This is a genomic window from Sphingobacterium daejeonense (assembly GCF_901472535.1).
Taxonomy (GTDB): domain Bacteria; phylum Bacteroidota; class Bacteroidia; order Sphingobacteriales; family Sphingobacteriaceae; genus Sphingobacterium; species Sphingobacterium daejeonense.
Genome location: NZ_LR590470.1, coordinates 2,705,012 through 3,627,757 on the forward strand (window position 1 = coordinate 2,705,012; position 922,746 = coordinate 3,627,757).

The 922,746-nt window shown below is 36.7% G+C and carries 949 protein-coding genes, 11 tRNA genes, 3 rRNA genes, 46 pseudogenes and 2 riboswitches (2 of these 1011 only partly in view); of the genes and pseudogenes, 462 read left to right on the top strand and 547 right to left on the bottom strand.

All coding sequences use genetic code 11. The annotated features are described in order from the left end of the window. The 3 genes from FGL31_RS13120 to FGL31_RS13130 all read left to right on the top strand — a co-directional run. On the top strand, window positions 1-285 hold the 3' end of the coding sequence (locus FGL31_RS13120; RefSeq protein WP_099371528.1) for a hypothetical protein. Its footprint begins 348 nt before the window's first position; only the last 285 of its 633 coding nucleotides appear in the window; its start codon lies off the left edge, out of view; it ends in the stop codon at window positions 283-285. Between the two features lie 90 nt (window positions 286-375). Then, window positions 376-447: transfer RNA gene (locus tag FGL31_RS13125), tRNA-Arg, on the top strand. Window positions 448-1,269: 822 nt separating this feature from the next. Continuing rightward, window positions 1,270-1,695: a hypothetical protein gene (locus FGL31_RS13130; protein WP_138092029.1), complete on the top strand. Its 426-nt coding sequence runs from the start codon at window positions 1,270-1,272 to the stop codon at window positions 1,693-1,695. A 297-nt stretch (window positions 1,696-1,992) separates the two neighbouring features. Here the strand turns inward: FGL31_RS13130 and rpsU are convergent, their stop codons facing one another. Then, a complete protein-coding gene (rpsU, locus tag FGL31_RS13135; RefSeq protein ID WP_093097788.1) occupies window positions 1,993-2,184 on the bottom strand; it encodes a 30S ribosomal protein S21 in 192 nt (63 codons plus the stop codon). A gap of 81 nt (window positions 2,185-2,265) precedes the next feature. Continuing rightward, complete coding sequence (locus tag FGL31_RS13140; RefSeq protein ID WP_232046735.1) at window positions 2,266-2,898, bottom strand: HAD family hydrolase; 633 nt, start codon at window positions 2,896-2,898, stop codon at window positions 2,266-2,268. An 87-nt stretch (window positions 2,899-2,985) separates the two neighbouring features. On the opposite strand from FGL31_RS13140, the gene FGL31_RS13145 reads away from it, so the two are divergent. After that, a tRNA-Ile gene (locus FGL31_RS13145) sits at window positions 2,986-3,059 on the top strand. A gap of 233 nt (window positions 3,060-3,292) precedes the next feature. Here the strand turns inward: FGL31_RS13145 and FGL31_RS13150 are convergent. Further along, window positions 3,293-4,741, bottom strand: coding sequence for an IS1182 family transposase (locus FGL31_RS13150; RefSeq protein WP_138090679.1), 1,449 nt, complete (start codon window positions 4,739-4,741; stop codon window positions 3,293-3,295). 292 nt (window positions 4,742-5,033) lie between these two features. Between FGL31_RS13150 and FGL31_RS29930 the strand changes: the two genes are divergently transcribed. From FGL31_RS29930 to FGL31_RS13175, 5 genes are all read left to right on the top strand, one after another. Next, window positions 5,034-5,222, top strand: coding sequence for a transposase (locus tag FGL31_RS29930; protein WP_099371549.1), 189 nt, complete (start codon window positions 5,034-5,036; stop codon window positions 5,220-5,222). Window positions 5,223-5,456: 234 nt separating this feature from the next. Then, window positions 5,457-5,735 (top strand): IS3 family transposase, encoded by a 279-nt coding sequence (locus tag FGL31_RS13160; RefSeq protein ID WP_171017669.1) that lies wholly within the window; start codon window positions 5,457-5,459, stop codon window positions 5,733-5,735. 459 nt (window positions 5,736-6,194) lie between these two features. Continuing rightward, window positions 6,195-7,607 (top strand): hypothetical protein, encoded by a 1,413-nt coding sequence (locus tag FGL31_RS13165; protein ID WP_138092036.1) that lies wholly within the window; start codon window positions 6,195-6,197, stop codon window positions 7,605-7,607. Window positions 7,608-7,650: 43 nt separating this feature from the next. Next, complete coding sequence (locus FGL31_RS13170) at window positions 7,651-10,170, top strand: tetratricopeptide repeat protein (protein ID WP_171017670.1); 2,520 nt, start codon at window positions 7,651-7,653, stop codon at window positions 10,168-10,170. 131 nt (window positions 10,171-10,301) lie between these two features. Then, the gene (locus tag FGL31_RS13175) at window positions 10,302-11,504 is read left to right on the top strand and encodes a PIN domain-containing protein (RefSeq protein WP_138092042.1); all 1,203 of its coding nucleotides are present in this window, start codon (window positions 10,302-10,304) and stop codon (window positions 11,502-11,504) included. 218 nt (window positions 11,505-11,722) lie between these two features. Here FGL31_RS13175 and FGL31_RS13185 read toward each other — a convergent pair whose 3' ends face one another. Beyond that, entirely contained in the window at window positions 11,723-12,052 is a 330-nt protein-coding gene (locus FGL31_RS13185; protein WP_138092045.1) for a hypothetical protein, read from the bottom strand. A 399-nt stretch (window positions 12,053-12,451) separates the two neighbouring features. Here FGL31_RS13185 and FGL31_RS13190 point away from each other — a divergent pair, with 399 nt between their 5' ends. Both FGL31_RS13190 and FGL31_RS23615 read left to right on the top strand, forming a co-directional pair. Further along, window positions 12,452-14,311 carry a hypothetical protein gene (locus FGL31_RS13190; RefSeq protein WP_197734238.1) on the top strand — a complete coding sequence of 620 codons (1,860 nt, stop codon included), beginning with the start codon at window positions 12,452-12,454 and terminating at the stop codon, window positions 14,309-14,311. Between the two features lie 52 nt (window positions 14,312-14,363). Continuing rightward, window positions 14,364-14,687, top strand: a complete 324-nt coding sequence (locus tag FGL31_RS23615) for a S41 family peptidase (RefSeq protein WP_197734239.1) — start codon at window positions 14,364-14,366, stop codon at window positions 14,685-14,687. Window positions 14,688-14,747: 60 nt separating this feature from the next. Here FGL31_RS23615 and FGL31_RS25780 read toward each other — a convergent pair whose 3' ends face one another. From FGL31_RS25780 to FGL31_RS13225, 8 genes are all read right to left on the bottom strand, one after another. Further along, window positions 14,748-15,536, bottom strand: coding sequence for a tetratricopeptide repeat protein (locus FGL31_RS25780; RefSeq protein WP_232046736.1), 789 nt, complete (start codon window positions 15,534-15,536; stop codon window positions 14,748-14,750). Continuing rightward, window positions 15,526-17,280: a tetratricopeptide repeat protein gene (locus tag FGL31_RS13195; RefSeq protein WP_232046737.1), complete on the bottom strand. Its 1,755-nt coding sequence runs from the start codon at window positions 17,278-17,280 to the stop codon at window positions 15,526-15,528. Before FGL31_RS13195 ends, FGL31_RS25780 begins: the two co-directional genes overlap by 11 nt. A gap of 197 nt (window positions 17,281-17,477) precedes the next feature. Continuing rightward, window positions 17,478-17,846, bottom strand: a complete 369-nt coding sequence (locus FGL31_RS13200) for an NUDIX hydrolase (RefSeq protein ID WP_138092048.1) — start codon at window positions 17,844-17,846, stop codon at window positions 17,478-17,480. 17 nt (window positions 17,847-17,863) lie between these two features. Continuing rightward, complete coding sequence (locus tag FGL31_RS13205) at window positions 17,864-18,343, bottom strand: DUF1572 family protein (RefSeq protein ID WP_099371556.1); 480 nt, start codon at window positions 18,341-18,343, stop codon at window positions 17,864-17,866. Window positions 18,344-18,445: 102 nt separating this feature from the next. Beyond that, window positions 18,446-18,964 (bottom strand): TolB family protein, encoded by a 519-nt coding sequence (locus FGL31_RS13210; RefSeq protein WP_138092051.1) that lies wholly within the window; start codon window positions 18,962-18,964, stop codon window positions 18,446-18,448. Further along, on the bottom strand, window positions 18,946-19,386 hold the full coding sequence (locus FGL31_RS13215) for a DUF3748 domain-containing protein (RefSeq protein ID WP_171017671.1): 441 nt from the start codon (window positions 19,384-19,386) through the stop codon (window positions 18,946-18,948). The genes FGL31_RS13210 and FGL31_RS13215 overlap by 19 nt, the downstream gene beginning before the upstream one ends. Further along, the gene (locus FGL31_RS13220) at window positions 19,376-19,687 is read right to left on the bottom strand and encodes a hypothetical protein (RefSeq protein WP_138092057.1); all 312 of its coding nucleotides are present in this window, start codon (window positions 19,685-19,687) and stop codon (window positions 19,376-19,378) included. Before FGL31_RS13220 ends, FGL31_RS13215 begins: the two co-directional genes overlap by 11 nt. 87 nt (window positions 19,688-19,774) lie before the next feature. Further along, window positions 19,775-20,209 (bottom strand): DUF3995 domain-containing protein, encoded by a 435-nt coding sequence (locus tag FGL31_RS13225; protein ID WP_099371558.1) that lies wholly within the window; start codon window positions 20,207-20,209, stop codon window positions 19,775-19,777. A gap of 843 nt (window positions 20,210-21,052) precedes the next feature. Between FGL31_RS13225 and FGL31_RS13230 the strand changes: the two genes are divergently transcribed. Next, window positions 21,053-22,396 (top strand): IS4 family transposase, encoded by a 1,344-nt coding sequence (locus FGL31_RS13230; protein ID WP_138092060.1) that lies wholly within the window; start codon window positions 21,053-21,055, stop codon window positions 22,394-22,396. Between the two features lie 438 nt (window positions 22,397-22,834). On the opposite strand, the gene FGL31_RS13235 is transcribed toward FGL31_RS13230, so the two are convergent. The 51 genes and pseudogenes from FGL31_RS13235 to FGL31_RS13430 all read right to left on the bottom strand — a co-directional run bounded on the left by FGL31_RS13235 (window position 22,835) and on the right by FGL31_RS13430 (window position 57,644). Next, window positions 22,835-23,914, bottom strand: a complete 1,080-nt coding sequence (locus FGL31_RS13235) for a dipeptidase (protein ID WP_099371901.1) — start codon at window positions 23,912-23,914, stop codon at window positions 22,835-22,837. Window positions 23,915-23,917: 3 nt separating this feature from the next. After that, window positions 23,918-24,871 carry a D-TA family PLP-dependent enzyme gene (locus tag FGL31_RS13240; RefSeq protein ID WP_232046738.1) on the bottom strand — a complete coding sequence of 318 codons (954 nt, stop codon included), beginning with the start codon at window positions 24,869-24,871 and terminating at the stop codon, window positions 23,918-23,920. Window positions 24,872-24,899: 28 nt separating this feature from the next. Next, window positions 24,900-25,025, bottom strand: a complete 126-nt coding sequence (locus FGL31_RS28060) for a hypothetical protein (protein ID WP_262709126.1) — start codon at window positions 25,023-25,025, stop codon at window positions 24,900-24,902. A 2-nt stretch (window positions 25,026-25,027) separates the two neighbouring features. Next, window positions 25,028-25,246 carry a RidA family protein gene (locus FGL31_RS25785; protein ID WP_232046739.1) on the bottom strand — a complete coding sequence of 73 codons (219 nt, stop codon included), beginning with the start codon at window positions 25,244-25,246 and terminating at the stop codon, window positions 25,028-25,030. Further along, window positions 25,239-25,499, bottom strand: coding sequence for a RidA family protein (locus FGL31_RS25790; protein WP_232046740.1), 261 nt, complete (start codon window positions 25,497-25,499; stop codon window positions 25,239-25,241). Before FGL31_RS25790 ends, FGL31_RS25785 begins: the two co-directional genes overlap by 8 nt. Window positions 25,500-25,528: 29 nt before the next feature. Next, window positions 25,529-25,900, bottom strand: a complete 372-nt coding sequence (locus tag FGL31_RS25795) for a GntP family permease (protein WP_232046741.1) — start codon at window positions 25,898-25,900, stop codon at window positions 25,529-25,531. Between the two features lie 67 nt (window positions 25,901-25,967). Then, window positions 25,968-26,858: pseudogene (locus FGL31_RS13250) on the bottom strand (GntT/GntP/DsdX family permease); the annotation flags it as partial. Window positions 26,859-27,144: 286 nt separating this feature from the next. Beyond that, window positions 27,145-28,011: a RagB/SusD family nutrient uptake outer membrane protein gene (locus FGL31_RS23620; RefSeq protein WP_197734241.1), complete on the bottom strand. Its 867-nt coding sequence runs from the start codon at window positions 28,009-28,011 to the stop codon at window positions 27,145-27,147. Further along, window positions 27,998-28,657, bottom strand: a complete 660-nt coding sequence (locus FGL31_RS23625; RefSeq protein ID WP_197734242.1) for a RagB/SusD family nutrient uptake outer membrane protein — start codon at window positions 28,655-28,657, stop codon at window positions 27,998-28,000. The genes FGL31_RS23620 and FGL31_RS23625 overlap by 14 nt, the downstream gene beginning before the upstream one ends. A gap of 15 nt (window positions 28,658-28,672) precedes the next feature. Beyond that, window positions 28,673-31,624, bottom strand: a complete 2,952-nt coding sequence (locus FGL31_RS13260; protein ID WP_197734243.1) for a SusC/RagA family TonB-linked outer membrane protein — start codon at window positions 31,622-31,624, stop codon at window positions 28,673-28,675. 982 nt (window positions 31,625-32,606) lie between these two features. Then, window positions 32,607-33,450 (bottom strand): annotated as a pseudogene (locus FGL31_RS29935) (ATP-binding protein). A 105-nt stretch (window positions 33,451-33,555) separates the two neighbouring features. Continuing rightward, window positions 33,556-33,975 (bottom strand): hypothetical protein, encoded by a 420-nt coding sequence (locus tag FGL31_RS13275; protein ID WP_138092072.1) that lies wholly within the window; start codon window positions 33,973-33,975, stop codon window positions 33,556-33,558. A 20-nt stretch (window positions 33,976-33,995) separates the two neighbouring features. Then, window positions 33,996-34,265, bottom strand: coding sequence for a hypothetical protein (locus tag FGL31_RS13280; RefSeq protein ID WP_512745626.1), 270 nt, complete (start codon window positions 34,263-34,265; stop codon window positions 33,996-33,998). Then, window positions 34,255-34,356 (bottom strand): hypothetical protein, encoded by a 102-nt coding sequence (locus tag FGL31_RS30530; RefSeq protein WP_512745612.1) that lies wholly within the window; start codon window positions 34,354-34,356, stop codon window positions 34,255-34,257. Before FGL31_RS30530 ends, FGL31_RS13280 begins: the two co-directional genes overlap by 11 nt. Before the next feature lie 13 nt (window positions 34,357-34,369). Next, window positions 34,370-34,765, bottom strand: coding sequence for a phosphatase PAP2 family protein (locus tag FGL31_RS13285; RefSeq protein WP_512745627.1), 396 nt, complete (start codon window positions 34,763-34,765; stop codon window positions 34,370-34,372). Between the two features lie 34 nt (window positions 34,766-34,799). Further along, a complete protein-coding gene (locus tag FGL31_RS13290) occupies window positions 34,800-35,180 on the bottom strand; it encodes a DUF6851 domain-containing protein (protein WP_138092081.1) in 381 nt (126 codons plus the stop codon). A gap of 170 nt (window positions 35,181-35,350) precedes the next feature. Beyond that, the gene (locus FGL31_RS13295) at window positions 35,351-36,037 is read right to left on the bottom strand and encodes a contractile injection system tape measure protein (protein ID WP_138092084.1); all 687 of its coding nucleotides are present in this window, start codon (window positions 36,035-36,037) and stop codon (window positions 35,351-35,353) included. Then, complete coding sequence (locus FGL31_RS13300) at window positions 36,034-36,666, bottom strand: contractile injection system tape measure protein (RefSeq protein WP_138092087.1); 633 nt, start codon at window positions 36,664-36,666, stop codon at window positions 36,034-36,036. The genes FGL31_RS13295 and FGL31_RS13300 overlap by 4 nt, the downstream gene beginning before the upstream one ends. Before the next feature lie 373 nt (window positions 36,667-37,039). Next, window positions 37,040-37,687 carry a hypothetical protein gene (locus FGL31_RS13305; protein WP_232046742.1) on the bottom strand — a complete coding sequence of 216 codons (648 nt, stop codon included), beginning with the start codon at window positions 37,685-37,687 and terminating at the stop codon, window positions 37,040-37,042. Further along, window positions 37,651-38,280, bottom strand: a complete 630-nt coding sequence (locus FGL31_RS22710; RefSeq protein ID WP_171017674.1) for a hypothetical protein — start codon at window positions 38,278-38,280, stop codon at window positions 37,651-37,653. Before FGL31_RS22710 ends, FGL31_RS13305 begins: the two co-directional genes overlap by 37 nt. An 86-nt stretch (window positions 38,281-38,366) precedes the next feature. Continuing rightward, window positions 38,367-38,852 carry a hypothetical protein gene (locus FGL31_RS13310; protein ID WP_138092093.1) on the bottom strand — a complete coding sequence of 162 codons (486 nt, stop codon included), beginning with the start codon at window positions 38,850-38,852 and terminating at the stop codon, window positions 38,367-38,369. Between the two features lie 176 nt (window positions 38,853-39,028). Continuing rightward, a complete protein-coding gene (locus FGL31_RS13315; protein WP_138092096.1) occupies window positions 39,029-39,862 on the bottom strand; it encodes a hypothetical protein in 834 nt (277 codons plus the stop codon). An 87-nt stretch (window positions 39,863-39,949) separates the two neighbouring features. Beyond that, window positions 39,950-40,240 (bottom strand): hypothetical protein, encoded by a 291-nt coding sequence (locus FGL31_RS13320; protein ID WP_138092099.1) that lies wholly within the window; start codon window positions 40,238-40,240, stop codon window positions 39,950-39,952. Between the two features lie 8 nt (window positions 40,241-40,248). Next, entirely contained in the window at window positions 40,249-42,498 is a 2,250-nt protein-coding gene (locus FGL31_RS13325; protein ID WP_138092102.1) for a baseplate wedge protein, read from the bottom strand. 14 nt (window positions 42,499-42,512) lie between these two features. Then, window positions 42,513-42,809, bottom strand: a complete 297-nt coding sequence (locus FGL31_RS13330) for a hypothetical protein (RefSeq protein ID WP_138092105.1) — start codon at window positions 42,807-42,809, stop codon at window positions 42,513-42,515. Next, a complete protein-coding gene (locus FGL31_RS13335) occupies window positions 42,806-43,171 on the bottom strand; it encodes a hypothetical protein (protein WP_138092108.1) in 366 nt (121 codons plus the stop codon). Before FGL31_RS13335 ends, FGL31_RS13330 begins: the two co-directional genes overlap by 4 nt. Further along, window positions 43,132-43,539, bottom strand: coding sequence for a baseplate J/gp47 family protein (locus FGL31_RS30535; RefSeq protein WP_512745628.1), 408 nt, complete (start codon window positions 43,537-43,539; stop codon window positions 43,132-43,134). The genes FGL31_RS13335 and FGL31_RS30535 overlap by 40 nt, the downstream gene beginning before the upstream one ends. Beyond that, window positions 43,424-43,843 carry a baseplate J/gp47 family protein gene (locus FGL31_RS13340; protein ID WP_512745629.1) on the bottom strand — a complete coding sequence of 140 codons (420 nt, stop codon included), beginning with the start codon at window positions 43,841-43,843 and terminating at the stop codon, window positions 43,424-43,426. Before FGL31_RS13340 ends, FGL31_RS30535 begins: the two co-directional genes overlap by 116 nt. Beyond that, window positions 43,819-45,051: a hypothetical protein gene (locus tag FGL31_RS13345; protein WP_138092114.1), complete on the bottom strand. Its 1,233-nt coding sequence runs from the start codon at window positions 45,049-45,051 to the stop codon at window positions 43,819-43,821. The genes FGL31_RS13340 and FGL31_RS13345 overlap by 25 nt, the downstream gene beginning before the upstream one ends. Beyond that, on the bottom strand, window positions 45,041-45,268 hold the full coding sequence (locus FGL31_RS13350) for a hypothetical protein (RefSeq protein WP_138092117.1): 228 nt from the start codon (window positions 45,266-45,268) through the stop codon (window positions 45,041-45,043). Before FGL31_RS13350 ends, FGL31_RS13345 begins: the two co-directional genes overlap by 11 nt. Window positions 45,269-45,275: 7 nt before the next feature. Continuing rightward, on the bottom strand, window positions 45,276-45,809 hold the full coding sequence (locus FGL31_RS13355) for a hypothetical protein (RefSeq protein WP_138092120.1): 534 nt from the start codon (window positions 45,807-45,809) through the stop codon (window positions 45,276-45,278). A gap of 101 nt (window positions 45,810-45,910) precedes the next feature. Further along, entirely contained in the window at window positions 45,911-46,990 is a 1,080-nt protein-coding gene (locus FGL31_RS13360; protein ID WP_138092122.1) for a baseplate J/gp47 family protein, read from the bottom strand. A 48-nt stretch (window positions 46,991-47,038) separates the two neighbouring features. Further along, window positions 47,039-47,200 carry a GPW/gp25 family protein gene (locus tag FGL31_RS25800; protein WP_232046743.1) on the bottom strand — a complete coding sequence of 54 codons (162 nt, stop codon included), beginning with the start codon at window positions 47,198-47,200 and terminating at the stop codon, window positions 47,039-47,041. Continuing rightward, on the bottom strand, window positions 47,181-47,291 hold the full coding sequence (locus tag FGL31_RS25805) for a GPW/gp25 family protein (RefSeq protein ID WP_232046744.1): 111 nt from the start codon (window positions 47,289-47,291) through the stop codon (window positions 47,181-47,183). The genes FGL31_RS25800 and FGL31_RS25805 overlap by 20 nt, the downstream gene beginning before the upstream one ends. Next, window positions 47,269-47,685: a PAAR domain-containing contractile injection system baseplate protein gene (locus FGL31_RS25810; protein WP_232046745.1), complete on the bottom strand. Its 417-nt coding sequence runs from the start codon at window positions 47,683-47,685 to the stop codon at window positions 47,269-47,271. Before FGL31_RS25810 ends, FGL31_RS25805 begins: the two co-directional genes overlap by 23 nt. A 78-nt stretch (window positions 47,686-47,763) precedes the next feature. Then, a complete protein-coding gene (locus tag FGL31_RS23630) occupies window positions 47,764-48,102 on the bottom strand; it encodes a hypothetical protein (protein ID WP_232046746.1) in 339 nt (112 codons plus the stop codon). Window positions 48,103-48,226: 124 nt separating this feature from the next. Beyond that, a complete protein-coding gene (locus FGL31_RS23635; RefSeq protein ID WP_232046747.1) occupies window positions 48,227-48,937 on the bottom strand; it encodes a phage baseplate assembly protein V in 711 nt (236 codons plus the stop codon). Window positions 48,938-48,983: 46 nt separating this feature from the next. Continuing rightward, window positions 48,984-49,436, bottom strand: a complete 453-nt coding sequence (locus tag FGL31_RS23640; protein ID WP_197734246.1) for a phage late control D family protein — start codon at window positions 49,434-49,436, stop codon at window positions 48,984-48,986. Beyond that, window positions 49,420-49,545: a hypothetical protein gene (locus FGL31_RS28065; RefSeq protein ID WP_262709127.1), complete on the bottom strand. Its 126-nt coding sequence runs from the start codon at window positions 49,543-49,545 to the stop codon at window positions 49,420-49,422. The genes FGL31_RS23640 and FGL31_RS28065 overlap by 17 nt, the downstream gene beginning before the upstream one ends. A 36-nt stretch (window positions 49,546-49,581) precedes the next feature. Continuing rightward, the gene (locus FGL31_RS13380) at window positions 49,582-50,268 is read right to left on the bottom strand and encodes a CIS tube protein (RefSeq protein ID WP_138092125.1); all 687 of its coding nucleotides are present in this window, start codon (window positions 50,266-50,268) and stop codon (window positions 49,582-49,584) included. After that, on the bottom strand, window positions 50,258-50,428 hold the full coding sequence (locus FGL31_RS13385) for a DUF5908 family protein (RefSeq protein WP_197734247.1): 171 nt from the start codon (window positions 50,426-50,428) through the stop codon (window positions 50,258-50,260). The genes FGL31_RS13380 and FGL31_RS13385 overlap by 11 nt, the downstream gene beginning before the upstream one ends. Before the next feature lie 2 nt (window positions 50,429-50,430). Further along, the gene (locus tag FGL31_RS13390) at window positions 50,431-50,880 is read right to left on the bottom strand and encodes a phage tail protein (RefSeq protein WP_138092131.1); all 450 of its coding nucleotides are present in this window, start codon (window positions 50,878-50,880) and stop codon (window positions 50,431-50,433) included. Between the two features lie 18 nt (window positions 50,881-50,898). Then, complete coding sequence (locus FGL31_RS13395; RefSeq protein WP_099370084.1) at window positions 50,899-51,363, bottom strand: phage tail protein; 465 nt, start codon at window positions 51,361-51,363, stop codon at window positions 50,899-50,901. A gap of 23 nt (window positions 51,364-51,386) precedes the next feature. Next, on the bottom strand, window positions 51,387-52,310 hold the full coding sequence (locus tag FGL31_RS13400) for a hypothetical protein (protein ID WP_099370085.1): 924 nt from the start codon (window positions 52,308-52,310) through the stop codon (window positions 51,387-51,389). Between the two features lie 39 nt (window positions 52,311-52,349). Next, window positions 52,350-53,375 carry a hypothetical protein gene (locus FGL31_RS13405; RefSeq protein WP_138092134.1) on the bottom strand — a complete coding sequence of 342 codons (1,026 nt, stop codon included), beginning with the start codon at window positions 53,373-53,375 and terminating at the stop codon, window positions 52,350-52,352. Window positions 53,376-53,405: 30 nt separating this feature from the next. Continuing rightward, the gene (locus FGL31_RS23645; protein ID WP_232046748.1) at window positions 53,406-54,131 is read right to left on the bottom strand and encodes a phage tail sheath family protein; all 726 of its coding nucleotides are present in this window, start codon (window positions 54,129-54,131) and stop codon (window positions 53,406-53,408) included. A 98-nt stretch (window positions 54,132-54,229) separates the two neighbouring features. Beyond that, window positions 54,230-54,580 carry a hypothetical protein gene (locus FGL31_RS23650; RefSeq protein ID WP_232046749.1) on the bottom strand — a complete coding sequence of 117 codons (351 nt, stop codon included), beginning with the start codon at window positions 54,578-54,580 and terminating at the stop codon, window positions 54,230-54,232. Window positions 54,581-54,863: 283 nt separating this feature from the next. Then, window positions 54,864-55,238: a hypothetical protein gene (locus FGL31_RS13415; protein WP_138092137.1), complete on the bottom strand. Its 375-nt coding sequence runs from the start codon at window positions 55,236-55,238 to the stop codon at window positions 54,864-54,866. Between the two features lie 280 nt (window positions 55,239-55,518). Continuing rightward, complete coding sequence (locus FGL31_RS13420) at window positions 55,519-56,187, bottom strand: hypothetical protein (protein WP_138092140.1); 669 nt, start codon at window positions 56,185-56,187, stop codon at window positions 55,519-55,521. A 96-nt stretch (window positions 56,188-56,283) separates the two neighbouring features. Next, window positions 56,284-56,790: a contractile injection system cap protein gene (locus tag FGL31_RS13425; protein WP_138092143.1), complete on the bottom strand. Its 507-nt coding sequence runs from the start codon at window positions 56,788-56,790 to the stop codon at window positions 56,284-56,286. Between the two features lie 146 nt (window positions 56,791-56,936). Continuing rightward, the gene (locus FGL31_RS13430; RefSeq protein WP_138092146.1) at window positions 56,937-57,644 is read right to left on the bottom strand and encodes a response regulator transcription factor; all 708 of its coding nucleotides are present in this window, start codon (window positions 57,642-57,644) and stop codon (window positions 56,937-56,939) included. An 819-nt stretch (window positions 57,645-58,463) separates the two neighbouring features. Here FGL31_RS13430 and FGL31_RS13435 point away from each other — a divergent pair. Then, the gene (locus tag FGL31_RS13435) at window positions 58,464-60,635 is read left to right on the top strand and encodes a S9 family peptidase (protein ID WP_138092149.1); all 2,172 of its coding nucleotides are present in this window, start codon (window positions 58,464-58,466) and stop codon (window positions 60,633-60,635) included. A gap of 168 nt (window positions 60,636-60,803) precedes the next feature. Further along, window positions 60,804-63,248 (top strand): TonB-dependent receptor, encoded by a 2,445-nt coding sequence (locus FGL31_RS13440; protein ID WP_138092151.1) that lies wholly within the window; start codon window positions 60,804-60,806, stop codon window positions 63,246-63,248. Here FGL31_RS13440 and FGL31_RS13445 read toward each other — a convergent pair. Beyond that, on the bottom strand, window positions 63,245-64,063 hold the full coding sequence (locus FGL31_RS13445; RefSeq protein WP_138092153.1) for an AraC family transcriptional regulator: 819 nt from the start codon (window positions 64,061-64,063) through the stop codon (window positions 63,245-63,247). The two genes, FGL31_RS13440 and FGL31_RS13445, sit on opposite strands and share 4 nt — an antisense overlap. Window positions 64,064-64,171: 108 nt before the next feature. On the opposite strand from FGL31_RS13445, the gene FGL31_RS13450 reads away from it, so the two are divergent. Further along, window positions 64,172-65,173, top strand: coding sequence for a hypothetical protein (locus FGL31_RS13450; RefSeq protein WP_138092155.1), 1,002 nt, complete (start codon window positions 64,172-64,174; stop codon window positions 65,171-65,173). Window positions 65,174-65,196: 23 nt separating this feature from the next. Here the strand turns inward: FGL31_RS13450 and FGL31_RS13455 are convergent, their stop codons facing one another. The 4 genes from FGL31_RS13455 to FGL31_RS25820 all read right to left on the bottom strand — a co-directional run bounded on the left by FGL31_RS13455 (window position 65,197) and on the right by FGL31_RS25820 (window position 68,171). After that, window positions 65,197-65,868, bottom strand: a complete 672-nt coding sequence (locus tag FGL31_RS13455) for an ankyrin repeat domain-containing protein (protein ID WP_138092157.1) — start codon at window positions 65,866-65,868, stop codon at window positions 65,197-65,199. 2 nt (window positions 65,869-65,870) lie between these two features. Continuing rightward, window positions 65,871-67,202 carry an amidohydrolase gene (locus FGL31_RS13460; protein ID WP_138092159.1) on the bottom strand — a complete coding sequence of 444 codons (1,332 nt, stop codon included), beginning with the start codon at window positions 67,200-67,202 and terminating at the stop codon, window positions 65,871-65,873. 104 nt (window positions 67,203-67,306) lie between these two features. Next, window positions 67,307-67,672, bottom strand: a complete 366-nt coding sequence (locus tag FGL31_RS25815; protein ID WP_232046750.1) for a helix-turn-helix domain-containing protein — start codon at window positions 67,670-67,672, stop codon at window positions 67,307-67,309. After that, window positions 67,665-68,171 (bottom strand): AraC family ligand binding domain-containing protein, encoded by a 507-nt coding sequence (locus FGL31_RS25820; RefSeq protein ID WP_232046751.1) that lies wholly within the window; start codon window positions 68,169-68,171, stop codon window positions 67,665-67,667. Before FGL31_RS25820 ends, FGL31_RS25815 begins: the two co-directional genes overlap by 8 nt. A gap of 339 nt (window positions 68,172-68,510) precedes the next feature. On the opposite strand from FGL31_RS25820, the gene FGL31_RS29940 reads away from it, so the two are divergent. Next, window positions 68,511-69,017, top strand: a complete 507-nt coding sequence (locus FGL31_RS29940; protein WP_394366191.1) for a CPBP family intramembrane glutamic endopeptidase — start codon at window positions 68,511-68,513, stop codon at window positions 69,015-69,017. A gap of 10 nt (window positions 69,018-69,027) precedes the next feature. On the opposite strand, the gene FGL31_RS13475 is transcribed toward FGL31_RS29940, so the two are convergent. Further along, entirely contained in the window at window positions 69,028-70,143 is a 1,116-nt protein-coding gene (locus tag FGL31_RS13475; RefSeq protein ID WP_138092161.1) for an acyltransferase family protein, read from the bottom strand. Window positions 70,144-70,364: 221 nt separating this feature from the next. On the opposite strand from FGL31_RS13475, the gene FGL31_RS13480 reads away from it, so the two are divergent. From FGL31_RS13480 to FGL31_RS13505, 6 genes are all read left to right on the top strand, one after another. Continuing rightward, on the top strand, window positions 70,365-71,066 hold the full coding sequence (locus FGL31_RS13480; RefSeq protein WP_138092163.1) for an ABC transporter ATP-binding protein: 702 nt from the start codon (window positions 70,365-70,367) through the stop codon (window positions 71,064-71,066). Between the two features lie 94 nt (window positions 71,067-71,160). Continuing rightward, on the top strand, window positions 71,161-72,000 hold the full coding sequence (locus tag FGL31_RS13485) for an HlyD family secretion protein (RefSeq protein WP_171017677.1): 840 nt from the start codon (window positions 71,161-71,163) through the stop codon (window positions 71,998-72,000). A gap of 1 nt (window position 72,001) precedes the next feature. After that, window positions 72,002-73,135, top strand: a complete 1,134-nt coding sequence (locus FGL31_RS13490) for an ABC transporter permease (protein ID WP_099370103.1) — start codon at window positions 72,002-72,004, stop codon at window positions 73,133-73,135. Window positions 73,136-73,137: 2 nt separating this feature from the next. Beyond that, window positions 73,138-74,412 (top strand): TolC family protein, encoded by a 1,275-nt coding sequence (locus tag FGL31_RS13495; RefSeq protein WP_138092167.1) that lies wholly within the window; start codon window positions 73,138-73,140, stop codon window positions 74,410-74,412. Window positions 74,413-74,535: 123 nt separating this feature from the next. Continuing rightward, a complete protein-coding gene (locus FGL31_RS13500; RefSeq protein WP_138092169.1) occupies window positions 74,536-74,820 on the top strand; it encodes a hypothetical protein in 285 nt (94 codons plus the stop codon). Between the two features lie 20 nt (window positions 74,821-74,840). Then, the gene (locus tag FGL31_RS13505) at window positions 74,841-75,158 is read left to right on the top strand and encodes a hypothetical protein (protein ID WP_138092171.1); all 318 of its coding nucleotides are present in this window, start codon (window positions 74,841-74,843) and stop codon (window positions 75,156-75,158) included. Between the two features lie 258 nt (window positions 75,159-75,416). On the opposite strand, the gene FGL31_RS13510 is transcribed toward FGL31_RS13505, so the two are convergent. Both FGL31_RS13510 and FGL31_RS13515 read right to left on the bottom strand, forming a co-directional pair. Beyond that, on the bottom strand, window positions 75,417-75,965 hold the full coding sequence (locus FGL31_RS13510) for a hypothetical protein (protein WP_232046752.1): 549 nt from the start codon (window positions 75,963-75,965) through the stop codon (window positions 75,417-75,419). A 399-nt stretch (window positions 75,966-76,364) separates the two neighbouring features. Beyond that, a complete protein-coding gene (locus FGL31_RS13515; protein ID WP_138092175.1) occupies window positions 76,365-77,246 on the bottom strand; it encodes a ChbG/HpnK family deacetylase in 882 nt (293 codons plus the stop codon). A 134-nt stretch (window positions 77,247-77,380) separates the two neighbouring features. On the opposite strand from FGL31_RS13515, the gene FGL31_RS13520 reads away from it, so the two are divergent. The 14 genes from FGL31_RS13520 (at window position 77,381) to FGL31_RS13560 (ending at window position 89,039) form a co-directional block, all read left to right on the top strand. Next, window positions 77,381-78,586 carry a FecR family protein gene (locus tag FGL31_RS13520; RefSeq protein WP_138092177.1) on the top strand — a complete coding sequence of 402 codons (1,206 nt, stop codon included), beginning with the start codon at window positions 77,381-77,383 and terminating at the stop codon, window positions 78,584-78,586. 56 nt (window positions 78,587-78,642) lie between these two features. After that, complete coding sequence (locus tag FGL31_RS23655; RefSeq protein ID WP_197734250.1) at window positions 78,643-79,854, top strand: TonB-dependent receptor plug domain-containing protein; 1,212 nt, start codon at window positions 78,643-78,645, stop codon at window positions 79,852-79,854. 395 nt (window positions 79,855-80,249) lie between these two features. Next, window positions 80,250-80,504, top strand: coding sequence for a hypothetical protein (locus tag FGL31_RS23660; RefSeq protein ID WP_197734251.1), 255 nt, complete (start codon window positions 80,250-80,252; stop codon window positions 80,502-80,504). Beyond that, on the top strand, window positions 80,452-81,072 hold the full coding sequence (locus tag FGL31_RS23665) for a TonB-dependent receptor (protein WP_197734252.1): 621 nt from the start codon (window positions 80,452-80,454) through the stop codon (window positions 81,070-81,072). The genes FGL31_RS23660 and FGL31_RS23665 overlap by 53 nt, the downstream gene beginning before the upstream one ends. After that, window positions 81,059-82,108 carry a TonB-dependent receptor domain-containing protein gene (locus tag FGL31_RS23670; RefSeq protein WP_197734253.1) on the top strand — a complete coding sequence of 350 codons (1,050 nt, stop codon included), beginning with the start codon at window positions 81,059-81,061 and terminating at the stop codon, window positions 82,106-82,108. The genes FGL31_RS23665 and FGL31_RS23670 overlap by 14 nt, the downstream gene beginning before the upstream one ends. A 3-nt stretch (window positions 82,109-82,111) precedes the next feature. Then, a complete protein-coding gene (locus FGL31_RS13530) occupies window positions 82,112-83,779 on the top strand; it encodes a RagB/SusD family nutrient uptake outer membrane protein (protein ID WP_138092179.1) in 1,668 nt (555 codons plus the stop codon). Between the two features lie 2 nt (window positions 83,780-83,781). Beyond that, the gene (locus FGL31_RS23675) at window positions 83,782-84,225 is read left to right on the top strand and encodes a Gfo/Idh/MocA family protein (RefSeq protein ID WP_197734254.1); all 444 of its coding nucleotides are present in this window, start codon (window positions 83,782-83,784) and stop codon (window positions 84,223-84,225) included. Beyond that, a complete protein-coding gene (locus FGL31_RS13535; RefSeq protein ID WP_197734255.1) occupies window positions 84,209-85,279 on the top strand; it encodes a Gfo/Idh/MocA family oxidoreductase in 1,071 nt (356 codons plus the stop codon). Before FGL31_RS23675 ends, FGL31_RS13535 begins: the two co-directional genes overlap by 17 nt. Window positions 85,280-85,283: 4 nt before the next feature. Further along, window positions 85,284-86,264, top strand: coding sequence for a Gfo/Idh/MocA family protein (locus tag FGL31_RS13540; protein ID WP_138092181.1), 981 nt, complete (start codon window positions 85,284-85,286; stop codon window positions 86,262-86,264). Between the two features lie 164 nt (window positions 86,265-86,428). Beyond that, entirely contained in the window at window positions 86,429-87,010 is a 582-nt protein-coding gene (locus tag FGL31_RS13545) for an RNA polymerase sigma factor (protein ID WP_138092183.1), read from the top strand. A 233-nt stretch (window positions 87,011-87,243) separates the two neighbouring features. After that, window positions 87,244-87,579 (top strand): alpha/beta fold hydrolase, encoded by a 336-nt coding sequence (locus tag FGL31_RS23680; RefSeq protein ID WP_197734256.1) that lies wholly within the window; start codon window positions 87,244-87,246, stop codon window positions 87,577-87,579. Between the two features lie 410 nt (window positions 87,580-87,989). Beyond that, window positions 87,990-88,268 (top strand): RNA polymerase sigma factor, encoded by a 279-nt coding sequence (locus FGL31_RS25825; protein WP_232046753.1) that lies wholly within the window; start codon window positions 87,990-87,992, stop codon window positions 88,266-88,268. Window positions 88,269-88,279: 11 nt separating this feature from the next. Then, entirely contained in the window at window positions 88,280-88,480 is a 201-nt protein-coding gene (locus tag FGL31_RS25830; RefSeq protein WP_232046754.1) for an RNA polymerase sigma factor, read from the top strand. Continuing rightward, complete coding sequence (locus FGL31_RS13560) at window positions 88,452-89,039, top strand: hypothetical protein (RefSeq protein WP_138092185.1); 588 nt, start codon at window positions 88,452-88,454, stop codon at window positions 89,037-89,039. Before FGL31_RS25830 ends, FGL31_RS13560 begins: the two co-directional genes overlap by 29 nt. Before the next feature lie 70 nt (window positions 89,040-89,109). On the opposite strand, the gene FGL31_RS13565 is transcribed toward FGL31_RS13560, so the two are convergent. From FGL31_RS13565 to FGL31_RS13715, 36 genes and pseudogenes are all read right to left on the bottom strand, one after another. After that, window positions 89,110-91,482: a GumC family protein gene (locus FGL31_RS13565; RefSeq protein ID WP_232046755.1), complete on the bottom strand. Its 2,373-nt coding sequence runs from the start codon at window positions 91,480-91,482 to the stop codon at window positions 89,110-89,112. 21 nt (window positions 91,483-91,503) lie between these two features. Beyond that, entirely contained in the window at window positions 91,504-92,307 is an 804-nt protein-coding gene (locus FGL31_RS13570) for a polysaccharide biosynthesis/export family protein (protein WP_138092189.1), read from the bottom strand. Beyond that, window positions 92,300-93,214: a hypothetical protein gene (locus FGL31_RS13575; protein WP_138092191.1), complete on the bottom strand. Its 915-nt coding sequence runs from the start codon at window positions 93,212-93,214 to the stop codon at window positions 92,300-92,302. The genes FGL31_RS13570 and FGL31_RS13575 overlap by 8 nt, the downstream gene beginning before the upstream one ends. Before the next feature lie 165 nt (window positions 93,215-93,379). Next, on the bottom strand, window positions 93,380-94,867 hold the full coding sequence (locus tag FGL31_RS13580) for an ABC transporter ATP-binding protein (RefSeq protein ID WP_197734257.1): 1,488 nt from the start codon (window positions 94,865-94,867) through the stop codon (window positions 93,380-93,382). Between the two features lie 4 nt (window positions 94,868-94,871). Next, a complete protein-coding gene (locus FGL31_RS13585) occupies window positions 94,872-95,936 on the bottom strand; it encodes a nucleotidyltransferase domain-containing protein (RefSeq protein ID WP_171017678.1) in 1,065 nt (354 codons plus the stop codon). A 38-nt stretch (window positions 95,937-95,974) separates the two neighbouring features. Continuing rightward, window positions 95,975-96,244 carry a PqqD family protein gene (locus FGL31_RS13590; protein WP_099370122.1) on the bottom strand — a complete coding sequence of 90 codons (270 nt, stop codon included), beginning with the start codon at window positions 96,242-96,244 and terminating at the stop codon, window positions 95,975-95,977. 12 nt (window positions 96,245-96,256) lie between these two features. After that, window positions 96,257-96,700 (bottom strand): S24/S26 family peptidase, encoded by a 444-nt coding sequence (locus FGL31_RS13595; RefSeq protein ID WP_138092195.1) that lies wholly within the window; start codon window positions 96,698-96,700, stop codon window positions 96,257-96,259. A gap of 133 nt (window positions 96,701-96,833) precedes the next feature. Beyond that, the gene (locus FGL31_RS13600; protein WP_197734258.1) at window positions 96,834-97,727 is read right to left on the bottom strand and encodes a glycosyltransferase; all 894 of its coding nucleotides are present in this window, start codon (window positions 97,725-97,727) and stop codon (window positions 96,834-96,836) included. 63 nt (window positions 97,728-97,790) lie between these two features. Further along, window positions 97,791-97,949, bottom strand: a complete 159-nt coding sequence (locus FGL31_RS23685; protein ID WP_197734259.1) for a hypothetical protein — start codon at window positions 97,947-97,949, stop codon at window positions 97,791-97,793. A 304-nt stretch (window positions 97,950-98,253) separates the two neighbouring features. Beyond that, window positions 98,254-98,730 (bottom strand): annotated as a pseudogene (locus FGL31_RS29945) (acyltransferase family protein); the annotation flags it as partial. 246 nt (window positions 98,731-98,976) lie between these two features. Continuing rightward, window positions 98,977-100,059: a glycosyltransferase family 4 protein gene (locus FGL31_RS13610; protein WP_197734260.1), complete on the bottom strand. Its 1,083-nt coding sequence runs from the start codon at window positions 100,057-100,059 to the stop codon at window positions 98,977-98,979. Further along, window positions 100,056-101,192: a glycosyltransferase family 4 protein gene (locus FGL31_RS13615; RefSeq protein ID WP_138092197.1), complete on the bottom strand. Its 1,137-nt coding sequence runs from the start codon at window positions 101,190-101,192 to the stop codon at window positions 100,056-100,058. The genes FGL31_RS13610 and FGL31_RS13615 overlap by 4 nt, the downstream gene beginning before the upstream one ends. Then, window positions 101,158-102,450 (bottom strand): hypothetical protein, encoded by a 1,293-nt coding sequence (locus tag FGL31_RS13620; protein ID WP_138092199.1) that lies wholly within the window; start codon window positions 102,448-102,450, stop codon window positions 101,158-101,160. The genes FGL31_RS13615 and FGL31_RS13620 overlap by 35 nt, the downstream gene beginning before the upstream one ends. Window positions 102,451-102,456: 6 nt before the next feature. Then, window positions 102,457-103,443 (bottom strand): glycosyltransferase family 2 protein, encoded by a 987-nt coding sequence (locus FGL31_RS13625; RefSeq protein ID WP_138092201.1) that lies wholly within the window; start codon window positions 103,441-103,443, stop codon window positions 102,457-102,459. 50 nt (window positions 103,444-103,493) lie between these two features. After that, window positions 103,494-103,667 (bottom strand): hypothetical protein, encoded by a 174-nt coding sequence (locus FGL31_RS23690; RefSeq protein WP_197734261.1) that lies wholly within the window; start codon window positions 103,665-103,667, stop codon window positions 103,494-103,496. A gap of 77 nt (window positions 103,668-103,744) precedes the next feature. Then, a complete protein-coding gene (locus tag FGL31_RS13630) occupies window positions 103,745-104,356 on the bottom strand; it encodes a beta-1,6-N-acetylglucosaminyltransferase (RefSeq protein WP_197734262.1) in 612 nt (203 codons plus the stop codon). Next, entirely contained in the window at window positions 104,356-104,778 is a 423-nt protein-coding gene (locus tag FGL31_RS13635; RefSeq protein ID WP_138092203.1) for a hypothetical protein, read from the bottom strand. The genes FGL31_RS13630 and FGL31_RS13635 overlap by 1 nt, the downstream gene beginning before the upstream one ends. An 11-nt stretch (window positions 104,779-104,789) precedes the next feature. Next, a complete protein-coding gene (locus tag FGL31_RS13640; RefSeq protein ID WP_138092205.1) occupies window positions 104,790-105,212 on the bottom strand; it encodes a beta-1,6-N-acetylglucosaminyltransferase in 423 nt (140 codons plus the stop codon). Window positions 105,213-105,280: 68 nt separating this feature from the next. Further along, entirely contained in the window at window positions 105,281-106,315 is a 1,035-nt protein-coding gene (locus FGL31_RS13645; RefSeq protein ID WP_138092207.1) for an acyltransferase family protein, read from the bottom strand. A gap of 6 nt (window positions 106,316-106,321) precedes the next feature. Beyond that, a complete protein-coding gene (locus tag FGL31_RS13650; protein ID WP_138092209.1) occupies window positions 106,322-107,251 on the bottom strand; it encodes a glycosyltransferase family 8 protein in 930 nt (309 codons plus the stop codon). A gap of 25 nt (window positions 107,252-107,276) precedes the next feature. After that, window positions 107,277-108,197, bottom strand: a complete 921-nt coding sequence (locus FGL31_RS13655; protein WP_138092211.1) for a glycosyltransferase family 2 protein — start codon at window positions 108,195-108,197, stop codon at window positions 107,277-107,279. A gap of 26 nt (window positions 108,198-108,223) precedes the next feature. Beyond that, a complete protein-coding gene (locus tag FGL31_RS13660; RefSeq protein WP_138092213.1) occupies window positions 108,224-108,784 on the bottom strand; it encodes a serine O-acetyltransferase in 561 nt (186 codons plus the stop codon). Next, the gene (locus FGL31_RS13665; RefSeq protein WP_138092215.1) at window positions 108,771-109,739 is read right to left on the bottom strand and encodes a glycosyltransferase family 32 protein; all 969 of its coding nucleotides are present in this window, start codon (window positions 109,737-109,739) and stop codon (window positions 108,771-108,773) included. Before FGL31_RS13665 ends, FGL31_RS13660 begins: the two co-directional genes overlap by 14 nt. A 1-nt stretch (window position 109,740) precedes the next feature. Beyond that, entirely contained in the window at window positions 109,741-110,121 is a 381-nt protein-coding gene (locus FGL31_RS13670) for a hypothetical protein (RefSeq protein WP_138092217.1), read from the bottom strand. A 13-nt stretch (window positions 110,122-110,134) separates the two neighbouring features. Next, window positions 110,135-110,704, bottom strand: a complete 570-nt coding sequence (locus FGL31_RS13675) for a glycosyltransferase family 2 protein (RefSeq protein WP_138092219.1) — start codon at window positions 110,702-110,704, stop codon at window positions 110,135-110,137. A gap of 64 nt (window positions 110,705-110,768) precedes the next feature. After that, window positions 110,769-111,491, bottom strand: a complete 723-nt coding sequence (locus FGL31_RS13680; RefSeq protein ID WP_197734263.1) for a WbqC family protein — start codon at window positions 111,489-111,491, stop codon at window positions 110,769-110,771. A gap of 126 nt (window positions 111,492-111,617) precedes the next feature. Next, window positions 111,618-112,250 (bottom strand): NeuD/PglB/VioB family sugar acetyltransferase, encoded by a 633-nt coding sequence (locus FGL31_RS13685; protein ID WP_138092221.1) that lies wholly within the window; start codon window positions 112,248-112,250, stop codon window positions 111,618-111,620. A gap of 103 nt (window positions 112,251-112,353) precedes the next feature. Next, window positions 112,354-113,337 (bottom strand): DegT/DnrJ/EryC1/StrS family aminotransferase, encoded by a 984-nt coding sequence (locus FGL31_RS13690; RefSeq protein ID WP_232046756.1) that lies wholly within the window; start codon window positions 113,335-113,337, stop codon window positions 112,354-112,356. Window positions 113,338-113,396: 59 nt separating this feature from the next. Continuing rightward, window positions 113,397-114,497, bottom strand: a complete 1,101-nt coding sequence (locus FGL31_RS13695) for a glycosyltransferase WbsX family protein (RefSeq protein WP_138092223.1) — start codon at window positions 114,495-114,497, stop codon at window positions 113,397-113,399. A 301-nt stretch (window positions 114,498-114,798) separates the two neighbouring features. After that, a complete protein-coding gene (locus FGL31_RS23695; protein WP_197734264.1) occupies window positions 114,799-115,683 on the bottom strand; it encodes an oligosaccharide flippase family protein in 885 nt (294 codons plus the stop codon). Beyond that, entirely contained in the window at window positions 115,655-115,975 is a 321-nt protein-coding gene (locus FGL31_RS29950; protein ID WP_394366147.1) for an oligosaccharide flippase family protein, read from the bottom strand. Before FGL31_RS29950 ends, FGL31_RS23695 begins: the two co-directional genes overlap by 29 nt. Next, complete coding sequence (locus FGL31_RS23705) at window positions 115,935-116,255, bottom strand: oligosaccharide flippase family protein (RefSeq protein WP_197734266.1); 321 nt, start codon at window positions 116,253-116,255, stop codon at window positions 115,935-115,937. The genes FGL31_RS29950 and FGL31_RS23705 overlap by 41 nt, the downstream gene beginning before the upstream one ends. A gap of 132 nt (window positions 116,256-116,387) precedes the next feature. Further along, window positions 116,388-116,768 carry a Rossmann-fold NAD(P)-binding domain-containing protein gene (locus FGL31_RS29035; protein ID WP_317131017.1) on the bottom strand — a complete coding sequence of 127 codons (381 nt, stop codon included), beginning with the start codon at window positions 116,766-116,768 and terminating at the stop codon, window positions 116,388-116,390. Then, window positions 116,746-117,258, bottom strand: coding sequence for an NAD-dependent epimerase/dehydratase family protein (locus FGL31_RS29040; protein WP_317131018.1), 513 nt, complete (start codon window positions 117,256-117,258; stop codon window positions 116,746-116,748). The genes FGL31_RS29035 and FGL31_RS29040 overlap by 23 nt, the downstream gene beginning before the upstream one ends. Continuing rightward, window positions 117,259-118,455: an MraY family glycosyltransferase gene (locus tag FGL31_RS13710; RefSeq protein WP_138092225.1), complete on the bottom strand. Its 1,197-nt coding sequence runs from the start codon at window positions 118,453-118,455 to the stop codon at window positions 117,259-117,261. Window positions 118,456-118,771: 316 nt separating this feature from the next. Then, window positions 118,772-119,197 (bottom strand): BT0820 family HAD-type phosphatase, encoded by a 426-nt coding sequence (locus FGL31_RS13715; RefSeq protein ID WP_138092227.1) that lies wholly within the window; start codon window positions 119,195-119,197, stop codon window positions 118,772-118,774. 391 nt (window positions 119,198-119,588) lie between these two features. Between FGL31_RS13715 and FGL31_RS13720 the strand changes: the two genes are divergently transcribed. Beyond that, complete coding sequence (locus tag FGL31_RS13720; protein ID WP_138092229.1) at window positions 119,589-120,488, top strand: DUF3078 domain-containing protein; 900 nt, start codon at window positions 119,589-119,591, stop codon at window positions 120,486-120,488. 113 nt (window positions 120,489-120,601) lie between these two features. Next, on the top strand, window positions 120,602-122,338 hold the full coding sequence (locus FGL31_RS13725; protein ID WP_138092231.1) for a thiamine pyrophosphate-dependent enzyme: 1,737 nt from the start codon (window positions 120,602-120,604) through the stop codon (window positions 122,336-122,338). A gap of 385 nt (window positions 122,339-122,723) precedes the next feature. Here the strand turns inward: FGL31_RS13725 and FGL31_RS13730 are convergent, their stop codons facing one another. The 4 genes from FGL31_RS13730 to FGL31_RS13745 all read right to left on the bottom strand — a co-directional run bounded on the left by FGL31_RS13730 (window position 122,724) and on the right by FGL31_RS13745 (window position 127,611). Further along, entirely contained in the window at window positions 122,724-124,352 is a 1,629-nt protein-coding gene (locus FGL31_RS13730) for an ABC1 kinase family protein (protein ID WP_232046757.1), read from the bottom strand. Between the two features lie 93 nt (window positions 124,353-124,445). Continuing rightward, entirely contained in the window at window positions 124,446-125,102 is a 657-nt protein-coding gene (locus FGL31_RS13735; protein ID WP_138092235.1) for a suppressor of fused domain protein, read from the bottom strand. 9 nt (window positions 125,103-125,111) lie between these two features. Further along, on the bottom strand, window positions 125,112-126,257 hold the full coding sequence (locus tag FGL31_RS13740; protein ID WP_171017679.1) for a DUF1963 domain-containing protein: 1,146 nt from the start codon (window positions 126,255-126,257) through the stop codon (window positions 125,112-125,114). Then, window positions 126,217-127,611: a leucine-rich repeat domain-containing protein gene (locus FGL31_RS13745; RefSeq protein WP_138092239.1), complete on the bottom strand. Its 1,395-nt coding sequence runs from the start codon at window positions 127,609-127,611 to the stop codon at window positions 126,217-126,219. Before FGL31_RS13745 ends, FGL31_RS13740 begins: the two co-directional genes overlap by 41 nt. Before the next feature lie 208 nt (window positions 127,612-127,819). Between FGL31_RS13745 and FGL31_RS13750 the strand changes: the two genes are divergently transcribed. Then, entirely contained in the window at window positions 127,820-128,440 is a 621-nt protein-coding gene (locus FGL31_RS13750; protein ID WP_138092241.1) for a hypothetical protein, read from the top strand. A 28-nt stretch (window positions 128,441-128,468) separates the two neighbouring features. On the opposite strand, the gene FGL31_RS13755 is transcribed toward FGL31_RS13750, so the two are convergent. Then, complete coding sequence (locus FGL31_RS13755; protein WP_138092243.1) at window positions 128,469-129,044, bottom strand: ankyrin repeat domain-containing protein; 576 nt, start codon at window positions 129,042-129,044, stop codon at window positions 128,469-128,471. Between the two features lie 359 nt (window positions 129,045-129,403). Here FGL31_RS13755 and FGL31_RS13760 point away from each other — a divergent pair, with 359 nt between their 5' ends. Further along, complete coding sequence (locus FGL31_RS13760; protein WP_099370153.1) at window positions 129,404-129,994, top strand: YceI family protein; 591 nt, start codon at window positions 129,404-129,406, stop codon at window positions 129,992-129,994. A gap of 135 nt (window positions 129,995-130,129) precedes the next feature. Then, window positions 130,130-130,588 carry a DUF1572 domain-containing protein gene (locus FGL31_RS13765; protein WP_138092244.1) on the top strand — a complete coding sequence of 153 codons (459 nt, stop codon included), beginning with the start codon at window positions 130,130-130,132 and terminating at the stop codon, window positions 130,586-130,588. Window positions 130,589-130,598: 10 nt separating this feature from the next. Here FGL31_RS13765 and FGL31_RS13770 read toward each other — a convergent pair whose 3' ends face one another. Then, window positions 130,599-131,456, bottom strand: coding sequence for an aminotransferase class IV (locus FGL31_RS13770; protein WP_138092246.1), 858 nt, complete (start codon window positions 131,454-131,456; stop codon window positions 130,599-130,601). Between the two features lie 15 nt (window positions 131,457-131,471). Further along, window positions 131,472-132,504 (bottom strand): annotated as a pseudogene (locus FGL31_RS13775) (RluA family pseudouridine synthase). 64 nt (window positions 132,505-132,568) lie between these two features. Here FGL31_RS13775 and FGL31_RS13780 point away from each other — a divergent pair. The 14 genes from FGL31_RS13780 to FGL31_RS13820 all read left to right on the top strand — a co-directional run bounded on the left by FGL31_RS13780 (window position 132,569) and on the right by FGL31_RS13820 (window position 140,013). Further along, a complete protein-coding gene (locus tag FGL31_RS13780; RefSeq protein ID WP_138092248.1) occupies window positions 132,569-133,459 on the top strand; it encodes a 1-aminocyclopropane-1-carboxylate deaminase/D-cysteine desulfhydrase in 891 nt (296 codons plus the stop codon). A 103-nt stretch (window positions 133,460-133,562) separates the two neighbouring features. Continuing rightward, a complete protein-coding gene (locus FGL31_RS13785; protein ID WP_138092250.1) occupies window positions 133,563-134,246 on the top strand; it encodes a polysaccharide deacetylase family protein in 684 nt (227 codons plus the stop codon). Window positions 134,247-134,371: 125 nt separating this feature from the next. Next, the gene (locus FGL31_RS13790) at window positions 134,372-134,854 is read left to right on the top strand and encodes a hypothetical protein (protein ID WP_232046758.1); all 483 of its coding nucleotides are present in this window, start codon (window positions 134,372-134,374) and stop codon (window positions 134,852-134,854) included. A 32-nt stretch (window positions 134,855-134,886) separates the two neighbouring features. Continuing rightward, window positions 134,887-135,738 (top strand): TonB-dependent receptor plug domain-containing protein, encoded by an 852-nt coding sequence (locus FGL31_RS13795; RefSeq protein WP_138092254.1) that lies wholly within the window; start codon window positions 134,887-134,889, stop codon window positions 135,736-135,738. Next, on the top strand, window positions 135,662-136,972 hold the full coding sequence (locus FGL31_RS13800) for a TonB-dependent receptor (protein ID WP_138092256.1): 1,311 nt from the start codon (window positions 135,662-135,664) through the stop codon (window positions 136,970-136,972). Before FGL31_RS13795 ends, FGL31_RS13800 begins: the two co-directional genes overlap by 77 nt. A 58-nt stretch (window positions 136,973-137,030) precedes the next feature. Beyond that, window positions 137,031-137,243, top strand: coding sequence for a response regulator (locus FGL31_RS29045; RefSeq protein WP_317131019.1), 213 nt, complete (start codon window positions 137,031-137,033; stop codon window positions 137,241-137,243). Beyond that, the gene (locus FGL31_RS29050) at window positions 137,203-137,403 is read left to right on the top strand and encodes a response regulator (RefSeq protein ID WP_317131020.1); all 201 of its coding nucleotides are present in this window, start codon (window positions 137,203-137,205) and stop codon (window positions 137,401-137,403) included. The genes FGL31_RS29045 and FGL31_RS29050 overlap by 41 nt, the downstream gene beginning before the upstream one ends. Continuing rightward, a complete protein-coding gene (locus FGL31_RS29055; RefSeq protein ID WP_317131021.1) occupies window positions 137,387-137,704 on the top strand; it encodes a winged helix-turn-helix domain-containing protein in 318 nt (105 codons plus the stop codon). The genes FGL31_RS29050 and FGL31_RS29055 overlap by 17 nt, the downstream gene beginning before the upstream one ends. Before the next feature lie 59 nt (window positions 137,705-137,763). After that, entirely contained in the window at window positions 137,764-137,874 is a 111-nt protein-coding gene (locus FGL31_RS30540; RefSeq protein WP_512745630.1) for a DUF8486 domain-containing protein, read from the top strand. Beyond that, window positions 137,825-138,337 carry a DUF8486 domain-containing protein gene (locus FGL31_RS23710; protein ID WP_197734267.1) on the top strand — a complete coding sequence of 171 codons (513 nt, stop codon included), beginning with the start codon at window positions 137,825-137,827 and terminating at the stop codon, window positions 138,335-138,337. The genes FGL31_RS30540 and FGL31_RS23710 overlap by 50 nt, the downstream gene beginning before the upstream one ends. Continuing rightward, window positions 138,321-138,764: a sensor histidine kinase gene (locus tag FGL31_RS23715; protein ID WP_197734268.1), complete on the top strand. Its 444-nt coding sequence runs from the start codon at window positions 138,321-138,323 to the stop codon at window positions 138,762-138,764. Before FGL31_RS23710 ends, FGL31_RS23715 begins: the two co-directional genes overlap by 17 nt. Continuing rightward, window positions 138,727-138,990 (top strand): ATP-binding protein, encoded by a 264-nt coding sequence (locus FGL31_RS23720; RefSeq protein WP_197734269.1) that lies wholly within the window; start codon window positions 138,727-138,729, stop codon window positions 138,988-138,990. Before FGL31_RS23715 ends, FGL31_RS23720 begins: the two co-directional genes overlap by 38 nt. A gap of 77 nt (window positions 138,991-139,067) precedes the next feature. Continuing rightward, window positions 139,068-139,511, top strand: coding sequence for a PepSY-like domain-containing protein (locus FGL31_RS13815; protein ID WP_099370161.1), 444 nt, complete (start codon window positions 139,068-139,070; stop codon window positions 139,509-139,511). 52 nt (window positions 139,512-139,563) lie between these two features. Beyond that, window positions 139,564-140,013, top strand: coding sequence for a PepSY-like domain-containing protein (locus FGL31_RS13820; protein WP_099370162.1), 450 nt, complete (start codon window positions 139,564-139,566; stop codon window positions 140,011-140,013). 432 nt (window positions 140,014-140,445) lie between these two features. Here the strand turns inward: FGL31_RS13820 and FGL31_RS13825 are convergent, their stop codons facing one another. Beyond that, a complete protein-coding gene (locus tag FGL31_RS13825; RefSeq protein WP_138092258.1) occupies window positions 140,446-141,180 on the bottom strand; it encodes an SIMPL domain-containing protein in 735 nt (244 codons plus the stop codon). A gap of 98 nt (window positions 141,181-141,278) precedes the next feature. On the opposite strand from FGL31_RS13825, the gene FGL31_RS13830 reads away from it, so the two are divergent. Together FGL31_RS13830 and FGL31_RS13835 are read left to right on the top strand one after the other, a co-directional pair. After that, the gene (locus FGL31_RS13830; RefSeq protein WP_138092260.1) at window positions 141,279-144,074 is read left to right on the top strand and encodes a S9 family peptidase; all 2,796 of its coding nucleotides are present in this window, start codon (window positions 141,279-141,281) and stop codon (window positions 144,072-144,074) included. A gap of 201 nt (window positions 144,075-144,275) precedes the next feature. Further along, window positions 144,276-146,465, top strand: a complete 2,190-nt coding sequence (locus FGL31_RS13835; RefSeq protein ID WP_138092262.1) for a glutamine synthetase III family protein — start codon at window positions 144,276-144,278, stop codon at window positions 146,463-146,465. Window positions 146,466-148,092: 1,627 nt separating this feature from the next. Here FGL31_RS13835 and FGL31_RS13840 read toward each other — a convergent pair. Both FGL31_RS13840 and FGL31_RS13845 read right to left on the bottom strand, forming a co-directional pair. Continuing rightward, entirely contained in the window at window positions 148,093-148,536 is a 444-nt protein-coding gene (locus FGL31_RS13840; RefSeq protein WP_138092264.1) for a putative quinol monooxygenase, read from the bottom strand. A gap of 147 nt (window positions 148,537-148,683) precedes the next feature. Then, window positions 148,684-149,817: an aldo/keto reductase gene (locus FGL31_RS13845; protein ID WP_232046759.1), complete on the bottom strand. Its 1,134-nt coding sequence runs from the start codon at window positions 149,815-149,817 to the stop codon at window positions 148,684-148,686. Window positions 149,818-149,985: 168 nt separating this feature from the next. Between FGL31_RS13845 and FGL31_RS13850 the strand changes: the two genes are divergently transcribed. Both FGL31_RS13850 and FGL31_RS13855 read left to right on the top strand, forming a co-directional pair. Further along, window positions 149,986-150,822 carry an MBL fold metallo-hydrolase gene (locus FGL31_RS13850; RefSeq protein WP_138092266.1) on the top strand — a complete coding sequence of 279 codons (837 nt, stop codon included), beginning with the start codon at window positions 149,986-149,988 and terminating at the stop codon, window positions 150,820-150,822. Between the two features lie 11 nt (window positions 150,823-150,833). Then, the gene (locus tag FGL31_RS13855) at window positions 150,834-151,811 is read left to right on the top strand and encodes a helix-turn-helix transcriptional regulator (RefSeq protein WP_138092268.1); all 978 of its coding nucleotides are present in this window, start codon (window positions 150,834-150,836) and stop codon (window positions 151,809-151,811) included. Here FGL31_RS13855 and FGL31_RS13860 read toward each other — a convergent pair. Next, window positions 151,808-153,172, bottom strand: a complete 1,365-nt coding sequence (locus tag FGL31_RS13860) for a Gfo/Idh/MocA family protein (RefSeq protein ID WP_138092270.1) — start codon at window positions 153,170-153,172, stop codon at window positions 151,808-151,810. The genes FGL31_RS13855 and FGL31_RS13860 overlap by 4 nt on opposite strands. A gap of 146 nt (window positions 153,173-153,318) precedes the next feature. Here FGL31_RS13860 and FGL31_RS28070 point away from each other — a divergent pair, with 146 nt between their 5' ends. From FGL31_RS28070 to FGL31_RS28080, 3 genes are read left to right on the top strand one after another with little or no spacing between them, the layout of a single operon-like run. Next, entirely contained in the window at window positions 153,319-155,088 is a 1,770-nt protein-coding gene (locus FGL31_RS28070) for a DUF5916 domain-containing protein (RefSeq protein ID WP_197734271.1), read from the top strand. Next, window positions 155,061-155,732 carry a DUF5916 domain-containing protein gene (locus FGL31_RS28075; RefSeq protein WP_197734272.1) on the top strand — a complete coding sequence of 224 codons (672 nt, stop codon included), beginning with the start codon at window positions 155,061-155,063 and terminating at the stop codon, window positions 155,730-155,732. Before FGL31_RS28070 ends, FGL31_RS28075 begins: the two co-directional genes overlap by 28 nt. Further along, window positions 155,719-155,979, top strand: a complete 261-nt coding sequence (locus FGL31_RS28080) for a DUF5916 domain-containing protein (protein WP_197734273.1) — start codon at window positions 155,719-155,721, stop codon at window positions 155,977-155,979. Before FGL31_RS28075 ends, FGL31_RS28080 begins: the two co-directional genes overlap by 14 nt. A gap of 171 nt (window positions 155,980-156,150) precedes the next feature. Here the strand turns inward: FGL31_RS28080 and FGL31_RS13870 are convergent, their stop codons facing one another. Continuing rightward, a complete protein-coding gene (locus FGL31_RS13870) occupies window positions 156,151-158,355 on the bottom strand; it encodes a S9 family peptidase (RefSeq protein WP_138092272.1) in 2,205 nt (734 codons plus the stop codon). Window positions 158,356-158,371: 16 nt separating this feature from the next. Next, window positions 158,372-159,613: an MFS transporter gene (locus tag FGL31_RS13875; protein ID WP_138092274.1), complete on the bottom strand. Its 1,242-nt coding sequence runs from the start codon at window positions 159,611-159,613 to the stop codon at window positions 158,372-158,374. 119 nt (window positions 159,614-159,732) lie between these two features. Here FGL31_RS13875 and FGL31_RS13880 point away from each other — a divergent pair, with 119 nt between their 5' ends. Further along, window positions 159,733-160,263 (top strand): GNAT family N-acetyltransferase, encoded by a 531-nt coding sequence (locus FGL31_RS13880; RefSeq protein WP_138092276.1) that lies wholly within the window; start codon window positions 159,733-159,735, stop codon window positions 160,261-160,263. Between the two features lie 1,077 nt (window positions 160,264-161,340). Here the strand turns inward: FGL31_RS13880 and FGL31_RS13885 are convergent. From FGL31_RS13885 to FGL31_RS13895, 3 genes are read right to left on the bottom strand one after another with little or no spacing between them, the layout of a single operon-like run. After that, window positions 161,341-161,895 carry a D-sedoheptulose-7-phosphate isomerase gene (locus FGL31_RS13885; RefSeq protein ID WP_138092278.1) on the bottom strand — a complete coding sequence of 185 codons (555 nt, stop codon included), beginning with the start codon at window positions 161,893-161,895 and terminating at the stop codon, window positions 161,341-161,343. A 47-nt stretch (window positions 161,896-161,942) separates the two neighbouring features. Further along, window positions 161,943-162,869: an ROK family protein gene (locus tag FGL31_RS13890; RefSeq protein WP_138092280.1), complete on the bottom strand. Its 927-nt coding sequence runs from the start codon at window positions 162,867-162,869 to the stop codon at window positions 161,943-161,945. 35 nt (window positions 162,870-162,904) lie between these two features. Further along, the gene (locus FGL31_RS13895; RefSeq protein WP_232046760.1) at window positions 162,905-163,678 is read right to left on the bottom strand and encodes a sugar phosphate isomerase/epimerase family protein; all 774 of its coding nucleotides are present in this window, start codon (window positions 163,676-163,678) and stop codon (window positions 162,905-162,907) included. A gap of 354 nt (window positions 163,679-164,032) precedes the next feature. Here FGL31_RS13895 and FGL31_RS13900 point away from each other — a divergent pair, with 354 nt between their 5' ends. From FGL31_RS13900 to FGL31_RS13960, 13 genes and pseudogenes are all read left to right on the top strand, one after another. Further along, a complete protein-coding gene (locus tag FGL31_RS13900) occupies window positions 164,033-164,284 on the top strand; it encodes a hypothetical protein (RefSeq protein WP_138092284.1) in 252 nt (83 codons plus the stop codon). 240 nt (window positions 164,285-164,524) lie between these two features. Further along, window positions 164,525-165,902 (top strand): annotated as a pseudogene (gene mnmE / locus FGL31_RS13905) (tRNA uridine-5-carboxymethylaminomethyl(34) synthesis GTPase MnmE). Window positions 165,903-166,202: 300 nt separating this feature from the next. Further along, window positions 166,203-166,697 (top strand): helix-turn-helix domain-containing protein, encoded by a 495-nt coding sequence (locus FGL31_RS13910; RefSeq protein ID WP_197734274.1) that lies wholly within the window; start codon window positions 166,203-166,205, stop codon window positions 166,695-166,697. A 4-nt stretch (window positions 166,698-166,701) separates the two neighbouring features. Then, window positions 166,702-167,406, top strand: a complete 705-nt coding sequence (locus FGL31_RS13915) for a phage integrase SAM-like domain-containing protein (RefSeq protein ID WP_138092288.1) — start codon at window positions 166,702-166,704, stop codon at window positions 167,404-167,406. Continuing rightward, window positions 167,391-167,849: a site-specific integrase gene (locus FGL31_RS13920; protein ID WP_197734275.1), complete on the top strand. Its 459-nt coding sequence runs from the start codon at window positions 167,391-167,393 to the stop codon at window positions 167,847-167,849. Before FGL31_RS13915 ends, FGL31_RS13920 begins: the two co-directional genes overlap by 16 nt. A 3-nt stretch (window positions 167,850-167,852) precedes the next feature. Next, on the top strand, window positions 167,853-168,692 hold the full coding sequence (locus tag FGL31_RS13925) for a hypothetical protein (protein WP_138092292.1): 840 nt from the start codon (window positions 167,853-167,855) through the stop codon (window positions 168,690-168,692). Between the two features lie 85 nt (window positions 168,693-168,777). Continuing rightward, window positions 168,778-169,122 carry a helix-turn-helix domain-containing protein gene (locus tag FGL31_RS13930; RefSeq protein WP_138092294.1) on the top strand — a complete coding sequence of 115 codons (345 nt, stop codon included), beginning with the start codon at window positions 168,778-168,780 and terminating at the stop codon, window positions 169,120-169,122. Window positions 169,123-169,352: 230 nt separating this feature from the next. Beyond that, entirely contained in the window at window positions 169,353-170,474 is a 1,122-nt protein-coding gene (locus FGL31_RS13935) for an AAA family ATPase (RefSeq protein ID WP_138092296.1), read from the top strand. Window positions 170,475-170,573: 99 nt separating this feature from the next. Then, window positions 170,574-171,659 (top strand): DUF6371 domain-containing protein, encoded by a 1,086-nt coding sequence (locus FGL31_RS13940; protein ID WP_138092298.1) that lies wholly within the window; start codon window positions 170,574-170,576, stop codon window positions 171,657-171,659. 143 nt (window positions 171,660-171,802) lie between these two features. Next, on the top strand, window positions 171,803-172,222 hold the full coding sequence (locus tag FGL31_RS13945) for a hypothetical protein (RefSeq protein ID WP_138092300.1): 420 nt from the start codon (window positions 171,803-171,805) through the stop codon (window positions 172,220-172,222). Between the two features lie 260 nt (window positions 172,223-172,482). Next, window positions 172,483-173,010 carry a terminase small subunit gene (locus FGL31_RS13950; protein ID WP_138092302.1) on the top strand — a complete coding sequence of 176 codons (528 nt, stop codon included), beginning with the start codon at window positions 172,483-172,485 and terminating at the stop codon, window positions 173,008-173,010. A gap of 189 nt (window positions 173,011-173,199) precedes the next feature. Beyond that, on the top strand, window positions 173,200-173,625 hold the full coding sequence (locus tag FGL31_RS23735) for a hypothetical protein (protein ID WP_197734276.1): 426 nt from the start codon (window positions 173,200-173,202) through the stop codon (window positions 173,623-173,625). A gap of 347 nt (window positions 173,626-173,972) precedes the next feature. Next, entirely contained in the window at window positions 173,973-174,380 is a 408-nt protein-coding gene (locus tag FGL31_RS13960; protein ID WP_232046761.1) for a PIN domain-containing protein, read from the top strand. A 2,207-nt stretch (window positions 174,381-176,587) separates the two neighbouring features. Here the strand turns inward: FGL31_RS13960 and FGL31_RS13965 are convergent. Beyond that, on the bottom strand, window positions 176,588-176,980 hold the full coding sequence (locus FGL31_RS13965) for a hypothetical protein (protein WP_138092304.1): 393 nt from the start codon (window positions 176,978-176,980) through the stop codon (window positions 176,588-176,590). 484 nt (window positions 176,981-177,464) lie between these two features. Here FGL31_RS13965 and FGL31_RS22720 point away from each other — a divergent pair, with 484 nt between their 5' ends. From FGL31_RS22720 to FGL31_RS13985, 5 genes are all read left to right on the top strand, one after another. Then, window positions 177,465-177,620 carry a hypothetical protein gene (locus tag FGL31_RS22720; RefSeq protein ID WP_171017681.1) on the top strand — a complete coding sequence of 52 codons (156 nt, stop codon included), beginning with the start codon at window positions 177,465-177,467 and terminating at the stop codon, window positions 177,618-177,620. Window positions 177,621-177,894: 274 nt separating this feature from the next. Beyond that, entirely contained in the window at window positions 177,895-178,770 is an 876-nt protein-coding gene (locus FGL31_RS13970; protein WP_138092306.1) for a hypothetical protein, read from the top strand. Continuing rightward, the gene (locus tag FGL31_RS13975) at window positions 178,712-179,887 is read left to right on the top strand and encodes a hypothetical protein (protein WP_138092308.1); all 1,176 of its coding nucleotides are present in this window, start codon (window positions 178,712-178,714) and stop codon (window positions 179,885-179,887) included. Before FGL31_RS13970 ends, FGL31_RS13975 begins: the two co-directional genes overlap by 59 nt. Next, window positions 179,881-181,842, top strand: coding sequence for a hypothetical protein (locus FGL31_RS13980; protein ID WP_138092310.1), 1,962 nt, complete (start codon window positions 179,881-179,883; stop codon window positions 181,840-181,842). Before FGL31_RS13975 ends, FGL31_RS13980 begins: the two co-directional genes overlap by 7 nt. Window positions 181,843-182,148: 306 nt before the next feature. After that, on the top strand, window positions 182,149-182,418 hold the full coding sequence (locus FGL31_RS13985) for a hypothetical protein (protein ID WP_138092312.1): 270 nt from the start codon (window positions 182,149-182,151) through the stop codon (window positions 182,416-182,418). 77 nt (window positions 182,419-182,495) lie between these two features. Here FGL31_RS13985 and FGL31_RS13990 read toward each other — a convergent pair. Further along, a pseudogene (locus FGL31_RS13990) lies at window positions 182,496-183,569 on the bottom strand (YbjQ family protein). A 254-nt stretch (window positions 183,570-183,823) separates the two neighbouring features. Here FGL31_RS13990 and FGL31_RS14000 point away from each other — a divergent pair. After that, window positions 183,824-184,099, top strand: a complete 276-nt coding sequence (locus tag FGL31_RS14000) for a hypothetical protein (RefSeq protein ID WP_138092318.1) — start codon at window positions 183,824-183,826, stop codon at window positions 184,097-184,099. 74 nt (window positions 184,100-184,173) lie between these two features. Then, the gene (locus tag FGL31_RS14005) at window positions 184,174-185,103 is read left to right on the top strand and encodes a hypothetical protein (protein WP_138092320.1); all 930 of its coding nucleotides are present in this window, start codon (window positions 184,174-184,176) and stop codon (window positions 185,101-185,103) included. Window positions 185,104-185,651: 548 nt separating this feature from the next. Here FGL31_RS14005 and FGL31_RS14010 read toward each other — a convergent pair. Next, window positions 185,652-185,975 carry a hypothetical protein gene (locus FGL31_RS14010; protein WP_138092322.1) on the bottom strand — a complete coding sequence of 108 codons (324 nt, stop codon included), beginning with the start codon at window positions 185,973-185,975 and terminating at the stop codon, window positions 185,652-185,654. A 34-nt stretch (window positions 185,976-186,009) separates the two neighbouring features. Between FGL31_RS14010 and FGL31_RS22725 the strand changes: the two genes are divergently transcribed. After that, the gene (locus FGL31_RS22725) at window positions 186,010-186,186 is read left to right on the top strand and encodes a hypothetical protein (protein ID WP_171017682.1); all 177 of its coding nucleotides are present in this window, start codon (window positions 186,010-186,012) and stop codon (window positions 186,184-186,186) included. Between the two features lie 3 nt (window positions 186,187-186,189). On the opposite strand, the gene FGL31_RS14015 is transcribed toward FGL31_RS22725, so the two are convergent. From FGL31_RS14015 to FGL31_RS14070, 12 genes are all read right to left on the bottom strand, one after another. Beyond that, on the bottom strand, window positions 186,190-186,435 hold the full coding sequence (locus tag FGL31_RS14015) for a hypothetical protein (RefSeq protein WP_138092324.1): 246 nt from the start codon (window positions 186,433-186,435) through the stop codon (window positions 186,190-186,192). Window positions 186,436-186,473: 38 nt separating this feature from the next. Continuing rightward, window positions 186,474-186,740 (bottom strand): hypothetical protein, encoded by a 267-nt coding sequence (locus FGL31_RS14020; RefSeq protein ID WP_138092326.1) that lies wholly within the window; start codon window positions 186,738-186,740, stop codon window positions 186,474-186,476. 32 nt (window positions 186,741-186,772) lie between these two features. Then, complete coding sequence (locus FGL31_RS14025; RefSeq protein WP_138092328.1) at window positions 186,773-187,057, bottom strand: hypothetical protein; 285 nt, start codon at window positions 187,055-187,057, stop codon at window positions 186,773-186,775. A gap of 53 nt (window positions 187,058-187,110) precedes the next feature. After that, entirely contained in the window at window positions 187,111-187,413 is a 303-nt protein-coding gene (locus FGL31_RS14030; protein ID WP_138092329.1) for a GIY-YIG nuclease family protein, read from the bottom strand. Continuing rightward, the gene (locus tag FGL31_RS14035; RefSeq protein ID WP_138092331.1) at window positions 187,391-187,852 is read right to left on the bottom strand and encodes a hypothetical protein; all 462 of its coding nucleotides are present in this window, start codon (window positions 187,850-187,852) and stop codon (window positions 187,391-187,393) included. Before FGL31_RS14035 ends, FGL31_RS14030 begins: the two co-directional genes overlap by 23 nt. Window positions 187,853-187,901: 49 nt before the next feature. Further along, a complete protein-coding gene (locus FGL31_RS14040; RefSeq protein ID WP_138092333.1) occupies window positions 187,902-188,261 on the bottom strand; it encodes an HNH endonuclease in 360 nt (119 codons plus the stop codon). Next, window positions 188,258-188,452 (bottom strand): hypothetical protein, encoded by a 195-nt coding sequence (locus FGL31_RS14045; protein WP_138092335.1) that lies wholly within the window; start codon window positions 188,450-188,452, stop codon window positions 188,258-188,260. Before FGL31_RS14045 ends, FGL31_RS14040 begins: the two co-directional genes overlap by 4 nt. 619 nt (window positions 188,453-189,071) lie before the next feature. Continuing rightward, window positions 189,072-189,326, bottom strand: coding sequence for a hypothetical protein (locus FGL31_RS14050; RefSeq protein ID WP_138092337.1), 255 nt, complete (start codon window positions 189,324-189,326; stop codon window positions 189,072-189,074). A 2-nt stretch (window positions 189,327-189,328) separates the two neighbouring features. Continuing rightward, window positions 189,329-189,694 (bottom strand): hypothetical protein, encoded by a 366-nt coding sequence (locus tag FGL31_RS14055; RefSeq protein WP_138092339.1) that lies wholly within the window; start codon window positions 189,692-189,694, stop codon window positions 189,329-189,331. A gap of 59 nt (window positions 189,695-189,753) precedes the next feature. Then, window positions 189,754-189,978, bottom strand: a complete 225-nt coding sequence (locus FGL31_RS14060; protein ID WP_138092341.1) for a hypothetical protein — start codon at window positions 189,976-189,978, stop codon at window positions 189,754-189,756. Between the two features lie 68 nt (window positions 189,979-190,046). Further along, window positions 190,047-190,322: a hypothetical protein gene (locus FGL31_RS14065; RefSeq protein ID WP_138092343.1), complete on the bottom strand. Its 276-nt coding sequence runs from the start codon at window positions 190,320-190,322 to the stop codon at window positions 190,047-190,049. A gap of 5 nt (window positions 190,323-190,327) precedes the next feature. Next, a complete protein-coding gene (locus FGL31_RS14070; protein WP_138092345.1) occupies window positions 190,328-190,561 on the bottom strand; it encodes a hypothetical protein in 234 nt (77 codons plus the stop codon). A 267-nt stretch (window positions 190,562-190,828) separates the two neighbouring features. Here FGL31_RS14070 and FGL31_RS14075 point away from each other — a divergent pair, with 267 nt between their 5' ends. From FGL31_RS14075 to FGL31_RS14100, 6 genes are all read left to right on the top strand, one after another. Continuing rightward, window positions 190,829-191,467 carry a hypothetical protein gene (locus FGL31_RS14075; protein WP_138092347.1) on the top strand — a complete coding sequence of 213 codons (639 nt, stop codon included), beginning with the start codon at window positions 190,829-190,831 and terminating at the stop codon, window positions 191,465-191,467. 1,052 nt (window positions 191,468-192,519) lie between these two features. Continuing rightward, complete coding sequence (locus FGL31_RS14080) at window positions 192,520-192,735, top strand: hypothetical protein (protein ID WP_138092349.1); 216 nt, start codon at window positions 192,520-192,522, stop codon at window positions 192,733-192,735. A gap of 74 nt (window positions 192,736-192,809) precedes the next feature. Beyond that, entirely contained in the window at window positions 192,810-194,108 is a 1,299-nt protein-coding gene (locus FGL31_RS14085) for a glycoside hydrolase family 30 protein (protein WP_232046762.1), read from the top strand. A gap of 1,339 nt (window positions 194,109-195,447) precedes the next feature. Next, window positions 195,448-196,194 carry a hypothetical protein gene (locus tag FGL31_RS14090; RefSeq protein ID WP_138092353.1) on the top strand — a complete coding sequence of 249 codons (747 nt, stop codon included), beginning with the start codon at window positions 195,448-195,450 and terminating at the stop codon, window positions 196,192-196,194. A 159-nt stretch (window positions 196,195-196,353) separates the two neighbouring features. Next, a complete protein-coding gene (locus FGL31_RS25840; protein ID WP_232046763.1) occupies window positions 196,354-196,443 on the top strand; it encodes an NUDIX domain-containing protein in 90 nt (29 codons plus the stop codon). A gap of 222 nt (window positions 196,444-196,665) precedes the next feature. After that, the gene (locus tag FGL31_RS14100; protein ID WP_138092355.1) at window positions 196,666-199,815 is read left to right on the top strand and encodes a DEAD/DEAH box helicase; all 3,150 of its coding nucleotides are present in this window, start codon (window positions 196,666-196,668) and stop codon (window positions 199,813-199,815) included. 364 nt (window positions 199,816-200,179) lie between these two features. Here the strand turns inward: FGL31_RS14100 and arr are convergent, their stop codons facing one another. Together arr and lspA are read right to left on the bottom strand one after the other, a co-directional pair. After that, window positions 200,180-200,620, bottom strand: a complete 441-nt coding sequence (gene arr, locus FGL31_RS14105) for an NAD(+)--rifampin ADP-ribosyltransferase (protein WP_138092357.1) — start codon at window positions 200,618-200,620, stop codon at window positions 200,180-200,182. A 286-nt stretch (window positions 200,621-200,906) separates the two neighbouring features. Further along, a complete protein-coding gene (gene lspA, locus FGL31_RS14110) occupies window positions 200,907-201,416 on the bottom strand; it encodes a signal peptidase II (RefSeq protein WP_232046764.1) in 510 nt (169 codons plus the stop codon). 115 nt (window positions 201,417-201,531) lie between these two features. Here lspA and FGL31_RS14115 point away from each other — a divergent pair, with 115 nt between their 5' ends. After that, window positions 201,532-201,978 carry a hypothetical protein gene (locus tag FGL31_RS14115; protein ID WP_138092359.1) on the top strand — a complete coding sequence of 149 codons (447 nt, stop codon included), beginning with the start codon at window positions 201,532-201,534 and terminating at the stop codon, window positions 201,976-201,978. Window positions 201,979-202,010: 32 nt separating this feature from the next. Here FGL31_RS14115 and FGL31_RS14120 read toward each other — a convergent pair whose 3' ends face one another. Next, complete coding sequence (locus FGL31_RS14120; RefSeq protein ID WP_138092361.1) at window positions 202,011-203,156, bottom strand: TlpA family protein disulfide reductase; 1,146 nt, start codon at window positions 203,154-203,156, stop codon at window positions 202,011-202,013. A gap of 162 nt (window positions 203,157-203,318) precedes the next feature. Here FGL31_RS14120 and FGL31_RS14125 point away from each other — a divergent pair, with 162 nt between their 5' ends. Then, entirely contained in the window at window positions 203,319-203,849 is a 531-nt protein-coding gene (locus FGL31_RS14125; RefSeq protein ID WP_138092363.1) for a YciE/YciF ferroxidase family protein, read from the top strand. Between the two features lie 62 nt (window positions 203,850-203,911). Here FGL31_RS14125 and FGL31_RS14130 read toward each other — a convergent pair whose 3' ends face one another. Further along, window positions 203,912-204,091, bottom strand: a complete 180-nt coding sequence (locus tag FGL31_RS14130) for a hypothetical protein (protein WP_171017683.1) — start codon at window positions 204,089-204,091, stop codon at window positions 203,912-203,914. Continuing rightward, window positions 204,081-204,875 (bottom strand): hypothetical protein, encoded by a 795-nt coding sequence (locus FGL31_RS14135; protein WP_138092366.1) that lies wholly within the window; start codon window positions 204,873-204,875, stop codon window positions 204,081-204,083. The genes FGL31_RS14130 and FGL31_RS14135 overlap by 11 nt, the downstream gene beginning before the upstream one ends. 667 nt (window positions 204,876-205,542) lie before the next feature. On the opposite strand from FGL31_RS14135, the gene FGL31_RS22730 reads away from it, so the two are divergent. The 5 genes from FGL31_RS22730 to FGL31_RS14155 all read left to right on the top strand — a co-directional run bounded on the left by FGL31_RS22730 (window position 205,543) and on the right by FGL31_RS14155 (window position 208,014). Beyond that, window positions 205,543-205,710, top strand: coding sequence for a hypothetical protein (locus FGL31_RS22730; RefSeq protein ID WP_171017684.1), 168 nt, complete (start codon window positions 205,543-205,545; stop codon window positions 205,708-205,710). Window positions 205,711-205,729: 19 nt separating this feature from the next. Beyond that, entirely contained in the window at window positions 205,730-206,248 is a 519-nt protein-coding gene (locus FGL31_RS14140) for a hypothetical protein (protein ID WP_138092368.1), read from the top strand. Further along, window positions 206,205-206,510 (top strand): hypothetical protein, encoded by a 306-nt coding sequence (locus FGL31_RS14145; protein ID WP_138092370.1) that lies wholly within the window; start codon window positions 206,205-206,207, stop codon window positions 206,508-206,510. Before FGL31_RS14140 ends, FGL31_RS14145 begins: the two co-directional genes overlap by 44 nt. 143 nt (window positions 206,511-206,653) lie before the next feature. Further along, window positions 206,654-207,358 carry a hypothetical protein gene (locus FGL31_RS14150; RefSeq protein WP_138092372.1) on the top strand — a complete coding sequence of 235 codons (705 nt, stop codon included), beginning with the start codon at window positions 206,654-206,656 and terminating at the stop codon, window positions 207,356-207,358. A gap of 275 nt (window positions 207,359-207,633) precedes the next feature. Continuing rightward, window positions 207,634-208,014, top strand: a complete 381-nt coding sequence (locus FGL31_RS14155) for a GxxExxY protein (protein ID WP_138092374.1) — start codon at window positions 207,634-207,636, stop codon at window positions 208,012-208,014. 98 nt (window positions 208,015-208,112) lie between these two features. Here the strand turns inward: FGL31_RS14155 and FGL31_RS14160 are convergent, their stop codons facing one another. From FGL31_RS14160 to FGL31_RS14170, 3 genes are all read right to left on the bottom strand, one after another. Beyond that, entirely contained in the window at window positions 208,113-209,387 is a 1,275-nt protein-coding gene (locus FGL31_RS14160; protein ID WP_138092376.1) for a DEAD/DEAH box helicase, read from the bottom strand. A gap of 144 nt (window positions 209,388-209,531) precedes the next feature. Beyond that, window positions 209,532-210,197, bottom strand: coding sequence for a hypothetical protein (locus tag FGL31_RS14165; protein WP_138092378.1), 666 nt, complete (start codon window positions 210,195-210,197; stop codon window positions 209,532-209,534). 64 nt (window positions 210,198-210,261) lie between these two features. Beyond that, the gene (locus FGL31_RS14170; protein WP_138092380.1) at window positions 210,262-214,422 is read right to left on the bottom strand and encodes an eCIS core domain-containing protein; all 4,161 of its coding nucleotides are present in this window, start codon (window positions 214,420-214,422) and stop codon (window positions 210,262-210,264) included. 416 nt (window positions 214,423-214,838) lie between these two features. On the opposite strand from FGL31_RS14170, the gene FGL31_RS14175 reads away from it, so the two are divergent. The 9 genes and pseudogenes from FGL31_RS14175 to FGL31_RS14215 all read left to right on the top strand — a co-directional run bounded on the left by FGL31_RS14175 (window position 214,839) and on the right by FGL31_RS14215 (window position 222,969). After that, window positions 214,839-215,357: an RNA polymerase sigma factor gene (locus FGL31_RS14175; RefSeq protein ID WP_099370921.1), complete on the top strand. Its 519-nt coding sequence runs from the start codon at window positions 214,839-214,841 to the stop codon at window positions 215,355-215,357. A gap of 191 nt (window positions 215,358-215,548) precedes the next feature. After that, complete coding sequence (locus FGL31_RS14180) at window positions 215,549-216,436, top strand: helix-turn-helix transcriptional regulator (RefSeq protein ID WP_138092382.1); 888 nt, start codon at window positions 215,549-215,551, stop codon at window positions 216,434-216,436. 142 nt (window positions 216,437-216,578) lie between these two features. Then, the gene (locus tag FGL31_RS23740; protein WP_197734278.1) at window positions 216,579-217,391 is read left to right on the top strand and encodes an AMP-binding protein; all 813 of its coding nucleotides are present in this window, start codon (window positions 216,579-216,581) and stop codon (window positions 217,389-217,391) included. Next, on the top strand, window positions 217,322-218,125 hold the full coding sequence (locus FGL31_RS28085) for an AMP-binding protein (RefSeq protein ID WP_197734279.1): 804 nt from the start codon (window positions 217,322-217,324) through the stop codon (window positions 218,123-218,125). Before FGL31_RS23740 ends, FGL31_RS28085 begins: the two co-directional genes overlap by 70 nt. A 133-nt stretch (window positions 218,126-218,258) precedes the next feature. Further along, window positions 218,259-218,961, top strand: a pseudogene (locus FGL31_RS29060) (alpha/beta hydrolase fold domain-containing protein); the annotation flags it as partial. Between the two features lie 33 nt (window positions 218,962-218,994). After that, window positions 218,995-220,038, top strand: coding sequence for an alpha/beta hydrolase (locus tag FGL31_RS14200; protein WP_138092388.1), 1,044 nt, complete (start codon window positions 218,995-218,997; stop codon window positions 220,036-220,038). Between the two features lie 57 nt (window positions 220,039-220,095). After that, window positions 220,096-220,839: a carboxypeptidase-like regulatory domain-containing protein gene (locus FGL31_RS14205; RefSeq protein WP_138092390.1), complete on the top strand. Its 744-nt coding sequence runs from the start codon at window positions 220,096-220,098 to the stop codon at window positions 220,837-220,839. Next, complete coding sequence (locus FGL31_RS14210) at window positions 220,793-222,355, top strand: TonB-dependent receptor domain-containing protein (protein ID WP_138092392.1); 1,563 nt, start codon at window positions 220,793-220,795, stop codon at window positions 222,353-222,355. The genes FGL31_RS14205 and FGL31_RS14210 overlap by 47 nt, the downstream gene beginning before the upstream one ends. Window positions 222,356-222,408: 53 nt before the next feature. After that, on the top strand, window positions 222,409-222,969 hold the full coding sequence (locus FGL31_RS14215; RefSeq protein ID WP_171017685.1) for a TonB-dependent receptor domain-containing protein: 561 nt from the start codon (window positions 222,409-222,411) through the stop codon (window positions 222,967-222,969). A 73-nt stretch (window positions 222,970-223,042) separates the two neighbouring features. On the opposite strand, the gene FGL31_RS14220 is transcribed toward FGL31_RS14215, so the two are convergent. Continuing rightward, a complete protein-coding gene (locus tag FGL31_RS14220; RefSeq protein WP_138092396.1) occupies window positions 223,043-223,309 on the bottom strand; it encodes a hypothetical protein in 267 nt (88 codons plus the stop codon). 431 nt (window positions 223,310-223,740) lie between these two features. On the opposite strand from FGL31_RS14220, the gene FGL31_RS14225 reads away from it, so the two are divergent. Next, window positions 223,741-223,932 carry a cold-shock protein gene (locus FGL31_RS14225; RefSeq protein WP_099370928.1) on the top strand — a complete coding sequence of 64 codons (192 nt, stop codon included), beginning with the start codon at window positions 223,741-223,743 and terminating at the stop codon, window positions 223,930-223,932. Between the two features lie 182 nt (window positions 223,933-224,114). After that, window positions 224,115-224,987, top strand: coding sequence for a DUF8832 domain-containing protein (locus FGL31_RS14230; protein ID WP_138092398.1), 873 nt, complete (start codon window positions 224,115-224,117; stop codon window positions 224,985-224,987). A gap of 31 nt (window positions 224,988-225,018) precedes the next feature. Here FGL31_RS14230 and FGL31_RS14235 read toward each other — a convergent pair whose 3' ends face one another. Continuing rightward, complete coding sequence (locus tag FGL31_RS14235) at window positions 225,019-226,221, bottom strand: MFS transporter (protein WP_138092400.1); 1,203 nt, start codon at window positions 226,219-226,221, stop codon at window positions 225,019-225,021. Between the two features lie 147 nt (window positions 226,222-226,368). Here FGL31_RS14235 and arsC point away from each other — a divergent pair, with 147 nt between their 5' ends. Next, window positions 226,369-226,713 carry an arsenate reductase (glutaredoxin) gene (arsC, locus tag FGL31_RS14240; RefSeq protein WP_138092402.1) on the top strand — a complete coding sequence of 115 codons (345 nt, stop codon included), beginning with the start codon at window positions 226,369-226,371 and terminating at the stop codon, window positions 226,711-226,713. Between the two features lie 271 nt (window positions 226,714-226,984). Here arsC and FGL31_RS14245 read toward each other — a convergent pair whose 3' ends face one another. Continuing rightward, window positions 226,985-227,176 (bottom strand): CsbD family protein, encoded by a 192-nt coding sequence (locus FGL31_RS14245; protein WP_099370933.1) that lies wholly within the window; start codon window positions 227,174-227,176, stop codon window positions 226,985-226,987. A 175-nt stretch (window positions 227,177-227,351) separates the two neighbouring features. Here FGL31_RS14245 and FGL31_RS14250 point away from each other — a divergent pair, with 175 nt between their 5' ends. Then, a complete protein-coding gene (locus FGL31_RS14250) occupies window positions 227,352-227,552 on the top strand; it encodes a hypothetical protein (RefSeq protein WP_138092404.1) in 201 nt (66 codons plus the stop codon). Between the two features lie 192 nt (window positions 227,553-227,744). Here FGL31_RS14250 and FGL31_RS14255 read toward each other — a convergent pair whose 3' ends face one another. Both FGL31_RS14255 and FGL31_RS14260 read right to left on the bottom strand, forming a co-directional pair. Next, a complete protein-coding gene (locus tag FGL31_RS14255; RefSeq protein ID WP_099370935.1) occupies window positions 227,745-228,503 on the bottom strand; it encodes a TIGR03915 family putative DNA repair protein in 759 nt (252 codons plus the stop codon). Beyond that, window positions 228,503-229,756 carry a putative DNA modification/repair radical SAM protein gene (locus FGL31_RS14260; RefSeq protein WP_138092406.1) on the bottom strand — a complete coding sequence of 418 codons (1,254 nt, stop codon included), beginning with the start codon at window positions 229,754-229,756 and terminating at the stop codon, window positions 228,503-228,505. The genes FGL31_RS14255 and FGL31_RS14260 overlap by 1 nt, the downstream gene beginning before the upstream one ends. Before the next feature lie 125 nt (window positions 229,757-229,881). Between FGL31_RS14260 and FGL31_RS14265 the strand changes: the two genes are divergently transcribed. Together FGL31_RS14265 and FGL31_RS14270 are read left to right on the top strand one after the other, a co-directional pair. Then, on the top strand, window positions 229,882-230,886 hold the full coding sequence (locus FGL31_RS14265; RefSeq protein ID WP_138092408.1) for a ligase-associated DNA damage response exonuclease: 1,005 nt from the start codon (window positions 229,882-229,884) through the stop codon (window positions 230,884-230,886). Between the two features lie 2 nt (window positions 230,887-230,888). Further along, a complete protein-coding gene (locus FGL31_RS14270) occupies window positions 230,889-232,472 on the top strand; it encodes an ATP-dependent DNA ligase (RefSeq protein WP_138092410.1) in 1,584 nt (527 codons plus the stop codon). Between the two features lie 50 nt (window positions 232,473-232,522). On the opposite strand, the gene FGL31_RS14275 is transcribed toward FGL31_RS14270, so the two are convergent. Beyond that, on the bottom strand, window positions 232,523-234,637 hold the full coding sequence (locus tag FGL31_RS14275) for a catalase (protein WP_138092412.1): 2,115 nt from the start codon (window positions 234,635-234,637) through the stop codon (window positions 232,523-232,525). Window positions 234,638-234,788: 151 nt separating this feature from the next. On the opposite strand from FGL31_RS14275, the gene FGL31_RS14280 reads away from it, so the two are divergent. Beyond that, complete coding sequence (locus FGL31_RS14280) at window positions 234,789-235,295, top strand: pyridoxamine 5'-phosphate oxidase family protein (protein WP_138092414.1); 507 nt, start codon at window positions 234,789-234,791, stop codon at window positions 235,293-235,295. A 67-nt stretch (window positions 235,296-235,362) separates the two neighbouring features. Here the strand turns inward: FGL31_RS14280 and FGL31_RS14285 are convergent, their stop codons facing one another. Further along, window positions 235,363-235,905, bottom strand: coding sequence for a lipocalin family protein (locus FGL31_RS14285; protein WP_099370940.1), 543 nt, complete (start codon window positions 235,903-235,905; stop codon window positions 235,363-235,365). A 247-nt stretch (window positions 235,906-236,152) separates the two neighbouring features. Between FGL31_RS14285 and FGL31_RS14290 the strand changes: the two genes are divergently transcribed. The 14 genes from FGL31_RS14290 to FGL31_RS14355 all read left to right on the top strand — a co-directional run bounded on the left by FGL31_RS14290 (window position 236,153) and on the right by FGL31_RS14355 (window position 247,232). Next, window positions 236,153-238,342, top strand: coding sequence for an ATP-binding protein (locus FGL31_RS14290; protein ID WP_138092416.1), 2,190 nt, complete (start codon window positions 236,153-236,155; stop codon window positions 238,340-238,342). Between the two features lie 438 nt (window positions 238,343-238,780). Further along, the gene (locus FGL31_RS14295; protein WP_138092418.1) at window positions 238,781-240,166 is read left to right on the top strand and encodes a hypothetical protein; all 1,386 of its coding nucleotides are present in this window, start codon (window positions 238,781-238,783) and stop codon (window positions 240,164-240,166) included. Window positions 240,167-240,188: 22 nt separating this feature from the next. Beyond that, the gene (locus FGL31_RS14300) at window positions 240,189-241,811 is read left to right on the top strand and encodes a hypothetical protein (protein ID WP_138092420.1); all 1,623 of its coding nucleotides are present in this window, start codon (window positions 240,189-240,191) and stop codon (window positions 241,809-241,811) included. 97 nt (window positions 241,812-241,908) lie between these two features. Continuing rightward, window positions 241,909-242,214, top strand: coding sequence for a hypothetical protein (locus FGL31_RS14305; protein WP_138092422.1), 306 nt, complete (start codon window positions 241,909-241,911; stop codon window positions 242,212-242,214). Further along, entirely contained in the window at window positions 242,202-242,777 is a 576-nt protein-coding gene (locus FGL31_RS14310) for a hypothetical protein (protein WP_138092424.1), read from the top strand. Before FGL31_RS14305 ends, FGL31_RS14310 begins: the two co-directional genes overlap by 13 nt. After that, window positions 242,731-243,096: a hypothetical protein gene (locus tag FGL31_RS14315; protein ID WP_138092426.1), complete on the top strand. Its 366-nt coding sequence runs from the start codon at window positions 242,731-242,733 to the stop codon at window positions 243,094-243,096. Before FGL31_RS14310 ends, FGL31_RS14315 begins: the two co-directional genes overlap by 47 nt. Then, window positions 243,065-243,556, top strand: coding sequence for a hypothetical protein (locus tag FGL31_RS14320; RefSeq protein WP_138092428.1), 492 nt, complete (start codon window positions 243,065-243,067; stop codon window positions 243,554-243,556). The genes FGL31_RS14315 and FGL31_RS14320 overlap by 32 nt, the downstream gene beginning before the upstream one ends. Window positions 243,557-243,643: 87 nt before the next feature. Then, on the top strand, window positions 243,644-243,847 hold the full coding sequence (locus FGL31_RS14325) for a hypothetical protein (RefSeq protein WP_138092430.1): 204 nt from the start codon (window positions 243,644-243,646) through the stop codon (window positions 243,845-243,847). Window positions 243,848-244,170: 323 nt separating this feature from the next. Continuing rightward, window positions 244,171-245,349, top strand: coding sequence for an IPT/TIG domain-containing protein (locus FGL31_RS14330; RefSeq protein ID WP_232046765.1), 1,179 nt, complete (start codon window positions 244,171-244,173; stop codon window positions 245,347-245,349). A gap of 103 nt (window positions 245,350-245,452) precedes the next feature. Next, window positions 245,453-246,028: an RNA polymerase sigma factor gene (locus FGL31_RS14335; protein ID WP_232046766.1), complete on the top strand. Its 576-nt coding sequence runs from the start codon at window positions 245,453-245,455 to the stop codon at window positions 246,026-246,028. A 22-nt stretch (window positions 246,029-246,050) separates the two neighbouring features. Then, a complete protein-coding gene (locus FGL31_RS14340) occupies window positions 246,051-246,374 on the top strand; it encodes a hypothetical protein (RefSeq protein WP_232046767.1) in 324 nt (107 codons plus the stop codon). A 104-nt stretch (window positions 246,375-246,478) separates the two neighbouring features. After that, entirely contained in the window at window positions 246,479-246,769 is a 291-nt protein-coding gene (locus tag FGL31_RS14345; protein ID WP_138092436.1) for a hypothetical protein, read from the top strand. Between the two features lie 17 nt (window positions 246,770-246,786). Then, the gene (locus FGL31_RS14350) at window positions 246,787-247,089 is read left to right on the top strand and encodes an Hsp20/alpha crystallin family protein (RefSeq protein WP_138092438.1); all 303 of its coding nucleotides are present in this window, start codon (window positions 246,787-246,789) and stop codon (window positions 247,087-247,089) included. Next, window positions 247,068-247,232 carry an Hsp20 family protein gene (locus FGL31_RS14355; RefSeq protein WP_232047162.1) on the top strand — a complete coding sequence of 55 codons (165 nt, stop codon included), beginning with the start codon at window positions 247,068-247,070 and terminating at the stop codon, window positions 247,230-247,232. The genes FGL31_RS14350 and FGL31_RS14355 overlap by 22 nt, the downstream gene beginning before the upstream one ends. A 61-nt stretch (window positions 247,233-247,293) precedes the next feature. On the opposite strand, the gene FGL31_RS28090 is transcribed toward FGL31_RS14355, so the two are convergent. From FGL31_RS28090 to FGL31_RS28100, 3 genes are read right to left on the bottom strand one after another with little or no spacing between them, the layout of a single operon-like run. Next, on the bottom strand, window positions 247,294-247,440 hold the full coding sequence (locus FGL31_RS28090; RefSeq protein WP_262709128.1) for a hypothetical protein: 147 nt from the start codon (window positions 247,438-247,440) through the stop codon (window positions 247,294-247,296). A gap of 4 nt (window positions 247,441-247,444) precedes the next feature. Then, on the bottom strand, window positions 247,445-247,594 hold the full coding sequence (locus tag FGL31_RS28095) for a 5' nucleotidase, NT5C type (protein ID WP_317131022.1): 150 nt from the start codon (window positions 247,592-247,594) through the stop codon (window positions 247,445-247,447). Next, window positions 247,581-247,805: a 5' nucleotidase, NT5C type gene (locus tag FGL31_RS28100; protein WP_262709129.1), complete on the bottom strand. Its 225-nt coding sequence runs from the start codon at window positions 247,803-247,805 to the stop codon at window positions 247,581-247,583. The genes FGL31_RS28095 and FGL31_RS28100 overlap by 14 nt, the downstream gene beginning before the upstream one ends. Before the next feature lie 421 nt (window positions 247,806-248,226). On the opposite strand from FGL31_RS28100, the gene FGL31_RS14365 reads away from it, so the two are divergent. Genes FGL31_RS14365 through FGL31_RS14375 form a run of 3 tightly spaced genes read left to right on the top strand, consistent with a single transcriptional unit; the run spans window position 248,227 to window position 250,626 of the window. After that, window positions 248,227-248,661: a phosphatase PAP2 family protein gene (locus tag FGL31_RS14365; RefSeq protein ID WP_138092440.1), complete on the top strand. Its 435-nt coding sequence runs from the start codon at window positions 248,227-248,229 to the stop codon at window positions 248,659-248,661. Window positions 248,662-248,693: 32 nt separating this feature from the next. Beyond that, the gene (locus tag FGL31_RS14370; protein WP_262709249.1) at window positions 248,694-249,050 is read left to right on the top strand and encodes a GtrA family protein; all 357 of its coding nucleotides are present in this window, start codon (window positions 248,694-248,696) and stop codon (window positions 249,048-249,050) included. Then, entirely contained in the window at window positions 249,043-250,626 is a 1,584-nt protein-coding gene (locus tag FGL31_RS14375; protein ID WP_138092444.1) for an ArnT family glycosyltransferase, read from the top strand. Before FGL31_RS14370 ends, FGL31_RS14375 begins: the two co-directional genes overlap by 8 nt. Before the next feature lie 328 nt (window positions 250,627-250,954). On the opposite strand, the gene FGL31_RS14380 is transcribed toward FGL31_RS14375, so the two are convergent. The 3 genes from FGL31_RS14380 to FGL31_RS14390 form a co-directional block, all read right to left on the bottom strand. Beyond that, window positions 250,955-251,326, bottom strand: coding sequence for a nuclear transport factor 2 family protein (locus tag FGL31_RS14380; RefSeq protein ID WP_138092446.1), 372 nt, complete (start codon window positions 251,324-251,326; stop codon window positions 250,955-250,957). A 66-nt stretch (window positions 251,327-251,392) separates the two neighbouring features. Beyond that, window positions 251,393-252,385 (bottom strand): SMP-30/gluconolactonase/LRE family protein, encoded by a 993-nt coding sequence (locus FGL31_RS14385; protein ID WP_138092448.1) that lies wholly within the window; start codon window positions 252,383-252,385, stop codon window positions 251,393-251,395. Between the two features lie 293 nt (window positions 252,386-252,678). After that, window positions 252,679-252,894: a hypothetical protein gene (locus FGL31_RS14390; RefSeq protein ID WP_099370955.1), complete on the bottom strand. Its 216-nt coding sequence runs from the start codon at window positions 252,892-252,894 to the stop codon at window positions 252,679-252,681. A gap of 641 nt (window positions 252,895-253,535) precedes the next feature. Between FGL31_RS14390 and FGL31_RS22740 the strand changes: the two genes are divergently transcribed. Both FGL31_RS22740 and FGL31_RS14395 read left to right on the top strand, forming a co-directional pair. Beyond that, window positions 253,536-253,967, top strand: coding sequence for a hypothetical protein (locus tag FGL31_RS22740; protein WP_171017686.1), 432 nt, complete (start codon window positions 253,536-253,538; stop codon window positions 253,965-253,967). A gap of 171 nt (window positions 253,968-254,138) precedes the next feature. Then, the gene (locus FGL31_RS14395) at window positions 254,139-254,660 is read left to right on the top strand and encodes a hypothetical protein (RefSeq protein ID WP_138092450.1); all 522 of its coding nucleotides are present in this window, start codon (window positions 254,139-254,141) and stop codon (window positions 254,658-254,660) included. A 275-nt stretch (window positions 254,661-254,935) separates the two neighbouring features. Here FGL31_RS14395 and FGL31_RS25850 read toward each other — a convergent pair whose 3' ends face one another. From FGL31_RS25850 to FGL31_RS28120, 7 genes are all read right to left on the bottom strand, one after another. Further along, window positions 254,936-255,856, bottom strand: coding sequence for a glycoside hydrolase family 32 protein (locus FGL31_RS25850; protein ID WP_232047163.1), 921 nt, complete (start codon window positions 255,854-255,856; stop codon window positions 254,936-254,938). A 223-nt stretch (window positions 255,857-256,079) separates the two neighbouring features. Then, window positions 256,080-256,445: a hypothetical protein gene (locus FGL31_RS25855; RefSeq protein WP_232046768.1), complete on the bottom strand. Its 366-nt coding sequence runs from the start codon at window positions 256,443-256,445 to the stop codon at window positions 256,080-256,082. A gap of 194 nt (window positions 256,446-256,639) precedes the next feature. Beyond that, on the bottom strand, window positions 256,640-257,014 hold the full coding sequence (locus tag FGL31_RS14405; protein ID WP_138092452.1) for a hypothetical protein: 375 nt from the start codon (window positions 257,012-257,014) through the stop codon (window positions 256,640-256,642). A 93-nt stretch (window positions 257,015-257,107) separates the two neighbouring features. Continuing rightward, a complete protein-coding gene (locus FGL31_RS28105; protein ID WP_262709131.1) occupies window positions 257,108-257,545 on the bottom strand; it encodes a DUF1343 domain-containing protein in 438 nt (145 codons plus the stop codon). Continuing rightward, window positions 257,508-257,708, bottom strand: a complete 201-nt coding sequence (locus tag FGL31_RS28110) for an exo-beta-N-acetylmuramidase NamZ domain-containing protein (protein WP_317131145.1) — start codon at window positions 257,706-257,708, stop codon at window positions 257,508-257,510. The genes FGL31_RS28105 and FGL31_RS28110 overlap by 38 nt, the downstream gene beginning before the upstream one ends. Before the next feature lie 10 nt (window positions 257,709-257,718). Further along, window positions 257,719-257,991, bottom strand: a complete 273-nt coding sequence (locus FGL31_RS28115; RefSeq protein WP_262709132.1) for an exo-beta-N-acetylmuramidase NamZ domain-containing protein — start codon at window positions 257,989-257,991, stop codon at window positions 257,719-257,721. Next, window positions 257,945-258,319 (bottom strand): exo-beta-N-acetylmuramidase NamZ domain-containing protein, encoded by a 375-nt coding sequence (locus FGL31_RS28120; RefSeq protein WP_262709133.1) that lies wholly within the window; start codon window positions 258,317-258,319, stop codon window positions 257,945-257,947. Before FGL31_RS28120 ends, FGL31_RS28115 begins: the two co-directional genes overlap by 47 nt. Window positions 258,320-258,459: 140 nt before the next feature. On the opposite strand from FGL31_RS28120, the pseudogene FGL31_RS14415 reads away from it, so the two are divergent. Together FGL31_RS14415 and FGL31_RS14420 are read left to right on the top strand one after the other, a co-directional pair. Continuing rightward, window positions 258,460-260,092, top strand: a pseudogene (locus FGL31_RS14415) (ABC-F family ATP-binding cassette domain-containing protein). A gap of 418 nt (window positions 260,093-260,510) precedes the next feature. Continuing rightward, window positions 260,511-261,836 carry an IS4 family transposase gene (locus FGL31_RS14420; RefSeq protein ID WP_138090166.1) on the top strand — a complete coding sequence of 442 codons (1,326 nt, stop codon included), beginning with the start codon at window positions 260,511-260,513 and terminating at the stop codon, window positions 261,834-261,836. 506 nt (window positions 261,837-262,342) lie between these two features. Here FGL31_RS14420 and rrf read toward each other — a convergent pair. The 16 genes and pseudogenes from rrf to FGL31_RS14485 form a co-directional block, all read right to left on the bottom strand. Beyond that, window positions 262,343-262,454, bottom strand: a 5S ribosomal RNA gene (rrf, locus tag FGL31_RS14425). Window positions 262,455-262,540: 86 nt separating this feature from the next. Then, window positions 262,541-265,431, bottom strand: a 23S ribosomal RNA gene (locus FGL31_RS14430). A gap of 209 nt (window positions 265,432-265,640) precedes the next feature. Beyond that, a tRNA-Ala gene (locus FGL31_RS14435) sits at window positions 265,641-265,714 on the bottom strand. 4 nt (window positions 265,715-265,718) lie between these two features. Further along, window positions 265,719-265,795 (bottom strand) — tRNA-Ile (locus FGL31_RS14440). 126 nt (window positions 265,796-265,921) lie between these two features. Further along, window positions 265,922-267,449: ribosomal RNA gene (locus FGL31_RS14445) — 16S ribosomal RNA — on the bottom strand. Together the 16S, 23S and 5S rRNA genes with 2 tRNA genes alongside form the textbook arrangement of a ribosomal RNA operon. 988 nt (window positions 267,450-268,437) lie before the next feature. Continuing rightward, window positions 268,438-272,934: an efflux RND transporter permease subunit gene (locus FGL31_RS14450; protein ID WP_232046769.1), complete on the bottom strand. Its 4,497-nt coding sequence runs from the start codon at window positions 272,932-272,934 to the stop codon at window positions 268,438-268,440. 84 nt (window positions 272,935-273,018) lie between these two features. Beyond that, on the bottom strand, window positions 273,019-273,702 hold the full coding sequence (locus FGL31_RS25860) for an efflux RND transporter periplasmic adaptor subunit (protein ID WP_232046770.1): 684 nt from the start codon (window positions 273,700-273,702) through the stop codon (window positions 273,019-273,021). A 4-nt stretch (window positions 273,703-273,706) separates the two neighbouring features. Further along, window positions 273,707-274,192 carry an efflux RND transporter periplasmic adaptor subunit gene (locus FGL31_RS25865; RefSeq protein WP_232046771.1) on the bottom strand — a complete coding sequence of 162 codons (486 nt, stop codon included), beginning with the start codon at window positions 274,190-274,192 and terminating at the stop codon, window positions 273,707-273,709. Between the two features lie 45 nt (window positions 274,193-274,237). Continuing rightward, window positions 274,238-274,603: a hypothetical protein gene (locus tag FGL31_RS14460; RefSeq protein ID WP_138092454.1), complete on the bottom strand. Its 366-nt coding sequence runs from the start codon at window positions 274,601-274,603 to the stop codon at window positions 274,238-274,240. 63 nt (window positions 274,604-274,666) lie between these two features. Next, window positions 274,667-274,852, bottom strand: coding sequence for a cbb3-type cytochrome oxidase assembly protein CcoS (gene ccoS, locus FGL31_RS14465; RefSeq protein ID WP_099370238.1), 186 nt, complete (start codon window positions 274,850-274,852; stop codon window positions 274,667-274,669). Window positions 274,853-274,861: 9 nt separating this feature from the next. Continuing rightward, on the bottom strand, window positions 274,862-275,254 hold the full coding sequence (locus FGL31_RS29065; protein ID WP_317131023.1) for a hypothetical protein: 393 nt from the start codon (window positions 275,252-275,254) through the stop codon (window positions 274,862-274,864). Window positions 275,255-275,273: 19 nt separating this feature from the next. After that, entirely contained in the window at window positions 275,274-276,557 is a 1,284-nt protein-coding gene (locus FGL31_RS29070) for a heavy metal translocating P-type ATPase (protein WP_317131024.1), read from the bottom strand. Then, entirely contained in the window at window positions 276,524-277,258 is a 735-nt protein-coding gene (locus FGL31_RS29075; RefSeq protein WP_317131025.1) for a heavy metal translocating P-type ATPase metal-binding domain-containing protein, read from the bottom strand. The genes FGL31_RS29070 and FGL31_RS29075 overlap by 34 nt, the downstream gene beginning before the upstream one ends. Before the next feature lie 11 nt (window positions 277,259-277,269). Further along, entirely contained in the window at window positions 277,270-278,634 is a 1,365-nt protein-coding gene (gene hemN / locus FGL31_RS14475; protein ID WP_099370236.1) for an oxygen-independent coproporphyrinogen III oxidase, read from the bottom strand. Between the two features lie 6 nt (window positions 278,635-278,640). Then, on the bottom strand, window positions 278,641-279,123 hold the full coding sequence (locus FGL31_RS14480; protein ID WP_232046772.1) for a Rossmann-fold NAD(P)-binding domain-containing protein: 483 nt from the start codon (window positions 279,121-279,123) through the stop codon (window positions 278,641-278,643). Between the two features lie 785 nt (window positions 279,124-279,908). Beyond that, window positions 279,909-282,427 (bottom strand): annotated as a pseudogene (locus FGL31_RS14485) (ATP-dependent Clp protease ATP-binding subunit). Window positions 282,428-282,608: 181 nt separating this feature from the next. On the opposite strand from FGL31_RS14485, the gene ettA reads away from it, so the two are divergent. The 5 genes from ettA to FGL31_RS14505 all read left to right on the top strand — a co-directional run bounded on the left by ettA (window position 282,609) and on the right by FGL31_RS14505 (window position 287,099). Next, complete coding sequence (gene ettA, locus FGL31_RS14490; protein ID WP_138092456.1) at window positions 282,609-284,291, top strand: energy-dependent translational throttle protein EttA; 1,683 nt, start codon at window positions 282,609-282,611, stop codon at window positions 284,289-284,291. Between the two features lie 5 nt (window positions 284,292-284,296). After that, complete coding sequence (locus FGL31_RS14495; RefSeq protein WP_138092460.1) at window positions 284,297-285,487, top strand: PAS domain-containing sensor histidine kinase; 1,191 nt, start codon at window positions 284,297-284,299, stop codon at window positions 285,485-285,487. Next, window positions 285,487-286,347, top strand: a complete 861-nt coding sequence (locus FGL31_RS14500; protein WP_232046773.1) for a response regulator — start codon at window positions 285,487-285,489, stop codon at window positions 286,345-286,347. Before FGL31_RS14495 ends, FGL31_RS14500 begins: the two co-directional genes overlap by 1 nt. Then, on the top strand, window positions 286,335-286,523 hold the full coding sequence (locus tag FGL31_RS25870; RefSeq protein WP_232046774.1) for a helix-turn-helix domain-containing protein: 189 nt from the start codon (window positions 286,335-286,337) through the stop codon (window positions 286,521-286,523). Before FGL31_RS14500 ends, FGL31_RS25870 begins: the two co-directional genes overlap by 13 nt. 165 nt (window positions 286,524-286,688) lie before the next feature. Continuing rightward, the gene (locus FGL31_RS14505) at window positions 286,689-287,099 is read left to right on the top strand and encodes a hypothetical protein (protein WP_138092463.1); all 411 of its coding nucleotides are present in this window, start codon (window positions 286,689-286,691) and stop codon (window positions 287,097-287,099) included. Between the two features lie 246 nt (window positions 287,100-287,345). Here the strand turns inward: FGL31_RS14505 and FGL31_RS25875 are convergent, their stop codons facing one another. The 5 genes from FGL31_RS25875 to FGL31_RS25895 all read right to left on the bottom strand — a co-directional run bounded on the left by FGL31_RS25875 (window position 287,346) and on the right by FGL31_RS25895 (window position 288,930). Beyond that, on the bottom strand, window positions 287,346-287,663 hold the full coding sequence (locus FGL31_RS25875; RefSeq protein ID WP_232046775.1) for a hypothetical protein: 318 nt from the start codon (window positions 287,661-287,663) through the stop codon (window positions 287,346-287,348). A 139-nt stretch (window positions 287,664-287,802) separates the two neighbouring features. Next, window positions 287,803-288,012 carry a hypothetical protein gene (locus tag FGL31_RS25880; RefSeq protein WP_232046776.1) on the bottom strand — a complete coding sequence of 70 codons (210 nt, stop codon included), beginning with the start codon at window positions 288,010-288,012 and terminating at the stop codon, window positions 287,803-287,805. A 2-nt stretch (window positions 288,013-288,014) separates the two neighbouring features. Then, a complete protein-coding gene (locus tag FGL31_RS25885; RefSeq protein ID WP_232046777.1) occupies window positions 288,015-288,326 on the bottom strand; it encodes a hypothetical protein in 312 nt (103 codons plus the stop codon). Between the two features lie 111 nt (window positions 288,327-288,437). After that, window positions 288,438-288,740, bottom strand: a complete 303-nt coding sequence (locus tag FGL31_RS25890) for a hypothetical protein (RefSeq protein ID WP_232046778.1) — start codon at window positions 288,738-288,740, stop codon at window positions 288,438-288,440. Then, complete coding sequence (locus FGL31_RS25895) at window positions 288,688-288,930, bottom strand: AAA family ATPase (protein ID WP_232046779.1); 243 nt, start codon at window positions 288,928-288,930, stop codon at window positions 288,688-288,690. Before FGL31_RS25895 ends, FGL31_RS25890 begins: the two co-directional genes overlap by 53 nt. Before the next feature lie 129 nt (window positions 288,931-289,059). Between FGL31_RS25895 and FGL31_RS14515 the strand changes: the two genes are divergently transcribed. The 6 genes and pseudogenes from FGL31_RS14515 to FGL31_RS14530 all read left to right on the top strand — a co-directional run. Beyond that, window positions 289,060-289,686: a sprT domain-containing protein gene (locus FGL31_RS14515; protein WP_138092465.1), complete on the top strand. Its 627-nt coding sequence runs from the start codon at window positions 289,060-289,062 to the stop codon at window positions 289,684-289,686. A gap of 43 nt (window positions 289,687-289,729) precedes the next feature. After that, window positions 289,730-290,482 carry a protease-associated domain-containing protein gene (locus tag FGL31_RS25900; protein WP_232046780.1) on the top strand — a complete coding sequence of 251 codons (753 nt, stop codon included), beginning with the start codon at window positions 289,730-289,732 and terminating at the stop codon, window positions 290,480-290,482. 71 nt (window positions 290,483-290,553) lie between these two features. Further along, window positions 290,554-290,805 carry a M28 family peptidase gene (locus FGL31_RS28125; protein WP_262709134.1) on the top strand — a complete coding sequence of 84 codons (252 nt, stop codon included), beginning with the start codon at window positions 290,554-290,556 and terminating at the stop codon, window positions 290,803-290,805. Then, entirely contained in the window at window positions 290,762-291,400 is a 639-nt protein-coding gene (locus tag FGL31_RS25905; RefSeq protein WP_262709135.1) for a M28 family peptidase, read from the top strand. Before FGL31_RS28125 ends, FGL31_RS25905 begins: the two co-directional genes overlap by 44 nt. Before the next feature lie 253 nt (window positions 291,401-291,653). After that, window positions 291,654-291,866 (top strand): hypothetical protein, encoded by a 213-nt coding sequence (locus FGL31_RS25910; protein ID WP_232046781.1) that lies wholly within the window; start codon window positions 291,654-291,656, stop codon window positions 291,864-291,866. A 142-nt stretch (window positions 291,867-292,008) separates the two neighbouring features. Beyond that, window positions 292,009-293,528: pseudogene (locus FGL31_RS14530) on the top strand (IS1182 family transposase); the annotation flags it as partial. 475 nt (window positions 293,529-294,003) lie between these two features. Here the strand turns inward: FGL31_RS14530 and FGL31_RS14535 are convergent. The 4 genes from FGL31_RS14535 to proS form a co-directional block, all read right to left on the bottom strand. Continuing rightward, window positions 294,004-294,258: a hypothetical protein gene (locus tag FGL31_RS14535; protein ID WP_099370226.1), complete on the bottom strand. Its 255-nt coding sequence runs from the start codon at window positions 294,256-294,258 to the stop codon at window positions 294,004-294,006. Between the two features lie 74 nt (window positions 294,259-294,332). Continuing rightward, on the bottom strand, window positions 294,333-295,490 hold the full coding sequence (locus tag FGL31_RS14540) for a cystathionine gamma-synthase (RefSeq protein WP_262709251.1): 1,158 nt from the start codon (window positions 295,488-295,490) through the stop codon (window positions 294,333-294,335). A gap of 21 nt (window positions 295,491-295,511) precedes the next feature. After that, on the bottom strand, window positions 295,512-296,300 hold the full coding sequence (locus tag FGL31_RS14545) for an NAD-dependent epimerase/dehydratase family protein (RefSeq protein ID WP_138092469.1): 789 nt from the start codon (window positions 296,298-296,300) through the stop codon (window positions 295,512-295,514). 9 nt (window positions 296,301-296,309) lie between these two features. Continuing rightward, window positions 296,310-297,782 carry a proline--tRNA ligase gene (gene proS, locus FGL31_RS14550; protein WP_099370223.1) on the bottom strand — a complete coding sequence of 491 codons (1,473 nt, stop codon included), beginning with the start codon at window positions 297,780-297,782 and terminating at the stop codon, window positions 296,310-296,312. A 176-nt stretch (window positions 297,783-297,958) separates the two neighbouring features. Here proS and FGL31_RS14555 point away from each other — a divergent pair, with 176 nt between their 5' ends. Further along, complete coding sequence (locus FGL31_RS14555; RefSeq protein WP_138092471.1) at window positions 297,959-299,131, top strand: DUF3300 domain-containing protein; 1,173 nt, start codon at window positions 297,959-297,961, stop codon at window positions 299,129-299,131. Window positions 299,132-299,340: 209 nt separating this feature from the next. Further along, the gene (locus tag FGL31_RS14560) at window positions 299,341-300,639 is read left to right on the top strand and encodes an OmpP1/FadL family transporter (RefSeq protein WP_138092473.1); all 1,299 of its coding nucleotides are present in this window, start codon (window positions 299,341-299,343) and stop codon (window positions 300,637-300,639) included. 198 nt (window positions 300,640-300,837) lie between these two features. On the opposite strand, the gene FGL31_RS25915 is transcribed toward FGL31_RS14560, so the two are convergent. Together FGL31_RS25915 and FGL31_RS25920 are read right to left on the bottom strand one after the other, a co-directional pair. Then, window positions 300,838-301,437, bottom strand: coding sequence for an NfeD family protein (locus tag FGL31_RS25915; RefSeq protein WP_446677083.1), 600 nt, complete (start codon window positions 301,435-301,437; stop codon window positions 300,838-300,840). A gap of 240 nt (window positions 301,438-301,677) precedes the next feature. Continuing rightward, window positions 301,678-302,187 carry a Clp protease/crotonase-like domain-containing protein gene (locus tag FGL31_RS25920; RefSeq protein WP_232046783.1) on the bottom strand — a complete coding sequence of 170 codons (510 nt, stop codon included), beginning with the start codon at window positions 302,185-302,187 and terminating at the stop codon, window positions 301,678-301,680. A gap of 119 nt (window positions 302,188-302,306) precedes the next feature. Here FGL31_RS25920 and FGL31_RS14570 point away from each other — a divergent pair, with 119 nt between their 5' ends. The 3 genes and pseudogenes from FGL31_RS14570 to FGL31_RS14580 all read left to right on the top strand — a co-directional run bounded on the left by FGL31_RS14570 (window position 302,307) and on the right by FGL31_RS14580 (window position 304,560). Continuing rightward, the gene (locus tag FGL31_RS14570; RefSeq protein WP_138092475.1) at window positions 302,307-302,972 is read left to right on the top strand and encodes a hypothetical protein; all 666 of its coding nucleotides are present in this window, start codon (window positions 302,307-302,309) and stop codon (window positions 302,970-302,972) included. Window positions 302,973-303,203: 231 nt separating this feature from the next. Then, a complete protein-coding gene (locus tag FGL31_RS14575; RefSeq protein ID WP_138092477.1) occupies window positions 303,204-303,812 on the top strand; it encodes a LysM peptidoglycan-binding domain-containing protein in 609 nt (202 codons plus the stop codon). Window positions 303,813-303,926: 114 nt separating this feature from the next. Continuing rightward, window positions 303,927-304,560: pseudogene (locus FGL31_RS14580) on the top strand (uridine kinase family protein). 236 nt (window positions 304,561-304,796) lie between these two features. Here the strand turns inward: FGL31_RS14580 and FGL31_RS14585 are convergent. Further along, window positions 304,797-306,019 (bottom strand): annotated as a pseudogene (locus tag FGL31_RS14585) (MFS transporter). A 94-nt stretch (window positions 306,020-306,113) separates the two neighbouring features. On the opposite strand from FGL31_RS14585, the gene FGL31_RS14590 reads away from it, so the two are divergent. The 9 genes from FGL31_RS14590 to FGL31_RS14630 all read left to right on the top strand — a co-directional run bounded on the left by FGL31_RS14590 (window position 306,114) and on the right by FGL31_RS14630 (window position 314,960). Next, window positions 306,114-306,635, top strand: coding sequence for a hotdog fold domain-containing protein (locus FGL31_RS14590; RefSeq protein WP_138092479.1), 522 nt, complete (start codon window positions 306,114-306,116; stop codon window positions 306,633-306,635). An 11-nt stretch (window positions 306,636-306,646) separates the two neighbouring features. Next, window positions 306,647-307,072 (top strand): transposase, encoded by a 426-nt coding sequence (locus tag FGL31_RS14595; RefSeq protein WP_099370215.1) that lies wholly within the window; start codon window positions 306,647-306,649, stop codon window positions 307,070-307,072. 10 nt (window positions 307,073-307,082) lie between these two features. Beyond that, on the top strand, window positions 307,083-307,727 hold the full coding sequence (locus FGL31_RS14600) for an SCO family protein (RefSeq protein WP_138092481.1): 645 nt from the start codon (window positions 307,083-307,085) through the stop codon (window positions 307,725-307,727). Further along, window positions 307,727-308,014 carry a c-type cytochrome gene (locus FGL31_RS14605; protein ID WP_138092483.1) on the top strand — a complete coding sequence of 96 codons (288 nt, stop codon included), beginning with the start codon at window positions 307,727-307,729 and terminating at the stop codon, window positions 308,012-308,014. The genes FGL31_RS14600 and FGL31_RS14605 overlap by 1 nt, the downstream gene beginning before the upstream one ends. A 631-nt stretch (window positions 308,015-308,645) precedes the next feature. Further along, window positions 308,646-308,900, top strand: coding sequence for a TetR/AcrR family transcriptional regulator (locus tag FGL31_RS14610; protein WP_138092485.1), 255 nt, complete (start codon window positions 308,646-308,648; stop codon window positions 308,898-308,900). 40 nt (window positions 308,901-308,940) lie between these two features. Then, entirely contained in the window at window positions 308,941-309,225 is a 285-nt protein-coding gene (locus FGL31_RS14615; protein ID WP_138092487.1) for a hypothetical protein, read from the top strand. Window positions 309,226-309,230: 5 nt separating this feature from the next. After that, entirely contained in the window at window positions 309,231-310,562 is a 1,332-nt protein-coding gene (locus FGL31_RS14620; RefSeq protein WP_138092489.1) for a TolC family protein, read from the top strand. A gap of 43 nt (window positions 310,563-310,605) precedes the next feature. Beyond that, window positions 310,606-311,763, top strand: a complete 1,158-nt coding sequence (locus tag FGL31_RS14625) for an efflux RND transporter periplasmic adaptor subunit (protein ID WP_138092491.1) — start codon at window positions 310,606-310,608, stop codon at window positions 311,761-311,763. Between the two features lie 26 nt (window positions 311,764-311,789). Continuing rightward, complete coding sequence (locus FGL31_RS14630; protein ID WP_138092493.1) at window positions 311,790-314,960, top strand: efflux RND transporter permease subunit; 3,171 nt, start codon at window positions 311,790-311,792, stop codon at window positions 314,958-314,960. A 357-nt stretch (window positions 314,961-315,317) separates the two neighbouring features. On the opposite strand, the gene FGL31_RS14635 is transcribed toward FGL31_RS14630, so the two are convergent. The 16 genes from FGL31_RS14635 to holA form a co-directional block, all read right to left on the bottom strand. Continuing rightward, window positions 315,318-316,562: a thioredoxin family protein gene (locus FGL31_RS14635; protein WP_138092495.1), complete on the bottom strand. Its 1,245-nt coding sequence runs from the start codon at window positions 316,560-316,562 to the stop codon at window positions 315,318-315,320. Window positions 316,563-316,581: 19 nt separating this feature from the next. Continuing rightward, window positions 316,582-317,520 carry a S1 family peptidase gene (locus FGL31_RS14640; protein ID WP_138092497.1) on the bottom strand — a complete coding sequence of 313 codons (939 nt, stop codon included), beginning with the start codon at window positions 317,518-317,520 and terminating at the stop codon, window positions 316,582-316,584. Between the two features lie 4 nt (window positions 317,521-317,524). Beyond that, on the bottom strand, window positions 317,525-318,625 hold the full coding sequence (locus FGL31_RS14645; RefSeq protein ID WP_138092499.1) for a TlpA disulfide reductase family protein: 1,101 nt from the start codon (window positions 318,623-318,625) through the stop codon (window positions 317,525-317,527). Between the two features lie 13 nt (window positions 318,626-318,638). Beyond that, complete coding sequence (locus tag FGL31_RS14650; protein ID WP_138092501.1) at window positions 318,639-319,352, bottom strand: DUF4369 domain-containing protein; 714 nt, start codon at window positions 319,350-319,352, stop codon at window positions 318,639-318,641. Window positions 319,353-319,376: 24 nt separating this feature from the next. Next, a complete protein-coding gene (locus tag FGL31_RS14655) occupies window positions 319,377-319,661 on the bottom strand; it encodes a peroxiredoxin family protein (RefSeq protein ID WP_138092503.1) in 285 nt (94 codons plus the stop codon). Beyond that, the gene (locus tag FGL31_RS22745; RefSeq protein ID WP_171017687.1) at window positions 319,633-319,929 is read right to left on the bottom strand and encodes a TlpA family protein disulfide reductase; all 297 of its coding nucleotides are present in this window, start codon (window positions 319,927-319,929) and stop codon (window positions 319,633-319,635) included. The genes FGL31_RS14655 and FGL31_RS22745 overlap by 29 nt, the downstream gene beginning before the upstream one ends. A gap of 16 nt (window positions 319,930-319,945) precedes the next feature. Beyond that, complete coding sequence (locus FGL31_RS14665; RefSeq protein ID WP_138092507.1) at window positions 319,946-320,488, bottom strand: DUF4369 domain-containing protein; 543 nt, start codon at window positions 320,486-320,488, stop codon at window positions 319,946-319,948. A gap of 21 nt (window positions 320,489-320,509) precedes the next feature. Continuing rightward, window positions 320,510-321,997, bottom strand: a complete 1,488-nt coding sequence (locus FGL31_RS14670; RefSeq protein WP_138092509.1) for a discoidin domain-containing protein — start codon at window positions 321,995-321,997, stop codon at window positions 320,510-320,512. A 10-nt stretch (window positions 321,998-322,007) separates the two neighbouring features. Next, the gene (locus FGL31_RS14675; RefSeq protein ID WP_171017688.1) at window positions 322,008-323,384 is read right to left on the bottom strand and encodes a RagB/SusD family nutrient uptake outer membrane protein; all 1,377 of its coding nucleotides are present in this window, start codon (window positions 323,382-323,384) and stop codon (window positions 322,008-322,010) included. Between the two features lie 10 nt (window positions 323,385-323,394). After that, window positions 323,395-324,270, bottom strand: coding sequence for a SusC/RagA family TonB-linked outer membrane protein (locus tag FGL31_RS14680; RefSeq protein ID WP_138092513.1), 876 nt, complete (start codon window positions 324,268-324,270; stop codon window positions 323,395-323,397). Between the two features lie 40 nt (window positions 324,271-324,310). Beyond that, window positions 324,311-326,218 (bottom strand): hypothetical protein, encoded by a 1,908-nt coding sequence (locus FGL31_RS14685; protein ID WP_138092515.1) that lies wholly within the window; start codon window positions 326,216-326,218, stop codon window positions 324,311-324,313. 29 nt (window positions 326,219-326,247) lie between these two features. Next, a complete protein-coding gene (locus FGL31_RS14690; protein ID WP_138092517.1) occupies window positions 326,248-327,462 on the bottom strand; it encodes a SusC/RagA family TonB-linked outer membrane protein in 1,215 nt (404 codons plus the stop codon). 128 nt (window positions 327,463-327,590) lie between these two features. Next, complete coding sequence (locus tag FGL31_RS14695) at window positions 327,591-328,745, bottom strand: FecR family protein (protein ID WP_138092519.1); 1,155 nt, start codon at window positions 328,743-328,745, stop codon at window positions 327,591-327,593. 285 nt (window positions 328,746-329,030) lie between these two features. Further along, window positions 329,031-329,594, bottom strand: coding sequence for an RNA polymerase sigma-70 factor (locus FGL31_RS14700; RefSeq protein WP_138092521.1), 564 nt, complete (start codon window positions 329,592-329,594; stop codon window positions 329,031-329,033). 139 nt (window positions 329,595-329,733) lie between these two features. Continuing rightward, window positions 329,734-330,297 (bottom strand): hypothetical protein, encoded by a 564-nt coding sequence (locus FGL31_RS14705; protein ID WP_138092523.1) that lies wholly within the window; start codon window positions 330,295-330,297, stop codon window positions 329,734-329,736. Window positions 330,298-330,366: 69 nt separating this feature from the next. After that, the gene (gene holA / locus FGL31_RS14710; RefSeq protein ID WP_317131026.1) at window positions 330,367-331,308 is read right to left on the bottom strand and encodes a DNA polymerase III subunit delta; all 942 of its coding nucleotides are present in this window, start codon (window positions 331,306-331,308) and stop codon (window positions 330,367-330,369) included. Window positions 331,309-331,380: 72 nt separating this feature from the next. On the opposite strand from holA, the gene FGL31_RS14715 reads away from it, so the two are divergent. From FGL31_RS14715 to FGL31_RS14740, 6 genes and pseudogenes are all read left to right on the top strand, one after another. After that, window positions 331,381-331,851, top strand: a complete 471-nt coding sequence (locus FGL31_RS14715) for a type I restriction enzyme HsdR N-terminal domain-containing protein (protein WP_099370195.1) — start codon at window positions 331,381-331,383, stop codon at window positions 331,849-331,851. 41 nt (window positions 331,852-331,892) lie between these two features. Next, complete coding sequence (gene clpP, locus FGL31_RS14720) at window positions 331,893-332,591, top strand: ATP-dependent Clp endopeptidase proteolytic subunit ClpP (RefSeq protein WP_099370194.1); 699 nt, start codon at window positions 331,893-331,895, stop codon at window positions 332,589-332,591. A 5-nt stretch (window positions 332,592-332,596) separates the two neighbouring features. Then, window positions 332,597-333,849 (top strand): annotated as a pseudogene (clpX, locus tag FGL31_RS14725) (ATP-dependent Clp protease ATP-binding subunit ClpX). A gap of 280 nt (window positions 333,850-334,129) precedes the next feature. Next, a pseudogene (locus FGL31_RS25925) lies at window positions 334,130-334,760 on the top strand (AMP nucleosidase). A 53-nt stretch (window positions 334,761-334,813) separates the two neighbouring features. Further along, window positions 334,814-336,178 (top strand): pyridoxal-phosphate dependent enzyme, encoded by a 1,365-nt coding sequence (locus FGL31_RS14735; protein ID WP_138092525.1) that lies wholly within the window; start codon window positions 334,814-334,816, stop codon window positions 336,176-336,178. A gap of 46 nt (window positions 336,179-336,224) precedes the next feature. Continuing rightward, window positions 336,225-336,929, top strand: a complete 705-nt coding sequence (locus tag FGL31_RS14740; protein ID WP_138092527.1) for an FkbM family methyltransferase — start codon at window positions 336,225-336,227, stop codon at window positions 336,927-336,929. Window positions 336,930-336,990: 61 nt separating this feature from the next. Here the strand turns inward: FGL31_RS14740 and FGL31_RS14745 are convergent, their stop codons facing one another. From FGL31_RS14745 to carA, 3 genes are all read right to left on the bottom strand, one after another. Then, complete coding sequence (locus FGL31_RS14745; RefSeq protein WP_099370189.1) at window positions 336,991-337,293, bottom strand: FtsB family cell division protein; 303 nt, start codon at window positions 337,291-337,293, stop codon at window positions 336,991-336,993. 154 nt (window positions 337,294-337,447) lie between these two features. Then, the gene (gene eno / locus FGL31_RS14750; protein WP_138092529.1) at window positions 337,448-338,746 is read right to left on the bottom strand and encodes a phosphopyruvate hydratase; all 1,299 of its coding nucleotides are present in this window, start codon (window positions 338,744-338,746) and stop codon (window positions 337,448-337,450) included. 202 nt (window positions 338,747-338,948) lie between these two features. Further along, window positions 338,949-340,049 (bottom strand): glutamine-hydrolyzing carbamoyl-phosphate synthase small subunit, encoded by a 1,101-nt coding sequence (carA, locus tag FGL31_RS14755; protein ID WP_099370187.1) that lies wholly within the window; start codon window positions 340,047-340,049, stop codon window positions 338,949-338,951. A gap of 352 nt (window positions 340,050-340,401) precedes the next feature. Here carA and FGL31_RS14760 point away from each other — a divergent pair. Then, a pseudogene (locus FGL31_RS14760) lies at window positions 340,402-341,922 on the top strand (IS1182 family transposase); the annotation flags it as partial. A 202-nt stretch (window positions 341,923-342,124) separates the two neighbouring features. On the opposite strand, the gene rseP reads toward FGL31_RS14760, so the two are convergent. From rseP to FGL31_RS14795, 7 genes are all read right to left on the bottom strand, one after another. Continuing rightward, window positions 342,125-343,435, bottom strand: coding sequence for an RIP metalloprotease RseP (gene rseP, locus FGL31_RS14765; protein ID WP_099370186.1), 1,311 nt, complete (start codon window positions 343,433-343,435; stop codon window positions 342,125-342,127). 71 nt (window positions 343,436-343,506) lie between these two features. Beyond that, the gene (locus tag FGL31_RS14770; protein WP_394366148.1) at window positions 343,507-344,628 is read right to left on the bottom strand and encodes a 1-deoxy-D-xylulose-5-phosphate reductoisomerase; all 1,122 of its coding nucleotides are present in this window, start codon (window positions 344,626-344,628) and stop codon (window positions 343,507-343,509) included. A 12-nt stretch (window positions 344,629-344,640) separates the two neighbouring features. After that, a complete protein-coding gene (locus FGL31_RS14775; RefSeq protein WP_138092531.1) occupies window positions 344,641-345,075 on the bottom strand; it encodes a hypothetical protein in 435 nt (144 codons plus the stop codon). Between the two features lie 32 nt (window positions 345,076-345,107). Next, window positions 345,108-345,428 (bottom strand): hypothetical protein, encoded by a 321-nt coding sequence (locus FGL31_RS14780; RefSeq protein ID WP_138092533.1) that lies wholly within the window; start codon window positions 345,426-345,428, stop codon window positions 345,108-345,110. Window positions 345,429-345,723: 295 nt separating this feature from the next. Then, window positions 345,724-347,172 (bottom strand): IS1182 family transposase, encoded by a 1,449-nt coding sequence (locus tag FGL31_RS14785; RefSeq protein WP_138091549.1) that lies wholly within the window; start codon window positions 347,170-347,172, stop codon window positions 345,724-345,726. Window positions 347,173-347,311: 139 nt separating this feature from the next. Continuing rightward, the gene (locus tag FGL31_RS14790; RefSeq protein ID WP_232046784.1) at window positions 347,312-349,378 is read right to left on the bottom strand and encodes a S9 family peptidase; all 2,067 of its coding nucleotides are present in this window, start codon (window positions 349,376-349,378) and stop codon (window positions 347,312-347,314) included. Between the two features lie 198 nt (window positions 349,379-349,576). Further along, window positions 349,577-349,915 carry a DUF3276 family protein gene (locus FGL31_RS14795; RefSeq protein ID WP_093098970.1) on the bottom strand — a complete coding sequence of 113 codons (339 nt, stop codon included), beginning with the start codon at window positions 349,913-349,915 and terminating at the stop codon, window positions 349,577-349,579. Window positions 349,916-350,184: 269 nt separating this feature from the next. Here FGL31_RS14795 and FGL31_RS14800 point away from each other — a divergent pair, with 269 nt between their 5' ends. From FGL31_RS14800 to FGL31_RS14815, 4 genes are read left to right on the top strand one after another with little or no spacing between them, the layout of a single operon-like run. Beyond that, window positions 350,185-351,054 (top strand): LiaF transmembrane domain-containing protein, encoded by an 870-nt coding sequence (locus tag FGL31_RS14800; RefSeq protein ID WP_138092536.1) that lies wholly within the window; start codon window positions 350,185-350,187, stop codon window positions 351,052-351,054. 8 nt (window positions 351,055-351,062) lie between these two features. Then, window positions 351,063-352,103, top strand: coding sequence for a sensor histidine kinase (locus FGL31_RS14805; protein ID WP_138092538.1), 1,041 nt, complete (start codon window positions 351,063-351,065; stop codon window positions 352,101-352,103). Further along, entirely contained in the window at window positions 352,100-352,843 is a 744-nt protein-coding gene (locus tag FGL31_RS14810; RefSeq protein ID WP_099370180.1) for a LytR/AlgR family response regulator transcription factor, read from the top strand. The genes FGL31_RS14805 and FGL31_RS14810 overlap by 4 nt, the downstream gene beginning before the upstream one ends. A gap of 21 nt (window positions 352,844-352,864) precedes the next feature. Next, window positions 352,865-354,301 carry a serine hydrolase gene (locus FGL31_RS14815; protein ID WP_138092540.1) on the top strand — a complete coding sequence of 479 codons (1,437 nt, stop codon included), beginning with the start codon at window positions 352,865-352,867 and terminating at the stop codon, window positions 354,299-354,301. A 210-nt stretch (window positions 354,302-354,511) separates the two neighbouring features. On the opposite strand, the gene FGL31_RS14820 is transcribed toward FGL31_RS14815, so the two are convergent. The 3 genes from FGL31_RS14820 to FGL31_RS14830 all read right to left on the bottom strand — a co-directional run bounded on the left by FGL31_RS14820 (window position 354,512) and on the right by FGL31_RS14830 (window position 356,385). Next, window positions 354,512-354,886, bottom strand: a complete 375-nt coding sequence (locus FGL31_RS14820; RefSeq protein WP_138092542.1) for a RidA family protein — start codon at window positions 354,884-354,886, stop codon at window positions 354,512-354,514. A 77-nt stretch (window positions 354,887-354,963) separates the two neighbouring features. Then, window positions 354,964-355,392: a helix-turn-helix transcriptional regulator gene (locus tag FGL31_RS14825; protein WP_099370177.1), complete on the bottom strand. Its 429-nt coding sequence runs from the start codon at window positions 355,390-355,392 to the stop codon at window positions 354,964-354,966. Window positions 355,393-355,887: 495 nt separating this feature from the next. Continuing rightward, entirely contained in the window at window positions 355,888-356,385 is a 498-nt protein-coding gene (locus tag FGL31_RS14830) for a hypothetical protein (protein WP_099370176.1), read from the bottom strand. Between the two features lie 137 nt (window positions 356,386-356,522). On the opposite strand from FGL31_RS14830, the gene purN reads away from it, so the two are divergent. Beyond that, window positions 356,523-357,098 carry a phosphoribosylglycinamide formyltransferase gene (purN, locus tag FGL31_RS14835; protein WP_138092544.1) on the top strand — a complete coding sequence of 192 codons (576 nt, stop codon included), beginning with the start codon at window positions 356,523-356,525 and terminating at the stop codon, window positions 357,096-357,098. A gap of 344 nt (window positions 357,099-357,442) precedes the next feature. Here purN and FGL31_RS14840 read toward each other — a convergent pair whose 3' ends face one another. Both FGL31_RS14840 and FGL31_RS23755 read right to left on the bottom strand, forming a co-directional pair. Further along, window positions 357,443-358,288 (bottom strand): alpha/beta hydrolase, encoded by an 846-nt coding sequence (locus FGL31_RS14840; protein ID WP_197734282.1) that lies wholly within the window; start codon window positions 358,286-358,288, stop codon window positions 357,443-357,445. Further along, a complete protein-coding gene (locus FGL31_RS23755; protein ID WP_197734283.1) occupies window positions 358,251-358,559 on the bottom strand; it encodes an early set domain-containing protein in 309 nt (102 codons plus the stop codon). Before FGL31_RS23755 ends, FGL31_RS14840 begins: the two co-directional genes overlap by 38 nt. Window positions 358,560-358,759: 200 nt before the next feature. Between FGL31_RS23755 and purH the strand changes: the two are divergent. The 5 genes and pseudogenes from purH to rimK all read left to right on the top strand — a co-directional run bounded on the left by purH (window position 358,760) and on the right by rimK (window position 363,674). Continuing rightward, window positions 358,760-360,287 (top strand): annotated as a pseudogene (purH, locus tag FGL31_RS14845) (bifunctional phosphoribosylaminoimidazolecarboxamide formyltransferase/IMP cyclohydrolase). A gap of 110 nt (window positions 360,288-360,397) precedes the next feature. Then, a complete protein-coding gene (locus FGL31_RS14850) occupies window positions 360,398-361,021 on the top strand; it encodes a hypothetical protein (RefSeq protein WP_138092546.1) in 624 nt (207 codons plus the stop codon). A 55-nt stretch (window positions 361,022-361,076) separates the two neighbouring features. Further along, window positions 361,077-362,257, top strand: a pseudogene (locus FGL31_RS14855) (AIR synthase related protein). An 8-nt stretch (window positions 362,258-362,265) separates the two neighbouring features. After that, window positions 362,266-362,724: an ATP-dependent zinc protease family protein gene (locus tag FGL31_RS14860; protein ID WP_138092548.1), complete on the top strand. Its 459-nt coding sequence runs from the start codon at window positions 362,266-362,268 to the stop codon at window positions 362,722-362,724. 14 nt (window positions 362,725-362,738) lie between these two features. Beyond that, a complete protein-coding gene (gene rimK, locus FGL31_RS14865; RefSeq protein ID WP_099370169.1) occupies window positions 362,739-363,674 on the top strand; it encodes a 30S ribosomal protein S6--L-glutamate ligase in 936 nt (311 codons plus the stop codon). 237 nt (window positions 363,675-363,911) lie between these two features. On the opposite strand, the gene FGL31_RS14870 is transcribed toward rimK, so the two are convergent. From FGL31_RS14870 to FGL31_RS14925, 14 genes and pseudogenes are all read right to left on the bottom strand, one after another. Further along, complete coding sequence (locus tag FGL31_RS14870; RefSeq protein WP_138092550.1) at window positions 363,912-364,676, bottom strand: DUF2569 domain-containing protein; 765 nt, start codon at window positions 364,674-364,676, stop codon at window positions 363,912-363,914. A gap of 106 nt (window positions 364,677-364,782) precedes the next feature. Further along, window positions 364,783-366,537: pseudogene (locus FGL31_RS14875) on the bottom strand (DUF3857 domain-containing protein). 120 nt (window positions 366,538-366,657) lie between these two features. Then, complete coding sequence (locus FGL31_RS14885; RefSeq protein WP_138092556.1) at window positions 366,658-367,533, bottom strand: glycerophosphodiester phosphodiesterase family protein; 876 nt, start codon at window positions 367,531-367,533, stop codon at window positions 366,658-366,660. A 24-nt stretch (window positions 367,534-367,557) separates the two neighbouring features. After that, complete coding sequence (locus tag FGL31_RS14890; RefSeq protein WP_138092558.1) at window positions 367,558-368,154, bottom strand: histidine phosphatase family protein; 597 nt, start codon at window positions 368,152-368,154, stop codon at window positions 367,558-367,560. After that, window positions 368,155-368,883 (bottom strand): FGGY-family carbohydrate kinase, encoded by a 729-nt coding sequence (locus tag FGL31_RS25930; RefSeq protein WP_232046785.1) that lies wholly within the window; start codon window positions 368,881-368,883, stop codon window positions 368,155-368,157. Window positions 368,884-368,896: 13 nt separating this feature from the next. Further along, complete coding sequence (locus tag FGL31_RS25935) at window positions 368,897-369,589, bottom strand: FGGY family carbohydrate kinase (RefSeq protein WP_232046786.1); 693 nt, start codon at window positions 369,587-369,589, stop codon at window positions 368,897-368,899. Next, window positions 369,590-370,027, bottom strand: a complete 438-nt coding sequence (locus FGL31_RS25940; protein ID WP_232046787.1) for an FGGY-family carbohydrate kinase — start codon at window positions 370,025-370,027, stop codon at window positions 369,590-369,592. Further along, window positions 370,017-371,039, bottom strand: a complete 1,023-nt coding sequence (locus FGL31_RS14900; RefSeq protein WP_232046788.1) for an FGGY family carbohydrate kinase — start codon at window positions 371,037-371,039, stop codon at window positions 370,017-370,019. The genes FGL31_RS25940 and FGL31_RS14900 overlap by 11 nt, the downstream gene beginning before the upstream one ends. Window positions 371,040-371,100: 61 nt before the next feature. Continuing rightward, window positions 371,101-372,054 carry an NAD(P)-dependent oxidoreductase gene (locus FGL31_RS14905; RefSeq protein ID WP_171017690.1) on the bottom strand — a complete coding sequence of 318 codons (954 nt, stop codon included), beginning with the start codon at window positions 372,052-372,054 and terminating at the stop codon, window positions 371,101-371,103. A 28-nt stretch (window positions 372,055-372,082) separates the two neighbouring features. Next, complete coding sequence (locus FGL31_RS25945; RefSeq protein WP_232046789.1) at window positions 372,083-372,589, bottom strand: MFS transporter; 507 nt, start codon at window positions 372,587-372,589, stop codon at window positions 372,083-372,085. Continuing rightward, a complete protein-coding gene (locus FGL31_RS25950; protein WP_232046790.1) occupies window positions 372,570-373,334 on the bottom strand; it encodes an MFS transporter in 765 nt (254 codons plus the stop codon). Before FGL31_RS25950 ends, FGL31_RS25945 begins: the two co-directional genes overlap by 20 nt. 137 nt (window positions 373,335-373,471) lie before the next feature. Then, window positions 373,472-374,398 (bottom strand): endonuclease/exonuclease/phosphatase family protein, encoded by a 927-nt coding sequence (locus FGL31_RS14915; RefSeq protein WP_138092560.1) that lies wholly within the window; start codon window positions 374,396-374,398, stop codon window positions 373,472-373,474. A 12-nt stretch (window positions 374,399-374,410) separates the two neighbouring features. After that, the gene (locus tag FGL31_RS14920; protein WP_138092562.1) at window positions 374,411-375,805 is read right to left on the bottom strand and encodes an FAD-dependent oxidoreductase; all 1,395 of its coding nucleotides are present in this window, start codon (window positions 375,803-375,805) and stop codon (window positions 374,411-374,413) included. 29 nt (window positions 375,806-375,834) lie between these two features. Beyond that, window positions 375,835-377,058: an MFS transporter gene (locus tag FGL31_RS14925; protein ID WP_232046791.1), complete on the bottom strand. Its 1,224-nt coding sequence runs from the start codon at window positions 377,056-377,058 to the stop codon at window positions 375,835-375,837. A gap of 187 nt (window positions 377,059-377,245) precedes the next feature. Here FGL31_RS14925 and FGL31_RS14930 point away from each other — a divergent pair, with 187 nt between their 5' ends. The 3 genes from FGL31_RS14930 (at window position 377,246) to FGL31_RS14940 (ending at window position 383,115) form a co-directional block, all read left to right on the top strand. After that, window positions 377,246-377,905 (top strand): DeoR/GlpR family DNA-binding transcription regulator, encoded by a 660-nt coding sequence (locus FGL31_RS14930; RefSeq protein ID WP_317131027.1) that lies wholly within the window; start codon window positions 377,246-377,248, stop codon window positions 377,903-377,905. A gap of 443 nt (window positions 377,906-378,348) precedes the next feature. Next, a complete protein-coding gene (locus tag FGL31_RS14935) occupies window positions 378,349-381,348 on the top strand; it encodes a SusC/RagA family TonB-linked outer membrane protein (RefSeq protein WP_232046792.1) in 3,000 nt (999 codons plus the stop codon). A 6-nt stretch (window positions 381,349-381,354) separates the two neighbouring features. Then, a complete protein-coding gene (locus tag FGL31_RS14940) occupies window positions 381,355-383,115 on the top strand; it encodes a RagB/SusD family nutrient uptake outer membrane protein (protein ID WP_138092567.1) in 1,761 nt (586 codons plus the stop codon). A 1,088-nt stretch (window positions 383,116-384,203) separates the two neighbouring features. Here FGL31_RS14940 and rplT read toward each other — a convergent pair. The 4 genes and pseudogenes from rplT to thrS form a co-directional block, all read right to left on the bottom strand. Then, the gene (rplT, locus tag FGL31_RS14945; RefSeq protein ID WP_099371908.1) at window positions 384,204-384,548 is read right to left on the bottom strand and encodes a 50S ribosomal protein L20; all 345 of its coding nucleotides are present in this window, start codon (window positions 384,546-384,548) and stop codon (window positions 384,204-384,206) included. 103 nt (window positions 384,549-384,651) lie between these two features. Beyond that, window positions 384,652-384,852 carry a 50S ribosomal protein L35 gene (rpmI, locus tag FGL31_RS14950; RefSeq protein ID WP_099371909.1) on the bottom strand — a complete coding sequence of 67 codons (201 nt, stop codon included), beginning with the start codon at window positions 384,850-384,852 and terminating at the stop codon, window positions 384,652-384,654. A 38-nt stretch (window positions 384,853-384,890) separates the two neighbouring features. Next, a pseudogene (infC, locus tag FGL31_RS14955) lies at window positions 384,891-385,419 on the bottom strand (translation initiation factor IF-3). Between the two features lie 53 nt (window positions 385,420-385,472). Further along, a pseudogene (gene thrS / locus FGL31_RS14960) lies at window positions 385,473-387,399 on the bottom strand (threonine--tRNA ligase). Between the two features lie 1,141 nt (window positions 387,400-388,540). Here thrS and FGL31_RS14965 point away from each other — a divergent pair. Next, the gene (locus tag FGL31_RS14965) at window positions 388,541-389,164 is read left to right on the top strand and encodes a 7-carboxy-7-deazaguanine synthase QueE (RefSeq protein ID WP_099372477.1); all 624 of its coding nucleotides are present in this window, start codon (window positions 388,541-388,543) and stop codon (window positions 389,162-389,164) included. A gap of 334 nt (window positions 389,165-389,498) precedes the next feature. On the opposite strand, the gene FGL31_RS14970 is transcribed toward FGL31_RS14965, so the two are convergent. Genes FGL31_RS14970 through FGL31_RS25955 form a run of 4 tightly spaced genes read right to left on the bottom strand, consistent with a single transcriptional unit; the run spans window position 389,499 to window position 393,261 of the window. After that, window positions 389,499-390,911, bottom strand: coding sequence for an arylsulfatase (locus FGL31_RS14970; RefSeq protein WP_138092569.1), 1,413 nt, complete (start codon window positions 390,909-390,911; stop codon window positions 389,499-389,501). A 1-nt stretch (window position 390,912) separates the two neighbouring features. Continuing rightward, window positions 390,913-391,986: a Gfo/Idh/MocA family protein gene (locus FGL31_RS14975; RefSeq protein ID WP_099372475.1), complete on the bottom strand. Its 1,074-nt coding sequence runs from the start codon at window positions 391,984-391,986 to the stop codon at window positions 390,913-390,915. Window positions 391,987-392,000: 14 nt separating this feature from the next. Continuing rightward, a complete protein-coding gene (locus tag FGL31_RS14980) occupies window positions 392,001-392,846 on the bottom strand; it encodes a Gfo/Idh/MocA family protein (RefSeq protein ID WP_232046793.1) in 846 nt (281 codons plus the stop codon). Then, a complete protein-coding gene (locus FGL31_RS25955) occupies window positions 392,818-393,261 on the bottom strand; it encodes a Gfo/Idh/MocA family protein (RefSeq protein ID WP_232046794.1) in 444 nt (147 codons plus the stop codon). The genes FGL31_RS14980 and FGL31_RS25955 overlap by 29 nt, the downstream gene beginning before the upstream one ends. Before the next feature lie 67 nt (window positions 393,262-393,328). Between FGL31_RS25955 and FGL31_RS28130 the strand changes: the two genes are divergently transcribed. The 6 genes from FGL31_RS28130 (at window position 393,329) to FGL31_RS15005 (ending at window position 396,667) form a co-directional block, all read left to right on the top strand. Continuing rightward, the gene (locus FGL31_RS28130) at window positions 393,329-394,144 is read left to right on the top strand and encodes a DUF819 family protein (protein ID WP_197734284.1); all 816 of its coding nucleotides are present in this window, start codon (window positions 393,329-393,331) and stop codon (window positions 394,142-394,144) included. Next, the gene (locus tag FGL31_RS28135; protein ID WP_197734285.1) at window positions 394,098-394,643 is read left to right on the top strand and encodes a DUF819 family protein; all 546 of its coding nucleotides are present in this window, start codon (window positions 394,098-394,100) and stop codon (window positions 394,641-394,643) included. The genes FGL31_RS28130 and FGL31_RS28135 overlap by 47 nt, the downstream gene beginning before the upstream one ends. A gap of 243 nt (window positions 394,644-394,886) precedes the next feature. Next, on the top strand, window positions 394,887-395,123 hold the full coding sequence (locus tag FGL31_RS14990; RefSeq protein ID WP_138092571.1) for a hypothetical protein: 237 nt from the start codon (window positions 394,887-394,889) through the stop codon (window positions 395,121-395,123). Window positions 395,124-395,504: 381 nt separating this feature from the next. After that, window positions 395,505-395,762 carry a hypothetical protein gene (locus FGL31_RS14995; protein ID WP_138092573.1) on the top strand — a complete coding sequence of 86 codons (258 nt, stop codon included), beginning with the start codon at window positions 395,505-395,507 and terminating at the stop codon, window positions 395,760-395,762. A gap of 42 nt (window positions 395,763-395,804) precedes the next feature. Continuing rightward, a complete protein-coding gene (locus FGL31_RS15000) occupies window positions 395,805-396,212 on the top strand; it encodes a hypothetical protein (protein ID WP_138092575.1) in 408 nt (135 codons plus the stop codon). A gap of 2 nt (window positions 396,213-396,214) precedes the next feature. After that, on the top strand, window positions 396,215-396,667 hold the full coding sequence (locus tag FGL31_RS15005) for a hypothetical protein (RefSeq protein WP_138092577.1): 453 nt from the start codon (window positions 396,215-396,217) through the stop codon (window positions 396,665-396,667). A 346-nt stretch (window positions 396,668-397,013) separates the two neighbouring features. On the opposite strand, the pseudogene FGL31_RS15010 reads toward FGL31_RS15005, so the two are convergent. Further along, a pseudogene (locus FGL31_RS15010) lies at window positions 397,014-398,533 on the bottom strand (IS1182 family transposase); the annotation flags it as partial. Between the two features lie 1,527 nt (window positions 398,534-400,060). Here FGL31_RS15010 and FGL31_RS25965 point away from each other — a divergent pair. Together FGL31_RS25965 and FGL31_RS15020 are read left to right on the top strand one after the other, a co-directional pair. Beyond that, a complete protein-coding gene (locus FGL31_RS25965) occupies window positions 400,061-400,192 on the top strand; it encodes a GIY-YIG nuclease family protein (RefSeq protein WP_232047164.1) in 132 nt (43 codons plus the stop codon). Between the two features lie 432 nt (window positions 400,193-400,624). Next, a complete protein-coding gene (locus tag FGL31_RS15020) occupies window positions 400,625-400,885 on the top strand; it encodes a hypothetical protein (protein ID WP_138092581.1) in 261 nt (86 codons plus the stop codon). A gap of 90 nt (window positions 400,886-400,975) precedes the next feature. Here the strand turns inward: FGL31_RS15020 and FGL31_RS15025 are convergent, their stop codons facing one another. From FGL31_RS15025 to FGL31_RS15050, 6 genes and pseudogenes are all read right to left on the bottom strand, one after another. Then, window positions 400,976-401,902, bottom strand: a complete 927-nt coding sequence (locus tag FGL31_RS15025; RefSeq protein ID WP_138092583.1) for a DUF4407 domain-containing protein — start codon at window positions 401,900-401,902, stop codon at window positions 400,976-400,978. 1 nt (window position 401,903) lies between these two features. After that, window positions 401,904-402,458 carry a hypothetical protein gene (locus tag FGL31_RS15030; RefSeq protein ID WP_138092585.1) on the bottom strand — a complete coding sequence of 185 codons (555 nt, stop codon included), beginning with the start codon at window positions 402,456-402,458 and terminating at the stop codon, window positions 401,904-401,906. A 4-nt stretch (window positions 402,459-402,462) separates the two neighbouring features. Then, complete coding sequence (locus FGL31_RS15035; RefSeq protein ID WP_138092587.1) at window positions 402,463-402,741, bottom strand: HNH endonuclease; 279 nt, start codon at window positions 402,739-402,741, stop codon at window positions 402,463-402,465. A 158-nt stretch (window positions 402,742-402,899) separates the two neighbouring features. Further along, window positions 402,900-403,310 (bottom strand): low molecular weight phosphatase family protein, encoded by a 411-nt coding sequence (locus tag FGL31_RS15040; RefSeq protein ID WP_232046795.1) that lies wholly within the window; start codon window positions 403,308-403,310, stop codon window positions 402,900-402,902. A 225-nt stretch (window positions 403,311-403,535) separates the two neighbouring features. Further along, on the bottom strand, window positions 403,536-404,000 hold the full coding sequence (locus FGL31_RS15045; protein ID WP_138092591.1) for a DUF6428 family protein: 465 nt from the start codon (window positions 403,998-404,000) through the stop codon (window positions 403,536-403,538). A 59-nt stretch (window positions 404,001-404,059) separates the two neighbouring features. Then, window positions 404,060-404,390: pseudogene (locus FGL31_RS15050) on the bottom strand (ArsR/SmtB family transcription factor). 167 nt (window positions 404,391-404,557) lie between these two features. On the opposite strand from FGL31_RS15050, the gene FGL31_RS15055 reads away from it, so the two are divergent. The 5 genes from FGL31_RS15055 (at window position 404,558) to FGL31_RS15075 (ending at window position 408,622) form a co-directional block, all read left to right on the top strand. After that, window positions 404,558-405,001, top strand: coding sequence for a DinB family protein (locus FGL31_RS15055; RefSeq protein ID WP_138092593.1), 444 nt, complete (start codon window positions 404,558-404,560; stop codon window positions 404,999-405,001). A 131-nt stretch (window positions 405,002-405,132) separates the two neighbouring features. Next, window positions 405,133-406,056, top strand: coding sequence for an NAD-dependent epimerase/dehydratase family protein (locus tag FGL31_RS15060; RefSeq protein ID WP_138092595.1), 924 nt, complete (start codon window positions 405,133-405,135; stop codon window positions 406,054-406,056). Next, complete coding sequence (locus tag FGL31_RS15065) at window positions 406,031-406,744, top strand: type 1 glutamine amidotransferase domain-containing protein (protein ID WP_232046796.1); 714 nt, start codon at window positions 406,031-406,033, stop codon at window positions 406,742-406,744. The genes FGL31_RS15060 and FGL31_RS15065 overlap by 26 nt, the downstream gene beginning before the upstream one ends. Window positions 406,745-407,034: 290 nt before the next feature. After that, a complete protein-coding gene (locus FGL31_RS15070; protein WP_138092597.1) occupies window positions 407,035-407,850 on the top strand; it encodes a sterol desaturase family protein in 816 nt (271 codons plus the stop codon). Between the two features lie 130 nt (window positions 407,851-407,980). After that, window positions 407,981-408,622, top strand: coding sequence for a DUF4272 domain-containing protein (locus tag FGL31_RS15075; RefSeq protein WP_138092599.1), 642 nt, complete (start codon window positions 407,981-407,983; stop codon window positions 408,620-408,622). A gap of 70 nt (window positions 408,623-408,692) precedes the next feature. Here FGL31_RS15075 and FGL31_RS15080 read toward each other — a convergent pair whose 3' ends face one another. From FGL31_RS15080 to FGL31_RS15095, 4 genes are all read right to left on the bottom strand, one after another. Further along, the gene (locus tag FGL31_RS15080) at window positions 408,693-408,905 is read right to left on the bottom strand and encodes a hypothetical protein (RefSeq protein WP_099370832.1); all 213 of its coding nucleotides are present in this window, start codon (window positions 408,903-408,905) and stop codon (window positions 408,693-408,695) included. A 29-nt stretch (window positions 408,906-408,934) separates the two neighbouring features. Next, window positions 408,935-409,519, bottom strand: coding sequence for a sugar O-acetyltransferase (locus FGL31_RS15085; RefSeq protein ID WP_138092601.1), 585 nt, complete (start codon window positions 409,517-409,519; stop codon window positions 408,935-408,937). Window positions 409,520-409,573: 54 nt separating this feature from the next. Further along, a complete protein-coding gene (locus FGL31_RS15090; protein WP_138092603.1) occupies window positions 409,574-410,083 on the bottom strand; it encodes a cupin domain-containing protein in 510 nt (169 codons plus the stop codon). Window positions 410,084-410,150: 67 nt separating this feature from the next. Beyond that, a complete protein-coding gene (locus FGL31_RS15095; protein WP_138092605.1) occupies window positions 410,151-410,720 on the bottom strand; it encodes a Crp/Fnr family transcriptional regulator in 570 nt (189 codons plus the stop codon). A gap of 274 nt (window positions 410,721-410,994) precedes the next feature. Between FGL31_RS15095 and FGL31_RS15100 the strand changes: the two genes are divergently transcribed. The 6 genes from FGL31_RS15100 to FGL31_RS15125 all read left to right on the top strand — a co-directional run bounded on the left by FGL31_RS15100 (window position 410,995) and on the right by FGL31_RS15125 (window position 413,387). Beyond that, complete coding sequence (locus FGL31_RS15100; RefSeq protein ID WP_138092607.1) at window positions 410,995-411,336, top strand: hypothetical protein; 342 nt, start codon at window positions 410,995-410,997, stop codon at window positions 411,334-411,336. After that, window positions 411,329-411,889, top strand: a complete 561-nt coding sequence (locus FGL31_RS15105) for an RNA polymerase sigma factor (RefSeq protein WP_138092609.1) — start codon at window positions 411,329-411,331, stop codon at window positions 411,887-411,889. Before FGL31_RS15100 ends, FGL31_RS15105 begins: the two co-directional genes overlap by 8 nt. After that, window positions 411,870-412,217: a hypothetical protein gene (locus tag FGL31_RS15110; RefSeq protein ID WP_138092611.1), complete on the top strand. Its 348-nt coding sequence runs from the start codon at window positions 411,870-411,872 to the stop codon at window positions 412,215-412,217. Before FGL31_RS15105 ends, FGL31_RS15110 begins: the two co-directional genes overlap by 20 nt. A gap of 97 nt (window positions 412,218-412,314) precedes the next feature. Further along, window positions 412,315-412,818, top strand: coding sequence for a GNAT family N-acetyltransferase (locus FGL31_RS15115; RefSeq protein WP_197734287.1), 504 nt, complete (start codon window positions 412,315-412,317; stop codon window positions 412,816-412,818). Window positions 412,819-412,906: 88 nt separating this feature from the next. Continuing rightward, window positions 412,907-413,107 carry an AAA family ATPase gene (locus tag FGL31_RS15120; RefSeq protein ID WP_232046797.1) on the top strand — a complete coding sequence of 67 codons (201 nt, stop codon included), beginning with the start codon at window positions 412,907-412,909 and terminating at the stop codon, window positions 413,105-413,107. Continuing rightward, complete coding sequence (locus FGL31_RS15125; RefSeq protein ID WP_138092615.1) at window positions 413,070-413,387, top strand: AAA family ATPase; 318 nt, start codon at window positions 413,070-413,072, stop codon at window positions 413,385-413,387. Before FGL31_RS15120 ends, FGL31_RS15125 begins: the two co-directional genes overlap by 38 nt. A 54-nt stretch (window positions 413,388-413,441) precedes the next feature. Here the strand turns inward: FGL31_RS15125 and FGL31_RS15130 are convergent, their stop codons facing one another. The 3 genes from FGL31_RS15130 to FGL31_RS15140 all read right to left on the bottom strand — a co-directional run bounded on the left by FGL31_RS15130 (window position 413,442) and on the right by FGL31_RS15140 (window position 419,259). After that, window positions 413,442-415,022 (bottom strand): RagB/SusD family nutrient uptake outer membrane protein, encoded by a 1,581-nt coding sequence (locus FGL31_RS15130; RefSeq protein ID WP_138092617.1) that lies wholly within the window; start codon window positions 415,020-415,022, stop codon window positions 413,442-413,444. Window positions 415,023-415,042: 20 nt separating this feature from the next. Then, window positions 415,043-418,168, bottom strand: a complete 3,126-nt coding sequence (locus tag FGL31_RS15135; protein WP_138092619.1) for a SusC/RagA family TonB-linked outer membrane protein — start codon at window positions 418,166-418,168, stop codon at window positions 415,043-415,045. Between the two features lie 419 nt (window positions 418,169-418,587). Next, complete coding sequence (locus FGL31_RS15140) at window positions 418,588-419,259, bottom strand: NAD-dependent epimerase/dehydratase family protein (RefSeq protein WP_138092621.1); 672 nt, start codon at window positions 419,257-419,259, stop codon at window positions 418,588-418,590. 356 nt (window positions 419,260-419,615) lie between these two features. Between FGL31_RS15140 and FGL31_RS15145 the strand changes: the two genes are divergently transcribed. The 4 genes from FGL31_RS15145 to FGL31_RS15155 all read left to right on the top strand — a co-directional run bounded on the left by FGL31_RS15145 (window position 419,616) and on the right by FGL31_RS15155 (window position 421,731). Then, complete coding sequence (locus FGL31_RS15145; RefSeq protein ID WP_138092623.1) at window positions 419,616-420,047, top strand: hypothetical protein; 432 nt, start codon at window positions 419,616-419,618, stop codon at window positions 420,045-420,047. Next, window positions 420,044-420,550 carry a hypothetical protein gene (locus FGL31_RS15150; protein WP_138092625.1) on the top strand — a complete coding sequence of 169 codons (507 nt, stop codon included), beginning with the start codon at window positions 420,044-420,046 and terminating at the stop codon, window positions 420,548-420,550. The genes FGL31_RS15145 and FGL31_RS15150 overlap by 4 nt, the downstream gene beginning before the upstream one ends. 151 nt (window positions 420,551-420,701) lie before the next feature. Then, window positions 420,702-420,821, top strand: a complete 120-nt coding sequence (locus FGL31_RS29955; protein WP_197734288.1) for a LacI family DNA-binding transcriptional regulator — start codon at window positions 420,702-420,704, stop codon at window positions 420,819-420,821. Beyond that, the gene (locus FGL31_RS15155; RefSeq protein WP_197734289.1) at window positions 420,796-421,731 is read left to right on the top strand and encodes a LacI family DNA-binding transcriptional regulator; all 936 of its coding nucleotides are present in this window, start codon (window positions 420,796-420,798) and stop codon (window positions 421,729-421,731) included. The genes FGL31_RS29955 and FGL31_RS15155 overlap by 26 nt, the downstream gene beginning before the upstream one ends. Before the next feature lie 63 nt (window positions 421,732-421,794). On the opposite strand, the gene FGL31_RS25970 is transcribed toward FGL31_RS15155, so the two are convergent. The 6 genes and pseudogenes from FGL31_RS25970 to FGL31_RS15175 form a co-directional block, all read right to left on the bottom strand. Continuing rightward, the gene (locus FGL31_RS25970; protein WP_232046798.1) at window positions 421,795-422,499 is read right to left on the bottom strand and encodes a TolC family protein; all 705 of its coding nucleotides are present in this window, start codon (window positions 422,497-422,499) and stop codon (window positions 421,795-421,797) included. A gap of 63 nt (window positions 422,500-422,562) precedes the next feature. Then, complete coding sequence (locus FGL31_RS25975; protein WP_232046799.1) at window positions 422,563-423,243, bottom strand: TolC family protein; 681 nt, start codon at window positions 423,241-423,243, stop codon at window positions 422,563-422,565. Beyond that, window positions 423,233-426,397, bottom strand: a pseudogene (locus FGL31_RS28140) (efflux RND transporter permease subunit). Before FGL31_RS28140 ends, FGL31_RS25975 begins: the two are co-directional and overlap by 11 nt. A 24-nt stretch (window positions 426,398-426,421) precedes the next feature. Beyond that, on the bottom strand, window positions 426,422-427,363 hold the full coding sequence (locus FGL31_RS15170; RefSeq protein WP_232046802.1) for an efflux RND transporter periplasmic adaptor subunit: 942 nt from the start codon (window positions 427,361-427,363) through the stop codon (window positions 426,422-426,424). After that, window positions 427,338-427,505, bottom strand: a complete 168-nt coding sequence (locus FGL31_RS25995; RefSeq protein WP_232046803.1) for a hypothetical protein — start codon at window positions 427,503-427,505, stop codon at window positions 427,338-427,340. The genes FGL31_RS15170 and FGL31_RS25995 overlap by 26 nt, the downstream gene beginning before the upstream one ends. A gap of 216 nt (window positions 427,506-427,721) precedes the next feature. Next, entirely contained in the window at window positions 427,722-428,045 is a 324-nt protein-coding gene (locus FGL31_RS15175) for a hypothetical protein (RefSeq protein WP_232046804.1), read from the bottom strand. A gap of 267 nt (window positions 428,046-428,312) precedes the next feature. Between FGL31_RS15175 and FGL31_RS15180 the strand changes: the two genes are divergently transcribed. From FGL31_RS15180 to FGL31_RS15230, 12 genes and pseudogenes are all read left to right on the top strand, one after another. Beyond that, window positions 428,313-428,840: a YceI family protein gene (locus FGL31_RS15180; RefSeq protein WP_138092629.1), complete on the top strand. Its 528-nt coding sequence runs from the start codon at window positions 428,313-428,315 to the stop codon at window positions 428,838-428,840. Window positions 428,841-430,110: 1,270 nt separating this feature from the next. Beyond that, complete coding sequence (locus FGL31_RS15185; protein ID WP_138092631.1) at window positions 430,111-431,001, top strand: toll/interleukin-1 receptor domain-containing protein; 891 nt, start codon at window positions 430,111-430,113, stop codon at window positions 430,999-431,001. A 146-nt stretch (window positions 431,002-431,147) separates the two neighbouring features. After that, window positions 431,148-433,265, top strand: a complete 2,118-nt coding sequence (locus tag FGL31_RS15190) for a WD40 repeat domain-containing protein (RefSeq protein WP_138092633.1) — start codon at window positions 431,148-431,150, stop codon at window positions 433,263-433,265. Window positions 433,266-433,277: 12 nt separating this feature from the next. Then, window positions 433,278-433,448, top strand: coding sequence for a hypothetical protein (locus tag FGL31_RS22750; protein WP_171017692.1), 171 nt, complete (start codon window positions 433,278-433,280; stop codon window positions 433,446-433,448). 114 nt (window positions 433,449-433,562) lie between these two features. Further along, window positions 433,563-433,829 (top strand): hypothetical protein, encoded by a 267-nt coding sequence (locus FGL31_RS15195; protein ID WP_138092635.1) that lies wholly within the window; start codon window positions 433,563-433,565, stop codon window positions 433,827-433,829. A 29-nt stretch (window positions 433,830-433,858) separates the two neighbouring features. Beyond that, on the top strand, window positions 433,859-434,701 hold the full coding sequence (locus tag FGL31_RS15200; protein ID WP_232047165.1) for an NAD-binding protein: 843 nt from the start codon (window positions 433,859-433,861) through the stop codon (window positions 434,699-434,701). Continuing rightward, window positions 434,685-435,140 (top strand): RyR domain-containing protein, encoded by a 456-nt coding sequence (locus tag FGL31_RS15205; RefSeq protein WP_171017693.1) that lies wholly within the window; start codon window positions 434,685-434,687, stop codon window positions 435,138-435,140. Before FGL31_RS15200 ends, FGL31_RS15205 begins: the two co-directional genes overlap by 17 nt. A gap of 54 nt (window positions 435,141-435,194) precedes the next feature. Continuing rightward, window positions 435,195-435,287, top strand: a riboswitch (TPP riboswitch). 61 nt (window positions 435,288-435,348) lie between these two features. Next, window positions 435,349-436,155, top strand: coding sequence for a hydroxyethylthiazole kinase (gene thiM, locus FGL31_RS15210; protein ID WP_138092641.1), 807 nt, complete (start codon window positions 435,349-435,351; stop codon window positions 436,153-436,155). After that, window positions 436,139-436,771, top strand: a pseudogene (locus FGL31_RS15215) (thiamine phosphate synthase). Before thiM ends, FGL31_RS15215 begins: the two are co-directional and overlap by 17 nt. Beyond that, window positions 436,768-437,574 carry a bifunctional hydroxymethylpyrimidine kinase/phosphomethylpyrimidine kinase gene (gene thiD, locus FGL31_RS15220; protein ID WP_138092643.1) on the top strand — a complete coding sequence of 269 codons (807 nt, stop codon included), beginning with the start codon at window positions 436,768-436,770 and terminating at the stop codon, window positions 437,572-437,574. Before FGL31_RS15215 ends, thiD begins: the two are co-directional and overlap by 4 nt. 20 nt (window positions 437,575-437,594) lie before the next feature. Continuing rightward, on the top strand, window positions 437,595-438,248 hold the full coding sequence (gene tenA, locus FGL31_RS15225) for a thiaminase II (protein ID WP_138092645.1): 654 nt from the start codon (window positions 437,595-437,597) through the stop codon (window positions 438,246-438,248). Window positions 438,249-438,458: 210 nt separating this feature from the next. Further along, window positions 438,459-438,875, top strand: coding sequence for a copper resistance protein NlpE (locus FGL31_RS15230; protein WP_197734290.1), 417 nt, complete (start codon window positions 438,459-438,461; stop codon window positions 438,873-438,875). An 83-nt stretch (window positions 438,876-438,958) separates the two neighbouring features. Here the strand turns inward: FGL31_RS15230 and FGL31_RS15235 are convergent, their stop codons facing one another. Next, window positions 438,959-439,996 carry a quinone-dependent dihydroorotate dehydrogenase gene (locus FGL31_RS15235; protein WP_138092647.1) on the bottom strand — a complete coding sequence of 346 codons (1,038 nt, stop codon included), beginning with the start codon at window positions 439,994-439,996 and terminating at the stop codon, window positions 438,959-438,961. Window positions 439,997-440,048: 52 nt separating this feature from the next. Between FGL31_RS15235 and FGL31_RS15240 the strand changes: the two genes are divergently transcribed. After that, window positions 440,049-441,959, top strand: a complete 1,911-nt coding sequence (locus FGL31_RS15240) for an ABC-F family ATP-binding cassette domain-containing protein (protein WP_138094770.1) — start codon at window positions 440,049-440,051, stop codon at window positions 441,957-441,959. Window positions 441,960-442,002: 43 nt separating this feature from the next. After that, window positions 442,003-442,614, top strand: a complete 612-nt coding sequence (locus FGL31_RS15245; RefSeq protein WP_138092649.1) for a DUF4126 domain-containing protein — start codon at window positions 442,003-442,005, stop codon at window positions 442,612-442,614. Here the strand turns inward: FGL31_RS15245 and FGL31_RS15250 are convergent. From FGL31_RS15250 to FGL31_RS15265, 6 genes are all read right to left on the bottom strand, one after another. After that, complete coding sequence (locus FGL31_RS15250) at window positions 442,595-443,569, bottom strand: lysophospholipid acyltransferase family protein (RefSeq protein ID WP_138092651.1); 975 nt, start codon at window positions 443,567-443,569, stop codon at window positions 442,595-442,597. The two genes, FGL31_RS15245 and FGL31_RS15250, sit on opposite strands and share 20 nt — an antisense overlap. A 70-nt stretch (window positions 443,570-443,639) precedes the next feature. Further along, complete coding sequence (locus FGL31_RS15255; protein ID WP_317131028.1) at window positions 443,640-445,208, bottom strand: ABC transporter ATP-binding protein; 1,569 nt, start codon at window positions 445,206-445,208, stop codon at window positions 443,640-443,642. Next, a complete protein-coding gene (locus FGL31_RS26000; protein ID WP_232047204.1) occupies window positions 445,142-445,423 on the bottom strand; it encodes a hypothetical protein in 282 nt (93 codons plus the stop codon). The genes FGL31_RS15255 and FGL31_RS26000 overlap by 67 nt, the downstream gene beginning before the upstream one ends. A gap of 50 nt (window positions 445,424-445,473) precedes the next feature. Beyond that, window positions 445,474-445,749 carry a polysaccharide deacetylase family protein gene (locus FGL31_RS26005; protein WP_232046806.1) on the bottom strand — a complete coding sequence of 92 codons (276 nt, stop codon included), beginning with the start codon at window positions 445,747-445,749 and terminating at the stop codon, window positions 445,474-445,476. A gap of 95 nt (window positions 445,750-445,844) precedes the next feature. Next, window positions 445,845-446,432, bottom strand: coding sequence for a polysaccharide deacetylase family protein (locus FGL31_RS26010; RefSeq protein ID WP_232046807.1), 588 nt, complete (start codon window positions 446,430-446,432; stop codon window positions 445,845-445,847). A gap of 107 nt (window positions 446,433-446,539) precedes the next feature. Beyond that, window positions 446,540-447,028 (bottom strand): hypothetical protein, encoded by a 489-nt coding sequence (locus FGL31_RS15265; protein WP_099371616.1) that lies wholly within the window; start codon window positions 447,026-447,028, stop codon window positions 446,540-446,542. 265 nt (window positions 447,029-447,293) lie between these two features. Here FGL31_RS15265 and ychF point away from each other — a divergent pair, with 265 nt between their 5' ends. Continuing rightward, the gene (gene ychF, locus FGL31_RS15270; protein WP_138092653.1) at window positions 447,294-448,394 is read left to right on the top strand and encodes a redox-regulated ATPase YchF; all 1,101 of its coding nucleotides are present in this window, start codon (window positions 447,294-447,296) and stop codon (window positions 448,392-448,394) included. Between the two features lie 155 nt (window positions 448,395-448,549). On the opposite strand, the gene FGL31_RS26015 is transcribed toward ychF, so the two are convergent. Then, window positions 448,550-448,804 carry an NlpC/P60 family protein gene (locus FGL31_RS26015; RefSeq protein WP_138092655.1) on the bottom strand — a complete coding sequence of 85 codons (255 nt, stop codon included), beginning with the start codon at window positions 448,802-448,804 and terminating at the stop codon, window positions 448,550-448,552. Beyond that, complete coding sequence (locus FGL31_RS15280; protein ID WP_138092657.1) at window positions 448,759-449,313, bottom strand: NlpC/P60 family protein; 555 nt, start codon at window positions 449,311-449,313, stop codon at window positions 448,759-448,761. The genes FGL31_RS26015 and FGL31_RS15280 overlap by 46 nt, the downstream gene beginning before the upstream one ends. A 78-nt stretch (window positions 449,314-449,391) precedes the next feature. Between FGL31_RS15280 and FGL31_RS15285 the strand changes: the two genes are divergently transcribed. Beyond that, the gene (locus tag FGL31_RS15285) at window positions 449,392-449,859 is read left to right on the top strand and encodes a universal stress protein (RefSeq protein ID WP_099371619.1); all 468 of its coding nucleotides are present in this window, start codon (window positions 449,392-449,394) and stop codon (window positions 449,857-449,859) included. Here the strand turns inward: FGL31_RS15285 and FGL31_RS15290 are convergent. The 6 genes from FGL31_RS15290 to FGL31_RS15315 all read right to left on the bottom strand — a co-directional run bounded on the left by FGL31_RS15290 (window position 449,856) and on the right by FGL31_RS15315 (window position 455,150). After that, on the bottom strand, window positions 449,856-451,031 hold the full coding sequence (locus tag FGL31_RS15290) for an RsmB/NOP family class I SAM-dependent RNA methyltransferase (protein WP_138092659.1): 1,176 nt from the start codon (window positions 451,029-451,031) through the stop codon (window positions 449,856-449,858). The two genes, FGL31_RS15285 and FGL31_RS15290, sit on opposite strands and share 4 nt — an antisense overlap. A gap of 6 nt (window positions 451,032-451,037) precedes the next feature. Further along, window positions 451,038-452,303: an ABC transporter substrate-binding protein gene (locus FGL31_RS15295; protein ID WP_232046809.1), complete on the bottom strand. Its 1,266-nt coding sequence runs from the start codon at window positions 452,301-452,303 to the stop codon at window positions 451,038-451,040. After that, window positions 452,290-453,840: a glutamine-hydrolyzing GMP synthase gene (gene guaA / locus FGL31_RS15300; protein ID WP_138092663.1), complete on the bottom strand. Its 1,551-nt coding sequence runs from the start codon at window positions 453,838-453,840 to the stop codon at window positions 452,290-452,292. Before guaA ends, FGL31_RS15295 begins: the two co-directional genes overlap by 14 nt. A gap of 111 nt (window positions 453,841-453,951) precedes the next feature. Then, complete coding sequence (locus FGL31_RS15305; RefSeq protein ID WP_138092665.1) at window positions 453,952-454,167, bottom strand: GIN domain-containing protein; 216 nt, start codon at window positions 454,165-454,167, stop codon at window positions 453,952-453,954. Further along, complete coding sequence (locus FGL31_RS15310) at window positions 454,130-454,606, bottom strand: GIN domain-containing protein (RefSeq protein WP_138092667.1); 477 nt, start codon at window positions 454,604-454,606, stop codon at window positions 454,130-454,132. The genes FGL31_RS15305 and FGL31_RS15310 overlap by 38 nt, the downstream gene beginning before the upstream one ends. 145 nt (window positions 454,607-454,751) lie before the next feature. Then, a complete protein-coding gene (locus FGL31_RS15315) occupies window positions 454,752-455,150 on the bottom strand; it encodes a hypothetical protein (protein WP_232046810.1) in 399 nt (132 codons plus the stop codon). Window positions 455,151-455,365: 215 nt separating this feature from the next. On the opposite strand from FGL31_RS15315, the gene FGL31_RS15320 reads away from it, so the two are divergent. The 4 genes from FGL31_RS15320 to FGL31_RS15335 all read left to right on the top strand — a co-directional run bounded on the left by FGL31_RS15320 (window position 455,366) and on the right by FGL31_RS15335 (window position 457,501). Then, on the top strand, window positions 455,366-455,878 hold the full coding sequence (locus FGL31_RS15320; RefSeq protein ID WP_138092669.1) for a DUF5362 family protein: 513 nt from the start codon (window positions 455,366-455,368) through the stop codon (window positions 455,876-455,878). A 135-nt stretch (window positions 455,879-456,013) separates the two neighbouring features. Beyond that, a tRNA-Leu gene (locus FGL31_RS15325) sits at window positions 456,014-456,095 on the top strand. Between the two features lie 174 nt (window positions 456,096-456,269). Further along, window positions 456,270-456,791: a phage integrase SAM-like domain-containing protein gene (locus tag FGL31_RS15330; protein ID WP_171017694.1), complete on the top strand. Its 522-nt coding sequence runs from the start codon at window positions 456,270-456,272 to the stop codon at window positions 456,789-456,791. 113 nt (window positions 456,792-456,904) lie between these two features. Continuing rightward, complete coding sequence (locus tag FGL31_RS15335; RefSeq protein ID WP_262709253.1) at window positions 456,905-457,501, top strand: site-specific integrase; 597 nt, start codon at window positions 456,905-456,907, stop codon at window positions 457,499-457,501. Here the strand turns inward: FGL31_RS15335 and FGL31_RS15340 are convergent. The 34 genes from FGL31_RS15340 to FGL31_RS15495 form a co-directional block, all read right to left on the bottom strand. Continuing rightward, a complete protein-coding gene (locus FGL31_RS15340) occupies window positions 457,496-458,581 on the bottom strand; it encodes a restriction endonuclease (RefSeq protein WP_171017695.1) in 1,086 nt (361 codons plus the stop codon). The genes FGL31_RS15335 and FGL31_RS15340 overlap by 6 nt on opposite strands. Continuing rightward, window positions 458,538-458,852: a hypothetical protein gene (locus FGL31_RS15345; protein ID WP_138092677.1), complete on the bottom strand. Its 315-nt coding sequence runs from the start codon at window positions 458,850-458,852 to the stop codon at window positions 458,538-458,540. The genes FGL31_RS15340 and FGL31_RS15345 overlap by 44 nt, the downstream gene beginning before the upstream one ends. After that, window positions 458,853-462,146, bottom strand: coding sequence for a hypothetical protein (locus tag FGL31_RS15350; RefSeq protein ID WP_138092679.1), 3,294 nt, complete (start codon window positions 462,144-462,146; stop codon window positions 458,853-458,855). Window positions 462,147-462,159: 13 nt separating this feature from the next. After that, the gene (locus tag FGL31_RS15355; protein ID WP_138092681.1) at window positions 462,160-463,221 is read right to left on the bottom strand and encodes a hypothetical protein; all 1,062 of its coding nucleotides are present in this window, start codon (window positions 463,219-463,221) and stop codon (window positions 462,160-462,162) included. Between the two features lies 1 nt (window position 463,222). Then, complete coding sequence (locus FGL31_RS15360) at window positions 463,223-463,924, bottom strand: DUF6808 domain-containing protein (RefSeq protein ID WP_138092683.1); 702 nt, start codon at window positions 463,922-463,924, stop codon at window positions 463,223-463,225. Continuing rightward, entirely contained in the window at window positions 463,921-464,241 is a 321-nt protein-coding gene (locus FGL31_RS15365) for a hypothetical protein (RefSeq protein ID WP_138092685.1), read from the bottom strand. The genes FGL31_RS15360 and FGL31_RS15365 overlap by 4 nt, the downstream gene beginning before the upstream one ends. Before the next feature lie 44 nt (window positions 464,242-464,285). Continuing rightward, window positions 464,286-466,235, bottom strand: coding sequence for a hypothetical protein (locus FGL31_RS15370; protein ID WP_138092687.1), 1,950 nt, complete (start codon window positions 466,233-466,235; stop codon window positions 464,286-464,288). Window positions 466,236-466,237: 2 nt separating this feature from the next. Then, window positions 466,238-469,729 (bottom strand): phage tail tape measure protein, encoded by a 3,492-nt coding sequence (locus FGL31_RS15375; RefSeq protein ID WP_138092689.1) that lies wholly within the window; start codon window positions 469,727-469,729, stop codon window positions 466,238-466,240. Continuing rightward, window positions 469,662-470,429: a coiled-coil domain-containing protein gene (locus FGL31_RS15380; RefSeq protein ID WP_138092691.1), complete on the bottom strand. Its 768-nt coding sequence runs from the start codon at window positions 470,427-470,429 to the stop codon at window positions 469,662-469,664. The genes FGL31_RS15375 and FGL31_RS15380 overlap by 68 nt, the downstream gene beginning before the upstream one ends. After that, window positions 470,422-470,811, bottom strand: coding sequence for a hypothetical protein (locus tag FGL31_RS15385; RefSeq protein WP_138092693.1), 390 nt, complete (start codon window positions 470,809-470,811; stop codon window positions 470,422-470,424). The genes FGL31_RS15380 and FGL31_RS15385 overlap by 8 nt, the downstream gene beginning before the upstream one ends. Window positions 470,812-471,399: 588 nt before the next feature. Beyond that, complete coding sequence (locus FGL31_RS15390; RefSeq protein ID WP_138092695.1) at window positions 471,400-472,128, bottom strand: hypothetical protein; 729 nt, start codon at window positions 472,126-472,128, stop codon at window positions 471,400-471,402. Between the two features lie 182 nt (window positions 472,129-472,310). Beyond that, window positions 472,311-473,045 (bottom strand): hypothetical protein, encoded by a 735-nt coding sequence (locus FGL31_RS15395; protein WP_138092697.1) that lies wholly within the window; start codon window positions 473,043-473,045, stop codon window positions 472,311-472,313. Window positions 473,046-473,070: 25 nt separating this feature from the next. Continuing rightward, a complete protein-coding gene (locus tag FGL31_RS15400) occupies window positions 473,071-473,256 on the bottom strand; it encodes a hypothetical protein (RefSeq protein ID WP_138092699.1) in 186 nt (61 codons plus the stop codon). Between the two features lie 57 nt (window positions 473,257-473,313). Continuing rightward, window positions 473,314-473,748, bottom strand: coding sequence for a hypothetical protein (locus tag FGL31_RS15405; RefSeq protein ID WP_138092701.1), 435 nt, complete (start codon window positions 473,746-473,748; stop codon window positions 473,314-473,316). A gap of 185 nt (window positions 473,749-473,933) precedes the next feature. After that, entirely contained in the window at window positions 473,934-474,875 is a 942-nt protein-coding gene (locus FGL31_RS15410; RefSeq protein ID WP_138092703.1) for a DUF6712 family protein, read from the bottom strand. Between the two features lie 3 nt (window positions 474,876-474,878). Beyond that, on the bottom strand, window positions 474,879-475,166 hold the full coding sequence (locus tag FGL31_RS15415) for a hypothetical protein (RefSeq protein ID WP_138092705.1): 288 nt from the start codon (window positions 475,164-475,166) through the stop codon (window positions 474,879-474,881). Between the two features lie 121 nt (window positions 475,167-475,287). Next, complete coding sequence (locus FGL31_RS15420; RefSeq protein ID WP_138092706.1) at window positions 475,288-475,896, bottom strand: hypothetical protein; 609 nt, start codon at window positions 475,894-475,896, stop codon at window positions 475,288-475,290. A 20-nt stretch (window positions 475,897-475,916) separates the two neighbouring features. Continuing rightward, complete coding sequence (locus FGL31_RS15425) at window positions 475,917-476,249, bottom strand: hypothetical protein (protein WP_138092708.1); 333 nt, start codon at window positions 476,247-476,249, stop codon at window positions 475,917-475,919. After that, complete coding sequence (locus FGL31_RS15430) at window positions 476,246-476,524, bottom strand: hypothetical protein (protein ID WP_138092710.1); 279 nt, start codon at window positions 476,522-476,524, stop codon at window positions 476,246-476,248. The genes FGL31_RS15425 and FGL31_RS15430 overlap by 4 nt, the downstream gene beginning before the upstream one ends. A gap of 100 nt (window positions 476,525-476,624) precedes the next feature. After that, window positions 476,625-477,494 carry a DUF6602 domain-containing protein gene (locus FGL31_RS15435; RefSeq protein ID WP_138092712.1) on the bottom strand — a complete coding sequence of 290 codons (870 nt, stop codon included), beginning with the start codon at window positions 477,492-477,494 and terminating at the stop codon, window positions 476,625-476,627. A gap of 45 nt (window positions 477,495-477,539) precedes the next feature. After that, the gene (locus tag FGL31_RS23775; RefSeq protein WP_197734291.1) at window positions 477,540-477,803 is read right to left on the bottom strand and encodes a hypothetical protein; all 264 of its coding nucleotides are present in this window, start codon (window positions 477,801-477,803) and stop codon (window positions 477,540-477,542) included. A 1-nt stretch (window position 477,804) separates the two neighbouring features. Then, complete coding sequence (locus FGL31_RS23780) at window positions 477,805-478,146, bottom strand: hypothetical protein (RefSeq protein ID WP_197734292.1); 342 nt, start codon at window positions 478,144-478,146, stop codon at window positions 477,805-477,807. Window positions 478,147-478,151: 5 nt separating this feature from the next. Then, window positions 478,152-479,294 carry a hypothetical protein gene (locus FGL31_RS15440; RefSeq protein ID WP_197734293.1) on the bottom strand — a complete coding sequence of 381 codons (1,143 nt, stop codon included), beginning with the start codon at window positions 479,292-479,294 and terminating at the stop codon, window positions 478,152-478,154. A 37-nt stretch (window positions 479,295-479,331) separates the two neighbouring features. Beyond that, a complete protein-coding gene (locus tag FGL31_RS15445; RefSeq protein WP_138092714.1) occupies window positions 479,332-479,973 on the bottom strand; it encodes a hypothetical protein in 642 nt (213 codons plus the stop codon). Then, window positions 479,951-480,286 carry a hypothetical protein gene (locus tag FGL31_RS15450; protein WP_138092716.1) on the bottom strand — a complete coding sequence of 112 codons (336 nt, stop codon included), beginning with the start codon at window positions 480,284-480,286 and terminating at the stop codon, window positions 479,951-479,953. Before FGL31_RS15450 ends, FGL31_RS15445 begins: the two co-directional genes overlap by 23 nt. A gap of 43 nt (window positions 480,287-480,329) precedes the next feature. Continuing rightward, window positions 480,330-481,652 carry an ApeA N-terminal domain 1-containing protein gene (locus tag FGL31_RS15455; protein ID WP_138092718.1) on the bottom strand — a complete coding sequence of 441 codons (1,323 nt, stop codon included), beginning with the start codon at window positions 481,650-481,652 and terminating at the stop codon, window positions 480,330-480,332. A 29-nt stretch (window positions 481,653-481,681) separates the two neighbouring features. After that, window positions 481,682-482,386, bottom strand: a complete 705-nt coding sequence (locus FGL31_RS15460; RefSeq protein WP_138092720.1) for a hypothetical protein — start codon at window positions 482,384-482,386, stop codon at window positions 481,682-481,684. Between the two features lie 13 nt (window positions 482,387-482,399). Further along, window positions 482,400-482,855 carry a YcbK family protein gene (locus FGL31_RS15465; RefSeq protein WP_138092722.1) on the bottom strand — a complete coding sequence of 152 codons (456 nt, stop codon included), beginning with the start codon at window positions 482,853-482,855 and terminating at the stop codon, window positions 482,400-482,402. Then, window positions 482,845-483,915 (bottom strand): hypothetical protein, encoded by a 1,071-nt coding sequence (locus FGL31_RS15470; RefSeq protein ID WP_138092724.1) that lies wholly within the window; start codon window positions 483,913-483,915, stop codon window positions 482,845-482,847. Before FGL31_RS15470 ends, FGL31_RS15465 begins: the two co-directional genes overlap by 11 nt. Before the next feature lie 74 nt (window positions 483,916-483,989). Continuing rightward, a complete protein-coding gene (locus FGL31_RS15475) occupies window positions 483,990-484,535 on the bottom strand; it encodes a hypothetical protein (protein ID WP_138092726.1) in 546 nt (181 codons plus the stop codon). Between the two features lie 82 nt (window positions 484,536-484,617). Beyond that, window positions 484,618-486,135 carry a hypothetical protein gene (locus FGL31_RS15480; protein WP_138092728.1) on the bottom strand — a complete coding sequence of 506 codons (1,518 nt, stop codon included), beginning with the start codon at window positions 486,133-486,135 and terminating at the stop codon, window positions 484,618-484,620. A gap of 33 nt (window positions 486,136-486,168) precedes the next feature. Continuing rightward, window positions 486,169-487,065, bottom strand: a complete 897-nt coding sequence (locus FGL31_RS15485) for a S49 family peptidase (protein ID WP_138092730.1) — start codon at window positions 487,063-487,065, stop codon at window positions 486,169-486,171. Between the two features lie 130 nt (window positions 487,066-487,195). After that, on the bottom strand, window positions 487,196-487,579 hold the full coding sequence (locus tag FGL31_RS15490; RefSeq protein WP_138092732.1) for a hypothetical protein: 384 nt from the start codon (window positions 487,577-487,579) through the stop codon (window positions 487,196-487,198). Between the two features lie 111 nt (window positions 487,580-487,690). Then, window positions 487,691-488,119, bottom strand: coding sequence for a hypothetical protein (locus FGL31_RS15495; RefSeq protein ID WP_138092734.1), 429 nt, complete (start codon window positions 488,117-488,119; stop codon window positions 487,691-487,693). A 677-nt stretch (window positions 488,120-488,796) separates the two neighbouring features. Here FGL31_RS15495 and FGL31_RS15500 point away from each other — a divergent pair. After that, the gene (locus FGL31_RS15500; RefSeq protein WP_138092736.1) at window positions 488,797-489,084 is read left to right on the top strand and encodes a hypothetical protein; all 288 of its coding nucleotides are present in this window, start codon (window positions 488,797-488,799) and stop codon (window positions 489,082-489,084) included. Between the two features lie 23 nt (window positions 489,085-489,107). Here the strand turns inward: FGL31_RS15500 and FGL31_RS15505 are convergent, their stop codons facing one another. The 18 genes from FGL31_RS15505 to FGL31_RS15590 form a co-directional block, all read right to left on the bottom strand. Continuing rightward, window positions 489,108-489,320, bottom strand: coding sequence for a hypothetical protein (locus FGL31_RS15505; protein WP_138092738.1), 213 nt, complete (start codon window positions 489,318-489,320; stop codon window positions 489,108-489,110). Window positions 489,321-489,324: 4 nt separating this feature from the next. Further along, the gene (locus FGL31_RS15510; protein WP_138092740.1) at window positions 489,325-489,645 is read right to left on the bottom strand and encodes a GIY-YIG nuclease family protein; all 321 of its coding nucleotides are present in this window, start codon (window positions 489,643-489,645) and stop codon (window positions 489,325-489,327) included. Window positions 489,646-489,760: 115 nt separating this feature from the next. After that, the gene (locus FGL31_RS28145; protein WP_262709136.1) at window positions 489,761-489,895 is read right to left on the bottom strand and encodes a hypothetical protein; all 135 of its coding nucleotides are present in this window, start codon (window positions 489,893-489,895) and stop codon (window positions 489,761-489,763) included. Window positions 489,896-489,982: 87 nt separating this feature from the next. Then, window positions 489,983-490,177: a hypothetical protein gene (locus tag FGL31_RS15515; RefSeq protein ID WP_138092742.1), complete on the bottom strand. Its 195-nt coding sequence runs from the start codon at window positions 490,175-490,177 to the stop codon at window positions 489,983-489,985. A 733-nt stretch (window positions 490,178-490,910) separates the two neighbouring features. Next, window positions 490,911-491,423: a hypothetical protein gene (locus FGL31_RS15520; RefSeq protein WP_138092744.1), complete on the bottom strand. Its 513-nt coding sequence runs from the start codon at window positions 491,421-491,423 to the stop codon at window positions 490,911-490,913. Further along, window positions 491,413-491,730, bottom strand: coding sequence for a hypothetical protein (locus FGL31_RS15525; protein ID WP_138092746.1), 318 nt, complete (start codon window positions 491,728-491,730; stop codon window positions 491,413-491,415). Before FGL31_RS15525 ends, FGL31_RS15520 begins: the two co-directional genes overlap by 11 nt. Before the next feature lie 34 nt (window positions 491,731-491,764). Beyond that, window positions 491,765-492,235 carry an AAA family ATPase gene (locus FGL31_RS15530; protein ID WP_171017697.1) on the bottom strand — a complete coding sequence of 157 codons (471 nt, stop codon included), beginning with the start codon at window positions 492,233-492,235 and terminating at the stop codon, window positions 491,765-491,767. After that, a complete protein-coding gene (locus FGL31_RS15535; RefSeq protein ID WP_138092750.1) occupies window positions 492,213-492,818 on the bottom strand; it encodes an AAA family ATPase in 606 nt (201 codons plus the stop codon). The genes FGL31_RS15530 and FGL31_RS15535 overlap by 23 nt, the downstream gene beginning before the upstream one ends. A 267-nt stretch (window positions 492,819-493,085) precedes the next feature. Continuing rightward, complete coding sequence (locus tag FGL31_RS15540) at window positions 493,086-493,400, bottom strand: hypothetical protein (protein ID WP_138092752.1); 315 nt, start codon at window positions 493,398-493,400, stop codon at window positions 493,086-493,088. Window positions 493,401-493,679: 279 nt separating this feature from the next. Continuing rightward, window positions 493,680-494,189, bottom strand: coding sequence for a hypothetical protein (locus FGL31_RS15550; RefSeq protein ID WP_138092756.1), 510 nt, complete (start codon window positions 494,187-494,189; stop codon window positions 493,680-493,682). Next, the gene (locus tag FGL31_RS15555) at window positions 494,179-494,463 is read right to left on the bottom strand and encodes a hypothetical protein (RefSeq protein WP_138092758.1); all 285 of its coding nucleotides are present in this window, start codon (window positions 494,461-494,463) and stop codon (window positions 494,179-494,181) included. Before FGL31_RS15555 ends, FGL31_RS15550 begins: the two co-directional genes overlap by 11 nt. Before the next feature lie 4 nt (window positions 494,464-494,467). Beyond that, a complete protein-coding gene (locus FGL31_RS15560; protein ID WP_138092760.1) occupies window positions 494,468-494,665 on the bottom strand; it encodes a hypothetical protein in 198 nt (65 codons plus the stop codon). Between the two features lie 113 nt (window positions 494,666-494,778). Continuing rightward, window positions 494,779-495,759: a primase-helicase family protein gene (locus FGL31_RS15565; protein WP_138092762.1), complete on the bottom strand. Its 981-nt coding sequence runs from the start codon at window positions 495,757-495,759 to the stop codon at window positions 494,779-494,781. 44 nt (window positions 495,760-495,803) lie between these two features. Further along, window positions 495,804-496,499, bottom strand: coding sequence for a hypothetical protein (locus FGL31_RS15570; protein ID WP_138092764.1), 696 nt, complete (start codon window positions 496,497-496,499; stop codon window positions 495,804-495,806). After that, a complete protein-coding gene (locus tag FGL31_RS15575) occupies window positions 496,465-497,637 on the bottom strand; it encodes a hypothetical protein (protein WP_138092766.1) in 1,173 nt (390 codons plus the stop codon). The genes FGL31_RS15570 and FGL31_RS15575 overlap by 35 nt, the downstream gene beginning before the upstream one ends. Before the next feature lie 44 nt (window positions 497,638-497,681). Next, window positions 497,682-497,936: a hypothetical protein gene (locus FGL31_RS15580; RefSeq protein WP_138092768.1), complete on the bottom strand. Its 255-nt coding sequence runs from the start codon at window positions 497,934-497,936 to the stop codon at window positions 497,682-497,684. Between the two features lie 14 nt (window positions 497,937-497,950). Further along, window positions 497,951-498,379 (bottom strand): hypothetical protein, encoded by a 429-nt coding sequence (locus FGL31_RS15585; RefSeq protein ID WP_138092770.1) that lies wholly within the window; start codon window positions 498,377-498,379, stop codon window positions 497,951-497,953. 10 nt (window positions 498,380-498,389) lie between these two features. Further along, window positions 498,390-498,971, bottom strand: coding sequence for a response regulator transcription factor (locus FGL31_RS15590; RefSeq protein WP_138092772.1), 582 nt, complete (start codon window positions 498,969-498,971; stop codon window positions 498,390-498,392). A 426-nt stretch (window positions 498,972-499,397) separates the two neighbouring features. On the opposite strand from FGL31_RS15590, the gene FGL31_RS15595 reads away from it, so the two are divergent. The 4 genes from FGL31_RS15595 (at window position 499,398) to FGL31_RS15610 (ending at window position 501,650) form a co-directional block, all read left to right on the top strand. Then, window positions 499,398-499,766, top strand: coding sequence for a helix-turn-helix domain-containing protein (locus FGL31_RS15595; protein WP_138092774.1), 369 nt, complete (start codon window positions 499,398-499,400; stop codon window positions 499,764-499,766). A 240-nt stretch (window positions 499,767-500,006) separates the two neighbouring features. Beyond that, window positions 500,007-500,378: a DUF4468 domain-containing protein gene (locus tag FGL31_RS15600; RefSeq protein WP_262709254.1), complete on the top strand. Its 372-nt coding sequence runs from the start codon at window positions 500,007-500,009 to the stop codon at window positions 500,376-500,378. A 10-nt stretch (window positions 500,379-500,388) separates the two neighbouring features. Continuing rightward, on the top strand, window positions 500,389-500,580 hold the full coding sequence (locus FGL31_RS15605; protein WP_138092778.1) for a hypothetical protein: 192 nt from the start codon (window positions 500,389-500,391) through the stop codon (window positions 500,578-500,580). 716 nt (window positions 500,581-501,296) lie between these two features. Beyond that, window positions 501,297-501,650 carry a hypothetical protein gene (locus FGL31_RS15610; RefSeq protein ID WP_138092780.1) on the top strand — a complete coding sequence of 118 codons (354 nt, stop codon included), beginning with the start codon at window positions 501,297-501,299 and terminating at the stop codon, window positions 501,648-501,650. A gap of 99 nt (window positions 501,651-501,749) precedes the next feature. Here the strand turns inward: FGL31_RS15610 and FGL31_RS15615 are convergent, their stop codons facing one another. The 3 genes from FGL31_RS15615 to FGL31_RS28155 are packed head-to-tail and all read right to left on the bottom strand — an operon-like array spanning window position 501,750 to window position 506,634. Next, window positions 501,750-503,540 (bottom strand): RagB/SusD family nutrient uptake outer membrane protein, encoded by a 1,791-nt coding sequence (locus FGL31_RS15615; RefSeq protein ID WP_138092782.1) that lies wholly within the window; start codon window positions 503,538-503,540, stop codon window positions 501,750-501,752. Between the two features lie 2 nt (window positions 503,541-503,542). Then, window positions 503,543-505,264: a SusC/RagA family TonB-linked outer membrane protein gene (locus tag FGL31_RS28150; RefSeq protein ID WP_262709137.1), complete on the bottom strand. Its 1,722-nt coding sequence runs from the start codon at window positions 505,262-505,264 to the stop codon at window positions 503,543-503,545. Further along, complete coding sequence (locus FGL31_RS28155; RefSeq protein WP_262709138.1) at window positions 505,231-506,634, bottom strand: SusC/RagA family TonB-linked outer membrane protein; 1,404 nt, start codon at window positions 506,632-506,634, stop codon at window positions 505,231-505,233. The genes FGL31_RS28150 and FGL31_RS28155 overlap by 34 nt, the downstream gene beginning before the upstream one ends. 362 nt (window positions 506,635-506,996) lie before the next feature. Between FGL31_RS28155 and FGL31_RS15625 the strand changes: the two genes are divergently transcribed. Then, window positions 506,997-507,527 carry a DUF4148 domain-containing protein gene (locus FGL31_RS15625; RefSeq protein WP_099372965.1) on the top strand — a complete coding sequence of 177 codons (531 nt, stop codon included), beginning with the start codon at window positions 506,997-506,999 and terminating at the stop codon, window positions 507,525-507,527. Between the two features lie 104 nt (window positions 507,528-507,631). Here the strand turns inward: FGL31_RS15625 and FGL31_RS15630 are convergent, their stop codons facing one another. The 7 genes from FGL31_RS15630 to FGL31_RS28160 all read right to left on the bottom strand — a co-directional run bounded on the left by FGL31_RS15630 (window position 507,632) and on the right by FGL31_RS28160 (window position 512,697). After that, window positions 507,632-510,679: an AAA family ATPase gene (locus tag FGL31_RS15630; RefSeq protein WP_138092784.1), complete on the bottom strand. Its 3,048-nt coding sequence runs from the start codon at window positions 510,677-510,679 to the stop codon at window positions 507,632-507,634. Between the two features lie 81 nt (window positions 510,680-510,760). Continuing rightward, entirely contained in the window at window positions 510,761-511,315 is a 555-nt protein-coding gene (locus FGL31_RS26020; protein ID WP_232046811.1) for a metallophosphoesterase family protein, read from the bottom strand. A 22-nt stretch (window positions 511,316-511,337) separates the two neighbouring features. Then, window positions 511,338-511,658 (bottom strand): hypothetical protein, encoded by a 321-nt coding sequence (locus FGL31_RS26025; RefSeq protein WP_232046812.1) that lies wholly within the window; start codon window positions 511,656-511,658, stop codon window positions 511,338-511,340. Further along, the gene (locus tag FGL31_RS26030) at window positions 511,636-511,887 is read right to left on the bottom strand and encodes a metallophosphoesterase family protein (RefSeq protein WP_232046813.1); all 252 of its coding nucleotides are present in this window, start codon (window positions 511,885-511,887) and stop codon (window positions 511,636-511,638) included. Before FGL31_RS26030 ends, FGL31_RS26025 begins: the two co-directional genes overlap by 23 nt. Before the next feature lie 126 nt (window positions 511,888-512,013). Next, a complete protein-coding gene (locus FGL31_RS15640; protein WP_099372962.1) occupies window positions 512,014-512,289 on the bottom strand; it encodes an Rdx family protein in 276 nt (91 codons plus the stop codon). Between the two features lie 8 nt (window positions 512,290-512,297). After that, window positions 512,298-512,552 carry a c-type cytochrome gene (locus tag FGL31_RS26035; RefSeq protein ID WP_232046814.1) on the bottom strand — a complete coding sequence of 85 codons (255 nt, stop codon included), beginning with the start codon at window positions 512,550-512,552 and terminating at the stop codon, window positions 512,298-512,300. 16 nt (window positions 512,553-512,568) lie between these two features. Beyond that, window positions 512,569-512,697, bottom strand: a complete 129-nt coding sequence (locus tag FGL31_RS28160; RefSeq protein WP_262709139.1) for a hypothetical protein — start codon at window positions 512,695-512,697, stop codon at window positions 512,569-512,571. A gap of 226 nt (window positions 512,698-512,923) precedes the next feature. On the opposite strand from FGL31_RS28160, the gene FGL31_RS15650 reads away from it, so the two are divergent. Further along, window positions 512,924-513,499: a carboxylesterase family protein gene (locus FGL31_RS15650; RefSeq protein ID WP_232046815.1), complete on the top strand. Its 576-nt coding sequence runs from the start codon at window positions 512,924-512,926 to the stop codon at window positions 513,497-513,499. A gap of 142 nt (window positions 513,500-513,641) precedes the next feature. Next, the gene (locus FGL31_RS15655) at window positions 513,642-513,992 is read left to right on the top strand and encodes a hypothetical protein (protein WP_197734294.1); all 351 of its coding nucleotides are present in this window, start codon (window positions 513,642-513,644) and stop codon (window positions 513,990-513,992) included. Window positions 513,993-514,191: 199 nt separating this feature from the next. Here the strand turns inward: FGL31_RS15655 and FGL31_RS15660 are convergent, their stop codons facing one another. After that, window positions 514,192-514,638, bottom strand: coding sequence for a phosphatase PAP2 family protein (locus FGL31_RS15660; protein ID WP_138092786.1), 447 nt, complete (start codon window positions 514,636-514,638; stop codon window positions 514,192-514,194). 883 nt (window positions 514,639-515,521) lie between these two features. On the opposite strand from FGL31_RS15660, the gene FGL31_RS15665 reads away from it, so the two are divergent. From FGL31_RS15665 to FGL31_RS15695, 7 genes are all read left to right on the top strand, one after another. Continuing rightward, on the top strand, window positions 515,522-515,779 hold the full coding sequence (locus FGL31_RS15665) for a hypothetical protein (RefSeq protein WP_138092788.1): 258 nt from the start codon (window positions 515,522-515,524) through the stop codon (window positions 515,777-515,779). Beyond that, window positions 515,776-516,045 carry a hypothetical protein gene (locus FGL31_RS15670; RefSeq protein WP_138092790.1) on the top strand — a complete coding sequence of 90 codons (270 nt, stop codon included), beginning with the start codon at window positions 515,776-515,778 and terminating at the stop codon, window positions 516,043-516,045. The genes FGL31_RS15665 and FGL31_RS15670 overlap by 4 nt, the downstream gene beginning before the upstream one ends. Window positions 516,046-516,062: 17 nt before the next feature. After that, a complete protein-coding gene (locus FGL31_RS15675; protein ID WP_138092792.1) occupies window positions 516,063-517,256 on the top strand; it encodes an ankyrin repeat domain-containing protein in 1,194 nt (397 codons plus the stop codon). Window positions 517,257-517,261: 5 nt separating this feature from the next. Next, the gene (locus FGL31_RS15680; protein WP_138092794.1) at window positions 517,262-518,605 is read left to right on the top strand and encodes an ankyrin repeat domain-containing protein; all 1,344 of its coding nucleotides are present in this window, start codon (window positions 517,262-517,264) and stop codon (window positions 518,603-518,605) included. Window positions 518,606-518,672: 67 nt separating this feature from the next. Continuing rightward, entirely contained in the window at window positions 518,673-519,059 is a 387-nt protein-coding gene (locus FGL31_RS15685) for a DoxX family protein (RefSeq protein WP_138092796.1), read from the top strand. Window positions 519,060-519,165: 106 nt separating this feature from the next. Next, window positions 519,166-519,675 (top strand): STM3941 family protein, encoded by a 510-nt coding sequence (locus FGL31_RS15690; protein WP_138092798.1) that lies wholly within the window; start codon window positions 519,166-519,168, stop codon window positions 519,673-519,675. Between the two features lie 93 nt (window positions 519,676-519,768). Beyond that, window positions 519,769-520,425, top strand: a complete 657-nt coding sequence (locus FGL31_RS15695; RefSeq protein WP_138092800.1) for a hypothetical protein — start codon at window positions 519,769-519,771, stop codon at window positions 520,423-520,425. A gap of 73 nt (window positions 520,426-520,498) precedes the next feature. Here FGL31_RS15695 and FGL31_RS15700 read toward each other — a convergent pair whose 3' ends face one another. Continuing rightward, window positions 520,499-522,805: a GH92 family glycosyl hydrolase gene (locus FGL31_RS15700; protein WP_138092801.1), complete on the bottom strand. Its 2,307-nt coding sequence runs from the start codon at window positions 522,803-522,805 to the stop codon at window positions 520,499-520,501. A 4-nt stretch (window positions 522,806-522,809) separates the two neighbouring features. After that, on the bottom strand, window positions 522,810-523,526 hold the full coding sequence (locus FGL31_RS15705; RefSeq protein ID WP_138092803.1) for a basic secretory protein-like protein: 717 nt from the start codon (window positions 523,524-523,526) through the stop codon (window positions 522,810-522,812). Between the two features lie 206 nt (window positions 523,527-523,732). Here FGL31_RS15705 and FGL31_RS15710 point away from each other — a divergent pair, with 206 nt between their 5' ends. Beyond that, window positions 523,733-524,146 (top strand): hypothetical protein, encoded by a 414-nt coding sequence (locus FGL31_RS15710; protein WP_138092805.1) that lies wholly within the window; start codon window positions 523,733-523,735, stop codon window positions 524,144-524,146. 110 nt (window positions 524,147-524,256) lie between these two features. On the opposite strand, the gene FGL31_RS15715 is transcribed toward FGL31_RS15710, so the two are convergent. Next, window positions 524,257-526,038 (bottom strand): DUF4091 domain-containing protein, encoded by a 1,782-nt coding sequence (locus FGL31_RS15715; RefSeq protein ID WP_138092807.1) that lies wholly within the window; start codon window positions 526,036-526,038, stop codon window positions 524,257-524,259. Between the two features lie 480 nt (window positions 526,039-526,518). Between FGL31_RS15715 and FGL31_RS15720 the strand changes: the two genes are divergently transcribed. The 3 genes from FGL31_RS15720 to FGL31_RS15735 all read left to right on the top strand — a co-directional run bounded on the left by FGL31_RS15720 (window position 526,519) and on the right by FGL31_RS15735 (window position 531,989). Next, window positions 526,519-528,948, top strand: coding sequence for a TonB-dependent receptor (locus FGL31_RS15720; protein WP_138092809.1), 2,430 nt, complete (start codon window positions 526,519-526,521; stop codon window positions 528,946-528,948). 206 nt (window positions 528,949-529,154) lie between these two features. Continuing rightward, the gene (locus tag FGL31_RS15725; RefSeq protein WP_138092811.1) at window positions 529,155-529,652 is read left to right on the top strand and encodes a hypothetical protein; all 498 of its coding nucleotides are present in this window, start codon (window positions 529,155-529,157) and stop codon (window positions 529,650-529,652) included. Between the two features lie 690 nt (window positions 529,653-530,342). Then, on the top strand, window positions 530,343-531,989 hold the full coding sequence (locus tag FGL31_RS15735) for a PepSY-associated TM helix domain-containing protein (protein WP_138092815.1): 1,647 nt from the start codon (window positions 530,343-530,345) through the stop codon (window positions 531,987-531,989). Here FGL31_RS15735 and FGL31_RS15740 read toward each other — a convergent pair. The 8 genes from FGL31_RS15740 to FGL31_RS15770 all read right to left on the bottom strand — a co-directional run bounded on the left by FGL31_RS15740 (window position 531,986) and on the right by FGL31_RS15770 (window position 540,405). Then, window positions 531,986-532,783 carry a sulfite exporter TauE/SafE family protein gene (locus FGL31_RS15740; protein WP_138092817.1) on the bottom strand — a complete coding sequence of 266 codons (798 nt, stop codon included), beginning with the start codon at window positions 532,781-532,783 and terminating at the stop codon, window positions 531,986-531,988. The genes FGL31_RS15735 and FGL31_RS15740 overlap by 4 nt on opposite strands. Window positions 532,784-532,872: 89 nt before the next feature. Then, window positions 532,873-534,084 (bottom strand): carboxypeptidase-like regulatory domain-containing protein, encoded by a 1,212-nt coding sequence (locus FGL31_RS15745; protein WP_138092819.1) that lies wholly within the window; start codon window positions 534,082-534,084, stop codon window positions 532,873-532,875. Window positions 534,085-534,186: 102 nt separating this feature from the next. Next, complete coding sequence (locus FGL31_RS15750; protein ID WP_138092821.1) at window positions 534,187-534,417, bottom strand: hypothetical protein; 231 nt, start codon at window positions 534,415-534,417, stop codon at window positions 534,187-534,189. 128 nt (window positions 534,418-534,545) lie between these two features. Continuing rightward, a complete protein-coding gene (locus tag FGL31_RS15755) occupies window positions 534,546-535,865 on the bottom strand; it encodes an ammonium transporter (protein ID WP_138092823.1) in 1,320 nt (439 codons plus the stop codon). A gap of 339 nt (window positions 535,866-536,204) precedes the next feature. Continuing rightward, window positions 536,205-536,684, bottom strand: a complete 480-nt coding sequence (locus FGL31_RS23785; RefSeq protein WP_197734295.1) for a RagB/SusD family nutrient uptake outer membrane protein — start codon at window positions 536,682-536,684, stop codon at window positions 536,205-536,207. Beyond that, complete coding sequence (locus FGL31_RS15760; protein ID WP_197734296.1) at window positions 536,647-537,741, bottom strand: RagB/SusD family nutrient uptake outer membrane protein; 1,095 nt, start codon at window positions 537,739-537,741, stop codon at window positions 536,647-536,649. The genes FGL31_RS23785 and FGL31_RS15760 overlap by 38 nt, the downstream gene beginning before the upstream one ends. 11 nt (window positions 537,742-537,752) lie before the next feature. Then, window positions 537,753-539,549 (bottom strand): SusC/RagA family TonB-linked outer membrane protein, encoded by a 1,797-nt coding sequence (locus tag FGL31_RS15765; RefSeq protein ID WP_171017698.1) that lies wholly within the window; start codon window positions 539,547-539,549, stop codon window positions 537,753-537,755. Further along, on the bottom strand, window positions 539,503-540,405 hold the full coding sequence (locus FGL31_RS15770; protein ID WP_138092827.1) for a TonB-dependent receptor plug domain-containing protein: 903 nt from the start codon (window positions 540,403-540,405) through the stop codon (window positions 539,503-539,505). The genes FGL31_RS15765 and FGL31_RS15770 overlap by 47 nt, the downstream gene beginning before the upstream one ends. 964 nt (window positions 540,406-541,369) lie before the next feature. Between FGL31_RS15770 and FGL31_RS15775 the strand changes: the two genes are divergently transcribed. The 6 genes from FGL31_RS15775 to FGL31_RS15795 all read left to right on the top strand — a co-directional run bounded on the left by FGL31_RS15775 (window position 541,370) and on the right by FGL31_RS15795 (window position 546,017). Continuing rightward, window positions 541,370-542,200 carry a helix-turn-helix transcriptional regulator gene (locus tag FGL31_RS15775; RefSeq protein ID WP_138092829.1) on the top strand — a complete coding sequence of 277 codons (831 nt, stop codon included), beginning with the start codon at window positions 541,370-541,372 and terminating at the stop codon, window positions 542,198-542,200. 132 nt (window positions 542,201-542,332) lie between these two features. Continuing rightward, on the top strand, window positions 542,333-543,181 hold the full coding sequence (gene ygiD / locus FGL31_RS15780) for a 4,5-DOPA-extradiol-dioxygenase (protein WP_232046817.1): 849 nt from the start codon (window positions 542,333-542,335) through the stop codon (window positions 543,179-543,181). A gap of 312 nt (window positions 543,182-543,493) precedes the next feature. Continuing rightward, window positions 543,494-543,907, top strand: coding sequence for a hypothetical protein (locus tag FGL31_RS15785; protein WP_138092831.1), 414 nt, complete (start codon window positions 543,494-543,496; stop codon window positions 543,905-543,907). Window positions 543,908-544,087: 180 nt separating this feature from the next. Further along, window positions 544,088-544,648 carry a family 43 glycosylhydrolase gene (locus FGL31_RS15790; protein ID WP_262709140.1) on the top strand — a complete coding sequence of 187 codons (561 nt, stop codon included), beginning with the start codon at window positions 544,088-544,090 and terminating at the stop codon, window positions 544,646-544,648. 55 nt (window positions 544,649-544,703) lie between these two features. After that, window positions 544,704-544,934, top strand: a complete 231-nt coding sequence (locus FGL31_RS28165) for a family 43 glycosylhydrolase (protein WP_262709141.1) — start codon at window positions 544,704-544,706, stop codon at window positions 544,932-544,934. Window positions 544,935-545,141: 207 nt separating this feature from the next. Further along, window positions 545,142-546,017 (top strand): DUF72 domain-containing protein, encoded by an 876-nt coding sequence (locus tag FGL31_RS15795; protein ID WP_138092833.1) that lies wholly within the window; start codon window positions 545,142-545,144, stop codon window positions 546,015-546,017. A gap of 25 nt (window positions 546,018-546,042) precedes the next feature. Here the strand turns inward: FGL31_RS15795 and FGL31_RS15800 are convergent, their stop codons facing one another. From FGL31_RS15800 to FGL31_RS15825, 6 genes are all read right to left on the bottom strand, one after another. Further along, the gene (locus tag FGL31_RS15800) at window positions 546,043-547,704 is read right to left on the bottom strand and encodes a PNGase F N-terminal domain-containing protein (RefSeq protein WP_138092835.1); all 1,662 of its coding nucleotides are present in this window, start codon (window positions 547,702-547,704) and stop codon (window positions 546,043-546,045) included. 3 nt (window positions 547,705-547,707) lie between these two features. Then, window positions 547,708-548,787 carry a ferredoxin--NADP reductase gene (locus FGL31_RS15805; protein ID WP_232046818.1) on the bottom strand — a complete coding sequence of 360 codons (1,080 nt, stop codon included), beginning with the start codon at window positions 548,785-548,787 and terminating at the stop codon, window positions 547,708-547,710. 92 nt (window positions 548,788-548,879) lie between these two features. Then, the gene (gene infB / locus FGL31_RS15810; RefSeq protein ID WP_138092837.1) at window positions 548,880-551,999 is read right to left on the bottom strand and encodes a translation initiation factor IF-2; all 3,120 of its coding nucleotides are present in this window, start codon (window positions 551,997-551,999) and stop codon (window positions 548,880-548,882) included. 102 nt (window positions 552,000-552,101) lie between these two features. Continuing rightward, window positions 552,102-553,340, bottom strand: coding sequence for a transcription termination factor NusA (gene nusA, locus FGL31_RS15815; protein ID WP_099372930.1), 1,239 nt, complete (start codon window positions 553,338-553,340; stop codon window positions 552,102-552,104). A gap of 2 nt (window positions 553,341-553,342) precedes the next feature. Continuing rightward, window positions 553,343-553,807 (bottom strand): ribosome assembly cofactor RimP, encoded by a 465-nt coding sequence (gene rimP / locus FGL31_RS15820; protein ID WP_138092839.1) that lies wholly within the window; start codon window positions 553,805-553,807, stop codon window positions 553,343-553,345. Window positions 553,808-553,913: 106 nt separating this feature from the next. After that, window positions 553,914-554,687: an XRE family transcriptional regulator gene (locus FGL31_RS15825; RefSeq protein WP_099372928.1), complete on the bottom strand. Its 774-nt coding sequence runs from the start codon at window positions 554,685-554,687 to the stop codon at window positions 553,914-553,916. A 111-nt stretch (window positions 554,688-554,798) separates the two neighbouring features. On the opposite strand from FGL31_RS15825, the gene FGL31_RS15830 reads away from it, so the two are divergent. Next, complete coding sequence (locus tag FGL31_RS15830; RefSeq protein WP_138092841.1) at window positions 554,799-555,122, top strand: GIY-YIG nuclease family protein; 324 nt, start codon at window positions 554,799-554,801, stop codon at window positions 555,120-555,122. Window positions 555,123-555,183: 61 nt separating this feature from the next. Here the strand turns inward: FGL31_RS15830 and FGL31_RS15835 are convergent, their stop codons facing one another. Both FGL31_RS15835 and FGL31_RS15840 read right to left on the bottom strand, forming a co-directional pair. Further along, entirely contained in the window at window positions 555,184-558,114 is a 2,931-nt protein-coding gene (locus FGL31_RS15835) for a DPP IV N-terminal domain-containing protein (protein WP_232046819.1), read from the bottom strand. 239 nt (window positions 558,115-558,353) lie between these two features. Then, a complete protein-coding gene (locus FGL31_RS15840; protein WP_138092843.1) occupies window positions 558,354-560,693 on the bottom strand; it encodes a transglycosylase domain-containing protein in 2,340 nt (779 codons plus the stop codon). 226 nt (window positions 560,694-560,919) lie between these two features. On the opposite strand from FGL31_RS15840, the gene rpoN reads away from it, so the two are divergent. Both rpoN and FGL31_RS15850 read left to right on the top strand, forming a co-directional pair. Further along, complete coding sequence (gene rpoN, locus FGL31_RS15845; protein WP_138092845.1) at window positions 560,920-562,383, top strand: RNA polymerase factor sigma-54; 1,464 nt, start codon at window positions 560,920-560,922, stop codon at window positions 562,381-562,383. Window positions 562,384-562,427: 44 nt separating this feature from the next. Further along, window positions 562,428-562,522: riboswitch (SAM-I-IV-variant riboswitch) on the top strand. A gap of 63 nt (window positions 562,523-562,585) precedes the next feature. Beyond that, a complete protein-coding gene (locus FGL31_RS15850) occupies window positions 562,586-562,843 on the top strand; it encodes a 5-oxoprolinase (RefSeq protein WP_138092847.1) in 258 nt (85 codons plus the stop codon). Window positions 562,844-563,068: 225 nt separating this feature from the next. Here the strand turns inward: FGL31_RS15850 and FGL31_RS15855 are convergent. Then, window positions 563,069-564,033: pseudogene (locus FGL31_RS15855) on the bottom strand (DUF2891 domain-containing protein). A 203-nt stretch (window positions 564,034-564,236) separates the two neighbouring features. Between FGL31_RS15855 and FGL31_RS15860 the strand changes: the two are divergent. The 6 genes and pseudogenes from FGL31_RS15860 to idi form a co-directional block, all read left to right on the top strand. After that, window positions 564,237-564,580 (top strand): annotated as a pseudogene (locus tag FGL31_RS15860) (DUF937 domain-containing protein); the annotation flags it as partial. A gap of 24 nt (window positions 564,581-564,604) precedes the next feature. After that, window positions 564,605-564,931, top strand: a complete 327-nt coding sequence (locus FGL31_RS15865; protein WP_138092851.1) for a YidB family protein — start codon at window positions 564,605-564,607, stop codon at window positions 564,929-564,931. 242 nt (window positions 564,932-565,173) lie between these two features. Continuing rightward, entirely contained in the window at window positions 565,174-565,530 is a 357-nt protein-coding gene (locus FGL31_RS28170) for a beta-eliminating lyase-related protein (protein WP_262709256.1), read from the top strand. Further along, window positions 565,442-565,792, top strand: coding sequence for a beta-eliminating lyase-related protein (locus FGL31_RS28175; protein ID WP_262709257.1), 351 nt, complete (start codon window positions 565,442-565,444; stop codon window positions 565,790-565,792). Before FGL31_RS28170 ends, FGL31_RS28175 begins: the two co-directional genes overlap by 89 nt. 34 nt (window positions 565,793-565,826) lie before the next feature. Continuing rightward, window positions 565,827-566,060, top strand: coding sequence for a hypothetical protein (locus FGL31_RS26050; protein WP_232046821.1), 234 nt, complete (start codon window positions 565,827-565,829; stop codon window positions 566,058-566,060). A 56-nt stretch (window positions 566,061-566,116) separates the two neighbouring features. Continuing rightward, window positions 566,117-566,641: an isopentenyl-diphosphate Delta-isomerase gene (idi, locus tag FGL31_RS15875; protein ID WP_138092853.1), complete on the top strand. Its 525-nt coding sequence runs from the start codon at window positions 566,117-566,119 to the stop codon at window positions 566,639-566,641. A 69-nt stretch (window positions 566,642-566,710) separates the two neighbouring features. On the opposite strand, the gene FGL31_RS15880 is transcribed toward idi, so the two are convergent. From FGL31_RS15880 to FGL31_RS15905, 6 genes are all read right to left on the bottom strand, one after another. Further along, window positions 566,711-567,286, bottom strand: coding sequence for a hypothetical protein (locus FGL31_RS15880; protein ID WP_138092855.1), 576 nt, complete (start codon window positions 567,284-567,286; stop codon window positions 566,711-566,713). After that, on the bottom strand, window positions 567,276-567,974 hold the full coding sequence (locus tag FGL31_RS15885) for a hypothetical protein (RefSeq protein WP_138092857.1): 699 nt from the start codon (window positions 567,972-567,974) through the stop codon (window positions 567,276-567,278). The genes FGL31_RS15880 and FGL31_RS15885 overlap by 11 nt, the downstream gene beginning before the upstream one ends. Window positions 567,975-568,004: 30 nt before the next feature. Then, the gene (locus FGL31_RS15890) at window positions 568,005-568,793 is read right to left on the bottom strand and encodes a DUF695 domain-containing protein (protein ID WP_138092859.1); all 789 of its coding nucleotides are present in this window, start codon (window positions 568,791-568,793) and stop codon (window positions 568,005-568,007) included. 116 nt (window positions 568,794-568,909) lie between these two features. Next, a complete protein-coding gene (locus FGL31_RS15895; RefSeq protein WP_138092861.1) occupies window positions 568,910-570,325 on the bottom strand; it encodes a helix-turn-helix domain-containing protein in 1,416 nt (471 codons plus the stop codon). Then, window positions 570,285-570,656, bottom strand: coding sequence for a hypothetical protein (locus FGL31_RS15900; protein ID WP_138092863.1), 372 nt, complete (start codon window positions 570,654-570,656; stop codon window positions 570,285-570,287). Before FGL31_RS15900 ends, FGL31_RS15895 begins: the two co-directional genes overlap by 41 nt. 194 nt (window positions 570,657-570,850) lie before the next feature. Then, window positions 570,851-573,448 (bottom strand): phosphatidylglycerol lysyltransferase domain-containing protein, encoded by a 2,598-nt coding sequence (locus FGL31_RS15905; RefSeq protein WP_138092865.1) that lies wholly within the window; start codon window positions 573,446-573,448, stop codon window positions 570,851-570,853. Between the two features lie 212 nt (window positions 573,449-573,660). On the opposite strand from FGL31_RS15905, the gene FGL31_RS15910 reads away from it, so the two are divergent. Together FGL31_RS15910 and FGL31_RS15915 are read left to right on the top strand one after the other, a co-directional pair. Beyond that, window positions 573,661-574,986, top strand: a complete 1,326-nt coding sequence (locus FGL31_RS15910; protein WP_138092867.1) for a DUF3472 domain-containing protein — start codon at window positions 573,661-573,663, stop codon at window positions 574,984-574,986. Between the two features lie 38 nt (window positions 574,987-575,024). After that, the gene (locus tag FGL31_RS15915) at window positions 575,025-575,420 is read left to right on the top strand and encodes a (deoxy)nucleoside triphosphate pyrophosphohydrolase (RefSeq protein WP_138094778.1); all 396 of its coding nucleotides are present in this window, start codon (window positions 575,025-575,027) and stop codon (window positions 575,418-575,420) included. 59 nt (window positions 575,421-575,479) lie between these two features. Here the strand turns inward: FGL31_RS15915 and FGL31_RS26055 are convergent, their stop codons facing one another. The 8 genes from FGL31_RS26055 to FGL31_RS15930 all read right to left on the bottom strand — a co-directional run bounded on the left by FGL31_RS26055 (window position 575,480) and on the right by FGL31_RS15930 (window position 579,037). Further along, complete coding sequence (locus FGL31_RS26055) at window positions 575,480-576,061, bottom strand: hypothetical protein (RefSeq protein ID WP_232046822.1); 582 nt, start codon at window positions 576,059-576,061, stop codon at window positions 575,480-575,482. Between the two features lie 55 nt (window positions 576,062-576,116). Then, a complete protein-coding gene (locus tag FGL31_RS26060) occupies window positions 576,117-576,296 on the bottom strand; it encodes a hypothetical protein (protein ID WP_232046823.1) in 180 nt (59 codons plus the stop codon). Beyond that, window positions 576,280-576,435, bottom strand: a complete 156-nt coding sequence (locus FGL31_RS26065; RefSeq protein WP_232046824.1) for a hypothetical protein — start codon at window positions 576,433-576,435, stop codon at window positions 576,280-576,282. The genes FGL31_RS26060 and FGL31_RS26065 overlap by 17 nt, the downstream gene beginning before the upstream one ends. Before the next feature lie 108 nt (window positions 576,436-576,543). Continuing rightward, window positions 576,544-576,723 carry a hypothetical protein gene (locus FGL31_RS26070; protein WP_232046825.1) on the bottom strand — a complete coding sequence of 60 codons (180 nt, stop codon included), beginning with the start codon at window positions 576,721-576,723 and terminating at the stop codon, window positions 576,544-576,546. Beyond that, window positions 576,720-577,424, bottom strand: coding sequence for a 4-hydroxyphenylpyruvate dioxygenase (gene hppD, locus FGL31_RS26075; RefSeq protein WP_232046826.1), 705 nt, complete (start codon window positions 577,422-577,424; stop codon window positions 576,720-576,722). The genes FGL31_RS26070 and hppD overlap by 4 nt, the downstream gene beginning before the upstream one ends. A gap of 52 nt (window positions 577,425-577,476) precedes the next feature. Further along, window positions 577,477-577,671, bottom strand: a complete 195-nt coding sequence (locus FGL31_RS26080) for a VOC family protein (RefSeq protein WP_232046827.1) — start codon at window positions 577,669-577,671, stop codon at window positions 577,477-577,479. A 285-nt stretch (window positions 577,672-577,956) separates the two neighbouring features. Further along, window positions 577,957-578,181, bottom strand: a complete 225-nt coding sequence (locus FGL31_RS26085; protein ID WP_232046828.1) for a hypothetical protein — start codon at window positions 578,179-578,181, stop codon at window positions 577,957-577,959. Continuing rightward, entirely contained in the window at window positions 578,174-579,037 is an 864-nt protein-coding gene (locus FGL31_RS15930; protein ID WP_232046829.1) for a homogentisate 1,2-dioxygenase, read from the bottom strand. Before FGL31_RS15930 ends, FGL31_RS26085 begins: the two co-directional genes overlap by 8 nt. Window positions 579,038-579,373: 336 nt before the next feature. Here FGL31_RS15930 and FGL31_RS15935 point away from each other — a divergent pair, with 336 nt between their 5' ends. After that, the gene (locus tag FGL31_RS15935) at window positions 579,374-580,360 is read left to right on the top strand and encodes a fumarylacetoacetate hydrolase family protein (protein ID WP_138092869.1); all 987 of its coding nucleotides are present in this window, start codon (window positions 579,374-579,376) and stop codon (window positions 580,358-580,360) included. A 20-nt stretch (window positions 580,361-580,380) separates the two neighbouring features. Further along, window positions 580,381-581,235 (top strand): flavin reductase family protein, encoded by an 855-nt coding sequence (locus FGL31_RS15940; protein WP_232046830.1) that lies wholly within the window; start codon window positions 580,381-580,383, stop codon window positions 581,233-581,235. A 28-nt stretch (window positions 581,236-581,263) separates the two neighbouring features. On the opposite strand, the gene FGL31_RS15945 is transcribed toward FGL31_RS15940, so the two are convergent. Further along, entirely contained in the window at window positions 581,264-583,039 is a 1,776-nt protein-coding gene (locus FGL31_RS15945; protein ID WP_317131030.1) for an aromatic amino acid hydroxylase, read from the bottom strand. A 245-nt stretch (window positions 583,040-583,284) separates the two neighbouring features. Here FGL31_RS15945 and FGL31_RS15950 point away from each other — a divergent pair, with 245 nt between their 5' ends. From FGL31_RS15950 to FGL31_RS22755, 5 genes are all read left to right on the top strand, one after another. After that, on the top strand, window positions 583,285-585,057 hold the full coding sequence (locus tag FGL31_RS15950) for an AMP-dependent synthetase/ligase (protein ID WP_138092871.1): 1,773 nt from the start codon (window positions 583,285-583,287) through the stop codon (window positions 585,055-585,057). Window positions 585,058-585,458: 401 nt separating this feature from the next. Beyond that, the gene (locus tag FGL31_RS15955) at window positions 585,459-586,070 is read left to right on the top strand and encodes a hypothetical protein (RefSeq protein ID WP_138092873.1); all 612 of its coding nucleotides are present in this window, start codon (window positions 585,459-585,461) and stop codon (window positions 586,068-586,070) included. Between the two features lie 2 nt (window positions 586,071-586,072). Then, window positions 586,073-586,930 (top strand): hypothetical protein, encoded by an 858-nt coding sequence (locus FGL31_RS15960; protein WP_138092875.1) that lies wholly within the window; start codon window positions 586,073-586,075, stop codon window positions 586,928-586,930. A gap of 221 nt (window positions 586,931-587,151) precedes the next feature. Next, window positions 587,152-587,469 (top strand): GNAT family N-acetyltransferase, encoded by a 318-nt coding sequence (locus tag FGL31_RS15965; protein ID WP_138092877.1) that lies wholly within the window; start codon window positions 587,152-587,154, stop codon window positions 587,467-587,469. A 297-nt stretch (window positions 587,470-587,766) separates the two neighbouring features. After that, a complete protein-coding gene (locus FGL31_RS22755; RefSeq protein WP_171017699.1) occupies window positions 587,767-587,940 on the top strand; it encodes a hypothetical protein in 174 nt (57 codons plus the stop codon). Between the two features lie 158 nt (window positions 587,941-588,098). On the opposite strand, the gene FGL31_RS15970 is transcribed toward FGL31_RS22755, so the two are convergent. Genes FGL31_RS15970 through pdxH form a run of 3 tightly spaced genes read right to left on the bottom strand, consistent with a single transcriptional unit; the run spans window position 588,099 to window position 590,442 of the window. Next, the gene (locus FGL31_RS15970; protein WP_138092879.1) at window positions 588,099-589,292 is read right to left on the bottom strand and encodes an NADH-quinone oxidoreductase subunit D; all 1,194 of its coding nucleotides are present in this window, start codon (window positions 589,290-589,292) and stop codon (window positions 588,099-588,101) included. Between the two features lie 5 nt (window positions 589,293-589,297). Further along, window positions 589,298-589,819 (bottom strand): NADH-quinone oxidoreductase subunit C, encoded by a 522-nt coding sequence (locus FGL31_RS15975; RefSeq protein ID WP_232046831.1) that lies wholly within the window; start codon window positions 589,817-589,819, stop codon window positions 589,298-589,300. Then, window positions 589,792-590,442 carry a pyridoxamine 5'-phosphate oxidase gene (gene pdxH / locus FGL31_RS15980; protein ID WP_138092881.1) on the bottom strand — a complete coding sequence of 217 codons (651 nt, stop codon included), beginning with the start codon at window positions 590,440-590,442 and terminating at the stop codon, window positions 589,792-589,794. Before pdxH ends, FGL31_RS15975 begins: the two co-directional genes overlap by 28 nt. A 134-nt stretch (window positions 590,443-590,576) precedes the next feature. Between pdxH and FGL31_RS15985 the strand changes: the two genes are divergently transcribed. From FGL31_RS15985 to FGL31_RS16010, 7 genes are all read left to right on the top strand, one after another. Beyond that, complete coding sequence (locus FGL31_RS15985; RefSeq protein WP_138094784.1) at window positions 590,577-591,143, top strand: YqgE/AlgH family protein; 567 nt, start codon at window positions 590,577-590,579, stop codon at window positions 591,141-591,143. Between the two features lie 29 nt (window positions 591,144-591,172). Further along, window positions 591,173-592,432, top strand: a complete 1,260-nt coding sequence (locus FGL31_RS15990; RefSeq protein ID WP_138092883.1) for a PQQ-dependent sugar dehydrogenase — start codon at window positions 591,173-591,175, stop codon at window positions 592,430-592,432. Window positions 592,433-592,729: 297 nt separating this feature from the next. Next, on the top strand, window positions 592,730-593,965 hold the full coding sequence (locus FGL31_RS15995; protein WP_138092885.1) for an ROK family protein: 1,236 nt from the start codon (window positions 592,730-592,732) through the stop codon (window positions 593,963-593,965). A 104-nt stretch (window positions 593,966-594,069) separates the two neighbouring features. Continuing rightward, on the top strand, window positions 594,070-594,834 hold the full coding sequence (locus FGL31_RS16000) for a 5'-nucleotidase C-terminal domain-containing protein (RefSeq protein ID WP_232046833.1): 765 nt from the start codon (window positions 594,070-594,072) through the stop codon (window positions 594,832-594,834). Next, window positions 594,809-595,078, top strand: coding sequence for a twin-arginine translocation signal domain-containing protein (locus FGL31_RS26090; RefSeq protein ID WP_232046834.1), 270 nt, complete (start codon window positions 594,809-594,811; stop codon window positions 595,076-595,078). The genes FGL31_RS16000 and FGL31_RS26090 overlap by 26 nt, the downstream gene beginning before the upstream one ends. Further along, window positions 595,068-595,775 carry a bifunctional metallophosphatase/5'-nucleotidase gene (locus tag FGL31_RS16005; protein WP_232046835.1) on the top strand — a complete coding sequence of 236 codons (708 nt, stop codon included), beginning with the start codon at window positions 595,068-595,070 and terminating at the stop codon, window positions 595,773-595,775. Before FGL31_RS26090 ends, FGL31_RS16005 begins: the two co-directional genes overlap by 11 nt. A gap of 21 nt (window positions 595,776-595,796) precedes the next feature. After that, complete coding sequence (locus FGL31_RS16010; RefSeq protein WP_138092887.1) at window positions 595,797-597,017, top strand: MDR family MFS transporter; 1,221 nt, start codon at window positions 595,797-595,799, stop codon at window positions 597,015-597,017. Here the strand turns inward: FGL31_RS16010 and recR are convergent. Together recR and FGL31_RS16020 are read right to left on the bottom strand one after the other, a co-directional pair. Next, a complete protein-coding gene (gene recR / locus FGL31_RS16015; protein ID WP_099372897.1) occupies window positions 597,014-597,628 on the bottom strand; it encodes a recombination mediator RecR in 615 nt (204 codons plus the stop codon). The genes FGL31_RS16010 and recR overlap by 4 nt on opposite strands. A gap of 97 nt (window positions 597,629-597,725) precedes the next feature. Then, entirely contained in the window at window positions 597,726-599,003 is a 1,278-nt protein-coding gene (locus FGL31_RS16020) for a Gfo/Idh/MocA family protein (protein ID WP_138092889.1), read from the bottom strand. 211 nt (window positions 599,004-599,214) lie between these two features. Here FGL31_RS16020 and FGL31_RS16025 point away from each other — a divergent pair. The 5 genes and pseudogenes from FGL31_RS16025 (at window position 599,215) to FGL31_RS16045 (ending at window position 604,583) form a co-directional block, all read left to right on the top strand. Beyond that, window positions 599,215-599,918, top strand: a pseudogene (locus FGL31_RS16025) (LOG family protein). A gap of 1,175 nt (window positions 599,919-601,093) precedes the next feature. Further along, a complete protein-coding gene (locus tag FGL31_RS16030) occupies window positions 601,094-601,309 on the top strand; it encodes a hypothetical protein (protein ID WP_138092891.1) in 216 nt (71 codons plus the stop codon). Continuing rightward, window positions 601,285-601,569: a PIN domain-containing protein gene (locus FGL31_RS16035; protein ID WP_138092893.1), complete on the top strand. Its 285-nt coding sequence runs from the start codon at window positions 601,285-601,287 to the stop codon at window positions 601,567-601,569. The genes FGL31_RS16030 and FGL31_RS16035 overlap by 25 nt, the downstream gene beginning before the upstream one ends. A gap of 370 nt (window positions 601,570-601,939) precedes the next feature. After that, window positions 601,940-603,265 (top strand): IS4 family transposase, encoded by a 1,326-nt coding sequence (locus FGL31_RS16040; RefSeq protein ID WP_138092895.1) that lies wholly within the window; start codon window positions 601,940-601,942, stop codon window positions 603,263-603,265. A gap of 754 nt (window positions 603,266-604,019) precedes the next feature. Then, window positions 604,020-604,583 (top strand): hypothetical protein, encoded by a 564-nt coding sequence (locus FGL31_RS16045; protein ID WP_138092897.1) that lies wholly within the window; start codon window positions 604,020-604,022, stop codon window positions 604,581-604,583. A gap of 204 nt (window positions 604,584-604,787) precedes the next feature. Here FGL31_RS16045 and FGL31_RS16050 read toward each other — a convergent pair whose 3' ends face one another. The 5 genes and pseudogenes from FGL31_RS16050 to FGL31_RS16065 form a co-directional block, all read right to left on the bottom strand. Beyond that, complete coding sequence (locus FGL31_RS16050; protein ID WP_171017700.1) at window positions 604,788-607,955, bottom strand: TonB-dependent receptor; 3,168 nt, start codon at window positions 607,953-607,955, stop codon at window positions 604,788-604,790. Between the two features lie 500 nt (window positions 607,956-608,455). After that, window positions 608,456-610,836 (bottom strand): annotated as a pseudogene (locus tag FGL31_RS29960) (endonuclease MutS2). A 3-nt stretch (window positions 610,837-610,839) separates the two neighbouring features. Then, window positions 610,840-611,052: a hypothetical protein gene (locus FGL31_RS16060; RefSeq protein WP_138092901.1), complete on the bottom strand. Its 213-nt coding sequence runs from the start codon at window positions 611,050-611,052 to the stop codon at window positions 610,840-610,842. Next, the gene (locus FGL31_RS26095) at window positions 611,033-611,233 is read right to left on the bottom strand and encodes a hypothetical protein (RefSeq protein ID WP_232046836.1); all 201 of its coding nucleotides are present in this window, start codon (window positions 611,231-611,233) and stop codon (window positions 611,033-611,035) included. Before FGL31_RS26095 ends, FGL31_RS16060 begins: the two co-directional genes overlap by 20 nt. A 43-nt stretch (window positions 611,234-611,276) precedes the next feature. Beyond that, entirely contained in the window at window positions 611,277-611,573 is a 297-nt protein-coding gene (locus FGL31_RS16065; RefSeq protein WP_171017701.1) for a DUF4296 domain-containing protein, read from the bottom strand. Window positions 611,574-611,649: 76 nt separating this feature from the next. Between FGL31_RS16065 and FGL31_RS16070 the strand changes: the two are divergent. The 6 genes and pseudogenes from FGL31_RS16070 (at window position 611,650) to FGL31_RS26105 (ending at window position 616,075) form a co-directional block, all read left to right on the top strand. Further along, a pseudogene (locus tag FGL31_RS16070) lies at window positions 611,650-612,341 on the top strand (YggS family pyridoxal phosphate-dependent enzyme). Then, window positions 612,341-612,790, top strand: coding sequence for a GNAT family N-acetyltransferase (locus FGL31_RS16075; protein WP_171017702.1), 450 nt, complete (start codon window positions 612,341-612,343; stop codon window positions 612,788-612,790). Before FGL31_RS16070 ends, FGL31_RS16075 begins: the two are co-directional and overlap by 1 nt. Further along, on the top strand, window positions 612,771-613,622 hold the full coding sequence (locus tag FGL31_RS16080; RefSeq protein ID WP_138092907.1) for a PdaC/RsiV family protein: 852 nt from the start codon (window positions 612,771-612,773) through the stop codon (window positions 613,620-613,622). Before FGL31_RS16075 ends, FGL31_RS16080 begins: the two co-directional genes overlap by 20 nt. 5 nt (window positions 613,623-613,627) lie before the next feature. Continuing rightward, on the top strand, window positions 613,628-614,896 hold the full coding sequence (locus tag FGL31_RS16085) for an aspartate kinase (protein ID WP_138092909.1): 1,269 nt from the start codon (window positions 613,628-613,630) through the stop codon (window positions 614,894-614,896). A gap of 95 nt (window positions 614,897-614,991) precedes the next feature. Further along, a complete protein-coding gene (locus FGL31_RS26100; protein ID WP_232046837.1) occupies window positions 614,992-615,492 on the top strand; it encodes a class I SAM-dependent methyltransferase in 501 nt (166 codons plus the stop codon). Next, window positions 615,443-616,075, top strand: a complete 633-nt coding sequence (locus tag FGL31_RS26105; RefSeq protein ID WP_232046838.1) for a THUMP-like domain-containing protein — start codon at window positions 615,443-615,445, stop codon at window positions 616,073-616,075. Before FGL31_RS26100 ends, FGL31_RS26105 begins: the two co-directional genes overlap by 50 nt. Window positions 616,076-616,085: 10 nt before the next feature. Here FGL31_RS26105 and FGL31_RS16095 read toward each other — a convergent pair whose 3' ends face one another. From FGL31_RS16095 to FGL31_RS16105, 3 genes are read right to left on the bottom strand one after another with little or no spacing between them, the layout of a single operon-like run. Then, a complete protein-coding gene (locus FGL31_RS16095) occupies window positions 616,086-617,561 on the bottom strand; it encodes a hypothetical protein (protein ID WP_138092911.1) in 1,476 nt (491 codons plus the stop codon). Between the two features lie 21 nt (window positions 617,562-617,582). Continuing rightward, a complete protein-coding gene (locus FGL31_RS16100) occupies window positions 617,583-617,870 on the bottom strand; it encodes an antibiotic biosynthesis monooxygenase (RefSeq protein ID WP_138092913.1) in 288 nt (95 codons plus the stop codon). 20 nt (window positions 617,871-617,890) lie between these two features. Then, complete coding sequence (locus tag FGL31_RS16105; protein WP_138092915.1) at window positions 617,891-618,418, bottom strand: DinB family protein; 528 nt, start codon at window positions 618,416-618,418, stop codon at window positions 617,891-617,893. Between the two features lie 700 nt (window positions 618,419-619,118). Between FGL31_RS16105 and FGL31_RS16110 the strand changes: the two genes are divergently transcribed. Beyond that, window positions 619,119-620,198, top strand: a complete 1,080-nt coding sequence (locus FGL31_RS16110; protein ID WP_197734297.1) for a calcium:cation antiporter — start codon at window positions 619,119-619,121, stop codon at window positions 620,196-620,198. Between the two features lie 103 nt (window positions 620,199-620,301). Here FGL31_RS16110 and FGL31_RS16115 read toward each other — a convergent pair whose 3' ends face one another. After that, the gene (locus FGL31_RS16115; protein ID WP_232046839.1) at window positions 620,302-620,616 is read right to left on the bottom strand and encodes a hypothetical protein; all 315 of its coding nucleotides are present in this window, start codon (window positions 620,614-620,616) and stop codon (window positions 620,302-620,304) included. 74 nt (window positions 620,617-620,690) lie between these two features. Here FGL31_RS16115 and FGL31_RS16120 point away from each other — a divergent pair, with 74 nt between their 5' ends. Then, the gene (locus FGL31_RS16120) at window positions 620,691-621,398 is read left to right on the top strand and encodes an acyl-[acyl-carrier-protein] thioesterase (protein WP_138092919.1); all 708 of its coding nucleotides are present in this window, start codon (window positions 620,691-620,693) and stop codon (window positions 621,396-621,398) included. 42 nt (window positions 621,399-621,440) lie between these two features. Here FGL31_RS16120 and FGL31_RS26110 read toward each other — a convergent pair whose 3' ends face one another. From FGL31_RS26110 to FGL31_RS16165, 10 genes are all read right to left on the bottom strand, one after another. Next, complete coding sequence (locus FGL31_RS26110) at window positions 621,441-621,743, bottom strand: gluconate 2-dehydrogenase subunit 3 family protein (protein ID WP_232046840.1); 303 nt, start codon at window positions 621,741-621,743, stop codon at window positions 621,441-621,443. Further along, a complete protein-coding gene (locus FGL31_RS26115) occupies window positions 621,718-622,011 on the bottom strand; it encodes a gluconate 2-dehydrogenase subunit 3 family protein (protein ID WP_232046841.1) in 294 nt (97 codons plus the stop codon). The genes FGL31_RS26110 and FGL31_RS26115 overlap by 26 nt, the downstream gene beginning before the upstream one ends. Before the next feature lie 10 nt (window positions 622,012-622,021). Beyond that, the gene (locus FGL31_RS16130; RefSeq protein ID WP_138092921.1) at window positions 622,022-623,446 is read right to left on the bottom strand and encodes a Gfo/Idh/MocA family protein; all 1,425 of its coding nucleotides are present in this window, start codon (window positions 623,444-623,446) and stop codon (window positions 622,022-622,024) included. Between the two features lie 18 nt (window positions 623,447-623,464). Continuing rightward, window positions 623,465-625,150, bottom strand: coding sequence for a GMC oxidoreductase (locus FGL31_RS16135; protein WP_138092923.1), 1,686 nt, complete (start codon window positions 625,148-625,150; stop codon window positions 623,465-623,467). Window positions 625,151-625,163: 13 nt separating this feature from the next. Then, entirely contained in the window at window positions 625,164-626,417 is a 1,254-nt protein-coding gene (locus FGL31_RS16140) for a nucleoside permease (RefSeq protein WP_138092925.1), read from the bottom strand. 105 nt (window positions 626,418-626,522) lie between these two features. Further along, complete coding sequence (locus FGL31_RS16145; protein WP_138092927.1) at window positions 626,523-627,449, bottom strand: hydroxypyruvate isomerase family protein; 927 nt, start codon at window positions 627,447-627,449, stop codon at window positions 626,523-626,525. A gap of 28 nt (window positions 627,450-627,477) precedes the next feature. Further along, a complete protein-coding gene (locus tag FGL31_RS16150; protein WP_138092929.1) occupies window positions 627,478-628,455 on the bottom strand; it encodes an FAD:protein FMN transferase in 978 nt (325 codons plus the stop codon). A 32-nt stretch (window positions 628,456-628,487) separates the two neighbouring features. Continuing rightward, complete coding sequence (locus tag FGL31_RS16155) at window positions 628,488-629,801, bottom strand: Gfo/Idh/MocA family protein (protein ID WP_138092931.1); 1,314 nt, start codon at window positions 629,799-629,801, stop codon at window positions 628,488-628,490. A 41-nt stretch (window positions 629,802-629,842) separates the two neighbouring features. Next, window positions 629,843-630,808, bottom strand: coding sequence for a formylglycine-generating enzyme family protein (locus tag FGL31_RS16160; protein WP_138092933.1), 966 nt, complete (start codon window positions 630,806-630,808; stop codon window positions 629,843-629,845). A gap of 278 nt (window positions 630,809-631,086) precedes the next feature. Then, the gene (locus tag FGL31_RS16165) at window positions 631,087-631,824 is read right to left on the bottom strand and encodes an AEC family transporter (RefSeq protein ID WP_232046842.1); all 738 of its coding nucleotides are present in this window, start codon (window positions 631,822-631,824) and stop codon (window positions 631,087-631,089) included. A 203-nt stretch (window positions 631,825-632,027) separates the two neighbouring features. On the opposite strand from FGL31_RS16165, the gene FGL31_RS16170 reads away from it, so the two are divergent. The 6 genes from FGL31_RS16170 to FGL31_RS16195 all read left to right on the top strand — a co-directional run bounded on the left by FGL31_RS16170 (window position 632,028) and on the right by FGL31_RS16195 (window position 637,253). Continuing rightward, window positions 632,028-633,086: an acyloxyacyl hydrolase gene (locus FGL31_RS16170; RefSeq protein ID WP_232046843.1), complete on the top strand. Its 1,059-nt coding sequence runs from the start codon at window positions 632,028-632,030 to the stop codon at window positions 633,084-633,086. Window positions 633,087-633,132: 46 nt separating this feature from the next. After that, entirely contained in the window at window positions 633,133-633,840 is a 708-nt protein-coding gene (locus tag FGL31_RS16175; protein WP_138092935.1) for an SMUG2 DNA glycosylase family protein, read from the top strand. Then, window positions 633,821-634,357 (top strand): DUF488 domain-containing protein, encoded by a 537-nt coding sequence (locus tag FGL31_RS16180; RefSeq protein WP_232046844.1) that lies wholly within the window; start codon window positions 633,821-633,823, stop codon window positions 634,355-634,357. The genes FGL31_RS16175 and FGL31_RS16180 overlap by 20 nt, the downstream gene beginning before the upstream one ends. A gap of 3 nt (window positions 634,358-634,360) precedes the next feature. Continuing rightward, window positions 634,361-634,573 carry a hypervirulence associated TUDOR domain-containing protein gene (locus FGL31_RS16185; RefSeq protein ID WP_138092939.1) on the top strand — a complete coding sequence of 71 codons (213 nt, stop codon included), beginning with the start codon at window positions 634,361-634,363 and terminating at the stop codon, window positions 634,571-634,573. Window positions 634,574-634,708: 135 nt separating this feature from the next. Beyond that, on the top strand, window positions 634,709-635,980 hold the full coding sequence (locus FGL31_RS16190; RefSeq protein WP_138092941.1) for a chloride channel protein: 1,272 nt from the start codon (window positions 634,709-634,711) through the stop codon (window positions 635,978-635,980). Window positions 635,981-636,077: 97 nt separating this feature from the next. Then, a complete protein-coding gene (locus FGL31_RS16195; RefSeq protein WP_138092943.1) occupies window positions 636,078-637,253 on the top strand; it encodes a purple acid phosphatase family protein in 1,176 nt (391 codons plus the stop codon). 155 nt (window positions 637,254-637,408) lie between these two features. On the opposite strand, the gene FGL31_RS16200 is transcribed toward FGL31_RS16195, so the two are convergent. From FGL31_RS16200 to FGL31_RS16220, 5 genes are all read right to left on the bottom strand, one after another. Continuing rightward, complete coding sequence (locus FGL31_RS16200; RefSeq protein WP_099372867.1) at window positions 637,409-638,008, bottom strand: hypothetical protein; 600 nt, start codon at window positions 638,006-638,008, stop codon at window positions 637,409-637,411. Window positions 638,009-638,014: 6 nt separating this feature from the next. Beyond that, window positions 638,015-638,761, bottom strand: coding sequence for a hypothetical protein (locus FGL31_RS16205; RefSeq protein WP_232046845.1), 747 nt, complete (start codon window positions 638,759-638,761; stop codon window positions 638,015-638,017). 84 nt (window positions 638,762-638,845) lie between these two features. Continuing rightward, the gene (gene pyrF / locus FGL31_RS16210) at window positions 638,846-639,679 is read right to left on the bottom strand and encodes an orotidine-5'-phosphate decarboxylase (RefSeq protein ID WP_099372866.1); all 834 of its coding nucleotides are present in this window, start codon (window positions 639,677-639,679) and stop codon (window positions 638,846-638,848) included. A gap of 5 nt (window positions 639,680-639,684) precedes the next feature. Beyond that, on the bottom strand, window positions 639,685-640,191 hold the full coding sequence (locus FGL31_RS16215) for a TlpA family protein disulfide reductase (protein WP_232046846.1): 507 nt from the start codon (window positions 640,189-640,191) through the stop codon (window positions 639,685-639,687). A gap of 113 nt (window positions 640,192-640,304) precedes the next feature. Next, entirely contained in the window at window positions 640,305-641,000 is a 696-nt protein-coding gene (locus FGL31_RS16220) for an RluA family pseudouridine synthase (RefSeq protein ID WP_394366149.1), read from the bottom strand. 166 nt (window positions 641,001-641,166) lie between these two features. Between FGL31_RS16220 and panB the strand changes: the two genes are divergently transcribed. Both panB and FGL31_RS16230 read left to right on the top strand, forming a co-directional pair. Continuing rightward, window positions 641,167-641,982 (top strand): 3-methyl-2-oxobutanoate hydroxymethyltransferase, encoded by an 816-nt coding sequence (gene panB, locus FGL31_RS16225; RefSeq protein WP_138092949.1) that lies wholly within the window; start codon window positions 641,167-641,169, stop codon window positions 641,980-641,982. 2 nt (window positions 641,983-641,984) lie between these two features. Then, a complete protein-coding gene (locus FGL31_RS16230) occupies window positions 641,985-642,587 on the top strand; it encodes a hypothetical protein (protein WP_138092951.1) in 603 nt (200 codons plus the stop codon). Here FGL31_RS16230 and FGL31_RS16235 read toward each other — a convergent pair. Next, a complete protein-coding gene (locus FGL31_RS16235) occupies window positions 642,584-643,873 on the bottom strand; it encodes a Gfo/Idh/MocA family protein (RefSeq protein ID WP_138092953.1) in 1,290 nt (429 codons plus the stop codon). The genes FGL31_RS16230 and FGL31_RS16235 overlap by 4 nt on opposite strands. A gap of 134 nt (window positions 643,874-644,007) precedes the next feature. Between FGL31_RS16235 and FGL31_RS26120 the strand changes: the two genes are divergently transcribed. From FGL31_RS26120 to FGL31_RS26125, 3 genes are all read left to right on the top strand, one after another. Beyond that, entirely contained in the window at window positions 644,008-645,453 is a 1,446-nt protein-coding gene (locus tag FGL31_RS26120; RefSeq protein WP_512745613.1) for an HAD-IC family P-type ATPase, read from the top strand. Between the two features lie 177 nt (window positions 645,454-645,630). Beyond that, window positions 645,631-645,873 carry an HAD family hydrolase gene (locus FGL31_RS28180; protein ID WP_262709143.1) on the top strand — a complete coding sequence of 81 codons (243 nt, stop codon included), beginning with the start codon at window positions 645,631-645,633 and terminating at the stop codon, window positions 645,871-645,873. Continuing rightward, entirely contained in the window at window positions 645,863-646,672 is an 810-nt protein-coding gene (locus FGL31_RS26125; protein ID WP_262709144.1) for an HAD-IC family P-type ATPase, read from the top strand. The genes FGL31_RS28180 and FGL31_RS26125 overlap by 11 nt, the downstream gene beginning before the upstream one ends. 206 nt (window positions 646,673-646,878) lie before the next feature. Here FGL31_RS26125 and FGL31_RS16245 read toward each other — a convergent pair whose 3' ends face one another. After that, complete coding sequence (locus FGL31_RS16245) at window positions 646,879-647,976, bottom strand: MFS transporter (RefSeq protein WP_232046847.1); 1,098 nt, start codon at window positions 647,974-647,976, stop codon at window positions 646,879-646,881. Window positions 647,977-648,132: 156 nt separating this feature from the next. Here FGL31_RS16245 and FGL31_RS16250 point away from each other — a divergent pair, with 156 nt between their 5' ends. After that, entirely contained in the window at window positions 648,133-648,708 is a 576-nt protein-coding gene (locus FGL31_RS16250) for a Crp/Fnr family transcriptional regulator (RefSeq protein WP_138092955.1), read from the top strand. 311 nt (window positions 648,709-649,019) lie between these two features. Continuing rightward, on the top strand, window positions 649,020-649,613 hold the full coding sequence (locus FGL31_RS16255) for an outer membrane beta-barrel protein (RefSeq protein ID WP_138092957.1): 594 nt from the start codon (window positions 649,020-649,022) through the stop codon (window positions 649,611-649,613). A 66-nt stretch (window positions 649,614-649,679) separates the two neighbouring features. Here the strand turns inward: FGL31_RS16255 and FGL31_RS16260 are convergent, their stop codons facing one another. Continuing rightward, entirely contained in the window at window positions 649,680-650,111 is a 432-nt protein-coding gene (locus FGL31_RS16260; RefSeq protein WP_138092959.1) for a hypothetical protein, read from the bottom strand. A 122-nt stretch (window positions 650,112-650,233) separates the two neighbouring features. Continuing rightward, complete coding sequence (locus tag FGL31_RS16265) at window positions 650,234-650,647, bottom strand: NUDIX hydrolase (RefSeq protein WP_138092961.1); 414 nt, start codon at window positions 650,645-650,647, stop codon at window positions 650,234-650,236. 95 nt (window positions 650,648-650,742) lie between these two features. On the opposite strand from FGL31_RS16265, the gene FGL31_RS16270 reads away from it, so the two are divergent. Together FGL31_RS16270 and FGL31_RS16275 are read left to right on the top strand one after the other, a co-directional pair. Beyond that, window positions 650,743-651,636 (top strand): murein L,D-transpeptidase, encoded by an 894-nt coding sequence (locus FGL31_RS16270; RefSeq protein ID WP_232046848.1) that lies wholly within the window; start codon window positions 650,743-650,745, stop codon window positions 651,634-651,636. 221 nt (window positions 651,637-651,857) lie between these two features. Next, a complete protein-coding gene (locus tag FGL31_RS16275; RefSeq protein WP_232046850.1) occupies window positions 651,858-652,643 on the top strand; it encodes a murein L,D-transpeptidase catalytic domain family protein in 786 nt (261 codons plus the stop codon). Window positions 652,644-652,918: 275 nt separating this feature from the next. On the opposite strand, the gene FGL31_RS16280 is transcribed toward FGL31_RS16275, so the two are convergent. Next, entirely contained in the window at window positions 652,919-654,829 is a 1,911-nt protein-coding gene (locus FGL31_RS16280) for an amidophosphoribosyltransferase (RefSeq protein ID WP_138092963.1), read from the bottom strand. Window positions 654,830-654,917: 88 nt separating this feature from the next. Continuing rightward, on the bottom strand, window positions 654,918-655,445 hold the full coding sequence (locus tag FGL31_RS16285; RefSeq protein WP_138092965.1) for a lipocalin-like domain-containing protein: 528 nt from the start codon (window positions 655,443-655,445) through the stop codon (window positions 654,918-654,920). Window positions 655,446-655,606: 161 nt separating this feature from the next. Between FGL31_RS16285 and FGL31_RS16290 the strand changes: the two genes are divergently transcribed. Further along, window positions 655,607-655,987: a YchJ family protein gene (locus FGL31_RS16290; RefSeq protein WP_138094796.1), complete on the top strand. Its 381-nt coding sequence runs from the start codon at window positions 655,607-655,609 to the stop codon at window positions 655,985-655,987. 75 nt (window positions 655,988-656,062) lie between these two features. Continuing rightward, window positions 656,063-656,395, top strand: coding sequence for a YegP family protein (locus tag FGL31_RS16295; protein ID WP_099372852.1), 333 nt, complete (start codon window positions 656,063-656,065; stop codon window positions 656,393-656,395). A gap of 51 nt (window positions 656,396-656,446) precedes the next feature. Here the strand turns inward: FGL31_RS16295 and FGL31_RS28185 are convergent, their stop codons facing one another. Further along, window positions 656,447-658,192 carry a M13 family metallopeptidase gene (locus FGL31_RS28185; RefSeq protein ID WP_262709145.1) on the bottom strand — a complete coding sequence of 582 codons (1,746 nt, stop codon included), beginning with the start codon at window positions 658,190-658,192 and terminating at the stop codon, window positions 656,447-656,449. Next, entirely contained in the window at window positions 658,176-658,451 is a 276-nt protein-coding gene (locus FGL31_RS28190; protein WP_262709146.1) for a hypothetical protein, read from the bottom strand. The genes FGL31_RS28185 and FGL31_RS28190 overlap by 17 nt, the downstream gene beginning before the upstream one ends. A 134-nt stretch (window positions 658,452-658,585) precedes the next feature. Between FGL31_RS28190 and FGL31_RS16305 the strand changes: the two genes are divergently transcribed. Further along, on the top strand, window positions 658,586-659,227 hold the full coding sequence (locus tag FGL31_RS16305) for a hypothetical protein (RefSeq protein WP_138092967.1): 642 nt from the start codon (window positions 658,586-658,588) through the stop codon (window positions 659,225-659,227). Next, entirely contained in the window at window positions 659,217-659,585 is a 369-nt protein-coding gene (locus tag FGL31_RS16310) for a hypothetical protein (protein WP_138092969.1), read from the top strand. The genes FGL31_RS16305 and FGL31_RS16310 overlap by 11 nt, the downstream gene beginning before the upstream one ends. Before the next feature lie 343 nt (window positions 659,586-659,928). Here FGL31_RS16310 and FGL31_RS28195 read toward each other — a convergent pair whose 3' ends face one another. The 4 genes from FGL31_RS28195 to FGL31_RS16320 form a co-directional block, all read right to left on the bottom strand. Then, complete coding sequence (locus tag FGL31_RS28195; protein WP_262709147.1) at window positions 659,929-660,072, bottom strand: S1/P1 nuclease; 144 nt, start codon at window positions 660,070-660,072, stop codon at window positions 659,929-659,931. Between the two features lie 25 nt (window positions 660,073-660,097). Next, complete coding sequence (locus FGL31_RS26145; protein WP_197734403.1) at window positions 660,098-660,481, bottom strand: S1/P1 nuclease; 384 nt, start codon at window positions 660,479-660,481, stop codon at window positions 660,098-660,100. Next, entirely contained in the window at window positions 660,414-660,722 is a 309-nt protein-coding gene (locus tag FGL31_RS23805) for a S1/P1 nuclease (RefSeq protein WP_197734299.1), read from the bottom strand. Before FGL31_RS23805 ends, FGL31_RS26145 begins: the two co-directional genes overlap by 68 nt. Window positions 660,723-660,800: 78 nt before the next feature. After that, window positions 660,801-661,196 carry a DUF4268 domain-containing protein gene (locus FGL31_RS16320; RefSeq protein ID WP_232046851.1) on the bottom strand — a complete coding sequence of 132 codons (396 nt, stop codon included), beginning with the start codon at window positions 661,194-661,196 and terminating at the stop codon, window positions 660,801-660,803. Window positions 661,197-661,274: 78 nt separating this feature from the next. Here FGL31_RS16320 and FGL31_RS16325 point away from each other — a divergent pair, with 78 nt between their 5' ends. After that, window positions 661,275-661,811, top strand: a complete 537-nt coding sequence (locus FGL31_RS16325; RefSeq protein ID WP_138092971.1) for a lipocalin family protein — start codon at window positions 661,275-661,277, stop codon at window positions 661,809-661,811. On the opposite strand, the gene FGL31_RS16330 is transcribed toward FGL31_RS16325, so the two are convergent. Next, window positions 661,812-662,123, bottom strand: coding sequence for a hypothetical protein (locus tag FGL31_RS16330; protein WP_138092973.1), 312 nt, complete (start codon window positions 662,121-662,123; stop codon window positions 661,812-661,814). 82 nt (window positions 662,124-662,205) lie between these two features. Further along, window positions 662,206-663,534 carry an OmpA family protein gene (locus FGL31_RS16335; protein ID WP_138092976.1) on the bottom strand — a complete coding sequence of 443 codons (1,329 nt, stop codon included), beginning with the start codon at window positions 663,532-663,534 and terminating at the stop codon, window positions 662,206-662,208. A 129-nt stretch (window positions 663,535-663,663) separates the two neighbouring features. On the opposite strand from FGL31_RS16335, the gene FGL31_RS16340 reads away from it, so the two are divergent. Continuing rightward, window positions 663,664-665,073: an alkaline phosphatase gene (locus tag FGL31_RS16340; protein WP_138092979.1), complete on the top strand. Its 1,410-nt coding sequence runs from the start codon at window positions 663,664-663,666 to the stop codon at window positions 665,071-665,073. Window positions 665,074-665,138: 65 nt separating this feature from the next. Here the strand turns inward: FGL31_RS16340 and FGL31_RS26150 are convergent. Then, window positions 665,139-665,513 (bottom strand): annotated as a pseudogene (locus FGL31_RS26150) (single-stranded DNA-binding protein). 155 nt (window positions 665,514-665,668) lie between these two features. On the opposite strand from FGL31_RS26150, the gene FGL31_RS16355 reads away from it, so the two are divergent. Beyond that, window positions 665,669-666,046 carry a hypothetical protein gene (locus FGL31_RS16355; RefSeq protein ID WP_138092988.1) on the top strand — a complete coding sequence of 126 codons (378 nt, stop codon included), beginning with the start codon at window positions 665,669-665,671 and terminating at the stop codon, window positions 666,044-666,046. A gap of 55 nt (window positions 666,047-666,101) precedes the next feature. Here the strand turns inward: FGL31_RS16355 and FGL31_RS16360 are convergent, their stop codons facing one another. The 4 genes and pseudogenes from FGL31_RS16360 to FGL31_RS26165 form a co-directional block, all read right to left on the bottom strand. Further along, complete coding sequence (locus tag FGL31_RS16360; RefSeq protein ID WP_138092991.1) at window positions 666,102-666,815, bottom strand: pirin family protein; 714 nt, start codon at window positions 666,813-666,815, stop codon at window positions 666,102-666,104. A gap of 75 nt (window positions 666,816-666,890) precedes the next feature. Next, a pseudogene (locus FGL31_RS26155) lies at window positions 666,891-667,223 on the bottom strand (JAB domain-containing protein). A gap of 31 nt (window positions 667,224-667,254) precedes the next feature. Further along, window positions 667,255-667,455: a hypothetical protein gene (locus FGL31_RS26160; RefSeq protein WP_232046852.1), complete on the bottom strand. Its 201-nt coding sequence runs from the start codon at window positions 667,453-667,455 to the stop codon at window positions 667,255-667,257. Further along, the gene (locus FGL31_RS26165; protein ID WP_232046853.1) at window positions 667,452-667,589 is read right to left on the bottom strand and encodes a UPF0758 domain-containing protein; all 138 of its coding nucleotides are present in this window, start codon (window positions 667,587-667,589) and stop codon (window positions 667,452-667,454) included. The genes FGL31_RS26160 and FGL31_RS26165 overlap by 4 nt, the downstream gene beginning before the upstream one ends. 147 nt (window positions 667,590-667,736) lie before the next feature. On the opposite strand from FGL31_RS26165, the pseudogene FGL31_RS16370 reads away from it, so the two are divergent. From FGL31_RS16370 to FGL31_RS28205, 12 genes and pseudogenes are all read left to right on the top strand, one after another. After that, window positions 667,737-668,198 (top strand): annotated as a pseudogene (locus tag FGL31_RS16370) (peptidylprolyl isomerase). Window positions 668,199-668,218: 20 nt separating this feature from the next. Then, window positions 668,219-668,623, top strand: coding sequence for a DUF5606 family protein (locus tag FGL31_RS16375; protein WP_099372836.1), 405 nt, complete (start codon window positions 668,219-668,221; stop codon window positions 668,621-668,623). A gap of 106 nt (window positions 668,624-668,729) precedes the next feature. Beyond that, a complete protein-coding gene (locus FGL31_RS16380) occupies window positions 668,730-669,068 on the top strand; it encodes a hypothetical protein (protein ID WP_138092994.1) in 339 nt (112 codons plus the stop codon). Between the two features lie 71 nt (window positions 669,069-669,139). Then, window positions 669,140-669,316: a hypothetical protein gene (locus FGL31_RS22765; RefSeq protein ID WP_171017704.1), complete on the top strand. Its 177-nt coding sequence runs from the start codon at window positions 669,140-669,142 to the stop codon at window positions 669,314-669,316. Next, window positions 669,294-669,611: a DUF695 domain-containing protein gene (locus FGL31_RS16385; protein WP_171017705.1), complete on the top strand. Its 318-nt coding sequence runs from the start codon at window positions 669,294-669,296 to the stop codon at window positions 669,609-669,611. The genes FGL31_RS22765 and FGL31_RS16385 overlap by 23 nt, the downstream gene beginning before the upstream one ends. A gap of 60 nt (window positions 669,612-669,671) precedes the next feature. Continuing rightward, entirely contained in the window at window positions 669,672-669,830 is a 159-nt protein-coding gene (locus tag FGL31_RS22770; protein WP_171017706.1) for a hypothetical protein, read from the top strand. Window positions 669,831-670,395: 565 nt separating this feature from the next. Then, window positions 670,396-670,989, top strand: a complete 594-nt coding sequence (locus FGL31_RS16390) for a methyltransferase domain-containing protein (RefSeq protein ID WP_138093000.1) — start codon at window positions 670,396-670,398, stop codon at window positions 670,987-670,989. A gap of 1 nt (window position 670,990) precedes the next feature. Then, window positions 670,991-671,194 carry a hypothetical protein gene (locus FGL31_RS16395; RefSeq protein ID WP_099372832.1) on the top strand — a complete coding sequence of 68 codons (204 nt, stop codon included), beginning with the start codon at window positions 670,991-670,993 and terminating at the stop codon, window positions 671,192-671,194. Window positions 671,195-671,403: 209 nt separating this feature from the next. Further along, entirely contained in the window at window positions 671,404-671,688 is a 285-nt protein-coding gene (locus FGL31_RS16400; protein WP_138093003.1) for a hypothetical protein, read from the top strand. Between the two features lie 345 nt (window positions 671,689-672,033). Beyond that, window positions 672,034-672,672 (top strand): DUF3347 domain-containing protein, encoded by a 639-nt coding sequence (locus FGL31_RS16405; RefSeq protein WP_232046854.1) that lies wholly within the window; start codon window positions 672,034-672,036, stop codon window positions 672,670-672,672. Window positions 672,673-672,713: 41 nt separating this feature from the next. Then, window positions 672,714-674,327: a multicopper oxidase family protein gene (locus FGL31_RS28200; RefSeq protein WP_262709148.1), complete on the top strand. Its 1,614-nt coding sequence runs from the start codon at window positions 672,714-672,716 to the stop codon at window positions 674,325-674,327. Continuing rightward, the gene (locus tag FGL31_RS28205) at window positions 674,311-675,006 is read left to right on the top strand and encodes a multicopper oxidase domain-containing protein (RefSeq protein ID WP_262709149.1); all 696 of its coding nucleotides are present in this window, start codon (window positions 674,311-674,313) and stop codon (window positions 675,004-675,006) included. The genes FGL31_RS28200 and FGL31_RS28205 overlap by 17 nt, the downstream gene beginning before the upstream one ends. 73 nt (window positions 675,007-675,079) lie before the next feature. Here the strand turns inward: FGL31_RS28205 and FGL31_RS16415 are convergent, their stop codons facing one another. Next, entirely contained in the window at window positions 675,080-675,949 is an 870-nt protein-coding gene (locus FGL31_RS16415) for a pirin family protein (RefSeq protein WP_138093006.1), read from the bottom strand. A 160-nt stretch (window positions 675,950-676,109) separates the two neighbouring features. After that, window positions 676,110-676,557, bottom strand: a pseudogene (locus tag FGL31_RS29965) (DoxX family protein). Window positions 676,558-676,710: 153 nt separating this feature from the next. Here FGL31_RS29965 and FGL31_RS16425 point away from each other — a divergent pair. The 7 genes from FGL31_RS16425 (at window position 676,711) to FGL31_RS28215 (ending at window position 680,385) form a co-directional block, all read left to right on the top strand. Further along, complete coding sequence (locus FGL31_RS16425; RefSeq protein ID WP_138093009.1) at window positions 676,711-676,980, top strand: N-formylglutamate amidohydrolase; 270 nt, start codon at window positions 676,711-676,713, stop codon at window positions 676,978-676,980. 11 nt (window positions 676,981-676,991) lie between these two features. Continuing rightward, window positions 676,992-677,369, top strand: coding sequence for an N-formylglutamate amidohydrolase (locus tag FGL31_RS16430; RefSeq protein ID WP_171017707.1), 378 nt, complete (start codon window positions 676,992-676,994; stop codon window positions 677,367-677,369). Window positions 677,370-677,645: 276 nt separating this feature from the next. Further along, a complete protein-coding gene (locus FGL31_RS22775) occupies window positions 677,646-677,798 on the top strand; it encodes a hypothetical protein (protein WP_171017708.1) in 153 nt (50 codons plus the stop codon). Between the two features lie 16 nt (window positions 677,799-677,814). Continuing rightward, window positions 677,815-678,657, top strand: coding sequence for a tyrosine/phenylalanine carboxypeptidase domain-containing protein (locus FGL31_RS28210; protein WP_138093015.1), 843 nt, complete (start codon window positions 677,815-677,817; stop codon window positions 678,655-678,657). Further along, a complete protein-coding gene (locus tag FGL31_RS16440) occupies window positions 678,581-679,321 on the top strand; it encodes a tyrosine/phenylalanine carboxypeptidase domain-containing protein (RefSeq protein WP_138093018.1) in 741 nt (246 codons plus the stop codon). The genes FGL31_RS28210 and FGL31_RS16440 overlap by 77 nt, the downstream gene beginning before the upstream one ends. 19 nt (window positions 679,322-679,340) lie before the next feature. Next, window positions 679,341-679,982, top strand: a complete 642-nt coding sequence (locus FGL31_RS16445; protein WP_262709150.1) for an ATP-grasp domain-containing protein — start codon at window positions 679,341-679,343, stop codon at window positions 679,980-679,982. Beyond that, window positions 679,930-680,385, top strand: coding sequence for an ATP-grasp domain-containing protein (locus FGL31_RS28215; protein ID WP_317131035.1), 456 nt, complete (start codon window positions 679,930-679,932; stop codon window positions 680,383-680,385). The genes FGL31_RS16445 and FGL31_RS28215 overlap by 53 nt, the downstream gene beginning before the upstream one ends. Window positions 680,386-680,405: 20 nt before the next feature. Here FGL31_RS28215 and FGL31_RS26175 read toward each other — a convergent pair whose 3' ends face one another. The 3 genes from FGL31_RS26175 to FGL31_RS26185 all read right to left on the bottom strand — a co-directional run bounded on the left by FGL31_RS26175 (window position 680,406) and on the right by FGL31_RS26185 (window position 681,420). Further along, entirely contained in the window at window positions 680,406-680,642 is a 237-nt protein-coding gene (locus FGL31_RS26175) for a hypothetical protein (RefSeq protein ID WP_232047205.1), read from the bottom strand. Beyond that, a complete protein-coding gene (locus FGL31_RS26180; RefSeq protein ID WP_317131036.1) occupies window positions 680,581-680,865 on the bottom strand; it encodes a YhjD/YihY/BrkB family envelope integrity protein in 285 nt (94 codons plus the stop codon). Before FGL31_RS26180 ends, FGL31_RS26175 begins: the two co-directional genes overlap by 62 nt. Before the next feature lie 180 nt (window positions 680,866-681,045). Next, window positions 681,046-681,420 carry a YihY/virulence factor BrkB family protein gene (locus FGL31_RS26185; protein WP_232046856.1) on the bottom strand — a complete coding sequence of 125 codons (375 nt, stop codon included), beginning with the start codon at window positions 681,418-681,420 and terminating at the stop codon, window positions 681,046-681,048. 143 nt (window positions 681,421-681,563) lie between these two features. Here FGL31_RS26185 and FGL31_RS22780 point away from each other — a divergent pair, with 143 nt between their 5' ends. Further along, the gene (locus tag FGL31_RS22780) at window positions 681,564-681,731 is read left to right on the top strand and encodes a hypothetical protein (protein WP_171017710.1); all 168 of its coding nucleotides are present in this window, start codon (window positions 681,564-681,566) and stop codon (window positions 681,729-681,731) included. Between the two features lie 479 nt (window positions 681,732-682,210). Here the strand turns inward: FGL31_RS22780 and FGL31_RS29100 are convergent, their stop codons facing one another. The 8 genes from FGL31_RS29100 to FGL31_RS16475 all read right to left on the bottom strand — a co-directional run bounded on the left by FGL31_RS29100 (window position 682,211) and on the right by FGL31_RS16475 (window position 689,218). Further along, entirely contained in the window at window positions 682,211-682,408 is a 198-nt protein-coding gene (locus FGL31_RS29100; RefSeq protein ID WP_317131037.1) for a hypothetical protein, read from the bottom strand. Then, window positions 682,396-685,380, bottom strand: coding sequence for an efflux RND transporter permease subunit (locus tag FGL31_RS16455; protein WP_317131038.1), 2,985 nt, complete (start codon window positions 685,378-685,380; stop codon window positions 682,396-682,398). The genes FGL31_RS29100 and FGL31_RS16455 overlap by 13 nt, the downstream gene beginning before the upstream one ends. 25 nt (window positions 685,381-685,405) lie before the next feature. Continuing rightward, complete coding sequence (locus FGL31_RS26190) at window positions 685,406-685,663, bottom strand: permuted SH3 domain-containing protein (protein WP_232046857.1); 258 nt, start codon at window positions 685,661-685,663, stop codon at window positions 685,406-685,408. Next, window positions 685,612-686,463, bottom strand: coding sequence for an efflux RND transporter periplasmic adaptor subunit (locus FGL31_RS16460; RefSeq protein WP_232046858.1), 852 nt, complete (start codon window positions 686,461-686,463; stop codon window positions 685,612-685,614). The genes FGL31_RS26190 and FGL31_RS16460 overlap by 52 nt, the downstream gene beginning before the upstream one ends. A gap of 14 nt (window positions 686,464-686,477) precedes the next feature. Next, window positions 686,478-687,233 carry a TolC family protein gene (locus FGL31_RS23810; RefSeq protein WP_197734300.1) on the bottom strand — a complete coding sequence of 252 codons (756 nt, stop codon included), beginning with the start codon at window positions 687,231-687,233 and terminating at the stop codon, window positions 686,478-686,480. 131 nt (window positions 687,234-687,364) lie between these two features. Beyond that, entirely contained in the window at window positions 687,365-687,799 is a 435-nt protein-coding gene (locus FGL31_RS23815; RefSeq protein ID WP_197734301.1) for a TolC family protein, read from the bottom strand. Further along, window positions 687,800-688,405, bottom strand: a complete 606-nt coding sequence (locus FGL31_RS16470; RefSeq protein WP_138093022.1) for a TetR/AcrR family transcriptional regulator — start codon at window positions 688,403-688,405, stop codon at window positions 687,800-687,802. A gap of 150 nt (window positions 688,406-688,555) precedes the next feature. Continuing rightward, window positions 688,556-689,218 (bottom strand): NUDIX hydrolase, encoded by a 663-nt coding sequence (locus FGL31_RS16475; RefSeq protein ID WP_138093025.1) that lies wholly within the window; start codon window positions 689,216-689,218, stop codon window positions 688,556-688,558. A gap of 139 nt (window positions 689,219-689,357) precedes the next feature. Here FGL31_RS16475 and pfkA point away from each other — a divergent pair, with 139 nt between their 5' ends. The 3 genes from pfkA to gap are packed head-to-tail and all read left to right on the top strand — an operon-like array spanning window position 689,358 to window position 692,198. Next, the gene (pfkA, locus tag FGL31_RS16480; RefSeq protein WP_099372818.1) at window positions 689,358-690,341 is read left to right on the top strand and encodes a 6-phosphofructokinase; all 984 of its coding nucleotides are present in this window, start codon (window positions 689,358-689,360) and stop codon (window positions 690,339-690,341) included. 4 nt (window positions 690,342-690,345) lie between these two features. Then, window positions 690,346-691,194, top strand: a complete 849-nt coding sequence (locus FGL31_RS16485) for a BadF/BadG/BcrA/BcrD ATPase family protein (RefSeq protein ID WP_099372817.1) — start codon at window positions 690,346-690,348, stop codon at window positions 691,192-691,194. A gap of 5 nt (window positions 691,195-691,199) precedes the next feature. After that, window positions 691,200-692,198: a type I glyceraldehyde-3-phosphate dehydrogenase gene (gap, locus tag FGL31_RS16490; protein WP_099372816.1), complete on the top strand. Its 999-nt coding sequence runs from the start codon at window positions 691,200-691,202 to the stop codon at window positions 692,196-692,198. 64 nt (window positions 692,199-692,262) lie between these two features. Here the strand turns inward: gap and mnmA are convergent, their stop codons facing one another. Beyond that, window positions 692,263-693,363 carry a tRNA 2-thiouridine(34) synthase MnmA gene (gene mnmA, locus FGL31_RS16495; RefSeq protein ID WP_138093028.1) on the bottom strand — a complete coding sequence of 367 codons (1,101 nt, stop codon included), beginning with the start codon at window positions 693,361-693,363 and terminating at the stop codon, window positions 692,263-692,265. A 185-nt stretch (window positions 693,364-693,548) separates the two neighbouring features. Between mnmA and FGL31_RS16500 the strand changes: the two genes are divergently transcribed. Next, window positions 693,549-693,621 (top strand) — tRNA-Phe (locus tag FGL31_RS16500). A gap of 42 nt (window positions 693,622-693,663) precedes the next feature. On the opposite strand, the gene FGL31_RS16505 is transcribed toward FGL31_RS16500, so the two are convergent. The 3 genes from FGL31_RS16505 to FGL31_RS16515 form a co-directional block, all read right to left on the bottom strand. After that, window positions 693,664-695,691, bottom strand: a complete 2,028-nt coding sequence (locus FGL31_RS16505; protein ID WP_138093031.1) for a TonB-dependent receptor — start codon at window positions 695,689-695,691, stop codon at window positions 693,664-693,666. A 103-nt stretch (window positions 695,692-695,794) separates the two neighbouring features. Beyond that, the gene (locus tag FGL31_RS16510) at window positions 695,795-696,205 is read right to left on the bottom strand and encodes a hypothetical protein (RefSeq protein WP_138093034.1); all 411 of its coding nucleotides are present in this window, start codon (window positions 696,203-696,205) and stop codon (window positions 695,795-695,797) included. Between the two features lie 118 nt (window positions 696,206-696,323). Next, window positions 696,324-697,061: a GLPGLI family protein gene (locus FGL31_RS16515; protein ID WP_138093037.1), complete on the bottom strand. Its 738-nt coding sequence runs from the start codon at window positions 697,059-697,061 to the stop codon at window positions 696,324-696,326. Window positions 697,062-697,521: 460 nt separating this feature from the next. Between FGL31_RS16515 and FGL31_RS16520 the strand changes: the two genes are divergently transcribed. Continuing rightward, window positions 697,522-697,594 (top strand) — tRNA-Phe (locus FGL31_RS16520). 552 nt (window positions 697,595-698,146) lie between these two features. Here the strand turns inward: FGL31_RS16520 and FGL31_RS16525 are convergent. From FGL31_RS16525 to FGL31_RS16535, 3 genes are read right to left on the bottom strand one after another with little or no spacing between them, the layout of a single operon-like run. Beyond that, window positions 698,147-699,100: an MBL fold metallo-hydrolase gene (locus FGL31_RS16525; RefSeq protein ID WP_138093039.1), complete on the bottom strand. Its 954-nt coding sequence runs from the start codon at window positions 699,098-699,100 to the stop codon at window positions 698,147-698,149. Window positions 699,101-699,104: 4 nt separating this feature from the next. Beyond that, window positions 699,105-699,692 carry a dephospho-CoA kinase gene (gene coaE, locus FGL31_RS16530; RefSeq protein ID WP_138093043.1) on the bottom strand — a complete coding sequence of 196 codons (588 nt, stop codon included), beginning with the start codon at window positions 699,690-699,692 and terminating at the stop codon, window positions 699,105-699,107. Then, entirely contained in the window at window positions 699,692-700,507 is an 816-nt protein-coding gene (locus FGL31_RS16535; RefSeq protein WP_232046859.1) for a YbbR-like domain-containing protein, read from the bottom strand. Before FGL31_RS16535 ends, coaE begins: the two co-directional genes overlap by 1 nt. A 209-nt stretch (window positions 700,508-700,716) precedes the next feature. Here FGL31_RS16535 and purL point away from each other — a divergent pair, with 209 nt between their 5' ends. The 5 genes from purL to FGL31_RS16545 all read left to right on the top strand — a co-directional run bounded on the left by purL (window position 700,717) and on the right by FGL31_RS16545 (window position 705,330). Next, window positions 700,717-702,660 (top strand): phosphoribosylformylglycinamidine synthase, encoded by a 1,944-nt coding sequence (gene purL, locus FGL31_RS30545; RefSeq protein ID WP_317131039.1) that lies wholly within the window; start codon window positions 700,717-700,719, stop codon window positions 702,658-702,660. Between the two features lie 85 nt (window positions 702,661-702,745). Next, window positions 702,746-703,330 carry an AIR synthase-related protein gene (locus tag FGL31_RS30550; RefSeq protein ID WP_317131040.1) on the top strand — a complete coding sequence of 195 codons (585 nt, stop codon included), beginning with the start codon at window positions 702,746-702,748 and terminating at the stop codon, window positions 703,328-703,330. Further along, window positions 703,306-703,584 (top strand): hypothetical protein, encoded by a 279-nt coding sequence (locus FGL31_RS30555; protein ID WP_317131041.1) that lies wholly within the window; start codon window positions 703,306-703,308, stop codon window positions 703,582-703,584. Before FGL31_RS30550 ends, FGL31_RS30555 begins: the two co-directional genes overlap by 25 nt. Then, window positions 703,574-704,389: a phosphoribosylformylglycinamidine synthase subunit PurQ gene (locus tag FGL31_RS30560; protein WP_317131042.1), complete on the top strand. Its 816-nt coding sequence runs from the start codon at window positions 703,574-703,576 to the stop codon at window positions 704,387-704,389. Before FGL31_RS30555 ends, FGL31_RS30560 begins: the two co-directional genes overlap by 11 nt. An 80-nt stretch (window positions 704,390-704,469) precedes the next feature. Beyond that, complete coding sequence (locus FGL31_RS16545) at window positions 704,470-705,330, top strand: aminoglycoside 6-adenylyltransferase (RefSeq protein WP_138093046.1); 861 nt, start codon at window positions 704,470-704,472, stop codon at window positions 705,328-705,330. Window positions 705,331-705,332: 2 nt separating this feature from the next. On the opposite strand, the gene FGL31_RS16550 is transcribed toward FGL31_RS16545, so the two are convergent. From FGL31_RS16550 to FGL31_RS26205, 4 genes are all read right to left on the bottom strand, one after another. Beyond that, window positions 705,333-705,893: a hypothetical protein gene (locus FGL31_RS16550; protein ID WP_138093049.1), complete on the bottom strand. Its 561-nt coding sequence runs from the start codon at window positions 705,891-705,893 to the stop codon at window positions 705,333-705,335. Window positions 705,894-706,023: 130 nt separating this feature from the next. Continuing rightward, on the bottom strand, window positions 706,024-706,587 hold the full coding sequence (locus FGL31_RS26195; protein WP_232046860.1) for a cation:proton antiporter: 564 nt from the start codon (window positions 706,585-706,587) through the stop codon (window positions 706,024-706,026). Further along, window positions 706,578-706,961 carry a cation:proton antiporter domain-containing protein gene (locus FGL31_RS26200; protein WP_394366150.1) on the bottom strand — a complete coding sequence of 128 codons (384 nt, stop codon included), beginning with the start codon at window positions 706,959-706,961 and terminating at the stop codon, window positions 706,578-706,580. The genes FGL31_RS26195 and FGL31_RS26200 overlap by 10 nt, the downstream gene beginning before the upstream one ends. A gap of 28 nt (window positions 706,962-706,989) precedes the next feature. Beyond that, the gene (locus FGL31_RS26205) at window positions 706,990-707,526 is read right to left on the bottom strand and encodes a cation:proton antiporter domain-containing protein (RefSeq protein ID WP_232046862.1); all 537 of its coding nucleotides are present in this window, start codon (window positions 707,524-707,526) and stop codon (window positions 706,990-706,992) included. Between the two features lie 243 nt (window positions 707,527-707,769). Here FGL31_RS26205 and FGL31_RS28220 point away from each other — a divergent pair. The 27 genes and pseudogenes from FGL31_RS28220 (at window position 707,770) to FGL31_RS16640 (ending at window position 726,968) form a co-directional block, all read left to right on the top strand. Further along, window positions 707,770-708,056 (top strand): annotated as a pseudogene (locus FGL31_RS28220) (RlmF-related methyltransferase). Continuing rightward, window positions 708,043-708,234 carry an RlmF-related methyltransferase gene (locus tag FGL31_RS28225; RefSeq protein WP_262709152.1) on the top strand — a complete coding sequence of 64 codons (192 nt, stop codon included), beginning with the start codon at window positions 708,043-708,045 and terminating at the stop codon, window positions 708,232-708,234. Before FGL31_RS28220 ends, FGL31_RS28225 begins: the two are co-directional and overlap by 14 nt. Further along, window positions 708,182-708,550: an RlmF-related methyltransferase gene (locus FGL31_RS28230; RefSeq protein ID WP_262709153.1), complete on the top strand. Its 369-nt coding sequence runs from the start codon at window positions 708,182-708,184 to the stop codon at window positions 708,548-708,550. Before FGL31_RS28225 ends, FGL31_RS28230 begins: the two co-directional genes overlap by 53 nt. Before the next feature lie 460 nt (window positions 708,551-709,010). Continuing rightward, the gene (locus tag FGL31_RS16565; RefSeq protein ID WP_099371124.1) at window positions 709,011-711,977 is read left to right on the top strand and encodes a SusC/RagA family TonB-linked outer membrane protein; all 2,967 of its coding nucleotides are present in this window, start codon (window positions 709,011-709,013) and stop codon (window positions 711,975-711,977) included. 6 nt (window positions 711,978-711,983) lie between these two features. Continuing rightward, window positions 711,984-712,367: a RagB/SusD family nutrient uptake outer membrane protein gene (locus tag FGL31_RS26210; protein WP_232046863.1), complete on the top strand. Its 384-nt coding sequence runs from the start codon at window positions 711,984-711,986 to the stop codon at window positions 712,365-712,367. Window positions 712,368-712,386: 19 nt separating this feature from the next. Continuing rightward, entirely contained in the window at window positions 712,387-712,905 is a 519-nt protein-coding gene (locus tag FGL31_RS26215) for a RagB/SusD family nutrient uptake outer membrane protein (RefSeq protein WP_232046864.1), read from the top strand. Window positions 712,906-712,949: 44 nt separating this feature from the next. Further along, window positions 712,950-713,231 (top strand): hypothetical protein, encoded by a 282-nt coding sequence (locus FGL31_RS26220; protein WP_232046865.1) that lies wholly within the window; start codon window positions 712,950-712,952, stop codon window positions 713,229-713,231. A gap of 389 nt (window positions 713,232-713,620) precedes the next feature. Further along, entirely contained in the window at window positions 713,621-714,607 is a 987-nt protein-coding gene (locus FGL31_RS16575) for a fasciclin domain-containing protein (RefSeq protein WP_171017711.1), read from the top strand. Window positions 714,608-714,632: 25 nt separating this feature from the next. Then, a complete protein-coding gene (locus tag FGL31_RS16580; RefSeq protein ID WP_138093055.1) occupies window positions 714,633-715,724 on the top strand; it encodes a DUF5007 domain-containing protein in 1,092 nt (363 codons plus the stop codon). A gap of 16 nt (window positions 715,725-715,740) precedes the next feature. Then, window positions 715,741-716,139 (top strand): carboxypeptidase-like regulatory domain-containing protein, encoded by a 399-nt coding sequence (locus FGL31_RS26230; RefSeq protein ID WP_232046867.1) that lies wholly within the window; start codon window positions 715,741-715,743, stop codon window positions 716,137-716,139. Then, entirely contained in the window at window positions 716,027-716,515 is a 489-nt protein-coding gene (locus tag FGL31_RS26235) for a TonB-dependent receptor plug domain-containing protein (RefSeq protein WP_232046868.1), read from the top strand. The genes FGL31_RS26230 and FGL31_RS26235 overlap by 113 nt, the downstream gene beginning before the upstream one ends. A 153-nt stretch (window positions 716,516-716,668) precedes the next feature. Then, entirely contained in the window at window positions 716,669-717,082 is a 414-nt protein-coding gene (locus tag FGL31_RS26240) for a hypothetical protein (RefSeq protein ID WP_232046869.1), read from the top strand. Between the two features lie 49 nt (window positions 717,083-717,131). Then, window positions 717,132-717,464, top strand: coding sequence for a hypothetical protein (locus FGL31_RS26245; RefSeq protein WP_232046870.1), 333 nt, complete (start codon window positions 717,132-717,134; stop codon window positions 717,462-717,464). Then, the gene (locus FGL31_RS26250) at window positions 717,421-718,182 is read left to right on the top strand and encodes a TonB-dependent receptor domain-containing protein (RefSeq protein ID WP_232046871.1); all 762 of its coding nucleotides are present in this window, start codon (window positions 717,421-717,423) and stop codon (window positions 718,180-718,182) included. Before FGL31_RS26245 ends, FGL31_RS26250 begins: the two co-directional genes overlap by 44 nt. A 7-nt stretch (window positions 718,183-718,189) precedes the next feature. Then, window positions 718,190-718,564: a hypothetical protein gene (locus FGL31_RS26255; RefSeq protein ID WP_232046872.1), complete on the top strand. Its 375-nt coding sequence runs from the start codon at window positions 718,190-718,192 to the stop codon at window positions 718,562-718,564. Next, entirely contained in the window at window positions 718,482-718,880 is a 399-nt protein-coding gene (locus FGL31_RS26260) for a hypothetical protein (RefSeq protein ID WP_232046873.1), read from the top strand. Before FGL31_RS26255 ends, FGL31_RS26260 begins: the two co-directional genes overlap by 83 nt. A gap of 5 nt (window positions 718,881-718,885) precedes the next feature. Then, window positions 718,886-719,662, top strand: coding sequence for a RagB/SusD family nutrient uptake outer membrane protein (locus FGL31_RS16590; RefSeq protein ID WP_138093058.1), 777 nt, complete (start codon window positions 718,886-718,888; stop codon window positions 719,660-719,662). Continuing rightward, window positions 719,608-720,240: a RagB/SusD family nutrient uptake outer membrane protein gene (locus FGL31_RS28235; protein WP_138093061.1), complete on the top strand. Its 633-nt coding sequence runs from the start codon at window positions 719,608-719,610 to the stop codon at window positions 720,238-720,240. Before FGL31_RS16590 ends, FGL31_RS28235 begins: the two co-directional genes overlap by 55 nt. Beyond that, window positions 720,219-720,428, top strand: coding sequence for a RagB/SusD family nutrient uptake outer membrane protein (locus tag FGL31_RS28240; protein ID WP_171017712.1), 210 nt, complete (start codon window positions 720,219-720,221; stop codon window positions 720,426-720,428). Before FGL31_RS28235 ends, FGL31_RS28240 begins: the two co-directional genes overlap by 22 nt. A 2-nt stretch (window positions 720,429-720,430) precedes the next feature. Further along, window positions 720,431-721,174, top strand: coding sequence for a fasciclin domain-containing protein (locus tag FGL31_RS16605; protein WP_099371129.1), 744 nt, complete (start codon window positions 720,431-720,433; stop codon window positions 721,172-721,174). 4 nt (window positions 721,175-721,178) lie between these two features. Beyond that, on the top strand, window positions 721,179-721,679 hold the full coding sequence (locus tag FGL31_RS16610) for a DUF5008 domain-containing protein (protein WP_171017713.1): 501 nt from the start codon (window positions 721,179-721,181) through the stop codon (window positions 721,677-721,679). Further along, window positions 721,663-722,790, top strand: a complete 1,128-nt coding sequence (locus FGL31_RS16615) for a delta-60 repeat domain-containing protein (protein ID WP_138093070.1) — start codon at window positions 721,663-721,665, stop codon at window positions 722,788-722,790. Before FGL31_RS16610 ends, FGL31_RS16615 begins: the two co-directional genes overlap by 17 nt. Before the next feature lie 9 nt (window positions 722,791-722,799). Then, window positions 722,800-724,518 (top strand): LamG-like jellyroll fold domain-containing protein, encoded by a 1,719-nt coding sequence (locus tag FGL31_RS16620; protein WP_171017714.1) that lies wholly within the window; start codon window positions 722,800-722,802, stop codon window positions 724,516-724,518. An 11-nt stretch (window positions 724,519-724,529) separates the two neighbouring features. Then, a complete protein-coding gene (locus tag FGL31_RS16625; RefSeq protein ID WP_138093076.1) occupies window positions 724,530-725,126 on the top strand; it encodes a DUF1735 domain-containing protein in 597 nt (198 codons plus the stop codon). After that, window positions 725,098-725,859 carry a hypothetical protein gene (locus FGL31_RS16630; RefSeq protein WP_138093079.1) on the top strand — a complete coding sequence of 254 codons (762 nt, stop codon included), beginning with the start codon at window positions 725,098-725,100 and terminating at the stop codon, window positions 725,857-725,859. Before FGL31_RS16625 ends, FGL31_RS16630 begins: the two co-directional genes overlap by 29 nt. A gap of 73 nt (window positions 725,860-725,932) precedes the next feature. After that, window positions 725,933-726,622: a PKD domain-containing protein gene (locus FGL31_RS16635; RefSeq protein ID WP_138093082.1), complete on the top strand. Its 690-nt coding sequence runs from the start codon at window positions 725,933-725,935 to the stop codon at window positions 726,620-726,622. Beyond that, window positions 726,615-726,968: a discoidin/SUN/FTP domain-containing protein gene (locus FGL31_RS16640; protein WP_171017716.1), complete on the top strand. Its 354-nt coding sequence runs from the start codon at window positions 726,615-726,617 to the stop codon at window positions 726,966-726,968. Before FGL31_RS16635 ends, FGL31_RS16640 begins: the two co-directional genes overlap by 8 nt. 85 nt (window positions 726,969-727,053) lie before the next feature. On the opposite strand, the gene yajC is transcribed toward FGL31_RS16640, so the two are convergent. From yajC to FGL31_RS16660, 7 genes are read right to left on the bottom strand one after another with little or no spacing between them, the layout of a single operon-like run. Further along, entirely contained in the window at window positions 727,054-727,368 is a 315-nt protein-coding gene (gene yajC / locus FGL31_RS16645) for a preprotein translocase subunit YajC (protein WP_099371134.1), read from the bottom strand. A gap of 27 nt (window positions 727,369-727,395) precedes the next feature. After that, window positions 727,396-727,587, bottom strand: coding sequence for a DUF1573 domain-containing protein (locus tag FGL31_RS29125; RefSeq protein WP_317131146.1), 192 nt, complete (start codon window positions 727,585-727,587; stop codon window positions 727,396-727,398). Next, window positions 727,520-727,840: a DUF1573 domain-containing protein gene (locus FGL31_RS16650; protein ID WP_232046874.1), complete on the bottom strand. Its 321-nt coding sequence runs from the start codon at window positions 727,838-727,840 to the stop codon at window positions 727,520-727,522. The genes FGL31_RS29125 and FGL31_RS16650 overlap by 68 nt, the downstream gene beginning before the upstream one ends. Window positions 727,841-727,850: 10 nt before the next feature. Next, window positions 727,851-728,204, bottom strand: coding sequence for a transcription antitermination factor NusB (gene nusB, locus FGL31_RS29130; RefSeq protein ID WP_317131043.1), 354 nt, complete (start codon window positions 728,202-728,204; stop codon window positions 727,851-727,853). Window positions 728,205-728,223: 19 nt separating this feature from the next. Next, on the bottom strand, window positions 728,224-728,802 hold the full coding sequence (locus tag FGL31_RS29135; protein WP_317131044.1) for a hypothetical protein: 579 nt from the start codon (window positions 728,800-728,802) through the stop codon (window positions 728,224-728,226). A gap of 47 nt (window positions 728,803-728,849) precedes the next feature. After that, window positions 728,850-729,011, bottom strand: a complete 162-nt coding sequence (locus FGL31_RS29140; protein WP_317131045.1) for a Rossmann-fold NAD(P)-binding domain-containing protein — start codon at window positions 729,009-729,011, stop codon at window positions 728,850-728,852. Then, a complete protein-coding gene (locus FGL31_RS16660; protein ID WP_317131046.1) occupies window positions 728,992-729,921 on the bottom strand; it encodes a Glu/Leu/Phe/Val family dehydrogenase in 930 nt (309 codons plus the stop codon). The genes FGL31_RS29140 and FGL31_RS16660 overlap by 20 nt, the downstream gene beginning before the upstream one ends. A 147-nt stretch (window positions 729,922-730,068) precedes the next feature. Here FGL31_RS16660 and FGL31_RS16665 point away from each other — a divergent pair, with 147 nt between their 5' ends. The 7 genes from FGL31_RS16665 to FGL31_RS16695 all read left to right on the top strand — a co-directional run bounded on the left by FGL31_RS16665 (window position 730,069) and on the right by FGL31_RS16695 (window position 735,922). Next, a complete protein-coding gene (locus tag FGL31_RS16665; RefSeq protein WP_138093088.1) occupies window positions 730,069-731,841 on the top strand; it encodes an ABC transporter ATP-binding protein in 1,773 nt (590 codons plus the stop codon). 98 nt (window positions 731,842-731,939) lie between these two features. Beyond that, the gene (locus FGL31_RS16670; RefSeq protein ID WP_138093091.1) at window positions 731,940-732,221 is read left to right on the top strand and encodes a hypothetical protein; all 282 of its coding nucleotides are present in this window, start codon (window positions 731,940-731,942) and stop codon (window positions 732,219-732,221) included. An 83-nt stretch (window positions 732,222-732,304) separates the two neighbouring features. Continuing rightward, entirely contained in the window at window positions 732,305-732,616 is a 312-nt protein-coding gene (locus tag FGL31_RS16675; RefSeq protein ID WP_171017717.1) for a DUF3857 domain-containing protein, read from the top strand. A 13-nt stretch (window positions 732,617-732,629) separates the two neighbouring features. Beyond that, on the top strand, window positions 732,630-732,833 hold the full coding sequence (locus FGL31_RS16680; protein ID WP_138093097.1) for a hypothetical protein: 204 nt from the start codon (window positions 732,630-732,632) through the stop codon (window positions 732,831-732,833). Window positions 732,834-733,014: 181 nt separating this feature from the next. Beyond that, window positions 733,015-733,914 (top strand): DUF3858 domain-containing protein, encoded by a 900-nt coding sequence (locus FGL31_RS16685; RefSeq protein WP_138093100.1) that lies wholly within the window; start codon window positions 733,015-733,017, stop codon window positions 733,912-733,914. Beyond that, window positions 733,911-735,812, top strand: a complete 1,902-nt coding sequence (locus FGL31_RS16690; RefSeq protein WP_099371140.1) for a DUF3857 domain-containing protein — start codon at window positions 733,911-733,913, stop codon at window positions 735,810-735,812. The genes FGL31_RS16685 and FGL31_RS16690 overlap by 4 nt, the downstream gene beginning before the upstream one ends. A 36-nt stretch (window positions 735,813-735,848) precedes the next feature. Beyond that, window positions 735,849-735,922: transfer RNA gene (locus FGL31_RS16695), tRNA-Ala, on the top strand. A 464-nt stretch (window positions 735,923-736,386) separates the two neighbouring features. Here the strand turns inward: FGL31_RS16695 and FGL31_RS16700 are convergent. From FGL31_RS16700 to glmM, 7 genes are all read right to left on the bottom strand, one after another. Next, entirely contained in the window at window positions 736,387-737,835 is a 1,449-nt protein-coding gene (locus FGL31_RS16700) for an IS1182 family transposase (RefSeq protein ID WP_138091549.1), read from the bottom strand. A gap of 143 nt (window positions 737,836-737,978) precedes the next feature. Next, entirely contained in the window at window positions 737,979-738,245 is a 267-nt protein-coding gene (rpmA, locus tag FGL31_RS16705) for a 50S ribosomal protein L27 (RefSeq protein ID WP_094256038.1), read from the bottom strand. A 44-nt stretch (window positions 738,246-738,289) separates the two neighbouring features. Next, window positions 738,290-738,601, bottom strand: a complete 312-nt coding sequence (rplU, locus tag FGL31_RS16710; protein ID WP_099367640.1) for a 50S ribosomal protein L21 — start codon at window positions 738,599-738,601, stop codon at window positions 738,290-738,292. A gap of 113 nt (window positions 738,602-738,714) precedes the next feature. Beyond that, window positions 738,715-739,365 (bottom strand): hypothetical protein, encoded by a 651-nt coding sequence (locus tag FGL31_RS16715; protein WP_099371627.1) that lies wholly within the window; start codon window positions 739,363-739,365, stop codon window positions 738,715-738,717. 41 nt (window positions 739,366-739,406) lie between these two features. Continuing rightward, window positions 739,407-739,859, bottom strand: coding sequence for an RNA polymerase sigma factor (locus tag FGL31_RS16720; RefSeq protein WP_232046875.1), 453 nt, complete (start codon window positions 739,857-739,859; stop codon window positions 739,407-739,409). Between the two features lie 94 nt (window positions 739,860-739,953). Continuing rightward, window positions 739,954-740,886 (bottom strand): hypothetical protein, encoded by a 933-nt coding sequence (locus FGL31_RS16725; protein WP_099371629.1) that lies wholly within the window; start codon window positions 740,884-740,886, stop codon window positions 739,954-739,956. A 227-nt stretch (window positions 740,887-741,113) separates the two neighbouring features. Further along, entirely contained in the window at window positions 741,114-742,469 is a 1,356-nt protein-coding gene (gene glmM, locus FGL31_RS16730) for a phosphoglucosamine mutase (protein WP_138093103.1), read from the bottom strand. Between the two features lie 190 nt (window positions 742,470-742,659). Between glmM and FGL31_RS16735 the strand changes: the two genes are divergently transcribed. Together FGL31_RS16735 and FGL31_RS16740 are read left to right on the top strand one after the other, a co-directional pair. Next, window positions 742,660-743,259 (top strand): phosphatase PAP2 family protein, encoded by a 600-nt coding sequence (locus FGL31_RS16735; protein WP_099371631.1) that lies wholly within the window; start codon window positions 742,660-742,662, stop codon window positions 743,257-743,259. Continuing rightward, a complete protein-coding gene (locus tag FGL31_RS16740; protein WP_138093106.1) occupies window positions 743,256-744,038 on the top strand; it encodes a ZIP family metal transporter in 783 nt (260 codons plus the stop codon). The genes FGL31_RS16735 and FGL31_RS16740 overlap by 4 nt, the downstream gene beginning before the upstream one ends. Before the next feature lie 51 nt (window positions 744,039-744,089). Here FGL31_RS16740 and FGL31_RS16745 read toward each other — a convergent pair whose 3' ends face one another. After that, complete coding sequence (locus FGL31_RS16745; protein ID WP_099371633.1) at window positions 744,090-744,563, bottom strand: MarR family winged helix-turn-helix transcriptional regulator; 474 nt, start codon at window positions 744,561-744,563, stop codon at window positions 744,090-744,092. Between the two features lie 106 nt (window positions 744,564-744,669). Here FGL31_RS16745 and FGL31_RS16750 point away from each other — a divergent pair, with 106 nt between their 5' ends. The 6 genes from FGL31_RS16750 to FGL31_RS16765 all read left to right on the top strand — a co-directional run bounded on the left by FGL31_RS16750 (window position 744,670) and on the right by FGL31_RS16765 (window position 749,908). Further along, on the top strand, window positions 744,670-744,909 hold the full coding sequence (locus FGL31_RS16750; RefSeq protein ID WP_138093109.1) for a FeoA family protein: 240 nt from the start codon (window positions 744,670-744,672) through the stop codon (window positions 744,907-744,909). Continuing rightward, window positions 744,909-745,640 carry a FeoB small GTPase domain-containing protein gene (locus tag FGL31_RS26275; protein ID WP_232046876.1) on the top strand — a complete coding sequence of 244 codons (732 nt, stop codon included), beginning with the start codon at window positions 744,909-744,911 and terminating at the stop codon, window positions 745,638-745,640. Before FGL31_RS16750 ends, FGL31_RS26275 begins: the two co-directional genes overlap by 1 nt. Before the next feature lie 79 nt (window positions 745,641-745,719). Then, window positions 745,720-746,049, top strand: a complete 330-nt coding sequence (locus tag FGL31_RS26280) for a hypothetical protein (RefSeq protein ID WP_232046877.1) — start codon at window positions 745,720-745,722, stop codon at window positions 746,047-746,049. Next, window positions 746,024-747,013 carry a nucleoside recognition domain-containing protein gene (locus tag FGL31_RS26285; RefSeq protein ID WP_232046878.1) on the top strand — a complete coding sequence of 330 codons (990 nt, stop codon included), beginning with the start codon at window positions 746,024-746,026 and terminating at the stop codon, window positions 747,011-747,013. Before FGL31_RS26280 ends, FGL31_RS26285 begins: the two co-directional genes overlap by 26 nt. Before the next feature lie 774 nt (window positions 747,014-747,787). Next, a complete protein-coding gene (locus FGL31_RS16760) occupies window positions 747,788-749,227 on the top strand; it encodes an amino acid permease (RefSeq protein WP_138093112.1) in 1,440 nt (479 codons plus the stop codon). Between the two features lie 9 nt (window positions 749,228-749,236). After that, window positions 749,237-749,908, top strand: a complete 672-nt coding sequence (locus FGL31_RS16765) for a lysoplasmalogenase (RefSeq protein ID WP_138093115.1) — start codon at window positions 749,237-749,239, stop codon at window positions 749,906-749,908. 54 nt (window positions 749,909-749,962) lie between these two features. On the opposite strand, the gene asnB is transcribed toward FGL31_RS16765, so the two are convergent. The 4 genes from asnB to FGL31_RS16785 all read right to left on the bottom strand — a co-directional run bounded on the left by asnB (window position 749,963) and on the right by FGL31_RS16785 (window position 754,682). Next, window positions 749,963-751,654: an asparagine synthase B gene (asnB, locus tag FGL31_RS16770; protein WP_138093118.1), complete on the bottom strand. Its 1,692-nt coding sequence runs from the start codon at window positions 751,652-751,654 to the stop codon at window positions 749,963-749,965. Window positions 751,655-751,908: 254 nt separating this feature from the next. Beyond that, complete coding sequence (locus FGL31_RS16775) at window positions 751,909-753,747, bottom strand: UbiD family decarboxylase (protein ID WP_138093121.1); 1,839 nt, start codon at window positions 753,745-753,747, stop codon at window positions 751,909-751,911. 61 nt (window positions 753,748-753,808) lie between these two features. After that, window positions 753,809-754,333, bottom strand: coding sequence for a Rossmann-fold NAD(P)-binding domain-containing protein (locus tag FGL31_RS16780; protein ID WP_138093125.1), 525 nt, complete (start codon window positions 754,331-754,333; stop codon window positions 753,809-753,811). After that, a complete protein-coding gene (locus tag FGL31_RS16785; protein WP_138093128.1) occupies window positions 754,326-754,682 on the bottom strand; it encodes a hypothetical protein in 357 nt (118 codons plus the stop codon). Before FGL31_RS16785 ends, FGL31_RS16780 begins: the two co-directional genes overlap by 8 nt. Window positions 754,683-754,891: 209 nt before the next feature. Between FGL31_RS16785 and FGL31_RS16790 the strand changes: the two genes are divergently transcribed. The 4 genes from FGL31_RS16790 to FGL31_RS16805 all read left to right on the top strand — a co-directional run bounded on the left by FGL31_RS16790 (window position 754,892) and on the right by FGL31_RS16805 (window position 761,498). Continuing rightward, window positions 754,892-756,127, top strand: coding sequence for a deoxyribodipyrimidine photo-lyase (locus tag FGL31_RS16790; RefSeq protein ID WP_138093131.1), 1,236 nt, complete (start codon window positions 754,892-754,894; stop codon window positions 756,125-756,127). Window positions 756,128-756,328: 201 nt separating this feature from the next. Further along, window positions 756,329-759,070, top strand: a complete 2,742-nt coding sequence (locus FGL31_RS16795; RefSeq protein WP_138093134.1) for a 2-oxoglutarate dehydrogenase E1 component — start codon at window positions 756,329-756,331, stop codon at window positions 759,068-759,070. A 64-nt stretch (window positions 759,071-759,134) separates the two neighbouring features. Then, complete coding sequence (odhB, locus tag FGL31_RS16800) at window positions 759,135-760,382, top strand: 2-oxoglutarate dehydrogenase complex dihydrolipoyllysine-residue succinyltransferase (protein WP_138093137.1); 1,248 nt, start codon at window positions 759,135-759,137, stop codon at window positions 760,380-760,382. A gap of 168 nt (window positions 760,383-760,550) precedes the next feature. Further along, window positions 760,551-761,498, top strand: a complete 948-nt coding sequence (locus tag FGL31_RS16805; RefSeq protein ID WP_232046879.1) for a lipid A deacylase — start codon at window positions 760,551-760,553, stop codon at window positions 761,496-761,498. Here FGL31_RS16805 and FGL31_RS16810 read toward each other — a convergent pair. Then, window positions 761,495-763,420, bottom strand: a complete 1,926-nt coding sequence (locus tag FGL31_RS16810; protein WP_138093143.1) for an LTA synthase family protein — start codon at window positions 763,418-763,420, stop codon at window positions 761,495-761,497. The genes FGL31_RS16805 and FGL31_RS16810 overlap by 4 nt on opposite strands. Before the next feature lie 4 nt (window positions 763,421-763,424). Continuing rightward, on the bottom strand, window positions 763,425-765,302 hold the full coding sequence (locus FGL31_RS16815; RefSeq protein ID WP_138093146.1) for an LTA synthase family protein: 1,878 nt from the start codon (window positions 765,300-765,302) through the stop codon (window positions 763,425-763,427). Window positions 765,303-765,470: 168 nt separating this feature from the next. On the opposite strand from FGL31_RS16815, the gene FGL31_RS16820 reads away from it, so the two are divergent. After that, the gene (locus FGL31_RS16820; protein WP_138093149.1) at window positions 765,471-768,086 is read left to right on the top strand and encodes a valine--tRNA ligase; all 2,616 of its coding nucleotides are present in this window, start codon (window positions 765,471-765,473) and stop codon (window positions 768,084-768,086) included. 59 nt (window positions 768,087-768,145) lie between these two features. On the opposite strand, the gene FGL31_RS16825 is transcribed toward FGL31_RS16820, so the two are convergent. Beyond that, entirely contained in the window at window positions 768,146-768,619 is a 474-nt protein-coding gene (locus tag FGL31_RS16825) for a PepSY-like domain-containing protein (RefSeq protein ID WP_138093152.1), read from the bottom strand. Window positions 768,620-768,870: 251 nt separating this feature from the next. On the opposite strand from FGL31_RS16825, the gene FGL31_RS16830 reads away from it, so the two are divergent. Further along, window positions 768,871-769,509, top strand: a complete 639-nt coding sequence (locus tag FGL31_RS16830; protein ID WP_138093155.1) for an HdeD family acid-resistance protein — start codon at window positions 768,871-768,873, stop codon at window positions 769,507-769,509. Between the two features lie 59 nt (window positions 769,510-769,568). On the opposite strand, the gene FGL31_RS16835 is transcribed toward FGL31_RS16830, so the two are convergent. The 8 genes from FGL31_RS16835 to folB all read right to left on the bottom strand — a co-directional run bounded on the left by FGL31_RS16835 (window position 769,569) and on the right by folB (window position 778,645). Further along, window positions 769,569-772,637, bottom strand: coding sequence for an efflux RND transporter permease subunit (locus FGL31_RS16835; protein ID WP_138093158.1), 3,069 nt, complete (start codon window positions 772,635-772,637; stop codon window positions 769,569-769,571). An 11-nt stretch (window positions 772,638-772,648) separates the two neighbouring features. Continuing rightward, window positions 772,649-773,704 (bottom strand): efflux RND transporter periplasmic adaptor subunit, encoded by a 1,056-nt coding sequence (locus FGL31_RS16840; RefSeq protein WP_138093161.1) that lies wholly within the window; start codon window positions 773,702-773,704, stop codon window positions 772,649-772,651. A 5-nt stretch (window positions 773,705-773,709) separates the two neighbouring features. Next, window positions 773,710-773,901, bottom strand: a complete 192-nt coding sequence (locus FGL31_RS16845; protein ID WP_138093164.1) for a hypothetical protein — start codon at window positions 773,899-773,901, stop codon at window positions 773,710-773,712. Window positions 773,902-773,917: 16 nt separating this feature from the next. After that, window positions 773,918-775,072 (bottom strand): TolC family protein, encoded by a 1,155-nt coding sequence (locus FGL31_RS16850; protein WP_138093167.1) that lies wholly within the window; start codon window positions 775,070-775,072, stop codon window positions 773,918-773,920. A 33-nt stretch (window positions 775,073-775,105) separates the two neighbouring features. After that, window positions 775,106-775,501: a TetR-like C-terminal domain-containing protein gene (locus FGL31_RS16855; protein WP_232046880.1), complete on the bottom strand. Its 396-nt coding sequence runs from the start codon at window positions 775,499-775,501 to the stop codon at window positions 775,106-775,108. Then, window positions 775,485-775,736 (bottom strand): TetR/AcrR family transcriptional regulator, encoded by a 252-nt coding sequence (locus FGL31_RS16860; RefSeq protein ID WP_171017719.1) that lies wholly within the window; start codon window positions 775,734-775,736, stop codon window positions 775,485-775,487. Before FGL31_RS16860 ends, FGL31_RS16855 begins: the two co-directional genes overlap by 17 nt. A 1,802-nt stretch (window positions 775,737-777,538) precedes the next feature. Beyond that, window positions 777,539-777,982, bottom strand: coding sequence for an Hsp20/alpha crystallin family protein (locus FGL31_RS16865; protein WP_138093176.1), 444 nt, complete (start codon window positions 777,980-777,982; stop codon window positions 777,539-777,541). Window positions 777,983-778,276: 294 nt separating this feature from the next. Then, window positions 778,277-778,645, bottom strand: coding sequence for a dihydroneopterin aldolase (gene folB / locus FGL31_RS16870; RefSeq protein ID WP_138093179.1), 369 nt, complete (start codon window positions 778,643-778,645; stop codon window positions 778,277-778,279). A gap of 77 nt (window positions 778,646-778,722) precedes the next feature. Here folB and FGL31_RS16875 point away from each other — a divergent pair, with 77 nt between their 5' ends. Then, entirely contained in the window at window positions 778,723-779,454 is a 732-nt protein-coding gene (locus FGL31_RS16875; RefSeq protein ID WP_138093182.1) for a 3-keto-disaccharide hydrolase, read from the top strand. A 102-nt stretch (window positions 779,455-779,556) separates the two neighbouring features. Here the strand turns inward: FGL31_RS16875 and FGL31_RS16880 are convergent, their stop codons facing one another. From FGL31_RS16880 to FGL31_RS16890, 3 genes are all read right to left on the bottom strand, one after another. Continuing rightward, window positions 779,557-781,068, bottom strand: a complete 1,512-nt coding sequence (locus tag FGL31_RS16880; protein ID WP_099371657.1) for a carbon-nitrogen hydrolase family protein — start codon at window positions 781,066-781,068, stop codon at window positions 779,557-779,559. A gap of 311 nt (window positions 781,069-781,379) precedes the next feature. Further along, a complete protein-coding gene (locus FGL31_RS16885; RefSeq protein WP_138093185.1) occupies window positions 781,380-781,697 on the bottom strand; it encodes a DUF3467 domain-containing protein in 318 nt (105 codons plus the stop codon). 24 nt (window positions 781,698-781,721) lie between these two features. Further along, entirely contained in the window at window positions 781,722-782,852 is a 1,131-nt protein-coding gene (locus tag FGL31_RS16890) for a M42 family metallopeptidase (protein WP_138093188.1), read from the bottom strand. 93 nt (window positions 782,853-782,945) lie between these two features. On the opposite strand from FGL31_RS16890, the gene lgt reads away from it, so the two are divergent. Then, on the top strand, window positions 782,946-783,773 hold the full coding sequence (lgt, locus tag FGL31_RS16895) for a prolipoprotein diacylglyceryl transferase (RefSeq protein WP_138093191.1): 828 nt from the start codon (window positions 782,946-782,948) through the stop codon (window positions 783,771-783,773). A 45-nt stretch (window positions 783,774-783,818) separates the two neighbouring features. Then, window positions 783,819-785,024, top strand: coding sequence for a multidrug effflux MFS transporter (locus tag FGL31_RS16900; protein ID WP_138093194.1), 1,206 nt, complete (start codon window positions 783,819-783,821; stop codon window positions 785,022-785,024). Window positions 785,025-785,215: 191 nt separating this feature from the next. Here the strand turns inward: FGL31_RS16900 and aroQ are convergent, their stop codons facing one another. Together aroQ and FGL31_RS16910 are read right to left on the bottom strand one after the other, a co-directional pair. Then, window positions 785,216-785,635 carry a type II 3-dehydroquinate dehydratase gene (aroQ, locus tag FGL31_RS16905; protein ID WP_099371662.1) on the bottom strand — a complete coding sequence of 140 codons (420 nt, stop codon included), beginning with the start codon at window positions 785,633-785,635 and terminating at the stop codon, window positions 785,216-785,218. A gap of 33 nt (window positions 785,636-785,668) precedes the next feature. Next, window positions 785,669-787,309 (bottom strand): gliding motility protein RemB, encoded by a 1,641-nt coding sequence (locus tag FGL31_RS16910; RefSeq protein WP_138093197.1) that lies wholly within the window; start codon window positions 787,307-787,309, stop codon window positions 785,669-785,671. Between the two features lie 195 nt (window positions 787,310-787,504). On the opposite strand from FGL31_RS16910, the gene FGL31_RS30395 reads away from it, so the two are divergent. Together FGL31_RS30395 and FGL31_RS30400 are read left to right on the top strand one after the other, a co-directional pair. Then, complete coding sequence (locus tag FGL31_RS30395; protein ID WP_446677075.1) at window positions 787,505-788,086, top strand: glycoside hydrolase family 125 protein; 582 nt, start codon at window positions 787,505-787,507, stop codon at window positions 788,084-788,086. 46 nt (window positions 788,087-788,132) lie between these two features. Further along, window positions 788,133-788,927 (top strand): glycoside hydrolase family 125 protein, encoded by a 795-nt coding sequence (locus tag FGL31_RS30400; protein WP_446677076.1) that lies wholly within the window; start codon window positions 788,133-788,135, stop codon window positions 788,925-788,927. A 70-nt stretch (window positions 788,928-788,997) separates the two neighbouring features. Here the strand turns inward: FGL31_RS30400 and FGL31_RS16920 are convergent, their stop codons facing one another. Then, entirely contained in the window at window positions 788,998-790,374 is a 1,377-nt protein-coding gene (locus tag FGL31_RS16920; RefSeq protein ID WP_138093200.1) for a glycoside hydrolase family 140 protein, read from the bottom strand. Between the two features lie 11 nt (window positions 790,375-790,385). Next, the gene (locus FGL31_RS16925) at window positions 790,386-791,258 is read right to left on the bottom strand and encodes a hypothetical protein (RefSeq protein ID WP_138093203.1); all 873 of its coding nucleotides are present in this window, start codon (window positions 791,256-791,258) and stop codon (window positions 790,386-790,388) included. Between the two features lie 895 nt (window positions 791,259-792,153). Here FGL31_RS16925 and murI point away from each other — a divergent pair. Both murI and FGL31_RS16935 read left to right on the top strand, forming a co-directional pair. Then, a complete protein-coding gene (murI, locus tag FGL31_RS16930) occupies window positions 792,154-792,984 on the top strand; it encodes a glutamate racemase (RefSeq protein ID WP_138093206.1) in 831 nt (276 codons plus the stop codon). A gap of 109 nt (window positions 792,985-793,093) precedes the next feature. Then, complete coding sequence (locus tag FGL31_RS16935) at window positions 793,094-793,816, top strand: hypothetical protein (protein ID WP_138093209.1); 723 nt, start codon at window positions 793,094-793,096, stop codon at window positions 793,814-793,816. 30 nt (window positions 793,817-793,846) lie between these two features. On the opposite strand, the gene FGL31_RS16940 is transcribed toward FGL31_RS16935, so the two are convergent. Both FGL31_RS16940 and FGL31_RS16945 read right to left on the bottom strand, forming a co-directional pair. After that, on the bottom strand, window positions 793,847-794,269 hold the full coding sequence (locus FGL31_RS16940; protein ID WP_099371668.1) for a SufE family protein: 423 nt from the start codon (window positions 794,267-794,269) through the stop codon (window positions 793,847-793,849). A gap of 7 nt (window positions 794,270-794,276) precedes the next feature. After that, window positions 794,277-795,500, bottom strand: a complete 1,224-nt coding sequence (locus tag FGL31_RS16945) for an aminotransferase class V-fold PLP-dependent enzyme (protein WP_373604705.1) — start codon at window positions 795,498-795,500, stop codon at window positions 794,277-794,279. A 143-nt stretch (window positions 795,501-795,643) separates the two neighbouring features. On the opposite strand from FGL31_RS16945, the pseudogene FGL31_RS16950 reads away from it, so the two are divergent. The 6 genes and pseudogenes from FGL31_RS16950 (at window position 795,644) to FGL31_RS16970 (ending at window position 800,079) form a co-directional block, all read left to right on the top strand. Then, window positions 795,644-796,637, top strand: a pseudogene (locus tag FGL31_RS16950) (acyl-ACP desaturase). Window positions 796,638-796,796: 159 nt separating this feature from the next. Beyond that, on the top strand, window positions 796,797-797,234 hold the full coding sequence (locus FGL31_RS16955; protein ID WP_138093212.1) for a MarR family winged helix-turn-helix transcriptional regulator: 438 nt from the start codon (window positions 796,797-796,799) through the stop codon (window positions 797,232-797,234). A 2-nt stretch (window positions 797,235-797,236) separates the two neighbouring features. Further along, window positions 797,237-798,016 carry an NAD(P)/FAD-dependent oxidoreductase gene (locus tag FGL31_RS16960; RefSeq protein ID WP_232046881.1) on the top strand — a complete coding sequence of 260 codons (780 nt, stop codon included), beginning with the start codon at window positions 797,237-797,239 and terminating at the stop codon, window positions 798,014-798,016. After that, window positions 798,007-798,240, top strand: a complete 234-nt coding sequence (locus tag FGL31_RS26290) for a hypothetical protein (protein ID WP_232046882.1) — start codon at window positions 798,007-798,009, stop codon at window positions 798,238-798,240. The genes FGL31_RS16960 and FGL31_RS26290 overlap by 10 nt, the downstream gene beginning before the upstream one ends. A 2-nt stretch (window positions 798,241-798,242) precedes the next feature. Then, window positions 798,243-798,572, top strand: a complete 330-nt coding sequence (locus FGL31_RS16965; RefSeq protein WP_138093215.1) for a 2Fe-2S iron-sulfur cluster-binding protein — start codon at window positions 798,243-798,245, stop codon at window positions 798,570-798,572. Between the two features lie 187 nt (window positions 798,573-798,759). Next, a complete protein-coding gene (locus FGL31_RS16970; RefSeq protein ID WP_138093218.1) occupies window positions 798,760-800,079 on the top strand; it encodes an NAD(P)/FAD-dependent oxidoreductase in 1,320 nt (439 codons plus the stop codon). A 77-nt stretch (window positions 800,080-800,156) separates the two neighbouring features. On the opposite strand, the gene FGL31_RS16975 is transcribed toward FGL31_RS16970, so the two are convergent. Next, window positions 800,157-800,711, bottom strand: coding sequence for a hypothetical protein (locus FGL31_RS16975; protein ID WP_138093221.1), 555 nt, complete (start codon window positions 800,709-800,711; stop codon window positions 800,157-800,159). A gap of 395 nt (window positions 800,712-801,106) precedes the next feature. Here FGL31_RS16975 and FGL31_RS16980 point away from each other — a divergent pair, with 395 nt between their 5' ends. From FGL31_RS16980 to rodA, 8 genes and pseudogenes are all read left to right on the top strand, one after another. Beyond that, a complete protein-coding gene (locus FGL31_RS16980) occupies window positions 801,107-802,486 on the top strand; it encodes a sulfatase-like hydrolase/transferase (protein ID WP_138093224.1) in 1,380 nt (459 codons plus the stop codon). A 250-nt stretch (window positions 802,487-802,736) separates the two neighbouring features. Further along, window positions 802,737-804,404 carry a DNA polymerase/3'-5' exonuclease PolX gene (locus tag FGL31_RS16985; protein ID WP_138093227.1) on the top strand — a complete coding sequence of 556 codons (1,668 nt, stop codon included), beginning with the start codon at window positions 802,737-802,739 and terminating at the stop codon, window positions 804,402-804,404. Between the two features lie 15 nt (window positions 804,405-804,419). Further along, entirely contained in the window at window positions 804,420-806,081 is a 1,662-nt protein-coding gene (locus tag FGL31_RS16990) for a M1 family metallopeptidase (protein WP_138093230.1), read from the top strand. A 152-nt stretch (window positions 806,082-806,233) separates the two neighbouring features. Then, window positions 806,234-807,257, top strand: a pseudogene (locus FGL31_RS16995) (rod shape-determining protein). A 155-nt stretch (window positions 807,258-807,412) separates the two neighbouring features. Continuing rightward, complete coding sequence (gene mreC, locus FGL31_RS17000) at window positions 807,413-808,171, top strand: rod shape-determining protein MreC (RefSeq protein WP_232047171.1); 759 nt, start codon at window positions 807,413-807,415, stop codon at window positions 808,169-808,171. Then, window positions 808,161-808,691: a rod shape-determining protein MreD gene (locus FGL31_RS17005; protein ID WP_232046883.1), complete on the top strand. Its 531-nt coding sequence runs from the start codon at window positions 808,161-808,163 to the stop codon at window positions 808,689-808,691. Before mreC ends, FGL31_RS17005 begins: the two co-directional genes overlap by 11 nt. A 19-nt stretch (window positions 808,692-808,710) precedes the next feature. Further along, window positions 808,711-810,690, top strand: a complete 1,980-nt coding sequence (gene mrdA, locus FGL31_RS17010; protein WP_138093233.1) for a penicillin-binding protein 2 — start codon at window positions 808,711-808,713, stop codon at window positions 810,688-810,690. Continuing rightward, window positions 810,683-811,966, top strand: coding sequence for a rod shape-determining protein RodA (gene rodA / locus FGL31_RS17015; RefSeq protein ID WP_138093236.1), 1,284 nt, complete (start codon window positions 810,683-810,685; stop codon window positions 811,964-811,966). Before mrdA ends, rodA begins: the two co-directional genes overlap by 8 nt. A 13-nt stretch (window positions 811,967-811,979) precedes the next feature. Here the strand turns inward: rodA and FGL31_RS17020 are convergent, their stop codons facing one another. The 3 genes from FGL31_RS17020 to FGL31_RS17030 all read right to left on the bottom strand — a co-directional run bounded on the left by FGL31_RS17020 (window position 811,980) and on the right by FGL31_RS17030 (window position 814,300). Continuing rightward, window positions 811,980-812,762 (bottom strand): nucleoside phosphorylase, encoded by a 783-nt coding sequence (locus FGL31_RS17020; RefSeq protein ID WP_317131047.1) that lies wholly within the window; start codon window positions 812,760-812,762, stop codon window positions 811,980-811,982. 69 nt (window positions 812,763-812,831) lie between these two features. Next, window positions 812,832-813,449 carry an IMPACT family protein gene (locus tag FGL31_RS17025; RefSeq protein ID WP_138093240.1) on the bottom strand — a complete coding sequence of 206 codons (618 nt, stop codon included), beginning with the start codon at window positions 813,447-813,449 and terminating at the stop codon, window positions 812,832-812,834. After that, window positions 813,446-814,300, bottom strand: a complete 855-nt coding sequence (locus FGL31_RS17030; protein WP_138093243.1) for an EamA family transporter — start codon at window positions 814,298-814,300, stop codon at window positions 813,446-813,448. Before FGL31_RS17030 ends, FGL31_RS17025 begins: the two co-directional genes overlap by 4 nt. A 602-nt stretch (window positions 814,301-814,902) precedes the next feature. On the opposite strand from FGL31_RS17030, the pseudogene FGL31_RS17035 reads away from it, so the two are divergent. The 6 genes and pseudogenes from FGL31_RS17035 to FGL31_RS23825 all read left to right on the top strand — a co-directional run bounded on the left by FGL31_RS17035 (window position 814,903) and on the right by FGL31_RS23825 (window position 820,216). After that, window positions 814,903-815,734 (top strand): annotated as a pseudogene (locus tag FGL31_RS17035) (prephenate dehydratase). A gap of 40 nt (window positions 815,735-815,774) precedes the next feature. Then, entirely contained in the window at window positions 815,775-816,881 is a 1,107-nt protein-coding gene (locus tag FGL31_RS17040) for a chorismate mutase (RefSeq protein ID WP_099371685.1), read from the top strand. 2 nt (window positions 816,882-816,883) lie between these two features. Beyond that, the gene (gene aroA / locus FGL31_RS17045) at window positions 816,884-818,137 is read left to right on the top strand and encodes a 3-phosphoshikimate 1-carboxyvinyltransferase (RefSeq protein ID WP_138093246.1); all 1,254 of its coding nucleotides are present in this window, start codon (window positions 816,884-816,886) and stop codon (window positions 818,135-818,137) included. A 67-nt stretch (window positions 818,138-818,204) separates the two neighbouring features. Beyond that, window positions 818,205-819,302 (top strand): chorismate synthase, encoded by a 1,098-nt coding sequence (gene aroC / locus FGL31_RS17050; protein WP_138093249.1) that lies wholly within the window; start codon window positions 818,205-818,207, stop codon window positions 819,300-819,302. After that, window positions 819,292-819,678 (top strand): ROK family protein, encoded by a 387-nt coding sequence (locus FGL31_RS23820; RefSeq protein ID WP_197734302.1) that lies wholly within the window; start codon window positions 819,292-819,294, stop codon window positions 819,676-819,678. The genes aroC and FGL31_RS23820 overlap by 11 nt, the downstream gene beginning before the upstream one ends. Further along, on the top strand, window positions 819,653-820,216 hold the full coding sequence (locus FGL31_RS23825; RefSeq protein ID WP_197734303.1) for an acetate and sugar kinases/Hsc70/actin family protein: 564 nt from the start codon (window positions 819,653-819,655) through the stop codon (window positions 820,214-820,216). Before FGL31_RS23820 ends, FGL31_RS23825 begins: the two co-directional genes overlap by 26 nt. Here FGL31_RS23825 and FGL31_RS17060 read toward each other — a convergent pair. Beyond that, window positions 820,178-822,597 (bottom strand): annotated as a pseudogene (locus FGL31_RS17060) (alpha-ketoacid dehydrogenase subunit alpha/beta). The gene FGL31_RS23825 and the pseudogene FGL31_RS17060 sit on opposite strands and share 39 nt — an antisense overlap. Window positions 822,598-822,795: 198 nt before the next feature. Between FGL31_RS17060 and FGL31_RS17065 the strand changes: the two are divergent. Beyond that, window positions 822,796-823,479 carry a hypothetical protein gene (locus tag FGL31_RS17065; RefSeq protein ID WP_232046884.1) on the top strand — a complete coding sequence of 228 codons (684 nt, stop codon included), beginning with the start codon at window positions 822,796-822,798 and terminating at the stop codon, window positions 823,477-823,479. A gap of 122 nt (window positions 823,480-823,601) precedes the next feature. Then, complete coding sequence (locus tag FGL31_RS17070) at window positions 823,602-824,063, top strand: NUDIX domain-containing protein (protein ID WP_138093252.1); 462 nt, start codon at window positions 823,602-823,604, stop codon at window positions 824,061-824,063. Window positions 824,064-824,516: 453 nt separating this feature from the next. Here the strand turns inward: FGL31_RS17070 and FGL31_RS28245 are convergent, their stop codons facing one another. The 7 genes and pseudogenes from FGL31_RS28245 to FGL31_RS17100 form a co-directional block, all read right to left on the bottom strand. After that, window positions 824,517-824,648, bottom strand: coding sequence for a hypothetical protein (locus FGL31_RS28245; RefSeq protein WP_257214044.1), 132 nt, complete (start codon window positions 824,646-824,648; stop codon window positions 824,517-824,519). Window positions 824,649-824,700: 52 nt separating this feature from the next. After that, a pseudogene (gene rlmH / locus FGL31_RS17075) lies at window positions 824,701-825,175 on the bottom strand (23S rRNA (pseudouridine(1915)-N(3))-methyltransferase RlmH). Window positions 825,176-825,379: 204 nt separating this feature from the next. After that, complete coding sequence (locus FGL31_RS17080; RefSeq protein ID WP_138093255.1) at window positions 825,380-826,012, bottom strand: YceI family protein; 633 nt, start codon at window positions 826,010-826,012, stop codon at window positions 825,380-825,382. Window positions 826,013-826,112: 100 nt separating this feature from the next. After that, window positions 826,113-827,438, bottom strand: a complete 1,326-nt coding sequence (gene murA, locus FGL31_RS17085) for a UDP-N-acetylglucosamine 1-carboxyvinyltransferase (RefSeq protein ID WP_099371694.1) — start codon at window positions 827,436-827,438, stop codon at window positions 826,113-826,115. 120 nt (window positions 827,439-827,558) lie between these two features. Then, window positions 827,559-828,281: a DUF4290 domain-containing protein gene (locus FGL31_RS17090; RefSeq protein ID WP_099371695.1), complete on the bottom strand. Its 723-nt coding sequence runs from the start codon at window positions 828,279-828,281 to the stop codon at window positions 827,559-827,561. A 55-nt stretch (window positions 828,282-828,336) separates the two neighbouring features. Next, complete coding sequence (locus FGL31_RS17095) at window positions 828,337-830,625, bottom strand: ATP-dependent helicase (RefSeq protein WP_138093258.1); 2,289 nt, start codon at window positions 830,623-830,625, stop codon at window positions 828,337-828,339. A 115-nt stretch (window positions 830,626-830,740) separates the two neighbouring features. Then, complete coding sequence (locus FGL31_RS17100; protein WP_138093261.1) at window positions 830,741-831,370, bottom strand: chloramphenicol acetyltransferase; 630 nt, start codon at window positions 831,368-831,370, stop codon at window positions 830,741-830,743. A 65-nt stretch (window positions 831,371-831,435) separates the two neighbouring features. Here FGL31_RS17100 and FGL31_RS17105 point away from each other — a divergent pair, with 65 nt between their 5' ends. Further along, the gene (locus FGL31_RS17105; RefSeq protein ID WP_138093264.1) at window positions 831,436-832,119 is read left to right on the top strand and encodes a M15 family metallopeptidase; all 684 of its coding nucleotides are present in this window, start codon (window positions 831,436-831,438) and stop codon (window positions 832,117-832,119) included. 132 nt (window positions 832,120-832,251) lie between these two features. On the opposite strand, the gene dnaB is transcribed toward FGL31_RS17105, so the two are convergent. After that, on the bottom strand, window positions 832,252-833,850 hold the full coding sequence (gene dnaB / locus FGL31_RS17110; protein WP_138093267.1) for a replicative DNA helicase: 1,599 nt from the start codon (window positions 833,848-833,850) through the stop codon (window positions 832,252-832,254). Between the two features lie 486 nt (window positions 833,851-834,336). On the opposite strand from dnaB, the gene FGL31_RS17115 reads away from it, so the two are divergent. From FGL31_RS17115 to FGL31_RS17125, 3 genes are read left to right on the top strand one after another with little or no spacing between them, the layout of a single operon-like run. After that, the gene (locus tag FGL31_RS17115; RefSeq protein WP_138093270.1) at window positions 834,337-835,098 is read left to right on the top strand and encodes an SDR family NAD(P)-dependent oxidoreductase; all 762 of its coding nucleotides are present in this window, start codon (window positions 834,337-834,339) and stop codon (window positions 835,096-835,098) included. 10 nt (window positions 835,099-835,108) lie between these two features. Beyond that, window positions 835,109-835,558, top strand: a complete 450-nt coding sequence (locus FGL31_RS17120) for a GatB/YqeY domain-containing protein (RefSeq protein WP_099371701.1) — start codon at window positions 835,109-835,111, stop codon at window positions 835,556-835,558. Between the two features lie 3 nt (window positions 835,559-835,561). Continuing rightward, window positions 835,562-836,005 (top strand): GNAT family N-acetyltransferase, encoded by a 444-nt coding sequence (locus FGL31_RS17125; protein WP_138093273.1) that lies wholly within the window; start codon window positions 835,562-835,564, stop codon window positions 836,003-836,005. Window positions 836,006-836,055: 50 nt separating this feature from the next. On the opposite strand, the gene FGL31_RS17130 is transcribed toward FGL31_RS17125, so the two are convergent. The 5 genes from FGL31_RS17130 to glsA all read right to left on the bottom strand — a co-directional run bounded on the left by FGL31_RS17130 (window position 836,056) and on the right by glsA (window position 844,341). After that, window positions 836,056-837,384, bottom strand: a complete 1,329-nt coding sequence (locus tag FGL31_RS17130; RefSeq protein ID WP_171017720.1) for a DUF5689 domain-containing protein — start codon at window positions 837,382-837,384, stop codon at window positions 836,056-836,058. Between the two features lie 206 nt (window positions 837,385-837,590). Next, window positions 837,591-839,108, bottom strand: a complete 1,518-nt coding sequence (locus FGL31_RS17135) for a SusD/RagB family nutrient-binding outer membrane lipoprotein (protein WP_138093279.1) — start codon at window positions 839,106-839,108, stop codon at window positions 837,591-837,593. A gap of 10 nt (window positions 839,109-839,118) precedes the next feature. Further along, window positions 839,119-842,352, bottom strand: coding sequence for a SusC/RagA family TonB-linked outer membrane protein (locus tag FGL31_RS17140; protein WP_138093282.1), 3,234 nt, complete (start codon window positions 842,350-842,352; stop codon window positions 839,119-839,121). Between the two features lie 186 nt (window positions 842,353-842,538). Further along, window positions 842,539-843,504 carry a glycine N(alpha)-acyltransferase GlsB gene (glsB, locus tag FGL31_RS17145; protein ID WP_099371706.1) on the bottom strand — a complete coding sequence of 322 codons (966 nt, stop codon included), beginning with the start codon at window positions 843,502-843,504 and terminating at the stop codon, window positions 842,539-842,541. Between the two features lie 3 nt (window positions 843,505-843,507). Continuing rightward, on the bottom strand, window positions 843,508-844,341 hold the full coding sequence (glsA, locus tag FGL31_RS17150; RefSeq protein WP_138093285.1) for a lyso-glycine lipid O-acyltransferase GlsA: 834 nt from the start codon (window positions 844,339-844,341) through the stop codon (window positions 843,508-843,510). Window positions 844,342-844,517: 176 nt separating this feature from the next. On the opposite strand from glsA, the gene FGL31_RS17155 reads away from it, so the two are divergent. The 6 genes from FGL31_RS17155 (at window position 844,518) to FGL31_RS17180 (ending at window position 851,002) form a co-directional block, all read left to right on the top strand. Continuing rightward, window positions 844,518-845,180 (top strand): CBS domain-containing protein, encoded by a 663-nt coding sequence (locus FGL31_RS17155; protein WP_138093288.1) that lies wholly within the window; start codon window positions 844,518-844,520, stop codon window positions 845,178-845,180. A gap of 42 nt (window positions 845,181-845,222) precedes the next feature. After that, window positions 845,223-846,116: an NAD kinase gene (locus FGL31_RS17160; RefSeq protein ID WP_306473165.1), complete on the top strand. Its 894-nt coding sequence runs from the start codon at window positions 845,223-845,225 to the stop codon at window positions 846,114-846,116. Between the two features lie 198 nt (window positions 846,117-846,314). Then, window positions 846,315-847,052, top strand: coding sequence for an undecaprenyl pyrophosphate synthase (gene uppS, locus FGL31_RS17165; RefSeq protein ID WP_099371709.1), 738 nt, complete (start codon window positions 846,315-846,317; stop codon window positions 847,050-847,052). 120 nt (window positions 847,053-847,172) lie between these two features. Further along, the gene (bamA, locus tag FGL31_RS17170; protein ID WP_099371710.1) at window positions 847,173-849,746 is read left to right on the top strand and encodes an outer membrane protein assembly factor BamA; all 2,574 of its coding nucleotides are present in this window, start codon (window positions 847,173-847,175) and stop codon (window positions 849,744-849,746) included. A 58-nt stretch (window positions 849,747-849,804) separates the two neighbouring features. Then, window positions 849,805-850,338 carry an OmpH/Skp family outer membrane protein gene (locus tag FGL31_RS17175; protein ID WP_099371711.1) on the top strand — a complete coding sequence of 178 codons (534 nt, stop codon included), beginning with the start codon at window positions 849,805-849,807 and terminating at the stop codon, window positions 850,336-850,338. Between the two features lie 97 nt (window positions 850,339-850,435). Continuing rightward, on the top strand, window positions 850,436-851,002 hold the full coding sequence (locus FGL31_RS17180) for an OmpH/Skp family outer membrane protein (RefSeq protein WP_099371712.1): 567 nt from the start codon (window positions 850,436-850,438) through the stop codon (window positions 851,000-851,002). Between the two features lie 74 nt (window positions 851,003-851,076). Here the strand turns inward: FGL31_RS17180 and FGL31_RS17185 are convergent. Beyond that, window positions 851,077-852,764: pseudogene (locus FGL31_RS17185) on the bottom strand (GMC oxidoreductase). 265 nt (window positions 852,765-853,029) lie between these two features. On the opposite strand from FGL31_RS17185, the gene FGL31_RS17190 reads away from it, so the two are divergent. The 3 genes from FGL31_RS17190 to FGL31_RS17195 are packed head-to-tail and all read left to right on the top strand — an operon-like array spanning window position 853,030 to window position 855,130. Continuing rightward, on the top strand, window positions 853,030-854,004 hold the full coding sequence (locus FGL31_RS17190) for a (Fe-S)-binding protein (protein ID WP_317131048.1): 975 nt from the start codon (window positions 853,030-853,032) through the stop codon (window positions 854,002-854,004). Beyond that, entirely contained in the window at window positions 854,004-854,324 is a 321-nt protein-coding gene (locus tag FGL31_RS29145; RefSeq protein WP_317131049.1) for a 4Fe-4S dicluster domain-containing protein, read from the top strand. Before FGL31_RS17190 ends, FGL31_RS29145 begins: the two co-directional genes overlap by 1 nt. A gap of 11 nt (window positions 854,325-854,335) precedes the next feature. Further along, the gene (locus FGL31_RS17195; protein ID WP_138093291.1) at window positions 854,336-855,130 is read left to right on the top strand and encodes a (Fe-S)-binding protein; all 795 of its coding nucleotides are present in this window, start codon (window positions 854,336-854,338) and stop codon (window positions 855,128-855,130) included. A 115-nt stretch (window positions 855,131-855,245) separates the two neighbouring features. Here FGL31_RS17195 and FGL31_RS17200 read toward each other — a convergent pair. The 5 genes from FGL31_RS17200 to FGL31_RS17220 all read right to left on the bottom strand — a co-directional run bounded on the left by FGL31_RS17200 (window position 855,246) and on the right by FGL31_RS17220 (window position 860,650). Then, window positions 855,246-855,329 (bottom strand) — tRNA-Leu (locus FGL31_RS17200). Between the two features lie 45 nt (window positions 855,330-855,374). Beyond that, a complete protein-coding gene (locus FGL31_RS17205; RefSeq protein WP_138093294.1) occupies window positions 855,375-856,262 on the bottom strand; it encodes a Ppx/GppA phosphatase family protein in 888 nt (295 codons plus the stop codon). Window positions 856,263-856,341: 79 nt separating this feature from the next. Next, window positions 856,342-857,364, bottom strand: coding sequence for a Gfo/Idh/MocA family oxidoreductase (locus FGL31_RS17210; protein WP_138093297.1), 1,023 nt, complete (start codon window positions 857,362-857,364; stop codon window positions 856,342-856,344). A 10-nt stretch (window positions 857,365-857,374) separates the two neighbouring features. Then, window positions 857,375-857,995, bottom strand: a complete 621-nt coding sequence (locus FGL31_RS17215; RefSeq protein WP_138093300.1) for a hypothetical protein — start codon at window positions 857,993-857,995, stop codon at window positions 857,375-857,377. A 78-nt stretch (window positions 857,996-858,073) separates the two neighbouring features. After that, window positions 858,074-860,650, bottom strand: coding sequence for a phosphoenolpyruvate carboxylase (locus FGL31_RS17220; protein WP_099371719.1), 2,577 nt, complete (start codon window positions 860,648-860,650; stop codon window positions 858,074-858,076). Window positions 860,651-860,884: 234 nt separating this feature from the next. Between FGL31_RS17220 and FGL31_RS26295 the strand changes: the two genes are divergently transcribed. The 6 genes and pseudogenes from FGL31_RS26295 to FGL31_RS17230 all read left to right on the top strand — a co-directional run bounded on the left by FGL31_RS26295 (window position 860,885) and on the right by FGL31_RS17230 (window position 864,046). After that, on the top strand, window positions 860,885-861,697 hold the full coding sequence (locus FGL31_RS26295) for an FUSC family membrane protein (protein ID WP_232046885.1): 813 nt from the start codon (window positions 860,885-860,887) through the stop codon (window positions 861,695-861,697). A 20-nt stretch (window positions 861,698-861,717) separates the two neighbouring features. Further along, window positions 861,718-862,326 carry an FUSC family protein gene (locus tag FGL31_RS29975; protein ID WP_394366152.1) on the top strand — a complete coding sequence of 203 codons (609 nt, stop codon included), beginning with the start codon at window positions 861,718-861,720 and terminating at the stop codon, window positions 862,324-862,326. A 22-nt stretch (window positions 862,327-862,348) separates the two neighbouring features. Then, complete coding sequence (locus tag FGL31_RS29980; protein ID WP_394366153.1) at window positions 862,349-862,612, top strand: FUSC family protein; 264 nt, start codon at window positions 862,349-862,351, stop codon at window positions 862,610-862,612. Beyond that, entirely contained in the window at window positions 862,533-863,075 is a 543-nt protein-coding gene (locus FGL31_RS26305) for an FUSC family protein (protein WP_232047207.1), read from the top strand. Before FGL31_RS29980 ends, FGL31_RS26305 begins: the two co-directional genes overlap by 80 nt. Further along, window positions 863,068-863,133: pseudogene (locus tag FGL31_RS29150) on the top strand (hypothetical protein); the annotation flags it as partial. The gene FGL31_RS26305 and the pseudogene FGL31_RS29150, both read left to right, overlap by 8 nt. 46 nt (window positions 863,134-863,179) lie before the next feature. Then, window positions 863,180-864,046, top strand: coding sequence for a YpdA family putative bacillithiol disulfide reductase (locus FGL31_RS17230; RefSeq protein ID WP_317131050.1), 867 nt, complete (start codon window positions 863,180-863,182; stop codon window positions 864,044-864,046). Here FGL31_RS17230 and FGL31_RS26310 read toward each other — a convergent pair. Together FGL31_RS26310 and FGL31_RS26315 are read right to left on the bottom strand one after the other, a co-directional pair. Then, window positions 864,035-864,244, bottom strand: coding sequence for a hypothetical protein (locus FGL31_RS26310; RefSeq protein WP_232046886.1), 210 nt, complete (start codon window positions 864,242-864,244; stop codon window positions 864,035-864,037). The two genes, FGL31_RS17230 and FGL31_RS26310, sit on opposite strands and share 12 nt — an antisense overlap. A gap of 28 nt (window positions 864,245-864,272) precedes the next feature. Next, window positions 864,273-864,647, bottom strand: a complete 375-nt coding sequence (locus FGL31_RS26315) for a TetR/AcrR family transcriptional regulator (RefSeq protein WP_232046887.1) — start codon at window positions 864,645-864,647, stop codon at window positions 864,273-864,275. A 103-nt stretch (window positions 864,648-864,750) separates the two neighbouring features. Here FGL31_RS26315 and FGL31_RS29155 point away from each other — a divergent pair, with 103 nt between their 5' ends. The 3 genes from FGL31_RS29155 (at window position 864,751) to FGL31_RS17245 (ending at window position 866,566) form a co-directional block, all read left to right on the top strand. Continuing rightward, on the top strand, window positions 864,751-864,969 hold the full coding sequence (locus tag FGL31_RS29155; protein WP_317131051.1) for a hypothetical protein: 219 nt from the start codon (window positions 864,751-864,753) through the stop codon (window positions 864,967-864,969). A 185-nt stretch (window positions 864,970-865,154) separates the two neighbouring features. Further along, window positions 865,155-865,769 carry a UDP-N-acetylmuramate dehydrogenase gene (locus tag FGL31_RS29160; RefSeq protein ID WP_317131052.1) on the top strand — a complete coding sequence of 205 codons (615 nt, stop codon included), beginning with the start codon at window positions 865,155-865,157 and terminating at the stop codon, window positions 865,767-865,769. 281 nt (window positions 865,770-866,050) lie between these two features. Further along, the gene (locus FGL31_RS17245; protein ID WP_099371724.1) at window positions 866,051-866,566 is read left to right on the top strand and encodes an RNA polymerase sigma factor; all 516 of its coding nucleotides are present in this window, start codon (window positions 866,051-866,053) and stop codon (window positions 866,564-866,566) included. A gap of 99 nt (window positions 866,567-866,665) precedes the next feature. Here FGL31_RS17245 and FGL31_RS17250 read toward each other — a convergent pair whose 3' ends face one another. The 5 genes and pseudogenes from FGL31_RS17250 to FGL31_RS29165 all read right to left on the bottom strand — a co-directional run. Next, window positions 866,666-867,586 carry a PfkB family carbohydrate kinase gene (locus tag FGL31_RS17250; RefSeq protein WP_138093303.1) on the bottom strand — a complete coding sequence of 307 codons (921 nt, stop codon included), beginning with the start codon at window positions 867,584-867,586 and terminating at the stop codon, window positions 866,666-866,668. 56 nt (window positions 867,587-867,642) lie between these two features. Then, a tRNA-Asn gene (locus tag FGL31_RS17255) sits at window positions 867,643-867,717 on the bottom strand. 158 nt (window positions 867,718-867,875) lie between these two features. Continuing rightward, window positions 867,876-869,205, bottom strand: a pseudogene (xylA, locus tag FGL31_RS17260) (xylose isomerase). Between the two features lie 11 nt (window positions 869,206-869,216). Continuing rightward, window positions 869,217-870,035: an FGGY-family carbohydrate kinase gene (locus FGL31_RS17265; protein WP_394366192.1), complete on the bottom strand. Its 819-nt coding sequence runs from the start codon at window positions 870,033-870,035 to the stop codon at window positions 869,217-869,219. Beyond that, window positions 870,018-870,693, bottom strand: a pseudogene (locus FGL31_RS29165) (FGGY family carbohydrate kinase); the annotation flags it as partial. The gene FGL31_RS17265 and the pseudogene FGL31_RS29165, both read right to left, overlap by 18 nt. A 352-nt stretch (window positions 870,694-871,045) precedes the next feature. On the opposite strand from FGL31_RS29165, the gene FGL31_RS17270 reads away from it, so the two are divergent. From FGL31_RS17270 to FGL31_RS26325, 5 genes are all read left to right on the top strand, one after another. Then, window positions 871,046-874,204: a SusC/RagA family TonB-linked outer membrane protein gene (locus FGL31_RS17270; protein WP_197734304.1), complete on the top strand. Its 3,159-nt coding sequence runs from the start codon at window positions 871,046-871,048 to the stop codon at window positions 874,202-874,204. Window positions 874,205-874,215: 11 nt separating this feature from the next. After that, window positions 874,216-876,123 carry a RagB/SusD family nutrient uptake outer membrane protein gene (locus FGL31_RS17275; protein WP_138093309.1) on the top strand — a complete coding sequence of 636 codons (1,908 nt, stop codon included), beginning with the start codon at window positions 874,216-874,218 and terminating at the stop codon, window positions 876,121-876,123. Between the two features lie 29 nt (window positions 876,124-876,152). Further along, window positions 876,153-877,541 (top strand): 3-keto-disaccharide hydrolase, encoded by a 1,389-nt coding sequence (locus tag FGL31_RS17280; RefSeq protein WP_138093312.1) that lies wholly within the window; start codon window positions 876,153-876,155, stop codon window positions 877,539-877,541. A 184-nt stretch (window positions 877,542-877,725) separates the two neighbouring features. Then, complete coding sequence (locus FGL31_RS26320) at window positions 877,726-878,136, top strand: Gfo/Idh/MocA family protein (RefSeq protein WP_232047172.1); 411 nt, start codon at window positions 877,726-877,728, stop codon at window positions 878,134-878,136. 7 nt (window positions 878,137-878,143) lie between these two features. Then, complete coding sequence (locus FGL31_RS26325) at window positions 878,144-878,980, top strand: hypothetical protein (RefSeq protein ID WP_232046888.1); 837 nt, start codon at window positions 878,144-878,146, stop codon at window positions 878,978-878,980. Between the two features lie 441 nt (window positions 878,981-879,421). Here FGL31_RS26325 and FGL31_RS17290 read toward each other — a convergent pair whose 3' ends face one another. The 5 genes from FGL31_RS17290 to FGL31_RS26340 form a co-directional block, all read right to left on the bottom strand. Then, entirely contained in the window at window positions 879,422-880,057 is a 636-nt protein-coding gene (locus FGL31_RS17290; protein ID WP_138093315.1) for a hypothetical protein, read from the bottom strand. Window positions 880,058-880,266: 209 nt separating this feature from the next. Further along, window positions 880,267-880,340 (bottom strand) — tRNA-Asn (locus tag FGL31_RS17295). Between the two features lie 107 nt (window positions 880,341-880,447). Beyond that, entirely contained in the window at window positions 880,448-880,879 is a 432-nt protein-coding gene (locus FGL31_RS26330) for a magnesium transporter (RefSeq protein ID WP_232046889.1), read from the bottom strand. Beyond that, entirely contained in the window at window positions 880,851-881,645 is a 795-nt protein-coding gene (locus tag FGL31_RS26335) for a magnesium transporter (protein WP_232046890.1), read from the bottom strand. Before FGL31_RS26335 ends, FGL31_RS26330 begins: the two co-directional genes overlap by 29 nt. Next, the gene (locus tag FGL31_RS26340; protein ID WP_232046891.1) at window positions 881,563-881,826 is read right to left on the bottom strand and encodes a hypothetical protein; all 264 of its coding nucleotides are present in this window, start codon (window positions 881,824-881,826) and stop codon (window positions 881,563-881,565) included. The genes FGL31_RS26335 and FGL31_RS26340 overlap by 83 nt, the downstream gene beginning before the upstream one ends. A gap of 831 nt (window positions 881,827-882,657) precedes the next feature. On the opposite strand from FGL31_RS26340, the gene FGL31_RS17305 reads away from it, so the two are divergent. Continuing rightward, the gene (locus FGL31_RS17305; RefSeq protein ID WP_138093318.1) at window positions 882,658-885,273 is read left to right on the top strand and encodes a hypothetical protein; all 2,616 of its coding nucleotides are present in this window, start codon (window positions 882,658-882,660) and stop codon (window positions 885,271-885,273) included. Window positions 885,274-885,547: 274 nt separating this feature from the next. Beyond that, window positions 885,548-886,873 carry an IS4 family transposase gene (locus FGL31_RS17310; RefSeq protein ID WP_138093321.1) on the top strand — a complete coding sequence of 442 codons (1,326 nt, stop codon included), beginning with the start codon at window positions 885,548-885,550 and terminating at the stop codon, window positions 886,871-886,873. A gap of 662 nt (window positions 886,874-887,535) precedes the next feature. On the opposite strand, the gene FGL31_RS17315 is transcribed toward FGL31_RS17310, so the two are convergent. Together FGL31_RS17315 and sppA are read right to left on the bottom strand one after the other, a co-directional pair. Then, entirely contained in the window at window positions 887,536-888,726 is a 1,191-nt protein-coding gene (locus FGL31_RS17315) for a phosphoglycerate kinase (RefSeq protein WP_138093324.1), read from the bottom strand. Between the two features lie 86 nt (window positions 888,727-888,812). After that, window positions 888,813-890,582 (bottom strand): signal peptide peptidase SppA, encoded by a 1,770-nt coding sequence (sppA, locus tag FGL31_RS17320; protein ID WP_138093327.1) that lies wholly within the window; start codon window positions 890,580-890,582, stop codon window positions 888,813-888,815. 75 nt (window positions 890,583-890,657) lie between these two features. On the opposite strand from sppA, the gene folK reads away from it, so the two are divergent. Together folK and FGL31_RS17330 are read left to right on the top strand one after the other, a co-directional pair. Next, a complete protein-coding gene (gene folK / locus FGL31_RS17325) occupies window positions 890,658-891,161 on the top strand; it encodes a 2-amino-4-hydroxy-6-hydroxymethyldihydropteridine diphosphokinase (protein WP_138093330.1) in 504 nt (167 codons plus the stop codon). Beyond that, window positions 891,139-891,492 carry an Hpt domain-containing protein gene (locus FGL31_RS17330; protein ID WP_138093333.1) on the top strand — a complete coding sequence of 118 codons (354 nt, stop codon included), beginning with the start codon at window positions 891,139-891,141 and terminating at the stop codon, window positions 891,490-891,492. The genes folK and FGL31_RS17330 overlap by 23 nt, the downstream gene beginning before the upstream one ends. Before the next feature lie 156 nt (window positions 891,493-891,648). Here the strand turns inward: FGL31_RS17330 and FGL31_RS17335 are convergent, their stop codons facing one another. Further along, window positions 891,649-892,320, bottom strand: a complete 672-nt coding sequence (locus FGL31_RS17335; RefSeq protein WP_138093336.1) for a CDP-alcohol phosphatidyltransferase family protein — start codon at window positions 892,318-892,320, stop codon at window positions 891,649-891,651. Window positions 892,321-892,378: 58 nt separating this feature from the next. Continuing rightward, window positions 892,379-893,869 (bottom strand): transcription termination factor Rho, encoded by a 1,491-nt coding sequence (gene rho, locus FGL31_RS17340; protein WP_099371746.1) that lies wholly within the window; start codon window positions 893,867-893,869, stop codon window positions 892,379-892,381. A 326-nt stretch (window positions 893,870-894,195) separates the two neighbouring features. Here rho and FGL31_RS17345 point away from each other — a divergent pair, with 326 nt between their 5' ends. After that, on the top strand, window positions 894,196-895,911 hold the full coding sequence (locus FGL31_RS17345) for an MFS transporter (protein ID WP_138093339.1): 1,716 nt from the start codon (window positions 894,196-894,198) through the stop codon (window positions 895,909-895,911). A 244-nt stretch (window positions 895,912-896,155) separates the two neighbouring features. Continuing rightward, window positions 896,156-897,020: pseudogene (locus FGL31_RS17350) on the top strand (N-acetylglucosamine kinase). Window positions 897,021-897,090: 70 nt separating this feature from the next. Here the strand turns inward: FGL31_RS17350 and FGL31_RS17355 are convergent. Next, complete coding sequence (locus FGL31_RS17355; protein ID WP_099371749.1) at window positions 897,091-897,774, bottom strand: metal-dependent hydrolase; 684 nt, start codon at window positions 897,772-897,774, stop codon at window positions 897,091-897,093. A gap of 15 nt (window positions 897,775-897,789) precedes the next feature. After that, window positions 897,790-898,125, bottom strand: coding sequence for a YbaB/EbfC family nucleoid-associated protein (locus tag FGL31_RS17360; RefSeq protein WP_257214053.1), 336 nt, complete (start codon window positions 898,123-898,125; stop codon window positions 897,790-897,792). Between the two features lie 89 nt (window positions 898,126-898,214). Between FGL31_RS17360 and FGL31_RS17365 the strand changes: the two genes are divergently transcribed. Next, complete coding sequence (locus tag FGL31_RS17365; protein WP_138093341.1) at window positions 898,215-898,706, top strand: hypothetical protein; 492 nt, start codon at window positions 898,215-898,217, stop codon at window positions 898,704-898,706. Window positions 898,707-898,766: 60 nt separating this feature from the next. Here the strand turns inward: FGL31_RS17365 and FGL31_RS17370 are convergent, their stop codons facing one another. Beyond that, window positions 898,767-899,921 carry a DUF8457 domain-containing protein gene (locus tag FGL31_RS17370; protein WP_138093344.1) on the bottom strand — a complete coding sequence of 385 codons (1,155 nt, stop codon included), beginning with the start codon at window positions 899,919-899,921 and terminating at the stop codon, window positions 898,767-898,769. Between the two features lie 207 nt (window positions 899,922-900,128). On the opposite strand from FGL31_RS17370, the gene FGL31_RS29985 reads away from it, so the two are divergent. Beyond that, window positions 900,129-900,461: a thymidine kinase gene (locus tag FGL31_RS29985; protein WP_394366154.1), complete on the top strand. Its 333-nt coding sequence runs from the start codon at window positions 900,129-900,131 to the stop codon at window positions 900,459-900,461. 44 nt (window positions 900,462-900,505) lie between these two features. Further along, a complete protein-coding gene (locus FGL31_RS29990) occupies window positions 900,506-900,715 on the top strand; it encodes a hypothetical protein (protein WP_394366193.1) in 210 nt (69 codons plus the stop codon). Window positions 900,716-901,266: 551 nt separating this feature from the next. Here FGL31_RS29990 and FGL31_RS17380 read toward each other — a convergent pair. From FGL31_RS17380 to FGL31_RS26350, 3 genes are read right to left on the bottom strand one after another with little or no spacing between them, the layout of a single operon-like run. Next, window positions 901,267-901,686, bottom strand: a complete 420-nt coding sequence (locus tag FGL31_RS17380) for a glutathione peroxidase (RefSeq protein WP_394366155.1) — start codon at window positions 901,684-901,686, stop codon at window positions 901,267-901,269. A 12-nt stretch (window positions 901,687-901,698) separates the two neighbouring features. After that, window positions 901,699-902,193, bottom strand: coding sequence for a hypothetical protein (locus FGL31_RS26345; RefSeq protein ID WP_232046892.1), 495 nt, complete (start codon window positions 902,191-902,193; stop codon window positions 901,699-901,701). Continuing rightward, window positions 902,135-902,560 (bottom strand): hypothetical protein, encoded by a 426-nt coding sequence (locus FGL31_RS26350; RefSeq protein WP_232046893.1) that lies wholly within the window; start codon window positions 902,558-902,560, stop codon window positions 902,135-902,137. The genes FGL31_RS26345 and FGL31_RS26350 overlap by 59 nt, the downstream gene beginning before the upstream one ends. A gap of 151 nt (window positions 902,561-902,711) precedes the next feature. Between FGL31_RS26350 and FGL31_RS17390 the strand changes: the two genes are divergently transcribed. Next, window positions 902,712-905,375, top strand: coding sequence for a M14 family metallopeptidase (locus tag FGL31_RS17390; protein ID WP_138093347.1), 2,664 nt, complete (start codon window positions 902,712-902,714; stop codon window positions 905,373-905,375). A 146-nt stretch (window positions 905,376-905,521) separates the two neighbouring features. Here the strand turns inward: FGL31_RS17390 and FGL31_RS17395 are convergent, their stop codons facing one another. Next, window positions 905,522-906,526 carry a D-alanine--D-alanine ligase gene (locus tag FGL31_RS17395; protein WP_138093350.1) on the bottom strand — a complete coding sequence of 335 codons (1,005 nt, stop codon included), beginning with the start codon at window positions 906,524-906,526 and terminating at the stop codon, window positions 905,522-905,524. Window positions 906,527-906,663: 137 nt separating this feature from the next. Between FGL31_RS17395 and FGL31_RS17400 the strand changes: the two genes are divergently transcribed. The 9 genes and pseudogenes from FGL31_RS17400 to FGL31_RS17435 all read left to right on the top strand — a co-directional run bounded on the left by FGL31_RS17400 (window position 906,664) and on the right by FGL31_RS17435 (window position 915,380). After that, window positions 906,664-907,458, top strand: a complete 795-nt coding sequence (locus tag FGL31_RS17400; protein WP_099371758.1) for a PASTA domain-containing protein — start codon at window positions 906,664-906,666, stop codon at window positions 907,456-907,458. A gap of 1 nt (window position 907,459) precedes the next feature. Further along, on the top strand, window positions 907,460-908,503 hold the full coding sequence (mltG, locus tag FGL31_RS17405) for an endolytic transglycosylase MltG (RefSeq protein ID WP_138093353.1): 1,044 nt from the start codon (window positions 907,460-907,462) through the stop codon (window positions 908,501-908,503). A 1-nt stretch (window position 908,504) separates the two neighbouring features. Further along, a complete protein-coding gene (locus FGL31_RS17410; protein ID WP_099371760.1) occupies window positions 908,505-908,915 on the top strand; it encodes an acyl-CoA thioesterase in 411 nt (136 codons plus the stop codon). 233 nt (window positions 908,916-909,148) lie between these two features. After that, window positions 909,149-909,343, top strand: a complete 195-nt coding sequence (locus FGL31_RS29170; protein ID WP_317131147.1) for a hypothetical protein — start codon at window positions 909,149-909,151, stop codon at window positions 909,341-909,343. 46 nt (window positions 909,344-909,389) lie between these two features. Further along, window positions 909,390-909,887 carry a YihY/virulence factor BrkB family protein gene (locus FGL31_RS29175; RefSeq protein WP_317131148.1) on the top strand — a complete coding sequence of 166 codons (498 nt, stop codon included), beginning with the start codon at window positions 909,390-909,392 and terminating at the stop codon, window positions 909,885-909,887. 77 nt (window positions 909,888-909,964) lie between these two features. Then, window positions 909,965-911,692: a sensor histidine kinase gene (locus tag FGL31_RS17420; RefSeq protein ID WP_138093356.1), complete on the top strand. Its 1,728-nt coding sequence runs from the start codon at window positions 909,965-909,967 to the stop codon at window positions 911,690-911,692. A gap of 126 nt (window positions 911,693-911,818) precedes the next feature. Next, window positions 911,819-912,007 (top strand): annotated as a pseudogene (locus FGL31_RS17425) (response regulator); the annotation flags it as partial. A 222-nt stretch (window positions 912,008-912,229) separates the two neighbouring features. After that, window positions 912,230-914,168 (top strand): annotated as a pseudogene (gene rpsA / locus FGL31_RS17430) (30S ribosomal protein S1). 378 nt (window positions 914,169-914,546) lie between these two features. Next, window positions 914,547-915,380, top strand: coding sequence for a sulfurtransferase (locus FGL31_RS17435; RefSeq protein ID WP_138093362.1), 834 nt, complete (start codon window positions 914,547-914,549; stop codon window positions 915,378-915,380). A gap of 60 nt (window positions 915,381-915,440) precedes the next feature. Here FGL31_RS17435 and FGL31_RS17440 read toward each other — a convergent pair whose 3' ends face one another. Genes FGL31_RS17440 through FGL31_RS28255 form a run of 9 tightly spaced genes read right to left on the bottom strand, consistent with a single transcriptional unit; the run spans window position 915,441 to window position 922,115 of the window. Next, window positions 915,441-916,331: a pirin family protein gene (locus tag FGL31_RS17440; RefSeq protein WP_317131055.1), complete on the bottom strand. Its 891-nt coding sequence runs from the start codon at window positions 916,329-916,331 to the stop codon at window positions 915,441-915,443. A gap of 40 nt (window positions 916,332-916,371) precedes the next feature. After that, complete coding sequence (hutG, locus tag FGL31_RS17445; protein ID WP_138093365.1) at window positions 916,372-917,397, bottom strand: formimidoylglutamase; 1,026 nt, start codon at window positions 917,395-917,397, stop codon at window positions 916,372-916,374. Beyond that, window positions 917,366-917,590 carry a urocanase-related protein gene (locus tag FGL31_RS26355; RefSeq protein WP_232046894.1) on the bottom strand — a complete coding sequence of 75 codons (225 nt, stop codon included), beginning with the start codon at window positions 917,588-917,590 and terminating at the stop codon, window positions 917,366-917,368. The genes hutG and FGL31_RS26355 overlap by 32 nt, the downstream gene beginning before the upstream one ends. Before the next feature lies 1 nt (window position 917,591). Continuing rightward, window positions 917,592-917,798: a urocanase-related protein gene (locus tag FGL31_RS26360; RefSeq protein WP_232046895.1), complete on the bottom strand. Its 207-nt coding sequence runs from the start codon at window positions 917,796-917,798 to the stop codon at window positions 917,592-917,594. Continuing rightward, window positions 917,749-919,377 (bottom strand): urocanase-related protein, encoded by a 1,629-nt coding sequence (locus tag FGL31_RS17450; RefSeq protein WP_232046896.1) that lies wholly within the window; start codon window positions 919,375-919,377, stop codon window positions 917,749-917,751. The genes FGL31_RS26360 and FGL31_RS17450 overlap by 50 nt, the downstream gene beginning before the upstream one ends. Before the next feature lie 2 nt (window positions 919,378-919,379). Further along, complete coding sequence (locus tag FGL31_RS26365) at window positions 919,380-920,024, bottom strand: amidohydrolase family protein (RefSeq protein WP_232046897.1); 645 nt, start codon at window positions 920,022-920,024, stop codon at window positions 919,380-919,382. Next, on the bottom strand, window positions 919,997-920,632 hold the full coding sequence (locus FGL31_RS26370; RefSeq protein WP_232046898.1) for an amidohydrolase family protein: 636 nt from the start codon (window positions 920,630-920,632) through the stop codon (window positions 919,997-919,999). Before FGL31_RS26370 ends, FGL31_RS26365 begins: the two co-directional genes overlap by 28 nt. 2 nt (window positions 920,633-920,634) lie before the next feature. Next, window positions 920,635-921,405, bottom strand: coding sequence for an aromatic amino acid lyase (locus FGL31_RS28250; RefSeq protein WP_262709155.1), 771 nt, complete (start codon window positions 921,403-921,405; stop codon window positions 920,635-920,637). A gap of 38 nt (window positions 921,406-921,443) precedes the next feature. Continuing rightward, window positions 921,444-922,115, bottom strand: a complete 672-nt coding sequence (locus tag FGL31_RS28255; protein ID WP_262709156.1) for an aromatic amino acid ammonia-lyase — start codon at window positions 922,113-922,115, stop codon at window positions 921,444-921,446. 167 nt (window positions 922,116-922,282) lie between these two features. Between FGL31_RS28255 and FGL31_RS17465 the strand changes: the two genes are divergently transcribed. After that, window positions 922,283-922,746: the 5' portion of a LysR family transcriptional regulator gene (locus FGL31_RS17465; RefSeq protein ID WP_138093368.1), read on the top strand. The gene runs 436 nt beyond the window's last position; 464 of the gene's 900 nt are visible here — the first part of the coding sequence; its start codon is at window positions 922,283-922,285; its stop codon lies off the right edge, out of view.

Here is a 922,746-nt window from a genome sequence, read left to right on the forward strand (position 1 = left end):
TTCATCCTTGGCGCACCTGAAGGTTCATTGGCAGCAGAATATGCCGACAAAACTGCAGACGACAAAGCAGCTAATGTAGGCGTAACAGGATATATCACCGTATTGAAAGCATCAAACAGCTTTACATTCCGCTATTTGATGAGACACCTTAACCCAGGAGTAAAAGACAAAATCAACCCTAAGACTGATATCTTCAACAAAGATTTCAATCAGTTTGCAGGAGCTAACGACTTGGATCTAAAAGTTCAATTCCACCTTGTCGAAGAAGGTCACGAAGGTCACTAATATTATTGAAACCCTATAAATCAATAGCTTGCTAAAATCAGCAAGCTATAGTTGCATAAAACGCATAAAAAATACTATTTTTGGCGTGCCGCCTCCGTAGTTCAATGGATAGAATGTTAGATTCCGGTTCTGATGATGTAGGTTCGATTCCTACCGGAGGTACAAAAAAGCGAAAAAAGCCAGTCCCAAGACTGGCTTTTATTATTTACTAAGATCAAGGTTGCTTAAGAAACAAATATTGCCTCTAGCCCGGCGGGACTCCCATTATATCCCAAACTATAAAATGCCAGATGAATGCAACTATTAAAGAAAGGATCGTTTCAAACTATAAAAACCCCAGAGGGGTGCTACTATTATAGAAATGATTATAAAGCAACATTCAACCCTGTAGGGGTGCAACTATTATAGACAGGTGGAGACACGAGCCACGGCGCAAAAACCCCATCGGAGTAAAATGCCATAGGCATGAAATATCTCTTAAATGCCGTAGGCATGTAATATCTATAGAAATGAAAATCGCATCAAACACAAACGCCATAGGTGTGGCATGTTTGTTAAATCCCTGCTATAAATTGTCAGCCAAGAAGGGTTGTTCTAACGCTTGCACAGCGCCTAAATAGTTTCTCTCGCTAAAGCGAGAGAATGACACACACCTTTTTTTTATAAGGGGCGATTTTGGGGGAATGGAGTTGCGGCAAGCCGCAACTCCATTCCCCCCAAAATCGCCCATGTGTTCTCCCAACATGCGTGTTCATCCTTCATCACAAGCTCAGAAAACCGTTTTTATAATATTGACCTCAGACATTGTATTAAGTCTTCCGCCGCTATGGTTGGTGTCACCACCAACCAACTTTGTCACCAAAACAAAAGATATTCATGAGCTAAATAAAATATTTTATATTATAAATGCATACATTTTAATCATAAAGATTTTTTTATAATTTTAATGTATCATAAAATTAAATAATGAAAAACCTTTTTTTAATGAAAAACGCTATTCTTAACCAATTCATCTCAACACGAATCTGCGAATTAGAGATGCTATTAAGATTCACATTTTATTTTTTAATTATCGGTTTTTCATTACTCGTATCCGCCTGTAATAATCAAAATAAGGACTTTAGATATGTTCAAACCATTCCCGATTCATTGAGAACATCAGAAGAAAAGATGGTTGCAAACCAATTAATCAAGGTTTTAATTGAAGATATAAAAGTGGAGAATAATAAGATTGTATTAAAATCTTCAAAGTCAGATTTCAAATCGAAAGGAATTCCAATTCAATATTTTAATAAATTGACAGACGATATTGATAACACAAACAAATACATGAATTCGAATAATGTGAATAATATTCAAGAATTAGTGGATTCATTAAAATCGAATTTAAGCAGAGAATTAAAAAATTAGAGCTCAAATACTAGTCTACTTTTCTAATAAAACCATAAACCTTGCCCTCAACAATCAAGGTAACCTCAATACTAAAATATAAAACCCCAGAGGGGTGTAACTTTTCTAGAATGATTATTCAACGTCAATAAACCCTGTAGGGGTGCAACAATAAATCACAACAATCACTTGTTTCAAAACAAAAAATGACCTTTCCAGGCCACCTAATTTAAAACTATAAAATCTCTTATGTCTTTTGTCTAATGTCTAATCCCATTACACAAAAAAAAGCCGCCCTTGGGCAGCTTTCAAATATCATTACGCGTTATCTTGATTTAAAGATTGCTTATAAATAGCCTTCTTAACTTGGATACGACGAGCAACGGATTTCTTCTCATAAGCTTGACGTGAACGTAATTCTCTTAATACGCCAGTTTTCTCGAATTTCTTCTTGAAACGTTTTAACGCTCTATCTAAAGATTCTCCTTCTTTTACATTAACAATAATCATAGCTTTTTGTATACCTCCTTTCGTCGTAAAAATTCTTGGTCTGCAAAGATACGTAAAGCAATAGGATTACACAAGCTATTATTAATATAATTTAAGGTCCGCAACTATCTGCTCCAACGGACGCTCATTAGAACACAGAACAGTCTGAATACCAAGCCTCCCCGCTCCTTCCAAATGCTGAGGACTGTCATCAACAAATAGAGTTTCCTCTGCAACAAGGTTGTTTTGATCCAATACTCGTTCAAAAATCGCTGCATCAGGCTTCCTCAAACCCTCCAAATGCGAGTAATAGGTACGTTCAAAAAACTGATCGTTGTTAGGAACACCATACTGTTCTTTGATCGAATTCATACAATATGCATAATGAAGTTCGTTATTGTTACTACAGAGAAAAGAACGGTAATTGGCATTCAAGTTTTCCAGGATCTCATGCTTTCCTTCCGGTACCCCGATCAAAAGAGCATTCCAAGCTGTATCGATCTGATCATCGCTAAGGTCATATCGGTTGGCTTTCTTACGAACACCATCACGAAATTCAGGAACGCTGATCTCCCCTTTGTCAAAGGCATCGAACAAACTGTCCTGACCTTTATGTCCAAAAAAATCATCTGGGTTTTCAATCCCCAAATCTATAAATGCCTGACGCACTTTAGGAAAGTCAATCATAAAGATCACATTGCCATAATCCAGAATAACATTTTTAATTTTTTGCATATAAAAATTTTGTTTTCTCGTCTCAAATATCGATAATTGCATCGTCAAAACGGGAATAATTTCCTTTTTTAACAACAAAAAATAACCGCGCCTATAGCTCAGTCGGTTAGAGTAGAAGACTCATAATCTTTTGGTCCCTGGTTCGAGCCCAGGTGGGCGCACAAAACTAAAAGCCGTTCCGAAAATATCGAGGGCACTGAAAAAGTCTCAACTTTTTAATGAGATTTAAAGAAATGACTGAGTACAGGATTTATCTTACTCGGTCATTTTTGTTCTAAGGATTTCTGAAAATTTGTTTTTTTAATGGTTTTATTGAAGGTTTAATCGACCATGAGTGGCTATTTAGGCTTTCAGAATCTCAAATCCATTGATTTTGAGGTAATATTCCTTCTTTTTAGATCAATTTCAGGATTCTTTTCAAGTTTACCGTGAAGATGGCCATTGCACCCTGCATTTCCATATTTTGGATGCCATAGGAATCTGCTCTTCCATAACCATGGACATTCTTGAGCTCACTGTTCTTTGCCTCGATCTTATACCTTTCCTTAGACTTGCTCCGGTAATGATAGGTTTGCTGGAAAGCCATCTGCTCTTTATGGAGTTCGGATTTAATGGTTATCGAATAGGTCTTTGTTTTTGACCCATCCTTATAACATCCTTCCCTGAGAGGGCAAACCTTACATCTATCCACATCGAAGTAATACGTGTCTGCTTGATTTTTACCTATGTTCTTTTTGCCCTGACGGGCCTTCCGGATTGCTAGATGGCCAGCTGGACAGACAAACATCCCCGCATCTTTATTGTAGTGAAAGTGATCGCTTTCTTTCCTGGATCCCTGGCTGACTGCCGGTTTCAATTTAGCGATGATATCAATGTTCTGTTCTTTTGCCAGCCGTAGATTGTCCTTTCCAGAATATGCGGCATCGCCTATAATCGTGTCCACTTCCATTCCATTCTGCTGGCTGATCTCCAATAATCGGGGCAGTTCCGGACCATCACCTTTCTCGCCTGTAGTAACGACCGCTGCTGTGATGATGCGTTCCTCGGTCATTGCCAGATGTGTTTTATAGCCAAAGAAACTACTGTCCATTGATTTATGTCCAAGCCTGGCTTCACCATCTTTTGAGAGCAGATAGTATTCCTTTGTGTCCTCGATGGTTTCCTTCAACAGGTTCAACTTCTCTTTTACAGCCGGTATTTCACTGATAGATTGATCCTGATCCAGCACTCTCTGTAATTCCCTGCAATAGGCAAGCTCTTGGTCCAGGTCGTTGGACTCGTTCTTTTGTGGTAGGCGCCCTTTGTAGTCCTCATCGATCTGATATATTGCTTTCCTCAACAGCTTGGATCGTTCCTTGAGCACTTCCAGTGCTGTGTATGGGTTCGATCTGCAATGGGTATGTGTGGCATCTACGATGATGGACCTTGATTTTATAATACCCTTTTCAAGAGCGATCGTTACGGTCTTATTGATCAACAGGTTCAATAGGTCCATGTCCTTTAACCGTAGCTTACGGAATTTGGTGAGCGAACTTGGATTGATCACATCCTCCTCAGGGGCCATTTCCAGAAAGTATTTAAAGGACATGTCATATCTGGAACGATCAACGACATCAACATCCGAAACGGTGTAGATCGTCTTTAACAGAAGGTACTTGAACATCTTGATGGGGCTCTCTGCTGTACGCCCATTGGTCTGGCAATACTTCTCCAAAAGTTCCTCATGTATAAAACTGAAATCGATAAGATCGTTGATTTTGCGAAGTAGATTGTCTTTTGGAACAATGATATCGTACAATCCCGAATAGGAACTGAACTGAATTTTTTGTTGGGTAGAAAGCATCCTGATGTCCGTTAAAGCCTACTTTAAGATACGAAAAAAGGAGCAGAAAACTGTTGTTTTCCACTCCTTTTTTTAGCCCATTCTAAAAGAGGACTTTTTCAGTGCCCACAAAATATCGGAATGGCTTTTTTAGTTTCTTAGGGCATTTTAGGGACATCTGTCCTACACCGAATCGGATATCCCGAAACGATGTGATTTAGGATCAAGCAGAATTCTTTGGGGGAAGATTAAAAATTTGGAGTTGCTACCTTAAGAGCGAGACAGATTTAAGGAGTAATTTAAATTTGTAGAGATGCATAGAAAATTCGATGATTCGTTTAAGATAATGGCGATAGATCTGAGCGTTGTTAAGGGATCCGTAGCAGAGGTACCCAAGGAATTAGACATAGACCCCAGTTTATTGAGTAAGTGGCGTAGAAATCCACTTTATAATGAGAATAAGGTTTTACCTGACAATCCTAGGATTAGTCCAGAACAATAGGTGCAGAGGCTTTTACGTAAAAAGTTAAGAGATACAGAATTAGAACGTGATATATTAAAAAAGGCCAAAACCATCTTCTCCAGGGGAGACAGTCCATATACCGGTACATAAAGGAGAACCGAGAAGTATATTCCGTAGAGAAGATGTGCGAAGTATTGAACGTTAGTAGCAGTTGTTTTTACCGTTGGCTGGTTTGCCCGGAATCCCCCAAGGAACAACGAAATAAAAGCACTTGTGGATAAAATACAGCAGATATACAGCGACAGTAAGTATATCTATGGCAGTCCACGGATAACCGCAGAGCTGCACAAAAAGGGTGAAATGGTATCAAGAAGCTACGTTGCAAGATTGATGAAGAAACATGGGATACGAAATAAGGTTATGAAAAAATATATGTTGACCACAGATTCCGTCCATGGCTATGAGATAGTTGAAAATCTCCTCCAAAGAGATTTTTCAGCACCCAAACAGATTGAAGAGACGCTACTAGAAAAAGATAGATTGGCAGCTTAAAAAAATCTCCTACTTTAAGTTGCAATTCCAGCTGTTCGATGGTCATCAAGCAAAAATAACATTATAATGTATTCTATAGTCCGTCAAATCTCTGGAGGAACAAGAAAAGCCGAGTTTTTCTTTGTTTATTTGATCATTTTAAACTATTTTGAATAGTTTAAAATGATCTCAAATGGCCAAAAAATACTTACAGATCAAATCGATAATGACCTATTCTTGCCTATTCCCGGATAAACAACCCAGGAAATTGAAGAGTATCTAAAAACTATTCCTACTATTAGGGCTATAGAATTTGTTTCCCATCTTGCCTTAACAAGAAATCAGCTTCTAAAAACCAATGATGAACTAAGTTTGTTAATGCCCATCCTATTTAGGCTTAACATAGATATACAACATATAGTAGTCGATTATTTACAAAGTATAAAAATTTCTGAATACTCATTTATAGATAGTCATGCTATGTTATTGCTAATGGAAAAATTGTTGATTTGTAACAACTCTTCTCAAGACGAATTAAGTAGGGATGATTACAGCAATATTATGTTGGCATATTGGATTTGTTGTGATGAAAGAGCCAGCAAGGTGGATAATGTAGATCGGATTGACTCTCCTGAATCTTTCCTAAGCGTATATGTTCCTGAACAGCTGATCTACAACGATATTATATACCCGAAAGATTACCGCACAGAATTTATTAAGTGTTTTAGTTTTATGTCTTTTTGTGCAGAAGACAGCATTTTTTTTGAATACTTGCAGATTTTTTCGTCAGAATATGGAATGACATGGCAAGAATATTTATTCATCAACTTTACCTTATATCTAAAAATGTCGACGAATGATTCCGGTGCGACACCGGTTGTGTACATAGATAATACCTACGTGTCGGCATTGAACTTTATGGCACCAATTTGTTGCGAATTGGGATCTTTTGTTTCGAGAACAGATTTTAGAGCTTTAAGGCAAACGCCTGTTTTAAAGGTTTCTAACAATCATTTTATAATATTGTCAGATAAGTTCTTTGTTGATAAGATCTTCAGTAGCTTATTATTTGATTTTGCTAAAATCTTATCCAAATATAAACAGAGAACTAATATTAGTGGCTTTCCAGACTTAAAACAATTGGTTGGCCAACGATTTACCGAACGGATATTATTCTGTGAAATCATGAATAGATGTTTCAGTAAGTATGCAGACGTGATGCTGTCTGGTGAGACATTGAAGTCCAAAATCTCAAATGGTGAACCGGATTATTATATCCGCAAGGGTTCCAGGGTGTTCATTTTTGAATTCAAGGACGTATTACTTAACACCGAGGTCAAGTATTCGAGGGACCTGTCTAAGATTCAAAATGAGGTATTGGAATTATTTGAGGAATCGACATTTGAAAAGAGAACTACCAAAAGTAAAAAGTCAAAACCTAAAGCGATTAAACAGCTTTTGAACGTGATTCGGGAAAAGCTACCCGTTATCCATAAGGAAATTGACAAAACTACTCTGAACAAGGTATATGTTTTTCCGGTAATCATCTACACAGATTCTAATTTCGATGTCGATGGTGTGAATTATATGTTAAACGAACGGTTTTTATCTTTACTCGGTCTTGCTGAGTTAAATTCTTGCTATGTAGTTAAGGATTTGGTCATGATAAACCTGAATAACCTTATTCAGTTAGAGGATTTGTTTTTCCATAATAAGTTAAATCTTAGTTCCTGTATCAATGATTATAGGTCTTTTAGATTGACCAATAAGAGTGATTCTGTAATTTCTTTTACAAAATTTCTAATGAGAAAATCAGAAAAGCAAAATTTTAAATATAAAAACACTAAGTGGTTCAATGATGCTTTGCAAGTGTTGAAAAACACTTCTTTTTAATCGTTTTTGAGTATTTTTATCATTCTATAAAAAAGATATGATAATGACTGTTTTTGGCTTATTAGGAATCCCATTCGTTACTGACCTATTAAAGGATGCTGGCACTTTGGGATATCAAAAGCTAAAGGATATAAACGAATTTCATAAATTTTTGGCAAGTTATGACATCGAAAAACCTAAGGATGAGGATAAATCTCTCTATATACACACTTTATTGCTCTTTGAAAGCAGAATCAATCAGAGTGATTTTTCCCATATTCTAATAAAAGACGCTTCTTTTTCTATTTTTAAAAATAGTTACATTCACAGTAAAGATAAAAATCCCTTCCTTTGGCACGTTAATAACGAATTGATGAAAAGCCAAGATGGTAGAACTGACACATCTTGGAATGAACTAATAGTACAAAAAATACTGGAAGACTTTTTTGCTACTTATGATATTCTGGTTAGGCAGGTGGCGACTCCCGTTCAGAGTGAAATGCTTAACTCTATAGCTGATTTGAAAGAACAGTCCCATCAGCAAACTACAGTGATTTTAGAAAGGATTCAGGCTCTTAATGATGACAGCCCAATAGTAAAGGAACAAATTAAATATGCTAATGCATTTATTGAAAATAAGCAGTTTACTTTAGCTCTTGATTCGCTCCTTATATTAGAAAATAATTTTCACTCTATCAGATCTACGGATCACAAATCAACAGTCTTGACCAATATTGGGCATTCTTATTTTGAACTTGGTAAACAAGACGAGGCTCATAGTTATTTCAAGAAAGCATATGAGATTAACACAGAAAATTATGCTGCTTTATGTAATTACTCCCAAGTTCTCCTACATCAAAATGATTATATCAAAGCAAATCAACTAATTGAGAAAGCAATTCAGTTGTTTGGTGAGAAAAATCCAGAGATTTGGGAGGTATACATCATTATTAAGAAACAATCGCTTGCCATAGACGAAATCTTAAAAATGGTGCCAAAAGAATTTACGGATGAACCCAAAGTTAAAAGAGCTATCTCTCTTGCTTATAGAGATCAAAATCATTTCAAAGATTATTATCGCACCGTTAAAGAGGTTTTTGAAGTTGCTTCTGACACAGAGATTATTAAAATCACCTATATCGAGTGTGTGATTCATAGGTATCAATCGGATTACAGAATATTCAATATTCGAAGTATTAACAAAGAGCTAACAGAGGAAATAGAATGTCATTTAAAATTGATCCTCGATTTGTTGGCGTCTGAAAAAGAAGCTACTAAAAGTAAGCTTTTTTTACAACAAGCAAGAATTATTCTGCTCTACCTTCTTCGTAAAGAACAGGATGCTATAAATATTCTTAAAGAATTAGAGTCTGAGTACTCTCTTGAATACCAAAAACTGTATCGGCTTAAGGCGATGATACATTTTATCTTGAAGGATTTTAATGGTGCGCTTGCCACTCTTGACCAGTATTTCTTAATGTTCAATGAGGTTGAAGACAATCTCATGCTTATTGAAATCAGCTCACAAGCTAATAGAGTTGGTAAATTAGAAGATTATTACGAAAAGCTAATATCAAGGGAGGGAAACGTCTTTTTAAACCAAGCTACTAACTTTATTGTAGATCGATATATTAAAAACGAAGATACTGAGAAATTGACCTATTGGCAATCTAAAATCAAGGAATATATAGGGTTAGACTTTAGACTTATTGAGGCAAGAATTTTACTTCATTTGCAGTCCCCAGATCTTCCGGATTTACTATCAGAATGCTATGAACAAATCAATGATGAAACCAGATTTAGTTTGATTTATCAATTGTCGGAATTATACGAGGAAACTAACTATTTTGAAAAGGGGGTAGAGCTACTGGAAAAACGCATCATCACCTTTGATTATGATACCATAACCGATAATTTGATAAGGTTAATTGAAAAGAGCGGTGATTCATTTAAATTGATAGAATTATTGGGTAGACTAAGAGACAGTCGAGGGATACACCCCAAGTATACTATAATGGAATGTAACGTGTATTCTTCAAATTATCAATATGAGAAGGCTATTTCTATAGCTGAACAATATTTAGCTGTTTATCCTGAACGGATTGATATTAATGTTTTTATAATTTCATTGTATTTCAAAACACAAAACTTTGAGCAGCTTGATCGATATCTAAATTCTAAATTAGATTATGAATTATTAAATTTTGACGACTTCAAAAATTACTTAGCAATTTTAGCCTATCGAGGCCGGATGACAGACTGCATTGATATCTTATACGAATATCATAGGAAGTATAATAATCCCAAATCAAACGATTTATATTTAACATTCTGCCTAAAATTTGATGTATTTTCTCATCTTCCCACACCTACTTTAATTTCAGAAGGTACGTATGTAGTACTCTATGATGGCATTCGGGAAAGAATGGATCTATTATTTGAAAACCGTAGTGTTTCGGATTTAATTCGGTCTAAAAGCGAGGTTTCAATTGATGAGGAATTATACAAACTTTTAGCAGGTAAACAAGTAGGATTTGAACTGGTATTGCCAAATGGTTTTTATGGAAAAAAAAGTGGGCTGTAGAGTCTATAAGTAATAAGTATCTCCAGCAGTTCAAACAATGTCAAGCTGATGCAAGTGGCATTTTCAAAAGAGAAGGAGCCGTAAAGGCATTTCACATAGACGATCTTGTCAATTTTATCAAAGCCGCAGGTTTGGAACAAAAAAGTCAAGATAGCCCATTTGATATTGCACTCTCTTACTATACCAGGGCGGAAGTAGGGTTAGGACTTCTTTCTGAGGCATTAAATGAAAATCCTATCAAAATACGGGACATTATAAGACAAAAGGGACATAAACTGATAGCCCCTCATGGATTTTTTAAAGAGTCTATTTTGTCAGAAGAAATTGATTTTAAGAATGATATAGTTCTTGATATATGTGGGGTACTTACATTATTCGATTTGAATTTGTTAGAAATTGTAAGTTCAGAATTCGATAAGTTAACAATAACACATACCACTTATGACTTGATTTATGAACATTTACAACAAAACATATACAACATAACGGATGGTGAAACTCTAAATAATTCACCACTGTTAGAAGCTGTAAATAAATACCTTACGATAGAAAGTCCTAATACTTTAAAACTTAATAAGAATGAAAAAGAAAGATTGTATAAGGAATTTGGAAGATCATTTTATGATTCTGCGTTGTTAGCTCAAGAAAAAGAAGCTGTGTTGTTGTCTGATGATCTTGTTTTTAGAAAACAAACAACAAGATTGATGAATAGTGTGGAATTAGTTTGGATAATACCTCTGCTAAAACACTTAAAAGAAGATAAAGCTATTGAAGATGAAATCTATCATGACTGTTTAATTAAACTCATCGAACAGAAATATAGTTTTATATCCATCAATGAACATACTTTGTTACATTGTTTAAAATGTGACGGATATATAGTTACGGACAGGTTCATAGCCTTAACTAAAATGTTGTCTGGTATAGTCTCTACTACTGAAAGCGCTACACATACGATGTTCAAGTTTTTTCATTTATTAATAATATTACGCAATTTGATACCTGAGGAACTTGTAAGTATCTCTATGGTTGTATTGTGTTCATTATCAACAGAAAGAAATTTAGATGAAGTTATAGATAGTTATGAGACAATTATGGAAAAATATAATGGAATCCCACACTTATATAAATTTTTAAAATTAATGTTGTTTAAATTTCGTCGATTGTATAATTTTTTGATCAGTTCCAATAAGACCTTAATATTTACTGGCACAAACAGTATCGGATGTTTAGAAAAAGGCATATTAAATTTAAATCGTCATACCTCAAATTATTTTCTAAAAAAAAACGTTACAAATGTGTTACGAAGCAAAATTTTATGGTTCCAAAAATAGTTCAAATATTGCTTCTGCAAGTCATAAACGACGATTTTGCACCATGTAAAAAGGTACAGGCCGAAAGACTCATAATCTTTTGGTCCCTGGTTCGAGCCCAGGTGGGCGCACTGAAAATACCCTGAAAGTTTTCACTTTCAGGGTATTTTTTTAGCAATGTATTTATATAATCCGCGGTGGAATTGACCAATTTTCAATAATCTTGATCTAAAATTTATTCAATCTATAATTCCGTGCTCCAAATAACAGATTGCTTTACCAATTACAATCTTTTTTGCCTGATCAATGAGCCATGAATCACCACAAAATATGGTATGATCGTCAATGGTTAAAATAGGTTTATAATAAGTTCTATTATTCTGTTGATCAAATTCACTTTTAGAATCCTCTTTAAATATTGGAGAAAAGTTAATTCTAATTCTACAATTCGAATCTAGAAAATTATAAATTCTATCCAATGGCTTATAAGTTGACATTTTACTGTAACTACTATTACAATAATCCAAAAAAGTATTTGGGTAAAGTGATTTAAATTCTTTTAAAGTCATTTTAATTTATTTTTTCTTGTCAATGTTTATCAATCAACGATTATTTACCATCACATCGTTTTTAAATTTCGTTAAAATAACACAAAAATCAAATACAGAAAGTAGATATGATTTTGTATTAAGAATTATAACTAAACAAACAACTTTCTCCTCAAACAAGCCCTTCCAAGCTATCGGAACGACTTTTATTTCCAAGCAATTGTACTCTCGCAACCCCCTACCCAATCTTCAAAACCTCTTGCTAGAATACATTATTAAAAGTTTCCATTTGCATAATGAATTAACTTAAATTTTAAATAAATCCAGCAATTCTATTCAACCAATACAAATTATTTCCTTATTTTTAATAGTACAGCATTTTTACTGATCAGATAACCAATTCTTATAAAAACCTTTATTATGAAAGTACTTGTCTTAAATTTCTTAATTATCCTGTTAATTCCCATTTATGGATGTGCGCAAAATGTGACCAAAGCAAATGATAAGAATTTAAACTTAGATTTTGAAAATATTCAAAATGGTTATCCAACAGGTTGGACGGAATTTGGAGAGGGCGATTATAAAGTCTATATAGATTCCAGTCAGGTTAAAATGGGCAAAAATTCTGTTGTTATGGAGAGTACGGAGGGAAATAATGTTTTTAAAGCACTAGAGTTCAAGGTACCCAATAATTACCAGGGCAAAAGCATTCTTCTGAAAGGGAGCATCAAGACTGAAGATGTCAAAGATGGATATGCAGGGCTATGGATGCGTATTGACCCCCAGATTGCATTTGACAACATGGGTAATCGAGGTGTAAAAGGCACTACGGATTGGCAGGATTTTGAAATTAAATTGCCATTAAAACCTGAGAAAACACAAAACATAGTATTTGGAGGTATTTTAGTTGGAAAAGGTAAAATGTGGTTGGATAATTTACAGATTTCAATCGATGGAAAAATTTTAGGAAAAGATGAAATCGATATCTATGAAAGAGAATTATTTCCAGCAGATAAAGATAAAGAGTTTGACAATGGATCAAACATTACCTTCCCAAAAATGACAGGTGAATCGGTTAGTAATCTTGAACTTTTGGGAAAAATTTGGGGATTTATGAAATATCATCACCCTGAAATAGCGAAAGGTAATTACAATTGGGATTATGAGTTATTCAGAGTCTTACCTCAGTTTTTGAATGCAAATAATAATCAAGGCCGAGATCAGGTTATAAAAACATGGATTGAAAAATATGGAAAAATACCAACTTGTACCAACTGCAAACCAAGTCCAGAATCTGCTGTATTAAAACCTGATCTGTCATGGATTCAAAATTCAAACCTATCTTCAGAAGTGAAAGTTTTGCTAAATGATATTTATAACAATAGAAATCAAAATGAAAATTACTACATCAAACTTCATCCAAATATAAGCAACCCTGACTTCATGAATGAAAAGGCGTACAGCAATATGCCCTACCCTGACGCAGGATTTAGGTTATTGGCTCTGTACAAATATTGGAATATGATGAACTACTTTAACCCAAACAAACATTTGACAGAAAAAGATTGGGATAAGGTGCTAAAGGAATATATTCCAGGGTTTCTGAATGCCAAAAATGAGTTGGAATACGAATTGGTGGCGTTACAGATAATTGCAGATGTTAAGGATTCGCATGCTAAATTAGCTTCTGGCGGTGATAAGATCCAAGAATTACGAGGTAAGAATTTTGCTCCTTTCAAAGCAGAGTTTATCGAAGATAAATTAGTCGTTGTGGATTATTATAATCCAGAATATGCAGATCAGACAAAATTAAAGGTTGGCGATTATATTACCCATATCAATGGAAAGAAGGTAGAATCTATCGTTGACAGCTTAGAAATATACTATCCATCCTCTAATTCTTCTGCCATGCTAAGGGATATCTCAGCAGACATTTTAAGGTCGACTGACAGTTCCATGAAATTAAGGTATGTTTCCGACAGAAAAAATCAAGAACATGAAATTCCATTATTTGAAAGAGGAAAACTTAAAATGTACTATATGTACAAGGTTAATAATGATGAAAAATCTTATAAGATAATGGACGGTAATATTGGATATATTACATTGGCAAACATCAAAAATGAAGATTTCTATATGATCAAAAATACTTTGAAGGATACAAAGGGTATCATCATAGATATCAGAAATTACCCTTCGAGTTTTGCTCCTTTTGCTTTGGGATCATTTTTCATGTCAAAACCTACAACATTCGTAAAAATTTACCTTCCCAAATCCTAAAAACCCTGGTGAATTTACATTTTCAAATCCTGTTACCATCCAACATAACCCTTTGTATTACAAAGGTAAATTGGTGGTTTTGGTCAATGAGAAATCTCAGAGTCAAGCAGAATATACCGCAATGGCATTTAAGGCTGTGAACAATTCCAAGATCGTGGGAAGTACCACTGCCGGAGCTGATGGCAATGTTTCTGAAATCCTTTTACCCGGAGGATTGAGAACATTTATTTCCGGACTTGGGGTTTATTACCCTGACGGAACTGAAACCCAAAGAATAGGCATTGTTCCTGATGTAGTCGTTAAACCAACAATTGAAGGAATTAAAGCAAATAGAGATGAGGTACTGGAAAAAGCAATCGAGTTGATAAATAACTAAGTAAAAAGCCAACTTTTAACTCTAAAAGTTGGCTTTTTCATAATATCAAAATCCCTTGATCTATTTCTTCAATTTCTGTAGTTTAACTTTTGCTTCAAAGATAATATCATCATCTGCCTCATAATTTTCGATTACACTTTCCAAGGTACTTTTCGCCTGAACAGCATTCCCTTTGCGAGCATAAGTATCAGCAAGCAAGATAAAACTCTTGGCTACCCAGTAATCATTTGAATCCATATTTTCGATAACGTCAAAAGCAGACTTCTCAGCTTTGTCGTACTCTTTGTTTTTATACTGCTGTAGTGCGACAAGGTATCTTGCCTCAGCACTTGCTGCAGATTTGCTTTTCAATGCAGCTAGGTTCAACTCTTTCAAAGTAGATTCCTTATCTCCTTGCTGTTGCTTTGCCTTAGCAGTATACAAATGAGCAGTCGCAATCTCAGCCTCAGTTGCTCCTTGATATTCCTTGACCAATTGCGCATATTGCTCCATCATCTCATAATCACCGAGTTCGTAATAACAGATCATTAGATTCGTAACCGCGAAACCATAATTATCTTTGTAATCCGAATTTAGCTCAAGCTTTTTCAAGTGAACGATTGCTTCGTTATATTGCTTTAAGTTCAGATACAATGTAGCTACCGTCATTAAGGTATTTTCAGTATACTCACTGGTCCAGTCGTTCAGGATGATATTCAAGTCATGTAAAGCTTCCTCGGGATGGCCAGTATGATATAAACTGACTCCACGGATATAACGAGCATGTTTTTCCTGCCTTGGTTTCGGAAATTTATCAAAATATGCATTGATAGCCTCTACTGCGGGACCATATTGCTTTCTAGCAAACAAGGTACGCCCAGCTTGAAATGCCAGGTTGTCCCTGCTCTCCAACGCTCAAGTCGGTAATATTGGTTCCGGTTGCATATTGGATGTAGCCTGTTGCATCTCCTTGATCCAAATAGATGTTTTCAATAGAAAGCAATGCTTGCGAAGCTTCACTAGTTTTAGAATAATCTTTTACCACTTTCTGGAAGGTTGCCAATGCAGCCTCATTGTCATCCTTGTTGTACTGTACCAGTCCGATAGTCACCAATGCCCGAGGCACATAACTACTACGAGGGTACTGTTCAACCATTCTTTGCAAACCTTCTATTGCAGTATCGTAATCACCTTCAGTGAAGTAGATATACGGTATTTCAAATGCTACATCATCAGCATAGTTCGAACTAGGGTATTTTTCAACTACCGACTTCAGCGTATTGAGTTTCGCTTGATTATCCCCTTGCAAACCTTGAATTATACCATGCTGGAACAAAGCATAATCCTGATTAGGAGCATTGTTGGCAATCAGCTGATCATAGTATTCATTTGCACGGCTATAATTTCGCGTAGAAAGGTAGGAATCCCCTAACCTAGCGATCACATCATAACGTACACTTTCGTCTAAAGTACCTTTCTCCGCTGCTAAGAAACGCTCAAAATATTGTGCTGCTACAGCATATCTATTAATACGGAATGCAGCATACGCCAAAGCGTAGTTTGCATAATTGTAAACACTTGTAGTTTTAGCTTCCGGTAACTGAAGAAACTTGGAAAAATTATCAACCGCTTCCGAGTACTTGCGGACTTCATACATTGCTTCTGCTTTCCAATAGGTTGCTAAAGCTGCCATGGTCTTATCGTAAGGGAATTTTTCAGAACGCATGAACATTGAGATACTGTTCTCAAAAGCACGTTCATTATAAAATTCCATTCCGCGGTAATAAGTTAATTTTTGATATACCTCATCAGCTTTCTGTTCTCTATTTTGGAAAGATTCCAAGAGATAAACTGCTGCTTGGAAATTACTGGAACCCGACAGGACCTGAGCCATACGAGTTTCAGTGCTCTCTGCATTTTTTGAATTTGGATCTAGATCAGCATATTTCATTGAAATAAATTGCTGCAGAGGATTCAAAGAAACTTCAATCGAATCCAGTTCATATAATGATTTGGCGTAATTATAAAGTGCATCTGCCTTTAAGTCCTGATCATAATTCATTTCTGATGCTTTATTAAAAGCATCACGTGCACCTTGTTTATCGCCATTTTCCTGAGCAATATATCCTAATGCTATCATTGAGCTTTGATAGAAAGCATCACCGGGAGCAACCTTTTTCAAAATAGAAGCCGCCCGCTCAAATTCGCGTCCGCGATATGCTATAATACCAATCCTGTTATTGTCTATATTGTCGCGTGAAGAATTTGGATATTTCTCGGGTAGTGGACTATGATAAGGTTCTTTGTATTTATTTCTGGAAAAATACATGCCGGCAGCAATCTTACGAAGCTCAATCTCCAATGATTTCCGATCGATGTTCATATCTGGACTACGGCGAATCTTAACCGCATCGGCAAGCATCGGACGGTAATCCCTGACAATCTCAATGGAATCCATTTCCTGAGGATTGAATCTGTTCGTTAATTCATTCGCTGGCTTCTCACCTTGCTGTTTTTCCCCTTCCTGCGCATATCCCGCCAACAGCACAACTGAAAACACTCCAGTAAGAATAGGTTTTAAATAATTATTGCTGATCCTTTGTTTCAGTATCATTTTTCGTCTGTATTTCTGAGATTTTCTAATAGTTTAACATGGATAAGAAAACCTGTCAAATAACAACTCTTATCCAATAAGTGAAACCCAAATCTAAAAAAATTCCACTCATCATTAAGGGAATTCTTAGCAAAAAGTCAGCCAAGGAATAAATATTTAGAATTTAATAAGATACAATCAGCAAAGCCGCAGTTTTACTAGTCGATTAATTCAAGTTCCTTTAATCTTTCCAAAATCAGAATATCAACGGCAGAGGTTCTAAAGCGGTCAGCATAAGTTATATATTCAAATGAATGGATCTCACTTGAAGCTATCGGAATACCTTCGAATTCAGAAAAATAACATAACATTTGAACAGTAATACTATCATGATGTCCGTCTGCTTGGGCTTCAAATTTTCCAAAAAACTTAACGGTATTTTCTAAAATTTGAATATTCAATTCTTCCAAAAGCTCTCTTTTCAAACATTCCAAATCTGATTCCCCTAATTCTCTTTTCCCGCCAGGAAAAATATAATTTGTTCTTATTCTTTGAAAGAGTACTGAGGACCTTCTTTTCAGATAAATGAATTAAAGCTACTTTATCAATAATTTTGGGAGCCATAAGTATGATTGGTTAATCTTCTGTGATAGTTAATCTGTCCTAGGTGATAATTAAGGTGAGTTGCCAAATGAACCAAGAAAAAGGAAACAGTAGTTCTTCGCTCAAATACTTCGATCGGATATTCTTTTTCCAGATCTTCAACAGAAATTTTATCTAAAGTATTTAAAACAACCTGTTTTGTACTTTCGATTTTATTTAAGAGTTCTGACTTAGGAACGTTTTTCAAACTGAATTCTGCATCTCTATCTCTAATATAGCCAGATTTACCCAATTCACCGCCAATGTAAGTATTCAAATTCCCTATCAGATGAAGACATAAATTCCCTGCTGAGTTGGCAATAGTACCTTCTATAATCCATAATTTTTCTTCATCAGTATAAGATTCAATTTCAGTTCTGAGCTTATTTAAATCTCGTTCAAAAATAGTTAAAAGGGTACTGATCAATGTTGGATTCGACATAGATTAAAGAAAATGGTTGATATGAAATTAGATAAATTTTCGGGAAATTCCTCGTAGATTATAAATTTGTTGGCAACCTGATACTCACAATCACTGCAAGAATTAATAGATCATTTTTATCTGCACATTCTTTCTTCCATCCTTTTCAACAAACTGGTTGAAAGCTAGCTTCGACCCATCTCTTGAAAAAACAGGTACACCCAGCAAAGGCAAATCATCAGACCCAAAATCAGTTATTTTATCTGCTTTCAAAGACTTCAAATCAAATAAATAGACATTATTGTTGGAGATAAATGTAATCTTCCCACCTTTAGGATCGATGTTAATGGGTGATGAAATCGAAAAGTCAAGGTTCGATATATTCTTGAGTTCACCGGTTTTCACTTCACATCGGGCAATCTGATTGAATCCATTCTTATCCTTTGCCAGAGCATAAACAAATTTGCCATCAGGACTTGACCGCAACCAATGTCTTAAGTCTGAAAGCCCATTCTCAGAATGACTCAATCTTTTGGAAACAATTCCTTTCGGTACCCTGATTTTCTCACCTTCATTACCAATAGCTTCCTTATCTTGAAGCATCTTCTGAGGGACAATATCAACTAAAAAGATCTCAACCACATCTTCCCATCTTTATTTTTTGTTGTACCCTGAAATACGATACTAGGATTAGGATCATCACCTATATTTCCTAACCAACATTCATCAAATGCTTTAGAAAATTGGTCAGAACCAGGTTCAGGCTCCGTTATAACATCTGCAATAATGGCAGAATAATACTTGCCTTGGATATTACCTGCTGCGCTATCGACAAAGATTTCTTTATCAGGTTGAACCATTACACCCACAGTCCTTAATTCAGGACTCACAAATTCATCATTATAGGTAAAGCTGATCATTTTTCCATTTGGGCTCCAGCAATGTGAATGTGACCCGCCACGAAGAGTACCCGCTTGATAAGGCGAGGTAACATCCCTAGAATCGGCCGGAATTCCTTTTAGTGGACTTGATAGATCAACCATCATTCCGAATCTACGGGTCATTACCATAAGGCATACCTTTATGTGCATCCAAAAGACCATGAATAAAAATTACACGATTTTCCGAAGGATGAAATGAAACCGCCCCAACCCCTGGACCATAAACAGTTTGGTCTGTAGTTAGATAGATTATCTTTTCTTCTTTAGTCTTAACATTTACAATTCCAATTTCTCCCGTTTCACCAATTTTTGTTTCATCATTTCTAGTATCAAATACGATCCACTCATCAGTAGCATTAAATGAGCCATTATGATGGAGCATATGGCCTTTATCGGAGGAGGTTAGAGTTTTTATTCTTTGCATAGTAGTATTCTTCGGATTGCATCCAAATATGGCAGTAAGGACTAGTAAATATAAAGGTTTACGGAAGTACACGAGATTCATTAATTTCTAAATAACAATTATTATTATACCCAAAATTCCTATCAGCATACACAAGGGCGAGTAATATTTTGTATCATTTTTACCAAATTTTGTATTTCTGTATTTCTTAAAAAATCCTACATACCTGAAATCGCCAATTGCACGTACCAGGAAAATTACTATTATCGCCCATATTCCATATTTTCTCAGAATATCTAACCATGGTGGTAGATCAAGGTCTATTAAATTCAAAAATACAATCAAGCCAAAAACAAACAATCCCAATGCTACAGTGAATGTAGGAATAGGTCCAGGCATGACTGGTTTTATAGAATCGTCCTTTGTAGGGAAGACAGCACTGCTGCCCCATCTCCCTCCGAATCCCCAGTACACATGTATTGCTGTAAGAAATAAGAATATCAGGATAAGAAGAATTGAAGAAAATATAAACAGAAAGTACATGATATCATTTTTAGAAACTAAACAACAAAAGCAGATTATGGTTAAGGATTATATCTAATTTATCAATTAATTTTTAATTCCCTTCTTTTTTTAGGGATTGACCTATCTGCTTTTTATCGGATCTTGTTCCACTCTCCTTCCACTCTCGTTCCACTCTCAGTATTCTTTCGTTCGGACCTCGTTCGGACCTTGTTCGGGTGTATTCCGAAGAAGCTCCGAACGAGGTCCGAACAAGGTGCGAACAAGAGACGAAGGAGAGTGGAAGAAGGTAGGAAGGAGAAAGGTTTTAGATATGAGATGTGAGATGTGAAATATTGAATTAGATATGAGATATGAGATGTGAGATTTGAGATATTAAATTTGATAAAATATTTCGCTATAATAGTTACACCCCTCTGGGGTTACATGAGCGGATAACAATATCAGCTAGAATAATGACACCCTTACAGGGTTATTTGGTTTGAAAGATAGCTCCATTATATGGCAGGTGGAGACACCTGCTTCGGTAACCCACCCCATCGGGGTTAAATGTCGAAGACATGAAAATATATCTTAAATGCCGTAGGTATGTCATACCTATAGCGTTGATTATCGCATCAAAAACCAGCGCCATCGGTGTGGCATGTTTGTTTAGCGGATGCAACATAACCAGCACAGCTACCTTAAGTAATGGTTGGTGGGGACACCAACCATGGCGCGAAGTATGGTGCCAGCTGGAGACATCTGCCACAACGCGCCCACCCCATCGGGCAATGTCATTAAGTTAAGAAAAAAAGAAGGCCATAAATCACGTAAATGTTTAATTTTGAATTCACTACTAAACAAATCTAAACAACCGCGTTTATGGCCGATGTAAAAATAGCACTTAAAATCGTTTCAGACCTAAAAAATTTTATTTCTATCTGTTTAACAGATCCTCTGCTGCTCAATCTTTTCAGGAATTCCAAAACCCATTTCACCCGGGACCGGAAGCTCAATTTCGAGAGATTGGTCTTGCTGATCGCCAAGATGTGCAAGCGGACCCTCTCTGTCGAACTGGAAGGTTTCTTTGGTGAGCTGGGCAAGAAGATCAGTTGCTCGGTGAGTGCCTTTTCCCAGCAGAGGAGCAAGCTGAGCCCCCTTTTCTTCCTGGTCTGGAACCGGGTGCTCTGCGAGAGCTTCCTGCGCCATGCACCGGGGGATACCAGGAGATGGATGGGCTATCGCCTGATCGCAGTTGACGGCTCCAACCTTGCCCTGGTGAACACGCCTTCCCTGCAGGCCAACTTTGGCGGCCAGAGCAACCAGAACTCGAGCTTCGTGCAGGCAAAGACCTTCTATCACTACGATGTGCTGAACGACCTGGTGACCCATGCCTGCATAGCCCCATACCGGACCAGCGAGCTGACCCTGGCCTCCCATTGGATCGAGGAACTGCCCGTGGACTCCATTGCCATCTATGACAGGTACTATTCAACGTTCAAGATGTTCGCGCTCCATAGCTGGCAGGAGAGCGAGCGCAAGTTCGTGATCAGGGCGAAGGATTCGCTAGAGTTTGTCAAGAGGTTCCTGAAGACGGGAAAGGTTTCCCAGGTCATCGAGCTTGCCCCAACCCAGGCCTCCATCAGCGGCCTGCGCCAGAGCGGGTTCGCCACGGACAGCTCAACAAGGATCCGCATACGCTTGGTCAGGGTAGAACTGCAGTCGACCACGGAGGTGATCGCGACCAACCTATGGCAGGAAGAGGGGTTTGAGAACGATATGTTCGGGGACCTGTACTTCAGGCGCTGGGGAGTGGAGACGAACATCTCCAAACTGAAGAATACCATGCAGATGGAATCCTTCAGCGGGCTGACGGTGGAATCCGTCGAGCAGGATTTCTATGCAACGGTGATGATGTCAAACCTGCATTCGATACTGATCAGGGATGCCCAGGTCCAGCTCGACCGCGATACGTCCACGAAAAAGTACCCCCAAAAGGTCAACGGGAACAAATCCTTCGGAAAATTAAAGGAAAACCTGATAGCCATCTTTTTCAAAAACAGGGAAAGGGAAATCCTCAGGGAGCTCACGGCCTATTTCCTCAAGGACACATTGCCCATTCGAAAGGGAAGATCATTCCCAAGGCAGCTTAAGACCTCGAATAAAAAGTGCAAGCACAGGACCTACACAAAACTACAAACCGGCATGATAAAATCCTTAACTTAATGACATTGCCCATCGGGGTTAAATGTCGAAGACATGAAATATATCTTAAATGCCGTAGGCATGTCATACCTATAGCGTTGATTAACGCATCAAAAACTAGCGCCATCGGTGTGGCATGTTTGTTTAGCGGATGCAACACAACCAAAACAAGCCACCTTTAGTGATGGTTGGTGGGGACACCAACCATGGCGGCAAAGATAGCTCTATTATGTGGCGCCTGAAGACACCTGCCACGGCGACCGCATCCCATCGGGGTTAAATGCCGTAGGCATAAAATATATCTTAAATGCCGTAGGCATGTCATACCTATAGCGTTGATTATCGCATCAAAAACCAGCGCCATCGGTGTGGCTTGTTTGTTTAACGGATGCAACACAACCAAAACAAGCCACCTTTAGTGATGGTTGGTGGGGACACCAACCATGGCGGGAAGTAATTTTACAATGCCTTTCGCATAAATCTAAGCCAATTACCATTGGCTATTTTTTGGATGTCTTCGGGTTTGTAGCCGCGGGAATTTAGGATTGGGAAGATTTTTTGGATATCGGCTATTGTTTCTAGGTCATAGGGGCATTGTTCTCTTCCGAATGCGCCATCGAGGTCACTACCTACGGCGACATGGTTGGTGTTGCCGGCTAGCTGACAGATATGGTCGATGTTGTTGGCCATGATTTCCATATTGCAATTGGTAGATTGTGGTGTTGAGGTTCCGCGGATCCAGTTTGGCACCATCATCCAGGCATCGAGAGCAACACCTATTACAGCTTCGCGTTCAATCAAAGCCTTGATCATATCGTCACTGAACTGACGATTGTGATCAACGAAGGTGCGGCAGTTATTATGACTTGCCCAGATATTACCTTTATATCTGTTCAGGGCATCCCAAAAAGCATCATCATTCAGATGGGTTGCATCCAGAATCATATTCAATCGATCCATTTCTTGGAGAAGGGCAATACCTTCTTTGTTGAGTTCACCTCTTGAATCTGTTCCGTTGGCATATCTTCCCGGACCGTAATGTGCCGGTCCTATTGCCCGAAGTCCATAGGCATAAGCCTTTTCAACATAGGAAAGATCCACCATGGAATCGGCACCTTCAAGGCTTAAAATATAACCGATAGGTTTATTGTCATTTTCAGAACTGTTCCAATTTGCTAGGTGTGCTTCCAGATCTTCTTTGTTTTGGATCATAGTGAGCTGTCCATCATCTTCCATGGCCTTATACCAAGCCAGTTGACCTTGAGTCTGTGCCCAAGCCTGTTCTGGGGAAAACCATCCGGGCAAAGGGCTATCAGGTTTTACATATCGGGCAATTTGGGTCGCAACGACTAGTCCAATATTCCCTTTACGCAACTCTTCAAAAGTAACTGTAGCTTTTCCTCGGTCAGGTTTATCATCTAAACCAGACTCGCGATTATTTAGTTCTGAAATTGGGAGACGTAGATCACGGTTCCATTCCATAGCATTCATGCTCAGGTCAAGGTGACCGTCAATTAAAAATGGTAGGCTATTGCTCATAGTTTAGATATTTAGCATTCTACTTCTTCCTATAACTTGCCAAGTGGCAATCTTCTGATGGTCTTTGATGACTGAAACACGATCATATAAGGCAACTGTTGGACATACATGGGTCGGGACTGCATACAGAATTTTCCCTAGAGGATAATCTTTGCTGTCCTTTACATCCAATACCAAATGTTCTTCACTCTGAAATGCTGGAATAGCATCATCAGCATTCAAGAATTTTACTCTAGGTAATGGGGGATCTGAAGCGACTGCTTTATAGCCGAGGTCTATACAAATGCGGGTTTCATTAATTATAGAAATCACTCGCGTCAACAATACTGCCGCATATTCAAATTTCTGTTCAGGAATTTTCTGACGGTAACCCCAATCCCAAAACACAAAGGTTCCGGGGCTGCATACAACATCTTTCCTATTTGAGTGTGTCGTAAAAGATGGCGAACCACCGATAACCATCTTAAGGGTATCCTTTGATCTCACTTGTAGTTTATCAAAAACTTCCTTGAGAATTTTATAGCATGCATCAGACTCCTTTTCTCGAATCTTAAGATCAGGATCATGGATATGGCCATCATAACCATGCACACCTTCCAGATGGAGATTAGGATAATTCTGTAAACTTTCCCACAGCCCATCAATTTGATCTTGAGAAGCTCCCGTCCTACCCATCCCTACATTGATGTCAAAATAAATATAAAGTTCTATGGAGAGCTCCTTAGCAAGCTCTGCAAGATTTTTAATGGATGAAGAGTGATCAACTATACAAGCAAAATGTGTATTTGGATATTCCTGAATTAACTTCACCCAACGTTGGAGTTTTGGTCCTACGGGTTGATATGCCAACAGAACGTCTTTTGCATTGCTCATAGCTAGCATTTCTGCTTCAGCTATTGTTGAACATTTAAACTGATCAATACCTTCCTCGATAAGCATTTTGCTTACTTCAACCATTTTATGCGTTTTAGCATGTGGTCTCAGTCTACTGGTATTTCCCGCGACCATTTTTTTTGAGCTGCCGGATATTGTTGGCAACACGATCAGGATATATCAAAAGAGCTGGTGAATCTATACAGTCAGCATTCTCAACCTCAAACCAATTTTCCATAATTAACCTACATGAAGTTCAAATAAAGCCTCGATTTCCACGGGGATATTATCCGGCAGGGATCCAAATCCAACAGCACTTCTCACTCCTACTCCATTTTCCTCACCCCATACTTGTGCAAACAACTCACTTGCTCCGTTGATAATAAATGGATGTTTTTCAAATTCTGGAGTACAATTTACCATTCCCAAAACCTTGATCACTCTTTTGACTTTATTCAAAGATCCCAGGTTTGTTTTTATTGTTGACAGCATGGTGAGACCAACTTGACGGGCTGCCAATTTTTCCCGCATCAGCATCCATATCGCTTCCAATTCTTCCAATGATCAAGCTTTTATCATCTTGTACTGGTCCATGACCTGAAAGGTATAGGTATTTCCCATCAATTAAATACGGTTTATAAACTCCAAGCGGAGCTGGCGCTGGCGGAAGTGTTAAACCTAATTTTTCAAACTGCTCATCTGCATTGTACATATATTAAAATTTATTGTTGTTAAAATTTATTATAAAAATAAGGATAAAAGCATTACTCCAATAAGACCTACTACTGAAACAATTGCTTCCATTACGGACCATGACTTAAAGGTATCCTTCACGGAGATTCCTAGGTATTCTTTGAACATCCAGAAACCGGAGTCATTAACATGTGAAAACATCAGACTGCCAGCTCCGATTGATAAAACCATTAAGTTTGGATTAACATGGGTAGACTGAATCAATGGCAACAAAACACTTGCAGCAGTTAGGGCAGCTACTGTTGCTGAACCGATACATCCACGAATAATAGCAGTTATGATCCAAGCCAGTATCAATGGATGTATTGGCAGTCCCTGAAGATTTTCTGCAAGTAATAGGCTGACTCCACTTTCTTCCATAACCTGGTTTGAAAACTCCTGATCCTGCAATAATCAATAGAATCATCGCGATATCCTTGACAGCATCAGAATAAGTAGCCATCACACTTTTGATTGGCCTCCCTAAGCTTACACCCAAGGAAAATGTAGCATAAATAATAGCGACCAACATTACAATATTTGCAGACCCCAAGAAGGCAATAATTTCATGGGCTGTTTCATACGACTTCGGAACAATATAAGGAAGCACAGTAAACAATATGATCATAATCACAGGCAGGAGCGCCGTGATAAAAGAATTCCATTTCCCAGGTTTTTCATATCCTTCGTCTACCACCTTGGTATCTTCGAAATTGAATATTTCCGATTTACCTGCCTTGATATGTTTTAAAGTTTTACTGAACAAGGGACCACCGAGGATAATTGCAGGAATGGCGATTATAATTCCATAGATCAGGGTTAATCCCATATTAGCGTTGAACAGGACTACCAATGCAACGGGTGAAGGATGCGGAGGGATAAAGCCATGTGTGACAGACAAGGCTGCTAACATCGGCAAACCTATGTAAACCAGCGGTAACTTATATTTATAGACAATGGAGAATATCAAGGGCACCAATAACACAAAACCAACTCCATAGAACAAAGGAATACCGACTATAAATCCGGTGAATGCCATCCCCCATTGCAAATATTTTACGCCAAATAGTTTGACCATCACGGTGGAGATATTTTCTGCAGCTCCACTTTCTGCAACAATCTTTCCCAACATTGCTCCCAATACGATTATAAGTGTCAATCCTCCCATTATGGAGCCTATACCCTTCTCGACCGTAGCGGGTATCTTTGACATGGGAATACCCAATACAATAGCTGCCAGAATGGAAACGATAAGGAATGAAATAAAGGTGTTGACTTTAAAATAGGTGATTAATAGTACCAGAAAGAGTAGGCTCAATAAGACAATTATAAATACCATATAGTTTATAATTATTGTTTAAGTTCAGGGATGATTCCCATTTCATTGGGATATTGGTTAATGTTATTCTCTAAAATAAGAAATTGTTTTGGGATTCAGTTTTGAAAACATCAAATCTAAAAGGATATAGATTCTTAAAAATGTAAAACCTTAACAAAAATTCAGTTAATGATAACTCAAGGAAAATTTCAGAAATTATTTATTCTCTATTTATTTATTCTATCATTAAAATAAAAAAACTGCCTGAATGTTATATTCAGGCAGTTTTATATCACGTATACTATTGTTAGTAACCTTTGTTTTGAATTAGTTTAGAATTATTTCTGATTTCAGCAGTAGGTTTAGGAAACAACAACTCTCTTTCAGTAACTACCGGGCCATAAGAAAATTTATGTCCAACATAGTTTTCAAATTTCTTGGTAGAGACATTGAAAGCTTTTCTGAGGCGCACCATATCAAACCAAGTTATATTTTCATAACATAGTTCATGCCACCTCTCCTTCCAGATTGCTTCACGGAGTTGATCTTTTGACAGTCCAGCCAAAGGAGCTAATTCAGCTCTCTTCCTGATTGCATTCACAGCTTCATATACATTCGCACTTGGGCCGGCAACCTCGTTCATTGCTTCAGCATATAATAGCAATACATCCGCATAACGTATAATAGACCAATTCAAATCACTGTTTGTTGTACTGGTTTGTGCATCATAGTCAAAGTGCTTGTAAATAAAGTAAGCACCTAATTCCACTTCTCTACTACGATCCGCTTCATGGGTAAATTTAGTAAAGAAGAATTGTTTTTCCTTTCTTCTTAAATCATTTGAGTCGTAAGATTCCACAAAATCTTTAGTAGCATATATGCCACCAGTTTCATCTGAATAAGCAGAGATATTTTTGTTATATGGAATAATTGCTACTTGCCAATTTGAAGGAATAACCTGAGTTTTATATTGAATGCTAAAAATGTTCTCAGAACCATTTTTCTTTTTTGGATCATGCAAATCATTGTATGAAGGAAACAATTGGTATTGACCAGAATTAATTACTTCTTGAGAGGCCTTGGCTGAAAGGTCATAGTAAGCAGCACCTTTATTGAGGGGAAAACCAGCCATAGTAAGATAAACCTTAGCCATTAGTGACTTAACGATTCCCATATTTATTTTTGCCGCTTTGATCATTCCAAGGCAATCCAGATGCTTCCGCTATTTTCAAGTCACTTACGATCAAATCATAAACTTGTTCCACCTTAGCTTGTTCAGGATACAACTGTTCTGATTTTAAATCCACGGCTTCAGTAACCAAAGGTATCTCTCCAAACATTTGAACCAGATTAAAATAAAAGAATGCTCTCAGGCAATGTGCCTCGCCTAAAATCATTTTTTTCTCATTCTCATCCATATTGATATTCGGAATATTCGCTATAGAAAGGTTAGCATTACCAATGCCACGGTAATATGTTGACCAATAATCGAGGCCATAACCATTGTCAGAGGTATTTCGCAGATCTTTCACATAATAACTATTTACCGCTTGGCCGAGATCGGTCGCCGCCAGCCCTGTAGCGAATTCCAACATCATCCATGTACCACCGCCAAAGCCACTACCCATTGGGTTTCTCAGATTTGCATATATAGCACTAACTGAACTTCTAGCGTGTTCAGGTTTTGTAAAATAATTCTCTACAGTAAAATTACTTGGGTCAGATTCATCTAAAAATCCTGAACATCCGACAATAGCTCCAAAAGCAAGCATGCTAGAAGTAATCTTAAAAGTTGTTTTTATATATCTTAAATATTTCATGATGTTCTAATTAAATTATAAACCAATATTAAGTCCGAAAGTAAAAACTCTAGGCCTAGGGTAATCATACATACCAAATCCTTGGTCAAAAGGAGAACCTGAATTGGATACCTCAGGATCATACCCAGCGTATTTGGTAACGACAAAGAAGTTTTGAACGGATGCAAAGAATCTTAATTTATCTAAATGCATTCTAGTTAAGAGATCCGAGTTAACATTATAGGAAAGCATTAGATTTCTACCTCTAATAAAAGAAGCATCAGTTACTTTATGACTGTCATTGTTTGTAGTGTAATACGCATTAATTGGTCTTACCTGAGCAATTGAGGTATTTTGATTTTCCGGCGTCCAAGCATTCAATACCGTTTTGTAGCTGTTTGCAATACCTTGTCTGTCTTCAGCTGAGTGAATACTGCGATCCAAAACATCATTTCCAAACATATATTGGAGATCAATCAACAAGGAGAAGTTTTTGTATTTAAAGGTATTTGAAAATGTTCCGTAACCATCTGGAATACCACGTCCAATAATTGTTTTATCGTTATCATTTATCACACCATCTGCATTGATATCTTGGTATTTCACATCACCTGGAAGCATATTATATTTTTCAGCTTCAGCTGCTTCTTCAGATGACCAGGTTCCTAGATGTTGAAAGCCCCAAAAAGATCCAACTGCTTCGCCGGTACGGATTATTGTATTGCCATTAAAAATATCTGAGCCTCCTACCAATCTTAACACTCGATTTCTATTGTAAGAAAAATTGAATAACCCTGACCAACTGAAAACATCATTACCGATGTTTGCAACATTTACCCCAACCTCAATACCATCATTTTTCATACTTCCAATGTTTCTAAAAATAGTTCCATAACCACTTGACAATGGAATTGGAGCATCCAGAAGCATATCATTTACTTGTCTGTGGTAAACATCGAGTTCGAAATTCAATTTGTTTTGAAACAATCCCAATTCTAATCCCAGGTCAACCTGTTGAGTTCTTTCCCACTTTAAAGTAGGATTTGCAATTCTGCTGGTACCGACCCCTACCAAACGGTCACCCCCTTGGATGATTTCGTAATTTCCCATTCCAGCCAAAGCGCGATAAGCAGGGATTTCAGAATTACCTGTTGCACCGTAACTCATTCTTAATTTCAAATTCGAAATAGTTTCATGATCCTTTAGGAAGTTTTCTTCATTGATCTTCCAAGCGACAGCTGCAGATGGGAAAAATGCATATTGATTATCCTGACCAAATTTTGAAGATCCGTCTATACGACCCGTAAAAGTAAACAGGTATTTATTCAATAGCGTATAATTGATCCGAGTAAAATATGAATTAAGACCATTCGCGTTAGCACCGGAAGAAGGGGCGTTCATCGTTGCACCAGCACCTAGGTTATTAAATTGGTAATAGAAATCAGCATACTTGCTTGAACTGGCATATGAACCAAAGTAATCAGTATGCTGCCAAGAGAAGCCCAACATAGCATTAATGGAATGGATGTCACCAAAATCTTTTAGATAGGTGAAGTAATTTTCAAACTGCCAGGAGTTGAATCTTTTGTTGTCCACGTTTGCAGTACCATCACTTGAAATGTATTGAAGACCAGCTGCAGCAGCATAATCTCTTCGTTGATTTATAATATTTGTTCCGATAGATGTGCGGAATTCCAAACCATCCAATAATTTAATATTGGCATACATATTACCAATAAAAGGTTGGGTTGAAAGATAATAAAGACGTTCATCGGCCACACGTATAGGGTTATCTCCACCTTCCATGCCTGGATAATCGCGATTACTTGCCCAACTTCCATCAGCATAGCGAACAGGAATTAACGGTAAAGCTTCTAGGACCTGGCGCATCATGGTAATGCCTCCTCCACCTAATTCATCAACTTGTTTATCTTTTTGGTCTGTGTAACTCAACACACCCCCTACCTTAAACCAGTCTCTAATCTGTGTATCGAATACAAAGCGAGCAGAATATCGTTTCTGCCACGATCCATAAGCAACCCCCTGTTCATTGCGGTAATTTACAAAACCGCCATAGGAGCCTTTTTCATTACCATTGGTAAAGCTTAATTGATGGTTTTGTGTGATAGCATTTCTAAACGCTTCTTTTTGCCAATCTGTATTGTACAATGGCTTTCCATTGTCGTCAAATAATAGCGGGTTATTTCTTTTGGTGGTCGGATCGGTATACTTAGTACCCGTTGCCCATCCAACAGGGTCAAATTTTTGCGCATTTTTGTATGCAAGCTCTTCCACTGCCAAAAACTCTTCAGAAGTTAATACTGGCAATAATTTTGGAGCGTATCCAACACCAATATCTGCATCGTAAGTCGCTTTGCCACCACCAGATGTCCCTTTTTTAGTGGTTACAATAACAACACCATTAGCACCTCTGGCACCATAGATTGCAGTAGAAGATGCGTCTTTCAGAACTTCAACAGATGCAATATCATTAGGATTGATATAATCTATTGGTGAGCTACCATTTTGAAGCCCATCTCTACTCATAATTACCCCATCAATAACATAAAGGGGATTATTGGTAGTAGAAATTGAACTAGAACCACGGATTCGAATATTTGTTCTTCCACCTGGCCGTCCGGAACTTGTAGAGACATTAACACCTGTTATTTTCCCACCTAATGCTTGATTTAAATTTGAATTAGGTCTTTCACTTAAGGCTTCACCTTGAACAGTTCCCACAGCACCTGTTAAGTCACTTTTTTTGACAACGCCATAACCAACTGCAACAACCACCTCTTCAATAGATTCCGATGAAGAAACTAGTTGAACATTTACAACCGTTCGGTTATTAATGGAAACTGTTTGGGAATTGTATCCCATGTAGGTAAAAACTAGGCTTTGATCTCCATTAGTTTTTATTTCATAATTTCCATCAGCATTCGTACTCGTGCTTTCATTTCCTGAACTAACTTTAATTTGAAACACCTGCCAGGGGTTCATTAGTTGAGGACGTTACTTTTCCTGTAATTGTAAGTTCTTGGGCTAGTGTTATTTTCGAAAGCAATAAAAATAACAACAAAAGAACACATTGATTGAAGGTTCTCATCATAGTTTTAAGTTTATTATAAGGGTTATATTTAAAAAAAAATCATAATCCAGTAGGATATGAAAAACCTTTATTAATCCCTTATAATCTTCTCAAAGAATTATTTTGAAAAGGACCAAAACTATGTAGTACAATAATTCTCATCGGATGAAAATTAATTGTATTAAATAAATTCAAAAGTCGTTAAGACTAAAAATGATACTTATGTTAGGTTTATAAGGTTGAACAAAAGGTTATTTTATCCAATTGATCATAATTTAACCTACTTTATTGGCATTAGTATCCTGTACTATCCTGACATTTAGTGATTTCTCTTTTCATGTGGTTGGTGGGGATAGCGACCCATTTAATTAACTAGCAATTTATAGTGACACCCCTACAGGGTTGGATGGCGCTGTGTAATCTTTTCTAGAATAGTTGCACCCCTAGCGGGGTTAACAAACATGCCACACCTACGGCGTTGGTGTTTGAGGCGATATACATTTCTATAGATATTACATGCCGATGGCATTTAAGAGATATTTCATGCCTCCGGCATTTAACCCCGATGGGGTTTTTTCGCCGTGGCAGGTGTCCCCACCTGCCTAGAATAGTTGCACCCCTCTGGGGTTTTATGTTTTGGAACAATGGTTTCTAGAATAGTTGCACCCCTAGCGGAGTTAACAAACATGCCACACCTATGGTGTTGGTGATGTGGTGATTTTTCAGCCATGGAATGGTAAATAATTTGTGTTATTAGCCCAAGTCAGGCCATTTCCCTGGCCAACGCTCAAGACTTGAGCTAGCTCAGCTACGGATGGTTGGTGGGGACACCAACCATGGCGGGTTGGACACAAACCATGGCAATTGGGGACACCAACATTATCCAAAGGGTTTTCCTTCTTTCAGCAATTCTTTTTTTATGCCTGCAAGGACGTCGGTATAGTAGATTCGTTTTGCTGTATCCTTATTTTGTTGTCTTTCGAATGCTTTGATGCAGGCGTAATGGACTACATTGATGATTGATCCTCCGGAAATGACATAATTCTTCACCATTTCTGGGATATCTGCAGGTTGGTCGTTGTTGTAGAATTGGACATCTTGCGGAAAAGCGAGTCTCCAAATCTTGACTCTTTCATCAGGCTCGGGGATGCTGAATTTTAAGATTGCATTGAATCGACGCATAAAAGCATCATCAATATTATTTTTCATATTGGTAGCAAGAATGACCATACCGTTATAGTCTTCAATGCGTTGCAAGAGGTAGGATACTTCTTGGTTAGCATATTTATCATGCGCATCCCGGACATTGGTTCTTTTGCCGAACAAGGAGTCTGCTTCATCAAAGAAAAGGATCCAACCCTTGTCTTCTGCTTTTAGCAAAAATCTGTTCGAGATTTTTTTCGGTTTCACCGATATATTTTGACAATACCATCGAAAGGTCAATCTTATAGACTTCCTTGCCTACTTCTTTCCCCAAAAGACCAACGGTTAGGGTTTTACCTGTTCCAGACGGACCATACAACAATGCTTTGTAGCCATTGTTAATTCTTCCAGACATATTCCATTCATTAACCAATAATGAATTATATCTCAACCAACTCTTTAATTCATTTACCTGCGTTATCAGTTCGTCATTTATTACAAGGTCTTTCCATTCAAGTTCTGTTTTAATGAGTTTTTGCTGGGAAGTGAATACTAAATTTTGGTTGTGTAGATTCACCATAAATAAATTGGTCCAGAAATTCTTTGGAGAACATAATTTTACTGCTCATCTCGGGTTCTCCAGATGCATGGTCATCGAGCCATAATATTTTCTTTTTCTCGAAGATTATGGTCTGCCCAAAATAGTTTTTGGATTTCCAATTCTTTTGTTAAAATCATCTTCGGCCAATAAAAATATTGCTGTTTCCGCAGTCGGTAAAAAACCTCTAAAGTCCTTTCCGCGCACACCACCAATTTTTTGGAAATCACCGGATTGATTGAGTTTAAAGTTGATGAGGTTATCAAAAAGGTCGGGTTGGATATGTGGGACCATTCCTAAAACCAACAGGCTTGCTTCATTTATGTTCAGCTTGTGATTGACAATAAATTCAAAAAGTTTAGGGGACCATTTTTTATAGATCGGCAATGGTTTGGGGATATCGTTGCCATCAGGAAAATAGACATTTAATCTGTATAAGATCAATTGTTCTAAGTATCTAAATTCTTCAGGTGAATTGAAATCGAGGAATGAGATTACTAGTTTCATGAGATTCTTTTATGTCTTTTTTATTTTTCATTAAAATAGACTTTAGCTTTTTCCCACGCACCAACAGCAACTTTTAATCCTAGTTTATGTCCTTCATCTGTTCCTTTAGAAAAATGAGTGCCACCATAGATACAGGATAACCCTGCCTGTTCAGCGGCAGCGGAATACGTTGGCCATTCCAATACCATATCCATACACGGTGTTACGCCGGCCTCGATATTTGATGATCCCATCTTAATGGTGGTTCTTCCTCCAAAGGCATCATTTCCTGTGAAATTCTTAAGGATTATTGCTGCTGCCCCTACTCAGGCAGCTGTGTGCGGATATATATTCTGGTGTGTTTGGAGTTTTTATATAAGGCATCCATTGTTCACCTTTCATTGTTTCAGTTCCTTTACATGGTCCAGCCCAGGCATGAACCCCAAAACCGGGAGAACAATTCTCTTATTGCAGTTATTGGTCTAACAGAGTTATAAAAATGTTTACACTCCCAAGCGGCGATACTAGCATCCAATAATGCATTAGACAGCACAAAGAACAATTTTATACACATTGAATTTCTATAATATTCTCTCTGCGCCACAAACTGAGCGATTTCACACCAATGGCCAGCCGTAGTATAAGTCCCACGAGGATCATCCCAATAACTCGCGATTATTTTTTGTTCATCTGTCAATGCAGCACTTATGTCCAATATCTCTTTAGCCTGAGCCTTGAACTCTGGTTGTTCTATAACAAATGGAGATGAAGGTCTATACTGCCAATTGAAGGGCAATGAAAATGAGTTCACCAAACCCCAATGAGGTAATATAAACTTATGTTTATTATTTTTTATCAGTTTTATTTTGAGGTTGATATCCTGTATAATCTGAATATCTTGGCATTTTTAGGTTAGCATATTGGTTAGCACCGTCGCCAATCCGTTGTTCAAGAATAATCTTCCCAAATAGATTTCCAATTCCTTCAGGCTTATTAATATCCATACATTTATTTTCAGGATCGTAACCCGACTGACACATCAATTCCTTAAATATCCCCTTATGCTCGGCAGGCAATTTATGACAGAACAATTCAGATAAAACCCTATATGCAGCATAGCTAAAAGAAATTCTAAAATTTTCTTTTCCGCAGCTTTGGTTTGGAACTTTTATATATTTCGCAGTACTGGTACTGGATGGCGCAAGGATGATATACTGACCAAGCATCGTACATTGCTGTATGAACCATCGCTAATGCTCGAGCTGCAATTGGAGTTGATGTTTTGGATAATTTAATGGCATCAAGGGTAACCTGATTCCATTTTAATACGAGTGGTTTTTCTGACATAATACTATAACTAAATGGTCAACAAAAACGTAAATGAATGGAAGTGATTTTATCTCCATTCAACTTGGATGATATGCTTTAACCAAGGCAATTTAATATGGCTTAAATTCCATGGTAGATAATCCAGAAGCATATCAATTGAGCCCTTTTCTACTAGGATTTTTATTTTATCGGCATGAATATTAATTTTTCCTTTTCTTTTCAAAAACCCATCACGTAGCCCTTCAATAGATGTATTATTTAAAATTTCCCAATTTGCAATCATTCCCTTTAACATATCATCTATCTCCGATAATTCATTTGGTGATAAAAAAACTTGATTTGAAATGACTGAATGGATTGGAAAACCGCACAAGATCTTAGGTACTACTAATTCATATTCTTTTGGATTTTGTAACCCCGAAACTGCATAGTACAGAAGATATACTGCTTTTTCTCTAGCTTTTTTGTTTACAAATTCATGATTTTGAACTAATTCAAGATTCTTGAAAAGTGTACTTATAAAAGGATGAACTAACACGAGACCAACATTATTAGCATATATTGGATTATTATCTTCAGCAATTTGGGAGTCACTTAATATATTTTCATTGGTATCACTATTATAATCTTTCACCTCAAAACTCATAGCCTCTAAATTCTCAAGTGTGAAAACAATTGATTCATCAAAACCATTTGAACTTAGTTTAACAACATTGTAAATAAATTCTCTATAAAATGATTGGATAGCATTCAATTTTTCACTTTCTGATAGCAATTGGTTTTCTGCAAATTCTTTGAAAGAGTCGATTTGATTATTATTTGTGATTTTATATCTGGGGCAATCATAATGAGTAGATTCTTTAAAAAATCTTCCGAGTGTTGGAATATTAATCGACTCAGGAATTCAGATTTTTTCAATACTTCATGGGCAAATATTTCAACTTTTGAGCCATCCATTGCTAATACTTCAAGTACATGCTGAAAAACTATATCTTCCATAGAAGCAACATTCCAATTTAAATAGCCATTTTTCATATAGAACATCCATTGATGGAAGTGATTTTCAGGCAATGAACTTACTATAGTATTTGTTCCTGAAATCTCTTTAGTAATTTGTTCAATAATTTGCTGTTTTGTTTTTCTAAGGAGTTCTGGTTTTTCATTAATTTTCAGGATTTCTTCAAGTAATATTTCACCTAGGTCAATTTCAATTTTATTGATTGAAAGCACTTCATTTTCATGTGTTAATTCATCGAATATTTCATCAAATAATGGTATAAAATAACTCCAATATTGATCACTTAGTTTCTGTTGAATACCGAAACTGTCTAACCCATTTTTCATTTGGATATCCATATGTTGTTTCATGATGATGTGGTTCATTTCGGTTTCTTTTTGATAGTTTTTGCTTTTCGGGACACTTTATTTACAGGTTTTCTGTCCCGGTTATATTGTTGATCACAACTAAAGAACTGATATTCCCCTTCAAGGGAAATCATCCAACCGAATGCAGTATTTACTTGGTCTTGGAATGATTTTTATTTCCTCTATTTTGGTTATCATATCTATACATGCAAGAGATATTTGTTTGAATTTTCGAGTTACAAGGCAGGCAGTCTTGACATTCATGAAGTTTTTTATAATTTCTTCTAAACAAAAGTCCATAAAATCTCTTACGGAGAATTCATTATTACAGGTATTCATTTTTGCGATCCATTTTCTCCAATCTTTATATTTACTTTCAAAGCAGCAATATTCATGAGGTGAAAGCCATAATATTCTGAGCAACACATGCGCTGGCGCCATCCGGTACAAAAATGTCCTCCATAATCATTTTTCCAGATTCTGTTCGGAATCTTTCAGGCCAGGCAGGTAATACCACGGTTGAAATAAAAGAATAAGGATCAATACCCGGTCTAAAAATTATATCTGAGTCATCTGAGCAAGGATCAGAATGGTCAACCTCCCAGATGTAACTTGTCGAAAATTCTCTTTGCCCAAGAAAAAGGTCTGACCTATAGTCGCAATCTTCGGGGCAGCGTGGTCGAAGAAGGATATGTTCAATAGCATGAAGACCTTCCGAATTACACAAAGTTATTGTCCTATCTACTGCTTCGCATAGTTTTTGGGAAGATTCATAGCATTGTGGATTATAAGCAATGTGTTGGGGATCATAATTCAATGCAATTCCAAAGGTATTGGAAGAGCAGTCCAGAATCGCCTTATAATTTTCATAATTGGTCAGTAAAGATAGAGCCAAACGCCACATACGTAATGCCTCCGAACAGCTATCATAAGGACATGAAGATTTCCAAGCAATAAAACAAATACTCTCTTCTTCACTCTCTTCAACACACCCGCAGTGGTTTAATTTTTCTTCCTGACAAGCATTGAACCCTGGCAATTTGATTTCAATGCTATATTGGAAAATATTATAATTATCCAATTTTCTAGAAATTGGGAAATAGCAAATAAATTGTCTGAGTTTCTCTTTGAAATCTTCAATATCCCAATTCTTTTCATAGCTCTCCAATAATACATTTCCAACTTTATCTTGCAGATAAATAACTTCTCCTTCCAATACATATTTATTTCTGGATTTTGGAATTCTTCCAGGATTTCGAATAAAAGAGTGCATGAATCTTGGTTTTCTGATTTTTCAAATCTTTTACGTGCAAAATAATTTCCTTCTACATCCCTTAACAATAATATATTATCTTCGCTATCAAAGCTATATGATTTCTTTTCCAAGAAAATTTTGAATCTGTCATACAATTCAATTAGGACCTGATTTCTTTTTTTTGCGGTATCATAACTACATAGATGTTCAAGAAAATCAGGTCCGCAATTGAGATAAAATGAGTAACAACAGTTATTTTTATTTTGGACTTTATGAAGTCCTAATTGAGATTGAACAGCACAAATAAATTTTTCGACACCTTCTTCACCCCAAGCAGCTTCTTCAGTGAAAAATTTTTCTGTACTTTCAGCTAGCACCTCACGGATGTATATTTTATAAGTAGCATTTTCATTTTCCGAAGAATTGCAGTCAACAAAAATATTTCCGGGATATTTCAATAGCATCAAGAAAAAATTAAATCTATCCAAGCATCTTCAGCAGAACTATAAAATTTAATGCTTTTCCATTGTTGAGGATTTTTCTCCGAAAAGAAAGTGGAGAAATAATATTGGTCTTGGAATTTCTTGATTGGGTAGGTTTTTACCAATCGTTGCATAAATTGCTGAATGGTTCCGTCAGAATATGTTCCAATTTCTTCTTGTGTAATTTTAGGGATTACAACCAAAGCTTGATTATTAATCGATTCTTCAAAACTAATTATTGTTCCATAGCTGCTTTCAACTGCTGCCAATTCAAGGATTTGAAAATATGTGTCTTCAAATGCTTTTAATGCTAATTCTTTTGTTGGGAATGTCCGATAGCTCTCAAACAATATCAATTCTTCATTAATTGGACCCTTATTTTTGTATTGAAGATTATGTGCTTTTACTAAATACTTATAAGATTTAGTTTTATTATTTTTTCCCGATAATTTCCCTAATAATATCACCTCCCAGACACAATTGCAAGTATTGTTTATAAGTTCGCAGTAATTTATAGATTTTCTTTTTGGCTAATAAGGGCGTCTTTTTTTTCGGAAAAACCTTCTTGGATAAACTGCTATCACATTATCTTTGTCCACCAATCTATAAATAAATTGAGGAGCATTTTCACTTGCCTCTTTTCTTACAGCTGCTTTGAAATTCTGTTTTTTACTGCTACTAAATATTGTGCGATATTTTTTTGTTCATTCAAAGCATTTTCCAACAGCTTCAGGTCTGTATTTTCAGATTGCTGAATCACTACAGTTGGTAATTTGCTGCCTTTATTTTGCTGTGTTAGGATCGGTCCATTTTTACTTTTTCCCAACCTTAATGATGGAATTGCTTGATGGAATAATTTTAGCGCTTTGATTGCGAATTCCTCATCTTTAAATTCCTTGGTACTACTAAACTTATAATTAGATTGAGGATCATATCCTAATTCATAATTGAACTTCCAACCTTTTGGCTCAGCTTCAGTAGTGATTTGATATTGGTAATTATGAATAGTTTTGATTATTTGATCCCGCATTAGGGCAGCATCATTTTCAGTATCAAAATCCAAATTAATATATGCCTCTATCCTATCATCAACCCGGATATTTAATTTAAATTTTGAATCTACAGAAGAACGATCTATAGAATAACTCGAAAACTGAGAAGCTAATGATAAAATTAGATAAGCGTGGTTTTTAGCCGTTCTGTTATTTTCAAAGTCCACATTCGCGAAGAATTTGAAAGTATTTGAATTATCCAATAATTCGTAAGTAAATAGCTTTGGTTTACCTACTATTGAATTGCTGATATTTACCTTAAATTCCTTGACATCAATATATTTTGAATGTTCTGAATCAGTTTGGTTTGGGATCAATTGAGTTATTTTAAAATTATCAATACCTTCACTTGACCAAATCTTGCTGTCATTAATTTTATTGATAGATTTTCCTGCAGCATCAAAAAGCTTGGATTGCGGTATCAAGGAATTAATTAACTGACGGACTACTTTTTTGGTCTGAATTTAATAATTGAGAATTATAAGAATAGCTGTTGAATGTAAACCTCTTCTTTAGGTTGTATTGGCAAACATTCTGTTTAAGGATGTTCGAACTGTATCTGCCTCTTGAGAGGTGGAATACTGTTTGAAGAAAGGGATATATTGACTTTCTTGATAATTTAGAACAATTGAATATACTTTATCATGTGCGATGTATTTTGTTTTTAGATTTTCAGGGTTTGATATTGCATTAAATGCTAATTGGGCGGCCTCTTCAGCTTCAATTTCGGAGTCGAATTTTTCATTTAAGGTGAAAAATTTTTCATTTCCAATTATTAATTCAGCAATGTAATAATCATCCAATTGTTCCACTATGAAATTACATAAACTATGGACTTTCTTATTTTTATTCCAGCACGATATTTAGCTTCTAATTCAAAACCAGAGCCATTTAAATTATTCCAATTGTTTTGTAAATAATTATATGCTTTAGCCCTGTTAGCACTTAAATCATCGTATTGAGTTAAGAAATCCTCTTTAGCAACGAGTGATTCATCAGCAGAATTAATTGCCTCATTTGCATATTCTCCTAGGACATTGTCAGTAAATTTTTCAGAAAACCTAGCGAGTAAATGGTTTAAAAATGTATTTCTTCGTGAATGGTATAAATCCCGATCTTCAATTATCAAAGCCAAATAAGATTTGAAGGTTGAGAGATTGAGTTCTAGATCAAAAGATACATTATTCTCATCAATTATAAAACTTCTATAATTTTCTTCGAAGGAGCCTACATAAGTTACCGAACTAAGGTGTAGGTTCGCAGCTGAAATAGATTCGAAACCAAATTTACTTATAAGGGCAAATTCATCATTTGATCCCAAAATATAATAGTGGATGTTATCGGAATATTGGTTTAAAAAACCAAATTGATATTGGTTATTTATGAGATCTTCTTTAAACTGATTAAGTGCAATTTGAAGATTTATTAATGAATTGAAAGTATACAATTCCAATTCCTCAGGTTTTATAAGATCCGTTTCATTCGTATGGATTAAATCAATTAATTTTGATTTATGGATTGGTCTAATTAGGCTATTACCTTCATTTCCCAAATCATTATTGCTGTCTGGTCCTACGGCAAACCGCAGCAATTTTGACAAATTTTCATTGTCAGCTAATTTGTTCAAGAAATAAGTTCTTTTCAAATTTGGATCATCGGAAGAATTCATGGAGAACAGGGTTCTAATATTCTTCAATTGAGCCAAATGACCTGCTAAAATCTGGTCAAAAAACAACAGGTACCCCTGTAGCTGTAATGCTTGCGCTTTTCTGTGATCGGAAACATCATCAGGTAAACCACCTTCAGAAATGCCATAAACTCTTGGGAAATCCTCTTGTAATAAATAATAGTCATCTAAATCTTCATGATAAATACCATTTGGAATTTCTCTGTCCAAAAATTTTGATGGATTCTGATAAAGCACTTTACCAGAATTCGAAAAGTTAATATTTAGAACTCCTTCAAATTTCTTGAAGTATATATCAACAGGAATTCCGTTCTTCTTGAATTTTAGTTCTGTGCATTTTAATGAAAACTCAGTTACATAATTTACAGGGATTTGAAATTTCCATGATGATGATGAATTAAAATTTATATGCTCACAACCTCTTACTGACAGATTATCAACAGATTTTACTCCTTCTACCGAAAGTATAATATTGAAAAGATCAGAAATATGGATTTCTTTTTTAAGTTTTATTTGTTGAAGTTCCGAATTATCTATAAATCCATGACTTTCATTTAAGTTGTGTGCTCTTCCTGCGAAAATTTCATCAATTGGGATATTCTTATCTAATAATTGTTCTAGTGTATAGAATTTTGGTGTTGGGGTTATAAAATTCCTGAGTTTTAGAATAATATTCTGATATACCACTTCAGGTTCTGCGTTATTTTGCAATTCAACCGTTGCACATACGCCCAGCAATAATTTGCAAAGGAAAGTTATATCGACAAAATCCTCGCAGAAGTTTCGGTGGGACATTAATTTATCTTTGATTGATTTTGAAAGAAGGTCTAAATATTCATCTGCTTCGATTTCATTTTCAAAGTCTGTTTTAGGATTTTTCTCTGTATCAATAAATACATGATATAATCCATTTAATGTAGTATTGCCCGAATTATAATCTTGAGCATTAAAATCGTACTGATTATTTGGAGAGTAGCAGAAATCATAGTGATCAGTTGCTATTTCCAACCAGGCATTCCTGACCCCTTTGATATCGATAAGGAATTTTCGATAGTCTAAAATGGTTAATGGATTATTCGTTAATATTTGTGCTGCACTGAAGAAATTGTCGTCCTTAGCTTGTTGTTGAGAATTTTTAGACAGAATATCGATTGTTGGTAGATTGGTTCTATATCCTAAGTCGAGCATAGCATAACATAGGATTTCCAAGATTGTAATTCCTGGATCATGGAGGTTGTGGTCAGTCCAGATTTTTCCAGATAGCTTACCTAGATAGGCAATACCTTCAGACCTCAATTTTTGAAAATCAAGATAATCAGGAAATTCAGCATTTTCCTTACTTATCAACTTTATATTTTCATTCTCGGCTGCCATGATTAAGTTATTAGCTATGATTCATATTTCTTGCAATAATTTTCAATTGGTATGCTTGGATTTGAGCATGGTTCATATCTTTTTGGGGATTCCCATTGTTCGCAATCTTCTTGCTCAATTAATACATCAATACTAGCTGCGATTAAAATGGACCTTGGACTAATTGGACATATCACTTTGTCAGTGTTATATAGAATTTGTTTATGATCATCTTCATGCAGCATAAATAGTTCAAGGATATAATCGATATACTCCATACTCTCTAAAAATCCGATGATATCAGATTGATAGATACATTGTCCAAATGTCAATTTATCATATTTTCCGACTGCCCAAGGGCTAGAAATTCTCTTAAATCCTGTTTAAGCTTTTCTTTAAAAAAGACGACATCCCTACCCTTTTGGAGTTTTACTTTTATACAAAAGTTCACTCCTTCATATCGTGGGTTCATTACCCTGAACCTGACAAATGGGGAGCATCTTTCTTTAATAAAATCTTGGATATTACTTAATAAACTCACAGGAACTCGAGGTTGAAATGCTTGCGTTGCTTTAAGTTTGTTTAAATCTGGTATAACAGCCATTACGACATATCCTGGAGCAATTGGAATATCATTGATATATTGGCGAGCATCTAAAGCAAAGCTGTGATTGATACATTTGGCTTTAAACAATTGGGGAATTCCTCTAATACTATTCTTTCATAGTCAAATTTTTGAATTGCTCTTCCTTTGTGTTTTAAAGTTTCACTCACTCTCACATAAAAATGACCTTCGGCTTCTGGTATTCTACCTTCAAAAGAATCATAGGGTTGATTTACTAATTTAATTGAAGAGTCAGCGACCAATAATTTAGAGACTGAACCAGCAGTTAACGATTTATCAAGTCTATTTTTATCATTTATGGAAGTATTTGAAAAGGTTGCTTTAACTGCTTGAGTATGTATTCCAATGGTCTCGCTTACAGATTTTACTATTGATGCTAATGCTAGCTTTGATCCAATACAGACCTTTAGGCATAATTGTATTTTCCTTTGTAATATTTTGGGGAATAGAGAAATTAATTATTCCTGAAGTTGTTAGACCATCTGTATCGTCTAGCAGGATTTCAAAACCATTTCTGAGAGATTTCCAATTATTATTGTCTAAGTATTTCCATTGTATTTGCTGTCTTTTGGATTCTGAATCTGCTGTGGCTTCAGCGAGTTGAAAAAGAATGTTCAAATTCGTTCCAGGAATCAAATCTTTCAATCCTAAGAATAAAGACCCTTCCTCACAAAATGTAGGTAAAAGGGTTGGTTCTTGTAAGATCTGTTCTTTTTTTATAAGGTTTCTTGGAAAGGATATAAATGAATAATTTCAATATCATTTACGGTCGCAGTTGCTTCATAGTCCAATTCAATATTTTTGATTGTAGGAGTCCATGGTTCATTAGGAATAACAGCTTGGAACAGTTCCGAATTACTGATTGAGCTAAGTATATCGCCAATTTTAGTTCTTAATTCTACTACCCTTCCGGATAAGTTCTTATTATTTATGTGTAGAAAATCAGGAGGTAGAACAGTTGCTCTGATATGGTCAGCTTCAGGGTCATTTATGGGTCCATCGCCAAAATATCCGATTTTATGTTTTATTCCATCGGGATTTCCGTTGACTGCAACCTCCACAATTTCTGAGGTTTCCTTAGCTTTTTCTATATCTGTTTTAAATTCACTCGTATCAAATACGATTAATTCATTCGCTCCATTATAATAAATTGCACCTTCAAGGGTACTATCAGGCAATTTTCCCAATGCCATCATTTGCCTAGCGAGGACATAAGAATACACTTTATGGCAAAAATCTTGGAATTGAAGGTTGAGTTTCAAAAAACCATTTTTAGAATCCACTTCATACTGCTCTAAGCTCTCATCGGATAATTCAAATTTTTGATTCAGGTCAAAATTATTGTTTGATATATGAATGACTTGAACAAAATCACCATCTGGGTCCAAAACGGAATTTCCGTTAGACTGGAATAATTTTCTGTCCGAATATTCCTTCCCTTGGATTTTAACTTTTGTACTTAATGTACTATCAATATATTCCTCTGGCACCCATTTTCCATCCTCTAATACAGCAAGATTTATAAAGAATCTATCTGCATCTAAACCAAATTTCCCATTGCTTTTTAGATATGCCTTATAGTAAGCTTCAAAATCCGTTGGTTTATCCTTCCAATTAAGTTTGATAAATATCTTATTCCATTTTTTACCAAACACCTCCTGACTTCCAATATAGAAGTCTGGTCCTATGAGGTTCATTTGGTTATTTGATCCTAATACAGGAAGATTCTTAATGTCAAAATCTATGATTTCAGGTCTTGTCCCAAAAGGATAAATTGGAGCATTAACATTCTGAAGGCTTTCGCTATTTTGTACAATAATATTTTTTAAGCCAGATACTTCGACCTTAATCTGAGTATCATCGACATCAGCTGCATTCTCAATGGGATTTGATAATTTAAGAGATCTAAAGAAATGATATAAAGAAATTTGTTGGATCCTATCTTTCAATGGTTTTTTCGCATTCGCTTAAATTTGCCCATGTAAAATCCTTTTCAAGTTTTATTCTATCATCTATCTCAATTTTGACGAGAGGTAAATTTGTTATAAATCCTCCCTTCAATACCTCTTCCTTATAGAAAGTAATGCTTTCTTGTTCTGCGGAGATTAACGCCGAAATCTTTAGAATATAATACTTCTGTCCTGTTGACGCTGTTTTACTGATCATTGAAATTTCAGGGACTCATATTAGGTTTAATCCATTCTTTTTCGCCACTAAAAGCTATATTGAATGCTTTAATAGGTTTGATGATGTCTGAAAGAATTTCGATATCATTTTTGGATTGAATTAATTCTTTGTACTCGTGATCAGAAAGTATTTTTTCATAAATAAATTCTTCATTAGAGCTATAACATAACGAGTTTTTGGTATCAGCATTTTCCTGGATCAGAATTGATTTCAGTTTTTGTTCTAAGTGTTTGCTAATTCCATTTTTGATTGCTAATTGAATTAAATCTCTATTGATCGGGTAAAAAACTTGGTTTAGAACATTCACTACATTTTCGGTGAACTCTACACTATTATCAACGTTATCGCAGATTTCATTGTTGAAAGTGCATTTAATTGCTATTGATATTTTCCTAATGCCTTCATTCAACAGTAATACAGGAGATGCCAATACGAACCCAAGACGAGCATGCGGATAAGGTTTAACAAATTGATTTTCGGGATCGATGTATTTACTGTTATAAGCCCTAACGTTGGCCAACTTGGCAAGAAATCATCTGAGAAAGGTTTATCTCTACCATCCGCCATTATTGCGTTTGGAGCTATATATAGCCCTTTAAATAGATGCTGTCATTAAAAATTTTATTGTTTAAGTAGAAGGTTCTTTTTTCTTACCACTTGGGCTTTATTCACTACGATCTGATTATCGAGAGAAAATTGGATTTCAGTTTTATTCAGATCTTTAGGTCCTTTGACCAATAAGCCTTTTTCCAGCAAATACTTGTCAACTTGATTTTGCAGCTGAAATACTAGATGAATTTTATCGGGTTCAGCTTCTTTGGCTTTCAGGTTCAAAACTTCTTTATAGAAAAAATCCAGATGTTTTTTGGTAAATGTGTTTAAATCATCCTGTAGATGTTTAAATAATTTTAAGAACGAAAAAAGGAGTGCGATATGAGGGCTTAACTTTTCTTTAAACTCTTCATTTATAGCATCAAAACTTGGTTCCAAACTGCTTTCGGCACTTGGAGCAAGAGATACAATAGCATCTAAAAAAGTTTCAGCCAATAAAATGAGCTCGCCTTTTAAAGCTATTATTCTATTTCTTTTATTTGATCCGGAAGATAAATATGAACTATTGGTTTTAATTGCATATAGATCAGTAATATCTAGGTTCCATAACGGTTCGTCCAAATATACTTTTAGGTTATAAGGCATTGAATTAAACCATTTCGTTGCGGTATTCTGTAGGACAATAAATTCTTTTATGAGATCTGAAAGTTTATCTTTTATCAACTTTTCGATAGCAAATAATATAGGTAATTCTGATCCTTTAAGTTTTAAGTTCCATTGATAAATAGGTTTTAAAATAGTGAGGAAAATATAACTGATCATTAATTGAAGACTTTCCTCAGAAGGATTTTTATCAAATAATTTTGAATAAAAATTGAGTTTGTCATTAACAGTCGACTTATTATATTTTAAAATCGCTGTAACTAAGAAAGGATGGTTATTCTGAAAGAATTGTTGCCAGTCGGAAATGTTTAATTTGGAGTCATAGAATTTGATGTGCTGTGCTAATTTTTGGAAATAATCCAACATATCGGCAAGGTTTCTAGCATCAATTTTTGCTGAACTTGATAATAAGTCATCCATTACCCTTTGGCGTTGGCTAACACCAGGGTCATTTTGAAGAGGATGTATAAGTTCTTTGCAGTTCATGATAAAATGATAATTAAGACAATATTTAGATAGGTTTTAAAGCTTCGTTTAAATAATAGTCATATACATAATATTGAATCTTGAATTCGTTCCTGGAACTGAGTATTCAATATTTATGGTAAATCTCCCTTCAATTAAATCAAAGGATTCTGCTGGAGTTACATCTATCTGTTCTACTTTAATCCTTGGTTCATAGAATAAGGATTGCATTGATAACTCTATCTTTTAAGTATCCTATAACAGAACTATTTAAAGTTTCGAACACATAGTTTGTTAGATCACAACCGTATTGTGGTTGCATGACTCTTTCTCCTAAAGAAGTTGACAAGAAGGATATTAAGGCTTTGATCTATATCCTCCACAGCAGAAACCATTTCCACGGTATTTGATGTTTTATTGAACTCGGGAGGAAATGCCCATCCGGTTCCTAGAAAGTTTATATTTGATTTTTCCATAATTTCTTTAATTAACCGCCTATCAATACAGTTGGCATTCCCATTTACTATTGTTCCCCCGTGAGCAGTAATATCGCCTTGTCTAGCTGCTGGTTTTCCACCTATCATCACTGTCATTGACCCTTGAGCTATAGAGTCTGGAGGTCCTGTGCACATGAGTAAATCTCCAACCACTGCAGCGGGGTTACCACCTATAAGTACAGTTGGCACTCCAGGTCCCAAGACTGGTCCCACCAACATGTGGGACAGGTCCGGGATTACTCATTGGACAGATATGCAAATCGTTTATTCTGGCTGCTGGAGGCATAATTTTATATATTAATTTATTTTTACCATAGAACCGCTAATCTCAGTTACACCTGAAGATTCAACTTTTGTCAGAGCTGCTGACAGTTTCATGTTTGTATCTGAGGACATCGTAAGTTTCTTAGCTGCAATTTCCAGTTTCAGCCCTGCGGAAATCTTTATATCTCCATCAGCTTTAATTTCTAAGTCTTTGGGGCTATAAACCATAATTCCATTGCTATCCATTGATATTTTATTTGAATTTTGATCTTGGATTTCAATTTTTGTTCCTTGCTCATCCAGTACGACACTATTTCCGGCAGGAGTATCAATGGTTATAGTTTTAGAGTTATCATTAAAATGGACTCTCATATTACTTCTTGGTAAAAAAACCTTTTTCGTCGTTTGCATCCGCTCCCTTTAATGGAGCAGGTTTTGCACTGCTGTTGAGCATCCCCAACATAATAGCATGGTCGAGGATCGTTATTTATAAATCCTACAATAATTTCATCATCAATTTCCGGGTCTGAAAAATGATACCTCTATCTTTACCGGCATCCAAGCAGGCGATTCTTACCCATGTTCCGTTTGAACTGTTGTCAATAATTGGAATTTTGACAAGGATTCTATCTTCCCCGTCAGGGTCACCTTCTAATTGTAATACTTTGCCAATTTGCAGACCTTTTATTGATCCTATTAAGCCTGCAGCTGGCGCATCGAAGATGTTTGGATGTAAGTCAGCATATTTTTCTGAACTTAGTCCGAATTGTATGTTGGTATACCAGGTTCCATCGCCGATATCTTGTCTTACTGCAGTGACATAAGCATTTCCATTATATCGATCACCAATTCCGGAAATCTTTACCATATCCCCACTTTTGATGTCTGTGAATCCAGTAAATCTTGCTCTACCCCGAATTTTCGACAATCTACTTCTCATCATAGTAGCATCAACCCACGATTGGAGTTCTTGTTCCGTTAAACTTCCGCTATGATTCAGTTCCATTTTATCCAAGCTATTTGAACTTGCTAGGTCGGATCCATTGACATTTCCATTTTCGTTAAAAGATGCTGCTTCATCAGTCTCGGCCTTAAAAAGATCTTGATTTTTATAATCCCAAGATGTAGCCTCGACCTTAGACCATTGATTGCGAGCGTCCATTTCTGCTTCAAACTCAATAATTGAAGAACCGTAAGTAATCTGCAAGACCGGATCCGTTGTGTATCCGGTGGTGAAATTTTTTATTGAGGCATCATTCACCATTCACTAACATTCCGTTTGCTTCGGCTCGCAACAGCATGAAATCCCAGTCACTCATATGATGTTGAATTAACTCCTTATGTTTTAAATCAGTATTTTCGATTTCAGCAGTTAGATCAGCATATTCTCCGACCAATGTTTCTATAGCTTCATTATCCTTAACATCTAAAAAATACCTGCTATGCCTTCCTAAAGTCATCTTCATTGCTAAGTCACGGCATTCCACTATTAATTGTGAGTTTCCATTTTCTTTAACCTTAACTTGTTGTTTTGTAATAATTCCGCTGAATGCTTGCTTGTTATCTCCGTCAAATCCTATTTTAATATTGATTTTATTTCCCGGAAGAAAATCATCCTTATCACTGATTTCAAATTTCTCTAAAGAAGCATCACCATCCTTAAGTATTAATTTGGCAAATGGAATTCTATTAACCTCTTTTTTCAATTGATAAGCTTAATAATTCATAAGATGCATCCATGTCATTTCCTTCTAATTTAATTTCGAAAGTGATGACATCATGCTGCGATGGATTCGGAATAATAAGTTCTTCCATGAGTTCTAATTTTTATCAAATGGTGGAAAATAGATTTCATGTCCTGGGATTACCTTTTCTTATAGAGGTTAAACCATTAGCTTTTCCTACTTGAAGGAAATATTTAGTATCATTATATATTGAGTAAGTCATTAAATCTAGTCTATCTCCTTGTTTTACGACTCTATGATGAGTAAGATCAGGAGATGCTGGATTATCTTCGGCCATCCTCTGCTCGCGTGATTGGTAATCTAAAAATGTAGCTGAGAGTCTTGCTCTCAGGGGAGTTCCATCGGGTTTGAAAAGTGTGAAATTAACGTCTAAGTTTGTAAGTACACATCTGAATCTAATTTCAGAACCCCATATAATCAATAAGAAATTAGGTCTGTGTATTTCACCTTGGTAATTATAAGCACAGTCCATAAAAATCTGCAATTGTTCATTAACGGGTTTGTTTTTATATTCCTCCCAATACCCTTCCATTGTCCCGGTTCCGTCGAGAACAAAATCGAGTTTAAGTTCTTCTGGAGCTGTAGATTTAAATTTGACTTCAGCAGATCCTGTTCCGTGAGGTCTTTGTACATCATGTTCTATTTTATAGTTTTTAGCAAATGATTCAGGATTAATCGGGGCAATGAATGCTGGTTTATTTTTATTTTCAGCATCACTAACCTGAAATTGCCTATCCGTAAATGAGTAAATCAGCAATTTCTCCAATTTTCCAGAACTATAATTAGCGCTCATTTTTCTCTTTTAATATTTCCAACACTCTTTCTACACAGACTTTGATTATTTCTTCTGAAGGAGACACATCATTACCGTTATTACCATTATTGGCATTGCCTTGGTTAAGGTCTTGAACAATGGTAGCTTTTATCAGCATTTCTCTTACTTCAACTGGCATGATTAAGATTTTTGAAAGATTAATCTATTAAAATTCAATTCCAGGGTTTCAATCAGGACTTCCGCCCTACCGGCATTTAATTCAGAAAGTTTCCAACTACGTGGCCATACATTATTAATTTTCCAATGCATAATTGATTGGTGCTGTTCATCCAATAAATTGATTACCACAGTCTCTAAGGTTTCATACACTTGATCATCGAATGCTTTTTTTAACCAATCCGTCACTGCTGAAGCACCAGGAGCAATCAATCCTCTTTTCAAGACTAGAGGTCCATATTTATGCCTTATTGGAACGACATGTTCAAATCTATTTTCACCACCTTCCTTAATGGACTCAACATCTATTGTTGAATCTAAACCGGTTACAGACTGAAATTTAACATCAACAGTTTTATTCCCTTTCAGTGTAAAGTTCACTGAAAAATGAAAATTGACCGTCTGATATAAAATTGTCTGCCATGGTGTTTTCTATTTTTTAGCTTCGACGATTGATAAACCTTCATGCACCAGTTCCATCGTTTCAATAGCGACTTCATTAGCATCCGCTTTTAAATTTGTTGATTGTACCTTTGAAGGCCATGCTCTTGATAAAGTCCAAGAAATAATTGGTTGATGCTCTTCATCTAATAACCGAATGGTTACATCTCTTCTAAATTTCTCTTTACCTTCTTGGAACATCATTGTTTTTTTCCATTGCTCGAAATATTCAAAATCACCAAAGAAGGTTCCGCGTTTCAGCACCACATTTGGATATTTCGTTAATCCTGGCTGTTTGGTTTTATTATAAGTAGGGCTACTTCCTTCCCTATATTCTATGACTTCAGTTTCAAAATCAAGTCCACTAACTTCTGTAAAACCTATTCGAGTTCCCCCCCAATCCAATTGAAAATGGAACTTAGGTAGTGGGTAGTTTTTTTTAGGATCGTTTGACATAACAAAAGATTTAATTGTGTGGTTTATTTACATTTATTTGCTGGGTTCACTTCATTGATAGCATTTTCAAGGCTTTGCTTACAGGCAAATAAGGCATCTCTTTTTTCCTTAGCAGCATCCAGTTCTTTTTTCAGCAAATCAACTTCTTGCTTGCGATTCATATAATCTGTTTCCAATTGTCTATAATATTCGTTTGAATCAATTGGCAAGCTTATACTAGGTTCTAAGCAGCAGCTTTCAGATGAACTTGTGCTTTTCATAATTTTAGATTCAGATAGGCTGGTTACTTCCTCAGTTGATGCACAATTATTACAGTTGAATTTTCTTTTCCAATAAAGGATAGTTTCTTTCAAACCATATTCTTCGCAAATATTGATATGTAATCCATAGGCATATTCTACTACAGATACGATTTGAGGGATCAATATGTCTCTGGAGAGAATGACAGCATCCAACTTTGCACCGTAATCTTCAAGCAACTTCATGATACCTATTCCAGATGCTAATTCTGGTCTTTTCAAACAATTAATACAGGCAATTAATTTATCGTACTGGGATTTTAACTTATCAACCCTTATATATAAATCCTCTATCATACAAAAGAGTATTTCAATGGCTTTATTTGTTTTATCGGTGACAACACAAACTTTTTGTAAGAGTAAAACAAATAGTTCAAGTTGCCGACAAAGCGCATCCGCATTTTCATCCGTCATTTCCCATTCTGTATACCAGGATTTCAGTCTATCCCTTTCTTCTACCGTCAAGAGGTATTCAATTTCTTTATTTATAGCAAATGCATTTGCTGCTTTCCAATCCGCAGTGACTTGAACCAAATCCCCTACCCAAGCATCATAACAGCAGTCGCCAGCTTGATCATTGGTTGGTTTTTGGTCACAACAGTCGAAAATATCTCGGTCGCAATTGCTTATTTCATTATAGCTTAACATAATTTTCGATTTAATAATTAAATATTCTATCAATAGGATCTAATCACAGTTTATCCCGCCTTCATTATCTCCGATACAATAGATTTCTGTTACTTCTTTACAGATATCACAGATATCGCATTTACATTTTTTATATCTGTTATTTTCATCCGTACTACCTTCATTACACCCACAATCACCAATACAGCTGCATTTATGACAGCACAAATAATCTTTTACTTCCAACAAAGTTTCAAGTTCATTGCGTTTGTTATACAGTGCATAGCTTGACTGCGTTTGGCTTTTAATTGCTACTACGAAGTCTTCTTGAGCCTTTTTAAGGTTACTGGCAGAATTGGTGATTTGTGCTATTATTTGGTCGTCGAAATTTTTAGCATTCAAGGAGAAATCCTGTTGGAATTTATCAAGAGCTTTGATATTTGAGAAGGATTGAATTCCTATAGTTTCAGAAGTTGAATTACATATTATATCAATCTCTTGGGTAAACTGTACTGGTTTTTCTACGAGTTTATTTAAAATCCTGCATGCATCTTGGCATTCTGGAGGAACTTGGGTTTTATCTGTATTGTTTTCAGCATCATTGCAGTTGTCATTAGAGCAACCAAGAATTTTCAATTGACCAGCATTACAGCTATCATTCATTCCAGCATCTAGTTTAGCTGAGGATTCTCTTAGGTTTGCAAAGGCAATTTTTGCGTCTTTTGCAGACTTTAAAACTGCTTTAAGTGCATTTACCAGAGCTTCATTTTGTGCTATATTTGAGGTTACATTTTTTTTGATTTCTTCAGATGCCTGGATGAGTTCAACACCGATTTTAAGTTCGAGGTTCCTCAACATATGGAAGTTTTTTTCTGTTTTTACAAACACACATTTTTTCTTCTCATACAACATCAAAGTTCCATTATTTGTAACTTCACTTTCACTCAATTCTCCCAATTTGGATTTTAAGCGATTGCAATAATCCTCTTTAATGAGATTAAGATTTTTTTGAGTTACAGTTTTGGGATCACTATCCTTACAATTCCCGTTCCTTGGGTTTCGTATATTTGAGCTTTCTATGGTCATAACAAAGGTTTTTAATTGATGAATCGATTATTATGATTCAGCCAGCATTTTATGCATAAAACGAAGGATGATAAATTCAGCCGGTCTCACTACAGCCATTCCAATTTCGACTATCATCCTGCCTTCCCATATATCTAGTTCGGTCATAGTTTCACCCAATCCAATATGCACGAAGAACGCTTCTTTAGTTGAAGCTCCCATCAATGCGCCTGCTTTCCATTGTTGTGTGAGGTAGTTTTCAATCATTGATTTGACCCTAACCCATGTATTTCGGTCATTAGGTTCAAATACAAACTGTTCGGTTGCATTTTTCACGGATTCTTCTACCATACTGAAAAATCTTCTTACAGGAATATACCTCCATTCATTATCATTACCTGCCAAAGTACGTGCACCCCATACTATTGCTGGTCCACGTCCAGGGAATGATCGGATAACATTTATTGATTTCCCTGCTGTTGAATCAACATTCAAGTTCATTTGCTGATTATGGCTAATCAGTATTTCTGGGCGAATGGCATTACTTATATTGACATTTGCTGGAGCTTTCCATACCCCCCTAGCATTATCAACTTGCGCATATATACCAGCCATTGTTCCGGATACTGGCATCAACATTTGAATATTTGCAATTGCTGATTTTGCTTGGAAATATTGAGCATTATTTAGGGCCAATAATTCCGTTAGGTTCGTTGCTCCAGCTATACCTGAAACTTTGACCAAATCGTCATTATCTTTAGCTGGATTACCTGCCACCCTTATAGTTAAAGTCTATTCCTGTATATATCTTGGGAAAATATACTGCTGCATATTTAAGGTCATCAGTTGTTCCAGACAAGGTACTTCTCAATAGATCAAACATCGAGGTTCCACTGATTTAAATTTGCTGGATCATGATATACATCCAAAATTGTAAAACGGTCCTGCAAATCGACACATTGTTTTATTGCTTCGGTATGGACATCGTAATAATCTGAAGCTGTGGTTAAATTGACGGAATCTGGGAATACTAAAAGCGTGACCTCATTAATTTTCGCGATTTCATCTAATCCAGCTTTGAGATCTGTTGCCACGATTACACCAGCAGTATCAGTGTAATTACCTACAGATGTAATCCAACAAGGTCCACCGCCATTTGCGAAAAACAATTGTAAAGTATAATGCATCAAAAAATTTAGATCTTTTAGTTTCATCGACTTTGCCATTGATGGTATTTCCAGCAAATATTACGGAGAGACTTTCTTTTTCTGGGTCAGGAAAACCAAAATATTGTTCATATTGGAGCATTGATTCAATACGCCAGGGTTTATTTTTTGAGATCGTTGTCTTCTTTCCATTTTGCTATTTCAGTATATCCAATAAATGCTGGGAAATAGCAGTTTCTACCGAGGCAATCGAAGGTGGAAGATGAGGTATTTCTTCTATATAGACTCCGGGGGTTTTATATTCTTGCATAACTTATGATTTTTGATAAATATTATTGTTTAATTAAGGTTCTATTGGGAAAAGTGATGATTCCTGAACCCTTATATCATTATATATTTTGTTGTTCTGATAGATGGGAGCTTGTGAAGAATTGGGATTTGGAAGGTATAATAGCGTATCGTCAGCTTTTTTAAATAAGATCGTGTTGGAAGTTAGGGACCTTGGTATTTTTGTAATTAGAACACCTTCATTTGATATCAAAAATTCAGCATGTATACCATCTTTCAAAGCATTGTTCTTACTGTTAATATATCGCCAAAAAGATGCTTTACTCCTAAAATTAATTTCAAAGATTGGGGCTGGTGGATCCATAATATTATTTTCATTCTTTTTAGTTATTAGTTTACCAGTTGCATCCAATATTTTGTATCCATTCAATGAACTTTTCAATTTTATAATGACCATCCCAATACTCTCTCTGAGTTCATTTTGCTGATCAAAAAACAGCACTTTATGAGTTCTATTAAATCCTGCATTTCCAGTTACCTCTAAAGTATATACTGCTTTGTTATCTACTTTTCTTGTAGGTATTGTATGAATAAGCTTAGGATCAAAAGCTAAATGAACTTTTTTTAAGGTATTAGATTTCTTAAAATGAAATTCTTGAATTATGTTTCCATTTGTATCCTTCAGTAGAAAATCTGCTTTTGTTATATTTTTATTCTTCGGGAAAAGAATAAAAAGTATTTAAAGGAATGAGGACTTTATCTTGGGGATTTGCAAAAGTTTTACCATTAATAATTTTCCATTGCGCTGTATTGGAGCTGTCCCAATAGAAATATTTTAGTTCATTTGATGCAAACCTTGCTAGCTCACCTTGTTCATAAGTTTGAGAAGCTATATAATTAGGAATTTCAGAGGTCAGATAAGGAGCGGTTCTATCACCAGCATATAGGTTATCATTTGAAAAAAGGTAATAAGAATCCAAGGAATTCTCCAATTTTTCGGAGGTAATCGAATTAAAATTGGAGTTTTTTTTCAATAATAATACAGGCAGCAATAAATCATCAGGCAATTTTTGAATGGGCTCATAGGACGTAATTCCAGAAGGATTTAATTTAGCTTTTACAGAACATAAAACTTTAAAACCAGAGTAAGAAGGGATAAGTTTTAGAAGATAATCTTTGAAAAGACTTTTTGCTGATTCAGGTACAATAAATTGTAGATCAGAGTTAATATTCTTGGACATCGAATAGAACCTTTGCTTCAGAAAAGACATTCTATTTTCCTGCAAGTCTAAATCAAAGATGGTATTACCAGCTTTTTCAGTTTGGTAGAATTCATGCAGGATTTTCACCTCAAACAATGTTTTATAGATCAATTTCATGGCTATTTAAATATTGTTGAAAGATTTGTTTCTATTTCTTCTATTAATGGTGCTTCCCTTACGATAACATGTTCAGTTAAAGTCACCAATCTGAGTTTATACATTACAAATGGGGCTTGTCTTCCTCCGAGCGAGCCCCCATAGGTAGTTTATTTGTTCAAATGAAAGAGTGAAGAGTTCTAAATTAAAATTCAGCTCTTCACTCATTTCGGTTTCTGTAGGGTCACCATTAATTGTATTATCTGAAGAAAAATTACTTTTACTTTGCAAGAATCGAATCACCATTGACAATCTTTTCAAAGCAAGCATATAATTATCAGAGAAATAGTTACATGTTATTAAGATATATAGGTTTAGATAAATAGGTTGATTTTCATATTGAGCTAGGCCACTTGGAGAACGTTTAACAGCGGCTTGATTTTTCAGGGTACTTTCTTCTTCAATATTGACCAATGTTATGATAATATTGTCGGGCAAGGAGCTTCCCGATACGGTTTCTGATAAGCCAATATTATCGACAATAACATTTGCTGCATTGTCTCCTTTTGATGCTAAATAGGCAACCAATTCTGTTTTTAACAGTAGCAGGGCTTGATCAATCATGATCTCAAAATTTAGGGTGTAATACCTATAAATTAATAAGTGTATTTTTGATATATAAATTTCTATATGTTTAGTATTAACCACAATAGCTATCAATAGTCATTTATAATAGTATAGGTAGATGGGGACTTGGGGAAAGTGTAATTTTATACTATATCAAAAAATATAGCAAATTTTGTCAGTTGACATAGATTATTGATTTCCAGTTTATTGGTAATGTTTTTCCGGTGATTATTTACAGTGTGGATTGAAATAAACAGGATATTGGAAATTTCTATGCTTGATTTTCCTTCTACAATTAATTTGATGATTTCTTTTTCTCTTTTACTCAACAACATAAACCTATTGCAATATAATTGGAAGTAATTTTCTTCATCCAAATTTTTGCTTTTAGCTTGTTGTTTATTGAGTTCGAATGCGTACCTGAACAAAATTGGTACGGACGCGGGTTGATCTTTAAGTAAGAGTTTGGAGGTGGCGAAATACCACCTATAATTATTTGAATTAGGGTTTCTAGATTTTTGGAAGAAAAAATAAACTTTATTCAGATCAAAATTTATCAATGCATTATATAATTTCTTTTCAATTTGGAAATTATCTTCAGGTGGAAAAAAGAAGTCAAAATATGCTAACCAAATATTCTCTGCATCTTGGTTTACTTGGTTAATGCTATCGCTTCTACATTGATAATAAAAGGCGTTAGTAGGTTGATTTTCGACGAAAAGATTTCCTACATCAAATTCTCCAATTTCAGTTTTTAGGAATTTTTGCTGCAAAATCTGACTAACCATATTAATCAGGCTGTTTTGATAGTTACAGTAGTTTTCAGTTTCTATATCATGATAAAGGTTCATGGTACTGCTATTTATAGTTAGTGAAAGGACAAACAAATATTGATAGACCCTATTGATGACGTAACTAATTAAAACTAAAATATTTTAGGGATATCAATTCTTAAAATGCGTAAGTAACCAATATAAATGAGTGAGAGAGGAAAAATAATTAGTGTGCTTCTAATAAATTCTGAAGTCTAACATGCAAAGTGATTTTTCACAATGACTTAAAATCATTCAAATATATAAAATTTTCAATTATTAAAAATATCTGAATAATAAAATCATTTGCAATAAATTTTTATTTAATTAACATAAATACTATCGAATAATAATATAGTAAAACGGAGAAAAATATTTGTTTATTTTTATCTTAGAAAGAAATATATTATCGTTAAAATGTTTTATTATATTATTACTTCGGGCAATTTGTCTATTATCCAACTTGTCAAAGAGAGATCAGAATTAATCATTATAAATTTCTATAAACCCCTTCATCAAAATGGATAAACTTTTCGATGTATGCGTTCAATTATTAGTTGATTTAGCAGCAATCACAAATACCACTTACGAAGAAATTAATGTTATTTTATTTGTTTTTATTATGCCGGGAATGCTATTAATTCTAACGATTGCTAATTTTATCCTTGCTGTAATGTTGTTCAAAAAGAGACGCAGATTTATATAACCTTTTTATAAATCCAGGAATTCTTCAAAATATTTTTATCATGTTATGAATCTCTAAAAATCTGCTGCAAAGCATCTTACAGTAGTTATATTTTCAATAAGTCATTTTCCTTTTAAAAATCATTAATTTCGTCGTTATCAAATTTCAAATTAATGAAAAAATTACTGTTACTATTATTATTAGGCTCTACCTATGCTTATGGCCAAAGGGGCTTTACAATTGAAGAGACAGTTTATGGGCCCGGAAAATTTGCGCCTAAAACTTTAACAGCTCCCAAATGGGTAAAAAATTCCAATGCTTTTTCCAGTCTTGATAGTACATTTCAAAACCTTATAGTCCGTGATGTTAAAGATAGCTGGAAAGCAAAAGAGATTTCGAATGTAACTGAGCTCAAGGGTGCTCTAAATTCAATCCTTCCGGAAGAAAAGTTTTCATTAAAATCCTTTCCCACAGGATATACCTGGCTTAATAATAACTCTATACAGTTTAATTTGGATGGGGAAAGAAATTCTTATGGAATTGTGTATGACCTTTCTACTAAAAAGGCAAAGGTAACTTCTACACTTCCGAAAGATCGGGATGGACAAGAATATACTGCAAATAACAACCATACTGCAATCTTAAAAGGCAATAATATTGAAATTATTAAGTCTGATGGTACCAAGATCGTAGTAACAAAAGATACTGTTGATGGCATTGTTAATGGTGGTCCCGCTGTACACCGAAACGAATTTGGCATCAATAAAGGGATGTGGTGGTCGCCTGATGACAAAAAACTTCTTTACTATCGCAAAGATGAGAGTATGGTGAGTAAATACCCCCTTCCGCAATGGGATACGCGAGTTGCTACTATCAAAGACATCCGCTACCCTATGGCAGGAATGAAAAGTGAAGAAGTAACCCTTCATATTTTTGACACCGAAACACAAAAATCTATTCAAATTCAAAGTGGTGAACCTAAAGAACAATATTTAACAATAGTGACCTGGGATCCAACCGGAAAATTTGTGTATGTTGGAGTTTTAAATCGTGGTCAAAACCACTTGAAATTAAATAAATATGATGCTCAGACTGGTGAATTTGTAAGTACACTTTTTGAAGAAACTTCAGATTCATGGGTAGAACCTCAAGAAGCTTTAGTCTTTCTTCCCAATAATCCTAATCAATTTATCTATCAAACTGATAAAGATGGCTTTAACCAACTTTATTTGTATGATACTCAAGGTAAATTGATTAAAAACTTAGGTTTCAATGGTGTCATCGTCACAAATTTTCAAGGATTTGATGACAAAGGTTCTAAAGCATACTACATTGGAGCTACAAATAATGGGATGGAGAGACATTTGTTTGAAGTTGATCTGAAGTCTGGAAAAACTATTCAATTAACAAAAGCCAACGGCACCCATAATGCTTCAGTAAACGGATCTGGTGAATATATTCTTGATATCTATAGTAACTTGAATACTGCAAATATCGTTCAGGTGATTAACAAGAAAAACAATAAAACAGAAAACCTAATAACTGCAGCAAACCCATTTACAGGTAAAGTTGATCTTCCTAAAATCGAGTTTAAAGAATTCACATCTGCTGATGGCAAAACTCCTCTAAATGCAAGAATAACCTACCCTACTAACTTTGATCCTAACAAGAAATACCCAGTTATGGTTTATCTCTATGGGGGCTCGCATGCGCAACTTGTTACTGATAGATGGTTAGGTGGTGTCGGCTATTTTGATATGTACATGGCTCAGAATGGTTACATCGTATTTACAATGGACAATAGAGGCTCCGATGCCAGAGGACGTGATTTCACACGGGTTACCCATAGAAACCTCGGTGAAGCCGAAATGGCAGACCAAATGGTAGGGATTGATTATTTGAAATCACTGCCTTATGTAGATGTCGAAAACATGGGGATATTCGGATGGAGCTTTGGTGGTTTTATGACCAGTTCCTTAATGACGAAACATAATGATATTTTTAAAGCTGCAGTTGCCGGTGGTCCTGTAATGGATTGGAAATATTATGAGGTAATGTATGGCGAACGCTATATGGATACCCCTGAAGAAAATCCTGAAGGATATGAAAAAACTTCAATGCTGGATAAGGCTGATAAATTAAAAGGTAATCTCCTAATTATTCATGGTGCACAAGACCCTGTTGTTGTTCAACAACATAGCATGGACTTTGTCCAAAAGGCTATCGAAGCTGGGAAACAAGTTGACTATTTCTTGTATCCTACTCATGAGCATAATGTCATCGGAAAAGACCGTATTCATATGTATGAGAAAATAGCGAAATACTTTGATTTGTATTTGAAGTAGGAGAATTGGAAATCAATGATAAAATATCCCTTAGATAAATTATCTAGGGGATTTTTTATTTGACAATATTCATCGATTAAAAAGTACATTTGAAAAAAGAATGGTATAATTATCAACAAAATCAAGGAAAGAATTAATCTTTTATATTTTTGGAGAAAACTTAGACCATTGAAAAAGTATTATTTATTACTCTGTTTATTATTAACGATTCAATCAGTTATTGCTCAGAAGGCTAATTTAACAGGTACTGTTAAGGATTCTCTTACAAATTCCTTGATTTCTTATGCCAGTATAGGAATTCTGGATAATTCGAATAATGTTGTTGACGGCATGATTACGGATGATTCTGGAAAATTTTCATTTCATAATCTGGGATCAGGTAAATACTTTTTGAGCATCAAATTTATAGGTTACAACCAGAAGTTGGTGCCTATAGAGATCCAAAATCAGAAATCTTTGGACTTAGGTACAATTTTGATAAGTCCATCCAAAAATGTGCTTGAGCAAGTAACAGTGACAGGTAATATTGCTTCTCAGCAACATAGCAGTGATAGGCAAACATATCAGGCGAGTCAATATAAAAATGCTGTTGGGGGTACTGCGTTAGACGTTGTCAAGAATCTTCCTTCAGCATCGGTTGATGCAAGCGGTAATATCAGTATGCGAGGGAATACGGGGATTATTGTTTTGATTAATGGGAAACCATCTTTTTTGGATCCTTCGACTATTTTAAGTCAGATTGCTGCCAATGATGTTACGGAGGTTGAATATATTACAAGTCCTACAGCACAATTTGATCCTGATGGCAAAGGTGGAATAATTAATTTGAAGACCAGGAAGTCATCGACCAATGGTTTTGCCTGGACCTTAAATTTACAAGGTGGTCTACCAAGTATTGATGATTACGATAATTTGGAAAGTCAAAAAAGGTTTGGTGGTGATATAGCTTTCCAATATAAAAAGGATAAGCTAGAACTTAACGGCTCTGCAAATTATCTTAGAAACGACAATGCCGGTTTTCGAGATGGTGATGTTAATACAATAATTGGTGATAGACAAACATTTTTCCCATCTAAGGGCGAACGGAGTTTTGATAAATATAATTTTGGCGCACGTCTGAATGCAGGTTATGAATTCACAGATAAGCATTCTGTAAATTTAGGGTTATTGGCTTCAAGGAAATTTCAGGATCGGATAGCTGATATTTATTACAACAACAGAACTATTAAACGATCAACTGGAGAAGAAATATCTAGAACGAATTATTTTAACCCTAATCTTCAAAACAAGCAAGGAGAATTCTATTTATTGGACTTTTCTTATTTATATAAAATAAATAAATCCCACTCTCTTCAATTAGGTGCTATCTATGAATTTGCTAATATTTATGGATCAACAAGAAATGCCAATATTGAGAATCAAAATGATACTATTCAATTTACTCATAATACTTATACGAATCCCTTACATGGATTAAGATTATCGATTCAACATCAATGGAAATTAGCTAACGCGGATATTCTTACTGGCTATCAATTGAGAAATGACAGACAGAAGGGTAATTTTGAGTATTATTCGACGGAAAATGGAAATGGGAAATTGGAGTTAGTTCCTGAATTTACGGGCAAACTAAATGCTACGAACCGTGTTCATGCATTATTCACGCAATATGACAGAAAATTTGAAAGGACTCAATTATCCTTAGGACTGAGGTATGAGTATTATGAGCGAGATGTTTTGTTATTGAATACCAACCAAGAGTTTCCTTATTCCATTCATCAACTATATCCGACTTTTAATTTGATGCATGATTTAGGTTCTGGTTATTCATGGAAGGTTGCCGCCTCAAGAAGGGTTCAAAGGAACAACAATTTTGAACTTAATCCAATTCCAGAACGGGAGCACTCAGAAACACTGGAGCAAGGAGATCCTGAATTATTACCTGAGTTTATCACTAATGTGGAAACGGGTTTTGTAAAGAAATTAAAAGCAGGCAGTGTATTCATGAATGCTTATTATCAACACAGCAAAAATCCAATTCAAAGGGTTAACTCCGTATATGCTGATACCATACTACATCGGGTTTTTACGAATGCAGATTATTCATCTAGAATAGGTGTTGAATTAGGTGGAGAAGGCAAGCCATTATCATGGCTTAAAGTAAATGGAGGTGTTAATTTGTATAATTTTAAGATTTCTGGCCAGGTGTTGGACTATTTGGAAACAAGAAATAATCAGGATCTAGTTTATTCACTTAATGCAGGCATTCAAGCAGACTTATCAAAAAATTGGAGCACTGGATTACAAGTAAATTATCTTTCGGAAAGACCTACGGTCCAAGGTTATGATTCTAGATTTTTAACTCCTCACTTTAACTTGAGCAAAGGTTTTATGAATGGTGCCATAACGGCGCAACTACAATGGCAGTTTATTGAGCTTGGAAATTGGGGCGTGAATGAGCAAAGGATTACTACCTCTGCAGAAGATTTCTACACTACAACGAACTATATTTATGAGAAGAACGTCTTCTTAATAAATTTGAATTTTAATCTCCATAAACTGAATCAAATTTTAAAATTACCTAAGAGTGAGTTTGGTGAGAAAGAATTTTAATGCTGATTTTTTTTAAATTCTGATGGTGTCACTCCTGAATATCTTTTAAAATATTTAGAAAAATTCGATTTATCAGAAAAGCCAAGTTGGAATGCTATTTCAGAGATTGAATTTGAAGTATAAAATAGCAATCTCTTTGCTTCTTTTATGATATATCCAGCCAAAACTTCCGAAGCGGTTAAGTTTGTATTCTTCCTACAAGAAGCATTTAAATTCTGGGGGCTTGTATTCAATAGTGATGCATAATAAGCCACGTGATTCAACACCCGCGGGTTTTCATTCAATAATTCACAGAAATTTGCATAAAGATTATTCTGTGAGGTTTTCGATTTTTTTAAAAGATCTGTTGATTCTAATGCTTTTGCGAGGAGAGCCTTCAATAATCCTTCTTGGGATGTTTTGTTTTTTTCGAATTCAAGAATGCTGAGTATGCTTTCAAAGAAAATGGAATCTTTTAAATAAATAGTATCGAATTCTATCAATTCATCAAGAAGTTTTGCTAGTTCAAAGTCTAAACTTTGGTCAACAAACAACTTCTTCAGTAAAACAACATAGCCTTTTACTGGATTTTCTAATTCCCAATGGTGTACATTATCCTTTCTAATTATTAATAAGCATGGAGTTTTGACAACACTTTCCCTCCCATCAACATAATGTTTTCCGTTTGTGGAAGATAAAAATACAACCTCCAAATATCCATTATGTTTATGTGGTTTTGTGACTATCTTATTTTGATCAAATGCAGCAACTTTTAGGAGACGCTGAGTTTCTAATTTATTTTTTACTTCAATTATTTTTGAGTTTTTTGAATTCATCAGCCATTTTATTTTACAATTTTCCTATGCAAATTTATTTATTTTGATGTAGATAAAATCTTCAATAACATACTAACTTAGAGCAACAAACCAATTAATAAATTATCCATGAAAATCGTTAAGACTCTCATTTTCCTCACCCTATTTATAGTAGGTAATTCATACTTCAATCAAGTTTTTTCGCAGGAAATAAATTCAACAGAGGAGAATGAAGAAATAATATTCTACCCTTATTGGGAGAAAGATGATCATTTTGTCTATGAGGTAACCAGGGTCAAAAGTAAAAGCTCTAAAAATAATCCCCCCAAGATTGATTCTAGTGTTTATACAGTTGATTTAACTGTTCTTGATACCTTAAACGAAGAATATTTATTAAAATGGAATATTGATTATCAATATTTAAGTAATGAAATTCCTTCTGAAATAAGGGCAGAGATCAAGGAATTATTAGATTTAGAAATAATATATAAGGCTGATATATTGGGAAATTTTATTGGTATTGAGAATTGGGAAGTTCTTTCAGGTCAGATGAAAAATTACATGATAAAACTAACGAAGCTTATAGCGGAAAAATCTGGACAGTCTGATGATATTTTAGAGAGTATGGAAAAGTTCTTTTCGACAATTACATCAAAGGAATCATTGGAGTATTTTATATTCAAAGAAATTCCAACTTTTCATTCTTTATATGATATCAGTTTACCCATTTCTGAACCTTTAGTATATGAAAATGAGGGTCCCACTCCTTTTTCTAAGAATTTACAGAAGTTTAACACGAAAATCTCTTTGCTAAATATTGACGAAGAAAATGGGTTATGCATTCTTAAGGAAGAAACAGAGATGGAACAAGAAAGCATGAAAACAATAATGAATGATTTCGTTAAAGAAAATTTCAACAGTTTTTCAGATGAAAAAGAATTTGATGAAGCTTTAAAATTGATCAAATTAAATATCAGTAAAAGTAAAACTCAATCTATAAATTATAACGATGGGATAATTCATAATTTAATTTATGAAACGAGTACTTCCATAGATTTACCTGAAAATAATCAAGTAGAGAATGAAACTATTAAAATAAGACTGATACCTACTTCACAAGATAAACATTGATAATTCATTGAAATAGAGATTCATTATTCTTGAATGATCTTTACTATTTCATCGAAGCCTCTATTTTTGGCATGTTGAAGTGGTGTTACGCCATCTTTATCGGGTATATCCATTTTAGAGCCTGCATCTTTCAAAATCTGTACAATTTCTTGATATTTTTTACTGCCGTCTCCAAGAACTATGGCTTCCATTAATGCTGTCCAACCTAATCTATTGACGTGATCAATTGGGTAACCTTTGGTATTTGCTAATAATCTAACAGTTTCAACATGGCCACGCTCACAAGCCGGTATTAATGCTGATCCATTGTAACGATTGAACACATCAAATCTAGCACCGTTTTCTAAGAACAGCTTTAACATTTCTGTCTGACCAGTTGCCCCCGCGTAAAGGAATGGGCTATCAAGGTTATCAGCTTGTTGGTTAACATTTGCTTTGAACTGAACCAACAACTTGGCCATTTCCAAATCCTTGTTAATAGTCGCTATAAGAAGTAAATTTCTGCCATTTGCATCCGTGGTATTTACATTTTCTCCTGATGTCAGCTTAGCTTTTACATCATTTAATTTCTTATTTTCAACTAATGATATCATACTTTCTTGATTAGGGTTTTCCATTTCATTTTGTTCAACGGTGGTTGAATGACATGCTGTGGTACTAGCGAATAATGCAAATACTAAGATTAATTCTTTCATAATTAATAAACTAGATTTCCTTTAAAAATTAATGATTCAACTGGGGATATTCTCGAAACAGCTTCAGCAGAACAAGAAGCATCCACTAAAACTAAATTAGCCTCATCTCCCACTTTTGGCCATTGTTGATTTCCGTTTTCGTCGAGTGGCGTTATTCCAGCAGTTGCTAATTTAAGCATACTTGCTAATCCTTTTTCGGAAGAAAAGCCATATAATTGGGCGGCTAAATTGGCTTTTTGAAGCACACTCCCAGAACCAAAGGTATTCCAATGATCAATTATACTATCATTACCAACTAACACTTCCACCCCTTTTTTCATTAAGATTGGGATCGGCATTACCAAATTTCCAAATGGAACCGTTGATACAATTCCCACTTTAGAATTTGATAGTTTTTCAGCTAATTCTTCTTGTTTATTCTTATCAATATTACCTAATGCAAAACAATGGCTGATATATGTCTTCCCTTTCAATGTGGAATTTTCATTTACTTTGTCAATTATATATTCTATCGTTTTTATTCCAGACTCACCCGATTCATGTAAATGAATATCAATTCCCTTATTATTATCCAAAGCCAACTGTACTGTAAAGTCTATTGTTTTTTCAATTGCACCATCAATACTGGATGGATCAAGTCCACCAATAAAGTCGATGTCCATTTTAGCTGCTTCTTTTAAATAAGGTACTGTATCTGTGTAGAAAACACCATGTTGAGGAAATGCTACCAATTCTGCTCCAAAACCTGATTTCTTATTTTCAAGGGCAACTTGGAGGTTTTTTAAGGAATCTAGTTTAGAGGTGGGTTCAATATTGACATGACTTCTAGCAAAGTTGGTTCCTTTAGACTGCAGTAATTCAATCAGTTCTTCAGCTTTATGCGTTGAGGTTTTCAACAATTCGGGCATGATTTCCTGTTCCAATTTAATCATGCCTTTTACCCCACCTGTTCTTCTTCTTACTGCTTGCCACTTATCGCCATAATAAGTTTTATCTAAATGAATGTGCATGTCTTTAAAAGAAGGCAACATCAGTAATCCTTTGCCATCAATTGCATTGGGAACATTAGAGTTGGGACCAATGCTTTTTATTTTACCCTCTTCTATTTCAATAGTAAACAAATCAGTCTTTGTTCCGATAATTTTATCATTGCTGTAGTCAAAACCAGTTTCTAATCTTACATTATTGATTACCATTTTATTGAAGTTTAATTTATCAGTATTATCCATTTGTTCTTTCAAGTTTGTATCAGCCATCAAAGCTTGAGGTGATAGTGCTATCCCCGCAAATCCTAATACTGAATTCTTGAGAAAATCCTTTCTAGATATATTCATTTAATTCTTTTATTAATAGTTCGACAGTATTATTAATCTATAACACAAAATTATACAGACTAGTTGTGTTAATCTTGGTTATTTTCTGCCAAAACTTGTATATTTTATAACTTTTTTCTGAATTGGGTTGGAGTGAAACCAGTTTGGGATTTAAAGAAATTAGAGAAATGGGCATGATCATAAAATCCGAGTTCAAAAGCAATTTCTTTAATAGTATTTTGTGAAGTATATAATAACCGCTTGGCTTCAACGGTAATTCTTTGTTGGATAAGCTTATTTGCAGAAATTTTCAAATTCCTTTGAGATAATATATTGAGATAATTAGCAGTTATATTTAGTTGATCTGCATAAAATGCAATTGACTTTTCTTTCTTGTAATATTTATCAATAAGCCAATTGAATTTCACCAGTTTTGGATTAGCTTGATAGACTTTAAATTCTTCACTTTGGTTTTCAACAACTTTACTCACGATGGCAGCAAATAACACCTGATCTAGCAGAAATTAACTGATCGACTGGATTTTCATCTAGCAGCTCAGACCGTATTGCATTAAATTCATACAATAATTGCGTGTAATTATTATGATCTAAAGAAATCACAGGATGGTTTTGGTAGTTTGTAAAAGAGAATCGAAAAGCAGGTGCAAATTGTTCTAAGAAAGTGCTTTCAATCATCAATTGATATGCTTTAGTTTCCTTATTAATGTGCCATTTATGGATTTGCCCAGGAAATAGAACATGAACTTCATTATCACCTATTGTATAGTCCACAGAATCAATATTATGTACCCCCGATCCCTTATCAAATAGGATAATGATAAAAAAATCATGTTTATGGGGTTTATGAATAATGTTCTCTCCAATGATTTCATTGAATATCAATTCTTCTTTTCCGGCGATTTGTTTTGTACGGAATTCATGGATATCTAGCGTAGGAACAGCTATATTTTCGCTTGAACGGTTAAGCATCTTATATTATTATAAGCTAAATTTAATCATTAAGATTTATAATGTTGAATACAAAAATTTTAGCTTTCTAATGTTATGAATAAGTTACCATTTAAATTTTATATGCTATTATTAATGGAATAACTATAATTTTAACAACCTATTATTAACAAGAATTTCATATAATTAATAATGTATCCAAATTTTAAAATTGTAGTTGACAGAAACAGTACTATTAATAAGAGACTAATAATTTATTCACCATTTATTATTATTGTAGTCAACATTTTGGTTGCAATTTTATTTGGGAGTATAATTGGCAAGTGGGCATTTATTCCAATAATATTAGTTGAATGGTTGATGTTTTTGCTGTTTATTCATTTTCAGAAAAAAGATCATGAGCACAAGAAATGGTTAAAAAGCAGCATTGGAAAGAGTAAAGCGTTTTGGGCCACACTTTGTATTATCATTGGGCTTATACCCTTACCTATATTTTTGAAGCATTATCATTTGCTTGCAGACCTCACGGTTTTTATCCCATGGTTTATCCTATTCATGATAAATCCGTTTTTAGAAGAATATTATTGGCGCGGGGTATTACTTGATCAAACCAAATTTTGGAATCCTACAATCTCGGTATTATATAGCAGTATACTTTTTTCGGTAAATCATGCTGTTTTTGGGATAAATTCCGAATTATTTAGAGGTTACGAAGTAATGGCTTCAACATTTATTATGGGTCTAGTTTGGTCCATTACGTATAAACGAACAGATACTTTAAGATGGGTTATTCTATCCCACATGTTGGTAGACTTTCTAAACTTATCTTCTGCATCCTTCTTAGATCTATATAAGCCAAATTTTTAGCAGAAGGAATTTAAATCTTTATAAAGATTCTTCTATAATATAGAATAATAAGGATAAGGAGAACAATTGAATAATTACCTATTGTAAGAATCAAATCTGAATAATTTGGATAGTATGCTTCAATTCCATAGGTAAGTGAATGGACAAGACTTCGAAAATCGATTATAGAAGCCAATACATATGCAACTATAGAATTCATTCCATAAATTTTCAGCCATCTAAAAGGTTTGGCGAAATTTCTGACATCAATTATATAGTAAAAAATTGCCATCAGTAAGATACAGATTCCACCAGAAAACAGAGTCATACTACCTGTCCAAATCTTCTTGATTATAGGTTGTTGATATTGCCAAATCAAACTCACAATAATGCAAACTACCCCTGCTACAACAAGTTTAATAGTAGTTCCATTAGGATCTTTGTCTTTTCCATCTTTTATTAACTTACCAGTCAGGCAGCCCATCAAGACCGTAACTATAAATGTAAGTGATGACCAAATCCAAGTATATTGGTAACTTTCAGAAAAAATCCATTCATCACCTTGCCATTTCACTCCATCCATAAAATTTTGCAAGAACATCTTGTCTATATAAAGTGCAAAATTATAATTAGGGTCGTAGCCACCCCAAGTTGACATGGGGATAGAATATATAATCAATAAAGTCAGGCCTAATCCTATAAGCTTTTTAAAATTGAGATATAAATATGCTATTGAAGTAATTAAATAGCCTGTAGCTATAGCTTGAAGCGTATTTGAATAGAGTCTTAGAATCTGCCAATCAAATGCTAACAAATTCCCTTGTACCACCATTCCTAATATCCATAAAATCAAAAACCTTCTGACGATATGTCTATAAACTTCCGGAGAATCGTTTCCAATTTTCTTGTCTAATGAAAAAGGTATTGTAATCCCTGTCATAAACAGGAACAAAGGCATAATTAGATCCCACAAACGAAAACCTTCCCATGATTCGTGTTCAAATTGATATAGAAGAGCGTGATATGAAGAATTATCCCAGATATTTCCAATTGCCATTAATATTGGTTGAAGAAAGACTAATAAAAACAAATCTAAACCTCTCAAAATATCTAATGATTCAAGTCTTTGCGTAGGATAGGTTTTCATAATTTATTGTTTTAACTCATCATCTTGATAATGAAGAATATTTATAAATATTTATTCACTAGGTTGATTGATGAATTTGTAAAAAGGTCAGTTGATACTATATTCTTGTTCAATATAGTTCTTTTTCGATGTTTTGCTGGCATAATATGTTAAAAAAATAGTTTTCATGGCTTGCCTTTGGTAATTTTCTTGGTTAACTTTAGAGACTAAGCTAGAAAAACATGTCTGAAGAAATTGTCCGATTAGAGAGTGTAGATAAAATATATAAGACCGGAGATACTAGCATCACTGCCTTAGCAGAAACCACAATAGGTTTTGAATCAAATAAGCTAACATTAATCATGGGTCCTTCTGGATCTGGAAAAACTACTCTCCTTTCCATTATTGGATGTGTTATCTATCCTAGCCATGGTAAAGTATTTTACAAGGACAAAGAGGTAACAAAACTTTCGGAAAACAAATTAGCAGATTTAAGACTTCATGATATTGGATTTGTCTTTCAACAATTCAATTTATTAGAGCCATTAACAGCATTAGAAAACGTGATGCAACCTTTACTTCTTCAATCTGTTTCAAAAAAGGAGGCCAAGGAGAAGGCTTTGAAGGCATTAGAAGCAGTAAATCTTTCTGATCGCATTCACAACCTTCCAAAAAAACTAAGCGGAGGTCAAAAACAACGTGTTTCTATTGCACGAGCATTGGTTACAAATCCGACTATGATTTTATGTGACGAGCCTACTGCATCTTTAGATGCAAAAAGTGCTGCAATCATCATGGAGGAACTCAAAGATCTTGCAAGAGAAGGAAAGGCAGTAATCATAGTGACACACGATCTAAGATTAAGGAAGTTTGCAGATAAAATTATATATGTTGAAGAAGGCAAAGTATCAAATAGCATTCAGAATGAGGAAGATTATAAATAGTTTTAAGTTAGCCAGTTGGATTATTATTTCAATTTGTGTTTCCAGTTGCAATAATGGGAGCAAAAATGATTCGGCTGACAAAAAAGTTGACTCTTTGCCTGCTATAAATAATATCATTGCCATTGGAAAGGTAGTACCTGCTGATGGTTGGATCAAAATAAGCAGTCCTATCAATGGAATAATTGACGAATTACTGGTAAAAGAAGGCGATGAAGTTAAAAATGGACAAGTTCTTTTTAGATTAAAAGAAAATACTGCAGGTATTGATGTATCTCAAGCGCAGGCTCAACTGGAAAATCTACAAGCTTCTCGCCAGGCAAATCAAAAAGAATTAGAAAAAGAGGAAATTCTATTGGCTGAATTAAAGTCTAAATATGAGACCTCTCAAAAACTATTTGACAGAAATGCTGAAACCAAAGAAACCGTTGAAACAGATTTGTCAAATTATAAACAACAAATTCAAAAAATTGCAAGTCTTAGGGACCAATTGAAAGCTAATAGATTATCAGAGAAGGAACAATCCTTATTGGTAGAAAAAAGCAAAAAAGAATTGAATGACTACACTGTTATCGCTCCTGAGAATGGCATAATTACTGACTTGAACGTGGAGGTTGGACAATTTGTTAATGGCACTGATGATTTAGGGAATATGATTGATAACACTAAAAGTGTTGTTGATGCTGAAGTTGATGAATTATTTGCCGACAGTGTGAGAATTGGTCAGTTAGTTGAAATCACGTCTGTTGGAAAAACGAATATAATTGGCAAAGGAAAGATAATATATGTCAGTCCAACTTTAGTAAATAAATCTATTTTATTTGAATCTGCGAATGAGGCGGAAGACAGAAGGGTTCGTAGAATAAAAATAGAACCGGATAGTAGCACTAACCTTTTGATCAATTCTAAAGTGGAATGTAGAATATTAATAAACTAAAATGCTTGGATTAGCCTGGAAATTCATAAAATTTGATCGTGCGAAAAGCTTTGGTATTATCACAGCTATCGTAATTAGTGTTTTTCTAATTGGACAGCAGCTGAGTTTATTATTTTTTCTGATGGGCTTAATGGGGAACTTGGTTAACAATGCTCCCATTGAAAAAGATGAAATTTGGATCATTGAGTCTCAAAGCAAGAATGTTAATTCTATTAATATGATTGATCAGCGTTCTGTTCAGGAAATTGCGAGCCTTCCTGGTATTTCAAGGACCATACCTGTGATATTAGCACCTGCCCAGGCTACATTCTTGGACGGAAAAACTGCAGCCATAACTCTAGTAGGCACTCCTGCTCCAGAATTTTTAATGGGCCCTATTCAATCTAGAATTGATAGTGGCAGTATAAAAGACTTAATGCAGCCGTATTCTGTCAGTGCTGAGTATTTTAACGCCCGAAGTTGGGAAACAGATTTATATTTAAATAAACCTATTGAAATCAACGGGAAAAGTGCTAAAGTGAGTGTTATAACGAAAAATGCGCAAGCTTTCGGTGCAAGTTTTATGTATAGTAATCTTGAAAACGCTAGGTTTTTCGGAAATTTTCCAACAAACAAAGTCAGCCTAATTATTGGGAAATTAAATGCTCAGGGAGATAAGGAAACAGTTATCAATATGATAAACAATAATTTTCCAAACCTTCGGGCATGGGATGCTAATAAACTAAAATCATCCACAGTTAAGGAGATTTTAATCTCTTCAAACATGGGTATGAGTTTTGGCACATTGGTCGTCTTTGCGATGATCTCTGGATTCTTTATTATAGGTTTAACACTTTACTCTTCAGCTCTTGATCGAATTAAAGATTATGGAACTTTGAAAGCAATTGGTGCCAAGAACAAATTTGTAAATCGGTTAATTATCGCACAAGCATTTTTGTATGCTACTATCGGTTATGTTCTTGCTATGTTATTGATTTATGGTTTTAAGTTTGGAGTTGAAAAAAGCGGGCTTAATATAAATGTTTCTTTGCCGTTCGCTTTATTTTTATTGTTTGTTACCATGCTTATTTCAATCGGCGGATCATTATTTGCAGTTAGAAAAATATCAAAATTAGAACCCGCATCAGTTTTTTAAAAATGAAACATATATTCCGAATTATATCTGTTCTTATCATTAGCATTAATTATGCTAACGGGCAATCGTTAAGTATAAAGGAATTGTGGACTCAGATTGATAAAGCAGCAAATATACAAGGGAAGAAATTAAATGTTGATTTACAAAAGGAGCAATTAAAGGTTCGAAATTCTGAAAGATTACCGGTTATTTATGGTGACATCAATCTGCAAAGGAACCTGATTATACCCACAACGCCCGTACCTGCGATTGCTTTTGATCCTAATGCTCCCGAGGGAGCAATATTACCTTTAAAATTCTCTACGAAATGGAATTCTAAGGCTGGAGTCCAATTAGAATGGGATTTATTCAATCCTACTAGGAAAAACAATATTGAAGAAGACAGGATCGCATTAGAAAAATCGATAGTCGAAGAGTCAATTGAAAGAGAGAATTGGAAAACTAACGCCACCCTAGCATATTCTTCAATTGTTCTAGCGACAGAACAATACAAGGCATCTTTATTGGACAGTACACTATATGCAGAAATAAATGCTGTCAATAAAGAACGATTTGAAGCAGGAAGAGGTAAATCCGAGGACTATATTCTTTCCCAGCAAGAATTAGAGAGAAAAAGAATTAGGATACATGAAGCTTGGGAAGTGTTGGAAAATGCTAATTTAGAATTAAACAGATATTATTCATTAGATACTATTGCAGTAATCACGAGCAATATTGAAGATATCGTAGCAGAATTAGAGGACATAGATAATAATGATTATGAACAACAATTAATCAAATTGGATCAAACTTTATCTCAAGTACAATTATCTGGTTTAAAAAGACAGTTATTACCTACCATTTCATTCAATGCATATTTTGGCAGCCAATTTTTCAGTAATGAGTTCAACATCATTGATAAAAGCAATTGGTATGGTTACAGTTATGCAAGCCTTGGTTTGAAAATCCCCATTTCAGCTTATTTTAGCAGTATACCCTCCTTGAAAAAAGCCAAGCTTAATGAGGAAATATTCAATACACAACTTGATGATCAAACGTTACAGGACAAAATTGATGGTCAACAAAAATCTAATAAAATAAAATCAGCCAAGGAGAAGATTGAAAGGCTAAAGAGGATTTTAGTTTTATCAGAACAAAATAAAGATGAAAAATTAGCCATGTACCAAAATGGCAGGATATTGCTAAATGAGTTCAATTTGGCCAATAGTGATTATATAAAAGCCCAGCAAGATATCTGGCAAGCAAAATATGATTTAATCAATATTATTTTAGAATAATACTCAAGACAATCAAGTATAAAAGATTAGTTAATATTTTGTAATCAACATTTTATTTCTAATTTAGACTAAGGCTATTAATTAAGGGGAGCCGCATCTAACCATTTATTAATTTTACTTCCTATGAGTACGATCGTAAGCATTATTATTATCGCAGCAGTTATTATTGTGCTTATTTTTGCATGGTACAAGGAAAAACCTTCTCCATCAAGACCTGAGTTTTCAGAAACTGATTTTCCATTGATATTTAACGATAAGAGCATTTTAGTTGAAGGTCCAAATTACAATGAAATCAGAGAAGTATGCATTGAATTTTGCGAAAAATACAATGTTAAACAGTACAATGTGATAGTAAAATTAATCCGTTTAAATCCTACTTCAACATTATTGATTTTCCCTATGAAATAGATTTTCAACATTATTGCTATTTGGTCAACTACTTGAAATTCCCTATAGGGCAAAATTATTCTGCGGATGTGAAAGGTTGGCTTACCTCAAAAAAATTAGACGAGTGGATAGATAGCAGGTCAGTAAATAAAAAGATAATGGTTTACAATCACTCTGACATCAAATATGCTGACGGTGTTAATTATACCACTATGGACCAATTGGGATTCCGTATTAATTTTAATGAACCAGGCAAAGCTTCCGAATTAGAACAACCGGTCCAAAAATATGCTCCTTTTTCTTTAAAAATACAAGAATTGAATTTATCAAGGGGGGAAATAATAACGTCTAGAGATTAATAGTAATTCTGTCAGTTTATTTATAACATGGTATATTTTGTAGTCATTTTAGCCTGACATATAAATTTTAGAAATAATAAATTTAGGTGGGATTTTTTATTTTTTGTTGTTACTCAACAATAAAATGTTAAAATTTTGTTAAACACGAGGTTCAAATTTAATTCGGCATAGACATTGAATATACTTTATCAAATTTCATAATTTAGGTTAATAATTGGTTAGTTAAAACTCCTTAGGCTCCCCGCCTTAGGAGTTTTTTTATTTAGTAACTAAATTAAATTTTTTTGACAATCTCCTAAATTCAACCTTTTTAATTATCGGGAAGCCAAAATATCCTGCTGATAAATGTATATCTAAAGAGTCTGGGTGTATTTTATTAATTTTAAATTCTTTTGATAGACCAATTCTTTTATTAAATCCGTTTTCAAATTCCGCTTTAACTACAGTTGGGGCATCTAAATTATTTTCCGGATGCCAAATTTTGTTCACTTTACATTTTACTTTATAGGATGAAACCGTAGTATTGGAAGATCCTAAAAAGTAATTCAGACTCAAAAAGACAAAAGTTAAATATGATCCGGAAATAATAATGTTATAGAAAAGCGATTCAAGCTTGCCTACTCCTTTGAAGAATGTACTGTCCTTAAAAAGGATATATCCAAAAATTCCGATTGCAAATAAAAATGCAATAATTTGTAAGGGAACAAGAGTTTTTTCAAAAAGGAAATAGTTGAAAATATTAAGCAAGATTGCAGACAGAACAACTATGTCAATCATTGAGATTTTGACAGTTTTTAGAAATTTCATACCCCATTAATAAATGATTCTACAGGTGCAAATATATAATAATTTATTAATATAAAATTTACATGTAAATTTAATATTTTTTATATTAATGAAAATAAAAACCATCAATTTAAAAAATATTATTTATTTGACGCAATTTATTTTCTTAAAAAGAATTTTATAAATATCTTTGTAAAAGTAAGAGAGAAAATGAAAAAAAATAAATTAGGATGGAAGGAACATTTATAAAATTTAACAAACTATAAAATTCATGTTACTGGTATTTTTCTTTACTTTCATATTATTCTTTTCAACCATGGTTATATTAACCAATTTTTATTTAAGTAGAGAATTAGTTTTGATTCGCTATGTCTGTTGGATATGGCTGTCCGCAATTGCTTTATTTGCAATTTTAATTTTTTATGATTTTTCTTTAATTGATTTATAATCAATTGATTTAAAATCAATAAGTTCAATTCCGAGATTTAGAATTCTTTCTTTGATTTTTGGGTGGGTTAGCAATTTAGTTACCTCGCTTCTATCCTGCCTTACATTTCTGTAACCCTCATGTCCAACATGTTCCATTTCACTAACATCCTGTGCAGGATGTTCAACAAAAATATATACTTCTCCTGATTTTAGACTATCAAGACCATCTAAAAATGCTGATACTTTCGCATCAAAGTCTTTTTGCTTATTTAATTGTATGTTAGGAAACATTTTCAGTCCATAATCATAATCTTGAGGTAAATCGTATTCGATTGATAATTTGGCGAGCATATTTTTGACATCTTGGTGCATGTTTCCACATCCCATATGGGTTGAAATATGTGAAATCCTAGGAACTAGTTTTTTTGCCATCTCAATTTGTGCCCTAAATTCTTTTTCAATATCTTCTAATTTCCAATTATGCTCCAGTATTGCAGCATTCGGTACGTTTTGATTGGGATAAATAAATGAGTAGAAATAACCATTGTCATCGACCAAACTGGGTACTTCTGTTAAAGGGCGCCATTTAACATTTTCCCATTCGCTAGTAATCATCAAATGAACTCCAACATCAAGGTCCGGGAACTCTTCTAATAACTTAATTGCTTCTGGTGCCCATGGACAATTGATCATCAACTCCACTGAAGTTGTAATTCCATTTTTATAGGTTTCTATTATTGCATGATTTGCTGCACTAAATGATCCAATATCATCCGAACGAATTATAAGTTTTGGCGTCTCTTGCGCAAAAGACCGTTTCATTGCCAAGATTGATAGAATGAATATCATGTATAGAGTTAAATCTTTTATCATAAAATATTTTTTAGGAAAAAAAAGAGACCGAGACACCTACTAATCAATTGATTAACAAAATATAAAAATTATTTTAAAAAAACTAGCTAAGATATTTGTGAGTTTTCCGTATTCACTTATAGAAACTTAAATTCATGATAGTACAACCTGAAAACATTGCGCAACTTATAAAAAAGTTGTTTGACGGATCTATTTCTGAGAGTGAAAAACTCGAACTTCAAAATTGGATTGATGAAAATCCAAAAAGGAAAGCGTTTATCGAAGAATTGAATCAAAATGACCATTTGTTTGAGGAAGCACTAATATGGATAAAGCTAGAACACGAAGATAAAGATGGGTGGATTGAAAGATTATCAAATACAACATTTGATAAAATAGATAAATTAAAACAACCAAGATCAATTAACTATAAGAGAATTTTTAAGATTATTGGCACTGCAGCGGCTGTTATTTCAATTGGTTTCTTTCTCACCTATTTCATAATTAGAAATAATGAATTAAAATTCATTGAACAAAATCAAATTGCATTACAAAATATTCTTCCCGGGAAACATCAAGCCACATTAACATTACCATCGGGAGAAGAAATTGCGTTGAGTGAGCAAAATGATTTAATAGAAATTGATAATCAACAACTCATAAAGTACAGTAATGGAGAGATAATTTCTGATCTCAGAAACAAATTCCCTGAAAATTCTACCATTTCTGTAAAAGTACCAAGGGCAGGGCATTATAAAATAAAACTTTCGGAAGGATCTTTAATTTGGGTTAATTCAGAAAGCGAATTGATTATTCCTATCAAATTCAGTCATGACCGAGAATTGGCATTAAACGGTGAAGCTTTTTTTGATGTTCACACCCTATACAATAATGATCTCAAAACTCCATTTAAGGTTAAATCCAAGGGCCAACTGATTGAGGTTACTGGGACACAATTCAATGTCTACGCTTTTCCTGGTGAGCATATTAAAACGACTTTAGTTGAAGGGAAAGTGAATGTTCATACTCCAAAAACTACTATTTCGCTAAATCCTAATGAACAAAGTTATCTTTCAAACTCAGGGCTCCGTAAGTCTCAGGTTGATATAGGTCCGGAAGTAGCATGGAAAGACAATATGTTTTATTTTAATGAAACACCACTCAAAACTGCGATGACCCAACTTAGCAGGTGGTATGATTTAGAGATCCAATACCGAGGCGATGTTCCCGACACCTATTTCTATGGTGAGTTCAGCAGAGATCAACCTCTGAAAGATCTATTAAAGATTTTGGAGGAGGCTGATGTAAAATTTGAATTTGAAGCAAGAAATAATAAAAATTATCTAATTGTATTACCCTAAAAATCTTATCAAAAACAATAAAAAATAACCCAATTCTAATCGCTAAAAAAATCATTATGAACTACCTAAATGAAGGATTTGGCTTTCTAAAGCCATACAGAAAAACAAAGTGGATTAAGAAGAGAAGTTTGTTTGTTATCGCCATCATGCTTGTATTTAGTTTTCGACTATTTGCAACGACATTTGGTCAAACTATTTCCATCCACGTAAAGGATGTCCCATTAATTGATGTTATGAGGACCATCCAAAACCAAACAGGACATTCCTATTTTTTAAATGGACGAGAGCTTGCAAATCTTAAGGTCAGTGCAGCATTAAATAATGCAGACTTAAAAACAACCATGAGTTCCTTATTAAAAGGAAAACCTGCAAGCTGGTCAATGAAAGGCAAAACAATAGTTATAAAGAAAAAGAATTCTAGTAATTCTTCGCTTGAAAATAGTGGAAATAGTTCCTCAAATGAATTAAGCCAACAACAAATATCAGGTAAGGTTACTGACGACCAAGGTAATCCTTTACGAGGGGTAACCGTAAAAGTCGTTGGAAGTAGCGCTGCGACCTCAACAAATGAAAATGGTGAATTCCAACTTAATGTTCCTACTGAAGCAACAACACTGAGTTTTTCATTATTAGGATTTCAAGTATTGGAAGTTCCTTTAAATGGTCAAAACACGGTTAATGTAAGCTTAATGGAAGGCGAGAATGATTTGGAAGAGGTTGTGGTAGTTGGATATGGTACACAGTTAAAAAGAGATTTAACTGGTGCAGTATCAAAGGTTGATGGGGAGGCATTAAAAAATATGCCTATTAGAAATGCTACGGAAGGTTTACAAGGGCAGACTTCTGGGGTTCAAGTTACCTCGACTGGTGGAAGTCCTGGTACACCACCTGCTGTGAGGATCCGTGGAATCGGAACTGTCAATGATAATAATCCATTATATGTCGTTGATGGATTACCTCAAAGCGACATTGGCTGGTTAAATCCAAATGATATTGTGAGCATGGAGGTCTTGAAAGACGCGTCAGCTACTGCTATATATGGTTCAAGGGCAGCAAACGGCGTCATTATGGTTACAACAGCTAAAGGAGCCCAAAGAAGTAACGAGCTTAGTAATCTAATATCATTTGACAGTTATTTAGGTTTTCAGAATCCAATAAAAACCTATGATATGATGAATGCCAAAGAATTTATGGAATACAAGAATCTTGCAAATATAAACGCTGGATTAAATCCATATTCTCTGATCAAGATAAAGCTGATGTTTTAAAATTCCTGAAATCAAATACTGGATCAGAAGAGGGTACCAATTGGTGGAAAGAAATAAATAATAAAGATGCTTTAGTCCAAAATTATGATATAGCAATTTCTGGTGGTATCAAAGACCTGGCCTATAGAACAAGTTTCAACTATATGGACCAAGAAGGTATTATTAGCGGCTCTGATTATGACCGGATGTCATGGAGGACAAATTTCAACCATAATCTACGTGAATGGATTTCCTTATCAGGGAATTTTGGATTAATAAATGAAGCTCGAGGTAATGTTTTGGAGGGAAGTCCTGGTTTTAAACACTGCTTTTATATCATTTGTAGCTGATCCTATTTCACAAGTTTATAGAAATGACTTAAAAGATATCCCGGAATTTTTAAAAGATGGTTTTTTTTGGATAGAATAGACCCGAACAATCCATGGTCAATGTATGGTCCAATACTAATGACTAACAAAGAAAATCCTGTTGCCCAAACAGATATTTACAAAAATAACCGCTGGAAAGGCATTGCAATTAAGGCTGGCGGAGCTGTAGATATCAAAATCATGCCATGGTTAAAGTACAGAAGTAGTTTAGGGATTGACATGGGACGAGGTGTTTCAAATTATTTCTATCCTAAAATACTATTTAAATGGAAATCAATTTAACAATGATGCCACTGTTGGTGCTTCTAATTCTTTAAACAACTATTATGTATTTGAAAACACATTAACTTTTGAAAAAGAAATAGAGGATCACAAAATGTCGTTGATGGTTGGTACTTCAGCTGAACAATGGAAAGGAGAATCATCAGGTGCTTCTAAACAGGGCCTTGTTTCCAACGATCCTAGTCAATGGATAATCAATGCAGGATCAATAAATCCACAAGCATCTGGCTCAAAGTGGGAAAATGCTTTGAATTCTTATTTTGGAAGAGCATTCTATTCTTATAAAAACCGATACATGGTAACTGCCAATCTTCGTTACGATGGATCATCAAACTTTGGGGATGGCAAAAAGTGGGGTACCTTTCCTTCCGTATCTGCGGGTTGGAATTTTTCAGAAGAAGACTTCATGGAGACAGCACATTGGTTAGATGCTGGTAAATTAAGATTAAGCTGGGGTATGATCGGGAATCAAAATATTGGTTCTGGGGCATATTTAACCACCTATTCCGGAAATATGGGATATTATCTCTTTGGACCAAGGAATCCACAACTAATTGGGGGGAAGTAACTACATTGGAAATCCGCTGATTCAATGGGAACAGACAGAGCAATTGGATATTGGTCTTGAATTAGCTTTTCTTCAAAATAAATTACATTTCAATTTTGATTATTACAAAAAGACTACGGATGGCATGTTGTTGAATGTTCCTTTGCCAGCCTATCTCGGATTTCCAAACAGTCCTTGGTCAAATGCTGGAGGGGTTCAAAACTCAGGTCTTGAATTTGACTTATCCTATAAGGATAAAGTTGGAGAATTTGGCTATACGATCGCAGCAAATGCCTCAACTGTCAAGAATAAAGTATTGAGCTTAGGCGGCGGTGAGCCGATTACAGGTGGTGGTTGGATTTCTTATACTACGACCATGACGGAAGAAGGAAAACCAATTGGATATTATTATGGGTTCAAGACTGATGGAATATTTCAAAGTCAAGCAGAGGTTGACAGTTATGTTCAAGAAGGTGCGAGACCAGGTGACTTGAGGTTTGTAGATTTTAACAATGATGGTATCATCAACAATTTGGACCGTACAGATATTGGTGATCCATTTCCTGATTTAACTTATGGTTTCAGATTAGGTGCTGATTACAAAGGATTTGATCTACAGGTATTGGGTCAGGGTACGATTGGAAATGATATCATGAACATAGCGAAGATTGACATGAAATCTGGCGTGGGCTGGTATAATGCACCAAAGGAATTGATGAATGAGGCTTGGTCTCCAACAAATCCAAGTAACACTCAATTTAAGATCAGTGCTGCAAATCAAAACAACTTACAGATTTCAGATTGGTTAGTCGAGGATGGTTCTTATCTAAGAATAAAGAGCATCCAATTAGGTTATACCCTACCTTCTACCCTTTTTAACAAAGCTCGAATTGATAGGTTAAGAATATGGGCAGGCGCTTATAACCTATTTACTTTCACAAATTACAGTGGATTAGATCCAGAAATTGGAAGTGGTTCACCGCTGAATATGGGAGTTGATCAAGGATATTATCCAATTGCTAAATCATATATGTTTGGTGTTAATTTTAGCTTTTAAGTCATGAAAAGAAAATATATTAAAATTTTAGTTCTGTCGGCTTTATTAATTCCGATAGGCTGTAAAAAAGATTATTTAACCAGGGATCCATATGGTATCCTAAATCAAAGTGAATATTTTAAGACAGATGGTGCCGGCATGAAACTGTTAACAAGTTGTTACCAACCGATGACAGATTCATGGGGCTATACGGTAAATAAAGTAGCCATTGGAGATGAGGTGGTTGATAATGCCGGAGCGGGCGGTTCTGATCCTGGTGATAGACCTCAGACAACAGAAGTCGGAAGAGGAAGACCATTAGCATCCAATGCTTTATTGTTTGAAACATGGGCCAACCGATTCAAAGGTATAGGGAATTGTAATATTGCTTTGGATGGATTTGAAAAACAGGGAGCAAATCTTATCCAGGATGGTAAACCGGTATCTGCAGAAACAGTAAAACGCTTTATTGCAGAGGTAAAATTCTTGAGAGCATGGTATTATTTTGACTTGATAACTGTATTTAAGGAAGTTCCGTTAGTTATTCAGATTGAAGATCCTTCCACAAGGAAAGAAAAAGCACCATTATCAGAACTAAGAACACAAGTTTACAAAGACCTAGATGAAGCAATTGCAGAAAGCAATTTGCCTAGGAGTTCAGCATTAACGAGTGCAGAAGCAGGAAGAGTAAGCAAAGACGCTGCATTGGCACTTAAAGCTAGAGCTGCATTATTCTTTGCTGGTTTAATGGAACAAAATATACTCACTGGCGATGCTAAAGCGGAATATACTTTAGCAAAAAACGCGGCTGGAGAAGTAGTTAAAAGCGGTGGTTTAAGTTTATTGCCTGATTTTCAAGATCTCTTCAGAGGAGATTATCAGATAGGTCCATTTTCTAAGGAAAATATCCTAGGTGTTATGCGAAAATATGACCCTGCATTTGGATTAGGTGGTGATGCCTTTGCCATTATGAATGTTGGTCGTAATAACGTTGGCGGCTGGGGCGGTAATACACCTACCAAAGATCTTGCGGCTTCGTTTGATCCTGCAGATCCACGTAAAATGTTCACTATAATTAGTCACAATGATATCTTCAAGACCAGTACAGGAGGTCAAGAGGTGCATAATTACCGAGGTTATTTTAATGATTTTGATCTACAACAGAGTCGCAAGGCATTTGTCCCTCAACAATATCGTCAGAACAATGATTTGCAGCGAAGTAATTGGCAACCCTATTGGATAAGATATGCTGAGGTGTTGTTAGTTTATGCGGAATCAATTATTAAATCAGGAGGTAGTGCTGCTGAAGCATTGCCTTATATCAACCAGGTTAGAAAACGAGCTTTTGTCACTACATCAAAAGTTGATGAACCAGCTGTATATCGTTTATTTGGACAGGGATTGAAGCCAATTTCAGAAGCAGAATTCAACACCACATATGCAGTCAAAGCTACAGATAACGTATTAGAAGCTATTAAGAAAGAGCGCAGAAATGAATTGGCTCTGGAAGGATTCAGGTTGTATGATTTAATCCGTTGGGGATCATATCCTACCACGATGAAAGCATTTTTTACCAAATATGGATTTGCAGATAAAGGCAGGGATGCAAGTGATAAAAGTTGGCCATTCCCAATTCCTCAAATAGAAATCGACCGTTCAAATGGTGCATTAGTTCAAAACTCAAATTATTAATTATGGACAGAAGAAAATTTTTAAAAAATAGTGCTACGGTAGCAGGATTTACAATAGTTTCAAGCAATGTACTTGGAAAAACTTTAGGATATGTTGCACCAAGTGATAAACTCAACATTGCAGGAATTGGTGTTGGTGGTATGGGAAGACGCAATCTTTCTAATATGAACACTGAAAACATTGTCGCCTTATGTGATGTTGACTGGAAGTATGCTCAAAAAACATTTGATGATTATCCGAAAGCGAAGAAATTCAAAGACTGGAGAGAAATGTTTGATAAGATGGGCAAATCTATTGATGCTGTTATGGTTGCTACGCCAGATCACACCCATGCAGTAGTATCGGCACATGCAATGACTTTGGGCAAGCATTGCTATACTCAAAAGCCTTTAACACATTCCGTTTATGAATCTCGTTTATTAACAAACCTTGCAAAAAAAACATAAAGTTGCTACTCAAATGGGGAATCAGGGCAACTCGTTTGATTGGTGTCGACAGATTGCAGAATGGATTCAATCTGATGCAATTGGCGAGGTCTATGAAGTCCATTGCTGGACTGATAGGCCTATTTGGCCACAAGGGTTAATGAAACCAAAAGAAGGCATGCCAATTCCTGAAACTCTGGATTGGGATTTGTTTATTGGTCCTGCGGAAAACAGGCCGTATAATAGTGTTTACACGCCATGGAATTGGCGTGGTTGGTGGGATTTTGGAACAGGTGCTTTAGGAGATATGGCTTGCCACATCATGGATCCTATATATTGGGCCTTAGACTTAAAATATCCTACAAAGGTAAATGGTTCCTCCACGCTAAGCAATCTTTATTCACCTCCACATGCTCAGATGGTTCAATATACATTTCCTGCTCGTGAGAAAAAAGGCCAGGTAAATATGCCAGAAGTAAAAGTTTATTGGTACGATGGAGGACTATTACCTGAAAGACCTGCCGAACTAGCTCCTGGTCAGATGATGGGTGATTCCAATGGAGGAATAATTTTCGTAGGCAAGAAAGGTAAAATCATGACTGGATGTTATGGTATGAATCCTACCCTACTACCTGTCACAGAGATGGATCATTTTACCCAACCGACGCCTTGGATTCCGAGAGTACCGGGAGGAAATGGTGATATCTGGAACACAAATGCCCATGAACAAGATTGGATCAGAGCAGCAAAAGAATCATCAAGAAACAGAAAAGAAGCGAGTTCGAATTTTGGGTTTTCTGGACCTTTTAATGAAATGGTCGTGATGGGAGTTCTTGCGGTAAGACTACAGGGTCTTTACAGAGATTTATTGTGGGATGGAGAAAACATGCAATTCACCAATATCAATGATTCAGATATTCTAAAAATAGTTTCGGTAGACGAGTTCAGTGTGATTGATGGAGATCCAAGATTTAACAGACAATTTGTGGAATTAAATGCTAAAGAGGCTGCAAATGAATGGATAAAACATACATATCACAATGGATTCAGCCTGCCTGAAATGCCAAAAGTTTAATATTATGAAAAAAACAAATAGAAGAGAATTCATTCAGAATTTGGGCATAGTTGGGGTTACTACGGCAGCCCTATCTGTAAATTCATTGCCTTTATTTGCAGAACAGTCTTTCAAAAAAATTGGCATCATTGGTTTGGATACATCTCATAGTGAAATGTTTACCAAAGATATTAATGAAGGAAGTTTGAAAGATAGAGGCTATCGTGTAATTGCTGCCTATCCACATGGAAGTAAAGATATCCCTTCAGCTTTAGGCATGAAACAAGGAATAATCGACGCTGTGCAAAAAATGGGGGTTGAAATAGTTGATTCAATAGATCAATTATTAAAGAAGGTTGATTTTATTTTGTTAGAATCAAATGATGGCAGAGTCCATTTAGAACAGGCTACCAAGGTAATAAACGCTAAAAAACCTTTATTTATAGATAAGCCAATGGCTGAGAATTTAGATAAAGTAAAAGAAATATTTGAATTGGCAGCTAAAAAGAATGTACCCTTATTTTCCTCTTCTTCATTACGGTATGACCAACTTGTTAGAGAAGTAAAAGGTGGTAAGATCGGAAAGGTTCTTGGCGCTGATGTATATACCCCAGCCGAAATTGAACCAAACCATATTGACCAGGCTTGGTATATGATTCATGGTATCGAAATGTTGTTTACAGTAATGGGGACAGGTTGTAAAGAAGTATTTAGAGCTTATCATCCCGATTTCGAACAGGTTGTTGGAATATGGAAAGATGGGCGAATAGGATCTGTACGGGGGATTAGAAAAGGTGCATCTAATATTGCTGGTATTGCTTTTGGAGAAACTGAAATCTCCCAATTAGGACCTTTTGCTAGTTATGGACCTTTAGTTGCTGAAATCCTAACATTTTTTGATACTGGTAAACCACCGGTACCTCCTGAAGAAACAATTGAAATTTTCCAATTTATGGAAGCTGCCCAAAGAAGTAAGGCTTCAAAACAAGTTGAGAATTTAATTTAAGGATTCTTATTACAAAACTAAGCTATATCTCTATAATCAGACCGATATAGCTCTAGTTTTTTAAATACTAGGTAATATGGATTATAACTTTTAAATTTATATTTCAATAACACAGTTAAACTTAAACCATAAACCAAATAGTGAATTCGCTCAATCCACATTTAATGGCCTTAATTTCTGGACACGAGGATGGACTAAATCATTATATCAAAATCCATGGCTCTGCTCTTCGATACTTTGCTTTCCGCATAGTAAAGGATAAGTTATTGGCTGAAGAAATTGTTTCAGATTCATTTGTAAAGTTATGGTTGGGTAGAGATAAAATTTCTACAGAAGCCAATATTAAAGCTTTTCTATATATTTCAACAAAAAATGCCTGTCTGGATCAAGCTAATCTAATTCGTAATAAATATGTTCATGATGACGAATTTTTAGATGAATTAATTTGCCCTAATGAAGATATACTTACTAAAATGATCCAAATCGAACTTATAAAGCTAATTGTAGAAGAAGTTAATAAACTTCCAAAGCAGCAAGCGGAAATTGTTCGTATGACATATTTTGAGCAGAAAGAAACTGATGAGATTTCTAAAGAATTAGGGATCACAGCCAACAGCATTTACTTTGCTAGATCAAAAGCCTTAGCTACTTTAAAGAAGACTTTTGGATTTAAAAGAAATCCAAATATTCAAGAATTGACCTTTATCATGTTCTTATTATCAAATTTTATTGCTGAAAAGCATTAATCTCAAAATAATATTTACCCACTGTAAATCAACACATTATATCCCCAACAGATTACTTAACAGATTTATTCAAAAAAATCTGTAACATTTTATTCGAGTTTGTATCTAAAGGAAACACAAAACATAATTTCTTATGAACTTGAAAAACATTATACTAACAATTGTGGCTATAATAGCGATGGTTTCTTCATCAAAATCACAAACATCAGAATTTCCTTTTAAAGTCGATAAAATTGGTCAGGGCAAAAAGAATATTTATATTCATTCCTGGATTTGCATCATCTGGAGAGGTATGGAATGAAACTCAAAAAGAATTAGGCAATGATTACACGAGTTATATTTTAACGATGCCCGGATTTGCCGGTGTCCCTGCTCAAGCCAATCCAACCTTTAAAGGGTGGAGAGATCTAATCATTGAATTTATCAAAAATGAAAACATAAGTAATCCTATAATAATTGGTCATAGTTTAGGTGGAGTAATGGCAATGGATATTGCAGCTACTTCACCAGATATAATTAGTAAAATAATTGTGGTTGATGCAGTTCCGTGTTTGGTAGCCCCTAAATAATCCAGCATTTAAATCAAATCCAAATATTGACTGCTCTCAAATGGTAGAGCAATTTAAAAATATAACTGATGCACAATTTTTAGCAATGCAAAAACAAGGTGTAGCGTCAATGGTTTCAGATTCAGCAAAACAAAATTTAGTTCTTGACTAGACATTAAAATCAGATAGATCCACTTTTGCTAAAATATATTGCGACTTCAGCAATATTGACGTCCGAGAAGATATAAAGAAAATTACTTGTCCTGCATTAATTCTTTTAAATAGCGGTTTCTCCCATATTAAACCGATGATAGAACAACAATACTCGAGTTTAAAACCGCAGATATTCAATATGCTTATCAAGCTTACATTTTTATTATGTTCGATTCGAAAGATTGGTATATGCAACAATTACTTAACTTCATTAAATAATGGAGTTTAATGAGCTATATGAAATCTATTGGGACAAAATCTTCCGCTTGTGTATGGGGTATGTGAATGACTCCGACCAAGCGAAAGATTTAGCTCAAGAAACATTCATAACCGTTTGGGAAAAGCTTTCTACTTTCAGAAATGAAGCAAATATTGGGACTTGGATTTTTAGGATAGCTACCAATACATGTCTTAGCCAAATCAAATACAACAAAAAAATATATACTGAAGAACTGGAGCGACAATCTAGTAGAAATAAAGGAGGAAACTCTCGATGAGGAAATAAAAAATGCTATACCACTTCATATCAGAATTTCCGGAGTTAGATAGAATTATTATATCATTGGAACTAGAAGGAATAAAACAAAGTGAGATTTCCAAAATTGTTGGTTTATCTGATAGTAATGTTAGAGTGAAAATTCACAGGATTAAAGAAAAATTAACCGAAAAATTTAAGAATCATGGAAAGAAACGAATTGGATCTATCTAGAATCTGGAAAAAGCAACCTACAAAATCTTCTGATTACGATGATTTAATCAATCGTATTCATTCTTATAAAAAGGCCTCAAATAAGAAAAAAGTTATTTCTAATATTAGTTTAACAATAACGGCATTGGTAATAATTTCAATTTGGGTTCTCTACAAAGCAGATACCGTATTTCCGAAAATCGGAATGTCCTTAATAATTGCAGCTATATCAATTTCACTCTTTAAGTTCAACCAATTTTATAAATCGTTTAATGAATTAGATAAGAGTATTGATAGTAAAGGATACTTGGATGCTTTAATTGCTATTCAGAAAAAGCAGAAAGATATACAAAGAAATTTCATCAACATTTATTTTATCCTTCTGAGCTTAGGGCTTCTATTTTACATGTACGAATTTAGTTTGAAAATGAATACCAAAACAGCAGTAATTGCCTATGTGCTGACTTTTGGATGGGTTGCTTTCGTTTGGTTGTATCTAAAGCCTAAGGTCGCTAAGAAGCAAAATGAAAAATTAGAGAAATTTATAGATTCCATTGAAAAGATCCACAAAAACACATAAAAAAGCGCCTTGCAAAATATTTTGCAAGGCGCTTTTATTTATTAGTGAGGGTTAATTTCTTCCAAATAATTTAGAGAAGAAACCTTTTTTTCTTTTGTGCTCCATATCCGTAGCCATATCCGTATCCATAACCTCCATATCCGTATCCATAACTACCATATGCACTATTTCCAAATTTGACACCATTTAAGACGATAGCCATATTTGTAAGTGAACCAGAATCGTAAATTTTCTGAATTTCTGGTAACTGACGTCTATCCATTTTTCCTGCACGAACAACAAAAATAGTGACATCTGTAATTCTGTTTACAATATCAGCATCAGCAACAATTCCCAAAGGAACATTATCAACGATAATATAGTCATATCTTTCCTTAAGTTCAGCAATCAGATTATCCAATCTTTCACTCAACAATAATTCAACAGGGTTAGGTGCAATTACACCAATAGGAATAATATCAATATCAGCGTCTACCCTATCCTTGTAAATAATCTCATCTATAGTTACTGCACTATCAGATAAATAATGAGTCACACCAATAGGCATTGGGAATTTAGTAATATTACTCAGCGTACCTTTTCTTAAATCTAAATCCACCAATACAACTTTCTTCTTAAGGAAAGTCATACTCACTCCTAAATTAATAACCGAGAATGTCTTTCCAGCTCCAACATTAAATGAGGTAAAAGTGATAACCTTTTGAGATTTATCTCCAGAAGACATGAAGCTTAGGTTGGTTCTGAAAATTCTAAAAGCTTCAGTAACTTCATCCACGCCCTGTTCTTTTATAACAATTTCACTTTTTGCGCTTTTCATCTCTGTCGAGAATGGAATCTCTCCAACGAAAGGAACACTAATTGCATCTTCAACATCTTTACGATTTCTAACTTTCGTATTTAGTAACAACATCAAAAGCAAGATAGCGGCAGGAACTGCAATACCAATTGCAACACCTAAAGCGATTTTTTTGAATTTACTAGGATAGAAAGGCAAATCAGAACCTGATGCAGAATCGATAACACGGATATTATCATCTGTCATTTCCCTGTTGATGGCGTTTTCTTCACGTTTGTTCAACAAGAAAATATAAAGTTCTTCGATTACTTTTTGTTGACGCTCAGCGGACAACATAATCCTTTGTTTTGAAGGCAAACTACGAGCTTTACCGATTGCCGCATTTTCTTCATCTCTCAAATTGCTCATTCTGATTCTTAAACCAGAAATTACATTGTCGATAGCACGAGCGATATTCTGTCTAACCTGAGTCAACGCATTATTCAGGTCCTGAACAATAGGGTTTTCAGAACTATTACCGCTCATTAACCTATTTCTTCTTAATAATAACGTGTTGTATTCAGCAATGATTTCTTCAATACTACCATCGACCAAACCAGTATTACTAGGAATTAAATCATCTACCCTACTTGGATCACTCAGTCTTTGACGCATGATCTCCACCAATTTCATTTGAGTACCTAATTCTTTGCTTGAACTTTGATATCCTCTAGACTCTGTCCAGTATTGTTCTCCAGCAGATTTAACATCAAGACCTTGGTTTTGAGTCTTCATACCTTCAAGATCTGATTCAACACTACTCAATTCCTTTTCAATAATTACTAACCTGTCATTGATGAAATTTGCAGTATTGTTGGCAATTTTCTTCTTGTCCTGAACTGTCATTTCATTGTAGACCTCAATTAATTTTGAGATCATCTCCTCTGCCCTCATCGGAGAACTATCTTCCATGGTCATTTGAAGAACTTCCACATCCTCCATTTGGGTTATCTTTAAATTCCCAAGGAAATAACCAACCATGGCATTGATTGGAGTTTTGGTGATTGTAATATCTTCTGTTAAATTAACCCTGTACTTTTTATCTGGATTTGCAGAAATTATAACATTCCCAACAGGAGTTTTGGTTTCAGCATTTAATTTAACGATTATAGGTTTAGCCAGCTCATCATTCGAAAACATTGATAATTCGACCTGATTATTACCTTTATATTTTAAATTAAATGAAAAGCCTGCACTAGAAGGAACATTTATAAATCTAACGATGAATGGTGAAGTTTTATAAAGTTCGACACTTCTTAATCCATCTTTTCGACCATAACTAACATCAGCATTTAATAAACTTATGGTATTGCGCATAAGTTCTTGAGATCTCAATTGTAAAATCTCACTATTAACATTAACAAAATTATAAAAGTTATTTGGTCTTGTAATTCTTGAAGCACTAATGGAATTATTAGCGGTTTTGATCATTACAGTTTGATCTTTCTTATATAGAAAAGGAGTTTTGCTGTATTGATAGTAATAATATCCACCAAAAAGTAGAATAGATAATAAGAACCATTTCCAGTTAGACAAAAAATATCTTAAGATATCCAATACATGTAGGGATTGGTCTTGTTTTCCTTTTCCTTGAAAAGGTTTACTCATTGAATGATTTACCATTTATTCTTAGTTTCTGTTAAATAAAGCTACTAGGCTTACTCCCAACGTTAATAAACCAGTTGCAAAACCAACGTATCTCCATGTCAAATCTTCTCTTGGTGTAGGCACAGCAGACCTTGGTTTTACATACACGATATCATTTTGTTTTAAGTAAAAAGTTGGAGAGTTAAAGAAATTAACATCTTCAATATTACTTACATACATTTTTCTATATCCGTTTTCCTCTCTAATAACTGTAATTTCTTCTGTTAGTGCATTATTAGTTAAACCACCACTTCTGGTTATGGCTTCAAGTAAAGACATTTGACCATCTTGAACATTAATAATACCTTTTGATCCAACCTCACCCATCATCATCACTTTTAGATTTAGTAATTCTATTCTCACTAAAGGTGAGTTGATAAGGTTTTCATTTATTAATCTATCGTAAATAAATTTCTTTAGCTCATCAACAGTTTTCCCTTCTGCAGGAATATTGCCCAATACTGGAAAGTCAATATTTCCATTTCGGTCTACCATATATCCTTTTTCAGTTGTACCTCCACCAGCACCCGATGTGGTAATTTCTCCATTATCCCCAACATTGTAAATTCCTCCATCAGGGTTAAAAGGCGCTGCCAATTCAGGAGTTTTTGAACTGATCGTTATACTTAATCGATCATATTTCTGAATCTTTAATTCTGGAATATCTTGCATCTTGTACAAGGAATCAACGACCATATTTTCTAGGTAGGTAACCTTTTTTGAGATTACGCAAGAGCTAAGGGTCAACATTGCCATAGCAATTAGGCTGATAATTAATCTATTCATCTTCAAGTTTATTTACTTTTATAATTTCTTTATAACAAAGTTCTGCTGCTTCCGGATTAGGAAGGCAATATAATTGACCAACAGAAACACGTTGGATAATGTTTTCCAAAACACTTAGCATGGATGAAAATATGGTTTGATTCCATCTAATGGCTGTGAAACTTGGCAATAATGCCAACAATGATTCAACACCTTTATTTTTCCAATCCATTTTATTTTCTTTCGCCTGTGTCAATCGAATTATTGACATCAGTTTTCTTTTTTTATTAATATAACAAGCTGTTTTCCCACTCCATGGGGTTCCATAAATAAATACATCATCACCTTCAAACCGTACAGCAGGATTATCATCATTCAAAAGATTAAATCCCTCATTTGTACTTATCCACAATCTACTGTGTGTACTTTTCCCGGTTCCACTTTTTCCTAAAAAGGAAACAGCATATTCACCATTTTCAACCACTGAAGAATGAATAAGAGCAGTATTATTTGACAATACCCTTTGCCCGAAAGCAACCATAATCATCCAACTTAATATATTCGAATCATAAAGTTCTGCCCGCTTGACATGAATTTTTGACTCCTTAAACTCTTTATCGCTTATCATTCTCCAAACATCAGATTCCCTTGAGTTTAAATTCTCAACTGATGTTACATAAAAGTTTGCAATCTCCTCAAACTTAAATCTATCACCCCAAACAATCGAAACATCACTCAACAATTTGGCTTCAGATAAATTGATGTTAGCAGGCTTTAATGTTAATTCTATATTTACGACAGCCTCATTGTTTAAGTTAGTTTCTACTCTAAAATCTTTGAATGAAGGCAAACTATTTAATAAATCAATAGATTCATCAAAAGATATTCTGATCAAATTATCTGCTACTAAATAGTCTACAATTGTCATTTATTAGTGTAAGTATTATTAGTGCTAATTATTGCATATAAACAGATTGGCTACATTTATCAGCTAATCTCAAATCATGCGTAACAAAAATTACAATTTTATTCTTAGCTGCAGACATTAGTCGCTCGATCAATGTTTCAGCTGTTTTTTGATCCAGTGCTGATGTCACTTCATCAAATAACCAGATACTATTTCTTTCATCAATGCTCTGGCAAGGGCTATTCTTTGCGCCTGTCCTTCTGACAGTCCATAACCAGATTCTCCTACAATCGTATTCAAACCTTCTGGCAATTCATACACAAACTCTGAACAACTCAAATACAATACTTCATATATTTTCTCTGGGCTAACATTTTCAGTGTCTGTCATGATATTTTCCTTGATGCTGCCAGAAAACAACTTGTCACCTTGAGGAACATACGCAATGTTTACCCTATGATTGTGCGTTATGGGGACAGTCTTCCCTTCTGCTTTCACATAAATTTCACCTTTATTAGGTTCTATTAATGACAATAACAATCTGATTAATGTAGTCTTACCCTTCCCACTTGAGCCAATTATTGCAGTAGGTTCACCTACTTTAACACGAAGATTAAAATCATTGATAACCAAATTATCTTCATATTTGAAACTCAAGTTTTTAATGACCAATTCATTCGGATCATTTATAAATTCAGGGACATATTCATCTTCAACCTCAGTTTTGAAAACCTCCTCAATCCTTTCAACAGCAGTTCTGAATTTTATAAAAACAGGCACAAAACTCATTAATAACAATAATGGTCCTTGTATCCTACCTACCAATTGTAGGAAAGCTGTCATGGTACCAAATGTTATCTCGTCTGACCTCAACTTGTAAACTCCCCATATAAAGGTCAATAAAAAACCCACATTAATTAAGAACTTCAAAGAACTCTGAGAAACGGTTGAAAAATTCAACAATTTCATCTTTAAATTATAGATATCCGATTGGCTATCTTCTACTTTTCTCCATCTGAAATTTTGTAGACCCAAAGCACGTAAAGCCATTCTGAATCTCAAATTCTCTTGAACAACTTTTCCCAAGTTTGATTCTGCAGCTTTTAACGATCTGTTTATTGCTCTAAGTTTTTTGAAATATATCTTAGTAAAAATAAACAAGGGTGAAATTGCTAAGATCAATAGAGCCAACATAGGATCCATAGACCACAATAGAGCAAAAGAAGCAACAAGTTTAATAACGGTAATTAAAAAAGTAATAAATGAATTACCTATCATTTGTACTATTTCATTAGCATCATTATTTATCCTTATTTGCATGTCCCCAGTATGCCAATTCTTGATGACTTTCCATCTGGATAGCATCTGAATCTTGATAAGCTTATTCTGCAATGAAATCAGCATTTTAGGTCTAGTACGTTCATTGATCCAGGCTCCCCAGGCTTTAAATACCAGTCCAGCAACAATAAACAGAACAGTCAGGACCAATGCTTTATCAACAGAATTTTTATCGCCACTTATGGCATAGTCGATGGCATGCTTAGACCATATCACGAAATATAAAGAACACGCTATTGCAATTATTTCAAGGATAAAAAACAAAATTAATTCGCTTTTATATTCTTTAGCCTGTTCCCAAGCCCATTTAACCTGATATGTTATCCCTGAAAACAATATTTTACTTTTTTATCCTAGAATAATACTGCATTAATGGAAACCAAATAGCCTCTGATGGAGTTACTCTGACATATTTTACAAAGCTTTGCCAGATCCTACGTTTCTTGTACGCTCTTTCTCCCTTTAATTCACTTTCTTTCTGTTTAAAATTCTCATTATGGAAGCCAAAATTGCCTGCAACCAAAATATCTTGCATCATCCAATCTGAGTTTATTTTAGATTCAAGAGGATAAGGTAAAAAAGACTCATCAAGTCCTAAATACTTCACCAATAATTGATGCAACATATCAATCCATTTTTTAATTCCCAATTTCGAATAAATTGACTTTAAATCAGTGTTTTTCAATTCTTCATGATAGAAAGAATAAATTCTCGCTGAATCACAAAGCTGCCTAATACCTATTCCAAATGATAATAAATGTTTTAATATATGTGCATTAGCTTGAATAATTGTTTCCACTGCTGATGGTAATCTTATAGAACTACCTGAGATATTTAAAAATGTGGATTTGTTTTCCTCATCCTTTCTTATCTTATTCAATGTTTTAAATACAAATGGATTATGAATGTCAATCATTTTTTCATGATGTTCAACTTCAAACCCATCAAACTTATATTCAGCACTAAATCCAGCCATCGGATTGATCTCCAAACCCCTCTTGTTAATAATTGAAAATGCTTGGTTATAGTCAGATTTATTTTTAAAGAATAAATCAATATCACCACAAATTCGCCTTAAAGGATTGTCATAACATTTTGCGATACCTTGACCTTTCAAAAGTGTCATCGGTATATTATGCTCGACCTCAAATAATGAATGTAAGTTTAAAATCGTTGCATTCATAACTTCATTCCTTTGAGCATGCTTTTCTACTCTCACTGCCCAATTCAACAACAAAGCTTTTGGTGGTTGGTTTTCAACCTTTAATTTTTGAATACCATCAAAAATTAAACATTCTACAGTTTGAGCAATACTTGTTTTAAAGATTTCATTCCATTCACGGTTAGTTAATGGAAATAAGTTTGATTCACCATTTGAATCCTTCCATAATCCGGTTTTTAGCAAGAAGAAAAATATACTAGTTATCCTATCTTGTAGCATTTCTAAACCGATATAAGACCGCCTTTTTTAAATTCCGAGATTAATTTCAATGCATCTGCTTGAGCAGTGTTTTCGTCAACCTCGTAATTCTCGATCAGCAATTCAACTATATTTGATTCATTGAATTCCTTATGAAGTAATTCTTCCCAAAGAAAAGCTGCAGTTTCGTTTAGTGTGAAAACCTTAGACATATCTACCATTTCTTGACCTGGATCGATAATTATAAAATCCTCTCCTAATTTTCTAAGTTGCAAATCTTCTCTTAATCTCATTATAAATCCTCTTTAAAACTTATTAATCAGATACCTTAATGGCCTGATGTAATACCAAACAAGACCCAATCTTTTATTTAATTTATTATTAACCTTCAATTCTCTTTTACCCCTGAAACCTTTAACCACCAGTGCCAAGACATCTGCTTCTGAAACTCGCTCGATCTGGTCAAGATTTCCGTCTCCAGCTAAATAATATTCACCATTAGATATCTTTACCAAACGATGCAAGATAAACTTGCCCTCGTATTTAACTAGTAATATATCTCCTATTTTAACATCTGAAAGATTAGGTTGTTTGATTACAACTTGGTCAGAATCTTTTAAAAAAGGCAACATACTGCTCCCGGCAACATTAAATTTAACAGACTTTCCAGTTTTGAGCTCAGACTCGATGATTTCAAAAAACATCTGATTTGGAACTCTATAACTTTTATTTGTGATGGGTCGATCCATAACTTAAGGTCTATTATTATAATGATAATTTAGCAAGAATGTGTAAGAACTCAGAATCAAATATTATTTTTTTTGTTGAACAGCAATAAATACCGCTTTTACAATGTTAAGGCAAAATTATGGATTGGTTATATCACGCTAAAATCTTATTATATATTTGTAAACATTTATCTACCATTTTTTGTCGCGTAAAATGCTCTAAATAGCGATTTTTGCTTCCATTTGAGAGATTTTTGTAGACATCTTCTTTACCGAATATCTGCTTAAAAGCATCAGCTAAAGCGTGCTCATCACAGATATCAACAGTCAACCCAGATACTCCATCCTTATTGACCCAACTTACACCCGATTCAGGAATCTTCGTGGAAACAATGGGTTTACCATATGCCATAGCTTCAATTTGGACAATAGCGAATGCCTCTGTCTTTAAAATAGAACTTAAACAAAACAAATCACAAGCCTGATAATACCCTGTAACTTCTTCGTCAGTCATAAAACCCAACAACTTAACCCTTTCAGATAAATTATTGCTGTCTATTAATTGCTGCAATTCATCCTTCAAAGGACCTTTCCCTCCTATTAATATCTGGTATGAATCATCAAGATATTTTGCTGATTTAATTAAATATTCATAGCCTTTATATTCAACTAATCGACCTAATGAAAATATTATTTTTTTATTTAGATATTCAGCCTTAACAGACTCTTTTATAGGGGATAATTTTTGGTCAACATCGACACCAATTGGAATATAATCGACTTTATTCTGTACAGAACGCAAGAATTTAGATTGTTGGACATATACTGGTGTTGTTCCCACAATGATATCAGCTCGCTTAATGAGCCAATCCTGCAATGGTTTGTACAGTCTTAACAAAGTCTTTTGTTTTAAAATATCACTATGCCAATGAAGGACAACTTTTCCTTTGAAATTGGTCAGAAATAAAGCCAAGCAAGCCATTGGATCAGGGTGATGAATATGGATGATATCATAATCCTTAGCAATCTTTCTCAATTTCATGATCATCTTGGAGCCAATTTGGTTGCTGCAGCATTGATCTGTGTTGGCATTACAAACATCGTTGCAAACTCATTTTATATGAATTGTAGCCTCAGGATGATCTTCCGTGGAAGCACATAACATATCGCAACGAACCCCCTGATTAGAAAGCCCTAACATCAGATCATACTCAACTTTCTCAACACCTCCGCGGATCGGATAAAATTTGCCTACTTGTAGAACTTTCATGTTTTATATTTATAAACATTTGTAAAAAACAGATTAAATATATATGCCAATATTAATGTTAATAAAATCGTAACTATCAAGTATAAATAGTTATTTTGGATATATATATGGTTGCCTCTTAATAAATAATAAACTCCCCCATGAATTAAATAAGTTTCGTAAGATACCTTTCCTAAAAAATTAAATAGTCTACCCTGTGGCAATCCTGAATAACTCAACAATACGATTACTGCCAAAACAATGAAAATATAGGAAAAGACATATAAAATTTCAATTTTTAAAAAGGCAAATGCACCAGCAATAATTAACGCAACTGGAACGAAGCAAAATTACCTATCTTAGTTCTACTAATTGAGATAATTTTATTTTCATTCAATTTGTAAATCATTCCAAATGGGAATGCTAAATTTGATACCCACCATGCCCTGTCAAACCCATTTTTATAAAGTATTAAACTTACAATGAATGCTAACAACATTAAGATTATACTTTTTGTATGTATTGAAAAATTGGTTTTGAAAACAAAGTAAAAAAGTGTATAAAATATTATTATTATATAAGCAAACCAAGAATATGGTAATGGAGTAATACCTTTTAATAAATCCTTAATCAAATTGCCATTAAACCCACCTGTATCAAGGTAATATAAGAATATAAATATCGAAGATATGAATACTAAAGGGAATATTATTTTCCAAACCCTTTTACTGAAAAAGCTCTTTAAATAAGATTTTCCTTTTTTTGAAAATGAAGAAATTAACCCGTAACCAGAAATAAAAAAAAATAGAGCAACCTTTTGTACCGGCCCATTTTGTTATAGTTAAGAAAAATGGCAAATCGGCATGAAAATTAACATGTGAGAGAATTATCAAAATACTTAAGATTCCTTTAAAACTAGAAGATTCATTAATAGTAAATGGAACATATCTTTTTCGCCAAAAACTTATTGATAACAAATATAATATACCAATTATTAAAATGAAGGATACAGAATTCATATAGCTAATTCAATAATATTTTAAAAAGTTCATCCCAATTTTCTGCTTTTGGTGCAGGAATATTTTTGATTTCTTGAGGTTTTAAAAAATGAAGAATTTCCATCAATTAAATTTGCCATATAAGAAGCAAGTTCTTTAGGATTATCAGGATTAAAAAAAGATGTTTTCATGCTTCCTTCAGATGTCTCATGTGCATATGGCAGGTCCGCTAATAGCATTGGTTTATTGAGGTTTTTAAACTCAGAAATAGGTAAACCCCAAGATTCAACTTTTGAAGAATAAATCAAGCAATCAACACTTAAATACAAATCTTTTAAAGTTGATTTAGATACAAAGCCAATAAAATTTATGTTTTTTATTTTTCCCCAATTATCAAATAACCACTTAGCATATTTGTTCTCATCCCCTTTTACAGTTATTGTAACCCTAAAATTTTTGATTTTTTTTTCTTCTACAAGTATTTTAGCAGCTTTACATATAACCTCAAAGTTTTTATGACTATTAGGAGAGCCAGCAAAAAGGAATTCATAATCTTCTTTTGACTTTTTTATTTCAGAAAGAATAATAGCTGAATCATCAATTTTCGGTCTAGCAACAATAATTTTCTTGGGATCAATACCGAACATTTTCGATAAACCCTTTCTGAACCATTCTTGTTGTACAACTATATAATTGTTTTGGTGAATATTGGTTTGATAGATGAACTTTGTAAATATCGCAAACATTGCAATTTTTGGAGCAAATATTAGATCATGCATTTTCCACTTATAAAATGAAAAAGAATTATGGCAATATACTGCACGCTTTTCTGCAAATACAGAAGGACTTGTATCATGTAAGGAAAACCATAAATTAATTGGACCTATTTCTTTAGATATTTTTTTTAATGAAATATATTCATACCATAGTCTATTTATCCATCTTTTTTTAGGCCATTGAGTCTCAATATATTCAATGTTGGGAAAGTCTGCCAATTCTCTTTTATAAACTATTGCAATTACTCTATAACCGTTCTTATCAGAATAATTAGATAAAAATCTAAGACAATCCTTAAGAATTTCTAAAGTTCCGGCCTCAACGAGATTAACAGCAGATATAACAATAGTTTTCATATTTTTTTCGAAAGAGTTTCATTAAATAAGTCTATCCATTTTTGCATAATAACTTCTTCAGAAAAATTTTTAGAATGGTTAAAAGAATTTTTCCCCATTTCTTTCCTAAGATGATCATCTTCGATAAGTTCTAATAATTTTTCAGCAAACTTCTCTTTATCTCCCTCATCAATTAAAAATCCATTGAAACCTTCATCAATAATATCTTTAGGACCACATTTACAGGCATAAGATATTAAAGGCAAACCAGCTGATTGACCTTCTAATAAAGCCATAGGTAATCCTTCATATCTCGATGTCATAGCAATGATAGAACTGTTTAAATATTGATTTTCAATATCTTGAACAGGATCTTTTAAACTGACAGTCTCCGATAATCCGAGATCCTGGATTAAAAATTGAAGTTTGTTTTTATCTGGCCCTTTACCAAAAATATTTAGCTTCCAATTCGGAGCAAATTTTTGGATATCTTTCCAAATCTCAATTAAATCTTCAAATCTTTTTTGATAGTCATATCTACCGACTGCAATAACGATCTTATTTTCTAATAAACTCGGTTCAAAAATTGGAAAACTATTAGAGTTTGGGATGACAACAATATTATCTAATTCCCCCCAATAATCCTTATCTTCATGAGTTAACACAACAAACTTACTGTACCGTTTAACTGTTGCTAAATCTCTACCACTTCGGAATTTGTCTATCAGTCTCCACAATCCTTTCCTCCCATACTGAAGCCTTTTAAACCGAGAAAAATGAATTTCAACAATCTTTTTACTTCCGTCATTTATATTTGGTAATAAGTCAACATCATGATCAAAAAGAGATACTGTTATATCTGGTTTAATTTTATTAAGTTGATCCGTTAACAATTTTTTATGTCTTTTTTGTTTTTTTGGATAATCGAATAGCTTTTTAATTAGACCAGTATTATTATTCTCTGTATAATTTATACCGAGGTCAATTTGACGAATAGTATGATTAAGTGGAAAATAAGGTTTTCGGTTATTTTGATCAGTAGTAATAATAGTAATTTCATGACCAAGTTGTGCAAGATAATTAGATTTATTAGCTAACACTCGCTCCATACCTCCTGAGTTAAATGTACCTAGGATGCAGTATACTATCTTCATAAATTTCTTTTTTTTCCTCCATGACCAATCCAAAATTCAAAGCCTCAATACAATAAAACAAAGCATATATCAAGAATATATCGGTAGAAACCTTTAACCACACTATAAATGTAAGAGCGAGTAAAAAAAGAAATAAGTCGAAATATTTCTTGTTTTTTCTACCAAAAACTAGAGCATTATAAACAAAAAACAGACCGAAAGAACTTAATCCAATGATTCCACAATAAAGGATAAAGCGGCAGTACCCAATATCCGTAGAGTAAACAAAATTATCAAACAGTCCGGAACCGATAATCCATGTCTTAGTATCTGTAGGCCAAATCCACATTTCACGGTTTAATTTATCCGTAGATCCTGTTTTCCATTCTCCTAATTCAACCCAATTGAAAAACCCTTCAAATGCAAACCTAATATCATCATGAAAATTTTTGTTAGTATTATATAAGTATACCGAAATAGCAACAGCAATGATCAATATGCTAAAGAATACAGCATGAAATTTGAAGTATTTTTTCTTGACTATAAATGTAAATATTCCAGTATTTAGAACTAAATACCCTAATGCCAAACCTCCACCAACAGAAGTTGTCCTTGATATCATATTACCAATAAGCAAAATGACAAAAAATGAAATTATATATATGGTTAGACTCAATCTGTTGTTTCGGATGTCCGAATTCTTAGAAACAATAGCAGATAAAATTAACAACACAACAGAAAACCTTACTCCCGCATTGTCTAAGGCAGCTCCAATACCATACAACCTTTCTACCTCATCATAGAATTCTTGCCCTTGGATAACAAATCTATCTACAACAGCTTTAAATGGCTCTATATTGTCAATCATTAAAGCTAAGACACACTGAGCAACACAAACTGCAATCAGATAATTCCCAACCAAATATAAATCCACTTTTCCATGAACTCCTTTAATTAATACACAGACTGCATAAGCAGCAAATAACCAAACTGCAAAACTTACTATATAGGTTGCATAAGCATAATCATCAGTATGGTTTATATCAGCAGAGATAGCACATATAATAGAAAAAATAGCCGCAAAAAAGATTGCCCCTAATAACCCTCTTGACATCTGAATACTTCCAGAAACAATTGAATTATATCCTAATAAAAGAACTCCAAACAATGCAAGAATTACCTTGGTATTTAATGCTATAGGTAAAAAAGAAAAGTTGATAGTAAAGAAATAGAAACTTACTATAATACCCACAAAAACATATTGTAGAACTTTTATCATAAATTATTATTTATACAAAATGCCATAAACTAAACGTAATACGACTTTATTATAAAGTTTTATATACCAAAATTGTTTTTTAACAGCAGCTAACTGAAGTAATCTTGTTCTTAATGGCAAAGTTTTATTTTCCATTACAAAATCATTTGCTTCTGGAAACCAAGTTAACCACTTCTGGTACTGGGATTTGTTTTCAGATATTAATAATGGTAGTTTTATATTTAGTTTTAAATAGTTAATTAAGTTACCCAACTTATTGGATAAATCACTGATTTTTAAAAATTTTTCTACTTCTTCGACGTTCGAAGTTACTTGATCAATGTGACTTTCAGAGTAGGTTTTAGTTAAGGAGTCAGTATTGCTCTGCCCGTAATGATAGAAGTGTTTATTCAAATAACCAACTCGTGAGGCAGTGCAAAAAAGTTTAGTCGCAACCATTAAATCTTCACCCATGTTCATTCCTTCTATAAATCTTATTTTTGGGTCTTGAAAAAGGGATGTTTTAAATAAAAACAACCAAAGGTTCCATCTCATGATTCCAGAAAACATTTTTTCTATTGCTTCAAAACTATTATTAAAATTTGGTTGGTTCATTTCTCTCTCATTTTTTTCAAAAGTTAAATACCAACTAAACCCCACAATTTCCAAATTATCTTCTTCAGCTTTATTAAGACTCAGTTCTATAGTTTGTGGATCGATCTTATCATCCGCATCAACGAAGTAAATGTAATCTCCGACAGCGGCATCTAAACCTGTATTCCTTGCAGCAGCAACACCTCTGTTAACTTCATGACTAATAACATTTACTTTATAGTCCGATTCATCACTGAAATTATTAAGTATATCTAAACTGTTGTCTTTACTTGAATCATTGACGAAAATTAACTGTAAATTCTTGTAAGTTTGATTATTCAATGAATCTAAACATTTATACAAGGTTTTCTCAGCGTTAAATACTGGAATAATAATTGAAACTAGCTTTTTTCTATCCATGGTCAAGTTATCACAAAACTAAGTTTTATTTAAAAAAACAATCGTAGGAATTAAACTACATACTCCAGAATTTTATTTACTATTTTCATATTCTTAGAGTTGAATTTCCTTGCAAAAAGTTTATCAGACTTTATGAGCTCTTCATAGTCATCATCAGTCCAATCTCTAATAATATTATTTTCCCATCTAATCTCTCTCATACAACCTCTTGCTTCATCATTCAAATCATAAATTTGATCCTTAAACTTAGAATTATAACAGATTGTTTGAACTACAATTTCATCACAACAAAAATGTATTTTTATAGGTGTTTTTTTATATTTGGCCTCTGAGTCAATATGAACTTAACGAGCTCATCAGTAATGCTTAGCCATTGTGTACCTTTTTTAAAATTAATTCTACTATTTCTTTGAAATCCAATGATATCTTGAAATTTTAAAAATATAGATCTTCCTACTTTTTTTATTAAATTCAGCCCAGCGTTTTCTCTAAAATTGCCAGGGAATAAGTGATACCTCCTCACCTTCCTCGATAATTCATCTTTAATATCACCTTTAAAATAACCTATAAATTCTTTACCTCTATTGTTTTCGAAGAATTGATGAATAAAATCTTGAGATTTCAAAGGCATATCTACTCCAGAAAGAAGATGATAATATTCATAGGAGTTCTTTAAAGAGGCTGATTCGAATAAATGTAATTCCGCTTCCAAAACTGAATAATCTCCCCACCTAACATCCACTCGATTAACTAATATTTGTAATCCAGCTTTTTCCACTTGTAAATGTGGTAAAACCTCAACTTTCGAATCAAAATGAATAAAAATATCATTCCGATTATCATCTAAAGAATCTAAAAGTTTCTGTAGAATTCCAAATTCATTGTGAGCAAGTATTAAATATGCATGCTTCATTAAAAATTCTTTATTTTGTTTTCAATCAATTTGATAATTTCTGAATTATTCGAACTAAATTTCCTGGCAAATAAACATTCAGATTTTATTAATTCCTCAAAATCCTCATTTTTATATGTTTTGGCATTTGCATTTATTATTTCATGTTTCAATATCTTATTATTATGTTCTAATTTCCAATTCATATTAGAATTAATTAGTTCAGATATCACGAAAAATTCATCCCCACACATGGTGTATTTGTACCTGTTTAAAATAATTGACTTCCTGTCAACTAAATACTTTGCAGCAGAAGAACTAATACTGACCCAATTTGAGGCTTTTTCAAAACTCAAGCCTTTATTTCTTCGAATTCCAAATTTATGTTGAAGTTCAAGTAATAACCTCCATAACCTTTTGAGCCGTGAGATTATCCTTACCATTTGCACGAAATTCATCCATAAAAAAAATTATATCGATGCATCTTGTTTTCTGCCTCAACAGGATCAGATTCCATTGGTGAAAAAATTTCTGTTCCAATTTTGGTAGAGTAAAAATCATGAATATGATTTTGATCGAATAATGGAAGATGCACACCAGATATTAAGTGAAGGAAATCATATTTCCTCTTTTCATGTGCTGATTGGAATAAATTTATTTCTGCCTCAATCTGTGATACATGGCCCCATCTTACATCGACTCGATCCTTCAAAAAATAAACCTCAGATTTTAATGTATTTATATAACTTTCGTCTGGCAATTCTGATTTCTTGTCAATATGTATAAAAATATCATTTCTTGGATCATCGATTAACTCAATTAATTTCGATAAAACCTCATATTCATTATGTGCTAAGATTAGGTAGGCATGCTTCATTTTTAGTCTGTATTAAATAATAAACCTAATTTTTTATCTACAGTTATGACAGAACAATAAACTCTCATTTATATCTTTTTTCTTGAAAATAAATGAATTATTGGTTTTTCAATCATAACATAAAAAATACATCCTAAAATAATAGAACTTATTAAGGAAAATATTCCATAAGAATTAACTACAACAGATTCATTTAAAGAATAGTTAGCTCCAATCTCATATATTTTAGGTTTGAAAAATGCAAAATAAAAATGAGTTAGATAAATACTATATGATGCATTCCCTATAAAAATCAATTTCTTTGAAAAAGATGAAGATAATTGAGAATTTGGTATAAATAAAAATATTAGAATTATTAGAAAAGAAGGTATTCCATTTGATACTAACCTCGGAAATTGTAGATAAATAAGAAATATACTTATCAAGGATAATAAGAATAAACACAAATATCCTTGGTACAAATTAATCACGAATTTATCTTTAAATCTTTCAAAAATAAAATATGAGACAATACCCATCCCAAAATTTAATAATAATGGATCTCCTATGATGTAACTAAAGTTAACCCAATGCAATTTTTCACCTTGATAATCAAACAGCTGCACTAATACTACTAATAAAAAAAGTACCAATAAGATGCTTGAAATTAATTTCTTCTTGTTTTTCATGAACAATAAGAATATTGCGAAAATATAATAGAAAAACATTTCATAAACCAAGGTCCAACCTACAGGTAAAGCAAGATTATAATTTGGATCAGAGGTGAAGGTTGGAAGTAGTAATAGATTGCCTAAATAATAATAAAATCCTTTAAAACCATCTACTCGAGTTATAAAAAGTATTAATGGGATTGCACATATTAAGTAAATAGGAAAAATCCTAATTATACGTCGATATAAAAAATAGCTTGAGTTTGCTATTTCGTTTTCCCTATTTACATTTACCGTAAGACACATTATAAATCCACTTAAAACAAAAAATATGTCCACTCCAAACTCTCCAAATTCAATAATTAATTTTGGTAAAAATCCATCGTTCCATACGTGTACAATTGCAACAATTATAGCGGCAAACCCTCTTAATATTTGTAAAGACTGGAGCATAATATATTATTTGTTTTTTATGACTCTTATATAGTTTACAACAGGATCAACAAAATAAGAAAATGGCCAACTAGTGAAGATTTTCCCATATTTTTGGATTTTCTTAATTGGGGTCCACTTAGATTTAATTCTTGAGGGTAGATCAAAGTAATATTTCCACCACACCTCAAATTTAACAGTAAGTTCATTCCACGGTTTTCCTCCAGTATAATGAATAGTACCATGGCTTTGAACAGAGTGCCAGTCTGCAACAGAATATCGATTAATAAAATCATCTTTATACTGAGGTAAAAAATAGGTTCTTATTCCATTATAAATTGGAGGCAGACCAAGGACTCTATTTTTGCAATAAATATTTAGAACATCTTGATCAGGAAATTGTAAATATGGCACTTTCAAGCCATTAATTAATTTTTCAGATAAATTTTCATTTCGCATCAATTCTAGATTCATTACTAAGAATCCTGAATTAAAATAATAACCTGGCTCACATCCCAATTCTTTTATATATGGAATTTGATGATCAATTGCAACTTCATATACTGCTGCTAAATAATTATTCCCCAGGTTTATATTTTCAAATAAGTCGCCTAAATCATTTCGTATGATGACATCACAATCAGTATATATTATTTTGTCATATTCCATTAGAATTTCAGGTAATAACAATCTGAATGAGGCTGCAATGGTATACCGTTCATCAACATATACTCCGTCTAATTTACCTTCTAGATTTAAAAATCGAAATTTCAATCTCTCAGGGCAATACTCCATTAAAAGACTTTGATATTCTTGAGGTAAAGTTTTAGTCAAAAGACAAATAATTTCAAATTTATATTTAGAGTCTGAATTTTTTAAAATAGATGATAAACAAGTAACAGCAGGTACAAAATAATTTTCAGTAAAAGCTATAACAATTGGAATATGTAAACTCATAGAAATTTGGATTATAGGTATCTTATTATTTCAAAATTTTATCTAATATGAATCTAAAATACATAAATAATTTATCCTTGCGACTTAATAATCTACAACTTTCTATCATCCCTATTTTATTCAATGGAAGATGTTTTACGGCAACATTGTAATAATCGTATACACATTTTTGATAAAGTGAATCCCATTGAATTCTACTCAAACAAAAATCATCCACCTCATCCTCTGGTTTTTTATAATTAATTGAATTAATCATTTTATATAATGATGTTATCGCTTCAATTTTATACTCATATTTTGTCTTATCACTAGATAAATGTATTTCTGAAATTCGAAAATCAAATAACATTTCACTTGTATTTGCAACCCCATTTCTCGCTAACTTAATGGTAGAAATAGTATCTGTTCCGAATGCAAATGGAAGTTTATCAAATTTTTCCTTTTGTAATGTGGATGTCCTGAATACATAATTTCCTATACAAACTAATGGAATTCCTTTTGCCCAACTATAAACGTATTCTATTTGACTACATTTTTCCGGCAAAATACCATCAATCTCAATAAGGTCACCACGATCATTAACTAATGAAACTCTAGATCTTATCAGATCTACTTCAGGATATTTCTTTATTAGAGCAATGCAATTACTTGTGAAATTTTCATGGTATATATCATCGTCTGCAGCCAAAACTAAATAATCACCCTTAGCGTAAAATATACTATAATTCCACTGTGCAACTAAATCTGTTCCTCCTATATTTACCTCATTCTTAAAATACTTTATCCTAGGATCATCGTACTTTGATACTATATCATAAATATTTTCTGGAGAATCATCATCTACAATTACTAATTCTATATTATTATAACTTTGGTTCAAAATACTATCTATTGCTAGATTTAAATACCTTGATTTAAAAGCAGGTAAAATGTAAGAAATTAACATGTTTTATTAATAAAAAGTGTGTGTGATTATTTTTTGTGGACAACCCTCCCCGGTATGCCAACTACTGTTGAGTTTTCTTCTAAAACAGAATGAATTACTATTGAACCAGCTCCAATTTTAGTCCCCTTAGCAATGTAAACATCACCTAAAATTTGAGCGTTTTGTCCAATATCCACATTATCCCCTATTTGTGGTAAACCATTTGTGTCATCTCCCGAGTTACCTATACAGCAATTTCCATGAATTGTGCAGTTCTTGCCTATGTGTGATAAGGGGTTTATTATTATTGAACCATAATGAGCTATATGTAATCCCAAATCAAAGCAACCTGCAGGTATAAAAAAACCAAGCTTTAATCCCAACTTGTTTTTTTTACGTTGATAATAATATTTTAGAAACCTATTTGGATTTATATAGGTATAATATTCTTCAGATCGAAGGTTAATTAAATAAGTTCTTATAAGGTATTGCTCAGTTTGTAAAAGCCAGTCTAAGAATAACGCCTTACTGAATCTTTTGGGATAAAAAAAATTATCCCCTAAAATAAATTTTTGCTTAGAATATCCTTTATATTCAGACAAGTTCATATTCAATATTCTTAGTTCTTTTTTTGTTAATTATAGAACCGATAACGCTCGTTTCATTAACTAAATTATAATTAATAAATTCATTGATAAGGATTCTGTCACCTGATGTTAATTTTATTATAGGAATCAATGGTTCCGTAACTGACAATCTACATAAGGCATAATTTATTTCATAGTTAGACCAACCCATACTTTCTTGAATCAAAAATGCGCTATCCTCACTTCTTTTGAGATAAAAATTAAAACCTTTATTTTCTCTCATTACTATCTGTTGCGCTAAATAAACTAATAAATATTCTGGTCTCCCTATTTTTTGTTTTATTTCATTATAATCTAATCTGCTTTTAATTTTTTCAAAATATAATTCGCTTCCTAAATCCCCCAATGGAGATAATTCATCTAACCACTTTTTTATCATTTGATTATTAGGTTTAGCAGCTAGAAACCATGATTCAATTATAGGGTATTTAATATCAATTGTAGATTTATCTTTATAATATCCGATAATATCGTAATTCTTTTTTTCAGCTATTTTTATTACCCAGTTTAAATCCTCATTAAATATCGTAGTAGCATCAATCCAAATGCCACCATATTCATATAATAATTTTAATCTAAGTAGATCAGTCATGTTTGCAATCGGCATTTCTCCTTTTATAGAAAAATCATGCAAATAATCCTTTATGTTATCACGATGAAGTAATATTACCTCAAAATTTTTATTGAGAAATTGGGTATGTCGCACAATATCTTGAACGTACTGCGGAGGCTGCCGATCTTCCCAATACATCCAAATAATTTTAGGAAAATCAACTTGATCAGTAAAATTAATTTTTAAATTTTCTGCATTATTAATGTCAAGAACATCTTCACCAATAAATTTTGGCAAACTTTTAGAACTTTTTATGTTCACGTAAAAACATTTAATTAACATCAAAAATTCTTTTATTCTCATATTATTTATTATTTGTTGACAAACTATTAGAGACTTTTTCTTTATTTAATTTTTCTTTTACTATATTGAATATCAAAAGTTTATCATACTTTAAAGCCTTCAATAAAAATTTTGTCTTTTGTAAATAATTAGATTTTTTGTTAAAAAATAACCTTAAATAAAATCCAATTATTCCTTTATTTAAAACTTTTTGGTATTCTTCATTATTGAAAGCCTTTTTAATGTTTTCCAAATGAGTGATAAATTTTAAATAAAATTCATTATTCTGAATTTGATTTGTCAAACCACCCGCATGCCTTCTATATGTAGAAGTATAATCTGTTAATCCAAACCCCTTTCCAAACTTTAAAGCATATAAAAATAATGGAGTGTCACCATACATAAAATTATGAGTCCTAAAAAAAACCAACAAAATCTTTTATATGTTTTCCATTTCTAATTACAAAAGTTGACGTATGTGCAACCCAAGATTCAATGATTTCTTCTCCATTATATTCTTTGTTGGAATCAATGGGAGTCAATTCATTTTTTTGATTATACTCTCCATTTTCAATCTGAACATTTACATTAGAAAATACAATTGAAAAATCCCTATTTTTATTTAGGAAAGAAACTTGCTTACTTAATTTTTGTGTGTCTGTCCAGTAATCATCTCCTTCACATATAGCTAAAAATTTACCTTGAGATTCATTAATGCACCATAAAAAATTTTCGATAGCGCCTAAATTAGATTCTTGTAAATAATACTTTACACTTAAATTGTCAGGAATAATAGCATTTTCTAAAAATTCTAATACAACTTTATTTGTATTATCTGGAGAATTATCATTTGAAATTATTAGTTCTACATGACCAACAAAATCTTGGTTAATCACTCCTTTAATTGCATCAATTATAAATAATTCATGTCCATACGTAGTCATAATGACTGAAACATCTATCGGTTCTTTTTGCAAATAATCCATATCATCAATAATAGATTAAATAATTTGGTTAATAATTTGGTTAGTGTGTTGTTAATTCATTAGCCTAAGATAATTCAAACTGATCTAACATCGTATGGACCTCTTCTTTTGAATTGAACATCATTGCATCCAAAATAGAAAGACCAGGTTCAAATTCCCTATATCCTTGCTTATAGCCCCTTAGTTTGATCTGATGGAAATACATATCGATATCTGCGACATCATATTTACTCCTATTGAAAAAACTTTTACCTCCGCTGGGGTTTATATAAGTTAAGTTAGGACCTATGCTTTTGCATATGTTTAATGCCCACTCATCCGAATCTTGAGGTTTCTCAATTTTTAATTCCATCTCCGAAAAAATTGAAATATCCCTTTGAATATCTAAATAAGCACATATCTGCTGCAAAACATGTTTGTTCAACATTGTAATGTTATCGAAATCTCCAGATAATGTATCCTCTAAAAATTCCATCGTTGAACTGTAGTTTGGAGCAATTTTTTTATAAATTGAAAGTTGAGCTAAGATTTTATTTTTCCAAGGTTTTGAGTTGTCTAAAACACAATCCTTTATTAAAGTCGACCTACCATTATTTTTGATAAGAGGAACCTGAATATACAACCATCCTTCCTTCTGCTTTAAGATTCGATTTCTTTCAATCCAGCCTTTACGTTTAAACTGAACTGTATCTAATAAGATAAAACGATCCGTATGTTTTATCAAACTAATATATCCTAAATAAGGAAAGAAATATGGCTGCATTATACCTATTTTTTCTCTAAGCATAATGAGTTGTTCTTAAGATTTTATTACTAGTGTGTGTTGTTAGTTTGTGTGATTTATGTTACTTAATTACCTTTATTACATATCTTTCATTTTATATATTACAATTAAACTGTTATTCATTACCAATTAATTCGTTTTTATAATTTTACCTGGAACACCTACAACTGTGCAACCATTTGGTATATCTCTGTTAATCACTGAGCCGGCACCTACAATAACATTCGAACCAATAATTACATTGGGTAAGACTGTACAATTTGACCCCAAAAACGTAAATTCTCCAATTTTCGTTCTTCCCGAGATTACAACCCCAGGACAGACCTCCACAAAATCTTCAATGTCAACATCATGACCTATAGAACTGATCTGATTGATCAAAACACCTTTTCCAATTCTTACGTCATTCGTTATAACTGAATTCAGCATCACATTTACTCCTTCACCGAGCTCAACGCCAAATGATCCAACCCTACTGCTTGATGAAATCATAGATGAAGGTTGTCCTCCGATAGAAGTGAATTTCTTCCACGCCATTTCCCTTAATACAGGTCCGCCAAGTCCTAAGACAAACCGATTGTCAACCTCCTTAAAATATTCTTCTACCTCTTTCAAGGTTCTCATTATCTTGAACTCATTGTAAAGTTTGTCAGGCAAATCCGTAGACACATCATCATAAAAGACAATATTATCTCTATCTTCTTTCTCTAAACAAACTTCCAAAACTTCTTTTGCGAATCCCTTCGCACCAAATATGATCATGTACTAATTATTTTGACTTCTTAAAATAATCCTGGAAATCCAATCAATTTCCTCATCTGTCAATTCATAATACAGGGGCAAGCATAAAACTCTTTTTGCAATATCATCGGTAAACCTCCATTTCCACTGGATCTAAGTAGGGTAAACTGGATGACAAACTAGGATAAAAATATCGGCGAGTGAATATTTCAAATGTATCTAAGCTAGACTTGATCTTCAACAATAAATCCTCTGACTCCAAAATGTAAACCAAATATGCTCCGTTTTGGTTTGAATTTTTATGCCATAAAGGAACTTTCGCCTTGAAATTCCGAAGGTTTTGATGATATCTTTCAATAATTTCCAACCTCCTTTTGATGATCTTATCAATCCATTTAAAATTAATAAGACCCATTGCCGCATGAAACTCAGAATTCTTTCCGTTAATACCCAACTCTGAAAAACTACTGTATCCCGAAATTCCAAAATTGCGCATGTGAGCAATCTTTTTCAATAATTCTGGATCCTTAGTAATTATCAGTCCACCCTCAACACTATGGTATAACTTGGTAGCATGTAAACTGCAAGTACTGATATCACCGTATTCAAATATCGACCGACCATTCACCTGAACACCAAATGCATGGGCGCCATCATAAATTACCTTCAGATTATGCTTTTTCGCGATGGCATCTATAGCCTCAACATCACAAGGATTACCATATACATGAGTTGCTAAAATAGCTGAAGTATTTGGCCCAATAGCTGCTTCGATCTTTTTAGGATCTATATTTAAACTAAATGGATCGATATCAACAAACTTTGGTGAGCAATTTTCCCAAACAATAGAAGAGGTTGTAGCTACAAAAGAAAATGGAGTCGTAATGATTTCTCCTTTCAACTCTAAAGCCTTAATAGCTAATTGAAGTGCAACAGTACCATTAGTAACATATAAAAGATGATTTAAATTTAAATACTCTTTTAAATCCATCTCAAGTTTACTGGCTAATGGCCCCATATTGGTAAGCCAATTCCTAGTCCAAATACTCTGAATATAATCCCTGTACTCTTCTATAGGGGGTAAAAATGGTCGTGTTACTGGTATCATGTGATTAATTTCTTATGAAAATTAGTTAAACTAAACCGTTAAACTTCTTTCTATAAGAACTAATCTTTTGTTTGTAGGACATCCTTTACAACTTCAAGGTATTTATGTCCAAATTTTAAATCTGGTTCCAAATGATTGCCTTCCGCCCATTCATTCCACGATTTTAAGAATACGATCTGATTCTTAGGCTCATATTTCTTAACCCTACTAACAGCATTAATGAATGCTTTCTTGAATAATTCAGGTGTAGAATTGTGCAATACAAAACCATTCACTCCACTCCTCGGACTATTGTCCCAATTTGGAATTACCGTTGGATAATATATATTTCCTTTTGAATCCTCATTAAAATCCTGGATAGCATCTTTATATTGGTAAATTCGAGTAGGTCGCTTAAAGATCTTTTTATAAATTTTATTTAACCTACTTGTTTTAGCCCTTCTGTAAAGGTCTACGAATTTATTAGCTGATTTTAAATATGAATCTTTTGTGTGTACAGCTGGCGTCAATGCATCAAACCCATACTTTTGTGTATCCCAATCCGGATCGACATTCGTAGCTACCAAATGCAAACCCTCCAAACCATGATCCACAGCTAACCTCCTAAATGTTGACACAAATAAATCCAAGTCAGGTATTTCCATAGGTTTATAGACCATAAATAAAGGCTTGTTATCTACCTTAAAATATCGTGGATCCTTAAAAGCAGGCAAAACTGCATTAAAATGATCTATGTAATCTTGTTCTCCAGGATATACCTGTTCTATCAATACTGATTTGGGATTACCATGCCAAATACCACTCCAGGTCTCATTTGCCCAAGCCAAACAAAATGGAAAATCCGGCTCATTACTTTCCAAAACCTCCTGAAATGGCCTCTCTAATATCCTACGTCCATTGCCAAACCAGTAATGCCAGTAGCAAAATGCCGAAATACCATATGCTCGAGCTAAATCAGCCTGCGCTTTTCTAGTCTCAGGAACTCGTAAATCATAAAATCCTAAATCTGCAGGAACATGGGGTTGATAATGACCCGGAAACATAGGCTTAGCTTTGGCAACATTGGTCCATTCAGTAAACCCTGTTCCCCACCACGTATCATTTTCTGGAATAGGGTGAAATTGTGGCAGATAAAAGGCAATCGCCTTAATGTTATTCATAAATACTTTAATCAGAAAAAAATTATAATTTATTATTACAATACTAATAAACTAAATATTAATATCAAATATATTTATTCTCAGACAGTTGTGATGATTTAGTTGATATTTAAAATTTATTGTTTTTATTACAATATTACAAAAATCGAATCTTAATGCGAGAATTCAATATAAAAAACCAGGATTAAAAAAATTGTTAGATATATATCTACAAGATATCAGGAATATTCTTATTCATTAAAGAAAGGATTCTTTAATTCAGGAAATGAAATCAAAATATAAAATATAAATTCTTTTGGAATTATTCTGAAGCTTTATTCCGCCTCCCCTTAATTAAATCCAAAAGAATAAAAATCTCTTTGGATTTCAACAAAAATGCTAAACCAAAATAAATTGTTAAGTATATTATTGATGAAAAAATTAAACGATATATATCCAACATTTGAATAAATATGTATTGATCCAACATATAAACAATAACCCCAATAATAATCGCTTTCAAAATGCTTGGCATTATATCGAGCAACTGATTAATTATTGAATAATCAATAAATTTTGACGTATAATAAGTATTAATAAACACTGTAATTATTGAAATTAATACACTTCCCCAAACTAACCCCAACATTCCAAATTGGATACAAGAAATAATCACTAAAACTATAACTACTTTCTTAAAAACTTCTATTCTTAGGTATAAGTCGGACCGTCCTTTAGCTTGGAGAATATTTAAATTATAAGCATGGATAGGAAAAAAAATTCCCCCTATTGATAAGATTTGGAAATATTGAACAGACGGCAACCACTTTTCAGTTAATAAAAACCTGATTAATGGCTCTGCAACAACGACCATGAGAACTGAAACTGGAGCAATTAAAAACATTACTACTAATAAAATGGTTTTATAGTATTTCTTTAATGCAATATCATCATGAGCTAATTTAGAAAACAATGGAAAGGTAACTCTATTTAGGGCTCCAGCAATATTGTTAATAGGTAATTGTTTTAATGAATCTGCCCGGTTGTAATACCCTAATTGTTCAGTTGAAAAGCGTTTACCAATAATAATATTGTACAGATTGTTAAAAATAGTATCAAGTAGTGCTGAAGCTGTAATTTTTACACCAAATGAAAAATGATATTTGAATCTTTCCAAATCAAAAAATAAAACTAGGCCTCCAATCACTGTACAGCCAATATTGTAGGGTATAAAAAAAATTTTGAAGTAAGGAGGAATAAACTAATGACCAAACACCATGGCCATTTAAAGCAAAATAAATCCCAACTGCACCTCCAACTAACATTGACGGTAATTGAATCTTAAAGGCAGTCTTGAAGTTCATTGACTTGAGTACCTTGCTCACTTGAACAGCTGCAAATGAGTCTATAATCAGAATTAATCCATAAACTCTGATCAGATTCGTCAATATGGAGACGTTATAAAAAATTAGCAAAAACTGGTGCAATAAGATATACAAAAAGATATAGAATTAAACTAACCCCAAGGTTAAACCAGAAAACTGTTGACAAATCACGCTCATCAACTTCCTTTGCCCTAATTAAACTACTTGTTAAACCTCCATTGATTAGGACTGCAGAAACACTCATTAAAATTCCATATAATGCAATAGTTCCAAAGTCGGATGGCAATAATACGCGTGCTAAAACAAGGTTTATGACAAAACCTATCAATTGTGATCCAAATTGCTCAGCAAAAACCCAGAAAACTCCTTTAGCAGCTTGTTCTTTAAGCCCCATGGTTTAAAATTTCATGTTAAATAATATAAACAACGTCTATATTACTTTCCAAATTCAGCCGTAAGCATTCTCCGAAGACCCTCTTCCATTGAATATGGTGGAACAAATCCTGAAGACATAGCCTTGGTAGAATCATATTTTGTAACAGCACAAAAACTTCTTTACACGAACTGAACTTATCGTTAATTTCTTCCTACTGATCATTGCCAATACATCAAATCCATAGCCTCCCAACATCCCTAACCAATATGGAATATGTGTGGTTGGTATTTTCTTGCCCAAAATCTCACCTGTATGATAAACCAAATCATTCGTTGTAAAATCAGGCTTGTCAACATAATTATAAACATTATAGCCTTCACGCTTATGCTGAATCAAAAATTCAATAAATGCAACAACGTTCCCTATATAGGACATAGATTTTTGGTTCTTCCCATCGCCAATCATCATAAACTTACCCGAAGCTATTTGATTTAACAGATTGAATACGTTACCTCTGTTCCCTTCCCCCAAATATAACCGTTGGTCTGATAACATTGATGTTCCAATCAGAATGTGTTTTATTCCACTCTTGCAAAACTTGTTCCGCCTCCCATTTACTTTTGCCATAATGATTGAATGCATCAGCAGGAAAAGATTCATCAGGATTGTCTTTATCTAAACCATAAACCGCAACTGAGCTTGTGAAAACCAAACGAGAAACCCCATTTGCCTCCATCGCCTCAAGAGTATTTCGCATACCTTGAACATTCACATCATAGTAGAGTGAAGTTGGAGAAACATCATCCCGGTGCTCGGCAGCTAATAATACAACTACATCTTGACCTTTCAATAATTCGGTCAATTTAGATTTATCTAAAACATTTGCAATTTTGGTGAGTTGAGGATAAGTAGAACTTTGTTGTCTGTCAATATTGACAAGGTTTAGTGAAGGTGTATCCAAAAGGTTGCTGATGAGTTTTGTTCCAACAAAACCTGAACCTCCTACAATGGCTATATTCATTTATGATTTGATAGTTATATTTTTTACCCCAAATTTTACTTCAGTCTCTTTTACATTTTCAACCTTGACTGGTTCTGTTAACATCTCCTGAACCTCTAAAGCAGATTTCTTCTTGTTAACGAAATAATTAAAGGTCAATGTAAATGCAAACCAAAGTATGAAATCCAATAATACAACAACATTATTGCTGATAAATTGAACCATGATAATATTAAAAGCACAGAAAAATAAAGATAAACCGATGATACTCATCATAGCACTTTTATGTGATAATCCTGCTCTCAATAATTTATGATGTAAATGGCTTCGGTCAGCTTTAAACAATGGTAATTTCTTGTACCATCTAATGAAAATCACACGAGCCACATCAAAAACCGGAACAATTAAAGTAGAGAAAGCAACTACAATAGCACCTTCCGAAAATGGCTTAATACTCTTGTTATTCATCGCAAAACTAATAGCCAAAAACGCCATGGTATAGCCTAGAGTCATGCTACCAGTATCTCCCATAAAAATTCTTCGGCGTCTTTTGGATGCACCAAATACATTATAATAGAAAAATGATATCAGAATGCCCGTGGTGACAAATGCTAACAAGGCATGGATCCAGGCTTGATAGTAGGCAAATAAAGTTCCTAAAACCAAACACCCAACACCAACAAGACCCGAACATAAACCATCCAGACCATCGATAAGATTGATAGCATTTATAATTAATACAACCGCGAAAATGGTTAAAGGAATACCTATCCAAATCGGCAAATAAGTGATAAACAGCAAGCCATAAAGATCATTAATCCATAGTCCTGCCAACGGAAATAAACATGCCACCAATATCTGGGCAACAAATTTCCACTTATAACTTACACCAATCAAATCATCAGCAATCCCAATGATATACAATATCACTAACCCACATATCAACATAATAAACATCGGGAAAACTTCCCATGTCACGATACCTAAATTGATGAAATTGATTTTATATACTAGGACGACAGTAATTGCCAAGAGACAACATTGAATAGGAACAAAAGCAACACCACCTAATCGGGGAATAATACTCTGATGAACTTTACGGGCATCTACCGGGTCAAATAACCTCTTCCTATAAGTAATAAGCATAATATATGGGATAATTATTTTCCCAAGTAAAATAGCTATTAAGAAAGGAACAAGTAGAATTAAAAACTCCATCGAATATTTATTTTTTAAGATTTGTGTGGAATGAAACGATTGCCACGACTAATAACAATTTAACTATACTGTTGTTTCATATACTTTCGAATAGAACAAATTTATAACATTATTAAAGGTCTGACGATAGTTTATATCTCTAAACACCTTATATTTATTAATTTGTAGCCCAAACCTTACACCTCTTTTTAAGAGCTTAAACATGTATTTTATTCGCTATTTTAATCTATCGCAAATGCCAAGAGATGGCTCTATAATAAATTGGTTCAATTAATATTTTACACTATAAATATAGTAATTTCTAATAAATAAAACACTATTTGAAAAGTTTGCCCCAAAAGCCCTCATTCTTTTCTTTTAATTCTAGGTCCATCTCTGATGAAGATTTAAAAGATAAATTATGCGATCGGTTGTTATGAATAGCTTGGTAGATTTCCCCCCAATCAGGCAATCCCCCAAAATTTCGATCATCAATAAATAAATCTGCACTGATTTTCCTTGACGAATTTTGCCTTTCTTCTTCCGGAAAATTTGAATTATGAGCGTAGAAATGGACCCCAGCTTTTTCACAATAATCAATAGCTTCTTGTAACAATTCGCCCTCCCTAACAGTCCACAAAATCAAACGGTGACCTTCGTTAATAAGCTGCTTCAGAGCATCAATAGCGAAAGGAACGGGCCTTCCTATTTTGGGATATTTATGCTCAACGATTGTGCCATCAAAATCTACAGCTATTACCATATTTTCTTTTTCACCTCTTCTTACAAAATCTAGTCCATTATTCTTGCCGAATACTAATTTTTAATTAAAAGAACAGCAAATAACCAAAATGTTAATTAACCATTTATAATAGTACCTTATTTTAAAAATCTATTAAGAAAAACTGAGTTAATTATCATAACAATTATCAAAAAGTTACAATCCAAAACCGTAATCAATGAAAAATTAATCAACAATTTAATTGAAATAAAAATGCTTATGAATACCGTAAACAAAGGTTTTTTATCGTTTTTCAATAATATTGACAATTGTTTTCTGGCAGATTAGTTCGGCAAACCCTTGATTTGATATTCAGATTTAATATTTTAGCCCCGCTAATTTCACAACTATTCAAATATTAAACATTAAAAAAATGAAAGTATTAAAAATTGCTATTCTATCTGCCGTATCTCTTTTCTCTATGAATCTTTCGGCTCAGGAAACTGTCGACCAAGAAGCCTTAGCTGCCGACACCACCAAAATCTGGACCATCAAAGGTGAAAACACATTTCTTATTAATCAAAGCTCATTTTCAAATTGGGCTGCAGGTGGGGTAAACTCCATGGCCGGCAACCTGATGTTTAACTATGATTTCAATTATAAAAAAGATAAATGGAGTTGGGACAACAAAGTTTTAGCAGCGTATGGTCAAACATTTCAAAAGGAAACTGATTGGAGAAAGAACGATGATAGATTTGCTATCAATAGTCTATTGGGATATCAAGCTGCTGAAAAATGGCTCTATACTTTCTTCATGAATTTCAATACACAGTTCGCAAATGGTTATGACTATGATGGAACAGAAAGAGGAGATAAAATATCAGCACCTTTTGCACCTGCTTATTTAAGCTTTGGACCAGGTATCGCTTACAAAGAGTCTGACAACTTCAAAATCAACTTCTCCCCTGCTTCTGCAAGGTTTATTATGGTCGGAGCAGAAAGCTTAAGAGAAAATTTCGACGTAGATCCAGATAAATTTTCAAGAAATGAATTTGGTGCTGCTTTAGATGTATATTACAAAGTCGGATTGATGGAGAACATCAATTTTGAAAACATCTTAAAACTGTATTCAAATTACCTTCAGGACCCACAAAACGTTGATGTGGATTATCTTGCTAACCTGAATTTGCAGGTAAACAAATTTATCACCGTAAATGCCGCTGTTCAATTATTATATGATGATAATGTTACTTTAATAAAAAGTGACGGCCGTGAAGGACCCGGTTTACAAGTAAGACAAATCCTGGGTGCTGGCGTAACTTATAAATTCTAAAATAATATTCAACATATTGTTAAAGCGGCTTCTGGCCGCTTTTTTTATTTCCGGAAACCAAAGTGCTGTCAATCTGTTAATTAATTAGTACTTAAATATTAATCCCTTAACATATGGCTAAAATAGTAGCGGAGCAATTAGTAGAGATGTTGGTAGAAGCTGGCGTAAAAAGAATTTATGCAGTTACCGGTGATAGTTTAAATTATTTCAATGAAGCAATACGTAAAGACGGCAGAATACAATGGGTTCATGTAAGGCATGAAGAGGCCGGTGCTTATGCAGCTGCCGCGGAAGCAGAACTCGATGGAATTGCATGCTGTGCTGGTAGCTGTGGACCTGGGCACGTACATTTAATCAATGGCGTCTATGAAGCGCATAGAGCGCATGTACCTATGATCGTAATTGCCTCAACTATTCCAACCTATCAAATGGGAATGGGTTATTTTCAGGAAACAAATACATATAAACTCTTTGATGACTGTAGTGGATATAACCAACTGGTTACCACCCCTGAACAAGCACCAAGGATATTCCAATCTGCCATTCAGCATGCTATATCGCAAAAAGGTGTCGCAGTAATTGGACTTCCTGGCGATGTTTCAGAAATGAAAGCAAAAGAAACGCATACTTCAACTCAGATATTTCGATGCAATCCCCTGATCAGACCGTCGGATCATGAACTTCAAAATATAGCAGACCTCATAAATAAAGCCAAGAAAATCACAATTTATGCAGGTATCGGAGCAGCAGGAGCCCGTGAAGAATTGAAATTACTAGCTCATAAACTTAAGGCACCTGTTGGTTACAGCTTCAGAGGAAAGATGAATGCCCAATTGGAAGCTCCTTATGATGTTGGAATGACTGGCCTTCTAGGACTACCATCCTGCTACCAAGCGATGAAGGAAGCTGAGGTACTAATTTTATTAGGTACAGATATGCCTTATGACGAGTTTATGCCTATGGATAATAAAATCATCCAAATCGACACTGCCGAAGAAAGGTTGGGACGCAGGTGTAAACTGGATATTGGAGCAGTTGGTGACATCAAGGAAACAATAAAAGCATTGCTTCCCCTCTTAAATGGCTGTGTAGACAATGCTTTTGTAGATTCATTCGGTAAATTCTATAAAAAAGTAGAAGAAAGCCTGAATGAATACGTAGATGATACGGGTGAAAAGGATGCCATTCAACCAGAATTTGTAGCTGATGTTTTAAATCAGCACGCTAGCCCTAATGCAATATTTACAGTTGACACTGGCATGTGCTGCGTTTGGGGAGCTAGATATATTCAACAAACCGGCGACCGCAAATTATTGGGATCCTTCAATCACGGTAGTATGGCAAATGCAATGCCTATGGCCATTGGTGCCGCTCTTGCTCATCCTGAAAGACAAGTAATTGCAATGTGTGGAGATGGAGGCTTATCCATGATGACGGGAGACCTGGCAACAATCAGACAATATAATTTACCGGTTAAACTTATCGTCTTTAATAATAGAACCCTGGGAATGGTAAAACTGGAAATGCAAGTAGCTGGTTTAGTCGACAATCAAACAGATATGTTAAACCCTGACTTCTCTCGATTATCCGAAGCATATGGTATTCCTGCACTTAATATTCACAACCCTAATGAGGTTGCTGGCGCAATATCCGAAGCACTGCGAGTGGATGGACCTTTCCTATTGAATATCTTCACTAATCCAAGCGCCCTGGCCATGCCTGCGCACATTACCCCTAGTCAAGTGATGGGAATGACCGAAAGTATGGGTAAACTCCTGCTCGGTGGAAGAATGGACGAAGTATTTGACACCATAAAATCAAATTATAAACACCTTAAAGGAATGTTTTAGTATTTGCCGTGCTGGTAGGTGGAGACACCTACCAGGGCAATTACGCGTGACTGGTGTCCTCATCTGCTATTCACCACAATGCCTGTTGGCCCACCTGCCATACACCGCCGTGGCTGGTGTCCTCACCTGCCACAAAACATCATTTAGCGTTTGCTGAAGTATCACCGCCGTGGCTGGTGTCCTCACCTGCCACCAACCATCATTGAGCGTTTGCTAAAGTATCACAGCCGTGGCTGGTGTCTCCACCTGCCACCAACCATAATTTAGCCTTTTGCTAAAGTATTATCGCCGTGGCTGGTGTCTCCACTTGCCACCAACCATCGTTTAGCGTTTGCTGAAGTCTAATGTCTTGTGTCTTATGTCTACTGTCTACTGTCTCCCCTCCCTACTTCGACTTATACAAATGACTCAACAGCGCAAAACAAAGTATAAAACTCATAATAAATCCAAACCAAGACAACAACGGAATTCCCCATAACAAGTACCCTACTCGGCCATGAGCCAAAATACTTGCTCCAACACCAAAAGTCATGGCTAAAATGGACAACAAAAACTTATTACCCATCCGATGCAAAATCAACTGTAGATTATCAAAATCCTGCATCTTATGGTTTACTGTAATCTTATCTTCCTTAACTTTTTCTAAAATGGTCAACAAATCCAATGGAACTTCTGTAAGAACGTCCTTAGCGAATTTGGCTTTTTCTTTTAGCTGTCCAAGGATATATTCAGAGGAGAACTTTTGAGCAGCAATCTTTTTAGCAAAAGGCTCAATGCTTTCAGGAACATTCAGTTCTGCATCTAACTGCCGACCGGTGCCTTCTAAGATAGATACACCTCGCAATAATAAGTAGACAAAATCGGGCAAAAGAATATGGTTACTCTGAAGAACGATATTCAATTTTTGAAGCATTACAGAAATATCAATATCATCAAGCGCATTCTGTTTGATCATTTCAAATATTTCATAAGCATCTCTTTCCAAACGCCTTTCATCCTCTATATGATGAACCACTGCAAGTCTTTTTATATTCTTAATAAGGCTTTTGGCATCATTAGAAAGAAAATCCAATACCATAGCTTCAATGATTTTACGATCCTCTGGAATCATAAATCCCATCGATCCAAAATCTATAAAAACTATCTGTCCTCGTCTATTTACAAATACATTACCGGGATGCGGATCAGCATGAAAGAAACCGTGCATCAATACCTGCTCTAAATAAAGATCCAAAACATTTTGAAGCACAGATTTTGGATATAGACCGAGTTCCTTAAATCCTAATGTATCATTTACCTTGACACCATCTATAAACTCCATACAGATTAATGTATCCGTGCTATATTTACGATAGACTTTAGGAATATAGATATCTTTGTTTTCAAGGAAATGACGTCTAAATCGTTCTATATTGTTGAGTTCATTGGTAAAGGATAGTTCATTCAGAAGGGAACTTTCGAAAGAAAGCACAATTTGGTAGAGGTTCATTTTGTAGACGACCTCATATTTCCGCTGCAGGAGTTTAACTAAATCTTTAATAAAATCCAGATCAGCATGAATAATTTCATCTATTTCCTCGCGTTTTACCTTAAAAACGATTTCTTTGCCGTTAATTAAAGTCGCTCTGTAAACCTGCGCTATTGAAGCAGAAGCAATAGGTTTAGGATCAATGGATAAAAAATGCTCGTCTAAATTGATTTCCAGTTCTTTCTCAAGTCTTTTCCTGATATCAATATCTTCTAAAGCTACTTCATCCTGTAACTTAACCAATTCTTCTTGAAGGTCCTTTGGAATGATATCAGGTCTATTGCTCAGCAACTGACCCAATTTAATAAATGTAGGACCTAGTTCTTCAATGGCAGAACGAACTCGAATATTAAAATCTTCTTCAAAAACCTTGCGGGCGTGATTATTCCAAAAAAGAAAACTGTCTGGTAGTATCCGATCTAAATTTGATCTTGAAACTACTTCATCAAACCCATGCTTGGACAAAATCTTTAAGATCTGCCCCACTCGCTTTATTTTTTGGAAACCGTTTATATGCTTCATTCAATAATTTATCTGTTTTTCTAAACAATTCAATATAAGAATTGATTTGTTAGAATATTACTTTCTATTCAAATCTGTAACCAAAAAAGGATTATCTTTCTTCATGTCTTCCAAAAAAGCAGCCACTTTTTCAACGGACTTGAACTCATTCAAATAATCCAATTCGTTTTGCGTTATTCCAACAAATTGAATAAAAGAAACTTCTCCGTGCGGAGTGGCAATACGTCCTAATTCAGGATCAAGAGTCGTTGCAAAACCAACAATGGCAGTGTCCGTATCTAACCTTATTGGCCCATTGGCAGGAATATATTGATTCTCCTCAAACCATCGACCGCTTTTGATCACGTACCTAGCTAAATTATTGAACACTTGCATCATCCAACCTGGATCTCCCTGATCACCTGAATAAGGAACTAATCTAAATGTAAATTCAAACCCCCATTTACTGAATTCCTGTCCTGTAGCCTCCGGGTTATAATAAATTTCACTCATCCCATAACTAATCAGATGCAAATGCTCAGGATTTGATTTATGATCATATACGCTTATTCCATCTATGGGATCAGTCCCACCAGCCATATAATGAATACCACATAAAGGGCCATAATGCCTGGGTTCGACACCAGGATAAACCGAATCAATCTTCTTATCAATCTCTATCCATCCTACAGCATCTTCTTCATTAAATCTTTTAATATAATCTTCCTTTTCCATAGTAAATATTTAACTACTTTCAATTGTTAACATGATATTAGAAAAATCTCCCTTTTGGAGGTCACTTTTATGAATGCTGAAAAAAATCTCCCCAGCATCCCACCACTGAAAGGACCCAGTGGATTTAACTTTCAAAAGATTAATCCAATCCTCTGGTTCTCCTTTTTTACGAATGGCAGCCTGTAGCTCAGGTGATTCATGTTGAGTAAAACCGTAGGAATTGACCTCCAAATCTGTAATGAACTCTTGTTCCATTATTGGAAAAATATTCATCTCATAATAGTCTATTGCTTCATCATCATTTATTAAACCTTTCGGATCATCTTTAAAAAGGTATTTATTGGTTTGAATTGCGTATAAATAAGGTAAAGAAACCATACTAAAAGCTTCTAATTTGTAACTATCATATTCAGCACCTGGCAACTCAAAGAAATCTGATTCCTTTTGATTCAAAAATCTTTTTCCAGATTCCAATTTATTTGAATGCTCAACAAATAACACTATCCCAGAATTATCCTCTCCAAAATGATGAATACTCTTGATAAAGAAGAAAAAATAGCCCTTTCTTGGAAGATAATCTTGGTAACTTGAAATACTCTCCAAATCTATTTGAGCAATAAATTCATATAAGCATTCTTTTTCTTGATATTCCGAATAAAAAGATGGAAAAGGTATGTCAAAAGGCAAATCAGGCTTTCCTCCCATCCTACTATTCCCAATTTTTGAATAATCTTCTGCTTCAGAATGAAGTAATCCAACTGATTGTTTTACCGTAGATAATATATCTTCTTTATAAATTTCAATTTTATCATTGTTTAGCAATCCTGATATCTCGTTATAATAGGATGTCTCTGGTCTCGCATAATACATTTTGTTATCCCATGCCACCATTCCTTTTCCGTCAGCTCCAGCATAATTATTATCCAAAATCCTAGACTTAACGTCCAAATCAAGGGTTAATCCTGCAAAATCATTGTATCCTTCAGGTAGACTCTCTAAGGGATTTCCAGAAACCGTGATATTGTTTATTTCTTTTTGTTGTATCAATGATATCGGGAGGGTCTTCAGGTTATTATAGTACAAATCTATTGACTTTAGATGCGGCATATGGATTTCATTCGGTATGGATGTTAGTTCGTTTCCTGAAAAATACATCCGTTCCATTTTCTGGAAGTTGAAATACTTTAGCAGGAATCTCCTTTATAAAAGAGCCGATAAACCCTAAATTGGACAATTTGACCAATTGAGCTATTTCTTGAGGAAAAATTTCAACCGGAAAATTACTGATCCGTAGAGAATTGAGCTCACCTAACTTTTCAAAACCGGAAGGAAATTCAAAGATGGGTTGTTCATTTTGTCTGGTTGATAAATTCAACGACAAATGCTCTAGACTTTTAAAGTCAAATATTTCGTCGGAAAATTCTCCAACATCCATTAAATTTAATTCTAATCTTTTAATATCAATTTTATTAAAAGATTGGGTTTCTTCAAGGGTTGAAAAATTATAATTTTCTATCTTTAAATCTGATATATCCATTGGTAAATAGACCTCTATTGGATATTCTGGTTGGTTCTCATATAAAGGTTTTATTATCCCAACCATCCCTACCAAATTATTCTGAAAACCAAATTTACCTGTAAATCGGAAAGGATAATCCATGCCTTCTATATCTAATCGGCTGCTATGATTTTCACCACTTCCTTCTAAGAAATAAAATTCTGTATATAGGCCATTTTTACTAAATACCTTATTAGAAGAGAATTGGAAAACAATTTCACCAGGGTTTTGTGAATATTCATAAAGAATCCCACTCTTCAATCCTTCCTCGACAGCTTCTGTCTTTATCACCAAATCAACATACATGAGATGGGTAAGTGGACTGATCATAGCTTTTGCATCCCCTTTAATTGAAAAATTTAGTCCGCCAATCTCAAACACATCATTCGATTTATTTTGGAAATTTAATTCAGCTTCTATTTTGAATTCATTTAAATCTTCCTCTTGAACTGGATTAACACTTTCTAAATAGCTATATTTTTCAAAAATCTTATCTAGAAGTTCTACTTTTCCAATCAAATTAACTGATTCTAAAATCTCAGAAAAAGCAGAAACATATTCATTTTTCAATGAATCAGGACAATCAGCAAAAAATTGGACAGCATATTTTTCATAAACAGGAATTAATGCGATATGATAATATTTCTTGTCTTTTGAACTTGCGAATAATTGAAAACAGGTTCTACCATCCTTTAATTCGCCCAATCTCTCTTCATCTGGTTCAGCTCCTTTGGTATATAAGATAACAGTATTGAAAAATCTGGAAGCCAAACTTTCCCCTTCTCCTTCGTTAAAATCTTCCAACTCTACAATCGACACAAAAACCTTAGCAGTATCTAATACTTGATCGGCTCTTTCGTCAAGAACTTCTATTGCATCTTCACTATTGAAAGAAATTTCAAAACTTTCAGGAACTGCAAAAGAAAAAACCTTGCTTTCAATATTTTTCATAAATAATTGAGTTTACAATTCAATTCACTCTTTAATACTTCTATAATTTACTAAACGAAATTCAATTAACCTCATTATATATTTGTTAAACAAAGGAATACTACAGCATTTACAAAAAAATTGATTTACTGGATCTTCAAACAAATTCAGATAAAATTTTCCTTGAAGCTAAAATTTCTCGTAAATTACATCACTAACCTTTAAAAACATGATTAAAGAAAGATTGGCATCTAACATCGGAAGACGAGATGAAGAACCTAATATTGATTTAGCGAAAGAGATTATTCAAAATCAAGATGTCCAATCCATTAAAGAATTAGTTGCATTATTGAAAAGCAAACAAAATGAAGTACAAAATGATTGTATAAAGGTGCTTTATGAAGTTGGTGAAATGTCACCTAATTTAATCGTTGAACATTACCCAGAATTCCTGGAAGTTCTAAAAAGCAAAAACAATCGTCTTCAATGGGGTGCCATGACGGCTTTGAAAACGATTTCCCTTCTTATTCCTGCAGACATATATAACAACATATCTACTTTAAAACTTGTGGTAGATCAAGGTTCTGTAATTACTAGAGACAATTTTGTCGCTATATTGGTTAATTTAATCGACCAACCAGCTTATGAAGCGCAGGTATTCGATCTTTTATTAAATCAAATACAAGATTGTCCAACAAATCAGTTGCCGATGTATGTTGAAATGGCAGCAAACAAGATCACAAAAGACAAAATCCTACCTTTCCGCCAAGTTGTTATTTCCAGAATGAATGAAGTCGAAAAAATCAGTAAAATAAAAAGACTGGAGAAGGTCCTTAAAAAATTAAGTTAATTCTAGGACCAACTCCGAAAAACTTATTTCAATACAATAGATCTACAATGTCTGAGAAACCTTTATTTTTAGCATGGTCAATGGCTATCACCCCTTCTTTATCAGGAATGTTCTTATCAGCGCCAGCTTTGATCAGGATATTGACTATTTCAACATGATTTTTACTGCCATCACCCATTGATATCGCCTTCATTAATGCTGTTTGACCAAAATTATTGACATGGTTGATAGGGAAATTCTTGGTATGAGCCAATAATCTCACTACATCTACAAAGCCTTTTTCCGCGGCTGGGATAAGGGCAGTCCCACCATATTGGTTATAAACATCAAATCGAGCACCATAAGCCAAATACAACTTAACTAAATCCAAATAGCCGGATGCACCAGCATATAAAAATGGACTGTTAAATATTTCATCTTGTTGGTTTGGATCAGCTCCATTTTTTACTAAAAATGAAGCCATGGTGTAATCATTCTGATAAGTCGCTATCATCAATAGATTTTCAGACTTCTCATTCACCTCATTTACATTCTCCGAGTTGAGGTGTTTTTCCAAATAGACTGTTTCTCCTCTCTTTACAGCACTCACTATTTCTGAATCCATTTTCATTTTGACTACTTTTCGGTAATTATTTTGATTTTAGAAAACTTACAAAACATGAAAGAAACCTATTCACCGGAATCAACATATTTTATCCATTAATACTATTAGTGTGATTATAATTATAAACTTTCGTAAAAATGCCTTTGATGCATTTTAAACACAATAAATATATCCATTTTTTCGCAATCATCACAGAGAACCAAAATCAATATTTTCTTGTAGCTAAATAGCCTCAAAACATTCCTCTCAAAACTTTTTTCTATAAATTATTATTTATTAACATAGATCAATGTCTAGCAATTTTTTATTCCCAAACTTTGCATCGACAACAAAACGAACAAACTTTAAAAATTTACAATATGAAAAATTTCTTTAGCCTATTGGCAACTTTGCTTTTAGTAAGCAACATCGCTTTCGGACAAACTAAGTGGTCTGTAGATCCAGCACATACAAATGCTCGTTTCGAAATTAAACACCTAGGGATAGCTTTTGTTGATGGAGAATTCACAAAGTTAGAAGGTCAGGTAGAATCTAAGGACTCAACATCATTCGAAAATGCAACAGTTTCATTCGATATTGATGTAAATTCCATCGATACAAGAGTGGATGCTAGAAACAAACACTTATTGAGTGATGACTTCTTCTCAGCAGAAAAATTCCCTAAAATGACCTTGAAAAATGCAACTTTGAAAAGTGATGGAAAAGGTAAATTCAAATTAACAGGAGATTTAACCATCAAAGATGTAACTAAACCGGTAACATTTGACGTGGTTCAAAACAATGGAATCATCCAAGATCCATGGGGTAAAACCCGGGCAGGATTTACAGCTAAAACTAAAATTAACCGCTTCGATTACAATATCAAATACGCAGATAAAACTCCAGCAGGAATTGATGCTGTGGCTCCAGAAGTAGCAATTACTGTAAACGTAGAAGTAGTGAAAAACTAAAATTGGGGAGTAAAGCAGTAAATTCTAGCTTAAAATCACAATTACTATAATGAAAAAAGGGATAACATTCAGATATCCCTTTTTTTTATTTTATTGATATTCATAACTTTACATCAGAATTCAACCAACTCAATTATGGCACATCAACTAGCAAATAGATTTAGGGAAGTAATTCTTAATGGAACTTGGATCGCAAATACCAATTGGGAAAAAGAATTATCAAATACTAATTTCCTTACAGCCACATCCAAAATCAGTGATTTAAACCGAATAGCAGATCTTACCTATCATATACTGTATTACATCAAAGGCATCAATTCCTTTTTCAAAACCGGTAATCTAGATATTAAGGATAGCGAAAGTTTTCAAACCCCTCCTTTATCTACCGAGTCTGATTGGGAAAACCTTAAAAATGAACTTTTCAATCAAGCAGAGTTATTTGCAGAAAATATCGAAAACCTATCCAATGAGCAACTAGAATCTACATTCTTTGATCCTAAATATGGCACATACAAAAGAAACATAGAAGGCCAAATCGAACATGCCTATTATCATCTAGGCCAAGTAGTGTTACTAAGAAAGCTGATTGTCTGATGTCGCTTCTCTATTCCTCAGTCTCATAACTCCATGACATCAATCTTTCTTGGAAAATCCTTGAAATTTTATTGAAATACCTTTTATGCTTATAGCCCATCACCCATTGAATACCTTCGACAGCATTCGTACAGAAAATTTCATCGGCGACTTTCATAATTTCAGGTTTGATTTCAGCTTCAACGACTTCGATACCTTGTTCCTCTGCCATATCCATTACGACCCTTCTCATAACACCTGCAATACATCCTTCCGAAATAGCCGGAGTATACAATACCTTATCGTAATAAACGAAGATGTTCGAGACCAAAGCCTCACATAGATTGCCAGATTGGTTTAAAATCAAGACTTCATCAAAAGCATTTTTTTTCTTGTATAAGCCAGCCATCACATAGATCAAGGCATTATTTGATTTAATCTTAGACAGCTCATTATAAGGCTTTTTATATTCTGTATATACATCAATGATTAAACCAGTTTTCTTGTCTCTTAAAGTTTCAGGCTTACGGTCTACCTGCAAGATAAATGCTGGTTTATTGGTTTCGGGACTATACAGCCCTCCGCCTTGACGGAATACTATTAATCGAACTCTGGCTTGTTGACCGACCATATTGTTTTTGCGCAATAATTCCTCTACATTGCTACGAATGAAAAAAGCATCAAACTGATCAACATCATCAAAATGGAGCATGGACAAACTCTCTTGTAATCGCTCTAAGTGTAGGTCTAAAAATCGAATATCTCCATCTCGCCATAACATGGTTTCGAAAATTCCATCGCCATAACGAAATGCGCGGCTATCAACATCTAGAATAGCCATATCTTGAGGTACAACAGTACCATTGTAGTTAATGTAATGTACGGGCATAAATTTTTTAAGAATCTAATTTTGATTATTTGAGCTGTAACTTCTCCATTTCTCTAATGCTAAACGGAAATCTTCCGGCATTGGTACTTCAAAATGCAAAAATTCTTTCGATTTAGGATGGATAAATCCTAAACTCCTGGCATGCAAGGCTTGACGTGGCAACAATGCAAAAGCATTATCTACAAATTGCTTATACTTGGTAAAAGAAGTTCCTTTGAGAATCTTATTGCCACCATAAGATTCATCATTAAACAACGGATGGCCGATCGATTTCATGTGGGCACGAATCTGATGAGTCCTACCAGTCTCTAGTTGGCATTCAATTAAAGTAACATAGCCCAATCGCTCCAAAACTCGATAGTGCGTAACAGACCATTTCCCCTTCTCTTCATCATCATACATATCCATGATCCTGCGATCTTTTAGGTTTCTACCTATATATCCAGTGACGGTACCATCCTCTGCGATATCTCCCCACACCAAAGCGACATATTTACGAGCAATACTATGTTCATAAAACTGTTTTGCCAAGTAAGTCATTGCCCATTCATTCTTTGCAATTACCAACAAGCCTGAAGTATCCTTGTCAATACGGTGAACCAATCCTGGCCTGCCCGTATTGCCCGGTAGAGTCGGTAATTGGTTTAAATGAAAAGTCAAGGCATTTACTAAAGTTCCAGTATAGTTGTTGAAATCCAGGATGAACGACCATACCAGGCTCTTTATTAACCAATAAGACATCGTCATCTTCATAAATAATATCCAATGGTATATCCTCTGGGTACACCTCAGTATCTCTTGGAGGATCAGGTAAAACAACCGTGATTACATCAAAAGGCTTAACTTTATAACTAGCTTTCACCTCTTTGTCATTCACTTTTACAGTTCCGGCATCAATAGCATTTTGAATCCTATTTCTAGAAGTATTCTCAACCCTATTCATCAAAAACTTGTCAATGCGCAATAATGCCTGACCTTTGTCAGCCACTATTCGTAAATGCTCATAAAGCTCCTGCTCTTCCTGTTCGTTATCAAGATTATCAACCATTTTGCAAAAGTAGCATTTTTATAATCATTCTATTTCCTGTTTGAAAAAAGGCTAATTTTAACCCATGAATTTTTCATTCCAAATTTATAGCCCAGAGGAACAAATCCACGATTCAAAATTTGAAGACAAAAATATTTCAGTCTATATTAAAAGAGATGACAAGATCCATCCCTTTATTTCTGGCAACAAATGGCGTAAATTAAAATATCAGCTTGAAGAAGCTAAAGAACAACAAATGAATCATTTAGTCACTTTTGGCGGCGCTTGGTCAAATCATTTATTAGCTACAGCTGCTGCAGCAGCACAATTTGGATTCAGGGCAACAGCCTATGTACGTGGTGAAGAAATTCAAAACCCAGTGTTGGATATGTGTCGACTATTTGGAATGAACTTACATTTTGTAGATAGAGAATCATACCGAAATAAAGAAGAATTGTTCCAACGAGGCCATAATCCTCAAACGTCTTATTTCATCGACGAAGGAGGCAAGTCAGATCTTGGCGTGAAAGGATGTGCAGAAATAATATCAGAATTAGAACAGCAATACGACCATATATTCGTAGCATCAGGAACAGGAACAACCGTTGCGGGCATTCAATTGGGAATAGCAAAGAACAATCTCCAAACAAAGGTTCATTCCATCCCTGTATTGAAGGGTGCAGAATTTTTAAAAAATGAATTCCAATCCTGGAATATCGACCCTGAATTGATCACTCTTCACTTGGACTATCACTTTTCAGGTTATGCAAAAGTAAAACCAGAATTAATAGCCTTTATTAAATCCTTTATAAGTTCTACTGGAATTATGATAGAACCTACCTATACTGGAAAACTGCTTTTTGGCGTATATGATCTTATAGAAAAAGAATATTTCAAACCTAACAGCAAAATATTGGTTATTCATACAGGTGGTATAACTGGACTATTAGGTCATCTCCAACATTTTAATAGATAATATGACACTAATCTTAACCTGAAATCATATTATTTGTAATATTTTTACAGCGGATTATTTCAGTACATCCATCTAAATCAACCACTAATAATACAACATTAAAATGCGCATTAAGCTATTCATTTTAACCATATTTATCTTAGCTCAGCTACCTTCTTATGCGCTTCAAATACAAATTCAAGACACGGTAAGCACCAAGGAACAAAGAGACAGCACCTTATCAACTGATCATCTCTATGATATCGTAGATGCGTTTAGAGATATTAACCCTTTCAAAAAAGGCGATAAAAAGCCTTCTGGAAAGAGATCCGCAATATCTTATCTTCCAAATTTAAATTATAACCCTTCCATAGGGGCACAAATTGGAATAAAGGCTGTCGGTGGAAAAGTATTGGGCAATGAACCGAATACAACCATGTCTATTGCTGCCACCGCATTAAGTGCCACAACACGCGGAATTATTGTTGGGTACCTTCTTCATGATATCTATACCCCTGGAAATAGATGGAATATTAAAGGTGGAGCTATGGTGGCAAAAGCTGTCGGATTAGACTATGGCCTAGGAATTGGAGGAACATTGGAAAACCCTACTGAGGAAGAACTAATATTAAATAACCCCGATCGCCAAAGATTCGTAAATCGATATATGGCATATACCATCAATGAAAGAGTATATAAGCAACTTTTTCCAGGAGCATTTGTCGGTGTCGGTGTTTTCTTCGAGCTAAAAAGAAAGCTCAGTACGGTAGGAAGTGAAGAAAATATGTCACCAGTGGAAAATATATAGCAGGTGGAATGATTTCGACCCTTCCCGGGTTAACAACAACGGCCTAATGTTGAATATGCAATATATGACCCGTGACAACCCCAACTCAGCCTACAAAGGGTATTATTTCGATATGGTTATTAAGAATGAACCAAACTTGGCTTGGCAGTACCCATAATGCATATCAATTGCAAACGGATTTCCGAAAATATTGGCAACTTTCAACATCTAGACCTAATCATGTAATTGCTTTCTGGAACTTTGGATCGTATAATTTAGGTGGTAAACTCCCTTATATTGATCTACCAGGAACTGCAAAGGACACATATGCAAGAAGTGGCAGAGGATATACGATGGGATACTTTAAAGGAACTTCATTCTTCTATTCTGAAATAGAATACCGATATCCTATTCTCAGAAACCAATTCCTGAGCGGAGTTGTATTCGCCAATATTCAGACTGCCAATGATCAAATGGGCACGAAATTATTCCAAGTTTGGCAACCAGCTGCTGGTGCTGGCCTTAGGCTCTTGTTTAATAAAGCAACCAGAACCAATCTTTGTATTGATTATGCTTTTGGTAGATTCGGCCAACGGGGCTTATTTTTAGGTTTAAATGAAGCATTCTAATTTATTGATATAAAATACTTTAAAATATTTACATGACTCTTAAGAAATTCGGTTTAGTATCTCTTTCAAGCACATTATTTTTCTTTTCTGCCAAGGCACAGATTTCTTCGCCTGATACAAGCATCAACGACATTGCACCTATTGAAATAAAGGCGTATTTCAATGCTCAATCAATGTTGGATTTAACGACTTCTGCTCGGGTAGTGACTAAAAAATTGCTCGAATCTCAAGCTCCAAGCAACTTCTTGAGTACCTTGAATACAACAACCGGACTTAGAATGGAAGAAAGATCACCTGGATCATATAGACTTGCCCTAAGGGGAAGTATGCTGAGATCTCCGTTTGGAGTGAGGAATACAAAAATATACATTGATGAAATACCATTTACTGATGCCAGTGGAAATACGTATCTCAACCTTTTAGATCCTGTTGGAATAAATAGTATTCAAGTGATCAAAGGTCCAGATGGATCATTATATGGACCCAATTCAGCTGGGGTACTTCGATTTATTCCCGAAGGTTTTGGAAAGCCTAACAATGAAAAATCAATTATGGTTTCTGGAGGATCATTTGGTCTTTTCCATCAACAATTGCAGGTCAATCATCAAGTGAATGAAAATTACAGCTTTTCTTTCGACCAGGCTTATCTAAGGTCAGATGGATATAGACAACATACGGGCATGGACAAACTGTTCTTCCAAACTGCTCATCAATGGAAATACAATTCAAAAGGAACACTAAAAGTATTTGGATTATATTCTGATTTAGGTTATCAAACTCCAGGTGGACTTACTCAGCAACAATACGATGAAGACCCAACCCAATTTAGACCTGCTGGTGGCCCGTTCCAAAGCGCCAAAGACCAAAAAAGCAGCTATCTATAACAAAACATTTATAGGAGGTATAACCAATGAATACCAAATAAATGACAATTTTAAACATGTTATATCCATATTCGGAACAAATACTGATCTAGAAAATCCATTTATAACCAATTACGAAACCCGCGACGAAAAGAACATCGGTTTAAGGACTTACCTATCCTATGAGAATTTGGATAAAGAAAATTTGCTTTGGGAGATGCAATTGGGTGCTGAAGCACAAAAAGGATGGTATCATGTCAAAAACCATGAGAACAACCTAGGGGAAATGGGCGAACTTACTGATGATGATAACCTAAAAAATGGTCAACATTTCTATTTCTTCAGAGCGAAAACTAGAATTTATCAAAAGCTTTCAGCAGAAGCATCTATTGGATTAAATTTCAATAATATAAAATTCAACAGAAACCTACCTGGAGAAGAACAGGCTGAAGGGAAAATTGATTTTAACAATACTTGGATGCCTAGATTTGGACTATCTTATTCTGCAACAGATAATTTCGCAATTAGAGCTTCGGTTTCCAAAGGATACTCTACCCCAACTATTGCTGAGGTAAGATCTTCTGACAACAGAATAAATCAAGACCTGAAACCTGAAACTGGAATCAATTATGAAGCTGGAATCAGATATGAAAGCAAAAACAGAAGGTTTATTGCTGACCTTGCAGCATACAATTATCAAATGGACAATGGAATAATTCGTCAATTGAACGAGGATGGTGCTGAATTTTTTGTGAATGCTGGTAAAATAGATCAAAAAGGAGTTGAAGCAAATATACTAACTCAACTGATCGCAAATGAGAATAGTGAATTTTTAAAAGGGCTGATATTTTCTTCGAACCTGACTTATCAAGATTATAAATTCAAAGAATATAAAATTGGTGAAAATGATTTTTCAGGAAATAAAGTAACATCAGTGCCAAATTGGATTTGGGTAAATACATTATCTTTTAGATTCAATAAAGAATTTGATTTTAATATTTTACATAATTTCACATCAAGCATTCCATTAAATGATGCGAATACTGTAACTACAGATAAATACCATGTTCTTCAAGCTAAAGTGTCATGGTTGACATCTATTTCACCTCGGTATAAACTCCAGCTATTTGTAGGTGCTGATAACCTGTTGAATGAGAAATATAGCTTAGGAAATGACATTAATGCGATGGGAAATAGATATTTCAATGCTGCTCCAACTAGAAACTTTTATGGCGGAGTAAAGGTTATATTATAAACAGGAGGTAATTCCAGATTCTTTCCAGAATCTTTATGCTCTATTGTAATTTATTTCGATGAAGATATTAATAATAGAAGACGAAACAGCCTTATTGCAGACAATTGAAGAGTTCTTGAAATCTGAGAATTTCCTCATTGAGTCAGCGCAAGATTATAATGCTGCATTGGAGAAAGCAATGACTTATGATTATGACTGTATTCTATTGGATATTATGCTTCCCGGAGGAAATGGGTTGGATATCCTCAAAAACATTAAAAGAAGCACATAAAAAACAACCCGTTCTCATACTTTCAGCCAAAGATTCTGTCGAAGACAAAGTATTGGGATTAGAAATTGGAGCTGATGATTACCTAGCAAAACCCTTCCATCTCGCTGAACTTCTTGCACGTATTAAATCAATCATACGTCGAAATGCTCAAGGATGGTGAACAACTTGTTAAGTATAAAAATGTATCCTTAGACCCAGACAGCAGGCAAGTAACAGTAAATGAAAAGATTATCCCATTAAACAGAAAAGAATTCGACCTTTTTTATTATTTTATCCTTCGTCCCAATAAATTACTTGAAAAGACAAGTCTCGTAGAATCTGTTTGGGGAGATCACACCGATCAAGCCGACAATCTTGACTTTATATATTCGCAAATAAAAAATATTCGCAAAAAATTAAAAGAAGCTGAAGCAGATATGGATATTCAAGCCGTATATGGAGTAGGCTATAAATTGGTGTAATGGCGGTTTCAATCAAATATTATACAAACAGAACTTTGGCAATTACCATATTGGTCATTATGGCCATCTGGGCACTGCTATTCTATGCGTTCTTAATGGACGAAGTGTATGATAATGTAGATGACGGACTCAAAAAACCAAAAGTTAGAAATTATTCGCGAAGCCTATAACAATCCTGAAATAATTGAAACTAGCAAGGAATATGGGATTAATCAATTTAAGATCTATCCTACCCAACCTTCTGAAGATATCGATAAAAATCACTTCTCCCGAGAATTGATGTATATGCCTTATGATGATGAAGATGAACCTTATAGAATCTTAAAAACTGGATTCTATTCCAAAGATAGAAAGGCTTACGCCCTAGAGATCAGAACTTCAACTGTAGAAGAAGATGATTACCTGATCAATTTAGCCATTTCATTGGCTGTACTTTACGCAATAATTGTAATCAGCATCCTGGTCATCAATTATTTTGTCATGCACAAAGGATGGAAACCTTTCCATAAAATATTGGAAAACTTGAGCAACTATAGATTTGGCCATACCAAAAGCTTTGAACCTGTTCCTACTGAAGTTAAGGAGTTTTCAAGAACTGAACAACCAAATCAATCAGATGATCAGCACCAATGAAGCTGTATTTCAAGATCAAAAACTATTCTTGGAAAATGCATCCCATGAACTTCAGACTCCATTAGCTATTACAATCGGAAAACTAGACCTGTTATTGCAAGATGGCAATCTTCCAGAAGAGCAAACAATAAAAATAGCGGAGGCAAAGCAATCTTTGCACAGGATGGTAGGTTTGAATAAATCGCTGTTAATGCTATCTCGAATAGAAAACAATCAATACACATCAAGTTCTGATGTAAAGTTCAACACCGTAATTTTACAAAAACTGGAAGAATTTGAAGAAATCATAGAATTTAAGGACATCAAAATAAATATGCTTCAAAAAGGGCATTTTATTGCCAATATGAACATTGACCTTGCACGTGTCCTGATTTCAAATCTTCTCAGAAATGCAATTAAATATAATGTACAGGGCTGGACATATTGATATAACCATTGATGATAACGAGATTGACATCGCCAATTCAAGCAATGACGGTGCATTAAATCCGGACTTTATATTTAAAAGATTTCATAAAGGAACACAGGATAGCCAATCCAATGGTCTCGGACTTTCTATTGTTAAAACCATATTAGAGAAATACTCAAATTTGAGCATTTCTTATGATTTCATAGAAAACCTCCAACATTTCACCATAAAAAAAATCAAATAAATTCTATTTGTCCAGATTTTTCCCAATTCTTTCCAGAATTGACCCCGAACTTAGTGTCAACATTTAAATAAAACACTATGAAAAATCTAATAAAAGCAGCAATGGTAGTATTGATAGCAGGATCATCATTCCAAGCTATCGGACAAGAAAAAGTTATTGAAGTAAACAACCTTCCGAAGGCAGCACAAAGCTTTATCAGCTCTAATTATGGAAGTGATAAAGTAGCATTGGTAAAATCTGAAAAAGAATTGATGCAGTCAATTGAATATAAAGTGGTGTTAGCAAGTGGAATTGAACTAGAATTTGACAGTAAAGGTAACTGGACTGAAGTTGATGCAAAATCAAAATCAGTACCTCAAGGAATCGTTCCTGCTAAAATTAAATCCTACGTTCAAAAAAGCTTCCCTAACAACAATATCGTTCAGATCAATAAAGATTCAAAAGGATACGAAGTTGAGCTGACAAACGGTATCGAAGTAAAGTTCAACAAAAACGCAGAGTTTATTAAGATCGATGACTAATATCATCGATTGCCTTAAAATCACATTAAAAATTAACCCTTAAAATATAAAAATGAAAAAGTTATTATTATCAATCACACTATTATTTTCGATCGCAGCTTTGATGATCTCATGTGACAAAGAAACCGTAGTTAGCGAAGGCAACCTTCCTAATACAGCTGCACAATTTCTTTCTAAAAACTTCAATGGAGTAAAAATTCTTTCTGTAGTTGAGGAAAAAGAAGGTTTATCAGGATTAGAATACGATGTACTTTTAGAAAATGGAATCGAAATCAAATTCAACAAAAATGGCGAATGGCTTGATATCGACGCGCAAAATGATTCAGCTGCCCTACCAGATTCTTTGATCCCTACATCTATCCTATCCTACGTAAAACAGAATTATCCTAACACTGGGATTAATAGTATCGAAACCGAAAGACATGGCTACGATGTTGAATTGACCAACGGACTAGACCTAGAATTCGACAAAGACGGAAAATTCATTAGAATAAACCCGTAAGGAATTATAGATTACGCCCTGGCCGGTGTCTCCATCAGCCAGCAAATTGACGCCTTAAATAGTGGACGGTGGGGACACCGACCACGGCTTCAGAAAAAAAAACCAAAAGGCTGAAAGTGTTTTTAACATCTTCAGCCTTTTGGTTTTATTAATTTTGCTAATGCCAGCCTAAGCGGGTTGGCCTGCCCTCCTCCCTTCGACTACGCTCAGGGACCACCCTTCGACTAATAAGGGACCGACCCAGGGACCGATGCCATGATCAGAAGTCCATTGACCGACATCGGCTCGGTGGCTGCGTTGGCTGAGCGGAGCCGAAGCCAGGAGCCGAAGCCCAAGAGTCGCCCTTCGACTACTCAGGGACAGGCATCGACTCGGTGGCTGCGTTGGCTGAGCGGAGCCGAAGCCAGGAGTCGAAGCCCCAAGAGCCTTATTTTAATTACTTAAATAGCTCGTCTTCACTGTAATATTAGCTGTCTTTTTCCTTGATGTCACATTAAAAGCTCCACCATAAGAATATTCCTCATTTTCATTCTGCCCTGTAATCTGAAAAATACCCAAATCAGCCTTCACCAATTCTCCCAATGAAGAACCTGCTTCTTTCGCAATATTCTCAGCCCTTACCTTCGCATTCAGCGAAGCCTCCGAAATCAACTTCAGCTTCAAATCTTCCAAGCCCGAAAAATAATAGTTCGGCAAATTTGAACTCAACTCCACTCCTTGCGAAATCAAAGTCGAGATCTCACGAGAAGCATTCGCTACCTTATCCAAATCCTTGGATTCCACTGAAACATTCTGGGAAAGGCTATAACCAGTAAAAGTATTATAACTGTTTCCATTAGGATCCGTATGATATGAAAAATCACGGTTAATATTCACCGCATTGAATAGTATTTCCTTGTCACTGATACCTTGGCGAACCAAAAAATCCTTGACCATATCCCGATCTCTCTTCAATTGTTCCGATGCTTCGCTCAGATCCATGGATTTACGGCTAAAGGAGGCTGACCATTTCACAATATCTGACTCGAAATTTGTCATGGCATTTCCTGTAACATTGATCGTGTTGGAATTCTTATATTTATATTTATAAGCGTTCCCAAAAACCATCGCAAAGATGATTATCGATATACCAGCAATGATGCTGATGATGATGCCTGAATTTCTCATAGCGCCTTTTATTCGGATTTATAATAAAATTGTTATCCTCTAAACTAACCTAAGTTAGTAAATTTTAGGTATTATTGGAATTCCAAACAACAAATTATATGAAACGTAAATTTGCCTTAATACTCCTAGGGTTAAGCGCTTTTTCACTAGCTAATGCACAGAAAAAACCAATCGACCATTCTGTTTATGACGCCTGGAAATCGATCAGCAGACCCCAAATCAGTAAATCTGGTAATCTAATCATTTATTCCGTAACTCCTCAAGAAGGTGATGCTCTAGGAATGCTGAAAAATGATAAGAACCAAACTTTGATACAAATCCCAAGAGGATCAGAATTGACACTTACAGATGATGAAAAAAATCTGATCAGTCTTATCAAAGCACCATTTCAGGATGTTAGAGAAGCAAAAATAAAAAAGAAAAAACCTGATGAAATGCCTAAGGACTCCTTATTGGTGTTTAATCTTAGCAATTCATCCAGCAAAAAGTTTGCACAGGTAAAATCATTCAAAACTGCACGTAAAGGAAATGAATATGTTGCATTTTTGAATGAAACAATCGTCCCTAAGGCACAGGATACTACAAAATCAAAAAACTCAGCTAAAAAAGAGAAACCAACGTCTACTTTAACCGTGATGAATCTCCGCTCCGGTGATACCAGCAATATCCTGAAAGCAGACACGTATGATTGGAGTGATGACGGTAAATTTTTGGTATATTCCATCAAAGGACCAGAGAAGGACTCCTTAAATGAGTCTGGCCTTTTTATAATGGACATGGCTAATAAAACCAAAAAGAAAATTAGCAATGGCAAAGGGAACTATAAAAACATCCAATTTGACGATGCAACTAAGCAATTAAGTTTTCTGGCGGACAAAACTCCTGAAAAATCTTTGCTAAAGGAATTCAAACTCTATTATTATACTCCTTCTCAAGACACTGCTGTTATTCTGGCGGACAGAAACAGCACCGGCATTCCTGAAAATTGGTTTGTTTCGGGAGATGGACGCCTGACATTCAGCAAGTCTGGTAAAAGGCTATTCTTTGGCTTGGCTCCTATTCCTAGGGTAAAGGACACAACCTTAGTTGAATTTGAGCACGCTAAAGTAGATATTTGGCATTGGCAAGATGATTATTTGCAACCAATGCAATTGGTGAATCTAAAAAGAGACCAATCTAGAAATTATACCGCATTGATCAATCTGCAAGGCAATAGAAATATTATGCCTCTATCAGACGAAACCTACAACAGAATCTCCTTGACAGGAGACGCTGACAACGAGTGGGCTATGGCTACTTCGGATAAAGGCTATCGTATAGAATCCCAATGGGAAGGCGGAATGAGATCGGATATCTATGCAATCTCAACTGTAAGTGGTAAGAACAAGTTAGTTACTAAATCAAACTCTGGTTATGCTTCTTTAGCTCCAAATGGCGATTATATCATTTACTTCAACAGATCAAATGGTAACTGGTACAGCTATAATATCGCTTCAGAAAAAACAGTGCAGTTAAACGATGGCCTTCAAGTTAGTTTTGTAGACGAAGAAAACGATGTTCCTGCAGCACCAGGACCTTATGGAATAGCTGGATGGTCAAAAGATGGAAAAGCAATCTATATCAATGACCGATATGATGTCTGGAAAATCTCCTTGGATGGAAAATCCAAATCCAATATTACAAATGGATTAGGCAGAAAAAATCAATTGGTCTATAGAATTCAAGAATTGGTGAAAAATGATGACCCAAGAATTCAATACACCATGGTTGACGAAGGAAAGCCTGTTTTCCTTTCCGGATTCAATAAGATCGATAAAAACCAAGGTTTATATAAATTAGGCAAGAAAGACATTAGCAAACTTTGGTCGGGACCTTATACTTATAGAATGTTGAGTGCTGATGATAAGATCAACAAAGTAATCTACACAAAAGAAGATTACCAAAACTCACCGAATCTTTATCTATTGGCTGATTTTAAAAACGAAACCAAGCTTACGGATATAAACCCACAACAAGCAGATTATAATTGGGGAACAGCAGAATTGGTTCACTGGACTACACCTAAAGGTTATAAATCAGAAGGTATATTATATAAACCTGAAGATTTTGATCCAAATAAGAAGTATCCAATCATAGCATATTTCTATGAAACCCTTTCTGATGGATTGTATACTTACCAACCACCAGCTCCTACCCCTTCTAGGTTGAATATTCCATATTTTGTAAGTAACGGCTACTTGGTTTTCGCACCTGATATTCGATACGAAACTGGTTACCCTGGAAAATCTGCGGAGGAATTCATCAACTCTGGAATGCATTACCTAGCAAGAAACAACAATTGGGTTGATTCTACAAAAATGGGAATCCAAGGGCAAAGCTGGGGTGGTTACCAAGTTGCGCACTTGATCACTCGCACGAATATGTATGCAGCGGCATGGTCAGGAGCACCTGTAGTGAACATGACATCAGCTTACGGCGGAATCCGTTGGGGTTCTGGTATGTCGCGTCAATTCCAATATGAAAATACACAAAGCCGTATCGGGAAACCACTTTGGGAAGCTAGAGACCTTTATATCGAGAACTCGCCTTTGTTCTTTATGGACAAAGTGAATACTCCTGTTGCGATTATGCATAATGACAATGATGGCGCAGTGCCTTGGTATCAAGGCATCGAGTTCTTCACCGCTTTGCGCAGATTGAACAAACCTGTATGGTTATTGAACTATAATGGTGATGATCACAACTTAATTCAAAGACAAAACCGTAAAGACATTCAAATTCGGGAAGCACAATTCTTCGATCACTTCTTAAAAGGCAAACCTGCTGCCAACTGGATCAAGAAAGGTGTCAAAGCAACCGAAAAAGGAATAGATTGGGGACTTGAAGTCGACTAATTTTACAAAACAAGGTTAAAATAGGTGGTGATTTTAAAAAATTACCACCTATTTTTATTTAAAAACAGGAAATATTCCGATTTTTTATATTTTTTTTCAAAAAAATTATTTGAATAACCTATTTTTACCATACTTTTGATATTAATTAGAAGAAATAATCAAGCAATCAACAAAAACTTAAAAATAAATAACAAGAATAGCATGTTAAACTCCAGACTAGCCGCAGTTGAGACTGCCTCTAAACACATGTTCAACGAAACAACAGAGGTAAATGCAGAACGCGCTATCCACATTTTCAACAAAAATGTGTTCAGCATCTCTAAAATGAGAGATTATCTTCCAAAGCCTACTTTCGTAGAATTGAAATCGGCAATCGACGAAGGAAGACAAATCAGCAGAGAACTAGCAGATTTCATCGCACAAGCAATGAAAACTTGGGCTCTCGAAAATGGCGCAACCCACTACACTCACTGGTTTCAACCATTGACGGGTTCAACAGCTGAAAAACACGATGCTTTCTTCGAACCTGATAGCGACGGAAGTGCAATCGAGAAATTCAACGCAGATGCCCTAGTTCAACAAGAACCAGATGCTTCTTCATTCCCGAATGGTGGTATCCGCAATACTTTCGAAGCTAGAGGCTATACCGCTTGGGATCCCTCATCCCCTGCCTTTATTTTCGAAACTGGCGCCGGAAAAACCCTTTGTATCCCTACAGTATTCGTTTCTTATACTGGAGAATCTTTAGATTATAAAGCTCCTCTATTGAAAGCTATTGCTTCAATAGATAAAGCAGCAACGGATGTTGCACAATATTTCGACAAGGCAGTTACCAAAGTAAATGCATCTTTAGGTATCGAACAAGAATATTTCTTGGTTGACCTTGCCCTTTACAATGCTCGTCCTGACTTACAATTGACCGGAAGAACATTGTTTGGTCACATGTCAGCAAAAGGACAACAATTGGAAGACCACTATTTCGGAGCAATTCCTGAACGTGTTCTTGCCTATATGGTTGACTTGGAAAATGAAGCCCTTAAATTGGGTATTCCTTTGAAAACTCGCCACAATGAAGTAGCACCTTCTCAATTCGAGTGTGCGCCAATGTTTGAAGAGATCAATTTGGCAATTGACCATAACCAATTGTTGATGAACTTGATGGAGCAAGTTGCTATCCGTCACAGCTTCAAAGTGTTATTGCACGAAAAACCATATAGCGGTGTAAACGGTTCTGGAAAACACAACAACTGGTCATTGATCACTAATACAGGTGTTAATTTATTGTCTCCAGGAAAAACTCCTAAGAACAACTTGATGTTCTTGACATTCTTCGTAAACACCATCAAAGCTGTATTCGAACATGCTGATCTATTGAGAGCTTCTATTGCAAGTCATTCAAATGATCACCGCTTAGGTGCTAACGAGGCTCCTCCGGCAATTATTTCTATCTTCTTGGGTTCTCAATTGGATGAAATCTTAGAAGAAGTAGAATCTGCTCGTGTTGCTAAAAAAGTAAAAGCTGACGCTAACTTATGGCATGGTATCCCTAAAATCCCTGATTTGAAATTGGATAACACGGACCGTAACCGTACATCTCCTTTCGCTTTCACAGGCAATAAATTCGAATTCCGTGCGGTTGGTTCTTCAGCAAACTCAGCTCTTCCAATGACCATTTTGAATGCTATCGTTGCAACGCAATTGATCGAATTCAAAAACGAAGTAGACAAGCAAATCAAAAAAGGAACGAAAAAAGATCTTGCTATCTTGAACGTAGTTCGTAAATACATCAAAGATTCTAAAGCTATCCGTTTCGAAGGAAATGGTTACAGCGAAGAATGGGAAATTGAAGCAGGAACTAGAGGTTTATCAAACATCAAATCTACACCTAAGGCGCTTGATGTTTATGTAAAACCTGAGTCTTTGGAATTGTTCGAGACATTGGGAATCTTCTCAAGACGCGAATCTGAAGCGAGACACGAAATCCTTTTGGAGAACTTCTTCAAGAAACTTCAAATCGAAGCACGTGTGATCGGTGATGTGGTAACGAGTCAAATTGCTCCGGCATGTATCGTTTACCAAAACCAATTGATCGAAAACGTAAAAGGACTGAAAGACCTTGGACTGAACAAAGAAGCTTACAGTTCACAGTTGAATTACATCGAAAGAATCTCAAAACACGTGAACCTAATCTTGGAATTGGCTGAAGAAATGCGTCAAGCACGTAAGAAAGCAAATACAATCGATGATATCCGCGAAAAAGCAATCGCTTATGATGAGGTTGTGAAGCCATTCTTCGATGAAATCCGCTACAACGTCAACAAACTTGAAAAAATCGTTGACGACGCAAAATGGCCATTGCCGAAATTGCGCGAGTTGCTTTTCATTCACTAAGAATACACCAAACAACAAACAATAATAAAGGGCTGTCTAAAAAAGACAGCCCTTTTTATATTACCTCAAAAATTGTGTCCGCTGAAGACTTTGAGCATCCGCCATGGTAGGTGTCTCCGACCATCCGCCATGGCAGGTGTCTCCGAAATTCCGCCATGCCTAGTGTTCACGTCCTTCCGCCCTGGTTGGTGTACCCACCCTTCCGCCCTGGCTGGTGTACCCACCTGCCAGAAACTTGTCTCCTCAATAATCGTAGTCTGTGATGCACCGACCAAATGCCCTGGCTGGTGTCCCCACCTGCCAGAAACTTGTCTCCTCAATAATCGTAGTCTGTGATGCACCGATCAAATGCCCTGGCTGGTGTCCCCACCTGCCAGAAACTTGTCCCTTTAAAATAATGGTCGGTGGGAACACCAACCCACGGCTTTGCTAGCCTTCCTATCTCAAATCCCATATCTCATCCTACCTTATTATACTCTCCTTCGTCTCTCCTTCGGACTTCGTTCGGACCTCGTTCGGAGCTTCTTCGGAAAACACCCGAACAAGGTCCAAACAAGGTCCGAACGAAAGAAGACTGAGAGTGGAACAAGAGTGGAACGAGAGTGGAAGGAGACTATATAAAAAGCATATATTCCAAATCATAAAAAAAGGGGACTTTTCCCTAGTCCCCTCATCAGATGTTACTAATAAAAAATAACTCTAACTAACTCCTCAAAGATGCCCAAAAGCATCATCTAAAAAGGATATATTTTACTGTTTGTGCTACCAATATTACTGTTTTAGGGTGTTTTTGGCTGGATACCGGAAATGATGGTTGGTGGGGACACCAACCATGGCGAATTAACCCTCTCAGGGTTAAATGCCGGAGGCATGAAATCTTCCTTAAATGCCGTAGGCATGTAATATCTATAGATTTGAAGATCACCTCAAACACCAACGCCATCGGCGTGGCATGTTTGTTAGACGGATGCAACGCAACCAAAACAATCCAACATTAATGATGGTTGGTGGGGACACCAACCATGGCCATTTCGTCACCTAACCCCAAAGGGGTGTCACTATTATAGCGGCAAAATAGTTTCCATCTCTTACGAGATGGAATGACAAAATCGTGAGTTTAGTGAAGGGGGGAATTGGGCGGGGAAATGGTCGCCGCAGCGACCACTTCCCCGCCCAATTCCCCCCTAGCCTCCCAGGAAATCGTGTCAATCCCAAGCTTTAGCTTGGGAAACTATTTAATCGCATTGCAGGGTTTTAGTTTGTTCGGCAGGGTGTATAGTCATTTAATTAACCAGCAATTTATAGTGACACCCCTACAGGGTTGCATGGCGCCGTTTAACCATTTTGCTATAATAGTTGCACCCCTTTGGGGTTGGATAACGGGATAACATATCTATAATAGTTGCACCCCTCTGGGGTTTACAAACATACCACACCTACGGCGTTGGGGTCTGAGGGGCTTACATTGCTATAGATATTACATGCCGATGGCATTTAAGAGATATTTAATGCCTCCGGCATTTAACACCCATGGGGTTTTTGGGTGTATAACCTATTTTTTCTTAACTTAATGACATTGCCCCAAAGGGGTGACACTATTATAGCGACAAAATTGTCCGTAAAAGGTCTATTGTCTACTGTCTATTCTAATTTTATTCTTCAAAAATATCTTTCCCATCGTTTCTTTATCCAACGCCTTCATATCAATCAACTTCAAATCTTTCACCATTTTCAAGGTATTTGTCTTGTAATATTGAAAATGTGGTGTTTTTAGATGATCCTCATATGCTTTTTGGTTCGCATATATTTCCAAAATCCTGATTTTATATTCATCATCTTTGATTTCCATCGGAAAAATAGAAACTACCCCTTCTTCTTTAAGAATAGACTCCCTTGCCTCATAAATTAATATCTTCTTATATTCCTCCCAATATTCGGGGTGAATTTCAAGTTCAGCCATCCTGACTAATTGGTGGTCGCCATGCCCTTTTCTATCAATTTCTTCAATTCCTTGAGAATAAGCCGTCAGGCTCAATAAAAAAAGTATAACCGCAGCTATAGGTTTTATCATAGACATAAGACAAAAGACATAAGACATTAGACCTTAAACAATTCTCCTAACAAAATTTACATTAGACCTTTTACATTAGACAATTTACAAATATATCCAGACATCATACCAATTCTTTTGTCTTATGTCTATTGTCTAATGTCTATTCTAGTTATTAATCTGTTGCGCTTGTTGCCCTACCGCACGTTCGCCAACAATCTTGATTTTATCCAATTCCGTAGTCAACTGTTTTAATTCGTCTGATTTGAATTGATAAGCCGCTGAATCAAAATTTTCTTGGAGATGAGCCCATTTTGTGGTACCTGGAATGGGAACAATAAATTGTTTTTGAGCGAGCAGCCATGCCAAGGCAACTTGTGCTACGGTCAATCCTCTATGGTCGCCAAATTCCTTCAAGATATCAATCAATGGCCAATTGGCTATAATAGCATCTTTTTGATACCTAGGCAGAGCTGCCCTATTATCATTCGATGGAATGTATTTGGTTCTTTCGTTAATATATCCGGTGATCAGCCCACGGCTTAATGGACTGTATGGCACAAAACCTATCCCTAATTCCTCGCAAACAGGGATCACTGTTTTTTCTGGCTGTCGTGTAAATAATGAATATTCACTTTGCAAAGCAGTTACTTGCTGAACAGCATGTGCTTTCCTGATATTGTCAACACTTGCCTCACTCAGACCGAAATTCCGGACTTTTCCAGCTTGAATAAGATCTTTTACAGTACCTGCTACATCTTCCATGGGAACATTCGGATCCACCCTGTGTTGATATAAAAGATCGATATAGTCTGTTCTCAACCTCTTTAAAGATTGATCTACTACCCTTTTGATGGTTTCTGGTCTGCTATCTAATCCTTTTGAAGGCATTCCGTCAACAAATCCAAACTTCGTTGCGATCAATATCTCTTTTCTGATCGGTTGCAAGGCCTCACCTACCAATTCTTCATTGATCATTGGACCATAGGCTTCTGCTGTATCAAAAAGATTCAAACCCAATTCTGCGGCTTTTATAATTAGATTGATACTCACCTGTCGATCTGGGACAAAGCTTCGATGGTAACTCATACCCATGCAGCCAAGGCCTATTGGAGAAACTTCCAATTGATGCTTCCCTGACCCTAAAACTCTCTTTGAGCCCTGTATATAAAGATCCTGCCTAAAGGAATTTATACTTTTACTTTCGTCAGCCTTCACAATATTGCTGCTAATAAAACCTAATCCCGCCAATGCACCCATTTTCAGAAATTCTCTACGGTTATTGATATTAGTGTTTTTCATGTCTTTGATTTAGTTTATTCAAAGGTCTATACATAAGTTAACAATTTAGTTATACAGATTACGGATTTATCTACCATCATTACTGTTAAAGTACTGATTTCCTTTGAATTCATCTTTTCCCTTGATTTAGACGTCAGAAAACATCATTTTTATAGAAAAGGAAGGATTATGAAACTACATTCTATAGATACGGGATTCTTTAAATTGGATGGTGGCGCTATGTTTAGTGTTGTTCCAAAGAGTATTTGGCAAAGGACCAATCCTCCTGATGAGCGTAACTTATGTACTTGGGCAACTCGCTTGATGCTGATTGAAGACGGCAAAAGACTTACATTGGTGGATACCGGAATTGGAGACAAACAAGATGAAAAGTTCTTTAGCCATTATTATATGCACGGCGATGACACCTTAGACAAATCCTTGAATAAATTAGGTTTTCATCGTGATGATATAACCGATGTCATCCTGACTCATCTACATTTTGACCATTGCGGTGGTGCGATCGTCCGTGAAGGTGAGAAGTTATTGCCTGCATTCAAAAATGCGAGATATTGGTCCAATAAAGATCATTGGGAATGGGCGGTTAACCCAAATCCACGAGAGAAAGCTTCGTTTCTAAAAGAAAATATCCTTCCGATTCAAGAAAGTGGGCAATTGAATTTTATTGATATCAACAGTCCTCAATACGATTCTGAGATTGATATGCGTTTTGCATATGGACATACTGAAGCAATGATGTTGCCTCAAATACAATATAAAGGAAAAACAATACTTTATATGGCGGATCTGCTGCCTTCGGTTGGTCATATCCCAATAGCTTATGTAATGGGTTATGATGTTAGACCCTTGGTAACTATGCAAGAAAGACAAGATTATTGGAAAGAGATTGTAGACAACGAATACATTATGTTTTTGGAGCATGATTCTGTTCATGAATGTGCCACACTTCAATATACTGAAAAAGGAATCCGATTAAAGGATACCTTTAAATTAAGCGATATATAACTCTGTAAACTATGTCTATAGATATTAAGAAAAGATTTGACCGAATTGTGGAGATCCTGATTCAACTTCAATCTAAGCGTATAGTTAAAGCTCAGGAATTAGCAGATCGATTTGATGTCAGTCTCAGGACAATCTATAGAGATATCAAAAGTTTGGAGCAAGCTGGAGTTCCCCTTATTGGTGAGGCGGGAATGGGCTACAGCATTATGGATGGCTATAGGTTGCCGCCAGTAACCTTTAGTAAAGAGGAAGCGCTGTGTTTTGTAGCGACCGAGAAGCTGGCGGAGAAATACTTGGATCAAACGAGTGCTGCGCAATATGCTTCAGCACTGATGAAAATAAAGGCAATCCTCAAAAGCCATGACCAAGATTTGGTGACCAATATGCAGGATCAGATCATCATGCGAAAACAGCATGTTCCTATCTTTCCAGAAAAAGTTCCTCATGTTTTGAGTACTGCCATCGAGGCAATAGCCAATAAAAAGCAAATTACGATTCTGTATCAAGGAATAAAAGACGACGAAGCGCAGCATAGGGTTATAGAACCGATAGGTATAGTCCATGAAATTGGATATTGGTATATAGTCGCCTATTGTTTGCAAAGACATGATTTCAGACAGTTTAGAAGTGACAGGATCGATGATATTACTTCTTCTGAGATACCTTTTAGTAAAATCCATATTCCGATGGATGAATATTTAAGTAGTCAAAAGCATCCAGAATTACCAAAGATAACCTCTAAAATAACAGTTACCCGTGAGTTTGCGCCTTATATACGCTGGCAAAGAAACAATTATGGGTATAAATCAGAGCGTAAATCTGGAGACAAAATAGAGATGACGTTCGAGTGCAGGGATATTGAGGAAGAATTCCCACGTTGGCTGATGATGTTTGGTGACAACATAAAAATAGAAGAGCCTGAAGAGCTTAAGCATAGCTTTAAAAAACTCTTTCAGGCCATTCAAAACAACATAAATAGTATTGTTTAAGCTCCTTGATAAGGATACGGGTGTTTCCACGGAGCTCTATAGTTTCTTTTTAACCTAGCTGTAGCTTCTTCATCGCCTACACAAATTTTCTTTTCAGGATCATATACCAATGGCCTTCCCAACTCCATGGATATATTTGCCAAGATACAGGAAGCAGATGAGATATGCCCTTCCAACACATCAGCAACAGGCAAGTGATTATTGTCAATCGCTGAAAGTAGATTTTTCATCTGACCTCTCGTTGCTGGTGCAGCATTCAGTTCTATTCTAGGTTCTTTTAAATCTTCTGGAAATTGTTCCTTCTCGTAGACTACGTCCCTTACGATCTTATCTCCTTTTGTAGGGATAAATTCCCATTTCATGGTACTCCCCTTTAATGTTCCCTTATCTCCATAGATCACAAATGCCCATGGAAATTCTGGATCGGCAGCGGTTCCCCATGTTCTGTGGTTCCATACACATTCCAGTTCATCATATTCAAAGATCGCAGTTTGGGTATCAGCAATATTGGATTTTGCTTCTTTCTGCACATACGTCCCTCCTGTGGCAGATATTTTCTTTGGCCAGCCCAAATTCAGCATCCAGCGCACCGTATCGAACATATGGACGCACATATCCCCAGTAATTCCATTTCCATACTCCATAAATGCTCGCCACCAACCTCCATGTGGCAAACCATCGTATGGCCTAAGTGGCGCTGGTCCAGTCCACATTTCATAATCCAAAAATGCTGGAACTGGCTCCTCAGGTGGATTTGCATTACTTTTCATATGATAATAGCAGCACATCTCTACATGGGAAATCTTGCCCAACAACCCTTTGCCAATGATGTTATCCTTGGCATCTATCATATGTGGCGTACTTCTCCTTTGGGTTCCGATCTGAACTTTCCTGTCGTGTTTACGCGCAGCAGCCACTATTGCCTCTCCTTCCAATACATCCACGCTTATTGGTTTCTGCAGGTATACATGAGCTCCGTTTTCAATCGCTGCAATTGCAATTAAAGCATGCCAGTGGTCGGGAGTTCCCACTAACACCACATCAGGCTTGTTTTCCTTCAGCAATTGTCTATAATCTGCATATTTCTTGGGCTCCTTTTTGGATTTCTGTTTTTGAGAAATCAAGGTCGCCGCTTCATCCAGATGTTTCTTGTCTACATCGCAAACGGCAACAACCTCCACATCTGCAACCTGTAGCAGCCTGAACAAATCACTCTTTCCATACCAACCAGCACCTATCAGCGCAACTTTGCGAGACTTTAATATTTCTTTAGCAAAGCCGGCATTTTGAAGAGCTGATAATGACAACAAGGCTCCGGCTCCTATAATAAATTGCCTACGGTTAAGGTTTACGTCTTTCATGTAAGTAATTGGGTTTATTGAGGTTTAATATATTAAGATAGGGATTTTGGTGGAAACTGCAAAATAACATCTCTTATTCAAGGGTTCTCCATCTAAAACTATTTTCCTACATTTGGCACAATCAATCAAAACCCTTAAAACCAACAATGAAATACTTTTTGTCGTTTATTTTCATTATTTCTTTTATTTCTTCCTATTCCCAAGACGAGCGAAAACCTGTAGTTTCATTCGAAGATGCTTATAAACGCGATTATAAAGCTACCAAAATATCATCCGACCAACCTAGGATCGATGGTAAATTGGATGAAGACATCTGGAAAAATCAGGGCGAATGGTCCGAAAAATTCTCGCAGGTTATTCCCTTTGAAAGAGCATATACGGGGTCATGGACAAAAATGAAAATCTTTTTCGATGACAAGAACATCTATGTCGGAGTCTATTGTAAGGATATTCACCCCGAAACCATGAATGCCTTTATTGGTAATCGGGATGATAACAGCAATGGTGATTTAATTTCCATTGCATTTGACCCCTACCATGATTATCGGGCTGCTGTTGAGTTTAACATCAATCTAGGCGGCAACAAGACTGATCTTACAGTAACGGATAAATTGTCTGTTAACCTCAGCTGGAATGCCGTTTGGGAAGGTAGAACTCATCAGGATTTGGCAGATTCGAGCTGGACTGCAGAATTGAGGATTCCATTCAATCAAATCCGATATAATCAAAAGAATGATGACGGAATCTGGGGCTTGCACGTGCGAAGAATTATTCGCAAAAATAATGAAGTACAGAATTGGAGTATGATTCCGATCAAAAATAACGGTCACGTTTTTTCATTCGGCACCATGCAGGGTATGCAAGATTTACCGAAACCTAAAGGCATCGAATTTCTGCCCTATGTCATGACCAAATTGATCCGAGAGCCAAAGATTGCCAATAGCCCATATCAAGACGGAAACCGTTGGAAACCAAATGCTGGTCTGGATGCAAAATTTGCCATCTCAGATTATACCATGGATCTTTCCATCAATCCCGATTATGGGCAAGTTGAATTGGACCCTTCTGTAATGAACCTAACTGCCTATGAGGTATTCTATGAAGAAAAGCGACCTTTCTTCCTCGAAGGTAAACATATCTTGGAATTTGACAATAACGAAGGCGGAATGATGTTCTATTCCCGAAGAATAGGTTCAAGACCTCGCTATCAGGTCCCAAATGTTGACAATGAGTATGTTTTTGCCAGTACAACCGATTTTGTCCCTATCCTTGGCGCCATGAAACTTACCGGAACGAACAGAAAAGGACTCACCATAGGAATTCTTGAAAGTATTACTGCCAGAACATCCCAAAAGGTAACTAATCTAGGAACAGGAGAAGAAAAAATTCAGACTGAACCGCTGACGAATTATACGGTTGCCCGAGTTCAGAAAAATTGGGACGGAAATACTCTCCTTGGCGGGATGATCACCTCTGTTAACCGAAACCTGAGCGAACCACATTTAGAGAATTTCCTTGTCAAAGATGCCTTTTCCGCTGGAGTAGACTTTACCAAATACTTTTCCAATAGGTTATATTATGTGGAAACCAAGGCTATGGCCAGCACCCTATCCGGCTCTTCGGAGGCCATTATGGCGATCAAAAACAATGCTACTCATTTTTATCAAAGGAAATCAGGTGCTGAATACTTACAAATGAATCCGGATGCCAGATCCTTAAGCGGAACTGGCGGTTATATCAAAGCTGGTAAAAAAGGTAATGCGCAGTGGACCTATGCTGAAACCTTTAGTTGGTCATCGCCAGGATTTGATCTCAATGAGGTCGGGTACCTTAAACAAACTGACTATAAACTCAATGAAACAGAACTAGCATTTCGAAAGACCGATCCTTGGGACCATTTAGAGCTGCTGGCATAACGCTGACCCAAAGAAATGTATGGAACTATGGCGGAAAATCCATGGACAACAATCTGGCGGTGAGATTTCGCAGCCTAACGATCAAAAGACGTATAGAAATGGATCTTAAAGAGGCATTCAGTTGGAATACTGTGGATAGCCGTATGCTAAGGGGTGGTTATGACCTAAGGTATAATCCCAACTTCACCCATACTTTTTCCATGAATTCTGACCGTGCAAAGCGTGTATTTCTAAAAGTAGATTACGATGGAAAGCATTTCTTGGATGGTGAAACCAGATATAATCAAATCAGACCTTCCTTGACTTTTAGAATTGGCAACCATATCCATTTAGTAACTCAATTCAATTATGCTTGGAACAAGGATAACCTTCAATATGTTGCCACCGTTTCGGATGCTCAGCAAGCCGACGTACCTGAATCTTATATAATGGGCAGAATGCGCCAGGAAACTTATGGATTTACCTTTAGGCTTCAAGGGAATATTACCCCTGACCTTTCCATTCAATATTACGGATCCCCATTCACTTCTGTTGCACAGTATGATCGATTTAAATACGCTACAAACACATTAGCGAGCAACTATTCGGATCGTTTCCAAGAATTTACACCTGATGAAATCAATTCGACAGATGGCAATTTATAACATCAGCAATCCGAATGCATCAGGAACGTTTAAAGATCCCAATTTCAGTTTCAATGAATTCAGGTCTAATTTAGTTGCCCGTTGGGAATATATGCCAGGTTCTACGGTTTATCTTGTTTGGGAGCACAATCGTTCGGGAAGAATGCCGATCTATCAACCGGGTTGGGGCTCTAACATCGACCAGATCTGGGGAATTGCTCCAACGAATACGTTTATGCTGAAAGTGAATTATTGGCTGGGTTGGTAAGTTGTAGTGGCTTGCCCTTCGACCCCTGGTTTCAACTCGGTTCCTGAGCAGAGTCGAAGAACAAACAACGCAGCGACCGGCTGAGGCTCCCCTCACGGACGGAGTCGAAGTTCAGGGACCGCCCTTCGGTCCGGTGGCTGAGCGGAGTCGAAGCCCAAGGACCGGACCAGGCTACGGATAAAGATGTCTCACAAAGAAATCTCTTCTTTTCTTTTCGCCGTATTCGCCGCCTGATGAATGTCCCATTCCGGGGATTACAACCAACTCATGGTCCTTATTGGCTCTGATCAATGCATTCGAAAATTGATAGGTCGAGGCAGGATCTACATTATCGTCTAGCTCTCCTACTATCAGCATCAGCTTTCCTTTTAACCTATTGGCATTTACAACATTAGAACATTCTTCGTAATGTTTTCCTATAGGCCATCCCATCCATTGTTCGTTCCACCATATCTTATCCATTCTATTGTCATGGCATCCACAAGATGCTACACCAACCTTATAAAATTCAGGATGAAACAATAGCGCCCCTGCTGCACTTTGTCCCCCCGCTGAGGTGCCGTAAATGCCTACGCGTTCCAAGTCCATGTATGGGTATTTTGCAGCTGCTGCCTTCATCCACAGAATGCGGTCAGGGAAACCAGCATCTTTTAGGTTTTTCCATGCCACATCATGAAAAGCCTTTGAACGATTAGAAGTGCCCATTCCATCAATCTGCACTACAATAAAACCAAGTTCGGCCAAATCCTGCATCCCCGAAGGATTCGCATAAAAAGATTTTGGAACAAATGAACTATGGGGTCCCGCATAAATATATTCAATTACCGGATATTTCTTGTTAGCATCAAAGTTAGTAGGTCTAATAATAATCCCCCAGATATCCGTCTTTCCGTCTCTTGCTTTGGAAGTAAATACTTCAGCAGGCTTCCAGCCTATATCACTGAAATTATTTAAATTAGATCTTTCTATATCCATTACTACTTCGCCTGCAGAGTTTCTTAAAACAGTGACAGGAGCCTGATCGATTTTGGAATATCTGTCAACAAAATAACTATAATCTCTACTGAAAGTCCCTTCATGATTTGCCAACTCAGGACTCAGGTCTTTTAGATTAGTTCCATCCAAATTCATGGAATAATAATGGATGAAATAAGGGTCTTCGTCTTTATTCATTCCAGATGCAGTAAAGAAAATCTTCTTTTGTTTCTCATCCACCTTCAAAACACGATGTACTACCCAGTCTCCTTTGGTAAGTTGTTTTTTAACTTCACCATTATTTCCATCAATCAGATATAAATGGTTCCAGCCGTCCCTTTCCGATGCCCAAATTATTTCTTTGCCATCATTTAGGTCATAGCGGAATTTCTTGCCAGAATAATCTATGAAGGTTTTACTGGTTTCATTTAATACAGTTGTAGTTATTCCCGTATTTGCATCCAACTCCATAATTGAATACTGTTGATGTCCGCGCTTGTTGTATTCAAAGGAAACAGCATGGCTATCCTGTCTCCAATCTAATGCATACAATGCAAATTGATTATCAACCATCGCTTTATCTACCGTCCATAACTTTTTAGTTTCCAAATTATAAACAATTGGAAAATATTGACTCAGGGTGTCTCCTGGCTTTATATAATCTTTTGTATGAACCTTCGGCTGCAACTGATCTATCGGCGATGATTCTATCAAAGTGAGTTTTCGAACTTTAGCTTTCTGTACCTTTGAACTAGAGATTTTCTTTCCATCAGGCGACCATAAAATCATCGAAGAATAAAAGAAATCTTCAGTACCATCTTTGGTGATTTGTTGTTCTGAATTTTCCTTACCCTTATCTGCAATATAGATATTAAAATCCTTTAGATAAGCGATTTTGGACTTGTCAGGAGATTCAACAGGATTGCCTTTTCTTTCATCAATTCGATGTCCCCAATAACCCATAGGTTTTTGGTCTACTGAATCAAGTTTAGCCAATACTTTTTTGCTACGGTCCCATTTCCAATGGAAACCATCATACTGAAATTTCACTGTATCCCGGTCTACTAACTTAGGAACACCTTTCTGGAAAAAATAAGGGTCAATGTTGGATTTTAGTTCTACAAACAAGGCATTCTGCAGGTCATTTAATGGGAATAAATCACCCTTTGTCTTGGCGACAGGATCAACGATGATTAACTCTCGACGGCCTTGACCATTTTTCTCGTACCAAAAAACATCCCCTTTCTCGCTCCAATTTATTTGAATTACATCATTATCCAGACCTTGAGCCAAACGTCTTTTTACAAATTCTGAACGCTTATAATCCTCTGGAGTACCTTGTGAAAAGGCAGAAAATGAAATAACAGATATGATGAGATATAGGAAAAGATGTTTTAGCATGGTATAAGATAAGTATTTATGTGATTTTATTCACATATTTCCTTTTCACAATTTTACTTACGCTATACATCATTACAATGGTCAGGATACTGATTACAACGACAATATATCCCATGGTTGTATAATGTTCCAATGGGCTTTCTGGTGTTTGTTGAACGATAATCATCCCCGCGATAATTGCTCCAATCCCTCCTGACATCTGCTGTAAGGAAGCACTTACGCTCATAAATGCTCCGCGATCCTCTTTGTCCGGAACTGCAGACACCAATGCTGAGGAAGGTGTTACCCGACTTAATATACCCATCATCATCAATATATTAAGAACTACTACCAGAACAAAAGGTGTAGGACCTAAAGCGGTATAGATTAAGACCATAATCATCATCCATGTGGTTGCTATCGCAAAGATCTTAAACTTGTCAAACCTATCACTGAGCCATCCTACCAAGGGCATGATGACCAGCGAAGCAATACCCGAAATCATAAATAACTGTGGTAGTTGTTCATGAGTAATATGGAGGTTGTTTACGGCAAAGACACTTCCAAAAGGCATCATCATAAATCCACCGATGGACAGCAATGCAGTTGCCAAAAAACCTATTCTATAATCTCTACGGGTAAATGTGCTCCATAAATGCTGAAGAGCTGATTTATTTTTTTGGAGTCCTATATGTTCGGTGATGGATCTAAGTTTCAACGCAATCAAGATGGCGATAAACACAGCTAATATGGCGATCATCAAAAAGGCACTCTGCCAACCCCAAGCATTGCCGATGTATAAGCCAATTGGAATTCCCAAAACTTGACTGGCTCCAAATCCCATCTGCACAAAGCCCATTACCCTTCCTCTTTGATCCAGGGTAAATACGTCCGTAATAATGGCCATGGAAATAGACCCGATCACTCCTCCAAACAAGCCGGTTACCACCCTTGCAGCCACCAACATGGTATAGTTAGTAGAAAATCCGCAGAGAAATGTACCGATGATAAATCCGGTGTAGAAGAAAAGAAGTAATTTCTTACGGTCAAAGCGATCTGCAAATCCCGCTGTTAGCAATCCTGAAACTCCGGCACTGAAAGCATAGGCAGAGACCGCAACACCAAACTGTGCAGGCTTTAGATCAATGGCTTTCATCAACATGTCCCCCATGGGCGACATAATCATAAAGTCCAGTACGACTGTAAACTGTGTAAATGCAAGGATAAAGATAACAAGCTTCTGATAGCCGGTAAGTGGAGATTTAGCGATTGATTCCATAGACGGAGATAAAGGTAAGCATTGTGATTAGTAATTAGTAGTAAGTATTTAGCAGTTAGATTAAGTGTATTATCTTTATTGTTGTTATTGGTAATTATGTATGTAATTTTTATTTGAATATGCTCAAATCTGTAATAATCCGACAGGAAAACCCTGCTGACTATCCAATTGTTTTTGAATTGATCAAAGAATCTTTCAAGAATGAAGGACATACTGACCATCAGGAGCAATTTTTGGTGGAGAGATTGAGGAGTTCAGATGATTTTGTTCCAGAACTATCTTTAGTAGCAGAGATTGAAGGTAAGGTTGTTGGATATATCTTGTTGACTAAGATCAAGATTATAGGAAAGGAAGTTGTTGGGAGTTTGGCGATGGCACCTGTAGCGGTATTGCCAGAATATCAAAATCAAGGTATCGGTGGGAAATTGATTGTTGCGGCTCATAACAAGGCGAAGGAGTTCGGTTTTGAATCGGTTATTGTGTTGGGACATGAGGGGTATTACCCAAAATTTGGATATAAACTGGCTGAAAGTTTTGGGATAAGGCCGCCATTTGATGTTCCAAGCGAGAATTTTATGGCGATAGAGTTGGTTGATGGGAAGTTGGAAGGTGTTGAAGGTGTGGTGAAATATGCTGAAGAATTTGGATAGGCGAATTTTTTTATAATAGTTACACCCTTACAGGGTTGAATGGCGAATTAGCCATGGTTGGTGTCCCCACCAACCATCAATTCCGGTAGCAATTTAAAAATATTCATTTGTGATTTAAAGAAACATGCCACACCGATGGCGTTGGTGTTTCAGGTGAATTCCATTTCTATAGATATTACATGCCGATGGCATTTAAGAGATATTTCATGCCTCCGGCATTTAACCCCGATGGGGTATCTCGCAGTGGCAGGTGTCCCCACCTGTCTATAATAGTTACACCCTTACAGGGTTGAATTGAACCGGATAATCATTGCTATAATAGTTACACCCCTCTGGGGCGGAATGGCGAAAAGAGCCGTGGTTGATGCCCTCACCTGCCACTGAAAATATGCCAATGGCCTTATATTTTTCCTATAATAGTTACACCCTTACAGGGTTGAATTGAACCGGATGATCATTGCTATAATAGTTACACCCCTCAGGGTGGCATGGTGAATAGAGCCGTGTTTGGTGACCTCACCTGCCACTATTATAACTGATGGGTGATGGTCCCACCTGCCATGGCGAAATGACTCGCCTTCCTTTGTCGAATGTCTTTTGGCTATTAAAAAAATAGTTTCCACATCTTTCGATGTGGAATGACACGAATGTCGAGAGGAAGAGGGGGCGATTTTTTGGAGGATGTAGTTGCGGCGAGCCGCAACTACATCCCCCAAAAAATCGCCCCTTTTTAAAAAAAGCGTCTGTCATTCTTGAGCTTTAGCTCAAGAAACTATTTTTCGCTATAATAGTGACACCCCTTTGGGATTAGGTGGCGAAATGGCCGTGGTTGGTGTCCCAACCAACCATCAATTCCGGTAGCCATCAAAAAATATTCATTTGTGATTTAAACAAACATGCCACACCGATGGCGTTGGTGTTTCAGGTGAATTCCATTTCTATAGATATTACATGCCGATGGTATTTAAGAGATATTTCATGCCTCCGGCATTTTACCCCGATGGGGTTTCTCGCCGTGGCAGGTGTCCCCACCTGTCTATAATAGTTACACCCTTCCAGGGTTTAATGGTATCTACCTCAGTTCTCCATAAATGCATAGGCTATCATGTGGCAGATATGCATATGGCAATCCTCTACGCGGCCGTAATGATCTGAATGGACTTTGAGAACAAGGTCTGCCAAGTCGGCTATCTTGCCTCCTGCTTTGCCGGTTAGGGCGATAGTGAATATATTTTTGTTTTTGCAGTATTCAATGGCTTTGATCAAGTTTGGCGAATTTCCGCTGACGCTCATCATCATGACCAGATCGCCTTCTTTTGCAAAATTTTCCAATTGCCGGTAAAATATATCATCGTAGGAATAATCATTGCCTATCGCTGTGATCCAAGCTGTATTATCATTCAAAGACATACATCGGAACCTACGAAAGGTTTTATCTGAAGCTCCTTTGCCCAAATCCGTTATAAAATGTGAGGCATTGGCGGCACTACCTCCGTTGCCAAATACAAAAATCTGACGGACAGCCTTCAATGCTTCGGTAAATTTCAAAATTATTTCTTCAACTACATCTAAAGGAATGGAGTCAATTGCTGTTTTATGTTCGGTTAGATAATGATCTAAATAGTTTTTCATAATTAAAATGTGTTTAGGTATTCCTCAGCTATTAGGTTAGCTTATGATTATTTTAAAGTTGATTTTGCCAATTCAAGTGCTCCAATGGGCACCACATCCTCCGCCAATTGTGCGATTTTAATTTCAGGTGCCGGTAAAAATGCTTTCAACAGATAATTGTCCAGCTGTTTAGCAATCGGTATGGCGAGAGCATCACCCAGCAATGACAGCCCTCCTCCAATTACCAGGACGTCGGGATGGAAAAGATGAACGATATGCGAAAGTGCAAATGCCAAGTCATCGGCCACTTCCTCGACGATTTGTTTTGCATCCAGATCTCCGGCTTCCAAAGCTGGTTTTAAAAGTGTTGCTTCTGGTCCATAATCTGCCTTTGACAGACTAGATAATATGCTTTCAGGATTTTGATCTATGTACTGCCTTACCCGTTTGTTGACTGCCCAACCTGAACATTTTGACTCCAACGTTGCACCAGATTTATCCATTCTGATATGACCGATTTCTACCTCTCCAGGTACTTTCCCATGATAGATCGAATTTTGAATGACTAGGCCACCACCTATTCCACTTCCTATGGTCATATAAAAAACTATATCTCTCCCCTTTCCATGACCGTAAATCGCTTCACCCAAAGCTGCTACATTTGCATCATTGTCTATGCCGACTGGTTTTCCTGTCAGATTCTCCAACCAAGACCTTAAATTGAAATTCTCCCAACCATCGATCTGATGGGATACCTGAATCGTACCATCCTTCCAATTCACCGGCCCCCCAAATCCAATTCCAATTGCTGATATAGTCTCCATCAGTGGTTCCCAAGACTCCAAACATTCTTTGATATGATCTTGTATGCCCTGAGCGGCTTTAGCAGGATCAATGGTATACCGTTTTCTTTCTGCTATATTCCCTTCTGAGTCACCTACGACCAACTGAAGCTTGGTTCCTCCAATTTCAATTCCAATAAATCTTTCTTCCATGATGTATTAATTCTCTAAGGTTGTCAGTTCCTATGTTATTGTAGATTTATCTGTTCCAATTGGTTTTTATAGATTTCCATTATCTGTTTCAAGGCTGCAGGATTTTCTTTGAGATCTCCTTCATATTCGATTGACAATACTCCCGAGAAGTTGTTTTCTTTCAACAGCTGCATCAAGTCCAAGGTTGGGATATTTCCGCTTCCCCAAACTACGTCCAAGCCATCTGCAGATTCCATCGAAACATCCTTGAAATGCAGTGCCATTAATCTGCTCTCGACTTTTTTCAAACTTTCCAAGGGATCCAAGCCAGAACGAAGCCAATGACCAACATCCGCACATACTCCAATCAAAGGACTTTTATCGGCCAGCTGGCTCATCAATGAATCGGGATTCCAATACATCGAAGGTTTCGCATGGTTATGGATGGCAAGCTTAATTTGATATTTCTCACAGAGGTCTTCTATCTGGTCCATAAATTTAGGCTCAGGCTCTGAAACGATAAGCGGGATTTCCATTGACTTGGCAAATTGAAACAGCTTTTCCCAATCGGCATTACTTGTTGGACTGATTACTCCAATATCTGCCAACTTAACCTGTTTTTCTTTCAACAGTTCATTTACCTTTAGTTGGGTGGCTTGGTCCATGTTGAAATCCATCTTACCATCTAACCCAGCCCCTATCTGTTGTCCAGGAAAAATTCCTATTTCATCAATTCCTAATTCTTTTGCCTTATCGACAGCTTCAGAAAATGTTCCCTCTCTAAAGGTATAAGCCAAAATTGCGAGATGCCAATTGGTGGGTTTAGACAAATCCACATTTTCCGTAGAGTCAGACTTTTAGATATTGGATTGATTTGTTGAAGATGTTGGATTACAGCCAGCAGTAAAGCCAAAGCAGCTATTTGTAGAAAACAACAAAACTTGATTCACATAGGGTCTAGAATTGAATCCTAATAACAGCATAAGATTGATAATAAACCGGTAGAGGTACGATGATCACTTAGCATGTTATTGAGGATGGTTAGGTTTATTATTACATAAATAACAATAATATTCAAATAATCAAAACAAGATGGTTTATAACGATATATAGAATAGTTACCTATAAACAGGTAATTTTTAAATTACCTTAAAATTAATGCCTCCTATCTCCTATTTTTAATTATGAGAAAAATAAAATTCACACTACCTACAATTGGCTTAATTGCCATTTTTTTTCTTACAACATCATTATTTACTGCATGCAGCAAAGATGAAAATGGTAATCCCAAAGACCATAATGTAAGATATGAGATTACAGGAAACATAACTGTTCCTGTTACTATTCAGTATACACCCACTGTCGACGAGAACGGAGATTTTGACGATGACTATGAAGTTACCACCAACCTGCCATGGAAAAAGATGTGGTTATAGCATATAATGCTTCAGGTGCGGGCTGCAATGTTTCCGCAGACGACGCAAGCCCAGGACAACAAGTAACTGTCAAGATTTTCGAAGACGCAAAGAAGTAATCAACCATAAAGGAGTTGTTGATGGAGACGGAAATCTGCAGATCAGCTTGAACCATGTTTTTAAGAGGTAAAAATAATTTTTAGCATCAAGGGCAAAGGGTCGAATTAGTTACTACTAAATACTATTGTTATCTTTGCCCTTATGTCTACAGGGTTAATTTCACAAGATACTATTATTGCATTGGCGACCTCTCCAGGTGCTAATGGTGCTATTGCTGTTATTCGTCTTTCAGGATCTAAAGCAATTGCTTTGGTCAATGAAGTCTTTAAAGGTAAAGACTTGACAAAGCAGGCCTCTCATACTGTTCATTTCGGAACGATTAGGGATGGTGAAAGCATTATCGATGAGGTTCTGGCTACAATTTTTGTCGGCCCCAATTCGTATACGAAAGAAGATACTGTTGAAATATCGACTCATAATTCAGCTTATATTATTGAGCGAATTATTACCCTATTGATCAAAAAAGGTGCTCGAGCGGCACGTGCTGGGGAGTTTACATTACGCGCGTTCCTAAACGGCGGAATGGATCTTTCTCAAGCTGAAGCCGTAGCCGACCTGATTGCCTCCAATTCGGCAGCATCTCATCAAATCGCAATGCAGCAGATGCGTGGCGGTTTCTCTAACCAACTAAAGAAACTCCGCGAAGACTTGGTCCACTTTGCTTCATTGATTGAACTGGAACTGGATTTCTCTGAAGAAGATGTGGAGTTTTGCCAACCGTGATCAATTAAAAGCTTTGATTCAGCAGATTCATGCTGTTATCGCTAAACTAATCCGTTCGTTTGAACAAGGGAATGTGTTGAAGAATGGGGTTCCAGTTGTTATTGCCGGCAAGCCAAATGTTGGTAAGTCTACCCTACTCAATGCCTTATTGAACGAGGAACGTGCTATTGTTTCTGATATCGCGGGTACGACACGTGACACGATTGAAGATGAAATCAATATCAATGGTGTAACTTTCCGTTTTATCGACACTGCAGGAATCCGTCATACCGAGGATGTTGTTGAGGCCATCGGCGTGGAAAGAACTCGTGAAAAAATGAAACAGGCAAGATTGATTATCTACCTCTTCGACCCTACTCAAGACCAGATCTCAGGAGTGCAAGAACAAATTGAATACGTGGAAGGACTGAATATTCCGTTTGTCACTATTATTAATAAGTCTGACCTGATCACAGATGCTCAAAAAGAAGAATATGCCGTGCTGAATCCAATCTATATTTCTGCTAAACACCAAATCGGTATCGAAGAACTGAAAGAAGAACTCCTAAATCAAGTTAACCTTTCGAATATCAATACCGATGATGTCATGGTAACCAATATCCGCCATGTGGAAGCTCTGCAAAATACTCAAGAGGCTTTGGAAAAGGTATTGTATGGAATTGATAACCCGATTACATCGGATTTCCTGGCAATGGATATTAGACAAGCGCTGCATCACTTAGGGGAAATTACTGGGACAGTTACTACAGATGATCTGTTGGATAATATATTTAGTAAGTTTTGTATCGGGAAGTAACCATGATAATTTAGGATTATTTAAAAACACTTATAAACACTAAAATAGCTGATTACTAATTAAAAATGATTATCTAAATTATTACAAATAATCAATATTACCAAATAATTAATCAAATATTTGTACCTTTGATGTACCTAATTTATTTACAATTTATTTTTTGTACCTAATTAGGTTTACAAAGTTTACATATTTTACTTATTTAAACAAGTATAAACTAATTTAAATTTAATGAGCTCCAATATTCAAGTCACTAGGATTTGCCAACATTGTTCCAAAGAATTTATTGCCAAAACAACTGTGACTAGATTTTGCTCTGATTTATGCGCAAAAAGAAATTACAAATTAAGGCAGAAGCTCGAAAAGATCAACAGCTCCGACATTGAGACTGCTAATCAAAGAATAAAGGTCACCCCAAATAATGTAAAAGATATCACAAGCAAAGAGTACCTATCAGTTACTGAGGTTGGCCAATTGATAGGTTGCTCCAGGCAGAACGTTTATAAATTGATTAACACCGGAAAACTGACCGCATCCAATCCATTAGAGAGAAAGACTATTATAAAAAGATCCGATGTCGACAAGATGCTTAAAGATAATGAAGTCAAAAATAAACAGAACCATGTAATTATTGATGAGACTCCTGAATATTACTCTATGCATGAGATAGAGGTTAAATTCAATATGTCAGAAAAGGCAATTTATGAATTGATTAAAAGGAATGGATTAGAGAAAATTAAAAGGGGCAGATACTCATTGGTTCTGAAGAAAGAAATAGATAACCTATTAAGCTAAAATCATGATAAAGGTAAAAGTAAGAAACAAACCCTTAACAGACAAAAGGAAGCTATCTCTTTATCTTGATTTCTATCCAGCTATTCTAAAAGATGGCAAGGAAACTAGAAGAGAATTTATCAAGACTTATATTTATGCTAAGCCGAAATCCGATCAAGAGAAACAACACAATAGAGAGAAACTTTCATTTGCTGAAGCATTAAGGCTTCGTAGAGAAAACGAAGTAAATAAACCTGAGATTTATGCAAGCCATGAAAAAGAGCTTCTTAGACGTCAGGAAATCGGATCAAGATCTTTTAACAAATATTTTCTTAAGCTGGCCAAAAAGAGAAAAACTTCCAATTATAAAACTTGGTTGACCTCTATTGACTACCTAAATGCATTCCATCCTAATGAGTTAACTTTTAAAGACCTGACAGTTAACTTTATTGAAAATTTCAGAGATTACCTTTTATCAGCTCCTTCAATTAGATCCAAGACATCCAAAATATCCAGGAATACCGCATCGAGTTATTATCTTAAGTTCAAAGCTGCACTGAAGCAAGCCTATAAAGATGGACTTATTGAATCAGACCTGGGGTCACGTGTAGAAGCGATCAAAGTAGAGGATTCAAATCGTGAGTTTTTAACCATTGAGGAGTTAAACTCTTTAGTCCACACACCGTGTGTGGATCCATTGATGAAAAAAGCGCATTGTTCAGCGCATTGACGGGATTGAGATTTTCAGATATTAAAGGGTTACGGATCGCACAAGTTGTTAAAACAGACTTAGGTTATCACCTTGAATTCACCCAACAAAAAACCGGCAAATTTGAAAGACAGCCAATTAGTGATCAAGCATACAAAATGCTTAATCTTAAGGAAGGATCCAGAGGGAATGATCTTGTCTTTAAAGGACTTAAATATAGTGCATACAACAATAAGTTTCTTGCTCAGTGGATCGGGGCTGCAGGAATAACGAAAAATATAACTTTTCATAATTTTAGACATACATTTGCCACTCTTCAATTGCATTATGGAACAGATATTTACACCGTTTCCAAGCTTCTTGGTCATAAATCATTGAAAACAACTCAGATATATACCAAAGTTTTGGACCAAGCAAAACAAGATGCTGTGAATAAGATTAAGTTAAATTTTGATAATGAATAGGTTATGAAAGTAAGAGATTATATTCCTTTTTGGGGATTTGTATTTAGTTCTGAAACAATGCTTAGAATTGGAGATGGAGATCTCTATGGTCTACTTGATAGTGAGAGTAATGAAGTTTTAATGACTTCAATCAAAGGTAATTATATATATACTCAACATCTTTTTGAAGATGAAAAATATGAAGATTTTGAACTTGATGACAGTTTAATTTATGCTTTATATTGTGATGATCACCTTCATTTTACTACCTATATAAATAAAGTTGAGCCCGAAAATGTTACAATAGAATTAAGGTATTTATATGACAACTATGTAGAGAATGGTGGAAAGGCATTAGATTGGTTAAATCTAATGATCCTAGATGTTGGAACAATGATAACTAATTATAATATAGAAATTAGGCACACCATTCAAAAGAATATTATGGAGTGGTACGAAACTGCTGTGAAGTACGATAAATATTTTAAAGATAATTCGGTCGATCCTGGCTTTTTCGATTCCCCCAAAGAGATAAACTCACTTGAGGATATATTTGATCCTAAATACCATAATTATATCTTTAAGTTCCTGGATGCTATTAGAGTAAGTAACCCTCCTGTGTTAAATAGCGAATATAAATTTATTGAAGGTCAGGGGAATAAAGGTTTTTTAGGTATGTTCCTAAGAAAGTTAAAAGAGGAAGGTGTCATAAAAATAAAACTCATTCCGGAACATTCATCACAAATCTCAAAATTATTTGGATTCAATAATAGACTATTATTTAGCCAAAACAGAAATTATCTATTTTTAGACAATCAAGTTTCAATCGAACGAAAAATTCAAAGTATAATAAAGAGTATTTAAAATAAATTTTCTCGACTGTCGAAATAGTCGAATTGGTCGAAATATTTCTAGCTTAACTTTGTCATGGATATTAAATTAAATTGATATGCTTGACATAAACTTAACATTTGATCAACTTCCTTCTGAAGTTGCTAGGCAAGGGAAAATGCTAGATAAAATAATCGATATTTTATCGAATAATGAACATTCAATTGTTTCAGCAGAATTTGAAGATAGACTTCTAGTTTTTAACGAAGCCTGCCAATACTTAAATCTTTCAAAACCTACCGTATATCGCAAAGTTTCAAACAGAGAGATCCCCCATATTAAAAGAGGAAGGAAACTATACTTTTATGTTAGTGAGCTAAATGCCTACCTCAAAAAAGGTAAAAGAAAAACCCTAGAAGAAATCCAAGAAGAAGCTAACCAATTCGATAAAAAAAGGAGATAAATCCTATCTCCTTTAAGTACACTAAACAAACAAAATCCACACATCAGAAAACCAACTACAGGTTTCAGCACGGAGCTGAAGCCAAGGAATTTATTGTTTAATTAATTCAATAGTTAAAGGTATGAAAAATACTGTAAATAAACAAGTTAAACCTTGTTTAAGTCGAGATTTAAGATTGTGTGAGGAATGGATGATTATACCAGTATTATCCTCAAAGATTGGAGGTATAAATGGGCGCTCCTAAACTAAAGGCACTTGAAATTCAAAAGGCAGTTGAACAATCATTCAACAGTTTCCAACAACCGGATATAAATGACAAACTATTAGATCTTTTAAAGAAATCGGAACTCAATCCTGATTCAAATTTTGATAAACCTGAATCTGTTTTGTCAATAATGCAACCTAATGGAGAAGTACCAATGTTCGTAAGGGGTTCGATATCACAAATTAACGGTAAAGCTAAAAGTGGGAAAAGTACATTTCTAACCATCGCAGTTGCAAATGCAATAAATGGCAGTGATTATGACGAAGAGGTTTCCTTCATAGCAAAGGGAAATATTAGAGTACTATGGTTTGATACAGAGCAAGGTGGATATTATGCGCACCGAACATACAAAATGACATTAGCCAAGCTCAAAAGCGATAAATTATTGCTACTAAAATATTTCGATCTACGGGAACATGATGCAGAAACTCGCTTAAAAATGATTCAATTAGCATTAGAGATAAATCAAGAAATAGGGCTGGTGATTATCGATGGCACTAGAGACTTATTATATGATTACAACGATCCCAAGGAATCATCCAAGCTGGTAACTGAACTCATGAGGCTTTCAACCACCTACAACTGTCATATCGTGAATGTCCTTCACTTGAATAAAAGCAATGGAGAATCAAGGGGACATCTCGGAACAGAGCTTGACAATAAATGCACATTGACCATGGTTGTTAACAAACTCGAAGATACAAATGGAGCATCGATTGAAACAAAACTCAATAGAGATGCCCCTATCCTACCTATTGAATTAATCAGAGAAGATGATGGCGAAATATATTTAAGAGAAGGATTTATTAATAGATCAGGAAATAAAGCTGAACCCATTACATTGCTAGATGAGGACCATATGAATATTTTAAAAGAAGTATTTACTAAAAAAAGTGAGTATAACTCTGGGGAATTTAGCTCAGAATTAAAGAAAACGGTTTCTAGTTACATTAATCGAAGCGCTCCTGATTCATTTATTAGACCGCTGATTAAGCAATACCAAGCGAAGGGATTTGTTTCTTTTCAAGGTGGAGGGAATAAGCGGTCTATTAAGTTGGTTGAGTCTGTTAACAAACTACCTAACTAACTCAAACACCAAGGTTAATTCAGTCAGTTGGTTGCCCCTTATATATATAAGGGCAACTAACCAACTAACTGGGATTACAGTTTCATAAAATTACTGAGTATGTCAAACTATAGATATCAACTGGAACCATATCGCGGAATGAGATCGAGATACGAATGTCCTAGCTGTGGAAAGAAAGGAAAGTTTGCCAAGTACATTGATATAAAAACAAGGGAATACGTGGACACTTTGGTAGGTAGATGTGAGAGGTCCGGAAGCTGCGGTCACCATTATACCCCTAGTCAATACTTTGAGGACAACAACATCAAACCTGCAAAAAGAGAATTTCATAGACCGGTCCGCATAGCAAAGAAGGAAACAAACCATATTGAAAATGATATCCTAAAGAATTCATTGAATGCATATGATCAGAATAACTTTGTTGAGTACTTATTGAGCAGGTACGGTACTGAAATAACTATGAAAGCTGTTGTTGATTATAGGATAGGTACTTCTAAACATTGGCAAGGCTCAACAGTCTTTTGGCAAGTAGATAAGGACTCAAAAATTAGAAGCGGCAAGATCATGCTTTACAACCCTGAAACATGCAAAAGGATCAGAGAACCCTTCAGTCATATTCAATGGGTTCATTCTGCCCTTAAGATTAAAGATTTCAATCTTTCTCAATGCTTATTTGGCGAACACCTTTTAAATGGCAACAACAAGCCTGTGGCAATAGTAGAAAGCGAAAAGAGTGCTATAATAGCTAGTCTATATTTTCCGAAATACATTTGGCTTGCATGCTGTAGCCTACAAGGCTTAAATAAGACGAAATGCGAGGTGTTAAGAGGACGTGAGGTTATATTATTCCCCGATTTAAAAGGCTTGCACACGTGGCAGGAAAAGGCATCAGAATTGAAAGAGCTTACCAAGATAACCGTTTCTACATTTTTGGAGGAAAATGCAACTCAGGAGGAAATTGATCAAGGATTAGATATTGCAGATTACCTTTTAAAATATGATTTGAGTGAATTTTCGGAAACCATAAAAAAGGAAAATAGCGAATCACAATTAATAGAGTTTCTATCAGAGCTGTCTACATTTATCCCTGAGAAGGAACAAGTATCAGATGGAATTGAAACCATTGAAGATTTCAAACAGTACATCATTGATGCGACAGCCAATCCAAATGGCAAAAGAATTTGAATTAAGAACTATATACCGCATCATGCACATGAATGGGTATAAAGAATTTGAAAACAAGTATTAAACAATAAAACAGGAGGAAAAGATGAGAAGGAAGATTGTTAATCCAAACGATTCAAACAAGAACAGAAAGAACCGGTTAAATGCTAATCATTTCATTGCGTTTGACAGGAAGTATAAAACCCGGTGATTTAGTTTACCATTATACCTTATTCCACGAACCAGGAAATATATCGGTTTATACTTTGAGAGGAAAGAAGTTCTGTACCGTATGGTATGAAAACGGTAATGAATTCATTGATAACGTTCATGAGCTTTCCGAGGCATTGGGATATGAAACAACTCTTCAGATGTTGGGAGACTACCATTTTTGGGAAACTGCCATTGGACTCAAAGAGAGGTTTGGAGTATGGCCGATCTATCGCTTCAATTGGCTTGAGGTGAATTATGGGACAAAGATATTTCGAATTGACAAAACCACGGGAATTGAAGCTCAGGAGCTATCAGAGTATATAAGGGATAAATGGTTGGATAGTGTAGAGATGATGAAACGATGCGGTTAAATACAAAGGAAAAGCTAAAGAAATTGTTGGGGTTGTCAAATGACTGCCAACTAGTTGGATTTGATGGTGATATTAACTACCGGTACTACATCTATGAATGCAACGGCAAAAGATTCAAGATTATATGTGACCGCATCACCAAGGAACATTACATAAAAACTTGACGATGATTTTGCTATTGCTATGGGATATAACAACCATCTTCAAATGATGTCAAAGGATCATGTAATAGGACTTTTTGAATCAATAAGAAAAGATATATGGTAGATGGGTGTTTAAGAGGGTTTGATACGGAGGTTAAAATGAATAATAAAAAGAAATCAATGTTAGAGGCATTGAAAGCAAAAATGGGGAATGTGACTGCAGCTTGCCATGCGGTGGGGGTTAGTAGAAAAACTTTTTATCAATGGAAGAAAGAAGATGAGGAGTTTAGAACGAAATCTGAGGAAATGAGTGAAGTTGTATTGGATATTGTCGAGGACGCTTTGTTATCTCAGATTCAAAATGGTAATTCAACTTCTACGATATTCTATTTGAAAACTAAGGGTAAAAGCAGAGGATATATAGAGAAACAAGAAATTGAGAGTACGTCTAAAGTTGACGTCACATCAAACTCCTTAGACATTTCCTGTTTAACATTGGAAGAGAAAAAGACACTTAGGGATTTACAACGTAAGCTCGTTAGTCATAATGAGCAAATAAACGAATCTAAGCGCACAATGATTGTGTTTACTAATGGTTCTAGATCAGAGAATGAAGAAGAGAAAGATATTGAATATGACGACTGAAACAAAAGGTAACAAATATGTGTAAAAAAGAAGATTACTAAAATTTTTAGTTATATTTGTTCATTCATAATTTAGGTTAATAATTGGTTTGTAAAGTCCTTACACCTCCCCGGTGTAGGGATTTTTAAAATAATTTGATTATTTTGAATAAAAATATTATCAATCATTCTGATTTTGTTAATTTGCATTGTGGAAGAACAAGGATACATAGAATTAAGGATTGAGAATTTTCAAAAGAATCTAGATCCAAAAGATATCGATATTGCTGACATAAAATCTGTTATTAGTGATATTGAGACCTTTTTATATCCTACTAAAGAAGAAAAGAGGACCAGACCTCATGTGTCCTATGACATTGAAAAAGGTTCGGCCAAACATAAATTTTTCCTCCCAATATCTGCTGTTATTTTATTCAATGGTTTAACGTCTGAAATCAGGAAAAGAGATTCAATTGACTTTCTTGATTATAAACGACAGGAGGTCATAGATAAATTTCAAAAGATAGCCATTAAAAATGGTTTAACCATAGAATTTAATTCATCAATTAGTCAGGAACCGACATTAATCATTGACAACAAATCAGATTTTCAATTAATTTATTCCAAAATTCTATGAGAGTGAATTCTATTTATATGGAGAAATATATCAAGAGGGCGGGAAAAAACCTAATATCCATATAACTACTAGTGAATATGGAAATCTAACCATTGCCACTACAAAGCAACAGATAATTGATGGAGAAAAGAAATCTTATAAACCTTATGGGATAAAAGCGAGCGGAAAGAAGAGTTTAGAAGATGGTAGGATTTATGACCTTTCCCTAATCGAGTTTATAGCTTATCAACCAGTGTTTGATAAAACCTTACTGCAAAGAGCAATAAAAAGTGCCTCTGCTAACCTTGAAAAAATCAAGAACTTGGACAAATGGATTGAGAATTTAAAAGCTGACGGGATCTAAAATAATGATAAATAGTATTAAAAGTGTGTTATTGGATAACTCATTTGTCACCAGGCTTTTGAAAGGCGATGATCCTTTACATCAGAATGTGGTTAATTATTATGAACATTTTCTGAATAATGGAGTAGTTATGTATCTATCAACAATCGTTGTTAGTGAATATTCGGTTGCGGATGATCCTATTAACTTATTATCGTTGAAAACTTTTCGATTATTGGAATTCGATTATCAAGACGCAAAATTATCTGGTGAACTATATAAAGCCTTAAAAGACAATAATGAAGCCCGGAATAGTATAGAGAGAAAAGTTATTATTAATGATTTAAAGCTGTTTGCTCAAATTCAAGCTCGGGGAATTGAATCATTTATTCAAAAGATGTTAAGGCGTTTTCTAAAATGTTTACCCCTTTGAAAGAAAATGGTTTAATTAATTTCCATTACTTTGACCTTTCAATCCCCCTTAATGAATTAAAAGGAACCTTATTTTAGGAGTTTCAATCAAATAAGTTAAAAGCCCTTGCTAATTTAAAAGTAAGGGCTTTTTATATGATCATCTCTTCCGCACCAAATTATTGCAAGGTATACGTTTTGTCATACAAAATCGATCTTGCTCAAAAAACAATATTTTTTCGATAACAAATTGCGGTTTCCTTATTTGAGGGTAATTGGGGGATATAAAATTGCATTAATGTGCAGTAATGTGCAGTAATATTCGGCGATAAAGCGAGTAATTGCGAGTAAATGCGAGTTGCATGGCAGTAATTTCGGCAGTGAATTTATCGCGACTAATTGCGACTAATTGCGACCAATTAAAAGATTTTGCGCTAATCTGCGCTAATCTGCGCTTAGGAAAAACTGTTAAAGTGGTTATTTATACTGTATTTATACAATTGATCATTTCATCATAATTTTTTTATACTGTATTTATACAACTCTAATTTCTTGATAGAGATAATCACCTATTATTCTCAGCTACTTCTACATTTGTTTTGAAAGGTGGCAGGATGTCCCTTTGTATACACAAATGGGAGAATGATTTTAGAAACCGCAACTAATAACAACCTCAGAAAACCTCAGATTAATAAGCTGTCAAAACCTGTTATTTAAATGTTGACAAATGTTGACATTCGAACTTGTCAAAACTTGACATTGAAAACCTAACAAAACCTAACATTCAAGTGGCCCTCAGCTTTACAATATTTTACAATTAATCATTAAAAAAGAAGATATCAGCTAGGCTAATCTGCCTAGTATCAAGTAGATCATTCATAAAATATTAGTCCATACCTCAACACATTTCTATTTTTCGGAAACCATAAAAAAGAGACTTCTGTGCTATCTGTTCACGCATATTAATAATTTCTGCCCCTTTATAAAAAAGACAGATACGCATACTTCGTTGCTATCTGTTCGTATATGATGTCGTTTCCAGAAATATAAAAAAGGATCTTCAGATAATTTTCGTTGGTCATTACACGTGCGCGCGAGCTGACCGAGAATTTTGTCGCCTTTAAAAAAAGAAATGGACGAACTTTGTGGTTATCTGTTTATGCGTAAAGACTTCATTGGTATCTGTTGGCGTGTATACCCGACTTCTTGGTTATCTATTTATGTGCGTGGTAACACTTCACTGAATCCAAATCTGGATTGGAGTGATTTTTGTACACGCATCCGTATTCTTACTCGTAAAAAAAGAAAGGTTTTTCTAAGATCATAACAGGTGTGAAGGTTTTAACACAGTCATTACGCGCATAGAGGATCCTAATTAATTGGTCTTAGTAAATGGGAAAACCGCATCATTGGCTAAATGAAGATTTTTCAACAAGTGTTATGTGCGCACGGTATAAGCGCGAATCCAGGCAACAGAAGATTATTGGGGCATTGTTACGCGTATACGTGCAAAGTTTCCCGAGCTATAAAAAAGATCACATTGAATTTTTACAGTCCATACGCGCGGGTATAAGATGTATTCTTGGAGTTTTCGTCGGTCTCTATGCGCGCGTAAGGACGCTTATTAAAAAAACTTCTGGGTCATCTGTTTCGCGTGGGTGATTTGAATTTTCGGAGTCCATACGCGCAGGTGACATCCATTCAGAATAATAACTTAGTTAAACAATGTAATACGCAGTTTTAAATTTAAGCCTATTTTAGAGGCGTGTGTTGAATTTATTATTAAAAGCGGTACGTTTACATGCTCTAAAATTTTCGCGCTCTTAAATCGCTTTAAAATGCGCTAAAGTATACAATTAGAATATTGTTATTTTGATAATCTGATATAAAGTTAGATTGATATCATGTTATAAAATTGGTTGAGCTACTCATCGTTAAAAGTGACAAGAGTAGCTCCAATTTACCCAGTGATATTTTTGTAGTGCAAGGTGTGTATTTGTTCGTACAAATTACATCTATTGCCTGTTCCAGGGTAAGCCGGTAAAGCTATAGGAAAATATACCCCTCCCCAACTTTGGGGAGGCTTATTGCAAGGTGTATTTCTGTATATACAAAAACCATCACACTCAACTGATTTTCCTTACTGAATGGTGTATATGTGTGGCCACATAAATCTAAAATACCTATTGATTTTCATCAAATGCAAGAAGTACTTTCGTATATAGGAAATTAGTTATTTAGCTCAGATGCGGTAACAGTATATTGTAATCTTAGAACATTACTTTCCCCACTCTTTACTACTTTCTTGATCTCCTTACCGTTCAACAATAATGTAATTGAATAATCGGAATTAGGAACTTCAGAGGTATTGATACTTAACATTACAACATCACCACCTTTTACCTTGTCCTTGATCTCTATTTTTTTGTCAAGCCCCTTCCCTCCTTGAAGTTTGCCCTCATAAAAACTATGATAAGCATACTCTGCTTTCGTCCCTCCAGGATTAAAGATGTAGGTAACATTAGAATCTGCCGTAGGATCTATTTCAATGCTCTTGTCTTTACCGCAGCCAATAAGTAAAATCACTGATAATATAATTAGGAAGTAAGTTTTGGCATTCATGATATAAATTGTGTGGTTTGTTTGGCAAATCTATAAAATATTTATAATTATTCCTTTGATAAGTATGGTTATTGATTGATATTCAGTATATTTGTGTATATAGAAAACACGGAAAAGTGGGAATGATGAGTGGGGTTTTCTATAGCTTCTTTCAAACAGGTACTTCTAGAATACCTGTTTTCCCTTTAATCCGTGGTTAACACTTATTACGAAAGGAGCTTAATTACAATGAAAAATCAAATTAACCAAACACCGCATCCAAACTTCGAGGATGACGAAGCCTACTTCCAAAGAACTAGAGAATATAGAAGAGATCTTCCAAGCCATGGAAGATCATGATTTTTATTCAATTGAAGATTAATAGTATGATAAAATCAATAGTGAGTGAGTTTGGACAGCTAGGCTGTTACGAAGGTGAATATGAGGATAAAGATTTTACATATTACTCCTTATCGAATAATGGTGCCACCATACACCTTAATTGTTGAAAAGTCTACGGGTAGACGATTTTTTTAAATCTGATGAAAACCTAGCTAATATTCTTGGTTATAACAGTATGCAGGAAGCATTACAAGTTGATGAAATTATGGATTTCTATATACAAAAGGAAAAAGAGGAAGGTTATTGGATTTTAAAATAGATTGATTTAAAAGGATTAGAGGGGATAGATTATGGCAAGATTACAGGTAGAAATAGATGGTAATGCAAAATGGGCTAAGTAAAATCCTTTGGAATAGCTTCTAAAAGTGTTGATCAACTAGAGAAGGAAATTAAGGATTTACAGAAAAACCCTCAAGAATGAGCTTGATGAAAATCTATTGCAAAAATCAATGGAAAAATAAAAGATGCTCAATCTGAATTGAAGCGTATCAATGGATTAAGCCTTAATCCAATCACTAATCAATTCAATAATCTTGGTGCGTCTGCAGGGGTTGCCAAATGGAGCGGCTATTGAGGTAGGACGTGTGATTCAAGATTTACCTTATGCAGCCAATAATTTTGGTTCTATTGGTAACAACATCACAAGAATTACTGAGCAATTCGGAATGTTAAGACAACAGACTGGCTCTGTTTCAGCTTCATTTAAAGCTCTTGGAACATCTTTGATATCGTCAGGAAACTTAATTTCACTAGCTTTTTCAGCTGCAATAACAGGATGGACACTTTGGCAACAACATTCAGCCAAGGCACAAAAAGCCACAAAAGATCTTGAAGATGGTACCAAATCTTACATTGAGACCCTAGAAGGACTTAAGCGTGCATCAGGCGAAGGACAGGTGAATGCTCAAAAGGATTTAACTAACCTTAAACTGATGTATGAGGCTACTCAGAACCTTACAATTCCAATGAAGGACCGTAAGAGAGTAGCAGATGAACTCATCAAGCAATATCCTAAACAGTTCGAGGGATTGACCACTGAGGCTGTATTGGCAGGTAAAGCATCTCAGGCTTATGATAAGCTTACTGCTTCAATCACTGCTACGGCAATGGCGGCTGCTTATGCTAATAAGATGACTGAGAATGCTCAGAAGCAACTCAACAACTATTTGCAGATAATTGATAAGCAGAACCAGGCTAATAAGTTGAGTTTGGCAATCGAGAGAGAGAAAGCATCTATCAGTACAAGTGCCGCAGGTTCTGCAGGTGTAGGAGCGAGTAGTGCGGCCCAGTATCGTACTATTGCCGCTATCGAAGAAAAGCGAACCGTCATTTTGAACGATATCAATAAGCTTGGTAAGGAAAATTCTGATAATAACCAACGAAAACAACCTGCTTCAAAAGAACTATAATGACCAGATAGTTAAAGGTGCTGATGCAGGCGGTAAGCTGTCTACACAGTTAGACAAAGTAGGTAAAACCACTAAAGAGGCTAAAGACATTATGCAGGACTTAGTAGGTTCTGTAATGAGCGAATATGACCGTAAGATATTTGAGATCAACAATAAGTATGACGAGATATTCAAGAAGATCAAACTGATTGGTAATTCGAGCAAGCAGGCTGATGCATTCGGCTTGGCTACTCAAGCTAAGCAGTTTGAAACTCTGCAAGCTCAGGTTAACAGGTACATTGAAACTGTCAAGGGTATTTCTCCTACAGGATTGAGAACACTTACTAATAACAATATCAGTTCTAGTACATTACCTGGATTGTCTGATGCAACAGATAGGATCAATAAGCCTACTAAATCAGTACTTTCAAAGGATGACAAAGACCTTGAAAAACGTCTTGGACGTGTAGTAGAACGTGGATTCCGATCGGGCTTGGATAACATCCTGAGCAGTATGGATGACCTTGGTAATAATTTTAAAGAGGTATTTTCGAATGCTTTTTCCACTATTTCAGGAAGCTTCTCAAAGGTTTTTCAAGACATGATGGTAACTCAATTGGGGGATAGTTTTGCAAAAAAGATTAACTCAGATGACTTCGAATTATGGAAGGGATTAGGCAGTAAATTATCAAAAGCTTTTGTTGCAGGCGCCTCAATGGCGGGAGGGTTAATATCAAACCTCACTAATAAAACAAGTTATGTTGGACAAGGTATAGGAGCTGGTTTATCAGGGGCTGCATCGGGAGCGGCTGCAGGAGCGGCTATCGGAGGTAAGACTGGTAGTATTTGGGGAGCGGTTGCAGGTGGATTGATTGGAGCGATATCAGGCATATTCGGAGCATCATCAGCACGTAAGCAAGAGAAGATCCAACAAGAACAGCTCTTAGAACAGAAGAAACAAACAGCCCTTATGGAGCGTCAGAATGCTCTAGCATGGGCAAGTAATATAAGCGGAATGATGACCGTAAATGGGATCGTCAATGGTGTTGACCGTAATGCAAAAGGTCAACTAGTTGCTAAAGTAAGCGGACAAGACTTGATGTTCATACTGAACAGAACTGGAGGTGAAAGATGGTAAAGTACCGTTTACCATACAAGTCATTTGACAACAACGATTGGCTTGTAACTTTTGATATTAAAAATTTTGAAGGTGATGCGGTTGATATCCGTGGGATTGCTACTCAAGCATGCTCCATAAATTATAATGGTAGTGCCCCTGATGATGTGTGGAAAGGAATTATAACCACCGCATCCGCTGATATCAACGTATATAATCAAGGTCAGATTGACCTCATTGAGTTGCTAGGCTTTGCCGACATGGACTGCTTGGTCACAGTATATCGAAACAATGAGATTAAGTTCAAAGGATATTTAATAGTTGATGGTATGTATATAGACTATCAAACAGTTCCCCATCCTGTTCAGTTAAGGTCCATTTGTGGACTGAATATGTTGGATGGAATGCGGTATGCTCCTTTCGGTGCGGAATTAGGTGATAGATGCCCTTTAAATTATTTTAGAAGAATTTTAGTTCAACAATTGGGTATTGACCTGCCCATAAGGTGGAGCACATCTTTACAGGCTTTAAATGAGGAAATATCAGGAGATCCATTTATAAATGCAAAATGGGCTCAGTACGGAGACGGGGTAATAATCAATCCGACTACAAACAGAATTCAATATAAAAGTTGTTTATATATTATTGAGGGATTGACGAAAGCCTTCCAATGCCGAATAGTTCAGGCTGATGGTGCATGGTGGATATTAGGGATACATGAACATCATAAAGATATAATCACATATTCACAATGTGCCAATTCAACGGGTCTTCCAGTAGTCACACAGCACGCAAGAGATAGTGTTAGACATATAGGTTCAGATTATTCTTTTGTCAAAGAAGATTCGAAGATAAGTTCCACTCCGGGATTAGGATCATTTGAAATTACATATGAAAACAGTCAATTGGAAAACATACTTCCTAATGGAGGTTTAGATCAAAGGGTTACCGGACAGCTCACATGGTGGAACGTCGACGAACCTAGTGGAATTATTATGCAAGAGTTCCAAGACATCACAGGGCGTGGAGGTAGTGCAGTCCAGTTGCGAGCATATGGTTCGGAAAACAGGTCATTTAGGTTAGTTGAGCCTTTGCCAATAGATGGCCATGTATTATTCAATACATTTAAATTGGGTTTTTCTTTCTTCCCAATTAGTGGTTTTCAACTTGATGAAAACGGTAACATTGATTGGTCAAAAAGGCAGCTTAAAGCATCTGTTAAATATACGGTTCAAGAAAACGGAACAATTGTAGATTATTACCTAAACGAGTTCGGTTACTGGCAGAGCTCAAATGGACCGGCAAACCAGCAGGTTACCGGTACGTCCTGGCATCCTTCTGGAGACTCATTTTCAATAGCGTTTGACCAAAACAAGAATTTCGATATTGGAGATCAGGTTAACATAGTAATTATTAGAGGAGGTGTAATCATAAGACATACAATCACTTTTAGTGAACCTATGGACGTTGAAAATGGAACTAACTTCATAGCGGATCAGATAAATGATGGCTTTACCTCTACTCCTAATGCCTGGACAGTTTCTATAAACAATACCGATAATGACTCGCGTAATACCGCATCCACAAGGAAAGAATTGGATTACTTTAAATATATCCATTTTAAGACTACAGATCCTTTAAAGCTAAATGTACAGGCAGTAGCTTTCAATTATCAAGGGGCAGGTAGTCTGGAAAATAAAATTGTTGACCCAGGGAACATATACCAACAGCCTACACTGGGAGCTGGACTATTATCAATTGAGTTCATAGTTCAACCAGGACAGGATTTTGTACTTGATGATATTTGGATGAAACTTAACTCCAACAAGGATGTCTATAAAGCCTCATATAATGACCTAGGAAACACTAAGAGCGACGAAGACACCCTAAATATTTCGACCTCATTTAGCGGCTTCATGGGCTCTAATTTGATGCAACGATATAGTACGTCAAATATTGACTGGAAAATATACTGACGGTATAGCGGTCGGCACTCTTACGGACCTTTATGCTCAAGCTTTTATGCGGTTTAGATATAAAAGCAGTATAATATTTGAAAGTAGTATAAGCACGGAGGGGAAAAGATTGGAGCTATATAGACAATTACACTATCGAGGGGTTAGATGGTAAATTTATCCCCTGTTCAAATGTTTCGTACAATACAGAGGATAATGAGGTTTAGGTTATATGCAATGCAGGCAAGGAACGATAACATTCAATTGACAGTAGAGCATTTCGGAACTGAAGATAAGGAAAAGGATAACACAAAATAACGATTGGAAATGGAAAGAGAAGTCGTATTAATTTTGGAACACGCACATAGCGAGCATAATGACAAGCATTATAGAGGATTTTATAACGGTCATGAAATAAAGATACTGTCTCGGTACCGGGACGATGGAAGAAAAAATTACTTACGTTTGAACATGGGCTTGGCCAAGGCTTTAGAATGCAATGATATAAATGACCTCAATCATTTATTACTTAATTATAAATGTAGATTGGTCGGGTTGCATAAGGATAAAATGGAGGTAACCATATTCCTCAATTAATTTAGGATCTTTTCTATCATCATATATTAAGATTAGCTTATTTAATGGTTAATCCGGATTTTCTCCAACCCTATCAATTATTTGGTAGGTTTACTTAATAATTCTTCCAATACTTCAATCTTTTCAATTAAATATTTTTTAATTACCGGAGGATGCGGTGTGTTTGATGTATAACCAAATGCATCTTTATCGCAATGACCGCATCTGAATCCATTAACTTTCTTGCCACAGCTACAATCCCAAACCTTTACTATATCTTTCGAAAACAGGCCCTTGCTTACCTCTTCTCTTTCGGTAGCTTTCAGGGGAAAGAATTCATCATATTTGTCTATTACAGATTTTAGGATTTCCAAATCATCCTGATCATAAAAATTCTTTTTTGCCCCAAGTAAATGTAGAGCAGCAGCCTTCCCTCCTACCTCAGCCAATTTGTTAATAACCATGGAAAGATCAATAGCCTCTCTATGTCCAACCAAACCACATAATGTTTTGATGTTGTTAGCATCAGTGGTGAATAGATAATTGTAGATAAATGGTTTAAAATCCTCGACTGGCAAGTTCTCTAAATATTTATAAACTGCATCCGCTCCTTCTCTTTCATCATTAAGTGTTGAATTGAAAACAGCCTCATCTAGCCATTTAGGAGTTAAAATCAGAAAATCAGGTATACTGGAGGACTTTATTTTCTCAAGATCGCTAGTAGATATCTTGACTAAAGGAGTGTCTGTAATCTTAATGATTAATCGTTTAGCCTGTATTTTAAGTGCAACCAACTCACCATTTATAGAGGTTATATTATTTCTGGTAATTTCTTGGTTTGAAAATACTGCCTTTACTGGCATCCCCGTAACGCTTACCATCAGCATCTGCATTCCTTTACCCGAAATTTCATTGTAATCTATTTTAAGACCTATTATTGCATTGGCCCCTAGTTTAATGGCTTGCTTCTCTATATTTGATAATGCTTGTTGGTAAATAGCTTATAAACGCTTTTCATAACTCTCCGAGCGACCGCCGAATAAATCTGTAAAAGAAGCGGATATATCGCCAAAGATATTTGTTCCAACAACCACGTTGGCTGTTATTGGCGTGAAGTATCTAGATATTGTTGAATTCTCAATACTATTGGTTGTGGTGATGTGAATTGGCATAGAATATATTTTCTTCGAAAGTTAAGTATAAATTTAGTATTGTGTTATGGGAATCCGTATAATAGAATATTATTTTAAATGGACAAAAAAGTATTACTAATATTTTAATGTTTTATATCGTGTCTTGTTAAATACTATGCAGTTGCCAATTTCACAATTCCAAAACTGACGTAAAATCAAGCACTCAGAGCGAAGAAAACACAAAGGTCTATCCAACTAAAGGAACTGAAGTAAAGATTAATCCTGATGGCTCTATGACGTTTCAAGCTGACAGCATAATTCAGAAGGCTAGAAGGATTAGCAATGAAGCTAAGAATATTGTCAATGACATAAAGAATTCTTTGGATCAGAAAGCAGACAGTGTCGCTGAAGAAAAGGGAAAGAAAGAAGAAAAGAAGCAGTCAGAGGAAAGGACCAGTACACCGGATAAAGGGGCGATATTCGTCAATAAGATTGGTTGGTCAATAGCAATACTTTTTGTGTTGATTATCGGGGCTTGGTGGTTCTTTGGGATTGGGAGGAGGAGGTGAGGATTACGGGAACCCGTAATTTTATATTTATTGAAAAATAATATATTTGCACATTACCAAAATCAATTATTAAAATGAAAAAATCATTAATTATCCTGGCATTATTGCCATTGCTGTTTTTTGGCTGTAAAAAAGGTGGATCTACAGATGAACCGAAACCTGAAGAGGAATTGTATTCGATACAATTTTCATCGTCAATTTTTCTACAACAAGTTAACCCAATGTCAAAAAAGGCTGCATCAGTCTCGGTTTCAAATAGTTCTATATCCGAAGATGATAAATTTGGTAAGCTGTATTATTTAATTTACGATTCTAATGATAAATTGGTATATAAGAACGAAAAAAATGTTGAAAATTACTCACCTGGTAGTGCTGATTTCATTAATAAGGTTGAACTTCCAAAGGGTAATTATATAGTGTTAGCAATAGGAAGTCCAAAAGATGTCAATGCTGGAAACGGATATAAAAATATAAGGCTGGAAGCATACGATTATGAAAAACATCTTTTTGTAAGCGATATTAAATCAATTGTAGTGAAACAAGACTCTATCTATTCACCACTTTCTTTAAAAAGAATGTCTTCTAGTCTGGAAATTCAAACCACGGATGAAAAGCCTTTAGAAGTATCCAAAATTGTGTTGAAGTGCAAAAATTTACCAGAGTCATTTTACCCATTTAATAATAAACAAGACCCTTATTCCTTTATGCAGCTGGAACCTAAATTTATCGCAACAAAAACGGCTAAAGGATATAATATAAAGACAATTCTATTAGCTGACAGAACCAAAGAAAGTACCGTTTTTGATATTGAAGTGAAAATGTATAATAAAGACAATGTCTTCTTGGGCACAAAAGATATTAAAAATGTAACCATTAAAGAAAATCATCAGACTAAATTGGAAGGAGCCCTTTTCGAAGCGTTTCAAGAAAAAGATAAGTCAACAAGTTTGTCAGTAAAAATTAATAATACGTTTGCTGGAACTGTCATAACAGGAAAATTCTGATAGAACTATTCTTAGGAATAAATATGTATATATTAGTCCTAAAGCCACTCTAATCAGTGGCTTTTTCAATAAAAAATCCCCAATCTAAACTTAAGACCGGGGATCTTGAGATGAAATTTTATGGAAAAACTAATCAGCAGCTGGGAAAAATATCCCCTGACTCATGGAATCAGGGGATAAAAGAAATAATAAACTTTTAATTAGTGGTAGTAGAAAGTATATTCAAATTTAATATGGCAGGGATTTCTTGTCAAGCATTTTAAGAATTTTTAACAAATTCATAAAACTTCAATTGGATTATGTGTTAAAATAGACCAGTTAATAAAAAATCCCTGATCCATCTGCTATGTCGCGAACAGATTGGACCAAGGACTTACAATAGAAACTAATAATAATAACAATGAACAAGTTCTTTAAAAAACCCTGCGTTGATCAGCAGGGTTCAATTCACCATACTACCCTTTTTCCTTAAGGGTTAACTGATTGAGAATTTAATAGGTTGTCAATGTGAATGAGACACTGTCAACTTTGGTAAGGTAGTCATTAAATCAATCCCCTGTATAAACATTCGGATATATTCCCAAATTAAATACTTCTTCCTCGATTTTTATCAACCACTGTTTGCAATCCACTGTATACATGGTCCACATTTCACCTTCAATTTCTCTTATTTCAGCTTCTTTAGAATAAAATAATTCTCCACTTAATGTAACAGGGAAAGTGATTCTTTTCTGATTAGTCTCAATTCCTCCTCGCAATAAACTTCTTGCAGTTGATATAATCGTTTCCTTTGGAATATTTGTCATATTAGTTAAACAAAAAATTAAAAATTTTGTTTCAAAATAAAAATAATTAAAAATAATTTGAAACATTTTACATATAGTTTGTTATGTTTACAAAAACATTATGGACAATCATTCAAAATTTGATATCAGGGACTTCGTGACCAGATATGCCCTATGGTTATCTCGGGCTAAAAGTGAAAAGGAAGCAATAGAATATGCTGAAAAAATTCTAAAGGATAATCCAGATATATTGAAACTGGTATTGGAGGATATTAAAGCTGGTATAAATAACAAATAAGGATCAATCCATCATCTTGCTTGCACTGCTCTTAGCCTTGTTGCTGATGAACCTAGTATAGAACCAATGCAATGATTTGGCCTCGTCCTCATTACGTGCGTAGCCTTCTACTTGCTCACGTGTCTTGTCGATCAGTTCTGCGCTCAATTCTGAAAGGATGGCATCTCGTTTTTCCCTTGATTGGGTATTCTTGATGGGGTCTTTGCACTCGTTTATCGCCTGAAGTATTTTATCTATTGTGGTTTGCATGAAACAAAGGTAAGTAAAAGCCTAACGGTGGGTTAGGCTTAATTGTTAATAAGGTCTTCACTAGAATATTTCCTAGCTTTTTCATTATTCTTTCTGAAATCAAATAATTCTACGTAATATAAATTACCGCCAAATTCACCTTTTAACCTAAATATTTTATTTGTTTTAGTATCAAATAATTTAATGCCATCTTCATCAAAGTGAGGTATAAACCTTTCCTGATTAACTTTCTTGTTAAAAATAAATAAAAAACAACAGCTTAGTAAAATAATGACTATTGATAAAATTACTTTAAAATACTTCATATTAGTAACGATTAATTTTTTGAATGTAATACTTAGCATGATATTAATCCTAAAGCGTGCTTTATTCCAAAGTAAAAAGCAGTGTTTATATTTAACCAATTATCATTGCCTTTAATTTCAACCCAATTATTATCGTTGCTACTATGTTTAATATAATAAAAAAACGCCATATTTCTGTTATGTTCGATGTCTCGTATATTAACAAGGATGTTTTTGTCTAACCATAGCCAATCTCTAATGGCATAAATATTCTCGAATTCTGAATCATACCCCTTTGAATAAGCTTCTTCGAGCAACTCTTTAAAATCTAATTCCATAATTTTTGTGTTTTAATTGTTAATAATAACAAATATACCAACTTTAAATCATGTTATTTGATAAGGGTATTTGGAAAGAATTTTGGCCAAAGATTGTAGCCAATTTCAGGATTATTTGATTGATATTTTCTAATTAGTTCTACCTCAACCTTATTGACCTCTTTAATGTCATCCGTGTAGGACTCCCACAATATTTGCTTTCTTATGGTAAAATCCATCATTTGTTCCTCTGTGAAATCAGCAGCAATCAATCTGCTGTTAGCACTTCCGAAATAATTTAAAGTGTTGGTTAGGTCTTTTCCGATGTAAATTTTCCCATTGGGATAAGTGATTTTATATATAACTTTCTTCTGCATTCAATTCTAATCTTTCATAAACTTCTTTATCAAATTCTTTCGCCTTACTGGTCATATAGTATATTTCAGGAATAAGAGTAAATGAATTTCGTTCTGAATGAAGCACAATCAATTTCATGCCGACATTTTCAGGATCATCTTTATACGCAAATGCTAAATTACCAAACTCAGTAGTTGACATAGTAATCGTTCCTTCCCAAGTTCTTGCATCATGTTTTACAATAATTTTCAAAAGGTTATGTTTAATATAAAATATTTCAGCTTCTGATTTTATATTACCATTTCCATATTTAGACTGATATTTGTCAACTAAGAAAGAAAATTTATCTCTTTCAATGTTGTTATTTTTCCAAGTTTTGTATTGATCCCAAAGCACTGATGCCAAAAAACCAAGTACAGTTCCTAATAAAGCTCCAGCAAAAAGTTCCGGCCAATTCAATGAAATTAAAAAATTACACATTTATTTTTAATTAAGGTTATTGCCTAATTTATGAAATTGATTCGAAATAAAACCTTACTTCCACATCCTTTTCTTCAAGTAAACCATATCGCTTTGCAAATTTGTATTGTGTGCTATCCCTATTCAGTGAGGTAATGAACCCTCCTATGATTTTACGGAAGTTATCCAATGACATGCTTGACTTGACGATGTTGCAAGATGGACAAGAGGGATTGAAGTTTTCTAATGTATGCCTTTCGGGATGTTGGCACGTTCCATTCCACCAATTTCTAACGATCGGTTCTATATGGTCGGCGTGCCAACGTTCGCCCAATAGGTCGCCACAATAAGCGCAGCGACCATTGTATTTTTCTTTGAGGGCTTGACGTTGTTGCTTTGTTAGTTTCATTTAACCTCCTTTACGTATTTAACTTCATACGCAATTGGACTGGAACTTCTTACTTGATTTGGCGTGACATATAGAACACCACGTTCATCAATAAAATATGCGTAAGTTAATAGTTGTAATGTATCTACTTCGCCATTCTTAAAATGTACTTCAAGATTCTTTTGAACACCATCTTTACATGACGATAGCAAGATGATTGATAATAGTATTGTTAATGCTTTCATTTATTCTTATCTCTAATTTGGGTTAGTAAATTCTAAAGTTTCTAAATAGCCAGTACACAATGGCACAAACTAATATTACTCCAACAATAAAACCTGCTATAAAATTTATCATCTTTCTTCTTTCTTAATTCCCCAAGATTGGGAAAGAGTGTAACATTTTCTTAACTTGCGACTAATATTTATAAACTTTTTGTTATGCGATTATTCATAGGTATTTTAAGTATAGTTATAGGATTGTGTTTGATAATTTTCAACAAATCCAATAAACGCCATTTTGGGTGGGGAATAATGGGATTTGGCTGTTACTTTCTGTTTTCCGAAATGGGGATTAGCCCTTTATAAAACAAATAGAGCAGGCCTTTATTTGGCCTGCTCAGCAGTTAATCCCTACATCCCCAATAGCAACCTTACGCTTTCCTTTATAGACTACTTCAAAAATCCAGGTGTATAATCAATAGAAACATTTCCTAAATTATGAACCTATTTCTATTACCACTTTCATATTCAATTGGAATATATTTAACACCTAATATTTTAAAGTATCTCTCCAGATGAACCATCGTCATTTGGAATAAAATAAACTCTTTTAAAATTGTTCCTCATAATCCATTAAATCTTTAATATTATAAAATATTGGTCCGGTTTCACTGTAGAATACTCTTCCATTTTCTAATTGTCTTAATAGGCCATGCCTATTTACTTCTTCAATCATGACATCATCACAATTGAAAAAATTGCTTAAGAACTTTAAGACCCTATTGTAGTTTTCCCTAAGATCTTTAGAAATCTTTTCGTCTTGAGACATTAGCAAAAGAGCTTGATAAGTTATAATCCTTTCCATAATTATTTCTGATTAATAAAGAACCCACGTTTTGGTAGTAAATCTATAACCGTTGGATTACTTAACAGGATGCCAGCGAGTTGATTTGTGGTATCAAATAAAGGGAACAACTTGGCTTTTAATGACGGATCTTTCTCCATCATATCTGCAGCGTAATTTCGGAAGGTCCTTAAGACATCTAAATGTTTGATAAATTCATTGTTATCTTCAAACATGTTCACAAAGCCTTTCAATACATCTTCAGTTAGATATGAATCAATTGGCCCCTTAGTTATTAGATGATACTGTTGTTTTTTAGAATTCTGGATCATTTTAGTAATTTTGCCCTTAAGCTCTGAGCTGTTAGGCATAGAATTTGTTTTATTCATTGTCTAAGATTTTAAGTGCCACCGTGTAGTCCTCCAAGATGAACAGTGGCACTTTGTTATTAATTGTGAAAGTCTATTGTTATTCTGCTTTTTCCATTTATATAAAACATGAGCCCTCCGGACCATATATTCAGGATGTATTTTAAAAAGTATATATCCCTGTCCCTACCGCCATCTTCGAACCTCAGGGATGTATATTTTAAAGGACCTATTTCAATGTATCTTTCTGATACCGCTCCATCCTCATTTGGATGGAAGTAAACTGTTTTAAATTTGATTGCCATGATTCTGTGTTTTATGTTTATAAATTAATATTAATCTTTATTGATCCTATTCCTCCCTACCGTTTCCTTTAAAAAAACCTGTGCCTATTCTCTGTAATAAGAGCATTATTAAGTTGCTTTAAGTCATAAAAATAGTACCCCCTATGCTCACGCTGTTTTCGCTCTATAAGGCCAGCTTTTTCCAATTTGTTGATAGTGTGCTTAGTGTGTTTCTTTACAGCATCTGACATACTAATTATTGGGCTTACGATTCCTGCGTCAATTAGTGCTGCGGTGGCACCTGCTTGGGAGGCCTCACTCAATAATTTGTAGAATTCGATTCTAGAGAATGTGTAAAATTCCATGTTAATTAGTTTTGATGTTTATAATTGAATATTATTTCATCTTTACCAACGACAAATAAGCATTCTGTATTATCTATTATCCTGATTCTCTCATTTCTATCGGGAATAGCTTTGTTGATTTTTAACAATAGTTTATAGAACCTATTATAAAGATGTTCTGATAACTCCGGATCGAATACAAGCTTTTCAAACGCCTCATATTTCAAAATTGATCTACCTAAATAAAGTGTCAGTTTCATATTGGTGATTTTAGTGGTGACTTGATTATATATTTGATTTAAAAATCCAAAAACAAACTATTTTTGCTCCTTATTTGTACCCTAAAATCATAACAGATTGAAAATCAATATTAGTTATAATTTGTATCGGGAAGTAAACATGTAAGCAGTGATAAATCTATCTATTCATTGTAATAAAAAATAAAAGCATTTTACCTGAAAACAGGTATTTCAAAAATAGTTTTAGATTTAGTTATTTAAATAAGTTTATTTATCAATTCAATGTTTATGAATAATCTTAAAATATATATCCTGTCAACACTGTTTTTAATGCAGATTTCCTATGAATCTTATTCGCAAAAAAAAGAGGTAATGCCTTCAAAAAATGAATTTAATATTGAGGTTGCCCGTCAAATGTTAGATGAAGGAGGAATAAATATTGAAGGGACTGCTTCTGCCAAAGAATTTACAGACAACAATAGATTTAATCAAGCGCTTGGTGTGAAAATTTTTTCGAAAAAGCACCATGCCAAACCGGGTACGAAAGTATTGCTTTTCCCTATGACACCCTATTTTGAAGAATATTTAGAATTAAGAAAGAAATATTCAAAAAGCAATGAACATGTAGCTGTATTGTCTGAAGATGCCTTTAAGCATCGAATTGAGACAAGTGTAGGAGAAAACGGAAAATTTAAGTTTGAGAAGATAAAACCGGGAGTTTATTATATAGAAACCGTTGTGAATTACACAGGAAGTGATGTTTATGATGTTGCAGTAGGACAAACCGATTACTATAATGGTTTGGGTCATTATAAAGGATCAAAGACCAATTATAAAGGTGAAATTCAATATTATCAAAACTCAGACCTAGAGAGTAAGATTATCAATTTAAAAGAAGGAATAAAAACTTTTAAAGTAAAATTGTAATTAATCAAATTATAGAAATTTTTCCACATAATTTTATTTCATTAATATCTTAAAATTATAATTTATAACTACAATTTTTAATAGAACCTCTTTATTTAAGAGATTTGCTTAATGACCTCATACCTGATTAGTGAAGTGCACTCCTTACCGATGCTGTATTTAAAACGATATTATTTTCTATTATTTCAACAACCTAAAATTAACTGAGGTTATGTTTTCTAAAAAAAGCAAATATGCGGAAAAACCCTACCAATGAGTTAGGTATAAAACAATTTAAATTTTATATATTCTTTAACGATTTGTAAATTGTAACCACTAACACTAAAAAACTTATGAACAGAGCAATCCAATTACTTGTCGAAAATAAAAAAATAGTTATAGCGGTTTTGTTGATTTTATCTGCCATAGCTATTTATCAATTTTGGTAAAAGAGTAGGTGAATTTACATACTTAATTACTCATTAAGGCGAACTATGTAAGAATTATTTATTCTTAAGAATAATATTTTAAACAATTTGACATGGGATTATTATTCGTATTTAAGTATTGATATAGGTTTGTCCTTAATAATTTTCATTAATTCTAATAAAAGGCCATTTTAGCTGAAAATATTGGGATTTGGATGTTATTTCTTTTTCTCAGCATTAGAAATTAGTCTTTTATAAAATAGAAAAAAACCAGGCCTTTACTTGTCCTGCTCAGCAATTAGTTCCCTACACTCCAATAGCTACCTTCATTTCCCTTATTGACTATTAGGTATTTATTTAAAACTTCCATTTTATCTTTTTTGCGTGAGTGAATCCTCAGAGTACATACCTACGAGGTGATATTAGCAAATAGATATAACTTGATTGTACATTGTTATACCACGATTAAAATTTAAAGCTAGATTAAGGGCATTTTTTGTGATTATTATTCAGAATGGTGTGTTTTTATAATTATCTTTTAAATAAATAGTTGTGTTTAGTGAAGAATTTATTTTTTCACATTAAGGAAATTATTATTTTTATATTTAATATCACACTATTTTATACCAAATTAAACAATAAACTATGAGAAACTTAAAAGTAATTTTGCCCTTGCTATTTATATTGGCAGGGTGTAGCAGAAATGATTTAGACCAGCCGAATGAAAATCTAAATGACAAAGAACTCAGTAAAAAATCACGTGTAAATGTCCAAGCTTTCGAACAATACGGTATTTGGACAACAAATGTACCTGCAGGTCAAAGATTAACAAAAACTTTTCAATGGCGAACTTTCATTTAATTCTACACCAAATGGAAATCCAATAATAGAGGTAGACTCTAGAGCAGGGAATAGAAGTCAATATATTGATGGATTTGGGTATACGCTTACCGGGGGGTAGCGCTGAACTCATAGATAATATGTCCGAAGGCCCCAAAAGTGCATTGTTAAATAATCTATTTGGATTTACACAAGCAGGTCAAAATAAAATTAATGTTATACGCATAGCTATTGGATCTGAAGACCTATCTAGAAATGCCTATACCTTAAATGATAATCCTCCTGGAGGTATAGATCTTGCTCAAAATAATTTCAGTTTATCGAAAGATGATAGAAAAATTCGAGTATTGAAAAGAATATTACAAATTAATCCTAATATCAAAATAATTGCAACTCCATGGTCTGCACCTGCATGGATGAAGGACAATAATAACCTACAAGGTGGCCGTCTAAAGACTGACTCAAATAATGGTAACCAAATTTATTATGAATCCTATGCAATCTATTTCAGGAAGTACGTTGAAGCTATGAAAAATCAACATGGGATCCAAATTTGGGCTGTCACACCCCAAAATGAACCGCAGAGCGGCAATCATTTACCTAGTATGATCATGTATGATTTTGAGCACATCAACTTTATTCAATACCATTTATACAACAAGTTAAGTTCGCTATCTAATAGACCCCTTATCATAGCATATGATCACAACCCTGGATTCGAGTCTGCTACGGGAATGACAGGTGTAAATTATGTTCGTAACTTATTAAATAATAACGATTTATTCAATAAAATTGAAGGGGTTGCATGGCATTTGTATTCCGGCAGTATAAATGATTTATCCACGATTCATAATGAATTCAAAGATAAAAGAAACCCTCCTATCGGTACTTTCTTTACGGAACAATGGTTACAGAGAAAAAGTTATTTTGATAATGGAGATTTCATGTGGCATATAAATAATATAACGATTGATGCACTCAATAATTTTAGTAGAACTGTTCTGGAGTGGAATCTCGCAAGTAATCCTAATACAGATATCCGTACATCGAATACTCCAGGTGTTGCTTGTCAAGACTGTATGGGTGCTGTTACCATAGACGGTTCATCAAATTATTCATTTAATGTTTCTTATTACAGTATTGCGCACGTATCACGATTTCTTGGCGATGGTGCCCAAAGATTATTTCCCAAACCGCATTCAGTTGGAAATATTAAATATGCAGCCTTTGTCAATGATAAATCTCCATATGCACGAATTATGTTGATAGCTAATGATAATGATCAAGCAAAGAATTTAAATTTAAAATATATTGATTACGACGGTAATGTAAAGTATGCAGCTATAACAGTCCCAGCAAAATCAGCACAAACTTACGTTTGGAAACAAAATTAAAAGAAAGAATAAGATAATATCCCAGTGTATATTGGGATATTATTTTATGATGATTTTCAAGGAATATCAACCGTTATCTTATCGCTCTTATTAAATTCTTTTAAGGATAGGTATCAAGTTGCTCGACTGCCTCACAATATCTTTAATAGGAGAAATTAATGAAAATGCATTTTTTGTTTTTAAAGCTCTGGCAAGATAGCTCATCAATATTGAAGGAAATGAGATACTGCGTTCTAATAATTTATCCAGATTCATTGATGTACCGAAGGATAAGTGGAGCGCTTGTCTGGGTTTTCAATTTTCTTGATGGGGTCCTTTGCATTCATTAATGACTTGTCGCATTAATCTATTATTGGTTGCATGGAGTAAAGTTAGAAAGAAGAATGATAGTGGTTAGGCTTTTCTATTTTATTTCATTAAGGAGGTTATTAACCTTATTTAATAATAAGGTGAAAATAATTAAAGAAACCATAAGAATATACCCATATCTTTCATTTGCTTCATTCCTATCAAATAACATAAAGTAAAATGATCCAATAAAACATATTAAGGCAATTGTTATAAGTATTTTCCGAACAAAAATTAAATTCATACTCAAAAATACTTATTATAATTAAAAAATTAAATCTCCCCTTTCAATAACTATCCCCGAATCTTTTGTCCAATACTGTTTACAAATAATCAGGCTTTTAAAATTAAGTTTTAAACATAATTATGGTTTTCCGTATTGTTAATATTCTTTTTTAGGTATATTCATAACATTATTATTAATTCTAAAACATAGAATTAAAATTATTTTAATTATTATATGATAAACCAATACCATGCTAAGTAATACGCTTACGAATTATCACGAAAAGCAAGTTAGAATAGTTCCTAAAAATTCGGTGCAACGTTATTTTAGATACTAAAGTAGAATTGAATCCGCATCAAGTGGAAGCCGGTTTATTTGCTTTTAAATCACCTTATTCTAAGGGAGCAATTTTGCTGATGAGGTATGTTTAGTAAAAATTATTGCAGCTAGATTTTTATCCATTAAAGATAATTTTCTCTATAAAAATGATGATATTGCCGGTGATCCTCTATTCGAACTGTATAAATCTGAAAGTATTTTAAGTGTTGAAGAAAATCGTAGATTAAAAAATATTGAGCAGACTATTACTTATTGACGATGACTTTGATTTAGACCATGGATTGAAGATTAGCAATTGTATAGACTTCTTTGATAAAACCAATAACCTTAGTCGCCATTTTTCCGACAAATGTCGTATGCGCAAGTAGATCGTGAATTTTAATGAGGCTGTTGCAATTCCGCAGTTTGAGAAATAAATAAAAGATTATGAATTTTGACCAAATTATAGATCAATTAAAGAAAACAAGACCTATATTTCATTCTGAGGATGATTTGAAATTAGCGATGTCTTGGTTGATAAAGGAGCTTTACCCATCCTATGAGATTAGGCTCGAAAGACCTATTGGTATAGGTATGAAAACTAAAGGTTCAGATGATATCATTGCTAGAGCCCCTATAGATATTCTTGTCATAGATAGAGGTTCTAGCGTCATTTATCCTATTGAAATTAAGTATAAAACAAAAACTGCCAAAATAAAATTGAATGGCGAAAACTATTCATTAGCTAATCATGGAGCTAATGATGTAGGGCGCTATAGTTTTAGAAAGGATATCTATCGTATAGAAATTGTCGATCTTGAACAGATGGGGTTTAAAGATTTTACTAAAATAGGCTTTGTATTTATCTTGACAAATGATCGAAAATATTATCTGAATGATGTAAGTGCCAAGAATTCTTTGGATGCACACTTTTCATTCCATCATGGAGCGGTTTTGTCAAAAGATTATATAGGTTGGAATTTAGACAAAATATCAAAGGATAAATACGATTTCGGTTTACAGGTGCCTGTAGGTGCTAGTAAGAAGAAACATTGGACAGAGGGTAAAGAGTATGTTTATCAGTTAGGATTGAAAAGAGATTACTTAATACAATGGAGAGATTTTTCAACTTTTGCCATGGACAAAGGAAAAGTGGAAGAATTTAAATTTTGCTTGATAGCGATTGAAGGATAATTTTAATTATGTAAATTTTAATCAAACTAAAAAATAGAATATTTACTAAAAGATTTAAAATTAGCAGAATATCAATATTAGATGATTATATAATTCATGTGACTTGTGCGGTGATTCGCGAGGGAGAACGTTTATTTGATTTGTCAACGATCGGAGAAAATGAAGCTTCCATTGAAGTGGGAGTTTCCAGGAGGAAAGTTTGAAGAGGGAGAAAGGCTGGAAGATTGTCTGATTCGTGAAATTCAGTAGGAATTAATTATTTTAATTCGAATTGATGGAGCACTAGAGAAGGTAGTACATCATTACTACAACTTCTGCATTACTTTATATCCTTTTTTATGTACGATAAAGGAGGGAACTATAAACCTAGAAGAGCACGAACAGTATAAATGGATTCTACAAGAAAAATTCTCCCAGTATGATTTAAAAGCTGCTGATTTAACGATATTAAACCAATTATAGAATTTCAGAATGGAACTAGGGATATATGAGTCTTTGATTACGACTTCTTTGAAACAGAAGTTGAGAGGTTTGGAAACTAATAAATATTTTATTGCTGACGATAAAAAATTGGATGCGGAGGAAGCTAGTCAGTACCTTGGTCGGCATTTAAGTGAGGTTATTCTATCAGCCCTGAATCTTATTAAAGGAGATAAGAATGGGCTTTCTTTAGTGGAAAAACAGATCGAAATCACGAATAAAATCATGTTGTTTCTTGCAAAAGAAATTGAAGCCTATGATTTTAATGAAGATTTGTTAGATGCTCAAGGACATATTTTGGAAGGCATTTTTGATAAGTTAAATAGTGATTATGTTGACTTGAAATTACATTTGTCGGAGATTATGCCTAGTACGCGCTTGACACAAAGTGAGTTATTCACTGGTGGGAATGTAGGTATTTCACTTGAATCCGAGCTAAAAAAGGAAATTCGTTCAGCAGATCGTGTTGATTTGCTGGTTTCATTCATTAAATGGAAGGCTATTGTCATCCTTAAAGAAGCTTTAGAAGAATTCACAAATCGAGGAGGTAAACTTCGCGTAATTACCACAACCTATATGGGTGCAACTGATGCAAAGGCCATAGAAGATTTGAGTAAATTGCCTAATACTGAAATTAAAATTTCCTACAATACTTCTAATGAGCGTTTACATGCTAAAGCTTATCTGTTTTACAGGAATACAGGGTATCATACGGGCTATATTGGCTCTTCTAATTTCTCTAGATCAGCTTTAACTGATGGCCTGGAATGGAATGTAAAAGTAACCACCAAGGAAATTCCTCATATTATTGATAAGTTCAAGAAGACTTTTGAATCTTATTGGGCTACTTCAGAGTTTGAGTGTTATCATACCGGAGATTATCCTAAGTTATCTAAAGCTTTAAAAGATAATAATCTTGGTAAAAAGTCTACGGAAATAACAACTTTTTTTAACTTAAAACCCTATCACTATCAGTTAGAGATTTTAGAAAAATTAAAAGTTGAGCGTCAAGTGCATGGGTCAAATCGCAATTTGGTAGTAGCGGCTACTGGTACCGGTAAAACTATGTTAGCAGCATTTGATTTTAAGGATTTTAAATCAACACAACCTAATGCAAAGATTCTATTTTTAGCACATAGAATTGAGATTTTGCAACAGGCAATGAAGACTTTTAGTCAAGTTTTGTTGAATCATAACTTTGGCGAATTAATGGGGAATGGTCATGTGCCAGGACAAAAAAATGCTGTTTTCGCTACGATACAGACCTTTAATAATTTGGATTTAGCATCATTTTGTAGTCGTACCTATTACGATTATATTGTGATAGATGAGGTGCACCATGTACAAGCAGATTCTTATCAAAAAGTCATTAAATATTTTCAGCCTCAGTTATTATTAGGTTTAACCGCTACTCCAGAGCGTATGGATGGAGAGGATATTTTAATAGACTTCAATGATAGAATTGCTGCTGAAATCAGGTTGCCAGATGCTTTGAATAATAAATTACTATGTCCTTTTCAATATTTTGGAGTAACAGATTCTATAGATTATTCAAGAATTAAATGGGACAAGGGGCGTTATAACAATGAAGAATTAACGAATATTCTAACCGCTAGCGATATACGTGTACGAGATATCATTGAAAACTTAAATAAGTATACAAAAGATCCTCTCTCGGTATCCTGTATAGGTTTCTGTGCAAGTAAGGGTCATGCCGTATATATGGCTGAAAAATTCAATCTAGCAGGTTATAAGTCTGCTTGGTTAAATGCTGATAATTCAAGTAGTAGACATGATGTTTTGGATGCTTTTAAAAAGAAAGAACTTCAGTATTTATTCGTAGTCGATATGTTTAATGAGGGAGTTGATATTCCTCTAATTGATACGGTGTTATTCTTGAGACCCACTGAGAGTTTGACTATTTTTCTTCAGCAACTGGGACGTGGACTGCGATTACACGAGGGAAAAGATGTATTAACAGTATTAGATTTTGTAGGTCAGGCTAGAGAAGAGTATGACTTTGAAAATAAGTTCAGGGCATTAATTGGCAAGACGAATACAACAGTAGCGCATGAGATAGAACGCGATTTTCCTAATCTTCCATTAGGTTCATCCATCGTTTTAGAAAGAAAAGCTAAAGAATATATTTTAGAGAATATACGTAGAGCTACTAAGCTCGATAAACGACAGTTGATTAAAAGGCTAATCAATTATAAAAATCATACAGAATCTCCTCTGACATTAAAGAATTTTTTAAAGATATATAATCTAACTCTAGCGGATATCTATAAAAATAATAGCTTCTATGAGTTGAAAGCGGGGGCTTTTAAAAGTTCGATTAATTCTTATAATGCTGAAAAATACAAAAGCATGTTATCAAAGAAGTGGATAGTAACGGAATCTTTGACATACTTTAAGTTTATTTTAAAATTAGCTGAGAACCAATTCAATATCACTAGATTGAGGCTGACAGGGCAAGAGCAGATTTTTGTCTTAATGTTTTATTACGATTTTTATCAAACGCAAAATTTAGGTGGATCTTTGGAAGAGGCAATTCGTGAGATTGGAAAGAATAAAGTTTTGGTAGCGGAAATACTTGAATTTATTGAGGTTAAAATAGATCAATTGTTCTTTGAAGAAATACCTTGTTTAATGCCTGCCAATTTTCCGTTGGCTATTCATGCAAGATACACGCGTGAGCAAATATTAGTTGCCTTAGACTTATCAACTTACGAAAAGCAAAGTTCCAATCGTGAAGGAGTCGCCTTAAATAAGGATACGAATACCGAAGCGCTTTTTATAAACTTAAAGAAAAGCGAAGAAGATTTTTCACCTACAACGATGTATGACGATTATGCTATAAATGAAACCTTATTTCATTGGCAATCACAGAATCAAACCTCAGCAAACTCTGAAAAAGGAAGGTCTTATATTGAACAAGTAGAAAGAGGTAAGAACATTTTACTTTTTGTTCGTGAATCAAAGCAAGATGCCAATAAATTTACACAAGGTTATGTATTTCTAGGACCAGCAAATTTTGTTGAGCATGAAGGTTCAAAACCTATGTCTATCAAGTGGGCGCTAAGAGAACCCATCCCTAACTATATTTGGAAAGAAAGTGCAAAGATGTTGGTGGGGTAAGAGTTATTAGAAACAATTAAAGACATTATATTTAGAATGACAGAGTACAATACATCATTAAATGGTTATGTATATTTTATACGACGACTTATTAGAAAATAAAATGCTGCAAAATTGAATTTTATTTGTCTTTAAGTTAAATAAAGACCTGAAGATATATATTGAATACTTTTTTTTATCGAAAGTATCAATAGAAAAACTCACTGTTTAAATATAAAAAATATCAACATTATTAATTTTAAACCTCTTATTTACATCTTCGCCAAATTACTAAACATAAAATACCCAATAATAGCGGCCATAATAAACACTATTACCAATCCAATTACAACTATTTTATCATCTTTATCCATATTCTATTCTATCAATCCAAAATCAAATTATGTCCTTGATCTTTTAACTTATTTAAACCATCTCTCATAATTTTTATTTCCTCTTCGGAATGTGGCTGCCACTGCCCTACTTCGCCAATAATTCTGAATGGTTCTGTTGAGCGGTATGACATGGTTGGGTTTCCGGGGAATTTCTTATCGGTGACATTTGGGTCGTCTTCGATATCAGCGGTTGCTTCAACGAGGTAGATTCGTTGTTTCCCCTCTCCTAACGCCAATTCTGCTGCCCATATTGCTGCTGTTAATGTGGATGACACATAAACATGTTTTAATTTTCTGTTTTCCATATAATTGCAGTCATGGCCTGGGAAAATATAATCTCCAATTTTGAGGTCTGCTTTCGTTCCATGGAAGAAGGTTTGAGCGAATGGATTATGCTTAGGTTTTTCTGAAGATGGTTGATTTGTTTCCATATTTTATTTGACAGTTGACTGAGTGCGATTACGTCACTAAAATTTAAACTCTTGATTTAATATACTTTATGTATATTAGTATAACAATTTTAAAAGCTGATTATTATGAATAAAGTTATCCAGTTTTTTATCGAGAAGAAATCTATAATCATAATTATAGTTGTTTTTTGGATTCTGAAAAGTTTGCAGCCGGGAACGAAATTAATGGAGCTATTCAAATAGCATAGATATTCAACCAATAAATCAAACAAACTTATCTATTGCGAATAAGCATAAATATGATTGTTTAGGTATAATAATTTTCAGAATTATCCCTTCTTCTTAACAAAGAGGTATAGATCAAAAAGGCCATTCCGATCATAATGGACACATCTGCCATATTGAAAATTCCGGTTTGAAAACTGCCAATCTTTAAATGCAGAAAATCGGTTACCGAACCATGTAATATTCGATCGATCATATTCCCTATTCCACCTCCGATAACAAAACTTGCTCCTATCAAAATCCATTTATTTATTTTTCTGGATTTAAAGATGAATATCAGTCCAGACAATAGAATAATTGATGGCAAAATAATCAGAAAAAAATTCCTAGCAATATCATTCCATTCCTGTCCAATACTTAAAAAAGCTCCTGAATTTTCTACTTTAGTTAGCGTCAGATGCTTTCCTATCAAGCTTATTCTTTCATTTTCTGACACTGATTTTCTTACCAAATCCTTTGTTATCTGATCACAGCTGATATTCAGCATCAGAAGCAGCAAACATATCACAATACTCAACCAGCGTTTCATCATAATTTCGTTTATAATAATATTAAACCATTAAGAATGAATATACTCAAATAAATAACTAACATACATATTTAATCAAAACTTTACTCAGAAATTGAGTTTGTTATAATCTAAGACTATGATAAAATATATTATTTCATTATTCCTTCTTCTATATTTAACAAGCGCGACCTCAGCTCAAGAAAATTCCAAAACAACTATTCTTGAAGTTGCCTCCTCGCATCAGGATTCGATATTTGATCGCACATTGTCCCATCTTATTTTAAGTGATTTTTTTGTTGTTTCGGCAAATAAGGAGTCTGGGTTTATTCAATGCAAACTAGTTATCGAAGACAAAAGATGGTTAAGACTGAAAAAGGGTGATATTATTCATTATAATCTTTTGTTTTCAAATGAAAGTACAAAAGACACAAAAATATTTATTCAAACTAATCTAACGACGAAAAGCATTCAAGGTACTTACGATAATAGCAGTTATTTTAATAATGACCTTGGACTCACACCTGAACCAAAATATATCAATCCTTTGGTTGATAAATTAAAAATTTGGTTAGACGGGAATTAATCTATGAATTATTCATCATCTTTATTTTTTCCTTACTCCATTGTCGCCAATACTTCTTCCATTTTGTCGATATTAAATCCGGTGCGAATTACTTTTCCGGACTTACTTTCAATAATCATATACGTTGGGAAACTATTTAATCCCAAGGAATCCCTAAGTGTATTGGAAGTATCATCTCCAAACCAAAAGTTATCATACTTTAAAGGATGATTATTTAAGTGCGCAGACCAAGTGTCCACCTGTTTATCTACAGATATTCCAATAAACTTAATGTTCTTTTTACTTTCAAGGGCTATTCTTTCATATTCAGGATGTTGAGCCAAACAAGGCTTACACCAAGTTGCCCAAAAGTCTACTACTATATAATCTGCTTGATTCAATACATCTTTTATATTGATTTCTTCATTCTTTAAAGTGCTCATCCTAATATCTGGAAACGGAATTCCATCCTTAAGTTGATACCTGTTGTTTACCAATTCTTGATTTTTGAGCAATTCTTCTAGACTTCCATCAGGCAGTTGATGAGTTTTTATTTCTGCAATCAGGTTATTGATGGTATCTAAGCTTCCATGCGTTAGTTGTTGTAGACCGGCTCCCATAAAGGGATCTTTTAAAAGATTGTTCACGTAGTTTATAGTAAGCAAGGAACTAGGGTATTTCTGCGCAATTTTCAGGTTTTCTGCCAATCCCCATTTGGCAACTTCTTCCTGAGGGAGGATTTTTTGTTCATAGATTTTGCGTTTCTCTCGAGATAACTTTTGCATTTCGGAGTTTTGTTTATTGATTTGGCTTCCTTTAATCAGGGCTAACTTTTCTTTAGCATCTATTTCTAATTCCATTTGATTGGAGTCGATTAATATTGCTATTGGATCCTTTTCCCATGAAACCTCACTCCTATCAAATAGTGCATCTTGCAAATTCAGTAAGGTTGGGAATTCAGATTTAGTGAGAACAAAATAGGCATGATACAATTTATCTTTCCCAGATCCAGCATGGACCTTAAACTCAAATTTCCCATTGTTGATCTTCATATAATGATAGCCTTCCTTGGTAGAAAAATTTATAAAACCAACACTGTCCGGTAAATTTTTAATGATTCCTTTTACAGTTACTTCTTGTGCACTGACCTGTTTTGTAATTAAAATAATTAGAAAAAAGAGAATAACATTTAACTTCATAATTAGTTCATTTATTGCTATTTAATAAACGGTAAAAATGAAGAAATGTTTTGTAAACATGTTAAACTGAATAAGAATATGGTCAAACAAATATTTTTAATTTTTCAAGAACTATTTGCTGAAATCTTTGTCCTTAGGGTATAAATTAAATCATTAATTACTATGGCTACAACAACAAAAGAGACAAAAGTAAAAGCAAAATCGGATGCAGCAAAAGATCTGCAGGATTTATTTGAAGATGGTTTAAAGGACATCTACTGGGCAGAGAAAGAACTTGTAAAGGCATTGCCTAAAATGGAGAAAAATGCTACTTCTCCAAAATTGAAGGCTGCCATACAGGGACATCTTGAGGAAACCAAGGAACATGTCAGCAGATTGGAAGATGTTTTTAAATCCATTGGCGTAAAAGCAAAGGCTGAAAAATGCGATGCTATGGCAGGATTGTTAGAGGAAGGAAAGGGCATAATGGAAGAAACAGAGCCAGGAGCAGTACGTGATGCTGGTATTATCGCAGCAGCTCAAAAAGTAGAACATTACGAAATAGCTACTTATGGTACACTTGCTGCATTTGCAAAAGTATTGGAGCATAAAGATGCACTAAAAACTCTATTAAAAACCTTGGATGAGGAGAAAGCATGTGATGAAAAATTAACATCCATTGCTGATACAAACTTAAATTCCAAAGCGGAATAATTTATATTATCTCTGAGAAAAGAAGGTTAGCAGTTGCTAACCTTCTCTTTTTTCAGGAATATTTATTTGTTGTATTTATAAGTAATATAGGTTGAATAGAAAGAACCGTCACGTAACAAGGTTCTTTTTCGGGTTTCTTTAATTGGAAATCCATTTTCATTAAGTTCATATTGAGATGAAATTTTATAACTGTAGTCCATAACTCCTGTATTCAAGGGTTTTACATGAATTTCATCGATCAAAGATTTTGATTTTGTCATAAAGTCCGTAAAAAACGAAATCTTCCAAATCCACGGTAGATTCCACATAATCTACCACTTCATCAGATAACCACGCCAGTGACCATCCTTTTACATTATGAAATGGTGCTTTAGCTTTGGGATCAGTATTATATTTGATACTCACAGTTTGTGCTTCATAAGATCCTGAGCCTTTTTTTGCAGCAATATAAACTTCAACTTTACTTGGGTTTTCCGAACCTGTAAATGTAATTTCTCTGGTCTTTTTATTTTCACTATCATAATAACTAACCACTAATTGATTTCCTTTATAGACATATTCTCTTCTAAATTTAGTGGCTATTGGTTCGACTCCGCCGCTCAGATTTTCAGTTATTTCTTTACTTACGATCCCTTTTGAAACTTCATAATTATAGGCTGTATTCACAGTATACATCCCTAATTTAAGTTCTGAAGACTTGATTACATCTCCAAAGTTCTGATGGTCCTTCTCGAATACATAAGATTTAGAACTCATTTTGTATGAAGCTCCTTCAGTTCCTTTGACTTCAGAAACTAAATAGTCTCCTTTAAATCTATAATTTCTATAAAAAGAAGTGTTAGTACTACTAGAAAGATAATTGATTTCTACAGGCAATATCAATGATGACTCTTCCTCCTCTTCCTCTTTTTCTTCTTCTTCCTCTTCTACCTCCGTCGGCTCAGGAAAGTAAACTTGATCATCATTATCTTTAAAGCCAATAAAAATTGTTAGTGTGAAAAACAAAATAATTTTAGCTATTTTCATGTCAGTAAAAAATTGGTTTCTCAAAATTATTTACTTAATTTTTATTTATAAATACCCAACCTAAGGTATTTAACACTTCCTTTAACTAGATAAAACCACCTGTTTTATGAATTATGAAATATTAAATGCCAAATCAGATTGATTTACAAAATTTAAAATTCATTCTAACCTAAATTATTCTTCCGCCAAATCAATTATTTTAGAATTTTATTAATCAGCCAAACGCTGATTGAAGGAGATTTTAAGAAGAAAATTAAAAATCATCATAAATTACCTTTCCTTCATCTCAGGAATTCATTTAGCATTTTAGTTTAAGAGCTTTAAATCAACCTTTATTTTTCAATTTTTTTTCTAAAAAATATTCTATTCTTAAATATTGACCTTCTAGCCCAAATAGTCAAGTTACTATATTGTTGCATATCAAACAATTATAAACATAAAATGTCTTTTAGGTTAATTTTAAATTCCTTAAAATCAATAATTGCAGTGATATTGATATCCAGTAACGGTGTAGAAGCTAATCTACAAATCCAATCAAACAACTTTGGTTACCTAAAACAACTAATAGGAAAATCAATTAACTAAATAATTTTGTGAAGTCAATTCTAAGAGCTAAAAATTTCTATGCTCCAATGAATTATCATTTACATAATATCAATATCATACAATGAAAAAACATTACCATAAACCCATAATTACCATTGAGAATATCATTCTTGAGGAAGGTATTGCCAGTGGGTCAGCTTTTATCAGACCAGGCAATGAAAATGATGAAGTATTTGAGGAATGGCATCAGGACGATAATCAAACTAAAGAGTTTGATTGGAATTTTTAACCAAAAATTAGCGAATAAAATGTTTAAAGATAACACGAAAATTAAGGGAATTAAATTATTGGCATTTATAGCATTGGTCGTATTGATCATCCTTGCCTCTTGTCAAAAATCCAAGGATGAATCCATAGGAAATTCTGAGGCAAAACTGAAGGTTAACCTTTCCGTTGGTGAACCAGAGGAAGAAAAAATAGTTGTTGCTGGCAGGCAGACAACAAGGAGATCGACTGGCACTGTTCAGCGATCAAATATTAACTTAGGCGGTGGGATGTCTCTCGAAGTGACAGTTTCTGAATCTGAACAACCTAGAATGATGGAAGGTAGTACCAAAAATTCTAGCTCAGCAACTGCATTGAAAGCTTCTGGTAGCAGCGTGCTCAAGGTTCTTGAAAAAGACACTAAATATAGAGTCGTAGTATACAACGAATCGGGCAGATATTTAGAAACCCATGACTACGTGTACGGAAATGAGACATCTGCTCCTGCCTTTCCTTTATTTGCTGGCGAAAACCTATACTTTTATTGTTTACTCTGTAAATAGCAAGACCGAAATTCCGGACATCGAAAGTCAAGAAAATCTTGAAACTGCTAAACTTAAAGATATTACAAGTGATTTGATGTTCTTCAAGAAGACTTTAGAAGTTAACCCGGGTGACAATAATCTAAATGCAATCCTACAACATCAATTTAGCCAAATTACTACAACTCTAGAGATGGACGAAAATATGACAGGTTCTATTGAATCTTTGAATGGAACAGCTTTTGGACCAACCAAAAAATTCGGCAACTTTAAGGTTTATTGATGGAAGCTTAGAATTTCCGAACGGTGAAGCGAATGCTAGTGTTGCCTTTTCCTAATGTTCAGCCCGGAATAAGGACCATAACCAGCGATCCCTCATTTCTTATCAGTCCATCGACTACTACTGCAAATTTTAAAATTGCTTCCATGGTCATTGATTCGGAAACAAAAACAGAAATCTCAATCCCCGACATCAAAATTACTCCAGGACATCGATACAATTTAATAATCAAGATTAAATCCTGTCTTCAAGATGTGACCTCGGCGGATCTAAACTGGGATTATGATGGTACCAGCTGGAGAGTAGGTCGAACAACTTATTATGGAATATATAAGGATGATGAGAGACGCTATTACCAAAATGGTGAACTAATTTACAACGAATTTACAGCACCTGAAGCAAACTATGGGTTCCAGTTTGATATTATTCAATTTGACAATGCCTTTAATATGAAGGTCAATGGAAAACACATTTTCAGTAATTCAGATAGAGATCAAATTCAATTTGAAACAGTTGGCGGACCAGGGGGAACTACAAATATCGAATTTGAAGACAGCACTCAATACGGTGAAAATATGGATATGATCTACGACCTGAGAGGAACTTTAGAAAGACCTATCCTGCGAATTATGATAAGCAGAAATGGAGAGGTAAAAATGTTTGGCAGCAAAGTAAATAATGGATCACTATTTCCTCTCAAATTAAAAGATGGAAAGACATTCAACAATGTCATTTGGAATAAAACAGGAAGTAATTCAGTAGTTGTTTCACAGCAGGTGTCAGGACCTACAGTAATTATTGGAAAAGGTAGAGGTAGAAAGACAATTAAGTGCAGAAAAACAGGATTATAGAATTAGAGAATTAACAGAATTTTTGCATGGTCTATATAAATTGAATACAAATATCAAAATAAGGAAAGAAAAATTTATAAAAACTACTTAACATTCTGAAAATATATACAGCCTATTGCAAAGGGGTTATATAAAAACGATTTTAATTAATCATTTAACAGATAATTAAAATGGGATTTATATAATCCTTTTATTTTTATGAAAGAGGACGATCGGAAAAGTAGTTCTAGACTCTGGATTTAAGAATCAATTGTAATAAACTTTTAAAATAAGGCATGTTCAAAAATGAATTAACTTACACCTGCATTGGATGTGCGATGAAGGTTCATAATACTTTGGGTAATGGATTTCAGGAAAAAATCTATCAGCGATGTTTTGCGATCGAATTGCATAGGTCTGGTTTGCAGTTTCAGCCTGAAAAGAATCAATCGATATATTATGAAAACATTAAAGTAGGTGTAAGAAGAGCTGATTTCGTTGTAGAAAATCAATTAATTATTGAATTGAAGGCTGTAATAAAATTAGATGATGCAAACCTTGCCCAAGCAAAAAATTATGTAAAAATGTATGATTTCCCTTTAGGATTATTAATAAATTTTGGCGGAGTCAGCCTGGAATATAAACTAATCTTCAACCCAAAATATAACAAAACCTAATACCCCAACATTAATCCATTTAATCCTTAAATTCTGTCAATTCTTAAATTCTGTTAATCCTGTTAATCCTGTTAATCCTGTTAATCCTGATAATTCTGTTATTTTTTCTTATTTTTTCTTGTCATCCTTGCCTTTTCTCCGCTTCCGTAATTATAAGTTTTGCTGTTGCTTTCTTTCTTTTTATGGAATGCACCGCCACGACTTTCATCGATTACCTCTTTTTCTTTAGGTGCGTCTGACGGCTTATAGATTACCAATTCTTCTGGCAATGGCATTACAGGAATCTTTTTGCCTAGCGACTGTTCAATTTTCTTCACTTCTGGCAGTTCTATGTCCGTTGCAAATGTTATCGCAATTGCTTCTTCCTCTGGAGTTTTGAGAACATGCTGAATAAATTCATCTCTATTTTCTGGGATTTCAAAATGGAAGATAAATGGAATTCCATTGAGGTCGATATTTTCCAGGCCTTCATTGGCAACTATTAGAACTCTTGCCTTCGGGTTAGATTTAAATAGATTGATATCGTCAAACCCAGGGTCATCGAAGAATAGCGGATTAAGTATTGCGGCTTCACCTTTTTTGACGTGCAATCTATGGAGTAAGTTTTGTGCAGTTTGTTTTGTATTGACAAACACAACGACCTTATCAAAGACATCGTCATCTTGCATCAGGTTGTTGAGTAAATTGATTTTAGTGGTAAAGTTTGGAACTTGATAGAGCATTAAATCATGTGTTTCAGTTTCCACATCACCTAAGTCATCTACTTCGATCAATGTTGCGAAAGGCATAAAAGGATCAATCATCAAATGTAGTTTTTCATGCTCTACGGTACTGAAAGCCAAATACTGTACATTTCCGCAAGACTGTGCTAATTCGCGAACATTGGTCTGCATACCTTGTTTTACGATTTCTTCGGCATCATCGATGATAAAAGTCTGGATACGATTTAAGTTTAGGCCAAGTTTAAGGTATACAGCTCTGGCACGAGGAGGTGTAGCAACGACGATGTCTACCCCGCGCACCAGGTCTTCGATCTCCTCTTCCATCCCACCGCTGGTTTTCAGTCCCATGATATGCAGGTTCTTATTTTTGCTGATAGTATAGAAACGTTCAACGATTTCATTGATTCGTTCTTCATTTGGGGCTAATATCAATACCTTTGGCGCTTCATCATCCGTATATTTCAGGCGCATTAAAACTCCAAGAACATAGGTTGTGGTCTTTCCGGCACCATCGGGAGCAATTCCGATAACGCTATGTCCACCCACAATACGGGAAAGGGTCCGCAATTGAAATTCCTTTGCCGTAAAATAACCCAACTCACTCATATTTGAATGAAGACGCTTGCTTAGTTTTAATTTATCTAATGACACCTTTGAAAAATATTTGATGAAAGGACAAAGGTATAGAAAACTATCCTAAAAACTTTAGAATCCTTTATCTTGACAATCTATTCACATATTTTATTTCAAATAGAGACTTAATGACTTATTGATTTAGAAGATAAGGCAGGGAAATCAAAGTTTACCATTTTTCCTAAAGCGTTCAAATTCTTTTTTATCCTTGATGAGTAATGGTAAAAAATCGGCCATCCTAGCTTGGAAGATTTCATTTTCATTGATAGGAACTTTGACCAAAAGATATTGGGATTGGTCTAGACCTTTGGTTTGAGTGAGTAAATCGCAATATTCTTCGATATTCAATTTTATAGGGTGATAGCCTTCACTGGTACTATAGATTATTAAATCTTTTTCAGCTTTATTATCATCGATATTAAAACATACACATCCATTTTCTTCCATATCATAGAAGTCAAAAGGTCTTAAGTTTTTCATTTTTTCTTGATCTTCTAAATCCTTAAACCATAGCACATCCTGCCAACCAAGATTATCAAATCCATAGAATGAATCATGGAGAGTAAGAATATAGATCTTACCATTGACTTGATACCTTTTTCCCTTGATTTCAAGTTCATGCTTGAAGCTCCAGCTAATATTTACAAATCCGATTTCAGTATAGAAAGCTTTAATATCCTCTGATAACTGAATCTGAAAATCAGATTCAATTTGCTTGAATTCATCGATTGGAGAAGGATAGCCTATTTCTGCTTCCTTTATACTAATTTCTGAATAGCCTTCTAAATCAGAAATAATCCTTTCAAACAGTTCTCTATATTTTTTCATTTTGAACTAAATATTTCTAACCTTATTTTGAGCAATGGCATCTTGGAACCATACTTAAATACTTTTACAAATCTCCTATTTCCCTAATTATGAACCATTTTTTATATAAATCCATCGGTTTGCTAACTTGCATTTTCCCTTCTTTATCTTTGTAAACTACAGGTTGATTATAAACCATAGTTCCCCATTTCTGGTTTAGATCGCGATATAATGGCCATAAATTTGAAACTTTATCTTTTCCTTCGAAACCTAAATCCTTTACATGGTCGACATCGTATTTATTCAGATCCAAATAATAATTATCGACTAATAAAGACCTAAAACGATCTTTTTCACTGGTACCGTCTTTTTTATTACGGATTAATTTTGTTCCTATATCTGGAAAATTCTCAGCATCAACACCGATCATAATAAACTTGCTTCCCTCCCCTGTTTCTTTATTCTTGTCTTTATAAGAAGTTTTTTTGGTTGGAGGAATTTCTAACCTGGTTTTTTGATAAATGGAAGCTGATTCAATTGGATCAGGTGGATTCATTCCCTTCATTTTCCACAAAGAATCCTTTGGGATAAGATCATTTACAGTTTGCATGTGCCCACGTTTAGTCCAACGGATAGGAATTGGATTTTCATAGGATCCGTCTGGCAGATCTTTTTCGGAAATCAGGTCAGCGACATACGCAGAAAGCTGCCCCATCAATTCTTTTAGTCTATCTTTTCTATCTTGATAAATTTTCTTTTTTTCTTCGGAAGACAATGATTTCTGCGGTGGAAATGCATTTGTGATCTTTTTGATCTCTTCCATTAATATGAGCGATTCTTTCTTTGCATTCTCTTTATTTTTATCATCTGTTACCTGAACATTTTTAATGAAAGAGACAAATGGTTTTGGGTTATTACTTGCTACCATCAACTCTGCATTCTGTTCCTCGCCTTTAAAATAAAGCTCATGATTTTCCCCACCTTTATCTTGAAAATCAACTTTAGTTTTCCACCAACCTAAAAATGCATCTACTGCTTTCTTCCCTGTCTCAACCAACCAATCCCCTGCAGCCAACAACCTATCCACCAACCAATCGATTTTCTCATCTATCCATTTCTCTGCCTCCTTCGCCATTTCCCGGATCTTTTTACCAATTTTTCCCATGCTCACCTGATTTGCTAGAAATTCCAGGAACAAAGGAATTGCTCGCTGCAGTCCAATTTCAAACATCTGTGCAGACTTCGTAAATGCTCCTGCCATCACATCAGCAACATTGTCCAAAACGCTCTCTACCAACTGTAAAATTTCTCTAGCTTTCTCAATGGCAATTTCTACGGCATTGTAGAATGCAACAATGGAATTAACGACCGCCATCACACCTGTTGGATCAAGCATAGAAATCAGTTTAGCTGAAACTTTGGCGATGATATTGCTAACGATCCAATCGATTACCGAGTCCGTCAATACATGTAACAATTCAGCTCCTTTAGCCTTTATCATATCAATGGTTTCGTCCAAGCTATTTTCATGTAAAGCTTTGACCCATGACCAGGCCATGGCTGCCCCTCTAGAAATATAACCAAGCCAGCGACGTACTTTTGCAGCAAGTTCAGCACCTCTTTTCTTTTCAATGCTTTTATAGACTTTTTCCATGCCCACACTGAAGAGACTGCCCAACATTTTGAAAATTTCGGAGAATGAAAATGCTCTTGGAATATAAATTGGAGAACCTTTTACAGCATCGAATAGCCAGGCTGTAAATCCTTCCTTTAAATGGAACCATTTGCGTTCAAAGAATCCTATCAATCCAAGTTTAGCCGTAGTAAGCATATTCACGAAGAAAACCTTAGGCTGTTCAATTATGGTATCAAATACATCGAAGGTCTTATTAAACACCTTAACAGCAAGCTCTTTAGGAAATTTGAGAGCTTCTAATAATAGATTGAAAACTTCCCACAATGCTCCCATCAGGTCGCCATGGACAAAAACCATCTCAATTAGCTTGATTGCTTTTTTCTGCATTTTTGCCCATGCGCCTTCCACATCTTTGACTTCTCGCAAGATTGGAATATGCTTGAAAACATATTTTACCATAAAGGCAATGATTCGATCCCTAATACATTTAGGAATTTTATGAAACAAGGTATCCAAAACCAAAAACGGTAATTTATAGTAATCAGCGAGAGCCAAGCCAACTTTGCGAAGGATAACAGTTATTGGATGAAGGATTTGCTTGATTCGATTGAATGCAGCATCCATCATTGTCACCAATAAAGACAATTGAACTTCTGCCCAAACGGTCATGATGGTAAACTTATCCGTTAGCCAATTGACAATGGAATTTAAGGCTGACAAAGCAATTTCACCCATATCTTGAGAAATGCTATGAATAGCGATTAAACAACCTCGGAGGGATGCAAGTATCATATTAGCCTTAGCTTTCAGAATATTGGCTAAGGATTTCATCTGATTATTTAGAGCAGGAATCAGCACCCCATTCACATAACCCCTTTCTCTGATGATGGCTTGTCGGTCATTTAGATAATGTCTAACCTTACTCGCCAAAAATAAAATACCTGTTAAAGCTGCTCCCGCGATTATAAATGGTCCTGCAGGTGATAATAGCAAGATTATACCTGCCAATACCATTAATTGAGTTTTATAAGGTTCAAGTTTTTGCTTTATGAAATTCCATAGGTCCAAAACCTTCCGCTTCACTTGTTCCCAAAGACTATCTTGATCATCACCCTCAAAGCCAATGGCACGCGCAAACCAATGCCAGATATCTGCATATACAGAGATAATTGATTTGATATGGTTCCAGATTTTATCCGCCACCGATTTGATACTATCCCAAATATTTCCAAATACACGACTGATAAAATCCCAAAGTGGCTTTCCGAAATCATTCCAGACCATATCAATAAACGCCTTGATAGGACGCAAGAATTCCTTGATTTTCTCCAATACTGGGCCAGCAATGCCTTCTAGTATATTGGTTATAAATTGGGTAGCTTCAGAAAACGGGGTACAATCTCCCTGTTTTAATCTTTCAACTGCAGAGGCAAGCCAAACCTTAAATTGGTCAAAGTTAGCACGCAGTATATTTAAAACTGATGCACCGAGTCTTATAGGTGCGGACAAGGAATTAACGGTACTGGATATAAAGCTTGAGATTTTATCTTTGGCCCAGTTTATAAAACCTTTATATCTAAAAATATCATGAATTTCAGGAGATGCTTCCCTAAGGATTGCCCATAATCCATCTTTGGCAGCTTCCAGCAAGAAACCATCTTCTTCTTCCTCTACTTTCCCAGAAATTACAGGTTCAGCAATTGCTACGGGTGTAGCTAAGGTATTAACATGGCTACCCTTGAGCTGAACCTGTTTTTCCTTTATACCTCGTTGCTGTATGACATGAGTTAATTCATGTGCCAATAAATGAATGCCAGTAGAACTATTAGGATCATATTTACCAGTATTAAAATAAATATCATTTCCGTGAGCAAATGCTTGAGCATTTAACTTTGAGCACATTTGAATTGCGAGATTGTTGTCATGTATCCTAACACTAGAAAAATCCGCTCCAAATGAACTTTCCATTTGTTTGAGGATAGGTCCTGACATCGGTCTTCCTGTACCTTTCGATGCAGAAAGCCCTCTTTCAATATCATCAGTGTTTTTTGTTAGTTCCTTTTCACAATCCGTACATTTCCGCTGAAGTGGTTCTTCAGATAATTTCTTATTTGAAGATTCTTCAGCTCTTAGTCTTAATTTTTCTTTTTCAAATTTTGCCTCAGTATATCGCACTTCTGCCTTCAATTGAACTTTAGAGTCTTCATTGATTACTTCAGCTTTTTTTTGAACATTTAGTTCATTATTAGAGGTCGTAATCTTTTCTTCTTTCTTCTGAACTTTTTTCTCAGATTCACAGGATTCACATTTACGCTGAACGTAGGCTGAAATTTTATGATCTATAGGTATCTTTTGATTTCCGAAAGTAGATTTTTGATTAGATAATCTCTGCAAAACCTGATCAGCAGTGTTATCTGCCTCCTTTTCAAATCTATCATTGACTTGTCCTACTCTGAGCTTCGTTTGAATAGTGGATTCTATATTTTCTTTTTTGAAAAAAGGCTGTCTTTGTACTGATCCATTGAAAAAAGAAGGTTCGGCTCCCTTGTTAAAAAAAGAAGTTTGTGCCTTTGCAGGTGTTGCTATGGGTTTCGTTTCAGCAACTTTCATTTCATGGTTAGTAAAAAAGACGTATTAAATTTCAACTTGATTGGTTGAAAATGCAATAGCTAGGATTAGCCATTTTTTGGTCTGAAAAAGGATTTAATATTCAAAATGGATTAATTTTTTGGATTGATTATTAATTGGAACAGAAAGGAAATATTCGAAATAAACACCTGTTCCAAATGTTAAGGAAATGTTAAAACTTGCTCATAATACGGTTTATACTTGTCTTGATTTCAGGACAATTTTATTAAAATTCAATAATTAATATTAAGTGTTACAACATATAAAATTTCGCAACACACTTATTTACAATAGATTGTAATTTATTCAAAATAATAAAATGCAATTTATGATAAGTGAATCGGTTTTTGAATAACAATAAATACAATTCACACATTTAACTTAAAAAACACTAACAAATGGGAAAATATAATTTTAATAAGGACGTGATGGGGCAGTCTCATTTATTATTGGACTATGCCAAGAAATTCACCAACAATCACAATGATGCTGAAGACCTTTTACAGGATACTTTGATCAAAGTTTTTCGGTATTTCGAGAATTTTAAGGAAGGTACGAATTTAACTGGTTGGATGTATACGATCATGCGAAACACATTTATCAATGATTACCGCAGAAAATCTATTAGTACCAAGTTAATTAGCCAGAAAGAGGAACTTTCACCAGCAGATTTAAGTCGCTCTTCTGTAAAAAACCAAGCTGAATCATCATTTATGAATGCTGATATTCAAAGAGCTTTAAAGACTTTACCTGAGGCTTATTATACACCTTTTGTGATGCATTTCGAAGGATATAAGTATTACGAAATTGCAGAACACCTTCAGATTCCAGACGGAACTGTCAAAACAAGGATTCACGTAGCACGTAAAATGTTGCAAAAATCCTTACACGAATACAAAGTGTCAAGAAGCGCTTAAGAATTAAAAATCAATATATTTTTTGAAGAAGCTTATTATAAGCTTCTTTTTTCTTTTCCTGTCCTAAACTCAACTAACAATTCCTCCATTGACAATAAATAAATCTTTACGAAACTTGTTTAATTAACCACCAAGCTTTATATTAGATGTTAATGATTCCTTGAATCAGCTATTGACCAATTTATGCAACAATGGAATTAAATATCCCATATATAAACCCGCATGCATATCTAAATTCTTTGACCAAGAATTACCATTTCTATGATCATTCAGCTTGGAATTCTGTTCAAATTGTTACTCCTCAAGAAATAGCCTCCGGAGGATTGCTCCTATTTATCCGAAATGATTTTCACTTTATACGAGGTAAATGGAATTTCAACGAGAACACTCACTTTATTTCCAATGATCCTGTTGGTGAAAAAGGATTGGTTGATTTTAGAATTGATAAAGCCGGGCAATTAAGTTCCGCAAGAATTCAAGGCGAGAAAAAATTTGAATGGGACATAACTGAAGTCGATGGCTTTCGGTTCTTTATTCCTGAAAAGTATCTTACTATTAGCAATAAGAAAATATCAGATTGCTTTAAACTTTTCTGTGACCATCCAAATATTCGATACATTCAAAAGCAAATCATAGAAATATCTCCAATGGACATCGAAAAAGCTATGTTACTGGAAAGCAAAATGCTGGAATTTCTGCACTATTGGTTAGAGTTCCAAAAGACATTCAGTATAGATCATAATTTTGAAGGCGTATCCGATAAAACAAAAACCATAATTCAGAATGCCAAGCAGATTATTCATGAAAATATTCAAGAATCAATTTCTGTAAAAGAGATCAGCAGGAAAGTAGGACTCAATGAATTCGACCTCAAAAGAAATTTTAAAAAAATCTACGGGCTGCCGATCCACCAATATTTGATCAAGTTGAAACTTGAACAAGCACGCCAAATGGTACTAAATGGAGATCTTCCAATTGGAGATATTTGCAATATGTATGGATATAGCAATAGAGGACATTTTGCTAATTTATATCAGCGATATTTTGGAGTTACCCCGTTACAAGATCGACTGAGGTAGTTTCTTTTACCGATTCAAAATAAAAATTCCTGTTTGGTATCAAAAAACTCCTTTTTCGATATACTCTTGATTACTATGCTAACATAACTTTACTGAAATCAAATGCCATTTGCACCACGCTTGGCCCAACCAGTATAAAATTATGTTCAATCTCGCCGTAATATTAGAAGATTCTGCTAGACGATTTCCAAATGAAATTGCCATCAGCTTTATGCAAAATGACCTGACCTTTCAAGATTTAAATCGGAAAGTCAATAGATTAGCCAACGCATTTAAGGTTTTTGGACTTCAAAAGGGAGATAAAATAGCGATGTCTATTCCTAATACTCCTCACTTTCCTCTTGTATATTTTGCAGCATTAAAGGCTGGAATGGTCGTCGTTCCGCTAAATATCTTGCTTAAGTCAGAAGAAATAGCGTATCACTTAGAAAACAGTGATGCAAAAGTATATTTCTGCAGCAAAGGTTCTGAAGCTTTACCCATTGGAACTTATGGATGGGATGCCTTTAGAAATACGCCAAGCTGCAAATATTTTGTACAGTTGGAAAAGGAAGACTATTTGAATGGAAATGTTAAAATATTTTTTGAGGAACTTATCACCAATCAATCCGATTTTTTTGAAACCATAATCACAGAGCCTAATGATACTGCCATAATTATTTACACCTCAGGTACCACTGGTCACCCAAAAGGTGCAGAACTCAGCCATATGAATCTTTTCTGTAATGCCAATTTAGTAGCAGATCTATTTCAGACCAAAAGAGGTGACAAGCAATTAGTAGTCCTCCCTCTCTTCCATATTTTTGGGATGACCACGATGATGAATGCAGGATTTTTCAGAGAGTGCATCAAGTATTTGTTCCAAAATTTGATCCAGCCGTTATTATGGAAAATTTTCATAAATATAAGATCAACATCTTTGCCGGTGTACCAACCATGTATTGGTCACTTTTGAATTATAAACATGAGAACATTCCGGACAATCAAATCAAAACACATTTGAGAACATGTGTTTCTGGGGGAGCTTCGTTGCCAGTACAGGTCTTGGAAGATTTTGAGAAACGATTTGAAGTTTCTGTTTTAGAAGGATATGGCATGAGCGAAGGTTCTCCCGTTGTGACCTTTAATGATTATAATATTGGCACAAAACCTGGATCCATAGGTGTGCCTGTTTGGGGAGTTGAAGTTAAAATCGTCGATACTGATGGAAGGGAATTATCCAATGATCAACCAGGAGAATTAGCCTATAAAGGCCATAATGTGATGAAAGGATATTATAAAAATCCAGAAGCAACGGCAGAAGTTCTTAAAGATGGCTGGATGCATTCTGGCGATGTTGCATATAGGGACAAGGATGGCTTTTATTTCATTGTGGACCGAACTAAAGATATGATTATTCGGGGCGGTATGAATGTCTATTCGAGAGAAATCGAGGAAGTACTGATGAAGAATCCTGCGATCTCATTAGCAGCGGTGATTGGGATACCCGACGAAAAATTAGGTGAAGAAATCAAAGCATTCGTCGTACTGAAAGAGGCAGTAAATGTTGAACCCGATATCTTGATTTCTTGGGCTAAAGAAAATTTGGCCATCTATAAATATCCAAGGATCATTGAAATTGTAAAAGAACTGCCCCTCTCCGCTACCGGAAAAGTTTTGAAAAAAGAATTAAGAAAAAATAAACTATAAACTTATGAAATATCAAATTTTATTCATCAGCTTATTACTTCTTTTATGCGGATGTTCTGCAACTAAATCTATCAGTAAATCTGAGGCTCTGATATTAAAAAACGTAGCCTATGGTCCTGACAGCAGAAATATTATGGATATAAAACTGCCAGCAAATCGGACTACTGAAACTCCATTTGTCTTATTGATTCATGGTGGAGCATGGACGATGGCCAACAAGGAGAATATAGAGGATTTTATGGATACGCTCTATACAAATGGAATTTCTGTTGCTAGCATCAATCATCGGTATGCAAATAATGATAATGTCCATTACCCTGCAATGTTAGCTGATGTTGATGCTGCCCTTAACTATTGCATTTCTAAAGCAAACGAATGGAAAATCAGAAGCAATAATTTTGTTATGGCAGGTGTAAGCTCAGGTGCCCATTTAGCCCTACTCTATAGCTATACTACAGATAAAAAAAATTAATGCAATAACAGAATTCTGTGGGCCTGTGGATTTTACAACCAAGGAAGTATTGGGCTACATCCAAAGCGCAGGATTAAAAGAGGTATTGGTGAAAATGACTGGAAAGGATTATGACTTAAGCAAAGAGATAGATCCTGTATTTGCAAAAAGTAGCCCTATCACGCAGGTTAAAGATATCCCAATTCTGATTGTTCATGGAACAGCAGATCCTGTTGTGCCATTTATTCAATCCCAATCTTTAGCAAAAACATTAGAGGACAAAAACATCAAACATAAATTGATTCCTATAGAAGGAGCTGATCATGATTTGAATCTAAAAGACAGTAGCATTAGAAAAATGGTTTATTCAGAAGTAGTTAATTGGATAAATCAATACGGACATTAAATAATATAAATTATGAAAAGAACCATTATATATTCCCTTCTTTTACTGATCACTCATAGCTTGCAAGCTCAGGAAAAAAAAGATGTAAAAGTCCTTAGCAGGCAGGAAGTCAGCGAACGATTATTACCGAAGTTTGCGCCATTAGCTTTTTTGCCAGCGACTTTAGTGAATGATCAACATATTAAAGAGTCTCGAGAAAAGGAAAAACAATTGAAAATTCCAGAATTAAGCAATGCTGACAGCGTAGATATAGTTTATGAAAATATACCCGGCTTGAATCCTGGAGATCCTGCAATACCCGTTCGAATATACAAACCAAAAGGCTTAACAAAATCTCCTATTTTTCTATGGTTTCATGGAGGTGGATTTATTTACGGCAATTTGAATTGGGACCATAAAATGTGTGCTAATATGGCTATTAGGGCAAAGGTAGTTGTAATTTCTGTTGATTATCGATTAGCTCCTGAAAACCCATATCCTGCGGGAGTGAATGATGCTTATGCTGTCTTCCAATGGAGTATAAAAAATGCAACTCAGATCGATGGGGATCCTGAGCGCTTAGGTGTTGGCGGAGGTAGTGCTGGCGCTGGTATTGCAGGAAGCATGGCTCTAATGAACCGTGAGAAAAAGGGACCGGAAATTAAACTACAGGCTTTAATTTTCCCTCCAGGAGATATTGATACAACAAGAGTTTCTATTCAAGAATTATGGGATATTCCCGGAGTAAAAGGAGCTGATGTCCCTATCCTACTCCGCTATTATCTTGGAGAAAATTTTAATAATCCGCCTAAAAATGTATTGCCCGGAATGACTGACAACTTCAAGGACTTGCCAGCAACCTATCTTGTAACTTGTGGTGTGGATCCCTTAAGAGATGGAGGATTGCAGTTAGGAATTAATTTAATTGAAGCAGGTGTACCTGTTGAGTTGCACAATTTTCCTGGATACCCACATGGAATGTTGCCTGATAGAGTATATCCAGAACTTTATGAATTTTTGAACACCTATTATGACATTGATCATAAAACATCCAAAGTAACTCAAGCAAAGGAATAACGTTAAAAAGGGATTTGTATCAGCAATCCTCTTTTAACCCAATAAAACCAATAAATTATGAAAATTAAGATACCATATTTTGGCTGTCTAGCACTTGTCATGCTTATCATGCTCAGCCCAATCGTCACATTGGCACAAGGAAATAGTATTCGTGGAAAGGTTCAAGATGAACAGGGAAATGTCATTTCTGGTGCCACCATTAAAATCAAAGGAACCAAAACCACTGTGCCCTCTGCTGCTGATGGCACATTTGAAATCACAAATCTTACGATTTCTGAAATCATTTTACAAGTTAGTTTTCTGGGATATCAACCTAAAGAACAAAGAGCTAGTTTAGGGCAGTTTGTTACTATTACATTATTACCTGCCAACAACACTATGGATGAAGTATTTGTGACTGGTACTTTTGACAAAAGAAAACGTATGGATGCTTCTGTTGCCATATCGACTTTAGATGCTGCTCAAATTGAAAAGCTAGTTCCTTCTTCAGCTGCCGATTTACTTAAGAATGTCCCTGGGGTATTTGTGAATTCTTCACTTGGAGAAATCCGGAACTCAGTTGCCAGCAGAGGTATTACAGTAGGTACTCAAGATGGAAGTTTTGGCTACGAATATGTTTCAATGCAAGAAGATGGGCTTCCGATTACAAATTCTACATACTTCAATTATGGCCCAGATTTCTTTTTAAGACCAGATGCTACCCTGTATCGTCTTGAGGCTGTCCGTGGTGGCACTGCATCTATTACAGCAGCAAATGCACCAGGAGGGAATTTTCAACTATGTCTCCAAAACAGGTGGTGATGTATTAGCAGGTGAAATCAGATTGAAATATGGCCTCCTAAGTCCAGATGGTCATAGTTTTAGTAGAGCTGATTTCAATATCGGTGGCCCTATTCAAAACAATTGGTTTTACAACATTGGAGGATTTTATAGATATGATCAAAGTGGAAGATATCCAGGTTATGCTATGAACAATGGTGGTCAAGTCAAAGGTAATATCATGAAAAAATATTCAAAGGGAACATTAAAGATCTTCTTGAAATACTTAAATGACAAAAATGGGTATGTTCAATTTATTCCAACCAATAGTTATGATAAGCCAGAACCAGCTCCTGGATTCAACATTTATTCTAGTGTATTGATGCCTGCTCTAAATTATGAATCTCAAGATTTTATGTACGGAGGCACTATGAACTTTAATCCAAAAAATTTAGTCCATAGTACATACCGGTCTGCGGGGTTTAATTGGGAACATCAGTTGGGCAATAATTGGACTTTCAATAATGCTGCTAGATATGCTAAAAATAATATTCTATATAATACTCCTGGAAATGTTACAACCATGAGTGCGACAGATCTTACCTCCTATTTCTTATTGTCTGGTATGGAAGGTCTAGGAATTGGGATGTATTCATACAAGAATGCCAAGACGGGTGAAGAGTTGATGCAAGTGGCATCAGCCTTAGGTCAAGGCGGCCTGCCAACCTACACTGCAGTCTCAAATAAGTTGCCTGGTCAAGATCTCTTCCAAAATGGAGTATTTATGACCACTTTTGGAGCATACCACAATGATGTTAAGGAATTTATTGACCAATTTACATTTCAAAAAACTACCGATAACATGAGTTTTGCCATGGGAGGATATTTTGGGCATACCGATGTTGAGAGGTATTCTGGTGTCGATGGTGTTGCAATTAGCACAATTGAAAATAGACCACAATACCTAACCTTAGATTTTACAGGTGGAACTTTGGCGGGAACTACAGGTGTGCATAAAGTAACCAATTCAGATGGTATTGCACAAGCTATAGGTGATAATGGCGCTTCTCTTACTTTTAATGCAACTCAAAGATTAATGGCACTTTTCTTCGGTCATACTTGGAATATCAATCCGAATTTGACCTTTGATTGGGGCATACGATATGAAAACATGAAAGTAAAGGGACATAATGAGCGTGTATATATGAAAACAGGAGTTCAAGGTGGATTAGATGGCGACCCAAAAACCTTTTATGATAATAATACAGTTGATAGAATTACATCCGTAAACTTCGACAAAACATTAAACAGCTTCTCTTTTTCAGGAGCATTAAATTATAAATTCAACGAAAATATGGCTTTATACGGACGTTATTCTCAAGGGAAAAAGGCACCAGATTTAGACGTTTATTTCGCTGCAAACAGAGAAGAAACTATTGGATTATTGAATCCACAAGAGCGAACAACAAGACAAGTTGAATTAGGATTGAAGGCTAGGACGAAGGATTTGAATTTATTCGTCACCCCATTTTTACAGCGTATTAAGCGGTGTGCCTAGTGGACAATTTTTTCAGGCTGAAGGTGGTGGGTTTTATGTTCCAGAAACGCTTTATGGAAAATATAGCACTGTTGGAGTCGAAATCGAGGCTGATTGGCAATTGCACAGAAACTTTAGTGTTCGGGGGTATAGCAACTGTCCAACGCTCTAAAATCATCAATCTTGGACAATGGGTAGCAAATAATCCTGGACTAGCGGATGATACAAAGGTTTCGTATTCAGGAAATGAAACCGACAATAACGCAAGAATTATAATGAACATTACCCCTACTTATACAACAGGAAAATTTTATAGCTTCATAACGTGGTCTCATTTAGGAAAAAGGCAAGCGAATGTAGTAAATACTTTCACCTTACCCTCCTTTTCACAATTTGATTTAGGAGCTGGTTATGATGTTAGCAAAAAGATAAAATTGAGTTTGAACATCAATAATTTATTCAATAAATACGCGGTTATGAGTTGGGTAAGACCAGGAGGAATATTAGAGACTTTGGCAGGAAACAACAGCTTCACCAAAGAAGAATACGATCAAGCTGTGCAGAATAATACACCTTATTCAACGGTTTCCAATCCCCCAAGGTCCTACTATCTAACAGCAACATACAAATTTTAAAATCAAACCAATTACCTAAAAAAAAGCGAGCCTAAGTATTTTGGCTCGCTTTCATATTTATGAATAAAGACTATTAAAACTTTTTATAAACTTTGGGATAATCACCTAGAAAATAAACCTCATCATTAATGTTGATTTGCCATTTCTTGCCGTCCTTTGTATACATCGTATGCATTTCACCGGTTGTTTCCGTCATCAAAACTGAATTAGAAAAGAAGGCACATCCAACATTTGTTACTGGGAAAGTAATGATTTTACTGTTTGAGATAATGCCTTCTTCCAATAACTTTCGAGCAGTATCTAAAACCACAATAAATGGGATTTGATGAGTAGTATTCATAGTAGGTGTAATTTTTAAAAATTAGCCTTAGCTTAAAAAAGATAAGGCTAAAAACAAGTTTTTTATAGTTATATTATGTAGCAAATAATATCTCTTTTAATAGTGAACCATCTAGAACTTAAATAGTTCTAATTGCAACAAATTTATTTTTTGTTAAATAATCTCAAATAATTGATTATTATTCAAGGAATTATACTATATTTGAGAAATAAATCAGGCTCTGCCGACGCTAATCTAAAACCGATCAGTTCACTCATCTCTTTTAGTCTTCGCTTTTTCAGTCGCTAATTTTGTAAATAAGGTTAAGTCCTATTTGAATTTGTACTGCACATTCTCATTAACTTCTTTCTTAATTATAATACATGATTTATAAAAACATAAAAATAATGGCTTTATGCCGAAAAATAATTCAATAATTAATATTTAATACAATGGAACAAGGAAAAGTAAAATTCTTCAACAACACAAAAGGTTTTGGTTTTATTACACCAGAAAATGGTGGTGAAGATATTTTCGTACACACAACTGGATTAAGAGACAATGTTCGTGAAAACGACACAGTTGTTTACGAAGTAGAAAAAGGTAAAAAAGGATTAAACGCTGTAAATGTACGTCTTGCATAGTACAAATCAATATAAAAATTGAATTTACAAAATGGCTATGGGTTCTTCCCGTAGCCATTCTTTTTTGCTATTAATTTGAACTTTTGACAGTGACATTTGTTTTGAAATAAGAAGGACAATAACCATGTAATCTGGACAAGATTATAAGGTTATCTTCATTTGATCACACAAAACATGTCATCATGGAAAATCATCACAATCACAAAGTTCAGAATAATGGTGGAAACAATAATTACACCTGCCCCATGCATCCTGAGGTTAGAGGCAACAAAGGCGACAAATGCCCGAAATGTGGAATGAACCTCGTGCCACGTGAAGGAACCGAGGAAAATTCGGTAGACGTAAGTCTGGAAGCAGAGCCTGAACCCATAGAGGAACACCAACAAGTAAAATTGAATTTCACTTTCTCTGAAGGAAACAAACCAGTTCGGATGGAAATCTCACATGAGATGAAAGTGCATCTCATGGTAGTTAATGAAGACCTCACTTGGTTCAAACATATTCATCCAGAAGAGAAAAAAACAGGACTTTTTACAGTTACAACTATCTTTCCCTTTGCTGGAAAATTTATCCTTTTCAGTGACTTTAAACCTCAAAATGGCTCTCAAAACATTGACAAAAAAGAACTTACAGTCCAAGGTAAAACTAAGAGCGAATCTGTAGAGTTTATCCCAAAAACCGTTTCAGATGTAGATGGTTATAAGTTAATCTTGGAAAGTGCAGACCACCTTGAGTCAGGACATTCCCAAAGATTAAAGTTCTCTTTGGAGAAGGATGGGAAAAAACTATCTGAATCGGATTTAGAACAGTATCTTGGTGCTTCAGCACATATAGCCATGATCGGAGTTAAAGATAAAAATTTGATCCATGTCCACCCAACTTCCAATAATGAGTATCCGATTTATGCTGAAGCTCATATCAAAAATAGTGGTAAGTATAGAATTTGGGTTGAGTTTCAAACACATGGCAAGGTCCATCTTGCCGACTTTAGCATAGAAGTTAAAGAAGGAAAAACGACAAAAGGAAATGATGAACATAATGTTCATAATCATTAAACAAAGCCGTCTAAAAGAACGGCTTTATTTATTAAGCGCAATCAGCAAGTTTTTCAGAGTTTACCTTCTTTAGAACAATTTTAGATTTCTTTTCTTGCTTAAAATATAGCAAAGTAATCCCGATTCCAATAAGGGATAATAATGCGCCAACCAATACTGGTGAAGTATAACCATATCCTGAATCAATTGGCAATCCTCCAAAATAGGCGCCCAAAGCATTAGCAATATTAAAACATGCTGGACCTAATGAAGCAACCAACATTTCAGCATCGGACTTGACAGAATTCAACAACAATAATGTTAATGATGGAACCAGGGCAAATGTTGCAACGCCAGTAATAAAGGTCATCAAAAGATTAGCATAAGCATTGGATGCTACAAAATAAATTAATACCATGCATAGTATCTGCAGTACCATAACTCCAACCACAACTTTGGATGGTGAAAATCTATCAGTCAGCTTTCCGCCTATCATATTTCCGACAAACATCCCCAACCCTGCCAAGATCATAATGTAAGGTAGAAACCGAGAATTTATTCCAGAGACTTCGCTCATTAAGGGTGCTATATAAGAAATCCAAGCAAAAAGTGCCGCAGGACCAAATGAAAAGATAAGTACCATAAACCAAATATTGGCATTCTTAAAAATGGCAAAATCTTTCCAAGGACTTTTGTTTGATTCTCTAACTTCAGTTTTTGGCATCCAAAATTTTAATGCTAAAATGGTCAAAACACCTATAAAAGCAATTAATAAAAAGGTATATCTCCAAGAATAATGATGACCTATATAGGTACCAATGGGAACCCCTAGTAAGTTGGCTACTGTCAATCCCGAAAACATGGTAGCAACTGCTTGAGCCTCCTTCCCCCTATCCGCTATTCTACTTGCCACCACAGACCCCACTCCAAAAAATGCACCATGTGGCAACCCTGCAATAAATCGAGAAGCCAGTAAGAAATTATAGTCAGGAGCAATGATTGATAATCCGTTGAATAAAGTAAATAGGGCCATTAATATTATCAAGGTTTTAGTTGGTGAAAACCTATTCATACCTACTACGAGCAATGGAGCTCCAACGACTACCCCAAGAGCATATGCCGAAATTAAATATCCAGCTTCTGGAATACTCACTCCTAAGTCACTCGCTACATCAGGAAGCATTCCCATAATGGTGAATTCTGTAACACCAATTCCTAATCCCCCCAGAGCTAGAGCTAATAAACTTTTCTTCATAAAAACTAATTTTGATATACAAATATCCCAAGATTATAATTATTAGAGAAATAAGAATACTTATAAGTTTCTATAATAAATGTGATAGACAAATAGGTTGAAACTATGATACAATTATAATATCTTACAGATCTATATATAAAATATATGATAAAAATTTACCATAATAACAGCTGTAGCAAAAGCAGAGCAGCTTTTGAATTACTAAAAGATAAAAATCTTGAATTTGAAATCCATGAATATTTAAAGAATGTGCCTTCTAAAGAAGAATTAAAAGAAATTATAGTGCTATTAAATATTAAGCCATTTGATTTAATGAGGAAAAATCAATCCTCATTCAAGGAGAAATACAATCAGATGATATTGACAGATGAAGAATGGATTGATGTAATGTTAGAAAATCCAATATTAATAGAAAGACCAATTGTGATTAAAGATGGTCAAGCTGCCATAGGCCGGCCAATAGAAAATATAATTAACCTCTTAAAATAGTTAATAATATTTTTTAGAGTTCGGAACCAATAGGATTATTTTAATTACTTGTATACAGGTATTTTAGCAGAAATGCTTAAGCTCTAGATTTGTGTATAATCCAAAAAAACATGAAAAGAAAACCAAATTCTATGAGCAAAATATTGATTCTTCCAATATTTGCATTGCTATTTTTAGGAATTACATCGTGTAGCAAAGATGATAACGGTGTGGATAAATTGAAAAAGCCCAACTGTAAAGTTGGGCTTTCTCTTTATAAAGGACTAAGATATTATCTATCTAAGTCTCTTAACCACGTTTTAACTTCATCACGAGTTTTACCCGTTTTTTCTTGAAGTCTTCCGTATAATTCGTCTTCTTTTCCTTCAACATACAATAGATCATCATCAGTTAGATCTGCATATTGTTGTTTAACTTTTCCTTTTAATACGTTCCACTTTCCTTTTAAATCTAATGAATCCATAATGCTTTAATTTTTTTAATGTTATTAAATAATTAATGTGTTGTATATAAAGAACACTTCGAGCAATAAAAGGTTTTGATTTTTTTAGAATTGTTTTTTAAAGGTGATTCAAACCATTATTCATGATCTTTGTTTTTTAGACATGGATTTAAATAGAACATTTACCCACAACCATATGGATCGCGAGATAAAATTCAGCGTCACATATGACCCTCAAACGCATTCATTTAGTGTTGTTGAGGATGATAGCATTAATTACATGCTGTTTTATAACCCTGCTAATAAGGAATGGACAACTTCGGAAGATCCAATGCCAACAATTCCAGTAAACGAACTAGCATTATTGGTTCAACAAAATTTTGGAGTATTTGTATAAATATCCCTCTTAAAAAATAACAGCCCCAAATAAATTTGGGGCTGTCATATTATTTAATAACCTTATCCATTTCTGCCTTAGGACAAGGGATTAAAAATTCTATTACATTATGCCTTTGCGAGCTAATTTAATAGTCATGTGTACTGAATGAACAATCCATAATGGAGAAAGTTCTATCTAAATAAAAAATAATTATATTTTTTCTACTAAATACTTCCAATACCGTTTTGGAACATGTCGCAGATGCAATTTCAAATTCTTTCTTTCTTCAATATTCGTACTTTTAAAGTAGGTTTTCCATAAATGTTGAAATTCCAATTCCCTTGGATCAAGATCTAATTCTATAGCATATGGATTTTCAATTTCGTGATTGTCAGAATTACTGACTTCGTGAATCTCCTTTCCATCATAATGATACCCGTAATTTCTGCGGATATCATAAATCAACCACTGTTGATCAGAAAACCGATTTTTAAAAAAAGTAGTAACCAAAGGTAAAACATTAAAATCTGGCTCTATCAAAGCAGTATACAGATTGTCTGAGGATTTGACGAATCTCACAAATGCTTTCATTCTGTGTCTTTCCCGACTTACTTTCTTAATCGTCTGATGTATCTGCAAAATTTCGGGATTCCCGTAGTCCCGAATATCAATTTTACCATCCTTAAATAACCGAATGATAGTCCTAAAACCTAATTCCCATGCTTCTTTTTGATCGGCAAGAAAGTTATGGTAAAATATATTGAGGTCCTTCTTTCCTATTATTTTTTCGATTCCTTTCAAAATTCGGGAAGATTTATTCAGGTCGGTTGAAATTTCTCTCTGATCATTAAATATACTGGGTTCTAACATGGTTAAAACCTTCGGTGTAGCATAAAACTCTTTTCTCTCAAATGCCTCAAATACACAACATAAGTAACCATTGAAACTTCCATCAAACAAATAATTCATTAGAATAGGCTTAATTGTGGTGCTGAAGTTAAAATCTTTGGTTGAGGATTGTGCTCCAGAATGGCCTTCTTTACAGAATCTGGATATATAAATCCTGTATTGACAACCGTATCTTGACAAACCATAAAATATTTAGCTCGGTTAAATGCTATTCCCATCTTCTTCAACTGATGTTCCCGAAGTTTTCCATATTTCCTAGCTTGAACAATTTTATTAGCAGATTGCCTTCCAATACCAGGAATTCTAATGATCCATTTATAATCAGCAGTATTGATATCAATTGGAAAGAATTGGGGATTTCTCAATGCCCAAGAAAGTTTTGGATCAATTTCTAGTTCTAAATGTTGATGGCTGTTGTTTAAAATTTCATTCAAAGAAAATCCATAAAATCGCAATAACCAATCAGCTTGATAAAGTCTATTTTCTCGCACTAAAGGTGGAGCAGTTCCAATTTTGGGCAATAAACTGTCATTTGCATTTATCGGAATATATCCTGAGTAATACACCCGTTTGAGGTTAAATTCTTTATAGAACTTAATAGCGGTCTCCATTACTTGAAGGTCATTTTCTGGTGTTGCGCCAATAACCATTTGCGTACTTTGTCCTGCCGGAACGAAATGAGGAACTTTTTTGAAAATCTTTTTATCCCGCTGCACGGTTTTGATTTCATTTTGAACGATTGCCAATGGCTCTTTTACTGTCTGATGGTCTTTCTCAGGAGCAACCAATTTCAAACCTTCTTCCGTCGGGATTTCAAGATTTACACTCATGCGATCCACATATAATCCAGCTTCTTTTAATAAAGCTTCACTAGCGCCAGGAATAGCTTTCAAGTGGATATAGCCGTTGAACCTTTCTTCCGTTCGAAGTTTCTTTACCACCAACATCAATCGTTCCATCGTATAATCCGCAGATTTAAAAATCCCTGAACTCAAAAACAAACCCTCAATATAATTTCTTCTATAAAAGTTCATTGTAAGATCTACTACTTCTTTCACAGAAAATGCTGCCCTCTGAACATCATTGCTCCTTCGACTCACACAAAACGAACAATCATAAATACAATAATTGGTCATTAAGATCTTTAATAGTGAAACACATCTCCCATCTTCAGTATAGGTATGGCAAATGCCACTTGCAGAGGCATCTCCTATCCCACCATTATTAGTTCGCTTTCCCCCACTTGAACTGCAACTAACATCATATTTTGCCGCATCAGCTAATATTTCCAATTTATCATCAAATCCAAACATATGCTCAATATATTAGTGAACCAATACAAATTTACTAAATTTATTAGTAAAACAATGCCGTCATTTAAAAGTTCTGAACAATTTGAAAAAATTCCTGTTCTATTGATATCAAATGACTTAGCTACATGTTAGAATTTAGAAGAGAAGGTATTTATTGTCCACAAGGTAAGTTTTACATTGACCCTTGGTTACCTGTAGATAATGCAATTATTACTCATGCTCATTCTGATCATGCAAGAATTGGGATGAAAAAATACCTATGCCATCCATTAACAGAACCAATTCTAAGACTAAGACTAGGATCTGATATTAAGGTCCAAACATTGAATTACAATCAGGAGATTTTAATGAATGGCATAAAAGTGTCTTTGCATCCCGCAGGACATATTATTGGGTCTGCGCAAGTTAGAATGGAATATAAAGGCAAAATTACTGTAGCTTCTGGTGATTACAAGGTACAAGCAGATGGAATAAGTACACCATTTGAGCCCGTTCGTTGTCATGAATTTATAACCGAAAGTACATTTGGTTTACCAATTTACAATTGGCTTTCGGTAGAACAAATGAATCAGAACCTTTCTGACTGGGTATTAAACAATCAGAGCAATGGAATTACTTCAATATTAGTTGGTTATGCATTGGGAAAAGCGCAGAGAATTATGAAAGCTGTAGAGGGTGTTGGGAAAATATATGTCCATTATGCTATTGAAAGGATCAATAAAGCATTTATTGATTCTGGCATTTATTTACCTGATTACGAAACCATAGATTTTTCGAATAAGCCTAAAGATCTATCAAACTCTATAATTATTGTGCCCCCCTCCCTATTTGGGTCAAATATGTTGAAAGGAATTCCCAAATCATATACAGCTATTTGTTCTGGATGGATGCAGGTACGCGGAGCAAGACGATGGAGATCGGCCGATGCTGGTTTTGCAATAAGTGACCATGCAGACTGGCAAGGACTTCTTACCGCAATAAAAGAAACGAATGCAGAAAAAGTATTTGTGACACATGGATTTAAGTCAGAATTCACAAGGTATTTGAATGAAATGGGTACCGAAGCGTTTGAGATTACAACAGAGTTTGGCTCCAATGAGGAAATTGATGAAACAATAATTAAAGAATAGGTATGAAGGTATTGGCAAAACTTATCAATGCATTGGATAGCACTAACAAAACTGGAAGTAAGATCATTGCTATTGAAGATTTTTTGGAAGAATCTACCGAACTTGATAAATATTGGTTTTTACGTCTATTTACAGGAAAAAGACCCCGAAGATCCGTTAAGACTTCATTTATGCGCCAATGGGCAACACAGATTTCGGAAGTTCCAGATTGGCTATTTCAAGAAAGTTATCTTGCCGTTGGAGATTTAGCCGAAACAATATCTTTAATTATCCCTCCAGCAACCAAAACCATAGATAAATCGTTGGATGAATGGATGAACGAGATTATTTCTTTGCCAACTAAATCTGAGAATGAAGTCAAATCATATATTATTGACGCTTGGGATCACTTAGATCAGACTGAACGATTTGTATTCAATAAACTTTTGGGAAGTAGTTTTAGGATAGGTGTTTCTTCAAAATCCTTAATCAATGCATTTGCAAAATATTATAAGGTAGATGCTAACCTAGTTGCCCATAGCCTCATGTCTGACTGGTATCCTGAAAAAATGAAATTCGAGGATTTTATTAAAGGTGACCATATCAACATCAATTTATCTGCTCCTTTTCCATTTTGTTTGGCAAATCCATTAACTGATGATCTTGAAAATCTTGGAAAACCCGACGATTGGCAAATTGAATATAAATGGGATGGAATCCGTGGTCAGATCATTCACAGAGAAAACGAAACCTTTATTTGGTCTCGTGGCGAGGAAATGGTCAATGAGCAATTCCCAGAATTAATGAATCAATTTGACACATTAAATGCAGATTTTGTGATCGATGGGGAAATTGTCCCTTATGATGAATTAGGAGTAATGAACTTCAACCAATTGCAGAGAAGATTAAACCGTAAAAACATCGGCAAAAAGTTGATGGAAGAAGTTCCCATTAAATTTATAGCATTTGATTTATTGGAAATCGACCGTGAAGATATCCGTCATCTCCCCTTATCTCAACGCAGGGAAAGATTGTCACAGCTTCTTCAAGCTATTGATTCTCCCAATTTTATTATATCTAAAGAAATAAAGGTCAAAGATTGGGAAGAATTAAAGGATATTCGTGAAAATTCAGGAACCATCAACGCCGAAGGTCTTATGCTTAAGGCTAAAGATTCAGAGTATCAGGTCGGTCGCAAAAAAGGTTACTGGTGGAAATGGAAAGTCGACCCCATGACCATAGATGCTGTATTGATTTATGCCCAACGTGGAAGCGGCAGACGCAGTGGCCATTATACAGACTATACCTTTGCTGTAAAAGATGGTGATAAATTGGTAACTATTGCCAAAGCTTACTCCGGACTCAGCAATGTTGAGATTGCTGAGGTAAGTAAGTTCGTTAGAGCTAATTCCTTGGAAAAATTTGGACCCGTTAGAACTGTAAAACCAGAATTGGTTTTCGAAATTGCTTTTGAAGGAATTGCATTGAGTAACAGACACAAATCTGGTGTAGCTTTGAGATTTCCTCGGATTTTAAGATGGCGGAAAGATAAATTACCCCATGAAATTGATGATATTGAAGAAATCAAGAAAATGATAAAATCATAAATCATTCTATAAAAAAGAAGACCTAATTGCTTAGGTCTTCTTTTGCTATATTATGAAGGGACTTTTCTAGGATTTTCTCTTTCCCATACCCTATGTTTTTTAAGTGCATTAACAAATGCATCTGTCCAATTTGGATCTGACTCAAATATTACACCTTGATCTTTTTCTATAAAAGATTTTGCTGCTAATTGCTCTGCTCCTTTGGCAAATGCAATTGCTTTACAGTGACGATAACCTTCATTAATAAATTGAAGATAATCTGGATTTTGAGCCAACTTGGCTACAGAATCGCCATCAGGAGTATAAAAACCATCAAAACAAACCGAAACATCGGTCAGATAACTATGCTGTATTGGTTCTTCCCCACCTTCCTTATATTTCAAATTACCTACATGCGAAGAAATCAGCACTGCCATAGCACCATCTTTCTCAAGTCTTTTTTTCATTCTATCTACTGATGCTTTACTCACACCATCATCCACCAAAAATGCAATTTTCCGGCTACGAATATTACCCTCATCACCCTTAACCTTCATACTCAAGAATTCAGACTTTTCGACCTCAGGTTTATTAGGCTTTATTGGATAATTTGGGTGATTTTGCCTTGCAAATTGTAAAGTAAGCGGATCTAGAGATTTCATTGGTGTCAATCCTAAGTTTTTCCCAATAGCTTTTGCCAATTTTGGGTCCACTTGATTTAATATTGCCAATTCACGCTTTCTAATGTCTTCATTATTAACTTTCGAAAGCTCAAAACTAAAAGCATTGATTACATGGTTTTGCTCCTCAGGACTTAAAGAATTAAAAAATAATCTAGCTTGAGTAAAGTGATCTGCAAATGAACTTGACCTTGCTCTCACTTTTTTACCATCAACCTGTTGTTTCCCTGTTTGATAACCTGTCTCCCCTTTCAACATGGCTTGGAATGGACAACCATTTCCTTGGCTATTCGGAAAATAACTAGTATTGCCCTTTAAGATATCCATTCTTGCAAACCCATCTTTTTGATTGTTGTGTTTGCCATTTATCGGCCTATTGATCGGTAATTCATGGAAATTTGGACCACCTAATCTATAATTTTGTGTATCCATGTATGAGAATATTCTCCCTTGAAGTAGTGGGTCATCAGAAAAATCAATACCCGGTACTACTCTACCTGGATCGAATGCAGCTTGTTCTGTTTCTGCGAAGAAATTCTCTGGATTACGGTTCAACGTCATCGTACCTATAATCTTAACCGGAACAAGTTCTTCAGGGATAATTTTGGTAGGGTCTAGAATATCAAAAGAGAATTTCATTTCATCTTCTTCAGGAATTAATTGAACCCCCAAATCCCATTGTGGGAATTCACCGTTTTCAATCGCTTCCCATAAGTCCCTTCTATGAAAGTCAGCATCAAATCCTGAGATTTTCTGAGCTTCATTCCATGCTACAGAGTGTACCCCCAATCTAGGTTTCCAATGAAATTTAACAAATGTAGATTTTCCCTCAGCATTTAAAAATTTAAAGGTATGTACGCCAAAACCCTCCATCATTCTTAAGCTTCTAGGAATTGCGCGGTCTGACATCACCCAAAGCGACATATGTGCAGCTTCTGGCATTAAAGAAATAAAGTCCCAAAAAGTATCGTGAGCAGAAGCAGCTTGAGGAATTTCATTGTTAGGCTCAGGCTTAACAGCATGGATAACATCGGGGAAATTCATGGCATCCTGGATAAAGAAAACAGGAATATTATTACCTACAAAATCATAGTTACCTTCTTCTGTGTAAAATTTCACTGAAAATCCACGAACGTCTCTAGCTAAATCTGTTGAACCTTTAAAACCGGCAACTGTTGAAAAGCGGGCGAATACAGGAGTCGTTGTACCTTTTTTAAGGAATGCAGCTGAGGTATATTCAGAAATATCAGCTGTTGCCTCAAAAACTCCATGAGCCCCTGAACCTCTTGCATGAACCACACGTTCTGGAATTCTCTCCCTATCAAAATGCATTAACTTGTCAAAGAATATTTGATCCTGCTGTAATGATGGACCTCGGTCACCTACTTTGAGCGTGTTGTTGTTATCATAAACAGGAACTCCATCATTGGTGGTCATTACCTTGTTCATATTATCGACAACATGCTTGTCAATATGGGGTGCATAAGGTTTTTTTCCTTTTTTCATAGCGTGAATTTTATGGTTTTTAGTTATCCTTTTATTTTAATAAGCATGGAGTATGCTTTCATTTCTTGAACAAAAAAATTGAATAAATGTTCTGACAATTTTTAACTAAACAATTGTGATCTTTTAAGTGTTGAATTAAAAAGAACATATTATGGCAGAGAAAATAATTAGAGATCAAGAAGCTCATGACAAATTAAAATCCATAGTTGATCAAATTGACATCGGTACAATTTGCACTTTCAATCCACATTCTTCTTACCCTCATGGTGTCCCTATGAGCAGACAAGAAGTAAATGAAGAAGGAAATATATGGTATATCTGTTCTGCAGAAAGTGAAACACACAAAAACCTAGAAAAGAATGATAAAATTTCAGTCTTTTATGCCGATCCTAAAAACTATACTTTTTTAAGCATTAATGGTACTGCAACACTAAGTAGAGATCAAGCAAGAATTGATAGATATTGGAGTAAGATGATGGAAGGTTGGTTTGAAAAAGGAAAAGAAGATCCAAATATTAAATTATTAAAGGTAATTCCGGATGAAGCTCATTATTGGGACTCCGGTTCAAATAAAATTGCCACTTTATTTGGTATGTTGAAAAATGCTATTACAGGAAGTAACGAAGATATTGGTGAAGAAGGAGAATTAAAACTCTAAATCATCAAAAATTAAAGCCAGAAAGAAAATCCTTTCTGGCTTTTAAATTTTCGATATAATTACAGAACTATTGTTTCGTCCACACTAACCTATTTAAATCATACCCAGCATCTTTAGCAATTTTCATGAATTTCTCTTTCACAGATTCTGGCATTGTCTTATTTCTGGAAAGCATCCAAATATAATCTGTGTTTTCACCAAAAACAAGAACATTCTCATAGGCTGGATCCATCGCAACAACATTATATCCCGAATAAAATGGTCCGAAAAAGGATACTTTTAAAGCTCCCTTATTTTCGTCACCAATAAATTTTGCCTTTCCTTCAGATTCTTTCCATTCCGATTTAACTGTATCAAAACCACGGTTCAATACATTGACTGAACCATCCTCATTTAAAGTATATTCTGCTGTCACTTGATCCATGTCTTTCTCATGTTTGAAATCAAACCTTGCGATTTCATACCATTTACCAGCATAAGATTTGATATCGAAATTGTCAACAACCTTTACTCCTGAAGGAACTTTAACAGACTTACAAGCCTGGAAAATAAATGGAGACAATAGAATCATCGATCCTAATGCTATTTTAATGTATTTTGAATATTTCATACTATTGTTTATTCTAGAACAATTGTTATATTTTTTTGTTCAGCGTATGTCATTGAATTCCTATAAATCAATGATTAAATCAATTTAAACCGTTAAAAAATTATTAAGAAAAATTTGTCATTGAAATAATACTAATTGTAAATATGTTTTAACAGCTTTATTAAAAATATTCTTCTTACTTTGCATGAATTTGAAAATTTTTAAGCCGTTTTAAAAATATTTTCAATGCACTAACAGAACAACAAAAATGGAAAAGATAAAATGTGAGGACGAAAAGATCCAATTTCTTGGTAAGATTCAAGATTTGGGATTTATCATCTTCTTAAATCAAACAGGCATAATAGAAGCTGTTAGTGACAACATCTCAAATTATTTATCAAACCATTCTCCACAAACACTAATTGGTAAGCCCATTTTAGAAACATATTTTGGCAATTTTGAAGAAAAGGATTTTATAAAAAATGCTATCGAAGAGTTCAAAAGCAGCAATGATTTCAAAAGGATTACAAAGTTATTAGAAATTGAGGAGCAGCCTTTTTACTTAAGTATATCTTATTCTACAGATACCATGTATCTTGAATTTGAAAAATGCATAAATAATGACAGTAGCAAAACCAATATAATCAACAACAAATTGATTGAACTGCAAAATGCAGAACAAGATGTTTGGAAAGTATTATCAGAAATACTGTCTCAGAATTTAGAAGTAGATAGAGTTATGATCTATCAATTCAATGAAGACAGCAGTGGAATTGTTATTGCAGAAACATTGAACAGACCAAACTTAGATTCTTATTTAGGTTTAAATTATCCTGAATTTGACATACCAAAACAAGCTAGGGAACTTTATAAAACAAAACATTGCAGATTTATTGCAGATACCGACTCAGAAGGCTCTACAGTTGTAACTCTTGACAACCAAGAAGCTAATCTCCAGGAAATATCCATTAGAAGATTGTCACCCATTCACTTGCAATATCTTAAAAATGCAGGCTTTCGATCCAGCATAAGTTTTTCGATTATTATAAAAGGTGAACTTTGGGGTTTGGTATGCTGTCAGCATGAAGAACCAAAACATATCGATTTAAGTATCAGAAACTTTTCTTTGATGGCTACAAATTTTGCAGCCAATAAATTCCAGCAATTGGAAGATATCGAAAGAATGGCTTATCTCGAAGAAGTTCAAGAATTAGAACTCCTTTTAAAAGAAAAAGTATTGCTGAAATCCAATATTTTCCATGAACTAAAGGATTTTTCAAAAACTCTACTTCATATGTTAGAAGCAGATGGTATAGCCATCGGGTTTGAAGATTCTATTTTTTTAGAAGGTATACATCCTGAAAAAGAATCTTTGAGGTCGCAATTACCAAAATTGACTGAATTAGCCAAAGACCATATATATAGCACTAATGCTCTTTCAAATCACCTTCAACTCTATGAAGATTTTGGGAGATCAATTGCCGGACTATCATTTGCAGAAATAGATAGTAAAAAGGATTTTTTTATAATCTGGTTTAGAAAAGAAATTCTTCTTGACAGAGAATGGGCTGGAAAACCTGAAAAATATTATGAAGAAGACAAATTAACAGGAGTTGTAAAACCTTCCCCCCGCACTTCATTTAATGTTTGGCGTGAGCAAGTAAAGGGAACTTCAAAAAAATGGAGCTCTAAACAAATGCACTTTATCACTAGAATCAGGGAACTTTTAAGAGATTCTATGTTGAACAAGGCAGCAGAAATCGATTCTTTGAATACTCAACTCATTGAAATGAACAATGCTTTGGATACCTATGCATATACCATAAGTCATGACCTCAAAAATCCACTTTCTGCCATAAAAGTCTCGACTGAATTTCTTCAGTATCGACAAGATGTGAAGCCGGAGCTGTTGAAGAAAATGAGTTCTAATATTTTGGATTCTGTTCATATTATTTTAAATATGTTAGATAAGATCCACCAATTCTCAAAAGCAAGTTCTTTCAATTTTGAAAAAGAAATAGTTGAGACAGAAAATTTTGTCGATGAAATTATAGAAATGAGCAAACATCGGTTTGGCTCAAATAATGTAGAAGTAATTGTAAACAACCTGCTCCCTGTTCAAGGTGAAAAAACCTTGTTATACCAACTTTTCCTGAATATTATCGGAAATGCGATTAAGTATTCTTCAAAAGCAACATCCGCCAAGGTGATAATAGATTCATTCCGCACTGATAATGGAATTATTTATACCATCAGTGACAATGGAATTGGCATGGAAGAAGATGAGCTTGCATCCATCTATGAGATGTTTAAAAGGATGTCCAATTCTTCAGGATATGAAGGTTCTGGTATTGGTATGTCGATTGTAAAAAGAATAGCTGATAAATTGGGTATAGATATATCTATTAAAAGCAAACTTAATGAAGGTACAACGGTTAAACTGATGTTCCCAGCATAAAAAATGAGGGTAAAATTGAACTGATAAACCTGAAATTTTCCATAATCAAAATTTAAGCTTAATTATTTTATAATATCGAAAAATCTTTATTTGAAATTTTAATATAATATCCAAACTATTATATACTTTTACTTCTATTAACCGAAGTATGAAAAAAATTTATTATCTGATCCTATTGATTGGGCTCATTATGAGCTGCAATAAGGATTCGGACCCTGCCCTGAAAAAGAGGCTGTTTCCAAACCAATTAAATTAGAAGTATTAATCCCTGAGAACCACGGTTCTGCTGGTGTAAAATTTATTGGCAGAATTCTTCATTTAAATGATGAATCAATCAAAGAGCATGGGTTTCTAATCCAAGAAGCTTCTGGTTTTGGAAATAGTTCTACCATAGATCTAAAAATACCAGCAAAATCCCAAACAGGAAATAATTTCTTGATGGTCAATAAGCTTGACAAAGCAGGGATTAACTATGAAGTTAAATACTATGTCATCACCGACAAAAACAAATATCTTTCAGAGGCTGTCAAGTTTCCGTATGTACCAATCACGCTAACTCCTATCGAAGAACGGAATGTTCAACAAGGTGAAATTATAACGATTAAAGGAGATTTTTCAAAAATTGATAGTACTTATTATATTACTGGGCACGGTGAAAATTCTTCTATTACGGATAATTTCTACCTACAAATAAGTGCTGACAAAAAATCTCTAAACTTTAGAATTATTGATCGATATGGACATGGAGATGAACCATATTTTACATTATCGAATAATTTATCAATGCCTATTTATTTAGGTCGAGTTAATATTGTTTCCAAAATAGATCCATTAAGCAACTATGATTTTTATTTGAGAGATCGGATTACTTTCTCTGCTACAGGATTCAAATTCGATTCAAAAAAACCTTTATCAATTCTTGTAGGAAATAAAGCATTTAGTTATAAAACAAATTTTCAATCTGATGTCGAAGACCTAATTCGCGGACAAAAGGGAAACTCCTTTAAATTCGGATATTATAACGGAGCAGACACTGTTTATTTTCCAAAACCATTGACCTTAATCCCTCCTATTTCGAGTGACTACTATTTTAGGGAAACTTATGCCCATCCAAATGTAACCCTTTCAGTGAATGCATATGAACTTGGAAGAAAAATGGACTTTTTAGCATCTAACATAACATTGGGTGGGAAAGAAGCCTCTATTTACACGACCTGGAATGGAAGTGACAGACTAACTATAGGTGATGTTGAAGAAGGTTCTTATCCTGTAAAATTTGTTAACAATCATTTTAATTATACTAGCGCCGATAAGATCACAGTAAAAAAATTGCAGATTACCTCTTTTTCTCCGAGTGTAATTCATGATGGTGAGATGCTGACCATAACAGGGAATTTTATGAATGGAAGATCTTACCGGGTTTATAGTAATATTGGTAGATCTGACAGTCAACCAGCAGCTTCTGGTAAGATACAAGTCCTGCTCGACCATTCAATAGCATCAAAAATAAAAATCCAAAAAATAGGCTATTATGATGAAACCCTCGATAAAGAAACTTTGGTCGATGTAAACTACGAAACTGAATTCAGCCAACTAACATATACTCACTTTAGTCCATCAAAAGGTACCCTACGAACACCAATTAGGTTATACGGTGAAGGAATAGGTAGAGCTCAAATATTTTTCGATGGAAAATGGATGCCTTCTTACAATGGAGGAAAAGGCTGGACAGAAATCTCGCTTTATGGTACAATCCTACCCGGTAAATATAAAATCGCAGTTCTTTATCTCAACAAATGGTATACGGTTGATCAATTTTTTTGAAATCACTTATTAATTAAAGAAAATGGCTACCACAACAAATATCATAAAGAAGACATTATTATTTTGCTCAAGCATTATCGTGATTTTATTTAATTCGAATTGCTCGAAATCCGATTCAGCAAAACCTGATGTTGAGCAAGTTCAAGAGTATCAAATTAATACCTTGGGTTTCTCAGATATTACCAGTAATCAAGTAAAGTTAACGGGACAAATAAAGATCGCAGGTAATGAAACAGTATTAGATCATGGATTTATAATTCAAGAGGCTGGCACAGAAGCAAATAGTTCTTCTGAAATAAATATTAGCTTAGGGAAAACTAATCAAGTTGGAGAAATTTCAACAACTTTTAAATCTCCAAAATCTTTTGATCCAAATGTTTATTATACCTTTTATTTTTACGTAAGAACTGAAAAGAATTTTATTAAAGGCAATTTACATGAGTTTGCTTTAAATAGTTTAAGCATAATTCCTAATGAAAAGAGATTCTCTTACGGCAGAGATACGATTCATGTAAATGGAAATTTTGAAAACCTTGGAGATAAATTTCGAATTAGAGTAAGAGGAGCTTTCGAATTGTTCAGTCTACCATTCACCTTAAGTGCAGATAAAAAAGTGTTTTCCTTTGTGATTGGTGCAGGTCCTGAAGTCAGCAATTTCGATGAAATACAGATTAGCTTAGTTAGAAAAAATGAAAACCCAAAAAGTTATGTTCAGGATTTAGTTCAAATCACATATTTGGCAAAAGTTGTTTTTGAAAGAGCGTACCACGATTTTTTAACCCCATTGAAATTTAAAGTCGAAAATATAGCAGACTCATATTATGGGATTAAGAATTTATTTATCCTGATCAATGGTAAGAAAATCCCTTATAACAATAATTTATACTTAAGAGACCATCCAGAATTTGGTGGGAAAACCTTAAATATCGGTTATATGAATGGTAAAGATTCCGTGTACTTTTCAGAATCTTATAATTTGATTCAGCCATCAAGCGATGATCCAATTATTCCACATATCGATAGGGTGCACCCCAATACATTACTCAATTTCAATGCAAAGCAATTACATCATTTCTTTTGGGCATATGTGAGTGCAAAACTTGGAAATGAAGAAGTTGAAGCTAGGTTCGATTATCGAGAAAATCTTCTAGGAATTCATGTAGGGGATCTTCCCGAAGGTGAATATGATTTAACCGTTTACAATCAATTTCACTTTTATAACCATAAAAATAAAATCAAAGTTGAAAAGCTCAAAATAAGTACCAAAGGACCATATTCCACTTATATTGGGGATACTATCCAATTAAAAGGGAATTTTATTAAGGGATTAGAATATTTTGTAATAAATCAAGACAACGGCCTTATTAATTCAGCTGTTGGGGGAGAAAATGAGATAAAACTGGAAGTCATTTCAGGCTTTGAAGGCGTTACAGCATTTAAATTCATTTCAAGTGACGAATATTATAAAGAGTTAAAATCCAATGCAATCGCAATCCCATATAAATCTCTTGGTTATACTATAGACAAGTTCTACCCTACATCGGGAACAACTGGAGATGTATTAACAATTGAAGGCAAAGGAATAGGATGCGTTCCAGCAATATTGCTAGGTGGACACCAAAATAACACCAATAAAAATAAATAACCATAAGATTTCTTTTTCAATTCCAAGGTTACCTGGTAAGGAAAAATGAAAATCAGTATTTCATCTGTCCATAACTTTTACCAAAGCGATAATTATTTTGAATACCTATAATCCCCCTCAGAAAACTAATATTTTTCTCGCCTGCTTGCTATTTTTAATATTCCTAGGCTGCCAGAAAACAACTATTATCGACCCCAATTTAGAACCGGCCATTGCTCTTGAAACTGGAACTATAACTATTATTTCGCCTAACCAAATAAAAATGACAGGTGAAATTAAAAATATCAATAATGAACAAATTCTAGATATTGGGTTTGTATTATATGATATCAGCCAAAGTCCTGAAAATCCTAAAGAAATCTCCTTGAAAAATAAGGAAATTAAAGTGGTTTGTTTGAATTAACATATACTTCGCCAAACATATTTGAAGTAAATAGAGAGTATGCCTACGCTCCTTATATTAAGACTGCAAAAGGATACTATAAAGGAGAATTAAAACATTTCTCTGTTGATTTAATTAAAATCAACAATGATCAAATTTCTGTTGTTCCGGCAGGAAAGTCCTTTACTCTTCAAGGAGATTTTAGCCAAATGTCAAAAGACTTCTACCTTACGTTAACCTCACAAGATTATTACAACGTCCCACATACAGTTACACTACCATTTGAAGTGGCAAAAGATGCAAAAAGCATCAAAATCAAAGCTCCCAAACTAAATGTTTACCATGGTAAAGAATATGAAATTCTCCTAAATACCCAATCCAAGAATGGAGAAAATCATAAATCAAGGTTTTTTTCAACCTTGAAAATTTTAGCAAATATCGATACACCAAAGGTCAATGAAATTTATATTACTGATGATATTCCAATTACTGGTTATGCTTTACCTATAGAAAACAACCATGACCTAAAAATCACTATTGAAGGAAAAAACACTCCCCTATACAAGTGGAATGAAAATGACTGACTTTGATCTAGTTAAACAGGCAGAATACACTTGGTCTTATAATAATGGTTTAGAAACAATTGAATTGCCGAAAAAACTTCAATTAAAAAAGCCAACACCAGACCAACTAAAAATTGATAAATATATCGTACACCCTTATCAATACTTTTGGATTCAGGAATTCGACTATTATAAATTCTTTGGTGAAAAAATTGCAAAAATTAAAATTGGAAACAATGAATATAATGACGTCAAAGTTTCTAACACTGGATTTTTCTTAGAAATTGGAAATTTACCTTTGGGCGAATATGAATATTATTTTTTCATCAGCACTTTTTGATGTGAAACTCCCAAATAAAGTAAAAGTCATTCCTTTTAATGTGAGCTCAATATCTAAAACAGAGGTCTATCCTTATGAACCAATATTGTTTACTGGATCATTTATAAAAGGCGACAGATATTTTTTAGGAACTTTAGATTACTTAAATTCTTTCGGAAATGAAGCAATCTCTGATAAGGAAGTTATTATAAATTTTGAGAATTTACCTTCTGGAACATATACCGTCAACTTTGGCGCTAGTACATTATATGGTAGCGAAGAACTTATTATCCCAATGAAATTCAAACTTCTTCAACCAGTTATTACAACCTTAAGCAAAGACATTATTAAAATTGGTGAAATTCTAACCTTAAAAGGTAAAGGTCTTAACGGGGTAAACTATATTAATCTAGGGATTATTCTATTTTCAATTCTAAAAGATCCTTTGATGAAATACAAATTCAAATACCATATTGGATGAATCCAGGGAAATATCCAATTAAATTAATATTTGATAGAACTGCCGAAAGTGAAATTAGCACATCTAAAACTATTGAAATTTTGTAACATGAAAACTTCTAACCATTTAAATAATTTTAATAGGGCATTTTTAATTCTACTTATATTTCTTTTAGGGTCATGTTCTAAAAAAGAAGAAATTAAACCCGATGTAAAACCCATAACCATAAATACACTCCCTGCAGGAAACGTTATTGCCACTGTTGCTACTCTAAATGCCGAAATCGGGTATCTCAATGATGAAAAATTATAGACTATGGTTTCATTGTATTCGAGCAATCTTCTACCAATGGTAAGAAAATCTCTTTAGGTTCAAATCCTAAGGCAGGGTTAATTCAATATGATTATAAACCAGACAAAAATTTTGGGTTAAATCAAATCCTTAACTACAGGTTCTATCTTATCACTGAAAGGTTTGAATATATGGGAAATATAGTCTCATTTAGAGTTAAAGATTTTTGGGTAGACCAAAAAGATATTATTCCTATTTCCTTAGGAGATACACTGACACTAACAGGAAACTTCAAACAGATCAGCCAAGATGACATAGTAATTGCTAATAAGATTTATAATCCAATGCAGATTGAAATTATTAATGTTGAACCTAGTAAATTACAACTCAAAATACCCTATAATCTAGGAAAACACGGCGATAGAGTTAACCTAATTATTGGCAAATTTCAAAACCAAAATGACATAAATACTTCATCTTTAGTAAGTATCAATTTATTGGGAAAGATTGAATTTGATTTAGATAGACCTATATATTATGGAGAAGGTTTAAAGATTAGATCTTATGGAATTGATTATTTCAGCAATTTCTTTGTGGTAGTTGGCAATAATAGATTGGAATTGGGCTACGACAATCCCAACATAATAACATTAAAAGGCATTAAAAACAACGGACAAAAATTGAGGTTAGGTTATTTTAATGGAAAGGATACTATTTTCTCAAATAAAAAATTGGAGTTAATTCCACCTGTGAGTTCAGAAATCACATTTAAACAAACTCTACCACACCCAGGATATTTCTTTACAATAAATAAGTCTGTACTAACTAAATATTATGGCGAAGACCCTTATATCATTAAAATTGGTGACAGTACAGCTGCTTATTCTTATTACAGTTATGAACCTGACGCTGGATATTATCTTCCAAGCTTAAAATTAGGAAATTATGATGTGCAAATTGTATCAGATTTATACCCACCAATAAAACTAAACAACCAAATTGAAATAAAACCTATTGCTGAAAAAATCATAAATCAAAAACCATATTATTATGGAGACATCATAGAGATGTCGGGAAATTTTATTGACGGACATGAATACATAGCCAAAGTATCTGATTATGAATTAATGCATGTAAAAGCAACAAATGGAAAGTTAAAATTCACTTTACCGCATGGAAAATTTGGAAAAAACCTCCTAACAATAGGCCTATACCAAGAACCAGCAGGATATAAATTTCCCAATCCAGGAATACCTATTGAAATAAACAAGTCTGTAGTAGAAAGCGTCTCTCCTTCCATTGTTTATCAAGGTGATGTAGTAACGCTCAAAGGAAAAGGATTTAAAAATCTATTTTCCGTTAGAATTTATTATGCAGGAAATGATTGTAAACTACTCTCTATCTCTGAAACTGAAATTAAATTCATGGCACCTAGCGTTTCAAGGAAAGGGAAATTCCCAATAGAATTGGAATTTTTAGATAATGAAACCATAACCACAACTCAACTTTTGGAAATCAAATAATTCTGAAACTTAGCAAAAAGAAAAATTAACTTTATCATGTGATTATTAAAAAATAATCACATTTTTTTTAAAGTAAAATCTATTTTCAAACGTCTACGTCATTATGGACGAGGCACAGCTAGAAAATATGTCGGAAAAAAATGCCAAATCATTCGCAGAGGTTGTAAAGACCTATGGTGGACAGTTGCTGCGCTTTGTGAAAGCGAGAGTACAAAAAACTGCCGATGCAGAGGATATTCTCCAGGAGGTTTGGTATCAATTTTCGCGAGTTACCAATATTGATGACTTAGGCAATGCAGGTGCATGGTTATACTCCGTCACTCGAAATAAAATCACTGATAGTTATAGAAAAAAGAAAAATGAATCTCTCGATGAGCTTACAGAAGCTGGAAATGAGGACTCCTTCCCTATCGCGCACCTATTGGTAGCCGATGAAGCTGACCATCCTGAACTCAAAATGTTTAAGGATATTTTTTGGGACGAATTGATGAAGGCTCTAAATGAACTTCCTGAAAAACAAAGGAAGGTCTTCATACTCAATGAAATTGAGGAAATGACTTTGCAAGAAATTGCAAATATGGAAAATGAAAACATTAAAACTATCATTAGCAGAAAAAGCTACGCCGTAAAGCACTTACGGCTCAAGCTTAGAGGCTTATATGATGAATTAAAATATTAAAAACATAAAAATGAACAAAGAAATGAGTAGTAAAAGAAAAGGTAAAAAGATCTTTATTGGATTGGCAATGGTCATTATCTTCTTTTTGGTAATTGCCTTACTCCAATTTTTATGGAATGAACTGATGACAGATATTTTTGGATTGAAATCAATTAGTTATTGGCAGGCATTTGGCCTATTCATACTGTCTAAGATATTATTCGGTAGAGGTTTTGGAAAACCAGGCGCTGGATTCCGTCAAAGGTTTAAAAGAACTGATATAACCGGAGAGGATATTACAGAAGAACAAAAAGATCGACTCCGTGAAGAATGGAAACGTAGGTTTGATAATAAGTGCGGATTTTAAAAGCTGAAATGATATTTTATTTTTTTTAAAATATTTTAAAGTAAAAGGATGAGTTGACTCGTCTACTACATCAAAGGCCTTAAAACATTAAAAAATAAAATATAATGAAAAACAAAATTCAATTTATAATCCCTAGACTACTTGTAGTAACTGCAGTGGTCGGAATAATTAGCTTGATCATTGGTGCAATTTTTAAAATTCTCCTTTTAGCAACCATTCTATTCTCAGTCGGATCTTTGATCTATGCAAAAATCAAAAGAAATAGAATGAAAGAAAGATTCTCGTATCATTTCGATAAATCTCAAAGGTATTACTTGCCTCAAACGAATCAAGCAATCGTACCTGTTCAATATTCTAATAGATCAACTAAAGCAACAATTATCCCTATTTATTAATTCAAAAATTTAAGAAAATGTTTAAAAGAGAAAACTATAACCAAAGTTCAAGAGAATATGCACACTCATGCAGAGGAAATTTTAAAAGAAAATTTGAACGCTTTTTCAGCGAAGGAAGCCCATTTGGAAATGGAAACTCAGCCAATATTCCTGTTAACATAGCTGAAAATGATGAATTTTATCAAGTACAAGTATATGCTGCAGGTAGAGAAAAAGATCAATTTCAGGTAAATATTACGGATAATATATTAACAATAAAGGGGAAAGAAACGGAACCAGAACCCGGCATCAAATATATATATATCAAGAACAGCAATTAGGTGCTTTTGAAAGAGCTTTCCATTTGCAAGATGAAATAATAATTGAAAATGTTCATGCCAGTTTTGAAGATGGTGTATTGACCGTTATTCTTCAAAAAGATCCATCAAAAATAAAATACCCACAGGAAGTACCTGTGTCTTAATAGATTTATTTTTTAAAATGATTGATTAAAAGCAACCTTCACGGTTGCTTTTTTTATTTCATTAACCTTCTTTCCCAAAGAAATATTCCTCTACAGCTTTCCAACCCATTAATCTTTCAAAACCTGTTTCATTTATATTATGATAACAATCGAAAATTAATCCAGTCCCTGAAAATGACCTCAAATTATAAATATGATCATCAATCATATAATCAGCTTTTTATAATTCCTTTATTACCGCAAAAAACGATTTGATGCCAAGTAATAAAAGGGAAATGTTCGCCAAGCCATTCATATTTCTCAACTAAGCTCCATGGAAATTCCATCGCAGCAGAAACTATAAATACGTTAAAATGATTCATTCAACTTTTTAACCACTTCTTGAGCATCTGGGTTCATCGGTAGTGTTCGAAAGAAATCTGGCATTTTAAGATATCGATAAACTGCGTCTGGATCCTCAAAACATCTTTCCTCCGGCTTCCCTTGAATTTCTTCCTCCAAGATTCGAATACCTGTTTCTTTAAAATGATAATCCAAGTAATGAGCCATGTTATTAGCTAAGACGCCATCCATATCTATGGCTATTGTTTTTCCGTGTTGACATAATGAAATATAACGATTTTATCAATTACAAGGAGAAACTTTATTCAATTTTTGAGCAGTTAAACATTTAATAACAAACACTTAACAGCCTTTAACCAATATCCTAACATTAGCATAATAAGGGAAGACTAATTTTAACCCAGTACGTTTTTTTTAATTATTAACTTAATGAAATACATTCGAAAACTCTATTATGAAAACAGACTGTTTTTTGTCTGTTTTCTAGCTTGGTATATTGTGCTGAGCGGATTTATTTTTTACGTGCCGAAGCAAGAAGCATTCCAATTAACAAATTCCAATCATTCCTTATTTTTTCGATTACTTTTTTACTGTAATCACACAGTTTGGGGATGGTCTATTTGTATTGGCATTAGCTTTTATCTGTTTTTTCATGTGGTACAGAAAGTTGGCCCTTGCCATTGCAACTACATATATTGGATCAGGAATTATTTGTTCTTTGTTAAAAAGAACATTCCAAGCCTACAGACCAGGCTTTCATTTGCAAGATGACCCTTCCTTTCACGCGCTATCTTGGATGCCAATGGCACACCATAATGCATTTCCTTCTGGACATACTACCTCAGCATTCGCATTGGCAGCTACAATCGCAGTCTTTTCTAAAAACAAAACCTTAGGAATCATAGCACTTTTCTTTGCCTGTTTGACTGCATATTCTAGAGTGTATTTAGGGCAACATTATTGGGATGATGTATGGTTCGGCTGTATGCTCGGATTCGGATTTGCAAGCTTTTATGCGTTGATCGTACATTATTATTCCATTAATAAATTCGTAATTATTCAATTTCCTACAAATTTTAAAATATAAAATATGATTACTTTATTAACCCTTGCAGTAAGATTTGCTGCCGTGGGCTTGCTGGAATGGTAATTGACTTTATTATAACATGGTTTTTAAAAGAAAAAATTGATATCGAGAAATTCGTAGCAAACACGATCGGGTTTATTATAGCGGTATGCAATAATTACATATTAAACCGGATTTGGACATTCAATAGTAAGAACCCAAATGTTATTGAACAGTTTTACCATTTTGCGACAGTTAGTATTATTGGTTTGCTCCTGAATACAGTATTCCTTTATATCCTGCACGAAAAATTTAATATGAAATTTTATTCCAGTAAATTTCTGGCTATACTTATGACTTTTGGTTGGAATTTCTTAGCAAACCTTTTGTATACTTTCGGTAATGTCTAGTGAGTATAAGATTAAACTGCGATGGTTAATCATTATAGCTACATTGATCCGTTGCATTTTTGCATTTAATATCGAGTTGGGAAATGATGAAGTCTATTATTTTACCTACGCAGTGCAGTTGGATTGGAACCACTTTGACCATCCTCCTCTCATAGGATTATTGATTAGGTTCTTCACATTAAACTTGAATTGGGTTAATGAATTTTCAATGCGGCTAGGTGCTATTTTTCTTGCAGCCATCAATACATGGCTCATAGCAAAAATAGCTGGCTACCTATTAAACGAAAGAACAGGATTAATAGCAGCGATTTTATACACTGCCTCATTATATTCCAGCATAATCTCAGGCTTGTTTATACTCCCAGATTCTATTGCCAATACATTTTGGCTAGCAGCACTCGGAAGTATGATCGTAGTCGTGAAATCAGAGGATAGAATATTAAAAGACAATCATCTGATTTTATTGGGATTATGGGTTGGATTAGGATGTTTGAGTAAAGTACACTCTATTTTTCTATGGTTTGGATTTCTTAGTTATATATTAATATTTCAGAGAGAAATACTCAAGAATAAAGAACTTTATCTAGGATTAATCCTGACTGCAGTTTGTTTCTTACCAATTTTATTTTGGAATGAGGAGTATGATTATATAACCTGGAAATTCCACAGCCAGAGAGTTGGCATTCTGGAATCAGGAATTCGCTGGGATTTTTTTGCTCAAACAGCCTTTGGGCAAATCTTTTATAATAATCCATTCTTAATATATCTATATATAATTGTCTTTATCAGTTTGGTTAAAAATAGATTTAAAATTTTCGATGTTCCAACTAAAATAATATGGTTATTATTATTCTGCTCACTCCCCATTATTTTGGTTACTTCATCTTTGTCTTTTTTCCGACAAACTTTACCTCATTGGAGTGGTGCAGGTTTCTTTGCAATGATGTTAATCGCTGCATGCTGGATTGATAGGAAACTGGACCATGACAATATTATCCGAATCAGAAGGCTCTTAAATTTTCAACTGAGTTTTGTGTTGATAATCATGGTATTAGCATTTGCAACCATAAAATGGTATCCTGGAAATCTTTTTGTCAAAGCTAATATAAATGAGATCGGAAAAGGAGATGTCACATTGGATATGACAGGTTGGAAGGATCTTGAAAAGCAATTTTCACAGTTGCGAATGATTGATATAAAAAATGGAAAAATGAAAGAATCTGATGCACTGATTATTAATAATTGGTATCCGGCAGGGCATTTTTATTTTTATCTATCTAGACCTCTGCAAATGCGAATGATTGCTGTAGGTCGGTTAAATGACATTCATAAATTTGCATGGATGAATTTGGCAATTCCTGAAATAAAACCTAAGGAGAATGTATATTTTATAGTAGCTTCAAATATGTTTCAAGATCCATCTTTATTATTTTCAGACCTATTCGAAGAAGTTAAACTACATAAAACCTTAGAACAAAAAAGATCGAATAAATTGGTGAGAAAATGGTATATCTATCATTTGTATAATGCTAAATCTGCCATAGGTAACAAACATCCTTTATTGTATATGGAATAAAGCTTCTGCTTCTCATTGAAGAAATTTAAAAAGAAAAAAGCCACTTGCGTGGCTTGTTTCTTTTTAAAATATTCCTTTGGTGCACTTTCTGAAAAAAAGTGATAATAGTTTTGGTTTTTTTGGACAATCTCTTTCTCCTAATTGCTTTTTACTCAAAGCCCTATATCCACAATAAAAACACTTGTTGAGCATATATTAAATTATATGTTAATAATTAATTTGTTTGGTTAAGCTGCAAATATATCTCAATTAATTTATTAATTGATACGGTTAACCGTAAAAATTTTAATGTTTTATATCGATTTTAAGGAAAAAATGAGGTTCTGAACTATTTCAAATCAGATTCTGAATGCAATTGACATTTCCAAACTCCATTCTCTTGAATCCAAGCTGAACTACAAGCACATTTACTCGAAGTTTTCTCCCCATTATTATCTGTTTCTATCTCGACGATATATCCTATTGTAGCAAAACTTTTGCTAAACATCTCTATAACCGCCTCAGTTATTCCCTTAATTGACATTTTCATACCCTCACCCTGTTCAAACATTTGCTTGAAAGTAGGCTCATCGATACTCTTAACACCCTGCTTACTAACTGTAGTACAAGGAAAATATGTAAGGCTTTTTACTGTTTCATAATCGTGATTGGCCATGCCGTGCCAATATTTAGTCTCTAAATCTAGTATTTGATCTTCCATTATCTTTAGTTTTAATGTGATAAATAAACAACAAATACTGAGACACAAGGTTTTAAATAATTATTATTACCTCAGCTTAATTCTAAGCAATTGATCTGAGGCAGTCATATATAAGTAACCATCTTCACCAAAGGCACAATTCGCTGTATGGACTCCTGATCTAATTCTTCCAATGGTACTCCCATCAGAATTCATAACAATAACTCCATCTCCTGCAGCAGCATATAAATTACCATCATCATCCACCTTAATTCCGTCTGCAGCTAAGGATTCTTCTGGAAACTGCTTTTTAAAGTCATAAAAAATACTGCCTTCACCAACCGAACCATCTTCTTTAACATCATAAACCATAATATATGGATTGTTACCATCACTTAGGGCAACATACAATTTCTTTGCATCGACAGAAAGCGCAATACCGTTTGGTCTTGCTAAATTAGATATTACTTGACTGGCCACACCTTGACTATTTACTCGATAAACACCGTTTTCAACAATTTCCTTCGTAGTAGTATCCTTTTCTCTTCCAGGTAAACCATAAGGCGGATCGGTGAAATAATAATCACCATTAGGATGTTGACAGATGTCATTAGGAGAATTGAACTTTTTGCCCTCCCAAGTATCTACTAATGTTTCCTTTTGTTTAGATTTTAAAACAATTTTCGCAATCCTTCTATTGCCATGGTCACAAGCAATGAGAAAACCATCCTTATTGATCAACAACCCATTCGTACCCTCCTCTTCACTATACACGCCTGGCCCTTCAAATCCTGCAGGTTTTATAAAATGCTGAAGACCGTCTTTCTCTGACCATTTATAAATAATATTTTGTCTAGTATCAGAATACAATAAATAATCACCATCACTCACCCATACTGGACCTTCAGCCCATACCATGCCATCTGCCAATTTTTCAACCTTAGCATCAGCATCAACAATCTTTTCCATAGCGGGACCTAATATTTCTACTTGTCCCATAGTAGGGTAATCTTTCTGTGCTTGGGCACAGGAAGAAAAAGCAAAAGCTAGGATAATAGTTTTTAGTGAAGTCTTAAGCATAGTTTTTAGGTTTTATGATTTCCTAAAATATAAAAAAAATAGATTATTATCTAGCCTTTGCTATGACTCCTTTCGGTTTATGAAAATTTAATCAATAGGATTTACAGGTTGATTTTCCATAACACTATCTAACCTTGTGCTATCGGTGTTAACCGTATCAATTGGATCATCCATTCTATTATCCATTGGCGTATCATTATTATCCATTCGTGTATCGTTGTTTCTACACCCTAGAATTAGGAGGTAAGATATCATCAATATTATTATTAAGAACTTTTTCATGAGATTAAGTTTTATTTTCGCTTATGCTTTACTTTTTGAGGCTCCTTAGGATGGTCATTCGGATCAGGTGCTGTATTTAATTGATCCATTTGAGGATCAACACCCGCTTCACCTGACGCATCTTGATTTTTAACCTTTTTGTCCATCACAGACATAAGATCTTTTTTCTTATTTGGCCTCCCTTTATTATTTAGTCCTTCTTTCGAACTTTCGTTTTTTGTTGCCATATCAATGTTCCTTTTTTTAGAAGAACAATTTGAAAATGAACTAGTTGATTATATTTTCATTAATTAAGAATTATTCAACTTTTCAAACTTTGACGTGTTCAAACAATACACTAGTAATTTTAGATATGTTTACTCCATTAGTATTTGCCATAATATTTGTCATAATTGCCGTAATAGTGCTATATCTAATACTCAGAGGTGGCAAAAATCGACAAGGAAGTAGAAAAGGTTAGATTAATTGCCATTCATTAAGAAGCCAGGTTACTTTGAAAATTCATTGTAACCTGGCTCTTTGCAAAATGGATAATTAAACAATATTCTTTTAATGGTGTCAGTGAATTTTAACAAGTTTATTATATACACCCATTATTAGGATGGGCGCCACCAATTGACCTAGAAAAAGTGCTATATGCTTATGTCTTTTTTTTCGTCTAATCTCCTTCTTTTAATTCTGGATTGTTCATTGGATTTTCCATAGTCTATATTATTTTAATGTTCTGTATCTAATTGACTTAATTAAAGAAACCATTGAAATTCAATTCGTTGAAACTATATTGACATCAAGTATAAATACTATGAAATCAAGTATTTTTTCCTCAACTAATTTCGAAGGCACTTGTTCTTCATTTAAATTCAAGCTTATGAAGACAATTGAAAATTTTGCAGGAAATAAGCTAGGTCTTATTCTTGCATTTGCTATAATTCAGGACGATCTTAACGGACATGACCCTGAAGACAATAAAAATAAAGATGATAATGCTCCAAATTATCAAAACCCATTCTATGATCCTGATTCAGATCAAGGTTCAAGGCAATATAATGCCAAAGAAGATCCACACAAAGACGATAATGAACCAATTGGTGAAGATTATCCGCTGAATGAAAATATCGATGAAGAGGAAGAAGAAGAAAATGATGAAGAAGATTTAGAATTTGAAGATGAAGAAAAATATGAAGATGAATATGAAGATGATATAGATCGATCAGACGAAGATGAAAGAAGGTCTAAGAATGATTTGTTCGATGACGATGAACTCAACAATACAAATTATGGTAACCCTAACTCCTTTTAAAATATAACCAAGAGAAAATTTAGCCCTGATTTTTATCAGGGTTTTATTTTGCTCATAACCTGCATTCTAGCATCATTAATACAATTTAGTTGCATCTTTGGCAATATATTTGTTGCAACACGAGAAACTTTCATAAAGGAAGTTTTAAGATGAAACAAATTATTTATTATCATGAAGAAAGTATTTTTACCTATTCTAACTTTATTTATTTTAATGTTTGCAACTGAGCAAACAAATGCACAAACCCCTTATCGTACCGCTATTGGCCTAGGAATTGACCTAGGTGATGGCCAAACATTATTCGGACCTCAAATTAAGCATAGTTTTGGTGGCAATAATGCCGGTAACGCACAAGTATTATTCGGTGACCACATTACTGTCCTTGGTGCGGATTACTCCTATAATGAACGTATCTCAGGAACTAATGGACTTTCTTGGTACGTAGGTGTTGGTCCTCAATTATCATTTATTGACCATGGAAAATGGCATGGCGACTGGGATGATGATGACCACTGGAAAGAAGGTGATACACATACTGACTTTGCAATCCGTCCTGCTGTAGGTTTGGAATACAGAATCCCTTCTACTCCATTAGCAATGCATTTCGATTGGAAACCGTGGTGGAACCTATCACATGGTTCGCGCTTCGATGCTTCTAGATTCTCTTTAGGATTTAAATTCGTATTGAAATAAGAATATACTAAGATCTAAAATAAAAGCCTGCAAAATATTTTGCAGGCTTTTTTAATTGATTAAAAATGAATTTTAAGATTATTAATGAACAATACTTAGTATGATTGTTCTATAAACATGAAACGACCAAAAATCTTCTCAAAAATGTCCAAATATCAATATTGGGCTTTTATCTGGTTTTTTGTGGTACCCATGACGATTTACTTAATAGGTGCATTGATCATTTTAATAGTAAGAATAATAGATAGATATTAATATCAAATCACCTTTTCACCTTACTCCCAAATAGATTTCACTTCATAAACTTCTAAGTCCAGAATTTCGATATTATTACCCCAAAAATGCAAACCCTCTTTATTATTAGGATCTGGAGTTCTGCCTAAATAACTCGTATAAACTCCATGATTAAAAAAGACTTCAATAGAAGTTCTGTCAATATAAATATCTGCAGTAAGTTCCATACTTGTTGGATCTTCGGGAGAAAAAAACATCCCATTCAACATATTGGAATTCATATCATAACTTATCATTCTCTGACCATACAGATTGAAACCGGCATCAGTTGCATGAGATAATTTTATTCTGGTTTTAATCCTAAGTTTATCATGGGAATTATATTTTTTCAATAAGTCATTCGCTTTTCCAGAACTCAGATTTTTCCATGAATCAACTTTTGTGAATAGCTTTTCAGTTTCTTTAATTGGCTCACTAAATAAACGAGGGCCATCCTTTGTAGTCTTAAGACTGAGAACTGTAGGTAGCATCATCATCCCATTGAACGGCATATCACCTTGAGGAATTCTTCCCCAACCTATTTGAATTCTTCTGCCATCGGAATCAGGAATATTACTATAGGTCTGAGCAGCATACAAATGACCTGAATTATAGAAATATTTGCCATTTTCTGGAGTAAACACCTTTCCATCAAATGAACCAATCATATAAGTGCCCGTTGCACCATACATCACCCATTTCTTATTGGTAGGATCACCATCCACCGACAGTTCAAAAAGTTCAGGGCATTCCCAAAAACCAGAAACATGACTTTCATAATTCCAATCCTTTAGATTTGTGGAGGTATAGATCGAGTGTCCATCTCGCTCATTTAATACCATGACCCAATGCTTCGAAGGCTCATACCATATCACCTTGGGATCACGAGTATCTTGGCTATTCCATTTTTCCTTAGAATCGATAAGAGGATTTTTGTCATATTTTGTCCAAGTCCTACCTTGTCAAGACTATAAGCCATACACTGAACCTGCCGATCAGAACTTGCAGCAGTATAAAAATGCAATCATAGCAGGTTCTTTACCCTTATTATAGCCGGCAGAATTGTTGTAATCCATGATAGCGGAGCCAGAAAACATAGTCCCTAACTTATCCGGATACAATGCCGTTGCAACTCTTCCCAATGAATCAGATCTTTGCTGACAGCATGGCCCCCAATGCCATGTTTTCCCATTCTCGTTCCATTGGATTATGCTGATAAAATAAGTGATATTCTCCATCATAATAAATGAGCCCATTGGGATCATTGATCCAACCTCGTTTAGTAGAAAAATGAAACTGTGGACGATTTTCTTCCTTATAAAGACTCTCATGCCCTTGGATTTCATTAGATTGATATATTCTGTTTAGAGCTGTTGCATCACCCTCAAAATTTATTTTCAGATTTTTCCCTTTTAAATGACTCACATCATAGAAAACCCAATAATCTTCTTCTGAATCTGCTAATCGAACCACAACAGACCATGGTTCAACACTGTCAGCAATAAATTGCATTTTTTTCCGGTCCTCTTGGTTGAGAAATGGGAAAATTCAAAAACTTCTTATTAATCGTTAAAGTGATTTCTGCTGAAAACAAACTTAAATAGGTCAATAAAATCGGAAATATCAAAATATATCTTTTCATAACTCAAGGAGGTTAGGTTTCTTTAAGTTAGCGAAAAGTATTGAAAGTTTTGATGAGTTATATTTTAACCCTCGTTTTTTAATTGATTTACATCCTTATCAATTTCTTCTAAGATATTAGATGGCAAATTATTAAATGACCTGATTTTATTAGTTTTAATAGAAGTAAGTTTGGAATTTAAAAAACTTACTTTAGTAAGAACAAACATCCCACGGATATTTTCCATGTAATAAAGATCCTCTTTAAGAACTCCCTCAATTTCTTCCAAGTCCTTGCTCTCGGGATCTCCATATTCTGATAAAAAATCATATTTATTAATCCCCAAAACATCAATTTTAGCAAATTTACTCAGTCGTTCGGACACAGATGTTTCCAAAGTTCGAACACCGCAAGACTGAAATAACGAAACAATAAGAATCAGAAATAGTAATCTCTTCATAATAAAAGGTTAAATAGACTGAAAGAATTCTCAATCTACTTAATTGACTAGGAAGTTGGATTTTGGTTTAACTCGATATTTTAAATTGCTTTCTTAATCTGGATAAATCAAGTATTTCTCGCGCATTCTTTTATATTTTTCAAGACCCGGCTTCCATGATGCACGAATTTTATCTTCAGACCACCCCTCTTGGATTTGCTGTTTGAACTCTGGAGTACCAGCAAGAAAATCTATGTTACCAATTTGCTCATGAAGACTTCTGTCAAAGAATTTCTTTTTATCATGATAAGCTGCATAAAGTTCTTTCATCCATGATAAATTGATTTGCTTGGATTGTACTAACTTTTCCAAATCATAATTGATCAAATCAATTCCATAACAAGCTTGACCCTTGTATAAAGGATTTTCACTCATACCCGGTATAGATCTCGGCGTGTAAGAGAATTTGTATTTTCCCTTCAACATTGGACCTCCTATTCTGGTAAAAGGAAAATCAGTACCTCTTCCATGATTCAAGGGATACTCCTTCAAAAAAACATGTAGAAGGATACAATAATATACTCTCTGGAGTATTCAAGTTGGGTGACGGATTTACAGGCAATTTATACAATAGATCATGCGAATAATTGGCATTTTTAACGATTGAAATTTTACATTTCAAATTATCCTCCATCCAGCCTTCACCGTTGACCATTTGCGCAAATTCAGCCACTGTTTAATCCGTGCACAGCAGGTATCGGAAATTGACCAATACCCGACTTATAGTTCATGTCTAAAATAGGGCCATCAATAAAATATGCGTTTGGATTAGGCCTATCTAAAATCAAAAGCTCCTTCCCATATCTCGCACATGACTCCATCACATCTCTGAGTGTATTAATATTGGTGTAAAATCTACATCCAACATCTTGAATATCAAAGATCATTATATCAATGTCTTTTAGATCTTCTTGAGTAGGTTTCTTTTTCTTTACCATACAATGAAACTATTTCAACACCTGTTTTAGCGTCTTTTTCATCGCCAACCTCCGTACCGTTACTAGCATTTCCTCGAAATCCGTGCTCTGGGCCAAATACCTTAACCACATTGATCCCTCTATTCAGTAAACTATCAAGCAAATGAGTATCTCTAATAATACTAGTTTGATTTGCAACTAAACCTACTTTCTTCCCTTTCAGTCTGTCAATATATTTCTCTGTTTGCTCGGCTCCAGTCTTGATAATATCATTAGAATATTTGATTTGTGCATGAGGGCTTGGAATGAAGAAAAAAAATAAAAGGGTAAAGAGAAGTAACGTTTTCATATCGAAGATTTAATGATTTTATTAAAGTTAAAATTTATAAACGACATTTTATTATTAGATAATATTGGTCACTGATTTATCTCCTTGAAAATCCATAAAGTAAATACTATTTTTGCAGCTCATTTTAATTCGAGCAAATCGTGATCAACGTTAATAACATTTCAGTTTCTTTTGGGGGAACAACGCTATTCTCAGATGTAACATTTTCAATCAATGAAAATGATAAAATAGCCTTGATGGGCAAGAATGGTGCTGGTAAGTCTACTTTATTAAAAATCATCGCAGGAGTTGGAAAACCAACAACAGGTAATGTATCTGGACCAAAAGATGCTGTTATTGCATATCTACCGCAACATCTATTAACAAAGGACAATATGACTGTCTTCGAGGAAACTTCTAAAGCATTTGAAGAAGTTTATAAGATGCGCGACGAATTAGAAGAATTAAATGAACAATTAAACGTTCGTACTGACTACGAAACCGACGATTATATGAAGTTAATCGAGCGAGTTTCGGAGCTGAGCGAAAAATTCTACTCTATAGAAGAAACCAATTACGATGCTGAAGTTGAGAAAGTATTAAAAGGACTGGGTTTTGAACGTTCTGATTTCAATCGTCAGACTTCAGAATTCTCAGGAGGTTGGAGAATGCGTATTGAATTAGCCAAAATCCTTCTTAAAAAACCTGACCTAATCCTCCTAGATGAGCCTACAAACCATATGGACATCGAAAGTATTGAATGGTTAGAAGATTTCTTGATCAACCAAGCAAAAGCTGTGATCGTTATTTCCCACGACCGTGCATTCGTTGACAATATTACAAATCGCACAATTGAAGTCACCATGGGTAAGATTTATGACTATAAAGCGAAATACAGTCATTATCTAGAACTTAGAAAAGAACGCCGCCAACATCAATTAAAAGCATACGAAGAGCAACAAAGATTTATAGCAGATAATCAAGAATTTATCGATCGTTTCAAAGGAACTTACTCTAAAACACTACAGGTTCAGTCCAGAGTAAAGATGCTTGAAAAGCTAGAAATTATCGAAATCGATGAGGTTGATAATTCAGCTTTGAAGTTGAAATTCCCTCCTTCCCCAAGATCAGGAACTTACCCTGTAATTGTAGAAGACCTTACAAAATCATATGGCGACCATTTGGTATTTTCAAAGGCAAATATGGTTATTGAAAGAGGCCAAAAAGTCGCATTTGTAGGTAAAAATGGTGAAGGTAAATCCACCATGATCAAAGCCATAATGGGAGAAATTGACTTCGAAGGAACACTAAAAGTAGGTCACAACGCTAAAATCGGGTATTTTGCACAAAACCAAGCAGCACTTTTGGATGAGGAGTTGACAGTTTTTGAAACCATAGACCAAATTGCTGTAGGTGATGTTAGGGTAAAAATCAAAGATCTTTTGGGAGCATTTATGTTCAGTGGCGATGACACGACCAAAAAAAGTAAAAGTTCTATCCGGTGGTGAGAAAACTCGCTTGGCAATGATCAAATTATTGCTCGAACCAGTTAATGTCCTGATCCTGGATGAGCCAACCAATCACCTTGACATGAAAACTAAGGATATTATCAAGGATGCCCTTCAAGATTTTGATGGTACTTTAATCCTAGTTTCTCACGACAGGGATTTCCTAGATGGGCTGGCAACGAAAGTTTTCGAATTCGGAAACAAACGTGTAAGAGAACACTTCGAAGATATCAAAGGATTCTTGGAATACAAAAAAATGAACAGCCTGAAAGAAATTGAAAAGTAGAGTGCCGCCATGGTTGGTGTCTTCACCAACCATCAATAGATAACTCATCTTCAAATAATCAAGTCAGTGCATAGACTTTTGCCGCCATGGTTGGTGTCCCCACCAACCATCAATAGATGTCTCACCCCTAAAGATCTCAACATGCTTTTAATTCTTCAGCCCACATCATCAGTAGCGGAAGAATGGATAAAATGCCGTGGCTATTGCGCGCTGGACTTGTCAATTGCCATGGTTGGTGTCCCCACCAACCATTAAAAACGTGGGTATGGTATTTACATCAAAGGAATGGTGCTGATATTGAATATGTCAATCCAACCCCAGAGGGCAATGTCATTAAGTTAAGAAAAAAAGAAGGCCATAAATCACGTAAATGTTTAATTTTGAATTCACTACTAAACAAATCTAAACAACCGCGTTTATGGCCGATGTAAAAATAGCACTTAAAATCGTTTCAGACCTAAAAAATTTTATTTCTATCTGTTTAACAGATCCTCTGCTGCTCAATCTTTTCAGGAATTCCAAAACCCATTTCACCCGGGACCGGAAGCTCAATTTCGAGAGATTGGTCCTGCTGATCGCCAAGATGTGCAAGCGGACCCTCTCTGTCGAACTGGAAGGTTTCTTTGGTGAGCTGGGCAAGAAGATCAGTTGCTCGGTGAGTGCCTTTTCCCAGCAGAGGAGCAAGCTGAGCCCCCTTTTCTTCCTGGTCTGGAACCGGGTGCTCTGCGAGAGCTTCCTGCGCCATGCACCGGGGGATACCAGGAGATGGATGGGCTACCGCCTGATCGCAGTTGACGGCTCCAACCTTGCCCTGGTGAACACACCTTCCCTGCAGGCCCACTTTGGCGGCCAGAGCAACCAGAACTCGAGCTTCGTGCAGGCAAAGACCTTCTATCACTACGATGTGCTGAACGACCTGGTGACCCATTCCTGCATAGCCCCATACCGGACCAGCGAGCTGACCCTGGCCTCCCATTGGATCGAGGAACTGCCCGTGGACTCCATTGCCATCTATGACAGGTACTATTCAACGTTCAAGATGTTCGCGCTCCATAGCTGGCAGGAGAGCGAGCGCAAGTTCGTGATCAGGGCGAAGGATTCGCTGAAGTTCGTCAAGAAGTTCCTGAAGACGGGAAAGGTTTCCCAGGTCATCGAGCTTGCCCCAACCCAGGCCTCCATCAGTGGCCTGCGCCAGAGCGGGTTCGCCACGGACAGCTCAACAAGGATTCGCATACGCTTGGTCAGGGTAGAACTGCAGTCGACCACGGAGGTGATCGCGACCAACCTATGGCAGGAAGAGGGGTTTGAAAACGATATGTTCGGGGACCTGTACTTCAGGCGCTGGGGAGTGGAGACGAACATCTCCAAACTGAAGAATACCATGCAGATGGAATCCTTCAGCGGGCTGACGGTGGAATCCGTCGAGCAGGATTTCTATGCAACGGTGATGATGTCAAACCTGCATTCGATACTGATCAGGGATGCCCAGGTCCGGCTCGACCGCGATACATCCACGAAAAAGTACCCACAAAAGGTCAACGGGAACAAATCCTTCGGAAAATTAAAGGAAAACCTGATAGCCATCTTTTTCAAAAACAGGGAAAGGGAAATCCTCAGGGAGCTCACGGCCTACTTCCTCAAGGACACATTGCCCATCCGAAAGGGAAGATCGTTCCCAAGGCAGCTTAAGACCTCGAATAAAAAGTGCAAGCACAGGACCTACACAAACTACAAACCGGCATGATAAAATCCTTAACTTAATGACATTGCCCGATGGGGTTGTGCTATTATAACCACAAAATAGTTTCCAGAGCTAAAGCTCTGGAATGACAGATCCTTTTTTTTAAACGGGCGATTTTTGGGAGATGGCTTGCGGCGAGCCGCAAGCCATCTCTCCAAAAATCGCCCCTCTTCCTCTCGGCAATCTTGTCATTCCATCTCGAAAGAGATGGAAACTATTTCTGTGAAATAGACATTGGACATGTCAAGGTGATGATCCGTGCAGACGGTAACTACGTGGTTGAGCATTGATGAACATGCCACACTGATGAGGTTTCACCGCAGTGGCAGGTATCTCCGACGCCATGGTCGGTGTCCCCACCGGCCATCACGTGGATTGTGTACGGCGCCTGCCCTTCGGCTCCGCTCGGGGACCGAGGGCGGCCGCCGGTCCGGGACATGGGCACCCTTTGGGAACGCCATAAAACAGGAAAGCCCGATGTCCTCCTGGACAACGGGCTTCCGTATAAAATTAGGCACCGACCTACTCTCCCACCTGTTACGGCAATACCATCGGCTCTGGCGGGCTTAACTTCTCTGTTCGGAATGGGAAGAGGTGGACACCGCCGATATAGGCACCTGAATACCTTTTTGACAGACATTGCTCTGTCATTGACATGTTATTGGAAGAAAGGACGTTAAAAAGAGAGAGGACAACAGACTATCCGCATTGGAAAGCTTCGGGCTATTAGTACCACTCGGCTTTGGTCTCTCAACCTTTACACCTGTGGCCTATCGACGTCGTAATCTCCGACGACCCTTGTGAGGAAGTCTCATCTCGTGGCTAGTTTCGCACTTAGATGCTTTCAGCGCTTATCTATCCCGGACGTAGCTACCCTGCCGTACACCTGGCGGCATAACAGGTTCACCAGCGGTCCGTCCAACCCGGTCCTCTCGTACTAAGGTCAGATCCACTCAAACTTCCAGCGCCCACAACAGATAGGGACCGAACTGTCTCGCGACGTTCTGAACCCAGCTCGCGTGCCACTTTAATGGGCGAACAGCCCAACCCTTGGGACCTTCTCCAGCCCCAGGATGTGACGAGCCGACATCGAGGTGCCAAACCTCCCCGTCGATATGAGCTCTTGGGGGAGATCAGCCTGTTATCCCCAGAGTACCTTTTATCCTTTGAGCGATGGCCCTTCCATACAGAACCACCGGATCACTATGTCCGTCTTTCGACCCTGGTCGACTTGTAGGTCTCACAGTCAAGCAAGCTTATGCCATTGCACTCCTCGTACGGTTACCAAGCGTACTGAGCTTACCTTTGAAAGCCTCCGTTACCTTTTTGGAGGCGACCACCCCAGTCAAACTACCCACCAAACAATGTCTCCCGCTGGGCGGGATTAGAAACCGAATACAGAAAGGGCGGTATTTCAAGGGCGTATCCGCGATTCCTGGCGAAACCGCTTCGACTACTCCCGCCTATCCTACACATCCTGTACCCAATTTCAATGTTAAGCTATAGTGAAGGTTCATGGGGTCTTTCCGTCCCGTTGCGGGTAACCGGCGTCTTCACCGATACCACAATTTCACCGAGCTCATGGCTGAGACAGCGCCCAGATCGTTACACCATTCGTGCAGGTCGGAACTTACCCGACAAGGAATTTCGCTACCTTAGGACCGTTATAGTTACGGCCGCCGTTTACTGGGGCTTCGATTCAATGCTTCTCCCGGAGGATGACATCCCCTCTTAACCTTCCAGCACCGGGCAGGTGTCAGGCCTTATACCTCATCTTTCGATTTCGCAAAGCCATATGTTTTTGCTAAACAGTCGCCTGGGCCTTTTCACTGCGGCTTCTCCACCCGGAGGTGGAGGAAGCGCCCCTTCTCCCGAAGTTACAGGGCCATTTTGCCGAGTTCCTTAGCCATGATTCACTCGAGCACCTTAGGATCCTCTCCTCGACCACCTGTGTCGGTTTGCGGTACGGGTCTTGATGACCTGGAGCTTAGCGGGTTTTCTTGGAAGTCTGCTTACCTGCGCTATCAGCGCCCCCGAGGGTTTGCTGTACTATCGGGCTTCGGCTGTACCGGCGGATTTGCCTACCGGTCCAATACCTTTGCCCTTCAACGAACTATTCCGTCAGTTCGCGGCAGTGTCACTACTCCGTCACCACATCGCAGTCATCAACAGTACGGGAATATTAACCCGTTGGCCATCGGCTGCCTCCCTTCGGATGCGCCTTAGGTCCCGACTGACCCTGATCCGATTAGCGTTGATCAGGAAACCTTGGTCTTTCGGTGGGCGGGTTTCTCACCCGCCTTATCGTTACTTATGCCTACATTTGCTTTTCCATCAGGTCCACCGCCAGTCACCTGCCGGATTCGCCCCCGATGGAATGCTCCCCTACCAGTGCAACACGAAGTTGCAATCCATAGCTTCGGTACCGTTCTTGATGCCCGTTTATTATCCACGCCCGGCCGCTCGACTAGTGAGCTGTTACGCACTCTTTAAATGAATGGCTGCTTCCAAGCCAACATCCTAGCTGTCTGGGCAACCGGACCTCGTTAGTTCAACTTAGAACGGATTTGGGGACCTTAGCTGATGGTCTGGGTTCTTTCCCTCTCGGCCTTGGACCTTAGCACCCAAAGCCTCACTGCCGGCCATATCTAGCAGCATTCGGAGTTCGTCTGGATTTGGTAGGATTTGACTCCCCCGCACCCAATCGGTAGCTCTACCTCTGCTAGACTCCATGCCGACGCTGTTCCTAAAAACATTTCGGGGAGTACGAGCTATTTCCCAGTTTGATTGGCCTTTCACCCCTACCCTCAGGTCATCCGGAAACTTTTCAACGTTTATCGGTTCGGTCCTCCAGTACGTGTTACCGCACCTTCAACCTGCCCAAGGGTAGATCACAAGGTTTCGCGTCTACCTCGTCCGACTCTGCGCCCTGTTCAGACTCGCTTTCGCTTCGGCTCCTGGCCTTAAGCCATTAACCTTGCCGGACAAGAGTAACTCGTAGGCTCATTATGCAAAAGGCACGCCGTCACGGAATCGCTCCGCTCCGACCGCTTGTAAGCACACGGTTTCAGGTTCTTTTCACTCCCCTGTTCGGGGTTCTTTTCACCTTTCCCTCACGGTACTGGTCCACTATCGGTCTCTCAGGAGTATTTAGCCTTGCCAGATGGTGCTGGCGGATTCCCACAGGATTTCTCCGGTCCCGCGGTACTCAGGATACCACTATGCCTGTATTCTTTGCCTGTACGGGGCTCTCACCCTTATCGCGCAGTTTCCCACCTGCTTCCAGTTCATAGCACAGTGCAACATCGTGGTCCTACAACCCCATGCATGCCGTGACATGCATGGTTTGGGCTCTTTCCCGTTCGCTCGCCACTACTTGGGAAATCATTGTTATTTTCTCCTCCTACGCCTACTTAGATGTTTCAGTTCAGCGCGTTCGCCTCATTTGATGGCATGCCTTCAGCATGCCGGGTTGCCCCATTCGGAAATCCACGGATCAAGTCGCATTTGCCGATCCCCGTGGCTTATCGCAGCTTATCACGTCCTTCATCGCCTCTGAGAGCCTAGGCATCCCCCGTGTGCCCTTGTTTACTTTCTTCGCGCCACCACCCCTTTTGCCAAGTGGTGGGCTGCTCTTGGCCGTGCCTGCCAAATGAATGGTATGGCCGTGCCTCTGTTGTCTTCTCTTGTTAATCTCTTTTCTTCCAATATGTCAAAGAACTCTTCGTTTCCCGTCTATCCGGTGTCCTGCGGCCGTGTGGACATGCCTCCGTGACCTGCATTCACCCTGTGATAACGGGCAACCTGTGGAGAATAACGGATTCGAACCGTTGACCCCCTGCGTGCAAGGCAGGTGCTCTAGCCAGCTGAGCTAATTCCCCGCGGTGGTAGTCCCGAGCAGACTTGAACTGCTGACCCCTACATTATCAGTGTAGTGCTCTAACCAACTGAGCTACGGGACTAGCTTATCTCTCTCATCTTCTCTCGGTGACGATCACCCCGACATCGGGATGGGCACTTTCTTCTGAATCTGTCTTCTTTTTCCTTAGATCATGTATGTGGCGCAGCGGCCCCGGCGCGGGCTCTAGAAAGGAGGTATTCCAGCCGCACCTTCCGGTACGGCTACCTTGTTACGACTTAGCCCCAATTACCGGTTTTACCCTAACACGCTCCTTGCGGTTACATGCTTTAGGTACCCCCAGCTTTCATGGCTTGACGGGCGGTGTGTACAAGGCCCGGGAACGTATTCACCGCGTCATTGCTGATACGCGATTACTAGCGAATCCAACTTCACGGGGTCGAGTTGCAGACCCCGATCCGAACTGTGAATGGCTTTTCGAGATTGGCATCACATTGCTGTGTAGCTGCCCGCTGTACCATCCATTGTAGCACGTGTGTAGCCCCGGACGTAAGGGCCATGATGACTTGACGTCGTCCCCGCCTTCCTCTCTGCTTGCGCAGGCAGTCTGTCCAGAGTCCCCACCTTTAAGTGCTGGCAACTGGACATAGGGGTTGCGCTCGTTGCGGGACTTAACCCAACACCTCACGGCACGAGCTGACGACAGCCATGCAGCACCTAGTTTCCTGTCCCGAAGGACGCATCCGTCTCTGGATGCTTCAGTAACTTTCAAGCCCGGGTAAGGTTCCTCGCGTATCATCGAATTAAACCACATGCTCCTCCGCTTGTGCGGGCCCCCGTCAATTCCTTTGAGTTTCACCCTTGCGGGCGTACTCCCCAGGTGGATAACTTAACGCTTTCGCTTGGACGCTTACGGTATATCGCAAACATCGAGTTATCATCGTTTAGGGCGTGGACTACCAGGGTATCTAATCCTGTTCGATCCCCACGCTTTCGTGCATCAGCGTCAATAACGGCTTAGACAGCTGCCTTCGCAATCGGTGTTCTGAGACATATCTATGCATTTCACCGCTACTTGTCTCATTCCGCCGTCTTCAACCGCATTCAAGCACTTCAGTATCAAGGGCACTGCGACAGTTGAGCTGCCGTCTTTCACCCCTGACTTAAAGTGCCGCCTACGCACCCTTTAAACCCAATAAATCCGGATAACGCTCGGATCCTCCGTATTACCGCGGCTGCTGGCACGGAGTTAGCCGATCCTTATTCTCCGGGTACGTTCAGCCCACTACACGTAGTGGGGTTTATTCCCCGGCAAAAGCAGTTTACAACCCATAGGGCAGTCGTCCTGCACGCGGCATGGCTGGTTCAGGGTTGCCCCCATTGACCAATATTCCTTACTGCTGCCTCCCGTAGGAGTCTGGTCCGTGTCTCAGTACCAGTGTGGGGGATTCTCCTCTCAGAGCCCCTAGACATCGTCGCCTTGGTGGGCCGTTACCCCACCAACTAGCTAATGTCACGCGAGCCCATCCATATCCTATGAATATTTGACGCCGGAACGATGCCGTCCCGGCGTGTCATGCGGTGTTAATCCGGATTTCTCCGGGCTATCCCCCTGATATGGGCAGGTTGCTCACGCGTTACGCACCCGTGCGCCACTCTCACCGGAAGTAGCGAGCTACTCCCGGATCCCGTCCGACTTGCATGTATTAGGCCTGCCGCTAGCGTTCATCCTGAGCCAGGATCAAACTCTCCATTGTAAAATGAAGTGTAAGACCGTGACTATTCATAATAAATAGAAACGTCTTGTTTTTGTGTTTTCCTCCCGCTCCGGGATACCTGAATTGATTTATCTTGTATATCTTTTCAGCGTATGCTTCCTTGCGGAAACTCCGCTGCGCTACATGATCATTTAAAGAACTTTTCTCGCCTCCGCTTCGCGCTTCGGCTGTATTTCGTAGAGTGTTCTGAGCACTCCTGAACTGTCATTTCTGTTGGCTCCGGGCGTCGCGCCCATCGCCGTTTCCCCTGGTTGGGACTGCAAAGGTAGGAGCTTTTTTCGAATCCGCAAAATTTATTTTGAAATAATTTTCGCGGCCCCTTTTCGGCTTCCCGTGCCGGCATCGTGCCGCCTGCGGTGTCGCCCGTCCTTCCCCTCATTTCAGTGGCGTTTCCGCCGTCCCTCCCTTGCGGAGTGGTGCAAAGATAGGGACATTTGCACATTACTTCCAAGACCCCGGCACAACATTTTTTTCAGAATGACCGTAACTCGCTATGCCATTGAAAGATAATTTTTCGGAAGGACGGCAGATTCCCGCCCGCAGGGTGCGCCAGCGGGGGAAAGCGCGCCCCCGGCAGACTCCGCCGGGCACGGAAACGGAAAGGCGGACCGGGGAAGGAAGGGTGGCCGGTGCGGACACCGGCCACGGCGGCCGTTTTGATCTCCTTCCACCCTCCGTCCACTCTCCTTCCACTCTCCTTCCACTCTCCTTCCACTCTCAGTCCTCTTTCGTTCGCACCTCGTTCGCACCTCGTTCGGGTGTTTTCCGAAGAAGCTCCGAACAAGGTCCGGACAAGGTCCGAACGAGAGACGAACCAGAGTATACCCAGTCAGGAACAAGAGTAAAAGGAAAGTCAAGAGGAAAACATGGAGGTTACCGAGTCATTAGAGTGCTGAGTTTTGAGAATGCCCGGTCAAAAAAAATGGGAGAGCTAAGCTCTCCCATTCCATCTATTTTATTTACCCATTTATTGCCATCCACCACCAAGGGCTTTATAGAGAACAACTTGATTAAGCATTTTCTCTTTATTGATTTCCACATCAGTGACCTGTGCTTCGATCAACCCTTTTTGCGCTGTGATGATGTCCAGGTAGGTGACCCGTCCTGCTATAAACAATTCTTCTGCAGCACCAATAGAAGATTCAAGTGCTACAACTTGGTCTTTCACATGTACCGAACGGTTTTCAATGGCATCCTGTGTTGTCAATGCCAAGGAAACTTCATTGACCGCATTTAAGACCGTTTTTTCATATTCCAAGAAACTGATGCCGTAGGACGCTTTCATGCGTTCATATTCCGACTTCAATTCTCTTTGCCTAAAGATTGGCATCGTAATCCCTCCGAACAGACCATAAGTCACTGACTTGTCCAGACTGAATAGCTTGTCGAGACTAAAGGACTGCAGACCTAAATGGGGGCTAATGGCAACCGTAGGCAAGAATGCCAAACGTGAAGATTCCAATTCATGATAATCGGCTTTCATGTCCATACCAGCTTTGCGGATATCCAAACGATTATTCAAAAGGTCATCAAGATTACCAACAGACAAGTCCTGGAACAGCATTTCCGAACCAATGACATTGCTGCTTCTGGCAATTGGCTGATACACTCGGCCCAACAGCGTATTGATCTGGTGTTCATAGGCCAATATTTCTTGTTCGGCATGAGCACGGTTAGCTTTGGACTCCGACAGGAGCGACTTAAACTGCTGCACTGCCAATTCATCAGCACGACCGGCTTCCTTTTGAGCTTCAATAATTTCAAGAGCACGTTCATGGAGTTTGATATTCTCTCCATAGACTTTAACTTTCTCATCCAGGCTGATCAATTCGTAGTAAGCAGAGGCCATACTAGAAATCAGCTCGGTCTCAATCAGTCGCTTCAGCTCACTTTCAGACATCAACTGCAAGAATGCTGCTTCTCTACGGTTCCTCAGCTTGCCCCATAAATCAAGCTCCCAAGAAGAACGAACGCCCACAAAGTAATCAGGGACAAAAGGTTCAGGGAGTTTCTCGTCGTCGGTTAAGTTTTCGGAAAAATTAGAGTCATAATTACCTATTCCGGATTCCGTATAATGGCCGTATTTCCTCAAGCCACCTTCTACCGCAGCATCCAAGGATGGATACAATGCCGATTTACGGAACCTAAAATTAGCTTGTGCCATTTCGATCCGGTGGATTGCTTGGCGAACATCCATATTGTACAGCATCGCAGAATCGATCAATGAGATCAGCTGTGAATCTGTAAACACTTCTTTCCAAGGTAAGGTCGCGATAGAGTTTGTATCGTTCAAAACCTGCTCAGTTTGGCTACCGAGTTCAGGCGAGATTTCTTTCTGCGCTGCTGTTTTTGGAACCGAACAAGAAGCCACAAGGAACAAAAGAATTACAGAAACAACTGCTACTTTACTGGCTTGCTTGATTTTCTTTTTCTTTTCACGTTTTGAGAAAAGTACTACTAAACCCGGAATAACGATTACACCGATGATAGTACCGATAACCATACCTCCTACAGCCGCAGAACCAATGGTTCTATTACCGATTGCCCCTGCTCCACTTGCCAGCATCAACGGGATCAAACCTGCAGCAAATGCAAATGAAGTCATCAGAATCGGACGTAAACGCGCAACAGCACCTTCAATAGAAGCAGTTAACACATCCATGCCCTGTTTTCGTTTTAGGTTAGCATATTCAACAATAAGGATTGCGTTCTTACCCAATAAACCGATCAGCATGACCAGGGATACCTGCGCGTAGATATTGTTCTCCAGCCCGAAGACTTTTAGGAACAAGAATGCACCGAACAGTCCTGCTGGCAAACATAAAAGAACCGGCATTGGCAATAAGAAACTTTCGTATTGCGCAGCCAAAAGCAAATACACAAAGACCAAACAAAGCAGGAAAATATAGGCAGCTTGATTACCGGAAATCTTTTGCTCGCGTGTCATACCAGACCACTCTATAGCATAGCCTTGAGGTAATTCAGCGGATATTCTTTCAACTGCTTCAATAGCTTGCCCCGAACTGAATCCAGGCGCAGCCTGACCAGTGATCATCGCCGAAGTAAACATATTATAACGTGTGATCTGCTCCGGACCATAAACTCGTTCCATCGTCATAAAAGATGAGTAAGGAACCATCTCCCCTTCTTCAGTCTTAACATATAGGTTCAATACATCTTCAGGACGCTGCCTTGCAAATGCATCAGACTGCACCATCACCTTGTACATTTGACCATAGCGAATAAAGTTGGTAGCATACAAACTACCCAATAAGGTCTGTAAGGTATTCATGGAATTCTCTACAGAGATACCTTTCTTTGCTGCAAGGTCATAGTCGATCTTCAGCATATATTGAGGGAAGTTTACATCGAAAGTCGTACTTGCACTTTCAATAACTTCGTCTTCGGTAAGTTTTGAAATAAATTCATTTACGACTTCGTTTGTTTGAGCTAAATCTTCATTTCCGGATCTATCCAAAAGCCTCAACTCAAATCCTGATGAGTTACCGAATCCTGGCACCGTTGGTGGCGGGAAAAATTCAATTTCAGCATCAGCAATATGAGCAGTTCGCTCACGAAGGATTTTCATGACATCATCTACAGATTCTTTACGTTCATCCCATTGTTTCAGGTTGATCATACCCATACCGTAGGATGCACCAGATACTTCCGTCACGATACTATAACCTGCTAAGATAGATACAGTCTCTACCATATCCAGCTCTCTAGAAATGGCATCCACTTCATTTAGAACTGCTTCAGTACGGTCTACTGTAGCACCCGGCGGCGTAGTTACAGCAACATAGATCATACCCTGATCTTCAGTTGGAATAAATCCGGAAGGTAGGATTGCTGCGGAACCCCAAGTTGCAATGAACATAATAACTAACCCTAATAAAGTAATTATGCGACGACCTGCAATCTTTGAGAGCAATCCTTTGTACCCTCCAGAAATTCTATCATATACTTTGTTAAAACCTCTAAAGAAGCGGTCCAACAGTCCGTTTCCGGGTTTTTTATCATGTGGTGAACGAAGGATAATGGCACAAAGTGCTGGTGTCAATGTCAATGCGTTGATACCTGAAATCACAATTGCAGCAGCAAGTGTCAACGAGAACTGTCTATAGAAAATACCCACAGGTCCCGAAAGGAAAGCAACAGGTACAAATACCGCTGACATTACCAACGTAATAGCAATTACTGCCGACCCTACTTCATCCATTGCGGCCAATGTAGCTTCCATAGGAGAAAGATGTTCTTCCTCCATCTTGGCATACACGGCCTCGACGACGACAATACCGTTGTCGACGACAATACCTATGGCTAAGACGAGTGCGAATAAAGTCAATAGATTGATGGAGAAACCCATCATCTGCATAAAGAATAGCGAACCGATCAAACACACCGGTACGGCAAGGATTGGAATAATGGTTGCTCTAAAATCCTGAAGGAAAATAAAAACGACCAAAAATACCAAGATAAAGGCTTCCACTAAAGTCACCAATACACTGGAAATAGACGCATTCAAGAAACGAGAAACATCATAGCCCATCGTATAGGTCATTCCAGGAGGGAAGGTAGCATCTTTTAATTCTGCCATTCGGTCCTTCACACGTTGGATTACTTCCTGAGCATTTGAACCTGGCAGCTGCTTGATCATAATTGAAGCAGAAGGTCTACCATCTGTTTTTGAAACCATCTCATAATCCAAGGATCCAAATTCTACATCTGCAATATCTTTTACACGAATAATGGACCCATCAACATTGGCACGGATTGGAATATTTTCATATTCGCTGATCTCTGTAAATTTACCAGGATAACGGAGTACATATTGCTGCATGTTGACTGTTTTATCCGAGCTGATCCCTGTCTGACCAGGTGCCGCTTCGATATTCTGTCTACGTAATGCAGTAACTAATTCCTCTGTGGATATGGAATATGCAGATAATCGATCTGGCTTAACCCAGATACGCATTGCATAATCCTTCATTCCCATGATCTGTGCAAATCCAACTCCTTCGATACGTTTTAATTCCTTAAGGATGTTGATATCGGTAAAGTTGTATATAAATCTTTCGTCAGCAGTCTCGTCATCTGTATACAAATTCAGATACATCAACATACTGTTCACTTCTTTTTCTGTGGTTACACCAGCTTTGATAACTTCTTCAGGTAATTCGTCCAATACGGTTGTTACCCTGTTCTGCACGTTTACCGCAGCAATATCTGGGTCTGTACCCACTTCAAAGAAGACCTGAATCAACGTGTTACCATTATTGGTAGACACTGAACTCATGTAGGTCATCCCTGCTACCCCATTAATAGCTTTTTCCAATGGGATAGCTACAGCATTTGTACTTACTTCGGCATTCGCACCAGTATAGTTTGCTGTTACCACGACAGATGGAGGTACGATATCAGGGAACTGGGTGATGGGCAAGGGTGAACAATGCCAAGACACCCAAAAGGGTAATAAAGATCGAGATGACCAATGATAGCACTGGCCTCTTAATAAATTTTTCAAACATGTATGGCTTCTCCCTCCTTAGTTTTTAACCATTTTTGGTTGAATAACCATCCCATCACGAAGTGTTTTAGCACCTTCGTAAACCACCTTAGAATCTGCTGGCAATCCGTTTTCAACTACATAATAATGTCCAACACGTTGGCCAGATTGAAAAGGAGTCATTTTAACAGTGTCACCTTTTAAGGTATATACATATGCTTTATCCTGGATTTCAAAAACTGATTTTTGGTGCACTAACAATAAGTCTCCGGTCTGAACAGGCACACCGATCCTTCCTGTTGCACCGTGTTTTAATAATCCTTGTGGGTTTTGGAATCTAGCTCTCAAGGATATTGAACCTGTACTTGCTTCAAATCCACTTTCCACGATTTCAGCAATGCCCTTTGTTGGATAAAGAAATCCATTGGCCAAGATCAATTGCACTTCTTTTTTGAAATTATTCCTGTTGAATGACGAATCAGAAGCAATTCCCAAGTATTCTTGTTCTGAGATATCAAAGTAAACATTCATATTGTTTATGTCGGCGATGGTAGTCAATAAAGAACCTTCTTCCAACAAAGACCCTTCTTTCAGTTGAATCCTATCAATTCTTCCATCAAAAGGTGCGCGGATTTGAGTGTTTGCCATACGCGTTCTCGCTTGGTTCAAAACAGCCTCAGCTTCACCGACCTTTGCCCTTGCTGCACGATGCTGTACCTTCAACAAATCATATTCTGTAGAACTTACGATATTTTTTTTGAACCAATTTTTGGGTTCTTTCCATTTCCAATTCTACTTTTTTAACTTCTGCTTCAGCACTGCTTACTGCAGCCTGTGCTTGGGCAAGGTCAGCGCGATATTCATCGGCTACCAAAGAGAACAGGACCTGGCCTTTTTTTACAAAAGCACCCTCATCGACAAAGATCCTGTCCAAAAAGCCAACTAAACGAGAGCGCAATTCTACGTTTCGTTGGGACTGAATATCTGCGATATATTCTTTGTAGACTACTGTGTCCAATTGGACCAGATTAGTTACAGGTACGACTTTTGGCGCCTCGGCCGTTGTTTTTTCGTTGCTTGTTGCAGTACAAGACGCAACAAATAGTGCACAACCTACTACCGGAAGTAGTATGTTTTGTTTTTCATAGCAAAAATAAATGTGGTATATAAATAAAATAGAATACAATAGTGTATTTAGCTCAGCTATATGCATAGCAAAGCCATCACTTCTTGCCTAAGAAGCGTAAAAGCATTTTTTTTAGAATGGGCGGTATCTATACAAGAATTGGTAATAGCCAGGGAGGCATATAGTCTTGGATAGATAAAAAGGATGTTTGATGGTGGTAATTAGCCTTGAGATTCTAGAGATCAACCATGTGAAAACTAAAACTAAGGGCAATAAACCTAGGATTAGGGAAAAAATTCGATATTCATCGAAGATAATTTTTGGAAGAGTTTCTGAATTGTCAGTGTGAGTTAGGTCTAGGACATCTTCCAATACTATTTCAACTAGTGTTTCATTGGCTACAACAGCCGAGCTTCCGAACAAGTCAAAAGACTTTACCTCCAAGCAAAGAACATTGAGGTAACCGAAGAGTGCCAAGAAATGCAATAGTCGAAACATACGGCACAAAGATAAGGAAGCCCTTGTGCAAAAAGGTATTATAAATGTAAAAAAACTGTGATTTTAGTTTTTTGAAGCCACTTTTTCAGAGTTCGGTTCTGGTTCTGATGGTTCGTCGTCAAACAAAATTCTTACAGAAGGTGTATAGGTATCTTCATGTTGTCCATTCTTGCTTGCCCAAAAAAAGGCCCCCAAAAAGAACAACGCAATGAGTACGCTACAACCGATTAAGAAAAATATGATGTTCATGATATAAAGTTAAATTAATTTTCTCCGTTTTGCATACCATCGAGTCATTAAACTTGTAAATGATATAATCGTAACGGTACTGATAGGCATTAAAATAGCTGCAAACAAGGGTGACATTGTACCTTGAACTGCAAAGCTTAATCCTACTATATTATAGAGCAATGAAATAACAAAGGACATTTTAATTACTTTCACTGCATCTTTACTGAATTCAAAGAATTTCGGCAATTTATAAAATGCCTCACCATCTAAGATAGCATCACAACCCGGTGAAAAATTATTGATATCGTCGGATACCGCTATTCCCAAATCTGCTTTTCTCAAGGCACCGGCATCATTAAGGCCATCACCTAACATACATACTTTTTTACCATGGTTCTGCCAATCAGAAATCCTGTTCAATTTCTCTGATGGCGTTTGGTTAAACAGTAAATATGCTTTTGGAAGGGAAAATCATTCTCAGCGCATCTGCACGGCGCTCATTGTCACCCGAAATAAGGTGCAAATCATAATCTTCAGATTTTAACTCATTGATTACTTCATTCAGTCCAGATCGCCAAGATTGTTCTAAAGTAAAATATCCCTTAAGATTATCATTTATCTTTACATAAACGACAGAACCTTCCAGATCTACTTTATCTGTATGGACATAAGAAGCACTACCAACACGAATGCTATAATCCAAATAACGTCCTGACTGTCCTCTACCTACCACTTCTTGATATCCCGAGATAGCTATCATATCAACATTTCCCAACCATTTCAGAATTTCTCTGCTCAGCGGGTGGTTTGAATTTCTACATAGGGAGGCCAATAAATTGCGTTCCATAGTATTCAGGTTACCCTCAAAATACATACTAGAAGCATTTGGCGATGATATGGTTCCAGTTTTATCGAAAACAACTGTATCGATTGCCGCCATCTGTTCAATTGCTGCAGTATTTTTTATATAGAGTTTATTCTTGTCGAAAATACTCAGTGCTGCAGAAAGTGTAAATGGAGAGCTCAATGCCAAGGCACATGGACAAGCAATAATCAATACTGCGGTAAATGCCCCCCAGGCCTTGTCTGGATTTCCGCCCATCCACCAAAATGCACAAGCAGAAAATGCTATCAAAAGCAAACCTATGGTGAAATATTTACTGATATAACCTACGAAGGTGTCGAATTTCTTCTCATATTGTTTGAAGCTATCATTGTTCCAAAGTTTTGTCAAATAACTTTGGGAGACAGCTTTCACTACTTCGAGTTCGATGGCCTCCCCCATTTGTCTACCACCAGCATACACAACTTCACCAAGAACTTTTTCTACAGGTTTACTTTCACCTGTTACAAAGCTGAAGTCTACCGATGCATTTCCTTTTAATAGAATTGCATCCGCAGGGATGATCTCATTGTTTCTGACCAATATTCTATCGCCAACCTGCAGATCTGCAATCTGGGTAGGCTTAGCTGATTCATCTTCCAATACGGTGACTGCAACAGGAAAATAGGAGCGATAATCTCTCTCAAATGAAATATGATAATAAGTTCTCTGTTGTACATATTTTCCGATCAGGATAAAGAAGACCAAACTACATAAGGTATCCATAAACCCTGCTCCTGTCTGTGAAAGAATTTCATATGCAGATCTAAAAAACAGCACGAAAATCCCCAGTGCCAACGGCACATCTAGGTTGAGCCTTTTCTGTTTAGACTTAACCAAGCGGATTTAAAATAATCTGATGCACTGTACAGCAATACCGGCAATCCAAACGCGAGGTTCATATATCCAAAGAAATTGGAATATTGGCGTTCAAATTCTGCCATTCCAAAATACTCAGGAAATGAAATCATCATGGAGTTGCCAAAACAGAATCCCGCAACTGTGATTTTAGCGATCAATTTGCTCTGATTGATTTTCTTTCCTTCCTTGACTACATCTTGAAGGGTTATCTTAGGATCATAGCCAATCTTGTGCAGCAATTCCACCAACTCACGCAAGCTGATTTCATTTTTCTTGAAGGTAATGCTCGCCTGCTTCTTCATAAAATCTACCTGAGAGGTTTTAACCCCTGGATGTAATTTATAAAGATGCTCCAATAACCAAATACATGAACTGCAATGAATGGCAGGAACATAAAAAGTTATAATTGCCAATTCATCATCTTGATAATCTACCAATTTGGCAATAATATTAGGTTCATCAAGGTATGACAGATCTTCTTTTTGAGCTTTTTGAGATTTTCCTGGATGACTGTTGTACTTATAATAACTAGCCATATTGTTGTCATTCAGTATCTGATATACTGTCTGGCAACCAAGGCAACAAAAACGGTGGTCTTCCAATATATATGCAGAATCTTCTACAGGATCACCACAGTGATAACAAGAAGTTTTTAATTGTAATTCCCCTTTTGTTGACATGTTATATGGAATTAAATTGCTTGACTAAATAAGTTTTCTCTTTCTTTTGTTTGTTGCAGTCTCTCATCAAAAGCCATACAAACATTTCTTAAGAATGACTTCCCTATTTCAGTGATTTGAATTATATTTTCATTAGCTTCTACCAATTGGTCATTTATTAAAGGTACTAAACGATCCATAATCTTTTCATTCAATTCGAACCCTTCTTTTAAAACAACCTTTCCTCTACACATCATATCCAGGATATATTGCCTTAACACAATATCTTCGTCATTCAATATATGCCCTTTCACTACTGGGAGTATACCCTTACCGATCAGCTCATGATATTCCTCTACTGTTTTTACATTCTGTGCAAAGGCAGTCCATGCATCTGAAATGGAAGATACTCCCAAGCCTATCAATAATGGAGTATAACGATCTGCATAGCCCATGAAATTCCGGTGCAGCGTACCATCCATCGAAGCTAAGTAAAGAGCATCGTCTGTTTTGGCAAAGTGATCCATACCTACATCTTTGTAACCGCAGTCCTGAATCATTTGTTTTCCTAATTTATATAGGTTTAACTTTTCTTCGCCTACTGGAAGGTCGTGTTCGGTAAATCTTCTTTGACCAGGTTTAATCCAAGGCACATGTGCATAGCTGTAAAATGAAATCCGATCTGGATTTAATTCCATTGATTTTTCGATGGTCATCCTTACAGATTCAGCTGTTTGTAATGGCAATCCATATATAAGGTCAAAGTTAATGGATTCATAGCCCAATCCCCTAGCATCCTCCATCACACGGGCGACATCATCAACAGTCTGGTGCCTGTTGATAATGAATTGCACTCTTTCATCAAAATCTTGAATCCCTAAGCTTAATCTTTTGAATCCTAAATCAAATAAAGTTTTTAAATGTTCGTATGTAGTATTAGCTGGGTGGGCTTCAAAAGAAAATGACGCGCCTTCAGTTTTTTCATTTCCATCCAATAAACCGGAGATCAAGCGATGTAAATTCTCTGCTGTAAAAAAAGTTGGTGTACCTCCACCTAAGTGGATTTCGGCGATCTTCAATTTTTCTTCCTTCAGGATCTCCTTATACATCTGCCATTCTTTCAATAGCGATGTAATATAAGGATCCTCTACCTGATGGTTTTTAGTAATTCGGGTATTACATCCACAATAGGTACATAAACTTTCGCAATATGGGAGGTGCACGTAAATGCTGATTCCTTGATCTTTAGATTTAGAAAAGTTCAAGGCAACCCTCTCTGTCCAATCATTGACATTGAAGAGTTCATTTTCCCAAAAAGGTACAGTTGGATAACTGGTATAGCGTGGTGCCGCTACATTATATTTGTTGATCAGTTTGTTTAGAGTCTCCGTTTCCATATTGTCTTAAATTAACCTTGTTTTTGCAATCCATTCTACATTGGCAAGCTTCCCCTGCACAGCCTCCCACCATCCATTGTGTGAGTTCATGATAGTCTGCTTGGCTACACCTTGCAAAGAAGTTTCGAATGGGACATTTGCAACATGTATTTTCAATTCTCCGGCATAATCTAGGTCAATATGTTCAGTGGATCTTGAACGGGTTACGATATTTCGTATACCAATATTGAAGAGTTCAAATAACATTACTCTATCCAGCACATCCCGGTCGGAAATAATCACAGCTTCCTTTCCAATCGCATAATGCATCGTGCTAAAATTCAACTCGTTAGATATCAGAGTTAAATCATGAACCTTCCCATTAGCCTTGGCGAGGTGCTCCTTCTCCGGACCCAAAATGTTGTATGCAATCACTCTCATCCCTAAGTAAAGTAGTTTATAATCCCAAAAGTAGAGTATAAATGGTGGGTAATGAATGAACTGCATCATGGCAGAAAGTGATATAAATCACGTTGGGAAGAGATTAGCAAGATGGGTTTGCCATCCATGGCAGAGGTGCAGTTACTTTTGAGGCGCAGAAGGACGCCATGGTTGGTGTCCCCACCAACCATCTTCAGCTAAGTGTGCTCAAGTTTTTAGCGTTAGGCAATGCGCTGGAAAGTCCTAATCTAATTAACACAAATTACTATTAGCCATTCCATGGCAGAGGTGCAGTTACTTTTGAGGCGCAAAAGTAACCAAAACGCTTGCTCATTTAAGGTGGCTTGTCGCGCAATTCCAACGCTCATGGACAAAATGCCTTATTGCCGAGGATGCCGTTCTAATAAATTATCTCTTTGGAGGAGATAATTGATTTTCAGTGGCTGGTGGAGACACCAGCCACGGCGAAAGGGCAAGGCCACCCCTCAAATGCCGCGGCATTTTATCCATTCTTCCGCCACTGGAAATGAGCGGAAGTCGGCTTTGAATTATCATCGACTCTTAGGCTAGGTGGCCTTGCCTTCGGCTGAGGGGAGACATGCCTTCGGATGGACTTGTGCGTTAGCCTGCGCTTCGGCTCCGCTCAGCGACCGGCTTCCGGCTTCGTTAAGAGATCGGTGTCTAAAATGTGTAAGTGTTTAAAGTTTAGGTCTGGCGGTGTTTGAAACTATATAGTCGTCTAAATACTAAATACTCTCTACTAAATACTAAAAAAGCTGCTTGGGAAACCAAGCAGCTTTTTTAAATTTTAATCTTTTTTCTTGTTGTTCTTGACATCTGATGCCAGTGAAGAGTCATCGTCTTTTTTGGTCTTTAGCGGCCGAGACGACAATTTCTTTTTTGTCATCGTCATAGTCTACCAAGATGGTCTCGCCGGACTTAAGTTCTCCTTTCAGGATTTCCTCGGCAATTGGATCTTCTAGGTATTTCTGGATGGCACGTTTCAAAGGTCTTGCACCAAAGTTACTGTCATAGCCTTTTTCAGCAATGTAGTTTTTGGCAGTTTCGGTCAAGTTTATTTTGTGACCTAGTCCTTCGATACGAGCAAACAATGATCTTAAGTTCGATATCAATAATCTTGAAGATATGCTCTTTTGTTAATGAGTTGAATACGATTACATCATCGATACGGTTCAAGAATTCTGGAGCGAACGCACGTTTCAATGCTGTTTCGATCACTCCTCTTGAATGCGAGTCAGCTTGATTTTCTTTGGCAGCCGTAGTAAATCCTACACCTTGTCCAAATTCTTTCAATTGACGGGCACCAATATTCGAAGTCATGATAATGATCGTATTCCTAAAGTCTACCTTGCGTCCAAGACTATCTGTTAATTGTCCTTCATCCAAAACTTGTAATAACAAGTTGAATACATCAGGGTGAGCTTTTTCGATCTCATCCAACAATACAACAGCGTATGGTTTACGGCGTACTTTTTCGGTCAACTGACCACCTTCTTCATAACCAACGTATCCTGGAGGCGCACCTACTAAACGAGATACGGCAAATTTCTCCATATACTCACTCATGTCGATCTGGATCAATGCATCTTCAGAATCAAACATAAAACGAGCAAGCTCTTTAGCTAATTCTGTTTTACCCACCCCTGTAGGACCTAGGAATATAAATGATCCAATAGGTTTTTTAGGGTCTTTTAGTCCAGCACGAGTACGTTGAATTGCTTTCACCAATTTTTGAACAGCGTCATCTTGACCAATGATTCTTCCTTTCATGGAATCACCCATGTTCAATAATTTCTGGCTGTCAGATTGGCTAACACGTTGAACAGGAATACCGGTCATCATTGAAACAACTTCAGCAACATTATCTTCTGTTACTGTATAGCGTTTCGTTTTGGTTTCCGCTTCCCAAGCTGCTTTTTCTTTTTCAAGTTCTTCGATCAATTTCTTTTCAGTGTCACGAAGTTTAGCTGCTTCTTCATACTTCTGGCTACGAACAACCTTGTTTTTCTCCACTTTTACTTCTTCGATTTTCTCTTCGATATCGATGATGCTCTGCGGAACATGGATATTGTTCAAGTGTACACGAGATCCTGATTCATCCAAAGCATCGATTGCTTTATCTGGCAAGAATCTGTCTGTGATATATCTTGTGGTTTAGGGACACACAAGCATCAATAGCTTCAGGAGTATAAGTTACGTTGTGATGTTCTTCATATTTATCTTTGATACGGTTAAGGATTTCGATCGTATCATCGATTGAAGTTGGTTCTACAGTAACTTTTTGGAAACGACGGTCCAAAGCACCGTCTTTCTCAATATATTGGCGGTACTCATCAAGAGTTGTTGCACCAATACATTGGATTTCTCCACGTGCCAAAGCAGGTTTGAACATGTTTGAAGCATCTAACGAACCAGATGCACCACCAGCACCTACGATAGTATGTATCTCATCAATAAATAAGATTACATCTGGTGATTTCTCCAATTCATTCATAACTGCTTTCATACGTTCCTCAAACTGTCCTCTATATTTAGTTCCGGCTACCAATGATGCCAGGTCTAAAGTAACGACACGTTTGTTGAAGAGCACTCTAGAAACTTTTCTTTGGATGATTCTTAATGCAAGACCTTCAGCGATTGCTGATTTACCTACACCAGGTTCACCAATTAAAATAGGGTTGTTCTTCTTTCTACGCGAAAGAATCTGCGAAACCCTTTCGATTTCTTTTTCACGCCCTACGATAGGATCCAATTTTCCTTCTTCTGCGGCTTTAGTCAAGTCTCGTCCGAAGTTATCCAAAACCGGGGTTTTAGATTTAATGTCAGATACTTTCTTAGGGGATGAAAATTGTGAATCTTCATCAGCGTATTCATCTTCACCACCAGAAGGGGTGTTAGAAGCTTCATCCGTTATGCCAGTAGCATTTTGTTCGACTTCAGATTTGAACACGTTATATGAAACATTGAATTGCTGTAAGATTTGTGATGCGATGTTTTCTTCATCGCGTAGAATCGCTAACAATAAATGCTCGGTTCCAATAATATCACTTTTAAAGATTTTAGCTTCCAAATAAGTAATTTTCAAGACCTTTTCGGCTTGTTTGGTCAGAGGCATGTTACTGATTGGGGATCGTGAAACGGAAGAACCTTTCACAGCATCCTCCACCGACTGGCGTACTGCGCCCATGTCAACGCCGATATTTTTCAATACCTTAATTGCCACTCCATCGCCCTCACGTATTAATCCCAGCAATAGATGTTCGGTACCGATATAATCGTGACGTAAGCGCAATGCTTCTTCGCGACTATAGGAGATAACATCTTTAACTCGGGGTGAAAATTTTGCTTCCATTAAATTCCTTTCTCAATTAAATTCGGGTGATCAACAGTATAAATGTAATAAAAATACACTTCACACCCATTTGTTATAAATATTTTTTATCAACAATTGCGCCACCGCGCTAAAAACTATCAATTTGTCAGTAATTACATTATCTTTGTGTAAAAACTATAAACAAACTTTCATAGAACCTATGTCGGACGAAAAAATTATCTTCTCAATGGCTGGGGTAAACAAAATTTATCCCCCATCCAAACAAGTACTTAAGAACATTTACCTATCTTTTTTCTATGGAGCGAAAATCGGTGTAATTGGTTTAAATGGTTCGGGTAAATCTTCCTTATTAAAGATTATCGCTGGGCTTGACAAATCGTACCAAGGTGAAGTGGTATTCTCACCGGGCTATTCTGTGGGTTATTTGGCTCAGGAGCCTGAATTAGACCCTAGCAAGACGGTAAAAGAAATCGTGGAAGAGGGTGTTGCAGAAACAACATCTATTCTAAAAGAATACGAAGAAATAAACGAAAAATTCGGCCTACCAGAAGTTTACGAGAATCCAGATGAAATGGATAAACTTTTATCTAGACAAGGTGAATTACAAGATATTATAGATGCGACAAATGCTTGGGAATTAGACAGTAAATTAGAGCGAGCGATGGACGCGTTAAGATGTCCGGAGCCTGACGCTTTGATTGCCAATTTGTCAGGAGGTGAGCGTAGACGGGTAGCAATGTGTCGACTTTTATTACAAGAACCTGACGTTTTATTATTAGATGAACCTACCAACCACTTGGATGCCGAATCCATTGACTGGTTAGAACAACACCTACAACAATATAAGGGAACCGTAATTGCCGTTACCCACGACCGATATTTCTTGGATAATGTTGCCGGTTGGATCTTAGAGCTTGACCGCGGGGAAGGAATTCCATGGAAAGGGAACTACTCATCCTGGTTGGATCAAAAAGCGAAACGCTTAGCGCAAGAAGAAAAGACTGAAAGTAAACGCCAAAAGACCTTAGAACGCGAGTTGGAATGGGTGAAAATGGCTCCAAAAGCTAGACATGCCAAATCTAAGGCTCGTTTGCATAACTATGAAAAATTAGCTTCTGAGGAAACTAAGGAACGAGAAGAAAAATTAGAGCTATTTATTCCACCAGGACCACGATTGGGAAATGTGGTTATCGAAGCCACGGATGTAAGCAAAGCTTATGGTGATCGTATTTTATTCGAAAACTTAAGCTTCTCCCTACCTCCTGCTGGTATCGTGGGTATCATTGGTCCAAATGGCGCAGGTAAAACGACTTTATTTAGATTGATCACAGGTCAAGAACAACCTGATTCGGGAACTTTCCGAGTTGGTGAAACCGTTGCATTGGGCTATGTAGACCAAATGCATGACGACCTGGATCCAAACAAAACTGTTTGGGAAAATATTACCGGTGGTAATGAAAATATTATGCTAGGCAATAAATCGATGAATTCTAGGGCTTATGTTTCTAAGTTCAATTTCAATGGAGCTGATCAACAGAAAAAAGTAGGTGTATTATCAGGAGGAGAGCGGAATCGTGTTCATTTAGCGATTACATTGAAAAAAGGATCAAACGTATTGTTACTGGATGAGCCGACGAATGATATTGATGTGAATACTTTACGTGCATTAGAAGAGGGTTTAGAGAATTTTGGCGGATGTGCTGTAATTATTTCCCACGACCGTTGGTTCTTGAACAGGATCTGTACACATATTTTGGCATTTGAAGGGGATTCACAGGTCTATTTCTTTGAAGGGAACTACACTGAATATGAGGAAAACCGTAAGAAACGCCTTGGTGATGTGGGTCCAAAAAGAATTAAGTACAAAAAATTAGTTAAATAATCACCGTGTTAGAATCAGCTAGACTATTAGAAGCCATTATCGAGAATGCCATAGATGGTATTATTACTATCGATAACCATGGTATTGTCGAGAGCATCAATCCGGCAGCTCTGGAGTTATTCGGGTATGAGGCAGAAGAAGTGGTGGGTAAAAACATCTCTGTATTGATGCCAGAACCTGACCGCTCTAACCACGACCGGTATATTTCCAATTATGAAGAAACTGGGAGAAAGCGAATCATAGGAATTGTCGAGAGGTCAGAGGACTTAAAAAAGGATGGTTCTACATTTCCTTTTCGTCTAGCTGTTAGTGAAGTTTTTTATAAAGACCGTAAGATATTCACTGGTTTTGTCCATGACCTAACCAAAGAGAAGCAAGCGGAAAATGAATTGAAAAAGCATACCCAAGAGCTGGAGCTGAAGGTGCGGGAAAGAACAAAGGATCTGATTAAGCTTGTTTCAGAACTAGAGCGTGCCAAGGCAGATGTCAGTGTTTCTCTGGAAAAGGAGAAGGAATTGAGTCAACTTAAATCTCGTTTTGTTTCTATGGCTTCCCATGAATTCAGGACGCCATTGAGCTCCGTTCAATTATCAGCTTCCCTTATTGACCGATATGTTGACAAAGCTGAATATGCCCCGATTGAAAAACATACGAGCAGGATCAAAAGTTCCGTTCAGTTACTGAACACTATTTTGAATGACTTTTTGAATCTGGAGAAATTAGAGGCTGGGGTTGTCGTGGTTAATAAAGCAGAGACAAATATTGTTCACCTTGGTGAGGAGATTGCGGAGGAGATGCAATTGATCTGTAAAAAGAACCAACATATTGTTTACCAACACACTGGCGAGGAATCCGGATTTTTTATAGATCCTAACCTTTTGAAAAACAGCATTATCAATTTGGTTTCAAATGCTATTAAATATTCAGGAGAGGACACGTTTATTGAGTTCAACACTCAGATTGGCAGAAATCAATTATTGGTAACTGTGAAGGATAATGGTATTGGAATTCCATTGGAGGAGCAAGAGAATCTATTTGAGCCATTCTTCCGTGCGAACAATACTGGAAATATTCCAGGTACGGGATTGGGATTGAATATTGTCAAACGTTATGTTGAGTTGATGGGTGGTCGATTGGAATATTGGTCTGAAGTAAATCAAGGAGCTATTTTTAAGATGTTTTTTATCCAAGAGTAATGGAAAAAAGAAAGATATTAATCATTGAAGATAACAGTGACATTCGTGAGAGCACTGCTGAAATATTGGAATTAACGGGAGAATATTCTGTTTTAGTAGCCGAGGAAGGCAAAACCGGCGTGGACATGGCTATCAAGCACAAGCCTGATTTGATTCTTTGTGACATTATGATGCCTGAGCTGGATGGTTATGGTGTACTCTATATGTTAAGTAAACATGAGAACACACAGCAGATTCCGTTTATATTCTTAACGGCGAAAGCTGAAAAAGCCGATCTAAGGAAAGCTATGGAAATGGGAGCCGATGACTATTTAACTAAGCCATTTGACGACATGGAATTGCTAAATGCTATCGAAAGTCGTTTTAAAAAACGTGCTCAAATTCAGGTAAAAACGGAGCCTAGTATGGACAGCCTTCGTTTGGATGAACAAGAGCAGGCTTATCTATTACAAGATTTAGCAGACCATGGTAGAATTAAGAACATCAAGAAGAAGCAAACCATCTATGAAGCTGGCGATACACCGGTGTATGTATATTATATCAAAAAAGGTAAAGTACGTAGCTTCTTGAACTATAAAGATGGGAGAGAATTGTCTACCAATATTTATGTTGAGAGTCAATTCTTTGGTCTTGAGTCCGTATTGTTGAATGATAAATACGGAGATAATTCAGCGACCTTGGAGGATGCTGAAATAGCTTTGATACACAAGGATAATTTTTTTGAGCTACTTTATAAAAAACCTGGGATTGCTTCGAAGTTGATCAAAGTTCTTTCGCAGAACATTCGTGAAAAAGAAGAGCAAATGTTAGGCTTTGCATATGATTCTGTAAGAAAAACGTGTTGCCAATGCATTGGTTAATGTTGGCGGAAAAATCGACAACGGAAGTTGATGAGGTAACTATTAAGATTTCAAGGGATGATTTAGCAGCTTTAGCAGGTACGGCAAATGAAACTATTAGCAGGATGTTGGCTGATTTTAAGGACGAAAAAGCTATTGACAAAAGAAGGAAATGCTATTCGAATTTTTTCAGTTAATCGATTGAAAAACATTAAACAATAGTTCTATAAAGGTAAAGTTTTATTGAAAATGGTAAAAGTGGCAATGATTTTGTAATAGATTTTAAACTTTCTTCAATCTTATACGTCTTTATATATAAGAATAAGAAAAAACGAAATTATTTACTAATAACATTACCACACATGAAAAAAATTTTATTAGCATTAGCTATTGGGACAGCCTCTCTAGTAGGTTTGAGTTCTTGTACTAAGGAATATGTAACAAATTATCTTCCAGGGGTCAGTTACTATGAACCATTAGCATCAGGTGATTGGACTAGAAATGAACGAAACAATTTTACTGCGGTTATTCCTGTTCCAGAATTGGATCAACAATATTATGAAGATGGAGAAGTGAGTGTTGCAATCCAATTTGAGGATCAGAAAGGCACTTTTCATAATATTCCTTCAGAAGGAATTAACGGTCATGGATACAATGCTTCTTATAAAATTGGAGAAGTTATACTTTATGCAGTTGATCTTGATAATTTGAATCAAGCTCCAAAAGCCATGCGGGTTAAGATTGTGTTAACCGATGCTGAAATAGGAAACTAAAGAAACTAAAAAAAACAGGCCCTTCGACTGCGCTCAGGGACCTGTTTTTTTAGTTTGAGATTCTTTTATTACTAAGCTTTCCTTATTAAGCTTAATGTATTAAAAATCTTATTTTTTTAGCTAGCGACTCTCTTTTATTCCAGGCATTTTATTTCAGCATTTCTTTAGCATGTTGAATTGCCGTATCTTCAGGATTGGCCCCACTCAGCATTTGTGCTATTTCCAAGACCCTTTCCTCAGTATTCATCAGCACATATTGGATTTTGTCTTATTTCCTTTATCTTCTTTATAAACTTTAAAGTGGCTATTACCTTGGGATGCTATTTGAGGTAAATGCGTAATGCTAATTACCTGCATGTTTTCTGCCAGTTCTTCCATCAACTCCCCTACTCTCAGTGCGACCTCCCCAGAAATACCTGTGTCGATCTCATCAAATATGATGGTTGGTAATGCTGATGTCTTTGCCACCAAAGATTTTATTGCCAACATCACCCTTGAAAGCTCACCGCCGGATGCGACCTTATGGATAGGTTGCATAGACTGACCTTTATTTGCCGAAAACAAAAATGACACTTCATTTTTGGCCTGTAGATTTGAAATCTTTCAATGTTGACATTTCAACTTTTAATTGGGCATGTGGCATTCCTACCCCTAGCCAAAACATCCTGTACTTCTTTTTCAACTACTTTAGTGGCCCTTGGTTCTATTTTTGGTCCAAGAGTTCTGCTTGCTTAGAAATTTCCTGAAGCAATTTTTCAATCTTAGTTTTAAGCAGTTCAATTTGTTCCTCTTGGGAATCAGTGGCTTGGAGCTTATTTTCGAGCTCAGCCTTAAGATCCAATAATTCTTTTACTGTCGCTACACGATGTTTCTTCTGTAAATCATATAGAATAGACAACCTGTCATTGACCAAAGTCAGCCCCTTTCTTCATCCATCATGACACTATCAGCTACTTGTTCAACCTCAGCACTTAAATCCTTTAGTTCAATGAGCGTGCTTTGAAGACGATCAACCAAAGATTCTGATGATGGAAGATATCGAACTCCATTCTGCAATGATGTATGCACTTGTTTTAGGCTATCCAGGACATTGATTTCTCCGTCTTGAAGTTGTGAACTTGCTGCATGGAAGTGTCTTTTGATTTCCTCAGCGTTCTCCCAATTGGGACTGTTCTGCTTCCAAATCCTCCTGCTCAGTTTCCTGCAAATTAGCATGGTCCAATTCATTGAACACAAATTGTTGGTAATCAGATTCTAACCTTGCTTTTTGAAGGTCTTCTTCCAAAATTTTTCAATTCAGAAATTGCTTTTTTATATTCTTGGTATTTCTTTTTATAGTCAAATAACAAAAGATTGATTTTGAGCAACTGTATCTAAAACAAGTAGTTGAAATGATTCAGTATTGATTTGCAGCGTAGCATGCTGGGAATGGATATCAATCAATTTTTCACCTAGGACTTTTAAAGTTTGTAAAGTTACCGGCGTATCATTGACAAAAGCTCTGGATTTACCATCTGCATGAAGTTCTCTACGGATCAGACTTGTGTCTTCATAATCTAAATCTAAGGAGTTGAATAGATCCTGAAGATTATAGTCCCTTGATAAAGAAATGGCCTTCGATGATACACTTCCTGGATTCATCAAAGAAATGCTTGCTTTCTGCTCTATTTCCAAGGATCAACCCCAATGCACCCATAATAATGGATTTACCAGCTCCGGTTTCACCTGTTATAATATTGAGTTTTTCGTCGAAATTTATATCTAATGCATCAATCAATGCATAGTTTTTTATCTGTAGTTTGCTTAACATCCGATCTTTTCTGATTAGCAATCCAATCTTTTTGAGCTGAAAGCAAATAGAATGGATTGTTATTCATCAAATATAAATAATTCTGCATCCAAGCTAAAATTAAGCTCTTAATATTATAAATTCTCCAAAAAACTGATATGTTTGTATTTCATGCCGGATTTTAGCAAACAGTTAAGTAAGTATATTCCATCTACCGCCGCTCCTATTATTTCCGAATGGATCAATGATACCGGCTGTAGGTTTAAGGTAACTCGTTCCAGGGCATCTAAACTGGGAGATTACCGTTCTCCATTTAAAAACGAACCCCATCAGATCACGATCAATCATGATTTGAATCCGTATTCATTTCTTATTACGACGGTACATGAGTTTGCACATCTGAAGACTTGGCAATTGCACAAGAATAAGGTCAAACCTCATGGTTTGGAATGGAAGAATAATTTTAAAAGTTTGATGGACCCATTTATCAAACTGAACTTATTTCCGGAAGACATCCATTTTGCATTGACCAAATATATGAGCAATCCAGCTGCATCAAGTTGTACGGATTTAACTTTATATAAGGTTCTGAAATCGTATGACAAGTCGGAGAGTGAGATGGTAACGATTGACACGATTGAATTTAACAGTTACTTCAGTATCAAAAACGGTCGGGTTTTCCAAAAACTGGAGAGGCTGAGAAAAAGATACAAATGTCTAGAAGTTAAGACTCAAAGGATTTATTTATTTCACCCGATAGCAGAAGTGTTACCTGTTGATATAAAATCAAATTCTTAAATTGCAAAGACCAAATAATCTAATCAAGAATAATTTACAAATCATGATGAACAACAAACTATTTATTGGAGCTGCCCTATTGCTTGGACTGGCGTCTTGTAAATCGGGGGTCGAAAGTTCTTCCTACGACAAAAACAGCCTAGATTCTTCAGCAACTGCGGCAATTACAGAAGAAAGTTACAAAGCATATGTTGCAAAATTATCCTCAGACGAATTTTTAGGACGCAAACCCTTTAGTAAAGGAGATACTTTAACCGTAAATTATATACAAGATCAATTTAAGGCATTAGGTGTTGAGCCCGGTAATGGGGATTCATATTTTCAGGAGGTGCCGATGGTTGAGATCAGTTCGAAACCTGTTGATCCAAACTTGACCTTCAAGGGTAAAAATGGAGATCTTACTGCTAAATATCTTGATGATTATGTTATTGGCACGCCGCAGATGGCGGATCAAATAGATGTAGAAAACACAGAATTGGTGTTTGCAGGATTTGGTATCGTGGCGCCAGAATATAAATGGAATGACTATGAAGGATTGGATGTCAAAGGTAAAACCGTCGTAGTGATGGTATCTGATCCTGGACGCTATGACAAAAACTTATTTAAAGCAGATACGATGACTTATTATGGTCGTTGGATTTATAAGTTTGAAGAAGCCTCACGCCAAGGTGCCACCGGTATATTATTGATCCATGAAACTGAAGCTGCTAGCTATGGATGGAATGTTGTAAGAAGTGGTTGGACAGGCCCTCAACTTTCGTTGGTTCCAGAAAAACAAAGGTGCAAATTTAAGTAAATTTCAAGGCTGGGTAAGTACAGAGACTGCCAAAAAAATTATTTCAGATTGGTGGCTTGAACCTCGATGTTATGGAGCAGGCAAAGAAACCAGGCTTTAAAGCCGTACCAATGAATGTTTCTACGAGTGTAAAGTTGAAGAATAGCTTTAGGGAATCAAAATCTAATAATGTAATCGGAACCATTAAAGGCACGAAACGTCCTGACGAAACTATTATTTATACTGCACATTGGGATCATTTAGGAATTGGTGAAGCTTCCAATGGCGATTCTATTTTCAATGGCGCAATTGACAATGCGACTGGTGTTGCTGCACTTTTTTGAATTGGCAAAAGCATTTAAAGCTGCAAAAGTTCAACCTGAACGCAGTATCGTATTCTTGGCAGTTACTGCTGAGGAACAAGGTTTGTTAGGTTCTCAGTACTATGCTGAACACCCAATCTATCCATTGAACAAAACCGTTGCAAACCTAAACATGGATTCGTTCAATCCTGTTGGTGCTATGAACGGATTTAGAGTTACGGGTACTGGACAGACTGAACTTGAGGATTACGCTATCTTATCTGGCGCTAAATTTAACCGTAAGTTGGTACCGGAGGGAAGTCCGACATCTGGTGGTTTCTATCGTTCTGACCATTTCAATTTTGTTAAAGTTGGAGTACCTGGATTATATATGGGTAGTGGTGGTGACTACCTTGAATCTGACACAACAATCATCAAAAAACGCCAAGAAGCATTAGCAGGTCGCTATCACGCGGTAACTGATGAGCTGGATGACCACTGGAATTTTGATGGAATCTTAGCTGATATCCGTCTATTCTTTGACATTGGTTACACTTTGAGCATGGATACTATCTTTCCTAACTTTAAAGCAAAATCAGAGTTTAAAGAATTAGGCGACAAACGACTTTCAAAATAGTATATTTGTGATATTGTATAAATTGAAACTATCTTAAGAAATGAAACACTTACATTCTACCCTTGCAATTATTTTTGTTAGCCGCATTAATAATTGTCATCCTTATCACGTTAGCTAATTACTTTGGTAACAAGGCTTACAACAGAAAAAATTGCATTAATTGGATTGATTACTGCTCATTTGCAACTCGTAGTTTGGTTTAATCGTTTACTTTACTTCAGGTTTAGGCTTAGCTAGCTTTTCAGGCGCAAACATGAAAGTAGCGTCTTCAAGATTCTATTTCTTAGAACACCCACTGATGATGATCATTGCTATTATCTTGATTACCATTGGTTACTCTAAGTCAAAGAAAATCTTGGATGCTAAGAAAGCGAACCAGACGGTTTTGATTTTCTACATTATAGCATTGATTTTGATATTGTCAAGAATTCCATACCCGGTTGGTAGCTGGTCGATATTCAACTAGGACCTCTGATTGGAATGATATAGAAGATGGGGCTGTCTAAAAAGGTCTCTTAAAAAAATAACCCCGTCATTAAAAAATGGCGGGGTTTTTCTGTTTTTTTGTCCTCAAGATTTTGTATCTTAAGGTGCACCCAAAAAACAATATGGCAAACATACAATTCAAAGCGCTTCCATCCAATAGTCCGAGTCTTTTTCCTGAGAATATTTTAGACCGTATCCCCTTGAACCATCCGGTTCGTTTGGTGAGTCAGGTTGTTGACCAGTTGGATCTGGAACATATCATCCGTCAGTATAAAGGCGGAGGCACGACCAGTTTCCATCCCAGGATGCTCATCAAGGTACTGTTCTACGCGTATCTGAGCAATATCTATTCTTGCCGCAAGATCGAGCGCGCCCTGCACGAGAACATCCATTTCATGTGGCTTTCGGGCAACAGTACGCCGGATTACCGTACGATCAATTATTTCAGGGGAAAGCGTCTTAAGGACAGATACAGGAGCTGTTTGCCAGTATCGTTCGGATGCTGCATGACATGGAGTATGTCAGCCTGAAAGTCCAGTATGTAGATGGTACCAAGATCGAATCGGCCGCCGGTCGCTATACCTTCGTTTGGAAGAGATCGATCGAGAAGAACAAGGTAAAGCTGGAGGCGAACATCGCTTCGGTCCTTTCGGATATCGATGCACAGATCAGCCAGGACCAATCTTCATTAGGGGATCAGCAAGTCAGCAAGGCCATCGATAGTGCCCAGCTGAAGGAAAAGATCAGAGCGATCAATGCCAAGCTCAAAGGAGTGGATAGATCCACCGATAGGCAGCTGAGGAAGCTTGAAGACGACTATCTGCCCCGATTGCAGAAATATGAGGAGCAACTGGAAGTACTGGGAGATCGCAACAGTTATAGCAAGACCGATACCGATGCCGTGTTTATGCGGATGAAAGAGGACCACATGAAAAATGGCCAGCTTAAACCGGCCTACAATACCCAGATCAGCACCGAAGACCAGTTCATCACCCATTATAGCATCCATCAAACGGCCGCAGATACCACAACCCTGCCCGAACACCTGGAAGGCTTTGAGTCCCATTACGGAAAACAGAGTGAATCCATCGTCGCAGATGCCGGATATGGTAGCGAGCAGAACTACGAGCTGATGGAAGGACAGGGTATAACCGCTTTTGTGAAGTACAATTACTTCCATATGGAACAGAAACGCAAGCATAAACAGGATCCTTTCTCGGTACAGAACCTATATTACAACCAGCAGGATGACTATTATGTATGTCCGGCCGGACAGAAGCTCAGCTTTATCGGTCATGCAACCAGAGTCAGTGCCAACGGATACACTGCCCGGGTCAGCTGTTACCAGGCTCGGCGATGCGAAGGCTGCCCGATGCGGAGTGGGTGCCATAAAGCTACAGGCGATCGGCTCATTGAAGTGAACCACAGGCTCAATAAGCTCAAGGCTAAAGCCCGGGAAAGACTGCTGTCGGAAGAGGGAATGTACCATCGGAGCAAGCGACCCATAGAAGTGGAAGCCGTTTTCGGTCAGATGAAAAGCAACAACAGGTTTACCCGGTTCACAATGAAAGGTCTGGAGAAGGTCGCTGTGGAATTCGGTTTGATGGCCATTGCCCATAACCTCAGAAAATGGGCAAAAAAGTGGAAAGACAAAGCTTTTATCGGTAAAACCAGGTGGCAAAAACTCCCTGTTTGCGATAAATCAAGCCATCAACATGCTGAAAAGTACAAAACATCGACTTGCAGCCTAATATTGCTCATGAAATTATAATGGAGCTCCAGAAAGCTATAAAACAGAAGAAGGTGCCTTTTTAGACACCTTCATTTTTTTTTTGATGTAAAAGAGGGACTATGATTAATCTAATGATTGACTTTGATTAATGATGAAGAGGTAAAAGTATGGAACATGATTAATCTGATTAAGTGATTGACTATGATTATACAAAAAAGAAAATTGTATTTAAAAGAGTAAACCATATTTAGGTATCGTTGTCAATGTCTTATGTCTTATGTCTAGTGTCTAATGTCTCTTTTCTCATATCTCACATCTCATATCCAGATATAAACAAAAAGGGCACGAAAAAATTTTCATGCCCTTTTTGTTTATATCTGTAATATTATTTTTTGCTGAATCCTAAGATTGCGAAAACAACTCTGATTGCTAAGAAAGTAGCGACAAGTAATGCGATGTTAGCTACCCATGAGAATAAAGATCCCATTTGGTCTAGAGCTGGCACTACATCCGGTACAAAACGAATGAAAACACCTACTAATCCGATTGCAATTGCAATAGTTAAAGAAACATAATATTCAGTACGGTTTGCGTTATTGTCCGTATGTTTTGCTGGTCTTTCTACAGTTGTATTTTCCATAATTGATAATCTCCTATTAAAGCTGCACAAATGTACAAAAGTCTGTGTGCAAATAAAATAATAATTACAATAAATTAACGTGCTAATGCTTGTTCTAGGTCAGCTATTAAGTCGTCGGCATCTTCGACACCTACGGAGAGGCGCAAAAGATTGTCTACTACTCCTACTTTTTCTCTTGCTTCTTTGGGGATTGATCCATGGGTCATTGTTGCTGGATGGTTGATTAATGATTCAACGCCTCCCAAGGATTCTGCTAAAGTAAACACCTTGAAGCCTGAGGCAATACGGAAAGTTTCTTGAAGGTCTGCGTCTTTTAGGACGATTGACACCATTCCTCCAAAGTCACGCATCTGTTTCTTGGCGACATCATGTCCTGGGTGATCTTCAAAACCTGGCCAATAGATTTTTTCAATCTTAGGGTGGTTTTTCAAGTATTCTGCTACTTTTCTTCCGTTCTCACAGTGTGCTTTCATGCGCAGGTGCAATGTTTTGATCCCTCTCAATACCAAGAATGCATCTTGAGGACCTGGTGTTCCACCACAAGCATTATAATAGAAGAATAATTTCTTATAAAGCTCTTCATCATTCATCACTAGAGCTCCCATTACTACATCAGAGTGTCCCCCCAAGTATTTAGTAACTGAATGCATTACGATATCTGCTCCTAAATCCAACGGGTTCTGTAAATATGGTGAAGCAAAGGTATTGTCAACAGCGTATAGAATACCTCTTTCCTTTGCAATCTTTCCAATTGCTTCGATATCTGCCAACTTTAACGTAGGATTAGTTGGAGTTTCTACCCAGATCAATTTGGTTTTATCCGTTACGGCATCTGCTACGGCTTGATTATCCGATGTGTTTACGAACTTGAACTTAATTCCCATAGGCTCATAAACCTTAGTAAAGATACGGTAGGATCCACCATAAAGGTCATCCCCTGTTACTACTTCATCTCCTGGTTGTAGGAGTCTCAGTACGCAGTCTGTTGCTGCCATTCCGCTTGAGAATGCTAGGCCAAATTTTCCGTTTTCCAAAGCTGCGATACAATCTTCCAATGCTTTACGAGTCGGGTTTGTTCCTCGAGAGTATTCGTAGCCTTTATGATCGCCTGGTGCTTTCTGTTGGTAAGTTGATGTTTGATATATAGGTGTCATTACGGCACCTGTAGAAGGATCTGCCTCCTGACCGGCATGAATTGCCTTGGTTGCAAATTTGTAATTCATATGTTCTATTTTGTTGTTTGAGCTAAGTTATTAAAAATCTAATGGAGAAGGATATTTAAACTGGTAATTCAACAAATTGGTGATTTTATCAGCGACTATTACCTTCTGGAAACTATCTTTTGGATCAAAAGATGAAGGGTAACTGTACATGTATTTTTGTGCACTCTTCAAGATGACCTCTTTTTTTGAAGGATGTTCTGGCGCAACCAAGTTGTAATATCCTATGGGAAGGTTTGTTTCCAAAGATCGTTCGATTATTCCAATGACATCATCGAGATGGATAAAATTTGCTGGCTGATCTCCCGTGGTTACTACCTTATCTTGGAAATATTTACCAAAAATTCTGTTTTTCCCAAATAGTCCGCCTAATCGGAATGTGGAACTAAAAGGTAGGCTCATCATTTTCTTTTCAGCAATTCTTAGTTTTTGGGTCATCAATTCTTCTTGATTGAAGGTTTCGTCGAAGGTCCCATCGATATCTGGATAGACACCTACTGAACTTAAGAAAATATGCTTTTTATAATTTATAAAACTGAGTGCATTAAATACAAAAGAGAATCGATGTTCGATTTCTGCTTCTGAATTTCTTTGTGTTGCTGGAATGGAATTGATGACCGCATCAAATGAAATATCAACTGGGAGATCCACAGAAAGATCACGGTCGAAATCATGTATATAGGCAAAAATACCATCGTTTATTAGACGATGGTATTTTTCCGGGGTTGTTGTAGTCACCCATACATTCCAACCTTTTCCTTTGAGCTGATAAGCAAGCTCCTCACCTACCCATCCACAACCCAATATCAATAGGTTTTTCATATTATTTCTTTAATATGCTTTCGCAAATAATACTCTTTGTTTTGAAGGTTTACCAGTGAAGATACAAACACCTTCTTCTTCTTTTGAATCCAAAGGGATACAACGAATAGTTGCCTTAGTTTCTTCTTTCACTCTTTTTTCTGTTTCTACTGTTCCATCCCAATGTGCAGAAATAAAGCCACCTTTTTCTTCAAGTACTTTTTTGAATTCATCATAAGAATTGACTTCAGTGATATGCTCATCACGGAAAGTCAAGGCTTTATTATAGATATTTTCTTGGATTTCATCCAAAAGGGCTGCTATTCTATCTGGTAGGCCAGCCTGTTGAACAGTTTCTTTTGTTTGTGTATCACGGCGGGCAAGCTCAACTGTTCCATTTTGCATATCACGAGAACCCAAGGCTACGCGCAATGGCACGCCTTTTAATTCCCATTCTGCAAACTTGAATCCTGGTCTTTGGGTATCTCTATCATCATATTTAACGCGGATATCCAATTGTTTCAATGCTGCTGTCAGTTGTTCTACGTAAGCATCCAAGTTAGCTTTTTCTTCATCAGTTTTATATATTGGAACAATAACCACTTGAGTTGGTGCCAATTTTGGAGGAAGGACTAATCCTTGGTCATCGGAGTGTGCCATAATCAAGGCACCCATCAAACGAGTTGATACGCCCCATGATGTAGCCCATACGTAATCCAATTTACCTTCTTTAGATGTAAACTTGACATCAAATGCTTTTGCGAAGTTTTGTCCCAAGAAGTGAGATGTTCCGGCTTGCAGAGCTTTACCGTCTTGCATCAATGCCTCAATACATAAGGTATCAATTGCCCCTGCGAAACGTTCGTTTTCAGTTTTTCTGCCTCTTACTACAGGAACTGCTAAAGTACCTTCGGCAAAATCGGCGTATACCTCCAACATTTGCTGTGCTTCCGCGATAGCTTCATCAGAAGTTGCGTGGGCAGTATGTCCTTCTTGCCAAAGGAATTCTGCAGTACGCAAGAACAAACGCGTACGCATTTCCCAACGAACCACATTTGCCCATTGGTTTACCAGTATTGGCAGGTCGCGATATGATTCGATCCATCCGCGGTATGTATTCCAGATAATTGTTTCAGAGGTTGGACGAACGATCAATTCTTCTTCTAATTTTGCATCTTCGTCGACGATGATATTTCCAGAACCGTCATTTTTTAATCGGTAATGAGTCACGACAGCACATTCAGTTGCGAAACCTTCTACGTGAGAAGCTTCTTTAGAGAAGAAAGATTTGGGGATAAATAAGGGGAAATAGGCATTAGAGTGGCCAGTTTCTTTAAATCTTTTGTCAAGAACAGCTTGCATTCTTTCCCAGATTGCATAACCATATGGTTTTATCACCATACATCCTCTTACAGCAGAGTATTCAGCGAGGTCTGCTTTAATTACTAAATCATTGTACCATTGTGAATAATCTTCACTACGGCTGGTTATCCCTTTACTCATTCGAAAAATAAAATTGACATTTGTAAAAAATCGGGGTTTTTAGGTACTTTAACACCATTTATCACCAAAGCAAAAAATAATTAGTAATTTTGATTGGTAGATTAAACCCTGACGATAAAATCGGGTCTAAGATAATAATTAATGACTGTAATATCGAATTTAACTGTTTTAGAATCATGAAAAACAACAAGATATTTTTGGGAGGGTTAGCAATCGCGTTTGCTGGATTAATCAGCTCCTGTTCGACCACAAGTCGTACAGTTTATCGTGATGATGTCTATAATAACCAAGACTCGCGATCTGTTTACCAAAGTCCCGATTACTACTATACTGATGGCGAAGAAGAGCAATCTATCGCACAATCAGACTATTATGCCGACGAGTACTCTGACCAAGATTACGTTGAGGGCGGCGTTGAAGAATTAGAATATGCAAACCGAATCAATAGGTTCTATTATAATACACCAGGAATGATGTATTATGATCCATGGTTTGATCCTTGGTACGGCTATTCTGGATTTGGCCTAGGTTGGAATTCAGGTTTTGGCTGGTCACTAGGATTTGGTTGGGGCAATCCTTATTATGGCTTAGGCATGGGATGGGGCTATCCATACTACGGTTATGGATGGGGATCATCTTACTATGGCTGGGGCAATTACTGGGGACCTAACTCCTACTACAGCTATTGGGGACATCCTTACTACGGTGGTGGATACTATGGAAATGGATACTACGGAGGAAACTATTATGGCAACAGACGCCAAGCATCTGGAAGAAGTTACTCTTCTAACTATGCTCCAAGATCAAATGGAGCTAGAGTAAGCAGAGATGCGAGTGGCAGATTTGTCAATAGCAGATCAGGTGTTGCTTCAGGTAGAAGTGGATCAAGAACTGATGGAACTGTTAACAGAACTCCTTCATCAAGATCAGGGTCAAGAACCGATGGAACTATAAATAGAACTCCTTCATCGAGATCAGGATCAAGAACCGATGGAACTATCAACAGAACTCCTTCATCAAGATCAGGATCAAGAACTGACGGAACTATCAACAGAACTCCATCATCAAGATCAGGATCAAGATCTAGTGGTACTATCAACAGAACCCCATCTTCGAGATCGGGATCAAGATCAAGTGGTACTATCAATAGAACTACTCCATCAAGATCATCAGCTCCAAGCACAAGATCTACACCAAGTAGACAATCTACACCATCACGTTCAAGCGGAAGTTTTGACCGTGGAAGTTCAAGCGGTGGTGGATTCAGCAGAGGAAGCTCTGGCGGTGGATCGTCATCTAGAAGTTCTGGCGGTGGCGCATCTTCAGGAAGAAGCGGAAGTAGACGTTAATAAACACGAAATATGGTTATAGCCAATATAAAATTATATTGGCTATCTCTTTTTATATGAATCAGATCAGAATATGAAAAAAATTTTACTATCCTTAACCTGTCTTGCATTAGCATACAATTATTCAAATCTTCAAGCCCAATCGTTATCTGACAACGCTCTTATTATATCTCGTGATCTAAACTCTGGTACGGCAAGGTTCAAAAGCCATGGGCGGTGTTAACACAGCTCTGGGAGGAGATATCAGCTCTATTTCTGGAAATCCTGCAGGTCTTGGATTTTACGGACAATCGGATGTTTCTGTCAGTTTAAATTATCTGAATAATATCAATAAAGCTTCTTTTTATGGCAATAGCATCTCTCAAAATCAAGGTAAATTCGGTTTTGAAAATGCAGGTATTGTTATAAACTATCCAACAAATAATAATCCTGATTATGGATGGCAAAATTTCAACATTGGTCTAGGAATAGATCAGCACAACAATTTTACCGACAATTTAAAATACTCAGGAATTAACAATCAAAATTCTATAGTAAACTCCTTTACTGAAATCATGAATGGCAATAAGGAATTTGCTGATGATTTTTGGAACTCATATTTGGTAGATCAGGCTGATGGTAAACCCTATTTCCCTACCGTATTGGAAGCCGACGAGAAGAACCAGCAGATGGACATGATAACAACCGGATATAAGTATAACACTAATATATCTTTTGGTGCTAATTATGGGAATAAATTCTATATAGGTGCTAAATTCGGTTTTACATCTTTCAAGTATGATTCAAAAAGCACATTCTTAGAAAAAGGGTGGACAAAAACCGCGGGCGAAATTTTAGCTGAAAACCCTCAGTCAGATTTTGGCAAGCCCAATAATTCGGCATATGAATACACTGATATCAGCTATGACCTTCAGGATTTCAATGATTTAACCCTAAAAGGGACAGGTGTGAATTTCGGATTAGGTATGATTTTTAAGCCTACTTGGGACTGGAACATTGGTGTTAACATTACCACTCCGACATGGACCGAAGTTCAGGAGGTAAGTGACGTAGAGACGTGGGTAGATTATTATAAAGATGAAAACAGCACAACCAGTTTACATGAAGGGTATGGTTCTAAAAATTACGGACAAACATTCGACTATGCGATTATTTCTCCTTGGAAAACATCGGTAGGTCTGACAAAGTTCTTTGGCAGAGGGTTATTGTCGGCAGATTTAGAATACGTGAATTATTCTTCAATTAAATATAGAGAGATGATTTTGGATTCTGATCCTACTTTGGAAAGCCAATTGACGAATGAAATTCAAGAAAGTTTTAAAGGAGCATTTAACTTTAAAATTGGGGGAGAATTTTTGTTCACTGATAGATTAGCAGCAAGGGCAGGATTTCATCTAATAGGATCTCCTTATAAAGGTGATTCGCAAAGCGATTATATTGCGAGCTTAGGCTTAGGATATGTATTAACAAAATCTCTCTATGTTGATCTTACGGGGATGCCAGTATAAACAATTCAATTATTCTACAAACCCTTATGCATTCAATAACTTGAACAGTCCACTTCCTACTGCAGACGTTAAAAATACAAGAACAAATGTTGTATTGACTTTAGGAGCTAAATTCTAGAAGGCAATATTAGATAAAATTTAAGAGGCTATCCAAAAATTGGATAGCCTCTTTTTTTTGAAAGTTAGCATCAATTTACTTTATGCCTTTCTTTCAGAAAGTTTCCTAACGAATAGATTATAGTTTTCATGTTTTTCAACATATATTTCTTCACCAACATCGATATAGCTGTCTAGTGCGACAGCATCATACCATACATTGTCAATTTCTATTTTTCCTCCGGGCCGTAATACGGTTTTGGTAACACCTACCTTATTGATTAGGTTAGGTTTTGCTACAGAAGAAGTATATCCTTCTGTTGCTTTTTGTTCGTCTTCCAACACCAATTTTTTAAAAGTTGGGGACTGTAGGACATTTTTTCCAAAGATCACCATCAACACGATGGTCAAGATCATGGCTCCTATTACGATAATAAATGAATTCATTAATAATCCTGGTTGGGTAAGTTTAAAATCAAAATAGTCATTAGCTACCATTGAGAAAGCTAATCCGCATAAAACTAATATAATTCCTGCAATTCCGGCGACACCAAATCCTGGGATTACAAATATTTCCAGGACGAGGAGAATAACTCCGAGGACAAAAATTGCAATTTCCCAATTATCAGCCAATCCCTGTAGATACAGTGGCGCAAAGAACAAGGCACCACAGATCAAAGCTACCACTAATGCGAAACCGATACCTGCGTCTGGAGTTCAAAGTATATTCCTCCAATAATACCCATGATCAGAAATCCACTGACCAAAGGATTGATTAAGAGTGCTATCAAATGGTCTACCATGTTATTTGGTGTTCTGTTACACTTGGTTTTTCGATATTTAAATCAGGGAAAATTTCAGCTTTATTTTTGATTTCTTTTTTGGCAAGGCCAATTTTCACTGCTTCAGCTGCTGTTAGCGTCAATAATTTTCCATCTTCTTTTAATGCAGGGATTGATATTGCGGGATCGACAAAGGCTTCGCAACCTTAGCATCCCTACCTTTTGCTTCTGCTGTCGCGCGCATCAAGCCGCGCATATAAGATTGATACTTTTCGGGCAGTATTTCTCCGTTTTGGTTAACTACAGATGCAGCACCTAAGCTTGCACCGGAGTGCATGTAAATATAATCTGCTGCTAATGAGATCAATGCCCCTGCAGAGGCAGCATTATTATTAACATATACAATAGTTTTGAACCCATTGTCGTTTAATAGGCTAGAACGAATAGAATCTGCGAAGTTTAGAGCTCCTCCATAGGTATTAAGATCAATCAATAAGTACTCAGATTTATTTTGTTTAGCCTGCTTAATAGCATTTTTCATGGTACGCCAAGCATTGGGTCCGATATCTTCCTTTATAGGCACAGAATACACTGACTGTCCGAAAGAGTGAATGCAAGACATCAAGCATATGAATAGAATACCTAAAATGTATTTAGTAGTTTTGTTCATAATAGTTTTTTTAACCGAATTTGTTTGTCATCGGATGACTAAATATACGATAAATAAAATTTTCGAAAAAGCATTCCCGACGAATATCTGGAAAATCGAAATAACTCCAATAAAACCCTATGTTGCTCGTAGAAACTAGGGATGTGGAGACTACTTTAGCGTCTTTTTTTGTATTCGATTTCGAAGGGAATTGCTTGATGTCTCCGTGTCAAGCAGATGGTAAAGAATGGACTTTGGACTCCATCCAAGATGGATATATGATTTTAAAGCGAATCGGAGAACAAACACCGGTTCAAGAAGGCATCCAAATTATCCAAATCCTGAATAATGAAGTTATCTTCCACAGCTACGAATTCGTTTTGTTAGATGTGTTTAATGGATTTATTCATGCTCGTCATCGAAGTATTTCTTCTGGAGAAAGCATTGCTATTGATATTCATAACGGAGAATACTCAAGTTCTGCGGAACGTATTTTTGACATGGCAAGTAACAAAGTCCAATACCCAGTAACCTATCAGCAGACACCAAGGTTTCTAAAACATGAACATACTGTTGGGCCGCTATGGTTGAGCAAATGTGGGCATCACTTTCTTTGGTGTTACCATAAAAAAAACAAAGATCGATTTGACTTATGTTTGGCAACTAGTAATTTAAACCAGATACTAGATCAACAAGTCATATTGAAGGATATGGAGAAAATGATACCCCAACCCTATTTTCAATTGGGGAATCAAGTGTTCTTTATGTCTTTTAACAAGAGGGAAATTGTATCATATTTAGTATAATTGCAATCAATGATGAGAGAACGATTATTCAACAAGTCTATTAAAAAGACTTTAATTATATTTTTCTGCCACTTTTTTATTCGCTGGAGTCTCTCTAGCTCAGGCACAATCCAACACAGCAAGTACAAAAACTACCGTTAAAATGGGAAAACCTTTCTCGAACATTCGGTTACTTCAAAAGACACTTATTACCAACTAAGTAGAATTTATGGGGTTCCTGTTAAGGATATTATGAACGCCAATAATAAGAAGAATCTAAGGGTTGGAGATGCTGTTTTCATACCTGCCAAAGAAGAAGCTAAAAAAGAAGAACCCAAAAAGGAAATCGCAAAAACAAATTCTTCAAATGAAGGTGATTCGCGAACTTTGGGCAATCCCAATAGTGAGACCATTCAGGCAAAAATCCTAACAGAGTATAAAGTAGGAAACAATGAAACCTTATATTCTATTGCAAAGCGTTTTTCTACCACTGTTGATAACATAAAAAAACTGAACAGTTTGAATACGGACACTGTTCGTGAGGGCCAGACTCTTAAGATACCTGACGGCAATGTTGTTGTTGTTCAGAAAGAAACCGCTCCTGCGGCAATCAATATTCCAATACCGGATAATCTTTCCAAGGAAGAGATAGAATTTGAAACCAATCGATACGGTATCCGTGAGAAAAAAGAAAAAGGAATTGGTATCTGGATGGAAAATTTAGAATCTGGAGGTAGGAGCAACCTTGCTTTGCATAGAACAGCACCTGTAGGAACGATTCTAAAAATTACAAACCCATTGACAAAAAGTGTTACCTTTGCCAAAAGTTGTAGGAAAATTCTCCGATACATCAGAAAGTAGGGATGCCATTGTGATCCTTTCAAAATCTGCTGCCTCATATATCGGGGCCTTGGATAAAAGATTTCTGATTGAAATCGCCTACGGCGCACCAGTAAATTAGTGCAAATTTTAGAAATGGACAAACCATACGTAATTGGAATCGCAGGAAGTAGCGGTTCTGGCAAAAACATTCTTTTTAAAAAGCTTTTTAAATCATTTTTCTGAAGAAGAAGTTACCTTGATTTCTCAAGATGACTATTATATTCCCGCCAACACCAAAAACAAGGGAAGAAAACAGGCTTTATAATTTTGGACTTGCCTACCTCTATCGATAGAGAAGCATTTTATCATCATATTAAAGAATTGTTTGATGGGAATACCGTATTCCAAAAAAGAATATACTTTTAACAATCCTGATTTGACTCCAAAAATGCTCCAGATAAACCCTGCCCCTATTTTGGTGGTTGAAGGATTGTTTATCTTTCATTATGAAGAGATCAACGAGCTCCTGGATTATAGGATATTCTTGGATGCTGATGAACCGATTGCACTGGAAAGAAGATTGAGAAGAGACCTTATTGAGAGAGGATATGACCACGATGATGTGATGTATAAGTGGATTAACCATGTTGTTCCATCCTACAATCAATATCTTCTTCCACACAGGGAGGAGTGTGACTTGGTTATCCACAATAATATTGATGACCCACAGATCATTCAGGCCTTCACCAATGATATTGCATTAGAATTACGAAAAATAATAGGTTAATTATTTTTAATTAATCTAAATTACTATATTTGGCAGCATGTTTGAGACGATGATTAAGCTGCAGGTTTTGGAAAACAATCCCTTTGAAGACCAAAGGGCCAATTCTCCGTTTAATCCAAATGGGGATGCAACGTTTAAGAAGTGCTGTAAAAAAGTACAAAAAAGGCAAGCGTTGCAAAAAATGTCCTGGCAGAAGCGAGTAATATCACAATATTCTACTACCTGCTTTTAATTTTCTATTCTTCCACATAATCTAGATCCTTATCAAAACTTTCTTTAAGTCTCGACAGAGCAAAGATGGCGATAAGGGAAAGCATGACAATCATGATCATAGCTGCTGGAATTATACCGAACCAATTCACAAAGACTCCATATAATAATGTTGAAGGTATCAAGGCTCCTCTTACAAAATTTGGGGGCAGTTGTTGTTACTGTAGATCGAATATTTGTTCCAAACTGCTCTGCAGCGATTGTAATAAATGTTGCCCAATATCCGACTCCCAATCCCATTAGAAACGCAAGCCACAGAAATTCATTTTCTGTTATACCTTGTCTAGTCAAATAAATACAAGAAAATAGCAAGATCATTATTTGATAGATCAAGACCACTTTTCTTCTTGATTTAAATATCTGCGCTAGCCATCCTGCCAAGAAATCACCCAAGGATATTCCTAGGTAAGTGAACATCACTCCTTTACCAGCACTTAATGCAGATTGAGCGTTTAATGCTTGTCCGATTTCGGGGGCTTGGGTTACCAATACTCCTACCACAAACCATATCGGCAATCCTATACATAAACAATAAATATATCTTTTTAGTCTTTCTGCATTATTGAAAAGCATAGAGATTTTTTCCTTTTTGGACGTTCTTATTTTCTAAAGAGGAAAACATACCTGACTCCAATACCCCTACCCGCATAAACAATAATAAAATTCCCATTCCTCCCCCAACAAAATAGGCAGTTCTCCAACTGAACCATTCTGAAATAAAATACGCCAAAATAGCTCCTAAGACTCCGACTCCAGCCACGATCCATGGTTCCGTAACCTCTCTTCTTGCGATGCATAGACTCAGAAACCAGAGTAATCCCAGCTCCCAGTTCACCTGCTAAACCTATTCCTGCGATAAATCGAATAATACCATATGTTGTGACATCGTGCACAAAGCCATTTGCAATATTTGCAATGGAGTACAATAAAATGGAGCCAAACAAGACTTTGAGCCTACCGTATTTGTCCCCCAGCACTCCCCATATGACTCCACCGATCAAGAGTCCTCCCATCTGCATGTTAAGGACAAATTCGCCCTTACTGCGCATTTGGTCAGCAGGTACTCCAATATCTGTAAATGATTGTATACGAACTATTGAAAAGATAATGAGGTCATAAATATCAACAAAGTAGCCCAATGCAGCCACGAAATCAATACCCAAACGTGCTTATTCGGTTTTTGGCTCATTCATAAATCAGGAATATTTATTGAATATAGGGTACATATTCTTTATTACAATAGAGAGATGGATTTTCTTAGAAATTAGCTGTATTTTATCGGCATGAAAGTATCTCCAAATACTTTAAAATGGGGTTTGAGATTATACCCACCATTCTTTTTCCAGCGCATTTGGGTTCGCAGGATAATGGATAGTTTCTTGGGTGCAGATGTAAAGATCAACAAGAGTATCTTAAATATCAATTCCAATAAATCCATATTTGGAGGAACAATTTTCTCTGCAATAGATCCCTTCTATCCCATTCTCTTAGATCAGTATTTCAAACACCAAGGAATCACCCGCACAGTTGCTTGGCTCAAAACTGCACACATTGACTATATCAAACCCGGCAGATTTGACCTAGAAGTTAGTATTCGGCTAAACCAAGATATTCTGGATGAAACATTGCACACGATCAAAAAGGAAGGAAAAGTAGTGCGTACCTTTCAAACTCAGGTTTTCGATAAACATGGAACGTTATGTGCCGTTGCCCATAATGAGATCTATATTCGGGACCTTGACTTCAATTTCGAAACATTAAACCCTGCTCCAACTCCTGCCGAGAACACGAGCATTGAATTATAATTTAATTAATCATGAAAAAATTAATCTTATTAGGCGCTGCTTTTTCCGTTGTTTTCGCTTCTTGTCAAAGCAAACAAGTTGAAAACAAAGATCAAAAACTTTCGGAACAGGCTATCGCCGTACATGATGAAATCATGCCGCAAATATCACACTTTGATAAGTCAACTATTGTTATCGATTCAGTGTTGACCAATTTGGCTACAATAAAGGAAACACAAACAACATTAGACACAGCAAAAACTCGGGTCGACCTGACAAATTTGAAAGATAGCATTGAAAATGCTACTGATAATATGATGACCTGGATGAAAGATTATGATCCTGAAAATGTTGATGAAACATATCAGCAAAAAGAAGTTGATAAAATCAACGCCATGAAAAATCAGTTTGACAGAGTTTCTGAAAACATTAAAACGTTATTAGCTCCATTCAATTAAAATCAATAAAATGAAAAAGTATATTGGCCAATCAATCATGGCCATTACGTCAGTATATCTATTATTCTCTTGTGGACCGACCGAAAGAAAATTGCCTATTTATGGCGAAAGGACTCCTGTAGAAAAGGAAGTGGATGGTAAAAAGATTGTAGACACAGTTTACCATACTATCCCTGACTTTTCCTTCTTGAATCAAGACAGCACTCTCCTGACTCAAGAATTCTTCAAGGACAAGATCTATGTTACTAATTTCTTTTTTACGCACTGCCCAAGCATCTGCCCTACCATGCAGCGCAACTTACTAAAGGCTTACGAAAAATACAAAGGCAACAATAAGATCGCATTCTTATCCCATAGTATTGATTTTAAATATGACCAGCCTTCTGTACTTAAGGATTATGCTACAAAACTTGGTGTCGATAATGACCAGTGGCAATTTGTTACAGGTAGTAAGGCGGATATCTATGGAATTGCTGAAAAATATATGGTCTATACGAAAGAGGACGAGAATGCTCCTGGCGGCTATGACCACCAAGGATATTTAGTTATCATTGACCCAGACAAAAGAATTCGGGGAGCATACGATGGTACAGATGACGAACAAGTCAAAAAACTATTGGAAGATTTGGATGTTATCCTAGCAGAATACAAATAATGACTCTTCGCTATTTATTAGGAACTTTAAGCTTTGTTTCCATGCTTTATTTTCTGTTTTCTTGTAATACAGATTTAAGCGTGGAAACGATGCAATATGCGACCAATGGTCAAAAACTTTACGTTACACATTGTCAGAACTGCCATGGTGCTAAGGGTGAAGGATTAGGTAAATTATATCCTCCTCTTACTGACAAGGTTTACTTAACTGAAAACCGCAGTAAATTGGCATGCATTGTTAAAAATGGCATGTCCGGTGAAATTAAAGTTAAACAATATTATTTTTAACCAACAGATGCCGGGAGTACCCCAACTCTCCTCTATTGACATTGCCTACGTACTGACTTATGTGACCACTTATTTCGGTGATAGCAAAAACTCATTTCAAACAAGAAGAAATCGAAAAATATTTGAAAGAGTGTGATTAATTTACTTTGATTAATTATGGTTGATTGAATAGATTATATTACCGAAAGGGGAACTATGATTAATCGTGATTAAATGATGAACATGATTTTAATCGGAAGCCGAAAAGGGAATTATGATTTATCATGATTGAATGATGAACATGATTATGATTGTAAGTCGGAATGGGAATTTAGGAGTCAAGTAATTATTTCTTCAGTGTCGCTTTTATTATCTAATGCATTAAAGCTAAAATTTTATTTGTAAGAAGTTGTTTTCTAGGGTTTTATATAGTTTTATAGAAAAAGAAAAAGGTTTTCAAACGGGGAGAATGAAAACCTTTAATAACCAATTATAAACCTAAATTATGATACGACAAAGGTAAGTGTAAAAACTACACACGTCAAGGGTAAATTGAATATTTAACAATTTCTTAACATTGGAAATCTTTATTATAGTTTATAACGAACACGTGACAAAATTACGTTAAAAAAAAGGTTACATTTGCAACCGAATGAACATTCAATTGACAGAAAAAAAAGAGCAAATTTTCTTTAGCACGCTCAAATTAATCAACATTCATGGTTTCCATGGATCACCTATGAGCAAGATTGCAAAAGATGCGGACGTCGCCGTCGGCTCGATCTACCATTACTTTCCTTCGAAGGAAGATTTAATCATTGAATTATACTGGTATTGTAAAGAAAAATTAAATGCTCATGTATTTTCCTCGGTTGATAGTACATTGCCTTACGAAACCAGGTTTTAAGCAGATCTGGAGGCACCTAGTCCTGTATTACCTAGACCATTTGGATCATTTTGGATTCTTGGAACAATTCTATGGTTCTCCTTTCTATGAGGGTATTAGAACAAACATCATCAAACAGAAATCAGAGAGGAATGTCTTACTGCATTTTTTGGATGAGGGAGTGAAATCAACACATTTGAAAGATTTGAATGTTCGATTATTAATCTCTGCGTATTTAGGAGTTGCTATCTCCTTGGTTAGAGGCTGTTTATATGAAAAATCTCAACCTACGGAATATGAACTTGACACGATGGTTGACATTATTTGGAACGGGGTTAAAAAATAATATATATGAATTTAAGAATTAAGGATTTATTACTTTATGTTTCCTTTACTGCGATCTCTGTAGGATCTGTATTTGCCCAAACGACAAATAGCTTAAACAGTAATGCCACTTTGGATGAACTCATCCAGTATGCATTGGAAAACAAAATCGAGGTCAAACAAGCAAAACTTGACCAAGAAATCGGTGAACGTGAGATTGCGTCAGCTCTTTCGGGTTGGTTCCCGCAAATCAATGCGAACGGAAGTTTGACACATTTCACACAGTTGCCAACAGCTAATATCAATGGCCAAAACATTGCAATGGGTATGAAAAACACGTCTGCCCTAACCTTTCAAGCGGATCAAGCAATCATTAACCCAGGATTGTTCCAAGCATCGAAAGCAGCGCAATATATCAGAAGACAGAATACCCTTGGTGTTGAAGATACTAAAATCAATACTGTAGTGGATGTGAGCAAGGCTTATTACGATATATTAACAAGCGAAGAACAAATAAATATTATCCAAGAAAACATCTCCAGACTAAACAGACAATATACTGAAGCAAATGCTAGATATGAAACTGGGTTGGTGGATAAGACAGACTATAAAAGAGCTCAAATCTCGTTGAACAATGCTAAAGCAGAGTTAAAAACCGCTCTTGAATTTAGAAAATATAAATATGATTATTTAAAAACTTTGTTGGGCATGAATCCAAATAATGGTCTTTCGCTTTCATTCGAAAACCAAAATATGGAGAATAATGTATTGATGGACACATCTGAAGTTCTTAATTATGCCAATCGAGTTGAAATCAGACAATTGCAAACCTTAAAAGATTTGCAAATTTTAAATACTCAGTATCAGAAATGGCAATTCCTTCCTCGCTTAAGTGCATTTGCGAATTATGGATTGAATTATCGGAACAATTCCTTTGCAGATCTATATGGCAATAATTTTCCTCAGTCGGGATTTGGTCTGAGCTTGACCTTCCCTGTGTTTCAAGGAGGAAAACGAATCCATGAAATCAGAAAATCCGAACTTCAAGAATCCAGAATTGATATGGACCTTGAAAACCTAGAAAATCAAATCGGGGCTCAATATTCTGCGGCGATGGCGAATTACCGTTCAAATATCAATGAATGGAGGAATGCAAAAGAAAACGTTGAACTTTCAGAAGAAGTTTACAATACTATAAAATTACAGTATGATGCTGGAGTTAAAACCTATTTGGAATTGATGACAGCAGAAACGGATTTAAAAACCAGTCAATTGAACTATCTAAACTCTTTATATGCTGTTATGTCTAGCAAACTAGATATCCAACAGGCTTTAGGTACGATAGCTATACAAAATTAAAGAACAACAACCTCAACAACTATACACAAGTAATTACAACAACATGAATTCGAATCGCATATTTTCAACAATACTTTTAGGCTCAGGTCTTTTCCTAACGGCTTGTGGCAATAAAGATGGCGCAAAGCAACAACAAGCAGCACAAATGCAAGCACAGGCTATGCCAGTTTCCATGGCCGTGGTACAAACTGAGGTTGTTACAGGTGAGCGTTCTTACCCTGCGAATGTAGTACCATTGCAGGAAACGGAAATCAGGGCTGAAGTTTCAGGATATCTCACTAATATCAGTGTAGCAGATGGTGCATTTGTATCGAAAGGTCAAAGATTATATGAAATTGATCGTGTTCGTTATGCAGCAGCAGTCGATCAAGCCAAAGCTAATCTAGAAATTGCAAGAGCAAACCTTGCACGAGTTGAGAAAGATTTACAACGTTATCAAACCCTTGCAGAAAAAGATGCGATTGCGAAACAGACCTTGGATTATGCAATGACTGATGTCAACAATCAGAAAGCACAAGTTCAAGCTGCTGAGGCTGCATTAACTACTGCAAGAGTAAACTTACAACGATCAAGTATCGTTGCTCCTTTTTCAGGTAATATTGGTATCTCACAGGTTCGTACTGGAGCTTTGGTTTCTGCGGGAACAACATTGTTAAATACCATTAGTTCTACTAATCCTATTGCTGTTGAATTCCAAATCAATGAAAAAGAAATTATGGAATTCAGTAATCTCCAATCGGGAAAATCTAGCACACAGATTAATCTAACATTACCAGATGCGAGTACTTATGGCTCCAATGGTAGGATTTCGACTATCGATCGTGCAGTAGATCCTCAGACTGGTACTTTAAAAGTTCGTGCTACATTTGACAACCCAAACAACACGTTGAGAGCAGGGATGAACTTGAATTTAAATGTATTGAGTACTTCTGCATCAGAACAAATCGTGATTCCTTACAGAGCTATATTCGAGCAATTAGGAACATTTAATGTATATGCCGTAACTGACAGCAATACTGTAGTCTTAAAACCAGTTACTCTTGGCCAAAAATTAGGCGATCGTGTAGTGATTGCTCAGGGTCTGGATAATGGAAATAAAATAGTTGTGGATGGTGTTACATCTTTGAAACAAGGAGCTAAAGTTGTAGACAAGGCTCAAATGAATCAACAACAACCGCAACCACAACAACCGACAAAATAAGTGCTGTCACCCAAAACTATTTAAGCATGATCTCTGAAGTATTTATAAAAAGACCGGTAACGGCAATGGTAATATCCATATTGATTTCGATCATAGGGGTAATTGCCATTACAACGTTACCTATTAGTCAATACCCTAATATTGCCCCTCCTACAGTATCTGTTTCTGCTATTTATACCGGTGCAGATGCTCAAACAGTTGAGAAAACCGTAACCACCCCTATTGAGAGTCAGATCAATGGTACTCCAGGGATGATTTATATGAGTTCTAACAGTACTTCCGATGGTAGTTCACGAATTACAGTGACATTTGAAGTAGGTACTGACATTGATATTGCAACCCTTGACGTTCAAAACCGTGTAAGTATTGCAGAGCCTGTTTTGCCTGAGGCAGTTCGTCGTTTGGGTGTCACAACGAGGAAAATGAATACCGACATCTTGATGATGGTATCTTTAATTTCACCCGATGGCAGCCGTGATCAGAATTTCTTGGCAAACTATATCAACTTGTACTTAAAGGATGCGTTATTACGTGTCCCTGGTGTCGGTGATGTGCAGGCCTTTGGTCAGCCATTTGCGATGCGCGTTTGGTTAGACGCCAATAAATTGGCAAATATTGGGATGTCTCCTGCAGATGTAAATGCAGCAATTTCAGAACAAAACTCCCGTATGCCGGGTGGTTCTGTTGGTGCACGTCCGCAAGAAAACGCTCAGGTATTTGAATATCCGATCATCATGGACTCTGACTTAGAGGAAGTAGATGAATTTGAAAACATTGTAGTTAAAACCAATACTGATGGTTCCATTGTTTTATTGAAAGATATCGCAAGAGTTGAATTAGGTCAATTCAACTATGGTATTACCAATAAAGTTAACGGTCAGGTTGCTTCTGGTATGATGATTTCACAAACTCCAGGTGGTAATGCTGTACAGACTGCAGATGGTATTTACGCTTCATTGGAAGAGTTGAAGAAATCATTTCCTGCTGGTGTAGATTATGTTGTAGGATATGAAACTGTGTCTGTTGTAAATGCATCTATCAGTTCAGTTATCCATACGTTGATTGAAGCTATGATCTTGGTAACTATCGTTGTATTCTTCTTCTTACAAAGTTGGAGAGCAACATTAATTCCATTGTTAGCTATCCCAGTTTCTATTGTTGGTACATTTATATTTTTCACGATTTTTGGGTTCTCGGTTAACAACTTGACGATGTTAGCATTCGTACTCGCGATTGGTATTGTGGTGGATGATGCGATTGTTGTGGTCGAGGCCGTCCAGCATTATATTGACCAATATAAGATGGACGCCAAAGAGGCTACGATGCGGGCCATGAAGGATATAACTGCACCTGTAATTGCCATTGCCTTGATATTGGCTGCAGTATTCGTTCCAGTAGGATTTATTCCAGGTATGGTTGGTAAATTATATCAACAATTTGCCATTACCATTGCTGTATCCGTAATGTTATCTGCCTTTATCGCTTTGTCCTTAACCCCTGCATTGTGTTCTATCATGTTAAAACCTTCAGCAACGACTAAGGATTCCAAAGGATTGAACCAATTCTTCTATAAATTCAACCTTTGGTTTGATAAGGTTACCTACAGATATTCAAAAGGAGTTAAAAAAGCTATTAAGGCTGCACCATTAGTATTGATTCTATTGGTTTGTATTTTCGTAGGTACTGGTTTTATGTTTATGAACAAGAAATCAGGATTTATTCCTAATGAAGATGGAGGTATTTTCTTTATGGGTGTTAACTTACCGGAAGGTGCTTCTAGTGCTCGTACAGAAGAAGTTCTGACGGAACTAACAACAGATTTACGGAAAGATTTTCCAGAGATAGAATATGTGACTTCGATCAATGGTATGAACTTATTGAACCGTGCTGCCAAACCGAATGGTGCTTCCTTATTTGTTTCGTTGAAACCTTGGGGTGATCGTGAAAGAACAGTTTCCGAAATCACGGGGGCTATTATGGGCAAATATAGAGGATATTCAAAAGCTACTGTTATTGCAGCAACACCTCCTCCAATTCCGGGATTAGGTACTGCAGGTGGTTTTACGATGGAGATTCAGGATAGGCAAACTGTCGAAATCAAAGATTTTGAGGGTATGGTTGGTCGTTTCTTAGCGGCAGCAAATCAGCGTCCAGAAATCGGAATGGCTTATACCCTATTCAACAGTAATTCGCCAAACTACAAATTACAGGTAGATCGTGAAATGGCTAAGAGAATGGGTGTGCCGGTATCGAATATTTATAGCACTATTTCATCGTATTTAGGTAGTAGTTATGTAAATGACTTCACTAAATATGGTAGAAATTTCCGTGTAGTAACTCAGGCGGATACCAGCTACCGTATGCATATTGAAGATATCAACAAGCTTTATGTAAAGAATGTTCAAGGTCAACCAGTTCCTGTTTCTAATTTGGTAAGGTATGAATTGGCTACAAATCCTTCGATCATTAACCACTTTAATATCTTCCGTTCGATCCAAATATCGGGTGAGGCTGCACCAGGTTATTCATCAGGTGACGCTATAGCAGCTTTAGAAGAAGTTGCGGCACAAACGCTATCTGATGGTTATTCTTACGAGTTCTCCGGTTTATCATTGCAAGAGAAACAGTCAGGCAGTAAAACGATACAGATCTTTGCACTCTGTATCCTCTTTGTATTCTTGTTACTAGCCTCACTATATGAAAGCTGGTCTGTACCATTCTCCATTTTATTATCGGTTCCATTAGGTGTATTTGGTGCAATCTTGGCATTGACCTTATTGCCAAACTTGGATAACAATATCTATGCACAGATTGGTTTGGTAACCATTATTGGTCTAGCGGCGAAGAATGCGATTCTAATTGTAGAATTTGCCAAGGAAAGGGTCGATATCGGCATGAACTTACTTGACGCAACTATTGATGCTGTTAAACTTCGTTTACGTCCGATTATCATGACTTCGTTAGCATTTATATTGGGTATTATTCCTTTGATGCTTTCCACCGGTGCTGGTGCTGTTTCTAGACAGACTATTGGTTGGACCGTATTTGGAGGTATGACCGCAGCTACTTTCTTAGCAATCTTTATTGTACCGGTTCTATTCGTTGTTATTACGCGTCTAGCCTATGGTAAAAAGAAATTGGCTGAATTGGAAGCTAATTTTGATGAAGAGAAAAAGAAAAATCTAAGTGCTCACTAAGCAAAACTAATATTGAGAAAAGGCTAATTCAAATTATATGAATTAGCCTTTTTTTATTAAAAGGTCTTCCCATTTTGATCAGGTTCTTTATTCATTCCATCTTGAAATTTCATTGAGGCGTGGGTACCATCACAAAAAGGGCTACCGAAATACCTTTAGAATTGGCAAGAATAAATTGTTCCACCATCCGAGTTTGCCCATACAGAAGATAAGGACCATAGCATTCAATTTTTTATGCGGTAAATTCCATCACTAGAAATAATACGATGAGTTGAGTTTTTGTTTTTAAAAAGAAAACCGTTCCAAATTGGAACGGTTTCTTGATTCACTGTAATGGTGCATTAGGAGTTTACCAAATTACAGCGTTTCACCCATTTGCATTTTCTTTAAATATTCTGGATATATAGTTTGAGAATAGTTTGGTACTTTTTCAATATGCTCTTCCATGATAGCTACAGCATCTTTATTTTTTCCAGTCTGATATAATAATAGAGCATAGTTCATTTGATCAGTTGGGTTTTGGCTATTTTTAAATGCTGTTTCGCTCCAAGTTAAAAGAGGCTCTAAATAAGGTTTTCCAACATCTTTAGAATAAGCCATAACATCATTCACATATTTTATTTTCATCCGATCTGAAATGGAATGAGCATACTTTGACCTATAGGCTTCCAATGCTGGGATAAATTTGTCCCATTGAAATGCATTACTGAAGAACTTCAGCTTTGAAAAATCCATGATTTCTTCAATTCTATCAGGATATTTCTTGATCAAACTATCCTTAATGGACTTCCAATCCGGATCAGTACTTAAAATATAATATCCTGATGGACTTTTGCGTCCTAAGGTGTTCTGAAGTTCTTCAAAATAAATAATACCACGGTATTGTTCTTCTGCTTTCCCTTCTCCTAAAAATTGATTTATCTTTTGCTGTTCAGTGGTAAGCAAAGGAAAAGTCTTATCTCTAGAAGAATTGGTCATGTTCAAGATCAATTTTGCATTTCGTTCAGAAGAAATTCCGTTTGTTTTCTTAAGATATTCTCTCAAATATCCTTTTTTAACTTCGTCAGCTTCCCTAGCTATTTGAATTAATTGGTATAAAGCTTCTGTATTATTAGTATCCTTTTGATATGATGCATAGATTGGATAGTATTGGTATTTGGGATCAGTTACATTTTCAAGTATTTTCTTAAAAGCTGAAACATTTTTATACCCAATTACCTTATGGACGATTTCCCCGTTTGGATTGAAAAAGAGTATACAAGGGAAACCAGTGATATTATAATCTTTATCAAATTTCTTGCTTAAAGTCAACCAATCTTTCTTGACCTGGTCCGCATTTTTATCTTCATCAAATTGAACTTGAACAGCTATAAATTTTTCATTTGCGAGATGACCTATGGTATCATTTGGAAATACCTTAGCTTCCATAACTTTACAAGGTCCACACCAACTTGTATAGCAATCGATCAATATAAACTTATTCTCCTCTTTTGCCTTCTCTTTCACTTGCTCCCAATTCAATCCTTGGACAAATCGAATACCTTTTTCTTGAGCAAAAATCAAACTTGGAACCCATAGCAGAATAAATATTAATTTTCTCATAGCATCTTAATCTTTTACATTACGGCTTTAATAATTCTTTAATAGCAATTACGGAAATTGCATTTTTGAGTACCATTTGCAATGGTATTTTCTCGGTTTTTGAACCATAGATATTACTAGTTGAAGAAACTATTCCAACGAGATTACCTGAGGAATTCATAATTGGCCCTCCACTGGATCCTACAGCATAATCAGCAGTAATGGTCATTCGCCATTGCCTTTGTTTCGGATTTGCAGGATTTACCAATTTAGAGTTCTTGGCGACAATTCCTTCAGACAAAAAATAATAGTTCTGTTCAGGATGTGCAATGACAAACACTTTTGAACCAACTGGCAAAGGATCGCCCAAAGGAATAAAAGAAACTTTTTTATTTCCAGTATTTACTTTAAAGATCAGTACATCATTGCTGGCTGAATAAGCTAGAATTTTATCTATAGTAAATATATCACCTTCAGAATTTTGAACATAATAAAGGCTACTGTCCTTACTAAGCTTAAGACTATCAACAGACTTTTTACTGTGTATCATCTCACCAAATACATGTCTGTTTGTGACAGCAATTCCATCTTCACTTATGAAAAAAGCCGTGGCTATTGGATCTGCCATTGGCGCAAGTTCAGGATTAGCATGATTCAGACGTCCAACTATCAATACCGCAGACTTATTCTGCGCATAAATTTCTTCAGGACTTAAAATCTTTGAATTATTCGTTGTCGGTAGAGACAATGAAGCAGGCTGATCATCAACCAAGGATTTTGTTTCAATCTGAATTTGACTAATAGTTTTTGGTTTTTGTTGTTTAACAGCAGTCATTATTTTTTGTTCCAATCCATTGAGGTAGAAACTATTTTCTTTAAATAATTCTTCTCCCTTTTGTTGGCCTATTGCTTGCACCCAAGGGAGTACAAGCAAGGCCACAAACAACAATTTTACACCGTATTTCTTTTTTAATAACATGCCGTTATTTTAATAATTCATTTAATTTATTGAGAAGAGCAGCACCTTTCAAGTCTTTTGCGATTACATTTCCTTCCTTGTCCAGCAAAAAGTTGGAAGGAATATTCAATACTCCGTACAACAAAGCTGCTTCATTCTCGGAACCTTTTAAGTCTGACACTTGAGTCCATGGGAGTTTATCAATTTTAATGGCATTCTTCCACATTTGGGCTCCTTTTTCACTGTCTAAAGAAACTCCCAAAATATCAAATCCCTTATCCTTAAATTGTTGATATGCATTGACTAGATTAGGATTTTCTGCGCGACAAGGTGCACACCAGCTTGCCCAAAAATCAATAAGGACATACTTCCCTTTGAAATCTGATAGGTTAACAGGTTTTCCTTCCACATCATTCTGTGTGAATTCAGGTGCTTTAGAGCCTATTTTGATCTTAGTGTTTTGGATTAAATTATGCGCAACTAAATCACCACCAGGAGTTGCTTTGATAGCATCAGAAAGTCCATCATACAGCTCCTGTATAACTGATATATTTTGGGAACCAAAAAGTGTGAACAGCTCAGGTATACTTACCACGCTGTTTGGATGGTCCATAATGAATTTCTTGGAGAAAGCATATTTTGTTTGATATAGACTATCGATCTGTGCATCTACAGCATCACTCTCTTCTTTTTTCATGGTCTTTCCAACGACGCTGTTCTGAAGATCTTTCACTTTTTTTCCAAAATCGTCGTTAAAGGTTTTTACGATCTCATAATCTGCATATGTTGGAGAACCTTTAATTTTTAGATTTTCAATATCCTTAAAATGACCATTGACTTCAATATTTCCTGGTTCAACATATAGAAACTTTGTAACTGGACCTTCAGGTAATTTAGCTACTAAAAATGCATTTGTTGGACCTTCAATTGTACCAGAAAACTCAAACTTTCCATTTTCAACCTTAACAGAATCTTCACCTGGATAATCACCTCTTCTAATCAAATGGATATATTCTTGTGGCCAGTCGGTAATGGTTCCTTTTACAGTATATGCTGTTTGGGACATAGCTGGGAATGAACTCATGCACAATAGTGCCCCTGATATTAAATTTCTTAACTTAATCATGTTTCTTTTCTAATTATTTGCCGATTGTATTAGAGCTTTCCTCAATACCAGCGTTATTATTCACATTTTGTAAGGCATCCCCTATCATGACACCTGTCGGAGTTTGCTTCACCTTCTCGGATAGTCCGTTGTACAAATCCATTAAAATTCCTTTGTCTAGAATAGTTGATAAGGATTTAATTTCTTCAAGACTAACAACACTATTGGGATGGTCTTTAATGAACTGCTGTGAAAACTGAATATTTGCTCTATTCAAGCTATCAATAGAATTGTTTATATTGTCGATTTCTTCAGAATCCATGGATTCCTCTGCTTGTTGCGAAAGTTGGGCGGTTTTGAAAGCTATATCTTCGTGACCAGCCTGTAACTTTAAAAAGTCAGAATAACTAGGAGATCCCTGCACATCCACCTCTTTAAATGAGCTGAAGTTTCCATTTATGGTAATTGTTCCTGGTTCGACATATAGGAATTTGGCTACTCCACTTCTTTTTTTGGTTATAAGATATGCTTTAGTTGGACCTTCAATTTTTCCTTTAAATTCGAAAGAACCGTCACTTGTCTTTACGGAATCAACGCCTTCATAGTCGCCTTGTCTTACTAAATAAACTGTTTCTGTTGGCCAGCCTGAAATTTTGCCTTTTACTGTGTAATCGGTCTGCGCATTGCATGTTAAACTAACTAGAGTCATTCCAAAGCTTAGCAGAACGATTGTTTTTAAATTTCTCATAATTTTCCCTGAATGTAATTTTTGTTAAAACGTATTATTGCTCCCAAGAAGCTCTTCCAATTTTTTGTTAAGGTTATCTCCCATCAGATTTGTAGCAATGATCTTTCCCGAGGGGTCAATCAAGAAATTGCTTGGAACCATCTGAATGACATATAATTTTGCAGCTTCATTATGCTGCCCTTTTAAGTCTGAAACTTGTGTCCATGTAACTCCATCGTTTTCTATTGCTCTTTTCCAGCGCCATTCCTCATCTTTTGTATCAATTGATACTCCCAATATTTCAAAACCTTTTTTCTTTGTATTTTGCATACGCCTTCACAAGGTTTGGGTGTTCTTTTCGACAAGGTATACACCAGCTTGCCCAAAAATCCATTAGAACATATTTGCCTTTAAAATCAGTTAACTGAATGTTCTTAGATGTAGAATCTGGTTGAGTAAAATTTGGTGCAATTTTTCCAACCTGAATATTCCCTAAATTGATGACACTTGTTTTTAAAGCTTCAGCATTGATGGACTCTCTAACTGATACATCAAGACCATCGAATAATGCTTTTAAAGTCGGATAATCTAGCTTCATGGATAATCCACCCAATTCATAGATTGTTGCTGGGTTTTTTAGGATGGGACTTAATAAATTCCTTTGTGGATTCAATATCCAACTTATCCAATTCTTCCATCTCCCTGAAATATCCCTTTGACTTTTCTTTGTCTTTCTCTCCATCAACCAAAGCATACAAACTATCCACTTTATTTTTCTTTGCATTGTGAATATCTTTGATCTGTTGATATTGATCTGTATACTTTGAACCTGTTACTTTTGCCGATGCCAAGTTTTTATAATCTCCTTGGATCTGAATATTTCCAGGTTCCAAGAAAAAGAATTTAAACTCAGGATTTTCTCCTTCTTTGTTGACAAGAAAAGCATTGGATACCTCTTCTGTCCTACCTTTAAACTCAAAACTTCCATCTACATTCTCAACAGAATCTTTAAAAGGGTTTTCACCTTTTGTTTCGAGATTAATATACTTACCTGGCCAACCCGTAATCTTCCCTTTCACCGTAAAATCTTGTTGAGCCATACAGATTGAACATCCGAGAAAAAATGTAACAGCAAAATTTATTATAACCTTCTTCATGTATTTAAATATTGATATGCATTATTCTTTTCCATTGATTTCTGCAATTGCAGTAATTCCGTTCGAGGCCTCCATAACCTGAAATTTGAAATATTTTGCCTGTACAGGATTAATAAATCGCAAGGTTTTAATATCAGGTTTTTCAACACTTGAATCCCAATAAACGGATCCTGCCAAGAAATAACCTTGGAATTCCCAAGTTTGTCCATCTTGACTGGAGTAAACTTTCACTTCTCTAAAATCGTCGTATGAATCATTATACTGTGGGGTAAATGAGAATCCTTTTACCAATTTGGAATCACCCATATTTATGGTTATATCCTGCGGCATAACACGTGGAGATCTCCAATAGGTATCGCCTTTACCATCCAAGACTTTTGAAGCGGTAGTTTCTGTATCAAAGTTGCCGCTTGATGTTGCTGTCCATTTAGACCTATCTATGTCTTCTCCAGTCAGACCATCATTGCTAATTATGTTCTTTGTGTCAATGATTTTATGATTGATTTCGATAAAAGCTCTATTTGCCATTTCTACAGTATCTGGAGCTAACAGTTCCTTATCACTACTGTTGTCAATTTTCATGATAAGCACATAGGTCTCATTTCCTATGGTTGCCTCTAGCTTATCATAATCGATTTCAACTTTAATGCTATCTTGAGAGGACCATTGATTTGCTTTTATTGTAGCTTTATTCTTTACAATTTTATAGGATCCTTCTGGTAGAAGTTTTGACTTAGCATTTCTTTGTTTATTGAAAAAATCCAAAGACACTTGTGATCTATCCTCTATTGCTTCAGCAGTTACATCAACATTAATGGATTGCATCAATTTAACAGACATAGACACATTCTTACTAGCATCATCAACTCCATTCATCCTGGTATTAAAAAATCCACCCATGATGTATTTTGCAAACCTGTCATAATATTTGGAGAAGTTCTTTTCAGTTGAAAATTGATCCATGCGTCCTACGATGTAAACTGCTTTAACCTTCATTTTAAGGAAAGCATATTTTCCTTTTAATTCTCCATTTCCAGACTCGACTGAAAATTTAAGTGGAATAACATAAACTTCATTTGGCAAAAGACCATTTCCATTATTAAGGTCCACAAACAGTGAATCTGTTGATATTGATTTTCCTGCTTCGATTTCAAGGATACCATCATTTCTGATTTTGAAGGCATCCTTAGGAAAACTGATAGGCTTAACTTGGTATAATTCTTCGTAGTAAGGGAATAAAGCTGTATCAATTACGGCCTTTACTTTTACGGGTGAAGAAGTAACGTCTTTTAATTGCACTTGTGTGTAAGGCGCAGCATTAGTAACGCTTTGAATCACCTTCAAACCAACGAATGTAGCCGTTGCTTCCCCGGTAATCGAGGATGGAAATTGAGAAATATCTTTAGAAATATCTTCAAGAGGTCCCAAATTTTCCTTTTTACAGGAAATTAATCCAAACAAGAGAAGAGCTAACGCCAAATGAAATACTAGACTTATTTTCTTTTTCATGATTTCTAAACTATCTTGGATTAGGAATTATAGCAGGATTATTTTGAATAATTCTTGGTGCTATCTGCATTAAATACCTTGGATTATTTGGAACCAACTCTGCTAATTCTTTTTCTATCTCACCTGACCATTGGTCTCTCTGTACTCTTTTTAATGTTTTAGCTAATTTTGGGTCTCTATTCATTCTCTTCAGATCAAACAATCTGATTCCACCGTGAAAAATAAATTCTTTACGCTTTTCACTAAATACCAGAGGTAGGATGTCATTAACGTTAGATGATAGATTATCAGTTCCTGACAATCTGTTTGCTCGGATTTCATTTAATTGTGCTAGTGCAGCATCTACTTGACCTTTTCTTGCAAGACATTCCGCTTTAATAAACATGGCTTCAGGAACTCCTATACTATAGTTAAAAGTCATTTTTCCTTCTCTTCCTAAGAACAGGTTAGAGTAATTTGGAAAAGCTAATTCCTTCCTTTTATCATTCCAGCCAAAAGATTCTAAAAGTTCATAATCTCCACGTATAAATCCTCCAAAGTATCTATAGTAATCTTCATCAATTCCAACTTTAGCTAGCATTACCTCAGGATTCTTTGCCTGTTCAAGAAGAGTTACAGGATACGATTTGACATCTTTATAATTCAAGAGTTCTTTCTTTATTGCCAATCCATTCTCCGCTTCTTTGAGTGCATTATCATAATCACCCATATATAAGTAAGTGCGAGCTAATAAAACATGAGCAGCAGCAAGCCCAGGATGTATGATATCTACTCCCATAGCAGGTAATTCTTTAGTTGCTATTGCATCTTTTAGATCTAAGATTATTTGGTCATAAACCTCTTTGACCGTGGCTCTTTTAGGGCGTTCCACTTGGCCAGGAACAAGTATTAGAGGTACTGCCAGACTAGAAGCAGATGTACCTGAAGTATAATCCGTACCATAAAAATTGGCCAACTGAAAGTAAAACCATGCTCTGTGAATTTTTGCCTGTGCTAAAATCACTCGTCTCCTACCTTCATCCTCACTGTTATTTAATTTGATAGTTGGCAGTTTATCCAAAACAATATTTAATTGCAGAATCCTCTCATAAACATCATTATAAGGTTGGTCATTGTCGGATGGAAGCCAAATGTCTTTTTCCCACAGATATGCATTCTTGTATGAATTAATTCTAGTGGTGTCATCAATAAAACTATTGTCGCTGGTTAAATCAGCATAGAAGAAATTGCATTCTGCCAATTGTTGACTATTTAACATTTCTTCAAAGTCTTTGATTGTCGAAGGATTAACAATGGTGGTGCTCGGGTTGATATCAAGAAATTTCTTACAACTGAATAATAAACAGCTGAAAATTAAAAGTCCATATTTTATTAAGTTGGTTTTCATATCCGTTATTTTAAAAAGTTGCATTTAGAGTTAGGCCGTATTGTACAGGCAATGGCAATCCCCTTCTACCTTGGTCATCTACAGAATTAGGGTCCAAGTGATATTTATTTTTCGACCAAAAACCTAAATTTTGAATATGGAAGGAGACGTTTAGAGATTGTAATCGCTTGTCAATAAATAAATTATTTGGTGCATTCCATCCGATTAATATTTCTTGTAATCTGGCAAAGTCCGATGAAAAATAACTATTGGATGAATTTTTGGTAAGATATCCTCGTATTGATCTATCATTATCGGACGAAAGTGCAGGAACATCTGTGAATGCTTCGTCTCCAGGTTTTCTCCAACGATCAGCAATCAGCGCACTGTTTTCAAAAAGTACAGATGGGGTAGGAATATATTTTTTCATCACACCACCCAAGTTCACCAAAACAGTTGCCCTTCCAAAGAAGTTACCAACTGATACTTCTTGGATAACACCTGCAGTCCAAGGAGCACGGGTTTGTCCCATATATATCAATGCTTTTGATAATGTTGCACTATCAGGTGTTGCTGTTGGTTTACCACTCAAATCATAAATCTGAGGGTTACCTTGATTATCCAACCCAGCCCATTTATACGCCCAAACTGAATTGGTACTATATCCATTGCGGTAACCTCTTAAGAATTTTTCATCAGCAGTATACGGTACATCAGGAACTTCAACTGCCATATTCTGATTATATGCACCATTAATTCCCAGTGTATATCTAAACTTTTCCTTAGAAACGAGTTCGGATTTTACATAAAATTCAAATCCACGATTTTGAATGTTACTGTAGGTAATTAGGTTTCCTAACCCAGTGGATGGATCGGCATCTAGAGGAACATTATTGGAAAGCCCCATATCCGAGCGATTGTAATACCTTAAGTCTATTCTGGTTTTATCATTGTTGAAAACCCATCTGAATAAATGCTTCGATGGTTCTATTGTTAGGTGGCAATAATCCAAAGTTATTGTTGGTTGCCATGCTAAATCCTCCTCCTTGCATACTATTGGTTCCCATCATCAAGCTCAAACCTTGAAAAGCACTGGTGGTTTGATAGGAAGCTCCGATCAGAAAGCTGCTGATTTTCTCAGAAGTGAAATAGGACTCATTTTTGATATCATAAGCTAAGTTTCCATTGAACTGTTTGCTACCTTCTGGCGAACGGTCATAATTCAATGTAAACATCAGAGCACCATCTCTAAAAATACCGTCGGCAGCAACACCAAAATATCTTACGGTATATTTATTCCCAAAAGCAGTTGAATCATTTAACGATCCTGCTCTGGATATACCTGACATGGTTTGGGTATTATATGTTCCAGTAAGAGTTAATTGATTTGAAAATAATTTCAGGGACACTTTTTGATAAATATTCCTAGATGATTGGCCAGCCTGCTGAATAGGTAAATAATTTGAAATCCAAATCGCATAATTATTCCAATCCTCTTGGATTTTTCTAGTTCCATTAATTGGCTTTTGAAGGTCCGGCAATTTACTGTTGGTGATCCCTGTAGCAACTCTTAAACTATTTAGCCATTCAGGAAATATTGACGTACGGATTTTCCATCCCAGCTCACCTGAATACATTTGAGTTTTTGAGTAATTTGCCATTCCATAATTCGGGGCATAAATCTCGCTGGCATTAGCATTTACGGTCAAAATACTATCTTTCCATGCATAATGGATACCTGCATTGGCATTTAAATTACGGTTCATCGTACTATCGCCCGAACTTGGTGTCAACAGACTGTTCATATAATATGGAGAACTTGTTGTTTGGTACAATGATCTATAACTATATATACCTTGGTCTGGATTAGCAGGAACAAAAATCGGAAGACCATAACCAGTTTTATGGTTATATCCATACATTTTACGGGTTGACGGAAGTTGAAATATATCACTTGAACCTCCGGCACCTACATTCATTGAGATGGTATGGTCATCAATTTGTTTGGTAAGGCTTAAACCAGTTCTAACGTTAAGTTGTTGGTTTAATCTGGAATCTTTATTGACCATATCTCCTAGAGGCAAGTAAAAATCCACTCCATTTGCTTTTGGCACCCCCATATTATTTATCAATTGCCTTGCTGCGGAAGAATTTCCCGCAATAGTTCCTGTTGTATTGGTCTGTAACCTCCTAAAAAACACCGAGTTTGCCCATCTTAATCCCTTTAGCAATTCCCAATCACTGTCAAATCGAGTTTGAATTTGTGTTCCTGTCGAAAAACTACCGTTTGACCGGAAATCTTCTAATAGATTGACGCCATTATTTAAATACCCCGCTTTCTCAATCAATGCATTTCTCTCCGCTGTTATGGAAGAATAATCATAAACATAACCTCCATTTTGATCCAATAACATTTGATATGGTCTTGGCATATTGTAAACTGACAGTTCCCCAGATCCATCTTGAGATCTGTTGTGCGTACCATTTATTTGCCATTGGATTTTCAGCTTATTATTGAATAAGCTGAAATTGTTTTTAAGGTCTAAGCCATATGAATCAGCATTGTTTTGGAGCCCGTTGCTTTGATTTTTCGAATAATTTCCTGTTAAAGCAAACCTGTAATGTGTTGATCCTCCAGACAAATTCAATAGATGGTTCATAGAGAATGAGTTTTGCTGCAAAAGATTGATTTGGTTTTCATTGGAAAGCACAGCCAATGAATCCATTGATTTATTAAATTGATCTCTAGTAATAATCTGACTGTGTAAACGATTCAGCAGTAATATGGATATATCGGTACTTTCAGCAAATGGGTCTCCGGTTGCCAATTCTGTATTTGATATTTCCTGATACAAGTCTACAAGATCTGCAGAAGTTGCTAATCCTAGATCATTGACATTATACTTAGGTTTCGGCTGTAGTACATGTTTGTACTATAACTTATCCGAAGTTTATTGAATTTGCCATCTTTTGTTTTGATCAAGATTATACCTGCCATCGCTCTTGGCCCCCATTTTATCAATTCTTTAGGATCCTTGATTACTTGTACTGATTCAACATTTGCCATAGGGTAATCTGCTGGAAATTCTTCAATCGGGAAGCCATCGATGACAATCATCATCCCTTCTGTATTTCCAAAACTTGCCGACCCCCTTAATTCAGGAACCAAGGTGACACTTGATTGAGTACTAAAGACAGGGAGCACAATTCCAGAACCCAAAGGTAACCGTTGGCCTTTTTCAAGAGCTTCAATAACGCGTTGCCCTAACCTCGGATCATATTGCAAATACTGCTCTACAGTATAATAAGTCATTTTAAGACCGCCATGGGTAGTTGGAATATTTACACCGATAACTTTTTTTCTATTAGAAGGTAAAATCTGTAATGTCAATCCCGGAACTGTTCCTTGAAGGACTTGACCCAGGTTCATATAACTGCGGTTGGTTAAATCTATCTGGGTATTGAGATTTAATTTTTCTTTTACCTTTGATTCTACTGTTATACCTTCCATTTCCAATACTTTCTCAAACATTTGGACTTTCAATGATTGCTCCCCTCGAAAAAACAACAGATTTTCTTTATGTCCTTGTGACCTAAATGCCAACAGATCACCTCGTGTTGCTGCAATGGTAAATCTTCCGTTTTTGTCGGATGCAGACTTTCTATGAACTGAATCTTTCAGGTTGATGATGGTTACCCCAGCCATCGGCTCTCCCAATTGGTTTACGATTACTCCTGGAACAAGTGGATCAGGCAGATCACTGATTATAATCTGGACTCCTTCTGGTTGTCGTTCTACTTTTTTGATCCCTCGTTTTAGGCACCAAACAATAGTCTGGTTTGCAATGGAATACGAAATAGGTTGCTTTCTGAAGATGTCGTTTAAAACCAACAACAACTCCTTCTTCTTTACATTGATAGTGACAGGATTAGTTCTGTTTATCAAGTTCCCCGAGTAGAATACGTCATAATTGGTTTGGTCTTTAATCTTCATCAACACTGACTCCAAAGAAGCATCTTTTTCCTTTAGAGTCACTTTCTGTGCCTTTGCAGACACAAAAAGCAACATACATATTAAAACAGTTAGTGCTATTTTCATTTTAGGTTTATGAATTTTTTGTTTTGATAAATTTTAACTATTGGTTATTATTAATTGATAAGGTGTCTAAGCTACGGCACAAGTAGCTTATGCTTTTGTGTGATTTTAAGGTTATCTTCTGCGAATTACTATGGTTTTACTGTGAGGGTATTGCCTTCTAAGGTTAGATTTATTCCACTTAATTCAAGCACTTTCAATACTTCTGAAAGATTTTGATTCATATTAGTGCTTCCGTAAAAAATCTGATTTTGATCGACTCCTGGCAAGATCTGGATATCAATATCATACCATCTTGAAATTTGGTTTAAGATGGTCTTCAAATCTGCATTGTTAAAGTTGAACTCTCCCCTGACCCAACTGATGCATTCTTTGGCATTGACTTCGGTTACCTGTATCCCAGCTGCCAGATTAGATGAGATAGCTTGTTGATTGGGTTCAATGATCTCTTCTTCATTTCCAGCTGCGACTTCCACACTTCCATCAATTAATGTCGTAGCAATATGATTTTCATCACTGTAATTATTTACATTAAACTGAGTTCCCAAAACTTTGATTCGTTGATTTCCGGCTTTGACAACAAACGGTTTTTCAGAATTGTGCTCGACTTCAAAGTAAGCTTCACCGCTCAGTTCAACCTCTCGAGTTTTACCCGTGAATATAACAGGATATTTGAGCTGCGAAGCTGCATTTAACCATACTTTACTATTATCAGGCAGGACCAATTCAAATTTTCGCCCCTTTTTTGTGGTAGCTGTATTATATGCTAATTCATCGGAGGTTCCTTCATAATAGATAGCTCCGTCTTTTTTGATGATTGAAATTCCATTTTCAACTGCAATGACACCATCTGGAATTGAATCAATCAATACTTCACGTCCATCTTCTAGTGTTATCACTAATCCAGATTGACCCGGTGCCTTATCTTGTTTTACTATTTCTGTAGATTCTCCATTACTCAAGTAATTATATAACCAGATTCCTCCAATTCCTAAGAATAAGATTAAACTTGCAGCAATGGGATAAAAATATTTTGTTCGTATTTTGCGGACTGGTGTTTGGTCAGATTCATCTGTTTTAGATTCGTTTTCTTTTTCCAATTTCCCTAGAATATTCTCTAGCATTTTTAACTGGTGCTCTTCACGACTTCTAGCTATGGATTCAGGAATATTCAATGGCTCATTTTGCCCAGAATTATACCAATTGGCATATTCTTCGGCTTCAACAGCACTGATGCTGCCATCCAACCATTTCTTTTCCAGTTCAGATAAACGTTGTTCTGTCATTATTAGAGATTATATTATCGGCCACTATATATATAATCAGTTAACTCGACCATATCCCTATATCGATTTTGAAAAAAATTAATAAAAATTTAATATTGAGACTCCCTAAAGAGTAAATTATCACGACAAGTAACTGGTTATGAATAGCTTAAATAAAAATACTTTTTATAAAAATTATTTAATATTGTATTGATTTACAAAGGGTGAAATTAAATTTTAGAGGGAAATATTAAGGATATTGTTATGTTGAATTAATTATAGAGAAGGATCTATGGAATTAAATTCCTACCAAAAAAAGAACGACAGGTATCTCAATCCGGATTTCAACGTTTTTAATGCTCGAGTTAAATGGGCTTCCACTGTTTTTTCTGTTATTTCTAGTTTCTGTGCTATTTCCTTTTGAGATAACCCTTCCTCCCTGCTTAATTTATAAACCATTTGACATTTTTCTGGAAGCTTGGCGACTAATCTTTCCAACTTAGCTTTTAGTTCATCAAACTGGAGGTAATTTTCCATGGAATAAGCTTGATCCTCTGATTTTTTTGCATGCTCTACATACTTTTGTTCAACAGTCCTTTTTTGTCTGAGATTAATAACTTTATACTTTAGGGCTGTTGCGAGGTAGCCATTTAAATTTTCTGTAACAGCTAATTTTTCTCTTCTACGCCAAAGATCTAGGAATATTTCCTGAACAATTTCCTGAGCTTGGAAAAGATCTCCCAATTTATTTGCAGCCACGACATACAATTTATCCCAATAACGATTATAAATCTCAGTAAATGCCTTAGGATTATTATTCTTGAGCATTACCAATAATTCAGAATCCGTTTTTGAAATATTATGATTCATTTATACCTTTCAGGATAATTTATCGCTTTAAATAGCTTTAAAGTATCTAAAATAACAAATAATAAACTTTAAGTGGAACTAATTAATCGAATAAATATTTTAGATAAAATATTTAAGATTAAAATTTTGAAGACAAATCTTATTTCAGCATAATTCCTACTGACAGATTAAGATGCTGATGTTTAAAATCTGAGCCATACAAATTACCTTTTAGTTGTTGGTAAACATAGGATGCTGAAAATGTAAATTTTGTTTTATTAAAGGAATCGTAAAGATAAAAGACGCCTAATTTTCCAATTGCACCTTTGTCGTAAACAGGTCCAATTTTTGCAGCATACCCTGCATTAGCAAAAACCCCAATTCTAGATACTTCACCAATATAGGCAAGAGGTAACCTGGCATCTAAAAATAAAGGGAATAGATTTCTGTCATACTTGGCTGTTTTGTTGTCATCATTTGGACTATTTGTTTGAGTATAAGAACCTCTCAAGGTTTCATTACCTAAACCAATTCCCACATAAGCTTTCTCATTTAAATTTTTACCAAATATAAAATGCAGGGAATAACCATTGAACTTACCGTCATATCCTGGATTGTTTAAACCTATATTTCCGCCAGCTTGGATTATTGAATAGTAATTACTTTGGCCATATCCTAATTTGATGCATATCAATAGGACTACAGCCACCAAAAAATTCTTCATTGTATTAGTTTAATATTTTATAGATTAATTCGGTTAATAAATCACCACTTTCAGTGAGATGACCCACATTCATACCTTTGGATTTAGGTCAAACTCTTTAATGACATGAATGATCTCAAAAGTTTTTCTGCGATTGAAGTTTCTTGCCGCGTATTCATATTCCTTGACAAAGAAGGGGTGAACTCCAAGCTGTTTGGCGGCAGCTGTTTGTGATTTGTCAGGAAGGTAATGATATTTTAAAATTTTCGTGAAATAGGTACCGAGAGAACCTATTACGACCGGCATTGGATTACTTTTTGGATTTGCTGCAAAATAATCTACGATCTGAAATGCTTTTAAGGCATTTCTTTTTGACAACGCAGTATTGAGTTCAAATACGTTAAAATCTTTGCTGATACCAATATTTTGTTCAATGTCTGTTGTTGTAATTTCTTTATCAACAGGAATGTTTAATTGGAGTTTTTCTATTTCATTGGCGATTTTAGAGAGGTCAGTTCCTAGATACTCAGCCATTAATGCGGATGCCTGAGGATGTACCTTTCTGCCAGAAGCATTGAGTTGTTCTACAATCCATGCTGCAACCTTATCTTCATAAAGTTTATTGGATTCCAAAACAATCCCTGCTTTTTCCATAAGTTTATAAGCCTTTTTCCGCTTATCAAATTTGCTGTACTTATGTGCAAATACTAAAACTGTTGTTGGAGTAGGCTGTTCTAGATATTTTTGGAGGAGTTCATCATCTTTCCACTTCAAGTTCTGCGCTTCTTTGACTACGATTACTTGATAATCACTCATCATTGGATACCGCTTTGCCATACTGACAACATTAGAGAAGTCTGTATCCTTTCCATATACCACCGTTTGGTCGAAACCTTTTTGAGCATCATCCAATACGGTATGCTCGATAGCATCAGCAATCAAATCAATAAAGTATGGTTCTTCCCCATGTAAAAGATAGACAGGTGCTAATTTTTTTTTCTTTATTTCTGATAATATGGATTGGGTATTCATGCTGTACGAAAGTACGAAAATGTGTAGACTTTTATGACTTGTAAAGGGCTGTAAATTTTCGTAAATTTGTAAATGTTTAGACCGGTTCCATTGAACTTACCGCCTTTTCCGGCCAAAATCAGCAAAAAACAAGATCAGTATTATATTTTCGACGAGCTGCGAAAAAAGCATCTTTTGTTGACACCGGAGGAGTGGGTACGACAACACTGGGTAAGTCACCTGAACCTGCACTATCGCTATCCCATGTCACTAATGAAAATCGAAGGCGGACTTTCACTGAATGCTCTTCAAAAAAGGTCTGATTTGGTGATTTATGATCGTAAGGGCTCCAAAGTACTTTTGGCAGAATTCAAAGCACCATCTGTCAAAATTACCGAAAAAGTATTTCATCAAATCGCAAATTACAATAGCATTTACAAAATTCCTCTACTTTTAGTCAGTAATGGAATTGAGCATTATTATTGTAGGATTGATTTTGAGCAGTCGAATTTTACATTTATAACGGAACTGCCATCTTTTCATCAAGAAGATTTTGAATTTTAAAATAAATATTATATTAGTAGCTTAAAGCCAGAAGGAAACACATGAATATAGATAAAAACGAATTTAGAAAGTATGCTATCAAGCATCATAGAATTGGAAGCCAACATGTAGATGGTTACATTTCTAGATTACAGCAACAAATTCCAAGCAACCTGACTCCTTACATTATTGAAGAGCGTCAATTGAATGTTGCGCAGATGGACGTGTTTTCACGCTTGATGATGGACCGTATTATCTTTTTAGGTGACGGCATCAATGACCAAGTAGCAAATATTGTTCAAGCACAATTATTGTTTTTACAATCTACAGATGCACAACGCGACATTCAGATCTACATTAACTCTCCAGGAGGAAGTGTTTATGCAGGTTTAGGAATTTACGACACGATGCAATATATCTCACCCGATGTAGCCACTATCTGTACAGGTATGGCAGCGTCTATGGGTGCCGTTTTGTTGGTAGCAGGAGCTAAAGGAAAACGTGCTGCGTTACGTCACTCTCGCGTTATGATTCATCAACCATCAGGAGGTGCACAAGGAGTAGCATCTGATATGGAGATCAACTTACGTGAAATGTTGAAATTAAAAGAAGAGTTATACAAAATCATTGCTGATCATTCCGGCCAAACGTATGAATGGGTTGAGAAATCTTCAGACCGTGATTATTGGATGCGCGCCTCAGAAGCCAAAGAATTTGGTATGATAGATGAGGTATTGCTACCTAAGAAAGAAACAAAATAAAAACAATGAGTAAATCGAACAATAGAGATATCCATTGCTCATTTTGCGGAATCAGTAAGAATGAAGCGCAAATGCTTATTGCGGGTGATGGTGCGCATATCTGCGACAGATGTGTGCAACAAGCTGGGGAGATTTTAGCGGAAGAGCTTAAGCAACGCAAGAATAAATCTATTCAAACTGCTCTTAAGTTAATTCGTCCTAAAAGAGATCAAAGAACATTTGGATCAGTACGTAATTGGTCAAGATGACGCAAAGAAAGTTATTTCTGTGGCGGTTTACAACCACTACAAGCGTTTGAACCAACGTGTCGATTCTGATGAAACTGAGATCGAAAAATCCAACTTGATTATCGTAGGAGAAACTGGTACTGGTAAAACTTTGTTGGCCAAAACTGTTGCTAAGATATTAAATGTACCATTTTGTATCGTGGATGCAACTGTTTTGACTGAAAGCAGGATATGTGGGTGAAGATGTTGAAAGCATCTTAACCAGGTTGCTGCAAGCAGCAGATTACGATGTAGCAGCTGCTGAAAGAGGTATCATTTATATTGACGAGATTGATAAGATCGCCAGAAAAAGCGACAATCCTTCAATTACCCGTGACGTATCCGGAGAAGGTGTTCAACAAGCATTGTTGAAAATCTTAGAAGGAACAAATGTAAATGTACCACCTCAAGGCGGCCGTAAACATCCTGAATCAAAAGATGATTTCGGTAAACACAAGTAACATCTTGTTTATTTGTGGTGGTGCTTTGATGGCATCCAAAAGAAAATTGCGAACAGATTGAGAACTCAAACTGTTGGTTATAAAATGAAAGATGAGGATCAGGAAATTGACTTGAATAACTTATATAAATATATCACTCCGCAGGATTTAAAGAACTTCGGATTGATCCCTGAGTTAATCGGTCGTTTACCAGTTCTTACGCACTTAAATCCATTGGATAAGGAAACATTACTTAATATCCTTACCCAGCCTAAAAATGCATTGGTAAAACAATACATTAAGTTGTTTGAATATGAAGGCATTAAATTGTCTTTTGAGCCTGAGGTTTACGACTTCATTGTTGATAAAGCTTGGGAATTCAAACTCGGTGCCCGCGGTCTGCGGAGCATCTGTGAGGCCATCATGCTGGATGCCATGTTCGAAACACCGAGCAATAAGGACAATTCAGATGATAAGACCTTGCTGATAACGCTGGATTACGCGAAGAACAAATTTGCAAAAACAGACTTCAAAAAATTGCAAGTAGCATAAAAAAACCTAAACCCTCGCCTATCACGCGAGGGTTTTTTGTATTAGCACATTATTAAGAAAGGATGAAATTATGACAAAGAAGAAAGACGAAAAAGTTGAAAATGTAGAAGAAGTAAACTCTCCAATTAAGGCAGGATTAAAAACAAAAGAAGATATTGTGAACAATTGGCTTCCAAGATATACCGGAAGACCTCTTGATGAGTTTGGCGAATATATTTTGTTAACCAATTTCAGCAATTATGTAAAACTTTTCTCCCAAATGCACGATGATGCACCAATAATGGGCGAGGATAAACCTATGCAAACCTGTACTGCTGATGGTATTACTATTATAAATTTTGGTATGGGATCACCAGTAGCAGCAACAGTGATGGACCTATTGACAGCTATCCATCCTAAAGCAGTTTTATTCCTAGGGAAAACAGGTGTATTGAAGAAGAAAATTGATGTCGGTGAATTGATCCTACCGATAGCTGCTATCCGTGGTGAGGGAACTTCAAATGATTATTTACCACCGGAAGTACCTTCGTTACCTGCTTTCGCATTGCAAAAGGCAATCTCTACCACAATCCGCGACCATTCACGTGACTATTTGGACCGGAACTGTATATACCACAAACCGCAGAGTTTGGGAACATGACAAGACTTTCAAGAAGTACCTAAAAAGCATTAGGGCAATGGCTGTCGACATGGAAACGGCGACTATATTCTCAGTTGGTTTTGCCAACAAAATCCCAACAGGAGCTTTATTATTGGTTTCAGATCAACCTATGGTACCTGAAGGCGTAAAGACGGAAAGATCTGATGTGACAGTGACTAAATCTTATGTCGAGACTCATGTTAAGATTGGTATTGATGCACTTAAACAATTAATCAACAACGGTCTAACAGTTAAACACCTGAAGTTCTAAAAAATATCTACTTTTGTAGTAGACAACAAACAAACAGAACAGATTTTTCACCTATGTGGTACAATAACATACTTGAGACCATTGGCAATACGCCATTGGTTAAATTAAACAAGATAACACAACACTTAAAAGGCACAATATTAGCCAAGATAGAAACCAGCAATCCTGGAAATTCAATCAAAGACCGAATGGCTTTGAAAATGATTGAGGATGCTGAAGAAGCTGGACTTTTGAAACCTGGAGGAACGATAATAGAAGGAACTTCAGGAAACACTGGGATGGGCTTGGCAATGGCTGCCATTGTAAAAGGTTATCGTTGTATTTTTACCACGACAGACAAGCAGTCTAAGGAAAAAATTGATGCCCTTCGTGCCTTTGGCGCGGAGGTAATTGTTTGCCCAACAAACGTAGATCCGGAGGACCCTCGCTCCTATTATTCCGTATCCAGCAGGTTAGAAAAAGAAGTTCCCAATGCATGGAAGGCCAATCAATATGACAATCTTTCTAACTCTAAAGCTCATTACGAACAGACAGGGCCTGAAATCTGGGAACAGACAGAAGGTAAAATCACTCACCTAGTAGTAGGAGTCGGAACTGGAGGTACCATCTCTGGAACAGCAAAATACCTTCGTGAAAAGAACCCGAATATCAAAGTTTGGGGAATCGACACCTTTGGATCAATTTTCAAAAAATACAAAGAAACAGGCATATTCGACAAGAATGAAATCTACCCTTATATAACAGAAGGTATTGGTGAAGATTTCTTGCCAAAAAATGTTGATTTCGATGTCATTGATTTATTTGAAAAAGTGACCGATAAAGATGCGGCCTTAATGACCAGAGACTTGGCAAGAAAAGAAGGGATCTTTGCAGGCAATTCTGCCGGAGCTGCTTTGGCAGGCTTGTTACAATTAGGCGCTAATTTGAAAGATGATGATGTCGTTGTCGTTATCTTCCATGACCATGGATCAAGATACATGGGCAAAATGTATAATGAAGATTGGTTAAGAGAAAGAGGATTCCTAGAAGACGAGAAATTAACCGCTAAATCAATTCTTAAGAAGCGTGGTGAACAAGCGATCATCACTGCTGACGCCAATCAAACTGTAGTAGAGACTTTCAATATCATGAAGTCACTGAACATCTCCCAAATACCTGTAACACAACAAGGTATGGTTATCGGAAAAGTGACAGAATCGGATATATTATCGGCATTATTAGAAAATCCTTCGTTAAAGTCATCTGCAGTGGAAGAAATCGTGACCAAACCATTTCCTTTCGTAGACTTAAATACATCAATTGATAAAATATCAGGATTAATCAATAAAGACACGCAAGCAGTGCTTGTTGAAGACAGTTTTGGAAGGATAAATATTATCACACAATATGATATTATAAATGCAATTTCAGAAGTTTAGTATTTTTCTATTTTTTGGGTATATTTAATAATATCTACCTTAAAGAATGGAAAGAAACGATAAACTTAAAAGACTTGAGTATTGGGTAAAAGCAAGAATAGGTAAAATTGCATTTATTGATATAGAAGAAAAACGTCAGAAACAATGGTACGGCAATGGATATGGTGGTTTTTATGTGGATCCAACTTTAGTTCCTGACAATGCCATAGTCTATTCTTTCGGAATTGGTGAGGACATTTCATTTGACAAGGCAATCATTGAAAAACATGGCTCCAAGGTTTATGGCTTCGACCCTACCCCAAAATCCATCAACTATATTAAAAACAACAATACACCTGAGCAGTTTTATTTCCATCCGTTTGGTATAGGTGAAAAGACTGGCACAGTAACTTTCAATCTTCCCAAGAACAAAGAACATGTCTCTGGCAGTGTTTATGGCCATAAACTAGTGGATGAGAGCAATGCTGTAGAAGTTCTTTTAAAGGAATTTAAGGATATTGTCAACGAATTGGGCCATCGCCACATCGATGTGTTAAAAATGGATATAGAAGGGTCTGAATATGCAGTGATGGAAGGGATTTTAAATTCTGGAATACCCATAAAACAGATTTTGGTCGAAACTCATGAACGCTTTTTTGATGACGGACTTGAAAAGGGTAAAAAATTCTTTAAGCAGCTGCACGACCATGGTTATAGGATTTTTGCAATTTCAGACACCTATCAGGAAATCTCGTTGGTCAAGACTCAATAAAAATATTAAACTAAAAAAGCTCGGAATTAATTTCCGAGCTTTTTTAGTTTAACGTAAGGTGTTAATTTTTTGGTGCCTCTACCTCAGTTATGATATATATATCTTCCTGATCTTTCTTCATTTTATATTTTTCGCGTGCTATGCGTTGTATTTCACTTTGGTTGAATTGTACATCTTTAATAGATTGCGAGATGCTTTCGATTTCATTGGTATAATACTCTTTTTCCTGTTCCAATTTAGCTTTTTCAGTTTGAAAATTATATTGGGTAGTTATATCATATCGGTCGAAAAAGCACATCCACACTAGGAATGCTACACCAGCGATAAGATATTGATTACGGATAGTATTAATGAAACGTTCCATAGGCTTGTACAAAGCAATTTAAATTCGGTTAAAGATAACTAATTTAAGATGAACAATACAAGTTTCGAAAGAGCTTATTCAAATAATTAAATTAACCAATGTTGAAAAATAAAAAAGGGAACCAATTGGTTCCCTTTCATGCTTTAAAAAGCAATTATTTTTTCGGAGCGTATTTAAAATCTTTTCCGGTGAATTTTGCGTTAGCGCCTAATTCTTCTTCGATACGTAACAACTGGTTGTATTTCGCGATCCGGTCAGAACGAGAGATAGAACCTGTTTTAATTTGACCACAGTTTAAAGCTACAGCTAAGTCAGCAATGGTAGTGTCTTCAGTTTCACCAGAACGGTGTGACATTACTGATGTATAACCATTAGTTTGTGCTAAGTGAACAGCATTGATTGTTTCAGTCAATGAACCGATTTGGTTTACTTTAACTAGGATTGAGTTTCCGATACCTTTATCAATACCTTCTTGAAGGCGCTTAGTATTTGTAACGAATAAATCATCACCTACTAATTGTACACGGTCACCGATTTTCTCAGTTAATAATTTCCATCCTTTCCAATCGTCTTCTGCCATACCATCTTCAATAGAGATGATAGGGTATTTAGCAGTTAATTCAGCAAGGTAATCTACTTGTTCTTCGATTGTACGAACAGCACCACCTTTACCTTCAAACTTAGCATAGTCATATTTTCCTTTTACGAAGAATTCTGTAGAAGCACAGTCTAAAGCTAGACAGATATCTTTTCCTGGTTTGTAACCAGCTTTTTTAACAGCTTCAAGAATTGTTTCGATAGCATCCTCAGTACCTTCGAAAGTTGGCGCGAAACCACCTTCGTCACCTACTGCTGTAGACAAGTTACGGTCATGAAGGATTTTCTTTAAGTTATGGAAAACCTCAGCACCCCAACGCAAAGCCTCAGAGAAGGACTCAGCGCCTACAGGCATAATCATGAACTCTTGGAAAGCGATTGGGGCATCCGAGTGAGCACCACCGTTTACAATGTTCATCATTGGTAGAGGAAGTGTATTAGCATTTACACCACCGATATAACGATATAATGGCTGACGGCTTTCTTGTGCTGCTGCTTTAGCTACTGCTAAAGAAACACCAAGAATAGCGTTAGCACCTAATTTACCTTTGTTTTCAGAACCATCTAAATCGATCATTAATTTGTCGATTGCATTTTGTTCAAATACGTCTACACCTTCTAAAGCTTTAGCGATTTTAGTATTTACGTTTTCAACAGCTTTCAAAACACCTTTACCTAGGTATTTTTTCTTATCACCGTCGCGTAATTCTACAGCTTCGTGTGCACCTGTAGAAGCTCCAGATGGAACCGCTGCACGGCCAACAAAACCATTTTGGGTTGTTACATCAACTTCTATCGTAGGATTTCCGCGCGAATCTAAAATCTGGCGCGCATGTACGTCAATTATCAAGCTCATTTTTGTGTGGTTTATTTAAATATCTTACTTAGTGTATTTAAGACACTAATATAATAATTATTATTACTATATCAAAAATATGAAAAAATCTAAGTGATAAGCCTTACTTCTTATAAAAATTAAATTATCGTAGCAGATTTAGGTTATAAGAAACAAAAAAGCTGCATCCGATGTGAATGCAGCTCTAAATAATTTTTTTTACTTATGATTTTACCATGGCTATAAAGTCATCAAATAAATATCTTGAATCGTGTGGACCAGGAGAAGATTCAGGGTGATATTGCACCGAGAATGCGTTCTTCCCTTTCACGCGGATACCTTCAATAGAATCATCATTTAAGTTGATGTGTGTAATTTCAACTTTATCAGAATTCTTGATATCTTCTGCCACAACACCAAAACCATGGTTTTGAGAAGTGATCTCACATTTATTTGCGATTATATTTTTCACAGGGTGATTGATACCTCTGTGTCCATTATGCATTTTTTGAGTCCTTATATCATTTGCCAATGCTAAGATTTGGTGACCAAGACAAATCCCGAACATTGGTTTATCAGCAGCTAAGATTTCTTTTACAGTTTGGATAGCATAGTCCATTGCTGCTGGATCACCAGGACCATTGGAAATAAAGTAACCATCTGGGTTCCACTCTTCCATTTGAGCGAAAGTAGTTTTTGCCGGGAATACCTTAGCATAAACTTGACGAGAGTCAAAGTTTCTCAAGATATTCTTCTTGATACCAAGATCAAGCACTGCAATACGAGTTGGAGCACCTTCTTCACCGTAGAAATAAGGTTCAGTTGTAGATACTGCTGATGAAAGCTCTAATCCTGCCATAGAAGGCACTTTCGCCAATTCAGCTTTAAGAGACTCAACGTCTAAGTTTTCGGATGAGATAATAGCATTCATCGCTCCTTTGCTACGAATATGGCGTACCAATGAACGCGTATCGATATCCGAAATACCTACCAAATTTTCTTCTTCGAAGTAATTTTGAATAGACTGATCAGCCATCTTACGGCTATAATTAATGTTGTAGTTCTTACAAACTAACCCTGCAATCTGAATTTTTTTAGATTCCTCATCTTCTCCATCAATACCATAGTTACCAATATGTGCATTGGTTGTCACCATGATCTGTGCATAATAAGAAGGATCTGTAAAGATCTCTTGGTAGCCAGTAGTACCCGTATTGAAACAGATTTCGCCTGTTGTCGTACCGATCTTACCTGCTGCTTTACCATGGAAAACTGTCCCATCCTCAAGGACTAAAATTGCTGGCAATTTGCTGTAGTTGGTCATTCTTATCTTTAGTTAAAACGTATTCTCAAATTTAATGATTGATCTCCTTAACTCCCAAACATAAAAAAAGCCCAAACGGGCTAACATATCAATTAATAGATTGACTTAAAGTAGTTACTACTTGAACGGATGCTATTGGGTAAAAGGTCTCTTTCATTTTATTGGGAGACAAAGGTACAAATTATTTTAATTCGCAAACAATAGTTTTTTAATTTATTATTCCCGAAATCAACAAAAAAAAGGCTGTCTAAAAAGGTCTCTTAAAAAAATAACCCCGTCATTAAAAAATGGCGGGGTTTTTCTGTTTTTTGTCCTCAAGATTTTGTATCTTAAGGTGCACCCAAAAAACAATATGGCAAACATACAATTCAAAGCGCTTCCATCCAATAGTCCGAGTCTTTTTCCTGAGAATATTTTAGACCGTATCCCCTTGAACCATCCGGTTCGTTTGGTGAGTCAGGTTGTTGACCAGTTGGATCTGGAACATATCATCCGTCAGTATAAAGGCGGAGGCACGACCAGTTTCCATCCCAGGATGCTCATCAAGGTACTGTTCTACGCGTATCTGAGCAATATCTATTCTTGCCGCAAGATCGAGCGCGCCCTGCACGAGAACATCCATTTCATGTGGCTTTCGGGCAACAGTACGCCGGATTACCGTACGATCAATTATTTCAGGGGAAAGCGTCTTAAGGGACAGATACAGGAGCTGTTTGCCAGTATCGTTCGGATGCTGCATGAAATGGAGTATGTCAGCCTGAAAGTCCAGTATGTAGATGGTACCAAGATCGAATCGGCCGCCGGTCGCTATACCTTCGTTTGGAAGAGATCGATCGAGAAGAACAAGGTAAAGCTGGAGGCGAACATCGCTTCGGTCCTTTCGGATATCGATGCACAGATCAGCCAGGACCAATCTTCATTAGGGGATCAGCAAGTCAGCAAGGCCATCGATAGTGCCCAGCTGAAGGAAAAGATCAGAGCGATCAATGCCAAGCTCAAAGGAGTGGATAGATCCACCGATAGGCAGCTGAGGAAGCTTGAAGACGACTATCTGCCCCGATTGCAGAAATATGAGGAGCAACTGGAAGTACTGGGAGATCGCAACAGTTATAGCAAGACCGATACCGATGCCGTGTTTATGCGGATGAAAGAGGACCACATGAAAAATGGCCAGCTTAAACCGGCCTACAATACCCAGATCAGCACCGAAGACCAGTTCATCACCCATTATAGCATCCATCAAACGGCCGCAGATACCACAACCCTGCCCGAACACCTGGAAGGCTTTGAGTCCCATTACGGAAAACAGAGTGAATCCATCGTCGCAGATGCCGGATATGGTAGCGAGCAGAACTACGAGCTGATGGAAGGACAGGGTATAACCGCTTTTGTGAAGTACAATTACTTCCATATGGAACAGAAGCGCAAGCATAAACAGTATCCTTTCTCGGTACAGAACCTATATTACAACCAGCAGGATGACTATTATGTATGTCCGGCCGGACAGAAGCTCAGCTTTATCGGTCATGCAACCAGAGTCAGTGCCAACGGATACACTGCCCGGGTCAGCTCTTACCAGGCTCGGCGATGCGAAGGCTGCCCGATGCGGAGTGGGTGCCATAAAGCTACAGGCGATCGGCTCATTGAAGTGAACCACAGGCTCAATAAGCTCAAGGCTAAAGCCCGGGAAAGACTGCTGTCGGAAGAGGGAATGTACCATCGGAGCAAGCGACCCATAGAAGTGGAAGCCGTTTTCGGTCAGATGAAAAGCAACAACAGGTTTACCCGGTTCACAATGAAAGGTCTGGAGAAGGTCGCTGTGGAATTCGGTTTGATGGCCATTGCCCATAACCTCAGAAAATGGGCAAAAAAGTGGAAAGACAAAGCTTTTATCGGTAAACCAGGTGGCAAAAACTCCCTGTTTGCGATAAATCAAGCCATCAACATGCTGAAAAGTACAAAACATCGACTTGCAGCCTAATATTGCTCATGAAATTATAATGGAGCTCCAGAAAGCTATAAAACAGAAGAAGGTGCCTTTTTAGACACCTTCTTATATATTTTCAATTCTAATCTTACTTTGTCAGTTTAAATATATCGTTTCCGAAAACAAATATCATCAGGGCGACGATTATAAAGAAACCCACAATTTGAGCTTTTTCTAAGAATTTGTCACTCAATGGTTTTCCTTGTATCATTTCTATCAACAAGAAAATCACATGCCCACCATCCAATGCTGGAATAGGAAGCATATTCATAAATGCTAATGCCATTGAAAGCATACCTACCAAGCTCCAAAATCTCAACCAGTCTACTTCAGTACCAAACATAGTCGCTATTCCTACTGGGCCAGACAATGCCTTATCTGCACGAACTTCACCTTTAAATATTTTACCAAAACCTTTGATGTTGTCGGTAATTACAGAAAATGCCTTTTTAGTTCCTATAGGTAAAGCTTCAAAGAAACCATATTGATGCTGAACTAAAGGAAAATTATTGAATCCTAAGACAGAAGAAGTATCAGCAGCTGCCTTTAATGTTACAGGACTACCATTACGAATAACTTCCAAATTGATTTCTTTATTTTTATTGGCAGTTACCTGAGATTTGAATTCATCTAATTGCTGTACTTGAACACCATTGATAGAAACAATGCTATCTCCTACTTGCAACCCCATTTTATCTGCCCTACTATTTTTCTCCACCAGATTCACAGGTGTCATTTTGAACATAGGCTGAACCAATTCGTTCTTTTTATGTTCCGAAACATCGTTTAAAATGTCTTTTGGAAGCGTGATTTGCATTTGTTGTCCAGCACGTTCAACAGTTAGAACAGCTTCACCCATCAATACATCCGATGTCATAAGGTCCTGAAAGAACAAATTAGCTTTTTTACCGTTGACAGCTAATATTTTATCACCATCTTTCAAACCAATCTTTTCTCCAATGATCCCTGGTTTTACACCATACAACTGATTATTATCGAAGTCAGTCGAACCATATTTAAAGGTTAGCATCCAAAACACGAGGATACCGACAATAACATTGACGATGATACCGCCCAACATGACGATCAGTCTTTGCCAAGCTGGTTTTGAACGGAATTCCCAAGGTTGAGGTTCTCCTTTCATCTGTTCAGTATCCATCGATTCATCGATCATACCTGCGATCTTAACATAACCGCCCAGAGGTAACCAACCTACACCGTACTCACAACCTTTATAATTGAATTTAAATAATTTCACACCCCATGCATCAAAGAAAAGATAGAACTTTTCTACCTTGATGCCGAATGCTCGAGCTGCCAAAAAGTGCCCAAGCTCATGCAAGATGATTAATAAAGACAAGCCTAAAAGGACCTGCCCAACCATGATTACAATTCCCATCTATTATATTTTTGTTATTAATTTACTTTTTATTATTACGATCTATTAAACTTCGTGCCACAGTCCTACTTTCAAGGTCGTACTGCAGATAATCCTCTAAACTTAACGTTTTTTTGGGATTTCACCTGACACAATGTCTCTTCAATGATATCGCTCATTTCCAAAAACCCTACCTGATCATTCAGGAATGCTTCCACAACAATTTCATTGGCACCGTTTAAAACACATGGTGCATTACCTCCCGCTTCCAATGCTTGGTAAGCCAGCTTAAGATTTTTGAACACTTCCATATCAGGCTGTTCAAAAGTTAAGGTTGGATAATCCAAGAAATTAAAACGTGGAAAATCATTTTTGAATCGTTTTGGGTAGGTTAAGGCATATTGAATCGGGAGCTTCATGTCTGGAAGCCCCATTTGAGCTTTTAAAGAACCATCTTCAAATTGAACCAATGAATGGACGATGGATTGACGATGGATAATGACATCTACTTGGTCAGCCTCCAATCCGAACAGCCATTTTGCTTCAATGACTTCCAAACCTTTGTTCATTAATGATGCTGAATCGACGGTAATTTTAGCTCCCATGCTCCAATTTGGATGCTTTAAAGCTTCCACTTTGGTCACTGAAACCAAATCATTCCTGGACATCCCTCTAAAAGGGCCGCCCGATGCAGTAAGGATAATCTTCTCAATTGGATTTTCTTCTTCTCCTGCCAAGCATTGAAAAATTGCTGAATGCTCTGAATCAACTGGCAATAACTTGACGTTGTTCTTTTCTATCAGATTGGTGATTAATTCACCAGCCACGACTAAAGTTTCTTTATTTGCAAGGGCAATGTCTTTTCCGGCTTCAATGGCAGCAACAGTTGGTTTCAATCCAACCGCACCAACCACTGCAGTAAGAACAATATCAATATCATCTCTTTGAACAACATCAATTAATGCTTCTTCTCCAAAATTCACCTCTATACCTTTACCTTCCAAAGCATCCTTAACTTTTTCATAAGCGCTTTTATCGCTCACAACAATTGCCGAAGGTTTGAATTTGAGTGCTTGTTGGATTAACAGGTCAGCATTTTTGCCAGCAGTTAATACGGTAATAGAAAAGTGATCGGGATAAAGTTCTACTACTTCCAAAGTCTGTGTACCAACACTTCCTGTAGAACCTAATATGGCTAATTTTCTTTTACTCAAAACTTATTAGTGTTAAATGATATTGTCGATTACCGATGGATCGGATCCTCCTTTATATGCTTTCATCATATCAATATACACAATTGACATGACTACACCGACAACCGGAATAATGACAAAAGCATTGATTAGGCTCAAAATCCATGATACTAAGGAGTATCCTAAATATTCTGCAGCAATCTGCAATAGGTGGGTAGATGCGACAATAGCAATAATTATTAATAGTGTCAATACGTTACCTTTGGTCATTGCCAAGCTAAACCTGTATGATTTAAACGTATTAAATCCGTTTTCTAAAATAAAAAATGGGAAGAATGTGATTCTGATCAGGATGAACATCATAACCAATCCCGTTAGCAACGGATGCACTTCTGTTTGAACAGTCTGCATATTGACTCCTAAGAACAATAATGGGAACAACAATACATACATAATCAAATAAACCACAAAAGCTATCAGACTATAAAACAATAGCCCTACTATATAATAGCAGAATTGCGAAACGGTAGGTAGATAATCCTTAAAGACATGGCTTTTTCATCTTTTGCCAAGAATATTGTGCGCTTCAACAATACCAATTGTAAGCCAAAATAAAGGCCAACAAAGACCAGCAGCAGCAGTACTTTGATAAAGTAATTAGAAGAATCTAAGTACAAGGCTAGGAATGAAGACAGATTTGAAGTCACAAAAAGCAAAAAGCACAACCCGGCAATAGAAATATAATTCCTCATGAGGATATCTACTGCTCTTAACACAACGTCGTTGGCTTTAAATGTAATGTCTTTGAGAAAATCTAGCATGTCTTAATTAATATTGCAAATATGATAATTTTTTTGTTGGAAGCAATTATTTGTAGGCTCAAACGAATAAAAAAAGGCTAAGAATATACTTGAGGGCACTGAAAAAGTCTCAACTTTTTAATGAGATTTAAAGAAATGACTGAGTACAGGATTTATCTTACTCGGTCATTTTTGTTCTAAGGATTTCTGAAAATTTGTTTTTTAATGGTTTTATTGAAGGTTTAATCGACCATGAGTGGCTATTTAGGCTTTCAGAATCTCAAATCCATTGATTTTGAGGTAATATTCCTCCTTTTTAGATCAATTTCAGGATTCTTTTCAAGTTTACCGTGAAGATGGCCATTGCACCCTGCATTTCCATATTTTGGATGCCATAGGAATCTGCTCTTCCATAACCATGGACATTCTTGAGCTCACTGTTCTTTGCCTCGATCTTATACCTTTCCTTAGACTTGCTCCGGTAATGATAGGTTTGCTGGAAAGCCATCTGCTCTTTATGGAGTTCGGATTTAATGGTTATCGAATAGGTCTTTGTTTTTGACCCATCCTTATAACATCCTTCCCTGAGAGGGCAAACCTTACATCTATCCACATCGAAGTAATACGTGTCTGCTTGATTTTTACCTATGTTCTTTTTGCCCTGACGGGCCTTCCGGATTGCTAGATGGCCAGCCGGACAGACAAACATCCCCGCATCTTTATTGTAGTGAAAGTGATCGCTTTCTTTCCTGGATCCCTGGCTGACTGCCGGTTTCAATTTAGCGATGATATCAATGTTCTGTTCTTTTGCCAGCCGTAGATTGTCCTTTCCAGAATATGCGGCATCGCCTATAATCGTGTCCACTTCCATTCCATTCTGCTGGCTGATCTCCAATAATCGGGGCAGTTCCGGACCATCACCTTTCTCGCCTGTAGTAACGACCGCTGCTGTGATGATGCGTTCCTCGGTCATTGCCAGATGTGTTTTATAGCCAAAGAAACTACTGTCCATTGATTTATGTCCAAGCCTGGCTTCACCATCTTTTGAGAGCAGATAGTATTCCTTTGTGTCCTCGATGGTTTCCTTCAACAGGTTCAACTTCTCTTTTACAGCCGGTATTTCACTGATAGATTGATCCTGATCCAGCACTCTCTGTAATTCCCTGCAATAGGCAAGCTCTTGGTCCAGGTCGTTGGACTCGTTCTTTTGTGGTAGGCGCCCTTTGTAGTCCTCATCGATCTGATATATTGCTTTCCTCAACAGCTTGGATCGTTCCTTTAGCACTCCCTGTGCTGTGTATGGGTTCGATCTGGAATGGGTATGTGTGGCATCTACGATGATGGACCTTGATTTTATAATACCCTTTTCAAGAGCGATCGTTACGGTCTTATTGATCAACAGGTTCAACAGGTCCATGTCCTTTAACCGTAGCTTACGGAATTTGGTGAGCGAACTTGGATTGATCACATCCTCCTCAGGGGCCATTTCCAGAAAGTATTTAAAGGACATGTCATATCTGGAACGATCAACGACATCAACATCCGAAACGGTGTAGATCGTCTTTAACAGAAGGTACTTGAACATCTTGATGGGGCTCTCTGCTGTACGCCCATTGGTCTGGCAATACTTCTCCAAAAGTTCCTCATGTATAAAACTGAAATCGATAAGATCGTTGATTTTGCGAAGTAGATTGTCTTTTGGAACAATGATATCGTACAATCCCGAATAGGAACTGAACTGAATTTTTTGTTGGGTAGAAAGCATCCTGATGTCCGTTAAAGCCTACTTTAAGATACGAAAAAAGGAGCAGAAAACTGTTGTTTTCCACTCCTTTTTTTAGCCCATTCTAAAAGGGGACTTTTTCAGTGCCCTCATATACTTTCTTAGCCTTTTTTAACATTTCTTATCTTAAATTCTCGGGCACAGGTTTTTCCAATAGATATTGGTAATAAAATCTAGTGCGTTCCTTGAAGTCGTAAGCACTTTTCGACCGGTTGAAACCATGTCTGCTTCCAGGATAAATCATCAGCTCAAAAGGTACTGCTCTATCGGTTAAAGCGTCTACCAATTGAGTTGTATTTTGCAAATGAACATTGTCATCCAAGTCACCGTGCATGATGCGCAATCTACCTTTATATTGATCTACATACGGTAATATAGAACCATTTTTATAACCTTCAGGGTTTGCTTGTGGTGTATCCATCCAACGCTCGGTATAGTGGGTATCATATAATTCCCAACTAGTAACCGGAGCCCCAGCGATACCGAAGTCGAAGTAATCTGCACCTTTTGTCAATGCCAGACACGTCATATAGCCACCATAGCTATGTCCTGTGATCAATAGTTTATCTTTGGCAACCCAAGGTTTAGCTTTCAGCCATTTTGCTACAGTTATATAGTCCACAAGCTCCCAGTTGCCTAGGTTTCTGTGCATCCAGGCAACACCTTGTTTTCCAAAATGACTAGAAGATCTATGGTCAGCCTCAATTTGTATAACACCCTCTTGAGACCAATATTCTCCATTGGTTCCTTTCCAGGTATTGCGAACAGAACCCGCATCAGGCCCACCATAAATACTCATGATAACAGGATATTCTTTGGTCTCATCGAAATCAGTTGGATATGTAATGATAACAGGCAGATTAAATTTTCCATCTTCAGATGGAATAGTGATATATTCACGTTTTGCAACTTTATAATTATCAAAGTCATCTGCTTTACTATCTGCTAATTCTTTCACAACTTTTCCTTTATTATCTACTAAAGCCACTTTATTAGGAGTTGTGATATTGGAGTAATTGGTTATGAAATATTTCCCATCAGGAGAAACCAGTACATTGTGGGTATAATCACCAAAAGTTAATCTTTTCAAGTCCTTTCCATTAAATCCAACTCTATACAGATCTCTTGTTGCTGAATTCTCTTTTCTAGCAGTGAAATATAGAACTTTGCCTTTTTCATCGATATTCTCGATCGATGTTACTTGCCAATCTCCTGAAGTAATAGGATTCACTAATTTTCCGTCAAGAGTATACAGGTAGTAATGCGCCCACCCTGTCTTGTCAGATTTCAGAATATAATGTTTGTTATCTGCCAAATAAGTGATTCGCTCATCATGATCTAGATTGATCCATGTAGGTTGTTCTTCATTGTAAATTTCAGATTTCTGTCCGTTTGAAGGATTTACAGCATAAAATTTCAGGTTAGTTTGGTCCCTGTTCATCCATTGAACCATAATGGATTTACTATCAAAGCTCCAATATGGCTGTCCAAAATATTGATCATCTTTTTCGTTAAAGTCTGCCCATACAATTGGAGATCCTTCAGCTTTTACAAAACCGACTTTAACTTCTGGATTAGGGTCACCAGCTTTTGGATATCTTGTTTCTTCCAGATAGCCATGTTGTCCTTTTGAAACATAGATGGGGAACATAGGTACCTTGGTGTCATCAAAGCGCATAAAAGCGATTTCTTTGCTGTTCGGAGACCACCAAAAAGCTCTGTAGTTAGTGGGTCTTCCTAAAATTTCTTCATAATATACCCAAGATGACCAACCGTTGTATATTACGTCGGTTCCGTCATTCGTATATCTTATTTCTTTGCCAGATTCAATTTCCAATCCATATAGATCACTTTTTCTGGTAAAAGCAACATATTTACCATCTGGGGATAAGGTTGGATTTTGTTCTTCAATTTCCGGAGATTGGGTTAACTGTTTTGCCGGTCCGTCTGGATATTGGATGAACACATCTTTATCCTTAACAAATACTTTAGTAGAGGTATTTACGGGATAAGAGTAACTTTCTTTTTTCCCAGTTTTGACATTGACTTTAAAAAGTTGGTTATTGGATCTTTCTATATAATGGTTGGCATCCGCCCAGCCTTCAAATTTGCTGATTGTTTTGGTTAATGATGGGGTCCTTCCCCAAGCCTGCTCAAAGGATAATTTTTTTAGTTTGCGCGCTTGCAACGTCTGTTGATACAATTAACAGAGCAAGACAAGCTACAGAAAACAGTCTATTCATTTGATTACGTTTATAAAGTAATTTGTTTTTTATGCACCGAAAATAGCAAATTCTAGATGATCTCCTAAAAAATGCCTGTAACATATTTAAAGAAAAAGCCACTAAGGTCATTAGTGGCTTATAATAATGTATTCAAAACTAAATTAAAAAGAGTAATTGTCTTTTTGTACTAGTTCGCCGTTGTTCTCAAAACCATTTTCGTCTTGATTTGGCTCATATCTTTTCTCAACAACTTCTTGATTTGCCTTGATATACTCGACAACATCTTGAAGTCCTTCAGCAAACTTTTCGAAATCTTCTTTATAAAGGAAAATCTTGTGCTTAATGAACTGTCCATCTTCAAAGCGTTTCTTACTTTCCGTGATTGTCACATAATAATCGTTTGAGCGAGTGGCTTTCACATCAAAAAAATAAGTACGTTTTCCCGCTCTCACCTTTTTTGAAAATACCTCTTCACGCTCTTTATTGTCAAAATCTCCCATTAGATTAATATAAAATTTAAGTTTAACCCTCTATTTTCAGTCATAAATATATAATAATTAAATTCAATCATCCAAATTTTATTTAAAAATTATTATTATAATAATTAAAATATTGCACCAGATTAGATAACATTATCAAAGTTCTTAGGTTTTTCACCGATTAATTTCAGACTTTCACCGAAAAAATAGCCCAAGAGACCTATTAGCTCTGTTGCTATGCTTATATTCGCTATACTTTTGAGTAAACTAATTCAAAAGGAAACAACGACATGGACAATCAAACAACAAAAACAGATTACGGAAAACCTCCTAAAAACAACAAGTCATCCAACTTAGTTGGATTTATAATTATCTTCTTAGGAGTAGCTATCCTCTTTAAGAACCTTAATATGGGAAATATTGTCCCTAATTGGATGTTCGGATGGGAAACTATATTAATCATTATTGGTTTGGTCATCGGTATCAACTCAAAATTTGAAAAGAAATCTTCAATCGTATTGATCATTATCGGTTCAGTATTTTTATTGAAGAACGAGTTGGATATCCACTTAGGTAGATTTCTTATCCCGGCTGCTGCAATTGCCTTAGGGTTCTACTTGATCAATCGTAACAAGAGCACCCCTACTTTACCTCCTTCTACTCCACCGAAAGATGAGTATGACTGGGACAAGCGTGTAACAGAAGATTATCAAAATAATAATGGCGGTCAGAGTCCAACTGGTACTCAAAACCCTAATGATTCCTATGCACAAACTGATAGCGTGCATAGGAATTATGGAAAAAACTTTATGCCAGATTTCGAAAACTACCTTAAAGTAGACAACTATTTTAGCGATACTAAAAAAGTAATCTTGACAAAGAATTTCTTAGGTGGAAATATAACTTCAGTTTTCGGGAGCACCCAGTTGAACTTCCTGCAAGCAGATTTAAAACAACCTGTTGTAATTGATACATTTCAATTATTTGGAAGCACAAAAATCATCGTTCCTACCAACTGGAAAGTATATTCCAATATTTCTTCGATTTTTGGAGAAGTTGATGATAGAAGACCAATGATAGAGGTTATAACGGATGAGAACAAAAAAATTTACATCACAGGAACTTCATTATTTGGTGGATTAACGATTAAGAATAGTTAGTATTAGGTATGCAAAAACCCTTAAGTGAACAATCAAAACGCTATGTAATCCATGCCTCTTCTTGGATTATTTGTGTTTTATATTTCTTAATTGTTTATGGTTTATTATTGTGGTCCAATATTGCGAAGGTAACCGCAGCGTATGATGCAATTATTGGCGCTTTGACCATGACGGGTATATCCTATTTGATTTACAGTACCCTACAGTTTTATCTGCCAAACAACAAAAACTACTGGAAACTTTTTTCAATGGCGGCTATTTTCTCAGCAATCAGTGTTTTGATTGTCCGCATATTGATCATCCAACTTTCTCCAGACGACAATCTTGTTTACCTGGATTTCAGCCTCCCTTTTCGATTCGTCATCAATTTCCTTATTATAACCTGTGTCATGACCATCAATATCTTTTGGAACATACAGGAAGAATTAGTTTTTAATAAAAGACGAAAAGATGAGAGCGAAAAAATGGTTCGTGACGCAGAACTTTACAACTTGAGACAGCAACTTCAGCCTCATTTCCTTTTCAACAGCTTAAATTCCATCATCGCTTTGATTGGCAGCAAACCTACGGAAGCAAGGAACATGACCTTCCAATTATCTGACTTCCTCAGAGGAACCATGCGAAAAGATGAAAAGCAATTTACAACAGTAGAAGAGGAAATAAATCATTTAAGCTTATATTTAGACATCGAAAAAGTAAGATTTGGGCATCGCTTGAGCACTGAATTTGAATACAACGAGGACGTACTGAGCGGCAAGATACCCGTTATGATCTTACAACCACTTGTTGAAAATGCCATTAAGTTTGGGCTTTATAATGTCACCGATCAAGTAACTATAAAAACTAAGATTCTATTGGAGAACAATTTGCTCAGTATAGAGATCAGCAATCCTTTTGAACAGGATCAGCCAGAACAGAAAAAAGGAACTGGCTTTGGCCTAACCAGTATTCAGCGGAGATTATATCTCCTGTTTGGCAGAACTGACCTCTTGCAGACTTCAGTAGATGGCAATACATTTATATCCACATTAAGAATACCACAGTTATGATAAAGACTATCCTTATAGATGATGAACCGTTAGCACGCAGCATGGTGCTTGAATACTTGAATGAACATCCTGATTTTCAGATTGTCGCTGAATGTAACGATGGATTTGAAGGAGTCAAGGCTATCCAACAGCACCAACCTGATTTGGTATTTTTGGATATACAGATGCCTAAGTTAACTGGTTTTGAAATGTTGGAACTATTGGATTCTCAGCCTCATATCATCTTTACGACAGCATTTGACGAATATGCATTAAAAGCTTTCGAAAAGAATGCTATCGATTACTTATTGAAACCAATCCGTCCGGACAGGTTTCAGAAAGCCATTGAAAAGTTCAAAGCTACCTTTGGCACCCAACAAGCACCAAAGATAGACTCAGCAAAGTTGCAAGAATCTATGGACGAGGAAACCTCTTTAGAACGTGTGGTTGTTAAAACTGGTAATCAAATAAAAATCATCCCCGTTCAACAGATTTTGTTCTTGGAAGCGTATGACGATTATGTAAAAATTCATACCCCTGATGGCATGTTTCTGAAGAATAAGACCATGAGCTCCTTTGAAAAGCAATTGGACGGTAAACAATATGTCAGGGTACATCGCTCATTTATTGTCAAGGTGGACCAACTTCAAAAGATAGAACCCATGGAAAAAGACAGCTACATAGCGACTCTTTTATCCGGTGAAAAAGTAAATATCAGCAAATCAGGTTATGCTAGACTAAAGCAAGTTATAGGTTTATAATTTGTTTTGTATTTTTTGGGCATGAGAATTAAAGCATTCAACCTACTCATTATCCTTGTCTTATCTTGTTTTAGCATTGCTAATGCCCAGACAATTGATGAAGACAACAATAGAGCGGTATTTAATAGAATTGAGTTTTTCTTCAATTCCAAACAAGCCGATTCAATTTATAATCTCGCTTCTGACGAGTTCAAAGAACAGATCAGCCGTGAAAAGATGAACAATACCATTGAGCAGTTATTTGAACTAGGCAAGATTGAAAATGCTACGAAAACTGCCTTCGGAAAGGGAGTCGCTACTTATAAAGTAGAACTAGAATCAGCTACCTTAAGCATACTGCTTGGTATTGATTCAACCATGCATTATTCAACTTTCTTGATTAAACCTTATGAGGCTGAGGAGAAACCTCAAAAAGAAGAGATTATCAGCAATGTTGAAGCAAAGAGTCCTTTGGATCTGTTTGTAGATTCAGTGGCCAGAAGCTACGCAAAAAATGGGAATGCACATTCATTGGCAGTAGCTGTCATTCATCAAAATAAGATCAACACCTTTTTTTATGGCGAAACAGCGCCAGGCAACAATTCACTTCCTGATGCAAATACCGTCTATGAAATAGGTTCTGTCACAAAAACTTTTACTGCAACTCTCCTTGCAGATCTAGTTAATAAAGGTGTTATAGGACTAGATGACAGCATTTCGAAATTCCTTCCTGATACGGTGGCACAAAATCCGGATATCCAAAAGATAACTTTCAAAATGTTGGCGAATCATACCTCGGGCTTACCAAGGTTGGCTAGTAACTGGAATAAAGTACCGAAATTCAATGAAAAAGATCCTTATGCAGCTTATGACAAGAAAGCATTATTCGCTTTCTTAAAGGATTTTAAAGCTGAAAAAGAACCAGGCACAGAATACGAATACAGCAACCTGGGGTTTGGTTTATTAGGTGAGCTTCTGTCTACGATCACCAAAAAGCCCTACATGACTTTGGTGAAAGAAACAATACTAACTCCATTAGAGATGACCAATACTGGAGATAAATTAAATCCTAAGAACAAAAACTTTGCTGCACCATTTTCAGAAAGTGGAGAGCAAGTTCCATTTTGGAACTTCCAAGCCATTGCAGGTGCTGGCGCATTAAAATCCACGTTGAATGATCTTTTACGCTATACGATTGCACAATTAACCTTCCCTGAGAACGATGTGCAACGTGCAATGAATCTTACAAAACAATTCACATTCCTTGTTCCACCGAACAGTGACATTGGTTTAGCATGGCACATGAACATGTTGGATGGTGTGATCTATTATCATCATACCGGAGCAACCGAAGGTTCTAATGCATTCGTAGGGTTTGTTCCTGACGAAAAATCGGTAGTTATCATGCTTTCTAATTCTAGCAATCAATTAGGGAAAATTGGAACGCAGCTACTTGAAAAAGTTTTGACCACAAAATAAATTGAAAAGGGGAGATTCCCATGCTGGTTATCTCCCCTGTTTCACTGTTTAGTTCTTCTCTTTCATGGACAAGAACCAATCGCTTTCCTTCGCATCGCTATCTTTCTCAGTGTATCATGACTGTAGGCTTACGCCATCCATTCAGATATGATGATCAAATCAACTTTCCGGAAAGGAATATACGGGTTTATTGTATGTGTGCAATTTTTGTTATACTTCTGCAATCAAATCAACCTCCAATTTATAACCATGACGTAATTCGGGTACTGGCACTACAGTTCTTGCCGGTTTATGTTTACCAATGTAATCGGCAAACAAAGCATTGAACTGCGGCCAGAAGCTGGCGTCACTTATATAAGCTGTCACTTTAACTATTTTCTGCAAACTACTTGAAGAAGCAACCAGAATGTTTTCAATATTTTGAAACACTACATTAAACTGCCCTTCAAAATCGTCATCTTCATGATGTGTTCCATCAGAAGAAATTGGCAACTGCCCAGATATAAACAAGAAATGATTCGATACTATTGCCGTACTATAATGTCCATTTGGCTTCGGGAGTCTACTCCCTTGTAGTATTTTCATGTTAAACAATTAAATTCAATCACTTCTTACAAATTAAACTCTTGCTGTATCCTTATAATAGAAGGATATTAGCACTTTCAGTTCTTTTGCAATTCCTTAGGCAAAAATCCGATCATCTGCCTAAAGTATCGAGTGAAATGACTTTGATCTGAAAATCCGCACAAGAAGGCGACTTCCGTCAAAGAGTGTGTGTTCAACTGGATTAACTCCATTGCCCGAATCATCCGTATCTTTCTCTGATACAATAAAACCGTACTACCCGCATATTTCTCAAAATATTTGGATATTGTAACCTTATGGACTGAACATAGCCTTGCTAATTCGTCCAACGTGATGTGCTTGTTCCAGTTAGCTTGAATATAATCCTTCGCTATAGTTACCCAAGCAGGAAAATGAGTTAACATAACCTCCTTTTGTGGACCATTGTTAAGAGACATAATCAATGATTCTACTGCTGAAAAAGCTTCCTCATCACGATAATTTAACTCCTTATAAATGTTAATCATAAATAAATGTAATTCATCAACCAAATTGTAAATTAATTGGCCCTTACAATTTTCTAATATTGCTTATTGGCTGACATTCACAAAGACTATCATTTCGTGAAAATGTTTAATATAGGTTGAAAATAATTTTTAATAGCTAGCTCTTTAAGTTCTTCATAGGCCTTGTCAATTCTGACTATGACCCACCAACTTAACGTCTTTCTGAAACAGTTATTTCCCTAACCATTCCCGAAAACTAATTTGCTTCTAAAAACATTTCTGTAGAGCTATAATTTTTCCCATAAATTAAGCTCAAACATTAAACATCATTCATTAAACGGCTTTGTAGTCCTAGATTCCATATATCTTACTACCAATCAAGCACAGTTTTTTCTTTAAAAAACTGTTCGATACCGTAAATATAGGAAAACAATTAAATAAATAATATCACTTTGTTTTATTAAGATAATTTTAGAAATAAAAAGGAAAATCCTCTAATATTCCATATCTGCGCTATTATTGCTGTTTTTTAAGGAAAGGAAGCAAGGAATTAACTTTATTTTCGCCATCAAATTGTTTGAGAATTTGTAGCGATTTAGCCTCATAAATATAGGTCGACGGAAAATTTTTGGGATGGAAATTCAGAATGAATTCGCCTTCCGGATCATATAGGAATCTTACGCGTGAATCACTCTTCAAACCTTTTGCAAACATATTGATATAACCATCCACCAATGCCTTTTCTTGCATCGAGATGAAGTAGAAATCTACATCTGGTCTTATTACATCTAGGGACTGAGCAATCCCCTGCCCTAATTCTTGGCAGTGCCCACAACCGGGATCAAACAAAACGAAGACTTGAGTATGTTCTTTATTGATGGAATCTGAGGTAACCTTCATCCCTGAATTCATATCGGTAAACTTTGAAAACGAGGGCATGATTTCAGGAACCTGAGCATTTAAAACACCAACAATTGTGAAAATTAAAATTATAGTTGAGATAAAATTTTTCATAATGCAATAAAATTGACTCAAATGAGCTTAAATCTAACAAAAAATGCCTCAAAGTACTCTTATTCTGGCCATTTATTGCAAAAAAACAGCTATATTTGCAGGACAAGAAGGTTTAATATTTCAATTTATAACACACTGTGAAAAAGCGTATTGCTATTTTTGCTTCTGGTTCTGGATCGAATGCCCAAAAAATCATGGAGCATTTTAAATATTCTGACAGTGCCGAAGTTGCCTTAGTATTAAGTAATAACCCGGATGCATATGTCTTGCAACGTGCTGACAATTTTGAAATCCCAACCCATGTCTTTGACAAACACGACTTCTATCAAACTGATGAAATTGTAAACTTATTAAAGCGTTTGGAGATCGATCTTGTTGTCCTTGCAGGATTTCTATGGTTGGTACCAGAAAGTCTTTTGAAAGCTTTCCCTAATAAAATCATTAATATTCACCCGGCCTTATTGCCTAAGTTTGGCGGAAAAGGAATGTATGGCGACCGAGTGCATAAAGCTGTACTTGAAGCCGGAGAAGAAGAACATGGAATTACCATACACTTCGTGAACGAAAATTTTGACGAAGGTGAAATCATCCACCAAGCACGCTTCCGCATAGAACCAGGAGACACCATCGAAATCATAAAATTCAACGGCCAACAGCTCGAACATACCCACTATCCAAAAATTATTGAGAATCTGTTGAGGAAGTATAATTGAGACAATAGACAATAGACAATAGACAATAGACACAAGACATAAGAAAATAGATGGTCTGCTATTTAATGTTTTATTGATCAGGTGGTAATCTTCAGAAATAAATAGGTTGCTATTTAATGGTTTATTTATGAGGTGATTAAATTCAGAAATAAATAGTTTGCCTTTTAATGGTTTATAGTCCAGATCCTAGACATTAGGAATAAATAGTTTGCCTTTTAATGGTTAATAGTTCAGGTCCTAGACATTAAAAATAGTTCGCTATCTCCTGGATTTATTTGCAATTCTACCATTTCTAATGTCTTATGTCTTATGTCTTATGTCTATATCTATACCCCTCATCTAGTCTAGAACAACTCCCCAGCAAATTCCACTAGATAATCTCTCCAATTGGACCAGGTATGGCCACCTTCGGATTCTCTGTAGGTATATTTCATGCCGATATCATCTAATTTTTTCCTGAAATCTGCTCCTGTTTTGTAAAGAAAATCTGTTTTACCCATTCCGATCCAATAGAGCTGGTATCCGTTTTCTTTTTGTTTTAGGAGATTTTGCTCAAAATTGTCATAAACATCGCGCTTTACTTTGTCATTGATTCTGTAAGCTGCAGAGAATAAACCTATGTAATCAAAAGTATTGGGGTAATAGCTAGAAATAAACAAGGAATGTGAACCACCCATGGACAATCCTGCAATTGCTCGGTTTTTCTTATCCTTTTTCACTCTATAATTTTTTTCTACAAACTTGATAATTTCACCAAAGTTAGACTCCATATCACCGGATCCTACGTCTGGTGTTACAAATTCGATTGGATACTCCCCTTTTTCTGAGCTTCCTGGGGTTGCAGAATTGCTCGTATGTCCATTGGGCATCACCACAATCATTGGTTTAGCTTTTCCTGCAGCAATTAAATTGTCCATGATTTGAGCTACTCGCCCTAGGGTCGGCCAGGCATCCTCGTCCCCTCCCATGCCATGCAATAAATATAGAACTGGATATTTTTCTTTTGTCTCTTCATAACCTGGAGGGGTATAAACCGTCAGTCTTCGTTCAGCTTGGTTAATCGCTGAAGGATACCACTGCTTTATCATGCTACCATGAGGGACAGACTTAGTTTTATAGTACTCTGCGTTTTCACCATTAGTGATAAAATAATTAAACACATTGCTCACATCCCCGGATTTGATAAACATTCAAAGGATCATTGATTCTCACACCATCAATAATAAAATTATAAAGGTAAAGATCAGAACCAAGGCTGTCTTGTTTCACGGACCATACACCATTGTTGTCTTTGACCATGTTTACTTGAGGTGCCGAAGCTGATGTTTGTTGCATCCAATTGCCGGTCAATGCAACTTTACTTGCATCTGGAGCAATGAGCCTAAATGTAGTGGCGTTATTCGGCGCTACTTCTGGTGACAGCACCTTTGGAAGTTGTTTGGCCAATATTTTCTTGAGCATAAGCTTGAAAGGAACTAATGCTAAAAGATAAGCACAAGAAATATAGAATTGATTTTTTCATCTTTAGTATTGTTTTTCGAATTGGTACTCCAATATACTAATAAATCGAATTCCATTTTAGTTTGGGTACGCAATAATGTGATAATTTTCAGTAAAAACTTATTTTTAATTTTTATCTTTGCGGCTCCAAACAAAACACAATGAATCATCCTGTTAAGATTAAAAATGCATTGGTTTCAGTTTATTACAAAGATAACCTTGCACCACTAATTCAACTACTAAACAAATACGGAGTTACATTTTATTCCACTGGCGGTACTGAGTCATTTATCCGCGACTTAGATATTCCTGTTGAGCGCGTTGAAGATTTAACTGGCTACCCATCCATTCTTGGTGGCCGTGTAAAAACATTGCATCCCAATGTTTTTGGTGGGATTTTGTCTCGTCGCCCATTAGCTGAAGACAAAAAACAAATTGAGGAATATAATATCCCTGAGATCGATTTAGTAATCGTAGATCTATATCCATTCGAAGAAACTGTTGCTTCAGGTGCTTCAGAACAAGATATAATCGAAAAAATTGATATTGGAGGAATTTCATTAATACGTGCTGCAGCAAAGAATTTCAATGATGTAGTAATCATTTCTTCGAAAAATGACTACAAAGAATTGGAAGAGATACTAGCAGCTCAGGAAGGCTCAACGTCATTAGAACAACGTAAGTCCTTCGCCAAACGCGCGTTCAATACATCATCTCACTACGACACAGCAATCTTCAATTATTTCAATCAAGAAGAGCCATTAGATGTTTTCAAACAATCTCAACAGCAAGCTCAAGTGTTGCGTTATGGAGAGAACCCTCATCAAAAAGGTGTTTTTTACGGAGACTTAGAAGGCATGTTCGACAAATTAAATGGAAAAGAACTTTCCTACAACAATTTGGTTGATGTGGATGCTGCTGTTGCGATCATTGATGAGTTTGAAGAGCCTACATTCGCAATTTTAAAACATACAAATGCATGTGGAGTAGCGTCTCGTCCTACCATCAAAGCTGCTTGGGAAGCTGCATTAGCTTGCGATCCTGTATCTGCTTTTGGTGGTGTTTTGATTACCAATGGTGAAGTAGACAAAGAAACCGCTGAAGAAATCAACAACTTATTCTTTGAAGTTTTAATCGCTCCCTTCATATACTGAAGAAGCATTGCAAATTCTGACTGCTAAGAAAAACCGCATTATTCTACGTCGCAAAGAGGTACAATTACCTACTCAACAGTTCAAAACCTTGTTAAATGGTGTTATCCTTCAAGACAAAGATAATACTGTTGAGGGTCCAGAACTTATGTCTGCAGTAACTGAGGTAAAACCTACTGAAGAACAATTAAAAGATTTATATTTTGCAAACAAAATTGTAAAACATACGAAATCAAACACCATTGTTTTTGCTAAGGATGGTACATTAATCGCTTCAGGTGTAGGTCAAACTTCTCGTGTTGACGCATTAAAACAGGCTATTGAAAAAGCGCAGTCCTTTGGATTTGAAATCAATGGTAGTGTAATGGCTTCAGATGCATTCTTCCCTTTCCCTGATTGTGTTGAGATCGCTGGAAATGCTGGAGTAAAAGCTGTTTTACAACCGGGTGGTTCTATTAAAGATCAATTGTCAATTGATATGGCTAATGAAAAAGGGGTTGCAATGGTAACAACTGGAGTTCGCCACTTCAAACATTAAAAAATATTATTCAATATAAAGCTCTCAGTGTCACTGGGAGCTTTTTTTATGCTTCAATTTCTCCTTGGAATCGTTTTTGCAAGTAAACAGCAAATATTAAGCATAATCACATGAGAAATCTAACTTTAATTACCCTGGGCTTGTTGATTTGCATTACATCATGTCAGGGAAACAGGAACCAAGAAACAAATACAGATTTAATAGATTCTAATTCTGCTTTGGACAGCACTTTGGCAGACTCCACACTTGATGAAAATGCTGCTGACCCTACTTTGCTGATCCGTGAAAATTTTAACAGAATAAATGAAATAAAGAACTGGGATCGTATAGATTCGGCAGAAATCCATGAATCCACTGAAGGAGGGATCGCAAAATATTATACCAAAAACAGTAATTTAGAATTGATTAAAGTCAGGAGTTTTGGAGAAGGGGGATTTTCATATCAAGATTTTTATTTAAAAGATGGCAAGCTTTCATTCATATTTGAAGAGGTTTACAATTACAACACCCATATCATCGATCCAAAATTCGATATCTCAAAGACCAAGAAAGTTGATGAGGTAAGGTATTATTTTCATGGAGATAGTTTATTCAATCTTATAGCTACTGATAAGGAAAACGAGAAATACTTAAAGGAGAATAAGATAGAAACAGAAAAGAACATGACAAAACTGTTTGGAACCTTAATGCAGATTCAAGCTAACAATTATAATCCTGCTGGCATTTCAGAATAATAAGGCTCGAAAAACTTTCGCTATAATCAAGAGGTTTGCTTATTTTTGCAGCAAGATGTCAGATTTAAAATATAACCAACGAGGTGTATCCGCAGGGAAAGAGGATGTACACAACGCAATCAAAAACATTGATAAGGGTTTGTTCCCTAAAGCATTCTGTAAGATCGTTCCTGATATATTGGCTGGTGACGAGCAATATTGCAACATCATGCATGCAGATGGTGCTGGAACAAAATCTTCTTTAGCCTATGTTTATTGGAAAGAAACTGGTGACGCTTCAGTATGGCGCGGTATTGCACAAGATGCGATTATCATGAATCTTGACGATTTATTGTGTGTTGGGGCCATCGATAATATTATTCTTTCTTCAACTATTGGAAGAAATAAGAACCTTATTCCGGGGGAAGTTATCGCTGAAATCATTAATGGCACTGAAGAAATTTTTAGCTGACCTACGTGAGATGGGAATCGGCATCTATTCAACTGGAGGTGAAACTGCAGATGTAGGCGACTTAGTTCGTACAATTATCGTTGACAGTACTGTTACCTGTAGGATGAAACGTGAAGATGTTATTTCCAATCACAAAATCAAAGGTGGCAATGTAATAGTAGGTCTTGCCTCTTATGGTAAAGCTACCTATGAGAAAGAATACAATGGCGGAATGGGATCTAATGGATTAACTTCAGCAAGACACGATGTGTTTAGCAAATATATTGCTGAAAAATATCCTGAAAGTTTTGACCCGGCAGTACCTTACGACTTGGTATTTGCTGGAGGAAAAGCGTTAACAGACACCATCTTGACCGAAACTGGTGAAGAGGTAACTGCTGGAAAATTAGTACTTTCCCCTACCCCGTACGTATGCTCCTGTCATCAAACAAATCTTAGATAAATATCGTAATCAAATTGATGGCATGGTTCACTGCTCTGGCGGTGCTCAAACAAAGGTCTTGCATTTTGTAGACAACGTACATGTCATTAAAGACAATCTATTCCCAATACCTCCGTTGTTCGAACTGATTCAGAAAGAATCAAACACGGACTGGCAAGAAATGTATAAAGTGTTCAATATGGGTCACCGTATGGAATTATATGTTCCTGAGGAGATTGCTGCTGATATTATCCAGATTTCAGAATCATTCGGTATACCAGCACAAGTTATAGGTCGAGTTGAGTCCTTTGACAAAAAACAAGTGACTATTCGTTCACCATATGGGGAATTTGTATACGAATAAATTTGGCAGTGAAAGGTAAAAAAACCATAGGTAGAACAGAAATCATTGACCTTCCAGAACTAGGTCTTTACAATATCCATGCTAAGATCGATACTGGAGCAGAGACCTCTGTTTTACATTGTGAAGACATGGAGGTTGTTAAAAAGGCTGGACACTTATATATTACCGCATTTATCCGCCCAAATGAAGACAGTGAAAAGACTTTAAAACTGACTTTCCCGGTTCATCGGGAACGCACTGTTAAAAGTTCTTTTGGACAATCCGAGATACGCTATATCTTTTTGACCAAGATTCGTATGTTTAACGAGCTATATGATATCAAATTGTCCTTTAGAAACCGCTCTGCCATGTCCTACCCGATGTTATTGGGGCGAAATTTTATCACAGGGAAATTCTTGGTAGATGTGGCGAAAAAAAAATTTAGCAACGAATATCATATAAAACACATACATTCGTTATCTGTTTAACAAAAAAAACAATTGTGAAAATAGCCGTATTATCGACGAACAAGTCATTATATTCTACCCGTAGATTGGTAGAAGCTGCCGTTAACAGAGGTCATGAATGCGAAGTCATTGACCATGGTAAGTGTTATGTAGGCATACAACAAGGAAAACCTTCCATCCATTATAAAGGTCAAGATATTGCAGAAGTTGATGCTATAATCCCTAGGATAGGCTCTTCAGTAACATTTTATGGTTCTGCGATTGTCCGCCAGTTTGAGGTTATGGGCGTTATTTCAGCTAATCCATCCCAAGCAATCACACGCTCTAGGGATAAACTGAGATGTATGCAGATTCTTTCTGGTGCAGGCCTTGGATTACCTATTACGGGATTTGCCAGAACCGCATCCAATGTGGATGATTTGATTTCTATGGTTGGAGGAGCTCCTCTAGTCATCAAATTATTGGAAGGGACCCAAGGTATCGGTGTCGTATTGGCTGAAACTAAAAAAGCTGCATCCTCCGTAATCGAAGCGTTTTATGGTTTAGGAAACAATATCCTGATCCAAGAATATATCAAAGAAGCCAAAGGAACTGATATTCGTGCATTTGTAGTGGATGGAAAAGTTGTGGGCGCAATGAAACGAACCGCAAAAGAAGGAGAATTTAGATCTAACCTTCACCGTGGTGGAACAGCTGAAGTGGTAAAATTAACCAGAAATGAAAAAGAAACTGCCATCGCTGCCGCTAGGGCAATGGGATTAACAGTAGCAGGAGTAGATATGCTCCCTTCTGCTAGAGGACCACTGATCTTAGAAGTAAATTCTTCCCCCGGCCTTGAAGGAATAGAACAAGCAACTGGCAAAGATATCGCTGGAGAAATAATCAAATACTTGGAAAGACAATATGAAGCCAAACAATTGGCCAAACCTGTCACTACAAGAAGAAAAATCAAGAAGGAAAGCAATTTGTAAGTTAATAGGTTGGTGAGGAACACCAACCAATTAACTTACAGATATGAGATGTGGGATTTGAGATTTGAGATATCAACCGGATAGCAGATATGAGATGTGAGAAGTGAGATTTGAGATATCAACCGGAAAGAAGAGGTGGGATAGCAAGTGGAAAAGAAGAGGTAGAATAAAAAAAATTATAAGTGGCCGGAGGAGACTCCGGCCACTGCTTTGATTAGCTGGTCGGCTTTAAATCAATTAATATTTTGGATCATTATTTGGCGCTAGGTTCCCTTCTATTTCGTCACTTTCATTAGGATACGTTTCTGCTTTATAAGGCACCGTAAAAGTTCTTTTAACTCGTTTTGAGAAAATCATATAGAAACACCATAAAATCATAAACAGCATTTCCCAAATAGATCTGCCTAATTCATTTCCTAATGTAAATTCAGAAGGATTCAATAGGTAAATAAAAATAAACATCACTATATACATAATAAATAACCCTATTCTCAAGAAAACAAAGGTCTGAGGGAAAATATCCCTTCTCTTAAATAATAATATTGCTGTATAAATAGTAAATACTAATCCAATTGCATTAAATACCAGAATAATTGCTAGAAAAATATAGTATAGCGGCCCATTATCAATATTATATGCTTTTGCCAACTCCCATTGATTCGCATTAAGAGGAGAATCTGCTGAAAAAGACATCAATATGGTCTGAGCAATTGAAATAACCGACCCAATGAGCACCAATATCAGCCATCCTCCTATGGATTTCTCCTCATATGCATGTTCCAGATTGATAAATCCCGTTGGTTTGGATCTATTGTATTTCGCCCAAATAAACCATACCGTAAGACCAGCGACAAAGAGAAAAACTAGGGTAACCCAAATGTTAAATTTAAAGTTAGATACATCTCCTAAATTAATCTTGCCATCATCAGATGCAAATAGGATATACGTAACATTGTTTTCAATTTTCTTGAAGTCCTCTAAATACTTACTTGATTTTTCCATGGGGATGAAAGAATCATTTGTTATAAAAACATTTTTTATGAGGACGGTGTCCTTATTTGTTTTGATGGACCTTGAAAAAAAATAAGCATCTTCTTCAACAAAATCATCAAAAATTAAGTGATCCGACAGGAATCTTGTCTTTATTGACAATTTTTATGACATGCTCTATATCTATAGGAAATGATAATGCTATTGGCAACATTCTATCTTCCGAAACCTTCGGTAACCTTTCATAAATAGGTTTAGAAAATGCAGGTGCATATTTTTGCTTCTGTCCATCTTCTTTGAACAAATATGACTCTAATAAATATTCCTCAGCAATGGTTAATACATTCTTCTCAAGATTATCTTCAACAACGATTGGTTTAAGTCTTTTTGCCTTTTCATATATTCCTTTGTAATAATCTTCAAAATCATTCTGAATTTGATTTCTTGCATTTTCTTTTAGGTAACTACGCATTTTGTCAGCCTCATTATACCGGTAAGTAGTAAAAACCTTTAAATTCGCTTTATCACCTCCCAAAAGTTGGAATACATCTTCAAACCTTACCAAAAAACCATCTTTAGTAGATTTTTCCAATTCATCCAAATGGGTTCCTGAATTAATAGATAATACTTGCCCATAAGGAGGAAAGTACCTTTCCATTACTGGTCCGCCTTGGTTCGATATGGTAGGATCGACCGCTTTCATCTGTGAGTTTATAAATACAGACAACACCATATGGTTAAATGCGGCAGGACTTGGTTGCACTTTATCCAATTCTTTATCTTGATAGGTATTAGCAAGTACCAATGAAGACTCAATCCCTTTGTCTGCCAGCATAGATGCCAACAATAAGGACTTATCCTTACAATCTCCATATCTTTGTTTAAAGACAATTTCCGGGTTATGGGCACGATGCGAATTTTCGCCCATTTCTACACCCATATATCGAACGGAATTCTGAACAAAATCTAAACTTTTCTCAAAGAACAGTTCCTGATCTTCATTTGACTCTGCCCATAATTTCTGAACAAATGAATGCAGCTCTGTGCCAGGCTTGAGTTTATGGATTGGATTTACTCTTTTTGCCCATTCTGCAACTTGTCTCCATGTTGAAAATTCAGAAACCTCCACTCTGGGGTTCTGATTGAACCAATAAGGCACATAATCAACATAACCATCAGTTAATTGTGACGGCCGCTCCCAATAATAGTAGTTCAATCCATTTTTATTGATTTTCTTTTCTGAAATAGCACCATTTTGTTTTCGAATATTCAAAATTCGGCCTTCTGGAACTACATAGACAATATGAACCAGACCTGAAGGCTCTCCACCTTCTAAATAACAAGATTCAAAATATTTGCCTTCAAATACAGGATTAAAACCTACCAATGAATAGGAAAACCTAATTTTATCCCCCTTTCGAATATCATCAAGTATGGTAAATGCCGAATAAGAGCCATTATATATAAATCTTTTTAGATCATTTTCTGTAGCTATTACTTTGAATTTGGAAAGATCCAAGCGGTTTTGAATTTTGCCCTCTCGTTATATCTCCACCCTGTGAATGAATACTTTTTGATAGCTAGGATCAAATTCAACCTCTAAATGCCCTGCATTTTCTGCTCCAGCTTCATCACTAACAACGGTAATGGTATTATGATAGTGCGTTTGTTCTCCCAGATGAACCTGTTCTTCCAATAATTCATAATAATAACCCAAACTAATGTCATCCAGATTTATTTGCTGAGGCTTAACCGATATGGGTTTCAACCATTTAGGCACGTCAGACTTGGATATTTTTGGGACAGGTTGTGCCATCATAGCCGATATACCTATAAATACCAGCAAGGCAGTTAATAATATTGGTTTTCTCATCTGTTAATAATCGATTAACGAAGATAATCAATAAAACAAATGATTTAATTGAAGTCAAAAAATAAAATAAAAGGAGGCTAAATTATAGCCTCCTGATTGTAAATATTATTAAACGCTTGTTTATTTAATTGCTTTACTGACTTCAATTGGCATATCTGATTCCAAAACTGTTGCACCGTCTGCAAATACAGCTCTGTATTTTTCTGCTCGTTCCGCCCCCGTAGGCAATTTATCATAAGTAGGAGCTGTAGATATCATGCACATGATCCCTTTTTCCTTAAAGAAATCATAAAATTCTTGATTGGATGATTTGATTTCAGGTCCAATGTAAACAATCATTCTATCGTATGGTAATCCAGAAGACTTAAAGGCTTCCAATTGTTCCTTCGTACGAATATGCATGGACATATATTGCTTAGGGTTTTTCTCGAGATAGAATTTTGCTTGCTCTACGTTGTGGACAGTTACCCATACCCATGCATAAGCATTATGCTTCCGGATAATTTCTGCCGTCATTTCCATCGGCAAATCCTTCTTATCAAGATTCAAAATTGTCTTACCTTTTGCCCATTTGATCATTTCATCCAATGTATTTATTTTATACTTTGTAGGATTACCTTTGTGATCTTTCAATTTTAAACCCTGAAGTTCTTTCCAAGTAAAATCTGCAACTTTACCATGCCCTGTCGTTGTTCTTTCCAAAGTTGCATCGTGCACCATGACCGGAATACTGTCTTTAGTCAATCTAGGGTCGACCTCGAATATTGCCACCGTATTCTGTAATACTTTTTGCATCGATGGGATAGAATTCTCAGGCATCTGATCTTCTATCGTTCCACGATGTCCAGAAATAATTTTCTTCCCTGGAACATACTTGAAGTAAGAATACATTTCCTCTACATCTTTGAAATTTAACTTATGTAATTTTTGAGCATAGGTAGAGGCTGTCTGAAATATAGCAATGACAGTAAAAAGAGCAATATAGGTTTTCTTCATAGGGTTGTATTTGAACTGATAAAATTACGCATTCAATTTTAACAAATTGAAACCTTTATGTTTATCCAATGTTATCAATGTCAATGCAGAATTTTCTTGGACAATTTTTCGGTAATTCTTTAATGGCATACCCAACTGCTGAGCCATAAATAATCGGTTTACTCCATTATGGCCGACAACCAAAATTGTTTGACCATCATATTTATCCAAAAGCTCATTATAAAAACTATCTAATCTAGCAATCACTTGTTTTGCATTTTCACCTGTTCTTCCGGCTTCAAATCTTTCAGGATCTGAAAGCCAATTGTACCAAGAATTAGGGTCTTCAGCAATAAAATCATCAGAACGCTTCCCTTCCCATTGACCAAAATCAACTTCAATCAATCGTTCATCAACCTGTACCTTTTCAGGAGTACCCGATGCTATTTCAGCAGTGGTTTTTGCACGCTGCAATGGTGAGCAGAAAATCTGATCAAACGTAAAGTCCTGTAATAGTGTATTCATTCTTTCAGCCTGAGAAATTCCCTTTTCAGTTAAAGGAATATCTGTTCTGCCACAGTATTTATTTCCATCTGCATTATAGGCAGTTTCACCATGTCTCAATAGACAGATTGTAATCATCTATATATATTTTAATTCTGTTAATTTCTGTTTGAACTCCTGGTATTGGATTTTATATGCTTCTACTAAATCTTGGTCCGGCAATATTTCTTTCTCTATGGCTGTCATTTTATCTGAAGCTTCAATCAATGAATTATAGTAGGTGTTTGATGCTGCCATTATTGCGGCTCCAAAAGCACCGCTCGCTTCCTTACATTTATATATTGGAACATTTAACACGGATGCTCGAATTTTCAACCATACATCACTATTACTGCCACCACCTGCAGAATAAACCGCTTCTACCTTTTCAGAGGATAATTCTTCAATTATTTCATAGGCGAGTTTTTCGATAAAGGCCACCCCTTCCAAATTTGCTGCGAATAATTTTTCTCTTTCTAAATTTTCTGGAGCGAAGCCTCTTGCTTGTGGTGCCATAATAGGATATCGTTCTCCTTCTTGCCACAAAGGCCATGCTAGCTCAGCTGTAGGAATTAATTTTTCTGCAGATTCGTTCAGTTGATCCAATCCATCCGAAAATTCCATGGAAATCCAGTCTGCACCAGTATTGCTAGCACCTCCCGGCATCCAATAACCTTCTGGATGCCTATGGCTATAAAGCCGCCCCAACGGATCTATAACATTGCTTTTGGTAACTCCTTTGATGACTAATGTAGTTCCAATCGTCGTATTCCATGTTCCAGGTTTTACTGCTCCAGAAGCCATCTGCGTAGCACAACCGTCAGTCATGCCTACAACAACTTTAAGGTCCTGTAAACCCCATTTTTTCCGCCAAATCCGTCTTTAATGTTCCTACTACTGTCCCAGAGGGAACTACGTTCTGTAACCAAGAATCTTTGATTCTGATATCTTCAGTCACATAGTTAGGCCATTCCAACTTCTCCAAATCATAGGCAGATTTAAGGACATTGGTATAATCCGTAGTATGGTAATTCCCGGAAAGCTTGCCAACTAAATAATCCGATGCATGGACCCATAAAGAAATAGCTTCGGCCTTTTCAGGAAATGTTTCAACAAACCAGAGCATCTTACTTATTCCACTGGATGAATTGAATCCCGTATATCCATTTTTGATTTTCTTCTCAGCTATTGCTTTTATCCGTTGTCCCTGGTCCGCAGATCTAGGGTCACTATACATAATGGCATCATGCAATGGTTGATTGTTTGAGTCTAAAGGGATAACAGTTCCTGAAGTTGAAGTCACAGAAATAGCAAAAATATCTTGCTTGTCAATATATGTTGGCAAGTTTTGGATAATTCCAGTCAGCAATTCCTCACAATCATTCCACCACACAGATGGAGATTGCTCTTCACGGAATTTATCAGTTAATTGGAATTTTCGAGAGTCGGAGGCTATAAGTTCTCCGTTTTCATCTACCAAAACTACTCTGGCTCCTTGAGTACCAACATCCAGCCCAAAAAAATATTTACTCATCTAATGTGCTACTTGTTTAAAGGTTTTTCGAGCGTTTTTCCACTCTTGATAAAGCTTTTCAAATTCCTCATGGTCTTGGGGATGAATTTCCTCCAATAATTCAGGAGATACATTCTTAATTCCCAAAGCATCGTTGCACAAAAACACAGCACCCAATACCGAAGCTTGGCGGAATGTGTCTCTGATTTTAATACTTTTCCCGAATAAATTAGCTATAAACTGGCGAAGCTTACGACTTTCAACTCCTCCTCCACACGCCCATATATAAGACTCATGATGTGGTGAAACGGCACCTAAGAATTTATAATTCTCATAGATACTGCATGCAATATCCCAAAGGATAGCAAAAACAAAACTTCCTCTTGTCAATTGATGAGATACAGGAGCATTGAATATAAAACCTCCCTTAGTCAAAGGTTCTTCCTCATCAGCTATCAATGAACCTAAAGACGCAACACATTGTGAATAAGTCGCATCCTCTAATTCTTTTCAATGACATCGTATCCTTCATTTGGGTAGAAAAATCTCCTTTAATCGCTGATAGTTCCAATCCTGTTACTCCAGCGTTTGCTTCCAATATAAAGTTGTTGGCATCGATGTGGCGACTTGTCCATGTTCTTTGTTCGGAATCCTTTTCATAGGCATCCACAATCTTGATGATCGGCGTAGTAGTGCCCGAAACAATCACGACGTCATTAGCAGAAGGTTCCATACTACGGATAGCCAATTGCGTATCACCACCACCTACAACAACTACAGCTTGTGGGTTGACACCAAACTCTTGGGCAACATCTGGTTTTATACTTCCTAAAATCGTCCCAGCATCCTTTAATTGCGGCAATATTTCTGTAGATAAGTTGAACTGAGCCAACAAATCTGAGGACCAAGCTTTATTCTCAACGTCATACAACAATGTTTCAGAAGCTTGTGAGTGCTCATAACATTCAATTCCAGAAAATTTGAACTGAATCCAATCGCTGATACTCATAAAACATTTTATTTTCTCAAATAATTCTGGATACACCTCCCTCACTCCCACTAATTTGAAAGCAGAAAATAAAGATGTTGGATAACGTCCTGAAAGATTATAGACTAGATCTTTATCTTTTAAAGATGGTTCCCATTTGCGTCCCCGATGATCAATGTTCGGCATTCCTAACAAGGAATCCCCATCCTTGTCCGTAATGACAATACCTTCCCTTTGGCTAGTTGCAGTAATAGCATTAATCTGAACTTCTCCAGATTCCGCTAATGCTTCTTTGGACAATTTTATTATTTGTCCCCACAGTCCTTCTGGATTGAAAAATATGGAGTCTTCATAATTTGAGTCCGTTTCATAATGAACATTCTCTCGTTTTATACTTAATATTTCACCGTCAATAGCACATACAGCAACACGTGCATTTCCAGTACCGATATCAACGATTAAATAAGCTTCCTTAAGTGCCATAAATTAGCTAATTGATGTTTTCTCTACTACAGCTTTATTAACAAGTTGTTTGATAGATTTATTACCATTGTGAAAAAAATTCACGTAAATTATTGTTCATAATAAAGGCATGATGATCTTCAACTTCATGCGTAGCACCTGCAATATGAGGTGTTGCAATAACATTTTTGTTCAAGATCATTTTATAGTCAATATCATCAGGTGGTTCGTTATAAAACACATCCAATACAGCACCTCGGATTTGTCCACTTTCGATGACCTCCAATAGATCTTCTCTATTAACTACGGTTGCTCTTGCCGTATTAACAAATATGGCATCCTTATTCAACAAGGAGAGGTATTTTTTATCGATCATACCTTTAGTTTCCGCAGTTACAGGAAGGTGAATCCCAATGACATCGCAGGAAGAAAACAACTCTTCAAGTTCAACTTTTTTATACTCTGAATTTGGATCCTCATAGTATGGGTCAAAATAGAATATCTCGCATGGAAAGCTCACCAACATACGTGCAATATGCTGACCTACAGCTCCAAACCCAACCATTCCTACTTTTTTTCCTGCCAATTCATTTCCCTTGAATTGTAAATATGAAGTATGGGCTCCTTCGCCCCAATTTTTACCTTCTAACCAATCTATTGCAGGAACTGTGTTTCGCATTAAGGTAATCACATTGGCAATAAACATTTCTGCTACAGCTTGAGCATTTCGTGCTGGGGTATTAAATACTGGAATCCCCAATTCAGTTGCTACATCCAAGTTTATGTTTGAGGGGGTACCACGACAGATCCCTACAAATTTCAAATGTGGGTTAGCACGCAATACTTCCTCTGTAATTTCATCATGCTCTGATATCAATGCATCTACTTGCGTTTCTTGCAATAAAGCAATCAATTCTTCAGGATTATAAGCTCTACCATGAGGTTTCCATGAACGGTAAATGACCTCATCAAAAAGACCTTTCAGTTCGTTCAATGCTTTTTCATTCTCATAAGGCGCGGTCAACAATACTTTCATAAGGTTATATTTCTTTATTAATCAATTTCTAAACTATATTTACTTCTTCAGTTGATTCCCTTATTTCTTCAGGAATCGTAATAAATTTTGTCAGTACAGCACTGACTAGGTATAGGCCAGCCAATACCCAAATTACTCCTTCACTACCTATTGTTCCGATTAATAGTCCGACGATTGCAGGACCAACAAATACGGGTAATCCTGCACCAAGATTCAAGATAGCCATGGCGGCACCTTTATCTTCTTTTACAAGAGAAGGCACTAATGCAGACAATGGAACGTATCCAGCCAAAAGACCGCCCCAAGCAATCCCTGCAATCATTACCGCCCAATAGGCTCCTCCAAACCAAATCGGAGAATAATAGAACAAAACAGTCGTAATCGCACAGCCAACACCGCCAAACCACATAATAGTGCGCTGCCATCCTAGTCGATCCCCAACAAATCCGAAAATTAAATTAAAGGCTATATTGCTCGTGAAAATGGTGCCCCAAATCTGTAACCATTCCTTGGTATTAAATCCATGCTCTGCCATATACATCGGCAGGAAAACTGGAAACGCAAATTGAGCTGTGGTATTGATTTACTCGAACAATCCCCCCAATCAATACTTTGGGTTCTTTCTTTACAATGGTCAGTCCATTCACCAATTCCTGAACTTTTGAGCCTCTGGACGCCTTCGTTTCGAATTTATCTCGATTTAAAATAAGTGCGAAGAATGCTCCGATCAAGACCCATATAATAGATGACCAAAGTGTATTTTCATAGCCAATTCTTTCCAATGCCCAACTAGAATAGTAGGCCCCTAATACATTTAATCCTCCGGTAAACACAAACCAGAACCAACCAACGGCTCTGCCCAACATATTTTTGGGAGTGCGATAATTGATCCATACCATAAATGAATAGGCAAATAATGGATATCCAAACCCTCTAATGGCATAAAATAACAGCATCGCATTGTAATCCAGTTTGGCCATCCCTTGCCCCACAAAACCAATCGTACCAATGAGATATAAAATCAACCCCATCAACATGGATTTCCGCGGACCATAGCTTTCTGCCAATACCCCTGAAAACCATGAGGAAATTGCAATGGTGATTCCATAGACCGTAAACAGTGCCGCTGATTGCTCGATACTCATCCCATGCTCGGTCAGGTAAGGACTTAACCAGCCCTGTTCAACACCATCACCCATCATGAAAATAAGGATACCTAAGTAACCCCATTTTAAATGACTTGGTATACCTAGCTTATCCATTAAATTGTTCTGTGCCATTATTTTTTGTTAAGGTTAAGATTGATTTATTTTGTTAGTAAAATAAAAATAAACAAAATATAACATAATTAAACCTGTTTGAGTTAAAAAAAGAACAGACAATTAATCTGTTCCTTTCCTTTTAGCTCTCTTAAATTCTATTGATATGCTAAGACAGCACTAACAAAATAATGGTCACTAGGCAACCTTCCTTTATAGCTGTCTTTAATGATATGGCTTTCTATTCCTTGGAGTGGTCCATTAACAAAAACAAAATCAATTTTCTTTGATTTCTTTCTGGCGGGATCTTCACCTTTAAATCCATGGGTTGTTCCTTGAGGTTTTTCCGGACCATTTGCTTGAACAAATGAATCTTTCCATCCAGCACCCATTATATCTTGATAGACCTTTGACTCCATTCCCACATTAAAATCACCTGTAATAATCTGTGGAAAATCTGGTTGATATTGGCTGGCTTCATCTAAAACAACTTTTATTTGGCCTTCCTTAGCCTCATTGCTGACATGGTCCAGATGAAGGTTGGTCAATCTTATTTCACGCTTGGTTTTCTTATCCAAAAGCCTTACCCAGCAAGCATTTCTTGCTCGAGCAGATCCCCATGAAATACTGCCGGCCTTTAGAGGTGTTTCTGATAACCAATAGGCTCCGGCGGCCAATAATTCAAACCTCTTTTTAGAAAATAGGATTGGATTTTTAGCAATCCCATGGTACCCTTCTTTAAACTGATCCATCTCAGGCCCATCAAATCCAAATGCAAAATAATCAGTCAATTGCTCCTTAAGATCAAGGAATTGACCTTTTAACACTTCTTGAAATCCTATTAAATCAGCCTTTTGATTTCTGATAATGGTTAAGCACGCTTCTCTTCTGTCTTTCCAGCCCAAACCTTTTGCGGCATCTTCTTCTAAATCCACACGGATATTACAAGTCAACACCTTGATTGTACTGCCCTTACTTCCAATTTCTGCTGCAGGAAGCTCAAGTTTACCAACTAAAGGAAGCGCAGCCAACAAGCCTGCTTTTCTAAAGAAGTCTCTTCGATTTGATTTACCGGATTGCTTCATGTTTCTTTTTTATTAAACAGCAGCTGTCAGGTTTTCTCCTAAGTAGGCTCCAGTGCTGATCAGTTCTGCTCTCAATTCATCAACACTCACGTCAGCAGGTGTGATTCCTTTTCTTACTGCTAATTTTGCTGCGCGTCCTGCAGCTTCACCCATCGCCATGCAAGGTGCCATAACTCGGATCGCAGACATCGCTTCATGTGTGGTCGAAATCGCTCGCCCTGCAACCAACAGGTTCTTCACATTTTTAGGTACTAAAGAGCGGTATGGAATATCATAACTGTCCCCACACCAAGTTAAAGTACAACCTCCACCTTCGGGATGATGTATATCCAGCGGATAACTCGCTACAGCAACTGCATCGTCAAAGCGACGACAAGTCAAGATATCATCTGCAGTCATGGTATAGTTACCCACGATACGGCGAGTTTCACGGATCCCTAGGAAAGGTGCCATTTTTGTGAACCTTGAGTTTTCAAATCCTGGAACAAATTCTTTCAAATAACGCTGTATTTCTTCTACTTGTTTACGTCCTTCGATTTCACCGTAGGTCAGACTTTCTGGATTAGTACCATCTACACCATTGATACGGGACATATTCACCCAAACTTCACCTTTACGCAATCCTGTGATCAATATGGTTCGCTCCACAGGCAAGTTGTAGCCATGCTGACGTGCTTTTTCCATCACACTGCGCAAACCAACAACGATAAATTGATTGTTTTGACCAAAATATTCCGATGGGATAAAATCCGTAAGATAAGTTCTTGGCTCTTCAGCTATGGACATTCTTAATTTTTCAGTGTCCACGCCAGCCATACAGAACATCAATGTTGGCGGCTGTGCTCCACCATCTTCGTTTCCTTGTTCACACTCTACACCAGCTTTAAATGCTACATCGGCATCACCGGTGCAATCAATTACTGTTTTCGCCAAAATAATCTCACGCCCTGATTTGCTCTCTATAATTACCCCTTTCAAGGCATCTCCATCCATAACTACACCTGCCGAGAAAACATAAAGCAAAACTTTTACTCCTGCCTCTTCCAGTACTTGCAAACCTACGTTTTTAACTGCTTCTGGTTCTACCAAGGTCAGGCTCATATGCAATGGGCAAGGACGATGCTCAGAAGCAGCATCCACCTCCTTGAGTTTGTCAATAAACTTTTGGGGCAAACCTTTGATAATTTGATTTCCTTTCTGTCCCAAGAAACCTAAAATTGGCAATCCAATGGTCATATTTCCACCAACAAAGCTTCTGTTGTCGATTAAGGCAACCTTTAATCCGTCTGATGCAGCAGCTTGTGCAGCAATAATACCCGCAGGCCCACCTCCAACTACCAAAACATCCACCTCTAAGCGAACAGGAGTCTCTCTTGCAGGCTCCAAAATGGTCTTTACTTCTCCCATAACAATTACTACTTTATAATATTTTCTTTTTAATTACTTTCTATCAATTCTTGTTTTGGCTTTTCTTTCTTTACCATAGTCCATAATATCAGAACCGCGATGGGGTGCATAAATGCCATTGCAATAAATATGGTGCCTGCACCTAATGATCCCATCATCTGCCCAACGAAATAATTGAACAATACAGCGCCCAAAGCACCAAATCCACCTGCAATTCCCAAAACAGAAGCCACATTTTTCACTGGAAAAGCTTCGGCAATCACGACAGATATCGTGAAAAGCCAACTCAAGCAGGCAACTGCAACCAATGAAAAAATCAAAATGGTCAAATATGGATTCGACACATAGGATGTCAAACAGCATAAAGGTGCCAGTACAGCGATACTGCTAAGCATAATTTTTCTAGCCATCAAAGGCTCTTTACCATTGCGCACCATTTTATCTGACCATGCTGAAGTCCCGATAGCACCTATATCAGCCACCAAAAATGGTATCCAGCCAAACATTCCAATCTGAGCCAAGGTCAGTCCACTTTCTTCCTGAAGATAGCCTGGTAGCCAAAAAAGACAGAAATACCACACTGGATCACTTACAAAACGAATCAATAATATCCCCCACAAAGTCTTTGTTTTCCATAGCTGACCCCAAGAAAAACCTTGGTCTGAAGAAGACTCATCAACTTCTCCAACAGCCTCATTTCGGATTTCTGCCGGTGGTTCTGTATAAATCAAGAACCATAACAATGCGATGATTAACCCTACAATTCCCGCAACGATGAATACTGTATGGAAATTATATCTAATTGCTAACCATGCTACGATTGGAGGAGCAATGATTGCCCCTATGGAGCTTCCGGCGACACATAAGCTGTTCGCTGTTGCTCTTAATTTTCCCGAAAACCAAACAGTTATCACTTTCAACTGCGCGGGAAAATTTGTTGGCTCGGCCGCACCTAGCATTCCCCTGAAGAACAAAAAAGAACCGAATGTTCTTGAAAACCCGCCTCCGAGGCAAGCAACTGACCATCCCAAAATCCCCACCAACATCACCTTCTTTTCACCGAATTTATCAACCAGCCAACCTGAAACAGGGTACATCAAGGCATAAAAAACGGTGAATACATTGATAACTAATGCATATCCGTCATCGCCTAAGTCAAATTCATCCTTCAACATCGGTTTCAGGATGGATACGATTTGCCGATCGTAATAATTAAAACGATAGCCAAAAATATGACCGCTATTATAAACCATCTTCTTTTGCTGGCAGGCATCGGCAAAGTATACTTCGACATAAGGTATGTTTGGTTATTGTATTTTATTAGTTAATTCCAAATGTAGAAAAAAAAGAATATAAAAAAGATTTTTAAATAAAAAAAAAGAGTAGGCAGGTTTGGAAAAGGTGGTTATATTTGTTTTAGATTAACTTATTAAATGAATTATGATGAATATTACGGACAGACACGAATTCATTCTAAAGAGCTTAAAGGAAAAAGGGAAGATTACGATAGACTGGCTCTGCGAGACCATGAAGGTTTCCAGCGTAACGATCCGCAAAGACCTGAAAGTTTTAGAAGATAAAAACCTGTTATTCAGGATTAAAGGTGGCGCATCCAGCAGCAATCCTTACGCAATTGATCGTCCTATAATAGTCAAGGAATCGATCAATAGTGAAGAGAAACAGCGCATTGCCCAAGCTGCAATTAAGCTGATAAAAGACAATGATTCTATCATGATCGGATCTGGCACGACCGTCTTTACTTTGGCAAAAAACATTGAGACCACCCATGCCTTGACAGTAATCACTCCGGCCTTAAAAGTAGGCTTAGAGCTCAGTGGAAAGCCAAATATCGAGGTTTTGTTATTAGGTGGGCTAATTCGCCCGAACTCTTCTTCCGTAGCTGGACAATACGCAATGCGCGTCCTGGACGAGATTAGCTGTGGCATTTTGTTCCTCGGAGCAGATGGCATCGACCTTGAATTCGGTATCTCAATTAGCAATTTGCCAGAAGCTACATTAAATCAAAAAATGATCGAAACCTCTCAAAAAATCGCTATTCTGGCAGATAGCAGCAAATTTTGGAAAAAGGGGACTAGGTAAAATCTGTGAACTTATAGATGTAGATTACATTATTACAGACAGCAAGGTTTCCCCGAACATTGTTAAATCCATTGAAGACCTAGGTATCAAAATCATCGTCGCCTAACACCCATTCCCTTCTCACCTTCAGAAAAAAGATTTTTAAATTTTTGGTTTAAAAATCTTTTTTTTTATTTTCGAATCGCTTTATAAGCATATAACCATTTGTTGTTTTTGAATAAAATCTACTATGATTAGGGTGTATTTGCCTGTTTTTAACAAAATCAAAATACTTTCTTAATAATTATTTAACATTATAAATCTATTTTCGAAACAATTTTAAACATTTTTAAATAACATTAAATCACATTTCTAATACATCTGAATAGAATAACCTATTTATTATTAATACACATCTAAATGAAAAAACAATTACATCTCATTTTTTGTTGTGTTTCCTACCTGTGGGTATACTTTGGGCACAGCAAAAAAATATCAGGGGAAAAGTGACCAATGAAGATGGAAACCCAATTGAAGGCGTTACTATCAAGATCAAAGGCCACCTAAATGCCTTGGCGCAAACATCAGAAACTGGTGAATACAGTATCGATGCAAACACGGGCGATGTCCTTTTATTTGCAAGTATGGGATTTGCAAATGCAGAAAGGACAATTTCAGATCAGAACATGATCAATGTTATAATGACCGCTGACCTAACCAACCTTGATGAAGTTGTCGTAGTAGGTTATGGTACGCAAAAGAAAGTAAACCTGACAGGAGCTGTATCGACCATCAACAGCGAACAATTGGAAAGAAGACCTGTAGTTTCCACATCTACGGCACTACAAGGCCTTGCACCTGGTGTCACAGTAACTTCTCAATCTGGTGCTCCAGGAGGTGACCAAGGATCAATCCGTATTCGTGGCGTAAATTCATTTGGCGGTTCTGACTCCGAACCACTGGTAATTATCGATGGTGTAGCTGGTTCTTTGGACAATATCGACGCGAATCTGATCGAGAGTATTTCGGTACTAAAAGATGCTGCATCTGCATCTATCTACGGCTCTAGGGCAGCAAACGGCGTCATTTTAGTAACCACCAAAAGAGGCAAAGACCAATTTGGAATCAATTATAAAGGTTATACAGGATGGCAAGACGCTACTTTTATACCAAAAGTAACGGATGGTGCCACATTCATGAAAGTATTCAATGACGCTAATATGAATGATAATGGTTCGGTGATCTACAGCGATAAGGATTTTGAAGATTTCAACAAATTATACGCTGAAAACCCGGACAATTTCGATTGGCAAAAAGCAATTCTAAGCGGGTCGGGATTTACCCACAATCACTTTCTTACCTTAAATGCTGGCGCTGAAAAAATAAGGGTTGCTCCTTCTGTAGGATATGTATCCCAAGATGGCTTGATCAAGAACACCGGGTTTAAGAGATATACATTTAGAAACAACATGGATATCAACCCCAATGACAAGCTGAATATCCGTTTTGACCTATCAGCAGTAAACACAAACCGGACACAAATCGCCAATGAAGGTACCATTTGGAACTATATCGGCCGTATGCCTACCAATATTCCTATCCGCGTTGCGGATGGACTATGGTCTGAAGGCTGGGTGAAAAACAATCCTGTAGCATTTATTGAAGATGGAGGGAATAGAAAAGTTAACAACCTTGAATTGATTGGAAACTTATCAATCAATTACAAGCCTACAGAATGGTTGAGCTTAACAGGTATGGCAGCACCTAGATACCGCACTCGTAATATCCATGATTTTGCAAAAGCTGTCATGACTTATTATGAAGACGGAAATGAAGCTGGTACTGCTTTGCCATCAACCGAATTGACCGAATCTGCTTACCGTTACTTCAATGGCAGCTACTCCATTCAAGGTACCGCACAGAAATCCTTCAATGACCATAACTTGAGTTTGATGATTGGTGCATCACGGGAAACGTACGATGAGAAATACCTAATGGGATACCGTCGCGATTTCACGTATGACACTTACGAAGTTTTGAACGCAGGTGCAGATACCGAGACTAAAAATAACGCTGGAAACCAATATCAATGGTTATTGGCATCGACCTTTGGACGATTCAATTATGATTACAAAGGACGGTATCTATTAGAGGCTAACTTACGTTACGATGGTAGTTCAAGATTTGCTTCTGCTAACCGTTGGACAGCATTTCCATCGTTTTCTGCAGGATGGAGAATTTCCGAAGAACCGTTTATGGCAAACCTAAAAAACTCAATCAATCAATTGAAATTACGTGCTTCGTGGGGTAAATTGGGTAACCAGAACATTGGAAATTCCTATTATCCATATATCCAAACATTGGAAATGGGAAGCATTTCCGTTGGTGGTACCGTAGAGCAAATGATTGCTTTGAACACCATGGCTAACCAAGGTTTATTATGGGAAGAAACAACCATGACCGGAGTAGGTTTGGATGCGTCACTGTTCAATCACTTTACATTCACATTTGATTGGTACAAAAAACATACAGATGGGATTTTATTAAAACTTTATATCTCAGAATTATTCGGTAAAAATGCTCCTTTCCAAAACGCTGCTAAAGTTCAGAACCAAGGCTGGGAGGCATCGGTGAGATACGACAATCAATTTGGGGATTTCAAGATAGGGATCGGTGCCAACATCTCGGATGTCAGAAATAAGATAACCGATATGGCCGGACAAACCCAGGGAACTTTATTGAGACAACAAGTCGGTTATCCGATTAACTCCATATTTGGATATGTTTCTGATGGACTCTACCAATCACAGGAAGAAATTGACAATGGCCCAACTCAATTTGGAACGGTCAAACCTGGTGATATCCGTTATAAAGACATCGCTGGAGGCTTTGACGAGAATGGAAACGTTATTCCTGACGGAAAGATCTCTGATGCCGACAAGGTAATTATCGGCAATACAATCCCACGATACACTTATGGATTTAATCTAGATCTAGGCTATAAGGGAATCAGGTTTGGAGCATTTATCCAAGGTGTAGCAAAAGTTGATGGCTACTTGGATTCTCATTATGTAATTCCAGCAGTAAACTCTTCTGCTATCAAACCATGGCAATTGGATTACTGGTCTGAAAACAATAAAAACGCATCATTGCCAAGAGTATCTGTTACTTCAACCAATAACACGCAAAACTCGGATTTCTGGATGAGAAGCGCTTCGTATTTAAGGCTTAAGAATGTTCAATTAGGATATGAAATTCCTAAAAGCTGGCTTGCAAATTCTAAGATTGGTGGAATTTTCATCTATGCGAATGGCCAGAACTTATTTACAAAAACAAACTTTTACGAGGGCTATGACCCTGAGATCAACTACAACTCAGGCGCACAAGATGGTGTTTCCTTGGGTGCAGGGAACTTTTACCCGCAGGTTAAGGTGTACACATTTGGTTTAGACTTCAAATTTTAAAGAATAATGATCAAGATAACAAAATCAATCATAGGAATGAGTGCACTTTGTGCTGCTCTAATGACATCATGCGATCTGGAACAGTTGCCATTGGACAACCCGTCTTCAGAAACATTCCCTACCACGCAAAAAGAGGCAGAAATGGGCTTATTGGGAGCTTATAAAGCTTTGACATTGCTTGATGCTTCTAGTACGCCTATCTGGCATGTGATGGACAATATCACCGATATTGGCTATGCAAGACCAGGTAATAATTACACCTCTCCTATTACAAGTTCGATTACCACCGATAATGCGTTGGCCACAAAACCTTGGGCCGCACATTATAAAACAATTGGCAGGGTACACGATGTGCTCGACAAATTAGAAGGCATCAAATCGAGTATGTCTGAAGCCGATTACGCTAGAATTGATGCTGAACTAAGATTTATCCGCGCATACTGTTATTCTCAATTGATTGAGCTTTACGGGGATGTTCCATTGCTAAAAAATGCATTGAAATTATCGGATGAATTACCTGCTCGAACCGCAAAGTCGGAAATTGAAAAATTCATCCTGGAAGAATTGACTGCTATTGCCGACCATTTACCACTCTCACAAGCTGGAGTTAAGTTTTCCAGGGCTTCAAGCATTGCTGCATATACACTGAAAGCAAGAGTAGCATTATATGCGAAACAATATAATGTTGCGGCAGAGGCTGCCAAAAAAGCGATCACGCTATCAAATGGCATTCATAGCTTAACAGAATTTGACAGCTCCATCCAATATGCCAACAAAACACATAAAGAAGGCGAGCCAGAAGTATCAAACATTTTTGGGCATAAAGGCTATGAGAGCAGCAAGGAATGGATCTGGGTGGTAGAATACAATCGCAATATTAGTGATAACACCCATAACCAAGGATATTATTTGGCATCTAGATTAGGAAAAGGTGTTTGTTATTGGGGTCCGACTCAAAACTTTATTGATTCATTTCAGGATTTGGAGGGAAAATTCATTACAGAATCCACTTTATACAATCCAGAAAATCCTTTTGAAAACAGAGATCCACGCCTGGATTTATATACCGTCCGTCCACATTCTAGATTTATGGGATTTCAGTTTGAGCCGAACGCTGCATTTTCAAGGGTGAACAATTACTGGCCAGTGATCAATGGTTCTGCTGAAAAACCGACTTCTCAGGCCAATGCAGATGCTACGAATGCTTATCGTTCATTTAGCGGATATTTATGGCGCAAGCATACTGACCTTGCTGATTTTGCAACGACTTCGGTTTCGGGATTCTCCGATCTGAACGTTGGTATATTCCGCTATGCTGAACTCTTGTTGATCTATGCCGAAGCTAAAATTGAAGGAAACAGCATTGATGCTACGGTTTATGATGCAATCAACCAAATTCGACAACGCGCCAACATGCCGAACCTACCAAATGGCTTATCCCAAGCACAATTGCGTACAGCATTACGATATGAAAGAAAGGTTGAATTAGCAAATGATGGCCTTCGTTGGCATGACCTCCGCCGTTGGGGGATTGCAAAACAGGTCATGAATGGCTATATCTACCTGAATAGATTAGGCAACAATTGGGATAGGAACGTTTTAACCCGAATCGATGAAAACGCAAACCCTGTTTACAACCACAGTGTTGCTACTAAATCCTTTGGAACCCAAGAGGTAGTGTACCGAGAAAACAAAGATGAATATTGGCCAATCGCTGCACAAGAGCTAGATGCCAACAAAAACTTGGTTCAAAACCCAGGTTATTAATAAGCTTACAATTCATACACATACATTAATTTCGCAGACGTGACCTAACTAGGTCACGTTTGTTTTTTGCAGGCTATTCTACTCTGTAGGGGGTGGAACTTTTATAGAAATGATTGTATCAAACCATGAAACCCTGTAAGGGTTAAATGCCATCGGCATGAAATATCTCTTAAATGCCGTAGGCATGCCATATCTATAGAGATGGAAATCACCACAAAAACCAACGCCGTAGGCGTGGCATGTTTGTTAAATCCTCTGCTATAATAGTGTCACCCCTATGGGGTTGAGATATTATAACAAACAATTTATCAAACCATATAACCCTGTAAGGGTGTAACTATTATAGCAATAATTGTATCAAACCATGCAACCCTGTAAGGGTGTAACTATTATAGAAATGATTGTATCAAACCATTTAACCCTGTAAGGGTGTAACTATTTTGGATAAATTAATCGCTGATTTTAGAAAAACTAAACGCATATAAACTTCCAAAATAGTTTCTCTCGCTAAAGCGAGAGAATGACAGGCATTCTTGGGGGTTTTAGGGGGTGAATTGGAAGGGTAAGAGGTCGCTGCGGCGACCACTTACCCTTCCAATTCACCCCCCTCATTAAACGAGCGAGTGTGTCATTCTCTCTCGTAAGAGAGAGAAACTATTTAGTCAACTATTCATTGCTGTTTTGAATAACGAAGATTATTTAGAGAAATAAACATCAGAAATAGCACCCACTTTAATTGCCCCTGGTGTCACCATCATCCACAACGAATTAACCCTATCGGGATAAAATTCCGTAGGCATGTTTGTTAAATCCTCTGCTATAAGAGTGTCACCCCGATGGGTTGAGCATTAATAACTTGCCCCATTGATGGAGTTTCACCGCCGTGGTCGGTGTCTCCACCGACCACTATTGTTTCTAAATCATTAAAATAGTTTCCTCATCTGCGATGAGGAATGACACGCATGTCGAGGGAAAGGGGGTTTGTTACGCAGGGGAATAGTTTCGATAATAGCACAACCCCATCAAAAAAAAGCCATCCTTTTCGGGATGGCTTTTCAATATCTAACAAAAATTGATGCGGTTTAAACTTATTTTACTGCGTCTACAACTGCTTTGAAAGCTTCTGGATTGTTTAAAGCTAAATCAGCTAATACCTTACGGTTCAAGCCGATGTTTTTAGCGTTTAATTTACCGATCAACTGAGAATACGAGATTCCGTGTTGACGAGCTCCAGCGTTGATACGTTGTATCCATAAAGCTCTAAACTCGCGTTTTTTGGTTTTACGGTCGCGGTAAGCGTACTGTAAACCTTTTTCTACTGTATTTTTAGCAATAGTATATACTTTGCTACGAGATCCATAATAGCCTTTAGCTAATTTAAGGATTCTTTTACGTCTTCTTCTAGAAGCAACTGCGTTAACCGAACGTGGCATAATTTTTAAAATTTAATTTGGTACAAGGTGTTACGTTTTTCAGCAATCTTACGACCCAATACCCGGTTAAAAAAATATTGTTATTAAATGTTTTTGTCTAAACTTATTTACCGATAGCAAGCATACGTTTTACGTTGCCTGAATCTGCATCGCTTACATAACTAGTAGTAGTTAAGTTACGTTTTTGTTTAGTAGTTTTCTTAGTCAAGATGTGGCTTTTGAAAGCGTTTTTTCTTGCTATTTTACCTGTTCCAGTCAATTTGAAACGTTTCTTAGCGCTGGAATTGGTTTTAACTTTTGGCATAATACTTATATATTTTATATCAATCTGTTAGATACTTTTTATTTTTTTGGGCTGGTTTTCGGCGCCAATGTCAAGAACATACGCTTTCCTTCCAACTTAGGCAATAGTTTCAACTTTACCGTAGTCTTCCAATGCTTGTGCGAATCTCAACAACAAGATTTCACCTTGTTCTTTAAACACGATTGCACGGCCTTTGAAATGCACATACGCACGAACTTTCTCGCCACTTTCCAGGAAACGCATGGCATGCTTCAATTTAAACTCGAAATCGTGCTCACTGGTATTAGGTCCAAAACGGATCTCCTTGATAACAGTTTGCTTAGCATTCGCTTTAATTTCCTTTTGTTTTTTCTTTTGTTCGTAAACGAATTTACTGTAATCGATAATCTTACAAACAGGAGGCGTAGCATTAGGAGAAATTTCAACCAAATCCAACTCAAGCTCATCAGCTAGTGCCAAGGCTTGTCTTGTCGGATACACCCCTTGTTCTACATTGTCACCTACCAAACGCACTTCTGGAACACGAATGTGCTCATTGATACGGTGTTCTGGTTCTTTTTTCCTAATCGGGCCTCTAGGGCCGAAATTGTTACTTTTTGCCAAATGTTTCCTTAATTAAATTAAACAGTTATTTCTTTTAATAATAAATCTTTAAATTCTTCTGGAGTAATTGACCCTAAGTCAACTCCACCATGTTTACGCACTGATATCGTTCCGCTTTCCATCTCTTTTTCCCCTACAATCACCATATAAGGCATTTTCTTCACTTCAGCATCGCGGATTTTACGCCCTACTTTTTCGTCACGCAAGTCAATCAGACCGCGAATATCGGAATTATTTAGCGATTCTAAAAGTTTTTGAGCATATTCTTCATATTTTTCTGACACTGGCAAGACGATAAACTGCTCAGGTGCAAGCCATAACGGAAACTGACCTCCGCAATGCTCGATCAAGACTGCAACAAATCTTTCCAATGATCCGAATGGTGCGCGGTGTATCATCACTGGGCGGTGCTTCATATTGTCACTGCCAGTATACTCCAATTCAAAACGCTCCGGAAGATTGTAGTCAACCTGGATTGTTCCCAACTGCCATTTTCTGCCCAAAGCATCTTTTACCATAAAGTCCAATTTAGGACCATAAAATGCTGCTTCGCCATATTCTACAACTGTCGGTAATCCTTTTTTCCGCTGCTGATTCAATGATTGCAGCCTCTGCTAAAGCCCAATTTTCATCAGACCCGATATACTTTGTTTTGTTCTCAGGGTCACGCAATGAAACTTGTGCTGTAAAATCATCAAATCCCAAAGCTCCAAAAACATAAAGTACCAAGTCGATAACTTTTTTGAACTCTTCTTTTACTTGGTCCGGACGACAGAATAAATGCGCATCATCCTGAGTAAACCCTCTTACCCGGGTCAAACCATGTAACTCACCCGACTGCTCATAACGGTATACCGTACCGAACTCTGCAAAACGAACCGGCAGTTCTTTGTAAGAACGAGGTTTAGTCTTGTAGATTTCGCAGTGATGAGGACAGTTCATTGGTTTCAACAAGAATTCCTCACCGTCCACTGGAGTCTTGATTGGCTGGAACGAATCTGCCCCATACTTTTCATAGTGTCCAGAAGTAATATATAGTTGTTTATGGCCAATATGTGGTGTTATCACAGGCTCATACCCAGCTTTGATTTGTGCTTTTTGCAAGAAGTCCTGAAGTTTCTGTCTCAAAGCAGTACCTTTTGGCAACCATAATGGCAAACCCATCCCTACTTTTTCTGAGAAAGCAAACAGCTCCAAATCCTTACCCAATTTACGGTGGTCACGTTTCTTAGCTTCTTCGATGAACTTCAGGTATTCAGTCAGTTCAGAGGCTTTAGGAAAGGTCACACCATAGATGCGAGTTAATTGTTTACGAGTTTCATCACCACGCCAATAAGCACCAGCAACGTTTGTCAATTTAACAGCTTTTATAAAGCTGGTATTCGGGATGTGCGGACCACGGCAAAGATCAGTAAAGTTACCTTGGGAATAGAAAGTGATCTTTCCATCTTCCAGGTCTTTAATAAGATCCAGTTTGTATTCGTCTCCTTTTTCTTCGAAATAAGCTAAGGCATCAGCTTTAGAAACTGCTTTGCGTTCAAAAATTTCTTTTTGTTTAGCCAGTTCGATCATTTTATCCTCGATCTGTTTAAAATCGTCGGATGAGAACTCACGGTCACCGAAGTCTACATCGTAATAGAAGCCTGTTTCGATTGCAGGACCGATACCGAATTTGATTCCTGGATAAAGTGCTTCCAATGCTTCAGCCAACAGGTGAGCTGAAGAGTGCCAGAACGTTGATTTTCCTTTTTCATCGTTCCAGGTCAACAATTTGACTGCTGAATCTTCTTCAATAGATCTTGAAGAATCCCAAACTTCGCCATTTACTTCTGCAGCTAATACGTTTCTAGCTAATCCTTCGGAAATCGACTGAGCAATCTGCATGGCAGTAGTGCCCTTTTCATACTGACGTACAGAACCGTCAGGAAGTGTAATGTTAATCATTTACAACTATGATTTATGATTTTGTATAAAACCGCAATTCTCGTCAATGTGTACAATTACATTGATTTATAAGAATTGCCTTAATTAATGCAATGCAAAAATACGGAATTTTTATGTCTTTTCGAAATGAATTTGAAAGGCCAAAGATTGTTCTGAGACATTTTAAAGTTATTTTTTTAGCAGTGCTACCGACTGTTCAGTGGGCGGTGGGGCAGCTGTATGGTTTGATAAAATTATTGCTATAATAGTTACACCCTTACAGGGTTGCATGGCGTGATAATCGTTTGTTGTAATAGGTTAACCCCATCGGGGAGACATTATTATAGCAGGGTGTTAAACAAACATGCCACACCTACGGCGTTGGTGTTTGACGCGATTTTCATTTCTATAGATATTACATGCCGATGGCATTTAAGAGATATTTCATGCCTCCGGCATTTAACCCCGATGGGGTTTTTTGGGATGTAATATCTATTGGTTTTACACCGGGGGCTTCGGCTCCGCTCAGCCACCGGTCGTTTTGGCTCCAGGGATTCTGTGGCTCGGCTCCGCTTAGGGACAGCTTAGGCAGACCGCCATGGTTGGTGTCCCCACCAACCATCTTAAGCACAGCTAGCGCACGCTTCGGCTCCGGTCAGGGACCGGCATTTGGCGAATGTTCAGTGGCCGGTGGGGACACCGACCACGGCGGAGGGGTGTGTTCTGCCGCCAGCACCTTGGATATCTATTGGCGTCAAAAACCACCGGGGGCTTCGGCTCCGCTCAGCCACCAGTGGTTTTGGCTCTGGGTTTTGATCCGCTCAGACTCCGGCGGTTTTCAATTTCTTATGTCTTATGTCTAGTGTCTTATGTCTCCTTCCTACCTCCGTCTTAGCTTAGTATACTCTGGTTCGTCTCTCGTTCGGACTTCCTTCGGACCTCGTTCGGAGCTGCTTCGGAATACACCCGAACGAGGTCCGAACAAGGTCCGAATGAAAGAGGACTGAGAGTGGAAGGAGAGTGGAACAAGAGTGGAACAAGAGTCGAATATGAACAGCCCAAAAGTTGAAAAACAACCCAGCTGTTCATCAACAGAAGAGGAAGATGTGTTTAGTTCCATATCTCTCGAATTTTTTCTAATTTTGCACTCAAATTCAGAGACATGTCAAATCAAGTTCCAGAAGACGGCACATTCCTACCATTAATGGAGGAGTTTTACACGATACAGGGGGAAGGATATCATACCGGGAAAGCTGCATATTTCATTCGTTTGGGCGGATGTGACGTAGGTTGTCACTGGTGCGATGTTAAGGAAAGCTGGGATGCGGAACTACATCCTCTCACCTCTGCGGATGTTATTGTTGAGCATGCATTACAACACCCTGCCAAGACAGTGGTCATCACAGGTGGTGAGCCCTTGCTCTATAACCTGACCTACCTGACGCAAAAGCTGAAAGAAGCAGGCATCAAGATTTTCTTGGAAACATCCGGTGCTTATCCCTTGACTGGATATTGGGACTGGATCTGTCTTTCTCCAAAGAAATTCAAGGGTCCAAGGGAAGATGTGTTGAGCGCTGCTGGCGAGTTGAAAGTCATTGTGTTTAACAAAAGTGATTTCCAATGGGCTGAGGACCATGCAAAATTCGTTAACGCTAATTGCAAATTATATCTACAACCAGAATGGTCAAAGGCAGCTGAAATGACGCCCTTGATTATTGACTATGTAAAGGATAATCCGAAATGGGAAATCTCGCTGCAGACGCATAAGTATTTGAATATTCCTTAGTCCAGACCAAAGGGGTCTGAACTAGGAATATTAGACATAAGACATAAGACACAAGACATTAGACCGGGCATAGTTTATGGCATAGTTTACAAGGCATAAGCTTATGTCTTTAATTATTTAAGTGGCGGGTGGGGACACCCGCCACGGCTTTTTGGTGGAAACACTAACACACCATATAGGGTCTAATGTCTTATGTCTATTGTCTAATGTCTAAAAACAGACACCCGCCACGGCAATTTCGGTGGAGACACCCGCCACGCCACGGCTTTTTGGTTGAAAAATAGCACGCCATAAAAAGTCTAATGTCTTATGTCTATTGTCTAATGTCTATAACCTACTGTCCAGAGAAAGGAAATACCTCACTTTCTGTTCTTGCTTCCTTCATGATTTTTTTGGCTTTTTCGACTAGTTCCGGGTGCTTTTCTGCGATATTATTTTTTTCGGCTATATCGGTCGGCAGGTGGTAGATGGCAATTTCGGCGTTGGGATTTCCTTTTGCATTGAGTCGAATTGCTTTGTAGTCTCCTATTCGGATTCCTTGTTTTCCACCTTGCTCATGAAATTCCCAGTAGAGGTATTCGTGTTGTTTTTGGTTCTTCTTCCCCAAAAGTGTAGGTAAGAAACTGATGCCATCTGTATTCTTTAATTGTTTTGCTCCGGCAGCTTCCAATAAAGTTGGGGCGATGTCCCAAAATGCAGCCACATGTGCAGATACGGAATTTTCCTTTATTTTGCCTGGCCATTGCACAATGAAGGGTACTCGAACGCCGCCTTCGTAAAGGTCGCGTTTGTTACCTCTGAATGGTCCAGAGCTATTGAAGAAGTCAGGGTCAGCACCACCTTCACGGTGCGAACCATTGTCACTGGTTAGGATGAAGATGGTATTTTCCAACATTCCTTCTTCTTCCAATGCGCCGAGGATCTGTAGAACCTGTTGGTCTAATCTTTCCACCATTGCAGCAAATGTTGCGCGCGGTTTTTCTTGGCTTGTGTATCCCGAGCTTGCGTTTGGACCATAAGGACTCCCTTTGAAAGGTTTTTCTTCAAATTTGCCATCGTATTTTCTGAATATTTCATCGTCAGGAACGATCAATTCAGCATGTGGCAAAACTGTTGGGACAAACAAGAAAATCGGTGCATCTCTATAGTTATGGATAAAGGTCAATGCTTTTTGTTGAATCAATGCTGGCGCATAAACCTCCGTTTTCATCAAGTTTTCATTGCCTTTCAATTCTACTTTTTGATCATTATCCCACAGGTGGGTTGGGTAATAGCGGTGGGACTGCCTTTGACAGTTGTAGCCATAGAATTCATCAAATCCTTTTTTCAGGGGATCTCCAGATGTTCCAACCATACCTAGTCCCCATTTACCGAAAGCTCCTGTTTTATACCCGGCATCTTTTAAAGCCATGGCAAAGGTTTCAATATTTTGGGCCAAAGGTTCTTGTCCTTCGGGTTGGATTTCTTTGTTACCTCGGATGTAGGTATGTCCTGTATGCTGTCCGGTCATCAATGCAGACCTGGAAGGTGCACATACAGGAGCTCCCGCATAAAAATCAGTGAACAACATCCCCTTCTTAGCCAAAGAGTCAATTGTCGGTGTTTCAATTTTTTTTTGACCGTAAGGACCTAAGTCTCCATATCCCAAATCATCCGCGAGGATAAGAACGATATTAGGTTTTTTCGATTGCCCAAACAGACAGACCGATAATAGGACCAACCCAAACAACAAAGGATATTTGCGCATCTTATAATTTAATTATGGCTCCTGATTTTACAGATTCATCACATGCAATGGCGATCTGTAAACTGTTTACAGCATCTTGCATCGATTTGCTCAGATCCAGGTCTTCTGTGATCGCTTGTAAAAAGAATTGCTGTTCTCGGTTACAGAGTTCTTGATGGTCCGGTTCATCCGTTAAATCAACCCATTCGTCATTACGTATAAATTCGTTTTGTTCATTGATGTCTGCATAGTGAACTTTTAGGGATTCCGTTTTTGAGTGCGATTCTACGGAATCAGATTTCCCTTCTTTGCTGGCATCTTTTGCGATGATGGATACACATCCTTTAGGACCGATCACATCTTTCACGAAGAAAGCTGTTTCGCTGATCATGGGTCCCCATCCTGCTTCATACCACCCTACGCTACCATCATCAAATCTGATTTGCAATTGCCCATAGTTATAGTTGTCTTTTGGGATATCATCCGTAAGGCGTGCTCCAATTGCAGAAACCGAAACTGGATTTGCGTTTGTCATTTGACACATGACATCGATATAGTGTACTCCACAATCCACAATCGGACTGAGGCTTTTCATCAGGTTACGATGAACATCCCACATATATCCATGGCTCTGTTGGTTGAGGTTCATTCGCATAACTAAAGGATAGCCCATTGACCTCCCCAATTCTATGAATTTAATCCAAGAAGGGTGATGTCTCAAAATGTATCCTACGACCAATTTCTTATCTGCTGCGATTGCAGCATCGACGACCTTTTGCGCTCCCAAAACAGTATCTGCAAGAGGTTTTTCTATAAATACATGCGCACCAGCTTCAAAAGCTTTTATGGCATATTCTTCATGCGTATCTGGATACGTCGAAATACAGACCGCATCTGGTTTTGTCAATACCAATGCTGAGGCATAATCATCATAGAGCGGATAGTTACTGTTTAATTTTTCATTCAACAACAATTTACTATCTCCTCTAGAAACCAGTCCCACTATTTCAAATTCTTCCATTTCATGATAGGCTTGTGCATGAGAAGCCCCCATGTTTCCACAGCCTACCACTAAAATCTTGATTTTTCCCGTCATTATAATTTATCCGATTATGTTGCCAACCCAGGTCTAGGTATACGTGCATTATCAATTTCCATCTCCCAAGAGTATTCTTCAGAACTAGGTCCATATGTTTTGGTTGAATTTTCGATTTCATCCAATGAGATTATTTTCCCAGTGTATGCCGCTTCTCTTGCCCATACTGCCAACAAGGTTGAATCCGCCATAAAGTCACCATCATTGATCACTTCTTTATTTCTGATTGCCCTGAACAGCTCGTCGTGCTGAGTTTGGTACATATTGTTCATTTTGCCGCTATATTTCCATGGGTTTTGACCTTTGATCTCATAGCTGCTCAAGATACCGACGTTCATATTTCCTTTAGTTCCCACGGCTTCGACAGAATTACGAGGTTGTGTCCCGTTCTGTTGTCTTCCGAAGTGGAATCCTTTAACGCCATCGCCATAGTCGAATTCAATGGCGAAATGATCATATACATTTCCGTATTTATCCCATGGTTTCGACTGTCTACCTCCGGTTCCAGAGACTGTTTTAGGCATTCCCCTATTCAGCATCCAATTCATAAAATCTATACTGTGGACGGTCTGTTCAACGATAATATCTCCGGAATAGCGTTGATAGAAAAACCAATTGTACAATTGATACGTCAGGTCGTTCCAATCTGGCTGTCTAGGTTTTTCGGTCAATTCACCACCCAATCTGAATGTGCTGATAGAATATATATCGCCAATATTACCTGCATGGACTAGTTTTGCCAATTCTCTATTTGGTTCAGAATAGCGGAAACAGTATCCAGAAACCAGGTTTAGCTTTTTATCTTTTGCTACTTTTACAGCATCACGGACTTTATGTACGCCTGGTACATCTACAGCCATTGGTTTTTCGCAGAAAAATATGTTTTCCTTCTTTTACGGCTTCTGCGAGGTGGTCGGGTCTAAAGCTTGGCGGCGATGTCAACAGGACGACATCCACATTCGATGCTATTAATTTTTTATAGGCATCAAATCCGATATATTTCCTTTTTTCAGGGACATTAACGCGATCTTTATGAGCTTCTTTTAGGGAAGCCAATGCCGCTTCTAATTGCGCTGGGAAAATATCTGCCAGAGCTACAATTTCCACATCTGGATCTGCTTCCAATGCTTGAAAAGCAGCTCCGGTCCCACGACCTCCACACCCAATTAGTCCGACTTTTATTTTTTTCTTGATGTCTAGGTTTGTTTTGGAGAAGTCTAAAGATGTAGCACCGAGCAGGATGCCACCATTTTTAATAAAATTTCTTCGGTCCATTTCGTTTATTTTTGAACGATTCAGATTGATATTACACTCTTGTTATTAGGATTATTTCAATAAATAATTGAAAAATTATCTATTTTCACAGCAAAATAACAATTATTACGATTTTATGCAAATACCCGATACAGAAGCTGCCCCGTTAATTGAGAATACCACAGTGGTGTTTGGTCTATTAATGACCATCTTAGGTTTGGTTTTTTATACCTCCAGCCTATCGAATAAATATATCAAGGGATTTTACAATTTTATACCGCCTTTGTTACTTTGTTATTTCTTGCCTGGTCTGTTGAATTCCTTCAACATCATCGACGGTGAGAACTCCCCTTTGACCACGATTGGCAGCCGTTATTTTCTGCCTGCCTGTTTGATATTATTTGTTTTGAGCTTAGACCTTAAGGAGATGTGGTCCTTAAGGAAGCGAGCTGGCCTTATGTTTATTACTGGTACGGTTGGTATCGTTCTAGGAGGGCCTTTGGCAGTTTATTTAACGGCTCTGGTTGCACCAGATGTTGTTGGTGGTGCTGGCCCGGATGAGGTTTGGCGCGGCTTAGGTTCATTGGCGGGATCATGGATCGGCGGGAGTGCCAATCAAGTAGCGCTAAAAGAGATTTTGCAACCCTCCCCTAACCTATTTTCATCAATTATTGCTGTTGATGTTTTTGTAGCATATATCTGGATGGCCTTCTTACTATATGGTGCGAGTAAATACAAAGCATTTGACAAGTTTTTCAAAGCCGATTCAGAGGATGTAGAACATTTGAAGGCTAAAATGGACGAGAAGGTGAAGACCAATAGCCGAATTCCTGAGACTAAGGATCTTATGATCATGGTTGGCATTAGCATTTGGTGGAACAGGATTGGCAACATTATTAGCTGACCCTATTGCTACATTTATGGCAACTAATTATCCAGAAACCGAGAAATTTTCGTTGACTAACAGTTTCTTTTGGTTGATTTTGTTCGCTACCATTTTTGGGATCAGTTGTTCATTTACATCCGCAAGAAAATTAGAATATGCAGGAGCTTCGAAAATTGGGACCGTTTTATTGTATGTCTTGATCACTACAATTGGCATGCAGATGAATATATTAGCTATTCTTGATAACCCAGGTTTATTTATCGTTGGGATTATTTGGATTAGTTTCCATGCATTGCTGTTATTGATAGTAGGAAAAATATTTAAAGTTCCGTTTTTCTATTATGGTGTTGGTAGTATGGCCAATGTTGGAGGAGTAGCTTCAGCTTCGGTTATTTCGGCTGCTTTTCACCCTTCATTAATCTCAGTAGGTGTAATCCTTTCAGTATTTAGCTATGCCATAGGCACCTATGCAGGCTGGTTGACAGCTTTACTTATGAAAATAGCTTCAGGAATGTAGCATATAGAAACTTCAAAAACAGCCCCAACAATCAGTTTTTATCAGAACGATTTGTTGGGCTTTTCTATGCCTATATTCTTGGATGTTATTGTAAAATATATCCTTATAATTTAATTTTTATATTAATATTATTTTTTATTGTGTAAATTTACGTGGCTTGGTTAAATAAACCAAGGTCATATTAATTTGAATAACCAATTCATCTGGATAAATTATATATCCATCCATAAAATCTAAAAGGACATGACATTCGGGCACAATAACAATTCAAGTAGTAAAATCTATTTATTGGATTCTGAGAAATATCGATGCAGGAGAAAATATCTGAGTCCAAGAGTATCTGTTCAAAAAATTGCACTTGAATTTGAGGTGACGATTACTTCCACTTCTATTAGGTCAGGAGGAGGTCGACCAGATCAAGATCCAAAGATCGAAGATTGGAAAGAAACAAAAGGACCTACTTATGATTTAGATTTCTAACCATTAATATTGATGTTATGGAAGCGAGGAATAATTTATTTTTATTAACGATTCTTTCAATTATTATATTTTGCAACTGTAAGCGGCATGATAAGGAGATCATCCATGAAAAAGGGATTTCGATTAAAGTTGAAGGTATTGATGAATTCAATGATGACCCCATCGAGCTGGTATCCAATTCCCAGAGATCGCCCTACAAAAAAAACAAAGGATCGCAAGATTCTTGTATTATCATGAGGAGTTAAATGAATTGAATGGTATTGACATGGATTTGATCATCCGTGAGGGTCGTCCTCAAATGCTTACAAAAACTCCGATCAACGACATTGACCACTCCTATGGAAGGGAACCGCAAATATATTGTTGTGGTCTACAATACCGATGAGAACAGAAATCCTATTAGCTATTTCGCCCCAAGCCCAAGGAAGAGCAAATACCGAGATTAATATTCCTGCGTACCGCAACAAACAATACCTCTGTATAGTTTATTCCTATAATTCTGAGGCAGACATTCCGCCATTTGACCCATCCAATCCATTTTTAAATATTTCTGCAAGTTCTTCACTTGGCACAGACTTTTTATTTCCTACGGATATATCACCACATCTGATGATCCAAATACGGCGAACACGATGGTAATAACTTTTAAAAGAATGGTTAGTACCATTCGGTTACAATTGAATGCAAGAGGCGTATTTTCGAGAATTGTTTCCCGCTACTGTTGAGTTTCCGACAGCGAGTAGTCCTTTTAGAAATGGTACTTTTTCAGTTTTAACAGGACAGTTTACTGGATTTCAAAACCAATCGACGATCACTAGGAACACATGGATCAACCTTCCTGGAGATACCGTTCCGTCGGGTTGGGTAAAATACTATGATTTTCTCACCGTTCCGAATGGGAATCCAATTGAATTAAGGCCACAAATAAAAGGTTTGGTTTTTGGAAGCCTCACCGTAAATCCTAACAATCCTCCAAATTTAATCAGTGCACAACGTTCTATGGGAGATCATCCCTCGCTTCACTGCATTTACACCAGAACGTGGGGTTCGCTATACGGTAGAGTTACGGATGAAAGAATCAGCAATTAATTTTGCTGAATCACGCTGGCAGAGGCAACCTGAGTTTCTTCAAAGATGACAAAGGCAATAAATATAGGTTTTGGTATAACAACAATTACGTGAGCGAGAACAATGGTGGATTAAAGAACTTCATAGAGAGAGATTATTTTGACACTCGCCTACCCATATCAGAACCTCAGGCAGAATCTATGATTTGGGACCCCTGCGATTCCGTTTATCCAAGAGGCACCTGGCGTTTGCCTACCGTTGCTGAATGGACTCAGCTATTTGCAAACAACTACCGCACCACTAGAAAGAGAAAAAACCAGGTCAACGACAAAGGTTGGTATATATCATGGGAAAATGCTGCCCCAGAATCCCCAACGTATGCACACAGAAATTTAAATCTTGTTGCTGCAGGGTATCGTGATATAAATCGAACTCTACAGAATTACAAAAAATCAGGTCAGCAACTTTTTAGATAATCCGGGGGATCTTGGATATTTCAGGACTTCTGACACAACGTTATTTGCCCATATAAAATATCATGATTTTGGTCTTCCTTCTGTCCCCAGCCCTCACTTAAAATTGATAGTTTCGATGAGGTTAAGGGGAGCGAACGTAAGATGTGTACGCAAATAAAAACAAATGAAGGTGTCTAAAAAGGCACCTTCTTCTGTTTTATAGCTTTCTGGAGCTCCATTATAATTTCATGAGCAATATTAGGCTGCAAGTCGATGTTTTTGTACTTTTCAGCATGTTGATGGCTTGATTTATCGCAAACAGGGAGTTTTTGCCACCTGGTTTACCGATAAAAGCTTTGTCTTTCCACTTTTTTGCCCATTTTCTGAGGTTATGGCAATGGCCATCAAACCGAATTCCACAGCGACCTTCTCCAGACCTTTCATTGTGAACCGGGTAAACCTGTTGTTGCTTTTCATCTGACCGAAAACGGCTTCCACTTCTATGGGTCGCTTGCTCCGATGGTACATTCCCTCTTCCGACAGCAGTCTTTCCCGGGCTTTAGCCTTGAGCTTATTGAGCCTGTGGTTCACTTCAATGAGCCGATCGCCTGTAGCTTTATGGCACCCACTCCGCATCGGGCAGCCTTCGCATCGCCGAGCCTGGTAACAGCTGACCCGGGCAGTGTATCCGTTGGCACTGACTCTGGTTGCATGACCGATAAAGCTGAGCTTCTGTCCGGCCGGACATACATAATAGTCATCCTGCTGGTTGTAATATAGGTTCTGTACCGAGAAAGGATCCTGTTTATGCTTGCGTTTCTGTTCCATATGGAAGTAATTGTACTTCACAAAAGCGGTTATACCCTGTCCTTCCATCAGCTCGTAGTTCTGCTCGCTACCATATCCGGCATCTGCGACGATGGATTCACTCTGTTTTCCGTAATGGGACTCAAAGCCTTCCAGGTGTTCGGGCAGGGTTGTGGTATCTGCGGCCGTTTGATGGATGCTATAATGGGTGATGAACTGGTCTTCGGTGCTGATCTGGGTATTGTAGGCCGGTTTAAGCTGGCCATTTTTCATGTGGTCCTCTTTCATCCGCATAAACACGGCATCGGTATCGGTCTTGCTATAACTGTTGCGATCTCCCAGTACTTCCAGTTGCTCCTCATATTTCTGCAATCGGGGCAGATAGTCGTCTTCAAGCTTCCTCAGCTGCCTATCGGTGGATCTATCCACTCCTTTGAGCTTGGCATTGATCGCTCTGATCTTTTCCTTCAGCTGGGCACTATCGATGGCCTTGCTGACTTGCTGATCCCCTAATGAAGATTGGTCCTGGCTGATCTGTGCATCGATATCCGAAAGGACCGAAGCGATGTTCGCCTCCAGCTTTACCTTGTTCTTCTCGATCGATCTCTTCCAAACGAAGGTATAGCGACCGGCGGCCGATTCGATCTTGGTACCATCTACATACTGGACTTTCAGGCTGACATACTCCATGTCATGCAGCATCCGAACGATACTGGCAAACAGCTCCTGTATCTGTCCCTTAAGACGCTTTCCCCTGAAATAATTGATCGTACGGTAATCCGGCGTACTGTTGCCCGAAAGCCACATGAAATGGATGTTCTCGTGCAGGGCGCGCTCGATCTTGCGGCAAGAATAGATATTGCTCAGATACGCGTAGAACAGTACCTTGATGAGCATCCTGGGATGGAAACTGGTCGTGCCTCCGCCTTTATACTGACGGATGATATGTTCCAGATCCAACTGGTCAACAACCTGACTCACCAAACGAACCGGATGGTTCAAGGGGATACGGTCTAAAATATTCTCAGGAAAAAGACTCGGACTATTGGATGGAAGAGCTTTGAATTGTATGTTTGCCATATTGTTTTTTGGGTGCACCTTAAGATACAAAATCTTGAGGACAAAAAACAGAAAAACCCCGCCATTTTTTAATGACGGGGTTATTTTTTTAAGAGACCTTTTTAGACAGCCCTTTTTAATTTTATAACTGTTGGGCTCAAATTCATTAATAATAATTCAGAAGACCTGAATTTTGGTGAATAAAAAAACTAAATAAATAATATTTAATTTAAAAATAATTAATAGTATAATATTTACTTTTGAGAAATATTATTAAATATAAGTCGGTATTTAGAATAATTTTTCAAAAGTAATTATATATATGCGTTTAATTTTATGCCTTTTAGCCCTTGTTGTAATATCAAGCTCCTGCTCTACCCTTTTTAACGGACGAGAAAAACAAGTCAAAATTCACACGGAATACCCTGCAACGGTTCATTTTCAAAAGGGACAAACCAAAAACAACAAATAATAAGGCTTTCCTCACTGTGAAGAGGTCAAAAGATACCATTCAATTTTCAGTTTGAGAGAGATAGTACCTTACAGACCTTTACTGTAAACAAAAGAATATCTCCTAGCTTTTGGGCGAATGCATTGGCATTGTATACATCACCACTTTTGTTCTTAGTCGATGTTACTAATTCAAAACGTTTTACTTACCCGACTGATATTTATATGGATTCTCTCGAAACTAAAAAAGGATATCATACCTATGAAAGGGTAATCCCTAAAAACACCTGGGAACTACAGATCAATCTTCCTTTATTAAATATTATGAGGCACACAGATCCCTATGGATTTTACAATGCTGAGGATGGTTTCCTGGGCCTCGGAATTGGAATCAATTATTTTTATAAAGGAAATACATATTTTAATTTATCTGCACAAACTCAATTAATTGACAACGGTTTGTTTAGTTTTCTAACTCGACACAGAAAAGAAAAAAGCGACTATTTCCGCCTATTTTCCTTATCCCACAATCATAGAATCAAAAAAATTCCATGTTGGATATGGCATTTCGTATGCCTTTCACACCAAGAATTATTCTGTAGAAGTCAAGAATGGTGAAGATCCTTTGAGTTCGACATTAAACGCTACAAGGAATAACTCTATTCCCAAAAAATCGAAAATATCGGCTATAGTGTTAATCCTGAGATCTTCGAAGACAAATCTATTACAGTTAGGACATTAGGATTGTGGGTTCCAATTTCTTATGAACTAAGTAAAGAATTTAATTTATCATTTCAATATAGACCTACATTTCACAGGCTGAATGATGAAAAGAACATTAAATATGAGGATTTGTATTCAGTTGGATTGGCTTATAGATTGAGATTGTAAGGCTGTTGATATGTTACCAATAATTGGTAATGAAAAAAATTGTCTAAAAAGATAGATAAGCAACACATTGTTTTTTAATAAGTAATCTTTGTTCATTCAAAATAGCCGTGAATAAGCCACTAAAAAAGTTTCTCTCTCAAAAGGTAAGAATGACTAGCTCGCTCGTTTAATAATTACATCATTATGTCCAAATGCTATTTTGTTTACATGCTGACCAATTATAAAAGAACAGTTTTATACACTGGTGTCACTAATAATTTAAAAAGAAGAATTTTAGAACATCAATTTGACAACAATATTGGAATTCATTTACGAAACGTTACAAAGTATTCTATCTAGTTTACTATGAAACCTTTTATGATATTTTAAAAGCAATTGATAGGGAAACTGCTATGAAAAAATTGTCCCGAAAGGAGAAAGAAACTTTGATTAAAGAGTTTAATCCTGAATGGCGATTCTTGAATAAAGAGATTTAGTGAATTTTTGTATTATTTATTCAACGTTCCACCGAATTAGGCATGAATAGTTAAATAAATAGTTTCCCTCTCTTACGAGAGAGAATGACAAGGTCGCACGTTTAGTGAGGGGTGGAATTGGAAGTGAAAGTGGTCGCTGCGGCGACCACTTTCACTTCCAATTCCACCCTAGCCCACCTAGAAGACGGGGTCATTCTCGAGCTTTAGCTCGGGAAACTATTTTTTTATAATTTATTATTATATATAAATCAAAATCCAATTCCTTACATTCGGTTTATTAAATCAATCACATATTATGAAACCTGAAAGCTTGTCTCAATTAACCGACCAAGAACTTGAGATCAAATTAAAATCCTTAAAAAACAATAAAATTATAGATGCAACCCTGATAGGATTGAGTTTTGGAATAGTATTTTACGCTCTGATAAACAAAGGATTGGGATTATTTTCGATTCTACCTATTATCTTTGCATATATCGTTTTGAGGAATTCAAAGAATAATAAAATATTGGAAAATGAAATCCAAAAAGAAATGGATTCAAGGATTATTAAATAAAAAAATAAGCTGGTGACCCCTTGGACCACCAGCTTTACATATATAGAATTAATAACCTCCTCCCCTATACATTCAACCTTTCCAACATTTTCATCCGAACATCAGTCTGATGGTTGACGAGTTTGTCATAGTCAGAAGCTTTATCAAAAAGCTTGATGGTGACCACAAATAACTCAATCGACAAGAAGAAAAGAAGAATAGAGCATAGACGGTAAAACCGATTGTTGAACTTGTAATGACATAATGTAGAATATTCAATTCGTCGATAAATCCCGAAGATTTCCTCAGATCTTTCTCTTTATTGGCCTTGATGGAATCCAAAGATCCAATAGTCTTGAATTTTTGGGCATTTAAAATGTTTATCTGTTCATTGATCTGCTCCAATTCACGTTTTTTCGGGTTTTCATTAACCATCTTGTTGGTCGAATTGGTACTATTTATTCTTTTGCCTTCGTTATCCCTAGTCACTGATGTATTCGTATATGAAGTCACGATTACCGGGTTTTTCTGCAAATCATCTGAAAGCTTCTGAGACCGCTGTTCTAATTGAAAAATACTGCTGTCAATGGTGTTAACCTGTTGATCAATATCCTTTTCAGAATTTTGAATGGCAATCTTTACTCTTTCTTCCATGATCTGCGTTTTCCGAAGTTCAATATCATCTTTGAAGAGAATCTGATCTAGAATAAACGAACCCAATATAGCCATTACTATTGCCAGGGTAATCCGAAATCCAATGGACCATTTATTGACTTTGGTTGAAAGAATAATTATCCTTTCGATCTGTATGACGACGAATGCTGCTATCAAAGAAGCTAACAGCCCTCCGAATACACCAACATGCAGATAATTTGTTGCAAATGAATATGCGATAAACATCCAAACCAAAACAATCAAAAGAATGGCTGAAGTGAATTTCTTCACAGCCTTAGAGCTTAATTCGCTGGAATGCTGAACAAGGTAATAGTTGTAACCTGTAAGGAAGCAACCGAACCTGAGCCATAGATTTTTCTTCATGTTAAAACTCTTTTGAAAGTAAGGTCCTTTGTGTAATGGATGCCAAACCTTTGGTGAAACCTCTATTATAAGCCAAAATAGCACGCTCAAACAATCCTGAATCCGTTTTTAGAGATTCTTCAATTTGTTCAACTTTCTTGATATGGTTCTCTAGATCTTCCTTCTTGGAAAGAAGCTCCTCAACTAAATCTATTAATCCAGATCTTTTTCTCGAGCTAACATGGAATTCAAGTTCTTTCAGAAATGACTCGTGATAGGTCTTTACTTTTGAAATAATGATTTCAAGATCAAATTTTATCAATCGGAGGTTATCTTCTTTGTATTTGTCATCGGGGCTGGTGAGAGCATCATTGAAACCCTTGGATTCAAAATCTGATTGAAGGTAAGAATAGATAGCGTTGATTCCTGTGAACGAATTTACTGGAGCTGTCCAATCTTGGACGGTGTCCTTTTCAACGAAAACATCTTCAGGAATTGGTGGTAAATGTCCATTGATAAGAGCATCTTCAGTAGAACTGCCGTTTTGCTTTTTCTTAAAGAAATTAAATAGACTCATTAGATTAAATGTATTTGGTTGGTATTTTATATTTACGGTGACCTCGTTTATGGCAAACTTCACACAGTGTTATCAACAATTCATTTGGATAGTCCCAAGGTTCTTTAAATCGGTTCAACCTATTAATAAAGTGATATTGACGGTGATGAACCTGCAAGCCATGGACATCTTGACAAATAACGCATTTGTTCTGATCCCTGTCCAGGATCGACTTGCGCTTTTGTTTCCACTTAATATCAAATAGTGAGGCACCATATGAACCATGTGTTTCGGGAACTTTCATGGAAAATTAGATTAATAATAAATGTGACTTAGTTAGTTAATCTAAAGTAAGAAACCTAATGTAATTATTTGTGAATGAGGGTTGATATTGGCTTTTTAAAGCCAAATAAAATAATTTTTGTAGAGGAATTATTATCTATTATGCAGTTATTAAATTTTTTACCGATCAGGAATAATTAGTTTTGAAAAGACATAAAACATTTCTCGAGCTATTTCAACACTTTTTGCTTTGTAGATTTCATTCTGATCTTTGCGGTTATCTGATATTTTTGGGTCATCATACATTATTGAGATTCTACGTTCACAGCCCGGAACATACGGACAACCCTCATCAGCTTGAGAACATGTCATTATAGCTGCGAAACTTGATTCAGGATTAAATGATGAATCAAAAGTCTTAGAGAATCCAATTATTGGCATATCAGTCGCTGAATATTTAATAGCATATATAGGATTTATTCCCGGAGAGATTTTATCAATTTTAAAACCCTGATTGATTAGAATCTCTATAACTTTTGGATATACAGCGGTACTTTCAGTTCCTCCTGAATAACAATGAACACCTTTCACTTTATAATATGAGGATGCTACCTGAGCCCAAATTTGTGAAAAATGACTTCTTCTGGAATTATGGGTGCATATAAAATTTAGGTTAATGGGCTTGTTTAGCGAAATTTTATCCTGAATATATATTATAAGTATTTGGAGGATCTCTTTCCGATCCACCGATATATCTTTGTTTGCTATATGCGAATCTATAAATTCTAAGAGATTAAGATACATATAATCGTTTGATTAGCAGCAGCCAGAATTTGGAGTGCAGCATCCACTTCCCAAAGTTGATAATTTAATTTTCTGTTTCTCATGAGGAATTCCACAAGAATCCTCAGCAAGACAAGCCGTAAACTTATTCTTTAAGATAAATTGGCTGCCATCAAAATCGAGATCATATTTTCCTATAGTCCCTTCTTGGTACTCAACTTCTACCTCCCCTTCTTCGATTCCTAATTTGTCTTCAGAAAGCTTTATAATATTCAGCAATTTCGAAGGTTTTAATCGATGGTCAAAATCATTTGCATTCCATAATTGGAAATTAATAATCCTTTCTTCCCTGATTACTCCACCGCAATCAATGAATTTCTTATTTATCTGACCTATTTCTGTTACATGAAAATGCTCAGGGACTGTTGTTCCATTTTCTAACTTGAATTCAACATTATCCAAGGTTGTTAATATTTCTTTAATTTCTGATAGTTTCATAATATATTTATTTAAATAGTAATATTGCAATATGACGATGTAAGCATTTAAAAAAAATGCTAACAGCATTTATTCATTTTAATATTTTGATTAAAAAATAGATTTAATTCTGATTTTAAGTTGTTCCATACTTCTAAATCTATACAATAACAGACAGATTTACCTTCAATGGTGCCTTTAATGATTCCCAAATTCTTTAATTCTTTTAAATGTTGTGAGATCGTAGCTTGGGCTAATCCCAATTCATCTACCAAATCATTACAAATACAAGATTGTTGATTAATTATATATTGAAGAATCGAAATTCTAGCTGGATGTCCTAAAACTTTTAAAGGTTGAAGCAATCCTATTCTGTTCTTCCGTATATATTTCGGTTTTTGTAATTCCCATATCGCAATATTACGATATTAAAATGTAGTTACAAAACTTTAAAAATAATTGTTGTTAGATTTAGTAAATTAAATTTTCAAATAACAGAATACAACTAATGCAGAAGTTTTAGGAGGAAATAGCCAAATTGGTAAAAATTAAAAAGAGAAATAAAACAATGTTTTAACATGAAAGACTTCTTTAAAGAACTATTCGAATATAGCCATCATTATAACCAAAAATTAATAGAGATAATTCAAAATAACCCTGAAAATATATCTGATAAAGCTTTAAAAATATTCAGCCATATATTGAATGCTCATCATGTTTGGAATAATCGTTTGATTGGAAACATCCCAAAATATGGAGTTTGGAAGGAACATGCTCCCGACGAAATGATATTTATAGAAAACCAAAATTTTGAAGAAAGCCTACGTATTCTAGAAACTTTAGACTTAAATGAAACCATTGACTACAGAAATACTGCAGGCAAACAATTCAAAAATGGAATCAGAGATATTATTTTTCACATCATTAATCATTCTACTTATCATCGAGCGCAGATAGCTACTGAGTTTAGAACTTCTGGTTTAGAACCATTGATGACAGATTTTATTTTTTATAAACGTTGATAAATTAGCATTCTTTAATTCTTTGGAAGAATTAAAATGAAATGCCACAGCGTTGTTGTTTATTCCAAAACTTTAAAAAGATATTCAATGTTAAATAAGTTAAATTAAACATTCAGAAAACATTTCAATAAATGCAAGTAATTTTAGGAGCAAATGGGCAGATTGGTGAGGTGTTAGCCAGAGAATTAAAAAGGAACTTTACTTCAGATATAAAAATAGTTAGCAGAAAACCGCAAAAAGTAAATGATACCGATATCCTGTTCTCTGCTGATCTAACCAATCGAGAGCAAGCTATAGAAGCTGTTAAAGGTTGTGAAATTGCATTTTTCACCCTTGGGTTACCTATTAGCTCTAGCATGTGGGAAGATCAATTTCCAATTATCGTTGAGAACGTAATTGAAGCTTGTAAAAAAGAAAAAACGAAATTGGTTTTCTTTGACAATACTTATATGTATCCTCAAGATGACCGAAAACTTACTGAATCTACTATTTTTCAACCCTTGGGAAGAAAGGGAAAAGTAAGGAAAAAACTCGCTGAAATGGTTCTGGAAGCAATGACAAAAGGAGAATTGGAAGCTGTAATCTGTAGGGCTCCGGAATTTTATGGACCGGGAAAAACACAGAGCATAACAAATACACTCATTTTTGACAATATTAAAGCAGATAAAAAGCTTAAAGTACCAATTTCTGCCAACAAAAAAAGAAGCCTGATTTGGACCCCAGATGCTAGCCGAGCTACTGCCTTAATCGGAAATACACCTACTGCTTATAGTCAGACCTGGCATCTACCAGTGGATTCACAGCACCCAACTTATAAGGAACTTATTCAAATCTGTTCTAAAGTATATGGAAGAGATTTTAAATTTACTGTTATTCCTAAAATCATATTCCAAATTGGTTCCCTTTTTAGTTCTAAACTAAAAGAACTTCTAGAATTGCTGCCTAGGTATGAGCATGATAATATTTTTGATGATTCGAAATTCAGGTCACATTTTCCTGAATTCAAAGAGACGAGTTACCAAAAAGGAATTGAAGAAATTAAAAGAAATAGTTAATATGAAATCGATACTCATTATTGCAACAAATGTAGGAAAATATGTTGATCCTGACTTAAAGACAGGATTATGGCTCAGTGAATTGACTCATATTTACAAGGAAGCAACAGATAAAGGATGGGCTGTAACCATTGCAAGTCCAAAAGGCGGAGTAATTCCTATTGATCCTGAGAGTTTGAAACCTTTAATGTTGGATAAGATTTCAAAGCAATATTACAATGCCCCAGATTTCATGGCATTGTTGAATAATTCAAAAAATCTAGCAGATGTAAAATCGATAGATTACGACAGCATTTATTTGGCAGGCGGTCATGGTACGATGTATGATTTTCCTGATTGCCCTGAGATTCAAGAAATTGTCCGCAATCAATATCAGGCAAATAAAAATGTTACTGCCATTTGTCACGGTGTCGGAGGATTGTTAAATGTAAAGCTTACAAATGGAGAATTTCTGATTAAAGGAAAGTCAATGACAGGCTTCGATTGGGTTGAAGAAAAATTAGCAGGTCGTAAAGATGAGGTACCTTTCAACTTAGAAGAAGCAATTAAAGAACGAGGAGCAAATCTAAAAAAAGCATTGATTCCAATGACATCAAATACAGTTATTGACGGAAATTTAATTACCGGCCAAAATCCCTTTAGCTCGAAAGAAACGGCCAAGGTACTAATCGAGGAATTAAGTAAATAGTATCCACAGATTTCTTGAAGAAAATTCTTCTGAAATTAATGAGAAATCCCAATTTCTTTGTAACTTAATATTATTCATAATAAAACATCCCTATGTTGACAGAAATTAACCATTCTGTCAATTTTTACTTGCAATTAAGTAAATCCTTGCTACTCCCTATATAATTCGTTAAAATTTTCATGCAGACTACTGTGTAATAATTTTGGTTATTACAATTTTTAGCATCCTCCTATTTGTATGTGAATTTTTTGATGTGGACCTGAATAATATAAACCCTAAATAATATAGACATGGAATTGCTTGAAAAAATCCTCAGCATCAATTCGAATTACATTGTAATCGGATTATTGGTTTTCTTCTTTACAATGGAGCAGATTACATCCAATCCATTTTCCTTCAAAAAAAGAGGTGGACACCTGTTTCAGAACATGTTGTTCCAAATAATTCTTGTCCTACTCAACATTTCTGTTGTAGTACTGCAAGTTTATTTGATAGAATGGCTTAATGAACGTAGAATTGGACTCTTATTTTTGGTAGAATTGCCAATATGGGTAAAGTTGATCCTTGGTGTAATGCTTTATGATTTTACAACTTATTGGATTCATATTGCAGCACACAAAGTACCTATTATGTGGCGACTACATCGTGTCCATCATAGCGATACGTCTATGGATTCTTCTACAACCTTTAGATTTCATCCATTAGAAATGATTCTGGTATACGAAGTTGGAAATGTCATCTGTGCAGGGGTATTTGGAACAGATGTATTAGCCTTGGGATTATACTATTTTATCCTAAATATCTTTCTTTTCCTTGAACATTCCAATTTGCATTACCCTAATTGGCTAAACAAATCGTTAGGTTTATTTTTTGTGACTCCAGACCAACATAGAGTACACCACCAACAAGATCAATATTACACTGACTCCAATTTTGCTGATATATTTATTATCTGGGATCGTATTTTCGGAACTTACAAAACTCTTCCGGTTGAAAAAATGAAATACGGATTAGCCGAGTTCGAAGGAACCAAAAAACAAGGATTTCTATTTTTGATGATAAGTCCCTTTATAAATATCAAAAGAATAAAATCTGACAAAACATAACTGTAAGAAAATCATATCGTTCTCTCAAAATTGTAACTAAACAGTTGATTTTAAGCAAAACTCAGTCACATTTTGTATATTTATTAAAACCTAATTCATTGAGAATCAACTATCCTTAAATCTAAGTGATATGACGGAGGACGAAAAAATAGATATAAAAGAAATCAACATGCAGATCATTGGCAACAAAGGATATCGATATATCGACTGGTTGCCAATTCTGGAAGATCCAAATATTAGGTCCTTATCTGAAGTCAAAAGTAGGATGGCTATCCTTTTGGCTTTGGTCAATATTTCATTGGATGCGCCAATGGAAGTGATCCGAGATTGGCTTTTCGACAACAACCTGTCAAAACACCTCTCCAAAAAGGAAGAGTCAATATTTGCCAAGAATGATGATGAAATTACTCAGGATGACAAAAATAGACTTCGTTGGTATTTGGAAGGTTTGTGGGCATTAATGTGGGCAACAAATCTTACAAATGAACTCAAGGAAAATGAGTGGTGTGGGGATGATATGGCGTCCCTCCTACCAAATATTGAAAATGATGACGACACCGAAAAGATAGATGCAATTACTGAATTGAGGTCAGAAAGAGAATTATATATTATGCTAGACTATCATTATCGCTTGCACTGGTACTGTGTGGATGAAAGGATCAATGGAAAGCAAGCTAAAATCAACGAGGGAATAGTGTACGAAAGAAGATATGTGTTGGAATGGCTAATGGATAAAGATTCGGATTGGGATGATGTAGGAATGAGTACTTAATTATTGTACCCAAGGTCTTCATGTTAATAGGCCATGAGTAGAAAAAAATAGCCAATTTTAATAAAATTGGCTATGATAATTTTTCCTTAAATTTTCTTAATTCTTCATCGATCAAGTCTGGCCATTTCTGGAGTCCTTCTCGGATTACTTGCTCTCCAAAGGTTGCATCTTCTTCCTTAGTTTTCAGCATTGCTTCCTCTTGCAATTGATTTAAATATTCTGCCGTAGGCGGTTCATTGTTTGAAGAAGAATTTTGTTCTAGTGCGTCATTTCTGTTTTCCATGGTTAAAATTGTACAATAATTAAGCCACGCTATTGATTATTTTCATTATCAATAATTTTTATAACTTTTGCTGGTATTCCACCCACGACGGTATTTGCGGGAACATCTTTGGAAACTATTGCTCCTGCCGCAACGACTGCGTTTTCTCCAATAGTAACTCCAGGAAGAATAGTCGCATTTGCACCTATCCAAGCATTCTTTTTGATAGTTATGCGACCAGGAACTAATGAATGTCTCTTTTCTATTTCTAAAGGATGGCCTTCAGATAAAAGGCTAACCTTCGGTGCTATTAACACATGGTCTTCTATGGTAATCCCACCAAGCCCAAGGAAAACGCAATCGAAATTTATAAATACTGACTTTCCAATCTTAATATCCTTCCCATAATTGATATAAATCGGTGTAAAAACATCTGTTGATTCATGAATTTCTGCTCCAACGATTTCTGATAGGATTTTTCTGATCTCATCAGGCTCGCTGGAAGCATTCATCTTTAACAATAATTCTTTAGTCTGATACGATGCCTCTCGCATTTTATATCCTTCAGGATCTGATCCAGCAATGGTTTCACCACCTTTTAACCTTTCAAAAATATCTTTTTTTGGATTGTCCATATAGGTTGATTTAAGTTTATTAAAGTTATTAAACATTCCAAAAAAACACTAAAATTATTCTATCTGATATTTTTTTAACATCTTTTCCAAATATCCATTTCTGATATTCCAATAAGCAACCATATTGAGGACAGGCTGGGCCAAAGACAATAAACCTGTCGAATAGGAATTGTTCAATTTTACAAAAAGAGCTAAATCTTTAAATTTCTTGGGTGTACCTGAATTTGTACAAAGGCCATCAAAAGAAAGGTTCTTTGAGAACAATATTGCTCGTTCAAAATTTTTATTCCCAGGACTTACCGTTACGATAAGAACACAGTTTTCTTTAGTTATATTATGAAAATAGTGGACATCCAATGCGTTTATTGTAATTGAATCTCCCACATTTAGATTATAAACCTTTCCATTGCAGCCTACCTCCAACTTCCCAGAAAGTATTAAAAATGATTCTGAAAATTCCTTATGGTAGTGTTTAGGAGTTCTTTCTTGAGGTTTTACAACAAATTCAATTTTAGTGATATCTTGATTACTTTTAGACTCCATTAGTCTTATTCCTTTTTCCATAGCATTGTTTTTTACAAAGCTAATTTGGAATCGGGCACCAATTCATTCACCCAAGTTAAGAAATGAATTAAGCTAATCGGGATCTAATTCTGCTCAAAGATTGAGGTTTTATACCCAAATAAGATGCAATGTGATATTGGCTGATACGCTGGATTAACTCTGGTTGTTGTTCAAGAATTTTTAAATACCGTTGTTCTGGACTATGCGAATAAAAAGATGTCAATTCTTGAAGATAGTAAATGAACAAACCTTCCATAATTTTTCTCCCAAATTTTTCTCCTTCATTAAATTCCTCGTAGAATTTTTCAAGTCCCTCCCTTGAAATAACTAATATTTCAGAATCTTCTAGCGCCTGAATACTTTTTGTGGAAGGCGTTTTTGTCAAGAAGCTCTCATGATTACTGATATATTCATTTTCTTTAGAAAACGCAAATGTCTTTATTTCTCCATCCTCATTGAGGTAATATCGAAACAGACCGGAATTAATAAATCCTACGGAATTGGCTACCTCTCCTTCTCTCAAAAAAAACTCATTCTTCTTTATACTTTTAAATAAGAATAAGGATTCTAATTCAATTTTTTCTTCTTCTGATAGATGGATATATGAAGATATATTTGACAAAAGCTTCTTATACATGGAGTTAAATTTAAGAAAATGAAATTCGTGACACTCTTACTTAAACCACTTTTTTGTTAAATGGTGTTAAATCTATCATTCCATAACACGAAAAACATCACCCCGCCGTTATTATTACAAAGAAAGCAAAAGAGTAAAAAGAGTATATAATTTCATAATTTAGGTTAATAATTGGTTTGGTAAAAATCCTGAGCTTCCCCAGCTCAGGATTTTTTTTTATAATTCATGTAACCTTTTTCTCCATATTGTACACTAATGTATAAAAACGAAAATTATGCAACCATTTGAAGCTTTAATACCGATATCATTCTTTGCATGTATTGTATTGTGTGTATTTTTTATCAGTAAGTATCGGTCAGAAACTATTACCAAATTAGGAGGTCCAATTCCAAAATCTCCACGAAATAAAAACGCTTGGAAAAGAGTAGGAATTGTTATCATTGGTTTGGCTATAGGTCTTTTATTATCAGGAGTATTGTTTGCGACCAATGTCTTACTTGACAACAATGACTGGACAGGATTTATTGTAATGGGTTTATTGTCGTTGACAGTAGGTTTATCCTTGATCATTGCAGATAAACAAACAGAGCAAGACGAGCAAAACATTGATGGATAGTCTATACATAGACAAAGTCCTTTCTGGAGACAGCCATGCTTTTGGTTACTTTATAAGTAACTACAAGGACATGGCATTCTCTGTTTCATTATCAATCGTCAAGAACGAACTGTTGGCAGAAGAGGCAACTCAAGAAGCTTTTATACAAGCTTATCTTTCCCTCAAGACCTTCAATGCCAATTCTAAATTCAGCACTTGGTTTTATAAAATAGTAATTCGCTGTTCTTATAAATTGATCAGTAAAAAGAATATGATGCAGGTTGAATTTGATGTCAATCATCATGATGCTGAAATCGATGAAAATGCTCTACAAACTTTATTGATAGAAGAACAGAAGCAAATGATCAACGAGGTTTTGATGAAGATGCCAAGCAATGAATCATTAGCATTAAGACTTTTCTATTTGGAGGAATTATCTGTTCAAGAATTATGCGATATTACAGGATGGACAATCGCAAACTCTAAAGTAATCCTACATCGAGCAAGGAAAAGAATGGCGTATGAATTAAATAAAGAACTAGACAATGTACATTATGGAAGAAAACAAGGATAAATTCAAAGAGATAATGTCAATGGCTAAAGTAGAATTGCCATTTGAAGATTTTGATTCCAAGGTAATGGCTGAAATCCATAAAATAGAAGCAGATAAACAATCCATTTCCAAAACTCGGAAATATGCCCTATTATCATTTTTCTTTGGAGCTTTGTTTGGTTTAGGAATGAACTATTTATTTATGGAACTTATTTCCTCTAAAATCACGGATGCTACTGTTAAGAATTACCTAATGATTCTTTCACAGATGATATATGTAATTCTTTTCGCTTTGCTGATCGATAAAATCCTAAAATTAAGAAGGTTTAAAAGGGAGGCCAATATATAAAACTAAGATTACTAAATTCTTAAGTTTATCATAAAACCCGTCTATTTTAACATTATTGTGTTAATATTTTTTACTTTTATTTAAAAATAAATAATCTATGTTAGAATTCGGGCAATATAAGATTTTAAAGTTTGTTAATACGACGATGGATTTTGATTATTATTTCCAGATGGTGAATGATGAGAAAGTAATGGAAATGATCACTGGAAAACCTCTAGATTATGCTGAGGCAAGGGAGGATTTCAAAAATCTTTTAAAGATAAATGCCATTTCACCAAACTTTGGCACCTTCAAAATCATTGATAAAACAAAAGGATGTCTCGTTGGTCTCGCGAAGCTTGAAATAACTGAATCTAAAACAGAAATCGCAGAATTGGGTTATATAATTATTCCAGAATATTGGGGCAAAGGGATCGGTACTTTGATTTCAACAAATTTGGTGAGTTATGCAAAGTCTACAAAATCCTTAAAAGGACTGTTTGCAATTATAGACCCTAAAAATATAGCCTCAAGAAAGATTCTGAATAAAAATGGATTCCAGTTCCGTGAATACAAAGATTTTGATGGCTTGCCCGGAGAAATCCTAGAACTGGTTTTTTAAATGGGTATTAATTAAGCGATTAATGGATAATAGGAACAACAACTACTTCGTTTTAACGGGTGGACCTGGGACTGGCAAAACCACAATTTTGGAAAATTTGAAAAACAAGAATTATTTATGCATTCCAGAAGTAGCCCGAGAAATCATAAAAGATCAAGTTCAAAAAAGAGGCTCAGCCCTTCCCTGGGCAAACAAAGAAGAATATGCACAAATGATGTGGCAGGAGTCTGTCCGTTCTTACCAAGAAACAGTTGAAAACAATACGGGCGGAAAATATCTTTTTCGATAGAGGAATATTGGATACCATCTGTTATATGGAAATGGAAAACTTAGCAGTCCATGATGAACAGGAAAAATATCTAATGACATCCTTGTACCGAAGAATATTTATTTTACCACCTTGGAAAGAAATCTATGTAACCGATGAAGAAAGGAAACAATCCTGGGAGGAAGCACTGAACACCTATGATGCGATGCGCAAAGTTTATGACAGATATGGTTACGATGTATTGGAGGTACCTAAGGAAGATGTTGAGAAAAGAGTAGAATTTATTTTAAGAAATATATAAAACAAAAAAGGCTATCAAAAAATTTGATAGCCTCTTTATCATTAAATCAAACTCTTAATTGGTAGCTTGATAGTCTTTGTTTTGAGTTAACTCTGGATTACGTTGAAGTTCATCCAATGAAATCGGCCATAAAAGATCTGAATCTTTAAATGTTGCACCTGAAGCATTTTGTGCTCCCACAAGATTTACCCAGGTAATTTTCCCTTTTTCTGTAGTAGAAATATTAGGGAATTTTCCAGTTCTTAAGCAGTCGTCCCACATTTTGAATTCCAATGGCAATTCACGCAATCTTTCGTTCCATACCTCTTCAACGAATGCATTCAGAGATAAACCTTGAAGTTCAGTAGTAAATTGTGCTACTGTTTTATTCGTAGTAGAAGCTCGAGCTTTAATCCTTGCCAAGTATCCAGCAGCTTCAGCTGTTACCGCATTGCTTGCCTTAGCAGTACTTTCAGCAGCAATTAATAATGCTTCTGCATAGCGGTAGATATTCCAATCTTTCGTACCACGACCAGTATTCAATAATGCACTTTCGTCAACAAAATACCATACACCCGCATCATCAGATTTCCATACTTTGCCCGTATTAGGGTTTTTATATTCCCAATGGAAGAATTGGTTAGGTTGAATCCTTAAGTCATCCGCTTTATATACATTCAAGAATCTTTTTGTTGGACCGTACACTCTTTCAAAAATAGAATACTTATCGAATACAGCAGTTGCCGATCCGTTGAATGCATAAGTTGTCCACCATCCACTTGAATTAATTGCGCCATCAAATTCATATGCATAGATACTTTCTGCTAAGTCATCCGTTTTTCTTAATTTATTGTATGCACTGTTCATCTTCAAATCATCATTGGCTGTAAGCCCATGAGCAGAATTAACGACCATTTTTGAATAAGTCGCTGCATCAGCAAATTTACCCTGTTGCAAATAAACATTCGCAAGAGTCATCGCAGCCACATATTTGGTGATTCTCTTTTTGTTGTCAGTGAAAGTCACTGCAGGCAAAACCTCTACTGCCTCTTTTAAATCCGTTTCAATTAATTTGTAAACATCAGCTGCGGCAGTACGAGTAAGATAAAGATTACTTAAGTCCTCCGTAGGTAAAGTTGGCATCGGAACATCTCCAAAGGTCTTCACCAAATAGAAATAATTGAAAGCTCTGAAGAATTTTGAAGTTGCGATAAGTACTTTTTTATTTTGTTCATTTGGCATAGCAATATCCGGAATATGCAAAATTCCTCCATTGGCTATATTAATGGCAGAATAACCATCATCCCAAATGGAATTCATCGTATTGGAAACAATACGTGTATTTTGTTGCCTGACCAATTGGCGTGAATATGCACATACCAATTCTTGGTTTTCGTACGAGTTGGTAAAATAACCCGTTAAAAAAGTAGGAATTGATGCCGTAGGACCCAAATATGCACTTCCGGCATTACCATAACGTACTGGTGCACCACGACGATATAGCGCATTGACATTTGCTGTTGCCTGTGCCTCTGTTTTAAAGAAAACTTCTAACTGCTCATTCGAATCAGGGTTCTCTTCCAAAAATTTCTCACATGAACTTAAACTCAAAGCTCCAGTAAGAAGTATAGCGATTGCAAAATTTTTAGTTTTCATAATAATGTTTCTTCAAGAAATTATAAAGTCAAATTAAGGCCGAATGTGAATGTTTTTGCTCTAGGGTAAGAGAAGAACGTTACGTTTTGACCAAACTTATATTCACCTTGTGAAGAACTTTCTGGATCGTATCCCTTAAATTCTTTACTTGTAAATAACCAAGGATTATTAGCACTTGCATAAATACGCAATGCCGAGAATCCCATTTTACTTAACAAATCAGGCTTGAAAGTGTAACCCAATTGAATCAAGTTAACACGGATATATGATCCATCAGCGATCCATTGTGAATCAACGTTAGTATCCTGTCCAGCGTGACCATTGTTTGTTAAATAAATCGCTTGTTGCATAGTATTTGGATTTGAACCATTATATGCATCAGTCAAAATCTCTGTCAAACCATTGGTGATACCAAAACGGTCATAAGTCGAGTGATAAAACTGTTGCAATGTTTCAACTCCATATACATACTGAAGATCAACGGTTAAATCAAAGTTCTGATAGTTCAGGTTGTTGATAAAACTTCCTGTCCAGCTAGGAACACCTTTACCTAAAATCTCTTGGTTAGTTGAACGGTTTGGTCTACCAATTTTATCCTCTGGAATATCACCGTTTTCGAAATCTTGAACAGTATAAATGCCATTTCTCTTATAACCATAGAAACTATTCAAATCCTCGCCTACTCTGATGATACCATTTGGTCCACCAACCCAGTGATTGATTAAAATATCCTCGTTGTTTGCTCCTAGTTTAATTACCTCATTTTTGTTATAACTACCATTTAAAGTCACATTCCAATTGAAGTCTTCCGAACGAACTGGTGAACCATTTACTAAGAATTCAACCCCAGAATTTCTAACAGCACCAATATTTCTCCAAACACTGCGGTAACCCGTTGCTGTTGGAACTGGAGATTCTAACAATAGATCTGTAGTTGTTTTTCTGTAATATGAAACATCAAAATTCAAACGATTTTGGAAAAATCCTAATTCGATACCAGCATCATAAGTTTTAGTTTTCTCCCATTGTAAACTCGAGTTACCAAGATTACCTACAAAAGCTGATGGTTCACGGATTCCTCCTAACAAGGTCGTTCCAGCGTTAATCATAAATAATGAAGAATATGGATTGATCTCTGAGTTCCCAGTTACACCATAACTTGTGTGAATCTTAAAGTTACTAACCGTAGTTTGGTCCTTCATGAAATCTTCATTTGAAACATTCCATGCTACACCCGCAGAAGGGAAGAAACCATATTTCTTATCCTTACCGAATTTTGAAGATCCATCAGCACGAGCTGTAACTGTTAATGAGTAACGATCGTCGTAGCTATAGTTACCACGTACAAAGTATGAATTCATCGCCCATTTATTAGCTCCAGAACTTGGTGATCCAGGGATAGAACCAACACCTAGGTTGTTATACTCATATGCATCAGATGTAAATCCTTCTGTCCTAGCTGAAAAACCAAAATATGTACGTGCTTGCCAAGAAAGACCCGCCATTGCATTGATTCTATGCTTATCAAATGCTTTGTTATACGTTAAATAGGTTTCTTCTTGCCAATACAGGTCATTCCAGCTATTTACTTCAGCCCAGCCATTTGGCCTTGAAATATTGTTCAAAGTAATAGATGAATAACCTCTGTATTCTTTTCTATGGTTGTCAATACCAAATTGCGTTTTCAAATCTAATCCATCAGCTAAATGGAAAGTCAAAGCCGCATTACCAAAGATCTGTGTATTATAACGCATTCTTTTTTGAAGATCTAGGATGGATACTGGATTTGCCATACCCTCAAATCCCAATACATTGGAAACTGTCGAGGATGAAGAATTGGTATATACACCATCAGGTTGGTAAACTGGTAACCAAGGAAGCATTTCAATCATCGTACGACGTGCATCCTGTCCACCACCATCTTCAGGAGTATGACGGCCCCAAGTATGGTTCACCAATAAATTAATGCTAGATGATAACCAATCTTTAACTTTGGAATCATAAGCCAATTTACCATTCACCCGCTTACTGTAAGTATTGTTTACAACCCCTTGGTTTTCAGAATAGTTTAAGAAAGCACCAACAGATGAATTCTCATCTCCTTGTTGAATATCGATTTGATGATTGTGTGAAAGAGAATTTCTGGTAGCCTCTCTCTGCCAATCCGTATTGTACAATGGGTTACCATTAGCATCAAAGTAATTTGGATCATTGAACCACGACTTTTTGTCTAGGCTCCAAGATTTTCCTTGCCACTTGTTTTCATTTTCCAACCCGATCATAAAAGCATCTACCCACTCTTGACCAGAAAGTACATCCATATATCTTTGAACAGAATTACTGCTCACTGATCCTGAATAGGTTATCGTTCTTCTACCATCTTTATTTCCTCTTTTAGTAGTAACCAAAATAACACCGTTGGCACCTCTTGCTCCATAAATAGCTGCAGAAGAAGCATCTTTTAATACCTCAATGCTCTCAATATCATTTGGATTCAATAGGTGAAAATCTTGCATTACCACACCATCTACAACATATAATGGGTTGGAGGAAGAGTTGATCGTATTTGTACCACGGATTAACACACGGTTACCATAAGCACCTGGCTGACTCGAGTTTGAAAAGATGTTTACACCGGGAGCTTTACCCCTTAAGTTTTCTAAAGGACTGAAGGATTGAACCTTGATCATGTCCTCTCCTTTTACATTGGAAATAGAACCAGTTACATCTGATTTTCTCATTGTACCATAACCCACGACCACCAGCTCTTCGATTTGTTGATCCGAGCTTTGAAGGGAGAAGTTCATCGTACCAGAACTAACGGTTTTCTCTTGAGACTGATAGCCCAAGAAGTTGGCAACGATTACCTGTCCAGAACTGGCTTCAATGGAGAAATTACCATTGTCATCTGTTTGAGTAGCCACTCTTGTTCCTTTTACCGAAATGGTTACACCGCCCATTGGCTGATTGTTTCCAGCATCACGAACAACACCCGAAACCGTTTGCTGTTGTAATTTAGAGGTCAGGAATTTGTTGGGACCCAAACTAACATGAGCGTTAGCAGGACTGTAACTTGTTGCGAGGAGCACTAAAGGAATAATCCATAGTCTGTTTCCTCTACGAGTAAATTTGTCAGAATTCCACATAAGAATATAGTTAATAATAAATAATGCTAAAACGATTTATAAATTTGGCTCTAAAAATTGTTCGTATAGACCGACAAGCAGTCTATATCAGGTTTTATTTTAGTTGTCAATGTTGACACTAAATAACACAAAAATTTGAATTGATTTATAATTTTTTTAAAAATTTTTGACCTGAATCAATAAATTTTTATAATTAAAAAAAGAGTATTAAATTAATTTTAGTTAATTACTAATCAATCTCTCAAATTGATTGTTTAGACAATTAATTATTTATTCAATGAAAACACTTGTTTTTCAGAAATAAAGAATACTTAAAGCATCATGATTTTTACGCAAAAAATGATATTTCCATTTCTTTTAAGATTGGCAATAATGTTGAGAATTTTTAAGACGGGTATTTTTAGCTATAAAATAATTACCTATATATTTTTTGAAGCTAAAAATGAAATATCTTGTACTTCAAGGACATGTTTATTATAACCATGAATTGATACGGCTATCATAGCTTTACCCACTTCTTCTAAAGTCAAGAAATAAGTTTTGCTGAAAGGTCTCAGAATCGGGTATAAAGAAGTGATAAATCTAAACAATGGTTTTACATTTTTTGCGCCTGGGGTTGGCCGCATAAAAGCAGGACGAAAATTATATACGGCTTTAAATGGTAATTTCATCAGGTCATTTTCTGTCTTTCCTTTGACCCTAGCCCACATGCTCCTGCCCTTTTCAGAACTGTCGGTACCACTTCCAGAAACATAACAAAAGGTTATATCAGAATTAATTTTTACCAATTTTTGGGCGAATGAGAGTGTTAAATCATAAGTCATTTTGGTATACTCCTCCTCATCCATTCCTACAGAGGAAACTCCAGCACAAAAATAACAAGCATTATAGTCCAGTAGATCATTGCCCAGTTGGTCAATCTCTAGGATGTCCGAAAGTATGACTTGTCTTAATTTAGGATGCTGTAATGGATATTCCCTTCTATTTACGATCAAAACACTTTCCACTTCTGGATTGATTAAACATTCCTGAAGTACTCCCTCACCAACCATACCTGTGGTACCTGTGATTATAACTTTTACCTTTTGCATACCATTTTTTTCGAAAAGCCTCGCCATCAAATTGAAAACATAAATTATTCCAATTTATATTCCTTCATCCTAATAATTAGGATTCCAAATAGAACTATCAAATAACTATCCAAGAATTGATGTTAACTTAACATTAATTTAATTTGTAGAAAATAAATGACGGGCACGGATTTACTCTATGTAAAAAATATAAGCCTATTCTATTGTTTTCTTTAACAAGATAAGGTCAATAATATAAAATTTTAAACAACAGTAAACCTTTCTTCAAACCATATGTCTATATTTGAAATAATATTTCTTTAGTATTATAACAAGAAAAGATATTTGCCATTTTCAACACATTAACATTTAAAATTATGAACCGTTTCCATTTATTAGTATTTTTTATTTTTATTGCCTTGACAGGCTGTAAAAAGGCAGACGAAATTGAAGATCCTAAAGATTCATCTTTCAGCATCTCTGAGAACAACTCAGAATTAAAAGGAAAGATTAATTACGCGATAGGCAATGAAAATTGTGGAAAATTATATGTCAGTGCTGAAGTATCTACCAATGATGGGCGTAATTCCAAAGTAAGTTTCACCTTATTGACTAATGGTTCCTTGGTTTCTTTGAGTTACGGAACAAAAAGTACTAGTATTAATAATTCTTACAATACTCCCGTTCACCAACCTGAAAAAACATTTGAAATAACAGACTTTGACTATAACAAAACTCTTCAAACAGTTTCTTTTAATTTTAAAGGTGAAGTAGCTGAATACAATAATCCAAAAATAAAAAATTATTGAATGGATCCATTAATATTGATTCGGTTAGTAGTTTACCATGTAATTCTTTAATCTTTGAAGTGAGAACTGTGGATCCCAAATTCAGGTTTTATTCTATGGCATCAAGCAACAGCGCAACAAAGTATAACGATAGGGATGAATATTACGACTTTAAATTTAGTGCTAGTTCAAATTCAGGGCAGTGGCTAGTACTGAACCTTGAAAAAAACCTGAGTAACTATACCCAAAAAGAAACAATACTCGACAAATCAAGAGGCTTAAATTATGTAGACTATTATGAATATATTGGACCATTAATTTATGATGATTATTTAATCTTTAACCAGAAAGATTGGATCAAATATGAAACTAAAGGTGTAATGCAAAACTTGCACGAAACTAAAGGTGATATGTATCAATACTCATATTATACAGGTAATATTCTCTTTAGTATTTATAAAGATGGCAAAATAGTGAAAGAAAATGTTGTACTTCCATTTGCCGCGGCCCCAATGAACTTATAAAAATATTGAATTATATATTTAAGATCCCAAATCATTTATTTGGGATCTTTTTTATTTATTCTAATCCATAAATTGCCAATTCCATGAAAATTCCGTTTATTTATTGTTTAGAAGACACCATTCCCATTGGTAATTTCAAGAGGAACTTAAGATGATAGAACGTAAAACTTTAAAGGACATTGCAAAAGATTTAAAACTATCGGTATCAACTGTTTCCAAATCTCTCTCAGACAGCTATGAAATAAGTGAATCGACAAAAAAATTGGTTTAAAGAATATGCCGAAAAACATAATTATATCCCTAATAAGGTCGCTAGAACCTTAAAAACCGGAAAAACAAACACTATTGGCGTCATTGTTTTTAATATCAGCAGCACTTTTATTTCTCAAATCCTGGACGGTATTCACAAAGCATCTCAACTCGAAAAATATGATATAATCATTATGCAAAGTAGGGATGATGTCAATCTCGAGAAACATGCCATTGAAGTATTAAGGATCCGCGGGATTGATGGACTTTTGATTTCCCCTGTTTCCTATAATTCTAATTTCAACCAGCTTAGAGATCTGCAAGATTCAGGCATACCTGTGGTTCTTTTCGACAGGGTAAACCACAATATCGAAACCCATAAAGTCGGTATTGACAATAAACTGAGTGCCTATGAAGCAACGAAACATCTATTGGACTCCGGCAAGAAAAACATCTTGCATATTACAGCAAAAAATATCGGAGTGACAGCAGATAGGCTATTGGGTTTTAAGAAATGCCTCAAAGATCATCAAATAGAATTCGACAACAATTTATATCTAGAATGTGATTATGGAAAACACGATGAAATCGAACAGTCCATTACCAAGAAGTTGAAATTTCTAAAATCTAAAAATATTAAAGTTGATGCCATATTTGGAGCAACAGACGATATTACTACCCTGACCTTAGGAATCCTCGCTGAAATGAACATCGATGTTCCAAGAGAAATTTCAGTAATTGGATTTTCAAATATTCGCATACCAAATTCTCTGAATCCGTCATTATCCACGGTAGTCCAACCAACAGAAGAAATTGGAATGGTTGCATTTCAGAAATTGTTGGAAATCATAAACTCAAAATACCCTAAGGAAGAATTTGAAACTATTGAATTGAAAACAAAACTGATTCCCCGAAAATCAACTTTATTATAGTATAAAAAAGGAGCAGAAAATCTGCTCCTTTGAAAAACTAACCCTAATTAAATTAGATGGGATTTATTTCCAACCGCCACCTAATGCTTTATAAACATTAACAACGGCATTTAGTTGTTGTTTTTTTGTTTCTATTAATTCAAGTTTTGCATCAAGGACATCTCTTTGGGTCATCAATACCTCTAAATAATCTGCTCTCGATGATTTAAACAATTCATTGGATACATCAATTGATTTGTTTAATGCATCAACTTCTTGATTTTTGTAGAAATAACCTTTCTCTAGATTATCAATATTTGAAAGTTGTGTCGATACTTCCGTGAAGGCATTCAACAGCGTTCTTTCATAATTATAAATTGCCTGCACTTGCCTAGAATTCGCAGAATTAAATTCGGCTTTTATTGCATTTTTATTTAATAGTGGTGCCGTTAAATCTCCTGCCAAATTATATAATAGGGATTCTGGCAATCTAAATAAATAGGAAGGCTTAAATGCTTGCAACCCAAATGCTGCCGAAATGTCCAACGAAGGATAGAACTCTTTTCTGGCAACTTGAACATCCAATTTTGCGGCAGCTAGCTCATGTTCTGCTTGCAGTATATCAGGTCTGTTGTTCAATAACTGACTAGGAATACCCGTTTTTACTGTCGCTGGGACCAAGTCAATGAAACTAGATTGATTCCTTACAATATTCTGCGGATATCTACCCAACAGAAAGTTGATCCTGTTCTCAGTTTCCTTAATCTGTTGAAGTGTAGAAAACTCCATTCCTTTTGTTTTTGCAACCTCAGCCTCAAATTTCTTTACCGCAAGTTCTGTAACACGTGTTGCTTATTTTTGAATTTTGACAACGCCCAATGCTTTCTCTTGCAATTCGATATTCTGACGGATGATGCCTAATTGATTGTCCAAGGCCAACAGTTCATAATATGAATTTGCGACTTCTGCTATCAAACTGCTCAAAACAAAGTTCTTCCCTTCCACTGTTGCAAGGTATCGGTTGACTGCTGCTTGCTCAGAATCTTTTAATTTCTTCCATATATCAACCTCCCAATGCGCAAATACCGAAACATTCAAATCTCCCAAAGGATCAGGAATTTCATGTCCGGGGGTCATTTCAGTCGAAGCATCGCCAGCCCCCTGAGAAGTATAACGCCCTACCTTTTCAATACCTCCACCAGCACCAATTCCTACGATAGGTTTCAATGCGCCTTTACGAAGCATGATGTCATTTTTGGTGATCTCAAGTTCTTGAAGAGTAATGTTCAATTCTTGATTGTTTTTAAGAGCGGTATCAATCAATGTGATCAAATTCGGATCTGTAAAGAATTCGCGCCATTTTACATTCCCCGAATTGCTGGTATCCTGCGATGCCAATGAATCAGCAAACGCTCCAGGCAATACCTTATTTTCTTTCTTCTGAGTTGCCTGTGGAACTTTACAGCCTACGACTGTTAGTGCCAACAAACCAATGACAACCCAATTGAAGTGTTTATATGTTCTAGTTTCCATCTAATTCTTCCGATAAAGGGTTTTCGTCTTCGTATTTAATGAGTTTCCTTTTTGAAGCAATTGTTCCAAAAATGAAATATAAGCCTGGGATAATAAGGACCCCGAACATGGTACCTAACAGCATCCCTCCTGCCGCAGCGGTACCAATTGTCCGGTTTCCAATAGCTCCAGGTCCTGTCGCCATAACCAATGGAATCAACCCTGCGATGAACGCAAAGGAAGTCATCAAAATTGGCCTGAAACGAACCTTCGCCCCTTCCATTGCTGACTCTAAAATGCTCATCCCTTCGGCATGCTTCTGCGCTGCAAACTCAACGATCAAAACCGCATTTTTCCCCAATAACCCGATCAACATAACCAATGCAACCTGTGCATAGATATTGTTTTCCAAATGCAGTAATTTCAATAAGAAAAAAAGCTCCGAAGATACCTACAGGAAGGGATAAAATAACCGCAAAATGGAAGGACAAAACTCTCATATTGTGCTGCCAGAATCAAATACACAAAACCTAAACAGATCAAGAATATATAGATAGCTTGGTTACCTCTTGCCACCTCATCTTTAGAAATACCTGCCCAATCAATGCTGTAACCTTTAGGTAAGGTCTTCAAAGCAACTTCATTCACTACACTGATTGCTTCGCCGCTACTGAATCCATCCGCAGCAGAACCTGAAATCTCAGAGGCCAAATACATATTGTGACGAGTTATTTCTGAAAGACCATATACTTTCTCCATGTGCATAAACTCTGAAAATGGCACCATTTCATCCTTGTCATTTTTAACATATAGTTTCAAAATGTCTTCCGGTAAAGCTCGGTATTGAGGTAAAGCTTGAACCATTACCTTATATTGCCTGTCGAATTTGATAAAGTTAGTCTCATAATTGGACCCAACCAAGGTCGACAATGTACTCATGGCATTATCAATCGAAACCCCTTTTGCTGAGCGATATCATTGTCAATTTTCAATAGGTACTGAGGGAAACTAGCACTGAAGAATGTAAATACTGAGGCTAATTCTTTCCTATTGTTTCAATTCTTTCACAAAATCTCGGCTTACTTGTTCCATTTTCTGGAAATCGTTGTTTCCAGTTTTATCTAGCAACCGCAGCTCAAAACCGCCAGCAGCACCATACCCCGGAACAGCAGGTGGTTGGAAAAACTCTATGGAAGCACCTGGAATATTTTCGGCACTTTTCTCCAATTGTTCAATGATTTCAAACAGCAGACTCCTTGCGCTCATCCCAACCTTTTAAATTGATTAATAAGGTACCTGTATTGGCAGCTGTACCCTCATTCAGAATTTCATATCCTGCCAAGGATGAAACAGAAGAAACACCATCGATATCTTCAGCTTCCTTCTGCAGATCCAAGGCAGCCTTATTGGTTCTTTCCAATGTTGATCCCGGCGGAGTCTGAATAATTGCATAGATCATCCCTTGATCTTCATTAGGAATGAAACCTGCAGGTACACTGTTGTTCAGAAAATAAGCACCAATACAAAAACCTATCAATATGATAAAAGTTAATGCTCGCTTGTTTACAATTTTACCCAATAACCTTACATACTTGTTTTGCATTTTATCAAAACCACGGTTAAAAGATTCCAAAAACTTATCTACAATTGATTTCTTACGTGGTTTTCCATGGTTGTTCTTCAACATAATAGCACATAGTGCCGGTGTCAAGGTTAAGGCAACTATACCAGAAAGAATAATAGATGTCGCCATGGTTATTGAAAATTGACGATAGAAAATACCAACCGGTCCCGACATAAATGCAACAGGAATAAATACCGCTGCCATCAGGAAAGTTATCGCTACGATAGCTCCTGCAATTTCTTTCATAGCACGCTTGGTAGCTTTGTAGGCAGAGACATGGTCTTCTTCCATCTTTTTGTGAACTGCTTCGATAACTACGATCGCATCATCAACGACCACCCCAATCGCCAGCACCAAGGCAAAAAGGGTGATCAGATTGATGCTGATCCCGAAAAATTGCATAAACAAGAATGCTCCGATCAAAGAAACTGGAACGGCAATAGTCGGAATCAGTGTAGAACGTAAATCACCCAAGAATAAGAAGACCACCAGCGCAACTAAAATAAAAGCTTCAACCAAAGTATGAACTACTTTTTCCATGGAGGCATCCAAAAATTTGGAAACATCATAACTGATTTCATAATGCAACCCATTCGGAAAATCTTTCTGTAGTTCCTCCATTTTCGCTTTCACATCCTTAATGACCTGAGAAGCATTGCTACCATAAGATTGCTTTAATACTATCGCTGCTGATGGGCGACCATTCAATGTTGAATAAATATCATACATCGCCGATCCAAAATGAATATCAGCGACATCCTTCAATCTCAAGATCTCACCGTTTGGATTTACTTTTAAGATAATATTGCCATATTCTTCCTCCGTGGTAAAACGACCTGAATACTTGAGTACATATTCAAAAGACTGTGATTTGATACCCGAAGACTCACCTGCTCTACCTGGTGATGCTTCTAATGATTGTTCCTCCAGTGATTTCATCACCTCTTCTGATGATATCTTATAGGCAGTCATTCGATCTGGTTTCAACCAGATACGCATTGCATATTCCCGGTTTCCCAAAATATCTGCAACCCCAACTCCAGGAACTCGCCTCAACTCTGAAACTACATTGATATCCGCAAAGTTGAACATGAAATTACCATCCAGGTCCTTCTCATCGCTGTACATATTGATGTACATCAACATATTGGATTCTTCCCTTGTAATCTTCACCCCTTCACGGACAACGATGGGAGGAAGCTTGTTTACTACGGATGCTACCCTATTCTGTACATTGACAGAGGCTTGATTGGGGTCAGTACCCAAATCAAAAACTATCTGAATACTTGCTTCGCCGTCATTACCAGCATCCGAAGCCATATATTTCATGCCGGGTACCCCATTGATTGCCCTTTCCAATGGGATAATCACCGCCTTGATCATCAGCTCTCCATTTGCACCCGGATATTCTGCTTTCACATTTACCTTGGGCGGAGAAATAGCTGGAAATTGTGTAACCGGTAATTGAGTCATAGCCAATATCCCCAAGAACACAATGATCAGGGATATAACAATCGACAAAACTGGTCTATTTATAAATCTATTAAACATGATTATTCTATTATCCGTAAAAACTTATTCTGTCCTGATCTTCAAATTGGAAATTGATTCCCTTGGCTCTACATAGGCGTACTTGATTTTCTCGCCATCTTTTACCTTCTGTAAGCCCTCCAACAGGATTCGGTCATTTGGAGAAATACCCCCAGCAACTACATATAGGTCAGGAAATGAAGCTCCGATCTTAATTTGTTGGGAGACAACTTTTCCGTCTTTTTGAACTACATAGACATATTTCTTGTCCTGTACTTCATAAGTAGCTTTTTGTGGGATCAATAATGCATGTTTCATCGGAACGGTCATCAAGACTTTACCGGTCTCTCCGTTTCTCAATAATTTATTGGGGTTTGGAAATCTTGCGCGGAATGCAATATTTCCAGTTTCTAAGTCGAATTCACCTTCAATTGTTTCTACAATACCTTTTTGTTCTAGAGGCTCATTGTTGGCCAAAAGCAATTGAACATGATTGTCACCGCGGGAAGCAATGTTTTTCTGATAGTCCAAATATTCCGGTTCTGAAACATTGAAATATGCAAACATCTGGCTATTATCAGATAAGCTTGTCAATAGCTCCCCTTCATCCACCAAACTTCCAAGTTTTAATGGGATTCGATCAATAGTTCCGTCAAATGGAGCTCTAATTTCAGTAAATGACAGATGAAGCTTGGCAATGGCAGCTTCCGCTTTTGCGCGTTCTAACTTAGCTTTCGCCATCGCCAATTCGTTGGGCGATACAATGTCTTTATCAGAAAGATTTTGGGTATTTTGAACTTCGATCTGAGCGACGTCGACTTCAGCCATTTGCTTGTTCAATTCTGCTTGGTACATCCTCGGCATAATACGAAATAGCAACTGTCCTTTTCGAACGGTCTGCCCTTCATCGACAAAGATCTGCTCCAGATAGCCCTTCTCCAAAGCTCGCAATTCAATGTTTCTAACGGATTTTGATCTGTGATACATACTCTTTGGTAAAGCTAGTATCGATTTCTGCTGGAGAAGTTGCCGTAAATTTAACATCTTCTTCCTTTTCTTCTTTTTTTTCATGGCAAGCCACTTGGCAAAGTACAGCCAATGAACTCATGAGCATAAAAACTCTCTTCATTTTGTTTAAACGATTTTAAATTTTTGAATGTAAAATGGCCAAAGACCCAGATGAGGGATATGGACATTCAATAGTCAATGAAGATTGTAGGGGCTTAATAAATCAGATTTTTAAGATACCTTCAAATCCACGGCAAAATGCCAAAGACCATTGAAGTATCTTTGATATTAAATTCTCAACGAGCGTTGAGAAATAAATATAGGATTTGGGTGAAGGTCAGGAATAATTTCCGACCATGCCCTGCCTGATTTCTTTGAAAAATAAAGGAGAAAAGTGAAAGCAATCAGACATGCGTAAAATGCCATCTGGCAGATGGTAGTCTTTCCATAATTGGAAATCCTCCGAGTCTTGTGAAACAATTATCTGTTCACCATGACCTCCAATACCATTTGAATGTGCTTTCGTAAATTTCGGGAATTGAAAATCATTTGATTTAACATTTTGAGAAATGGATGAATGATTTTCCATAAAGCTGATAGCGGGTCTATCAGAATGATTAACAACCTCATGACTATTACCGCTCCTTATTAATAGGAACATAAAAAATAGGGTCAGTGTTATGATTGTTCTCATTAGACGTCAAATATACAACGCGATTCAATATATCAAATAGCTTTAACAGATTTTAACCGTCATAATTTCGTGAGTAATTCATTATCAATTATTTAATTTTACATAGCATTTGTTCACATACTGTTAAATCGGAAATTAATTTTTTATTTCTTAACATACATCAATGTGTTTAAACATTTTATACCTCATCTTTGTTGAACAAAAACAAATAGAAAAATTAAATAGAAAAATATTATGGCAACTTGGAACTTAGACACCGCACACAGTGAAATTGAATTTAAAGTAAAACACATGATGATCTCTACCGTTAAGGGTCATTTTGAAAATTTCAACGTAGTAGTTGATAACAGCTCTGACGATTTAGATGCAGCAAAACATGTATCAGTAGAAATCAAAACTGATTCTATCAACACTAAAAACAGCCAACGTGATCAGCACTTGAAAAGTGAAGATTTCTTCGCTGTAACCCAATTCCCAGACATTAAATTTGTGTCTACAGGAATCAAAAAAACAGATGATGATGAATACAAATTGTCGGGTGATTTAACGATTAAAGAAGTTACGAAACCGGTAACATTTGATGTAGAATTCGGTGGTATTGGTAAAGATCCTTGGGGTAACCAAAAAGCTGGTTACACTGTAACAGGAAAAATCAATCGTAATGATTTTGGATTGACTTGGAATGCTGCGCTAGAAACTGGTGGAGTAATGGTAAGTGAAGATGTGAAGTTTCAAGCTGACTTACAATTCGTTCTTGCATAAATAATAGTTTTATAAAAAAGAAAAGCTCGGTGAAATCCCGAGCTTTTCTCGTTTTTAGTGCCTAACCGCCGTGGCAGGAGTATCTGGTAGCGGTGGTAGGTGTCCCTGCTCGCCGTGGCAGGAGTTTAAGCTCTCCGTGGCAGGAGATTCTGCTCTCCGTGGCAGTAGTGTCTGGTAGCGGAGGCAGGTGTCTCTGCTCGCCGTGGCAGGAGTTTAAGCTCTCCGTGGCAGGAGATTCTGCTCTCCGTGGCAGTAGTGTCTGGTAGCGGAGGCAGGTGTCCCTGCTCGCCGTGGCAGGTGTCCCCACCTGCCACTAAACATCCAAGGTCACCTAATTCTACGTAGACTATCGAAAACGATGGTTGGTGAAGACACCAACCATGGCGACCAGGAACACCAACTATGGCGACCAGGAACACCAACCCTGACGTTTTACAACCTAATTGTTTATTCGAAGCCGAATCCCGCTCATTTTCAGTGGCGGAAAGATGGAAAAAATGCCGCGGCCTCTGTGCGTCGGCCTTGCCCTTGGATGTTTTCAAGCAATTATCTCCTCAAAAGAGATAATTGATTAGAACGGCATCCTCGGCAATAAGGCATTTTTGTCCATGTGCGTTGGACTTGTGCGACAAGCCACCTTAAATGAGCAAGCGTTTTGGTTACTTTTGCGCCTCAAAAGTAACTGCATCTTGCCATGAAATGGCATTATTCATTAGTGAAAGTTAGATCAGATGAAGATGGTTGGTGAGGACACCAACCATGGCATCGATTGATGGTTGGTGAGGACACCAACCATAGCGACCAGGAACACCAACCATGGCTTTCGTGGCCACCAATTCTGCAAGACCTCTGCTATTCTCCTTTCTCTCTCCTTTCTACCTTCTTCTACTCTCCTTCGTCTCTTGTTCGGACTTTGTTCGGACCTCGTTCGGAGCTGCTTCGGAAAATATCCGAACAAGGTCCGAACGAGGTCCGAACGAAAGAAGACGGAGAGTGGAACAAGACTGGAACAAGAGTGGAACATGATTAAATAAAAAGCATTCAAGACAATAAGAATACATCCTTCCTAAATTGTTCAACTGTATGTTCGAAAATGACTACATAATTTTTCAATAGTTAAAACAATGTTATAACATCAATTAAAAATTATTGATTTTTTCTTAATCAAATTAAATACTAAACAGTTTTTTATCACTCTTTATTAAAATTAATAGAAAAGGGTTTGGTTTTTGTCTATTGAAAATCGACAACTCAACCAAAAATTGTATTTATGGAAAATCAAGATCAGGACCTAACAAAAAAATACAAAGCATTTATTAGTTATAGCCATAGTGACAATCAAGGGGAAGGCAGAAAGTGGGCAGATTGGTTGCATCATGCTTTAGAAACTTATGAAATCCCCGAGGATTTAATTGGAAAGAAGAATGCTGCCGGTGAAGAAATACCCAGGCAGATATATCCTGTTTTTCAAGATGAAAAAGAATTATCAGCTAGTTCTAGCCTTAGTGGCTCCTTAACATCAGCCTTAGACCGTTCTGAATTCCTTATTTATTTGAGTTCTCCCAAATCAGCAAGATCAACATATGTCAGGGATGAACTTAAATATTTTAAGCAAACTGGAAAATCTCAAAAAATTATCGCTCTGATCATAAAAGGCGAACCAGAATATGGGAAAGAAAATACCGATGCCCAATGTTTCCCAGATGAGTTGAGGTATAACATTGACGAGACCGGCAAAATCCTTTATGATCAACCCGAGGAGGTATTGGCTGCAGATGTCAGAATTCCAAATACGCAAGAAGAAGGATTCACCTCAGCAGAAGGGTACAGAAGATATTTGCATGATAAAGGTACACCAAATCATCAAATAAAAGGATTGGTCGATGAATACAAAAAAAGACTCGACCTTGCATTGTTAAAGATTATTTCTGGAATATTAGGTGTGCCATTGGCTGAATTAACCAAAAGGGACCAAGCCTACCAATTAGAAAAAATAAAGCAGAAAAACAGGAATATCAAAAGGATTGCAACTGCAATTGGGGCATTAGGAGTTATTGCAATATTGGCGGGCATCTTTGCATGTAATCAGAGAAAATTCAGCCTTGAAAAATCTTGCGAAATCATTATATGCATCAGGAATAAACAAGCTTACGGAAAGTGAGTATGGTGACGGTGCAGCTTATATTGCCGAAGCTACACGCCGAGGTGATGAGAGTGCAGCATTATTTGCACATTCTATGTTGGCGGTACAGGAAGATTTGATCAGAATGCCCAATGTAAATTTTGGAGGCATTAGATTCTCGCCCAATGGTAAAATGGATTGTTGGATTTGCAAGTGCTGGAGACAACAGCAATGTATTGCAAGTATGGGATGCAACAACCAGAAAACAGTTGATACAAAGAGATGATATTTCTTCTAACCAGCCTCGATTCCCCCAATTTGACGAGAAAGACAATGCTTACGTAGTCAATTCAGATCTTGAGATCGTCAGATATAATATGGCTAATGATAAAAAAGATATCCTCCGTCCGAATCTCGACAGTAGTTTTATTTCACTTACCGCTATTTCTCCAGATTCAAAATTCATAGTCATCAACAAACAATCAAAAGATGTTATATTTTTCAATACAGACACTAAACAAGAGCAAATATTAATCAAAAATGATCAACTGGTTCCTACATCAGCTTATTTTGACAAGACATCAAAAACTTTGTATATCAGTCGTGGCTTGAAGGAAGGTAATGAATTGACTATCTATGATTTGGCTACCGATATACCAAAGGAAATTTTCAAAAAGTCGACCAAATTGGGTTCAAACCCTCCTGCCTTTAGCAAGGATGGCAATCAAATTGCTTTTCGTAATTCTGAAGGTTTATATTATTTTAATAAAAGCAATGGTATCAATTGGTTTTTACCTGGTCCTTTTTACATCAAGTTTTTGGGATTCACTGACAATGGTAATTTATATATTGGTGATGAAGCTCAGATTGTACAGGTGAATACCAATAATGGATCTACATTAAAGAATACAGAATTACCGCGGAATATCTTCTTCTTGACAGACTTGATGAAAATGATGGAAAAGGATCCTAGTGACGAAGATGCAACATCACCTGATTGGTCCCAATATTTGGTAAGTAATAATTCTCAAACATTTATAGAAAATAAAAACACCACCCCATTAAGGGTAGCTCAATATTATGAAGAAGGAGGATTGTCACATGCCCATCCAGGAATCACAAATGATGAAGCATTTTTAAGATATAAGGGCAAACCTGCTTTGGCAAAGTTGAATTTAAAGACTGGTCAAAAAAACAATGAGTTCATCAAGATTCCAGAAGAAATTGCACTTTTTTTAGTTCTTCAAAAAAGTAAAAAGATATTGGTCAAGGGAATAAGTGGCAAAACCTATTTCTTTGATGCCAGCAATGGAAAACCTGTTGGGAAGCCTTTCGATTCCCAAGTAAAAACTTACATCTTCAATAAGGATGAAACCGAAGTAATGGCCAGGACAAGCAATAAAAGTTTTGCTGCTTGGGATATTGCTACCGGTAAACAGACCCTTAATTTTGCGATGGATCAAGATATTCCTGGCTTTACCGTAAGTCCAGATTTCAAAACCGTGGTGATGGTGAAACCTGATGGCTGGTCCATCATGGATATTGCATCCAAGAAAGTGTTAGCTGAAGGAAAAGAAACCATTAACAGTGGCGCTTTTAGCCCAACCAGCGAATACTTGGTTATCATCAGCAAAAGTGGAGATGCGAAAGTTTTGAAAACAACAGATTATAAACCAATATTTCAGGTTAAGACCATTGCTGCGCCATTTATAGTTTTCAATAACGAAGGGAATGTAATGGCCTTATCTGAAGATGCAACGCACATGCGACTTTGGAATTTGGAAACCAAAAAATCCTTCGGCCAAAATATTCGGATCAGTAGGTTTACGCAATATTTCCACTTTTCGGATGATGATTCTAAGATTTTTGTTCAGGATGATGGTGAGAGATTTGCTTTTGCTGCAAAAGTCGTTGATGCAAAATCAGGGAATATATTGACAATGCCGTTTATCAATCAGAAATTTGATGGAATCTATATCATGCCAGGCGATAAACAGATTATGACTGTGGAATCTTTGGTAAATGGAATGGCAATCCATGTATGGGAAACGCCAGGGCAAGTAAGTATGTCAAAAGATCAATTGGCAAGGGATTTGGAAAAATTATATGGCAAGAAATATGATAATGAGACTGGAGCTATCTTAAATTATACCGACAGCACCGGAGACTATAACACTTGGTATTTTGCAGATCCATTTTTACGTACTGTTTCGCCGAGCTCGAATGAAAAGATCACAGATGTACTGAAGAAGAATTATCCGATCAAGAATGACGCTAATTTGCAGTTATTGGCAGTAACATAAGATTATCATCCATTGGCACGAGCGATGGTTGCGAATTATTTCAGCAGCAATCCAGATACAAAATTAATAGGACAAAGGTTAGTTGAAGTTACAGACAAACAGCTATTAAAAATCAAAAACAAAGAATTAAAAACTGAAGTTGAAAACCTTCTCAAGCAAGCTAAACAGAATCTTAGTAAATAATGAAGATGAAATTAACAAGACGACAGAAAGGCCTTTTAGGGATATTATTCATAGTTTTTTTTGATTATTATTTCGTGGGTTGGGTTATCCAAGTTTTTTCCGGAAAGTAACACTTTGAGGTACTTACCCGATAGGATTTACAGAATCATAAAGATTGTTTTTGGGAGTGACCCAACCGCATCAGGTTTGGAAGACAATAATGTTCCTTGGGAACTAATTGTTGCTAAGATATGTACTATTGGTATCCTGATTTTTGGTGCTTTCAAAATTATCCAAAAGGTATTTTCTGAACAACTGAATTTGTTAAAAGCATCATTTAAAAAAGATCATGTCATCTCTGTTGGGATTTCAAAAAAGGTAGACAGCTGTTCAAAAACCTGAAGGAGGAGCACCATAAGAAAGCTGTAGCAATTGAAAAAGAAACTGAACATGCCGATATAAATTCAGTCAAAAAACTAGGACATATTGTAATCATTGGAAATGCTGAGGAGGAAAATACCCTCATCGAAGCTGGAATCAAGAGAGCATCAACTCTAATTGCGTTTTTGGAAAATGAACAAACTGTTATCGAAATCATAGAGTCTGTACAGGATATCTATGATGAATCTAAATGCACAAATCACCTAAAAGCTTATTTGCATATCAGTAATCCTCGTTTAATTGACCTTGTTAAGAATACAGGCATTCATTTTCAGAAAAACAATATCGACCTACATTTCTTCAACATCCAAAAGATGTTAGCACGACAGTTCTTTGCTCAAATCCCAATTGATTTGCAATCAAGTGGAAACCAATTGTCTGATATTAAAAAAATAGTATTCTTGGGATATGGAGATTTTGCGAAAGCGATGCTGATTCAAGTGATGAGAATATTCCATATTTCAACTGCAAATGACCTTCAAGTTTCTATCTATTCTGAAAAAGCCGATAAAGACAGAAAATATTTTCAAGAGCAATTTCCTAAAGCTCAGAAAATATTCCCAATTGTCTTTAAAAATTTTGATGGATCATACAATGATGTGATAGAACAGGAGAAATTGGTGGACAATGATGCGGATGTTTTGTTTATAACCAGTTTCGATCAAGATCAACAAAACCTGAATGCCGCTTTAGAGATATTGAACAAAACTCAACAAGTCTCCTTTCCTATTTATGTTTTGAATGCAGAAGGTAAGGGCCTTCGGAAGTTAATCCGTTCTTCTGATGAAATTGACAGAATCAAGTTTTTTTGGTCAGATGGAAGATATTTGTGACTTAGAATTTATTACTGGCGAAAAACAAGATCGTTTAGCCCAGTCTATTCATGATGATTACAGAAAATTACTTTCTGGGGCAAGTTCCGAATCTTCGAAATATACTTCTGATTGGCATACCTTGACAGAAGATGCTAAAGACGCCAATCGGGCACAAGCAGATCATATACCTTATAAGTTTTTAATGACTGGCAGAAACTGGCCAGTTCATGAACTTCAAAACATAATGTTCACAGATGATGAGGTTGAAAAATTAGCCATAATCGAACATAACCGTTGGATGGCACATCGCTATATCAACGGTTGGGATTTTGGGGAAGAAAGGAACGATGACCTCAAATTGCATCCCTCCTTGATTCCATGGGAAATTCTCAGTGAGAGTGAAAAGCAAAAAGACCGCGACACCATCCTTCTTATTAAAGTATTATTAAACTCATAAGAATTCGAGATAGCCTTTATAATTTGACTTTGCAGATTGTTTAGGCTACCTTTGATTTGGCTTTAGGGGTATTCTGAAAAGAATTGAGAGAGTCCCTTTGAACCTGATACGGTTAAAACCGGCGTAGGGAAAAGCAATGATCGCTTGGCATTTTTTTATGCCCCCTTCCTACCCTTTTTAGCCATTAATGTAATTTAAAATAATATTAATGGAAAACGACATTTATACTTTGCTCACTCAGGTACGATCCACAACACCACTCGTACAAAACATCACCAACTTTGTAGTGATGAACAACACCGCCAATGCTTTATTGGCTTTAGGTGCATCGCCTATTATGGTACATGCTGAAGAAGAAATCGAAGAGGTATTAACCTTTTGCAACTCCCTTGTAATCAATATAGGAACTTTGAGTAAACCTTGGGCAGAAAGCATGATTTTAGCTGCTACTTTTGCCAATAAAATTGGGAAACCATGGATATTGGATCCTGTTGGTGCTGGAATATCTTCTCTTAGAAATGAAACCTTGAAAAAATTATTGGCCCTCAAGCCAACAGTAATAAGAGGCAATGCTTCTGAAATCATGGCGCTCCAAAATTTTGGGTCTACTGGAAAAGGAGTTGATAGTACGGAAGAAAGTTCAACTGCACTGGAAGCGGGTAAGTTTTTGAATAAAGAATATGGATCTATCATATGCATTTCTGGGGAAATAGATTATGTAATTTCTGGAGGTGAAGTTGCCGAAATTGCCAATGGATCTGCGATGATGACCAAAGTGACTGGACTTGGATGTACATCGACAGCTATCATTGCAGCATTCTTGGGACTTGGCAACAATCCATTTCAGGAAGCGATTGCTGGAGTTGCAATAACTAGCCTTGCCGGTGAGTTAGCAGCCTCCATTTCAAAAGGGCCCGGAAGCTTGCAATTGAACTTATACGATACGCTGTATAATCTCAGTAAAGAACAAATCTCTGAAAATCTTAAGCTCAAGAGAAATGCCAATCCATCCTGATTTTCCCTATCCACTATATTTAGTCATATCTGAGTCTGACTGTAAACATTTGCCTTGGCTACAAGTAGCTGAAGCGGCAATCCAAGGAGGAGTTGATATTATCCAACTTAGGGAAAAGGATATTTCAAGGAAAGAGTACTTGCAGAAAGCAATAGATCTAAAAAATATAACAGACAGGTATGCTGTGCCTTTGATTATCAACGATGCAGCAGATATAGCTGCTGAAATTGGTTCTTGGGTATACATGTTGGTTTATCAGATACGCAACCACTTGATATTATCTCCACCTATGGCGATCGTCTTAAAATTGGTTGGTCCCTGGAATTTGCAGAACAATTAAAAGGATGAGGAGATGCATGCCGTGCATCATTTGGGGGTAAGCCCAATTTTCAAAACTCCTACCAAGACGAATACAGTGACAACTTGGGGCATGGATGGATTGGAAGAATTGTCCAAAACAGTTTCTAAGCCAATGATCGCTATTGGAGGGATGAATATTTCAAATGCTGGAAAAGCATTTGAATCAGGGGCAAATAGTATCGCTGTTGTTTCAGCCATCTGTGCAAGCACAGATCCTAGAAAAGCAGCAGAAGAATTAAAGGAAAAAATTAAATGAGAGAAGATAAAAAATATCAAACACCTACAGTATTAAGTATTGCAGGGTTTGATGGCAGTGGTGGTGCAGGAATTCAAGCTGATACAAAGACAATTTCATCATTGGGGTGTTATGCTATGAATGTACTAACTGCTTTGCCAGTCCAAAACACTCAAGGAGTAAGAAACATTTTCGAAATACCTACAGAAGCAGTCAAAGAACAATTAGATTGCCTCTTTGACGATATCTATCCTGACAGCATTAAAATTGGAATGGTCCATAGCAGTGAACTGGTTGAGATTATTGCAAACCACCTTAAAGATTATAGAGGAAGTATAGTATTCGATCCAGTGATGGTTTCAACAAGTGGTCATCGATTGATAAAGGACGAAACGATTCAGGCGATTAAAGAGTTATTGTTTCCAATTGCATCTATTATTACTCCAAATTTGGATGAAGTTTCCGTGCTTGTAGGAAAGGAGATTTCTGACGTCAAGGCTATGGAAGAAGTTTCGGAGCAGATCCTTGGACTGGGTTGTGAGTCAGCTTTATTAAAAGGAGGCCATTTAGACAGTGATATTTTAACGAGTATCCTTATTCAACAGGGTAAACCAGCGCAATATTTTGAATCTAAACGAGTTGACACCAAAAACACTCATGGTTCAGGATGTACGCTTTCATCTGCAATTGCCTCTTTTTTAGCTAGAGGGTTTAACCTAACTCAAGCAACAGAAAAAGGATTATCGTATGTTAATAGTGCTATACTTGGCAGTAAAGATCTCGTTTTAGGCAAAGGCAACGGACCTTTAAATCATTTTTTTTAACCCCATAAAACTCATTAAATATGAATTGGACTGATCATGCTTGGCAGAGCATCCAACACTTATTTCAAGAAATATTGGAAATGCCGTTTATCCAAGAATTAAAAGATGGCACACTTCCATTGGAGAAATTTCAGTTTTATATGCTTCAAGATGCTAAATATCTTGAACATTATGGCAGAGCATTGGCTGCTTTAGGTTCCAAAGCAATGGATAATAAAATGGCATTGGATTTTTTCGATTTTGGGAAAAATGCTTTAGTTGTTGAGAGTGCATTGCATGAAGCTTATTTTGAACAATTTGGTCTTCAGGCACATCAAGAAATAACAATAGAACCTATTTGCCATCATTATATTCATTTTCTCAAAAGCACTGTGGCTTTTGACCCGATTGAAGTGGCAACAGCCGCAATTTTACCTTGTTTTTGGATTTATAAAGAAGTAGGCGACCACATCTTGGAAACTCAAAATTCATCTAACAATCCTTATAAAAATTGGATAGATACTTATAGCGGGGATGAATTTGCGGAGGGTGTAAAACTCGCTATTGCATATACGGATTATATGGCTGAAAATTCAACGGAAGAAAAAAGAAAATTAATGCTAGCGGCCTTTAAAACCGCTAGTAAATTAGAGTTTATGTTCTGGGATGCTGCTTATAAAAACACGAAGTGGTGAGAACATAAAGGAAATTGTTACAACAACTGAGTTATTAAAATTTTTCATAGATCAATACTAATATTGGTTTAAAATTAATTTAAGCCTTTCAAATAAATATTTGGGGGCTTTATTTTTTTTTAATAGGAAAAATTATTGTAAAAATTTTTAGTTATATCTTTTCAATTGGCTTAATTTTTTGGATAAATTTGATAAATAAAATTAGTCTTTATGAAACAACTATGGTTAATAGCGGGCATAGCATCTATTATAACGGTTAGCTCCTGCACATCAAATGCCAAAAAACAATTAGAATCTGATTCTAGCAGTATGGAAACAACCGATACGAATGTTTTAGATACCACGCATACTTCTCAGAACTCATTGGACTGGGCTGGGTCTTACACTGGCGTAATTCCATGTGCAGATTGTCCGGGAATTGAAACTACTGTGACTTTAAATTCAGACGGGACCTTTAGTTATAAAGGAGTTTATCAAGAAAGTGATACCAAAGTTGAAGATACAGGTAAATTCATGTGGCACAACAACGGCAGTGTAGTACATTTAGTTGGAAAAGATGTGAACATGAAGCTGAAAGTTGGGAGAAAATCAATTGTTTTCTTTAGATCAAGAAGGAAATCCTATTGATGGCCCATTGAAAGATCAATACATACTTAAGAAAGTAGCTCAATAATTTAGTGAAAAGGAGGTTAAAATTTAACCTCCTTTTTTTATTTATTTTTCTCTTTCAGAATTCCTTTACAAATATCGGCAACGAGGCCAGGCCCTTGGTATATAAATCCTGTATATACCTGTACAAGGCTTGCACCTGCGTTTAATTTTTCAATTGCATCCTCTGCAGAGTGTATTCCTCCTACCCCTATGATTGGAAATGCTTTTTCTGATTTATCTGAAAGGTATTTAATCACCTCTGTTGATCTTCTTGTTAATGGCTTTCCACTTACCCCACCTGGTTCCTGAACCAAACTTCTATGGCTTTGCAGACCTTCTCTAGCAATTGTTGTATTGGTAGCAATCACTCCTGCGATTTTTGTTTCCAAAACTATTTCTACTATATCGTCCAACTGTGTGAAGGTCAAATCAGGAGCAATTTTTAACAATATGGGCTTTGGATTACTTTTTTCAAGATTTAATTGCTGCAGTGTGTTTAGAATCTGCATTAACGGTCCTTTTTCCTGTAATTCACGAAGTCCTGGAGTATTTGGTGAACTGACATTCACTACAAAATAATCGACATAATCAAACAACGAGTTAAAGCAGTAGATGTAATCGTTTACTGCTTCTTCATTAGGTGTAACTTTATTTTTACCAATATTCCCGCCTATGATTACTCCATTTTTTTCTTTTAGGAATTTCAGTTTAGCGGCAGCTACATCTGCACCTTTATTATTGAATCCCATTCTATTGATCAGCGCATGGTCATCCACAAGTCTGAACATCCTGGGTTTGTCATTTCCGGGCTGCGGTTTTGGTGTAACGGTTCCAATTTCTATAAAGCCAAAACCAAGTCTTGCCATATCCTCGATGTATTCTGCATTTTTATCAAATCCAGCGGCAAGACCGACAGGGTTCTTGAATGTCAAGCCGAAAACCTTAGTTTCCAACCTTGGGTCATCAACGCAATACAATGATTTTAACAAAGCTTTCGAGCCCCAAATTTTGTTGAAGAATTTCAATCCAGAAGTCACCGTGTGATGTGCTTCTTCAGGGTTCATGGAGAAGAATAATGGTTTAACTAGCTTATACATGAGTGCAAAGGTAGCCAAAGATGAAGAAATATTCATTACTTTTGCACCCGAAATGATATCTATAAATAACTTAACATTCGAAATTGGATCAAGGGCCTTATACGATGAGGCCAACTGGCATATTAAACCAGGTGATAAAGTTGGTCTAATCGGTGCTAATGGTACCGGAAAATCAACTTTATTGAAACTTATCGTCGGAGAGTATTCACCTACCAGCGGTACAATCTCTATGGCCAAAGATCTTAAGTTAGGTTATTTAAATCAAGATTTACTTTCTTATCATTCGGAGAAGAGCATTCTTCATGTTGCCATGGAGGCTTTTGAACGTCAGAATCAGCTTCATACAGAAATAGAAAATCTGTTGAAAAAACTGGAAACTGATTATTCCGATGATATCTTGAATAAGCTGAGCGATAAGCAAACAGAATTCGAGGCATTGGATGGTTACAGTATAGAATTCCGTGCTCATGAAATCCTTGCAGGATTGGGATTTTCAGAAGAAGAACAACAAAGACCATTAGCTACCTTCTCAGGAGGATGGAGAATGCGTGTTATGTTGGCGAGAATCTTGTTGCAAGCGCCTGATATCTTATTACTGGATGAGCCTACCAACCACTTGGACTTACCATCAATCAAATGGCTTGAAACGTATTTGCAAAGTTTCGAAGGTGCAATTGTTATTGTATCCCATGACCGTTACTTCTTGGACCGTATTATCAATAAAACTGTTGAATCAAGAAAAGGAAAATTAACGCTCTATGCAGGTAACTATAGTTTTTACCTAGAGGAAAAATCTCTGCGTGGTGAAATCCAGAGCAATCAATTTAAGAACCAACAGGCTAAGATCAAGCAAGAAGAGAAACTAATCGAAAGATTCCGTTCCAAAGCAAGTAAAGCAAAAATGGTTCAGTCCCGAATCAAGGCTTTGGATAGAATGGAAAAAGTGGAGGAAGTGGATGATGATAACCCTGAGGTAAACTTCAGCTTTAAATTCTCCAAACCATCAGGCAGGCATGTGGTGACCTTGGAAAACATTTCCAAATCGTATCCAAATGTTGAAATTTTGGAAAACACGGATGGTTTGATTGAAAAAGGAGATAAAATCGCATTAATCGGTGCCAATGGTAAAGGTAAATCTACTTTGCTAAGGATTGTTGCTGATGCTGACAAAGAATTTGAAGGAAAAAGTACGAAAGGACACAATGTTTCACAAACGTTCTTTGCCCAACATCAATTAGAGGCTTTGCATTTAGAAAATTCTGTTCTTCAAGAATTAGTTGCCTTTGCTCCTAAACATACAGAAACAGAACTACGTTCTATTTTGGGTAGTTTCCTATTTACTGGCGATGATGTTTTCAAAAAGATCAAAGTTTTGTCTGGGGGTGAAAAATCAAGGGTTGCTCTTGCTAAAGCATTGACTGCAGATGCCAATTTCTTGGTACTGGATGAGCCGACCAATCACTTGGATATGGCATCTGTCAATATCTTAATTCAAGCTCTTCAACAGTATGAAGGATCATTTATTGTCGTATCCCACGACCGATATTTTCTGGACAATATTGCCAATAAAATCTGGTTTATTGAAAACAAGGAAATAAAAGAATACCCTGGATCCTACCAAGAATATGAGGAATGGAACTCAAAACGTGTTATCAAACCTGAAATCAAGCAGGAAAAGAAACCGAAAGAGGAACCAAAGAAGGAGAAAGCAGCTCCAACCGAAGACGTAAAAAGGATTATTCAAAAAAAGAATAAAGAGTTAAGTCTATTGGAAGAGAAAATCGAAGAGCAAGAGGTTTTGGTTAAACGTCTGGAAACTGAACTAGCACAAGAAGACATTTATTCTGATGCTGTCAAATTACAGGAATACACTCGGAATTACAATTCTGAAAAAGCAAAGCTAGAAACATTGCAACAAGATTGGGAATCATTGGCTGAAGAAATCATGAATCTGGAAGGTTAATTTATTGGCTAGAATTTTGTTGTAAAATTCATAAAACCAAGAGATGACCGATTCACTACCATACTTAGTTTCGTTGTTCATAGGCATTGGCCTTGCTGCAGCCACAGGGTTTCGTGTATTTTTGCCTATTTTCTTTTTGAGTCTAGGCACTTATCTCAAGATTATTCCTTTGGATGCAGATTATGCTTGGATTGGGAGCTTACCTGCGGTAATAGCTACTGGAATTGCTACCTTGACAGAAATCATTGCCTACTATATCCCCTTTGTTGACAATATTCTAGACAGTATCACTGTTCCACTTGCTACTATTGCTGGATCCATGCTCTTTGCTTCTCAATTTACAGAGGTAAACAACTGGATACAATGGTCCTTGGCAATAATTGCCGGCGGAGGCACAGCTGCCACTATAAGCTCAGTGCTTGCCGGCACCAGAGCTGCATCCTCCACAACGACTGCAGGAGTAGGTAATCCTGTCCTGTCAACTGTAGAAACCATTGGGTCTACCATCATGAGTATATTCGCCATATTTATTCCGGTGCTTGCAGGGATCTTGGTCCTGATCATGCTGTATTTCGCAATTAAATATGGTAAAAAATTATATTATAAAATCTCAGGTAAAAAGCAGCAGAATAAATTTAAGGATTCAACTTATTGACACGATCATCTAAATTTTCTCCACCAACCCTAACAGGCTGGTACTGTACCCAACAATATGACAAGAATGGCAAGAGGATAAATATCAAAAATCCCCACCAAAACCCCGTGATACTGCCTATAATTACACTCAATAAAAAGATAATAACAGGATAAGTAAATAGAAGAACAGCAAATAATAGAGAATCATAAAAGATCGTATTTTCTGTTTTTTTCAATACCTGTTTTTTGACTAACTGATAGTACCAGTTATGTGTATATTTACCAGCTATTGCTGGGAATTTCATCCACTCTCTACTTTTTCGGATGCCTTCTGTTTCTCCAACAAAGCTATTGAGCATATGGTTATCCATTTCCCCTCTAACCTTTTTAATAATCTCATTGGTCATAACTTCAGAATTATTTAAATAATCTGTGGAGTCAATAGGCTCCAAAGCTTCTAAGTACACAGCCTTGGGGTTAAAATCAAATGAATTATAGCTCAAAATATAGGGTTGTACCTGAATAGGTACATCCATCTGTACTGCTCGTTGGATAATAGAGTTCAACCCTGTTGTCATAAAAGGTTTTAAATCGATATGATTTCTTGAAACTCCTTCAGGGAAAATCAACAATTTGCGTCCCATCTTCAACTGTCGGACACATTCGTCATAAGTGAATGCATTCCTGATCTCAGCATCTTCGCCATCATTTTTCTTATAAATTGGCAACATAAAGAATGTTCGCAATGCCCAATTTGCCCAAGGTTTTTCAAAAATATCTCCCCTAGTTAAAAAACATATTTCAGATGGTTGATGCACAGTAATGATCAGTGCGTCAAAAAATGAATTAGGATGATTTGAAACAATCACAGCCGGATTATTATGGTCTGCATATTGCAGATTTTTCAACTGCCAGTCCGAAACATACCAGTTTAGGCCTAGTTTAACAAATGACCTTAGAATTGGGTATAGCATAAATTAATATTCTCTAATATTAGAATCTTAATTTTCCATTAACAAAAAACACGCCTAAAATATCAAGAATTTAATCTTCTCGCATGGATTCCGTAATCTTATGAATATTCAAGCTGTTTGCCATTGCACTAAAGATCTTGTAATAAGCCCCATGCATATCAAATAGTTCCTCATGAGTACCGTCTTCCACTACCCTACCTTTTTCCATTACTATGATATGTTCTGAATCGATTATCTGAGAAATACTGTGAGAAACAATAATAACTGTTCTGCCAACTTTTATAGCATCCAGGCTATTTTTAATTTGTTCGGTAGCTATTGCATCTAAGTTTGCAGTAGGTTCGTCCAAGAAAATAATGGGTGGGTTTTTCAGGAACATTCTCGCTATCGCAATACGCTGTTGCTGTCCACCGGATAATAAATGCGCTTCAGAATCATATCCATTTGGCAAATCTAGAACCTGTTCATGTATAGATGCTTTTTTTGCTGCATCCATCACTTCATCCAATGTAGCATCAGTTTTTCCATAACGGATATTATCTGCAATGGAACCTTTAAAAATATGGTTCTTCTGCAACACCAAACCTATATTTTCTCTCAAGAACTCAGTATCATATTCTCTAAGGTCTACCCCATCCAAATAAATGGCACCAGTGGTAGGTTCATAGAATTTATCCAATAGATTTATGATGGTACTTTTTCCCGCCCCTGATAAGCCTACCAAAGCTGTATTTTGGTTAGGGCATATTCGCATGCTCACATCAGTTAATGCTTGGTGACCATTCGGATAGCTGAAATCAACATTCTTAATCTCAATTAGGCCATTTATTTTATCGGGTCTATAATTTCCTGAAGGCTCTTTTTGGCCTTCATCTTCCAAAATTCCAAAAAAGCTCTCTGAATAGATCAAGGCATCATTTACCTCATCATATATACGGTGCAACTGCCTAATTGGAGCTGACACGTTATTGAACAACATAATGTGGAACATAATCGCTCCTATGGACATCTGCTCATTCAAAACAAAATAAGCAGTCAGGATGATCACTATAACGACTCCAATTTGCTCTATAAATCCTTTGATGCTTTCAAAAATAAAGGATGTCTTGCGAGTAGCCATTTGATTCTCGGTCATCTCAAATTGGATGTCCTTATGTTTTTCAGCTTCTGTTTCTTCTCTTACAAAGGATTTGATCACCGTAATTGAATCAATCAGGTTGATTAATTGGTTACTTTTGTTCTCTCTATATTGGCGCATATTTCTTCGAAACCCTGACAATCGCTTTGCTTGCAATTGAGAAACATAGAAATATATTGGAATTATAAACAAACCTACAAGCCCTACATAGAAGTTGGCCAGAAACATACAGACTAGAGCCACGATTGCATTGGCAAATAATGGGAGAATATCTATAAAGAAGTTCTGCACTAATCGTGTAAGGGAACTGATACCAGCGTCAATACGCGTTTGAAGTTTTCCGGATTCATTGACACTGGAGGTGTAGAATGCCATTTTATAGGTCAGAATTCGGTCTACAATAGCTTGGGAAAAATCCCTGGCAATCATAATCCTTAATTTCTCACCGTAGTATTTCTGTCCGAACTGGACAATGGAATATATAATTTCCTTTCCCAACAAGATGGCTGATATAATTCCGAGAAGATATAATCCCGTTCGGAGTGGGTTTTATTGACCAGTAGATCGCTGATGGTATCTACGGTATATTTAAGTATAAAGGCATTTACTTGAGCTGCAAATGACCCTATTACTGTTAAGATTAGCGTATAGAAAATTAAGTTTTTATACGGTTTGGTAAATGGTAGTACTTTTTTAAATAATTGAGAAATGGTCATAAATGTTAAACTCCTTTATGTACAAAAAGTTTAAGCCTAACCCACCTTCACTAATATTTTATTGGATAATTTGCAATAAAATCAAATTTATAATCTTTATGTTGTTTTAGGCTGTCAATCAAATTACTCAACAATTGTTGTCCTTTTTTATTTTGGAACATATCATCATGCATCAAAAGCACGATATTATTTGGTTTCAATGTTGATTTATTACCGAGCATATTATTTATTCTCCGATAAACTTCTTCAACTGACTGAACTGGTTTTCCGCTAAGTCCGTTGATCTTCCATTCTACGTCCCATCCGTAAATCTTATAGCCATTCACTCCCAATAAATCTGCTGTTTGTGCTCCTGAGGTTAAATCTTACTCTGCGAACATCATCAAAAAGCCAAATATTTCTTCCTGGCATTCTCACGATTTTATGTTTTTAGCCCCAATGAGGTTTCACATTTCTCAAAATCAGAAACTGCGATTTCTGGATTGCTATAAAAGGCATGGAATTTATTGGCAGCATGTGTAAAACTATGGTTATAACATTCGACCAATGGATTGTTCATATAACGATCAAAATCACGTTTTAATCTTTTGCTCATTCCAGCATGTTTACCAACCAGAAATGTACTAATCTTGATGTCTTTAGAGGTGATAATAGAATCAATTGCTGAACTTCCGATCAATGGTCCATCATCGAAAGTCAGATAGATATGTTTGTCTTTTTTGTTTAATTCTCTATAAATAGAATCTCTGAATTGTCGTTTTGCTACTTTTGGATCAATTTTATTGATTGAATCAAGTGCTGGGAAAACTATTTTACCTCTGTTCAAAGAGTCTAAAATGTCCATTAATTTCACGGTATCTTGCTTTCCTTTGGTATTTCCTTCAGTAAGAGAATTTTCTAAAGAATCGGTAAGATTACTAGTTGTTGAGCCAACAATAGAATTACATGATAAAACCGTAGTTAGGGCAGAAATCACTGCTAAAACAGCGACAAACGACTTTTTCAACATAGCCAAAAAGGATGTATTAAAATTTTCACAAAAGTACTATAATTTGTCGAATAAAGAAAGGGACTTCTTTTTTGAAGTCCCCTCTAATTTATCCCTATATTATAATGCTAATCTCTGTGATGTCTACCTTTATTCCAGCGTTTTTCCATCTTGCGATGTTGTTTATAATGCTTCTTTTCCATTTTGCGGTAGTGCTTGTCAGCTCTTCGATAATCGCGTCCTCCGTCCCTGATTGCTACTTGAGAATAGTTTCTGGAGTATCCATGATAACGGTCATAATAATGGCGGTGATTTCTCCAAGGTCTAGACTCATTAATCACTACTTTGTAAGTTCTATGAAAGTCACGTCCTCTATATCTTCTTGGTATTGAACTATGCGAAATCCATCTGCGTCCATCGTAATAGGTATAATGCCTGCTAGAAATATCATAATACATATCAAATTCAGGCATGTAATAATATCTGGCGTAGTCATATCCTACTGGACCCCATGAAGGCTGTAAACCGATATTAAAACTTACGTTTACTTGTGCCTCTGCAGGTTTAACAAAGAATAAACCTCCCAAGAATAATGCTGCGTAAAATAACTTTTTCATAAAAAACCTCCTTATATTTTTAGGACCCAAACGTCCGTTTATTTTTATTGTTCTGACATCCATTTTTAAGTTAAGGATTAACGAGAAAATGTTAAAATTTGTAAAATTTCATCTACATCACTCAAAATCAGTATGTTATTTTTCATCTTTTTGTCATTTTTTTAGAAAAGCTACTGAGGTTATCTGCTTAAAAAATACTGTTTATCAGTCTCGGTTTTGTAGTCGTATTTTGTTATCTTTGTCGCAATTTTAACAAAATCGCAACATGGCATTACAATGTGGTATCGTAGGCCTACCAAACGTAGGTAAATCAACCTTATTTAACTGTTTATCAAACGCTAAAGCACAAGCAGCGAACTTTCCATTCTGTACAATTGAACCCAATGTTGGTGTTATTACTGTACCTGATGCTCGCCTTAATAAGTTAGCGGAGCTTGTAAATCCTCAACGTATCGTTCCTAACACCATCGAAATCGTAGATATCGCTGGATTAGTAAAAGGTGCTTCTAAAGGTGAAGGTCTTGGAAATCAGTTTTTGGGTAACATCCGTACTACAAATGCTATCATCCATGTACTAAGATGTTTTGATGACGGCAATGTGATTCACGTTGATGGTTCTGTTGACCCTATCCGTGATAAAGAAATCATTGATACTGAACTTCAACTGAAAGACTTAGACACTGTAGTTAAGCGTATTCAGAAAGTTGAGAAAATGGCCAAAACTGGTGGCGATAAGGATGCAAAGAAAACATTTGATGTGCTTACTGTCGTTAAAAACCACTTGGAATCAGGCAAGTCTGCACGTACAGCACCTATCTCTGAAGAAGATTTTGAATTTATCGATGACCTTACTTTATTAACAGTTAAACCTGTTCTTTACGTTTGTAACGTAGATGAAGGTTCTGTGAATACAGGAAATGCTTATGTAGAAAAGGTTAAGGAAGCGGTAAAGGACGAAAATGCAGAGGTATTGATAATCTCCGCTCAGATCGAATCTGAAATTGCTCAATTAGAAGATTATGAAGAGCGCAAAATGTTCTTGGAAGATTTAGGTCTTGATGAATCTGGTGTTCACAAATTAATCCGCGCAGCTTACTCCTTGTTAGACTTAGCAACTTACTTTACGGCAGGTGTTCAAGAGGTTCGTGCTTGGACAATCGAAAAAGGATTTACGGCACCTCAAGCAGCCGGCGTAATCCATACCGATTTCGAAAAAGGATTTATCCGTGCCGAAGTAATTAAATATAATGACTTCGTTCAGTACGGTTCAGAAGCAGCCGTTAAAGAAGCCGGAAAATTATCCGTAGAAGGAAAAACATATATCGTTGAAGATGGGGACATTATGCACTTCAGGTTCAATGTGTAATTCATAAATAAAGCGGCTTGAAAAGGCCGCTTTTTTTATGGGAGACATAAGACATAAGACACTAGAACTTTCTGAAAGAAATTTAAACAACAAATACTTCCATTGTTCAAACTATACCAATTCTAATGTCTTATGTCTATTGTCTTATGTCTCTCCTAAAGTACCCTCTTCACAATCCTCAACCGATGAGTCGTTTGTTGTAGGTCATGGTTATAGATTCCTTCGTTGTCGATGGAGTCGATTCTGACTTTTTCTACGACGTGTAGGATCTCTTCGTCGGAGATGATAATACCAAGGTGGTCCACTTCTCCTTGTTCGTTTACGAAAAATGCTAAATCGCCACCCCTTATTTCTGAGATAAAGTCTATTGGGTTCCGATTTGGAGGATTGACTCTAGGTCCTTGGGTAATTCAAGGCCAAAATGTCTGTAAAACAAACCGCAGAGGCCTATACTGTCTAATCCATGAATTGTTCTCCCTTTATATAGATATGGAGTATTAAGGTAGGATGCTACAAAGTTTTCCAATTGCTCTCTATCTCTTTCTTCATCATAACCTTCTTGGGTATCACGGAGGTCTGATAAGATTTTATAATTGTCAGAAGCTGTTACTATACTTTTGTTTTCAGGAATTGGGCTTCCATGAAATATTTGCATTGTTTTATTCTCTCCTGCTACTGCATATCCACCGACTTCATCAATGATAAAATCTGTTGGTATAACTTCTTCTACCATTTCATATTGACCTTCCATGATCCAACCTTGGATTTCTGTATCCATGATTTGAATACGTGTCCAAGATTTCTGTTGTTCGATAATTGTAAAAGCCTCACCAAATAAAAGTTCATATACTCTATTTGAGGAAAATTTCGGAGTTTCCAAAACGGAAATCGAACTTAAAACACAAATTCCTAATGCCATAATTATGTTGTTTGTTAAAACAATTAAGCTAATTTAAACGTTTTTTATATATTAGATATACATTATAATCTAAATATCATGACAACTAAAAAGTTCAATCGAATACTATTAGCGATCGATGAAACGCCATGTTCCCGTAGGGCAATCGATTATGCTCGAGAAATTGTAGACGAAATACATCCTGCACTTGCTTTGGTTACCGTAGTGCCTCCAACCTCACCTACTTCATACGGAGTTGATCCATTATTAGGCCAGCAACCTATTATTGTTCCTGAGGTTTCTGAAATACAACAACAAGCATCCCAGGATTTCTTGAACAATCTAGCTACAGAATTCCAAAATGCTTCTGAAACATTCACATTCAACCGTGTTGGTGACGTAAGGGATGAGATTTTACAAGTTGCCAAAGAATGGACTGCAGACCTTATTATCATGGGCAATAATGGCCGTACTGGCTTTGACCATTTTTTATCAGGTTCGGTTTCTGAAGCGCTAATCCGTAAGGCAACTTGCCCTGTCCTTGTAATACCTTTAAATTGTGACTAAGGTTTTTTAAAACGAGCGACAAACATCGAATCTGCTTTCTTGTCATAGCCTATTATGGCTTGTTGATTTTCCAATTCTAATCCGAGGTGGTCTGTTATGTATTGGGTTATTTCTTCATTCTCAGCAGCAAATACTGAACAGGTTATATAAACCAGTGTTTTCCCTGATTTTAAGTAAGGGACAACATTTTTCACAATCTGTTTTTGTAGCGTGGAGAAATTTTCGATTTCACTAGTTTTGAACTTTTGAAGCATCTCTGGAGTTCTTCCCCAAGTTCCTGATCCTGTACACGGAGCATCGACGATAATACCATCAAAGCGCTCTTCTCCCATGATATGATCAACAGGTTTGCTTAAGTCCAATATCTTTTTTCGATAATAAGTCTTAACGTCAGCTTTTTCAAAACGTTCATCAAGGTTCCTAAGGATACTTAGACGGACATCTGAAACCAATAATTTGATATTTGATTCCTTGTCCAACAATAGTAGGGATTTACCTCCCGACGCAGCACAGCAGTCCCACCAAGAGCTTTTTGGGGGTACAGAAACTTCATTCAAGCTTTGTTGTGATGCCCAATCCTGAACTTCGTAATCACCATCCAATGATTTCAATTGTTGCAGATTGGTACCATTTGGCAAGGCAACGGTTTGTGAAGATAGCTCCTCGAATGCGATTTCATTCTTCTCCAATGTTTTCTTGACTTTGCCTTCCATTCCTTTTTGCACTCTGATATAAAGGTTTGGCTGAATAAAGTGAGATATTATAAAACTTCTCTTCTCGATGTTCGGTGAAAGCAATGAAGTAAATGGAAATACATCATCCAAGAATTGGCCGAATTCTGCCTCAATAAAATTGATTTTTTCTTCTATGCCTTTGGTTGATATCTCAATCCAATCTGGCTTATTAACAGCCACTACCGCTGAGTTTTGCTCACAAAGAAACTCAGCTATACAAAGCCTATCTAAAACAGAAAGGTTAGAAAATCCTTTTCCTAACCTAAAATAATTATAGCAGAGCCTAGAGTTCATCCTTCTATCGGATGAACCCATTTGCCTATTATTCTTGTAGAATTGAGTTAAGAACCTAGAGAAAGGTTCTTTGAACTGATATTCCTGTATCGTACGTTCGAAGTTTCGAACTTGTTGATTTACTCTTTTGCTATTTACTTCCAAAGTATGTTATTGAAAAGAACCGTTACGGTAGGTTCTTACTTTTACGGCTTGGTTCACATATCCCCAAGTCGGATTATAATTGAATTGATAATCACTGAAAATTCCAGAATATTTTTCATCAACTACCTTCTCAGCATATTCCGGTCCGTATTTGTTCAGTAGGTTAGCGAAATATTTACCCGCATCGTATCCTTTGTAAGCATAATCAGAAGGGTCTATTTTGAAAGTTGACTTATAGTTTCTCTGGAAATTCTGAACATCAGAACTCCATACTTTTAGATGGCTTTCTGAAGTAATAGTTGGATCCATACGGTAGAAATTATCATATGGTTTGAAATCAATACGAGACCAAAGTGGATGGCCATATAGACGCACTGAATAACCGCTTCCTACTTTATTGTCCAATGCATTAACTAAAGATCTAAGTTGTGTTCTCTCTGTAGTTCCGCTGACCACCAATGCCGTACCTTCATCAGGAATTGCGGATTGCAACTGTGAAGCAGAAGTTACATGGACAATTTTAGCATTTGGGTTGATTTTTTTAACTTCTTCATCAAACCCTGCTATAAAATTACGGTGATCATTATCTCTAGCATCAAATACTATTATTACATCACCATCCATATAACGGTTCATCATTTCAGCCACGATTGTACGCATATGGATGCGTATTGGTGGCGTCAATGACACTAAATTTGAGATATTGAATTCTGTTGGCATGGTTGCAGCCAAAGGACTTACCTGTAATACTTTTGTGTTTTTATTTCCTTTAGCGAATGATCTAATTTCTTTAGGATATACAGGTCCTACGATGAGGCTGGCATCTTCAATTTCTTTGGATCCTGCGATGGAAAGATTTTTCATCTCATTATCTTGGGTATCCATTACCTTGATATTGAAATCACCAGGTTTCTTGGCAGCTTCATTAACCCCCAATTGGAAACCTTGGTAGAAGTCCAATGCTAATGCTGAACGCTTAACATCTGCTTCTACTACGTTTTGATTGGAGATCATATTCAGTTGAAAAGGTAAAAGCAAGGCAATACTTTTCGATTGGTCTGCTTTTACTGCTTCTTCTTTTTTCGATTCTTCTTTTTTCTCTTCTTCGGTTTTATTCTTTTCGGCTTCGTTTCCTTTATTACCATAAACGTTAGGGTTTTTTAAGACCCCACCTGTAGTTTTTGGTGAACATGAACTAACCGTTAGAACAGCGCCTAAACAAAGAGCTGCAAGTGTTCCTCTGTAAATATTTTTCAACTTATTCCCACTCAATGGTTGCTGGTGGTTTTGAACTGATATCATATACGACTCTATTGATTCCTTTGACATGATTAATAATCTCGTTTGAAATTTTAGCTAACAAATCATATGGCAAATGAATCCAATCAGCTGTCATCCCATCAAGGGATCCTACTGCTCTTAGTGCGACTACGTGTTCATAGGTACGTTCATCACCCATCACTCCGACTGATTGAACCGGCAAGAAAATAGTTCCTGCTTGCCATACTTTATCATACCAACCTGATTCTTTCAGGTTGCGAATGTAAATGTCATCAGCTTCTTGCAAAATCCGTACCTTTTCTTCAGTAATATCGCCTAAAATTCTAATTGCTAATCCAGGACCTGGGAAAGGGTGTCTTCCTAAGATAGCTGGATCAACCTCTAATGACTTACCAACGCGGCGTACCTCATCCTTAAATAAAGTCTTTAAAGGCTCAATAACCTTTAATTTCATATAGTCTGGCAGACCACCAACGTTATGGTGAGACTTAATAGTAGCAGAAGGACCCTTCACCGAAATAGATTCAATAATATCCGGATAAATAGTTCCTTGTCCCAACCATTTTGCCTCTAAACCATCTGGCAATTCTTTTTGTATTTCTTTTGCTGCTTCATCAAATACATCAATAAATGAAGCACCTATAATCTTTCTCTTTTGTTCTGGTTCCGATACACCTGCCAATCTTGAATAAAATAGGTCTTTTGCATTTACACCTTTAATATTCAATCCCATGTTTTGGTAAGATGCCAATACCTGCTCGTATTCATCTTTACGTAATAATCCATGGTCTACAAAGAAACAATGTAGTTTATCGCCAATTGCATGATGTAATAAAACCGCAGCAACTGTAGAATCTACTCCACCGGATAAAGCCATGATAACATGGTCGTTACCTAATTGTTCCTTAAGTTCAGCAACAGTTGTTTCTACGAAAGCATCCGCTGTCCAGTCTTGAGTACAACCACAAATGTCAATCACAAAATTCTTTAACAATACTTGTCCATCAGTACTGTGAGTAACTTCAGGGTGGAATTGAATTCCGTAAGTATTGGTTCCTTCGATTTGGTATGCTGCGACACGAACTTTGTCCGTACTTGCAATAATTTTAAAATTATCTGGGACTTGTTTTATGGTATCACCGTGCGACATCCATACTTGCGATTGTGTAGGTATGCCTTTCAACAGATCATTCTCTTGGTCTACAAATTGCAAATTCGCACGTCCGTATTCTCTAATTTCCGACGGCAATACTTCCCCACCAGAATGTTGGGCAATATATTGAGCACCATAACAAACCCCTAAAAGTGGGAATTTCTCCTGAATAGATTTGAAGTCAATCTGAGGGGCGTCTTCTTGACGAACGGAATAAGGACTTCCTGAAAAAATCACACCTTTTACGGTTCCATCAAATTCTGGAAGGTTGTTGAATGGGTGAATTTCACAGTATACATTTAGTTCCCTAACGCGACGCGCAATTAACTGAGTATATTGCGATCCAAAATCGAGAATGATAATTTTTTCTGACATGGCGCAAAGTTAACAAATCAATAGCTATTTTATTAGAGGAAATGTTAACTTATTGCATCAAAAAAGAAAGCAAGCATTTTTATGCTTGCTTTCCCGTCATAAGATTGCTTATTATTTGTGGAAAGTTATCCTTCCACCAGCAATTTTTTTATCTCTTTTGTTGGTTGGATTTCCATATACATCTATAGTTCCACCAGCTCTGGTTTCTACATCTGCAGACTCAGTCGCATAAACCTCTGTTTTCCCCCCAGCATTCACCCTTACATGGACTATATCAGTTTTCAGGTCCTTACCATAAAAGTTTGCACCGGCGGGTGGTTCTGACATTTAACTTGGTTGCTGAGCCCAATAAATCAATTGAAGCCCCAGTATTCACCGTTGCATCAACTCCCACAGCATTGATCAACGCTCTGATCTTAGCCCCTTCGGAAGCCGTAAAACTCATTGCCTCCTCCTCTATCGCCGACTCCTCAACATTCACTTCCGAGCCCTTTTTTGCTATGATCTTGGATACTGAAGGTGTATAAACCACAACATTGGCTTGATCACCCTGCATTATATAACCACCCTTCATTTTCAATCTCAACTGTCCTTGGGAATATACTGCTTCAACCTTATCAGCTAAATCTCCCTTAATTTCGATTTCATGGCGATCACTGGGAACAATACTCACCCACAGCCTATCTGTCACTTCTAAAACTGAAAATTCATTGATGGTTTGCTTAATCTGTGCATCCCACTGTATGCACCAAAAATGTAACTGCAATTAATAAAATGTACTTTATCTTCATATCGCTAATATAAATATTTACCTACCTAATAACGCTAATTCATCGGCAGTATACATATTAGCACCCTTTAAATATTTATAAATTTTATCTTTCGTGTATTTATCGTTGAGTTTGTGGAGGTTATTCATAACAAAATCCTTGTCTTTTTTCAATTTCATGATGGTACCCTAAATATTTTGGGATATGATACTGAATGCTCAAACGTATGAACCGCAGCTCAACATTGTTTGGATTTGCCTTGAGTTCTTTTTCCAATTTATTCTTTCCATCTTTAAAATAACTCATCTTTTTGAATGGATTTGAAGTATGCTTTGCCATAAACATATGGTATGCTGCAGCATAACCTCGCTCTACAGGAGAATCTGCTTTTTTCTCAAGAACTTCCAGATGCTTTTTACATAATTCTTCGTCTTTAACGCCCTTGTTGAAATCATTACGAACGGTATTCAAATCTATATCTTGAGCACTTATCTCTTTGGAAATCAACAGCACAAAGGCTAAAATCATTACTCTCATCATAATTAAAAATGGTTTATCTCCCTTTAAATTACAAAAAACAAGCCAACTCAAATAAATTTTAACAATTTTCACGCAACATTTCTTCTTATTTCATTTAAGTAAAGCAGAGACCACGATAAATTATTTAACTCATTCAAATTATTATTGCTAAATTACATATACTAAAATCACCGTTGAACTTTTAAAAAAAGGAATAACCTCTAAACATTTATATTATGGAAAACAACGAAATCAACCCCAACTCCCCCTACCAACCAAACCCAAGTAGCAACCCAAGCATTTACGACAGAGACCTTGTCATCACACCGATGAGTGGGGAGTTTCTGAGAGAAACTGCTAAATGGGCGAAATTTCTTTCTATTCTAGGTTTAATCGGAATGGGTTTTTATTTAATAATGGTAGTTTTCTTCTTTTTGTATTCTATTGGGGCATCTACAGCCTATGGAAATGGATTTAATGCTGTTGCTATGTTTCCTCTATTAATAACTGCAATCATAATTATTGCTCTTTACATAGCTCCCATTTGGTGGCTCTATAAATTTGGCACTAACCTTACATCAGCACTGAATACTAGAAACAATGATCAATTGACTACATCATTCCAATTTTTGAAAAGACATTATAAATTCATCGGAATTATGGCAATAGTAATGCTGGGACTTTATATTTTAAGTTTTATTGGTTTACTGGCGACAGGATTTTTGGCGGTGTTGGCAGATAAGGCATAGAGAGAAAAATGGCCTTTGAAGGGGGTATTTTAAAAATAAATAAGTTCTAAATCAGTCAGTTTAGGGCTTAGGATAAAATTATTTTTGCAGAATTAATGATAAGCCCTATATTTGCATCGTTCCAAAGGGAATAAGCCCCAGGTGGCGGAATTGGTAGACGCGTTGGTCTCAAACACCAATGAAGCAATTCGTGCCGGTTCGATCCCGGCCCTGGGTACTGACAATAAAGCGGGCGTCACAGACATCCGCTTTATTTGTTTAAAAACCAACTTTGGAGCGCATAATCCAACCTTTGACACGGGTGATTTATTAACGCTTTCTCAAGATTTTGCTAACATTGGTGTTAACATGATTTTTTGAGATGGCAGGTATTTATCATTCACCCAGAATCATGTTCAAGTTTTCAACTAAAATCCATGCTTACAAGCACCGTCTGAAAAAAAACGGCAATGTATCCATCAACATCCAGGTCAATATTTCCACTCCAGGAAATTTGGACCGCGACTATTTTCCATTAAACCTGGAATGGCCATTAGAACTAATTGACTTTGAGCAATCTTTATTAAAGCCAAGAACTAAGAAAGACCATGACTTTAATGACTATAATCTCATCATTATGACTGAGCGTTCAAGGCTCAATGAGATTGCAAAACTTTATAGATTATCGGGAAGACACCTTACCACCGAAAATCTCAAAAGAGAGCTGTTCTACTTTGATACGACAAAGTCCGTAATAGGTTATTTTATGAAACGCAGGCGTGAACTTCTAAAATTGAAAGCTATCTCTGAGCAAACCTGGAAAAACTATGGATCAACTATTACAGCACTTGAGGACTTCAATCCAAAGCTGAGATGGGATCAGGTCAACATTAAGTTCATGTATGAATTCAGGGCTTGGCTTAAAAAAGAATAAAATCGAATGGAGAACTGATCAGCCACAATACGGTATGGACCAGGATCAAGGACCTAAAAGCATTTTTCGCAATTGCCAAAGATGAAATACAGGTATATGTCCCACAGGATGTAATTGACTTTCCAAATCCATATCAAGAAAGCGAATCAACATATCTTAACAAAGCTGAAATTGTTAGAATGATTCAGCAGATGGATGAAGACGTTTTGAATCCTACTCAATACAATGTATTGAAGGCGTTTCTTTTTTGCTGCTTTTCGGGAATCCGGATATCGGACCTTTATAATTCAAAATATTCCTGGATGTACTCAGACAATTTTATGAAATTCACGATGCAGAAGAATTCGGAGAGAAAGCCAAAGACCATCACAATTCCCCTGATCCCGATTGCCAAAGTTTTTATCTATGGAACTGGAGGTAGTCTTTTTGAACTTCCGACAATGCAGGAATATAATCGAAGCTTAAAGGATCTTGCTGGTTTTGCAAAAATTGATAAGGTAATTACATCCCATGTTGCAAGACATACTTTTGGTTATCTGATCATGAAGTATGTAGGTGATATTTATTTATTGAAAAAGTTATTGGGACATTCCAAGATTGCAACTACGGAAAAATATGCACATGTAGATGATGAGGATAATTATGAAAAAACCCTTCAAATTCAAGGAGATTTTGAAGGGTTGTGGAAAGTGAAGAAAATAAAATTATAGTTTTTTATTTTCATCCAAAAATTGCTGTAGTTTAAATTGCTGAAAAGATTTATTTGAAATTGAAGATATGAATGGTGTATTCCCAATATTACCAGCAACCAAGCTTCCAGAAAATCCAATATCAAAATTGGTTCGAAAATTAGAATACTCACCGATGCTACTTAAACAAAGAGAAGTAAATGTAATTTCTCCGGTTGTGTCAATCTCATCAATAGAATTTATAGAATCAATATTAGAATTAAAAATTTCTTTTTGAAGCTTACCTACATCTAAAATACCTTTACGTATTGTCTCTGAATTATTTCCATGATTTACAAATAAAATATAATCGTCTAACGATAGATATTTTAATACGGGAACCGATTTTTCAAATCTGATAATTATACCTCCAGAAATTATAGGATATAAATTACCATCAATAAAGCTATATAAACCTTTATTACTTAATTTGATTTTATAAAATTGTCCTGTAATAATTTCCTCCCAGGGTGTATTGTTTAAAAGGTCTTCTTGAATGATAGTAAAAATTGAGATTATTTCGTTATTTGAATTAACTACTATAGTTTTATCCCATGGAGCAACAGCAAGGCTATACAAAAATGGATCAGGATTATAATCAGGGATATAATCTAAATGGCAGTAAAAAAAATTTTTAATTCCTTTAAATTTGATTTCTAATAATGTGGCCCAATTTTTTTTTGCAGCACTGTGGACAGTTAAAGTTTCAATTGAATAGGTTTTTGCTTTTTCAATGGCGGATTGCGTAAAACCTGAACTACATATTAAAATACCTTTATTTGCTTTAATATCATTTATTACCCCATTAAACTCCTCAACAATTCCGGGACCAGCTTTTTTCGAATAGTCCTTGACTTGGATTACAGTTAAGAAATTTATCCCATGTTTCTCAAATTTAATCGAAATATCTATCTCTCTTTTAATTTTAGCTGCGTGATCATAAATCCTATCATTTAATGTAATTGTTGAACTCGAATCAAGATCTTTATAAATATTATAAATAATCTTCTCATATTCTTTACCAGTATTCTTTAACACCATATAATAACCTATAAATTTCAAATGCCTCGTTTAAAGTTAAGGGTTTTGAAATTATTTTAAGTCCATCAATTTCTATTTGTAAATTATTTTTACATTTATAAATTACAAAATAGCTGGATTCTAAACCATATTTAAAATATCTAGTCTTTGACCTTTTTTTGAAACCATTTTTTTTCAAGCTAGTTATCTCATTATCATTCATTTTATTTAAGCTTAACTTTTCAGGTTTTGTTTCATTTTTGAATTTAATAGAGGAAATCTTATATCTTATATGATATATGGAGATAAACATTTATGCAGATTTAAGCTTCAACTTCCAAAATCCAGCCTGTGTACTGTCCTGTCCCAACATTCCATTAGATAGATATGCATTGTCATGATCATCAAACATGATTTTTCCAGCAAATTTTATGTCCTCATTTTCTCCTTCATATACTACTTTAGTCCTAAACCCATCGCGAGTAGCAATAACCCTTGAAGGTCTGTTGCCTCCGTTTGACATAGGGATATAATAAGTTCCTTTATGTTTTATCAAATGCTGACCGAATCCATCAGTACTGACAAATGAGTTTACATATTCTTGGATTGTAGCAAAGTCACCCTGTTTTTCTAAAGGTAGTATTGGCTCAAATACATATTTTCCATTGATGTCATAATAACTTGCGTAGATAAATTCCCTACTCGCATCATGAACCCAAATTGTCCAGTTCCTTCTATCTGTTTTCTTCCCATATGAAAAACCTTGCATCATTTGATATTTCATTGCACTATATCCATAGTTAGAATTACCCTCTCCAGGAGACAATAGTTCTGCTTTCCAGTTTGGGAATGTATCAGTAGTTTTGAAGCTGGGCTTTTCATTTGGATCAATCGAGGGTGCAGAATCATACCATGACTTTAAATCAGATAGTGAAATGTTCCAATCATAGTCTTGATAATCTCCATTTGTTAAGTGAGCAATACCATTTACTTCATCAATATGACATCCGTGCATATGGCGCATTTTCCCAGCATAATAATTTGTAAAATAATACCAATTATCATCCTCTTCGGATAAACCTGATTTCTTTCTATCAGCGTCAAAGCATTTCTTCCAAGTTCCAGCTTTACCATGGTCAAATGACACCCATGCACGTCCTGATATACCCCTAGCATTATTAGAAATACCCTGATGTTGCCAATAATTGGAAGTACCTGCGCCATATTCGGTCACCAGTACTATATTTTTATATACATAATGGGTGAAATCTCCTAACATGGCACCGCCAGAATGGTTTGCCCAATTACGTTGAGAGTTTCCCTCAGGCAACCAGTCTCTGATCGTGTCTTCATGACTAAAAGTGAAGCATTTCACTAAGTCAGTTTGATTATTGATCGTTCGGTACAATACATAAAACCTTTCTTTTCTGGTTACCTGATCATCTTGATAAAATATTTCCCCTCGATGCCTAATCGGAATCAAAAGCTCACCGTCATCCAACACGACTATAACACTTCGTCCTTCGCTGTTCACATCTTGGGTATCCCATGCATCAGGATGGCTATATTTATCCACTATGGTTTGAAATGTCTGTCCATAATCCAGCGATTTAAACACAGCACAAGCCTTGGCATTGTAGAAATACATTACTCCATCTTTAATGCAGCACAACGATCCACCCGTGTAGGTATTCAAACCATCTGTGTGAAGTATGTTAGATGGTATAATGAAACCACCATCTTTTTCAAACTCTGGTATGTCGTCCAGGTAATCACTTGAAACTATATCGTATTGATTTAATGTACAAAGACCTTCAAACCTCTTTTTAAAGGTCAATCCATTCACAATAAAATATAGACCACTGAATTTATCACATAATCCTTCATGAAGTGACCTATATTCTTTAATACTCTTGTCAATTACAAATGTTCCTTTGGCCATTAATTTTGCAGCATCTTTTGAAGTGCTGGTTGACAATAAGATGAACTTTGAAAAAGGCGGTGGAGCAATTGTAAGAGAATTTATGACAGATGTTCCGTTATATGCCTTGGAAATCAATTTCATATCTTCATCTAAAATTAGGGCGTTGGTATCAGTGCCATTAAACTGCATGCTGAATTCCAAACTGTCTGTACCATCAGGAATTCTAATAATTTTCGACATGTTATAACTGCTGTCATACGCCCAATTACTGGCAGCAGTGAACCTAAAATTTAAGCTATCGAAGTCCTCCTGACCTTCAATTAATGACAAACTGTTCAATACTTCACTTCCTCCGCTATTTGTAGAATTAGGCTCTACGATCCAATGAGCATTTAAAGATGTAGACCCATCAATGTTAAGGTTATAGGTTTCCAAATCTTTTAAATAAGGAGTAAAGGAACTAATGTCAATAATGGCATCGATTTCAATATCGATTTTTGCGGTTAAGCTGAATGATTTTACCCTCTTCAGACCGATAGCTCCTTTGTCGACATTTATCCTTAAAAACCCAAATTTGTTCCTTGAATCATTTACTATTAGATTATTGGGTTCATCATCAGCGCATGTTGAGATTATGAACTGATACATTGAATTGGAAGCATTGTAATTTATTCCTTGTAGACGCACTAGAGCCTTTTCTTTTGAAGTTATGCTCCACCTCTTTATAGCCTCATGTAAATAGAAAGATTCCGGATAATAGGGTGAATTTGAATTTCTCAGATCGTATTTCATTCCCCAAATAGATTTGTAGGGTATAAAGTTTACTCCTGAAAACTTCAGTCCACTTGTTTTATATGATTGCATGCCCGTGGAATTCCTAAAATTAAAAGATACTTTTTGCCCAGCAAATGGAGCCATATCAAATAATCCAATATATGATACTGTTGAATACCTTTGAGCAAAATCCGCTCTGAATGGTTTTGAATAATCAAATGACCCTGCGAAGAAGCCAATACTTGTCATTGCATTGGTATTGAAATCATCCTTCTCGTTATCAACCATTGCTATACCGAAGGAAAAATTACCATTTGGGTCAAATGTCATTTGTCGAACTACCATGTACTTCCCTTCTGGCAATCCAAAAACTCTCAACGACTTAATGGATTGGTCTAGCTTTTTGATCATTTCCAACTTCAAATTAGAATCTGTTACATCTATGTCGTTAATCCTTATAGTTGGGGCTGATGCACCATCTACCAATTTTTGGGTAACATATTGGTCTTTAGTATAGGCGTACAGCTGTATATCAGGCTTAGTAACTGGAGGGGCTGTTGGTAATTTTATTTTTAATACCCTATTAAAATCTGTCCCATCAAATTGTCCAAAACCAAATTCATCATTTGCAATAGTAATTGTACCAGAAATCACTTTATTATAAATACCTGGTCCTAAAATAGTCCAATCTTGAGGGTTTGCTGCTACTAAAGTAGATCCAGGTAATGGAAACTCTTCAGGTAATCCCGCAGTATTGGACAATCCTGTTAAGTCCAGCTTCCCTTTCAACCAAATGTACATCTCAGGAAAAGTTGTGCCTCTGAAGCCCATTTCATGAGACTGTTGAGCCAAAATATATGCTTTGTCAAAATCAGTTATTGGAGCAAGTTGATTTAAATTCGAATCCATATTGTTAATTAGTTTAGGTAATGATTAAATGAGTAGGGACACTTCCGATCTCCGGATTAACCTGTTTGGTATTGGAAGGTCTAAAAATAAAAGTGTAGCTGTTCAACTTTCCTTTCGTATGATCTGTTTTGTTTTCGCTCGTTACTATGGGGATCAGTGACCCCTCAAACAGGTAATATTTGTTCCGACTGAACAAAAAATCCACATATTGTTTGTACTGTTCCTCTGTTGATATGAAACCAGAATCCTTTTCGATCTCAAATCTCAGGTCATTCTGATATTCGAATTCCCGTTCATCAAAAACAGCTGTAGAGGCTGTGTTTTGGTGACGGTTTATCCGTTGTCCGTTCAATACCAGAGTATCCCAACCACCTAGGCGATTTTGATAGAAAAATACATCAGAATTGAATTCATAGTGGTCTCGGAAATAGAACCTCTTAAGTCCAGTAACTATAGAATCAGAACTATCAACAGTATAAGCTTCAAAATAAATGTATTTTCCACCTAGCAACTGGACCATCTTTCCAGGATTCAGGTTTACCGATTGTAGCTTGCCTGCGACCATCTGACCTACTGAAATTGTTTTGTCCGAGCCGTCAACCATCTTTGCCGTAATTTTTACAGTAACGTCTGCTGGAGGCAGTGCCGTTAGGTAAAGTGGTTGATGAAAATAGACCTCAGAATGCTTTGGAACAAGATTCAGCCAGAAGTCTCTTAGATAGGAAGCAAGGTCGAAAGGTTGAGGTCTTAAATATCCTTTGATAACTTTAAAATCCCACATTTCGGCTGACCCAACATCATCAAGAATGAACTTGAAGTTCTTTACACCCTCTTCATGTACGGTAATATCCTGGGCAAATACAGGTAAAGAATAGGTCATGAAATTCTCAATAAGTTCCTTCAGTTTTATTGTCATCACGGTACCGGTAGGTGGAGCATCATAATTTTCTATTACGATGTTCACCCAGTTCAATTGCAATGTCAACTGAACGGACGTGCCTTCTGTAGTGAACTTCAGATCAGGAACACTCTGTGAATAATTTATTGGCTGTGGCATTTGAACAATATCCAGCATATCAGAATTGAATGATGTCGTACGACAAACCCAAACTAGCACCCCAAGTAATTCCCTTGGGAGTAATGACCGGTCCCATTGTCACACCCACTCCCCATCTTGGGGATCTGGGCACTCTATTGACATTATAAACTTCAGAGATCTTGATCCGCGGATCATGGGCCATTATAGCAGTGCGATATTCGAACCTTGAAAAAATATTCTTACGGTATGGTGCATTTGCTTGGGACAACCGGATCTTTGCGGACGGATAAATCGAATCATTCTTGAGATTGACCTTAACATCAAATACCGGATCGGGCGTCATCACCAGCCATTCAGTTTGCTTGACCGTATCAACTATTCGCTCACCCTTTCCCTTTCCGTTTGCACTCACCAACATCGACGAAAGCCTATCTATTTCCTTAGTGGCTACTTTTAGAGCAACGGCCAATGTGTCTGCAAGACCTTTGCTCACATAACCGTCAATCGGTTCGGTAGTCTTTATTGAATTGTAGACATAGGTAACCTTTGAACTGTCCGAAAGAAAAACAGTGTCGATAGCATTCAATGGAACCGCTCCATTCTGTTTTATGGCATTTTGATACTGTTCCTTGAGGGTTCGATGTTCAGATTCTTTCTCATTGTACATCCTATAGAATATAAAGCCAATTACGATAGCTACTATCAATAAAAGGCTCAGTATAAAAGTGGTCTTGTTCATGGCATAACTTTGTTTATTTCTCTATTAGTTGCTTTTCTGATCAGCGAATCATTTGTCTGGGTTTCCTTATCACGCATCACATAATCGAACAACCTGTTCCTTACGTCATCCAATTGCTTGTCCTTGAGGGCAATTATCGAATCATTCTTGATTTCCCTTCTTCTTTCTTCCTCCTGGCAATTGGCCTCAAATTTTCTCAGCCTATATTCACCGGTTCCTCCCCATGTCAATAGAGCTGCCAAAAGGATGGCCAATAGGGCCATCTTCATATTCTTGTTCAGGGCATCAAAAATTGGTTGGAACAGCTTCAAAAACATGATGTGAAATTAGTTTGGTTCGGTAATTAATTAAAGGACATGCACTATGCTTCGAGAAAGTCAATATTGATCAAGGAAATACTGTTAAGCCCTATCGTGTACTGCATTTTTTTGATAAAGAAGTTCCTTCCTCTGATGTGGATCTTTTCAAGGATATCCAGGTTCTTGAGTTCGACCGGATTCAATCGGACGTTGAGGTTGAGCGTAACCTTTTCCTTTGCAATCCATTCGGCATATCGTTTATGGTATGTATTGAAGAGTCCATATTGACCGTCCCACTCAAGGACCGTTGGCCCCGAAGTGCCTGCCTCAAGGTTTGAACCAATTGATGGGTAATATTTGTCCGTTTCACCGTTTACCAGCTGGTGTCCCCTGTTGAAGGCAAGATATATCTCGGATGGCCTGACATTTCTATCAATGCCATTGAATCCTGCCACCACCCACCTTTTCATTTGGCTGGAATGGACATCGTCCTCTTCAAAGTAGTTGTCTATCTTTCTGAAGAATATCCCCGGATATTGAGGCAAAGGAATTGCTGAAGAAGTCATGTCAAAAACACTGTTCTCCCCTTTTTCCTTAAAGGAATTGAATCCATTATCAAGGATGGAATAAGAATCCTGATATTCGGTTACTCGCATCAAAGGGAACTTAACATCATCTTTTTTCTGGACGGTCCTGAAAAACACCTGGTTCTGGATCAAGAACTTCTGCTCATAATATCCCTGATCATCAACAGTATAAGGTGTTTCCATCATTTCTTTGATAGAGGTTTTATGGACTGCATCCGAAATCGCCACATTCTCACGTTTGCCAGAGCTGTATCCATAGAAATACTGTTTTCCCAATTCGAACTTCACATCAATTTCAGAAGATACTTTGTCGGACCAGTCTTTTTGTGGAAGGCCAGCGATTATCTGTGAGGAAGATTTGATCACCAATTTTCCATTGCTCGGAGCCATGGTCATACAGAACAGTTTCAGGATCGTCTTTACAAAATCGCTTGATGCAACATTCGGCAGGAAATCGCTCAACTCGACAAACGGCACATCCGGATACGGGTTTGCAGGAGACGGCCTTGGATTAGAGACCATTGGCGGAAAATTGTTCTTGGCATTATAATCAGTTGATACATCTTCATTCAATCGCTGTTTCCATGTACTGAAATAATAGGTCGGCATCACCAGGTTGTAAAGGTATCCATCCGTGAAAGGATTGTTGAGAAGAATGGAGCTAAATATCACGTCAAACAAATAACCTACCCTGAATTGTGGGAAGATTGAAGCATGGCTCCTGTAAACCCTTCTTCCCTGTTCCAGGTTTTCTTCAGGTTCCAAGATAAATGAACCATTATAGGGATTATACTGATTGATGTATTCCATATCCTGGGCTTCGAAAGGCATTTTTGACTTAAACAGCCAATTGTCAGTCCAGGGTTCAGGCTGTTGATATTTACTGTATTCCTCCATAAACCTTGAAAATGGCATGTTTTCGCTCACCATTGCAATGGGTGCAGCAATCATGTCTGTCCGGGAACCACTAGCTAGCTCTTCAGCCCAACGGGCATAGTTCCATGCAAAATTGTTCGAGTCCCGAAAATCAACATCGTCAAAGTCCCCAGCAAAATATTTTCTGCCCAGGTCCAATGTGTTCATTGGAGCCCTAAGGAATTCATTGTAGTCAACGCCTATGAACTGCAATTTGATATTGGTCAGAAATTGAAGGAAAATAACATGGCCAGTCAATATGTTGATTCCCTGAAACCTGATGATGCAAGGTTTCTCTTTTTTGCTCAGATTATTGAAAACACCATAACCACCGAGCCTATCCGGATAACCAAATGCATGCTTGTTCTTTGGAGTAGGTGGGAGATCAAAGTTCAATGAATATGGTGCAGGGATCCTATCTTCCAGCATCAATGGGTTCTCCACAGTAATGGCAATCTGAATATCTTTGGGAAGATCTAGGCTGATCCCTGAAACAATTATTTCTAACATGGTTAAAAGCTGCCGTTATTTTTAAGGTTATTTAATTCTTCCATTTTTTCAACAAATCCGTTCTTGCCCAATAGAGAAACCGACACTTCCATATTGGCTATGCGAGCATCAAGTGCTTGGAGGGTTTCAATGTTTTTCTTGAGCATGACCTCAATAGAATTGCTATTGCCGGCACCTGATCTGGGATTTGATGTTGAACCAGCGATCGTACCGCCTAATTGCCTTCCAGAAACACGATTTGACATGGAGTTTGCGATGACATCGCTCAATGTCATGGTATTTATTGTACCGTTACGCTGAGCTGTATCCAAAACATCCAACAGGGGTTTTATATGAGGATTTTCAACAGTGTCATTGTTTGCAACCCATTCTTTTCCCTTTTCTCCGACCAAAACCGTAGGACTGGAAACAAAACCTCTTCTGTTCGGATCGGACTTTGCCCTGAACTTTTTACCATCTTGTGACCGGATCACATCCAAGAAATTACCTCCTGTTTCGGCTCCTGGAATTTCCGGAAGAGGAGTCGCTGTGATGGTACCGATTTGAATGGCACCTACAGCAGCTATAAGAGCCATCAAAAAAGGATTTGGAAATGCTGAGGTTATACCTTTTGCTGTATTGACGATCGCAGTCATCAAGGCAACGTTCTTTTCCCGTTTTGCTTGATCACGGGCAACGATGGCTTTTTTCTTTTCCATCTGCTTGTCAAGCTTTTCAGACTGCTTGTTATATTCATCTTGAGAGATCAGGCCATCGTCAAGGCGTTTTTTTAGGTTTTGTTTCTTTTTGTTGTTTGCAGACTCGTCTTTTTGAAGCTGTGCATTTTCCTTGGCCGTTACCATTGCATTGTATTGGCTCCAAACTTGTCCTGCAGCGCCAAGAACATCCATCACTTGAAGTATTTTTTCCCGTATACCTCCGACATTTTCGAAAAGAGTTTCCCAATCCCCTGTTGACATTCCCAGAATATCAACCTTATCTCTATCAAACTTCTCCAGTTCATCTGCTTTATCCTGACCCGTAAGTTTGGCAAGTTCTTCTTTCAGCTGCCTGATACGTTCTACAAGAACTTTCTTTTCATCATCTGATAGAATCTTGTCTGAAAGAGTGATGCCTTCAAATGTTCCTGTGTTCTGGGCATTGATCAAGGTGTCGGTAAGCTCCTTTAATTGCTTCTTTAGGATTTCCTGTTCTTCCATCATCTGTTGATTCTGGATGAATTTTCTTGCCTGTCCCAATGTTCTGAACTGTGATAGCTCTTTTTCGAAAAGATTAGCCGAAAGATATTCTTTAGCCTGTGCGAGCGTCTTAATTTCGCTCAGCTCCTCCATGTGCCTTATCCTGAGGTCTGTTATTACATCCTTATTGTTGGTAATCCTTGCATCAATTTCCTTTGCAATCGCATCAGCATCAATTTTAGCAATATTGGACTTGTGTTCCCTTTCAAGGATTTCCAGGACATTGAGTTGCCTTTCGGTCATCGATTCACGTTCGATACCAAACAGTCCAGCTTTTTTTAACCGATCATCGTATGCTGACCTTTCTGCCTCAGCTTCTGTCTGCCTTTTTATGAGAATGGAATCAATGTAATTTTCTTCAGCCTTCGCTCTTTTCTTCAGTTCCTCATTTGCAGTGTTGGTTACAGATTTTAGGCTTTCACCATATTTGGTATTTATTGAATCCAGTTTACTCTGATATTGGTCTTGATATTTTGAAAGTTCGGCTAATTGATCCTTATCAAGTTCGGATAGATCTTCCCGAAATAATCCTTTTTGCTTGAGCAATTCCTGGTAATGCTTTTCAGCATCTTCCAATTCTTTCTGAAATGCTTTTCTTCGATCTGATTCTTTTGAAATCCCTCCAGATAAAACACTATTACCCTTGCCATTATCATCAGAACTCGGATTGTCTGTTTTAACCTTTACAGCATTCAATAGCTTACCTTCTAGTTCAGAAACGAACTTCGCGACTTTCATTTCTTGGGATTCTATGGTTTTAATGTTATTGTCAACATGGTCTGAATAAGCTTTTGCCCAATTCCCCGAAAAAAAGGTGGTTGAATTCATTGCCTCAAACCTTTCACCAATAGAAGCTCCAGAAAATCCTCGGTCTTTACGATCTTGTTCCTCTAATTTCTGTTGAGCAAGTTTTTCCAATTTACCTTGAGCAGCCCTGATTGCTGCCTGTTTAACCAGCGCTTGGGTATGTTCTTCAATAGCTTTTTTTGCCTGGCCTGCCATAATCTGCTCATTGGAGTAGTCTTTTAGGACATCTGGCATTATTTCACGCAACTTTCTTACAGCTGTCAACCTAATATTATCGGCATTAGCTTTGTCCAACGCAATAGCTATGTTCTGTTCAATCATAGCAGTTTCACCGGCCACAGTTTTTTTGCCTTCTAACATCAGGTCATTGAGGGTCTTTTGAGCATTTGCAGCATCTGACAGGCGTTTTGTTTTTAGATAAAGAGCCGTTGTCAGTGTAGCCACAGCAGCTATTAACAATCCTATTGGGTTTGCTGCCAAGGCAGCATTCCACAACCTAGTTGCTATAGTTGCAATCCCGGTAGCTTTAGCTGAAGCATATTGAGCTATTATATTTGCATTGATAGCAACAGTATAAGTGGTAATAGCTACAGTTAATAATGTAATTGCCTTCCAATTTTCAGCTATAAATGAAATAAAGCTGCTCAATGACTTGATCAAAATCTGAAAAAGACCAAGGCCAGATGTCATAACGGGCCATAACTTTTCACCAAGTTCTATCCATAATGCCTTCACCTGCTTTTGGGCCTTTTCCAATTGAGCAGCTGCTGATTCATTTTTGAGGTTATATTCATCAGTTATTGATGTGCCTTCAACCATCGCAGTATTTGCAAGATTCATTGATGATGTCAGTACATCAACGTTATTTGCAAGTGAACCAATTACTCCTATTACACGTCCTCCATCTTCTCCAAGGTCTCCAAGTGTGGCTGCCAATTCATTAATGCCATTTGCATTGTTTCTGACTCCCTGCAGTACTTTGGTAAAAGCCCCCATAAAATCCTTTTCAAGGAGGTCCTTGAAATCGGTTATCTTCATGCCTGCGTACTTGCTGTAGGTTTCGGCTTCAGACGCAAGTTTTAAAAAGAGTTTTGACAATGCTGTTGAGGAAACCTCCTCAGTCTGTCCGAGCTGATCAAGAGCAGCACCTAGACCGAGAATCTGGTCAATGGAAACTTTTGCCAATGGAGCTACACCTGCCATCCTCCGGGCAAACTCAACCATATACCCTTCATTGGCGGTTGAAGCCATTCCCAATTCGTTGAGAGCGGAACCAACTTTTAAGAATGCTTCTTCTGTGCTGTATAGATCCTTGAGCTTGAATATGTCGACTAGCTTTCCGATTTTATTTACAGTTTCTTCTACATTGCCTCCAAGATCTTCATTCAATGAAACAATGATTTGGTTGTTGGCTCGGACAAAACTCGGTGATCTCCGAAATTTCGTCATACCCTAGTTTACCAGCTATTCTGGACAAACCAAGGAGATCCTCTTGTGAGGTTCTTGTATCGATTTCCGCTAATTCTTCATTGAGTTCCTTGACTGCATCTTTGCTGAGATTCGTGGTTTTCATGACATCAACCAATAGATCATCGAAAGAAGCGTATTCTGTGACAGCTTTTTTGATGCCCATAGTTATTGCAGCAAAGGATGCAGCTGTTGCAGTAGCTGTTGCAATCCATCCTTTGAATCTGCCAGACAACCTTTCCATGGAATTACCAGTCAATTGTGTTCCTACTTGTAATTCATGAAGTCTTGATGATACAATTTCAATCTGATCACTGTATTGTTTGAACTGTTCAGAACCCGGAATACTGTTTGACCTAAGTCTACGCAGGTCCGTGAGCTGTCGCTGCAATTGGGTAATAGTCTTTTGTTCAAGCGATAGGTTATTGATAAGTTTGTCTTGCTCTCCTTTTAAATTCTTAACAACCTTTTGGTTCTCCCTGATTTCTTTGGAAAGTTCTCTATATGCATCCGAATCTTTCTTGCCTTCCTTTGCCAATAGTGCCTGCTGTTCCTTTAATTCTTTTATCTTAAATGAAGCATCTGTAATATCTCTTCCCAGGTCATTTATTTCCTTCTGAGCCTGGTTAGCATTGACGATAATATCAAGAGCAAGTGTTTCTGATTTTAATTTTTTAGCCATTGAAACCTCCTTCCCATTTACTGCGAATAAGGTCAATGGTTTCTTGGGTATATCCGAACTGAAGTCGTTCAGCTAATCCATAGTAGTGGCCCATGACAAAACGGTTGTATATCCTCAAACCCTTGCCTGAAGACCTTTTGGACTGACCGCGCCTGCTCCTTTTGAATTTACTTCGGATATCAAGGAATCGAGCATAAGAAGGAACATCAATATGAAGCTTTGCATTGGCACCAGTTCCTGAAACCAGAGCTTTTCTATTTCTAATCAGGTTGCCTGTTCTGGACTTGGTTGCTGTTTTAATGGCAACACCTTGGTTCTTGATAAACCTATTGCCTTCATCACGTAAAGTATTCTCAATGAACCTATCTCTAATTGCATCCATGGTATTATGTTGATAGACGAAAGTACTATCCGTTGTAGGCCATTTAAAGGACAGGGTATCTGGGTAAACCAGGAAAGATTCAGTAGTTAGTGGGTGGATTTAATTAAAGAGGTCCATTTAAAAGCCACTATCAAGTAAAAACAGCCTTAATTATATCATTAAGGCTGTTTTTATAAAGGCTTGTCATATTTCTTCGACCGTTCCAGGCACTGCAACTGCATTTTCGAAACAGGGCGGGCGGCATGATTTTAGTGAAAGTCTAAATATTCTTTTTGTATTTTTACCACAAAATTCTGAATATCAATATTTTTCATGCAAAATGATTATTAATTTCATTAATTATCGATACTTTCCATTACATTTTCCTTATTGTTTTCTTTTTTAATAAGCTCGAACTTTTGAAGAATTTCAAGGTTGTTATAATCCTTTAAATGATAATTCAAATAATCCATAATAGCAGACTACTAAAAGAAGAAAAAAAATGGAGATATAGCATGGAATGCTATATCTCCATTTTTTTCCTCTTTAGGACGCTATGATTGAAAATATTAAAATTTGAACTAAATTATTAAGTTTCTACAAGAAATATTATTCAACAGGTCCAGTGGTTAATATGGGTGGCGTTGGATCCCCAATCCAAGTTACGTAGTAAACAATTTCATCATTTTCTTTCTTTGCAATTAATTTCAAATGAACTAAAGTAGGTTTAGGATTACAATAAATCGTTAAATTTTTAAATCTGTAATGAGAATTGTTTCGCCTATTGTGTAATTCACTTATTTCATTAGAAATTGTTGAATTAGTTGAAAACCCATCTGAAGATACTATAAAAACACTTCCTTTATAGTCTTTAATTTCTAGTGATTTGATACTTTCATTTTCAGAGATATTTATTTTTTCCCACGAGTTTTTACATTCATAAACTGAAAATGTAAAAACGTTGTAATCTAAATTACCTTCATGTCCAATTAACATATTAGCGGGTTGGTTAGGCAAACCTGTAGGGAATGCACGAGTCATTCTTGCATATGGTAAACCATCAGATCTAAATTTTAAATCGGAAAATTCTATCATATGTCCAGCATATGATGATTGAGTAATCCATTGTCCTGGAGTGGTGCTTGGAATTAATTTTGCTGTTCCATTTTGGGAACCTATTGGGACATTTGACTTTTTAAATTTTGAATTTACAGACTCTACCTTTTGTTCCGATATCTGAATGGGATCATTTTTAGAACAAGCTACTGAAAATAGCGTGAAAATTAAATTAACTTTTTCATAATTAATGATTTTTAATGGTTTTTTTATGATTAACATTAAAAATATAAATTTATTTGAAATGGGCAAGAAGCGTGTTAAAAAAATTTTAGTCAAATAAAAAAATAACAGCTTAAACGTATCTATGATCAGGTTTTGTTGGATTTTCAAAAATACATCCTCGTTCCAATCCTAAGCCACCCTGTAATGGAAGAGCCGATAATCAATCTCGGCTTAAATATTTAGTAGTGTTTAGTTATTTTATCTGCCAATATGGAAGCCAGCAATGCACTATCATCAGGATCTCTGATCTGTAGCACCTCACCTTCCTTCAATAGCCCAGTGGCTCTTCCATAGACATATATATTCTTCAGAAAGTTGTCAGGATTCTTATTAACCTGGATAACCTCTAGGTACATATAAAATATTCCAGTTGCAGTGGTTTCAAGGAGCCTTTTCTTTTTAAGTTCATCAATCAGTAAAAACCTTAGAGTCATTGAAGCAACTGTCTGGATTGGTTTTGGCTGCTTTTTGACTTTCTTTAATAATCCCATATTCAAATTTACGTTTATTATACTTCCAATGCCATTGACCAGCCAAGATACCCACCAAAAATATTTATACTCAGGAATAATGTTAACTGAATTTATATTAAGATCTGGAAACATCTTACAAAAATTATTGCCGAAACTCCTTTCACCAAAAAGATATTCCTTTAGCTTGATAATAGCCTCTTGAGTTTCTTCGTATTGGTTTATTTCAGTTTCATTAGAAGAGCCTTCAATCTGTCTAAGAACCATGTAATACAATAGTTCATGACTGTCCTTATATGAATCTTCTTCACCTGAGAAAGAATAATTCGGATATACAGCAACTAAGAATATCCCAGCTTTATCTTTTAATTTTTTCATCCCCTGTTCATCTGTGCTACAGATGACATATCCTTTATTCCAATATCCTGTACGATATTTTGACAAATTTCATCAAATTTCTTTACTCGTATCATTTTTGTTTGGGTTGGTCTTGTTGTTTCTTAAATAAATAGAGCAAAACATCATATAACAAAGTTTTGCCAGTACTGGATGCATCACCGAACACTCCCGATTCAGCGATATCCATTATCACTCCTGTCCATCCAAGGTTTACTTTTTGGGATGTTCCAGATGTTTCTGAAGCTTCTGGAAACAAAACTGACAGATTTACCTCTATCCCATCAATGATTTATATCTTCTACCTGCAGACACTTTACGCAAAACGAAAACATATTGCAATTGCCTGTTTTTGCCATAATGGAACCTTTTCAAATAAAATAGGCTCAACTACGTAATTATGTAAACTTACTCGCTCATCACCTTCATTCTTTGGTCTATAAATAGTTGCAATAAAGTAATTTAGCAGGAGATTGGACTGTTCCTCATCTTCCCTTGATTCAAAATATTGATCTAACAATGAAAGTGCTGACTTGAATTCATACAATGTAATATTTGAGAGCAGATCATCCGGACCATAATACTTCTTATCTAAAACAGGAAAGCAATTTTTGATGGATTGATAGTTCAATTCAAAATTATCCTCATCATTTTTAACAAATATCCAGTCACATAGCTGCTGAGATAATAGAAAGATCCTCTCATTTATCAGATCACTCAGTCCAATCTCTTTCTGACAAGATATTTCCATCCGGTCCTTAAACCTGTGAAATAGGAAAATACCATTATTCTATAGTCTGCAATGGATATCAATCCATTCATTACCTTAAATGCATTTTCAAGAAGAAAATGAATCTGCTCATTTGTGCATTCATCCCATTCAGAAGGAAATTCTATCTTAAGGCTCTTTGTTGGAAATTCTAGAGTATGCATGTTCTAAGTACTAGCGAATTTATCTTTCGGATTATTGTTTGGCAATAATTTGTATTCCAGGTATTCCGGAGTCTGCTCGAATCGTTTCCTTTTGATCTTGTCAATAAAATCAAAAGCATCCTCCTCCATTCTTTTACTGAAATATGAAACCTCATCTTTAGTTGCCGGTCGACTTGCATTCAATGTTTGACTCTCGGATTCCAACTTTTTTACCAAACCTATAGGAAGTACCTGAGTATTCAATCTTCGGGTTGCTAAAGCAATTGTTCCATATACCTGGGCTCTTTGGACAAGTTCTAATAGCTCCTGCTGATAAACTGATAAATCGCTAATTTGATAGGCTTCCAGCAATAATCGATAATCCTCACCAAGAGCGGGCCTTAATTCCAATGACTGAATTTCCTGCAATAAAGGAAGTGCCAAATAATAGAATCTTGCTGAATTGTCAATTGGATAAAAATTCCCAAATACCTCAGTATTATTTACAAACAATTTTATAGAGGCTTTTTTCTGAGGAGAATCTTTCCAAATTGTATTTTCAGTTTTGTCGAGGTAAGATATCAGCTGATCTGTTGCTCTCTGAGCACTAGAAAGGTGTGCAGCATCATCCCGATTGAGCATCCACTCCCAAGGTAGTTTCTCATTAGCATCATCAACCTTTATTTTTCGGGTTGATTGATCATGTGAAACAATATTCAGTTGGTAATAATTATAGACAGACATCAATGCGATAGGCATTTGAATTTTCTTCAAAAGGTTTTGATCTTCTTCGGATGGATTAGTTTCATTTGCAATTCCTTCGGCATGATCTATCAATTCATCTCCAATAACCCGTGCCAATGCTTCAGTTTCAAGCTCTATCTGATGTTCTATTCTTTCAAAATCATTGGAGGCATACCATGATGTCGTAAGCTTCCTTAGTGTTTCGTTGTCTTTTATGATCATTTTTTAAACTTGATTGGTTACACGGTTTGAAGGAGAAACTTCATCTTCCTTCATCATTACTTTTCTATAAAATCCCATTTTGACATTGGTTCCTGGCCAATTGATTTCAATCGCTTGATTGATTGCTTCAAAAATTATTCTCTCCGGAATATTGACATCTGTCAACACATGGAATTTTGCTGCATATAATTGCTGTGAGCCACCTGAAAAAGAATTGTTTGTAATGAGGTTCGCCAATGCTGGGTTCAACCCCATCCCTGAAGTAGCTGCTGAATCTGCTTTTTCGGACACCTTAACCTGAGCTTCAATAAAATCCTTGATTTTTTGGTCAATAGGTTCTATTTTCCATTGACATAAGTTGCCGTCTTCATCATGAAAATCAACAGTTTCAATAAACTTTCCTGCGTTTTCTTTACCTGATAAGGCAGCCGCAATTTGATCTAAACAACTCTTCTTTTATATCTCTGAGCCTTTTATCAATTTGAGCGTCTGTTTCTTCAGGAAATCTATCCGATAATTTCTGTCTTTTATCATCCCAGTATTTTTGAGGTGAATGGATATGGAAAGCAGCAGAGATGCCGTTATCAGTCAGGTAATTGATAATATCAGGAATCTCTGAAGCTGTAGCCAACCACTTCAATGTTCCATAATAGGAAGGAATGGAATAGAATGATCTTGAGAAGCTGTAAAGATTATGGTACGACATGGATACTCCAAATCTAAAAGGATCTCTTTTATTGAAAACTGGATAGGTTGATACTCCAGAATGAAGGCAATTGTTTTCAAAATCCCCAACAAAGATATTCTTTACATTCTCCAATCTCTTTTCAGGATGTTCAGGCCATTCCAGTCTTGCCCAGGTATTCAATACGGGTTCCAATTTTACTATTTTTCCCGTTCCGCCAATTCTAGGACCTTTATTCCTATACCATCTTGTATAAACGCCTTTAAGATGGATAAATTCAGTCGTGATAATTTCAATATATCTGTCAAAATCCCAAGATTTCAACCATTTTTTCAATTTCTGGATGCTTAATTGGTTTACGTTTTTTTATTGTCATCTTCATCAATGATCTCTTCATAAAGAAATGGCCCATCACCATACTGCAGACCTATCTTTCTTTCTAGAATACCAGGACCAATATTTGAATTATCCATAATCCTACGAATTACAGATGGCAGATCATTATTATGACCATAAGGAACCATTCTTTTTCCCATCACAATAGCTGGATCAGATTCCCAGGAATTATTTATTGAAAACAACTGACTTGACCATGCATCATCTTTTTTATGAGACATGGATATGGTATAGACGGAGCCATCGGTCAGATGGATTGCTTTTGAATTTTCGGTTATTTGCTCTGTTTTCATTCAGCAGAAAATTTTAATGATTGGCCGTTAAGGGATAAAAGGCAACAATGCCAGAACTTTCTAGGTTCTCCGGTTTTGGTGTTAATATATTCTTCCTGAAGCTCTGCAAATTGGTTGTAATCGGACTTGCCACGTTTTCTTAATCTTGCAGAATGAACTTCAACTATGCCATTGGAAGTTCCTCTTGATCTTGAATATGACATAAATGTAAAACTGAAGGATTTGCCCAGCTTGGTCAATCTCCGCATTTCAGCAATTGCTTCGAAAATGGTCATAAAAAAACCTTTGAATTTTAACAAAGGTGTTTTAAATATTGATTTCGATAAAGGACAGGTATATTATTTCAATTCTTTTGGATTTATAATTTAAACTATTTTATTTCAGAAAATCAGTCGTTGGTTGATTTAAATATTCAACTATATCAGTAAAGTATAATTTTTTATAAGATATTGCATGTGATAATGATATTAGAAATTTCTCTATATGATCATGTTTATTATTTATATCAATTTCTATTAGTTTATTAAAACATTTATAGGGATTTTCTAAAGGGCAATAAATTGGATAATAATACCAAAAACTATTATCAAACGCCAGTCCCTTATTTTTAAAAATTTCCTTATCCTTAAGGTCTAATTGCTCCCAATCAAATTTGTAATGGAAGAAGCCTTTTTCAATTATTAAAATAAGGTTATGCCTATATTCATATTCAATCCCCTTATAAATGTCATCGAAATCAACTTTTCCAAGATTGAATTTTAAATCCTTACAAACTAAAAATGAAATGACATCATGATGTTCTTTTGGGTAGGTTTCTTTATTTAAACAAAGTCCTTGCCTCTCTTTGCTTAATTTTTTTGCGTTTGATAATTTAATTAAAGATTCTTTAAAAGACTTTTTATTCAAATTTGATTTAACTTCTCCAATGGCTATTGTACTTTCTATTGAGAAAAAATTAACATAATCCTCTTCTAAAATTGGGGTTTCATTATTTTGATATATAACAATATCTAATTGGGTACTAACACTATCCTCTGATGTTATAATAAAACCATTTGAAATTTTTTGTTTAGTAATGTTTTTCAATAAATCTTTAAGAGATTCTTCTCTATATTTACCTAATTCTGCTGGGTGAAATAATTTATCATTTTTATTATAAAATATTGATTTACTATCTGATACAAATGTTGATGTAAAATGCTCAATTTTTCTTTTTAACACTGTTTGAAAAACTTTGTTTCCCATAAAAATCTTTTTTTTAGAAGATATGGAATATAATTGAAATCTGGATCAAACCACTGAAGAATCTGAAATATTTTGAGCTGACCTATATCTTATCAAGCTTCTCCATTCCCTTCTCATCATCAAATATTTAAAACTGTCAGATGGATTGGTTGATTCCATTGGCAAACGATGAATAGGCAGTTTCTCTGAAGATTTATCCTTTGTTGTCACTGATGCACCTTTTTTATTTGGAACTATTTTAGTTCTTGCCCCTTCCAATGAAGCTTTTAAAGGTTTGCATTCAAAAAAGTCAATTTCTACTTTTGGCAACTTAGCATTTAGTTCCAGAAAGTAATTCTTGCATAAAATTATATTCCTCTGCCTGTCCAATATTACCCTGATTCCTGGACATCAAAACAACCTTCCAACCTGTTCTCGTTTTTCCATCTTCCAAAAATTCTATTGCATTTTTGAACGATTGAGCTAAATCAACCTTGGCATCCTTATAATTATTAGCTGCTCTATCGTAATAAGCATGAATAACCTTTTCTTCATGCTTGGTAAAATATTCACGGAAATTAGCCGCTAATTTAGGTATCCAATCTGGAGATAAAGTGTACATGAATTTTAGAATCTTATAAATATTGTTTGGTTTTGGCTGGCCAATTGTCATTGACATCATATTCCAAAATCCAATCCAACCTCAATAACTTTCTTTCGGTTTAGATATTTTAGAATTCTACAATCCTCATTTTCATCAATTCCAAAATGTTCAGACCACCTCAAATTCTTTCCGTCTTGATAAAAATGCTTTTCGGCAATATTGGCATAGAATCTTTCTCCAGATTCTATGGATGATTTTAAAGATAGAACAGCAGTATCAACATCTCCCAGATCAGACTGAATAGCGTCTGTAAACCATTCTGGAGTTAGAATATCAATATTGACCAATGAGGATGCAATAAAGAACAAAGTTTGGCCGTCTTTATCCATTCTAACTTTTTTCCATCTCTCACGCCATCTTTCCTCAGTTCTAAGTTTTTTTACGGATTCTTCATGATCATTTTTCTGTTGGAAATAGATGCGCTCCTGGATACATTCATTCAGCACAAAAGCTACTTTAAGAATTCTTAAGATAGCAGATTTCTTCATTTTGTTTACCTGCTTTAATATCCAGTCATGTTCACCAATATTCTTTGTATTGGGCATATCTGTTGTAAAAGTATGCCCGCGATAAAATACAGATTTACCATACTTGGCAACATATCCCCTAACGGCTTTCAATAGATTGGCAATCTTATGTTCTGGAAAATATTTAACCTCATCCCCTATTACATGTACATAGGATCTACCAGCTAATGACGCGGGCCTATCCAATGACCCGAAAGTAATATTCAGACCAGTAAAAAAGATCATTGTATGCTTATAGGAAACCAACCGATTATATGGTTTCCAGAAATGTTCCCTAATATATTCAGGTAAATCCTCCTTTTCAGCCTCTAAAAATTCCGGAGGTTGTTTCCCCAAAACAAAATGAATACCTTCCTTAAATCCCTTTCTTTCCAATCCTTCCAGTACTGAAGGAAGCACATTCTTCTGAAGATTGGAATAGGTATCTGAAACCCACACCACTGGAGCTCCGGGAATATCATAAACCATTTCTGTTAGCCGTTCAACAACAATTTCAGTGGTCTTGGCAGAACCTCTGCCCAAAACCATGTATAAGAATCTGGGAAGTACCAATGCAGCAAATTGTGCAACCCAATTCGCAAAAGCAACTGCGATATCTTTTGTCGGTTTAATTTTTGGTCTCCAAGCCATTGGTGTAGTATTTAGTAGAAAGTATTTAGAATTAAGACTAGGTTATTTTTTTGAACTCTTCTTCGATTTTATCTAGCTTTGAAGGAAGATCGATCTTATTAATCATTGCATCTTGTTTCAATGATTCTTTCACGGATTCTGGATGGTCCAATGCATCGATTTCAGCTGCTAGTTCTAATCTATTTATCGATGGAATGTTTACCGATTCGGCGTCAAGGGTATAAACCTTGGTTGTTGGCATATAGAGTTCTTTAGCCAATTTTTCGACATCAGGTTTGTCAAGTTCCTGCATTGAAGCTGCTTGTTTCATTAGATTTCCATAAACCTCCCAATCCCTGGAAGATTCTGCATTCTCAGCTACAACATTTGCCGCTTGTTCAAGTTTATCAGCATACTTTGCCCTTAGGGATTTTTTATTGATAATTCTATTTCCGAAAAAGAGATTCATAGATTCATCGTACATTTCAGAAGCACGTTGATGCTTCATACCATAGTGCTTAACAAAAAAGTCAACTGCAGCTCTTCTACCATAGATAGCGTCCAGATCACGGATAAATATCAATGTATCTATATATAACTGTTCTTCAACAGAAATATCCATCATTGTTTTACCTGATTGGATATAATCATTTAAAGATTCCAGGATCTTCTTACTTTCAAAAGTTCCGAAAATATCCATTTTGGAAATTTTGGAAAGCCCTTGTCCGTTTGATTTCATGAATTTGTTTTTGAGCAGGAACATCACCTTTGATTGCCAATTGATGTAGACCGAACCTTTCATCAATATCCTGCTTGACCTTTCCAGCTTCCAACCTCTCAGATAAATAGGAATTTGGATCTTCAGCGATTTGTCTAAATATGGTCTTACTGATACCAAAATAGGTTGCTATTTTTTCTGCTGAATATCCCAATCCGGATAGGATTTCAAGCTTTTCCCATTCCTCATCGGATAAGGATAGATTTGGGTGTTTTATGGGTTTGGTTTGCTCCATAAAACAAAAATGCCACTGATTAAGTGGCAATGAAAGGACGCTTTTAGACTACGAAATAAAAATTTGAATCAAAGTAAGAAAGCATTGAGCTTTCTAAATCTTCTTTTTCAAATCCTAAGATACACAAATACATAAATGTTAATGCAAAATGACCTTTAATTGAGGTGTGGTGCAGATTATTTAATGGAATTATTTTATTTTTTTTTGAAAAATGGGTGTAATAATTTCTTGTATTCTTGATTAGGTCAAAAAAGTCATAGGATAACCCTAATTTTGTAAATAATTTACCATTATAAATATCATAAAGTATTTTTAATCTAACATATAGATTAGGATTGTTGGCAAATATCAAGGAATTTTCAATTAATGAATATTCTTCAAAATCTAACTTTTCCTTTATGCTTTCTTTTAAGTGCTTGAATTCTGAGGCACTTCTAATAGGTTGGTTATGATATGTGGCATTAAAGCTCTCAAGACCCTTACAAATTTCCAGAAAAGAACCGATTTGATTAATTCCATTATTGTTAAAGAATGACAATAAAATCTGAATAATATGTTCATCCCTAGAATAATTAGTTAACCAATTTGAAATTGTAACTTGAGATATTAATTGGAATTTACTAAAATTCAATAGAAAATTATAAACTCCGCCTTTGATTTTTATTTGATTTTTATTCAAATCAAATAATGTCATATTAAACTTACCATCTTCAGCAATTCTTATTTCATTTGGCTGATCAAACATATAGGTTACTAAGTTTATTAATGCACAGAATCGGAAAATAATAGATTTAGCTTTAGTAATAGTTACAGGTTTTATAAAACTGATTGAGAAAGTTTTATATTCATTGAAGGTGATGGTTTTAGGTGATGCATTAAAGTTTCTATTAATGTTATAATTAACATCTATCTCTAATTCATCATTTTTAAATATATTTATTGATTCTGGTATTTTGTATTCAAGATCAAAGGTTTTAATAGTATCATTTTTAAGTTCAAACCCTGAATTTCTTATCCAAAAATCAATTCCATTTAATTTAAATTCTACTTTTTTGATTTCAAGGTCCTTAATGTTGTTAATAGCTTTTCCAATAATTATATCAGAAAAAATGAAAGTGTATCTTGCTTCAGAATCTATTGTAGAACTACTATTAAATGGGTTTATTATTGTAAATAATTTTCCGTTGCTGGTTCTTCCATAAATATATTCTAAATTATTTTTGCTTAAAAAGCTGAACTCGCTAATAGCTTCTTTGCTCTTGATAATTAATTTTCCATCCTTTGATTCTCCAAAAGATAATAAGCCAGTGAATTTTTTTTCTAATAAATTTGAAAAGGTACATTCACAAAATTCATTCTCGTACATAATAATTGTTTTGAATCAATTATACAAAATTACTCTAACAATCTATTCACCTCTGCCAACTGCATTTTAAGTTCCTTTAATTTTAATTCCCTTCCAGGAAGAAGATCTGCTCTTTTTTCCTTTTTAATTTTTGATTGAGTTCGCCAAATATTGTTCTCCAGGTTTTTCTTCTTATTGAAAAGATCCATTGTTGTAAGGTTTCTCAAATCTTTAATTCTTTGATACTGAAAGAATATGACATGCTTACCTAATACTCTACCATGATCAGCATAGTGCTTGAGCTCCTTGTATATTTCATGGTTATTGATAAAGTTCTCTACCAATGAACTTACAGTCTCCAGTTCTTCTTCTTTGCTTTTGGCATCCGTGAGCTTGCCGTACAGGTCTCCACATTTAGTAAAGGCCGTGATCTTATCTGATATCAGAAGTTTGAGTTCAGGCGGACATTCAGGATCAGCCAAGAATGGCCATTGATTCCTGAGCTTAAATCTGTTCTCTTTTAAAGCTTCAGTGCTATTGTTTTTAATGGAGGGTTCAGTAATTACTGAAAAGTCAAACGGAAGCTCAGCGGTTTTTAAAAGGGCTGACCTGATCGTTTGAAAGTGTCTCTCAGGTTTCTTGGATATAATCCTTGCGACAGCCAAATTTGGATTGGTATAATCCATAAACAAGCGAAGGCCGACCTCAAGGTCGGCTCCGCCCAATAACCAATTATGAACCAGATTCTTTAGCATTTTAAAAACATGTCTATCCGTTCCAGGTTCTTGTCCTGCCCGTGTCAATGTGAACAAATGTTTTATAATAACCGGTTCCTCCGGATGATTTGAACTGTTTAACGGTAGACTTCCAGCCTTTTATGTTTCCATTGATGGGGTATGTGTCGAGGGCATTTCCCAAAATGTGCTCGCTGGAGCTTGCTCCGTTTACGGACTTATTATAGGTCGGAGATCGGTAACTGGAAGATATACCAATTGCTGAACCAAAAATAGACCTCAGGGTCTGAACCTCCGCAATGATATTTGCATTGATCCTGGTAAAGGTATTTGATCTGTTCTTTGTCAGGAACTCGTGCAATTTAAAGTTCTCTGTAACTTGGAAATTCTTTGAGTTAATGCTGAATTCCAAATAATCACCATCCGTTTTGATTCCATTCAGGGCAGCTGCTGCCAGAATGGCCACGACCAAACCTTTTCTAGAGCTCATAACTTGACGGATTAGGAAATGCCTTTTCAAGGAAAGGTTTTATTGCTGACCATCCCTTGGAATTACAGTTCAAAAATTTACGCGATCTGAACACCTGTTCAAGTAAATCTTTTGGAATGTCCGAACGGTATGCCGAAGCTAAAATACTGTCATTGGCATTGCCGCTGACCTGGATCGGCCTTGCCTCTGGAAAGAGCTCATTGAAGTACAATGAAGTCAATAGAAATCCTCTTTCTGTTGCATTGTATTTTTCGATGATCTCAGAAAGAAACTCAGCGTTCAACAATACTGGTATATGCGCGCCATATCTGTGCAACGGAAGGCCGTTCTCTTCAAGGGCTTTTGCAGTTCTTTTGATATTCTGATTATAGGAACCTCCCTCTTTTCCTCCTCTGTCCAGAAGACCATAGGCTTTCAACGCTTGGATATCATATAGGTGTGTTTCTCCCAATAGGAATATGTCATCATTGCTGAGAATAAAATCTCCTTTGATAACACCAGCTGCAATTGCAGTAAAGATCTTGTGGGTTACGTCTGCCTGGGGATTCCTCACCATGGATGGAACTGGGCAGTCACATTCTTCTTTAATCAGGTGAGCTTCATGTGGAATATGAATTATTTCAGGAGAGAACCAGTCCTCCTTATCACCAATAATTACTATTGATATTTTTTCTTTGAAATTTTGCTGTAATGCGCGAAGTGCATACTTGAGCTCTTCACCTTCAGCTTCGGATTTCAGATAAGGGATAAGGACTTTTAATGAATTTACACCGGTCAGTTCAGAATCTTGACCTTTCGATTCAGGTTCTTTTAAATCAGGTTTGTAATCTATATTTTCCACAACCTTCTCTGTTCTTATTACTTCCTGTTCCGATTCTTTTTCTATTGAATAGGTACTGTCCTCATTCTTTTTAATATAACCTTTTTTGCCGAGAGAAGTTATCACTCCAGTCACTTGGCTCTTGGTCAGGCCCGAACTTGAAACTATTTTATCGATCGATGAATTTCCTCCATCAATTGAATCCACTACTTTTTTTTGGTTTTCAGTTAATTCTGTCATAAGATTGGTATTTGCCCTTTTAGAAAGGGGTTAGAGAAAAGGCACAGGTTATCCTGTGCCCAAACATTTAGAAATTATAAACCACCTGTTCCGGACCCTGTTGATTCAGGAGCCAATGCCGGGTTAGCACCCTGATAGAATCCAGCAACGAAAATTGAACGAACTCTTTGGGTAAAATTGAACGTTGTTTTATTAGCCTCTTGATTTCTCTGATGCTCAACAGTGAAATACAACGGATTACAGTTCCAGCCATGGACCATTTTTCCCTTGCCATCACCACATTCATCAGTAATAGCAATAAATGGTTTTCCAAGATACTTTTGCTTGAACTCCTCGATCTCTTGGTAATTCCCAGGATGGGAGAAAGAAAGTGTCTGAACAAATCCCTCTTCATCTTCTTCACCTTCCATATTGTCGGGTCTTGAGATAGTTGAGGAAGTCGCATAGATCCCGATTGCTGTTGCTTGGGGCTTTAGGGTGATGTCTCCAGTGACCAGGACATCTTCCTCTCCACGTGGAGGAAAGGTTGCAATGTCCTCGTAAGGGACCAATATGATCTGAGAGCTTACAGGTTTTGGAGCTCCGCTTCTTTTCTTTAATGAAACTTTTTGATAAGCCATCTTATTAAGTTTTAAATTGAAATACTCTTTTTAAAGAAGGGCAGCCATTGACTGCCCCTGGATTATGGTTGATTAACTAGGATTATAAACCTCCGGCAGCTGAACCTTCATCCTCAGCTGGAGCCGTGCCATCAGGAAATTGGTTCGATGGCCTAAGCCCTGCCTGTGGATCATAGTTAGCGGGTACATATGCAAATACAGCTTCAGCAATCTGGAAACCGACGCCCAACCAGAACTCACCATATAGGCGGACTTCATAATCATGTTTCTGAACGTCATTGATCACATCAGGCACCTCGTTCTTATGGCGCAATTTCACCATGTTTCCATCAGGAGTTGAAAATACGACTGGAGAACCCGACATTCCATCCAACGCAACCAAGGTATTGACAGAATAGTCTATTTTGGCTGTTCCAAAATCTCCATCCTGGCCACTGTTCTGGCCCCATACCTTTTTGTAGGCACGTTGGTATTTTCTGTAAACCTCAGGTGAAACATAGATGTTCATTTTCTTGTTCTTGTACAATGGTGTCAGTTCATCGACAAAAGCTTCGAAGAAATCCAATATTTCTTGAGGAGTTGCAGTATCCCAATTAATCGTCTCATCAGTGAAATTGATCTTGGATTCAGCACCCAAGGCTTTTTGCTGAACCAGAATGGTTTCAATGCCGTCCATGCTGTCCTCCGGATCAGTTGGGGTATTGGGATCAGGGTTTTCTACATACTTTCCCTTGAAGATCATTCTCAGCTCGATGTCATCAAGGATCTGAGGGTAGATCATCTGTTCCCAAATGTACTTGGTAATTGGCATCTGATCTGGAGACAATCTTTCATCATATAGGTGGAAAAGGTATGAATCCAGCACCTCTGCAGGAACAATAGGCACATTGATCTTGTGCCTGCGGTTCTTGATAACCAAAGGTGTAAATTTGGTATTGCCCTTGGGTGTCCATTTCGGTGTGAACTGTTGGACCACAGAATTGATTTGAGCCTGGACAGCTTTATGTTCGGTGACTGCTGGAACAGATTTGAAATACTTTGATGAGGTGAATCCGGTGAACAATTGACGGACAATTTCCAGATTGTTTCCGTTTTGGCTCAGGTAAGTGCCGAATTCCTGACGAACTGCATCGACATCAATTGTCTTTCCCTGTGCCGAGATCATGGATCCTGTTGCAAGAAATCCGAAAGCAGCTGCATAGTGGCCCGCTTTTCTCATTACGGACATTACCTTTGGAATTCCAGCCTTGCCCTTGAATTCATTGGTTTCTGCCTTTGGCCCATCTTCTGGGGATTCCATCAGTGCCTGGATCAGACCGTCTTTCTTCTTGTTATCGGCAATAGCAGCCTGAAGTTGTGCGGTTAGGTCATCTGTAGCTTTTGCAGCTTCCGGTGCAAACACAGCTTTCATCGCTTCAAAAATCTCCTTTGAGTGGTTTTCTGGATTTTCGGATGCAAGACCTGCCTCAAATTTCTCCAACGCTTCCTCTCCAAAGAACCCTTTCAACGTTTCTTTCTGTTCAGCACTTAATTTGTTTTCTTCCAGTGAAGTAACTCCAATGGCTCTCAAGAAAACAGCTTTGATTTTATTCCAATTCATTTTTAAATAGGATTAGGTTGATATTTACTTTATTTATTTATTCTTGCCCCAAGATTGAACTGAAGCATAATCGATTGCATCTTTCAGCGTTCCGATCCTATCTGCAAGACCCAGATCAACTGATCTCTGCCCATTGAAAGTTGCTCCTGCAAGGATGCCCGATGTTTCCAGGGAAAGGTTCAAACGATTGGATTTCACAGTATCCTGGAACTTGATGGCCATGGGATCAAGCATCTCTTTCCTGATCTGATCATATTCACCCTTTAGCAAATTTTGAAATGCTAGATTTTTATGGTCGGACAGTTCAGAATAGACCTCATGAAATTTTGCGCCCTGCTTTTCATAGAACGGAACCATGTCCAAAAAGGAAAGCATCACTCCAACGGATCCAAAAACAGATGAAACATCATTGTTCGAAAAGATATGATCACAAGCGGAGGCAGTCCAATAAGCTGCAGAGCATGCTGCATCACAGTGGGCAACGATAGGTTTTCCCAATTCTTTAACAAATTGAATAGCTTCCAACAATGGGGGCACGGCATTAACTGCTCCTCCACCTGAATCGATGTCCAACACGATCGCGGATACGTTCTCTTTGGATGCAAAATGTTTGATATAGGAAGCGATTTCAATCATTCCATATGAACAGAGCGTTCCATATTTGAGCATAGTGCCTTTTACCGGAAGAACGATCACCTTTGCGCCTTCATCACCAATATTTTCTGCATCATGTTCCTCATCATCTTCATAGGCCATGATGTCGATTTTGTCCAATATTTGGATATTGTTCTCATAAAGGCTGGTTGATTTAAGGATCCCCTCCAATTGCGGACCTAAGCCAAAAGCAAATTCCGGACTGATCATAAACTGACCTCTAAGGATTGCCGAAATAAGATGCTGCTGCCAATTGGCTTCTAATCTTCTTTGCATAATCAATTTGTTTATGCAAAAGTGTTCTTATGCCGAAAGGTATGAAAGGACTATTTTGACCATGGAAACCATAAAAAAAGCAGCTATAATGAATAGCTGCTCTTGGATATGGATTTTTTTTTGGAGAATTCTATGGAATAAGTTCCCAAGGTTTTGATACGTGGACATATTCTATTTCGAACAGGTCTCTTGTCAGAGATGAATTTTCATGTGATCGTGTCGGGATGGATGGTGATCCCAAAATAAACTCTTTACCTGAGCATAGCTTGACCTTGAGAATGGAGGCCGGTATTGATACAATGCCTTCCTTTAATCTTGCATTGATAGTTGTCGAAAAATATATCCCGGAAGCATCTTCTTTACTGTTGGTTTCCATCTCTCCAGATGCGGGATGCATCGGAATTGGTTTCCATTCCTCCACCATTACTCTTGATGTGCCATCAGGATAGGTTTCAAAACCAATAATGCTATGAACTGGTGCATATTCAATGGATGATATGATTTGGATTGCCATGGTTAAATATATTGTTGAATGTCCAAAATGGTTTTTTCAATTGCCTTGTTCTGAATCTGTACCCTCCGGGCCAATCTCTGGACCATTGTTTGGATGTGCTTTTCTTCTGCCCTATATGCTCTTTTTTTCAGTTGCTCCACTTCTCCCACCCTGCTGATCAATTTTCTCGTGAGAATGAAACTCGTGATCACATCCTTCTGTTTCATGGCCAGGTTCTTTCCTACAAAAGTAATACTGAATAAAATCCTTATTAAAGGTCGCGATCAGGAAATCATTGATTTTCCTCTGATCATCTGGGTGTATGTAACTGAACCTTGTAAACAGGCTGGGTATTGCTGATGTCCGGGGCAACCTGATATATATAGCCTTGTCAGGATTGACCTTTTGTTCGATAGGGAAGTCAGAATGCCTAACCATCGAACAGATGAACCTGCCCAGGTCAGTATCACGGAAAATTGAGAAAGCACCGTCCTCAAAAGCAAAGATCGAATTCAGATATTCACGGTGCATCTGGTCCTGAATGTGGCAAACTACGTTCATAATCCTCCTTTAGATTGGTATGGACAAATTTACACATATTTCGTACTGAAAACGAAATTAATATATTGAAAAATAGAATATTTACAATGATTATTTAAACATATAATTCGCTCGAAATACGATTTACCTGTGGAAAGTTGTTTTGGGAGATCAACTATCCAAATGTACAATGAATTGACATGCGGGTCAAAAAAAGACGTAATTTTTTGTAATTCTGTAATTTTGTAATTTACTACTGATATTCAACTAGTTACAGCATTACATTTTATTTTTTCATCAATTACATTTTAAAAATGAATTTGTAATTGGAGCTTGCTGATTACAAAAATTACAAATTTTTGTAATTGAGGATTTTTGATTACAAAAATTTGTAATTGAATAAACTGCTGAATATCATTCCTTTATACTATTGTTTTTTATTTGATTACAGAATTACAAAATTTTATAAGTTATAAGAATATAAGAGGTAAAGGAGAAAAGGCGGATTGCCGACCGGGTCATGATAAGGCATGCCCGTCCACAGGTGTCCGGGCATATAGTTACGCTGCTTCGCGAGCGCAGAAAACTCAACGTATAAAAGGCGGTGGATAGGATTCAGATTTGGAGATATTGACCTAATTGATTTATATTTACTAATATTTTTAGTAATTTATTTTTCTAGATGGCAAACTCCGGATTTGATAAGAAACCTGTTCAGGGAAAGATCCCTGCAAAACTTTGATGTACTGGCCAAGACAGCGAGAGTCAACGGATGCTTGATCTACCATAAGCCAACAAAGAAATGGTATACACCTGAGGAATTTGAGAGCGGTCCGTCAGAGATATCCCAGACCAGGACCTTTAGAAAAGATAATGCGGCTGACTTTATTATTGTTCAGCCGCAATTTATACTTAAGCAAAGGATCGAATGGGTCAATAAAGCTAATGAGGAGTTACAGAGGATTATGAATGTTCTGAAATTTTAAATTATCATTCTTTAAGATCTGTTTTACTCGTTTAAAATAATTGTCATCGTATAATACAAAGTAAAGTAGGCAGCTGTGGTATCCTCCCATTGAACTTGAACCGGAAAGATCGTTTTGATATTATCTATGTTATTGTCTTTCAAATATTTTAAAATCTTATTCTCAATTAATTTCCCTCCGCTACTTTTATCATTAATATGAACATCAACAGAACCAGTGATTATTTTTAAATTCATGTTTTTATTTATTCTCCTTTCTGTTTAGCAATGGCCTATATTTTCTTATTAGATGTTCTTCAATTTCATACCTTCCTATTCGGATGGGATAGAAAAGAGCAATACAATTATTTAAGAATTGGTTTACTTGAATGTCCTGTGAAGGATCAAAATATTTTTTCTTTCCATTTCCATTCTTTTCAATAAGTTCAAAACCAAGTATCTCTGTACCAATGTGTCTTCTAAGGGCCGAAAAATAAGTTGTTTTTCCATGTGTTGTATATCTACCATATATATCTGAACTTTCTCCAATATAAATTAGATCCCCTTTAGCATCTTTAACCAAATAAACTCCTGGCGCATTCTCAACAAAACAATTTTTTCCATGGCTTGAATTCTCCCTTAATAATCAATTCATCACTCAGTTCAAGGAAGCCTTGACTGTTTTTTTGTAGCTCAGCTCAATAATTATTCTCAACTAAATCATACTTTGATCTTTTGTTTAATTGAAATCGATTCAATGTTGTTCCGAAATTCTTACTTCCCATTTCTTCAATTTCTTTCCTGCCAATTTTTGTTTCAATTATTTTTGACATTAAACGAATCTATTGGCTGGTTAATTTGTGAGACTGATCTAGAATAATTTTTATAAAATGTAGAAGTTTTTGGATTGAATTGCTGCTTTAATCTTTTTGATAAAATCTTTCCTTCTCCCAATATACATCGGTTTTTCGTTCAAAAGAATTAAATAGTTTCCAGGACCATTGGAAAAAGATATTATCTTTTTTAATTATTGGCTGACTTTCTAAAGAAGAAATACCTCCTATAAGAATTGAATCAGCATTGTTTTGAATAAATTTCCAGTCTTGTAGTTCCATAATCGATTTGTTTTAAATTAATTTTCGATAAAACTAAGTTAAATTTTCAATCAAATGAAAAATCCAAAATTCCCTAGAGTATCCCCCCTGGTACCTCCCCCTGTGCTTCTCCCTGGTATCTCCCCTGGTATCTCTCCCTGGTGTCTCTCCCTGTGTCTCGCCCCTAATATCTCCCTTGGATCCCTTCCTTTATCGCTAGCTGAGATCTCCCAAGCAAGGACCTTTAGAAAAGAAATGCAGCTGACTTTATTAACGTTCAGCCACAATTTATTCTTAAACAACGGATAGAATGGGTAAACAAGGCAAATGACGATTTGCAGTGGATTTTGAAAATTATTAAGCTATAGGATCTTGAATACTCTTAATATTGGTTACTTCTCCCGTTGCCCCGATTACTCTAAAAACTTGATGTGAACCAAGATCACCAGCGTAAGGAATCATTAGAGATTGTATTTCCTTCTTGCCAACAGCAAATGACCAAGCGTCACGAACGGCATCATGAATGATGGTTGTTTGTTATCGATGAATGATTGAAGGAAAAGAATGAAGATTTGTTTGGATCAGTAATGATTGAAGATAAATAAGCTACTTTTGATATTTTGTATATATAAATTCATCTACTAATTTAATGTAAATTCATATTATACATATTATATTTGGAATTAAAGAATATTCTGAAATGGTAATCTTAATAAGAAGTTTCAGAGAATTTATAATTTTAAAATTTATAAATCTATTTCAAGAATGACCTAATATGAAATTTATTTTGTTCAAAAATATGATGATTGTGACTATCATATTCAATATCCTTAATTTTAGTTTTTGGTTTTCTTTTAATTTCTTTAATACTAACTTTTCTTGTAATAACATTAATATTTTTTCCTTCCAATCTATTTGCAGTCGAAATAATAAAATTTAAAAAATTTTCAGCAGCTTTTAACTGAGGCATAGTATTCCTATCTCCTTTTTTTAATTCTATTAAAATAGCATAGATTTTATTATTCTCAAGTCCAAATATCAAGTAATCACAAATTTTACAAACACCACTTTTCTTATTATTAAAAAAAGGAAAGATCCCACCTTTGTACTCTTTTCCCAATTCAACATCAGGTTTAATAACTAAGCTCTTACACCCCCTCCGGTCAATTTCAATTTTCATTCCGGCGGATATTTCATTAAAATTATTTTCTTGATGAACAAACAATGGATTAATTATTTCTTGAAATATTATTAAATCAGTCCTCATTCTTAATCGGATATTTAATTAAATAAAACAATTCTTCAGTGGTATTATTTAACTCATCTATTGTATTATCTATTGATTCTACGTCAAATCCAAATTCATTTATGGGAATTCTCTTTATCGATATATTTTTAGAAGATTTATTCTTAAAATTAAACATGTATGAGGTAACTTCTGATGAGTTTACAAATTCATCTTCCTTATAACCTAATTCTTCAAATTTTCTATTTGTTCGAATTTCTTTATTTGAAAGCATTATTAAATTATTCAATTCCCTAATAACATAATCACTATGAGTGTTAATAATCATTCTAAAGCCCTTATTTATTAATCTTGAAAAAATTCTAGTTAAAAAATACTTGATTTGAAGGATGTAAATTGAGTTCCGGCTCATCAATAATTATTAAATCATTTTGTTCAGCTTTATGTTTTAAATAAAAAACTAGACTAGATAAAGTTTTAACAATTGATGCAGACAATTGAATAGGAATTTTTAGCCTTTTAGCTTTATTAGATGTGAATTGTACTTCACCATCCTTATTTACATTAACAGTTCCAAATAACAAATCAGATTCAATTTCTTCCGCCAATCCTGCAAATTCAGATCTTTTCTTGGATGTATTACTTAAATCTTCGGCAATTGATAAACCATCTCTAATTGCTAATGGATAACGCGTACTTCTTTTAAAATACCTTTCGATTGTTGAAGAAGAATTAAAGGAACCTGAAGTTACAAAATCCTTTGCTTGATCGAAAAAATCTTGCCTTTGAATTGAGAGTTCTTTGGAAAAACTATAAATCGAATTTCGTTCCACTGGCAAAAATATATGAATTTGTAAATGGAGAAAAGGCTAAATAGAAATATATTTTTGAATGGATTATAATATCTAAATATTTTAATTCTTCTGAATCAAATTCGTCACCTTCAAAAACCATTGAAATATCCAATGTATTTTCATTTTTGATTATTGAATAACTATTTCTTCCAACGGAAACTTTAATAGTAATTGCAAGGTTTTCTACTCTTTTTAAAAATTCATCATCAGTTTCAGTTATATTGACATAAAAATCTTTAAATAAATTGTTAGATAATTCATTCGAAATTCCAAACAAACTATCTAAATCACTGTTTATTATTGATAAGTGCTTTTTTCTATACTCTTTAATTCTATTAATATCGATTCTATGTATTGTGGATTTATTTTTTATCATATTTTGAAAGTCTAACTTAAAGTCAGAATCATCATATGGTTTGTAACTTGCTTTTGTTATAGCATAAATTAAATAAGCTAAATAGGTTTTACCAGAATTATTTGGACCTGTAAAAACGGTTAAATTATTAGATAAATCAACATCAGCTGATTTAATTATACCTAAATTCTTAATTTCAATTTTCATGAATTATATTAATAAACCTTACGAATATATTATATATAGTTGGAAATTATGTAATCTTATTATTACTTGTAAGCAATTTTCATAATTTTTCTCTCCATTTTTATTTTTTCAGAATGTTTTTTTGGCATTGAATCTCCATAAATTGAATAATTACTAGCAATTATTTTTAGTGGATATATTTAATTACACCTATTAATTACGTAGTGATTAAAGTCAATTCCGAGATCTTTTATAAGATCAATTTCTGGATCTTGAGATTCCCATTCTTTAAGTATTTCGTTTTTCTTTATATTTTTCAATCTTATCTTTCTGATCTATATCTCTAATATTTTTAAAGAGATACCCTTCAAATGCAATCTCTTTACTTGTCCAATTACATCGATATTCATCCCAGTAAAGAGTAAGCAATTCAACATCTCCTTGTCTATTGCCATGATAAACTTGGCCTTCTATTTCTTTAGTTGTTGGCTTCCATAATCTTCTTACCTCTGAAATATATTTCTTGATATTATTTACATGTACTGAGTACTGCAGCTTTTGAAGTCTAGTGTATTCCTCCTCCAATTCAGATTGATAACTCATGATTTTAGTTTTTGAGGTTTACAAGCAGAACAAACAGTATGATTTGCATTTACCCAGCTACAAGGTTTACCAATTTTAACAATACATTGCTTGCAATTAATTTCGGAGCATCCACAGGAAATACACTTTCCGGTTTCAGTTTTCAAAACATCAAATTCATAAACCCATACCCATGGATTAAGATCCCATGATTCCATTCCATTAATTGATTCCCATAAACTGTGGAATGAAAATTTAGCAGGTTCCTCTAATCCAAAAATCCCTTTGGAAATAAATGAATTACATAAAAGAGCCAAACCTAGAGTTGTCCTTGAATATCTTTTTTTCCTTAACTGGATAAATATAGAACTGGTGCTTACCTTCATCATCAATGTGATTGTCAATACCTTCTGAAATAGCATCTTTTTCAGAAATATATTGGAGCTTCTCTACCTTTATATTTTTAACTTTTAAAAATATCCTTGCAGCATCGAAAGGCATAAGAATAGAGGGTTTCCATTTATGTCCTATACTTTTGAGATCAGAAGCTCTATATACGTAAGGAACCATGCTACTATCAAAACTGTTCCATGCCTCTCTAACCCAAAGGATATCTCCTATTCTAAATTTAGCGTCAACTCTAATTAGTTCTGATTTATATTTTTCGACTTCTATTCCTAAATCCAAATACATCAACTTTGTAATTGCCTCAGGTGTTATAGATTTGATGATCCTTCTTGTCTGCGTTTTTCGTCCATCCAATATCGCCTCAACCATTTGCGTACTGAATAATATTGGTTTAAATCCCATATCCTATAATTTTTAAATGTCCATTCTTTATAAACTGGTCTAATCTTTCGACCGATTCCATTATCAAATTATCCTTGTTTGTGATGTCCACGAAACCGACTCCAGACTGTGGATTCTCTCCAGGCTGGGACAGCACTTTCCATCCATTGGCCATTTCAACCTCATAAGCAAAATTGTTTTCAGGTTTTCCCATGATCACAATGGTTACCAGGAATTCCCTGCGCTTGCTGTCTATAAATCGGGTACCTAATGGCCAAGTTGGACGGATGATCATGCTTTTATTTTTGGCGTATTGAAATCGATCTCAATCTTACATCAGTATCAATTATTTCTACTGGCCACTGGTTAGAAGCAATGGCATTTGAAATTTCCTGTTTTGCTTTGTCTATATTTATTCCTCTCAGTTCTACGCCACCTCTATATGGCCTGGTTGTTCTCGGTTTTACGAGTTCGATTATTCTGTTGATGTATTCCATTTTTATTTATTGATTAGATTGTTAAAATTTAGGTTCCTCTGTCCCAGGTTCTGGGTTCGGAAGATCATCTTCTGACAGCACCATTTCATTCGGGTCATAGATTCTATCGGAAATCATGGAATCATCAGTTTGCAAATAGAACATGGATTGCGTTTCTTGCGGTCCGATTTTACCCACTCCTTGTTCCTTCCGTCATATTTCAGTTCATTCCAGGTCTTCAGTACCCTTCCATCATTGTTCTGTACGCTTTTGGGATTCAGGTTCCATTTTTTTAGCTGGGCAAATAGCTTGAGCTTTGAATTGAACCCAGTGGATGTTATGTTCTTGATGGATGCATCTGCCTTGTATTCTTCCAACGCATAATGGAGCGAAACAAAACAGTCCAACCTGTTGGATTCCGATGAGAAGAAAACCTCTGCCCATGTCAGGAACTGGAAGCCCATGTTGTGGGAAAGTGACCTGTCCATGATGTTGTCCATCGGTGCCTCGATCCATGTCGGCCAAGAAAGGTACAGCTGGCAGCACTGTGCCATGAAGTTCAGGTCCCGGTTCCATTCTTCAGCTGTATATTCCGCTGACCAGAATTCCTTGCCGAACTCATCGATCGGCTGGCGGTTCTCCCGGAAAATGCCCGACTTGTCGACATGGTAGTAGTTCGACGCACCGAAGAACAGTATCCTCCTCATGGTTGATGATCCTAGGTCATCAGGTGAAAAGTTCGTCGTCATCCCGAACTTCGGGGAATCTTCCGGAAGCAGCGTTGTACGGGTCTTTCCCTTCGGATTGATCACCATGCCTCCGGTCAACAGAGAGAATATCCTCTCCATTGGAAATGTCCTGGAAGCATCATCGATATAGATCACGTCGGTATTGGTCGTTACCTGTTCGAAAACGTGGTTGTCCTCGAAAAGCTTGGCATTCTTACCGTCCAGCTGGAGCATATTCTTGACTGCCCTCAGACCCTCAAAGAATATGGACTTCCCCGTGCCCCCGAATGAACCCTGTTCCTGCTGAGGGGACTCGTCCATTCCGAAAACGATCCACGGCCTGGATTTGGACTTGTACCTGTGCATCATGTATCCGAATGCATACATCTTGTTAATGAGGTGCACCGTCTGGTCATACCTCTCCTCTTCGGTCAGGTTCTCCCCATGGACCGTAAACTGGTTCTTATCTTATATTCCTCCCTCTGCTCCACTGTGAGGTCCTCAAGGTTGTCTTCCAGCTCCCTGCGCCAATAGATCCTTGATGTCTGCATCAGAAAACGGAAGAACATCGAACTGCTGTCCCTGACCTCCAGGTGGTACTTCTTTGTTTCGTCCTGCGTAACCAGGAACATCGGTTCCAATTTCCTCACCTTGTGCTTGAGTATCTTGGGTTCCCAGACCATCTTGTCGACCTTGCTGTTGGGGATCTCCTCGATGCCCCCTGAGGTGATCTTCCAGGTTATGTTCTGGAAGAAGACAAACTGCGTCCATGGGTCATGGTCCCTGAAATCAGGGTCAACCATCGGAAGGGACTCAAACGATTTCTCGGAAAGTACCGTAGATTTGTGGATCACGTTCAGGAGATCCTCATCCAGGAACCTCGACCTGAGGAAGGATATCAGGAAAGACTTAATGTCCTCTGGTTTTACCTGACGAACCAAGTTCCCGTCTATCTGCACGTATTCGATTGTCTCTTCGTTCACCTTCCTCCTGCCAAATCCGGATTTCACCAGGAAGTTCAGGATGCGCTCCACCGATATCTGGTACTGGCTGACGAATTCGTTGTTCTTTACCTTCCTGTCGCCCTTGCGGTCATATGCCGGAGTCTCGTCCCAGAACCTGTACATCTTGGCCACCTTGACCAGGTTCCTGGAGGTCTGCTGCCCGATAATATTTCATGTAGTCCCTGAAATCCTTGCACGGTCTCCCGTACTGGTCCCTGCGGGTCTTCAGTTCTTCTGGAAGTTCGATAGTCCGAATGTCCAGGTACTGTATGGACATCGGGTTTAGGCACATCCTGTGGTTCTGGATCTGTCCGGTATAGTCCATGTCCGGGCACGTCATGACTGACTTTGCCCGCTGGAACAGCTGGAACACCTGATCCTTGGTCAGCTTGAAATGCTCGGACGAAGGATACACTACGTGATATCCCAGGGCACGGAAGTTGAGCGCATCGGATCCACCAGTACAGTAGATAACTTCCTCCAGCTTTTCTTTGGGCTTTTTCTCGGAACCTTCGTCTCCGTCCCCATCCTGCTGTTTTATGAACTCTTCATATGCCCTCTTGAACTGATCATAACCATGGAGGAACTGCGGATCGAACTTTCCATGATAGAAGAATCGCCTGCCCTTGTCCTTGGATTTCGGTTGGTAGATCTTGGAAAAGCGATGCCCATCCTTCACTTCCTCCTCGATCCTGAATATGGGATAGAACTCAGTGGACCTGAAAGTGATCGCCTTCCTGTTCTTGATTATGGTATAGCTGTCAAGTGCGTGCCAATGCTGCTCCTTCAGTATCGATGCAAAATGGTCCATCACCGCCTTTTCCCACTCTTCCTTCTCCCTGTTCCTGTATAGATGCTCTACGTATGCCCAAACCTTTTCGGAAAAGATGATCTTGAGATGGCTTTCTGAGAATGATTCGGCATGATCGAAATACCATTCTCCATCAGCTTGATCGGGACCAGCATCTACAGTAGAAACTTCAGCTTCATACATTGACTTTATTTCTTCAGATGATCCTATACCATGTCTCTCTGCCAAGATCCTGATGGCATCACCGTACTCGCAATTCTCCCTTTTTTGGGTGTATGTGATAGCATTGAGCCACTTTCCGTCATCCCCGAAATCATTGACGATATAATTGCCATCGGAAAGTTTCTTGATCTTGGAGGATGCCGTTGACTCAGACCTACCGGGATCGATGAAGTGCTTGTTGGTACGGAGATATTCGTCAATGTCGGTTAATATAGTGCCTGAAAACATCAAGTCCTCCGTTTGTCCTGAGCAGGATATCTTCCTTTGTGATCTTATACTGCTTCATTATCCCTTCTTGTTCTTGTAAGATTAGCGTATGCGATCATCAAAAGGAGGTTTCCCAAGAGCGACAATAGGAAGAGTATAAAAAATATGATGATCAATAATTCCCTTCTTGCAAGTTCGGCATCTAGGCCGGTGAGGAACTGTGATGTTTCTGTATACATGTTTTTGGATAATAATTGAGTTAAAGAATCCCGCCCAACCAGAGGAGCGGGAGATATAGGGCCATCTTTCTGGTTGCCCATAACCTTGACACTGGCTAGTTTTTTAGGCTCTGCTCGTACAGGTCCGTACAATATTTGATTATTGGTACGATATGGTTGTCAAAGTGTGTCTTGGCAGTTGAGGGCTTTACCGGCATCAGCTCGGCAAAACTGGCCCTTGAATTTGCGATCTGCTTGGCAAACCTGTTCACGCTTCCCTCGGAATAGCTGTCCAGGATAAAACGGAGATGGTTCAGGGCCCTCTGCCTGGAAACTGTCATCCTGTTACCTGTCGCATAGGCATATATCCTCATCTTGACGAATGTGCGGATTTCATTTGAAAGGAATTTCAGCAATCTTATCCTCAGCAGAGAGGACGCCTGGTCGTATCCATGAACGGGTATGCTCTCGTTCTTTAGTTTTGAAAAGCTCGGATACTGAAGCTCTAAAGTCCTTGTCTCTAGGTTTATCTTTGATGTGATCATGGCCTTTTATTTATGATTCAACTATATTTCTCTTTACTGCCCAAGGGACGATTCCGAGCTTCGATGTCACTCCGAGCTTCCTCTGGATGTTCTTGTTGTGGGTAGCGACCGTTTCCTCCGAGATGTTCAGTTCCTCCGCGATCTCACGGTTATGCTTGCCAGAAGCAATTTTCTTGATGATCTTGATCTCCTGTTTGGTAAGGTGTTCTTCACCGACCTTGATGGAAGAGCAGAGCTTTCCCTCGAAGGAACAATTGCCCCTGCGGCCGCACTCAAAGTATTCCACATGGATGATTTCACCATCATTCGTGATATCCGGATGGCCGTCAAAACCACCGAACCTGCAGACTATGTACTGTCTCATCATCTCCTCTGAGTCGGTGATGTCCCATGCGACCAGCGCGTTCATTGCTTCGGGGTTCTGGAGCATGTCCTCCTCGATCCTGTCCAGGATCCATTGGGGAAATTCGCCCCACCTATAGGTATTGCCGCTATGCAAGCACTTGATATCGTTCTCGTTCACGTAGAACTCGACACCGTTGTCCTCGATGCCCGGGGGAAGTGACTGCTTTATTTTTGATAGGTTCATCATGGTAAAAAATGGCACTTATCTGGTATATACTAATCCGATTATTTGACCTTACTTTGTTCCGTTGGATAACGGATGGGCTATCGAGCCTCGAACTCTGCGTTGGAGAGCGTCTTCAGGAGTTCGCGTGCCTTGGTGATGATCCTGGCATCGTAACGGTCCTTGATGGTGTGCAGCTCCTTATGGACGGTCACCCTGTCGATGACATGGCCCTCTGTTTTCAGGGCCTCGGATACGATCCGGGGAATGCCGTCGGGGCATGCTTACGGATGAACTGGAGCTCGTTGCCGCTGACTTCGATCATGGTCGGGGAAAGTATCGTATTCATTTGTTATCCTTTTTTGTTATTATTGTTTGTTACTGTGTTTTGTTACTGCAAATATATACTCGTTTTGCGTACAATTCAAAATATTTATACGCAATTTGTTTATGGAAATCGATAAGGAATTGATTCTCAATGAAATAAAAAATCATTTAGGGATTAAAAAAGATGCTGAATTCGCAAGGTTTTTAGGTATTAAGCCCCAAACCTTAAGTTCTTGGTATTCAAGAAATACTTTTGACATAGAACTTTTATATGCAAAATGCGAATTTTTAAATGCTGAATGGCTTTTGACTGGAAAAGGGAATATGGTTAAAAGTTACAACGAGGAACCTAATATTTTATCATTAAATAGTGATTTCCCAAAAGATTGTGAAGAATTAAAAAATAAGTATATCAAATTATTGGAAGAATATAACCAGCTCCTTAAGACCAAATTAAATGGAGGTTCTTCAACTGATAAAAGTGTTAGCTAAGTCAAGTTTTTTTGTCATTTGGAGGAATTGGGAGAGTGAAGCAAATAATCTAGAATAACTAAAAAACCAAAACCAATGAAAAAATTAATCCTATTAATTTCTATGCTTGGAATTTCGACTTTCAAGGCATATTCCCAAGATGTACTTAACCCTCCTTTAATTGACGGTGTAGTAACCTATACTGAGACCATTTCAACTGATTTAAATAAGAGTCAAATATAAGGCAATTTAAAAGCTTGGATTGCAAGTAACTTTTCATCCGACAATATGGATATTGAGTTGGATGATTTCGAGAATGGGAAAGTAATTATAAAAACAGAAATAACTAAGAGTTTTGAAAGTTTGACAATGATTAGATCTTCGGATTTAAAGTATTTTCTTCAAGTAGATATTAAAGATCAAAAGTATCGATATATATTAAAACTTATTGATCATTATCACAAGCAAACTGCTCAAACAGTTCCGGAGTTAATTGAAATTGCAAATGGCCGAAAAAAGACGATAACTAATACCAGGTCTTATGCTAAAAAACAAGTTCAATTAATAAGCGATTCTTCGAACGAGATTCTTGAATCCCTTAAAAAAGGGGTTCAGTTTATTGACGATTTTTAAATATAAAAACATGGCAGCATTTAAAGTAAGAAATTTTGTAAAGCATAAATGGTTTGGAAAAGATATAATTATGCAGATAATTAATATTAGTATTTATCCTGGTAGAGAAGATGCCCCAATTTATACATGTAGGTATTTTGCAAATGGAAAATTCCATTCAGACGATTTTTACGAGCATGAACTGAACATCTTAGAAGAGTAAATCTGCTAACATCACTGTTGACATTTTAATTAAAATATTGATAACTATGCATTTAGAATTTTCGGCCCTGGGTACAGAAAGAGAAGCTCATCGAAAGATGGGCTTTTTTTGTGTTGGGGATTTTGGAATGATAGTCTAGGTGTGTTTTCAGTGGCAAATTACCCTCCATTCAGAATTAGCAGATTATAATGTTAAAACTTCTGTTTTGGGACCGAATAACTCAGTGGGTCATGCATTTATTACATTAGAAAAAACTAATGGAACTCAAATTTCTAGATTGACATTTGGCTTTTATCCTAACGCTTAATTTAAAACACCTTTCAAAGGAGCTGTTCCTTCCTCCATAGGTAATGATGGTGAATCTATAACAAGAGTAAGTAACATTCAATATACTCAAAGTGTATCTCAATCTTCATTTCAAAATGTTATTAATGCTGCAATAAATTTAAGTAAAATTGATTATGATTTAGATTATAATAATTGTACCCACTACGCTGTTAATGTATTTAATAGCGGAATGGCTAATAACAATAAATTGACTCTTTTACCTAGCAATAATCCTTTTGCACTTTATGATAATCCCTCTAATCTTTTTTTAACTTTAGAAAAATTAAAAACAAACGGAAAACCGAATATTACTATTGGTTCTAGTCTAGTTAAACAATTAAATAGCTGTAATTGATATGAAAAAGATTATTATAGTAATTATTGTTATAATGTTAATAATTATAAATTCTCCAGGATTGAATAAAATGATATTATTCAAATTAGATAATGAAACTTTTCGATATTCAAATTCAGATGGATCCTATACTAATATCGAAACATTCGGATTTAAAGATGCAGTATTTACAGGTGAGTCATTTGAAATGTTTATTAGAGAAGAAAACCCCAAACCTGAAATGAGGAAATTGTATAGAATCTATAAGATAAACCCTTTTATTTTTTGGAGATGGAATTATTATTTAACCACGTCAATTAAATATCCTTATAAAGATTGGGAATCTATTGAAAAGAATCCTCAATTTATCTCAAGAAATAAACCTTTAGGATATTTTCAAGAATTTTGATATTAAGTTCTTATTTAATATAGTTGCAAAAAGAAGGTGTCTAAAAAGGCACCTTCTTTTCTCGAACAATGTTCTATTATTATTTAAATCATTTTGCTTCTAATATTCCGGATTTTGAATCAATAAATTGTTTTTGTTCATTTCATCTCTTAGGATTGGAAGGAAATAAGCTTTATTGCTCCAAGCATATTTTTCGAAGTCTATATGTTTAACAATTGGCTTTGTTGCCGTTGTATGGTCAGAATTCATTGGATAAACAATATCAGCTACTTTAGTAGTAATATTATAAACCTCAGGACCTATTGCCCAACGACGTACATCGAAAATCCTATGCTCCTCAAAAGCTAACTCTACCCTTCTTTCATTTCTGTATTTTGCTTTTAATGCAGCTCCTGACTGTGTAATATCTGGCATACCCGCACGTTTACGGATCATATTCAAGTAAGTCCTTGCTTCTTGTTCCATTCCTAATTCAATACAAGCCTCAGCGTAGTTCAATAAAACTTCAGCATAACGGATAAATCTCCAAGTCACTGCCTGGCGTACGTATTGTGCATCAACATTAGGATCTATATATTTTCTCAAGTAATAACCTGTATAGGCTCCATTCCAGTCCTCAATAGTGCTTTTTCTGGTATCAACACCATATACTACTTCCATCTTGTTTGTAGAAGCATTCCATTTTTCCCATCGTCCGGTTTGGATTCTGTTCAGGGGGTCTAAACCTTTAGCATCATCTGGTCTGATTCTCCATTCCGCACCATTATATAAAATAGTAGAATAGAATCGTGGATCGCGATTAGCATAAGGATCAGCGGCAGCAACAGCATTAGACCATGAGAATGGAGTACCATCTTTCATTTCAAATGCGTCAACCAGATCGCCCAATGGTGCATTTGTTCCCCAGCCATGATAACCATTTGGAGAAGTATATAAACCTGCTCGCTGTCCCATTGGCGTAGTGAAGTATTTTATGAAAATATCTTCCTCTGTACTTTTGTTCAAGAATATTTCCGTCAAATTCTGAGGTATATTTTCAGACGCTGATGGGTTCCCCTTGTATAGAGAGTACACTCCTAGGTCGATAACTGCCTTAGCGGCATCTTTGGCTGCCGTCCATCTTGCTCTTCTATCTCCTGAGGTATAACGGATCAACTCCTGTTTTTCATAACCCGGGAAAATCGTTGTATTATATAAATCGCTAGCTGCATATAGTAAGACCCGTGCTTTTAATGCCAATGCTGCTCCTTTAGTAGCACGGCCTTGATTAGCACCTGAATGTTTTTCAGGCAGCAATGCAGCAGCCTTATCCAACTCTGACACCATAAAATCTACACATGCTGCGTATGTATCCCTTTCTTTTAAAAATTCATCTTCGAGGCCATATACTTCAGTGATTATAGGAACACCACCATATATGCTAACAAGGTTATGATATGTAAAAGCCCTTAGGAAATGAACTTCTCCCGACATTCTGTCTTTTGTGGATTTACCATCGACATTATCTTCAATGAATGGGACTTCGTCGACTTTAGAAAAGAATATATTACAAAATCTTATGGTTTTGTACATATCTGCCCAACTTCTATATCTGGAGACTGTCCAACCCATTAGGCCATCAGGCGTCATCAAACTTTTGTTGAAGTTGAGGGATGCAGCGTTCCCGCGATAATGACCTTCATCTACTAAGTTCGCCTTAAAACGGCCATCAGTTAGAGGCTCATCTAAGCGGAAATAAATTTGGTTGATAAATGTTCCTACCAAGGCAGGGTCAGTCCAGACTGTATTGTCAGAAAATTCAGTTGCTGGATCAGTGTCTAGGAAATCCTGTTTACAGGAACCTAATAGTGTTGAAACGAATATAGCGTATAATATAAATCTCTTTTTCATGATTAAAAGTTTAGGGTTAAACCAAAGTTGTAAACTTTATTAAGCGGGTAAGCCGTTGCAGAAGTTGTTTCTGGATCAAAATCTTTCACTTTTGTGAATGTTAATAGGTTTTGACCAGTGAAATAAACTTGAATTCCTTCAAGTTTTAATTTTTGGCACCACTCCAGCGGGAATGAGTATCCAAATTCAAAATTTTTCAATCTGAAATAATCTGAATTTTGCAACCAATAGGTATTACTATTTGATCTCCAATATTCACTATAACGATTCCAAATACGAGGTTTAGATGCGTCTGGATTTGCTTCTGTCCATCTACCTTCAACATCTTGGATTAAATAATTACCAACTTCACCCTGCATTTCATAATAATTGTTACGGATTGCTCCTGCTGCACCTTGGAAGAATATACTTGTGTAGAATCCTTTGTAGCTCAAATCGATGTTCAATCCCCCTGTTAGAGTTGGAAGATCTGTTTTTTCTTGACGCACACGATCTAATCCATCAATTTTACCATCGTTATTTACATCTTCAAACATTATATCTCCAGGTCTTGCTCCTGCCCAGTGTGGGTAAGCATCTACCGCAGCCTGATCTCTGAATACACCGATTGCATTATAATATAAATCAGCATTCATTGGCCTACCAGTTGATTGCTGATAGTCAGGAACTCCTGGTGTTTCATCCCAGAAACGAATTCTGTTTTTGTTTGTCGCTATGTTTGCAGATACAGCATATTGAAATTCGTTGATCGCATTTTGGTAACCAACCTGAAACTCCAATCCTTTATTGACAACTTCTCCTATATTTTCCCTTGGAAGGGTCAATCCAGTAGAACTTGGCACAGATGCACTTCTGTTCCATAAAATATTAGTCCGGATATTATAAAAATATTCAGCCGTCAAGGACAATTTATTATCCAGGAATTTAGCATCCAAACCTATGTTGGACTGATTTGCAACTTCCCACGTAACTCTAGGGTTTGGAATACGGAGTTCATTCAACACTTTTTGTTCTACATTTTCATTAAAAACATAGATATCTGAAGTACCTGTAAGGAATCCATAGCTCGATAGGAATTGGTAATCTGCAATTCGGTCATTACCTGTTTGGCCCCATGAACCTCGGATTTTTAAATCACTAATAACAGGTTTGATGTTTTGCCAGAATTTTTCTTCTGATACTTTCCATCCTGCAGATATTCCGGGGAAAAACCCGAAACGGCCATCTTTAGGAAATTTGTATGACCCATCATATCGCCATAGAAATTCAAATAAATATTTATTGGCAAAATCATAATTCAAGCGTCCAAAATAATTCAATCTTGCCTGTACAGAAGATTGTCCGGTATTATTTTTTTCAGCATCGCCCCCAGCAAAAAGTTCTTCCAATGCTGTTGAAACGAAAAACTTACGGAAAGCTTCAAATGACATTACACTCCCTGAAATACGCTCCACCCCTATTAACCCGTTGAAATTATGATTTGTACCAAAAGTTCTTTCATATCTCAACAAAGAGTTTAATGTTAAGAGGTCATTGTTTGCAAAATCTTGAGTTAATTCTGGGCCAGTAAACCCTTTTTGACCTCTTACTAATAATGGATTTCCACTGTCATCAATTGATGTTCCATCCCAGTTATAAAGATACCATGGTGTTTTCCATAATTTATTGTTCTGAACTGTTCTATCAAATGCTACATTCCACTCAAGGACATGCCTTGCACCCATGGAATGGTAATATCTAGATTTGCCTTTGATTCTAAGGTCATTGCCTTATTACGGTCATATCCCGTTTGGTTTGTTGTTATTACGACTGGGTTATTTCCATATTCAATATCTGGCCCGTTAAATCCATTCGGCCAATAAGCTTGCATATTTGGTTTTCCACGTCTTAACATCACGAATATATCAGAAGCAGATCTGGTCGGATAATTCCTGTTTATTTCACGGAGGGCAACATTTACACCGTATTTAATATAATCATTGAATTTACCGCTAAGATTAGATCTGAAGTTATATTGACTATACTTAGTTGCTGAGTTTTTATAGATGGCATCTTGTTTATCAAATGCACCTGAAATAAAATAATTTACGTATTCAGATCCGCCATTTATGGTCAGGTTAGTTTGGTGTTGTGGAGCCACATCATTAAATGTTGCCTTATACCAATCAGTATTAGGATGGCCCCAAGGATCAGAACCATTTCTGTATAATTCTATTTCCTCTGCGGAATATTTAGGTGATTGTCCTGCATAAACGCTAATTTCATTTAACATTTCGACATAGGTTGCGGCATCAGTTACCTTTGGGATTACAGTTGGTTGTGTAAAAGCTTGGTTATGGCTTATTTTCACTTGTGGTTTTCCTGTGCGTCCTTTTTTAGTGGTTACCAAAATCACACCGTTAGCAGCTTGAGATCCATAGATAGCTGCAGAAGCATCTTTAAGGACAGTTACACTCTCAATATCCTGAGGGTTCAATCGTTCTAAACTTCGGTTTGCAATTCCATCGACTACTATCAGCGGGGAATTATCACCCAACGTATTTGCACCACGGATTCTTAATGTTGCATTATCGCTACCAGGCTCACCTGATCTTGATACCGCTACCAAGCCCGGAAGCCTTCCTGCTAGTGTATTTGAAAAATTTACTACTGGTGCTCTTTGCAGGACATCACCTTTGACATCCACAATTGATCCGGTAACAGTTGAAGCTTTTTGAGTGCCATAACCCACAACCACCACTTCGTCAATATTTTCATCAGATGCTTCTAAAGAAACTCTCATAGCGCCAGAACTTGCTGGAACCGTTTTGTCTGCATAACCTATCATGTGGATTCTTAGGTTATCTCCGACATTTCCCGCAATTGTAAAATCCCCATTTTGGTCGGTTTGTGCGGATTGGCCAGTTCTAACATTTGTAATGGTAACACCTACTAAGGCTTGAGATTGGCTGTCAACAATTTTACCTCTGATTTCGGTTTGGTTTAGGATTTTCTTGTTTACAAGAAAATCATGATGGGACAGCACATTAGAATTGCCTGCCCATGCACCCATAGTAATACCTAAGGTGCAAAACAACAAGAGTCGTTTTTTCATGGTAAATGGTTTTAAGTTAAAGTTGTAAAAGTCGGTCTATAATATTTCCTGGACGTTAAGGAATCATCAAGAAATAAGGTTAAGTTCCGGTTGTTAACATAAAATTAACAAACCATTTTTAATAAAATTATACTGTATATTAAAACTTATCCACAATCCACCCCCCCCAAAAAATGGTTGCATTAACAATTTTTAACAGAACAAGAATAAACCATTTGATGGAAACTACATCTTACCAATAAGCAAAACGAAAAATAGGACATTAAATCACCTAAGTCGTTAACATTCTTTAACATAACAGGCATTAAACGTTTTACAAGAATTTTGCTCAAATAAATAAGAACATCAAAATTAAAGAGACTATGAAAAAGATATTAACATTTGCTGCTTTATTTGCTGGTTTAAGCTTTGCAGCTTCTGCACAACAACAAGATTCTGTAAAGAAAGATAGAGCTGAAGTTCGTCAAGAGATGAGACATAAAAAGCATATGCGTGGAGATCGTATGGGCCGTATGGACAACAAGACTCCAGAGGATATCGCAAAAATGAAAACTGATCGTTTGGACAAGGAATTGAAATTCACCGAAGATCAAAAGAAAGATATTTATGCTTACCACTTAGATCAAGCAAAGAAATGGAAAGCTAAATCTGAAGAAAGGAAAGCAGACCGTGAAGCTCGTAAAAACGAGATGAAAGCAGAACGTGAGGAATTCTTGAAACTGTTAACACCAGAGCAGAAAGAAACGTTAAAGAATAAAATGGCTGAAAACCGCAAGGATGGATTCAAACGTGGCGACAGAAAAGACCGTCAGTTCAAACGTAGAGATATGGATCGCAAACCAGTGGAGAAAAAGGCTGAAGAAACTGTGAATGTAGAAAGTTCAAATAGCTAATTAGAGTTAAGAATTTATTAGTTAGTGGTTATATGTTTAATTGATGAAGGTCCCGCGCTCGCGGGACCTTTCATCTTTTATAGGCTTTTCTATGTACTTTAGCATCAAGAACCCCAAGAGGTTTTTACTTTACTACCTGCTTCCGAATCTTTCTCTACAGTAACCGACCTTGGTATCCTTTCTTTCAACTCTTCAACATGTGAAATAATACCTACTACTCTATTTTCATGATGTAGGTATTGCAGCGTATCAAATACCGTATTGATACTTTCGGTATCCTGGGTTCCAAAACCTTCATCAATAAAGAAGAAATTCTTGTCAGATTTATTTAATGATTGAATATTCTCTGCTAATGCCAAAGCTAGACATAGAGAGGCTTGAAAGCTTTGACCACCAGACAATGTTTTCACAGACCGTCTATATCCATTGTTCAGATAATCTACTACCTCAAACTCATTGTTGTCGTTTATGGTCAAGCTCAATTGATTTCTTGTCAAGCGATGGAATCTTTCATTGGCCATTTCACACATTTGTCTTAAATGGATACTGGACACATAATTTACAAATCCATTGCCCTTAAACAAGTTCTCCATTACTTTTAGATTTGCAGCCCTGGCATTCAACTGATCAAATTCTTCAATCAATTTTTCCTTTTTGCCTATTTCCAGAGTCAAATGTGCTAATTCTTTTTCTAGACCTCCAGTTAATGACAATTGCAATTCTAGTTCTTCTTTCTTGAATTCGAATAATTTGGCTGTTGTTTCCAGATCTTCTTCCGAGAACTCCTTATCCTTTAAATAATCCTTTAAGGATGCAATTTGAGTTTCTAATACTTCCAATCTTACGTAGAATTGCTGTATGTCTTTACGCATTTGTTCTACCGGCATTGGTCTTTGGATGATCTGTTGTACTTGAGTGATATCAGCAAATTTAAATTCTCGAAGTAATTTTGCCAATTGCTCTTGTCTGACCTTAATCTGTTGATTAAAGCCACTTAATTGATCTTTTGCAGAGCTATATTGACCAGCAATTTCAGCTAGTTTAGTTTTGTAGGTATTGAGTTTCTGATTTAAGGTCAAATAACCACTTTCAATCTGAATAATTTTTTGATCTAAAGCCAACTTAGATCTTCTTACTTCGTCCAATTCAATTTCTTCAAATTCTTTATAATTGAATTGTTGCAAAGCATTTTTACTATGAGCACTTACACCTTGCACAACAGCGATCTCAGCTTTTATGCTATCTAATTCTTTTTCAAATTTTTGGATATTGTCTTTATTTTTCTGCAGGTCCAATCTCAATTGTTTGACTTCGGCTTCCAAAGAATTGGTTATTTGTTCACTTTGCTTTATTTTTTCTTTTTGAGCTTCAAATGCTCCCACGTCCTCACTTGAATAGCCTACCCATGTAAATTCAGAGATATGTATTTCCAAATTACTTGCCTGAGCATTTACTTCTTGTTGAATCTGCTCATAGCTAGCCCTTTTATTGTTAAGGCCAAAACATGCTTTGGAAACCTGTTCTTTTAACTTTTGGTATTCCGCACGTTTTTCTTCCAATTCTGCTTTCTGAAGATTCAGTTTTTGAATTTCCTCCTGCACATGATTGGCAACCATTGGTTCAGGGTGGTCAAGTGCACCACACAATGGACAAGGCATACCAGGCTGTAAATCGGTTGCAAAACTGCTCAACCTTGCTTGCACTTGCAACTGTGTTTCTTGCTCCCTTAATTTGTTGAACTCATTTTCGATCAATTTGAGTTCGTTGCCGATCATCTGTTCCCAATTATCCTCGGTGTAGCCCAATTTATTGATCTGTGATTGCTCTAACTCAATATCCGCACTTAACTGTTCTAATAATCTATTGGATTGGCCATGCTGCTGAACAATGGTATCCTTACGATGGTACCATTTCTCCATTTCGATCAATTGTGAGGTGTCAACTTTTTCAGACTTCAAATTCTCTAATTTCTCTTCCGTCTCCTCCAACTTCTTCATTAAAGTATGTTCCGCCTCTTTAGTTCGTTCAACAAAAGGAGTCCCTTTTATCAATCTAGTCTCTAGCTCCTTTTCCTTTTTGGCATTTTCCTTTATTTGGATCAATAACTTATAATCTTCTACCTGTCCTCTGAAAGAATTAAGGTTTAGATAATCATGCTGGATTGCTCCAATTTCCTTTTCGACGATATCAATCTCCTGCAATTGCCTTTCTTTTACAGAACGGAAGTTTTCAATTTTATGAATCAAACCTTCCCGTTCGATATTTAGGGATTGCAAATAATTTAATGGTTCTCTAAAAGCTTTTGAAGTTTTTTCATAGCGATTTAAATCAGCCTCTTGTTGTTGCACACGGCTTTTCTTGCTATTCAATTCATTAAACTGACCTTCCTTTTGTTGTAGCTCAATTGATTTATCTTTAAACTCCTGCAGGATACGGACTTTGGCTTGAAGATCTTGAAAATCCTCTTTCGTTTGAGCCAATGTTTTTTTAGCATCCTCAACTTCTTCCTTTTTCTTATTCAGAGCTTCTGTCGAAATACTTTCGAATCCTGATAAGGCACCTTTGAGGTTTTCAAGCTTCCGGTTATTGCTAGATTGCAAGAAACCGACTTTAGGTCCTAAATCAAATTTATTTAGATAAAAGATTTCTTTCATCATTTCAGACCTATCCTTCCCTTTCAGTTCCAAAAATTCCTTGAACTGGCCTTGAGGTATAATGATGGTCCTTCTAAAGTTAGGATATGACAGGTTGGTCACCAATGCACCATCTGCAGATTCCATTGGTACCCACTTTTCATCTATCAATTCATATGCTGTACGCTCTATTGGCGTAGTATCATCAAAATTTTTTCTTCTTTTCCATTGTGCAACGAATCGGAATTTCCGCTTCTCGAAATTCAGAAACTCAAAGACTATCATCGTCTGATTAGACTTTAAGTTCATCATGTTATATGCACGCTTATCAGTTTTGTTCAATCGTTCGGTATCACCATATAGCACAAAACTTATGGCTTCTAATATGGATGATTTACCTGATCCAACAGAACCAAAAATCCCAAACAATCCGGCTTGGGTCAATTCTGTAAAATCTATGCTTTGTTTTTCTTGGTAGGAATATAGTCCTTCTATAGTACTTAAATATAGTGGCAGCATGCTTAATCTTCTTTTCTAAGGTATTTGTAGCGACCTCATCAAAATAAGGTCAATAATTCTTCATTAGGTTCTTGTCCATATTTAGATTTGAAATAATCCTTGAACAAATCTTTCATGTCTTTGATCTAAGTTTACAGTAGATCCGCTACTGAGAAACTCTTGTTTTTTACTGACCACAGGTATAATATGAATTATCCCATCGTGAGCCTCATGTATTCTTTTTAAATCACTAGCTGTCAAAAAATTATCAGACTCAATAGTAAGTTCTACTAGAGCATTTTTATTATCGTGTAACCAGCGGACAGCTTCATCAATATCTCTGAACCTAGTTCTAACAAGTGGGCGACCTTTTTCTAGTTGTACATTTCTATATTGTGCTATTTTATTAGGTTCTAGATCTACGATCACCACTTGTTTTTTCTGTCCACTTTCCGAAAAAGAATAGGCTAATGGACTTCCAGGATAGATAACTGGTGCTGTTCCTTGCCCAATTTCATGAAACCTGTGGAGATGTCCAAGAGCTGTATACTGGATTTGTGATGGAATGCTATCCGAATAGACAAGATCTGCGAAGCCCAATCTGATAGGCTTTTCACCTTCTGGCTCTTCCAATACTTCACCACCCCTTTTTAACATATAAAGGTGTGTTGCCAAAAGATTAACGCCATAAGGTATCGCAATATTGCCCTGCAAGGCCTTGCCATTTTTGTTTCAGTACTTCCTGCAATTCGGTCGCTTTATCTTCGAACCCTAAGAACTGTTTTAAGCGGATCTCGTTAGCAAAAGCAGTACTCAATATTCTGATAGGATAATAATATTTAGGGATTTTTATCTCCAGGAAACCTTCATCTACACGTAATACATCGAAATGACCTTCTACGGTAATTGGGTTTATTTTTAAATGGGGTTGTCCAAAGAAGAATATCCCCAATTCTCTAGCTAAAGAATCCGGAGAGTCAATCCCGATCTGGGGAATCATGATTGCCTGCAATTGCAACTACTGGTCTTTTACCATTTTTGGATAATTTCTTTAAGGTTCTATAAAGTAATTCTGTCGCTTCAACTGGTGGATTAAATGTATCATAAAGGTCACCAGAAACGACTACAAGGTCGACATCCTCACGATCGGCAATCTGACAAATCTCTTCCATTACTTCCTTCTGTTCTTCCATTCTAGAATAGAAATCAAGTTTTTTACCAGATGCCAATCTGCTGTATGTAATATCCGCATTTACAATAAATCTGTTAAGGTGAATTTAAAAATACAGATTTTTATTCTTGTAATTGGTTAAGAAATGTGAAAGATTTCGGTGATTATTGGTACTTATGTATCATTAACGATCAGAATGGCCTAAGTCCTTTTGCGGATTTACCTGATTGCGAACCAATTGTTTAAGCTCTTTGATTTCGGGGAATCTACCTTCTCGTTTACGGTCGAAAATTATCTTGTCATCCACAAACACTGTGTAACGACCCGATATTTCGCTAGGTTCTAATTGTACAGCATACAGATCATCCACAAAAGTGGTCAGTAATTCTTGAGCCATATAAGCGGCTCGTAATAGCCAACCACATTTGGGACAATATGTGATGCGTACTGTAGGTTTCAATTTGTAGTTTATTTATGTTTTTCAACAGTAAAAACTTCTGTTTTGCCATTGTGGCAAGAATTACATGCAATCTGATGTAAAACGCCCTCATGTGCATGCTTAAAATGTTTTTTATTGATCTGGCTTGTCATTTTAATCATCCACCTAGCCACATCTTTTTTAGGATTAGCATCAGAAGCAAAGTCAAGTCCTTTCTCTCCATTAGCTTTTGGAGCATGACAATGATTACATTTTACTCCCAATGCCATGTTGAATGACTTCATTGTGCTATCTAGTTCTTCATTGGTGATATTTTTCGGGAGTACTTTTAGGTTTTGAGGTCTCTCCCTCCTGTCCGCCTACATGAAAGGCACTTAAGCCCAATACAACGGCAAACAAACTTAATAGTGTGCTGATTTTTCTCTTCATTTCTCTTTACTTTTAGTTGGTACAGCAAATTAATAAAAATAATTGAATTGTAATGGAAATGTCATACAAAATTATATATGATTGATTTTCATTATTTTACATAACTTTATTTTGTTAAATACCTCAATGTTTTTATCTTGCGAGCCTTGATTTTAAAATATTTCAGCTGCTGAGTACCTATGAATCAGCAAAACATGAAATTATAGCTATGTATAAAAACTTTTTAATGCTCCTTGCTTGCTTGCAGGATTTACATTTTCTGGCGGCAGCACAATTAAAAGCTGTAAAAGCCAAAAAAGGTTATTCTTATTGGGTAAGAACTCCCGAGAACATCAATAAAAAAGAAAAATTGCCTGTCATAATATTTCTGCATGGTCGCAGTCTATCTGGCCATGATCTAAATCGCGTAAAACGATATGGTGTTTTACGGGCAATAGAAAAAGGAAAGGATCTGGATGCAATAGTCGTTGCCCCACAGACCTCCAATGGTTGGGATCCAGATAAAGTCATTGATGTATTGGATCAAGTTTTGAAAGAATACCCTGCTGATGAGCATCGCGTTTATGTTTGCGGTATGAGTATGGGAGGTTATGGAACAATGGATGTTGCTGGTAAATATCCCGATAGAATTGCTGCAGCAGTTGCTATTTGTGGAGGAGGTACCGCAAGCTATGCATGTAACCTTACCCAGGTACCATTATGGATACAACATGGAAGCGCCGATCGGCTGTTCCTGCTTCTGAATCCAAGAAGATATATAATGCCATCAAAAAGTGCAACAAAAAAGCTGATGCAACGCTAACTATTATACCGGGAGGAACTCACGGAAGTGTTGAAAGGTTATTCCATGGGGAGAAAATTTATGATTTTATGTTTAGGTACTCAAAAGACTCCTAAATAAGGATTTATATGTTTTATCTAACCTATTTAATTAATTAAAGATTATGGTTATTCATATCAATGACAGTATGCAAAAAGGTTATTCATATGAATTAACAGAATCTATAGGCAAAAACTTTCATCCTGATTTCAAGCCTCAACTTAGCCCAAAAGAAATGTTGGAAATCGGTGTTTTTAACGGCAAATATCTAAACGATTGCAGGGAAGAATTTCCTATAGATTGGTTTGAAAATGCCAAAATCTATTCCGGCAACAATTCCGAAGGAGATGCTAGCCTTAATTTCTTTAAGGTTAGAGCCTCCCAAACCTTGAAAGAGTGGCAGAGAAAAGGTTGGATAAACCCACAGGACCCGAGAGGTTGGTTTTCAATGGTACTGCCGATATTATATGGGTAGAAGAAGTTTTGATGATGACCGACAAATAAAAAGGTGGAAGGCTTATGTCCAGACATATTGCTCAAGTGAAGAATAACTGCCACTATGGTGATTTACAGTGTCGTCCCAAACAAAGGCAGGCACTTTTGCATTGGGCTTATGATAGTATCAATATGTAAATTTATAATACACAGTTAAACTTAACATCACCTGCTGCCCATTATAACTCGGATACAAAAGATAAGGATGTTTTTTTCTTCTTAAATCCACTTTCTATCATTGGCAATAACCAATAGGCCGTTTTAGTACTTAGGATCCCTATTCCTGCCCCCATTACCACATCGGAAAACCAATGTCTATTATTATACATTCTGAAAAATCCTGTACCTGATGCAATTGCATAGGCTCCTATCCCATACCAAATAAACTGGTGTCTATATTCTTGCCAAATGAGTTCGGCACCAACAAATGCTGTCGCCGTATGGCCAGAAGGAAAGGAATTGCTGGCAGAGAAATCTGGTCTCATTACCGGAATACTTCCTTTCATTAAGTTCACGGTTCCAGCCATTAAGGCATGCGAAACTGCACCAACAATTAATCTTGATTTAAAATCATTCTTAGCCTCCACTCCCATAAAATCTAAAGCTAAAAAGGATGCAGTAGGCAAATATTGCGTATAGTCATCAACAGGGAATTTCCCAGGATGATTATATTGGAGATTGTTTTTTATAATCTCATTTTGGTTTTAATGTAAGGATTCTTTACAGAAACAACACCAAAAGTCAAAAAAGTCACTGGGACTATCAGATCTGTCCTTAATATCTGCCGGCCAAAGGTTTTATTTTGATTCATGGAGCGAGATAAGATACTATCTTGTTGCCCTAAACAAATCAAAAAATGAAACAATAAAAGCAACAAAAAGAATAATCTTATCTTGATAACAATACAGTAAACTACGGAGTTCCATTGTTAATATTGAATGGTTAGTCAATTCATTTATTAAATTTTTAACAATTACGTTACATAATTCTTATTATTTAATAATTCTAAAATATTACTAACCATCAATAAATAAAATACCTAACATTGAGTATTTTTTGGTTTGTAGTCAAAGTTTAGTTTGAACACAAAAAACATCTTCAAAAAGGAAATTTTTGCCCTTTAAATTGCTAAAACCTAATCTATTTATATAATTCAACCATACATGATTTGTTAATTGCTATTGGATTAAGATTTCTTAAAGTAGTTTTAGGAATGAGAAATTTGATGAAGATTTTACCAACTATACTAATAATCATAATTGAGCAGCGTTTCATGTAGCAGTCAGAATTACCAGGATGATGATGCCTTGATTTTTTTGAAACAAATTTGATTTTGTAGATCCAATTTATAGAAAATTCTAAGCCTTTTGCTCCCCTCTTCAATTTAGATAAAGAGAATTTGGACAAATCTATTTCAGAATTTCAAAATAAGTAACAGTTCAGAAGCAATTAAAGCGAAACTGGTACAATTCATTAAATGAAACTTTTAGCAAGGAAGAGTTATCTAAAATGAAGGATTTGGATGCAGATGATATTGTTGATCTTGATAAGGAAAAATTCAAATCTTTTGAGAAGAAAATCGAAAAGCTATTCGACGATCAATATATTGAAGGAAACAGACTACTATCTGGAATCGAGATTACAGGAATCCCAAACCAGTCGCGTCCATTTGAGTTTTTCACTGTAAACAAACCTAATGGTCTTTATATAGCATCAGCATTTGACAGCTATCTTCCCCAAAACGTTCAGATTAGCCAAGAACCTTGATTAAAGGTTCTGACTTTTTATCATCTAGAACTTCTGAAAGCGAAAGCCAACAAATTTTCATTGAATTAGACCCTAAGGATCAAAATACAATAATTAAGCATTTCTCAAATCTTCAAAAAGAGCCATTAGCATTAATAATAAACAAAAGAATAATAAACATTATCTCTGATACACCTAAAATAAACAACAATATATTAGTTATTTATAGTCCTTGGAGCAAAGATAAACTTCAAATGTTTTCAGATTCAATTAACAAAAAACACTAGATTAAAACCGAAGAATTATGTTCGAAAAAACCCCATTGATACAAGCTATTGACAAAGGCGATATGACAACTGCTATTGAATTATATCAACAAGGAGAAAAAATTCCTCATAGCCAACATTCTTATGATTACAACCAACTTTATGACACATTGCTTAGGAATAAGGGATATGAACTTATCAATTTGATGTCAGAAAATGGAGAAATTGAAAAAGATATCTATATGTTAGATAAAATTGATGGATCTATCTATTCATCCATCATAAAAAAAAGAAATCCGGATGGGGATTTCGTGGCATTTTTACAAGATTTCATAAGTTCAAGCGATAACATAAATGATGAGGTATCGGGAGAAACTTTGTTATCTTACGCTATCCAATCCAAGGTTGATTCGTCGATTATCAAAGCAATGGTTGATGCCGGTTGCAGAGTAGATTTCAAGGATAATTCAGAAAACAATCTTATAAATATTTCCATTAAGAAACATGATTTAAATGGCGATGAGTTAATCAGTTATGTTGAAATTCTTTCAAATGAAGGGATTGATATTAATGAACCAAATAAAATCGGTCAAACTGCTCTCCACATAGCGATGGAAAGCAATAAGTCAAATATTCTGGACTTATTGCTTCAGAAGGGAGCTGATCCAAATCAACAGGATCATGAAGGCAATTCGGCCTTTTTTATAGCAGTGGCCCATAAAGGAAATATTGACCTTTATAAGAAATTAGCAGAGTATGATTCCATGGATTTCGAACAAACAAATAAACGTGGTGAAAAGGCACTTCATCATATTTTGAAAAACACAAGTGGGTTTTCTCATAGTGTGGATTTGATCCTTCAAATGATTGAGGATGGAGTTGATCTAAAGAGCACCTGTATGCACTATGACAATGCATATTCAGGTTGGTATTGGATTGCTCAACAGAATGCTGAGTCTTTCCAAAAGATTTTCAATAGCGCAGGACCGGACATCAACGAGCAGGACGATCTAGGTAATACTCTGCTTCATTTGGTTGTTGTAAAAGACTCCAACCATGATCAAAATGTTGCTAAAGAAACCTACAAAAAGGTCAAGTTTCTGTTGGACAACGGTGCATCTGCAAGTATGTTGAACAACCAGGAAAAAACAGCGATGATGCTTGCTTCTGAAGACAACTTAAAGGGGAAAACTGTCGAATTATTATTGATTGCAGAACAAAAAGAAAGATAGAAACTATGTCCATTTCATTTATCATAGCCTGCGAAGGCGGAAAGAGAAAAATTGCTGAATTATTGTTGACCAATAAAGAAGTTGATGTAACCTATACAGATGAAAAAGGTCGAACTGCCCTTCATTATGCTGCCCATCGAGGTTATTTAGATTTGGTAAAAATTCTGATTGCAGAAGGTGCTGATTTAGATTATGAAGATCATCAGGGTGAAACTCCTCTATTTTTCGCCTGCCTACAAAAACAAAAACAAACAGCATTATACCTAATTGAAGAAGGCGCCAAAGTAAATATTAACGACCTCAAAGGCAACAGCTTATTGCATTTAACAGCATCTACAGGTCAGTCTGACGTTCTTGAAGTATTGATAGAAAAAGGTTTGGATGTAAATTCTGACAATAACAATGCTGAACAGCCACTATTTCTGGCTGTATTGAACAGGAGGTTGGAAGCTGCAAAAGCCTTAATTGAGTCAGGAGCGAATCCGGACAGTACCAATAAAGTGCAGATTTCACCTCTGCTGCTCGCTGTTAGAAACCGACAATTACCAATGGTTGATTTATTAATTGATAGCGGAGCTAATGTAAACCATGTAAATGAATCTGGTGAATCTGCTTTATTGGTTGCATGTTACGAAGGTAACAAAGCAATGGTGAAGAAATTACTTGACAATGGTGCCGACGTAAGTATAACTAATTCTATTGGTGTCTCACCTATTTGGTATGCCTGTGCACATAATCAGAAAGAAATTGTGACCTTATTGCTTGATAATGGCTTAGATGTGAACCATAGTAGACCTATTACAGGCAATGACCAAGCGATATATGGTTATTTGGATTTTGTGGAAACAAGCAATAACCTATCTATTGATGCTCAATTCAACTTTAGGGTGCAGGATTCCCAAGGCGGTGAAAGCCTTTTACATCATGCTGTTAAAAACGGTCATTTGAGCATGGTGAAATTACTAATCGAGCGTGGTGCCAATATCAATATCCAGGATGAATCAGGCAATTCGGCATTACATTATGCTGCAGCAAATGGCAAGAAAGATGTGATAAAATACCTTCTTGAAAACAATGCAGATCCGCAACTAGTGAATGTGAAGGAGCAAAAGGCTATTGATTATTCGAATATAAAGGGGCTAAACGAAATAACCGCCCTTTTGATAGAGTTCTGTTCGCCAAAGGCCAAGAACGATGCTCCTACGGCTTTAAATATCCAGAAATCGGAAACTATGGTCGCCCCTATCGACAAGAAAAAAGCGTTGATGGACCTGAAAGAGCTTTTAGATGCAGGCATTCTTACACAAGAGGAATTCAATGAAGAAAAAAGCAAGATCTTAGCTGGTTAAAAATCCCAAATTGTTCGATAATTTACTATCTTTTTTTGCGTTAAATACCTAGATATAAAACCAAATTATGATGGGAAATATTGCGCTAGGACTTTTAATTTTAAGAATTTTCATTGGAGGAAGAGCAATTTATGGGGTAATTGACAATGTAATCAATTGGGAAAATATGCAAGAATTCGCGGGTTTCCTCGGAGCTCACAAATTCCCTTATCCCATTGTTTCTGCAATATTATCTGTTGCTGTTCAATTATTCTGTGGCTTTTTCCTGTTAGTAGGATGGCAAACCAAATGGGCAGCAATGATTATGTTTATCAATTTCTTGATTGCCATATTTATGGTTCACTTACCAAATGGTGACAGTATTGAGGCTACCACACCAGCATTAGCAATGTTATTTATTTCAGCTACTTTATTTTTCACTGGATCTGGAAAATATTCCATCGATAAGGATTAAGGCAAAATTCTTTGTTTAATGTATTAATTATATAAATCGACTAAACTATGTTTAGCAAATAAGTGCGGTCATGGCTAAATTTGAATGTATCAAAAATTAATTAAATATGAATACAATAAACTTCAAGTACAGTGAGAAGAAAAGAGGCTCGATGGCCATGAAATTTTTACTAATTGGAATTGCAGGAATTGCAGCAACCTATTATATCTGGTTTTTAGCGGACAGGGAATTCCTGATGGGCAAAGTAGCAAGTATTTTTCTTGCTTTGCTTGGTATTGGTTCTTTTATCTACATGAAGTTTACTGGAAACAAGAGTGGGGTTACAGCATTAAGTATTGGCCCAGAAGGAATTAAAGGTGACACAACTCCTATTTCGAAAGCAGGAGGGTTAATTGAATGGACTGACATTACAAATGTTCACTTTTTGGGAAATCAATTGGATATTGAAGTTCATAATCCACAAAAATTCGCTGATAGAATGTCTAATTTCTTCGTCAGAGACACTTACCTTAAAAGCATGAAAGGAGTAATACGCATTTCACTATCAGAAATAGAATACACGGAGAAGGAATTAGCTGATGCTTTGAGTAAATATGCTCAAAATATCAATTCTTAACCAAAATCAATACCCATTTACAGGTAATTTTAACAATAAATAGCAGGGTTGTTTCAAAAAAGTTAGATTTGTTAATACAACAAATATCCTAATATGAAAAAACAACTATTAATCCCTACATTACTTATCGGATGTTCATTATTTTTTGCCTGTGGAAGTTCTACGAAAAATACTGATGAATCTGAAGCAGAAGAGCCTGGTGTTGTTGAAAACATTAGCAATGTTGGAGAGGCTGTAAAAGGGCTTTCGGGTCTAGAAAAAGCCATGAAGGACGTGGAGGCACAAACCAACGCCCTTAAGGCCAAAACTCCAGTAAGCAATGATGACTTAAAGAATGTCTTACCAGAGACATTAGATGGCTTAAAAAGAATGTCAATTCGTGTAGGCGAGAATTCTTCTTTGGGAATTTCTTCAGCAAATGCTACCTATGAAAATGAAGATGGTTCTAAAACCCTAGATATTTCCATAATGGATGGTGCAGGCGAAGCAGCAAGCGCATTGACAGGTCTTGCATTTTACGGTTACAATACAGATTCTGAAGAAATTACGGAAAACACCAAAGAAAGAACAACAGATTTCAAAGGTCAGCGTGCAAAGTTGACTGAAGAAAAATATGATGATGAAATCACTTCTAAAATTGAATGGATCCATAAAAAGAGATATTTAATGAGTATGGAAGGCAAAGGTTATACAATTGATCAGGTGGGAGATCTGATGGATAAAATTGGGACTGGAAATCTACCGGAGTAATTTATCTAATTAAAAAAACAGGTTGGTGAATACACCAACCTGTTTTTTTAATAGATCTAATATAATTTTAAAATTATCCTTTCCTTTTCTTGCTTGACATCACAAACTGTAATTCTCCTCCTTTAGAAATATCATCATGAGAAATCTTATATCCTAAAAGCTCTTTACCATTCCACAGCACTTTACTAACATAAACATTTTTTTCAGATTGATTTTTGGCTATAACCTTTAGGGTTTTACCATTTTCTAATTGAATTTCAGCTGATTTTACCAATGGACTTCCTAGCCAGTACATAGTTTCACCAGGTGCAACGGGATAAAATCCTAGCGAACTAAACAGATACCATGCTGACATCTGTCCACAATCATCGTTCCCCCCTAGTCCTGCTGGTCCATTATGATATTGGTTTCGAATGATCTGACGGACTCTTTCTTGAGCTTTCCAAGGACTATTAGTCATATTGTAAAGGTAGGCAACATGATGGGAAGGTTCATTACCATGCACATAGTTACCAATAATACCTTCACGGGTTATATCTTCAGTTTTTTCAAAGTATTTGTCAGGCAAATGCATCGTAAACAAAGAATCCAAGTAATTTTCAAAGCGTTTTTGTCCCCCCATAGTTTCCATCAATTCCATTGGCTGGTGGGGTACATATAATGAGTAGTTCCATGTATTGCCTTCTATAAATCCTTGTCCATGTGTATCCAACACATCGAATTTCTCCCTGAATACGCCTTTACTATCTTTCGGACGCATGAAACCTATTCGTTCATCATACAAATTTTTCCAATTTTGAGCACGTTTATTGAACTCTGTAGCGATTTCTGTTTTCCCCAATTTCTCAGCTAATTGAGCAATACACCAGTCATCGTAGGCGTACTCTAATGTATTAGATACTGATGTCCCATTTCTATCATCAGGTACATAACCTAAATCCATGTAGTCACCAATACCTTCATATCGTCTTACTGTTGCTGTTTGCACACAGGCATTTAGTGCTGCTTCGGCATCCCCTTTATAAACTCCCTTCATAATAGCATCCACGACTACAGAAACTGAATGATACCCACTCATACACCAGTTTTCATTGGCATAATGAGACCAAATAGGCAACATATTTAAAGCAGATTGTTGCTGATGTGCCATCATAGATGCGACCATATCAGCGTTTCGTTTTGGATCTACGAGATTCAACCAAGGGTGAAACGCTCTAAAGGTATCCCATAATGAAAATGAAGTATAGTTCGTGAACCCCTCAGCTTTATGTACTTCTTGGTCTAGACCTTTGTATTCTCCATTGACATCCATGTAAACCGTTGGCATTAGGTTAGCATGGTAAACAGATGTATAAAAGTTCACTAAATCCTCTTTATTCAACATCTCGACCTTAAATTTCTGCAATTCCTTATTCCAATCAGCCTTACCTTTGGAAACTACCTCTTCAAAATTCCAATTTGGGGTTTCTGCCTGGAGATTTTCCAATGCATTTTTTTGACTCACTGGACTCAGAGCTACTTTCATCATTATTTGTTCTCCTTCTTTAGTATCAAAATCAAGGTGCATTTTGATATTATGAGCTGCTAAATCAGGAAAATTGTCTTCTTGGTTGAATTTCCTCCAGAAACCCTTGTATTGAACATTTTTATCAAGGTATTTGGCACCATAATTCTTGAAAGGTTTAGAGGTCTTAATAGCAAAATAAACTGTTCTAGTCCTTGCCCATCCATTAGTTTGCCTATAACCCGTAATTGTTGAATCATTTAATACTCGGACGAATGTCCAAACGTTCTTGCCATCATAATTGTAGATACCTGAAGTCAAATCCAAAATAAGGTGCGATTGGTCAGATGCAGGAAATGTATATCGATGCATCCCAACTCTTGCACTTGTTGTGAGTTCTGCAAGGATATTATGTTTATCAAGTTTAACTTTATAGTAATTGGCCTCTGCAGTCTCATTATCATGACTATATGGTGATCTATATCCATCTTGCGGACGGTCTGCTGTTCCGGGGTTTAATTGAACCTTCCCTTGAGTAGGCATTACCAAAATATCACCAAGGTCAGAATGTCCTGTGCCAGAAAAATGAGTGTGGCTAAATCCAACTATCGTAGGATCATCATATTGATACCCGGCGCAATACTTATAAACATCTCCAGTATACTGTCCATTTACTGCATAAGGTATGGTATCTGTCTCTGGACTTAATTGAACTGCACCAAATGGAACTGTGGCTCCAGGGAAAGTATGCCCCATTTTGGCCGTTCCAATCAATGGCTTTACATATTGCGTTAGATTGGTTTCCTGAGCATAACCCGAAAAAGGCAATAAGGTTAGAATCAGGAACTTGGTTAGATTAAGATATCTTTTTTTCATGTTATTAAATTACAGGTTTTGAGGCATATTCTGACCAAAGTTCATCAATAGTTTTTCCAGTTTGTTTTGCCCAAAACTCTTCATTATAAGTTCTATCACGCATCGCTTTATCCAATTTTTTGATGAAATTCTTCTTTTTGTTGGTTTCTATCCAATGGAAAAATCTTGCTGTAACACGGTAAGAATCGGTATATTTTTGTTTTTCATTAAACTCAGGTAATCTCCAGTTTCCTTTTTCATTTGCTACACCAAATTTAAATCTGACATAATCAGCGATTCCTTCAGTCACCCACCAAGGACCTGAACCATTTGGATATGCCTGTACAATATGCATGACCTCATGTGTAACCACATCGATATCATAAGGGTTTTTGAGCAGCCAAGCAGGACTATACCGAACTATTCCACCGGCCGTTGCTGCAACCCCATCGTATTCAGGATCAATTACAAAGGTGACCTCCTTACGCGTTTTTTTGTTGAATTTCTTTGCTAGCTTAGGATAATTTGTAAAATAAGCATCAATAAGTTGTTGTTTAGTTTCTGGACTAAAGGTTTTGTCCTTGTTAATCCAAATCAAGGTAAATCCTTTCTTTTCTAAAGTATCAACCTCAACGGCGACTTTTCGGTCTTCATCGGTGTGTTCCCAACTTTGTGCACTCAAATTATTCGATGAGAATGCCAAGGCCAAGGCAGCAAAAAGAGGTATAAATTGTTTTCTCATATTAATATTAGATTTACTCAAAAAGATTATTGCCTCAGCATAAGAATAATGCATTTACAGACAACTAAAACGTTAATCTTGTTATCAAATATATTTAAAAGAATTAGTAAAACACCTTATTTTCTTGTAATAATCTAGTTGAATTTATTAACCCAGGTTCATTTTTCGGGAGAAATCATGCTGTAACTTTAATAAAAAAAGAAGATATGAGTTCAGATGCAAAATTAATGAGTGCAATAATTATATTTATTTTTCCAACGATTGAGTTTGGCGGACATTTCTTATTGCGGTATATGCAGGGAAAATATAAGCACTTACAACTTACCCCATTTCAACAACGCATGTTTAAGTCTGGTCATTCACATGCTGGAGTTTTTACGATTATAGCTTTGATTTGCCAGCTTTTGATTGATCATGCTGGATATGCTGAATCAATGTCCTGGTTTTTAAGGATTGGGTTTATTGCTTCGGCAGTTATTATTTCAGCAGGATTTTTCTTTGGTGCAATGGGCCCTGGGAGAACCAACACAAATAAATGGGCATCATTAATTATTGTGGCAATATTTTTAGTTACTACCTGTATGATTTCTTTGGGAATTGGATTACTGGCAAATAGATAATTTTTTCATGGGTAGGATTTTACAATTAGCGAATCCTATTAAAATTATCGGAATGCGAGGTTTATTAAATGGGCAGTATTAAAAAATATACTGCCCTCTAATTATTTTATTTATAGACTTTTAGAAATTTCATTCATGAGGGTTTTGGCATTATTCAATTCTTCGTTCCACCCATCGAATCTTTGATTTGCCTCCATTTTATGGATTGCAGATTGAAATGCATCCAAACTCTTTTGGTCATTTTTATCTTTTAGAGCCTTCAGTACAATTTGTGCTTTTTCAAAATCCTGAATCCCTTCCAACATTCTTTCATAGCGTATAGAAGATCTTCCTTTAGGATAAACGATATAAGTATCCCCAGCAGGCCAAGTCCTGAATCTTGAGTCTTGCAATGGATTTTCCACCCATGAGTTATATGCCCAACGTAACATCCCATCAAATCCAGTTGCCAAAGCATACCAACCCAAATAAGTGGACTCGGCAGGTTCGGAAAACGTAAATTGATTAGGGAATCCATCTGAACAACAAATATAGAAGGTACTGTTTAATCCCCTATTTTTACGGTCGATAATATCATCTTTAGAGAATGGATGTCCAACAGAAATGCTGATATCTTCAGAATCTGGGAATCTTTGGTAAGTTTTCTGGTTGTCAGCATAGGATATTCCGATTTCAGGAGCAACTTTGTTCAACAAAGCAAAGGCAGCATCCATTTGTTCTCTTTCTCTTTCATCCATGGCTATATTTGTTTTCTCCAACCAACCTTTTGATTTCAGGTGTTTAACAAAATCCTTTAGAAAAGGAGTCCATAGTTCTTCAAAAATTGCAGTTCCAGGTTTTGTTACAACATTAATTAGCTCGTTTTTGGAAGCATCTGTATAATGGATTTCATTGTTCCAAGGAATAATTGAATAACAGTTGATCATATCATTTACCCCAAGGTCCATCATAAACTGCACCCAGCGATCAAAGACAGCATAATCATACGTCCATGAGCCATCACTATTCTTAGTCCACGTGATCATGTCTGCATACGGATCATATGTTTGAACGTTCCAAGGATCTTTGTTTAAAGTGGTAGTTATTACTTTCTGTCCAGCATCGGCTAGCATTTGCATGACCGGTTTTAGTGCTACAAAATGTGCATCGCTCCACATCTCCACCCCTTCTACCCTTGCGACTGCCGATGGATGCTGCCATTGATCCAAATGGTATGACCATTCGGAAGAAGGTGGTAATGTTTGATCGATTACTTCAAGATCCAACGCTAATTGCTGAGGTTGCTGACCCTTTGCAGTGACAGTTACAGTTCCCGTATACAAGCCTGCTTGGGCATCTGATGGAATCTTTACACTTAACCAAACAGGTCTCGAAGTCTTGGATGGTATGTCAAATGATTTTAGATTATCTAACATATCTGGCGACAATGAAGCAGCAAAATCTTCAGGTTTACGATGTCCACAGCCTGGTCCAAATTCATCAGTCATAACATATCTTACAAAGCGAGCATCTGTTGCAGAACTAGCAATCTTGGCCTTATTTTTTGAAACTAGATCAGAAACTTTGACTTGGACATCTGAAATATCAGAACCGGACCACAACAATATCTGCGCAGAAAGTTTTTCACCTTTCCAACCTTCAATCTTTACCCTGTTTTGTTTGTCAATATCTGGAGAAAGAGATTTTGCAAATCTTCTATCTATCGTTACAAATGAAGTTTGTAGTCCAGAAGGCACTTTGGACCAATCAGATTTCACATCATCGGTAGGGTCAGGAAGTTCAACAAAAGTTTCAGATAATGCAGCTTTGGATTGTGAATATACCTCCTGATTAAAAGTTAAGGAAACAGTAAAGGCAAGTAAAATAACCCATTTTGGTTTATTGAATTTCATTTCTATAAGTTTAGTTGAGCTAAGGAAAAGGAATTGTGATTCCTAGAATATGAGATACAATATACGGCATATAATTAAGAATAGAGTTTTTACATTAATTAAGAGCCATAAAAATAATTGTATAAAATTTGTTGCAAACGATTATTTTCATTCTATATTTGTACTTGTTTTTAATGAGTCTAAATAAATAAAGCAACTTCTGAGGAATTTATTCGCCGGTAAATAAATTGTCTTTGAATGAATGATAACTGTTTGGATTAAAAAAAAATACGTCATGCTAAGACGGCAATCAAAGCATGACGCAAAATCTAATATCAGCTGTAACTGGTATTAGTTGATCAAGCTTTAGTTCTTGATCACCTTTAACACTGTATGTATGAAAGGACCTGCAAGATATGAAATTTTGGGTACCTATGCCCCCTATTATCTTGATTTTTTCTTTCATAAACAGTTAATGAATATTAAACATTAACAAACTTTATGAAGTACAAAAACTTAATTAATAAACATCTAGAGATTCATCTCCAAATTTCCTATAATTTAATATTGACCTTCTTATTGAGCGTCTTAACAACAACAACATTTGCTCAAACCGGCATAATTAAAGGAACGATTCATACCCAGAACAATAGACCTGCAAAAAATGTCGTTGTCAAGCTCAATGGAAGCAAAGAGAAAGAAGTTGATTCTTTGGGTCGCTATGAGTTTCACAATCTAGATGCAAAATCTTACGAGGTTACGGTAAAGCATATCAGCTTTGCTAGTCAGGTGTCTACTATCCATTTGAAAGCAGGTGAAACCAGGATTTTGGATTTTATTCTTGAAGATGACAAAAAAACTATTCAAGAAGTCCTAGTGAGTGCAAAGAAACCAATAGTGGAACATCAATTATCAAATTCGCTTCGAGTTCAGGTTCCGCTTTTAGAATTGTCCCAAAATGTGCAGACCATCAATTCAGAGGTTATTGCGAAGCAACAAGCATTCAATCTTTCCGATGGGGTTTTCAGGAATATTAGCGGAGTTAGTAGGCAAACGCACTGGAATGATATGTATGTCAATATTCATATGCGTGGTTCCCAAATTCAAGCATTCAGGAACGGAATGAACATTGTTTCATCATTTTGGAGCCCACTATCTGAAGATATGGCTACTGTAGAAAGGATTGAATTTGTGAAGGGACCGGCTGGTTTTATGATGTCTAGTGGTGATCCAGCGGGGATATACAATATGGTAACAAAAAAGCCAACCGGTATCCAACATGCTGAAGTAACGATGAGCTTAGGGAGTTTCGAAAATTATCGAAGCACATTGGACCTAGATGGGAATCTATCCAAAGATGGGAAATTACTATACCGATTAAATATTGCAGGATCTTCTAAAGCATCTTTTAGACCGAATGAGGACAATAAAAGATTGGTAATAGCTCCTGTTTTATCCTATAAGCTCAACAACAAGACAATAGCTACTTTTGAGTACACCTATCAGAAAGCCAAGATGACTGATGTAGGATCGGGCTATGTTATGTCACCTAATGGTTTTAAGAGCCTTCCCAGAGAGACCACTTTTATCCAAAAAGGAACACAACCTTTTAATGTGGACGAGCATTCGACTTTTTTAACTATCGAACACCAACTAAGTTCTTCTTGGAAATTCACAGCACAAGGATCTTATTTCAACTACAATCAGACCGGTGCTAGCAGTTGGCCAAAAGATATTTTCCCTGATGGGAAAGTAATTCGTAAATCAGATATCTGGGATGCTAAGAGCACGATGGTTTTAGCTCAAGCATTTCTAAATGGAGACTTTGAGACTGGATCTGTTCGTCATTCAGTTTTAGCAGGAATCGACTTAGGAAGTAAGGATTATATTGCCGATTGGAACCAAAGTATCGTATTAGACAGCTTAAACGGTGGCGAATTTGACCCTAAGAACCCAGTTTATGGGTTTGATTTCGGCCCTCAATCTTTTGATCGAAGTTTATCCTTAGAAGAAAGAGCAGCAAGAGGTGGTGGAAGCATGAATACCAAATATAGTTCCGTTTATGTTCAGGATCAGCTAGGATTTTTCGACAACAAATTGCGACTGACCCTAGCTGCACGCTATACTTCAATGGCTGTAGGAACATGGGGCGGCACACCTATTAAAAATGACAAAATTACCCCTAGAGTTGGTGTTTCCTATTCAATCGTCAAAAATACGAGTGTTTATGGGTTATTAGATCAAACATTCCTCCCACAACAAGGGATTTTGTTTGACGGTTCAAAGGTAAAACCTATTACAGGAAACAATTACGAGTTAGGTTTGAAGCGTGATTGGTTTGGTGGAAAATGGAACAGTACACTCTCCTTCTATCAAATCACTAAAAATCACGAGATAACTTCCTATGGTCCCGACCCAAAAATGTCTGTTGAAGTTGGCCAGAAAAAAATAAAGGGTATCGAATTTGATCTCCGAGGAGAAATCACAAAAGGTCTGAACCTAATAGCGAATTATGCCTATACAGATGGAAAAGTTAGCAAAGTAAATGAAGGGGTCGATCAATTTTTTGTAGGGCAAATTCTTGATGGTGCGGATAAACATATAGCCAATCTTTGGATGGATTATGAAATAAGTCAGGGTAAAGCTAAGGGTATAGCCTTCCAATTTGGTGGTTATTCTAATATTGACAGAGCAACTGAATATTATTCTCAAGAATTCAAGGAGCGAAATATCGAAGATTATTTCAGGTTTGATGCTGGTATGGGATATCGCAGAGACAAATTTAGTATCAATCTGAATGTCCAAAATCTATTTGACAAATACCTCATCGATGGAGGTAGTTTTTACACCGATTATTTCAATACAGCAGTTTACTCTTGGCAAGCTGGCGCACCTAGAAATTATAGACTTTCATTCTCATATAAATTTTAAATCATGAAAATAAATTAATCTTAACATTCATTATCAGCTTCGTTGCTGCAAGTCTATGTCAAGCACATGCACTTTGGATAGAAACGTCTTCAGAAGGACAATTAAATAAAAAACACATTGTAAAGGTATTTTACGGTGAATATGCAGAACAATTAATTGATTCTATTGACAATTGGTATTCTGATGTCAAAGATTTCGAAATCTTCTTGACAAGCCCAAAGGGGAATAAAATTAAACTAGATAAGCAAACAAATTCTGATCATTTTGTTTCAGAATTTGTACCCACAGAGGATGGAATCTATACTATTTCGGTCATTCATGGAGCAAAAGAGGCTTATGAGACCATGAGATTTGAGTTCTCTTCAATCGCATTTGTAAAGGTAGGAAAACAAGAAGGAATGACTGGAGAACTTCCCTTTCATTTGAAAAGCCTAAGTAATAGCAAAAAATTAGGTTCTGAAATCAATTTGGCAGTATATGACAATTCTATTCCCCAAAAGGAAACAGAAGTTATTATTATGGGTCCCGAAGGTTGGACAAAAACATTACATAGTGATGCTCTAGGCAAGGTAAGTTTCAAACCAATAATTCCAGGAAAGTATATTATTGAAGCATCAAAAACTGATGAAAAAACTGAGAACTGGAATAACCAAAAGATAGACAAAATCTGGCGAGGTACAACAATAGCAATTCAAGTAAAATAATTTAATCCTTCTCGCACATCAACTCACTTTTGATGTGCGAGATTTTTATTTTAAATCATGATCAGCTTTATATTCCTATTCGTATTTACAGGTAGCTATTTGATCTATTGCAGTAGTAACAAAAATGATCAAAACCCATAATGTTGAAAACACCTTTTTAAGAATAATTCCGTTAAAATACCTGAAACCACTGGGATTAATATTTCTATCAATTGCTGGAATTATTACCTTGAAATATCAAGGTCTTGAGGCAGGTTCATATGCACTAATAGTGTATATAATGGGATCTCTGAGTCTAGTGATCCTTCTAATACCTTATAAAATCCTATCCTGGAAACATTTAATCATAATTTTCATTGTGATCATGTTTCTCGAACTATGCTATGAAAACCAATTCTTAACTCACTATGCCAGCAAATAAAAAATATTTAAGCTCACCAACACAAAGGATTTTGAAGATTTCATCTGGCTTTGTGGGTGGATATATATTAATGATATCATTTCATAATTTCATGGCATTGATATTTGACAAGAGGGACGTAGTTATTATTTCTGGTTTTACTGGATATTTTTTATGGGCCTGCCTACTTTTAATTGCCTTTTTAGGCAAAAACGGTTGGATAGTTTGGTTAGTCTATCTATTACTAGCCTTCATATTTTCTATTCCCTACCTATTTTAAACCTGATTAAATGAATATCAGAAATTACAACATCTATTTCAATACTCATACTATAAGTGGTATAATAATTTGTGCTTTTTTATATGTGATTTTCTTTGCGGGTTCATTTTCCTTTTTCAGAAATGATTTAGCCGCTTGGCAACAGGGTGAATCTTTTTCAACTTTCAACAAAGAAGAAATTAATTACGATTACCTTTTAGACTCCCTTGGAAAAACCATTAATTTAAAGGGCCGTGACATCACCTTTTCTCTTTATCACGATGGCGCTAGATCATACATGAGTTATTCAGATTCTAAAGACAGTCTTGAAAATAAATCTAATTTGGCTAAGATAAATGCTGGAATTGAAGATCGTAATAATTGGCTGAACAGTGATGCAAAATATTTCGGATATAATTTTGTGAATAAAAAGACAGGTAATTATTCAGAAAATTATGATTTAGCAGAATTCTTATATCGATTGCATTTTTTAGCCCAACTCAATGAAGTTCCTATCAATATAGGCATTGGCCCATTTGGATACGTTGTTGCTGGATTGACTTCATTTTTATTTCTGTTCGCACTGATCACAGGCATTTTGTTGCACTGGGAAAAGATTGTCTCCAATTTTTTTATTTTCCGACCATTCAATAAATGGAAAACCGTATGGACAGATATGCATACTGCACTAGGTGTTATTGGCTTTCCATTTCAATTGGTATATGCTATTACTGGAGTTTTTTTGATATTAAATTCGGTCCTGGCCATTCCGTTTGAAAAAATACTTTATAAAGGAGACTCTGAAAAGATGTATACAGAATTAGCATATAATCATAGTAAAAAATTAGAATACTCTTATTCAGAATTGGAATTTATTCCTAAAGTTGAAAAATACGTGAATGAAGTTGGTAAAAAGTGGCCAGAATCTAAACTAACAAGGATAACTGTCCATAATTATGGCGACGCCAACATGCAAATTGTGCTAGAGTCTAGGCCACTTTATGCTCAATATTTCCCAGGCTATGGAATTTACAATGTAAGAGTAAAAGATAACCAGGTTATTGAGGAAAAGTCACCTATGCAGGATGCAACTTTTGTGGACCATGTTAAAAGTTTGTTGTACAGACTTCATTTTGGAGATTACGCGGGTTACCCACTAAAGTTTTTATCCTTTATTATGGGGGTAATGGGTTGCTTAGTTATTTCTTCTGGCATTATGATTTGGCTAGTCGCAAGGGATAAAAACAATGTTAAGCCTGTTAAAAGAAAATTTAATTTCTGGTTGGCAAATGTATACTTGGCAATTTGTTTAAGCATGTTTCCTACAACAGCCATAACTTTCATAGCTGTAAAAATGGGAAAACAGGTCGATCAAGTATATATTTACAAAGTTTACTTTTGGACTTGGTTGATCTTAAGTACTTACTATATTCTCCGCAAAAATTTAAATCGAACTAATAGAGAGACTTTATTTCTAGGAAGTATTACTGGAAATTGTGTTCCTATTGCAAACGGAGTTTATTCTGGAGATTGGATTTGGAAAAGTTTTAGTGAAGGAAAAATTGACCTTTTTGTAGTGGACTTACTTTGGGTAGTGATAGGTCTAATAGGATTAATAATTTATTATCAATCAAATCGTTATTTTAACAACCTAAGAACGAAAATTAAAAAAGTTTAAGACAACAATGTCTCTTTTACTAAGATATATAGACCCACCAATAAAATCATATATCCAAAAGCAACTTTTAGAGATTTGTTAGGAATTTTATCTGCTAAATAGAATCCAATGAATATCCCCAATACTGTTCCTCCGGTGTAACCCAATAATAGATTCCAGTCGAAAAATTCAAATTTTTCAAGATCTCCCATTACTCCAAAGAAGGAATTAATGGTAATTATAATCAACGATGTTGCTACAGCGCGACGCATGGGCAGGCGATAAAAATTTACCAATGCCGGAATAATAAGGAAACCGCCGCCTGCACCTACCAACCCCGTTACAAGACCTACCAAAGCACCTTGTAAAACAATAACCTCAATCGGAGTTTTTGTATTTTCAGCAGGAAGTTCAATGCCATTTTTTGCAGAACGAATCATGCTTAATGAAGATGCTATCATGACAAAGGAGAAAAGAATCATCAAAAGAACGTTTTGATGAAAGTCATAGCCCGCTATATGGATTACCTCTGGAACTAAAGGAAGTATAAATGATCGGGTAATAAAGACAACAATAAGGGAAGGAACACCAAAACTAAGGACTTTTGGCAGATCTGCTTCCTTTCTGTAAATTCCTCGGAGTGCACCTATAAAAGAAGTGAATCCAATAGCAAATAAAGAATAAGTTGTAGAGAGTGCAGCATCCACTCCCATGATATAAACTAAAATTGGCACCGTTAAAATAGTACCCCCACTACCAATTAACCCTAAAGTTATTCCTACAATAATTGCTAAGATACAGCCAAGAATAATCATACTTTTTTAATTGGTTAAATCAGTGTGTTCTTATATTAATTCGCTGTAAAAGTAATAGAAATTAATGGGATACAATAATGGATATAAATTTATTCACCTGGAATATAATCCAAAGGTAATAGGTAGGCTAACTTGGAATATCCGACTGCATAGCCACTCAAGATCCAATTTGCGGGAGGAAAATAAGCACCCTGTTTTTCGATTATTATGCCTTCTTTGTCTACCAAAAATAATTCAGAAACCTGAGATGCTGATTTTTTCAACAATTTACTCCTTGATTTTTCAAATTCGGCAGGAAAGATAACATACAGAAAGTCTTGATAGTTGATTCTTTTTAGGTTCGATTCTGGATCTTCTATTTCAATTATTTCTTCAGGTTTCATAATCCCCATTAAATAACTGATTTGTTCAGGTTGCCCCATCTGTTTTCTGATTGTGTTCAATTGATCTTCACTGACCTCATTTTGCGAAGCATAGAATAGTTTCCAATTCCCATTATATTTCTTTTGAACAGAGTCTAGAATATCTTTATATTTTGCTCTTGCCTCTAATCGAACTTCATTATCTTTCTTTACCAATTTCCGAACTATATATCCGTCTTTTTCCCAAGACTTGTTGAACGTACTGGTTACAAATTTATTCATCGATAATTGATAGGCATCATTTCGATTATTCTTAAACTTTGATTTTCCTTTGCCGATGTCTTTAAAAAAAGCATAGCCTTCAAAATAAAACATATTGGTGCCAAAATCCATTTTAAAAACACCCATATCATAAACTAAGTCATAGCCCAGAGCATTATTTCTTATTTTTAAAGGTTCAGTTGAAATAGCTGTCAAAACTTTAGCCTTTTGGTCATATCTAAACTTGACTACCTCATGGTTGGTAATTTTACAATCGTCAGCAAAGTCCCCAATTCCAATTAAATTTTCTGTAAAAAATCTTCCCCATTCTTTCCATCCATCCTTTAGATAATTGGTAACTACCACTTCTTCAATTGCAGTGGACTTTTCAAATAGTGCCACCGTTAATTCTTGGTCCAAGGGTAACTGTACCTGTAAGACCTTCTTTTCAAACCCCATATTGGTAATTACCAATTCAACTAAATTGCTAGAGGTATTCAGTGTAAATTGTCCATCCTTATTAGAACTGGTGCCGAGAGAAGAATTATTGATATAAATAGATGCTCCTGCAATGGGACTTCTATTGTCTGCATTTATTACTTTTCCTTTGATTAGCTGTTGAGCTGCCAAGGACTGGAAAATAGCGGTTAGTATTAAAAATAAAAAGGCCCTACGCATGGTTACGATATTTTCGTAAATATATGGTTTTTACCTTTCACTAAAAAAGCCTGATTCTGGAAAGAACAGGCTTTTGACTAACAAAAATATAAAAGAATGTGATTATTGGGCAGGTGGTGGCAAAGTTGTATCTGCTGCCGACGAATCTAATTTAATAATCTCTTCATCGGGCGCATTAATATTATAGCGTTCCTGATTCCCTCCTTCTTGAGGATCTGGAAGTTCCTCAGCATCTGCTTCCGTATTCCCGCTATCATTATTATTATTACAACTTATCATAGTCATTAATCCCATGGCAAAAATTCCAGTAATTAATATCTTAAACTTATTCATATGCTTGTCATGTTGATTTTTATATTAAACCCTTCAGAATTATTTTTGTTTGGATTTCATTATAAAAAAACCTGATCTTACAAGTAAGATCAGGTCTAATTTAGGTTATTAAGAGTTAATAAAGGTCTTTATAGTTTTTCTCCGTGTTGGGAGATATCGAGGCCGACTTCTTCATCAGCATCAGAAACACGCAATGAAGAAATCATATCTGTGATTTTCAACAAGACAAAAGCCATCACTAGAATAAACACAGTTGAACCTATCAGTCCGATGATATGTGCAGAGAACAATTTCCATTCTCCATAAAATAAGCCATTATCAGCTACAACAGAATTGATGGCCCCGGTTGCAAATACGCCGGTCAATAGCATACCGACCATACCTCCTACTCCATGACTTGGGAACACATCCAATGTATCGTCAATTCTAGAGCGCGTTCTCCAAGCAATTACCAACCTACTAATGACTGCTGCTACGGCACCTATGATCAGGGAATGTCCAACGGTTACAAATCCAGCGGCTGGTGTAATAGCAACAAGTCCAACGACAGCGCCAATACAAACGCCCATTGCAGAAGGCTTTATCCCTTTTGAGGCATCCAGGAAAATATAGGTCAGTGCTGCTGCGCCCGAAGCTGTTGAAGTAGTGATTAAGGCTGTTGAAGCAAGTTCCGACGCTGAAAATGCAGATCCTGCGTTGAAACCAATCCAACCAAACCAAAGTAATCCAGTTCCCAACAAGACATAAGTAATACGCGCTGGCGTATGGACATACATATCTTTGCCCTTTTTAAGATATAAAGCTGATGCCAGCGCCGTAAGACCCGCAGACATGTGAACTACAGTTCCTCCGGCAAAATCTAATACCCCCATTTTAAATAATACACCATCTGGATGCCAAGTAGCATGTGCTAATGGTGCATAGATGAAAATAAAAAATAAGCATATAAATAAGACATAAGAGGTAAACCGTATCCTTTCTGCAAAAGCTCCAGTTATCAAAGCTGGAGTGATTATAGCAAACTTGAGCTGATAAATAGCAAATAATGCAAATGGAATCGTAGGTGCACCATCCCATGGCGCTCGTTCCAAGACTCCATTAAACATAAAATATGTAGTTGGGTTTCCGATAACACCACCCACAGAATCTCCAAACACTAGGCTAAAGCCAAATACAACCCATAGGACAGCTACAACTGCCATACAGATAAAACTTTGCAACATGGTGGAAATTACATTCTTTTTCTTAACCATTCCACCGTAAAAATATGCAAGACCCGGCGTCATGATCAAAACCAACGCCGTAGAAGTCAACATCCATGCAACATCTGCATAATTATACTCTGAACCAGAGTGAATTTGAGGTGTTTTTGAAAAAAGAAGTGAAATTATCACCAAAATCCCCATAAAAACTAGAGGAACATAAGATTTTTTACCCGATAGAACCATAATTATTTTGATTAGTTTAAACAAATTTACATTTTAATTGAAATTATCAAAATAAAAATTGAATATTTTTGAATAAATATGAAAAATTAAGAGATTTTTATATCAAAACACCAATATTAAAATTATAAAATAGAATTTACATAGGTATATATATTTTATTTGGCAAAATATCAACATAAAACTTATTAATAATCTTAATTTCTTGATAAATCATGGACAGAAATCAATGTATAAAAATATTTTCAAACAATTAACCCAAAAAAGAAGGCCAGAATTCAGTTTTTTTTCTGAAAATCTGGCCTTTTAACTAAACAAACTAATTACTAAACTAGAATCCTATTAATATCCTTTGTTTTGTGTCAACAATTTATTCAACTGTAGTTCTAAATATGGAATCGGAAAAATTAATCTATCCTGATTTAAGTTATAGGAATTACTAGCAAGATAGCCGTACTTCGCCTTCATTTCTACGCCATGTGCGTTGATCACCTCTATTGCTTTGCCAGTTCTTACCAGATCATGCCACCTATGGTTTTCAAATGCAAGCTCTACTCTCCTTTCCTTTTGAATGGCATTAGCTAGCTGTGTTTTGTTGGTCGTATTTACTAATGGAAGACTGGCTCCTGCGCGTTTGCGAACCATATTCAGATAAGTCAATGCTTCTCCACTGGCTCCCGTTTCGTTCAGAGCTTCTGACAGCATCAACAATACATTTGAATAGCGATACACAGGCCAGTTATCATCTGTATTTCTTTCTCGGCTATGAGCGTGCAGATATTTTTTAATAAACGGCTTGGAGATTTTTCCGGCTGGGGTCACATATCCTGCGCTTTGTTTTTACAGATTGAATAACAAAACTTCCGTCACTTCCGATTACACCCTCCGCAATACCAATGGAAGCATTTTTTCTTGTATCACCGTTTTCATAAGCACGCATCATATCATCTGTAGGCACATTGAATCCACCATAGTTTAGCGTGTTTGATACTACTCCAGTGATCAATTCTACATTATTTGATTTTGGAATGAACCAATATGAAAACATACTTTGTTGACCTTGGTCGCCCATCATAAATTGAATTTCAAAGATTGACTCAGCGTTGTTTTTATTGCTGGTCTCAAAAATGCTTGAGTAGACTGGCAACAATGAATAACCCATTGTTGTTACAGATTTTAAAAGAGGCAATGCATTTGTAAAATCCTTTCTCGTCATATAGATTTCTGCCAACAGAGTGCTTGCAGAACCTTTGCTAACCCTTCCATTTTGGGGAAATTTGGGATTTTCTAATTTCGCTATTGCGTCTTTAGCATCCTCAATAATTACTTTATAAACATCTTCAACAGATGATTTCGCCAAAAAAGCATCATCCTCTTTTTTCACTTCTGTTAAATAGAGTGGGACTTCTCCGAAATAGCGAACAAGGTTAAAATAAAAATATGCTCTTAAAAACTTGGTTTCACCAAGAATCCTGTTCTTAGCGGTTTCATCAATACTAGCTTCGGCAATCCGGTCAATAATGGTATTTGCACGTGCTATTCCTGCATAGCAAGTGTTAAAATAACCATTCGTCCATTGATTCTGGGAATCATCTAAGATATCATCAATGTTTTCCCTTCTTACAATATGAATACCCCTATCAGGAGCGTAGTAATCGTAATGGGTATTATCAGAACGCATTTCACCCATTAAAAAACCACTTTCCCAGACTGTGCTTCTCAACACAGCATATACTCCAGATAATGCCTGGTTAAACTGTTCTTCAGTTTCAAAAAAATCGTTTGCACTTAATTCAGAATCCGGAGTAAGATTTAAGAAGTCATCTGAACATGATGTAAATGCCAGCGCAGTAGCGAATAAAATATATCTAAGTTTCATAATTTTAATAATTAAAATCCAACATTTAATCCAATAGTATATGTTCTAGGAATAGGGTAAGCAGTTTGATCAATACCCAAAGACAATGGATTAATACCACTTGTACTTACTTCAGGGTTAGCATAAGGATATTTAGTCCACAAAAATGCTTCTTGTACACTTCCGTAAACCCTGAGAGATCTGATGTAATCTGATTTGAATTCGAATGTTTTACCGATGGTAATGTTCTTAAGGTTTAGGTAATCTGCATCAAATACCCAACGCGAATTATTAAATCTATACAATTCAGTGGTACCTGTTAAAGTTCTTGGTACTTGCCCATTTCCTGGATCTTCCTCAGATCTCCACATTTGCAACATTTCTTTACGCATATTGAACACCCCATCTAGATTTTCGATATTTTCGAATGTCGCTGCCATTGTTTTTGCACCAACTGACCCTGTAAAAAGAATACCTAAATCCCAGCTTTTATAACGGAAAGTATTATTAAAACCAAAAATGAAATCTGGATTAGGATCTCCCAAGAAAGTCCTATCGTCGATATCAATAACACCATCGTTATTCAAATCTTTCATTCTTGCAGTTCCAACTTTTGAAGAAATATGTTTTGGCTGAGAGTCGAATTCCGCCTGGTTCATGTAAACCCCATCAAAAATATATCCGTAGAATTGACCAATAGGGTGACCAACCTGCGTACGGTTAAAATCACCTTGGTTACTGTAACCACCAATTGGAGTATCATTAGTACCTAATTTCACTACTTCATTTCTATTGAAAGAAATATTGAAATCTGAGTTCCATGTAAAGTCACCTCTATTCATGATATTAGCATCAACTGACAATTCATGCCCCCAGAATTTGAATGCACCAACGTTTGTTGAAATTGCAGAGAAGCCTGAAGCTCTTGGTAACTCGACAGGATACAACATACCATCTGTTACCTTGTGGTAATAGTCATAATGTAGATTTATTCGGTTTTGGAATAAAGACAAGTCAAAACCAATATCCCATTGATCAGTTTTCTCCCAACTTAATAAGGTATTACCTAAAGATGTGATTGAAAGACCTTGACTTAGGGCTCCTCCAAACACATAGTTTGTCGTACCCATCATAGCTATAGAAGTGTAGTTACCAATGTTGTTGTTTCCTACCAGACCATAACTAGCTCTTAATTTCAACATAGAAATCGTAGGATGATCCCTCAAGAAGTCTTCATTGGACACTAACCAGCCCACAGAGACTGAAGGAAATGAACCCCATTTTTTATCAGCACCAAATCGGGAAGAACCATCACGACGCATCGCTGCTGATACTAAATATTTTCCTTTGTAATCATAATTTAATCTGGCGATCAAGGATTCGATGGTCCAAGAAGCCGTGTTACTTCCAGAAGCAGTTACTGTTGCACCAGCAGACAACCATGGAATATCATCGTTAGGAAAATCCGTTTTACTCAACCATCCACCTTGCGTCATATAACGTTGAGTGGTATAACCAACTAATGCGTCGAAATTATGGTCATTAATTGATTTGTTGTATGTCAATACATTTTCATTCAACCAAGAATAGTAGTTACCTGTATTATAAGCACCTGTTGCTTTTTGAGGTGGAGCTACGAAAAGTCCCCCACCCGCTGTTGATGGCACGAAGTTCTGTTGAACATTATTTCCCAAGTCATAATCCGCTCTTGTAGCAAAGTTTAAATTATCCCAAATATTGATTTTTGCAGATACATTACCCAGGATCCTAAATCTTTTATAGTTATCTTGTTTCTCTTGTAAAACTCTTAAACCAGTTAGGATTAGCAAACATACCATACGTATTTGTAGTCAATGGCAATGATCCATCAGCGTTTATAGCTGGAGAAATTGGACTAGTAATAAATGCACCATCAATTACCTGGCGTTGTCCATCTGTATTGATCAATGTATTGTGATCTAATTGAAGAGATGGAGCCACATTAAAGCCTAAAGTCACCCTTTTGTTCGGTCTATATTCTGTATTAGCACGGAATGAATATCTTTGGTAACCCGTGTTCAACAAAATACCTTTTTGGTTGAAATATCCGGCAGTAACGCCCACACTTACCTTTTCACTATTTCCCAAAACAGATAGTGAATAATTTTGAATAGGTGCTCCTGGATCGAATAAAACATCAAACCAATCGGTTCCTTCACCGTATTGTTCTGGATTTTTGTAGTCATCAGGGATTTCAGCTTTTCCAGTTGCGGGAAGAACCCATTTCTCATATTTGATTTTATCTTCGTAGAACATTTTTTGCCATTGCGCAAACTCCGTTGCATTCATAACATCAGGTCTACCTCGATTTGGAAGGTATTGTGCTCCGTAATAGGTATTAAAATCTACCATCACCCCTTCTGATTTACCTTTTTTGGTTGTGATAAGAACCACTCCATTAGCTGCTCTTGAACCATATAATGCGGTTGCAGAAGCATCTTTTAATACTGAAAAAGACTCGATTTCATCTGGGTTGATATTGTTGATATCCCCAGTAATAGCTTGTCCATCCACAACATACAAAGGGGTATTACCGGCGTTCATAGAGGCTGCACCACGAATTCTCACAGCCATACCCTGTCCTGGTCTACCATTTACTTGAGTAACCTGAGCACCTGCTATTCGGCCTGAAGTTTTTGTGTGAATTGTCCTACAGGCAGGTCTTTTGCTTTGGCTGCGTCCATCTCAGCAATAGCGCCTGTGATTTTTGATTTCTGCTGTGTACCATAACTGACAACGACTACTTCGTCGATTTGCTCATCTCCTTTTTGGAGTGTTACACTGAGGTTTTGAGATGTGATCTTGACAACTGAAACCTGATAGCCAATTAAGGAAAATTTTAAATCCGAGTCTAATGGCGCCCTCTATAGTAAATTGTCCAGAAGCGTCAGATTTAGTTGATTTACCAGTACTAATCGAGGTGATAGTAACATCAGAGAGTGGTCCGTCGCTATCCCTAACTGTACCTTTGATTTCTTGTAGCCCCTGAGCATATCCAAAGCTCAGCAAACAAGTCCATATTATCATAATAATAAATGGAACCTTTTTTAAGTAGGTTTTTCTCATAAAAGTATAGGTTAAGTTTAATTAAAAAGTTAATGTTTATTCTATAACTCACAAGAAACCATTCCAAAGAATTGGGTATAATTCAGATATTCCGAATTGAATTTGTTCAATCTATGTTATGCTTTCCTAGGTTTATGTTGGATATCAAATTGAGTTTACACTCAACATGAGTTTATAATTTACTTGATAAAACTATTATTTTAATATTACTCCACTATCCTGTACTTTCATGCGCTTAATGGCGCTTAACAAACAATAATTGAGCTAATTCCATAATTTTGCAAACCATTAACAACAAAAAATTCTTTATTTTTAAGCGTGTTCATAACAAGAAAAAAATAATTTAATTTTCAAGAAGCACCTTAAACAATTCTGCCTGCCTGAGGTTTTATAATGAATTATCATGGTTTAATCACTGTAGACTTTTATTCAAACCTTATCCTACATTAAGAATTCGAAAACTGATTAATAGTATAATCATATAGGTAAATTTTTGGGGATGATAAATTTGAGGAATTATTTTATTGTATCTTACATCTAACATATGAATGAATTATTCAAAATATACAAAGTAGACAATAGAGAGGCAGAATATATTCAATCTCAGGCCAATGATCCACATCATCATGAGTTTGAGGAATTGATTATTGGCATCAAAGGCAGGATTGATCATTTCATAGATTTTAAAAGTGAAACCTATGTGGCTCCATTTGCAAGTTTTGTGAGTCGGGGAAAAATTCACCGCGTAGTACCCCTACTCGAAAATGGCGATTGCGACTTTTGGGTTTTAAGGTTTAAGAATGAATTTATTCCGGAAACAACATTTAATCTTTATGCATATTTCCACGACCATGCCAACCTTCAATTCGAGCATGGCCGTTGCTTTGAGAGAATAAACTTACTATGCAGTATGATCCAAGAGGAAATGACGCAGGCAAAACCTGAGTTGGCGGTTGTGAGAGAACTATTAACAACATTATTTGCCATGATAGAATCTGAAAGGCAAAAACAATTCCCAGACTATCAAAACCTCTATAAAAATCAGGATATCACCTTTAAGAACTTTTTGAATATTCTTGAAGAGAATTACAAGCGTCCGGAAGGTGTAAATTATTATGCTGAAAAATTGTTTATGAGCGCCAGAAATTTAAACAGCATCACGCAAAGCATCTTGCAACAAACAGTTTCCGAAATTATTGAAACAAGAAAACTTATAGAAGCAAAGAATTTGTTGATTAGCACCAATAAAACTATATCCGAGATAGGCTTTGAACTTGGTTATTCTGACAAGGCATACTTCACAAGTGTTTTCAAAAAGAAATCTGGCCAAACCCCAACAGAGTTTAGGGAGGAAATGGGAAAACTCATTTCCTAATTTTTATACTTTTCTTCCAAATTTTCATACCTCCTACTCTCCTTTACTTCCGATATTTGTATTATAAACTGGAAAGGAGTTTATCATTATGGATGATATGACTAGAAAACAATTTTAGCAGCAGCAGCGACATTGCCATTGGCAGGAGCTGCCGTTAAACTGAAATCATTAAATAAATTTATTGATGGTTTGAATAATACGAGCAATATGCCGGTTTTATTCCTTGGGCATGGAAGTCCTATGAATGCCATCGAGGATAACGAATTTGTACAGGGATTTAAGAACATAAGTAAGGAAATTGAAAAACCTACGGCAATATTGGTTATTTCAGCTCATTGGGAAACCAAAGGTACCTTTGTTACAGCTATGGAAAATCCGGTTACCATCCATGACTTTGGAGGGTTTCCACAAGAACTATTTGATGTTCAATATCCAGCACCAGGATCTTCAGAATTAGCGGCTGCTGTCCAGGATATCGTTACGAGCAAAGATGTTCATTTGGATGACAAGTGGGGTTTAGATCATGGCTCATGGTCTGTTGTGAAACATTTGTATCCTCATGCAGATGTTCCCATTATCCAAATGAGTATTGATTATAGCATGCCTGCTTCACATCATTATGCTTTGGCCAAGGAATTAGCAGCATTGCGTAAAAAAGGAGTTTTGATCATTGGTTCTGGTAATAATGTCCACAACTTAAGAATGGTGTCATGGAAACATTTGAATACTGTAGGCTATGCATTTGATTGGGCTCAGGAAGCAAACGAAAAAATGAAAGGTTATATTTTGGATGGTAATCACCAACCTTTAATAGATTTCGATAAACAAGGTCATGCCTTTGATATGGCGATTCCTACCCCAGAGCATTATTTACCCATGATATATGCATTGGCTTTACAAGAAAAAAACGAAGATTTGATGATTTTCAATGATGCAGCAGTAGCTGGTGCATTAACGATGACATCATTTAAAATCGGATAAAGATATCACACTACCTATTACTTTTACCTAAGCTGCCGGAATTTCTGGCAGCTTTTCTTTTTTAGATATTCTTAACCATTGCAAAAACAAGTTCTTTGTCTACACCGTATTTTGTGTTCCACAGATACTATAATTTTCAAAAATTAATTTTTTTCACCGAAGATTAATAATTCCACAAGTTTTCACCGAATTAATATTGGTCTTTACCGAGTTATAAAAGAGACTTGCCTAGTCTCTATGTTCGCGATTTGATATTACATATACCTTTGAATCAAACAATTAACATAATCAATCACAAAAAAATTATAAGTCATGAAAACGCTAATCACTCTAATCGCAACTACAATTTTTACTCTTTTAAGTTCATTTGTATTCGCAAATACAAAACCAGAACCTGTAAAATTCATTAAGGTAGAAACTATTATCGACCATTACATCGATGCTACTAATAACGGTGAGACCGCTTTGCTTAAGCATCTTTTTACCGATGATTTTAAATATGCTACACCAAACAATGGCCAACGTGAGATGATCGGTCGCACAGCATTGATCGAATATTTAAAGAAAAATAAAGGTGTTAAGTTAGATGCTGAAACAGAATATGCTTTTGTTGAAAAAAACGAAGATTGCAGTATAGTAAAAATTACAACCGATTCGGACAATTTCAAAGGTTTGATTACGTCACTCTTTGCAACAGCAAAGATGGTTGGAAAATCAGTAATGTAACGGTTACTTATCCTGGAAAATAGATATTTCATAAGTTTAGTTTAATAGTTTTTTATCTGAAGGTATAACGAGGAGTTATACCTTTTTTTAATGCGTAACATTCTTGCTAAAACCAATTAGGATAGGATATTATTTCAATAATTATTCTTAATTTCAAGCTTCATAAACCTGTTACTTTAAATGAAAAACATATTATTTTCTCTCACGACTATCGGCTTGTTGTTCACCAGTAATTGTGAGGCTCAACAGAATCCTGTATTCAAAGGATGGTACGCTGATCCTGAAGCTATAATTTATAATAATGAATATTGGATTTTCCCAACATATTCAGCTCCTTATGAGCAACAGACTCATTTTGATGCCTTTTCATCAAAAGATTTGGTAAACTGGAAGAAACATCCAAGTATTATTGACAATAAGGAAGTGAAATGGGCTGAAAAAGCAATGTGGGCACCAAGTGTAATTGAAAAAGGTGGAAAATATTATTTCTTTTTTGCAGCCAATGATGTTCACGAAGGTGAAATAGGCGGTATTGGTGTAGCTGTTGCTGATAGACCAGAAGGACCATACAAGGATTTATTGGGAAAACCCCTGATAAATGATATCGTACATGGAGCTCAACCCATAGACCAGTATGTATTTAGAGACAAGGATGGTCAGCATTATATGTTTTATGGCGGCTGGGGTCATTGTAATGTGGTGAAATTAGCTGATGATTTTAAAAGCTTAGTACCATTTTGAGGATGGAACTATTTATAAGGAAGTTACTCCCGAAAACTATGTTGAAGGGCCAACGATGTTTATTAAAGATGGAAAATATTACTTCATGTGGTCAGAAGGTGGATGGACTGGTCCTGATTATAAAGTAGCTTATGCTATTGCCGACAATCCCCTGGGACCTTTTAAAAGAATAGGAACAATTCTAGAAAAAGACCCAAATGTTGCAAAAGGTGCTGGTCACCATTCTGTGATTAAAATCCCTAATGAGGAGAAATATTACATTGTCTACCAACAGAAGACCTCTTGATAAAGAAAAATCGTTTGAACGAGAAACTTGTATAGATGAAATGATTTTTGATGAAAAATGGCCATATAAAGCCTGTAAAAATGACGTTTGAAGGTGTTAAGCATGTTTTAAAATAAACAGAATGATATCCATATGAAAGCCATTTTCTGAAGCTCAGAAATGGCTTCTTTTTTAAATACCTTATATTAGCTGCTCAACAAATAGCTTATGAAATTCGGAAAAGTAGAAGACCCAAGTCAAATAGATTTTTCTTTGCCTGTAACTCCAAAAGAAACTATTCAGTTCTTGAATCAATATAAAAGTGAAGAAGGTTTCGAAATAAATATTGGCTATCCCAAATGGTCTAAAGCTGACCTCAAAGGGTTCTATCCAAGAGGTACTAAAGACGAATTGCGCTATTACTCAGAAGAATTTAATTCCGTAGAATTCAATGGTACGTTTTACAGGTCTCCGAGTAAGGAGCAGGTTCTGATTTGGAAAAACAGAACTTCAGATGATTTTAAGTTTTGTCCTAAATTCACAAACAGTATCAGTCATTATTCCCGATTAAATAATACGGATGAAAAAGTTGCTGCATTTGTAGATTCAACGGTGTTATTTGAAGAAAAATTAGGCATGGGATTTATTCAAATGCCTGAAAACTTTAGACCTAAAGCATTTGACAGACTTGAAGGTTTCTTGAATAGATTTCCCAAAGGTTATCCTCTAGCATTTGAAGTAAGGCATGAGGAGTGGTACAATGACGAACAAACATTAAACAAATACCTTAATCTCTTAAAGAAAACGAATACCACGAACATCATTGTTGACACACCGGGTCGCCGAGATATGTTAAATTTCCGATTGACAACACCTGTTGCTTTTATTAGGTTTGTTTCTTCAACTGATGTAATCGATAAGCTTAGATTATCTGAATGGGTTACTAAAATAAAGGAATGGAAAGAAGTAGGTTTAAAGCAAGTTTATTTTTTTGTACACCAAAAGATTGACCCAGAAACGCCTTTTCTTTCTACTGATTTTGTAAAAGAACTGAATGTACAATTGGGATGCAAACTCCCAATAGCACAAAAAAAGGCGCTTTAAAAACGCCTATTATTTTTTCGAAATTTTATTGATAGACCAGTGCGCCACTGACATTCCAGAAACTGCTGCTCTCTCCTTCTTTAGGTCCCTGAGGAATTTGAATTCGAATGGTATGCTCTCCAGCGGCCAAATCTCCCAATTCTATAAAAACTGGGTTTGTAATGGTTCCCGGGCACCAATTCGAACGGCTCAAGTCTGAAGAAGATAAACCATCGTCAAAATTCCCGCTTACAGGATTGTACAACCTATAGCTTCCACAATCCAGCCTCCAAGGAGTAAATTGCGTTTTTAAAGTACCATCCAGAAATATGCGGTTAGGTTTTGGAACAAACTCATCTCCATTGCCCCAACCTCCATGTCCAGTAGTGATATATCGTAATTTAGCTCCTTTTATATCATTTGGCACATTGAATTTCAGTTCCAATCCTTTCTCAAATGCAAACATTGTTGGATAAGTCTGACCTCCCATTTCCATAATATTTGTAGTATTGAAAAGTGGAAGGATTTTCATGCCATCTGCATAATTCGAACCTCCGGGATGTATGGTTAACTCTAAACTTACTTTATGCCCACCTTTGTCATAGTTCCCTATGTATGTACCTATGTAGATTTCTTTACCAGCCATAACCGATAAAAACTCAGACACATCTTGTCTATAAATCACGCTATCTTGCCAAGTTTTCCCTTTTAAATTCAGCCTATCATTGAAATGTGAAACTCCAAAAGGCGTAAAAAATCTCATTAGTTCCAAAACCGGCGAAAAACCATCTGTCCGTACCATTCCAGGATATTTTGTACCTGCAGAATCTATATAAGCAGGCAAAGTTTCCATACCGTTTTTCATGCCATCTAAAAATGTAGTCTTTTGATCCTCGGCTATTAGAAAAACAGAACCTGTCCTATCATAAGCATCTCCATTAGATTTTTCAACCAGCTGAATAAATGCTTGAGCTCCATTCTCAACCGAAGGAACTTTTACCTTTTTCATGATGACGGTTCCTTCAGCAAATCGCAGAATAGAATCTGACTTAATACCCGGTTGGAAACAAATCTGTGCATCCTGAAAAATAGGAATCTGAATAAATTTGCTCTTCCATAAAACATCTCGATAACTTAACTCATCCAAAAGGTTACTCTCATTAATTTGAGGAAGATCCTTTGGCCATGATTTTAACTTTTCAATTGAAGCGGCGACTAAGCCAGAATTGCCATTTCGGCGATACTCTAAAACCAACCCCAAAGTTTGACCAAGATCATTTGGAGCAGCATTGACCTTCAAGTCATTCGTATATAATAATTCAATCTTGTTAGAATTAACCGAAGTCACTGCCTTCTTAGATTTGTGTTTCAGAATCTCTTTTCCTTGACCTTCATCTTCATACTGATACTTTTTTAAAGTATTACTGTCAACTGTGCTGATCATCTTGGAATCAGACAAATAAGAAATTCTATAAACCAGGTCCTTCGTATAATCATAACTAGAGACTTCTAAGGGATATCTTGGTTGACCTGAAACTTGACTTTCACGAGTTACAATGGATTTACCTCGTGTTGCAAACACCACTATAGGGTCTTGCTTGATCATTGCACCATCTCTGAAATAATGGTAAGTGATCTTATATGTTTCTTGTGCAAAACTTGAATTGCCCAAGCATAAAATCAATAAACAAATTAAAACTCTGATCATTTTCTAAAATACTTCTATAGTTGTCCCATTTTCAAGCGGATGTGATGTACAAATCAAACATCTACCATTATCTACTTCCCTATCTGTCAAAACTTCGTTATAATCCATTCGCACGGCACCTTTGGTAACTTGCGAAATACAAGTACTACACATTCCTGATTTACAAGAATATGGAAGTTTCAATTTATGTTCTAAGCCTACATCCAATACCGTTTTATTATATGGAATGGTTAGCGGATATTCATTGCCTTGGAATTTCAATACAATATCATAGCTGGTCATGTCTACAGGTTCCTCTTCCTTTTCATCGTCGTCTTCTTCCTCTTCTGGAAAATGGAAGGTTTCTCTTTTGATAGTATCTTCCGGAAAGCCCATACCCAACAAGGTAAACCGCACCAAGTCCATATAGAACAAAGGCCCACAGGTATAAAAAACAGCATCCGTAGAACCATTCAATTGCGCTTTCACAAGATCGATGATATACTCCCTATTCAATCTTGCTTTCATAAGATTTTTGGTATTTGACCAAATAAACTCAATATGTAACCTATCTGGATATTTCTCTTGCCACTTTAATAGCTCCTCATAGAAAATTGTCTGTTCTTTAGAACTATTACTATAGACCAAAACAACTTTACTATTGCTTTCAGCAACCAACGCCGATTTCAAAATAGAATAGAGAGGTGTTACACCGACTCCAGCGCCAAATAAAAATATTGTATTTGTATTGTTCTCCGATGGTTCGTAAGTAAAAAGTCCTTGTGGATCCATTACTTGAATTTCTGCTCCTACCTCAGTTCTGTGGTGGAGTAATCTCGAGATTTCACCATTGTCCACTCTTTTTACTGTAATCTCATATGGTTCATCAATAAATGGTGAACTCGAAAACGAGTACGACCGTCTCACTTCACGATCACCAAACTCAAAAGCCAAGGTCAGAAACTGACCAGCCTTATAGGCTGGAAAATTTCCAGATTCATCCTTAAAGCGAATGGAAATATTATGATTAGGTTGTTGAATAATCTCGGATATCCTGAATGTAAACATGGTTCTAAAGATACCACCTTCAAAGAGATTTTTCAAATAGAAAGAGTTGATAGGATATTAAAATTAAGGATAATAAAAAGAGGTTTAGCCATAGACTAAACCTCTGTATTTATTTTGTTGTAAACTGATTAAAGCTTACGTTTTACTTCTACTTGTTCGAATGCTTCCACGATATCTTTTTCTTGGATATCATTGAATCTTTCAATACTCAAACCACACTCATAACCTTGAGATACTTCTTTTACGTCATCTTTGAAACGTTTCAATGAAGCTAACTTACCTGTATGGATAACAACGCCATCCCTGATAATACGGATCTCATTGTTACGGTTGATTTTACCATCCAATACCATACATCCAGCAATTGAGCCAACTTTGGAAATCTTGAACACCTCACGGATTTCAACTTCCGCAACGATTTTCTCTTCAAGTTTCGGAGCCAACATACCTTCCATCGCTGATTTGATCTCTTCAATCGCATCATAGATGATTGAGTACAGACGTATATCGATTTGTTCGTTCTCAGCAAGCTTACGAGCATTTTGAGTAGGACGTACTTGGAAACCGATAATGATCGCATCAGATGCTGAAGCTAACAATACGTCGGATTCTGAAATCGCACCAACTGATTTGTGAATGATATTAACTTGAATCTCATCAGTTGAAAGTTTCAATAATGAATCTGACAATGCCTCGATAGAACCATCCACATCACCTTTAACGATAATATTAAGTTCTTTAAAGTTTCCGATTGCAAGACGTCTACCGATTTCATCCAATGTGATGTGTTTCGTAGCACGCATACCTTGCTCACGCTGAAGTTGTAGACGTTTGTTTGCTACCTGACGAGCTTCAGATTCACTTTCCATAACGTAAAGTTTATCACCCGCTGTTGGAGCACCAGACATACCTAAGATTTGAACTGGCATCGAAGGTCCTGCTTCTTTCACACGCTCACCTCTCTCATTGGTCAAAGCTTTAACCTTACCAGAGTATGAACCTGCAAGAATTGGATCTCCAATTTTCAAAGTACCACCTTGAACTAATACAGTAGTTACAATACCTCTACCTTTATCTAATGCAGCTTCAATTACAGAACCAGCCGCACGTTTTTCAGGGTCAGCATGCAATTCTAATAATTCCGCTTCCAATAATACTTTTTCAAGCAATAGGTCAACATTCTCACCTGTTTTAGCTGAAATCTCTTGAGCTTGGTATTTACCACCCCAATCCTCAACCAAAATATTCATGATTGACAATTGCTCACGGATCTTATCAGCATTTGCTCCTGGTTTATCCACTTTAGTGAATGCGAATACAATAGGTACTCCTGCAGCCATAGCGTGGTTGATTGCTTCTTTTGTTTGAGGCATCACGGCATCATCCGCAGCGATAACGATAATAACGATATCTGTTACTTGAGCACCACGAGCACGCATCGCCGTAAAGGCTTCGTGACCTGGTGTATCCAAGAATGTAATCTTTTTACCACCTTCTAATTGTACTGCATATGCACCGATGTGCTGAGTAATACCACCCGCTTCACCTTTGGTAACATTAGCCTTACGGATATAATCTAGTAATGATGTTTTACCGTGGTCAACGTGACCCATTACAGTTACGATTGGAGCTCTTGGAACTAGACGGCTAGTATTGTCTGCCTCTTCCAATTCTGTAGTCTCTTCATCCTCCGGTTTGATAAATTCTATTTGGAATCCAAATTCGTCAGCAACGATTGCTAAAGTTTCTGCATCCAAACGTTGGTTGATCGACACGAACATACCTAAGCTCATACAAGTTGCAATAACTTGAGTAACCGGAACATCCATTAGATTTGCCAATTCGTTGGCTGTAACGAATTCTGTTACGCGCAATACTTTAGATTGTGCTTCTTGCTCCATTGCTGCCTCTTCTGCTGACAATGCTATATCATCACGTTTTTGGCGGCGCAGTTTCGCACGTTGAGCGAATTTACCAGATTTACCAGCACCACTCAAACGAGCAAGTGTTGCCTTGATTTGATCTTGGATCTCTTTTTCTGAAGGTTCTTCCTTCGGAGTATCAGGCTTTCTGTTTCTATCGTTACGACCTCTATTGTTTCCATGGCGGTCATTGTTAGGATGATTACCACGGTTTGGTCTATTTCCACCTTGGTGAGGAGGACGATTTCCACCATCTTGTCTATTGCCTTGTTGACCTTGACCTTGGTGTTGAGGACGGTTTCCACCATCTTGTCTGTTACCTTGACCTTGACCCTGGCCTTGGCCTTGGTTTTGTCCATAACCACCTTGGTTACCCTGTCCTCCATGCGGAGTATTAGGTTTGTTAGTACGCTTGCGCTTACGCTTGTTGTCTTGATTTCCACCAGCGTTGTTCGATGATGAAGCAACTGGTTTGTGTGGTTTTGCAACAGGTAATTGGATTTTACCAACTACTTTAGGGCCACTTAAGGTTTCCGAGCGAGCGCGTATAACATCGTCAGTCGGTTCTGCTTTTGCAGCAGGCTTTTCAACTTCTATATTTTTTTTCACCTCTACAGGTTGTTTTTCTGTCTTTTCTGATTTCTCAGGTTTTTCAGTATGCTCAGTTTTCTCTGGCTGAGCAGCTTTCTCCGGTTGAACAGGTTTTGCTTGTTGAACTGGTTGTGCAGGTTTTGCAGGCTCCTGAACTACAGGTTTCTTCTCTTCTACTTTCGGTGCTTCTTCTTTTTTCGGTTCTTCTACTGGTTTCGCAACAGGAGCTTCTTCTTTCTTAACCTCTGCCTTTTGAGCAGGTTCTGTTGGTTTCTCGACTTTTTCTTCAGCTTTTGGTGCAGGTTTTCCTCGCTTCAAGCTATCCAAATCGATCTTCCCAACTACTTTAAGTGGAGATGATCCTCCCTCTTCCTTCTTCGGTTCTTCAGCAACAGGTGTAGACTCTGTTGATGCATTATTCTTAATTAAGATTTCTTTAACCTCAGCAGGACTTTCCTTTTCTTCAGTAGATTCAGGGTTTGAGCTTGCTGTGCCTGTGGCTGGACCTTCTTCACGGCGAATCTTGCCGATAACTATTTGTTTAGCCTCGTCTTTAACAATCTTATCACCCTGAAATTCCTTCAAAAGAACCCCATACATCTCAGGGCTCAACTTAGAACTTGGCTTAGAGTCTACATCAAACCCTTTCTTAACCAAATATTCTACCGCTGTGCCTATTCCAATGTTGAGCTCTTTCGCAGCTTTAAGCAAGTTTATACTTTTACCTTCTGTCATCTACTATCTTCTAAATATAATTTCGTACTACAAAAATATGTTTTTTTACAAGGATTTAACAATTTATTATAAATTGTTAAACCCTCTAACCCGAATATTTTATTATTCGAATTCAGCTTGTAAAATACGTACGATTTCGCGAATTGTGTCTTCCTCTAAATCGGTACGTCTTATAAGCTCTTCTTCGGACAATGCCAATACAGACCTTGCTGTATCTAAACCAACGCGTTTAAACTCGTCGATAATCCATCCGTCGATTTCATCTGCAAATTCTTCAATGTCCACATCCTCCTCTTCTTCTCCGCTCTCACGGTAAACATCGATTTCATAGCCAGTCAATTTACCAGCCAATTTAATATTGTGACCACCACGGCCGATAGCCAAGGATACTTGATCCGGCTTCAAATAAACCGCAGCAGTTTTGTTGTCTTCGTCAATCTTGATCGATGTGATACGAGCAGGACTCAATGCACGAGTAATATATAATGAGTGGTTAGTCGTAAAGTTGATTACATCTATATTCTCATTACGTAGCTCGCGAACGATACCGTGAATACGGGAACCCTTCATACCCACACATGCTCCTACTGGATCAATACGATCATCATAAGACTCTACAGCTACCTTTGCACGCTCTCCTGGTTCACGAACGATTTTCTTGATCGTAATCAATCCGTCGAAAATCTCAGGAACCTCAAGCTCAAATAATCTCTGCAAGAACTCAGGTGCTGTACGTGAAATAATAATCTTAGGATTATTATTCATCATATCTACCTTGTCAACAACCGCACGGATACTATCTCCTTTTTTGAAATAATCAGCTGGGATTTGCTCATTTTTTGGAAGGATCAATTCGTTGCCATCTTCATCCAATACAAGAATCTCTTTTTTCCAAATCTGATAAACCTCTCCGATAACTAATTCGCCTTCGCGGTCTTTATACTTCTTGAATACCTCATCTTTTTCAAGCTCAAGGATCTTAGAAACTAATGTCTGACGTGCTGCTAAAATTGCGCGTCTTCCGAAACTCTCCAAAGTAATCTGCTCAATGTAATCATCTCCTACCTCTAAGTCAGGATCGTATTTATGAGCTTCCTCCAATTCAATTTCCAAATCATCATCCTCAGAGAAACCATCTTCCATTACAACACGCGTACGCCAAATCTCTAAGTCACCATTATCTGGGTTTACAATTACGTCCACGTTTTCATCTGTACCGAAACGTTTACGAATCATGCTGCGGAACACCTCCTCCAATACAGTAATAACTGTTGGACGGTCAATGTTCTTGAAGTCTTTGAACTCCTGAAACGAGTCTATCAAGTTTATATTAGTACTCATTCTTATTTAAATGAAATTAACACCTTTGTTTCCTTTATTTGATCTAATGGAATTTCCGTCTGTACTAAAACAGCTTTCTTTCCTTTTTCTTTTACTTTTTCTTCGATGCTGATTGCTGAGTCGGTAACCGATAGTAATTGACCTTCCTTTTTAGCACCATCCAACAACTTCACCTTAACATCACGACCCACGTTTTTCTCATATTGTCTGTTCAACAACAATGGAGAGTCAATTCCCGGAGACGACACCTCTAAACGATAAGCTCTATCAATCACATTCTCCTCTTCCAAGTGGTAACCAACGTGACGACTTACTTGTACGCAATCCTCAATCGCAATCCCATTATCACCATCCAAAAGAATTTCTAAAACGCCATTGTTCAGCAAGCGAACACTAACAATAAATAAATCCGGTCTGTCGGCAATTTTTTCTTCTACTAATTCGATTACTCGATTTTCAACCTGCATATTTTAAAAAATTAATTAAAAAAGGGGGCATACCATGCCCCCTTCCTTTCAGATAGTACAAAGGTACAAAAATTATTTATTAATTGCAAAGCATATTAAATCCACATTAATTTTTGTCAACAACAGAATTAATAGTCTTTTGCATCTGAGCCATCATCGATGACAATGCTTCTAAAGTCGGTTCAGGGTTTGGCTCAGGAAGCTCCGTGCTAACAAATGCCTTTGCCTTCCAGACTTCCAAAATCTCGGAGGCTGGAACCCAATAAGGCTCATACGTTTTATTGTCAGAAACTAATTTAAGACCTTTATCTTCCTTAAACTTCTGCCCTATTCTTTTATATACAACTCCATCATTGGACGACACAACAATATATGTCTGCCCAGGTTTGATATCATGCCAGTTCTCAACATATTCTGAAATAATCAAAGATCCCGATGGCAATGGCAACATAGAATCTCCTTTGATTTCAAATGCCCTAAACGTTCCTTGATTAAACATAGGTAAAGAGAATTTCGGCAATTCACTCACATACTCAGGATCAGCATAACCATTCAAATAACCAGCACTAGCTTTTACTGGAACAAGCTCGATGTTTTCTCGGTCATCCGAATCAACAGTCACACTCAATACCCTCAAATTTGAAGCATTGCTCTTAGGCGTAGGCTTCCACTTATCATCAATCTCATCATTAGCCAATTCGTCCATACTTAAATCATAGAACTCTGCTATTTTTTTTAGTAGTTCATATTTTGGCTCCGCCCTATCCTCTTCATAAGCCCCTACAGAAGCACGTTTAATTTCCATTAAATCAGCAAACTGTTGCTGAGTAAGACCTTTTTTCTTGCGAAGATACTTAAGATTTGATGAGATATTTGCCATAATATTTTTTCAATATATTTTTGAATTACTAAATTTATTAGTATTATTGTACCAATAAAATTAGCAAAACGTCTGCAAATTACCAAATAATTTAGCTAAAACAAGAATAAAATGAATAAATACTATACATACATCGCAACAGATTCGAACCGTAGGTTCCTTCAGACCGGCATTAGTCAAGACTTAAACTCAGTTTACCATGACTTGCAAAATAGCCATGAACCTGCTTTGTTTTCCTATGCCATGTTGAACAGGATTGTATTGGTAGAAACATTCCTTACCCAATCTGATGCAGAAAAGAGGTTAAAAGAATTGTCATCAATGGGCAGAATTGTAAAAGAAAGGTTGATCCGCAAAGCGAACCCTAACTGGTTGAGCTTATGTCCGAGTACACCAAAAATAAGATCTAATAAAAAAGCCGTTGTTTATGCATAAGCTATAAACAACGGCCTTAACAACCTTACCCTACACTAAATCACCCTCACATAACTTTAGACTACCATCCTGGCGCAAAGTTTAATCCAAATGTTCCGAATTTATCCCTAGTAGGATTATTCAATTGTATAGCGTAATAAGGTTCTAATATCATCGCACCGAACAAATTAACCCTTAGCGATACTCCAGCACTGAATACTGGCATCGTCACATTAGGGTTATATCCAGTATAAGTTACTCCATCGATTACTTCAGATACTTTGTCAGCATCTGTTTTTTTCCACCTAATCGTACTTCCATTTCTCCAAGCCAAACCTCCATCAATAAACAAGTTCAGATCAGAGAACAATAAACCTGAAGGAATGACAGCCAATTTCTCGGGCCCTGTAAAAGGCAACCTTAATTCCAAATTCCCAACCACCATTTTAGAACCTGACAGGTCATTGAAACCAATCATACTATTAGGGCCGAATGAGTTCGCCTCAAAACCACGAATCATATATGGATATCCGATATACATATTGTACAATCTGTCCGCATCATCCCCCATACGCATATACGAGTAAACCCGAGCAGCAACAGTAACCGGTTTTATCCTTTGATATTTCCTTAAGTCGATATTAAGAGCTGTAAAATTAAATGTTCCAAAATATTGCTCTGCACCTAGCCTGTATCTGAACCCTTGAAGCGGCGCAGCAATACCGAAAACAGCATTGTCACCCACAAATCCAGCATTCACTTGCATCAGGTTAAATGGATCCAGGTTGGAAACCCCTAATGCTTGTGCTGCCTCATCATTGTTTACGCGTTCACGTGTTCCATAATAGTTGTAATAACTTTGGGTAAACCTATCTACACGATAAGAGTTATACGATGCCGCGGCACCTGTCTCAAACCTATGGTGCCTATTAAAAGGATATGCTACAAACCCATCGACCTGAGTTTGAAATGAGCGAACCAAATATTGGTCTAACACAGGTTCAACTCCGTTGCCTAAATCACGTTGGTCATAGTTAAAAAACCCGAAACGATAAGGTATATGGGAAATCGAACCACCCCAATTCCATCGGCTCCTCTGGTTGATATAAGCTACTTGACCTCCAAAATCATAAATCTCTCCGTTGATGTTCAATGCTGCAAATATCTGGTTATACCCAAGGATATCAGAAAACATTCCTTGAACCCCAGAAGCAATACCAGCCCCATAACGTGATCCCACAGACATACCCACACCACTATTCGCCAAATAATCTAATTTGAACTTTGGCTTATATGGGATTTCTGAAATCTGAGAATTAGATATTCTTCCGTATGCATTGAAATTATTCAAATTTGTATTCACCACATCCACCCCTCTACTTTGTGCCGGAGGCAACATCGCCGCTTGAAGGTCAATGGTACTTGCATCTACAGGAACAGACTCAAACTCCGAACTTTTCGCTTTATAGATGGTAAATGCATTATTCTTAAAATAGGAATAGATAATATCATCATTGGCCGAAACACTTATCGCTGGAGAATATTCTGTAATACCACTGATACCCGTAAAGAAATCAGTCATTCTCTCAACTTGCGCCGTTTCGATTACAATCTTATACATGTTTCTGAATCCGTCGCTATTTGACAAGAAGTAGATTTCCTTACCAGAAGATGAAAAATGAGGATTTAAATTGTTAGCCCCTGGAAAGACAGGAATTTCGCGGATTTGTTTTGTCGCAACATCAACTACCGCTAAGCCCATTGGAATATCCACACTTCTGCTCGAAGACTCCAAAGACATTCTGTCTGTACTGAACACAATAAACTTACCATCTCTCGAGAAACTTGGCTGAAAGTCCGAATATTTATCATCTGTCAATTGACTAAGGTTCTTCGATTCTAAATCATAGGTATAGATATCACTTCGTCCATTTTTAAGACCTGAGAAGGCTACCAAACTACCATTTGGAGCCCAGGTAATATTTGTAAATTCAGTTATATCACCCATTGCCTCCACTGACAAGGTTCGACCTGTTTCAATGTCAACAATCATCAATTTATTCTTACCCTCACTGAAGACCGAAAATGCAAACTTCTTGCTGTCTGGAGAAAATGTTCCGGCAGACTCTATAAAACTAAATTCATCAATATCTTTGTTGGTGAGTCGACTGCCCAATTTCCGAACAACCTTTCCCGTTTCAGCATCTGCCAAAAACAGATCTATACTGAACAAATCCATTTCCGATAGGAACACCACATATTTACCGTCTGGAGAAATTGCCGGCGACACATTCATCCTACCCGCATTCTTTGTCGATAACAATAATTTACCGATAGGATTGGAAGTCGTATCTTTTCCGAGATTCCTGTAGGAGTTCTCCATGCTATTTTTCCATAGAGTTCCCATCGTTTGCGCATCATATCCAAATACTCTTCGGATTGCCGCCTCATATCCATATTTTGCCGTTTCAATAAACAAAGGCATAATCACTGTATCGCCATAAGTAGATCCTACATACGACCAAAATGCTTGACCATAGCGATATGGGAAATATTTGTTGGATTGCTCTGTCATCTGCCTTAAGCTTGGCAGATCATTCCGAGCATATGAATCACGCATCCACATCGATGTGAATGCATCTTTTTTACCAATTGAAAAATATTCTGCCATCCCCTCAACCATCCATAATGGCAGGTTTGCAATATTCTCTAGCCGAGTAGAATCACCTCCCTCGATCAATACCCTATATTGGAATGCATGCACCAATTCGTGGCCAAGTACGTGCCTTGTTTGTTGGTTGATCTGCATGATCGGCATCACCACCCTTTGTTTGAATGCCTCGGTAACACCACCTGTCCCAACACTTATCTCACCTGAAATAGCCGTAGTCTGCTGGAATTCAGGATGGTTATTGTATAAAATAATGGGGTTCTTCCTCAAAAAGGTATCCTGGAAAACTTGCTGGTGCAACTCATACCACACCTCTGTTTCCTTAGCAAACCAATTCATCATTGAATCGTTTTGCAAATAATAATAAATGTTAAAATGCGGCGTATCATACACCTTAAAGTCCAATTTCTTGTACCTCATTTTATTCTGACCAAAATACTGCGCCTCCGATTGATTCGGAAACAGGTCCAAAAAATGGTAAATACAAGGCTTAAACTAAATATTCTTGCAAAGAGTGACGGTTAAATCTCATAACTAATTATTAGTCAATAAAAATAATAAAATCAATTCAATTAAAAGGGTTAATTCGTTTCCTCTTGTTCCTCTTGTTGTTGATTAGATTCTTCTCGGTTTAATAAATCTGGTAAAACAATATTAGGCATCTCAGCATCTGGATTTAAACCTTCATCGGTACTACTATCCTGACGAACACGGATTCTTGGCCCTGGACAGTTATATTTCTTAGCGACCTCCACCTTTGCCTCCGGAAATTTACCCAATGTAACACCAAGCTCAGGATGCTTATAGAGTTCTTCCATAAATAACGCATAAATAGGTAATGCAGTTTTCGAACCCTCTCCGGTAGCAGAACTTTTAAAATGAATACTCTGTTCATCACAACCAACCCAAACTCCAGCAACTAAATCTTTGGTAACACCCATATACCAACCATCAACATAATCTGAAGATGTACCAGTTTTACCACCAATTTGGTTTTCTTCCTTAAACAGATCCCATTCCCACAACGCTTGTGAAGTACCTCCTGATTCTTCAATAGTACCCCTCAACATATATCCCATCAACCAGGCATTCTCTGCTGTAATAGCTTGCTTAGTCGAGGTCTTGAATTCAGCAATTACTTTGCCGTCTTTATCCTCAATCCTAGAAACCAAAACCGGTTCAGTTCGCTTACCTTCATTCATAAATGTACTGTACCCACGTACCATCTCAAAGACCGAAACATCATTTGAACCCAATCCTACTGAAGGAACTGATTCCAACTTACTGTCAATACCACATAAATGAGCCATTTCTACAACTTTATCCCAACCAACCTTCTCAGTTATTTGAGCGGTAACAGTATTCAATGAACGAGCCATGGCATGTCTTAGCGACAGCTCACTGTGAGAAAATGACCAATCCGCATTTTTAGGCTCCCATATTTCGTGCTCACCCTTGTTGTTGATGAATTCAATCTTAACCGGTTTATCCTCAAATTTATCACATGGGGTCATACCTGATTCCAATGCAGCAGCATAGGCAAATGGTTTAAATGTTGAACCTGCTTGGCGCTTCGCTTGATTCACGTGATCAAATTTGTAATAGTTGTGGTTGATCCCGCCAATCCAAACCTTGATTTCTCCATTGTAAGGATCCATAGCCATCATGCCTGTATTCAACATGGTCAAGTAATGTTTCAAGGAATCCATGGTAGAATAATTTACCTTTTCCATTCCATCCCACGTAAAGACTTCCATGTCCTTCTTCTTATTCAGCTCCTCAAAAACCTTGGCCTCATCTTTATATTTTTCCATTAAAGAGGCATAGATCGGTAATTTCTTGGCGTGATCTTCCAAAAAGTTTGGCACTACATTCCCTTCTTTGTCTCTCCAAGGCAAATCATTACCCCAAACATTATCTAGTCTTTGCTGAAGTTCCTTCATTTTAACAGCTACCACGTCCTCAGCAATTTTTTGCATTCTTGAATCAATCGTAGTATATATTTTCAATCCGCTGGTATAAATATCAACCTCATTTTCTTTTGCCCAGTCCTCCAACCATTTTTCTACAGCATTCCTTAAATATGAATCATTGGAATTTCGCACTTCTTGATTATTCAAATCAAGTCCTAGGGAATCCTTGCTCAATTTTGTTACTTCCTCTTGTTTCAAATAACCTTCTTTTGCCATTTGGCCCAAAACAACATTTCTTCGCTGCAAAGCATTTTTAGGGTTTCTGATTGGATTGTATAAGGTAGTACCTTTCAGCATACCCACTAAAACAGCGGCTTCATTGACAGTTATATCACTCGGATATTTGTCAAAATAACGAACGGATGCCGATTTGATGCCGTAAGCATTGTTACTAAAGGAAACTGTATTAAGGTACATCGTTAATATTTCTTCCTTGCTATATTTGCTTTCCAATTTAAAAGCAGTCATCCACTCTTTATATTTTGTGACGATCAAACCTATCCCAGGGATCTTACCTAATAAACCTTGTGAATCTTGATATCTTGTTCTATATAGATTTTTTGCAAGTTGCTGAGTTATAGTACTGGCACCACGGTCACTTCCACTTAAGGTTGAAAAAATACCACCAAACAAACCCAAGAAATCAACTCCATGATGCTTCATAAAACGTACATCCTCGGTTGCAATCAAAGCATTAATAATATTGGGAGAAATACTGTCAAATGGAACTGGGTCCCGATCCTGTTTGTAATATCTAGCGATCAATACAGAATCTGCAGTATATAGTTCAGAAGAAACATTTAGTTCGGGTAACAAAATTTCTTTTTTTGTCGGTGAAGAACCGAACAAGCCTAGAAAGTTAATTTGAACTGCGCACGTAAATAAAATAACAAAGTAAATAACAATCAGTGCGATGCGCAAAAATTTGTTCCGAACACGTTTAAACATACGGTAAATATGAACAAAACTTTGGAAAAAATTACATCAATTCGCCTAAAAAGGAAGCTTTACGAGAAAATTAACGAATTTTAACAAATGAGTTTTTTGGTTTTTAACTAGGCTGTTTATCCGACAATTATAATAGCAAAAACTGTACCTAAAACAGTTTTTGTTACCATAAACTTTACCTTATTAAATATATTTACCTATTTTTACGTGATTTATTATTGGGGACATGTTAAAACAAACTTTACAGCAAAAACTATTACAAAAACTTTCACCGCAACAAATTCAATTCATCAAATTGCTACAGGTGCCAACAGTTTCATTGGACGCCCGCATCAAAGAAGAATTGGAAGAAAACCCTGCGCTGGAGGACGGTAGTTTGACTAACATGAACGACCCCGTGGAAGAATATCCCGATAAAGATCCGGATGATGACTTCAACATGGAAGAAAACAGCTATGAAGATGAATTCAGTGTTGATGAATATATCCAAGAAGATGACTACAAAGACTATGGCGGTGGATATGACCATGATGATGAAGACGGAAAAAAAGAAATCCCTATCGCTGTACAAGATTCTTTCTACGAAAATCTACAAAACCAACTTGATCTACTAGCACTATCTGATAAAGATTATATAGTTGGTCAACAAATAATCGGATCTCTTGATGACGATGGTTACCTAAGGAGACCTATCCTATCTTTGATTGACGACCTTGCGTTTTCACAAAATGTAATTGTTGAAGAAGAAGATGTCGAAGACATACTCAAGATTGTTCAATCATTTGACCCTGCCGGCATTGGAGCAAGGAATCTTCAGGAATGCTTGGCAATCCAGTTAAGAAAGAAAGATCTCACCAACCCGATTATCCAACAAGCGATGATGGTCGTGGAAAATTACCTCGATGAATTCACGAAGAAACATTACGATAAAATCGAAAAGCAATTAGGTGTAAACTCTGAGGAGCTGAAAGAAATCGTCAATGAAATTCTTAAGTTGAATCCTAAGCCAGGTGATTCAGGTGCAGCTGCAGGAAAACAATTGCAGATTATCCCTGACTTCCATATCTCCAATAATGATGGTATCCTGCACTTGACCTTAAATGGCAGAAACGCCCCTGAACTAAGAGTTTCAAGGTCTTATCAAGAAATGTTTGAGCATTACGAAAAAGCGGAAAAAAACGACAAAAAAATGCGTGAAGCAGTTCAGTTTGTTAAACAGAAACTTGATTCCGCAAAATGGTTTATCGATGCCATCAAACAAAGACAACAGACTCTTTTGAAAACCATGAATGCTATCATGGAATATCAATATGACTACTTCCTAACTGGCGACGACAGAATGCTTAAACCAATGATTTTAAAGGATATAGCCGACAAGATCGAAATGGATATTTCAACTGTATCCCGCGTTGCCAACTCCAAATACGTGCAAACAGAATTCGGAACTTTCTTATTAAAATCATTCTTCTCAGAAGCTATTCAAACAGAATCTGGCGAGGAAGTTTCTAACAAAGAAGTGAAAAAGATTCTAGAGGAGTGTATTGCTAACGAAGACAAGAGAAAACCTTTGGCAGATGAGAAATTAACCGAAATCCTGAAGGAAAAAGGTTATTCGATCGCGAGGCGTACTGTTGCTAAATACCGTGAAGCAATGAACATCCCGGTAGCACGTTTAAGAAAAGAATTATAAAATTTTATTTTCACTTGCATATTAAAATATAATCTACTAAGTTTGTAGAGTATTCAGAATTGCACGAGCAATACCAACCGAGTGAAAGACACCGCGGTGGTAAATCGATACGGGCGGCAAGCCAAAATAAAAGAATATTGCAAGGTCTTAAAATAGACTTCTCTGAATGCAATTATGGTTAAACCCTTTAAACATTAATTGTATGTCCAACACAAAACCCTTACAACAACACCTAGTGGAACAATTCCACCACTACAGCACCAATGAATTGGTAATTCTAAACAATGACTTAGTTAGATCAAACTGGGGAAAAAATAAAACAGCTTTCAGAACTGCTTTGTTGAGCACCTTATCTAAACGAGGAATTGATCTCTCCGCAATAATCAGCACCGAAGACGGATTTACTCAAATACAACGAGTACCAGTCAAATTATCAGAAAATAGACTTATTCCGGAATAGGTAGAAATAGACATTAGACAATAGACATTAGACATTAGAAATGGTATGACGCCGTAAATGTCTATAGCCTATTGTCTATTGTCTTCGTCTTAGCAGTCTAAGGCTCAATAGTCTTAAGCATATAGTATTATGTCTTTTGTCTTTTGTCTTACGTCTACTGTCTTTTGTCTTACGTCTACTGTCTTTTGTCTTACGTCTACTGTCTCACATCTCACATCTCATATCTCACATCTCATATCTACCTAAAGCATACAAAGCGAAAGTCCCAAGCCAATGACTTCCCATATAATCATCTTTTGCACTTAAATTGCCAATCGAGAAATTGAAATGTTCAACAGCATCTTTTTCAGGTGCTCCAATGCAGGGTCCATTTTCGAAATCCCAAAAAGACAAGCCGCTCTACTATAGTTTAACCCATCCAAGTGGACCAACTTACCATCACTCCTATCTTTCACGAGTGCAGGTTCTAATTTAAATTCATCATTGAACAAATCAGGCATAAAAGCTTTCAACCATGTAATGTATTCTGATTTATCCAAGACTTTGCTCATCAAATATGCTTCTTCCAAACAAGGTGATAAAAAGTCGTAACCGCTGGGTTCATAAGCTAGATCACAATTCTTGTCGTCCTTGAACAATCGAATAGAATTTTCCTTTAATGCTTGTTTAAAAGTATCATCGCCTACTGTATTGGCATAATCCAAGGATAAAGAAAGACTAAAAGCTGAATTATCATGCTGTCCTGCACGGATCGGGTAGACCAACTTTGGAAGATATTCTTTATAGCGAGTAACCAACAGGTCTACCAATGGTTGAAGTGAGGCTTTCCATCTTTTGGCATCCACATCCTCCCAAGTAGACAATTCTTCCTGTAATTTAAACAACCAAGCCCAACCATAGGTCCTTTCAAAGCTCAAATTATTTTTATCATTGAAAAAGGCTAATTCCACAGCAACATTCTCTGGCGTAATATGCTGATTCAATGCCGCTCTTACCTTTCCGGCATTGTCTAGACTTGGAAACTGCTTCATCAATTTTACGATCGACCAGTAACCATGTACGGAGGAATGCCAGTCAAAACAGCCATAAAAAACTGGCCTTAAACTCTTTGGACTTTTCAGGTCAGCATCCGAACCTAATACTTGGCCCAGTTTATTTGGATACTCCACTTCGATACAATGAGTCGGCATCGAGAAATAATCTTAGATAAATTTTCGTCCAACTTAATTTCCTCAACACTAATCTTTTCATTGGTTTTATCTCCACTTTTACATCCTGCGAGCAACAACGCTACAACTATAAAAATGTTTAAACATAATTTATTCATACAGAAAATTTTGGCAATATATTTGAGTTCTAAAAATAACATTTATAAACTAAAACATTCTACAAAATGAACATTAGTGACTTAATTTCAGGCAGCATCGGATCGCAAGCTACTGAAGGTATATCAGAAAAATTGGGGATTGATAAAAACCAAACTCAGTGGGTAGTTTCTGCCGCAATTCCATTAATGATGTCTGCATTAAATTATAATGCACAAAAAAGTCCTGAAAGGGCTCAAGGCATTCAACAAGCTATTGACACCAAAGGTTCTGGTGGAATCTTGGAAAACCTAGCTGGACTGTTTAACCAAGGTCCAACAGAAGATGAGGATCAAATGGTGAACAATATCTTTGGTAAAACACGGACAATGTAAAGGAATCTCTATCTGAAAAATCAGGAATCAGTGTAGGTAAAATTGGCGGAATCCTTGCGCTATTGGCTCCATTGGTAATGGCTTATTTAAACAAGCAAAAACAATCTCAAGGAGAGTCAGGATCTGGAGGCGGTTTAGGCGACTTACTAGGAAATATCTTAGGTGGTGGATCCTCGAATGCAGGCTCTTCGGGTGGTGGAATTGGAGACCTAATTGGCAGTGTATTGGGAGGTGGATCTCAATCAAATGACCAAGCTCCTACAAATTCTTCACAACCGAATATCTCTGGTGGTCTTGGTGATCTAGTTGGACAATTCTTCGACCAAAAGAACGACAAAAATACTAAAGGCAGCATCTTAGATAGCTTAGCCGGTATGTTTGGAAAATAATTGAACTATATTTATACAACAACCAGAGGGCAGTTTATGATTAAATTGTCCTCTTTTTTGTTTAATAGGGTTGATGTTGCGAAAACAATTATATTTACGCATGGAATCTAAAATCAGCTTTAAAAACGACTATAGCGAAGGCGCACACCCTAAAATCCTCGAAAACCCTAATCCAAACAAATCTAGTTCAAGAGCCAGGATATGGAGCAGATAGCATCTGCAAACAAGCAAAGGAATATATCATCAAAGAAACCGGCAACGCAGATTCTCAGATATTCTTTGTTTCAGGTGGAACTCAAGCAAACCTTCTTGTTATCAGTCACCTTTTGAAACCATATGAATCTGTTATTGCAGCAGACACTGGACATATTGAAGTCCATGAAACAGGAGCAATTGAAAATTCAGGACATAAAATAAACCTGATTCCAAATCGCGAAGGCAAAATAAATATTGAAGGGATCCAAGCCATTGTGGATGCACATTACCGACAATCATATGGTAAAACCAGCTATGGTTTACATTTCACAATGTACAGAATTGGGCAGCATCTACAGCAAAGCAGAACTCATGGAAATCTCAAATTGCTGCAAATCAAATAAATTGCTACTTTTTATCGATGGTGCAAGATTGGGAACTGCCCTAACCTCTTCTGCAAATGATTTAACCCTCAAAGATATTGCAAGCCTCGCAGATGTATTCTATATTGGTGGCACCAAAAATGGAGCCTTATTAGGCGAAGCTATTGTTTTTCAAGACCATAAGCTTTCTCAGGGGTTCGATTATTACTTGAAACAAAAGGGAGCATTGATGGCTAAAGGCCGCGTATTAGGGGCTCAATTCCTAGCATTGGTTCAAGGATAATCTTTTTTATGAGCTAGGAACGCATGCCAATGTTATGGCGGCCAAATTAGCAAGCGCATTCAAGAAGAATGGTTATTCTTTTGCAACTGAACCTGCCAGTAACCAAATATTTCCGATAATTCCCCTAAGTTTAGCAGAAAAACTAACGGAAAAATATGAATTCTATATATGGCAAAAACTAGATGAACAAAATGTGGTTATAAGATTAGTTACTTCTTGGGCAACAAAAGAGTCATGGATAAATCAATTTATTGAAGATATCCAATAGAACTTAGGTTTAATAGCCCATAATCTATATCTTAGAAATTAACCCAAATCTATAATATGGCTCCAGAAGAATTTGTGATATTGGTTGATCAGAATGATCAAGAAATCGGTGAAATGGAAAAACAAGAAGCGCATGTACTCAATAAAAAACATAGAGCATTTTCGGTATTTCTATTTGATGAGAATAACAACATGATATTACAGCAAAGAGCTGATTCAAAATACCATAGCCCTGGCTTGTGGACAAACGCATGCTGTGGACACCCTAGACCTAATGAAACTACCATAAATGCTGCAAAAAGAAGGACCTTTGAAGAAATGGGAATACATGTGGACATTCATGAAGTGTTCCAGATTAGTTACGAAGAGAAACTCGAAAATGGCCTATGGGAAAATGAGTATGACCATATATTCATCGGAAAATACTCCCAAAGCAACTTCAACCTAAACCCTGAAGAAATTCAAGATATTAAATCCATCAGCCTGGATGACCTTAAGAAAAACCTGCAAGAAAACCCAGAAAATTATACCTTTTGGTTTAAGCTGATTTTTGGGAAAATGGATTTTGAGGACATTCTTTAGACAGTAGACAGTAGACAGTAGACATAAGACATAAGACGTAAGACGTAAGACATACGACATAAGGTATGATTACCACCATTGTGCTGTTGGCAAATAATACGAAGCCGTATCTCTTTCTGTCTGCCAAGGGGCCAATTCAAATCGATAAGCCTTATCCGACCCCTTCCAAGGAAGATTAGAATTCAATTCTCCCCACTGCATCTCTACATTATATGTCTTGCCTTCTGTGCTGGTTAATGTTCCGAACAATTTGGACCTCGAAAAACCTGATACCCCATTAGTATACTGTGTAGCCTTTTCAAAAACAACCTTTGAATTCTCCTGGATGGAATCGCTTAACTTAATCTCAGGTTCTGTTGCTTGTAATGCGGAAGTATAGCTTTGCCAACTATAAAGATTCGTATCTGCCATGACATAAGGAAACGACTTCCTTGTAGGATATTTCTCCATAAATAATCGCACTGGCCGTTTCAAAACCAGCTCTTTCCCTAACAAGTCTTTGAATGGATCTTTATTTCCGATGTTGGTTGATTTAGTCTTGCAAGTTTGAAATAGGAAAAACACAAACAAGAAAAAACCAACCACAATACAGGTTAAAACAATTTTTATTACACGCTTTGCAGATAATTCCTTTTTAGGAGCCATGATTTATCTTCTTTTCCGAGAAACTCATTTCAATAGTTCCATCTTCTGAAACCAAGTCAATCTGATAAGGTTCTTGACTTTTAATTTTCATAGGAATGGTTTCAGATTCAAAATCTGTGCTATTCATTTCAGCTGAAGGCTTGTGTGCAGTACTCATTTCTTTATTCAACGAAATTGACACTATTTCGTCGCCCGCATCTGTGACTTTGAACCATCCGAATCCTGCCCTTTTCGAAAATCTTGAATCAGTATCCATTTCTATAAATCTTCCATAATAAATATCTCCTGCCATCATTTTCTCCATTAATACGGTCGGACCAATAGCAGAAGGATTTGCAGGTGGTTTAAGAGAATCATAAGTTAAATATGCGAAAAAAGCTATAATAGCAACCATAAAAATATAACCAACTACAGTTAATTTAAACTTAAATGGAGCAGGAGGTACTTCTGTAGCACACTTTTCAGCATAAGATTTCATTTCTGCCGTCCATTTCCTCCTTGAAATTGTCTTCCCTGTTACGGTATCCCAATAAATTGGCGCAGCTTTCTTATTGTAACTTTGGGTGAATGCAGTACCCATATAATTCCTGTAAAAACCTAAAACCATTAAATTATTGGGATTAACTGGATTCTGAAGATGGTCTGCCGAAAACGAAGCCTCCTCTACTCTTTGGACACTTATAAACATTGTAATATTATTTTAATGTGATTAATAATTCTAATTTGAAATAACTTGCGATTCCCATCCATCATAATGGCCGTTATGTGCTTCCGCTTTTTCCCAAAGGGGTAAGCATAAATCATCTATATGTTCATAGGAAATATAATCTGACCGGGATATACTCACTTTCCACCCGTCCTGTTCCTTTTCTTTGGATTGTATTGCAAACCCTTCCTTCTCTGCAAATTCCAAAAAGTCAGCAACATCTTTTTCCTCTACAAAATTCAAATAATGGTGGATCGGCCGTGCTTGAGATAATGAATCCCCTGCCTCGATTAGCATTTTTACGACACTTCTGTTCTTGATCATTTCAAGCTGAAAAGGCAATGGATATGCTAGATCGTAAAAATCATCCCATTTTAAGTCTTCCCGATAATCGGTCTGGTAAGTTAAGCGTTCACCGAATGCAATGTCTACCTGATGTAAAAACGCCTCAGTGTCAGAAATTCTATGGCAGTAATACATCTGTAATCTTTCTGCATTCATACTTATCGTTGCAACATGCAGTAAGTTCTTTGTATATTTATCCTTTAGTTCAGCAATCTTATCTTCAACTTCATTGATGAGCTTAAAACTCTCCATGGTAGGTAGACCGTCCTCCCCCGCAGAATCATAAGGAACAATCAAATAAAAAACAAAAGGAAGGTCTTTTACTGGAGCAATATCTGCCACATTCAGATCTACGATCACCGAAGCTTTTTGATTATTGATTCGAGAAAAATAAACCTGCCAATTCTCATCATGACTTGGAATCTCTATTTTTTTTCTGAACAAGGATTTGAACATCTCTTACGATTTAGTAAAACAAAAAAATGTATTACCCAAATGTAGGACTCAAATGGAAACTATCAGAATGTTGGTTTTGTCAAATTATATAAATGCGGTAGATAGAAATACATAAATTACTGTCCGACAGGCTCATCTTTCAGATAATCCAAAAATTGTGAAGGCGTTACACCAGTACTTTTCTTGAATGCTTTACTGAAGATACTGTGGGATGAGAATCCACTGACCTCCGCTAAATAGGAAATTTTGTACTGTTCAAATTTCGGTTCATTTTTGATTTTTTCAATGATATAACGGATCCGCAAACCATTAATGTAATCATTGAAATTCATCTCCTTGTAGGTATTGATTATTTTTGAGAGTGTAATCGTATTCGTACCTAAATAACTCGCTAGATAAGCCAAACTCATTTTACTGTCTACGAAAAGATCCCCTTCTTCAAATTCCTCAAGCTTGTCCAAAATGCGAACGGTCTTTTCATCCATTTCTTGAGTTTGTGCTATAGCATTGTTTTCTTGAACAATTGCCTCCTTCTTAGCACTTGAACTATCCTCTTTCTTTTTCTTGTCTGAATTCAATTGATCCAGGTAGTCAGCAATTTTTTGCTTGTTTTTCTTGTTTTCTTTAAATTGATAAAACAAGATAATCCCCAACCCGGCAATCAATACAGCCAAGCCAAAAAGTATATATCTCAATAAAAAGTTAGTATTATTTTTTGCTGAAAGGTCTTTTTGAAGTTTTCCGACTTCTAGATTATTGATGAATGAATTAATAAAATTTGATCTTTCGTTATCATTGAGTTGCTCATCCTGTTCCATATACAAACCTGAATACATCAATGATTTGTCTGTGTCATTTAATTGCTTACTGGCCAAATAAGCATATCGGTAGGATTCCATCTCATACTTTACATAATCAGCAACTACCATTGGACTCTTAATTGCAGTTTCCAAATGGGATAAAGAGGAATTATAATCTCCTAATTGATAATAAATAATTCCAAGAAAAACTTCAGACATATAAGCATCTTCTTGGAATTCCTGGCTCTCATTGATTTTTATTACTTCCTGAAAAAATGGAATGGCTTTCTCGAACTCCTTTTTGAAAAAATGATATTTACCCTTAACCAAGATCGTATGAACAGAATTGGTGTTCACATCTCCCTTGAAATTTTCCTCATAAATCTGATCAACCAATTTCAACTCTTCAGCAGCTTGATCAAAATCCTCCTTCATGATATATCCGCAAGCCAAATTAATAGCTATCGTGGCCTTAGCATTCTCCAAATACCTGCGATCATATTCTTCAAGTTTGTCAGACTTGAGAGCGTTCAAGCTCTTGATGGCATTTTCCATTTCTGTATTGAAAACATCAAAATTTCCGCTTAAATAGTAGAAATATGAATATTCTGCTGATGCCAAGATTCGTGTTATACCTTCTGGAAAATCCCTAATATATTGCTCAGCACTCTCAAATGCTAGTTTACTTTTTTCATAATCCGATTTCTTGTAGTAGATCTCTGCTAAACCCAATTTTGCGTAAAATCGATTTTTTGGGATCTTTTGTCAAAGCTGAAATGGAATCTAATTTTTGTAGATAATTCAGTGTTATATCCAATTTTCCATTTGCTGCCGTCAGGTAATAAAACCAAAGGTATAATTGCTTCTTTTCCTCTTGGGTTAATTTCTGATTTTCAAGATATTCCAAATATAAAGTTGAACGAGTCTCAAAAGCACGGTCAAAAAGTTCATCATGAGAATATTTACTCAAACTATCTAATTGGTCTTGCCCAATTGTAACAAAGCCTTGAAGTAATAAGAATAATAAAACAATGCAATACCTAAACGAAATATCTTTTCTCATTCACTGACCATCAGTTAGTTAATCATAGGAATATGATTGAATAATTAAATTAATGAAATGAACATTTAACTTAACTCAATCATTTAAGTAAATATAATTTTTTTTAACAATTATGAGGGCAAATGCTATATAAATAGGTTAGTTTTTTGCGATAAAATATAGGTGTTTTAACAGATAATCTATATTAATCATAATTAGGAATTTTTGGTACTCATGACTTTTTTCATCACCACGGGTAATTGAATTAAATCAAAATCATGATCAAACAACAGAAATCTCTTTTCCCATTTATTAGAATACTTGTCTTTAAAATCTCTTTGATTCTGGTACTTACGGTATTTTGGGATTTTTGTCGACACGAAATTCATGATATGCTCTGCCGGATTATCTGGTCTATCGAGTCCCATCAACGGCACCATACCGAGATTAATGAACCTATAATCATGGATTTTAGCATATTCAATCAATTTGACAATTAAGCCATCCATACATGATCCAGGTGCATTCGAGACTTTCCGAAATAAATCGTAAGTACATTCGTCCATCGCATAGTCAGGAATTACGTTCAGAAAAGCAACAATCTGTCCCGCAGCATCTTCAATCGTGATAATATCCAAAGACCTTAGGGCAGATATATCAAACTGGCCTTGTGAAAAAACTACCTCTTTACGATTGTTTTCCAGTAACCATTCATCAGAAACAGACTTGAGTTTAACTAAGAATTCCTTGGTTTGGGGACCGTAATGAATTACAGATTTATAACCATTCTTATCCAAATAATTGAGACCATTACGCAAAGACTTTCTCGATTTCCCAGAAAGGTTAAATTGCTGAACATCCAACACGCCTTCCTGCCCGATCAACAATTTCTTTTTCTTTAACCCTTGAAAATTCAGTAAACTATCTTCAGAAACTCGAAAATAAATACTCTTCATCCCCTTCTTAAGGCAATAACACTCAAACTCTTTGATAATTTCTTCCTTATCTGTCCAATGACAAACCGGTTCATCCAATACGACAGCATATTTATTGGCTACCCGGTAGGAAACAAACCCTAATGAATTCCTGGAAAAATAAAGCTCCTTCTCCTTTGAAATCTTAAAATAGTCCATAGAAGAATTACCAAATTTATCCAACAATGTCTTCGCCATGGCCAACTCATCCTGACCATTGTTAATCGGAGTATACTTCTTAGGAACTAAGATCGTATAGAAGAATAAAATCCAACAGATTAATCCCAAAACATTGCTAATCTGCAAAAACTCCTTACCAAACTGCGTTTGTGGCTGCAATTCATCATTAGAAAAAAGAAGAAACTCCTTTAAGGCAACACTGAATGACTCCTTCCAAGTGAAATCAATCCCAAAATGCCTTTTGTCGATAATATAGAAACTAACAGTTTCAAATAGCAATACCCCAATAAATGAAAACAAAAATGTAAACACACCTATTCTCAACCAAAACTTATTGGTCTGAACTCTATATTCTTCGCGGTTAAAGATTAAAAACCCCAATGTAATTGCAGAAATAATTGATTCCTCATAATCGAATCCCTTGATTAAATGTCCTAATATGGAAATCGTGCAAAAGATACAGGCAAACCAATAAGCGGCTCTAAAGCCCCGAAACAGATATGTTGAACTCACCAAAAGGCCCGCACCAATGATCAATACCAATAACTTTGAAATGGAGAGAGCTTCTGCTGGAAAATAAAATCGCTCCAGATGAAAACGATTCGCCAATGGCGGGGTGATAACTGAAATAATATTGACCAATCCAAGTAAGAAAATCATTATTGCGGGTCCAATTCTGGTAATCAGTTGTGCCCCTTTTAAACTGAAAGCAAACAAGCCAAATACCAATGGTAACCAAAACTCAAAAACTCGATAAAGTAGAGTGATCCCTAAACCAGCCTCATGGCTATAACCGAACTTTTTAAAAATCAAAAACATCGACAGCTCCACCGCTCCCAAACCCCTTAAAAACGGGGAAACAATCATCAATAAGGTGGAAATGATATATCCCATTAATGCTGCCTCAAAAGACATCGGCAAGCCAAGGGCATACATCGCAATCAAAATATGGAAAACACCACAGAACTCAACTACCGTACTGTAAAACAATGCTAACAGCAAATGTCGCTTGTTAACCTGACTTGAAAATAGATTTGAAAATTGACCGATAGCCTTTGGAAACCTTTTCTCAAACCAATAATATAATCGAGTCTTATATCTGAAACAATAAATTATATAGAATGATAATCCCAATATCAATCCTAAAATCAATAATGGACCCAATAAATTATCAAATTGGTCACTCTTCCAACTCGTATAAATAAGGATAGGAACTGCAATGAGAAAAACTGAAAACATCGCAACATATCCATATAAGATACTGGCTTGATGAATCTGAGTCTTGTTTAGGTTCATTCGCCTCAATTGGGAAGTACTATAGGCCAATGATGAAATGCCGCCGGCAGGCAAAAAAACACTCAGAAAATTTCTTTTCAAAAATAAATCCAAAGCAATTCTCAAACTTATCCGAAGATTCATCGCTCGAAAACTTGCGATATACATATAAGCCTGTATAAACACAAATGCAACAGTCAATAATACCCCAATAAATAGCCATGGAATATTACACTGCTCCATCAATGGGATTATTTGCTCAATCTCTTTCCGCTGGTCCCGAAAAAAAACAAAAACCAATAAAATAATTAAGATACCTAATGATTCCTTCCAATAACGTAAAGGCTTAAATCTCCTCAGATTTCTGATCAGGACTTTTAACATAAAAATTAAAATACTATCGCAACAATTAGAGTAAATCTAAACTTCTATTATTTACAATAAGTTAAAATTTTATAATGTAATTATAAATAAATCACTAATAGCGCTAAGCACAAAACCCTGAATTAGAATTTTAGTCAATCGTTTTGATTGCATTCAAAATTTTTTATTCAAACAAACCTTATATATCTTCAAGGAATCTATAATATAACCAAATGAAAAAATTGACATATTCATTTTATTTACCTTTAACGCTGTTTGTTTTGCTGACCTTAGCATGCTCTAAACAAACCTATACAGCCGCCAAAAATAAAAGCAATGACAGCACTTATACCTTACCTTTGGCAGGCAATGCATTCTTAACCTCGAAAGAATCAGGATCTTCCGACCAAATCAACAATAATGGACTAGCAAACTGGTCAAATGAAAACACAGTGATCAGTTCATACATACGGGTGAATAACGCTGGAACTATAAAACTTGGATTAAATGCTAAAGTGTTACCTGACGGGAATTCAAGCCAAGTAAAAGTTACTGTCAATGGTAATAGTAAGACGCTTGATCTTAAAAACTCTGAAATAAATGAATATCCAATTGGTGATTTTACAGTGGATACAGGCTATGTTAAGATTGACCTCCAAGGAATCAAAAAATCTGGTGCCTATTTCGCAGATGTAACAAGCTATACCATTACAGGTGATGCGGTTAGTAATGGAGTAACTTATAGCAATGATCCTGAATTCTATTATTGGGCAAGAAGAGGACCTTCTTGTCATCTCACTTATACCGTTCCAACCACCGAAAAAGTGAGCTTTTACTATTCAGAGATTGAAGTCCCTCAGGGATCAGATCCTCATGGTTCCTATTTTATGGCGAATGGATTCGGTGAAGGGTATTTTGGTTTTCAAGTAAACTCAGATACAGAAAGACGAATTTTGTTCTCTGTTTGGAGTCCATATCAAACTGATGATCCAAATTCAATTCCGGATGACCATAAAATTATACTGAACAAAAAAGGTCCAGAAGTTCAAACCGGAGAATTTGGCAATGAAGGTTCTGGTGGTCAGAGTTTTCTAAGGTACAATTGGCAAGCAGGCACAACCTATAAATTCCTTTTAAAAGGTGAACCTGATGGAACTGGAAAAACAGATTATACCGCATGGTTTTATGCTCCAGAACAAGGGCAATGGAGACTGATCGCAAGTTTTAAAAGACCTAAAACAGATAAATACCTCACAAATTTCCATAGTTTCCTAGAGAACTTTAACCCAAATCAAGGACACTTAGCGAGAACTGCAGACTATAAAAACCAATGGGTTAGAACAACTTCAGGAAATTGGGAAAAAGTATCAGAAGCAAAATTCACAGTAGATAATACGTACAGGTCAAAACAAAGAATTGACGCCATTGGAGGTAAAAACAATAACGGTTATTTCCTGAAAAATGGTGGTTTCTTCAGTGAGTTGGTTACCCCTGGAACGAAATTTAATTTCGATAATATAAGCCAAGCGCCACAAATAGACTTTAACTCGTTACCATAAGTACATTATTATTCACTCAAATTAGTATATTTACTTTGATGATACATGTTGCCTGTGCCTTAATTGAAAAAGATCAACAGTTATTGATTTGTCAAAGATCTGCTGATATGAAACTCCCCTTAAAATGGGAGTTCCCGGGAGGAAAATTGGAAGATGGTGAAACCCTGCAAGAATGCTTGCTGAGAGAGGTGTTGGAAGAAATCAATCTAAATATTGAAATCGTTGAAGAACTCACAAAGGTAGAATACCACTACCCGGATTTCTCACTGACCCTTTATCCATTTGTTTGCACCATAATTGGTGGTGAAATTAATGCAAACGAACATGAACAAGTGTTATGGGTTGATAGAACTGAATTGTTCCGCTTTGATTGGGCAAATGCAGATCTTCCAATTGTAGAAGAATATATCCGTACCCGAAGAGAAGAAGTCTAATTTAATGACATACAAAACAAAAGCATGGTGAAAGTCTATTCACCATGCTTTTTTATTGCCTAAAGCAATTGTCTCAAAGCCAATTCATAAGCTCTGGACGATATATGTGTTTTGGTTTCTGGCATATATTCATGGATGTTTTTCAAAGCCTTTAAGATCACTTCTGAAACATCTTGGAACAATGAATCATCACTGATTTCAATATTAGGTTGCATCAAGTATGCAAATACCCGAGCCATTCCACAATTGGCCACAAAATCTGGAATAACCGCAACGTGCTGATCTGCGTATTCCATCACTGGACCATAGAAAATCTCCCTATCAGCAAAAGGAACATTGGCACCTGAAGCAATCACTTCCAGTCCATTTTCAACCATCAGCTGAATCTGCTCCTTTGATACCAACCTCGATGCTGCCGCAGGGATAAATATCTCAGCTCCCATTTCCCAAATCCTAGAATTAATCTCCTCAAAACTCAACATGGAATCAGAAAATAAAGAATTTCCCTTTCGACCCAAAAACAAATCGCGAATCTCATCCTCCGTAAATCCATCAGGATTCAGCAATCCTCCAACCCTGTCGATTATCCCCACAATCTGAACACCCATCTTACTCAGATAAAATGCAGCCGATGCAGCCACATTACCCCAACCTTGTATTATGGCACGTTTTTCAGAGATCCTACCGCCAAATAAATTATAAAAATGTTTTTACTGACTCAGCAACACCATATCCTGTGATCATATCAGCAACCTTAAACTTACGCTTAAGGTCTGGGCTATAATGAGAGTCCTCCAAAACTTTGGAAACTCCATATCTCAATTGACCAATTTGATGAATCCTGCCATTCTCACGAATATCAAAATGACCATTCAAAACACCTTCTTGGAGGGTGCCATAAACCAAACTGCTCAGTCAAAGGGATTACATCATAGATTTCATCTACGTTAAGATCACCACCCGTTCCGTAATAATTCTTCAACAATGGAGTCACTACTTTAAACCAACGTTGCAAACACCATGCTTTCTGGGGTCGGCAGGGTCAAAATTAATTCCCGATTTTGCACCGCCGATTGAAGGACCTGAAACGGTGAATTTTACTTCCATCGTCTTTGCCAACGACTCACTTCATTACGGTCCAGACCTGAACGCATCCGCGTACCACCACCGGCAGCTCCCCACGCAATGAGTTGATAACAACCCAACCTTCAGCATCTGTCTCCGTATCCTTCCATTCAAAAACAATCTCCGGTTGTTTTTGCTCAAATTCTTGCAATAATTCTTTCATTATCAATAGGTTCATCTGGAAATATTATAATTACCCCTCTTTTCTTGCTCTCTTTCAATCGCTTCAAATAAGGCCTTGAAATTACCAGCTCCAAAACTCTGAGCACCCTTGCGCTGAATAATCTCAAAGAATAAGGTTGGACGGTCCTCAACGGGCTTCGTGAAAATCTGAAGCAAATAACCCTCTTCATCCCTATCAACCAAAATCCCCAGTTCCTGAATGGCTTTGATCTCCTCATCGATCTCACCGACACGTTCTGGCAACATATCATAATATGCCTCAGGTGGAGCACCCAAAAACTCAACACCACGTGCCTTCAAAGCTTTTACTGTACTCAAGATATCATTGGTGGCCAATGCCGCATGTTGAACTCCCTCCCCTTCATAAAACTCCAAATACTCCTCTATCTGTGACTTTTTCTTTCCTTCTGCAGGCTCATTGATTGGAAATTTAACATAACCATTACCATTACTCATCACCTTACTCATCAAGGCAGAATATTCTGTATTGATCTGCTTATCATCAAAAGACAATATATTCACAAACCCCAATACATCCTGATACCATTGAACAGTTTCATTCATCCTGTCCCAACCTACATTTCCAACACAGTGGTCAACATATAAAAGACCCGTTTCCTCTGGTTGATAATCACTCTCCCATTTTATATATCCTGGCATAAATGGCCCTTTGTAGTTCTTGCGTTCTACAAACATGTGCACTGTCTCCCCGTAAGTATAGATTCCAGCAGTGCGTACTTCACCATGCTCATCTTTGTTTTACCTCTAGGTCTTGGTACACTTTGGCACCTCGCTTCACCGTTTCATGCAATGATTTTTCAGCATCATCAACCCATAAGGCAAGCACCTTCACTCCATCGCCATGTTTCTTAACATGCTCTGAAATCGCGCTGTCAGATTTTAATGCCGTAGTCAGAATAATCCTGATTTTGTTCTGCCTCAAAACATAAGAAGCACGATCCCTAATTCCAGTCTCAGGACCAGCATAAGCCTCCGATTGAAAACAAAAGCAGTCTTATAAAAATTGAGCCGCTTGCTTCGCATTGCCTACGTAAATTCTATATAATCAGTTCCATTGATAGGCAAAAAATCCTGTGCCTTAGCAATCTTCTCTGCAAATGTTTGTGTCATAATATTTAATGTTTATTTTAAGTCTAACCATGATTTATAATAATCCTCATCCTCTATTTCTACAGCTTCCTCTGTTAACATCAGAGGTCTGAAAGGATCAATCATCACTGCGAGTTCCTCCGTTCTGGTCTGGTCCTATACTTTTCTCAACCGTACCAGGGTGAGGACCGTGCGGAATACCTCCGGGTGCAAGGTAATCTGTCCTTTCTCTACAGATTTCCTGGCTCATGAAATCTCCATCTACATAATAAAGAACCTCATCGGAATCAACATTGCTATGATTATAGGGAGCGGGAATAGATTGAGGATGGTAATCATACATCCTTGGACAAAAAACTGCAAAGGACAAATGAATTGGTTTCAAAGGTTTGATGAACGGGAGGTGGCTGATGCAGCATCCCTGTAATCGGCATAAAATCATGAATTGAAAATGCCCAAGGATAATGATAACCATCCCATCCTACAAAATCAAATGGATGAGTTCCATAAATATATGGATATATCAATCCTTGTTTTTTGATCTTAACCTCAAAATCACCTTTTTCGTCGTATGTTTTCAGGTTTTGTGGCTTTCTGATATCGCGCTCACAGAATGGAGAATGCTCCATCAATTGTCCAAATTCATTTCGATATCTCTTGGGAGTACGGATCGGTTCAAAGGATTCTACAATGAATAATCTATTTTTATCCGTATCAAAATCTATTTGATAGATTACACCTCTAGGGATAACCAGGTAATCGCCATAGCTGAATTTTATCTCTCCATATCCAGTCCTCAAAGTACCTGTTCCTTCATGAATAAAAATAACTTCATCAGCTTGACTGTTCTTGTAAAAATAATCGCTCATGGAATCCTGTGGCGCTGCCAAAGAGATATGAAGGTCGGAGTTGACCAGAACAGGAGTACGACTTTCTAAATAATCGGCTTTTGGCTTCACCTGGAATCCTTTTAGACTTGTGTGCTTCAGATGTTTTTCCCTAGCTACTTTGGGCGAAACATCATAAGGATCCTTGATTTCTTTTACAATCGTCGGTGGATAACAGTGGTATACCAAGGAATATACGCTCGAAAACCCGTGGGTGGAGACAAGTTCTTCTGAATAAAGCTCACCATCGTCCTTTCTGAAAACGGTGTGTCGTTTTTGAGGGATTTTTCCCAATTGATGATAAAGTGGCATAATTAAAAGTTTATAAAAAATGATTGAATAATAATTGAGTTACATAGCCAAAGCCATATATCAATTCTTAAAAAAATGAAATTGGAAAATTAGTATTGTGCAAAAACAACATCAGCAATCAATGCCTTGATATAAGGCATCAAACCTTTCGGAAGGTTCTTCTGATTCATGTTGGTTAAGTTCATATTGGGTATCAATTATTTCAAAGATAAACTTTATAATTCTATATTTACAGGGATTTACAGAAAATAAATATGGTATTATGATATTTAATTTCTTATATCCATAATATTATAACCATTGTAAATTTTAAAGCAAAGCTTTCAAAAATTCATTATGAAAATTGTAACATACTTTGAAAATGGCAAGGAACAGCTCGGTTTCGTTTTAGAAGACAAAGTCTTTCCAAGCCATATGATCTCCAATAAAATCCCCAATTCAACATTAGAACTCATGCAACTTGGAAAGCAAGGCTTAAAAATTACCCAAGATGAATTGGAGAATTTCCAAAAAATCGAAGGCTATCAAAATGAAGGGTTGAATTTCTCTGAAATAAGATTGGCTGCCCCTCTTCCAAACCCAACATCTTTCAGAGATGCCTATGCTTTCAGACAACATGTCGAAACCTCACGCCTCAACCGCGGCCTCGAAATGATACCTGAATTTGATCAATTCCCCGTATTTTACTTCTCAAACCACCAAGCTATCCAAGGCCCGGGACCTGTCTATTGCATGCCGGATCATTTCGATAAAATGGATTTTGAACTCGAAGTTGCCATCGTAATAAATAAAAAAGGTCGAAACATAAAAGCAATAGACGCTGACAATTATATCGCAGGAATAATGATCCTAAACGACCTTAGTGCTCGAAATCTACAAATGCAGGAAATGAAACTAAACCTTGGCCCGGCCAAGGGAAAAGATTTCGCAAGTATGTTCGGCCCCTATCTCGTCACATTCGATGAACTGGAAAAATATAAAACTAAAACAGTCGATGGCCATATCGGCAATACCTACGATCTAAAAATGAGATGTTGGGTAAATGACGAATTGCTTTCTGAAGGCACACTAGCCAGCATGCATTGGACATTTGCAGAGATTATAGAAAGAGCATCCTATGGAGTAACTTTATATCCAGGTGATATAATCGGATCAGGTACAGTGGGTACTGGTTGCTTATTGGAGTTAAACGGAACCGCTAAAAGAAAAGACCCAAACCACCAAGAACAATGGTTACAACCAAATGATGTTATCAAAATGGAAGTGACGGGATTGGGAACATTAGAAAACAAAGTCTTCCTTGAAGAAGAATCTGAACAATAAATCATTTTATAAACTTATATATGCAGTTCAACGAAACGAAAACATTTGACCAAAAAACTCATGGATCGCTATTCGATAGCATGATTAAATATGCCATAGCTCCAAGACCAATCTGTTTCGCATCCACGATCGATAAGGATGGCCATGTGAACCTTAGTCCCTTCAGCTATTTCAATTTTATGTCCACAAATCCGCCAGTATGCGTATTTTCTCCCCTGACAAGAATGAGAGATGGACAGGACAAACATACCCTCGCAAATATCAGAGAAGTCGATGAAGTAGTTATCAATATCGTAAATTATGATATTGTCCAACAGACTTCGTTAGCAAGTACAGACTATCCAAAAGAAGTCGACGAATTTGCCAAATCTGGCTTGACCGCAATTCCATCTAAATTCATTAAACCACCACGTGTCGCTGAATCTCCAGTACAGTTGGAGTGTAAAGTACGAGACATCATCACTATCCAAGAAGGCGGTGGAACAGGTAACTTGGTCCTGGCAGAAGTAGTATGTATGCACGTCCAAGGCCAATACCTGGATGATAACGATAACATTGACCAAGCTGCCCTGGATTTAGTAGCTCGATTGGGTGGAAATTGGTATTGCAGAGTTACGAAAGACAACTTATTTGAAGTCCCAAAACCTCTCAGAAAATTAGGAATTGGAGTAGATCAACTTCCAGAACATATCCGTAATTCATCCATCCTAACTGGCAACCAATTAGGATTGTTGGCCAATATTGAAGTTTTGCCAGAATTGGATGAATCAACAAAAAATGATGAACATATCGTCAGCCTTCTTTCCATGTGGTCAGGAGACCAGGTCCAACTCAATAACGAAACTGCAAAGGTACGCCGCAAAATTCCTAGATGATGGAATGGTAGACGAAGCTTGGCAAGTATTATTGGTAAACTAATTCCAAATTGATGGGTTGGGTCTTCGCAAGAAAGATACCATCAGAAATTAATTTGTTAAGGTCAGGATTTTTCCTGGCCTTTTCTTTTAACCGCTGTTCCAGTAAAATCTGCATTTCTGAATCATCATCCTTAAATGCAAGTTCAAATAATTCGACCGTCGCCAGCCAATCTTGGGAAAATTTGCGATCAAGGTTATCAGCTAGTTGTGCTATCGTTCGGTCTGAATGTCCAAGCTCCCGCAAGTCACGAATTTCTTGATAAATCTGGTGAAGCTCCTTCTGCTCCTCAGACCAAATCTGCTTTTCAGTTTTGACCTCCGAAATCGATATTTCAGGTTCAAATGCAAATTTGTCTGCAGCACCAGCAAAAACCGACTTGACGGAACTCCCTACAGCCATATCAAATATGCCCCATTCTGGTTGAAAAATCACCTCAGATGTAGGCTCATGCAAAACTGTACAATCCTCAAAACTGATGATCAAAACATGACCCAATTCATTGAACTCAAATGCCTTTACTTGTCCAGTAACCATTATGCCAGATCGAAAATATAACGTCGAAGGATTTCCAATTTCGATACCCATTTCCTTCAAATCTTCTATTTTACATTCCTCCAATGGTTTCCTTTTTCCCAACAGCTCTCCTACAGGTGAGCTAAACCCATCCTTATGATAATTCTTACCATGGCCAGAAAGCTGCTTATTTTGGTATGCTAAGGCAGTTGGGCTGTTTGTTTTGATGGCAATCAATCCTTCATCCATGAAAAATGAAGTAAAGATCCCAGAAATTTGAAGTCCAGAACTAAGTTCTACTGTGCATACATTCTTGCTGTCAATAGCCTTCTCCAAACCTTCTCGTCCTCCTTTTCTAAACGCCATTTGCTCAGCAAATTCATCCAAAACTTTGTAAGCATGTTTAAAATCTGGCGTTACAAATAATTGTGGCTGTGGTTTGGTGATATCATAAGAATATTGAAGAGTATCTAAATTATAATCCAACTTTTTGACATCTGCTTGCATACAGGTAGCACTTTCACCGATCGATGACAATAACCCTGCACCATAGATCTTATGGTCTTCAACAGTACCTATTAACCCATATTCTACCGTCCACCAATGTAACCTGCTTAACAGAGCCATCTCAGAAGGTTCTCCCATATTTGTGGAAATATCATTGAAATGATCAGTTGCTATTTTTATCTCCTCTTCGCTTGCATCTTCTTTTTCTTTTACGATAGACAAGGCCCTGATTGCTTCATAAAGCTCAAAATCTTTAGCAGAGCTCATGGCCTTCGAACCTACCTCTCCAAAATATTGTAAATATGCAGCATATTCGGGCTCCCCAATGATTGGAGCATGACCGGATGATTCATGGATAATATCAGGTGCTGGAGTATAAGTTATATGTTCAATCTGACGGATATCCGCGGCAATAACCAGAACACAATGAGCTTGAAACTCCATAAATGCTGCCGGTGGAATAAATCCATCAACCGTCACTGCACCCCAACCAATCTTCTGCAAACTGTCATTCATGGATTGCAAGTTTGGAACCCGTTCAATGGTCAATCCAGCTTTTGTCAAACCAGGTATATAAGGATAGTATGCAATGTCCTTCAAATATGCGTAGTTCTGGCGCATCACATAACGCCAAATTGCTTGGTCCAATGCACTGTAACGGTCGTAAGTATGCTCCACCACGTACCTTTGCAAATGCTTCGGCAGCTGCTCCAGAACGGGATTATTATACGTATTCATCATAATTAAGTTTAAACAAACTTAAAACTTTTAACTACATAAACAAAACAACCTGCTGTCAATAAAATGACAAATTATTATGTTGCCGTACCAAACCCTGAAAATCCTCTATATTATATCGGCCTATGGTAAATTATTTATTTTGAACCCCAACAATTTCATATTTTTGCAAAACTTCTTAACTCACCTGTGTGTTATGGAGTTTAAGATTCCTGTCGATAATCTTGAAAGACAGGATTTTATATGTTATGGAGGAAAATCTTAGACTTTTTGACCTTGCCCTTAGGCAAGTTGACCTGTTCCCAAACCTTAATATGTTCGCTCATAAAAAGGACGGTGAATGGAAAACCCTGACTTCAGCAGAATATTTGGAGCAAGTAAATGCTATTTCCAAAGGACTGATCGAGTTGGGCGTAAAACCTAATGACAAGGTAGGATTAATTGCTGACAGCAGTATTGAATGGCACATCGTTGACTTCGCAATCCAACAGATTGGCGCAATTGTGGTTGCCATCTATCCAAATATCAGCGATTCTGATTATCAGTTTATCTTTAATGATGCTGAAATCAAATTATGTATCGTTAGCAATAAAAATCTCTTCAATCGTCTTACTCAATTAACAGAATCCATATATACACTCAAGTATATTTTCTGCATTGATAAACATGAAGGTATACGCAATTGGGATGAGCTCAAAACTGTAGGTGCACATATCCCTGATTCTAAGATCGAAGAACTGAGGGCAAATATCAAACATACAGATCTTGCAACCTTGATTTATACTTCCGGTACAACTGGCAAGCCAAAAGGTGTGATGCTAACGCACCACAATATAATTTCCAATGTGGAAGCTGCCAGAGAAATCACGCCGTGTAAGGCTTATGACCGCGGACTTACTTTCTTGCCCCCTTGCCATGCTTATGAACGAATGGTAATTTATACTTACATGTATATTGGAATCACCATTTATATCGCAGAATCTCTTGACAAAATCGGTCAGAATATTGGCGAAGTGAAACCTCATATCATGACTGCAGTTCCTCGAATCTTAGAAAAAGTATATGAGAAGATCATGAAAACGGGACTGGAACTGACAGGTGTGAAACGCAAAATCTTTGATTGGGCCGTCGAGGTTGCTGAAAAGTATGATCCGAATCCTGAAAACAGATCTTTTGGATACAACCTCAAACTAAAGCTTGCCAAAAAATTAGTTCTAGATAAATGGTATGATGCTTTGGGTGGACATCTCTTGACTGTTGCCTCCGGCAGTGCATCCTTACAGGCTAAGCTTGCCAGAGTGTTCCTCGCAGCCGGAATACCACTTTATGAAGGTTATGGAATGACCGAAGCCTCCCCTTTGATCTCTGTTAACCATTACTTGAAAGGAATCCGTATCGGAACGGTTGGACTGGCCGTAAAATATGTTGAAATTAAACTTGCTGATGACGGGGAAATCCTTGTGAAAGGCCCTAACGTCATGCAAGGATATTACAAGAACAAAGAAGAAACGGATAAAACCATTATCGATGGCTGGTTGCATACCGGCGATATCGGGACATGGGAAGATGGTGATTTCTTAAAAATCATAGACCGCAAGAAAGAAATGTTCAAAATTTCTGGTGGTAAATATGTTGTTCCACAACCTATAGAAAAGAAATTGCTGGAATCAAATTATATCGAACAAGCTATGGTCATTGGTGACGGACAAAAATTCGCATCGGCATTTATTGTTCCCAACTACGCACACCTACAAGACTGGTCAAAAAATGAAGCACCAGAACTAAAAGGAATGCCAAAGGATAAATTTCTGCATGAAGCGAAAGTGGTCCGAAAAATCAATAAGGAGGTTCAGCTTGCAAACCAACATTTCGGAAACTGGGAGCAGATCAAAAAGCCTATCATCCTAAACGATGAATTCACTATCGAAAGTGGCGAATTGACACCTACCCTAAAAATGAAACGTAAAGTCATCCTAGAAAAATATAGGAAAGAATTCGAGGAGTTGTATAGGGTGGACTAGATTTGAGATGTGAGATGTGAGATGTGAGATGTGAGATATGAGATGTGAGATGTGGGAGGTGGACCGCCCTTCTACCGATGGCTGCGTTGGTTGAGCGGAGCCGAAACCAGGAGCCGAAGCCCAGGGACCGCCCCCCGCCCTGGTTGGTGTCCTCACCAACCAGCAACTTATCCAATCTAAAAAACCCTTACCTCAAAATTAATCCTCGGCATCCCCACCGACCCAGCATGCCTTATTCCTATAAACTTTACCAATTCTAATGTCTTGTGTCTTATGTCTTATGTCTACCTCCTAAAGAAACTTTATTAACTTTCCCATAAAAACCATATCTTAGTCTACAACTAACGATACCAAATAAACAAATAGTAAATTTTATGTTAAATTCTCTTTAAACAAATTCTATGAGAGCTACTACTATTAAGTTATGCATCTTGCTAGTGCTTTTTGTTGGGTTCACAAACCTTCAATCCTGTACCAAGAAAGCCCCTGAAGAACCTAAAGTAAAACCAGAACCAGAACCTGAACCTGAACCTGAACCCGAAAAAAACTTATCATATTCCTACAGTTCTGAAACTATTCAAGAATTTAATCTTTACCATAAGGACCAATCCAAATCATCATTCGAACATACTGAGCTGAGTAAATTCTTTAAAAACAGACCAAAGTACTTCCGCCCTCAAACAATGAAATTCAAGGATGATTCATTATTCATTTCAAAACTTGGTGATTACCAAGAAGCCTATAAAATAAAATGGGAAAACGAAAAATTGTTGATCTACCAAGATGAAGACAAATCATGGAAACATTTTGCCGACAAAAATGACAAGGACCAACTCTCCTTGAATATAGTTCTATACAACAGTGAATTGAAAAGTGCCAACTCAAATGCTGTACGTACAGGACAGTTATATAACCCTATTTCTATCCATGACATACTGAGTGACCAAAGCAGTGCTGACATGAAAACGATATGGCTGAAGATCAATACCATTTATTCACCTGAAAAGAATTAACCATGAAAAGAAAATTACTAGTCCTGTTACTTATCCTCTTTTGCTTAAATTCGATCGCTCAGGAAATTCAAGATGAAACCAACAGGATATTTATCAATAAGAATCCAAAAGAATTATACCTCGGTGCAATCCTAAAGATCAGTTCTCTTGATAAAGACAAATATGAAATTGTTGAAGGATCTAATCTGCCGCAAGTAACTTATCTCATGATCAACAAAGATGTCCCTCCGATGACGCCCAACCTGAGCTCGATGAGAGATTTTATCCGCAAAGAAATTAAAGGCGAGGACCTGTCTACTATCGTCAGCACAGGATATCCTAAAGTGCAAAAGGTAGAATCGTATGAAAAATTGGGAGCTGTATTCGGCGAGAGGATAAATCCTGAAATCATGCTCGCCGTGAATCCAAAATCAAAAAAATCAAAGTCACTCTATGTTGCAACTTTTACAAATATGATCTATACCATTAATTGTCAAACTGATATCGTGAAAGCAAAAGCACATCCTGCATTGAAAGGACTAGACCCAAAAGATTTGATGTATGTTGAACAGTTATCATTTGGAAGATTTGCAACCATTTTCATAGAATCAGATGCAGAATATGAAAAAATTGAGGCCTTAGTGCAGAAGAAATATGAAAAAAAAGCCCTGACAGATCAGGAAGAATCAATCATAGCCAATTCGACCATACATTTCCAAATCTTGGATTACAATGAAACAGGACTTGCAACAGGCGATCCATTTGATGTCATACGAGAATATATCTCCGCACCAATAACCGAAAATGACTTTCTGAGACCTATTTGGACCTCTGGAATAAATTTGAACGATGGAGACATGGTATACACGCCATTAAAATAAAAACGAAAATCTTATCATATATCAAGATAATCCTCAAGCAGAACGCTTAATTTTACTCCAATAAGTGATAGACTAATCGTAGAAATAAGTCCTCTTGTTAGTAATCATGCTGTCATTGATTATGAGAAAGCACGGGCATCAGGATTTGTATCAAGACTATTAAAAGAAATTAAAAAAACAACATAGTACAAACTCAAGTCACACATTATTGTTAATTGGATATGAAAGAAAAATTCAACAACCTTCAGGTTAAGAAAAACGAAGAAAAGAATCGATATGAATTAGATGTCGATGGACATATTGCATTTATTGATTATAAAGAAACAAACAGCACAGTAGCATTGATCCATACGGAAGCACCTGCAGAACTTGCTGGTAGTGGGGCTGCATCAGCATTGGTTGAAAAAACCCTCAACTTAATCAAGGAATCAGGAAAAACGGTTTCGCCATACTGTCCATACGTTTTTGCATTTATTAAAAAGCACCCAGAATGGAAAGAATTGGTGTCGTCAAGATTTCCAAAATATGACGAACTGTAAAAATCATCGTTAAAAATTCTAAAAATTCTACAAAAGCCTTTCCAATTGAAAGGCTTTTTTATTTCTTCCAAAACCGCACAAACCGACAAAGCCAAACATCAGACTATCCTGACCTATCAGAATAGAAGATTATACCTTAAATCTAGCTTTTCAGCCCTAAATGTGTTCCTTTTTGTCTTTCCTTTTACTCTTGTTCTTGTCTCAGTCTACTCTCGTTCGTCTCTCGTACGCACCTTGTTCGGAGCTCGTTCGGAGCTTCTTCGGATAACACCCGAACAAGGTCCGAACAAGGTCCGAATGAAAGAGGACGGAGAGTGGAACAAGAGTGGAACGAGAGTGGAAGAAGAGTATATAAAAAGAAGAATAAATGAAAAACCAAAACTTGGTATTCTTAGAATAAAAATGGGTGCAAAATCGGAGTTTAAAGTAAAAGGTATTTGTTCGTGTTTTGTGGATTTAAAGTTTGTATAAGCCACTAAATTGAAAAAAGATATCAAAAAAGAAAGGGAAGCAATCTGGCAATTGCTCCCCTAACTATTAACCAATTATAAACTTAAATTATGAGATAGCAAATATAGTTATTAAATCGATTATTCCTAATATTTTTTGCGTTTTCATGCGTGTTTAAATCAACGGTCGACTTCACCAAGCACAATATCGATAGATCCTAATATAGCAATCAGGTCAGCGATCAAGACTCCTTTTCCTAATTCGGGAAGGACAGACAAATTGTTATAGCTTGGCCCTCTTGCTTTTACACGTCTTGGGATATCAGTTTTGTCCTGCGTTACGAAATAAAAGCCTAGCTCTCCTTTTGGATTTTCTGCCCTTACGTAATATTCTTGTGCCTTTAAGTTTACTTTCTTGGGAACCATTCCACGCGGGTCAAAATCAGGTGTTCTCTTAAAATCTTGCATCAATCTCGGCAAACACTGTTCAATAATTTTGACAGATTCTTTAATTTCATCTACCCGAACTTTATATCTGTCCCAACAATCCCCTTTTGTCCCCATCTCACCTTTTCCAACAGGGATTTCAAAGTCCAATTCTGGATAGACGGAATACCCATCCACGCGGCGCAAATCCCATTTAATGCCTGAACCTCTCAGCATAGGTCCCGAACAGCCATAATTGATAGCTACATCAGCTGGCAATACTCCAATATTAGCTGTACGTTGGATAAATATTTGGTTGTTCGACAATAGCTCATCCAGCTCTACCAATTTAGGTTTAAAATATGCAATGAATTCCTGACAGCGTTCTTCAAAATTAACGGGTATATCATAAAAAAGACCTCCGACCCAAATGTAATTGTAAAGCATTCGAGACCCTGACGCCCATTCCAACATATTCATAATATGTTCGCGATCCCTAAAACACCACATAAAAGGCGTAAAGGCACCAATATCAATCCCATAAGTACCGACGGCTATTAAGTGAGATGCTATCCTATTTAACTCGGTTACCAAAACCCTGATGTATTCTATCCGCTTAGGAAGTTTATCTTGAATACCAAGCATTCTTTCTACCCCCATGACGAATGCATGCGCATTGTTCATCGAAGCCAGATAATCCAATCTATCGGTAAATGGGATGGTCTTTCCATAATTCATGGATTCAGCATGTTTGTCAAAACAACGGTGAAGGTAACCCACATGGGGAATGATTTCCTTAACGATTTCCCCATCAGTTATCAGCTCCAGCCTTAATACACCATGAGTAGAAGGATGCTGGGGGCCCATATTGATGACCATCTCTTGGGAAGAAACAGCATTTATTCTATCTAGATAATTTTTATTTGCTTGTTGATATCGCTCGTTCATGCTTCTTATTTCACCGGAATGTTATGATATGTTTCTGGATCTTGATAGTCTTTTCTCAATGGATACCCTACCCAATCTTCTGGCATTAGGATTCTTCTCAAATCGGGATGATCTGTAAAAAATATTCCCATCAGATCAAAGGCTTCACGTTCATGCCAGTCTGCGGTTCTCCAGATTTCACAAACTGAGGGTACCTCAGGTAGAGAATCCAGCTCCCTGCTGCTTTCAACTTTAACCTTCAAGGTCAATTGTTTTTGATAAGGAATAGAAGTAAGGTTATAAACAACTTCAAAATAGTGTTCTGGAAAATAATCTACCGCAGTTATATTGGCCAAAAAATCGAAATAATACTTTTGGTCATCACGAAGGAAGTAACATAGCTTCTTTAAATAGCTGGGATCAATATATAATGCAGATTGAAGGCCAATTTCCTGAACTTCCAGTACAACTTTGGGATTTATATGTTCTTCAATATCTTTTATCAATTGCTGTATCATCACTATGGTGCTAGACGGTTTATGGTCCATTGACCATTTTCATTGTTATAAACTATCCTATCATGCAGTCTGCTACTTCTTCCCTGCCAAAACTCAACTCTTACAGGCTTCAACAGGAAGCCACCCCAGAATTCCGGCCTTGGTACCTCCTTGCCTTCCATTTCTTGTTCGACTTCTGCCACTCGGCTTTCAAGTGCCTCCCGGTCAGCAATGATAGAGCTTTGTGGAGATGCTATCGCACCGATTTGACTGCCACGAGGACGAGTTGCAAAATACTCATCAGAATCGGAATTCGGCAGTTTTTCAACATCGGCCTCAAATCGAACTTGACGTTGCAATTCTGGCCAAAAAAACAAAGCCGATACATGTGGGTTTTGAATAATCTCCTGCCCTTTCCTACTATTATAATTTGTAAAGAAACTAATGCCATCAGCTTTTATATCCTTCATTAGTACAACCCTAGAAGATGGACGTCCATTTTCTGCTACCGTGGACAGCACCATAGCCGTTGGTTCAGTGACTTGCGAAGTCATTGCTTCGGCAAACCATTTCTTAAACTGATCTATAGGATTCTGAAGTACATCGGATTCGCTCAGGCTGCTTTTAGCATAGTCTTCACGAATGGCAGCGATTTCTTTGTGTTCAATGGACATGGCTAAGGATATTTCCTACAAACTTAACATAATATCCATTTTTTATAGAAACTGAAATGAAAAATTATTGCTATTTTACAGTAGAATAATAAGGATATTCTATAAATTTGGTATTAAACACATCTATTCCTGTTATGTTCAACGAATATATTCCAAAACGAGGCAGTCTTATTTTATCCGAGCCGTTCATGCTGGATCAGAATTTCGAGCGTTCGGTTATTCTATTGTGCGAGCATGATGAAAACGATGGAACTGTAGGGCTGATCTTAAATCACCGTTCTATGCTCCTTTTATCAGATGTTATTGAAGATGTTGATAATTCGGAGATGCCATTGTATTTTGGTGGTCCGGTAGAAGGCAATGCTCTATTTTTCGTGCACAAAGCCTATGAAAAGTTACAGAGTGGTACACATATTGTCGATGACCTTTACTGGGGTGGAGATTTTGACAAATTAAAATACCTGATCAACGAAAACTTGATAAGTTCTGAGGAGGTTAAAATATTCTTGGGCTATTCAGGATGGAGTCCTGGTCAATTGGATGAAGAAATCAAACAGAACTCTTGGGCTGTTCACAATTCATTCAATATCGACTTGGCTTTTATTACCGATGGGGAGAACCTTTGGAAGGAAGCTTTGATCAGTATGGGCCCCAAATATGCTCATGTTGCTAATTTTCCAAAAAGGCCTGAGTTCAACTAATGAAAAAAATAAATTAAACATAAACCAACATGAAGAAACACTTTTCAAACGTATTGTTTTTTGCAGCTGCTACTGCTTTTATCTCATGTTCTGGGGCGAATTCTAATGGTCACGAGCCATCAGACTCAACAGCGACCAGCCAAGATACCACGAAGTATCCACCTGTAGAAACAAAACCGGGAAATACAAATTACAAACCTGCATTTGAAGGTCAAACTAGGATTGCAGGAGTAAAGACTACGACTCCTTATGAAGGACAAGTAGTTGTTGAAGGATTGAAATCTCCTTGGGGAATTGCTGAACTTCCTGACGGAAGATTACTGATCACAGAAAAAGAAGGAACCATGCGCATTGTGGATCCTACTGCAAAATCTACAAGTGAAGCCATTACGGGTATTCCAAAAGTAGACGCACAAGGACAAGGTGGTCTTTTGGGATTAACATTAGATCCTGATTTTGCAAGCAACAGGATGGTATATTGGGTATTCTCAGAACCAGTTTCTGGCGGAAACCACACCGCAGTGGCAAAAGGAAAATTGTCTGAAGACGAAAAAAGTATCGAGGGTGCTACTGTCATCTATCAAGCATTGCCGACTTACAATGGCAAACTACATTATGGGGGTAGAATTTTGTTCGGCAAAGATGGGAACATCTTCGTTTCAACTGGAGAACGCTCGGACCTAGAAACAAGGCCACAGGCACAACAACTGAACTCTGCATTGGGTAAAATCGTACGCATCACAAAAGACGGTAAACCGGCGGCAGGAAATCCTTTTGAAGGGCAAGCAGATGCTAAGCCAGAAATTTATTCTTATGGTCACCGCAATGTTCAGGGATTAGCCTTTGATCCTGTTACAGGTGAACTGTGGGATTCAGAGTTCGGACCACGCGGTGGTGATGAGATCAACTTGGTGAAACCAGGCAAAAACTATGGATGGCCAACCATTACTTATGGTATTGAATATAGTGGTGGCGAAATTGGGAACCCTCCTATCCAACAAAAAGATGGATTGGAGCAACCCGTTTATTATTGGGACCCTGTATTGTCGCCAGGTGGTATGACTTTCTATACAGGATCGAATGTACCAGAATGGCAAAACAACCTATTTATTGGCGGGTTGAGCAGCACACATATTGCCAGACTGGTAATTAAAGATAATAAAGTCGTTGGTGAAGAAAGATTATTGGCCGACAAGGGTGAGCGTTTCAGAGACGTAATCCAAGGTAAAAATGGCGCTCTTTATTCTGTTACCGATGGTGGTAAACTTTACAAAGTAGACAAAAAGTAAAAAATCCTTAAGAGGAAAATATATTTTGAGCATCCTTAGCTTTTGGCTAAGGATGCTTTTTTGTTTACGACATTTTCGAAGTTGTTTTTCAATAAAATTATCTGAACAAATAATTTTAATATAAAAAATTAATATTTTACATAAGTTTCGCTTAATATTTAATTTGAATATTAATATTTTTATTTATTTTAGATTTCAATTTAAATATTTATTCAATAGTTTATTTTTTCGTATTAAATCTTAATTGATTATAAGGTTTAACGGCAAAAATTAACCAAGAGATCTTATAATCCGAGCATGAAATTTATTGAAAAGCTTTTAGGAAGTCCAACAGGTTTATCTAAAAAAACGACCAAGTCTGCAAAGAAAAAGTTTCACCTATTAAAGGCTGTCTATGAGATGGATAAGGCATCTGTAAACGACCTTATGAAACGCCTAGCCTTAAGTTTCCCTACTCTGAACACTTTAATGGTGGATTTGGTGGAAAGAAAATATCTGATTCAGCATGAGCGTGGGGAGTCACTCGGTGGAAGAAAACCTAATTTATACCAGCTCAATGATAATCTCTTCAAAGTGTTGACCATTGAAATCAACAGAAAATCAATCTTGATTGCCATGCTTGATAATAATTGCAATATACTTAATGAACCCCAAACCTATCAATTTGAGATATCAACAGATTTAAGCGAACTGCCTGCGTTCTTAATTATCGTAAGAAGATATCTTAAGGAGCATAAATTGGATTTAGATCTTATTACGGGCATCAGTATTTCTATGCCGGGCTTAGTGGAGCGAAACAGCGGTGAGAATTACACGTATTTCTATGAAGCTGGTTTCAACTTAGAGAAGCATATTGAGCATGAGTTCAACAAAAAAACGATTATTGTTAATGATGCGAAGGCTGCAACATTGGCGGAACAGGCTTATGGCAAACTGAAACACAGAAAAGATGCTTTGGTCATCCGTTTAGATTGGGGCATCTCTTTAGGAATTGTTGCCAATGGAGAGATCTATATGGGCAAGGACGGTTTTTCAGGAGAAATGGGACATATTAGTTTTGTAAATGAGGGTGAATTATGTTATTGTGGGAAGCGAGGATGTTTGGAGACCTTGGTATCTGGTACTGCCTTAGTCAATAAAGCAACTAAAGATATTGAGCTTGGTATTCCTACCCTAATCAACAGCAAATTTGGTGACAAGCCCTTAACCCCTGATCATATTATTCAGTCTGCCTTGGATGGCGATCAATATGCAATTCAATTAATTTCGGAGCTAGGGAGCAAATTAGGCCGTGCTATTTCCTTATTTATGCAGGTTTTTAATCCAGAGACCATTGTCCTTTCCGGCAGCTTCGCTAGATCTTCCATGCTGATGATCACACCCATTCAGCAACAGATCCAAACTTATTCCATGAGCAAAATATCATCAGGCTGCAGCTTGCAGGTTTCTACTATGGGACCAAACGGTCAATTGTATGCCTTGAGCAGGCATTTCGTAAACAGTTATTTTGAGGAAAGAATCGGGAAAAATTAATTTAAAATTACCTAAAGATTAATCTTTAGCAAATCGTTTTATTTATCGTGGAAATGCTTTTGGATTCAGGGCAATCTTAATACCTTTGCGTATAATTTCATGATATGAGTACACAGCTATCGAAGCATAGTTTCCTTTTAGGGATAACTTTGCTTTTGGTCTTCGGCTCCTGCAAGACCACTTATTACCAATCTGCTGTAACGAACAAACAAATGCTGGAAATCAACAATAAGGTTCCAGAAGATACAGCAATCCGTAATTATATTTTGCCATATAAGAATCAACTTGAAGATAAGATGAACGAGGTGTTGGGATATGCTCCTGAAGCTTTGATCAAAAACCGTAATCTTCCAGAATCTCAATTGAGTAATTTCTTCGCAGATGCTCTTTTGGCCATCGGTAGAAAAGTAGACCCTGAGGTTTCTTTTTCCTTGGCAACCAAAGATGGGATCCGTGCAGGAATAAAACAGGGTGATGTGACAGTGGGATCGATTTTCGAAGTAATGCCATTCGAAAATTATATCACTATTCTTGAACTAAAGGGCACAGACGTGCAGGTATTGGCAGATTTTATTGCTGAGACCAATGGTCAGCCTGTGGGAAATGTTGTGACGCAAATAAAAGACAAGAAATTGCTGAGTTTCAAGATTGGAGGTCAAGATATTGACCCCAATAAAACATATAAACTGGCTACATATGACTTCATCGCCAACGGCGGCGATTTGGTAAGAGGAATTGGCAATCCTATAAGTCGGGTTACGACTTCTGAACGTGTTCGTGAAGGTCTGATAGCATATGTACAGCAATTAACAAAAGAAGGTAAAAAAGTAGAAGCAAAATTAGATGGAAGAGTTAAAATCATTGAATAGAAGAAGCTTTATAAAGAGCTTGGCAGCGATTGGTGCTACGGCTACCCTTAGCTCCATTCCATTTACTGGATATAGCAAATCCAAAGAAGTAAAGATTACTTTTTTGCATACGAATGATGTCCATAGCAGGATCGAGCCCTACCCTATGGATGGTTCTAGACTTCAAGGTTTGGGAGGTGTGGCACGGCGAAGCACATTGATACAGAAAATAAGGTCTGAGGAAAAGAACGTTTTTGCTTTTTGATGCTGGCGACATGTTTCAAGGAACTCCATATTTCAATGTTTTTGATGGGCAGGTTGAACTCGAGCTCATGTCAAAACTAGGCTATGATGCAGGAACATTTGGAAACCATGAATTTGACAATGGATTGCCTGGTTTATTAAAACACTTTGACAAGGCTAATTTTCCATTTGTAACTTCTAACTATGATTTTACAGGTACTATTATGGAAGGCAAGACCAAGGATCACTTGATCTTTGAACGCGATGGTGTCAGAATTGGCGTTTTTGGAGTTGGTGTTGACCTAAATGGAATGGTAGACCCAAGAAGTTATCAAGGCGTAAAAATCACAGACCCTATAGAAACTGCTGCCAAGTATACCGAAAAGCTAAAGAAAGAACTAAAATGTGATTTAATCATCTGTCTTTCTCATATTGGTTATTCATATGACACGAACAAAGTATCAGATCTATTATTGGCGAAAAACTCCAGGAATATCGATCTAATTATTGGTGGGCATACCCACACATTCTTAGAAAAACCTACAGAGGTAAAAAACCTGGACAATGAAATAACACTTGTCAACCAAACTGGATTTTCTGGGGTTAACCTTGGAAGAATCGACTTTATCCTTGACAAAAAAAGAGGGACTAAAAAAAGCATTGCTACGACTTACCGCATTGACAATAGTTTAGATAAGGAAAAAATGCTAACGGCTTAAACCGAAAAATTTTAAGAGATATTGAAAGCACTATTACGACTTTATATTAATTCATATAAGGGATTATCACCTGCCGCTTGGCTATTGGCATTGGTTATGCTGATCAACCGTGCTGGTTCTATGGTAATTCCGTTTTTGGGGATTTATATGTCTTCAGAACTGGGTTTCAGCAAAACTCAGATTGGATTGGTATTGGGTTGTTTTGGTTTGGGATCGGTATGTGGATCATGGCTGGGAGGTTGGCTGACGGATAAATTCGGGAATTTTAAGGTTCAAACATGGAGTTTGATCATGGTTATTCCCTTATTTTTGGTTCTCCCACAATTTAGGACTTTTGAGGGATTGGCCATGATGATTTTCATTTTGACGCTTGTGGCGGATATATTCCGTCCTGCCAATTCTGTATCTGTTGCCCGATATGCAAAGCCTGAAAATATTACAAGAGCATATTCGTTAAGTCGGATGGCTGTGAACTTAGGGTTTTCGATTGGTCCTGCTTTGGGAGGTTTCTTGGCGAAATTTTCTTATAACTGGATCTTCTATGGTAACGCAATAGCTGCTGCATGCGCTGCGATAGTCTTTATTTATTTCTTCAGAAACAGGAAAGCCCGGACTGAAGTGGGTCAAATAAAACCTTCAGACCAACAGACTGACGACAAACCGGTAAGGAATGCCTATACAGATGGATTATTTATAGTTTTTAATGTGCTATGTTGTTTATTTTCCATGGCATTTTTCCAGTTGTTGAGCACACTTCCTCTTTATTACAAGGAAGTACATCTATTGCACTCCGATCAAATTGGATTATTATTGGGATTCAGTGGATTGGTTATTGTTTTATTTGAGATGGTGTTGGTTCATGTTGTTGAGCATCGGTTTTCTGTTCGGCAGATTATGCTTTGGGGCACAGCGATATCTGGAATGTCCTATCTGATGCTTACGGGCAACTTTGGCATCGCTTGGCTGTTTCTTGCTATGTTTTTCCTTTCCACGGGCGAGATGCTGACACTTCCCTTTACGGCAACCGTAGCAATCAGCAGAGCAAGCAGAAGCAATCAAGGCGCATATATGGGTTTTAATTCACTGGCATTTGCAGCGGCCAATATTTTCTCACCTTTCTTAGGTACATACACCGCTGAACATTATGGTTATAATACGCTATGGACGGCAGCCGGATTGATTCTAATATTATGCGGTATCGGTTTCTATTGGATTATTTCAAAAATGAAAACAGAAAATTAACCCACATTACGTTCGTAAGGAACTCTAGTTGCAATCGATCTACCTAAAGTAATTTCATCAACATATTCCAATTCACCCCCAAAGGCAATACCACGCGCAATGGTACTGATCTGAACATTGAATTCTTTCAGTTTTCTGTAGAGGTAAAAGATGGTTGTATCACCTTCCATAGTGGCGCTTAGGGCCAAAATCACTTCTTGGACCTGACCTGTACGAACCCGTTCTATTAACCCTTCAATTTTTAGGTCCGCTGGCCCAATTCCTTCCATTGGAGAAATCAATCCTCCTAATACATGATATACACCGCTATACTGATTGGTATTTTCGATGGCCATAACATCTCGGGTGTCCTCAACCACACAAATCAACCCTTTATCTCTTTTTATCGAAGCACAGATTTCACATTGTTCCAAATCTGAAATATTAAAGCAAGTACGGCAAAATTTGATATCACGCTTTAACCGATCCAAGGATTCTGTAAACCTGCTGACCTCCGCATCGGGTTGTTTCAAAAGATGCAATACCAATCGTAAAGCTGTCTTCTTGCCCACACCCGGAAGTTTACCGAATTCCTCTACTGCTTGCTCCAATAGTTTTGATGAAAAGTTCATTCTTCAAAATTACGAAAATAATGAGCAAAATAATACGCCAGAATTCTTTCGAATATCTGGCGCATCGGTTTATGAAACAAATCTATGTGTGCCTAAGTTAAAAATCGAGATAATCCCATTTTCCACGGTATACCCTCCCTTTGAGGTTGTTGGCAAATGGATTATCAAATACTTCTTTTTTTGGATCCCATTTTATAGGTTTCTGAATCTGGTACGCAATATTTGCGGCATTGCAGACTGTTGCTGTTCTATGCCCGATTTCTACATCGCAGATAGGCTTCGAACGTTTTTTGATGGCGTCCACAAAATCCTTATAATGATTCTCGGAGTAATATACTTTTCTGTCTTTTTCTGCTATTTCAAGTTTCGGAAGATTATCTTTATCAGATCTGAGGAACTCGCGTGACACTTCAATCTTACCTTCGGTACCCAAGAATTGAATTGCATTTCCAGCACCCCAGTTTTTATGGTGAACATTCACCCCATTCTTATAAGTGAAATATAGTCCTTCTTTGGCTTGAGGTATGTCAGGAGGCGTAAAAGACACTGGTCCTGAATGATCCATCCCTAATGCCCATTGTACAATATCAAACATATGAGCACCCCAATCTGTGATATAACCGCCACCAAAACCATGGTACAATCTCCACATAGCCCATTCTGGTGCTCCGATTGGCGGACAAAGTACTGGACTAAATCCCCTATATAAGGAAGGTCCTATCCAGAAGTCCCAATCAATATGTGCAGGTGTTGGCAATGAAGGTAGATCACACTCCTTTACCGGCTCACCAACGGATACATTTACTTCCTTAATGTCTCCTATATAACCATTGCGAATCAAATCGGCTGCTTGTCGGAAATTGTATTGCGAACGCTGCATGCTACCAGTCTGCAATACTCTTTTGTATTTTCTTACAGCATTGACCATGGCTCTTCCCTCGTCTATCGTCAAAGCCAACGGTTTTTCACAATAAATGTCCTTTCCAGCTTTTGCTGCATCGATAACATGCATGGCATGCCAATGGTCAGGCGAAGCAATTACAACCGCATCAATATCCTTTCTAGCCAAAAGATCCCGATAATTGCCGTATCCCTCCACTTGATGTCCTGATTTGGCAGCATTCAATTTATTGGCATCACCAATAAATTTGTTGAGTTTGGTACTGTCAACATCTGCAGCTGCGAGCACCATTGTTTCAGGCAATTTCATCAGTCCGTTCAATAAAGTCGGAACCTGCTTGCCCACACCGATATAACCCAGGTTTATCCTGTCACTTGGAGCCAGAAACCCATTTCCTCCAAGGACATGCCTTGGCAAGATGGTAATGGCAGCTGCACCTAATGCGGTTTTAGCAATAAAACTCCGTCTATTCATTTTCGGTTTATGAAATTTACAGCAGTAAATAGGTTTACGTTGTTTAAATTTATAAAAACAGTTTATTCTTTCAAAATTTTATTGAAAAAATTATTGAATTTTATGAAAATCACAACAATAAACATCCTTTCGATAATTTTAATTTAAAATCCTATATTACATCGAAAACAGCAGGAATATGACCTGCAAGCAATAAAATTAATTGAGCCGTATGGTTAAAGATGATAAAATCAGAAATTCATTTGCCAACAAAACTTGGCAAGAAATAAAAGTAAAGACTCCTGGCAGATTTTTAAGATCATGTCAGAATTTGTTGATGGCTTTGAGAAGTTAGCTAAGATTGGTCCCTGTGTTTCGATCTTTGGCTCTGCCAGGACACCCGATGAGCACAAATATTATGAGATGACTGTTGAGATTGCGAGGCTCCTAGCGGACCGCGGGTACGGTGTTATTTCAGGCGGTGGCCCAGGAATCATGGAAGCAGCAAATAAAGGTGCTTATAATGCCGGTGGGAAATCCGTAGGACTGAATATTGAATTACCATTTGAACAGTTCCATAACAAGTATATCGACAGAGATAAACTTTTGGAGTTCAACTATTTCTTCGTTCGAAAAGTAATGTTCATGAAATACTCCCAGGGATATATCGTCCTTCCAGGTGGTTTCGGGACTATGGACGAACTGTTTGAAGCAATTACACTAATCCAAACGGGTAAGATCGCCCGCTTCCCTATTGTATTGGTAGGTTCTGAATACTGGAACGGTCTTTTCGACTGGATCAAAAACACCATGCTCGGCAATAAATATATCAGCGAAGAAGATCTTAATCTCTATAGAATGGTCGACAGCGCCGAAGAAGCTACCGAACATATCTTTAGATTCTATGATAAGTATCTGTTGAAACCTAACTTTTAGCAGGATTGACAGAATTTACAGAATTAACAGAATTCAGCAGGATTGAGCAGGATTAACAGAATTAACAGGATTCAGCAGGATTGAGCAGGATTGAGCAGGATTGAGCAGGATTAACAGGATTGAACAGAATAAAAAGAATTTACTGAATTTACTGAATTATTGTATGGCAGCCGATGGCTGAGTATCATTGCCGTGATTGACCATAGCCGCCATTCAACTACAGAAAACGAAGCCGAAACAAGGAGTCGAACCCCAGGAAACGAAGCTCGGGGAACACTGTTAACCAACCGGTGGCTGAGCGGAGCCGAAGCCCAGGAAACGAAGCTCAGGGAACACTTTTAACCGGTGGCGGAGCGGAGTCGAAGCCCAGGAAACGAAGCCCACGGACCGAAGCTCAGGGAACACTGTTAACCAACCGGTGGCTGAGCGGAGCCGAAGCCCAGGAAACGAAGCCCAGGAAATGAAGCTCGGGGAACACTTTTAAACAACCGGTGGCTGAGCGGAGCCGAAGCCCAGGAAACGAAGCCTAAGGCCGAAGCTTATGGACCACCTTTAACCAATACTCACACCCGTGGCTGGTGTCCCCACCAGCCACTCAAAATATGCAAATGTCATTTTACCCTGTAGGGGTGCAACTATTATAGAAACGATCAAGCTGCTCCATCCAACCCTGTAGGGGTGTAACTATTATAGAAATGATTAATACCACGAAACGCAACCCTGTAGGGGTGCAACTATTATAAAAAAGGACATAAGGCGCCGTCCAACCCTGTAGGGGCGTAACTATTATAGCGGCAGGTGGGGACACCAGCCACGGCGTACGAACCCCATGGGGGTAAAATGCCATGGGCATGAAATCTTCCTTAAATGCCGTAGGCATGCCATATCTATAGATATGATTACCACCTCAAACACTAACGCCGTAGGTGTGGCATGTTTGTTAACCCCTGAGGGTGCAACTATTCTAGAAATGATTATACCACGAAACACAACCCTGTAAGGGTGAAACTATTATAGAAAAGGACATAAGGGGCCATCCAACCCTGTAGGGGTTACACCAACCACGGCATTGTGTAATAATGATACATATCTCAGTGGTCGCGTTGGTTTGTTAAAACCAATATATACCAATAATTTTAAGTAATATTTTATTATATGTTTATATGTTTAACACAATGGAAACTTTATTAATACAGATCAATAATAAAAAGGCATATGAAATTCTTAAAAATTTAGAAGAATTAAATGTTATTAAAGTATTGAATAAGGATATTTCTAAAAGATATTTCCAAAAAAAATATGCTGGAAAATTGCCTTCTGAATTAGCTGATAAACTTCATGAAGAAATAGAAAAAGGAAGAAAGGAATGGGAAAAACGAGGTACCTTATAGATTCAAATGCTATAATCGATTACCTTGCGAATAAAATACCTCCTAAAGGAATGCAATTCATGAATAATGTTTTGAATAACGCTCCCAGAATTTCAATAATATCAAAAATTGAAATTCTAAGTTTTAACACCTCTCCTCACTACTATAAAATTCTTACAAATTTTGTTGAAGAATTAACCCTAATCTATTTATCAGACGAAGTTGTTGATAAGTGTATTGAACTTCGAAAAAATCACAAAACAAACTACCGGATGCAATAATCGCCGCAACTTCAATTGTTCATAACTTAGATATTATTACCCGTAATAGATCTGATTTCAAAAATATCAATGGAATTAATTTAATTGATGCGCATGGAATATAATTTCTAACCATGGTCTAAATCTTCACTAACCACCGGACTCCAATTTTGATCTTTTTTGATTATGCGAATTATTGAAATATGCAACACCGATTGTTTTGTTTCACGCCTTAACACCCTTGAGCGGGCGATACTATTATAGAAAAGATCACTTTGCTCCAATCAACCCTGTAGGGCAATGTCATTAAGTTAAGAAAAAAAGAAGGCCATAAATCACGTAAATGTTTAATTTTGAATTCACTACTAAACAAATCTAAACAACCGCGTTTATGGCCGATGTAAAAATAGCACTTAAAATCGTTTCAGACCTAAAAAATTTTATTTCTATCTGTTTAACAGATCCTCTGCTGCTCAATCTTTTCAGGAATTCCAAAACCCATTTCACCCGGGACCGGAAGCTCAATTTCGAGAGATTGGTCTTGCTGATCGCCAAGATGTGCAAGCGGACCCTCTCTGTCGAACTGGAAGGTTTCTTTGGTGAGCTGGGCAAGAAGATCAGTTGCTCGGTGAGTGCCTTTTCCCAGCAGAGGAGCAAGCTGAGCCCCCTTTTCTTCCTGGTCTGGAACCGGGTGCTCTGCGAGAGCTTCCTGCGCCATGCACCGGGGGATACCAGGAGATGGATGGGCTATCGCCTGATCGCAGTTGACGGCTCCAACCTTGCCCTGGTGAACACGCCTTCCCTGCAGGCCAACTTTGGCGGCCAGAGCAACCAGAACTCGAGCTTCGTGCAGGCAAAGACCTTCTATCACTACGATGTGCTGAACGACCTGGTGACCCATGCCTGCATAGCCCCATACCGGACCAGCGAGCTGACCCTGGCCTCCCATTGGATCGAGGAACTGCCCGTGGACTCCATTGCCATCTATGACAGGTACTATTCAACGTTCAAGATGTTCGCGCTCCATAGCTGGCAGGAGAGCGAGCGCAAGTTCGTGATCAGGGCGAAGGATTCGCTAGAGTTTGTCAAGAGGTTCCTGAAGACGGGAAAGGTTTCCCAGGTCATCGAGCTTGCCCCAACCCAGGCCTCCATCAGCGGCCTGCGCCAGAGCGGGTTCGCCACGGACAGCTCAACAAGGATCCGCATACGCTTGGTCAGGGTAGAACTGCAGTCGACCACGGAGGTGATCGCGACCAACCTATGGCAGGAAGAGGGGTTTGAGAACGATATGTTCGGGGACCTGTACTTCAGGCGCTGGGGAGTGGAGACGAACATCTCCAAACTGAAGAATACCATGCAGATGGAATCCTTCAGCGGGCTGACGGTGGAATCCGTCGAGCAGGATTTCTATGCAACGGTGATGATGTCAAACCTGCATTCGATACTGATCAGGGATGCCCAGGTCCAGCTCGACCGCGATACGTCCACGAAAAAGTACCCCCAAAAGGTCAACGGGAACAAATCCTTCGGAAAATTAAAGGAAAACCTGATAGCCATCTTTTTCAAAAACAGGGAAAGGGAAATCCTCAGGGAGCTCACGGCCTATTTCCTCAAGGACACATTGCCCATTCGAAAGGGAAGATCATTCCCAAGGCAGCTTAAGACCTCGAATAAAAAGTGCAAGCACAGGACCTACACAAACTACAAACCGGCATGATAAAATCCTTAACTTAATGACATTGCCTGTAGGGGTGTAACTACTATAGAAATGATTATACAACGAAACACAACCCTGTAGGGGTGTAACTATTATAGAGGTAGGTGGGGATACCTGCTACGGCGTAAAACCCCATGGGGATAAAATGCCATGGGCATGCAATCTTCCTTAAATGCCATCGGCATGAAATATCTATAGAAATGAAAATCACCTCAAACACCAACGCCGTAGGTGTGGCTTGTTTGTTAAATTCCTGCTATAATAGTGACATCCCGATGGGATTGTGCTATTGTCGAAAATGAATTAACCCATCCAACCCTGTAGGGGTGGCACTATTATAGCGACAAAATAGTTTCCAGAGCTAAAGCTCTGGAATGACAAGTTCTTTTTTTTAAAGGGGGCGATTTTTGGGTCATTCCTTATCGCAAGATAAGGAGACTGTTTTTGTGAATTAGACATAAGACATTTCAAGGCGATAATCAGTGTAGACGGTAACTACGATGTTAGGCATTAATAATCTTGCAACACTTATATATTTCACCACCGTGGTAGGTGTCTCCACCTGCCCCATAATGGATTCCTATAGCATTTAATCCCCTACTACCCTGTAGGGGTGCAACTATTATAGAGATCAAATTTTAAACCTAGTTAACGCGGTTATTAAGTTTATATTAATTTTTTATTAATTTTTAATATCATGTAGCGTTACAACAACTAAATTCGTAACGGTTAAGTATATTAACAACAACTGATTATGAAAAAGATTTATTTAATTCTTGCAGCATTCGTTCTGAATTCTTGCAGCAAGGAAGATGTTGGTCCTATGGGGTTCTATCATGGGCAAAAAATTGAGGTATTTTTAGACCACAAATATCTCGCTAAGGGTGACGAACCATTATTATGGCCTAGCAAACGTAAGCTGGAATATGGTCTACAGGGATTTATGGAAAGACAACCAGGTTATTATTATGTGGTCAAAGCGGAGGTAAATTTAAACAAAGGCCAACCTTTAAAGTATGATGGATCTGCTTATTGGTTGGATTTCAAAGGTATTAAATCCAAAAAGAAGTATACTGGCCAAGAACCTTTTCAGATAGAGTTAATCCAATCAGTTGATTGGGCCGGTCCGCAAATTTTGTTGCGAAAAGAAAGTCAAAAATATATCTTTTCCAGCGAAATTGAACTAACATATAATGATAATTCTATGAAAGATAAATTTGAGGAATTTTTGAAACATCAGGCAGAAATGGATGAAATAGCAAAACAACAAATAGAACAACTCAAAGATTTAAATGGCAATATATCACGCTTACAGTAACTCACGACGAGAATAATTTTGGAAAAGGCTTTAAGGTTTCTGAGATCTCAACAAAACTGTGGTAATATACCCTTCTAGATTCTTCTGATTTAAGATCATAAAAAAATCCCTCGCGAAATGCGAGGGATTAATATTTAGAATAAGGTTAAATCTTAGTTAAAGATATAACGAACACCTAATTGAGCTGACCATCTTGAAGGAATATCAGACACGAAATAAGGAGTGTTTTTCATTCAAATTACCCAATTTGTATTGAGGGATATTTGTGTTTTGTTGGAAACTATCGAAGTTAATTGGTCTAAATGAGTTATCCCAGAAACTTCCACCACCGCTATATTGCTCACCCCATTTTTTGTTGATCAACGCACCTACGTTCATAACATCTAATGAGATTTGAATTTTGTTTTTGGTGTTACCAATGTTTGTGAAAACATCTTGTAAAATTCTGAAGTCAAATCTATGTGAAAAAGGTGCTTTGTCACCATTTCTTTCAGCATATTGTCCTCTTCTATTTTTCAAGTAAGGATTTGCTTCAATAAATTCGTTAAATGCATTCCATTGTTGTTCTGGAGTAACATCTCCATTTTGAACAAATTTAATTTCAGATGCATCTCTTGGAATATACATTAATGAATATTGGTCACTTGAACTACCTGCTGTATATCTTCCTGGGTCACCTGCAATAAGGTAAGAGAATCTAGCACCAGATTGTCCTGTATAAACTAAAGATAGAGTTGTTCCTAAATGGTTCAAATATTCTTTAGAATAAGAAACGTATCCAATCACTCTACTACCAGTGCTGAATGGGTTATGTCCTAAAGTTACATTGTTTGATCCATTCACAGTTGCCGTTCTGAAGAAATTTGATTGATTCTGAGATGAAGAACCTGAGAATAAATCTTTAGCTTCAGTATAAGTATAAGCTAATGAACCGAAGAATCCATTGTTAAATGATTTTGACAATTGAGCAGTTGCTGACCAAGAGTATCCTTTGTTTACATTATCAATATAAACTACTTGAGTATAGTTTGGAAGAACTTTTGCATCTTTCGATGGCGCATACAATAATCTATTGTCAGCACCTTCTAATTGTCCGATAGGATCTTTTTGGTTTAGATCTCTAAAGCGGAATGAGCTTAAGTTTTTAGAGTACATGAATTCAGCAGTACCCATTACACCCCAAGGCAATTGGTAATCAACTCCTAACGAAGTTCTTGCGATTTGCGGTAATCTTAAGTTTTTGTCCAATACAGAGATATTTCCTGAAGGCTTAACTTCTCCTGGATTTTTTGGTTGACCATTAGGGTCAGCAATAAAATCAATGTTTGGAGCACCAGCACCAGCATTAAGCTGATTTCCACCCAATAAAGCACCACTTTGAGTATATGCACCTGCAGACCAAACGAATGGGAAACGAGAAGTAAAGATACCAACACCACCACGTAAGATAAGTGAACGGTCGCTCTTAACATCCCAGTTAAATCCTAACCTAGGTGACCACATAAAGGTAGCTTTAGGCATTCTGTTTGTCATTACATCATATCTTTGAGCAATGATTGAGTTGTTGAAATCTTGGTTTTCAAGAGGATCAGTTAAATAAATAGGAATATCAACACGAAGACCACCTGTTAATTTCAAGTTGCTGAACATTTGATATTCATCCTGAACATAAAACCCTAATTGCATTGCTGAGAAATCAGCTCCTTGTTTAGGATCATCAGTATTACTGTAATTATATTGGAAACTTGCTGCTTTTCCTCTTTCAAAGTTTTCAATCGCTGTATACGGTTGACCAGTAGCTGGATTAATATCTGAAGCAGGTGAATTACGGAAAGTATAGTTACCAAATGCACTACCAATAAAACCATTGTACATTTTGTAGAACTCATTATGAGTACCAAAAGTCAATGTATGGTTACCTTTATATAAAGTTAAGTTATCAGTAAGTGTTAATACTTGTTGATCCAATTGGTTAACAGTTGAGAAAGGTTCAGCACCTAAACTGATATTTGTACTTGATCCCAAATCAATAAATACACGTGGGAACGGATTACCTGGAGTAGTTCTCGGTTCAGTAACATTTGTATAACCAACAACTAGGTTGTTTGATAACACATTTGAAAATCTACTGTTTAACTCAAGGACTGCCGATTGAGTAGTACTTTTTCTTAATACTGCTCCATTTTCAAAAGTAATTGAGTTTTGAGAACGACCTAAATCAGTTGCAGATCCATTAACATAGCTATATCTCGCAGTTAATTTATGCTTTTCGTTGATGTTGAAGTCAAATCTAGTAAAGATCTTGTCAGATTTATTGTTTGCTTCTTGGCCCATAAAACTACCAGGATTATACCCTAATTGATTAGCTTTATCAGCAACTCTTTGCAATTGTTCAACTGTAAAATTTGATCCATCAGATCCTGGAGCAAATCCAAGTGGCGTATTATTATCTGTTCTCTCATAGTTTACAAAGAAGAACAACTTATCTTTAATGATTGGACCACCTACTCTAACACCATATTGACGTTCACTGAAATCTACTAATTTAGTTCTTTCTTGATCGTCTTTAAGAAGTCCGAAAGGAGTTTTACCTGTTAAGTTTTGATTTCTTGTAAAGTAATACGCTGATCCTTGCACAAGGTTAGTACCTGAACGAGTTACAGCAGATATACCACCACCAGCGAATCCACCAGCTCTTACATCAAAAGGAGCAATTTGGACAGTCATTTCTTCAATAGCATCTAATGAAATCGGAGATACACCTGTACTCGAACCATTTGTACCAGCACTGCTTAGACCAAATACGTCATTACTTACAGCACCATCGATTGTCAACTGGTTGAAACGGTTGTTCATACCACCAATTGATAATGCATCACCTTTTACATCTGCTTGAGGCGTTAATCTTGTAAAGTCAGTTAGACTTCTAGAGATAGTTGGTAAGTTTTGGATTGTTCTGTTCGAAATACTAGTTGAAGCACCAGTTTTTAAACTTTGGCCTTTTTTAACGCCAGTAACTGTAATTTCATCAATTAAATTTGAACTATCACCAAATACAGGATTCAATTCAAATGAACGACCTAGTTGTAAAAAAACATTTTCATAAACAACTGGCTCTTGACCAACATAAGTCACCTCGATACGATAAGGTCCACCAACACGCATACCTGCCAAACTAAAACGACCAGTTTCATTGGATGAACTTGTGTAAACTGTTCCTGAAGGAGTGTGGATAGCTTTAATTGTTGCGCCGGTAGTTTTTTCACCATTGGTTTGGGTTACTACTCCGGACATACTACTTGTGGTTACCTGCGCTTGGATAGTTCCATAACTTGCAAGTACCAGAGCAAAGAAAAGTAAAGATTTCTTCATACGGTTTGTTATTAATTCTGAACAAAAGTAAAAAGACATATTGATTTTCAGAGTTACTTAACATAAACTTAATATACTCACAACCACGTTTTTGCATTTATTTGTCCTATTCGAGTAAGCGTTTTTTTAAAAGTTGAATAGTTTTATAAACAACTACCTTAGTTGATTGAAAATATTGCAATGAAACCGATTGAAATTTGATAGTTTAACAAATTTTAACATTTTTCAAAATGTGGAAAAGTTTTTTCCTTTTGCTGTGGATTTAACAGTTTCCGTGACAACTATGTAAGGGCAATTGCAAGAAATTAGGGTGTTAACATGGAAGTTTAATTCCTAATTTCATTGAATTTAGAGTTGTGTTGGATGAAGATTGGTGGTTGGTGGGGACACCAACCACGGCGTGAATGGTCTGACTTGTGCCAAAGCCTGCCCTTCGGCTCCGCTCAGGGACCGGTTTTGGAATACTGAGAAGGTTGGTGTGGACACCAACCACGGCTCAATTAGTCCAGGTAAGCGTAGGTAATTCCGTCTCCGCCTCTATCGGCATGCTCGTCTTCAAAGCGACTTACATGATTGTATTTTCTAAGGTAATCACGGATAAACTTTCGGAGGATTCCATCACCTTTACCATGAACGATCTTTAGAGATGGATACCCTATCATAACTGCACGATCGAGGATCTGCTCTATTTTTCCTAGGGCATCTTCCGTTCTCATTCCTCGCACATCTACCTCCGGACTGAAATCAGCAACACTGCCAGATGAAACTGATTTGAACCTCTTGGCAGCATTTGATTTCTCCTTGCCCCTAAGTTTTTTCAACTTTGTTTTTCTTGACAACGGTCCTCAAATCACCAAGAGCTAGAATTAAGTTATTCTTAGCAATTTCGATTACTTGGGCTTCATTTCCAGTGTCTATGATCTTCACCCAATCCCCTACTTCTACTTCAGCATTTTCTGCTGCTACTATTGTAGGTTTCTTAACTTCTTTAACTTGTTTTTCCTTTAGATTTTCAGAAGCTTGCTGCAATCCAGCCCTCAGTTTTTTAGTTTCTTCTTTATCTGCTTGCTTAGTTTTGATCTCAGCAATGGTGTTCTCAACCAGCTTATTGGCATTCTTGATGATCAGCCTTGCTTCTTCCTTGGCATCTTTGAGCAATTGTCTCTTATTTTCTTCCAAGTAGGTCTTCAGTTCGTTGAGTTTGGACTGTTGTCCCAATATTTCTTTTTCACGTAGGTTGATGGCAACCTTGGTATCATAAACTTCTTTTTTCTCACGCTCCAGATCAACCAACAGTGTATCTACTTTTTTCTGTTGCACACCTATCTTTTGTTTAGCAAGATGGATAACCTCTTTAGGTAAACCAATGTTTTGGGCAATCTCGAAAGCATAGGAACTACCTGGTTTTCCTGTCTGTAAGATATAGAGAGGTTTCATTGCTTCATTGTCGAAGAGCATGGAGGCATTTTCTATTCCTTCAGTGTTACTGGCAAATACCTTTAGATTCGAATAGTGAGTTGTAATGACTCCTCGGATTTTCTTTTTGTTGAGCACTTCCAATACAGCCTCAGCAATTGGTCCACCAAATTGGGGATCTGTACCTGTACCGAACTCATCAATTAGCACCATGGTCCTGGCATTAGCAAATTGTGTAAAGTGCTTCATTTTTGACAAATGGGCGCTATATGTACTCAAATCGCTATCAATTGATTGATCATCACAATATCAGCGAAAAATTGCTTGAATACTCCCAATTTAGAAGTCGGTTCACATGGAATCAGCAGTCCAGATTGAAACATCAACTGCAGAGACCTACCGTTTTCATACAGACCGATTTTCCACCGGCATTCGGTCCTGATACCAACAATACACGATCAATATCGTCTATTTTGAGGTTCAATGGGACAACGGAATGATGACCTTCTTGTTTGGAAGCCAGATATAACAATGGATGTTTTGCATTTACCAGAAACACTTCTGCTTCTTTGGAAAGTTCTGGCATCTGAGCATCGATGTCCAAAGCAAAAAGAGCTTTTGCCCTCACAAAGTCCAATTTGGTTAACATGCCATGATAGGCAAACAATAAAGGGACGTGCGGGCGTATCTCTGTAGTCAAGGCAGTTAGAATTCTGACAATTTCTCTTCTTCTTTCAAATTCCAGGTCCCTGACTTTATTGTTTAAATGGAATACTTCTTCGGGTTCAATATAAGCTGTTTGTCCTGTCGCTGATTCATCGTGTATCAAACCCTTGACTTTTCTTTTGTTTTCAGCCAGGATTGGGATACCATAACCTTCCATCTCTTATAGTTAGGCTTCCATCAGCTGTCCAGCCATTCTGCTGGGCTTGCTTATAAACAGTATCTAATCTTTTTCTGGCCTCTTTGTTCTGCTTTTGAAATCTGTGAGGTAATCTCCAGCAACAATTTTGAGGCATTGTCTTTTATTTTTTCCTCTTTCATCAATAATCTGTTCGATGCTTCGGAGAATATTTTTTTTTAATTGGCAGATGTTCAAACAATAGCTCAAGGTTTGGATATTGTTGAGCACGATCGTTGAAATACCGTATAATAGCGTAAACGGTCCTTAAAGAAAGCAATACTCTATGGAATTCCTCTTCTAATAGAAAGGAGCCTTCCACTTTTGCTTTCTCAATGATTGCTTTTATGGGGTAAAATGGTCAACAGGAAGAGGCGCATCATGAACCAACAGATCTTTGAATTCATTTGCTTGGCGCAAGAAACGGTCGATCAAATCCAGTTTTACTTGCGGTTGGATTTTGTCCACTAATTCCTTTCCTGGCTCACTGAGACATTTTGCCTTGATCAGTTCTTTTATTTCGGTAAACCCTAACTTTTCTACTGCGTTCTGTGGATAAATCATTTCTTATTGTACAACTGCGGGTCTTTCTCTCGGTCTTCTTAACGGTTTTAATTTTTGATTCCGCGGATTAAATGGTACTGTATCTATTTTTTCCAGTGGAGTTAACTCATTTGGATTTGGTAGAGGTTGTAACGTATCAGGTACTGTTTCTAGATTCGGTTGCTGAATTGTCGGCACCGGACTGTCGCCAATAGTTTCAGACCCTCTTTTTTTCAAAAATATTCTTTTCCCAAAATGGCATTAAACCAACAGGTTGGTAAAATCTACGAGTTCGTTCTGCTATTGTCAGTTCTGACGTATCTGCCTTCGCATTCATGATCATGTTGGTCATGATGGAGGCATTGTTTTGCAGTTGAGTCACTCTTCGAATACTATCTTGAGAGATCGCATTTTGCAAGGAATCAGTACTATAGAAATTACGTTCTTTCTTTTCTAAACTTTTAACTACTTGGTCGTATGTTTTTTACCGTTAACTTTGGATCTCCAAAATAAAAGTTGACATTCTTGTTAAAGGATGTTGAATCGAGTCCATATTTTGCAAATAGCTCTTCATATAAAGGGTCAATAACCTTTTTGGCACTATCTACAGGGATGTTTGAGATATATCCATCGAGGATATGGACGTCTGTCATTAACTCTACCATATCATCTTGAGGTAAATCCCTTCTGGAACCTTCTTTTTTGCAAGAAATGCTTATAAAAAACAACGGAAGTAATCCAAGTATTAATCGATGCATTTTGTAAATTTGTACAAAAATACAGAAAAGCTTGCACATAGCTTTCTTAAATTCATCAATGCGAACCCTTTTCATCATGAATATAGCTAATAATATTACAGAATTACAAAAAGAACTAAGCCCAATTGGCGTTACATTGGTTGCCATCTCAAAAAACTAAGCCTAACGAGGACATTATGGAAGCTTATGAGGCAGGTCAGAGAATATTTTGGTGAAAACCAAGTTCAAGACCTCGTTGCCAAATATGAAGAACTTCCTAAAGATATAGAATGGCACTTGGTTGGACACCTTCAAACCAACAAAGTAAAATACATAGCACCCTTTGTGAGCCTTATCCATTCTGTAGATTCATTGAAAGTATTAACCGAGATCAATAAGCATGCTTTGAAGAATGATCGAACAATAGACTGTTTATTGCAGATTTTTATTGCTGATGAAGACACAAAATTTGGGCTTGACCATGCTGAAGCTATAGAATTGTTGCGCAGTGAGGAGTATGAATCCCTTAAGAATATTAGGATCAGAGGATTGATGGGCATTGCCAGCAATACGGAAAATGAAAAAATCATAAAAGAAGAATTTTACGAATTGAAAATGCTTTTTGATGGCATAAAAACGACGTATTTCCGTAAAGACGAAAATTTTAATATCTTGTCTATGGGTATGTCCTCGGACTATAAGATTGCCATCGAACAGGGTAGTAATATGGTACGATTGGGCAGTACAATTTTTGGAAAAAGAGTCATCAAACATTATAAAGCACAATAATGAGTTTAACCATTCGCGATGCTGTTCTTGAAGATTGTCCAAGATTAATGGAATTGATCCGAGAATTGGCATCATTTGAAAAGGCCCCACAGGAAGTGACCGTCAGCATGGAGGAATTTGAAGATGCGGGCTTCGGAAGCAACCCTGTTTGGTGGGCTTTTGTAGCAGAATATAATGGCCATATTGTTGCCATGTCCTTATACTATATTCGTTATTCAACTTGGAAAGGACGCCGGCTTTATTTAGAGGACATCATCGTTACAGAAGAAATGCGTGGAATGGGAATTGGAAAAGAACTTCTTGACCATACCATAAACTATGCTAAAGAAAATGGTTTTTCTGGAATGATGTGGCAAGTATTGGATTGGAATAAACCTGCCATAGACTTTTACAAGAAATACGACACGAAATTAGATGAGGAGTGGATAAATGTTAGTATCGATTTTTAAAACAACGAAAATATTATTCTTAGGGACGATCCTTTTAATTGGCACTGCAAGTTCATGCCAAAGTAATAAAACTGATGGTTCCAAAACCCATAAACAAAACATCAGTCCAAGGACGGATTCTTTATCCTACAGGGATACCTCCATTATGCAAATCAGCCCATATTTTGCTGAAAATGATGGAAATGCAGATACGACATATGCTAAAATTACTTATCCAATCTTTTCAGACAGCGCCATGAACAACATTGTTAAGGCCAACATCCTATTGGATGGAGAGCCTTCAATTGAAGTTTATCTTGGGAATTTTATAGAAAGCTATGGGAATTTTATTGAAGAAAATAATGTTAAGTATAATCTAGCTTGGGATAAAGAAACTATTGTAAGAGTAGAATTGAACAGCCAAGATCTCATTATGCTGAACAGTTCCACCTATGAGTTTTCTGGTGGTGCCCATGGCAATTCATTTACCATTTGGAGTGTTTACGATGTTCATAATTATGAAAAATTAGAACTGAATACGTTTATTTCTGAGAATAAGATGAAAGAATTTACTAAAATTGCAGAAAGATTCTTTCGTAGAGAAGAAGGTCTAACAGATACGGCCAGTTTGGAGGGTGAATATTTCTTCGAGAATGACGAATTTGCATTAGCTGCTAACTATGGTATTTCTAAGGAAGGTATTATATTCTACTATAATTCTTATGAGATCAAGCCATATGCTGCGGGACCTACTTATCTTAGCATTCCTTATGAAGACATTCAGGATTGCATGACCCAAACTGGAAAGAATTACATAAAAAAATTAAAAGAGTATTATAATTCAATTCAGTAGCATAAATGCAGGTTTTTAAATTTGGCGGTGCCTCCGTTAAAAGTGCAGAGAATATTAAAAATGTAGTTTCTATCGTTGAAAAACACCGAGATTCATCATTATTGATCGTTGTATCAGCCATAGGAAAGACAACGGATAAATTAGTCAGAATAACTGAAAGTTATTTGAAGCAAGACGGGGAATGTTTTGCACTATTGGACCAATTAAAACAGGAACATTTTAATATTTTGAATGAATTATTTCCTGCCCCTACTCATCCTGTTTATGATGATATTGCGAACACTTTTGTAGAAATCGAATGGATTCTTGAGGAAGAACCTCAAGATGATTATGATTATTTATACGACCAGATTGTATCTGTAGGCGAACTTCTTTCGACCAAGATTGTTGCTGCCTACTCTTCTTACCAAGGCGTACCGACACAATGGGTCGATGCAAGGGACTTTATTCTTACAGATAATACTTACCGTGAGGGAAAGGTAGACTGGGAAAAAACCGAGGACAAAATAAGAAAGGATTTACCTACTATATTGGATGATTATGTTGTAGTTACCCAAGGATTTATAGGGTCTACTTCGGAGAATTTTACGACAACTTTAGGTCGTGAGGGTTCTGACTATTCAGCCGCCATTTTTGCAGCAAGCTTAAACGCAGAGAATATCACTATTTGGAAGGATGTTCCTGGTGTATTGAATGCGGATCCTAAATGGTTCGATCAAACCGAACTGATTCCCGAATTATCATATACAGATGCCATAGAATTAACTTATTATGGTGCAACTGTTATTCATCCAAAAACCATCAAACCCCTTCAGAACAAAAAGATTACCCTGAATGTTCGTTCATTCATTAATCCTGAAGAACCGGGTACACAGATTAAAACAACGAACCAAACATTACCTGTACCGTCCTTTATTTTTAAGGTAAATCAAGTATTCATCAATATACAACCGCGTGACTTTTCGTTTATCGTTGAGGACAACTTGAGTCATATTTTTGATTCATTTCACCAAAACAGAATCAAAATCAACATGATGCACAATTCAGCGATCAGTTTTTCTGTTGCAGTTGATGATACAGGAGAAAATGTACTGAATTTGTTGGAACAACTCAACAAAAGATACAAGGTTTCTGTTGCTGCGGGTCTTGAATTGATTACGATTCGCTATTATAATCAACAAACAATTGACAGGGTATTGGTAAATAAGGAAATTATTCGCGAACTTAAGGATAGTTACACTTGCCAAATGCTTGTGAAAAACAAAGATGAATAGATTCATATTAGAGAAGGAAGTCCAACAATTCATTAAGGCTAACCGTGAGAGATCGCCGACGGAGATCGCCTTGAAGAAAAGCCCTTTTTTCCAATGTGAGCTCAGCAGAATTAGCCTCCCAAATCGATGGCTGGCAGCGCAGTGTCAAAAAATTACCTACCTGGGCATACAGTGAAGGCATTTATTATCCTGATAAAATCAATTTGGAGCAGTGTTCTTCGGAACATACCGCCCTCATCAAGCAAACTCTAATTTCAAAAGGCAGCCGTGTCATTGATCTTACAGGCGGGTTTTCAGTGGACAGCTGCTACCTAGCTCAAGAGGCAGATGAAGTTATACATTGTGAACTTAACGAGAAGCTATCTGAGATCGTTGCCTATAATGCAACAATCCTACGTGTACCTAATTTGATTTGTAAAGCAACCGATGGTATTAAATTTTTGGAGGAAAGCGAAGATAACTCTTTTGACTATATCTATGTCGATCCATCACGTCGCATAAACCAAGGCAAAGTTTTTCTATTGGAGGATTGTGAGCCAAATATCGTTGCAAACCAAGATCTATTTTTTCAGGAAGGGAAAATATGTAATCAGTAAACTTTCTCCCCTGTTGGACATCAGTACGGCATTATCATCATTAAAACACGTAAAATTTGTTTATGTAATTAGCTTAGACAATGACTGCAAGGAATTGTTGTTCATTCAAGAAAGAGGGTATCTCGGAGAAACCAAAATCTTGGCTATTCGACTATTTGCGGACCAGCTGCAAAGTTTTGAATTCACTTATAATGAGGAACGAGCAACGCTGAGCCGTTTCTCCTTGCCGAAACACTATCTCTATGATCCCGATGTAGCGATAAATAAAGCAGGAGCTTTTAAAAGTATTGGTAAGGCATTTGGGTTAGGTAAGATCCATCAGCATGCGCATCTATATTCTTCAGACACTTTGTATCCAGAATTTCCGGGGAGAATTTTTGAAATTAAACAGGTCCTTCCCTACTCTGTTCTTAAAAAGAACAATCCTTTTTCCCAAGCAAACATTGCAATTCGGAATTTTCCTGAAAAAGTCGATGTAATTCGTAAAAAACACAAGATCAAAGACGGTGGCAAAACATATCTTTTCTTTACCACCGATGTGAATAATCAATTGATTGTGATTGAATGCAATAGAATCTTTTAACTCGGTCCTATTACTTTTTATATTCACTTAATCCAAGTCGCTGTGCATTAGTGTTCCCAGGTTGCGCGATATAATCTGGAAGTTTGGGATTTTTAGGTTCATTATCAGGTCTGCAGTCATCACCTCTCAATTTACAAATTGAATAAAAAAAGAAGTCACCGACCATTTTGAAATGATTCTTCAACCATTCACTTTGGCCTTTCTTGTCAATAGGGTTTAAAGAAACCTCCATCGCCTTTTGAATGGTTTCATTTACATAACTGTCTTTGATATATTTATTTAAATCTTGGGGTGGGTTTTGATCCATATTAAAGTCATCATGGATATTCTTTAAGTCATCATAACGGCCTTTCCATTTTTTGATATCGTTGTAGGCATTTTGCAATTGGTCGAGAGACAGATTTGTATTGTCTTTAAGCATTTGGTCAAGATTAAAATCTTTTGCACCTTGCAGCGCGTCATTTACGAATTCCATTCCAAAATCAATGTATTTTCCTCCTTCAACATGCACTGTTTGTGTTGGTTGACCTGGACCTTCAACGGTATAACTTTCTATTTGTTGGACATTTGCGGAATAATCACCAAGCTGAACCGGGGTTCCACTATCCTTATAATTTACGGTTAATTTATATCCATCATTCGTATAGGTTGAAATTCTGCTTTGGCTATCATAAGAAACATCTGCATAACTAGGTCGGTACAATGTTACGTCCGAAGTGGAATACGATTGTGGATCGACTTTTATAAAATAGCCTGAATTCAGATATGACCATTTGCCTTCATCAATTGTTATACTACCTACGCCTATTGGTGGCGCTCCGACTTTGACAGCAATATCCTCCAATTTATCAAAGCTCATTTGAGCAGACTGCATCTCTTGCCTTAGCGATTGATAGGTATTCATCAATCGCTGTACTTCAGAGGGAAGATTACTTTCTACCATCTCCTTTACATTAATTTCCATCAATGCAATATCTTTTAATGAAAGTAATGGTTTTACTCTTGCTTGAAAATCTGTTGGATATGATGAGAATTTATTACCGGCTTCAATTCCCCAAATTAAGGTTTGCACATCAGATTGACTGATATTGGGATTGTCGGTAGATTTTTCTAAAATGGATATTATAAGATTCTTTTGGGTACCTTCGAAATTTGCCAATTGATATCCAGAGCCTCTTGATGGTCCGTAAGTTCCAGCATGTAGGCAATAGGACCTCAGGGTAGTTTTATAATAGCCGGGTTTCAGGTCAAAGGTTGACAGGGTATCTGGAGTTCTTGCCTTCAACTGATCATCCATCCAATAAAATCCTGCTAAAGTATCTTTCAGCGAGGTTGACACTGCCTTCCCTGGCGCCCATGAAAGTGATTTTGAAAGGCTCTTAGCACCTTTTTTTACTTTATTAAAAAGTCCATCCAGATCCTGAGCGGAAGCCGAACTTGAAGATATGGTTAATACCAGAAGGATTGTAGTTAGTCTTTTGATCATAAGGTAAGTGATTTGACAGAACTAAAATAAACAATTTAACCAAGCTATAGATGGTTGGGTTTTTAAATTCTTGTCCCTTTCTTCTTGAAATTTAAGAAATACCGGATTGGCTAATAATTCCTTCTGAATCTCCTCATCTTGATACTCGGAGAAGTGAATAAATTTATTGGTATCTTTTTCTTGAAATACGGAATATCTGAATCTTGACTGATCCAATTCGTTAAATGCCATTAAGAAGGCAGTTATTCTCTCCTTATTTTGAGAAATATAATTCTCTTGAACCTCGTATTCTACTTTTACTGCAAACATAATTTGTTTTTAATTTTTGTTTATACCCATTCTCCTGGCTTATTTGAATCTATCCACCAAGGAAATCCCTTAATCCCCTTTTCTTTCAACCGTTCGATTATTTGAGCTGTATGATGTTGAATATGTCTTATTGTGTTTAGATGGAGTTCAAATCGAGTATATGGATACCATTCAAATCCCGATGGGCTATCTAAAGGAAGTTCTTTAACTTGTCTTTCTAGGTTTTCTTCTATTTCCGAGATAAATTCCAATAATTCTGATTTACTGTTTTGACCTATCACTTCTACTTCGGCATTTTCCCATTCTTGATCTCCTCCAAGACTCTCCGCTCCTGCAATTGCTTTTTCAAAAGGCTTGTAAACGTCATGACTTCCGCCTAAATATAATCTAGCACTCCAGATCGTATGATAAATCAATTGCCAATTTGGATTGTGATATTCATTAGTATTCCATTGATCAGATGGAACTTTTTCAACAACATCTCTGAGCATACCTAAGGCTGCATGATATTGAGAAATTAGTACTTCATAGATTTTTGAATTTTCCATAGTCGTGTTTTATAATGTTGATTAAGCTGTGATTGGTGGTGACATCTACCACATCATTATTTAAAACTACAACAATTAATGACAGGTGTTTGTCAGCAGTCTGTTTATAAATAATCCAATAAGCTATTTTGCTAGCTGGTGGGGACACCAGCCAGGGCGTTTAATGACAGGTATATGTCAGCAGTGAAATCAGCCAAGGCAGAAACACGAGTCAGTCTAAGGCACAAGTCAGGCCACTCAGCAATCCAACGCGCTAAGACTTGCGCTAGCTGTACTGAAGATGGCTGGTGGGGACACCAGCCAAGGCAGAAACACGAGTCAGTCTAAGGCACAAGTCAGGCCACTCAGCAATCCAACGCTCTAAGACTTGCGCTAGCTGTACTGAAGATGGCTGGTGGGGACACCAGCCAAGGCAAAAACACGAGTCGGTCTAAGGAACAAGTCAGGCCACCCAGCAATCCAACGCGCTAAGACTTGCGCTAGCATAGAAACACAAGTCGGAGACTTGCGCTAGCAAGAGCTTGTAGGGCTTTTTTAACATATGTAAAAACATTTGTTATTAATAATGCGGAATTTTGCAAAATCAAAACTAATTATCAATTAGTTATATATAAAAAGGTGAGGTAAATAAATGAATAATATTTTAACAAAAAACACAATAATTCGATTAATTCTAATTTGGTTAGTGGTCTTTTTATTTATGTTTTTTGGTAAAAGTATTGAGGGGATGTACAGCAATGATTTTGCTGCGATTGGCATTTTTTTATTGGTATTGCTGACGATTATCGTTGCGGCATTTGGTGTTGTTAAGGAGGCAGATGAATTGGCGCATAAGTTAGGTGAGCCCTATGGGACCCTGATATTGACGTTATCCATTGTTTCTATTGAGGTTATTTTGATTGCAGCCATGATGTTTGGACCTGAAGAAAACCCAACCATTGGAAAGGATTCAATCTTCTCGGTCATGATGATCATTATGAACTTGGTTTTGGGGTTGTGTATCCTTCTGGGCGGAATAAAGCATGGCGAGCAAGAATATAATGCTCAGGGGACATTGACTTATCTATCTATGATCATTATGTTGGGCGGCATTTCGATGATGTTGCCCAATTACATTACAGGACAGGGAAATGGTGAGTTTACAGCTATCCAAGCGAGTATAATCTCAGGTTTAGTAATTGTGCTGTATGCTTTGTTCTTATATTTTCAAGTCATAGGATATAAACATCTTTATGTTCAGCCGGCTCCAGGGAATATGGAAATCCTCTATAAAGATAGGAATAAGGCGACAGTGATGGATGAGCCTCAAGAAGGACCAATCAGTATGAAGGAAGTAGTTTTAAAGACATTATTGCTTTTAGCTATGATTTTACCGATTGTGTTATTGTCCCATAACTTGGCAGTCCTGGTTGATCATGGCATTAAGGCAATGAGCTTGCCACCATTATTGGGGGGAGTCCTGATTGCGATTATAGTATTTACCCCTGAGTCAATGACTGCAGTGAAGGCAGCAATGAACAATGAATTCCAGCGCGCGATCAATCTCTGTCATGGAGCTTTTGTATCGACGGTTGGATTGACGGTTCCGGCAGTATTGATTATTGGATTAATAGCGAATAAAACAGTTCGATTTGGATTGTCATCGACAGAAACGATCCTTTTCGTAATTACATTGATATTGAGCATGCTATCATTTTCGGGGAAAAGAACCGCTCCGATTGTAGGAATAATGCACTTGGTATTATTCGTAGTGTTTGTCATGCTAATCTTTAATCCCTAATTCTAGGGCAGGAAGATATGAAACAACTATTAAGTAGAACTGGGTAAATTAGAAGAGCACGTTTGTTATCCCTAACAACGTGCTCATTCTTTAATAGATTTTTTTAATATTCAATTTCTATGAGCGATTTCAAAGGGATTAATATCCCATGCTTTATCTGAATATATTTATCAGTCAGAGACCAAACCGTAGTTTCAATTCTTTTTGGACCGTCCTCTGTATTAAAAACAATCGTAGTTTTAGATTTGAACTCATTTCCCAAACGTACTGCACCTTGAAGTTTGTTTGAGAATGTTATGGTCTTATCAACTTCGGCGGGGATAATTCTGAATTTATCGACGTCTTCTTTTTCAATTAATGTTCCTGTCATTCTTGAATCAATTATGAGGTTTACTAAGGTTAACGTTAATTTAGACATTAATATATATTTCAGCAAGATTTTAGTGCAGAATATTAAATTAGTTACATTTGCGTAATATTCAAAAAACGTAGATGGGCATATTCGAAAAGGAATGGACATTGAATTTCACTCAATGTTATCCTAATGGACAGTTGAAATACAGTGAATTAAACAATATCCTTCAGATTACAGGGAGTGATCATTCGGAGTCATTGGGATTTGGCTACAAAAAAATGATAGCTGTTGATCAGTCATGGGTTTTGTCACGGATGTTGATTGAAATTGATGCGTTGCCGAAATATACTCAGACTATTAAGGTCCGCACGTGGCTTCAAGATTTTACAGGAACTCGAGCTATCCGTAACTTTGAGTTATTGTTAGATGATCAGGTTTTAATAACTGCGAGCAGCTTATGGGTAGTCTTCAACATTAAGTCAAGAAGGGCGGATATTTTTGCTCTGAGCACCGATCACATGGAATTTTATAGAGACAGAAGTGCGACTAAAAAACCGGTTGATAAAATTGATGGGAATGTTGAATTCAACCTGATGACGGAATATAAGGTGAAACTTTCAGATTTGGACATTGTATACCATGCAAACAATGTTAAATATATGGAATGGTGCTTTGATGCAATGGATCCTAAAACGATCTTGGATGGTTCGATGAAGAGGTTAGAAATGAATTTCCTAAAAGAACTCAACTACGGGGATGAGGTATCTGTACAGGAATTTAATGATGAAACCTATTGTATACAAAAAGATGGCAAGACCCATTTTTTGATGCAGATAAAGAAATAAAAAAAGCCCCGATTTGGGGCTTTTTTTATGAATTGTTTGAGCTTAAATAGCCCAAGCTTTATCTCCTTTTTTGTAAGGGTAACTACCGTCGAATTTTCCTGGAATCTTAACATAGCGCAATGCTTGTTTCATTCCTACTTCGGAAGTAAAGAATCCTGTCAAAGTCAATTGTTTCAACATGGTAAAGAAATGATTAGCATCATCTTCTTTTTTATTGCTTTGATATTCTTTAGCTTCTTTGTCGTAATTATTTACAAATTGCAGTTTTTCTTCTGCTGAGAGTTCCGCGAAACCTTTTTTGAATTCTTTTTGTGCGCGGTCATCCACTTTGTTCAGTCCATCCAAGAAAGCTTTTTTGGTCTTTCTCTACATAACAGTCACGAATCATTACAGGAATAAACTGCCCCACTCCTGCTTCTTTAGCACCTGGAGTAGATGTTTTCGGAAGAATAGCTTCAGCCAATTCACCCAAGAAATCAGGTGTATCGCCTTCGAATAAAGATGCAACTTCCTTTGAAGCTGGTCTTGTACAACCTTGCAAGAACAAGTTAGCTCCGATAACAGAACCACCAACGATAAATGCAACGTTTTTTAATGCTTCTCTTCTATTCATTTTGTTTTAATTAGAGTGTATATTTAACATCCCAACCTTGACGATATTGACGTTTAACGAATTGGTTAACGATATCAAAGTTAGTCACTTTCATTGCTTGGTTATCCCATAATAACTTCAGGTTACGTCCAGGATATTTACCATCAACGCGCAAATCAGCGCCACGGATTGCTAAGTTAGCCATTAATAAAGCTTCAGTCAATGGACCAGAGATTTCAAATGGTGCGCTGACTTCTTTTTTGCCATATCCAGCAATACAAGCTTCTACCCATTGTGCATAGTGGCCACCAGCCGCACCAGGTACGCGTTCATATTTCAGTGCTACATTTTCTTTTCTAGATGTTGGCAATAACCTTGCGTTCTCACCATACGTATCGGCAAGGATTTTACCTTTGTCACCGATTAAAAGGATACCATTACCACCGTCACCAAATACTTCGTTAGGTCCTAATTCTTCAGGACGTGTCGGTTGGATACCGCCATCCATCCAGTGAAGAGTAACAGGTCCAGTTGTTCTTGTTGCTTTAGGGAAAGTCATGGTAGCATGGCTTGATGGAGGACAGCTATCAGGGAAATATCCACGTTTGAACTCATCGACATATACTGATCCTACCGATGCTTGAACATCTTGAACATAAGACAGTCCTAATACACTGAAAGGAAGTTCCAAAAGGTGACATCCCATATCACCAAGGGCTCCTGTACCATAATCCCACCAACCTCTCCAGTTGAACGGAACTAATTTGTCTACGAAATCTTTTTGCGGAGCAGTACCTAGCCACAGGTCCCAGTTTAATTCAGAAGGGATCTGGGCTGCTTGAGATGGCCAAGGAATACCTTGAGGCCACACTGGGCGGTCTGTCCAACAGTATACGGTATGTACATTGCCAATCAATCCAGCTTCATACCACTCACGAGCTTGTCTCGGTCCATCGTTAGATGCACCTTGATTACCCATTTGTGTTACTACTTTATATTTTTTAGCTGCGTCAGTCAATACCCTAGCTTCCCACACATCGTGAGCCAATGGTTTTTGAACATACACGTGCTTACCTAATTGCATTGCAGCCAATGCTTGGATAGCATGGTTGTGGTCAGGTGTTGAAACAGAAACAGCATCCAAATTCTTGTGTTCTTTTTCCAACATCTCACGGTAATCTTTATAATATTTAGCTTTCGGGAAACGTTTTCTTGAATTTGCGGCTCTGCGATCATCAACATCACATAAAAATGCGATTTCAGCTTTACCACTATCAGCGAAAGATTTAATATCACTTTCTCCTTTACCTCCAGCACCGATACCTGCTACTAATAATTTGTCACTTGGAGCGATGAAACCAGATCCTCCTAAAACATGCCTAGGCACAATACTGATTCCTGCTGCTGCGATTGCAGAATTCTTGAGGAATTCTCTTCTCGAATTATTCTTACTCATAATATTGGGTTTAGTCTATTATAAATTACCTTTTTTAAGTTCACTTACTGCGAAATCTACCGCTCTTGCCGTCAATGCCATATATGTCAATGATGGGTTTACACATCCTGCTGAAGTCATGGCAGCACCGTCTGTTACGAATACATTTGGTGCATCCCATACTTGGTTGTTGCCATTCAATACCGAAGTTTTTGGATCTCTACCCATTCTAGCAGTTCCCATTTCGTGGATACCCATACCGAAATTATAACCGCTATCATAAGTGTTCACATCCTTAACGCCGATCTTTTCTAGCATTTCTTTCATTTCTTCAGTCATGTCCTTACGCATTTTCAACTCATTGTCCTTGATTTCCATGTCCATATCCAATACAGGTAATCCCCATTTGTCTTTGACATTTTTATTCAAGGAAATTTTGTTTTCGTGGTACGGGAGTATTTCACCGAATGCTGTAAAGCCTACGCTCCAATTTCCTGGTTCGCACAGAGCATCTTTCCATGCTCCGCCAACTTGCATTTCGGCAATCTCACCAGACCATCTTCCGCGACTTCCGGAGCCTTGGTATCCAAAACCACGTACATAATCACGTTGTTTATTGTCGCTTGGAATATTCACAAAACGTGGCACATATAATCCTGTTGGGCGTCTACCAAAGAAGTATTTATCTTCGTAACCTTCAACTCTACCGCCAGCACCTAACCGGAAATGGTGGTCCATCGCATTGTGACCTAATTCGCCACTGCTACTTCCCAATCCACCTTCCCAAACATCGGTAGCTGAATTCATCAATACCCACGTTGAGTTGAATGCTGAAGCACAAACAAAGATTACTTTAGCATAAAATTCGTATGTTTTATTTGTTTCAGCATCTACGATTTCAACACCTTTTGCTTTTTTAGTGTCCTTATCGTAAATGATTTTACTAACAATGGAGAAAGGTCTTAATGTTAAGTTTCCAGTTTTCATTGCTGGTGGCAATGTTGAGGATTGTGTACTGAAGTAAGCACCAAAATTACATCCTAACCAACATTGATTTTGATATTGACAATTGATACGACCTGTATGAGGTTTTGTAATATTTGCAGTACGCCCCATGATAAAGTGACGCGCTCCGCCATATTCTTTTTTCAAGCGTTCAGCAAGGTCTTTTTCAACAACATTGAAATCCATAGCTGGCATGAAGTCTCCATCCGGAAGGACATCTAATCCATCACGGTTACCCGAGATACCTGCCCATTTCTCAGCATAACTGTACCAAGGTGCAATATCTTTATAACGGATTGGCCAATCCACTCCGTGTCCGTCTTTGATATTTGCTTCGAAGTCAAGGTCACCCAATCTGTAACTTTGACGTCCCCACATCAATGAACGACCACCTACGTGATATCCTCTAAACCAATCGAAACGCTTAGTTTCAGTATATGGGCTTTCTTTTTCATTTACCCAAAAATCAAGGTTCTTTTCATTCAATGGATAGTCGCGTTTTAGAACAGGATAATCTTCTTCCATCTGTACTGTTCTACCGCCTCTATGTGGGTATTCCCAAGTGTCCTTGTTGGCATGATAATCTTTTACGTGCTCCACATTGCGACCACGCTCCAACATGATTGTTTTCAAACCCTTTTCAGTAAGTTCCTTGGCTGCCCAACCTCCACTGATTCCGGATCCGATAACAATTGCATCATATACATTATTTTCTACCATTATCTTTTAAATTTTAATTAGTTTCTGTTTGAGTTTGTATTGTTTCTTTTTTAAAGAACAACAAAAATATAATCATAACCACAAATGCAATTCCTGCCGGTACAATCCACAGTTTGTTCCAGAAGAGCGCTAAATCTGTAGCTTTAATATCAACATACATATCACTTACGTATCCTGCCACCCAGAATCCGATTAGTTGACCTACACCATAAGTAGCTAGGGTAATCAATCCTTGAGCAGCACTTTTATTGTCTTTTCCAGCTTTTGAATCTGTATAGATCTGGCCTGATACAAAAAAGAAATCATAACAAATACCATGTAATGCAATCCCTAAGAGGAGCATGAAAGTTTGTTGACCTGCATCACCATACGCAAATAATACATAGCGGATCACCCATGCCAACATCCCCAATAAGATGGTGTTTTTAAATCCGAATCTTGTGAAGAAAACAGGCAACAACAACAAACATAAAGCTTCTGAAATTTGACCAACCGTCATCTTACCAGTAGCATTCGCCAATCCGATCTCTGTAAGGAAAGGATTTGCATATTGATAGTAAAAGGCTAAAGGAATACAGATTAAGATGGAGCATATAAAGAAGACCAAGAAATTACGGTCCTTCAATAATTTGATAGCATCCAATCCTAAAATCTTTGATATACTTTCTTTTTCGCCTGTTTTTCCAGCTTTGACTGGCGGAGTTTTTGGCAGAACAAAAGAAAATAGACCTAACACTAATGAGGCTATTGAAGCCATCATAAAGGTATTTCTCAACAATCCATCTTGTAGCCCTTGTGCATTGTCCCATTTGAAGAGGTAACTGATGGACAAACCTGCTACAATCCAACCAATCGTACCCCAAATACGAATGAATGAAAATTCCTTTTCAGGGTTTTTCATTTGTCTAAACGATACAGAATTCACTAATGACAATGTTGGCATATAAAGAATCATATAACCAAGTACATAAGGGAAGAAGCTAGAGATAGAATCACTTTGATATAGTTGGTACATCAAAAATGCGCCTACCAAATGAAGAACTCCAAGAATTCTTTCAGCATTGAAATATCTATCGGCAATCATTCCGATAATAAATGGTGCAACGATTGCACCCCAGGACTGGGTAGAGAAAACATTTGAGATTTCTAATCCAGAAGCCTTTAAGTTGTTTCCTAAAAATGTTCCGAGCGTAACGAACCAAGCTCCCCAAATAAAGAATTCGAGGAACATCATGAGAGATAATTTAAATTTAATAGATGAAGACATTTTTATTTTTACAGGTTTATTAAAATCATGTAATTAAAGATAGATATAATATGCTAATATCAAAATTTCATATCGAAATTGTTTCAATACTAAAACCCTTTAGCATTAGAAGGAATCCACCTCTCTGTACGCTTTCACCAATGCTTCTTCTCCCTGTTTTCCGGATTTGGACATACCATGTTCCATTCCTACAACTCCTTTATATCCCTTCTCATACAACCACTTAAATAAGTTTTTATAATTAATCTCTCCAGTTGTTGGTTCTTTCCTGCCCGGATTATCCCCTACTTGAATATATCCAATTTCACTCCAGCACATATCCATCAATGGAATTAAATTTCCTTCATTTTTTTGTTGGTGGTATACATCATAAAGGATCTTACAAGAAGGACTGTTTACTGCCTTACATATTTCATAAGTTTGGTCAGTAAATCTCAGAAACAAGTCTGGTGTATCGCTCAAGGGTTCCAACACCATTGTTATACCATGAGGTTCAAAAATCTCAGCTCCCTTTCTTAATCCTTCGACTACATTTGCGGTTTGCACACCTATTGGAAGATTACGTACGTAATCTCCTGGCACTACGGTCACATGTTTCGCATTGCATCGTTTTGCGATTTCTACGGACTCACGGCAACCTTTGGTGAAAATATCTACAAACTCTTGTTTACCTGCTGCCAATGAGTTGGCACCGTTTCCGCCTTTTGGAACAACAAAGACGCCCATCGTCATCCCTAATTTTGCCAATAAATCACCAATTTTTTTCTGTTCATCTTCCGATCTGCCTGGCATACCATTGTCTTCAATACCACGAAAACCTAAGTCATACATATATTGAATTTCATCTAGGAAATTCTTTCCAGCAGATGCACTGAACATCCCTTGATGTGGGGCATAATTTAATTTGAAAGGTTGATTAGCAGCATTAGTATCCATAAGGTTTGAGGATTGGTCTTTGGCAGATAGCCCATTGGAAAATAAGGAAGCTCCTACCAAAAGAGAACTATTTTTTAAAAAATCTGAACGTTTCATTTAGGAATAAGTTTAAAAATTTAAGTATTTAATCGGCTAGCAAATACTTCTGAAAACCTGAAGATTGAGCCTCTTTTACTTGGCCATCTTCTAGATACATTAAATAAATATCAATTATATTTTTTGAATTAGCAAATGAAATTGCATCCTTTGGTTTCATAGCCATAAAGATATTATCATAGGCATCAGCTTCCATTGCTGAATTCGCTACTACTGTTACCGATATAGTTTGTGACTTTAATGGATAACCTGTTTTTGGATCCATATGGTGTGAAAACCTGTAATCTTTTACTTTACGAAACTTCTCATAACTTCCTGAGGTTGTGACGGATTTATTGTTTAGATTCAAGATGTAACTTTCTCCTTGTGAGTCTTTCTCTGGCCGTTGAACCAGAACCTTAAATGTACCTCCATCAGGTTTTATTCCATGTGCTCGAATCTCTCCTCCTACTTCAACTATAAAATCTTGTACTTTATTGGCTAACAAAAAATCATGAAGAACATCTACGGTGTATCCCTGAGCAATCCCATTGAGATCAATCTCTACACCTTTCACTTTTTTCTTTAAGGTCTTTCCTCTAAGTTTTAATTTGTCCATTCCTACAGTTTTCAAAGCCTCTTTGACTTCTAAGGAATCTGGAATACCTTCGATCTTTTTGGGTCCAAAGCCCCACAGAGACACCAATGGCATCACCGTAATATCAAAGAGACCATTTGATTCTTTGTGCATCTTGAAGGATTCCTTGATTACCCTCAACATATGCGGGTCCAAAACAAGCTTCAAAGTTTTGGGATCATTGAATTTCAAGATTTCTGAATCAGCTTTGTATAGCGACATGGATTGATCGATAACATTAAAAATGCTATCGACGGAAGATTGTGAGATACTTTGTGTCGGGGCAAAATAGGTAATGGTATAGGTTGTTCCTTGTGCCCTTCCAAAAAGTTCGTGTTTCTGTAAAGTAGAAATTGGTTGCTGCGCAAAAGCCCAGCAACCAATTACCATTAATGTGATAAAATTACAGAATTTTATCACTGTTAGATATATTTCTCTACATTGATTCCTGGCTCTGCCACAGGATAAAATCCTTCAGCATTTGGCATTACTTTCGGATTTGCATCCCAAGCAAATTTTTCAGGCATCAAATCAATATTTGAAGCTAATGCTCTATCCCAAGTGATTACTTCTCCTGTGTACACAGCAATTCTACCGATAATACCTGTCAACGTACTGTAAGCACCATATTCAGCATTATCGAATTTATATTCACCTTTAGCAATTGCTTCAAATAATTCTTTGTGTTCTTGTTGATAAGGGTTTGGATTTCCTTTTGAGTCATGGCGATAGATTTCTTTTCCATCAGGACCCCATAGAACTGCTTGATTACCAGCAGAAAGATACATCCTACCTTTAGTAGCTTGGAAGGTTTCATCTACTCTATTTGGAATACCTTCGAAGTGACGGCATTGGCTATAAACCACCGACCCATCGTCATAAGTCAATTCAATAGCGAAGTTATCGTAGATTTCGCCATATTCTTTTCCGGTTCTGTGTGCACGGCTACCTGTTCCTTGGATTGATACCGGATACTTTCCTTTTACCCAGTTTGCGATATCAATATTGTGAACGTGCTGTTCTACAATATGGTCACCACATAACCAATTGAAGTAATACCAGTTACGCATTTGGTATTCCATTTCAGTTTGATTTGGTTTACGCGGTCTCACCCATACACCACCACTGTTCCAGTATACCTGTCCAGAAACAACATCCCCGATTGCACCATCATGAACTCTCTTGATTGCCTCACGGTAGTTTGTTTGATAGCGGCGTTGTAATCCTACAACAACATTCAATTTTTTTCTTTTTGCTTCTTTGGCAGTTTCTAAAACGCGTCTTACGCCAGGAATATCTGCAGCTACGGCTTTTTCCATAAACACGTGTTTCCCTTGTTTCACAGCTTCTTCGAAGTGTAATGGGCGGAATCCCGGAGGAGTGGTTAACAAAACCACATCGGCATCTTTAATAGCATTGATATAACCATCAAAACCGACATATTTACGGCTATCAGGCACGTCTACTTTATCACCAAACTTTTCTTTGAGTGTATCATAAGTAGAATCCAGGTTATCTTTAAATGCATCTGCCATTGCTACTAACTTGATGTTTTGACCAGAAGCAAAAGCGTCGAATGTAGCTCCTGTACCACGACCACCACAACCAATTAAGGCAATTTTAATCACGTCAGAACCTGCAGCAAACACACTGCTCACAGAACTACTGGTTAAGGCAGCAGCACCCACTAAAGCTGAGGAAGATTTAATAAAATCCCTACGTTTTAAACTTTCCATGAATATAGATTTAAATTGAGTATTATTTTCGGTTTATATTATTAAAAATCCTTGATTGGCGCTTTGTCATAGTAAGCCATGATTTCGTCATGTGATGGTTGTTTCACAGGACGTACTAAGCGCATCCCAACAAATGGTGCTTCTGGGAACCACCAGTTTGATTTTGGAATTTGAGGATCCAATTGTTTCCAGAAAGGATCAGAAGCTCCTCTGGATGCTGAACGCAAATCTGCTGGCTCACTCTCAAAAGATCCACCACGTACAACATGTGGATATAGTTTGGTAGGCACATTCACAGGATTATCAGCTACTTTCCCTTCAAATTGTTTGTAGAACTCGGCATCATATTGGTCATAAGTCCACTCAGCTACATTTCCATAGATATCAAATAAGCCCCAAGGGTTTGCTTTTTTGGTACCAACTTTTGTTGTTTTACCTGAAGAATTTTCTTTGTACACAGCATACTCGGCTAATTGAGCAGCATCATCACCAAAGAAATATTCTGTCTCAGACCCGGCTCTACTAGCGTATTCCCATTCAGCTTCTGTTGGGAGTCTATAAAATACGCCTGTTCTTACATATAACCATTTGCAATATTGGATGGCATTATAATGAGTCATTGCTAATGCCGGTTGCCCATCTTTACCAAATCCAAATGTCATATCTAAATATGGTTTTGTTGGCCTCGTTACTGCATCTACTTCTGCAGGAACTTTACCATCAGTTGATTTCGTGATTTCAAAGTCTTTATATAGGAAGGGTTCAAATATATTCCATGTAACTTCATATGTTCCCATCCAAAATGGATCTACTTTTACCTTATGAACTGGTTTTTCATCAGCATTGGAAGATTTTGCACTCCCCATATTGAATTCTCCGCCCGGAATGGCTTCCATCGTAAATTCTAAACTCGTCCCTTCAATCTTTTGTGTATAACGCTCATGCTTTTCTTGAGCATTAGACAACTGAATCCCTGCCAACAAGGCAAAGAATAAAACTCTTTTCATAAACTATTTAAGTATGTTAAAATCTAAAAATAATCCGTATTTCGTTGAATTAATAGCAATAAAGATAAGCATTTCCCAAAATATTTCGATAACATTTAGGTTACAAAAAATAAGTTGTTAATAGATGGTACCACATGTATGTGGTCAAAAGACCTATCGGGATACTCAATCCAATAACACTGTTTCCAACTTTCGAATTTAACTTAAACTGACTTAATATAATACTGGTTGCCACTAAACTAGGCATTGCCATCTCAAACATTGATACCTGAGGAATTTCACCTTTTAATCCTAACCATATTGCTATTAAAAGCTACAATGCCCGGCGCGATTATTAATTTATAAACTAATGCATAAATTATATTAGGAACTTCGGTTTTTACAATAGCAAAATTCAATTGTAGTCCAATTGAGAACAACGCAATAGGCGAAACTGTGGAGCCCAAAATTCTAAAGAATTCGTCTAAGCTGCTGAGATCGATAAACCTAGGGATCGATAATGCCAACAAACAACCTATTAATGGTGGGAATGTGAATACTCTTTTCAAGATAAAAAGAAAATCAACTTTTTTGTTTTTCTTAAGGCTTCCTTTCATTGCAACAATGACGCCGACTGTTGATAGCAAAAAGAAAGTCATTTGGTCACTTACGATTCCTATAGGCAATGCCTCGACTCCAAAATATGCCGTTATTAAAGGAAAACCGACAAAAGAAGTGTTACTGAGTCCAGCAATTAACATCAGTGTGTGCGATGTTCGTTTGGAGATCTTAGTGATTTTTTCCAGGATATAAAAGAATAAAATAGATCCAGAAAGCACTATTATTGGTCCTAACATCGTAAACAACAAACTATTGTCCCACTGAAGTTTAGGAAGGAAATTGAAAGATAGTGCAGGTAACCCAAAGTAAAGAACCCAAGCGTTCAATGCTTTGAAACCATCTTTGGCTACCCAATTGAATTTTCTACTGATTATCCCAGCGGAGAGGCAAAAAATGATAAGGATAAAGTTTGACACAATGTTTAAGTTTTAACGAATTGCAATACTCATTTGAAACAAATATGACATTGCCTACGTTTTATGCGTTAAAGTTATTACTATTTTTGACGACTTAATGTAAAATCCATAACTATTATTCTGTGATCAGGCTTTATTTTATTTTTCTAATACTTATTATACCATCTTTTGCAAAAAGTCAGATCTCTGAAATTAAAAAAGAATTGAAATCAAGTCCACTTATTTTTGAGTTAGAAACAGAAAATGGTGGCATATTAGCTCAAAAAGGGTTGAAATCCACCACCTATGAAGGTGCCTATTACAACGGTTTGAATTTTAAAATTGGCTGGAAACAGAGAGCAAAAAGAGATCAATACTATCAGATTTACAATTATCCAATCTACGGTATTGGAATTTACTCCAGTACGTTTAATACTGATATCCTCGGAAGCCCTTTTGCGGTTTATGGCTTTGTCCAAACACCGATTTCACCCAAAGAAGATAGCCGTTGGAGTTATGATTACAGGATCGGATTAGGCTTGTCGGCTAACTTTAAACCTTATAATGAAAATGAAAATCCATTGAATTTGGTCATAGGATCAAAAAACAATGTGTTTATTGACTTAGGAATTAGAGCTCAATATAAAATCAACCCACATTGGAAAGCAGGGGTTGGCTTGGCTTTTCACCATTTTTCAAATGGTGCCCTTCGACTACCAAATAAAGGGGTAAACTTAGTTCCTCTAACTGTTTCTGTAAATTATCAATTGAATCCTGAACTCAAGATAAATAGGGATTCCGTTTTAAAACCATTTTCTAAGAAAATTCTCTATCATATAAATTATGGTGCTGGGTTCAAACAATTAAAGGACGATTCGGATGAGAGGTTCTTTAAAACAACCTTGAGTGCTTATGCAAGCAGACATGTATCTTATAAATGGAGATTAGGTGGCGGTTTTGATTTGTTCTATTCCTCCTCAGGCAATGATGCGGAAATCGCAGGAGACAAATCCGGAAAACTTAGTTCTAAACTTTCTGGTGGCCCCTCCTTTTATGTAGCCCATATTTTGAATGAGCGCTTGGTATTGAATGGAAATGTCGGTTATTACTTGCACAACCAACGTTTCAATGGTGAGATAAAAAGAATTTTCCTTAGGGCAGGCGCAAGATATTATGTTTATAAAAACATAAATGCAGGTGTTTCCATCAAAGCTCATATGGGCAAGGCAGATTTTATTGAATGGACCGTTGGATACACATTTAACAGGGACAGTTCCAATTAAATTAAACTTTTGTGAGTTTATATTGTTGCATTGAGAAAAGTACCTTATGCCGCAAACATTTGCTGACAAAATCATTGATTTCAATCAACATTTACAATACTCAGGCGAGCTGCCTGAAGGTTTCCATGTATTGAACCCATTTTTTGACAACCCTGAAACCATGCAGGTAATGCGTCAATTCTATCATAAATTTTATGATGATCATATGGAGCGCAAATTTATTATCGGCATCAATCCTAGCAGACATGGCGCTGGAGTAACCGGTGTACCTTTTACGGATACTAAAAGACTGGAAAGTGAGTGCGGGATTCCAATGCTGAGTGCGAGGACTCATGAAATATCATCGGTTTTTATTTACGACATGATCAAAGAATACGGTGGTCCTGACCTTTTTTATAAAAACCATTATATCAACTCTCCTTTTCCCCTTGCCATTATTAGAGAATTGAAACCCGGCCAATTTGTAAATGCTAATTATTACGATGACCCCAAACTTTTTTTAATGGTGAAAGATTTCATGATTGAATCGTTAAAGAAACATATTGACTTGGGACTAAGGACTGATGAAGTTTATATCCTGGGAAAGAAAAACGCCACCTTTATTGATAAATTAAATAAGGAAACAAGTTTGTTCAAAAACCTAGTCGTATTAGAACATCCTAGATTTATCCAACAGTATAAATCAAAAGAGAAGCACTTCTACATTGATAAATATTTATTAGCATTGAATGAGGATGAAGAAGGAAATTTATAGCATAGGTCATTCCACTCATCCCATTGAAGAGTTTCTGAAGATATTGAAATCTTTCGCAATCACTTTGCTTGTTGATATTCGGAGACATCCTGGTTCACGAAAATATCCACAGTACAATCAGGATAATTTGGGGCAAGTTTTACAAAATCATCAGATTGAATATCTACATTTAGCAGAATTGGGAGGTAGAAGAAAGCCAAAGAAAGACAGCAGAAACACAGGCTGGCGGAATCTGTCATTCCGTGGGTATGCAGATTATATGGAGTCTGAGGAATTTATTGATGGAATACAAAAATTGGAAGATCTTGCCAACAAACAAAAAACTGCATTTATGTGTTCAGAAGCCGTATGGTGGAGTTGTCATCGATCTATGGTTGCTGATTATCTAAAACTAGAGGGGTGGACTGTTTGGCATATTATGGGGGTCCAAAAATCTGTTGAACATCCCTATACATCAGTTGCCAAAATTATTGATGGCAAATTGAATTACGAAGATATAAATCTATTTAATTCGTAGAACATGGAAAAGAAATTCAAAATTGGAGATCAGGTAAGTTGGAATTCAGAAGCTGGGCGTGTTTCTGGTACGATTATTAAAATTCACACTAAAGATTTTAATTACAAAGGATATACGCACCATGCAAGTCCTGAAGACCCTCAATACGAAATTAAAAGTTATAAAACAGATCATATCGCAGCACATAAAGGGAAAGCGTTGACCCTAGAAGAATAATGCTATTCCCTGTAACATTTGCCTTGATACACTTACCCATTTAGTTAAAGAATACCTACCTTTGACGAACTCAATTTCCTTATTTCTAATCAAAAGATCAACCTTTAGTGAGCGTTGATAACTTGTCATTTCGAAATGAATAGAAAAAGAATCATTCAACAAAATTACTTTAAGCTTTTTGGCATTTCACTATTTGTCGGATTATTAAGTTCGTTTCTAGCAACAATACTGAGATTTATTACAGAAAAGACTGAACATAAAGTTTTCGAGTTTATCTCAGGAACAAATCCTTATCTATTTATAATTTTTCCTACTATTGGGATTACCATTATATATTTCTTAAGGAAATATGCTTTTAAAGGGAGGAAAAACAAAGGGATTACGGAAATCTATAATACTTTGGACCGTAGAAAAGACCATTTGCCGCTTTTTAAAATTCCTTCTCACTTTTTAAACGGTTTTTTGACTGTTATTTTCGGTGGTTCTTCAGGTATTGAGGTTTCTACAGTCGTTGCTACCGCAACCATTGGTAATGAAGTTTACAAGAAAAATTTCTCTGCTAAACTTTACAAAAGGGAATTAATTTGTGCAGCATCTGCGGCAGGTGTAGCAATACTATTCTCAAGTCCATTAGCGGGGTTATTGTTTGGAATTGAAGTTATCAGTCGCAAGTTCAAAAAAACGATTTTAATAAGTTGCATGGCATCAACCCTTGTCGCTTCGTTATTTATCTATTCATTTGGAGAAGGTCCTATCATATCAAATTATCTCATTGACTGGCAATGGAAATCAATACCCTTCTTTTTGATTATAAGCTGCTTGGCTGGTATTTTAGCAGTGGGATTTACCTTATTGGTGATTTATACCAAGACTTTTTTCGGAAATATTAATAACAATTTTATCCGTGTAAACTTAGGAGCGATCTCTGTTGGGTTATTAATCTTTTATTTCCCAGTATTATTTGGTGACAGTTATCATGGTTTAAATGAAGTATTAAATACAGAATCTATTTCTATTGGCTATTTATTATTACTGATTCTTTTAAAACCTCTAGCTTCTTCTCTCACTCTTGGCGCTGGTGGTGACGGGGGTGTGTTTGCACCAAGTATAATTGCAGGTGCTTTTTTAGGATTGTCCATTGCAATTTTTTGCAAGTCAATCTTGGGGATGGATATTAGTCCTATAAATTATGCATTGATTGGTGCTGGTTCAGCGCTTTCTGCTGCAATATATGCTCCATTTACTGCTATAATAATTATCTGCAACATTACTCCAAATGGTTATACTCTATTTATTCCATTAATAGTTTGTTGCCTGTTATCTAAATACTTTGCAAATAAATTACTCCCATATAATGTTTATACATATGATATGTATAAGGAAAACCTTAAAAAATCTATCGCATAAATTAACGTAAAAATCATATAGACAAATTGATTCAGATAAATCTGTTTATTAACTTGTCTAAAATTTTAAAAACCTAACCTTAATTCTATCGAAACCTATGAAAAGGAATTTTATAGTACTACTTTCTCTATGCTTATCAATTGTTTCATTAAATGCCCAGGAGAAAATAAAAATCAGTCATTTACCTTATATTCAAGCTTTGACAGACTCCACTGTTTCCATTATTTGGACCAGCAATAAGGATGCTATTGGATGGGTTGAACTGGCTCCTGATGATAAAACTCATTTTTATCAGCAAGAACGTCCTAAGATATTTTCAGGGAAATATGGTTTTAAAAACGTAGGAACTGTTCATCAGGTCGATTTAAAAGGTCTAAAACCAGGTACTAAGTATAGATATCGTGTCTATAACCAAGAAGTATTGAAACATGAGGGAACGAGTGTTCAATATGGTGAGTATGCTGCAACAAATGTTTATAGGGAAAAACCACTTACCTTTTCTACTCCTGGACCAAAATCCAATGTGACATTTGCTGTGATCAATGATATTCACGGCAAAAATGATGTGATGACTAGCCTTATTAAGCAAGTAGATTTAGAAAATACAGATTTTATTGTTTTCAATGGTGATATGGTTGACAATCTGTTGAGTGAAGAACAAATGTACACCGGTTTCATGGATACTGCCATAAAACTATTTGCAAGTGAAAAGCCCATGTACTATTCACGTGGCAACCACGAAACTCGAGGTCCATTTGCAACCTCCTATCCGAAATATTTCCCAACGAGCTCAGGAGAACTGTATTATATGTTTAATCAAGGGGATGCATGCTTTATTGTATTGGATTGTGGCGAGGACAAACCTGACAGCGATATCGAATACAGTGGAATCGTGGATATGGACGCTTATAGAACGGAACAAGCAAAATGGCTTGAGAAAGCTGTTAGCAGCTCTGCCTACAAAAACGCCAAGTATAAGATTATTATTTGCCATATCCCACCTGTACTGGGTTGGCATGGCATGGAAGATATCCGCAATAAATTCGTTCCAATATTAAACAAAGCTGGTGCTCAAATCATGCTGAGCGGCCATATGCACCGACATGAAATCCTGAAACCAGATCAAGATATCAATTTCCCTGTAATCATCAACTCAAATGTCAACCTCATCAAAGTAAACCTTGACCAAAACCAAGGAACCTTTAAAATCTATAACCAAGATGGAAAAATGATAGAGGAAGTGGTGATTGGGAAGAAAGCTATTAGACATTAGACTTGAGATGTGAGATATGAGATGTGAGATGTGAGATGTGAGATGTGATTTCAATATTCTTTCAGAAAGTCTTTCCGAAAATTCTCAATACTCATATCTCATATCTCACATCAAGGCAAAAAAAAAGCAAAACTCAGGTTTTGCTTTTTTTTTGCCTATTTGAACAACTTAAAAATCTTACTTCCGAAATTCTTATCTACCGTAATATAGGATGGGTAGTAGATATTCTGTCCGGCGATGCGGATGGAAGGTTTAATTTTAAGTACCATAAATCCTTCTGACTTTTTATTCAGCAATTCATCAAAGAATTTATCGAATCCATTTTCTTTTGCTTTATTGAAGATATTTGCTTTGAATGTCATTGGTACGATTGTACTTTCACCTTGATTTAGATTGACATTTTGATCTACTGTACCTTCAAATAATGGTGAATTTTGGATTTCAATAACATATTTGAATGAATTAAAAGCTGCTTTTTGCACTTCAGGATTAGTGATTTTCAAGTTAACTTTTCCTTCCAATGGTAATTCTTTGCTAAACAGTGCCATGGCTAAGCTTGCAATCGAAGACATATTATAGTTGCCATCTGAACCTTTGAAAGAATCCAGTGATTTGCCATTGAATTTAACTTGATCAACAGACTCTACATCATATTCACAATCTGCTAGTGCTTTGATTTGTGCTTTTTTGTTCACCTGGCATCCAGACAACATCATTACAGCACATACTGTTATTATTCCAATAATTTTTTTCATATTCTTTTATTTTCTACCAAAATTATAAGTCAAACCAAGGGTAAATACTGCATTTCCCGGTTTTAGATATTGGTTGTCCATCAATCCAATATTCCATCCATTTGTATACTGAATCTGAAATCCTTTATTCAATTCAAGTCTTGTAAAGAAAATAGGTTCGATGTATAAATTCTCTTCCAATTGGCTTGAAACCCCATTTAATTCAAATCTATCCATCTTCACGCGACTCATGCGGATTGCAGTTCCATAGTTTAGAGTCCTTTTCTTGCCAAAAAGATTAATCTTGTTTTTTCTTGTTGACGAAAAATTTGCTTGGACGAATATTTTGTTGAAATCTAGATCTCTGGTTTCGACGGGATCACTACCTGTTGTACTTGCTCTTTTATCGACATCTGTTGTTGCTCCTACGCCATATCCAGCATAGAATTCCAACACACTTCGTTTAGCTTTGCCGACTACAGTATAATAGCCTAATCCACCTTCATAAAGGTATTGTTTGAAATCATTGTTGTCTGATTTATAATTTAGGCAGGATCCATTTCCTATGACGGCTACATGGTCTGTAACTGCAACGCCAAGGTTACCACTTACATTTCCTTTGGTATTGACGTGGGCAGCTATATAAGCCTCGCCTTTATTGTTGAACATGGGTGTTGCCGGAACATTTGGCAAATAAACTGAACTACAGCTGCTGAACCAAGCAACACTTGCCAGCATTCCTGTAAAAAATAATGAGAACCTTACTTTATTCATAAAACACATTAACCCTGCATCTCCACAAATTATTATGCCAAAGATGCAGAATTTAACAAAAAGTAAGATTTAATTTAGATAAGATTAGATAACTCCATGTTTTTCAAGCTCCTCTTGCATTTCTTTTTGTAAAGAAACAGCCTCTTCCCTAGCCTTTTCTGCAAAGTCTCTTCCTTTGGATGCATAAATGATTCCACGGGTACTATTTACCAATAACCCGCAATCTTTATTCATCCCATATTGACAGACATCCGACAAAGATCCTCCTTGTGCTCCAACTCCAGGAACCAATAGAAAATGGTCTGGTGCGTGCTCACGTATTTTTGTAAATGCTTCGCCTCTAGTAGCCCCCACTACATACATGATGTTTTCTGAACTTCCCCAAGTATTTACCTTATCAATAACTTCTTCAAATAACTGTTTTCCTTGCGCATTCTGAAAGTTCTGGAAGTCCAAGCTGCCTTGATTTGAAGTTAATGCCAACACTATTGCCCATTTACCTTCAAAATCCAAGAAAGGAGTAACTGAATCCTCGCCCATATAAGGAGCAATGGTAATCGAGTCAAAATTTAAACCTGAAGATTCTGGATTAAAAAATGCCTGAGCATACATTTTGGATGTATTGCCTATATCTCCTCTTTTAGCGTCTGCAATGCTGAAACAATCTTTCGGAAGAATTTCACAAGTTTTCCTCAACGATTCCCAACCTTTAACACCATAACTTTCATAGAAAGCGATATTTGGCTTGTAGGCAACACAAAGATCTGATGTTGCTTCGATTATGGCTTTATTAAAGGAGAAAATAGGGTCTTCATCATCCAAAAGATGTTCAGGAATCTTGGTTATATCGGTATCTAAACCTACACATAAAAAGCTCTTTTTACTTTTTATGTTTTCGATTAGCTCTTGCTTAGTCATTATTTTTATTGATTGATTAGGGAGATTAAGAAATCTTCGAATTCTTTGGTGGAATAATCTGCCATCCCTTTATGGTCAAATGCTAACTGACCTTGTTTGTTCAACACTACGGTCGATGGGATAGAATTGCTCAACCAGGTTGCAGGTATATCACTTTCTGGAAAGTATATTGGCATATTCAATTTTTCTTTTGCCAAGAATTCCTTAGCACCATCTAGGTTATGCTCAATTTCGACTAACATAAAGACCACTTTTTCATTGTCTTTATATTTGTCGTATAATTTTTGGATGGATGGCATTTCTGCTCGACAAGGTCCACACCAAGTCGCCCAAAAATTTATAAACACTACTTTACCTTGCAGGTTATGCGTTTGAACGGTTTTGCCAGTTTCGTCAGATAAGGTCACTGTTTCGGTCATCACCATGGGTGATGCAGATTGTTCGCTGTTGGCAGCTGATGGTGTTGGCGTAGGTTGTTCAGGAACATCTGGTTTAAAAAGTCCAATTTTCATCAGTCCTCTTTGAATCGCGACTCTAGTTGTCGGGGTAATTACGAGGATTGCTAAAACGACTATTAAAACCCATGAAAGGATATTTTTTGTTGAATTCTTTTTTTCAGCCATGATTAGGAGTCAAATTTCTCTAGTTGTTTTAACAAAGTAGCAAAATCTTTCGGATAATCGGCTTCAAAAGCATATTCTTTACCATCCAATGTGAATTTCACTGCTTTTGAATGTAATGCAAATCTTTTCATAATCGGCAGTTCTTCTTGATCTTTTGACAGAGTAAATCCTCTTTTTTTGATCTGTGAAAGGTAAACAGGTTTTCCTCTGTACATGGCATCCCCTACAATTGCAGCGTGCTGTGTAGCCAAATGAATACGTATTTGGTGCATTCTACCTGTAATAGGCTTACATTCCACCAACGTATAATTCTTGAAATATTTTAAACTATTGAAAATGGTCTCTGCGGGTTTACCATTATACCTGTCGATAGTAACATTCTTGTTTCCTTGGTTCAAGATAGGTAGGTCTACAACAAGATTTTCAAATATATGAGTTCCCCCAATAATTGCATGATATGTTTTGTCTACCCTACGTTTTTCAAATTCAATAGATATCAACCTGTAAGTTTCAGGGTTTTTGGCGATCAAAAGTATTCCCGAGGTATCCTTGTCCAATCGATGACAGACCTGCGCATCGGGGAAATAATTTTTTGCCAAACGAAGGATATTGACCTCATCACCACCTCTGGCATCTAAAGACGCTACAAAAGGAGGTTTATTGATAACAATAAGGTTATCATCTTCATGGATGATCAATTCGTTGAATTTTGGAATTTAAATAGATTTTTCTCTTGTTGAGCCATGTCGCAAAAATAAGAATAATTGCTAATTTTCTATAATTCAGTGCAGTTTAAGCAATAGGTTAAGATTCAGGTTGATACTCCTAATAAAATGCCTACTTTTGCAATAAAAGCAATCTAACATGTCAGTAAACAAAGTCATCAAGCGAATTACGACTTCTATTATTCGCGATATGAAAAACAGAGGTGAGAAAATAAGTATGCTAACCTCCTATGATTATTCTACAGCAAGGATTTTAGATGATGCCGGAGTCGATGTACTTTTGGTTGGGGATTCTGCTGCCAATGTCTTTGCGGGCTATGAAACCACTCTTCCGATAACACTTGACCATATGATTTATCATGCTTCGGCAGTTGCTAGAGGTGCCAAACGTGCTATGGTGATTGCAGATTTGCCTTTTGGTGAGTACCAAGGAGCTACCGAAGATGCTTATAAAGCAGCGGTACGAATGATGAAAGAATCTGGTGTCCATGCATTAAAATTAGAGGGCGGAACTGAGATTATCGATAATATTAAAAAAATCGTACAATCAGGCATACCTGTTTGTGGTCACTTGGGATTGACACCACAGTCAATTTATAAGTTTGGCGATTTCGGCGTTCGTGCCAAGGAAGATGCTGAAGCGGCAAAATTAAAAGAAGATGCCCTAGCTTTGCAAGAGGCTGGTTGTTTTGCAATCGTCTTGGAAAAAATCCCGGCGACATTAGCGGAAGAAGTTTCGATGATGTTGGACATCCCTACGATTGGAATTGGCGCTGGAAATAAAACAGACGGACAGGTACTGGTCGTAAATGATATGTTGGGAATAACGCAGGAATTCAAACCGAAATTCTTAAGACAATATCTAAACCTGAATGAAGAAATAAATAATGCTGTAAAGCAATATATTTCTGATGTAAAATCACAAAACTATCCTAACGAATCTGAGCAGTATTAATCATGAACAAAATCTTACTTATTGTAATACTAGTTGGAATATTGATCTATTTCTTGTCCCGAAGAGTGATGATGAAAGGTAAATCTATGTCCATTCAAAAAAGCAATAAGCAAGGTTATTACTTGATAGAAAGCGGCGCCTCAATAATTCAAAAGACTATAAAAAAGACGTTGTTTAGTGTTGGGATCGGTGTGGTATTATTTATCATTACTATTTTTTTAGCGCTGAAGGTTAAAATTATCCTGTTGATGCTTCCGATCAGCCTGTATTTAATGAGTCAATTATTTTTATTGAACAATCAATTAAAATACGCCAAAGATCAACGTATTTGGTTCAATCCGAATACGAATGTGGTCATGATCGAATGGTTGAGTGGGAATACAGTTACCTTTAATATTCTAACTGATGTTCAACAAGTTAAAGCTGTGAAGTCAGTTCAGAAAAACAACCAGATATTATTTGGTTATTATGAGATATCTGTTCATAATAACCAAATTTATGTACCTTTTATTCTAGAAGATAATCCGCTCAACACTCGTTTCTTTAAAACCCTTAAAGAAAACTATCCCGTTGATCCTAAATCATCACTTTTCCCTATGATCTAAATATTCGGGATTTTGTATCCATTGTGATAGCCAGCAGCCAATAATTTATTAGCTTCTGATTCTTTAAATCTCTGTTTTTCCTTTTCCCAATAGATCTTTTTACCTGTTCTATATGCGATATTACCCATTTGGGAAAACTTAGCAATATGGCTACCCACTTCCAATGGAGCATTCAATATATTTGGATTTTTAGTTCTTATTGCTTCCACAAAGTTTTCCATATGTAAATCCAAGCCATTGTCCACCTTTTTTTGATATGGCACAGCTTTCATTCTATCCATCTCAGGAATAACTTCCCAACCATTTCTATCTAGAACCAAGGTACCATTATTACCGATAAAGGCAATACCATGTTCACGATTGTATGGTCCACCTGAGATACTCGTAGCATGCTCCCACTGAATATTAAAGTCATCAAATTCATACACTGTTGTTAGGGTATCTGGGGTATCTCCGGCATCATCTGGATATGCAAATTTACCACCTGCTGCCATAATAGACTTTGGGTCAGACACTTTCATACCCAACAGGGCATAATCCAATAAATGGACTCCCCAATCCGTCATTAATCCTCCTGCATAATCCCAATACCATCTAAAATTGTAATGGAAGCGATTAGGGTTGAATGTTCGAGTCTTTGCTGGTCCTAACCATGCTTTGTAATCCACACCTGCTGGAACTGGACCATCAGGTTCTTTTGGCACCCTCTTTTTCCATCCCAAATAGGCCCATGCCTTTACTAATCTTATTTTTCCCAACTGACCTGAATGCACAAAATCTATGGCATCCTTAAAATGTTTTTGTGATCTCTGCCATTGGCCTACTTGAACAATACTATTGTACTTTTCCTTAGCCTCCAACATTGTATTACATTCGACGATTGAATTCCCAATTGGTTTTTCAACATAGACTGCTTTACCAGCTTTACAGGCGTCAACCAACATTAAGCAATGCCAATGATCAGGAGTTCCTATTATCACGGCATCAACTTCATTGTCAGCCAAGAGGTCTTTATAATTTTTGTAAACTTTGGGATTTTGTCCCAATTCTTTTAAGTTTTTTAATCTATCCTGAATAACAGAATCGTCGATATCACTAATAGCAGTACAGCTAACATTAGATATTTTAAGGATAGAATTAAGGTCTGACCAGCCCATACCCTTGATTCCAATCGCACCGATTCTCAAAGTGGACTGCAGGTTAGTTTTTGCAAATAAGGATGAAAAATGTAAGGCCGGAAAAAATAAAGCAGACTTATAAATAAACTCTCTTCTGGAAATAGTCATTCGTTTTAGGTTTATATAAATGTACGATGTTATTGCAAATTCAGCATAATTTTATAACAATTTATTGAAATTATGTAACAATTCTGAACCCAATACTATCGAATTTTGTATTAATATTAATCGATAGATTTAAGATGAAAGAAAATCACACATATAAAGTTACTGGGATGACCTGCAATGGTTGCCGAACCAATGTTGAGAAGAAACTTAATGAGGTCGCTGGTGTTACCGCATCTGTCAATCTTGAAAAGGGAGAGGCCGAGATAAAATCAGACTCACCTGTTTCAGCTACTGATCTTCAGGACAAATTGGATGAATTAGGTGGTCATTATCAAATTCATGATGATACATCATCCGAAATTAAACCTCATCACGAACACAAGGAAGAAGTTTCTGAAAGTGGACAATACATCTGTCCCATGTTCTGTGAAGGAAAGGATAAGATTTATGATGAGCCAGGTAGATGCCCAATATGTAATATGCATTTGCGCCCAGTTGAAAAGGTAGATTTCAATGCCCCTTCTCATCAGGAACATACACATCATAAACCGGTTCAAAATGAAAATAATGCTGGCAAGTATTATTGTCCTATGATGTGTGAAGGCGATAAGGTTTATGACAAACCTGGATCGTGCCCTGTCTGTGGGATGAATTTGGAAAAAATTCCAGATACTACGCTCAAGGTTGAATATACCTGTCCGATGCATCCAGAAATTGTACAAGATCATCCTGGAAATTGTCCTATTTGCGGAATGGAACTTGTCCCTAACCAAGTTACTGAAGAGGATGACCAACATTACAGGAGTTTGCTTAAAAAATTCTGGATTTCTGTAGCATGTACGGTTCCTGTATTTGTTTTGTCGATGGGCGATATGTTGCCTGGCCAACCCATAAGCCAGGTGATTCCTTACAAAGTAAATGCATGGATTCAGTTGATCTTAACCCTTCCTGTTGTATTTTATACTTGTTGGATGTTTTTCCAAAGGGCATGGACATCTTTCAAAACATGGAATCTAAATATGTTTAGTTTGATTGGGTTGGGTGCAGCAGCAGCTTTTATATTTAGTTTACTTGCTTTCTTTTTCCCACAGATATTCCCAGCAGAACTCAAGGGCCATCATGGCGAGGTTCATCTCTATTTTGAATCGGTAGTTGTTATCTTAACGCTAGTACTTCTAGGGCAAGTCATGGAAGCTAAAGCTCATTCAAAAACAAACTCAGCGATAAAGGAACTCATTAAACTGAGCCCCGCAGAGGCTATCCTTGTTGAAAATGGAAAAGAAAGAAAAATTTCTATTCATGATGTTAAGCTTGGGGATATTCTTAGAGTAAGAGCAGGTGACAAAGTTCCGGTGGATGGAATAGTCACTGAGGGGGATACTTCGATTGATGAAGCAATGATTACGGGAGAACCTATTCCTGTTGAAAAATCAATCGATGATCATGTTATTGGGGGTACCATTAATGGGAACCACGAGATTCTAATAAAAGCTGAACGTATTGGTTCTGAGACTTTATTGGCACAAATTATTCAGTTGGTCAATAATGCGAGCCGTAGCCAACCCCAATTCAAAAATTAACTGACCGTGTTTCGAAGATATTCGTTCCTGCAGTAATTGCCATTGCTGTTTTAACTTTTATTCTTTGGAATATTTCATCAGTTCCCAGCAGTACAGCTTTGGCCTTTTCCAATATGCTTGCCGTATTAATCGTGGCTTGTCCTTGTGCATTGGGATTGGCAACACCTATGTCTGTTTATGGTTGGGATTGGCAAGGGAGCTAAAAATGGGATACTAATCAAAAATTCGGCGGCTCTTGAAAAACTAGAGAAAGCCAATGTACTGGTAGTTGATAAAACTGGAACAATCACTGAAGGAAAACCTTCTGTTTCAGAAGTAGTTTCTGCAAATGATAAATTCGCTGAAAAAGACATCTTACAGATTGCGGCCTCTGTGAATAAGAACAGTACTCATCCACTGGCCCAAGCAAATGACAGATAAAGCTAAAGATGATAATGTTCATCTATTAGATGTTATCCAATTTGAGAATATTTCGGGAAAAGGTGTTAAAGGCAAGATTCATCATATGACAGCAATCTTAGGAACACCACGATTGATGGAAGAACAACAGGTTGAAATCAGTCCAGAAATGAGAAAGAAGATCGAAGAACTACAAAAGAAAGGTAATTCTGTTTCTGTTCTTGCAATCGATGGCAGTATCGCAGGACTTGTGGCTGCATTTGATGCGCTCAAGAAAAGTAGCGTTGAAGTTATAAAAAGATTTATGGATGAAGGAGTGGAAGTTTACATGTTCACGGGAGACAACCAAAACACAGCAGATATCGTAGCAAAAGAAGCTGGTATCAAACATGCTAAAGGTAGTTTGCTTCCTGATGACAAGCTTAAAGGTATCAAAGATCTTCAAGAATCTGGCAAGAAAGTGATCATGGTCGGAGATGGTATCAATGATGCTCCTGCCTTAACCCAAGCTGATGTTGGTATTGCAATGGGTACAGGTACAGACGTTGCAATCCAAAGTTCTGAAATTACTTTAATAAAAGGAGATCTTGTCGGAGTACATAAAGCATTTAAATTGAGTAAAGCAATGCTCAGGAACATCAAACAAAACCTTTTGTTTGCCTTTCTGTACAATGTTATAGGGATCCCAATTGCTGCAGGATTATTATATCCATCATTTGGCATCTTGATGTCACCTATGATTGCAGCAGCAGCCATGAGCTTGAGTTCGGTGTCAGTTATTTTGAATTCGTTGAGGTTGAATACTGTAAAGTTGGATTAATATTAGTGGTTGGTGGAGACACCAACCACGGCGGTAATATTTTAGTGGTTGGTGGAGACACCAATCATGGCGGTAATATTTTAGTGGTTGGTGGGGACACCAACCATGGCGGTAATATTTTAGTGGTTGGTGGGGACACCAACCATGGCTGCAACTACGATGTTTATTGAATGTTCTGGCCGGTGGTTTCATTGGCCAGTCTAATTTTATTTCCCAATAATAAATGTGACCCTATGCCTAATAAAGCGAAGGTCACTCCTACAATACACACCCCAGTCCATCCTGCAACTCCCCAAGCTTGAGCTGCAATCCAGGAGCCAAAGGAGCCTCCTATAAAATATGAAACCATGTAAACTGTATTCAAGCGACTCGTTGCTGTAGTTTTGATTGCAAAGTAATCCGACTGGTTTCATAATATGAGAAGATTGTAATCCCAGATCAATTAGTATAATACCAATCACTAAACCAATATAGGTGTTGCCCATAAAATATATAAAACCCCAACTTAAAAGAAGTATTATAAGTGAAACCGTAATAATTTTATATCGGCTCCATATTTTATTTAATTTGCCGACAAGGACTGCTCCCAGAGCTCCCGCAGCACCAATTAAACCAAATGTACCAGCGATGGAAGGTCCAACTTCAAACGGAGGTTGCTCTAGATGGAACGCAAGCGTTGTAAATACGGCACACATGGATGCAAAGCTTACTGCGCCTCTAAAAGATGCTAATTGTAGGATTGGTTCTGTCGTTGCTAAATGCCAAACAGATTTCATCAAGGAAGCATAATTACCCTGAAAATTCGGTTTCATCTCGGGCAACATCTTATAAATAAATACCCAAGAGACTACCATCATCGTAGCTGCTCCCCAATAAATGCTTCGCCAACCCCAAATATCACCAACAATTCCACCAATAAACCTTGACAATAATATCCCAAGCAACAATCCCGACATCACCATTCCAATATTTTGGGATCTATTTTCAGAATTAGACAAATCTGCCACCATAGGCACAAATAATTGGGGGATAACAGATGTACATCCTATTAAGAAACTGGCCATGGACATCATCCAAAGTTCCTTAGAAATAGCCATCCAGATAAGAGCCAGAAATACGATTACTAAATCTACAAGAATTAACTTCTTACGAAATAGCTTATCCCCAAGAGGGATTATCATCAACAAACCAAAGGCATAGCCCAATTGTGTAAAAACCGTTATTTTACTGACTTCCGCTTCTGTTACTTTGAATTCAGCAGCAATCTCTGCTAACAATGGCTGATTGTAATAGTTGTTTTGCAACGACTACCCCTGATACAATGGTCATTAACCATAAGAGTGCAGATGTAAGTTTGGGGCGCCCGAAGTTTTCCATAAAGTATTTCTGATTGTAAATCTAAAGAATGTGTAAGAAATGAACAATAATAACCTTTATTGGTTTTGTAATAAAACCTTTCTATGGAAAATTTAAGGACAGCAATGGAGGAACTGATCCAAGCAAAAATGCCGGACCAAGATTGGGAATATTTTCAATCCAAACTAATTTTCAAAGAATTTCCGAAAAAGCATCGATTGATTGAAGCAGGTCAAACAGAACGATATTTATCATTTATAATAAAGGGAATTATCCGTTTTTATATTCCCGGGCCCGAACATGACACTACCGTATATATGGCCTTTGATAATTGGTTCACCAGTGTTTATGATTCTTTTGTAACACAAGGGCCCTCCTATTATTCTGCTGAAACTTTACAAGAAACTAGCATGCTCAGGATTTCATATTCAGATTTACAAGATGTGTATAAAAATACTTCAGTAGGAAATTTAATTGGGAGAAGAGCATCTGAAGTATTATTTGTATTAAAAACACAACGTGAGATATCTCTTTTAAAATTAAATGCTGAAGAGAGATACCTTCAATTATTAAAAGAACAACCTCATCTTATCCAAACTATACCGCAAAAATATCTCGCTTCCTATATTGGTATCACCCCCCAAGCTTTGAGTAGAATACGAAAAAGAATCAATGCATGACATACAAAAATATTATGTCAGCATAATTGTTGAAATGTCAGTCATTATTTTGTAATTGGACTGCCAGTATGGCTAAGACTTTTAATTAATATACCCTCAGTTAGCTGTACACAAACTTCAAATTGTTGGTTTATTGTCATCAATATTGCTTTACACTTAATTGACAATCTTATAACTTTCAATCCACCAGATGTTTACACATTTATTTCATAAAAACCATAGATAAATCCATTTATTGACAATATAGTTTGGCATAGGTATTGACTTATTGACCATACATGACAATAAAGTCAAACAAATTAATTAAAATCATGAAAAAATTATTACTTACATTATCTGCAGTAGCAGTTTTAGGATTAGCAGCAAACGCACAAACTGAAAAAGGAAAGTTTATTGTTGGTGGTCAAGTTGGATACCACGGCAGTTCAGTTAAAGATACAGATAACAAAAACAATTCATTAATTATTAATCCTAATGTGGGTTATTTTGTGGCTGATAATATTGCTATCGGTACCGGAATTGGTTACGAATGGTCAAAATATGAACAAGCAAATTATCCTGAAAGTACAGAGTCAGCATTTGTTCTAACTCCATTTGGAAGAATGTATAGCAAAAATGATGGACCTGTTAAATTCTTTGGACAGTTATCTGTTCCAATGGCATGGGGAACTCAAAAAATAGATGATACTAAAACAGCAACAACTGCCAATTACGGAGTTGAACTTGCTCCTGGTATTGCATACTTCCCAACTTCCAATATCGGAGTAGAATTTAAAGTAAGAGGATTATTCTACAATAATTCTTCAGTAACTGAAGAATCAACTGATACAAAAGTTACAACTGATATGTACGGATTAAATGTTAACTCATTAGCGCCAACTGTTGGTGTAACATTCCACTTTTAATAAATAGGTAGTTCAATAATATGAAAGCCTCGTTTTCAAAAAAACGAGGCTTTTTTATTTTCCTATCTATTCTTCTGCAGCGAATTGCCTTCTTTGAAAGAAATAGTAAATAATAATCTCCATCAAAATAATTCCTATTGCTAGGAAAATTAATGTTGTATAAAATCTATTATCAAAAACATTAATATCATATTCAAACCATAAGGCGCTTAACATAGTTATTATGCTAATTAAATAAAATATCCATTGGAGTTTTATCTTTATCCCAAAAAATTTAAAGCTAAGAACTAATCCTGCTGATCTCAAATCTTGATCTTGATTTTTCCATCGCCTTAGGTTCATATTATATCTAATTAACAATTCCATATAAAGTAAGAATTGTAAAATGATAACAATCATTAATGAATTTGGCATTTTAGGTAAAGTAAAATGCAGAAATAACCATAAAATGGAGGCTCCTACCAATAAGCGCAAACCATTCTGAATCCATAGTTTCATAAATCACAAGATTAAATTAAAGTATTGGTTATAATTAAGTTAAGCTCAATTTTAGTTAAAAATAAACTAAATTATTTAAATTAAATAACTATAATATATTTTATTTTAATCTAATAGAAATATTACTCACTCATCAATATTGGTAAAGCAAACTGTTTTAATAGATTTGCTAATTTTACTTCTGTGATCTCCGACTTCTTCACCCATCTCACTTCATTCAACTCAGCTAAAGGTTGAAGATTCTCTAATTTTTCAGAATATTGGCACTTAAAAACATATCCTTTAACCGTTTTACCAACCTCATTTACCGCTTGCGCTTCATGTACTCCGATTAATTGACAATCTACTGCTGTGAAATGTATATTTAATTCTTCATTCAATTCCCTGATTAAACTCTCTATCGGAATTTCATCGACTTCAATCTTCCCTCCTGGCAATTGATAATACAATGATCCCTTTTTCTGAACAGTTAAAAGCTCATTCTGGTCATTTATAATAATACCTACTGCTATAGTTATGTAGTTATTTAGCTTCATTTGACGAATAATAGAAATATTTTGCAAAAATCGGAAATAATGGAATGATTTTTAATATCATTATGGTGATATTGATTAAAACACCAAACTAACGAATGAAACAATACTTTTTCTGGTCCTTACTTATCGCTTTTTTAACTATCGCATCTTGTAAGAACTCGTCAAAAAACATTAGTGAAGCTGAAAAAAGAAAGCAAGATTCCATAGAGAGAGTAAAAAAAGCTCAAGAAGAGGCTGAGAAAGCTGAACGGGAACGTCCAAGGACTGCAGCAGATATCAAACTTGAAAAAGACCTTGCCTACGACAAACATACCTTAGAGGAAACATATCCCTATAAGGATACTACCCGTCAATTCCAGATTGAGAAAATAAAGGAAAGGTTGGCATTTATTGAGAATTTTCAAAGGGCCCCACATAATTATGGAGTTCTTCAAAACTATAAAAATCGCAATGGCGAAGCAGCAGTTGTAGAGCATTTTGTTAGAAATGCTTACAAACGTGTATCAGATACATTGGGAACCGAAAAATATCAATCTGCTCCCTTATATCAAGAAGAGAACAGCGCAAAGCCATCTATATATGGTCGTGATGGATCTCTTGTAAGCTTGGAAAGCTCTGATACTGTGAAGATGGTAAAAGTGAATGGGATTTCATTTGAAGGAACATGGTTTGTACCCAAAAGATATGTTAAAGCAATCGGTGATTCTTTAAAAATCACCCATGTTAACTTTGTAGATGTTACAAACCAAAATATTTTGACAGTAGAAAGAACTGGCGAAAATGAGTGGAAAATTCGCAGTATGAACCCTGCTACTTCCGGTCTACATAAGCCACCACATCAGATGGAAACGCCTGTAGGGATTTTTATGGTTCAAGAGCAGAAACCGAAGATGTTTTATTTTGGGGATGGCACCAAAACGATTGAGGGATTTGCGCCATATGCGTCTAGATTCACCAATGGGGGGCTATATTCATGGTGTTCCGGTTAATAATCCTAAAGGGAAGATTGTTGAGTACTCTTGGTCTTTGGGTACGACCCCAAGGTCACATATGTGTGTCAGAAATGCGTCATCTCACGCTAAATTTGTTTATGATACGTCAAAACCCTTCAAATCCTTGGTCGTAGTTATTGATTAAACGTTATTTAACACTTTGATTGTCATATTTTTCCTAGCTTTGTATTTGTAAACGTAGACTAGGAAAAGTGCTTATGAATAAACTATTGCTTATTTCATTATGGGCTATTGCGACCTCCACCATGACTGGAGACCTAAACAACACTCAGCAAGTTAAAGCCCCAATCGAAATCAAACAAACAGAACAAGAATTAGTAAAAGATCCGGTTAAAGAATTGTATGACGAAATGAAGTTACAAGGGACCATCAAATGGGAAGCCTTCGAGCAAGCTATGCAAGGTTACAACCAATTGAGTCCGAAAAACAGGAACATCATGACGATCATCGACTTTACGCTGCCTTCTACTGACAAAAGAATGTACGTTTTGGATATGAAAGCTAAAAAGCTTTTGTACCATTCCGTAGTATCTCATGGAAGAAATAGTGGTGAGAATTATGCCACTTCTTTTTCTAATAGGAATGGATCATTTCAAAGTTCTTTAGGATTCTATTACGCCTCAGAAACTTACTTTGGCGGAAATGGTTATTCCCTAAGACTTGATGGATTAGAAAAAGGAATCAATGATCAAGCAAGACCAAGAGCTATTGTGGTTCATGGTGCAGATTATTGCAGTACTGACATCATCAAATCAACAGGTAGACTTGGAAGAAGCTACGGCTGCCCTGCCCTACCTCGTGAGTTGGCAAAACCTATCATCAATACTATCAAAGGTGGAAGCCTGATGTTTATCTACGCAGGTAATAAAGAATATCTTGCAAATACCAAGTTCGTTAAGAAATCTCCTTTGATGCCTTCAAATACTCTTATTGCAACACAAGAAGCTGAAGAAACTATTAAAGGAAAGACGGTGTTGAACTAAGGATTAGATGTGAGATTTTAGACATAAGACATAAGACATAAGACATAAGAGTTAGTATATAGGCCAGAGTAAAATCTGGCCTTTTTAATTAATAATCCTTCCTTGGCTGACTCTAATAATAAAAAGAAATAGCCGCTATATTTTGAGCGGCTATTTCTTTTTATAGAGACTTATTTTCTAAATTTTAAATAGATCATGAACTAATTATTATTGATTTGCCAATGTCTATTTAGCGAAGGACAATTGTCTTTTGTCTAATGTCTTTTGTCTAATGTCTATGAGCTAAAATACGCTCTCACATTCTTCCCTTCCATCCAGTTCATAAATGCTCGGTTTACGACTTTATTGCCTCCTGGTGTTGGGTAGTTACCTGAGAAGTACCAATCTCCTTTGTGGTTAGGACAAGCAATGTGCAGGTTGTCCAGTGTTTGGAATACTACTTCTAGCTCAGCTTTTAGGTTGTGAGGTTTTACAATTCTTGATATTTCTTCAGAAATCTGTTCATCTGTGAATGGCTCGTAAATAGCTTTGACGTAGTTTTCTACCTGGTCTTTAGGCATAGTTACTGATGCAAGACATTTTTGATAAACTTCATCGATTATATGTGCCAATCCATTTTTGCGCAATAGAGATATTGCTGCTTCAAATGCGACGAACTCACCCATTCTCGACATATCAATACCATAACAGTCAGGGTAACGAATTTGTGGCGCAGAAGAAACAATAACAATTTTTTTAGGATTCAAACGATCTAGGATAGTAAGGATACTTTGCTTGAGGGTTGTACCTCTAACGATTGAATCGTCAATAGCCACAATTGTATCTTCGTGATCATTTACAATACCATAAGTGGTATCATACACGTGTTGAACCATATCTTGACGGTCAGCATCCTGTGTAATGAAAGTACGCAATTTTGCATCCTTGACATTCAGCTTTTCAAATCTAGGCTTAAGGTCTAGGACCTCGTTCAATTCCTCATCAGAAATCTTATCAAGGCGGTTTAACAATGTTTCCTTCTGACAATCTCTTACATGCTGATTTATGCCTTCCATCATACCATAATAGGAAACCTCTGCTGTATTAGGGATAAATGAAAAGACTGTATTCTTGATATCATTATTGATGCTCTTAAGCACTTGAGGGATCAACAATTTACCTAATGATTTACGTTCTTGATAAATATCAGCATCAGATCCTCTAGAGAAATAGATGCGCTCGAAAGAGCATGACATTTGCTCAACAGGTTGTCTGAACATTTCTTCAGAAACTGTACCGTCTTTTTTGGCGATTAAGGCATGTCCTGGTTTTATTTCTTTTACAGAATTCAACGGAACATTAAATGCTGTTTGAATTACTGGTCTTTCAGATGCTACGACCAATACTTCGTCGTCTTGGTAATAGAACGCTGGACGGATACCAGCTGGATCTCTCATTACGAAAGCATCGCCATGTCCGAAAATACCAGCAATCGTATAACCGCCATCCCAAGTTTTCGCCGAGCGTGTTAATATTTTTGAAACATCGATATTCTTAGCGATTTGAGCTGAGATTTCGATATTTGAATATCCTTCTTGTTTGAATTGATCAAATAATTTTTGGTTTTCTTCATCTAGGAAGTGTCCTATTTTCTCAAGTACAGTAACCGTATCAGCCTGTTCTTTTGGATGCTGTCCTAAATCATATAGCTGTTGCAACAGTTCATCGACATTGGTCATGTTGAAGTTTCCTGCAACCACTAGATTTCTCGACATCCAGTTATTTTGTCTCAAGAAAGGGTGACAGCTTTCAATGCTGTTTTTACCATGAGTACCATAACGCAAGTGCCCCAACAGGACTTCACCTGTAAAACTTACGTTATCTTTCAACCACTGTGTATCTTTAGATTCTTCAGGATAAGCCTTGTTAACGGCGGCGAATTTCTTTTGAACATATTCAAAGATTTCTGCAACAGCAGTTGACCCCATTGCTCTATATCTAGAGATATAGCGGTTTCCAGGTTTTACATCAAACTTGATTGTAGCAATACCGGCTCCATCTTGGCCTCTATTGTGTTGCTTTTCCATAAGCAAGTACAACTTGTTGATTCCGTAATAGGGCGTACCGTATTTTTCTTGATAATAAGATAGGGGTTTTAAAAGTCGGATAAGTGCTATTCCGCACTCGTGTTTTATAGAATCACTCATAGCTTGAATTGATGGCACAAAGGTACGGAATTTTGAAAAAATATCAGATACATATAAATGTAAAAAAATTACCGTATCTGAAGACTATTTAAAAGTCTTCAAACTGCGATTTTGAGCGCCCAGCATTTGTTATTTCCATGAACCTCTCCCTTCTTGAGCTGAATTCTTCCTTCTCAATTCTTTTCCATGTCATATAGCTGTTTACCTCAATACCATTGGACAGAATTGGGGTTACAGATTTCAGATAAAGGATATCGCCTTCAAAATCAATTTTGCGTTCTTGAAATTGACCTTCCCAATTCGGGAAAGAAGAGGTAGTAATTGAGTATTGGACAGTTGCATTGGTATTATCTATTTTATATGAGCCCGCTAAAGCAATAAAGCCTTTAATTTGGGATTGTATCTCCTCATCATTAGCTAGATATCTGTCTTCAGAGCTGAAATTGTCTCTTTCGGAGTCTGAAATCTGCACGGACATATATCCATCAGCACCATATATTAATAAACCTTTTGGGGATTGTCCCATTGGAAATTTTGAGTCTGTACCATTAATTGGTACTTCTATATAGGATAGTAGTTGCCATGTGCCTACTAATTCATTTTTCAATGTTGTCATTTAGGGTACTTGTTTGCTTGTATAACGGCGTTTTTGACTTTATAGTTTGTAACAATGCTTATATAGATATTTCCATGACAATGGAAACATCAGTATCTTCGTTAAACAAGTATTAGACCAATAATTAACATAAAAAATACTTAATGGATAATGTTCTGAATATGAATGGGAATTGTTATTGCGGCAGTGATATGTCGTATCAAAAGTGCTGTAAGATTATACATGATAATTACAAAAATGCAGATAGTGCCGAACAATTAATGCGAGCCAGATATTCTGCGTTTGCATTACATATGGTAGATTTTTTATATGAAACATTTCATCCTACAAGCCGTAGATTTCAGAAAAAAGCTGAAATAGAACAATGGAGCAAAGAGAACAAATGGATAGGATTAGATGTGATCAAGGCGACGGAAAATACGGTTGAATTTAGGGCCTTTTATCTAGATTCAGCAGGCAATGATTTTAATCATCATGAGAAGTCAAGATTTCAGAAATTACATGGAGCATGGTATTATCTTGACGGCAAAGTATTGGCTTAATTAAAATTTTTAATGATTACAACACATACTTTTTATTGAATTTTAGTAAATTAGTACATACTAAATATTTAAACTATGGGAAAGTTTGTAATTTCGACTAGGAAGAATGGAGAGTTCCAGTTCAACCTAAAAGCTGCCAATGGACAGGTCATCCTAAGCAGCGAAGGTTATACCACAAAGGCGGCATGCGAGAATGGGATTGCCTCTGTAAAGAAGAATTCACAGGATTCTGCCAAATTCGACAAAATAACGGCAAAAAATGGGAAATTTTATTTCAATCTTAAAGCTGGGAATGGCCAAATAATAGGAACTAGTGAGATGTATGAAAGTGAAGCTGGCAGAAGTAACGGCATAAAATCTGTTCAAGAAAATGCACCCGACGCAAATGTTGATGATACATCAGTTTAACTGTCTACATAAAATAAAAAAAGCCGCTTAAAGCGGCTTTTTTTATTTCTACTACCAGATTACTATTCTCTTTTCTTTTGGAAGATAAAGTTTATCACCTTCTTTTGTTTCAAAAGCTTTATGGAAAGCATCCAGATTGATAATCGGTCCTGTAGCACGGTATTGTGCTGGAGAGTGTGGATCTGTTTTCACTTGATTCACTACGAACTCATCAGTTGTCTTCGTACGCCAAATAGTTGCCCAGGAAAGGAAAAAGCGTTGATCTTGCGTATATCCGTCGATTAATCCAGGATTTCCTTTGTCTTTAAGGTACATTTGCAACGCATCGAATGCTACTGAAGAACCTCCAAGGTCTCCAATGTTTTCACCCAATGTAAAGCGTCCGTTTACAAATACCCCTGGGACTGGTTCATAAGCTTCAAACTGAGCAACCAAAGCATCTGCTGCCGCTTCAAACTTCTCCCTGTCTTCATCTGTCCACCAGTTGTTCAAGTTCCCATTACCATCGTATTGAGATCCTGAATCATCAAAACCATGTGATAATTCATGACCAATAACAGCACCAATACCACCGAAGTTTACAGCCGCATCAGCTTTGTAATCGTAAAATGGAGGTTGTAAGATTGCTGCTGGGAAAACAATTTCATTGAATAATGGGCTATAATAAGCATTTACAGTTTGTGGAGTCATTCCCCACTCTGATTTATCCACTGGTTTACCTTGTTTAGCAAGGTTCTCTTCAAAACTCCAACGCTGAAGGTTCTTCACATTTTCAATCAATGAAGATCCAACCTGTAGATTTGAATAATCCTTCCACTTATCAGGGTATCCAATTTTTACGTTGAATTTTGACAATTTCTCCAATGCTTTTTCTTTTGTAGCTGGAGACATCCAAGCTAAATCCTTAATATGTTGATCAAAGGACTTAACTAAATATTGTACTAATTCTTCACATGCCGCTTTTGCTTCTGCAGGAAAATATTCCTTAACGTAAATTTTACCTAACAACTCGCCCGCACTGCCATTCACAAATTCTAATCCTCTTTTATCTAAGGCACGTTGTTCCTTTTGACCTCTTAGTTTCTTTCCATAAAAATCAAACGCTAATTCGTCCAATTCTTTTGTTAAATAACTAGTTGCGTCGTCCATTACATGGAACTTCAAATATTCTTTGATTACAGGCAAGTTTTCTTCATTTACGATCTTGTCCAGGTTCTCATAATATTTCAATTCTCCAATAATAACCGTGTCTGCTTTAAAACCTAAAGTCTGAATGTATTTTGCAACATCCATGTTCTTAACCATTTTATTCAGGTCTTTAACCGCAACTGGGTTATAACGCTTTTGCGCATCGCGTTGCTCCTCTACTGTTTTTAAGTTTGAAGCTATTAATTTTTCGAACTCAATAACCTTGGGACCTTTCAAATCACGCGTTTTTGGATCTACTTTACCATATAATGAATTTATATAGTTATTGTAGTTACCTAATGTTTCTGTGTTTTTAGCATCTTCTTTCTGATAGTAAGTTCTGCCTAAACCCAAACCTCCGCCACCCAAATAAACGGCGTTCATATTACTGTTTTTCATGTGCGCATAAACATAAGCGCCAAAAAACGGGTTACCACCTACAGCACCGTACTTCAAAAAGTAATCATAAAGCCCCTGGAGGTTTTTTACTTGATCGATATCCTTAAGTTGTTGCTGAATCGGAGTTATACCTAATTGATTACGAGTGTCAAAATCTACATATGATTTATATAAATCTGCAATTTTTTGACCATCAGTACCTTTTTTCAAATTTGGTATTTAGTGATTCTTTAAGGATTTTAAGAGATGCTTCGTCGGTATTTTCTCTTAATTGATCAAAAGATCCCCAACGAGCTTTGTCTGATGGAATCTCAACAGTTTTCATCCAATTTCCATTTACATAATTGTAAAAGTCATCTTGTGGACGAACTGTCTTGTCCATGTAAGATACATTGATTGATTGATGCTCTTGTCCTATTACATAGGCAGAGCTAGCAAGCAATGCAGCCATTAATACATATTGTTTCATAATTAACCTTTTTGTTTAGAACTATGGTAAGTTCATATGCAAACATAATGAATCTTCAAAAAAACATGAAGTAACTATTCTTATATAATTAAAGGAATTTGAAATAAATTAGTAGGATTTGCTAATTTGCCCACATGATTATCCAGATAGAAAACAAGGATTACAAATTGATTGGCACGAACGATTATACGATTCATATGGATTTTATCAATCCAGAACTACCGGTTATCTATGCTCATTCTTCACTTTCGATCGATGAACTTTCAGCTTATGTTAAGCAATTTTCGAAAAGAAAGCCTTTAAAATCAAAATCTGAATTAGAAAATCTGGAATTTTTCACAGTAGATCTTTTTGACCTCAAGTATCCAGTTAAGACATTGAATCAGGGAAATTCAGCTCCATTTTTGAAAAATAAAATGATTTATTATTCTAAATCATATTTCAACATAAAAAATCGAATCAAGCTAGAAGAAAAAATTAAGGAAACTATTTTTGAGCAAACGGTATATGATTTAATTGCCAAGTGGGAAGAGAGATTTCATGTTCTTGTAAATGATATAAGTTTTAAGAATTTGAAATCAAGTTATTATTTGGTTTCGAATTCTAAGTTGACCATTAATAAAAAAAATATAGCATTGAGTTTGAAAATCAATGATTACTTATTGGCGAAGGCATTATTGGAATTCACAGGTAATCAGAAGGGTTACCTAGAACACGTAGAAAGAGAATTTTCTGACAGAAAACAATTGGAAAAAATATTATTGCATGGAAATTAAAGACTATAGTTTTGAAATAGACCTAGAGCCTCAGGAATTGAAGGTTATTGAGACTCATCCTAACAAACTCCTAGAATCAATTTCACACGTAGAATTGGATAAACTGAATTGGTTTATTTTTGATGTATTGGGAGATAAGGATGGCAGTCCAGAGATTGGAAATATCGAAATTACAAATTTCAAGATAAAACCTGATTACCTTAATGGATCTTTCCGTTTAAAATTTCAAATTGACAGAAAATTCTGTTGTTCAGATATGGAGAGTTGTAGCAACGATTATATTGACTTCCAATTTATTATGAAAGGAAGTAAACTATTTGCAACTGGAAAATATTTTGATTGGACTCTTAACAATTAAACGATCTATCTATAAACTTCTATATAATAAGTTATTATTGAAATAATAAACAACATGATCAGCAAGATCAAAGAATTCGCTTTTAATGCTTCCCAATCTTAAGAAATGGTGTTCCTTGTCAAGATAACCATTTTAAAGACCACACTCAAAGCCGCGATAAAATAAAAAATATTGAAATTATTAATTAAAATATCCATCTCAGAAAATATAAAATGTTAATAATTGATTGTCAATCAAATATAACATTTTATGAAGGTATTTTTATTTAATAATTAATATAATTAATCAATCATTTTCTAAATAAGCAATTTCATGGTTTAACTCCAAAGCGGTTTTATAGATTTTAACCGAAGACTGCATTAAGCTCTTTTGCTAATCTCAAACCAGCTTTAAGTAAAGCATTTTCCATAGGGTCTTTAAATCGAAAAATATAATCGTAAGAGAGCTTATTATTTTTTGCTACATCATCATAAATTAGGTTTGCCAACTCATGTGATTCATAAAGCCAATCTTCAAAAGTTGAATTGGTATATTGTTTGAAAAAAATGTTTCTCATAATCTAATACTCGTGCATACTCTGTGTATGACCATTTTTCATTATCGACCAAGTCACTGTCCCAAACACGGTGAATATTTGATCCTCTTCCAAAGAATGTAACGGAAATTTTGTTACCACCTAAATCCTCTGCCCTGCTCACATGCATTGGCTGATGCGCATCACCCAATAGATGTACCATAAAATATAGTGCTCTTTGTCTTTCTTCTAATGAGAGATCCTTATTCACTACATCTTTTCTTACTCGCTGATAGGCTTTATATAAATTTTGTTCAGGCGAATTTTGAATTTCTACTAAAAATTGAGCATGAGTAAGGTTTCCTGGTGTATTTAAAAAAATGCCATGATCCTGTTTTTAGCAAAATGGAATCAGGTGAAGATTTAATAAAATCTGCCCAATTTGACCAGTAAGCCAATTTTTGGTGACCAATTAATTTTTCAATATTACGTTTAGCTTTTCTTGTCAAGTGTTGTTCTGCGATTTCTGAGATAACACGGTGCCCTGTCATTCCCCAAGCCAAAACATGATGAGATTGTGTCAGCAACATAAAAAACACTAGAATTTTCCCTACTAGTTTCATATTATTTGTAATTATTTAAAAAGATCAAATCCATATTGTGCGGAGGACCAAAAACTATCAAGTGCAATAATCCTTGGTTTAAAAAAACGAAATTAATTCTGGCCAATCCTCTCTTTTGAAGACACTGACTCCTTTTATTTCTGTATAAATCCTTGCTGTTGCTTTGCCATTTTCATCATAGGACAGTTCATCCCAGATCCACTCTTCCTCCAATTCTGCTTCCAGTACAGCTTTAAATTCTTTGAATTGTTCAAAGATCAAGGCTCTTATTCCTTCATCTGGATTTGCAATCTCAATGCCGATTTGAGCTATCTTATTGGTTGCTTCCATCCTAAAGAATAGATATCGAATTCCAGTTTTGTAATTCACCCAGGTTACCTTTTCGCCATCAGCGTTTGGTATCGGCGACATATACATCCCGAATGATGTCCAAAAGGATTCCTTGATTTTCTTCGCTTCTTCTCTTGAATACAATTCTTTAATTTTATGCAAAACTAGGAATCTATTTAAACATTTAAGCTGTTTAAGCTGTTTTCATATAAAAAAATTACGATGGACAAAAAGAAAACATTACTAACCCTATCTGCTGTAGCCATAGGCTCAGTAATATATAGTTATCTAAAACCTGTCAAATCAGATGTAGAAGTTATCCAAGATTTTGATCTACAGAAATACTTAGGCAAATGGTACGAAATAGCTCGGTTTGATTTTTTCTGGGAAAAGAACTTAAAGAATGTTACTGCTGAATATAGTATGAATGAAGATGGTTCAGTAAAAGTTAAAAATGAAGGTGTTAATATCACTACCGAAAAAACCAAAACGAGTATTGGAAAAGCTAAGTATGCTGGAAATGTCAATGAAGGTGCTTTAAAAGTTTCATTTTTCGGTCCCTTTTATTCTGGTTATAACATTGTTATGCTTGATAGTGATTATCAAGATGCTTTAATCTTTGGTGACAATCTAGATTATATTTGGATCCTGTCCAGAACCAAATCTATTAATGAAGATAGAAAAGCTCACTACCTAAAATATGCTAAAGACTGTGGCTATGATCTTTCAAAATTAAAATGGACAGTACAAGAGGGCTAATTAAAGTTCAAAAATAGGCTGAATAACTGAATAGTCTAATGTGTTATCCTGCTGTATTACTAAAGCAATTTCATTTTGATCTTCTTTACTGATGACGTTGCCTAGTCCAGCATTAAAAAGATTTACAAGAATTTTAGCTGCTTCAGGTTTGTCGCTTATAGTTAACACTGAACTTCCTAAATAAAAATTTAGAATGGAAGTAGCATACTCGCCGAATAATTCGAAATCGAGGCTTTTACCTTTAGTTTTTAAGGATTTGTAATATTTTTCAAAATCCTTTTGAATCATTTCTATTTGGGTATTAGTTAACATAAAACAAAAATAGCAATCTAAATAAAATAAAAAAGCAGTCCAATAAAATTGGACTGCTCAAACTAATCTAATCTATCTGCTATTATTTTCTAACACTAATAGCCACTCTTCTATCTTTCACACGGTCAGATTCTGGAGCGTCTGCTGGGAATTTGGCAAATTCAGATCCATAACCTTCTGTTGCCATGACTCTGTTACCAACACCCTGTGCATCAAATGCATTCTTAACTGCAATTGCACGGTCATTTGATAATTTTTTATTGATTGCTTCATCACCAGTTTTGTCAGTGTATCCACCAACTTTTACTTTTGCATCTGGGAAAGCGTTCAATATTGCTACCAAATTGTCCAATTGAACTTGGCTTTCAGGTAGAATATTAGCGGTACCAGTTGCGAAATTCAAGTTGTCGAAATCAAACCAACGGTCTTTTAATTCCTCATCTGAAAGATTTTTGTAATCAGAATTCAAGAATTGAACCAGTTGATCTTCAATACCCCCTTTATAGGCATTGATAACAGTATCATTAGGCAATGTTACCATGATACTTTCTCTTACGATTTCAGTGGTAGGTACTGTATCCTCGTTTACTACAGAGTCGGTAATCAGCGAGTCTACATGAGCATCAGTAACTGGTGGTTCTTCTCTATTACAGCCTTTTCCAAACAAAAACCATAACAACAATAAGATAATTGGAATCAATATCCACCATAATCCTGCACCTTTTCTGCGTTCTTCATCGGCTGGAGGTAATGCAGCAGGTGGATCTTCGCGTCTCACATTTGCTGTAGCAGGGATAATAGGATCTTCAACCAAGACATCACGAGCTGGATCAACGATGGTCTCTCTAGTGACTACCTCATCTTCAGCTAGGACTGGCCCTCTTGGCTCATCACCCAAAATATTTAATGGTAAACCAACTGGCAATGCTTTTAAGAAGTTAGTTCGGTTATTGTTTAAATCAGCTTCAATAGAAGTTGTATCCCATCGAGTTCCATTGCTGGTCAATGCCCCAATAACCGCAGGAATACCTGCTGAGAATAATCGGATTAAACTATTAGTATTTAATCCTAAGAAATTAGCAGTATTCGGAATAACTTGGTCAAAAGAATTTCCAAATAGAGAGCTTAATACTGTCCGAGTCGTATCGCCTTGTTGAGGAACGTCTTGTACAGGCGGACTGAATCTCAGTACATCTGAGAAGTCAAACCCAGAAAAACTTGATTTCAATGTGTCTAATAGGCTACCCAATCCGTGGCCGGATTTCCTTTGTAAACCTAAAAATAACGAAGGAATAACAGCGTCTATTCCTCTCTTTGCCTGCTCTTGTGAAATATTTTCTTGAGAAGCAAGTGTACTGTAAGAATGCTCTGTAAAATAGGAACGAGCAAGTTCTATTAAATTGTTTTCCATAACCTTAGTTTATAAGTACATATTGAAAAACAATCAATGTAACATTTTGTTTGCAACACTCAATAATTCTTAATTAACATTATCTTAATACTGAAAGCTTACTTTTGTCAATAAACTAATTCAGATAGTATGAATATTAAATTTTTCAATTTATTAATTGCCTTATTTTTATTTATAGGCTCAACCTTTGCTCAAAAACAACCCAAGTACATTTTCTTTATGATAGGTGATGGAATGGGGCTGAACCAAGTTCAAGCTGCTGAAATCTACAAAGCTTCTTTGGACAATAAGAATACGGTATATCCAACAGTTTTCAGTCAATTTCCATATGCAACATTTGCGACTTCACATTCTCAATCTCATGGAGTAACAGATTCAGGTGCTGGAGGGACAGCATTAGCGGTAGGTTATAAAACTAAAAACGGCGTGATTGCAATGGATAGTGCTGGTGTAAAAGCTTATAAAAGCATTGCTTATCTAGCTAAAGAAAAGGGAATGAAAGTAGGTATTACAACTTCTGTTAGTATTGATCATGCAACACCTGCTTCTTTTTATGCTAACCAACCAGATCGCGACATGTATTATGAAATCGGGTTAGATATCATAAAGTCAAACTTTGATTTCTTTGCTGGTTCTGGTTTCCTAAAACCTACAACAAATGCAAAAAAAGAAGAAGTTGCCTCGATTTTCCCACAGTTAGAAAAAGCAGGCTATAAATTATTATACGGCTTGGATGACTATAAAAAAGCAAACAAATCAGATAAATTGATTTTAATGAATAATAAAGGAACTAACCCAGTATCCTTAAAATTTGCTATTGATCAAAAACCTGGAGATTTAAATCTATCTGAAATCACGTCTGCAGCCATAGAGTCATTAAGTCAAGGTGATCAGGGTTTCTTTTTAATGGTAGAAGGCGGCAAAATTGATTGGGCATGTCACTCAAATGATGGTGCAGCTGCAATTCATGAAGTTCTGGACTTTAACAACGCTGTTCAAAAAGCTTTTGAATTCTATCAAAAACATCCAGAAGAAACTTTGATCATTGTTACTGCTGATCATGAAACTGGAGGTATGGGTGTAGGAAATGGAAGTTCAACCCTTAGAATCAAGAATTTAGAGAACCAGAAAATTTCACAAGAAGCCTTGTCTTTATTAGTAAATGATTTTCGCACAAAAAATCCTAATGCAAGTTGGGATCAATTGAAAGAATTTTTAGGTGAAAATCTAGGATTATGGAAAAACATTAAGGTAAGTGAAGATTTTAACGAAGATTTACAAGAGGCCTATGAGAAAAGCTTCGTTGAACATAAAAATGAAACTAGCAAAAGCCTTTATGCAACTTCCGACAAGATCGCTGACTTAGCAATTAAAGCTCTCAATAAAGCTTCTTCTGTTAGTTGGGCGTCTGGCAGTCACTCTGCCGCTTACATTCCAGTTTATGCAATTGGAGTAGGATCAGAAGAATTCCATAAAAAAATGGATAACGTAGATATTCCGAGAACAGTTTCTAAAGTAGCTGGATGGTCTCATCCATAATGAATAAATAATTCAGTTAAAATATAAAAAGTAGGTGGAATAAAACCACCTACTTTTTTTATGGATTAAACTTCCACCTTTTCTGCCATAGATTTATTCATGGCCATTGGATCCATCAAGAACATTATCCTATTGGCTCTGATTTCACAGGTATATTGTTGATTGCCGTCTCTTCCTTCGAATTGACGATATACAATTGAACCTTGAACTAACCAAAGACTGCCCTTTTTACCCTTTTTCTGAATTATCTTGGTCATATCTCCCTAGACTGCAATTCTATGCCACTGGCTTTTTTCGAACTGTTCACCATTTTTCTTGGTCCCGTATTCATTTGTTACAAGATTAACAAAACAGTATGGTGCTCCGGTACTACTCATTTTAATTTCTGCTTCTTTCCCAAGTCTTCCTAATAACTGAACTGAATTTTTTAATGTGCTCATAAATATTTCAATTTTAGATATTTATTTTTCTTTTAATTAATTTATCTTAGCTAAGTAACTGAAACAAAGTTCTGTATGAACAGTAGATATATTCGTAAATCAATTGTTTAAAATCGAATCTAAACGTTTTTAAACGCTTATAATTAAATTCAATCATGCAGGTAAAATACTGTCAGGAATGCGAACAAGCCATAAAAGGGAGAACCGATAAGCGCTTTTGTAATGATAGCTGTAGAAATGCTTTTAATAATAGAGTTAACAGTAAAGAGAACAACCTGATGAAAAAAATCAACAATCAACTAAAAAGAAACAGGAAAATTCTTCAAATGATTCTTGGAGAGGAAAAAATGTATAAATCTAATAAGGCCAAATTATTGGCAGAAGGATATGCCTTGGATTACCATACTCATAGAATCAGCACATCCAAAGGAAATGAATATGTCTTTTGTTATGAATTTGGATTTTTAGATCTTGGGAATGACTTTATATTGATAGTAAAAAGCAAACAAAGAGAAAACAAAGCTGCAAAATAACAATAGCATGCGAATATAATCACATGCTATTTAATTGAAATTTGAAATTTCATTACTATTGAATGGGCACTTCCATCAACAAAAATTCAGCTTTTGTAACTGCTTGTATTTTAATGTCTCCAGCTCCAGCTATACCAAGCCCATCTTTGCTATTCATATTTTGACCTTCTACATTCAGTTCACCACTCAGAACAAATATATAAAGTCCATTTTCTGCATCTTTCATCACATATTGTCTCGCAAATCCAGCATCAAATTCTGCAATATGGAACCATGCGTTCTGGTGGATCCATACTCCTTCATCATCAGGATCTGGTGATAAAATCTGTAAGAAATTGTTTTTGGCAGCTTCATAATCAATAGATTGTTGATCATAGCGCGGCTCTACATTTTGTTTATTAGGGATGACCCAAATTTGTAGGAATTTTACAGGTTCAGAGTCACTGTGATTATACTCACTGTGTTCAATTCCAGTACCGGCACTCATGACCTGTATATCGCCTTTTTTGATGACTGATCCTGTGCCCATGCTATCGTTATGTGCCAATTCCCCTTCTAGAGGAATAGAAATAATCTCCATATTGCTATGCGGATGTCTCCCGAATCCCATCCCTCCTTCTACAAAATCATCATTCAATACTCTTAAAGCTCCGAAGTTCATTCGTTCCGAATTCATATAACCTGCAAAGCTGAATGTATGGTTAGATTTTAGCCAACCATGGTCTGCATGGCCTCTGGAATCTGCTGGGTGATAAAAAAATTTCGCCATAATGTTATTCTCCTTTATTTATAACACAAAGATGTTGATTGCGGTTTTAGGATGCATTGATATAGGATAAGAAATCTAAGTCAAAAGGCCTTCATCACGGAAACTTAAATAATTATCATCTGTAATAATAAGATGATCATGAACATGGATATCCATTAATTTTGCGGCCTCTAGGATTTTCTGGTCAATATTTTATCCGGTTTCACTAGCCTTTAATGTTCCGGAAGGATGATTGTGGGCTAATATAATTGAGTTTGCCTTATTCAACAGTGCAAGCCTTAAAATAATGCGGACATCTACAGGGGTAAAATCATTCCCTCCCCTACCAATCATCTGTTTATCAATCACCTTGCAGCTCGTATTTAAAAAGATCACCCAGAATTCTTCATGATTGAGGTCTTCCAACATTTGCTTCAGGTAGGCGTAAGCCTTTTTACTGTTATTTAATATAGGCTTTTCCTCCACTTCTGTGTTCTGTCTTCTCCTTCCGATTTCCAAAAGCTGCAATAATGCTTACTGCTTTGGCTTCACCTATTCCATTAAATTGGCATAAATCATTGACTTCTAATTTACTGAGATTGAAGAGATTATTGTTTACTGAATTCAAAAGTCTTTTTACATAATTCAACTGCTGTTTCATTTTTTTGATCCTGAACCTATTAAAATTGCTAATAATTCTGCATCCGATACGGACCTTCGACCATGCTCCAATAATTTCTCTCTTGGACGGTCTGACTCTGCCCATTCGCGAATAACTAATTTTTGAAATGACATTTATATTGAAAATATTTATCGTTCAGTAAATATAACAATATCATGTTATCAATAGACATTGACTTTCAACAACTTATTATACAGCCTTTAGAATTAGGTGAGAAACCTTATCTTTGTAGGCTATTACAACAAAAAAGGATAGAAATAATGAGCAAAGCAATAATCAAAACAGAAAAAGGCGACATGACTGTGCAATTTTACACAGAGGATGCTCCAAATACAGTGGCTAATTTTATAAAACTAGCTAAATCAGGGGTATTACGATGGACTAGCATTTCACCGTGTAATTCCTGATTTCGTTAATTCAAGGCGGATGTCCAAATACTCGCGAAGGTGCAACAGGCATGCCTGGAACAGGTGGCCCAGGATATAAAATTGATTGTGAATTAACCGGGGAGAACCAATATCACGACCGTGGGAGTATTATCGATGGCTCACGCGGGAAGAAATACTGGTGGTTCTCAATTCTTTATCTGTCACAGCCGCAACAATACTGCTCACTTAGACCGTAATCACACTTGTTTTGGAAAAGTTATTGAAAACGTAGATGTTGTTGATGATATCCGTCAAGGTGATCGTATCCTAGGTGTTGAAATTATTGAAGATTAATACCTATAAAAAAGTATAAAATGAATTTAAGAGGATTAGTATCAGTTACTGGTAAACCAGGATTATTTAAATTGATAGGTCAAAACAAAGGTGGATTTGTATTGGAATCTTTAGATGGCAGCAAAATTAAATCAGTAGTGAATCTTTCTACTACAAAAATGGCCACTCTAGAGGATATCACTATTTATGGTGAAGAAGATGAAATCAGACTTTTAGATGTTTTCGAAACCATTAAAAACAATGGCGGCAACACCCCTGATGTTAAAGCTGATGGCAATACTTTAAGAGAATATTTCAGAGAAGTAGCTCCAAATCACGATGAGGCTAGAGTATACTCTTCAGATATCAAGAAAATCATTTCTTGGTACAATATTATCAAAGACCTTCCATTGTTCGAAGAAGAAGCTCCAGAGCCACTTTCGTAATTTTAGAAAACAATATTTTGAAAAACCTATCCTATTTTAAATAATAGGATAGGTTTTTTTATATCCTTATATTTAAGAAAATTGATGACAAATAAAAAAACGCAATATGGGTATCTTTGATGATTTGGCACTTTCAACTTCTAAAAACAACAATACATACCAAAACTTTTGGAACTGGTTTGAAATTCATGCCCAAGAATTTTACGAAATAATAAAATCTGGAAATCAAGTAGAAGAACGTTTTATAAACGTATTTGCACCAGAATTGACAAAAGTAGAACCTGAGGTTTTCTTTTTGGTAGGAATTGAGGATGATCAAAAGGCAGAATTAATTTTCACTCCTGATGGTAGAATTCAGAATGTCCTATGGGCAGAAAAACTTGCTAATTCAGCACCAGAGATCCCGAATTGGAAGTTTAGAGCGTTAAAACCCGCCTCCCAATAACATAAACTTTGCTATAAGAATGCATGACCTGAATTTTGATAGAGATAATATCAAATTTTATCCAGTCCTTCATGAAGCTTACCCCTGATAAAATTGACCTCAAATTTGTCTATGACCATTATCATGAAGAATCTCACGATGATATCTTGAACGGAATTTTCATCTTCTTGGATAATTTTCTGGGAGAAGAAACAATGATTCAATGCATTGATAAAATTGATGTTATTGGTCCACAAAAATGTTCATGAAGAACTAATCTCATTAGATAAATTAAAAGATTACCTAATTTGGAGAGAAAAAGAATTTGTCGAAAAGTACCAAGATGTACGACATGATCCAAGTAATGATAACTTCGCTGCTTTTGAAGGCACCGTTGAAGGTAACAAAACTATATTATCCACTTTTAATACCTCAATCCTAGATTGGGAATTTAAAGCTTCTCACCCATGGATTTTGGTAATTATGATTCACTACCAACCCGAGAATGATAATGGATTCCCTAGTAGTGAAACCTACAATAGCATCGCAAAAATTAGAAGATGATATAGAAGAACAACTCCCTGGCCGAAAAAGGTTATATTTTCTTAGGTTCTGAAACCATTGATGGCCTTAGGGAAAACTTTCATTGCTTGTAGAGAATTTAGAGATGCAACACAAATCATTGATCAATTGCAGACTAAATATAGCCAAGAATTGATCATGAATTTCGAATTCTACAAAGACAAATATTGGCAATCCTTTGAAAGATATCAGATCGATTAATCCAATTAACAAGTGATGAATGATTTTTTAATACGACCTTACGAATTTGGAAGATCTTCAATCCATCCTCGAGGTTTTTTGAATCAAATGTACCATATTACTTTGCCCCCTGAGGAAGCTGAAGATCTCAAACATTATCTGGAAAATGAAATAGAGGATTATTTTCGTCATCCTTCAGGATGGAAAAATCATTGGAGCAGGTGGAATAAATTATGATAATGATTTAATTACTGCTCGATTAAGCTGGGATTTTATGGATAAGAATATTCAAAAGAAAGGTGTTGGATCCGCCCCTTACACAATATCGAATAAAGCATATCTTAAATCAAAAACATATCTTGAAATTAATAGTACGAACTTCTCAATTTGCTGATGGATTTTACAAAAAAACAAGGATTTAAAGAGGTGAATCGAATCAAGGATTATTGGTCTAAAGGTTATGATATGGTTTTAATGGAATATCAGGGAGTGTAACAAAAGATACACAGGAAAAAAAATTTAATTTTCAATTTTGTGTTATTCTTCGAAAGATAAGAGTAACACACTTCTAAAGGAAATCACTGCGATGGAAACATCACTCGATCAAAACTTCTGGAACCAGCGTTGGAAGAACCAACAAACTGGTTTGGGATATAGGCTATGCTTCTACTCCCCATTGTTACTTTTTATGGAAAAGTATCCAAATAAAGATGCTCGAATTCTGATACCAGGTTGCGGAAATGCTTACGAAGCTGCCTATCTCTTGGAGAATGGATTTACGAATCTGACATTAATTGACATAGCTCCTATCGCTATTCAGAATGTGAAAGAAAAGTTTAAAAATAATCCACATATCAACATCGTTCATGGTGATTTTTTTGAACATAAAGGTGAGTATGATCTATTGATTGAACAAACCTTCTTTTGTGCATTGGAACCCAAATTACGCTCTGATTATGTCAGCCAAGCAAGTTCGTTACTTGCCGACGGCGGTGAAATTATGGGATTGTTGTTCGGAAAAGAATTTGAGAATCAGGGACCACCATTTGGAGGATCCATTGACGAGTACAATTTATTATTTGACAAACTTTTTGTGATCGAGATAATGGAACCATGCTACAATAGCATCGCTCCCAGGGAAGGGTCTGAATTATTTATAAAATTAAGAAAGATAAATTGAAATGATTAAGCATTATTTAGCTCAATGGAATATCATGCGCTTATTGCGTTTAATTATGGGAATAATAATAATTGTCCAAGGTGTTAAGGCAGAAATGTGGTTGATCGTTGCTCTCGGGATTTTATTTTCAATCATGCCCTTATTCAATATGGGTTGCTCGGCAAATGGATCTTGCCAGGTTCAACCTAAAGGTAGAAAAGATTAATTTCTGCTTTTTTAAAACTAGATAGGTATAATTAATAATAGTTAGTGAAGAATGGCTCAAGTCCTCAACTTGGGCCTTCTTGTTTTTTGAATTGTCATAATTACTTCTTTAATAGCATTATTTTAGATTTAATAGAACATTTTCTATAGTTTTGTGGTTAGCATTTATGATGAGATTTATCTATATATTATGTTTTCACCTTTCTAGCTATGGTCAGTCCAAAGCTAGGTGTGGCATGTTCAGAGCATCAAGAGCTTCCGGCAGAAACATCATGTCATAAAGAACATCATTCTGAAGATCCACATAGTTGCTGTAATGAAGATTTCAAAGATCAATCACATGAAGGGAGCGATTCATGTGGAGAATCTAGTAACTGTAATTGCCCAATGATGGCAAACCACAGTTGTTGCTTTTTCAGCACATCCTTTTTCGAATTAAAATTCGGTGCTGTGCATCCTAAAGATGAAAATTTCTACATTGATAGTTTTCCATGAAACCACTGGTTTCTCATCAATCTTTATCCCTCCCAAAATAGTTTAATCATATTTTATTATTGCTCCAAGGAGCTTTTCAATTCGATAATAGCATAATGATGTTTTGCTATGATTTTACTATTTATAAAAATTAAAAAAAATGAAAAAGATATCATTTTTCTTAACCCTTATCTTTGGGTTTGGGATTAAATACAACTATAGCACAAATAAAGAACGAAAAAACAATTACCGTAGCAATAAATGGTAATTGTGGAATGTGCAAAAAAACCATCGATAGCAATGGTTCAGAGCCAAAAATTTCAAAAGTAAATTGGGATATCGACAGTAAAAAGGCTGAAATCACCTATGATAGCACCAAAAACTTCCGAAGAAACAATTTTAAAAAAAATTGCATTAGCAGGTTATGACAATGCTAAGTTTCGTGCACCAGATGATGTTTATGAAAATTTACATGAATGCTGTAAATATGACAGAGAACATCAAATAGCAAAGAAGGGACCTCACGCTAATTCCAAGGAACATAAAGATATGAATCATGGGAAACATGAAGTTCAGAAGAATGGATTAGATGCCGTTCTCACCAATTACTTATCTATTAAAGATGCTTTGGTTGCTACGGATTCAAAATCAGCAGCTGATGCTGCAAAGAAGCTAGCTAGTGAGATTAAGAAAGTAGATATGGCAGGGTTAGGCGAAACTGAACATCAAACTTGGATGAAAGTTAAGACGGATCTTGAAAAATCTGCATTACAAATATCCTCTGAATCAAATATTGAAAATCAAAGATCCTCTTTTATTGGATTATCTGACCTGATTTACAAATTAGCAAAAGATTCTGAAACAGAGATTGAATTGTATTATCAATTCTGTCCTATGGCTAACAACAATAAAGGCGCCTATTGGATCAGCAAAGAAAATTCAGTAAAAAACCCTTATTATGGTTCTAAAATGATGACTTGCGGAGAAGTAAAAGAAAAAATCTAAAACAAAAAGGCGGTTAAATTATTTCACACGTAATGAGAAACATGAAGAAAATCATAAAATTACTTTTATTCAGTCTCATCGTATTTCAAGCGAACTTAGGTTTTTCACAGAAGGTAGTCCGATATGATTTATATGTTACTGACAGCATGGTAAATTATGCTGGAAAGGAAAGAAGGGCAATTGCTGTGAACGGGATGATTCCAATGCCTATCTTAAATTTCACAGAAGGAGATACGGCTGAAATACATGTTCACAATAAATTAAAGGAAGGGACTTCCCTTCATTGGCATGGTGTTTATCTTCCGAACAAGGAAGATGGGGTACCTTTTTTAACTCAGAAACCTATTGCACCAAATAGCACATTTACGTATAGATTTCCCATAATTCAGGACGGGACACATTGGTATCACAGTCATTCTGGAATGCAGGAACAAATTGGGATGTATGGTGCGATGATCCTAAACAAACGGCCCGATGATCCAAAGTTCAGGAAAGGAATTGACGATTTGCCTAGCATCCCTATAGTGCTGAGTGAGTGGACAAACCTAAATCCTGACAATGTCCACAGGATGCTTCACAATGCAAATGATTGGTTTGCTATTAAAAAGAATGCTGTCCAAAGTTATGGAGAAGCAATCAAAGAAGGTCATTTCAAGACCAAGGTCACCAATGAATGGAAAAGAATGCTTGCGATGGACGTCTCTGATGTGTATTATGATCGATTTCTAATGAATGGAACCTCAGAGCAAACATTTCCTGAATTTAAAGCTGGTGATAAAGTCAGATTAAGGGTAATCAATGCAGGTGCATCTTCTTATTTCTGGCTGACGTATGCCGGAGGCAAAATAACAGTTGTCGCCAATGACGGAAATGATGTGGACCCTGTTGAAGTAGATCGGTTAATTGTAGGAGTATCTGAAACTTACGATATCGTATTAACAATTCCTGAAGATGGATTTTCCTATGAATTTATGGCAACCCCAGAAGACAGAACTAAAAATGTATCTATGTATTTAGGTTCAGGAACAAAGCAACTGATCAGTCCGCTTCCAAAATTAAAATATTTTGAAGGCATGAAAATGATGAACGATATGATGAAGATGAATGGTGATCTAGACGACATGGGCATGAAAATGAGTCTTCAAAAAATGGACATGAATACTGTTATGTATCCAGAAGTTGAACATAATATGCCTGAAAAAAAAGAAAATCATTCAATGCATAACATGGAGAATGAGAACCATCAAGGCCATAATATGGAACATCAAGGCCATAATATGGAAAATGGAATGGATCATAGCCAACATAGTTCAAGTGATATTGTAACTTTAAATTATGCCATGCTCAAATCTCCAACCAAAACTAATTTCCCTGAAAATGTCAAGGTGAGGGAAATGAAATTTGAGCTGACGGGTAATATGAACCGATATGTTTGGAGTTTGGATAATAGAGTTCTTGCAGAGAGTGATAAGATTCTAATAAAACAAGGTGAAGCACTTAGGATAATTTTGTATAACAATTCCATGATGCGTCACCCCATGCATTTGCATGGCCATGATTTTAGGGTTATCAATGGACAGGGAGATTACGCGCCATTGAAAAATGTACTTGACATTATGCCAATGGAAACAGATACAATTGAATTTTGTATCTAATGTAGAAGGAGATTGGTTCTTCCACTGTCATATTCTCTATCACATGATGGCAGGGATGAATAGAGTTTTTAGTACGGATCAGCAAGAACCCAACCCCTATTTACCTGATAAAGCTTGGGGATACCGTGAACTTCAAAAGGAAAGTAATCAAATTCATTTTATGTTCCAGAATGATTTTGCCAGCAATGGAAACGATGGCGAAATGATGTTCCATAATACTCGTTATAGTTTAACCACTGAATGGCGATTAGGTTATCATGATATGCATGGCTACGAAGTTGAAACACACCTTGGTCGTTATATTGGGAAAATGCAATGGTTTATGCCATTTATAGGTTTTGATTATAGATATCGAAACATGGAAAAACATGGTCCGGAAAAGAATATTTTTGGCCAGCGAAACAGTAAAAATGAAAGAGCATTATTCTCTGCTGGATTTGCATATATGCTGCCAATGTTGGTGCGTTTTCAAGCTGAGGTTTACCATGATGGGAATGTTCGTTTGCAATTAATGCGAGAAGATATCCCTATTACAAGACGCTTAAGGGCCGGACTAATGGTCAATTCAGATTTGGAATATATGGGTGATCTGAGGTATATCCTTACCAAAAATTTTGGTATCAGAACACATTATGATTCCGATATGGGATTCGGCGTTGGTTTATCTGTAAATTATTAATCCTTTAAAAAATAAAAATGCGCCATCGGAGATCTGCGAAGGCGCATTTTTATTTTAGATATTTCAAATCTTGTTAATCTTGAAGGTATCCAAATTTGCCAGTTTGAAAATCTCTAAATGCTTGTTTTATTTCATCTTCTGTGTTCATAACAAATGGACCATATGCTGCAATGGGTTCATTTATCGGTTGTCCGCTCAATACTAAAACTACAGAATCTTCGTTTGCTTCAACCGCTATTTGTTCACCACTGTTTTCAAACAGTACAAAATAATCAGTAGAAATCTCAGTACCGTTTATTTTTACAGTACCATCAAGCACCAACATGGCTGTATTAAAATTCTCAGGAAAATCAAACTCAGCTCTACCACCAGCTTTCAATTTTGCATTGTACATATTTACAGGTGTAAAAGTGGTTGCTGCTCCTTTTATTCCTTTATATTCCCCTGCCACAATTTCTACAAATCCTTTATCTTCATCAAGATTCACTTTAGGGATTGATTTATTTTCCAAGGCTTGATATTTTGGATTTGACATTTTGTATTGTGCTGGCAAATTGACCCAAAGCTGTACCATTTGAAACTCGCCACCTTTCTTGCTCCACTCAGTTTCATGAAACTCTTTATGCAAAATACCAGAGGCTGCAGTCATCCATTGCACATCACCCTCGGAAATTATACCTCCGCCACCACTACTGTCGCCATGTTCTACTCTGCCCTTATAAGCCAAAGTTACAGTTTCAAATCCTCTATGCGGATGGACACCAACACCTTTAGGAATTTCACTTGCAGGAAAATTATATGTTGAATTGTAATCAAATACTAAGAATGGATCCATTCGTTGCATTGATATTGCAGACGGAATAAAACTATGTACTCTAAAACCATCTCCTACAAAATGTGGAGTACCAGGTTTTATAATCCTTTCAATTTGTTTTGTTTTCATGGTATGTTCCTTTTTATAATACAAAGGTATACCACAGCAAATCGGAAAGTATTGATGTATGGTAAGAACTGTTCTCAATATTGCTAACCTATACTAAATAAGGCCTTGCAATGCAAGGCCTTTCCACATAATAAAAAGAAATTTGAGTAGGAATCACCTACTAAATCTGTCTCTTATATCCAGGCTTATTCATTTCTTTATCTAAGGACATAGGTCCTGAACCGACAATTAAAAAATAAATAAGTAATAGCAAAACCACCAGGGATAACCAAAATTCTGAATTCAAAAAGCTAAATCCATTTGTGATGTTTACAAAGAAAACAGCACCAATCAGAATAGGTATTTGCAGTGCTACAGCCAGACGGGTGCATAGCCCTAAAGCTATAAATATTCCGCCTACCAAGTGTGCAAATACAACATAGTGAACAGCACCCCAAATGGATTAATTGAAAATGCGTCCTCTCTATCAATGCAGCGACAGAATCTCGATCCATAATAAAACTTATACCTTTTGCAAAAATCAGAATTCCGAGAACTATTCTGATGAAATCAATCCATCTAGGATGATGGGCATCTCCCCAATGCTCAATGCGTTGAATTAGGTTCATAATGACCTCCTTTTTAACTGGTTATACTTTCACAACGTTGTAAAACACTCTGATAGTATGACATTTATAAAATAAAAACAATTAATCTTGGATTTGGTTCTCACCAAAACTAATTCTCTAAATCTTTGTTCTTTAGATTAGAAATCAAGTTTTATGGCAAAATTCACTAAATATTTCATTAAGGAAAACAATAGTCCATTTTGGGCATTTGCAATTCATGACGGGCACCAGATTGATGAACAAATCGCCCCATTCTTGAACTTAAACGAAACTGAAAGATTGCGTGAAGAGGATCCTTTTACCTCTGTAATGGCAGAACTTCCGATAAATCAATTTATTGTTGGTTCATCTAGATTTCAATTAGATCTCAATAGAACAATTAATGATTCAGTTTACTTGAGACCTGAACAAGCTTGGGATTGAATGTTTGGAAATTGGATTTACCTGAAGATATTGTTACAGAATTGTATTTAGACCATGAAAATATTTATAAAGAGATTGAAGAACTAATTCAGGCAACAATCGACAGATTTGGATTTTTCGTAATTCTTGATATCCATAGTTATAATGCAAAAAGAGTAGGTCCAGAAGAGGCCGTTGACACTATTAAAAATCCCCAGATAAATCTAGGAACAGCCTATATTTCTGAAAAATGGACACCTCTCATTCAAGAGCTTGTCGAATATATACGAAAAGAAAATCTATATGGTGAACCGATTGATATTCAAGAAAATATTAAATTTAAGGGAGGATATTTATCACAATTGATAAATAAAAAATTTGCAGAGCATTGGATGTGTAATATCATTTGAATTCCGGAAAGACTTTATGGACGAATGGACCGGAACTCCAGATTTACATAAAATTGTTGCTTGCAAACAGCTTTTAATGAATTCTATACAGGTTTTAAACCACTATTTCCATTATGACGCCGGATAAAAATAAAGCACTTCAAAAAATCTTAAGCGCTATTAATAAGCGGAGTCCTGTACACTACCAAATTCCAAATATTGGAAAATTCATATTCAATAAAATAGTTCCTTATATATTCATTTATAGGGTTCCAAGTCCTGACAAACGGGGATAAAATGCTTGCTGATTTAGCAAAGACGGAGAATGCCAGTATTGTATGCAAATCATATGACTTCAATTTAGAAGAATGGCTGAAACCTATTGCGCAAAAATTAGCTGAAGAGTTTGGCGCATGCCTTTTGGTAGAAGCGTGGGTAGCTGATCATTAATCAAAAAGAAGATATTATGATCCATGTAGGTCAAAAAGACCTCCTCCCATTAGCCGAATATTTCCAAAAAAACATTAAAAAAGAAGCTAGGGAAATTTTTGTTTCCATCGCAAAGGATCTAAATATACCACAACCTATAGGTGTCCCTATTTTATATAGTAAAAAGGAATTACAGAATAAACAGATTCTATTGATGGGAATATCCATCAAACAAAATTATGTTGATTCTGACGATCTAGTCTTGCCCATGCTGATTAGGTTATATCGGGAAACTCTTGCCAAATGTCTTTCAAGGTTATTCTTTGAATTTTTAAGAGTTTACACCCATCTAAATGCTACCGCTCAAAGATTAAATTTTCATCAAGAATTAACCCCATTGATGAATGAAATAGATAAATCATTAGCTCAGGAAAGCACCAAATTTGATTTCCTGTTAATGGTTACTCCTTTGAATGCTCATGAAGCTTGGCTCCAATTTAAAAAAGATAAATATTGGAAAACTCCGAAGTTTCTTTATCGTCCACTTCATGTTGACCCTGATCTTGTGAAACGGAGATTATACAACCTTCGGATCGAGGATATTTATGATCCTACTATGGCCTATATTTTTAGGGACAAAAGAACAGAGTTAGATAATATGGTCAGCATGATAGCTGATCGTGGAAAAGATGATTTTTTACATGGAAGCCTCCAGGTCTTCGGGAATGTATCTGAGAAACTTTATAAATCTGCGATGGCTATTTTGATGGTTACCGAACCTGAAGAGCCTATAAAAAAAGCTGATGACTATATTTCTGCGAACGAATTTGCAAAGATGGCACGAGACGAGGTTAAGTTTTTTACAGAGGCAAAATGCTGAATTTAACAGCCCTGTCCGCGTTCGTGAAGATATCTCAGGCGTCATGGTCAATCGAGGCGTTCTTAATATCAGCAAGGAATATAAGGTGACCAGAAAAAGAGCAGAAGCATTGATACAGCACGAAATCGGCACACACGTTGTCACTTACTTTAATGGACGACAACAACCATTGAGCATTTTTAGTCTAGGAGTTCCGGGGTATGAAGAATTGCAAGAAGGATTGGCGGTACTGGCTGAATATATTGTCGGAGGATTAAACAACGATCGTTTAAGAATCATTGCTGCCCGTGTCATCGCAGTTCAAAATATGCTTTTGGGAAACTCATTCATTGACACGTTTTCTATGCTCGTAGACCAATATAATTTCTTGCCTGAAACAGCATTTACGATTGTCATGAGAGTATATAGAGGTGGAGGTCTTACGAAAGATGCTTTATACCTCAAAGGGTTGATGGAACTTATCACTTATCTTAAAGATGGCAACAATGTACATCTATTAATGATGGGAAAAATCAGAAAAGACTATCTACCAATCATTAAAGATCTCTTGCAAAAAGAAATCCTAATCCCACCTGCAGTCACTCCACGTTATTTATTTCCAGAATTCAGTCCTCAGTGGAAAGACGTTAAAAGAAAAGGAAGCATCTTCAAATTAATACAATAAAATATTACAAGATAGATATATGAAAATCGCAATCTTAATCAATCAATCTCATAAAGAAGAGGAAAGATTTACCACTACTATGCTCGCTTTAAAAGCCCTTGAGCGAGGGCATACGGTTTTGTACATCGGTTTGGCAGATTTTGTCTATGAAGATGAGCAATCTGTCTCTGCCCATTGCAGAGTCATCACTCCAGGCCACGGATTAACCAATGGAGCTGATTTTGTCAAATATCTCAAAGACGCTGAAAAAACATTAGTAGATCTAAATGAGGTGGACATACTTTGGTTGAGGTTTGACCCTACACTAGATATGATAAATAGACCTTGGGCAGCAGCAGCTGGGATTCAATTTGCACAATTGGTCAAAAAGAATGGCCGATTAGTAATCAATGACCCTGACTACCTCGTACAAGCCAACAACAAACTGTATCTCGAAAATTTCCCTAAATCTGTAAGACCAAAGACTTTGGTAACAAGAAGCCATGAAGATGTCCTTAGATTCTTGGAAGAACAGAAAGATAAGATCATATTGAAACCGTTGAAAGGATCGGGTGGGAAAAATGTTTTTATGATCGATTACAAAGAAAGGCAAAACCTAAAACAAAACAGTGGAAGCAATTTCGAGGGATGGGTATGTAATTGCTCAAGAATATTTACCTGAAGCTAAAAAAGGCGATATTCGCTTTTTTATGATGGATGGAGAACCACTAATTGTAGATGGTAAATATGCTGCTGTACGAAGGGTTCAAAAAGAAGATGAAATTAGAAGTAATATTCATCAAGGAGCAAAACCTGAAGAAGCGATCATTGATGATCAAATCCTTTCTCTTGTAAAAAAGGTATCTCAACAATTAAAAGATGATAATATGTATCTTGTTGGGCTGGATATAGTTGGGGATAAAATCATGGAAGTGAATGTTTTCAGCCCTGGAGCATTATTTCATGCAACCAAAATAACAGGTAAAGATTTTGCAAATGCTATTATTATTGATCTCGAAAACAAAGTCAAAGCATATTACAATAAAATAGGATTTGATCAGGGGTTGATTAATATCAATTTATGAATAAGGTCTACTTTTGAAAATTAAAGTAATTCAAAAGTGGACCTTTTCAATGTTGTTATTTTTTCTATTACCTTTTCTTCCTCTGTTAGAGGAGCTGGCGGAATCTCATTTACATTTCTTTCGATTTCTTTAAGCTCTACATGAACAGCATATTCTGAAGGCTCAATGCTGATACCATGATAAGTAGCATATTCTCTAGTAAAGATAGCCCCTAGATATAATATTGCAGCTGTATAATAAACCCATAAAAGAATCAAAACTATGGATGCTGCCGCTCCATATGTACTTTCTGTGTCTGAAGATTGAAGATAAAAAACCTATTCCAAACCGACCAATTGCAAAAAGAATAGCTGTAAATAAAGCTCCAGCTTTTACAGGTCTCCAATTGATATTAACATCTGGCAAAACCTTAAAAATAACTGCAAACAAAATAAATGTAATTCCAAATGTTAATAAGAAGTTTATGCCATCCATAAACATAAACTGTCATGTCTGGAAAGAAACGCAGTAGTCTATCAGTCATTGCTAGGATAATACCATTTACCACCAAGGTTACAACTAATAAGAAACCAAGTCCTATAATCAATGAAAGACGATAATAACCGATCCATAATCATTTTTAACCAGCCTTTCTTAGGTTTAGCTTTGACATGCCATATTTTATTGATAGAATTCTGCATGTCTCCAAAAACCGTTTGTGGCACCAATTATCAATGTGATGATACTCACTATCATTGCCAGATTGGATTTTCCAGATAAACTCAGGTTTTTAATAACATCTTGGATTTGTCTAGCTGCTGTGAGACCTACCAGTTCGTTTAACTCACCAAACAATTTCCCTTTGATCGCATCCTCACCATAGAAAATACCAGCTAAGGAAATCATAAGAACGAGGATTGGGCCAAGTGAGAATATAGTATAATAAGCTAATGAAGCACTATATTTCATGCTGTCTTCATTCATGAAGCCCATCACTGTATTTTTTAAAATATTGAAGGTGTCCTTAAAAAATCCTTTGCTTTCTTGTTTTTCCATATAAAAATTAAATCACTGTTGTGTAATTAACATAGTCCTTTTAAAAATGTTTGGAATAGCATTTAACAATCTTATTGAACTTTCTTCATAAAATATTGTTCTTACACCAATAACTATAAGAAATTTTAAATTCAAAACTTACTATGATGAGCAAACAAAAAGATGTCAAAAATCAAGATTTAGGAAGAGACGAAACTGGAAAACCAAGAGAAGAAAATGAAAAAGTTCAATCGGATACTGGTAAACGTCCTGAAGAAGACACTAATCCTCTTCCTCCAAATCCAAACAAAGTCGATGATCATGACGATTAATTATAACAGTAAAATGGCCTGGAATTTTTACCTTCCAGGCCAATTTATATAATAGTTAGTGTGTGATATGCGACTCATTAAAATCCTTAAAAACCTGTATAAATTTATCCTTTGGTTTTGATGATTTTCTTAATTACTAAGTACGGGAAAATTCACTTACGTTGAATTTATATTTCAAAAAAGTAAATTATAAATCCGTATACAACCTATCTACAAACATGCGTTTATCTAAGTTTAAACATAGATTTTCAGTTTAATTTATTAAATGTTTAACCAACAATATTTAATTGAATTTCCATTGATTTCTTTATTTTTATTATCAGATTAAGGCATAAATTATTGCCATTCTTTCTATAAAAAGTCATATAATAATTATTCTTACAGAATTTTTTGGTGAGAATTTCTTTGATTTTTATAAAATAAATAAAGGCCTGAGACGAATCCCAAGCCTTTTATATTTAGAAAATTAATTGTTCTTGTTAATTATGTTTTACATCCATTTCATCAATGTAATGTTCGTTCGGAACATAATCTGCTTCCATCATTGTAGCGTAATCAGTTTTTTGTTTCTTACCCCAACGACGTCCAAAACTGTCGAAGATTGAATAAACCACCGGTACCACTACTAATGTCAACAATAATGACGATAATAGACCTCCAATAATTACAATTGCCAACCTCTGTTGGTATCCGCACCATCTCCCGATGCCATTGCAATAGGAATCATACCAAACACCATGGCAATGGTAGTCATCAAGATTGGGCGCAAACGAGCATGGTTGGCAGCTACCAAAGCGTCATGTGTATTATCACCATGTTCTTTCCTATGATTAGCAAAGTCAACCAATAAGATTGCATTTTTCGCAACCAAACCAATCAACATAATAATACCTAGAATAGTGAAGATATTCAGAGTCTGGTTTGTCAATGCCAATAATAACAAGGCTCCGATAAATGATAGTGGAATTGAGAATAACACGACAAAAGGAGTCGAGAAACTATCATATAATGCCACCATAACCAAGTACACTAATAATACAGAAGCGATCAAAGCAATACCTAAGGTACCAAAACCTTCTTGTTGACTTTCCATATTACCACCCCAGATATAAACAACTCCTGGTTTACGCTCAAGTTTTGAGAATTCAGCTTCCCATTCCTGAGCTACAGTACCCATTGGCCTACCAACCACAGAACCTTGAACCGAAACAGCTGGTGATTTATCACGACGTTCCAATAACGTTGGACCTGAACCATATGATACAGTGGCAAATTGATCCAATGAAATTGTTGCTCCTTGGTTGTTGATAAACTTAAGGTTTCTTACGTTATTGATGTCCGCTCTACCGCTTTCTGAGAAACGGATATTGATATCGTACTCATTATCACCTGCACGGAATTTATTATCTGTATTTCCTGAGAATGCAGTCTGCATAGTCATACCAACAGTAGCTACATTAAGCCCCAAAGATGTCATCTTATCACGGTCAACTTGTACACGGATCTCAGGGTTACCATCTTCAGAAGTAAGCTTAACACCTGTAGCTCCAGGGATATTGCGCAATTGCTCCTCTGCTTTAATCGCAAATTGACGAGCATCTTCAATATCTGAACCTATCACCGTTAATTTTAATGGAGCTTGTTCTGCGCCCATTAAACCCATGTTCACCGCGGTAACCTTAGCTCCTACTAGTTTATTTTCCAATTCACGTTTCAACCTCGCTGAGTAAACTTTAGAACTTTCAGTATATGTATCTTTTAAGATTACGTGAATCTCTGATTTATATCTGGAACCAGCAGTAGACATTACCCCATCTGAGGATTGACCTACTGTAGTAATGATTCTCTCTACTTCAGGTTTTGATTCAATTACAGATTCTGCTTTTTGAGTTAAGAAGTTTGTTTTCTCTAAAGAAGCATCCTTCTCTAATTCCAACTGAATCATAAATTCACCTTTATCAGAAGCTGGGAAGAAATCGGTTCCGATAAATCCTAAACCAACTAAGAAGAATGAACCTATGAAAAGTGCTAATGCAATCAAAAGTGTCGAAAGCTTAGTCTTCCAGTTTTTCAAACACCATTCTAATATTCCAGTAATCCAGTGAGTAAACTTGGTCAAACCTGCCTCAAAACCATGAACGATTTTTCCAATAAATGATTTTGGATTGATATGTTCTATTTTACCGAAACGAGAATATAACCAAGGAACTACCGTAAAGGATACTAATAAAGACAATAAAGTCGAGATAATAACCGTAACACAGAACTGTGCTAGGATATTGGCAACCAACCCTGTTGACATAGCAATTGGCAAGAATACAACGACGATTACCAAAGTAATCGCTGACACAGTAAATCCAATTTCTTTTGCTCCATCATAGGCTGCACGAACTTTATTCTTACCCATCTCCATGTGACGGTGAATATTCTCAATTACAACGATAGCATCATCGACAAGGATACCCACAACCAATGACAATCCCAACAAAGACATCAAGTTTAGGGTATAGCCCATCAACAATAGACCAATAAAGGTTGCAATCAAGGAAAGTGGAATTGCTACCATGGTAATGGCCGCATTTCTTAAACTGTGCAAGAAGAACAACATGATAAAACCTACAAGGGCAATCGCAATGATCAAGTCATGCATTACGTTATTTGCCGCATTCAAGGTATAATCTGTTGAGTCGTTTGCAACCAAGATTTTTACATCATCGTCTTTATAATCAGTTTGAACCGTTTCAATTGTTTCTTTCACTAATTTTGAAACTTCTACTGCATTGGCATCTGATTGTTTGAATACCTGCAATAAGATTGTATTCTTACGATCTAAACGAGCGATTTTTTCAATTTCTTTAATACCATCCTGAACATCAGCAACATCTCTTAAAAAGATTGTAATCCCTGCAGGAGTCGTAATAGGAAGGTTTCTTAACTCTTCTACATCTACTACCTTACCTGCCAAACGAATCGTTGTTCTATTTTCCCTTGTGCTCACATTACCTGTAGGGAAATCTAAATTGGACTGAGCAATTACATTCTGTATTTGAGAAATAGAAATACCATATCCTTCAGCCTTTTCAGGGTCAACAGAAACCTGGATTTCACGTTCTTCACCCCCAACCATATCAACTTTCGCAACACCGCTTATACGTGCGAAAATAGGTTGGATTTTATTGTCCAATAGATCATATAATTCTTTCTCTGATTGGTTTGATGTAACCGCTAGACTCATGATAGCAATATCATCCAATGAGAATTTATTAAGAGATGGCGCTTCCACGTCATCCGGAAGGTCATTCAACACAGCGTTGATCTTCCGTTGTGCATCGGTGAGCAAGAAATTGACGTCGGCACCATCATTTAAGGTTACCATTACAATCGAAACGTTCTCTAACGATGTTGACTCAAGTTTCTTAATATTTTCCAAAGAGGATACAGCATCCTCGATTTTTTTCGTTACAGTACTCTCAACCTCTGAAGGTGAGGCACCAGGATACACTGTTTGAATGGTAATTACATTTACCTCAAACTTTGGTATCAGCTCATATCCTAATTGAGAATATGAGAATATCCCGCCTAAAGTCAATAGTATAAATAATACTATAATTAGACTTGGGCGTTTTATCGATATTTCAGTAATCTTCATTTTATAATTTCGTTCTTAGCAAATATTATTTGATGATCTCTACAGGAGAATTGTTGTATAGGTTGATTTGACCAGAAACGATCACTTGATCTCCAGGTTGCAAGCCACTGATAACCTCAATGTTATCACCAAAGCTTCTACCTGCAACTACTTCTGACTCTACCGCTTTACCATTTTTCAATACGAAAACTTTATTGTCTGAAATACTCCCTACGAATGCTGTTCTTGGAACTACCAATACGCTTGAAGTACCTTGGCCTCCAAATACTGCTGTACCATACATACCGGCACGAAGTTCATTGTTAGGATTGTTTGCATTTCAATTTCAACTGGGAAATTCAAACTACCATCAGACTTTGGAGCAATAAAAGTGATTCTACCTGAAAATTCTTTGTCTGGATATACACTTACTTGAACTTTAACTGATTGACCAACGCGCAAAGAAGCAACGTTTTTCTCATCAACATTTACTCTTAATTTTAAAGTACTTACATTGACTATATCGAATGCAGGCGTACCTGGACTAACATATGCTCCTGGCTCAATTTTACGTGAATTCACGATACCACCGACAGAAGTCTTGATAGTAACATCTCCTGCAGTTAGTTTCGCACTTTTCAAGTTGTTTTTGGCACTTTCAAATTGAAGACGCATTTGATCAACTTGTTGTTGCGTAACACCACCTGTTGAAAGCGCATTCTCATAACGTTGTAAATTCGCTTGTGCATTATCATAAGATGCTTGAGCATTTGCAACACTTACATTTAATTTGTCTCCTTCTACGACAGCCAAGGTCTGACCTGGAGAAACTCTCGATCCCTCATCCACTAATACGCGAACTACACGACCTCCAGTCTCAGCTGCAACAGTTACTTCTTGCTTAGGCATAAAGGTACCGTTGGCTAAATAATCTAAATTTAAATCGCTATTGATAGCAGTATCGATACGAACAGCAACAGCAGCATTTTTCTCAGCTACCGCAGCAGTATCTGCATCATTCTTAGCCTTATTTTTCTGTAGAATAAGGTAGATACCAGCTCCTGCAGCAAGGATAACAATTAGGGTAATTATTGTACGTTTCATTTATGTGGTTGTTATTATTCGTTTACTAATGATTTTAATTCTCCGTTTGCTTTGATCAACTGAATCTCAGCAATCTTATAGTTTAATAAAGATGTGTTCAGGTTATTTTCTGCCGTTGCCAATGCATTCTCAGCATCCAATAGTTCTGTTAAGGTTGCTAAACCATTTCTGTAGTTATTTTGGGTATCATCCAAAACATCTCTAGACAACTGAACATTTCTGCGGTTAGCATCTACAGTCAACAAACTGTTTTTTATCTGAGCTTTAGCGTTCTCATTTGCTAAGTTTAATCCTAGGCGCGCATCTTCGATATCAACTTCTAATTGTTTAATCTGAATGGTAGCCTGGTTTATCTTAGCTTTAGTAGAACCACCATTAAAAATTGGAATGCTTAAGTTTAATCCCAAACCTGATGTAGCAAACCAATTGAAATCATTTGATCCTGGGATTCCACTACCAAAACCTTGGTATCCTAAATCACCGCCAAACGATAGTGAAGGATAATAAGCTGCTTTCATACTTTTGCGATTTAACTCTAGTAGCTCAGCTTGTTTTTCCAATACTTTGATTTCAGTTCTACCTGACAGATCCATTGTAGTAGCAGCTGCCATTTCAGCTTTGATATTAAAAGTCTCAGCTGGCAATTCAATGTCAGTTTCAATCGGCATCCCGATTGCAAATTTCAAAGCATTTTCCTTTAATTCCAGAGCATTGACAACAATCTGTCTTTGTGCCTGAAGATTATTAATATTTACAATGATCCTGTCCAAATCTATCTGACGAGCAATTCCCGCCGTAACTAACCCCTCGATAACACTTTTTGTTTTATTTGTGTTCTCCAGGTTATTATCGATGGTCTCTAATTGTAATTGTGTTGTGTATACATCATAATATGCATTCGCTACTTTTCAATCAAAGACTCATCAGTCAACTGTGAATTGATCTGATAGAATTCACGTGTAGTTTTTGCCGCTTTCAATCCTGTAAATAAAGATTGATTGAAAATTTGCTGGTTTACGGAAATTCCTGCGGTTGAGTTCCAAGGCTGACCCATTTTAATATACTGTGTCTCGCCACCAAAATCAATTGGCATACTTGGAATGATCGCGTTATATTTGACATTTGCTGAAGCATTGACTTGTGGTAATGCTCCTGCCCTAACCTCGTCAATTTGATACTCAGAATTTTCAAGGTCAAGCTTTGCCTTTTTGGCTTCCGCTTTATTCTCTAATGCAAATTTCACCGCCTCCTGAAGAGTTAAGGTTTCTTGTGCATGTAACAATGATCCTGACAGCATACCTGCCACCATAAGGGCCATAAGTTTAGTTCTATTCATTTATTTATTGCTAGCTATTCGTGCTTCGAAAATTAATTTTAACGCTCTTTTTTGACTCTCTAGAATCATATCCACATTGGACTCATTCGGAATACCAGTGATTACATCTGAGATGGTATGAATAATGCCCAATCCCTTTTGGATCTCAACAATGGTACAGGCACATGATTCAATATCATCCATCATTAACTCACCTCGATCAACAGACTTTTGATATAAAACCTTCATTAAGGAAACATCCCGCTTATAAAAATCCTGCATAACTTCATTGATATCTAAGCCTTTTATCCAATCCAGATTTTCACAGATATGCAGAACATAATATTTACGAGTATACTCCGAACGGTATTCCAAAATCTCATACATAGTTTTCATGAGATCACCAGAATAATTCTCCACAATTTCCTTCTCTCCTGCATAAACATCATTGGCAAGTTTTATTAATACATCAACAATAAGTGTTGACTTATCTGGATAGTAGTAATATAAATTTGCTTTAGTAATTCGCAGATCATCCGCAATCTCATTCATCGTGGTTTTGTGAAAACCAAATTGTGAGAAGCGCTTTAGCGCTGCGTCAATGATTTGATCCTTACGATTCTCCATTTTTTACCTTTTTTTATTTTTGACTTTTTCTAAAAATTGTTCAAAAGTAAAGAATAGAAATTAAATAATATCATCCCTTTGTCAAAAAAGTGACGCTTAACACTTTTTTAACGGAATGATATCAGTTAGATAATCTGAAAAGAAAGTATTTTATTCCTGACTGAAAGTTTTGTGGAATTTCTTTTTATCGAAAGAATATAATTTGGCTGCACGGTAAGATACTCCTTTCTGAAATTCATTCAGTTCCTTAAGGTAACCTAGGTTGTTGATTTTCTTCCGGAAATTCCTTTTATCGAGTTGCTTGTTCAGTAGAGCTTCGTACACTTGCTGCAATTGAGTTAGAGTGAACTTTGCAGGCAATAATTCATAAGGTGTTGTCGAATATGTAACTGTTTTTTTGAGCCTGTCAAGACTCAGCTCTATAATATCCTTATGGTCAAATGCGAGATCTGGCAACTCTGTTACAGGAAACCATTTCAATTGTCGCATATAATTGGACCCTGAAAAGATCTTATTTTTCACTTCTTCCATCTGCACAAGAGCAAGATAAGCAACAGTTAAGATCCTCCCTTCTGGATGTCTTTTCACCCCGGCAAATGCTGCCAGCTGATCCATATAAATATCTTTTAACCCTGTCATTTCAAATAAGATACGAGCAACGGCATCTTCCATTTCTTCATACTTATTCACAAAATAGCCGGGCAAAGCCCACCAATCCTTATAAGGATATTCATTCCTTTCTGCCAATAATACTTTTAATTGGCCCTCATCAAATGTAAGAATGACGCAATCTATGGTAAAATGTGTCTGCAAAATTTAAATTTATTTATATTGATCAATTGTTTCGTGAAAACCTCAACAATAATAACAATTACACAAACAAATTACCAAAAAAATTTAATAGTGTAAGAAATACACATTATATTCGTAAAACAAAAATACGAAAGACCTAATGAACAAGATACGAAGGATTGGCGTTTATACATCAGGTGGCGATGCCCCAGGGATGAATGCTGCCATTCGCGCAGTAGTTCGTACAGCACTGTTTAATGACTTAAAAGTAACCGGTATATTTAGAGGATATGAAGGAATGATCGAGGGTGATTTTACCGAAATGGTAAGTCGATCCGTAAGTTCCATCCTACAAAAAGGTGGAACCATCCTAAAATCAGCTCGCTGTCCCGAATTTAGAACTCCCGAAGGCCGTAAAAAAGCCTATGAAAATGTTAGAAAAGCAGGAATTGACGCTTTAGTTGCTATTGGCGGAGATGGTACCTTCACAGGTGCAGAAATCTTCTCCCAAGAATATGATATCCCAGTGATGTGTATTCCAGGTACAATCGACAATGACCTCTATGGAACCGACTATACACTAGGATTTGACACGGCCAACAATACAGTTATTGACGCCATTGATAAAATCAAAGATACAGCAGCTTCCCACAATCGACTTTTCTTTGTCGAAGTAATGGGAAGAGATTCAGGATGTATAGCCTTGAATGCTGGAGTTGCAGGTGGTGCTGAAGCTATTATGCTTCCGGAAAAAGAAACGGCTATTGATGAATTGATCGAAATGCTTGAAGTAGCAAAAGATAGAAACAAAACTTCAATGATCGTAATCATCGCTGAAGGTGATAAAAATGGCGGTGCTTACAATGTCGCGAAACGTGTGGAAGAAAAATTTGATTTTTATGACACAAAAGTTAGTATATTAGGACATTTACAGCGTGGAGGGTCCCCAAGTAGCTTTGACCGAGTACTTGCAACCCGTATGGGATACTTCGCGGTCAATGAACTAGTAAAAGGCAATAGAAGTGCAACTGTGGGTATCCGTGGAAGCAAAATGGTAGCTACAAGTCTTGAAGAAGCTTTGCGTGGCAAAGAATTCAAACTGGACGAAGAGTTGGTCACTATTGCAGAAGTAATGAACATTTAAACTTATGATTGCAGTCGTATTTAGTGGATCAAGATACGCCGATTGGCGACTTGCCGAAAAAGGAAGAGTCCTACATGGATTCAGAACTTCCGGCATAAACCCCTATATACAAGATGAAAGATTTATCTTTCAACTCCTGAACAAAAACACCCAACTCATCAATAATGCCGAAAGAATCCGTAAAATTTATTTTTTCGGAGCCGGAGCATCATCCAAAGAAAGACAAGAAAAAATTGAAAAAGTATTTTCTCAATTCTTTAAAAATGCAAAAGTCAAAGTATCACATGATATGCTGGCTTCTGCAATTTCAACTTTCGGAAATGAAAAAGGCATCATCGGAATAATTGGCAGTGGCTCAAATGCAGCCTATTACAACGGTAGAAAGATTGTCGATAACAACTATGGATTGGGATACATTTTAGCAGATGAAGCTTCAACGAATTGGCAAGCACGCCAGATATTGAAAGACTTCCTGACTGAATCAATGCCACAGGGTTTCCGGGAAAAACTTTTGCACAAACATAATATGGATCGAAAGACCATATTGGACAAAACATATAATACCCCGAACCCGAACATCTTTTTAACTTCTTTTGCGGACTTTATCCTTGAAAACAAAGATGATCCCTACATGGAAGGGATTATCAGGAAAGGACTGGAAACATATGTTAAAACTTATCTTATACCGCTTTCAGAAACCTATCCGGACTCAACATTGAATTTCACAGGTTCTGTGGCTAACAACTATGCTGATTGGCTCCGGGAAATTGCAAAAGAGAACCATTTGGCAGTGGGAACCATTATAAGAGAACCTGTACAGAATCTTGTAAAATATTTTATAAATAAAAATTAGTAAAAATGAAAATTGGAATTAACGGATTTGGCCGTATTGGCCGTTTAGCATTCAGAGCTGCTGTAAAACGCAGTGATATTGAGGTAGTAGGGATCAATGACTTAGTTGAGCCTGATTACTTAGCTTATATGTTAAAATACGATTCAACTCACGGTCAATTTGACGGTACAGTTGAAGTTAAAGACGGAAACTTAATCGTAAATGGCAAAACAATTCGCGTAACAGCTGAAAAAGACCCTGCAAACCTAAAATGGGATGAAGTAGGTGCTGAAGTAGTTATCGAATCTACAGGTTTCTTCTTGACTCAAGAATTAGCTCAAAAACATATCGATGCTGGTGCGAAAAAAGTAATCATGTCTGCTCCTGCCAAAGATGATACTCCTACATTCGTAATGGGTGTAAACAACAAAGAATTAAAACCAGAGTACAATATCGTTTCTAACGCTTCTTGTACTACAAACTGTCTTGCTCCTATTGCTAAAGTTTTGAATGACAAATTCGGAATCGTAGAAGGATTGATGACTACAGTACATGCTGTTACTGCAACACAAAAAACTGTTGACGGTCCTTCAGTAAAAGACTGGAGAGGTGGTCGTGGTGCTTACCAAAACATCATCCCTTCTTCTACTGGCGCAGCAAAAGCAGTAGGTCTAGTATTACCTGAATTAAAAGGTAAATTGACTGGTATGTCTCTACGTGTTCCTACAGCTGACGTTTCAGTAGTTGACTTAACAGTACGTCTTGAAAAAGGTGCTTCTTACGAAGAAATCAAAAAAGCTATGAAAGAAGCTTCAGAAGGTGAATTGAAAGGTATCTTAGGATATACTGAAGATGACGTAGTTTCTACAGATTTCTTAGGAGATGCTCGTACATCTATCTTCGATGCTAAAGCTGGTATTTCTTTGAATGATAACTTCGTGAAAGTTGTATCTTGGTATGACAACGAATGGGGTTACTCAAACAAAATCATTGACTTAGCTCAAGAAGTTGGTAAATTATCTTAATTGATATTCAATTCATAAAAAAAGGCGATGTATTTTTACATCGCCTTTTTATATATTTAATTTTCTATTTCTCTTCTTTCATTAAGAAACCACCACCTATCAAATCATCACCTTCATAAAAAACGGCAGATTGACCTGGAGCAATACCTTTTACATTATGTACGAAATCCACTTGCATAATATCTCCGTGTTGAGTCAAGGTAGAAATAGCCCCAGAATCTTTATAGCGGATCTTGGTAATTGCTTCCATAGGTTCTTCAAGAGAAGCATATTTAACCAAATTGATATTTTTTACTAATGCCTTACTGCGTTCCAATTCGTGCTCTTCTCCCAACACTACTGAATTTGACTCAGGTAGAATTTGGATTACAAACATGGGCTTTCCTAAAGCTATCCCTAATCCTCTGCGCTGTCCAATCGTAAAGTACGGATACCCGATATGTTGACCTACTACTGTTCCATCTGAAAGGATAAAGTTCCCTGGTCCGATCTCCTCATCAAGCGAAGGACGTTTATGACGTAAGAATGAACGATAATCGTTATCAGGCACAAAACAGATTTCATAGCTCTCCGATTTATTTGCCAATTCTTTCTGCCCCATATCCAAGGCCATTTGACGGATTTCCTTCTTGGTGAAACTTCCCAAAGGAAATTGTGTCCTAGCTAAATTTTCTTGTGACACTCCCCATAGTACATAGGATTGATCTTTATTTTCGTCCTTCCCTTTAGAAATGACGTGACGACCATTATCATGCAATCTAATATTAGCATAATGGCCGGTTGCAATAAATTCACAGTCCAACTTATCAGCGCGTTTCATCAATGCCTCCCACTTGATATGGGTATTGCACAGAACGCATGGATTCGGAGTTCTTCCGGCAATATATTCATCCACAAAATTATCGATCACATAATCTCCAAACTCAGAACGAATATCTAGGATATAATGCGGAAAACCATAGTTCACAGCCAATGTCCTTGCGTCATTGATACTGTCCAAACTACAACATCCCGTTTCCTTTGAAGAGCCGCCGGAACTAGCATAATCCCATGTTTTCATCGTGATGCCGATGACCTCATATCCTTGTTCGTGTAGCATGACAGCAGCAACGGAGCTATCAACTCCCCCACTCATCGCTACCAAAACTCTTCCTTTTTTACTCATAGTATTTTATTGAAGTGCAAAGATACCGTTATTTGCCCATTCCCAATGTTTATTTGATGTAATTTTATCTCAATCAAAATCAAGACTTTGAATAAAACCTCAAAAATAATTCCTGCAAAAGTTTTAGAATTCGAAAAAGGACGGTATATTTGCATCGCAAGTTCGGTAACGGATCTGCAAAATAAGGTGCCATAGCTCAGTTGGTAGAGCAAAGGACTGAAAATCCTTGTGTCGCTGGTTCGAATCCAGCTGGCACCACCCGAAAGCCCATCCCTCGATGGGCTTTTTTTATGAAAAAAATTAAAGCTTATATCTTAACCCTATCAAGAGCTGTCGTGGAAGGATCATAGTTTGATTAATAGAGGTACTCAGTTCATTTTGAAAATTCCTAACTTGAAACTTATTACCAGTAATATTGAGTGCATCAACAAAAAAATCATAAGATTTACTTTTAGGTGAGTAAGTAATTCGAGTATTAACATTGTTGAATATCAAATTTGAAGAATTATCAGACCCTTTATTATGAACATATTGATAATCTGCCTTTATATTCCACGCCTTCAACATGGAATAATCAAAGTTCATATTCAAGAGCTTATTCTGCAATTTAGACTTTATATTCCCATCATACCGGATAAATGAATTTTCATAACTTAAGGTCATTTTAGGCAACCTTTTTCCTGAAATCTTTAATCCAATCTTGCAAGAATTACTATATTGATTAGTCATAATTTCAGATTCATTAATCGCTTGGATAAAATTGGAAATATTGGATGATAAAATTACAAATGGTGAAATATACCTCCAGGTCCTTTCTCCAAATAATGAAATATTAAAGTTATATTCTGGACTGTTTTGTATAAATGATTGTAAAATTTGACTGTGATTTTCTATCAAGCCTTTGTATGAAAATAAATTATTCCTTTTTGTAAAATATGCATAAGCCCAAATATTATATTTTTCATAATTAAAACTTCGGAAACTAGTTGAAAAGGTATGAAATCTTTCAGTGGACAATACAGGCAATCCTCTATATAGAGTATTAAAAGAAATTAAATCAAAACTATTATTTATATGCCTTAATCGGGGGTATGAAAAATCATATTGATATGATAAATTCAGACGCTTAACTTCCGAAAACTTGTATTCAATATCTATTTTTGGATTAAAAATCCAATCGCTTGAGGATTTTTCACCACCTATTTGGCTAAAATCATGTTTCAGCACAGATTGTTGCATAAGTGCTTTTAAAATAAAAGAGTCCCATTCAAATTTATAATGCAAGCCAAATGATAAGTCTAATTGTGTATAATGAATATTATTACCAAAACCATATTTTCTTAAATCCTCATGTGTAATGTGCATTAATTCATAATGATCATCTAAAACTGAATTCAAATAGTTAATATGAAAGATGGGTGAAAACTGATGCCTCCGATTGAGTTGGTAATAATATTGAGTTTTTTTAGTCAAATTATGTGTCAAAAGTTCCTTTCCTCTTAAAAAATTATAAAATTCTGAATTGCTTTCAGGAATTAGTGTTTTGAATAGAAAATCATCTGTAAAAACATTTTGATCCATCATTTCTGATTTCATAGCATAATAAATCTCACTTTTAATGGAATTTTGAGGATTGATCTTCTTATTCCATTCAAGGTTATTTTGCCAAGAAATAGGTAGACTTTTATTTCTAGATTCAGAATCAATAGCTTTAAGATTTAAAATTGAAGAAAAAGAATCTTCCATTTTCAAACTATTTAATGACACAATACCCCTAAAGACCCAAACTTCAAAATCTGATGGTTTATATTCTAATCTAGCATTTAACAAAGTTGAATAATTATTGTTATGAACGGAGGAATTACGGTATTCAATGGTTTCTGAAAACAAATAATTCAATTCATTCTTTATATTATCAATGCTCTTTATCTTATTAAAAATCCCAAAAATTGTTAGGTCCAAATTACTGTTCCAAGTTTTCTGAAAATTTCCCGCTGCAAACTGTTGATTTAATGATAAGTGATCACGATTTACTTTTGTCATTTCCATCAAGCCCTCACTTTGTATTGGTGACCTATCTGAAAAGGACTTAATTCCTCCCTGAAAATGAATTAAGTCCATAAAGGAGAATATTTCTTTCCCAGTATTATTCCAATCAGTGATGAATTGAAAACTATGTTCTGGTTTATATAAAAATAATGTTGCATGTGCTGCATATGCTTTTTCGAATCCACCAGCGACTTCAACATCTCCAAAAAAAAGATTCTTGTGAGATTCCTTCAAAATCACATTCATCCCTAAATCATCTGAGGCAATGATATCTTTCATAAAATCTATTTCTGAAAAATGACTAATCATCTCAATTTTAGAAATTGCATCAGAAGGAATGTTCTCAATTGCTAATCTCGTATTTCCACCAAAAAATGATTTATTATCCCACTTGTGTACTAGTTACTGCAGAACCTTGAAATTTTACTTTTCCATCTTCTACGCTGAAGCCTGGTAAATTCTTCAATATATCTTGCAATTTTCGTTCAGACCCATCAATAAATGCTAAAACATCAAAAACTATCGTATCCTTTTTTATAATAATTGGTTCATAATTATATTTAATGTAAACCTCTTCAATTTTCACCTCTCCTCTTAATTGTACACTTAGATCGACATCATCTTTTCCGTCAAATGAAGTTTGATATTTTTCTAAACCTAAATAACTGATAGTAATTGTTCCCTTAGTATGTTTTTCGATTTCTATGGAAAATCTTCCTTGCTGGTTAGACTTGCTAAACAATGTTGATTTATCAGGATCCTCAAATTCTATGATGACACTTGCAAGTTCCAAAGGGTTATTTAGACTATCTGAAACAAAGCCTGATAGGAGTATTTTTTCACTTTGAGCTTATGTAACTAGTGGAAAAAACAACGCTAAAAGGAAACCGAACAGTCTCAATAAATTATTTTTAATTAAACTTAGATAATTGATTTATTAACTCTTCTTCAGTATAAGAACTTAATGAAGGCATTGGAATTAATTTCACATCATTTTTGAAATGAATGCTTTTCAAACCATATAAATATTTATTGGTTTGTACTTCTAGTATTATCCCTGGCAGACCGCCAAATTCAGCCGGACCAATTGAAACTGGAATATCTGGACAAAACCACGCAATCATGGGAATAGAGAATGTCTTCTTGCCCCTCTTGTATATCAAGGTTTTTGTTGCTTTATAACAAACAAATTTGTCGATATTCTTTTTTTCAGAGGTTATTTTCCATTTTGGATCATCTAAATAAGATTTTAGAAGAACAGGGTTTTTATGTTCAAAATCTTTATAGGTTTTGCTGTAAGCAATTTTATCTTTCTGCCAGATAGTATCTGAATAACCATATTGAATCGCAGCAAGAGAAACGCTTCTTTCAGAAAATTTTTGAAGTTCTTTTGTATCAGTTAGAGTAAATTGTGAATTACTTTTTTCAAATTCTAAGAGAAATACAAAACTCTCAGAAATCTTATCTCCAAATGGTTCTAAATCCCTTACTAAATTAGAAGTTTTATCACTCGACTGATCAGAGATAGGTTTAACAATATAATATGCATAACCGGAAAATTTATTTTGTTTAATATGCTCTTTGCGTAGAATAAAAGGAATTAATAAAACAGAGAATAGTACCGTGTAGAGAATGTTGATATTAATCATAATTAATTAGGCGAAATAAAGATTCTAAAGTTTATAATTTGAGGACATTCATTACCAAAAAACTAGAGTATAAGTTCACATCTGAGACATCATAATATTACCTCTAAATACATATTTTTAAACAAATAGAATTTTAAAGAATTACTGAATTGGTTGTTATTTCTTTATTAAATTATTTTTTATTTTAAATGTAATTATATTTATTATAGAAATCAAATACATAACAAATAGGCCTATTTCGAATTGGATATGCCTAATAAATGCTTATTTATTGTAACATACAAGATTGTTTTAAAGAGTTTAATATTTCACTTTTAAATTTTATTCCCGTGAAAATAACCTCTTTACATGCTCTAAACAAAGTTTTATTTGCATATGATTATTGTTTTCTTACCTTTGTACCGTTGTCAAGCAAATAGCGAGATAACTGACCTGATAAGAACAGAATAAAATCTTAAAAGGTGCCATAGCTCAGTTGGTAGAGCAAAGGACTGAAAATCCTTGTGTCGCTGGTTCGAATCCAGCTGGCACCACAAAAAAGCCCATCGTTTGATGGGCTTTTTTATTGCTGATTTCTTTAAATAAATTCCTATTATCACTCCTTGAATTTCCCACAAAACCGCTTAAATAAAATTTATAGCATTGAATAACAGTCGATTATCTCAAACACTCGACAATACCTTAAAATACCACAAAATAGGTATACATTATTTCAATTTTCATGTATAAATTAGACAAATAAAACCAAGAAATTTATTAACCGAATTTCACTAATGACGTTTCAAAATTTTTATCATAATGGAAGTGCTGTGTTCCCTACACAAAATCTTCATCTGAGCCGTTCTGGCTTTTGTTAAACAAGTATGGCTAGATATATATCTAGCCATAATTTTTTATCTTCTTATCGATCTATAATTTACTAGCCTAAATAGCCTAGCAAATAATAAATAATAATAAATACTACAATTGTACCGAAGCAACCAAGCCCCATTTTCTTGGCTCCCCAGCCTGCAATTAGTGCTCTAAAAAACTTGTTCATATCTTTTATCCAAATTGATTTTCATACCTATCAACAATAATCTGGCCTAAAAGTTTGGCTTTGGATATCCACGAATTGTAATTTGTTCAGCAAAATAATCATGTAATAACCGTCCATCTCCGTGTAATGTCCAGATTGCCTTAGGTTTAACACGATCAATAAAATATAGAATATCTTGCCAATCAACATGGTCAGAAAGATATAAGCTAATATCATTTTGAGCTTGCAATCTCTCCCAACCTGATGCAAAAGCCTTTAGAACATTCTTAGCTCTTCTATAACTGTTGAATGTCAATGGAGGAACCAAGTAAATCTTATTTTCACCGGGATCTTTCATCGATTTACGATTATAAGCCTCATATTTCATTGGAATATCTATAAATTGATCATAAATTCTATGAATCGGCATAATCTGATAATGCAATAATACTTCTTTATGTGGAAGGTGCTGGTTTATCATCGCTGTTATCCGTTGTGCCTTTCCTAAGGCATAGCACCCAAGTAAGATATTGCTCTTAACATCCAATTTTAGTATTTCCGACACTGGATCCGGATGTTTAGTATTGGGATTGGCAAATGTTGTTTCGGTGATTAAAACTTCAGCCTCAATAAACTCCAACGGTTCACAGGTAGAATCTTCCTGCAACTTGTAATCGCCAGTATAAAGATACCTAACTCCTTTATAAACCATGAGGATCTGTGCACTGCCCAAGATATGACCAGCTGGATAGAAATAAATATCAACTCCATTAATCTGAAAAAATTCTCCAAAATCTTTGATTTGGAAGGATTCTACAGGTTGCTTATTGTACCTGTATTTCATTATCGATGCTGTTCCTTGGGTACTGTAAATATTTTTGTGACCTGGTGAAGCATGGTCACCATGGGCATGTGATACTACAGCATGCTTAACAGGATATAATGGATCAATATAGAAATCACCGTAAGTACAGTAATAGCCCTTATCTCTCTTGACTAAAAAATCTTCAATTATATGCATCAAATTACTTTGAAATAAATCTTTGATGCAGATCCATAACCTGTTCAATTAAGCTATGTTCATCATCATTATATATAATAAAATCACAAAGCTCTTCTTTCTCCTTTTCAGGCATCTGCTTTCCAATTCTTCTCATCACTTCTTCCCTATCCACGCGATCTCTTTCCATAACTCGTTCAATTCTAACTTCCAACGGGGAGCTTACCAGAATATTAAAATCCAAAGACTTGTATGAGCCACTTTCAAATAAAAGCGCCGCTTCCTTGACACTATAAATTGAAGTCTGAGCTGCTGCCCAATCCTCCCCATCTTTGATAACAGCAGGATGAACAATGGCATTTAACTTTTTGAGTTCTTCAGAATCCGAAAACACTTGACGACTCAACCATTCCCTATTCAAACTTCCATCCTCAAAATAAGTCTCACTCCCAAAAGTAGATATCAATGAACCTCGAACCGCGTCATTTTTTACCATGATGTCTTTCGCTTCCTTATCAGCATCATAAGTAGGAATCCCCAATACCTTGAAAATCCTGGTTACAACACTCTTGCCAACGCCAATACCTCCGGTAATTCCAATTTTCAATCCCATTATCTTCTTACAAAAAAATCAACATTCTGTGGCTCAACACTCAAAACCTTCACATAATCAGGCATCTTTGTGATGATAACCGGTAAACTTGAAACTTTATGGTCCTTCCAGGAATCCAGGTCAACTACAGCTTCAAAATCCCTTGATGTATATTTATTAAAGTCCTTAACAGCAAGCAGAACCGTAGCCTTAACTTTACTAGGCAAAACTCGGACAGATGTATAACCTTTACTATTTTCAACCTTAATTGGTAATTCTATAACTTTTTCTGTGATCTCACCTACAGGAATAATGACTTCAGCGAAGGTTGGATAGATTGTTATGTTAGTACGTTGTTGTTTGTTCAGATAAGCCACAGTTCGTACATCAGTATTTACATCTTTGCCTTTTATAGTATCAGTCTCTAAATATTCAATACTCGCTACATCTTCTAACGGACCAGTGATTGTAACATATTCTGGAGTGGTCCGTGTAGCACCAATGACTCCATATTGACGTTGAAAAGTAAGATTTTCAACAGCTTTTACTGGGATTTTACGTTGGGTCTGTTTAGAAAAATCAAAGTATAATGTGTCCGGAGAAACTCCTGTCACTTGTTTGTCGGTAGGAAATTGTCTATTTATAAAGCCTATCTGATTTCCGAAGACGATGAAATTCCTAGATTTCAGTCCAGAAAGGTCGACTTGTATCTTTGCAGTATCGGGATGCAGTCTTTCCATAAACATCTTCCATCCGGACATCTTGATTTTAACAGAAACAGTATCGGATTGCAGAGGGTGAAAAGCCTTGTTTTCTGGCAAATTAACATAGGTCATGCTTGCCTTTTTTGTGAAGGTATAATCACTGGAAATTGCAAACAAGGTCCAAGCTAAGAATGAAATGATAATACAACGTAGGAAAATAGATAATTTCCGACGTTGAACTTTGTTAATTCGCCTTAACGCCATTCTACAAATGTAATATTTCTTAAATAATTTGCGTAACTTTGCACAATAATTGAAGGACGTTCAAATTCACTTTTATAATGATTCATTTCTTCGTGAACCCATTGAACACAGTTTATGCTGTTCAAACCCAAAATGATTTATCTACCGAGGATATTTCCAAACTAAACTGGCTTTTCGGCAACTCAAAAAAACTCGACGATTTAACACTGGACAACTATTATGTAGGTCCTAGAGCTGCTATGGTTACTCCATGGAGTACCAACGCCGTAGAGATCACCCAAAACATGGGAATCGAAGGCATTATCAGGATCGAGGAGTATCAACAGGTCGATGCCGAATTCTCAGAATTCGACCCTATGATATCCCAAAAATTCAGTGCACTGACTCAGGACATGTTTACTATAAATATTACTCCTGAACCAATTTTGGAAATCGACGATATCGATGCCTACAATAAATCTGAAGGATTGGCATTGAGCGCTGAAGAAGTAGACTATCTGAACCAACTATCTGAAAAGATCGGACGTAAATTAACGGACTCTGAAGTTTTTGCTTTTTCGCAAGCTAACTCAGAACACTGTCGTCACAAGATATTCAATGGAACCTTCGTAATCGATGGCGAGGAACAGCCTACCTCCCTATTCAAACTAATAAAGAAAACTTCTGAAACAAATCCCAATGAGATTGTTTCTGCCTATAAGGATAATGTTGCTTTTATCAAAGGTCCTCGAGTTACTCAGTTTGCCCCAAAATCTGGAGACAAACCAGACTTTTATACCGAGAAAGAATTTGACTCTGTAATTTCTTTAAAAGCTGAAACTCATAATTTCCCTACTACTGTAGAGCCATTCTCTGGTGCAGCTACAGGCTCTGGTGGAGAAATTCGTGACCGTCTTGCGGGTGGGCAGGGTGCTTTACCTCTAGCAGGGACAGCAATATATATGACTGCTTACTCAAGATTGATGGAAGACCGCCCCTGGGAAAAAGCAATGCCGGAAAGAAAATGGCTATACCAAACGCCGATGGATATCCTTATCAAAGCATCTAACGGGGCTTCTGATTTTGGAAATAAATTCGGACAACCTTTGATTACAGGCTCAGTTCTAACATTCGAACATGAAGAAAATGGTCGTAAATTAGGGTATGACAAAGTAATCATGCAAGCGGGAGGTATAGGATATGGTAAATTGAACCAAGCTAAAAAACATGAACCTCAAGCTGGAGACAAGATTGTTGTTTTAGGTGGTGAAAACTACCGTATCGGCATGGGTGGAGCCGCAGTTTCGTCTGCTGATACCGGAGCTTTTGGATCTGGAATCGAGCTAAATGCCATTCAACGTTCTAACCCTGAAATGCAAAAACGTGCAGCAAATGCTATCCGTGCATTTGTAGAAAGTGACGAAAACCCTATCGTTTCAATCCATGACCATGGCGCTGGTGGACACTTAAACTGTCTGTCAGAATTAGTGGAGAACGCAGGTGGATTAATCGACTTGGATAAATTGCCTGTTGGTGACCCTACCCTTTCTGCAAAAGAGATTATAGGTAATGAATCCCAAGAACGTATGGGATTGGTAATCTCCGAAGAAAACATCCAAAAACTAAAAACTGTTGCCGATCGCGAACGAGCACCAATGTATACTGTTGGGGATGTTACTTCTGACCACCGATTTACTTTCCAATCGCAATCTTCTGGTGAAAAACCAATGGATTATGCTTTGGAAGACTTCTTTGGATCGTCTCCAAAAACAATCATGAATGACAAAAAGGTTAAGTACGAATACGCTGACCTTCAATATAACGTAAGTGAAGTCCCTAATTACTTAAATCAGGTTCTTCAGTTAGAAGCTGTTGCTTCAAAAGATTGGTTAACTAATAAAGTAGACCGTTGTGTTGGTGGTCGCGTTGCAAAACAACAATGTGTTGGACCTCTTCAATTACCTTTGAACAATGTAGGTGTTATGGCACTGGATTATAAATCCAAAGAAGGAATTGCAACAACTGTAGGGCATGCGCCATAGTCGCATTAGTTGACCCTGTTGCAGGTTCAAGAATGCAATTGGTGAAGCACTTTCCAATATTGTATTTGCTCCGATTAATAATGGTTTGTCTGGGATATCATTATCAGCAAACTGGATGTGGGCATGTAACAATGAAGGGGAAGATGCTAGATTATACCAAGCGGTACAAGGATGTTCAGATTTTGCAATAGAATTAGGAATCAATATCCCAACAGGGAAAGATTCATTGTCCATGAAACAGAAATATCCTGATGGAGAAAATGTAATTGCTCCAGGAACCGTTATTATTTCTGCAGGTGGTAACTGTACAGATATCAATAAGGTTGTTGAACCGGTATTGAAGAAAAATGCAGGGTCAATTTATTACATCAACCTTTCTCAAGATTCATTTAAACTTGCTGGTTCTACTTTTGCTCAGATCTTAAATAAAATTGGAGCCGATGTACCTACCATTCAGGACGCACAATACTTCAAGAAAGCTTTCAATACTGTCCAAGGATTAATTAATGATGGACAAATCGCTGCAGGACACGACATTGGTTCCGGCGGCCTCGTAACCACATTATTAGAAATGTGTTTTGCAGATGTTGACTTAGCTGCGGAATACGACCTATCTGGATTAAATGAAAAAGATACTGTAAAAGTTTGTTCAACGAAAATATCGGTCTAGTTCTTCAAGCGAAAAATGATTCAATTTTTGAAAAATCAATTGAAGATGCAGGAATTGAGGCTTTCAAAATTGGTAAAGCTGTAAACGGTCAAACTATTACTATCAAGAACAACGACGATTCATTCAGCTTCAATGTTGAGCAAACAAGAGATACGTGGTTCAAGACTTCTTTCCTATTGGACCAAAAACAATCCAAAAATGGAACTGCAGAAGAGCGCTTCAAAAATTACAAAAACCAACCCGTTGCGTTTTGAATTCCCAGCTCATTTTGATGGTAAAAAACCTGCTGTGGATTCGAGCAAACCTCGACCAAAAGCTGCGATCATCCGTGAAAAGGGCTCTAACTCTGAACGTGAAATGGCAAATGCAATGTACCTTGCTGGATTTGATGTGAAAGATGTTCACATGACTGACCTAATTTCGGGCCGTGAGACATTAGAAGACATCCAATTTATTGGTGCTGTAGGTGGTTTCTCAAACTCGGATGTATTAGGGTCAGCAAAAGGTTGGGCAGGAGCATTCCTTTACAACGAAAAAGCTAAAACAGCTCTAGAAAAATTCTTCGCACGTCCGGATACATTATCCGTTGGTATCTGTAATGGATGTCAACTGTTCATGGAACTAGAGTTGATCAACCCTGAACATGATGTACATGGAAAAATGTTGCATAATACTTCTCAGAAACACGAGTCTAACTTTGTGTCTGTTAAGATTCAAGAAAACAATTCCATAATGTTGTCTTCATTAGCTGGTACAACGCTTGGTGTATGGGTATCAAATGGTGAAGGTAAATTCAACCTTCCGAAAACTGAAGATCAATATAATATTGTAGCTAAATATGCTTACGATCAATATCCTCATAGTCCAAATGGTGCTGATTACAACACTGCAATGATGACGGATAAAACCGGTCGCCACTTAGTAACAATGCCTCATATCGAACGTTCAGTATTTCAATGGCATTGGGCAAACTACCCTGATGCACGTAAGGACGAAGTAACTCCTTGGTTGGAAGCTTTCGTCAATGCACGTAAATGGATTGACAATCAAAACAAATAAGTTGGATTAACGTAATAGACAAAAATCCCAGTGGACTTTCCATTGGGATTTTTTTATTAACTTAATTTCAAGGAGACAGAATGGAAATTAGAAACCAAAAATTACAGGCAATAAAAAATTGGATACATGATAATGAAGATATCAGGGCAGCTCTCATCACTAGCTCATTGGTAAACCCCTTGGCACCTGTTGATGATTTTAGTGACCTCGACATTGAACTAGTATTTCAGGAAACTGAATATTACCTCGAAAACAAAGAATGGATCAATCAATTCGGCAAAGTCCTCAACTATTATGAAGAAAGCTCTGAAGCTTTCCAAGGCAAGCATGCCATGAAAATGGTTCAATATATAGATGGAGTAAAAGTTGATTTTAAGATATATAGCGTAAATCAGTTTAAATCGGAAGCTGCAAATGAAAAATTACCGGAAGATTGGGACATTGGCTATTCAATAATTGCCGATAAAGACCAAATAACAAAACATCTTCAACCTCCAACCCATCAGATTAGTATTATTAAAAAACCATCATTTGAAGAGTTCCAAGAGGTCGTGAAAGATTTCTGGTGGGATGTCACCTATCTTCCCAAATGCTTGGCAAGGAAAGACCTGTTTTATCTTAAGTTTATGATCGAAAAAATTATCCGGGTAGAATATCTTATTCCAATGATCGAATGGTATATCGCAAGCAATAACAATTGGCAAATTACAACCAATAAATATGGCAGGCTTTTTCAGAAATACTTGACCACTGATGAATGGAAAAAATTGGAAGAAACATTTGCAGGAAGTAAAATTGAGGAAAATTGGATAGCCTGTGAAAAGATTCTAGACGTATTCGATGAAATGGCAAAAGAAGTGGCTAATAGGCTTGGTTTTAAATATGATAAGGAAAAAGCAATGGCCATCAAAGAGTTTTTCTATAGTTATTATAAACTCTAAGATTATTTTATATAAACCATCCCATCATTATAGACTTTCCAACCACTCCCTTCCTTGGATAATAAATATATATGTCCAGAACCACACAATGGACCACAATCTATATCCAATAAAACTATTGCTCGATTTTTATCAGCCGTTAATAATGGTAGACCAAATTCATATATTTCGTACGGCGACTGAACCTTATCTTTATCCTCTATGAAAATATAATTTTTGCCATTTATCAGAGAACCCATATAATTATATTTATTTTGATCCAGCAATTGGGTCATATAATTCAGTCTATCCTTCTCTGAATTTGAAAGATTCTGAATGGCGTATTCCAATATGTCAGATCTCCTAAAAAGATTATCTTCATCTGAATAATTAACTTCAAAACTTCCTTCAAAAACAATAGAAACATCCAACTTATTAACTAAGTATTTCTTAACTAGAGTTTCCTTCTCTTCTGAATTATCCGTTATATAATTATCAACTGCATCCACAATTTTTGAATATTCAGGCTCTTGTATTGAATAAAAAGGAAAAATATCATTGAGGTTGAAATCTTTTGATGTCAATTCATTAGAACTTTTCAATTCCCTACAAGCTATCAAACAAACAATTACAATTAAATAAATCCCTAACCTCTTCATTTTCATCTTATTTTATATCTATAAGATGTAAAAACGGAAGAAATTCCACAATCAATTATTTCCTGTTCAATCTTGACTCTTCTAAATCGAGGTTATGCTCTAAGTTTCTTAAAATGGACTCATCATAACTCTTCTCCCCTCTTATGGTATAGATCATATTTCTTCTAACATCAATCAAATCCTGCATCACTTTTTTATAAAGCTCTCTTTCATTTGCAATCTTAATTTTTGACTCACTGTCCAGATTAGTCGCCCGGGCTTCCAAGCTTCGCTTTAGTGAAAGGTTAATTGCTTTTACAGTATTGCTATCCTCCAACTCTTGAGCATATTTAGACTTTAACAGTTCCATTTCCTCTTTCACTAGACGATATCGGATCGCCTCGATTTGTACACTTTCAGGAATCTCAGAAGAATTTCCCTCTAATTTTACCAGCCTGATCAACCATGGCAAACTTAAACCCTGGACTACCAAAGTAACCAAGATAACTACGAAGGTAATAAACAAAATCAGATTTCTATGCCGGAAGTGCTGTCCACTGGAAATATAAATCGGGATTGCAAGTGCTGAAGCCAATGACACCACTCCCCGCATGCCGGCCCATCCAAGTATCAATGGCATCTTCCATCCAGGCTTGGTTCTTTTTTGCGAACTCGAGAGGAAAGCCTCGGAACAAACGTCGCTAAGTAAATAAAGGCAATCCGAATAACAATGATTACTAAGGTAATGATAAGAGCAATCTGAATAGCCCAACTTTTAGAAACACTTTCTATACCTTCAATTATAATCGGTAATTCTAAACCTATAAGAATAAAGACAAAGCCATTCAATAAAAACCCTACCGTCTCCCAAACCTCACGAGTCTGTATTCTGGTATGATAATCCATATAATCCTTAGACCTAAAGGACAAAAACAATCCCCCTGATACGACCGCCAATACACCGGACCATTCAAAATGTTCAGCAACAATATACATGAGGTATGGTGCTATCAAAGTAATCGGAGTTGTGATACTGGAGGCTTTAGCTATATATTTTAAAAATAGATATAAGATATGGCCAATCACTAAACCCACAAAGATTCCCATTATCGCCAATGTAAAAAATCCTACGACTGGCTTCTTGCATGGTAAATGCTCCAGTCATAATAACTGCCAATGCCATGCGAAATACAGTTAAGGAAGCGGCATCATTTACTAAACTTTCGCCTTCCAACAAGGTAATCCCCCTTTTAGGCATAGTAACACCTTTCAAAACTGATGTTGCCGCAACAGCATCCGGCGGAGAGATTATACCTCCCAAAAGAAAACCTAATGCCAAAGTAAAGCCTGGAATTAAATTGACCGACAAGTAAGCAACAGCAATGGATGTAACGAAAACCAACCCGAATCCCATCGTTAAAATTGATCTCCTATTCTGCCAGAAACTGTTCCAGGAAGTATACCATGCAGCTTCAAATAATAGAGGCGGTAAAAAAACCAAAAATACCATATCTGGGTTTATACTAAACTCAGGTAATCCAGGTATCAAAGAAATAGCTAATCCTCCAATTACCAGCAAGATAGGATACGAAATTTTAAACCGTTGGGAAAGCACGAATAGCATGGCCATGAAAAAAAAGAGGAATCATGACCAATAATATATTGGATTCGATCATTTTAATTTTTTAATAGATATCTTTGTGACAAGTAAAAATAATGGAAAAAATCTCAAAAAATCTACACCCGCGTAATAAGTTCAATCAAGGAATATGATTTCAAGAAACTGATTAAGCATGTACACCAACTGAAAAAACATATTCAAATTCTTCCTGACGGCAGACAATCATTGGACTTTAGAGACCCTGAAGCGGTTTTTCTTTTGAACAAAGCTCTATTGGAATCTGAATACAAAATCAACCATTGGGACATCTTACCCAATAGCCTCAGCCCTTCCATTCCGGGAAGATTGAATTATATCCATTATCTTGCTGATTTGGTTCAAGCCAAAACCCAAAAAAAGTAAATGTCCTAGATATAGGGACAGGTTCAAGTCTGATATACCCAATTCTGGGTTTCTTGGAATATCATTGGAACTTTGTTAGCAGCTGAAACGCATATACCTTCTATTCAGCATGCTAACAAAATCCTGAATGACAATCCTTATCTAAAAAAAGGAATTAAGATTAGACAGCAAGAAAATCCTGAACATATCTTAAAAGGAATTATTCAACCCAATGAATATTTCGACGCCGTCCTTTGTAATCCCCCCATTCTACAAATCCCGTGATGATTACAGACAAACGGTAATCAAAAAGAACCAAAAATTACATCAAGAAACAGAAAGCAGTAAAACTAACTTCCAAGGACTATCCAATGAATTATGGTATCCAGGGGGTGAAAAGAAATTTATCAGTAATATGATTTATGAAAGCATTGAACTTAAAGATCAATTAGGACTATGCACTGTTTTGGTATCAAACAAGGAGAATTTGAAACCTCTAAAAGCAATTCTTGAGTACCACAAATTAATTGACATAAAAGTAACTCAAATGAACCAGGGCAATAAAATTAACAGAATACTGTCGTGGAGGTTGAATAAATAGATATCGAATTACAATAAAATTTTTTAATTGTTACAATTTCCAAATCTACTTTAACGTTAAAGCAGATTTGGACAGGATTTCCTATTTTTTTAAAAAAAATTTGCTAAAACGTTTTTAATTCATAAATTAGTCTTAACCATTAATAAACAATACTAAAACAGATAAGACATGAACCTTTTTACACCTTTTTCACTTAGCAATTTATTTTCCGGATAGTTAACGGTAATGGGGTACCGATGTTTTACCCAAACTAAACTCAATTAACCAAAGCTGCACCTAACTGATTTATTTAAAATAAACCGAATTTAAATTATGAATGAACGACGAACAAATACCATTCTTTAGTTTTAGCTAAACCCATTTAATTATAATTAACATTATGGTCACGGCAGTTTACTGTCCATAACCGTCATGTAATATATATTTACAATTTACTAACCTAACAAACCACACTGTTAATATGAGTGTATTATGGAAGTTTAAATCGTTACTGATTTTTATGTCTATGTCTGTGGGGCATGCCCATAGTCATAACGCTAATTTCTCCAACCTGTCACTGCAGGATACAACAGAAACAGATTCTGTTCCCCCGCCGATAGACACTTTGGCTGAATTAAAACCAATCTATGAGTTGGACTTACCTAAGTTCAATAACTTAAGGAACATGAAAGGAGCCTCCTTAATTACTGCAAATAGCTTGCAGCAATATATTAAAGGAGAATTGCCAGGAGTATATGTCTCTGAATCCAATGGAGAACCAGGAACAAATATTCAAATGTTCGTCAGGGGAATCAGCAAACCTATTCTCAGCAATCGAGATATTTATGCAAGCCAACCCTTAGTAGTCATGGACGGGGTTCCTTTGATCGGGGAACATCCTTTTGCATTTGATATTCAAAACTATGATATCGAAAGAATTGGAACTGAAAATAATCTCCTATCAAATATTGATTTCGACAATATCGAAAGCATTAAAGTTTTGAAAGATCTATCAGCAGTAGCTACTTACGGACCTTTAGCAGCTAATGGGGTTATCGAAATAACTTCTAGAAAAACTCCATCTGATGGACAAAAAAGAATATCCATAAACAGCTATATCGGCATGTCTCAAAGACCAAATGTAACAACCATTAATGGGGCCTATGAAAATGCATTTAGAAAACAGTTCTATGATCTATATACAACAAATGGAAGGTTCAATGATGATGATGTTTATCCTATTTACCTCAGTGACTCTTTGAACAATGATTATTATGGACCTTCCAATTGGAGTGATAGCTATTATCAAAATGGCCTTAATCATGGTGTAAATGCAAACATAGCAGGAGGACAACCAAGAGCTACATTTCAATTCTCACTAGGTAATGTAAAAACATCTGGAGTAGCTGATGATACTAAATTTGACAAGTACAATGCAAGATTCTACCTTAATTTGAGACCATTCAAATGGTTGAATTTTGAAACATTATTTAATGCTGCAAGAATTAGCAGAGATAGGAACAGAAATTTAAGAAATCGCTTTGCAATGATGGGCTATTTCCCAGATCTAGGAGCACCATTAGCTCCAAATAAAGAGGTTTACGATACTTATCTGCAAGAGTTCGATAAAAGCTTTGACAAAAACTTTAACAATATACTCGAAGGCTTTTTTAGATTCCAAGTAAATGTTGGGCCATTTAAACTCAAAAGTAAATTTGGAGTAGATTACAATGAAGGATATAGAGATCTATTCTATCCGAGCACTATTCTAGAAAACAGCAATTTCGCATCAAACTATTATGGCTACAACCAACGATTAATGGTTGATAATCAAATAAGTTATGACAAGGAAAATGGATCGAATTACTTCTATGCTGAAGTAGGAAATAATTTAGTATGGGATACCTATAAGTATAATTATGCATACGCATATAAGGGTGTGAATGACTTTATTAAGTTAAATTTATTAGAAACTGACCCATATGATGATGAATATCTAAATCCTACAGCTTTTCCAAGACAATTAGTTTATAAATTTTTGGATCGTACGAAGCACAATATGATCAATTTCTACGGAAAAGCTTCATATACTTACAATGGATCCTATACTGCTGCTTTAATTCTTCGTTATGATGGATCTTCAAATGCTCAGCCAACGAGCAGATGGTTCTTCTCTCCTATTCTCGCACTGGGTTGGAATGCTAAAAATGATTTGATGAAAGAAAATGAGGCAGTGAGTTTATTTAATATCAGAGCGAGTGTTGGAAGGATTGGACATTACAACTTATTCGACAATTATTCCCAAGGACCTAGCTATACCGCACAATTTGGTTATACTGGAAATTCTATTGTCCCTGGTTATAATGGAATCGCAGTTTTGGTGCGTCCTTATGATGTGGGTTGGGTTGGTTATGATTTGCCTTGGAGTTATTCAGACAATATAAATATTGGATTTGACCTTGGCTTTAAAAACAGAAATATCCAAGTTTCCCTTGATGCTTATATCAGAGACACGAAAGATCAATTAATCATGCTACCGGGCAAAAAAGATTTTGGGTACCAATATCAATATGAATCTGGAATGGATGTTCGCAATATGGGAATTGACCTTTCTGCTTCCGGAAATGTAATACAAAATGATAAAGTAACTTGGAATACTGGAGTTGTCTTAGGCGTTAATACAAATAAACTACTCGCACTGCCTTTTGGTTATGATCAAATCGAAGTGAATGATAGGCTGTTAAAAATTGGAGAAAGAATCGATGCTTTCTGGCTATATGAGAACAATGGAATGTACCAGACAGACAAAGAGGTACCTGAAAGTTCTGGTCAGAAAATGACCTATAATGGAATCGTCCTTAAAGCTGGAGATCCAATCTGGAACGACAGCAATGGAGATAATCAAATAACCAAAGAAGACAAAGTTATTCAAGGAAATATTATTCCCAAACTGAGTGGCTCATGGAACAATATGGTTGCTTATAGAAATTTTGACCTGAACTTAAATTTCTATTTTAACCTCGGTAGAAAAATTGTAAACCAAGAAATGGCAAATCGATTCAATTTCATCGAAAATGAAAATGCCAGCAGTATTAACTCCATTAAAGAAATAACCTATTGGGAAAAAAGAGGCGACTATGACCAATATCCCTTATACAACCCATGGTCTTCAGTTTCACCATTCCAAACAAACCAAACCTTGTTCCTTGAAGATGGCTCTTTCTTAAAATTGAGAACAGCTTCTATTGGATATAACTTCAAGGATATCATCGGCAACCGATTGGGGAAATTAGGTGATTTATATGTCTATATTTCTGCAAATAACCTCCTGACCTTAAGCAAATATTCAGGTAGAGACCCTGAATTAGTCAATTACATGGGTTATGACCAAGGTTATTCTCTGCCAATTCCTAGAACTTATGCATTAGGCTTCAAACTTAAACTGTAACTGAACATGAAAAGATTATTAATCATATTAATTGTATTGAGTCAGGTTTTTGTTTCCTGCAAAAAAATGTTGGATGTCAACTCCACTCGGTTGGTTTCCGAAGAAAACATGTGGTTGAGCATGGAGGACTCCAGAGGGGCATTAATGGGAATCTATGGATTGACCAAATCTGCTTTAAATGACCATAATGCTCATTGGTTATATGGTGATGTTAGGTCAGATGAATTTTCTATCCCAATTAGGCAAGATTTAAAAGCTATCGCTAACAATGACCTCAACGCTTCATTTGGAGTTATGAATGATCTGAAAAGCTGGAGGAGATGGTATGCAGTGGTCAACGCAGCAAATATATTCCTTGAAAGAATACCGGAAGTAAAAAGAGAAAGATGAGCGTTACACGACAAATAATATGACTGTAGATATAGCACAGGCTCGTTTTCTTCGAGCTTTTGCATATTTCTACATGGTCAGGATTTGGGGAAATGTTCCATTGATAGTTTCTTCAAAAGAAGGTACTTTCACGGATCAACCAAGAGAGGATCAAGGAAAAGTATTGGCTTGGGTAGAACAGGAAATGCAGGCTGCAGCTAATGACCTTCCTTTCTTATATAGCCTAAATGATGAGCAACAGCAAGGAAATTATTACAATGAGACGAATGATAGATGGAAAGGCTCATTAGTCCGTAAAACCACAGCTTATGCAATCCTTGCCCATGTTGCAGCTTGGCAAAGTAACTATCCCGATGCTGCAGCTTATGCAAAATTTGTGATAGACAACCAACAAAAGGGAAGTTTAGGCTTGCTGTCAACAGCAAATATGACTGATCCAAATGGGTTTTTCTATGATAAAAATCCCAACCAACTATTTGGATTTGGACACATTTATAATCACGTAGAAGGTTCTTCACCGGTCATATCGAAGAATTAACCCTAGCCTCTCCCGTAGTAAATAAGAGTATCCCCGATATGTATATGCCAAAGGAAAAAATCCTATCAATCTTCAATGAAGCTACTGATGAACGCTTTTCTGCTGATACATTGGGAAATCCCGTAACCGATGTCTATTTCAAAAACTTCAATGGACAATATCCGATTTTCAGTAAAGTAAAATGCATTATGGGCGGAGTTACGGACCCAACTTTCCGATTCTATTCGAGCGCAACAATAATTACCCGTTTAGAAGATATGTATCTCTTAAGAGCAGAAGCTTTGGCAGTAATTGGAGAGAACAAGCAGGAGCAATCGAATTATTGAATACCATTAGAGAAAGAAGAGGTTTAGTAGATTATTCAGCAGCTAAAAATGGTGAGCTTATCGATGCTATTTTCAGGAAAGAGCAAGAGAATTAATGGGGGAAGGACATCTATGGTATGATATGGTCAGACATTATAAAATCCTAAATGATGATTCCGAACTGAGCCAATTAATTCGACAAAATGGTCATTATTGGCCGATTGCTACTGACGTGTTGACTCAAAATAAAATGTTAACCCAAAAATGAATATTGGAAGTAAAACGCAAAACCATGAAAATCAAAAACCTATTATTTAGTATATTCTTCTTGATCTTGGTTAGCAGTTGCTCCAAAGATTCAGGATATTATAATCAATCTATTCAAAAAAGTAACTTATGATGGAACAATCTTGGAATACCTGCAAAGTAAGCCAGGTGTCTTTGATTCTTTATTGACAGTTTTGAATAGAACAAAAATAAATGCAGTACTGAGCGGTAATGAAAAAATGACGCTTTTTGCTCCAACAAACCAAAGTTTTCAATTGGCTATTCAGAACCTTAACAATACCAGAAAGGAGGCCGATCGACCATTTGAATACTTAACAAATGTAGATCTACTTCAATTGGATACCATGATGGCACAGTATATAGTCAAAGGTTATTATCCAAGCGATTCAATGACCTTAAAAGACGGGGCACAATTACAAGATTTCAAATACCAAAGAACAATGAACGCCAAATTAACAACTGCAAGTTCATCGGGCTTTGAAGGCGGCGGACCAAAGGTTATTCAATATTCCGACACAAAAAATAGCCAATTCACCAGAGATTGGATTACAGCATCTTCAGCATCCATTAACATTGAAGCAAAAAATGGAATTATACATGTGCTGAGTACAGATCATGTCTTTGGATTCAATGACTTTGTATCCAGATTAACTTATATCCCACCTCCACCTAACCTATTCGTAACGGTTGGCGGAATATTCTCAGTGTCAAGGGAAAATTCTGGAGGTGTTAATGCAGTTGAAGCATCCAAATATGTATTTGATGGAAATAGAGAAACAAAATTCTTACTGGGAGATTTCAATGGAGCTTGGATGCAAGTAGAACTAAATACAGCAACAGCTGCAAATTCTTATACCTTGACTTCTGCTAATGACTTTCCTGAAAGAGACCCAATTGATTGGACCCTTTCCGGTTCTCATGATGGGCAGAATTGGGAAACATTGGACTCGAAATCTGGAGAAGAATTCACTTCTAGATTCCAACAAAGAGTTTTCTGGATAAACAACACGACTGCCTATAAATTTTACAGATTACATGTCCAAAGAGCAAGGTCTGGAAATACTTTCCAAATGGCTGATTGGAGTGTGAACAAAGGAGAAGTAAAATAATCCATGAACCTAGAAAAGAAAGTGTATGAAACTCTCAAATAAAATAAAATTATTCTTTGTATTCATTAGCAGTTATGGATTTGCAACTTCTTGTTCGGAAATCTATGATTTGCCAGAAGACCGAGATTTTATGAGCCAAAACATTGATTATATCAATAAAATAATTGAACCCATACTTGGTCGCAACAATATATTTACTTCTTTAAGTGCGGACAACTCCACCCTACCGATGACTTTTGAAATCGTCAATGCGCGATATGGTGATGGACGCCCAGTGACTGACCTCTTTACAAAAGCAAATACATATGAATGGATCACCGAATATGATGGTAAAGAAAAATCATTGGCAGAAATAGAAGCTAAAAGAAAATTAGTTGAGAAACCAATTTTTGAAGTAGATAGCAATGGTCGACTGATTCTTTGGGCTTCGGCAACGAATGCTCTCTTAACGCCAAGACCAGTAGATACTGTTCTTAAAACTCAAGATATTCGCTTCTTTGATATTAAGGTACAGAACTCGGGTGGAACAAAAATCATCAAAGACTTCCAGATCATACCTTGGAGGCAAAGAAATTATTATCCAGACACCGATATCAATCCTTACACAGGTGGAAAAGCTCCTGACCCACAAAGACCAAAAGATACAACTAGGCAAGACTATATCATTCCTAGCTACATCAATGATAAAGTTATCGGAGAAAGAACACAGCTTAGATTGGAAAATAATAACATTAAAAAAGATGTAGTGGTTTATATAAGGCCATTTACTGGAGGTAAAGGAAATAGTCTAAGATTTAAGTTTATGGATCGTGAAGGAAATTTTATAAATCCTTTAAAGTTTAATGAAACAAAATGGGACCTTTTGGTCCACGGATTCAATAAAGTTATAAACCCAGAATATGTCCAATATGATGTGGCGTACCCTATCCCCCTTAATTCCGTTAAAACAGATTATGCTGAAAGCGGAAATGCCAAAGTGAAGTTTGCATATACGCGTCTTGGATTCGGTGGTGTGCGTGATTGGGCAGAATTTGGCCTAGACTTCAGGATTTATAAAAAAGGAGATTGGGAAATTGTTTTCCATTTCCGCAATGACAACCCAAAATTTGGAGGATGATTAAACCTAAAGCCTTATGAAATTGAAAAAACTAATTATATTAATCCTAAGCATATTTAGCCTTCAGATCGCATCTGCACAAAACCAAGAGGTGCGAGGAAGAGTGGTTGATGAATCCAATAACGGTATTGGAGGAGTTACCATCTTAAATGCAGCAAATAATAGAGCAATTACTGCAACCTCTGATAATGGAAATTTTGCCATCAGCGTGGCGCCAAATACAACTCTTTTGTTTAAAGCTGTGGGATTTGCACAAAGAAGAATTACAGTCAGAGCAAACCAAACAAGCCTAAAACGTACAGATGAGTTCCACCCAAGATCAAGTGGAAGAAGTCGTAGTGCGTGGATATGTGGCACGCAAAAAAGAAACTTCTACCGGATCCTCCTATTCACTTGGAGAAAAAGACTTGCGTGATGTGCCAGTGGCAAACCTTGAACAATTGATGCAAGGAAAAGTCCCAGGATTGAACGTTCAAGTTAACACAGGAGCGCCTGGATTTAGAGGATCAACTCAGATCCGTGGTCTCTCTACCTTGACCACTACAGGGTCAGGTAGCGAATCAATCCTAATGCCGACTTCACCTTTATATGTGATTGATGGAGTACCTATGGATGCAGATAGAGCTGCGGAATTTGGTCTGCAGCAACAAGGACCAGGAATTAGCCCTCTCTCTTTAATCCCACCTGAAGATGTGCAAAGTATAGAAATCTTAAAAGATGCTCAGGGCTACTTCGCTTTACGGATCTCAAGGTGCATACGGGGTAATTATTATTACTACGAAACGCGGTAATTCTCCAGTTCCTAGAATAAACTATACACATAGTACATTTATGAAAACCCCACCAAAATTAAGAGAAACTCTTGGGGGGAAACCTTGAACGTCAAATTAAATTAGCTCAAATTCTTTAATAATTCTAGATATGAAATTGAGATAGATAAAATCATGGAAACACCTTGGTTGGCAGATAGCTTAAATGCATATTATAATAATTCGACGAACTGGCAAGATCTTTATTATCAAAATACCTTTAATCAAAATCATAATTTAAGTTTGGACGGTGGAAATGAAATACTTTCCTATAAATCCAATATTGGCTACTTTAATGAAACTGGGGTAATCAAAAATACTGGATTCAACAGATATTCTGCCAACTTAAGAATGGATTATAGGCCAGCTAGAAGGTTTGAATTTACTGGACAAGTTTTTGCCCAACTTGGAAAACAGAACAAAGGTGATGGTACGGGTATTCTTCAGACTGGAGTATCTTCAGGGGGAATGAACTCTACCCTTTTTACCGCCACCTGGATTTTATTCTGCATCTGCAGATTATATTTCTGCGATACGAACAAAAAATGACAATAGTTCAAAATTAATAAGACCTTATGTAGAAGGAAAATTTGAAATCATGCCAGGATTGAGAATACAATCAGCCTTGAGTTATGAATTCGCTTCAAACAATGAAGATAAATTTACACCAGCTGCTGCTGCAGGACAATTCTCAGAAGTATATTCATTTGCTGGCCGTGAGTCAAACCTCTACAACAGAAATATCCTGAATTATACAAAAGATTTCAATGAAACCCACAATATCTTTATTAACCTTTTCAATGAGGTAAGACATGCTCAGAGACAAAATACCATTACAAAACAAGCAAGGACGCCAAATGATCAGTTTGAAGGTCCATTAGGTTTTGATGGTTATTTCTCGCGTGGTGGTGGGGTCCTATCCAAATTTTAGAAATGAAAAAGCACTATCATTTGCTCTGTCTGCTTCTTATGGCTATAAAAGCAGATATTTGCTCGATCTTTCTTATCGTTTAGATGGCTCCTCAGCAAATGGTTTTGAAAATCAATACACCAAAAACCCCGCAATTGGAGTAAGATGGAATGCTCACCATGAAGAATGGATAAAATCTATACCTTGGATAAATCTTGCATCAATAAGACTTACATGGGGTGTAAATGTAATGCCAACAAGTACTCTGGAAAGAATTTATGGTAAGTACAATATTTCAGGGTTATACAACCAAATTCCAGGGATAGGTATTGATTATGAGTTTATCCCTAATCCAAATTTAAAACCAACAACCTCAATGCAATATAACGCTGGTTTGGATTTAAATCTTTTCAACAATAAAGTCGAGATCATTTATGATACTTATTATAAAAAAGTAGATAATTTATTGTTTGAATCCTTTTTAAGTAATGAAGTAGGATTTGATAAACTATATTCTAATGATGCTGGAGTTGCCAATTATGGACATGAATTCGCAATTAATTTAAGACCTCTTTCAAGTGCAAGTGATTTTAGTTGGACTTTTTCGATCAATGGAGCATATAATCGAGATGTTTTGTTGCAACTACCTTCTTCATTTAGAGGCCAATTTATCAAGTGGGGGCGATTCTTGGGAGCAATTACATATGGTCAATCGTGTTGGAACTCCCGCTTTGTCTAATTATTTAATGCAAAACTTGGGGGTATATGCAACAGATGCTGATGTTCCTGTGGACCCTTTAACAGGATTACGATATCGCACTGCAGATGGAACATTTTTCAAAGCTGGTGACCCAATATATCTAGATAGAAATGGTGACTATATTTTAGACCAAAGAGATTATATAAGATCAGGAAGTACCCAACCTCTATGGACAGGTGGTGTTCAAAATACTTTGAATTACAAAAATTTCCAATTTTCAATATATGCTTCGTACACAGCGTCTCGAACAATCTTGAATTATGCTTTAGCACAACGTCTTGGTCTTTATACCAGCCCATTCGGATTACAAAACCGTTGTTCCAATAGATGGACTAAATTATTGGAAACAAGAAGGGGATAATGCTCAATATCCAAATCCTTTCGATTTCTCTAGAAGTTTAAGTGTACAACCATTTCGTTATGACCAAACTTTATGGGAAGAAAGCGGGAGCTATTTTAAAATCAATAACATTATAATCGCTTATGTTTTTGATCGTGAATTTTTAAGAAGATTTAAATTAGACAGATTCAGGATTTATGCATCAATGGACAATGTTTATACATTCTCAAAGTATTCAGGTCCAAATCCAGAAAACGTCTCATCACTCGGAAGGGATCTTTCAAGTGGATATCCAGTACCTAGAGCTTATACATTAGGTTTCAACATCTCATTTTAATAATTATGAAGAATTTGATTAAAAATAAAATATCAGTAATTGGATTAAGTTTAGCATTCTTATTCTCATTCCAAGCCTGTAAAGACTATTTAAACATTGAACCCATAGACCGTTTGACTGGGAATAATTTCTACCTTTCAAAAAAAGATGTTGAATCAAATCTAGCTTTCATTTATGCAAGATTTTTTGAAAAAATAAATGAAACCTGGGTAATGGGTGCAATTGGTGAAGCTAGATCGGGTGAGATATTTGTCTCCGAAGGAGCTAATAGCTACAATTCCCGTAAAGTTATCGAGGTTTTAGGTAAGAACAATATTCTTGAAGCTATGTACAATCCTAACTATGATTGGTACAAAATACGAGAAATCACAAAATGGGACAAATACTACGAAGTAATTCAAAGTGTCAATATTTTGATCAGCAAATTAGAGGAAGGAATACCAGGCGTAACAGGATCTGATCAGGATAGATATATGGCTGAGGCCAAATTTATCCGAAGTTTCACTTATTTCTGGATGGTCAGATTATATGGTGATGTACCATATTATACAGAAGCATATCACACGGAACCAATGCCGAGAGAAAAGATGGTTACAGTGTTGAATAACTGCATTGCTGATCTTTCACCACAAAAAGACTTAATGCCATGGTCATTGAATGACCCTGGACTGCGTGGTGCAAGACCTGCCAAAGGTGCAATAATCGCCCTATTGATGCATATGAATATGTGGAATGCAAGTTTGATCCTGGAAACAAGCAGAAATATTATACTGAAGCAGTAAATCTTGGAAAACAATTGATTGACAGCAAACAGCATAAATTAGTTGCTCCCTTTACAGATCAAAATTGGGCTATAGTTACCAAAGGAAGAAGTGAAGAATCATTGTTTGAATTCTATAAAAGTATTAATTATGGTGATAATGTAGAAGCTTTGGCTCCTTTTTGGGATCACTTTCTACGCTGGCCATATAAATTCCCTAGGTTCACCAACCAATTGAGCCACTGTTATTTTATCTCTACCTATATGAACCAAATATTCCCAGAGAGTGATGCTGATAAAAGAAGGGAAATGTGGTTCGAAGATATTACCTCCGACAACGGACAATTTGTTTTGAGAAAATTCGGAACAAATGTGTATGCCTCTGGAAATGAAGATAAAAACCCCGACAATACGTTCAGCATTTTTAGGTATGCTGATGCCATCTTATTATATGCAGAAGCCTGTGCAGAGTTGGGAAGAGATCAAGAAGCTACCACAGCAGTAAATATGGTAAGGGATAGAGCACAAGCCAGCAGATATAATGGTGGCGGGGTGCAGACCTTAAAAACTTTATCTTTTTGGAAAGAGAAAGAGAATTGATTGGGGAAGGAATTCGGTATTTTGACCTCATCAGAACCAGAAGGATTATGAGTGCAGAATGGACGATGAGTCCATTGACGCTCGATCAGTATAATAGAGGTGGTTGGACCTGGCCTATAGATGCCTCGGCTCTCAATAATAACCCATACATGCAATTAAATCAATATTGGACAACAATTGGACGTTAATTATGAAAAGAATTTTTAAAATCCAGCAAATAATGCTCTTCTTTTTAGGACTCATAATTTTTACAGCTTGTAATAAAGATGATTATTACGAAGATGGAGGATTGGCACAAGCTAAATATGATGGCAGCATTCTACAATACTTGGAAACAAACCCAGTAATGTTTGACTCTGTTGTTCAAGTCATAAAATTAGCAGGTTTAGAGGAAACTTTTCAAAATGAAGAGTTTACATTTTTTGCACCATCAGACAGAAATATCAGAACGTTAATAACAAACAGATTAAACCCAACTTTATTTGCCGATGGTTTAGATACGATTAAAACATTGGATGAAATTGAACCGTCGATTTGGAGAAAGCATTTACTAAAATACATGTTCAAAGGGAAAAATTTATTGCAAGATTACCCTCAAATTGATTTTGATCTTAAAGGAACTTATCCTGGACAAAATTATATCTCATATTCGGGATATGTATCTAATATTGGAGTTGTGTTTAATGATGTAATACAAACTGATGATGCAGGAAATGAGATATCAAGATTAAAATATAGAGGATATAGACAAATTTGGTTGTCCTATATCCACGATTACACGGAACCTGATGTCTATATAAGTTGCCCTATTTCAACATCAGATATACAACCAAATAATGGAGTTATTCATGTTATTAATTACACAAAATCGTGGTTTGGATTAACTCCTAATTCAAATGATTTTGTGGAGGATGTTAAACAAAGCCAACGCTAAAATTATGAAAAATCATATTTTATTCATTTTATTCGGTTTATTATTCTTAGGGTTACTTTCATGCTCCAAAGAAACAGAACTTCATTCTGAACCTTATCAGGAGGGAAAACCTACTCTGGGCGTAGTCCTAGAAAGGACACAAAAACCTTCACCTGAAACTGGAGGACCTGGAACTCAAGTTAAAATCAAAGTCACAGGATTATCCTCGTACAAAGATAAAGCTGTATTTACTTTTAATGGACAACAAGCAGAAATAGTATCCATAACAGACCAAGAAATTACAGTAAAAGTGCCTGAATTTGCTAGTACAGGTATTACCACAATAATGATCGATGATGTTATCTTTTATGGACCAAACTTCTCCGTTCAAGGTAAAGTAAAATTAGACCCTACTTGGCAAGCTAAATATGGTGCAACTGGAGGTGGAATTTATAAAATGTTGACCACAACGGAAGACAAAAGAATATTTATAGGTGGATTTAATAACTATGAAAATAAAAGGTAATATCAAACCCACCAACAGAATTGTAAGAACTTTCAGAAATGGTGAATATGACGCTTCATTTAGAGCTGGAAATGGTGTACAGGGTTGGTTAAGCTCAATTATACAAATTCAGAATTTTTACTATATTGCTGGCGGATTCTCTGGTTATGATCAGAGAACAGATAATATTTCCAATATCACTAGACTATATATTAATGGTCAAATTGATACAATGGCTGTAAAACCATTTAGACCCCCTCACCTTCCTGATACTATAAGATATTATCCAAAATTTAATGGTGGATTTAACAACGCCATAAGAGATATATATGAACATAATGGAAAAATTTTAGCAATTGGAGATTTCAGATTCCATATTAACAGAATTTATGGAAAACCTAATTTTATGGAAACTAGAGATTCTATTATTCTAGATAGTACAGAAATTAGGTCTGTAGCAATGTTAAACCTTGATGGAACATTAGATAAATCCTTTAGGTTTACTGCAGGAAAAGCCTTGGCAGGTGCTAATGGAACAGTTAATGCCTATTACCATAAAACTGGAACCCAAAAAGGGAAAACAGTAATATTTGGGAAATTTACACGATTTGATGATTCCCCCGCAGGATATATAGTCAGACTAAATGCAGACGGAACTGTAGATAAAACTTTTAATGTCGGAAGTGGTGCTAGTTATACAGTTAAAAGCGTCTCCTATAATGAAAAATTAGGAAAATATTTGGTTACTGGGGAATTTAAAACTTTCAATAATGTAACATCAGCAAATATAATCATGTTAAACATCAATGGCTCTGTCGACAGCAACTTTAAAGTGAAATCTTTCGGAGATAATGTGAATTTAAGCTACGGGTTATTGATGGATGATGGTCTTATTGCTGTTTCAGGAATTTTCAACTCATACAATAATATCTCTAGATCCAATTTTATGATTCTGGATTCTGCAGGAGATCTTGTAAAAGGAATGAATAATACTGGTTTAGTCAATGGATACATCACAAATATAATCGAAACACAATCTGACGATGGAAAAAGAGCTTTATTACTGTTAGGCGATTTTACTAAGTTTGATAATGTCGATGCCAGGGGAATTACCAGAATAACAATTGAATAAATGCCAATTATGAAGAAACGTATTTTAAATTCGATATCAGCCATAGTGCTGACCATACTGGGCCTAAATCTGGTCTCTTGTCAAGAGGAATTCAGCAAAGTTATCCCAGAAAACAATTCAGATTCAGTAGATGTAATCTATGGAACACCTAAAGTGCTATTACTAATAGTAGATGGTGCTCGTGGAGAATCAGTTAGAACATCCAATATCACAAATATCAATGCCATACTGCCCCACTCCATTTATTCCTGGGTATCTTTAAGTGAAGAAAATGCTGCAGGAATAACTTCCAATTGGGCAAATATGTTTACAGGTGTCAACTACACTAAACATGGGGTTCGAGACAATAATTTAGAGAACAATAAATTCGATGCCTACCCCTTATTGCCTGAAAGAATCAAGGAAAGTTCCGGGGATACCATCAAAATGAGCATGATCAGCCCTAATGCTGTATTTTTGGAAACATTTGGCGCAAATACCAAAGCTCAAAAAGCATCCAATGATGATGATGTTACCGCCAAAGTATTAACAGATTTAAAAGATGAAAAACTATCTTTTATAACAGGTCATTTCACAGCAGTAGATGCTGCAGGTAAAGCTGGTGGTTATGATGTTTCTAAACCAGCATATAAAGCTGCAATCGAAAAATTCGATGGACAAGTTGGCCAAATGATCAAAGCTTTGGAAGCTAGACCAAACTATGCCAAAGAAAATTGGATGGTAATCATAACCTCTAGCCAAGGCGGAGAATATGAGATCCCTGCAAATCAAAATGACAATACTATATTCAGCAATGCTGCACTAAATACCTTTACAATTATTTATTCCCCAAAATATTCAACCAAATTTATTGGAAAACCATTTATTGGAAATAAATATATCGGTGATTTCATGCGATTTGAAAGAGAAAATTATGCACAATTAGACTCTGGAGAAAACAAGTATTTCAACCTCGACAAAAAAGATTTCACCATAGAAATTAAGATCAAGAAAAACAAAGGCCGCGACAATAACTATTCCTTCTCCTATCCTTCAATCATCGGAAAGCGCAAGCACTTTCAAGGGGGTTGGGGTGAAGATCCGGAAGGTATCGGCTGGGTAATTCACCTTGCTGGTGAATCCTGGATTTTCAACGCACGTGGTGATAGCGGAACTGGTGAGGTAAAAGCAGACAAAAACCTCAACCGAGGAACATGGAACTCCATTGCTATTACCGGACAAACAGTGGATGGCAAAAGAACGGTCAAATTGTTTACCAATGGAGAACTTTCCAAGGAAGCCGATATTACAGGATGGGGATCAATTACCTCTTCAGCAAGATTTAGAATCGGTTTCTTGGAAACATTTGAAGGATGGAGATCCGATGCATATCTAGCTGATGTAAAGATATGGCAAGCAACACTGTCTCCAGAAACTGTCAAACAATATAGCTGTGAAATTGGTGTCGAAGAAAACCATCCAAATTTTGCTGATTTAGTAGCTTATTATCCAATGAATAGTAAAGATGGTAGTATGCTAAGAGATGAAGGACCGTTGGGAGCTCACCTAAAGACACATGGAGACTACCCTATTACCAATCTCAATGATTTTATCTGTGCGCCTTCATCTGAAGTGTTGAGTGCGGCAGTACCTAGAAATATTGATATACCTACTCAGATTATAAGTTGGTTAAAGGTTCCTAGACAGTTAAGCTGGGGATTGGACGGACGTGTGTGGATCGATAAATAAACCTATAGATTATGAAGACCATGTTTAAATTATTCAAGTATATATACATACCTATTCTTTGCTGCTTAACCTTAATTAGTTGTAAGGATACGGCATTGGAAGATTTCAGTATTAAGCCAGGTTCAGCAACGACCGTCGGCTCGGGGGACATTGCAGGTGGAATTACGAAAACCAATGAGCAAGTTACAGTGCCTGTAAGCATAAAACTGAGCACTCCAGCGACAAAGGCTTTTGATGTAAACCTTGCCGTAAACCAAAAAGCAGCTGCTGACCATATCAAATCAAAAAATCTTGGCAGTAATTATATAGCTGTTAAAGCTGAATCTATTTATTTACCAAATAGTGCAAAAGTAAATTTTGGAGCTGATTCAACAGTTTTTAGCCTCACGATTACAAGAACAGAAATTGAAAAATACTTCGGCAAAAATGTAGTGATTGGATATGATATTACCAATGCTGGAAAAGGAAATGCGATCGATAAAAACAATGCCACAGGCGTCATAATTTTAAAAGTAAATGATTTGATCACCGAATCAGATATTCACTTTCTTTCGCTAATAAATGGTGCGGGGATGGTTTTTGGAAGCAAAAAACCAAGTAAACTATGAAAGTTCATCATCTGGACTAACCATTCCAGTAGGTATCACTCTGGCAAGTTTTCCAGGCTCAGCATTTACTGTTGATGTTGCAACAAGAACGGACACAATCGCTAAACTAATCAGTTCAGGAGTATTACCAGCAAACACTGTTGCTCTTACTCCTGAACAATACACTATTACAAATAAAGTACAATTCGCCAGCAATGCTAAAACCTCTAGCTTGGAGCTAACTGTCCCTTGGTCGGTTATCAATCAGAATTTAGACAAAAAACTTGCAGTGATGGTGGAATTAACCAACTCTACCTTACATGTAATCAATCCAACGAAAAACTATAGCATCCTACTTATTGATTCAGAAAATGTAGTTGAAGTTGATGTGACCAATGATGCAGTGTTCTCCGTGAGTAGAGATAATACTAGCAATGCAAATGAGAATTCTCCTAAATTAATAGATGGCAATTACAACTCTAAGTTTCTTTTAGGAGATTTTGTAGACTTGGAAGCAAAATTAGTGTACACCGAGGCTCAAAAAATTGGTGCTTACACCCTTACCTCAGGAAATGACGCACCAGAAAGAGATCCAGCAGAATGGGTTCTATATGGATCAAATGATGGAACAACTTGGGAAGCATTGGATACTCGCAGAACGGAAGTATTCAACGCCAGAAACGAAACCAAAAGATTCAATATTGAATTCCCGAAAGCATACAAACAGTTCAAAACTACACATCGAAAGAACTAGAAGCAGTAGTTTGTTCCAAATGTCTGAATGGAGAATGGTCAGAATTCCTTAACAAAACCTAGAATTAGAAATTATGAATTTAACTAAATATGTATATGTCTGTTTCTTATTTGTACTGTTGTTCAGTTCCTGTAAGAAAGATGATGAAGGTGTTCCGGAAATAATTGAAACGGAACCAAAACCAACTGCTGCTTTTACATTTGCATTGGTGAACCAGAATGACCCGTTTACTTATAAATTCGACAATAAAGCCACGAATTACAAAGAAACTAGATGGTCTTTTGGAGATGATAGTACTTCTTCAACGGTGGCTCCTACCCATACTTTCCTGAATACAGGAACTTATGTTGTCAAGATGATTGCCTTAAATGGTGATGGTTATTGGGCTCAGCGCGAAGAAACAATACGTATATCAGCAGCAAACTTAATTAAGGTCAATACCAAAACAGTAGGATCTGGAAAACTAAACCTTTCGTTCGAAACTCCAATGGCTGTTAGTAAGACCGAATGGAAAGATGGCTATAACAATAACTCCCCTGTTTTGAGTTCGGAGAAAACTATAGACCTTGAATTTGAACCCGGTGCATTTAAAGAAGTTCAGTTGAAATTGACAACCTCAAAAGGTTCGGAAGCAGCTTTGAATCTCTTTGTTTCAGAATTGGGCTTGATTAAAGATGTTACGACTTTTGAAAATTCATTCTCAGTTTCTCACGAAAACAGTGGCGGACCAGATGCTGGAGAGGGATCTAAAAAAAATGATTGATGGAGATATCACAACTAAATTATTCGTTGGTGGGGTAAATGGAAATATGAAATGGACTTTCACTTTTGATGCGCCTCAAATTGTCAATGGATATAGCATGACCTCGGGAAACGATGCTCCTGACCGTGATCCTAAGCGTTGGATTGTAGAAGGTTCAATCGATGGAGATACATGGGTGAAAATTGATGAACGCTCTGAAGAGTTCTGGGAATCAAGAAGACTTTCAAGAACTTTCTTATTTACTAACAAAGTGCCTTACAACTATTATAGATTCTCCATGCTAGAATTAAATGGTGGAAGCAACTTCCAAATGTCAGAAGTAAGAATACTAGAAATTCCACAATAAAAGATCCATAAAAAAAGAGCTGCAGGTTTGCAGCTCTTATCTTTTACCGTACTCAGTCTAAATACTAAATACTTTCTACTAAATACTATTTAACTTCTGTAGTATTCAAAGCTTTTGAAGCTTCCAAAGAAATAGCAGTTTTGTCAAAACGGATTTTAACACCGTTACCAACATCTACTAGGAAAGTCTTGTCGCTAACCTCTACGATACGGCCATGGATACCAGCTGTAGTTACAACTCTTGAGTTAACACCTATTTCTTCGATATATTTTTTGTGTTCTTTTTGCTTCTTCATTTGTGGTCTAATCATAAAGAAATAGAAAACCACAATGATCAATACCATAGGAATAAGTTGAGTAAATCCACTTCCTCCTGCCTGTAATAAAATTGTTGAAATCATCTGTATATTATAATTTATAGTTTACTTTTAGATTGCTTCGACAGTACCTTTCAATTGAACTGTTGTAATGTTTGACTCTGCATTTGAAGCAATTGTAATAATTTTCTGTTGTTGGCCAACCTGACCTGCACTATTGAATTCTACGGTTATTTCACCTTCTTTTCCTGGTAAAATCGGAGTAGTTGTATAAGTAGGGCGTTGTACAACCGCAACTCGCAGAAACTTGTGACAAGATCACCGGACTAGTTCCTGTATTCTCGAACTTAAAAACATGCTTCACGACCTCTCCTTCTTTGATATTTCCGAAGTCATAAACAGTTTCTTTAAAATCCATTTTCCCAATTCCGTCATTACTATCAGCTGTTGCTGAAGTCGTGTTTTCTGTTGTATTTCCTTCAGAATTTTTAGCCCCTTGGTTACAAGAAGCGAAGAATACTGTTGCCGAAAGGCACGTTAAAATTAGTTTCTTCATTTTTATAAGTTTAAGCGATCAATCCTCGACCCTCTTTCTTGATTCTCCTTTGTGAAGTAAGGTCGGCAAGAATCTTATCTAAGATACCATTTATAAAGGTACTACTTTTTAGTGTACTGAAAGACTTAGAAAGCTCGATATATTCGTTAATCGTAACCTTTACAGGGATTGTAGGGAAATTAATCAATTCAGTGATTGCCATTCTCATCAATAAGTTATCCACCAAAGCAATACGGTCTGATTCCCAGTTCTTGGTTTTAGCAGCAATCAAATCTTGGTATTCATCACCATACTTGATCGTTAACTTTAAAAGATCGATAATGAAATCCTTGTCTTCAATCCAGCTAGGGGTAAGATCCGCCAATTTGTTTTTTGCCGGAACCTCAGAGCTGAAATTTTTTGAAAGTCTTGGCAATCATTGCCTGTAAGACCTCCTTATCTACTTGCCAGTTGATGAAACGCTCATCAATGGCTTGTTCAATATCAGGAGATTTAAGGATAATTTTCTTAAAGATATACTTGATGATGTCTTTTTCTGCTGAAATAGAACGATCTTCAAGGTTCAGGTATTCTAAATAGGCTTCAGAATCTTTTAATTGAGAATAAATCGAACGAACAATCTCAGGATCATAGTTCCAATCTACTTTGTATCTCTTTACTTTTTCCAAATATTCCCTGTTTTGTCTCAGAGAATCAATAAAAGTATTACTGTTTAGCTTTGTTGAGGTAAAGTTTTTGTCTTTATCCGAAGGTATCCACTTATTGGCAATACCTTCCACATCGATAAGTACGTATTCAGCCACTTCATCCAGTAGATTTAGTGTCCAGATATACATCTCATCAACTTCTTCAACACTTTTGAGAAGACTTTTCTCAAAATTCACGATGTTTTTGTCTTCTGACAAGCTGTAGGCATACAATGTCTGCATGACCTTTACCCGAAGGTGTCTTCTATTTAGCATAATTTAATGAAAGAACGAATATTTAATAAAGAACGATATTATACTATTTATTTTAATTTCTTCATGTCCTGAATACGCTTTTCAGCTAATTCTTTAGCGGCTTGATGAGTAGAAATATTTTCTTCTTTTGATTTTTGGATAACGTGTCTTGTCGCTGTATAAATATAACGGATAAGGTGATCTGTGCGATCAGCACCGTAACCTTCCAATTCCGAAAAAACAACTGATCAAAGCTCCCGCATTGATCAAGAAATCAGGCGTATAAAGAATATTGTTTTCCTTTAATAATTCTACCGTTTTTTCTTCTTCCAATAATTGGTTGTTTGCAGAACCTGCAATAATCTTACAACGCATACGCGGAACCGTATCTGGATTTACTGTACCTCCCAAGGCACAAGGTGCATATACATCTGCATCTAGCTCAAAACTAGTCGAATAAGTAATAGGTTCAGCTTTATATTTAGCTGCGATTTTCATCTTACGCTCTTCGGTCATGTCTGAAACATAAACTCTAGCATTCTCAGCACGCAATAAGGAAACTAAGTGCTCCCCTACGCTACCGACACCCTGAACTGCAATTTTACGGCCAGCCAAGTTATCATCTCCGTATAATTCTTTGATCGCCGCTTTGATACCATAATATACTCCTTTAGCAGCAAATACCGTCGTATCACCAGAGCCATTCAAAGAAGTTGGTAAGCCTGCAACATAATCTGTCTCTGCATGAATGTATTCTAAGTCTTTTTGAGTCGTACCAACATCGATAGAAGCGATAAAATTACCGTTCAAACCATTGATAAACCTACCGAATCGACGCATGAGAACTTCTGATTTCTCAGTTCTGTTGTTTCCGATAATAATAGCACTACCTCCACCTAGATTAAGTCCTGCAAGGGAAGCTTTATAGGTGATAGCTTTTGACAAACGTAGCGCATCTTCGATGGCTTCGGCCTCAGTAGCATACGGCAACATACGGACCCCGCCAATAGCAGGACCTAAAGTAGTGTCGTGAATAGCCACAATAGCCTTCAAACCGACTTCCTTATCATTACAAATGAAGATATTTTGATGGTCAGAAACGCGCATCAAGTCAAATAACGAGGTAGAATCTCTTTGCATAAACAAACAAAATTAACAGGTACAAAATTAGTAAATTATTTAGTTCTTTAGTGAAAAGCCGTAAAATATTCGATTTGAAACAAACTATTGACATTATCACAACTTTAACCCCTAGTTTATTGAAAATTATCCATTATTTTTGTTGAAATGAAGGAACTATCATACCTCAATAAATTTTTCTATAAATACCGTTGGCGAATTATACCTGGTGTGATATTCGTTATTATCTCGAATTACTTCGGAATTCTACCTGCACAAGTAATCCGTGAAGCCTTCGACCTAGTAAAAGAAAACATTGATCTTTATAGACTCTACGACGGGTTTGATCGACAATCAATCATCTATGAGGTCTTCAGTAAAAGTCTGCTCTTCTTCGGTATCGTAGTATTGGTATTGGCACTTTTAAGAGGAATATTCCTCTTCATGATGCGCCAAACATTGATCTTGACCTCTCGACATATTGAGTATGACATAAAAAATGAAATCTACCAGCACTACCAACAGTTGGATTTTGCCTTTTATCGCAAAAACAACACCGGAGATTTAATGAACAGAGCTACTGAAGATGTCAATCAAGTACGAAATTATTTGGGGCCCGCAATTATGTATGCCATCAATACAGTTGTATTGTCAATAATGATCATTTACGCCATGTATAATGTTAATGCAACATTAGCGACATACTCACTCCTACCCATACCTATTATTTCTGTCATTATATTATTTGTCAACAAGGTCATTAATAGAAGAAGTGAAAGGATCCAAAGACAGTTATCACATCTTTCTTCTTTTGTCCAGGAAACATTTTCCGGAATCCGCGTAGTAAAAACCTATACGCGTGAGCAGGACAAAATGAAAAATTTCAAGATGGAGAGTGATCGCTATAAGGATATCAACTTAAATCTAGTTAGGGTTCAAGCCATATTTTTTCCATTAATAATTTTCTTGATTGGTTTCAGCACCATTCTTACTGTTTATGTAGGGGGACTTGAAGTGCAGGACGGAAACATCACAGCAGGAAATATTGCCGAATTTATTATCTATGTAAATCAGTTGACATTCCCTGCTATGTCCTTAGCTTGGGTTACGTCTCTAGTACAGAGAGCTGCAGCATCACAGAAACGTATAAACGAGTTCCTGAATACAAAATCAGAAATTAAAGAAGGAAACTTAGAAATCGAATTGAGAGGTGATATAAAATTAAAGAATGTCTCTTTCACCTATCCTGATACTGGAATAAAAGCAATAGACAATGTAAGTTTCCATATTCCTGCAGGACAGACCATGGCAATTATAGGAAGAACAGGATCTGGAAAATCAACATTAGCAAATTTATTGATGCGAATGTTTGATGTAGATCAAGGTGAAATCCTTTATGATAACCATAACATAAAAGATTTTAATTTGGAATCATTACGTGAACAGATTGGATTCGTCCCTCAACAGGTATTTTTATTTTCTGACACGATAGCACGCAACATCGCCTTTGGATTAGATGCTGTGGATATACAAAGAGTAGAACAAGCGGCCAAAGATGCTGTTGTATACGACAATATCCTCGGATTTGACGAAGGTTTCGAAACCCATATTGGAGAACGCGGAATAACCCTATCAGGCGGACAAAAACAAAGAGTCTCCATCGCTAGGGCGCTGGTGAAAGATCCGAAAATATTAATGTTTGACGATTGTCTTTCTGCAGTAGATACCAAAACTGAAGAAGAAATATTACATAACCTAAGCAAAATTATGGAAGGTAAAACTTCCATCATCATAGCGCACAGGATTTCAACCATAAAAAATGCGGACCATATCATTGTCTTGGATGATGGAAAAATCATTGAAGAAGGCACCCATGAACAACTGTTGGGGATGGGCAGGGAATACGCATCATTATACGAAAAACAATTGTTGGAAGCTTAAAATTTACCTTATAAATATTTATCAAAATAATTTGATTTGGCCATAGTTAAATCAGATGTAAAATATTTACATTTGACTAAAATTATTACCAAATCATTATGAAATCTATTTTATTGGGTCTTTGCATGGTATGTGCAAACCTAATGGGATACGCACAGGACAATCCGCTCCCTAAGTTGGACTTGGGCTTATTCTCTACGGACCACAAGCAGATCGATACATCTGCACATGCAATCGTTTTACATGAACATGGTAGAACCGAACTTGAAGTAATCGAAGCTAATCGAGGACTCATGGTAGTCACTAAAGTCTTTGTCCGAAAAAAAAATACTGGACAAAGATGGTGTAGATGCAGCCAATATAGAAATCCCTCTTTATAAGTATGGTAGTGACATGGAATATGTCCGGGAAATTAAAGGCAAGACCTTGAATTTTTGAAAAAGGAAATCTACAAACAGATGAATTGAAAAAAGAAGCAATATTCACTGATAAGGTATCTCCGTATTCCGAGAAACTCAAATTCACACTTCCCAACATAAAAGATAATTCAATCATTGAATATTCTTATACCATTATCTCTCCTGCAGTCAGAACATTTCGATCCTGGTATTTCCAATCTGAATATCCTGTCTTGCACAGTGAATATGTAGCTGTTATTCCATCCTCTTTTGAATATAATGTCAACCTGAAAGGATATTATCCACTCGCTGATCAAAAAATCATCAGTGCTGAACAAACATTTTGTACTGAATGGAGTCAGACAGGATTGTTCTAGAATGACCTACATCATGAAAAATGTGCCAGCATTTAAGGAAGAAGATTATATGCTAGCACCTGTAAATTTCATCAGTTCTATAAATTTTGAACTACGTACATATTTTGATCCCTCAGGACCACATACCAATTATGCTAAAAAATGGTCTGATATTGATATGGATCTGATGCAAGAAAAAGATTTTGGAGGACAAATAAAAAAACAAAGGCGCCTTTAAGGATATACTCCCAGGAATAATCGAAGGAAAAGATAACAAATTAGATATAGCAAAATCTATCTATTATTATCTGCAAAAAAATATTGTATGGAATGATTTCCTTGGAAAGTTCGCAGAAAATGGCATCAAAAAAGCACTGGAAACCAAAAAAGGTAATATTGCCGATATTAACCTAGGGTTAGTGGCGGCGCTCAATGCTGCCGAAGTGGAGGCTTATCCCGTTATTATTTCTACTCGTAACAATGGAATTCCAAGTTATATTTTTCCAGTAATGACAGATTTCAATGCTGTAATCTGTATGGCTAAAATAGATGGCAAAGATTATTTATTGGATGCATCTAAAAAATTCCTTCCATTTGGTGAATTATCTCTTAGTTCAATCAATGACAGAGGAAGGGTTATATTCTCTAAAAATCAATCTGATTGGGTCACGCTTGCAAACGCTGTACCGTCCAAGAAAAGCTATAACATTATGGCTAAATTAGACTCAACAGGTAAAATGAAAGGTACTATACGTGCTCAATACAATGGCCTCGACGCATTGATCAAAAGAAGTGAAATCGACTCCTATAACACCTTTGAAGAATATGAAGAAAAATTGGTAGAAGGTGTATCAAGTATACGTTTAATGAGTTCTAAAGTCGAAAATTTGGAAGAAGTTGAAAAATCTCTGATTGAAGTAATGGAATTTGAAATGGATATGCGTGATAATTATAGAGGCGACAATTTTATTCTGAACCCAATCATGTATGATAGGACTACCAATAATCCATTTAAATTAGATGAAAGGAATTATCCGGTAGATTTAGGTGCCCCACAAATTGAAGTCTTTAACATAAACATTTCCGTTCCTGTAGGATTCAACTTATCAAACAAACCCAAAGATTCGGCAATGACCCTGCCTGAAAATAGCGCCAAATATACTTTTAGGTCAATTTTTGATAACAACATTCTATTGTTACAACAAACTACAACATTGAACAAGGCTATATTTACACCTGAAGAATACTTCCACTTAAAGGAATTCTTTTCTAGGATCATTCAACAGCAAATGACAGATTTTCAATTTAAAAAGATATGATTAAAAAGTTAATCTTATTCAGCAGCCTTATTTTAATGGGTAGTAATTTGGCCATTGCACAATATGAGGTTTCAAACATCCCTAAAGAACTATTGAGCAGGGCATCTGCAACCTTTCGGGAAGAACAAAGAACCTTTAACATTATCAGCCCAAGTGAAATGGTGGAAACAGTAAGGTCGGTTATTACAGTTCATAATAATTCCGGAGATGATTATGCTAACATGATCCTTGGATATGACAAATCAAAACAGATTAAAAGCGTAAAAGGGGAAATCTTGGACGAAGATGGAAAGAGCATAAAGAAATTCGGAATCAAAGATTTCAAGGATTACAGCGCCTCAAGTGAAGGAACAATGTTTACCAATACAAGGCTAAAATCCTATTCCCCATATATTTCTTCTTACCCTTACACCATTATCTATGAATACGAAGTAAGACACAATCAAACTTTGTTCATCAGTTCGTGGCGCCCAGATTTTTATGGAGACTTATCAGTACAAAAGAGCAGCTATGAAATCTTGGCAGCACCAGACAATAAATTGCGAATCCTTAAGAAGAATTTAATTAAGGACGGAAAAGAGGAGATGAAAGGCAAACAAAAATCATATTACTGGGAAATCGAGAATATTAAAGCTGTAAGATCTGAACAATTTAGCCCAAACCGACATGAAACTGGAATGAGGGTATTCGTTGTTCCTGAAAACTTTGAATATTATAAACATCAAGGAAAAGTAAATGATTGGAACTCTTTTGGAGAATGGCTGAATACAGCATTATTAAAGGATAAAAGAGAACTACCTCCTGCTACTGTCGCAAAGGTTAAGGAAATATGTAAAGACTTGACTACGGACCGTGAAAAAGCAAAAGCCCTTTACGAATATCTGCAGAAAAAAACGAGATATATTTCAATACAGATTGGTATTGGTGGTCAAGAACCATTCCCAGCAAAAGATGTGGACCGATTGGGCTATGGAGATTGTAAAGCATTGGTAAACTACATGCAAGCTCTATTGGATGTAGAGAACATCCCTTCCTATTATTGCATTGTAGAAGCTGGAAATAGAAAGATGGATGTTGATCCTGAATTCGCAAACCTGGTAGATGGAAACCACATCATTCTATGTTTACCTTTTCAGAATGATACAACATGGTTGGAATGTACTAGCCAAGACCTCCCTTTCGGTTATTTAGGAGACTTCACCGATGATAGATTGGTCCTTGCTGTAACAGAGAATGGAGGAAAGATCATGCGCACAGAGGTATATTCTTACGACCAAAACCTTCAACATCGAAAAGGAACTTTCAAAATGGATAAAGATGGAAAGATAACTGGTGATATCAGAACAGAATTCTCTGGTGCCCAATTTGAAAATCATTTTTATAACATGAAAGAAATCAAGGACGAGCAAACAAAAAGGTTGAAAAGACAGTACGATGTCAATAGAATCCAATTCAATACGGTCAAATATACTATTGAAGAAAATGATAAATTAGCTTTGATAGAAGACCTTAATATTGAGGCCGACAACTTTGGAATTAAGAACAATGATAATTTCACCGTTTATCCAAACTTCCTCAACCGCAGCAGTGCGATTCCCGATTATCGCAGTCGCACAAATATTGTGAAGATTACTCGGGGTTATACTGACATTGACGAAACAGAAATTCAATTGCCTGATAATATATTGCCAGTTATTGTTCCTGCAAACAAAAAATTGGAAGTACCTATGGCATCTTACGAATTCACTGTCAAAATAAAAGATGGTAAGATGGTTTGCTATAGAAAACTTCAGATTAAAGAAGGTTCATACCCTGCTTCAAGTTATGCAGACTTCAGTAAGTTTATGCTCGATGTATCTCTGATGGATGGCACAAAATATAATTTAGCTTTCAAATAATACATTATTAAAATTGCAGTATATTTGCTGCAATTTGGGGGATTAGCTCAGTTGGCTAGAGCGCTTGCCTGGCAGGCAAGAGGCCACCGGTTCGAATCCGGTATTCTCCACGATTAAATAAAAATAGCAGAACGTGGTTCTGCTTTTTTTATTTAATCAGATGTGAGATGTGGGATGTGAGATTTGAGATATTTGAAAGGCAGGTCGTCAATGAGCAATCTGACCAATTTATCTGCACGCATAGAAGGTTGTCCTCACCAACTTGAAATATAAAACCTCTACTTCTTATAAAAGTTATCTCATATCCCATATCTCATATCCCATATCTCATATCTAATATCTATAAACACAAAAAGCCCGTCTGGAATTCCGAGGGCACTGAAAAAGTCTCAACTTTTTAATGAGATTTAAAGAAATGACTGAGTACAGGATTTATCTTACTCGGTCATTTTTGTTCTAAGGATTTCTGAAAATTTGTTTTTTAATGGTTTTATTGAAGGTTAATCGACCATGAGTGGCTATTTAGACTTTCAGAATCTCAAATCCATTGATTTTGAGGTAATATTCCTCCTTTTTAGATCAATTTCAGGATTCTTTTCAAGTTTACCGTGAAGATGGCCATTGCACCCTGCATTTCCATATTTTGGATGCCATAGGAATCTGCTCTTCCATAACCATGGACATTCTTGAGCTCACTGTTCTTTGCCTCGATCTTATACCTTTCCTTAGACTTGCTCCGGTAATGATAGGTTTGCTGGAAAGCCATCTGCTCTTTATGGAGTTCGGATTTAATGGTTATCGAATAGGTCTTTGTTTTTGACCCATCCTTATAACATCCTTCCCTGAGAGGGCAAACCTTACATCTATCCACATCGAAGTAATACGTGTCTGCTTGATTTTTACCTATGTTCTTTTTGCCCTGACGGGCCTTCCGGATTGCTAGATGGCCAGCCGGACAGACAAACATCCCCGCATCTTTATTGTAGTGAAAGTGATCGCTTTCTTTCCTGGATCCCTGGCTGACTGCCGGTTTCAATTTAGCGATGATATCAATGTTCTGTTCTTTTGCCAGCCGTAGATTGTCCTTTCCAGAATATGCGGCATCGCCTATAATCGTGTCCACTTCCATTCCATTCTGCTGGCTGATCTCCAATAATCGGGGCAGTTCCGGACCATCACCTTTCTCGCCTGTAGTAACGACCGCTGCTGTGATGATGCGTTCCTCGGTCATTGCCAGATGTGTTTTATAGCCAAAGAAACTACTGTCCATTGATTTATGTCCAAGTCTGGCTTCACCATCTTTTGAGAGCAGATAGTATTCCTTTGTGTCCTCGATGGTTTCTTTCAACAGGTTCAACTTCTCTTTTACAGCCGGTATTTCACTGATAGATTGATCCTGATCCAGCACTCTCTGTAATTCCCTGCAATAGGCAAGCTCTTGGTCCAGGTCGTTGGACTCGTTCTTTTGTGGTAGGCGCCCTTTGTAGTCCTCATCGATCTGATATATTGCTTTCCTCAACAGCTTGGATCGTTCCTTTAGCACTCCCTGTGCTGTGTATGGGTTCGATCTGGAATGGGTATGTGTGGCATCTACGATGATGGACCTTGATTTTATAATACCCTTTTCAAGAGCGATCGTTACGGTCTTATTGATCAACAGGTTCAACAGGTCCATGTCCTTTAACCGTAGCTTACGGAATTTGGTGAGCGAACTTGGATTGATCACATCCTCCTCAGGGGCCATTTCCAGAAAGTATTTAAAGGACATGTCATATCTGGAACGATCAACGACATCAACATCCGAAACGGTGTAGATCGTCTTTAACAGAAGGTACTTGAACATCTTGATGGGGCTCTCTGCTGTACGCCCATTGGTCTGGCAATACTTCTCCAAAAGTTCCTCATGTATGAAACTGAAATCGATAAGATCGTTGATTTTGCGAAGTAGATTGTCTTTTGGAACAATGATATCGTACAATCCCGAATAGGAACTGAACTGAATTTTTTGTTGGGTAGAAAGCATCCTGATGTCCGTTAAAGCCTACTTTAAGATACGAAAAAAGGAGCAGAAAACTGTTGTTTTCCACTCCTTTTTTTAGCCCATCCTAAAAGGGGACTTTTTCAGTGCCCACATAAAACAGGCTTTTCTATGTTTTTAAAAAATCCTTAGTTGTTTTCTTCTACTGGAAGAACTGAAACGTAAGATTTGTTGTTAGCTTTTTTACGGAATACTACTGTACCGTCGATTAAAGCATATAAGGTATGGTCTTTACCGATACCAACGTTAGCATCAGGGTTATGCTGAGTACCACGTTGACGTACGATGATGTTACCAGCGATAGCTTGTTGACCACCGAAAATTTTGATACCTAATCTCTTACTATGTGACTCACGGCCGTTCTTGGAACTACCCGCACCTTTTTTATGTGCCATTTCTTTATTCTAATTTATGACTTGCGTCAGATTAAAAAATTCGATTATAAACTGATACCAGTAATCTGGATTTTAGTGAAGTGTTGACGGTGACCGTTTTTCTTCTTGTAGCCTTTACGACGTTTCTTCTTGAAAACGATAACTTTTTCACCTTTCAAATGTGACAAAATAGTAGCTGAAACTTTAGCACCTGAGATACTTGGTGTACCTACAGTAAACTTACCACCGTCTTCTGCTAACAATACATTGTCAAATTCAATACTAGCGCCTTCGTCTCCTTGTAAACGGTGTACAAAAAGATATTGGTCTTTTGCAACCTTAAATTGCTGTCCTGCTATATTTACTATTGCGTACATTGTTATTTATTAAAATTGTTAATATTTAATGAGTCGCAAAGATAGAACTTATTTTTTAAATGAACAAAAAATATTATCTATTTTGAAGTATCCCAAAATAGATATTCCTATTTCTATTCTTCAGGTTTTAACAAGTCCAAAGTATGTTTTATTTGCTTCAAATAACGGCCATACATCATCTCAATCACCCACCTGAAAAGAAAAACCCCGCCAATGATAATAATTGCTTGAGAACCAAAATAGATTAAATTACTTGCTAAACCCGAAGACAACAGCCTACCTATAGGGTCTTGCTTTCCAGTGACCATTTCCAAATTAGCCGACATCACACCAATCGATAGCCCACAAACCAAGCCCATCACAAAAAACACAAAACACGAAGTATGATAAAAATCTATAAAATACCTCAACTCATAATAAAACCAAATCAGATTATCCCTGCTATCATAATTCAAGTGATATGATCGTCTATAAAACCTGAAAAATTTAACGAAAAAGTAGATTACCAATACAGAAATTAAAAAATAAAATGTATTCAAAGTAAACAAAATAACAGGATGAAAATCTAATTTTAGATTGACATATATCATACCTCCCAAGCTCATCACCGCCATTATTATAAGGGCATAGAAATCCTTCCTCATATTCGACCTAACCTTATCAATCGCATTATTCGATTTTTTCAAAGAAAGATTTATTTCTCCCAGATTCACTTCAGAATCACCTTCTCGCTTCCACGCATTTTTTAAATCGTCAAAATTCATAACCTTGCTTTTTAATGATTTCTTGTAACTTGTACTTGGTCCTATTCAGCTTGACACGAGCATTTTACTTCTGAAATACCCAACTGACCAGCAATTTCTCGATGAGAAAAGCCCTCTAGAAAGAAAAAGATTAAAGCCTTTTCAATCTCGTTCAATTGCTTAACCGCTTGGTAGAAATACGTCAGTTGTTCTTCTTTTTCGTGATGATCAGATTTGTCGATTACATCGATATCTTCAATCAGGCTGTCAGATTTCGGGGATTTCTTTTCTTTCTTGATATAAACCAACGCTGTATTCAACGCCACACGGTACATCCAAGTAGAAAACTTACTCTGTGCCTTAAAACTTCCATACGATCTCCATAACTGCAATAGCATCTCTTGAAATAGGTCTTCCCTATCAAGAGGATCATCCATATAAATTTTTGACAATTTATACAGGATACCTTTGTGATTTTCTACTGCTGATAAGAAATCTTTTTCGTTTATGTTCAAAGCCGATAGTTTACCAAATTCTATAAGTTAGTATAGAATGAGATAATTCGTTACATAAAAAAGAAATAATTTCTGAAAAAAGTGATTATTGAATTTAAATGGTCTTTATTTCTGTTTTGATTGGTATGTTTTGTTTCCAATTACCCTTCACTGTAGTTATAAAGCCTGTAGTTTTATTTTTAACAGTAATATCAAATGTACAAGCTCTAGATGCATAGGTGACCTCTCCAAAAACGGTCAATTTTGAGTTTGGAGCTACAACCTTATTGACAGGTGATTTACCATTTGGAATCAAGTGAGGAGTAGTAGTTGTCCATTTTTTGAACTTTACTTTTTCATCCCAATACGTAACACCTTGATACATCAGAGGTATCATTGAGATCAAAGAGTCTGGAGCTGGTATATAATCGAAGGTGCCTATTATTGGCGACGTAAATTCTGAAGTACTATTGACATTTACAAAATACTCTTGAATAGGAGTATTTAAAGCAATGGGATTGCTCGTATTGTTGGTAATAGTTTTAGCAGCTAAACGAATAGTATTTACTTGTAGACTATTCGGAGTTTCTTCCACTATCTTCTCAGTTACTTCATAATTGGCAGCAGTGCTTTGAGTGATTTCGATTTGCCTTACTGTATTCTCGTCTTTGATACCGATTAAAATTCGACGTGGTTCTTCAGAAAAATTCTCTGTCATGGAAACATAAAGCTTTGTAGGATCAGCAGCTTTTTTCTCCAGAGAAATAAATCCTTTAGAACAATCAACTCTGCCTACATTCCCTAAGGCCATGAGTTGCTGCCTAACATCCAACAATACCTGAGAAGGGTTGATCGTCCTTACATACTCTACTTTCCAGGACTCAGATTCCAATTGAATCTCTTGGTCTTTAAATCCAGTGTTGAATTGGATTTCTTGCAATCCTTTATCAACGATTACATTAGTGTAATCAGGGTCTTTCTCACACGATGAAAGACACAATACAAAAAAGATAATTAATAACCTTTGCAGGCAGAAATGGGTCTTCATGGCGAAATATTTTTAAATTATTCGCCAAATTTATTAAATACTATAATACGTTGTAGCTGAATAGCTTCAAAAATAAAAATATTCCTTAAAATAGAGAGTTATAACATCTATTTTGGCTTTGATTGTAACAACAAATTTTGTAAATAATAAATCCCTCAGAAAATTATTTCTCTGAGGGATTTATTTTATTATTAGTGGTTGTTAACCCACTATTTCTTGGATTTCATTCATGATTTTTGAGCAATGGATTCTGCTGCTTCTGGAGTAGGACCTTCAGAGTAGATTCGGATAATAGGCTCCGTATTTGATTTCCTAAGGTGAACCCATTCATTCGGAAAATCTATTTTCAAACCATCAATGGTCGAATGGTTTTCATGAGCATATTTTTCCTGCATCTTTGCCAATAGATTATCGATGTCCAATTCAGGAGTAAGGGTGATCTTATTTTTCGACATAAAATATTGAGGAAGTTCAGCACGGTATTCAGTTACTTTTTTTCCAAGTTTAGCTAAATGTGTTAGAAATAAAGCAACACCAACTAAAGAATCACGACCATAATGTGAGGCTGGATAAATAACGCCACCATTACCTTCGCCACCAATTACTGCATCTACTTCTTTCATCTTAGTAACGACATTGACCTCTCCTACTGCAGCTGCGAAATATTCACCACCATGTTTCTCCGTAACATCTCTCAATGCTCGGGTCGAACTAAGATTGGAAACCGTATTGCCCTTTTTCTGACCTAAGATAAAATCAGAAACAGCTACTAAAGTATATTCCTCTCCAAACAACTCGCCGTCTTCCATCATAAAAACTAAGCGATCCACATCCGGATCAACAGCAATACCCAGATCGGCACCATTATCTAATACGGCCTTTGATAAATCTGTTAAATGTTCTTTTAAAGGTTCAGGATTATGAGGAAAATGACCATTAGGCTCACAATGTATTTTATAAATTGTTTCAACACCCAGTGCTTTTAATAATTCTGGAATAAAAGTACCACCAGTACTATTTACTGCATCAACTGCAACTTTAAAGTTTGCGTTTTTAATAGCCTCAACATCGACAAATTCCAATGCCAAAACATCCTCGATATGTTTCTGAAGAAATGAATCATCTTTGGTTACAGTCCCTAATTGATCAACCTCCGAAAAATCAAAATTCAAACGCTCACCTAATTCAAGGACTTCCTTGCCTTTAGCATCATCAATGAACTCTCCTTTACTGTTCAGTAACTTTAGAGCATTCCATTGTCCAGGGTTGTGGGATGCAGTTAAAATAATCCCTCCCGCAGCATTTAATTTTGGAACCGCGATCTCAACAGTAGGTGTAGTCGACAATCCTAAATCGATAACATTTACCCCAATGCTCTGAAGTGTACCGATAACTAAGTTTGAAACCATCTCTCCAGAGATACGGGCATCTCTACCTACGACAATAGTTTTATTTTCCGCATTTTCTGTAATGATTTTTCCGTAAGCAGCAGTAAATTTAACAATGTCAACAGGTGTTAGATTATCACCTGGTTTACCGCCTATGGTACCCCGAATTCCTGAAATAGATTTTATTAATGCCATAAGTTCAATGTTTTTAACGCCGGTAAAAATAAAGGATTTAAATAATTATTAAGGATTTTTATTCTTTTTTTCCTTCTTATGTATATCTTTGTTGCAACTTTGTTTCGTTTACGATTCTAAGTAAGGTATTACATCTTATTTTTATAGATTTGGTTTAATTAAAAAAATTAGACTGTTCTATTGCAAAAATATGTTAGATAAAATAATTCAATTCGATCAAGATTTATTTCTATTAATCAATCAAGGACTCAGCAATATAGTTTTTGATTGGTTACTCCCTATTTTACGTAACCCTTACACATGGTCACCTCTTTACTTATTTTTGATCATTTTCTTTATCAAGCACTATGGCAAAACTGGGGTTCTTATTGTAGCCTGCACCTTGGCGACTTTTGGAATTTCAGACTCCATGTCTTCACACTTGATCAAAAAATCAGTAAAGCGTGTTAGACCATGCAATGATGTCGTGTTCAAAAACGAAGTTAATTTGCGCGCTCGCTGTGGATCTGGGTTCAGCTTTACTTCTTCCCATGCTACAAACCATTTCGCGATGGCATTTTTCTGGATTGTATTGTTCCGTCGCAAATGGAAACATACCTTATGGCTATGTATTCTATGGGCGGCTTCCATATCCTTTTCTCAAATCTATGTAGGGGTCCATTATCCGCTCGACATTCTCTGCGGCGCAATACTGGGAACTCTAATCGGATTGGGAACTGGCTATTTATTTAAAAGGTTTTATCCTAAATTTTTCGAACCCCAAAACCAACCAACAACATCACCTGCATGAGTAGTTTCTTGATCGTATCGATTTTATTTTTATCTGCATTACTGAGTGGTATAGCAGTGTTTTTTGTAAAACGTGACAACACTCAATTGTTAAAATTAGTATTGTCATTCAGTGGTGCATATTTGTTTGCAATCACTGTATTGCATCTTATACCTGAAGTATACCACAGTAACCAAACTCCAGGTGAAATCATTGGTTTATACATTCTCGGCGGATTTTTGTTCCAATTGATTTTAGAACACTTCTCACAAGGAATTGAACATGGCCATATTCATCATAACAAAGATGGACATCATCATCAAGCATTCCCTATTGCAATTTTAATCAGCTTATGTTTGCATGCATTTTTAGAAGGATTCCCTTTAGCATCCGGACATCGAAATGAATTGGTGTTTGGAATTGCAATCCACCATATTCCTGCTGCCTTTGCATTGGGGAGTTTGTTGATAGGTACAAGACTGAAAAAACAAACTATCGTGTTATTTATTGCTGTTTTTGCGGCTATGACTCCACTTGGCTTCTTGACAAGTAAGGGAATCAGCGCAGGAGAAATCGGAAATGTAGCACAATATTTTGATAAAATAATGGCAGTGGTAATCGGTATCTTCTTACATATTTCTACAACGATATTATTCGAGTCTGGCTCGGCAGATCACCATACTTTCAACAAAAAGAAAATGTTGGCCGTACTATTGGGAGTACTGGTATCAATGGCAAACTTTCTATTTGAAGGTCATGATCATTCGCACCATCATCATGGACCTTCAGAACAAAACTGAAGAAACCCACGACCACGAACACCATGATCATGACCATCATGATCATGAACATTAATAATCCAGGTCATCCATAACACCCCTGAACTTATCCAATAGTTCACTTAGCTTCAAGCAATCATCTACAGAAATGTTCTCTGGCAGGACATCGTCCAGCATCATGTCATTCTCGATTTCTTGAAGCAATTCTAATCCTTTGTCTGTGATTAACAGATCAACAGCGCGCTTGTCTATGCTGTTCTTTTCCCTAGACACAAGGCCTTTGCTTACGATACGATCCACCAACCTACTGATATCAGGGGTTTTGGTGAGTAACCTCTCCTTTAACAAATTGTTTGTAACAGGATCCGGATACTGCCCACGTAAAACACGCAACACATTGAACTGCTGCAGGGTGATTTGTTTGGCACCCGCCCTCTTCTCCAGCATCACGTTCAACCAGTTGTTTGTATAAATAATATTGATCGTTGCGCGATGCCAAGGACTAGCGAATTGCCTCACTTTAACCAATTCTTCGATCTTCGGCATATTTAATAATACATTAGTGTGACTTAATGCGCAATTTAAAAGATTTTAATTATTTATCTTTGCTAATATTGATTTTTTTTAAAAACTCATAAAAAATTGTCGTCGAATGCCGAATAATATTAGCCTCGATAAATTAAAAATCGGAGACATCGCTAAGATTAATGCTATCCAGTCAAATGAAATCCCCGCAAAATTCTATGAATTGGGCTTCTACCCAGGCTCCGTCATTGAAGTTAAGCACAAAGCCCCATTAAACGGCCCAATTTGCGTTAATGTAGTGGAAAACAACGCACTAATCGCAATCAGAAAATCTGAAGCAAAACTTATCACAGCAGTAATTATATAATGGAAAACCCTAATATTGTCCTGCTTGGTAACCCCAATGTAGGTAAAACCTCTCTATTCAATAGACTTACTAAATTAAACCAAAAAGTAGGTAACTACCCCGGTATTACAGTCGAAAAAAGAGAAGGTTCTCTGAAAGCAAATAACAAAACCTATCATATTATTGATCTCCCAGGAACTTATACCTTATTTCCAAATTCCCTCGATGAAGAAATAGTATTTAAGGTATTAAGTGAAAAGGAAAACAAGTTGACGCCAGACTTAACAGTCGTGGTTGCTGAACCTTCTACCATTAAAAGAGGGATAATCCTATATCAACAGGCGAGAGAACTGGGTTTACCAGCAATATTTGTGGTCAATATGATCGATGAAGCAGATAGCAAAGGCGTACATATCGACTTCCCAAGATTAGAAGCTTATCTGAAAACAAAAGTTTATCAAACTAATGCCCGAACAGGAAAAGGTTTGGATAAACTTATCTCTTCATTGGACGAAAAACCAGCGATTTATATCGGTAATTTCCAAATTCCAGAGAAATATACTGCGGCATTGGATGAAGCTAAAAAATTATTTCCTTTAGCTACTGAATACCTTACTTGGCAATACTTAGCTCAGGAAAATGTTTCCTATATCCCCGCTGATAAACAAAATGCATTAAAAGCAATCCGTGACAAATATCAGTTGGATACGCATGAAATGCAAAAAAACAGAATCCCTCATAAGGCACGATAAAATTTCAGCGGACCTTGAGGGGATATTAAATAAATCTGAAAATAAAACCCTCGACACAACATCCAAGATTGACAAAATCTTGCTGCATCCAGTCTTGGGATATGTTATTTTCTTTGGCTTATTGTTCTTGATTTTCCAAGCCATCTTCAGTTGGTCAGGTCCCTTGATGGATTGGATCGACGGCACTTTCGGAGAATTAACTGAATATTTAGCTACTGTGTTGCCAGAAGGCCCATTATCATCCCTGTTTATTGATGGTATTGTAGCCGGGATTGGCGGGATTGTAATATTCGTCCCTCAGATTGTAATTCTATTTTTATTCCTGTCCTTAATGGAGGAATCAGGATATATGAGCCGTGTTGTATTCCTAATGGACAGATGGTTTGAGACCTTTTGGACTAAATGGTAAATCTGTAATACCATTGATGTCCGGTGCGGCATGTGCCATTCCAGCGGTAATGGCAGCTAGAAATATTGAAAATCCCAAAGAACGTCTTTTGACCATGTTGGTGACACCATTTATGACATGTTCCGCAAGACTGCCAATATATATAGTTATAATTGGACTGATCATTCCAAATGACAGCTTCTTAGGATTCAATCTGCAAGGTATTACCCTGTTTATCATGTATATCTTGGGGATAGTAGGCGCATTGGCCTCAGCATGGATATTGAACAAGGTGATTAAAAGCATCAGATCATCGTTTTTGATTTTTGAGCTCCCAACCTACAAAATGCCTGATTGGAAAAATGTCATGACCAATGTTTGGGACAAAGCATCAGGTTTCCTTTGGGAAGCAGGTAAGATTATCTTGATGATATCAATCGTGTTATGGGTATTTGGAAACTTTGGACCTAACAGGAAGTTCTATGATGCCGAAGAAATCGTACAACAAGCAAACCCTAACCTTAGTGGTGATGAGTTGGAAATGGAAATCGGATCTTACAAATTAGAGCATTCATTCTTAGGATATATTGGAATGGGAATAGAACCACTGGTACGTCCATTAGGTTATGACTGGAAAATGGGAATTGGGTTGATTTCATCTTTCGCTGCTCGTGAAGTTTTTGTTGGTACCATGGCTGTAGTTTATAGCATGGGGCCTGATGTCGATATTGAAGATGAAGGTCAGAAATCATCTTTGTTGACTCGTATGCGTTCAGAAATTAATGCAAATACAGGTAAACCTGCCTATAATTTTGCTTCAGGAATATCGTTATTATTGTTTTACGCATTTGCAATGCAATGTATGGCGACCATCGGTGTAGTGCGCAAGGAAACAGGTTCATGGAAATGGACTTTAATACAAACCTTGTTCATGACAGGATTGGCATATGTTGCAGCATTAATTGCATATCAAATCTTAAAGTAATGAGTCTAATTATTCAATACATTATTATCTTCGCCCTTTTCATTATAGCATTGTATGTTATATTCAAACCTTTCTTTTCCAAAAAATCAGAAACGCCAGGTTGTGGAAAAGGATGTAAATGTGATGTGGAGAAAATAGATAAACTTTAGACAGTAGACATAAGACATAAGACATAAGACAAAATGTTCAGGGCAAGCCCTGAACATTTTTATTTTGAGCAAAACCCATTACTTATCTAAACTTCGAAGCCTTTCGTAGGACCTACCTTCAGACCTAGCAGAATCAACAGCCTGACCGATGTCCTTCCCTGACAGTTTCAACGCCATGCCCGAATCCTAATTGCCAAGTACACGCCCTGGCAGGTCCTCTCACCCGTCAGTTTCAACGAACAAGCCGGTGACCCCATCTGACAATCACTCGCCCTGGCAGGTGTCCCCACCTGCCAGTTAAACGACCACGTCGGTGTCCTCACCTGACAGTCACTCGCCCTGGCAGGTGTCCCCACCTGCCAGTTAAACGGACCAAGCCGGTGTACCCATCTGACAATCCCACACCCTGGCAGGTGTCCTCACTTACCAGTTAAACGACCAAGCTGGTGTACCCATCTGACAGTCACTCGCCCTGGCAGGTGTCCACCACCTGCCAGTTTCAACGCCTTTATTTCATAAAATTCCCAAAAATTAAAATGAAAAAATTATCTTGTGGCTTTTATCGGCGTAACGTCAATGAAAAACAGAAATTTGAAACAATAATCAGGAATTAACCTTCTTCAGAGTGCAAGAAAACAACGAAAAAGAACTTAAAAGAGGCCTTAGCAATAGACATATACAGTTGATTGCATTAGGCGGAGCCATCGGTACAGGTCTGTTTTTAGGAGTCGGACAAGCAGCTATCTTAGCAGGTCCATCTGTTATATTAGGATATGCAATCGCTGGCTTGGTCGCTTTCTTTATAATGCGACAATTGGGTGAAATGGTCGTCGAAGAGCCCATTTCCGGAAGCTTCAGCTCTTTCGCCAATAATTATTGGGGACCCTTCGCAGGCTATGCATCAGGATGGAATTATTGGTTGCTGTACATATTGGTGAGTATGGCAGAATTAACCGCAATAGGAAAATATGTCCAATTTTGGTGGCCTGAAATACCTTTATGGGCGTCCTCATTGTTTTTCTTTATGGTAATCAATGTTATTAACCTAGCATCTGTAAAAGTGTATGGAGAAACAGAATTCTGGTTCTCAATTATCAAGGTCGTCGCAATCATTGCGATGATCATATTCGGAACATATCTCCTACTGTCTGGAAATGGAGGTGAGCGGGCAACAGTCGAAAACCTATATAATGACGGTGGATTCTTCCCACATGGTTGGCTCAGTGGAAATGCAGATATCGGATACTCAGGATTACTCGCCGCACTCGTCATAATCATGTTCTCATTTGGAGGTCTGGAATTGGTCGGAATAACGGCCGCAGAAGCCGAGAACCCAGAAAAGAATATCCCAAAAGCAACAAACCAAGTACTGTGGAGAATCTTGGTTTTTTATGTTGGCGCCCTATTTATCCTATTTTCATTAATGCCTTGGAGAACAATTACTGCGGAAACAAGTCCATTTGTGGAAGTCTTCGCAACCCTGAAAGGTTTCCAGTTTGAACTCTTCGGAAAAACATTCTATTTTACAACAATCATAGCTAATGCCTTAAATGTAATTGTACTTACCGCAGCTCTATCAGTGTATAACAGTTGTGTATATAGTAATTCAAGGATGTTATATGGATTGGCTGAACAAGGGAATGCCCCAAAATTCCTTAAAAAACTGAATAAAAACCACTCTCCAATTAACGCTATTTTAGTGTCTGCAGCAATTGTGGCAGTCACAGTGGTGATAAATAAGGTAATTCCAAAAGAAGCTTTGGGAATCTTGATGTCCCTGGTTGTTTCTGCCCTGATCATAAACTGGATCATGATCACATTGACGCACATGTTCTTCAGAAAGAAAAAAGATGCTCAAGGAATCAAAACAAAATTTCCAACCATTCTATATCCTCTGAGCAATTACTTTAGCCTGTTGTTTTTGTTTGGCGTACTGATGATGATGTGGTTTACAGGACTCAAAATTTCCGTAGAATTGATACCAGCATGGTTACTCATTCTGTATATCTGTTACGTCTTGGTGAAAAAGAACAAAGCTAAACAAGCCAGAAATCTCGAAAATTAAATACCATAAATGAAGCAGTACAAACTACATATCGCATTTTTTGCCCTTGCACTGCTTCATCTATATGCCGTTTTTGCAAACTTTCCAAACCTCAGATTCTTTACTAAACCATTGATCTGCCTAGCGTTGATCTTCCTTTTATATAAAGGGACAGGGTTAAAGAAGAATATTGATAAAATTATTGCAGTAGGATTATTTTTCGGTTGTTTGGGAGATACCTTCCTGATGTTTCAGGATAAATTTGTATTTGGCTTGGCCTCCTTTCTCATTGGTCATATTCTCTATGTTATTGCTTTCATGAAACAAACAAGCCCTAGACTATTGGTTAAACATAAAGGTTATATTTTGGTGGTAGGAGTTCTTGCAACTTATTCATATTATTTATTTTCTGTCTTGGAGCCTAGTCTGGGACCATTGAAAATCCCTGTAATCCTATACATTATAACCATTGCCTTAATGGCAATATTTGCATTTACAAGGAAACATACTGTGAGTTTATGGAGCTTTATCATAACATTTATTGCTGCCTTATTATTTATTGTCTCCGACTCCATATTGGCGGTTGACAAGTTCGTAGCCTATGTCGCCAATTCTGGATTGATGATTATGTCCACCTATATCATAGCTCAATATGGAATTACGTTGGGAGCAATTATTGAAAGCAAAAAAAATAGGCTGTAATTTCTTACAGCCTACAATTAATACAAGTTGATATGATATGATTAAAACGCTGTTTTAAGCCCCTATTGTTTGGGGTTTTTTGTCATAACTTTCGTTATGGACATTTGCTACTGCACGACCCGATGGATCATTCAGGTTTTGAAAAGAGGCATCCCATGCCAATGCCTCAGGAGTACTACATGCCACAGATTTAACTGAAGGCACGGTTTTAGCCGCGGCTTCCGAAGGAAAATGCGACTCAAAAATACTTCTATATAAATATTCTTCTTTGTTTTTTGGTGTGTTGATAGGAAAACGTGAAGCAGCAGTTTCAAACTCAGTATCTGATACTTTTTGCTCAGCTTGCGCCTTTAGTGTATCGATCCATGAATAACCAACGCCGTCAGAAAATTGCTCCTTTTGTCTCCAAGCAATGGATTCCGGAAGATAATCCTCAAAGGCTTTCCGAACAACCCATTTCTCCATTCTCCCGTCCCTGATCATTTTATCCTCAGGATTGATGGTCATAGCAATATCCATGAATTCTTTGTCCAAGAATGGAACTCTACCTTCAACACCCCATGCTGCCAATGATTTATTCGCTCTCAAACAATCATATAGATATAACTTTTTCAACTTCCTAACTGTTTCTTCATGAAATTCTTTCGCGTTTGGAGCCTTATGGAAATAAAGATAACCTCCAAATAACTCATCTGAACCCTCGCCTGATAAAACCATTTTTATACCCATGGATTTGATTACTCTTGCCAATAAATACATTGGCGTTGAGGCACGAATTGTAGTTACATCATAAGTTTCAAGATGATAGATTACATCTCTGATCGCATCAAGTCCTTCTTGGATGGTAAAGTTTACTTCGTGGTGTATTGTACCGATATGATCAGCAGCCTTTTGAGCAGCAACCAAATCTGGCGAACCAACCAATCCCACGGCAAAAGAATGCAATTGTGGATACCAAGCGTCTTCTTGATCATTAGATTCAATACGTTTTGATGCAAACTTCTTGGTAATCGCAGCAATAACTGAAGAATCAAGACCCCCTGAAAGCAATACGCCATAAGGAACATCAGACATCAATTGGTGATGTACCGCATCTTCAAGTCCTTTGCGAAGTTTTGCGATATCAGTTTCATTGTCTTTGACAGCATCATAACTTTCCCATTCTCGTTTATACCAACGTTGGGGCTCTAAACTTTCTTTGCTGTATAAATAATGTCCTGGAGGAAACTGCTCAATCTCAGTACAGAAACCTTCTAATGATTTTAATTCTGAGGCCACAAAGAATTGACCAAATTCATCCTTGCCATAGTACAATGGGATAATTCCCATTTGATCCCTCGCAATAAAAAATGAATCCTCACGAGCATCATATAAAGCAAATCCAAAGATCCCATTCAACTCTTCAACGAAACTCTGGCCTTTTTCAAGATATAATGCTAATACAACCTCTGAATCAGATTGTGTCGAAAATTGATAATTCGGCAATGAATTTCGCAACTCTTGATGATTATAGATCTCGCCATTTACTGCAAGAACAACCTGCCCATCTGGACTGTATAATGGTTGACTTCCTGATTTTGGATCCACAATAGCTAAACGCTCATGAGCTAACAAAGCCTTTTCTGAGCTGTAAATCCCCGACCAATCTGGTCCGCGATGACGAATACGTTTAGACATTTCCAAGACCTGTGGCCTTAAGGATGCTAAGGGTTGTTTCAGTTCAAATGCTCCGACAATTCCGCACATACAATTGTTATTTTTTAAATGATATTAATGTTTCAATGAATTAATGAAACAAAGTAAAGTAAATAAAAATTAAATTCATAATGTTTTTTAATTTTTATTGAATATTTAATAATATTTAATAAGTTTCTTTGATTAATTCGTATATAAATAACTTTTTTATTGAAAATATATACGTTTAACATTCTGGAAGCTAAACAAAAAAAAAACAGCCTATTAAATTAATAGGCTGTTTATAACTTTATTTTGTATTTCTCTTAAATTATTCCATGCAAGGAACCTCCTTTAGCTCCAAGTTCATCTACCCTTCTTTCCACTGCTGGATCTTTTATTAAATCAGGGGCGTGATGTGGCTTACTCCTTGCATCGATGATAACTGGACCATGACATCCCCAATGTTTATGGGAGGTAAAACTGTCAATTCCATAAATATCGTATGCTGGATTAGATCTTGTGAAAGTTACCCACACAAAATTATTCTCATTTTCTGCGGCAAACCCTGCATCATCTGCCAATACAATAAGTTGTATTCCGTTCCAATCACAATCTTTCGCTGCTTCGCACCAGTCGCCCAATATTTTTGATTCTTCTTCATAGCTTGTAAATGATTGCCCATCTACAACTACGATCCCCGGCAAAGCCAGTTTAATATTGTTAAATGGCCGAGGCAAGTCAAGATTGCTTGGTAATTCTTTGATTAAATCCCTTTTTTTGTCGCCTACAGCAGCAAATGTCACTTTAGATCCGGCATTTAGACCATCTCCCGTATAGTCCAAGGTATCAATGGTCGTATTGGTCAAGAAATGTAAATCCCTGCTCAGATCGATTCTTTCAAATATATGTGTAAAGAAATCACGGATGTTATGAATGTCTAATTTTGGATTGTCCTCAAAAGCAGATATAAACAAGTATTTAGCTAAGCTCAATTGGTTGGTACCCAATATCTGATTGGCAATTGTTAACACCTCTTGAGGGCGTTCTACCTTTTGATAAGGGGTATATCTTTCGCTACCGATAGCAAACAACAAAGGATGCACTCCTGCAGGGTCAACTGCATTTACGGCATGTAAACCTCCAATTTGCTGTGGAATTGCATTCCCCGTAATTTCGTGAATTAAAGCTCCAAAACTAGTATCCTCCTGTGGTGGCCTACCTACAACAGTAAATGACCAAATAGGATCTTTACGGTGATAAACTTTGTGAACTTTCATCAATGGGAATGGATGTACTAGCGAGTAGTAGCCAATATGGTCGCCAAATGGCCCTTCAGGCTTGTTTTCATTAGGATAGACCGTACCTGTTATCACAAAATCAGCATCCGCTGATATGCAAAAACCCTCTTCATCATAAAAGTAGCGAAACCTGCGATTTCCCAATGCCCCTGCAAACAACATTTCAGAAAGACCTTCAGGCAAGGGCATAACCGCCGAAAGCGGGTGTGAAGGCGGACCACCAACAAATATACTTACCTTTAATGGTTTCCCTAGTTCATTGGCTTTGGTCTGGTGGATACCAATACCTCGGTGCAATTGATAATGCAAACCAACTTCTTGATCCTGTATATAATCATTCCCACCAAGCTGAATACGATACATTCCTAAGTTTGCATTCATAATCCCCGGTTTGCTGATGTCTTCAGTATAGACTTGAGGCATCGTGACGAATGCACCACCATCCATTGGCCAGTTAACGATTTGAGGAAGTGCAGAAATTTTGGTCTGCCCATATAAAATTGGCGCTGAAGACTTCTTTTTCCAAGGCAAGGCACCTAATGCAACCATTGAAGAACCTGCATATTGCAAAGGCTTCTTTAATACGGACATCGGATTCATCTTGACATCAACGAGATTCTTCACATGATCCAATGTATCACGAACCATGAACTTGGATCGCTCGAGCGTTCCAAACAAATTTGAAACCGCTGGAAACTTTGACCCTTTCACATTTTCAAAATAAAGGGCAGGACCTTGAGCATCATAAACCCGCATATGGATTGAAGCCATTTCCAAATATGGATCTACCTTTTCTTTTATCCGAATCAATTGACCATTCCTCTCCAGGTCAACAACACATTCCTGTAAACTTTTATATCCCATAGCAATAGCACGTAGAGCTACAAATATAAACTAATAGGACCAATCAAAGAAGGTTATTGATTTATTGATCTAGCTTAATGACCTCGGCAAGTGGAGTAAATGAAAACAACATCGTATTTTTCCAGGAGGTATTATCAATTGGATATTCCCGCTCCATGAGTCTTTTGAATTCTATGACATCTTCTTTATGGATGTGATATGCTTGTTGGAAAACCATGCTCATAATAAAATGAGGCAATAGAATACTCTTAACATCAGCGTTAGGATAAAGCGTTTTTTTGTACAAACGATACATTTCCTGTACAGTTACCGTACTCGAACCACCGATTTCAATAGTCTCATTGATGAAATTCTTATCCCAATCAACATTATAAATCCAACGCAAAAGATCCAAGGAAGATATGGGGTTGAATTTTACGTTTGCAAAAAATTTATCATATGGCAGATACTTGCCGTTGATCAATTGATGCATATATTTATCCAAGACACTTCCCTTTCCGATTGCTAGATTTTTTAGAACAATCGTATACGTAATATTGGAAACTTTGAGCAAAGCTTCAACTTCATTGATATACGGCTTATCCATAAGCCGTGCAATATAGACAATTCGACGGCCCCCCATTGAGCTTCGTTAGCTCAATAAAGTTCCGTAAGGTAATAAGCTCTAAATTAAGGTTAACATATTCGCCCAACGTTGGGACATGTGTTATATAAATTGCCAATCCAATTCCAGAATCTATTTTAAAAGAATCAAACTCCTTCCCTTTCCGCAATAAATCAACTTTGTCTAAAGTTGCTGTAATCTTCTCAAATAACCGAGACTTGAACAGATCCAAGTCCCTGACAATTCCATGCACATTAAAGTCTTCCTTACTCAAGTTACTCATTGCTCGCTTCCCTAAATAGGAATTCAAGCCAGATAATAACACTTCCATCTCTCCTACACTTTTTGTGATTAATTAATTATTTAAATCCTAACATCATAAAAACAATGTTTGTTTAAACTTTCTAAAAATTTTACAAAACAAATAAAAAATAAACAATTTTCAACATTGTCTATCACATGTAAAAATTCACCCGAATCTTGCCCCTAGTCGTATAGAATAAAGTATATTTGTTAACTAACGCATTTCGGGATATTAGTATGAGCAAAAAAGTAGTTCTTGTTTGGTTTAGAAATGATTTAAGGCTCCATGACAATGAAGTTTTGTCAGAAGCTATTAATAAATCCGACTTGATTATTCCCATTTACTTCTTCGACCCACGTTATTACAGCAAAAACAAATTCCATAATTATAAGACTGGAGTAAAAAGGGCACAATTCCAATTGGAATCCGTCTCTCATCTTAAAGAGAAATTGCAATCCATGGATAGTGACCTTATGACTTTTGTAGGTAAACCTGAAGAAATCCTTCCCAAGCTATGTGCTAAATACGAAGTAATGGAAGTTTACCATCACCGTGAGGTCGCTTCTCGTGAAACGCAAATATCTGAATTGGTAGAATCAGCACTCTGGGAAAACAAAATAAATCTAAGGCATTTTATTGGACACACCCTATTCCATAAAGAGGATCTGCCCTTCCCGATCAAAGACATACCAGACAAATTCAATATTTTCAGAAAAAAAATTGAAAGGGAAAGCTCTGTACGCAATCCATTGGATGCACCAACCTCTATCCAGAGCCCTCAACATTTAGAACAAACATCGATACCTTCTCTTCAAGATTTAGGATTCTCAGAAGACGAAATCATCCAAATGCCTAAAAAAGACATGGAAGGTGGGGAAGATATTGCTTTTGAAAAATTAAACACAGTCTTGGACCCAAATTATGCTGGAAATGAAAATTTCTCGCTTATATCTCCATATATAGCTGTAGGATCCTTATCTCCAATATTTGTTTACCATAGAATGCAATCTTCCGGATTGAGTCAAAACAAAAAAAGATATGATAGGCTTATGACTATGCTCCTATGGAGAGATTATTTTCGCTTTATGCTCAAAAAATATCCAAACATATTTTTTAAGATTAACGGAAATAATCCAGCAGCGAAAAACCCAGAGTCTATTGACCAAGATTTAGTGGCGAAATGGTCTTCTGCAAATACTGGTAAAGAAGCTGTAGATGACAGCATACAAACATTGCTTACAACAGGTAACATCACCTATGCTGAAAGAAGACTGATCTCAAAATATTTCACCCAAGATATTGGATCCAATTGGCTTGCTGGAGCTAGCTTCTTTGAAGAACATCTATTGGATTTTGCGCCTGCAACAACTTATGGGTTTTGGTCTCATATGGCCGCTGTAGGAACAAGTGAAAAGGAAAACAGCTGCTCGGACTGGCAAGAACTCGCAAAAAGATTCTATGTTTCAAAATAAGGAAGACAAATGTTCTAACGTTATCCTTTTAAGGAAAAAAGCTTTATTAATTTCAAAGCTTATCAAAAATCGACTATTATTTTTTTATCATACCGAATTAGATGAAAAAACATGCTAAAACATTGTATTTTATATCGATTAAATGCAGGAAAGTATGTTTATTATTTATAAATTTGGCAAAATTTTATCACCCCAATCCACATGGACAAATTGACATTTTTGAGTAATGCCGATTCGAGTTATATCGACGGTTTATATCAATCTTACAAAGCTGACCCAAATTCCGTAGACTTTGGTTGGCAAAAGTTTTTTGAAGGATTTGACTTTGGTCAAACATCTGAAGGTGGTTCTGTTGAATCTGTAGAAGGTGTTTCAGACCACGCACTAAAAGAAATCAACGTACTAAACATGATCCATGGTTATAGAGACCGTGGACACCTTTTCACTCAAACGAACCCTGTTCGTGAACGTCGTAAATATTACCCTGGAAAAGAATTGGAAACATTCGGCTTATCAGAAGCTGATATGGATACCGTATTCAATGCTGGTGTAGAAGTAGGTTTAGGACCTGCAAAATTAAGAGACATCCGTCAGCTAATCGAAGATACCTATTGTAGCTCAATCGGCGCTGAATTTAAATACATCCGTAACCCAGAAAAAATTAAATGGTTGCAAGACCATATGGAAGCGGACAGAAATCAACCTCAATATGATGTTGATCAGAAAAAAAGAATTTTCAGAAAATTAAACAGAGCCGTTATTTTCGAGAGTTTCCTAGGAACGAAGTTCTTGGGACAAAAACGCTTCTCACTTGAAGGTGCTGAAAGTTTAATCCCTGCATTGGATTCTGTCATCGAAAAAGGTGCTAGCCTAGGAATTCAAGAATTCATGATCGGAATGGCACACCGTGGTCGTTTGAACGTATTGGCAAACATCATGGGAAAACCTTACAAAACAATATTCTCAGAATTCGAAGGTAAAATGTATGCTGAGGAAGATCCTGAATTACAATTTGGAGGGGATGTTAAATATCACTTAGGTTATTCTTCTGACGTAACTACCGAAGACGGAAAATCAATTCACCTTTCATTAGCACCAAACCCTTCACACCTGGAAACTGTTGACCCAATCGTAGAAGGTATAACACGTTCTAAAATCGACATGAAATACAATGGCGACTCTTCCAAGATCGCTCCTATCCTAATCCATGGTGATGCTGCTATCGCAGGACAAGGTATTGTATACGAGGTAACTCAGATGTCTAAACTTGAAGGATACCGTACTGGTGGTACAATCCATATCGTTATTAACAACCAAGTAGGGTTTACAACAAACTACAAAGATGCTCGCTCAGGAACCTACTGTACTGATGTAGCTAAGATTTCTTCATCCCCTGTATTCCATGTTAATGGGGACGATGCAGAAGCTGTGGTTTATGCCATCAACTTAGCCGTTGAATATCGCCAAAAATATAAAACCGACGTATACATTGATTTATTATGTTACCGTCGTTATGGTCACAATGAGGCTGACGAACCTAAGTTCACTCAACCATTGTTGTACAAAGCAATTGAAAAACACCCTAATCCAAAAGATGTATATGCTAAGAAATTAGTGGATGAAAAATCAATTGATCAAGAATACGCTAAAAACGTAGAAAAAGAATTTAAGGACTATCTTCAAGAGCAACTTGATATTGCCAAAAAAACCGACAAATTAGATGATGAAATCCCTATGTTCGGTGGGGCGTGGAAAGGATTGCACGCAGCGAAAAAAGCTGATATCTATGAAGAAGTAGACACAAAAGTTCCTGCTAAAGAATTCTTGAAATTAGCAAACGAGATCACAACACTACCAAAGGACAAAAAATTCTTCCGTAAGATTTCTAAATTGTTCGAAGATCGTGCTGCCATGGTTAAATATGACAACTACGATTGGGCAATGGGTGAATTAATGGCATATGCTACTCTATTGGATGAAGGAAAAAGAGTTCGTATCTCAGGCCAAGACGTGCAACGCGGTACTTTCTCACACCGTCATGCTGTCCTTACTTTGGAAGATTCTGAAGAAAAGTATATCCCATTGGCGAATGTTAATGGTGGTGAAAGATTCAATATCTATAATTCCCTGTTATCAGAATATGCTGTATTAGGATTTGAATACGGATATGCATTGGCAAATCCGCAAGCCCTAACAGTATGGGAAGCACAATTTGGTGACTTCTACAATGGTGCTCAAATCATCGTAGACCAATACCTTTCCAGTGCAGAAACTAAATGGAAAAGATCTAACGGTCTTGTCATGATGTTACCTCACGGTATGGAAGGTCAAGGACCAGAACACTCTTCAGGACGTATCGAGCGTTTCTTGGAACTATGTGCTAACGACAATATGATTATTGCAAACTGTACAACTCCAGCAAACTATTTCCACTTGTTGCGCCGTCAATTAGTGAGAGATTTCCGTAAACCATTGATCGTATTTACTCCGAAGAGTTTACTTCGTCATCCTAAAGTGGTATCTAAACTTGATAACTTCACAAAAGAAAACTTCCATGAAGTTATTGATGATACTTATGCAAAACCAACAACTGTAAAACGCGTGCTTTTCTGTTCTGGAAAGATTTATTACGACTTGTTAGAAAAACAACAAGCTGACAAGCGTACAGATGTTGCAATCGTAAGAATCGAACAATTATATCCAGCTCCAGTAGACCAATTGAAAGCAATCCGTGCGAGATACAAGAAAGCGACTGAATTCATTTGGGTACAAGAAGAAAACGAAAACATGGGTGCATGGCCTTATTACTGCCGTATCTTCAACAGAACTGATCTAGAGTTCACAGAACACATTTCACGTTCTGAAAGCGGAAGTCCTGCAACAGGCTACATGAAAAAACATGCAGTACAACAAGAAGCATTAATTAATAAATCATTTGAATAAACAATTTGTTTAACCGTCCGTTGTAATATTATGTATATTTAATGGAGGTTTAAAAGAAGTAAATATGAGCTTAGAAATCAAAGTCCCTTCGGTTGGAGAATCAATTACCGAAGTAACCTTGGCCCAATGGCTAAAACAAGATGGTGATTACGTCGAAATGGACGAGAACATTGCCGAGTTAGAATCTGACAAAGCAACGTTTGAATTACCTGCAGAAAAAGCTGGTATCCTACGTATCATTGCACAAGAAGGTGACACACTAGAAATTGGTGCTGTTGTTTGTACAATTGAAGATGGTGATGCTCCTGCTGGCTCTGGAGATGCTCCCGCAAAAGAGGAAGCTCCAGCCGCTAAAGAAGAAGCTAAACCTGCTGCTAAGGAAGAAGCTGATGAAAGTCCAGAAACTTATGCTGCTGGAACTGCATCCCCTGCCGCTGCAAAAATCTTAAGAGAAAAAGGTATTGACCCTTCTACCATAAAAGGAACTGGCAAAGACGGCAGAATCACTAAAGAAGATGCTGAAAAAGCTCAAGCTGCTCCAGCGAAATCTGAAGCTAAGCCTGCAGCACCTGCTGCAGCGGTAACTCCAACTGCTCCAGTTAGCAAAGGTGAACGTGTTGAACGCCGTGAGAAAATGAGCTCATTGCGTAAAACAATCGCTAAACGCCTAGTTGCAGTGAAAAATGAAACCGCAATGTTGACTACCTTCAATGAAGTTAACATGCAACCTATCATGGACCTTCGCGCTAAATACAAAGATATATTTAAAGAAAAACATGGTATCGGACTTGGTTTCATGTCCTTCTTCACTAAAGCAGTAACAACTGCATTGAAAGAATGGCCTGCTGTGAACGCTCGTATCGATGAAAATGAAATCGTTTATTCTGACTTCGCCGATGTTTCTATCGCAGTATCTGCACCTAAAGGTCTGGTAGTACCCGTTATCAGAAATGCTGATTCAATGTCTCTTTATGAAATCGAAAAAGCAATCGCTGAATTAGCAGGTAAAGCACGCGATAACAAATTGACAATTGAAGAAATGACAGGTGGAACTTTCACCATCACAAATGGTGGAGTATTCGGTTCTATGATGTCAACCCCAATTATCAATGCTCCGCAATCAGCAATTTTGGGAATGCACAACATCATCCAAAGACCAGTTGCAGAAAACGGACAAGTAGTGATCCGTCCAATGATGTACATCGCTCTTTCTTACGACCACCGTATAATTGATGGACGTGAATCAGTGAGCTTCTTGGTACGTGTTAAACAATTACTTGAAGACCCAGCTAGATTATTATTGGAAGTTTAATTCCTTTAAATAGATAATTTTTAAAAGGTCGCCTGAAATCAGGCGACCTTTTGTATTTTTACAGCATTCGGTTTTATAAATGACTCCAGATATTCTATGCAACAACGAAAAATGTCAATATCCAAAATATTCCTTTCCCTCCTTCTAACATTTATTACCTGTACCAGTATGGCACAAAAAATCGGATTGGGCGTAGATTTCTTTGGATATGCAGATAACCGTGAATATGGAGCTCAATACACCATTCCAAAAACTTTCTTTGGAGCGACCATTTCTCCAAACCTCTATTTTCAACTAGAAGACAATCATCGTATCTATGGTGGTATTCATTTCAACCAAGAGTTTGGAAAACATGCCGAGAACAAAAGCCGTATAAACCCCATTGCATACTACAACTATAAAACCGACAAATTCGACTTTGCTTTAGGATTCATCCCAAGATTTGACAGATTAAAAGATATTCCCAGAATGGTATTGGCAGATACGTTAATGTATGACCGACCTAATATAGAAGGAATGTATTTTAATTACAATAACGGAATAGTTCAACAAGCGGTATTCATCGATTGGATGAGTAAACAGGGACCAACTAAAAGAGAACAATTTGTGGCAGGAATATCAGGAAAATACACCATTGGAAACTTCTTTGTGCGCAACGATGGACTGCTGTATCATAATGCTTTAACAAGTAACGACAGTATTGATGAACATATCCAAGACAATGCAGTTATAATGGTTAGAGTAGGAGTCGATCTGAGCCATAAAACATTCTTGGATTCCTTGACAATCGATGCTGGAGGAGCAGTTGGATTTGACCGTGTAAGATCAGTTTATGATATGCAACAAACTGCTGGATTTATTTCCAATATTCATCTCGGTTATAAAAGGTTCTTCCTTGCCAATACTCTTTATTTAGGTGAAGCAATGAACCTTCCTAATGGCGATTCTTTTTACCATCGGGACAGCTATGATCGGTTGGATCTTGGCTGGATTCCTTTTAAATCTGATAAAATTGAAGGAAAATTCACTGCCTCTTTCCACTTCTCCCCCGGTCAGATCGATAATCAGCAAATGTTTACTTTAAAATATAACTTTGGCAGGAATTTGATCGATTAATCCGCAACCAACTTGTTATGGATCATCCGATTATTGTATTGTTGCATAAAAGCTTCCAAATCCTTTAATAGAGAATCTTGTACTAATGGTGACTTCCCTTTGAGGTCATTATTCAAAAATTTATCTTCCTTAAGGTTGTATAAAGAAGTGATCTCTTGGTTACCATAGGTCATAAAATAATCCCCCTTGAAAAAATTGTAGATATTGCCAATATTACTGACAACAAAATTGTTTCTGTCTGGGGAGAATGCATCAAATCCAAATGAAAAATATGGCTTATCATAGTGAAGATAATTTAACACAGTAGGCATAATATCAATTTGCTGAACTAATTTGTCAGACACGCCTTTTAATTCTCCGCCCGGATAATAAAATACGATAGGGATCGCAAATGAATTCGGCATGGTATTGTATTCCTTAAAATGGCTCATGCTGGCATGGTCAGCACAAATCACAAATAAGGTATTCTGATACCAGGGACTTTTGGATGCCGTTTCAAAAAACCTCTTTAATGCATAATCCGCATAGCCTAGAGGTTCATGAAGTGGCAAGGTGCCTTTAGGAAATTTGCCTGCAAACTGTTCAGGAACTTTAAATGGATGATGCGAGGAAAGAGAAAAAAAACTTGAGAAGAAAGGTTCTTTCATTTGATCCATTTCCTTGGCCATATATTGCATAAATGGCTCATCCCAAATCCCCCACATCCCATCAAAATCAGAATCATTATTGTACTCGTTTTTACCATAGTAATTTTGAATCCCTGCCAATTGCATATAAGCTGAAAATCCCATGCTACCATTCGGAGCACCATGGAAAAAGGAAGTTTCATATCCCTCATCAGCCAATAATTTCGCTAGACTTGTCGTCTTATTCCCTGAATAAATCGATAGAACAAATGGTTCGCCAATCGAGGGAACCCCAGTGATAACGGAGGGTAAGGCATCAATCGATTTCCGACCATTTGCGTATGACCGGGTAAAAGTATAGGATTGTTGAATTAGTGAATCTAAAAATGGCGTGTACCCTTTATAAGATCCATTATCCAATTCTTTATTAAAAAAACCAATGTGTTCCTTACCGAAACTCTCAAGTATCAAAACAACAACATTTAATTTCTTGAATGCTGAAGAATCTTTTGGCTGATGAATGACTGGATAAATCTTATTCAATTCCTCTTCAGAATAGAAATGTTGCTCCTTAAGAGTAACAGCTTTTAATGTCTTAAGTATTGAAAATGGAGTATTGAGAACAATATTCATTTCCTCTGGAGATTTCACATAATCGCCGGCATTGCTCAATGTAATTGGTCTAGTACTATGAGCCCAGCCACCTCTTACACCACCAACAAATAAAAATGCTACTAATAATAACAATCCTAAATGAACGGAATAAAATTTCCAATTGATAACAACCGGACGTTCAACACTTATTAAATCATAAAGTTTGATTATTCCCCATACAATAACACCAAATAACAAGATGAGGTACCAATATTCCAATCCAAAATCCAGGAATAATCTCATCATATTTTCTTCATTTGAAAACTGACTGAAAACTGTTCCAGTGGTTCTTTTGAGCGTAAATGGATAATATGCAAAATCAACGAGGTTCAGGGCAACACCAATACTATTAGTGATTACAAAAACCCATTTTTTCACCTGAGAATATTTTGGACTATATTTAAAAGGAACAGGTATCGACTCAAGGAGGATATATAATATATTAATATATAGAAGGGCAACGATGTCAAATTTAACACCTCCTGCCAACATGAATAGCAGTTCCCCGACAGCAACTTGTGGAAATTGTGAAGCATTGAAACCATAAAATCCAAGCCTCAAAAAAGTATATAGCAATAGCATCAATCCCAAACGAATTGCCATTGCCAGATATGGCCCAAACCACCCTTTTAGCTTAATCATTACTTTAGTATTTCATAAAATCTTCATTTACCTCTTGGTAATAAGCTTTGGCAATATTTAATAGACTATCTGCCTTAGCTTGAGGATATTTTTCATTGGACACAAAATTAACCCTATTTCCAACACGGTCATAGGATATTACCTCTTCCGGCGTAACTATTCCAAACGCATCTTTGGAATTGTAGAAAGCAACCTCAGGCATACTATGGTTAAATAGATCCCGACTCCAGATATAACGGTCCGAAGGTAGATTCAATTGCTTCAACAGAGTCTTCGCCAGATCAGTCTGATTCCCAATATGATGTATTTTCTTGCCCCTATATTCCTCTTTTATGACATCACCAAAGAATAATAAAGGAATATGAAAACGTTGCGGCATATTAATATCCCATTTCTCAGCAGGTAATCGATGACCATGGTCTGCAACAAGAATAAAAAGGGTGTTTTTATACCATGCCTTTGTCTTGGCAATCTCTATAAAATCATGAATCGATTGATCTGTATAATAAGCTGTACTCTTAAACTTATTTATATTATTTTCTTTACCAAATTTATATTCTTTAAGTTCAAAGGGCTCATGGTTCACCAAAGTGAACATACTGCTGAAAAAGGGACCTTCTGCTTTATCTAAATCCTCTAGCATTCTTTCAAGTACAATATGGTCATAAATTCCCCACGAAGTCTTTGGTAATAAAGGGTTAAAGTTCATAATATCAACAACATGCTCAACCCCATGGGTCAACATATAGGATTTCATATTATAAAACTCGCTCTGACCACCGTGATAGAAAGAGGTTTTGTAGCCGGCCTTAAAAAACTCCTGACCAATAGCAGGCATGTTTTCATGTTTGTCAATATATTTGATAATACTTTCAGGCCCTTGTGCCGGGAATCCACTGAACAATCCTACCAATCCTTTGTCAGAACGGTCTGAAGCAGAATATATCTGATCAAAAAAGACACCTTCTCGTATCAGCTCTTCAAAATGAGGCGTTATCCCCCTTTCACCTCCCATAGATTCGATTAAATCGCCCACAAAACTCTCCAAAACAAATACTACAACATTCGGACGGGTAGTCTTAAGGATATTATAGGACGAATCAGGATTCTCAATAAAGGCTGATTTCAATAGCGCTCTTGCTTCAGCATCTGTGGCAAAATATTTATACGGAGAACGCATCCTTTGATTTCGAGTAAAATATTCCCGCATCAAAGAATAATGAGTATTTACCGCAGCATGATTATAAAAGGTATTTGACGAAAAATAGGCTTTACTAGGATTCAATGGTGCTCGACCAAAACCTCCACGAATAAACCCAAATAATATAAATCCGCCAACAAAAAAATGAATCGCTAATTTCCAAACAGGTAGTTTTTTTGGAAAAACGACTTGGTTAAAGATCTTCAAGAATAACCAATAAGAACCAGCAGTTAATAGCACAATACCTAAAACAGGTATTAAGATTGGAGTTGATTCAGCTGAAGCAGCAGCTCCAGAAGCATCCTCTGCAATAGCATCAAGGGCACGTTTCGAAATCTTATCTCCCCATTCCCTATAAATATTTACATTAGAAAAAGTAATAATCTGGAAGATTATAATGAGAATAAAATTATAGCACTTGAAGAGTTTTCGCTTTAAAATTTCATTATCATAATAATTCAGAACCAAATAGCTTAAAAATGGAAGAACGCAAATATAGGATACGAGCGAAAAATCCAAGGGAAGACCATGGAAATATATTCTCAAGATATCTTTGAGATTAGAAAAATTTACTTTGTCTGAAAAGGAAATAAGGAAAATAAATCGATCTATGAAGCTCATCAACAGCCAAAAGGCGAAGTATAGAAAGAAGCCTCTTAAATCTTTGACAACAGTCTTCATGTCATAAAAAATTCAACCGCCAAATTTACATTAATTGCAGATAGGAAACAGTTAATTAACATTAAATTTTCATTTAAGAAACATCTAATATTTATTTGGCGTTAACTGATGGGAAATACCCCTATAAATCCGTATTTTTGTACTCCTTTTACAATATTGAGATAAAAAATGAGCATAGCAAAAACGTACAGTCCGAAAGAAGCTGAAGAGAAATGGTATTCATATTGGATGGACAATGGATTTTTCCGTTCGGTTCCAGATGAACGTGAACCTTATACTATTGTAATGCCACCTCCGAACGTCACTGGCGTGCTTCATATGGGCCACATGTTAAATAACACCATTCAAGATGTGCTGATCCGCCGTGCTCGTATGCAAGGTAAAAATGCTTGTTGGGTACCAGGAACTGACCATGCATCAATTGCTACTGAAGCTAAGGTCGTGGCGATGTTGAAGGAAAAAGGAATCGAAAAAACTTCAATCTCGCGTGAAGAGTTCTTGGAGTATGCCTGGGAATGGAAAGAAAAATATGGTGGAATTATCCTCAAACAATTGGAAAAATTGGGCGCATCCTGCGATTGGGAAAGAACAAAATTCACTATGGATCCCGACCTTTCCGAAGCAGTAATTGATACGTTCATTAAATTCTACAACGAAGGTTATATCTACCGTGGTATCCGCATGGTTAACTGGGATCCCGAAGGTAAAACTGCCCTATCAGATGAAGAAGTAATACGTAAAGAAGTAAATCAAAAACTATATTACGTAAGATATAAAATCAAAGATTCAGACGAGTATGTGATTATTGCTACTACCCGACCTGAAACTATTATGGCCGATACTGCCATATGTATCAACCCATTGGATGATCGTTATAAGCATCTGCAAGGAAAATCGGTATTGGTACCTTTAATCAACAGGGAAATTCCAATTATTCAAGATGAATATGTTGAGATGGAATTTGGTACTGGCTGTTTGAAAGTTACTCCTGCTCACGATTTGAATGACTATGAGCTAGGTCAAAAACATAATCTGGAGGTGATTGATATCCTGAATGATAATGGAACATTAAATGAAAAAGCTCAGATATTAGTTGGTGAAGATCGTTTCATTGCACGTAAGAAAATCGCTAACCTCCTTGAAGAAGCTGGTCAGATCGAAAAAATCGAAGACTACAAATCTCAAGTTGGATTCTCGGAACGTACAAATGCAGCAATTGAACCTAAACTATCAATGCAATGGTTCTTGAAAATGGACAAGCTTTCAAAACCTGCATTGGAATATGTTGAGGATGGAACTATTAAGTTGATACCGGATAAGTTCTTCGCTTCTTATAAGCACTGGATGGAGAATGTCAAAGATTGGTGTATCTCACGTCAATTATGGTGGGGACAGAGAATCCCAGCTTGGTACAACGAGAAGAATGAATGGGTAATTGCCAAAACTGAAGCTGAAGCTATTGCTGAACTTGAAAAACAAGGTAAATCTACAAATGGCATTCGCCAAGAAGACGACGTATTGGACACTTGGTTCTCATCAGGGTTATGGCCGATGTCGGTTTTTGATGGTGTAAGAAACCCAGAAAACCCTGATTTCAAATATTACTACCCTACCAATGATCTAGTGACTGCACCAGAGATTCTTTTCTTCTGGGTTGCAAGGATGATCATTATGGGGCATGATTATACCCATAAACCACCTTTCAGAAACGTATACCTAACTGGAATTGTACGCGATAAATTAGGCCGCAAAATGTCTAAGTCGCTAGGAAACTCGCCGGACCCAATTGAACTAATGGAACAATATGGAACAGATGGTGTTCGTGTCGGAATGTTGTTGTCATCACCAGCAGGAAATGACCTGATGTTTGATGTTTCTTATTGTGAGCAAGGAAGAAATTTCGCCAATAAAATCTGGAATGCCTTCCGTTTAGTAAAAGGTTGGGAAGTAACTGAAAATCCAGCTACAGAATCTCAAAAGTTGGCAGCAAAATGGTTCGAAAGTAAATTCAACCAAGCATTGGTGGAAATAGAAGAACATTTTGCTAATTATAGATTATCTGATGCCTTGATGGCAACATATAAATTGATTTGGGATGATTTCTGCTCTTGGTATTTGGAACTGGTTAAACCTGCTTACCAAGCACCTATTGAAAAAGAAACTCTAGAAACTGTTAAAGCGTTATTTCAAAAAGTTCTGAAATTAGCACATCCATTTATGCCATTTATCACTGAAGAATTATGGCATGATGAAATCTTCGGAACACGATCTGAAAAAGACTGTATTATCGTAGCTGAATTCCCTTCAATCGAAAAATTCGATGAAAGCTTGATCAAAGAATTTGCTACCGTTCAACAGATCATCTCCGAAGTAAGGAACATCAGAAATTCTAAAGGAATTTCTCCAAAAGTGGCTCTTCCTCTAGCTATCAATGCTACAAATATTGACTATAGCAAATATCAAGAAAGCATTGTAAAGCTTGCAAACATTGAAGAATTAACGTTTGTCAAAGAGAAAGTTTCTGGAGCTGTAAGTTTCTTGGCTGGAAAAGATGAATGTTATATCGCATTGGAAAACAATATAGATGTGGATGCAGAAAAAGAACGTATCAGCAAGGAAATAGAATATCTAAAAGGCTTCTTATCATCAGTAGACAAAAAACTGTCTAATGAAAGATTTGTTCAGAATGCCAAACCTGAAATCGTAGAAAACGAAAAAAACAAAAAGGCAGATGCTGAAGCAAAAATTCAGATCCTTCAAGAAAGCTTAGTTAGTCTAGGCTAATCAGAAATATAAAAAAATCCCTCAAGTAAATTTACTTGAGGGATTTTTTTATAGACATATTATTTGTCAACTCTCAGGAATTTGCCGTTAAGGTCAAATACCAGATCAACATCATTTTTAAGCTCCACAGACATATCATCAATATCCTTGTCGATTGATTTGATAGCCTGCCCAGCATAATTTGCCTTTATATATTCCTGAACCTGAAGAGGAAGTACAACCATTGGAATCTCAACATTTCCTTCTGTACTTATTTCTCTCCATTCTCCATCTTTGTCAAAATCTATTTCTGTTTTATCTGAAAGATCAACATCAAATACAGTCCCATCAGTTACAGGGCTTTGTTTGTTCTCCACATGTAAAATAGTTGCATTAGGAAAGTGTGTTTCGATAAATTGCTTCGCAGTATGTGGCAATATATCTGCTGGATTATTAGCAGGTATAGGACCATCACTAGACCCCTCAGCTATGCCACCAGTAGGATTGTTATCAATGTTTTCTGCTTGCTTGTTTGGGTTATTGCAGGCAAACAATAATGTGACTGCACCAACTAGTAATAATTTTTTTCATGTTTACTCCTTTTTTAATATAAACAGTATAAAAAGAGTTTTGTTTTGTTAACTGACAATTAACATCATTTCCAAAAGAGATAAATCAAACTACTCATTCAAAGCATGCTTACCCTCTATACAGTTTTGATAACTTCAAAAACTTATTGAAATCACAATTGTTATACATGAACTAACTCGCTGTCTATTAAATATATAACCCTAAACTTATAATCATGGAAAATTTCATCAAAACCATCCGAACCGCAGTAAAACAATGGTATTTACCATTAATAGTTGGAATAATTCTTATTGCATTAGGATTTTATGTATTATCAACTCCACTCACTTCTTACCTTGCTCTATCTTTTGTATTTAGCATATCATTCTTATTTTCCGGAGTTATGGAGATTATTTTCGCCTTCAATAATAAAAATGAAATTGATGGATGGGGATGGTATCTCGCTGGTGGAATTTTAAACACCCTATTTGGTTTGATATTGCTCAGCAATCCTGCCGTTTCTTTGGCAACATTGCCATTTGTAATCGGATTTTTTGTTATGTTCAAATCTGTTCAGTACTTGTCATTATCATTACACTTAAAACAATACGGAATAAAAAGCTGGGGCTGGATTCTCGTCTTTGCAATACTTGGAATAATTTTCAGCTTTGTGCTTATTTGGAATCCGGTATTTGCAGGATTGACCATTGTGATTTGGACAGGAATGTCAATTATTTCAGCTGGCTTTGCCTCTTGTATCTTGGCATTCCAATTGAAAAAATTAAAAAACATCTCTTCAAAAACACCAGAAGACTGGAAAAGAAAATATGAAGAATTAAAACAGGAACACGACAGGTATAAATCAGAATTTTAAATACAATAGCAATTAGGAAAGGCTGCAGATATTAGATATCATGCAGCCTTTCTCCCTTTTTATGCCTTTTCAGAAATTATTTCCTCTTCTATCTTGGGTGGTATTAATTTATAAACTACCGGTGTGACGATTCTTGACAATAAAGTTGAACTTATCAAACCTCCTATCATTACGATAGCCAAAGGTGATATCAAAGGATTTGATGACCAGGCAATAGGCATCAATCCCCCAATAGCAGTCAGTGTAGTCAGGATAATAGGCAGAAACCTAATCTCACCGGCCTTCTCGATGGCCTCATTCAATCCCATCCCCTCTCTTCTCAATTGATTGGTAAAATCAACCAATAAGATCGTATTCTTAACTTCAATACCTGCCAATGCAACAATCCCAATGGTTGCTACAAAAGACAGTGTATTTCCTGTTATCAACAAAGCTAAAACTGCTCCTACAATACCCAATGGAATAACAGATAAAACAATTAGCGTACTCTTGAAAGTCTTAAATTCCAAAATCAGCACTGCTATGAACATAAAAACAGTGATCATAATAATAGTTCCAAAACCACCAAATGCCATCTCTCTACTTTCAACCTCTCCGCCCATCTCGTAATTATATCCATCGGGAAACGGAAACTCCTCCATCTGTTCAATCACTGAGTTAATGACTTCGTCATTACCATAACCTTTCTTCACAAAGGAATTTACAGAAACTGTTCTGATTTTATCCTGGTGATAGATATTCGATGGAGATTCTTCAAATTCCAAGTTGGCTAATTGTGTCAATGGAATGGATGTTCCTGCAACATTGTCCACAAAAATACCTTCTAAGGTCGCCAAAGTAGCATCCCCATCTTTTGGAACACTGACCAAAATATCATAATCATTATCATCAGAATTAGGATCTGAATAAGTACCAACGCTATATCCTGAAAGTGCTACCCGAATAGTCTGATCAATAGAAGATGTGGGTACACCCAAGGCCATTGCCTTTTCTCTATTGATATTCACCTTGATATCTGTCTTATTGTTCTTAATAGGATTATTTACATATTCGGTGCCTTCAGTACGTTTTAAGATATCTTCGATCCTATAAGAAAGACTCTGCAGGCTATCTAGATTGTCTCCTAAGATTTTCACTTCAACAGGTGATATAATAGGAACTCCTTGTTCAAAATCTCTGACTTCAACCTTGGCCCCTAAATATGGTGTCCATTTTTTCCTAAGATCTTCAATCAAGGCAATCTTTTCCTTGGACTTTACATCATCATGCAACTGTACGAAGATATCAGCATAAGATACATCTTCCCTAGCCTGCTGCATATTATAGTACACTCTAGGATTTCCTTTTCCAACGTTGGAAGTATAATATTTTACATCAGGCAATTGCTTCAATTCTTTTTCAATAGCCTTTGTCACACTATCTGTAGTCTCTATATTGGACTGTAACGCAGCATTGATATGAATCATAAATTGAGGCTTTTCGGATGGCGGAAACAAACTGAAACCCACAGCAGGAATCAGAGCCAACGAGGCTAAGAATATTGCCAAAGCAATCAATACTGTACGGCCGGGATGTTTAAGAGCTTTATCCAAGAAAACACCATACGACTTATGAATAATACGCTGCATTCCGCGAAGAATTGCATTTCCACCTTCACGTTCATGTGGCTTTAAAAGCTTGCTGGACAAAAACGGAACCACCAGCAAAGCTATAAACATCGAACCTATGACCGAAGATATAACGGCAATCGGCATACTTCGGATAAATTCACCAGCCATTTCGGGCATAAATACCAAAGGCAAAAAGGCAATGACCAATGTCACTGTACATCCCAAAACCGCCAACGCTATCTGCTCAGTACCTTTAATAGCTGCTTCAAACTTACTATACCCTTCACGCATCCAACGCTCAATATTCTCAACAACGACGATACTATCATCCACAACAAGGCCTAAGGCTACAACAAAACCAACAATGCTCAATTGGTTCAGCGAATAACCAAAGGAGTTCATCGCAATGACACCAATACCCAAAGAAAGTGGAATAGCAATCATAACGACCAATGATGCACGGGTACCTAATGGCAATAAAGTAATCAACACCAGCAAGATGGCAATTCCAAAATCTACACCCAAGCCTCCCAATCGCTTATTCACGTTCTGCGCCTGATCAAAATTCAAGACCAAATCAATATTCTCAGGTAGACCAGCTTTAAACTCATCAATAACTTTTAGGTATTCTTTTTGGGTATCTGAAATATTCATCCCTTCTTTTTGGGCAGCATTGATCAGAATACTCTGGAAACCATTCAATCTCGTGATATGTGTATTGGTACCAAAAGCTGGATAAACCGTAGCAACATCTTTCAACAGTATATTTTTGCCCTCCGAACTGGCAATGATCGTATTTTTAATATCTTCAATGCTCTGATAATTTCCTGAGCTCTTCACACTGAAAGATTGCGACCCGGCATTTACACTGCCAGCAGGAATATTTTGGTTTTCACTTTGAACGGATTGAATAATTCTATTCATGGTTATACCCAATTCCGCCAGTTTAGCTTGATTAAGGTCGATTTTAATTTGTTGATCCGGAAGACCTGAAATTTCTACTTCCTTCAATGCTTTAATTTTTTCAAGATCCTGTTTCAGTTCATCAGCAAACTTTTTCATGGTCGATTGAGAAGCACTCTCTGAAATCAGAGCCATCTGGACCACACTAACATTGGTAGGGTCGATCTTCAGTACCTCCATACTGTAGATATTGTCTGGAAGTTCAGACCTGCCAGCATTCAATTCCCGAACTAGCTCTTGATATTTATTGTCGTAGTCCTGACCATATTCAAACTCCACAAAGAAAAATGCAACACTATTGTTGATAGTCGTTTCAATCTTTTTAATATTGTCTAGGGCATAGAACCTGGCTTCCAAAGGCTTGACCACCAATTGTTCCATATCTTTGGGACTTGTTCCCGGATGGACGACCAGAACCGGAAAGGTAACCCCCTTCATGTCGGGATCCTCCGCTCGTGGCATCGTCAAAATTGAGGAAACGGCAACTACCATAATCATCAAAACCATGATCAAGGTAAATTGATAGTTCTTAATAGGATATCTAATTAAGCTCATGAGTTCTGAAATTATTTTTTGATTACGATTGGTGCTCCATTAACTAAGTATGGGCTCCCAGAAATTATTAATGATTGTGCATTCTCCAAACCAGACTCAACTAAAACATCATCGTTCTCTATGCTTGCAACCTTCACTTTTTGCTTTTTGGCAGTCTTTCCATCTTCCGTTATAAAAACATAACCCTCCCTACCATTGCCATCCAATAAGGAAGAGAATGGAATTCGCCAAAAGTTTCCTGACCGGGTAGTTGAAGGAATAATGATGGATTTGCCGAAAATACCTGAGGCCAATTTAAAACTAGGCTTCTGCTTTAATTCCAAGAATATGGCAAAGGTTCCTGACTGTGGGTCAAGGCCTTCAGATTTCTTAGATACAACAGCTTCCAAGGTATCGGTAGGCATAGCATCTGTGCTGATCTTGGCACGGTCGCCGACTTTTATTTGGGTCCATTGCTGATCCCCAACACCTACTTTTAGCATCCATTTGGCATTACCTGCGCCGTTTACTTGCAGCACAGGGGTTCCAGGTCCTACAACCTGACCCTCATTCGCAAGCTTCGCCAAAACATAGCCCGAAACTGGAGAGATAATATTCGAATATTGCTGATTGAAACTGACCGATTTTAAATCCTGCTGGGCAACATCCAAAGCGGTCTTTGCATTTTGCATCTGCTCCAAAGTAGCAACACTGTCACGATACAGTTTATTGGCCCTTTCATAATCCCTTCTTGCCTTCTCAACCGCCAGTTTAGCCTGACCAGCTTTGGCATCCACTTCTGAACTCAATACAGAAGCCAAGACCTGCCCTTTGCGAACTGCATCCCCTTCCTTAACCGTGATTCGTGAAATAACTCCGCCGTTCTTAAAACTCAGCATGGTCTCATCATCAGTCGTAAATACACCCGTAGCTTCTATTTGTGCCCCACCAGACCCCTGATCAATAGGCATCAATTTAACTGGAATAGTATCTTGAATAGCAAGTTCTGTTTTTCGCTCCGATTGCTGGCATCCAACCAATGAAATTGCCGATCCAGCTAATAGTAATGTTATAAATCCTAACTTCATGATGATTATTTTAAAGGGTATGATGCATTTTCTCGTTCTAGTTTTGCCATCGCTGATAAAAGTTTATATGCTGCTATGTTATTGGCCATTTGCGAATTGGTATATTGTGACCTAGCGTCTATTGTTTCGATATAGGTGTTGACCCCTTCGTTAAAGCCCCGCAAGATCAATCTTTGATAAGTGGCAGCAGCTTCCATCTGCACCTTTGAGCTTTCATAGTTTTTTTTGCATTGCTACTAGCTCATTCTTCGCAACCTCCGCTGATAACGCCAACTGTTGCTTCGCTTGATCTATCTTGTTCTGAGCTTCAGCAACTGCAATCTGGTTTTCTTGGATTTTCAACCGGTTCCTGTTCCCTTGAAAAATTGGGAAACTCAATTGTGCGCCGACCATATAATATTGAGAATTACTATTGATCTTCAACCCCTCAGCTTGCGAACCAAGATCCAAAAAAGCACTTAACTTAGGGACAAACGCCTGTTTGCTCATCTCAACCATAGATTCCTGAATAGCTTTATTTCCCTCCAATGATTTTATTTCCTCCCGCCCATCAATATTTACCGACATGTCCGAACCTTCCAACTCATTAGCCCTTTCCTTGCCCGATTCATACACAATCTCAGCATCACCAGCACGATTCAACAATGAATTGAAATAGTATTTCGCATTTTTGATCTGTTGCTCCGCCTCGGCAATTTTTGATTCATGTTGAGCTATTTCCGCCTCAGCACGGATTACATAGGCTGGCAACCCTTTCCCAGCCTCCAATAGCTTTTCATTAACCCTTTTGCCCTCCTTGGCCAAAGTCAACGCATTTTCATAAATCTCTTTAGATTGAACAGCACTCAAATAATTGAAATATGCAATCTTGATATCTTTGACAAGCTCCCTCTTATATGTTTCGGTTTCAACCTTTGTCAACTCAACCATTTTCTCCCGAACAACTTTATTATGTTTTATATCCGTGTTGATAATCGGAACGGAAGTTCTGATTTTAGCATCATAATAATTCTTTGGCAAGAAGTTGATCTGTTCGTTACTGATCTGTGGGAAATTATTGCTCTGTGTCAACTGGTTCAATGTGGCATATACAGGATTCAGCATATCGCCGATCGGCAAGTCGATCGAACGACCACCATCAGCATGTGAATAAGTCAAGTCAAATGTAATCTGAGGCAGGTACATGCTCTTGGCAACCTCTAGCCCATTCATGGCCTTTTTCATTGAAAGATCCTTCTGAATTAAAACCAAGTTACTGTCCAAACCTTGTTTGACATACCGATCCAAAGCATGCTCTTGTCCAATGGTTAATCCATTAAATCCAAATATAAGGGCACAAACTACAGTTATTGTTTTTATTATTTTCATTCTTAACAGTGTTAAGTTATCGTACAAAAAAATCTACTTAGATCTTGCTATCATTTCCACAAATACCTGAAACGAAGCATAGACCATTTCCTCCATGGTATCATTTCTTTCAAAAACATCCTTGATACAGTCCAAATGCTCCGTAACATGCAAAGAGACCAGCCCATGAACTGCACCCCAAGCTTGAATTGCGACTGCTATAGAATCCATATCCTTAAAGTATCCCATTTCCTGACATTCAACAATGGTTTTACGTAGAAATTCAATCACATACTGCCCTTCTATCCAAGCTGCATTTTCTTCTTTCGAGGTCAGGAATGACAAAGGTTCTTTCATCATAAACATAACTTGGTAGTATTCAGGATTTGACAAAGCAAAGTGAATATAAATCTTACCCAATGCCTTCAATCTTTCAAAAGCATTCTCCACGGCCATCAATGGGAAAAAATCTATCTCTCAAAATCCCAAATCCAACCTGATGGAGTGCATAGACTATATCACTTTTGTCTTTATAGTATAGGTAAATGGTCGTCGGGCTGAACCCAATCTCCTTGGCAATCTTCCTAATCGAAGTTGCTTCATAGCCCTCTTGAACAAAAAGCTTCTTGGCAGCCTCCAAAATTAAAGTCCTTAAATCTTCCTTATGTTTTAACTTCTTTTCCAATTGATTAATATTTTACAAAACAAAACTACTTAACAGTGTTAAGTTTTTCGTAATTATTTTTTTTAAAGACATTTTGATGACAAATACATTGCCATGCTACCCCAGAGGGGGTGTAACTATTAAGGTGGCAGGTTCAGACACCTGCCACGGCGGCCTAACCCCATCGGGGTGTAACTATTCTAGCGGGAACACCTGCCACGGCGCCAGAGCTAAAGCTCGAGAATGACAGCCGCCTTTCTTTTAAACTGGCGATTTTTGGGAAAATGGGGTTGCGGCTCGCCGCAACCCCATTTTCCCAAAAATCGCAATCCTCCCACGACATGCGTAACAAAAGTTGAGCGCGGCTTCTGCTCCGCTCCGCCACCGCTGCGATTTGTCAGACTGTGATTTGAAGCCATGGTTGGTGTTCCCAGGAACCTGAGCCTTTCCATTTCTTATGTCTTATGTCTAATGTCTTATGTCTAGTCTAGTCTAGTCTAGTCTAGTTTCCTTCCTATCTCCGTCCTCCCTCCTTCCACTCTCGTTCGTCTCTTGTTCGGACTTCCTTCGGACCTCGTTCGGAGCTGCTTCGGAATACACCCGAACAAGGTCCGAACAAGGTCCGAACGAAAGAGGACTGAGAGTGGAACGAGAGTGGAAGGAGAGTGGAACGAAACACAAGTAAGAGACTTTGCGCTAGCAGTTGGTTGAGACACCAGCCATGGCGTTCTTAGCCCAAGTCAGGCCAGCACGCATAGCCACCGCGCAAGACCTGCGCTAGCAATGCTAAAGATGGTCGCTGGGCGTAGCCGAAGCGTGCGCTAGCGTTGCTGAAGATGGTTGGTGTGGACACCAACCATGGCGTATGTGATGCCGCATGGCGTTCAATTGAATTTCAAAGCTACCAATAGAATTTTCAAGGCCGATGTCCGCTCATTTTCAGTGGCGGCAGGATGGATAAAATGCCGCGGCATTTGTGCAAGGGGATTGCCCTTGGATGCTTTCAAGCAATTATCTCCTCCAAAGAGATAATTGATTAGAACGGCATCCTCGGCAATAAGGCATTTTGTCCATGCGCGTTGGAATTGTGCGACAAGCCACCTTAAATGAGCAAGCGTTTTGGTTACTTTTGCGCCTCAAAAGTAACTGCACCCTGCCATGGAATGGTAAAGAATTTGGGTTGTTAGCTCAAGTCAGGCCAGCGCGCATAGCCACCGCGCAAGACTTGCGCTAGCAATGCTAAAGATGGTCGCTGGGCGTAGTCGAAGCGTGCGCTGGCGTTGCTGATGATGGTTGGTGTGGACACCAACCATGGCGTATGTGATGCCGCATGGCGTTCAATTGAATTTCAAAGCTACCAATAGAATTTCCAAAGCAGATGTCCGCTCATTTTCAGTGGCGGAAGAATGGATAAAATGCCGCGGCATTTGTGCGTGGGGCTTGCCCTTCGACTCCGCTCAGGGACCACCCTTGGATGCTTTCAAGCAATTATCTCCTCCAAAGAGATAATTGATTAGAACGGCATCCTCGGCAATAAGGCATTTTGTCCATGCGCGTTGGAATTGTGCGACAAGCCACCTTAAATGAGCAAGCGTTTTGGTTACTTTTGCGCCTCAAAAGTAACTGCACCCTGCCATGGAATGGTAAAGAATTTGGGTTGTTAGCCCAAGTCAGGCCAGCGCGCATAGCCACCACGCAAGACTTGCGCTAGCAATGCTAAAGATGGTCGCTGGGCGTAGTCGAAGCGTGCGCTGGCCAGAAAAAGAGCATAAAAAAAGGGCAGCATTAAAATGCTGCCCTAATCAACTAACCACAACTAAACTTTACTTCACCTCAATTAGTCTCTTTGCTACGATTGCTTCTTCTTTCTTGCCGATCTTGATATCAAGCACGCCATTTTCATAGCTGGCGTCAATGCTTGAATAATCAACTACTTCAGGTAGTGTGAATGATCTTGAGAATGAAGTGTAGCTAAATTCTTTTTTGCTGTGTACCTTGCCCTCTTCTACTTTTTCTTCTTGTTTTTCTACAGAAATATTGATGATATTCTTATCTACGTTAATTTTAAAATCAGATTTCTGTAAGCCAGGAGCTGCTACTTCAATATTGAATGCCTCTGGGGATTCAGTGATATTTACTGCAGGAACGCGCGTTACCAAACGGTCCGAAATAAATGAGTCATTGAATAAATTGTCGAATACATTGTTAACAAATGGATTCACTGCATCAGTGTTGTAAGATTTTCCTGGTAATTTGATTAATGCCATGTTTAATTCCTCCTTATTTTTTTAATTCTTTAATTTCTTTTTTGATATATGATCCTATATTCAACTAACGTACCAAGGACGAATTTGATTATTTTCAAGACAATTTGTCTTATCAAAAACAAAAGAACAGACATAATGACTTAAAAAACAAAGAAAAGCGTTGAAATCTTTGATTAATAATCCTCAAAACCAGCTTTTGGTTTAGAATGATTAACGATAAGATCACTTTTTTCGGCAACAATTCTTTTGTAAAAAATAGCTAACCGCAACAATTTTGATTTCGGATTTTATCTTTTATTCTCGGATATAAGAAAGAGAGACTACGGATTTTGCAACATCTCCACCGAATGGCGGATTGATTTTACGGATAGCGACTTCAATCTGCTGTACATATGAATACTCTTCGACGATTCTATTGAGGATATCTTCCGCGGCAGATTCCAATAATTTGCGTCGGGGGCTCATGACTTCTACCAAAATAGCATATAACTCTTCGTAATTGACTGTATTTTCCAAGTTCTCCGAGTCAGGATTTTGAAAGGGAAAGCTAACAGAGACACTGACATAAAACTCGTTTCCTAAGACTTGTTCTTCTTCATAGAATCCAATCGGTGAGTAAAATCGAACATCTTCCAATGAAATTTTCTGAGTTATACGAGCCATTATTGAGAAAGTTTTATGTTTTGCTTATTAAAAATAATGTTTTTTCTTATATTAACCATAACAAATGCTTAAACCTTATGTTAAAACACTCTTTATTAATAGCATTACTTGCGGGCGTATCATATGCAAGTGCTCAGACCCAGTTTAAACCTGAAGACACTGAGTTTTACGAACCTGTTCCACGGGTTGTTACTACCAAGGCAAATGCTGCTCCATCGGATGCCATTGTATTGTTTGATGGAAAGAATCTTTCGGAATGGGTAAGTGAAAAAGATGGTCGCCCAGCACAATGGACCATTACAGACAATGTCTTAACCGTAAAACCAGGTTCCGGAGGAATAAAAACCAACAAACAATTTGAGGATTTCCAATTGCACGTTGAATGGCGTAGCCCAGAAAAAATCAAAGGCGAAGGTCAAGGGCGCGGAAATTCAGGGATATTCCTACAAGGGCTGTATGAATTGCAGGTCTTGGACAATGACGACAACAAGACATACACCAACGGACAAGCTGGAAGTTTATACAAGCAGAGCCCACCATTGGTTGAAGCTAGAAAACCTGAAAGCGGATGGCATACTTATGATGTAATCTACACAGCACCGCGATTCAACAAAGATGGCCAACTGATCAAAAGAGCCTTAGTAACCGTACTTCATAATGGAGTAGTGGTTCAAAACAATACCGAATTACAAGGAACCACAGAGTATATTGGATTGCCTAAGATGAAAGCTCATGGACCGGGTCCAATTTCATTGCAAGACCATGGTGATCTAGTATCTTATAGAAATATCTGGATCAGGGAATTATAGAAAAATTTTCATATAATCATTAAAAGAGAAGGCGTACAATTATTTGTACGCCTTCTCTTTTATAGGCTGAAAAGCCCCAATAATATAACTTTTGAAAAAGGTTTATTTGAGCAATTTTACCTCATACAAATCTTTACGACGGTCTCTCAATAGTTTTACAGTACCATACTCATGTAGGTCTCTCAGTGCGTAAAGGTCCACGTCAGCAATCAGCACCATCTCCGTATTTGGGGTGGCTTCAGCCTTGATCGCATTATTTGGAAATGCGAAGTCAGAAGGTGTAAATACTGCAGACTGTGAATATTGAATATCCATATTGTTAACTCTCGGTAAGTTACCCACAGAACCCGCGATCGCAACGTAACATTCATTTTCAATGGCTCTCGCTTGAGCACAAGACCTTACACGGATATATCCATTCTGTGTATCGGTCATAAAAGGAACAAAAAGAATCTGCATCCCTTGATCAGCCAATATCCTGCTCAGTTCAGGGAATTCAACGTCATAACATATCAACAAGCCAACCTTACCACAGTCGGTATCAAAAACCTTTACTTCAGAACCGCCAACCAAACCATAATACTTCATTTCATTTGGCGTAATATGGATTTTCTTATAGGAATCTAAACTACCATTCCGGTGACATAAGTAGGTAATGTTATATAATTTACCACGCTCCATGATCGGCATGGATCCAGCAATGATATTGACATTGTAAGAAACCGCGAATTGCTGGATTCTTTCGACAATTTCCTTGGTATGTTCGGCAAGTTTTTCCATGGCCAAACGTTCAGGGAGCTCATTGTATGGACTCATCAAAGGAGAGTTGAAGAATTCTGGGAACATGATAAAATCCGTACCATAATCACTCACGGTATCCACGAAGAATTCAATCTGATCGTAGAATTCTTCCAGATCTTTGAACAGACGCATCTGCCATTGTACCAATCCCAAACGGATGGTCTGTTTGGATGCTGAATTGGAAGGTGCATCTGGTTCGTAATAAATGTTGTTCCATTCCAATAAGGTCGCTACCTCCATGGATTCGGCATCTTCAGGAAGATAGTTCTTCAAGATTTTCTTAACGTGGAAATCATTGGAGAGCTGAAATGTCAAGGTTGGATCGTAGATTTCCTTTCTTTTCACCTTTTCAATATAGGTCCTTGGGGTCATTGAATCCGAATAGTTGTGGTAATTAGGGATACGTCCCCCAGCCAGGATACGTTGCAAGTTCATCTGTTCGCACAGCTCCTTGCGTTGATCATATAGACGGCGACCTAAGCGCAATGACCTGAAATCAGGGTGTACGAAGACTTCGATACCGTATAAGGTATCCCCTTCGGAATCATGTTTATCAAATTTACCATCATCGATGATGGCATAGTACTTATCGTAAATATTTGTTTTTCGGGAATTCAGGATAATGGATAAAGCACATGCTACCACTTTTCCGTTCACCTCAACTGCTATTTGTCCCTCAGGGAAGATGTCGATCAAATCAGTAATGTTTTCTTTGGTCCAAGGGTCACCTACCAATCCATGATAGGCTTGTTCCATAGACTTCTTTAGATCCTTATAATCTTTCTTACTAAGGTTTCTTATTTTAATATCCATTTTTTAACTCAGCTTGAATTGCCAGAATCGGCAATGTTTATCCATTAATCAAATCCCATTCCAATTTTCAGTGTAAAATTCTTAATCTTTTATAATGAATAAGTTAGGGAAAGCATTTATTTTTCGCTTTAATCAATATTGTACTTAATCTCAATCACGTAGAATTAATTGATAATTACAAAAATTGCAAAATCTAAAAAGAAATCAAATTTAAGGGATTCGAATAATTTATCAATATTACCACCAAATCAGCCGACACAAAACAAAAAAAGCTGCCTGTGGCAGCTTTTATAAAGCTATATGAAATAAAATTAAGCTTCTCCTTTAGGAGTGCCGAAATTCAGGGGATAAGGCATATCCTTAGGTTGGATAGTACCATTCGCTCCTTCGAAACGGCTGATGTTTTCTTGCAATGCTTTCATTAGTTGTTTAGCATGCTCAGGGGTCAAGATCACTCTTGATTTTACTTTTGCTTTTGGCACTCCTGGCATGATACGAACGAAATCCACAACAAATTCAGTGTTTGAATGTGTTATAATTGCAAGGTTGGAGTAAACTCCTTCTGCTGTTTCTTCGGTCAATTCAATGCTTAATTCTTGTCCTTCTTGATTTAAATTTCCGTTTTCCATCTCAAATTTTATCAGTTGGTTTTATTATTTACTAAATGATCTGAAATCTTGGTCCTTTTTGATGTCCAAGACCATTTCATAGATCAATCTTATTACGTTATCTACATCATCCTTATGGATCATCTCCACTGTGGTGTGCATATACCTCAAAGGTAAGGAAATCAAAGCAGATGGCACACCCCCATTTGAATATGCAAATGCATCGGTGTCTGTTCCTGTCCATCGCGAAGATGCTTGCCTTTGGATTGGGATATTATTTTTCTGAGCGACTTCGATCAATTGCTTGTTGAGGTTGATCTGAACAGCAGGTGCATATGATACTACAGGACCTTTACCGCAAGCCAGATCGCCCTGAGTGATTTTGTTGATCATCGGAGTATTTGTATCATGCGTTACATCTGTAACGATTGCTATGTTCGGTTTAATATAATCCGCGATCATTTCTGCTCCCCTCAACCCTATTTCTTCCTGTACAGAATTCACTATGTACAGTCCGAAAGGCAATTTTTTCTTGTTTTCCTTCAATAATCTGGCAACTTCCGCAATCATAAATCCTCCGGCTCTGTTATCTAAAGCACGGCCAACATAGTAGCGATTGTTTAAGATCATAAATTCATCCTCATAGGTAATCACACAGCCTACATGGATTCCCAATTCTTCAACTTCTTCCTTGGAGGTGCAACCGCAATCCAAGAAAATATTCTTTAGGTTTGGACTTTCTTCTTTCTCACCAGAACGTGTATGGATAGCCGGCCATCCAAAAACAGCTTTTACTATTCCCTTGTCTGTATGGATATTCACTCTTTTTGATGGTGCAATCTGATGATCAGAACCACCATTGCGGATTACATAAATCAATCCGTCTTTTGAGATATAGTTTACAAACCAAGAAATTTCGTCGGCATGTGCTTCAATTACTACTTTATAAGTTGCTTTAGGATTTATAATACCTACCGCAGTTCCATAGTTATCGATATAGGTTTCGTCAACATACGGTTTTAAATAATCCAACCACAATCTTTGTCCGCTCCACTCAAAACCTGTTGGGGATGGGTTATTGATATATTTTTCGAAAAAAGCTAATGAATCCGCTGTCACTACAGATGGTTTTTTCGGTTCTTCTTCTGGTAATGTTTTAATTGTTTTTTTAGCCATAGCTCTGAATTAATTCTCGCAAATTAAGTATTTCCGTAATTTTCGCAAAAATAAAATCCGAAACCTTATCTTTACAAGACATTTTATTACTGTATGATCGATATTTTAAGTTTTATTACATGGGGACCAGAACCTGAGATTTTCAAAATAGGTTCATTTGGTGTCCGTTGGTATTCATTATGCTGGTTATTGGCTTTTGTAGTTTCTTATTTCTTAATGCTCAAAATATTTAAGAGGGAAGGCAAATCTCAAGAGTTATTGGATAAATTAACAATCTATATTTTTATAGGAACATTGGTCGGCGCTCGATTGGGTCATTGTTTCTTCTATGATTGGGAATATTACAGGGAACACTTTATAGAAATCTTTATTCCTTTCCAAAAGATAAATGGTGAATGGCAATTGACAGGATTCACTGGACTTGCCAGTCATGGTGGTGCTTTGGGGATATTGACCGCATTATGGTTATTCTCTAGAAATACAAAGACTAATTTTATGTGGATCACCGATCGCTTGATTTTAGTTGTACCTATTGCTGGAGCATTTATTCGTTTGGGGAACTTCTTTAATTCGGAGATGATCGGAAACCCTACAGATTTACCTTGGGCAGTTGTATTTACCCATATTGATCAAATCCCGAGACATCCGGCTCAAATGTACGAAGCCATCGCCTATGTCATATTATTTTTCATCCTATGGGCCATGTATCAGAAAAACAAGGATCCAAAACCAGGAAAACTATTTGGTATTTTCCTGATCGGTCTATTCGGCGCAAGATTTATCATAGAGTACGTTAAGATAGATCAAGTTGCATTCGAAGCTGGTATGTTGCTGAATATGGGTCAAATACTGAGTATACCATTTATTCTGGCGGGAATTTTCTTGCTACTCAGAAAACCAAAAGAGATTAAAAAAGCTTAATATATAAGCCCTACCTTTTGGTAGGGCTTTTTTTATCAAACAGACATGTCATCCTCATTGAAAAACAATAGAAAAGTAACTTTACTGATATTGGGTTTATTATCTGCTATCGGACCTTTTTCTATAGACTTATACCTTCCTGCTTTTGATGTTATTGCCGAAGACTTCAACACTTCAGTTGATAAAGTTCAGCTGACACTAACGAGTTACTTTATCGGTATCGCCTTCGGTCAGATGGTTTATGGGCCCTTGTTGGACAAGTATGGCCGCAAGAAACCGTTGTTGGTTGGTTTGGCCATTTATTTTGTAGCCTCATTGATGTGTATCTTTACGAGAGACATCAATCACCTCATATTTTTGAGATTCTTGCAGGCATTGGGAAGCTGTGGTGGAATGGTTGGAGCTCGAGCTATGGTAACAGATTATTACAGTAGCCGGGAGGCAGCCAAAGTATTCAGCCTATTGATGTTGGTTATTGGTGTATCCCCTATTCTGGCACCTAGTATTGGGGCTTTTATGCTAACCCATTTTGACTGGCATTATATCTTCTTGTTTCTTGCTGTCCTATCATTACTGATTTTTATTGCTACTGCCTTTCTTTTGCCTGAAAGCTATGCCGGAAATAAAGATTTTTCGCTGGCTCCGAAGTCTATTATAAATAACTTTTGGCAAGTCATCAGCAATAAGGTATTTATTTCCTATTGTCTTATCGGTTCCATTGCTTCGGCAGGAACGTATGCGTATTTAGCGGGATCGTCCTTTGTGATGCAACAATATTTTGGCTTGAGCAAAGAACAATATGGATTGGCATTTGCTTTTGTAGCCTCTGCTATGGTTATTGCAACGCAGCTCAACAGGTATTTCTTAAAGAAACATAGCAGTGAGCAGATCAGTCAACTGGCCAATACTTGGCAAGCTTTTATTGGAGTTTTGATGATCGTTGCACTTTTAACCAATACATTGACTTTCCCTGTGACACTCATCCTTATTTTCTTCTTTCTTTTTGGACATGGATTTATTTTCCCTAATACATCGGCAGTTGCGTTGACTCCATTTAAATCCCTTGCAGGAAGCGCTTCAGCCTTATTGGGATGTATACAAATGGCAATCGGAGCGCTGGCATCAGCCGTTGTCAGTCTACTGCACAATGAAACACCTTGGCCAATGTTGGGCGTAATGTGCGCCGGAGCAATATTATCCCTTATCCTGCATTTGATCGTCAAAAAGAACGTTAAAACATCAGTAGAATAATCGAACTCAAAAAAGGATGGCGAAATCAAAATTTCGCCATCCTTTTTTAGTTAAACAATTCTGTCTTTTGTCTTATGTCTTATGTCTATTGTCTTTTGCCTTACGGTTTTCGTCAATTGTCTAAACATACAAATCCATTTTAGCCAATATCATTGGTCTCCCTCCCACATCTCATATCTCACATCTCACATCTATCCTAACAAACTCTCCAACCCCAATCGATAGCCATCCAATCCAAAACCAATAATCACACCTTTGCAATTTTTGGACAGGTACGAATGATGTCTGAATTCTTCACGTTGATGAACGTTAGAGATATGTACTTCCACGACTGGTGTTTTGATTGCCGCGATGGCATCTGCAATTGCTACTGAGGTATGAGTATAAGCTCCAGCATTCAGTACTATCCCATCATAATCAAAACCTACTTCATGCAGCTTATCTATAATAGCCCCTTCAGAGTTACTTTGGAAATATTCCAGATCCAAAACAGCGTATTTAGATTTCAGTTCATCGAAATATTGTTCGAAAGATTGGTCTCCATATATACTTTTTTCTCTGACGCCAAGTAAATTCAAATTAGGGCCGTTTAGGATTAATATCTTTTTCATTGATTAATTTTATATGCTAAAGATACTATATTCCTAAAGATCTCCATATATATTACGGAAACTAGATCTCAAGCCGACATTGATCACCCCTGATTTTTGAGTTTTCTCACCTTCGATCTTGTTGTATCGTTGTGTATAACCAACTTCAACCCTAAGGTTATATTTAGGATTCAATACATAGGCAGCTTTTAAATCTGCATAGTAAAGGTTGTTTTTTACACCTTGACCAATTTTATTGCCATATCTATTAGGCGCGGAATTATAGGACTGGAAGATATCACCACCATAATTTACTCGGTTTCCTAACTCGTCGATAGGGTCAGTACCGAAGTTGCTTATTAAACCTTGTAGTGAGAAATCGAATCTGTTCCAAGAATAGTTAGCGATACCAATCACCTCACGGAAATTAGCACCTCTTGGATGTGCCAAAGGTTCACCCCTATTACTATAGTTCGAGATCGAAACAAAGTGTTGATAGGTATATGGACGGACGAAATTATATTCACCCAAAACATTCAGGTTTTGCACTCCAAAAATATTGAATGCTTTTGCTCCTAATTGAGCTCCCCATTTATTGTGTTGATAGCCATTGTTGGCAAAGAATTCTTTTGCAGTAAACTCACCTAACAAGAACTGGCCATATGCCGTTATATTATTTAGGATCTTGTATTTTGCATTCAGACCCAAGAACATTTTATCAGGTGATGAGACGTTATTATTTTCAACCGGTCTCAAGAACATGACTGGGTTCAGATAATTGAAATCGAATCCTCTATGTCCAGCTTGATTGCGGTTTGCCCAAATTACGGATTGGAAAAATCCGATCGACAAACGGTTGGTGACATTGTAGTCCAAGTATTGGAAAGCACCCCATTTAATACCGTCCCCGTAGCGACCTCCTGAATCCAAAGAGTCAACACGAGGGTTTTTAGGATCATTCATATACGCCCAGATGGAAGTATATTGAACATTCCCTACTTTACCTGTGAATTTTAAGTGGGCCATGTTAGAAGAAAAATCAGATAATAGCACCGATCGGTAACCATCACCGATAAAATTCTTGTCATAGGCTAAGGTTGCTTGGAAGTAATCGCTAAAATCATAGGTGAAATTGGCGGTTGCATACATCCAATCTTTGGTTCTGTCAAAAGGTTTTTTCGTTGCTGCCTGTCCAGGAACAACTCTATTTGCCTGAATGTACTCATCAAGATACCTTGGGAACACGCCTTGGTTTTCGAAGAAATTACCGTAGAAAGTGAATTTATCCTTGATTGTCACTCCTGCTTGAATCCCGCGGGTATTGAGCCAAGTTGTTCTTTTATCAGGATCGATCATCTCAGTACCGATTACGAAATCTGGAAGAACGTCCAGATAAAAGGTGTGGTCTTCTTTCTCAACTTGAATAAGATGTTCATTAAAGATCTTACGCATAAACCAATTGTCCGAATCCGTTGGGTAAAGAGATTGAATGGAATCCATTTTCTCTAAAAGACGGCCTTTAAAAAGGATTGGTTTTGAAGAAGTATGGTAACGAGTATTCGGTGAATACAGCTCTTCATCATACTTTTGATAATGCTGGTAAGAGTAAGGTTGGTTTTTGACTTGTGCTTGTAATTGCCCGATTGCAGCTACACTTAAAAGTCCTGCTATAGCATATGATAACGTTTGCTTCATAAATTGTTGGTCAAGATGAATGCGTAATACCATCAAATTTTATTCCTAAAAACTCCCAAAGGTAGTTTTATTAATTGAGCATTCGCGAATTTTAACTATATAATTCGCTAAAACGTTTATTCTAATCGATAGAAAAATGGCCAACAATTTGTATCTTGTGGGAATAATTAATTGATAAACTATTGTAACTAGAAAATGAAGCGTAGAACATTCTTACAAAATTCGGCACTTTTGGGTGCTGGAATGCTAGCCAGCAAATTCTCTTTTGCCGAGGGAATCAATGACTTCCCTGTAGTGCGTACGCCTGTAGATAAACGTCATTTCAGCAGTAAATTGGTGGAAGACATGATTAAAGAATTCCAAAAGAACGTCGCTGATAAAGAATTGGGTTGGATGTTTAACAACTGCCTCCCTAATACATTAGATACGACAGTATATGATGAATCGAAGGCTGGACGTCAATTGACCTATGTGATCACTGGTGATATTGATGCCATGTGGCTGCGAGATAGCAGTGCGCAAGTATGGCCATATATCCAATTCGTAAACAAGGACAAGAAATTGAAAAATATGATCTTGGGCTTGATCAATAAGCAACAGGAATGTATCAATATTGATCCTTATGCGAATGCATTCTACAATGATCCTACTAAAAAAGGTGAATGGTTCACAGACCATACCGATATGAAACCGGGAATGCATGAAAGAAAATGGGAAATAGATTCATTATGTTACCCTATCCGCTTGGCATACCGCTATTGGAAAGAAACGAAATGACAACACTCCGTTCGATGACACCTGGGTTAAAGCACAAGAAGCAACGTTGAGAACATTCAAAGAACAGCAACGCAAAGATAGCCTAGGGCCCTATAAATTTGAAAGAACAACTTCCAGAGGTTCAGACACGCTGCAAGTAGACGGCTATGGATATCCTGTAAAACCTGTTGGTTTGATCGTTTCGAGCTTCCGTCCATCTGATGACTCCAGCATCTTTGGCTTTTTGATCCCTTCTAATTTATTTGCGATTGTCAGCTTACGTCAGTCAGCAGAAATCCTGAGAAAGGTAAAAAACAACACCGCTTTGGCTGAACAAATGGAGGGTTTGGCAAATGAGGTTGAGACAGCAGTCAACAAATATGGTATTATCGATCACCCTACCCATGGTAGAGTTTATGCTTTTGAGGTGGATGGATTCGGCAGTTATTTGATGATGGATGATGCAAACGTCCCTAGCCTTTTAGCATTGCCTTATTTAGGTGCGGTAGATGTAAATGATGAGGTGTATCAAAGAACAAGGAATTTTATTCTTTCTGAAGAGAACCCATTCTTCTTTAAGGGTACCTATGCAGAAGGTATCGGTGGCCCACACATTGGGCGTGATATGATATGGCCAATGTCGATCATCATGCGTGCAAATACGTCGACCAATGATGAGGAAATTCGCAATTGTGTGCAGACATTGAAGAAAACACACGGTGGAACCGGTTTTATGCATGAATCATTCCACAAAGATGATCCAAAGAAATTCACACGTCATTGGTTCGCCTGGACAAATACATTGTTTGGCGAGTTAATGTGGAAATTATATAAAGAAAAACCAGAGCTGTTAAAGGCTTAGGGATAAAAAAAAGGAAAGCAGTACTGCTTTCCTTTTTTTTATGACGGCAATGATATTTCTCCAATAAGAATCATTCAATCTTATCCAAGATCAAAACCCAATCTTTACTAATGGTATCTGGAACTTGGAACTCTAAATCACCTTTTGTTTTTATGTTTTTTGATCGAACTATTTTACCTGTTTCTGGCCTAAACCAACTATACTTTATTCTTTTACTCGGAATTTCTTTCATATTTATCTTGGCAGATTTATTGTTGGGCAAATAAATCATTGCATAAGACTTGGCATTATCTGTAAAAGCGACCATGAAATTTTTATTTTCAAAAGTATCTTGGTTTTTGATTAATGCTTGGGCAGGTATTCTATTTGTTGATGGTCGAGATAAGATAAGATCTTTTAAAAATCCGGCTTGGAAAGCTGCTGGTCTATCTAATGCTGCCTGCCAGTTTCGGTCGGGATAATTTACCGCCTTATATGCTGGTCCAAAGAACTGCCATATAGCATGATGCCCATAAGTAACACCAAATCCACCTGCAAAGACGGACCTGTAAATTTGGCGTCTGACCTCCCAATCCCGAAAATATCCTTTTGTAGGATCCCAACCATTCCAAGGGTTAATTGGATGATCTTCATAGCAAGGCTCGGCATCCATGGTGGGTTTTGAAGGCTTAAGATTCCAATCTGTTTTAATAAATTCCCAAACCGGGACATCCAGCTTGGCATGTCCTGATTGTATCATGTTGAAATCCATCCAAGGTTCTTGTTGCAACATTTTGCTGGACTCCCAAATAAATCCACCTGGATGGAAGGACTTTAGAGTCTTTTTCTCAGATCCTTTATCAATACCATAGGCCATGGCTGAATAAATTGACAACCAAGTTTCATCGTTGTCGGCTGGCGGGCGGTCGCCACCTAATATCCAAAAGATATTATTAAAGCCCTTATATCGCTCGCCTAATAATTCCCCATAAACAAAAGCATTTTGTTCATTGAAAATAACTGGACCTGCACCTCCGTATTTTAGCGTTACCTTATCTCCCCATGTCGGCAAAATTGCAAGGTACATACCCTTTTTTTCAGCCATTTTTACCACCGTATCAACCAACTGAAAATAATGTTCATTAAACCTAGTTGGATCATTCTCCAAAAAAGGTACATGTCCATATCGATTGGGCACTAATACACCATCTAATTCTGCCAACACAACACATTGAATAACGTTGAATCCCTTTTCTTTCCTATTATCAAGATAATTTTCGATTTCTTCGATTTTTAGTCTATGAAATAACTCCCAAGCAGTATCACCTAACCAAAAGAAGGGTTTTCCATTTTCATATTCCATGGAATGTCCTGACTCAGAAATCCTAACTTTTTGAATTAAATTTTGAGCATTTGAACATCCAAAAATCAACAGAAAGGCGATTAATGCGGAAATTTTTATTTTCATAGAATCTTTTTTTATTCCCTAGGTTCAGCTTTTACAATGTACCAGTAGTCGTCCGGATCATTTCTAAAATATTCTATCATAATGGCAATATTATTTTTGCTTGTTTGCCAGATTTTTAATGGATAAGAATACTCCCTAGCCTCCGTTTTAAAAATAGCTTTATATTCATCCATTAGATCTGATTTTCTATAGTCAGTCCCCTTAAATTCGTATTTACTTTCCCCATACAGGTTGGTTAAAAATTTGTTAAAGGTCTGATGAATCTTTTCTTTAATCATTTTATTATTTCCTTCGGAAGAATTGCTTGAAAAACCAGTTAAAGTTGCATATTTTACTCCATTGTTATAGAAAAATTCATGATTTAAGTGAAATCCATTCACATTTTCAACATAAGTCGAGAAATGCCTATCTTCTTCGTCTTTCCAATTTACGCCAAAGAAATCTCTATCATTTTTAACTTCAAATTCAACAGAGTCTTTACAGATCACCTCTCCCTTTTTATACCCCTGCACAAACAATGTATACGCGCCTGGTTGAGCAAAAACAACTCCTTTACCAACCAGTACAGAATTTTCTCTACCCTTTTCGGAAAAGACACCTGGAACTTTCCATACGATTGAATCAAATCCTGATCTAATAATAGGTATAGAATACTCACCCTGTATATCAATGAAATTTATTTTGGCAACTAATTCCTCATAAATGTTCAGACTTTGTTTGCCTACAGAATTGGAATTCTCTACATACAGCTCAAACTTGCTGTCATAATATAAAGTATCTGGTTCCTTTTCAGGTTCCGGCTTTGGTTCAATATTATTTTTTGAACATGAAAATAAGAGGGCTAATCCCACGAAAAGTAAAGAGATCTTGTACGATGATTTCATAATTAGTAATAATTTTTATACTGAATTAGAGCAACCCAAAGCTATCAAAGTTTAATCCATATATAAAAAAATTATAAAATTTAATATTAAGTTAACATTAGCCAAAAAGTCTATAATAGTGACACCCCTACAGGGTTGAATGGCGCCGTATCATCATTTCTATAATAGTGACACCCCTACAGGGTTGAATGGCGCCGTATCATCATTTCTATAATAGTTACACCCCTCTGGGGTTAGTGCTTGGGGAAATCACAAACAAGCCGCCCTAAGTGATGGTTGGTGGGGACACAAACCATGGCAATCAACACCAACCATGGCCGGCAAGTCATCTTCGCTCATTCAAACTAGCTGTGTATAGTTCACTAAATAGTTTCCCTCTCTTACGAGAGGGAATGACAGGTTCCTTTGTTTAGTGAAGGTTGGATTTGGGCGGGTAAGTGGTCGCCGCAGCGACCACTTACCCGCCCAAATCCCACCTAACCCATCAGGAATGCGTGTCATTCTCAAGCTTTAGCTTGGGAAACTATTTGGTCGCATTACAGGATTTTAGTTTGTTCGGTAGTGTGGATAGTTATTTAATTAACCAGCAATTTATAGTGACACCCCTACAGGGTTGATTGGCGCCGTATTATCATTTCTATAATAGTTACACCCCTCTGGGGTTGGAATGCGTCATATCCGTTTTATAATAGTAAAACCCCTTTGGGGTTAGTGCTTGGGGTAATCACAAATAAGCCCACTTAAGTGATGGTTGGTGGAGACACCAACCATGGCAATCAACACCAACCATTTCAATTAACACCAACCATGGCAATGAGCTTTTAATTCAAATTTCCTTGCATTTCAAGTTAGAATCAACAACCTTTGTAAGAAACAAAAAGAAAGACACAAGTTCATGTCGAAAACAAACAGTTCAGGTCCTATCGGTATTTTTGATTCGGGTTATGGTGGTTTAACGGTATTCAAGGAAATCCACAAGCATCTTCCGGAATATGATTATATCTATTTAGGGGATAATGCGAGAGTTCCGTATGGTACAAGATCCTTTGAAACAGTTTATGAATATACCAAGGAATGTGTTTTCAAGTTATTTGACCTAGGCTGTAATTTGGTGATTCTGGCTTGCAATACGGCATCTGCCAAGGCATTGCGAACTATCCAGCAAAACGACCTTCCTGAAGGCAAAAAGGTATTGGGTGTTATTCGACCTACCTCCGAAGTAGTGGATCAATTTACAAAGACCAACAAAGTAGGGATCTTGGCTACTCAAGGGACTGTAAATTCAAATTCTTATGTGCTTGAGATCAATAAATTTCATCCACAGATCGAAGTTTTTCAGCATGCATGCCCATTTTGGGTACCTCTAGTCGAAAACAATGAGCTGGAGGGTGAAGGTGCTAACTTTTTTGTACAGCAGGATATTCAACAGTTACTTTCAACATCGACAGACATTGACACTATTCTCTTGGCCTGTACGCATTATCCACTTTTACTGCCCATGATTGAAAAGTATGTTCCGAAAGGTATAAAAATCATATCTCAGGGCAAACTGGTTGCGGAAAGTCTTGTCGATTATCTGGAAAGACATCCCGAAGTTGAAGAAAAGTGTTCTAAAGGAAAAATGCTTCAATTTTTCACGACCGATGACCCTGAAGATTTCAACAAAAAAGCACAGATTTTTTTCGGCAGGAAAGTTCATTCCAGCTTCCTGAAAGTTCAAAACTAACAGCACTCAAGTTAAAATAAGTTAATTTACTGTATCGCAAACTTTTATGTATTAAATTTAGGTATAACATTTTGCCTAAATGAGATTTCTAGTTTGCCTTTTAATAATTATGACTTTCCATAATTCTTATGGACAAGATATTATTACAGGAAAAATCAGGGATAAGGTATCTTTCAAGCCATTGTTGAACGTAAAGGTTCAAAGTGGTAAATCAATAACCTATTCAAACGGTCAGGCAGAATTCCGTATTGCGGTTAAGGATTCGGACAGCATTGTTTTTACACTTCCTTCGTATAGAAGGGTTGTTATTCAGAAAGACAGCCTAGAGGGGCTCAAAACCATTTTCGTTGAGATGATTGAATCCTCCATTCCCATTGAGGAGATTACTGTAAAAAGCAAAAAAGTGAAGAAAGACACCTTTCAGTTTAAGCTCAACTTAGGGATTCCAAAGACACCAAAATACCGTGAGATTGTAATGGACCGATCTGAAGTCGGTAATTCGGCAATGATGAAGGCAAATGGAAGTACATCTAGTCTTATATCTGTAGACCTTCTTGCGATTTCAAGAATGTTATTTAAGAAGAAGCCTAAAGTTGATAGACAGCAACAAATGGAAGAAGACATTATAACCATTCAGTATATAGACATGGGATTTAAAATTGAACTGATTGAAAAATATACGGGCTTAAAAGGTGAAGAGGCTTTAGTTTTTCAGAATACTTATCGGCCATCCATTATGGAATATCGCAACATGACAGATGTTGATATTATAAATCATATCAAAAAGAGCTTTGTAGAATATAGGAGCTATGAGCATGATTTGGTGAAATAAAAAAAGCTGCAGATTGCAGCTTTCTTTGTTTTATGATGCTTTAGCTTGGAGAGCTATAGCGTATAGTTTCATTTGCTTTACCATAGAAAGCAGACCATTTGCCCTTGTTGGTGAAAGATGTTCTTTTAGACCAATTTGATCGATAAAATAAAGATCAGCATTTGCAATTTCTTTAGGTGTATGTCCTGACAGGACTTTCACCATTAAGCTCACCAATCCTTTGGTTATTACCGCATCAGAATCGGCTGTAAAGGTTAATTTATCATCTTTCATTTCAGGCACCAACCACACTTTTGATTGGCATCCTTTAATGATATATTGGTCTTGTCTGTTGGCTTCATCAATCAATGGTAGTTCTTTGCCCAATTGGATAATAAATTCGTATTTCTCCATCCAATCTTGATAAAAGGAAAAGTCCTCGATCAATTCATCCTGTATTTCGTTAATCGTCATATTCTATTTATACTAACATGGCTACGGCTCTTTTCACGCCTGCAACCAATGCATCTACTTCATCTTTTGTGTTATAAACTGCTAAACTTGCCCTTACAGTACCTGGGATATGGAATTGTTCCATAACTGGTTGCGCACAATGGTGTCCTGTACGTACTGCGATACCTAATTTGTCCAATAAAACCCCGATGTCATAAGGATGTGTTCCATCTACAACAAAAGAGATTACTGAGGATTTTTCTTTGGCAGTTCCAATGATTCTCAATCCGTCAATTTCCAGAAGCCTCTCGGTTGCATAGGCAAGCAGATCATCTTCATATTTTTTGATATTGTCAATTCCTAACTCATTGATATAGTCTATGGCAGCATTCAATGCTATACCAGCCTCTATATTCGGTGTGCCTGCTTCAAATTTAAATGGAAGTTCGTTGTATGTAGTTTTCTCAAACGTCACATCTTTGATCATATCTCCACCACCTTGGTAAGGAGGCATCTTGTTCAACCACTCTTCTTTCCCATAAAGCACCCCAACTCCAGTTGGTCCATACATTTTGTGACCAGAGAACACCAAGAAATCAACATCTAATTCCTGCACATCGATTTTGATGTGTTGAACTGCCTGAGCAGCATCTAACAATACAGGAGTATTATTCTCATGTGCCAGCCTGATTATTTCTCTTACTGGGTTTATAGTTCCCAAAGCATTAGAAACATAATTCACAGAAACAATCTTTGTTCTAGGGTTCAGATAGGATTTATACACATCCATATCCAACTCTCCGGCTTCTGACATTGGGATCACCTTAAGTGTAGCACCTTTGGCCTCACATAGCATCTGCCAAGGAACAATATTGGAGTGATGTTCCATTGCTGATATAATGACTTCATCACCTTCAGAAATAAATTTCTGACCATAGCATGTTGCCACTAAGTTTATGCTTTCTGTTGTTCCTTTGGTGATAATGATTTCGTAATCATGTTTTGCGTTGATAAATTCCTGAACTTTCCTCCGGGTTACCTCAAAAGCATCGGTTGAGATCTGGCTTAAGTAATGAACACCGCGGTGCACATTACTGTTCATATCTGTATAATAGTTTAGGATGGCGTCGATTACAGCTTTAGGTTTCTGCGTTGTAGCACCATTATCTAAATAGACTAAAGGTTTCCCGTTTACCTCACGTTTCAATATGGGAAAATCCTCTCTAATCGTTTTTATATCTAGTGTATCCAATTCTAGCATGTTTATTTAATTCCTACAAAGTTAATATATAATAAAACATAATTGGCATGATTCAAGTTATTTAAAAGTAATAATCACAATTCTGTGGTTAAATAAAAAAATATTAAATTCATATTAATTACCTTTGTTAAACTATGCAAGAACTACCTTTAAATATTCCGGAAGGATCAAGGAAAGAGGTCATGACCTATTTGGAGCCATTCATGTTGAATGAGATGGCGGACTATCTTAAGCCTGTAGAAGATATGTGGCAACCTGCTGACTTCTTACCGGATTCATCAAGGGATACTTTCTTTGAGGAAGTACGTGATTTACAAGAGAGTGCCAAAGAGCTGCCATACGACTTGGTTGCGGTGCTTATTGGCGACACGGTTACGGAGGAAGCTCTTCCTACCTATGAATCCTGGTTGACTATGGTAGATGATGTGAATAAGAATGAGCAAGGCGGTTGGATGAAATGGGTGCGCGCATGGACAGCAGAAGAAAACCGTCATGGCGATCTTTTGAACAAATATCTTTATTTATCGGGAAGAATTGACATGAGGCAATTCGAAATCTCAGTACAATATTTAATTAAAGATGGTTTTGACATCGGTACAGGTGCTGATCCTTACCGCAACTTTATCTATACATCTTTTCAAGAATTGGCAACCAATGTATCACATAGACGTGTTGCGGCATTATCAAAAAAGAGTGGCGACAAATTATTAGCTAAGATGTGTGGTGTAATTGCTTCAGATGAAGCGCGCCATGCCAAAGCATATATGTCTTTTATTTCACATGCCATGGTGGTCGATCCTAGCGAAGTGATGATTGCCTTTGAGGATATGATGAAGAAAAAAATCGTAATGCCGGCTCATTTCCTAAGAGAATCAGGCGAACCTCAAGGTGATGCTTTTGCGCATTTTTCAGACGCGGCACAACGATTGGGTGTTTATACTTGCTGTAGATTATGTGGACATTCTAAAAGAACTTATAGCTGATTGGAAAATTGATCAAGTAACAGGTCTTAATGAAAACGGTGAAAAAGCTAGGGACTATTTAATGAGACTTCCAGATCGCTTGTTGCGCTTGGCAGACCGCATGAAAATCCCAGAAAAACAATATAATTTCAAATGGATCTACTAATCCATGGAAAACAAGACAAAGGCCATCTCAAGCAGATGGCCTTTGTCTTGTAACCCTTCTTCCCTCCTTCTTTCCTGGTCTATTTCTTGTAATTTTTAGCTCAGATTTCTTTTATTCATTAAACATTCGGTAATTTTACTTGTCATACTAATAATTGTTATGCTAAAAGAAAAATTCAATCAATATTCCTTGGTTTTGGACCGTACGGCCAGGAGGGTTAAACAATTTGCCCAATCATCATTTTCAAATCATGGGATTGATTTGACAGTTGACCAATGGTCCGTTATCAAGACTTTGTATGAGCATGAGGATTTAACTCATAAGGATTTGGCAGATCTGTGTGGGAAAGATCAGCCTACTATGACCCGTATAATCGACCTATTGATTAAGAAGGGTTATGTAATGCGCGTTGAGCATCCAACAGATCGGAGGTGTTTGCATATTCAATTGACAGATACAGGCAAAGATCAAGCAAAAACGTTGGCTCCTATGGTTAAGGAATTTAGGATGAAAGCTTGGGAGAATTTAACGGATGAGGATTTTGAACATTTCACAAGAATTTTAAATACAATTTATAATAATCTAGAAACTAAATAGATATGATCACAACAGATATTTGCATTATTGGGGCTGGACCTGTTGGTCTGTTTGCTGTTTTTGAAGCAGGACTGTTAAAGATGCGTTGTCATCTGATAGATGCGCTTCCACAGGTTGGCGGCCAATTATCGGAGATTTATCCGCACAAACCCATATATGATATTCCGGGATATCCGAGCATAACGGCTCAAGAATTGATCAATAACCAAATGGAACAGATTGATCCGTTCAAACCCACATTCACTTTAGGAGAGCGTGTTGATGAGTTACAAAAACAAGAAGATGGCTCCTATATTGTGATTGGTTCTGAAGGAACTCTGATCCATTGTCAGGTTGTAGTAATCGCTGGTGGCCTAGGTTGCTTCGAGCCGAGAAAGCCTGAGCTTGAAAATCTTACGACATACGAAGGTAAAAACGTTCACTACATGGTAAAAGATCCAGAGAAATTCCGAGACCAGCGAATTGTCATTGCTGGTGGTGGTGATTCGGCATTGGATTGGACAATCTTTCTGAGTGATATCGCGAAGGAAGTTACCTTGGTACATCGCAGTGATAGTTTCAGGGGAGCACCAGATTCTGCAGAGAAAGTATTCAACCTCGCACAGAACGGTAAAATCAACCTACTTCTCTCACATAACTTACAGAGGCTCAACGGAAATGGTCATTTAGAATCTGTACTTATGACAAACAAAAGCAAGGAGGAAGTTGTTATAAATACAGACCATTTCATTCCGTTGTATGGTTTGAGTCCAAAACTCGGTCCGATTGCGGATTGGGATTGAACATTGATAAAAACGCCATTGAGGTTAATACTTTTGATTATTCAACCAATGTGGAACGTATCTATGCCATAGGTGACATCAATACCTACCCTGGTAAGTTAAAGCTTATACTATGTGGTTACCATGAAGCAGCGCTGATGGTGCAAAGTGCATTTAAATATGTATACCCTGAACAAAAATTGAGTTTTAAGTACACCACTGTAAACGGTATTAATGCATTTTAGACATGGATAATATTATTACAATCAATGTAGAAGATAGAGATGGGACGGTTCAAGAAGTGCTGGTCCCTACAGGTGTAAATTTGAGCTTGATGGAGATCCTGAAAGCTTCAGAATATGAAATATTGGCGACCTGCGGTGGTATGGCCTTATGTGCTACATGTCATGTTGAAGTTCTCTCTGGCGCGGAAAATCTCCCAGAGCCAGAAGACCAAGAATTGGACATGTTGGATACCTTGCCAGATTCGGATGATAATAGCCGCTTAGCATGCCAGCTAAGGTTGACCGATATGAATAACGGTTTGACCGTAAAAATCAAAGGTAGTTTACAATAGCCTTATCAATAGTGTACTAACTACACTTAGTATTGGTTATTTAAGTTACTGAATACAAAGAAGATAGCATGAGTTTAAACATTAATTTCGCTGTTTCCCTAAAATTAATGCAATTATTTAATGGAATATGCGATAAAATGTCAGATATTTGTGACTTTATTTATAATTCTTATAACAAGGAAGTATTATGTTGCTAAATCGTTCTGAAAGAAACTTTCCCCGAGTAATCATAATTGGAGCTGGGTTCGGAGGTGTGGAATTGGCCCGCCAATTGAAAAACAAAGAGGTTGAAGTTTTACTGATTGACCGTAACAACTACCACACATTTCAACCCTTGATGTACCAAGTTGCAACAGGAACCCTAGCGTCAGATTCCATTTCGTTTCCATTGCGCAAGATGTTCAAAAACCAAAAGAACTTTCGTTTCAGATTGGCTGAGGTATTGAGCATTGACACAAAGAACAAAATGGTTCATACATCAGTTGCTGACTACGACTATGATTATCTGGTTATCGCAACGGGAGCTACTTCAAACTTCTTCGGGAACAAGCAAGTTGAAAAATATGCTTTACCAATGAAGAACATCATTGAAGCACTGAATATCCGCAGTTATCTATTACAAAACCTTGAAGAAGCTGTACTTCGTAAAAATACTTCTGATAGGGAACGTTATTTAAACTTTGTTGTTGTTGGAGGTGGCCCAACAGGTGTCGAGCTATCTGGAGCTATCGCTGAATATCAGCAACATATGTTGAAAAAGGACTATCCTGAACTATCGACTTACGAAATGAAAGTTTATTTGGTCGAGGGTACTGGCAAAATATTGGGAGCTCTTTCAGAGAAATCATCCCGTGATGCTGAAAGGTATTTACAAGAATTAGGAGTCAAGACCATCTTAAACACCGTTGTTACAGACTATGATGGCAACACGGTTACCTTATCTTCTGGAGAAAAGATCCCTACAAAAACGGTGATCTGGGGAGCTGGAGTAATGGGTCAGATGCCTGAGGGTTTAAATCCGGAGATTATCCAACGTGGAAACCGAATTTTGACCAACGAGCAATGCGTTGTCGATGGTGAAAAGGATGTATATGCAATCGGAGACGTGTCAGCAATGATCACTGAAGAAAATCCGAGAGGGCTTCCTGGTGTTGCTCCAGTAGCACAGCAGCAAGGTAAATATGTCGCTAAACATATCTTGAATCAATTGAACAATCAGGAAACTGAAAACTTCAAGTATTTTGATAAAGGTTCAATGGCTACTGTAGGTAGAAACAGAGCAGTAGTAGATATGGGAAGCTTACACATGAAAGGATTCTTAGCATGGATGACTTGGATGTTCGTCCATTTAGTGTCCATCTTCGGCTTCAGAAACAGATTGGTGACATTTGTTAACTGGTCAATAAAATTCTTGACCAAAAACTCAGGTATCCGTTTGATTATCCATAAATATAACAGACCAGAATCTGAACCTGTCAAGGAAAAAGAAGAAGTAGAACAACAATAAAAACAAACTATATTTTTAGAAGCCCTATCGAAAGATAGGGCACTAAAAAACTCCCACCACTCTTGGAGATTATTGATCTATAATCGAAGGCTTAAACCTATATTGTAAAAACTAAAATCTTCTGTTTGCTGTTCTTTCCGTCTGTAAAAGGAGGCTCCGATAGTAGGTGATATTTTTAATTTATTGCCTACAGGAAGCGAATAAACATAAAAAATCACATTAAATATCGAATTGAGATTACTTTTGTTAATGGTTTTATACCAACCCATAGACATAAAGTAATTATCTTTAGTAGGCATATATCCTTCTTCTTTTAATAAAGAAATCAAATGTAGAGGATATAAATAAACATCTGCACCCAAGCTAAGGTTGTTTCTGTTATCTAATCCCTTCAGATAGGTGTAATCCAATGCTGGGCCAACGGAAACCAATTTATCTACCGTAAACATTCTATTTATCAAAATAGAATGACCATTAGAAACATATTCTTTGGTATTATTATCATCTGTAAAACTATATTTATAGGTGAGGCCAAACATTCCTTTTCTACTTTCTGACTCTTCTTGCGAATACCCTTTCAGAGAAAATAACAAAAGACATATTATTGAAATAATAAAGATTATGGATTTCATGATTTAAGTTTTTAACTAAGTTAATTTTACTGTATTTTCTTTAACAATTATTTAATTATGTTTATAGAATTTTATTTAAAATAAATGTAGTTAATTTTAGTTTTAGAGTAATTATTTTAAATATTTTATTTTTAAAGAAAAATTTCTTTATACTATTCATTTAAAGGCTTGAATCTTAGTTTTAAAAATTATCCATATGAGTTCAATTCATACACATAAGCTATTAATATTAATAGTGAAGCTTTAAATAAATGCAAATCCTTGTAGACATAATATAATCAACTACAACCCCATCAATAATAATCTTATCAAAATTGTTGCTGTTGAATTTTGATTGGGCACTTGGGAAACATTATATTTATTGTATAGACCATCCTTTACCTAAACCGGTTTCTATGAAAACTATATTCAAATACCTATACAGTTTTTGCCTATTCATGGTAATATCTTCTACTAGTTTTACGCAGGCAAAGATGAATAAAGGCAGCAACAATCCTCGACCAAATATTATCCTTATTGTTGGGGAGAGTCATCGGGCGGAGGCTCTTGGAGTTTCTGGCAATCCATTTATTAAAACGCCGAATTTGGATTGGCTGGCTAAAAATGGTTTGAATTTTTCCAATTCGCATGTCACTACGGCGATCTGTTCTGTGAGTCGGGCAAGTATACTTTCTGGTCAGCATCAATCAAGGCATGGTATCGATGATTTCAGCAAGGGTTTTAATGCAGAAACATTTGCTGAGACATTGCCTTTACAATTGAAAAAGCATGGATATAAACTAGCTTGGGTAGGTCCCTATGGTGTTTCAAAACCACCTTCAACTGACGCATTTGATTATTGGGACCCTAGTTTTCCATGGATGGAAAATGGAATCCATCATACAGATAATGTTGCTTTAAAGACAAATAATTGGTTAGAAAATTACAGAAGCGAGGATCCATTTTTTATTCAGATAAACTTTAATGCTGCGCATGAAATTGACCCTAAGGGCGATGTTCCAGCACATTATTTACTTCAGGATAAAGTTAAGGGCATGTATGATGATGTTAATATTACCCCTCCTCCTTCTGCAGCACCAGAAGTATGGAATAGTTTTCCCGATTTCTTCAAAACTGATGAGAATATCGGAAGAAAACGTTGGCAAGGATTTTTCTCTGACAATGAGCTATTGGTTAAAAATACCAGGGATTATTATGCATCTGTATCTGGCGTTGATGAGGCAATCGGTAATATCATGGCAAAACTGAAAGATTTAGGAATTTCAGATAATACCATTATTGTTTTTATCAGTGACCATGGTTTTTCATTAGGCGAACATGGTGTCATGGGGAAATGGTTTCCATTTAAGGAAAGCACCCATGTACCGTTGATTATTTACAACCCATTAAACAAGGAAATCCAAGGCAAGAAAGATAAGAAATCATTTGCTTTGAATATTGATATTGCTCCTACCATATTAGGGATGCTTAATTTTGAGGCACCCTCTGGAATGCAAGGTGTTGATTTGGTAGATATGTACGAAGGAAAAATCAAAAAACGCAATCAATTTTTCTATGAGCATACTTTTATAGGATCTCCGGGATTACCTAAAACTCAAGCGTTGGTATCAAAAGATTATAAATACATCAATTTTATTGAGCATGGTTATGAAATGTTATATGATCTGAAAAAAGATCCCAATGAAATGGTAAATGTAGCATCGGACCCAAAATATAAGGACATTCTGGATCGGTTAAGATTGGTTTATCAAGAAGAAAAAGAAAAGTCAAAGTGATATGGAGCCCTGTTTTCAACAGGGCTTTTTTATGGTATTCCGTTAAAATATGTTAATCCCATCTTTTGCTGACACGAAATTAATTTCCTTTGCGTTATAGTATTAAAGAAAAGCAAAAGAGTAATAAGAGTATATAATTTCATAATTTAGGTTAATAATTGGTTTGGTAAAAATCCTGAGCTTCCCCAGCTCAGGATTTTTTCGTCTAAATTCGTAGATTTGGTTTCCCCAACAAATAATGAAGGAAATTATGACTAACAAAGACATAGCGAAAGTTTTTAAATTGTGTTCCCAATTAATGGAATTGTATAATGAGAATCCATTTAGGACTAAAGCTATGGCCTCGGCCTCTTTTAGGATTGACAAATTGCCGTTTGCTGCCAGTCAATCAGATTTGGAAACATTGAGCGAACAGCCGAATATAGGAAAGAGCACTGCTGAAAAAATCATGCAGGTTGTGACCACCGGCACCTTCCCTGATCTCGACAAACTAATTGCAAAAACTCCTGAAGGAATTTTAGAGATGATGAAGATCAAAGGTCTCGGCCCAAAAAAGATCCAGATTATCTGGCGTGATCTAGAAATAGAATCCGTAGGTGAACTATATTACGCTTGCAATGAGAACCGTTTAATCGAAGCTAAAGGATTTGGCCTTAAGACACAAGAGGACATCAAGAAAGCGATTGAGTTCTCCATTGCAAATCAAGGTTGGTTTTTATATGCTAGAGTTATGCCTTCGGCAATGGAAGTCATTCAGGGCCTTGAAAAGTCCCTTCCCTTAGCCCCTATTAGTTTTACTGGAGATTATAGAAGGAAAGTTGAGGTACTGCAACAGGTTGAGATTATTGTTGCTGCGGAAGCATCAACCGTACATGAAGCCATAAAAGCATTGGATTTTGAATTTGACATTAATAAAGAAAATCATAAAATTAAATTCAATGATCAAAATGGTTTTCCTTTTGAAATAATCATTAGTTCTACTGCAGATTTTGCAAAAGATCTATTATTAACTACAGGCTCTCAGGAGCATATCAGCGATCTGAAAACTATTGGTGAGATCAAAGCCTTAGATGCTGAGGAGGAAATATATAAATCTTTGGGACTTGAATATATTGAACCTGAACTTCGAGAAGGAGGAAAAGAAATCGAATTGGCGAAACAAAATAAACTTCCTCATTTGATTAGTTACGCAGATCTAAAGGGATCATTGCATAACCACTCTACTTATAGTGATGGAGTACATTCTCTTAAAGATATGGCAACATATTGCAAAGAAGAACTGGGATTGGAGTATTTAGGTATTTGTGACCACTCCAAAACTGCAGTATATGCAAACGGTCTCCAAATAGATAGATTGGAGGAACAATGGGCAGAAATTGATGTTCTAAACGAAAAATTGGCTCCATTCAAAATTTTCAAAGGTATAGAATCCGATATTCTATCTGATGGATCTTTAGATTATGCTGATGAAATCCTTTCAAAATTCGATTTTGTGGTTGCTTCTATCCACAGCAATCTAAAAATGGACCAGGAAAAAGCTACCAATCGAATTATAAAAGCGGTAGAAAATCCTTATACCACTATTTTAGGTCATCCGACGGGTCGTCTATTATTGTCAAGATCTGGGTATCCTTTGGATTTCAAGAAAGTTATTGACGCCTGCGCAGCAAATAAGGTGGTTATTGAGATCAATGCCAATCCATTGCGTTTGGACCTAGACTGGAGATGGCATCAATATGCTTTGGAAAAAGGAGTATTGTTATCTATCAACCCTGATGCGCATAGAAAAGAAGGATTTTTGGACATGGAGTATGGCGTATATGTTGCTAGGAAGGGCGGTTTAAGTAAAAATGAATGTTTGAATGCATTCAGCTTAGATCAAATCGAAGAATATTTTAAAACTAAAAAAGTAAAATAAAGATACTGACCAACCATGATTAAGGCTAAATCTATTGCTCTAGGATTATTAATGTGCTCTGCTGTTCAATTCAGTCAAGCCCAATTAATGAAAGCTAAGGATATATATAATAAAGCAGATTCATTAAGGGGGGAATTAACTCCACTTCGTACTTGCTATGACATTCAATATTACCATCTTGACGTTAAAGTTGACATCGACAAAAAGTTTATATCAGGCAGCAATCTTTTTAAATTTCAGGCTGTTGAACGTTTCAACAAGCTTCAATTTGATCTCTTTGACAACCTTTCGGTAGATAAAGTTGAATATAAAGGAAAATCCATCCCCTTTAGTCGGGAATATAATGCAGTATTTGTTGATTTTCCAGATTATATTGAGAAAGGTAAATTAGATTCATTCACGGTCCATTATTCGGGCAATCCGATTCAGGCCACTCGTGCCCCTTGGGATGGCGGCTTTGATTGGAAGAAAGACAGTAATGGCAAGCCTTGGGTTGCTACGGCATGTCAAGGATTGGGTGCCAGCGTGTGGTGGCCAAATAAGGATCATCAGTCTGATGAAGTGAATTCCATGTTGATTTCAGTTTCTGTTCCCAATGAAGTGATGAATGTTTCAAACGGAAGGTTGATCAAGACGGAGAAGTTGAAGAATGGTTACACAAAATACCATTGGAGAGTTGAAAATCCCATCAACAATTATAATGTAGCTTTAAATATTGGTGATTATGCACATTTCAAGGAAACCTATAAAGGTGAAAAAGGACCTTTATCTGTAGACTATTATGTTCTCAAAGAGAATGCTGGTAAGATTGACCACTTAAAGAAAAATGCAAATGAAACTTTGAAGGCCTTTGAGCATTGGTTTGGCCCTTATCCGTTTTACGAAGATGGGTACAAGTTAGTCGAAACAGCACATTTAGGTATGGAGCATCAAAGTGCTATTGCATATGGCAATAAATATCAAAACGGTTATTTAGGTGGCGATGGTTCTCGGACCGGATGGGGCAAGAAGTGGGATTTTATCGTTGTCCATGAGTCTGGCCATGAATGGTTTGGCAATAACATCACTGCGAAAGATTTAGGTGACATGTGGATTCATGAGAGTTTCACTAATTATTCTGAGGCTTTGTTCATTGATTTTTTCTACGGAAAAGAGGCAAGTCAGGCTTATGTAAATGGTAATCGCAGGGGTATCCAGAATGACAGTCCGATCCAAGGTCCTTATAATGTCAACAAGGAGGGCTCAGGAGACATGTACAATAAAGGTGGAGTATTGCACAATATGATCCGGACCATGATTGACAATGACGAGAAATGGCTAAAAATATTAAGAGGACTCAACCAAGTATTCTATCATAAGACAGTGGATTATAATGACATTTTGGGTTACATGAGCCAAGAGTCAGGTATCAATCTTGACAAGACTTTTGAACAATATGTCCGTCGGACAAGTATCCCTACTTTGGAGGTCATTGAAAATAATCCTGGAGTATTTATGATACGTTGGAATTCTGAGGTTGAAGGTTTTGACATGCCTGTCCATATTTTTGATAAAGATGGTAAGAGACAGCTCATTAACCCTACGGACAAGTTTAAGGTAATGCGTTTAGAAGGATTGACGAAAGAGAATTTCAAGGTTGACACGTTCAACTATTACATTGGAGTAACGATACAATAAAATAATATTAAATTCGTTAGCAATAGGATTATTTAAAATTTTGAAATTATTCATCATCAAAAGATGATTTTTTATAGATAATGGTTTCTATAAAAACCATTTTTTTTTCATTAGGTTTGCAATTAAATTACAAAAAATACTTTCACATCTAAATGGGTCTTTTTAATTGGTTTACGCAAGAAGTTGCAATAGACTTGGGAACAGCTAACACCCTAATCATTCACAATGATAAAGTAGTAGTAGATGAGCCCTCAATAGTAGCATTTGACCGCACGACAAACAAGGTGATCGCAATTGGTCGCCAAGCGATGCAAATGGAGGGTAAAACTCACGACAACATAAAAACAGTAAGGCCATTACGCGATGGTGTTATTGCGGACTTTACGGCTGCAGAGCATTTGATTCGTGGTATGGTTAAATTGATCAACAAAGGTAAAAGTTGGTTTTTCCCTTCGTTACGTATGGTTGTTTGTATTCCTTCCGGCATTACGGAGGTTGAGAAACGTGCTGTTCGTGATTCGGCGGAGATCGCTGGCGCTAAAGAGGTTTACCTTATCCACGAGCCTATGGCTGCTGCTGTCGGCATCGGGATCGATGTTGAGGAACCTGTTGGTAACATGATCATCGATATCGGTGGTGGTACGACCGAAATTGCAGTTATTGCTTTATCAGGTATTGTTTGTGATCAGTCCATCCGCGTTGCTGGGGACAACTTTGACTCAGACATTGTACAATATATTCGCCGTCAGCATAACATCATGATTGGTGACCGCACTGCGGAAAAGATCAAGATTGAAGTTGGTGCTGCCCTTCCTGAATTGACTGATCCACCTGAGGATTTCGCCGTTCAAGGTCGCGATTTAATGACAGGTATCCCTAAACAAATCACTGTATCCTATACCGAAATTGCTCACTGTTTAGACAAATCTATTTCCAAAAATCGAAGAAGCAATTCTTAAAGCTTTGGAGATCACTCCTCCTGAACTATCAGCAGATATTTACCAAACAGGTATTTACTTAACTGGTGGTGGTGCTCTTCTTCGTGGCTTGGACAAACGTATTCAAGCAAAAACAAAACTTCCGGTACACGTTGCTGAAGATCCACTTCGTGCCGTTGTTAGAGGAACAGGCATTGCGCTTAAGAACATTGGTCGTTTCAAGTTCTTAATGCAGTAATAACTAATAAAAAAATTATAATTACGCGATATAACGTTCAAACATGTTATATCGCGTAGCTATTAAAAGAGAATAATAATGAAGAACCTTTGGCTTTTCTTGGTTAGATACAATGCCTTTTTCTGGTTTATTCTTTTTTTGTTGCTTCACTTTTACTGGTTGTTCAAAACAACAGATACCAAAGATCTTCTTTCATTAACTCTTCAAATGTTGTTGTAGGTTCATTCTATGATAAACTCAATTCATGGAAAAGTTACTTGGCTCTTGAAGAAACCAACAAGAACTTGGCTTTAGAAAATTCTCAACTACGCCAACAACTTCAAAATTACATCTTAACAGATACCTTAGATTCGGTTCGCATCGTTGATTCCATTGAGATGAATAGATATCATTTTACCATGGCAGAAGTGGTAAATAACAGTATTCATCAAAAAAGCAATTTCATTACTATCAATAAAGGTTCATTGGCAGGAATACAGAAAGGCCTCGGCGTGATCACTTCAAATGGAGTGGTAGGAATAGTATTGAATGTTTCGCAACATTTCAGTACGATCCAATCGTTGTTACACCCTGACACCAGGATTTCTGTGACTTTGGACACTACGAATGTGTTTGGTTCTTTGGTTTGGGGTAATACTTCAAATCCGCAATTTGCTATTGTTAAGGATATCCCTAATCATGTAAAAGTTCAGAAAGGCCAAAAAGTCTATACCTCCGGGTTCTCTTTATTTCCTAAAGGAATAGAAATCGGAGCAGTGGAGGAAACAGGTATTAGTTCAGGGGGTTCATTCTTGGATGTTAAGATTAAACTGAGAACAAACTTTAGCAACTTGAATCATGTATATGTTGTGAAAGATTTATTGGAAGACGAAAAAAATCAATTGGAAGCAGTAACGGAGGATAATGATGGGTAGATTAATTATTTTCAATGTCCTTCGATTTGTGGTTTTGATTGCCATGCAGGTTGTATTGTTCAAGAATATTGGATATTACAATTTGGCGACCCCATTTCCCTATATCCTGATTATTTTTTTGTTGCCTATCGGCACACCAAACTTTATATTGTACATACTAGCATTTTTAACTGGTTTAACGGTTGATGCATTTTATGATTCTATCGGGGTGCATGCTGCAGCTTGCGTTGCATTAGCATGGTACAGGATTTTCTTCCATAGGATTACTTTGGACGTTGATGTTCAAGATTCCTTTGAAACTCCTTCTTTAGGTAACATGGGTTCGAAATGGTTTATATCTTACATTTCTATTGGGACTTTGATTCATCACATTGTTCTCCTACACGTGGAATATTTTAGTTTCTCAAACTATTTAAGCACACTGTTAAGCATCTTACTAAGCAGTATTTTTACTATCTTGTTAATCATATTGATTAGTATACTTATTTATAAAAGAAAATCTCGCTTATTAAGTAATTAATAATTACGGTCTTATTCACATGAACAATAGTTACTTCAACCGTAAGTTCGTTATACAAGGAATTTTTATTGCTATTGCATTAGTTATTGTGGCACGGCTATTTTATATCCAAGTCATTGATGACAAGTATTTGTTGTCAGCGAACAATAACGTTATGCGTAAGAAAATCATCTACCCTGCTCGCGGTGTTATCCTCGATCGGAATGGAAAAGTATTGGTTCAGAATGAGCCGGTATATGATATTATGGTGACGCCCCGTGAAGTAAAGGATCTCGATACGCTTCTATTGTGTGATTTGCTTGGAATTGATACGATTGATTTCAATTTGCGGATGAAAAAAGCGAAAGCTCATTCTCCATATCGTGCTTCACAATTTATGAAGCAGGTATCGTCTACTGTCTATGCCAAATTTCAAGAACATCTGTATAAGTTCAGGGGATTTTATCCATTGAACCGTACGGTCAGAAGTTACCCGGATAGTATTGCTGCTCAATTTTTGGGCTACATCCAAGAGGTAAATGACCGCGACATTGAAAAATCCAATGGTTTCTACCGTCCTGGTGATTATATCGGTGCTTCTGGTGTTGAGCGCGCCTATGAGGATCTATTAAGAGGGAAAAGAGGTGTGCAGAATCAAATGGTTGATGCTTTGAACCGACCTCAAGGTAGCTTTATGGAAGGCAAGTATGATACCTTGGCGGTAACTGGAGATGGATTGGTTTCATCTTTAGACAAGGACCTTCAGATTCTTGCTGAGAAGTTAATGAAGAATAAGCTGGGATCAGTAGTGGCCATAGAGCCTTCCACTGGTGAGATCCTAAGTTTTGTAAGCAGTCCTTCCTACAATCCAAATATGATGGTAGGCCGAGAATTGGGAAACAATTATATGAAGTTGCTGAATGACGAAACGAAACCTATGTTCATACGTCCTATCCAAGCTTCATATCCTCCTGGTTCAGTATTTAAGGTTGTTTCAGCCCTTACTGCACAGCAAGCCGGAGTAATCAATGACCAGACTGTTTTTTATTGTCCTGGAGGTTATCGTTATGGCGGGGGTCGTGCAATCATGCGCTGTACCCACGTGGACGGTGCAACGGGCTTAGTGAAATCCATCAAGATGTCATGCAACACTTATTACGGGTATGTATATGCTAAGATGATAGACTCCAGAGGGATGAGTGGTCCAAAGGCATATGATTTATGGAAAGAGTCCTTAGGTAAATTCGGATTGGGACATAAGTTGGGCATTGACCTTCCCGGTGAAAAACCGGGACTGGTTCCTACATCCGATTTCTATACCAAACGATATGGCAGTGGAAACTGGCGCTCGAGTTTCAACATTTCATTGTCCATTGGCCAAGGTGAATTAGGGATTACGCCATTACAGATGGCTAACATAATGGCTATTGTAGCTAATAGAGGGTTTTATTACCGTCCTCATTTAATTAAAGGGATTGGCGAGAAACAAATCATAAAAGAGGAGTTTACTGAGAAAATCTTTGCGGGAGTTGATGCTAAATATTACGAACCAGTAATTGAAGGGATGAGCCAAGCGGTTAATCAAGGGGGTACTGGTGCTGCTTCGCGGATTGCGGGAATTGAGATGTGCGGAAAAACAGGGACCGTTCAGAATCCTCATGGCGAGAACCATGCTGTATTTTTTGCTTTCGCGCCGAGGGAAAACCCCAAAATCGCAATTGCCGTATTCGTTGAAAATGCGGGTTATGGTGGTACTTGGGCAGCTCCTATCGCGAGTATGATGGTAGAAAAATACTTAAAGGATACCATTTCATTGCCAAAATATATTCAGGATAGGATATACAATGGAAACTTGCTTCCAAAACCGAAGGTCAAGAAGGAAGAAACGATCAAAAAAGACAGTACAAAGAATACAAAAACAAAGGTTGAAACAGTGAGAACTGCAGCAGTAAATCCTAAAAAGAGACAGGAATCAGGAACTTTAGTACACCATAGTCAAATCAGGAGAAACCATGAATAGTCTTCAAAAGAAAAGTTTTTTTGGAAGGATAGACTGGTTGACCATTGGCTTGTGGTTGGCATTGTGCTTGATTGGCTGGTTCAACATTCATGCAGCAGTTTATGACCCTGAAAACCCGGGTCTTTTCAATCTTGCAACAAACTATGGGAAACAATCTATCTATATCTTTACAGCCTTGATCATTGGGATCTGTATTTTGATTATCGATTCCCGTTTTTTTATATCTTCAGCTCCTATAATCTATATTGTAGTCATTCTGTTGTTGATTGCCGTTTTGGTGGTCGGTAGAAATGTTGGCGGAAATCAAGCCTGGATTCCGTTAGGTAGTTTTAGGCTGCAGCCTTCAGAGTTTGGTAAACTTGCGACCTGTCTTTTGTTGGCTTATTATCTCAGCAATCAAACCAATAAAAACCCGAACATGAAGACCTTGTTTGTGGGGATTTGCATTGTTCTATTTCCTGTAGCATTAGTTATGTTACAACCAGATACTGGATCCGCGTTGGCATTCTTTTCATTGGTTTTCGTGTTTTATAGAGAGGGTTACGTCAGTACAGGATTATTGATAATCGGTGGTTTAGCCATATTTCTATTTGTATTGGCCCTATTGGTCAATCAATGGATCTTGATAGGTTGTTTAGCTCTAATCTGTGGATTCTTTGCATTTATGATGCGCAAGAAACGTAAGAATCTGATCAATATGGCTATTCTGTTCGTCGTTTCCAGCGTATATGTATTGTGTGTTGATTTTGCTTATGAACAAATCTTACAACCTCACCAGAGAAACCGTATTGATATCATCCTTGGAAAAATGGATGACCCGAAGGGGCAAGGATATAATCTTAATCAATCTATGATAGCTATTGGTTCAGGTCAATTATTTGGAAAAGGCTACCTCCAGGGAACCCAAACCAAATACAACTTTGTCCCTGAACAAAGTACAGACTTTATTTTCTGTACAGTAGGCGAAGAATGGGGATTTGTAGGTTCTGTTATATTGATTGCTATTTACGTCGCTTTGTTGGTTCGTATCGTCAATATTGCCGAAAGGCAAAGAACTGCATTTGCCAGAATCTACGCGTATGGGGTTGCTTCAATTCTATTTTTTCACTTCTTTATTAATATAGGGATGACCATTGGTATAGTGCCTGTAATAGGTATACCTTTACCCTTCATCAGTTATGGAGGTTCTTCCTTATGGTCTTTTACCATTTTATTATTTATCCTATTGAGATTTGACTCCGCTAGGAAAGGAACTGCCATCAGTCAGGGTTTCTAGTTTTCGAAAGCTCTTAAATCCTATCTAGGATTAATTTGATTGCATTATCAACAATCTGCTGCGGATTTTTGCTGAATGCTTCATTGACACGACTTGCCAAAATCGCATTGATTGAGATTGCATGATGTCCAAACATATTGCTTAGGGCATAAATCCCTGCAGTTTCCATTTCAAGATTAGTGATGTTTCTTCCAGAAATATCAAAGCTATTTGCATTCTTGATCAGGTCTGGGTATATATTTTGGGATCTTACATTTCTACCTTGGGGTCCATAAAAGCCTGGCGCGGTCATGGTAATGCCTTTGGGAAGGTCGAAAGCAAACTTTTCCATTAATTTTTGAGAAGCTCTTCCCACATAAGGTTTAAAGCTTAGTCCTTCAAAATGATTTATTACGGCCTCTTGCAACTGCACTTCAGGTTCGGTGTATGGTTTACGGTAGTATTGCATGAGCGTATCAAAACCAATAGCATACTCAGAAGCTAAGATTGTACCCATGGAAATATTTCCTTGAATGGATCCAGAAGTTCCTATTCTAATGATATCCAAAGATTTTATTTCTTGTTTTAAGCTTTTGGTATTAAAATCAACATTGACCAAAGCATCCAATTCATTCAGGACAATATCAATATTATCGGTTCCAATTCCAGTTGAAATAACAGTAACCCTCTTTCCTCGTAAAGTTCCAGTATGAGTTATAAACTCACGCCGTCCTTTTTTTATTTCGATATCATCGAAGTATTTCGAAACTTCAGGTACCCTGTCAGGATCTCCAACGAAAAATAATGGTATCAGCAATGTCAGTAGGCAATAAATTCAGATGGTAAATACTTCCATCTGCGTTAATAATAAGTTCAGAATCGTTAATCATATGGTCCGTAAGTAATTGATCGTCAGCCCCTCAATTTTCTCCATTCTCCCGATCACTTCATTTACCTGTAATTTACGGATTTCAAAGGTAATTTTACACTTCGTATCAAAATCTTGACTTAAGACAATGACCTCAGTTTCTTTGATTATACGCATGACATCATTCATTTGAATATAATCAAATGTGACTTCATACACATCATTCACTGTTTTTTCTACAATTTCTGCAATTTGCAATGCTTCTTGTGTAGCAGACTTATAGGCATTGATCAATCCTGGGACCCCAAGCAGCGTACCACCAAAATACCTTACTACAACCACCATGATATTAGTGACATCCATCGACAGCAACACATTTAAGATAGGACGTCCTGCTGTTCCCGAAGGCTCGCCATCATCATTAACTCTGAATACCGTACGGTCTGGGGTCAACCGATACGCCCAGCAATGATGCCTTGCTTTTGGATGCATTGATTTGAGCTCAGCAATGATTTCTTTTACCTTATTCTCGTCCTTAAATGGGTATGCATAAGCGATAAACTTACTTCCCTTATCCCTAAAAATCCCTTCAGAAGGTTCGTCAATAGTCTTATATATATCTTCAAATAAACTCACAGAAATGCAATTAATAATACTGAAATAATAGCCAAAAGTACCCCTATTTTATTGTATTTGCTAAGTTTCTCCTTAAATAAGAAGACTCCAGCCAGTGCTCCAACAGCTATTACGCCTATATTCATTCCTGTGAAAACCAAAGAAGGGCTGTCAGGTAGAGCGCGATGAGCCTTCATATAAAACACGATATTTCCAAAATTAAACACGCCCAATATTGCTCCAAATAATAAAGCCTTCACATCAAAACTTTCTTTTCTTATAAACAGTAAATAAAATAGAAATAGCAAAGCAAAGCCTAATGCTAAGGTAAACACGATCCAAAGAGATGACATATAACTTATCTCTGGATGCTGTGCGATATGTTTAAAGATAATATCAATTATTCCCATGCCAATAAACACCAGCAATGGAAATATCCAAAAGTTCTTTCCATTATTCTGGTTATTTTTATTCCAACCAATTGAAAAAACTATGGCTACCAACCCCACTCCTATTCCCAAAAATTTCTCTGATGCCATTTTTTCTCCCATCCATAGATAAGCAGCGATCAATGGAATAAACAAGGACAAGCGTTGTGCAACTTCGGTCTTTACTATACCGCTGAAGCGAATGGATAATGCGATACATATAAATATAAAAGGTAATAAAAATCCGAGAGGCAGATATAAATGCCAAGGTAGATCGGATGTCCATTGGACCAATTCAGGTTTTAAAATGAAATAGGTAAGAAGGATTGCGATGGGGTAATTCCAAACTAGCAATTGAAGATAATTAACCCCGCGTTGCCTGGCGAACTTTATTATGATGGCAACTGTGACTGAGCACAGAACGGATATGAGAATATATAACATTTAAATTTATTCTTCTGAAATGGTACAAATATATCTTTTTAATGCATGGATAGTAAATCATTATTGAATGAATTAAAACCAAATAAACAAATTAAAACATGAATATCCTGTAATTTTAACCTCAAAAAACATTAATTATATTAATTTTTTATACAGATTTTAACAGTTATTTTATTCATTTTTTTAGATCATTTTTTAATGATTTTTTATCATTATTTTTATTCGATAAATCAAATTAAAATGTATTTAAATACGTTAAACGCACTTTATATAAATATTAACACGTTTTTAATAGCATTTTTTTATTAAAAAAATGGCTGTTTTTACTCTTGTTTTTTGGCTGTTTTTTAACTAATTTTTATACATTTTATCAACTTCTTTTATAATATTTTTTAAAAAAATTTTGCACTTAATTAAAGAAGTTCTATATTTGACAACAAATAAACGGGAAATGAACAAACAATATACATATACCAACTTTTGGTTCTTTTATTTTAGAGATAAGAGCTGGGACTAGTATATAGTATATATAAGATATAAAGGGGTCCCAGCTGCAAAGTTTGGGACCTTTTTTTGTGAATTAAAGAACGCATATAAAAACAATGAGTGAGAAAATAAAAATTGCCATCCAAGGAGTTAAGGCTTCCTTTCATGAAGAAGCGGCTTACAAATATTTCGGCAGGGATATCGAAACGCTTGAATGCTCTTCATTCAAGAAGACTTGCGAATTATTGAAACAAGGGAAAGCAGACTTCGTTGTAATGGCAATTGAGAACTCAATTGCAGGAAGTATCCTGCCTAATTACAATCTGTTGAGAGATTATAGATTTCATATTATCGGCGAAGTACATCTGAACATTCAACAGCACCTACTCGCATTGCCTGGGGTTAAGATCACCGACATTCAGTTTGTAGAATCACACCCTATCGCGATCAGACAATGTGATGAATTCTTGAGCGGACCATCCTGAATGGATTATCAAGGAGGGTATGGATACCGCTGCTTGTGCTAAGAAAATTCATGAAGAAAAGCTTACCAACACTGCCGCAATTGCGAGTGAAGCAGCAGCAAAATTATATGGATTGGAAATTCTAGAGAAAAGAATTGAAACCAATAAGAAGAATTCTACACGGTTTTTAATTCTGTCGAATGAATTAGAGGAACAAAAGAATGCAAACAAAGCTTCCTTGTCATTCCAGACTTCGCATGCCATTGGTGCATTAGCCACAGTTTTACAATGTTTTGCTGAACAAAATGTAAACCTGAGTAAAATCCAGTCTATGCCTGTTGTAGGTCGTAGAAATGAATATGACTTCTATGTTGATGTAGAGTGGAAAAAACAAGCAGATTACGACGCTGCCATCAGAAAAGTATTAAAACATACCGTGAACTTCAGTATCATGGGTGAATACGTGAAAAACGAAAAGATCTAAATCAAAATAATTAATAAGTAAATAATCAAAAATAAATACAATGAAACATTCATTAGACATTCTCCCATTAAAATCTTGGTTAGATACAGGAGATAAACCTTTAATCATTGCCGGACCATGTAGTGCTGAAACTGAAGAGCAATTGGTTTCTACTGCACATTTATTAGCCAACACTGGAAAAGTGAATGTTTTACGTGCTGGGATTTGGAAACCACGCACACGTCCAGGGGAATTCGAAGGTATTGGCAGCATCGGATTAGAATGGTTGAAAAGAGCAAAAGAAGAAACTGGATTATTGACAGCGACAGAAGTAGCGACAGCTAAACACGTTGAGGAAGCTTTGGCTGCTGGCGTTGATATTTTATGGGTAGGTGCTCGTTCAACAGCAAACCCTTTTACAGTACAGGAAATTGCTGACGCATTGCAAGGTGTAGATGTTCCAGTATTGATCAAAAACCCAGTAAACCCAGATTTATCATTGTGGTTAGGCGCATTAGAAAGAGTAAACAGAGCTGGTATTAAGAAATTAGGTGCCATCCATAGAGGTTTCTCATCATTCGAAAAAACTGCTTTCCGTAATGAACCAATGTGGGATATCGCTATTCAATTAAAGGCAATTGCTCCTGAATTACCTATTATCAATGACCCTAGTCATATCTGTGGTAACCGTGAGTTGATTCCATATATTACACAAAAAGCGATGGATATGGATATGCAAGGATTGATTATTGAATCTCACATTGATCCATCTGTTGCTTGGACTGATGCTAAACAGCAAGTAACTCCAGCAGCATTGGCAGATCTATTGGATAGTGTTTCAGTTCGTAAGCCAGAGTCTAACAATCCGGTTTTTGAAGATAAATTAGCAGAGTTACGCAGCCAGATTGACAAATTGGATGACCAGATCATCAAACAAATTGCTGACCGCATGAAGATTGCTGAGAAAATTGGTGAGGTTAAGAGAGATAACAACGTTACAATTCTTCAGATCAACCGTTGGGATGATTTAGTTAAGAAACGCATCCAATTGGCAAACGCGCTTAACTTAAGTGAAGAGTTTACATCAAAATATTTGGAATTGGTTCACAACGAATCTATTCGTAAGCAAAACGAGGTTATGAACACTAAACCGGTTGCGGAGGCTTAATAATGTCAGCGAAAAGCTTAATTTTAACCCACCCTTCGCAAGAAATTAAAGGCACGGTACAGCTTACAGGCTCCAAATCTGAGAGCAACCGTGCTCTTATCATCCAAGCATTAAGTAAAGGAACTGTTAAAGTCGAAAATCTTTCAGAAGCAGCCGACACTGTTACATTGAAAGCTGCCCTAGAAAAAGCACAAGATACTTCAACAGACCTAAAAACTATAGATATTGGCCCAGCGGGAACGGCTATGCGTTTCCTGACATCATATCTTAATTTGATCAAAGGAAACTTTGTTCTTACCGGAACAGAGCGTATGCAACAAAGACCAATAGGTATTTTGGTTGATGCATTGAAAGATTTAGGTGCCGATATTCATTATGAAAACAAATCAGGATACCCTCCCATCAAAATTGAAGGTGGAATGATTCAGGGAAAGGACAAGATTTCAATCCAAGGTAATATTAGCAGTCAATATATATCATCCCTCCTATTGATTGCCTCTTCTTTGAAAAAAGGACTTACTTTGGACATCCAAGGAGAACTAACTTCCCGTCCCTATGTCACTATGACCTTGGAAATGCTTAAAGAATGTGGTATTGCTTATGATTTTAATCAAAACAGTATCCGTATTGCTAAGCAACCATTTCAAGAGTCTGTAATTTATGTTGAACCGGACTGGAGTGCCGCATCCTATTGGTATTCGATTGTAGCATTATCAAAGAATGGACATATCGTATTGCCAGGTTTAAAACAGCATAGTTTACAAGGGGATATGGAAATCGTGGAGATTATGACCCATTTCGGTGCTGAATCGAGTTTTGAATCTGACGGATTGCATTTGAAAAAAGTAGGTTTAAATTCCGAAAAAACATTATTTGATTTCAAAGAATGTCCTGATTTGGCACAAACTGTCGTTGTTGTAGCTTCGGCGTTGAAGAAGGATGTATCTTTCACGGGTTTGGAAACCTTGAAAATCAAAGAAACAGATAGGATTTTAGCACTACAAACAGAAATAGCAAAATTCGGAGCGGAATTAGTTGCCGACGGAGAAACCTATCATCTGAAGACAGAGAATGTGTCAGATCCAAGGAATCTTACTATTTCTACTTACGAGGACCACAGAATGGCTATGGCATTTGCACCTTTAGCTTTAGTCTTCCAGCAGGTTATTATAGAAGAACCTGAAGTGGTTGAAAAATCTTACCCGATGTTTTGGGATCATTTGCAACAGCAAGGTTTTTCTATCTCAGAAAAATAATATTATTATTCAGGCAAGCTAAGCATATTAGTATCAATTTTTATATATTTACGGGCACTATAGAATTATGGCAGGAAATACTTTTGGAGATTTATTTAGGATAAGCACTTTCGGGGAATCACATGGAAAGGCAATTGGGGTGATTGTTGATGGTTGTCCTGCATTGATTGACATTGACGAAGAATTCATTCAATCAGAGCTTGACAAACGTCGCCCTGGACAATCCAAAATAACGACCCAAAGAAAAGAAAGTGATACTGCCCAAATTCTTTCCGGAACATTCGAAGGTAAGTCGACTGGGACACCAATCGCTATCGTTATTCCTAACGAGGACCAACGTTCAAAGGACTATTCCCATATTCAAGATAAATTCAGACCTTCTCATGCTGATTACACGTACCAAAGCAAGTACGGAATCCGTGATTACCGTGGTGGTGGCAGGTCTTCAGCACGCGAGACAGCAGCAAGAGTAGCTGCTGGAGCAATTGCTAAATTGTTTTTGAAGAAACACGGGATTGAGATTTTTGCTCACGTGTCTGCAGTAGGTCAAATCGAGGCTCAAAATTTAAACTTGAATGATCTCAACGCATTATTGGAAACTCGCGAGAGCAACATTGTGAGATGTGCTGATCCGGCGAGTGCTGCAGAAATGGAAGATTTCATCAATCAAGTCAGAAAAAATGGAGATACTGTTGGTGGTGTAATTTCCACTGTAATCAGAAACACTCCTGTTGGATTGGGCGAACCGGTATTCGACAAGCTTCACGCTGACCTTGCAAAAGCGATGATGAGCATCAATGCGGTGCATGGCTTTGAATATGGATCCGGATTCGAAGGCTCCAAAATGTTGGGCTCTGAACACAATGATATTTTCGTCAATCAAGACGACAAAATAAAAACAATAACCAATTTTTCAGGAGGTATTCAAGGTGGAATCTCCAATGGAATGGACATTACTTTCCGCACAGCATTTAAACCTGTAGCTACGATCATGCGTGACCAAAGCACAATAAATGAGGAAGGAAATGAAACCACCATTTCTGGGAAAGGACGCCATGACCCATGTGTCGTACCTCGTGCTGTAATTATCGTAGAAGCTATGGCTGCATTAGTGATAGCTGATCATTTTCTAAAATATAAGGCCTATTTAAAGGATGCAGAATAGCAATTATATTCTTTCATGTGATATTGGAGGGACACATATCACATCGGCAATCGTTGAGAAGGATTCCTGGAAAATTCTTGACGAAACCATTACGCGCTCGCATGTAAATTCATTGGAAAATGCTAAATCGATTTTTCTTGACTGGACCAATAACATGAAAGCCTGCCTTGAAAAAACCGATATTTCGATTAAAAAGATCGGAATCGCTGCCCCGGGACCATTCGATTACGACAAAGGAATTGCCCTAATGAAGGGTCAATCCAAATATGACAGCATCTATAATATGCAGGTCACTGAACCTATTTTGGACGGCCTAGGCAATACAGATCTTACAATATTGTATATCAACGATGCTGCTGCTTTTCTACAGGGGTGAAGTGTTTGGTTGTGGTCTGGAGAACAATGAGCGGATCTTGGGAATCACATTGGGGACAGGATTGGGCAGTGCCGTTTGGAACCAAGGTGAAAAAGCTTTTGATGCCGATTTATGGAATACTCCTTATAAGGATTCCATCTATGAAGAGTATTTAGTGACGCGTTGGTTTGTAAAAAGATTTGAGGAATTGACTGGTCTCAAGGAAAGTGGCCTTAGGGAAATCTTAGAAAAACATGGCGAAACAGAAGAAGTAGACCAATTACTTTCGGAATATCAAGAGAACTTATTGAGTTTTATTAAGTTCTTCAGCAAGGAATATGATTGCAAAATTTTAGTTATTGGCGGTAATATCGTCAAGGCTTGGGACAGAATCTTCCCTGAAAAATCACCACTTAAAGAGTTTGAAATTCTAATTGGAAAGTATCAGGAGCATGCGGCTATCATAGGTGCAGCTGCCTTGTTTTTCAAATGGAATTTAATATTCAGGAACATATCCTCCTTAAAAAATAGGAGGATATGTTGTTGGATTACTATCTGACATGATTTGGTAGGCAGTTTCTACCACATCATCAACAGCTGGCTTAGTGAAATAATCACCATCAGAACCATAAGGAGGTCTATGAGCCTTGGCTGTTAAAGTTTTGGGTTGACCATCCAAATAATAGTATCCACCTTGTTTCTCTAATATTTCATGTGTGATAAAAGCGGATGCTCCACCTGGAAAATCCTCATCTACCACCAATAATTTATTTGTCTTCTTCAGAGATTCAACAGAGATTTGATCTCTGTCAAAAGGTTGCAGACATTGAGCATCGATTATTTCTATGCTTACGCCTAATTTTTCCAGTTCTAATGCTGCCTCTTGCACAATTCTCAAGGTTGATCCGTATGACACTACTGTCAGGTCTGAACCTTCGCGGATTTTCTCTGCTTTGCCGATAGGCACTGTGAATTCTCCAATATTTAGTGGCATTTTTTCTTTTAACCTATACCCATTCAGACATTCTACCACTAATGCGGGTTCATCAGATTTCAAGAGGGTATTGTACATTCCTGCAGCTTGGGTCATATTACGGGGAACACAAATATGCATTCCACGAAGTCCACCTAAAAGCACTGACATAGGAGACCCTGAATGCCATATTCCTTCTAAGCGGTGTCCTCTGGTCCTCACGATCAATGGCGCTCTTTGTCTTCCTTTTGTTCTATAACTTAAGCTTGCAAGGTCATCGCTCAACACTGGCATTGCATAAATCAAGTAGTCCAAATACTGTATTTCAGCTATTGGCCTAAAACCTCTTATTGCCAGTCCGATTCCTTTGCCTATAATTGCGGATTCGCGGATCCCTGTATCGAAGATACGTTGATTTCCGAATTCATCCTGAAGGCCAGCGAAACCTTGATTTACATCTCCTATTTTACCTACGTCCTCACCGAATGCCAGCAATCTTGCATCCTTGTCAAAATTCGCCTTAAAACAAGCGTTCAGCACTTCACGGCCATCTACAATAGCTGAGTTCTGGTCATATTCTGCAGGAATAGTCTCAACTGCCAAAGGTGAGTATTTAGTATCAACGAACAATTTGTCGTTGAATCTATTATGATTAACTTTTTAATTTTTCTTGGAACCAAGAGATCAATTCATCTTTTCCTAAAACATCAACTCCCCTCAGCTCTCTGATAACCCTTCTAACATTGACATATACTTCTTTTAGTGAAGGTTCTGTAGTAGACAATAGGGTTTTCAGGGGGATCTCAGCAGCATGATGGTTAACGCCTTCCAATTTAGCGATCGCTTCTTCAAGATCAACCTGTAATGTTTTTCTATAATCTGACCAGGCTCTTTTCTGTTCTTTTCTTACATAATCCTTAGCTTCCGAATCGATTGTTGAAAGTTCTTCTTCTGTTGCCATTCCAGATTCGATCAACCAATCCCTCATTCTCTTGTTGCAATCAAATTCTGTTTCCCCATTCCAGTCTCTCATCCGTTTTATAACGTTCATGTGAACCTGAAGTTGAGTGCCCTTGGGGCTGGGTCATTTCAACTACATGCACTAAGCAAGGTTTACTATTGTTTCGGGCAAAATCAGCGGCTTTTTCATAAACTTCACATAAGCCTGCATAATCCCATCCTTTAACTCTAAATATTTCAAAGCCAGGTCCTGCTTCATCATCTTGAAATCCGCGTAATACAGCTGAAATATCTCCTTTCGTAGTTTGTATATCATTAGGAACGGAGATTCCATATCCATCATCCCAAATTGAGATAACTACTGGAAGTTGCTTTACTCCTGCTGCATTCACAGTTTCCCAGAAAACACCTTCTGATGTTGCCGCATTTCCAATAGTACAGAATACGACTTCGTTGCCATCCTTTGTAAATTTGTCTTTATGCGAAAGATTAGGGTTATTTTTATAGAGTTTTGATGCCAAGCCTAGTCCCAGAATGCGAGACATTTGGCCACCTGTTGTAGAGATATCTGAAAAGCAGTTTACTTGAGCAGTTTGATCCATCCACTCTCCTTGTTCATCAATCAGTGGGGTCGCAAAATGAGCTACCATCTGCCTACCTCCTGATGATGGTTCAGCATCCAAATCTGGGTTGGCATAAAGTTGAGAGAAGAAATTATAGATGCTATTAATACCTAGGGCAAATGCTAGAGTTTGGTCCCTATAATATCCGGACCGCCAATCTCCAGGTTTAAAAACCTTTGATAAAGCAATTTGCGCTAATTCTTTTCCGTCTCCAAATATTCCAAACTTTGCTTTACCGGTTAGGACTTCTTTCCTTCCTAGTAAACTTACAAATCGGCTCTCAGTGGCTAGTTTATAATCTTCGATGAGTACCTGGCGGAATTCCTCGTAGCTAATTTTTGATGTATTATATTGCACTGCTCGTGTCGTGTTTAATTCTGACATTAAAGTGGTTCCTTTTTTAACAAAAATAAGAAAATAAACGACTTTATCCCTTTCTGTTGAGGTTTAAATGAGATGTATTTTTAATTAAACCCTATACATTAAGACAATAATCCTTACTTTTAGCCGTATTTTCAAAGGACTTATGAGTAACATACATTTTTTTTGATGCGAATTCAGGATCCGGAAACTTAGGCGATCTTGAGAAAAACACTTGTCATTAACAATCTACTAACCATTCCATTAGAGAAAAGGGACAATGAATGGGTTGCAGAATTCATCGATAACATTGCGGAAGCGAACTTAGCTGTTGCGGAGCCTGAAATCATTATGAGTAATGAAGGGTTTCCATATTTCAATTTGAGGTCTGTAGAACCTGGAGAGAACTTCCAGGCATATGTCATCAAAAACAAATTGCCTGTTTTATTGCAGAATGGTTTTGGAGTTGCCTTAAATACGAGGAAGGAAAATCCGGACTGGATGTTCAGCTATGGTGATTTATTAAATTATGCTGTTCGCAAAGAATTCTATACCGATGATCATCATTTTGCTAGGAACAACCAGGATTTTGTGATTGGTAGCGATGAGGAAATCTTGGTTGGTCAGCCATCCGAGGAAATCCTTCCAGGTTATGCCCGTCAACAGATTCGGGAATTCTTGCAATATTCGGGTGTAAAAAATCCGATGGTTATGTTGATAGCCAGGAACTACAATGACGAGGAGAATGTTACCCAAGATTTAGTTTTTAATATTACTCCTAGGAACTTTTCAAACGAAAAAGAATACCAAGCAGCGATGAATACTGTTTCATGGTTCTTGCCTAAGCACTATTCATTAGTAGGTATGGACGCAGAAACAATGGGTCCGGGGTTCCAACCGCTATAATTTAAAATATATTGGCCAGGTTAAAACATTTCCTGGCTATTTATATATTGTTCACAATCAAAATTCACAATTTTCTACATTTGCATGATCCGTTGATTCGGAGCTGTCCTATTTATATAATTATGTTTTTATTTAATGTCAGGGTTTACGGAATTCTACTTAATTCAAATAACGAGGTTCTTATTAGCGATGAGCGAACGGAGAATGTTTCGTTTACGAAATTCCCGGGCGGAGGTTTAGAATACGGAGAAGGTCTGATTGAGGCTTTAAAACGGGAATATCTAGAAGAGACGGGTATGGAGGTTGAAGTTACAAAACATATTTACACGACAGATTTTTACGAAAAATCGAGTTTTAACGAGAGTCAAATCATTTCAATTTACTATCAAGTTGAGCAAAAGAACGACATTGTATTAAACATTAGGACAAAATCTTTCGACTTTACTGAAAAATCACTAGAAGGAAAGTTACAAGCTTTTAGATTAATTCCTTTAAATGAGCTTAAAGAAAATGATCTAACATTTAAAACTGATAGGGTTGCATGGGTTGAATTTTTAAAAAGTTTAGATAAAATTCAATTATAATATAAATGTTGCAACTTTTATTTGATTTTATAATAAAAGGTTTTTACTTTTACAGTGGGTCTTGGAAATAGACTTTAGTCTATTCTAAAATCCATGTTTTGAAAACACCTAGTTCTATAGGGTTTTATTAATAGTTAGTGTGATTTTAAGGCGATACTCCCCGTATCGCCTTATTTATTTTTAGGATGGAAGATTATCCATACTTATTTCTCAAATCACAAAATTAATCGATATCATACCGTCAATTCCTGATGTTCGTTACAAAAATCGTTAAGCTTACCTATAATCGATAAAAATTTCTATTTTAACTTTTCTTTTAAGAATGCTTTGTAATTATTGAGGTCAATGTGCCTAATTTGGGGATCAGGGAAAATCTTGCCATTGCAGCAAAACTATAATGGAATAGATAGAATATTGAGCTGGGATAGATCCCATCTATCCCAACTCAATATTCTATCTTAATAAATAAGCCAACAAAATCACGATTGCACCTCCGATGATAATAATCCACTTATTTACGGTTCCTCCATGTGCACCTTCTTGGCTCTTATACTTATAATCTCTTTTAAACTTATTCTCTTCCATGATTTCCTCCTTCTTTACTATATGATGCTAATTATATACAATTTACATAAAATTATTCGTGATGATAAGGTTCTCCTCTCATAATCGTATATGCACGGTATATCTGTTCTACAAAAAACAACCTTACCATTTGATGAGAGAACGTCATTCTAGAAAGAGAGATCTTTGCATTGGCACGTTGATAAACGCTGTCATCGAAGCCATATGGCCCTCCAATCATAAAAACTAAGTGGGGTAACACTTGATATCATCTGTTTCTCCAGGAAATTAGAGAATTCAACCGAAGAATACTCCTTCCCTCTTTCATCCAATAAGATTATGTAATCCTGATTGCTGATATTCTTCAACAAATACTGTGCTTCCTTTTCCTTTTGTTGATTCTCTGATAGGTTTTTTGAATTCTTGATATCAGGAATGGTAACAATCTGAAAATTGACATAATGTTTCAATCTCTTGGTATAGATTTCAATTCCTTTGACGATATGTTGATCATCCGTTTTACCGATACAGATCAATGTAATTTTCATAAGCACAATCTTTGAAACGCAAAAATAATATTTATAGTCTTTTTATTTGCTGTATTCGTTTAATAAGTGCTCGCTATGCATTATAAAACTGCTTTTCAATGAAATGCTTTGAATGGAGTTCCAATCAGTGGTATAGCCTATTTTATATGAAGAAAGCCTTTGATCGATGACCAAAGGCTTTCTATATTTAGAAAAGTGTAATTCTTATTTGTTTGCTACTAAAGTAATATCGAAGTTGATTTCTTTAGAGATCAAATCATCAGATTTACCTTCGTAAGTAACACCCCAGTCAGCTCTAGTGATGTTAAAGTTTGCAGTTGCTTTTACAGCAGTTTCAGTAGCTTCAAGTACTTTAGCGTCGAAAGTAATGTTTTTGCTCACACCTTTGATAACTAGGTTACCAGAGATTGTAAGGTCATTTTCAGTTGCACCTGGTTTTACCTCAGTAACAGTGAATGATGCTTCAGGGTGAGTTTCTACTCCGAAGAAATCATCTGCTTTTAAGTGACCGTCCAATTTCTCTTTGAATTCACCTTCCAAGTCAGTTGAGCTGATTGTAGTCATATCAAGAACAACATTAGCACCTGTTAATTTACCATTATCAACAGTAACAGTACCGTTTTTAATGTTTACTGTACCAGTGTGTTTACCAGTAACTTTTGTACCTGTCCATACTACTTTTGATGCTGTAGTATCTACATTGTAAGTAGCTCCAGCTACTTCTGTTTGAGTAACTTCAACTGAATCAGATGTTTCAGCTTTTTTTCCTTCAGGGTTTCCAGCACATGATGCTAGTACTAATGCTGCAATTGCAGATAATAATGTGATTTTTTTCATTTGTTTGTTTGAACAATTAATTTCATCACAAAAATATATCAACTTACTAGATATTCAAACAATTGTAACTTTTTTAACAAAAGTCAGACAATTCTTTAACCTAGTGTCCTGCAGGCTGTGCTTCGATTCTTCTGATATCTGCTCCCAGTGCTTTTAAGCGGTCTTCGATATGTTGGTAACCACGTTCTATCTGTTCGATATTGTAGATTACTGATTTTCCTTGAGCTGATAGTGCTGCGATCAACAATGATACTCCAGCACGGATATCTGGAGATGTCATCTCAATTCCGCGCAATTTGTTCTGTTTGTTCAAGCCGATCACTGTCGCCCTATGTGGGTCACATAGTATGATCTGTGCTCCCATATCGATCAATTTATCGACAAAGAACAACCTGCTTTCAAACATTTTTTGGTGTATTAAAACATTTCCTTTTGCCTGAATAGCAGTTACAAGGACAATACTCAACAAATCTGGTGTAAATCCTGGCCATGGTGCGTCGGAAATAGTAAGGATTGATCCATCGATAAATGTATCGATTTCATAATTTTCCTGCGCAGGGATGAAGATATCATCACCTTTGAGCTCAAATTTGATCCCTAATCTTGAGAATACCGAAGGTATAATTCCCAATTCTTTGAAACACACATCTTTAATTGTAATCTCAGATCCTGTCATTGCGGCCAACCCGATGAATGAACCGATCTCAATCATGTCAGGGAGCATTCTATGACTTGTTCCGCCCAATTTTTCGACACCTTCAATAGTCAATAAATTCGATCCTATTCCGGAGATGTTTGCACCCATTCTGTTTAACATCTTACACAGCTGTTGCAAATATGGTTCACAAGCAGCATTGTAAATTGTTGTTACACCTTTGGCAAGCACTGCAGCCATTACTATGTTGGCAGTACCAGTAACCGATGCTTCATCTAACAGGATATATGTTCCTTTTAGCTGTGTGGCATCCACGTTGAAAAAATGGTTTTCAGCGTCGTATACGAATTTGGCGCCTAATTTTTCAAATCCTAAGAAGTGGGTATCCAAACGACGGCGTCCGATTTTGTCACCTCCTGGTTTAGGGATTGCTGCTTTTCCAAAGCGCGCCAATAGCGGCCCAACGATCATAATAGATCCACGGAGGCTACCCCCTTTTTTCTTGAACTCTTCCGATTGGAAGTAGTCTATATTAATGTTCTTTGCTTCAAACTCATAAGTATCACCATTTACCCTATTAACATCCACTCCTAATGCGATCAGAAGATCGATTAATTTGTTGACGTCTTTTATATCAGGGATATTACTGATGGTCATTTTCTCTTCAGTCAATAATACTGCTGAGATAATTTGTAATGCTTCATTTTTCGCTCCTTGAGGAACAATTTCTCCTTTTAATGGTTTGCCACCGTAAATTTCAAATGCATTCATAGTTTTTCATATCAACCAAACCTACAGATAGAGCATACTGAAAGGTCTGTTCAATTCATATCATACCAATATGAAAAAAGCAATTGTAAATAAGTTTTTCAATTGCTTCTTTCAGAGGTCTTATTTATAACTTTTCTTTTGTCTGTTATTGTTGTTATTGTTCGAGGGTCTCTTGTTATTGTTGTTATTGTTGTTGTTCCTCTTGTTGTTGTAGTTGTTTTGCGACTTGTTTTGCTGCTGATTATTGTTGCTACTTCCTGAGGTTTTAACACGATTCCCTGGAGGCGGGGTCTTGAAATCAAGCTTGGTCAATACTGTATCCGATGGCAATGCTAATTCGCCATTAGACAATGTACGTAGATCTTGGAGGATCTGATCATCGGAAACTGTATCCTTGTTCCAAGTTAGGTATGCCATTTTCATGAAGTTGGCAATACTTAGGGTCATCTTCAATTTAGCTTCTGGGTTAGATATGTTCAATGTTTTCTTGATCATATCTTCCACGGTGTGGCCATAATGCTTGAACCTGATATTATGCGTAGGATAATTCAGTGGTTCAGGTTTGTGATGGATATTTTCTTTTGTAGGAATAGGATATGGGGAATCCACATCAATTTTAAAATCTGAGATAATGTATAGATGGTCCCAAAGTTTATGTTTAAAATCAGATACATCACGAAGATGTGGGTTCAATACACCCATCATATCAATGACCACCTGAGCCAAACGGTTTCTTTCTTCTCTATCTGACAGTGTGCAGATATAGTCAACCATATTCTGTACATTTCGGCCATATTCAGCCAAAATCAACTTTGGTCTAGTGCTGTTATAATCAAAAATCATATGTTTTTTTTGCTCTAACCCTATATAGGTGTTAAATATGTAATGTTAATTGGGTTTAATTTACTATTCTAAGCTTCGCAAATTTAAGCAACAATTGCTTCTGTCCCAACTCTTTGAAAAAAATAGTTGCTTTTATGTCGGGTTTATTACCTTCTAAGTTAATGACTTTACCAAATCCGAAGCGTTCATGTTCTACTTCCATTCCTACTTGTAGGCCTGATGTATCCGATGGAGCGAATCCAGGGCTCGGTACATGGGCTTTTGGCAAGATCGAAGTTGTCTTCACTACTTTCGGCTTTGGTTTTGAGAAAACATCGCCCGAAGGATTGCTATTTTCTTTCCGTTGCCATTGAACCCTTTCTGATCCGAAATCATCATCCTGCATTGCTGAGCTCCGAGGTTTGAAGTCTAGGTCCAAACAACTTGGGTTCAGTTCATCCAAGAAACGACTTGGCTCACAGTTGTTCAAAGTGCCCCAACGGTATCTTGATGTTGCATAAGATAGATGCAATTTTTTTTCTGCACGTGTCACAGCAACGTAGAACAACCGACGTTCCTCCTCCAGTTCTGACCTTGAATTTAAGGATAGCTGCGATGGAAACAAGTTTTCCTCCAACCCTACAATATGAACCACCGGAAACTCCAATCCTTTTGAAGAGTGAATGGTCATCAATGAGACCGTATCAGCATTTGGATCCTTATCGTTGTCATCATTGGTCAACAGGGCGATATCCTGCATAAAGATATCCAAACCTTTCTCTTCTAAGTCTTCTCTTTCAGAGAACTCCTTGATACCGTTCAACAATTCCTGGATATTTTCGTAACGAGCCAATCCTTCGACCGACTTATCTTCATACAGATCTTTCAGGATTCCGGAATGTTGTGCAATGTGCATTGCGGTATCAAATGCAGTATTAGTTTTTGCTGTTGCTTGGAAACTTTGGATCATCAATCCAAAATTGGACACAGATGCAGCACTTCTTCCGTCAAGGAACATTTGCGCGTTTGCTACTACATCCCACAACCTCACTTGTTGTTGGTCTGCTGCAACCATAATACGCTCAACAGTTGTATCACCTATTCCGCGGCGAGGATAATTGATCACTCTTTTCAGTGCTTCCTCGTCATTAGGATTAAATGTCAGCCTAAAATAAGCAATTAAATCTTTAATTTCCTTACGTTGATAAAACGAAGTTCCACCGTAAAGCTTATACGGGATGTTAATTTTTCTCAATGCTTCCTCCAAGGACCTCGATTGGGCATTGGTACGGTAAAGGATTGCAAAGTCCTTATACTTTAGACTCTTGAGTGATTTTTCTTGAGAAATCGCTTCTGCAACAATCTTTCCTTCTTCGTTATCAGAAAATGCACGGCTTACTTTTATTTTTTCACCATCCTCATTATCGGAAAATACATTCTTCTCGAGTTGGTTTTTATTATTTGCGATAATACTATTTGCAGCATTAACGATTGTTTTGGTCGAACGATAATTTTGTTCCAATTTGAACACCTTAACATCTGGATAATCTTTTTGGAAGTTCAAGATATTCTGGATGTTGGCCCCTCGGAATGCATAGATACTTTGAGCATCATCACCTACTACACAAATATTTTCATTGACTGCCGCCAATCTCTTGACGATCAAGTATTGTGAAAAGTTTGTATCCTGGTACTCATCTACCATTAGGTATTTAAACTGGTGCTGATATTTATGCAATACATCAGGGTATTTATTCAATAGCACATTGGTTTTGAACAGGAGATCATCAAAGTCCATCGCACCCGCACGGTAACATCGTTGTGCATAGGTCATATAGATTTGTCCTAATTGTCCTCGGCCATTAGCATTATCCTCAGCTAGTATTGCCTCGTTCTTATTGTATTCTTGTGGAGAAATAAGGTTGTTTTTTGCCGAAGATATCCTACCATAAACGTGGTTAGCATTATAGAGCTTGTCGTCCAGGTTTAATTCTTTAATAATTGCTCTCAGCAAGCTTTTGGTATCATCGGTATCATAGATGGTGAAATTTTTGGGGTATCCCAAAAGTTCAGCTTCAACTCTCAAAATACGCGCAAAGACAGAGTGGAATGTTCCCATCCAAATATTCTTGGCTTCTGAGCCGACCACTTTCATGATACGCTCACGCATTTCTTTTGCGGCCTTATTTGTAAAGGTCAACACCAATATATTGAAAGGATCTACTCCTTTTTGTATTAAATGGGCTACTCTATAGGTAATTACCCGCGTTTTTCCAGATCCTGCACCAGCAACAATCATTACTGGACCTTCTGTCTGTTCAACTGCGGCTCGTTGTGAGGGGTTCAGTCCTGCTAAAAAATCCAAAATGCTCTCCTAAATTTATCTTTTGTAATGCCTCAAAAATGGGGACTCAAATTTAATAAAAATAGACGTACTATACTAGAACTTTTATCCACAGTGACAAGAAGATAGCAGAATGTTAGCTCAGGGCATTCAGAAGCGCTTGGTAACGCTCCATAAACCTACCTACATGAAGCCCATCGACCAAGGCATGGTGCACATGCAATGAGATCGACATCGTCTTTTTTCCATCTTTATCCATCAACTTTCCGAAGGAGATTTTTGGGCAAGAATCAGGATAATCAAAACTCCGTGCATGCGAAAGTGACGTGAAATTTACCCAAGGCAAGGCAGAACAATGAACTTCATTAATCCTTGCCCCTTCCAAATAAAGGCCAGAAGAATTCTGTACTTTTTCGATTTCCTTCTTTGCATCTTCCAAGAACAAATTTTCATCATCATTATAATCTATATAAGAGAATCCGAAGGTTTCATCAGGACGCAAAACGGTACTGGAAACATGCACTTGATCATACAGATAAGGCTCACCATCCTCTATCCTGAGCCTGAACTGCTCCATTTCATTCATTGCTTTCAAGGCTCTGTACAAATAGTACAGAAAAAAAGATTGTGATTTTTTCTTCGCCTGATTATAGGCTGTAGTCAGGTCCAGTTCAACGGTAATCCCATGGAAGGGTTCAGAAAATTTTGAAAAGAACTCAAAATGTTCTTTCCTTGGCCAACTCTGTAAATCTATTTTCTTTCTCATTATTGATTCAAAAATCCTAAAATATCTTTAATTTTCTACTATCGTAAAATCTAATAATCCTAAATATGACAAAACATATTCTATTTCTTAAGGCAGTTCTTATTTCCGTTTTTCTATTTTCCTGTGCTGTTCAAAAAGAAATTCCTGCTTCATTTGTTGACCTCAAAACGTCCATACCCAATATGGAAATAGACCTACGTTATCACGGAAGTCATAATTTTTTGGGCCGGCCGGTGGATGGATATGATGCTGTGAGAGTTTATATCACAAAAGAAGCAGCAACTGCAATGATGGCTATACAGAAAGAACTTAATAGTAAAGGATTTGGAATCAAAGTTTTTGATGCTTACAGACCCCAAAAAGCGGTAAATAATTTTAAGGCATGGGCATTGGACATTGCAGACACCTTGGCAAAACAAGAGTTTTATCCAAATGTTGACAAAAGAGATTTGTTTAAGCTTGGATATATTGCTGAGAAGTCTGGTCATAGTCGAGGCAGCACGATCGACCTTACAATAATAAAGCTAGATGACAAAACAGAACTCGACATGGGTACTGGTTTCGACTTTTTCGGAGAGCCCTCTCATCATGATTATAAAAATCTTACCGAAGAACAAAGGAACAATCGAAAGGTCTTACGCAACATTATGGAAAAACATGGTTTCAAAGCGATAGAAGAAGAATGGTGGCACTATACATTGAAAAATGAACCATTCAAGGATCAATACTTTGATTTTGATGTGAAGTGATAAAATATGAAATGGATTAGATTCTTACTTCAGAATGCTAAATAGATAAAAAAAGCGGACAATTGTCCGCTATATCCTTTGGTGTTCAATATCTAACCATAAACCGGTCTAAATACTTTCTACTAAATACTATTAAAACGGTGCATCATCCGGCATATCATTCATTCTGGAAGGCATTGTAATTCCACCGCCGAAATTTCCGAAGTTTCCTGAAGGCTGAATGGCACTTCCCATTCCACCGCCAAAGTCATTAAAGCTTCCGCCATCATTGCTCATTCCTGAGAAGTCATCTTCCAGGTCTACGAACTTCACATACTTACCTACGAACCTTAACGGTACGATACCGGTCTCACCGTTACGGTGTTTTGCGATAATTACTTCTCCCACACCTACTGTTGATCTACCTTCTTCATCTTCTAGAAGTCCATAGTATTCTGGACGATATAAGAAAAGTACCATATCGGCATCCTGCTCAATAGATCCAGATTCACGAAGGTCGGACAACATTGGTCTTTTACTGTTTCCAGGTCTAGATTCAACGGCACGGCTCAACTGTGAAAGGGCAAGCACAGGTATATTCAATTCTTTTGCTACTGACTTCAGCGCACGTGAGATACTACCGATCTCTTGCTCACGGTTACCACCCCCGCCTTTTCCGTCACCTTTACCGTGCATCAACTGCAAGTAATCGACAATGACCATTTGGATATCGTATTGCGCTTTTAGACGTCTACATTTCGCACGGAATTCGAAGACGTTCAATGCCGGGGTATCATCAATGATCAAAGGAGCTTCAGTCAATCGACCGATTCTAGAGTGCAATTGTTGCCACTCATGGTCAGCAAGGTTTCCTTTTTTGAGTTTCTCTTGTTCGATTTCAGTTTCACCAGCGATCAGACGATTAACCAACTGTACAGATGACATCTCCAGAGAGAATACCGCCACTGGTTTGTCGTGATCTACCGCAGCATTCCGTGCTACTGAAAGTACGAATGCTGTTTTACCCATTGCAGGACGAGCCGCAATGATGACCAAATCGGAAGGTTGCCAACCAGATGTCATACGATCTAAGGCAGTCAAACCCGAAGGTATACCTGTTAATCCGTCGGTTTTGTCGCGTAGCAGTTCCAATGAAGAAATTGCTTCTCGCATGATATCGTCCATTTTTCTTGAGTCTCTTCTCAAGTTATTTTGGGCAATATCAAACAATGATTTTTCGGCATGATCCAAAAGGTCGAAGATATCAGATGTTTCATCATAGGATGAGTTGATAATCTCGGTTGATACTTTTATCAGTTCCCTTTGGATATATTTTTGGGAAATAATGCGTGCGTGGTATTCGATATTTGCTGCAGATACTACACGATCTGTCAGTTGTGTAATATAATAAGCTCCTCCCACCATTTCCAAGGATCCCATTTGACGCAATTCAGCGACAACAGTCAAGATATCTATTGGAGATGTTTTTTGGAAAAGGTTATAGATTGCTTGGAATATTTTTTGGTGTGCTTCTTTATAGAATGAATCTGGCTTAAGGATGTCGATGACTTCACTAAGCGCATTTTTTTCCAACATAAGAGCACCCAACACGGCTTCTTCCAAGTCCAAAGCCTGTGGAGGGAGCTTACCCAGTCCGGAGACCAATTTGTTTAAGCTCGTTCTTTTTTTGTTGAAGTTTGCACGACTAGGTTGCCCTGACGCATTGTTTGTAAATTCGTTTTCTAAAGACATACTAAAAATATTTCTCGGCTTGATTCACCTTGTTTTTCAAGGATAGGGTAACAAATGTAATAAAAATAAAAGCTGCCCTGCCATCAAGTTTTTAACAGTCAAAATTAGGTGCTCCAACAATCATGCTATAGCGGTTGAAAAACAGGGACTAATAATTAACAATGATTGTGAAGAACCTGTTAACAAATAAATTTAAGCATTCAGAATCAGTATTTTAGAGGAATGTGGATAAGATTGACCATTGTGAATAACCTACCCGAAGCATATTTAAAAGGGTTGTTTTGACATCAATTCATCTCAAATATTCATAGTCAATGAGTTAAGCCACTTTAAGTATTCTTTAGGTTCACAACAGGTTCCCGAATGACAAAAATTTCTAGTCACTTTGTTGTATCTTTGTTGAAAGTCAAACATTACATCAAGCGGTAAATCTTATTGAAAATTTATCAAAAAGTGAGGTGTAAAAATTAAAATAAATAAATAATAATGAGGACAGTTTTAATCACAGGTGCTAGCTCGGGTATTGGAGAATCTTGTGCCCTAGAATTGGCTAAAGAAAATAAATATAGGTTTTTGCTTTGTGCCAGAAGGGTAGAGAAACTGGAAGAGTTGACGCAAAAGATAAAGACAATCAATCCGAATTCTGAGACCCATACTTTTAAATTGGATGTTCGGAATTCTGAAGAAGTGGAAACTACCTTGTCAAACTTGCCTGAAGAATGGAAGAACATTGATATTCTGATCAATAATGCAGGTCTGAGTCAGGGTTTGGATGCGATTCAAGACGGTCAGATCGGAGATTGGGACCGGATGATTGACACGAATGTAAAAGGGTTGCTTTATGTGACCAAATATGTAATTCCAATGATGGCTGGCAGTGAACAAGCTCACATCATCAACCTAGGTTCAATAGCAGGGAAAGAGGTTTATCCTAATGGAAATGTATATTGTGCTACTAAACATGCTGTAGATGCATTGACCAAGGCAATGCGAATTGATTTGCTGTCAAAAGGCATCAAAGTGACCAGCATTGACCCGGGTATGGTTGAAACAGAATTTTCAGAGGTACGATTTCATGGGGATAAGGATAGAGCAAAAAGTGTTTATCACGGATTGACTCCGCTTACTGGACAAGATATAGCAGAGATTGTATCATTTGTACTTTCGAGACCAAAACATGTTAATATAAATGACTTGTTGGTTATGCCAACAGCACAAGCAAACGGAACATTAGTAATTAGAAAATAAATAAAAGAAGATGTCATTAGAAGCAAAAATCAATCAAGATATTAAAGCGGCGATGATCGCTAAAGACAATGTAAGATTACGTGGATTGCGTGCTATCAAAGCTGCAATACTATTAGCTAATACTGAGAAAGGCCATGCAGAACAACTAACTGAGGACGGCGAAATCAAGGTATTGCAAAAACTTGCGAAACAACGCAAAGAATCTGCTGAAATCTATCAGCAACAAGACAGAAAAGACCTTTACACGATCGAGATTGAAGAATTGGAAGTAATTGAGGAATTCCTACCCAAACAATTAGATCGTGATGCCATTGAAAATGTAGTAAAAGGAATTATTGCAGAAACTGGAGCTTCTTCCATTAAAGACATGGGAAAAGTAATGGGTGCAGCAAATCAAAAATTGGCTGGTCAAGCAGATGGGAGAACGATTTCGGAGGTTGTAAAATCATTATTGAGTTAAGATATGGAATGGAGGATTAAATCCTTTTCAGACCTTAGTTCCTTGGAGCTCTATAAAATTTTGCAATTAAGGATCAATGTTTTTATGCTGGAGCAAGATTGTCTATATCCGGAATGTGATGATAAAGACTTGAAAGGCGAGCACCTTTATTTGGTTGAAGAAGACCAATGTTTAGCTTACGCTAGGCTTTTGCCTCCTGATGTCTCCTACCCTAATTGCAGTTCGATTGGAAGAGTGGTTGTCCATGCTGATCATAGACAGCATAAGTATGGTCAAGAACTTATGGAGCGTGCGATTGCCTATTTGAAGAATGAGTTTCCAGAAGTTCCTATTAGAATTAGCGCCCAGGAATATCTCAAACGATTCTATACCAATTTTGGCTTTAAAATAGAAAGCGATGTTTACTTGGAGGATGATATTCCTCACTTAGAAATGGCTTTATATTAAAAACGAAAACCCGTCAGAAATTGACGGGTTTTGCTTTTGTTATGATTGGTCTATTCTACTAGCTTAGTTAAGAACTCAGGATCTTCAATCTCTGACAATAATGATTGTTTAGTAAGGATCGGGTTATGTTTCACCCTTACTTTCGTCCATCTTCCCAATGTGAGGTTGTATTCTCCACCCATATAATTAAAATGTCCGAGGTTTGCCGGAGTATTATAGGTATGTGCATTTGTATTGGTTCCACTTCTGTAGAACGGCTGTTCCTCTAAAGTCAAAGGATTGATAATATCGTATACATCCGTATTAGCAATTCTATATCCTTTATTATCAGCATACAGACTTCCACCTGTTGCTACAAAAACCACGTCTTCAGGAATTGATTTATCATCTATTTTAGTTCCTTCAAAAATTGCAATTCCGTACGCAAATCCACTATTTGCTAATAAGTTTGAAGTTCTATTACCAAAGTCAAATCCGTTATTCTTAGAGTAATCGTAGGATTGAATCCAATTAGCTTCTTTGATACTAGTAGATCCATTACCGTTGATCAGCTTATTCGATCCTCCCACGTAAAAAAGCTTTCCTTTCTGAACTTTACCTTTTGTTAAATCGAACTTATATGTTCTCATTCCCCCTGTTGCCCAACCTTTTTGAGGCACACCTGTAGGTCTTGCACGTGTTGCGTTGTTATTGGTTACAACGGACATGGGTGTTTTGGAAAAGTCAATATCCTCAGTCGCCATAAATTGCATATATTCATGGTTGGAGTCAGAACCTGCAGGATCATTCATCCATCCAGTAATGATTACCTTTGGAGTTTTGTAAACAGATTTCAATTCTATCAAATCCTTACTGCTTCTCAACCTATGATACGGCACTAATTTGTCACCATCTTTTTTGATAAAGATGATCCCAAAATAATTAGCCATTCTCAACTGCGGCAATTTAGCAATAGGAGAATTAGGGTCAGTTTGCACATTGATTGTTCCGAAACCATCATTTATTTCAAAATCTCCAGAAATGACCTGTCCTTCTTTTGGCGTATATCCAACGCCTGCTTTTACAAGTGCTACCAACGTACTTTCAAAATGGTCAGGATTCGCTGCTATTCTTGCTGTATTCGTCAATGTCACTGCAACAGGTCTGTCAGAAGCTACTTTACTAATTTTATTGTTGGTTATATTTTTTATCTGAAGGATTCCATCTACTCGATCTAGGGTTGAGCCTTCAATATCAATTATCAATGAATCTCCAGGTACATAGCTCTTGGCATCTGAACCAATATTTATAGCTATACCTCGACTAAAATTTAGCCTCCTTTTATCTTGTACGATCAACAAATCTTTAGGCAGATTATCTGCTTGATGATCTGAAATCACAGTGACAGCAATCTTGGAGGAACCTCCAAGAGATTGCACATTTAGTTGAACAGGCTTGCCTTTGAATATAGTCCTGACATCATATAAACCAATATATGGACTTACGACTCCGCCGGGATAATTGGTTTTTTACACACCCAATGATTGAACTGATCAAAAGGATTGCAAAGGTTATTTTTAAAAATATATTTTTCATTGGATATTATTTATGGTTTTTGCCACCAGACTTTAGTATTCATTTCATCAGGACCTTGCCTTTCAATGGCGGCTCTATAATTCTTGGAATTAGTGGATTGTACATATACAGGATAAGTCATTCTTGCTGGCATTTCACCGTTATTTGACAGTCCTTTCCCTTTTGGTAAGATTGGGTGACCTGTTCTTCTATGTTCAAACCACTGTTGGTTGTCAACCATAAACAGGGCATAATATTTCTGTCTGTGCAATCTTTCCATTTTCTGTTCTATATTCTCGTTATCATTCCAATCTATGTCAGAAGCAACTAAATGGGATTGAGCATTGCCTTTCCAATTCGGCAACCATAGTCTGATGCATGACTCTACCCCGCTATAAAAGGCTTCTCGAACATTGCCCTTAATTATCCCTTTAAGGATAGCCTCAGCTTTAATAAACTCCACTTCTGAGAAGTTCAACATCATCCCAGTTAGAGGCTCCTTCTGCAGACTATTTACCCCTCCCTGCTGGTCAGCAGAATAGAAATACGACATTTTTGTAACATCTTCATTTCCTGGTTCATATCCGCTAGGCACTCCTGTATAGCTTCCACTAATTGGTGCAATTCCCAATCTATTTACATTGCCGGTACCATATTCTGGGATGTTAAGCCTGGGATCATTGGAATCTCTTAAGAAATCAATAAAGAATTCCGCTATCGCGACCGCACGGAAATCTTGGACCCGTGTAAGCATAAATGGTGATATATAGGCTCCATTTCCAGTCCATCTTAAAATAGCGGATTCTTCATTTTTAGATATTATGGGATATTCTGCTCTTTTTGTCTCCAAAATCTCTTGGATCTTTTGAGTAGCAAATTCCTTTATTTCCTCTTTGTGGACAACACGCAACAAAAGTCTCAGGTACAGTGAATTACTAAATCTTCGCCAGTTATTGACATTTCCACTATAAACAGGATCATGAGTAGGATCAATTGACTGGTTAGTTGCCAAATAAGCGTTAGCTGTATCTAATTTGTCAAATATATCTTTATAGATTTCAAATTGTGGATCAAATTGCGGTTCGAAATTCAATGAGTCTCGACCAAGAATTGACCCGGAATAAGGAATATCACCATAGGTATCTGTTAAGATGGAGTATGTCCAGGATTGAAGTACAAGAGAGATACCTTGATAGGATTTATTGGTGTTTTCACCTCGAGTTGATTTACTGTACATGTCTTTGTAATTAGACATGTTCAAGTAATGGCTATTCCAAGTATAATCGGACCAGTTTCTTCTGATATCATAACGAAAGACCCGACCTTCACCATCACTCATGTTAACAGTTACCTGCATGAGTTCATTATTGAAGGTTCTATTCCTTTGCATATTGTAACCCACAGTTTTTACCAATGCGCTTGACATAAACTGATTTGGATAACCATCCTTTGATCCTGTTGGGTCAATATTCAGTTTATCAAATCCTTTTTGGCAAGAACTGAATATGATGAATGAGGCTAATGTTAGAAGTAAAATTTTTAGTTTCATGATATTATAATTAAAATCCAACGATTAAATTAAAACCGAATGTTCTAGTTGAAGGGAACTGAGCGATTTCAAATCCTTTAACCACATCGGGGCCATCGAGCGTTCCGAATTCAGGGTCGAATGCGGGCCATTTAGTCCAGATAAATAGGTCACGCCCATAAATACCCACTGTTGCTCTATTTACGTTGATTTTTTGAGTTAGTTTTTTACTAAGGGTATAGTCCAACCTAGCTTCACGGAATTTCAGGAAGTCAGTTGGGAAGACGTTTCCTTCTGCGTTGTCGGGTCCAAAGTGAGAACGGTAATATTGATCGATATTTGTCGCGATGACATCGTTCTTGCGGAATGTTCCATCCGGATTTTGCAATACTCCGTTTCCTATAATTCCGCTATATCTTCCAGGCAAGGTATTTCTTGTTTTACCTTGTTCTGCCAATTTATAATGAGTGAGCGAATGAGCTACTCCACCCCATTGGGTATCAAACAATAGGTTTAATTTTAGGCCTCTATAATTGAAGGTATTTCCGAAACTTAACTTTCCTTTTGGGTAATTATTTCCTAAAGGAATTAAATAGTTGGTTAGTTTTGCATAACCTGTTCTTTCATCATAGATGATTTGTCCATCTGGGGCACGCAAATATCCCAGACCGAACATATCGCCCATACTTCCTCCGACATGTCCAATGATTTGACCTAATCCTATGGATCTTGCTTGGATAACAATTGAACTATCGGATAGCTCAAGTATTTTATTTCTGTTGGCGGTATAAGTGACCAGCGATGACCAGCTGAAATTAGCATTTTTGATCTGATTGGTATTTAATGCTATTTCAAGTCCGGTATTTTGAACTTCACCGACATTCATGATAAATCTATTCACCCCAGAAGATGCATCCACTATTCTTCTTAGATGTTGATTGAATGAATTTGCTTTATATACGGAAACATCTAAATTGACTTTATTTTTGAACAGTCTAATATCAGCCCCGAATTCCAATGAGTTAGTTTTCAATGGTTTCAACAATGGATTAACTAATAGGTGCGGGTTTGTCAATGAACCACCGATAAGTGGATTTCCAACCTGGTAGGTAAAATTCGTTAAGTATGGTGTTTGTGCACCGGAACCAGTTCCTGCAATGGAAGCTCTAATTTTTGCAAAGGAGATTATCTCTGGCAGATTTGCGATTTCCGAAATCACAAAAGACCCATTTAATGAAGGGTAAAAAAAGTTGACCTTTTTATCAGGAAATGCAGAAGAATGCAAAGTACTTGTCCAATCCATCCGCGCTGTTGCATCCAAAAAAAGAAATTCTCGGTAAGCAGCAGTCATCAATCCATAAAAGGAATTGGTTTCAAATTTTTCTATTCTCTGCTTACTTCTAACGCCATATTTAGAATTGCTATGGTTGAACTCTCCAGGAAAGGTAAGTCCATCAGATGCCAACTCATCTCTTCTATATTCATTTGCCAATGTAGCCCCTCCAGCAGTGATAGAAAAATCGAAGTCTTTGTTAATTTCCTTTTGATAGCGCAATAAAAAATCTGCATTGGTTTCTTTTCCAAAAATGGCTTGAGTTCTATGGCTACCTTCTGGCAATCTTGATCCAGCATCATATGGCCTATTTTGAAATCTATTCTCAGTAGACAAATCCATAGATGCCCTCAATAGCAGACTTAATTCTTTAGTGAATTGATACGTTGTTTGCGCATTACCTGTAATTACATGGCGATTGTTTGAATTGATGAATTCATTGACAATGGCATAAGGATTTTCAGGATATGAACTAAAAGGATATTTGATTCGTTCATTTTCTTTTCCTTTAACCCAATAGTCTTTTAGACCATTGATGTCCGAACTTGGCTGCCAAAAGATATACCAATACATCAGAGATTGGTTTCCATAGCCTGATCCCGGCAAATTATCACTCCAACGGTTATTATAATTCACCTTTGTATTGATCTGGAGTTTATCAGAAACTCTTGAATTCACTGAAATTGCAAAAGTATTTCGTTTATAGCCTGTATTAGGCACGATCCATTTGTTTTGGACATTTGTTGCTGAGAATCTCGCTGTTGTTTTGTCGGTGCTACCGTCAATACTTACGGAATTGGTATATGTTCTACCCACATCAAAAAAAGCATTAACACCATTTTTTCCTGAATATGCTCTCCATGGTGTTCGTTCTAGTCCTACAGTTTGCGTTTTGGGATCGTACTGAAAGAATTTTTGACCATCGAATTTTGGACCATATGCAGAACTTGTTCCTGCAGTGCTATGCCCATCTTCTGAGGGACCATAAGAATAATGCGCAGAACCACCCAATCCTTGCCCATACTCATATTGCAATGCTGGAGATCTATTCATGCTTTCAAAAGAGACATTGGAATTTACCGTTACGCCTATCCCTTTATCTTTTTTAGAACCAGATTTTGTGGTGATAACGATTGCACCATTTGCTGCGCGCTGTCCATAAAGTGCAGCAGCACCCGGGCCTTTAAGCACGGTAATGGTCTCAATATCTTCAGGGTTGATATCATCCATTCCTGAGCCATAATCGACAGGCATATTTTCAGAACTCACACCATATGCATTATCAGAATCCAAGGCAGACCTGCGGCCAGAGCCACCATTGACCATTACTCCATCTACAATAATCAGAGCTTCATTCTCACCTGTAATATTGTTTTCCCCACGAAGTATGATTTTGGTTGTTCCAACAGGACCTGCATTTGAACGCATAAGGTTCAAACCCGCGACTTTTCCTGATAATGCATCCATCCAATTACTGGATAAAGCTTCAGTTAATTGTTCTCCTTTAACTGTTGTAGTTGAATAGCCTAGAGCTTTTTCATCTCGTTTAATTCCTAAAGCGGTAACTACAACTTCATCTATTGATTCGTCAAGAGGAGACAATTCAACTCTAATGTTATTTTTATTTGCCTTAATTGAAGACTGTACATATCCTATTCTTTTGAAGGATATTTCTGTACCTTTAATTACTTCCTTTTGAAATACCCCACTCGCATTCGTAGATCCTACTTGTCTATTTCCTACCATTATACTTACCCCTTCGATAGGTTCACCAGATGATTTGTCAACAACAGTAAGTCGAATATCGATCAATTGCTGATCTTTTTGAACCACTTGGAGGTAAGGCAAGTGGCTGGATGCCAAGCTTTCCCCATTTGCATTTAGCAAGAGAGCAAGCAAAGGCACGCAAAATTTCATTGAAGTTTTACTCATTTATAAGAGTATTTACTTAACTATTGCGACAAATTTAATCTTAATGGATAATATTATGATTAAATAAACGTTGGTAAATTGATAATAAATGGTTAAAATTATATTAAGAGAAATATATTATTTACATAAGAAAAAAGAGCGACATTTGAATTAATGTCGCTCTTCTGTATGTTGAATTATTTAATTTTATCTGGTTTTTACAGGTCGCTGTCCATAATGTCTGTCTCTTTCAAATGTTGACATATGGCGTTCTTTTTTGGCGGGATAAATATCATCCAAAGTAATCATAATACCTGTTTCTTCCACTTCTCCAAACTCATTATTTTGGGCAGTACCAAAGACTCTCATGGTTGGAGAAAGGTTCATATAGGTATTGATTAAAGGCGGAATATTTTCATCCAATTCTCTAATTCTTGTATTTAATACTTTGTAACCTTCTTTGTATTCAAGTCCATCAAAAATCCCTTCGTATTTCGAGATATCCGTTTTATAACCTAAATATAAATCCTCCACAGGATGAACCAAATTATCTTTATCCGGGAAATAGTGATTCATGAAATAGATTAATAAATCTCTTGCTTCGGGATTATAATGCGGATACATGGTAACTTTTCCGAAGAGATATTTCACATCGGGGTTTAAAAGTACCAATGCACCTAATCCATCCCATAAATTATCCAGAGAAAAAATACCCTTTCTATTATCTATCGCTGGTTGGTATTTAGGTTGCACCCATGATCTTCCTAATTCTATAGTATAAGGAAGGAAGTCTTTTTTGAATTGTTCTGTAAAATCGAAATAATGAGCGGTTGACAAATGGAGTTCACCATTATTATCAGCAGCTTGGTCACATTTTATTACTCTGTAACCTGCGATTATTTCTTCATCTTCAGGGTTCCATGCGATTAATTGGTCGTAATTGTGTTCGGAAGTGTCATTTTCATCGATATCCAATGGCAGTCCTGTACCGCCACCAGCACCTCTAAAAGTAAGTTCCCTTAATCTACCAATCTCACGCATGATATTTGGTGCGGTATGATAATTTACTAGGTATACTTCGTTGCTACCATTGTTGGTATAGCGTACGAAAGCCTCCTTAGTAAGTTCTTTCTTAATTAGATCTCTATCTACCGGTTGAATTATTTCTTGCATAAATTATTTTTTACCATCGGCCATGGCATAAACCACATCTTTTACTTCAGCAGCCCATTGACGTTCGTTTTTACTGGTGTCGAAATGGGTATAAGGAATTTTCTTCCCAATTCTGATTGTTATATCTTTACCTCTTTGTGAGAACAACTCATCGGGTAAATATAACATTTCAATATTTGCTTTCAACCCTAATTTCTGTCTTATTCTTGCTAGATTATAAAAGAAGTTTGAATTTCTGCCCTCAATATACACAGGAACAATATCTTTTTTATATTTTTTTGCTTTACTGATAAAGCTTTTTTTCCATTCAAGGTCGACAACTTTTCCATTAATCTTTCTAGACACAAGTCCTGCTGGGAATACAAGTAAGGCATGATCGGATGCATAAGCATTTTCAATTGCAGCGATCCCCGATTTACTTTGTCCACCGATTTTGTTCACAGGTACGAATAGAGGTTCCAGGTTACGGACATTCATAAGGATATCATTTACCAAGAACTTGACATCTTTACGATATTTGCCAATTACCTGCATAAATGCTACTCCATCCAATCCGCCTAGTGGGTGATTTGAAGCAAAGATGACGCTATCTTCCAAAGGAATATTTTCCGCTCCTTCTAAATGCACATTTACCTGAAGCTCTTTCAGCAATGAGTCCACAAAGTCTAAGCCCATATCATCATGATACGTAGTCATGATGTAATTAATCTCGTCTTCGTGCAAGGTTCTCTTTAAATAACTCATTAATGGCTTAGGTATCCATTTGGCTAAACCTGGACTTTTCTTACGTATTACTTCCCTGATTTCAATAAACTTATCTTGCTCTAGTAAGCCCATATACTATACTACTCTTTAATAAAAGTTGTGTAAAATTACATAATTAGTTTTAAGATGAGTAAAACATCTTTTTATTTATATCAAATTTAATATTTTCGTTACCTTAGCAATTAAGGGATAATTAAACTAAAATTAAACGTTTTTTGTTTATTGTAGTTTAATAAATAAAAGGAATCATGTATATCGGAGAAAACATATCAACGCTTTATACCGAAGTTCACCCGAACGATTCGGTTTCTGCTACGTTGGACAAAGTCAATGAGCTCCATTTTCATCAACTGCCAGTGGTCAAAGGAAAGGAATATTTGGGATTGATCACCGAAGAAGACCTGCTATCTGCAGAAGATGAAGATACATTAATCAAAGAAATGAAATTCACTTTTCCTTTCATTTACTTATATGACTATCAACATATATATGATGCTCTACAATATCTAGAAACTTACCAATTTGATTTGTTGCCCATTGTCAACAAGCAAAAGGAATATGTGGGAGTTATTACTCAGAAGGATTTATTGAGATCGATAAACCAAACCTTATCCAATCAAGATAAAGGTGCTATCATTGTTCTTGAAATGGAAGATAGAGATAATAGCCTGACCCATGTAGCTCATATTATAGAGTCTGAAAACACCAAGATATTAAGTACAGGGATTCATCCTATTGAGAATTCGACCAAGGTTGAGTTAACCATAAAGGTAAACAAAAACAATATTTCATCGGTTTTAGCTTCTTTATGGCGCCATGATTATGTTGTGAAAGCTACTTTTAATGATGGATCAGACCAGAATGACATCCAAGAGCGTTATAATCTTTTGATGAATTATTTGAATATTTAATACCTAGAAATTCTCATCTTTGCGCAAAATATTATTTAAAGCATGAAAGAGCTGTCCATAGCAGTATACGGTCGAGAGTTTAATCAATCCGTCATCGGATACGTTGTTGAGCTGTTCACCTATCTGCGTGAAAGAAATGTTAATGTTTATATCCATCATGACTTCCACAGCTTTCTTAAGCGATTGTGCAAACTAGATTTTACCTTTAAAAAATTCAAGTCGCATAAAGATCTGCCTAGTGATATTGCGTTTATGCTTAGTTTGGGTGGTGATGGCACCATGCTTTCAGCAGCAACATTAATTAAAGACTCAGGCATTCCTTTGGCAGGGATCAATTTTGGTCGTTTGGGATTTTTGGCCAATATTTCCAAGAACCATATTGAGGATGCTTTGGACCAAATCTTATCCAATAATTATCAGATCCAAAAAAGAGCCTTATTACAGGTAGAGAGTTCTGATGGAACTTTTATTAAAGGTGAGGATTTTGCTTTAAATGACATCACTGTTTTCAGATCAGATTCTTCGGCCATGATCACGGTGCATGCAGTTTTAGATGATGAGCTGTTGAACTCTTATTGGGCAGATGGCTTGATAATAGCTACTCCAACCGGATCTACAGCGTATTCATTGAGCTGTGGTGGCCCTATCATTATGCCTGGCAGTGGAAATTTTGTTATTACTCCTATTTCTCCTCACAACTTGAACGTAAGGCCTATTGTCGTTAATGAAAACATGACATTGCGTCTGGAAATAGAAAGCCGTACTGAAAAGTACATTCTGAGTTGTGATTCAAAAAGTCACACATTAAGCACAAAAACAAGCCTTACCATCACTAAAGCGCCTTTCAGCATTAATTTAATCCGTCTTCAGAACGATCAATATTTTGGTATTTTGAGAGAGAAATTACTATGGGGTATCGATGTTCGCAATTATTAATTTTAATGTGCAAACAGCTATTATCCATAATTTTTATATTGGGATTTCTTTAAAAGCCTTATCTTTACGATAAATTCTATAAGTATTGGTACCATATCATTTATTTAACCGTTTCATTTTTCAGCAGATGCCTTTGAAATCATATTTTGAGTTGATGACGGTTAATAAATATTCAATGCATTAATTTCATATTATCTAATGAGTTTTAAAGATAAAATAGATAAAACTAGATTACCCCAGCATATTGCGATTATCATGGATGGTAACGGCCGGTGGGCAAAAGAGAAGGGAGAACTTCGGGTATTTGGCCACAAAAATGGTGTTACTGCCGTTCGGGAAGCATTAGAGGCTTCCGTTGAGATTGGTCTTTCCTATCTTACCCTTTATGCTTTTTCAACTGAGAATTGGAACCGACCTCAATTTGAAGTTGACGCCCTGATGGAGCTATTAGTAAACTCATTAAACCAAGAATTACCAACCTTTCAAGAGAATAATATTCGCGTGAACAGCATTGGCAGAATGTCTGATCTTCCAGGGCATTGCCAAGTAACTTTACAGTCAACCATTGAACAAACCAAGAACAATACAGGCTGCACATTGACCTTAGCATTGAGCTATGGATCGCGCCAGGAGATCTTGGATGCTACAAAATCAATTGCTGAAAAAGTTAAAAAAGGTGAAATTTCTCTAGAGGATATTAACGAAGACTTATTCAGCAAAAATCTCTATACCTATGATCTTCCCGACCCTGATTTATTGATCAGAACCAGCGGTGAAGAGCGCATAAGCAACTATATGTTATGGCAAATAGCTTATTCTGAGCTGTTTTTCCTACCTATGATGTGGCCTGAATTCTCCAGAGAGACTTTATTTGAGTGTATTTATTTATATCAAAATAGAGAAAGAAGATTTGGGAAAACTAGTGAACAATTATAAGAAATCATTACTTTTGCAACATTTTGATTCCGGCAGGTATAATGTCAGGAATTCGTAATATTTCTTTTAACAAAAATTAACAAGACTTTGCTGTACTTTAGCAGACATAATAAAAAGTAAATGAAGCGTATAATTAAACTTTCTATTTTACTCACCCTCTTAATTTGCAATTTCGCGCAGGCTCAGATAACAGGAAATAGGCCTTTGAATTTGAACAATCCAGATGACATCAGTTATTTGGACCCTAAAAACTATGTTATCGGTGGAGTAACAGTATCCGGAGCAAAATATCTAGATTCCGAAGTACTGATCACGATTTCAAAATTATCGGTGGGACAATACATAGAGGTTCCTAGCGAACAGACCTCGAACGTAATTAAAGACTTAATGTCACAAAACCTGTTCGAAGATGTTCAGTTATATGCTACTAAGATCGAAGGGGAAACAATCTTCTTAGAAATCAGGGTTGTTGAAAGACCAAGACTTACAAGAGTAGATATTAATGGCTTAAGTAAATCTCAAACTGAGGAAGTTCGTAAGCGATTAAATACCAACGCTGGTAAAATCGTTAATGATAACTTACTACTTACAACCAAGACTACCATTGAAAAATTCCTAAGAGAAAAATCTTATTTATATCCAGACATTACGATTACAACTAAGCCTGATTCAGGACAAGCAAACAATGAAATCGTAATTGTAGATGTAGAAAGAAACAAAAAAATCAAAGTTAACAGCATCAACTTTACCGGAAACGAAGAGTTCAGCGACAAACAGCTAACGAAATTCATGAAAGGTGTTCGTCCTAGAGCATGGTTCAGAGTATTTGGTCCGGGTAAATTCAAGGATGACAAATACGAAGAAGCAAAAACTAACCTAGTTGCAAAAATGCAAGATAAAGGTTTCCGTGATGCTCAGATTATTAAAGATACTGTGAGACGTCATGACAACAATGAAGTAGCTATTGATTTGGATGTCTATGAAGGTCCTAAATATTACGTAGGTGATATTACATGGTCTGGAAACTCCAAATTCAAGGATTCTGTATTGAATATCTTATTAGGTATCAAACGTGGAGATATCTATAGCGAGGAAAAATTGAACTCAAAATTGAGTGGTCCTACAAGGAACTCTGACGATATCGCAGCAATCTATCAAAATGATGGTTACTTGACGTTCAATGTTCAGCCGGTTATCAAACGTATCCATCAAGATACTATCGATTTGGACATCCAGATGTTTGAAGGAAAGCAGTATACGATCAATAACGTAATCTTAAAAGGAAATGATGTAACGAATGACCGAGTGGTATTACGTTCTATCTATACAAAACCGGGTCAGAAATATTCTAGAGAGTTATTGGTTAGAAGTGTTAGGGAGATTTCTCAATTAGGAATGTTTGATGAGCAAAAGGTTAACCCTATGCCAACCAACTTGAACTATGAAGAAGGAACAACTGATATTGAATTCTCAGTTGCGGAAAAACCATCAGACCAAGTTGAATTATCAGGTGGTTATGGTGCAGGCCAGGTTATCGGTACTTTGGGTTTGAATTTCAACAACTTCTCAACGAGCAATTTCTTCAAAAAAGAATCTTGGAAACCACTTCCTAGAGGTGATGGTCAGAAATTGAGTATCCGTGGTCAGACTTCAGGAAAACGTTATCAATCCTACAGTTTCTCATTCTCTGAGCCATGGTTAGGTGGTAAAAAACCTATTTACTTTGGTTTGAGTGCTTATATTTCGAATTCACAATACCAACGTTATAACTGGGAATCTAACCGTTATGAAGATTACGAGGGTATTCCAAAAATCAAGATGCACGGTGTTACCGCAACATTAGGTAAGCGTTTGCAATGGCCAGACAACTATTTTCAAATCAATAGTTCTCTATCTTACCAACGCTATTTATTGGATAACTACGGTGGTATCTTTTTATTCTCTGATGGTACTGCTTATAACATTAACTTTACTCAAGAGATCAGCAGAAACTCTATTGATGCTCCTATTTACCCGACATCAGGATCACACATTAAATTCAGTGTTCAGTTGACTCCTCCGTATTCATTATGGAACAACATCAACTATGAAACTGCGCCTGATGCAGAGAAGTTCAAGTTTACGGAGTACCACAAGTGGAAATTTGACTCTCAATGGTATACTAAAATTGCAGGTAAATTAGTTTTGAAAGCCCAAGCGCAATTTGGTTATTTGGGAAGATATAATTCAGAAACAATTGTTTCACCATTCGAGCGTTTTAAATTAGGTGGTGATGGTATGCAAGGATTTGACTTCTTACAAGGTTCTGAAATTATTGCGATGCGTGGATATGCAAATGGTGCATTGATTCCAGCTTCTACAGGTAGCAATCAACAAAATATTGCCATTCGTTCGGGTAGCCCTATCTATGCTAAATATCAGCTAGAATTACGTCATCCAATTATGTTGAACGATCAAGCGACTGTATTTGCTTTGGCTTTTGCAGAAGCAGGTAATACTTGGAATAAATTTGATGAAGTAAATCCGTTCAAGGTTCGTCGTACAGTTGGTGTTGGAGCACGTATCTTCTTACCTATCTTTGGTATGCTGGGTATTGACTATGGTCATGCTTTAGATCCTATCCCTGGATTGACTACTGATCAGTGGAAGCAAAACTTCACCTTCAGTATTATCCAAAATATGGGCGGGTTCTAATTAAACTTTTTAACATTTAAATTGTCTTAAACATAGAATTTAAAAAAATAATATGTCGATGAAAAGAATAGCAATAATAATCGTGATGTTAACTATGATGGGTTCAGTATCATTTGCCCAAAAATTAGCATATGTAGATTCAGAGTATGTCATGAAACATATCCCTGAATATAATTCAGCGATCAAACAGATGGATGATCAGTCAAAACAATGGCAAGCTGAGGTCGATAGACAATATGACGAGATAGAGCGTATGTATCAGGCATACCAAAAAGATCAAGCGAATTTAAATGCAGATATGCGCAGACGTCGTGAAGATGAAATCGTGAACAAAGAAAAAGCAGTGAAGGAATTCCAACGCACTAAATTTGGTATGGATGGTGATCTTTTCAAACAGCGCGAAAACTTGATGAAACCTATTCAAGCAAAGGTTAGCAAAGCAATTCAAGATGTAGCTACTGCTGGTCAGTTTGATTTTATCATGGACAAAAGAAGCGAAAATAGCTTCTTGTATGCGAATCCAAGCTTGGATAAAAGTAACGATGTTATCACTAAACTAGGATTGAGACCCAATCCCTCTTTAGCGAACTAATATTTTTTATTATAATTGCAATCTAATTTTATTATTCAACACATAAAAACAACAGAAAATTACTTATATCAGAAAATATAAGACTAACAAAAACAGCATGAAAAATTTATTGAAAAGTGTAGTATTAGCATCTGGAATTTTATTGGCGGGTACTGCTGCCAATGCACAACAAAAAATTGGACACATCAACACAGCAGAAATTGTTCAGTCTACAAATGAATTTAAAGCTGCTGAAGCACAAATGAAAACCTTGAGCGAAACTAAGCAACAAGAGATTCAAGGCATGATCAGCGAGTACCAAAAAGAACAGAACAATGCCAACGAAAAGTTGAGAAACCGTAGCGAAGCTAACAAAGAAACTGTAGATGCTGAAGTTCAAACTATCGCTACTAAAATGCGTGACATGGAAACACGTATCCAAGGTGTTCAACAAGCTGCACAAGAAGAAATCGGTAAAAAACAACAAGAGTTATATGCTCCTATTGAGCAAAAAGTAATGACTGCAATCAATACTGTAGCTAAAGAAAAAGGTTATGCTTATGTATTAGACATCTCTAACGGTGGAGTTCCTTACTTCCAAGGTGGTGATGACTTAACTGCAGAAATCAAAGCTAAATTAGGTGTAAGCGCAACAGCTGCTCCAGCTGCTGCTCCTAAAAAATAATTCCAGTTTTTTTAAGACACAAAAAAGGATCAACCCTGCGGTTGATCCTTTTTTGTGTCTTTAACTTTCCTTTATCATAGGTTTCCTCTCTTCATCTCATCCATGGCATAATTGGCAGCTCTCGCTGTAAATGCCATATAAGTCAATGATGGATTTTGTGTCCCTGTAGAGGTCATACTAGCACCGTCCGTTACAAATACATTTTTACATAGATGCATTTGGTTCCATTGATTCAGGATCGATGTCTTGGGATCTCTACCCATCCTAGCCCCTCCCATTTCGTGAATATCTAAACCAGGGTTTTGCTTGCTATTATGCTGGCTAATGTTTTTTGCTCCAATATATTCTAACATCTCAGAACCTTGGTTCAGAAAATCTTGCATGCTCTTTTGATCATTATCATCATATCCAACATAGAATACCATCTGTGCCATTCCGAATTTATCTTTTAGATCAGTACTCAAGCGGACATGGTTTTCCTCTTTCGGAATTGTTTCACCTTGCATCATCATTCCGATTCCCCACCCGCCAACTTCTGAAAGACTATCTTTGAATGCAGCACCTACTTGCATGTCACTATTGGCTCCTCTGCCCCTATAAGCTCCAAAGAATGAAGCATAGCCACGCAAAAAGTCCATCTCTTGTTTTTTTACATTCCTGAAATTTGGGATGATGGGCTGGGTAGGTCGTCGACCATAATAATACATATCTTCAAAGCCTTCCATTGTTGCTGAAATAGACCCTAAATAGTTATGAAAAGCAATGTACTTGCCCAATAAGCCAGAGTCATTGCCCAATCCATTTGGAAACCTAGAAGAAGTCGAATTCAGCAAGATTTGATTTGTTGCAATGGCCGAAGCATTTACAAAAATAACTTTGGCAAAATATTCAGCGGTTTTTTGTGTTTCGGCATCAATAATCCTCACTCCAGATGCTTTTTGCTTTTGGTCGTCATATATGATAGACTCTACGATTGAATTAGGCCTAATTGTAAGATTTCCTGTTTTGGCTGCCCAAGGAAGAGTCGATGCATTTGAACTGAAATATCCGCCGAAGGGACATCCGCGTTGGCACATCGTTCTGTTTTGGCACTTGGTCCTACCCTGCTGAATATGGACAGGCTGAGGATCTGTAATATGAGCACATCTCCCTGCAATTACCTGACGATCTGGATATTTTTGTGGGATTTTCTTTTGATCATTTGTTCTACAGCATTTAGATCAAATGCCGGTAAAAATTCACCATCAGGCATGGCAGCATTGCCATCCCTATTTCCGGATACTCCGATAAACTTCTCAACATGACTATACCAAGGAGCAATATCTTTATACCGTATAGGCCAATCAACAGCAAATCCATCTCGTGCAGGACCCTCAAAATCATAGTCACTCCAACGTTGAACTTGTCTTGCCCATAACAAAGATTTCCCTCCAACATGATAGCCACGGATCCAATCGAATGGTTTCTCCTGTACGTATTCTTGCTCTTTATCCTTGGTAAAAAAATGAATGGCATCCTCATTAAATGCATAGCACCTTGAGGCAATCGGATTTTCCTCCCTAACCTTCAAAGCAACCTGATTGTGATGGTCAAATTCCCAAGGATCCATATATGCTGTGGGATAGTCTTTGATATGCTGAACATCGAAACCGCGCTCCAAGACTAAAGTCTTAAAGCCCTTCTCGCAAAATTCCTTCGCAGCCCAGCCTCCAGATATTCCAGATCCAATTACGATCACATCAAATGTATTAGTTTCTGCCATGAGTTGATTTTTTGATTATATCCATTATTATGAAATAAATGTTTTTCAATGGATTTGGCTTTTTGGTTTGAATCCGACTGCAATTTACAAAACCAAGCTTAATATTAGGAGCTATTTGTTGTATCAATATTTATACCTACCTTGATTTGATGGCATGTTTCGATTATTTGATGAGGTCAATTAATTTTTTAATCTTTCTAAATAATTTATTATGCATGCATAGTATAATCCGATTAATTATATTTGTTAACCTAAATATTAAACTATGATAAGTCAACTCATATTTGGTATTATATTTATAGCAGCCATAATTTTATTCTATAAAAACGCAAGCAAGATTTATAGAAACATAAAATTAGGGCAATCAGTGAACCGTACCGACCAAGCTGGGGAGCGAATTAAAATTATGCTTCTGGTAGCATTTGGTCAGAAGAAAATGTTCAAAAAGCCAATCCCCGCCTTACTTCATTTATTTGTTTATGTAGGTTTCTGTATAATCAATATTGAGATGTTGGAAATTGTTATCGATGGTTTGTTTGGAAGTCATCGCGTTTTATCCAATGTCTTGGGAGGATTTTATGACTTTTTGATCTTTAGTTTTGAAATACTTGCATTTTTAGTGTTGCTGGGTTGCGTTATTTTTATGATCCGACGCAATGTTTTGAAGATTAAGAGGCTCAATCAGTCTGAATTGAACAATTGGCCAAAAACAGATGCCAATTTAATTCTGACTGCTGAAATATTATTAATGGCTGCCTTCTTAATTATGAATGCTGCTGATTATAAATTGCAGACATTAGGAGCAGCAGGTTACCATTCTGTTGGTTCCTTTCCTATCAGTTCCTATTTAGTTGGAATTCTTCCTGATTCGGTAAGCAATTTAATTTTGATTGAAAGGTTTGCTTGGTGGTTTCATATTATAGGTGTTTTGGCGTTCTTAAATTACCTTCCTATTTCCAAGCATTTACATATTATTTTGGCATTCCCAAATACGTATTTCACTAGGTTGGAGCCTAAAGGAGAGTTTAAGAATATGGCATCGGTGACTGAGGAGGTCAAAGTGATGTTGGATCCTAGTGTACCGCCGCCAACAGGAGAAGCGAGTCGTTTTGGAGTAAAAGATGTCCAAGATTTAACATGGAAAAATCTTTTGGATGCCTACACCTGTACAGAATGTGGTCGTTGTACATCCGCATGTCCAGCGAATATGACAGGAAAGTTGCTTTCTCCTAGAAAATAATGATGGATACTCGTGATCGATTGGAAGAAGTAGGAAAAAACATCGACAAAAATGGAAGCTTTGTAGACGACGGAAAAGGTTTGTTGGATACATATATCACCAGGGAAGAAATATGGGCTTGTACGACGTGTAATGCGTGTGTAGAGCAGTGCCCCGTTAACATCAATCCATTGGAGATAATCGTAGGGTTAAGACAGTTTGCTGTTATGGAGGAATCACAAGCTCCTTCAAGCATCAACAATATGTTTTCAAACTTGGAAAACAACGGTGCTCCATGGAAATATTCACAGGCTGACAGAGCAAATTGGACAAATCAATAAAAGGGAAAAACATGGAAAATCAATTACATATACCTACAGTAGCTGAATTATTGGCAAAAGGAGAAAGCCCAGATTTATTGTTTTGGGTTGGGTGCGCAGGTAGTTTTGATGAAAGAGCTCAACGTATTACTAGAGATATCTGTAAGATATTGCAACACGTAGGGATTAAATATGCCATCTTAGGAACAGAAGAAAGTTGCACAGGCGATCCTGCGAAACGCGCGGGAAACGAATTCTTATTTCAGATGCAGGCGATGATGAACATCCAAGTATTGGATGGATATGAAATCAAAAAGATCGTTACGGCATGTCCCCACTGTTTTAATACATTGAAGAACGAGTATCCTAGTTTGGGCGGGAATTATGAGGTAATTCATCATTCTCAGTTAATTCAATCCTTGATCGATGATGGCAAATTGAGACCATCAGATGGACATGAGTTCAAGGGTAAGAAAATAACATACCACGATCCTTGTTATTTAGGCCGAGGTAATGATATTTACGAAGCACCTAGAAAAGCTCTGGAAGTATTGGATGCAGACCTAGTGGAATTAAAAAGATGTAAATCCAACGGCTTATGTTGTGGAGCAGGTGGTGCGCAGATGTTCAAGGAACCTGAAAAAGGCGAAAAGGATATCAACGTAGAACGTATAGAGGATGTTATTGAAAGCCAAGCCAGCATCGTAGCTGCAGCATGCCCATTTTGTATGACTATGTTGAGAGATGGTGTAAAGGTTAAAGAAAAAGAACAGGAAATAAAAGTATTGGATATTGCAGAGATTACTGTAAAAGCCAACAATATATAGCATTTTTACTAAACAACATACAAACTAAAACCTTTGCCTGTCGGCAAGGGTTTTTTTATAAAATCCATAATAAAAAAAGGTCGAGGTAAAAACCTCGACCTTTATAATTTACCGGTGCCCAGGAGCAGATTCGAACTGCCACACCCATACAGGCGCCACCCCCTCAAGATGGTGCGTCTACCAATTTCGCCACCTGGGCTAAGACATCGCAAAAATAAACTTTATTTTTATTCTTACAACGATTTTAGCCTTTTTCCTTCTTAAGATTTTTATTGATTAACGTTTGGATTATTCCATCCGCCAAACCAATCCTGGGTGCCATAATATTTTTCAGATGACCTACTTTCATGATAGTCAAGAAAATCTCAGAAGCTGGGATAATTACGTCTGCCCTATCTTGCTTTAATTCAAGTACATTGATCCTATCTTTCAAGGAATACGAATTCAAATAGACATAAAGTGCTTTCAACTTTGCATACGAGATAGGCTTGTCTGCTTTCTCATTTGCCAATCTTGACAGTTTGTTGATGTTACCACCACTACCGATGCCATAAATGTTCTTGTAACCCTTGGTAATGCTCTTGACCCATAGCTTCATGTCATCCCAAGTATCAGGACTATCCTGATTATCAAGAATACGGATTGTACCTAAATTAAATGATCTCGATGCAACTAGTTCACCATTTGCAAACAAAGAAATCTCTGTACTACCACCACCTACATCTATATATAGATATACTTTGTTTTTATCCATATTAGTGTGGTTGTGTACATTATAGATAATCTGAGCCTCCTCAGAGCCATCAATAATATTTATATCCACTCCTGCTTCTTTACATGCTTTGACAACATCTTGTCCGTTATCAGCATCACGCATGGCGGATGTAGCACAAGCCATGTAATCCGAAACTTTATAAACATCCATTAGGTTTCTGAAAGCACTCATGGTTTTCACCATGCTCTCAAATTTACCTTCAGATATATGATGATGTATAAATGCGTCATCTCCTAGGCGAAGTGGAACACGTAGTAAAGTGTTTTTGTTAAATGTGATTTCGTTTTCTCTAACAATAATATCTGCAATCAATAAGCGAACAGCATTTGATCCGATATCTATAGCGGCATATCTCACGTTATAAAAATTTGAAAAGTTTAACAATGTTAAAAATCCAAAATTAACTAATTGTAAACTTTATATTAAATGGAAGATTTTATTTGTTTGGCTCTAGGATTTCTAGTTGCCAAATAATCTGATCTTTTGTTACGAAATAAGGTTTTCCCTCTCTGATTGTTTTGTAAACCTCATCAAAAAGCCCCATATAATTCCCCAACTCTGCAGGTACTAATTTGGATACCAAGTTTTCTTCTTGGTCTGGATTCGTCAGAATCCCTTCCATTCCCTCCGGTTCGATTCCAAATGCAGGATTGTTTGGCATCATGCCATCGATCAATTGTGCTTCTTGGACGTCAGTCCTATTTTTGACAAAACTACCGTTTGTGCCATGCAAAACAAAGCTTGCTTGGGGATTAGCTACCAAAAGGCTTACAGTGATATAAACATTTAACCCAGAGCCGTAATTAAGGATGATACACCCATAATCATCAACTTTGGAATTTGGCCTATAGACACCACGCACTTTGGTCATCGCTTTCGGTTTTCCAAACAAAGATAATGTCTGGTCAAGCAAGTGAGATCCTAGGTCATAAATTACACCTGCCGCTGGCACTTTGGTTTCTTTGAAAACCTTAGGCCCAATTTGCGGTTTGAATCGATCAAAACGAATATGCAATTCGATTGGACGTCCAACTTCATTGTTTTCAACAACGCTCTTTAAAGCAAGGAAATCGGCATCAAAACGGCGATTATGAAATGGAAGAATATGCTTTCCCATTTCTTCAGCAACCTTGAACAACATATTGGCTTCTCCCATTGTTGGGGCAAATGGTTTTTCAATCAATACATGCTTGCCAGCCTTCAGGGCTTGCAATGCAAAATCAACGTGTGTATCATTGGGAGTATTGACGATTACCAGTTCTATAGCCGGGTCATTAATCAGTTGGTCTACAGAATCGTAGCTGATGATGTGGGGATATTTTTCATGAGCATTTTTCTTGGAACGCTCCACGATCCCTCTTAATTCGAAGTTTGGGTTAACCTCTATAAATGGCGCATGGAATACCCTTCCGGACATTCCATACGACAATATACCTGTAACTATCTTGTTTTCTGTCATTTATTATTGCTTAGTGATGCGCATGAGCATCTTCTTTACCACCTACAGCGGTAAACAACTGAGCGACAGGTTCTGTTTGAGCTTGAGCAAAATCCCTCAAATCCTTGTTTGTATTTCTAGAAAGTCTTCTTAACTGCTCTTTAACCAATGCTACCTGGTGTTGGATATGAGTTAAGTATTCTTGGTCAGAATAAACTTTAGAAGTTTGTTGAGCTAAAGGCGCAACAGAATCTGCAAGAGTTGAATCTTTCACTACAACTGGTGCTGCATTTGGTTCAACCGCAATATTCTCTTGACCAGGACCTGTGAATTTCTCTGTTCCTAAAATTGGGAAGTCAACATGATATTTAGTTGCCAATGAATCCATTTGAGGAAGGATATCAGAAAAGAATTTTGAAGCTTTAGCAGCAGCATCTTTCGCTTGTGCATTTCCAACTGTACCAACATATTCTGCGTAGGAAACCTCATAAGGCGCGATGGACCCTACTTGTCTGAAAAAGGCATACGCGTCACCATCTACCAATGTGGTATGAGTGTATTTTAATTGGTTTTCCTCAGCTGTTTTGAAAACACAAGAAGATAATGATGTACTTGCAAGAACTGCAGCAACTAATAATGTATTTAATTTCATCGCTTTATTATTTTTAAAACACACAAAAATATAAAAATATCCCTATTTATGCCTATTTCTGTTTAATTCAAAATCAATCTAAGCTAAATTCCTACCTGCATTGACAACTCCGTAGATCGTTCGACCAATCAATTTTCGGTAAGTTTCGGCTTTGGAATCCTCCATTTTCTGCTTTTCAAGCAAACGAATCGCATAATGTTGGATAATCAATAGAGGCAAAATAATTTTTTCACGCTCTAGGATTGAAGCTCGCTCAACAGGATAATTTTCCATCAATTCTTTCATACCAGTTAATTTAAGCAGGTATTTTTTAGTCCTGTCATACTCTTCCTTCAACATGGTCCAAAATTCACCGAACCTTTTATCATCCTTCATGTAAGACGTCAATTCAAAATTCGATTTTGTCATCGACATCATGCAATTGTCAATTACAGTGTTGAACATTCCGGATGTTTCATAAAGGTTTTTCACATAAGACCACAGATTATTATCTTCAGCCCATTGTAACGCGGTACCCACTCCGAAAAATCCCGGAATATTCTGTTTCAATTGGCTCCAAGATGTTACAAAACTGATGGCTCTTAAATCTTCCAACCTCAACTCCCGATCTGAATTTCTTTTTACCGGTCTACTTGAAATATTCATATTGGACAAAGATTTCAGTGGACTCAAGGTTTCCAGATATTTCAAGAACAATGGGTGATGTCTGAGTTCTAAGAACTTTTCATGACTTTCGGCAGCCATTCTATCGATAACATCCTTTTGTTTAGCGGTCAATGTATCTCCTACTCTTTGTTGAAGATCAGAGATCAAACCTGCATGCAAGAGTTGTTCGATGTTATATCTCGCAGAATCCAAAGAGCCATATTGGCTACTGATGGTTTGACCTTGTATAGTAAGTTGGATATGATTGTTTTCGATTTCTTTACCCATTGAAGCATAAAACCTTTGAGTTTTACCTCCACCACGAGCTGGAGGGCCTCCACGTCCATCAAAGAAAACCAGATCAACATCAAATTCCCTAGATATCGCAGTTAGTTCGATTTTCGCTTTATAGATAGACCAATTGGCCATTAGATACCCACCATCCTTTGTACTGTCAGAGAACCCAAGCATAATAGTTTGCTTATTCCCTCTTTTCTTTAAATGTGCTGAATAGGTAGGATTTGAATATAAGCTACGCATTACATCCGCAGCATGTTTTAGATCATCCACTGTCTCAAACAATGGCACAAAGTCCATCGTTAGATCTTTTTTGGTCCAACCCTCCCATAGAAACAGTTGCATCAAACCTAAAATATCCGAAGCTTGTTGGCAATTAGAAATAATAAACCTTTGAACCGCTCTTTCACTACCAGATTCTTGGATTTCTTTTATTAGTCGAATCACTTTAATCGTATCTTCAACCAATGGAGCAGCATCCTTCTTTAAATCTAATGTCGCTTCTGTAAATTGGATATGTTTTTCTTTTTCTTCTTCAGAACCCTCAATTTCCTTAAGATCAATTTTGGTTTCTTTTGGATATGTCTTTACCAACCAATCAAAAGTATCACGTAGGGCACTGCTATCTTGGCGAATGTCCAATGTAGTGAAGTAACATCCAAATGTCTGAACCTTTCTCCTTAAATCTTCAACAATTTCCACAAACAGACCATCATGATTCTCTTTTAGAACTTTGATCACTTCAGTGAGATTTTTCAAAATTCTGTCCGTAAGATCTACAGGTTTTTCAACAGGATTAAAACTGTTTTCATAGAATAGCTCCTGCAATTCTTCCATGTATTTCTCAACACCTCTGAAGGTAATCCTTCGTTTCACGATTCGGAAGTCCCTGTAATAACATCTGAAGAGTATAGTTCTCAATAGCGTAGCTACTTTTTTAGTACTTTCCCAAGTAACATTCGGATTTCCGTCGCGGTCACCTCCTGGCCAAAAGCCTAATTCAATAAGATGATTTACATCTTTTGGATTGATTTCCAATTCATCTTCTATCTTGGCTTCAATGCCGGAAGCAACACTGTAAAAAACATTTTCCAAAAACCAAGCTAAGCTAATGGCTTCATCAACAGGTGTAGGACTTTGTTTGTTGATAAATGGGGTTTTACCCAACTGTTGCAGCAATAGATGGATTGTAGGGATATCATTATTCTTTAATTCATCAATTAAATCATTTATGATAGAGAGAACAGGTCCTGGATAAAATTGAGTTGGGTGTGCTGTCAAAACCAAACGGACAGACATATCCTTCAATCTAGCGACTACTTGTTTCTTTAATTGCGGATTAGTTTGTGCTAAATTAAAAATAGAATCCAAACCTCCAGTTTCATCGCTTTTACCAACAGCTTTGAAAGCAGAATCTTCAACCGCATCAAACAATACTACTTGACGCTCAATATATTGAACTATCCTGAACAGTAAATCTAATCGGTCTTCCTCTTGAACATATTGTTCATATTGACCAAAAAAACTATCAATAATATCTTCGGGCGACAAATGTTCCTCCACTCCTTTTTCGCAATGTGTTGTGAAAAACGGAAGTATAGTACCCGTATGTTTAACCCGCTGGAATGGCAATGTTAAAAACAAACTTTTATATAAATCGAACCTCGTGAGAACTTCGTTTTGAAAAGCTAATGTCTTTTGGCTTAATCTCATAGTAAGTCTTGTATCTCGTTAGTTTGTTATAGGATTATGAATTCTTACAAATATATCATTTTAATATGTTTTTAAGGAACTAATTGTATTTTTTACACTAACTGAATTAAAATATTGCTATTTTGATAATGCAGAATGAGTTTTAGAAAAGATAAAAAATAATAATTTTATTGAAAAACGCACTTTTTACTCCTTTTATTAACGGTTGCTTATGTATCTTTGTTTGTACAACACATGAAAAAAACCAGAGAATTAAGCAATTTCTTTTATAGTCAATATTTTGCTGATGGATTACGCATCACTATTGGGTGTATAGTGCCAATCCTAATTTGTGCAACCCTAGGGAAATTTTTGTTAGGTACCTACATTTCCTTGGGCGCTCTACTTGTGGGTCTTTCAGATACTCCTGGCGCACCATCACATCGGAGGACAGGAATGATTGCATGTTTGATTGTGTGTATTTTAACTCAATTTATCACATTCCTGGCAAATGGAAATATTTGGATCATGTCCTTGGTCATCGGTTCCCTTTGTTTCATCTATTCCATGTTTGCCGTATTCAATGCACGTGCTGCAACTGTAGGATCAATGGGAATACTGATTATGTTGATCTATGTAGATGACATCAATTCTTTTCAAGAAGAAGTTATGCTCCTGCTCTACTTTACTATTGGAGCGGTTTGGTACATGTTGATCAGCTTTTCTTTAACCCAGGCGAGACCATACCGTCTGGCTCAACAGGAATTGTCTGAAACAGTCAGGCATGTAGGAGATTTTATAAGATTGAGAGCCAATTTTTATGACCCAAAAATCAATATAGACGATAATTACTCAAAATTAATCGATAAACAGATTGAGGTTCATGAACATCAAGAAAATGTCAGGGATTTACTCTTTCAGTCTAAAAGATCCATTAAGGATACTACAAAAGTTGGTCGTTATCTCACATTAACATTCAATGATATTGTTGATCTTTTTGAGCAGGCAATGACTACTCATTATGATTACGAGTTGATCAGAAAGAATATGGAGACACTGGGATTCTGAAAGATTTCAAGCACCTATTGTTGAAGATTGCAAATGAGCTAGACCATCTTGCTTACCAATTGAATGCTAATAGGGCACCAAAACCTCTTTATAATTTTAAAGACGATATCGAAGCAATCCTAAGGGCGATTGAAGCTAGAGAAAGGACTGAAAACATTAATGGAATCCCACTCAAGAAAATCCTGATCAGTATCAGAAACATTACCATATTCATTCACAACATCTATAATTATGGGGTCATCCGACCTAATAATATTAAGAAGCAGGAAATTGAGGAGGCCAGTAAGTTTATTCAAACCGAGCATATTGATTTAAGAAAACTAAAGGACAACCTTTCATTCAATTCGAGTATTTTCAGGCACGCATTGCGAATGGCAATTGTGATGGCAGCAACGTATCTTATTCTGAATATCCAATCTCTTAATATTGGTACGATGGGTAGTTATTGGGTTCTCTTGACCATCATGGTTATCCTAAAGCCAGGGTTTGGGCTAACAAAAGAACGTAACTTCCAACGGCTTTTGGGAACTATTATCGGTGGTGTAATTGGAGCAATCATCCTGATGACCGTACATTCCAGAGGTAGCACGCTTTATCATTCTTATTTTCTTCTTCCTAATTGCCTATAGTCTCTTCCGTGTAAACTATATTATGGCTGTCATGTTTATGACACCCTATGTTTTAATCATGCTGAGTTTTTCGGGATTAAACACTTTTGAGGTTGCTAAAGAAAGGATATTTGACACATTCCTTGGCGGTATGATAGCCTTTTTGTCAAGCTATATCATTTTCCCAAATTGGGAAAGCTTTCAAATCAAAAAAAAGTGTACGGGAATTGCTCATTGCAAATTACAGATATCTTTCTCAGGCAGTTCGGATTCTATCGGGCGAAGAAATTACGGTAACGAGCTATAAGCTTTCTAGAAAACAGTTATATATTGCCTCAGCCAATATGGGATCTACATTCCAAAGAATGCTATCTGAACCAAAATGGAGACAAAAAAGCACTAAAGAAGTCAACAGATTGGTGATTCTCAATCATATCCTGTCATCATATGGCGCAACATTATTGACTCAATTGACAGAAGCGACTGATACAAATTATACTAAGGAACACTTAATATTATTAAAGAAGATTCTTACCAATGTTAGCAAATCCATTGAAGCGGTGCCAGTCAAGGATGGTGAGGAATTCGTTGCTGTCAGTGACTTTCCTGAAATAACTCCTGAGACTTTAGATCCTGCAGAATCTAAATTAATTACAGAGCAATTGCAATTCTTAAATAAAATATCCTCAGATTTATACAAATCTACTCTGGATGTTATGGAGAAAGAATCTACCATACATACACAACAAATAGAAATGGCAAATGGATAATATTATTGATGTTTTGATAGTAGGCGGAGGGCCAATTGGCCTTGCCTGTGGAATTGAAGCCAAAAAGAACAATTTGAGTCATGTAATCCTAGAAAAAAGGATGTTTGACAAATTCCTTGTACAACTACCCTATCAACATGACTTTTTTCTCGACTTCGGAACGACTGGAGATCGGAGACATCCCATTTGTTACCACAAATCCAAAACCAAGAAGAGCAGAAGCTTTAGAATACTATCGCAGGGTTGAAAAGAAATTTGATCTTAAAACGCATTTGTTCGAAGAAGTTCTGAGCATTCATAAAATCGAAGATACCTTCCAAGTTACTTCCACAAAATCCATTTATAGGGCAAAAAATGTAATTATTGCCACTGGATTCTATGATATACCCATGTATTTAGTTGTACCTGGTGAAGAATTGCCTAAAGTTCGTCATTATTATGATGACCCACATTATTATGCAAATCAAAAAGTTATTGTCGTCGGAGCCAGTAATTCATCTATTGATGCCGCATTAGAAACTTATAGAAAAGGCGCAGATGTTACTTTGATCATTCGTGGCAAAGAAGTTAGTCCTCGAGTAAAGTATTGGGTAAGGCCAGATATCGAAAACAGAATAGCAAATGCTGAAGTAAAAGTTCATTACCGATCAGATATAATCAGTATTTCCGAAAGGGAAGTTGTTGTACAAACTCCAAAAGGTATAATAAATATTGAAAACGATTTTGTGTTGGCTCTGACGGGATATCGACCAAATTTTGAATTTCTCGAAAAAGTCGGAATAAATATTCCTTTAAAAGCTCCTTGCATCCCTGATCACAATCCAGAAACCATGGAGACGAATGTCCAAAACTTATACCTGGCGGGTGTTGTATGTGGCGGACTGAATACCCATTTGTGGTTCATTGAAAACTCAAGAATCCATGCACACCTAATCGTCAAGAATATCTTGAAAAAAAGATCAGACTCTTAGGCCTTTAATAAAGATTTTTGCTAATTTTTTCTGTAAACTCAAGATGTAATCAAATTCTTCCTTGGTAGGCGGAAGAAACAAATTTCTAAATTCTTGAAGTATTCCAATACGCATACCCAATAAAGAAATTAAAAGGATTTTAGCAGTTAGTTCCACCTCTTCAACTTCCAGCTCCTTAGTCGCTATGCCTTTATTCAATATTAGAGCAACTTGCTGAATTTCCTTTTCAAAATAAAGATGGTAGAACAGACTCAATATCAGAAGGCATCTCGTTTCTTAAGGTATACGTGAATTCAAAAATATTGAAGTTGTCTTTGATCACTGTCAAGCGAGTTGCCAAAAATGCTTCCATGGCTTCGTTAACGTCTTTTGCTTTATTGATTTTCTCGGTCGTTTCTGTGATAATTTCATCAACTGCCATTTCAAATACCGCAGCATAAAGTCTGTTTTTATCAGGAAAATAATAATAGAGCAAAGCCTTTGAAAAAGAAAGATCTTGAGCAATCTCTGCCATCGTAGTTTTAGCAAGCCCATAATGAGCAAACCTTCGCTTGGCAGCTTCCAATATCTTCATCCTTTTTGCATCCGCATTTTTTGCCATGGGTAATTAAAATTAGTATATAAATGGTGGTTTACCTATATTTACAGCCTTATTAACTAAGATATATTAATTTTTCGAACTTTTAAAGGATTCGGTCAAAAAAATGAAAAACGCTATTCAACAAGAAAAATCACTCAAAGAATTTAATACTTTTGGTATTGAAGCAATCGCTAAGCAATACAAAAAGATTGAAGCTGAACAAGACCTCAAAGATTTGTTTGATGCTGGGAGTTTTGAAGGTGAATTTTTTGTTCTTGGAGGTGGCAGCAATGTCCTTTTTACCAAAAGATTACGATGGGCTCATTGTCCATATCGCAAGTAAGGGCAAGCAACATTTTATCGAGAATGACCAGGTCTTTGTTACCGCTGAGGGTGGTGAAGTTTGGAACGACTTAGTATGGTATTGCATTGAACATGATTTCCCAGGATTAGAAAATATGGCTTTAATCCCCTGGTACTGTCGGCGCCTCTCCTATCCAAAATATAGGTGCTTACGGACAGGAATTAATGCACATCTTCTATTCTTGCAGAGCCTTTGACACAAAGACCGGTGAATTTGTGACCTTTAGCAATGAAGATTGTCATTTTTCTTATCGTGACAGTATATTTAAAAGGGAATGCAAGGGCAGGTATATTATCTGTAGCGTCACGTATAAGTTGGACCTGTTTGGCCAAATTAATATCAGTTATGGAGCTATTGCAGCAGAATTAGCCAACAGAGGAATTGACACTCCTACCATTAAGGATGTGGCAGAAGTTGTATCCTATATCCGTGTTGAAAAATTACCGGACCCTTCAACAGTTGGCAATGCTGGTAGTTTTTTTAAGAACCCAATTATCCCTAAATCTCAATTTTTAGGTTTAGAAAAACAATTTCCAGAAATAGTTCATTATACAGTAGATTCAGAGCATGAGAAGTTAGCAGCAGGATGGCTGATTGAACAGTGTGGATGGAAAGGCAAAAAAGTCGGTGAAGTAGCTGTGTGGAAAAATCAAGCTTTGGTTTTAACTAATGCAGGAAAAGCGACTGGTAATGAAATATTTGCATTATCGTCTACTATTGTAGACGATGTATATACACACTTTGGAGTGCAATTAGAACGGGAAGTTAATATACTTTAAAAGTTTTCCACATTTTCGTAATCTCTATATTTTTTTATTATAAAACAATAATCATCGATTATAATACAATAAAAGGTGATACCATACCCAATAATGTTTTCGCATCAAGAAAATAAGAGTCGCTAAAATATCGATTTCCACAATTTAATTAATTTACTGCACATAAATTGTACAAATCCCTGTACATATATAGCTTAATAATTTTTTCGGTTGTTCAGCTTTTATCAGGATTCACCTGATTAAACATCGCATCATTTAACTATACTATAATCGCTAATTGTATGAACAAGATCGAATTTAACTCATTGGTTGTTAAGCATTCGGAATCACTAAGAAGTTATGCCAGAAACTTCACACGTGACCATGAAGATGCAAACGACCTAGTACAAGACACTTTACTAAAAGCTGTCACGTACTTCAAAAACTTTAGAGACGGTACCAATTTGAAAGGTTGGCTTTACACAATTATGAAAAATACTTTCATAAACAATTACCGCCGCGTAGTGAAAACCAATTCCTTCATAACGAAAGAGGAAGAAATCTCTCAAACAAACCTTGTAGTTTCTGCAACTAGAAACAATGGAGAAAACAAATTCATCATGGAAGACATCAATTATGCCCTTTCTAAATTATCTGATGAATATTATGTTCCATTCACCATGTATTTCGAAGGGTATAAATACCACGAAATATCCGAACACTTGCAGATTCCTATCGGAACCGTTAAAACAAGAATTCACGTAGCAAGGAAGTCAATGAAAAAGACCCTTACTTCGTACAAAATCAAAGAGAATTAATTCTCTTGGCATTACCCAACAACTTTTTAAAATATTAAAGCCCAAATTCTAAACGCCTAGAATTTGGGCTACTCTTTTATAGAAAGAATTCTTTATAGCTTATTCGCTAATCTCAAATTTTGATAGACTTACAAACTGTTGAATACGGTTTGAAATCTCTTCCTTTGTAAGGTTTTGCAACCTTTCAGTTCCGAATTTCTCTACACAAAATGAAGCTAATGCAGAACCAAAAATGATCGCATTCTTCATATTCGTGAAGTTGATGGATTGTAGTTTCGCTAGATAACCGATAAATCCACCTGCAAATGAGTCGCCAGCCCCTGTTGGGTCAAATACATCAGCCAATGGCAATGCCGGTGCTGAGAAAACTTGCCCTTCACCAAACAATAATGCTCCATGCTCTCCTTTTTTGATGATCAAATATTGTGGACCCATCTGAAGGATTTTTTCTGCAGCTTTCACCAAAGAATATTCTCCTGACAATTGTCTTGCCTCAGCATCATTAATCGTCAATACATCCACTTTTTTCAATACCTCACGCAATTCATCCATCGCAACATCCATCCAAAAGTTCATGGTATCCAATACAACTAATTTTGGTTTGTTTTCCAATCTGTTCAATGTCGCCATTTGAACTGCTGGAGTAAGGTTGCCTAACAATAGATATTCGCAATCTTGGTAAGAAGTAGGGATTTTAGGATCAAAATCAGCCAATACATTTAATTCTGTAATCAAAGTATCGCGGCTATTCATATCATTGTGATATTTTCCAGACCAAAAGAATGATTTTCCTCCAGGGATAATCTCCACACCTTCCACATTTATCCCTTTTGACTTCATAATGTCTAGATTGTCATCGCCGAAGTCTTCTCCTATTACAGAGATTAATTTAACATCAGGAAATAAATAGGACGCTGCTAATCCAGCAAATGTTGCTGCTCCACCAACGATTTTGTCGGTTTTGCCAAATGGAGTTTCAATGGCATCGAATGCAACTGTTCCAACGATTACTAAGCTCATGGATATAATTTTATATATAAAAAAAATGCCGGCTATTTGCCGGCTGTTTTATCTTGCTCCTGAAGCTGGGCTCGAACCAGCGACCCTCTGATTAACAGTCAGATGCTCTAACCCAACTGAGCTATTCAGGAATTTCGAAATGATGAGTAACCCTCATCTTCAAAGTGGTACAAAAATAGAGTTTTAATTATTAAATCACAAAAAAATATTTCAAAAATTTATTAAAAAAAACACCCTAAACCCGTAATTCACTCATATACAAGAAGAATTACACCATCATTTCGAACTATTAAATATAGCGGTTTACCAAATTCTCCAAGAATTCTTGTCTACCGCTTCTCATTTCAGGCTCTCCATTCTCAACAGCAAAATTTCTTAAATCCTCAAGAGTCAATTTGCCATTTTCAAAATCCGCACCCTTACCACTGTCGAAACTCGAGTAACGATCTTTCCTTATTTTTTTGAAGTCTGATTTCTGCAAAATATTATCAGCAGTTACCAAAGCACGTGCAAAGGCATCCATACCTCCTATATGAGCATAGAACAAATCTTCTGGATCAGTAGAATTTCTTCTGATCTTCGCATCAAAAATTAACTCCCCCTCCTTGAAGACCACCCGCCTCTAAGATAATTAACATCGCTTCTGTAAGTTCATTCAAATCGTTCGGAAATTGGTCTGTATCCCAACCATTTTGATAGTCACCGCGATTGGCATCAATGGAACCTAACAATCCAGCATCCGCAGCAACCTGAAGCTCATGTTGAAAGGTATGTCCTGCAAGCGTCGCATGGTTAACTTCAATATTCAATTTGAAATCATCCATCAGGTCATATTGTCTCAAGAAACTGATAACCGTAGCTGAATCATAATCATATTGGTGTTTCGTAGGTTCACAAGGCTTTGGCTCGATAAAAAAGGTTCCTTTAAAACCATTTTTACGAGCATAATCCTTAGACAAGTGCAAGAATTTTGCTAAATGTTCTTGCTCACGCTTCATATTGGTGTTCAATAGCGACATATAGCCTTCACGACCACCCCAGAACACGTAGTTTTCTCCTTTTAAGGCAATTGTTGCGTCCAAAGCAGCCTTTACCTGTGCTGCAGCATGGGTCAAAACATGGAAATCAGGGTTCGTAGAAGCACCGTTCATATATCTATGATGGCTAAACAGATTTGCTGTACCCCACAACAATTTGATTCCACTTTCCTTTTGCTTTTCTTTCGCATATTCCACAATGGCAACCAGGTTCGAATCATTCTCATTGATATCATCTGAATAATCCACCAAATCCACATCATGGAAACAATAATATGGCAATTGAAGCTTGGTCATAAATTCAAAAGCAGCATCCATCTTATCCTTGGCGCGGTCAATGGTTTTCGACTTTTCATCCCAAGGAAAAAAGTGAGTCTTGCCACCAAATGGATCTGCTCCATCACCGTTGAATGAATGCCAATAAGCACAAGCAAACTTGAAATGCTCTTCCATTGTTTTACCAGCAATTACTTTTGAAGGATCATACCAACGAAATGCCAACGGATTGTCAGAATCCAATCCTTCATATTTAATCTGGCCGATGTTCTTAAAATACTCTTTTTCTCCTGTTAATACTTTCATATGTTAGTTGATTATAATTTTTGCAATAAGCTATTTTTCCATTTTATATAAAGATCATCGTAGATCTCTGTGTTTTTAGGTTCAATTGTTTTGATCTTGGTCAATCCTGAGAATGCCTCTTTCTTATCGTTATACACCTTTGCCCCAATACCAGCCCCCAAAGCGGCGCCTACACTTCCATCGTTCTCATATAATTCCACCGGAACCTGTGTCACTCCAGCAAAAGATTCCTGAAATATCGGACTTAAGAACATATTAGCATATCCAGCTTTAATAATATTTGGATGTATATTATTCTCACGGATAATATCCAAACCATATCTGAATGAATGTGCAATACCTTCTTGCACCGCCCGCCATAAATGAACTTCGTTGTGCCGCACAAAATCAAGGTTTTCAATATGTCCCTGCACAGTTTTATTGTTTAGCATACGCTCAGCTCCATTTCCGAACGGCAATACAACAATCCCTTCAGAACCAATAGCAACCTCTGCAGCTTTATCGCTTACCTCATTATAGCTGAGACTTTTAGCAGTCATTTTTTTGATCCAACTGTTTTGAATGCCTGTTCCATTAATGCAAAGCAATACACCGACATTATTTTGCATTTCATTATGATTAACATGAACAAAACTGTTTACTCTAGAATCTTTATCATAGGTCAATTGATCACTAACAGCATAGATAACACCAGATGTCCCCGCCGTAGCAGCAACCTCTCCTGCTTCCAAAACCCCTAATGACAAAGCATTATTGGGCTGGTCACCAGCCTTATAACTTACTATAGCATTTTCAGAAAGACCTAATTCTTCAGCAATACGAGAATCCACTGAACCGTAATCAGAAAAAACAGGCTGAATGTCCGGAACCAAAGATCTATCAAATCCATAATGTGCAATTAACTTTTCAGAAAGTTCATTCTTTTCAAAATTCCATAGGATACCTTCGGAGATCGAGCTTGGGTTAGAATTGATTTCTTTGGTCAAGCACATGCAGATAAAATCTCCCGGCAACATAAATTTGTATACCCTATCATAAACCTCGGGCTCATTTTGCTTTACCCCAAGCCAATTTAGAGGCTGTAAAATTTCCCGGTGAATTCAAGTGAGATTGCAAGAAACCTTCCGATTCCAGGTTAGAAAATGCAGTGTTTCCAATATCTACAGCACGGCTATCACACCAAATTATCGAATTACGGAGCGCCTTTTGATCTTTGTCAACAATCACCAAACCATGCATTTGATAAGCAATACCGATGGCACCAATATCTTTGGGATTATACAAACCACTAGAATTTGCCTTTAGAATAGCTTTTTTGGTATTTTCCCACCAATTGACTGGATCCTGTTCTGCCCATCCCTTATTATGTGAAATGATCTCTGCCTCCGACTCTGGAAACTGAGCCGTAGCTATCCGTTTTCCAGTCTGAGAATCTACAATTGATACCTTGATAAATGAAGTCCCTAAGTCAATCCCTAGTAATAGCATGTTTATATTGGATAAGTTGATTACACAAGATAAAAATTTTTAAAACAAATAGCCTACCCGAATGCTAATTTATTCTATTGTTCAGGTAGTGGGCCTGAATACTTGAAAAACCCCAGATATAGGCATAATACTCTGATAATCAACACACAAAACCCCTAATTCACTAAATATTCCAACTATAACGTTTTCGTAAATAAAGGTATATCGGTTTAGCAAAGTGACTTGGTAAATTGGCTATATTGGTTTATAAACCTATAATTTTTAAACTTTTTGATTAAGCCTAACATCCATTTTTTGGAGCATAACATGCTTTAAAGATGAAAAACTTAAGTAACCTTTTAAACAAATCATTATGATCAAACAGAACCTATTACTCTATTTCTGCATGACATGTATTTTCATACTGTTTGCAGGCCCGAGTTATTCCCAACAGGGGCAATTAACCATTAGAGGAACCGTCAAAGCTGCAGATGGAAGCCCTATCGACGGAGCCAGTGTTGTAGTCACTAGAACAAAGCAAGGAACATCAACGGATGTCGATGGTAATTTTGAGTTTGAAGTACCATCGGGTACCACCGGCACACTAACCATTACACACGCCGCCTATCAAACTCAAACAGTAAATATCAGCAACCAGGACCTTCAAATAACCATGCAAGCAAATGCAGAGAATTTGGATGAAGTAGTTGTTGTTGGTTATGGTACACAGAAAAGAAAAGATTTAACAGGATCTGTTGCTTCAGTCCAAGCCGAAAAACTTGAAAAAGAAGCACCTCGATCTATTCAAGATCTATTAAGAGGTAATGCAGCCGGTATTGTAATCGGACAGGGTAACTCCGCTAAAGGGGATGCTGACCTTCTGGTTCGAGGAAAAGGAACATTAAAAGCAGGCTCTAGTCCATTGAATGTCGTTGACGGAGTAATCTTTGATGGTACTTTTGCTGATTTAAACCCCAATGATATAGCATCTATTGATATCTTGAAAGATGCGAGTGCCACCGCAGTTTATGGAGCTAGAGCAGCAAATGGAGTTGTATTGATTACTACAAAACGTGGAGCATCTGGAAAACCAACAATTACCTTAAACAGCAACGTAGGCTTTGTTACTAAAGCAGGAATTCCACCGGTTATGAACGGTCAAGAATTTTTAGCTTATAGATATGATTATGAGATGGGAAGAAGAGATGATAATTATCACAACAAATATCCTGAAATGTTTGTTGACCCAAGGAAACTCAGCAACGTTGACCAACTAACCTGGTACAATTATGATCAAGGAACTCCTGTAACTTCTGTAAACGAAGAGCAATTAGTCAGATCTTGGTTAGCAAGATTAGAATTGCGTTCCCCAGAAATCGACAATTACATGGCTGGTATCGAAACTAATTGGCAAGACCTCGTTTATCAAAAAGGTATTCAACAAGATTACACAGCAAGTATTTCAAATAAAACAGATAATTTAAACTATTATTTTTCGCTTAATCATGTAGACCGTGAAGGTTTTGTGGTGGGCAATAGATTTAAGAATTTTAGAACAAGGATGAACCTTGAATCTAAAATCACCAATTTTCTGAAAGTAGGTACAAATGCAAATTTTGCAACCAGAAATGAAGGATTTCTACCTGCCGATTGGAGACAATCTGCCATCGTCCCACCTTACGGATCCAATAACATTGATGACCCTAATAGTTTGTACCGTAGGTTGCCAACAGGAGATGTAACTCCTGTCAATCCTTTCTTTGACAACCTTTATCGTAATAGGGTAGATAGATTCAACACCTTAAATGCAACAATCTATGGAATAATCACACTTCCTTATGGATTTGAAATTCAATCTAATTTTACGCCATCATTCAACTGGCGTGAATATTATAATCATGAATCTTCTGAAAACCCTGAGTGGGCAGCTTCGGGTGGACGTGCTGAAAGAAGATTTGAAAAAACCTATAATTGGCAAATGGACAATGTCCTTCGTTGGAAAAAAACTTATGGCGACCATAATTTTGAAGCAACTTTTCTGCAGAATGCTGAAAAAGGCCAATTCTGGATGACAAAAGCAACTGCATCTAACTTCTCCCCAAGCGATATTCTAGAATGGCACCGCCTTCAAGCTGGAACTGTTCCATTGAATGAAAGTAATGACACCTACTATACTGGAGATGCTTTGATGGGAAGATTGTTTTACTCTTACAAGGATACTTATTTATTAACAGCATCTGTCCGTCGAGACGGATATTCTGCTTTTGGTGCAGAAAACCCTAGAGCAACTTTCCCCGCAATAGCACTAGGATGGAATTTCACAAATGAAAAGTTTATGGAAAGCACCAAATCTTGGTTGGATTATGGAAAACTCCGCTTGTCATGGGGTAAAAATGGTAATCGTGACATAGGTATGTACGATGCATTATCAGATATGTCTTCAGGTTTGCACCCATACATTGACAGTAAAGGAAATGTTATTCTATTGTCCCAACTATACGTGAACAGAATGCAAAACCTAGGTCTGAAATGGGAAAACAAATCCTCATACAACTTCGGATTAGATTTTGGCATGTTTAGCAACCGCTTGAGTGGAGCAATTGATGTTTATACTGCATCAACAAATGATTTATTGGTCGACAGAGAGCTCCCTGAAATCATAGGGTTCAGTAATATTACCTCAAACCTTGGGCAATTGGAAAACAAAGGTTTTGAATTCAGCTTAACAGGAAACATCATCCAAAAAGAAACCTTCAGTTGGTCATCAAATGTAATTTTCATGTATAACAGAAGAAAAATCACAAAATTATATGGTGATATGATAGATGTTTTGGATGCAAATGGGAATGTCATTGGACAACGTGAAGCTGATGATATTAAAAACAGATGGTTTATTGGTCAAGATCCAGATAGAATTTGGGATTACAAAGGCGATGGTGTATGGCAGACTGATGAAGCGGACGAGGCTAAAAAATATGGCTTACAACCTGGAGATTTCAAATACATTGACCAAAATGGAGACGGAGTAATGACGGATGCAGATAGAGTATTTCAAGGATATAGAACACCTAGGTTCCGTTGGTCTTGGAGAAATGACTTCAATTATAAAAACTTTAATCTTTCCATGTTTATCTATTCAAACTGGGGACAGTATAATGAGTTCAACAGAGCAGCCAATAACGCAAACTTTGCCGACAGAACTACAGATTATGTGATGCCAAGATGGACCGCAGCAAATCCAATTAATGATTATGGAAGGATTGGATCTAAAAATATAGGTTCTAATTATGTTGAAAAATCCTTCATTCGTTTAGAAAACATTTCTCTTTCATACATGGTCCCTAGCGAATGGATTGAAAAGGCCAGCATTAGAAACCTGAGAATATCTGCCTCAATTAGAAACGTAGCAGTATGGGCTCCAAAATGGGAATATGGTGATCCTGAAGGATTCCCTGTTCAAGGTGATGATGGAGACAAAAGGTATTACCCAACACCAAGAACTTATAACTTGAGCCTAAACTTCTCACTTTAAACCTAAAAAAAATGAAAAATTATAGAAATCTTATATATAGCATAACTATTGGTACATGTACAATCCTTGGATTCCAAAGTTGTAGTAAGGATTGGTTGAAACCGGAGCCAAAATCATTTTATACTCCTGAAGTAGCATTATCAAACCCCGAAGGACTCTATGCAGCATTGACTGCCGCAGAGAGAAATATGCGTCATGAATTTTTTGGAGATGCTGCTCCAATTGTCACTGAAATGGTTCAGTCTGATATTGCCGTTGAAGGAACAACAGATAAAGCTGGACCCCAAATGGACATGGACATATCACTATTGCCAGATGCTCAACTAAACCATACTGATTTTACGAAAGTAGGATGGTACTGGTTTGAGGCATACAAAGGAATTAAATATGCTAATACAGTAATTGCAAGAGTCGATTTCGCAACGTTTAAAGACGATGCAGAAAAGAATGCCATCTTGGGTGCTGCTTATTTCCAAAGAGCGTACAGATATTACAAATTGGTGCACCAGTTTGGAGATGTGCCATTCTTAGATTGGGAAATTACCGAACCAAAATATGACTTTAATTCCTATGACCGTTGGAGCATCCTCAAAAGGTTAAAAAAAGATCTTGAATTCGCATATGAATGGATCCCAGAAAATGTAATGCGAGGCAAAACATCAAAGGCTGCAGCAGGAGTTCTGTTAATGAAAATAGCTATGGAGCTTGAAGATTTCGACCTAGCTATTAAAGTCGGAAATGAAATCACAGCGAAACATCCTTTAATGAAATCTCGTTTTACAGTTAACCAAAGTCTCCCAAACACAAATTTAATGTTCGATTTACATAGTGTGGAGGCCAAATTGGACATGACCAATACCGAAGGACTAATGTATGTCGTATCATATCCTGAAGCTGAGGGATCGGCAAGAATTGAGACTATGAGAAATGCCGTGCCATTCTGGAACAATGGTAATATCAAAACTCCAGATGGACAAACAGGAACTAACGTGAATGTAGCTACAGGAGAAACTGACCCTACCATGAACTTAAACAAGACTTATGGTCGTGGTATCGGCAGGTTAAGGCCAACATGGTACTCAAGCAATTCTCTATGGCGTTCAGACAAAGAAGCTGAGGATATGAGGGGAATCCACAACAAACAAAGTTGGAGAAAAATGGAAGACCTTCGATATAATGATCCTGCTCTTAAAACAAAAGGAAGTCAGTGGTACGGCAAAAACTTCATTAAAAACCCAAGCATGAGTCCTGAAGACACCATTAGATTGTGGTTTTCTTGGCCACATTACAAAGTGTTTGTACCAGACCCATTGCAAGCTACATGGACTGGAGGAGAAACTCCTTGGTACATTTACCGATCTGCAGAAGTGTATTTGTTACTTGCAGAATGCTATTACTGGAAAAGCCAACCTGCTATGGCAGCTACAGCTTTAAATGAGGTCAGAACAAGAGCTGGTGCTAAACCAATTACTGCAGGTGAAGTAAATATCGGCGAAATATTGGATGAAAGAGCTAGGGAACTATACTATGAAGAAGCTAGACATACAGAATTAGTTCGAATTGCTTATACCTATGCTAAAACCAAAAAACCATGTGAAATTTTTGGTGGTAGAGTTTATAGCCTAGAAAATTTTAGTGGACCTGGAGGTGTAAATTCAAACATTAAACAAAATGGAGTGAACTTTTGGTACGACCGAGTGGTGTCAAAAAGCAACTTTTACAATAAAGGTGTTAAACACAAATGGGCAGAATATAAAATTTCAGTGCACCATGTTCTTTGGCCAGTACCAGCTGCTGCGATCAATGCCAATGTCAAAGGTGTAATCAATCAAAACATCGGTTACCCTGGAGCGGAAAGAAATGAAAAACCACAAATTGTACCCGACGAAGGAACAGTTTTAGGTCCAAAAGCAGAATAATTAAAACGATAAACATCATAAACTAAAAAATGAAAAGTAAACCGATTTTTAAAACAATAAGCAGTATTGGATTCGCGCTATTATTGGTCAGTCAAGCCAATGCTCAATCAAAAGATTCAAAAGGGTTCAAACCTCTGTTTGATGGCAAGACATTAAATGGATGGAAATCTGTGGGCGGAGATGCGCCATACACTGTTGAAGATGGGGCAATTGTTGGAAGAATGACAAAAGGTACTCCAAATTCTTTTTTGATCACGGATAAAGAATATGGTGATTTTATCTTGGAATTAGATATTAAGCTTGAAGGCAACAAAACTAATTCGGGAGTGCAAACCAGAAGCCATCTAGACCCAAATGCAAACAACGGAAAAGGTAGAGTATACGGTAGACAAGTAGAAATTGACCCCTCACCTCGTGCTTGGGCAGGTGGAATTTACGATGAAGCTCGTAGAGGATGGCTATACCCTTTGGATTTAAATGAAAAAGCAAAGCCTGTTTATAAACAAGATGAATACAATCATATCCGTATTGAAGCCATTGGTAATGAAACCAGATCATGGATCAATGGAGTGCCTGCAGCCTATGTTGTCGATACTGTAGATGCATCCGGATTTATTGGACTTCAGGTCCACAGCATAAAAGATGAAGAAGATGGCAAGAAAGTCTATTTTAAGAACATTAAGATTCAGACTGAAAACCTGAAACCGAGTCCTTATCCTGAAGGCCAATATATCGTGAATTTAACCCCCAACTCCTTAAGTCCAGCAGAACAGAAGAACGGGTATAAACTTTTATTCAATGGAAAAAATTCTGAGGGCTGGCGCAGCGTTAAAGGCGAGAATTTCCCTGAAAAAGGTTGGGCAATTAAAGATGGAATCATTAAAGTCCAGAAATCTGACGGTGGCGAATCTACCAATGGCGGTGATATCATTACAAAAGACAAATACGGTGTTTTTGACCTGTCCTTTGAATTCAAACTTACTCCAGGAGCAAATAGTGGGGTGAAATATTTCGTGACCCTAGCAGAGAAAACTCAAGGGTCTGCTATCGGACTGGAGTATCAAATCTTAGATGACAAGCTCCATCCAGATGCAAAACTCGGTAGAGATGGAAATAGAACCCTTGCTTCCCTATATGACCTCATGACATCGGATAAAAGCCGAGGTGCCACGAGACCAATCGGAGAATGGAACAGAGGAAGAGTAGTTGTAGACAAGGACAATAACGTCACTTACTATCTGAATGGTGTTAAAGTTCTGAACTATACTCGTGGATCAAAAGAATTCAAGGACCTTGTTGCGATCAGCAAATACAAGGATTGGGACAAATTTGGCGAAGCTGCTGAAGGCCATATCTTATTGCAAGATCATGGTGACGAGGTTTCATTCCGTTCCATTAAAGTTAAAAAGACTAAGTAATCACATAATTTCTATTTTGATATGAACCATTATTTATCCCGTAGGAGCTTTATCAGCAGATCAATTATGGCCGGTGGAGCAGTCCTGCTTTCCAACAGTGTCTTAGGCAAAGTGACAATGGCTAGCCCTAAATGAACGTGTCAACATCGCCTGTGTCGGAATTGGAAATAGAGCAAACGAAATAATAAAAGAATTCCATAAAACTGGGCAATGCAATGTCGTTGCCCTCTGTGATGTCGACATGGGAGCTAAACAGACCCAGGAGATTATCAAGATGTTCCCTAATGCGCCAAGATATCAGGACTTCCGCAAAATGTTTGATGAGATGGGTAACCAATTCGATGCAGTGATTGTAGGGACCCCTGACTTTGCCCATTTTGCCATCACCATGCAAGCATTGGGCATGGGCAAGCATGTCTATGTTGAAAAACCAATGGCCAGGACTTTCAATGAAGTGGAATTAATGATGCAGAAAGCTCAGAAAAACCCAAAACTGGCAACACAAATGGGGAACCAAGGGACATTCAGAAGCAAATTATTTCCAGTTCAAGGCATGGAAAGATGCCGGTATCATAAAAGATGTTACCCGTATTGATGCCCACATGAACAGCCCTCGTAGATGGCACGGATGGGATCCAAATATCACAGGTTTCCCTTATCCTGAACGAATACCAGAAACTTTGGATTGGGAAATCTGGCAGATGCAGACTTTAGGTCATCATTATAACAAAGACTTTGTCAATGGCCAATGGCGATGCTGGTTTGACTTTGGAATGGGTGCTTTGGGAGATTGGGGAGCACATATCCTGGACACCTCCCATGAATTCTTGGAACTAGGTCTCCCTACTGTTGTGGAAGCCAAAAACCTGGAAGGACATAACTCCTATTTCTTCCCCATGTCTTCAACAATTAATTTCCACTTCCCAAAAAGAAAGAATATGCCGGCGGTGGACATCAACTGGTATGATGGAATCAATAACCTTCCTCAAATTCCGGAAGGATATGGCGTTTCTGGACTTGACCCGAACATTCCTCCTCCAAGCACCGGAAAAATTGAACCAGCTAAATTAAACCCAGGAAAAATCATTTATTCAAAAGATTTGATATTCAAGGGAGGATCACATGCTAGCACTCTTTCAATAATCCCTGAGGAAAAAGCAAAAGATATGGCTTCAAAACTGCCTGAAGTGCAACCAACCCCTTCAAATCACTTCCTGAATTTCCTTAACGCATGTAGAGGAACTGAAAAAACCAGATCATCTTTTGAAATAGCTGGCCCTTTGAGTCAAGTATTCTGTTTAGGGGTGATTACTCAGAAGATGAACAACAGAATTGAGTTTGATCCCAAAACAAAGCAGATCACCAACGACAGATTCGCAAATGAGATGCTTTACGGCCCTCCTCCGGCAAAAGGATGGGAACAGTACTACATAGTGTAGTTTTTTAATAATAATGCAACAGAAGGCCGTAAAATTAGTTTGCGGCCTTGTTGGTTCAAATAAACTTAGACTATAGACATAAGACATAAGACATAAGAATTGGCAAGCTGGGATGTAGTCTTATGCCGCGATAGTTGGTAGGGCCCTTTAACATCATACCTCCCCAAACGGGCACAACTATTATAGCAATGATTATACGACGCCACACAACCCTGTAGGGGGTGCAACTATTATAGAAAAAAGGCCATACCCCCCCAAAAGCCCCATCGGGGCTAAATGCCAGAGGCATGAAATATCTCTTAAATGCCGTCGGCATGTAATATCTATAGAAATGAAAATCGCCTAGCACACCAACGCCGTAGGTGTGGCAAGTTTGTTAAACACCCCTATCCTAATGACATTACCTGTAGGGGTGAAAATTAAATACTTTGCGTATTTAATCTATCTTTTTAGATAATTCCTTAAAGTTAAAATATGAGCCAGAATAATTACTGGAACTACAACTGCTGGTAATAGTGAGTATGGAAAGTGGAGAACAGCCAAGTTTGGGTTTTTATGAGCTATTAGCTGAAGAGGCAATGGAGAAGAAATAATTCCAATTATCAAAACATTCAATAGAAAACATATTCCTAGAAAATTCCAGAATCTAAAAATATTTGATTTGTAAAAATCCTTCCAAATTAATCCAACAATCAGGATGAATATAGTTGAGATTGCAAAATATAAATCAAAATTCATTCCCTCAAAGGTCATTTCTCTTGGCACTAATTTGTTAATCCATAAATTATATAAAATGAATTCCATTGGGATTCTTAATAAATGAATGGACGTCAAGAAAAAAATATTAATTGAATTAGGAAGTTTGTTATTCTGAGAATAAAAGATAAATGATACGATAATTGTTCCAATTAATACTAAAACAAATGTGATTGGACTTTTTATAAATATTCCAGTTCCAGAAACTATAGATATTATGAGTATCCAAATTAAAAAGGGATAAATATTTTTCAGAGAATTTACTCCTAAGCCTAAAAAAATTATGGCTAATAAAACAATGATAAGAAAACAGATTCCCATAAAAAATATTTTGCTTTCAAAAATACTTCTTAAAAAAATCATCACACTTGCCCTATGACAAGATTATAAAAATATCACCAAGTAAAAGCAAAGAATCTAAAATAAAAAAACCGATATAATCTAAACTATATCGGTTCTAATGTCTTTTGTCTAATGTCTTATGTCTAAAAAAAAAGCCTGTCGCAAGACAGGCTTTTTTGAGAGATTCGCTCCTGAAGCTGGGCTCGAACCAGCGACCCTCTGATTAACAGTCAGATGCTCTAACCAACTGAGCTATTCAGGAATTTCAACCGTTCCTCTCGTTTTCGGTGATGCAATTATCGGAAGTTTAACCGACTATTGCAAATATTTTTTTGCGTTTTATCGCAAGTTATTCAAAACCAATTAGAATTAATTGAACAACACATCCCGAAGGATAAACGTTGCAAAGCTAAAATAGATAACCAACCCCGTAACATCGACAATTGTCGATACAAACGGCGCTGATGAACTTGCAGGGTCCGCCCCAAACCTTCTTAAGATAAAAGGAAGCATCGATCCAACCAAGGATCCCCAAAGGACAACACCAACCAACGAACAACCGATGGCTGCTCCATACAAATACCACACATCACCATAGGTATGCTTGATGACCTCTTCAGCTCCAATTCTCACAAAACCCAACACGCCCAATATTATCCCCAACAACAAGCCTGACAGAATCTCTCTTTTCATAACCATCCACCAATCCCGTAAAGTCACCTCACCCATCGCCATCGCCTGTATAATCAGTGTAGATGCTTGCGAGCCTGAGTTACCACCGCTGGACATGATTACAGGCATCAAACAAGACAAGAATAGTAGTGAACTTAGCCTCGTATGCCTGAAGAACGTTAAAAGTCAACAGCTGGCCTAAAAATAGCACGATCAGCCAACCCGCTCTTTTCTTCACAAGGTGCCAGATCGAAACATCAAGGTATGGTTCATCCAAAGCCTCGGTACCACCCATACGTTGCATATCTTCTGTATATTCTTCATTCGCTACCCAAAGGATATCATCAATCGTTACGATACCCAACATGATGTCCTGTTCGTCAACTACCGGAAGAGCAACGCGATTGTTCATACGGAAAATCGTTACCGCCTCCTCTTGCGGATCGTCAGCATGCAATGAGATCAAGCGGTTGTCGATAAGGTCCTCAACTTTTGTATCAGGCTCAGCCAATAGAATGTCCTTGATCTTAACGTCATCAACCAACTTACCATCCGAATCGATAACATACAAAACGTCGATCGTCTCAGAAGCAGATCCATATCTTCGGATGTGGTCCAATACTCTTGGCATGGTCCAATGTTCTTTGACAGTGATATAGTCGGGAGTCATCAGTCGGCCGACTGAATCTTCGGGATATCCAAGTAATGATAATGCCTCTTTTCTTTCCTCCGGTGTCAAGAGAATAATGAGCCGTTTTACGACATCACCTTTCAGCTCGGAGAAGAAGGAAGTACGGTCATCGGGAGGCATCTCATTCAAGAGCTCTCGAATCAATGAAGCAGGTAATTTTTTTAGGATTCTTTCTTGGGTGGGGAAGTCTAAAATACGGAACACATTGACCGCTCTTTTTTAGACTTAAGGTTTCCATAAATAAAGGACCATATTCAGGAAGCTCATCGATCAATTCTTCAACATCCGAAATATTCAGTTCGTTCAAATAATCCGCAAGCTCGGTCTGATCACCACGTTCAATCAATTCCTCAACATGTGCTACAAGCATTGCTAATTCTTCCATACGCCTCCTTTATTTTACAATCCTACATTGGTCCAAAAATCGTTTGTGCAAAAGTCGTTTTTTTTAACATAATAATATAATTAATTTTTAATGAATGATTAACACCTAATAACAACTAGAAAAACAACCTTTCCTAAATCATAACAATATGTCATATTGTCATAATTATTAAATCCAAAATTCCCTTGTATTATGGTCAATAAAATCTTCTCATTTTACTAATCAATCCAAAGGCGCTTTTTAAGCTTCCAAAAATTTACCAAAAAACTATCGTCGTCCTAAACTCAAAACATAACTCTAATTTTTACGGAGTAATGTTGACTTAATTGATAGAATTAAAAAACTCAAAATTTGATCATTGAGTTTTCTGAAGGCCAGAGCGATAAAATTTTGAATTTATTAACAAATAAGAGTACATTTACAAAGCAAAACAACAAAGGAAATTTAAGTCACTTTTAAGTGATAAAATATAATTTATTAACCATTTTAACGCATAATTTAAGAAAAATGAAATCATCATATATATCTATATTTCAATATTTTACAATATTTACCAAAACCTTAAATTAAACAATTCAATCAATTTTATACTAATATTTTTAGCATATGCGATTTTTAAAGGATTTTAATGTTAATAAATTATTATTTATCAGCAGTTTAACACTATTTAGTGTAATAATAAATTTATATTCATTAAAATCTCAGATAATTGACAACGAACAAGCGCCTTCTAACGTCAAATGGAGACAAATAAATCATAAAAAATTTCAGCTTATCTTTCCGGTTGAGTTTGAAAAATCAGCTTCCCTCCTCGCCCATCAAATTGAGGGTATGATAGAAAACTCAAGCCAGGATTTAAAAAGAGTTCCAAAAAAAATCTCGATAATTCTTCATGAAAAACATATTGAACAGAATGGTTTTGCCCAGCTTGCTCCTAGAAAAGTAGAAGCATTTTCTACTCCCGGACCCGCAAGTGACAACACAGAATGGCTTCCTAATCTGGTTCAACATGAACTAAGACATGTAGCCCAATTTGACAAATTGACAGGTAAAATTCAAGGTCCATTTTTCCAACAATTAGCCTTTGCCTTATATGGTCTACACCTGCCAGCATGGTACTTTGAGGGTGATGCAGTTTCAATTGAAACTCAATTTTCAACAGGTGGAAGAGGACGAAGCAGCGCATGGATCATGCCTCTTCGGACCAATGAACTTTCCGGAAAAGAGTACACCTTCAGCAAAAATATCCTCGGTTCATTCAAAGATATCACCCCCTCCTACTATACCACAGGCTATACCATGAATACCTATTTGACCAATCATTTTGGGTATGGGGTGAAGGAGGAAATCATGGACAATATGAGGGCTAATTTATTGCGTCCATTTAACTTCAATATCGCCCTTAAAAAGTACACGAACATGAACAGTTCAAAGCTGTACAAAGCAACCATGGACTCCCTAAAATCTGAATGGAAATCCACCGAAATTAAATCAGAATTCCAACCTATAATTGAAGAGAAAGAAAGGTATTATATCAACTATTTTCTACCTCAAACCAACTCTTCAAAATCAATTTTTACACTGGTCCAATCTCCAGAATTCATCTCAGAAATCAGAAAAATAAAAGACGGAAAACATGAAACTTTGGTCAAAATCGGTTACCAATTGACTCCTTATTTTCATGTAAATGACAACTTTTTGGTATGGGATGAGATCAGGAAAAACGCCAGATTTGGAAAACAAACATTTAATATCATAAGGATTTTAGACCTAAAAAACGGTAAAATCAGCACGCTCAGCAAAAATTCTCGATTTTACAGCCCTATATTGAGCCCAAATTCTCAAAAGGTATACGTAGTCCATGTAGATGAAAATAACGTCTCTAGCCTCTTATATATCGACCGTTTAACCAAAGAAACTAAAAAAATAGTCGAATTTGAAGACGGAATTTTCCTCCAACAGCCTAACATAAACGCTCAAGAAACTAAAATTGTAGGTATAGGAATTGGTCCTAAAGGCACAAATATTCTTGAAATAGACCTCACTTCAGGTGCAGTTTCTCCCCTGTTCCAATGGTCAAATCAGGAATATCAAAGACCCATTTATCTAGGAAATGACCTTGTCTTTAAAGCACAATTCGAAAAAATCGACAACATATACCGCTATTCATTTGACGAAAAAAAGATCTACAAAATATCAAATTCTGCCTTCGGAGCCTTCTACCCTAGCCCAGGAAATGGTCAAAATCTACTCTATAATGAGTATGTTTATAATGGATATAAAGCATCAATTCTGGATTCAACTCAGGTAATTGGAACCGAAATCAGCCCGAAATTTGAAGTACAACCTTTACTAGATCGCCATGTTGAACCACGGATTCCAACCGAAAAAAATCAAAGAAACCAGGATTTTGAAGTTAAAAATTACAACCCATTAAGCCACTTTTTCAACTTTCATAGCCTCAGCTTAAGTAGCAATAACTTTGAAAATTTCGACAATTACAGACCTGGAATCTTCTGGATTGCCAATGATCTATTGAACACAACACAGCTAAAATTAGGTTATGAATATGATCTTGAAATCGAAAAAGACATCTTTTCAGCAGAAATTTCTTACCAGAAATACTATCCTAAATTCAACTTTTCTTACCAAAATCGAGGTCAGATCGGCTATGCGAAGAAACAAAATACCCAAGACGAATACACAAAATTTGATTACAGAGAACATGTTTACAGCCTTGAAATGCAAATTCCTCTGAGCATTTATCGTGGTAAAACAAACTATAGTTACGGCTTTAATGTCGGCACATCCTATCAAAAAAGATATAATTTAACTCTACCAACACTTAAAGGATTTATAGATGAAATCGCTTTCCCTTTAAATTATCAAGTCTATTTCAACAGCAACTCGCGTCGAAGCCAAATGGACCTAGTACCAAAATGGGGGCAGAATATCAATGTTATTTACAGGCATGTCCCGTTTGAAAATGACCTAAAAGGTTATTTATTTGCTGTCCGTACAAACTTTTATTTCCCTGGATTTTTTACCAACCACGGCTTCCAAGCAAGACTATCATACCAGAAAAACGATGGCAGATACCTAGGATCGTATGACATCCCAATGGTCAGTGGCTATGCTCATTTCGACTCCCCAAGAGTCGATAACACCTTATTGCTGAACTATCGCTTTCCTATCGCCTACCCCGATTGGACAATAGGGCAATTAGCCTATATCAAACGCTTCCATGGCTATTTATTCGCAGACTATCAAAACATCCAAGACAGCAATGGGCAACCTATATCCTACGGAATTGGTCTCTCCGCAGACTTCAATATGTTTAAATATGTACTCCCTGACTTCGGAATTGGGGCCAAATTAAGCTATATAAACCACCCAAGCGCAAAACAAAAATTTGTACCAAGCTTTAGTTTTAATTATAGCTATTAATGAGAGACATTAGACATAAGACATAAGAACTGGCATGGTGTCTATTATAGAACGGATATAGGACGCATTCCAAACCCCAGAGGGGTGTAACTATTATAGAAAAGGTTATGCGACGCCACTCCACCCTGTAGGGGTGCAACTATTATAGAACGGATATACGACGCCTTCCAACCCCAGGGGGCAATGTCATTAAGTTAAGAAAAAAAGAAGGCCATAAATCACGTAAATGTTTAATTTTGAATTCACTACTAAACAAATCTAAACAAGCGTGTTTATGGCCGATGTAAAAATAGCACTTAAAATCATATCAGACCTAAAAAATTTTATTTCTATCTGTTTAGCAGATCCTTTGCTGCTCAATCTTTTCAGGAATTCCAAAACCCATTTCACCCGGGACCGCAAGCTCAATTTCGAGAGATTGGTCCTGCTGATCGCCAAGATGTGCAAGCGGACCCTCTCTGTCGAACTGGAAGGTTTCTTTGGTGAGCTGGGCAAGAAGATCAGTTGCTCGGTGAGTGCCTTTTCCCAGCAGAGGAGCAAGCTGAGCCCCCTTTTCTTCCTGGTCTGGAACCGGGTGCTCTGCGAGAGCTTCCTGCGCCATGCTTCGGGGGATACCCGGAGATGGATGGGCTACCGCCTGATCGCAGTTGACGGCTCCAACCTTGCCCTGGTGAACACACCTTCCCTGCAGGCCCACTTTGGCGGCCAGAGCAACCAGAACTCCAGCTTCGTGCAGGCAAAGACCTTCTATCACTACGATGTGCTGAACGACCTGGTGACCCATGCCTGCATAGCCCCATACCGGACCAGCGAGCTGACCCTGGCCTCCCATTGGATCGAGGAACTGCCCGTGGACTCCATTGCCATCTATGACAGGTACTATTCGACGTTCAAGATGTTCGCGCTCCATAGCTGGCAGGAGAGCGAGCGCAAGTTCGTGATCAGGGCGAAGGATTCGCTGGAGTTCGTCAAGAGGTTCCTGAAGACTGGAAAGGTTTCCCAGGTCATCGAGCTTGCCCCAACCCAGGCCTCCATCAGCGGCCTGCGCCAGAGCGGGTTCGCCACGGACAGCTCAACAAGGATCCGCATACGCTTGGTCAGGGTAGAACTGCAGTCGACCACGGAGGTGATCGCGACCAACCTATGGCAGGAAGAGGGGTTTGAAAACGATATGTTCGGGGACCTGTACTTCAGGCGCTGGGGAGTGGAGACGAACATCTCCAAACTGAAGAATACCATGCAGATGGAATCCTTCAGCGGGCTGACGGTGGAATCCGTCGAGCAGGATTTCTATGCAACGGTGATGATGTCAAACCTGCATTCGATACTGATCAGGGATGCCCAGGTCCAGCTCGACCGCGATACGTCCACGAAAAAGTACCCCCGAAAGGTCAACGGGAACAAATCCTTCGGAAAATTAAAGGAAAACCTGATAGCCATCTTTTTCAAAAACAGGGAAAGGGAAATCCTCAGGGAGCTCACGGCCTATTTCCTCAAGGACACATTGCCCATCCGAAAGGGAAGATCGTTCCCAAGGCAGCTTAAGACCTCGAATAAAAAGTGCAAGCACAGGACCTACACAAACTACAAACCGGCATGATAAAATCCTTAACTTAATGACATTGCCCAGGGGGGTGTCACTATTATAGAAAAAAATATGGCCATACTTCGCAAAAACCCCATCGGGGTTAAATGCCGTAGGCATGAAATATCTCTTAAATGCCGTAGGCATGCCATATCTATAGAAATGAAAATCGCCTCCAATACAACGCCATCGGTGTGGCATATTTGGATAAACTAACTACGCTGTGAAAAACTAAACGCATATAAATTTCCAAAATAGTTTCTTGAGCTAAAGCTCAAGAAACTATTTAGTGAACTATTCATAGCTATTTTGAATGAGCGAAGATTACTTATTTAAAAAAATGGATTGCTCATTATTGAGGAATAAACATCAGAAATGGCACCCGCTTTAGCCGTTGCTGGTATCTCCATCAACTATATCTATTGTGGGCTATGGCATTTATCATATCACGCTTTACCACACCAGAGGGCAATATCAGTGGCAGGTGGGGACACCTGCCACGGCAAACTAACGCCGTAGGCGTGGCATATTTGTTTACCCCCTGCCCTTTTACTAAAAAAAGGCAAATTTTGTAGGATAAAGTTTCCGTTTACCGTAACTTTATTCCCTCAAAATTCGCCTTCTATCTCACGACATGCGTGACATTTCTCATCCTGGGATGAGAAAACTATTTTTGTCTAGTCTATTATCGCCTTCACACCTGGAAGTGTTTTTCCTTCCATGTATTCTAACAAAGCACCACCGCCAGTACTCACATAACTAACATGCTCTGTCATACCGAATTTAGAAACAGCTGCAGCAGAATCACCACCACCGATCAATGAAAATGCACCGCGCTCAGTTGCTGCAACTACAGCATCTGCAACCGCTTTAGTACCTTTTGCGAAAGTATCCATCTCAAATACACCCATCGGACCGTTCCATAGCAAAGTATTAGATGCCATAATAACGTCTTTGAAATGTTGAGACGATTCAGGACCGATATCTAAGCCTTGTTTGTCAGCTGGGATCTCATCATTTGGACCATCATAAACTTCAGCATCATTAGCAAAACGATCAGCAATCTGAGCATCCGTAGGTAATACCAAGTTCACCCCTTTTTCATCAGCTTTCTTAACTAATTCATTTGCTAGGTCTAATTTATCAAGTTCAACCAATGACTTTCCGATTTCGCCACCGCGAGCTTTCACAAAGGTATAAGCCATACCACCGCCGATGATCAAGTTATCAACCTTATCCAATAATGCTTCGATCAATTCTAGCTTATCAGAAACCTTTGCACCACCCATAATTGCTGTAAATGGACGCTCAGGCTTGTTCATAACCTTCTCAGCATTTTCAATTTCTTTCGCCATTAAATAGCCAAAGTACTTGTTGTCAGGGAAAAATTCAGCAATGATTGCAGTAGAAGCGTGTGCTCTATGTGCAGTACCGAATGCATCATTTACATAAACATCTCCTAGATCAGCTAATTTCTTAGCGAAATCACGGTCTCCTTTTTCCTCTTCCTTATGGAATCTCAAGTTCTCTAATAATAAAACTTGGCCAGGCTCCAGGTTTTTAGCCTTTTCAACAGCTTGTTCACCAATGCAGTCATCAGCAAACTGAACGTCTACGCCTAATACCTTAGAAAGGTAATCTACAATATGTTTAAGTGAATATTTATCAGTAGGTCCATCTTTTGGTCTTCCTAAATGTGACATCAAGATAACGGATCCACCGTCTTTTAAGATCTTTTTAATAGTTGGTAATGCTCCTTGGATACGGTTATCATCAGTAATATTGAAATCGTCGTCCAATGGAACGTTGAAATCAACTCTAATTAAAGCTTTCTTTCCTTTGAAATTTAAATCGTCGATAGTTTTCATGTTATTTTTTTATTTCCGGTTGATTTTAGAGTTTAAAGATATAAAAAAGGCGCTGATTCAAAAATTCTTATCAACGCCTTTTATATTTAATATATTTCAACAAGATACGGGATCCTTGCTTGGATGCCCGATTGTTGGCTAATCCGCTTCATTTCACTGAGGTATTTTGCATAATCACCCAATTCATCTTCCAATAACCACAGCTTGATTTTATCTTTCGAGGTTGACCAAATAGATTCAAATGGATCCTTCGCTCTAGGATATTCTGAAATCCTGTAATTCTCAAGATTCGCTTTCTTGGCAGCAGCAGCAATAGCTTGATCCAATGTCCCGATTCTATCGACCAACTTCAATTTAACCGCCTGTTCACCAGTCCAAACACGGCCTTGACCAATGCTATCCACCTGTGCAACATCAATCTTACGGCCATCAGCAACTCTTTTTAAGAATACTTGATAGATTTTGTTTACTCCGCCTTGGATAATTCCCTTTTCCTCCTCACTCAATAGCCGGTCCATATCAACATCCATATCAGCAAATTTTGCAGTCTTAACCGCTTCAAAATGAATACCCAATTTTTCATTGAATAACTTTTGGAAACTAGGAATCAATCCAAATACACCTATTGATCCAGTCAATGTTGCAGGATCAGCAAAGATAGAATCTGCAGCCGCAGAGATATAATAACCTCCTGATGCAGCATAGTCACCCATAGAAACTACAACAGGCTTTACTTTTTTCGCTAAATCAACCTCTCTCCAGATAGACTCCGAAGCTAGCGCAGAACCACCTGGCGAATTTACGCGCAATACAATCGCTTTGACCTTATCATCCTTACGCAAATCCCTTAATTCCCTGGACAGTTTATCGCCACCGATCTGACCTTCCATACCTTCACCATCCACAATCTCTCCATTAGCATACAATACTGCAACTCGATCGCCACCTGCTTCTCCAGCATTCGCCTTGTTTTTATAATCAATTAATGATACTGAAGGAATATCTTTCTTCTCATCAACCCCAATCTTTTCCTTTATTTTTGCTATTACCTGATCCTTATATAATAAGTCAGTCACAAAACCATATTTCTTAGCATCCTCAGGCTCGCGAATCAAATACCCATTCGCTATGCTTTTTAAACTATCTTGGGAGATTTTTTTAGTACTGGAAATATCCGTAAGAAAAGTATTGTAAATACTGTTTAAATATGAAGATACTTGTTCTTTATTCGCTTCGCTCATGCTATTCATAATAAATGGTTCTACAGCACTTTTGTAAGTACCAACTTTTAAAACCTGCATATCAATTCCCAATTTATCCAACCCCTCCTTGAAGAACATTACCGATGAAGCAAGACCTCTGAAATCAAGCGACCCTTGTGGATGCAAATAAACCTCATCAGCAACTGAATTGATATAATATCCTTTTTGACTCATAACATCGCTATATGCAATTATAAACTTATCTGAAGTCTTAAAATCCAATAATGCTTCACGAATGGTTTTCATCGTCGCGAACCCTGTACCTGTACCTGAAACATTCAAATAAATACCTTTAATATTTGAATCTGTTTTCGCAGCCTTAATTCTAGAAACAATGTCATTAAGACCTAGGCTGCGGGTGCCGGCAAATCCAGGAACATCCAAGCCCTCAAAAGGATTAGCCTCCGTTTTCTCCGTAATTTCATGGTCTAGGTTTATCATTAGAACAGAATTACTCACTGTTACAGTTTCACTCTTGCTACCGACCGAACTCACCATCATGCTAATAACCCCGATCATGATAAAAAACATCAGGATACTGCAAATTATAATACCAGTGATCGTCGCGAGCACATATTTAAAAAATGATCTCATATAACTTTATTTTTTGTAGTGTCGTAAATTTAAGCTATTATTCCGATTATCATAAACTATTCATATATTAAACTCATGAATACAGTTTACCTACTATTAGGGGCTAATATTGGGAATCCAATTAAACAACTGAAGGACGCCATCATTGAAATTGAATCGAGAATTGGCAAAATCACACTGACTTCAAAAGTTTATGAATCCGAAGCATGGGGAGTGGAGGATCAACCAATCTTTCTCAATCAAGTAATTGCCGTTGAAACAAAACTTTCAGCCCAAAGAGTCCTGCAGGATATCCTCAAAATTGAACTCGTTCTAGGAAGAATAAGAGGCCAACGTTGGGGATCCAGGGTAATCGATATCGATATCCTATACTATAACAATGATATAATTCACAGTGAAGATCTTCAAGTACCCCACCCCTATATTCAAGAGAGAAATTTTACATTAATTCCATTAGCGGAAATAGCTGCAGATTACATTCATCCGATTTTTAAGAAAACAAATAAAGAACTACTTGATGAATCTAAGGACCCTCTAAAAGTTAATATTTCTAAAAATGAAACCTTATCAAATTATTGATGTTGATGCTCTCGAGGAAAGCATGATGAACAACAAGGAAATCATCAAACAGATGATCCCAATGTATCTTGGACAAGGTGTACAGGACTTTAATGACCTAGAAAATGCAGTAGAAGCTCAAAATCACGCAGAAATAAAAGCCAAAGCTCACCATATTAAGCCTACAATGCAATACCTTGGCGCTACTGAATTGAGACTTAAATTCCAAGAACTCGAAGATGCAGGTGCTAACCAAGAACCTATAAATGCAATAAAAGACCTTTTTATGGATATCAAAAAAGACTTCGAACTGGCAATGGCCGAACTTAAAACCTACCAAGAATCTTTATAAAAAAGCCGTTCCTTAAGCGGAGACGAAAGGCGGTTACTGGTGTTTCCTCTCCATCACTAAGAATAATAAAACATTCACTCTACTTAACATAAGATTTATTATCATACGGTATTCAAGCCTCCTTATCCCCCACCGCATAATGAGAATAAAAAAATCTTACTTAACCGTCCTAAAGTGAATAAACGAGAATAGTATATAGAGTAGCAATATAATAGGCAATGCTAAAAACTTCAATAAGAATAGAAGTAAGACACTGACCATCAAAAACAGATATTTATATTTATTGATATCCCAACTTAGGCTACTTAATTTCATGGAGAACAATTTGATTTCAGAAACCAGCAATAAACTGGAAACAATGGCAATTGCCAACAATATCCATGTATTTTTTAATGCAGGATAACTTTCTGCAATAAATGGTAGGGAAACAATAAAAAAAGTGTTCATTGGCGTGTTAACACCGATAAAATCCGTTGTCTGTCGCGTATCGATATTGAACTTTGCCAATCTCAGAGCTGAGAAAACTGTAATTATAAAGCCTAAATAAGGAAGAAACGGGCTTGTTGTATTATCTTGAAGCATCGTGAAAATTATCGCACCAGGCAAAAAGCCAAAGCTGATCACATCTGCCAAGGAATCCAATTCTTTTCCGATGAGCGACTTGACATGTAAGGCCCTTGCAGACATACCATCAAAGAAGTCAAAAATCCCAGAGGCTAATACACAGTAGAAAGCCAATAGATATTCTTGATTCAGCACCATCACTGTTCCGATACAGCCACTAAACAAATTAAGTGAGGTAATAGTATTAGGTATGTATTTCTTCATAAAAAAAAGCCATCTTTTATGCAAAGATGGCTTAAAAATATCAATTTATGATGGCTTTTTAGCCATTCATGCTAATTAAAAATTCTGAGTTTGATTTTGTGCCACGCATTTGAGTCAATAAGAACTCCATAGCCTCTTGTGAATTCATGTCTGCTAAATGGTTTCTCAACACCCATAGACGTTGCAATTCTTCGCGGTCTACCAATAGATCGTCGCGTCTTGTACTAGAAGCTGTAAGATCGATAGCAGGGAAGATACGTTTGTTAGACAACTTACGGTCTAATTGAAGTTCCATATTACCAGTACCTTTAAATTCTTCAAAGATCACTTCGTCCATTTTCGAACCTGTTTCTGTTAATGCTGTTGCCAAGATCGTCAATGAACCACCATTTTCGATATTTCTCGCTGCACCAAAGAAACGTTTTGGTTTATGCAATGCATTAGCATCCACACCACCAGAAAGGATTTTTCCTGAAGCTGGAGCTACAGTATTGTATGCACGAGCCAATCTTGTGATGGAATCCAATAAGATTACAACATCATGACCACATTCAACCATACGTTTTGCTTTTTCCAAAACAATATTTGCAATTTTAACGTGGCGGTCAGCTGGCTCATCGAATGTAGATGACACAACCTCTGCGCGTACGCTTCTTGCCATATCAGTAACCTCCTCAGGACGCTCATCGATCAATAAGATAATCAAATAAACTTCTGGGTGATTTTTAGCAATAGCATTGGCTACTTCTTTCAATAAGTTGGTTTTACCAGTCTTTGGTTGTGCAACGATAAGTCCACGTTGTCCTTTACCGATTGGGGTAAACAAATCCATGATTCTTGTCGAATAGTTACCAGGACCTAAATCCAAGTTCAATTTCTCATCTGGAAACAATGGAGTCAAGTAGTCAAATGGAACACGGTCCCTAACCTCGGCAGGGTCCTGACCATTGATGGCCTCAACACGAACCAAAGGAAAATATTTCTCGCCTTCTTTTGGAGGGCGGATACATCCTCTAACATTATCACCGGTCTTTAAACCAAATAATTTGATCTGAGACTGAGATACATAAATATCATCCGGAGATGTCAAGTAGTTATAGTCTGAAGATCTCAAGAAGCCATAACCATCGGCCATGATTTCTAATACACCTTCATTTACAATTACATTATCAAAATCTGTTGGAGTGGATGCTTTAGGAGCGGGTTCAGGGGTAGAAACTGTTGGGGATTCAGATGCAACTGGATCTGCTGGCTTACTCGTGAATTCAATTTTTGTCTGATCTTCTTCACTCGTAACTCGGTTTCTTCCGACAGCAACAGGCTCTGCTACCTTCACCGTACGCACACGCTTTCTTGTTCGCTCTCCAGCCTTGTCCGCATCAACATCAACTGTCTCTGCTGAGTCATCCTGCTGTGACTCCTTGGCTATTTCAGAAATACGATCAATTAATTCTTGTTTTCTAAGCTTTTCAGAATCGGCAATACCTAGAACTTTCGCAATCTCGCGCAATTCAGACACGAGCTTCGTATTCAATTCATTAATATCCATTAATATTAAAATATGATTTTTTTAAGGATTTTTACTTTTATTGAAAAATATCTCTCAGCTAATACATAAACTTCATATGTCTTATTGGGTAACTAAATCTATAGAGATTTTATACTAGCTTCCCGAAAGATAAATTTATAGAACCGCCACAAAGAAAAAAATAACTATTGTAAATTCAAAAGAATTTTATGACTTTTTTTCTATTTATAGTTTAATAGCTAACGCTTAAAGTAAGTAAAATGTTTTAGCAACATTTGAAAATCTTTATAAATCAAAAAAAAATTCTTTATTTGTACGATTAAATCATAAAGTCAGATCATATTTTTATGAATAACCAACAAACAAACACAAACTACCCAGCACTTTACACCTTAATCGTGGTGTTTTTTTTCTGGGGATTTATTGCTGCTGGAAACAGCGTTTTTATTCCGTTCTGTAAAAATTACTTTCACCTTGACCAATTTCAATCTCAACTTATTGATTTTGCCTTCTACTCCGCTTATTACATAGGAGCGCTCCTATTATTTATTTTCGGAACATTGTCTGGAAAAGACCTGGTAGGAAAATGGGGATATAAAAGAAGTATAGTTTATGGACTATTGTTCTCCGCATTGGGAGCTGCTGCAATGATCGTAGCAGTAGAAGTAAACGTCTACACAGGAATGCTTATCGGATTGTTCATCGTTGCCTTGGGATTCTCACTCCAACAGACCGCAGCAAATCCTTTCGCAGTACTCCTGGGTGACCCTAAAACGGGTGCATCTCGTGTCAATCTCGGTGGAGGTGTCAACTCATTCGGAACAACAATCGGCCCCTTGATCGTAGGATTCGCTCTTTTTGGAACCTTTGAAACAATATCTGATGCCGAAATCGCAAACTTACCTTTGAATAAAGTCGTGTACCTCTATATAGGTGTAGGTTTACTATTTATCCTAGCAGCAGGATTGTTCCACTTCTCCAAAAAAGTACCAGCAGGATTCAACCTCGAACCTATGGAACCGGCCAACAAAGCAAGAACAACATTGATTATTATGACAATCTTGTTATTATGTGCTTTTATCCCGGTATTCACCAGTTACAAATCTGATACAGCAATACATATCCAAGACCTTAAAGAACAAGCTGCTCTTAACAATGACCAAAACTTAATGACCCAAATCAAAGATTTGACTCATGGCTTGGAAATAAAACGCATGCTGTGGTTATTGGGAGCATTGGCAGTAATCGTATTCGGACTTCTATTCTCTTATAATAGCGCTAAGAAAAATCCTGAAGGATGGGGTGCCATGAAATATCCACAATTGGTATTAGGTATGCTAGCCTTATTTATATATGTAGGTATCGAAGTAGCTATCGGAAGTAACTTAGGTGAGTTATTGACCTTGGAAGAATTTGGAAATCTTCAATCATCACAGATTACACCTTATGTTTCTATGTATTGGGGAGGTATGATGATCGGAAGATGGGCAGGCGCCATTACAGCTTTCAACCTTACAAAATCAAAAAAACAATTATTGACTATCATCGTTCCACTTGTAGCTTTCTCCATCATTATTGGAGTAAATTCATTGGCTGGATTTGACATGTCGGTTCTTTATTATTTCGTAATCTGTGTAATTATTCAGATCGGAGCGTTCTTCTTGAGTAAAGAAAAGCCAGTTCGCACATTAGTGATCTTCGGAACATTTGGATTATTGGCTATGATTGTAGGATTATTGACTTCAGGAACTGTAGCGATTTATTCGTTCTTAGCTGGAGGATTAGCTTGTTCTATTATGTGGGGTTCAATTTTCAGTCTGTCGATCGTAGGATTGGGCAAATATACAGAGCAAGGTTCAGCATTCTTGGTCATGATGATCTTGGGCGGTGGTATCATCCCTCCTATTCAAGGAAAACTTTCAGATATTATTGGAATACATAATTCGTACTTAGTTCCAGCGATCGGATTTGTGTATATTATTGTCTTTGCAGTTTTGGTACGCAAATTCTTGGCTAAACAAGGAATTGCAATTGACGAAATTGAAGCTGAAGGAGCACATTAACCCATAAACTAATTGTAAAAAATACACTAAGTATTTTAAATTAAAATAAAACTATAAAAACCTTATAATCAAAGTATTATAAGGTTTTTATTTTTAATTATCTTCCCTAACCCTTCAATTTCTTTCATTATATCAAATAAAAATTCTTATTTTTATTAATAAATACCGTATTTTGGGATTTGAACTACAACAATACCATTGTAAAACGAAAAAACAAGTTACTTTAAAACTAAATTTATAAATAATGATAATAATTGCAGATGGAGGGTCTACAAAAACAAACTGGTGTTTGTTAGATGATAACAACAAGAAGATTTACTTCAACACCGAGGGTTACAACCCCTATTTTGTAGATAGCGAATACATTATTGCATCCCTTAAAAAAGGACTACCTCAAGATATTCCATTTGATAAAATCAGCGAGGTAAATTATTATGGTGCTGGTGTACATAACGAAGAAAAGGCAAAGATTGTTGAAGATGCTATCCAGGCAGTTTTCCCAAATTCTAAAGTTGAAGTAGGTCATGACTTACTTGCAGCTGCACGCGCATTATTAGGTACAAATCCAGGTTTCGCAGCAATCCTAGGTACAGGTACAAATACTTGTATCTATGATGGAAAAGATATCACGCATAACATCGATTCTGCTGCTTATATTTTAGGCGATGAAGGTTCTGGTAGCTTTATCGGTAAAAAATTATTGGTAGACTTTATCAGAGGTTTGATGCCAAAAGATGTTGCTGAAGTATTCTTCAACACCTATAAACTTACCCCAGACGAAATCATGGACAATGTTTATACTAAACCTTTGGCTAACCGCTTCTGCGCTAGTTTCAGCAAATTCGTTTACGACAATAACGTAAATATTGAATATACTCGCAAAATTGTTGACGATGCATTCGAAGCATTCTTCCAATAACTTGGTGAGCAAATACCCAGATTATCAGTCTTACACTTTCAACTGCATCGGTTCTGTAGGTTACAACTTCAGAAACGTATTGGAAGAAAAAGCTGCTCAATATGGAATGAAAGTTGGTAAAATCCTTCGCTCTCCTATTGACGATCTAGTATTATTCCACATCAACAGATCTAAAAGTGTAGCTAACTAATAACAACACTTTACTGAAAATAAAAAGCCACATTTTAATCAATGTGGCTTCTTTATTTTATAATGTTTTTTTAAATGTCGATACTCTCACCGATCTTTGGCAATGCTAGATAAACATCAGCTTCATTGAATTTTTTCATAGCCTCCTCATGGTTGATTTTGATCGGAGGAAATGAATCATAATGAATTCCCATAACATTTTTGCAGTTCACAAACTCTGCAGCAATGATCGCATCGTCAACATCCATGGTATAGTGACCACCAATTGGCAGTAGTGCCCAATCAATGTTGTGGCGTTCCAACAGCTTCATTTCCATGGTCAAGGCCGTATCTCCAGCAAAATAGACCGTTTTCCCTTTCAAAAAGAAAACATATCCAACTGGGAAGCCAGCATATTCACCATCAACAGTGCTATTACTGTGGGCAGCAAATACCATCTTTACCTTACCGAAAGGCAAATCTAATGTACCACCCAAGTTATATTCAATTACTTTGTCGTCTGGCACACCCTGTTTCCTGACCCAAGCAGCAGTTTCCACTATCGTCGCAACTGTAGCCCCACTCTGTTGCTGAATGCTGTACATATCAGCGACATGATCTTGGTGAGCATGGCTCAAAAAGATATAATCAGGTTTTATATCTGCAACTTTGATGTCCTTTGCCAAAGGGTTATAACTGATGAAAGGATCCAACAATACCTTGGTCCCATCAATATCAAACTCCACACATGACTGTCCGTAGTAAGTAACTTTCATATCAATATTTATTTTTTATTTTCCAAATAAGTTCCCTAGCCCACCTAGGCCTCCCAAAAGGTCTTGTGACGCTGCTTGCATCTCTGTTTGGCTAATATTCTCTGCCTGAACCAATGCTTTATTCAATGCAACGACTAACAATTCCTCAATCTCCTCTTTGTCAGCATCCTTGAAAAATTCCGGATCTATCTGAATCTCTTTTATTTCCTTATTGGCTGTAGACACTACACGTACCTTACCGCCCTCAGCTTCACCTGAAACTGAGATATGGTCTAATCTCGATTTAATTTCCTGAGCTTTCTGTTGTGCTTCAAATAACTTATCAAACATAATATTCTTCTTAAATTTCAGTCTCCAAATTACGAATTATTTACGAATCTCGACAATCGCTTGGCTCTTTTGACCAGCTTGATTACCTTTGCAGGATAATTTTCAAAATAATGAATCAACTGAAACACTATACTGCTATTGCAAATGAATTACAACAATCCGAACCTGAAAAATTCGAATTATTGGAAGAAGAAATCAATATCATCATCCACAAATTGAAATTCATCCAGATAGAGAACAGACCAATGGTTGAAATTGTTGACATGTCGCAACCAAATGCCGACCCTTCTTATTTGGAAGAAATCAGCGAAATTGCCGGAGCACAGAACAACCCTTTGGTAAAAGAAGCTGAGAACACCGAAATACTGATCTTTATCAACGATTCTCCATCTTTCTTTGGGACATTGCCAGAATTGCTAAATGGCCAGTACAGCGACTATAAAGCCGTTAGCAGCAACAACGTTTTTGTGGTCCAAAAACCTGAATTTGCTAAACATAAAGAAGACTTCCTGCTGGACACTGAAATCCTTGCCGAAATCATACAGTCAAAATACTTTGTTTATGGCCATGAAGGAACTCATTGGATCAAATTTGATCTGTAAAAGAATTAAAAAACAAAGGCCGCTTCAATGAAACGGCCTTTGTTTTTTATATAATCTATTTTAGATATATTTCTTTCTTAAAATTGCATACAATTTGTCCACTGTTTGTGGTTTGGAAGCCCAATTGTTCTTTAAGGCATAGTTCGATTGCAAGAACGCATCTGCTTCTCCAAAATTATCGAATCTGTTCAACAGCTCGATAGCTTCTGAATAAGCCAAACTATAACCATTGAATAGGTCTTTAATGAACAACAATTTATCATTTAAGCTTACCGCGATTTTAAGGTCGCCAATTCGCTCTCCAGAACGGTCTTGTGGCTGAGAAGTATTAAATTGATTGGCATTGGTCATTCCAGCTTTCTTTTGTTGCTGGATAAGCTCATTTAATGTCAATGGACGACTAGGCTTCACCTCTGCTTGTTTTGCAAGATCATTCAAGGTCACTTCTTTTTCAGGCTCGGGTTCAACAACGATTTCTTTCTTTTCGATGACCACCTCATTGACAACCGGCTCAGGCTGAACTTCCTCTACTTTTACTTCCTCAGCATTAGATTTCTCTTGTTCTGCTTCATATTTAGAAGTTACCGAGGTGTATCCTGATGATTCGGTGTGAACTGGATTAGAAGAAATATTGAAATCTTTGAAATCATTGACTTCTTCTACTTTTTTATCTTCTTCAGGTTCTGCCTCCTCTTTTTCTACTTCTCTCTCTTCAGCTTCTTCAGGCTCTTCTACCAACTCTTCTTTTTCTTCTTTTCTTACCTCTTCGTCCTGTCTGTCTGATTCTTCATATGGAGAAGTCTCTGGTTGATCCTCGTCGTATTCTTCAATAAAAGGCTTTTCGATTTCTTGAGCTTTCTCAGGCTGCTTAGTCTCTTCAGTTATTTTAGTTTCTTCAACTTCTTGGATTTCTTCCTCAACAGGTTGCTCATCAGCTTCTTGATCATCATGTTCAACCGGAGGAGTAAATGTTTCTTCTGATTCTTTGTTTTTCTGGTCCTCTTGATTGGAGTTTAATAAATTGGTCGTTACAGAGGATTGCATCGTTGCCAAAGCGTCCAAATGTGCAGCAAGGTATTTGGCTTGAGCAGATAGCAATAGGATATCTGCTTTTCTATCACCTAATTTATCTTTTTCCAAGCCTGCATATTGTTCGTTGATTTCCAACAATAGATCCCCAATTTTCCCTAAGATATTCTGATCTGAATAAGCCATGTTATGTGTGTATAGATTGAAAATTTTATTTTTATCAATTGTAAAATAAAAAAATAAACGGACTGATTGACACCCTGTTTATCTTTTTATCGATTCTCTTTAAACCAAAAATAAGATTAAATTTCGATATTCGTAACCTATATTAGTCAAGAATTTTATAATATATAAAACTTCCAAAACAGGGATTTAGTATAAATATTTACCACCATGATGTTGTTTTCTGAACATAATTTTCCGAACAGACGCGGACCAATCGGCAGTATCGAAGTTATCTGTGGATCCATGTTTTCGGGAAAGACTGAAGAACTTATCCGCAGATTGAGACGTGCTCAATTCGCGAAACTTCCCGTGGAAATATTTAAACCTGAGATCGACATCCGATATGGAGTGAATGAAGTAGTTTCCCATGACAGCAATTCCATTCCTTCAACCCCAGTTTCTCATTCATCTGCTATTTTGTTGTTAAGTTCTGCCACCCAAGTTGTTGGGATCGATGAGGCACAGTTCTTCGACGAGGAATTGCCCCAATGTGTGTGTTGAATTGGCCAAACCGTGGCATCCGTGTCATCGTCGCAGGACTGGACATGGATTACCTTGGTAAACCTTTTGGTCCGATACCAAATCTTATGGCCATTGCTGAAGACGTTACAAAGGTCCACGCAGTATGCGTTCAATGCGGAGCCCCAGCAAATTATTCCTACAGATTACAACAAAATGAATCAAGGGTCCTTCTTGGCGAGAAAGAAAGCTATGAACCCAGATGCAGAGCATGCTATTACGGCATAGAACTGTAGGTTAAAATCTTGCCTTTTATTTCAACATAAATTTAAGTAAGGCATTGCCTTGCATTTACACTTTTATGTGTGGCCGATCATGCCTTGCATTACCATTTTATTTCAAATCCATCTCACTCTAGTCTCTTTTTTGCCTTTTGACTGATGTCTTTTTGCAATTCATCTCATTCTCACATCTCACATCTCATATCTCATATCTCATATCTAACTTTCGTTCTACTCTCATTCGTCTCTTGTTCGGACTTTGTTCGGACCTCGTTCGGACCTTCTTCGGAAAACATCCGAACAAGGTCCGAACGAGGTCCGAATGAAAGAGGACGGAGAGTGGAACAAGTCCCCTATCAGGTACCCAACAGAAAGTATCAGGAAAATGAAAAATGGACAATGGAATCGGGTAATATGGACAAAAAAAATAGGCACTTCATAGTGCCTATTCCATTATATTTTAACCTATTGATTATAGAATCTGTTTTGTGATTTGTTCATCAAGTGGAGTCACTTTAGAGCGGTAGCGGTGTACCAATTTTCCGTCTTTGTTGATCAGGAATTTCTCAAAGTTCCAGTTGATGTCTCCTTTTGAAGTCTGGGTTTTCAGCTTCTGTTAGATATTTGAACAATGGAGTTTGACCATCTCCTTTTACATCTACTTTCTCTGAAAGGATGAAATTCACACCGAAATTCTTTTCACAGAATTCAGCAATTTCTTTATTATCGCCGTATTCTTGGTTTCCGAAATTATCGGAAGGAAAGCCAATGACAACCAATTTGTCGCCATACTGCTCATGAAGTTCCTGCAGCTCTTTGTACTGCTCAGTAAATCCACACTTGGAAGCGGTGTTTACCAATAGCAACTGTTTCCCTTTGAAATCAGCTAAATTTATTTTCTTTCCGTCTATCGAGGTGAAAGAATAGTCATATACGGTAGGTTGCTGAAAAAGCATGGTATACAACATAATCATGGTCATTATCATAGTTTAAAATTTTTAAAGTTCAACATTCAGTTCTCTATCAACCACATAATGGAATAATTGTTCGATAGGACTGCTCAATATTTTGCCAACCCTTACCCCGTGCAAAGAACATACCTCTCTCAAATGAATATCAAAATAATAGGCGATTCGTCCTACAAAATGACATTCATATTCCCAAAAATTGGGATAGGTCATGATATTGGTCCTTACAAATTCATCAAAACCATTTCTCAGCATGTTGTCGATATATGGATGTTGCCTATTATTTGCCATAAATTCGGCAAATGAAGCCAAATAAGCATTTGGCCTGTCCTTTTGATAGACATTTTTGATAATGATATCTTTTGTAATCGGGTGGGATTCTTTGAAGATCCTGGCTAGATCTCTAGGCATTGTTTCGTACAGATATGCTGTAATCAACTGTTTACCAAACCATGCACCTGAACCTTCATCTCCAAGCACGTACCCATTGCCATGAAGACTGGGAGATAATTTTTTCACCATCATAAAAACTAATGTCCGAGCCTGTACCCAAATTTGAGATTAATCCTTTTCCTTGACCGAAGGTTGCAAAGGCAGAGCCTAATAAATCGCTCTCCACGGAAATAAAGGAAGTTGGGAAAATCTGGGTAAGGGCATTCGAAACTAACTCTCTTCGATCAGGTGTAGAACAACCTGCACCGAAAAAATATACTTCATGAACTTCTTTGATGTATGGAATAATCTCTGGAACATCTGTCAGAATAGCCGCTATTTCTTTCTCGCTAACAAAAAAAGGATTTAAGCCTTTGGTACTAAAACGTAATGGTTTGCTATCTGGAAGATGAAGCATCCAATCTGATCTTGATGATCCGCTATCTGCTACTAAAATCATATGGTAATAATGTCATCAAATCAAATATACAAAATCCAAGAGAATTTAGCACTGTAATATTGTTGTGAACAATTGATTAATTAGGTCTCTTCTGGCCGTAATTAAGCGGGGTTTTATATCTTTATGCAAGAAATTATTACCTAATAGAAATATGAAAAACTCATTTAACCTAATCAGGTTACTATTAATTTCATTGGCCTTAGTACAATTCGGATTTGCACAACAAATCACGAGCCCCAAAGAACATTTTGGGTTCAACATAGGCGATGATTACCAATTGGCATCCTTCACTCAAACCGAAGATTATTTCAAAAAATTAGACCAACAATCAGATCGTTTGAAATATACGGTCATTGGAAAAACGGAGGAAGGCAGAGACCAATGTATGTTGATCGTAAGTTCCCCTGAGAATCTTCAGAATCTTGAGGAGTATAAAAAGATTTCTACCAGCCTGGCAAGAGCAGAAATGACCGAGGAAGAAGCTAAGAGCCTTTCGCAAAAAGGAAAGAGTATCGTTTGGATCGATGGGGGATTGCACTCGACAGAGGTAGTTGGTATGCACCAATTAATTCAGATTGCTTATTTATTGGCCTCATCAAATGATGCTGAAACAAAGAAGATCTTGGATAACACCATTGTTCTGTTGGTTCATGCAAATCCAGATGGACAAGAATTGGTAACCAATTGGTATATGAGGGAAAAAACTCCGGAGAAGCGCTCGAGCAACTTTGTTCCGGTGCTGTATCAAAAATATGCCGGCCACGATAATAACAGGGATTTCTTTATGTTGAACCTGAAGGAAACTCAGAACATGGCAAGACAATTATTTGTAGAATGGGTTCCTCAAATCATGTACAATCATCACCAAACAGCACCAGCAGGGGCTGTTGTGGCAGGCGCGCCATATAGAGATCCTTTCAATTACGTATTTGACCCCTTATTGATGTCAGGGATTGATGCGTTGGGTGCAGCAATGGCAAACAGATTGAACGTAGAAAATAAACCCGGTTATACTGCCAAAGATGGTTCAGTGTTTTCAACGTGGTATAATGGAGGGCTGAGAACTACAACCTATTTCCATAATATCATGGGATTATTGACTGAAATGATTGGTAACCCTACCCCATTTGAGATTCCATTGGTTCCAAATCGATTGATCCCTAACAATGACACGCAAAATCCTGTACTTCCGCAAGTATGGCATTTTCAGCAGTCTATTGATTATTCTACATCATTGAATTATGCTATCCTGAACTATGCTAGCCGATATAAAGATGAAGTATTGTACAACATCTACAAAATGGGCAGAAATTCAATTGAGCGTGGTTCTAAGGATTTTTGGGCTTTGTCGCCTAGCCGCGTTGCTGTTATTGACACCGCATTGCAACAGGCAAAAAGAAAAGATCCTAAAATTGAATCCAACCGAGCAGAGGAAAGAAAATTATTGGGAAGCTTATTCAATGACAAAGATCTACGCGATCCACGTGGTTATATAATTCCTTCCGACCAGCCAGATTTTGTTAAAGCAACAGATTTCATCAATGCCTTGATCCAAAACGGAATTGAGATAAAACAGGCTTCCAATGACTTTACTGTAAATGGCAAAAAATATGCTAAGGATTCTTATATCATAAAAACAGATCAAGCCTTCAGACCACACATCTTGGATATGTTTGAGGCTCAGGATCACCCTGATGATTTCCAATATCCAGGAGGTCCTCCTATTCCACCTTACGATGCTGCAGGTTGGACATTAGCTTATTTAATGGACGTCAAGTTTGACCGTGTCCTTGATGATTTCAATGGTCCATTCCAAAATCTGGAGATCGGTAAGATGATTCAATTACCTGAAGTTGCAAAATCAAAGGGTAAATTTCTGAAATTGCCTGCAACCATTAACGAATCTTTCCGTATCAGTAATGATCTATTGAAACAAGGAAAGAATGTTTGGCGAGATGAAAGCAATGGTGATATCTATGTCGAGAATAAAGCTGATGTGAAATTGAATTTTGCAACAGCTACCAGCAATAACTTGCCTAAGAAAAGCAAAAAACTGAAACCAATGCGTATTGCCCTTTGGGATACTTATGGAGGAAGTATGCCATCAGGGTGGTTGAGATTTTTGTTGGAACAATACCATTATAACTTTGATGTAGTCTATGCTCCAGATATCGACAAAGGCAACCTGAATGCCAAATATGATATTATTATTTTCCCGGGCAATTCGATTCCTCGTTTTGGTTCCAGCCAAAGTGCTGGTGGTTATTACAGCAGGATGCCAGCTGAAGCTCCGGAAAACATCCCTTCTCCTTACAAAGAAAGATGGGGAAGAACATCAGTAGAAAAAACGATTCCTGTCCTTAAATCTTTCCTTGAAAATGGCGGCAAGGTGCTAACGATTGGAAGCAGTTCAGATCTTGCGGAGCACCTAGAGATTGGTATTGAAAACCACCTTGTGGATGCAAATAAAATCGAATTAAAAAGAACAGACTTCTATACTCCTGGATCAGTCCTTACAGCTAAAGTCGGTAAAGACAGCCATAGCACTTGGGGATATGAAGATGAAATCGATGTTTATTACAGCAATGATAACCTATACAAAATTACAAACCCTGAGATTAAGCCTATATTATGGTTTGATTCAGAAAAGGTTCTGAAAAGTGGTTGGTCTTGGGGACAAAAATACCTGAAAGATGGTGTGCTTGCCTTTGAAGCACCTGTAGGAAAAGGAACCTTGGTTTCATTCGGAAATGACATCAATTTTAGAGCCCAAACACATGGGACATTTAAGCTGCTGTTTAATCAATTGATGTGAGGGTAGTAATTAGTATTTAGCATTTAGGCGAAATTAAAAGGCTCAAAATTTTTGGATGGTTAAAACCACCTAAAATTTTGAGCCTTTTAATTTATGAAGAGTCTATTAAAGTATTATTATACTAAAATATGTTCTATAAACTTTATTTAGGATATTAGAGCTGCTTCGATCAGTTCACCGTAGAATTCTGTTGCTGTTCTTCCGGATGCTTTGACTTGTTGAGGGATAAAGCTCTGTGGTGTTTGTCCTGGGATTGTGTTGATTTCGATAAAATAGAATTTATCAGTTTCATTTTGAAGGAAAAAATCTACCCGTACCATTCCTTTACAATTCAAGCGGATATAAATTTCCTTAATGATTTCGTCGGCTCTATTTTTTTGGTCAGCATTTATTTCTGCAGGAGTAATTTCTTGAGTTAACCCAGGCGTATATTTTGCTTCAAAGTCGAAAAATTCACGGGTGGTGATAACCTCTGTTGCTGGCAATACCTGCAATTCACCTTTGGAGTCCCTATAGATGCCTTGGGAGAATTCTCTACCTTTTACAAATTCCTCTACAAGCACCTGCTTTCCTGTTCCTTCTGCGTCATAGGCATCGTCCAATGCTTTGGGCAGTTCTTCCCAAGTATTTACTTTATTCATACCGATACTACTTCCACCAGCATTAGGCTTTACAAATAAGGGCAATGAGAGTTTGTTTTTCACAACTTCGGAAGCTTTTGGCCTATCAATGTCAAATAAAAGCACCGACTGTGCTACATTTAATTGATCAATATCCTGGATAATAGCTTTGGTATAACCTTTATTCATCGTTAATGAAGAAGTAAGGGCTCCGCAGGATGTATATGGCAATCCAATCATATCAAAATATCCTTGCAGCCTTCCATCTTCTCCTGGAGTTCCATGAAGAATGATAAATGCCACATCGAAATGTATCTTTTCATTATTGATGTTCAATGAAAAGTCTTGACGGTCAATTTCATGTTTTTGATTGTCCTGATCAATATACCCCCAGCTTTGTGGAGTAATATCGATAAGGAAAACATCATATTTTTCTTTATCAATTTGCGAGTACACAAATGCCGAACTTTTATAAGAAATTTCAGCCTCTCCGGTGTATCCTCCAGTAATTAATGCTACTTTAGTTTTCATATGTAATAATCGAGAAACAAATATAATTTGAGATACGAGGAAAAACGAATATTTTTGCGTTTAATTAAGTCCAATGATGCGAAATAAAAAAATTGGAATTAATATTGTTAATAAGATTTACAAAAACACAACATTAGATGTCTAAGTTCTTTTTATACTTGAGGACGAGTGCTTTCAGAAAAAACTTGATAAGTGGGCTCATTTTCATTGTCATTCTTTTTATTTTAGTTTATTTCGGGTTAAAGATTTACACCAAGCATGGTGATTCTCAAGAAGTTCCATTACTGAAGGGATTAAACATCAGTGAAGCATTGAACATTTTGGACAAAGCTGGTCTAGAGGTTGAAATTGATTCGATTTACCAGATGGATGCTAAGCCTGGTTTGGTTATCGATCAAGATCCAGATCCAAAGGCCCATGTTAAAGGTGGTCGTACCATCTATTTGACGATTATTACGCAGTCCGCTCCGGAAATTGCATTTCCTGAAATCATAGACAAGACATTTATTGAAGCATCAGCAATTTTAAAGAACCATTCTTTAAAAATCGCTGATACCGTTTATAAAAATGATATTGCCAGAGATGTGGTATTGGATGTAAAATTTGCTGGTCAACCTATCAGACAGGGCCGAATGGTTCCTAAAGGTTCAAAGATCAGCTTGATTTTGGGTAATGGTCGTGGCGATGATGAAGTAGAAATACCGGTATTGATCGGTTTGAACTTGACTGAGGCTAAATTTGCACTGGCAGGAAAAGGCTTGGCCTTGGGTTCTGTATCCTTTGCAGACAACTCTAATGACACATTGGGCTCCGTTGTTGTCAAACAAAACCCTGACACCAGCGCGAAAATTATTTCGATAGGGAATGCAATTCACGTAACATTGGGCAAACCAGTGACTGCGGAACCCGTAACAACCCCACAAATCCCATAACATGACACAGAACACGAAGAAAAGAAGAGGATTAGGAGTGGTTCTAATCATAATCCTTCTTGTAGCCTTGGTTGCAGGATGGATAGGTTACCAAGCTTTTATGGGACCGAGCATCGCGACAGATGAGGAATATTTTTACGTTAAGACAGATGAACCTTATGAAAGCGTAATTTCAAGGATAGAATCTGAAGGCATTGTAAAGAACCCAACATACTTTAATTACGTAGCAACAGCTATGGACCTAGAATCCACAGGTATTAAAGCTGGTCGCTATAAAATTGAGCAAAGATCTGAGCAACCGCAGATTTATCGGAACTTGCGTGCTGGATATCAAGATGCGGTGAAATTCAGGTTTCAGAATATCCGTCTGAGACAAGATTTTGCAGGTCTGTTAGGCAGAGACTTTGAAGCTGACTCATTGGCTTTCTTGAATCTACTGAATGATGAAAAATTAGCTGAGAAATATGGCTTCAACAAGGAGAATTTCTTCAGTATGTTCATTCCAAATACCTATGAAATTTACTGGAACACCAAACCAGAGGAGATAATCGATCGCTTTTCAAAGGAATATGAGAAATTTTGGACTGCCGAGAGAAAAGCAAAGGCTGACTCTTTGGGAATGACCACACAAGAAGTAAGCACCTTGGCTTCTATCGTGAAGGGCGAGGCATTGCACCAAGACGAAATGCCAAAGATCGCTGGACTATATTTGAACAGATTGAAAAAAGGGATGCTTCTACAGGCTGACCCTACTGTAATCTTTGCAAACAATGATTTTACGATCCGTCGTGTATTGAACAGACACTTGACCATTGACAATCCTTATAATACCTATCGTTACAAAGGATTGCCTCCGGGTCCTATCATGATGCCTAGTATTGCATCTATTGATGCGGTGTTGAACTATGAGCATCATCCATATATTTACATGTGTGCCAAGGATGATTTCTCAGGATATCATTTGTACGCGCAGACTGTTGCAGAACATTTGGTGAATGCCAGAAAATTCCAAAGAGCATTAGACGCAAGAAATATTAAGAAATAATATGTTTCTATATCAGCATCAAGTGAGGGTCCGTTATGCCGAAACCGACAATATGGGCTATGTTTACTATGGCAATTATGCTACCTACTATGAAGTAGCCCGTACGGAGATGCTTCGCAGCACCGGAATTTCATATAAAGAGCTTGAGGACATGGGTGTTATGCTCCCGGTGATTGAATTGACCTGCAAATTCAACAAAGCTGCAAAGTATGATGATTTAGTGACGATAAATACTTATATTCGGGAAAAGCCTGGGATAAGGATTAAATTTGAATATGAGCTGTTTAATGAGGCTGGTGAGTTGCTGAATACGGGATCTACCCAATTGGTATTTGTTGATATAGAAAAAAACAGACCCTGCAAACCTCCACAGATTTTCATTGACAAAATGGCTCCATTTTTTGGAGAATAAATGAAAAAAATTCACCAACAATTACTGTACGTCAAACCCTACGACAGATTTATCGAATGGACCAAGTCAGCGACATTGCCTGGTTTTGGAAAACTCCCGCTGTATACCGTCATGGTGTTTTTCTTTCAGGAAATCGCTCGTGAATCGATCCTTAACAAAGCCTCTTCCCTAGCCTACAACTTTATGTTGGCTGTATTCCCGGGATTATATTTTTATTTACCCTCATCCCCTATATTCCGGTCGATAATTTTCAAGAACAATTGATGGAGCTAATCCAACTAGCCCTTCCCAATAACGCTTACGAAATCCTGGAAGCTACATTAGAAGATATTATTAAAAGACAGAATGGCGGATTATTGTCAGCCGGTTTCGTATTATGTACTTTCTTTGCGACCAATGGTATGACTACCCTGATGATGAGTTTTTAACAAAGCATCCCTTTCTAAGGAGTCGAGAACTTGGTTCCAAAGAAGAATCGTCGCTCTAGCTCTTTCCCTTGCTATTGTTTTGGCCCTAGCCGTTGGAATTGCATTATATGCTGGTTCAAACTACTTGATCAACTACTTGAAGACCCATATCGATTATGATCTTAATTGGTTTTGGGCATTCTTGATCAAAGTAGCACAATGGAGCATCTTGTTTAGTATTTATTTTTTTACTGTAAGCTTAATCTACAAGTTTGGTCCCAGTTCCACTAAAAAATGGAAACTTTTTACTCCGGGAGCTACATTGGCCACTTTGCTAGCGTTGCTGTCTTTTTCTTTTTTCACCTTTTACATCAACAATTTTGGAGCTTACAACAAACTTTATGGCTCAATCGGAACTTTGATTGTAGTCATGATCTGGATGTACATAAATGCCCTTATTCTTATCATAGGCTTCGAATTAAATGCTAGTATAGCACTTTCAAAGCAGAGTATAAAAATTGTAAAGCCACGTATATATAATTCTTTTAAGCCAAACAAAATTTAATTTTTGATTATTTTATTATAATTGTACTCTTAATTGAGTTGTTAACGCATCTCAAGTATTAACTGAAAAATTACGGGATGGAAAACAAAGAGTTACAAAAGAGAAGTATTCGGAATAAAAATGTTCGAAATATACTATTGAGTTCTATAATAGTATTATTCATAACTTTTGTGATTTTTTTTATTTTCTCATATATCCAATATAAGAGCATCCAGAATAAAATTCAGAATATTTACACCTCGGTAAATAGCGACCAGAACAATTTTACGGAACTACTGAACATCTTCAGTGATGCTGAGGATCATTTCCGTAAATTCTCCATTACCTATAATATGCGAGACTACAACCTGTACAGGACCAAGCTCGTTAAGTTAAAAACATCAGTTGATTCATTGATTCAGATCCGAACCAAAGAATCCAAGGTACAGGGAGACAGTTCGTATAAAGGGAGGGGTCTAGAGGATTTGATGCCAAAGTATACGCTGTTGAACAACAAGTTGGATTCCATGCTTGTAGCATCTGAAACCTTAAAAAGTTTTAGGATGGAATCAACGGATGAAACGATTTTTGATTTGCCTCAAGCTAAGGTTCCCTCACCTATCGTTGTTCAAGAGCCAAAAACAGTAGTAGTCAAAAAGAAATCTCTTATCAAACGGATTTTTCAGAAAGGTGATGACACCATCACTGTTGAACCTGATAATCCAGGCCATACAGAGCAAGTGGTCGCTCAAAACAATAATCTCAAGAATATTATCCGAGAAAAAAATTCGCAGACCAAAAATAAAATGGATGAGTTAAAAAGAACTTTAACTGAAATCCGAAAAAGCGAACGTTCTCTATTGGCAGATAATTTCACTTTGTTGCACAGTGCCAATCAATTGATAAGAATTATCCATGAAGATAGGATTCAGATCCAAAGGGACAAAACAGACCATGAACTGAGCATCCTAATCGGCAAAACCGATACATTCAAATGGCAGATTATTATATCGCTAACCTTTGTATTTATCGTCATCTGTATATTGGTGTATTATCAGTTTTTCACCAGCTATTATGAACGAAAACTGTTGGATGAAAAAATCTACGCTTCTAAATTAGCAGAGCAGAAAACTGATATCCTGGCTGAGATCACCCACGAAATCAGAACGCCTATTAACTCCTTAATTGGAATTGTGGATCTATTGAAGAGCCGTAAGGATTTATATCAAGCTAAGGATGTACAACTGCTGGAATCAGCATACACAAATATTACCGCTACATCGAAGACAATCAATGATATCTTAAATCTGAGTAAGATCGATCAGCATGACAACATTGAAGCTATTCACTTTGATTATGCGGATTTATTGATTGAGGTTGTAGAGACACATCGAAACCATGCTGAAATGAAAGGTATAGAATTGGAATATACATTGGACAAGGATCAACCCACCATTATTTTTTCAGATGAATTCAAGGTTCGCCAGATTATGAGCAACCTGGTGAGCAATGCCATTAAATATTCCAATGCGGGCAAGGTTGTAGCTACAGCCTTTGTGGATGACCAAAGCAATTTGATCTTTAAGGTTTCGGACCAAGGGCAAGGAATTCCGGAGGCTCTAAAAAAGAATATTTTCAAGAAATATTACACGGTTAATAAATCTAACAAAGTAGAAGGTGGCGTCGGTTTGGGCTTATACATTACCAAAAACATCGTAAATACATTAAAAGGGAAAATAAACTTTAAGACCAATGCAGGTCAAGGAACTACTTTTAAGGTTGAGATTCCAATTCCTAAGCCAAAATTCAGAAGAAAAACACCTTGAACATCCAAAAGATCAGTGATTTTTCCAAAGATTTGAGATGGTTGATTGTGGACGACAATGCCTTGAATTTATTGTATTTAAAACAGTTCTTTTCGTTACACACCCATGTAAAAGACCGCAACCAATGGTAAAGAGGCCTTAGATGTAATTAGCAGATTTCCAATAGATGTTGTTGTTACAGATATCAATATGCCGGTTATGACAGGCGATGAGCTTTTGGCGACTGTTCGAGAGAATCCATTATACGATTCGGTAAAGATTATTGCTACATCATCTGATAATGAGCAGGTTAAGAAGTTAGAGAAAGGAGCGTAAGGTTAATTTCGATGGCATCTTGATCAAACCTTTCAACGAGCGTAAGTTAACGGAGATCATTGTAAAAACGATCTATCCTATCTTTGAGGACAGCGATGAGCTGAGCCAGGAATCTTAATAATTTCAATCTTTTTAAACTTTTTTACATCTAAACTATTGTAAATAAAAGTTTTTCGTATCTTTGCAATCCCTACATTGTAGGGAAAAGGAGATTATTAATTAATGGCAAAAAAACAAGAAGCAGAAAAAGAGTTAGCGGCAAAAAATGCAGAGCTACAAGGTGCTGACACAAAAGTTGTGAAGGACACTGAAAAGATTGAGTCTGAGGCAGATTCAAATTTAATCGATGAGATTAAATCAAACACTTGGAGTACTCCTTCTGGGGACTTCGACTGGGATCTTGATGAAAAAGCTTTTGGTAACTACAGTGATTCAGAACGTACTAAATTAGAAGAGCAGTACGCTGGAACATTCAACCAAATCAATCAAGGTGAGATTATTGAGGGATCAGTTGTATCTATCAATAACAAAGATGTTGTTTTAAACATCGGTTTCAAATCAGACGGTCTAGTAGCATTATCTGAGTTCCGTGACTTACCTGACTTAAAAATCGGTGATACGGTTGACGTATTTGTAGAATCGCAAGAGGATGCAAACGGTCAATTAGTATTATCACGCAAACGTGCGAAAACTCAAAAATCTTGGGAAGAGATCAACGAGGCTTTGGAAAATGACAAAGTTATCGATGGTTTCGTTAAATCACGTACAAAAGGTGGTTTAATTGTAGACATCAAAGGTGTTGAGGCTTTCTTACCAGGATCTCAAATTGATATCAAAACCTATCCGTGACTATGATGTATACGTAGGTAAAACTATGGAATTCAAAGTTGTGAAAATCAACCACGAATTCAAAAACGTAGTAGTTTCTCACAAAGTATTGATCGAGGACGATTTAGAAAACCAAAAATCAGAAATCGTTGCGAAATTGGAAAAAGGACAAGTATTGGAAGGTACTGTTAAAAATATCACTGACTTCGGTGTGTTCATCGACTTGGGTGGTGTTGACGGATTACTTCACATTACAGACATCTCTTGGGGGCCGTATCGAGCATCCAAAAGAGGTATTGTCATTAGACCAAACTATCAACGTTGTGGTTCTTGACTTTGATGATGAGAAAAAACGTATCGCATTAGGCTTGAAACAACTTTCTGAGCACCCTTGGGAATCTTTAGACAAGAACTTAGAAATCGGTTCTAAAGTTAAAGGTAAGATCGTTACTGTAGCTGACTACGGTGCATTCTTAGAAATCATCCCTGGTGTTGAAGGATTGATCCACGTTTCAGAAATGTCTTGGTCTCAAAACTTACGTTCTCCACAAGAGTTCTTGAAAGTAGGTGACGAAATCGAAGCTGAGATCTTAACATTAGATCGTGAAGAGCGCAAAATGAGCTTAGGTATCAAACAATTGACTCCTGACCCTTGGCAAAACATCACTGAACGTTACCCAGTTGGTTCAAAACAATCAGCAGTTGTTAAGAACATGACTAACTTCGGTGTATTCGTTGAGTTAGAAGACGGAATCGACGGTTTAATTCACATCTCTGACCTTTCATGGTCTAAGAAAGTTAACCACCCTAACGAATTCACTAAAGTAGGTGAAAGATTAGACGTTGTGGTATTAGAATTAGACGAAGAAAACCGCAAGCTTTCATTAGGTCACAAACAATTAGAGGAAAACCCTTGGGATACTTTCGAAACTATCTTCACTGAAGGTTCAGTTCACGAAGGTACAGTAATCAAAGTTGGTGACAAAGGAGATATCGTTGCTTTACAATATGGTGTTGAAGGATTCTGTCCTAACAAGCACTCTGTAAAAGAAGACGGTTCTGCATTGAAAGTTGACGAAGTTGCTGAATTCAAAAATCATCGAGTTCAACAAAGAAAACAAACGTCTAGTTATTTCTCACTCTCGTATTTGGGAAGATGCTAAAGCTGAAGCTCGTATCGAAGAGTTCAACGCTCGTAAAAAAGAAGCTAAAGCTGCTAACTCAGCAGTGAAAAAAAGTTAAAGATTCAGTTGAGAAATCAACTCTAGGTGATCTTGACGTATTAGCTCAATTGAAAGAGCAAATGGAAGACGACGAGAAAAAATCTAAATAATTAGGTTTTTAAATAAAAAAACGAAGCCCCGATTGAAAAGTCGGGGCTTTGTTTTTTTTTAGACATAAGACATAAGACAAAAAGACATAAGAAATGGCAGGGCGCAAAATCATTTCTTTAGCAGACATGCCACAGAAAGGGAGTTAATTTACCGTAGTTGGTGCCTCACCATTCATGCCATGGCGGGTGTCCCCTCTATTCATGCCGTGGCGGGTGTCACCTCCATTCATGCCGTGGCGGGTGTCCCCACCCGACACTATTTTTTACGACAAAGGTCTATTAATCATAAGTCTAATGTCTAATGTCTATAAGTCTTATGTCTCTTGTCTAATGTCTATTTTATTGCTAATTTAATGTTTTATTCCAATCCTATAGAACATGAGAACTTCAGCTCTAATCAGCACCGATCAAGCACTCAAATTAATTAATGAGGATAATGCCATTGTATTGGATGCAACGATTGACAAGGTCAACGAGAAAATGGACAACAGTAAACTGTCGTTAATTCCCAACAGTCAGTTTTTTGACATTGAAGGTGTTTTTTCGGATCATAAGAGTGGTTTCCCTCATACGATGGTCAGTCCGGAGCAGTTTTCAAAAGAAGCAAAGAAACTGGGAATTAACCAGGATTCTACGGTTATAGTGTATGACCGTTGGGGTGTTTATTCAAGTCCGAGGGCATGGTGGATGTTTCGGTACATGGGATTGGAAAAAGTCTATGTACTTAACGGAGGAGAACCAGCGTGGAAAGCTGCTGGATTGCCTATTGTAGATGATTATAGTACTCCTGAAGCACAAGGTAACTTTAAGGCGAAACCCAACTATGAATGGTTTATATCCAAAGAGGAATTGGTTGAAAGATTGGGAGATGATGATTTCACGATCACGGATGCTCGTTCATCAGGTCGATTTCATGGCTCTGCGCCAGAACCGCGCGAAGGTTTAAGGTCTGGACATATTCCGGGATCCAAGAACTTGCCCTTTGACCAGGTTTTGGACGGCATTAATTACCAAGATGAAATGGAACTCCAAAGGTTATATGAGGGAAAAATAGATAGCAGTAAGCAGAATATCTTTACCTGCGGATCGGGTATCTCAGCTGCTATTATTGCACTGGGAGCCTATGAATTGGGCAATGATTACGTGACCATTTATGATGGCTCATGGAGCGAATGGGGCGCAGATCCGGAAGTTCCTGTAGAAAAAGACTGATGACCCACCAGTATAAAAATAAAAGCCGCCCTATCTGTTGAAGGAGCGGCTTTTGTATTTTTATCTCTTGATGTTATTTTGATTGACTTGGAAGTGGTACATAACCATCATCTCCAGGTACTTTTGGAAATTCATGGTTGATCCATTTTTCTTTGGCTGCATCGATCGTTTCCCTGCTGCTCGCAACAAAATTCCATGATATAAATCTTCCTCCGGAAAAGGTTCGCCACCAAATATATAAACTGTGGTGCCAGCTTTCATTTCGAAGGTACAAAGATGGGCATCCAATGTAATTAATATTTGTTTGGGACCATAAGTAAATCCATTGCTCTCAATCTCCCCTTCCAGGATATAAAGCCCACTCTCGCCATAAAGCTCTCCTTTGATATCGATCAATGCATCTTTTTCTGCCTTCACCTCTATCATATACAATTTACTATAAACGGGTACTGGAGATTTTTTGCTAAAAGCTTCACCTGCGATCAACTTATACTTTACTCCATCCTCCTCCCATTCTGGGATTTGATCAGCTTCGGTATGATGAAATTCAGGTTCCATAAATTCCAGGTCTTTTGGCAATGCCACCCAGATCTGTAATCCGTGTAAATATTTATCCTTTACCCTTAAATATTCTGGTGTTCTTTCAGAATGCACCACACCTTTGCCTGCAGTCATCCAGTTGACAGCTCCAGGTTTTATTTCCATTGCTGTACCCAAGCTGTCCCTATGAAAGATGGACCCATCAAATAAATATGTAAGGGTTGACAATCCAATATGTGGGTGAGGGCCAACATCTAAATTCTCATGGTCTGCAAGACATGCAGGACCCATATGGTCAATAAATACGAATGGTCCGATAGATCTTTTCTGGCGGAATGGAAGTAACCTTCCGACCATAAAATTCCCGATGTTTGCGGCAGTTTCTTCTCTGATGAAATCAATATTCGACATAAACTCCTTAATTAGTGTTCTATTTCTTTAAAGTTACGAATTAAAGAGGCTTATTAACGAGCTTAAAAATCAAATCGCACGCTAATTTTGTCGTTCTATTGTCAATATCGAATATGGGATTTAGTTCTGCAAAATCAATGCTGTCAAAATTTGGCAGCGAAATTATCGTCTGATAAATAGTCTGAAAAGTTGCATCCGGTATGACGCCATTGAAGGCTGGAGCACTAACTCCAGGTGCAAATGCTGAAGCAAAGAAATCCATATCTACGGTAACATAAATATGGTCCACCTTTTTAGAAAATTCAAGGATCTGGGTTTTGATATTTTGGAGATTCTCAGCACTGATCTGATCAGCTTTAATGATTTCAACCCCTCTTTCTTGTGCAAAATCAAACAATGCTTTTGTATTGCTAATATCTTGAATACCGATGGCAAGATATTTCACGCTGTTTCCTTCCTTGATCCCTTCTTCGATTATCTGGTAGAATCCAGTGCCTGAATTTCCTTGATTATCTATGGTGGTTCGGATATCTAAATGGGCGTCCAAATTGATAACTCCGATTTTCTTGGACATACTGTATCTCTTGAGTCCATTGAAGTGAGCGTAAGTAACTTCATGTCCACCACCCAGCACAATAGGAAAAGCACCTATTTCAAGAATTTGAGCCACTCTTTTAGAAAGTTCATTCTGGGCGCTTTCCATATCGTCTGAAATGCATATTACATCACCTGAATCGACTATTTTTCTGGAATTAGGGAGATGATTAGGGAGGTTTGCCAAGACTTTCCTTAATGCCTCTGGCGCATCCTTCGCACCTACTCTACCTTGGTTTCTTTTCACTCCTTCATCACAACAGAAACCCAAGAGCACATATTGAGAATTTAGATCTGGCAAATGATCGTCTAGATTTATAAATTCAATAATCTGATGCCACCGCTTTAATTCCGGGGTATCTCCATCATTGCGTCCTATCCAATTTTGTGGCTCCCCAGGTTTATAAAAAACATTTCCAAGTGATTCCATAATTTCCTCCTTAAAATAGGTTGTCGATAATACTGTCTTCAACCAATTCTGGTTTTGTAATTTTCAGGGTTGAAGTTCTTTCCAGTTCAGTTTCAATCGCACTGAGAGCCTCCTTGTTTCTAGCCCATGCTCTTCTGGCAATACCATTGTTGACATCAAAGAACAGCATTTGCTTTAATTTGGTGTCACTTTCCATAGAACCATCCAATAACATACCAAAACCGCCATTGATCACTTCACCCCAAACCTACGCCACCTCCATTATGGATAGAAACCCAGGTTGCACCGCGGAAGCTATCCCCGATTACGTTGTGTATAGCCATATCAGCAGTAAATTTACTGCCGTCATAAATATTACTTGTCTCGCGGTAAGGAGAATCTGTACCGCTTACATCATGGTGATCTCTTCCTAGGACAACAGGAAGCAGAAAGTCGTCCGTCATTTACTGCATTGTTAAATGCTTCTGCGATTTTCATTCTACCCAGTGCATCAGCATATAAAATACGAGCTTGTGACCCAACGACCAATTTATTCTGTTCCGCTTCCTGTATCCATTTTATATTGTCTTCCATTTGCTGGAAAATTTCTTGAGAAGCATTTTTTTGAAGGTCTCTCAGGACTTCCAATGCCAAGCGATCTGTTGTTCTGAGGTCTTCAGCTTTTCCAGAGGTACAAACCCATCTAAATGGACCAAACCCATAGTCAAAACACATAGGCCCCAGAATATCTTGTACATATGATGGATATTTGAAATTAATTCCATCGGATGCCATGATATCTGCACCTGCACGGCTTGCTTCCAATAAAAAAGCATTTCCATAATCAAAAAAGTAAGTCCCACGCTCCACATGTTTGTTGATAGCGTCAGCATGTCTAATCAGTGTCCTTTGGACTTCTTTTTTGAACTGCTCAGGATTATTGGCTATTAAATTATTTGATTCTTCAAAAGATAAATCAACAGGATAGTAACCTCCCGACCATGGATTGTGAAGAGAGGTCTGATCAGACCCTACAGTAACCGTTATATTTTGTCTGTAGAATTGTTCCCAGACATCCACGATATTACCAATATAAGCGATACAAACTGTTTCTTTTTTCTCAATTGCAGTTTTCACAGCAGTTATTAGGTTTTCTATATCCTCAACCAATATATCCACCCAACCTTGCTCGTGTCTTTTTCTGGCAGCTGCGGGATTCACCTCTGCGCATACGGTGATACATCCTGCAATATTTCCAGCTTTCGGTTGAGCTCCGCTCATACCTCCCAATCCTGAAGTTACAAAGACTTTCCCTTTGATATCTTCACCTTCTTTGAGGTGTTTTCGGAATGCATTCATCACTGTGATTGTGGTGCCATGAACGATTCCTTGAGGTCCGATATACATGTACGATCCAGCGGTCATCTGTCCATATTGTGTTACTCCTAATGCATTGTACTTCTCCCAATCATCAGGTTTAGAATAATTGGGTATCATCATACCATTGGTAACTACTACCCTAGGAGCATTTTCGGATGAAGGGAATAATCCCATCGGATGTCCTGAATACATGTGTAGTGTTTGGCTATCGGTCATTTTTGACAAGTAGCTCATAGTAACCAAGTACTGAGCCCAGTTTTGAAAAACAGCACCATTACCACCATAGGTGATTAATTCATGCGGGTGTTGTGCTACAGCTGGATCTAAATTGTTCTGGATCATCAACATAATTGCAGCTGCTTGTTGACTCTTTGCAGGGTATGAATTGATCGGTCTTGCAAACATTTTATAGGAAGGCCTAAACCTATACATATAAATTCGTCCATAAGTCCTTAACTCATCCAAAAAATCCGCAGCGAGTTCTTCGTGCCATTCCTTGGGGAAATACCTTAATGCATTTCGAACAGCTAATTTCTCTTCATCTTTTGTCAAAATTGCCTTGCGTTTTGGAGCATGGCTTACCGTATGATCTAAATCAACTTTCTTAGGTAGTTCCTTTGGGATACCCTGAACGATTGATGCTTTAAATTCTTTTTCAGTCATTTTTAATTTTCATTTACAAAAACCTCAATACCATTTTTCCAAACAGCCTTTGGCTGTAAACCACCTTGGAGGTAGGTTATATTTTGATAATTATCAGTTTGATAAATAACAAAATCTGCTAGTTTACCTTCCATTAATCGACCTCTATCATCCAGGTTCAATGCTTTAGCAGCTCTGAAAGTGATAGCTGCAAAAAGTTCTGCATTGCTTAATTTCTGCATGGTTGCCAAAATACTGGCACTTTCGATCAATTTTCCCATAGGTGCTGACCCAGGGTTCCAGTCAGTAGCGATTGCCAAGCTTGCTCCGGCATCCAATAATCTTCTTGCCGGTGTAAATTCACATCCTATTCCAAGGGATGCTGCTGGTAATGCTACAGGGATAACCTCAGAGCCTGCCAAAAGAGTAATTTCATCTTCGGTCGAAGCTTCCAGGTGATCCGCTGAAACTGCTGCAAGTTGAACAGCAAGTTTAGAACCTGAAGTACTAAACTGATCAGCATGAACGGTCAGGTCGAAGCCCATTTCTTTGGCTTTTTTATAATATGGTAATATTTGCTCTGCCGAAAAGGCACTCTTCTCTACAAAAGCATCTATTCTGTTTGTAAGTTTTTCTTCTTTTAAGATTGGAAATAATTTTTCTCCCATTTCATACAAATAATCTTCGGGAGTTCCCTTGTGGTCTTTGGGTGCATATGTGCAGCCAAACATGTAGGTATTAAATCCACATAAGTGGATTTATTAGCTTCTTTAATTGCTCCTAAAGTCTTTAGCTCCTCTTCTACTTTCAATCCATAACCGCTTTTTACCTCTACGGTTGTAATACCTTGCCTAAGGAGGGCATCTGCTCTTTTTAGGGTTAGTTCTTTGAGTTCTTCTTGACTACAAGCACGTGTATGCTGGACTGTGCTCCAGATTCCACCTCCTGCTTCCGCAATCTCAAGGTATGAGCTACCTGCATTTCGCATGGCAAAATCATTTGCTCGGCTTCCACCGAAAGCAATATGGGTATGACAGTCAATAAATCCCGGCATAGCCACGAAATCTCCGTTCAGTTCGATTATTTCAACATCATTGCCCAAGGCTTCCCTTAATCCCTGAAAATCCCCCACAACAGATATTTTGCCATCCTGGATAAAAATACCGGCATTGGCAATGATTTCTAGGTCGCTATCTTTCAAAGCACCTTTCAAAGGCAGGTGCTGCATGGTGAGCAGCTGTTTGAATGGTCCAATGAGTTTTCCTGTTTCCTTCATGATTAATAGTTTTCAAAATGTTCAACACCTTCACCAAGGTATGGCAATGCATTCTTTGCTGCAGCCTCTTTGGCAACTTGAATCAATTCTCCAGATTTAATAAGTGCCAAAGCATTGTCCAAAATATCCTGCATTGGCTGATCCTCTTCAATATGTGGGATTTTTGTGCGTATGTGTTGGTGAATCGCCTCAATAACAGGCGTAGATTGCATTGGATTATGGAAATCTTTGGCTTGAGCAGCACACAGCAACTCAATACTTAGGATCTTATCAATATTATCCAACACCTGCAATAATTTTCTGCCGGAAATTGACCCCATACTTACATGATCTTCCTGTCCCAATGAGGTCGGAATACTATCTGCACTTGCAGGGAAACATAATCCTTTGTTTTCGCTCGCGATTGCAGCAGTACTATATTGTAGAATCATAAACCCAGAGTTTAGTCCAGTTGCTTTCATTAACAATTTAGGAACGCCATTGGTTTCTCCTTCAAGGGATAAGTAAACCCTGCGATCAGAGATATTCCCTAATTCTGAAACGGCCAATGTTGCATAATCCAATGGCAATGCAATAGGCTGACCATGGAAAGAACCTCCACTGATTGTCAATTCACTATTGATGATAATCGGGTTATCAGTAACTGAGTTTATTTCTGTTTCTATGATATCTCTGAAATGTAACCAAGCATTCCTTGAGGCACCGTGAACCTGTGGAATACAACGAAGGGAATATGGATCTTGTACACGAGAACAGTTTTTATGGGATTCCAAGATTTCAGAACCCTTTAGTAGATTGTAAACTGTAGAGGCTACAAAAGTATTCCTTTATAAGGTCTCAATTGATGTAGCTCACTAAAAAACGGTTTAATAGAACCATTCAATCCTTCGATCATTAAGGTTGCGATCAAGTCGGCGTTATTCATTAATCTGTTCATTTCCACGACTGCCTTAACACCATGAGCTGCCATAAATTGGGTACCATTGATCAGAGCTAATCCTTCCTTTGCTCCCAAATGAATCGGTTCTAAATTATGATCACTTAATACTTGAGCGGTATCTACAGCCTTTCCATCTTTCCAAACTTTTCCTAATCCAATCAGAGGCAAAAATAGATGGGACAATGGCGCTAAATCCCCTGATGCTCCAACAGAACCTTGCTTCGGAACTACAGGTACAATATCATTTTGTATATGCCAAATAATACGTTCTACCGTGCTCAATTGTACACCAGAGAAACCCTTTGCCAAAGCATGGACTTTTAGGATCATCATCAATTTGCTGAGTTCCTTGTCAATAGGCTCACCCATTCCAACAGCATGGCTCTTCAAAATATTCTCTTGTAGTTTTTTGGTATCCTGAGGACTGATCAAGGTGGTGCATAATGGACCAAAACCAGTATTTATTCCATAAACAACTTTTTCCAGCGTCCACAATTTCTTGAACATACTGTGCACTTTGGTTGATTTTTGCTGTTGTTTCATCAGTAAGAATACCTTGACATTCAGACTTTGCTATAGATATGAGCAATAGAACTGCTCAAATAATCTTCTCCGTATTTAAATGAATTCATAATTAATTTCTGTCTTACCCAAATTTACCTGCTATATTTGATAATTAATAATATCAATATTATCAACAACTGATAACTATGAATTATCAAATAGAACTTAGACATCTTTTATATTTTAAGGTAGTAGCTGAGGAATTGCACTTCCGTAGGGCAGCTGAAAGACTTTTTATTGCTCAACCTGGTTTATCCAGACAAATCAAACAACTCGAGGATTACTATAAGACTAATTTATTTATTCGTGATAAACGAAATGTTGAACTGACCGAAGCTGGAGTTTATTTGAAAAAGGAAGTTGATTTGATTTTCAATCAACTTTCTAATGTGAAGGACCATATTGAGAAGATTTCTGAAGGTAAGATTACTTCATTGAAACTAGGATTTATAGGGTCGGCAGTTCAGGCCATTTTACCGCAGCTATTGGTTGAGTTGAAGCAAAAGCAGCCTCTTATTGATATTACACTCAATGAACTTTCTAATGAGGTGCAGATGGAAATGATTCACAAACAAGAATTGGATTTTGGTTTTGTAAGGATAGAAAACAC

Bases quoted from the DNA above. Each gene is read 5' to 3' on its own strand.
- FGL31_RS13130 (WP_138092029.1), top strand. From the start codon at position 1,270: ATGAAAAACGCTATTCTTAACCAATTCATCTCAACACGAATCTGCGAA.
- rpsU (WP_093097788.1), bottom strand. From the start codon at position 2,184: ATGATTATTGTTAATGTAAAAGAAGGAGAATCTTTAGATAGAGCGTTA.
- FGL31_RS13140 (WP_232046735.1), bottom strand. From the start codon at position 2,898: ATGCAAAAAATTAAAAATGTTATTCTGGATTATGGCAATGTGATCTTT.
- FGL31_RS13150 (WP_138090679.1), bottom strand. From the start codon at position 4,741: ATGCTTTCTACCCAACAAAAAATTCAGTTCAGTTCCTATTCGGGATTG.
- FGL31_RS29930 (WP_099371549.1), top strand. From the start codon at position 5,034: ATGCATAGAAAATTCGATGATTCGTTTAAGATAATGGCGATAGATCTG.
- FGL31_RS13165 (WP_138092036.1), top strand. From the start codon at position 6,195: ATGTTATTGCTAATGGAAAAATTGTTGATTTGTAACAACTCTTCTCAA.
- FGL31_RS13170 (WP_171017670.1), top strand. From the start codon at position 7,651: ATGACTGTTTTTGGCTTATTAGGAATCCCATTCGTTACTGACCTATTA.
- FGL31_RS13185 (WP_138092045.1), bottom strand. From the start codon at position 12,052: ATGACTTTAAAAGAATTTAAATCACTTTACCCAAATACTTTTTTGGAT.
- FGL31_RS13190 (WP_197734238.1), top strand. From the start codon at position 12,452: ATGAAAGTACTTGTCTTAAATTTCTTAATTATCCTGTTAATTCCCATT.
- FGL31_RS13195 (WP_232046737.1), bottom strand. From the start codon at position 17,280: ATGATACTGAAACAAAGGATCAGCAATAATTATTTAAAACCTATTCTT.
- FGL31_RS13205 (WP_099371556.1), bottom strand. From the start codon at position 18,343: ATGTCGAATCCAACATTGATCAGTACCCTTTTAACTATTTTTGAACGA.
- FGL31_RS13215 (WP_171017671.1), bottom strand. From the start codon at position 19,386: ATGACCCGTAGATTCGGAATGATGGTTGATCTATCAAGTCCACTAAAA.
- FGL31_RS13220 (WP_138092057.1), bottom strand. From the start codon at position 19,687: ATGCAAAGAATAAAAACTCTAACCTCCTCCGATAAAGGCCATATGCTC.
- FGL31_RS13225 (WP_099371558.1), bottom strand. From the start codon at position 20,209: ATGTACTTTCTGTTTATATTTTCTTCAATTCTTCTTATCCTGATATTC.
- FGL31_RS13230 (WP_138092060.1), top strand. From the start codon at position 21,053: ATGGCCGATGTAAAAATAGCACTTAAAATCGTTTCAGACCTAAAAAAT.
- FGL31_RS13235 (WP_099371901.1), bottom strand. From the start codon at position 23,914: ATGAGCAATAGCCTACCATTTTTAATTGACGGTCACCTTGACCTGAGC.
- FGL31_RS13240 (WP_232046738.1), bottom strand. From the start codon at position 24,871: ATGGTTGAAGTAAGCAAAATGCTTATCGAGGAAGGTATTGATCAGTTT.
- FGL31_RS28060 (WP_262709126.1), bottom strand. From the start codon at position 25,025: ATGGAAAATTGGTTTGAGGTTGAGAATGCTGACTGTATAGATTCACCA.
- FGL31_RS25790 (WP_232046740.1), bottom strand. From the start codon at position 25,499: ATGTACAATGCAGATGAGCAGTTTGAAAAATTAGGTTTAACACTTCCG.
- FGL31_RS25795 (WP_232046741.1), bottom strand. From the start codon at position 25,900: ATGGAAGAAAGTGGAGTCAGCCTATTACTTGCAGAAAATCTTCAGGGA.
- FGL31_RS23620 (WP_197734241.1), bottom strand. From the start codon at position 28,011: ATGGGAATCGTTAAGTCACTAATGGCTAAGGTTTATCTTACTATGGCT.
- FGL31_RS23625 (WP_197734242.1), bottom strand. From the start codon at position 28,657: ATGAAATATTTAAGATATATAAAAACAACTTTTAAGATTACTTCTAGC.
- FGL31_RS13275 (WP_138092072.1), bottom strand. From the start codon at position 33,975: ATGAAACTAGTAATCTCATTCCTCGATTTCAATTCACCTGAAGAATTT.
- FGL31_RS30530 (WP_512745612.1), bottom strand. From the start codon at position 34,356: ATGAAAGGTGAACAATGGATGCCTTATATAAAAACTCCAAACACACCA.
- FGL31_RS13290 (WP_138092081.1), bottom strand. From the start codon at position 35,180: ATGCTTGGTCAGTATATCATCCTTGCGCCATCCAGTACCAGTACTGCG.
- FGL31_RS13300 (WP_138092087.1), bottom strand. From the start codon at position 36,666: ATGAACCACATCATCATGAAACAACATATGGATATCCAAATGAAAAAT.
- FGL31_RS13325 (WP_138092102.1), bottom strand. From the start codon at position 42,498: ATGGCAGCCGAGAATGAAAATATAAAGTTGATAAGTAAGGAAAATGCT.
- FGL31_RS13350 (WP_138092117.1), bottom strand. From the start codon at position 45,268: ATGATCAGTAAAACAGCGTCAACAGGACAGAAGTATTATATTCTAAAG.
- FGL31_RS13360 (WP_138092122.1), bottom strand. From the start codon at position 46,990: ATGAACTGCAAAGAACTTATACATCCTCTTCAAAATGACCCTGGTGTT.
- FGL31_RS25800 (WP_232046743.1), bottom strand. From the start codon at position 47,200: ATGCAATCCTTATTCTATGAACCAAGGATTAAAGTAGAACAGATAGAT.
- FGL31_RS25805 (WP_232046744.1), bottom strand. From the start codon at position 47,291: ATGCAACCACAATACGGTTGTGATCTAACAAACTATGTGTTCGAAACT.
- FGL31_RS25810 (WP_232046745.1), bottom strand. From the start codon at position 47,685: ATGTTGGTGGGACCAGTCTTGGGACCTGGAGTGCCAACTGTACTTATA.
- FGL31_RS23630 (WP_232046746.1), bottom strand. From the start codon at position 48,102: ATGAGAGTCCATTTTAATGATAACTCTAAAACTATAACCATTGATACT.
- FGL31_RS28065 (WP_262709127.1), bottom strand. From the start codon at position 49,545: ATGGAAGAACTTATTATTCCGAATCCATCGCAGCATGATGTCATCACT.
- FGL31_RS13380 (WP_138092125.1), bottom strand. From the start codon at position 50,268: ATGAGCGCTAATTATAGTTCTGGAAAATTGGAGAAATTGCTGATTTAC.
- FGL31_RS13385 (WP_197734247.1), bottom strand. From the start codon at position 50,428: ATGCCAGTTGAAGTAAGAGAAATGCTGATAAAAGCTACCATTGTTCAA.
- FGL31_RS13395 (WP_099370084.1), bottom strand. From the start codon at position 51,363: ATGTCAAACGATCCTAAAAAAAACTACCCACTACCTAAGTTCCATTTT.
- FGL31_RS13400 (WP_099370085.1), bottom strand. From the start codon at position 52,310: ATGTTAAGCTATAATGAAATAAGCAATTGCGACCGAGATATTTTCGAC.
- FGL31_RS13405 (WP_138092134.1), bottom strand. From the start codon at position 53,375: ATGACCATAGAAAGCTCAAATATACGAAACCCAAGGAACGGGAATTGT.
- FGL31_RS23650 (WP_232046749.1), bottom strand. From the start codon at position 54,580: ATGGCAAAGTCGATGAAACTAAAAGATCTAAATTTTTTGATGCATTAT.
- FGL31_RS13420 (WP_138092140.1), bottom strand. From the start codon at position 56,187: ATGAAATTGATCTATAAAACATTGTTTGAGGTGAAAATCCTGCATGAA.
- FGL31_RS13425 (WP_138092143.1), bottom strand. From the start codon at position 56,790: ATGATTGATCAAGCCCTGCTACTGTTAAAAACAGAATTGGTTGCCTAT.
- FGL31_RS13430 (WP_138092146.1), bottom strand. From the start codon at position 57,644: ATGAACCTTTATCATGATATAGAAACTGAAAACTACTGTAACTATCAA.
- FGL31_RS13435 (WP_138092149.1), top strand. From the start codon at position 58,464: ATGAAAAAATTACTGTTACTATTATTATTAGGCTCTACCTATGCTTAT.
- FGL31_RS13445 (WP_138092153.1), bottom strand. From the start codon at position 64,063: ATGAATTCAAAAAACTCAAAAATAATTGAAGTAAAAAATAAATTAGAA.
- FGL31_RS13450 (WP_138092155.1), top strand. From the start codon at position 64,172: ATGAAAATCGTTAAGACTCTCATTTTCCTCACCCTATTTATAGTAGGT.
- FGL31_RS13455 (WP_138092157.1), bottom strand. From the start codon at position 65,868: ATGAAAGAATTAATCTTAGTATTTGCATTATTCGCTAGTACCACAGCA.
- FGL31_RS13460 (WP_138092159.1), bottom strand. From the start codon at position 67,202: ATGAATATATCTAGAAAGGATTTTCTCAAGAATTCAGTATTAGGATTT.
- FGL31_RS25820 (WP_232046751.1), bottom strand. From the start codon at position 68,171: ATGCTTAACCGTTCAAGCGAAAATATAGCTGTTCCTACGCTAGATATC.
- FGL31_RS29940 (WP_394366191.1), top strand. From the start codon at position 68,511: ATGTTTTTGCTGTTTATTCATTTTCAGAAAAAAGATCATGAGCACAAG.
- FGL31_RS13475 (WP_138092161.1), bottom strand. From the start codon at position 70,143: ATGAAAACCTATCCTACGCAAAGACTTGAATCATTAGATATTTTGAGA.
- FGL31_RS13480 (WP_138092163.1), top strand. From the start codon at position 70,365: ATGTCTGAAGAAATTGTCCGATTAGAGAGTGTAGATAAAATATATAAG.
- FGL31_RS13490 (WP_099370103.1), top strand. From the start codon at position 72,002: ATGCTTGGATTAGCCTGGAAATTCATAAAATTTGATCGTGCGAAAAGC.
- FGL31_RS13495 (WP_138092167.1), top strand. From the start codon at position 73,138: ATGAAACATATATTCCGAATTATATCTGTTCTTATCATTAGCATTAAT.
- FGL31_RS13500 (WP_138092169.1), top strand. From the start codon at position 74,536: ATGAGTACGATCGTAAGCATTATTATTATCGCAGCAGTTATTATTGTG.
- FGL31_RS13510 (WP_232046752.1), bottom strand. From the start codon at position 75,965: ATGAAATTTCTAAAAACTGTCAAAATCTCAATGATTGACATAGTTGTT.
- FGL31_RS13515 (WP_138092175.1), bottom strand. From the start codon at position 77,246: ATGATAAAAGATTTAACTCTATACATGATATTCATTCTATCAATCTTG.
- FGL31_RS13520 (WP_138092177.1), top strand. From the start codon at position 77,381: ATGATAGTACAACCTGAAAACATTGCGCAACTTATAAAAAAGTTGTTT.
- FGL31_RS23655 (WP_197734250.1), top strand. From the start codon at position 78,643: ATGAACTACCTAAATGAAGGATTTGGCTTTCTAAAGCCATACAGAAAA.
- FGL31_RS13530 (WP_138092179.1), top strand. From the start codon at position 82,112: ATGAAAAGAAAATATATTAAAATTTTAGTTCTGTCGGCTTTATTAATT.
- FGL31_RS23675 (WP_197734254.1), top strand. From the start codon at position 83,782: ATGGACAGAAGAAAATTTTTAAAAAATAGTGCTACGGTAGCAGGATTT.
- FGL31_RS13540 (WP_138092181.1), top strand. From the start codon at position 85,284: ATGAAAAAAACAAATAGAAGAGAATTCATTCAGAATTTGGGCATAGTT.
- FGL31_RS13545 (WP_138092183.1), top strand. From the start codon at position 86,429: ATGGCCTTAATTTCTGGACACGAGGATGGACTAAATCATTATATCAAA.
- FGL31_RS25825 (WP_232046753.1), top strand. From the start codon at position 87,990: ATGGAGTTTAATGAGCTATATGAAATCTATTGGGACAAAATCTTCCGC.
- FGL31_RS25830 (WP_232046754.1), top strand. From the start codon at position 88,280: ATGCTATACCACTTCATATCAGAATTTCCGGAGTTAGATAGAATTATT.
- FGL31_RS13560 (WP_138092185.1), top strand. From the start codon at position 88,452: ATGGAAAGAAACGAATTGGATCTATCTAGAATCTGGAAAAAGCAACCT.
- FGL31_RS13565 (WP_232046755.1), bottom strand. From the start codon at position 91,482: ATGAGTAAACCTTTTCAAGGAAAAGGAAAACAAGACCAATCCCTACAT.
- FGL31_RS13570 (WP_138092189.1), bottom strand. From the start codon at position 92,307: ATGAATAGATTAATTATCAGCCTAATTGCTATGGCAATGTTGACCCTT.
- FGL31_RS13575 (WP_138092191.1), bottom strand. From the start codon at position 93,214: ATGACAATTGTAGACTATTTAGTAGCAGATAATTTGATCAGAATATCT.
- FGL31_RS13590 (WP_099370122.1), bottom strand. From the start codon at position 96,244: ATGAGATTAAGAGAAGATTTGCAACTTAGAAAATTAGGAGAGGATTTT.
- FGL31_RS13595 (WP_138092195.1), bottom strand. From the start codon at position 96,700: ATGGATCGACCCATCACAAATAAAAGTTATAGAGTTCCAAATCAGATG.
- FGL31_RS13600 (WP_197734258.1), bottom strand. From the start codon at position 97,727: ATGATCATGAAATTGAGAAAGATTGCTAAGGATTATGATATCATCCAT.
- FGL31_RS23685 (WP_197734259.1), bottom strand. From the start codon at position 97,949: ATGAAAGTTCTACAAGTAGGCAAATTTTATCCGATCCGCGGAGGTGTT.
- FGL31_RS13610 (WP_197734260.1), bottom strand. From the start codon at position 100,059: ATGAAAACTATTGTTATATCTGCTGTTAATCTCGTTGAGGCCGGAACT.
- FGL31_RS13615 (WP_138092197.1), bottom strand. From the start codon at position 101,192: ATGAAGATAGTATACTGCATCCTAGGTACATTTAACTCAGGAGGTATG.
- FGL31_RS13620 (WP_138092199.1), bottom strand. From the start codon at position 102,450: ATGATAAAAGTTCTACAATATGTTTTTGTGGGTATTATAGTAAGTTTC.
- FGL31_RS13625 (WP_138092201.1), bottom strand. From the start codon at position 103,443: ATGGATAGAAAAAAGCTAGTTTCAATTATTATTCCAGTATTTAACGCT.
- FGL31_RS13630 (WP_197734262.1), bottom strand. From the start codon at position 104,356: ATGAAGCATGCATATTTAATACTTGCTCACAATGAATTTGGAATTCTA.
- FGL31_RS13635 (WP_138092203.1), bottom strand. From the start codon at position 104,778: ATGGTAAGGATAATCTCACGGCTCAAAAGGTTATGGAGGTTATTACTT.
- FGL31_RS13640 (WP_138092205.1), bottom strand. From the start codon at position 105,212: ATGAAGCATGCCTACCTAATCTTAGCACATAATGAATATGAGGTTTTA.
- FGL31_RS13645 (WP_138092207.1), bottom strand. From the start codon at position 106,315: ATGCTCCAGTCTTTACAAATATTAAGAGGGTTTGCCGCTATAATTGTT.
- FGL31_RS13650 (WP_138092209.1), bottom strand. From the start codon at position 107,251: ATGAGTTTACATATTCCAATTGTTATAGCTTTTACTGAAAATTATTTT.
- FGL31_RS13655 (WP_138092211.1), bottom strand. From the start codon at position 108,197: ATGTTAATTTCTTACATTTTACCTGCTTTTAAATCAAGGTATTTAAAT.
- FGL31_RS13660 (WP_138092213.1), bottom strand. From the start codon at position 108,784: ATGAACTTGTCTGAATATAAAGGATATTCTAAGCAAAAATTTATTTTA.
- FGL31_RS13665 (WP_138092215.1), bottom strand. From the start codon at position 109,739: ATGAGAATAAAAGAATTTTTGATGTTAATTAAATGTTTTTACGTGAAC.
- FGL31_RS13670 (WP_138092217.1), bottom strand. From the start codon at position 110,121: ATGTATGGTGACACTCCATTATTTTTATATGCTTTAAAGTTTGGAAAG.
- FGL31_RS13675 (WP_138092219.1), bottom strand. From the start codon at position 110,704: ATGGATTATTTGCAAAAAGAACCGATAGATGTTTCAGTCATTATGACT.
- FGL31_RS13680 (WP_197734263.1), bottom strand. From the start codon at position 111,491: ATGCTTAGAGAAAAAATAGGTATAATGCAGCCATATTTCTTTCCTTAT.
- FGL31_RS13685 (WP_138092221.1), bottom strand. From the start codon at position 112,250: ATGATCATATTTGGTGCGAAGGGATTCGCAAAAGAAGTTTTGGAAGTT.
- FGL31_RS13690 (WP_232046756.1), bottom strand. From the start codon at position 113,337: ATGATACCAGTAACACGACCATTTTTACCCCCTATAGAAGAGTACAGG.
- FGL31_RS13695 (WP_138092223.1), bottom strand. From the start codon at position 114,497: ATGAATAACATTAAGGCGATTGCCTTTTATCTGCCACAATTTCACCCT.
- FGL31_RS23705 (WP_197734266.1), bottom strand. From the start codon at position 116,255: ATGGGGCTTAAAGAACAAGCTGCTAAAGGAGTTTTCTGGGTTTTTGCT.
- FGL31_RS29040 (WP_317131018.1), bottom strand. From the start codon at position 117,258: ATGAATATAGCCATTGTAGGAGGTTCAGGTTTTGTTGGAACAAAACTC.
- FGL31_RS13710 (WP_138092225.1), bottom strand. From the start codon at position 118,455: ATGGAGTTTTTAATTCTACTTGTTCCTTTCTTAATAGCTATTTTACTT.
- FGL31_RS13715 (WP_138092227.1), bottom strand. From the start codon at position 119,197: ATGGTAATAGCTGTAGATTTTGATGGCACAATCGTTGAGCATAAATAT.
- FGL31_RS13720 (WP_138092229.1), top strand. From the start codon at position 119,589: ATGAAAGTATTAAAAATTGCTATTCTATCTGCCGTATCTCTTTTCTCT.
- FGL31_RS13725 (WP_138092231.1), top strand. From the start codon at position 120,602: ATGGCTAAAATAGTAGCGGAGCAATTAGTAGAGATGTTGGTAGAAGCT.
- FGL31_RS13735 (WP_138092235.1), bottom strand. From the start codon at position 125,102: ATGGAAAAGGAAGATTATATTAAAAGATTTAATGAAGAAGATGCTGTA.
- FGL31_RS13740 (WP_171017679.1), bottom strand. From the start codon at position 126,257: ATGTATTTTTCAGGAAACGAACTAACATCCATACCGAATGAAATCCAT.
- FGL31_RS13745 (WP_138092239.1), bottom strand. From the start codon at position 127,611: ATGAAAAATATTGAAAGCAAGGTTTTTTCTTTTGCAGTTCCTGAAAGT.
- FGL31_RS13750 (WP_138092241.1), top strand. From the start codon at position 127,820: ATGATTAAAGAAAGATTGGCATCTAACATCGGAAGACGAGATGAAGAA.
- FGL31_RS13755 (WP_138092243.1), bottom strand. From the start codon at position 129,044: ATGGATTCAGAAATAGTGAGTGCTGTAAAGAGAGGAGAAACAGTCTAT.
- FGL31_RS13760 (WP_099370153.1), top strand. From the start codon at position 129,404: ATGAAAAATTTCTTTAGCCTATTGGCAACTTTGCTTTTAGTAAGCAAC.
- FGL31_RS13765 (WP_138092244.1), top strand. From the start codon at position 130,130: ATGGCACATCAACTAGCAAATAGATTTAGGGAAGTAATTCTTAATGGA.
- FGL31_RS13770 (WP_138092246.1), bottom strand. From the start codon at position 131,456: ATGCCCGTACATTACATTAACTACAATGGTACTGTTGTACCTCAAGAT.
- FGL31_RS13780 (WP_138092248.1), top strand. From the start codon at position 132,569: ATGAATTTTTCATTCCAAATTTATAGCCCAGAGGAACAAATCCACGAT.
- FGL31_RS13785 (WP_138092250.1), top strand. From the start codon at position 133,563: ATGCGCATTAAGCTATTCATTTTAACCATATTTATCTTAGCTCAGCTA.
- FGL31_RS13790 (WP_232046758.1), top strand. From the start codon at position 134,372: ATGAACCAAACTTGGCTTGGCAGTACCCATAATGCATATCAATTGCAA.
- FGL31_RS13795 (WP_138092254.1), top strand. From the start codon at position 134,887: ATGACTCTTAAGAAATTCGGTTTAGTATCTCTTTCAAGCACATTATTT.
- FGL31_RS13800 (WP_138092256.1), top strand. From the start codon at position 135,662: ATGAAGACCCAACCCAATTTAGACCTGCTGGTGGCCCGTTCCAAAGCG.
- FGL31_RS29045 (WP_317131019.1), top strand. From the start codon at position 137,031: ATGAAGATATTAATAATAGAAGACGAAACAGCCTTATTGCAGACAATT.
- FGL31_RS29050 (WP_317131020.1), top strand. From the start codon at position 137,203: ATGGGTTGGATATCCTCAAAAACATTAAAAGAAGCACATAAAAAACAA.
- FGL31_RS29055 (WP_317131021.1), top strand. From the start codon at position 137,387: ATGCTCAAGGATGGTGAACAACTTGTTAAGTATAAAAATGTATCCTTA.
- FGL31_RS30540 (WP_512745630.1), top strand. From the start codon at position 137,764: ATGGCCATCTGGGCACTGCTATTCTATGCGTTCTTAATGGACGAAGTG.
- FGL31_RS23710 (WP_197734267.1), top strand. From the start codon at position 137,825: ATGACGGACTCAAAAAACCAAAAGTTAGAAATTATTCGCGAAGCCTAT.
- FGL31_RS23715 (WP_197734268.1), top strand. From the start codon at position 138,321: ATGATCAGCACCAATGAAGCTGTATTTCAAGATCAAAAACTATTCTTG.
- FGL31_RS23720 (WP_197734269.1), top strand. From the start codon at position 138,727: ATGCAATTAAATATAATGTACAGGGCTGGACATATTGATATAACCATT.
- FGL31_RS13815 (WP_099370161.1), top strand. From the start codon at position 139,068: ATGAAAAATCTAATAAAAGCAGCAATGGTAGTATTGATAGCAGGATCA.
- FGL31_RS13820 (WP_099370162.1), top strand. From the start codon at position 139,564: ATGAAAAAGTTATTATTATCAATCACACTATTATTTTCGATCGCAGCT.
- FGL31_RS13825 (WP_138092258.1), bottom strand. From the start codon at position 141,180: ATGAGAAATTCAGGCATCATCATCAGCATCATTGCTGGTATATCGATA.
- FGL31_RS13830 (WP_138092260.1), top strand. From the start codon at position 141,279: ATGAAACGTAAATTTGCCTTAATACTCCTAGGGTTAAGCGCTTTTTCA.
- FGL31_RS13835 (WP_138092262.1), top strand. From the start codon at position 144,276: ATGTTAAACTCCAGACTAGCCGCAGTTGAGACTGCCTCTAAACACATG.
- FGL31_RS13840 (WP_138092264.1), bottom strand. From the start codon at position 148,536: ATGATAAAACCTATAGCTGCGGTTATACTTTTTTTATTGAGCCTGACG.
- FGL31_RS13845 (WP_232046759.1), bottom strand. From the start codon at position 149,817: ATGAAAAACACTAATATCAATAACCGTAGAGAATTTCTGAAAATGGGT.
- FGL31_RS13850 (WP_138092266.1), top strand. From the start codon at position 149,986: ATGAAACTACATTCTATAGATACGGGATTCTTTAAATTGGATGGTGGC.
- FGL31_RS13855 (WP_138092268.1), top strand. From the start codon at position 150,834: ATGTCTATAGATATTAAGAAAAGATTTGACCGAATTGTGGAGATCCTG.
- FGL31_RS13860 (WP_138092270.1), bottom strand. From the start codon at position 153,172: ATGAAAGACGTAAACCTTAACCGTAGGCAATTTATTATAGGAGCCGGA.
- FGL31_RS28070 (WP_197734271.1), top strand. From the start codon at position 153,319: ATGAAATACTTTTTGTCGTTTATTTTCATTATTTCTTTTATTTCTTCC.
- FGL31_RS28080 (WP_197734273.1), top strand. From the start codon at position 155,719: ATGGCAATTTATAACATCAGCAATCCGAATGCATCAGGAACGTTTAAA.
- FGL31_RS13870 (WP_138092272.1), bottom strand. From the start codon at position 158,355: ATGCTAAAACATCTTTTCCTATATCTCATCATATCTGTTATTTCATTT.
- FGL31_RS13875 (WP_138092274.1), bottom strand. From the start codon at position 159,613: ATGGAATCAATCGCTAAATCTCCACTTACCGGCTATCAGAAGCTTGTT.
- FGL31_RS13880 (WP_138092276.1), top strand. From the start codon at position 159,733: ATGCTCAAATCTGTAATAATCCGACAGGAAAACCCTGCTGACTATCCA.
- FGL31_RS13885 (WP_138092278.1), bottom strand. From the start codon at position 161,895: ATGAAAAACTATTTAGATCATTATCTAACCGAACATAAAACAGCAATT.
- FGL31_RS13890 (WP_138092280.1), bottom strand. From the start codon at position 162,869: ATGGAAGAAAGATTTATTGGAATTGAAATTGGAGGAACCAAGCTTCAG.
- FGL31_RS13900 (WP_138092284.1), top strand. From the start codon at position 164,033: ATGAGAAAAATAAAATTCACACTACCTACAATTGGCTTAATTGCCATT.
- FGL31_RS13915 (WP_138092288.1), top strand. From the start codon at position 166,702: ATGATAAAGGTAAAAGTAAGAAACAAACCCTTAACAGACAAAAGGAAG.
- FGL31_RS13925 (WP_138092292.1), top strand. From the start codon at position 167,853: ATGAAAGTAAGAGATTATATTCCTTTTTGGGGATTTGTATTTAGTTCT.
- FGL31_RS13930 (WP_138092294.1), top strand. From the start codon at position 168,778: ATGCTTGACATAAACTTAACATTTGATCAACTTCCTTCTGAAGTTGCT.
- FGL31_RS13935 (WP_138092296.1), top strand. From the start codon at position 169,353: ATGGGCGCTCCTAAACTAAAGGCACTTGAAATTCAAAAGGCAGTTGAA.
- FGL31_RS13940 (WP_138092298.1), top strand. From the start codon at position 170,574: ATGTCAAACTATAGATATCAACTGGAACCATATCGCGGAATGAGATCG.
- FGL31_RS13945 (WP_138092300.1), top strand. From the start codon at position 171,803: ATGCTAATCATTTCATTGCGTTTGACAGGAAGTATAAAACCCGGTGAT.
- FGL31_RS13950 (WP_138092302.1), top strand. From the start codon at position 172,483: ATGGTAGATGGGTGTTTAAGAGGGTTTGATACGGAGGTTAAAATGAAT.
- FGL31_RS13960 (WP_232046761.1), top strand. From the start codon at position 173,973: ATGATAAATAGTATTAAAAGTGTGTTATTGGATAACTCATTTGTCACC.
- FGL31_RS13965 (WP_138092304.1), bottom strand. From the start codon at position 176,980: ATGAATGCCAAAACTTACTTCCTAATTATATTATCAGTGATTTTACTT.
- FGL31_RS13980 (WP_138092310.1), top strand. From the start codon at position 179,881: ATGGTAAAGTACCGTTTACCATACAAGTCATTTGACAACAACGATTGG.
- FGL31_RS13985 (WP_138092312.1), top strand. From the start codon at position 182,149: ATGGAAAGAGAAGTCGTATTAATTTTGGAACACGCACATAGCGAGCAT.
- FGL31_RS14000 (WP_138092318.1), top strand. From the start codon at position 183,824: ATGACGTTTCAAGCTGACAGCATAATTCAGAAGGCTAGAAGGATTAGC.
- FGL31_RS14005 (WP_138092320.1), top strand. From the start codon at position 184,174: ATGAAAAAATCATTAATTATCCTGGCATTATTGCCATTGCTGTTTTTT.
- FGL31_RS14010 (WP_138092322.1), bottom strand. From the start codon at position 185,975: ATGTTTCAAATTATTTTTAATTATTTTTATTTTGAAACAAAATTTTTA.
- FGL31_RS22725 (WP_171017682.1), top strand. From the start codon at position 186,010: ATGGACAATCATTCAAAATTTGATATCAGGGACTTCGTGACCAGATAT.
- FGL31_RS14015 (WP_138092324.1), bottom strand. From the start codon at position 186,435: ATGCAAACCACAATAGATAAAATACTTCAGGCGATAAACGAGTGCAAA.
- FGL31_RS14020 (WP_138092326.1), bottom strand. From the start codon at position 186,740: ATGAAGTATTTTAAAGTAATTTTATCAATAGTCATTATTTTACTAAGC.
- FGL31_RS14025 (WP_138092328.1), bottom strand. From the start codon at position 187,057: ATGGAATTAGATTTTAAAGAGTTGCTCGAAGAAGCTTATTCAAAGGGG.
- FGL31_RS14030 (WP_138092329.1), bottom strand. From the start codon at position 187,413: ATGCAGAAGAAAGTTATATATAAAATCACTTATCCCAATGGGAAAATT.
- FGL31_RS14040 (WP_138092333.1), bottom strand. From the start codon at position 188,261: ATGAAACTAACAAAGCAACAACGTCAAGCCCTCAAAGAAAAATACAAT.
- FGL31_RS14050 (WP_138092337.1), bottom strand. From the start codon at position 189,326: ATGGAAAGGATTATAACTTATCAAGCTCTTTTGCTAATGTCTCAAGAC.
- FGL31_RS14055 (WP_138092339.1), bottom strand. From the start codon at position 189,694: ATGAATAAAACAAATTCTATGCCTAACAGCTCAGAGCTTAAGGGCAAA.
- FGL31_RS14060 (WP_138092341.1), bottom strand. From the start codon at position 189,978: ATGGCAATCAAATTTAAAACAGTTTACTTCCATCCAAATGAGGATGGA.
- FGL31_RS14065 (WP_138092343.1), bottom strand. From the start codon at position 190,322: ATGGAATTTTACACATTCTCTAGAATCGAATTCTACAAATTATTGAGT.
- FGL31_RS14070 (WP_138092345.1), bottom strand. From the start codon at position 190,561: ATGAAACTGACACTTTATTTAGGTAGATCAATTTTGAAATATGAGGCG.
- FGL31_RS14075 (WP_138092347.1), top strand. From the start codon at position 190,829: ATGAATAATCTTAAAATATATATCCTGTCAACACTGTTTTTAATGCAG.
- FGL31_RS14080 (WP_138092349.1), top strand. From the start codon at position 192,520: ATGAGAAACTTAAAAGTAATTTTGCCCTTGCTATTTATATTGGCAGGG.
- FGL31_RS14090 (WP_138092353.1), top strand. From the start codon at position 195,448: ATGAATTTTGACCAAATTATAGATCAATTAAAGAAAACAAGACCTATA.
- FGL31_RS25840 (WP_232046763.1), top strand. From the start codon at position 196,354: ATGAAGCTTCCATTGAAGTGGGAGTTTCCAGGAGGAAAGTTTGAAGAG.
- FGL31_RS14100 (WP_138092355.1), top strand. From the start codon at position 196,666: ATGGAACTAGGGATATATGAGTCTTTGATTACGACTTCTTTGAAACAG.
- arr (WP_138092357.1), bottom strand. From the start codon at position 200,620: ATGGAAACAAATCAACCATCTTCAGAAAAACCTAAGCATAATCCATTC.
- lspA (WP_232046764.1), bottom strand. From the start codon at position 201,416: ATGATGAAACGCTGGTTGAGTATTGTGATATGTTTGCTGCTTCTGATG.
- FGL31_RS14115 (WP_138092359.1), top strand. From the start codon at position 201,532: ATGATAAAATATATTATTTCATTATTCCTTCTTCTATATTTAACAAGC.
- FGL31_RS14120 (WP_138092361.1), bottom strand. From the start codon at position 203,156: ATGAAGTTAAATGTTATTCTCTTTTTTCTAATTATTTTAATTACAAAA.
- FGL31_RS14125 (WP_138092363.1), top strand. From the start codon at position 203,319: ATGGCTACAACAACAAAAGAGACAAAAGTAAAAGCAAAATCGGATGCA.
- FGL31_RS14135 (WP_138092366.1), bottom strand. From the start codon at position 204,875: ATGAAAATAGCTAAAATTATTTTGTTTTTCACACTAACAATTTTTATT.
- FGL31_RS22730 (WP_171017684.1), top strand. From the start codon at position 205,543: ATGAAAAAACATTACCATAAACCCATAATTACCATTGAGAATATCATT.
- FGL31_RS14140 (WP_138092368.1), top strand. From the start codon at position 205,730: ATGTTTAAAGATAACACGAAAATTAAGGGAATTAAATTATTGGCATTT.
- FGL31_RS14150 (WP_138092372.1), top strand. From the start codon at position 206,654: ATGGTCATTGATTCGGAAACAAAAACAGAAATCTCAATCCCCGACATC.
- FGL31_RS14155 (WP_138092374.1), top strand. From the start codon at position 207,634: ATGTTCAAAAATGAATTAACTTACACCTGCATTGGATGTGCGATGAAG.
- FGL31_RS14165 (WP_138092378.1), bottom strand. From the start codon at position 210,197: ATGAAAAAATATAGAGAACTGTTTGAAAGGATTATTTCTGATTTAGAA.
- FGL31_RS14170 (WP_138092380.1), bottom strand. From the start codon at position 214,422: ATGAAAGTTGCTGAAACGAAACCCATAGCAACACCTGCAAAGGCACAA.
- FGL31_RS14175 (WP_099370921.1), top strand. From the start codon at position 214,839: ATGGGAAAATATAATTTTAATAAGGACGTGATGGGGCAGTCTCATTTA.
- FGL31_RS14180 (WP_138092382.1), top strand. From the start codon at position 215,549: ATGGAATTAAATATCCCATATATAAACCCGCATGCATATCTAAATTCT.
- FGL31_RS23740 (WP_197734278.1), top strand. From the start codon at position 216,579: ATGTTCAATCTCGCCGTAATATTAGAAGATTCTGCTAGACGATTTCCA.
- FGL31_RS28085 (WP_197734279.1), top strand. From the start codon at position 217,322: ATGGAAAATTTTCATAAATATAAGATCAACATCTTTGCCGGTGTACCA.
- FGL31_RS14200 (WP_138092388.1), top strand. From the start codon at position 218,995: ATGAAAAGAACCATTATATATTCCCTTCTTTTACTGATCACTCATAGC.
- FGL31_RS14205 (WP_138092390.1), top strand. From the start codon at position 220,096: ATGAAAATTAAGATACCATATTTTGGCTGTCTAGCACTTGTCATGCTT.
- FGL31_RS14210 (WP_138092392.1), top strand. From the start codon at position 220,793: ATGCACCAGGAGGGAATTTTCAACTATGTCTCCAAAACAGGTGGTGAT.
- FGL31_RS14215 (WP_171017685.1), top strand. From the start codon at position 222,409: ATGGAAAATATAGCACTGTTGGAGTCGAAATCGAGGCTGATTGGCAAT.
- FGL31_RS14220 (WP_138092396.1), bottom strand. From the start codon at position 223,309: ATGAATACTACTCATCAAATCCCATTTATTGTGGTTTTAGATACTGCT.
- FGL31_RS14225 (WP_099370928.1), top strand. From the start codon at position 223,741: ATGGAACAAGGAAAAGTAAAATTCTTCAACAACACAAAAGGTTTTGGT.
- FGL31_RS14230 (WP_138092398.1), top strand. From the start codon at position 224,115: ATGGAAAATCATCACAATCACAAAGTTCAGAATAATGGTGGAAACAAT.
- FGL31_RS14235 (WP_138092400.1), bottom strand. From the start codon at position 226,221: ATGAAGAAAAGTTTATTAGCTCTAGCTCTGGGGGGATTAGGAATTGGT.
- arsC (WP_138092402.1), top strand. From the start codon at position 226,369: ATGATAAAAATTTACCATAATAACAGCTGTAGCAAAAGCAGAGCAGCT.
- FGL31_RS14245 (WP_099370933.1), bottom strand. From the start codon at position 227,176: ATGGATTCATTAGATTTAAAAGGAAAGTGGAACGTATTAAAAGGAAAA.
- FGL31_RS14250 (WP_138092404.1), top strand. From the start codon at position 227,352: ATGGATCGCGAGATAAAATTCAGCGTCACATATGACCCTCAAACGCAT.
- FGL31_RS14255 (WP_099370935.1), bottom strand. From the start codon at position 228,503: ATGAATTATTTGTTTGATGGAAGTTTCAATGGTTACTTATGTTGTGTA.
- FGL31_RS14260 (WP_138092406.1), bottom strand. From the start codon at position 229,756: ATGTTTGGATTTGATGATAAATTGGAAATATTAGCTGATGCGGCAAAA.
- FGL31_RS14265 (WP_138092408.1), top strand. From the start codon at position 229,882: ATGTTAGAATTTAGAAGAGAAGGTATTTATTGTCCACAAGGTAAGTTT.
- FGL31_RS14270 (WP_138092410.1), top strand. From the start codon at position 230,889: ATGAAGGTATTGGCAAAACTTATCAATGCATTGGATAGCACTAACAAA.
- FGL31_RS14275 (WP_138092412.1), bottom strand. From the start codon at position 234,637: ATGAAAAAAGGAAAAAAACCTTATGCACCCCATATTGACAAGCATGTT.
- FGL31_RS14280 (WP_138092414.1), top strand. From the start codon at position 234,789: ATGGCAGAGAAAATAATTAGAGATCAAGAAGCTCATGACAAATTAAAA.
- FGL31_RS14285 (WP_099370940.1), bottom strand. From the start codon at position 235,905: ATGAAATATTCAAAATACATTAAAATAGCATTAGGATCGATGATTCTA.
- FGL31_RS14290 (WP_138092416.1), top strand. From the start codon at position 236,153: ATGGAAAAGATAAAATGTGAGGACGAAAAGATCCAATTTCTTGGTAAG.
- FGL31_RS14295 (WP_138092418.1), top strand. From the start codon at position 238,781: ATGGTCAATAAGCTTGACAAAGCAGGGATTAACTATGAAGTTAAATAC.
- FGL31_RS14300 (WP_138092420.1), top strand. From the start codon at position 240,189: ATGGCTACCACAACAAATATCATAAAGAAGACATTATTATTTTGCTCA.
- FGL31_RS14320 (WP_138092428.1), top strand. From the start codon at position 243,065: ATGAATATTATTTTTTCATCAGCACTTTTTGATGTGAAACTCCCAAAT.
- FGL31_RS14325 (WP_138092430.1), top strand. From the start codon at position 243,644: ATGAAAACTTCTAACCATTTAAATAATTTTAATAGGGCATTTTTAATT.
- FGL31_RS14330 (WP_232046765.1), top strand. From the start codon at position 244,171: ATGCAGATTGAAATTATTAATGTTGAACCTAGTAAATTACAACTCAAA.
- FGL31_RS14335 (WP_232046766.1), top strand. From the start codon at position 245,453: ATGGACGAGGCACAGCTAGAAAATATGTCGGAAAAAAATGCCAAATCA.
- FGL31_RS14340 (WP_232046767.1), top strand. From the start codon at position 246,051: ATGAGTAGTAAAAGAAAAGGTAAAAAGATCTTTATTGGATTGGCAATG.
- FGL31_RS14345 (WP_138092436.1), top strand. From the start codon at position 246,479: ATGAAAAACAAAATTCAATTTATAATCCCTAGACTACTTGTAGTAACT.
- FGL31_RS14350 (WP_138092438.1), top strand. From the start codon at position 246,787: ATGTTTAAAAGAGAAAACTATAACCAAAGTTCAAGAGAATATGCACAC.
- FGL31_RS28090 (WP_262709128.1), bottom strand. From the start codon at position 247,440: ATGATTGATGATCATATTTATAATTTGAGGTCATTTTCAGGGACTGGA.
- FGL31_RS28095 (WP_317131022.1), bottom strand. From the start codon at position 247,594: ATGAATCATTTTAACGTATTTATAGTTTCTGCTGCGATGGAATTTCCA.
- FGL31_RS28100 (WP_262709129.1), bottom strand. From the start codon at position 247,805: ATGGATGGCGTCTTAGCTAATAACATGGCTCATTACTTGGATTATCAT.
- FGL31_RS14365 (WP_138092440.1), top strand. From the start codon at position 248,227: ATGTGGTACAGAAAGTTGGCCCTTGCCATTGCAACTACATATATTGGA.
- FGL31_RS14375 (WP_138092444.1), top strand. From the start codon at position 249,043: ATGTCTAGTGAGTATAAGATTAAACTGCGATGGTTAATCATTATAGCT.
- FGL31_RS14380 (WP_138092446.1), bottom strand. From the start codon at position 251,326: ATGGAAGATCAAATACTAGATTTAGAGACTAAATATTGGCACGGCATG.
- FGL31_RS14385 (WP_138092448.1), bottom strand. From the start codon at position 252,385: ATGCTTAAGACTTCACTAAAAACTATTATCCTAGCTTTTGCTTTTTCT.
- FGL31_RS14390 (WP_099370955.1), bottom strand. From the start codon at position 252,894: ATGGCAACAAAAAACGAAAGTTCGAAAGAAGGACTAAATAATAAAGGG.
- FGL31_RS22740 (WP_171017686.1), top strand. From the start codon at position 253,536: ATGAAGACAATTGAAAATTTTGCAGGAAATAAGCTAGGTCTTATTCTT.
- FGL31_RS14395 (WP_138092450.1), top strand. From the start codon at position 254,139: ATGAAGAAAGTATTTTTACCTATTCTAACTTTATTTATTTTAATGTTT.
- FGL31_RS25855 (WP_232046768.1), bottom strand. From the start codon at position 256,445: ATGCAATTTATTGCTGACAGTGTTGAACCATGGTCTGTTGTGGTTCGA.
- FGL31_RS14405 (WP_138092452.1), bottom strand. From the start codon at position 257,014: ATGAAGAGATTACTATTTCTGATTCTTATTGTTTCGTTATTTCAGTCT.
- FGL31_RS28110 (WP_317131145.1), bottom strand. From the start codon at position 257,708: ATGGTCAACGGTGAAGGCTGGATGGAGGATAATTTGAAATGTAAAATT.
- FGL31_RS28115 (WP_262709132.1), bottom strand. From the start codon at position 257,991: ATGGTAAAGAAAAAGAAACCTACTCAAGAAGATCTAAAAGACATTGAT.
- FGL31_RS28120 (WP_262709133.1), bottom strand. From the start codon at position 258,319: ATGAAAACGTTACTTCTCTTTACCCTTTTATTTTTTTTCTTCATTCCA.
- FGL31_RS14420 (WP_138090166.1), top strand. From the start codon at position 260,511: ATGGCCGATGTAAAAATAGCACTTAAAATCGTTTCAGACCTAAAAAAT.
- FGL31_RS25865 (WP_232046771.1), bottom strand. From the start codon at position 274,192: ATGCATATAGCTGAGCTAAATACACTATTGTATTCTATTTTATTTATA.
- FGL31_RS14460 (WP_138092454.1), bottom strand. From the start codon at position 274,603: ATGTTTCGACTATTGCATTTCTTGGCACTCTTCGGTTACCTCAATGTT.
- ccoS (WP_099370238.1), bottom strand. From the start codon at position 274,852: ATGAACATCATATTTTTCTTAATCGGTTGTAGCGTACTCATTGCGTTG.
- FGL31_RS29075 (WP_317131025.1), bottom strand. From the start codon at position 277,258: ATGTCAACAAAAGGGGAATTACAATTAAAAACTTCTTGTTATCACTGT.
- hemN (WP_099370236.1), bottom strand. From the start codon at position 278,634: ATGGAAACGGAGACTCTAAACAAACTGATCAACAAATATAATGTAGCG.
- FGL31_RS14480 (WP_232046772.1), bottom strand. From the start codon at position 279,123: ATGATGCAGTTCATTCATTACCCACCATTTATACTCTACTTTTGGGAT.
- ettA (WP_138092456.1), top strand. From the start codon at position 282,609: ATGTCGGACGAAAAAATTATCTTCTCAATGGCTGGGGTAAACAAAATT.
- FGL31_RS14500 (WP_232046773.1), top strand. From the start codon at position 285,487: ATGGAAAAAAGAAAGATATTAATCATTGAAGATAACAGTGACATTCGT.
- FGL31_RS25870 (WP_232046774.1), top strand. From the start codon at position 286,335: ATGCATTGGTTAATGTTGGCGGAAAAATCGACAACGGAAGTTGATGAG.
- FGL31_RS14505 (WP_138092463.1), top strand. From the start codon at position 286,689: ATGAAAAAAATTTTATTAGCATTAGCTATTGGGACAGCCTCTCTAGTA.
- FGL31_RS25885 (WP_232046777.1), bottom strand. From the start codon at position 288,326: ATGAATTGGACCATGCTAATTTGCAGGAAACTGAGCAGGAGGATTTGG.
- FGL31_RS25890 (WP_232046778.1), bottom strand. From the start codon at position 288,740: ATGAATCCAGGAAGTGTATCATCGAAGGCCATTTCTTTATCAAGGGAC.
- FGL31_RS14515 (WP_138092465.1), top strand. From the start codon at position 289,060: ATGCCGGATTTTAGCAAACAGTTAAGTAAGTATATTCCATCTACCGCC.
- FGL31_RS25900 (WP_232046780.1), top strand. From the start codon at position 289,730: ATGATGAACAACAAACTATTTATTGGAGCTGCCCTATTGCTTGGACTG.
- FGL31_RS28125 (WP_262709134.1), top strand. From the start codon at position 290,554: ATGGAGCAGGCAAAGAAACCAGGCTTTAAAGCCGTACCAATGAATGTT.
- FGL31_RS25905 (WP_262709135.1), top strand. From the start codon at position 290,762: ATGGCGCAATTGACAATGCGACTGGTGTTGCTGCACTTTTTTGAATTG.
- FGL31_RS25910 (WP_232046781.1), top strand. From the start codon at position 291,654: ATGAAAGTAGCGTCTTCAAGATTCTATTTCTTAGAACACCCACTGATG.
- FGL31_RS14535 (WP_099370226.1), bottom strand. From the start codon at position 294,258: ATGGAAAATACAACTGTAGAAAGACCAGCAAAACATACGGACAATAAC.
- FGL31_RS14545 (WP_138092469.1), bottom strand. From the start codon at position 296,300: ATGAAAAACCTATTGATATTGGGTTGTGGATGGGTAGGTGAGGAGCTT.
- proS (WP_099370223.1), bottom strand. From the start codon at position 297,782: ATGAGTAAAGGGATAACCAGCCGTAGTGAAGATTATTCACAATGGTAC.
- FGL31_RS14555 (WP_138092471.1), top strand. From the start codon at position 297,959: ATGAAAAACAACAAGATATTTTTGGGAGGGTTAGCAATCGCGTTTGCT.
- FGL31_RS14560 (WP_138092473.1), top strand. From the start codon at position 299,341: ATGGGCGGTGTTAACACAGCTCTGGGAGGAGATATCAGCTCTATTTCT.
- FGL31_RS25920 (WP_232046783.1), bottom strand. From the start codon at position 302,187: ATGAACAAAACTACTAAATACATTTTAGGTATTCTATTCATATGCTTG.
- FGL31_RS14570 (WP_138092475.1), top strand. From the start codon at position 302,307: ATGTTGCTCGTAGAAACTAGGGATGTGGAGACTACTTTAGCGTCTTTT.
- FGL31_RS14575 (WP_138092477.1), top strand. From the start codon at position 303,204: ATGAACGCCAATAATAAGAAGAATCTAAGGGTTGGAGATGCTGTTTTC.
- FGL31_RS14590 (WP_138092479.1), top strand. From the start codon at position 306,114: ATGAAAGTATCTCCAAATACTTTAAAATGGGGTTTGAGATTATACCCA.
- FGL31_RS14595 (WP_099370215.1), top strand. From the start codon at position 306,647: ATGAAAAAATTAATCTTATTAGGCGCTGCTTTTTCCGTTGTTTTCGCT.
- FGL31_RS14600 (WP_138092481.1), top strand. From the start codon at position 307,083: ATGAAAAAGTATATTGGCCAATCAATCATGGCCATTACGTCAGTATAT.
- FGL31_RS14605 (WP_138092483.1), top strand. From the start codon at position 307,727: ATGACTCTTCGCTATTTATTAGGAACTTTAAGCTTTGTTTCCATGCTT.
- FGL31_RS14610 (WP_138092485.1), top strand. From the start codon at position 308,646: ATGAACATTCAATTGACAGAAAAAAAAGAGCAAATTTTCTTTAGCACG.
- FGL31_RS14620 (WP_138092489.1), top strand. From the start codon at position 309,231: ATGAATTTAAGAATTAAGGATTTATTACTTTATGTTTCCTTTACTGCG.
- FGL31_RS14625 (WP_138092491.1), top strand. From the start codon at position 310,606: ATGAATTCGAATCGCATATTTTCAACAATACTTTTAGGCTCAGGTCTT.
- FGL31_RS14630 (WP_138092493.1), top strand. From the start codon at position 311,790: ATGATCTCTGAAGTATTTATAAAAAGACCGGTAACGGCAATGGTAATA.
- FGL31_RS14635 (WP_138092495.1), bottom strand. From the start codon at position 316,562: ATGAGAAAATTAATATTTATTCTGCTATGGGTTCCAAGTTTGATTTTT.
- FGL31_RS14640 (WP_138092497.1), bottom strand. From the start codon at position 317,520: ATGTTATTAAAAAAGAAATACGGTGTAAAATTGTTGTTTGTGGCCTTG.
- FGL31_RS14645 (WP_138092499.1), bottom strand. From the start codon at position 318,625: ATGATTAAGTTAAGAAATTTAATATCAGGGGCACTATTGTGCATGAGT.
- FGL31_RS14650 (WP_138092501.1), bottom strand. From the start codon at position 319,352: ATGAGAAATTTAAAAACAATCGTTCTGCTAAGCTTTGGAATGACTCTA.
- FGL31_RS14655 (WP_138092503.1), bottom strand. From the start codon at position 319,661: ATGCAAAATACAAAGAAAAAAGGTTTTGAAATATTGGGAGTATCAATT.
- FGL31_RS22745 (WP_171017687.1), bottom strand. From the start codon at position 319,929: ATGAAGCTAGATTATCCGACTTTAAAAGCATTATTCGATGGTCTTGAT.
- FGL31_RS14665 (WP_138092507.1), bottom strand. From the start codon at position 320,488: ATGAAGAAGGTTATAATAAATTTTGCTGTTACATTTTTTCTCGGATGT.
- FGL31_RS14670 (WP_138092509.1), bottom strand. From the start codon at position 321,997: ATGAAAAAGAAAATAAGTCTAGTATTTCATTTGGCGTTAGCTCTTCTC.
- FGL31_RS14675 (WP_171017688.1), bottom strand. From the start codon at position 323,384: ATGAAAACCAACTTAATAAAATATGGACTTTTAATTTTCAGCTGTTTA.
- FGL31_RS14680 (WP_138092513.1), bottom strand. From the start codon at position 324,270: ATGGGGCTTTCCAATAATGTTCCTCTAGATGCCGATCCATCCACTGGG.
- FGL31_RS14690 (WP_138092517.1), bottom strand. From the start codon at position 327,462: ATGAAAATAGCACTAACTGTTTTAATATGTATGTTGCTTTTTGTGTCT.
- FGL31_RS14695 (WP_138092519.1), bottom strand. From the start codon at position 328,745: ATGACAGAACAACGTTTATCTGAACTGGAAAAGAAATGGTTGGATGGC.
- FGL31_RS14700 (WP_138092521.1), bottom strand. From the start codon at position 329,594: ATGAATCATAATATTTCAAAAACGGATTCTGAATTATTGGTAATGCTC.
- FGL31_RS14705 (WP_138092523.1), bottom strand. From the start codon at position 330,297: ATGAAGAATTTTTTGGTGGCTGTAGTCCTATTGATATGCATCAAATTA.
- holA (WP_317131026.1), bottom strand. From the start codon at position 331,308: ATGAATACCCAATCCATATTATCAGAAATAAAGAAAAAAAAATTAGCA.
- FGL31_RS14715 (WP_099370195.1), top strand. From the start codon at position 331,381: ATGTTTAGACCGGTTCCATTGAACTTACCGCCTTTTCCGGCCAAAATC.
- clpP (WP_099370194.1), top strand. From the start codon at position 331,893: ATGAATATAGATAAAAACGAATTTAGAAAGTATGCTATCAAGCATCAT.
- FGL31_RS14735 (WP_138092525.1), top strand. From the start codon at position 334,814: ATGTGGTACAATAACATACTTGAGACCATTGGCAATACGCCATTGGTT.
- FGL31_RS14740 (WP_138092527.1), top strand. From the start codon at position 336,225: ATGGAAAGAAACGATAAACTTAAAAGACTTGAGTATTGGGTAAAAGCA.
- FGL31_RS14745 (WP_099370189.1), bottom strand. From the start codon at position 337,293: ATGGAACGTTTCATTAATACTATCCGTAATCAATATCTTATCGCTGGT.
- eno (WP_138092529.1), bottom strand. From the start codon at position 338,746: ATGAGCTTGATAATTGACGTACATGCGCGCCAGATTTTAGATTCGCGC.
- carA (WP_099370187.1), bottom strand. From the start codon at position 340,049: ATGACCAACTACAGCAAATTGCCAGCAATTTTAGTCCTTGAGGATGGG.
- rseP (WP_099370186.1), bottom strand. From the start codon at position 343,435: ATGGGAATTGTAATCATGGTTGGGCAGGTCCTTTTAGGCTTGTCTTTA.
- FGL31_RS14780 (WP_138092533.1), bottom strand. From the start codon at position 345,428: ATGCTAGATTTTCTCAAAGACATTACATTTAAAGCCAACGACGTTGTG.
- FGL31_RS14785 (WP_138091549.1), bottom strand. From the start codon at position 347,172: ATGCTTTCTACCCAACAAAAAATTCAGTTCAGTTCCTATTCGGGATTG.
- FGL31_RS14795 (WP_093098970.1), bottom strand. From the start codon at position 349,915: ATGGGAGATTTTGACAATAAAGAGCGTGAAGAGGTATTTTCAAAAAAG.
- FGL31_RS14800 (WP_138092536.1), top strand. From the start codon at position 350,185: ATGGACAATCAAACAACAAAAACAGATTACGGAAAACCTCCTAAAAAC.
- FGL31_RS14805 (WP_138092538.1), top strand. From the start codon at position 351,063: ATGCAAAAACCCTTAAGTGAACAATCAAAACGCTATGTAATCCATGCC.
- FGL31_RS14810 (WP_099370180.1), top strand. From the start codon at position 352,100: ATGATAAAGACTATCCTTATAGATGATGAACCGTTAGCACGCAGCATG.
- FGL31_RS14815 (WP_138092540.1), top strand. From the start codon at position 352,865: ATGAGAATTAAAGCATTCAACCTACTCATTATCCTTGTCTTATCTTGT.
- FGL31_RS14820 (WP_138092542.1), bottom strand. From the start codon at position 354,886: ATGAAAATACTACAAGGGAGTAGACTCCCGAAGCCAAATGGACATTAT.
- FGL31_RS14825 (WP_099370177.1), bottom strand. From the start codon at position 355,392: ATGATTAACATTTATAAGGAGTTAAATTATCGTGATGAGGAAGCTTTT.
- FGL31_RS14830 (WP_099370176.1), bottom strand. From the start codon at position 356,385: ATGAAAAATTTTATCTCAACTATAATTTTAATTTTCACAATTGTTGGT.
- FGL31_RS14840 (WP_197734282.1), bottom strand. From the start codon at position 358,288: ATGTTTATCAAATCCGGGGATGTGAGCAATGTGTTTAATTATTTTATC.
- FGL31_RS23755 (WP_197734283.1), bottom strand. From the start codon at position 358,559: ATGCTCAAGAAAATATTGGCCAAACAACTTCCAAAGGTGCTGTCACCA.
- FGL31_RS14850 (WP_138092546.1), top strand. From the start codon at position 360,398: ATGAGAAATCTAACTTTAATTACCCTGGGCTTGTTGATTTGCATTACA.
- FGL31_RS14870 (WP_138092550.1), bottom strand. From the start codon at position 364,676: ATGGAAAAATCAAGTAAGTATTTAGAGGACTTCAAGAAAATTGAAAAC.
- FGL31_RS14885 (WP_138092556.1), bottom strand. From the start codon at position 367,533: ATGAAGAAAACCTATATTGCTCTTTTTACTGTCATTGCTATATTTCAG.
- FGL31_RS14890 (WP_138092558.1), bottom strand. From the start codon at position 368,154: ATGATTACAATCTGTCTATTGAGACATGGTGAAACTGCCTATAATGCA.
- FGL31_RS25930 (WP_232046785.1), bottom strand. From the start codon at position 368,883: ATGACTGACGGTTGTGCTACGCAGATGGCTTCTGGAGCAGTAAAACCT.
- FGL31_RS25935 (WP_232046786.1), bottom strand. From the start codon at position 369,589: ATGAGTAAATATTTTTTTGGGCTGGATGTTGGTACTCAAGGAGCCAGA.
- FGL31_RS14900 (WP_232046788.1), bottom strand. From the start codon at position 371,039: ATGGCACTTAAGGAAGCTTATTTAATCGTTGATATCGGTACTGGAAAT.
- FGL31_RS14905 (WP_171017690.1), bottom strand. From the start codon at position 372,054: ATGAAAGTATTGTTGACCGCGCCTTATGAGAATGAAAAAGCATTGAAC.
- FGL31_RS25945 (WP_232046789.1), bottom strand. From the start codon at position 372,589: ATGGCAGAGCATGGATTTAATACCAAGGAATGGTTACAGATTTGGGGC.
- FGL31_RS25950 (WP_232046790.1), bottom strand. From the start codon at position 373,334: ATGGCACAGAACAATTTAATGGATAAGCTAGGTATACCAAGTCATTTA.
- FGL31_RS14915 (WP_138092560.1), bottom strand. From the start codon at position 374,398: ATGAAGCAATCCGGTAAATCAAATCGAAGAGACTTCTTTAGAAAAGCA.
- FGL31_RS14920 (WP_138092562.1), bottom strand. From the start codon at position 375,805: ATGGGAGAAGTAAAGACCATTTTGGAGCCTGCAAGAGAGACTCCTGTT.
- FGL31_RS14925 (WP_232046791.1), bottom strand. From the start codon at position 377,058: ATGGTTTATAATAGCGGTCATATTTTTGGCTATCGTTTTAATTATTAC.
- FGL31_RS14930 (WP_317131027.1), top strand. From the start codon at position 377,246: ATGATGAATATTACGGACAGACACGAATTCATTCTAAAGAGCTTAAAG.
- FGL31_RS14940 (WP_138092567.1), top strand. From the start codon at position 381,355: ATGATCAAGATAACAAAATCAATCATAGGAATGAGTGCACTTTGTGCT.
- rplT (WP_099371908.1), bottom strand. From the start codon at position 384,548: ATGCCACGTTCGGTTAACGCAGTTGCTTCTAGAAGAAGACGTAAAAGA.
- rpmI (WP_099371909.1), bottom strand. From the start codon at position 384,852: ATGCCAAAAGTTAAAACCAATTCCAGCGCTAAGAAACGTTTCAAATTG.
- FGL31_RS14965 (WP_099372477.1), top strand. From the start codon at position 388,541: ATGTCAAATCAAGTTCCAGAAGACGGCACATTCCTACCATTAATGGAG.
- FGL31_RS14970 (WP_138092569.1), bottom strand. From the start codon at position 390,911: ATGCGCAAATATCCTTTGTTGTTTGGGTTGGTCCTATTATCGGTCTGT.
- FGL31_RS14975 (WP_099372475.1), bottom strand. From the start codon at position 391,986: ATGACGGGAAAAATCAAGATTTTAGTGGTAGGCTGTGGAAACATGGGG.
- FGL31_RS14980 (WP_232046793.1), bottom strand. From the start codon at position 392,846: ATGGCTGTAGATGTACCAGGCGTACATAAAGTCCGTGATGCTGTAAAA.
- FGL31_RS25955 (WP_232046794.1), bottom strand. From the start codon at position 393,261: ATGGACCGAAGAAATTTTATTAAAAATGGTGGCATCCTGCTCGGTGCT.
- FGL31_RS14990 (WP_138092571.1), top strand. From the start codon at position 394,887: ATGACATTCGGGCACAATAACAATTCAAGTAGTAAAATCTATTTATTG.
- FGL31_RS14995 (WP_138092573.1), top strand. From the start codon at position 395,505: ATGAGAACAGAAATCCTATTAGCTATTTCGCCCCAAGCCCAAGGAAGA.
- FGL31_RS15000 (WP_138092575.1), top strand. From the start codon at position 395,805: ATGCAAGAGGCGTATTTTCGAGAATTGTTTCCCGCTACTGTTGAGTTT.
- FGL31_RS25965 (WP_232047164.1), top strand. From the start codon at position 400,061: ATGCTGACCAATTATAAAAGAACAGTTTTATACACTGGTGTCACTAAT.
- FGL31_RS15020 (WP_138092581.1), top strand. From the start codon at position 400,625: ATGAAACCTGAAAGCTTGTCTCAATTAACCGACCAAGAACTTGAGATC.
- FGL31_RS15025 (WP_138092583.1), bottom strand. From the start codon at position 401,902: ATGAAGAAAAATCTATGGCTCAGGTTCGGTTGCTTCCTTACAGGTTAC.
- FGL31_RS15030 (WP_138092585.1), bottom strand. From the start codon at position 402,458: ATGAGTCTATTTAATTTCTTTAAGAAAAAGCAAAACGGCAGTTCTACT.
- FGL31_RS15035 (WP_138092587.1), bottom strand. From the start codon at position 402,741: ATGAAAGTTCCCGAAACACATGGTTCATATGGTGCCTCACTATTTGAT.
- FGL31_RS15045 (WP_138092591.1), bottom strand. From the start codon at position 404,000: ATGAAACTATCAGAAATTAAAGAAATATTAACAACCTTGGATAATGTT.
- FGL31_RS15055 (WP_138092593.1), top strand. From the start codon at position 404,558: ATGAAAGACTTCTTTAAAGAACTATTCGAATATAGCCATCATTATAAC.
- FGL31_RS15060 (WP_138092595.1), top strand. From the start codon at position 405,133: ATGCAAGTAATTTTAGGAGCAAATGGGCAGATTGGTGAGGTGTTAGCC.
- FGL31_RS15070 (WP_138092597.1), top strand. From the start codon at position 407,035: ATGGAATTGCTTGAAAAAATCCTCAGCATCAATTCGAATTACATTGTA.
- FGL31_RS15075 (WP_138092599.1), top strand. From the start codon at position 407,981: ATGACGGAGGACGAAAAAATAGATATAAAAGAAATCAACATGCAGATC.
- FGL31_RS15080 (WP_099370832.1), bottom strand. From the start codon at position 408,905: ATGGAAAACAGAAATGACGCACTAGAACAAAATTCTTCTTCAAACAAT.
- FGL31_RS15085 (WP_138092601.1), bottom strand. From the start codon at position 409,519: ATGGACAATCCAAAAAAAGATATTTTTGAAAGGTTAAAAGGTGGTGAA.
- FGL31_RS15090 (WP_138092603.1), bottom strand. From the start codon at position 410,083: ATGGAAAAAGGAATAAGACTAATGGAGTCTAAAAGTAATCAAGATATC.
- FGL31_RS15095 (WP_138092605.1), bottom strand. From the start codon at position 410,720: ATGTATAAGAAGCTTTTGTCAAATATATCTTCATATATCCATCTATCA.
- FGL31_RS15100 (WP_138092607.1), top strand. From the start codon at position 410,995: ATGCAACCATTTGAAGCTTTAATACCGATATCATTCTTTGCATGTATT.
- FGL31_RS15105 (WP_138092609.1), top strand. From the start codon at position 411,329: ATGGATAGTCTATACATAGACAAAGTCCTTTCTGGAGACAGCCATGCT.
- FGL31_RS15110 (WP_138092611.1), top strand. From the start codon at position 411,870: ATGGAAGAAAACAAGGATAAATTCAAAGAGATAATGTCAATGGCTAAA.
- FGL31_RS15115 (WP_197734287.1), top strand. From the start codon at position 412,315: ATGTTAGAATTCGGGCAATATAAGATTTTAAAGTTTGTTAATACGACG.
- FGL31_RS15130 (WP_138092617.1), bottom strand. From the start codon at position 415,022: ATGAAAACTAAAAATTTTGCAATCGCTATACTTCTTACTGGAGCTTTG.
- FGL31_RS15135 (WP_138092619.1), bottom strand. From the start codon at position 418,168: ATGTGGAATTCTGACAAATTTACTCGTAGAGGAAACAGACTATGGATT.
- FGL31_RS15140 (WP_138092621.1), bottom strand. From the start codon at position 419,259: ATGCAAAAGGTAAAAGTTATAATCACAGGTACCACAGGTATGGTTGGT.
- FGL31_RS15145 (WP_138092623.1), top strand. From the start codon at position 419,616: ATGAACCGTTTCCATTTATTAGTATTTTTTATTTTTATTGCCTTGACA.
- FGL31_RS29955 (WP_197734288.1), top strand. From the start codon at position 420,702: ATGATAGAACGTAAAACTTTAAAGGACATTGCAAAAGATTTAAAACTA.
- FGL31_RS25970 (WP_232046798.1), bottom strand. From the start codon at position 422,499: ATGGAGTTTTCTACACTTCAACAGATTAAGGAAACTGAGAACAGGATC.
- FGL31_RS25975 (WP_232046799.1), bottom strand. From the start codon at position 423,243: ATGGAAACTAGAACATATAAACACTTCAATTGGGTTGTCATTGGTTTG.
- FGL31_RS15170 (WP_232046802.1), bottom strand. From the start codon at position 427,363: ATGTATCACAGATCAAAATCCGTTAGAAACATTGAATTGCGAGCTTTG.
- FGL31_RS25995 (WP_232046803.1), bottom strand. From the start codon at position 427,505: ATGAAGAGAGTTTTTATGCTCATGAGTTCATTGGCTGTACTTTGCCAA.
- FGL31_RS15175 (WP_232046804.1), bottom strand. From the start codon at position 428,045: ATGTTCCTATTAATAAGGAGCGGTAATAGTCATGAGGTTGTTAATCAT.
- FGL31_RS15180 (WP_138092629.1), top strand. From the start codon at position 428,313: ATGGCAACTTGGAACTTAGACACCGCACACAGTGAAATTGAATTTAAA.
- FGL31_RS15185 (WP_138092631.1), top strand. From the start codon at position 430,111: ATGGAAAATCAAGATCAGGACCTAACAAAAAAATACAAAGCATTTATT.
- FGL31_RS15190 (WP_138092633.1), top strand. From the start codon at position 431,148: ATGGTAAAATGGATTGTTGGATTTGCAAGTGCTGGAGACAACAGCAAT.
- FGL31_RS15205 (WP_171017693.1), top strand. From the start codon at position 434,685: ATGGAAGATATTTGTGACTTAGAATTTATTACTGGCGAAAAACAAGAT.
- thiM (WP_138092641.1), top strand. From the start codon at position 435,349: ATGGAAAACGACATTTATACTTTGCTCACTCAGGTACGATCCACAACA.
- thiD (WP_138092643.1), top strand. From the start codon at position 436,768: ATGAGAGAAGATAAAAAATATCAAACACCTACAGTATTAAGTATTGCA.
- tenA (WP_138092645.1), top strand. From the start codon at position 437,595: ATGAATTGGACTGATCATGCTTGGCAGAGCATCCAACACTTATTTCAA.
- FGL31_RS15230 (WP_197734290.1), top strand. From the start codon at position 438,459: ATGAAACAACTATGGTTAATAGCGGGCATAGCATCTATTATAACGGTT.
- FGL31_RS15235 (WP_138092647.1), bottom strand. From the start codon at position 439,996: ATGTATAAGCTAGTTAAACCATTATTCTTCTCCATGAACCCTGAAGAA.
- FGL31_RS15240 (WP_138094770.1), top strand. From the start codon at position 440,049: ATGATATCTATAAATAACTTAACATTCGAAATTGGATCAAGGGCCTTA.
- FGL31_RS15245 (WP_138092649.1), top strand. From the start codon at position 442,003: ATGACCGATTCACTACCATACTTAGTTTCGTTGTTCATAGGCATTGGC.
- FGL31_RS15250 (WP_138092651.1), bottom strand. From the start codon at position 443,569: ATGCTATACCCAATTCTAAGGTCATTTGTTAAACTAGGCCTAAACTGG.
- FGL31_RS26000 (WP_232047204.1), bottom strand. From the start codon at position 445,423: ATGACCATTTCTCAATTATTTAAAAAAGTACTACCATTTACCAAACCG.
- FGL31_RS26010 (WP_232046807.1), bottom strand. From the start codon at position 446,432: ATGTTGAAAAAGTCGTTTGTCGCTGTTTTAGCAGTGATTTCTGCCCTA.
- FGL31_RS15265 (WP_099371616.1), bottom strand. From the start codon at position 447,028: ATGAAAAAGTTATTTTACGCAGCATTATTCTTGGGAGGTTTATTCTTT.
- ychF (WP_138092653.1), top strand. From the start codon at position 447,294: ATGGCATTACAATGTGGTATCGTAGGCCTACCAAACGTAGGTAAATCA.
- FGL31_RS15280 (WP_138092657.1), bottom strand. From the start codon at position 449,313: ATGGCATTAGGAATTTGTGTTTTAAGTTCGATTTCCGTTTTGGAAACT.
- FGL31_RS15285 (WP_099371619.1), top strand. From the start codon at position 449,392: ATGACAACTAAAAAGTTCAATCGAATACTATTAGCGATCGATGAAACG.
- guaA (WP_138092663.1), bottom strand. From the start codon at position 453,840: ATGTCAGAAAAAATTATCATTCTCGATTTTGGATCGCAATATACTCAG.
- FGL31_RS15305 (WP_138092665.1), bottom strand. From the start codon at position 454,167: ATGTCAGAACCACCCGCCGGTGCAAACTTTTATGGTAAGGACCTGAAA.
- FGL31_RS15315 (WP_232046810.1), bottom strand. From the start codon at position 455,150: ATGATGAGAGTAATGATTTTAGCCTTTGTGCTGTTGATTTCCAAAGAG.
- FGL31_RS15320 (WP_138092669.1), top strand. From the start codon at position 455,366: ATGGAAAACAACGAAATCAACCCCAACTCCCCCTACCAACCAAACCCA.
- FGL31_RS15330 (WP_171017694.1), top strand. From the start codon at position 456,270: ATGTTCAAGTTTTCAACTAAAATCCATGCTTACAAGCACCGTCTGAAA.
- FGL31_RS15345 (WP_138092677.1), bottom strand. From the start codon at position 458,852: ATGTTTATCTCCATATATCATATAAGATATAAGATTTCCTCTATTAAA.
- FGL31_RS15350 (WP_138092679.1), bottom strand. From the start codon at position 462,146: ATGGATTCGAATTTAAATCAACTTGCTCCAATAACTGATTTTGACAAA.
- FGL31_RS15355 (WP_138092681.1), bottom strand. From the start codon at position 463,221: ATGCTGGATATTGTTCAAATGCCACAGCCAATAAATTATTCACAGAGT.
- FGL31_RS15360 (WP_138092683.1), bottom strand. From the start codon at position 463,924: ATGAACAAGACCACTTTTATACTGAGCCTTTTATTGATAGTAGCTATC.
- FGL31_RS15365 (WP_138092685.1), bottom strand. From the start codon at position 464,241: ATGTTTTTGAAGCTGTTCCAACCAATTTTTGATGCCCTGAACAAGAAT.
- FGL31_RS15370 (WP_138092687.1), bottom strand. From the start codon at position 466,235: ATGTTAGAAATAATTGTTTCAGGGATCAGCCTAGATCTTCCCAAAGAT.
- FGL31_RS15375 (WP_138092689.1), bottom strand. From the start codon at position 469,729: ATGACGAAATTTCGGAGATCACCGAGTTTTGTCCGAGCCAACAACCAA.
- FGL31_RS15380 (WP_138092691.1), bottom strand. From the start codon at position 470,429: ATGGCTAAAAAATTAAAATCAGAAACACTTGCTCTTGATATTATCGTC.
- FGL31_RS15385 (WP_138092693.1), bottom strand. From the start codon at position 470,811: ATGGATGCAATTAGAGATAGGTTCATTGAGAATACTTTACGTGATGAA.
- FGL31_RS15390 (WP_138092695.1), bottom strand. From the start codon at position 472,128: ATGTTAATCATAAAAAAACCATTAAAAATCATTAATTATGAAAAAGTT.
- FGL31_RS15405 (WP_138092701.1), bottom strand. From the start codon at position 473,748: ATGGAAATATCTTGTCAGAAAGAGATTGGACTGAGTGATCTGATAAAT.
- FGL31_RS15410 (WP_138092703.1), bottom strand. From the start codon at position 474,875: ATGATCATAAAAGACAACGAAACACTAAGGAAGCTTACGACATCATGG.
- FGL31_RS15425 (WP_138092708.1), bottom strand. From the start codon at position 476,249: ATGAAAACAGAGCAAATAACCGAAAATTCAAAAGCAATCCATCTGACC.
- FGL31_RS15430 (WP_138092710.1), bottom strand. From the start codon at position 476,524: ATGACCATTTTCGAAGCAATTGCTGAAATGCGGAGATTGACCAAGCTG.
- FGL31_RS15435 (WP_138092712.1), bottom strand. From the start codon at position 477,494: ATGGGAAACAAAGTTTTTCAAACAGTGTTAAAAAGAAAAATTGAGCAT.
- FGL31_RS23780 (WP_197734292.1), bottom strand. From the start codon at position 478,146: ATGACAATTGGCCAGCCAAAACCAAACAATATTTATAAGATTCTAAAA.
- FGL31_RS15440 (WP_197734293.1), bottom strand. From the start codon at position 479,294: ATGGCTTGGAGACCAAAAATTAAACCGACAAAAGATATCGCAGTTGCT.
- FGL31_RS15445 (WP_138092714.1), bottom strand. From the start codon at position 479,973: ATGGATATTTTCGGAACTTTTGAAAGTAAGAAGATCCTGGAATCTTTA.
- FGL31_RS15450 (WP_138092716.1), bottom strand. From the start codon at position 480,286: ATGGAGCAAACCAAACCCATAAAACACCCAAATCTATCCTTATCCGAT.
- FGL31_RS15455 (WP_138092718.1), bottom strand. From the start codon at position 481,652: ATGTACGAGAATGAATTTTGTGAATGTACCTTTTCAAATTTATTAGAA.
- FGL31_RS15460 (WP_138092720.1), bottom strand. From the start codon at position 482,386: ATGCTAAAGAATCTGGTTCATAATTGGTTATTGGGCGGAGCCGACCTT.
- FGL31_RS15465 (WP_138092722.1), bottom strand. From the start codon at position 482,855: ATGAGCTCTAGAAAAGGTTTGGTCGTGGCCATTCTGGCAGCAGCTGCC.
- FGL31_RS15470 (WP_138092724.1), bottom strand. From the start codon at position 483,915: ATGACAGAATTAACTGAAAACCAAAAAAAAGTAGTGGATTCAATTGAT.
- FGL31_RS15475 (WP_138092726.1), bottom strand. From the start codon at position 484,535: ATGGCTTATCAAAAAGTTTCATTAAAGAAAAGAAGCGGAGCTCCAAAA.
- FGL31_RS15480 (WP_138092728.1), bottom strand. From the start codon at position 486,135: ATGAATTGGAATAAAATCAAAGCTGTTTTCTTGAGAGCCATTGGAGTT.
- FGL31_RS15485 (WP_138092730.1), bottom strand. From the start codon at position 487,065: ATGCAAAGAAGATTAGAAGCCAATTGGCAGCAGCATCTTATTTCGGCA.
- FGL31_RS15490 (WP_138092732.1), bottom strand. From the start codon at position 487,579: ATGGCAATCCAAATCATATCATCCATTGAATATGCACCAGTTCATAGC.
- FGL31_RS15495 (WP_138092734.1), bottom strand. From the start codon at position 488,119: ATGAACGTAGTTTGCCACATTCAGGACCAGATGCACCGTGAATATCTG.
- FGL31_RS15505 (WP_138092738.1), bottom strand. From the start codon at position 489,320: ATGAATTTAAAAATAATCACTGGTTCTGTTGATGTTCATATTAATGAT.
- FGL31_RS28145 (WP_262709136.1), bottom strand. From the start codon at position 489,895: ATGTCAAAAATAATTGAAACAAAAATTGGCAGGAAAGAAATTGAAGAA.
- FGL31_RS15515 (WP_138092742.1), bottom strand. From the start codon at position 490,177: ATGGAACTACAAGACTGGAAATTTATTCAAAACAATGCTGATTCAATT.
- FGL31_RS15520 (WP_138092744.1), bottom strand. From the start codon at position 491,423: ATGAGGACTGATTTAATAATATTTCAAGAAATAATTAATCCATTGTTT.
- FGL31_RS15525 (WP_138092746.1), bottom strand. From the start codon at position 491,730: ATGATTATTAACACTCATAGTGATTATGTTATTAGGGAATTGAATAAT.
- FGL31_RS15535 (WP_138092750.1), bottom strand. From the start codon at position 492,818: ATGAAAATTGAAATTAAGAATTTAGGTATAATTAAATCAGCTGATGTT.
- FGL31_RS15540 (WP_138092752.1), bottom strand. From the start codon at position 493,400: ATGAGTTATCAATCTGAATTGGAGGAGGAATACACTAGACTTCAAAAG.
- FGL31_RS15550 (WP_138092756.1), bottom strand. From the start codon at position 494,189: ATGGGATTTAAACCAATATTATTCAGTACGCAAATGGTTGAGGCGATA.
- FGL31_RS15555 (WP_138092758.1), bottom strand. From the start codon at position 494,463: ATGATCATCCGTCCAACTTGGCCATTAGGTACCCGATTTATAGACAGC.
- FGL31_RS15560 (WP_138092760.1), bottom strand. From the start codon at position 494,665: ATGGAATACATCAACAGAATAATCGAACTCGTAAAACCGAGAACAACC.
- FGL31_RS15565 (WP_138092762.1), bottom strand. From the start codon at position 495,759: ATGTATGCATTCGGATACATGATGCACAGGTACAAGTCCAAATCCAGG.
- FGL31_RS15570 (WP_138092764.1), bottom strand. From the start codon at position 496,499: ATGTACAGGTTCTGGGACGAGACTCCGGCATATGACCGCAAGGGCGAC.
- FGL31_RS15575 (WP_138092766.1), bottom strand. From the start codon at position 497,637: ATGTTTTCAGGCACTATATTAACCGACATTGACGAATATCTCCGTACC.
- FGL31_RS15580 (WP_138092768.1), bottom strand. From the start codon at position 497,936: ATGGGCAACCAGAAAGATGGCCCTATATCTCCCGCTCCTCTGGTTGGG.
- FGL31_RS15585 (WP_138092770.1), bottom strand. From the start codon at position 498,379: ATGATCACATCAAAGATAAACCTAGAGACAAGGACTTTAGAGCTTCAG.
- FGL31_RS15590 (WP_138092772.1), bottom strand. From the start codon at position 498,971: ATGATGAACCTATCAAAAATAAAGCAGTCACTTCCCCCGGGCATCGAG.
- FGL31_RS15595 (WP_138092774.1), top strand. From the start codon at position 499,398: ATGGAAATCGATAAGGAATTGATTCTCAATGAAATAAAAAATCATTTA.
- FGL31_RS15605 (WP_138092778.1), top strand. From the start codon at position 500,389: ATGGCAGCATTTAAAGTAAGAAATTTTGTAAAGCATAAATGGTTTGGA.
- FGL31_RS15610 (WP_138092780.1), top strand. From the start codon at position 501,297: ATGTTAATAATTATAAATTCTCCAGGATTGAATAAAATGATATTATTC.
- FGL31_RS15615 (WP_138092782.1), bottom strand. From the start codon at position 503,540: ATGAAAAAGAGATTTATATTATACGCTATATTCGTTTCAACACTATTA.
- FGL31_RS28150 (WP_262709137.1), bottom strand. From the start codon at position 505,264: ATGGGTGCAAGGCATGTCCTTGAGTGGAATGTAGCATTTGATAGAACA.
- FGL31_RS28155 (WP_262709138.1), bottom strand. From the start codon at position 506,634: ATGAAAAAACGACTCTTGTTGTTTTGCACCTTAGGTATTACTATGGGT.
- FGL31_RS15625 (WP_099372965.1), top strand. From the start codon at position 506,997: ATGAAAAAGATATTAACATTTGCTGCTTTATTTGCTGGTTTAAGCTTT.
- FGL31_RS15630 (WP_138092784.1), bottom strand. From the start codon at position 510,679: ATGCTGCCACTATATTTAAGTACTATAGAAGGACTATATTCCTACCAA.
- FGL31_RS26020 (WP_232046811.1), bottom strand. From the start codon at position 511,315: ATGTTAAAAAGGGGTGGTGAAGTATTGGAAGAGCCAGAAGGTGAAAAG.
- FGL31_RS26025 (WP_232046812.1), bottom strand. From the start codon at position 511,658: ATGATTCCCCAGATCGGGATTGACTCTCCGGATTCTTTAGCTAGAGAA.
- FGL31_RS26035 (WP_232046814.1), bottom strand. From the start codon at position 512,552: ATGAAGTCATTCAACATGGCATTGGGAGTAAAATGTAATCATTGTCAT.
- FGL31_RS28160 (WP_262709139.1), bottom strand. From the start codon at position 512,697: ATGAAGAGAAAAATCAGCACACTATTAAGTTTGTTTGCCGTTGTATTG.
- FGL31_RS15650 (WP_232046815.1), top strand. From the start codon at position 512,924: ATGCTCCTTGCTTGCTTGCAGGATTTACATTTTCTGGCGGCAGCACAA.
- FGL31_RS15655 (WP_197734294.1), top strand. From the start codon at position 513,642: ATGGTTATTCATATCAATGACAGTATGCAAAAAGGTTATTCATATGAA.
- FGL31_RS15665 (WP_138092788.1), top strand. From the start codon at position 515,522: ATGAAGGATTTGGATGCAGATGATATTGTTGATCTTGATAAGGAAAAA.
- FGL31_RS15675 (WP_138092792.1), top strand. From the start codon at position 516,063: ATGTTCGAAAAAACCCCATTGATACAAGCTATTGACAAAGGCGATATG.
- FGL31_RS15680 (WP_138092794.1), top strand. From the start codon at position 517,262: ATGTCCATTTCATTTATCATAGCCTGCGAAGGCGGAAAGAGAAAAATT.
- FGL31_RS15685 (WP_138092796.1), top strand. From the start codon at position 518,673: ATGATGGGAAATATTGCGCTAGGACTTTTAATTTTAAGAATTTTCATT.
- FGL31_RS15690 (WP_138092798.1), top strand. From the start codon at position 519,166: ATGAATACAATAAACTTCAAGTACAGTGAGAAGAAAAGAGGCTCGATG.
- FGL31_RS15695 (WP_138092800.1), top strand. From the start codon at position 519,769: ATGAAAAAACAACTATTAATCCCTACATTACTTATCGGATGTTCATTA.
- FGL31_RS15700 (WP_138092801.1), bottom strand. From the start codon at position 522,805: ATGAAAAAAAGATATCTTAATCTAACCAAGTTCCTGATTCTAACCTTA.
- FGL31_RS15705 (WP_138092803.1), bottom strand. From the start codon at position 523,526: ATGAGAAAACAATTTATACCTCTTTTTGCTGCCTTGGCCTTGGCATTC.
- FGL31_RS15710 (WP_138092805.1), top strand. From the start codon at position 523,733: ATGAGTTCAGATGCAAAATTAATGAGTGCAATAATTATATTTATTTTT.
- FGL31_RS15715 (WP_138092807.1), bottom strand. From the start codon at position 526,038: ATGAAATTCAATAAACCAAAATGGGTTATTTTACTTGCCTTTACTGTT.
- FGL31_RS15720 (WP_138092809.1), top strand. From the start codon at position 526,519: ATGAAGTACAAAAACTTAATTAATAAACATCTAGAGATTCATCTCCAA.
- FGL31_RS15735 (WP_138092815.1), top strand. From the start codon at position 530,343: ATGAATATCAGAAATTACAACATCTATTTCAATACTCATACTATAAGT.
- FGL31_RS15740 (WP_138092817.1), bottom strand. From the start codon at position 532,783: ATGATTATTCTTGGCTGTATCTTAGCAATTATTGTAGGAATAACTTTA.
- FGL31_RS15745 (WP_138092819.1), bottom strand. From the start codon at position 534,084: ATGCGTAGGGCCTTTTTATTTTTAATACTAACCGCTATTTTCCAGTCC.
- FGL31_RS15750 (WP_138092821.1), bottom strand. From the start codon at position 534,417: ATGAATAAGTTTAAGATATTAATTACTGGAATTTTTGCCATGGGATTA.
- FGL31_RS15755 (WP_138092823.1), bottom strand. From the start codon at position 535,865: ATGGTTCTATCGGGTAAAAAATCTTATGTTCCTCTAGTTTTTATGGGG.
- FGL31_RS15760 (WP_197734296.1), bottom strand. From the start codon at position 537,741: ATGAAACTTAGATATATTTTATTCGCTACTGCGCTGGCATTTACATCA.
- FGL31_RS15775 (WP_138092829.1), top strand. From the start codon at position 541,370: ATGAATGAATTATTCAAAATATACAAAGTAGACAATAGAGAGGCAGAA.
- FGL31_RS15785 (WP_138092831.1), top strand. From the start codon at position 543,494: ATGAAAACGCTAATCACTCTAATCGCAACTACAATTTTTACTCTTTTA.
- FGL31_RS15790 (WP_262709140.1), top strand. From the start codon at position 544,088: ATGAAAAACATATTATTTTCTCTCACGACTATCGGCTTGTTGTTCACC.
- FGL31_RS28165 (WP_262709141.1), top strand. From the start codon at position 544,704: ATGTTTATTAAAGATGGAAAATATTACTTCATGTGGTCAGAAGGTGGA.
- FGL31_RS15795 (WP_138092833.1), top strand. From the start codon at position 545,142: ATGAAATTCGGAAAAGTAGAAGACCCAAGTCAAATAGATTTTTCTTTG.
- FGL31_RS15800 (WP_138092835.1), bottom strand. From the start codon at position 547,704: ATGATCAGAGTTTTAATTTGTTTATTGATTTTATGCTTGGGCAATTCA.
- infB (WP_138092837.1), bottom strand. From the start codon at position 551,999: ATGACAGAAGGTAAAAGTATAAACTTGCTTAAAGCTGCGAAAGAGCTC.
- nusA (WP_099372930.1), bottom strand. From the start codon at position 553,340: ATGAGTACTAATATAAACTTGATAGACTCGTTTCAGGAGTTCAAAGAC.
- rimP (WP_138092839.1), bottom strand. From the start codon at position 553,807: ATGCAGGTTGAAAATCGAGTAATCGAATTAGTAGAAGAAAAAATTGCC.
- FGL31_RS15825 (WP_099372928.1), bottom strand. From the start codon at position 554,687: ATGGCAAATATCTCATCAAATCTTAAGTATCTTCGCAAGAAAAAAGGT.
- FGL31_RS15830 (WP_138092841.1), top strand. From the start codon at position 554,799: ATGAATAAATACTATACATACATCGCAACAGATTCGAACCGTAGGTTC.
- FGL31_RS15835 (WP_232046819.1), bottom strand. From the start codon at position 558,114: ATGATGAATTGGTTTGCTAAGGAAACAGAGGTGTGGTATGAGTTGCAC.
- FGL31_RS15840 (WP_138092843.1), bottom strand. From the start codon at position 560,693: ATGTTTAAACGTGTTCGGAACAAATTTTTGCGCATCGCACTGATTGTT.
- rpoN (WP_138092845.1), top strand. From the start codon at position 560,920: ATGTTAAAACAAACTTTACAGCAAAAACTATTACAAAAACTTTCACCG.
- FGL31_RS15850 (WP_138092847.1), top strand. From the start codon at position 562,586: ATGTCCAACACAAAACCCTTACAACAACACCTAGTGGAACAATTCCAC.
- FGL31_RS28175 (WP_262709257.1), top strand. From the start codon at position 565,442: ATGGTTTACATTTCACAATGTACAGAATTGGGCAGCATCTACAGCAAA.
- FGL31_RS26050 (WP_232046821.1), top strand. From the start codon at position 565,827: ATGGCGGCCAAATTAGCAAGCGCATTCAAGAAGAATGGTTATTCTTTT.
- idi (WP_138092853.1), top strand. From the start codon at position 566,117: ATGGCTCCAGAAGAATTTGTGATATTGGTTGATCAGAATGATCAAGAA.
- FGL31_RS15880 (WP_138092855.1), bottom strand. From the start codon at position 567,286: ATGGCTCCTAAAAAGGAATTATCTGCAAAGCGTGTAATAAAAATTGTT.
- FGL31_RS15885 (WP_138092857.1), bottom strand. From the start codon at position 567,974: ATGTTTATAAGTGTCCAAAGAGTAGAGGAGGCTTCGTTTTCGGCAGAC.
- FGL31_RS15890 (WP_138092859.1), bottom strand. From the start codon at position 568,793: ATGTTCAAATCCTTGTTCAGAAAAAAAATAGAGATTCCAAGTCATGAT.
- FGL31_RS15900 (WP_138092863.1), bottom strand. From the start codon at position 570,656: ATGAGAAAAGATATTTCGTTTAGGTATTGCATTGTTTTATTATTCTTA.
- FGL31_RS15905 (WP_138092865.1), bottom strand. From the start codon at position 573,448: ATGTTAAAAGTCCTGATCAGAAATCTGAGGAGATTTAAGCCTTTACGT.
- FGL31_RS15910 (WP_138092867.1), top strand. From the start codon at position 573,661: ATGAAAAAATTGACATATTCATTTTATTTACCTTTAACGCTGTTTGTT.
- FGL31_RS15915 (WP_138094778.1), top strand. From the start codon at position 575,025: ATGATACATGTTGCCTGTGCCTTAATTGAAAAAGATCAACAGTTATTG.
- FGL31_RS26070 (WP_232046825.1), bottom strand. From the start codon at position 576,723: ATGAACCTATTGATAATGAAAGAATTATTGCAAGAATTTGAGCAAAAA.
- hppD (WP_232046826.1), bottom strand. From the start codon at position 577,424: ATGTTTGTAGAACGCAAGAACTACAAAGGGCCATTTATGCCAGGATAT.
- FGL31_RS26085 (WP_232046828.1), bottom strand. From the start codon at position 578,181: ATGTATGATTACCATCCTCAATCTATTCCCGCTCCCTATAATCATAGC.
- FGL31_RS15930 (WP_232046829.1), bottom strand. From the start codon at position 579,037: ATGCCACTTTATCATCAATTGGGAAAAATCCCTCAAAAACGACACACC.
- FGL31_RS15935 (WP_138092869.1), top strand. From the start codon at position 579,374: ATGAAAATTGTAACATACTTTGAAAATGGCAAGGAACAGCTCGGTTTC.
- FGL31_RS15940 (WP_232046830.1), top strand. From the start codon at position 580,381: ATGCAGTTCAACGAAACGAAAACATTTGACCAAAAAACTCATGGATCG.
- FGL31_RS15945 (WP_317131030.1), bottom strand. From the start codon at position 583,039: ATGATGAATACGTATAATAATCCCGTTCTGGAGCAGCTGCCGAAGCAT.
- FGL31_RS15950 (WP_138092871.1), top strand. From the start codon at position 583,285: ATGGAGGAAAATCTTAGACTTTTTGACCTTGCCCTTAGGCAAGTTGAC.
- FGL31_RS15955 (WP_138092873.1), top strand. From the start codon at position 585,459: ATGAGAGCTACTACTATTAAGTTATGCATCTTGCTAGTGCTTTTTGTT.
- FGL31_RS15960 (WP_138092875.1), top strand. From the start codon at position 586,073: ATGAAAAGAAAATTACTAGTCCTGTTACTTATCCTCTTTTGCTTAAAT.
- FGL31_RS15965 (WP_138092877.1), top strand. From the start codon at position 587,152: ATGAAAGAAAAATTCAACAACCTTCAGGTTAAGAAAAACGAAGAAAAG.
- FGL31_RS22755 (WP_171017699.1), top strand. From the start codon at position 587,767: ATGAAAGAGGACGGAGAGTGGAACAAGAGTGGAACGAGAGTGGAAGAA.
- FGL31_RS15970 (WP_138092879.1), bottom strand. From the start codon at position 589,292: ATGAACGAGCGATATCAACAAGCAAATAAAAATTATCTAGATAGAATA.
- FGL31_RS15975 (WP_232046831.1), bottom strand. From the start codon at position 589,819: ATGGACCATAAACCGTCTAGCACCATAGTGATGATACAGCAATTGATA.
- pdxH (WP_138092881.1), bottom strand. From the start codon at position 590,442: ATGTCCATTGAACACAAAGAAATCGCTGCCATTCGTGAAGACTATGCT.
- FGL31_RS15985 (WP_138094784.1), top strand. From the start codon at position 590,577: ATGTTCAACGAATATATTCCAAAACGAGGCAGTCTTATTTTATCCGAG.
- FGL31_RS15990 (WP_138092883.1), top strand. From the start codon at position 591,173: ATGAAGAAACACTTTTCAAACGTATTGTTTTTTGCAGCTGCTACTGCT.
- FGL31_RS15995 (WP_138092885.1), top strand. From the start codon at position 592,730: ATGAAATTTATTGAAAAGCTTTTAGGAAGTCCAACAGGTTTATCTAAA.
- FGL31_RS16000 (WP_232046833.1), top strand. From the start codon at position 594,070: ATGAGTACACAGCTATCGAAGCATAGTTTCCTTTTAGGGATAACTTTG.
- FGL31_RS26090 (WP_232046834.1), top strand. From the start codon at position 594,809: ATGGAAGAGTTAAAATCATTGAATAGAAGAAGCTTTATAAAGAGCTTG.
- recR (WP_099372897.1), bottom strand. From the start codon at position 597,628: ATGAACTTTTCATCAAAACTATTGGAGCAAGCAGTAGAGGAATTCGGT.
- FGL31_RS16020 (WP_138092889.1), bottom strand. From the start codon at position 599,003: ATGAATAGACGGAGTTTTATTGCTAAAACCGCATTAGGTGCAGCTGCC.
- FGL31_RS16030 (WP_138092891.1), top strand. From the start codon at position 601,094: ATGGAAACTTTATTAATACAGATCAATAATAAAAAGGCATATGAAATT.
- FGL31_RS16035 (WP_138092893.1), top strand. From the start codon at position 601,285: ATGGGAAAAACGAGGTACCTTATAGATTCAAATGCTATAATCGATTAC.
- FGL31_RS16040 (WP_138092895.1), top strand. From the start codon at position 601,940: ATGGCCGATGTAAAAATAGCACTTAAAATCGTTTCAGACCTAAAAAAT.
- FGL31_RS16045 (WP_138092897.1), top strand. From the start codon at position 604,020: ATGAAAAAGATTTATTTAATTCTTGCAGCATTCGTTCTGAATTCTTGC.
- FGL31_RS16050 (WP_171017700.1), bottom strand. From the start codon at position 607,955: ATGAAGAAATCTTTACTTTTCTTTGCTCTGGTACTTGCAAGTTATGGA.
- FGL31_RS16065 (WP_171017701.1), bottom strand. From the start codon at position 611,573: ATGCATCGATTAATACTTGGATTACTTCCGTTGTTTTTTATAAGCATT.
- FGL31_RS16075 (WP_171017702.1), top strand. From the start codon at position 612,341: ATGAGTTTAACCATTCGCGATGCTGTTCTTGAAGATTGTCCAAGATTA.
- FGL31_RS16080 (WP_138092907.1), top strand. From the start codon at position 612,771: ATGTTAGTATCGATTTTTAAAACAACGAAAATATTATTCTTAGGGACG.
- FGL31_RS16085 (WP_138092909.1), top strand. From the start codon at position 613,628: ATGCAGGTTTTTAAATTTGGCGGTGCCTCCGTTAAAAGTGCAGAGAAT.
- FGL31_RS16095 (WP_138092911.1), bottom strand. From the start codon at position 617,561: ATGATCAAAAGACTAACTACAATCCTTCTGGTATTAACCATATCTTCA.
- FGL31_RS16100 (WP_138092913.1), bottom strand. From the start codon at position 617,870: ATGTTTGCAGTAAAAGTAGAATACGAGGTTCAAGAGAATTATATTTCT.
- FGL31_RS16105 (WP_138092915.1), bottom strand. From the start codon at position 618,418: ATGGAAAATTCAAAAATCTATGAAGTACTAATTTCTCAATATCATGCA.
- FGL31_RS16110 (WP_197734297.1), top strand. From the start codon at position 619,119: ATGTTTTTTGGTAAAAGTATTGAGGGGATGTACAGCAATGATTTTGCT.
- FGL31_RS16115 (WP_232046839.1), bottom strand. From the start codon at position 620,616: ATGTCTAAATTAACGTTAACCTTAGTAAACCTCATAATTGATTCAAGA.
- FGL31_RS16120 (WP_138092919.1), top strand. From the start codon at position 620,691: ATGGGCATATTCGAAAAGGAATGGACATTGAATTTCACTCAATGTTAT.
- FGL31_RS26115 (WP_232046841.1), bottom strand. From the start codon at position 622,011: ATGAATAGAAGAGAAGCATTAAAAAACGTTGCATTTATCGTTGGTGGT.
- FGL31_RS16130 (WP_138092921.1), bottom strand. From the start codon at position 623,446: ATGAGTAAGAATAATTCGAGAAGAGAATTCCTCAAGAATTCTGCAATC.
- FGL31_RS16135 (WP_138092923.1), bottom strand. From the start codon at position 625,150: ATGGTAGAAAATAATGTATATGATGCAATTGTTATCGGATCCGGAATC.
- FGL31_RS16140 (WP_138092925.1), bottom strand. From the start codon at position 626,417: ATGTCTTCATCTATTAAATTTAAATTATCTCTCATGATGTTCCTCGAA.
- FGL31_RS16145 (WP_138092927.1), bottom strand. From the start codon at position 627,449: ATGAAACGTTCAGATTTTTTAAAAAATAGTTCTCTTTTGGTAGGAGCT.
- FGL31_RS16150 (WP_138092929.1), bottom strand. From the start codon at position 628,455: ATGGTAATTGGTTGCTGGGCTTTTGCGCAGCAACCAATTTCTACTTTA.
- FGL31_RS16155 (WP_138092931.1), bottom strand. From the start codon at position 629,801: ATGGAAAGTTTAAAACGTAGGGATTTTATTAAATCTTCCTCAGCTTTA.
- FGL31_RS16160 (WP_138092933.1), bottom strand. From the start codon at position 630,808: ATGAAAAGAGTTTTATTCTTTGCCTTGTTGGCAGGGATTCAGTTGTCT.
- FGL31_RS16175 (WP_138092935.1), top strand. From the start codon at position 633,133: ATGCCGCAAACATTTGCTGACAAAATCATTGATTTCAATCAACATTTA.
- FGL31_RS16180 (WP_232046844.1), top strand. From the start codon at position 633,821: ATGAAGAAGGAAATTTATAGCATAGGTCATTCCACTCATCCCATTGAA.
- FGL31_RS16185 (WP_138092939.1), top strand. From the start codon at position 634,361: ATGGAAAAGAAATTCAAAATTGGAGATCAGGTAAGTTGGAATTCAGAA.
- FGL31_RS16190 (WP_138092941.1), top strand. From the start codon at position 634,709: ATGAATAGAAAAAGAATCATTCAACAAAATTACTTTAAGCTTTTTGGC.
- FGL31_RS16195 (WP_138092943.1), top strand. From the start codon at position 636,078: ATGAAAAGGAATTTTATAGTACTACTTTCTCTATGCTTATCAATTGTT.
- FGL31_RS16200 (WP_099372867.1), bottom strand. From the start codon at position 638,008: ATGAAAAAAATTATTGGAATAATAACAGTATGTGCTGTAATGATGTTG.
- FGL31_RS16205 (WP_232046845.1), bottom strand. From the start codon at position 638,761: ATGAATAAAGTAAGGTTCTCATTATTTTTTACAGGAATGCTGGCAAGT.
- pyrF (WP_099372866.1), bottom strand. From the start codon at position 639,679: ATGACTAAGCAAGAGCTAATCGAAAACATAAAAAGTAAAAAGAGCTTT.
- FGL31_RS16215 (WP_232046846.1), bottom strand. From the start codon at position 640,191: ATGAAAATTGGACTTTTTAAACCAGATGTTCCTGAACAACCTACGCCA.
- panB (WP_138092949.1), top strand. From the start codon at position 641,167: ATGTCAGTAAACAAAGTCATCAAGCGAATTACGACTTCTATTATTCGC.
- FGL31_RS16230 (WP_138092951.1), top strand. From the start codon at position 641,985: ATGAACAAAATCTTACTTATTGTAATACTAGTTGGAATATTGATCTAT.
- FGL31_RS16235 (WP_138092953.1), bottom strand. From the start codon at position 643,873: ATGACTATTTCCAGAAGAGAGTTTATTTATAAGTCTGCTTTATTTTTT.
- FGL31_RS26120 (WP_512745613.1), top strand. From the start codon at position 644,008: ATGAAAGAAAATCACACATATAAAGTTACTGGGATGACCTGCAATGGT.
- FGL31_RS28180 (WP_262709143.1), top strand. From the start codon at position 645,631: ATGGTTGGGATTGGCAAGGGAGCTAAAAATGGGATACTAATCAAAAAT.
- FGL31_RS26125 (WP_262709144.1), top strand. From the start codon at position 645,863: ATGACAGATAAAGCTAAAGATGATAATGTTCATCTATTAGATGTTATC.
- FGL31_RS16250 (WP_138092955.1), top strand. From the start codon at position 648,133: ATGGAAAATTTAAGGACAGCAATGGAGGAACTGATCCAAGCAAAAATG.
- FGL31_RS16255 (WP_138092957.1), top strand. From the start codon at position 649,020: ATGAAAAAATTATTACTTACATTATCTGCAGTAGCAGTTTTAGGATTA.
- FGL31_RS16260 (WP_138092959.1), bottom strand. From the start codon at position 650,111: ATGAAACTATGGATTCAGAATGGTTTGCGCTTATTGGTAGGAGCCTCC.
- FGL31_RS16265 (WP_138092961.1), bottom strand. From the start codon at position 650,647: ATGAAGCTAAATAACTACATAACTATAGCAGTAGGTATTATTATAAAT.
- FGL31_RS16270 (WP_232046848.1), top strand. From the start codon at position 650,743: ATGAAACAATACTTTTTCTGGTCCTTACTTATCGCTTTTTTAACTATC.
- FGL31_RS16275 (WP_232046850.1), top strand. From the start codon at position 651,858: ATGAATAAACTATTGCTTATTTCATTATGGGCTATTGCGACCTCCACC.
- FGL31_RS16280 (WP_138092963.1), bottom strand. From the start codon at position 654,829: ATGAGTGATTCTATAAAACACGAGTGCGGAATAGCACTTATCCGACTT.
- FGL31_RS16285 (WP_138092965.1), bottom strand. From the start codon at position 655,445: ATGACAACATTGAAAAATGAATTAGTAGGCACATGGCAACTACTATCC.
- FGL31_RS16290 (WP_138094796.1), top strand. From the start codon at position 655,607: ATGAATGGGAATTGTTATTGCGGCAGTGATATGTCGTATCAAAAGTGC.
- FGL31_RS16295 (WP_099372852.1), top strand. From the start codon at position 656,063: ATGGGAAAGTTTGTAATTTCGACTAGGAAGAATGGAGAGTTCCAGTTC.
- FGL31_RS28190 (WP_262709146.1), bottom strand. From the start codon at position 658,451: ATGAAACAATATGTATTAATGGCTGCATTGCTTGCTAGCTCTGCCTAT.
- FGL31_RS16305 (WP_138092967.1), top strand. From the start codon at position 658,586: ATGATTATCCAGATAGAAAACAAGGATTACAAATTGATTGGCACGAAC.
- FGL31_RS16310 (WP_138092969.1), top strand. From the start codon at position 659,217: ATGGAAATTAAAGACTATAGTTTTGAAATAGACCTAGAGCCTCAGGAA.
- FGL31_RS23805 (WP_197734299.1), bottom strand. From the start codon at position 660,722: ATGAAACTAGTAGGGAAAATTCTAGTGTTTTTTATGTTGCTGACACAA.
- FGL31_RS16325 (WP_138092971.1), top strand. From the start codon at position 661,275: ATGGACAAAAAGAAAACATTACTAACCCTATCTGCTGTAGCCATAGGC.
- FGL31_RS16330 (WP_138092973.1), bottom strand. From the start codon at position 662,123: ATGTTAACTAATACCCAAATAGAAATGATTCAAAAGGATTTTGAAAAA.
- FGL31_RS16335 (WP_138092976.1), bottom strand. From the start codon at position 663,534: ATGGAAAACAATTTAATAGAACTTGCTCGTTCCTATTTTACAGAGCAT.
- FGL31_RS16340 (WP_138092979.1), top strand. From the start codon at position 663,664: ATGAATATTAAATTTTTCAATTTATTAATTGCCTTATTTTTATTTATA.
- FGL31_RS16355 (WP_138092988.1), top strand. From the start codon at position 665,669: ATGCAGGTAAAATACTGTCAGGAATGCGAACAAGCCATAAAAGGGAGA.
- FGL31_RS16360 (WP_138092991.1), bottom strand. From the start codon at position 666,815: ATGGCGAAATTTTTTTATCACCCAGCAGATTCCAGAGGCCATGCAGAC.
- FGL31_RS26160 (WP_232046852.1), bottom strand. From the start codon at position 667,455: ATGAAACAGCAGTTGAATTATGTAAAAAGACTTTTGAATTCAGTAAAC.
- FGL31_RS26165 (WP_232046853.1), bottom strand. From the start codon at position 667,589: ATGTCATTTCAAAAATTAGTTATTCGCGAATGGGCAGAGTCAGACCGT.
- FGL31_RS16375 (WP_099372836.1), top strand. From the start codon at position 668,219: ATGAATTTAAGAGGATTAGTATCAGTTACTGGTAAACCAGGATTATTT.
- FGL31_RS16380 (WP_138092994.1), top strand. From the start codon at position 668,730: ATGGGTATCTTTGATGATTTGGCACTTTCAACTTCTAAAAACAACAAT.
- FGL31_RS22765 (WP_171017704.1), top strand. From the start codon at position 669,140: ATGAAGCTTACCCCTGATAAAATTGACCTCAAATTTGTCTATGACCAT.
- FGL31_RS22770 (WP_171017706.1), top strand. From the start codon at position 669,672: ATGGCCTTAGGGAAAACTTTCATTGCTTGTAGAGAATTTAGAGATGCA.
- FGL31_RS16390 (WP_138093000.1), top strand. From the start codon at position 670,396: ATGGAAACATCACTCGATCAAAACTTCTGGAACCAGCGTTGGAAGAAC.
- FGL31_RS16395 (WP_099372832.1), top strand. From the start codon at position 670,991: ATGATTAAGCATTATTTAGCTCAATGGAATATCATGCGCTTATTGCGT.
- FGL31_RS16400 (WP_138093003.1), top strand. From the start codon at position 671,404: ATGGTCAGTCCAAAGCTAGGTGTGGCATGTTCAGAGCATCAAGAGCTT.
- FGL31_RS16405 (WP_232046854.1), top strand. From the start codon at position 672,034: ATGATAGCACCAAAAACTTCCGAAGAAACAATTTTAAAAAAAATTGCA.
- FGL31_RS28200 (WP_262709148.1), top strand. From the start codon at position 672,714: ATGAAGAAAATCATAAAATTACTTTTATTCAGTCTCATCGTATTTCAA.
- FGL31_RS16415 (WP_138093006.1), bottom strand. From the start codon at position 675,949: ATGAAAACAAAACAAATTGAAAGGATTATAAAACCTGGTACTCCACAT.
- FGL31_RS16425 (WP_138093009.1), top strand. From the start codon at position 676,711: ATGGCAAAATTCACTAAATATTTCATTAAGGAAAACAATAGTCCATTT.
- FGL31_RS22775 (WP_171017708.1), top strand. From the start codon at position 677,646: ATGCTTGCTGATTTAGCAAAGACGGAGAATGCCAGTATTGTATGCAAA.
- FGL31_RS28210 (WP_138093015.1), top strand. From the start codon at position 677,815: ATGATCCATGTAGGTCAAAAAGACCTCCTCCCATTAGCCGAATATTTC.
- FGL31_RS16440 (WP_138093018.1), top strand. From the start codon at position 678,581: ATGACTATATTTCTGCGAACGAATTTGCAAAGATGGCACGAGACGAGG.
- FGL31_RS16445 (WP_262709150.1), top strand. From the start codon at position 679,341: ATGAAAATCGCAATCTTAATCAATCAATCTCATAAAGAAGAGGAAAGA.
- FGL31_RS26180 (WP_317131036.1), bottom strand. From the start codon at position 680,865: ATGTTTATGGATGGCATAAACTTCTTATTAACATTTGGAATTACATTT.
- FGL31_RS26185 (WP_232046856.1), bottom strand. From the start codon at position 681,420: ATGGAAAAACAAGAAAGCAAAGGATTTTTTAAGGACACCTTCAATATT.
- FGL31_RS22780 (WP_171017710.1), top strand. From the start codon at position 681,564: ATGATGAGCAAACAAAAAGATGTCAAAAATCAAGATTTAGGAAGAGAC.
- FGL31_RS16455 (WP_317131038.1), bottom strand. From the start codon at position 685,380: ATGAAGATTACTGAAATATCGATAAAACGCCCAAGTCTAATTATAGTA.
- FGL31_RS26190 (WP_232046857.1), bottom strand. From the start codon at position 685,663: ATGTATGGTACAGCAGTATTTGGAGGCCAAGGTACTTCAAGCGTATTG.
- FGL31_RS16460 (WP_232046858.1), bottom strand. From the start codon at position 686,463: ATGAAACGTACAATAATTACCCTAATTGTTATCCTTGCTGCAGGAGCT.
- FGL31_RS23815 (WP_197734301.1), bottom strand. From the start codon at position 687,799: ATGAATAGAACTAAACTTATGGCCCTTATGGTGGCAGGTATGCTGTCA.
- FGL31_RS16470 (WP_138093022.1), bottom strand. From the start codon at position 688,405: ATGGAGAATCGTAAGGATCAAATCATTGACGCAGCGCTAAAGCGCTTC.
- pfkA (WP_099372818.1), top strand. From the start codon at position 689,358: ATGAACAAGATACGAAGGATTGGCGTTTATACATCAGGTGGCGATGCC.
- FGL31_RS16485 (WP_099372817.1), top strand. From the start codon at position 690,346: ATGATTGCAGTCGTATTTAGTGGATCAAGATACGCCGATTGGCGACTT.
- gap (WP_099372816.1), top strand. From the start codon at position 691,200: ATGAAAATTGGAATTAACGGATTTGGCCGTATTGGCCGTTTAGCATTC.
- mnmA (WP_138093028.1), bottom strand. From the start codon at position 693,363: ATGAGTAAAAAAGGAAGAGTTTTGGTAGCGATGAGTGGGGGAGTTGAT.
- FGL31_RS16505 (WP_138093031.1), bottom strand. From the start codon at position 695,691: ATGAAAGATATCATTGCCTCAGATGATTTAGGGATGAATGTGATTTTG.
- FGL31_RS16515 (WP_138093037.1), bottom strand. From the start codon at position 697,061: ATGATTAATATCAACATTCTCTACACGGTACTATTCTCTGTTTTATTA.
- FGL31_RS16525 (WP_138093039.1), bottom strand. From the start codon at position 699,100: ATGCATATAATTGAAGATTTTTTAGTCAAGAGAGATAAGGGCTATTAC.
- coaE (WP_138093043.1), bottom strand. From the start codon at position 699,692: ATGGGATTGAAAATTGGAATTACCGGAGGTATTGGCGTTGGCAAGAGT.
- FGL31_RS16535 (WP_232046859.1), bottom strand. From the start codon at position 700,507: ATGACCTATGTTAATTTGCCAGAAAACAAGGCTTTTCACCCTCTGCAA.
- purL (WP_317131039.1), top strand. From the start codon at position 700,717: ATGATTCATTTCTTCGTGAACCCATTGAACACAGTTTATGCTGTTCAA.
- FGL31_RS16545 (WP_138093046.1), top strand. From the start codon at position 704,470: ATGGAAATTAGAAACCAAAAATTACAGGCAATAAAAAATTGGATACAT.
- FGL31_RS26195 (WP_232046860.1), bottom strand. From the start codon at position 706,587: ATGCCATTGATACTTGGATGGGCCGGCATGCGGGGAGTGGTGTCATTG.
- FGL31_RS28230 (WP_262709153.1), top strand. From the start codon at position 708,182: ATGAATATTTCGACGCCGTCCTTTGTAATCCCCCCATTCTACAAATCC.
- FGL31_RS16565 (WP_099371124.1), top strand. From the start codon at position 709,011: ATGAGTGTATTATGGAAGTTTAAATCGTTACTGATTTTTATGTCTATG.
- FGL31_RS26210 (WP_232046863.1), top strand. From the start codon at position 711,984: ATGAAAAGATTATTAATCATATTAATTGTATTGAGTCAGGTTTTTGTT.
- FGL31_RS26215 (WP_232046864.1), top strand. From the start codon at position 712,387: ATGACTGTAGATATAGCACAGGCTCGTTTTCTTCGAGCTTTTGCATAT.
- FGL31_RS26220 (WP_232046865.1), top strand. From the start codon at position 712,950: ATGCCAAAGGAAAAAATCCTATCAATCTTCAATGAAGCTACTGATGAA.
- FGL31_RS16580 (WP_138093055.1), top strand. From the start codon at position 714,633: ATGAAACTCTCAAATAAAATAAAATTATTCTTTGTATTCATTAGCAGT.
- FGL31_RS26230 (WP_232046867.1), top strand. From the start codon at position 715,741: ATGAAATTGAAAAAACTAATTATATTAATCCTAAGCATATTTAGCCTT.
- FGL31_RS26235 (WP_232046868.1), top strand. From the start codon at position 716,027: ATGAGTTCCACCCAAGATCAAGTGGAAGAAGTCGTAGTGCGTGGATAT.
- FGL31_RS26240 (WP_232046869.1), top strand. From the start codon at position 716,669: ATGGAAACACCTTGGTTGGCAGATAGCTTAAATGCATATTATAATAAT.
- FGL31_RS26245 (WP_232046870.1), top strand. From the start codon at position 717,132: ATGCCAGGATTGAGAATACAATCAGCCTTGAGTTATGAATTCGCTTCA.
- FGL31_RS26250 (WP_232046871.1), top strand. From the start codon at position 717,421: ATGGTTATTTCTCGCGTGGTGGTGGGGTCCTATCCAAATTTTAGAAAT.
- FGL31_RS26255 (WP_232046872.1), top strand. From the start codon at position 718,190: ATGCAAAACTTGGGGGTATATGCAACAGATGCTGATGTTCCTGTGGAC.
- FGL31_RS16590 (WP_138093058.1), top strand. From the start codon at position 718,886: ATGAAGAATTTGATTAAAAATAAAATATCAGTAATTGGATTAAGTTTA.
- FGL31_RS16605 (WP_099371129.1), top strand. From the start codon at position 720,431: ATGAAAAGAATTTTTAAAATCCAGCAAATAATGCTCTTCTTTTTAGGA.
- FGL31_RS16610 (WP_171017713.1), top strand. From the start codon at position 721,179: ATGAAAAATCATATTTTATTCATTTTATTCGGTTTATTATTCTTAGGG.
- FGL31_RS16615 (WP_138093070.1), top strand. From the start codon at position 721,663: ATGAAAATAAAAGGTAATATCAAACCCACCAACAGAATTGTAAGAACT.
- FGL31_RS16620 (WP_171017714.1), top strand. From the start codon at position 722,800: ATGAAGAAACGTATTTTAAATTCGATATCAGCCATAGTGCTGACCATA.
- FGL31_RS16625 (WP_138093076.1), top strand. From the start codon at position 724,530: ATGAAGACCATGTTTAAATTATTCAAGTATATATACATACCTATTCTT.
- FGL31_RS16635 (WP_138093082.1), top strand. From the start codon at position 725,933: ATGAATTTAACTAAATATGTATATGTCTGTTTCTTATTTGTACTGTTG.
- FGL31_RS16640 (WP_171017716.1), top strand. From the start codon at position 726,615: ATGATTGATGGAGATATCACAACTAAATTATTCGTTGGTGGGGTAAAT.
- yajC (WP_099371134.1), bottom strand. From the start codon at position 727,368: ATGATTTCAACAATTTTATTACAGGCAGGAGGAAGTGGATTTACTCAA.
- FGL31_RS16650 (WP_232046874.1), bottom strand. From the start codon at position 727,840: ATGAAGAAACTAATTTTAACGTGCCTTTCGGCAACAGTATTCTTCGCT.
- FGL31_RS29135 (WP_317131044.1), bottom strand. From the start codon at position 728,802: ATGCTAAATAGAAGACACCTTCGGGTAAAGGTCATGCAGACATTGTAT.
- FGL31_RS16660 (WP_317131046.1), bottom strand. From the start codon at position 729,921: ATGCAAAGAGATTCTACCTCGTTATTTGACTTGATGCGCGTTTCTGAC.
- FGL31_RS16665 (WP_138093088.1), top strand. From the start codon at position 730,069: ATGAAGGAACTATCATACCTCAATAAATTTTTCTATAAATACCGTTGG.
- FGL31_RS16670 (WP_138093091.1), top strand. From the start codon at position 731,940: ATGAAATCTATTTTATTGGGTCTTTGCATGGTATGTGCAAACCTAATG.
- FGL31_RS16680 (WP_138093097.1), top strand. From the start codon at position 732,630: ATGAAAAATGTGCCAGCATTTAAGGAAGAAGATTATATGCTAGCACCT.
- FGL31_RS16690 (WP_099371140.1), top strand. From the start codon at position 733,911: ATGATTAAAAAGTTAATCTTATTCAGCAGCCTTATTTTAATGGGTAGT.
- FGL31_RS16700 (WP_138091549.1), bottom strand. From the start codon at position 737,835: ATGCTTTCTACCCAACAAAAAATTCAGTTCAGTTCCTATTCGGGATTG.
- rpmA (WP_094256038.1), bottom strand. From the start codon at position 738,245: ATGGCACATAAAAAAGGTGCGGGTAGTTCCAAGAACGGCCGTGAGTCA.
- rplU (WP_099367640.1), bottom strand. From the start codon at position 738,601: ATGTACGCAATAGTAAATATAGCAGGACAGCAATTTAAGGTTGCAAAA.
- FGL31_RS16715 (WP_099371627.1), bottom strand. From the start codon at position 739,365: ATGAATTTTGACGATTTAAAAAATGCGTGGAAGCGAGAAGGTGATTCT.
- FGL31_RS16725 (WP_099371629.1), bottom strand. From the start codon at position 740,886: ATGAAGACCCATTTCTGCCTGCAAAGGTTATTAATTATCTTTTTTGTA.
- glmM (WP_138093103.1), bottom strand. From the start codon at position 742,469: ATGGCATTAATAAAATCTATTTCAGGAATTCGGGGTACCATAGGCGGT.
- FGL31_RS16735 (WP_099371631.1), top strand. From the start codon at position 742,660: ATGTTAGATAAAATAATTCAATTCGATCAAGATTTATTTCTATTAATC.
- FGL31_RS16740 (WP_138093106.1), top strand. From the start codon at position 743,256: ATGAGTAGTTTCTTGATCGTATCGATTTTATTTTTATCTGCATTACTG.
- FGL31_RS16745 (WP_099371633.1), bottom strand. From the start codon at position 744,563: ATGCCGAAGATCGAAGAATTGGTTAAAGTGAGGCAATTCGCTAGTCCT.
- FGL31_RS16750 (WP_138093109.1), top strand. From the start codon at position 744,670: ATGCCGAATAATATTAGCCTCGATAAATTAAAAATCGGAGACATCGCT.
- FGL31_RS26275 (WP_232046876.1), top strand. From the start codon at position 744,909: ATGGAAAACCCTAATATTGTCCTGCTTGGTAACCCCAATGTAGGTAAA.
- FGL31_RS16765 (WP_138093115.1), top strand. From the start codon at position 749,237: ATGAAGCAGTACAAACTACATATCGCATTTTTTGCCCTTGCACTGCTT.
- asnB (WP_138093118.1), bottom strand. From the start codon at position 751,654: ATGTGCGGAATTGTCGGAGCATTTGAACTGAAACAACCCTTAGCATCC.
- FGL31_RS16775 (WP_138093121.1), bottom strand. From the start codon at position 753,747: ATGGGATATAAAAGTTTACAGGAATGTGTTGTTGACCTGGAGAGGAAT.
- FGL31_RS16780 (WP_138093125.1), bottom strand. From the start codon at position 754,333: ATGGATAAGCCGTATATCAATGAAGTTGAAGCTTTGCTCAAAGTTTCC.
- FGL31_RS16785 (WP_138093128.1), bottom strand. From the start codon at position 754,682: ATGGAAGTGTTATTATCTGGCTTGAATTCCTATTTAGGGAAGCGAGCA.
- FGL31_RS16790 (WP_138093131.1), top strand. From the start codon at position 754,892: ATGAGCAAAAAAGTAGTTCTTGTTTGGTTTAGAAATGATTTAAGGCTC.
- FGL31_RS16795 (WP_138093134.1), top strand. From the start codon at position 756,329: ATGGACAAATTGACATTTTTGAGTAATGCCGATTCGAGTTATATCGAC.
- odhB (WP_138093137.1), top strand. From the start codon at position 759,135: ATGAGCTTAGAAATCAAAGTCCCTTCGGTTGGAGAATCAATTACCGAA.
- FGL31_RS16805 (WP_232046879.1), top strand. From the start codon at position 760,551: ATGGCACAAAAAATCGGATTGGGCGTAGATTTCTTTGGATATGCAGAT.
- FGL31_RS16810 (WP_138093143.1), bottom strand. From the start codon at position 763,420: ATGATTAAGCTAAAAGGGTGGTTTGGGCCATATCTGGCAATGGCAATT.
- FGL31_RS16815 (WP_138093146.1), bottom strand. From the start codon at position 765,302: ATGAAGACTGTTGTCAAAGATTTAAGAGGCTTCTTTCTATACTTCGCC.
- FGL31_RS16820 (WP_138093149.1), top strand. From the start codon at position 765,471: ATGAGCATAGCAAAAACGTACAGTCCGAAAGAAGCTGAAGAGAAATGG.
- FGL31_RS16830 (WP_138093155.1), top strand. From the start codon at position 768,871: ATGGAAAATTTCATCAAAACCATCCGAACCGCAGTAAAACAATGGTAT.
- FGL31_RS16835 (WP_138093158.1), bottom strand. From the start codon at position 772,637: ATGAGCTTAATTAGATATCCTATTAAGAACTATCAATTTACCTTGATC.
- FGL31_RS16840 (WP_138093161.1), bottom strand. From the start codon at position 773,704: ATGAAGTTAGGATTTATAACATTACTATTAGCTGGATCGGCAATTTCA.
- FGL31_RS16845 (WP_138093164.1), bottom strand. From the start codon at position 773,901: ATGGAAGCTGCTGCCACTTATCAAAGATTGATCTTGCGGGGCTTTAAC.
- FGL31_RS16850 (WP_138093167.1), bottom strand. From the start codon at position 775,072: ATGAAAATAATAAAAACAATAACTGTAGTTTGTGCCCTTATATTTGGA.
- FGL31_RS16865 (WP_138093176.1), bottom strand. From the start codon at position 777,982: ATGGCATTAATCAAATTACCAGGAAAATCTTACAACACTGATGCAGTG.
- folB (WP_138093179.1), bottom strand. From the start codon at position 778,645: ATGGCTCGTATAACTCAGAAAATTTCATTGGAAGATGTTCGATTTTAC.
- FGL31_RS16875 (WP_138093182.1), top strand. From the start codon at position 778,723: ATGTTAAAACACTCTTTATTAATAGCATTACTTGCGGGCGTATCATAT.
- FGL31_RS16880 (WP_099371657.1), bottom strand. From the start codon at position 781,068: ATGGATATTAAAATAAGAAACCTTAGTAAGAAAGATTATAAGGATCTA.
- FGL31_RS16885 (WP_138093185.1), bottom strand. From the start codon at position 781,697: ATGGAAAACGGAAATTTAAATCAAGAAGGACAAGAATTAAGCATTGAA.
- FGL31_RS16890 (WP_138093188.1), bottom strand. From the start codon at position 782,852: ATGGCTAAAAAAACAATTAAAACATTACCAGAAGAAGAACCGAAAAAA.
- lgt (WP_138093191.1), top strand. From the start codon at position 782,946: ATGATCGATATTTTAAGTTTTATTACATGGGGACCAGAACCTGAGATT.
- FGL31_RS16900 (WP_138093194.1), top strand. From the start codon at position 783,819: ATGTCATCCTCATTGAAAAACAATAGAAAAGTAACTTTACTGATATTG.
- aroQ (WP_099371662.1), bottom strand. From the start codon at position 785,635: ATGAAAAAGATATTAATCCTAAACGGCCCTAATTTGAATTTACTTGGC.
- FGL31_RS16910 (WP_138093197.1), bottom strand. From the start codon at position 787,309: ATGAAGCAAACGTTATCATATGCTATAGCAGGACTTTTAAGTGTAGCT.
- FGL31_RS30395 (WP_446677075.1), top strand. From the start codon at position 787,505: ATGAAGCGTAGAACATTCTTACAAAATTCGGCACTTTTGGGTGCTGGA.
- FGL31_RS16920 (WP_138093200.1), bottom strand. From the start codon at position 790,374: ATGAAAATAAAAATTTCCGCATTAATCGCCTTTCTGTTGATTTTTGGA.
- FGL31_RS16925 (WP_138093203.1), bottom strand. From the start codon at position 791,258: ATGAAATCATCGTACAAGATCTCTTTACTTTTCGTGGGATTAGCCCTC.
- murI (WP_138093206.1), top strand. From the start codon at position 792,154: ATGTCGAAAACAAACAGTTCAGGTCCTATCGGTATTTTTGATTCGGGT.
- FGL31_RS16935 (WP_138093209.1), top strand. From the start codon at position 793,094: ATGACTTTCCATAATTCTTATGGACAAGATATTATTACAGGAAAAATC.
- FGL31_RS16940 (WP_099371668.1), bottom strand. From the start codon at position 794,269: ATGACGATTAACGAAATACAGGATGAATTGATCGAGGACTTTTCCTTT.
- FGL31_RS16955 (WP_138093212.1), top strand. From the start codon at position 796,797: ATGCTAAAAGAAAAATTCAATCAATATTCCTTGGTTTTGGACCGTACG.
- FGL31_RS16960 (WP_232046881.1), top strand. From the start codon at position 797,237: ATGATCACAACAGATATTTGCATTATTGGGGCTGGACCTGTTGGTCTG.
- FGL31_RS16965 (WP_138093215.1), top strand. From the start codon at position 798,243: ATGGATAATATTATTACAATCAATGTAGAAGATAGAGATGGGACGGTT.
- FGL31_RS16970 (WP_138093218.1), top strand. From the start codon at position 798,760: ATGTTGCTAAATCGTTCTGAAAGAAACTTTCCCCGAGTAATCATAATT.
- FGL31_RS16975 (WP_138093221.1), bottom strand. From the start codon at position 800,711: ATGAAATCCATAATCTTTATTATTTCAATAATATGTCTTTTGTTATTT.
- FGL31_RS16980 (WP_138093224.1), top strand. From the start codon at position 801,107: ATGAAAACTATATTCAAATACCTATACAGTTTTTGCCTATTCATGGTA.
- FGL31_RS16985 (WP_138093227.1), top strand. From the start codon at position 802,737: ATGACTAACAAAGACATAGCGAAAGTTTTTAAATTGTGTTCCCAATTA.
- FGL31_RS16990 (WP_138093230.1), top strand. From the start codon at position 804,420: ATGATTAAGGCTAAATCTATTGCTCTAGGATTATTAATGTGCTCTGCT.
- FGL31_RS17005 (WP_232046883.1), top strand. From the start codon at position 808,161: ATGATGGGTAGATTAATTATTTTCAATGTCCTTCGATTTGTGGTTTTG.
- mrdA (WP_138093233.1), top strand. From the start codon at position 808,711: ATGAACAATAGTTACTTCAACCGTAAGTTCGTTATACAAGGAATTTTT.
- rodA (WP_138093236.1), top strand. From the start codon at position 810,683: ATGAATAGTCTTCAAAAGAAAAGTTTTTTTGGAAGGATAGACTGGTTG.
- FGL31_RS17030 (WP_138093243.1), bottom strand. From the start codon at position 814,300: ATGTTATATATTCTCATATCCGTTCTGTGCTCAGTCACAGTTGCCATC.
- FGL31_RS17040 (WP_099371685.1), top strand. From the start codon at position 815,775: ATGAAACATTCATTAGACATTCTCCCATTAAAATCTTGGTTAGATACA.
- aroA (WP_138093246.1), top strand. From the start codon at position 816,884: ATGTCAGCGAAAAGCTTAATTTTAACCCACCCTTCGCAAGAAATTAAA.
- aroC (WP_138093249.1), top strand. From the start codon at position 818,205: ATGGCAGGAAATACTTTTGGAGATTTATTTAGGATAAGCACTTTCGGG.
- FGL31_RS23820 (WP_197734302.1), top strand. From the start codon at position 819,292: ATGCAGAATAGCAATTATATTCTTTCATGTGATATTGGAGGGACACAT.
- FGL31_RS23825 (WP_197734303.1), top strand. From the start codon at position 819,653: ATGCTGCTGCTTTTCTACAGGGGTGAAGTGTTTGGTTGTGGTCTGGAG.
- FGL31_RS17070 (WP_138093252.1), top strand. From the start codon at position 823,602: ATGTTTTTATTTAATGTCAGGGTTTACGGAATTCTACTTAATTCAAAT.
- FGL31_RS28245 (WP_257214044.1), bottom strand. From the start codon at position 824,648: ATGGAAGAGAATAAGTTTAAAAGAGATTATAAGTATAAGAGCCAAGAA.
- FGL31_RS17080 (WP_138093255.1), bottom strand. From the start codon at position 826,012: ATGAAAAAAATCACATTATTATCTGCAATTGCAGCATTAGTACTAGCA.
- murA (WP_099371694.1), bottom strand. From the start codon at position 827,438: ATGAATGCATTTGAAATTTACGGTGGCAAACCATTAAAAGGAGAAATT.
- FGL31_RS17090 (WP_099371695.1), bottom strand. From the start codon at position 828,281: ATGATTTTTGATTATAACAGCACTAGACCAAAGTTGATTTTGGCTGAA.
- FGL31_RS17100 (WP_138093261.1), bottom strand. From the start codon at position 831,370: ATGAGAAAGAAAATAGATTTACAGAGTTGGCCAAGGAAAGAACATTTT.
- FGL31_RS17105 (WP_138093264.1), top strand. From the start codon at position 831,436: ATGACAAAACATATTCTATTTCTTAAGGCAGTTCTTATTTCCGTTTTT.
- dnaB (WP_138093267.1), bottom strand. From the start codon at position 833,850: ATGTCTTTAGAAAACGAATTTACAAACAATGCGTCAGGGCAACCTAGT.
- FGL31_RS17115 (WP_138093270.1), top strand. From the start codon at position 834,337: ATGAGGACAGTTTTAATCACAGGTGCTAGCTCGGGTATTGGAGAATCT.
- FGL31_RS17120 (WP_099371701.1), top strand. From the start codon at position 835,109: ATGTCATTAGAAGCAAAAATCAATCAAGATATTAAAGCGGCGATGATC.
- FGL31_RS17125 (WP_138093273.1), top strand. From the start codon at position 835,562: ATGGAATGGAGGATTAAATCCTTTTCAGACCTTAGTTCCTTGGAGCTC.
- FGL31_RS17135 (WP_138093279.1), bottom strand. From the start codon at position 839,108: ATGAAACTAAAAATTTTACTTCTAACATTAGCCTCATTCATCATATTC.
- FGL31_RS17140 (WP_138093282.1), bottom strand. From the start codon at position 842,352: ATGAGTAAAACTTCAATGAAATTTTGCGTGCCTTTGCTTGCTCTCTTG.
- glsB (WP_099371706.1), bottom strand. From the start codon at position 843,504: ATGCAAGAAATAATTCAACCGGTAGATAGAGATCTAATTAAGAAAGAA.
- glsA (WP_138093285.1), bottom strand. From the start codon at position 844,341: ATGGGCTTACTAGAGCAAGATAAGTTTATTGAAATCAGGGAAGTAATA.
- FGL31_RS17155 (WP_138093288.1), top strand. From the start codon at position 844,518: ATGTATATCGGAGAAAACATATCAACGCTTTATACCGAAGTTCACCCG.
- FGL31_RS17160 (WP_306473165.1), top strand. From the start codon at position 845,223: ATGAAAGAGCTGTCCATAGCAGTATACGGTCGAGAGTTTAATCAATCC.
- uppS (WP_099371709.1), top strand. From the start codon at position 846,315: ATGAGTTTTAAAGATAAAATAGATAAAACTAGATTACCCCAGCATATT.
- bamA (WP_099371710.1), top strand. From the start codon at position 847,173: ATGAAGCGTATAATTAAACTTTCTATTTTACTCACCCTCTTAATTTGC.
- FGL31_RS17175 (WP_099371711.1), top strand. From the start codon at position 849,805: ATGAAAAGAATAGCAATAATAATCGTGATGTTAACTATGATGGGTTCA.
- FGL31_RS17180 (WP_099371712.1), top strand. From the start codon at position 850,436: ATGAAAAATTTATTGAAAAGTGTAGTATTAGCATCTGGAATTTTATTG.
- FGL31_RS17190 (WP_317131048.1), top strand. From the start codon at position 853,030: ATGATAAGTCAACTCATATTTGGTATTATATTTATAGCAGCCATAATT.
- FGL31_RS29145 (WP_317131049.1), top strand. From the start codon at position 854,004: ATGATGGATACTCGTGATCGATTGGAAGAAGTAGGAAAAAACATCGAC.
- FGL31_RS17195 (WP_138093291.1), top strand. From the start codon at position 854,336: ATGGAAAATCAATTACATATACCTACAGTAGCTGAATTATTGGCAAAA.
- FGL31_RS17210 (WP_138093297.1), bottom strand. From the start codon at position 857,364: ATGACAGAAAACAAGATAGTTACAGGTATATTGTCGTATGGAATGTCC.
- FGL31_RS17215 (WP_138093300.1), bottom strand. From the start codon at position 857,995: ATGAAATTAAATACATTATTAGTTGCTGCAGTTCTTGCAAGTACATCA.
- FGL31_RS17220 (WP_099371719.1), bottom strand. From the start codon at position 860,650: ATGAGATTAAGCCAAAAGACATTAGCTTTTCAAAACGAAGTTCTCACG.
- FGL31_RS26295 (WP_232046885.1), top strand. From the start codon at position 860,885: ATGAAAAAAACCAGAGAATTAAGCAATTTCTTTTATAGTCAATATTTT.
- FGL31_RS29980 (WP_394366153.1), top strand. From the start codon at position 862,349: ATGGCTGTCATGTTTATGACACCCTATGTTTTAATCATGCTGAGTTTT.
- FGL31_RS26315 (WP_232046887.1), bottom strand. From the start codon at position 864,647: ATGGCAAAAAATGCGGATGCAAAAAGGATGAAGATATTGGAAGCTGCC.
- FGL31_RS29155 (WP_317131051.1), top strand. From the start codon at position 864,751: ATGAAAAACGCTATTCAACAAGAAAAATCACTCAAAGAATTTAATACT.
- FGL31_RS29160 (WP_317131052.1), top strand. From the start codon at position 865,155: ATGCACATCTTCTATTCTTGCAGAGCCTTTGACACAAAGACCGGTGAA.
- FGL31_RS17245 (WP_099371724.1), top strand. From the start codon at position 866,051: ATGAACAAGATCGAATTTAACTCATTGGTTGTTAAGCATTCGGAATCA.
- FGL31_RS17250 (WP_138093303.1), bottom strand. From the start codon at position 867,586: ATGAGCTTAGTAATCGTTGGAACAGTTGCATTCGATGCCATTGAAACT.
- FGL31_RS17270 (WP_197734304.1), top strand. From the start codon at position 871,046: ATGATCAAACAGAACCTATTACTCTATTTCTGCATGACATGTATTTTC.
- FGL31_RS17275 (WP_138093309.1), top strand. From the start codon at position 874,216: ATGAAAAATTATAGAAATCTTATATATAGCATAACTATTGGTACATGT.
- FGL31_RS17280 (WP_138093312.1), top strand. From the start codon at position 876,153: ATGAAAAGTAAACCGATTTTTAAAACAATAAGCAGTATTGGATTCGCG.
- FGL31_RS26325 (WP_232046888.1), top strand. From the start codon at position 878,144: ATGAACAGCCCTCGTAGATGGCACGGATGGGATCCAAATATCACAGGT.
- FGL31_RS17290 (WP_138093315.1), bottom strand. From the start codon at position 880,057: ATGGGAATCTGTTTTCTTATCATTGTTTTATTAGCCATAATTTTTTTA.
- FGL31_RS26330 (WP_232046889.1), bottom strand. From the start codon at position 880,879: ATGCCTGTAATCATGTCCAGCGGTGGTAACTCAGGCTCGCAAGCATCT.
- FGL31_RS26340 (WP_232046891.1), bottom strand. From the start codon at position 881,826: ATGGAAGAATTAGCAATGCTTGTAGCACATGTTGAGGAATTGATTGAA.
- FGL31_RS17305 (WP_138093318.1), top strand. From the start codon at position 882,658: ATGATAGAAAACTCAAGCCAGGATTTAAAAAGAGTTCCAAAAAAAATC.
- FGL31_RS17310 (WP_138093321.1), top strand. From the start codon at position 885,548: ATGGCCGATGTAAAAATAGCACTTAAAATCATATCAGACCTAAAAAAT.
- FGL31_RS17315 (WP_138093324.1), bottom strand. From the start codon at position 888,726: ATGAAAACTATCGACGATTTAAATTTCAAAGGAAAGAAAGCTTTAATT.
- sppA (WP_138093327.1), bottom strand. From the start codon at position 890,582: ATGAGATCATTTTTTAAATATGTGCTCGCGACGATCACTGGTATTATA.
- folK (WP_138093330.1), top strand. From the start codon at position 890,658: ATGAATACAGTTTACCTACTATTAGGGGCTAATATTGGGAATCCAATT.
- FGL31_RS17330 (WP_138093333.1), top strand. From the start codon at position 891,139: ATGAAACCTTATCAAATTATTGATGTTGATGCTCTCGAGGAAAGCATG.
- FGL31_RS17335 (WP_138093336.1), bottom strand. From the start codon at position 892,320: ATGAAGAAATACATACCTAATACTATTACCTCACTTAATTTGTTTAGT.
- rho (WP_099371746.1), bottom strand. From the start codon at position 893,869: ATGGATATTAATGAATTGAATACGAAGCTCGTGTCTGAATTGCGCGAG.
- FGL31_RS17345 (WP_138093339.1), top strand. From the start codon at position 894,196: ATGAATAACCAACAAACAAACACAAACTACCCAGCACTTTACACCTTA.
- FGL31_RS17355 (WP_099371749.1), bottom strand. From the start codon at position 897,774: ATGAAAGTTACTTACTACGGACAGTCATGTGTGGAGTTTGATATTGAT.
- FGL31_RS17365 (WP_138093341.1), top strand. From the start codon at position 898,215: ATGAATCAACTGAAACACTATACTGCTATTGCAAATGAATTACAACAA.
- FGL31_RS17370 (WP_138093344.1), bottom strand. From the start codon at position 899,921: ATGGCTTATTCAGATCAGAATATCTTAGGGAAAATTGGGGATCTATTG.
- FGL31_RS29985 (WP_394366154.1), top strand. From the start codon at position 900,129: ATGATGTTGTTTTCTGAACATAATTTTCCGAACAGACGCGGACCAATC.
- FGL31_RS29990 (WP_394366193.1), top strand. From the start codon at position 900,506: ATGGATTACCTTGGTAAACCTTTTGGTCCGATACCAAATCTTATGGCC.
- FGL31_RS17380 (WP_394366155.1), bottom strand. From the start codon at position 901,686: ATGATAATGACCATGATTATGTTGTATACCATGCTTTTTCAGCAACCT.
- FGL31_RS26345 (WP_232046892.1), bottom strand. From the start codon at position 902,193: ATGATGGTGAAAAAATTATCTCCCAGTCTTCATGGCAATGGGTACGTG.
- FGL31_RS26350 (WP_232046893.1), bottom strand. From the start codon at position 902,560: ATGATTTTAGTAGCAGATAGCGGATCATCAAGATCAGATTGGATGCTT.
- FGL31_RS17390 (WP_138093347.1), top strand. From the start codon at position 902,712: ATGAAAAACTCATTTAACCTAATCAGGTTACTATTAATTTCATTGGCC.
- FGL31_RS17395 (WP_138093350.1), bottom strand. From the start codon at position 906,526: ATGAAAACTAAAGTAGCATTAATTACTGGAGGATACACCGGAGAGGCT.
- FGL31_RS17400 (WP_099371758.1), top strand. From the start codon at position 906,664: ATGTCTAAGTTCTTTTTATACTTGAGGACGAGTGCTTTCAGAAAAAAC.
- mltG (WP_138093353.1), top strand. From the start codon at position 907,460: ATGACACAGAACACGAAGAAAAGAAGAGGATTAGGAGTGGTTCTAATC.
- FGL31_RS17410 (WP_099371760.1), top strand. From the start codon at position 908,505: ATGTTTCTATATCAGCATCAAGTGAGGGTCCGTTATGCCGAAACCGAC.
- FGL31_RS17420 (WP_138093356.1), top strand. From the start codon at position 909,965: ATGGAAAACAAAGAGTTACAAAAGAGAAGTATTCGGAATAAAAATGTT.
- FGL31_RS17435 (WP_138093362.1), top strand. From the start codon at position 914,547: ATGAGAACTTCAGCTCTAATCAGCACCGATCAAGCACTCAAATTAATT.
- FGL31_RS17440 (WP_317131055.1), bottom strand. From the start codon at position 916,331: ATGTCGAATATTGATTTCATCAGAGAAGAAACTGCCGCAAACATCGGG.
- FGL31_RS26360 (WP_232046895.1), bottom strand. From the start codon at position 917,798: ATGACGGACGACTTTCTGCTTCCTGTTGTCCTAGGAAGAGATCACCAT.
- FGL31_RS17450 (WP_232046896.1), bottom strand. From the start codon at position 919,377: ATGACTGAAAAAGAATTTAAAGCATCAATCGTTCAGGGTATCCCAAAG.
- FGL31_RS26365 (WP_232046897.1), bottom strand. From the start codon at position 920,024: ATGGGAGAAAAATTATTTCCAATCTTAAAAGAAGAAAAACTTACAAAC.
- FGL31_RS26370 (WP_232046898.1), bottom strand. From the start codon at position 920,632: ATGAAGGAAACAGGAAAACTCATTGGACCATTCAAACAGCTGCTCACC.
- FGL31_RS28255 (WP_262709156.1), bottom strand. From the start codon at position 922,115: ATGAAACAACAGCAAAAATCAACCAAAGTGCACAGTATGTTCAAGAAA.